General features: G+C 67.1%; 843 protein-coding genes, 14 tRNA genes, 2 other RNA genes, 5 pseudogenes, 4 riboswitches and 1 other annotated feature (1 of these 869 cut by a window edge). Of the genes and pseudogenes, 417 read left to right on the top strand and 447 right to left on the bottom strand.

What is annotated here, in order from left to right:
- Both OLX23_RS04340 and OLX23_RS04335 read left to right on the top strand, forming a co-directional pair.
- Positions 1-957: the 3' portion of a sulfotransferase family protein gene (locus OLX23_RS04340; protein WP_264443314.1), read on the top strand. 222 nt of this gene lie to the left of the window's left edge; the window shows 957 of its 1,179 coding nt (coding positions 223-1,179); the start codon falls outside the window, past its left edge; its stop codon occupies positions 955-957.
- Positions 954-1,946: a DUF1214 domain-containing protein gene (locus OLX23_RS04335; RefSeq protein ID WP_264443312.1), complete on the top strand. Its 993-nt coding sequence runs from the start codon at positions 954-956 to the stop codon at positions 1,944-1,946. Before OLX23_RS04340 ends, OLX23_RS04335 begins: the two co-directional genes overlap by 4 nt.
- Here OLX23_RS04335 and OLX23_RS04330 read toward each other — a convergent pair.
- Both OLX23_RS04330 and pnuC read right to left on the bottom strand, forming a co-directional pair.
- On the bottom strand, positions 1,943-2,437 hold the full coding sequence (locus OLX23_RS04330; protein ID WP_264443311.1) for an ATP-binding protein: 495 nt from the start codon (positions 2,435-2,437) through the stop codon (positions 1,943-1,945). The genes OLX23_RS04335 and OLX23_RS04330 overlap by 4 nt on opposite strands.
- Entirely contained in the window at positions 2,434-3,006 is a 573-nt protein-coding gene (pnuC, locus tag OLX23_RS04325; RefSeq protein WP_264443310.1) for a nicotinamide riboside transporter PnuC, read from the bottom strand. The genes OLX23_RS04330 and pnuC overlap by 4 nt, the downstream gene beginning before the upstream one ends.
- A 150-nt stretch (positions 3,007-3,156) precedes the next feature.
- On the opposite strand from pnuC, the gene OLX23_RS04320 reads away from it, so the two are divergent.
- Positions 3,157-3,720: a carboxymuconolactone decarboxylase family protein gene (locus tag OLX23_RS04320; protein WP_264443309.1), complete on the top strand. Its 564-nt coding sequence runs from the start codon at positions 3,157-3,159 to the stop codon at positions 3,718-3,720.
- A gap of 277 nt (positions 3,721-3,997) precedes the next feature.
- Here OLX23_RS04320 and OLX23_RS04315 read toward each other — a convergent pair whose 3' ends face one another.
- The 4 genes from OLX23_RS04315 to OLX23_RS04300 form a co-directional block, all read right to left on the bottom strand.
- Entirely contained in the window at positions 3,998-4,804 is an 807-nt protein-coding gene (locus tag OLX23_RS04315; RefSeq protein ID WP_264443735.1) for a kinase, read from the bottom strand.
- 5 nt (positions 4,805-4,809) lie between these two features.
- On the bottom strand, positions 4,810-5,268 hold the full coding sequence (locus OLX23_RS04310) for an MEKHLA domain-containing protein (protein ID WP_264443308.1): 459 nt from the start codon (positions 5,266-5,268) through the stop codon (positions 4,810-4,812).
- Positions 5,265-6,023 carry a TetR/AcrR family transcriptional regulator gene (locus tag OLX23_RS04305; RefSeq protein ID WP_264443307.1) on the bottom strand — a complete coding sequence of 253 codons (759 nt, stop codon included), beginning with the start codon at positions 6,021-6,023 and terminating at the stop codon, positions 5,265-5,267. Before OLX23_RS04305 ends, OLX23_RS04310 begins: the two co-directional genes overlap by 4 nt.
- Positions 6,024-6,152: 129 nt before the next feature.
- Positions 6,153-7,748 (bottom strand): alpha-amylase family glycosyl hydrolase, encoded by a 1,596-nt coding sequence (locus OLX23_RS04300; protein WP_264443306.1) that lies wholly within the window; start codon positions 7,746-7,748, stop codon positions 6,153-6,155.
- 234 nt (positions 7,749-7,982) lie between these two features.
- Between OLX23_RS04300 and OLX23_RS04295 the strand changes: the two genes are divergently transcribed.
- The 8 genes from OLX23_RS04295 to OLX23_RS04260 all read left to right on the top strand — a co-directional run bounded on the left by OLX23_RS04295 (position 7,983) and on the right by OLX23_RS04260 (position 22,617).
- Positions 7,983-10,367 (top strand): glycogen/starch/alpha-glucan phosphorylase, encoded by a 2,385-nt coding sequence (locus tag OLX23_RS04295; protein ID WP_264443734.1) that lies wholly within the window; start codon positions 7,983-7,985, stop codon positions 10,365-10,367.
- A gap of 266 nt (positions 10,368-10,633) precedes the next feature.
- Positions 10,634-12,799, top strand: coding sequence for a 1,4-alpha-glucan branching protein GlgB (glgB, locus tag OLX23_RS04290; RefSeq protein ID WP_264443305.1), 2,166 nt, complete (start codon positions 10,634-10,636; stop codon positions 12,797-12,799).
- 20 nt (positions 12,800-12,819) lie between these two features.
- The gene (gene glgC, locus OLX23_RS04285) at positions 12,820-14,076 is read left to right on the top strand and encodes a glucose-1-phosphate adenylyltransferase (RefSeq protein WP_264443304.1); all 1,257 of its coding nucleotides are present in this window, start codon (positions 12,820-12,822) and stop codon (positions 14,074-14,076) included.
- 166 nt (positions 14,077-14,242) lie between these two features.
- The gene (gene glgA / locus OLX23_RS04280) at positions 14,243-15,700 is read left to right on the top strand and encodes a glycogen synthase GlgA (protein ID WP_264443303.1); all 1,458 of its coding nucleotides are present in this window, start codon (positions 14,243-14,245) and stop codon (positions 15,698-15,700) included.
- Positions 15,697-17,325 carry an alpha-D-glucose phosphate-specific phosphoglucomutase gene (locus tag OLX23_RS04275; protein ID WP_264443302.1) on the top strand — a complete coding sequence of 543 codons (1,629 nt, stop codon included), beginning with the start codon at positions 15,697-15,699 and terminating at the stop codon, positions 17,323-17,325. Before glgA ends, OLX23_RS04275 begins: the two co-directional genes overlap by 4 nt.
- A 138-nt stretch (positions 17,326-17,463) precedes the next feature.
- Positions 17,464-19,266 (top strand): glycogen debranching protein GlgX, encoded by a 1,803-nt coding sequence (gene glgX, locus OLX23_RS04270; RefSeq protein ID WP_264443301.1) that lies wholly within the window; start codon positions 17,464-17,466, stop codon positions 19,264-19,266.
- A gap of 94 nt (positions 19,267-19,360) precedes the next feature.
- A complete protein-coding gene (locus OLX23_RS04265) occupies positions 19,361-21,469 on the top strand; it encodes a PQQ-dependent dehydrogenase, methanol/ethanol family (protein WP_264443300.1) in 2,109 nt (702 codons plus the stop codon).
- 314 nt (positions 21,470-21,783) lie between these two features.
- Positions 21,784-22,617 (top strand): coniferyl-alcohol dehydrogenase, encoded by an 834-nt coding sequence (locus OLX23_RS04260; protein ID WP_264443299.1) that lies wholly within the window; start codon positions 21,784-21,786, stop codon positions 22,615-22,617.
- Positions 22,618-22,780: 163 nt separating this feature from the next.
- Here the strand turns inward: OLX23_RS04260 and OLX23_RS04255 are convergent, their stop codons facing one another.
- Entirely contained in the window at positions 22,781-23,587 is an 807-nt protein-coding gene (locus tag OLX23_RS04255; protein ID WP_264443297.1) for an SDR family NAD(P)-dependent oxidoreductase, read from the bottom strand.
- A gap of 113 nt (positions 23,588-23,700) precedes the next feature.
- On the opposite strand from OLX23_RS04255, the gene OLX23_RS04250 reads away from it, so the two are divergent.
- The 4 genes from OLX23_RS04250 to OLX23_RS04235 all read left to right on the top strand — a co-directional run bounded on the left by OLX23_RS04250 (position 23,701) and on the right by OLX23_RS04235 (position 27,239).
- Positions 23,701-24,504: a crotonase/enoyl-CoA hydratase family protein gene (locus tag OLX23_RS04250; RefSeq protein WP_264443296.1), complete on the top strand. Its 804-nt coding sequence runs from the start codon at positions 23,701-23,703 to the stop codon at positions 24,502-24,504.
- A 61-nt stretch (positions 24,505-24,565) separates the two neighbouring features.
- Complete coding sequence (gene ribB / locus OLX23_RS04245) at positions 24,566-25,852, top strand: 3,4-dihydroxy-2-butanone-4-phosphate synthase (protein ID WP_264443295.1); 1,287 nt, start codon at positions 24,566-24,568, stop codon at positions 25,850-25,852.
- A gap of 15 nt (positions 25,853-25,867) precedes the next feature.
- Positions 25,868-26,290 carry a 6,7-dimethyl-8-ribityllumazine synthase gene (ribH, locus tag OLX23_RS04240; protein ID WP_264443294.1) on the top strand — a complete coding sequence of 141 codons (423 nt, stop codon included), beginning with the start codon at positions 25,868-25,870 and terminating at the stop codon, positions 26,288-26,290.
- The gene (locus OLX23_RS04235; RefSeq protein WP_264443293.1) at positions 26,283-27,239 is read left to right on the top strand and encodes an aldo/keto reductase; all 957 of its coding nucleotides are present in this window, start codon (positions 26,283-26,285) and stop codon (positions 27,237-27,239) included. The genes ribH and OLX23_RS04235 overlap by 8 nt, the downstream gene beginning before the upstream one ends.
- Before the next feature lies 1 nt (position 27,240).
- Here the strand turns inward: OLX23_RS04235 and OLX23_RS04230 are convergent, their stop codons facing one another.
- A complete protein-coding gene (locus OLX23_RS04230) occupies positions 27,241-29,316 on the bottom strand; it encodes a M13 family metallopeptidase (RefSeq protein ID WP_264443292.1) in 2,076 nt (691 codons plus the stop codon).
- Positions 29,317-29,428: 112 nt separating this feature from the next.
- Complete coding sequence (gene eno, locus OLX23_RS04225) at positions 29,429-30,715, bottom strand: phosphopyruvate hydratase (RefSeq protein ID WP_264443291.1); 1,287 nt, start codon at positions 30,713-30,715, stop codon at positions 29,429-29,431.
- A 198-nt stretch (positions 30,716-30,913) separates the two neighbouring features.
- Between eno and OLX23_RS04220 the strand changes: the two genes are divergently transcribed.
- The 5 genes from OLX23_RS04220 (at position 30,914) to OLX23_RS04200 (ending at position 32,797) form a co-directional block, all read left to right on the top strand.
- Positions 30,914-31,402 (top strand): hypothetical protein, encoded by a 489-nt coding sequence (locus OLX23_RS04220; protein ID WP_264443290.1) that lies wholly within the window; start codon positions 30,914-30,916, stop codon positions 31,400-31,402.
- A 22-nt stretch (positions 31,403-31,424) separates the two neighbouring features.
- On the top strand, positions 31,425-31,811 hold the full coding sequence (locus tag OLX23_RS04215) for a phage holin family protein (protein ID WP_264443289.1): 387 nt from the start codon (positions 31,425-31,427) through the stop codon (positions 31,809-31,811).
- Positions 31,811-32,080 (top strand): hypothetical protein, encoded by a 270-nt coding sequence (locus OLX23_RS04210; protein ID WP_264443288.1) that lies wholly within the window; start codon positions 31,811-31,813, stop codon positions 32,078-32,080. The genes OLX23_RS04215 and OLX23_RS04210 overlap by 1 nt, the downstream gene beginning before the upstream one ends.
- A gap of 19 nt (positions 32,081-32,099) precedes the next feature.
- Positions 32,100-32,507: a hypothetical protein gene (locus tag OLX23_RS04205; protein ID WP_264443287.1), complete on the top strand. Its 408-nt coding sequence runs from the start codon at positions 32,100-32,102 to the stop codon at positions 32,505-32,507.
- Between the two features lie 68 nt (positions 32,508-32,575).
- A complete protein-coding gene (locus OLX23_RS04200) occupies positions 32,576-32,797 on the top strand; it encodes a DUF4170 domain-containing protein (RefSeq protein ID WP_264443286.1) in 222 nt (73 codons plus the stop codon).
- Positions 32,798-32,969: 172 nt separating this feature from the next.
- Here the strand turns inward: OLX23_RS04200 and greA are convergent, their stop codons facing one another.
- The 4 genes from greA to carA form a co-directional block, all read right to left on the bottom strand.
- Positions 32,970-33,446 carry a transcription elongation factor GreA gene (gene greA / locus OLX23_RS04195; protein ID WP_264443285.1) on the bottom strand — a complete coding sequence of 159 codons (477 nt, stop codon included), beginning with the start codon at positions 33,444-33,446 and terminating at the stop codon, positions 32,970-32,972.
- Between the two features lie 104 nt (positions 33,447-33,550).
- Positions 33,551-36,874: a carbamoyl-phosphate synthase large subunit gene (carB, locus tag OLX23_RS04190; RefSeq protein ID WP_264443283.1), complete on the bottom strand. Its 3,324-nt coding sequence runs from the start codon at positions 36,872-36,874 to the stop codon at positions 33,551-33,553.
- A gap of 14 nt (positions 36,875-36,888) precedes the next feature.
- Positions 36,889-37,275 carry a hypothetical protein gene (locus OLX23_RS04185; RefSeq protein ID WP_264443282.1) on the bottom strand — a complete coding sequence of 129 codons (387 nt, stop codon included), beginning with the start codon at positions 37,273-37,275 and terminating at the stop codon, positions 36,889-36,891.
- Positions 37,276-37,296: 21 nt separating this feature from the next.
- The gene (gene carA / locus OLX23_RS04180; RefSeq protein WP_264443281.1) at positions 37,297-38,481 is read right to left on the bottom strand and encodes a glutamine-hydrolyzing carbamoyl-phosphate synthase small subunit; all 1,185 of its coding nucleotides are present in this window, start codon (positions 38,479-38,481) and stop codon (positions 37,297-37,299) included.
- A 157-nt stretch (positions 38,482-38,638) separates the two neighbouring features.
- Between carA and OLX23_RS04175 the strand changes: the two genes are divergently transcribed.
- From OLX23_RS04175 to OLX23_RS04125, 11 genes are all read left to right on the top strand, one after another.
- Complete coding sequence (locus OLX23_RS04175) at positions 38,639-39,091, top strand: GatB/YqeY domain-containing protein (RefSeq protein WP_264443280.1); 453 nt, start codon at positions 38,639-38,641, stop codon at positions 39,089-39,091.
- Position 39,092: 1 nt separating this feature from the next.
- Positions 39,093-41,009, top strand: a complete 1,917-nt coding sequence (gene dnaG, locus OLX23_RS04170; RefSeq protein ID WP_264443278.1) for a DNA primase — start codon at positions 39,093-39,095, stop codon at positions 41,007-41,009.
- On the top strand, positions 41,009-43,036 hold the full coding sequence (rpoD, locus tag OLX23_RS04165; RefSeq protein WP_264443733.1) for an RNA polymerase sigma factor RpoD: 2,028 nt from the start codon (positions 41,009-41,011) through the stop codon (positions 43,034-43,036). The genes dnaG and rpoD (OLX23_RS04165) overlap by 1 nt, the downstream gene beginning before the upstream one ends.
- Positions 43,037-43,267: 231 nt before the next feature.
- Entirely contained in the window at positions 43,268-43,867 is a 600-nt protein-coding gene (locus tag OLX23_RS04160) for a DUF2059 domain-containing protein (RefSeq protein ID WP_264443277.1), read from the top strand.
- Between the two features lie 43 nt (positions 43,868-43,910).
- Positions 43,911-44,012, top strand: a riboswitch (ZMP/ZTP riboswitch).
- 132 nt (positions 44,013-44,144) lie between these two features.
- Positions 44,145-44,582, top strand: a complete 438-nt coding sequence (gene rpiB, locus OLX23_RS04155) for a ribose 5-phosphate isomerase B (protein WP_264443276.1) — start codon at positions 44,145-44,147, stop codon at positions 44,580-44,582.
- 14 nt (positions 44,583-44,596) lie between these two features.
- Positions 44,597-45,889, top strand: coding sequence for a serine hydroxymethyltransferase (gene glyA / locus OLX23_RS04150; protein ID WP_264443275.1), 1,293 nt, complete (start codon positions 44,597-44,599; stop codon positions 45,887-45,889).
- 3 nt (positions 45,890-45,892) lie between these two features.
- Positions 45,893-46,369, top strand: coding sequence for a transcriptional regulator NrdR (gene nrdR, locus OLX23_RS04145; RefSeq protein ID WP_264443274.1), 477 nt, complete (start codon positions 45,893-45,895; stop codon positions 46,367-46,369).
- The gene (locus tag OLX23_RS04140) at positions 46,353-47,087 is read left to right on the top strand and encodes an RNA methyltransferase (protein ID WP_264443272.1); all 735 of its coding nucleotides are present in this window, start codon (positions 46,353-46,355) and stop codon (positions 47,085-47,087) included. Before nrdR ends, OLX23_RS04140 begins: the two co-directional genes overlap by 17 nt.
- A gap of 39 nt (positions 47,088-47,126) precedes the next feature.
- On the top strand, positions 47,127-47,423 hold the full coding sequence (locus OLX23_RS04135; protein ID WP_264443271.1) for a hypothetical protein: 297 nt from the start codon (positions 47,127-47,129) through the stop codon (positions 47,421-47,423).
- A gap of 191 nt (positions 47,424-47,614) precedes the next feature.
- The gene (rpsD, locus tag OLX23_RS04130; RefSeq protein ID WP_264443270.1) at positions 47,615-48,229 is read left to right on the top strand and encodes a 30S ribosomal protein S4; all 615 of its coding nucleotides are present in this window, start codon (positions 47,615-47,617) and stop codon (positions 48,227-48,229) included.
- Positions 48,230-48,415: 186 nt separating this feature from the next.
- Entirely contained in the window at positions 48,416-48,580 is a 165-nt protein-coding gene (locus tag OLX23_RS04125) for a hypothetical protein (RefSeq protein WP_264443269.1), read from the top strand.
- 13 nt (positions 48,581-48,593) lie between these two features.
- Here OLX23_RS04125 and OLX23_RS04120 read toward each other — a convergent pair whose 3' ends face one another.
- From OLX23_RS04120 to tgt, 3 genes are read right to left on the bottom strand one after another with little or no spacing between them, the layout of a single operon-like run.
- A complete protein-coding gene (locus OLX23_RS04120) occupies positions 48,594-49,418 on the bottom strand; it encodes a sterol desaturase family protein (protein WP_264443268.1) in 825 nt (274 codons plus the stop codon).
- Between the two features lie 46 nt (positions 49,419-49,464).
- Positions 49,465-50,004, bottom strand: a complete 540-nt coding sequence (locus tag OLX23_RS04115) for a hypothetical protein (RefSeq protein WP_264443267.1) — start codon at positions 50,002-50,004, stop codon at positions 49,465-49,467.
- Between the two features lie 14 nt (positions 50,005-50,018).
- Positions 50,019-51,143: a tRNA guanosine(34) transglycosylase Tgt gene (gene tgt, locus OLX23_RS04110; RefSeq protein ID WP_264443266.1), complete on the bottom strand. Its 1,125-nt coding sequence runs from the start codon at positions 51,141-51,143 to the stop codon at positions 50,019-50,021.
- Positions 51,144-51,252: 109 nt separating this feature from the next.
- Here tgt and OLX23_RS04105 point away from each other — a divergent pair, with 109 nt between their 5' ends.
- The gene (locus OLX23_RS04105; RefSeq protein ID WP_264443265.1) at positions 51,253-52,521 is read left to right on the top strand and encodes a cytochrome P450; all 1,269 of its coding nucleotides are present in this window, start codon (positions 51,253-51,255) and stop codon (positions 52,519-52,521) included.
- 142 nt (positions 52,522-52,663) lie between these two features.
- On the opposite strand, the gene OLX23_RS04100 is transcribed toward OLX23_RS04105, so the two are convergent.
- A complete protein-coding gene (locus OLX23_RS04100; RefSeq protein WP_319641291.1) occupies positions 52,664-54,088 on the bottom strand; it encodes a carotenoid oxygenase family protein in 1,425 nt (474 codons plus the stop codon).
- Between the two features lie 44 nt (positions 54,089-54,132).
- On the opposite strand from OLX23_RS04100, the gene OLX23_RS04095 reads away from it, so the two are divergent.
- Positions 54,133-54,717 carry a TetR/AcrR family transcriptional regulator gene (locus OLX23_RS04095; protein ID WP_264443264.1) on the top strand — a complete coding sequence of 195 codons (585 nt, stop codon included), beginning with the start codon at positions 54,133-54,135 and terminating at the stop codon, positions 54,715-54,717.
- A 10-nt stretch (positions 54,718-54,727) separates the two neighbouring features.
- Here OLX23_RS04095 and OLX23_RS04090 read toward each other — a convergent pair whose 3' ends face one another.
- The 7 genes from OLX23_RS04090 to OLX23_RS04060 form a co-directional block, all read right to left on the bottom strand.
- Positions 54,728-55,495, bottom strand: a complete 768-nt coding sequence (locus OLX23_RS04090) for an ABC transporter permease (RefSeq protein WP_264443263.1) — start codon at positions 55,493-55,495, stop codon at positions 54,728-54,730.
- Entirely contained in the window at positions 55,492-56,430 is a 939-nt protein-coding gene (locus tag OLX23_RS04085) for an ABC transporter ATP-binding protein (protein WP_264443262.1), read from the bottom strand. Before OLX23_RS04085 ends, OLX23_RS04090 begins: the two co-directional genes overlap by 4 nt.
- Positions 56,431-56,461: 31 nt before the next feature.
- Positions 56,462-57,490: a tRNA preQ1(34) S-adenosylmethionine ribosyltransferase-isomerase QueA gene (queA, locus tag OLX23_RS04080; protein WP_264443261.1), complete on the bottom strand. Its 1,029-nt coding sequence runs from the start codon at positions 57,488-57,490 to the stop codon at positions 56,462-56,464.
- 26 nt (positions 57,491-57,516) lie between these two features.
- Positions 57,517-58,188: a peptidylprolyl isomerase gene (locus tag OLX23_RS04075; RefSeq protein WP_264443260.1), complete on the bottom strand. Its 672-nt coding sequence runs from the start codon at positions 58,186-58,188 to the stop codon at positions 57,517-57,519.
- Positions 58,189-58,330: 142 nt separating this feature from the next.
- Positions 58,331-58,852 (bottom strand): pantetheine-phosphate adenylyltransferase, encoded by a 522-nt coding sequence (gene coaD / locus OLX23_RS04070; RefSeq protein ID WP_264443259.1) that lies wholly within the window; start codon positions 58,850-58,852, stop codon positions 58,331-58,333.
- Positions 58,852-59,775 (bottom strand): polyprenyl synthetase family protein, encoded by a 924-nt coding sequence (locus OLX23_RS04065; protein WP_264443258.1) that lies wholly within the window; start codon positions 59,773-59,775, stop codon positions 58,852-58,854. Before OLX23_RS04065 ends, coaD begins: the two co-directional genes overlap by 1 nt.
- A 1-nt stretch (position 59,776) precedes the next feature.
- Positions 59,777-60,034: an exodeoxyribonuclease VII small subunit gene (locus OLX23_RS04060; protein ID WP_264443257.1), complete on the bottom strand. Its 258-nt coding sequence runs from the start codon at positions 60,032-60,034 to the stop codon at positions 59,777-59,779.
- Between the two features lie 94 nt (positions 60,035-60,128).
- Here OLX23_RS04060 and purL point away from each other — a divergent pair, with 94 nt between their 5' ends.
- Positions 60,129-62,291 (top strand): phosphoribosylformylglycinamidine synthase subunit PurL, encoded by a 2,163-nt coding sequence (gene purL, locus OLX23_RS04055; RefSeq protein WP_264443256.1) that lies wholly within the window; start codon positions 60,129-60,131, stop codon positions 62,289-62,291.
- 48 nt (positions 62,292-62,339) lie between these two features.
- Here purL and serB read toward each other — a convergent pair whose 3' ends face one another.
- On the bottom strand, positions 62,340-63,224 hold the full coding sequence (gene serB, locus OLX23_RS04050; RefSeq protein WP_264443255.1) for a phosphoserine phosphatase SerB: 885 nt from the start codon (positions 63,222-63,224) through the stop codon (positions 62,340-62,342).
- Between serB and miaA the strand changes: the two genes are divergently transcribed.
- The 6 genes from miaA (at position 63,217) to OLX23_RS04020 (ending at position 68,935) form a co-directional block, all read left to right on the top strand.
- Positions 63,217-64,176: a tRNA (adenosine(37)-N6)-dimethylallyltransferase MiaA gene (miaA, locus tag OLX23_RS04045; RefSeq protein WP_264443254.1), complete on the top strand. Its 960-nt coding sequence runs from the start codon at positions 63,217-63,219 to the stop codon at positions 64,174-64,176. The genes serB and miaA overlap by 8 nt on opposite strands.
- Positions 64,177-64,346: 170 nt before the next feature.
- Complete coding sequence (gene ilvB / locus OLX23_RS04040) at positions 64,347-66,089, top strand: biosynthetic-type acetolactate synthase large subunit (protein ID WP_264443253.1); 1,743 nt, start codon at positions 64,347-64,349, stop codon at positions 66,087-66,089.
- Complete coding sequence (ilvN, locus tag OLX23_RS04035; RefSeq protein ID WP_264443251.1) at positions 66,089-66,604, top strand: acetolactate synthase small subunit; 516 nt, start codon at positions 66,089-66,091, stop codon at positions 66,602-66,604. Before ilvB ends, ilvN begins: the two co-directional genes overlap by 1 nt.
- A 59-nt stretch (positions 66,605-66,663) precedes the next feature.
- On the top strand, positions 66,664-67,683 hold the full coding sequence (gene ilvC, locus OLX23_RS04030) for a ketol-acid reductoisomerase (protein WP_264443250.1): 1,020 nt from the start codon (positions 66,664-66,666) through the stop codon (positions 67,681-67,683).
- A 164-nt stretch (positions 67,684-67,847) separates the two neighbouring features.
- Positions 67,848-68,510, top strand: coding sequence for a YceI family protein (locus OLX23_RS04025; RefSeq protein WP_264443249.1), 663 nt, complete (start codon positions 67,848-67,850; stop codon positions 68,508-68,510).
- A gap of 8 nt (positions 68,511-68,518) precedes the next feature.
- On the top strand, positions 68,519-68,935 hold the full coding sequence (locus OLX23_RS04020) for an I78 family peptidase inhibitor (protein WP_264443247.1): 417 nt from the start codon (positions 68,519-68,521) through the stop codon (positions 68,933-68,935).
- Here the strand turns inward: OLX23_RS04020 and OLX23_RS04015 are convergent, their stop codons facing one another.
- Positions 68,936-70,072 carry an epoxide hydrolase family protein gene (locus OLX23_RS04015; RefSeq protein ID WP_264443246.1) on the bottom strand — a complete coding sequence of 379 codons (1,137 nt, stop codon included), beginning with the start codon at positions 70,070-70,072 and terminating at the stop codon, positions 68,936-68,938.
- Between the two features lie 76 nt (positions 70,073-70,148).
- Positions 70,149-71,225: a dihydrodipicolinate reductase gene (locus OLX23_RS04010; protein ID WP_264443245.1), complete on the bottom strand. Its 1,077-nt coding sequence runs from the start codon at positions 71,223-71,225 to the stop codon at positions 70,149-70,151.
- A 131-nt stretch (positions 71,226-71,356) separates the two neighbouring features.
- On the opposite strand from OLX23_RS04010, the gene OLX23_RS04005 reads away from it, so the two are divergent.
- Positions 71,357-72,859 (top strand): DHA2 family efflux MFS transporter permease subunit, encoded by a 1,503-nt coding sequence (locus OLX23_RS04005; RefSeq protein ID WP_264443244.1) that lies wholly within the window; start codon positions 71,357-71,359, stop codon positions 72,857-72,859.
- 2 nt (positions 72,860-72,861) lie between these two features.
- Here OLX23_RS04005 and OLX23_RS04000 read toward each other — a convergent pair whose 3' ends face one another.
- The gene (locus OLX23_RS04000; RefSeq protein WP_264443243.1) at positions 72,862-73,116 is read right to left on the bottom strand and encodes a GlsB/YeaQ/YmgE family stress response membrane protein; all 255 of its coding nucleotides are present in this window, start codon (positions 73,114-73,116) and stop codon (positions 72,862-72,864) included.
- A 245-nt stretch (positions 73,117-73,361) separates the two neighbouring features.
- On the opposite strand from OLX23_RS04000, the gene leuA reads away from it, so the two are divergent.
- Both leuA and OLX23_RS03990 read left to right on the top strand, forming a co-directional pair.
- A complete protein-coding gene (gene leuA / locus OLX23_RS03995) occupies positions 73,362-75,026 on the top strand; it encodes a 2-isopropylmalate synthase (protein ID WP_264443242.1) in 1,665 nt (554 codons plus the stop codon).
- A 79-nt stretch (positions 75,027-75,105) separates the two neighbouring features.
- Complete coding sequence (locus OLX23_RS03990; protein WP_264443241.1) at positions 75,106-75,459, top strand: endonuclease domain-containing protein; 354 nt, start codon at positions 75,106-75,108, stop codon at positions 75,457-75,459.
- Between the two features lie 77 nt (positions 75,460-75,536).
- Here OLX23_RS03990 and OLX23_RS03985 read toward each other — a convergent pair whose 3' ends face one another.
- Both OLX23_RS03985 and OLX23_RS03980 read right to left on the bottom strand, forming a co-directional pair.
- On the bottom strand, positions 75,537-76,706 hold the full coding sequence (locus OLX23_RS03985; protein WP_264443239.1) for a MaoC family dehydratase N-terminal domain-containing protein: 1,170 nt from the start codon (positions 76,704-76,706) through the stop codon (positions 75,537-75,539).
- A gap of 132 nt (positions 76,707-76,838) precedes the next feature.
- Complete coding sequence (locus OLX23_RS03980) at positions 76,839-78,002, bottom strand: MaoC family dehydratase N-terminal domain-containing protein (RefSeq protein ID WP_264443238.1); 1,164 nt, start codon at positions 78,000-78,002, stop codon at positions 76,839-76,841.
- A gap of 212 nt (positions 78,003-78,214) precedes the next feature.
- On the opposite strand from OLX23_RS03980, the gene OLX23_RS03975 reads away from it, so the two are divergent.
- Positions 78,215-79,402, top strand: a complete 1,188-nt coding sequence (locus tag OLX23_RS03975) for an aminotransferase class I/II-fold pyridoxal phosphate-dependent enzyme (protein ID WP_264443237.1) — start codon at positions 78,215-78,217, stop codon at positions 79,400-79,402.
- An 89-nt stretch (positions 79,403-79,491) separates the two neighbouring features.
- Entirely contained in the window at positions 79,492-80,430 is a 939-nt protein-coding gene (locus OLX23_RS03970; protein WP_264443235.1) for an NAD(P)H-dependent flavin oxidoreductase, read from the top strand.
- Here OLX23_RS03970 and OLX23_RS03965 read toward each other — a convergent pair.
- From OLX23_RS03965 to OLX23_RS03950, 4 genes are all read right to left on the bottom strand, one after another.
- Positions 80,391-80,951, bottom strand: coding sequence for an AHH domain-containing protein (locus OLX23_RS03965; protein WP_264443234.1), 561 nt, complete (start codon positions 80,949-80,951; stop codon positions 80,391-80,393). The genes OLX23_RS03970 and OLX23_RS03965 overlap by 40 nt on opposite strands.
- Positions 80,948-81,688 carry a hypothetical protein gene (locus OLX23_RS03960; RefSeq protein WP_264443233.1) on the bottom strand — a complete coding sequence of 247 codons (741 nt, stop codon included), beginning with the start codon at positions 81,686-81,688 and terminating at the stop codon, positions 80,948-80,950. The genes OLX23_RS03965 and OLX23_RS03960 overlap by 4 nt, the downstream gene beginning before the upstream one ends.
- Positions 81,689-81,812: 124 nt before the next feature.
- A complete protein-coding gene (locus OLX23_RS03955; RefSeq protein ID WP_264443232.1) occupies positions 81,813-82,286 on the bottom strand; it encodes an NAD(P)H-dependent oxidoreductase in 474 nt (157 codons plus the stop codon).
- Positions 82,287-82,304: 18 nt separating this feature from the next.
- Positions 82,305-83,516, bottom strand: coding sequence for a hypothetical protein (locus tag OLX23_RS03950; protein WP_264443230.1), 1,212 nt, complete (start codon positions 83,514-83,516; stop codon positions 82,305-82,307).
- Positions 83,517-83,640: 124 nt separating this feature from the next.
- Between OLX23_RS03950 and recJ the strand changes: the two genes are divergently transcribed.
- The 3 genes from recJ to OLX23_RS03935 all read left to right on the top strand — a co-directional run bounded on the left by recJ (position 83,641) and on the right by OLX23_RS03935 (position 85,744).
- Positions 83,641-85,434, top strand: a complete 1,794-nt coding sequence (gene recJ, locus OLX23_RS03945) for a single-stranded-DNA-specific exonuclease RecJ (protein WP_264443229.1) — start codon at positions 83,641-83,643, stop codon at positions 85,432-85,434.
- A gap of 112 nt (positions 85,435-85,546) precedes the next feature.
- Positions 85,547-85,621, top strand: a tRNA-Glu gene (locus OLX23_RS03940).
- Positions 85,622-85,669: 48 nt separating this feature from the next.
- Positions 85,670-85,744: transfer RNA gene (locus tag OLX23_RS03935), tRNA-Glu, on the top strand.
- Between the two features lie 19 nt (positions 85,745-85,763).
- Here the strand turns inward: OLX23_RS03935 and OLX23_RS03930 are convergent.
- Positions 85,764-86,036 (bottom strand): hypothetical protein, encoded by a 273-nt coding sequence (locus tag OLX23_RS03930; protein ID WP_264443228.1) that lies wholly within the window; start codon positions 86,034-86,036, stop codon positions 85,764-85,766.
- Between the two features lie 196 nt (positions 86,037-86,232).
- Here OLX23_RS03930 and OLX23_RS03925 point away from each other — a divergent pair, with 196 nt between their 5' ends.
- Positions 86,233-86,643 (top strand): bacteriohemerythrin, encoded by a 411-nt coding sequence (locus OLX23_RS03925; protein WP_264443227.1) that lies wholly within the window; start codon positions 86,233-86,235, stop codon positions 86,641-86,643.
- A gap of 7 nt (positions 86,644-86,650) precedes the next feature.
- On the opposite strand, the gene OLX23_RS03920 is transcribed toward OLX23_RS03925, so the two are convergent.
- Complete coding sequence (locus OLX23_RS03920) at positions 86,651-86,830, bottom strand: hypothetical protein (RefSeq protein WP_264443225.1); 180 nt, start codon at positions 86,828-86,830, stop codon at positions 86,651-86,653.
- Between the two features lie 183 nt (positions 86,831-87,013).
- Here OLX23_RS03920 and OLX23_RS03915 point away from each other — a divergent pair, with 183 nt between their 5' ends.
- The 3 genes from OLX23_RS03915 to OLX23_RS03905 all read left to right on the top strand — a co-directional run bounded on the left by OLX23_RS03915 (position 87,014) and on the right by OLX23_RS03905 (position 91,634).
- Entirely contained in the window at positions 87,014-87,667 is a 654-nt protein-coding gene (locus tag OLX23_RS03915) for an RBBP9/YdeN family alpha/beta hydrolase (RefSeq protein WP_264443223.1), read from the top strand.
- Positions 87,668-87,828: 161 nt separating this feature from the next.
- The gene (locus OLX23_RS03910; RefSeq protein WP_264443221.1) at positions 87,829-90,612 is read left to right on the top strand and encodes a TonB-dependent receptor; all 2,784 of its coding nucleotides are present in this window, start codon (positions 87,829-87,831) and stop codon (positions 90,610-90,612) included.
- A complete protein-coding gene (locus OLX23_RS03905; RefSeq protein WP_264443218.1) occupies positions 90,612-91,634 on the top strand; it encodes a phytase in 1,023 nt (340 codons plus the stop codon). The genes OLX23_RS03910 and OLX23_RS03905 overlap by 1 nt, the downstream gene beginning before the upstream one ends.
- Before the next feature lie 149 nt (positions 91,635-91,783).
- Here OLX23_RS03905 and OLX23_RS03900 read toward each other — a convergent pair whose 3' ends face one another.
- Together OLX23_RS03900 and OLX23_RS03895 are read right to left on the bottom strand one after the other, a co-directional pair.
- Positions 91,784-92,014 (bottom strand): lipoyl domain-containing protein, encoded by a 231-nt coding sequence (locus tag OLX23_RS03900; RefSeq protein WP_264443217.1) that lies wholly within the window; start codon positions 92,012-92,014, stop codon positions 91,784-91,786.
- Between the two features lie 33 nt (positions 92,015-92,047).
- A complete protein-coding gene (locus OLX23_RS03895; protein ID WP_264443216.1) occupies positions 92,048-94,075 on the bottom strand; it encodes a dehydrogenase E1 component subunit alpha/beta in 2,028 nt (675 codons plus the stop codon).
- 162 nt (positions 94,076-94,237) lie between these two features.
- Here OLX23_RS03895 and OLX23_RS03890 point away from each other — a divergent pair, with 162 nt between their 5' ends.
- Entirely contained in the window at positions 94,238-95,017 is a 780-nt protein-coding gene (locus tag OLX23_RS03890) for an SDR family NAD(P)-dependent oxidoreductase (RefSeq protein ID WP_264443215.1), read from the top strand.
- On the opposite strand, the gene OLX23_RS03885 is transcribed toward OLX23_RS03890, so the two are convergent.
- A complete protein-coding gene (locus OLX23_RS03885) occupies positions 95,014-95,787 on the bottom strand; it encodes an MBL fold metallo-hydrolase (protein WP_264443210.1) in 774 nt (257 codons plus the stop codon). The two genes, OLX23_RS03890 and OLX23_RS03885, sit on opposite strands and share 4 nt — an antisense overlap.
- Positions 95,788-95,888: 101 nt before the next feature.
- Between OLX23_RS03885 and OLX23_RS03880 the strand changes: the two genes are divergently transcribed.
- The gene (locus tag OLX23_RS03880) at positions 95,889-96,776 is read left to right on the top strand and encodes an alpha/beta hydrolase (RefSeq protein WP_319641290.1); all 888 of its coding nucleotides are present in this window, start codon (positions 95,889-95,891) and stop codon (positions 96,774-96,776) included.
- On the opposite strand, the gene OLX23_RS03875 is transcribed toward OLX23_RS03880, so the two are convergent.
- Both OLX23_RS03875 and OLX23_RS03870 read right to left on the bottom strand, forming a co-directional pair.
- Entirely contained in the window at positions 96,773-97,501 is a 729-nt protein-coding gene (locus OLX23_RS03875) for an extensin family protein (RefSeq protein WP_264443206.1), read from the bottom strand. The two genes, OLX23_RS03880 and OLX23_RS03875, sit on opposite strands and share 4 nt — an antisense overlap.
- A gap of 32 nt (positions 97,502-97,533) precedes the next feature.
- Entirely contained in the window at positions 97,534-99,084 is a 1,551-nt protein-coding gene (locus tag OLX23_RS03870; RefSeq protein WP_264443204.1) for an amino acid permease, read from the bottom strand.
- 118 nt (positions 99,085-99,202) lie between these two features.
- On the opposite strand from OLX23_RS03870, the gene panB reads away from it, so the two are divergent.
- Complete coding sequence (panB, locus tag OLX23_RS03865) at positions 99,203-100,072, top strand: 3-methyl-2-oxobutanoate hydroxymethyltransferase (protein WP_264443202.1); 870 nt, start codon at positions 99,203-99,205, stop codon at positions 100,070-100,072.
- A 128-nt stretch (positions 100,073-100,200) separates the two neighbouring features.
- On the opposite strand, the gene OLX23_RS03860 is transcribed toward panB, so the two are convergent.
- The 11 genes from OLX23_RS03860 to efp all read right to left on the bottom strand — a co-directional run bounded on the left by OLX23_RS03860 (position 100,201) and on the right by efp (position 114,089).
- Positions 100,201-101,142 carry a bile acid:sodium symporter family protein gene (locus OLX23_RS03860; protein WP_264443200.1) on the bottom strand — a complete coding sequence of 314 codons (942 nt, stop codon included), beginning with the start codon at positions 101,140-101,142 and terminating at the stop codon, positions 100,201-100,203.
- Between the two features lie 26 nt (positions 101,143-101,168).
- Positions 101,169-102,221, bottom strand: coding sequence for a CaiB/BaiF CoA transferase family protein (locus OLX23_RS03855; RefSeq protein ID WP_264443198.1), 1,053 nt, complete (start codon positions 102,219-102,221; stop codon positions 101,169-101,171).
- 63 nt (positions 102,222-102,284) lie between these two features.
- Positions 102,285-104,024, bottom strand: a complete 1,740-nt coding sequence (locus OLX23_RS03850) for a tetratricopeptide repeat protein (RefSeq protein ID WP_264443196.1) — start codon at positions 104,022-104,024, stop codon at positions 102,285-102,287.
- A complete protein-coding gene (gene prsR, locus OLX23_RS03845) occupies positions 104,008-105,375 on the bottom strand; it encodes a PEP-CTERM-box response regulator transcription factor (RefSeq protein ID WP_264443195.1) in 1,368 nt (455 codons plus the stop codon). The genes OLX23_RS03850 and prsR overlap by 17 nt, the downstream gene beginning before the upstream one ends.
- Entirely contained in the window at positions 105,372-107,495 is a 2,124-nt protein-coding gene (gene prsK / locus OLX23_RS03840; protein ID WP_264443194.1) for an XrtA/PEP-CTERM system histidine kinase PrsK, read from the bottom strand. The genes prsR and prsK overlap by 4 nt, the downstream gene beginning before the upstream one ends.
- 22 nt (positions 107,496-107,517) lie before the next feature.
- Positions 107,518-108,903, bottom strand: a complete 1,386-nt coding sequence (locus OLX23_RS03835; RefSeq protein ID WP_264443193.1) for a TIGR03013 family XrtA/PEP-CTERM system glycosyltransferase — start codon at positions 108,901-108,903, stop codon at positions 107,518-107,520.
- Between the two features lie 138 nt (positions 108,904-109,041).
- The gene (locus OLX23_RS03830) at positions 109,042-110,859 is read right to left on the bottom strand and encodes a methyl-accepting chemotaxis protein (protein WP_264443192.1); all 1,818 of its coding nucleotides are present in this window, start codon (positions 110,857-110,859) and stop codon (positions 109,042-109,044) included.
- A gap of 351 nt (positions 110,860-111,210) precedes the next feature.
- Positions 111,211-112,527, bottom strand: a complete 1,317-nt coding sequence (locus OLX23_RS03825) for an amidohydrolase (RefSeq protein ID WP_264443190.1) — start codon at positions 112,525-112,527, stop codon at positions 111,211-111,213.
- 43 nt (positions 112,528-112,570) lie between these two features.
- Positions 112,571-112,654 (bottom strand) — tRNA-Leu (locus OLX23_RS03820).
- 38 nt (positions 112,655-112,692) lie between these two features.
- Positions 112,693-113,517: an inositol monophosphatase family protein gene (locus OLX23_RS03815; protein ID WP_264443189.1), complete on the bottom strand. Its 825-nt coding sequence runs from the start codon at positions 113,515-113,517 to the stop codon at positions 112,693-112,695.
- Between the two features lie 8 nt (positions 113,518-113,525).
- A complete protein-coding gene (gene efp / locus OLX23_RS03810; RefSeq protein ID WP_264443187.1) occupies positions 113,526-114,089 on the bottom strand; it encodes an elongation factor P in 564 nt (187 codons plus the stop codon).
- A gap of 122 nt (positions 114,090-114,211) precedes the next feature.
- Here efp and OLX23_RS03805 point away from each other — a divergent pair, with 122 nt between their 5' ends.
- The 4 genes from OLX23_RS03805 (at position 114,212) to OLX23_RS03790 (ending at position 117,264) form a co-directional block, all read left to right on the top strand.
- A complete protein-coding gene (locus OLX23_RS03805; protein ID WP_264443186.1) occupies positions 114,212-114,598 on the top strand; it encodes a hypothetical protein in 387 nt (128 codons plus the stop codon).
- Positions 114,599-114,709: 111 nt separating this feature from the next.
- Positions 114,710-115,522 carry an SDR family NAD(P)-dependent oxidoreductase gene (locus OLX23_RS03800; protein WP_264443185.1) on the top strand — a complete coding sequence of 271 codons (813 nt, stop codon included), beginning with the start codon at positions 114,710-114,712 and terminating at the stop codon, positions 115,520-115,522.
- Positions 115,523-115,550: 28 nt separating this feature from the next.
- Positions 115,551-116,084, top strand: a complete 534-nt coding sequence (locus OLX23_RS03795; protein WP_264443184.1) for a nuclear transport factor 2 family protein — start codon at positions 115,551-115,553, stop codon at positions 116,082-116,084.
- Positions 116,085-116,391: 307 nt separating this feature from the next.
- Positions 116,392-117,264: an OmpA family protein gene (locus OLX23_RS03790; RefSeq protein WP_264443182.1), complete on the top strand. Its 873-nt coding sequence runs from the start codon at positions 116,392-116,394 to the stop codon at positions 117,262-117,264.
- Positions 117,265-117,309: 45 nt separating this feature from the next.
- On the opposite strand, the gene OLX23_RS03785 is transcribed toward OLX23_RS03790, so the two are convergent.
- From OLX23_RS03785 to OLX23_RS03775, 3 genes are all read right to left on the bottom strand, one after another.
- Positions 117,310-118,815: an AMP-binding protein gene (locus OLX23_RS03785; RefSeq protein ID WP_264443181.1), complete on the bottom strand. Its 1,506-nt coding sequence runs from the start codon at positions 118,813-118,815 to the stop codon at positions 117,310-117,312.
- Between the two features lie 161 nt (positions 118,816-118,976).
- Positions 118,977-119,897 (bottom strand): SDR family NAD(P)-dependent oxidoreductase, encoded by a 921-nt coding sequence (locus OLX23_RS03780; protein ID WP_264443180.1) that lies wholly within the window; start codon positions 119,895-119,897, stop codon positions 118,977-118,979.
- Positions 119,897-121,051 (bottom strand): sulfotransferase family protein, encoded by a 1,155-nt coding sequence (locus tag OLX23_RS03775; protein WP_264443179.1) that lies wholly within the window; start codon positions 121,049-121,051, stop codon positions 119,897-119,899. The genes OLX23_RS03780 and OLX23_RS03775 overlap by 1 nt, the downstream gene beginning before the upstream one ends.
- A 102-nt stretch (positions 121,052-121,153) precedes the next feature.
- Here OLX23_RS03775 and OLX23_RS03770 point away from each other — a divergent pair, with 102 nt between their 5' ends.
- The gene (locus OLX23_RS03770; RefSeq protein WP_264443178.1) at positions 121,154-122,227 is read left to right on the top strand and encodes an ABC transporter substrate-binding protein; all 1,074 of its coding nucleotides are present in this window, start codon (positions 121,154-121,156) and stop codon (positions 122,225-122,227) included.
- Here the strand turns inward: OLX23_RS03770 and OLX23_RS03765 are convergent.
- From OLX23_RS03765 to OLX23_RS03735, 7 genes are all read right to left on the bottom strand, one after another.
- Complete coding sequence (locus tag OLX23_RS03765) at positions 122,224-122,631, bottom strand: GFA family protein (protein ID WP_264443176.1); 408 nt, start codon at positions 122,629-122,631, stop codon at positions 122,224-122,226. The genes OLX23_RS03770 and OLX23_RS03765 overlap by 4 nt on opposite strands.
- A 9-nt stretch (positions 122,632-122,640) precedes the next feature.
- Positions 122,641-123,441 carry a TauD/TfdA dioxygenase family protein gene (locus tag OLX23_RS03760; protein WP_264443175.1) on the bottom strand — a complete coding sequence of 267 codons (801 nt, stop codon included), beginning with the start codon at positions 123,439-123,441 and terminating at the stop codon, positions 122,641-122,643.
- Positions 123,442-123,487: 46 nt separating this feature from the next.
- Positions 123,488-123,730, bottom strand: coding sequence for a MoaD/ThiS family protein (locus OLX23_RS03755; RefSeq protein WP_264443173.1), 243 nt, complete (start codon positions 123,728-123,730; stop codon positions 123,488-123,490).
- Positions 123,731-123,733: 3 nt separating this feature from the next.
- Positions 123,734-125,992 carry a xanthine dehydrogenase family protein molybdopterin-binding subunit gene (locus OLX23_RS03750; protein ID WP_264443172.1) on the bottom strand — a complete coding sequence of 753 codons (2,259 nt, stop codon included), beginning with the start codon at positions 125,990-125,992 and terminating at the stop codon, positions 123,734-123,736.
- Positions 125,989-126,480: a (2Fe-2S)-binding protein gene (locus tag OLX23_RS03745; RefSeq protein ID WP_264443171.1), complete on the bottom strand. Its 492-nt coding sequence runs from the start codon at positions 126,478-126,480 to the stop codon at positions 125,989-125,991. Before OLX23_RS03745 ends, OLX23_RS03750 begins: the two co-directional genes overlap by 4 nt.
- The gene (locus OLX23_RS03740) at positions 126,477-127,358 is read right to left on the bottom strand and encodes an FAD binding domain-containing protein (protein ID WP_264443169.1); all 882 of its coding nucleotides are present in this window, start codon (positions 127,356-127,358) and stop codon (positions 126,477-126,479) included. Before OLX23_RS03740 ends, OLX23_RS03745 begins: the two co-directional genes overlap by 4 nt.
- Positions 127,359-127,452: 94 nt before the next feature.
- Positions 127,453-128,253, bottom strand: coding sequence for an SDR family NAD(P)-dependent oxidoreductase (locus OLX23_RS03735; RefSeq protein ID WP_264443168.1), 801 nt, complete (start codon positions 128,251-128,253; stop codon positions 127,453-127,455).
- 82 nt (positions 128,254-128,335) lie between these two features.
- On the opposite strand from OLX23_RS03735, the gene OLX23_RS03730 reads away from it, so the two are divergent.
- Both OLX23_RS03730 and OLX23_RS03725 read left to right on the top strand, forming a co-directional pair.
- Complete coding sequence (locus OLX23_RS03730; RefSeq protein WP_264443167.1) at positions 128,336-129,526, top strand: DUF1214 domain-containing protein; 1,191 nt, start codon at positions 128,336-128,338, stop codon at positions 129,524-129,526.
- Entirely contained in the window at positions 129,526-130,350 is an 825-nt protein-coding gene (locus OLX23_RS03725; protein WP_264443730.1) for an SDR family NAD(P)-dependent oxidoreductase, read from the top strand. Before OLX23_RS03730 ends, OLX23_RS03725 begins: the two co-directional genes overlap by 1 nt.
- A 222-nt stretch (positions 130,351-130,572) precedes the next feature.
- On the opposite strand, the gene OLX23_RS03720 is transcribed toward OLX23_RS03725, so the two are convergent.
- From OLX23_RS03720 to OLX23_RS03695, 6 genes are all read right to left on the bottom strand, one after another.
- A complete protein-coding gene (locus OLX23_RS03720; protein WP_264443166.1) occupies positions 130,573-132,804 on the bottom strand; it encodes a TonB-dependent receptor in 2,232 nt (743 codons plus the stop codon).
- 261 nt (positions 132,805-133,065) lie between these two features.
- Positions 133,066-133,986 (bottom strand): acyl-CoA dehydrogenase family protein, encoded by a 921-nt coding sequence (locus OLX23_RS03715; protein WP_264443165.1) that lies wholly within the window; start codon positions 133,984-133,986, stop codon positions 133,066-133,068.
- The gene (locus OLX23_RS03710) at positions 133,986-135,131 is read right to left on the bottom strand and encodes an acyl-CoA dehydrogenase family protein (RefSeq protein WP_264443164.1); all 1,146 of its coding nucleotides are present in this window, start codon (positions 135,129-135,131) and stop codon (positions 133,986-133,988) included. Before OLX23_RS03710 ends, OLX23_RS03715 begins: the two co-directional genes overlap by 1 nt.
- 272 nt (positions 135,132-135,403) lie before the next feature.
- Positions 135,404-137,728, bottom strand: a complete 2,325-nt coding sequence (locus OLX23_RS03705) for a TonB-dependent receptor (protein WP_264443163.1) — start codon at positions 137,726-137,728, stop codon at positions 135,404-135,406.
- A 170-nt stretch (positions 137,729-137,898) separates the two neighbouring features.
- Complete coding sequence (locus OLX23_RS03700; RefSeq protein ID WP_264443162.1) at positions 137,899-138,672, bottom strand: SDR family NAD(P)-dependent oxidoreductase; 774 nt, start codon at positions 138,670-138,672, stop codon at positions 137,899-137,901.
- 154 nt (positions 138,673-138,826) lie between these two features.
- The gene (locus OLX23_RS03695; protein ID WP_264443161.1) at positions 138,827-140,542 is read right to left on the bottom strand and encodes an FAD-dependent oxidoreductase; all 1,716 of its coding nucleotides are present in this window, start codon (positions 140,540-140,542) and stop codon (positions 138,827-138,829) included.
- Positions 140,543-140,727: 185 nt separating this feature from the next.
- On the opposite strand from OLX23_RS03695, the gene OLX23_RS03690 reads away from it, so the two are divergent.
- The 3 genes from OLX23_RS03690 to OLX23_RS03680 are packed head-to-tail and all read left to right on the top strand — an operon-like array spanning position 140,728 to position 143,313.
- The gene (locus OLX23_RS03690) at positions 140,728-141,042 is read left to right on the top strand and encodes a Rieske (2Fe-2S) protein (protein WP_264443160.1); all 315 of its coding nucleotides are present in this window, start codon (positions 140,728-140,730) and stop codon (positions 141,040-141,042) included.
- Between the two features lie 46 nt (positions 141,043-141,088).
- On the top strand, positions 141,089-142,291 hold the full coding sequence (locus OLX23_RS03685; RefSeq protein WP_264443159.1) for an acyl-CoA dehydrogenase family protein: 1,203 nt from the start codon (positions 141,089-141,091) through the stop codon (positions 142,289-142,291).
- Positions 142,288-143,313 (top strand): acyl-CoA dehydrogenase family protein, encoded by a 1,026-nt coding sequence (locus OLX23_RS03680; protein ID WP_264443158.1) that lies wholly within the window; start codon positions 142,288-142,290, stop codon positions 143,311-143,313. Before OLX23_RS03685 ends, OLX23_RS03680 begins: the two co-directional genes overlap by 4 nt.
- Before the next feature lie 170 nt (positions 143,314-143,483).
- Here the strand turns inward: OLX23_RS03680 and OLX23_RS03675 are convergent, their stop codons facing one another.
- Positions 143,484-144,122, bottom strand: coding sequence for a nitroreductase family protein (locus OLX23_RS03675; RefSeq protein WP_264443157.1), 639 nt, complete (start codon positions 144,120-144,122; stop codon positions 143,484-143,486).
- 103 nt (positions 144,123-144,225) lie between these two features.
- Here OLX23_RS03675 and OLX23_RS03670 point away from each other — a divergent pair, with 103 nt between their 5' ends.
- On the top strand, positions 144,226-145,011 hold the full coding sequence (locus OLX23_RS03670; protein WP_264443156.1) for a class I SAM-dependent methyltransferase: 786 nt from the start codon (positions 144,226-144,228) through the stop codon (positions 145,009-145,011).
- A 4-nt stretch (positions 145,012-145,015) separates the two neighbouring features.
- Here OLX23_RS03670 and OLX23_RS03665 read toward each other — a convergent pair whose 3' ends face one another.
- Both OLX23_RS03665 and OLX23_RS03660 read right to left on the bottom strand, forming a co-directional pair.
- Positions 145,016-145,777, bottom strand: coding sequence for an SDR family NAD(P)-dependent oxidoreductase (locus OLX23_RS03665; protein WP_264443154.1), 762 nt, complete (start codon positions 145,775-145,777; stop codon positions 145,016-145,018).
- A gap of 49 nt (positions 145,778-145,826) precedes the next feature.
- Entirely contained in the window at positions 145,827-147,554 is a 1,728-nt protein-coding gene (locus tag OLX23_RS03660) for a class I adenylate-forming enzyme family protein (protein ID WP_264443152.1), read from the bottom strand.
- A 201-nt stretch (positions 147,555-147,755) separates the two neighbouring features.
- Here OLX23_RS03660 and OLX23_RS03655 point away from each other — a divergent pair, with 201 nt between their 5' ends.
- On the top strand, positions 147,756-148,751 hold the full coding sequence (locus OLX23_RS03655) for a zinc-dependent alcohol dehydrogenase family protein (protein ID WP_264443149.1): 996 nt from the start codon (positions 147,756-147,758) through the stop codon (positions 148,749-148,751).
- Between the two features lie 175 nt (positions 148,752-148,926).
- Here the strand turns inward: OLX23_RS03655 and OLX23_RS03650 are convergent, their stop codons facing one another.
- Both OLX23_RS03650 and OLX23_RS03645 read right to left on the bottom strand, forming a co-directional pair.
- A complete protein-coding gene (locus tag OLX23_RS03650) occupies positions 148,927-149,343 on the bottom strand; it encodes a PaaI family thioesterase (protein ID WP_264443147.1) in 417 nt (138 codons plus the stop codon).
- Positions 149,344-149,369: 26 nt separating this feature from the next.
- Positions 149,370-151,046 carry an FAD-binding protein gene (locus tag OLX23_RS03645; RefSeq protein ID WP_264443146.1) on the bottom strand — a complete coding sequence of 559 codons (1,677 nt, stop codon included), beginning with the start codon at positions 151,044-151,046 and terminating at the stop codon, positions 149,370-149,372.
- Between the two features lie 163 nt (positions 151,047-151,209).
- Between OLX23_RS03645 and OLX23_RS03640 the strand changes: the two genes are divergently transcribed.
- Entirely contained in the window at positions 151,210-152,031 is an 822-nt protein-coding gene (locus OLX23_RS03640; protein WP_264443144.1) for an enoyl-CoA hydratase/isomerase family protein, read from the top strand.
- A 145-nt stretch (positions 152,032-152,176) separates the two neighbouring features.
- On the opposite strand, the gene OLX23_RS03635 is transcribed toward OLX23_RS03640, so the two are convergent.
- Both OLX23_RS03635 and OLX23_RS03630 read right to left on the bottom strand, forming a co-directional pair.
- Complete coding sequence (locus tag OLX23_RS03635; protein ID WP_264443141.1) at positions 152,177-152,515, bottom strand: DUF4286 family protein; 339 nt, start codon at positions 152,513-152,515, stop codon at positions 152,177-152,179.
- 123 nt (positions 152,516-152,638) lie between these two features.
- Positions 152,639-153,670, bottom strand: a complete 1,032-nt coding sequence (locus tag OLX23_RS03630; RefSeq protein ID WP_264443140.1) for a helix-turn-helix domain-containing protein — start codon at positions 153,668-153,670, stop codon at positions 152,639-152,641.
- A gap of 400 nt (positions 153,671-154,070) precedes the next feature.
- Here OLX23_RS03630 and OLX23_RS03625 point away from each other — a divergent pair, with 400 nt between their 5' ends.
- Positions 154,071-155,120 carry an AraC family transcriptional regulator gene (locus OLX23_RS03625; protein WP_264443139.1) on the top strand — a complete coding sequence of 350 codons (1,050 nt, stop codon included), beginning with the start codon at positions 154,071-154,073 and terminating at the stop codon, positions 155,118-155,120.
- Here OLX23_RS03625 and OLX23_RS03620 read toward each other — a convergent pair whose 3' ends face one another.
- The 9 genes from OLX23_RS03620 to OLX23_RS03580 all read right to left on the bottom strand — a co-directional run bounded on the left by OLX23_RS03620 (position 155,121) and on the right by OLX23_RS03580 (position 165,564).
- Positions 155,121-156,101 carry an NADPH:quinone oxidoreductase family protein gene (locus OLX23_RS03620; RefSeq protein ID WP_264443137.1) on the bottom strand — a complete coding sequence of 327 codons (981 nt, stop codon included), beginning with the start codon at positions 156,099-156,101 and terminating at the stop codon, positions 155,121-155,123. It lies immediately after the preceding gene.
- Entirely contained in the window at positions 156,101-156,841 is a 741-nt protein-coding gene (locus tag OLX23_RS03615; RefSeq protein ID WP_264443729.1) for an SDR family NAD(P)-dependent oxidoreductase, read from the bottom strand. Before OLX23_RS03615 ends, OLX23_RS03620 begins: the two co-directional genes overlap by 1 nt.
- The gene (locus OLX23_RS03610; RefSeq protein WP_264443135.1) at positions 156,841-158,193 is read right to left on the bottom strand and encodes an acyl-CoA dehydrogenase family protein; all 1,353 of its coding nucleotides are present in this window, start codon (positions 158,191-158,193) and stop codon (positions 156,841-156,843) included. The genes OLX23_RS03615 and OLX23_RS03610 overlap by 1 nt, the downstream gene beginning before the upstream one ends.
- 42 nt (positions 158,194-158,235) lie before the next feature.
- Entirely contained in the window at positions 158,236-159,312 is a 1,077-nt protein-coding gene (locus tag OLX23_RS03605) for a phosphotransferase family protein (RefSeq protein WP_264443133.1), read from the bottom strand.
- Complete coding sequence (locus OLX23_RS03600; RefSeq protein ID WP_264443131.1) at positions 159,309-159,779, bottom strand: MarR family winged helix-turn-helix transcriptional regulator; 471 nt, start codon at positions 159,777-159,779, stop codon at positions 159,309-159,311. The genes OLX23_RS03605 and OLX23_RS03600 overlap by 4 nt, the downstream gene beginning before the upstream one ends.
- A 35-nt stretch (positions 159,780-159,814) precedes the next feature.
- Positions 159,815-161,383 carry an AMP-binding protein gene (locus OLX23_RS03595; protein WP_264443130.1) on the bottom strand — a complete coding sequence of 523 codons (1,569 nt, stop codon included), beginning with the start codon at positions 161,381-161,383 and terminating at the stop codon, positions 159,815-159,817.
- A 4-nt stretch (positions 161,384-161,387) separates the two neighbouring features.
- On the bottom strand, positions 161,388-161,975 hold the full coding sequence (locus OLX23_RS03590) for a MarR family winged helix-turn-helix transcriptional regulator (RefSeq protein ID WP_264443128.1): 588 nt from the start codon (positions 161,973-161,975) through the stop codon (positions 161,388-161,390).
- A 112-nt stretch (positions 161,976-162,087) separates the two neighbouring features.
- A complete protein-coding gene (locus OLX23_RS03585; RefSeq protein WP_264443127.1) occupies positions 162,088-164,613 on the bottom strand; it encodes a penicillin-binding protein 1A in 2,526 nt (841 codons plus the stop codon).
- Between the two features lie 81 nt (positions 164,614-164,694).
- Positions 164,695-165,564, bottom strand: coding sequence for an N-acetylmuramoyl-L-alanine amidase family protein (locus tag OLX23_RS03580; protein WP_264443125.1), 870 nt, complete (start codon positions 165,562-165,564; stop codon positions 164,695-164,697).
- A 597-nt stretch (positions 165,565-166,161) separates the two neighbouring features.
- On the opposite strand from OLX23_RS03580, the gene OLX23_RS03575 reads away from it, so the two are divergent.
- Complete coding sequence (locus OLX23_RS03575; protein WP_264443124.1) at positions 166,162-168,885, top strand: Rne/Rng family ribonuclease; 2,724 nt, start codon at positions 166,162-166,164, stop codon at positions 168,883-168,885.
- Positions 168,886-168,962: 77 nt separating this feature from the next.
- Here the strand turns inward: OLX23_RS03575 and OLX23_RS03570 are convergent, their stop codons facing one another.
- The 5 genes from OLX23_RS03570 to OLX23_RS03550 form a co-directional block, all read right to left on the bottom strand.
- Positions 168,963-169,922, bottom strand: a complete 960-nt coding sequence (locus OLX23_RS03570; protein ID WP_264443122.1) for a hypothetical protein — start codon at positions 169,920-169,922, stop codon at positions 168,963-168,965.
- 13 nt (positions 169,923-169,935) lie between these two features.
- Complete coding sequence (locus OLX23_RS03565) at positions 169,936-172,104, bottom strand: molybdopterin-dependent oxidoreductase (RefSeq protein WP_264443120.1); 2,169 nt, start codon at positions 172,102-172,104, stop codon at positions 169,936-169,938.
- 85 nt (positions 172,105-172,189) lie between these two features.
- Complete coding sequence (locus OLX23_RS03560; RefSeq protein WP_264443119.1) at positions 172,190-173,140, bottom strand: alpha/beta hydrolase; 951 nt, start codon at positions 173,138-173,140, stop codon at positions 172,190-172,192.
- 4 nt (positions 173,141-173,144) lie between these two features.
- Positions 173,145-173,909, bottom strand: coding sequence for an SDR family NAD(P)-dependent oxidoreductase (locus OLX23_RS03555; protein ID WP_264443118.1), 765 nt, complete (start codon positions 173,907-173,909; stop codon positions 173,145-173,147).
- Between the two features lie 97 nt (positions 173,910-174,006).
- On the bottom strand, positions 174,007-174,411 hold the full coding sequence (locus OLX23_RS03550; RefSeq protein ID WP_264443117.1) for a hypothetical protein: 405 nt from the start codon (positions 174,409-174,411) through the stop codon (positions 174,007-174,009).
- 184 nt (positions 174,412-174,595) lie between these two features.
- On the opposite strand from OLX23_RS03550, the gene OLX23_RS03545 reads away from it, so the two are divergent.
- The 4 genes from OLX23_RS03545 to zapE all read left to right on the top strand — a co-directional run bounded on the left by OLX23_RS03545 (position 174,596) and on the right by zapE (position 178,624).
- Positions 174,596-176,032, top strand: a complete 1,437-nt coding sequence (locus tag OLX23_RS03545) for an acyl-CoA reductase (protein WP_264443115.1) — start codon at positions 174,596-174,598, stop codon at positions 176,030-176,032.
- Between the two features lie 189 nt (positions 176,033-176,221).
- Positions 176,222-177,004, top strand: coding sequence for a succinate dehydrogenase iron-sulfur subunit (locus OLX23_RS03540; protein WP_264443114.1), 783 nt, complete (start codon positions 176,222-176,224; stop codon positions 177,002-177,004).
- 10 nt (positions 177,005-177,014) lie between these two features.
- On the top strand, positions 177,015-177,500 hold the full coding sequence (locus OLX23_RS03535; RefSeq protein WP_264443112.1) for a PaaI family thioesterase: 486 nt from the start codon (positions 177,015-177,017) through the stop codon (positions 177,498-177,500).
- On the top strand, positions 177,497-178,624 hold the full coding sequence (zapE, locus tag OLX23_RS03530) for a cell division protein ZapE (protein ID WP_264443110.1): 1,128 nt from the start codon (positions 177,497-177,499) through the stop codon (positions 178,622-178,624). Before OLX23_RS03535 ends, zapE begins: the two co-directional genes overlap by 4 nt.
- Positions 178,625-178,659: 35 nt before the next feature.
- On the opposite strand, the gene OLX23_RS03525 is transcribed toward zapE, so the two are convergent.
- The 12 genes from OLX23_RS03525 to OLX23_RS03470 all read right to left on the bottom strand — a co-directional run bounded on the left by OLX23_RS03525 (position 178,660) and on the right by OLX23_RS03470 (position 194,641).
- The gene (locus tag OLX23_RS03525) at positions 178,660-179,580 is read right to left on the bottom strand and encodes a crotonase/enoyl-CoA hydratase family protein (protein WP_264443108.1); all 921 of its coding nucleotides are present in this window, start codon (positions 179,578-179,580) and stop codon (positions 178,660-178,662) included.
- Between the two features lie 448 nt (positions 179,581-180,028).
- A complete protein-coding gene (locus tag OLX23_RS03520; protein WP_264443107.1) occupies positions 180,029-181,927 on the bottom strand; it encodes an XrtA/PEP-CTERM system amidotransferase in 1,899 nt (632 codons plus the stop codon).
- Positions 181,928-181,937: 10 nt separating this feature from the next.
- The gene (xrtA, locus tag OLX23_RS03515) at positions 181,938-183,500 is read right to left on the bottom strand and encodes an exosortase A (RefSeq protein ID WP_264443106.1); all 1,563 of its coding nucleotides are present in this window, start codon (positions 183,498-183,500) and stop codon (positions 181,938-181,940) included.
- Complete coding sequence (locus tag OLX23_RS03510) at positions 183,490-184,719, bottom strand: TIGR03087 family PEP-CTERM/XrtA system glycosyltransferase (protein ID WP_264443104.1); 1,230 nt, start codon at positions 184,717-184,719, stop codon at positions 183,490-183,492. The genes xrtA and OLX23_RS03510 overlap by 11 nt, the downstream gene beginning before the upstream one ends.
- Positions 184,716-185,792, bottom strand: a complete 1,077-nt coding sequence (locus OLX23_RS03505; RefSeq protein WP_264443102.1) for a FemAB family XrtA/PEP-CTERM system-associated protein — start codon at positions 185,790-185,792, stop codon at positions 184,716-184,718. The genes OLX23_RS03510 and OLX23_RS03505 overlap by 4 nt, the downstream gene beginning before the upstream one ends.
- Positions 185,789-186,697, bottom strand: a complete 909-nt coding sequence (locus tag OLX23_RS03500; RefSeq protein WP_264443101.1) for an XrtA system polysaccharide deacetylase — start codon at positions 186,695-186,697, stop codon at positions 185,789-185,791. The genes OLX23_RS03505 and OLX23_RS03500 overlap by 4 nt, the downstream gene beginning before the upstream one ends.
- A gap of 33 nt (positions 186,698-186,730) precedes the next feature.
- Positions 186,731-187,882, bottom strand: a complete 1,152-nt coding sequence (locus OLX23_RS03495; RefSeq protein ID WP_264443100.1) for an XrtA/PEP-CTERM system-associated ATPase — start codon at positions 187,880-187,882, stop codon at positions 186,731-186,733.
- 15 nt (positions 187,883-187,897) lie between these two features.
- A complete protein-coding gene (locus OLX23_RS03490; protein ID WP_264443098.1) occupies positions 187,898-189,655 on the bottom strand; it encodes a preprotein translocase subunit YajC in 1,758 nt (585 codons plus the stop codon).
- Positions 189,652-190,740: a capsular biosynthesis protein gene (locus OLX23_RS03485; protein ID WP_264443096.1), complete on the bottom strand. Its 1,089-nt coding sequence runs from the start codon at positions 190,738-190,740 to the stop codon at positions 189,652-189,654. Before OLX23_RS03485 ends, OLX23_RS03490 begins: the two co-directional genes overlap by 4 nt.
- A 10-nt stretch (positions 190,741-190,750) precedes the next feature.
- On the bottom strand, positions 190,751-192,274 hold the full coding sequence (locus OLX23_RS03480) for an XrtA system polysaccharide chain length determinant (protein ID WP_264443094.1): 1,524 nt from the start codon (positions 192,272-192,274) through the stop codon (positions 190,751-190,753).
- Position 192,275: 1 nt separating this feature from the next.
- The gene (locus OLX23_RS03475) at positions 192,276-192,875 is read right to left on the bottom strand and encodes an XrtA/PEP-CTERM system exopolysaccharide export protein (RefSeq protein WP_413629773.1); all 600 of its coding nucleotides are present in this window, start codon (positions 192,873-192,875) and stop codon (positions 192,276-192,278) included.
- 239 nt (positions 192,876-193,114) lie between these two features.
- The gene (locus tag OLX23_RS03470) at positions 193,115-194,641 is read right to left on the bottom strand and encodes an acyl-CoA ligase (AMP-forming), exosortase A system-associated (RefSeq protein ID WP_264443090.1); all 1,527 of its coding nucleotides are present in this window, start codon (positions 194,639-194,641) and stop codon (positions 193,115-193,117) included.
- 27 nt (positions 194,642-194,668) lie between these two features.
- Here OLX23_RS03470 and OLX23_RS03465 point away from each other — a divergent pair, with 27 nt between their 5' ends.
- Genes OLX23_RS03465 through OLX23_RS03450 form a run of 4 tightly spaced genes read left to right on the top strand, consistent with a single transcriptional unit; the run spans position 194,669 to position 197,449 of the window.
- Positions 194,669-195,682 (top strand): GNAT family N-acetyltransferase, encoded by a 1,014-nt coding sequence (locus tag OLX23_RS03465; RefSeq protein WP_264443088.1) that lies wholly within the window; start codon positions 194,669-194,671, stop codon positions 195,680-195,682.
- 51 nt (positions 195,683-195,733) lie between these two features.
- Positions 195,734-195,997 carry an acyl carrier protein gene (locus OLX23_RS03460; RefSeq protein WP_264443086.1) on the top strand — a complete coding sequence of 88 codons (264 nt, stop codon included), beginning with the start codon at positions 195,734-195,736 and terminating at the stop codon, positions 195,995-195,997.
- 10 nt (positions 195,998-196,007) lie between these two features.
- The gene (locus tag OLX23_RS03455; RefSeq protein ID WP_264443084.1) at positions 196,008-196,679 is read left to right on the top strand and encodes a hypothetical protein; all 672 of its coding nucleotides are present in this window, start codon (positions 196,008-196,010) and stop codon (positions 196,677-196,679) included.
- Positions 196,676-197,449 carry a hydrolase 1, exosortase A system-associated gene (locus OLX23_RS03450; RefSeq protein ID WP_264443082.1) on the top strand — a complete coding sequence of 258 codons (774 nt, stop codon included), beginning with the start codon at positions 196,676-196,678 and terminating at the stop codon, positions 197,447-197,449. The genes OLX23_RS03455 and OLX23_RS03450 overlap by 4 nt, the downstream gene beginning before the upstream one ends.
- 1 nt (position 197,450) lies before the next feature.
- On the opposite strand, the gene trxB is transcribed toward OLX23_RS03450, so the two are convergent.
- On the bottom strand, positions 197,451-198,428 hold the full coding sequence (gene trxB, locus OLX23_RS03445; RefSeq protein ID WP_264443081.1) for a thioredoxin-disulfide reductase: 978 nt from the start codon (positions 198,426-198,428) through the stop codon (positions 197,451-197,453).
- 263 nt (positions 198,429-198,691) lie between these two features.
- Between trxB and OLX23_RS03440 the strand changes: the two genes are divergently transcribed.
- Positions 198,692-199,561, top strand: coding sequence for an alpha/beta fold hydrolase (locus tag OLX23_RS03440; protein ID WP_264443080.1), 870 nt, complete (start codon positions 198,692-198,694; stop codon positions 199,559-199,561).
- 9 nt (positions 199,562-199,570) lie between these two features.
- Here the strand turns inward: OLX23_RS03440 and OLX23_RS03435 are convergent, their stop codons facing one another.
- On the bottom strand, positions 199,571-200,341 hold the full coding sequence (locus OLX23_RS03435) for a tyrosine-protein phosphatase (protein ID WP_264443078.1): 771 nt from the start codon (positions 200,339-200,341) through the stop codon (positions 199,571-199,573).
- Positions 200,342-200,343: 2 nt separating this feature from the next.
- Positions 200,344-201,156: a tyrosine-protein phosphatase gene (locus OLX23_RS03430; RefSeq protein ID WP_264443076.1), complete on the bottom strand. Its 813-nt coding sequence runs from the start codon at positions 201,154-201,156 to the stop codon at positions 200,344-200,346.
- 74 nt (positions 201,157-201,230) lie between these two features.
- Between OLX23_RS03430 and OLX23_RS03425 the strand changes: the two genes are divergently transcribed.
- The 12 genes from OLX23_RS03425 (at position 201,231) to OLX23_RS03370 (ending at position 219,198) form a co-directional block, all read left to right on the top strand.
- Positions 201,231-202,358 (top strand): HlyD family secretion protein, encoded by a 1,128-nt coding sequence (locus OLX23_RS03425; RefSeq protein ID WP_264443074.1) that lies wholly within the window; start codon positions 201,231-201,233, stop codon positions 202,356-202,358.
- Positions 202,359-202,368: 10 nt separating this feature from the next.
- Positions 202,369-203,907, top strand: coding sequence for a DHA2 family efflux MFS transporter permease subunit (locus OLX23_RS03420; RefSeq protein ID WP_264443072.1), 1,539 nt, complete (start codon positions 202,369-202,371; stop codon positions 203,905-203,907).
- 5 nt (positions 203,908-203,912) lie between these two features.
- Positions 203,913-205,379 (top strand): efflux transporter outer membrane subunit, encoded by a 1,467-nt coding sequence (locus OLX23_RS03415; protein WP_264443069.1) that lies wholly within the window; start codon positions 203,913-203,915, stop codon positions 205,377-205,379.
- Between the two features lie 79 nt (positions 205,380-205,458).
- On the top strand, positions 205,459-205,755 hold the full coding sequence (locus tag OLX23_RS03410) for a PilZ domain-containing protein (protein WP_264443068.1): 297 nt from the start codon (positions 205,459-205,461) through the stop codon (positions 205,753-205,755).
- A 141-nt stretch (positions 205,756-205,896) separates the two neighbouring features.
- Positions 205,897-208,986 carry a CHAT domain-containing protein gene (locus OLX23_RS03405; protein WP_264443066.1) on the top strand — a complete coding sequence of 1,030 codons (3,090 nt, stop codon included), beginning with the start codon at positions 205,897-205,899 and terminating at the stop codon, positions 208,984-208,986.
- 4 nt (positions 208,987-208,990) lie between these two features.
- A complete protein-coding gene (locus OLX23_RS03400) occupies positions 208,991-210,973 on the top strand; it encodes an adenylate/guanylate cyclase domain-containing protein (RefSeq protein ID WP_264443064.1) in 1,983 nt (660 codons plus the stop codon).
- Positions 210,960-211,694 (top strand): hypothetical protein, encoded by a 735-nt coding sequence (locus OLX23_RS03395; protein ID WP_264443062.1) that lies wholly within the window; start codon positions 210,960-210,962, stop codon positions 211,692-211,694. The genes OLX23_RS03400 and OLX23_RS03395 overlap by 14 nt, the downstream gene beginning before the upstream one ends.
- 246 nt (positions 211,695-211,940) lie before the next feature.
- Positions 211,941-213,773 carry a ShlB/FhaC/HecB family hemolysin secretion/activation protein gene (locus OLX23_RS03390; protein ID WP_264443061.1) on the top strand — a complete coding sequence of 611 codons (1,833 nt, stop codon included), beginning with the start codon at positions 211,941-211,943 and terminating at the stop codon, positions 213,771-213,773.
- Complete coding sequence (locus OLX23_RS03385) at positions 213,773-217,768, top strand: beta strand repeat-containing protein (protein WP_264443060.1); 3,996 nt, start codon at positions 213,773-213,775, stop codon at positions 217,766-217,768. Before OLX23_RS03390 ends, OLX23_RS03385 begins: the two co-directional genes overlap by 1 nt.
- Positions 217,769-217,883: 115 nt before the next feature.
- A complete protein-coding gene (locus OLX23_RS03380; RefSeq protein WP_264443058.1) occupies positions 217,884-218,402 on the top strand; it encodes a PilZ domain-containing protein in 519 nt (172 codons plus the stop codon).
- 91 nt (positions 218,403-218,493) lie between these two features.
- Positions 218,494-218,570: transfer RNA gene (locus tag OLX23_RS03375), tRNA-Met, on the top strand.
- A gap of 73 nt (positions 218,571-218,643) precedes the next feature.
- On the top strand, positions 218,644-219,198 hold the full coding sequence (locus tag OLX23_RS03370) for an AAA family ATPase (RefSeq protein ID WP_264443055.1): 555 nt from the start codon (positions 218,644-218,646) through the stop codon (positions 219,196-219,198).
- Here OLX23_RS03370 and OLX23_RS03365 read toward each other — a convergent pair.
- The 6 genes from OLX23_RS03365 to aspS form a co-directional block, all read right to left on the bottom strand.
- Entirely contained in the window at positions 219,180-219,725 is a 546-nt protein-coding gene (locus OLX23_RS03365; RefSeq protein WP_264443053.1) for a 2'-5' RNA ligase family protein, read from the bottom strand. The two genes, OLX23_RS03370 and OLX23_RS03365, sit on opposite strands and share 19 nt — an antisense overlap.
- The gene (gene mltG / locus OLX23_RS03360) at positions 219,689-220,663 is read right to left on the bottom strand and encodes an endolytic transglycosylase MltG (RefSeq protein WP_264443052.1); all 975 of its coding nucleotides are present in this window, start codon (positions 220,661-220,663) and stop codon (positions 219,689-219,691) included. Before mltG ends, OLX23_RS03365 begins: the two co-directional genes overlap by 37 nt.
- 6 nt (positions 220,664-220,669) lie before the next feature.
- Positions 220,670-221,935, bottom strand: a complete 1,266-nt coding sequence (gene fabF, locus OLX23_RS03355; protein ID WP_264443050.1) for a beta-ketoacyl-ACP synthase II — start codon at positions 221,933-221,935, stop codon at positions 220,670-220,672.
- Between the two features lie 124 nt (positions 221,936-222,059).
- Positions 222,060-222,296 (bottom strand): acyl carrier protein, encoded by a 237-nt coding sequence (locus OLX23_RS03350; RefSeq protein WP_217400351.1) that lies wholly within the window; start codon positions 222,294-222,296, stop codon positions 222,060-222,062.
- Positions 222,297-222,426: 130 nt separating this feature from the next.
- Entirely contained in the window at positions 222,427-223,341 is a 915-nt protein-coding gene (locus tag OLX23_RS03345) for a hypothetical protein (protein WP_264443045.1), read from the bottom strand.
- A gap of 233 nt (positions 223,342-223,574) precedes the next feature.
- On the bottom strand, positions 223,575-225,359 hold the full coding sequence (aspS, locus tag OLX23_RS03340) for an aspartate--tRNA ligase (protein ID WP_264443728.1): 1,785 nt from the start codon (positions 225,357-225,359) through the stop codon (positions 223,575-223,577).
- Between the two features lie 115 nt (positions 225,360-225,474).
- On the opposite strand from aspS, the gene rnd reads away from it, so the two are divergent.
- Together rnd and OLX23_RS03330 are read left to right on the top strand one after the other, a co-directional pair.
- A complete protein-coding gene (rnd, locus tag OLX23_RS03335; RefSeq protein ID WP_264443043.1) occupies positions 225,475-226,689 on the top strand; it encodes a ribonuclease D in 1,215 nt (404 codons plus the stop codon).
- Positions 226,686-227,582 carry a hydrogen peroxide-inducible genes activator gene (locus OLX23_RS03330; protein ID WP_264443041.1) on the top strand — a complete coding sequence of 299 codons (897 nt, stop codon included), beginning with the start codon at positions 226,686-226,688 and terminating at the stop codon, positions 227,580-227,582. The genes rnd and OLX23_RS03330 overlap by 4 nt, the downstream gene beginning before the upstream one ends.
- Positions 227,583-227,918: 336 nt before the next feature.
- On the opposite strand, the gene OLX23_RS03325 is transcribed toward OLX23_RS03330, so the two are convergent.
- Positions 227,919-230,444, bottom strand: a complete 2,526-nt coding sequence (locus tag OLX23_RS03325) for a TonB-dependent receptor (RefSeq protein WP_264443038.1) — start codon at positions 230,442-230,444, stop codon at positions 227,919-227,921.
- Between the two features lie 379 nt (positions 230,445-230,823).
- Positions 230,824-231,417 (bottom strand): CDP-diacylglycerol--glycerol-3-phosphate 3-phosphatidyltransferase, encoded by a 594-nt coding sequence (gene pgsA, locus OLX23_RS03320; RefSeq protein ID WP_264443036.1) that lies wholly within the window; start codon positions 231,415-231,417, stop codon positions 230,824-230,826.
- 115 nt (positions 231,418-231,532) lie between these two features.
- Between pgsA and OLX23_RS03315 the strand changes: the two genes are divergently transcribed.
- Positions 231,533-232,840 carry an MFS transporter gene (locus OLX23_RS03315; RefSeq protein ID WP_264443034.1) on the top strand — a complete coding sequence of 436 codons (1,308 nt, stop codon included), beginning with the start codon at positions 231,533-231,535 and terminating at the stop codon, positions 232,838-232,840.
- Positions 232,841-232,860: 20 nt separating this feature from the next.
- On the opposite strand, the gene OLX23_RS03310 is transcribed toward OLX23_RS03315, so the two are convergent.
- The 3 genes from OLX23_RS03310 to OLX23_RS03300 all read right to left on the bottom strand — a co-directional run bounded on the left by OLX23_RS03310 (position 232,861) and on the right by OLX23_RS03300 (position 233,908).
- The gene (locus OLX23_RS03310) at positions 232,861-233,052 is read right to left on the bottom strand and encodes a hypothetical protein (protein WP_264443031.1); all 192 of its coding nucleotides are present in this window, start codon (positions 233,050-233,052) and stop codon (positions 232,861-232,863) included.
- Between the two features lie 139 nt (positions 233,053-233,191).
- Positions 233,192-233,374 (bottom strand): CsbD family protein, encoded by a 183-nt coding sequence (locus OLX23_RS03305; RefSeq protein WP_264443029.1) that lies wholly within the window; start codon positions 233,372-233,374, stop codon positions 233,192-233,194.
- Between the two features lie 93 nt (positions 233,375-233,467).
- The gene (locus OLX23_RS03300) at positions 233,468-233,908 is read right to left on the bottom strand and encodes an EVE domain-containing protein (protein ID WP_264443026.1); all 441 of its coding nucleotides are present in this window, start codon (positions 233,906-233,908) and stop codon (positions 233,468-233,470) included.
- Positions 233,909-233,970: 62 nt separating this feature from the next.
- On the opposite strand from OLX23_RS03300, the gene OLX23_RS03295 reads away from it, so the two are divergent.
- The 11 genes from OLX23_RS03295 to OLX23_RS03245 all read left to right on the top strand — a co-directional run bounded on the left by OLX23_RS03295 (position 233,971) and on the right by OLX23_RS03245 (position 245,528).
- Positions 233,971-234,909 carry an isopenicillin N synthase family dioxygenase gene (locus tag OLX23_RS03295; protein ID WP_264443024.1) on the top strand — a complete coding sequence of 313 codons (939 nt, stop codon included), beginning with the start codon at positions 233,971-233,973 and terminating at the stop codon, positions 234,907-234,909.
- A gap of 92 nt (positions 234,910-235,001) precedes the next feature.
- Positions 235,002-236,678 carry a putative bifunctional diguanylate cyclase/phosphodiesterase gene (locus tag OLX23_RS03290; RefSeq protein WP_264443023.1) on the top strand — a complete coding sequence of 559 codons (1,677 nt, stop codon included), beginning with the start codon at positions 235,002-235,004 and terminating at the stop codon, positions 236,676-236,678.
- Positions 236,679-236,719: 41 nt separating this feature from the next.
- Entirely contained in the window at positions 236,720-237,040 is a 321-nt protein-coding gene (locus OLX23_RS03285) for a hypothetical protein (RefSeq protein WP_264443021.1), read from the top strand.
- Between the two features lie 63 nt (positions 237,041-237,103).
- Positions 237,104-239,080: a TonB-dependent receptor plug domain-containing protein gene (locus OLX23_RS03280; RefSeq protein ID WP_264443020.1), complete on the top strand. Its 1,977-nt coding sequence runs from the start codon at positions 237,104-237,106 to the stop codon at positions 239,078-239,080.
- A gap of 213 nt (positions 239,081-239,293) precedes the next feature.
- A complete protein-coding gene (locus OLX23_RS03275; protein ID WP_264443018.1) occupies positions 239,294-240,343 on the top strand; it encodes an aspartate-semialdehyde dehydrogenase in 1,050 nt (349 codons plus the stop codon).
- An 88-nt stretch (positions 240,344-240,431) separates the two neighbouring features.
- Entirely contained in the window at positions 240,432-241,244 is an 813-nt protein-coding gene (dapF, locus tag OLX23_RS03270; protein ID WP_264443016.1) for a diaminopimelate epimerase, read from the top strand.
- 3 nt (positions 241,245-241,247) lie between these two features.
- Positions 241,248-242,420 (top strand): MiaB/RimO family radical SAM methylthiotransferase, encoded by a 1,173-nt coding sequence (locus tag OLX23_RS03265; RefSeq protein WP_264443015.1) that lies wholly within the window; start codon positions 241,248-241,250, stop codon positions 242,418-242,420.
- Positions 242,417-243,340 (top strand): signal recognition particle-docking protein FtsY, encoded by a 924-nt coding sequence (gene ftsY / locus OLX23_RS03260; protein ID WP_264443014.1) that lies wholly within the window; start codon positions 242,417-242,419, stop codon positions 243,338-243,340. The genes OLX23_RS03265 and ftsY overlap by 4 nt, the downstream gene beginning before the upstream one ends.
- Before the next feature lies 1 nt (position 243,341).
- Entirely contained in the window at positions 243,342-243,998 is a 657-nt protein-coding gene (locus tag OLX23_RS03255) for an inner membrane-spanning protein YciB (protein WP_264443012.1), read from the top strand.
- 156 nt (positions 243,999-244,154) lie between these two features.
- Entirely contained in the window at positions 244,155-244,727 is a 573-nt protein-coding gene (locus tag OLX23_RS03250) for a urate hydroxylase PuuD (RefSeq protein WP_264443009.1), read from the top strand.
- Between the two features lie 81 nt (positions 244,728-244,808).
- Positions 244,809-245,528 (top strand): peptidylprolyl isomerase, encoded by a 720-nt coding sequence (locus OLX23_RS03245; protein WP_264443008.1) that lies wholly within the window; start codon positions 244,809-244,811, stop codon positions 245,526-245,528.
- 10 nt (positions 245,529-245,538) lie between these two features.
- On the opposite strand, the gene OLX23_RS03240 is transcribed toward OLX23_RS03245, so the two are convergent.
- The 9 genes from OLX23_RS03240 to OLX23_RS03200 form a co-directional block, all read right to left on the bottom strand.
- On the bottom strand, positions 245,539-247,485 hold the full coding sequence (locus OLX23_RS03240; RefSeq protein WP_264443007.1) for a potassium transporter Kup: 1,947 nt from the start codon (positions 247,483-247,485) through the stop codon (positions 245,539-245,541).
- A 102-nt stretch (positions 247,486-247,587) separates the two neighbouring features.
- Positions 247,588-248,274, bottom strand: a complete 687-nt coding sequence (locus OLX23_RS03235) for a tetratricopeptide repeat protein (protein ID WP_264443004.1) — start codon at positions 248,272-248,274, stop codon at positions 247,588-247,590.
- A complete protein-coding gene (locus OLX23_RS03230) occupies positions 248,271-248,654 on the bottom strand; it encodes a cytochrome c-type biogenesis protein CcmH (protein WP_264443727.1) in 384 nt (127 codons plus the stop codon). The genes OLX23_RS03235 and OLX23_RS03230 overlap by 4 nt, the downstream gene beginning before the upstream one ends.
- 23 nt (positions 248,655-248,677) lie before the next feature.
- Positions 248,678-249,238 carry a DsbE family thiol:disulfide interchange protein gene (locus OLX23_RS03225; protein ID WP_264443002.1) on the bottom strand — a complete coding sequence of 187 codons (561 nt, stop codon included), beginning with the start codon at positions 249,236-249,238 and terminating at the stop codon, positions 248,678-248,680.
- Positions 249,235-251,181, bottom strand: a complete 1,947-nt coding sequence (locus tag OLX23_RS03220) for a heme lyase CcmF/NrfE family subunit (RefSeq protein WP_264443001.1) — start codon at positions 251,179-251,181, stop codon at positions 249,235-249,237. The genes OLX23_RS03225 and OLX23_RS03220 overlap by 4 nt, the downstream gene beginning before the upstream one ends.
- A complete protein-coding gene (gene ccmE / locus OLX23_RS03215) occupies positions 251,178-251,660 on the bottom strand; it encodes a cytochrome c maturation protein CcmE (protein WP_264443000.1) in 483 nt (160 codons plus the stop codon). The genes OLX23_RS03220 and ccmE overlap by 4 nt, the downstream gene beginning before the upstream one ends.
- A complete protein-coding gene (locus OLX23_RS03210; protein ID WP_264442998.1) occupies positions 251,657-251,797 on the bottom strand; it encodes a hypothetical protein in 141 nt (46 codons plus the stop codon). Before OLX23_RS03210 ends, ccmE begins: the two co-directional genes overlap by 4 nt.
- Complete coding sequence (ccmC, locus tag OLX23_RS03205) at positions 251,797-252,522, bottom strand: heme ABC transporter permease CcmC (RefSeq protein WP_264442996.1); 726 nt, start codon at positions 252,520-252,522, stop codon at positions 251,797-251,799. Before ccmC ends, OLX23_RS03210 begins: the two co-directional genes overlap by 1 nt.
- A gap of 91 nt (positions 252,523-252,613) precedes the next feature.
- A tRNA-His gene (locus OLX23_RS03200) sits at positions 252,614-252,690 on the bottom strand.
- 160 nt (positions 252,691-252,850) lie between these two features.
- Between OLX23_RS03200 and OLX23_RS03195 the strand changes: the two genes are divergently transcribed.
- Positions 252,851-253,483, top strand: a complete 633-nt coding sequence (locus OLX23_RS03195; protein WP_264442993.1) for a prolyl hydroxylase family protein — start codon at positions 252,851-252,853, stop codon at positions 253,481-253,483.
- 462 nt (positions 253,484-253,945) lie between these two features.
- On the opposite strand, the gene rpmE is transcribed toward OLX23_RS03195, so the two are convergent.
- The 12 genes from rpmE to rpsB all read right to left on the bottom strand — a co-directional run bounded on the left by rpmE (position 253,946) and on the right by rpsB (position 265,426).
- Positions 253,946-254,173: a 50S ribosomal protein L31 gene (rpmE, locus tag OLX23_RS03190; protein WP_264442992.1), complete on the bottom strand. Its 228-nt coding sequence runs from the start codon at positions 254,171-254,173 to the stop codon at positions 253,946-253,948.
- A gap of 209 nt (positions 254,174-254,382) precedes the next feature.
- Entirely contained in the window at positions 254,383-254,856 is a 474-nt protein-coding gene (fabZ, locus tag OLX23_RS03185) for a 3-hydroxyacyl-ACP dehydratase FabZ (protein WP_264442990.1), read from the bottom strand.
- A 16-nt stretch (positions 254,857-254,872) separates the two neighbouring features.
- On the bottom strand, positions 254,873-255,562 hold the full coding sequence (locus OLX23_RS03180; protein ID WP_264442989.1) for an OmpH family outer membrane protein: 690 nt from the start codon (positions 255,560-255,562) through the stop codon (positions 254,873-254,875).
- Complete coding sequence (gene bamA / locus OLX23_RS03175; protein WP_413629779.1) at positions 255,562-258,315, bottom strand: outer membrane protein assembly factor BamA; 2,754 nt, start codon at positions 258,313-258,315, stop codon at positions 255,562-255,564. The genes OLX23_RS03180 and bamA overlap by 1 nt, the downstream gene beginning before the upstream one ends.
- 197 nt (positions 258,316-258,512) lie before the next feature.
- A complete protein-coding gene (rseP, locus tag OLX23_RS03170; RefSeq protein ID WP_264442987.1) occupies positions 258,513-259,631 on the bottom strand; it encodes an RIP metalloprotease RseP in 1,119 nt (372 codons plus the stop codon).
- 1 nt (position 259,632) lies between these two features.
- On the bottom strand, positions 259,633-260,784 hold the full coding sequence (gene dxr / locus OLX23_RS03165; RefSeq protein WP_264442985.1) for a 1-deoxy-D-xylulose-5-phosphate reductoisomerase: 1,152 nt from the start codon (positions 260,782-260,784) through the stop codon (positions 259,633-259,635).
- Between the two features lie 2 nt (positions 260,785-260,786).
- Positions 260,787-261,470, bottom strand: coding sequence for a phosphatidate cytidylyltransferase (locus tag OLX23_RS03160; RefSeq protein ID WP_264442983.1), 684 nt, complete (start codon positions 261,468-261,470; stop codon positions 260,787-260,789).
- Positions 261,457-262,131 (bottom strand): polyprenyl diphosphate synthase, encoded by a 675-nt coding sequence (uppS, locus tag OLX23_RS03155; RefSeq protein ID WP_264442981.1) that lies wholly within the window; start codon positions 262,129-262,131, stop codon positions 261,457-261,459. Before uppS ends, OLX23_RS03160 begins: the two co-directional genes overlap by 14 nt.
- A gap of 42 nt (positions 262,132-262,173) precedes the next feature.
- Entirely contained in the window at positions 262,174-262,731 is a 558-nt protein-coding gene (gene frr, locus OLX23_RS03150; RefSeq protein ID WP_264442980.1) for a ribosome recycling factor, read from the bottom strand.
- A 2-nt stretch (positions 262,732-262,733) separates the two neighbouring features.
- Entirely contained in the window at positions 262,734-263,456 is a 723-nt protein-coding gene (pyrH, locus tag OLX23_RS03145) for a UMP kinase (protein ID WP_264442978.1), read from the bottom strand.
- Between the two features lie 177 nt (positions 263,457-263,633).
- Entirely contained in the window at positions 263,634-264,560 is a 927-nt protein-coding gene (tsf, locus tag OLX23_RS03140) for a translation elongation factor Ts (protein WP_264442976.1), read from the bottom strand.
- Positions 264,561-264,658: 98 nt separating this feature from the next.
- Complete coding sequence (rpsB, locus tag OLX23_RS03135) at positions 264,659-265,426, bottom strand: 30S ribosomal protein S2 (protein WP_264442975.1); 768 nt, start codon at positions 265,424-265,426, stop codon at positions 264,659-264,661.
- 370 nt (positions 265,427-265,796) lie between these two features.
- Here rpsB and OLX23_RS03130 point away from each other — a divergent pair, with 370 nt between their 5' ends.
- Entirely contained in the window at positions 265,797-266,063 is a 267-nt protein-coding gene (locus OLX23_RS03130; protein WP_264442974.1) for a hypothetical protein, read from the top strand.
- A gap of 236 nt (positions 266,064-266,299) precedes the next feature.
- Positions 266,300-266,554, top strand: a complete 255-nt coding sequence (locus OLX23_RS03125) for a hypothetical protein (protein WP_264442973.1) — start codon at positions 266,300-266,302, stop codon at positions 266,552-266,554.
- Here the strand turns inward: OLX23_RS03125 and pssA are convergent.
- From pssA to OLX23_RS03105, 4 genes are all read right to left on the bottom strand, one after another.
- Positions 266,502-267,311, bottom strand: a complete 810-nt coding sequence (gene pssA / locus OLX23_RS03120; protein WP_264442972.1) for a CDP-diacylglycerol--serine O-phosphatidyltransferase — start codon at positions 267,309-267,311, stop codon at positions 266,502-266,504. The two genes, OLX23_RS03125 and pssA, sit on opposite strands and share 53 nt — an antisense overlap.
- Positions 267,308-268,057 carry a phosphatidylserine decarboxylase gene (locus OLX23_RS03115; RefSeq protein ID WP_264442971.1) on the bottom strand — a complete coding sequence of 250 codons (750 nt, stop codon included), beginning with the start codon at positions 268,055-268,057 and terminating at the stop codon, positions 267,308-267,310. The genes pssA and OLX23_RS03115 overlap by 4 nt, the downstream gene beginning before the upstream one ends.
- A 291-nt stretch (positions 268,058-268,348) precedes the next feature.
- Positions 268,349-269,662 (bottom strand): chromate efflux transporter, encoded by a 1,314-nt coding sequence (gene chrA / locus OLX23_RS03110; protein ID WP_264442970.1) that lies wholly within the window; start codon positions 269,660-269,662, stop codon positions 268,349-268,351.
- A gap of 175 nt (positions 269,663-269,837) precedes the next feature.
- Positions 269,838-269,923 (bottom strand) — tRNA-Tyr (locus OLX23_RS03105).
- Between the two features lie 258 nt (positions 269,924-270,181).
- Here OLX23_RS03105 and rlmB point away from each other — a divergent pair.
- Positions 270,182-270,979 carry a 23S rRNA (guanosine(2251)-2'-O)-methyltransferase RlmB gene (gene rlmB, locus OLX23_RS03100; RefSeq protein WP_264442968.1) on the top strand — a complete coding sequence of 266 codons (798 nt, stop codon included), beginning with the start codon at positions 270,182-270,184 and terminating at the stop codon, positions 270,977-270,979.
- Between the two features lie 31 nt (positions 270,980-271,010).
- Positions 271,011-271,844 (top strand): hypothetical protein, encoded by an 834-nt coding sequence (locus OLX23_RS03095; RefSeq protein WP_264442966.1) that lies wholly within the window; start codon positions 271,011-271,013, stop codon positions 271,842-271,844.
- 255 nt (positions 271,845-272,099) lie between these two features.
- Here OLX23_RS03095 and OLX23_RS03090 read toward each other — a convergent pair whose 3' ends face one another.
- Together OLX23_RS03090 and lon are read right to left on the bottom strand one after the other, a co-directional pair.
- Complete coding sequence (locus tag OLX23_RS03090; RefSeq protein ID WP_264442963.1) at positions 272,100-272,372, bottom strand: HU family DNA-binding protein; 273 nt, start codon at positions 272,370-272,372, stop codon at positions 272,100-272,102.
- Between the two features lie 280 nt (positions 272,373-272,652).
- Entirely contained in the window at positions 272,653-275,067 is a 2,415-nt protein-coding gene (gene lon, locus OLX23_RS03085; protein WP_264442960.1) for an endopeptidase La, read from the bottom strand.
- A 366-nt stretch (positions 275,068-275,433) separates the two neighbouring features.
- On the opposite strand from lon, the gene OLX23_RS03080 reads away from it, so the two are divergent.
- Positions 275,434-276,222: a TSUP family transporter gene (locus tag OLX23_RS03080; protein ID WP_264442959.1), complete on the top strand. Its 789-nt coding sequence runs from the start codon at positions 275,434-275,436 to the stop codon at positions 276,220-276,222.
- A gap of 185 nt (positions 276,223-276,407) precedes the next feature.
- Here the strand turns inward: OLX23_RS03080 and OLX23_RS03075 are convergent, their stop codons facing one another.
- From OLX23_RS03075 to ffs, 4 genes are all read right to left on the bottom strand, one after another.
- Positions 276,408-276,569 (bottom strand): hypothetical protein, encoded by a 162-nt coding sequence (locus OLX23_RS03075; RefSeq protein WP_264442957.1) that lies wholly within the window; start codon positions 276,567-276,569, stop codon positions 276,408-276,410.
- A 151-nt stretch (positions 276,570-276,720) separates the two neighbouring features.
- On the bottom strand, positions 276,721-277,056 hold the full coding sequence (locus OLX23_RS03070) for a YbaB/EbfC family nucleoid-associated protein (RefSeq protein WP_264442955.1): 336 nt from the start codon (positions 277,054-277,056) through the stop codon (positions 276,721-276,723).
- Positions 277,053-278,894 (bottom strand): DNA polymerase III subunit gamma/tau, encoded by a 1,842-nt coding sequence (locus OLX23_RS03065; RefSeq protein WP_264442954.1) that lies wholly within the window; start codon positions 278,892-278,894, stop codon positions 277,053-277,055. Before OLX23_RS03065 ends, OLX23_RS03070 begins: the two co-directional genes overlap by 4 nt.
- A gap of 45 nt (positions 278,895-278,939) precedes the next feature.
- An RNA gene (gene ffs / locus OLX23_RS03060) (signal recognition particle sRNA small type) lies at positions 278,940-279,037 on the bottom strand.
- Positions 279,038-279,142: 105 nt separating this feature from the next.
- Here ffs and OLX23_RS03055 point away from each other — a divergent pair.
- Positions 279,143-279,616: a hypothetical protein gene (locus OLX23_RS03055; RefSeq protein WP_264442952.1), complete on the top strand. Its 474-nt coding sequence runs from the start codon at positions 279,143-279,145 to the stop codon at positions 279,614-279,616.
- Positions 279,617-279,667: 51 nt separating this feature from the next.
- Here the strand turns inward: OLX23_RS03055 and OLX23_RS03050 are convergent, their stop codons facing one another.
- On the bottom strand, positions 279,668-279,946 hold the full coding sequence (locus OLX23_RS03050) for an ETC complex I subunit (protein ID WP_264442949.1): 279 nt from the start codon (positions 279,944-279,946) through the stop codon (positions 279,668-279,670).
- A gap of 31 nt (positions 279,947-279,977) precedes the next feature.
- Positions 279,978-282,416: an ATP-dependent helicase HrpB gene (hrpB, locus tag OLX23_RS03045; RefSeq protein ID WP_264442947.1), complete on the bottom strand. Its 2,439-nt coding sequence runs from the start codon at positions 282,414-282,416 to the stop codon at positions 279,978-279,980.
- Between the two features lie 66 nt (positions 282,417-282,482).
- Between hrpB and OLX23_RS03040 the strand changes: the two genes are divergently transcribed.
- Complete coding sequence (locus OLX23_RS03040; RefSeq protein ID WP_264442945.1) at positions 282,483-282,686, top strand: hypothetical protein; 204 nt, start codon at positions 282,483-282,485, stop codon at positions 282,684-282,686.
- Positions 282,687-282,701: 15 nt separating this feature from the next.
- On the opposite strand, the gene OLX23_RS03035 is transcribed toward OLX23_RS03040, so the two are convergent.
- Positions 282,702-283,718, bottom strand: coding sequence for a polyprenyl synthetase family protein (locus tag OLX23_RS03035; RefSeq protein ID WP_264442943.1), 1,017 nt, complete (start codon positions 283,716-283,718; stop codon positions 282,702-282,704).
- Positions 283,719-283,795: 77 nt separating this feature from the next.
- Between OLX23_RS03035 and OLX23_RS03030 the strand changes: the two genes are divergently transcribed.
- Positions 283,796-284,095, top strand: a complete 300-nt coding sequence (locus OLX23_RS03030) for a chorismate mutase (protein WP_264442941.1) — start codon at positions 283,796-283,798, stop codon at positions 284,093-284,095.
- A 9-nt stretch (positions 284,096-284,104) separates the two neighbouring features.
- Here OLX23_RS03030 and OLX23_RS03025 read toward each other — a convergent pair whose 3' ends face one another.
- From OLX23_RS03025 to OLX23_RS03010, 4 genes are all read right to left on the bottom strand, one after another.
- Positions 284,105-284,272 (bottom strand): DUF1328 domain-containing protein, encoded by a 168-nt coding sequence (locus OLX23_RS03025; protein ID WP_264442940.1) that lies wholly within the window; start codon positions 284,270-284,272, stop codon positions 284,105-284,107.
- An 83-nt stretch (positions 284,273-284,355) separates the two neighbouring features.
- Complete coding sequence (locus tag OLX23_RS03020; protein WP_264443725.1) at positions 284,356-285,672, bottom strand: sensor histidine kinase; 1,317 nt, start codon at positions 285,670-285,672, stop codon at positions 284,356-284,358.
- Between the two features lie 136 nt (positions 285,673-285,808).
- Positions 285,809-286,486, bottom strand: a complete 678-nt coding sequence (locus tag OLX23_RS03015) for a response regulator transcription factor (protein WP_264442938.1) — start codon at positions 286,484-286,486, stop codon at positions 285,809-285,811.
- Between the two features lie 79 nt (positions 286,487-286,565).
- Positions 286,566-286,859 (bottom strand): PepSY domain-containing protein, encoded by a 294-nt coding sequence (locus tag OLX23_RS03010; protein WP_264442936.1) that lies wholly within the window; start codon positions 286,857-286,859, stop codon positions 286,566-286,568.
- A 132-nt stretch (positions 286,860-286,991) separates the two neighbouring features.
- Here OLX23_RS03010 and OLX23_RS03005 point away from each other — a divergent pair, with 132 nt between their 5' ends.
- Entirely contained in the window at positions 286,992-288,779 is a 1,788-nt protein-coding gene (locus OLX23_RS03005; RefSeq protein WP_264442935.1) for an ABC-F family ATP-binding cassette domain-containing protein, read from the top strand.
- A gap of 65 nt (positions 288,780-288,844) precedes the next feature.
- On the opposite strand, the gene OLX23_RS03000 is transcribed toward OLX23_RS03005, so the two are convergent.
- On the bottom strand, positions 288,845-289,312 hold the full coding sequence (locus OLX23_RS03000; RefSeq protein WP_264442933.1) for a DUF6456 domain-containing protein: 468 nt from the start codon (positions 289,310-289,312) through the stop codon (positions 288,845-288,847).
- A gap of 88 nt (positions 289,313-289,400) precedes the next feature.
- On the opposite strand from OLX23_RS03000, the gene OLX23_RS02995 reads away from it, so the two are divergent.
- On the top strand, positions 289,401-289,976 hold the full coding sequence (locus tag OLX23_RS02995; RefSeq protein WP_264442932.1) for a helix-turn-helix domain-containing protein: 576 nt from the start codon (positions 289,401-289,403) through the stop codon (positions 289,974-289,976).
- Between the two features lie 8 nt (positions 289,977-289,984).
- Positions 289,985-291,172 (top strand): glycosyltransferase, encoded by a 1,188-nt coding sequence (locus OLX23_RS02990; protein WP_264443724.1) that lies wholly within the window; start codon positions 289,985-289,987, stop codon positions 291,170-291,172.
- A 189-nt stretch (positions 291,173-291,361) separates the two neighbouring features.
- Here OLX23_RS02990 and OLX23_RS02985 read toward each other — a convergent pair whose 3' ends face one another.
- The 4 genes from OLX23_RS02985 to yajC are packed head-to-tail and all read right to left on the bottom strand — an operon-like array spanning position 291,362 to position 295,159.
- On the bottom strand, positions 291,362-292,153 hold the full coding sequence (locus OLX23_RS02985; protein ID WP_264442930.1) for a hypothetical protein: 792 nt from the start codon (positions 292,151-292,153) through the stop codon (positions 291,362-291,364).
- Between the two features lie 37 nt (positions 292,154-292,190).
- Positions 292,191-293,168, bottom strand: coding sequence for a protein translocase subunit SecF (gene secF, locus OLX23_RS02980; protein WP_264442929.1), 978 nt, complete (start codon positions 293,166-293,168; stop codon positions 292,191-292,193).
- A gap of 10 nt (positions 293,169-293,178) precedes the next feature.
- Positions 293,179-294,786, bottom strand: a complete 1,608-nt coding sequence (secD, locus tag OLX23_RS02975) for a protein translocase subunit SecD (protein WP_264442928.1) — start codon at positions 294,784-294,786, stop codon at positions 293,179-293,181.
- A 34-nt stretch (positions 294,787-294,820) separates the two neighbouring features.
- Positions 294,821-295,159, bottom strand: coding sequence for a preprotein translocase subunit YajC (gene yajC, locus OLX23_RS02970; RefSeq protein WP_264442926.1), 339 nt, complete (start codon positions 295,157-295,159; stop codon positions 294,821-294,823).
- A 219-nt stretch (positions 295,160-295,378) separates the two neighbouring features.
- Between yajC and OLX23_RS02965 the strand changes: the two genes are divergently transcribed.
- From OLX23_RS02965 to aroQ, 4 genes are all read left to right on the top strand, one after another.
- Positions 295,379-295,455: transfer RNA gene (locus tag OLX23_RS02965), tRNA-Pro, on the top strand.
- Positions 295,456-295,566: 111 nt separating this feature from the next.
- Positions 295,567-295,980: a holin family protein gene (locus OLX23_RS02960; RefSeq protein WP_264442924.1), complete on the top strand. Its 414-nt coding sequence runs from the start codon at positions 295,567-295,569 to the stop codon at positions 295,978-295,980.
- Positions 295,981-296,060: 80 nt separating this feature from the next.
- The gene (locus tag OLX23_RS02955) at positions 296,061-296,408 is read left to right on the top strand and encodes a hypothetical protein (protein WP_264442922.1); all 348 of its coding nucleotides are present in this window, start codon (positions 296,061-296,063) and stop codon (positions 296,406-296,408) included.
- A 90-nt stretch (positions 296,409-296,498) separates the two neighbouring features.
- On the top strand, positions 296,499-296,936 hold the full coding sequence (aroQ, locus tag OLX23_RS02950) for a type II 3-dehydroquinate dehydratase (RefSeq protein WP_264442919.1): 438 nt from the start codon (positions 296,499-296,501) through the stop codon (positions 296,934-296,936).
- Here aroQ and OLX23_RS02945 read toward each other — a convergent pair.
- Positions 296,933-297,412: an Lrp/AsnC family transcriptional regulator gene (locus OLX23_RS02945; protein WP_264442916.1), complete on the bottom strand. Its 480-nt coding sequence runs from the start codon at positions 297,410-297,412 to the stop codon at positions 296,933-296,935. The two genes, aroQ and OLX23_RS02945, sit on opposite strands and share 4 nt — an antisense overlap.
- A 216-nt stretch (positions 297,413-297,628) precedes the next feature.
- Between OLX23_RS02945 and OLX23_RS02940 the strand changes: the two genes are divergently transcribed.
- The 5 genes from OLX23_RS02940 (at position 297,629) to OLX23_RS02920 (ending at position 301,305) form a co-directional block, all read left to right on the top strand.
- Entirely contained in the window at positions 297,629-299,311 is a 1,683-nt protein-coding gene (locus OLX23_RS02940) for a histidine kinase dimerization/phospho-acceptor domain-containing protein (protein ID WP_264442912.1), read from the top strand.
- Between the two features lie 85 nt (positions 299,312-299,396).
- On the top strand, positions 299,397-300,413 hold the full coding sequence (locus OLX23_RS02935) for a polysaccharide deacetylase family protein (protein ID WP_264442910.1): 1,017 nt from the start codon (positions 299,397-299,399) through the stop codon (positions 300,411-300,413).
- A gap of 68 nt (positions 300,414-300,481) precedes the next feature.
- A tRNA-Ile gene (locus OLX23_RS02930) sits at positions 300,482-300,557 on the top strand.
- Between the two features lie 29 nt (positions 300,558-300,586).
- Positions 300,587-300,663, top strand: a tRNA-Pro gene (locus OLX23_RS02925).
- 111 nt (positions 300,664-300,774) lie between these two features.
- Positions 300,775-301,305, top strand: a complete 531-nt coding sequence (locus tag OLX23_RS02920; RefSeq protein WP_264442909.1) for a hypothetical protein — start codon at positions 300,775-300,777, stop codon at positions 301,303-301,305.
- A 63-nt stretch (positions 301,306-301,368) separates the two neighbouring features.
- Here OLX23_RS02920 and OLX23_RS02915 read toward each other — a convergent pair whose 3' ends face one another.
- Entirely contained in the window at positions 301,369-302,049 is a 681-nt protein-coding gene (locus tag OLX23_RS02915; protein ID WP_264442906.1) for an RES family NAD+ phosphorylase, read from the bottom strand.
- A 44-nt stretch (positions 302,050-302,093) separates the two neighbouring features.
- Positions 302,094-302,507 (bottom strand): MbcA/ParS/Xre antitoxin family protein, encoded by a 414-nt coding sequence (locus OLX23_RS02910; protein WP_264442905.1) that lies wholly within the window; start codon positions 302,505-302,507, stop codon positions 302,094-302,096.
- Between the two features lie 132 nt (positions 302,508-302,639).
- Here OLX23_RS02910 and OLX23_RS02905 point away from each other — a divergent pair, with 132 nt between their 5' ends.
- The 3 genes from OLX23_RS02905 (at position 302,640) to OLX23_RS02895 (ending at position 307,201) form a co-directional block, all read left to right on the top strand.
- Positions 302,640-304,286: an arylsulfatase gene (locus OLX23_RS02905; protein ID WP_264442904.1), complete on the top strand. Its 1,647-nt coding sequence runs from the start codon at positions 302,640-302,642 to the stop codon at positions 304,284-304,286.
- A 151-nt stretch (positions 304,287-304,437) separates the two neighbouring features.
- Complete coding sequence (locus OLX23_RS02900) at positions 304,438-305,718, top strand: MFS transporter (RefSeq protein WP_264442902.1); 1,281 nt, start codon at positions 304,438-304,440, stop codon at positions 305,716-305,718.
- A 64-nt stretch (positions 305,719-305,782) separates the two neighbouring features.
- Positions 305,783-307,201 (top strand): aldehyde dehydrogenase family protein, encoded by a 1,419-nt coding sequence (locus tag OLX23_RS02895; protein ID WP_264442899.1) that lies wholly within the window; start codon positions 305,783-305,785, stop codon positions 307,199-307,201.
- A gap of 158 nt (positions 307,202-307,359) precedes the next feature.
- Here the strand turns inward: OLX23_RS02895 and OLX23_RS02890 are convergent, their stop codons facing one another.
- Positions 307,360-308,220 carry an alpha/beta fold hydrolase gene (locus tag OLX23_RS02890; protein ID WP_264442898.1) on the bottom strand — a complete coding sequence of 287 codons (861 nt, stop codon included), beginning with the start codon at positions 308,218-308,220 and terminating at the stop codon, positions 307,360-307,362.
- A 153-nt stretch (positions 308,221-308,373) separates the two neighbouring features.
- On the opposite strand from OLX23_RS02890, the gene OLX23_RS02885 reads away from it, so the two are divergent.
- Positions 308,374-309,228: a hypothetical protein gene (locus OLX23_RS02885; protein ID WP_264442897.1), complete on the top strand. Its 855-nt coding sequence runs from the start codon at positions 308,374-308,376 to the stop codon at positions 309,226-309,228.
- Positions 309,229-309,269: 41 nt separating this feature from the next.
- Here OLX23_RS02885 and OLX23_RS02880 read toward each other — a convergent pair whose 3' ends face one another.
- Positions 309,270-310,328 (bottom strand): type I restriction endonuclease, encoded by a 1,059-nt coding sequence (locus OLX23_RS02880; protein ID WP_264442895.1) that lies wholly within the window; start codon positions 310,326-310,328, stop codon positions 309,270-309,272.
- 185 nt (positions 310,329-310,513) lie between these two features.
- Between OLX23_RS02880 and OLX23_RS02875 the strand changes: the two genes are divergently transcribed.
- The gene (locus OLX23_RS02875; protein WP_264443723.1) at positions 310,514-310,813 is read left to right on the top strand and encodes a GIY-YIG nuclease family protein; all 300 of its coding nucleotides are present in this window, start codon (positions 310,514-310,516) and stop codon (positions 310,811-310,813) included.
- A 254-nt stretch (positions 310,814-311,067) separates the two neighbouring features.
- On the opposite strand, the gene lepA is transcribed toward OLX23_RS02875, so the two are convergent.
- Positions 311,068-312,885, bottom strand: a complete 1,818-nt coding sequence (gene lepA, locus OLX23_RS02870) for a translation elongation factor 4 (RefSeq protein ID WP_264442894.1) — start codon at positions 312,883-312,885, stop codon at positions 311,068-311,070.
- A 136-nt stretch (positions 312,886-313,021) separates the two neighbouring features.
- On the opposite strand from lepA, the gene OLX23_RS02865 reads away from it, so the two are divergent.
- Positions 313,022-313,816 carry an SDR family oxidoreductase gene (locus OLX23_RS02865; RefSeq protein ID WP_264442893.1) on the top strand — a complete coding sequence of 265 codons (795 nt, stop codon included), beginning with the start codon at positions 313,022-313,024 and terminating at the stop codon, positions 313,814-313,816.
- 60 nt (positions 313,817-313,876) lie between these two features.
- Here the strand turns inward: OLX23_RS02865 and OLX23_RS02860 are convergent, their stop codons facing one another.
- The 7 genes from OLX23_RS02860 to OLX23_RS02830 all read right to left on the bottom strand — a co-directional run bounded on the left by OLX23_RS02860 (position 313,877) and on the right by OLX23_RS02830 (position 324,194).
- The gene (locus tag OLX23_RS02860) at positions 313,877-314,638 is read right to left on the bottom strand and encodes an SDR family NAD(P)-dependent oxidoreductase (RefSeq protein WP_264442892.1); all 762 of its coding nucleotides are present in this window, start codon (positions 314,636-314,638) and stop codon (positions 313,877-313,879) included.
- Positions 314,631-315,449 (bottom strand): SDR family NAD(P)-dependent oxidoreductase, encoded by an 819-nt coding sequence (locus OLX23_RS02855; protein ID WP_264442890.1) that lies wholly within the window; start codon positions 315,447-315,449, stop codon positions 314,631-314,633. The genes OLX23_RS02860 and OLX23_RS02855 overlap by 8 nt, the downstream gene beginning before the upstream one ends.
- A gap of 56 nt (positions 315,450-315,505) precedes the next feature.
- Positions 315,506-317,428 carry a CocE/NonD family hydrolase gene (locus OLX23_RS02850; RefSeq protein WP_413629772.1) on the bottom strand — a complete coding sequence of 641 codons (1,923 nt, stop codon included), beginning with the start codon at positions 317,426-317,428 and terminating at the stop codon, positions 315,506-315,508.
- A 32-nt stretch (positions 317,429-317,460) separates the two neighbouring features.
- A complete protein-coding gene (gene egtD, locus OLX23_RS02845; RefSeq protein WP_264442887.1) occupies positions 317,461-318,450 on the bottom strand; it encodes an L-histidine N(alpha)-methyltransferase in 990 nt (329 codons plus the stop codon).
- Between the two features lie 3 nt (positions 318,451-318,453).
- Positions 318,454-319,686 (bottom strand): ergothioneine biosynthesis protein EgtB, encoded by a 1,233-nt coding sequence (gene egtB, locus OLX23_RS02840; RefSeq protein ID WP_264442886.1) that lies wholly within the window; start codon positions 319,684-319,686, stop codon positions 318,454-318,456.
- A 58-nt stretch (positions 319,687-319,744) separates the two neighbouring features.
- The gene (locus OLX23_RS02835) at positions 319,745-321,118 is read right to left on the bottom strand and encodes a class II 3-deoxy-7-phosphoheptulonate synthase (protein WP_264442884.1); all 1,374 of its coding nucleotides are present in this window, start codon (positions 321,116-321,118) and stop codon (positions 319,745-319,747) included.
- Between the two features lie 154 nt (positions 321,119-321,272).
- Positions 321,273-324,194 (bottom strand): M16 family metallopeptidase, encoded by a 2,922-nt coding sequence (locus tag OLX23_RS02830; protein WP_264442883.1) that lies wholly within the window; start codon positions 324,192-324,194, stop codon positions 321,273-321,275.
- Between the two features lie 268 nt (positions 324,195-324,462).
- Here OLX23_RS02830 and OLX23_RS02825 point away from each other — a divergent pair, with 268 nt between their 5' ends.
- Positions 324,463-325,857 (top strand): alginate export family protein, encoded by a 1,395-nt coding sequence (locus OLX23_RS02825; RefSeq protein ID WP_264442881.1) that lies wholly within the window; start codon positions 324,463-324,465, stop codon positions 325,855-325,857.
- Between the two features lie 26 nt (positions 325,858-325,883).
- On the opposite strand, the gene OLX23_RS02820 is transcribed toward OLX23_RS02825, so the two are convergent.
- Together OLX23_RS02820 and OLX23_RS02815 are read right to left on the bottom strand one after the other, a co-directional pair.
- Positions 325,884-326,564: an SDR family NAD(P)-dependent oxidoreductase gene (locus OLX23_RS02820; RefSeq protein ID WP_264442880.1), complete on the bottom strand. Its 681-nt coding sequence runs from the start codon at positions 326,562-326,564 to the stop codon at positions 325,884-325,886.
- Positions 326,565-326,907: 343 nt separating this feature from the next.
- On the bottom strand, positions 326,908-327,309 hold the full coding sequence (locus OLX23_RS02815) for a response regulator (protein WP_264442878.1): 402 nt from the start codon (positions 327,307-327,309) through the stop codon (positions 326,908-326,910).
- 352 nt (positions 327,310-327,661) lie between these two features.
- Here OLX23_RS02815 and OLX23_RS02810 point away from each other — a divergent pair, with 352 nt between their 5' ends.
- The 6 genes from OLX23_RS02810 to OLX23_RS02785 all read left to right on the top strand — a co-directional run bounded on the left by OLX23_RS02810 (position 327,662) and on the right by OLX23_RS02785 (position 331,225).
- A complete protein-coding gene (locus OLX23_RS02810) occupies positions 327,662-328,237 on the top strand; it encodes a NifU family protein (protein ID WP_264443720.1) in 576 nt (191 codons plus the stop codon).
- A gap of 4 nt (positions 328,238-328,241) precedes the next feature.
- A complete protein-coding gene (gene tsaB, locus OLX23_RS02805; RefSeq protein ID WP_264442877.1) occupies positions 328,242-328,859 on the top strand; it encodes a tRNA (adenosine(37)-N6)-threonylcarbamoyltransferase complex dimerization subunit type 1 TsaB in 618 nt (205 codons plus the stop codon).
- Positions 328,856-329,320, top strand: a complete 465-nt coding sequence (locus OLX23_RS02800; protein WP_264442874.1) for a GNAT family N-acetyltransferase — start codon at positions 328,856-328,858, stop codon at positions 329,318-329,320. The genes tsaB and OLX23_RS02800 overlap by 4 nt, the downstream gene beginning before the upstream one ends.
- 187 nt (positions 329,321-329,507) lie before the next feature.
- Positions 329,508-329,951 carry a MucR family transcriptional regulator gene (locus OLX23_RS02795; RefSeq protein ID WP_264442872.1) on the top strand — a complete coding sequence of 148 codons (444 nt, stop codon included), beginning with the start codon at positions 329,508-329,510 and terminating at the stop codon, positions 329,949-329,951.
- Positions 329,952-330,044: 93 nt separating this feature from the next.
- The gene (locus OLX23_RS02790; RefSeq protein ID WP_264442871.1) at positions 330,045-330,467 is read left to right on the top strand and encodes a Fur family transcriptional regulator; all 423 of its coding nucleotides are present in this window, start codon (positions 330,045-330,047) and stop codon (positions 330,465-330,467) included.
- Positions 330,468-330,523: 56 nt separating this feature from the next.
- Positions 330,524-331,225, top strand: a complete 702-nt coding sequence (locus OLX23_RS02785; protein ID WP_264442869.1) for a lysophospholipid acyltransferase family protein — start codon at positions 330,524-330,526, stop codon at positions 331,223-331,225.
- A gap of 146 nt (positions 331,226-331,371) precedes the next feature.
- Here OLX23_RS02785 and OLX23_RS02780 read toward each other — a convergent pair whose 3' ends face one another.
- Positions 331,372-332,043 carry a hypothetical protein gene (locus OLX23_RS02780; protein ID WP_264442868.1) on the bottom strand — a complete coding sequence of 224 codons (672 nt, stop codon included), beginning with the start codon at positions 332,041-332,043 and terminating at the stop codon, positions 331,372-331,374.
- A 66-nt stretch (positions 332,044-332,109) separates the two neighbouring features.
- On the opposite strand from OLX23_RS02780, the gene ispH reads away from it, so the two are divergent.
- From ispH to OLX23_RS02760, 4 genes are all read left to right on the top strand, one after another.
- On the top strand, positions 332,110-333,066 hold the full coding sequence (ispH, locus tag OLX23_RS02775) for a 4-hydroxy-3-methylbut-2-enyl diphosphate reductase (RefSeq protein ID WP_264442866.1): 957 nt from the start codon (positions 332,110-332,112) through the stop codon (positions 333,064-333,066).
- Between the two features lie 22 nt (positions 333,067-333,088).
- Positions 333,089-334,072 carry a homoserine kinase gene (gene thrB, locus OLX23_RS02770; RefSeq protein WP_264442864.1) on the top strand — a complete coding sequence of 328 codons (984 nt, stop codon included), beginning with the start codon at positions 333,089-333,091 and terminating at the stop codon, positions 334,070-334,072.
- 30 nt (positions 334,073-334,102) lie between these two features.
- On the top strand, positions 334,103-334,537 hold the full coding sequence (gene rnhA, locus OLX23_RS02765; protein ID WP_264443719.1) for a ribonuclease HI: 435 nt from the start codon (positions 334,103-334,105) through the stop codon (positions 334,535-334,537).
- A gap of 88 nt (positions 334,538-334,625) precedes the next feature.
- Complete coding sequence (locus OLX23_RS02760; protein ID WP_264442863.1) at positions 334,626-335,573, top strand: hypothetical protein; 948 nt, start codon at positions 334,626-334,628, stop codon at positions 335,571-335,573.
- Here the strand turns inward: OLX23_RS02760 and OLX23_RS02755 are convergent.
- Complete coding sequence (locus tag OLX23_RS02755; RefSeq protein WP_264442861.1) at positions 335,570-337,342, bottom strand: SLC13 family permease; 1,773 nt, start codon at positions 337,340-337,342, stop codon at positions 335,570-335,572. The two genes, OLX23_RS02760 and OLX23_RS02755, sit on opposite strands and share 4 nt — an antisense overlap.
- Before the next feature lie 91 nt (positions 337,343-337,433).
- Positions 337,434-337,811, bottom strand: a complete 378-nt coding sequence (locus tag OLX23_RS02750) for a PRC-barrel domain-containing protein (RefSeq protein WP_264442858.1) — start codon at positions 337,809-337,811, stop codon at positions 337,434-337,436.
- A 182-nt stretch (positions 337,812-337,993) separates the two neighbouring features.
- On the opposite strand from OLX23_RS02750, the gene OLX23_RS02745 reads away from it, so the two are divergent.
- A complete protein-coding gene (locus OLX23_RS02745; protein ID WP_264442855.1) occupies positions 337,994-338,455 on the top strand; it encodes a low molecular weight protein-tyrosine-phosphatase in 462 nt (153 codons plus the stop codon).
- Positions 338,456-338,459: 4 nt separating this feature from the next.
- Here the strand turns inward: OLX23_RS02745 and OLX23_RS02740 are convergent, their stop codons facing one another.
- Entirely contained in the window at positions 338,460-339,047 is a 588-nt protein-coding gene (locus tag OLX23_RS02740; RefSeq protein ID WP_264442853.1) for a GNAT family N-acetyltransferase, read from the bottom strand.
- A complete protein-coding gene (locus OLX23_RS02735; protein ID WP_264442852.1) occupies positions 339,044-339,499 on the bottom strand; it encodes a MaoC family dehydratase in 456 nt (151 codons plus the stop codon). Before OLX23_RS02735 ends, OLX23_RS02740 begins: the two co-directional genes overlap by 4 nt.
- Before the next feature lie 188 nt (positions 339,500-339,687).
- Between OLX23_RS02735 and purC the strand changes: the two genes are divergently transcribed.
- Positions 339,688-340,470: a phosphoribosylaminoimidazolesuccinocarboxamide synthase gene (gene purC, locus OLX23_RS02730; RefSeq protein WP_264442850.1), complete on the top strand. Its 783-nt coding sequence runs from the start codon at positions 339,688-339,690 to the stop codon at positions 340,468-340,470.
- Between the two features lie 74 nt (positions 340,471-340,544).
- Complete coding sequence (locus OLX23_RS02725) at positions 340,545-343,412, top strand: M16 family metallopeptidase (RefSeq protein ID WP_264442848.1); 2,868 nt, start codon at positions 340,545-340,547, stop codon at positions 343,410-343,412.
- 144 nt (positions 343,413-343,556) lie between these two features.
- On the opposite strand, the gene OLX23_RS02720 is transcribed toward OLX23_RS02725, so the two are convergent.
- Positions 343,557-344,714: an LLM class flavin-dependent oxidoreductase gene (locus OLX23_RS02720; protein WP_264442846.1), complete on the bottom strand. Its 1,158-nt coding sequence runs from the start codon at positions 344,712-344,714 to the stop codon at positions 343,557-343,559.
- Between the two features lie 214 nt (positions 344,715-344,928).
- Here OLX23_RS02720 and OLX23_RS02715 point away from each other — a divergent pair, with 214 nt between their 5' ends.
- A complete protein-coding gene (locus OLX23_RS02715) occupies positions 344,929-345,513 on the top strand; it encodes a TetR/AcrR family transcriptional regulator (RefSeq protein WP_264442845.1) in 585 nt (194 codons plus the stop codon).
- On the opposite strand, the gene OLX23_RS02710 is transcribed toward OLX23_RS02715, so the two are convergent.
- Positions 345,500-346,276: an SDR family NAD(P)-dependent oxidoreductase gene (locus OLX23_RS02710; RefSeq protein ID WP_264442843.1), complete on the bottom strand. Its 777-nt coding sequence runs from the start codon at positions 346,274-346,276 to the stop codon at positions 345,500-345,502. The genes OLX23_RS02715 and OLX23_RS02710 overlap by 14 nt on opposite strands.
- Entirely contained in the window at positions 346,273-347,193 is a 921-nt protein-coding gene (locus OLX23_RS02705; protein ID WP_264442840.1) for a TIGR03619 family F420-dependent LLM class oxidoreductase, read from the bottom strand. Before OLX23_RS02705 ends, OLX23_RS02710 begins: the two co-directional genes overlap by 4 nt.
- 164 nt (positions 347,194-347,357) lie before the next feature.
- On the opposite strand from OLX23_RS02705, the gene OLX23_RS02700 reads away from it, so the two are divergent.
- Positions 347,358-348,119, top strand: a complete 762-nt coding sequence (locus tag OLX23_RS02700) for an SDR family NAD(P)-dependent oxidoreductase (RefSeq protein ID WP_264442837.1) — start codon at positions 347,358-347,360, stop codon at positions 348,117-348,119.
- 122 nt (positions 348,120-348,241) lie between these two features.
- On the opposite strand, the gene OLX23_RS02695 is transcribed toward OLX23_RS02700, so the two are convergent.
- The 3 genes from OLX23_RS02695 to OLX23_RS02685 form a co-directional block, all read right to left on the bottom strand.
- Complete coding sequence (locus OLX23_RS02695) at positions 348,242-349,048, bottom strand: SDR family NAD(P)-dependent oxidoreductase (RefSeq protein ID WP_264442836.1); 807 nt, start codon at positions 349,046-349,048, stop codon at positions 348,242-348,244.
- Between the two features lie 144 nt (positions 349,049-349,192).
- Positions 349,193-350,062 carry an isocitrate lyase/PEP mutase family protein gene (locus OLX23_RS02690; protein WP_264442833.1) on the bottom strand — a complete coding sequence of 290 codons (870 nt, stop codon included), beginning with the start codon at positions 350,060-350,062 and terminating at the stop codon, positions 349,193-349,195.
- A 296-nt stretch (positions 350,063-350,358) separates the two neighbouring features.
- A complete protein-coding gene (locus tag OLX23_RS02685) occupies positions 350,359-351,033 on the bottom strand; it encodes an HAD hydrolase-like protein (protein WP_264442831.1) in 675 nt (224 codons plus the stop codon).
- 62 nt (positions 351,034-351,095) lie between these two features.
- Here OLX23_RS02685 and glmU point away from each other — a divergent pair, with 62 nt between their 5' ends.
- Complete coding sequence (gene glmU, locus OLX23_RS02680) at positions 351,096-352,460, top strand: bifunctional UDP-N-acetylglucosamine diphosphorylase/glucosamine-1-phosphate N-acetyltransferase GlmU (protein ID WP_264442828.1); 1,365 nt, start codon at positions 351,096-351,098, stop codon at positions 352,458-352,460.
- Between the two features lie 9 nt (positions 352,461-352,469).
- Here glmU and OLX23_RS02675 read toward each other — a convergent pair whose 3' ends face one another.
- Complete coding sequence (locus OLX23_RS02675) at positions 352,470-353,381, bottom strand: SDR family NAD(P)-dependent oxidoreductase (protein ID WP_264442826.1); 912 nt, start codon at positions 353,379-353,381, stop codon at positions 352,470-352,472.
- A gap of 160 nt (positions 353,382-353,541) precedes the next feature.
- On the opposite strand from OLX23_RS02675, the gene purS reads away from it, so the two are divergent.
- Both purS and purQ read left to right on the top strand, forming a co-directional pair.
- Complete coding sequence (gene purS / locus OLX23_RS02670; RefSeq protein WP_264442824.1) at positions 353,542-353,778, top strand: phosphoribosylformylglycinamidine synthase subunit PurS; 237 nt, start codon at positions 353,542-353,544, stop codon at positions 353,776-353,778.
- The gene (purQ, locus tag OLX23_RS02665; RefSeq protein ID WP_264442821.1) at positions 353,775-354,458 is read left to right on the top strand and encodes a phosphoribosylformylglycinamidine synthase subunit PurQ; all 684 of its coding nucleotides are present in this window, start codon (positions 353,775-353,777) and stop codon (positions 354,456-354,458) included. The genes purS and purQ overlap by 4 nt, the downstream gene beginning before the upstream one ends.
- Before the next feature lie 171 nt (positions 354,459-354,629).
- Here purQ and OLX23_RS02660 read toward each other — a convergent pair whose 3' ends face one another.
- From OLX23_RS02660 to OLX23_RS02645, 4 genes are all read right to left on the bottom strand, one after another.
- Complete coding sequence (locus OLX23_RS02660; protein ID WP_264442818.1) at positions 354,630-356,993, bottom strand: putative bifunctional diguanylate cyclase/phosphodiesterase; 2,364 nt, start codon at positions 356,991-356,993, stop codon at positions 354,630-354,632.
- Between the two features lie 108 nt (positions 356,994-357,101).
- Positions 357,102-358,925: a glutamine--fructose-6-phosphate transaminase (isomerizing) gene (gene glmS / locus OLX23_RS02655; protein ID WP_264442815.1), complete on the bottom strand. Its 1,824-nt coding sequence runs from the start codon at positions 358,923-358,925 to the stop codon at positions 357,102-357,104.
- Between the two features lie 15 nt (positions 358,926-358,940).
- Complete coding sequence (locus tag OLX23_RS02650; RefSeq protein ID WP_264442813.1) at positions 358,941-359,321, bottom strand: PIN domain-containing protein; 381 nt, start codon at positions 359,319-359,321, stop codon at positions 358,941-358,943.
- Positions 359,318-359,686: a ribbon-helix-helix protein, CopG family gene (locus OLX23_RS02645; RefSeq protein WP_264442812.1), complete on the bottom strand. Its 369-nt coding sequence runs from the start codon at positions 359,684-359,686 to the stop codon at positions 359,318-359,320. Before OLX23_RS02645 ends, OLX23_RS02650 begins: the two co-directional genes overlap by 4 nt.
- Before the next feature lie 140 nt (positions 359,687-359,826).
- Here OLX23_RS02645 and OLX23_RS02640 point away from each other — a divergent pair, with 140 nt between their 5' ends.
- Positions 359,827-360,474: a DUF4328 domain-containing protein gene (locus OLX23_RS02640; RefSeq protein WP_264442810.1), complete on the top strand. Its 648-nt coding sequence runs from the start codon at positions 359,827-359,829 to the stop codon at positions 360,472-360,474.
- A gap of 6 nt (positions 360,475-360,480) precedes the next feature.
- Here OLX23_RS02640 and OLX23_RS02635 read toward each other — a convergent pair whose 3' ends face one another.
- From OLX23_RS02635 to OLX23_RS02620, 4 genes are read right to left on the bottom strand one after another with little or no spacing between them, the layout of a single operon-like run.
- On the bottom strand, positions 360,481-360,840 hold the full coding sequence (locus OLX23_RS02635; RefSeq protein ID WP_264442808.1) for a DUF2794 domain-containing protein: 360 nt from the start codon (positions 360,838-360,840) through the stop codon (positions 360,481-360,483).
- A gap of 7 nt (positions 360,841-360,847) precedes the next feature.
- Positions 360,848-361,558 carry a serine O-acetyltransferase EpsC gene (gene epsC / locus OLX23_RS02630; RefSeq protein WP_264442807.1) on the bottom strand — a complete coding sequence of 237 codons (711 nt, stop codon included), beginning with the start codon at positions 361,556-361,558 and terminating at the stop codon, positions 360,848-360,850.
- Positions 361,559-361,616: 58 nt separating this feature from the next.
- On the bottom strand, positions 361,617-362,210 hold the full coding sequence (locus OLX23_RS02625) for an ATPase (RefSeq protein ID WP_264442805.1): 594 nt from the start codon (positions 362,208-362,210) through the stop codon (positions 361,617-361,619).
- 9 nt (positions 362,211-362,219) lie between these two features.
- Positions 362,220-363,506 (bottom strand): heavy-metal-associated domain-containing protein, encoded by a 1,287-nt coding sequence (locus OLX23_RS02620; RefSeq protein ID WP_264442803.1) that lies wholly within the window; start codon positions 363,504-363,506, stop codon positions 362,220-362,222.
- A gap of 71 nt (positions 363,507-363,577) precedes the next feature.
- On the opposite strand from OLX23_RS02620, the gene purM reads away from it, so the two are divergent.
- Complete coding sequence (gene purM / locus OLX23_RS02615; RefSeq protein ID WP_264442801.1) at positions 363,578-364,672, top strand: phosphoribosylformylglycinamidine cyclo-ligase; 1,095 nt, start codon at positions 363,578-363,580, stop codon at positions 364,670-364,672.
- Entirely contained in the window at positions 364,665-365,630 is a 966-nt protein-coding gene (purN, locus tag OLX23_RS02610) for a phosphoribosylglycinamide formyltransferase (RefSeq protein WP_264442799.1), read from the top strand. Before purM ends, purN begins: the two co-directional genes overlap by 8 nt.
- A gap of 18 nt (positions 365,631-365,648) precedes the next feature.
- Here the strand turns inward: purN and OLX23_RS02605 are convergent, their stop codons facing one another.
- From OLX23_RS02605 to OLX23_RS02595, 3 genes are read right to left on the bottom strand one after another with little or no spacing between them, the layout of a single operon-like run.
- Entirely contained in the window at positions 365,649-366,563 is a 915-nt protein-coding gene (locus OLX23_RS02605) for a class I SAM-dependent methyltransferase (protein ID WP_264442797.1), read from the bottom strand.
- Positions 366,564-366,598: 35 nt separating this feature from the next.
- A complete protein-coding gene (locus OLX23_RS02600; RefSeq protein WP_264442795.1) occupies positions 366,599-367,120 on the bottom strand; it encodes a DUF1003 domain-containing protein in 522 nt (173 codons plus the stop codon).
- Between the two features lie 3 nt (positions 367,121-367,123).
- The gene (locus OLX23_RS02595; RefSeq protein ID WP_264442794.1) at positions 367,124-368,722 is read right to left on the bottom strand and encodes a lysine--tRNA ligase; all 1,599 of its coding nucleotides are present in this window, start codon (positions 368,720-368,722) and stop codon (positions 367,124-367,126) included.
- A 112-nt stretch (positions 368,723-368,834) separates the two neighbouring features.
- Here OLX23_RS02595 and OLX23_RS02590 point away from each other — a divergent pair, with 112 nt between their 5' ends.
- Both OLX23_RS02590 and OLX23_RS02585 read left to right on the top strand, forming a co-directional pair.
- Positions 368,835-369,734: a mechanosensitive ion channel family protein gene (locus tag OLX23_RS02590; RefSeq protein ID WP_264442793.1), complete on the top strand. Its 900-nt coding sequence runs from the start codon at positions 368,835-368,837 to the stop codon at positions 369,732-369,734.
- A 58-nt stretch (positions 369,735-369,792) separates the two neighbouring features.
- The gene (locus OLX23_RS02585) at positions 369,793-370,386 is read left to right on the top strand and encodes a hypothetical protein (protein WP_264442791.1); all 594 of its coding nucleotides are present in this window, start codon (positions 369,793-369,795) and stop codon (positions 370,384-370,386) included.
- Here the strand turns inward: OLX23_RS02585 and OLX23_RS02580 are convergent.
- Positions 370,380-370,769, bottom strand: a complete 390-nt coding sequence (locus OLX23_RS02580; RefSeq protein ID WP_264442789.1) for a hypothetical protein — start codon at positions 370,767-370,769, stop codon at positions 370,380-370,382. The genes OLX23_RS02585 and OLX23_RS02580 overlap by 7 nt on opposite strands.
- Positions 370,770-370,960: 191 nt before the next feature.
- On the opposite strand from OLX23_RS02580, the gene OLX23_RS02575 reads away from it, so the two are divergent.
- From OLX23_RS02575 to OLX23_RS02565, 3 genes are read left to right on the top strand one after another with little or no spacing between them, the layout of a single operon-like run.
- The gene (locus OLX23_RS02575; protein WP_264442788.1) at positions 370,961-373,696 is read left to right on the top strand and encodes an ATP-dependent DNA helicase; all 2,736 of its coding nucleotides are present in this window, start codon (positions 370,961-370,963) and stop codon (positions 373,694-373,696) included.
- Positions 373,693-374,235, top strand: coding sequence for a SixA phosphatase family protein (locus tag OLX23_RS02570; protein ID WP_264442786.1), 543 nt, complete (start codon positions 373,693-373,695; stop codon positions 374,233-374,235). The genes OLX23_RS02575 and OLX23_RS02570 overlap by 4 nt, the downstream gene beginning before the upstream one ends.
- A gap of 22 nt (positions 374,236-374,257) precedes the next feature.
- Positions 374,258-374,455, top strand: a complete 198-nt coding sequence (locus OLX23_RS02565; RefSeq protein WP_264442784.1) for a hypothetical protein — start codon at positions 374,258-374,260, stop codon at positions 374,453-374,455.
- Between the two features lie 7 nt (positions 374,456-374,462).
- Here OLX23_RS02565 and OLX23_RS02560 read toward each other — a convergent pair whose 3' ends face one another.
- The 5 genes from OLX23_RS02560 to rpmF form a co-directional block, all read right to left on the bottom strand.
- The gene (locus OLX23_RS02560; RefSeq protein WP_264442782.1) at positions 374,463-374,855 is read right to left on the bottom strand and encodes a MerR family transcriptional regulator; all 393 of its coding nucleotides are present in this window, start codon (positions 374,853-374,855) and stop codon (positions 374,463-374,465) included.
- The gene (locus OLX23_RS02555) at positions 374,852-375,148 is read right to left on the bottom strand and encodes an integration host factor subunit alpha (protein WP_264442780.1); all 297 of its coding nucleotides are present in this window, start codon (positions 375,146-375,148) and stop codon (positions 374,852-374,854) included. The genes OLX23_RS02560 and OLX23_RS02555 overlap by 4 nt, the downstream gene beginning before the upstream one ends.
- A gap of 106 nt (positions 375,149-375,254) precedes the next feature.
- Positions 375,255-376,226, bottom strand: a complete 972-nt coding sequence (locus tag OLX23_RS02550) for a beta-ketoacyl-ACP synthase III (RefSeq protein ID WP_319641299.1) — start codon at positions 376,224-376,226, stop codon at positions 375,255-375,257.
- Positions 376,223-377,299 carry a phosphate acyltransferase PlsX gene (plsX, locus tag OLX23_RS02545; RefSeq protein WP_264442777.1) on the bottom strand — a complete coding sequence of 359 codons (1,077 nt, stop codon included), beginning with the start codon at positions 377,297-377,299 and terminating at the stop codon, positions 376,223-376,225. Before plsX ends, OLX23_RS02550 begins: the two co-directional genes overlap by 4 nt.
- A gap of 24 nt (positions 377,300-377,323) precedes the next feature.
- Entirely contained in the window at positions 377,324-377,503 is a 180-nt protein-coding gene (gene rpmF / locus OLX23_RS02540) for a 50S ribosomal protein L32 (protein ID WP_264442776.1), read from the bottom strand.
- A 204-nt stretch (positions 377,504-377,707) separates the two neighbouring features.
- Here rpmF and OLX23_RS02535 point away from each other — a divergent pair, with 204 nt between their 5' ends.
- Positions 377,708-378,100, top strand: a complete 393-nt coding sequence (locus tag OLX23_RS02535) for an MAPEG family protein (RefSeq protein ID WP_264442775.1) — start codon at positions 377,708-377,710, stop codon at positions 378,098-378,100.
- Positions 378,101-378,152: 52 nt separating this feature from the next.
- Here the strand turns inward: OLX23_RS02535 and OLX23_RS02530 are convergent, their stop codons facing one another.
- Both OLX23_RS02530 and OLX23_RS02525 read right to left on the bottom strand, forming a co-directional pair.
- The gene (locus OLX23_RS02530) at positions 378,153-378,818 is read right to left on the bottom strand and encodes an MBL fold metallo-hydrolase (RefSeq protein ID WP_319641289.1); all 666 of its coding nucleotides are present in this window, start codon (positions 378,816-378,818) and stop codon (positions 378,153-378,155) included.
- 175 nt (positions 378,819-378,993) lie between these two features.
- Positions 378,994-379,623: a S24 family peptidase gene (locus tag OLX23_RS02525; RefSeq protein ID WP_264442774.1), complete on the bottom strand. Its 630-nt coding sequence runs from the start codon at positions 379,621-379,623 to the stop codon at positions 378,994-378,996.
- Between the two features lie 99 nt (positions 379,624-379,722).
- On the opposite strand from OLX23_RS02525, the gene OLX23_RS02520 reads away from it, so the two are divergent.
- Together OLX23_RS02520 and OLX23_RS02515 are read left to right on the top strand one after the other, a co-directional pair.
- Positions 379,723-379,926, top strand: coding sequence for a hypothetical protein (locus tag OLX23_RS02520; RefSeq protein ID WP_264442772.1), 204 nt, complete (start codon positions 379,723-379,725; stop codon positions 379,924-379,926).
- Positions 379,919-380,251: a hypothetical protein gene (locus tag OLX23_RS02515; protein WP_264442771.1), complete on the top strand. Its 333-nt coding sequence runs from the start codon at positions 379,919-379,921 to the stop codon at positions 380,249-380,251. Before OLX23_RS02520 ends, OLX23_RS02515 begins: the two co-directional genes overlap by 8 nt.
- Positions 380,252-380,426: 175 nt before the next feature.
- Here the strand turns inward: OLX23_RS02515 and OLX23_RS02510 are convergent, their stop codons facing one another.
- From OLX23_RS02510 to OLX23_RS02465, 10 genes are all read right to left on the bottom strand, one after another.
- A complete protein-coding gene (locus tag OLX23_RS02510) occupies positions 380,427-382,103 on the bottom strand; it encodes an acetolactate synthase large subunit (RefSeq protein ID WP_264442769.1) in 1,677 nt (558 codons plus the stop codon).
- A 142-nt stretch (positions 382,104-382,245) separates the two neighbouring features.
- Positions 382,246-383,184: a D-2-hydroxyacid dehydrogenase gene (locus OLX23_RS02505; RefSeq protein WP_264442767.1), complete on the bottom strand. Its 939-nt coding sequence runs from the start codon at positions 383,182-383,184 to the stop codon at positions 382,246-382,248.
- Positions 383,181-383,684, bottom strand: coding sequence for a YbjP/YqhG family protein (locus OLX23_RS02500; RefSeq protein ID WP_264443716.1), 504 nt, complete (start codon positions 383,682-383,684; stop codon positions 383,181-383,183). The genes OLX23_RS02505 and OLX23_RS02500 overlap by 4 nt, the downstream gene beginning before the upstream one ends.
- A 51-nt stretch (positions 383,685-383,735) precedes the next feature.
- A complete protein-coding gene (gene cysS, locus OLX23_RS02495) occupies positions 383,736-385,295 on the bottom strand; it encodes a cysteine--tRNA ligase (RefSeq protein WP_264442765.1) in 1,560 nt (519 codons plus the stop codon).
- 16 nt (positions 385,296-385,311) lie between these two features.
- Complete coding sequence (locus OLX23_RS02490) at positions 385,312-386,220, bottom strand: EamA/RhaT family transporter (protein ID WP_264442764.1); 909 nt, start codon at positions 386,218-386,220, stop codon at positions 385,312-385,314.
- 2 nt (positions 386,221-386,222) lie between these two features.
- Positions 386,223-386,891 (bottom strand): nitroreductase, encoded by a 669-nt coding sequence (locus tag OLX23_RS02485; protein ID WP_264442762.1) that lies wholly within the window; start codon positions 386,889-386,891, stop codon positions 386,223-386,225.
- Positions 386,888-387,556 (bottom strand): nitroreductase, encoded by a 669-nt coding sequence (locus OLX23_RS02480; RefSeq protein ID WP_264442760.1) that lies wholly within the window; start codon positions 387,554-387,556, stop codon positions 386,888-386,890. The genes OLX23_RS02485 and OLX23_RS02480 overlap by 4 nt, the downstream gene beginning before the upstream one ends.
- Complete coding sequence (gene cobT, locus OLX23_RS02475; RefSeq protein ID WP_264442759.1) at positions 387,556-389,370, bottom strand: cobaltochelatase subunit CobT; 1,815 nt, start codon at positions 389,368-389,370, stop codon at positions 387,556-387,558. The genes OLX23_RS02480 and cobT (OLX23_RS02475) overlap by 1 nt, the downstream gene beginning before the upstream one ends.
- A 184-nt stretch (positions 389,371-389,554) precedes the next feature.
- Positions 389,555-390,205, bottom strand: a complete 651-nt coding sequence (fsa, locus tag OLX23_RS02470; protein WP_264442757.1) for a fructose-6-phosphate aldolase — start codon at positions 390,203-390,205, stop codon at positions 389,555-389,557.
- Between the two features lie 82 nt (positions 390,206-390,287).
- Entirely contained in the window at positions 390,288-391,025 is a 738-nt protein-coding gene (locus tag OLX23_RS02465; RefSeq protein WP_264442756.1) for a DUF4197 domain-containing protein, read from the bottom strand.
- 77 nt (positions 391,026-391,102) lie between these two features.
- Between OLX23_RS02465 and OLX23_RS02460 the strand changes: the two genes are divergently transcribed.
- From OLX23_RS02460 to OLX23_RS02450, 3 genes are all read left to right on the top strand, one after another.
- Positions 391,103-393,268 carry a primosomal protein N' gene (locus OLX23_RS02460; RefSeq protein ID WP_264442754.1) on the top strand — a complete coding sequence of 722 codons (2,166 nt, stop codon included), beginning with the start codon at positions 391,103-391,105 and terminating at the stop codon, positions 393,266-393,268.
- Between the two features lie 65 nt (positions 393,269-393,333).
- Positions 393,334-393,690: a hypothetical protein gene (locus tag OLX23_RS02455; RefSeq protein WP_264442753.1), complete on the top strand. Its 357-nt coding sequence runs from the start codon at positions 393,334-393,336 to the stop codon at positions 393,688-393,690.
- A 65-nt stretch (positions 393,691-393,755) separates the two neighbouring features.
- Complete coding sequence (locus OLX23_RS02450; RefSeq protein ID WP_264442751.1) at positions 393,756-395,921, top strand: FdhF/YdeP family oxidoreductase; 2,166 nt, start codon at positions 393,756-393,758, stop codon at positions 395,919-395,921.
- 3 nt (positions 395,922-395,924) lie between these two features.
- On the opposite strand, the gene OLX23_RS02445 is transcribed toward OLX23_RS02450, so the two are convergent.
- Both OLX23_RS02445 and OLX23_RS02440 read right to left on the bottom strand, forming a co-directional pair.
- Positions 395,925-396,422 (bottom strand): ferritin family protein, encoded by a 498-nt coding sequence (locus OLX23_RS02445; RefSeq protein ID WP_264442749.1) that lies wholly within the window; start codon positions 396,420-396,422, stop codon positions 395,925-395,927.
- Between the two features lie 121 nt (positions 396,423-396,543).
- Complete coding sequence (locus OLX23_RS02440; protein ID WP_264442746.1) at positions 396,544-397,608, bottom strand: bifunctional transcriptional activator/DNA repair enzyme AdaA; 1,065 nt, start codon at positions 397,606-397,608, stop codon at positions 396,544-396,546.
- Between the two features lie 157 nt (positions 397,609-397,765).
- Between OLX23_RS02440 and OLX23_RS02435 the strand changes: the two genes are divergently transcribed.
- The 6 genes from OLX23_RS02435 to OLX23_RS02410 all read left to right on the top strand — a co-directional run bounded on the left by OLX23_RS02435 (position 397,766) and on the right by OLX23_RS02410 (position 404,243).
- Positions 397,766-399,331, top strand: a complete 1,566-nt coding sequence (locus OLX23_RS02435) for a S1 family peptidase (RefSeq protein ID WP_264442743.1) — start codon at positions 397,766-397,768, stop codon at positions 399,329-399,331.
- A gap of 124 nt (positions 399,332-399,455) precedes the next feature.
- Positions 399,456-400,010, top strand: coding sequence for a F0F1 ATP synthase subunit delta (locus tag OLX23_RS02430; RefSeq protein WP_264442740.1), 555 nt, complete (start codon positions 399,456-399,458; stop codon positions 400,008-400,010).
- A 2-nt stretch (positions 400,011-400,012) separates the two neighbouring features.
- On the top strand, positions 400,013-401,542 hold the full coding sequence (gene atpA, locus OLX23_RS02425) for a F0F1 ATP synthase subunit alpha (RefSeq protein WP_264442739.1): 1,530 nt from the start codon (positions 400,013-400,015) through the stop codon (positions 401,540-401,542).
- An 80-nt stretch (positions 401,543-401,622) separates the two neighbouring features.
- Positions 401,623-402,498 (top strand): F0F1 ATP synthase subunit gamma, encoded by an 876-nt coding sequence (locus OLX23_RS02420; RefSeq protein WP_264442737.1) that lies wholly within the window; start codon positions 401,623-401,625, stop codon positions 402,496-402,498.
- 24 nt (positions 402,499-402,522) lie between these two features.
- Positions 402,523-403,980: a F0F1 ATP synthase subunit beta gene (gene atpD / locus OLX23_RS02415; RefSeq protein WP_264442735.1), complete on the top strand. Its 1,458-nt coding sequence runs from the start codon at positions 402,523-402,525 to the stop codon at positions 403,978-403,980.
- Between the two features lie 5 nt (positions 403,981-403,985).
- Positions 403,986-404,243: an ATP synthase F1 subunit epsilon gene (locus tag OLX23_RS02410; protein WP_264442732.1), complete on the top strand. Its 258-nt coding sequence runs from the start codon at positions 403,986-403,988 to the stop codon at positions 404,241-404,243.
- Positions 404,244-404,319: 76 nt separating this feature from the next.
- On the opposite strand, the gene OLX23_RS02405 is transcribed toward OLX23_RS02410, so the two are convergent.
- The gene (locus OLX23_RS02405; RefSeq protein WP_264442731.1) at positions 404,320-404,814 is read right to left on the bottom strand and encodes a DUF6265 family protein; all 495 of its coding nucleotides are present in this window, start codon (positions 404,812-404,814) and stop codon (positions 404,320-404,322) included.
- Positions 404,815-404,867: 53 nt separating this feature from the next.
- Positions 404,868-405,182 (bottom strand): HNH endonuclease, encoded by a 315-nt coding sequence (locus OLX23_RS02400; RefSeq protein ID WP_413629771.1) that lies wholly within the window; start codon positions 405,180-405,182, stop codon positions 404,868-404,870.
- Positions 405,183-405,277: 95 nt separating this feature from the next.
- Between OLX23_RS02400 and OLX23_RS02395 the strand changes: the two genes are divergently transcribed.
- Together OLX23_RS02395 and OLX23_RS02390 are read left to right on the top strand one after the other, a co-directional pair.
- Positions 405,278-406,807: a CpaF family protein gene (locus tag OLX23_RS02395; RefSeq protein ID WP_264442729.1), complete on the top strand. Its 1,530-nt coding sequence runs from the start codon at positions 405,278-405,280 to the stop codon at positions 406,805-406,807.
- A 101-nt stretch (positions 406,808-406,908) separates the two neighbouring features.
- Complete coding sequence (locus OLX23_RS02390) at positions 406,909-408,066, top strand: glycosyltransferase family 87 protein (RefSeq protein WP_264442728.1); 1,158 nt, start codon at positions 406,909-406,911, stop codon at positions 408,064-408,066.
- Positions 408,067-408,069: 3 nt separating this feature from the next.
- Here OLX23_RS02390 and OLX23_RS02385 read toward each other — a convergent pair whose 3' ends face one another.
- Positions 408,070-408,372, bottom strand: a complete 303-nt coding sequence (locus OLX23_RS02385; protein WP_264442726.1) for a hypothetical protein — start codon at positions 408,370-408,372, stop codon at positions 408,070-408,072.
- Between the two features lie 124 nt (positions 408,373-408,496).
- On the bottom strand, positions 408,497-408,694 hold the full coding sequence (locus OLX23_RS02380; RefSeq protein WP_264442724.1) for a hypothetical protein: 198 nt from the start codon (positions 408,692-408,694) through the stop codon (positions 408,497-408,499).
- Between the two features lie 44 nt (positions 408,695-408,738).
- Here OLX23_RS02380 and OLX23_RS02375 point away from each other — a divergent pair, with 44 nt between their 5' ends.
- A complete protein-coding gene (locus OLX23_RS02375; protein WP_264442722.1) occupies positions 408,739-409,653 on the top strand; it encodes a DMT family transporter in 915 nt (304 codons plus the stop codon).
- An 85-nt stretch (positions 409,654-409,738) separates the two neighbouring features.
- On the top strand, positions 409,739-409,870 hold the full coding sequence (locus OLX23_RS02370) for an entericidin A/B family lipoprotein (RefSeq protein ID WP_264442719.1): 132 nt from the start codon (positions 409,739-409,741) through the stop codon (positions 409,868-409,870).
- Positions 409,871-409,873: 3 nt separating this feature from the next.
- On the opposite strand, the gene gcvPB is transcribed toward OLX23_RS02370, so the two are convergent.
- From gcvPB to OLX23_RS02300, 14 genes and pseudogenes are all read right to left on the bottom strand, one after another.
- Complete coding sequence (gene gcvPB, locus OLX23_RS02365; protein ID WP_264442717.1) at positions 409,874-411,472, bottom strand: aminomethyl-transferring glycine dehydrogenase subunit GcvPB; 1,599 nt, start codon at positions 411,470-411,472, stop codon at positions 409,874-409,876.
- The gene (gcvPA, locus tag OLX23_RS02360; protein ID WP_264442714.1) at positions 411,469-412,839 is read right to left on the bottom strand and encodes an aminomethyl-transferring glycine dehydrogenase subunit GcvPA; all 1,371 of its coding nucleotides are present in this window, start codon (positions 412,837-412,839) and stop codon (positions 411,469-411,471) included. Before gcvPA ends, gcvPB begins: the two co-directional genes overlap by 4 nt.
- A gap of 171 nt (positions 412,840-413,010) precedes the next feature.
- Positions 413,011-413,382: a glycine cleavage system protein GcvH gene (gcvH, locus tag OLX23_RS02355; RefSeq protein ID WP_264442713.1), complete on the bottom strand. Its 372-nt coding sequence runs from the start codon at positions 413,380-413,382 to the stop codon at positions 413,011-413,013.
- A gap of 10 nt (positions 413,383-413,392) precedes the next feature.
- A complete protein-coding gene (gene gcvT, locus OLX23_RS02350) occupies positions 413,393-414,541 on the bottom strand; it encodes a glycine cleavage system aminomethyltransferase GcvT (protein ID WP_264442710.1) in 1,149 nt (382 codons plus the stop codon).
- A 35-nt stretch (positions 414,542-414,576) separates the two neighbouring features.
- A riboswitch (glycine riboswitch) is annotated at positions 414,577-414,688 on the bottom strand.
- Between the two features lies 1 nt (position 414,689).
- A riboswitch (glycine riboswitch) is annotated at positions 414,690-414,799 on the bottom strand.
- A 65-nt stretch (positions 414,800-414,864) separates the two neighbouring features.
- Complete coding sequence (locus OLX23_RS02345) at positions 414,865-415,542, bottom strand: NAD(P)H-binding protein (protein WP_264442709.1); 678 nt, start codon at positions 415,540-415,542, stop codon at positions 414,865-414,867.
- A gap of 6 nt (positions 415,543-415,548) precedes the next feature.
- Entirely contained in the window at positions 415,549-416,712 is a 1,164-nt protein-coding gene (locus tag OLX23_RS02340) for a deoxyguanosinetriphosphate triphosphohydrolase (RefSeq protein ID WP_264443715.1), read from the bottom strand.
- Positions 416,713-416,919: 207 nt separating this feature from the next.
- Positions 416,920-417,063 (bottom strand): annotated as a pseudogene (locus OLX23_RS02335) (DUF559 domain-containing protein); the annotation flags it as partial.
- A gap of 119 nt (positions 417,064-417,182) precedes the next feature.
- A complete protein-coding gene (locus OLX23_RS02330) occupies positions 417,183-417,878 on the bottom strand; it encodes an aspartate/glutamate racemase family protein (protein ID WP_264442707.1) in 696 nt (231 codons plus the stop codon).
- A 66-nt stretch (positions 417,879-417,944) separates the two neighbouring features.
- Positions 417,945-418,250: a hypothetical protein gene (locus tag OLX23_RS02325; RefSeq protein WP_264442705.1), complete on the bottom strand. Its 306-nt coding sequence runs from the start codon at positions 418,248-418,250 to the stop codon at positions 417,945-417,947.
- The gene (locus tag OLX23_RS02320; protein ID WP_264442704.1) at positions 418,250-419,725 is read right to left on the bottom strand and encodes an NAD(P)(+) transhydrogenase (Re/Si-specific) subunit beta; all 1,476 of its coding nucleotides are present in this window, start codon (positions 419,723-419,725) and stop codon (positions 418,250-418,252) included. The genes OLX23_RS02325 and OLX23_RS02320 overlap by 1 nt, the downstream gene beginning before the upstream one ends.
- 4 nt (positions 419,726-419,729) lie before the next feature.
- On the bottom strand, positions 419,730-420,008 hold the full coding sequence (locus tag OLX23_RS02315) for a proton-translocating transhydrogenase family protein (protein WP_264442702.1): 279 nt from the start codon (positions 420,006-420,008) through the stop codon (positions 419,730-419,732).
- Positions 420,009-420,012: 4 nt separating this feature from the next.
- Complete coding sequence (locus OLX23_RS02310; protein WP_264442701.1) at positions 420,013-420,393, bottom strand: endonuclease domain-containing protein; 381 nt, start codon at positions 420,391-420,393, stop codon at positions 420,013-420,015.
- Positions 420,394-420,485: 92 nt separating this feature from the next.
- On the bottom strand, positions 420,486-421,607 hold the full coding sequence (locus tag OLX23_RS02305) for an NAD(P) transhydrogenase subunit alpha (RefSeq protein WP_264443714.1): 1,122 nt from the start codon (positions 421,605-421,607) through the stop codon (positions 420,486-420,488).
- Between the two features lie 2 nt (positions 421,608-421,609).
- A complete protein-coding gene (locus OLX23_RS02300; protein WP_264442698.1) occupies positions 421,610-421,741 on the bottom strand; it encodes an aa3-type cytochrome c oxidase subunit IV in 132 nt (43 codons plus the stop codon).
- A 206-nt stretch (positions 421,742-421,947) separates the two neighbouring features.
- Between OLX23_RS02300 and OLX23_RS02295 the strand changes: the two genes are divergently transcribed.
- From OLX23_RS02295 to OLX23_RS02280, 4 genes are all read left to right on the top strand, one after another.
- Entirely contained in the window at positions 421,948-423,372 is a 1,425-nt protein-coding gene (locus OLX23_RS02295) for a sigma-54-dependent transcriptional regulator (protein WP_264442696.1), read from the top strand.
- A gap of 334 nt (positions 423,373-423,706) precedes the next feature.
- Positions 423,707-424,177: a nuclear transport factor 2 family protein gene (locus tag OLX23_RS02290; RefSeq protein WP_264442694.1), complete on the top strand. Its 471-nt coding sequence runs from the start codon at positions 423,707-423,709 to the stop codon at positions 424,175-424,177.
- Positions 424,178-424,196: 19 nt separating this feature from the next.
- Positions 424,197-424,544, top strand: a complete 348-nt coding sequence (locus OLX23_RS02285) for a GFA family protein (protein ID WP_264442691.1) — start codon at positions 424,197-424,199, stop codon at positions 424,542-424,544.
- A 2-nt stretch (positions 424,545-424,546) separates the two neighbouring features.
- Positions 424,547-425,302, top strand: coding sequence for an SDR family NAD(P)-dependent oxidoreductase (locus OLX23_RS02280; RefSeq protein WP_264442689.1), 756 nt, complete (start codon positions 424,547-424,549; stop codon positions 425,300-425,302).
- On the opposite strand, the gene folP is transcribed toward OLX23_RS02280, so the two are convergent.
- The 4 genes from folP to OLX23_RS02260 form a co-directional block, all read right to left on the bottom strand.
- A complete protein-coding gene (gene folP, locus OLX23_RS02275; protein WP_264442687.1) occupies positions 425,299-426,387 on the bottom strand; it encodes a dihydropteroate synthase in 1,089 nt (362 codons plus the stop codon). The two genes, OLX23_RS02280 and folP, sit on opposite strands and share 4 nt — an antisense overlap.
- A gap of 22 nt (positions 426,388-426,409) precedes the next feature.
- On the bottom strand, positions 426,410-427,561 hold the full coding sequence (locus OLX23_RS02270) for a site-specific DNA-methyltransferase (RefSeq protein WP_319641288.1): 1,152 nt from the start codon (positions 427,559-427,561) through the stop codon (positions 426,410-426,412).
- Positions 427,562-427,781: 220 nt separating this feature from the next.
- Entirely contained in the window at positions 427,782-428,690 is a 909-nt protein-coding gene (locus tag OLX23_RS02265; protein ID WP_264442686.1) for an oxidoreductase, read from the bottom strand.
- Between the two features lie 125 nt (positions 428,691-428,815).
- On the bottom strand, positions 428,816-429,442 hold the full coding sequence (locus tag OLX23_RS02260; RefSeq protein WP_264442684.1) for a ribonuclease HII: 627 nt from the start codon (positions 429,440-429,442) through the stop codon (positions 428,816-428,818).
- A gap of 16 nt (positions 429,443-429,458) precedes the next feature.
- Between OLX23_RS02260 and OLX23_RS02255 the strand changes: the two genes are divergently transcribed.
- The 6 genes from OLX23_RS02255 (at position 429,459) to OLX23_RS02230 (ending at position 434,363) form a co-directional block, all read left to right on the top strand.
- The gene (locus tag OLX23_RS02255) at positions 429,459-430,604 is read left to right on the top strand and encodes a PQQ-dependent sugar dehydrogenase (protein ID WP_264442682.1); all 1,146 of its coding nucleotides are present in this window, start codon (positions 429,459-429,461) and stop codon (positions 430,602-430,604) included.
- Between the two features lie 44 nt (positions 430,605-430,648).
- A complete protein-coding gene (locus OLX23_RS02250; protein ID WP_264442681.1) occupies positions 430,649-431,158 on the top strand; it encodes a GNAT family N-acetyltransferase in 510 nt (169 codons plus the stop codon).
- Between the two features lie 192 nt (positions 431,159-431,350).
- Positions 431,351-431,908, top strand: a complete 558-nt coding sequence (locus tag OLX23_RS02245) for a DUF1285 domain-containing protein (protein WP_264442679.1) — start codon at positions 431,351-431,353, stop codon at positions 431,906-431,908.
- Positions 431,905-432,498: an NUDIX hydrolase gene (locus OLX23_RS02240; protein WP_264442677.1), complete on the top strand. Its 594-nt coding sequence runs from the start codon at positions 431,905-431,907 to the stop codon at positions 432,496-432,498. The genes OLX23_RS02245 and OLX23_RS02240 overlap by 4 nt, the downstream gene beginning before the upstream one ends.
- Positions 432,491-433,669 carry a CCA tRNA nucleotidyltransferase gene (locus OLX23_RS02235; protein ID WP_264442674.1) on the top strand — a complete coding sequence of 393 codons (1,179 nt, stop codon included), beginning with the start codon at positions 432,491-432,493 and terminating at the stop codon, positions 433,667-433,669. The genes OLX23_RS02240 and OLX23_RS02235 overlap by 8 nt, the downstream gene beginning before the upstream one ends.
- A gap of 43 nt (positions 433,670-433,712) precedes the next feature.
- The gene (locus OLX23_RS02230) at positions 433,713-434,363 is read left to right on the top strand and encodes a TIGR02281 family clan AA aspartic protease (RefSeq protein ID WP_264442673.1); all 651 of its coding nucleotides are present in this window, start codon (positions 433,713-433,715) and stop codon (positions 434,361-434,363) included.
- Between the two features lie 169 nt (positions 434,364-434,532).
- Here OLX23_RS02230 and parC read toward each other — a convergent pair whose 3' ends face one another.
- Positions 434,533-436,821 (bottom strand): DNA topoisomerase IV subunit A, encoded by a 2,289-nt coding sequence (parC, locus tag OLX23_RS02225; protein ID WP_264442671.1) that lies wholly within the window; start codon positions 436,819-436,821, stop codon positions 434,533-434,535.
- Positions 436,822-436,946: 125 nt separating this feature from the next.
- Between parC and OLX23_RS02220 the strand changes: the two genes are divergently transcribed.
- Positions 436,947-437,843 carry a DUF4349 domain-containing protein gene (locus OLX23_RS02220; protein ID WP_264442670.1) on the top strand — a complete coding sequence of 299 codons (897 nt, stop codon included), beginning with the start codon at positions 436,947-436,949 and terminating at the stop codon, positions 437,841-437,843.
- Between the two features lie 67 nt (positions 437,844-437,910).
- Entirely contained in the window at positions 437,911-438,435 is a 525-nt protein-coding gene (locus tag OLX23_RS02215) for a type 1 glutamine amidotransferase domain-containing protein (RefSeq protein WP_264442669.1), read from the top strand.
- Here the strand turns inward: OLX23_RS02215 and OLX23_RS02210 are convergent.
- From OLX23_RS02210 to OLX23_RS02200, 3 genes are read right to left on the bottom strand one after another with little or no spacing between them, the layout of a single operon-like run.
- Positions 438,432-438,764, bottom strand: coding sequence for a 2Fe-2S iron-sulfur cluster-binding protein (locus OLX23_RS02210; protein ID WP_264442668.1), 333 nt, complete (start codon positions 438,762-438,764; stop codon positions 438,432-438,434). The genes OLX23_RS02215 and OLX23_RS02210 overlap by 4 nt on opposite strands.
- A gap of 1 nt (position 438,765) precedes the next feature.
- Positions 438,766-439,845 carry a cysteine desulfurase family protein gene (locus tag OLX23_RS02205; RefSeq protein WP_264442666.1) on the bottom strand — a complete coding sequence of 360 codons (1,080 nt, stop codon included), beginning with the start codon at positions 439,843-439,845 and terminating at the stop codon, positions 438,766-438,768.
- Positions 439,842-440,906, bottom strand: coding sequence for a cysteine desulfurase family protein (locus OLX23_RS02200; RefSeq protein WP_264442665.1), 1,065 nt, complete (start codon positions 440,904-440,906; stop codon positions 439,842-439,844). The genes OLX23_RS02205 and OLX23_RS02200 overlap by 4 nt, the downstream gene beginning before the upstream one ends.
- A 175-nt stretch (positions 440,907-441,081) precedes the next feature.
- Here OLX23_RS02200 and OLX23_RS02195 point away from each other — a divergent pair, with 175 nt between their 5' ends.
- The gene (locus OLX23_RS02195) at positions 441,082-441,738 is read left to right on the top strand and encodes an alpha/beta hydrolase (RefSeq protein ID WP_217401153.1); all 657 of its coding nucleotides are present in this window, start codon (positions 441,082-441,084) and stop codon (positions 441,736-441,738) included.
- 21 nt (positions 441,739-441,759) lie between these two features.
- Here the strand turns inward: OLX23_RS02195 and OLX23_RS02190 are convergent, their stop codons facing one another.
- From OLX23_RS02190 to OLX23_RS02180, 3 genes are all read right to left on the bottom strand, one after another.
- The gene (locus OLX23_RS02190; RefSeq protein WP_264442663.1) at positions 441,760-441,966 is read right to left on the bottom strand and encodes a hypothetical protein; all 207 of its coding nucleotides are present in this window, start codon (positions 441,964-441,966) and stop codon (positions 441,760-441,762) included.
- Positions 441,966-442,469, bottom strand: coding sequence for a DUF937 domain-containing protein (locus OLX23_RS02185; RefSeq protein WP_264442661.1), 504 nt, complete (start codon positions 442,467-442,469; stop codon positions 441,966-441,968). Before OLX23_RS02185 ends, OLX23_RS02190 begins: the two co-directional genes overlap by 1 nt.
- Positions 442,470-442,610: 141 nt before the next feature.
- Positions 442,611-443,003: a hypothetical protein gene (locus tag OLX23_RS02180; RefSeq protein ID WP_319641287.1), complete on the bottom strand. Its 393-nt coding sequence runs from the start codon at positions 443,001-443,003 to the stop codon at positions 442,611-442,613.
- Between the two features lie 189 nt (positions 443,004-443,192).
- Here OLX23_RS02180 and OLX23_RS02175 point away from each other — a divergent pair, with 189 nt between their 5' ends.
- The 8 genes from OLX23_RS02175 (at position 443,193) to OLX23_RS02140 (ending at position 449,267) form a co-directional block, all read left to right on the top strand.
- Positions 443,193-443,906 carry a response regulator transcription factor gene (locus OLX23_RS02175; protein ID WP_264443711.1) on the top strand — a complete coding sequence of 238 codons (714 nt, stop codon included), beginning with the start codon at positions 443,193-443,195 and terminating at the stop codon, positions 443,904-443,906.
- Positions 443,899-445,458 carry a sensor histidine kinase gene (locus OLX23_RS02170; RefSeq protein WP_264442660.1) on the top strand — a complete coding sequence of 520 codons (1,560 nt, stop codon included), beginning with the start codon at positions 443,899-443,901 and terminating at the stop codon, positions 445,456-445,458. The genes OLX23_RS02175 and OLX23_RS02170 overlap by 8 nt, the downstream gene beginning before the upstream one ends.
- Positions 445,459-445,669: 211 nt before the next feature.
- Positions 445,670-446,092, top strand: a complete 423-nt coding sequence (locus OLX23_RS02165; RefSeq protein WP_264442659.1) for an HPr kinase/phosphorylase — start codon at positions 445,670-445,672, stop codon at positions 446,090-446,092.
- A gap of 71 nt (positions 446,093-446,163) precedes the next feature.
- On the top strand, positions 446,164-447,120 hold the full coding sequence (gene rapZ / locus OLX23_RS02160) for an RNase adapter RapZ (protein ID WP_264442657.1): 957 nt from the start codon (positions 446,164-446,166) through the stop codon (positions 447,118-447,120).
- A gap of 55 nt (positions 447,121-447,175) precedes the next feature.
- Positions 447,176-447,580, top strand: coding sequence for a PTS sugar transporter subunit IIA (locus OLX23_RS02155; protein ID WP_264442656.1), 405 nt, complete (start codon positions 447,176-447,178; stop codon positions 447,578-447,580).
- Between the two features lie 27 nt (positions 447,581-447,607).
- Positions 447,608-447,886 carry an HPr family phosphocarrier protein gene (locus OLX23_RS02150; protein ID WP_264443710.1) on the top strand — a complete coding sequence of 93 codons (279 nt, stop codon included), beginning with the start codon at positions 447,608-447,610 and terminating at the stop codon, positions 447,884-447,886.
- A gap of 126 nt (positions 447,887-448,012) precedes the next feature.
- On the top strand, positions 448,013-448,819 hold the full coding sequence (locus OLX23_RS02145) for a TrmH family RNA methyltransferase (RefSeq protein ID WP_264442655.1): 807 nt from the start codon (positions 448,013-448,015) through the stop codon (positions 448,817-448,819).
- Between the two features lie 46 nt (positions 448,820-448,865).
- Positions 448,866-449,267, top strand: coding sequence for an META domain-containing protein (locus tag OLX23_RS02140; RefSeq protein WP_264442653.1), 402 nt, complete (start codon positions 448,866-448,868; stop codon positions 449,265-449,267).
- A gap of 200 nt (positions 449,268-449,467) precedes the next feature.
- Here OLX23_RS02140 and OLX23_RS02135 read toward each other — a convergent pair whose 3' ends face one another.
- The 4 genes from OLX23_RS02135 to recR all read right to left on the bottom strand — a co-directional run bounded on the left by OLX23_RS02135 (position 449,468) and on the right by recR (position 453,450).
- Positions 449,468-450,238: a hypothetical protein gene (locus OLX23_RS02135; protein ID WP_264442650.1), complete on the bottom strand. Its 771-nt coding sequence runs from the start codon at positions 450,236-450,238 to the stop codon at positions 449,468-449,470.
- Positions 450,239-450,255: 17 nt separating this feature from the next.
- Positions 450,256-451,764 (bottom strand): DNA recombination protein RmuC, encoded by a 1,509-nt coding sequence (gene rmuC, locus OLX23_RS02130; protein ID WP_264442649.1) that lies wholly within the window; start codon positions 451,762-451,764, stop codon positions 450,256-450,258.
- A gap of 361 nt (positions 451,765-452,125) precedes the next feature.
- Positions 452,126-452,695, bottom strand: a complete 570-nt coding sequence (gene def, locus OLX23_RS02125; RefSeq protein WP_264442647.1) for a peptide deformylase — start codon at positions 452,693-452,695, stop codon at positions 452,126-452,128.
- Between the two features lie 158 nt (positions 452,696-452,853).
- Positions 452,854-453,450 (bottom strand): recombination mediator RecR, encoded by a 597-nt coding sequence (recR, locus tag OLX23_RS02120; protein WP_264442646.1) that lies wholly within the window; start codon positions 453,448-453,450, stop codon positions 452,854-452,856.
- Positions 453,451-453,497: 47 nt separating this feature from the next.
- On the opposite strand from recR, the gene fmt reads away from it, so the two are divergent.
- From fmt to OLX23_RS02105, 3 genes are all read left to right on the top strand, one after another.
- Positions 453,498-454,421, top strand: coding sequence for a methionyl-tRNA formyltransferase (gene fmt / locus OLX23_RS02115; RefSeq protein ID WP_264442645.1), 924 nt, complete (start codon positions 453,498-453,500; stop codon positions 454,419-454,421).
- Positions 454,418-455,206 carry a tRNA pseudouridine(38-40) synthase TruA gene (truA, locus tag OLX23_RS02110; RefSeq protein ID WP_264442644.1) on the top strand — a complete coding sequence of 263 codons (789 nt, stop codon included), beginning with the start codon at positions 454,418-454,420 and terminating at the stop codon, positions 455,204-455,206. Before fmt ends, truA begins: the two co-directional genes overlap by 4 nt.
- Positions 455,207-455,310: 104 nt before the next feature.
- On the top strand, positions 455,311-457,629 hold the full coding sequence (locus OLX23_RS02105) for a putative bifunctional diguanylate cyclase/phosphodiesterase (RefSeq protein WP_264442642.1): 2,319 nt from the start codon (positions 455,311-455,313) through the stop codon (positions 457,627-457,629).
- A 172-nt stretch (positions 457,630-457,801) separates the two neighbouring features.
- Here the strand turns inward: OLX23_RS02105 and OLX23_RS02100 are convergent, their stop codons facing one another.
- Positions 457,802-458,776, bottom strand: coding sequence for an AAA family ATPase (locus OLX23_RS02100; protein WP_264442639.1), 975 nt, complete (start codon positions 458,774-458,776; stop codon positions 457,802-457,804).
- A gap of 77 nt (positions 458,777-458,853) precedes the next feature.
- Between OLX23_RS02100 and OLX23_RS02095 the strand changes: the two genes are divergently transcribed.
- Positions 458,854-459,486 carry a glutathione S-transferase family protein gene (locus OLX23_RS02095; RefSeq protein WP_264442638.1) on the top strand — a complete coding sequence of 211 codons (633 nt, stop codon included), beginning with the start codon at positions 458,854-458,856 and terminating at the stop codon, positions 459,484-459,486.
- A gap of 22 nt (positions 459,487-459,508) precedes the next feature.
- On the opposite strand, the gene OLX23_RS02090 is transcribed toward OLX23_RS02095, so the two are convergent.
- Positions 459,509-460,198 carry a winged helix-turn-helix transcriptional regulator gene (locus OLX23_RS02090; protein ID WP_264442636.1) on the bottom strand — a complete coding sequence of 230 codons (690 nt, stop codon included), beginning with the start codon at positions 460,196-460,198 and terminating at the stop codon, positions 459,509-459,511.
- A gap of 80 nt (positions 460,199-460,278) precedes the next feature.
- Between OLX23_RS02090 and OLX23_RS02085 the strand changes: the two genes are divergently transcribed.
- From OLX23_RS02085 to OLX23_RS02030, 12 genes and pseudogenes are all read left to right on the top strand, one after another.
- Positions 460,279-460,710, top strand: coding sequence for a VOC family protein (locus tag OLX23_RS02085; RefSeq protein WP_264442635.1), 432 nt, complete (start codon positions 460,279-460,281; stop codon positions 460,708-460,710).
- A gap of 27 nt (positions 460,711-460,737) precedes the next feature.
- Positions 460,738-461,211, top strand: a complete 474-nt coding sequence (locus OLX23_RS02080) for a VOC family protein (protein ID WP_264442634.1) — start codon at positions 460,738-460,740, stop codon at positions 461,209-461,211.
- Between the two features lie 35 nt (positions 461,212-461,246).
- Positions 461,247-461,930, top strand: coding sequence for a glutathione S-transferase family protein (locus tag OLX23_RS02075; RefSeq protein ID WP_264442633.1), 684 nt, complete (start codon positions 461,247-461,249; stop codon positions 461,928-461,930).
- Positions 461,927-462,094, top strand: coding sequence for a DUF4287 domain-containing protein (locus OLX23_RS02070; protein WP_264442632.1), 168 nt, complete (start codon positions 461,927-461,929; stop codon positions 462,092-462,094). Before OLX23_RS02075 ends, OLX23_RS02070 begins: the two co-directional genes overlap by 4 nt.
- 78 nt (positions 462,095-462,172) lie before the next feature.
- Positions 462,173-462,532, top strand: a pseudogene (locus OLX23_RS02065) (DUF1428 domain-containing protein); the annotation flags it as partial.
- Positions 462,524-462,928, top strand: a complete 405-nt coding sequence (locus OLX23_RS02060) for a DUF1428 domain-containing protein (RefSeq protein ID WP_264443709.1) — start codon at positions 462,524-462,526, stop codon at positions 462,926-462,928. The pseudogene OLX23_RS02065 and the gene OLX23_RS02060, both read left to right, overlap by 9 nt.
- A 3-nt stretch (positions 462,929-462,931) precedes the next feature.
- Positions 462,932-463,741 carry a VOC family protein gene (locus OLX23_RS02055; RefSeq protein WP_264442630.1) on the top strand — a complete coding sequence of 270 codons (810 nt, stop codon included), beginning with the start codon at positions 462,932-462,934 and terminating at the stop codon, positions 463,739-463,741.
- 3 nt (positions 463,742-463,744) lie between these two features.
- Complete coding sequence (locus OLX23_RS02050) at positions 463,745-464,371, top strand: glutathione S-transferase family protein (RefSeq protein ID WP_264442629.1); 627 nt, start codon at positions 463,745-463,747, stop codon at positions 464,369-464,371.
- Positions 464,368-464,856 carry a VOC family protein gene (locus OLX23_RS02045; RefSeq protein WP_264442627.1) on the top strand — a complete coding sequence of 163 codons (489 nt, stop codon included), beginning with the start codon at positions 464,368-464,370 and terminating at the stop codon, positions 464,854-464,856. Before OLX23_RS02050 ends, OLX23_RS02045 begins: the two co-directional genes overlap by 4 nt.
- A gap of 11 nt (positions 464,857-464,867) precedes the next feature.
- A complete protein-coding gene (locus OLX23_RS02040) occupies positions 464,868-465,602 on the top strand; it encodes a DUF899 family protein (RefSeq protein ID WP_264442624.1) in 735 nt (244 codons plus the stop codon).
- Between the two features lie 16 nt (positions 465,603-465,618).
- Positions 465,619-466,269 carry a glutathione S-transferase family protein gene (locus tag OLX23_RS02035; RefSeq protein WP_264442623.1) on the top strand — a complete coding sequence of 217 codons (651 nt, stop codon included), beginning with the start codon at positions 465,619-465,621 and terminating at the stop codon, positions 466,267-466,269.
- 21 nt (positions 466,270-466,290) lie between these two features.
- Positions 466,291-466,740 (top strand): SRPBCC family protein, encoded by a 450-nt coding sequence (locus OLX23_RS02030; RefSeq protein WP_264442622.1) that lies wholly within the window; start codon positions 466,291-466,293, stop codon positions 466,738-466,740.
- A gap of 136 nt (positions 466,741-466,876) precedes the next feature.
- On the opposite strand, the gene OLX23_RS02025 is transcribed toward OLX23_RS02030, so the two are convergent.
- Positions 466,877-468,334 (bottom strand): hypothetical protein, encoded by a 1,458-nt coding sequence (locus OLX23_RS02025; RefSeq protein ID WP_264442619.1) that lies wholly within the window; start codon positions 468,332-468,334, stop codon positions 466,877-466,879.
- Between the two features lie 81 nt (positions 468,335-468,415).
- A complete protein-coding gene (locus OLX23_RS02020; protein ID WP_264442617.1) occupies positions 468,416-469,006 on the bottom strand; it encodes a J domain-containing protein in 591 nt (196 codons plus the stop codon).
- Positions 469,007-469,045: 39 nt separating this feature from the next.
- Between OLX23_RS02020 and OLX23_RS02015 the strand changes: the two genes are divergently transcribed.
- Genes OLX23_RS02015 through OLX23_RS02000 form a run of 4 tightly spaced genes read left to right on the top strand, consistent with a single transcriptional unit; the run spans position 469,046 to position 471,976 of the window.
- The gene (locus tag OLX23_RS02015; protein WP_264442616.1) at positions 469,046-469,318 is read left to right on the top strand and encodes a BolA family protein; all 273 of its coding nucleotides are present in this window, start codon (positions 469,046-469,048) and stop codon (positions 469,316-469,318) included.
- Entirely contained in the window at positions 469,315-469,785 is a 471-nt protein-coding gene (locus OLX23_RS02010; RefSeq protein ID WP_264442614.1) for an NUDIX hydrolase, read from the top strand. Before OLX23_RS02015 ends, OLX23_RS02010 begins: the two co-directional genes overlap by 4 nt.
- Positions 469,782-470,687, top strand: a complete 906-nt coding sequence (locus OLX23_RS02005; RefSeq protein WP_264442613.1) for a pirin family protein — start codon at positions 469,782-469,784, stop codon at positions 470,685-470,687. Before OLX23_RS02010 ends, OLX23_RS02005 begins: the two co-directional genes overlap by 4 nt.
- Complete coding sequence (locus OLX23_RS02000) at positions 470,684-471,976, top strand: low temperature requirement protein A (protein WP_264442610.1); 1,293 nt, start codon at positions 470,684-470,686, stop codon at positions 471,974-471,976. Before OLX23_RS02005 ends, OLX23_RS02000 begins: the two co-directional genes overlap by 4 nt.
- Positions 471,977-472,090: 114 nt before the next feature.
- Here the strand turns inward: OLX23_RS02000 and OLX23_RS01995 are convergent, their stop codons facing one another.
- Positions 472,091-473,164: a DUF2332 domain-containing protein gene (locus OLX23_RS01995; protein WP_264442608.1), complete on the bottom strand. Its 1,074-nt coding sequence runs from the start codon at positions 473,162-473,164 to the stop codon at positions 472,091-472,093.
- A gap of 37 nt (positions 473,165-473,201) precedes the next feature.
- Between OLX23_RS01995 and hisG the strand changes: the two genes are divergently transcribed.
- From hisG to thiL, 5 genes are all read left to right on the top strand, one after another.
- A complete protein-coding gene (gene hisG, locus OLX23_RS01990; RefSeq protein ID WP_264442606.1) occupies positions 473,202-473,897 on the top strand; it encodes an ATP phosphoribosyltransferase in 696 nt (231 codons plus the stop codon).
- A complete protein-coding gene (gene hisD / locus OLX23_RS01985; RefSeq protein ID WP_264442605.1) occupies positions 473,897-475,204 on the top strand; it encodes a histidinol dehydrogenase in 1,308 nt (435 codons plus the stop codon). The genes hisG and hisD overlap by 1 nt, the downstream gene beginning before the upstream one ends.
- A complete protein-coding gene (gene nusB / locus OLX23_RS01980; RefSeq protein WP_264442604.1) occupies positions 475,201-475,656 on the top strand; it encodes a transcription antitermination factor NusB in 456 nt (151 codons plus the stop codon). The genes hisD and nusB overlap by 4 nt, the downstream gene beginning before the upstream one ends.
- Before the next feature lie 245 nt (positions 475,657-475,901).
- The gene (locus OLX23_RS01975; RefSeq protein WP_264442602.1) at positions 475,902-476,246 is read left to right on the top strand and encodes an endonuclease domain-containing protein; all 345 of its coding nucleotides are present in this window, start codon (positions 475,902-475,904) and stop codon (positions 476,244-476,246) included.
- Entirely contained in the window at positions 476,243-477,115 is an 873-nt protein-coding gene (gene thiL / locus OLX23_RS01970; RefSeq protein ID WP_264442601.1) for a thiamine-phosphate kinase, read from the top strand. The genes OLX23_RS01975 and thiL overlap by 4 nt, the downstream gene beginning before the upstream one ends.
- Here the strand turns inward: thiL and OLX23_RS01965 are convergent.
- Together OLX23_RS01965 and OLX23_RS01960 are read right to left on the bottom strand one after the other, a co-directional pair.
- On the bottom strand, positions 477,112-478,083 hold the full coding sequence (locus OLX23_RS01965; RefSeq protein ID WP_264442599.1) for a fatty acid desaturase: 972 nt from the start codon (positions 478,081-478,083) through the stop codon (positions 477,112-477,114). The two genes, thiL and OLX23_RS01965, sit on opposite strands and share 4 nt — an antisense overlap.
- A 20-nt stretch (positions 478,084-478,103) precedes the next feature.
- On the bottom strand, positions 478,104-478,298 hold the full coding sequence (locus tag OLX23_RS01960) for a hypothetical protein (RefSeq protein WP_264442597.1): 195 nt from the start codon (positions 478,296-478,298) through the stop codon (positions 478,104-478,106).
- 201 nt (positions 478,299-478,499) lie between these two features.
- Between OLX23_RS01960 and OLX23_RS01955 the strand changes: the two genes are divergently transcribed.
- Together OLX23_RS01955 and OLX23_RS01950 are read left to right on the top strand one after the other, a co-directional pair.
- Positions 478,500-480,605 carry a sodium-translocating pyrophosphatase gene (locus OLX23_RS01955; RefSeq protein ID WP_264443707.1) on the top strand — a complete coding sequence of 702 codons (2,106 nt, stop codon included), beginning with the start codon at positions 478,500-478,502 and terminating at the stop codon, positions 480,603-480,605.
- Positions 480,606-480,789: 184 nt separating this feature from the next.
- Complete coding sequence (locus OLX23_RS01950) at positions 480,790-481,959, top strand: GNAT family N-acetyltransferase (protein WP_264442596.1); 1,170 nt, start codon at positions 480,790-480,792, stop codon at positions 481,957-481,959.
- Between the two features lie 90 nt (positions 481,960-482,049).
- Here the strand turns inward: OLX23_RS01950 and OLX23_RS01945 are convergent, their stop codons facing one another.
- Both OLX23_RS01945 and OLX23_RS01940 read right to left on the bottom strand, forming a co-directional pair.
- Positions 482,050-482,904 (bottom strand): sigma-70 family RNA polymerase sigma factor, encoded by an 855-nt coding sequence (locus OLX23_RS01945; protein WP_264442594.1) that lies wholly within the window; start codon positions 482,902-482,904, stop codon positions 482,050-482,052.
- Entirely contained in the window at positions 482,904-483,368 is a 465-nt protein-coding gene (locus OLX23_RS01940; RefSeq protein ID WP_264442591.1) for a carboxymuconolactone decarboxylase family protein, read from the bottom strand. Before OLX23_RS01940 ends, OLX23_RS01945 begins: the two co-directional genes overlap by 1 nt.
- 290 nt (positions 483,369-483,658) lie before the next feature.
- Between OLX23_RS01940 and OLX23_RS01935 the strand changes: the two genes are divergently transcribed.
- Positions 483,659-485,410, top strand: coding sequence for a cation:proton antiporter (locus OLX23_RS01935; RefSeq protein ID WP_264442589.1), 1,752 nt, complete (start codon positions 483,659-483,661; stop codon positions 485,408-485,410).
- 137 nt (positions 485,411-485,547) lie between these two features.
- Positions 485,548-486,666, top strand: coding sequence for a polysaccharide deacetylase family protein (locus OLX23_RS01930; protein ID WP_264442587.1), 1,119 nt, complete (start codon positions 485,548-485,550; stop codon positions 486,664-486,666).
- A gap of 18 nt (positions 486,667-486,684) precedes the next feature.
- Here the strand turns inward: OLX23_RS01930 and uvrC are convergent, their stop codons facing one another.
- The 3 genes from uvrC to OLX23_RS01915 form a co-directional block, all read right to left on the bottom strand.
- Positions 486,685-488,628 (bottom strand): excinuclease ABC subunit UvrC, encoded by a 1,944-nt coding sequence (uvrC, locus tag OLX23_RS01925; RefSeq protein ID WP_264442585.1) that lies wholly within the window; start codon positions 488,626-488,628, stop codon positions 486,685-486,687.
- Between the two features lie 349 nt (positions 488,629-488,977).
- On the bottom strand, positions 488,978-489,802 hold the full coding sequence (locus OLX23_RS01920) for a flagellin (RefSeq protein WP_264442584.1): 825 nt from the start codon (positions 489,800-489,802) through the stop codon (positions 488,978-488,980).
- 194 nt (positions 489,803-489,996) lie between these two features.
- Positions 489,997-492,573, bottom strand: coding sequence for a TonB-dependent receptor (locus OLX23_RS01915; RefSeq protein WP_264442583.1), 2,577 nt, complete (start codon positions 492,571-492,573; stop codon positions 489,997-489,999).
- Between the two features lie 233 nt (positions 492,574-492,806).
- On the opposite strand from OLX23_RS01915, the gene infA reads away from it, so the two are divergent.
- From infA to OLX23_RS01880, 7 genes are all read left to right on the top strand, one after another.
- Positions 492,807-493,052, top strand: a complete 246-nt coding sequence (infA, locus tag OLX23_RS01910; protein WP_168605162.1) for a translation initiation factor IF-1 — start codon at positions 492,807-492,809, stop codon at positions 493,050-493,052.
- A gap of 22 nt (positions 493,053-493,074) precedes the next feature.
- Positions 493,075-493,650, top strand: a complete 576-nt coding sequence (locus tag OLX23_RS01905; RefSeq protein WP_264442581.1) for a Maf family protein — start codon at positions 493,075-493,077, stop codon at positions 493,648-493,650.
- A complete protein-coding gene (locus tag OLX23_RS01900) occupies positions 493,643-494,641 on the top strand; it encodes a ribonuclease (protein WP_264442579.1) in 999 nt (332 codons plus the stop codon). Before OLX23_RS01905 ends, OLX23_RS01900 begins: the two co-directional genes overlap by 8 nt.
- Positions 494,638-494,829: a DNA gyrase inhibitor YacG gene (gene yacG, locus OLX23_RS01895; protein ID WP_264442578.1), complete on the top strand. Its 192-nt coding sequence runs from the start codon at positions 494,638-494,640 to the stop codon at positions 494,827-494,829. The genes OLX23_RS01900 and yacG overlap by 4 nt, the downstream gene beginning before the upstream one ends.
- 85 nt (positions 494,830-494,914) lie before the next feature.
- Positions 494,915-494,990 (top strand) — tRNA-Phe (locus tag OLX23_RS01890).
- A gap of 277 nt (positions 494,991-495,267) precedes the next feature.
- The gene (gene yaaA / locus OLX23_RS01885) at positions 495,268-496,020 is read left to right on the top strand and encodes a peroxide stress protein YaaA (protein ID WP_264442575.1); all 753 of its coding nucleotides are present in this window, start codon (positions 495,268-495,270) and stop codon (positions 496,018-496,020) included.
- A complete protein-coding gene (locus OLX23_RS01880) occupies positions 496,017-496,727 on the top strand; it encodes an SDR family NAD(P)-dependent oxidoreductase (RefSeq protein ID WP_264442573.1) in 711 nt (236 codons plus the stop codon). Before yaaA ends, OLX23_RS01880 begins: the two co-directional genes overlap by 4 nt.
- A gap of 200 nt (positions 496,728-496,927) precedes the next feature.
- Here the strand turns inward: OLX23_RS01880 and rpoD (OLX23_RS01875) are convergent, their stop codons facing one another.
- The 7 genes from rpoD (OLX23_RS01875) to OLX23_RS01845 all read right to left on the bottom strand — a co-directional run bounded on the left by rpoD (OLX23_RS01875) (position 496,928) and on the right by OLX23_RS01845 (position 504,697).
- The gene (gene rpoD, locus OLX23_RS01875) at positions 496,928-498,952 is read right to left on the bottom strand and encodes an RNA polymerase sigma factor RpoD (RefSeq protein ID WP_264442572.1); all 2,025 of its coding nucleotides are present in this window, start codon (positions 498,950-498,952) and stop codon (positions 496,928-496,930) included.
- A 242-nt stretch (positions 498,953-499,194) separates the two neighbouring features.
- Positions 499,195-499,926 carry an enoyl-CoA hydratase/isomerase family protein gene (locus tag OLX23_RS01870; protein ID WP_264442570.1) on the bottom strand — a complete coding sequence of 244 codons (732 nt, stop codon included), beginning with the start codon at positions 499,924-499,926 and terminating at the stop codon, positions 499,195-499,197.
- Positions 499,927-500,128: 202 nt separating this feature from the next.
- Positions 500,129-502,516: an ATP-binding protein gene (locus OLX23_RS01865; RefSeq protein ID WP_264442569.1), complete on the bottom strand. Its 2,388-nt coding sequence runs from the start codon at positions 502,514-502,516 to the stop codon at positions 500,129-500,131.
- Positions 502,517-502,780: 264 nt separating this feature from the next.
- Entirely contained in the window at positions 502,781-503,425 is a 645-nt protein-coding gene (locus tag OLX23_RS01860; protein WP_264442567.1) for a DUF1109 domain-containing protein, read from the bottom strand.
- 2 nt (positions 503,426-503,427) lie between these two features.
- Entirely contained in the window at positions 503,428-503,952 is a 525-nt protein-coding gene (locus OLX23_RS01855) for a sigma-70 family RNA polymerase sigma factor (RefSeq protein ID WP_264442565.1), read from the bottom strand.
- Complete coding sequence (locus OLX23_RS01850) at positions 503,952-504,419, bottom strand: DoxX family protein (RefSeq protein ID WP_319641286.1); 468 nt, start codon at positions 504,417-504,419, stop codon at positions 503,952-503,954. Before OLX23_RS01850 ends, OLX23_RS01855 begins: the two co-directional genes overlap by 1 nt.
- A complete protein-coding gene (locus OLX23_RS01845; RefSeq protein ID WP_264442564.1) occupies positions 504,416-504,697 on the bottom strand; it encodes a DUF2282 domain-containing protein in 282 nt (93 codons plus the stop codon). Before OLX23_RS01845 ends, OLX23_RS01850 begins: the two co-directional genes overlap by 4 nt.
- A 182-nt stretch (positions 504,698-504,879) precedes the next feature.
- On the opposite strand from OLX23_RS01845, the gene OLX23_RS01840 reads away from it, so the two are divergent.
- The 6 genes from OLX23_RS01840 (at position 504,880) to OLX23_RS01815 (ending at position 511,790) form a co-directional block, all read left to right on the top strand.
- Positions 504,880-505,164: a hypothetical protein gene (locus tag OLX23_RS01840; RefSeq protein WP_264442563.1), complete on the top strand. Its 285-nt coding sequence runs from the start codon at positions 504,880-504,882 to the stop codon at positions 505,162-505,164.
- Positions 505,165-505,242: 78 nt separating this feature from the next.
- Entirely contained in the window at positions 505,243-506,082 is an 840-nt protein-coding gene (locus OLX23_RS01835) for a DUF692 domain-containing protein (protein WP_264442561.1), read from the top strand.
- On the top strand, positions 506,079-506,807 hold the full coding sequence (locus tag OLX23_RS01830; protein ID WP_264442560.1) for a DNA-binding domain-containing protein: 729 nt from the start codon (positions 506,079-506,081) through the stop codon (positions 506,805-506,807). Before OLX23_RS01835 ends, OLX23_RS01830 begins: the two co-directional genes overlap by 4 nt.
- A gap of 89 nt (positions 506,808-506,896) precedes the next feature.
- On the top strand, positions 506,897-509,674 hold the full coding sequence (locus tag OLX23_RS01825; RefSeq protein WP_264442559.1) for a TonB-dependent receptor plug domain-containing protein: 2,778 nt from the start codon (positions 506,897-506,899) through the stop codon (positions 509,672-509,674).
- 25 nt (positions 509,675-509,699) lie between these two features.
- Positions 509,700-510,374: a glutathione S-transferase family protein gene (locus OLX23_RS01820; protein ID WP_264442556.1), complete on the top strand. Its 675-nt coding sequence runs from the start codon at positions 509,700-509,702 to the stop codon at positions 510,372-510,374.
- Between the two features lie 51 nt (positions 510,375-510,425).
- Positions 510,426-511,790 carry an HD-GYP domain-containing protein gene (locus tag OLX23_RS01815; protein ID WP_264442555.1) on the top strand — a complete coding sequence of 455 codons (1,365 nt, stop codon included), beginning with the start codon at positions 510,426-510,428 and terminating at the stop codon, positions 511,788-511,790.
- Here OLX23_RS01815 and OLX23_RS01810 read toward each other — a convergent pair.
- From OLX23_RS01810 to OLX23_RS01790, 5 genes are all read right to left on the bottom strand, one after another.
- Positions 511,787-513,094, bottom strand: a complete 1,308-nt coding sequence (locus OLX23_RS01810; protein WP_264442554.1) for a dicarboxylate/amino acid:cation symporter — start codon at positions 513,092-513,094, stop codon at positions 511,787-511,789. The two genes, OLX23_RS01815 and OLX23_RS01810, sit on opposite strands and share 4 nt — an antisense overlap.
- A gap of 34 nt (positions 513,095-513,128) precedes the next feature.
- Positions 513,129-514,349 (bottom strand): 5-aminolevulinate synthase, encoded by a 1,221-nt coding sequence (gene hemA / locus OLX23_RS01805; RefSeq protein ID WP_264443705.1) that lies wholly within the window; start codon positions 514,347-514,349, stop codon positions 513,129-513,131.
- Entirely contained in the window at positions 514,349-514,669 is a 321-nt protein-coding gene (locus OLX23_RS01800; protein WP_264442552.1) for a c-type cytochrome, read from the bottom strand. Before OLX23_RS01800 ends, hemA begins: the two co-directional genes overlap by 1 nt.
- 83 nt (positions 514,670-514,752) lie before the next feature.
- On the bottom strand, positions 514,753-515,238 hold the full coding sequence (locus tag OLX23_RS01795) for a group I truncated hemoglobin (RefSeq protein ID WP_264442550.1): 486 nt from the start codon (positions 515,236-515,238) through the stop codon (positions 514,753-514,755).
- Between the two features lie 30 nt (positions 515,239-515,268).
- A complete protein-coding gene (locus OLX23_RS01790) occupies positions 515,269-516,276 on the bottom strand; it encodes a DUF3034 family protein (protein WP_264442548.1) in 1,008 nt (335 codons plus the stop codon).
- Between the two features lie 209 nt (positions 516,277-516,485).
- Between OLX23_RS01790 and OLX23_RS01785 the strand changes: the two genes are divergently transcribed.
- Positions 516,486-517,013 carry an RNA polymerase sigma factor gene (locus OLX23_RS01785; protein WP_264442547.1) on the top strand — a complete coding sequence of 176 codons (528 nt, stop codon included), beginning with the start codon at positions 516,486-516,488 and terminating at the stop codon, positions 517,011-517,013.
- Between the two features lie 70 nt (positions 517,014-517,083).
- Positions 517,084-517,632 (top strand): cupin domain-containing protein, encoded by a 549-nt coding sequence (locus OLX23_RS01780; protein WP_264442545.1) that lies wholly within the window; start codon positions 517,084-517,086, stop codon positions 517,630-517,632.
- A gap of 23 nt (positions 517,633-517,655) precedes the next feature.
- Here the strand turns inward: OLX23_RS01780 and OLX23_RS01775 are convergent, their stop codons facing one another.
- From OLX23_RS01775 to OLX23_RS01755, 5 genes are all read right to left on the bottom strand, one after another.
- The gene (locus tag OLX23_RS01775; RefSeq protein ID WP_264442543.1) at positions 517,656-518,420 is read right to left on the bottom strand and encodes a molybdopterin-dependent oxidoreductase; all 765 of its coding nucleotides are present in this window, start codon (positions 518,418-518,420) and stop codon (positions 517,656-517,658) included.
- Positions 518,421-518,422: 2 nt separating this feature from the next.
- A complete protein-coding gene (locus OLX23_RS01770) occupies positions 518,423-519,004 on the bottom strand; it encodes a cytochrome b/b6 domain-containing protein (protein ID WP_264442542.1) in 582 nt (193 codons plus the stop codon).
- A 64-nt stretch (positions 519,005-519,068) separates the two neighbouring features.
- Positions 519,069-519,650: a fasciclin domain-containing protein gene (locus OLX23_RS01765; protein ID WP_413629770.1), complete on the bottom strand. Its 582-nt coding sequence runs from the start codon at positions 519,648-519,650 to the stop codon at positions 519,069-519,071.
- Between the two features lie 145 nt (positions 519,651-519,795).
- Positions 519,796-520,314, bottom strand: a complete 519-nt coding sequence (locus OLX23_RS01760) for a cupin domain-containing protein (protein ID WP_264442541.1) — start codon at positions 520,312-520,314, stop codon at positions 519,796-519,798.
- A complete protein-coding gene (locus OLX23_RS01755) occupies positions 520,311-520,922 on the bottom strand; it encodes a sigma-70 family RNA polymerase sigma factor (RefSeq protein WP_264442540.1) in 612 nt (203 codons plus the stop codon). Before OLX23_RS01755 ends, OLX23_RS01760 begins: the two co-directional genes overlap by 4 nt.
- 196 nt (positions 520,923-521,118) lie before the next feature.
- On the opposite strand from OLX23_RS01755, the gene OLX23_RS01750 reads away from it, so the two are divergent.
- Together OLX23_RS01750 and OLX23_RS01745 are read left to right on the top strand one after the other, a co-directional pair.
- Entirely contained in the window at positions 521,119-523,269 is a 2,151-nt protein-coding gene (locus tag OLX23_RS01750; RefSeq protein WP_264442539.1) for a TonB-dependent siderophore receptor, read from the top strand.
- A gap of 2 nt (positions 523,270-523,271) precedes the next feature.
- Entirely contained in the window at positions 523,272-524,504 is a 1,233-nt protein-coding gene (locus tag OLX23_RS01745; RefSeq protein ID WP_264442537.1) for a PepSY-associated TM helix domain-containing protein, read from the top strand.
- Between the two features lie 205 nt (positions 524,505-524,709).
- Here the strand turns inward: OLX23_RS01745 and OLX23_RS01740 are convergent, their stop codons facing one another.
- The 7 genes from OLX23_RS01740 to OLX23_RS01710 all read right to left on the bottom strand — a co-directional run bounded on the left by OLX23_RS01740 (position 524,710) and on the right by OLX23_RS01710 (position 532,405).
- The gene (locus OLX23_RS01740; protein ID WP_264442534.1) at positions 524,710-525,231 is read right to left on the bottom strand and encodes a nuclear transport factor 2 family protein; all 522 of its coding nucleotides are present in this window, start codon (positions 525,229-525,231) and stop codon (positions 524,710-524,712) included.
- 5 nt (positions 525,232-525,236) lie between these two features.
- Positions 525,237-526,319, bottom strand: coding sequence for a nuclear transport factor 2 family protein (locus OLX23_RS01735; RefSeq protein ID WP_264442532.1), 1,083 nt, complete (start codon positions 526,317-526,319; stop codon positions 525,237-525,239).
- Positions 526,319-527,074: an SDR family oxidoreductase gene (locus tag OLX23_RS01730; RefSeq protein WP_264442529.1), complete on the bottom strand. Its 756-nt coding sequence runs from the start codon at positions 527,072-527,074 to the stop codon at positions 526,319-526,321. Before OLX23_RS01730 ends, OLX23_RS01735 begins: the two co-directional genes overlap by 1 nt.
- 14 nt (positions 527,075-527,088) lie before the next feature.
- A complete protein-coding gene (locus OLX23_RS01725; RefSeq protein WP_264442528.1) occupies positions 527,089-529,350 on the bottom strand; it encodes a TonB-dependent receptor in 2,262 nt (753 codons plus the stop codon).
- A 111-nt stretch (positions 529,351-529,461) separates the two neighbouring features.
- On the bottom strand, positions 529,462-530,799 hold the full coding sequence (locus OLX23_RS01720; protein ID WP_264442526.1) for an aromatic ring-hydroxylating oxygenase subunit alpha: 1,338 nt from the start codon (positions 530,797-530,799) through the stop codon (positions 529,462-529,464).
- Positions 530,800-530,901: 102 nt separating this feature from the next.
- The gene (locus tag OLX23_RS01715) at positions 530,902-531,576 is read right to left on the bottom strand and encodes a TetR/AcrR family transcriptional regulator (protein WP_264442524.1); all 675 of its coding nucleotides are present in this window, start codon (positions 531,574-531,576) and stop codon (positions 530,902-530,904) included.
- A gap of 190 nt (positions 531,577-531,766) precedes the next feature.
- Entirely contained in the window at positions 531,767-532,405 is a 639-nt protein-coding gene (locus OLX23_RS01710; protein WP_264442522.1) for a response regulator transcription factor, read from the bottom strand.
- A gap of 360 nt (positions 532,406-532,765) precedes the next feature.
- On the opposite strand from OLX23_RS01710, the gene OLX23_RS01705 reads away from it, so the two are divergent.
- From OLX23_RS01705 to OLX23_RS01665, 8 genes are all read left to right on the top strand, one after another.
- A complete protein-coding gene (locus OLX23_RS01705; RefSeq protein ID WP_264442520.1) occupies positions 532,766-534,118 on the top strand; it encodes a sensor histidine kinase in 1,353 nt (450 codons plus the stop codon).
- Positions 534,119-534,125: 7 nt separating this feature from the next.
- Complete coding sequence (locus OLX23_RS01700) at positions 534,126-535,160, top strand: winged-helix domain-containing protein (RefSeq protein ID WP_319641285.1); 1,035 nt, start codon at positions 534,126-534,128, stop codon at positions 535,158-535,160.
- Positions 535,161-535,446: 286 nt separating this feature from the next.
- Entirely contained in the window at positions 535,447-536,667 is a 1,221-nt protein-coding gene (locus tag OLX23_RS01690; protein ID WP_264442519.1) for a hypothetical protein, read from the top strand.
- A gap of 5 nt (positions 536,668-536,672) precedes the next feature.
- On the top strand, positions 536,673-538,388 hold the full coding sequence (locus OLX23_RS01685) for a DUF1592 domain-containing protein (protein WP_264442516.1): 1,716 nt from the start codon (positions 536,673-536,675) through the stop codon (positions 538,386-538,388).
- Positions 538,385-539,716, top strand: a complete 1,332-nt coding sequence (locus OLX23_RS01680) for a DUF1552 domain-containing protein (protein WP_264442515.1) — start codon at positions 538,385-538,387, stop codon at positions 539,714-539,716. The genes OLX23_RS01685 and OLX23_RS01680 overlap by 4 nt, the downstream gene beginning before the upstream one ends.
- A 28-nt stretch (positions 539,717-539,744) precedes the next feature.
- Positions 539,745-540,230, top strand: coding sequence for a cytochrome c (locus OLX23_RS01675; protein ID WP_264442513.1), 486 nt, complete (start codon positions 539,745-539,747; stop codon positions 540,228-540,230).
- A gap of 30 nt (positions 540,231-540,260) precedes the next feature.
- Entirely contained in the window at positions 540,261-540,737 is a 477-nt protein-coding gene (locus tag OLX23_RS01670; protein WP_264442510.1) for a c-type cytochrome, read from the top strand.
- A gap of 1 nt (position 540,738) precedes the next feature.
- Positions 540,739-541,035, top strand: coding sequence for a twin-arginine translocation signal domain-containing protein (locus tag OLX23_RS01665; protein WP_264442508.1), 297 nt, complete (start codon positions 540,739-540,741; stop codon positions 541,033-541,035).
- A gap of 85 nt (positions 541,036-541,120) precedes the next feature.
- Here the strand turns inward: OLX23_RS01665 and OLX23_RS01660 are convergent, their stop codons facing one another.
- The 3 genes from OLX23_RS01660 to OLX23_RS01650 form a co-directional block, all read right to left on the bottom strand.
- Positions 541,121-542,293: a vWA domain-containing protein gene (locus tag OLX23_RS01660; protein ID WP_264442506.1), complete on the bottom strand. Its 1,173-nt coding sequence runs from the start codon at positions 542,291-542,293 to the stop codon at positions 541,121-541,123.
- Between the two features lie 294 nt (positions 542,294-542,587).
- Complete coding sequence (locus OLX23_RS01655; protein WP_264442505.1) at positions 542,588-542,878, bottom strand: TonB-dependent receptor; 291 nt, start codon at positions 542,876-542,878, stop codon at positions 542,588-542,590.
- Positions 542,875-543,018: a hypothetical protein gene (locus OLX23_RS01650; RefSeq protein ID WP_264442502.1), complete on the bottom strand. Its 144-nt coding sequence runs from the start codon at positions 543,016-543,018 to the stop codon at positions 542,875-542,877. Before OLX23_RS01650 ends, OLX23_RS01655 begins: the two co-directional genes overlap by 4 nt.
- Positions 543,019-543,422: 404 nt before the next feature.
- On the opposite strand from OLX23_RS01650, the gene OLX23_RS01645 reads away from it, so the two are divergent.
- From OLX23_RS01645 to OLX23_RS01625, 5 genes are all read left to right on the top strand, one after another.
- Positions 543,423-544,511 (top strand): MBL fold metallo-hydrolase, encoded by a 1,089-nt coding sequence (locus OLX23_RS01645; protein WP_264442500.1) that lies wholly within the window; start codon positions 543,423-543,425, stop codon positions 544,509-544,511.
- 23 nt (positions 544,512-544,534) lie between these two features.
- Positions 544,535-545,530 carry an MBL fold metallo-hydrolase gene (locus OLX23_RS01640; RefSeq protein ID WP_264442498.1) on the top strand — a complete coding sequence of 332 codons (996 nt, stop codon included), beginning with the start codon at positions 544,535-544,537 and terminating at the stop codon, positions 545,528-545,530.
- A gap of 515 nt (positions 545,531-546,045) precedes the next feature.
- Positions 546,046-548,550 carry a DUF11 domain-containing protein gene (locus OLX23_RS01635; RefSeq protein WP_264442497.1) on the top strand — a complete coding sequence of 835 codons (2,505 nt, stop codon included), beginning with the start codon at positions 546,046-546,048 and terminating at the stop codon, positions 548,548-548,550.
- 257 nt (positions 548,551-548,807) lie between these two features.
- On the top strand, positions 548,808-550,847 hold the full coding sequence (locus OLX23_RS01630) for an Ig-like domain-containing protein (protein WP_264442495.1): 2,040 nt from the start codon (positions 548,808-548,810) through the stop codon (positions 550,845-550,847).
- A 114-nt stretch (positions 550,848-550,961) separates the two neighbouring features.
- Positions 550,962-551,017 (top strand) — a sequence feature (sul1 is cis-regulatory element that is thought to sense ions involved in sulfur or methionine metabolism; They are found in Alphaproteobacteria).
- A 63-nt stretch (positions 551,018-551,080) separates the two neighbouring features.
- Complete coding sequence (locus OLX23_RS01625; protein ID WP_264443702.1) at positions 551,081-552,559, top strand: SulP family inorganic anion transporter; 1,479 nt, start codon at positions 551,081-551,083, stop codon at positions 552,557-552,559.
- 74 nt (positions 552,560-552,633) lie between these two features.
- On the opposite strand, the gene OLX23_RS01620 is transcribed toward OLX23_RS01625, so the two are convergent.
- Complete coding sequence (locus tag OLX23_RS01620) at positions 552,634-553,230, bottom strand: TetR/AcrR family transcriptional regulator (RefSeq protein WP_264442493.1); 597 nt, start codon at positions 553,228-553,230, stop codon at positions 552,634-552,636.
- 124 nt (positions 553,231-553,354) lie between these two features.
- On the opposite strand from OLX23_RS01620, the gene OLX23_RS01615 reads away from it, so the two are divergent.
- Entirely contained in the window at positions 553,355-554,254 is a 900-nt protein-coding gene (locus OLX23_RS01615) for an SMP-30/gluconolactonase/LRE family protein (protein ID WP_264442490.1), read from the top strand.
- Between the two features lie 26 nt (positions 554,255-554,280).
- Positions 554,281-554,844: a nuclear transport factor 2 family protein gene (locus tag OLX23_RS01610; protein WP_264442489.1), complete on the top strand. Its 564-nt coding sequence runs from the start codon at positions 554,281-554,283 to the stop codon at positions 554,842-554,844.
- 1 nt (position 554,845) lies between these two features.
- Here the strand turns inward: OLX23_RS01610 and OLX23_RS01605 are convergent, their stop codons facing one another.
- From OLX23_RS01605 to OLX23_RS01540, 14 genes are all read right to left on the bottom strand, one after another.
- Positions 554,846-556,240 carry a methyl-accepting chemotaxis protein gene (locus tag OLX23_RS01605; RefSeq protein ID WP_264442488.1) on the bottom strand — a complete coding sequence of 465 codons (1,395 nt, stop codon included), beginning with the start codon at positions 556,238-556,240 and terminating at the stop codon, positions 554,846-554,848.
- Positions 556,241-556,614: 374 nt separating this feature from the next.
- On the bottom strand, positions 556,615-557,883 hold the full coding sequence (locus OLX23_RS01600; RefSeq protein ID WP_264443701.1) for an MFS transporter: 1,269 nt from the start codon (positions 557,881-557,883) through the stop codon (positions 556,615-556,617).
- A gap of 155 nt (positions 557,884-558,038) precedes the next feature.
- Positions 558,039-559,790 (bottom strand): hypothetical protein, encoded by a 1,752-nt coding sequence (locus OLX23_RS01595; protein ID WP_264442486.1) that lies wholly within the window; start codon positions 559,788-559,790, stop codon positions 558,039-558,041.
- Positions 559,791-559,809: 19 nt separating this feature from the next.
- Positions 559,810-560,913, bottom strand: a complete 1,104-nt coding sequence (locus OLX23_RS01590; protein ID WP_264442485.1) for a protein-glutamate methylesterase/protein-glutamine glutaminase — start codon at positions 560,911-560,913, stop codon at positions 559,810-559,812.
- Positions 560,913-561,773: a CheR family methyltransferase gene (locus OLX23_RS01585; protein ID WP_264442483.1), complete on the bottom strand. Its 861-nt coding sequence runs from the start codon at positions 561,771-561,773 to the stop codon at positions 560,913-560,915. Before OLX23_RS01585 ends, OLX23_RS01590 begins: the two co-directional genes overlap by 1 nt.
- 16 nt (positions 561,774-561,789) lie before the next feature.
- Positions 561,790-562,275 (bottom strand): chemotaxis protein CheW, encoded by a 486-nt coding sequence (locus OLX23_RS01580; protein ID WP_413629769.1) that lies wholly within the window; start codon positions 562,273-562,275, stop codon positions 561,790-561,792.
- The gene (locus OLX23_RS01575; RefSeq protein ID WP_264442482.1) at positions 562,272-564,071 is read right to left on the bottom strand and encodes a methyl-accepting chemotaxis protein; all 1,800 of its coding nucleotides are present in this window, start codon (positions 564,069-564,071) and stop codon (positions 562,272-562,274) included. The genes OLX23_RS01580 and OLX23_RS01575 overlap by 4 nt, the downstream gene beginning before the upstream one ends.
- Positions 564,072-564,195: 124 nt before the next feature.
- Positions 564,196-565,884 carry a methyl-accepting chemotaxis protein gene (locus tag OLX23_RS01570; RefSeq protein WP_264442479.1) on the bottom strand — a complete coding sequence of 563 codons (1,689 nt, stop codon included), beginning with the start codon at positions 565,882-565,884 and terminating at the stop codon, positions 564,196-564,198.
- A 17-nt stretch (positions 565,885-565,901) separates the two neighbouring features.
- Positions 565,902-566,408 carry a chemotaxis protein CheW gene (locus OLX23_RS01565; RefSeq protein ID WP_264442477.1) on the bottom strand — a complete coding sequence of 169 codons (507 nt, stop codon included), beginning with the start codon at positions 566,406-566,408 and terminating at the stop codon, positions 565,902-565,904.
- 3 nt (positions 566,409-566,411) lie between these two features.
- Complete coding sequence (locus tag OLX23_RS01560) at positions 566,412-568,430, bottom strand: chemotaxis protein CheA (protein WP_264442476.1); 2,019 nt, start codon at positions 568,428-568,430, stop codon at positions 566,412-566,414.
- On the bottom strand, positions 568,427-568,795 hold the full coding sequence (locus OLX23_RS01555) for a response regulator (protein ID WP_264442474.1): 369 nt from the start codon (positions 568,793-568,795) through the stop codon (positions 568,427-568,429). The genes OLX23_RS01560 and OLX23_RS01555 overlap by 4 nt, the downstream gene beginning before the upstream one ends.
- A complete protein-coding gene (locus OLX23_RS01550) occupies positions 568,795-569,100 on the bottom strand; it encodes a hypothetical protein (protein ID WP_264442472.1) in 306 nt (101 codons plus the stop codon). The genes OLX23_RS01555 and OLX23_RS01550 overlap by 1 nt, the downstream gene beginning before the upstream one ends.
- 297 nt (positions 569,101-569,397) lie before the next feature.
- Positions 569,398-570,483 carry an NAD(P)/FAD-dependent oxidoreductase gene (locus OLX23_RS01545; protein WP_264442470.1) on the bottom strand — a complete coding sequence of 362 codons (1,086 nt, stop codon included), beginning with the start codon at positions 570,481-570,483 and terminating at the stop codon, positions 569,398-569,400.
- Between the two features lie 2 nt (positions 570,484-570,485).
- Positions 570,486-571,457, bottom strand: coding sequence for an alpha/beta fold hydrolase (locus OLX23_RS01540; RefSeq protein WP_264442468.1), 972 nt, complete (start codon positions 571,455-571,457; stop codon positions 570,486-570,488).
- Positions 571,458-571,558: 101 nt separating this feature from the next.
- Between OLX23_RS01540 and OLX23_RS01535 the strand changes: the two genes are divergently transcribed.
- The 7 genes from OLX23_RS01535 (at position 571,559) to OLX23_RS01505 (ending at position 578,750) form a co-directional block, all read left to right on the top strand.
- Entirely contained in the window at positions 571,559-572,044 is a 486-nt protein-coding gene (locus OLX23_RS01535) for a prepilin peptidase (RefSeq protein WP_264442467.1), read from the top strand.
- A 70-nt stretch (positions 572,045-572,114) separates the two neighbouring features.
- Positions 572,115-573,116, top strand: a complete 1,002-nt coding sequence (gene cpaB, locus OLX23_RS01530) for a Flp pilus assembly protein CpaB (protein WP_264442466.1) — start codon at positions 572,115-572,117, stop codon at positions 573,114-573,116.
- A 1-nt stretch (position 573,117) separates the two neighbouring features.
- Positions 573,118-574,740, top strand: a complete 1,623-nt coding sequence (locus OLX23_RS01525) for a type II and III secretion system protein family protein (RefSeq protein WP_264442465.1) — start codon at positions 573,118-573,120, stop codon at positions 574,738-574,740.
- 17 nt (positions 574,741-574,757) lie between these two features.
- On the top strand, positions 574,758-575,417 hold the full coding sequence (locus OLX23_RS01520) for a CpaD family pilus assembly protein (RefSeq protein WP_264442463.1): 660 nt from the start codon (positions 574,758-574,760) through the stop codon (positions 575,415-575,417).
- Between the two features lie 2 nt (positions 575,418-575,419).
- On the top strand, positions 575,420-576,697 hold the full coding sequence (locus tag OLX23_RS01515; protein WP_264442462.1) for a pilus assembly protein CpaE: 1,278 nt from the start codon (positions 575,420-575,422) through the stop codon (positions 576,695-576,697).
- 60 nt (positions 576,698-576,757) lie between these two features.
- Positions 576,758-577,729, top strand: coding sequence for a type II secretion system F family protein (locus tag OLX23_RS01510; RefSeq protein WP_264442460.1), 972 nt, complete (start codon positions 576,758-576,760; stop codon positions 577,727-577,729).
- A gap of 16 nt (positions 577,730-577,745) precedes the next feature.
- The gene (locus OLX23_RS01505; protein ID WP_264442458.1) at positions 577,746-578,750 is read left to right on the top strand and encodes a type II secretion system F family protein; all 1,005 of its coding nucleotides are present in this window, start codon (positions 577,746-577,748) and stop codon (positions 578,748-578,750) included.
- Positions 578,751-578,830: 80 nt separating this feature from the next.
- Here OLX23_RS01505 and mtnP read toward each other — a convergent pair whose 3' ends face one another.
- From mtnP to OLX23_RS01490, 3 genes are read right to left on the bottom strand one after another with little or no spacing between them, the layout of a single operon-like run.
- Complete coding sequence (gene mtnP, locus OLX23_RS01500) at positions 578,831-579,730, bottom strand: S-methyl-5'-thioadenosine phosphorylase (protein ID WP_264442456.1); 900 nt, start codon at positions 579,728-579,730, stop codon at positions 578,831-578,833.
- Positions 579,720-580,346 carry a TetR family transcriptional regulator gene (locus OLX23_RS01495; RefSeq protein WP_264442454.1) on the bottom strand — a complete coding sequence of 209 codons (627 nt, stop codon included), beginning with the start codon at positions 580,344-580,346 and terminating at the stop codon, positions 579,720-579,722. The genes mtnP and OLX23_RS01495 overlap by 11 nt, the downstream gene beginning before the upstream one ends.
- A gap of 9 nt (positions 580,347-580,355) precedes the next feature.
- A complete protein-coding gene (locus OLX23_RS01490) occupies positions 580,356-581,141 on the bottom strand; it encodes an SDR family oxidoreductase (protein WP_264442451.1) in 786 nt (261 codons plus the stop codon).
- A 185-nt stretch (positions 581,142-581,326) separates the two neighbouring features.
- Here OLX23_RS01490 and OLX23_RS01485 point away from each other — a divergent pair, with 185 nt between their 5' ends.
- Entirely contained in the window at positions 581,327-584,413 is a 3,087-nt protein-coding gene (locus OLX23_RS01485; protein WP_264442449.1) for a TonB-dependent receptor domain-containing protein, read from the top strand.
- Positions 584,414-584,415: 2 nt separating this feature from the next.
- Positions 584,416-585,042 (top strand): glutathione S-transferase family protein, encoded by a 627-nt coding sequence (locus OLX23_RS01480; protein WP_264443698.1) that lies wholly within the window; start codon positions 584,416-584,418, stop codon positions 585,040-585,042.
- 137 nt (positions 585,043-585,179) lie between these two features.
- Here OLX23_RS01480 and clpB read toward each other — a convergent pair whose 3' ends face one another.
- Complete coding sequence (clpB, locus tag OLX23_RS01475; protein ID WP_264442447.1) at positions 585,180-587,759, bottom strand: ATP-dependent chaperone ClpB; 2,580 nt, start codon at positions 587,757-587,759, stop codon at positions 585,180-585,182.
- Between the two features lie 144 nt (positions 587,760-587,903).
- On the opposite strand from clpB, the gene OLX23_RS01470 reads away from it, so the two are divergent.
- The 5 genes from OLX23_RS01470 to OLX23_RS01450 all read left to right on the top strand — a co-directional run bounded on the left by OLX23_RS01470 (position 587,904) and on the right by OLX23_RS01450 (position 593,896).
- A complete protein-coding gene (locus OLX23_RS01470; RefSeq protein ID WP_264442445.1) occupies positions 587,904-589,394 on the top strand; it encodes a DUF4139 domain-containing protein in 1,491 nt (496 codons plus the stop codon).
- A gap of 56 nt (positions 589,395-589,450) precedes the next feature.
- Entirely contained in the window at positions 589,451-591,043 is a 1,593-nt protein-coding gene (locus tag OLX23_RS01465) for a DUF4139 domain-containing protein (RefSeq protein ID WP_264442442.1), read from the top strand.
- Positions 591,044-591,229: 186 nt separating this feature from the next.
- Positions 591,230-591,946, top strand: coding sequence for an ABC transporter ATP-binding protein (locus tag OLX23_RS01460; RefSeq protein WP_264442440.1), 717 nt, complete (start codon positions 591,230-591,232; stop codon positions 591,944-591,946).
- The gene (locus OLX23_RS01455) at positions 591,943-593,391 is read left to right on the top strand and encodes a glycine betaine ABC transporter substrate-binding protein (RefSeq protein WP_264442437.1); all 1,449 of its coding nucleotides are present in this window, start codon (positions 591,943-591,945) and stop codon (positions 593,389-593,391) included. Before OLX23_RS01460 ends, OLX23_RS01455 begins: the two co-directional genes overlap by 4 nt.
- Positions 593,392-593,440: 49 nt before the next feature.
- On the top strand, positions 593,441-593,896 hold the full coding sequence (locus tag OLX23_RS01450; protein ID WP_264442435.1) for a hypothetical protein: 456 nt from the start codon (positions 593,441-593,443) through the stop codon (positions 593,894-593,896).
- Between the two features lie 60 nt (positions 593,897-593,956).
- On the opposite strand, the gene OLX23_RS01445 is transcribed toward OLX23_RS01450, so the two are convergent.
- Both OLX23_RS01445 and OLX23_RS01440 read right to left on the bottom strand, forming a co-directional pair.
- Positions 593,957-595,576, bottom strand: a complete 1,620-nt coding sequence (locus OLX23_RS01445) for an alkaline phosphatase D family protein (protein ID WP_264442434.1) — start codon at positions 595,574-595,576, stop codon at positions 593,957-593,959.
- A 16-nt stretch (positions 595,577-595,592) separates the two neighbouring features.
- Positions 595,593-597,860: a TonB-dependent receptor gene (locus tag OLX23_RS01440; RefSeq protein WP_413629778.1), complete on the bottom strand. Its 2,268-nt coding sequence runs from the start codon at positions 597,858-597,860 to the stop codon at positions 595,593-595,595.
- Between the two features lie 313 nt (positions 597,861-598,173).
- Here OLX23_RS01440 and OLX23_RS01435 point away from each other — a divergent pair, with 313 nt between their 5' ends.
- From OLX23_RS01435 to OLX23_RS01415, 5 genes are all read left to right on the top strand, one after another.
- Positions 598,174-601,059: a M16 family metallopeptidase gene (locus OLX23_RS01435; protein WP_264442430.1), complete on the top strand. Its 2,886-nt coding sequence runs from the start codon at positions 598,174-598,176 to the stop codon at positions 601,057-601,059.
- Between the two features lie 61 nt (positions 601,060-601,120).
- Positions 601,121-601,423 (top strand): hypothetical protein, encoded by a 303-nt coding sequence (locus tag OLX23_RS01430; protein WP_264442427.1) that lies wholly within the window; start codon positions 601,121-601,123, stop codon positions 601,421-601,423.
- Positions 601,424-601,519: 96 nt separating this feature from the next.
- Positions 601,520-602,440 carry an intradiol ring-cleavage dioxygenase gene (locus OLX23_RS01425; RefSeq protein ID WP_264442425.1) on the top strand — a complete coding sequence of 307 codons (921 nt, stop codon included), beginning with the start codon at positions 601,520-601,522 and terminating at the stop codon, positions 602,438-602,440.
- Positions 602,441-602,449: 9 nt separating this feature from the next.
- Positions 602,450-603,187: a response regulator gene (locus OLX23_RS01420; protein ID WP_264442424.1), complete on the top strand. Its 738-nt coding sequence runs from the start codon at positions 602,450-602,452 to the stop codon at positions 603,185-603,187.
- Positions 603,184-604,482: a sensor histidine kinase gene (locus OLX23_RS01415; RefSeq protein WP_264442423.1), complete on the top strand. Its 1,299-nt coding sequence runs from the start codon at positions 603,184-603,186 to the stop codon at positions 604,480-604,482. The genes OLX23_RS01420 and OLX23_RS01415 overlap by 4 nt, the downstream gene beginning before the upstream one ends.
- Here OLX23_RS01415 and gatB read toward each other — a convergent pair.
- The 6 genes from gatB to OLX23_RS01385 form a co-directional block, all read right to left on the bottom strand.
- Positions 604,479-605,966: an Asp-tRNA(Asn)/Glu-tRNA(Gln) amidotransferase subunit GatB gene (gene gatB, locus OLX23_RS01410; RefSeq protein ID WP_264442420.1), complete on the bottom strand. Its 1,488-nt coding sequence runs from the start codon at positions 605,964-605,966 to the stop codon at positions 604,479-604,481. The genes OLX23_RS01415 and gatB overlap by 4 nt on opposite strands.
- A gap of 1 nt (position 605,967) precedes the next feature.
- Positions 605,968-607,455, bottom strand: a complete 1,488-nt coding sequence (gene gatA / locus OLX23_RS01405) for an Asp-tRNA(Asn)/Glu-tRNA(Gln) amidotransferase subunit GatA (RefSeq protein ID WP_264442417.1) — start codon at positions 607,453-607,455, stop codon at positions 605,968-605,970.
- A gap of 2 nt (positions 607,456-607,457) precedes the next feature.
- Positions 607,458-607,760 (bottom strand): Asp-tRNA(Asn)/Glu-tRNA(Gln) amidotransferase subunit GatC, encoded by a 303-nt coding sequence (gene gatC, locus OLX23_RS01400; protein WP_264442414.1) that lies wholly within the window; start codon positions 607,758-607,760, stop codon positions 607,458-607,460.
- 27 nt (positions 607,761-607,787) lie between these two features.
- Positions 607,788-608,342, bottom strand: coding sequence for an FKBP-type peptidyl-prolyl cis-trans isomerase (locus OLX23_RS01395; protein WP_264442412.1), 555 nt, complete (start codon positions 608,340-608,342; stop codon positions 607,788-607,790).
- 135 nt (positions 608,343-608,477) lie between these two features.
- A complete protein-coding gene (gene rpsU / locus OLX23_RS01390) occupies positions 608,478-608,684 on the bottom strand; it encodes a 30S ribosomal protein S21 (RefSeq protein ID WP_217398364.1) in 207 nt (68 codons plus the stop codon).
- A 184-nt stretch (positions 608,685-608,868) separates the two neighbouring features.
- A complete protein-coding gene (locus OLX23_RS01385) occupies positions 608,869-609,798 on the bottom strand; it encodes an alpha/beta hydrolase (protein ID WP_264442409.1) in 930 nt (309 codons plus the stop codon).
- A gap of 103 nt (positions 609,799-609,901) precedes the next feature.
- Between OLX23_RS01385 and crcB the strand changes: the two genes are divergently transcribed.
- The 7 genes from crcB to OLX23_RS01350 all read left to right on the top strand — a co-directional run bounded on the left by crcB (position 609,902) and on the right by OLX23_RS01350 (position 614,840).
- On the top strand, positions 609,902-610,306 hold the full coding sequence (gene crcB / locus OLX23_RS01380; RefSeq protein WP_264442408.1) for a fluoride efflux transporter CrcB: 405 nt from the start codon (positions 609,902-609,904) through the stop codon (positions 610,304-610,306).
- A complete protein-coding gene (locus tag OLX23_RS01375) occupies positions 610,303-611,610 on the top strand; it encodes an RluA family pseudouridine synthase (RefSeq protein WP_264442406.1) in 1,308 nt (435 codons plus the stop codon). Before crcB ends, OLX23_RS01375 begins: the two co-directional genes overlap by 4 nt.
- Positions 611,611-611,776: 166 nt before the next feature.
- The gene (locus OLX23_RS01370) at positions 611,777-612,379 is read left to right on the top strand and encodes an FMN-binding negative transcriptional regulator (RefSeq protein WP_264442405.1); all 603 of its coding nucleotides are present in this window, start codon (positions 611,777-611,779) and stop codon (positions 612,377-612,379) included.
- Positions 612,376-613,029: an HAD-IA family hydrolase gene (locus OLX23_RS01365; RefSeq protein ID WP_264442404.1), complete on the top strand. Its 654-nt coding sequence runs from the start codon at positions 612,376-612,378 to the stop codon at positions 613,027-613,029. The genes OLX23_RS01370 and OLX23_RS01365 overlap by 4 nt, the downstream gene beginning before the upstream one ends.
- The gene (locus OLX23_RS01360) at positions 613,026-613,235 is read left to right on the top strand and encodes a hypothetical protein (protein ID WP_264442402.1); all 210 of its coding nucleotides are present in this window, start codon (positions 613,026-613,028) and stop codon (positions 613,233-613,235) included. The genes OLX23_RS01365 and OLX23_RS01360 overlap by 4 nt, the downstream gene beginning before the upstream one ends.
- Positions 613,232-613,927 carry an ATP12 family chaperone protein gene (locus OLX23_RS01355; RefSeq protein WP_264442401.1) on the top strand — a complete coding sequence of 232 codons (696 nt, stop codon included), beginning with the start codon at positions 613,232-613,234 and terminating at the stop codon, positions 613,925-613,927. Before OLX23_RS01360 ends, OLX23_RS01355 begins: the two co-directional genes overlap by 4 nt.
- A gap of 187 nt (positions 613,928-614,114) precedes the next feature.
- Complete coding sequence (locus OLX23_RS01350; RefSeq protein ID WP_264442398.1) at positions 614,115-614,840, top strand: hypothetical protein; 726 nt, start codon at positions 614,115-614,117, stop codon at positions 614,838-614,840.
- Between the two features lie 151 nt (positions 614,841-614,991).
- On the opposite strand, the gene OLX23_RS01345 is transcribed toward OLX23_RS01350, so the two are convergent.
- From OLX23_RS01345 to OLX23_RS01330, 4 genes are read right to left on the bottom strand one after another with little or no spacing between them, the layout of a single operon-like run.
- Positions 614,992-615,579, bottom strand: coding sequence for an ABC-type transport auxiliary lipoprotein family protein (locus tag OLX23_RS01345; protein ID WP_319641284.1), 588 nt, complete (start codon positions 615,577-615,579; stop codon positions 614,992-614,994).
- A 17-nt stretch (positions 615,580-615,596) separates the two neighbouring features.
- A complete protein-coding gene (locus OLX23_RS01340; RefSeq protein ID WP_264442397.1) occupies positions 615,597-616,535 on the bottom strand; it encodes an MlaD family protein in 939 nt (312 codons plus the stop codon).
- 8 nt (positions 616,536-616,543) lie between these two features.
- A complete protein-coding gene (locus tag OLX23_RS01335; protein ID WP_264442396.1) occupies positions 616,544-617,446 on the bottom strand; it encodes an ABC transporter ATP-binding protein in 903 nt (300 codons plus the stop codon).
- A complete protein-coding gene (locus tag OLX23_RS01330; RefSeq protein ID WP_264442394.1) occupies positions 617,443-618,555 on the bottom strand; it encodes an ABC transporter permease in 1,113 nt (370 codons plus the stop codon). The genes OLX23_RS01335 and OLX23_RS01330 overlap by 4 nt, the downstream gene beginning before the upstream one ends.
- A 116-nt stretch (positions 618,556-618,671) precedes the next feature.
- On the opposite strand from OLX23_RS01330, the gene OLX23_RS01325 reads away from it, so the two are divergent.
- From OLX23_RS01325 to OLX23_RS01315, 3 genes are all read left to right on the top strand, one after another.
- On the top strand, positions 618,672-621,524 hold the full coding sequence (locus tag OLX23_RS01325; protein WP_264442393.1) for a valine--tRNA ligase: 2,853 nt from the start codon (positions 618,672-618,674) through the stop codon (positions 621,522-621,524).
- Between the two features lie 326 nt (positions 621,525-621,850).
- The gene (locus OLX23_RS01320) at positions 621,851-622,597 is read left to right on the top strand and encodes a 7-carboxy-7-deazaguanine synthase QueE (protein ID WP_264442391.1); all 747 of its coding nucleotides are present in this window, start codon (positions 621,851-621,853) and stop codon (positions 622,595-622,597) included.
- 98 nt (positions 622,598-622,695) lie between these two features.
- Complete coding sequence (locus tag OLX23_RS01315; protein ID WP_413629777.1) at positions 622,696-624,051, top strand: MATE family efflux transporter; 1,356 nt, start codon at positions 622,696-622,698, stop codon at positions 624,049-624,051.
- 6 nt (positions 624,052-624,057) lie between these two features.
- Here OLX23_RS01315 and OLX23_RS01310 read toward each other — a convergent pair whose 3' ends face one another.
- The 5 genes from OLX23_RS01310 to OLX23_RS01290 form a co-directional block, all read right to left on the bottom strand.
- Complete coding sequence (locus OLX23_RS01310) at positions 624,058-625,725, bottom strand: ATP-binding protein (protein ID WP_413629776.1); 1,668 nt, start codon at positions 625,723-625,725, stop codon at positions 624,058-624,060.
- An 88-nt stretch (positions 625,726-625,813) separates the two neighbouring features.
- Entirely contained in the window at positions 625,814-626,566 is a 753-nt protein-coding gene (locus tag OLX23_RS01305) for a TIGR02186 family protein (protein ID WP_264442386.1), read from the bottom strand.
- Positions 626,567-626,579: 13 nt separating this feature from the next.
- Complete coding sequence (locus tag OLX23_RS01300; protein ID WP_264442385.1) at positions 626,580-627,494, bottom strand: sulfite exporter TauE/SafE family protein; 915 nt, start codon at positions 627,492-627,494, stop codon at positions 626,580-626,582.
- Between the two features lie 49 nt (positions 627,495-627,543).
- Positions 627,544-628,665 (bottom strand): hypothetical protein, encoded by a 1,122-nt coding sequence (locus OLX23_RS01295; protein WP_264442383.1) that lies wholly within the window; start codon positions 628,663-628,665, stop codon positions 627,544-627,546.
- Positions 628,662-630,065: a glycosyl transferase family protein gene (locus tag OLX23_RS01290; RefSeq protein WP_264442382.1), complete on the bottom strand. Its 1,404-nt coding sequence runs from the start codon at positions 630,063-630,065 to the stop codon at positions 628,662-628,664. Before OLX23_RS01290 ends, OLX23_RS01295 begins: the two co-directional genes overlap by 4 nt.
- Before the next feature lie 112 nt (positions 630,066-630,177).
- Between OLX23_RS01290 and nhaA the strand changes: the two genes are divergently transcribed.
- A complete protein-coding gene (gene nhaA, locus OLX23_RS01285; protein ID WP_264442381.1) occupies positions 630,178-631,377 on the top strand; it encodes a Na+/H+ antiporter NhaA in 1,200 nt (399 codons plus the stop codon).
- 4 nt (positions 631,378-631,381) lie between these two features.
- On the opposite strand, the gene OLX23_RS01280 is transcribed toward nhaA, so the two are convergent.
- Together OLX23_RS01280 and OLX23_RS01275 are read right to left on the bottom strand one after the other, a co-directional pair.
- Entirely contained in the window at positions 631,382-631,819 is a 438-nt protein-coding gene (locus tag OLX23_RS01280; RefSeq protein WP_264442379.1) for a VOC family protein, read from the bottom strand.
- Positions 631,820-631,912: 93 nt separating this feature from the next.
- A complete protein-coding gene (locus OLX23_RS01275; protein WP_264442378.1) occupies positions 631,913-632,704 on the bottom strand; it encodes a TorF family putative porin in 792 nt (263 codons plus the stop codon).
- Positions 632,705-632,865: 161 nt separating this feature from the next.
- On the opposite strand from OLX23_RS01275, the gene OLX23_RS01270 reads away from it, so the two are divergent.
- On the top strand, positions 632,866-633,660 hold the full coding sequence (locus tag OLX23_RS01270; RefSeq protein ID WP_264442376.1) for a metallophosphoesterase: 795 nt from the start codon (positions 632,866-632,868) through the stop codon (positions 633,658-633,660).
- A gap of 200 nt (positions 633,661-633,860) precedes the next feature.
- Here the strand turns inward: OLX23_RS01270 and rnpB are convergent.
- From rnpB to OLX23_RS01250, 4 genes are all read right to left on the bottom strand, one after another.
- An RNA gene (rnpB, locus tag OLX23_RS01265) (RNase P RNA component class A) lies at positions 633,861-634,271 on the bottom strand.
- 18 nt (positions 634,272-634,289) lie between these two features.
- Complete coding sequence (locus OLX23_RS01260) at positions 634,290-634,913, bottom strand: N-acetylmuramoyl-L-alanine amidase (protein ID WP_264443695.1); 624 nt, start codon at positions 634,911-634,913, stop codon at positions 634,290-634,292.
- Positions 634,914-634,996: 83 nt separating this feature from the next.
- Entirely contained in the window at positions 634,997-635,653 is a 657-nt protein-coding gene (locus OLX23_RS01255; RefSeq protein ID WP_264442375.1) for a histidine phosphotransferase family protein, read from the bottom strand.
- Between the two features lie 101 nt (positions 635,654-635,754).
- On the bottom strand, positions 635,755-636,150 hold the full coding sequence (locus tag OLX23_RS01250; protein ID WP_264442373.1) for a Mov34/MPN/PAD-1 family protein: 396 nt from the start codon (positions 636,148-636,150) through the stop codon (positions 635,755-635,757).
- 15 nt (positions 636,151-636,165) lie between these two features.
- On the opposite strand from OLX23_RS01250, the gene OLX23_RS01245 reads away from it, so the two are divergent.
- Together OLX23_RS01245 and rpoH are read left to right on the top strand one after the other, a co-directional pair.
- Complete coding sequence (locus OLX23_RS01245; protein WP_264442372.1) at positions 636,166-637,110, top strand: RluA family pseudouridine synthase; 945 nt, start codon at positions 636,166-636,168, stop codon at positions 637,108-637,110.
- 106 nt (positions 637,111-637,216) lie between these two features.
- Entirely contained in the window at positions 637,217-638,113 is an 897-nt protein-coding gene (gene rpoH, locus OLX23_RS01240; RefSeq protein WP_264442370.1) for an RNA polymerase sigma factor RpoH, read from the top strand.
- Positions 638,114-638,521: 408 nt separating this feature from the next.
- Here the strand turns inward: rpoH and map are convergent, their stop codons facing one another.
- From map to OLX23_RS01190, 9 genes are all read right to left on the bottom strand, one after another.
- On the bottom strand, positions 638,522-639,307 hold the full coding sequence (map, locus tag OLX23_RS01230) for a type I methionyl aminopeptidase (RefSeq protein ID WP_264442367.1): 786 nt from the start codon (positions 639,305-639,307) through the stop codon (positions 638,522-638,524).
- Positions 639,304-639,516, bottom strand: coding sequence for a ParD-like family protein (locus tag OLX23_RS01225; protein ID WP_264443694.1), 213 nt, complete (start codon positions 639,514-639,516; stop codon positions 639,304-639,306). Before OLX23_RS01225 ends, map begins: the two co-directional genes overlap by 4 nt.
- 64 nt (positions 639,517-639,580) lie before the next feature.
- Complete coding sequence (locus OLX23_RS01220) at positions 639,581-640,426, bottom strand: flagellin (RefSeq protein ID WP_264442365.1); 846 nt, start codon at positions 640,424-640,426, stop codon at positions 639,581-639,583.
- A gap of 177 nt (positions 640,427-640,603) precedes the next feature.
- Positions 640,604-641,023: a nuclear transport factor 2 family protein gene (locus OLX23_RS01215; RefSeq protein WP_264442363.1), complete on the bottom strand. Its 420-nt coding sequence runs from the start codon at positions 641,021-641,023 to the stop codon at positions 640,604-640,606.
- 20 nt (positions 641,024-641,043) lie between these two features.
- Complete coding sequence (locus tag OLX23_RS01210) at positions 641,044-641,835, bottom strand: transporter (protein WP_264442361.1); 792 nt, start codon at positions 641,833-641,835, stop codon at positions 641,044-641,046.
- 2 nt (positions 641,836-641,837) lie between these two features.
- The gene (locus OLX23_RS01205; protein WP_264442359.1) at positions 641,838-642,332 is read right to left on the bottom strand and encodes a GNAT family N-acetyltransferase; all 495 of its coding nucleotides are present in this window, start codon (positions 642,330-642,332) and stop codon (positions 641,838-641,840) included.
- Positions 642,333-642,380: 48 nt separating this feature from the next.
- The gene (gene ybaL, locus OLX23_RS01200; protein WP_264442357.1) at positions 642,381-644,018 is read right to left on the bottom strand and encodes a YbaL family putative K(+) efflux transporter; all 1,638 of its coding nucleotides are present in this window, start codon (positions 644,016-644,018) and stop codon (positions 642,381-642,383) included.
- Positions 644,019-644,031: 13 nt separating this feature from the next.
- The gene (locus tag OLX23_RS01195; RefSeq protein ID WP_264442355.1) at positions 644,032-644,334 is read right to left on the bottom strand and encodes a hypothetical protein; all 303 of its coding nucleotides are present in this window, start codon (positions 644,332-644,334) and stop codon (positions 644,032-644,034) included.
- Positions 644,335-644,386: 52 nt separating this feature from the next.
- Positions 644,387-644,752 carry a hypothetical protein gene (locus OLX23_RS01190; RefSeq protein ID WP_264442354.1) on the bottom strand — a complete coding sequence of 122 codons (366 nt, stop codon included), beginning with the start codon at positions 644,750-644,752 and terminating at the stop codon, positions 644,387-644,389.
- Positions 644,753-644,861: 109 nt separating this feature from the next.
- Between OLX23_RS01190 and mtgA the strand changes: the two genes are divergently transcribed.
- Positions 644,862-645,587 (top strand): monofunctional biosynthetic peptidoglycan transglycosylase, encoded by a 726-nt coding sequence (gene mtgA, locus OLX23_RS01185; RefSeq protein WP_264442351.1) that lies wholly within the window; start codon positions 644,862-644,864, stop codon positions 645,585-645,587.
- A 107-nt stretch (positions 645,588-645,694) separates the two neighbouring features.
- Here mtgA and OLX23_RS01180 read toward each other — a convergent pair whose 3' ends face one another.
- Both OLX23_RS01180 and OLX23_RS01175 read right to left on the bottom strand, forming a co-directional pair.
- Entirely contained in the window at positions 645,695-646,876 is a 1,182-nt protein-coding gene (locus OLX23_RS01180) for a PPC domain-containing protein (protein WP_264442349.1), read from the bottom strand.
- 154 nt (positions 646,877-647,030) lie between these two features.
- A complete protein-coding gene (locus OLX23_RS01175; RefSeq protein WP_264442347.1) occupies positions 647,031-650,399 on the bottom strand; it encodes a TonB-dependent receptor in 3,369 nt (1,122 codons plus the stop codon).
- A 298-nt stretch (positions 650,400-650,697) separates the two neighbouring features.
- On the opposite strand from OLX23_RS01175, the gene OLX23_RS01170 reads away from it, so the two are divergent.
- Entirely contained in the window at positions 650,698-651,666 is a 969-nt protein-coding gene (locus tag OLX23_RS01170) for a cation diffusion facilitator family transporter (protein ID WP_264442345.1), read from the top strand.
- A 7-nt stretch (positions 651,667-651,673) separates the two neighbouring features.
- Here OLX23_RS01170 and OLX23_RS01165 read toward each other — a convergent pair whose 3' ends face one another.
- Positions 651,674-652,534, bottom strand: coding sequence for a VOC family protein (locus OLX23_RS01165; protein ID WP_264442344.1), 861 nt, complete (start codon positions 652,532-652,534; stop codon positions 651,674-651,676).
- Positions 652,535-652,578: 44 nt separating this feature from the next.
- On the opposite strand from OLX23_RS01165, the pseudogene OLX23_RS01160 reads away from it, so the two are divergent.
- Positions 652,579-652,978: pseudogene (locus OLX23_RS01160) on the top strand (endonuclease domain-containing protein).
- Positions 652,979-653,128: 150 nt separating this feature from the next.
- Here the strand turns inward: OLX23_RS01160 and clpX are convergent.
- Both clpX and clpP read right to left on the bottom strand, forming a co-directional pair.
- On the bottom strand, positions 653,129-654,385 hold the full coding sequence (clpX, locus tag OLX23_RS01150) for an ATP-dependent Clp protease ATP-binding subunit ClpX (RefSeq protein WP_264442341.1): 1,257 nt from the start codon (positions 654,383-654,385) through the stop codon (positions 653,129-653,131).
- Positions 654,386-654,537: 152 nt separating this feature from the next.
- Entirely contained in the window at positions 654,538-655,218 is a 681-nt protein-coding gene (gene clpP, locus OLX23_RS01145) for an ATP-dependent Clp endopeptidase proteolytic subunit ClpP (RefSeq protein ID WP_264442340.1), read from the bottom strand.
- 249 nt (positions 655,219-655,467) lie between these two features.
- Here clpP and OLX23_RS01140 point away from each other — a divergent pair, with 249 nt between their 5' ends.
- The 3 genes from OLX23_RS01140 (at position 655,468) to OLX23_RS01130 (ending at position 660,187) form a co-directional block, all read left to right on the top strand.
- Positions 655,468-657,780: a TonB-dependent receptor gene (locus OLX23_RS01140; RefSeq protein ID WP_264442339.1), complete on the top strand. Its 2,313-nt coding sequence runs from the start codon at positions 655,468-655,470 to the stop codon at positions 657,778-657,780.
- Complete coding sequence (locus OLX23_RS01135) at positions 657,780-659,120, top strand: alkaline phosphatase family protein (RefSeq protein WP_264442338.1); 1,341 nt, start codon at positions 657,780-657,782, stop codon at positions 659,118-659,120. Before OLX23_RS01140 ends, OLX23_RS01135 begins: the two co-directional genes overlap by 1 nt.
- Before the next feature lie 71 nt (positions 659,121-659,191).
- On the top strand, positions 659,192-660,187 hold the full coding sequence (locus OLX23_RS01130) for a DUF4424 domain-containing protein (protein ID WP_264442337.1): 996 nt from the start codon (positions 659,192-659,194) through the stop codon (positions 660,185-660,187).
- A gap of 248 nt (positions 660,188-660,435) precedes the next feature.
- Here OLX23_RS01130 and tig read toward each other — a convergent pair whose 3' ends face one another.
- Positions 660,436-662,022: a trigger factor gene (tig, locus tag OLX23_RS01125; protein ID WP_264442335.1), complete on the bottom strand. Its 1,587-nt coding sequence runs from the start codon at positions 662,020-662,022 to the stop codon at positions 660,436-660,438.
- Positions 662,023-662,077: 55 nt separating this feature from the next.
- Positions 662,078-662,162, bottom strand: a tRNA-Leu gene (locus OLX23_RS01120).
- 117 nt (positions 662,163-662,279) lie between these two features.
- Here OLX23_RS01120 and OLX23_RS01115 point away from each other — a divergent pair.
- Positions 662,280-662,459 carry a hypothetical protein gene (locus tag OLX23_RS01115; RefSeq protein WP_264442333.1) on the top strand — a complete coding sequence of 60 codons (180 nt, stop codon included), beginning with the start codon at positions 662,280-662,282 and terminating at the stop codon, positions 662,457-662,459.
- Between the two features lie 83 nt (positions 662,460-662,542).
- On the top strand, positions 662,543-663,424 hold the full coding sequence (locus OLX23_RS01110) for a TauD/TfdA dioxygenase family protein (RefSeq protein WP_264442331.1): 882 nt from the start codon (positions 662,543-662,545) through the stop codon (positions 663,422-663,424).
- Between the two features lie 126 nt (positions 663,425-663,550).
- On the opposite strand, the gene sppA is transcribed toward OLX23_RS01110, so the two are convergent.
- Genes sppA through OLX23_RS01095 form a run of 3 tightly spaced genes read right to left on the bottom strand, consistent with a single transcriptional unit; the run spans position 663,551 to position 666,068 of the window.
- The gene (gene sppA, locus OLX23_RS01105) at positions 663,551-665,434 is read right to left on the bottom strand and encodes a signal peptide peptidase SppA (RefSeq protein ID WP_264442329.1); all 1,884 of its coding nucleotides are present in this window, start codon (positions 665,432-665,434) and stop codon (positions 663,551-663,553) included.
- A gap of 36 nt (positions 665,435-665,470) precedes the next feature.
- On the bottom strand, positions 665,471-665,812 hold the full coding sequence (locus OLX23_RS01100) for a helix-turn-helix transcriptional regulator (protein ID WP_264442328.1): 342 nt from the start codon (positions 665,810-665,812) through the stop codon (positions 665,471-665,473).
- Positions 665,813-665,819: 7 nt separating this feature from the next.
- Positions 665,820-666,068: a type II toxin-antitoxin system RelE family toxin gene (locus OLX23_RS01095; protein WP_264442327.1), complete on the bottom strand. Its 249-nt coding sequence runs from the start codon at positions 666,066-666,068 to the stop codon at positions 665,820-665,822.
- 105 nt (positions 666,069-666,173) lie between these two features.
- Here OLX23_RS01095 and OLX23_RS01090 point away from each other — a divergent pair, with 105 nt between their 5' ends.
- Positions 666,174-667,181: an aspartate carbamoyltransferase catalytic subunit gene (locus OLX23_RS01090; RefSeq protein WP_264442325.1), complete on the top strand. Its 1,008-nt coding sequence runs from the start codon at positions 666,174-666,176 to the stop codon at positions 667,179-667,181.
- On the top strand, positions 667,178-668,428 hold the full coding sequence (locus OLX23_RS01085) for a dihydroorotase (protein ID WP_264442324.1): 1,251 nt from the start codon (positions 667,178-667,180) through the stop codon (positions 668,426-668,428). The genes OLX23_RS01090 and OLX23_RS01085 overlap by 4 nt, the downstream gene beginning before the upstream one ends.
- Before the next feature lie 72 nt (positions 668,429-668,500).
- Here the strand turns inward: OLX23_RS01085 and OLX23_RS01080 are convergent, their stop codons facing one another.
- From OLX23_RS01080 to OLX23_RS01070, 3 genes are read right to left on the bottom strand one after another with little or no spacing between them, the layout of a single operon-like run.
- Entirely contained in the window at positions 668,501-669,826 is a 1,326-nt protein-coding gene (locus tag OLX23_RS01080; protein WP_264442323.1) for an SPOR domain-containing protein, read from the bottom strand.
- Positions 669,827-669,854: 28 nt separating this feature from the next.
- Positions 669,855-670,466, bottom strand: a complete 612-nt coding sequence (locus OLX23_RS01075; protein ID WP_264442320.1) for a hypothetical protein — start codon at positions 670,464-670,466, stop codon at positions 669,855-669,857.
- 17 nt (positions 670,467-670,483) lie between these two features.
- On the bottom strand, positions 670,484-671,212 hold the full coding sequence (locus tag OLX23_RS01070; protein WP_264442318.1) for a ParA family protein: 729 nt from the start codon (positions 671,210-671,212) through the stop codon (positions 670,484-670,486).
- A gap of 254 nt (positions 671,213-671,466) precedes the next feature.
- Here OLX23_RS01070 and OLX23_RS01065 point away from each other — a divergent pair, with 254 nt between their 5' ends.
- From OLX23_RS01065 to bfr, 3 genes are all read left to right on the top strand, one after another.
- On the top strand, positions 671,467-672,696 hold the full coding sequence (locus OLX23_RS01065; protein WP_264442317.1) for an SPOR domain-containing protein: 1,230 nt from the start codon (positions 671,467-671,469) through the stop codon (positions 672,694-672,696).
- The gene (locus OLX23_RS01060; protein ID WP_264442316.1) at positions 672,696-673,943 is read left to right on the top strand and encodes a DUF418 domain-containing protein; all 1,248 of its coding nucleotides are present in this window, start codon (positions 672,696-672,698) and stop codon (positions 673,941-673,943) included. The genes OLX23_RS01065 and OLX23_RS01060 overlap by 1 nt, the downstream gene beginning before the upstream one ends.
- Positions 673,944-674,313: 370 nt before the next feature.
- Positions 674,314-674,793, top strand: coding sequence for a bacterioferritin (gene bfr, locus OLX23_RS01050; protein ID WP_264442313.1), 480 nt, complete (start codon positions 674,314-674,316; stop codon positions 674,791-674,793).
- A gap of 145 nt (positions 674,794-674,938) precedes the next feature.
- Here the strand turns inward: bfr and der are convergent, their stop codons facing one another.
- Positions 674,939-676,312, bottom strand: coding sequence for a ribosome biogenesis GTPase Der (der, locus tag OLX23_RS01045; protein WP_264442312.1), 1,374 nt, complete (start codon positions 676,310-676,312; stop codon positions 674,939-674,941).
- A gap of 127 nt (positions 676,313-676,439) precedes the next feature.
- Between der and OLX23_RS01040 the strand changes: the two genes are divergently transcribed.
- Positions 676,440-677,180, top strand: coding sequence for a CHAP domain-containing protein (locus OLX23_RS01040; RefSeq protein WP_264442311.1), 741 nt, complete (start codon positions 676,440-676,442; stop codon positions 677,178-677,180).
- Positions 677,181-677,390: 210 nt separating this feature from the next.
- Here the strand turns inward: OLX23_RS01040 and OLX23_RS01035 are convergent, their stop codons facing one another.
- Complete coding sequence (locus OLX23_RS01035; protein ID WP_264442309.1) at positions 677,391-677,702, bottom strand: DUF3297 family protein; 312 nt, start codon at positions 677,700-677,702, stop codon at positions 677,391-677,393.
- Between the two features lie 76 nt (positions 677,703-677,778).
- Here OLX23_RS01035 and OLX23_RS01030 point away from each other — a divergent pair.
- The 5 genes from OLX23_RS01030 (at position 677,779) to OLX23_RS01010 (ending at position 682,048) form a co-directional block, all read left to right on the top strand.
- Positions 677,779-677,853, top strand: a tRNA-Val gene (locus OLX23_RS01030).
- Positions 677,854-677,909: 56 nt separating this feature from the next.
- Positions 677,910-679,190: a serine--tRNA ligase gene (serS, locus tag OLX23_RS01025; protein WP_264442307.1), complete on the top strand. Its 1,281-nt coding sequence runs from the start codon at positions 677,910-677,912 to the stop codon at positions 679,188-679,190.
- A gap of 220 nt (positions 679,191-679,410) precedes the next feature.
- Complete coding sequence (gene surE / locus OLX23_RS01020; protein WP_264442305.1) at positions 679,411-680,172, top strand: 5'/3'-nucleotidase SurE; 762 nt, start codon at positions 679,411-679,413, stop codon at positions 680,170-680,172.
- Positions 680,169-681,005, top strand: coding sequence for a peptidoglycan DD-metalloendopeptidase family protein (locus tag OLX23_RS01015; protein WP_264442304.1), 837 nt, complete (start codon positions 680,169-680,171; stop codon positions 681,003-681,005). Before surE ends, OLX23_RS01015 begins: the two co-directional genes overlap by 4 nt.
- Positions 681,002-682,048 (top strand): potassium channel family protein, encoded by a 1,047-nt coding sequence (locus tag OLX23_RS01010; protein WP_264442302.1) that lies wholly within the window; start codon positions 681,002-681,004, stop codon positions 682,046-682,048. The genes OLX23_RS01015 and OLX23_RS01010 overlap by 4 nt, the downstream gene beginning before the upstream one ends.
- Here OLX23_RS01010 and OLX23_RS01005 read toward each other — a convergent pair.
- Entirely contained in the window at positions 682,041-682,439 is a 399-nt protein-coding gene (locus tag OLX23_RS01005; RefSeq protein WP_264442301.1) for a DUF1761 domain-containing protein, read from the bottom strand. The two genes, OLX23_RS01010 and OLX23_RS01005, sit on opposite strands and share 8 nt — an antisense overlap.
- A gap of 59 nt (positions 682,440-682,498) precedes the next feature.
- On the opposite strand from OLX23_RS01005, the gene rimO reads away from it, so the two are divergent.
- On the top strand, positions 682,499-683,875 hold the full coding sequence (rimO, locus tag OLX23_RS01000) for a 30S ribosomal protein S12 methylthiotransferase RimO (protein ID WP_264442299.1): 1,377 nt from the start codon (positions 682,499-682,501) through the stop codon (positions 683,873-683,875).
- A gap of 189 nt (positions 683,876-684,064) precedes the next feature.
- On the opposite strand, the gene OLX23_RS00995 is transcribed toward rimO, so the two are convergent.
- Positions 684,065-685,039: a magnesium and cobalt transport protein CorA gene (locus tag OLX23_RS00995; protein WP_264442297.1), complete on the bottom strand. Its 975-nt coding sequence runs from the start codon at positions 685,037-685,039 to the stop codon at positions 684,065-684,067.
- 66 nt (positions 685,040-685,105) lie between these two features.
- On the opposite strand from OLX23_RS00995, the gene OLX23_RS00990 reads away from it, so the two are divergent.
- From OLX23_RS00990 to OLX23_RS00980, 3 genes are read left to right on the top strand one after another with little or no spacing between them, the layout of a single operon-like run.
- Positions 685,106-686,599, top strand: a complete 1,494-nt coding sequence (locus OLX23_RS00990) for a flavin-containing monooxygenase (RefSeq protein ID WP_264442296.1) — start codon at positions 685,106-685,108, stop codon at positions 686,597-686,599.
- Positions 686,600-686,632: 33 nt separating this feature from the next.
- Positions 686,633-687,406 carry a competence/damage-inducible protein A gene (locus OLX23_RS00985; protein WP_264442295.1) on the top strand — a complete coding sequence of 258 codons (774 nt, stop codon included), beginning with the start codon at positions 686,633-686,635 and terminating at the stop codon, positions 687,404-687,406.
- On the top strand, positions 687,396-687,944 hold the full coding sequence (locus OLX23_RS00980; RefSeq protein ID WP_264442292.1) for a hypothetical protein: 549 nt from the start codon (positions 687,396-687,398) through the stop codon (positions 687,942-687,944). The genes OLX23_RS00985 and OLX23_RS00980 overlap by 11 nt, the downstream gene beginning before the upstream one ends.
- Here the strand turns inward: OLX23_RS00980 and OLX23_RS00975 are convergent, their stop codons facing one another.
- The 8 genes from OLX23_RS00975 to OLX23_RS00940 form a co-directional block, all read right to left on the bottom strand.
- Positions 687,945-688,352, bottom strand: a complete 408-nt coding sequence (locus tag OLX23_RS00975; RefSeq protein WP_264442291.1) for a cupin domain-containing protein — start codon at positions 688,350-688,352, stop codon at positions 687,945-687,947.
- A gap of 111 nt (positions 688,353-688,463) precedes the next feature.
- Positions 688,464-689,321, bottom strand: coding sequence for a TauD/TfdA dioxygenase family protein (locus OLX23_RS00970; RefSeq protein WP_264442290.1), 858 nt, complete (start codon positions 689,319-689,321; stop codon positions 688,464-688,466).
- Positions 689,322-689,643: 322 nt separating this feature from the next.
- Positions 689,644-690,342, bottom strand: a complete 699-nt coding sequence (gene rplA, locus OLX23_RS00965) for a 50S ribosomal protein L1 (RefSeq protein WP_264442289.1) — start codon at positions 690,340-690,342, stop codon at positions 689,644-689,646.
- Between the two features lie 4 nt (positions 690,343-690,346).
- Positions 690,347-690,778 carry a 50S ribosomal protein L11 gene (rplK, locus tag OLX23_RS00960; RefSeq protein WP_264442288.1) on the bottom strand — a complete coding sequence of 144 codons (432 nt, stop codon included), beginning with the start codon at positions 690,776-690,778 and terminating at the stop codon, positions 690,347-690,349.
- A 182-nt stretch (positions 690,779-690,960) separates the two neighbouring features.
- A complete protein-coding gene (gene nusG / locus OLX23_RS00955; RefSeq protein ID WP_264442285.1) occupies positions 690,961-691,497 on the bottom strand; it encodes a transcription termination/antitermination protein NusG in 537 nt (178 codons plus the stop codon).
- 31 nt (positions 691,498-691,528) lie between these two features.
- Complete coding sequence (gene secE, locus OLX23_RS00950) at positions 691,529-691,723, bottom strand: preprotein translocase subunit SecE (RefSeq protein WP_264442283.1); 195 nt, start codon at positions 691,721-691,723, stop codon at positions 691,529-691,531.
- A gap of 111 nt (positions 691,724-691,834) precedes the next feature.
- The gene (locus tag OLX23_RS00945; protein ID WP_264442281.1) at positions 691,835-693,346 is read right to left on the bottom strand and encodes a hypothetical protein; all 1,512 of its coding nucleotides are present in this window, start codon (positions 693,344-693,346) and stop codon (positions 691,835-691,837) included.
- Positions 693,347-693,374: 28 nt separating this feature from the next.
- A tRNA-Trp gene (locus tag OLX23_RS00940) sits at positions 693,375-693,450 on the bottom strand.
- 192 nt (positions 693,451-693,642) lie between these two features.
- Here OLX23_RS00940 and aat point away from each other — a divergent pair.
- The gene (gene aat / locus OLX23_RS00935; RefSeq protein ID WP_264443692.1) at positions 693,643-694,395 is read left to right on the top strand and encodes a leucyl/phenylalanyl-tRNA--protein transferase; all 753 of its coding nucleotides are present in this window, start codon (positions 693,643-693,645) and stop codon (positions 694,393-694,395) included.
- Between the two features lie 35 nt (positions 694,396-694,430).
- Here aat and OLX23_RS00930 read toward each other — a convergent pair.
- The 4 genes and pseudogenes from OLX23_RS00930 to OLX23_RS00915 all read right to left on the bottom strand — a co-directional run.
- A pseudogene (locus tag OLX23_RS00930) lies at positions 694,431-694,613 on the bottom strand (DUF2155 domain-containing protein); the annotation flags it as partial.
- A 269-nt stretch (positions 694,614-694,882) separates the two neighbouring features.
- The gene (locus OLX23_RS00925) at positions 694,883-695,284 is read right to left on the bottom strand and encodes an NADH:ubiquinone oxidoreductase subunit NDUFA12 (protein WP_264442280.1); all 402 of its coding nucleotides are present in this window, start codon (positions 695,282-695,284) and stop codon (positions 694,883-694,885) included.
- A 73-nt stretch (positions 695,285-695,357) separates the two neighbouring features.
- Positions 695,358-695,870, bottom strand: a complete 513-nt coding sequence (locus OLX23_RS00920; RefSeq protein ID WP_264442278.1) for a DUF192 domain-containing protein — start codon at positions 695,868-695,870, stop codon at positions 695,358-695,360.
- Entirely contained in the window at positions 695,871-696,458 is a 588-nt protein-coding gene (locus OLX23_RS00915; protein ID WP_264442276.1) for a regulatory protein RecX, read from the bottom strand.
- 138 nt (positions 696,459-696,596) lie between these two features.
- Here OLX23_RS00915 and OLX23_RS00910 point away from each other — a divergent pair, with 138 nt between their 5' ends.
- A complete protein-coding gene (locus OLX23_RS00910) occupies positions 696,597-698,357 on the top strand; it encodes a fatty acyl-AMP ligase (RefSeq protein WP_264442274.1) in 1,761 nt (586 codons plus the stop codon).
- Positions 698,358-698,422: 65 nt separating this feature from the next.
- Here OLX23_RS00910 and OLX23_RS00905 read toward each other — a convergent pair whose 3' ends face one another.
- The 10 genes from OLX23_RS00905 to OLX23_RS00860 form a co-directional block, all read right to left on the bottom strand.
- Positions 698,423-699,802, bottom strand: coding sequence for a M28 family peptidase (locus tag OLX23_RS00905; protein ID WP_264442271.1), 1,380 nt, complete (start codon positions 699,800-699,802; stop codon positions 698,423-698,425).
- 62 nt (positions 699,803-699,864) lie between these two features.
- On the bottom strand, positions 699,865-701,148 hold the full coding sequence (locus tag OLX23_RS00900; protein WP_264442269.1) for an MFS transporter: 1,284 nt from the start codon (positions 701,146-701,148) through the stop codon (positions 699,865-699,867).
- Positions 701,145-702,428 (bottom strand): MFS transporter, encoded by a 1,284-nt coding sequence (locus OLX23_RS00895; RefSeq protein WP_264442266.1) that lies wholly within the window; start codon positions 702,426-702,428, stop codon positions 701,145-701,147. Before OLX23_RS00895 ends, OLX23_RS00900 begins: the two co-directional genes overlap by 4 nt.
- Positions 702,425-703,699 (bottom strand): MFS transporter, encoded by a 1,275-nt coding sequence (locus OLX23_RS00890; protein WP_264442265.1) that lies wholly within the window; start codon positions 703,697-703,699, stop codon positions 702,425-702,427. Before OLX23_RS00890 ends, OLX23_RS00895 begins: the two co-directional genes overlap by 4 nt.
- Entirely contained in the window at positions 703,696-704,955 is a 1,260-nt protein-coding gene (locus tag OLX23_RS00885) for an MFS transporter (RefSeq protein WP_264442262.1), read from the bottom strand. The genes OLX23_RS00890 and OLX23_RS00885 overlap by 4 nt, the downstream gene beginning before the upstream one ends.
- A 108-nt stretch (positions 704,956-705,063) precedes the next feature.
- On the bottom strand, positions 705,064-705,504 hold the full coding sequence (locus OLX23_RS00880) for a DUF2721 domain-containing protein (protein ID WP_264442261.1): 441 nt from the start codon (positions 705,502-705,504) through the stop codon (positions 705,064-705,066).
- Positions 705,505-705,723: 219 nt separating this feature from the next.
- The gene (gene acs, locus OLX23_RS00875) at positions 705,724-707,664 is read right to left on the bottom strand and encodes an acetate--CoA ligase (RefSeq protein WP_264443691.1); all 1,941 of its coding nucleotides are present in this window, start codon (positions 707,662-707,664) and stop codon (positions 705,724-705,726) included.
- Positions 707,665-707,780: 116 nt separating this feature from the next.
- A complete protein-coding gene (locus OLX23_RS00870; protein WP_264442259.1) occupies positions 707,781-708,593 on the bottom strand; it encodes a class I mannose-6-phosphate isomerase in 813 nt (270 codons plus the stop codon).
- On the bottom strand, positions 708,590-709,627 hold the full coding sequence (locus tag OLX23_RS00865; RefSeq protein WP_264442256.1) for a mannose-1-phosphate guanylyltransferase: 1,038 nt from the start codon (positions 709,625-709,627) through the stop codon (positions 708,590-708,592). The genes OLX23_RS00870 and OLX23_RS00865 overlap by 4 nt, the downstream gene beginning before the upstream one ends.
- A 49-nt stretch (positions 709,628-709,676) precedes the next feature.
- Entirely contained in the window at positions 709,677-710,420 is a 744-nt protein-coding gene (locus tag OLX23_RS00860) for an energy transducer TonB (RefSeq protein WP_264442254.1), read from the bottom strand.
- A 116-nt stretch (positions 710,421-710,536) separates the two neighbouring features.
- Between OLX23_RS00860 and OLX23_RS00855 the strand changes: the two genes are divergently transcribed.
- Complete coding sequence (locus OLX23_RS00855; RefSeq protein WP_264442253.1) at positions 710,537-711,259, top strand: dienelactone hydrolase family protein; 723 nt, start codon at positions 710,537-710,539, stop codon at positions 711,257-711,259.
- Between the two features lie 353 nt (positions 711,260-711,612).
- On the top strand, positions 711,613-714,276 hold the full coding sequence (locus tag OLX23_RS00850; protein WP_264442252.1) for a TonB-dependent receptor: 2,664 nt from the start codon (positions 711,613-711,615) through the stop codon (positions 714,274-714,276).
- Positions 714,277-714,375: 99 nt separating this feature from the next.
- Here OLX23_RS00850 and OLX23_RS00845 read toward each other — a convergent pair whose 3' ends face one another.
- Positions 714,376-715,437, bottom strand: a complete 1,062-nt coding sequence (locus OLX23_RS00845) for an ecdysteroid 22-kinase family protein (RefSeq protein WP_264442249.1) — start codon at positions 715,435-715,437, stop codon at positions 714,376-714,378.
- Positions 715,438-715,599: 162 nt separating this feature from the next.
- Between OLX23_RS00845 and OLX23_RS00840 the strand changes: the two genes are divergently transcribed.
- The 4 genes from OLX23_RS00840 to OLX23_RS00825 all read left to right on the top strand — a co-directional run bounded on the left by OLX23_RS00840 (position 715,600) and on the right by OLX23_RS00825 (position 721,084).
- Positions 715,600-716,811: a CaiB/BaiF CoA transferase family protein gene (locus tag OLX23_RS00840; protein ID WP_264442247.1), complete on the top strand. Its 1,212-nt coding sequence runs from the start codon at positions 715,600-715,602 to the stop codon at positions 716,809-716,811.
- 138 nt (positions 716,812-716,949) lie between these two features.
- Entirely contained in the window at positions 716,950-718,149 is a 1,200-nt protein-coding gene (locus tag OLX23_RS00835) for an amidohydrolase family protein (RefSeq protein ID WP_264442246.1), read from the top strand.
- A gap of 41 nt (positions 718,150-718,190) precedes the next feature.
- Positions 718,191-719,774, top strand: a complete 1,584-nt coding sequence (locus OLX23_RS00830; protein WP_264442244.1) for an MFS transporter — start codon at positions 718,191-718,193, stop codon at positions 719,772-719,774.
- Positions 719,775-719,779: 5 nt separating this feature from the next.
- A complete protein-coding gene (locus OLX23_RS00825) occupies positions 719,780-721,084 on the top strand; it encodes a cytochrome P450 (protein WP_264443690.1) in 1,305 nt (434 codons plus the stop codon).
- 22 nt (positions 721,085-721,106) lie between these two features.
- Here the strand turns inward: OLX23_RS00825 and OLX23_RS00820 are convergent, their stop codons facing one another.
- Positions 721,107-721,769 (bottom strand): DUF6624 domain-containing protein, encoded by a 663-nt coding sequence (locus tag OLX23_RS00820; RefSeq protein WP_264442242.1) that lies wholly within the window; start codon positions 721,767-721,769, stop codon positions 721,107-721,109.
- A 160-nt stretch (positions 721,770-721,929) separates the two neighbouring features.
- Between OLX23_RS00820 and OLX23_RS00815 the strand changes: the two genes are divergently transcribed.
- Positions 721,930-723,231, top strand: a complete 1,302-nt coding sequence (locus OLX23_RS00815; protein ID WP_264442241.1) for an amidohydrolase family protein — start codon at positions 721,930-721,932, stop codon at positions 723,229-723,231.
- 28 nt (positions 723,232-723,259) lie between these two features.
- Here OLX23_RS00815 and OLX23_RS00810 read toward each other — a convergent pair whose 3' ends face one another.
- The 6 genes from OLX23_RS00810 to OLX23_RS00785 form a co-directional block, all read right to left on the bottom strand.
- Complete coding sequence (locus OLX23_RS00810) at positions 723,260-724,360, bottom strand: AI-2E family transporter (protein ID WP_264442240.1); 1,101 nt, start codon at positions 724,358-724,360, stop codon at positions 723,260-723,262.
- Positions 724,361-724,507: 147 nt separating this feature from the next.
- Positions 724,508-725,545 carry a phosphotransferase family protein gene (locus OLX23_RS00805; protein WP_264443689.1) on the bottom strand — a complete coding sequence of 346 codons (1,038 nt, stop codon included), beginning with the start codon at positions 725,543-725,545 and terminating at the stop codon, positions 724,508-724,510.
- A gap of 138 nt (positions 725,546-725,683) precedes the next feature.
- Positions 725,684-726,514 carry an IclR family transcriptional regulator gene (locus OLX23_RS00800; protein WP_264442239.1) on the bottom strand — a complete coding sequence of 277 codons (831 nt, stop codon included), beginning with the start codon at positions 726,512-726,514 and terminating at the stop codon, positions 725,684-725,686.
- 164 nt (positions 726,515-726,678) lie between these two features.
- Positions 726,679-727,926, bottom strand: a complete 1,248-nt coding sequence (locus OLX23_RS00795; protein WP_264442238.1) for a cytochrome P450 — start codon at positions 727,924-727,926, stop codon at positions 726,679-726,681.
- Positions 727,927-728,171: 245 nt separating this feature from the next.
- A complete protein-coding gene (locus tag OLX23_RS00790; RefSeq protein WP_264442237.1) occupies positions 728,172-729,023 on the bottom strand; it encodes an SDR family NAD(P)-dependent oxidoreductase in 852 nt (283 codons plus the stop codon).
- A gap of 13 nt (positions 729,024-729,036) precedes the next feature.
- On the bottom strand, positions 729,037-730,431 hold the full coding sequence (locus OLX23_RS00785) for a helix-turn-helix domain-containing protein (protein WP_264442236.1): 1,395 nt from the start codon (positions 730,429-730,431) through the stop codon (positions 729,037-729,039).
- Positions 730,432-730,574: 143 nt separating this feature from the next.
- On the opposite strand from OLX23_RS00785, the gene OLX23_RS00780 reads away from it, so the two are divergent.
- Both OLX23_RS00780 and OLX23_RS00775 read left to right on the top strand, forming a co-directional pair.
- Positions 730,575-732,164: an isocitrate lyase gene (locus OLX23_RS00780; RefSeq protein ID WP_264442235.1), complete on the top strand. Its 1,590-nt coding sequence runs from the start codon at positions 730,575-730,577 to the stop codon at positions 732,162-732,164.
- Positions 732,165-732,255: 91 nt separating this feature from the next.
- Positions 732,256-732,417 (top strand): hypothetical protein, encoded by a 162-nt coding sequence (locus OLX23_RS00775; RefSeq protein WP_264442234.1) that lies wholly within the window; start codon positions 732,256-732,258, stop codon positions 732,415-732,417.
- A gap of 258 nt (positions 732,418-732,675) precedes the next feature.
- Here OLX23_RS00775 and OLX23_RS00770 read toward each other — a convergent pair whose 3' ends face one another.
- Complete coding sequence (locus tag OLX23_RS00770) at positions 732,676-734,256, bottom strand: DHA2 family efflux MFS transporter permease subunit (RefSeq protein ID WP_264442233.1); 1,581 nt, start codon at positions 734,254-734,256, stop codon at positions 732,676-732,678.
- 57 nt (positions 734,257-734,313) lie between these two features.
- Here OLX23_RS00770 and OLX23_RS00765 point away from each other — a divergent pair, with 57 nt between their 5' ends.
- Positions 734,314-734,754 carry a MarR family winged helix-turn-helix transcriptional regulator gene (locus OLX23_RS00765; RefSeq protein WP_264442231.1) on the top strand — a complete coding sequence of 147 codons (441 nt, stop codon included), beginning with the start codon at positions 734,314-734,316 and terminating at the stop codon, positions 734,752-734,754.
- Positions 734,751-736,004, top strand: coding sequence for an MFS transporter (locus OLX23_RS00760; RefSeq protein ID WP_264442230.1), 1,254 nt, complete (start codon positions 734,751-734,753; stop codon positions 736,002-736,004). The genes OLX23_RS00765 and OLX23_RS00760 overlap by 4 nt, the downstream gene beginning before the upstream one ends.
- Here OLX23_RS00760 and OLX23_RS00755 read toward each other — a convergent pair.
- Complete coding sequence (locus tag OLX23_RS00755; protein ID WP_264442229.1) at positions 736,001-736,819, bottom strand: TauD/TfdA dioxygenase family protein; 819 nt, start codon at positions 736,817-736,819, stop codon at positions 736,001-736,003. The two genes, OLX23_RS00760 and OLX23_RS00755, sit on opposite strands and share 4 nt — an antisense overlap.
- Before the next feature lie 102 nt (positions 736,820-736,921).
- Between OLX23_RS00755 and OLX23_RS00750 the strand changes: the two genes are divergently transcribed.
- Positions 736,922-737,560, top strand: a complete 639-nt coding sequence (locus OLX23_RS00750) for a hypothetical protein (RefSeq protein ID WP_264442227.1) — start codon at positions 736,922-736,924, stop codon at positions 737,558-737,560.
- 3 nt (positions 737,561-737,563) lie between these two features.
- Here OLX23_RS00750 and OLX23_RS00745 read toward each other — a convergent pair whose 3' ends face one another.
- Both OLX23_RS00745 and OLX23_RS00740 read right to left on the bottom strand, forming a co-directional pair.
- Entirely contained in the window at positions 737,564-738,835 is a 1,272-nt protein-coding gene (locus tag OLX23_RS00745; protein ID WP_264442225.1) for a cytochrome P450, read from the bottom strand.
- Between the two features lie 21 nt (positions 738,836-738,856).
- Positions 738,857-739,183: a 2Fe-2S iron-sulfur cluster-binding protein gene (locus tag OLX23_RS00740; RefSeq protein WP_264442223.1), complete on the bottom strand. Its 327-nt coding sequence runs from the start codon at positions 739,181-739,183 to the stop codon at positions 738,857-738,859.
- A gap of 115 nt (positions 739,184-739,298) precedes the next feature.
- Between OLX23_RS00740 and OLX23_RS00735 the strand changes: the two genes are divergently transcribed.
- The 3 genes from OLX23_RS00735 to OLX23_RS00725 are packed head-to-tail and all read left to right on the top strand — an operon-like array spanning position 739,299 to position 741,712.
- Positions 739,299-739,952: a TetR/AcrR family transcriptional regulator gene (locus OLX23_RS00735; protein ID WP_264442221.1), complete on the top strand. Its 654-nt coding sequence runs from the start codon at positions 739,299-739,301 to the stop codon at positions 739,950-739,952.
- A 49-nt stretch (positions 739,953-740,001) separates the two neighbouring features.
- The gene (locus OLX23_RS00730; protein ID WP_264442220.1) at positions 740,002-740,769 is read left to right on the top strand and encodes an SDR family oxidoreductase; all 768 of its coding nucleotides are present in this window, start codon (positions 740,002-740,004) and stop codon (positions 740,767-740,769) included.
- Position 740,770: 1 nt separating this feature from the next.
- Positions 740,771-741,712: an alcohol dehydrogenase catalytic domain-containing protein gene (locus OLX23_RS00725; RefSeq protein WP_264442219.1), complete on the top strand. Its 942-nt coding sequence runs from the start codon at positions 740,771-740,773 to the stop codon at positions 741,710-741,712.
- On the opposite strand, the gene OLX23_RS00720 is transcribed toward OLX23_RS00725, so the two are convergent.
- The 8 genes from OLX23_RS00720 to OLX23_RS00685 all read right to left on the bottom strand — a co-directional run bounded on the left by OLX23_RS00720 (position 741,709) and on the right by OLX23_RS00685 (position 748,836).
- A complete protein-coding gene (locus OLX23_RS00720) occupies positions 741,709-742,638 on the bottom strand; it encodes a 1-phosphofructokinase family hexose kinase (RefSeq protein WP_264442218.1) in 930 nt (309 codons plus the stop codon). The two genes, OLX23_RS00725 and OLX23_RS00720, sit on opposite strands and share 4 nt — an antisense overlap.
- Before the next feature lie 129 nt (positions 742,639-742,767).
- Positions 742,768-743,580, bottom strand: coding sequence for a phytanoyl-CoA dioxygenase family protein (locus tag OLX23_RS00715; RefSeq protein WP_264442217.1), 813 nt, complete (start codon positions 743,578-743,580; stop codon positions 742,768-742,770).
- A 4-nt stretch (positions 743,581-743,584) separates the two neighbouring features.
- Entirely contained in the window at positions 743,585-744,832 is a 1,248-nt protein-coding gene (locus OLX23_RS00710) for an aromatic ring-hydroxylating oxygenase subunit alpha (protein ID WP_264442215.1), read from the bottom strand.
- On the bottom strand, positions 744,829-745,176 hold the full coding sequence (locus OLX23_RS00705; RefSeq protein WP_264442214.1) for a hypothetical protein: 348 nt from the start codon (positions 745,174-745,176) through the stop codon (positions 744,829-744,831). Before OLX23_RS00705 ends, OLX23_RS00710 begins: the two co-directional genes overlap by 4 nt.
- 4 nt (positions 745,177-745,180) lie before the next feature.
- Positions 745,181-745,708 (bottom strand): VOC family protein, encoded by a 528-nt coding sequence (locus OLX23_RS00700; protein WP_264442213.1) that lies wholly within the window; start codon positions 745,706-745,708, stop codon positions 745,181-745,183.
- The gene (locus tag OLX23_RS00695) at positions 745,705-746,994 is read right to left on the bottom strand and encodes an amidohydrolase family protein (protein WP_264442212.1); all 1,290 of its coding nucleotides are present in this window, start codon (positions 746,992-746,994) and stop codon (positions 745,705-745,707) included. The genes OLX23_RS00700 and OLX23_RS00695 overlap by 4 nt, the downstream gene beginning before the upstream one ends.
- Before the next feature lie 19 nt (positions 746,995-747,013).
- Positions 747,014-747,880, bottom strand: coding sequence for an alpha/beta fold hydrolase (locus tag OLX23_RS00690; RefSeq protein WP_264442211.1), 867 nt, complete (start codon positions 747,878-747,880; stop codon positions 747,014-747,016).
- Positions 747,877-748,836 (bottom strand): aldo/keto reductase, encoded by a 960-nt coding sequence (locus OLX23_RS00685; RefSeq protein ID WP_264442210.1) that lies wholly within the window; start codon positions 748,834-748,836, stop codon positions 747,877-747,879. Before OLX23_RS00685 ends, OLX23_RS00690 begins: the two co-directional genes overlap by 4 nt.
- A 124-nt stretch (positions 748,837-748,960) precedes the next feature.
- On the opposite strand from OLX23_RS00685, the gene OLX23_RS00680 reads away from it, so the two are divergent.
- The gene (locus OLX23_RS00680; protein WP_264442208.1) at positions 748,961-749,797 is read left to right on the top strand and encodes an SDR family NAD(P)-dependent oxidoreductase; all 837 of its coding nucleotides are present in this window, start codon (positions 748,961-748,963) and stop codon (positions 749,795-749,797) included.
- Here OLX23_RS00680 and OLX23_RS00675 read toward each other — a convergent pair.
- The 4 genes and pseudogenes from OLX23_RS00675 to OLX23_RS00660 all read right to left on the bottom strand — a co-directional run.
- Positions 749,797-750,117 (bottom strand): annotated as a pseudogene (locus OLX23_RS00675) (YnfA family protein); the annotation flags it as partial. The gene OLX23_RS00680 and the pseudogene OLX23_RS00675 overlap by 1 nt on opposite strands.
- A gap of 172 nt (positions 750,118-750,289) precedes the next feature.
- Positions 750,290-751,552 carry a cytochrome P450 gene (locus OLX23_RS00670; protein WP_264442207.1) on the bottom strand — a complete coding sequence of 421 codons (1,263 nt, stop codon included), beginning with the start codon at positions 751,550-751,552 and terminating at the stop codon, positions 750,290-750,292.
- The gene (locus OLX23_RS00665) at positions 751,552-752,487 is read right to left on the bottom strand and encodes an SDR family NAD(P)-dependent oxidoreductase (protein WP_264442205.1); all 936 of its coding nucleotides are present in this window, start codon (positions 752,485-752,487) and stop codon (positions 751,552-751,554) included. The genes OLX23_RS00670 and OLX23_RS00665 overlap by 1 nt, the downstream gene beginning before the upstream one ends.
- Positions 752,488-752,500: 13 nt before the next feature.
- Entirely contained in the window at positions 752,501-753,247 is a 747-nt protein-coding gene (locus OLX23_RS00660) for an SDR family oxidoreductase (RefSeq protein WP_264442204.1), read from the bottom strand.
- A gap of 286 nt (positions 753,248-753,533) precedes the next feature.
- Here OLX23_RS00660 and OLX23_RS00655 point away from each other — a divergent pair, with 286 nt between their 5' ends.
- On the top strand, positions 753,534-755,135 hold the full coding sequence (locus tag OLX23_RS00655; protein ID WP_264442203.1) for a class I adenylate-forming enzyme family protein: 1,602 nt from the start codon (positions 753,534-753,536) through the stop codon (positions 755,133-755,135).
- 58 nt (positions 755,136-755,193) lie between these two features.
- On the opposite strand, the gene OLX23_RS00650 is transcribed toward OLX23_RS00655, so the two are convergent.
- Positions 755,194-757,323, bottom strand: a complete 2,130-nt coding sequence (locus tag OLX23_RS00650) for a molybdopterin-dependent oxidoreductase (protein WP_264442202.1) — start codon at positions 757,321-757,323, stop codon at positions 755,194-755,196.
- A gap of 2 nt (positions 757,324-757,325) precedes the next feature.
- Positions 757,326-758,132 (bottom strand): enoyl-CoA hydratase-related protein, encoded by an 807-nt coding sequence (locus OLX23_RS00645; protein WP_264442201.1) that lies wholly within the window; start codon positions 758,130-758,132, stop codon positions 757,326-757,328.
- Here OLX23_RS00645 and OLX23_RS00640 point away from each other — a divergent pair.
- Positions 758,131-759,351 (top strand): LLM class F420-dependent oxidoreductase, encoded by a 1,221-nt coding sequence (locus OLX23_RS00640; RefSeq protein ID WP_264443688.1) that lies wholly within the window; start codon positions 758,131-758,133, stop codon positions 759,349-759,351. The two genes, OLX23_RS00645 and OLX23_RS00640, sit on opposite strands and share 2 nt — an antisense overlap.
- 27 nt (positions 759,352-759,378) lie before the next feature.
- Here OLX23_RS00640 and OLX23_RS00635 read toward each other — a convergent pair whose 3' ends face one another.
- Complete coding sequence (locus OLX23_RS00635; protein WP_264442200.1) at positions 759,379-759,741, bottom strand: limonene-1,2-epoxide hydrolase family protein; 363 nt, start codon at positions 759,739-759,741, stop codon at positions 759,379-759,381.
- Positions 759,742-759,961: 220 nt separating this feature from the next.
- Here OLX23_RS00635 and OLX23_RS00630 point away from each other — a divergent pair, with 220 nt between their 5' ends.
- Positions 759,962-760,429 carry a YbaK/EbsC family protein gene (locus OLX23_RS00630; protein ID WP_264442199.1) on the top strand — a complete coding sequence of 156 codons (468 nt, stop codon included), beginning with the start codon at positions 759,962-759,964 and terminating at the stop codon, positions 760,427-760,429.
- Between the two features lie 22 nt (positions 760,430-760,451).
- Here OLX23_RS00630 and OLX23_RS00625 read toward each other — a convergent pair whose 3' ends face one another.
- Entirely contained in the window at positions 760,452-761,150 is a 699-nt protein-coding gene (locus OLX23_RS00625) for a pirin family protein (protein ID WP_264442197.1), read from the bottom strand.
- A 335-nt stretch (positions 761,151-761,485) separates the two neighbouring features.
- Between OLX23_RS00625 and OLX23_RS00620 the strand changes: the two genes are divergently transcribed.
- Positions 761,486-763,972 (top strand): TonB-dependent receptor, encoded by a 2,487-nt coding sequence (locus OLX23_RS00620; protein WP_264442196.1) that lies wholly within the window; start codon positions 761,486-761,488, stop codon positions 763,970-763,972.
- Between the two features lie 45 nt (positions 763,973-764,017).
- Here OLX23_RS00620 and OLX23_RS00615 read toward each other — a convergent pair whose 3' ends face one another.
- Both OLX23_RS00615 and OLX23_RS00610 read right to left on the bottom strand, forming a co-directional pair.
- A complete protein-coding gene (locus OLX23_RS00615) occupies positions 764,018-765,253 on the bottom strand; it encodes a cytochrome P450 (protein ID WP_264442195.1) in 1,236 nt (411 codons plus the stop codon).
- A 155-nt stretch (positions 765,254-765,408) separates the two neighbouring features.
- Positions 765,409-767,253 carry an HWE histidine kinase domain-containing protein gene (locus tag OLX23_RS00610; protein ID WP_264442194.1) on the bottom strand — a complete coding sequence of 615 codons (1,845 nt, stop codon included), beginning with the start codon at positions 767,251-767,253 and terminating at the stop codon, positions 765,409-765,411.
- 44 nt (positions 767,254-767,297) lie between these two features.
- Here OLX23_RS00610 and OLX23_RS00605 point away from each other — a divergent pair, with 44 nt between their 5' ends.
- Entirely contained in the window at positions 767,298-767,612 is a 315-nt protein-coding gene (locus OLX23_RS00605) for a low affinity iron permease family protein (protein WP_264442193.1), read from the top strand.
- A 25-nt stretch (positions 767,613-767,637) separates the two neighbouring features.
- On the opposite strand, the gene OLX23_RS00600 is transcribed toward OLX23_RS00605, so the two are convergent.
- Positions 767,638-769,482 (bottom strand): AsmA family protein, encoded by a 1,845-nt coding sequence (locus OLX23_RS00600; protein ID WP_264443687.1) that lies wholly within the window; start codon positions 769,480-769,482, stop codon positions 767,638-767,640.
- 295 nt (positions 769,483-769,777) lie between these two features.
- Here OLX23_RS00600 and OLX23_RS00595 point away from each other — a divergent pair, with 295 nt between their 5' ends.
- Both OLX23_RS00595 and OLX23_RS00590 read left to right on the top strand, forming a co-directional pair.
- The gene (locus OLX23_RS00595) at positions 769,778-772,111 is read left to right on the top strand and encodes a TonB-dependent receptor (RefSeq protein ID WP_264442191.1); all 2,334 of its coding nucleotides are present in this window, start codon (positions 769,778-769,780) and stop codon (positions 772,109-772,111) included.
- Positions 772,101-773,573, top strand: coding sequence for an esterase-like activity of phytase family protein (locus OLX23_RS00590; RefSeq protein WP_264442190.1), 1,473 nt, complete (start codon positions 772,101-772,103; stop codon positions 773,571-773,573). Before OLX23_RS00595 ends, OLX23_RS00590 begins: the two co-directional genes overlap by 11 nt.
- Here the strand turns inward: OLX23_RS00590 and OLX23_RS00585 are convergent.
- Positions 773,570-774,298 (bottom strand): TetR/AcrR family transcriptional regulator, encoded by a 729-nt coding sequence (locus OLX23_RS00585; RefSeq protein ID WP_264442189.1) that lies wholly within the window; start codon positions 774,296-774,298, stop codon positions 773,570-773,572. The genes OLX23_RS00590 and OLX23_RS00585 overlap by 4 nt on opposite strands.
- A 161-nt stretch (positions 774,299-774,459) precedes the next feature.
- Here OLX23_RS00585 and OLX23_RS00580 point away from each other — a divergent pair, with 161 nt between their 5' ends.
- The 8 genes from OLX23_RS00580 to OLX23_RS00545 all read left to right on the top strand — a co-directional run bounded on the left by OLX23_RS00580 (position 774,460) and on the right by OLX23_RS00545 (position 780,619).
- Positions 774,460-775,431, top strand: a complete 972-nt coding sequence (locus tag OLX23_RS00580) for an enoyl-CoA hydratase/isomerase family protein (RefSeq protein ID WP_264442188.1) — start codon at positions 774,460-774,462, stop codon at positions 775,429-775,431.
- On the top strand, positions 775,428-776,180 hold the full coding sequence (locus tag OLX23_RS00575; RefSeq protein WP_264442187.1) for a DUF2889 domain-containing protein: 753 nt from the start codon (positions 775,428-775,430) through the stop codon (positions 776,178-776,180). Before OLX23_RS00580 ends, OLX23_RS00575 begins: the two co-directional genes overlap by 4 nt.
- A gap of 104 nt (positions 776,181-776,284) precedes the next feature.
- A complete protein-coding gene (locus OLX23_RS00570; protein ID WP_264442186.1) occupies positions 776,285-777,235 on the top strand; it encodes a TauD/TfdA dioxygenase family protein in 951 nt (316 codons plus the stop codon).
- A 266-nt stretch (positions 777,236-777,501) separates the two neighbouring features.
- A complete protein-coding gene (locus tag OLX23_RS00565; protein WP_264442185.1) occupies positions 777,502-777,744 on the top strand; it encodes a hypothetical protein in 243 nt (80 codons plus the stop codon).
- 22 nt (positions 777,745-777,766) lie between these two features.
- Positions 777,767-779,158: a class II fumarate hydratase gene (fumC, locus tag OLX23_RS00560; RefSeq protein ID WP_264442184.1), complete on the top strand. Its 1,392-nt coding sequence runs from the start codon at positions 777,767-777,769 to the stop codon at positions 779,156-779,158.
- 57 nt (positions 779,159-779,215) lie between these two features.
- Positions 779,216-779,446: an AbrB/MazE/SpoVT family DNA-binding domain-containing protein gene (locus OLX23_RS00555; RefSeq protein WP_264442182.1), complete on the top strand. Its 231-nt coding sequence runs from the start codon at positions 779,216-779,218 to the stop codon at positions 779,444-779,446.
- On the top strand, positions 779,443-779,841 hold the full coding sequence (locus OLX23_RS00550) for a PIN domain-containing protein (protein WP_264442181.1): 399 nt from the start codon (positions 779,443-779,445) through the stop codon (positions 779,839-779,841). Before OLX23_RS00555 ends, OLX23_RS00550 begins: the two co-directional genes overlap by 4 nt.
- Positions 779,842-779,920: 79 nt before the next feature.
- A complete protein-coding gene (locus OLX23_RS00545; protein ID WP_264442180.1) occupies positions 779,921-780,619 on the top strand; it encodes a hypothetical protein in 699 nt (232 codons plus the stop codon).
- Between the two features lie 24 nt (positions 780,620-780,643).
- On the opposite strand, the gene OLX23_RS00540 is transcribed toward OLX23_RS00545, so the two are convergent.
- From OLX23_RS00540 to OLX23_RS00530, 3 genes are read right to left on the bottom strand one after another with little or no spacing between them, the layout of a single operon-like run.
- Positions 780,644-780,853 carry a hypothetical protein gene (locus tag OLX23_RS00540; RefSeq protein ID WP_264442179.1) on the bottom strand — a complete coding sequence of 70 codons (210 nt, stop codon included), beginning with the start codon at positions 780,851-780,853 and terminating at the stop codon, positions 780,644-780,646.
- Entirely contained in the window at positions 780,853-785,172 is a 4,320-nt protein-coding gene (locus OLX23_RS00535; RefSeq protein ID WP_264442178.1) for a translocation/assembly module TamB domain-containing protein, read from the bottom strand. Before OLX23_RS00535 ends, OLX23_RS00540 begins: the two co-directional genes overlap by 1 nt.
- Positions 785,172-787,502 (bottom strand): BamA/TamA family outer membrane protein, encoded by a 2,331-nt coding sequence (locus OLX23_RS00530; protein WP_264442176.1) that lies wholly within the window; start codon positions 787,500-787,502, stop codon positions 785,172-785,174. The genes OLX23_RS00535 and OLX23_RS00530 overlap by 1 nt, the downstream gene beginning before the upstream one ends.
- A 504-nt stretch (positions 787,503-788,006) precedes the next feature.
- On the opposite strand from OLX23_RS00530, the gene astD reads away from it, so the two are divergent.
- From astD to OLX23_RS00510, 4 genes are read left to right on the top strand one after another with little or no spacing between them, the layout of a single operon-like run.
- A complete protein-coding gene (gene astD, locus OLX23_RS00525) occupies positions 788,007-789,434 on the top strand; it encodes a succinylglutamate-semialdehyde dehydrogenase (protein ID WP_264442175.1) in 1,428 nt (475 codons plus the stop codon).
- Positions 789,431-790,624, top strand: a complete 1,194-nt coding sequence (locus OLX23_RS00520; protein WP_264442174.1) for a hydrolase — start codon at positions 789,431-789,433, stop codon at positions 790,622-790,624. Before astD ends, OLX23_RS00520 begins: the two co-directional genes overlap by 4 nt.
- Positions 790,621-791,631, top strand: a complete 1,011-nt coding sequence (locus OLX23_RS00515) for an arginine N-succinyltransferase (RefSeq protein ID WP_264442172.1) — start codon at positions 790,621-790,623, stop codon at positions 791,629-791,631. Before OLX23_RS00520 ends, OLX23_RS00515 begins: the two co-directional genes overlap by 4 nt.
- Entirely contained in the window at positions 791,628-792,893 is a 1,266-nt protein-coding gene (locus tag OLX23_RS00510; RefSeq protein ID WP_264442171.1) for an N-succinylarginine dihydrolase, read from the top strand. Before OLX23_RS00515 ends, OLX23_RS00510 begins: the two co-directional genes overlap by 4 nt.
- Here the strand turns inward: OLX23_RS00510 and maiA are convergent.
- The 7 genes from maiA to OLX23_RS00475 all read right to left on the bottom strand — a co-directional run bounded on the left by maiA (position 792,875) and on the right by OLX23_RS00475 (position 802,724).
- Positions 792,875-793,507: a maleylacetoacetate isomerase gene (gene maiA, locus OLX23_RS00505; RefSeq protein WP_264443686.1), complete on the bottom strand. Its 633-nt coding sequence runs from the start codon at positions 793,505-793,507 to the stop codon at positions 792,875-792,877. The two genes, OLX23_RS00510 and maiA, sit on opposite strands and share 19 nt — an antisense overlap.
- A gap of 28 nt (positions 793,508-793,535) precedes the next feature.
- The gene (gene cobA / locus OLX23_RS00500) at positions 793,536-794,318 is read right to left on the bottom strand and encodes a uroporphyrinogen-III C-methyltransferase (protein ID WP_264442170.1); all 783 of its coding nucleotides are present in this window, start codon (positions 794,316-794,318) and stop codon (positions 793,536-793,538) included.
- Positions 794,311-796,923: a nitrate reductase gene (locus OLX23_RS00495; RefSeq protein WP_264442169.1), complete on the bottom strand. Its 2,613-nt coding sequence runs from the start codon at positions 796,921-796,923 to the stop codon at positions 794,311-794,313. Before OLX23_RS00495 ends, cobA begins: the two co-directional genes overlap by 8 nt.
- A gap of 4 nt (positions 796,924-796,927) precedes the next feature.
- A complete protein-coding gene (gene nirD / locus OLX23_RS00490) occupies positions 796,928-797,284 on the bottom strand; it encodes a nitrite reductase small subunit NirD (RefSeq protein WP_264442168.1) in 357 nt (118 codons plus the stop codon).
- Positions 797,281-799,761: a nitrite reductase large subunit NirB gene (gene nirB / locus OLX23_RS00485; protein WP_264443685.1), complete on the bottom strand. Its 2,481-nt coding sequence runs from the start codon at positions 799,759-799,761 to the stop codon at positions 797,281-797,283. The genes nirD and nirB overlap by 4 nt, the downstream gene beginning before the upstream one ends.
- A gap of 287 nt (positions 799,762-800,048) precedes the next feature.
- Positions 800,049-801,356: an alginate export family protein gene (locus OLX23_RS00480; RefSeq protein WP_264442167.1), complete on the bottom strand. Its 1,308-nt coding sequence runs from the start codon at positions 801,354-801,356 to the stop codon at positions 800,049-800,051.
- 108 nt (positions 801,357-801,464) lie between these two features.
- Positions 801,465-802,724: a nitrate/nitrite transporter gene (locus tag OLX23_RS00475; RefSeq protein WP_264442166.1), complete on the bottom strand. Its 1,260-nt coding sequence runs from the start codon at positions 802,722-802,724 to the stop codon at positions 801,465-801,467.
- A gap of 92 nt (positions 802,725-802,816) precedes the next feature.
- On the opposite strand from OLX23_RS00475, the gene OLX23_RS00470 reads away from it, so the two are divergent.
- Positions 802,817-804,520 (top strand): bifunctional protein-serine/threonine kinase/phosphatase, encoded by a 1,704-nt coding sequence (locus tag OLX23_RS00470; RefSeq protein WP_264442164.1) that lies wholly within the window; start codon positions 802,817-802,819, stop codon positions 804,518-804,520.
- A gap of 242 nt (positions 804,521-804,762) precedes the next feature.
- On the opposite strand, the gene OLX23_RS00465 is transcribed toward OLX23_RS00470, so the two are convergent.
- Genes OLX23_RS00465 through OLX23_RS00455 form a run of 3 tightly spaced genes read right to left on the bottom strand, consistent with a single transcriptional unit; the run spans position 804,763 to position 807,720 of the window.
- On the bottom strand, positions 804,763-805,971 hold the full coding sequence (locus OLX23_RS00465) for a CmpA/NrtA family ABC transporter substrate-binding protein (RefSeq protein ID WP_264442163.1): 1,209 nt from the start codon (positions 805,969-805,971) through the stop codon (positions 804,763-804,765).
- Positions 805,971-806,549 (bottom strand): ANTAR domain-containing response regulator, encoded by a 579-nt coding sequence (locus OLX23_RS00460; RefSeq protein ID WP_264442162.1) that lies wholly within the window; start codon positions 806,547-806,549, stop codon positions 805,971-805,973. Before OLX23_RS00460 ends, OLX23_RS00465 begins: the two co-directional genes overlap by 1 nt.
- A 43-nt stretch (positions 806,550-806,592) precedes the next feature.
- Positions 806,593-807,720 carry a glycosidase gene (locus OLX23_RS00455; RefSeq protein ID WP_264442161.1) on the bottom strand — a complete coding sequence of 376 codons (1,128 nt, stop codon included), beginning with the start codon at positions 807,718-807,720 and terminating at the stop codon, positions 806,593-806,595.
- Between the two features lie 138 nt (positions 807,721-807,858).
- On the opposite strand from OLX23_RS00455, the gene OLX23_RS00450 reads away from it, so the two are divergent.
- Positions 807,859-808,092, top strand: a complete 234-nt coding sequence (locus tag OLX23_RS00450) for a hypothetical protein (RefSeq protein WP_264442159.1) — start codon at positions 807,859-807,861, stop codon at positions 808,090-808,092.
- Positions 808,093-808,162: 70 nt separating this feature from the next.
- Positions 808,163-808,738 (top strand): NADPH-dependent FMN reductase, encoded by a 576-nt coding sequence (locus OLX23_RS00445; RefSeq protein ID WP_264442158.1) that lies wholly within the window; start codon positions 808,163-808,165, stop codon positions 808,736-808,738.
- A gap of 24 nt (positions 808,739-808,762) precedes the next feature.
- Here OLX23_RS00445 and OLX23_RS00440 read toward each other — a convergent pair whose 3' ends face one another.
- The 3 genes from OLX23_RS00440 to OLX23_RS00430 all read right to left on the bottom strand — a co-directional run bounded on the left by OLX23_RS00440 (position 808,763) and on the right by OLX23_RS00430 (position 812,580).
- Positions 808,763-810,562: a putative bifunctional diguanylate cyclase/phosphodiesterase gene (locus OLX23_RS00440; protein ID WP_264442157.1), complete on the bottom strand. Its 1,800-nt coding sequence runs from the start codon at positions 810,560-810,562 to the stop codon at positions 808,763-808,765.
- Positions 810,563-810,577: 15 nt separating this feature from the next.
- Entirely contained in the window at positions 810,578-811,219 is a 642-nt protein-coding gene (locus tag OLX23_RS00435; RefSeq protein ID WP_264442156.1) for a PilZ domain-containing protein, read from the bottom strand.
- 335 nt (positions 811,220-811,554) lie between these two features.
- Complete coding sequence (locus OLX23_RS00430; RefSeq protein ID WP_264442155.1) at positions 811,555-812,580, bottom strand: chemotaxis protein CheB; 1,026 nt, start codon at positions 812,578-812,580, stop codon at positions 811,555-811,557.
- Between the two features lie 222 nt (positions 812,581-812,802).
- Here OLX23_RS00430 and OLX23_RS00425 point away from each other — a divergent pair, with 222 nt between their 5' ends.
- From OLX23_RS00425 to OLX23_RS00385, 9 genes are read left to right on the top strand one after another with little or no spacing between them, the layout of a single operon-like run.
- Positions 812,803-814,212: a methyl-accepting chemotaxis protein gene (locus OLX23_RS00425; protein WP_264442154.1), complete on the top strand. Its 1,410-nt coding sequence runs from the start codon at positions 812,803-812,805 to the stop codon at positions 814,210-814,212.
- Between the two features lie 27 nt (positions 814,213-814,239).
- Positions 814,240-814,497, top strand: a complete 258-nt coding sequence (locus tag OLX23_RS00420; protein WP_264442153.1) for an STAS domain-containing protein — start codon at positions 814,240-814,242, stop codon at positions 814,495-814,497.
- The gene (locus tag OLX23_RS00415; RefSeq protein WP_264442152.1) at positions 814,494-816,836 is read left to right on the top strand and encodes a chemotaxis protein CheA; all 2,343 of its coding nucleotides are present in this window, start codon (positions 814,494-814,496) and stop codon (positions 816,834-816,836) included. Before OLX23_RS00420 ends, OLX23_RS00415 begins: the two co-directional genes overlap by 4 nt.
- The gene (locus tag OLX23_RS00410; protein ID WP_264442150.1) at positions 816,833-817,702 is read left to right on the top strand and encodes a CheR family methyltransferase; all 870 of its coding nucleotides are present in this window, start codon (positions 816,833-816,835) and stop codon (positions 817,700-817,702) included. Before OLX23_RS00415 ends, OLX23_RS00410 begins: the two co-directional genes overlap by 4 nt.
- Positions 817,699-818,733, top strand: a complete 1,035-nt coding sequence (locus OLX23_RS00405; RefSeq protein WP_264442148.1) for a protein-glutamate methylesterase/protein-glutamine glutaminase — start codon at positions 817,699-817,701, stop codon at positions 818,731-818,733. Before OLX23_RS00410 ends, OLX23_RS00405 begins: the two co-directional genes overlap by 4 nt.
- Before the next feature lie 12 nt (positions 818,734-818,745).
- Positions 818,746-819,303 (top strand): chemotaxis protein CheD, encoded by a 558-nt coding sequence (locus OLX23_RS00400; protein WP_264442146.1) that lies wholly within the window; start codon positions 818,746-818,748, stop codon positions 819,301-819,303.
- A 22-nt stretch (positions 819,304-819,325) separates the two neighbouring features.
- Positions 819,326-819,697: a response regulator gene (locus tag OLX23_RS00395; protein WP_264442144.1), complete on the top strand. Its 372-nt coding sequence runs from the start codon at positions 819,326-819,328 to the stop codon at positions 819,695-819,697.
- Positions 819,698-819,717: 20 nt separating this feature from the next.
- On the top strand, positions 819,718-820,161 hold the full coding sequence (locus tag OLX23_RS00390; RefSeq protein WP_264442143.1) for a chemotaxis protein CheW: 444 nt from the start codon (positions 819,718-819,720) through the stop codon (positions 820,159-820,161).
- Positions 820,158-820,544, top strand: coding sequence for a hypothetical protein (locus OLX23_RS00385; RefSeq protein ID WP_264442142.1), 387 nt, complete (start codon positions 820,158-820,160; stop codon positions 820,542-820,544). Before OLX23_RS00390 ends, OLX23_RS00385 begins: the two co-directional genes overlap by 4 nt.
- 229 nt (positions 820,545-820,773) lie before the next feature.
- Here the strand turns inward: OLX23_RS00385 and OLX23_RS00380 are convergent, their stop codons facing one another.
- Positions 820,774-821,364, bottom strand: a complete 591-nt coding sequence (locus tag OLX23_RS00380) for a response regulator transcription factor (RefSeq protein WP_264442141.1) — start codon at positions 821,362-821,364, stop codon at positions 820,774-820,776.
- A 432-nt stretch (positions 821,365-821,796) separates the two neighbouring features.
- Positions 821,797-824,217 (bottom strand): PQQ-dependent dehydrogenase, methanol/ethanol family, encoded by a 2,421-nt coding sequence (locus OLX23_RS00375; protein WP_264442140.1) that lies wholly within the window; start codon positions 824,215-824,217, stop codon positions 821,797-821,799.
- Positions 824,218-824,396: 179 nt separating this feature from the next.
- Between OLX23_RS00375 and OLX23_RS00370 the strand changes: the two genes are divergently transcribed.
- Positions 824,397-825,434 (top strand): S66 peptidase family protein, encoded by a 1,038-nt coding sequence (locus OLX23_RS00370; protein ID WP_264442139.1) that lies wholly within the window; start codon positions 824,397-824,399, stop codon positions 825,432-825,434.
- Here OLX23_RS00370 and OLX23_RS00365 read toward each other — a convergent pair.
- Positions 825,431-826,312, bottom strand: coding sequence for a TauD/TfdA dioxygenase family protein (locus OLX23_RS00365; RefSeq protein WP_264442137.1), 882 nt, complete (start codon positions 826,310-826,312; stop codon positions 825,431-825,433). The two genes, OLX23_RS00370 and OLX23_RS00365, sit on opposite strands and share 4 nt — an antisense overlap.
- Positions 826,313-826,441: 129 nt before the next feature.
- Here OLX23_RS00365 and OLX23_RS00360 point away from each other — a divergent pair, with 129 nt between their 5' ends.
- Together OLX23_RS00360 and OLX23_RS00355 are read left to right on the top strand one after the other, a co-directional pair.
- Complete coding sequence (locus tag OLX23_RS00360) at positions 826,442-827,827, top strand: MmgE/PrpD family protein (RefSeq protein WP_264442135.1); 1,386 nt, start codon at positions 826,442-826,444, stop codon at positions 827,825-827,827.
- The gene (locus OLX23_RS00355; RefSeq protein WP_264442133.1) at positions 827,824-828,738 is read left to right on the top strand and encodes an isocitrate lyase/PEP mutase family protein; all 915 of its coding nucleotides are present in this window, start codon (positions 827,824-827,826) and stop codon (positions 828,736-828,738) included. The genes OLX23_RS00360 and OLX23_RS00355 overlap by 4 nt, the downstream gene beginning before the upstream one ends.
- A 5-nt stretch (positions 828,739-828,743) precedes the next feature.
- Here the strand turns inward: OLX23_RS00355 and OLX23_RS00350 are convergent, their stop codons facing one another.
- Positions 828,744-829,427: a TetR/AcrR family transcriptional regulator gene (locus OLX23_RS00350; RefSeq protein ID WP_264442132.1), complete on the bottom strand. Its 684-nt coding sequence runs from the start codon at positions 829,425-829,427 to the stop codon at positions 828,744-828,746.
- 95 nt (positions 829,428-829,522) lie between these two features.
- On the opposite strand from OLX23_RS00350, the gene OLX23_RS00345 reads away from it, so the two are divergent.
- From OLX23_RS00345 to OLX23_RS00335, 3 genes are read left to right on the top strand one after another with little or no spacing between them, the layout of a single operon-like run.
- Positions 829,523-830,380 carry an alpha/beta fold hydrolase gene (locus OLX23_RS00345; protein WP_264442130.1) on the top strand — a complete coding sequence of 286 codons (858 nt, stop codon included), beginning with the start codon at positions 829,523-829,525 and terminating at the stop codon, positions 830,378-830,380.
- Entirely contained in the window at positions 830,362-830,781 is a 420-nt protein-coding gene (locus OLX23_RS00340) for a cupin domain-containing protein (RefSeq protein WP_264442129.1), read from the top strand. Before OLX23_RS00345 ends, OLX23_RS00340 begins: the two co-directional genes overlap by 19 nt.
- Positions 830,778-831,866 carry a DUF2332 domain-containing protein gene (locus OLX23_RS00335; protein WP_264442128.1) on the top strand — a complete coding sequence of 363 codons (1,089 nt, stop codon included), beginning with the start codon at positions 830,778-830,780 and terminating at the stop codon, positions 831,864-831,866. The genes OLX23_RS00340 and OLX23_RS00335 overlap by 4 nt, the downstream gene beginning before the upstream one ends.
- A 93-nt stretch (positions 831,867-831,959) precedes the next feature.
- Here the strand turns inward: OLX23_RS00335 and OLX23_RS00330 are convergent, their stop codons facing one another.
- Both OLX23_RS00330 and OLX23_RS00325 read right to left on the bottom strand, forming a co-directional pair.
- On the bottom strand, positions 831,960-832,259 hold the full coding sequence (locus OLX23_RS00330) for a hypothetical protein (protein ID WP_264442127.1): 300 nt from the start codon (positions 832,257-832,259) through the stop codon (positions 831,960-831,962).
- A gap of 191 nt (positions 832,260-832,450) precedes the next feature.
- Entirely contained in the window at positions 832,451-833,140 is a 690-nt protein-coding gene (locus OLX23_RS00325; RefSeq protein WP_264442126.1) for a GntR family transcriptional regulator, read from the bottom strand.
- 250 nt (positions 833,141-833,390) lie between these two features.
- Here OLX23_RS00325 and OLX23_RS00320 point away from each other — a divergent pair, with 250 nt between their 5' ends.
- The 6 genes from OLX23_RS00320 to OLX23_RS00295 are packed head-to-tail and all read left to right on the top strand — an operon-like array spanning position 833,391 to position 838,750.
- Positions 833,391-834,170: a glucose 1-dehydrogenase gene (locus OLX23_RS00320; RefSeq protein ID WP_264442125.1), complete on the top strand. Its 780-nt coding sequence runs from the start codon at positions 833,391-833,393 to the stop codon at positions 834,168-834,170.
- 29 nt (positions 834,171-834,199) lie between these two features.
- Complete coding sequence (locus OLX23_RS00315) at positions 834,200-835,186, top strand: NADPH:quinone oxidoreductase family protein (protein ID WP_413629775.1); 987 nt, start codon at positions 834,200-834,202, stop codon at positions 835,184-835,186.
- Positions 835,183-835,935 (top strand): SDR family NAD(P)-dependent oxidoreductase, encoded by a 753-nt coding sequence (locus OLX23_RS00310; protein WP_264442122.1) that lies wholly within the window; start codon positions 835,183-835,185, stop codon positions 835,933-835,935. The genes OLX23_RS00315 and OLX23_RS00310 overlap by 4 nt, the downstream gene beginning before the upstream one ends.
- A 33-nt stretch (positions 835,936-835,968) precedes the next feature.
- The gene (locus OLX23_RS00305; protein ID WP_264442121.1) at positions 835,969-837,150 is read left to right on the top strand and encodes an acyl-CoA dehydrogenase family protein; all 1,182 of its coding nucleotides are present in this window, start codon (positions 835,969-835,971) and stop codon (positions 837,148-837,150) included.
- The gene (locus OLX23_RS00300) at positions 837,147-838,214 is read left to right on the top strand and encodes a phosphotransferase (protein ID WP_264442120.1); all 1,068 of its coding nucleotides are present in this window, start codon (positions 837,147-837,149) and stop codon (positions 838,212-838,214) included. The genes OLX23_RS00305 and OLX23_RS00300 overlap by 4 nt, the downstream gene beginning before the upstream one ends.
- A gap of 14 nt (positions 838,215-838,228) precedes the next feature.
- A complete protein-coding gene (locus OLX23_RS00295) occupies positions 838,229-838,750 on the top strand; it encodes a DUF1993 family protein (protein ID WP_264442119.1) in 522 nt (173 codons plus the stop codon).
- A 4-nt stretch (positions 838,751-838,754) separates the two neighbouring features.
- Here OLX23_RS00295 and OLX23_RS00290 read toward each other — a convergent pair whose 3' ends face one another.
- Complete coding sequence (locus tag OLX23_RS00290; protein ID WP_264442118.1) at positions 838,755-840,038, bottom strand: hypothetical protein; 1,284 nt, start codon at positions 840,036-840,038, stop codon at positions 838,755-838,757.
- Positions 840,039-840,263: 225 nt separating this feature from the next.
- Here OLX23_RS00290 and OLX23_RS00285 point away from each other — a divergent pair, with 225 nt between their 5' ends.
- On the top strand, positions 840,264-841,256 hold the full coding sequence (locus tag OLX23_RS00285) for an enoyl-CoA hydratase/isomerase family protein (protein ID WP_264442117.1): 993 nt from the start codon (positions 840,264-840,266) through the stop codon (positions 841,254-841,256).
- A 92-nt stretch (positions 841,257-841,348) separates the two neighbouring features.
- Here the strand turns inward: OLX23_RS00285 and OLX23_RS00280 are convergent, their stop codons facing one another.
- Positions 841,349-841,987, bottom strand: a complete 639-nt coding sequence (locus OLX23_RS00280; RefSeq protein ID WP_264442116.1) for a hypothetical protein — start codon at positions 841,985-841,987, stop codon at positions 841,349-841,351.
- Between the two features lie 92 nt (positions 841,988-842,079).
- Between OLX23_RS00280 and OLX23_RS00275 the strand changes: the two genes are divergently transcribed.
- The 16 genes from OLX23_RS00275 (at position 842,080) to OLX23_RS00200 (ending at position 861,827) form a co-directional block, all read left to right on the top strand.
- Entirely contained in the window at positions 842,080-842,967 is an 888-nt protein-coding gene (locus OLX23_RS00275) for a crotonase/enoyl-CoA hydratase family protein (protein WP_264442115.1), read from the top strand.
- A gap of 46 nt (positions 842,968-843,013) precedes the next feature.
- Positions 843,014-844,240 carry a CaiB/BaiF CoA transferase family protein gene (locus OLX23_RS00270; RefSeq protein WP_264442114.1) on the top strand — a complete coding sequence of 409 codons (1,227 nt, stop codon included), beginning with the start codon at positions 843,014-843,016 and terminating at the stop codon, positions 844,238-844,240.
- Positions 844,241-844,248: 8 nt separating this feature from the next.
- Positions 844,249-844,890 carry a GntR family transcriptional regulator gene (locus OLX23_RS00265; RefSeq protein WP_264442112.1) on the top strand — a complete coding sequence of 214 codons (642 nt, stop codon included), beginning with the start codon at positions 844,249-844,251 and terminating at the stop codon, positions 844,888-844,890.
- A 124-nt stretch (positions 844,891-845,014) separates the two neighbouring features.
- Positions 845,015-845,596 (top strand): cysteine hydrolase family protein, encoded by a 582-nt coding sequence (locus OLX23_RS00260; RefSeq protein WP_264442111.1) that lies wholly within the window; start codon positions 845,015-845,017, stop codon positions 845,594-845,596.
- Positions 845,597-845,853: 257 nt separating this feature from the next.
- Positions 845,854-847,053 (top strand): MaoC family dehydratase N-terminal domain-containing protein, encoded by a 1,200-nt coding sequence (locus OLX23_RS00255; protein WP_264442109.1) that lies wholly within the window; start codon positions 845,854-845,856, stop codon positions 847,051-847,053.
- A 159-nt stretch (positions 847,054-847,212) separates the two neighbouring features.
- Positions 847,213-848,355, top strand: coding sequence for a CoA transferase (locus tag OLX23_RS00250; protein WP_264442108.1), 1,143 nt, complete (start codon positions 847,213-847,215; stop codon positions 848,353-848,355).
- Between the two features lie 163 nt (positions 848,356-848,518).
- Positions 848,519-849,712 carry a CaiB/BaiF CoA transferase family protein gene (locus tag OLX23_RS00245; protein WP_264442107.1) on the top strand — a complete coding sequence of 398 codons (1,194 nt, stop codon included), beginning with the start codon at positions 848,519-848,521 and terminating at the stop codon, positions 849,710-849,712.
- 11 nt (positions 849,713-849,723) lie between these two features.
- Positions 849,724-850,599, top strand: a complete 876-nt coding sequence (locus tag OLX23_RS00240; protein ID WP_264442106.1) for an NAD(P)-dependent oxidoreductase — start codon at positions 849,724-849,726, stop codon at positions 850,597-850,599.
- A 24-nt stretch (positions 850,600-850,623) separates the two neighbouring features.
- Complete coding sequence (locus tag OLX23_RS00235; protein WP_264442105.1) at positions 850,624-851,574, top strand: SMP-30/gluconolactonase/LRE family protein; 951 nt, start codon at positions 850,624-850,626, stop codon at positions 851,572-851,574.
- A gap of 2 nt (positions 851,575-851,576) precedes the next feature.
- Positions 851,577-852,878, top strand: coding sequence for an MFS transporter (locus OLX23_RS00230; RefSeq protein ID WP_264442103.1), 1,302 nt, complete (start codon positions 851,577-851,579; stop codon positions 852,876-852,878).
- Complete coding sequence (locus OLX23_RS00225) at positions 852,875-853,699, top strand: MaoC family dehydratase N-terminal domain-containing protein (protein WP_264442102.1); 825 nt, start codon at positions 852,875-852,877, stop codon at positions 853,697-853,699. Before OLX23_RS00230 ends, OLX23_RS00225 begins: the two co-directional genes overlap by 4 nt.
- 20 nt (positions 853,700-853,719) lie before the next feature.
- Positions 853,720-855,198, top strand: a complete 1,479-nt coding sequence (locus OLX23_RS00220) for an aldehyde dehydrogenase (RefSeq protein ID WP_264442101.1) — start codon at positions 853,720-853,722, stop codon at positions 855,196-855,198.
- A 601-nt stretch (positions 855,199-855,799) separates the two neighbouring features.
- Positions 855,800-858,889, top strand: coding sequence for a response regulator (locus OLX23_RS00215; RefSeq protein WP_264442099.1), 3,090 nt, complete (start codon positions 855,800-855,802; stop codon positions 858,887-858,889).
- The gene (locus OLX23_RS00210; protein ID WP_264442098.1) at positions 858,874-859,746 is read left to right on the top strand and encodes a CheR family methyltransferase; all 873 of its coding nucleotides are present in this window, start codon (positions 858,874-858,876) and stop codon (positions 859,744-859,746) included. Before OLX23_RS00215 ends, OLX23_RS00210 begins: the two co-directional genes overlap by 16 nt.
- Entirely contained in the window at positions 859,736-861,562 is a 1,827-nt protein-coding gene (locus tag OLX23_RS00205; protein ID WP_264442097.1) for a response regulator, read from the top strand. The genes OLX23_RS00210 and OLX23_RS00205 overlap by 11 nt, the downstream gene beginning before the upstream one ends.
- 55 nt (positions 861,563-861,617) lie before the next feature.
- Positions 861,618-861,827 (top strand): hypothetical protein, encoded by a 210-nt coding sequence (locus OLX23_RS00200; RefSeq protein WP_264442096.1) that lies wholly within the window; start codon positions 861,618-861,620, stop codon positions 861,825-861,827.
- 6 nt (positions 861,828-861,833) lie between these two features.
- On the opposite strand, the gene OLX23_RS00195 is transcribed toward OLX23_RS00200, so the two are convergent.
- Positions 861,834-862,061 (bottom strand): hypothetical protein, encoded by a 228-nt coding sequence (locus tag OLX23_RS00195; RefSeq protein ID WP_264442095.1) that lies wholly within the window; start codon positions 862,059-862,061, stop codon positions 861,834-861,836.
- Between the two features lie 492 nt (positions 862,062-862,553).
- Between OLX23_RS00195 and OLX23_RS00190 the strand changes: the two genes are divergently transcribed.
- On the top strand, positions 862,554-862,712 hold the full coding sequence (locus OLX23_RS00190) for a hypothetical protein (RefSeq protein ID WP_264442094.1): 159 nt from the start codon (positions 862,554-862,556) through the stop codon (positions 862,710-862,712).
- A gap of 248 nt (positions 862,713-862,960) precedes the next feature.
- Here the strand turns inward: OLX23_RS00190 and OLX23_RS00185 are convergent, their stop codons facing one another.
- Complete coding sequence (locus OLX23_RS00185) at positions 862,961-864,322, bottom strand: aromatic ring-hydroxylating oxygenase subunit alpha (protein ID WP_264442092.1); 1,362 nt, start codon at positions 864,320-864,322, stop codon at positions 862,961-862,963.
- A gap of 196 nt (positions 864,323-864,518) precedes the next feature.
- Here OLX23_RS00185 and OLX23_RS00180 point away from each other — a divergent pair, with 196 nt between their 5' ends.
- Entirely contained in the window at positions 864,519-865,037 is a 519-nt protein-coding gene (locus OLX23_RS00180) for a nitroreductase family deazaflavin-dependent oxidoreductase (protein ID WP_264442091.1), read from the top strand.
- Between the two features lie 154 nt (positions 865,038-865,191).
- Here OLX23_RS00180 and OLX23_RS00175 read toward each other — a convergent pair whose 3' ends face one another.
- On the bottom strand, positions 865,192-865,602 hold the full coding sequence (locus OLX23_RS00175; protein ID WP_264442089.1) for an EthD domain-containing protein: 411 nt from the start codon (positions 865,600-865,602) through the stop codon (positions 865,192-865,194).
- Between the two features lie 23 nt (positions 865,603-865,625).
- The gene (locus OLX23_RS00170) at positions 865,626-867,215 is read right to left on the bottom strand and encodes an SMP-30/gluconolactonase/LRE family protein (RefSeq protein WP_264442087.1); all 1,590 of its coding nucleotides are present in this window, start codon (positions 867,213-867,215) and stop codon (positions 865,626-865,628) included.
- 225 nt (positions 867,216-867,440) lie between these two features.
- Here OLX23_RS00170 and OLX23_RS00165 point away from each other — a divergent pair, with 225 nt between their 5' ends.
- The 4 genes from OLX23_RS00165 (at position 867,441) to OLX23_RS00150 (ending at position 872,280) form a co-directional block, all read left to right on the top strand.
- Positions 867,441-868,304, top strand: coding sequence for an SDR family NAD(P)-dependent oxidoreductase (locus OLX23_RS00165; RefSeq protein WP_264442086.1), 864 nt, complete (start codon positions 867,441-867,443; stop codon positions 868,302-868,304).
- 16 nt (positions 868,305-868,320) lie between these two features.
- A complete protein-coding gene (locus OLX23_RS00160; protein ID WP_264442085.1) occupies positions 868,321-869,229 on the top strand; it encodes an SDR family NAD(P)-dependent oxidoreductase in 909 nt (302 codons plus the stop codon).
- A gap of 91 nt (positions 869,230-869,320) precedes the next feature.
- The gene (locus OLX23_RS00155) at positions 869,321-871,159 is read left to right on the top strand and encodes a flavin-containing monooxygenase (RefSeq protein ID WP_264442083.1); all 1,839 of its coding nucleotides are present in this window, start codon (positions 869,321-869,323) and stop codon (positions 871,157-871,159) included.
- Between the two features lie 197 nt (positions 871,160-871,356).
- Entirely contained in the window at positions 871,357-872,280 is a 924-nt protein-coding gene (locus OLX23_RS00150; protein ID WP_264442082.1) for a GGDEF domain-containing protein, read from the top strand.
- A gap of 58 nt (positions 872,281-872,338) precedes the next feature.
- On the opposite strand, the gene OLX23_RS00145 is transcribed toward OLX23_RS00150, so the two are convergent.
- From OLX23_RS00145 to OLX23_RS00130, 4 genes are all read right to left on the bottom strand, one after another.
- Positions 872,339-873,121: an enoyl-CoA hydratase/isomerase family protein gene (locus OLX23_RS00145; RefSeq protein ID WP_264442081.1), complete on the bottom strand. Its 783-nt coding sequence runs from the start codon at positions 873,119-873,121 to the stop codon at positions 872,339-872,341.
- Positions 873,121-874,380 carry an acetyl-CoA hydrolase/transferase family protein gene (locus OLX23_RS00140; RefSeq protein ID WP_264442080.1) on the bottom strand — a complete coding sequence of 420 codons (1,260 nt, stop codon included), beginning with the start codon at positions 874,378-874,380 and terminating at the stop codon, positions 873,121-873,123. Before OLX23_RS00140 ends, OLX23_RS00145 begins: the two co-directional genes overlap by 1 nt.
- The gene (locus OLX23_RS00135; protein ID WP_264442079.1) at positions 874,380-875,267 is read right to left on the bottom strand and encodes an HpcH/HpaI aldolase/citrate lyase family protein; all 888 of its coding nucleotides are present in this window, start codon (positions 875,265-875,267) and stop codon (positions 874,380-874,382) included. The genes OLX23_RS00140 and OLX23_RS00135 overlap by 1 nt, the downstream gene beginning before the upstream one ends.
- 70 nt (positions 875,268-875,337) lie before the next feature.
- Entirely contained in the window at positions 875,338-876,504 is a 1,167-nt protein-coding gene (locus OLX23_RS00130; RefSeq protein ID WP_264442078.1) for an acyl-CoA dehydrogenase family protein, read from the bottom strand.
- Between the two features lie 158 nt (positions 876,505-876,662).
- Between OLX23_RS00130 and OLX23_RS00125 the strand changes: the two genes are divergently transcribed.
- The 4 genes from OLX23_RS00125 to cobO all read left to right on the top strand — a co-directional run bounded on the left by OLX23_RS00125 (position 876,663) and on the right by cobO (position 882,049).
- A complete protein-coding gene (locus OLX23_RS00125) occupies positions 876,663-877,841 on the top strand; it encodes a CaiB/BaiF CoA transferase family protein (RefSeq protein WP_264442077.1) in 1,179 nt (392 codons plus the stop codon).
- Positions 877,842-878,024: 183 nt separating this feature from the next.
- A complete protein-coding gene (locus OLX23_RS00120) occupies positions 878,025-879,791 on the top strand; it encodes a thiamine pyrophosphate-binding protein (RefSeq protein WP_264442076.1) in 1,767 nt (588 codons plus the stop codon).
- A gap of 126 nt (positions 879,792-879,917) precedes the next feature.
- Positions 879,918-881,327, top strand: coding sequence for an aldehyde dehydrogenase family protein (locus tag OLX23_RS00115; protein ID WP_264442075.1), 1,410 nt, complete (start codon positions 879,918-879,920; stop codon positions 881,325-881,327).
- A gap of 113 nt (positions 881,328-881,440) precedes the next feature.
- Positions 881,441-882,049 carry a cob(I)yrinic acid a,c-diamide adenosyltransferase gene (cobO, locus tag OLX23_RS00110; RefSeq protein WP_264442074.1) on the top strand — a complete coding sequence of 203 codons (609 nt, stop codon included), beginning with the start codon at positions 881,441-881,443 and terminating at the stop codon, positions 882,047-882,049.
- A 128-nt stretch (positions 882,050-882,177) separates the two neighbouring features.
- On the opposite strand, the gene OLX23_RS00105 is transcribed toward cobO, so the two are convergent.
- Positions 882,178-883,065, bottom strand: coding sequence for an ABC transporter substrate-binding protein (locus OLX23_RS00105; protein ID WP_264442073.1), 888 nt, complete (start codon positions 883,063-883,065; stop codon positions 882,178-882,180).
- 67 nt (positions 883,066-883,132) lie between these two features.
- Positions 883,133-883,326: riboswitch (cobalamin riboswitch) on the top strand.
- Positions 883,327-883,414: 88 nt separating this feature from the next.
- Here OLX23_RS00105 and OLX23_RS00100 point away from each other — a divergent pair.
- From OLX23_RS00100 to cobU, 9 genes are read left to right on the top strand one after another with little or no spacing between them, the layout of a single operon-like run.
- Positions 883,415-885,376: a TonB-dependent receptor plug domain-containing protein gene (locus OLX23_RS00100; RefSeq protein WP_264443684.1), complete on the top strand. Its 1,962-nt coding sequence runs from the start codon at positions 883,415-883,417 to the stop codon at positions 885,374-885,376.
- Positions 885,376-885,783 carry a DUF1636 domain-containing protein gene (locus OLX23_RS00095; RefSeq protein WP_264442072.1) on the top strand — a complete coding sequence of 136 codons (408 nt, stop codon included), beginning with the start codon at positions 885,376-885,378 and terminating at the stop codon, positions 885,781-885,783. Before OLX23_RS00100 ends, OLX23_RS00095 begins: the two co-directional genes overlap by 1 nt.
- Positions 885,780-886,793, top strand: a complete 1,014-nt coding sequence (gene cobT / locus OLX23_RS00090) for a nicotinate-nucleotide--dimethylbenzimidazole phosphoribosyltransferase (RefSeq protein WP_264442071.1) — start codon at positions 885,780-885,782, stop codon at positions 886,791-886,793. The genes OLX23_RS00095 and cobT (OLX23_RS00090) overlap by 4 nt, the downstream gene beginning before the upstream one ends.
- Positions 886,790-887,374: a histidine phosphatase family protein gene (locus OLX23_RS00085; RefSeq protein WP_264442070.1), complete on the top strand. Its 585-nt coding sequence runs from the start codon at positions 886,790-886,792 to the stop codon at positions 887,372-887,374. The genes cobT (OLX23_RS00090) and OLX23_RS00085 overlap by 4 nt, the downstream gene beginning before the upstream one ends.
- Positions 887,371-888,090 (top strand): adenosylcobinamide-GDP ribazoletransferase, encoded by a 720-nt coding sequence (locus OLX23_RS00080; protein ID WP_264442069.1) that lies wholly within the window; start codon positions 887,371-887,373, stop codon positions 888,088-888,090. The genes OLX23_RS00085 and OLX23_RS00080 overlap by 4 nt, the downstream gene beginning before the upstream one ends.
- Entirely contained in the window at positions 888,087-889,034 is a 948-nt protein-coding gene (locus OLX23_RS00075) for a threonine-phosphate decarboxylase (RefSeq protein ID WP_264442068.1), read from the top strand. The genes OLX23_RS00080 and OLX23_RS00075 overlap by 4 nt, the downstream gene beginning before the upstream one ends.
- Positions 889,027-889,965, top strand: a complete 939-nt coding sequence (gene cbiB, locus OLX23_RS00070) for an adenosylcobinamide-phosphate synthase CbiB (RefSeq protein WP_264442067.1) — start codon at positions 889,027-889,029, stop codon at positions 889,963-889,965. Before OLX23_RS00075 ends, cbiB begins: the two co-directional genes overlap by 8 nt.
- Positions 889,953-891,422: a cobyric acid synthase gene (locus OLX23_RS00065; RefSeq protein ID WP_264442065.1), complete on the top strand. Its 1,470-nt coding sequence runs from the start codon at positions 889,953-889,955 to the stop codon at positions 891,420-891,422. Before cbiB ends, OLX23_RS00065 begins: the two co-directional genes overlap by 13 nt.
- Positions 891,419-891,931 carry a bifunctional adenosylcobinamide kinase/adenosylcobinamide-phosphate guanylyltransferase gene (gene cobU, locus OLX23_RS00060; protein ID WP_264442063.1) on the top strand — a complete coding sequence of 171 codons (513 nt, stop codon included), beginning with the start codon at positions 891,419-891,421 and terminating at the stop codon, positions 891,929-891,931. Before OLX23_RS00065 ends, cobU begins: the two co-directional genes overlap by 4 nt.
- Here the strand turns inward: cobU and OLX23_RS00055 are convergent.
- Complete coding sequence (locus OLX23_RS00055) at positions 891,924-892,526, bottom strand: Hpt domain-containing protein (RefSeq protein WP_264442062.1); 603 nt, start codon at positions 892,524-892,526, stop codon at positions 891,924-891,926. The two genes, cobU and OLX23_RS00055, sit on opposite strands and share 8 nt — an antisense overlap.
- A 198-nt stretch (positions 892,527-892,724) precedes the next feature.
- Here OLX23_RS00055 and OLX23_RS00050 point away from each other — a divergent pair, with 198 nt between their 5' ends.
- The 3 genes from OLX23_RS00050 to OLX23_RS00040 are packed head-to-tail and all read left to right on the top strand — an operon-like array spanning position 892,725 to position 896,294.
- Complete coding sequence (locus tag OLX23_RS00050; protein WP_264442060.1) at positions 892,725-893,360, top strand: response regulator transcription factor; 636 nt, start codon at positions 892,725-892,727, stop codon at positions 893,358-893,360.
- On the top strand, positions 893,357-895,885 hold the full coding sequence (locus OLX23_RS00045) for a CHASE3 domain-containing protein (RefSeq protein ID WP_264442059.1): 2,529 nt from the start codon (positions 893,357-893,359) through the stop codon (positions 895,883-895,885). The genes OLX23_RS00050 and OLX23_RS00045 overlap by 4 nt, the downstream gene beginning before the upstream one ends.
- Positions 895,875-896,294 carry a response regulator gene (locus tag OLX23_RS00040; RefSeq protein WP_264442058.1) on the top strand — a complete coding sequence of 140 codons (420 nt, stop codon included), beginning with the start codon at positions 895,875-895,877 and terminating at the stop codon, positions 896,292-896,294. The genes OLX23_RS00045 and OLX23_RS00040 overlap by 11 nt, the downstream gene beginning before the upstream one ends.
- 6 nt (positions 896,295-896,300) lie before the next feature.
- Here the strand turns inward: OLX23_RS00040 and OLX23_RS00035 are convergent, their stop codons facing one another.
- The gene (locus OLX23_RS00035) at positions 896,301-896,891 is read right to left on the bottom strand and encodes a carboxymuconolactone decarboxylase family protein (protein ID WP_264442057.1); all 591 of its coding nucleotides are present in this window, start codon (positions 896,889-896,891) and stop codon (positions 896,301-896,303) included.
- Between the two features lie 221 nt (positions 896,892-897,112).
- On the opposite strand from OLX23_RS00035, the gene OLX23_RS00030 reads away from it, so the two are divergent.
- The 4 genes from OLX23_RS00030 to OLX23_RS00015 are packed head-to-tail and all read left to right on the top strand — an operon-like array spanning position 897,113 to position 900,648.
- The gene (locus tag OLX23_RS00030; protein WP_264442056.1) at positions 897,113-898,810 is read left to right on the top strand and encodes an FAD-dependent oxidoreductase; all 1,698 of its coding nucleotides are present in this window, start codon (positions 897,113-897,115) and stop codon (positions 898,808-898,810) included.
- A 7-nt stretch (positions 898,811-898,817) separates the two neighbouring features.
- On the top strand, positions 898,818-899,381 hold the full coding sequence (locus tag OLX23_RS00025) for a CoxG family protein (RefSeq protein ID WP_264442055.1): 564 nt from the start codon (positions 898,818-898,820) through the stop codon (positions 899,379-899,381).
- Entirely contained in the window at positions 899,374-899,802 is a 429-nt protein-coding gene (locus tag OLX23_RS00020) for a nuclear transport factor 2 family protein (protein WP_264442053.1), read from the top strand. Before OLX23_RS00025 ends, OLX23_RS00020 begins: the two co-directional genes overlap by 8 nt.
- 15 nt (positions 899,803-899,817) lie before the next feature.
- Complete coding sequence (locus OLX23_RS00015) at positions 899,818-900,648, top strand: TauD/TfdA dioxygenase family protein (protein WP_264442052.1); 831 nt, start codon at positions 899,818-899,820, stop codon at positions 900,646-900,648.
- Positions 900,649-900,692: 44 nt separating this feature from the next.
- Here OLX23_RS00015 and OLX23_RS00010 read toward each other — a convergent pair whose 3' ends face one another.
- Together OLX23_RS00010 and OLX23_RS00005 are read right to left on the bottom strand one after the other, a co-directional pair.
- A complete protein-coding gene (locus OLX23_RS00010) occupies positions 900,693-902,483 on the bottom strand; it encodes a thiamine pyrophosphate-binding protein (protein WP_264442051.1) in 1,791 nt (596 codons plus the stop codon).
- A 188-nt stretch (positions 902,484-902,671) separates the two neighbouring features.
- A tRNA-Met gene (locus tag OLX23_RS00005) sits at positions 902,672-902,748 on the bottom strand.
- Positions 902,749-902,791 lie beyond the last annotated feature (43 nt).

Here is a 902,791-nt window from a genome sequence, read left to right as displayed (position 1 = left end):
GAGGAGCCGATCGAGGCGCCGGTGTTCCTGATGGGCCTGCCGCGCTCGGGCACGACCTATTTCCAGTACCTGTTCGACCGCGACCGCCGCTTCCGGCTGATCCGCACCTGGGAATCGATCATGCCCGCGCCGCCGCCGGGCCACGACCCCGCCTCGGTCATGCGCCGCCGCGAGGCCTGGATCGAGATGCAGAAGGGCCGCGCCCATTTCGACGGGTTCGAGGCACTGCACCTCTACGACGAGGACGGTTCGGACGAATGCCACGCCTTCCTCGAACAGAGCTTCGGTTCGGTGGGCCTCAACAACCTCTACCGCGTGCCCGGCTATTTCGACTATCTGCTCGACGAGGCTAACCTCGGCGAGACCTATCGCATCCACAAGCGCCAGCTCCAGCTGTTGCAGTGGAAGTCCGAGCGCAAGCCCTGGGCGCTCAAGTATCCGAACCACGTCCTCGCAATGGACGAGATCCTCAAGGTCCATCCGACCGCAAAGATGGTCATGACCCACCGCGATCCGGTCCAGACGCTCGCCTCGATCTGCAAGATGACCTTCAACCTGCGCGGCATGCGATCGGCCGGGCCGGTCGACAAGGCCGAGGTCGGACGGGACATGCTGCATTTCATCACCCGCCACGTCGATCGCATCATGGCCTTCGATAGCGGCCCGAACGCGGACCGTGTCGTCCACGTCGACTACTACGCGCTCGTCGCCGATCCGGTGGCCGAGATGTACCGCATCCACGCGGGCATCGGCGTCGATACGCCCGACGACGTCGCCGAGACCGTGCGCGCCTGGCACGCCGCCAATCCCAAGAACGCGCGTGGCGCCAACGCCTATACCTGGCAGGAATACGGGCTCGACGAGGGCAAAGTGCTCGAACGCTTCGGCGACTACATGCGCCGCTTCGCCATTCCTCGCGAGAACGAGGGCCTCGCCCGGATCGGCGCGCTGGCATGAGCTGGGACGCGCTCCACGCAGCCGTGGCCGAAGCCCGCGCGCAGATCGCCGCCACGGCGCCCGATGCCGAGACCCTGGCCGAGGGCGAGGCCTATCTGGCCCGCGTGCTTGCGGCGGGGCTCGGCGGGGCGGTGCTCGGTCACCTGTTCCAGCAGGATGGCCTGTCGCGCGCCCTGCCCTGCTACGGCGGTCCCAATCCCGACTACCTGATGCGCTTTGCCCCCGTGGCCGAGGGGCAGACCTATCGCCTCGAAGGCCGGCTCGAAGGCTCGGAGCGCGTCGGTGTCGGGCTCTATACCTATGGCCCCAATGGCGCGCCGATCGAGGCCGGCTATGTCGCCTTCGACCGCAGCAACGTCGCGGCCGACGGCAGCTTCGCGCTCGACATCGGCGGTAATGCCTTGCCGATCCTGCCGGGAACGCGCGTGATGCTGACCCGCACCCTGCACCGCGATCCGGCGGCCGATCCGGCAAAACTGCGCTTCACCGGCAGCCCCCCGGCCAAGGGTCTGGCGCTCGCCATGGGCAGCGCCGAGGGTGCACTCGGCTTCGTCGCGCATTCGCTCGGCAGCAATGTCCGCGAATATCTGAAGTGGACCGAGGTTGCGCGCAGCTACCGCAACCGGCTCGACCTCGCGCCGCCCGAACTGACCGCCACGGTCCAGGGCGACCGCGACACGCAATATTTCCTCGGCGGCTTCGATCTCGCCGAGGGTGAATGGCTCGAAGTGACGATGCCGGCGGACCTCGGCCCCGGCTACTGGTCGCTCCACGCCTACAACTTCTGGTACGAGAATCTGCAGACCCCGGGCGCGCATGATCGCAATGTCGTGGCCGATGCCGACGGTCGCATCCGCATCGCCGTCGGTCCAAACCCGCCCGCCGCGGCGGCGAACCGGATCGATACCCTCGGCCGGCGCAAGGGCGCCTTCGTCTGCCGGATCATCGGTGGTGGCGGCTGCCCGTCAGCCGAAGTGAAGCGCGGCTAGAGCGCGGCGATCGCCGCCAGTGCCGCCGCGCGCCGCGCCGGCCAGTCGCCGCGGATCTCGACCCAGCGCACGTCGAAGCGATCGAGCTCGTCGCGGCAGAGCCCGTCGAAGCGGAACCGCTCCTGCGCCTCGGCGTGGAGCCGCAGCCCGTCGTCGACCCACTCCACGTCGGGCGCGAGGTGGAGATAGAGGTCGGCCAGCGGATAGGCCGGCCCGCCCATGTCGGGGCCGAGCATCATCTTGTGCCAGGCGCGCGTCATCAGCCAGTCGGTATCGGTGACGACGAGGCCCCCAGGCGCCGCGGCGATGCGTTCCTGCTGCACGCGGGCGATCGCCTGCAGGTCCTCGGCCGAGCAGTCGGTGCCGTGTTCGAGGCAGTATTCGCGGCCGTATTCGGGCACCCAGACCGCACCCAGCGCCGCGGCGAGCTCGGCCGCTAGGGTCGACTTGCCCGTGCTCTCGATCCCGTGCAACGCGACGACGATCGTCATACCAGCGGTGCCGAGGCCACCCGGCTGCGCTGCCAGGCCATCAGCCCGAACACCGACATCATCAGCATGACGATATAGAGTCCCGCGGTCAGGTTCAGCCCGCGCCAGATGTAGAGCACGATCGAAAGCACGTCGATCGCGATCCAGTAGACCCAGTTCTCGATCCGGCGGTAGGACAGCAGGAACTGCGCGACGACGCTGGCGGCGGCGACCGTGGCGTCGACATGCGGCGCGGCGGCATCGGTCCAGGTCGCCATCGTCTCGCCGAGCATCGCCGACAAGGCGATCGTGCACAGCGCGCAGAGCACCAAGGTGCGCGGCGAGGACCATTCGACCACGAGGTCACCCTCGTCGTCGATCGCGCGGGTCCATTTCCACCAGCCGAACAGCTGCACGCAGAAGAAGAACACCTGCAGCATGGCTTCGCTGTAGAGCCGCGTCTCGAAGAAGATCGCGGCGTAGAGCGAGACCATCACGAGGCCGCAGGGAAAGTTCCACACGTTCCGCTGGATCAGCAGCGCGATGTTGGCGAAGCCGAAGGCGACGGCCATGAATTCCAGCTCAGTCAACGCCGCATTCCCCCACCACGGATCCCGCTATGGTTAACGGCCTTAGCGCAGCCGCGGCGGCGGCGCGAGAGGTGCCGGGGGCTTTGACAAAGCGGATCGTACCGGTGATGTGCGCCAGCCACATTCCTTGGCCACATCCAGGAGCAACCGATGGCCCGCGTCACGCCCGTCTACAAGCCCAGCGACTACCCCAATCCCGATGCCCAGACGCGCGACGACCTGGCCGAGCTGTTCGGGCAGATGTTCCCCGGCGTGGACAATCCCGAGATCGACCGGCCGCATTCGGGCGTCGCCATCGCTGCGCTCAATCCCAGGCTGGCGCTGCACCTGTCGAAGCTGTCGAGCTTCGCCGCGCTCGAACTGGGCTGGTCAAAGCGAGCCGACCTGCGCGAGATCGCGATCCAGACGGTGAACCTGCACTATGGCTCGGACTTCTCCGCCCGCTCGCGCCACCGCGCCTGGGAGGCCGTCGGTCTGCGCATGGACCAGCTCGCCGCGCTGCCCTTCTGGAAGACCACGGGCCTGCTCGACGACGAGCAGAAGCTGGTGATCGAATATGCCCTCGCCGTGGTGACCGGCGACGTCCCCGCCCCGCTGTTCGCGCGCGTGGTCCAGCTGTTCGGCGAGAAGGGTGCGGTCGAATGCACGACGGTGATCGGTATCTGGTCGATGTGGGCGATGCTGCTGAACGCGACGCAGCCTAGCCTGGATTGAACGCTCCTTCCCCGCCTTCGCCGGGATGATGGGCGGAGGGGTCGTGCCGGGGCCTTCGACAAGCTCAGGCCGAGCGGGCTGGAGGAGATAGATGCCCTTATTTCTTAGCCGTCGCCCCTGCGCAGGCAGGGGCCCATCTGACCGCGCCTCAAAGCGGCTTCCGTTTCAGGACGAAAGCTTGGTTGGGCCCCTGCCTACGCAGGGGCGACGGAGTGAGAGCAGGCGGGGGCTGTTGAGAATGCTTTTGCTCGAAACTCGCCCGTCCGCACTCCAGGACCTAGCCGATCGACAGCACCGACCGATCCAGCCCGAGCCGTACCACCAAATCCGTTCTCCCCGGCATCTCTGTAAGGATGTGGCGGGTCAGCCGCTCGTAGTGCGCGATGAAACGTGCGACGCCGGCCGCGTCCATCAGGCCGGGCGCATCGGGCCCCGCGCTTTCGCGCAGTTCGGCTTCCTGCTGCAGGCGCCAGTCGAAGACCACGTCGAAGCCCGGCGCGGCGAGCAGGACCAGCACGTCGATCCGCGCGAACAGCTCCTGGTAGACGCCGGCCAGCGCCACGTTGGCATAGCTGCGCCATAGCCCATCGGGATCTTCGCTCGCTTCGAGCGCGTTCACCGGATCGCGCAGTGCCGCCGGATCCTCGGGGTGGGCACCGACGCACCAGCCCTCGAGGATCAGCAGTTCGGTGTTCGCCGGAGCCCGGTCCCATTCCGCCTCGGGCCGGCGATCGTCGCGCGCCTTGTCGAACCGTGGCAGGCGCGCCGGCTCGCCCCGATCGAGCGCCGCAAGGACCTCGAGCCCGAGCGCGACGTCGTGCGTCCCCGGCACCCCGCGCGTGCGCAGCAGCGGATGGACGTCTTGCCCGAGCCGCTCGCGTTCGGCGCGGGTCAGATAGAGATCGTCGATCGAAAGCGTCGCCGTGGCGATCCCGCGCCGTTGGGCTTCCTCGGCCACGGCCTGCGCCAGGGTGGTCTTGCCGCTGCCCTGTGCGCCGCAAAGGCCGAGGACCAGCGGTCGTTCTTCGCCGCCCTGCCCCAGCGCCGCGAAGATCGCGGCCAGCAGGCGGGGATCTGGCGCGATCGCGGTCACACCGTGAAGGTCGCCGCCTGCCCGTGACGCGCGCCGTGCGCGTCGATCAGGTTCCAGACCACGGCCTGGTCGATGCGGAAGCGCCGCCCCGTCGCCGAGACGCGCATGCCGCCATAGTCGTCGATGAAGCCGTCGCGGGTGACGCGGTCGAGCAGGCTCTGCCGCTCGTCGCGCAGCATTTCCTCGGCCGAGAGGCGCGACGGCATCGTCACGAAACCCGCGACGTCGCAATCGAAGGCGGTCAGCGCCGCGCGGTTGCCGAAGAAGAACACCGGATCGGGCTCGGTCCCGTGCGCGACGATCGCGCAGGGCGCGTCCCACAGTGCTGCGACCATATCCTCGCCATGCGGCACCAGCGGCCGGCGCAGCAGGCGTTCGAAGCTCTCGGCAATCAGCGCGATGCGCGCCGCCGTTTCCTCGTCCCGGTACTGCGGCGGAACGGGTTCGGCCGTCACAGCTCGATCGTCGGGTGCGGGATCGCCTCGCCGGCACGGGCCGGGGCGCGGATCGCGCGGAGCACGTATCCGAGGTAGAAATCGAGCAGCTTGTCGAGCGAGTAGTTGGCGATCGCGTCGATCTGCGAGCCGTCCTCGTTCTTGTACCAGTCGGCGCCCGCGTTGAGCATGCGGATGACGGTCGAGATCGTCAGGTAGATGTCGAGATCGGGGTGAAACAGGCCTTCCTTGACGCCATCCGAAAGGATCGCGCTCCAGGCGTCGTAGGACTCTTTCTTCGCCCGCGTCAGATAGTTGAAATAGTCGCTGCGCCGGAAGAACTTCCGCTCGTTGAAGGCGATCGCATAGACCTCCTGGCTCTCGGTCAGCCGGTGCAGTTCGGTCATCAGCAGGGCAACGAAGCGCTGTTCGGCATCGAGTGGCAGCCCGGCGATGCGCTGCGCGTCGTCGCGGCTCTTCAGAATCGCGTCGCGGACGATCTCCTCAAGGATTTCCTCCTTCGTGGCGAAGTGGTGGTAGAGGCTGCCCGAGAGAATATCGACGTCGTCGGCGATCTGGCGCACCGTCGTGGCCTCGAATCCGTATTCGGCGAAGCGCCGTGTCGCGGCCGCCAGGATCAGCTCGCGGCGATCGATCGGCGGCGACCCATCGGCCTTGGCGCGTGGACGGCGAGCCGGCCGGCGCTTGGCTTCGGCCCCATCCTTGGTCTTAGCGTCGCTCGTTCCCGCACGAAGCGTGTTCTGCCGTGTCGCCATTCGTCCACCGATCCTTGGTCAGCCCCTCAAGCGCCGCCGCGTTTGTCGCGATCGGCCGCTGACCTTATGCACCAGACCTAACAGGCGGCGGCGCGATTTGCGAGCCGCCTGTCTCGGATGTCCCCGGCCTCAAACCGTCTCGCGAAGATAGAGCGCACCGAAGCCCGGCAGGTGTCCGGGCGCGGCACCGTTGATCGCCAGGATCGGCTCGCCCGCAGGCGCCGTAAGCACCACCGGATCGGGCGACAGGTTAAACAGGCAATGCACGCGCTCGCCCGCGGCCTCGCGCACGAAGGACAGCACGGCACCATCCGCGCGGGCCTTCTCGAGCGTGCCCAATCGCAAGGCCGGATGTGCCTTGCGGATCGCGAGAACCTGCCGCGTCAGCGCGAGCTGCGAGGCCGAATCCGCCTCCTGCCGTTCGACCGCGCGCGCCAGGTTCGCGTCCGACAGCGGCAGCCAGGGATGCCCCGTGGTGAAGCCGCCCAGGTCTTCATCGCGCCAGGGCATCGGCGTGCGCGCGCCGTCGCGTGAGAGCGTCAGCGGCCAGTTGGCGATGGCCTCGGGATCCTGCAGCAGCTCGAAGGGGATCTGATCCTGTTCGAGCCCCAGTTCCTCGCCCTGATAGACGATGATGTTGCCGCGCAGCGCCGCCAGCAGTGCCATCTTCATTGCCGCGAAGCGCTCCCTGTCCGCGGGCGCGCACCAGCGCGAGACCGCGCGGGGCGCGTCATGGTTCTCGAAGGCCCAGCTCGGCCAGCCGCCACCGGTCGACCAGCGCTCGATCGCGTCGATCGCGATCTGCGGGGTGAGGTCGGGCGCATAGAGCAGGTCGAAGCCATAGGCCGAGTTCAGCCGGTGATCGCCCTGGGTATAGACCTGCATCTCGGCGATCGCCTTGTCGCCGCCGACCTCGGCCACGGTGTGGATCGCGCCGTATTCGTCGCAGACCGCGCGGATCCGCTCGATGAAGCCGACCATGTCGGGGTGCGACTGGCTGTAGAGCTTGGTCTGGAAATCGAACGGCCGCGTGCGCGTCCGGCCGTCGTCGGGCGCCGGCGGATTGTCGCGCAGCAAGAGGTCGTGCATCGAATGGTTGAGCGCGTCGAGCCGGAAGCCGTCGACCCCGCGATCGAGCCAGAACCGCGCAACACCGAGCAGCGCGTCCTGCACCGCGGGGTTGTGCACGTTGAGCTGCGGTTGCTCCTTGAGGAACGTGTGCATGTAGTATTGGCCGCGGCGCGCATCCCAGGTCCAGGCGGGGCCGCCGAAGACCGACTGCCAATTGTTGGGCGGCGTGCCGTCGACCTTGGGATCGGCCCAGACGTACCACTCGGCGCGCTGGTCCTCGCGCGAGCTTCGGCTCGCGGCGAACCAGGGATGCAGGTCCGAGGTATGGGCATAGACTTGGTCGACGATGACCTTGAGCCCGAGCGCGTGCGCCCTAGCCACCAGCGCATCGAAATCGGCGAGCGTCCCGAAAGTCGGATCGACGTCGCAGTAGTCGGCGACGTCGTAGCCGAAGTCGCGCATCGGCGAGGTGTAGAATGGCGAGATCCAGATCGCATCGACGCCGAGCGATGCAACATAGTCGAGCCGCTGGGTGATTCCGGCGAGATCGCCGACGCCGTCGCCGTTGGTGTCCTGATAGGATCGCGGATAGATCTGGTAGACGGCAGCGCCGCGCCACCAGGGCGCCTTCGCCGGATCGATCGGTCGACTCATGCTGCGCTCCTGACAGGCCTGCCTCGCCGTTCATGAATTCTAATGCCGCATTGCACAATCGACTTGTCGAAGAGGGCCTGTCTGCCTTAGCCATGGCGATGGAGGCATGGGGAGGACGGAGTCGTCGTCGCGACCGGCGGCAGGGGTTTCGCGTCCTTGCGCCGGTGCTCAGAATGGGAGCGTCCTGCCGTGAACAAGCCCGCCATCGAGGCCCTCTCCCCGCCCGTCTCCGAAATGGACGAGCACCTGATTGCCGTGCTCCGCCACCGCGTCGGCAAGGACGAGCGCGCCGCCACCCAGCACGACTGGTTCAAGGCCGCGATCCTGACCTTGCGCAACCACGTCGTCGACCGCTGGATCGAATCCACGCGCAAGACCTACGACGAGAGCGGCAAGCGGGTTTACTACCTGAGCCTCGAATTCCTGATCGGCCGCCTGATGCGCGACGCCCTGTCGAACATGGGCATGACGCGCGAGATGGAAGAGGCGCTGCGCAGCCACGGGCTCGATCTCGCCGCGCTCGAGGATCTCGAGCCCGACGCGGCGCTGGGCAACGGCGGTCTCGGCCGCCTCGCCGCCTGCTTCATGGAAAGCCTCGCGAGCCTCGACATCCCCGCCTATGGCTATGGCATCCGCTATGTGAACGGCATGTTCCGCCAGCGCATCCAGGATGGCTGGCAGGTCGAGCTTCCCGAGACTTGGCTCGCGCACGGCAACCCTTGGGAGTTTGACCGGCGCGAGAGCGCCTATCGCGTCGGTTTCGGCGGTGAAGTGGTCGCCGATGGCCCCGACGGCGGGGTCGTGTGGAAGCCGGCCGAGCAGGTCGAGGCTTCGGCGGTCGACACGCCGGTGGTGGGCTGGCGCGGCAAGCGCGTGAACACCCTGCGCCTGTGGACCGCGACCGCGCTCGATCCGATCCGGCTCGACGCCTTCAACGCCGGCGATCACGTCGGCGCGCTGGTCGAGGAAGCCCGCGCCGATGCGCTGGTGCGCGTGCTCTATCCTGCGGACTCCAGCGCCGCCGGGCAGGAGCTGCGGCTGCGGCAGGAGTATTTCTTCACCTCGGCCTCGATCCAGGACATCATCCGCCGCCACGTCGCCTACATGGGCGATGTCCGCACCCTGCCCGACAAGGCGGCGATCCAGCTCAACGACACGCACCCCGCGGTCGCCGTGGCCGAGATCATGCGGATTCTCGTCGACGTGCACGGCCTCGAATTCAACGAGGCCTGGGAGATCACCAAGAAGACCGTCGGCTATACCAACCACACCTTGCTGCCCGAGGCTCTGGAATCCTGGCCGCTGCCGCTGTTCGAGCGGCTGCTGCCGCGGCACATGCAGATCGTCTATGCGATCAACAGCCGCGTCCTGCGTGAGGCGCGCAAGGCCGGGATGGACGATGCCGCGGTCTCGGCGATCTCGCTGATCGACGAGGGCGGCGAACGTCGCGTGCGGATGGCCAACCTAGCTTTCGCCGGCGCGCATTCGGTCAACGGCGTCGCGGCGCTGCACACGGACCTGATGAAGGTCACCGTGTTCAAGGACCTGCACCAGCTCTATCCTGAGCGGATCAATAACAAGACCAACGGCGTCACCCCGCGCCGCTGGCTGCAGCAGTGCAACCCAGGCCTGACCGCGGTGATCAAGGACGCGATCGGCGACGGCTTCCTCGACGATGCCGAGAAGCTGGTCGATCTCAACGCGCTGGCCGGTGACGCCGCGCTCGGCGAGCGGATCGCCGAGGTCAAGCGTGCGAACAAGGTCGCCCTCGCCTCCTACATCAAGGAAGTGGTCGGCATCCGCCTCGATCCCGACGCGCTGTTCGACGTCCAGATCAAGCGCATCCACGAGTACAAGCGCCAGCTGCTCAACCTGGTCGAGACGGTCGCGCTCTACGACCAGATCCGCAGCCATCCCGAGCGCGACTGGGTACCGCGGGTGAAGATCTTCGGCGGCAAGGCGGCGCCCAGCTACCACAACGCCAAGCTGGTCATCAAACTGGCCAACGACATCGCCCGGCGCGTCAATTCCGATCCCTCGGTCGGCGGACTGCTCAAGGTCGTCTTCGTGCCGAACTACAACGTCACCAAGGCCGAGAAGCTGATCCCGGCGGCCGACCTGTCCGAACAGATCTCGACCGCGGGCATGGAAGCCTCGGGCACGGGCAACATGAAGTTCGCGCTCAACGGCGCGCTGACGATCGGCACGCTCGACGGCGCCAATGTCGAGATCAAGGACAGGGTCGGCGACGACGAGATCTTCATCTTCGGCCTCACCGCCGACGAGGTCGCGCAGAAGCGCGCCGACGGCTACAACCCGCGCGAGGTGATCGAGCAGTCGCGCGAGCTGAGCCAGGCGCTGAACGCGATCGCCAGCGGCGTGTTCTCCCCCGACGATCCCAACCGCTACGCCGATCTGATGGGCGGCATCTACGACCACGACTGGTTCATGTGCTCGGCCGACTTCGATAGCTATGCCACCGCCCAACGCGCGGTCGATGCCCGCTGGCTCGACCAGAAGGCCTGGCGGACCAGCGCGATCCGCAATATTGCCAATGTGGGCTGGTTCTCGTCCGACCGGACCATCGCCGAATATGCGAAGGACATCTGGGGAGTTTAGTCCTCAAGTCTCGTGCTAACGCACCCGAGGTTTGAATCGATTTGACCCAGTGCAAGGAGTGAGGGCGCAGGAATGGTGGGCCCATTTCAAGACCGATCGACGCAGCAATGGGTCAAATCGATCAAATCCCGAAGGGACGCCAAAATGGCTTCCATCTCGAACCGAACTGCGCTTGCAAAGGCTACCAGCCTTCGCGGCGCGCATTTCGATCCGATCTGTTCGCCATTTTGGCGCCTCGGGTGCGTTAGCACAAGACTTGAGGACTCATGAAGCCACCGGCGGAAGCCATCACCGCACTGCTGGAAGGCACGCACGCCGATCCGTTTTCGCTGCTGGGGGTCCATCAGGGTCCCGAGGGCACTTTCGCGCGCGCCATCCTGCCGGGGGCAGAGAAGGCCGAGGCGCACGACCTGGCGGGGAAGAAGCTCGGCAAGCTCAAGCGGATCGATCCGGGCGGGCTGTTCGAGGGCAAGATCAGGGGTGATGCACAGCCGGTGCAGTACCGTTGCACTGCTGGGCCGCACGAGTGGTGGGTCACCGATGCCTACTCCTTCGGCCCCGTGCTCGGCCCGATAGACGACCTGCTGATCGCGCAAGGCACGCACTTCCGCCTGTTCGACAAGCTTGGCGCGCACCCGATCCGCCACGAAGGCGCCGACGGCGTTCATTTCGCGGTCTGGGCACCCAACGCCCGCCTCGTCTCGCTGGTCGGCGATTTCAACGATTGGGACCACCGCCGCCACCCGATGCGCCAGCGCGCCGACATCGGCGTGTGGGAAATCTTCCTGCCCAAGATCGGCCTCGGCCGCGCCTACAAGTTCCGTGTGGTCGGCCCCGACGGCACGGTGCAGCCGCTCAAGGCCGATCCCTTCGCTTTCGCCTCAGAACTGCGCCCGCGAACGGCCTCGATCACCGCCCTGCCCGGCAAGCATGATTGGGGTGACGAGGCCCACCGCGCGCACTGGTCCGCGGTCGATCCGCGGCGCGAGGCGATCGCGATCTACGAGGTCCACCCCGGCTCCTGGCAGCGCGACGACAATGGCTGGTTCCTCTCGTGGGATGCCATGGCCGAGCGGCTGATCCCCTATGTCGTCGAACTCGGTTTCACCCACATCGAGTTCCTGCCGGTCTCCGAGCATCCCTACGACCCGTCGTGGGGCTACCAGACCACCGGGCTCTACGCCCCGTCGGCGCGCTTCGGCGATCCTGCCGGCTTCGCGCGCTTCGTCGACGGGGCGCATCGCGCCGGCGTCGGCGTGCTGATCGACTGGGTGCCCGCGCACTTCCCGACCGACGAACACGGCCTCGCCCATTTCGACGGCACCGCGCTCTACGAGCACGAGGACCCGCGGCTCGGCTTCCATCCCGACTGGAACACCGCAATCTACAATTTCGGCCGGCGCGAGGTGCAGTCGTTCCTGGTCAACAACGCGCTGTTCTGGGCCGAGCGCTATCACGTCGACGGGCTGCGCGTGGATGCCGTCGCCTCGATGCTCTACCGCGACTATTCGCGTGAGGCCGGCGAATGGATCCCCAATGCCGAGGGCGGCCGCGAGAACTGGGAAGCCGTGGAATTCCTGCGCGCGACCAACAAGGCGCTCTACGGACAGCATCCGGGCGTGATGACGATCGCCGAGGAGTCCACGTCCTGGCCCGGCGTCTCGCTGCCCGCTTACGACGAAGGCCCGAAGACCAGCCTGGGCTTCGGCTTCAAGTGGAACATGGGCTTCATGCATGACACGCTGAAGTACATGGCGCGCGATCCGGTCCACCGGCAGCATCACCACGACGAGATCACCTTCGGGCTGATGTATGCCTTCTCGGAAAACTTCGTCCTGCCGCTGAGCCACGACGAAGTCGTCCACGGCAAGGGTAGCCTGCTCAACAAGATGAGCGGCGACGATTGGCAGCAGTTCGCCAACCTGCGCGCCTATTACGCGCTGATGTGGGGCTATCCGGGCAAGAAGCTGTTGTTCATGGGCCAGGAGTTCGCCCAGCGCCGCGAATGGAACGAGGATCGCGCGCTCGACTGGGACCTGCGCGGCGCCCCCGCGCACGAGGGCGTGCGCAACCTCGTGCGCGATCTCAACAAGCTCTATCGGACGAGCTCGGCCCTCCACGCGCGCGACTGCGAGAGCGACGGTTTCGAGTGGCTGGTGGTCGACGATGCCGCCCATTCGGTCTTCGCCTGGCTGCGCAAGGCGCCGGGGGCGAAGCCCGTGGCCGTGGTCGCCAACATGACGCCAATGCTGCATACCGGCTATCGCCTGCCGCTGCCGCACGACGGCCAATGGCGCGAGGTGCTCAACAGCGATGCGGCGGTCTATGGTGGCAGCGGCCAGGGCAATCTCGGTGCGGTGACGGCGCAGGACGGCGCAGCCCATGTCACACTGCCGCCGCTGGCGACGGTCCTGTTCGAACTGGCAGAATAAGAAAGGTACTGAGAGGGCGCATGGTCGATAGACGGCAACAACCGCTGGCGCGCGACGCCATGGCCTATGTGCTTGCCGGGGGGCGCGGCAGCCGGCTCAAGGAGCTGACCGACAACCGCGCCAAGCCCGCGGTCTATTTCGGCGGCAAGACGCGGATCATCGACTTCGCGCTGTCGAACGCGATCAATTCGGGCATCCGCCGCATCGGCGTCGCCACGCAATACAAGGCGCATTCGCTGATCCGCCACTTGCAGCGCGGGTGGAACTTCCTGCGGCCCGAGCGCAACGAGAGCTTCGACATCCTGCCCGCCTCGCAGCGCGTGTCCGAGTTCCAGTGGTACGAAGGCACGGCCGACGCGGTTTTCCAGAACATCGACATCATCGAGGACTACGCGCCGAAATACATGGTCATCCTGGCCGGCGACCACATCTACAAGATGGACTACGAGCTGATGCTCCAGCAGCACGTCGACAGTGGCGCCAACGTCACCGTCGGCTGCCTCGAAGTGCCGCGCAAGGATGCCTCGGGTTTCGGCGTGATGGCGGTCGACGCGAACGACGTCATCACCGAGTTCGTAGAGAAGCCGGCCGATCCGCCGGCGATGCCCGGCAATCCCGACATGTCCCTGGCATCGATGGGCATCTACGTGTTCGACACCGATTTCCTGATCGAGCAGCTGCGCCGCGATGCCGAGACGCCGGGATCGAAGCACGACTTCGGCGGCGACATCATCCCCTACCTGGTCGAACACGGAAAGGCGGTCGCACACCGCTTCTCGTCGAGCTGCATCCGCGCCGCAGAGGAGATCGAGGAATACTGGCGCGACGTCGGCACGGTCGACGCCTATTGGGAAGCCAACATCGACCTGACCGACGTGGTGCCCAAGCTCAACATGTACGATCGCGACTGGCCGATCTGGACCTATTCGGAAATCACCGCCCCCGCCAAGTTCGTCCACGACGAGGACGGCCGCCGCGGCACGGCGATCTCCTCGCTGGTGTCGGGCGACTGCATCGTCTCGGGTGCGGTCGCCTCGCGCAGCCTGCTGTTCACCGGCGTAAAAATGGGCTCCTTCTCGAATGTCCACGAGGCCGTGGTCCTGCCCTATTGCAACATCGGCCGCAGCGCCCGGCTGCGCAAGGTCGTGATCGACCGCGGCGTGCGCATCCCCGAGGGCTTGGTCGTCGGCGAGGATCCCGAGCTCGACGCCCAGCGCTTCAGTCGGACCGAGAACGGCGTCTGCCTGATCACCAAGGCCATGATCGACCGACTGTGATGACGTTCCTCCACGCAGAACCCCTTTTCCGTCATCCCCGCGAAAGCGGGGATCCATCACCCGAGTTCGCGTTTTGCGCCGCTGTCGCGATCGATCGATACCGCAGGAGATGGGCCCCCGCCTTCGCGGGGGTGACGGTGGTGGGTGACGTCTCGGAAGTCGCGCGATGACCCTGCGCGTCCTCTCCGTCGCTTCCGAAGCCGTGCCGCTGGTCAAGACCGGCGGGCTCGCCGATGTCGTCGGCGCCCTGCCCGCGGCTCTGGCGCCGCACGGGGTCGAGATCACCACCCTGCTCCCCGGCTATCCCGCGGTCATGGCCGCACTCGGCAAGCCGCGCACCCTGCATAGCTGGCCCGCGCTGCTCGGCGAGCCGGCGCGGCTCGTCGCCGGCAAGATCGACGGACACCCGCTGCTCGTGCTCGACGCCCCGGCCTATTTCGCGCGCGGGGGCGGGCCTTATGCCGATCCTTCGGGGCGCGACTGGGGCGACAACTGGCGCCGCTTCGCCGCCTTCGGCCGTGCCGCCGCCGATCTCGCCGGCGGCGTGGTCAAAGGGCGTCGCTACGACCTGGTCCACGCGCACGACTGGCAGGCGGCGATGACGCTCGCCTATCTGCGCTTCGCACCGGTCGCGGACGCGCCGCCGCTGCCCGGCGTGATGACGATCCACAACATGGCCTTCCAGGGCTGGAGCGGCGCCGAGACCTTCGCCGGGCTCGGCCTCCCGCGTGAGGCCTGGTCGATGCACGGCGTCGAGTATCACGGCGGGGTCGGCGCGCTGAAGGCGGGGATGGAAGCGGCATCGGCGATCACCACGGTGAGCCCGAGCTATGCCACCGAAATCCGCGATCCGCAGTTCGGCATGGGGCTCGAAGGCATCGTCGTGAGCCGCGGCGAGCGCGTGCACGGCATCCTCAACGGCATCGACACGGCGCAGTGGGACCCGGCCGCCGACACCACGCTGGCCGCGCGCTTCACCGCGCGCAAGCTCGACAAGCGGCTCGCCAACAAGCGTGCTCTGGAGGTCGAGTTCGGGCTCGACGCCGATGACGGTCCGCTGTTCGTCGTAGTCAGCCGGCTGACCTGGCAGAAGGGCATGGACGTGCTGCTCGGGGTGCTCGACCATCTGGTCGGGCTCGGCGGACGGCTCGCGCTGCTCGGCTCGGGCGATGCCGCGCTCGAGGCCGGCTTCCACGCCGCCGCCGCGCGCCATCCGGGCCGTGTCGCCGTGCGCACCGGCTACGACGAGGCGCTGTCGCATCGCATCCAGGCCGGCGGCGACGCGATCCTGATCCCCTCGCGGTTCGAGCCCTGCGGCCTGACCCAGCTCTATGGCCTGGCCTATGGCTGCGTGCCGGTGGTCGCACGCACGGGTGGGCTGGCCGATACGGTGATCGACGCCAACGTCGCCGCGCTGCAGGCAGGCGTCGCCACGGGCATCCAGTTCGATGGCGTCACACCCAATGCCCTGACCGCCGCGATCAGCCGAAGCACCGCCCTCTTCCGTCAGCCCGAGCTGTGGCGCCAGCTCCAGCGCAACGGCATGGCCGGCGATTTCTCCTGGGCGCGCAGCGGCAAGGCCTATGCCGATCTCTATGGCCAGCTCGTCGAGGAAATCCGATGATCCGCACCGTCCAGACCACGCCGTTCGAAGGCCAGAAGCCCGGCACCTCGGGCCTGCGCAAGAAGGTCCGCGTCTTCCAGCAGGAAAACTACGCAGAGAACTTCATCCAGTCGGTGTTCGACGCGGTGCAACCCCCGCGCGGCGCAGTGCTGGTGATCGGCGGCGATGGGCGCTTCCACAACCGCGCGGTGATCCAGCAGGCGATCCGCATGGCCGCGGCCAACGGCTATGGCCGCGTGCTCGTCGGCCAGGGCGGCATCCTATCGACGCCCGCGGCCAGCCACGTCATCCGCAAGCACCAGGCCTCTGGCGGGCTGATCCTTTCGGCCAGCCACAATCCCGGCGGGCCCGACGAGGACTTCGGCATCAAGTACAACGTCGCCAACGGCGGCCCCGCGCCCGAGGGCGTGACCGAGGCGATCTATGCGCGCACGCAGGAGATCGACCGCTGGCTGACGGTCGACGGGGCCGACATCGATCTCGACAAGGTGGGCGTGGTCACGGTGTCGGGCATGGTGGTCGAGGTGATCGATCCCGTCACCGACTATGCCGACCTGATGGAAAGCCTGTTCGACTTCGCCGCGATCCGCGCGGCGGTCTCGGACGGCATGACCATGTGCTTCGACGCGATGCAGGCGGTGACCGGACCCTATGCGCACGAGATCCTCGAACGCCGGCTCGGCTTCCGCGTGGGCACGGTCCACAACGGCACCCCGCTCGAGGATTTCGGCGGGCATCATCCCGATCCGAACCTGGTCCATGCCAAGGTGCTCTACGACCTGATGATGAGCCCGGAGGCGCCGGTGCTCGGCGCGGCTTCGGACGGCGACGGCGATCGCAACCTGATCATCGGCAAGAACCGCTTCGTCACCCCGTCGGACTCGCTGGCGATGCTCGCGGCCAATGCCCATCTGGCGCCGGCCTATGCGGGCGGGCTCAAGGGCGTCGCCCGCTCGATGCCGACCAGCGCCGCCGCCGATCGTGTCGCCGAGGCGCTGGGCCTGCCGAGCTTCGAGACGCCGACCGGATGGAAGTTCTTCGGTAACCTGCTCGACGCCGGCATGGCAACGATCTGCGGCGAGGAAAGCGCGGGCACGGGCTCGGACCACGTCCGCGAGAAGGACGGGCTCTGGGCAGTATTGCTCTGGCTCAACGTGCTCGCCGTGCGGCGGATCAGCGTCGACGACCTCGCGCACGAGCATTGGGCCAGGTTCGGCCGCAACTACTACGCCCGGCACGATTACGAGGCGATCGAGACCGACAAGGCCAACGCGCTGATGGCCGAACTGACCGCGGGGCTCGACGCCCTGACCGGCCGCGAGTTCGGCCCGCTCAAGGTCGCGGCGGCGGACTCCTTCGCCTATGTCGATCCGGTCGACGGCTCGGTTAGCCGCAACCAGGGCATTCGGGTGATGTTTGAGGGCGGCTCGCGGATCGTCTTCCGCCTGTCGGGCACCGGCACCGAGGGCGCGACCCTGCGCGTCTATCTCGAACGCTACGAACCCGTGGGCGGAAAGCTCGACGCGCCGGTTTCGGACATGCTCGGCGACCTGATCGCCGCGGCCGACGCGATCGCCGGGATCGTGCGGCACACCGGGCGGACGGCGCCCGATGTGGTGACGTGACAATCTTCCGCCACCCCGTCTCTCCCCCGTCGCCCCTGCGAAGGCAGGGGCCCAACTGACCGTGCCGCCTCGCGCCTTCCGTTTCAGGACGCGAGCTTGGCTGGGCCCCTGCCTGCGCAGGGGCGACGGGAGGGATTTATGAAGACGGATTGGACCAACCTCGGCGCCCAGGTCCGCGACGGCAAGACCCGCTTCGCCGTGCGCGCCCCGCACGCTCACGAGGTCTCGCTCTGCGTGTTCGTCGCTGGGGCCGAGCAGCGTCTGGCGATGCACCGCGAAGGCGACGTCTGGGCCGTCGAGATCGCCGACGACCTATCGGGCGCGCACTACGGCTACCGCGCCGAGGGCGAATGGGCGCCCGAGCGCGGGCTGTGGTTCGATCCGGCGAAGCTGCTGGTCGATCCCTATGCGATCGAGCTCGATCGCCGCTTCGTCTACGATCCGCGGCTCTCGGTCTTCGGCGAGGATACCGCCGCGCTGGTGTCCAAGGCGATCGTGCCGAAATCGTTGCCCGAAGTCGCCCTCACCCCGCCGCATTTCGCCCAGGGCGGACTGGTCTACGAACTCAACGTCCGCGCCTTCACCGTCCTCCATCCCGAAGTGCCCGAAGCCCAGCGCGGTACCGTGGCCGCGCTCGCCCATCCCTCGGTGATCGCGCATTTCCGCAAGCTTCGCGTCTCCGCGATCGAGTTGATGCCGATCGTCGCCTGGATCGACGAGCGCCACCTCGGCCCGCTCGGCCTGACCAACGCCTGGGGCTACAACCCCGTGGCGATGATGGCACTCGATCCCGAGCTCTGCCCCGGCGGCGTCGCCGAACTGCGCGAGACCGTCTCCGCGCTCCATACCGCGGGTATCGGCGTTGTCCTCGACCTCGTGCTCAACCACAGCGGCGAGAGCGACGTGCTCGGCCCGGTGCTGTCGCTGCGCGGGCTCGACGACGCGGCCTATGCGAAGGAGCCCGATGGCCGCCTGATCAACGATACGGGCACGGGCAATACGCTCGATTTCGCGCAGCCGGCGGTGCGCCAGCTCGCGCTCGACACCCTGCGCCATTTCGTCCGCCATTGCGGCATCGACGGCTTCCGCTTCGATCTCGCCACGATCCTCGCGCGCGGCCCCGGCTTCGATCGCGATGCGCCGATCTTCGCCGAGATCGCCAAGGATCCCTGGCTCGCCGATAGCGTGATGATCGCCGAGCCATGGGACTGCGGCCCGGGTGGCTACCAGCTCGGCAATTTTCCCGCGAACTGGCTCGAATGGAACGACCGCTTCCGCGACGACGTCCGCCGCTTCTGGCGCCCTAGTGCAGGATTGGGTGATGGCGGCTTCGGCGCTATGGCCACCCGCCTCGCCGGTTCGGCCGACGTCTTCGGCGAGCAGGCGAGCCGCAGCGTCAACTTCCTCGCCGCGCACGACGGCTTCACCCTCGCCGACACCGTTGCCTATGCCGAGCGTCACAACTGGGCCAACGGCGAGGAGAACCGCGACGGCCACGGCGAGAACTTCTCGTGGAACAACGGCGTCGAGGGCCTGACCACCGACCCGGCGATCCTGGCACGTCGCGACACCGATCTGCGCGCGCTGCTGGCCACGCTGTTCGCCTCGACCGGCACGATCATGCTCACCGCCGGTGACGAATTCGGCCGCAGCCAGAAGGGCAACAACAACGCCTATGCCCAGGACAACGCGCTGTCCTGGATCGACTGGACGGGGCGCGATGTCGCGCTCGAGGACTATGTCGCCGAACTGGCGAGCTGGCGCGCCGAGCGGATCGCGCATCTTCGCCAGTTCGCGCTCCCCGGCGAATGGCTGACGCTCGCGGGCGCGGCGATGACGACCGCCGATTGGGAGAATCCCGAACTCCCCGGTCTGGTCTACGATACCCAGGCCTATCGCCTGACGATCGACCGCGAGGCACGCCGGATCACCCTCGCCTGACGACGCATCACATTGCTGACCAGATCATTAGCTCTGTGATTTACAGTGGCGCAAAATCCACTAGAGATAGCGCCAAATACGGGAGAGAGGTTCGATGCATCGTCTGAAAATGACCATCCTCGCGGCCGCCGCGAGCACGGCTCTGCTGGCCGCCGGCTGCACCAAGGGTGCCGGCGAGGCCGCGCAGCCCGAGGCGGGCGTCGGCACCGATCAAAACTGGGCGGCGGTCGGCGGCGGGGCGGACGAGACGAGCTATAGCCGGCTGACCGAGATCGGCACGGGCAACGTCGACAAGCTCGGCCTCGCCTGGTCGCTCGACCTGCCCGGCGAAGTCACGCTCGAGGCGACGCCGCTCGCGGTCGACGGCAAGATCTATTTCCCCGGCTCCTATGCCGCGGTCTATGCGGTCGACGCGGTGACCGGCAAGCAGCTCTGGAAGTTCGATCCCGAGACCTGGAAGCACAATCCCGACAAGATGCACTTCTCGTTCGGCGCCAACCGCGGCGTCGCTTACGAAAACGGCAAGATCTTCGTCGCCGGGCTCGATTGCCGGCTCTTTGCGCTCGATGCCGCCACGGGCAAGCAGCTCTGGGTGACCGAGACCACTCCGGCCGGCTCCTACAACATCTGCACGGGCGCACCGCGCACCTTCAAGGGCAAGGTGATCATCGGCAACGGCGGCGCGGACTTCGGCGCGCGCGGCTTCGTCACGGCATTCGACGGCAATACCGGCAAGCAGGTCTGGCGCTTCTATACCACGCCGGGTACGGCCGAGCAGAACAAGGGTGATCCGGCGATGGAAGCCGCGGCCAAGACCTGGGGCGCGGACTTCACCAAGAATGGCGGCGGTGGCGGCACCGCCTGGAACGGCATCACCTTCGACGCCGAACTCAACCGCATCTACATCGGCGCGGGCAATGCTGGCGCCTATGACCCGCTGGTCCGCGATCCGGGCTCGAAGGGCGACAACCTCTACACCAGCTCGATCGTCGCGGTCGACGCCGATACCGGCAAGTACGTCTGGCACTACCAGGAAAACCCGCGCGATTCCTGGGATTACAAGGCCACGCCGAACATCCAGACGGCAACCTTGCAGATCGACGGCAAGCCGCGCAAGGTCATCATGCACGCGCCGACCAACGGCCTGTTCTACCTGATCGACCGCGAGACCGGAAAGCTGATCAACCAACCCGGCAAGACCACCCTGGTCAACTGGGTCAAGGACATCGACATGAAGACCGGGCGCCCGAACGAGGAGCCCAACATCCGCTACGAGACCGGCCTGACCGAGATCTGGCCGGGCACGATCGGCGGCCACAACTGGCAGGCGATGAGCTACAGCCCGCGCACGGGCCTGGTCTACATCCCGATCCAGCAGATCGGCGCGCGCTTCTCGAAGCGCGGCGACGCCTCCGAGAACGCCTTCAACGTGATGGGTCTGCTGCTCGAGCCGATCAAGCAGAAGGAAGGCGACGGTCACGGCTTCCTCGTCGCCTGGGATCCGGTGGCGCAGAAGGAGGCCTGGCGCGTCAAGAACGACAACCTGTGGAACGGCGGCACGCTCGCCACCGCGGGCGGCCTCGTCTTCCAGGGCACGGCCGAGGGAACGTTCAACGCCTACAACGCCAAGAGCGGCGAGCGCGTTTGGCAGTTCAACGCCGGCCTCGGCATCGTCGGCGCGCCGATGAGCTTCAGCGTCAACGGCAAGCAATACGTCTCGATCCTCGTCGGCTACGGCGGCACCACCGCCGCCTATGGCGACTTCATGAACGTCGGTTGGAAATATGGCGTGCAGCCGCGCCGCCTGCTGACCTTCGCGATCGGCGGCACGGCCAAGCTCGAAGCGACGCCGGGGCCCGACATGAAGGTCCATGCGGTCGACGATCCGGCCTATGTGATCAACGAGGCCGACGTCGCCGCGGGCAAGCAGCTCGCCGTCTCCTGCGCCGCCTGCCACGGCATCGCGCTCCAGGCGACCGGCACCCCCGGCCCCGATCTGCGCGAGTCCGCGATCGCGCTGCAGCTCGACACGCTGACGCAACTGCTCAAGACCGGCCCGCTGATGGACCGCGGCATGCCCAAGTTCGACAAGCTGACCGACGTGCAGATCCGCCAGATCCACGCCTATATCCGCGCCAAGGCGCGCGAGCAGCTGGGCCTGCGCCAGAAGGACAATTCGCGGCCGGGCAATGTGAAGCTGTAATTCCTGCGCCTTCCCCCTTGATGGGGGAAGGATGCGAAGACTTGGCAGCTTGCTGCCTAGTCGCAGCTGGATGGGGGTGAGCGGGCCCGAGACACAACGTCTGCCGGCACCCTCACCCCCACCCAACTACGGCTAGCGAGCAAGCTCGCAAGCCTACGTATCCCTCCCCCATCGAGGGGGAGTGAGGGTTGGTTGCCCAACCCCATCGCCCGAGCGATCAGGCGACTATCCGGTTGAAGGCGAAGCGGTCTCGCGTCATGACCGCGCGCATTAGGATTCCAGGCCAAATTCCGGCGAGAGGAAGGGACGACATCATGAGCGACATTCTGGGCTACAAGGGCAAGCGCGTCATCGTCAGCGGCTGCTTCTCGGGCATGGGCGAGGCCACGGCCAAGATCCTGCTCGACCTCGGTGCCGAAGTGCACGGCCTGGACTTCAAGGAGTCGGCGCTCCCCCTCGCCTCGTTCAACCAGATCGACCTGCGTGACGCGGCCTCGATCGAAAAGGGCGTCGCGGCCATTGGCGGCAAGATCGACGCGCTGTTCAACTGCGCCGGCCTCGCCGGTGGCGGCGCCTTCCCGGCGATGGACACGTTCAAGGTCAACTTCATCGGCACGCGCCACCTGACCGACACCGTCCTGCCGCTGATGGGCTCGGGCGGCGCGATCGTCTCGATCGCCTCGACCGGCGGCCTGGGCTGGAGCCGCCGCATCCCGACGCACATGGAACTGCTGCAGGTCCAGGGCTTCGACGCCGCCGTGGCCTGGGCCGAAGCGCATCCCGAGCACGTCGCCGAGGGCTATGCCTTCTCGAAGGAAGCCGTGATCGTCTGGACCCAGTTCATGGGCGCGCAGCTGATCAAGAAGGGCATTCGCATCAACTGCTCGCTGCCTTCGCCGACGCAGACCCCGATGATGGCGACCTTCCACGCCACCTCGGGCAAGGACATCGTCGACGCCGCCGCCGAGCCGCTCGGCCGTTACACCACCCCCGCCGAGCAGGCCGGTCCGCTGGTGCTGCTGAACAGCGACGCCGCCGGCGTGGTCAACGGCGTGGTCCTGCCGGTCGATGGCGGCTTCATGGGCGGCCTCACCACCGGCCAGGTCGACATCAGCAAGATGATGGGTGGCGGCCAGCAGAAGGGCTGAGCCGAACCCACCTGAGGGCCAACGAAAAGGGCCTGTCCTACATCGCGGGAAACTGCGATGCGGGACAGGCTCATTCTCATTGTGTAAAATCTTGATTCAGCTCGATAAAACTTATCAAGTTTTTGAACTCGCACATGCCCGCTCGTGTGAGCTTGGTGAGGTTTCAGATCCCCAGCGAGGACAGCGCGCCGCCGTCGACGCGCAGGTCGCAGCCGGTGATGAAGCCGGCCTGCGGCGAGACCAGGAAGACCGAGGCCGCTGCCAGTTCCGCCGGCCGGCCGAGCCGCGGCAGCGCAGCGCCCGAGAGCATCGCCGCGGTATGATCGTTGGCCTCGCCCGCGTTCATCGAGGTGTCAATCAGCCCCGGCGACAGCGACATGATCCGCGCACCGCGCTCGCCAAAGCCCTTGGCCTCACGCTTGGCGATCGCCCGGACCGCGCGCTTCGACAGCGTATAGGCCATGCCTTCGTTGGCGACGAAATGCATGAGCTCGGCCGAGCCACCCGCGGGCAGCGGCGCTTCGAAGGCGGCATCGGCCTCGGCCCCGCCCGAGAAGTAGCTGGCCATCGAGGCATAGAGCACCGCCGCACCGCCCTGGGCCATCCGCGGGCGGATCGCGTCGACGATCGCCTGGGTGGCGTCGAGGTTGATCTGGAGGATGCGCTCGGCCGTGGTCATGTGCGGCGAGACGCCCGCCGTGTGGATCACCGCGCCGATCGAACGCGCGCCCAGCTTGTCGAGCAACTGCCCGGGGAATGCCGGATCGGTGATCTGGCCGCCGAGCAGGTCGATCTTGGCACCCGTCGCGCGCAGCGCCTCGGCCACCGGCGCCATGCGCGCCTCGTCGAGGTCGCAGAGGATCAGCTCGGTCCAGCCCGCCTCGCCCAGCAACCGCGCGCAGTGCGAGCCCATGCCGCCGGCCGCGCCGGTCACGATCGCCACGCCATCGGCGCGCTGGAATTCTGTCATGGTACCTCTCCCTATGGATTTGGCGCGAACCTGCCTGCGCGCGATGACCAGCGTCAAGGCTTGGCGCGGCGCGGCATTGCCCTTATCGCCGCTGCGTAACCGGGAGACCCGACTTGACCGACGCCGTGCTCTACGAAATCGACGACGAAGGCATCGTCACCCTGACGCTCAACCGGCCGGAGATGCGCAATCCGATCACCGATCATGAAGTGATCGATGCGCTGATCGCCGCGCTCGAACGGCTCGAGGCCGATCCCAAGGCGCGCGTCGCGATCCTCACCGGCGCGGGTAAGGGCTTCTCCTCGGGCGGCAACATCCACGAGATGCGCGCGGGCGGTTCGGTCAATGCCGGTACCCCGGTCAAGACGCGGATCGCCTACAAGCGCGGCGTTCAGCGGCTGCCGCTGGCCTTCGCGGCGCTCGAAGTTCCGGTCATCGCCGCGGTCAACGGCGCGGCGATCGGTGCGGGCTGCGACCTCACCTGCATGTGCGACCTGCGCGTTGCGGGCGAAAGCGCCAAGTTCGCCGAGAGCTTCGTCAAGCTCGGCCTGATCGCCGGCGACGGCGGCTCGTGGCTGCTGCCGCGTGTGGTGGGTTGGTCGAAGGCTGCCGAGATGGCCCTGACCGGCGACACGATCGACGCGCGCGAAGCGCTCGCCTGCGGGCTCGTCAGCCAGGTCGTGCCCGATGCCGAACTGATGGACGCGGCGCGCGCGCTCGCCCGCCGCATCGCCGCCAATCCGCGCCATGCCGTGCGCATGACCAAGCGTCTGTTGTGGGAAGGCCGCCGCGCCGATCTCGCCAGCCTGCTCGAAATGGCGGCGGCGATGCAGGCGGCGGCGCATACTACGGCCGATCATGAGGAAGCGGTCGAGGCTTTCATCGCCAAGCGCAAGCCCGTGTTCAAAGGCGATTGACAGCGCCAATGTGAAGGCGCAGGCCTGTTGTCACATTTTAATGTGATTTAGCGAGTCGTATATGCCTGACAATGTGATCGATCGCGTCCGCAAGCTCGTCGTCGACGGCGGCATGACCAAGGCCGGGCTCGCCCGCGCCGCCGGTCTCCACGCCAACACCCTGCGCGATTGCACCGAGCCCGACTGGAACCCGACGGCCGAAACGCTCGGCAAGCTTGAGCGCTTCCTCTTCGCCAACGACGACCGCCCAGTCCTCGCACCGATCGAGGAAATCATCGACGAGGCGCGCAACGGCCGCATGTACATCCTCGTCGACGACGAGGATCGCGAGAACGAGGGCGACCTCATCATCCCCGCGCAGATGGCCACCCCCGCCGCGATCAACTTCATGGCGACCCACGGCCGCGGCCTGATCTGCCTGACCTTGACCAGCGAGCGGGTCGCTCAGCTCGGTCTCGACCTAATGAGCCGCAACAACGGCACGCGGCACGAGACCGCCTTCACCACCTCGATCGAGGCGCGCGAAGGCGTCACCACCGGCATCTCGGCGGCGGACCGCGCGCGCACCGTCAGCGTCGCGATCGACGGTAGCAAGGGCCGCGACGACATCGTCACCCCCGGCCACGTCTTCCCGTTGCGCGCGCGCGACGGCGGCGTGCTCGTCCGCGCCGGCCACACCGAGGCCGCCTGCGACATCTCGCGTCTGGCCGGGCTCAACCCCTCGGGCGTGATCTGCGAGATTATGCGCGACGACGGCACGATGGCCCGGCTCGAGGACCTCGTCGGCTTCGCGCGCCTGCACGACCTCAAGATCGGCACGATCCGCGACCTGATCGCCTATCGCCGCAAGCACGACCACCTCGTCGAGAAGAAGGCCGAGACCCGGTTCAAGAGCAAGTGGGGCGGCGAGTGGACCGCGCGCACCTATTTCAACAAGGCCACCGGCGAAGAGACCGTCTGCCTGCTCAAGGGCCGGATCGATCCCGAACAGCCGACGATCGTGCGCATGCACACGCTCTCGTACTTCGCCGACATCTTCGGCGAGGATACTGAGCGTTCGCGGCTGCTGTCGCGTTCGATGGAGATCATCGGCGAGGCCGGTTCGGGCGTGATCGTGACGATCAACAAGCGCACGACCAACGCCATCTCGCAGGCAATCGACATCAAGGAGCGTTATCGCTCGGGCGAAGAGCCCGCCATCGAAGAGCTGCGCGACTACGGCGTCGGCGCCCAGATCCTGGCCGAGCTCGGCGTGCACGATATGATCCTGCTGTCGAACTCGCACCACTCGCTCGTCGCGCTCGAAGGCTATGGCCTGTCGATCGTCGGCGAACGCCCCATCGACTAACCGAGAGACCCGATCATGGCCAAGTTCCTCATCGTCGAAGCCCGCTTCTACGACCACCTCAACGACATGCTGGTCGCCGGCGCCAAGGCCGCGATCAAGGCGGCCGGCCACAAGGCCGAGGTCATCACCGTCCCCGGCGCGCTCGAGATCCCCGGCGCGATCGCGCTGGCCGACCAGAGCGGCGAATACGAGGGTTATGTCGCGATCGGCGTGGTCATCCGCGGCGAGACCTATCATTTCGAGATCGTCGCCGGCGAGAGCGCGCGCGGCATCATGGCGCTGACGATGGACGGCGTCGCCATCGGCAACGGCATCCTCACGGTCGAGAACGAGCAACAAGCGATCGTCCGCGCCGATCCGGCGCAGAAGAACAAGGGCGGCGAAGCGGCCGAGGCGGCGCTCGCGCTGCACGCGCTCAAGGATCGCTTCGGTGCCTGATCCGATCGCCGAGGCAGGGCATCCGTCGATCGGCGGAATCCGGCTCTGCTTCGGCGGCAACGTCTTCGGGTGGACGCTCGATCGCGACGCGAGCTTCGCGATCCTCGACGCCTTCTACGAGGTGGGCGGGCGCATGATCGACAGCGCCGAGGGCTATTCGTCGTGGATCCCCGGCAACAAGGGCGGCGAGTCCGAGACGATCATCGGCGAATGGATGGAGAGCCGCGGCGTCCGCAAGGACATGCTGATCGCCACCAAGACCGGCATGGGCGGCCCGCCCTATGCGCTCAAGCCCGACAAGGTCGCGGCGGCGATGGAGGGCTCGCTCGAACGCCTGCGCACCGACTACGTCGATCTCTACTATGCCCACCGCGACGACAAGACGACGCCGCTCGACGAGGTCATCTCGGGGTACGACGACCTCGTGAAGAGCGGCAAGGCCCGCGAGCTCGGCGCCTCGAACTACACGGTCGAACGCCTGGGCGCCGTGACCAAGCTGGCCGACCGCATGGGCATGACGCCGTTCACCGTGCTCCAGCCCGAGTTCAACCTCGTCTCGCGCGGCGAATATCAAGGACCGCTCCAGGCGCTCAGCGTCGATCGGGACATCGCCGTGCTGCCCTATTACGGCCTCGCCGCGGGCTTCCTGTCGGGTAAGTTCCGCAAGCCCGAAGACTGGGCGGGTTCCTCGCGTGCGCATGCGCTCGACAAGTTCGCGGGCTATGGCGGGTTCGACGTCCTCGCCGTCATGGACTCGATCGCGGCCGAGACCGGCGCGACCCTCGCGCAGATCGCGCTGGCCTGGCTCAACGCCCAACCCGCCATCGCCGCGCCGATCGTCAGCGCGACGAAGCAGGAGCAACTGGCCGACCTGCTCGGCGCGGCAAGTCTCGAACTCAGCGCCGAACAGGTCGCGCGGCTCGATGCCGCGCTGCCCGGCTCGGCCTAGCTCACCAGATCCGCACGCGCTTCTCTGGCGACAGATAGAGCGCATCACCGGGCTTGACGTCGAAAGCCTTGTACCAGGCATCGAGGTTGCGCACGGTCAGCGCGCGATATTGCCCCGGCGCATGGCCGTCGGTCGCGATCCGCGCGCGTAGCGCCGCTTCGCGCATCTTGGTCGCCCAGGACTGGCCGAAGGCGATGAAGAAGCGCTGATCGCCGGTGAAGCCGTCGATCACCGGTGCCTCCTTGCCGCCCAGCGAAGCGCGATAGGCGTCGTAGGAGGCGGCGAGCCCCGCCACGTCCGCGATGTTCTCGCCCAAGGTCAGTTTGCCGTTGACGTGGAGACCGGGGAACGGCTCGTAGCCGTCGTACTGATCGGCGAGCGCCTTGCCCGCCTCATTGAACTTCGCGAGATCGGCGTCGGTCCACCAGTTGCGCATCTTGCCGCTGGCGTCGAAGGCTGCGCCGTTGTTGTCGAAGCTGTGGCTGATCTCGTGACCGATCACCGCACCGATCGCGCCATAGTTGAACGCGGCGTCGGCGCTGGGATCGAAGAACGGCCGCTGCAGGATAGCCGCGGGGAAGTTCAGCGCGTTCTGCACGGGCAGGTTTACCGCGTTGACCAGCTGCGCGTTCATCCACCACTCGCGCCGGTCGAGCGGCTTGCCGATCTTGGCGAGCTGCTGGCGGTAGCCGAGCTTCGAGGCCGCCTGGCGGTTGGCATAGGCGGTCTTCGCGCCGATGGTCAGGCCCGAATAGTCCTGCCAGGTGTCGGGATAGCCGACGCCGACCTCGATCGTGCGGACCTTCTCGATCGCTTCCTTCTTGGTCGCGGGCGCCATCCAGTCGATCGCCTCGACCCGCTTGGCGAAGGCGGTCTTGATGTTCTCGACCATCGCCTGGACCTCGGCGCGCGCCGCGGCCGGGAAATACTTCTCGACGTAGAGCTTGCCCAATGCATCGCCGATCGCGCCGTTGACCGCGGCGATCGCGCGCTTCTCGCGCGGGCGCTGCTCGGTCGTGCCCGTCAGCGCCGTACCGTAGAACGCGAAGCGTGTCGCATCGAGCTTCGTCGGCAGGACGTCGGTGTTGGTGTTGATCTGGTGGAACAGCAGCCAGTCCTTCCAGGCCTGGAGCGGCTGCGAGGCGACCAGCGCCGACAGCTTGGGGATCGCCCCCGCATGATAGGCGGCGAAGGTCTGCTGTTGGCCGAGCTGCGCGCCGGCAAAGAAGGCGTTCCAGTCGATGCCGGGCGCCTTGGCGGCGAAATCGCCACGCTGCCACTCGGCGGCCGAGTGCTGGAAGTCCTCGCTCTGCTCGCGCGTCAGGTGCGCCTCGGCGATCTTGAGCTCGAGATCGTAGATCCGCTGTGCCTTGCCCTGTGCATCGGCAATGCCGGCATCGGTCAGGAGCTGCGCCACATAGGCGCGGTACTTGCCGCGCAGCTCGACCATCTTGGCGTCGCTCGACAGGTAGTATTCGCGCTCGGGCATCCCGAGCCCGCCCTGAAGCACATAGGGCATCACCGCGGTGCCCGGCAGCGACTGGGTGACGAACAGGCCGAACAGGTTCTCGGTCTGGAAGTCGGTGGCGTTGAGCGGATCGACGTCGGCGCGGACCTGTTCGCCGAGCACGCGCGACAGGCCCTTCACGTCGCGGATCGCGGCGAAGCGATCGAGATCGGGCTGCACGGGCTTGAGGCCCGCGGCGTCGATCGCGGCGGTGTCAAGATAGGCGCGGTAGAAGTCGCGGATGCGACCCTCGTCGCTGTTCGCGGGCGCGGTCGAGCGCAGGATTTCGGCGATCAGTTCGCCGAGTTGGCCTTCGGTCTTGTGGTCGGCGATATAGAAGCCGCCGACGCTCGAACGATCGGCCGGGATCTCCGTGGTCTTGAGCCAGGCGCCGTTGGCGTAGAGGTTGAAATCGGCGCCCGGCTTGACCGAACGGTCCATCATCGCGGGATCGATACCGAGGCTGCCCGGTGCCCTGACCTTCTCCACCGGTGCTTCCGCGAGCGCGGGAACGAACGCGGGAGAGGCCGCGCCGAGAAACAGGGCGGCCAGCAGCTTTCTATCGATCATCGGCAAAATCCCATGGCATGGCGCGAGCGAGACCCGCTCGGCCAGAAAGGTGATTTCGCGATATAGGTTCCTGGAGCGTCCCCGACAATCGACCGGGGACGCTCCCGATCAATCAGGCGCCAAGGCGGCCGAAGGCGCCCTCGCCCGCATAGTGCGCGGCGTCGCCCAGCTCTTCCTCGATGCGGATAAGCTGGTTGTACTTAGCGAGCCGGTCCGAGCGCGCGAGCGAGCCGGTCTTGATCTGGCCGCAGTTGGTCGCGACCGCGAGATCGGCGATCGTCGAGTCCTCGGTCTCGCCCGAACGGTGCGACATGACCGCGGTGTAGCCGTTGCGCTGCGCGATCGAGACCGCCTCGAGCGTCTCGGTCAGCGTGCCGATCTGGTTGACCTTGACGAGCAGCGAGTTGGCCAGGCCCTTGCCGATACCCATGGTCAGGCGCTTGGGATTGGTGACGAAGAGATCGTCGCCGACGAGCTGGACCTTGTTGCCGATCTTGTCGGTCAGCGCCTTCCAGCCCTCGAAATCGTCCTCGCTCATGCCGTCTTCGATCGAGATGATCGGATAGGCGGTGGTCAGGTCGGCCAGATAGTCGGCCATCTGCACCGGCGACAGCGACAGGCCCTCGCCCGAGATTTCGTACTTGCCGTTCTTGAAGAACTCGGTCGCGGCGCAGTCGAGCGCGAGCTTGATCTCGCTGCCCAGCTTGAAGCCGGCCTTCTCGATCGAACTGGCGATGAAGTCGAGCGCGGCGCGGGTCGAGGCGATGTTCGGGGCGAAGCCGCCCTCGTCGCCGACCGCGGTCGCCAGGCCCTTCTCGTGCAGGCCCTTCTTCAGCGTGTGGAAGATCTCGGCGCCCCAGCGGACGGCCTCGGCCAGGGTCGGCGCGCCGACGGGCATGACCATGAATTCCTGGAAGTCGATCGGATTATCGGCATGCTCGCCGCCGTTGATGATGTTCATCATCGGCACGGGCAGGACATGCGCCGAAACGCCGCCGACATAGGCATAGAGCGGCAGGCCGCGGGCATTCGCGGCGGCCTTGGCGATCGCCAGGCTGGTGCCGAGGATGGCGTTGGCGCCGAGGCGGCTCTTGTTCTCGCTGCCGTCGAGCGCGATCATGGTCAGGTCGATGTCGCGCTGATCCTCGCCGTCGAGGCCGAGCAGCGTGTCGCGGATCTCGCCGTTGACGGCGTCGACCGCCTTGAGCACGCCCTTGCCGAGATAGCGCGACTTGTCGCCGTCGCGCAGTTCGACCGCTTCGTGCGCACCGGTCGAGGCGCCCGAAGGCACCGCAGCGCGGCCAAAGCTGCCGTCGTCGAGCAGGACGTCGACTTCCACCGTCGGGTTGCCGCGGCTGTCGAGAATCTCACGGCCATGGATGTCGATGATGGCGGTCATGCTTGCGTTCTCCTGAGATATGGCGCCGCAAAAGGCTTTCGGCGGTCCTTAGCAGGGGAACCTTGGCAGGCAAGCCGCGTTGCAGCTTTGTCGGGCGACTTGTGTTACATTGGTCGCATAGACCCCAGAATCACTTAGGCAATAATCACTTTGGCCGTCGGTTTAGGCCAGATATGCGCCGCAAGGAGGATAGAAGACATGGACGACACGCTCGCAAACCCGACCAGCACGGGCGAGAAGCCGGCCAAGGAACGCTTCGCCAAGGCCATCGAAGAAGCCAAGGCAGGCGCTCAGGCGCTCGGCAAGGAAGCCCAGGAGCGCGCCGACCTCTATCGCGAGAAGGTCACGAGCCAGAGCGGCGAATGGACCGCGCAGGCCAAGGAAAAGGCTACGACCTATGCCAACGAGGGCAAGGCCAAGGCCAGCGAGGGCATCGCTGCGGTGGGCAAGCTGGTTTCAGAGAATGCCGGGCTGATCGATGAGAAGGTCGGCGTGAAGTATGGCGACTATGCCCGTTCGGCGGCGCAGTCGCTGCAGGACGTTTCGGCGCGTATCGATGCCAAGGAACTCGACGAACTGGCCGAGGATGCCAAGGAATTCGTCCGCAAGAGCCCGGGCCTGGCCATCGGCATCGCGGCGGTCGGCGGCTTCCTGCTGGCGCGCATGCTGCGGGGTTCGAACGACTGACGCCTTCGCCCGGGGGCGTTTGATGAGCAACGAAGACGAGCAGCCGCCTCTCGCCGGCGGTGAGGCGGCTCGCCATAGACATCTCGAAGACGACCTGCGCTTGCTGGTCGATCGCGGCCTCGCTTTCGCCAAAGCCGAGGCCGCGCTCCAGCAGTCGCGTGCCGGCTATGCCGCGGGGCGGATCAAGTGGATCGCGCTTCTCGGCGGGCTCGCGCTCGTCCTGGCCTTTTTCGCGCTGGTCGCGCTGACCGTGGGCCTCGTGTTCGGGCTGACACCCATTCTGGGGGCACTCGGCGCCACGGCCGCGGTCTTCGCGGGGCTGCTGGTCGCCGCGGGGATTGCCGCGCTGATTGCCGCCGGGCAGTGGCGAGCGATGGTCGCGGCGCTGTCCAACCGGAGCGATGGCTGATGGTTCTGCCACTGGAACAGGCGAAGGCCGAACGGAACGCCGCTTACGCTGCCTTCCAGAACCAGCTCGCGCAGGTTCAGGAAGATCTGGCCATGCGCAGCATCGGCGGCCGGATTGCCGATCGCGCAGGCGAGGCGATGGCCGAGGCGGCCGAGGTGGCGAACGAAAACAAGGGCGTCATCGCGGGAACCATTGGAGCAATCGTCCTTTGGTTCTTGCGGGGCCCGATCATAAACCTCGTCGCCAGCCTATGGAGCGATGAGGACTAGACGGAAAGGAAGGCCGACGATGACTGAATCCAATGTCGTGAAGCTGCCCGAAGCCAAGGCCAAGGCCGAGGATGCGGGCAAGGCCGTCGTCGATTTCGCGCGCGACCATCCAGGACTGGTCGTCGCCGGCGGCGTCGCGCTGGGGCTGGTTGCAGGCGCGCTGCTGTCGCGCGGCAGCGGACGCAAGCTCGCGCGGCATGCGCTGACCCTGGCGGAAATGGCCGGCACGGCGAGCATGGCCTTCGGTCGTCAGGCGCTCGAACGCGCCGAAGATGCGGGTGAAGGCCTGCGTCGTCAGGGCGAAGTCCTGGTCGACAAGGCGGGCAAGCTCCGGGGGCCGGCCGAAGACGCGGTCGACAACGCCAGCGAAGCCGCCCAGCGATTGCTGCACAAGGCTGTCGAACTTGCCGGGAAATTGCGCCGCTGAGCCCTTGCCCTTCGCGCCTGCACAATAGTACAGGAACGGTCTCTTTTCCTTCCCCAGGACAAAAGACTATGCAGAAACTTCACCTCGTAATGGGAGGTCGGGTCAGCGACCCGCAGGGCCTCGATTTCGTTAATCTCGAAAAGCTCGATCTGGTCGGGGTCTATCCCGATTTCGCTTCGGCCGAAGACGCCTGGCGCGGCAAGGCACAAGGCACGGTCGACGATGCCGAGATGAAATACGTGATCGTGCACCTGCACCGGCTGCTCGAACCCGAGCTTCCTGAAGCATAAAAAAGAAAGGGCGAGCTGGAGTTAGGCTCCCAAGCTCGCCCGTTCTCTGAAATCACTATCCCCGCGAATGCAGCGACCTTGCCGATGCTCCGAATCTCGGAGTCGACCGGCAAAAGTCTCTGCTTTCGCGGGGATGGTTTTTCTGGAGGCGGGCCAAGCCCGCCCTATCGGTTCAGATGAATTCGATCTGGTTCACGACGTAGAAGCGGTCGCCCGACGGCACCGTGACTTCGACCTCGTCCTCGACCTTGCGGCCGATCAGCGCCTTGCCCAGCGGCGAGTTGTAGCTGATCCGGCCGATCTTGGCGTCGGCCTCGTAGGGCCCGACGATCTGATAGCGCACGGGCTTGTCGTCGTCGTCGAGCAGCGTCACCGTCGCACCGAAGATGATCCGATCGCCCGAAAGCGTCGCCGGATCGATGATGTTCGCGCGGCTGATCTTGTCCTCGAGATCACCGATCATCGCCTCGACCTGGCCCTGGCGTTCCTTAGCGGCGTGATATTCGGCGTTTTCGGAAAGGTCGCCGTGGGCGCGTGCTTCCTCGATCGCATCGACGATCCGCGGACGTTCTTCACGCAGCGCTTTCAGCTCGGTGGTCAGCTTTTCATAGCCTTCCGCCAGCATCGGCAACTTCTCGACACTCGCCATATTCGTTCTACCTCCTGGTCGCCCCCTCATTGGCGACTGCTCTCCCGTCCCGTTCCACCTGGGAAACGGGCCGACCATTCGGATGTCCGGGAGAGCCTGTTGTATCAGCTATAATAGGCTTGCAGTGAACGCACTTCAAGTTGGCTACCGCGAAGGGCTGCTATCGCCTCCGCCGCCGCGACCGAGGCGGCTGCCGTGGTGAAGTAGGGCACCTTGCCGGTCAGCGCCGAACCGCGGATCGACTGCGAATCCTTGAGGCTCTGCCACCCCTCGGTGGTGTTGAAGATCAAGGTCACCTCGCCGTCGATGATGCGATCGACGATGTGCGGGCGGCCTTCGGCCACCTTGTTCACCAGTTCGACCGGCAGGCCGGCATCGGCGAGATAGCGCTGGGTGCCGCCCGTGGCGATGATCGTGAAGCCGAGCTCGATCAGCTTGCGCACCGCGGGCAGGATCACAGGCTTGTCACTGTCCTTGACCGAGACGAAGGCCGTACCGCCCTGCGGCAGGATCGTGCTGGCGCCGAGCTGCGACTTGGCGAAGGCCGTGCCAAAATCGCGATCGATTCCCATGACTTCACCGGTGGACTTCATCTCGGGCGAGAGCACTGGATCGACGCCGGGGAAGCGGGCGAAGGGGAATACGGCTTCCTTCACCGCCATATAGTCGAGCTCGCGCTTGAACGGCGGGAAGGTGTTGAGCTTCTCGCCCGCCATGACGCGCGCGGCGATCTTGGCGACGGGCTGGCCGATCGCCTTGGCGACGAAGGGCACGGTGCGCGAGGCGCGCGGGTTGACCTCGATCAGGTAGACGTCGCCATCCTTGACCGCGAACTGGATGTTCATCAGGCCCTTGACGCCCAGCGCCTTGGCCAGGGCCTCGGCCTGGCGCTCCATCTCCTCGACGATCTCGGCCGGGAGATTGTACGGCGGCAGGGTGCAGGCGCTGTCGCCCGAGTGGATGCCGGCTTCCTCGATGTGCTGCATCACGCCGGCCACCACGACCTCGTCGCCGTCGCAGAGCGCATCGACGTCGCATTCGATCGCGTCGCGCAGGTACTGGTCGATCAGCACCGGGCTGTCGCCCGACACCTGGACCGCGGTGGTGATGTAGTCGTCGAGCTGCTGGACCGAGTCGACGATCTCCATTGCGCGGCCGCCGAGCACGTAGCTCGGGCGCATGAGCACCGGATAACCGATGCGCGCGGCCACGGCGACGGCTTCGTCGCGGCTGCGGGCGATGCCGTTGGCCGGCTGCTTGAGCCCCAGCTTCTCGACCAGCGCGGCGAAACGCTCGCGGTCCTCGGCGAGGTCGATCGCGTCGGGCGAGGTGCCGAGGATCGGGATGCCCGCATCCTCGAGCGCCTGGGCCAGTTTGAGCGGCGTCTGGCCGCCGAACTGGACGATCACGCCGACGAGCTCGCCGTTCTGCTGCTCGACACGCAGGATCTCGAGCACATCCTCGGCGGTCAGCGGCTCGAAATAGAGCCGGTCCGAGGTGTCGTAGTCGGTCGAGACGGTCTCGGGATTGCAGTTGACCATGATCGTCTCGTAGCCGGCCTCGGCGAGCGAGAAGCAGGCGTGGACGCAGCAATAGTCGAACTCGATGCCCTGGCCGATACGGTTGGGACCGCCGCCGAGGATCACGATCTTGCGGCGATCGCTGGGCATGGCCTCGTCCTCGGGCTCACCGAACATCGGCGCCTCATAGGTCGAATACATGTAGGGCGTGACCGCCTCGAACTCGGCCGCGCAGCTGTCGATGCGCTTGAACACCGGATGGACGCCGAGCTTCTTGCGAAGGTCGCGCACTTCCTGCTCGGTCGTGGCGCCGGCCAGGCCCTTGATCGCATCGTGGAGCAGGCCGTGCTTGCGCGCGCGCGTCTCGCCCAGGCCGCCGGCGACGTGGACCGAACGCACGGCCAGCTTGGCGAGCCGCTTGTCCGAAAAGCCCATGGCCTTGAGCCGGCGCATCTCGGCCGGGTCGATCGGCAGGCCTTCGGCCGAAATCCGGGTTTCCTCGGCGATGATCTCTTCGATGTGGCGCAGGAACCAGGGATCGTAATGCGTGATCGCGTTGATCTCGGCGACCGAAAAGCCTTCGCGGAAGGCCTGGCCCACGGCGAGCAGGCGGTCGGGCGTCTGGCGCGCGAGCGCCGCGGTGATCTGGTCGCGGCTCGCGCCTTCGAGCTCGATCACGCGGTTGAAGCCGTCGAGACCGGTCTCGAGGCCGCGCAGCGCCTTCTGCAGCGATTCCTTGATGTTGCGGCCGATCGCCATGACTTCACCGACGGACTTCATCGCCGTGCTGAGCAGCGGCTCCGAACCCTTGAACTTCTCGAAGGCGAAGCGCGGAATCTTGGTGACGACGTAGTCGATCGAGGGCTCGAAGCTGGCCGGGGTCGCGCCGGTGATCTCGTTGGTCAGTTCGTCGAGCGTGTAGCCGACCGCGAGCTTGGCCGCGACGCGCGCGATCGGGAAGCCCGTGGCCTTCGAGGCCAGCGCCGACGAGCGCGAGACGCGCGGGTTCATCTCGATCACGATCAGGCGGCCATCCTTCGGATTGACCGCAAACTGTACGTTCGAACCACCTGTTTCGACGCCGATTTCCCGGAGGACCGCGATCGATGCATTGCGCATGATCTGGTATTCCTTGTCGGTCAGGGTCAGCGCCGGCGCGACGGTGATCGAATCGCCGGTGTGGACGCCCATCGGATCGACGTTCTCAATCGAGCAGATGATGATGCAGTTGTCGGCGCGATCGCGCACGACCTCCATCTCGTATTCCTTCCAGCCCAGCAGGCTTTCCTCGATCAGCACCTCGGTGGTCGGCGAGGCATCGAGGCCCGAGCGGACGATCTTCTCGAACTCGGCCTTGTTGTAGGCGACGCCGCCGCCGGTGCCGCCGAGCGTGAAGCTGGGACGGATGATCGAGGGCAGACCCGTGCGTTCGAGCACGGCGAAAGCCTCGTCGACCGTATGGGCAACACCCGAACGCGCCGATTCGAGGCCGATCTTGTCCATCGCGTCGCGGAAGCGCTGGCGGTCCTCGGCCTTGTCGATCGCATCGGCATCGGCGCCGATCATCTTGACGCCGAACTTCTCCAAGGTGCCGTCGTTGAACAGCGCCAGCGCGGTGTTGAGCGCGGTCTGGCCGCCCATCGTCGGCAGCACCGCGTCGGGGCGTTCCTTCTCGATGATGCGCGCTACGATCTCCGGCGTGATCGGCTCGATATAGGTCGCGTCGGCCATGTCCGGGTCGGTCATGATCGTGGCGGGGTTGGAGTTGACGAGGACCACGCGGTAGCCCTCCTCCTTCAGCGCCTTGATCGCCTGGGTGCCCGAATAGTCGAACTCGCAGGCCTGGCCGATGACGATGGGTCCCGCGCCGATGACGAGGATCGAGGAGATGTCGGTGCGCTTGGGCATGGCTGTCCTAGGTCTTACTGTTCGGTGAGCTTGGCGAAGGCGGTTTCCCAGAATTCGGGACCCTCGGCCTTGGCCTGCTGGATGATCGGGTTGCCGTCCTGCTCGGCCTTGAGAAAGGCCTTGTAGGCGGGCTCCTGGAACTGGTGCATCGACCCGCCGAACTCGTTCTGCTTGGTCGAATAGGCGCCGGCCTCGATCAGCTTGTCGATCAGCGCGGTCGCCGCGGCCTTCGACTTCGAGTGGACCTGGCGGCCGAACTTGCGCGTCGCGACCTGCACCTTGTCGGCGAAGATCAAGGTCAGTTCGCCATGCGGATAGAAGCGCGGCGCGGCGCTGAACTGCGCGGCGTCGGTCGCGACGTAGTAGGCGTAGACGTGCTGTTCGAGGTCGGTGAGGCTCATGGTCTTATATCCTCCTGGAGTTCACGCCTGGTCGGTCTGGGGCTTCAGCATGCCGACGAACCGCTCGAACAGGTAGAAGCTGTCCTGCGGGCCCGGGCTCGCTTCGGGGTGATACTGCACGCCGAAGGCCGGCTTGTCCTTCACCGCGATACCGCAGTTAGAGCCGTCGAACAGCGAGACGTGGGTCTCGATCACGTTGTCGGGCAGGCGCGTGTTGTCGACCGCGAAGCCGTGGTTCATCGAAGTGATCTCGACCACGCCGTCGAACAGCCGCTTGACCGGATGGTTCGCGCCGCGGTGGCCCTGGTGCATCTTGGTCGTCGTTGCACCGGCGGCGATGCCGAGCATCTGGTGGCCGAGGCAGATGCCGAAAATCGGCACGTTGCGCTCGAGCAGTGCCTGGATCGTCGGCACGGCATAGGCGCCGGTCGCGGCCGGGTCGCCCGGGCCGTTCGACAGGAACACGCCGGCGGGTTCGAGCGCGAGGATCTCTTCGAGAGGCGTCTGCGCCGGAACGACGGTCACGCGCGCGCCGGCCTTGTCGAGATTGCGGAAGATATTGTCCTTGGCGCCGTAGTCGATCGCGACGACGTGCGGGCGGGTGTCGCGGGGCGAGCGGGCATAGCCCTTGCCCAGGGTCCAGACGCCGCCTTCCCAGCCCTCGTACTTGCCGCGCGAAACGACGCGGGCCAGGTCCATACCTTCGAGGCCGGGCCAGTCCTGCGCGCGCTTGATCAGCGCGGGAATGTCGAAGTTGCCATCGGGATCGTGGGCGATCACCGCGTTGGGCGCGCCCGACAGGCGGATGCGGCGGGTCAGCGCGCGGGTGTCGATACCGGCGAGGCCGATCTTGCCCTTGGACTTGAGCCAGTCACCGAACAGGCCGCGCGAGCGGAAGCTCGACGGCGCGGTGACGTCCTCGCGCACGACGCAGCCGACCGCGCCTTCGACCAGCGATTCGAGGTCCTCGTCGTTGACGCCGACATTGCCGATATGCGGGAAGGTGAAGGTCACGATCTGCGCGGCGTAGGAGGGATCGGTCATCACCTCCTGATAGCCGGTCATCGCGGTGTTGAAGCAGACCTCGCCAACCGACTGACCGGTGGCACCGAAGCCCCGGCCCCAGGCGACGTGACCGTCGGCGAGGACCAGAACGCCAGTCGCGCCTTTGGGTTGTGGCGCGTGCGAAAGGGCGGCGTCGGCCATAGAAGGGGCGCTCCGTTTGAAGGTTTCCGGCGATAGGTGCTAAGGGGCGGCGGCTAGACCCCGAGGCCTGTTCCGTCAACCTAGGAAAAGCGGAAATCCCTCCCTAAGATAGCCCGTTCCGCCGCAGCCCGCGGCAATTCACGGGAATCCACGAAAAATGCTTCGCGACTCGATCAAGTCCGCGCAGGTCTCTGCCATGAAATCCGGCGACAAGGGTCGCCTTGCCGCCGTCCGCCTCATCCTCGCCAAGCTCAAGGACCGCGACATCGAGCTGCGCACCGCCACCAATGCGCCCGATGACGATACGCTCGTCGTCGAGGTCCTGCAGAAAATGGTCAAGCAGCGCCGCGAATCGATCGCGCTCTACGAACAGGGTGGCCGTCAGGAACTGGCCGATGCCGAAAAGGCCGAACTCGAGGTGATCGAGACCTTCCTGCCGCAGCAGCTCAGCGAGGAAGCGACCCGCGCGGCGATCGAGGCGATCAAGGCCGAACTCGGCGCCACCAGCGTCAAGGACATGGGCAAGGTCATGGCCGAGCTCAAGGCGCGCCACGCCAGCGAACTCGACATGGGCAAGGCCAGTGGCTGGGTGAAGGAAGCGCTGGCCTGACATGAGCCTCTCGCCCCAATGGCTTGATGAACTGCGCTCGCGGATCACGCTTTCGAGCGTGGTCCAGCGGACGACGCGGCTCACCAAGGCGGGGCGGGAGTTCAAGGCCTGCTGCCCGTTCCACAACGAGAAGAGCCCGAGCTTCTACGTCAACGACGAGAAGGGCTTCTATCACTGCTTCGGTTGCGGCGTACACGGCGACGCGATCCGCTGGATGACCGACCAGCGCGGCCTGTCCTTCATGGACGCGGTCAAGGAACTCGCGGCCGAGGCGGGCATCGACGTCCCCGCCCCCGATCCGCGCATGGCCAAGCAGGCCGAGCAGCGCGATTCGCTGCACGACGTGATGGCCGCGACCCAGGCCTGGTTCGTCGAGAGTCTGGCCGGCTCCGAAGGCGCCAAGGCGCGTGCCTATCTCGAAACGCGCGGCTTCGACGCGCATACGCTGCAGCGCTTCGGCTTCGGCTATGCGCCCGAGGGACGGCAGGCGCTGAAAGGTGCGCTTTCCACGTTTCCTGAAGCCAAATTGATCGAAGCCGGCCTGCGCATCGCGGTCGATGACAAGGAGCCCTACGACCGGTTTCGCGGCCGCCTGATGCTGCCGATCGAAGACGCGCGCGGCCGCGTCATCGCCTTCGGTGGACGCATCCTCGACAAGGACAAGAAGGATGCGCCCAAGTACCTGAACTCGCCCGACACTCCGCTCTTCGACAAGGGGCGCACGCTCTACAACCTGCACCGCGCCAGCCCCGCCTCGCGCCAGACCGGGCGGCTGATCGTGGTCGAGGGCTATATGGACGTCATCGCGCTGTCGGCCGCGGGCTTCGGCGAAAGCGTCGCGCCGCTGGGTACGGCGCTGACCGAGCGGCAGATCGAGATGCTGTGGCGGCTCGTCGAGACGCCGATCCTCTGCTTCGATGGCGACGCCGCGGGCCAGCGGGCGGCGATGCGCGCGGTCACCCGCGCCCTGCCCCTGCTCCGCCCTGCGCACAGCCTGCGAATCGTGCGGCTTCCCACCGGGCTCGATCCCGACGACCTGATCAAGCGTGACGGCCCGCGCGCGATGGAAGAGGTGCTGGGCAAGGCTCAGAGCCTGCTCGACACCCTGTGGGAGCACGAACGCGATTCGGTCCCGCTGAACACGCCCGAGGACAAGGCCGGGCTCAAGGCGCGTCTGCTCGCCCATGTCGAGACGATCGGCGATCAGGACATCAAAGGCCTCTATCGCCGCGAACTGCTCGATCGCTTTTCCGAGTTCGCTTATCCGCCGCGCCAGTCGCGCGACCAAGGCGCCTGGCAGGGCGGCGGCCAGGGTCAGGGCCGGCGTGATGCCGGCAAGTGGCGCGACAAGAACCGTTCGCCCTTCGCCGGCCCGTCGCCGAGCGGCAATGCCGCGCGGTTGCGCCACGCGACGAGCGGCGGCGCGCGCGATGCGCTGTCGGCGGCAATTCTCGCCGGCCTGATCCGTTTCCCCGCGGAAATTGCGCGGCATGCCGAAGCCCTGGCGCGCTGCCCGGGTCTCGATCCGCGCTTCGACCTGCTGCTCGACGCGAGCGATCACGGCCAAGCGCTTGAAAGCGATATGCTCGCCACCATATTGACCCGGCAAGGACAGGCGATGCCCTCCCCGGTGGACTACGGTGGCATGCGTTTCGGTTTCCTGAGCCCCGATACCGTGCCCGCACAGGCCTGCGCCGAAATGGCCCAGGCGATCGAATTGCTGGTCGAGCGTCCGGCGCTGGAAACCGCACTGGCGGATGCGACCGAGCGGTTAAATCGCGAGTTTACCGACGAGGCTTATGCCGAACAGCAACGTTTGCTGAAGAGAAAACTGGAATTTGAGTCGCGTCTCGGGCAAATGGCGAGCGCGCGTGCGGCTTTGCCTTCGGGTGATGGCTCTAAAACCATGGCGGAATGATGGATCTCGATCAGAACGAAGACATGCAGGGCGACAAGGGTGATGGCGGCGACGCCCCCCTGATCGATCTCAACGATGCCTCGATCAAGAAGTTGATCGCACGTGCCAAGCGGCGCGGGATCATTACTTACGACGAACTCAACGAAGCCTTGCCGCAGGACATGTCCTCGGATCAGATCGAGGACATCACCTCGGCGCTGAACGAGATGGGCGTGAACATCGTCGAGAGCGACGAGGACGCGATCGATCCCGACGACAAGCAGCAGGACGAGGAAGCCGAAGACAACGACGGCATGTCCGAGCGTCCTGCGCTCGAGAAGAAGAAGGAAACGGTCGAGCGCACCGATGACCCGGTGCGCATGTACCTGCGCGAGATGGGCGCGGTCGAGCTCTTGTCGCGCGAGGGCGAGATCGCCATCGCCAAGCGCATCGAATCGGGTCGCGACACGATGATCCTGGGCCTCTGCGAGAGCCCGATCACCTTCCATGCGATCATCCAGTGGTCCGAGGCGCTCAACAACGGCGAAATGCAGCTGCGCGAGATTCTCGATCTCGACGCGATGCTCTCGAAGGAGCCCAAGCCCGAAAACCTCTCCGAGGACGGCGAGGACGACAACGGCGAGATTTCCGAAGCCACGGCCGGCCCCTCCTACAAGGAAGAGGAAGAGCCCGAGGAAGAGGAATCGGCCGACGGTGACGAGGACGAGGACGGCATCGAGCGCCGCGCCCGCCGCCCGGTCGAGGAAGAGGAAGAGGACAACACACTCAGCCTCGCCCAGATGGAAGCGCAGCTCAAGCCCGAGGCTTTGGAGAAGTTCGCCAACATCACCGACCTGTTCCGCAAGTTCGAGAAGATCCAGGGCGATCGTCTCGACGCGATGGGTCTCGGCAACGATTTCCCCGCGGCCAAGGAAAAGCAGTACCAGCAGCTGCGCGAAGACCTGACCGCGCAGGTCGAGTCCGTGCAGTTCCACGCGACCAAGATCGAGTTCCTGGTCGACAACCTCTATGCCTTCAACCGGCGCCTGACCGCGCTCGGCGGCCAGATGCTGCGCCTCGCCGAACGCCACAAGGTCAACCGCAAGGACTTCCTCGACAGCTACATCGGGCGCGAGCTCGACGACAACTGGCTCAAGGACATGTCCAGGAAGGACAAGAAGTGGGCCGCCTTCGCCGATAACGAGGCCGACGCGGTCGAGCGCATCCGCTCGGAAGTTTCGGACATCGCTTCGGCCACGGGCATGTCGCTTCCCGAGTTCCGCCGCATCGTCAACATGGTGCAGAAGGGCGAGCGCGAGGCACGCATCGCCAAGAAGGAGATGGTCGAGGCCAACCTCCGTCTCGTGATCTCGATCGCCAAGAAGTACACGAACCGCGGCCTGCAGTTCCTGGACCTGATCCAGGAGGGCAACATCGGCCTGATGAAGGCCGTCGACAAGTTCGAATACCGCCGCGGCTACAAGTTCTCGACCTATGCGACCTGGTGGATCCGTCAGGCGATCACCCGCTCGATCGCCGACCAGGCGCGTACGATCCGTATCCCGGTCCACATGATCGAGACGATCAACAAGCTGGTCCGCACGAGCCGCCAGTTCCTCCATGAGCAGGGTCGCGAGCCCACGCCCGAGGAAATGGCCGAGCGTCTGTCGATGCCGCTCGAAAAGGTTCGCAAGGTGATGAAGATCGCCAAGGAGCCTATCAGCCTCGAAACGCCGATCGGCGACGAGGAAGATTCGCACCTCGGCGACTTCATCGAGGACAAGAACGCGATCATCCCGGTCGACGCGGCGATCCAGGCGAACCTCAAGGAAACGGTCACCCGCGTCCTGGCCAGCCTGACCCCGCGCGAAGAGCGCGTGCTGCGCATGCGCTTCGGCATCGGCATGAACACCGATCACACGCTCGAGGAAGTCGGCCAGCAGTTCTCGGTGACCCGCGAGCGTATCCGCCAGATCGAGGCCAAGGCGCTGCGCAAGCTCAAGCACCCGAGCCGGTCGCGCAAGATGCGCTCGTTCCTCGATCAATAATTTTCGCGCCACCGGGAACCCTTCGGGCACGAGGGACGTTCTAGAAGTGGTCAGAGAATGGAAATCACGAGAAAGGCAGGCTCCAGTGGGAGAGTGCCTGAACGGAGCCCCGCCGCAGAGATGCGACGGGGCTCTCGTTTTATGGCTCTTCGCCGCGACCGATGGACGCCGTGCCGCTCGACTGGCATGTCGCGGGCCAGTTCGCCGCGGCGCCGAAGGGGCAATCCGATCATGATGAAGTTCGCTTGCGCGCTGGCCTTGGCGCCGGCTCTGCTGCTTTCCGCACCGGCCTGGGCAGAACCGGTGGCCACGACCGATCCGGCGGCGATCGCCCATGCCCGCGAAATCGTCGAAACGATCATGCCGCCCGACCGCCGCAGCACGATGGTGGCCGACATGATGCGCACGCTGACCGATCAGATGCGCCCGACCATGCTCGAACAGTCGGGCGATCCGGCCCTGCGCCGGATCATCGACAGCCATCTCGCAAAGGTGCTCGACCGTCTCACCCCGGTCACCGAACGCTACATGCCCCGACTGATCGACGCCATGGCCGAAGCCTATACGCACGAGTTCTCGCCGGCCGAACTCGACGAAGTGGCGCGCTTCGCCCGCACCCCGGCAGGACGGCGCTATCTTTCGCGCAGCACGGCGATCATGGCCGACCCCGCGGTGGCCGCGGCCAACCGCACCTATTTCGTCGAAGCGCAGGAGGCGAGCCTGTCCTCACAGACCGAACTGCAATCGGCGATCGCCGGCTATCTGCTCAAGCATCCGGATGCCTCGCGCAAGATCATGCAGGGCGCGAAAGCACCCGCTGCGCAGCCCTAGCCCCGCGCGCACCTTTACAAAGCGCCGGCCCAGGCCTAGATCGCCGCCATCGCGTAACTGACGAGACAGGCGGAGCACCGCCGTGGAGCGCGATCTCGAACCGCCATTGGGCGTTTCCTGTCTGCCGCTCGTCTGGGCACTCTCTGTTTCTTCGGGGAAGTGCCGTGTCCGTCTTTTGTGTCATCCCTGTCTCAGCGCCTCCCCGGGCTGGCCTTGGCGCGCCCTCGCGCCTAAGGGGCGGCTTCATCGATTCCTCTTCTTTCAGCGGATAGCCCCCATGCGCATCGCCATCGCTTCCGACCACGCCGCCGTCGACCTCAAGGCCGAACTGCGCGAGTACCTGATCAGCCTGGGCCACGAGGTCGCCGACCTCGGCCCCGAGACCGCCGACCGCGTCGACTATCCCGACTACGGCTACAAGCTGGCCGCGGTCGTCGCCGACGGTACGGCGCAGTATGGCGTCGCGCTCTGCGGCTCGGGCATCGGCATCTCGATCGCGGTCAACCGCAACCCGGCGCTGCGCTGCGCGCTCGTCTCCGAACCGCTCTCGGCCGCGCTGGCGCGCGAGCACAACAATGCCAATGCCATCGCCATGGGCGCCCGGCTGACCGGCATCGACATGGCCAAGGCTTGTCTCGACGCTTTCCTTTCGACCGAATTCGGCGGCGGCCGTCACACCGGCCGCGTCGAAAAGCTTACCAACCCCTCGATCTGAACAGGCAGGACCGCATGACCGACATCCGCCCCGAAGGCTTTTTCACCCAGGACCTGGCCCAGAGCGATCCCGAGATCGCAGGCTGGATCGGCAAGGAGCTCGATCGCCAGCGCGACAAGATCGAGCTGATCGCCTCCGAGAACATCTGCTCGAAGGCCGTGCTCCAGGCCGCCGGCTCGATCCTGACCAACAAGTATGCCGAGGGCTATCCGGGCAAGCGCTATTACGGCGGCTGCGAATACGTCGACGAGATCGAGCAGATCGCGATCGACCGCGCCAAGAAGCTGTTCGGTGCCGAATTCGCCAACGTCCAGCCCAATTCGGGCAGCCAGATGAACCAGGCCGTGTTCCTGGCGCTGCTGCAGCCGGGCGACACCTTCATGGGCCTCGACCTCAACGCCGGTGGCCACCTAACCCACGGTTCGCCGGTCAACATGAGCGGTAAGTGGTTCAACCCGGTGCCCTACACCGTGCGCCCCGACGATCACCGCATCGACATGGACGAAGTCGCCCGCATCGCGCGCGAGACTAAGCCCAAGCTGATCATCTCGGGCGGCACCGCCTATTCGCGCGAGTGGGACTTCAAGCGCTTCCGCGAGATCGCCGATGAAGTCGGCGCCTTCCTGCTGGCTGACATGTCGCACTTCTCGGGCCTCGTCGCCGGCGGTGAGCACCCCTCGCCGATCCCGCACGCGCACGTTACCACGACGACCACGCACAAGTCGCTGCGCGGTCCGCGCTCGGGTATCATCCTGTCGAACGACGAGGCGATCGCCAAGAAGATCAACTCGGCGATCTTCCCCGGCCTCCAGGGTGGCCCGCTGATGCACATCATCGCGGCCAAGGCCGTGGCCTTCGCCGAGGCGCTGCAGCCCTCGTTCAAGGCCTATGCCAAGGCCGTGAAGGCCAATGCCAAGGCGCTCGCGGCCTCGCTCCAGGAGCAGGGTCTCGACATCGTCTCGGGCGGCACCGACAACCACCTGATGCTGGTCGACCTGCGTCCCTACAACGCCAAGGGCAAGCACGCCGAGAAGGCGCTCGATCGCGCCGCGATCACCTGCAACAAGAACGGCATCCCCAACGATCCCGAGAAGCCTTTCGTCACCTCGGGTATCCGCCTGGGCACGCCCGCGGGCACGACGCGCGGCTTCGGCGAGGCAGAGTTCGCCCAGATCGGCAAGCTCATCGCCGAAGTTGTCGAGGGTCTGCGCAAGAACGGCGAAGAGGGCGACGCCCAGGTCGAGGCGAGCGTGAAGACGCGCGTCGAAGAGCTGTGCGCGCGCTTCCCGATCTACCAGGGTCTCTGACTCTTGCGCTGCCCGTTCTGCGCCCATGACAACAGCCAGGTGAAGGATTCGCGGCCCACCGAAGACGGGGCCGCGATCCGTCGCCGGCGGCAGTGCGAGGGCTGCGGGGCGCGGTTCACCACCTTCGAGCGCATCCAACTGCGCGAGATCACCGTGGTGAAGAGCGACGACACGCGCGAACCTTTCGCGCGCGCCAAGATCGAGCAGTCGGTCACCCTCGCCTGCCGCAAGCGCGGCGTGGCGCAGGAGCGGATCGACCAGCTCGTCTCGGGTATCCAGCGCCAGATCGAGACGATGGGCGAGACCGAGATCGCCTCGCGCGCGATCGGCCAGATGGTGATGGACGGGCTGCGCCAGTTGGACAGCGTTGCCTATATCCGCTTCGCCAGCGTCTATCGCGATTTCAGCGAGGCCAAGGACTTCGAGGAATTCGCCAGCGCGGTCCAACAAGTCGGTGGGCGCGATGTCGGCGGAAACTGACCGGAAGCCGATCGTCGTTCTCGTCCGGCCGCAGCTTGGCGAGAACATCGGCAAGGCCGCGCGGGCCATGCTCAACTTCGGGCTCACCGAGATGCGCCTCGTCGCCCCGCGCGACGGTTGGCCCAATCCCAGCGCCGGTCCGGCCGCGGCGGGCGCCGACGTCGTGCTCGAAAAGGCCGAGGTCTACGAGACCCTGGCCGAAGCTGTCGCCGACTGCGCGCACGTCTATGCCACGACCGTACGCAAGCGCGGCGTTACCAAGCCCGTGCTGACGCCCGAGGAGGCGGCGCGCGAGGTTCATACCGCGGTCGGCCGCTCGGCCTTCGTGTTCGGCCCCGAGCGTTCGGGGCTGGAGACCGAGGACGTCGCCCTCGCCCGTGCGATCGTCACGGTGCCGATCAATCCCGAATTCGGCTCGCTGAACCTCGCCCAGGCGGTGATCCTATGCGCCTACGAATGGTCGAAGAACGCGGACCTTGCCCAGCCCACGATCGAGGACCTGCTGCCGCCGGCGCCGCAGGACGAGCTCGAGGGGCTGATCGGCCATTTCGAGGCACTGCTCGAACCGCGCGAGTACTTCTTCCCCGAGAGCCGTGCGGCGGCCTCGCGGCGGACCTTGCGCAACCTGCTGACCAAGCCGGGCTGGAACCACCTCGAAGTGCGCACCCTGCGCGGCGTGCTCAGCCAGCTCGAACGCGAACCGGGTCGCAAGCGCTAGGTGCTTGCAAAATGCTGCAACGGGCAGCAATTTACACGCATGAAAGCAGCTACGCCGTTCCTCGCCGGATTGCTCATCCTTGCCGCGCCAGCGCTCGCCGCAGAGCCTGAAGTCACGCCGACGGCTAGCCCTACGTCCGCCTCGGGCGCACAGCCCGACGCCAAGCCCGACGATACGGCCGACAAGCTCGTCTGCCGCCGCCAGGTCGTCGTCGGATCGCGCCTTCCCGGCCCCAAGGTCTGCCGTACACAGGCGCAGTGGAACAGCAACAACCGCGACGATCAGGATGCGATCCGCCGCGCGCAGGACCATCGCCGCAGCGTCGACGGCGGCTGAACGCGGTTCTTTCGTATTGGGCCGGTCGCCGGCCTTGACTTTCCGTCATGCACCCGTCATGGGCGCGCCTTCGCAATTGGCCCTGCACCCCCGGTGAAGCAGCGGCCGCATTCGGCATCAGGCCGAATGGTGCGGTTCCGGGGTTTCAGCGCGGGCGACGGTCGCCCGTGCAGCAAATGGAGTGAAGGCGCATGTCGAAGCGCAATTCGTCGAAGTACAAGATCGATCGCCGCATGGGCGAGAACATCTGGGGCCGTCCCAAGAGCTCGGTCAACCGCCGCAGCTACGGCCCCGGTCAGCACGGCCAGCGTCGCAAGAGCAAGGTGTCGGACTACGGCATCCAGCTCCGCGCCAAGCAGAAGCTGAAGGGCTACTACGGCGAAGTCACCGAGAAGCAGTTCAAGGCGACCTACCAGGAAGCCTCGCGCATGAAGGGCGACACCGGCCAGAACCTGATCGGCCTGCTCGAGCAGCGCCTGGACATGGTCGTGTACCGCGCCAAGTTCGCGCCGACGATCTTCTCGGCCCGCCAGATCGTTTCGCACGGCCACATCCGCGTCAACGGCGTGAAGTGCAACATCGCCTCGCGTCGCGTGCGCCCCGGCGACATCATCAGCCTGGGCAACAAGGCCAAGGAAATGGCGCTGATCGCCGAAGCCCTGACCCTGCCCGAGCGTGAAGTTCCCGACTACGTCGCGCCCGACGGCACCGACAAGGTCACCTTCGTCCGCGTCCCGACGCTCGACGAAGTGCCCTATCCGGTCCGCATGGAACCGAACCTGGTCGTCGAGTTCTACTCGCGCTGATCCAGCTTTTCGCACCAGCGAATCGAACGAAGGCGGCCCGCGTGGCCGCCTTTTTTCTGCCCTAGTTTTGCGCCGGGCTTGCAGGTCTGTTGCTGCTTCGTTGCAGCGCACCATTCGTCGCGTTTTTCCTGCTGAAAACAGCATCCTGCTGGGAACTTCGTACCCTTGCCCGCATTATCCGGGCATATGAAACTCTATCGCTTCGTTACCCCGCACCGTCGCGGAAAATGGTACCCCGACCTCGAGACCGCACAGCGCTTCGCCGCCCAGATCGGCGCAGGCTTCATGGAGATGCGCTCGGGGCGCTTCTTCGCCTATCGCGGCACCAAGCTCGAGGTGAAGCCGGCCTGAGCCTGCTCTCACGTCACTCCGTCGGAGCGCGAAACCTCCGACCGCGGAACGGGTGCACGATGGCTTCCCAGACCGAACCCACTTCCTCCATTCCTTCGACTCCCGTCGGCGGAAATTCGTCGCGGGCAGGATGGTGGTAGGTGCCGAAGACCAGGTCCCACACGGGAAAGAAGGCCGCAAAGTTGCGATCGTGATGCTGGTCGAGCCGGCTGTGATGCACGCGATGGACCTGCGGACCCGCGATCACGGCGCTCATCGGACCGAGATGCAATCGCAGGTTCGAATGAATGAAGGCGCCCCAGAAGGTGAGCGCGATCGCGACCACGCCCGTCGCCACCGGTAGGTTGAACAGAAAGGCCATCGGCATGAACATCACGACGGTTCGGCCGATCTCCTCGAGCCAGTGGACGCGCATGTTGGCCGAGACGCCCAATGTCTCGTCCATATGATGCAGGCTGTGCATCCGCCAGAGTGCAGGAAACTGGTGCTGCGCGCGGTGCCACCAATAGTAGAAGAAATCCCAGACCAGCAGGTAGATCAGGCAGCCGGCGATCACGCCGAGGACGCCCGAGATCGAGATCCAGGGTAGCAGATCGACCAGGCCGCCGCCGCTCAAGGTGCCGGCCTCGCTGACCAGATACTTGATCGCCACGGCGAGGACCGTCGGCACGGCCAGATAGACCACCATCAGCCGCAGGTTGAGCCACCAGCCCCGCGCCGACTTGAGCGGCCCCGCCGGTACAAGCCGCTCGAGTGCTCCGAAGAACAGCAGAGGCAGCGCCAGCGGCGCGACCACACCGGCAACGAAGATCAGGCCATGCAGGATATCGTCCGCCATCGCGGCGTCATTGAACCCGTTTTGGCCGGGCCGATCAACGGGGTTCCTATTGGACGGGGATTGCGCAGACTGTGCGCATGGCCTTCACCGCCGCAGTCGAGCCCGTGAGGTCGAAGGTGAAGATCTCCTCGTTGCGGCTGTTGACCACCGCGAGGGTAGCACCGCGCGAGAACGAGCTAAGGAAAACCGGCGAGATGGTCTGCGCGATTTCCCAGGAGCGGCTGCCCGACTGATAACGGAGGCGCACCGAGAAGGCATCCTGCCAGTCCTCGCCGCGCGCGTAGAAGGCCACACGCTCGACCTGCCCGTCGGTGCGCAATCCGCCGCCCTGGTAGTTCGAGAAGGCGCCCGAGAGCCCGGGTTCGTCGCCCTTGCTGCAACCGCCGAGGAACTGGACGGTACCGCCCTTCGACGTCGCCATGATGCCGACCACGCCGCGCGCGGCATCCGAGGTGACGCTCCAGGCCGGCGGCCCGGCCGGGACAACGGGTTTCGCGGCCGGCACGGACTGCGCGAGCGCCGGCAGGAACGGTGCCAGAGCCAGCGACAGCGCGGCGATCCGCAGGGTGGTCTTGAGAGCGGTCATCGGTTCGGATCCCTTCAACGGCCGAGATAGTCGCGGCGGAAATCGGCGGCAAACTGGGCGAAGCGCCCTGCCCCGATCGCGTCGCGCATCGCCTGCATGAGCTGTTGGTAGAAGCTGAGATTGTGCTCGGTCATCAGCACCGCGCCCAGGATCTCGCCAGCCTTGATCAGGTGGTGGAGATAGGCGCGCGAATAGGTGGCGCAGGTCGGGCAGATGCAGCGAGGGTCGAGCGGGCCGGTATCCTCGGCGTGCTTGGCATTGCGCAGGTTGAGCGGCCCGGTCCAGGTGAAGGCCTGGCCGTTGCGGCCCGAGCGGCTCGGCAGCACGCAGTCGAACATGTCGACCCCGCGCTCGACCGCGCCGATGAGGTCGTCGGGCTTGCCCACGCCCATCAAGTAGCGCGGGCGATCTGCGGGAAGCTGGCCCGGCGCGAAGTCGAGCGTGGCGAACATCGCCTCCTGCCCCTCGCCCACGGCGAGCCCGCCGATCGCATAGCCATCGAAGCCGATGTCGCGCAGTGCGTCGGCACTGTTCTGGCGCAGGCCCTGGTCGAGCGCGCCCTGCTGGATGCCGAACAGCGCGGCATCCTCGGCATGTTCGCCGCCGCTGTCGAAAGCGTCGCGGCTGCGCTTGGCCCAGCGCATCGACATTTCCATCGAGCGGGCGATGACGTCGCGGTCCTGGTCGGCGCGCGGGCATTCGTCGAAGGCCATGACGATGTCCGAGCCGAGCAGCCGCTGGATCTCCATCGAGCGTTCTGGCGTCAGATTGTGGCGCGAGCCGTCGATATGGCTGGCGAAGGTCACGCCTTCCTCGGTGATCTTGCGCAGGTCGGACAGGCTCATGACCTGATAGCCACCGCTATCGGTGAGGATGGGGCGCGACCAGTTCATGAACTTGTGCAGCCCGCCGAGCCGCGCGACGCGTTCGGCGCCGGGACGCAGCATCAGGTGATAGGTGTTGCCCAGGATGATGTCGGCGCCGGTCGCGCGCACGGCCTCGGGCTTCATCGCCTTGACCGTGGCGGCCGTGCCTACGGGCATGAAGGCCGGGGTGCGGATCTCGCCGCGGCGCATCTGGATCGTGCCGGTGCGGGCCTTGCCGTCGGTGGCGTGGATGGAGAAGGCAAAACGGGTCATCGGTCGAGCCTATAGAGCCTGCCGCCGCGGATGCTAGCGCCCGTTGAGTCTGCTCGCCGGCGTGCTAACAATGCGGCGAACAAAAAGAATCACCGGAGAGAGACACGCCGTGACCGATTTTCGCGACACCGACTTCTTCAGCGATCCCGAGATCGCGCAGGACCTTCCGAACTACCTCGCCTCGCTGCGGTCGGCCTGCCCGGTGATGCGCGAGAAGTTCCAGGATGTCTTCATGGTCACGGGCTACGACGAGGCGCTCGAGGTCTACAACCAGCAGGGAGAGGTGTTCTCCTCCGCCGTCGCCGTTACCGGGCCGCTGCCGCCGCTACCCTTCACGCCGAACGGCAATGTCGCCGCGCAGCTCGCCGAGCATCGCCACGAGATGCCCTGGACCGACCACCTCGCCACCTTCGACGGTACGCACCACACCCAACACCGCGCGCTGCTCCAGGCGCTGCTCACGCACAAGCGGCTCAAGGCCAACGAAGACTATGTCGGCGGCCTGGTCATCCGCCTGGTCGACGGCCTGATCGACAAGCGCGGCTGCGAGATCACCAAGGATTTCGCCCACGCGCTCTCGACCTTGGTGATCGCCGATCTGCTCGGCGTGCCCGAAGAGGATCGCCCCGCCCTACTCGAAGCCATGGGTCCCGATCCGACCCAGCTTGGCGGCGACGAAGGCTTCAAGATCGGCGCAGACCCGCTGCTCCACCTGCACGCGCGCTTCCTCGGCTATCTGACCGAGCGCCTCGATAACCCGCGCGACGACATGCTGACCGATCTCGCCCAGGCCAGGTTCAAGGACGGCGGCGATCCGGGGCTGCACGTCAAGGCGCAGCTCGCCTGCTTCCTGTTCGGCGCCGGCCAGGACACTTCGGCGCGGCTCGTCGCGTTTGCCTTCCGCACGCTCGGCGACATGCCGGAGGTCCAGGCCAAGCTCCGCTCGGAGCCGCACCGGATCCCCGAGTTCATCGAGGAGGTCCTGCGCACGCAGCCGCCGGTCAAGACGATGTCCCGGCTCGCGATCAAGGACGGGGTGGTCGGCGGGGTCGATATCCCGGCGGGTTCGATCGTCACGGTCTGCTCGGGCGGCGCCAACCGCGATCCCCGGCACTTCGCCGATCCGGACACGTTCGACTACGATCGCCCGGGCGTGCGCGACCACGTCGCTTTCAGCCGCGGCTCGCATGGCTGCATCGGCGCGCCGCTGGCGCGGATGGAAGTGCGCGTGGCACTCGAACAGTTCCTCTCGCGCACTTCGGACATCCGCATTTCGGAAGAGCGCCACGGCCCGGCGGGCGCGCGGCGTTATTCCTACGAGCCGACTTACATGCTCCATGGCCTTCAGGCGCTACATGTCGAGTGGGACAAGGCCTAAGGGAAAAGCCCGTCCTCCCCACGGAAGCGGGGATCCATCTCCTACCGTTGCCAAATGAGAGCATCGGAGGTGGATTCCCGCCTTTGCGGGAATGAAGGGGCTTTATTTCGCTAGCATCTAATCGCGTCGCTTCGCGGCCCGATCAATCCGCCAGCCAGTTCCCGTGGAACCCCGGCGGCACGCGATGCGGGATGTGCACCAGCGCCACGGGCTCGGCCGCCATGTCGCTCGCGTCGAGGATCACCAGGTCGGTGGTCTCGTTCGCCTTGTCGATGACGTAGCCCATGACCCAGCCCTCGCCTTCGGGCGCGTCGGCGCTGCGCGGCACGAAGACGAATTCGCCGGGGACTTTGCCGGGGCCGAAATGGTGCGCGGTCCGCTCGCCGGTCTTGAGGTCGTGGCGATAGAGCGGCTGCTCGCCGAGGAAGGTCGTCTCGGCATCGGGCAGGCCGATCGCCCAGGCATAGCGGTAGTCCTGGCCGAAGAAGCGCTCGTCGGGCCGCGGGAACTCCTGCGGCGCGGCATCGATCGTCTGGCGATCCACACTGCGCGCGACCGGATCGATCACCCAGCGCTCGAAGCCGCGCGACTTGCCGCTGGGGCCCTCGCCATCGCCGGCGAACATCGTGTCGTAGACGTCGAGATCGACCACGACCTTGCCATCGGCGCGGTCGAACGAATTGGCGACGTGGAACACGTAGCAGGGATCCAGCTCGCACCAGATCGGCTCATCGCCCTCGCGCGGCAGCAGGCCCAGGCGCGCCTTGTGCTCGGGGTTCCAGCGATAGGGGAAGCTCGCACCGCCGATCAGCGTCTTCATCGAGAAGGTCACGGGCAGGTCGAACACCACGACGTAGCGATCGGTGATCGTGGAATCGTGAATGGAGGGGCCGTGCTCGACCGCGATCGGCTGCTCGCGCCGGACCTTGCCTTCCTTACCCACCACGACATGCCAGACCTTGTCTTGGGTCATGCCGTCATAGGTGATCGCATGGAGTTCTCCCGTCCGCGGGTCCTCGTGCGGGTGTGCGGTGAAGGGCCCTGTCAGGCTGCCGCCGAAGTCTCTGTAGGCGATCGATTCCAGCTCGTCCGAGAGTTCGACCGGATAGGATCCGGCCTCGACCAGCGCCAGAATCTTGCACCCGAGTTGGATCACGTTGGTGTTCACGTTGTCGAAGTTCGAGCGGCGTGGCCCCGGTGCCGCTTCCGGCCCGCCGACGCCTTCGAGCTTCTTCGAGCGGATGTAGCGGTTGCGATACCACTCGGCCTTGCCGTCCTTGAGCCGCAGGCCGTGGACCATGCCGTCGCCGATGAACCAGTGATAGCCGCGCGGATCGGGCTTGAACGGGTTGGGCCCGATACGCACATAGCGACCCGAGAGCTCGGCCGGGATCGTGCCCGTCACCGCGAGATCGGTCAGCGTGCGCTCGTCGTGCAGCGGCGCGTGGATGCCGGAGAGAAAGCGATGCTCGGCCTTGTCGTCCTGGAGACGGCGGTTGATGTCCGAAACGACTTCGATGCCCTTCCCGACGATGCTGCGGATCGTGTCTTCGACTGCGCTTGCCATGATACAAGTCTCCACCTAATGTTGATGTCGTAAACATACAGGCAATGATAACAGTGTCAACATCGTCCGAGACCAACCGCACCTATCACCACGGCGACCTGCGTTCGGCGCTCGTCGAAGCCGGCCTTAAAGCGCTCGAAACCGCGGATCCGAACGAACTTTCGCTGCGTCAGCTGGCACGCGAGGTCGGCGTCTCTGCGACGGCGGTCTATCGCCACTTCCCCGACAAGCACGCGCTTCTGAGCGCCCTGGCCGAGACCGGTCTGGCCAAGCTGTTCGAGGAGCAAAGCCTGGCCGCGGCCGCTGCGGGCGGTGGCCCGCTGGGCTTCGCCGCGACCGGGCGTGCCTATGTGCGCTTCGCCATTGCCCATCCGGGCCTGTTCCGCCTGATCTTCAGCCACGCCGAGCTCGCCGGCGGGGCCGAACTCGGCAACAACCCGGCGGGCCGCCTGCTGCGCGCCAATTCGGAGGCGCTGAGCGGCGGCGATGCGGCGGCGGCGCGCGAGATCCAGGTGCGCGCCTGGGCGATCGCCCACGGTCTCGCCATGCTCATTCTCGACGGCCACCTGCCCGCCGACGAGGCGCTGATCGACGCGACGATGCCGTCGCGCGATCCGTGTGAGATCTAGCTATCGCGCGTCAGCTGCGCAGGCGCCAGCCCGTGCGGAAGATGAACGCGATCACCGCGATGCACAGAGCCATGAAGCCCAGGGTCGCGGTGATCGCCGCGCCGAAGTTGACGTCGGCTTGGCCGTAGAAGGTCCAGCGCAGGCCGTTGACCAGATAGACCACGGGGTTAAACAAGGTCACCGTCTTCCAGGGCTCGGGCAGCATCTGGATCGAGTAGAAGGTGCCGCCGAGGAAGGTCAGCGGGGTCAGCACCAGCATCGGCACGACCTGCAGCTTCTCGAAGCCATCGGCCCAGCAGCCGAGGATGAAGCCGAGCAAGGAGAAGGCCACGGCGCTCAGCAGGATGAAGAAGGCGGCGAGCAGCGGATGCTCGATATGATAGTCGACGAAGACCCGCGCCGTGGCGAGGATCACCACCGCCAGGATCACCGACTTGGTCGCCGCCGCGCCGACATAGCCGACCAGGGTCTCGGCCACGCCGATCGGCGCCGAGAGCAGTTCGTAGACCGTCCCCGTGAACCGCGGCAGGTAGATACCGAAAGAGGCGTTAGCCGTGCTTTCGGCCAGGATCGTCAGCATCAGCAGGCCGGGGACGATGAAGGCCGCATAGGGCACGCCGCCCATCGTATCGATCCGCGAGCCGATCGCCCCGCCGAACACGATGAAATAGAGCGAGGTGGTCAGCACCGGGGTCAGGATCGACTGGAACAAGGTGCGCCAGGTGCGCGCCAGCTCGAACTTGTAGATCGCGAGGGTGCCGCGCAGGTTGAAGCTCATCGCGCGGCCTCCTGATCATGATGATTGCGGCCGATGAGATCGACGAAGATGTCCTCGAGGCTCGATTCGTGGACGTCGATGCCGGTGAAGTCGATGCCTTCGGCGAGCAGCGCCTTGAGCAGCGGCGCGACTTCGCCCTCGCCCGCGCCGTGGTAGCAGAGCACCTTGCCGCCATCCTCGATCGCCAGGCCGAAATGCTCGAGCGCGGCGGGGATCGCGGAGACGGGCTGCGCCAGCGCGATCTTGGCCTCGGTCGTGCCGAGCCGCGCCATCAGCGCGCGCTTCTCCTCGACCAGCTGGAGCACGCCGCGGTCGATCACGCCGACCCGGTCGGCCATCTCCTGGGCTTCCTCGATGTAGTGCGTGGTCAGGATGATCGTCACGCCCTGGTCGCGGAGTTGGCCGATCAGCTGCCACATGTCGCGGCGCAGCTCGACGTCGACGCCAGCGGTGGGCTCGTCGAGGAACAGCAGGTCGGGATCGTGCGCCAGCGCCTTGGCGATCAGCACGCGCCGCTTCATGCCGCCCGACAGCGCCGAGATGCGCTGGTCGCGCTTTTCCCAGAGCGACAGCGACTTGAGCAGCTTCTCGATCTTCGCCGGATCGGCGGGCCGGCCGAACAGCGCGCGGCTGTGCGTCACCGCGGGCAGGACATATTCGAACATGTCGACTGACAGTTCCTGCGGCACCAGCCCGATCCGCGCACGCGCCTTGCGCCAGTCGCGTGCCATGTCGAGCCCGAAGGCGCGGATCGTGCCCCCGCTCGGCCGGACGAGCCCGCAGACGAGCCCGATCAAGGTCGTCTTGCCCGCGCCGTTGGGCCCGAGCAGCGCGAAGATCTCGCCCTTGTTGATGGTCAGGTCGGTCGGTTGCAGAGCCGTCACGCCGCCGGCGTAGGTTTTCTGCAGGCCCTCAATCTCTAGAATCGCTCCCATCGCGCACAGATGAGGTCGCACGATGAAAGGTTCAAGGCAGCAACAGGCTGGAATCGCCGTAGGAATAGAATCGATAGCCCGCGGCGATCGCATGGGCATAGGCCGCCTGCATCGTCTCAAGCCCCATCAGCGCCGAAACCAGCATGAACAGCGTCGATTTCGGCAGGTGGAAATTGGTCATCAGCCCGTCGATCGCGCGGAAGCGATAGCCGGGGGTGATGAAGATCGCGGTATCACCTTCGAACGGACGGATGATCCCGTCCTCGCCGGTCGCGCTTTCGAGCAGGCGCAGGCTGGTCGTGCCCACCGCGATCACTCGCCCGCCGGCCTGGCGCACGGCGTTGAGGCGGTCGGCGGTGGCTGCGTCGATGCGGCCCCATTCGGAATGCATCGCGTGATCGGCGGTATCCTCGGCCTTGACCGGCAGGAAGGTGCCCGCGCCGACGTGCAGTGTCAGCGTCTCGTGCGCCACGCCGGCTTCGGCCAGCCCGGCCATCAGCTCGGGCGTGAAATGCAGCGCGGCCGTCGGCGCCGCCACGGCGCCCTTCTCGGCCGCGAACATCGTCTGGTAGTCCTGGTGATCGGCCTCGTCGGTCGGCCGCTTGCCGGCGATGTACGGCGGCAGCGGCATCTGGCCGGCGCGCTCGAGCAGGACCTCGACCGGCTCTTCGCCGGCGAAGGCCAGGGTCCAGCTGCCGTCGGCGTGCCGCTCCTCGGCCACGGCTTCGACATCGGCGGGGAATTCGATCCGATCGCCCTCGCGCAGCCGCTTGGCATTGCGCACGAAGGCCTGCCAGCGGCGCAGGTCGATCCGCTTGTGCAGAGTCGCACCGATCTTCGCCTCGCCGCGCCTGCCCTCGAGCTGCGCCGGGATCACGCGCGTGTCGTTGAACACCAGAACGTCGCCGGAGCGTAGTAGCCCCGGCAGATCGGCAACGCGGCGATCGTCGAGCGAAGCTTCACCCGCGACCACGAGCATGCGTGCCGCGTCGCGCGGGCGCACGGGACGCAGGGCGATGTTCTCGGGCGGAAGGTCGAAGTCGAAGAGGTCTACGCGCATGCGGCGCGCCTAGCGCGTCTCGGAAATCAATTCGACTTCGAATTGCTCAGCTGATCGGCCGTCACCGGGGCCGCCGGTGCAGGAGCGGCGGCGGCCGGCAGGGGCGCACCCTCGGCGCCCATCCAGGCGCGGACGATCTTGGTCGGGTTCTGCGGCGGTTCGCCGCGCTCGATCCGATCGGCCACGTCCATGCCCGCGATCACACGGCCGAACACCGTGTACTTATGGTCGAGCGCGAAGCGCGGATAGAACACGATGAAGAACTGGCTGTTGGCGCTGTTCGGATCGTTGGTCCGCGCCATCGACAGCGTGCCGCGCACGTGCGGCAGCGGGTTGAATTCGGACTTGAGGTCGGGAAGCTTCGAGCCGCCCTCGCCGGTACCCGTCGGATCTCCGGTTTGTGCCATGAAGCCGTCGATCACGCGGTGGAAGATGATGCCGTCGTAGAAATGCTCGGCGACGAGCGTCTTGATCCGCTCGACGTGGTTGGGCGCCCATTCGGGCATCAGCCGGATCGTGACGCGGCCGCCGTTCGACAGCTCGAGATAGAGCACGTCCTGCGGTTTGTTCGCGGGATTGGTGTCGACCAGGGTCGGGTAGACCTTGGCCGGGGTCACGGCAGGGGCATCCTTGGCCATGGCGGGCGCCGCGACGAGCGACAGGCCCAGAAACAGAGACGCGAACAGACGGGATTTCATTCGGCAGCACTCACCCATGGCCAGACCGGCGGCCTGGGCCTCCGGTATCGATCGGCCGCTCCGATAGCGTTCCGCCGCTGTCATGGCAATGAACGGAACCCGTCGCGGCCGGTTGGTTGTCGCGTTTTGACGCTCGGCTCGATCAGTACTCGCCGAGCCGTCCGGTCTGCTCGATCCGCACCAGCACGTCATCGCGCACGGTCGGGCTGACGAAGTTCGCGATATCGCCACCGAACAGCGCGATTTCCTTGACCAGCTTCGAGGCAATCGGCTGCAGGCTGACGTCGGCCATCAGGAAGATCGTCTCGATCTTGGCGTTGAGCTGCTGGTTCATGCCGGCCATCTGGTATTCGTATTCGAAGTCTGCGACCGCGCGCAGGCCGCGGACGATGACCGAAGCGCCCTGCTTCTCGGCAAAGCGCATGAGCAATGCGTTGAAGCCGACGACCTCGACGTTGTCGATGCCCAGTGCGTCGACCTCGCGCCGGACCATGGCCATGCGTTCCTCGGCGGAGAACATCGGATTCTTCGAGATGTTGGTGGTGACGCCGATGATCAGCCGGTCGACGAGCTTGGCGCCGCGACGGATGATGTCGGCATGGCCGAGCGTGATCGGATCGAAGGTGCCCGGATAGACCCCGACCCGCTCCTTACCACCCGTCATCAATGATTCCTTTCCACGATGTAGCGCGCCAGCGCGCGCAGCAGATCGGCTTCGGCGCCGTGGCTGCCGAGTTGCGCGACCGCCTGATCGACGAGCATCCGCGCTTGCGAACGCGCGCGTTCCGGGCCGAGCAACGACACGAAGGTCTGCTTGCCCTGTTCGGCATCCTTGCGCAGCGCCTTGCCCGCGGCTTTCTCGTCGCCTTCGTGGTCGAGCAGATCGTCGACGATCTGGAAGGCGAGGCCGATGTCGCGGGCATAGCCGCGCAGATGCGTGCGGCCTTCGGGCGGGATCCGCCCCAGGATCGCCCCCATCTCGACCGAGGCGCCGAGCAGGGCACCGGTCTTGAGTTGCTGGAGGCGTGTGATCGTCTGCAGGTCGAAGTCGCTTTCCTCGGCCATCATGTCCATCATCTGGCCGCCGGCCATGCCCTGGAAGCCGCTCGACTGGCCGAGCGTGGCGACAAGTTCGATCCGCGTGAAGGGATCGCCGCTGGTCACCGGATCGGCGAGCAGTTCGAAAGCGAAGGCATGGAGCGCGTCGCCGGCGAGCACTGCGGTCGCCTCGTCGAAAGCCTTGTGCACCGTCGGCTTGCCGTGGCGCAGGGCATCGTCGTCCATGCAGGGAAGATCGTCGTGGATCAGCGAATAGACGTGGATCGCCTCGATCGCGACACCAGCACGCAGCGCCGCGTCGCGATCGACGCCGAACATCTCGGCCGTCGCGGTCAGCAACAGCGGGCGCAGCCGCTTGCCACCGCCGATGCAGGCATAGCGCATCGCCTCGATCAGACGCGCGCGCGGATCCTGCGGCACGGGCAGAAGCTGGTCGAAGGCCTCGTCGATGTCGCGCGCGATACGGGCCAGGCCGTCGGCCAGAAGGCTCTCGGTCGACAGGCCGTCGCTCACGCCGGTTTCGCTCATGTCAGCGGCCCGGATCGTCGAAAGGCTGGGTGCCCGTCGCGTTCCCGTCGGGGCCGGCGACGATCCGCTCGATCCGCAGCTGCGCGGCGTCGAGTCGGGCCTGGCAATGCTTGCGCAGATGTTCGCCGCGTTCGTAGAGCGTGATCGAATCGTCGAGCGGCACTTCCCCACTCTCGAGCTTGCGGACCACGTCCTCCAGCGCGCGCAGCGCGTCCTCGAAGGTCAGTCCGGCGATGTCTGAGGCAGCGGTTTCAACCATGCGCCAGCAATGGCCGGGCGGCGTCCACCGGTCAAGCGCTCCAATCCTGTGCTGACGTCTAGCGCTCCGCGCAGAGGCGAGCTAAGGGCGCGGCATGTCCGAGATCACCGCAGATGTCGTCGCCGCCCACGGGCTGTCCGCAGAAGAGTACGAGCGCGTCCTGCATGCGCTCGGGCGTGAGCCGAACATGGTCGAGCTCGGCATATTCTCGGTCATGTGGTCCGAGCACTGCTCGTACAAGTCGAGCCGCCTCCATCTCAAGAAGCTGCCGACCGAAGCCCCCTGGGTGATCTGCGGCCCCGGCGAGAACGCCGGCGTGATCGACATCGGCGACGGCCAGGCCGCCATCTTCAAGATGGAGAGCCACAACCACCCGAGCTACATCGAACCCTACCAGGGCGCGGCGACCGGCGTCGGCGGCATCCTGCGCGACGTCTTCACCATGGGCGCGCGTCCCGTCGCCAACATGAACGCGCTGCGCTTCGGCCGGCCCGATCACCCGAAGATGAAGCACCTGGTCCAGGGCGTGGTCGCGGGCATCGGCGGCTACGGCAACTGCGTCGGCGTGCCGACGGTCGGCGGCGAGACCAATTTCCACAAAGCCTATGACGGCAACATCCTGGTCAATGCGATGACCGTGGGCGTCGCCGATACCGACAAGATCTTCTATTCGGCCGCCACCGGCCTCGGCAATCCGATCGTCTACGTCGGCTCGAAGACCGGCCGCGACGGCATCCACGGCGCGACCATGGCCTCGGCCGACTTCGACGAGAAGTCGGAAGAGAAGCGCCCGACCGTGCAGGTCGGCGATCCCTTCACCGAAAAGCTGCTGATCGAGGCCTGCCTCGAACTGATGGCGACCGACGCGATCGTCGCGATCCAGGACATGGGCGCCGCTGGCCTCACCTCGTCCTCGGTCGAGATGGCTAGCAAGGGCGGCGCGGGCATTCGCCTGAACATGAACAACGTGCCCTGCCGCGAAGAGGGCATGACGCCCTACGAAATGATGCTCTCGGAGAGCCAGGAGCGCATGCTCATGGTGCTTCAGCCCGGCAAGGAGCCGATGGCCGAGGCGATCTTCAAGAAGTGGGAGCTCGATTTCGCGGTGATCGGCGAAGTCACCGACACCGGCCACATGGTGCTCGAATTCGACGGCCAGGTGGTCTGCGACATTCCGCTCGGCCCGCTGGCCGACGATGCCCCGCTCTATGATCGTCCGCATGTGCCGACGCCGAAGCCGGCGGAACTGACGAATGTTCCGGCGAGCGCCGATCTCGGCGCGGACCTGCTGGCGCTGATCGCCAGCCCCGATCTCGCCTCGCGCCGCTGGATCTTCGAACAGTACGACAGCCAGGTCGGCGCCGACACCCTGCAGAAGTCGGGCGGTGACGCCGCGGTCGTGCGCATCCACGGTACCGACAAGGCGCTCGCGATCAGCACCGACTGCACGCCGCGCTATTGCTTCGCGGACCCCTACGAAGGCGGCAAGCAGGCGGTGGCCGAGACCTATCGCAACATCTGCGCGGTCGGCGCGACGCCGCTCGCCATCACCAACTGCTTGAACTTCGCCAACCCGCAGCGGCCCGAGATCATGGGCCAGATCGTCGGCGCGCTCGAAGGCATGGGCGACGCCTGCCGCGCGCTCGACTATCCGATCGTCTCGGGCAACGTCAGCCTCTACAACGAGAGCAAGGCGACCGGTGGCGGCTCGGCGATCCTGCCCACCCCCGCGATCGGCGGCGTCGGCCTGATGCTCGATCACAGCAAGATGGCGACGATCAAGTTCCATGCGATGGGCGAGCCGATCTATGTCATCGGCGAGAGCAAGGGCCACTTGGGCCAGTCGCTCTGGCTGCGCGAACTCCACGGCCGCGAGGAAGGCGCACCGCCGCCGGTCGATCTCGAGGCCGAGCGCCACAACGGCGAATTCGTCCGCGAACTGATCGCCGATCGCCGCGTGACCGCGGTGCACGACGTGTCCGACGGCGGCCTGCTGGTAGCCCTCGCCGAAATGGCCATGGCCAGCGGCATCGGCTGCGAGATCGATATCGCCGATGCCGGTCAGGCCTTCGGCGAGGACCAGAGCCGCTATGTCGTGACGGGTCGCGAGGCCGACGAGATCAAGGCCAAGGGCATCCCGGTCACGCGCATCGGCACCACGACCGGGACCTCGCTCAAGGGGCCGGGCTTCGACATTCCGGTAAAGACGCTGCGTGAGGCCAACGAGCGCTTCTTCAAGGACTGGATGGAAGGCTGATCGCCGCGATGACCCTCCCCATCCGCTACGCGGACAGGGAGGGTTTCATTACCCCGTAACCCATTCGTTGCGCGGGATCCCGAGCAGTTCGAGAATTGCCGTCAGGTCGCCGCGGTCGATCCAGCCATCGGCCGCGGCCCGCGCCTTGGGCTTTGCGCAGTAGGCGATGCCGTAGGTCGCGGCTTCGATCATCGGGATGTCGTTGGCGCCGTCGCCGGTGGCGAGGCTCGTCGCGCCCTCTCCCAGCTTGGCCATTTCTTCGAGCAAGACCGCCTTCTTGACGCTGCTGTCGACGATCGACCCGATCAGGCCGCCGGTAAGCTTGCCGCCCGCTACCTCGAGGCGGTTTCCGACTACCCTCTCGAAGCCGAGCTGTTCGGCCACGGGATCGGCGAACTGGTGGAAGCCGCCGGTTACCAGCACGGTGCGGCAGCCCTTGGCCTTGAGCGTGGCGACGAGCGTCTTGGCGCCGGGCATCGGTGCGATGCGCGTGGCCAGACATTCGGCGATCGCACCCTCGTTCAAATTCTCGAGCAGGCGAACGCGCTCGCGCAGCGCGGATTCGAAGTCGAGCTCACCCTGCATCGCCCGCTCGGTGATCTCGGCGATCTGATCCTTGATGCCCGCGAAGTCGGCGAGTTCGTCGATGCATTCGGCCGAAATCATCGTCGAATCCATGTCAGAGACGAAGACCCGCGGGATCACCGGCTCGTGATCGGACAGCAGCAGATCCGACGGCGCGAAATGGCGATCGAGGACTTCGCGCACGCCCGCGGCATCGCCGTGCGGCAGTTCGAGTTCGATCGCGTCCATGCCGCTCTTGATCGTTTCGGCCATGGCCACGGGCCAGCCCTTGCCGGCAAGTTCCTCGCGCGCACGATCGAGATTGGTCGCAAGGGTGCTGGTCTCTGCTATCAGCCGGGCAATGAGCAACGAAACGTCCTTCAATTCTATAGGCGATAAGCCGCCGCTGGCGCTCATCGCAGGGCCGACCGCGAGCGGCAAGAGCGATCTTGCCGTGCGCCTGGCGCTCGCGCTCGAAGCCGAGGGACGTCGCACCGTCGTGATCAATGCCGACAGCGCGCAGGTCTATGCCGACCTCTCGGTGCTCAGCGCGCGCCCCTCGGACGAGGAGATGCAGGGCATCGAACATCGCCTGTTCGGCGCCTGGGACGGTGCCGAGGCCTGCTCGGCGGCGGAATGGGCCGAGGCCGCCAAGCGCGAGATCGCGGCCGCGCATGATGCGGGCGTGGTGCCGATCCTCGTCGGCGGGACCGGCCTCTATGTCCGCACCCTGCTCGACGGGATTGCGCCCGTGCCCGAGATCGATCCGCAAGTGCGCGCAGAGGTCCGCGCCCTGCCCGTCGGCGAAGCCTATGCGGCCCTCTCCCGCGAAGATCCCGAACGCGCCGCCGCACTTTCGCCGGCCGATGCGGCGCGCGTCTCGCGCGCGCTCGAAGTGATCCGCTCGACGGGGCGCGGACTCAAGGCCTGGCAAAGCGAGCTCAGCGGAGGGATCGGCGGCGACGTGATGCTGCACCCGGTCATCCTGCTGCCCGATCGCACGAAGCTCTATGCCCGCTGCGACCTGCGCTTCGCACGCATGCTCGAGCTCGGCGCAATCGCCGAGGTCGAGGCGCTGCTGGCCCGCCGGCTCGATCCCGCCTTGCCCGTCATGCGCGCGATCGGCGTGCCGGAGATCGCCGGATACCTGCACGACGAATGGCCGCTCGACGAGGCCATGAGCCGCGGTGCGCAGGCGACGCGCAATTATGCGAAACGCCAGTTCACCTGGCTGCGCCATCAGCCACCGGCCGATTGGCACCGCGAAAGCAACGAACCTTTTTCAGAAAAAGCATTGTTTGAAACTTTATTTCAAACATAGGTGTTGACACCTCATTTCATGTCTCATACTGCGCCGCACAAATCCGCGGATGCGGTCTCGTGCCCGATACGAAGGCGACCCGGCGCGGCATTGCCGTACCGGGTCGGTTCTTTTAGAGGGCGCGGTAAGCCCATAGCGCGGGTACCGCGCGACTGAGGAAGGTTGGAACAGTGAGCGAAGAGCGCAGCGGCGCAAGCATTCTGGTCGAGAGCCTGGTCCGCCAGGGTGTCGAATTCGTGTTCGGCTATCCCGGCGGTGCCGTGCTGCCGATTTACGATGCCCTTTTCGGCGACGAACGCCTCCGCCACATTCTCGTGCGCCACGAAGCCGGCGCCGCGCACGCGGCCGAGGGCTATGCGCGCTCGACCGGCAAGCCCGGCGTCGTACTCGTCACCTCGGGCCCCGGCGCGACCAATGCCATCACCGGCATCGCCGACGCCTTCATGGATTCAATTCCGCTCGTCGTGATCACCGGCCAGGTGCCGACTTCGGTCATCGGTTCGGACGGCTTCCAGGAAGCCGACACCGTCGGCATCTCGCGCCACTGCACCAAGCACAACTATCTGGTGCGCGATCCCTCGCAGCTCGCGGCGGTGATCGACGAGGCGTTCCAGATCGCCACGACCGGTCGCCCCGGCCCCGTGCTGATCGATATCCCCAAGGACGTCCAGATCGCTTCGGCCGTGTGGAACGACGGTGCCATCCAGCGCCGCAACCGCTATTCGCCGACGGTCGAAGGCGGCAGCGAGGACATCGCCCGTGCGGTCGAACTGATCGCCAAGGCCAAGGCCCCGGTGCTCTACACCGGCGGCGGCGTGATCAACTCCGGCCCCGAAGCGACCGCGCTGCTGCGCCAGCTGCAGGCGCTGACCGGCGCGCCCGTGACCTCGACCCTGATGGGCCTCGGCGCCTTCCCGGCGGACAGCAAGGACTGGCTGGGCATGCTCGGCATGCATGGCACCTATGAAGCCAACTGGGCGATGAACCAGGCGGACCTGATCGTCGCGATCGGGGCGCGCTTCGACGACCGCGTGACGGGCCGTCTCGACGCCTTCGCGCCGAACTCGACCAAGATCCACATCGACATCGACCGCTCGTCGATCAACAAGACCGTGCCGGTCGACCTGCCGATCGTCGGCGATTGCGCGGTGGTGCTGCGCCAGCTCATCACCGAATGGGGCAGCCGCAAGCCGCAGGACCTGAGCGAGTGGAAGGGCCGGATCGACGGATGGCGTGCGCGCGACAGCCTCGCCTATCGCAAGTCGGACAGCGTCATCATGCCGCAGTTCGCGATCGAGCGCCTGTTCGAGCTGACCAAGGACCGCAACCCGATTATCGCGACCGAGGTCGGCCAGCACCAGATGTGGGCGGCACAGTACTTCCACTTCTACGATCCCAACCGCTGGCTCACCTCGGGCGGCCTCGGCACCATGGGCTACGGCCTGCCCGCTGCGATCGGCGCACAGCTCGGCAATCCGAACGACCTCGTCATCGACGTGGCCGGCGACGCCTCGATCCAGATGAACATCCAGGAGCTGGGCACGGCCACGCAGTATCGCCTGCCGGTCAAGGTGTTCATCCTCAACAACGAGTGGATGGGCATGGTCCGCCAGTGGCAGGAACTGACCTATGAGAGCCGCTTCTCGCAGTCTTATTCGGACAGCCTGCCCGACTTCGTGAAGCTGGCCGAAGCTTACGGTTGGAAGGGCATCCGCATCGAGAACGAGAGCCAGCTCGACGACGGCATCCGCGCGATGATCGAACATCCGGGCCCGGTGATCGTCGACTGCCTGGTCGACAAGCCAGCCAAGTGCTTCCCGATGATCCCCTCGGGCGCGGCCCATACCGACATGATTCTCGACGGTGACGTGGTCGCCGGCACGATGGACGACGAAGCGAAGGCCCTGGTGTGATGAAGATCAAAGAAGAGGCGTCGGAACGCCACGTCCTCACCATCACCGTCGACAACGAGGCGGGCATCCTGGCGAAGATCGCCGGTCTGTTCACCGCGCGCGGCTACAACATCGACAGCCTGACCGTGGCCGACATCACCGAGAACCATTCGGTGAGCCGGATCACGATCGTCACCCACGGCCCGCCCGCGCAGATCGACCAGATCCACGCGCAGCTCGAGCGGCTCGTGCCCGTGCACAAGGTCGTCGATCTCACCGAGATCGGCCCTTACGTCGAGCGTGAGCTGGCGCTGATCAAGGTGGCCGGCACCGGCGACATCCGCGTCGAGGCTCTGCGCGTCGCCGAAGTGTTCCGCGCCAAGGTGGTCGACACCTCGACCCGCAGCTTCGTCTTCGAGCTGACCGGCACGCCTGACAAGATCGACAGCTTCGTCGCGATCATGCGCGAGCTAGGCATCGTCGAGGTCGGCCGCACCGGCGTGGTCGGAATGATCCGCGGCCCCGAAGCGGCCTGATTTTTTCGCATCCCGTATTTTCACACCCTCACATTTTTGATTCTTCGAAGGATAGAGACATGAAGGTTTATTACGACGCCGACGCCGACCTGAACCTGATCACCGGCAAGAAGATCGCCATCCTCGGCTACGGCAGCCAGGGCCACGCCCATGCGCAGAACCTGCGCGATTCGGGCGTCAAGGAAGTCGCCATCGCGCTGCGCGAGGGTTCGGCCACGGCCAAGAAGGCCGAGAACGCCGGCTTCAAGGTGCTGTCGAACAAGGAAGCCGCGGCCTGGGCCGACATCCTCATGATCCTCGCGCCCGACGAGCATCAGGCCGCGATCTATGCCGACGACATCCACGCCAACATGAAGCCCGGCGCAGCGCTGGCCTTCGCCCACGGCCTCAACGTCCACTTCGGCCTGATCGAGCCGCGCGCCGACATCGACGTGATAATGATCGCGCCGAAGGGCCCGGGCCACACCGTGCGCAGCGAATACCAGCGTGGCGGCGGCGTGCCCTGCCTGATCGCCATCGCGCAGGACGCCACGGGCAATGCACACGACGTCGCGCTCGCCTACGCCTCGGGCGTCGGCGGTGGCCGTTCGGGCATCATCGAAACCAACTTCCGCGAGGAATGCGAGACCGACCTGTTCGGCGAGCAGGCCGTGCTCTGCGGCGGCGCCACGGCGCTGGTTCAGGCCGGCTTCGAAACGCTGGTCGAGGCCGGTTACGCGCCCGAGATGGCCTATTTCGAGTGCCTCCACGAGCTGAAGCTGATCGTCGACCTGATGTATGAGGGCGGCATCGCCAACATGCGCTACTCGATCTCGAACACCGCCGAATACGGTGACATCACCACGGGTCCGCGCATCATCACCGAAGAGACCAAGAAGGAAATGAAGCGCGTTCTGGCCGACATCCAGTCGGGCCGCTTCGTGAAGAACTTCGTGCTCGACAACCGCGCCGGCCAGCCCGAGCTCAAGGCCGCCCGCCTGGCCGCCAAGCGTCACCCGATCGAGGAAACCGGCGCCAAGCTGCGCGCCATGATGCCCTGGATCGGCGCCAACGCGCTGGTCGACAAGTCGAAGAACTGATCGCGACGCGTCGTCACCCGCGGTCAGTCTTCGTGGCCGGTCTGCGGGGAACGGAAAATGGGGAGGGCTGGTCCGTTCGGACCGGCCCTTTTCTTTGCGCGACAGCGAGCTAGGATCGCCCCGAACTGGCGCCGACAGGTGGCCAGCACCGGAGGAGTGCCTGCATGTCCCTGTCCCGCAAGAATCTCGGCCTGATCGCCGCCGCCGCGGCCCTCGCCGTCACCGCCCCGCTCATCGCTCAGCAAGCGCCGAGCAAGCCCGGCGCGCGCGATGCCGCGCGGATCACGGGCGGCAGCTACACGGTCGACAACGAGCACACCTTGGTGCGCTGGAAGGTCGATCACCTCGGCATCACGCCCTATCTCGGTATTTTCGGCCAGATCACCGGTAGCCTGACGCTCGATCCCAAGAACCCCAATGCCGCCAAGGTCGACGTGACGATCCCGGTGGCCAAGGTCACGACCGCCAGCCCCGGCCTCACCGCGCATCTGCTCAAGGCGCCCGCGGCAGCCGGCGGCAAGCCCGACTTCTTCGGCCCCACGCCCGCCGACGCGCGCTTCGTCTCGACCGCGGTCGTCGCCGATGCCGCCGCCGGCACCGCCAAGATTACCGGCAACCTCACGGTCAACGGCGTGACCAAGCCCGTCACGCTCGACGCCAGTTTCTATGGCGCAGCGACGATGCCCAAGGAAATGGGCGGCGGCGAGATGGTCGGCTTCGAGGCTAAGACGACGATCAAGCGCAGCGATTTCGGCGTGAACATGGGCATTCCGCTGGTCTCCGACGAGGTCGATCTCGAGATCGTCGCGGCTTTCGTGAAGAAGTAGGTGGCGTGATGTCCCGCAAGTCCCTTCTCCTGCTGCTGCCGGGTCTCGCCGTGAGCCTGGTGGCCTGTACCCCGGCCGAGCAGCCGGCGCCCACGCCGGTTTCGCCGCCCAAGGCCTCCGAAGCCCCGGCCCCGCCGCCGACCTCGCAGCCGGCTCCACCTTCGGGCAGTCCCGATCCCAAGCCGGGCGCCGGCGATCCGCCGCTGGTGAAGCCCGAGGAGGACGCCTGTGGCGCAGGCAAGCTGACCGACTATCTGAACCGGTTGCCGAGCACCGACGTCGATGCCAGCATCCGCCAGACCGTCGGCCACGATCGCATCCGCACGATCAAGCCCGGCGATGCCGTGACGATGGACTTCCGGCCAGATCGCCTCAACGTCGAGATCGGCGAGGACGGCCGGATCAAGCGGATTCGCTGCGGCTGATTAGCGCATCAGCGCGAAGCACTTGCGCAGTTCGTCGACGAAGAGTTCGGGCTGTTCCCAGGCCGCGAAGTGGCCGCCGCAGTCGAGTTCGTTCCAGTAAACCATGTTCTCGTAGCGCTGCTCCATCCACGAGCGCGGCACCGGCATGATGTCCTTGGGAAAGGCGCTGGCACCGGCGGGCAGCGTGATGCGACCGTCGTTGCCGCCGCCGAAGCTCTCCCAATAGAGCCGCGCGGCCGAGGCGCCGGTGCCGGTCAGCCAGTAGAGCATCACGTTGTCGAGCACGGCATCGCGGCCGAGCACGTCCCAGGCATTCCCGGGATTGTCAGACCAGACCTGCAGCTTCTCGTAGATCCAACCCGCCAGCCCCACGGGCGAGTCGACCAGGCCGTAACCGAGCGTCTGCGGCCGCGTGGCCTGCTGCTTAGCATAGGCCATGTCCCATTCGTTGTAGAAGGCCATCCGCTTGAGCGTGCGGCGATCCTCCTCGGTCGGGTTCTCCTTGGCCGCCTTGGTCCGCCGCGCGATCGGCATGTTGACGTGGATGCCGGCGCAGCCCGCGGGCGCCTGCTCGCCGATCCTGTTGGTGACGAAAGCCCCCCAGTCGCCGCCCTGCGCGACCCAGCGGGCGTAGCCGAGCCGGCGCATCAGTTCGCCCCAGGCCTCGGCGATCTTCTCAATCCCCCAGCCCGTCCGTGTCGGACGCGCCGAGAAGCCATAACCGGGCAGCGATGGCACCACGAGATGGAACGCGTCCTCGGCCTTGCCGCCATGCGCCACGGGATCGGTCAGCGGCCCGATCACGCGCTGGAACTCGATCACCGAACCCGGCCAGCCATGGGTCATGATCAGCGGTGTGGCATCGGGCTCGGGCGAGCGGACGTGGAGGAAGTGAATGTCGAGCCCGTCGATCTCGGTGACGAACTGGCCCAGCGCGTTGAGTCGCGCCTCGCAGGCGCGCCAGTCGTAGTGGTCGCGCCAATAGACAGTCAGTTCCTGGAGCACCGCCAGAGGCGTGCCCTGTGACCAGTCGTCGACGGTTTCCACCTCGGGCCAGCGCGTCATGTCGAGCCGGCGCTGGAGATTGTCGAGCTGGTCCTGCGGGATCGCGAGCGCGAACGGGCGTATCTGGGTCATGCCCCGGATCATGCCCGCCCACCGATCGCGATCAAGCCTCTGCGTCGTCCCGAGCTTGACCCGGGACGACGAAGGATCAGGCCAGCTTGGCTACGACCTGCGGCAGGTCGAGCGTGGTGACGAAGCCGGGCTTCGCCGCGCAGACGTAGGGGATGCAGTTGACCGGGCGGTGCGCGGTCAGGTTCGGGGTGAAGTTCGGATAGTCCTCGTCCGACACCGGATAGCCGATCGTGATGTCGAGCGGCGTGTCGCCCTCGACCAGGACATGCCAGCCTGACTTGCGGAAGTTCCACTCCTCGCCGTCAGTCGTGTCGACGTCGGACGAGATGTACCAGATCGCCTGGAACTCGATCAGCGGCTTGCCCTTGTGCATGCAGGAAACCACGGTCTTGGTCGCGGCGACGGTGCCCGCCTTGGCCGTGCCCGCGGGGATCACCACGTCGTTGCGCGCGATGCCCTGGGCCTGGCGCGCCTGGACGTCGTCGAACGGCATGCCCCAGGCTTCGGCGATCAGGTTCAGCGAGGGGCTGAACGAGTGGATCATATGGTGCATCATGCCTTCGTTGATCCGGCCCGCGGGCTCGCCGAAGCCCATCATCGGGCCGAACAGCATCTCGGGCGAATTGCGCGACGACGTATCGGCGAATTCGGTGATCGTCAGCTTGTCGACGCGGCGCGCGATCGAGGTCAGCACGATCGGCACGGCCTCGCTGATGAAGCCGGGGCTCGAGCCCGTGGCGTGGATCGAGGTACCGCCCTGCTGGCAGGCCGCTTCGATCGCCGTGCGATCGGCCTCGGAAAGCCCGGCCGGGTTCTGGTATTCCATGCGCGTCGAAACGATGTTGATGCCCGCGGCAAGGATGCGGCAGACCTCTTCGACGCGGTTGACGTGCGGCATGTAGAGCACGCAGTCGGGCTTGAGCGCGATCACGTCGTCGAGCGAATTGGTCGCCTTCACACCCACCGGATCGATGCCGCAGAGCGTGCCCGCATCCTGGCCGACCTTGTCGGGATTGCTCACCCATACGCCGACGAGCTCCATGTCGGGGTGCTCGATCACGCGCTGCATCGCGCGGCTGCCGACGTTGCCTGTCGCCCACTGCACGACACGATAAGGGCGCGACCAATCGGCGCGCATGGTCTGGTCCGTCATCGAAAACTCTCCCGTTTCTCCGCGCCCACTTTGCCCAAACGGGAATGCTGTGCAAGTGTTCAGACATTTCGTCGCAAGGAAACTTGCGGCGGCGCCCTCCTCCGCTAAAGCTCCGCCGCGTGAGCGCCAGCATGAACCGTACCCTGATCACGCTGGGCCTCATCCTCTCGGCCTTCATGAGCGCGATGGACACGACCGTCGCCAATATCGCGCTGCCGCACATCCAGGGCTCGATCTCAGCCTCGCCCGAGCAAATCACCTGGGTGATCACCTCCTATTTCATCGCCCAGGCGGTGACGATCCCCGTGAGTGGCTGGCTGGCTGCACGCTTCGGGCTCAAGCCGATGCTGCTGTTTTGCGTTTTCGGCTTCACCGTGACCTCGGTGATGTGCGGCATGGCGATGAACCTGCCCGAGCTGGTGCTGTTCCGCGCGCTCCAGGGCGTGGTCGCGGCGCCGCTGATGCCCGTGGCGCAATCGGTGCTGATCAACATCAACCCGCCCGAACGCCTCGGCCGCGCGACCGCGTTGTTCACCATGGCGGCGGTCGTCGCGCCGGCGATCGGCCCGGTGATCGGTGGCTGGCTGACCGACGAATGGTCGTGGCGCTGGTGCTTCTACATCAACCTGCCCGCCGGCATCCTGTCGATCGGGCTGCTCTACTGGTTCCTGCCGGCCTCGCCACCGGCACCGCGGCCGTTCGACGTGCTGGGTTTCGCCTCGCTGGGCATCGGCGTCTCGGCGCTGCAGCTGCTGCTCGACCGCGGCACGACGCTCGACTGGTTCGACTCGCGCGAGATCTGGATAGAGGCCGCCGTCGCCGCCTGCGCTTTCTGGATCTTCGCGATCCATTCGTTCACGGCCCGCGCGCCGCTGTTCCCGCGCGACCTGCTGCGCGACCGGAATTTCCAGACCAGCGCAATGTTCGGCATGTTCTTCTCGACCTTGACCTTCACCAGCTTCGCGCTGCTGCCGCTGATGATGCAGGGGGTGCTCGGCTATTCGGCGGTCCACGCCGGCATTCTCAGCGCCCCGCGCGGGATGCTGATGCTGGTCATCCTCCAGTTCATGGGCCGGCTCGATCAACTGGTCGACCGCAGAGTTCTGATCGCGATCGGCCTCTCGTTCTTCGTTGCCGCCTTCTACGAGATGTCGCGGTTCGACCTGTCGATGGATGGCAGCCGCATCGTCTGGGCGACGCTGCTTCAGGGCTTCGGCCAAGGCATCCTGTTCGTGCCGCTCTCGACCTTGGGCTTCCTGACGATCGCCCCGAGCCTGCGCGCCGATGCCGCGGCGGCGACCAGCTTCGTGCGCAATGTCGGCGGATCGATCAGCGTCGCGGTGTTCCAGGCGCTGACCGTGACCAACACGCAGACGATGCATGCCTCGCTCGCCGCGCATATCGGCCCCGAAGTGGCAGAGGGCGTCCTGCCCTCCATGCTATCACCCGAGACGACCGCCGGCGCCGTGGCGCTCAACGGCGAGATCGAACGGCAGGCGATGATGGTCGCCTATGTCAACGACTTCTGGCTTTTGACCATCATCGCGCTGCTGTCGATCCCGCTCGTCTTGATGATCCGCGCGCCGAAGAAGCTCGCGCAGGATACGGGACCGCTACCAATCGAGGCGCACTGACCTCAGCGCCAGCTGGCGCGGCGGATCAGGCTGACGACCAGCAGCAGGATCACCGCGCCGACCACCGAAAGCGCGATCGAGGTCACGGTGATGTTGCCGCTGAGGAACGAAGCGCCGCCGCCGAACAACCAGCCCGCGATCAGCGCGCCGACGATGCCGGCCGCCATGTCGAAGATCAGCCCGCCGCCACCGCCGACCAGTGCACTGGCCAGCCAGCCCACGAGAATGCCGACGAGAAGGACGATGAGAATGCCCATGATGTGTCTCCTTTGGCGAAAGAGACGCGCGCCGACGCGATAGGTTCCGCTTCGGGGGCGACCGCCCTTTACATCGGCCAACCCAGTCGCCATAGGCTTGGGGCAATGACGAACCGGCTTGGCCTTACCCTGCGACTTATCCGCCCTTGGGCGTGAGCTGATGCGTCGTATCTGCGGCGCTGGCGGCGCCCAAGGGGACCTGACCAGACCTTAAAGCCGCAAAAATTGCCAAGCGAGATACCGTCATGACCATGCTCAAAGACCCTTCGGTCAAGTACCGTCCGTTCCAGCCCATCAACCTGCCCGACCGCCAGTGGCCGAGCCGCACGATCACCCAGGCGCCGCGCTGGCTGTCCACCGACTTGCGCGACGGCAACCAGGCGCTGATCGACCCGATGGGGGCCGAGAAGAAGAACCGCTTCTTCGACCTGCTGGTGAAGGTCGGTCTCAAGGAGATCGAGGTCGGCTTCCCCGCCGCCGGCGCCACCGAATTCGATTTCATCCGTGGCCTGGTCGATTCGGGCCGCATTCCCGAGGACGTGCTGGTCCAGGTGCTGACCCAGTCGCGCGAGGATCTGATCAAGACCTCGTTCGAGAGCCTGGCCGGCGTCCACGCCGCGATCGTCCACCTCTACAACGCGGTCTCGCCGCTGTGGCGCCAGGTGGTGTTCGGGCTGGAAATGCCGCAGATCAAGGAGATCGCGGTCAACGGAGCCAAGGTCCTGCGCGACCAGGCTGCGCGCTTCCCGCAGACCAAGTGGCACTTCGAGTACAGCCCCGAGACCTTCTCGACCGCCGAGCTCGATTTCAGCCTCGAATGCTGCGAGGCGGTGATGGACGTGCTCCAGCCCACGCCCGAGCACCCGATCATCCTCAACCTGCCGGCGACGGTCGAGGCGGCGACGCCCAACATCTACGCCGACCAGATCGAGTACTTCTGCCGCAACCTGCCGAACCGTGAGAGCGCGGTGATCAGCCTGCACACGCACAACGATCGCGGCACCGGCGTCGCCGCGGCCGAGCTCGGCTTGATGGCCGGCGCCGATCGCGTCGAGGGCTGCCTGTTCGGCAACGGCGAGCGCACGGGCAACTGCTGCCTGGTGACCGTCGGGCTCAACCTCTACACGCAGGGCGTCGACCCCGGCCTTGACTTCTCGGATATCGACGAGGTCATCCAGACGGTCGAATACTGCAACCAGCTCAAGGTCGCCGAGCGCCATCCCTATGGCGGCGAACTGGTCTTCACCGCCTTCTCGGGCAGCCATCAGGATGCGATCAAGAAGGGCTTCGCCGCGCAGGAAACGCGCAACGACCAGCTCTGGGCCGTGCCCTATCTGCCGATCGATCCCGCCGACCTCGGCCGCTCCTACGAGGCGGTGATCCGCGTCAACTCGCAGTCGGGCAAGGGCGGCTTCGCCTGGGTGCTCGAGCAGGACCAGGGCCTCAAGCTGCCCAAGCGGATGCAAGCGCACTTCTCGAAGCACGTTCAGGAGCTCGCCGACGAGCTCGGCCGCGAGTTGCAGGCGGGCGACATCTGGGACGTGTTCCAGCGGACCTACAAGCAGGGCGGCGGCCGTTTCGAATTGCAGGACTACGAAGAGACCAAGGCAGCCGACGGCAGCCGCGTCTTCGCCGGCAAGATCGCCGTTGATGGCCAGGTCCAGTCGGTCTCCGGCCGCGGCAACGGCCTGCTCTCGTCGGTCGTCGCAACGATCGAGGACGCCTTCGGCGTGAAGCTCGAAATCCGCGACTATTCGGAACACGCAATGGGCAAGGGTTCGGACGCGCAGGCGGCCGCCTATGTCGAATGCCTGGCTGCCGACGGCCGCACGATCTGGGGTGTCGGCGTCGACGAGGACGTCGCCACGGCCGGCGTGCGTGCGGTGCTCAGCGCAGCCAACGCGGTATAGCTGCGCCTCTTAAATCCTCCCCATTTTTGCGTTAGCACAAATGGGGAGGTGGCACCCGCGCAGCGGGTGACGGAGGGGCATGCCACGCAAGCGGCAACAGCGTAACGTAGCGAAGGCGCGCAAGCTGCGCGAAGAACTGTCTCTGCCCGAAGTGCTGCTCTGGCGTCTGCTGCGTAAGGAACCGGAAGGGGTAAAGCTGCGGAGACAGCATCCGCTTGGTCCCTACGTGCTAGATTTCTACTGCGCTGAGCGAAAGATTGCCTTCGAAATCGACGGTTTCGCACACGATACGGGTGATAGGCCTTCGCGTGACGGGCGACGGGACCTCTGGCTCAGCGAGCAGGGTATCGAGGTCGTGCGCATACCGGCACTCGAAGTGCTACGGTCGGCAGAGGATATTGCTGAAGCCATCGTGCGATATTGTCAGCGCTGAAACCCCTCCACCACCGGCTTCGCCGGCGGTCCCCCTCCCCGTTTGTGCTTCGCAAAAACGGGGAGGATTTCGAGACGTCAGCCCTTCTTGGGCAGCACGATCTCGGCCAGGCCGGTGCACATGGTCACGCCCTTCTGACTCTTCATCAGGTGCTTGACCTGGATCAGGTGGCGGCCTTCCTCGTCGACCATCTTGTCGACGACTTCGGCGGTCTGGATCGTGACATCGCCCGACAGCGCCGGACCACGATAGTTGGCGGTCGAGTGGAACACCCAGCCATGCTCGCCGGCCCAGCCCGCGAGATAGTCGGTCACCCAGGCGCCCATCGAGGCGCCATAGCCATAGGCGCGCGGCATGCCGATCTTGCGGGCATATTTGGGGAACAGGTGGCCGCGCGAGGCACCGATATAGGCGCCGTCGGTCAGCTCGGGATTGATCCGCTCCATGATCGGATCGTTCTCGTGCCCGGCCATCTCCTTGGTGAAGCCGAAGTCCTCGAGATTGATCTCGCGGCGATCGAGCGTGCCCCAGACCGAGAACAGGTACGAGCGCCACTCGGTGGTGAAGCTGGCGACCGTGTGCGGACCGAATACGCGCTCGGGAAGCTGATCGCCGACGTTGACGTCGTCCCACCAGCGCTCGCCGTGGCCGAGGTCGTGCATCATCTGGATCCAGGTCATCTTGCGCTCTTCGAGCGCATCGAGTTCCTCGTCGGTCCAGTTGGGCTCTTCGAAATCGTCCTTGTTGACCGTCGCGCCGCCGGCGGCCGCCGAATAGCGCAGCGCGGTCGAGCGCTGCTTGGCGATCAGTTCGCCGTTCTGGTTGCGATAGAAGTTGTCGCCGCGCTGGAAGCAGGTCGGGCCGAATCCGGTGTTCTTGATCGTGTAGTCGAACGGGATGCGCTCGTTGCTGATCGTGTCGCCGCCGAACACGCGCGGGCCATAGTGCCAGAACTCGTCACCGGCGAAGAGCAGGTGCGATTCGGGAATCTTGCCCACGCAGGACGGGGCCGTGCCGTGGCCGTCGTCCATGACGATCGGGAACGACTGCGGCGCCACCAGCTTGCCCCACTGGCTTTCGGCGGCATAGGCGCGGTCGAAGTGCAGCAGGTTCGGATAGTGCATGGCCTGAACCCAACGGCGGATGTCGTTGTTGCCCAGCGGTTCGCGCAGCGGCGAGCTTTCGATCACCTTGCCGAGATACTGGTCGATGTCCGAGCAATCGAGCGTGGGTGCTTCGGTGGCCATGGGAGAAGTCCTTCTAGGTTCGAAATCCGCAATCGGAAGGAGCCGGAGCCCCGTGGCAATCCAGGGCGCTCCGCACGACCGCCCCGGATTGCTCCACTCCGCGTGCGATCGCGGAGCGGGAAAGGTGAGAGCTCAGCCCGGCTTCTTGGGCAGCACGACCTCGGCCGAGCCGGTCGCCATGATGACGCCCTTGTGGTTGGCCATCTTGTGCTTCACGTGCACGAGATGGCGGCCTTCCTCGTCGACCGACTTGTCGACGACTTCGGCGGTCTGCACCGTGAGGTCGCCGGTCAGCGCCGGGCCGCGGTAGTTTGAGATGGCGTGGATCACCCAGCCATGCTCGCCGGCCCAGCCCGCGAGATAGTCGATGCCCCAGGCCCCCATCGAGGCACCATAGCCGTAGCCGCGCGGCATGCCGATGCGGCGCGCCCAGCCCGGGAACAGGTGGCCGCGCGACGGGCCGTAATAGGCGCCGTCGGTCTGGAACGGATCGCTGATCATGTAGTCGGGATCGTTCTCCCAGATGCCCATCGCCGGATCGAAGCCAACCCCGGCGAGATCCTGCTTGCGCAGGTTCATCGTGCCCCAGTTGTTGACGTAGTAGGCGCGCCACTCGGTAGCGAAGCTGGCGATCGAGTGCGGGCCGAAGACCCGCTCGGGCAGCGCGTCGCCCACCTGCACGTCATCCCACCAGCGCTCCTTGTGGCCCAGGTCGCGCATCATGTTGCCCCAGGCGGCGCGGCGCTTGATGATGTCCTGCTCTTCCTCGTCGGTCCAGACGGTCTCCTCGAAGTCGTCGGTGTTGACCGTCTCGCTGCCCGCGTCCTTGTTGTAGCGGATCGCGGTGGAGCGCTGCTTGAGGATCAGCTCGCCGTCCTGGTTGGTGAAATTGTTGTCGCCGCGCTGGAAGCAGGTCGGGCCGGCGAACTTGGTTTCCTTGACCACGTAGTCGAAGGGAATGCGCTCGTTGGCGATGATGTCGCCGGGAACCACGCGCTTGCCGGTGAACCAGTGCTCGTCGCCGCCGAACAGCAGGTGCGAATCGGGGATGTTGCCGACGCAGGCCGGCGCGGCGCCGTGGCCGTCATCGGTGGCGATGCAGAAGGACTGCGGCGCGACGATCTTGCCCCAGCGGCTCGCGGCGGCGAAATCGGGATCATAGTGCAGCAGGTTCGGATAGTGCATCGCGTGAACCCAGCGACGAATGTCGTTGGTCGCGATCGGTTCGCGCAGCGACGAGGAGGCGACCGGTTTGCCGAGGTACTGGTCGATGTCCGAAGTGTCGAGCGTGGCCATGAATGTCTCTCCCGAATGTATACGACGACGCGCTCTTCAGCGAGAGTCACGATGATTCTCGCCTTCGGACAAGGCGGCGCGGAAGGCAACACCCTTGTTGATTAATCCATCGCCGCGCGACCGGACGGGCCGTGCAATACGCCAAGAGCGGTATTGGCCGTACTTCGCCAAGGCAATGATATGATCCCGGCACCGGCGGATGGAGATAGTCGATGAAGACCGACCCGATTGGATCGCAGACGCATGGATCGCAGATCCGGGCCGGCGACATCTCGCTCTCCCGCCGGGCGATCATGCGCGGCACCGGCGCTGCGGTCGCCCTGCCCCTGCTGGCCCAGGCCGCGCCGCTTCTCGCCCAGCGCAGCGCCGCACGCCCGGTGCCCGAGGATCCCGCGGCGATGATCGCCAGCCTGACCGACGGCGTCTACATCAACTCGAACGAGAGCCCGCTCGGCCCCTGCCCCGCTGCGCGTCAGGCCCTCGCCGGGATCGAGCGGCTCGGCGGACGCTACGGCATGGCCTTCGCCAACCGCCTCGCCGACGTCTTCGCGCGCCAGAACGGCCTCGCGCACGAGAACGTCGTCGTCCATCCCGGTTCCTACGCCCCGCTCTGCGCCGCCGGGCTTGCCTTCTCGAGCAAGGCTCGGCCGATCGCCTATTTCGAGCCGACCTTCGATTCCGGCTTCATGGGCGCGGGCGGCAAGCCCGTGACCCGCACGGTCACGCTTCCCCTAGGCGGCGATTTCCAGATGGACATGCGCAAGCTGCTTGCCGCCGCGCCCGATGCCGGGCTCTACTACGTTTGCAATCCTAACAATCCGACGGGCCTGGTCACCCCGCGCGAGCAGATCGAGTGGCTGCTGGCCAACAAGCCCGCGGGCTCGGTCGTGCTCGTCGACGAGGCCTATATCCACTACAGCGAGGCCCAGTCGTGCCTCGATCTCGTCGCCAAGGGCCAGGACGTTGTCGTGCTGCGGACCTTCTCGAAGATCTACGGTCTCGCCGGCCTGCGTGTGGGCGTCGTCGCCGCGCGCAAGGACCTGCTCGATCGGCTCGCCGACTATGGGATCAACGTCACGCCGATGCCCGCGGTCATCGCCGCCGAGGCCAGCCTGCTGACGCCGGACCTGGTGCCCGAACGCAAGGCCTACAACACCGCCGTGCGCAACGACCTGTTCGCTTGGCTGCATGCGCGCGGCACGCGCTACCTTCCTTCGCAGACCAGCTTCGTGATGATCGAGGTCGGCCGTCCGGGCGGCGAGATCGCCACCAAGCTTGCCGCGGATCGCGTGTTCATATCGGGTGCGCGCAAGCACATGGACAATTGGGTGCGCATCTCGATGGGCACACCGGCCGAGATGAAACTGTTCAAGGCAGCCTTCGCGAAAGCCCTCGCCTGACCTCATGCCCAACCTGTTTCCTGGCCTCTCGACAGGCCCGAATACTGCGCTTATGGCGGATTTAATCGCTCGATTAAAACGGATCCGCCATGTCCCTGCCCGCCCTGTTCGGTAAGCTCCGCCTGCCCGTCATCGCTTCGCCGATGTTCATCGTCTCGGGCCCCGAACTGGTGATCGCCCAGTGCCAGGCGGGCGTGCTCGGCAGCTTCCCGGCGCTCAACGCCCGGCCGGCGGCGCAGCTCGACGAATGGCTCGGCCAGATCACCGATGCCATCGGTGACGCGCCCTATGCGGTGAACCTGATCGTCCACAAGACCAACAACCGGCTCGAGGAAGACCTGGCGATCTGCGCCAAGTGGAAGGTGCCCGTGATCATCACCTCGCTCGGTGCGCGCGAGGACGTCAACGCAGCGGTCCATGGCTGGGGCGGCGTGGTCCTTCACGACGTGATCGACAACGCCTTCGCCAAAAAGGCGATCGAGAAGGGGGCCGACGGCCTGATCGCGGTCGCCGCCGGCGCCGGCGGCCATGCCGGCGCGCAATCGCCCTTCGCCCTGGTCCAGGAAATTCGCGAGTGGTTCGACGGGCCGCTGGTGCTGTCGGGTGCGATCGCCCACGGCCGCTCGATCCTCGCTGCCCAGGCCGCCGGTGCCGACCTCGCCTATATCGGCAGCCCCTGGATCGCCACGACCGAAGCCAATGCGCCCGATGGCTACAAGCAGGCGATCGTCGACGCCCAGGCCTCCGACATCGTCTACAGCAACCTCTTCACCGGCGTGCACGGCAACTACCTGCGCGCCTCGATCGTCGCGGCGGGGCTCGATCCCGACAACCTGCCCGAGAGCGACCCGACCAAGATGGACTTCGGCTCGGGTGGCACCACCGCGGCCAAGGCCTGGAAGGACATCTGGGGCTCGGGCCAGGGCGTCGGCGCGGTCAAGGTGGTCGAGAGCGTCGCGGCACGCGTCGACCGGCTCGAAACTGAATATCAGGACGCCAAGGCCGCGCTCGCCACACGGCTCGGCTGAAAGCTCGACACCCAGAGCATCTCGGCCATCGCGTCGAGTTCCGAGAAATCGCCGTTCGAGCCGAACGGATCGCGGCGATTGAGCGCAAAGGTCTTGCGCCCGCCCTGGAGGAGCCGTCGACGCAGCGCTCGCTGCACCAGGCCGAGCCGCATCAGCGCCTGTTCGTTCGCCCGTTCGAGCCCATGCCCACATCGTTCGCGTGACCAACTGGCCTCGATCGTTCCCACGCGCTCGATCACCATCCTGCTGTAGCGATGGTGCGGCCCGCGGTGGAGCGGCATGGCCATGCGCAGGACCGCGGCGTCGCAACAAGGCAGCAGCATGCCGTTGGCGCGAAAGTCGTCGAAGCCGACGCGCGCGGGGCCGATCGCCTCGAACATCCTTCCGAAACAGCGCTGCGACAGCAATTGGCGGGGCAGCAGGTGATGCCGCTGCAGTCCGGGATCGTGATCGGCGCTGCCGCTGCGATTGACGGCATCGAAACGCAGACGGCACCGAAGGGCCGGCTGCGCCTGGTTCACGCCGACCTCGTGACCCTGACGCGGCGGCCGTCCGCCGAAGGCTCGGCCAGCAGCAGCTCTCCATTTGCTCCGGTGAAGGTCTCGGCCTTCTGCAAGGGGCCATGCGACACCAGTCTGTCGATGATCCGTCCGGCGATCTTGAGCGTATCGGGTCCGGTTTCGCTGCCGCGCTGGTCGATGTGCAGTTCCTGGCCGATGAAGAAGTCGAGGCCGGCGCTCTGTACGCCGCCGTCCTTGTCCGGCAGCAGGGCGGTCAGGCCGAGCGCGGGGAACGGTCCGCCCGACAGCCAACTGAACATGAGGCGGGTGAAATACTTGGGATCCATCCAGGCGCCCGCGGGGTTCCAGCACACCGCGGTCACCGGCAGTTCCATTGCCAGGCCGGCGGCGAGCCGCGTCAAGGTGCGGACCACGGGCATCAGCGCGCCGCCGCTGGCGATGTGCGGGCCGGGAAGCAGTGCGATAGCTTCCAGTTCGGCGCTGCCGGGATCCTCGCTTAGGCCATAGGCATGACTGGCGATCGGCAGATGCGCGGCGGCACCGGGGGCGAGACCGCGAAGATCGAAGGTAAGGCCGCTGGCCAGGAGTTCGAGCCAGCCATGGTCGTCCGCCGGCCTATGGCTGATCCGCGCCATCTGACCGCCGGCAGCCGGGACTTCGAGCAGGGCCGCAATATCGCTGGCGGTCGGACGAGATCCCGCCGCGAAGAGCAATGAAATGCCGGCTTTGCCCTGCATTGCTTGACCTGCCCTCCGCCTGCTGCGCGCCCACGGCACGATCGATCCAGATCGGTTGTGACACCTTTTGCCGGGGCGCGTCGAGTCTTCGTGGCCCGGGATAGGATCATCCCGGATGCATAACCTAGAACAGTCCCAGGTCTAAACCTTCGGCCAGCGCCGCGCCGAGCTCGCGACACCGCGCGAGATCGTCCGGCGTGACGGTTTTCGGCGCGATGATTGCCTCGGGTGTCTGCGCGCCCAGATTGACGATCAACGACTCCGCGACGCGGCGCAGCCGCCAGCCCGTAACGATCCGATCGATCTGCGCTTCGGCCCCCTGTCCTGCCGAACCCGCGGCGATCGCGGTGGCATAGGCGCGGCCTTCGATCCGGCCCAGCAGCGGGTAGTAGGCCCGGTCGAACATCTCTTTCATCGCGCCCGAGAGACTGCCGAGGTTCTCGGGCGCGATGAAGAGATAGCCGGCTGCCGCCAGCAACCGCTCCGGGGTGGCCTCGTCCGCTGTCAGCAGCAGGCCGCGTTCGCCTGCCCCCTCGCCCGCAGCCCGCGCCATCGCCTCGGCCGCGCCGGTGCGGCTATGCCAGACTATCGCCAGCATGGACGCCGGCACAGCGCCTCAGCAGCCGCCCCCGCCGCCGAGCGCTCCGCCGAGCATGCCGCCGAGGCCGCCACGACGGCGGCAGTTCTGGCCGCCGGAACCCGAACTGCGGCCATCGTCCTCGGACTGTGCGCCCATGCCCGAGGGCATGCCGGGCATCTGCATCCAGCTCGTCATCGAACGATGGCGGATGCGCGCGGTCCATTCGAGGCGCCACGGGCCGGTCGCCGGACGCGGGGGATAGGAGAAGTTCTCCTCCGGTCCGAACCCGGTCAGAGTGCCCACGCGGAAATCGCCGGCATCGCGGATGACTTCGGCTGGAACGGTACAGGTTGTCGCGGTCGGCGCCAGCAAGGTCCGGTCGCGCACCAGCGGCGCGACCTGGCCGGGCGACAGCCAGTCGCTCAGGCCGCCGCCGAACTGGCGCGTGGCGCTGCTCGTCCACATGACCATGTCGCCCATCTCGCCATTGCCCGTCTGCTTGCCGCCGAACAGCCCGACCAGATAGCCTGTCGCGTCCGGAATACCGGTCCACCGCACCATCGAAGCACCGCTGGGCATCGAGCTGGTGTTGACGCGCAGCGCCGCCATGAAGTCCTTGGTCAGCGTGAAGTTCATCTCGGGCGCATAGTTGCTCGCCACGCGATGCGGCCCCGGCAGCGCCGTATCGGGCTTCACGTACTTGCCGTCCTCCGACGGCCAGCGCCCGAAGGTGCGACTGTTCTGCAGGTTCGGCCCCCAGTCGCGGATGATCGTCGAGGTCCACAACCCCGGCGGCACCTGGCCGGCCGCGAGACGAGCGAAGTCGATCACCACGGGCTGTCCCTTGGGCGCATGCTCGCCGCAGCCCCAATAGATCAGCAGGCGACCCTTGGGTTTCTGCGGCAATACGTCTTCGCCGCGTTCCTCGCGCGGTGTGGTCAGCGCGACCGACTTGCCGAGCTTGGCCGCGGCGGGTGGAAAGTGATCGGCCTTAGGCGCTCCCTTGGCCGACGCCTGGGAGGAGCCGAGGCGCAGGTAGAGTTCGTGCTGGACGTTGTTGCTGCGGCCGCCGCCGAACATCATGCTCATCGCCCCGCCCATACCGCCGGGCATGCCCGAGATCGTGCCGGCGCGCATGTCGTAGCGTGCCACCGGCCCACTTGCCGGGCCCGGCTGCGCGATCAGCGGAAGCGCCACCGCAGTTGCTCCCGCGGCGAACAGGCCGCCCCATACGACTCGTGAAACCATCCGCTGATCCTCCCTGTGAGACGTGCGATCATATCGCGTCTTACGCGCGAGAGAATTCCCATACTTGGTGATATTTCGCACGCGCCAGCCTTCCCGCCCGCCAGCGAATGGGTTAGCCCCGGGCATGGCTTCCCAACCCGCATCGCTGTTCGGAATCGAGACCTCGCTCGGCGGCAAGGCCTGGCGCTGGCGCGGTGGCAACATGGACATCGGCTCGGGCCTAGGCGGCTCGGCGGGTCTCGACGACATCGTCACCCAGCTTCTCCTGGCCCGCGGCGTGGCGCGCGACGACGTCGAGCGCCAGCGCGCGCCGACGATGCGCGCCTTCCTGCCCGATCCCTCGCAGTTCCGCGACATGGACGCCGCCGCCGAACGCATCGCCCAGGCCGTGCTCAGCGGCGAGACGATGACCATCTACGGCGACTACGACGTAGACGGCGCGACCAGCGCCGCGCTGTTCATCCGCCTGCTGCGCATGCTCGGCCGCGACGGGCGCTATTACATCCCCGATCGCCTGCTCGAAGGCTACGGCCCCTCGGGCGAGGCGCTGGTGCGCATCGCCGGCGAGGGATCGAGCCTGATCGTCACGGTCGATTGCGGCGCCATGGCGCACGAGGCGCTGGCCATGGCCCACGCCGCCGGAGCCGACGTGATCGTCGTCGATCACCACAAGTGCGCCGAGGAACTTCCGGTGGCGGCCGCGCTGGTCAATCCCAACCGGCTCGACGAGAGCGACACCGGCGTCGCCCACGGCCACCTCGCCGCGGTCGGCGTGGCCTTCCTCGTCGCCGTCGCCACCGTGCGGTCGCTGCGCCAGCGTGGCTATTTCAAGGATCGCGCAGAGCCCGATCTCTTCGCGCTGCTCGATCTCGTGGCGCTGGGCACCGTCGCCGACGTCGCCGCGCTTCACGGGCTCAACCGCGCGCTCGTGGCCCAGGGCCTCAAGGTCATGGCCAAGCGCGAGAACATCGGCATGGCCGCGCTGATCGACGCGAGCCGGCTCAACCGCCCGCCGAGCTGCAGCGACCTCGGCTTCGCGCTCGGTCCGCGAATCAACGCGGGGGGCCGCGTAGGCGAATCGACGCTCGGCGTGCGTCTACTGACCAGCGAGGACCCCGACGAGGCCGCCGACATCGCCGCCCAGCTCTCACGCCTCAACGAGGAACGCCGCGCGATCGAGGCCGAGGTGCAGGAAGCCGCTGAGATGCAGCTCGCTGCCCAGCACAACCGCGCGGTCCTCGTGCTCGCCGGCAAGGGGTGGCATCCAGGCGTGATCGGCATCGTCGCCGGACGAATCAAGGAAAAGACCGGCAAGCCGGCGCTGGTCATCGCGCTCGACGCCGACGAGGCCGGTCAGGGCAAGGGCTCCGGCCGTTCGATTCCCGGCGTCGATCTCGGCGCTGCGATCATCGCCGCGCGCGCCGAGGGCCTGCTGGTCGCCGGTGGCGGCCACGCCATGGCGGCAGGCCTGACGATCGCGCCCGACAAGCTCGACGCCCTCGCCGATTGGCTCGATGCCAGGCTCGGCAATGCGGTCACTTCGGCCATGCGATCGCAAGCCCTGCTGCTCGATCTCGCGGTGGCGCCGGGCGGGCTCACGCCCGAACTGGTCGGCACCCTCGAGAGCGCGGGGCCCTACGGCATGGGCTGGCCGGGACCGAGAGTCGCGGTCGGGCCCGTGCGCCTGCTCAAGGCCGATCTCGTCGGCAGTGCCCACGTCCGCCTGATCGCGCGCGGCGACGACGGCGCGAGTTTCAAGGCTATCGCCTTCCGCGCGGCCGAGAGCGAAATGGGCCAGGCGCTGCTCCATGCCGCCCAGGGCCGCAAGCTCTGGCTGGCCGGCCGCGCCAAGATCGACGACTGGGGCAGTCGCCCTGCCGCCGAGCTCCATCTCGACGACGCCGCCTGGGCCGATTGAGCCCGCTTTTGCCGAAACTATTTCACGCAAGTGAAACAAACTCGATAAGCGGGCTTGACCCCCGGGAAAGCCTTGCCTAAGTGCGCGGCCTGCCGTCGGCGCTAGCTGACATGGCCCCTTCGTCTAGCGGTTAGGACGCGGCCCTTTCACGGCTGAAACACGGGTTCGATTCCCGTAGGGGTCACCATCTTCCTGCTCTTCTTAGAGCAAGGCAGACAGGTGAGTGTCGGCATATGGCCCCTTCGTCTAGCGGTCAGGACGCGGCCCTCTCACGGCTGAAACACGGGTTCGATTCCCGTAGGGGTCACCATCTAGCGCCGATCGAGCCGCTAGACCGGGACGGGAAGCTCCCCGCCCTTCTCCACTTCGACGGGATCCACGGTAACCGCAGGTGCCTCGCTGCCGCCGCTGGTTTCGATCTTGCGTGCGAAGTCCGAAGCCAGCGAGCGCAACCGCTTGTACGCAAAGGCGCCGAGCGCGATCGCCACCACCGGCGGCGTCACAGTTAGGCCGAGCAACAGCTTGGCCTTGTCGGTCGCAGGCTTGTCACACGGCGCCTTGGTGACGGCACGAGGCATGGCGGCGTTGGGAATGCTGGACATCGGCTTCTCCTTCGCAGGTGCAACAAGGCAGGAGCGGCCGGGTTCCGCGCGCCCTGCCGATAAAGTCGGCCCAGCGACGAACTGCGCGATCTACCTGCCCGGCCGATAGTTGCGATTAACCATTCGCATGCCATCCCGCCGCCGTGGCCCTGGGGAAGGACTGGGTTGCTTTCTTCCACTGGAGATTGAAACCAAAATGCCTTTGATGAATTGGGACCAGAGCCTCGATATTGGGGTCGAGAAGATGAATGCAGAGCACCGCGACATCCTCGACGCGATGAACATCGTCTACGACGGCGCCAATGCCGGTCAGTCCGGCCCGGCGATGATGGCCAAGATCGCCCGCCTGGGCGACATCACCACCCGCCACTTCGCCGACGAGGAAGCCTACCTCGCCCGAATCGGCTACCCCGAACTCGAAATCCACAAGGGCATCCATAAGAAGCTGCTCGACGATTTCGCCGTCCATGCCCAGGCCATCGCCGCGGCCGGTGGCGTGCCGACCAGCGCTTTCTTCACTTTCCTGCGGCTTTGGCTGTCGGCACACATCAAGTGTATCGACCTCAAGTACGGCAACTACGCGAAATCCGCGCAGAAGGCCGCCTAAGCGTTCTTCAGGGTTTGGCTGGCGGCGTCGACCGCCAGCCTTCGGCCTCATGGTCGGTCGTCGGGAGACCGGCGTCTGACTGGTCGTCGGCATCGTTCGGTGCCGCGGCCAGATCGACCAGCGGCGCCTCATCGGTGCTCAGGCGCGTCTGGCGCGGCGGATAGTCCTTGGTACGGTTCGTGGTCATGGCGACCTCCTCGACACCGCAACCAGCAGGCCGCGCCCTTGGTTCCGGCCACTCGATCCGCCGCCTTGACGCCTCGATGCGGCGCAGAGCTATTGTCTATCAAATTAGTTGAATTATATTGTCCCTCAGTCGGGACGTATTCCGAGTCGACCGGCCAGCGCATTCCTTCACGGAGTCACGACCATGGCCTATTTCGAAAATTCGCGGGAAAGCAACGATCAGGAACCCCTGATCCTCCTCATTCCCGGCCTCAACGATAGCGGCCCCGATCACTGGCAGAGCCGCTGGGCACGCAAGTACGACAATGCCGAGCGTGTCGAGCTTGGCATGTGGGACGATCCGCATCGCAACACCTGGGTCAACAAGCTCAATCTCGCGATCCATCACGCGGAGCGGCCCGTGATCCTGGTGGCGCACAGCCTCGGCTGCATCACCGTCGCCTGGTGGGCCGAGTACGAGCAGCCCGGCGCCGACAGCGGCGTGATCGGCGCCCTGCTCGTCGCACCGCCCGATGTCGACCGCCCGGGGCTCGATCCGCGTCTCGCGCGCTTCTCGGCCTGCCCACGCACCGAACTGCCCTTCCCCAGCGTCGTGGTCGCCAGCCAGGACGATTCCTACTGCACGCAGCGCAGCGCCATATCGCTGGCGCGCGATTGGGGCAGCCGCTTCGCCGATGCCGGCGCCGTCGGCCACATCAACGCCAACAGCGATCTGGGCGACTGGCCGCTCGGCGAGCGCCTACTTTCGCAGCTGCTGCACGGCCACGGCCCGCTCCCGCGCGAGATTCCGTTGCGCGGGCTCGGTACGCCGCAGTCCGAATATGCGAGCCGACATTGAATTCCGGTTCGGCGGGCCGGTGTGACCACTAGCCCGCCGACCGCATGCTGCGGCGCAAAACCAACAGTCCACAATTGTCACATTAAAGACCAAAAACCGACGCGGTAGAGTCTCGATCGACACCTAGGCGCGCCCCCAGAACCAAACTCAGGGGGCTACCAATGTTCACGATCGACCGCGCCGTTCGGCGCACCATGCTGCTGTGCAGCGTCGCCACGCTTCTGCCGCTCGCCAGCGCACATGCCGAAGAGGTCGCGGCCGAAGCCGATGCCGGCGAGATCATCGTCACCGGCACCCGCCCGATCGCCGAATCCGAAGCGGCCGCGCTCGAGGTTCAAAAGAAATCGGATTCGCTCGTCGCCGTCGCAGCCTCGGACGCGGTCGGTCGCCTGCCCGACCAGAACATCGCCCAGGCCACGAGCCGCCTGCCCGGCGTCAGCGTCGAGCGCGACCAGGGTCAGGCCCGCTACATCAACCTGCGCGGCGCGCCGAAGACCTGGACCACGCTGTCGTTCGACGGGATCAACGTCGTCAGCCCCGAAGGTCGCGATGCCCGCTTCGACTCGATCCCCTCGGCGATCGCCGGCAAGATCATCGTGTCCAAGGCGGTAACGCCCGACATGCCGGGCGAGACGGTCGCGGGTAACGTCAACGTCGTCACCCGTTCGGCCTTCGACTACGACGGCTTCCACATCGCCGGCAAGGCCGGCATGGGCTTCGCCGAGCTCGGCAACCGCAAGGAATACGAAGGTTCGGTGGTCCTTTCGAACCGTTTCAATGTCGGCTCCGGCGAACTCGGCGTGCTGCTCTCGGGCAGCTACTACGAGCGCAACATGATCACCGACAACTTCGAGACCGACTACGAACGCGTCCCGAACGACCAGCGTCCCGGCGCGGCAACCCGCTTCTGGGCGCACGAGGCCGAGAACAAGCTCTACCGCCTGACCCGCAAGAACTGGTCGGTCTCCGGCCGCCTCGACTACAAGCCCGACGCCGACAACACGATCTCGCTGCGCTCGGTCTACACGATCTTCACCGACGACGAGGCGCGCGACAACTATCGCTTCGACCTCGACGACCGCGAGGGCGATCTCGTCGCCAACACCGCCGCCTGCACGCCGACGCCGACCGCCACTCCTACCACTTCGGGCTATGGCGACGTCTGCATCGGCAACACCCCGCAGAAGGGCACGGTCTACGGCGTCGACATCCGCCAGCGCTCGACCCTGCGCGCCTTCCGCCAGTCGGTCTTCACCAACACCCTCGCCGGCGACCACGCTTTCGGCGATGGCTGGACGGTTTCCTGGGTCGGCAACTACACCGAATCCAAGGACGATCGATCGGTCGTCGGCGAAGCGACCTGGGACAGCCCCTCGACGCGCAACCTGCGCCCGACGATCGCTTACGACTTCTCCGATCCGAACCTCTCGCGCCTGCAGCTGTTCCGCACGATCCAGCTTGCTTCGCCGACGCGCTTCCAGGCCGGTGACGCCGTCACCGCGATCGACACCTTCAGCAAGCCGCTGTCGGGCTTCACCGTGCTCGACGCGGTCGACACGACCAAGGCCTATACCGCCAAGCTGGTCGTCGGCCGCGACACGAGCTTCCTTGGCGGCGACGCCACGTTCAAGCTGGGCTTCCAGTTCGACCAGCGCACCAAGGTGGCCGACGAGAACCAGATCACCTTGAACGCCACTCAGGCCGCGACGGTCCTGCCGACCGACTACAACCAGTTCTCGCTCGATCAGGCCTTCCTCGGCAAGATTCCGATGGGCTACACCTTCCGCTATTTCGACACCGACAAGATGCGCGCGGCGAGCGCGGCTGCCCGTGCCGCCTTCCCGCAGCTGCTCCTGCCGAACACCGCGAACAACTACGACGTCCGCGAGCAGGTCTATGCGGCCTTCCTCATGGGCACGGTCCGCTACGACTGGGGTTCGGTGATCGGCGGTGCGCGCGTCGAGCACATCAAGAACCGCGGCATCGCCGTGGGTACCGTCGGCACGACCACGGGTCTGGTGACCGCCGAGGCCGAGCAGACGCTCGTCTTCCCGAGCCTACACATCAACTACAACGTCGACGACACGAAGAAATTCCGCCTGTCGTTCAACTCGGGCGCCGCGCGCGCCGACTATGACCAGCTGCGTCCCAACGTCGTGGTCAACGACACCAACGAGACGATCTCGGGCGGCAACCCCGCCGTGAAGCCCGAGCGCGCCTATGGCGTCGATGCCTACTTCGAATGGTACATGCGTCCGCAGGGCTACCTGATGATCGGCGCGTTCTACAAGGAGGTGAAGGACGTCCTCTACACGACCGCCCGCACCTTCGGTTCGAGCGCGCTGAACAGCGGCGGCGTCGATCGCTCGGGCTACACCTTCTCGGGCATCACCAACGGCGGTGACGGCCGCATCTACGGCATGGAAGCCGCGGCCCAGCTGCAGCTCGAGCCCTGGACTGACAGCCTCGGCCTGCCCGACTTCATGGGCGGCTTCGGTATCTCGGCGAACCTGACGCTCAACAACAGCCGCGTCACCAAGCCCGCCACCGGCACGATCCCGGCGCGCAAGGTCCGCCTGCCGGGCACCTCGGACTTCGTCTACAACCTCGGCGCCTATTACGAGAAGTACGGCCTGTCGCTGCGCCTGCAGTACCAGAACCGCGGCAAGTGGCTCGACACCGTCGCCGACACCCTGGCCGACGCCGGCGACACCTACTGGGATTCGGACGACGAGCTCGACTTCTCGGCACGCTATGCGATCACCAAGAACTTCGAGATCTACTTCGACGCCTCGAACCTGCTCAACCACCCGGGCCGCCGCTTCTCCGATCCGGGCAACCTGCTGACCGCGACCGGCACGCCTTCGCCGAGCACCACCGGCCAGACGATCGAGTGGGAACGCTTCGGCCGCCGCTACACCGGCGGTATCCGGTTCAACTTCTGATGCGGACTAAGGCAATCCTGCTCGGGGCGCTGGCCTGCTCGGCCTGCGCCACGACCGCGACCACCCCGCCGGTAGCCTCGCTGCCGGCGGCGGAGGTCACCGCCAAGGCCGAGACCGCGCCGGTTGGCACGGCCGCGGCCGATGCGGCCGACGACCCGGCGATCTGGCGCAATCCGGCCGATCCGGCGAAGAGCCTGATCGTCGCGACCGACAAGCGCGCGGGTCTTCACGTCTACGGTCTCGGCGGGCCCTCGCGCTTCTTCGAACCCGATGGCCGGCTCAACAACGTCGACCTGGTCGACCTGGGGCCGCGCGGCGTCATCGTCGTCGCCAGCGACCGCAACGACGTCACGGCGGCCAAGCTGCGGCTCTATCGGCTCGACACCGAAGCGGCCAAGCTGATCCCGCTCGGCGCGGTCGAAGGCGGCCGCGGCGAGGCCTACGGCGTCTGTCTCTGGGCCCACGGCGATGCGCTGCACGCCTTCTCGGTCCTCAAGGACGGCACGATCGAGGAATTCCGTCTCGAACTCGACGGTACCCCGCGCTCGGTGCCCGTGGCGACGCGCAAGGTCGCGACCCAGACCGAAGGCTGCGTCACCGATCCGCGCGACGGCACGCTCTATGTCGGCGAGGAAGACGTTGGCGTGTGGCGCTATGTCGCGGGTCAGACCCAGGGCAGCCTCGTGGCCAAGGCCGACGGCAAGCAGCTGGTCATGGACACCGAAGGCCTCGCGCTGATCACCGAGGGCGACAAGGGCGGCTTTCTCGTCGCCTCGAGCCAGGGCGACAACGCCTATGCGGTCTATCGCCTGCCGGGCATGGAGCCCGCCGGCCGCTTCCGCGTGGCCGCGGGCCAGTTCGGCGCGACCTCGGAGACCGACGGCATCGCGCTGATGGGTGGGAGCTTCGGCGCCGACTATCCTGCGGGGCTGTTCGTCGCCCAGGACGGCGACAACGCACCCCATGCGCAGAACTTCAAGCTGGTGTCCTGGGCCGACGTGCTCAAGGCGCTGGGGCTCTAGGCAATAAAAATCCTCCCCGGCAACGGGGAGGTGGCAGCCGCGTAGCGGCTGACGGAGGGGGATTTCCGGCCAGCGCCGTGCGCGCCGAGAGCCCCCTCCACCATCCTGCGGATGGTCCCCCTCCCCGTTCCCGGGGAGGAGTTATCCAATCAGACGATCTCGCCGATCTCGGTACCCACGTCGTAGGTCTCGCCCGAGGCGGCCTTGTGGACGAGCGTGCCCGAGGCCGGAGCCTCGATGTCGCGCGCGGTCTTGTTGGTCTCGAGCACGTAGATCACGTCGCCTTCCTTCACGGTCGCGCCGTCTTCCACTTTCCACTCGGCCAGCGTGCCTTCGCTCATCGACATTTCGAGCTTGGGCAGGGTCAGGGTCGTTGCCATCGGTTTACCTTCTGTAGAACGATTGATTGTTGATCAGGACTTCACCGCAGCGCGGATGCGCGCAGCGATCGAGGGCGGCGTCGGGACCTGGCTGAACTCGATCGCGTTCGAATAGGCCATCGGCGCATAATCGGCGCCGAAGCGCATCGCGGGCGCCTTGAGCTTGCCCCACAGCTCCTCGTTGATCGTCGAGCAGATCTCGGCACCCAGGCCGCAGAACTCGACGGCGGCGTGGACGACCAGCGCGCGGCCGGTCTTCTTCACCGAGTCGAGCACGCGGTGATAGTCGATCGGCACCAGCGAGCGCAGGTCGATCACTTCCACGTCGATCCCGTCCTTGGCCACTTCTTCCGCCGCCGCGAGGCAGTGGTTGAGCATGTAGCCATAGGAGATAAGCGTCAGGTCCTTGCCCGGGCGGCGCACCTTGGCGACGCCGAGCGGGATCTTGTACTCGCCCTTCGGCACGTCGCCCTTGAGCGTGTAGAGCAGCATCATCGATTCCAGCATGACGACCGGATCGGGATCGTCGATCGCCGAGAGCAGCATGCCCTTGGCGTCCACCGGGTTCGACGGATAGGCCACCTTGATGCCCGGAGTGTGCGTGAGCCAGGCTTCGAGGCTCTGCGAGTGCTGCGCGCCGAAGCCGCCCATGCCGCCGCCGAGCTGCATGCGGATGGTCAACGGCGCATGCGTCGCCGAACCCGACATGTAGCGCTGCTTGGCGGCGTGGTTGGCGATCTGGTCGAGGCAGACGCCGAGGAAGTCGACGAACATGATCTCGGCGATCGGCTTCATGCCGGCAATCGACGAACCGATGGCGGCGCCGATGATCGCGGTCTCGGCGATCGGGGTCGGACGCACGCGGCGGTCACCGAACTCGGTCTGCAGGCCCTTGTTGGTGCCGAACACGCCGCCCTGCGGGTCGCCCACGTCCTCGCCGAGGATGAAAACTTCCTTGTTGTTGGTCATGGCGATGTGCTGCGCATCGCGCACGGCGATGGCCATCGAGATCGACTCGGTATCGCCCGAAAGCTCGCCCTCGGCCTCGCGGACCGGGAAGTGGCCGCGCTGCGGCACGCTGTCCGGATCGGCGAAGACGTCGACGATCGTCTCGCTCGGCGGGGTCGGCTTGCTTTCGAGCGCGCGGGCGATCGCATCCTCGACCTCGGCCTTGGCGGCGGCTTCGAGTGCGGTCAGCTCTTCCTCGGTCGAAATGCCGGCTTCGAGCAGCAGGGCACGGGTCTTTTCGAGCGGCGCGCGCTCCTTGCCCGCGGCCAGCTCTTCCTTGGTGGCGTTGTAGTTGTCGCCGACGCCGGCGTGCGGCCCGATGCGGTAGGTGATCGCCTCGACGAAGACCGGGCCCTTGCCGGCGCGGACGTGGTCGACGACTTCCTTCATGCCCTTGTAGAAGGCGGCGGGATCGTTGCCGTCGAGCTGGACGCCCTTGAAGCCGAGCGCTTCGGCGCGGCCGAAGAAGTTCGGGCTGTTGGTGTAGGTGGGGATGCGCGTGTATTCGCCCCACTGGTTGTTCTGGCACATGAAGATGACCGGCAGCTGCCAGGCACCAGCGAGGTTCATCGCCTCGTGCACCGCGCCGATCGAGGTCGCGCCGTCACCGAAGTTCACGATCGTCACGCGGTCCTCGCCGCGCTCCTTGGCCGAGATGGCCAGGCCGTTGGCGATCGGTGCGCCGGCGCCGACGATGGCGGTGGTGACCATCGAACCCGACTTGGGGTCCGAGATGTGCGGCGAGCCGCCCTTGCCCTTGTTGACGCCGTCCTCACGGCCCAGCGCCTCGGCGAACATGCCGTAAAGGTCGACGCCCTTGGCGACCTGGTCATGGATACCGCGATAGGTGGTGACCATGTAGTCGCGCTCGGTGGTGAGCTGCGAGATCGTCGCCGGAATGCATTCCTGACCGGTCATCGGCCAGTAGGTGAACATGAACTTGCCCGCCGAAAGCCCAGCCTGGATCGCCTTGTCGACGGCGCGGATGCGCGCCATCTGACCGTAGATCGCCTTGAGGACTTCGGGCTCGATACCAAGATTTCCCTGCGACATGATTTCTGACTCTCCCGAGTTGATTCCCCTGGCCATAAGCATGGTTGCAATGGTGCGCACAATCGAAACTTGCGTCCGAACGTCGCGCAAATCCATAGATTGGACCAAACCGCGCCAGCGATGACAGTCGCATGGCAACCAGGATCATGGAGAAGCGATCAAGTGCCCGACAAGCTCGAAGGACAAGTGGCGGTCATCACCGGCGGCGGCCGCGGCATCGGCCAGGCTATCGCCGTGGCTCTCGCCGGCGAAGGCGCGACGGTGGTGGTCTCCTCACGCAACAAGGCCGAGCTCGACTGGACCGTGGCCGAAGCCAAAGGGCTCGGCGTCGATGCCCTCGCGGTCGTCGCCGACGCCAGCGACCGGCTGCAGGCGCATCGACCGGTCGAAGAAGCGCTCGCCCAGTTCGGCCGTGTCGATATCGTCGTGCCCAACGTCGGCGGCGTCGCGGGCATGCACAGCAGCCTCGAAGGCGGCAACGATGGTTTCGAGGCGACCTTGTTGCTCAACCTGACCGCGGCCTGGTGGACGATCCAGTCGGCCATGCCGGCGATGCGCAGCCAGCGCTATGGCCGCATCGTCACGATCGGCTCGACCGAGGCGCTGCGCGCCAACGACGGCGGGCCGCCGGGCTATGTCGCCGCCAAGCACGGCCTCGTCGGCCTGACCAAGCAGCTCGCGCAGGACTGCGGGCCTCTCGGCATCACCGCCAATTGCATCTGCCCGGGCTGGACCAACACGCGGATGGTCGATTTCAAGAAGACCGCCGAGCACATGGGGATCACCGAGGCCGAGGCGCGCGCCTATGCCACCGATCGCGCCGCGCTGGGCTGCATCATGGATCCCGAGGACATCGCCGCCATGGCGCTGATGCTCGTCTCGCCCGAAGGCGCGCGGATCACCGGCCAGGCGATCTCGGTCGACGGCGGCTACCGCCTCTAGAAATATTTAGGCTTGGCCAGGGTCGGATCGACGGAGCCGGGAAACCGCGTCGACCAGCGCGCAAAGGCTTCGTCGCCGACGAAGGGATTGGCCTCGCGTTCGTGACCGAAGGTCGAGGTATCGCCATGCCCCGGCACGAAAGCCACGTCGTCGCCCAGCGGAAACAGGCGATTGCGGATCGAATCGATCAGGGTGGGCAGGTCGCCATCGGGATGCTCCCAGGCGCCGATCGTGTGGCGGAACAGGATGTCGCCGACGAAGGCCTGTCGCGCGGATCGGCTGAAATAGGCAACGTGGCCCTTGCTGTGCCCTGGGCAGTGCAGGACTTCGAGTTCCTCCTCGCCGAAGCGCACGCGATCGCCATGATCGAGCCAGCGTAGCGGCTCGTAGCTGCGCACCTTGCCGCGTGGCTGCGCCGCCTGGCGTTCGAGCTGGGCGACGACCTCCTCATTCGCGGCCCGCGCCCGCGCCATTTCGGCAAAGAAGGCGCCCTGCCCTTCGAGCCGCGCCACGAGCGGGGCATCGCCCATGTGCGGCCCCTCGATCCGCGCGCCGGTCATCTCGGCAAACTGGGCTGCACCGCCGCAGTGATCGAAATGCCCATGGGTCACCAGCGCGACTTCGGGTTCGAGATCGAGCATGTCGATGAAGTTGAGGATCTCGCTGATGTCGCCGCCGGGATCGATCACCGCCGCGCGCCGGGTCTTCTCGCACCACAGGATCGAGCAGTTCTGCTGGAAGCGCGTCACGGGGAGGATTTCGAACTCCATGGCCCATCCTAGACCCGTCCCCGGAGCCAGGGAAAGTCGGAACCAACGGGGAAGAGGCGGTTTCCTTTCGCAAGGGCGCGGACCGGAGAGATGCAATGCCGATGATCGAAGCCCGCGACGGGACCCGCCTCTACGCCAAGTCCTGGGGCGAAGGCCCACCGGTGGTCCTGATCCATGGCTGGCCGCTGTCGGCCGATAGCTGGGATCCCGTGACGCATCACCTCGCCGAGAACGGGTTTCAGGCGATTGCCTACGACCGCCGCGGTTTCGGCCGTTCAGACCAGCCTTCGGACGGCTACGACTACGATACCTTCGCCGATGATCTCGCCGCGGTGATCGGCCAGGTCGCGGGCGGCGAGAAGGTCGCGCTCGTCGGTTTCTCGATGGGGGGCGGCGAGGTCGCGCGGTTCCTTTCGCGCCACGGTGCGCAAGGCGTGGCCCGTGTCGCACTGGTCAGTTCGGTGGTGCCCTACATGGCCGAGAACGAAAACAATCCCGATGGCGTGCCCGAACGCGTCTTCGCCGAGATGACCGAGGGCATGCTCGCAGATCGCGCGCACTTCTTCCGCGGCTTCTTCAAGGACTTCTACGGCGTTGGCTGGCTCGATCGCGCCGTCAGCGAAGAGGTGCTCGACCTGTCGTGGCAGACCGCGATGCAGGCGGGGCTTCACCCGACGCTCGCCGCCGCGCGCGCTTTCGCGACCACCGACTTCCGCCCCGACCTCGCCGCCTTCACCGTCCCGACGCTGGTGATCCACGGCACGGCCGACAAGACCGTGCCGATCGAAGCGACCGCGCGCGAGGTGGCGCGCCGCGTGCCGCATGCCGAACTGATCGAATACGAGGGCGAAGCGCACGGCGTCTTCGCGACCCAGCAGGAGCGGCTCAAGCGCGACCTGCTCGATTTCCTCGAAGGTCGCGCACCCGAGGATCGGCAGGAGGTGCTCGATGCGATCACCGAGCAGGCGATCGTGATCGAGCGGATCTAGCGGCAGACGCCGAAACCGTGCCGCGCCGCCTGGTCGAGATGCAGGTGGTCGCGGTGCGCGGCGTTGTATTCGGGCGATAGCGTGGTCGCGAAGACCTTACAGGCACCGTTGCGCACGGCCCGCAGGAAATCCGCCTCGGGCACCGGCCGCGACCAGTCGCGCAGCACCGAGACGCGGCGGCCGTCGGCCAGCACGAACCCGGCCACGTCGATGGCATTGCCCGTGGCGTGCTGGCTCCAGGCGCCTTTCGCGCCGCCGCCGATACGCCGGCAATTGCTGGTGCCCAGGTGCTCGATCGCCACGACCCGCGTGCGGAGAAGATCGCGCGCGGCGGGCTGAACCGAGTGCCGCAGCCACAGCGCCAGCGCGGCATTGACCGCGCAACTCGCCTGCGCGCCGGCGGGGCGTAGCACCAGGCCGCTCCTCATATCGGGCAACGCCGTGACGCGATCCGCGCGGCGGCAAGCGCCCTCGCCCACGGGCGGCAGCGCGGTGAAGGCAATCCCGCTGCGCGTCAGGAAGGCACGGCATTCGGCCGGCTCGTCGCGCAGATGGGCGAGCTTGCTCGCGGTCGCCCAGCCCACCCGATCGGACAGGCGCAGCGGCGCCCAGGGATTGTGCTCGGGATGCGCGACCAGCCACCGCCACCCCGCGATGGCGAGCGCGGCGGTGACGATCAGCGCGATCGCCCAGCGATCGGGATTGAAGCGAGATCGCGATGCCATAGCCTCTCCCAACGCGGGAGAGCGCCGCAGGTTCAGTCGATCGGCGCACCCGGCAACGGTGGCACCGGCTGCGGCGGCACGTCGGCATCGTCCTCATGCACCTCGACGATGCCGAGCCCGACGTGGCTGCGCGAGCGGCTGTAGCCGAAGTAGACCACGAAGCCGATCACCGCCCAGATCGCGAAGAGGATGATGCTCTTGTGATCGAGCATCGCGAACAGGTAGATGCAGCCCGCGATCGAGATCGGCGCCGTGATCCAGACCGCCGGCGTGCGGAACGGGCGATGGCGCGTGGGATCGGTCTTGCGGATCACCATCACCGCGATCGACACCGCCGCGAAGGCGAAGAGCGTCCCCGAGTTCGAGATGTTGGCGAGCTGCCCCACCGGAAAGAAGGCCGCGAACAGCGCGACCGCGACGCCGGTGATGATCGTGATGACGTGCGGCGTGTTGTACTTGGGATGGATCTTCGAGAACGAGGCGGGCAGCAGGCCATCGCGGCTCATGACGAAGAAGATGCGCGTCTGGCCGAACATCATCATCAGAATGACCGACGGCAGCGCGAGCCCGGCGGCGAGGCCGAGCAGGTTGCCGATCTGCGGCCAACCGATCTCGCGCAGGGTGAAGGCCAGCGCTTCCTTCGAGCAGACCACGTCCTTCAGACCTTCGGCCGCGCGGGCGGCGCATTGGGCGGCGAGTTCGCGGCTGCCCGGCTCGAGCGCGAGGCCGGCGACATCGCGCACGGGCTGGCTGGAGAGCCCGGGGGCGCCGATCACGCCCGCCGCGACCAACAGGTAGAAGACCGTGCAGACGGTCAGCGAACCGATCAGGCCGATCGGCATGTTGCGCTGCGGGTTCTTGGTTTCCTCGGCCGCGGTGGAGACCGCATCGAAGCCGACGTAGGCGAAGAAAATCGAAGCCGCGGCCATGCCGATGCCGACGAAGCCGGTCGGCGCGAAGGGCGAGAACTGCTCCGAATTCATCACCGGCAGGGCGAGGACGATGAACAGCGTCAGGGCGGTGACCTTGATCACCACCAGCACGGCGTTGACCGTGGCGCTCTCGCGCGTGCCAATGACCAGCAGCCAGGTGACCAAGCCGGCGATGAACATGGCCGGCAGGTTGATCGCGCCGCCGTCGAACGGCCCCGCTACCAGGGTATCGGGTATGTCTACCGCGAAGGCATGCTCGATCAGGCCCACGACGTAGCCCGACCAGCCCACCGACACCGCGCCGGCGGCGACGGCATATTCGAGGATCAGCGCCCAACCGACCATCCAGGCGATCAGTTCGCCCATCACCGCATAGCTGTAGGTGTAGGCGGAGCCCGAGACGGGGACCATCGACGACATCTCGGCATAGCAGAGCGCCGCGAAGGCACAGACCAGACCGGCGATGATGAAGCTGACCATCATGCCGGGGCCGGCCTTCTGCGCGGCCTCGGCGGTCAGCACGAAAATGCCCGTGCCGATCACCGCGCCGATGCCGAGCATGGTCAACTGGAAGGCGCCGAGCGAGCGGTGCAGGGATTTCTTTTCAGCCGTGGCCAGAATGGCATCAAGCGGCTTCACGCGACCGAACATGCAGGGGACCCTCACCGAAATCAGCGGATTGGGCGGGAAAGCTACAGTGTGGTGACGTATTGGCAAGGCCCCCGTGCACGGCCTTCCCCAGCCTTGTATCCGGGGCTAGAAGACCGGCATGTCCACGACCTTCCAGCTCGACACCGCGACCTCTCGCGCCAATCCCACGCCCGCGCCGATGAAGCGCCTGACCGTGCCGCAGATCCAGCGGCGCAAGTTCGAAGGCCGTACCGAGAACCCGCTGGTCATGCTGACCGCCTATACCGCGCGGCAGGCGCAGCTGCTCGACCCGCACTGCGACCTGCTGCTCGTCGGGGATTCGCTGGGCCAGGTGATCTATGGCCTGCCCTCGACCCTGTCGGTCACGCTCGACATGATGATCGCGCATGGCGCGGCCGTCGTCCGCGGCTCCTATCACAGCGTCGTGATCGTCGACATGCCGTTCGGCACCTATGAAGCCAGCCCGCAGCAGGCCTTCGCCGCCGCGAGCCGGATCATGGCCGAGACCGGCTGCGCCGGGGTCAAGCTCGAAGGTGGCCAGGCCATGGCCGAGACGATCGCCTTCCTCACCGCGCGCGGCATTCCGGTCATGGCCCACGTCGGCCTGACCCCGCAGGCGGTCAATGCGCTGGGCGGCTATGGCGCGCGCGGCAAGAGCCAGCAGGAGCACGAGAAGATCGTCGCCGACGGCGTCGCCGTGGCCAATGCGGGTGCTTTCGCCATCGTCGTCGAAGGCGTGCTCGAGCCGATCGCGATCGCGCTGACCAAGACCGTGGAAGTGCCGACGATCGGTATCGGCGCCTCGGCGCAGTGCGACGGGCAGGTGCTCGTCACCGAAGACATGCTCGGCATGTTCGAGCGCGTGCCGCGCTTCGTGAAGCGCTACGAGACGATCGCCGAGACGATCTCGAATGCGGCCGTACGCTATGCCGAGGAGGTGCGCGCGCGGGCCTTCCCGGGGGTCGAGCAGACCTACCAGCCCAAGTGACTTCCGCATAAGGTGACAAAGGTGACAAAAGTGACGGCGCCAAAGACGCTGACTGTGTCACCTTGAGCCACGAACTCTCACCTTGCCGGAAGTCCCGCGCGTAGGACAGCCGATTCTCCCGGTCCGGCTCAATGCGTCGGTTCGCGATCGCCGCGGAGCCGCGTCGCCATCGGCGCGGCCACGATCATCTGCACGAGGTGGTAGACGATCAGCGGCAGGATCACGATGCCGGCCATCTGGGAGGGGAACAGCACGGTCGCCAGCGGGGCGCCCATCGCCACGCTCTTCTGCGCTCCCGCAAAAAGCATCGCGATCCGGTCCCCGTGCGGCAGGCGCAGCACACCGCCGAGCAGCCAGGCGCCGCCGTAGCCGAGCACCATGAGAACCGCCGAGCCGAGCAGCACGCCAACCCAGCCCAGCGCATCGACCTTGGTCCAGATGCCCTGCTCGACTGCACCAGAGAACGCGACGTAGACCGCAATCGCGATCGAGGCGCGGTCCATGCGGGTGATCAGCTGCTTGTGCTCCAGGATCCATCCGCGGACGAAGCCCTGGAGGACCTGCCCGGCGACGAAGGGCAGCAGCAGCATGGTCACGACCTTGACCAGCTGATCGCCGTGGAATTCCCCACCCGCACTGCCCGCGAGCAGCGCGAACAGCGGGGCGCTGATGAACACGCCGAGGATGTTGATCAGCGCCGCCGCCACGACCGAACTCGCGACATTGCCCCCCGCCAGCGAGGAATAGGCCGTCGCCGACTGCACGGTCGACGGCAGCACGCCGAGATAGAGGAAGCCGAGCGCGAGCATCGGCGGCAGCACCGCAGTGCTCGCCTGCCAGAGCCCCCACCCCGCCACGGTCATCACGCCGAATACGAAAGCCACGAGCGGCAGCAGCAGGCGATGATTGCCGAGCCCCGCCAGCACCTCACGCCGCGACAGGCGCAGGCCGTAAAGCAGGAAGAGCACGAAAACCGCCGCGTTGGACACCAATTGCGCGATCTCGTGCGCGCGGCCTTCGACCGGCAGCACGGTCGCGAGCAGGATCGCGGCCGTAATCAGCCGCACCATCGGGTCTATCTTGGAGAACAAAGTGATCAACGCTCCGAAAGGCGCAAGGGCGGCGCCGGCGTGCCGAGAAAGCGTGGTGCCGGCGCGGGCTGGATCAGCCCATCGGCTTCCACGAAGGTGCCGCGTTCGCGGTTGTGCGGATGGTTTGGCGCTTCGGCCAGGCTGAGCACCGGCGCAAAGCAGCTATCGGTGTCCTCGAGCAGGGCACACCATTCGTCGCGGGTCTTCGCACGGAAAATCTCGCGCAGCCGGGCCTTGGCTTCGGGCCAGGTCGAACGGTCGAGATCCTGCGCGAACACGGGATCGCCGGTCAGGCCCAACTTGTCGAGCAGCAGCGCATAGAACTGCGGTTCGAGCGGGCCGATCGCCACGAACTTGCCGTCGGCGGTCTCGTAGGTGTCGTACCAGGGCGCGCCGCCGTCGAGCACATTCACGCCGCGCCGGTCCTGCCACATGCCGTTGCCCAGCATCGTGTAGGTCATCGCCGAGAGCAGCGCCGCGCCGTCGACCATGGCCGCGTCGACGACCTGGCCCTTGCCCGTGCTGCGCGCCGACAGGATGCCCGCGAGCATGCCGAAGGCGAGCAACATGCCGCCGCCGCCGAAATCGCCGATCAGGTTGGCCGGCGCCATCGGCCGCTCGGCCGGGCCGAAGGTGTGGAGCGCGCCCGACAGCGCGATATAGTTGATGTCGTGTCCCGCGCGCTGGGCCTTGGGACCATCCTGCCCCCAGCCCGTCATGCGACCGACGACGATGCGCGGATTGCGCGCCAGCAGCACGTCGGGCCCGAGCCCGAGCCGTTCGATCACGCCGGGACGGTTCCCCTCGATGAAGGCATCGGCCGTCTCGACGAGGGCCAGCAGTTGCTCGACCGCGTCGGTCTGCTTGAGATCGAACGTCAGGATCTCGCGGTTGCGGTTGAGCACGTCACGCGTGCCGAAATCGCCGAAGGGCGAAGCGCCCGGGCGTTCGATGCGGATCACGCGCGCACCGTGATCGGCCAGCATCATGCCGGCGAAGGGCGCCGGACCGATGCCCGCCAGTTCGATCACCGTGATGCCGTCGAGCGCGCCCGCCATATCCTCTCCCGGTCTTAGGACTTGTGGCGATGCCCAAGCCTCGGGCGAATGTCGAGCCGAGAATCAGGCGCCGACGAGCATCGTCCGGCTCTTGGCGAGCAGCGCCTGGGAACGCTCGGTCTGGCCGAGCGCCTGGAGGCTCTCGCCCCAGGCTTCGGTCGCGAGCGGGCTCCCCCGCTGCAGAGCATAGGCGGCGCGCGCGGTGGCCTCGGCCGCCTTGGCATCGCCGCTGCGCAACTGCGCGCGCGACAGATCGGCGAGCAGGCGGACGTCGTCACTGCCGCCATTCACACGCAGGCTTTCGAGCAGGCTGCACGCGCGCGGCCAGTCCTGCGCCTGTGCCGCAGCAGCGGCGAGCACGCGCTTGGCCGCGCGGTCGGTCGGGTTGGTCGCGAGGAAAGCACTGGCGAGCCCAGCCCCGGCGGCGGGCTGTCCCGCCCGCGCCGAGGCGAGGATCATGCGCAGCAGCAGACTTTCGGTCAGCCGGACGTGCGCAGCCAGGCGATAGTGGTTCAGCGCCCCCGCGGCATCGCCGTCCACGAGTAGAAGATCGCCTGCGATCGCCTGGTTGAACGCCGAGCCGGGATTGCTTTCGAGGTTGCGCGCGATGCCGGCACGGGCTTCGTCGATCCGGTCGGAAGCCAGCAAGCCACCGAATTCCGAACCCAGCGCCACCGGCGCCAGATCGACCGAACGCGCATAGGCGACACGGTCGAGCAGCGGTGCCGCCAGATCCCGACGCCCCCCTGCCTCGTGCGCGCGCGCGACCAGCGCCAGCAGATAGGGCGAGGCATCGGCCCGCGCGGCCTGATCGGCATAGTCGTGGATCACCAGGCGATCCTCGCCGCGCCGCGCATAGGCACGCGCCAGCAGCAGCCTTACGCGATCGTTCGCCGGCTGCTGGCGGTTGAGCTTGGCAAGCGCCTCGGCGGCGAGGCCGTAGTTGCCCGCCTCCATTTCGAGCACGCCTTCAAGCATTTGCGCCGCTGGCACTTCGTCGAATTCGTCGCCCGTGCGCGCGAGCAATCCGCGCGCGAGTTCGTACTGGCCGGCGCGCGCGGCAAGCACGGCCTGGAGAAAGTAGGCGCGCGGATTGCCGGGCTCGATCGAGAGCATCAGCCGCGTCGTCGTCAGCATCTTCTTTGCGCGGCCGAGATCGCCGAGCGTCGCCGCATATTCGCCGAGCACGCCGAGATCGCGCGGCGCACGCCGGAGCGCGCGCTCGAACCAGGGCAAGGCCGCGGCGAGGCCCTGCTGGTCGCGCACGAACTGCGCCTTGAATTCGAGCGCGCGGACGTTGTCGGGATCGAGCTTGAGCGCATAGTCGGCCGCATCGATCGCCAGTTCGTGCTCGCCGCCGACGTAGCGCAGACGCCCGATCTCGACCCACATCGTCGCGTCGCGCGGGGTGATCGCCATGGCCCGGTCGAAGGCCTGCCCGGCCGCGGCGAGGTTGCCCTGCTCGCGTTCGAGCTGGGCGAGCTTGCGGAAGCCCCAGGCCGCAGTCTCGGGCGTGAAGGCTCCGGGCTCCAGCCAGTCGCGCGCCTTGTCGGGCGCTTTCTCGCCGAGGAAAGCCTCGCCCATATAGGCGGCGACCGCCTCGCGCGGTGCGCCCGCGGCCAGCGCGCGCTGCAGGCTGACTTCGGCCGAGATCGGATCGCCCTTGCTCAGCGCCTCGCGTGCCTGGCCGATCAGGTCGGACCAAGGCGGCGCGGCGCCACCAGGGCCGGCCACCGCCGTCGCCAGTAGCGCGGCGGCGAGCCAGGCCCGGCGCGAAGGCTTGCGATCAGGCGCTGAGATCATACTGCTTGAGCAGGTCGTAAAGCGTGGGCCGGCTGATCCCGAGCATCTTGGCGGTGCTCGAAATGTTGCCTTCGCTGCGTGCGAGCGCGTGGCGGATGACCTTGCGGTCCGAAGCCTCGCGCGCAGTCTTGAGATTGAGCGCCCCCGCGACCTCGGCATCGGGTTCGGCCAGGTCGAGATCGACCGCGCTGACCAGCTTGCCATCGGCCATGATCACCGCGCGCTTCACCCGGTTTTCGAGCTCGCGGACGTTGCCCGGCCAGGGCCAGGCGTCGATCGCAGTCAGGGCATTGGCGTCGAAGCCGCGGACCTGCGGGTTCATCTCCTTGGCGAAGCGCGCAAGGAACACCTTGGCCAGCAGGGTCGCGTCGCCGGGACGTTCGGCCAGGCTGGGAATCTTCACGACGATCTCGGCCAGGCGATAGAAAAGGTCTTCGCGGAAACGCCCGTCGCCGATCATCGCCTCCAGATCCTGGTGCGTCGCGCAGACGATGCGCGTGTCGACCGCGATCGACCGGCGCGAGCCGATGCGCTCGATCACCCGCTCCTGGAGGAAGCGCAGCAGCTTGACCTGGAGCTGGAAGGGAATGTCGCCCACCTCGTCGAGGAACAGCGTACCGCCCGCGGCCTGCTCGATCTTGCCCTCGGTGGTCTTGATCGCGCCGGTGAAGGCGCCCTTCTCGTAACCGAACAGCTCGCTTTCGAGCAGATTCTCCGGGATCGCCGCGCAGTTGATCGCGACGAAGGCGCCGCCGGCGCGGTCGCTGGCTTGGTGCAGCCCGCGCGCGAGCAGTTCCTTGCCCGTGCCCGAGGCGCCGAGCAGCATGACCGAGACATTGGTGTTGGCGACGCGCTCGATCGTGCGCGCGACCCTGACCATCTCGGGCGCGGCGGTGATCATCGTGCCGAGCACGCGATCGTCCTTGGCGGTCCGCGCAGCCAAGGTGCGGTTCTCGCCCTCGATGCGGTGCAGTTCGAGCGCGCGACGGACGATCAGGCCGATCGCCTCGATGTCGATCGGCTTCTGGTAGAAGTCGTAAGCCCCCTTGGCGATGGCCTGGAGCGCGGACTCGCGCGCGCCATGGCCCGAGGCGACGATCACCTTGGTATCGGGCTTGAGCGCCATGATCTCGTCGAGCACGGCGAAGCCCTCGGTCGTCCCGTCGGGATCGGGCGGCAGGCCGAGGTCGAGCGTCACCACCGCGGGCTCCTCGGCGCGCAGCGCGGCCAGCGCCGAGGCGCGATCACCGGCGACGATCACCTCGAAGTCCTCGTAGGCCCACTTGAGCTGCGCCTGCAGCCCGGCGTCGTCCTCGATGACGAGCAGTTTGGGGCGGCTATCGATGGTCATGCAGCTTTCTCCGCCGGGGTTCCGGCTCGATTGTCGAAAAGTTCGCGAGTGGCCGCGAGCGGCAGGCGGATGGTGAAGCGCGAGCCCAGCCCTTCGCGCGATTCCACTTCGAGCCGGCCGCCCATCGCGATCACCAGTTCGCGCGCCTCGAAGGCGCCGATGCCGAAGCCGCCGCTCTTCGAGGAGAAGAACGGCTTGAACAGCTTGGTGCGGACGAATTCGGGGGCCATGCCCGTGCCCGAGTCGACCACGTCGAAGCGGGCGTGAACCCCGTCGGCGACCGCGCTGACCGAGACCGGGCGATTGGCCGCGCTGGCATCGATCGCGTTCTGGATCAGATGGGTCAGCACCTGCTCGAGCGCCTCGCGGTTGGCCAGGACGGCCTCTTCGAGGCAATCGCCGAGCACCACGGGATGCCCCATGCGAAAGCGCCCGACCACCGCGCCGACGACTTCGCTGGCGGAAACGGCATCGACCTTCTCGATCGCGCCGTTGCCGTAGCGTGACAGCCGCGCCAGCAGCGTGTTGAGCTTGTCCGCCGAATTGCGCAGGGTCAGCAGCATGTCGTCGCGGAAGGCCGGCTTGTCGGCATGCTTCTCGGCATTGCGCGCGAGCAGGCTGAGCTGGCTCGCGAGGTTCTTGATGTCGTGCATGACGAAGGCGATGCGGCGGTGGAAATCGTCGAACCGGCTCGCCTCGGCCAGGGCTTCCTGGCCCGCGTGCTCGGCGAGATAGGACGCGAGCTGCTGGCCGACGACGCGCAGCAGGTCGAAGTCCTCCCAATCGAGCTGACGCGCCATCGACGGGCGCGCGAGAACGACGAGGCCGACCAGGCGCTCGTAGTGGATCAGCGGCACCAGCGCCCAGGCGCGCGGTTCGAGCCGCAGCCATTCGGGCACGGCCTGGCCCTCGCCGCGCGAGTCCCGGCCGGCGCGCAGGTCATCCATATGGACGATGAAACCCTCGCGCTCGAAGAAGGCGACCGAGGCCGGGCTCAACGCCACCGCCGGCACGTCGGTCGCGGGCCAGTGCCAGCGCGCCGCCAGGGTCATCTCGCCATGATCGCTCGGCGCGAGGAGCAGGCCCGCCGGGCATTCGGCGATGTCGGCGATCGCCTGGACCACGCGCTCGCCGAGCGGCGCGCCACCGCCGCTGTTGCCGATCGTGCGGGTGAAGCGCAGCCATTCCTCGCGATAGTCGTAGCGGTGCTGGAAGAAGTGCTTGGCCAGCGTCACCCGCAGCCATCCGCGCAGGCGCCGCGAAGGCAGGAACAGGATCGCCGCGACGCTGGCGAGCACGACGAAGCCCAGCCCCATCACCCGCGCATAGTCGCCACCGGCGTAAGACAGCCAGCGCGCCACCGCGACCATGGCCGCCAGGTAGGCGCCGATCACGATCAGCGAGAAGGTCTGGAACGTCACCGCGCGCGACGGGCGGAAGCGCTGGCCGGCGCGATCCTGCGTCGCGCCCACCGTCAGCAGCACCGCCAGCACGATCGCCGAGAGCCCGCGCAACGCGGCGACTTCCGCCGGCCATCCGCTGCTCAGGTAGGCGATCGTGTAGAGATTGAGATCGACGGTCCACAGCACCGCCAGGCCCGTCGCCGGCCAGAGCAGCACCGGTCGCGACTGGTTCGAGGCACCCGCATAGAGATTGTGGACGAGGACGAGCGCGCCGACCGTGATCAGCAGGCGCAGCAGGACGATCGAATCGAAGGCGAGTTCGGCGATCGACGGTCCGAGCCCGAGATGGACGATGACGAGATCGATCGCCGCCTGCAGCAGTTCCACCGCGGCGAGCACCGCCACGACCGGACGGATCGGCCCGAGGCTGGCGTGGCGCCCGTCGGCCGCGAACAGTTTGTAGGTGACGACCAGCCAGGCCAGGTTGCGTGCGGCTTCGGCCAGCGATGCCGGCAGGCCCCCGTCGCCGAGGACCGCGACGATCAGGCAGCGCGTCGCGGTCAGCGCGAGGCCGACCACGATCGCCGGCCAGGCATCGCCGAAACCCTTGCGCCGGCCGAGCAGCCACACCGCCGCCGTCGCCGCGGCGACCGCGCCGACGACGTGCGTGCTCGCACCGACGAGCGTCCAGAAGGGGCTGACCGGTTCCTGGATCACCGAAGGACCATCATTCGGGCCATCACCGGGCGCCTTCGTGCCAGAGCACGACGCGCAGGGTCTGGAGGATGATGAGCAGGTCGAGGAACGGCGTGTAGTTCTTGGCGTAGTAGAGATCGTATTCGAGCTTGTGCCGCGAATCCTCGATCGAGGCGCCATAGGGGTAGTTGACCTGGGCCCAACCGGTGATGCCCGGCTTCACCATGTGCCGCTCGGCATAGTAGTTGAGCTGTTCCTCGAGGTCGGCGACGAATTCGGGCCGCTCGGGACGCGGGCCGACGAAGCTCATCTCGCCCTTGAGCACGGTCCAGGCCTGCGGCAGTTCGTCGATGCGGACCTTGCGGATGAAATTGCCGATGCGCGTGACGCGCGGATCGTTCTTGGTCGCCCACTGCGCGCCCGCCGCCTCGGCATCGGTGCGCATCGAGCGCAGCTTGATGACGTCGAACTTCTGGCCATAGAGCCCGACGCGCGACTGGCGGTAGAAGGCCGGGCCGCGGCTGTCGATCTTCACCAGCAGCGCGAAAAGCACGATCACCGGCGCGGTCAGCACCAGCAGCAGCGCGCTCGCGCCGATGTCGAAGGCGCGCTTGGCGACGCTCGATACGGCACGCCCCGAGGAGAAACCGTCGGAGAAGATCAGCCACGACGGGTTGACCGTGTCGAGATCGACGCGGCCGGTCTCGCGCTCAAGGAAGCTCGAGAAGTCGTTGACGTGGACACCCGCGGTCTTGATCCGCAGCAGGTCCTTGAGCGGCAATGCGTTGCGCCGTTCCTCGAGCGCGAGGACGACCTCGCTGACGCCGAGGTTCTCGACGAAGCGCGTGAGATTGTGGATCGCCGAACGCGCGATCGCCTCTTCGACGACCGGCGTGCTCTCGCTCATGCCGACATAGCTGACGATGACGAAGCCGCTCTCGGGCCGCTCGCCGAGCTCGCGCAGACGCTGCGCGCGATTGCCCGCGCCGAGCACGAGCACGCGGCGACGAAAGGCGGAGGTGCCGAGGATGCCGCCGATCACCAGGCGGTTGAGCACCAGCAGCACGATGGCCAGGGCCATGCCGTAGGCCAGGGTCGACCGCCAGAAATTATGCGCGTCGAGCACGAAATCGATGAACGACAGCGCGATGATGCCGAGCGATACGGCGACGAGCAGCCGCGCGCAGGCGAAGCGCATCGAGCGCAACGAGTCCGCGCCATAGACGCCGACCGAGATCATCGCCGTCAGCATCATTCCCGCGAAGCCCGCATGAGCCCACAGGCGCTCGTGGAAGAAGCCCGGATCCATGTCGATCTGGCCCGCGCGCAACCGCCAGGCGACTTCGCCTGCGGTGACCAGCAGCAGCAGGTCGAAAAGCCCGAGCAGCAGGACCGCGTGCGGGATATAGTGTTTGAACACCCTGATCATGGCGGTCCTTGCCCAGCGTCAGGCCCGTGGCGGACCGTCGGCACATGACTAAGGCAAAGGCGTAAAATGTCGGTAAAGCTGACAGTTTTCTGCCGCAGACTGTCGCCAGACCTTACAAACCCGGCGCCCCGGTGATCGTCAGAATTCGGTCCAGTCTTCGTCGATCGCGGTATTGCCGACGACCATCGGCGGCGGTGCGATCCGGGCCTGTGACGAAGGCGCCGGTGCCGAAGGTGCGGCGATCGGCACGACGTTGACCGATCCCGTGCGGAACTGCGTCACCAGTCCGGCAAGCTGCCCCGCCTCGTCGGCCAGGCTCCGCGCGGCCGCGGTCGATTCCTCGACCATCGCCGCGTTCTGCTGGGTCATGCGATCCATGTCGCCGACGGCCACGTTGACCTGCTGCAGGTGCGTCGCCTGCGCCTGGCTGGTCGCGGCGATCGTGTCGAACATGTTGTTGATCTCGCTGATCCGGCCGGCGATGCCGGCAAGCAGCGCGCCGGTCTCGGCAACGAGCTTCGCGCCGGCGTCGACGTGCTGGGTGCTGTTCGAGATCAGCGCCTTGATGTCGTTGGCGGCATCGGCCGAACGCTGCGCCAGCGCGCGCACTTCGGTGGCGACCACGGCGAAGCCCTTGCCCGCCTCACCCGCACGCGCGGCCTCGACGCCGGCATTGAGCGCGAGCAGGTTGGTCTGGAACGAGATGCCGTCGATCACGCCGATGATGCGCGTGATCTCGCCCGAGGACTTCTCGATCTCGCCCATCGCCGAGACCGCGCGTGCGACCACGACTTCGCCCTCGTGCGCCTCGGCATTGGCCGTGGTGATCGAGGCTCGGATCTCCTGGGTCTTGGCCGCGGCCTCGTTCACGCCCGAGGTGACCTGGTTCATCGCCGCCGCAGTCTCTTCGAGGCTGGCAGCCTGGTGCTCGTTGCGCCGGGCGAGATCGTCCGAGGCCGTACGGATCTCGGCCGCGCCCGAGGACACGCCATTGGCCGTGCGCGTCACCATCTGGATGACCTGCGCCAGCTCGGCGACGGTGCGGTTGTAGGCCTTGCGCAGCGGCTCGTATTCGGGAGCCAGCGGCCGGTCCATCCGGTGTGCGAGATCGCCGTCGGCCATCTTGGCGAGCGATTCGGACAGGCCATCGACCACCGCGGCCTGCTTCGACGCCGACTCGCGCTGGGCGATGCCGGCTTCGCGGAACACACCGATCGCAGCGGCCATCTGGCCGATCTCGTCGGTGCGATCGAGGCCCGAAGGCGTACGGCTGTAGTCGCCCGCGGCCATGACCTGCATGGTCTCGGCCGTCTCGGCGAGCGGGGCGACGACGCGTGCGCGGATGAAACGTCCCGCCACGAAGATCGCACCGAGGACCAACAGTGCCAGACCGGCGATCGCCGCCAGGGCCAGGGTCACCATCCGGTCGCTCTGCGCCTGCATCGTCGCGCGATGCTCGTTCGACAGCTCGACGAGGCGGCGGATGTCGGCGCGCTGTTGGTCGTAGATCTGCTTGAGCTTGCCGTCGCGAATTTCGCCCATCGCCGCGCCGTCATGTCGCTTGGCGGCGGGGAGGAACTTGCTGTCGACCTCCTGCCAGAACAGGTCCGCGGACTTGATCGTGGTTTCGAGCTGCGCGCGCTCCTCGACGGGCACATCGGCCTGACGCCAGTAGGCCTTGCGCGCCTCGAAACCGTTGCGGACCGCCTGCAGCTTGGCAAGCGCATCGGCATTCGCGCCGTCGCTGTCCTTGATCTCCTCGGCCAGCATGTAGGGCTCGACCACGAACAAGGGCGGCGGCAGGATGTCCGCCAGCAGTTCGTCCTGCAGCGCGCTCTCGCGGTGGATCGGCCCGCCGAAGCGTATCTGGGCGACGACCAGTGCCGCGATCGCCATGGCGACGCAGAGAAGAACGATGAGTCCCGTCGCGCCGCGACGAACCTGATTGGCGAGCATGACGAATCCAGTCGGCCTTGAAAGATGATTGGCCGGATTCCTTGCCTGAGAGCGGTTAAAATGTGCGTAAAGCCGACCCGCGAACAAGCCGAAGTGCGCGGCCTATCTTCCGGTAATCGGATCGCCCGCTAGCGCGGATCGACATTCAAGACACCGACGGATTTTCGTCCTCCGAGCCGTCATCCTGACGAAAGTCAGGATCCATTCGGAGCGAGGTTGAGGTGTCGATGCCGCCCTTGCGTCACCATGGCGTGCACCTCTCGGTCAACCGGGTGCGGAGCGCCCAATAGATCCTGACTTTCGTCAGGATGACGGGAACGGAACGACGGCTTAGATGAATGTCGATCCGCCCTAGCGCTTCATTAACCGCATCGCCGTGAGCGTAAGCGCCTCGGCACCGGCGGCGATCACCTTGTCGGCCTCGGGGGCCCAGAACGGGCTGTGGATCGACGGCTGCGGCTTCTCGCCGCGGCGCGCAGCGGCAAGGGTTTCGGGCGGAACCCCGCCGATCCAGAGGATCGTCGACTTGATGTGCGCTTCGTCGGCACGGCGGTATTCGTCGAAGTCCTCGCCGCCCATCACCGGTTGTTCGAGAACGGTCACGCGCTGTTCGCCCATCTTGCCGGCAAGATCGCCGGCGATCTCGCGCGCGAAGTCGGGCGTGTTGAAAGTGGCGCGGGTATAGGGCTCCTTGACGGTCACCACCGGCATGCGATCGGCGGGCATGCCGGCGACCATCGCCTCACCCGCAGCGATACGGCGAATGCCCTCGATCAGCCGCTGACGGTCCTCGTCCGAAAAGCTGCGCACGGTCAGCTCGAGCTTGGCCTCGTCGGAAATGACGTTGTGCTTGGTCCCGCCGTGGAAGCTGCCGACCGTGACCACCGCCGGATTCACCGGGTTCTGCTCGCGGCTGACCAGGGTCTGCAACCGCATCACGATCGCGCTGGCGAGGACGATCGGATCCTTCGCCTTGTGCGGATAGGCACCGTGTCCGCCAACGCCCTTCACCACCACGTCGATCGAATCGACATTGGCCAGCGCCCAGCCCGGCCGCACGCCGACCATGCCCGAGGGCAGATCGGCGCTGTCGTGGAAGGCCAGCGCGTAATCGGGCTTGGGAAAGCGCGTGTAGAGTCCGTCGGCCACCATCGCGCGCGCGCCGAGCCCCATTTCCTCGGCCGGCTGACCGATCATCACCACGGTGCCCGACCATTCGGCCTTGCGCGCCGCGAGCAGACGCGCGGTCTCGATCCAGGCGGTCATGTGCGTGTCGTGGCCGCAGGCGTGCATGATCCCGCTCTCGACCCCCGCGGTCGAGGTGCCGCGCAGCTTCGAGGCGAAGGGCAGTCCGGTCTGCTCGGTGACGGGCAGCGCGTCCATGTCTGCTCGGATCAGCACGGTCGGCCCCGGACCGTTGCGCAGCACCGCGACCAGACCGGTCTTGCCGACCTGCTCGGTGACGGTGAAATCGGCCTTGCGCGCGGCCTCGGCCATGACCTTGGCGCTGCGCACCTCCTGGAAGGAGAGTTCGGGATTGGCGTGGAGATCGCGGTAGACCGCCATCAGTCCGGGCAGATCGGCCTGGATGCGGTCGGCGATGGTCTCGGCCTGGACAGGCAGGGCAGCGAGAAGGAGCGGTGTGGCGGCGAGCAGCGTGCGGATCATGCGCGCAGCCTATGTCAGCGCTCGCGCCGCCGCAATGTCCCGCTGGTGCCCCTGGCCCGACTCGAACGGGCACGCCTTGCGACAAACGATTTTGAGTCGTTCGCGTCTACCATTCCGCCACAGGGGCAGCGGGAGGCCCGGCGATAGCCGGGCCCTTTAATCCTATCAACCGGCCTTGAGAGCGCCGGCGATAATCTTGTGGAGCCGCGAATGCAGCGCGTCGTTGCCCGCGAGCACTTCGGCATCGCAGATCGCCTGCGAGCGGCCCTTGAAGTCCGAGACGAAACCGCCGGCCTCGCGCACGAGCAGGCAGCCCGCAGCGGTGTCCCACGGATGCAGGCCCGATTCCCAGAAGCCCTCGAACCGGCCCGAGGCGACCCAGGCGAGATCGAGCGAGGCGACGCCGAAGCGGCGGATGCCCGCGACCTGGCCGCCGAGGGCCAGGTAGATCTTGGTCCATTCGGCGATGTTGCCGCGGCCCATGAAGGGAATGCCCGTGGCGATCAGGCTCTCGTCGAGGTGACGACGGCCCGAGACGCGCAGGCGCTTGTCCTGAAGCCAGGCGCCGCGGCTCTTTTCGGCCCAGTAGGACTCGTCGGTGACCGGCTGATAGACCAGCGCGGCGGTGACGTCGCCCCAGCCCGAACCGTCGAGCTTGGGCTCCTGCACCGCGATCGAGATCGCGAAGTGCGGGATGCCGTGGAGGAAGTTCGACGTGCCGTCGAGCGGATCGATGATGAAGCGAGGCTTGCCCTCTTCACCCGCGATCTCGCCGGCTTCCTCGAACAGGAAACCCCAGGCGGGCCGCGCCGCGCGCAGTTCGTCCCAGAGCGTACGCTCCGCCTGCTGATCGGCCTTCGAGACGAAGTCAGCCGGTCCCTTGCGCGAAACCTGCAGGTGCTCGATCTCGCCGAAATCGCGACGGAGACGCTGCCCGGCCTTGCGGGCAGCCTTTTCCATCACGCGCATCAGGCCTGAAATTGCCGCCATGGTGGTGCTCAGTTCGCCTTGCTGACGTAGCTACGCTCGTAAACGTCCACGACAATGCGGGTTCCCGATTCGATGTGCGGCGGCACCATCACGCGCACGCCGTTGTCGAGCACCGCCGGCTTGTAGCTCGACGAGGCGGTCTGGCCCTTCACGACGGCGTCGGCCTCGACGATCGTGGCTTCGACCTGTTCGGGCAGCTGGACCGAGATCGGGCGCTCTTCCCACATTTCGAGCAGCACTTCCATGCCGTCCTGGAGGAAGGCCGCGGCATCGCCGAGCAGGTCCGACGGCAGGGTGATCTGGTCGTAGGTGTCCTTGTCCATGAACACCAGGTCGTCGCCCTCGGCATAGAGGTACTGGAAGTCCTTGGTGTCGAGGCGCACGCGCTCGACCGTGTCGGCGCTGCGGAAGCGGACGTTGGTCTTGCGGCCGTCGATCAGGTTCTTCATCTCGACCTGCATGAAGGCGCCGCCCTTGCCGGGCTGGGTGTGCTGCGTCTTGGCAACCTTCCAGATGCCCTTTTCGTATTCCAGGATGTTGCCGGGACGAATGTCGACGCCGCTGATCTTCATGGGGAGTGCCTCTGATGCGAAAGAGCGAAAGGGATCGGCGTTCCGACCCCTCGGAAAGGCGGCCCCTTAGCGCGCAGCCTGCGATATGGCAATCGCGCTGCGACGGTGGTAGCGCTCGGGCCATGAAACGCGCCCTCCCCGTCCTCGCTCTCGCCCTCGTCGCCACGCCCGCGCTGGCCGTACCCGGCGGCGAGATCGGTTCGCTGCAACTGGGCCGCTATACCTGCGAACTGCCCGGCGATGCGCTGGGCCCGCGCGGCGACGTCCGGCCGGCCGAGGATTTCGCGATCATCTTCGGCTCGCGCTACGAAGCCAATGATGTGCGCGGCACCTATCTGCTGACCGGCGACCAGGTCGTCTTCACCAGCGGCCCGCGCAAGGGCGAGCGCTATCACCGGCTGACCCAGGGCTTCCTGCGACGCCAGAACGCCGACGGCAGCGACGGCGACCTGCGCTGCGTGATCGCCAACCGCACCAACACCTTCCCCGACATTCCCGGCGCGCAATAAGGCGCTGCCTCCACAAATTACGACACCTCTGTCGTAAAACTTCTTGACCTCCCCCGGCCTCGGCGTGCCAATGCGCGTCGATCGTAAGGGTATGGCGAAGGAGAGGCGGGGATGGATCTGGGACTGCAGGGCAAGGTCGCGATCGTGACGGCGGCGACGGCCAACATCGGCCGCGGCATCGCGCTCGAGCTCGCGGCCGAAGGCGCCAAGGTGGTGATCGTCGGCCGTGATGCCGAAGCCGGCGCGCGCACCGTCGAAGCCGCCAAGGCGCGGGGCGCGCAGGATGCGGTGTTCGTCGCCGCCGACCTGCTCGACAAGGCCGCGCCCGCGCTGATCCTCAAGGCAGCGGAAGCACTCGGGCCGGTCGAGGTGCTGGTCAACAACGTTGGCGGCAACGTCGATCAGGGCTTCTTCGTCGATTCCGATCCCGACAAGTGGGCCGGCGACATCGACCTCAACTTCGGCACGGTCCTGCGCATGACCCACGCGGTCCTGCCCGGCATGATCGAGCGCAAGCGCGGCGCCATCGTCAACGTCGGCTCGACCGCGGGGCTCGTCGGCGACTACATGCTGCCGGTCTACTCGGCGGCCAAGGGCGCGGTGCACAGCTTCACCGTGGTCTTGGCCAAGGAGGTCGGCCAGCACGGCATCCGCGTCAACGCGATCGCGCCCTATGCGACTTTCGCCACCGATCCCGCCGCCTTCAGCAAGGGCAGCCGCTTCAACCCCGAGAACGGCCTTTTCGCCAAGGGCCTGGGCAGCGTCAGCGAGGAGGACCGCGCGATCCGCCAGCGCCGGACCTTCGTTGGCCGACCTTTCGCCACTCCCGAAGAACTGTCCTCGGTGGTCGCGCTGCTCGCCTCAGACCGCGCGAGCTTCGTCACCGGCCAGGTCTGGCCGGTCGACGGCGGCTCGCTGATGTAATCGACTAGAACACAAGGAAGAGAGAGACATGGCCATCGACGAAACCGCACTGCAGCGCCTGCTCGACAAGGACGCGATCCGCGATCTCGTGCTGCACTACTCGCGCGCGATCGACCGCAAGGACGTGGAGCTTTTGCGCGACCTTTACACCGAGGATGCCACCGATACGCATGGCACCAGCTTCGACGGCCCGGCCGACAAGTACTGCGACTTCATCGCCGCGGCCCTGCCCTACATGAACTACTCGGGCCACCACGTCTGCAACCACATGGTCAGCGTCGAGGGCGACGAGGGCAACGGCGAGGTCTATGCCCTCGCGCTGCACTACATCCCCGACCAGAAGAACCCCGGCGCGATGATCGAGGACTTCATGGCCGTGCGCTACATCGACAACTACCGCCGCTGCGCCGACGGCAAGTGGCGCTTCGCCAAGCGCGTGGTGACCTACGACATGCACATGATCCGCCCGTTCGACGGTGACGGCCTGCTCGGCTCCAGCCCGGTCGATCCGAGCTACGAGGAGCTCAAGCAGCGCTTCTTCCAGCGCGGTCCGCGCGCCTAGAATCCGGATTCTCTCGGGCCGGGACGGAGCGCGATCGGGCGATTCTTGACGTCATGACGACTCCCCGCCGGCTCGGTTCATCGCAAGTTGCGCTCGCACGACCCGCACCACGGCGGTGGTCGCGGGGAGCGTTCATCTGCCCGCAAGGTTGCGCTGAACACCCAGGCTCCAGTGCGATCACACGCCGCACGATTGAAGCCAGATGGAGAGGGTTCTGACAGTTGAACACACCACCGAGAGGATGGCAGTCGGACGAGAAGCTGCGCTCACGCAGGCCCCCACTGGCCGAGTTTGAAGGAGCACCACTATGACCGTCATGTCCAAGACCCCCAAGTTTCTCTTCGCCGCCACCCTACTCGCCGGCACGGCCTCAGCCGTCATTGCCCAGCCCGCGAGCCCGCCCGAGGCCGAACTCACCGCGACGGTGACCGATGACGCCGCCCCCGCTCAGATGACCAAGGGGCCCGACATCGAGGGCTTCATCTCCGCACGCAGCGACAACCGCATCCAGGTCACCAGCGCCGGCGGCACCAACACCGTCGTCACCGTCACCGACGCGACGCGCATCAAGTCGAGCGGCGGCTTCCTGGGTATGGCCAGCAGCAAGCTCGCCGCGGATTCGCTGCTCAACGGCCTGCCCGTGAGCATCAAGACGATGCAGGGCGGGGGCAGCCTGGTGGCGAGCCAGATCTCGCTCAAGAACAAGGACCTCAAGACCGCGGCGATGATCCGCAACGGCACCGATCAGCGCTTCGCCGAGCAGACCGCGGCGACCGAGGCGCTGCGCGGTCGTATGGCCGACATCGACCAGTACAACATCAAGGCTACGACCAACGTCAACTTCGACACCGGCAAGGCCCTGCTGTCCGATCAGGCGAAGAACGATCTCTGCGCCGCGGCGACCCAGGCCGAAGGCCAGAAGAACGCGATGCTGCTGGTCGTCGGCTATACCGACTCGACGGGTAGCGAAGAGATCAACCAGGAGCTCAGCGAGAAACGCGCGGGCCGCGTGGTCAACTATCTGCAGCAGGTCTGCGGCTGGAAGCCCTACCGCATGCTGACGCCCACCGGCATGGCCACGGCCGATCCGCTGGCGGACAACTCGACCACCGAAGGCAAGGCGCAGAACCGTCGCGTCGCGGTGAACGTGCTCGTCAGCAAGGCTGCCGACGGTCTCTAAGACCTCTAAGATCTGCGGGGTGGGCTTCGGCCCGCCCCGTGACCTTCAAGTGAACAGGCCGGCATAGTCGGCGCGCAGGGCCGCCTTCTGCACCTTGCCCATGGCGTTGCGCGGCAGCGCCTCCACCACGATCACCCGGCGCGGTTGCTTGAACCGCGCGAGCTGGCCTTCGAGCGCCGCGCGAACTTCGTCCTCGGTCACACTGGCCCCTTTCTGCGGCACGACCACGGCGACGACGCCCTCGCCCATGTCGGCATGCGGCACGCCGATCACCGCGCTCTCGTCGACGCCGGGCAGCGCATCGATCGCCTCCTCGATTTCCTTGGGATAGATGTTGAGCCCGCCAGCGATGATCAGGTCCTTGGCACGGCCGACCAGGGTCACGCGGCCGTCGGCCTCCTGCGTGGCGACGTCGCCGGTGATGAAGAAGCCGTCCTCGCGGATTTCCTGCGCGGTCTTCTCGGGCATGCGCCAGTAGCCGGCGAAGACGTTGGGCCCGCGCACTTCGAGCACGCCCGGACCTTCGTTCACCAAATCTCCGTCATCGCCGCGCAGGCGGACCTCGACGCCGGGCAGCGGATAGCCGACCGTGCCCGCGACCCGCTCGCCGCCCCGGTAGGGGTTCGAGGTGATCATGCCCGTCTCGGTCATGCCATAGCGTTCGAGGATGCGCTGGCCGGTCTTCTCCTCGAAGCGCTGGTGCGCCTCGGCGAGCAGCGGTGCCGAGCCCGAGAGGAACAGGCGCATCCCACCCGCGCTCGCCGGGGTCAGCTCGGGCGCGGCGGTCAGGCGCGTGTAGTGCGTCGGCACGCCCATCAGCACCGAACCGCGCGCGATGTCGGCCACCACCGCCGCCGGATCGAAGCCGCGGTGGAACAGCACGGTCGCTCCCGCGAGCAACGCGCCGTGCAGCGCCACGAACAGGCCGTGGACGTGATAGATCGGCAGGATGTGGATCAGCACGTCGTCGGCCTGCCAGCCCCACAGGTCCTTGAGCGTCAGCGCATTGCTGAGCAGGTTGGCATGGGTCAGCATCGCGCCCTTGGAGCGCCCGGTCGTGCCCGAGGTGTAGAGGATCGCAGCCAAATCGGTCGCGGTGCGCGCAGCGACGGGGGCAACTGTATCAGGCAGGTCGTCGAGCAGGCTGCCCTGGCCGTCGGTGCCCAAGGTGACCAGCGTGCCCGTGGTCATGAGATCGCGCACCGCCGCCTCGTCGGCCGGACGGCAGACCACCACCGCCGGCTCGGCATCGCCGAGGAAATAGGCGAGTTCCCCCGCGGTATAGGCCGTGTTCAGCGGTACGTAGACCATGCCGAGCCGTTCGGCCGCGAGATAGAGCAGGACATTCTCGGGCGACTTGTCGACCTGGACGACGATCCGCTCGCCCGTCTTGCCGCCCAGCGCCTGCAGCCGCGCCGCGAGCCGGCCGGTGCGCGCGTCGAGATCGGCGAAAGTCAGCACCGTCGCGCCGTTCTCGACGAGGAATGGCTTGTCGCCGGCCTGCTCGGCCACGGCGAGGAAATGCGCGAAGATGTTGGCGTTGTCGGTCATGCCCGCTCGGTCGCGCGGATGAGCAGGCGATGCAAGCACTTCCTCCCCGGCACGGGGAGGGGGACCGCGCCGCGAAGCGGCGGGGTGGAGGGAGTTCGCCGGAAACGCCTCACTCAGCCGAGAGCCCCCTCCACCACCCTGCGGGTGGTCCCCCTCCCCTTTCAGGGGAGGAATTTTCGCACCAGTTCCAGCGAATGCTCCCACAGCAGCCGCGCGGTCTCTGGGTCGGCGACGCTGGCGTCATAGCCGGCCCAGGCATGGGTCTCGGGTCCCACCGGCAGCGCCTCGGCGCAATCCTCGAGCACCAGACCGCCGCGCCCCTTGAGTTCAGGCGCCGTCGCCGCCCAGACCGAGGTCGCCGCCGCCTGGCCTGCGGTCTTCATCCGCGGATCGAGCGAGCCGTCCTCGTGGATGAAGCCGATCTTGCGCTTGAGCGCTTCGCCGTGGAAGCGCTGCAGCCCGGTCAGCGACGAGCCCGGCAGCACGGCATTGGCGAAGATCCCCTCGCCCTGCCAGCGCCGCGTCGCCTCCTGCGCGAAGAGGATGTTGGCGCTCTTGCTCTCGGCATAGGCGGCACCGTCGAAATGCTCGCGGCTCTGCCACTGCAGGTCGTCGAGCCGCACCGGCATGCCTTTGTGCGCAGCCGAACTGACCACGACGATCCGCGCGCCGCGTTCCGCCATCTGCGGCTTTAGCAAGTGCGCGAGGTGGAAGTGACCGAGGTGATTGGTCGCGAACCTTATGTCGAGGCCGTTGGCCAGATGTTTGTCCGGCGTCTTCGAAACGCCGGCGTTGCAGATCAGCACGTCGACCGGGCCCGATATCTGCGCGGCGAAGTTCGCGACCGAAGCGAGATCGGACAGGTCGAGCCTGAGAAGGCGAAGGTTACCGTCGATGTCGCGAAGGACCTCGCCGCCCTTCGCGACGTCCCGCACGCCGAGCACCAGATCCGCGCCGACCAGAGCCAGCGCCCGCGCGGTCTCCACGCCGATCCCCGAGCTCGCGCCGGTGATCACCACCCGCCGGCCGGTCAGATCGATCCCGCGAACGACCTCCGCGGCCTCGGTGTGAAAGCCGAACATCAGTCCTTCCCGAGCGGCACGTCGTAGCGGTCGGTATAGAAGCGGAACTTCTCGCGCAGTTCGGCGGTGTGCAGACCGAATTCGGCGCCGTCGTATTCGTGGCGGCCGTGCTTGTCGCGCGGGGTGTTCTCGCGCCAGGCGCGCATCCGTGCCTCGGCCTCGGGCGTGAAAGGCTCGCCGAGGAAGTCGTAGAGCTTCGCCAGCGTCGGGAACGGGTCCTTCTGGAACGGGGCGAAGTGGATGTCGAAGAAGCGGTGCTCTTGCCCGGCGTCGCGGAAGGCGATCATCCGCTGCATGCCGAGCATGCCGAACTCCTCGTTGATCGCGCCGAGCCAAGCCTTGTCGGGCACGTCGGTGTTGGGCTTGTGCATCTCGTAGTAGAGATCGGCGACCGAGGGGATCACGTTGGCGACGTCACGATGCGTCATGCAATAGCGCGCGTCGGGGAAGACCTTGTCGAGCGCCGTGATGAACATCGAATAGGTCGGGTTCTTGAGCCGCCAGCGGCGCGGCGGGCAGCGCCATTGCAGCAGCTTGAGCACGCGCTTGACGTAGCGGAAGGTGGGTTCGAGATCGGCCTCGTGGTGGAGCCACTGCGCATAGGACGGGATGCGGAAGCTCGCCTGGAAGATCTGCGAAGCGAAGTTGTAGCCCATGGTGAGCTGGTCTTCGGTCGGCGAGGTCGAGGTGCTCGGCAGCATCTGCTTCATCCGCGGCGTCATCTCGTCGCGGCGCTTCATCTGCTCGTCCATCAGCGCGATGCGCGGATCGGTCTCGTAGGTCGCGGCCTCGGGCGGCGGGCAAGGGTTCATGCATTCCCAATTGCGCATGACGCGCACCGCAGGGTCTTCGCCGAGCAGGCAATGCAGCGCGGTCGAGCCGGTGCGCGGCAGGCCGAGGACCATCAGCGGCGCGACGATCTCCTGCTCGTCGATCTCGGGATGGCGTGCGTACCAGTCCTCGACCTCGAGCCGCTTCATCAGCAGCATGACGATCTGGCCGTCGAACATCCGGCGGCCGGCCTCGTTGAGCCGCGCCTCGCCGTCGCCCGAGGCGATCAGCCGTTCGAGCCCCTCGCGGAAGCTGTCCTCGCCGAAATTGTCGAGACCGGATGCGCCGCGCGCGGCGTCCAGCAAATCGGATATCCTGCTCATCACTCTCCCCCTGGGCTGTCGGCCCTCAAAGGCTCTGGATCGCAAGCTAGGATAGTGGCAGCTATCTGGGCAAGCGCGAGGCGCATCGCGGGAGGGATGATGATGGCGACGAAGATCAAGGCCAAGATCAAGGCCAAGATCAAGGTAGGCGTGCTCAACGACATGGGCGATGGCACCGATGCGCCCGGAGACGTCACCGACTGGCTGCGGCGCGAGGTCGAAGCCGTGCAGGCCGCGGGCCGGCTCGATGCCGAGGTCGAATTCGTCCACGCCTATGGGCTCGGGCTGCCCTCGGGCACCGCGGCTGCCGTGGAGCGGGCGTTTCAGGACCTGATCCGGCAGGACGTCGCTCTGATCGTCGGCCCGGCGATCGGCGACAACGCCCTCGCCGCGACGCCCTGGGTCGAGGCCGCGCAAGTACCGACGATCAACTGGGCCGGCGCCGAGCGCGGGCGCGGCGAATGGATGTTCCACCTCCAGGTCGGCTCGCACGAGGACGAATCGCTGGTCATGGCCCGGCACCTCAAGGCGATAGGCGCGGATCGGGTCGGCGTGGTCTACGACCAGTCGCCGATCGGCACGCGGCATCTCAAGTATCTGGAGGACGAGGCGCGGATTATCGGGCTCGATATCGTCGCCGCCGAAGCGATCTCGCCGCTATCGGAGGACGCGTCGGAAGCGGTCGAACGCGTGCTGGCCGCGCAGCCGCAGGGCTTCGTCTACCTCGGGCTCGGGCTATCGGCGCCGGCCGTGGCGCGGCCGCTGAGCGCCAGCGGCTGGCAGGGGCCGCGGATCATGAACACGGCGGGCCTGCGCGGCTATCACGGCGACTTCGCCCAGGCCTGCGACGGCTGGATCTACATCGACATGCATTCGGATTCGAACCGCACGCTCAACGCGCTGCGCGAGCGCATGGGCCTGGGTGCGAAGCAGGCGGTCTGGGCCGCCAAGGGCTACGATCTCGGCCGGCTCGTAGCCGAGGGCCTGGCCCGCGCCGAGGACTTCACGCGCGAAGGCGTCAAAGTCGGGCTCGAGCAGATCAAGTGGCTCCCCGCCGCCGAGGGCGAGGAAGGCACCCTGCTCGGCTTCGGCATCCAGGATCGCGGCGCGCTGCACGGGCGCTACCTGGTGCTGCGGCAGTGGCGCAATGGTGAGACGGTCGAGGTCGGCGCCTAGCCCGGGAAGGTCTCGCACCGCGGCAGGGCTTCGAGCCCCTCATCCCAATCCGCGCGATCGGCGACGAAGATGTGCGCGTCGGGCCGAATGTCGATCGGCTCGTCGAGGCTGCCCGCGGGCACGACGAGCATGCCGACCCCCTCTTGCACGCGCGGCAGCGCCGAGCCGCAGGTGGCGCAGAAGCTCTTCTCGTGGCGCGTGTCGGGCACGCGATAGGTCCGCACCTCCCCCTCACCCGCCAGCCATTCGAGCTTGGCGCTCGACGAAAACAGGTTGGCGCCGTGCGCCGAGCCGGTGTCCTTGCGGCAGCGCCCGCAGTGACAGAGGAAGAAGCTCTGGAATGCGCCATCGACACGAAAGCGAACGGCGCCGCATTGGCAGGAACCCTGGGTCGTATTCGTCATGGCCCGGGCCTAGCCCGCCTGGACGTGCGGCGCCACACCCTCGGTGCCGACGATCACCCGCTGCAGCACGCGCTTGCCCACGCCCTCGACGTTCCCGCGCATGTGCTGGAGCGCGATGTTGTCCCAGATGACCAGGTCGCCCTGGTGCCAGCGGTGCTCGTAGACGTTGGCCGGGGCATAGAGGTGGTCGTAGATCGCATGGAGGCTGTCGCGGCTATGCTCCCAATCCATGTCGAGCAGCCGCGCGGTCTGCATGGCGTTGACCCAGACGCAGGTGCGGCCGTTGTGCGGGTTGCGATAGAGCGCGGGCATGACGCCGCGCTTCTGCGCGAGCGGATCGCGGACGTCGCAGGTGACCTCGGCCAGCACCGTGTAGTGCGGCGCGATCATCTCCTGCTCGCGCCCGTCGAGCAGGTCCCGCAGGTCGTCGGGCAGCTCGATCTCGGCGCGGGCGAAGCGCGTCGACGAGGCGCCGTCGACCACGTGGAGCGCGTGCAGCGACAGCGCGTCGAACGGATGCTCGGTATAGGCCGCGTCCGCATGCCAGTTGAGCTCGGAGGCCGAAGGGCCGCCGCCCTCGTTGGTCATGAAGCCGTTCTCGCCCTCGCGCAGCAGGATCGGCCCGAGCAGCGCGCAGACATCGCGCTGGCGCTCCATGGACAGCGCCTGCCCGCGCGCGATGACGAGACCGTGGGTGTTGAACAGCGAGCGGAACTGCTCAGTCTCGGCCGGCGACAGCGGCTGCGACAGGTCGCGCTCGATCTCGACGCCGAAGGGCTCCAGCGCGCGCCAGGTCAGGCTGTCGGTCATGTCCTCTCCCCATCTTATAATGAGTGAGCACTATCTATACGCGCAATCACCCGCCGGCAACGCGCTGCAGCAGGACGACTTCCTCCGCCCCGGCCAGCGCGCGCGTCCAGTCGGGCGCGAATACGCCGTCGACCGCAAAGGCGGCGCGCGCCTCGGCCTGTTCGGCAAAGCCCGGCGACAGATCGCCGAGCCGGTCGACCAGCGCCAGCAAGGTCGGTGCCTCGATCTCGAGCGTGTCCTTGCCGCCGAAGAACTCGCGGTCGAACGGCGGCATGACGATCAGGCGCAAGCGCTACTCCGCCGCGCGCAGCAGGCCGTAGACGCGGTCGGGGCTGATCGGCAGGTCGTGCATGCGGATCCCCGTCGCGCGGCTGACCGCGTTGCCGACCGCGGCCAGCGGCGGCACGATCGGCACCTCGCCGACGCCCTTGACGCCATAGGGATGCGCGGGGTTCGGCACTTCGACCATGACCGTATCGATCATCGGCATGTCCGAGGCGACGGGCATGCGATAGTCGAGGAAGCCGGCGTTATCGAGCTTGCCCGAGCGGTCGTAGACATAGGCCTCGTTGAGCGCCCAACCGATGCCCTGCACAGCCCCGCCCTGCATCTGCCCCTCGACGTAGTCGGCATGGATCGCGCGGCCGACGTCCTGGACCACGGTGTAGCGCTTGACGAGGACGTGGCCGGTCTCGCGATCGACCTCGGTGTCGCAGATGTGCACGCCGAAGCCGGGCAGGAAGTCGTGCGGATCGACCACGGCCTCGGCCGAGATCGGCCCGCCGGTGGTGCCGGTCTTCGCGGCGATCTGGGCCAGAGTCAGGCGCTGGTCGCCATGCACCGCGGTGCCGTCTTCCCAGGTCACGGCGGCGACGTCGACGCCCCAGGTCCGCGCGGCGCGGTCCTTGAGCTGTTCGATCACGCCCTCGGTCGCCTGGATCACCGCCTTGCCCGTGGCGAAGGTCGTCCGGCTGCCGCCGGTGACCATCGAGAAACCGATCGACGAGGTGTCGGCGATCGTCACGCGGACTTTCTCGTAGGCGACGCCCAGGGTCTCGGCCGCCATGATCGCCATTGAGGCGCGGCTGCCGCCGATGTCGGGGCTGCCCTCGGTGACGAGCACCGAGCCGTCCTCGCCGAGCTTGACCGAAGCGGTCGACGGGCCGCCGTAATTGCCCCAGGCGCCACAGGCGACGCCGCGGCCCTGGCCGGGTGCAACGGGGGACGACCAGTGCGGGTGGGCCTTGGCCGCCTCCAGCGCCTCGGCATAGCCGATCGCGCCAAGCGGCACACCCGAGGCCGAGGGCTCGCCCGGATGGACGATGTTCTTGAGCCGCAGGTCGATCGGATCGATGCCGAGCCTGGCCGCGAGTTCGTCCATCGCGCTCTCGACCGCAAAGTTGATCTGCGGCGCGCCCGGCGCACGATAAGCGTGCATCGTCGGAATGTTGCTGAGCACGTTCCAACCGACGATCGAGGCATTGGGCACGCGGTAGTGGCCCACCGCGCCGCCGACGCCCGAATAGACCTCGTTGGCCCCCGGGAAGGCGCCGCCGTGGTACTTGAGCTCGATCTCGGCCCCCACCAAGGTGCCGTCGGCCGCCGCGCCCAGGGTGATATCGATCACCGCGCCCGGTGCCGGGCCGGTCGAGCGGAAGATGTCGGTCCGCTTCATCGTCAACCGCACCGGCCGCCCTGCCTTGCGCGACAGCAGCATGGCGACGGGTTCGAGATAGACCGTGGTCTTACCGCCGAAGCCGCCGCCGATCTCGAGCGGGTGGACACGGACGCTGGCGATGTCGATCTGCAGGATGCCCGCAGTCATCGCGCGGATCGCGAAGTGCCCCTGGCTCGAACACCAGATCTGGGCCTGACCGTCGGCATTCCACTGCGCAACGCAGGCGTGCGGCTCGATATAGCCCTGGTGCACGGGCTGCAGCGTGAAGCGACCGGTGAAGCTCGCGGCCGCGCCGGCGATCGCCGCCTTGGCGTCGCCGCGCTCGATCGCGAAACGCATCGAGGCGTTCGAGGGCTTGGTCGGCTTCTCCGCGAGGCCCTGGGTGAACACGTCGTCGTGCAGCACCGGCGCGTCCTCGGCCAGCGCGTCCTCGATGGCGATGACGTGCGGCAGCACCTCGTAATCGACCTCGATCAGCTTGAGCGCCGCTTCGGCCACGGCATGGCTGGTCGCGGCGACCGCGGCAACGGCCTGGCCTTCGTAGAACACCTTGCCGATCGCCATGCACTTCTGCGCGACCCAGCGCAGGTTCGAGGCGCTTTCGGCACCGGCGACGAGCTTGTCCGCCGCCTGCGGAAAATCCTGGCCGGTGACGACGGCCTTCACACCCGCGAGCGCCTCGGCCTTCTTCGTGTCGATGCCGCGGATGCGTGCGTGCGGATGCGGGCTGCGCAGCACAGCGCCCTGGAGCATGCCGGGCGAGACGTGGTCAGGTCCATAGATCGCCTTGCCGGTGACCTTCTCGACCCCGTCGGGACGGACGGGACGGGTGCCGACGAGACGGAACTGCTGCTTGTTTTCAGGCGCGTTCATGCCGCGGTCCTCCTGTCCTGACGCAGCTCGGCCGCGGCGTCCATCACCGCGCGCACGATCTTGTCGTAGCCCGTGCAGCGGCAGAGATTGCCCGCCAGCCAATAGCGCACCTCGGTCTCGCTCGGATCCGGATTGTGGTCGAGCAGTGCCTTGGATGCGACGATGAAGCCCGGCGTGCAGAAGCCGCACTGGAGCGCGCCGTGTTCGAGGAACTGGCGCTGGATCGGATGGAGCTGGTTGCCTTCGGCGACGCCCTCGATCGTGCTGACCTGGCGCCCCTCGGCCTCCGGTGCGAGGACCAGGCACGAGCAGACCATCTTGCCGTCGAGCACGACGGTGCAGGCGCCGCAGTCGCCCGAGCCGCAGCCTTCCTTGCTACCGGTCAGGTCCATCTCCTCGCGCAGCGCGTCGAGTAGCGAGGTGTCGGGATCGCAGAGGAACTGCTGCGGGTCGCCGTTGACCGTGGTGGATACGAGAAGCTTGCTCATGCCTGACTCCGGCCCTGATTTTTATGCGCGCGTTCGAGCGCGATCTTTGCGGTGCGCTTGACCAGCACGCCGGCCATGGCGGTGCGGTATTCGGCGGTGCCGCGCTTGTCGTCGATCGGCCGGCAGGCGGCGCGCACGGCATCGGCGGCGGCTTCGAGCGCGGCATCGTCGAGCTTGCCGCCGATCAACGCGGCGCCCGCGGCTTCGACGAGGACGACCGTGGGCGCGACGGCGCCGATCGCCACGCGCGCCGCGGTGCAGACACCGCCGGCACCGAGCACCAGACTCACCCCGGCACCGACCACGGCGATGTCCATCTCGCTCCGCGGGATCGAGCGCAGGTAGGCATCGGCGCCGAGTTGTGCCGGCAAGCGAATCTCGACCAGCACTTCGCCGGGCGCGAGCGAGGTCTTGCCCGGCCCCGCCGGGATCGCCTCGACCGGCACCTCGCGCTGACCGTTCGGGCCGGCGACGAGGCAGGTCGCACCGGCGGCGACCAGCGCGGGCACGCTGTCGGCTGCGGGCGAGGCGTTACAGAGGTTGCCCGCCATGGTCGCGCGATTGCGTACCTGGACCGAGCCGATCAGGTTGGCCGCCTCGACCACGCCGGGCCAGGCCGCAGCCAGCGCCGCGTCGTCCTTGAGCGCGGTGCACGGCGTCGCCGCGCCGATGGCGAAACCGCCACCGGGCAGCGCGCGGATGCCGGACAGGCCGGCGATACGCTTGAGATCGACGATCGCGCTGGGCGCGTTGCGGCCCGAGCGCATCTGCACGATCAGGTCGGTGCCCCCGGCAAGCGGCCGCGCGCCGGCGTCACCCGCCAGCAGCGCCACCGCCTGCTCTATCGTCTCAGGGGCATGATAGGCTGGCGACGACATTCAGACTCCCTCGTATTTTGAGGTCTAAACATCGTCCTCCAACCGGATTCGTCAATGCCGGAATGCGGCAGAGCCTTGCCTGATCGTCTCAGCCTTAGGCGGTGACGTAGCCGCCATTGAGCGGATAGGTCTGCCCCGTGATCCACGAGGCCGCGTTCGAGCACAGGTAGGTCACCAGGGTGGCGACGTCCTGCGAACGGCCGTAGCGGCGCACGATGTAGTTCGAGAGCTGCTTCTTGGCGTGATCGCTCTTCTCGAATTCCTCGAGCTGTTCCTGCGGCATGTCGGGCATCAGCGACGACAGCGACACGGCGTTGCAGGTGATGCCGTGGCGGCCGACTTCCTTGGCGATCGAGCGGACGAAGCCGTTGGCGCCGGCCTTGGCCGCGGCATAGACCGCGAGCTTGGGCTCGCCGGTGCGGCCCGAGTCCGAGACGATCGTGACGATGCGGCCCTTCTTGGCCTCGACCATCGCCGGGATGATCGCGTGGCAGCAGTTGAGCACGCCGTAGAGATTGGTGCCGAGATAGCGCGGCCAGGCCTCGGGATCTTCCTCCCAGAAGTTCAAGGTCGGCCGCAGCGAGCCGCCCGGGCCCGCCATGCCGGCATTGTTGACCAGCACCGTGATCGGGCCGAGTTCAGCCGTCGCCTTGGCCACGGCGGCGCGCACGGCTTCGAGGTCGGAAACGTCGAAGGGCACGGCCACGGCCGGCACGCCGGTCGCGCGGATTTCCGCGGCCACGGCCTCGGCACGTTCGGCAACGAAATCGTTCACCGCGACGCCGCCGCAATTGTGCCGCGCCAGCTCCAGCGCAATCGCGCGGCCCGCGTTCTGGCCTGCGCCCGTCACCAGGGCCACCTGGCCGCCCAGATCGATCATGTCCTCTCCGCTCATACTCTATCCTCCATTTACAGTCCGATTAGATAGTGCTTACCATCTAGGCAAGCGAGTCCCACATCGCCGAGAGGATGTTTCCATGACCCAAAGCACTGGTGGACAGATCGGCCCGCTGTCGCAGTACCTCCAACCGCTGGAGGAGGCTGTCAACGAGATCGCGAACACCTGGCGCCCCGACGACCCGCAATATCGCGCTGACGTCTATCGCCAGATCATGATGCAGCTGTCCTACGGCTATTTCGCCTTCTTCCACGCCGATCCCGAGCATCCCGACTGGGCACCGCTGTGGAACCCCGTCTACACCCTGCAGCCCAACCCCGACGACATCTACCTCTACGCGCCGATCTCCAGCGACTACAGCTACAAGATCAGCGGCGACCGCGGTTCGGTGTTCATGATCACCTTCACCACGGCGCTGAGCTCGGCCGGGCTGCCCTGGGAAAACGACCTCGTCGGCACCTATTACAACGACATCGACAGCGGCGACCTGCAGGTCGAGCCCGACGGCAGCTTCGAACTGCTGGTCAGCACCGAGAAGCCGGCGGGCTATACGGGCAACTGGCTGAAGATCGCGCCGGGCGCGCGCGTGTTGATGACGCGCTATCGCAGCTACGACTGGGTCAACGAGGTCGATCCACGCATGTCGATCGAATGCCTGAACCCCAAGGGATTGAAGGCACGACTGACGCCCGACGAAATCCTCGAGCGGATCGATCACATGGCGCGGATGCCCGTGCGCGCGACCAAGCTGTTCTACGCCATGCAAAACGCGGTGAAGGCCAATGTCGGCGTCAACGTGTTCGAGCCGGCGGTCTACGGCGGATCGTTCACCCGCCAGGTCTATCTCCCTGCGGTCTACGAGTTCGAGCCCGGCGAGGCGCTGATCGTCGAGACCGACCTGCCGGCGCAGCGCCGCTACTGGAACTGGCAGCTCAACGATCCCTATTTCAACGCCACCGAATACGTCTACCGCCTGTCGAGCACCAACGGCCACTTCGCCCATGTCGCCTCGGACGGGCGGTTCTATGCCGTGGTCGCGCAGGAGGACCCGGGCGTGCCGAACTGGCTCGACGCGGCGGGCTTCTACCAGGGTACGATCTACGGCCGCTGGTACGACTGCGACAGCCACCCGGTGCCGACGATGAAGCGCGTGAAGCTCTCCGAGATCCGCGATCACCTGCCCGCGGACACGCCCAAGGTGACGCCGGAAGAGCGTGCCGAGGAGCTGCGCCAGCGCGTAAGGGCCTGCCAACGCCGGAGACGCTGGTGATGCTCGAAGGCTTCGATCTCAGCGGCCGCGTGGCCGTGGTCACCGGCGGCGGCACGGGCATCGGCGGCGCGACTGCGCGACTGCTGGCCGAGCGCGGCGCCGACATTATCCTCGCGGGGCGGCGCATCGAGAAACTCGAGGTCATGGCCGAAGCGATCCGCGCGGACACCGGACGGCGCGTGCTCAGCGTCGCGACCGACGTGCGCAAGCCCGAGGCCTGCAAGGCGCTGATCGAGGCGACCGTGGCCGAGTTCGGCCGGCTCGACGTGCTGGTCAACAACGCCGGCGGCGCGCACGGCCATGTCGGGCTCCACCGCATGGACCTCGCCAAGTGGGACCGCGACATCCAGCTCAACCTCAGCGCCGCGCAATATTGCGCGCAGGCGGCCTTCCCGCATCTGCGGCGGACCGGTGGCTGCGTGGTCAACGTCTCGTCGATGGCCGGGGTCAACGGCACCCAGGGCGTCGGCGCCTATTCGGCGGCCAAGGCCGGACTGCAGATGCTGACCAAGGTCATGTCGGCCGAATGGGGACCGAGCGGCATCCGCGTCAACTGCGTCGCCCCGGGCATGACCGCGACCGAGGCCGCCGAACTCGGCTGGGACAAGCGCGGCTTCGACGCCGCCGCGGTCGCCAAGTCGGCCTTCTCGCTGGGCCGCTACGGCACGATGCGCGAGGTGGCCCAAGCGATCGTGTTCTTCGCCAGCGACGCCGCCTCCTACATCACCGGCGAGACCCTGGCCGTCGGCGGCGGCGCCAAGCTCGGCGGCATGATCAACGTCGAGGATGACGAGGAACTCGGGACCTTGCTGACGAAGGCGTGAGGGGGCGGCGCAGGTCGGTCGGCAACTCAACCGTTACCGCCACCGCACCAAAACCCGTCATCCCCGCGAAGGCGGGGATCCATCTCCTCAGTTCTCCGAAGGCACCGCAGTGCGATCCGAAAGTTCGGGTAATGGATCCCCGCCTTCGCGGGGATGACGAACAAAGGTGCCGTCGAACGGGGAGAGGGTCAGCATATCCCTCCCCCCGCTACTAGCCGTTCCTCAGAAATCGAACTTCAGGCTCACGCCGTAGGTCCGCGGCGGTGCGTATTCGCTGTGGTCGCCGGTCGTGCCGCCGACGCCGGTCTGGTAGTAGCGCTCGTCGAACATGTTGTTGCCCCAGAGCTCGATGCCCCAGTTCTTGTTCGGCCGCAGCTCGAACGACAGGTTCACGACGTCGTAGGCGCCCTGCGACAGGCGGTTGTCGGCCTCGAAGAATATCCGGCTGGAGTGGTTCCACAGCGCGTTGAAGATCACCTCGGCATCGTTGCCCAGGTTCTTGCGCCAGTTCAGGCTGACGGTCGAGGCGAAGGTCGGCGAGAGCGGGGTCTTGTTGCCCGTGGCATCGCCGAAGCAGTTGATGCCGCCGCCCGTCGCCGGGCCCGTCGACTGCCCCGCCGGACGCGCGCGGCCGGCCGGTTGGCCGGTCGTGCAGACCGCCGGGCTCTGATAGGTGAACTGCGCGCCGGGGAAGTCGGTGAAGCGCGAATTTAGGTAGGTGCCAGAGAAGTTCAGGGTCAGGCCCTCGGCCGGCGCGATCGTCAGTTCGCCTTCGAGACCGTCGACCTTCACCGTCGCGGCGTTGAGCAGCAGGGTGCGGCCCGGCGAAGGCTGGGCGCGGATCTGGTAGTCGTCGATCTGGTAGTGGAAGCCCGCGAGGTTGAGGCGGACCATGTTGTCGAACAACTGCGACTTGAGGCCGACCTCGAAGGCGTCGATCGTCTGCGGGCCGACCGCGGGATCGAGCGGGCTGCCCGTCGCCGCGAAGATACCCGACTTGAAGCCGCGGTTGTACGAGGCATAGACGTTGATCTTGTCGGTCAGGTCCTGGCGCAGCGCGACGCGGTAAGTGACCTTGCCCGTCGACAGCTTCTGCGCCGGCGGCGCGACCGTGACCACGCCCGTCTGGATCGTCGTCACCGTGCCCTGATAGGTGCGCTCGTCCTTGGTATAGCGCAGGCCCGCGATCAGGTGCGTGGTCGGCGTGATGTCGTAGCCCGCCTCGCCGAAGGCGGCGTAGGAATTGGTCTTCATCTCGGCGCGCGTCGAAGTGCCGTTGTTGAGCCCGCCGAAGGCCAGACCGCGCAGGGTGAAGCCGTCGACGTTGGCCTTGGCGTGGTAGTAGAACACGCCGAGCTGCCAGTTGAACGGCGTCGTCGTGGCCGAGGCCAAGCGCAGTTCCTGCTGGAACGTGTTCACCCGCGACGGCACGTAGGCGATCACCAGGCGCGACGAGGTGTAGTCGGCGTCGAACGAGGACTGGACCTTGACCCCGCGGCGCGCGGTGATGCTGGTCAAGGTGGCGAAGTCGAACTCGTGCTCGATCGTCAGCGAACCGCCGAAGGTCTGGATGTCGGCATAGCCGTTGTCGAGCGTGTTGAGGTTGTATTCGCCGGGGAAGCGATAGCCGCCGGTGCCGACGCTGCCCTTGGTCAGGTAGAACCCGTTCACGTAGTCGTTGTAGTCTTTGTAGTAATCGCCCGAGAGGACGATCTTGGTCGCGTCGCCCGGCCGCCAGACCAGCTTCGAGCGCGCGCCCCAGTACCAGCCCTTGCCGATGTCTTTGCCGGTGGCCAGGTTGGTGCCGAAGCCGTCGTTCTGATCCTTGCCGGTCAGCGCCACGTCGATGCTGACGTTCTCGCTCAGCGGCGTCGCCGCATAGAGCTGGCCCTGGACCGTATTGTAATTACCGTAGCCGACCTTGCCCTGGACCGTCGCCTCGTTGTCGGGCTCGCGCGTGATGATGTTGACCAGACCGCCCGACGAGTTGCGCCCGAACAAGGTGCCCTGCGGGCCTTTCAGCACTTCGATGCGCTGGATGTTGTTGAACTTGGTACCGGCCGAGGTCAGGTCGCCCAGGTAGACGCCGTCGACGTAGAACGCGTTCGCGCCCTCCTCGCCCACGTTGCCGCTGGTGTTGCCGACGCCGCGCATGAAGAAGATGTTCGACGGGCCCGACGAGGTCACCTGCACGCTGGGGACGATCTGGCTGATCGTCGTGGTGCCGCCGACGCCGACCGCCTGCAAGGTGTCGTTGCTGATCGCCGTGACCGAGATCGGCACGTCCTGCAGGTTTTCCTCGCGCCGCTGCGCGGTGACGACGATGTCGCCGACGCCGGTGCTCTCGACCGTCGCGGTTTCCTGCGCCTGCGCCGAAACGCCGGTCAGCGCGGTGGTGATGCAAAGCGCAAGCAGAGTGCTCGCGACGTGTCGCCGATTGGCATGCCCGCCCATATCCAAATCCCCCATTTCTCTTGTTAGGCGGGGATGCTCAGCGAGCGGGCAGGTCATGTCAAATGATGCAGAAACGCCGTTCAAGCGTTCAGCAATCGCGATTTCCCAGTATCTTACAGATGCTTAAATGAACCAGTCGGGTCCATTTTTGACATCGCGGTTCCGACACGGACAAGTGCCGTTGCTGCGGGCAATGGAGCGCAACGCGGCGAGACGGCGACTTGTGATATTCGCCGTCTCACTTCGCGCGAAATCGTCGGTTCAGTCGCCCCAGATCGCGTCCGCCGCAGCGACCGCCTGAGCGCCGCGCCCGCCGAGTTCGGCAGTCAGCAACTTGAGGCGATAGGTCCACAGGTGCAGCGGATGCTCGAGCGTCATGCCCATGGCGCCGAGGAACTGGTGGAAGTCGTAGCCCACCCGCTTCGCCGCCTCCTGCGCGTGCAGCGCCGCGAGCGCGGCATCGCCGGCGGTGCCGGTCATCGCCGCGCGCAGCGCCAGCCAGTAGACGCCGTTGGTCGCGACCTGGATCTCGGCGAGGCGGTGACGCAGCGCCTGGAAGGTGGCGATCGGGCGGCCAAACTGCTTGCGCTCGCCGACATAGGTGGTGACCGAGGCCAGCGCCGCCGCGAGCAGGCCCGCAGCCTCGGCCGCGAGTGCGCCGCGCCAGGCCGTCAGCAGTCGCTCGGAGGTGACGTCGTGGCTGCGCGTCTCGGCGGGCACGCCGGTCAGGAACGCCACCGGATAGCCGTAGAGCACTTCGTCGCCGGCCGAGCGGACGTGCTCTTCGCCGGCGGTAAAGCTGCGAACACTACCCTCACCCACGACCACGACGGTCGCGCCGGGCTTGAGGAAGCGCACGGGCTTGCGCAGCGAGCCTTCCTCGACGAGGCACAGCGGCCGCGGCAGTTCGGGATCGAGCAAAGGACGCACCAGCGCCGAGGCCGCCGCCTCGACCGCGAAAGGCAGCCGCGCCAGCTTCTCGACCACCAGCGCCGCGGTGACCGCGCCGAGTTCTTCCATCGCCATCACGTCGAGGAAACCGCCCTCGACCAGCTCGGCGTCGAGCGCGTCGCTGGTCAGCGCGAAGGAGACGTCGTGCATCGGGACGGCGGCATAAGGCCGCGTCAGGCTGTCGATGAAGTCGAGGATCTGGGTCTGGTCTTCGGACAGGGACAGAAGCATCAGCGCGGCTCCCGCGGCAGTTGAAGAACATCGGAAGCGATGATGTTGAGCTGGATCTCGGCCGCGCCCGAAGCGATGCCCGCGACGATGCCGCGCTGGTGGTGCATCTGCAGGAAGGCCGACTGACCGGCGAGTGCTTCGGGCACATATTCGACCACGAACTCGCTGACCGCACGCTCGGCCTGGACCGTGGCGTAGCGCGCCGACGAGCTCTCGGGACCGACCGTGCCGCCATCGACGCGCTTCTGGACGATCGCGTAGATCGCCGTGCGCGCCGCTTCGCAGAGCGCGGCGCAACGCGCGGCCTCGGCCTTGACCGTCTCGCGGGTGAATTCACCGTTCGCCTTGAGAATGCCGACCGCGCGGTCGAGCGCTTCGCGCGCCAGGTGATAGCGCGGAATGCCCAGGCGTTCGTTGGTCAACGAATAACCGATGATCTCCCAGGCCTGGCCTTCCTCGCCGAAGCGCTGGCCGACGGGGACGATGACGTCGTCGAAGAACACCTCGTGGATGTCGCCCTCGCCGATCAGGCTCGGGATCTGGCGCACGGTGATGCCCGGCGTGTCCATCGGCACGAGCAGGATGGTGATGCCCTTCTTGCGATCGTCGCTGGTGCGCGTCAGCAGGAAGCAGGTGTCGGCGAGGCCGGCGTAGGAGGTCCAGATCTTCTGGCCGTTGACCTTGTAATGGTCACCCTCAAGCTCGGCGCGGGTGCGCAGCGAGGCGAGGTCCGAACCCGAATTCGGCTCGGAGAAGCCCTGGCACCAGAGCATCTCGCCCGCCGAGATCTGCGGCAGATACTTCGCCTTCTGCGCCTCGGTGCCGTACTTCAGCATCGTCGGGCCGATCCAGTTGACGTTCATGTACTGGCCGCCGCGCGGCTCGCCGTACTCCCACATCACTTCGGCCAGGATCTGCTGCTCCCAGGGCCCCAGCCCCTCGCCGCCGATGTCCTTGGGCCAGTGCGGGAACAGCATGCCGTTCTCGGCCAGCTTGCGACAGAAGCCGCGCGCGAACTCCGTCAGCGCCGGCGAGGCCGGGCCGTGCTTGGAGAATTCCTCCCAGTCCTCGGGCAGGTTCGCCGCGAGGAAGTCGACCAGCTTGCGGCGGAACGCCTGCTGCTCGTCGGTCCATTCGAAGTTCATGGGGCTGTCGCTCTCTCAGGTCTGCGGCCCCGTTAAACGAGAGAATGCGTTCGCGGCAAGCTGCAGCAGACGTCGTACCCCAACTCGTCGCCCCTGCGAAGGCAGGGGCCCATCTGAGCGCACAGACAGACAACTTCGTGCCCGGCTGAAAGCTCGGTTGGGCCCCTGCCTTCGCAGGGGCGACGGCCAGAGAGTGGAAGCGCGGCCCCGCCAACGAAAACGGGCCCCGGCCTTGCGACCGGAGCCCGTCTCTTACCCTGTCGGGTCTTCGCTTAGCGGATCTTGCCGCTGAACGAGACGCCGAAGATGCGCGGCTCGTTGTAGACGGCCGCCATGTAGTTCTCGATCACGCCCTTGAGGTTCTTCTCGTTGGTGATGTTGCGCGCGAAGGCCGCAAACTCCCACGACTTGTCGGCACCGGTGATGCCGATCTTCAGGCCGCCCTCGAAGTTGTTCTTCGAGTAGAACTCCTTGGTCTTGTAGAGCACGAAGTTCGTATAGCCCTGGGCGTTCCAGTCGGTGGCGATGAAGAAGCTGCCCGAGTTGCCGACGGGGATGTCGTAGCGCGCGGCGAAGTTCAGGTTCCACTTCGGCGCGTTGGGCAGCGGGTTGCCGTCGATCGAGGCGAAGACGGTCGGCGCGCCGAACACCGGACGCGTGATCGTCGGATCCTCGACCGTGCAGACCACGACGCCGTTGAGCGCGCAGACCTGCGCATAGACGCGGCTGTCCTTGATCTTGGTGTGCAGCAGGCTGCCACCCAGCGACAGCGACAGGTTGTCGATCGGCAGGAACTCGATCTCGGCCTCGGCGCCATAGGCATCGGCCTTGTCGGCGTTGAACAGGACGCCGTTGCCGTCCGAATCGTTGCCGTTGAGCTGGATGTCGTTGACGCGCCAGTAGAACGCGCTGGCGTTGAAGCGCAGGCGGTTGTCGAGCAGCTGGCTCTTGAAGCCGACCTCACCCGAGGTGATCGTTTCCGAATTGGCCGTGGTGAAGGCCGAACCGAACACGGCCGAGCGGCCCTGGATCGTCGGGCCGCGGAAGCCGCGCGCGACGCGGGCATAGACGCTCGCCTCGTCGCTGAGCTTGTAGAGCGCCGAGAGATCCCAGCTCGGCTCCTTGCCGGTCAGGCTGACGTCGCGCGACGCCGTCGCCGGGAAGTTCACCGTCGAGCCCGTGCTCGCCACCTTGATCAGCTGGGTGCGCTTCTTGTCCTCGGTATAGCGCACGCCGCCGGTGATCGTCAGGCGATCGCCGATCTCGTAGCTGGCCTGGCCGAACAGCGCCCACGAGGTATTGACGTTGTGCAGACGCACCCAGTTCTCGGGGTTGTTGGTCTGGGCGTTGGTCGCGCTGAACGGTGCGGTCAGGAAGTAGCGACGCTGGTAGAAGTCGGTGATGTCGCGGCTGTCGAAGTAGTAGCCGCCGACCTGCCACTTGAACGGGCCGTCGCCGGTGCTGGCGAGGCGCAGTTCCTGCGTCCACTGGTCGAGATCGCGGATCTGGCCCTGCGACTGGCCGTAGCCGTTGGGCAGGCCGCCGACCGGGAAGTTCACCGCGGCGCCGCCGTCGGTGTCGCCGCGGCTATAGCCGGCCGTGTGCTCGTAGGCGGTGATCGAGGTCAGCTCGACGTCGCCGAAGTTCCAGGCCAGACGCGCCGAGGCACCCTGGGTCTTATAGGCCTGCGGGTTGTTCTGCGCTTCGTCGAAGGCGACGCGATCGCGCGGAGCGGTGCTCTCGTTCGAGCCCTTGGTCAGCGCGCCGCGCAGGAACAGGGTCGAGGTGCCGTCATAATCGCGGACATGGCCCGAGAGCAGCAGCGAGAGATCCTCGGTCGGCGTGACGAGGACCTGCAGGCGGGCGTTGAGATCGTCGAAGCCGCCCATCGTGTTCTTCGCGGGCGAGACCGTGCCGTCGAGGCTCGGGCCGGTGTAGGTGTTGTCGACGTAGTCCTCGCGGTGCTGCGCGAGCACCGACAGGCGCACGGCGACCTTGTCGGCGACGATCGGGCCACCGACGCCAGCGTCGAGGTTGACGCTGTTGTAGGTGCCGTAGGACAGCGAGGCGCGGCCCTGGAGGTCCATGGTCGGACGGATCGTGTCGAACTTGACGATGCCGGCCGTGGTGTTGCGGCCGAACAGCGAGCCCTGCGGGCCGCGCAGCACTTCGACCTGGGCGACGTCGTAGACCGGGTTGGACTTGAGCACGACGTGCTCGAGCACGACGTCGTCCTGGATGATCGAGACCGGCTGCGAGGCGCCGAGGTAGAAGTCCACGTTGCCGAGGCCGCGGATGTAGAAGCGCGGGAAGATGCGGCCCGTGGTCGATTCGACGTAGAGGCTGGGCACGCGGCCGGCGAGCGAGAGCAGCGTGTCGTCGCCGCCACCGGTGAACTGGCGCAGGTTGTCGCCGCTGACCACGCCGACCGAGACGGGAACGTCGGTCAGGTTCTCGGCGCGGCGTTCGGCGGTCACGACGATTTCGCCGAGGCCGGTATCGGCGCCGGCATCGGCGGTCTGCGCGGCGGCGATCGACGGCAGGGCCACCGTGGCGAGGCAAAGCGCCGTGAAGGCGAGTGCGGTCTGCGATTTCATGAAATTCTATCTCCGATTGATCGGAGACGGCCGTCGCGCGCCAGCGAAGGTCGGCGGGCCAGCCATCTCGGCGGCCCGCCTAGTCTTCGGCGATGTGATATCAATGACAGTTGTGTTGCAGCGCAGCATTTCCCCGCAGGGTGCCGCTTTTCAGCAACAGTCTGGAAACACTACTTTCGTTCGGCATTCACCGCTTCGGGCGCGAGGTAGCGCGTGGTCGAAATGCCGCCGTCGACCGCGATCGTCTGGCCGTTGACGAAGCCGGCCAGGTCCGAGGCGAGGAAGGCGGCCATGTTGCCGATGTCGTCGACCGTGCATTCGCCGGGGAACGGCGTCAGCTCGTGGTTGGTGCGGCGGAAGAAGTCGAGATCCCAGAACGCGTCGGTCATCTCGGTGCGCACGACGGTGGGCGCAATGTAGTTCGAGCGAATGCCCTGCGGCCCGTATTCGGCGGCCAAGGTCTGCATCAGGCCGATCTGTGCGGCCTTGACCGCCGAGTAGGCACCGCCACCCGGCGTGCCGTAGATGCCCCAGGTCGAGCCGACGAACAGGATCGACGAGCCCTGCCCCAGATGCGGCAAGGCCTCGCGCGTCAGGCGGAACGGCGCGCGCAGCGAGATGCCGAGCACTTCGTCGAGCATGTCGTCGGTGGTCGAATGGACCGGGCCGAAATTGAACGAGCCCGCGTTGTTCACCAGCATGTCGAGCCGGCCGAACTTCTCGAGCGCGTGCTCGACGATCGCCTTGGGCGCATCGGCGGCCGTGGCATCGACCGCGATCGACGAGTAGGCGATCGACGAACCCAGTTCCTCGCCGAAGCGCGCGAGCTTGCCCTCGTTGCGGCCGGTCGCGACGACCTTGACGCCCTTCGCGCCGAGCGCGCGGACGATCCCCGCACCGATCCCGCCGCCGCCGCCGGTGACGATCGCAACTTTGCCTTCCATAATCTTGCTCCTTCAATCCTCCCCGGCACGGGGAGGGGGACCGTCCGCAGGACGGTGGAGGGGGCTGTCGGTTGGCGCTGCGCTTGCCTGCGAGCCCCCTCCCCCATGCCGCTGCGCGCCATGGTCCCCCTCCCCGTTCCGGGGAGGATGAATGTTACGCCCGCTGGTTGCCCGAGCGCTCTGCAATGTCGTTTGCGGCGATGTAGCCGAAGGTCATGGCCGGGCCGATCGTCGCGCCGGCGCCCGGGTAGACGTCACCGAACGGCGTGCCCGACTGGTTGCCCGCGGCATAGAGGCCGGCGATCGGATTGCCCGCCTGGTCGAGCACGCGTGCGCGCGCATCGCAGCGCAGGCCGCCCTTGGTGCCGAGGTCGCCGTTGTTGATCGGCACGGCATAGAACGGCGCGGTGTCGATCGGACCCAGGTTGGGATTGGGCGTGACCGTGGGATCGCCGAACATCTGGTCGTAGGGGTTCATACCGCGGCCGAATTCGGGATCGATGCCGGTCTTCGAATACTCGCCGATCTTGCGGACCTGTTCCTTGACCTTGTCGACCGGCAGATGGATCTTCTTCGCCAGCTCCTCGATCGTGTTGGCGCGGAAGACGTAGTGGTCCCACCAGTCGTTGGGCACCTTGCGCTCCGGCGTATGCACGGTCGGCATCAGGCCGCCAGCGCTGAACTTGCGGCGGAACTTCGTATCGAAGATCAGCCAGCACGGCATGTTGGCGCCGGTCTTCTGATGATCGGCGACCATCGCCTGGCCGAACTGGTCGTAGCCGCAGGCCTCATCGACGAAGCGATCGCCATTACGGTTGAGCACGACCGACCACGGCCGGCCGACGTCGAAGGCGGCCTGGTGGATTTCGTGGAAGTTCGAGGCGCCGGGCATCGGCAGTTGCATAGTGGGGATCCACCAGCCCGCTTCGGTATGCTCGGTCGAGGCGCCGATCGCCTCGGCGGCGATCAGGCCCTCGCCGCGGTTGGCGTCCTCTGGGGTCGACGAATGACGGGTCAGGCCGGGGACCGGATAGAAGCGGTCGCGCAGCTCCTGGTTCCACTCGAAGCCGCCCGCGGCGAGCACGACGCCGTGGCGCGCGTTGATCGTGTACTTGCGGCCGAAGTTGCTGACCTCGACGCCGGTCACGCGGCCGGCGTCGTCGACCAGCAGGCGGTCGAGCTTGGTCTCCATGCGCAGCTCGGCACCGCGGTCGAACACGGCCTTGTAGGTCGCACCCATCAGCGCCGCGCCCGAGGTGAAGCGCTTGTCGCGGTGCGAGACCGCGCGGGTCGAACGATCCATCCAGTAGCGCGCGATGACCTTGGCGGCGACGCCGCGCCAGCCCTTCGACTGCATCATCAGGGTGAAGGTCTCGGTCAGGTCCATCGCATAGCGGCCGAACAGCTTGAAGCGGTTGTACTGCTCGCGCATCAGCGCATAGCGGTTGTCGCCGAGATCACGGCCGTCGAAGGTCGGCACGATCACCGAACGGTCGGCGCGCGCGCCGGGATTGCCCGGATAGTAGTCGGGCCAGGCGGCGGCCGCGACCTGCACGCCGGTGCCCTTGAGATATTGCAGCATCTTGGGCGCTTCATCGACGAAGGCCTCGAGCCGCTCGCGGTTGACCGGCTTGCCGATCAGGCTGTCGACGTATTGCAGGGTCGCCTCGCGGCTGTCGCCCTGGTCACCGTCGAGCTGGTGGTTGGGGATCCACATGACGCCGCCCGAGGTGGCCGAGGTGCCGCCGAACTTCTGCGCCTTCTCGACGATCAGGACCTTGAGCCCGTGATCGGCCGCACGCAGCGCCGCCATGGCACCGGCCGAGCCGGAACCCACCACGACGACGTCGAATGTCTCTGTATCCTGCACAGCCTCTCCCGCCACATATTCCGCGAATTCGCCCGCGGCATTATCTGTTGGGACAGTGCCGGAGAAATGACCGGCAGGGTAGAGCCAATTGCTTCCGCGCGCGTTTGACGGCAAGGGCGGATTGAACAGCGCGCGAGACCTCTACAGGGGCCGCGTTTCCGACCCGAAAGAGAGTACCCGAGCCGATGAGCGAAAAGACCTTCGTCGCCGTTGCCAAGCTGGACGAACTGCCCGCCGGCGCCAAGATCGTGGCCATGGCCGGCAAGGTCGAGCTGGTCCTGTGCAACACGAAGGACACGATCTTCGCAGTCGAGAACCTGTGCAGCCACGCGCACGAGAAGCTCGACTGCGGCAAGATGAAGAACGGCTGGCTCTCGTGCCCCGTCCACGGCGCGCGCTTCGATCTCGAGACTGGCCAACCGATGAACCCGCCCGCGACGATGCCGATCAAGACCTTCGAGGTCCGCGTCACCGGCGATACGATCGAAGTCGCCATTTAACGCTCCTGCGTTTGACGACCAACCCGACGCGCTGCAAGAGGCCCGCATGAGCGACACCACGCAACTCGACACCTTGCGGAACGAAGTCCGCACCTGGCTCGCCGCCCACGCCCCCACGGGCTGGCGCGAAGCCTACAAGACCATGAGCCACGCCGAGTTCGCCCAGGCGCAGCGCGACTGGTTCCAGACCCTGGTCGCCGGCGGCTATGCCGTGCCGCACTGGCCCGCGGGCCTCGCCCCCGGCGCCGGCCGCAGCCTGGCCGAGCAGAAGGTGATCTACGAGGAGCTGGCCCGCGCCGACACGCCGCGGCTGCTGCTCTCGTTCGTCTCCACCTATCACGCCGCCTCGACCTTCCTCGAATGCGGCACCGAGGAACAGAAGGCCCGCTACCTCCCCGCGATCCTCGAGGGCGAGACCTGGTGCCAGGGTTTCTCCGAACCCAACGCCGGTTCGGACCTCGCCTCGCTCAAGTGCAAGGCCGAGCGCCAGACGCGCGACGGCCAGGAAGTCTACGTGATCAACGGCCAGAAGGTCTGGTCGACGATGGCGCAATATGCCGACAAGTGCCTGCTGCTCGTGCGCACGAGCAGCGACGGCGTGAAGCAGGCGGGCATCACCTTCCTGCTGATGGACATGAAGGCGCCGGGCGTCTCGGTCCGCCCGATCGAACAGATCCAGGGCGACGAGGAATTCTGCGAGATGTTCCTCGACGACGTGGTGATCCCGGTCACCGATCGCGTCGGCGAAGAGGGCAAGGGTTGGGCCGTCAGCCAGGCGACCTTGTCGTCTGAGCGCGGCCTCACGCTGATGGAGTTGACCTACAAGATGCGCGGCGCGCTGAGCCGCGTGGCCGAACTGATCCGCAAGAACGGCTATGAGGAAGACCGCGGCGTGCTGCGCGACTTCGGCCAGCTCGTGACGCGCTGCGACGAAGCCTGCGCGATCGCCGACCGCTTCCTGCAGAACCGCATCGACGGCCACGAGGGCCTGGGCGACGCCTCGATCGTCAAGAACACCTATTCGCGCGTGCTGCGTGAGTTCACCCTGCTCGGCACGCGCCTTGGCGGGATCGACGAGCAGTACCGCGCGCCGATCGTCTATGGCGATCTCACCACGGGCAACTGGATGGCCGATTTCATGAACAGCTACGCCTGGACCATCGCCGGCGGCAGCGAGGAAGTGCAGCGCAACATCATCTCCGAGCGCATGCTCGAAATGCAGCGCGAGCCGAAGGGGTGGGTCCTGTGAGCATCGAACGCACCGAACTCCACGACGCCGCGCAGAAGGCGTTCCCGGCCGACCAGCTCAAGCCCGCGCGCGAGACGAGCTGGCCGCTGATCGCCGAGATGGGCTGGCTGCTGCTGCCGCTACCCGAAGACGCGGGCGGCCTCGGCCTCGGCCGCGACAGCTCGGCAGCGATCCACTTCGAGCTGGGCAAGGTCCTCTCGACCGCGCCGCTGATCCCGGCGCTGCTCGCCGTCCAGGCGCTCGCCGCGGCCGATGAACTCGCCGACCAGGCGAGCTGGATCGAGCGCGCCACCACGGGCGAGCTAATCACCACCAACCTGCTGCCCGCGGCGGTCGAGGTGACCAACTCGGGTTCGATCGTGCTGAGCGGCACCCTGCCCTGCGTGGCCGATGCCGATCTCGCCAGCCACGTCCTCGTACTCGCCAAGGGGCTTGCCGCGCTGGTGCCGCTCGACGCGGCCGGCGTGACTGTGACCGAGCGCAAGCTGTGGGACGAGAGCCGCCGGCTGTTCGACGTCACCCTGGCCAACCACCAGGTCGTGCCCGAACTCGTCGTCGCGCGCGGCGAGGCGGCGCACGAGATTGCCGAACGTCTGCACGGCGAACTGCAGCTCGCACTCGCGGCCGAGAGCCTTGGCGGTGCCACCGCCGCGCTCGCGATGACGATCGAATATCTCAAGACGCGCAAGCAGTTCGACCGGCCGCTGGCGATGTTCCAGGCGCTCAAGCACCGCGTCGCCGATCTCAAGACCCGCGTCGTCGCGGCCGAAGCCCTGCTGTGGAAGCGCGCGGTCGAGGCCGAGGCGACGCTCGTCGATCTCGGCGCGATCAAGGCGCTGGCCAGCGACGTCTATCGGCTCGTGGTCGAGGAAGCGATCCAGCTCCACGGCGGCATCGGCCTGACCGAGGAGCATCCGATCCACCTGTTCATGAAGCGGGCGATGCTCAACCTGCAGCTCGGCGAAAGCCTAGACACCTGGCGCGAACGCACCGGGCGGCAGGCGCTGGCGGCGTTTGCTTGAGACCACCCTCACCGCTGCGACTAATTTCGCTTCGCTCAATAAGTCTCGCTTCCTCTCCCGCCAGCGGGAGAGGGGTTAGGTAGTGCCCCTTCTCCCGCTGGCGGGAGAAGGATAGCGAAGCTTGCCGCATAAGCGGCTAGCATAGCTTGGATGAGGGTGGTGAAGCGCCCCTACCACCCATTCCAGTGCGTGATCCCCGCCACCGGCGGCCGCACCGCCGGCTTGAAGTCGGTGCCCCTGGTATAGCCGACCGGCAGCAGCGCCACCTGCATGACGTTGTCGGGCAGGCCGAGCAGGTCGGCCGCTTCCTGCTCGTGCAGCAGGTGCAGGGTCGTCAGCGCCGAGCCGAGCCCGCGTGCGCGCAGCGCGAGCTGGAACGACCAGACCGCGGGGAAAATCGAACCGAACACCCCGGCCGAGATCATCGCCGGCGCGCCCGCGGGCGGGCGTCCTTCGACGCAGGGGATGACGTGGACGGGCACCTTCTCGAGGTTCTCGGCCAGCCATTGCGCCGAATCGCGCACGCGTTCGCCCTGCCCCGGATCGGCCTCGTTCGAGGCCTTGAGCGGCGAGGCCAGATAAGGCAGCGCCCCCTTGCGATAGATCTCGGCGAGCGCGAGGCGCTTGGCCGGATCGTCGACCACGATCCAGCGCCACGACTGGCTGTTGCTCGCGGTCGGCGCCTGGACCGCGAGTTCGAGGCATTGGTTGATCACCTCGCGCGGCACGGCGCGATCGAGGTCGAGCCGCTTGCGCACCGCGCGCGTGGTCGAGAGCAGCGCGTCGGTGGTCGCGAGATCGAATGGCATCGCAGGTCCTCTTGGCCGTTATGGCGCCAAGTCTGGCCGAAGCGCGCGCGCAGGCCAAGGACCAATCGCCTATCCTCTGCGGCATAGAGCGAGGAGAACCGCGATGAGCCTGCACAGCCCCTACAACGAGAAGATCGTCGATCAGCATACCCAGCAGGCCGAAGGCTATGCCCGCCTGACCCAAGGCATGATCGCCAGCGACCGCCGCGCCGGCCTGCGCGCCTTCATCGGGCTCTCGACCGAGGACGAAGTGCTCGACGTCGCCTGCGGCCCGGGCTCGCTCGCGCTCGATCTCGCACCGCATGTCGCGCGGGCAACGGGCTACGACATAACTCCAGCCATGCTCGATCAGGCGCGCGCGGCACAGGCCCGGCTCGGCATCGAGAACGTCGCGTGGGTTCTGGGCGATGCTGCCGGCCTGCCTTTCGCGGACGGCGCCTTCGACGTGGTCGGATCGAGCGCGGCCTTCCACCATTTCGAGCAGCCGGCTTTCGTCCTGGCCGAAATGGCGCGCGTCTGCCGTCCAGGCGGCAGCGTGGTCGTGCTCGACGTCACGCCCGATGCCGACAAGGCCGAAGCCTACGACCGCATGGAGCGCCTGCGCGATCCGTCGCACGGTCACGCGCACACGATCGCCGAGTTCGAAGCCTTGGGCCGCGCCGCCGGTCTCGGCGAGGCGCGGGCGGTGACCAACCTCACCGCACCGATGCCCTATGCGGCCGTGCTCGAGACCTCGTTCCCCGAGACCTGCACGCGCGACCAGCTTCTCGCGATGATGCGCGACGATGCCGCGGGCGGCGAGGATCGCCTGGGCTTCCGCGCACAGCTGCAGGACTGCGCGGTGATGGTCACCTATCCGATGTCGATGATCGCCTGGACCAAGCCTTGAACCGTCACTGGCGCATCGAATTGCCGCCGTCGACGCTGAGCACCTGGCCGGTGATGAAGCTGCCCTCGTCGGACATCAGCAGCGCGCCCATGGCGGCGATGTCCTCGGGGCGGCCGAGTCGGCCGACGGGGATCCGCGCCGCCATGCCGGCAACCACATCCGGATCCATCACCGCCTCGAACCGGGCGTGCGAGACCACGCCCGGGGCGATGGCATTGGCGCGGATGCCCTCCGCACCGAACCGGTTGGCGACGTGGCGCACCAGCGCGTGCGCGGAAACCTTGCTCATCGCATAGGCCAGGCGCAGTGGCTCGCCCATGAAGGCTGCGCCCGAGGTCGTATAGACCAGCGAACCGCCGCCGCGCTGCAGCATCTCGGGGAGCGCCGCACGCGTGCACAGCACGAAACCACGCGCGTTGACACGCATGACCTCGTCGAAGGCCTCCATCGGCAGGCCGAGGATATCGGCCCCGCTCTCGCCGTCCTTGAAGCTTGCGAAATTGGCATGGAAGCCGTCGAGACCGCCGAAGCGTTCGACAGCGAGCGCCACCCCGGCGTTCACCGAAGCCTCGTCGGCGCCGTCGAGCGCGGTGCCAACCGCGGTGCCACCCGCCGCTGTGATTTCGGCCACCGTCGCCGCGACGCTCGCCGCGTCGAGATCACCCAGCACCACCGCCGCGCCTTCGGCCGCATAGCGCCGGGCGAGACCGCCACCGATCCCGCCGGCGCCGGCCACGACGATCACCTTGTTCCGAAGCCTGTCCACATCGCCTCTCCTCGTTTGCACGACAGAGTGGCACGGGGATCGGGCGCGTCTATCCCCCGGCGGGGACAGCCGGCGCGACGCCCAGCGTCCGTGCCGCCAGCTCGCGCATCAGCGCCGGCTTGACCTTCTCGCTGCCGGTCACCGCGCAGTCCTCGTCGGTGAAGAACAGCACGCGGCGCGGGATCTTGAAGCTGGCGATCTCGGTCTTGAGGAAAGCCACGATCGCGCTCTCGTCGAGGGTCACGCCGTCGACCGGCACGATGCAGGTGACGACCATTTCGCCGAGCAGGTCGTCGGGCACGCCCACGGTCTGCACGCGCTTGATGCCGTGGAACCGCGCGCAGACCTCGTCGACCTCGAGCGGCGAGACGTTGGCGCCGCCAGTCTTGATCATGTCGGTCAGGCGCCCCTGCCAGAAGAAGCGGCCCTCTTCGTCGACGTGGCCGCCGTCGCCCGTGCAGAAGAAGCCCTGCGCGTCGAAGCAGTCTTCCAAGGTCTTGCCGAGATAGCCCATCATCAGGGTCGGTCCCTTGACGCAGAGCTCACCCTTGGTCCCGCGCGGCACGATCGCGCCGGTCATCGGATCGACGATCTTGAGCAGGTTGCCGGGCAGCGGCGCGCCGAAGCTGTCCTTGTAGTATTCGGGCGGCACTTCGACCGAGAAGCCGGTGTTGACCGTCATCGTCTCGGTGCAGCCGAAAGCGTTGGGCACGCGCCACTGGGTATCGACGGTCGGATGCTCCCAGATCAGTTCGCCGCGCGGCACGTATTTGACGCTCGACAGGTCGGCGCCGGCCCAGTTCGGTGCCGCCTGGAAGCGCGCCCACTGGTGCGGGCGGCCATTGATGAAGTGCACGCCTTCCTGCGCGATCAGGTCGATCGCCTCCTCGGCGTCGAAATAGCGCTGGAGCACCACCGCGCCGCCGGTCGAGAAGGCCGAGCCGAGCACCATCGAGACGTTGCCCGACCAGAAGAAGCCGTTGCCCGTCCAGGCGCGCACCGGGTGGTGCATCCCGAAGGTCTGAGGCCAGCGCCACCACTGTACGGTGAAGGCGCGCTGCGCATGGACGATGCCCTTGGGCAGGCTGGTCGTGCCCGAGGAGAAGAAGATGCCGCCGATGTCGCCGGGCGTGACCATGTCGGCCCGCGCCAGGACCTGGGCCTCGGACACGTCCGCGCCACGCGCGAGAAAGGCGCGCCAGGTCTCGACCGCCCCACCCGACGCGGACTCCAGCGCCTCGTCCGTGCCCTCGACGCCGCCGAGCGAGACGAGGTGGCGCAGGAACGGGAACTTCGCCGAATTGAGCCCGCCGGGCTCGCCCTGCGCGATCGCCGGCTCGAGCTCGGCGATCATCGCGTGGAAGTCCTTCTTGAGCACGGTCTGCTCGAACAGCAGGATCGAGACCTGCGAGGCCTTGATCAGGTAGTCGAGCTCGCTCGGGGTCGAGAAGGTGCTGAGCGCTACGGGCACGCCGCCCGCCAGCGCCGTGCCGAACAGCGCCGCGAGGAATTCGGGGCGGTTGGTCATGAGGATGCCGACGCGGCTGTCGCGGCCGACGCCGCTCGCGATCAACGCCGCTGCCACCTCGATCGAGCGGGCCAGCAGGTCGTCGTAGGACCACGACAGGCGATGTTCGCCCTTGCGCAGGACCAGCGCCTCGCGCGAGCCATAGAGCGCCGCAACCTCGCGCAGATAGCCGCCGATGGTCTGCGCGCCCTGCCCCGGCTCCTCGGCCAGCGGCTTGCCATAGACCAACGACAGTGACGGATCTTCCACGCGCAAAACTCCCTCCCCAGGTACGCGGCGGAGCCTAACAGCGGGGTCCGGGCATGGGAACGCGAGCCGGCCCGCCAGTCACGCGGCTGCGCCGCCGCAGGCAAAGCCGGTGAGCGCACCACGTTCCCGGCCGAACATTTTCGGGATGCACGCCCGCGCATTTCGGGCTTAGTCAGCGCCAAAAGGATTCGGGAGAGAACGATGAAGCAGGCAGTGCTGCAGAGCGGCAAGGGCATCGACACGCTGGAAATCCGCGAAATGCCCAAGCCCCAGCCCGGCCCCGGCGAGGCCTTGGTGCGGCTGCGCGCGGCGACCTTGAACTATCGCGACGTGATCATGGCCAAGGGCCTGATCCCGGGGATCGCCAAGGAACCCGAACTGGTGCCGCTGTCCTGCGCCGCCGGCGTGGTCGAGGCCGTGGGCGACGGCGTCACACGCGTGAAAGCCGGCGACCGCGTGACCCCGCAGTTCACCATCGGCTGGCTCAGCGGTTCGCAGCCGACCCCGACGATGCTCGGCGGATCGATCGACGGCGTCGCGCAGCAGTATGCGGTCTATCCGGCCGAGAGCCTGGTCCTGAACCCCGACGAGCTTGGCGATCTAGAGGCGGCGACACTGTCCTGCGCCGGGCTGACCGCCTGGTCGGCGCTGACCGGCTTCCGCCCGACCGGCCCTGGCGACTGGGTGCTCGTGCAAGGCACCGGCGGCGTCTCGATCGCGGCGCTGCAGTTCGCCAAGGCGATGGGCGCGCAGGTGATCGCCACCTCGTCGTCCGACGCCAAGCTCGCCCGCGCGCGTTCGCTCGGCGCCGACGTCACGGTCAACTACCGCGACACGCCGAACTGGGCCGCCGCGATCCGCGACGCGATCGGCGGCGCCAAGGTCACCAACGTGATCGACACGGTCGGCGCGACCCAGTTCGACGACAACGTCTCGCTGCTGGCCGCCGACGGCCAGCTCTCGGCTATCGGCATGCTCGGCTCGGAATTCTCGTGGACGCGGCAGGATCCCAAGGTCGATCTCAAACCGATCGGCGTGGGCAACCGCGACCAGCACGAGGCCATGCTCGCCTTCATCGTCGCGCACCGGATCAAGCCCGTGGTCGACGTGGTCTACGACCTCGACCGCATCGAGGACGCGTTCCGCATGCTCGAATCGGGGCAGTTCTTCGGCAAGGTCGGCGTGAACCTGCTGTAGGCTTCACGAGGCCCAGTACGCGCGAACTCCACTCTTCCCGTCATCCCCGCGAAGGCGGGGATCCATCTCCTACGGCATCAACAATCGCAACGATGGCGTTTTAGGACAGCTCTGGAGATGGATCCCCGCCTTCGCGGGGATGACGAAGAGAGAGGGCGCGTGCCCAGGATGATACCTACCGCGGCCCCAGCGCCTTGAAGATGCCGTCGGCCGAACCGACCACCGCGCCGTCGGCCTTGATCAGGCCGCGCACGAAGGCGAGCGACGAGGTCTTGCGCACCAGTTCGGGCTCGCAGGTGATCAGCGCGCCCTTGGCCACGCCGCCGGCGAACGAATACTGGAGCTGGACGGTCACATAGCTGTGCCCGGTGATCGCATCGGCGGCACCGAAGCCGAGCGCGATGTCGGCGAAGGTCATTAGCGCGCCGCCGTGGACGACGGCGCCATAGTCGTTGACGATACCGTCGTGCGCGGCGAGCGCCACCGTGCGGCTGCCCGCCTCGCCCTTCATCCAGGTCTTGCCGATCGCCGCCGAGAAACCGGAGGTGGGCAATGGCGCCCACCCCGCGGCCACGAAAGCGGCGTCATCCATGATCCGGCCGCTCAAAGCCCGTTCACTCAAAGCTGGGCGTTGCTCAGCCCCGCGGCATGCTTGGCCGCGATCCACCCGAAGGTCAGCGACGGACCGACGCTGGCGCCGGCGCCCGGATAGACCTTGCCCATCGGCGAGGCGGTCGAGACGCCCGTGGCATAGAGCCCTTCGATCGCCGAACCGTCGCCGCGCAGCACGCGCGAGTTCACGTCGGTGATCACGCCGCCATAGGTGCTGACGTCGCCGGGGACGACGTCGACCGCGTAGAACGGCCCCTTGTCGATGCGGCCGAGCGAACGGAACTGCTTCTCGCGGCGCGGATCGCCGAGGAACTCGTCATAGGCGCGCTCGCCGCGGTGGAAGTCCTCGTCGACGCCCTTGTCGACGAAGCCGTTCCAGCGATCGACCGTGGCCTTGAGCGTCGCCGGATCGACGTCGATCAGCTTGGCCAGTTCCTCGATCGTCGCGGCCTGCTTGAGATAGCCGGTCTCGACCCACTTCTGCGGGATCTTGCCTTGGCCGCCATTCGCCAGCGGATAGAGCTCGAGGTACTGGCGATCGAACACGGCCCAGCTCGGCACGGCCGGCGCGGTGCGGTTGCGCACGACCATGCGCTCGCAATATTCCTCGTAGGAGCCGCCCTCGTTGAGATAGCGCACGCCCGTCTGGTCGACGAGGATCGCATGCGGCTTGGCCGTGATCGACTGCGCGCCCGGCGCGACATATTCATCTTCCCAACCCGGCGCGCGGGTCATCTGGAAGCCGACCATCTGGTCCATCTGCGCGAGCACGCCGCCGTGGCGCTCCATCTCGCGGTGCATGTCGCCCTCGTCGGCCTCGTTGGTCATCGACCAGGCCGAATTGGTGCCGGGCATGTACTTGTCGCGCATCTCCTGGTTGCGCGAGAAACCGCCGGCATTGACCAGCACGCCGAGGTTGGCACCGACGCGCCAGGGCTTGCCGTCCTTGCTGGCGACGACGCCGACAACCTTGCCATTCTCGATGATCAGCTCGTTGACCGGGGTCTCGACGCGGATGTCGACACCGGCGCCGAGCGCGGCCTTGAGCATGCGGCCCTGGAGCGCCGCGCCGGCCGTGACGTAGCTCTTGCCCGTCAGCTTGCCGAGCACGACCTTGAGGCCGGTCTTGGCGAAGAAGCCGATCTTCTTGCCCGTGGTCATGAAGGGCAGCTTCATGCCGTCGTCGAGCAGCACCGGCACTTCGAGGAAGCCCTTGCGCAGCTTGGGCGCCCATTCGCCCAGCTCGTTCTTGTCGAACGGCTCGGCGACGATCGTGCGGCTGGTTTTGCAGCCGCCCGGATATTCGTCGTAATAGTCGGGCCAGAACACCGAGCCGCGGCGGAGCTGGACGCCCTGCTTGACCAGGAACTCGACCATCTTGCGGCCTTCGGTGATATAGGCGAGGCGCTTCTCGTGGCTGGTGCCCGGCGCGTCGGCGTCGTCGCCGACCACGGCGTCGAGATAGGTGATACCCTTCTCGGTGCTGTCCTCACCCGGATCCATGAAGGGGTTGTTGGGCAGCCACATCACGCCGCCCGACTTACAGGTGGTGCCGCCGGCAAAGGGCGACTTTTCGAGAATCACGACCGACTTGCCGGCCTGGCGCATCAGCAGCGCCGAGCTCATCGAGCCACCGCCGCAGCCCACGACCACCCAATCGAACGTCTCGTCGAAATTTGCCATCTTGATCCTCTCCGTCGCGCGTTTCCGCGCCCAATCCTGCTGCGCGCCTGTTCAGCATGCCGGCTTGACCTTGGCAAGCCAGCGCACCATCGCGCTCGCGAAGAATATGGCTGGCTCCGCAGAATCGAAGCTCTATGACGGCGCCGACTAGGGAGACCTCACGATGTCCGATACTGCCCCAAGCGCCGCTCAGCCGCTGCCGACTTTCAAGACGATCGAATTCGCCCGCGAAGGCCGCCTGCTGCGCCTGACCTTGAACCGCCCCGAGGCGATGAACGCGATCAACCTCGAGCTTCACGACGAACTGCCCGATGCGCTGTGGTTCGCCCAGGGCGACACCGGCTCGGACGTCGTCGTCATCACCGGTGCGGGCCGCGGCTTCTCGGCCGGCGGCGATCTCGAGCACATCGCGCGCAACGCCGCCAACCCCGTGCTGTTCGATCACGAGGCGCGCCAGGCCAAGCGGATCATCTCGACCCTGCTCGACATCGACAAGCCGGTGATCTGCCGGCTCAACGGCCACGCCGTCGGCCTCGGCGCGACGATCGCACTGATGTGCGACATCGTCATCGGCGCCGAGGGCGCGAAGATCGGCGATCCGCACGTCGGCCTGGGCCTCGTCGCCGGCGATGGCGGCGCGGTGATCTGGGCGCAGCGCATCGGCCTCGCCCGCGCCAAGGAATATCTGTTCACCGGCGAGATCCTGACCGCACAGAAGGCGGCCGAGATCGGCCTGATCAACTATTGCGTGCCCAAGGAAGAGCTCGATGCCGCGGTCGACGCGTTCTGCGCGAAGCTGCTCAACGGCGCGATGGGCGCGATCCGCGCGACCAAGATCCTGACCAACCTCGAGCTCAAGCGCCTCGCCGCGGCGGTGATGGACGCGGGCATCGCCTACGAATCGGTCTCGGTGCGCAGCGCCGACCACCTCGAAGGCATCGCCGCGCTGCGCGAGAAGCGCGCGCCGAAGTTCGGGCAGGGTTGAAAATCCTCCCCGCTCGCGGGGAGGTGGCAGGTCCGTAGGGTCTGACGGAGGGGGTGGGCCGATACGCGCTGCGCTGGCCGAGAGCCCCCTCCACCACCAGCTACGCTGGCGGCCCCCCTCCCCGTACCGGGGAGGATGAGTGGCCTCAGCCGCCGGCCTTCACGTAGTCACCGCATTCGGTGAACAGCGCGGTGTAGGTCGTGGCCATGTCCTGGAAGATCGGCGGGGTCATCTTGCCCGACTGGGCCAGTTCGCCCATGCCCGCGAGCAGAGCGCCCGGATCCTCGACGTCGGCGTCGTAGATCGCGAGATAGGTGTTGGGATCGGAGCCGGCGAGCTTGGCGACGAGCTGGAAACGCTGCGCGCCTTCGAACCCGGGCACCGACGTGACCTCGCCGAGATGCTTGTTCTGGTACCAATCGTTGAACTCGGCTTCCTTGCCGGGCAGCGGCGTGGTCAGGGCGACAAGCTTGACTTTGGGCATTGGGACATCCTCCTCAGATAGCGCGCACTACCATCGGCGATGGTTCCCGGCGATGCAAGCGTGCGGCGCTGGCCGAGCGCGATACCGCCGGGCCGTTACCGTCCGTCCGTTTTCCGTACGAGGTTACTGCAGCGTCTCGCCCGCGAAATTCGCGAAGGCGTCGTGCTCGTCGGCGTGCGCCAGCTCCGAATGCTCGGCACATTCGCCGCGGAACTCGCGCGGGTTCACCTTGAACACGCGCTTGAACATGCGGCTGAAGTGCGCCGGGCTCTTGAAGCCGACGCCATAGGCGATCTCGCTGATCGAGATGTCGCGCGGGTCCGACGCCGAGAGCCAGTTGCGCGCCTTCTCGAGCCGCTGCTCCCAGACCAGCTCGGAGAACGAGGTGCCCTTGAGCCGCAGCAGGAACGACAGATAGCGCGGGCTGATGCCGCAGCCCTTGGCGACCATCGCGGTCGACAGCTGCGGATCGGACAGGTGCACCTCGATGAAGCGCAGCACGTCCTGCAGGCGGCGATCGGCGATGGTCTGCCGCGCGGGCGCCGCTTCCTCGCTCGTGCGCACGGCATTGCCGATCAGGGTCAGCGCGGTCTCGACGAGCACGCGCGCCGAATCCTCGCCCAGCGAGCCATCGTCCTCGAAGACGTCAGTCAGGATGTTCTCGGCGATCGCCAGCTCGGCGCGGTTGGCCGGCATGAACAGCCCCGTCGAGAAGTCCTGCGGGATATGTGCGCGCAGGATGTGCGTGGGCACGGTGACGTGGAGCAATTCGTGCACCGATTCCGAATCGACCACGCATTCGATGAAGAACGGCGACATCGAGCGGGTGATGGCGAAATCGCCGGGCTGCGCGATCTTGTTGCCGCACTGGTTCGAGAAGGCGAGCTTGCCGTGCTTGACGAACCACAGGATCGACAGGTCGGTCGCGTCCTCGCGGATGTGCTGGCGCGTGCGGCGGAAGCCGAGGTTGGTCGCCGAACGCTGCTTGATGATCGACACCGCGCCGACAGCCTTGCGCTCCGAGCGCACTTCGATCGTCGAGGCATCCTCGATCCAGAAATCGCCGCGATAGTATTCCTGCTCGCGGTCGCCGCGGAACTTGTCCTGGCAATCGCGGTAGTTGCGGCGATCGAAGGAGAACAGGGTCTCCGCCATGGGTACTCTCCCGGTGTGGGGCCGGCCTATGCGCAGGCCCTTCTTATGCGCTTTTCATAAAGCATCGCGCCGGGCATTCCACGCAAGCGGCGCATCGACTTCGACATTTGACGCAGCGGACTGCATCGGCTGCATCTCGCGCCGCATTCCTCCATTTCGGATTTTGCTCTGACGGCAATCGCGTGCTGCACCTGCGAAAGCGGCTCTCGGCGGCATCCTTGCACCGACAGTCATGGCACTTCCTATCGAAGAAACCTGCCTCTGCGGCCACAGACAAGTCGCGCTCTTGGCATTTTGCGCGAGAGTGTCGATATTGCACGCCACAGGCGCGCCACCGAGAGTCGGGCGGCGCGCGTGGAGGATCATCGCCGGCACAGCGCCGGCCGGGAGAACGGGATCAATGGGTCAGGAGACCTTTTTCAGCCTCGATGGGCCGCTCGACATCGCCCCCGGCGGCGGCCAGTGCCGCGCCGCCAACTTCAGCGGCCTGGCCGACGTCGCCCGCCAGCGCGGCCGCGACGCGCGTGGCATCGTCGAACGCTATGGCATGGAAGCGCGCGTTCTGACCGATCCCGAAAGCCTGATCGCGCCGCAGCAGCTGGCCGACACGCTCGAATATTGCAGCTCGCTGTTCGACGATCCGCTGTTCGGCCTGCACATCGCCATCGCCCAGGATCCCGAGGTGTTCGGCTGCGTCACCGCGCTCTGCCGCGCCGCGCCCACCGTGCGCGCGGGCATCCGCTGCCTGATCGACTACCTGCCCGTGGTCCACGCGCCCGATTGCGAGGTCGTGCTGATCGAGGGCCGCGAGACCGCCGAGCTCGCCTGGCTGGTCAACACCGACATCGGCGTCAACGACCAGGCCAACTACCAGGCGGCCATGCTCAACGTGAAGCTGCTCCAGGCGATGGGCGGTCCCGGCTTCAAGCCCTCGTGGATCAGCCTCTCGGCCGACACCCGCGCCAGCGACCTGCCCGAGCTCGAGCGCGTGCTCGGCTGCAAGGTCATCTCGCACAGCCGGCACAATGCCATCGCCTTCCCGGTGCACACGCTCGACCAGATCGTGCCCAGCGCCAACCGCGTGCTGTTCCGCCTGCTCGGTTCCTATCTGCAGACGGTGAAGGCGTCGCACAGCCAGTCGATCATCGATCGCGTCGAAAGCTACATCCGCGGCTCGCTGGCCTCGGGCAACTGCACGATCGAGCGCTGCGCCGACAAGATCGGCACCTCGGTCCGCACGCTCCAGGCCAAGCTCTCCGCCGAGGGGGCCAAGTTCTCCGAACTGGTCGAGGGCCAGCGCGCCAAGCTGGCCAAGTCGCACCTTGCACAGCGTCAGCTCACGCTCGATGAGATCGCCGACCGGCTCGGCTATGGCGAGCAGACGAGCTTCGGCCGCGCCTTCAAGCGCTGGACCGGCCAGACCCCGCAGCAGTTCCGCGCGACCTGTTGATCAGCCGACCTTCAGCACCACGCGCCCGGCGCCCTCGCCCTTGAAGGCCGCGTTCATCGCCGCGCGGAAATCGTCGAAGGCATAGGCCCGGCCGATCGCCGGCTTGAGCGCGCCCGTCGCGGCGATCTCCAGCACCCTGGCGAAGTTCGCCTGGGCCTTGGCCGGTTCGGCCTCGCCGAAAGCGCGGAGCTGGACACCGATCAGGCTCGCGGTCTTGACCAGCGGCAGGTTGGTCTTGAGCGAGGAGATACCGCCAGTGAAGCCGATGACGAGGTAGCGCCCGTCGTAGCCGAGCGTGCGGAAAGCCGGATCGGTCATGTCGCCGCCGACCGGATCGAACACGACGTCGACAGTGCCGCGCCCGCCGGCGGCAGCCTTGACCTCGCCGCGCCAGTCCTCGCTGCGCGTGTTGACCACGGCATCGGCGCCGGCCTCGAGGCAGAGCCGGCGCTTGTCCTCGCTCGAAGTCGAGGCAATCACCCGCGCGCCCATGGCCTTGCCGGTCTGGATCGCGGCGATGCCCGTCGCCCCGGCCGCGCCGAGCACGAGCAGGGTCTCGCCGGGCTGCAGCCGCCCGCGGTCGCTGAGCGCGTGGAAGGCGGTGGTATAGCTCGGCGGAAAGACCGCGGCCTCTTCCAGGGTCAGCGCGTCGGGCACCTTGTTGAAGCTCGAGGCGCGGAAGGTACCCTGCTCGACGAAAATGCCGCCGAAGCTCGAACCCATGACGCGGTCGCCGACGGCCAGATGCGTGACGCCCTCGCCCAAGGCCTCGACCACGCCCGCGCATTCGCTGCCCGGGATAAACGGCAGCGGCGGCGTCACCTGATACTTGCCCGCGGCGGTCAGCACGTCGACGTAGGAAATGCCGATCGCCTTGACCGCGACGCGGATCTGCCCCGGGCCGGGTTCCGGCGCGGCATGCTCGCGAATTTCGTAGGCCTCGGGCGGACCGAAGGCGTCGGCGATGATCGCGCGGGGCATCAGTGCTGTCCTCCATCACAGCGCACCAGCGAGCCGGTGACGTTGGCCGAGGCCGGGCTCGCCAGGAACAGCGCGGCGGTGACGATCTCCTCGGGCTCGGCGGCATGGCCGCGCGGGATCGGAATCGGGCCCTTGCCCTTGTCGGGCCAGGCCTCGACGATGTCGGTGCGGAAGGCGCCGGGTGAGAGCGTGTTGACGCGCACCTTGGGCGCATATTCCCAGGCCAGGCTCTTCGACATCGCGTTGAGCGCCGCCTTCGACGAACCATAGGCGACGACCTGCGGCAGCGGCATCAACGAGCCCGAGGAGGTCACGTTGATGATGCAGCCCCCATCGCCGTCGGCCATGCGCTTGGCGACCTGGCTCGCGAGGCGGAACGGCCCCTTGAAGTTGAGGTTGACCACCGAATCGAACAAAGCCTCGGTCACTTCGTGGCTCGGCGTGCGCGGGCTCATCCCCGCGTTGTTCACAAGGATATCCACACGCCCGAACTCGGCGTAGGCCTCCTCGATCAGCCGGTCGCACTCGGGCCACTTGCCGACATGCGCCGAGACCGCGAGCGCCTTGCGGCCGAGCGCGCGGACTTCCTCGGCCACGGCCTCGCAGTTCTCCAGCTTGCGGCTGGCGATGATGACGTCGGCGCCGCGCTCGGCGAAGGCCTTGACCATCTGGTAGCCGAGCCCGCGCGAGCCGCCGGTGACCAGCGCAACCTTGCCGGTGAAGTCGAAAAGCGGATCCATCACGCGCGCTTCGCCTTGCGCGGATCGACGACTTTGGGATCGACCGCATCGGGATAGCGCGCCTGTGCCGCCGCGCGCCGCGTCGGGATATGCTCGCTGGGGAACAAGCCCTCGGCCGGCTTCGCCTTCTTCATATAGGCGCGGGCGAGCTGCGACTTGTGCACGTCGGTCGGGCCGTCGGCGAAGGCCAGCGACATGTGACCGCCGTACCACTTGGCCAGGGGCAGATCGAGGCTGATGCCCAGCGATCCGTGGATCTCGAGGCTGCGGCCGACGACGTCGTGGTAGATCTTGACCAGGCCGATCTTGCACATGCCGATGTAGTTGCGCGCCGAGCCGTGCGGCATGCGGCCTTCTTCGACCTCGTCGATGATCCAGGCGGTCTTGAGCACGAGCAGGCGGAAGGCCTCGAGCTCGACGATCGACGCGGCGATCTTGTCCTGCACCATCTGGTGATCGCCGAGCGTGCGACCGCGCGTCCGGCGCGAGACCACGCGTTCGAGCATCATCTCCAGCGCGCGGTTGCAGATGCCGACCGTACGCATGGCGTGATGGATCCGCCCGCCGCCGAGCCGTGCCTGGGCGACCTTGAAGCCACCGCCGCGCTCGCCCAGCATGTGGTCGAGCGGCACGCGCACTTTGTTGTAGTGAATATGCGCGTGGTGGCCGTCCTCGGGATCGAGATCGCCGGCGATCGCCACGTTGCGCAGGATGTCGATGCCCGGCGTGTCGGTCGGCACGATGAACATGCTCATCCGCTCGGTCAGCACCTTGTCGGGATCGGTGACGCAGATGACGAGCAGGAAGGTCGCCAGCTTGGCGTTCGACGAGAACCACTTGTAGCCCTCGAGCTCCCACTCGTCCTCGCCCTTGTCGTTCTTGACCAAGGTGGCCTTGCAGGTGAACTCGCCCGGATCGGCGCCGCCCTGCGGCTCGGTCATCGAGAAGCACGAGACGATATCGCCGTCCATCAAGGGGCCGAGGTACTTCTGCTTCTGCTCGGGCGTACCGAACATGGCGAGGATCTCGGCATTGCCGGTATCGGGCGCGGCCGTGCCGAACACGGTCGGGGCCCACGACGAGCGACCGAGGATCTCGTTCATCAGCGCCAGCTTGACCTGGCCGTAACCGGGGCCGCCCAGATGCGGGCCGAGGTGGCAGGCCCACAGCCCTTGCGCCTTCACCTGATCCTGCAGCGGCTTGAGGTGCTTGCGCGCATCGCTGCGCCAGGTTTCGAAATTGGCACCCATCTGCGGCCAGAGCAGGTCCATCGTCTCGCATTCCTCGCGGACGAATTTGTCCATCCAGTCGAGCTTCGCTTGGAATTCGGGTTCGATGCTGAAATCGATCATGGCATTCTCTCCTAATCCTCCCCGTGCCGGGGAGGATCAAATTCACTTCATCCGCGCGATCTGCGCCTTGGTTTCCTTGAACACGTTCTCGACGATGCGCGCGAAGAAGCGACCCGTCTCCTTGGGCAGGATTCCCGCCTCGGCCTGGGCCACCTTGTATTCGAGCAGGCAGCCCGACTTGAACTTGGCGAGCAGCGAGAACCACTCGAAGTCGCGGATGTCACGGCCCGTGCCGGCGCAATAGTAGCGCGCGAGCTCCTGCTTGGTCGGGAAGTTCGCCGGGTTGTTGAGCGCGTTAGGAAACTCCTTGTCGGGGTTCTCCTCGTCACGCATGCCGCCGGTAAACCAGCCCATGTCGATCATCGGATCGCCGATCGTCGACAGCTCCCAGTCGATCATCGCCGCGAGCCGCGCCGGCGGGCCGTGGCGGAACATCATGTTGGGCGTGCCGACATCGCCATGGATGATGCCGCGCACTTCCTTGGGCAAAGCCGCGTGCCGCAGCCATTCTTCGGTCTCGGCATAGCCTTCGAGATGGCGGCCGGCGTAGCCGTAGCGCTCCTTGTAGCTCGCGAGCTGGCCGGCCCAGCGATCGACCTGGCGTTCGAGGAACTTGCCGGGCTTGCCGTAGTCGCCCAGCCCGATCGCTTCGTAGTCAACGTTGGCCAGCGCGATCAGCCCGTCGACGATGGCGAAGGGGATGCCGTATTCGTAAGGCATCGTGTCGAACGGCGCCTCGTTCCAGATCTTCTCGTCGCGCAGGTTCGGCGCCCAGCCCTGGACCTTCTCCATCACGTAGAACGGTGCGGCCGCGACCGAGACGTCCTCGCAGGCGCCGTAGCAGATCGGATGCGGCACTTCGGTCTGGTTGAGCGCGGTCAGGATCCGCGCCTCGCGCAGCACGCCCTTTTCGGCGCCCGGTGGCGGCACGGCCGGCGGACGGCGCATGACCATCGGCGTCTCGCCGCGGCTGAGCGTCAGCACGACATTCGAGGTACCGCCGCTGAGCACCGAGGTTTCGAGCGGCCCCTTGCCCAACTCGGGCACATGCGCGTCGAGCCATTCGGTCAGCGGGCCCTTCGGCGCCAACTCATCGAGATCGTAGGTCATGCTCGTCATGATTTCTCTCCCGCCCGCAGCCGAGCTTCCAGTTCCTTGCGGATGTCGTGCAGCAGCCCCGCCGCGCGGCGGACCAGATCGGCGTCGAGGCTGCCCGCGATCTCCTCGGCGATGGCATCGGCGCGCGCGTCGATCTCGCGCTTGAGCGCCACGCCCTGCTCGGTCGCACGCAGCAGCACGGCGCGCTTGTGATCGGGATTGGTCTCTGCCTCGATCAGACCGGCCTCGATCAACGAATTGGCCGCGCGCTGGACGATCTGACGCGGCTGGCCGAGCGAACGGCCGATCTGCGGCACGGTCGGCGCGCGATCGGCCTCGACCACGGCGTTGAGCACGGTCAGCTCGGAATCGCCGAGCCCTTCGGATCGGCGCGCACCGGCGAACATGCCCTTGAGGCGGCCGTTGAGCCGGATCAGCTCGTCCGAGAGGCCCACCAGCGGATGTCGGGAATCGAATTTGCCATGCATGCTGCGATCGTGTCAGTTTGACATGATCGTGTCAATTAAATCACCGCGACGGGATTGCCGTAGAGCTTGCGCAGCTCGTGCTTGGCCAGCTTGCCCGACGGAATCCGCGGCAATTCCTCGACGAATTCGTAGCTCTTGGGCTGCGTCACCTTCGATATGCGGTCCTTCACCCATTCGCGCAGTTCGGCTTCGAGCGAAGGGCCCACCTCCGACCAATCCTTGGGCTGGACGATCGCCCTCACCTCTTCGCCATATTCGGGATTGGCAACGCCGATCACCGCCACGTCGAGCACCTTGGGATGCACGATGAGACAGTCTTCGATCGCTTGCGGATAGATGTTCACCCCGCCCGAGATGATCATGAAGTCCTTGCGGTCGGTGAGGAACAGATAGCCGTCCTCGTCGAGCCGGCCGATGTCGCCGACGGCGAACCAGTCGGCATGACGCGGATGGGTCGCAGCACGAGTCTTGGCCGCGTCGTTCAGGTAATTCACCCCGCGCCCCGGCAGCGCCTCGAACCAAATCGTCCCGGGCTCGCCCGCGGGCAGCTCGTTGCCGTCCTCGTCGCAGATGTGGATCGGGCCGAGCGAGGACCGCCCGACAGAGCCGGGCTTGCGCAGCCATTCCTCGGCGCTGATCGCGGTGGCGCCGACACCCTCGGTGCTGCCGTAATATTCGAGGATGATCGGCCCCCACCATTCGATCATCTGGCGCTTGATCTCGACCGGGCACGGCGCCGCGGCGTGGATCGCGATCTGCAGGGTAGAAATGTCGTACTGCCTGCGCACCGCTTCGGGCAGAGCCAGCATGCGCACGAACATGGTCGGCACGAACTGCGCCGCGGTGACCCCGTACTTCTCGATCGCCGCGAGCACGCCCTCGGCATCGAACTTGCGCTGGGTGACGAAAGTGCCGCCCAGGCGCTGCGCGACGATCATACAGGACAGCGGCGCGCCATGGTAGAGCGGGCCGACGTTGAGATACACGAGCGGGTCCATCTCGTGATAGCGCGGCATCCCGCCCTCGAGCGCGTTGAACTCGTCGATCGGCCCGGGCGTGAACGGCAGGACGATGCCCTTGGGCCGCCCCGTCGTGCCGCTCGAATAGATCATGTGGAAGCCCGAGATTTCATCGACCACAGGCACCGGCGGCATCGCCGCAAGCGCATTGCGCAGCGAACTGGCGCCCTCGATCGGCTCGTCGTCGGCATAGAGGATAGTCCCCACGCCGGAGATCAGCGCCGCGCGCTCCGCCGCCAGCGCGCGCGGCGTCTCGCCGAGCGAGGCCGAGAGCACGAGCACCTTCGCCGCGGAATCGCCGAGGATGTAGGCGGCCTCTTCCGGCTTGAGATGGGTCGACAGCAGGGTCACGAAGACGCCGCAGCGGGTCGCGCCCCAATAGACGATCGGGAAAGCCGGCGAATTGCGCAGCATCAGCGCGATGCGATCGCCGGGCTTGAGCCCCAGCGAGCGCAAGAGCTGTGCGAAGCGGTTCGAATATTCGTCGAGCTGGCGATAGGTCAGCACCTCGCCGGTGTCGGCGATGACCATGGCGGCAGCGTCGGGAATGGTCCGGGCGTGGTGCGAGGGATGAAAGCCCGGCATCGGCTTAGTCCGCGCGTTCGGCGGGGCGCCCGTCGATCCGGCGGCGCAGGGTGAGCAGGCCGTCGCTCATCGCCGCGAGGTCCGCGAGATCGAGATCGAGCCCTTCGGTCAGGTCGGCGATGATCTCCGCAGACTGGGCGTCGATCGTGCCGCCGAGCGCGCGGCCTTTCTCGGTCGCGACCAGCAGCGCGGCGCGCTTGTGTCCGGGGTTGGGCTGGAGTTCGACCAGCCCCTCCTCCTCGAGCACGCGCACTGCCCGCTGGATCACCTGGCGCGGATGGCCGAGCGAACGCCCCATCTGCGGCACCGTCGGCGGCCGCGCGGCGTGGGCCACGCCGATCAGGGTCAGCACCTCGATGCCCGAGAGCCCGGAATCCTCGCGCACGCTGGCGAACATCTGCAGCAGGCGCACGCCGATCCGGTGCGCTTCGCCCAGGATGGTAACGAGTTCGGCAACCTTGGCCTGGGTCTCGTCCTCGACCGACGGTTCGGCCGTCGGATTGACACCACCGCGTGCGGAACGCGAACCCGGTCCGAATTTTGGAGCTTCCGCCGGCCCCAATACACTCCAGAAGCTGTGCCTCGGTCCCATTCCCGTCCCTTTTGTTATCGTCCGGCAACGATAGCGACTGTCGGCCGGCTGACAATTGGTAAGGAAGATGAACTTATAGGAACCGCGGTGTCAACGCCTCCCCGGAGCGCGATCAGTAGACGCCGCCCTGTTCCTCGGCGAAGTCCGCCGATTCCGCCGAACGGGCCGCATCGCGCGCATCCTGCTGGCGCGCCTGGCGCCCGCGCTGGATCGCCGCCAGCAGCGCCGAACGCTGCTTCGAGAGCTCGTCGGCGCGGGTTGCCCGCGCGGGTTCGGTATCGGGCTTGAAGGCTTCCCAGATCACGCCGGCCTTGGGATCGCTGCCCGGCTCGACGCCGAACACGCGCTTGCCGCTGGTGCGGTCGATGCGGACCATGCGCACGCCTTCGGGCGCGACGAAAGGCAGGTCGCTCCAGCGGTTGCGCGTCGCCTGGACGAACTGCTTGAAGATCGGCGCGGCAATGCGGCCGCCCTGGGCATAGCCGCCGAGCGAACGCGGCTTGTCGTAGCCGAGATAGACGCCGGCAACGTACTTCTGCGAACCGCCGACGAACCAGACATTGGTCGGGCCCGTGGTCGTGCCGGTCTTGCCGAACAGCGGGATCTTGAGGTCGCGCAGCACGACCGCGGTGCCGCGCTGGACCACGCCCTCGAGCATGTGGACCACCTGGTAGGCCGTGCGCGGATCGAGCACCTGCTTGCCGCGCGGCTCGAACCGGGGCATCGGCTTGCCGTCCCACTGCGCCATGTTGCAGGTCGTGCAGCGGCGGTTGTCGGCGCGGAAGATGACCTTGCCGTTGCGGTCCTGGACATAGTCGATCACCGAGGCCGGATACTGCACGCCGTTGGCGGCGAGCGCGGCATAGGCGTTGACCATCTGGATCACCGTGGTGTCGCCCGCGCCCAGCGCGAAGGACAGGTAGTTCTGGTACTTGCCGATGCCGACGCGCTGGAAGGTCTTGGTGACGTTCTCCATGCCCGCGTCGTTGGCGATGTGCACGGTCATCAGGTTGCGCGACTGCTCGAGGCCCCAGCGCATCGTATGCGTGCCGCCACCGCCGCCGCCGCCGAAGTTGCGGAAGCACTTCTGCCCGGCGGTGCCCTGATAGACGCAGAAGGTCCCGTCCGAGACCATCGTCGCCGGGGTCATGCCCATGTCGAGACCCGTGGCGTAGACGAAAGGCTTGATCGTCGAACCCGGCTGGCGCAGCGCCTGGGTGGCGCGGTTGAACGAGGCGAGCCCCGCGTCGAAACCGCCCTGCATCGCGACGATGCGGCCGTCGGCCGGGCTCTCGACGAGCATGCCGCCCGAGACTTCGGGAATGGTCTTCACCGCATAGGTGTCGGTGCCGACCGGCGCGGCGGCGATCACGTCGCCCGCACGCAGCGCGTCGGGCAGACCGGTGAGGCGGCCGGTCTTGCCGTCGGGAAAACCGATCGAGGCGCTGGCGCCCTGGCGATCGATGACGATGCCGACGCGCCAGTCCTGATAGGTGATGGTCTTGTTGAGCGTGACCAGCTCGGTCTGCCAGCGATCGCCATCGATATCGAGATGTTCGATCGGCCCACGCCACCCCATGCCGCCGTGATAGCGCAGCAGCCCGGCACGCAGCGAATCCTGCGCCGCCTTCTGCATCTCGGGATCGACCGAAGTGCGCACCCACAGGCCACCGGCATAGACGCCGTTCGGGCCCTTCTCGGCCTTCTCGCCGTAGCGATCGATCAGCTGGCGGCGGACTTCTTCGACGAAATAGCCGACCGAAGGATCGTAGGTCTCGACACGGCGGCCGATGATGCCGAGCGGCTGGGTCTTGGCCTGGGCCACCGCCTCGGCGCTGGCCCAACCGTTCTTCTCCATCTGGTCGAGCACGTAGTTGCGGCGCGCGATCGCCATGTCGGCGTTCTTGGCGCGGCCATAGCGCTCGGGCGCCTTGGGCAGGATCGCCAGGAAGGCCGATTCCTGCAGATTGAGATCGCCCACATCCTTGCCGAAATAGGCGCGCGCGGCGGCCTGGACGCCGAAGCTCTGCCGGCCGAGCGGGATCTCGTTGAGATAGAGCTCGAGGATCTGCTGCTTGGTCAGCGTGGCCTCGATGCGCCGCGCCAGGATCATTTCCTTGAGCTTGCGCGTGACCGAATATTCGTCACCGATCAGGATGTTCTTGGCGACCTGCTGGGTGATCGTCGAACCGCCCTTGGCGCGCTGACCCGAGCCCATCTTCGAGGCATAGTCGATCACCGCGCCGATGAGGCCCGGATAGTCGACGCCGCCGTGGGTCCAGAAAGTCTTGTCCTCGGCCGCGAGGAAGGAGTCGGTCAGCTGCTTCGGGAAATCGACGAAGCGCAGCTGGACGCGGCGCTCGCGCGCATAGGAATAGACGATCTGGCCATCGATGCCGCGCACGATCGTGGGCAGCGGAGGCTGATAGTCGAGCAGCTTGTCGGCCGAAGGCAGGTCACGCGCGACCAGCAGCCAGGCCGCGGCGAAGACGGCGAGGAAGCCGCCGCCGGCATAGCCGAGCCAGCGGACCCAGCGCTTTTCGCGCCAATTGCTACGGAGCCATCCCCAGGCGCCGCTCGCCTCGCGGCGGATGCGATAGTTCAGGTTCTCGCCGTCGGACGATGCGTTTTCAGCCATTGCCCGCCGCCTTTATCGCGTGTCCCGCGCGAGGGGAAGCGCGTTCGCAGGCAGTCCGGCGCAACGAGCCCATGCCACGCTTCATGGCTGAGCCTGCCGCGCAAAGAACGCGCGGATCGCCTGTGCGGTCGCCTTGGCGAAGGTCGCCTGGCCTTCGGGCGAGGCCAGTCTCGCGGCCTCGTCGGGATTGCTGATATAGCCGCTCTCGAACAGGACCGAGGGCATGTCGGGCGACTTGAGCACGACGAAAGCCGCCGATTGCAGCTCGCGATCGTGGAAGCGCATCTTGTCCGAAGCCTCGCGCAGGATCAGCCGGGCGAACTGCTCGGAGCGAGCCTGGGTCTCGCGCTGCGACAGGTCGACCAGGATCGCGCTCACGGCATCGCTGGTGCTGGCCAGCGAAACGCCGTTGACCGTGTCGGCGCGGTTCTCGCGCGCGGCCAGGCGCGCGGCGGTCTCGTTGGTGCCGCGCTCGGACAGCGTGTAGACGCTGGCGCCGCGCACGTCCGCGCCGTCCTCGACGCTGTCGGCGTGGATCGAGATGAACAGATCGGCGTTGAGCCGCCGCGCCATGCCCGAGCGCTCGGGCAGCAGCAGGAAGCGATCGTCGTCGCGCGTCATCGCCACGCGCACGCCGCCGCCCTTGATCAGTTCGTCGCGCAGCGCGCGGGCGAGCCCCAGGGTCAGGACCTTCTCGACCAGCGGCGCGCGACCGGCGCCGGGATCATGGCCGCCGTGCCCGGCATCGATGACGACGAGCGGCCGGCTACCGTCGAGCGGCCCCTGGATCGGCGGCAGGCCGATCTCGCTCGTGGGCGGGGCCAGCACGATACGCTCGACGTAAGCATAGCCGCGACCGGGGGATGCAAAGAGCCGATCCGCCGCAACCATGGCTCCCACCAGCGCCAGTGGCGCAGCGACGAGCAGGACAAGCTGGACCAAGCGCGGCATTGAACCTCTTGCTAGGGCTACCCACATGGAACCGCAATGGCAGAGGGAACCGGTGTCCCCCACCCGTCCGCGGCGACAGCCCCCCACGCGCTACGCACGTCCGCACGCGGGCCAGCCCCGAGGCAAGCCTTGCCGATCAAGGTATTGGCTGCTAGATGAACGAAGCCGGGCGAACCTGTCCGATCCTCGATGCTCCGAAACAGAGCTGAAACAAGCATAATCGGACGAGGATCGCAGAGTTGTTCACTTTTCCGGCCGACATCCGGGCTTTCCAATCCGGACCGAACAGGTTGATGCGAGCCATGAGAAGCCACTTGCCGTTCTGCCAACCGCAGCCTTTGCAGGCGCGGAAGGCTTGGACGGCTGGCGCACCGCATTTCGGTACTGCGCGTTCGACTACGCCGCGCATTCTCCCGCTAGCAGACACGAAGCAAGCCGCCCGGACGCTGTCGCGCTCGGGCTTCACGCACACCCCAGTTCGCCGTGTACCGGGCCTCGACATGATCGGGCGCGGCGGCGAGCTATTGTATATTCGCGCCGCATTGCCGGCTCCCCGTTTTGCGGGGTCCGCGCCGCGGCGCGCTTGGAGAATTCATAATGACCACGCGCATGCTTATCGATGCGCGCCACCAGGAAGAAACCCGGGTGGCCGTGCTCAAAGGCAATCGTATTGAGGAATTCGACTTTGAATCTGCCGATCGCAAGCAGATCAAAGGCAATATCTATCTCGCCAAGGTAACCCGGGTCGAACCGTCGCTGCAGGCGGCCTTCGTCGATTTCGGCGGCAACCGTCACGGTTTCCTCGCCTTCAGCGAAATCCATCCCGACTACTACCAGATCCCCAAGGAGGATCGCGAAGCCCTGCTGGCCGAAGAGGCCGCCCACGCCGAGGAAGAGGCCGCTCTGCGCGCCGCCGACGAGGGTGACGACGACGATTTCGGCGGCGACGACGATCTGGGCGAAGGCCTGGCCGACGATTTCGGCGATGAGGGCGTCACCGAGGTCGACACGTCCGACAAGGACCAGGTCGCGACGATCGAGGACGGCCACGTCGAGAACGGCTTCGAGGACGAAGACGGCGAACAGGCCGAAGCCGGCGAAGGCGGCGACGAGGATGGCCAGGGTGGCCGCCAGCGTCGCGGCAAGCGCCGCCAGGGCGGCCGCGGCCGCTCGAAGGAAGCCGACGAACTGCGCGCCAAGCGCATGGCGCTGCGCCGCCGCTACAAGATCCAGGACGTGATCCACCGCCGCCAGGTGCTGCTGGTCCAGGTCGTCAAGGAAGAGCGCGGCAACAAGGGCGCCGCCCTCACCACCTATCTGTCGCTCGCCGGCCGCTACTGCGTGCTCATGCCGAATTCGAGCCACGGTGGCGGCATCAGCCGCAAGATCAGCTCGGCCTCGGACCGCAAGCGCCTGAAGTCGATCATCTCGGAAATGGACCTGCCCAAGTCGATGGGCTGCATCGTCCGCACCGCCGGCCTTGCCCGCACCAAGACCGAGATCAAGCGCGACTTCGACTATCTCGCCCGCCTGTGGGACGAGATCCGCGAGAACACGATGAAGTCGTCGGCGCCGGCGCTGATCCATTCGGACAGCGACCTGATCAAGCGCGCGATCCGCGACATCTACAACCGTGACATCGAAGAAGTCGTCGTCGAGGGCGAGCAGGGCTACCGCGCCGCGCGCGACTTCATGAAGCTGCTGATGCCCAGCCACGCACGCCGCGTGCGGGCCTATGCCGATCCGGTGCCGCTGTTCCAGCGCTATGGCGCCGAGGACCAGCTGACCGCGATGTACGACCCTGTGGTCCAGCTCAAGTCGGGCGGCTACATCGTCATCAACCCGACCGAAGCACTGGTCTCGATCGACATCAACTCGGGCCGCTCGACCAAGGAGCACGGCATCGAGGCGACCGCGGTCAACACCAACATCGAAGCCGCGCGCGAGATCGCCCGCCAGCTGCGCCTGCGCGACATGGCCGGTCTCGTGGTCATCGACTTCATCGACATGGAATACGGATCGAACGTCCGTAAGGTCGAGAAGGCGATGAAGGAGGCGCTCAAGAACGATCGCGCCCGTCTGCAGATCGGCCGCATTTCGAGCTTCGGCCTGATGGAGATGAGCCGCCAGCGTCTGCGCACCGGCGTGCTCGAAGCCACCACCCGCACCTGCCCGCACTGCGACGGCACCGGCCTGGTCCGCACGGCCAGCTCGGCCGGCCTGTCGGCGCTGCGCCTGATCGAGGACGAGGCCGCCAAGGGTCGCGGCTCGATTATCTCGCTCTACGCCTCGACCGAGGCGGCGGTCTATCTGCTCAACGCCAAGCGCGCCGATCTCGCCGAGATCGAGGATCGCTATGGCGTGCGCGTCGAGGTGATCCCCGAGGGTGAGAACGAAGGCGCCAAGATGCGCGTCGTCTCGTCGGGCCCGCGCCCCGAATTCGTTCCGAAGTTCGAGCCGATCGTCGAAGAGTTCGACGACGAGGACCTGCCCGAGGACGACGATCTCGACGAAGCCGAGGCCGAAGAGGCCGGCAGCCGTGGCGACAGCGATGGCGATGGCCGTCGCAAGCGTCGCAAGCGCCGCCGTGGTCGCGGTCGTGACCGTCGCGAGGACGGCCAGGACGAGACGCAGTCGGAAGACGCCGGTGACGAGCCCGGCGACGACGAGGTTGGCGAAGAGCTCGAAGCCACCGGTGACGACAATGCCGAAGACGGCGCCGACAACGAGGACGGTCCGCGCAAGCGTCGCCGTCGCGGTCGTCGCCGGCGCGGCGGCCGTGGTCGCGGCGAAGGCGATCAGGCCGCGGTGAACGAGGACGGCCAAGGCGCCGAGACCTCGGACGAAGCCGCAGAAGCGCCCGTCGCAGCCGAGCCGGTTGTCGAAGTCGAAGCGGCTCCGGCAGAGGAAGCTCCGGCCAAGCCCAAGCGTACGCGCCGCAAGAAGGCCGATGCCGTTGCCGAGGAGGCTCCGGCGGCCGAAGCGCCCGCCGAACCCGTTGCCGAAGTGGCGGCGGAAGAGGCTCCCGCCAAGCCCAAGCGCACACGTCGCAAGAAGGTCGACACCGTCGCCGAGGAAGCTCCGGCTGCCGAAGCGCCTGCCGAGCCCGTTGCCGAAGTGGTGGCGGAAGAGGCCCCGGCCAAGCCCAAGCGTACGCGCAAGAAGAAGGTCGAAGCCGAGGCAGCTCCCGCAGAAGCCGAGCCGGCACCTGTGGCCGAACCGGCGGCGGATGTCGCGGCTGAGGCTGCTGCCGAGGCGGAAGCCGGCGAAGGTGGCGACACGCCGCGTCGCGGCTGGTGGCAGCGCACCTTCGGCGCCTGATCTCAGGCCCATCTATCGGAAAGGCCCGTCGCTCGCGCGGCGGGCCTTTTTGTTTGCGCGGAAAGCTCCCGTGCGCCTCAATCCGCGCGCAGATGCTCGATCGGCGGAGCGTAGACGCGCTGCAGGACCTCGCGCCATTCGTCGTCGGCGAGCGGATCGGACGGACGCTTCGCCGCGATTCCCCGCGCGATCAGATCGGCCTGATAGCCGTCAACGACCTGCTCCAGGGTCAGGTTCAGCCTTTCATCCTCGAACGAAGCCAGGTGCGCCGCATCGGTGAAGACATGCGCCTTCCACAAGATCGAGATGCGCACCTGATCGAGCCCGAAGCGGATCAGACAATCGTCGCCGCGCCGCATCTCCCAACCGCCTTCGATTGCATGCAGTCTGTTGTCGAAGTGCATCAGCGCACGGACTCGCCCCTGCTCTTCGGGCGTCCCGATCGGCTCCACGCGGTGCCACATGAACTCGTTGTCGCTCATCACCCCGACGTTCCACAGCGGCGCGCGCTCGGTCACCGACGGTGCCTGCGGCCCGTCTGGAAAGTATTCGAAGCCGCCGTCGCGGCCTCGGTAAAACCAGGCGAGACCCGAGGCGATCGGCGTCATCCAATCGTTGAACAGGCCAGCGTGCGCCATGTTCTGGAGCAACCAGACGGGGGCCTGCTGCGCGCCAAAACCGCGGAACTGTGCGAGGTCGAGATGCGGCACACCGCCGGGGGTCGCCGCGTTGAGATTGACCATGGCGGCGAAGGGGCGGACGATGGCCGCACCGAAGGCCTCGCGCGCTGCGGCGATCCAGCGCGAATTCTCGATGAACAGCGGATCGTCGAGATAGGCCTTGAACCAGGGCGCGCTGGCCGCGCCCGCGCCCATCGTCGCACCCAGGTTATGAACCGCAGCGGTGGTCTGGTAGGGCCCGCGCTCGCGCAGCAGTCGCAACACGGCGGTGGGATCATCGAAAACCGCATCGACGCGGACCGGACGCGAACGGACCATTGCGGGGCGCAGCGCCGCAACCTGTGCCAAACTCGCCATCGTCGGCTCTCCCTCAGGCCATGTGCAGTTGGTTCACCTTTTTAACATTTACCGGCACGGCTGAAAAGCGCGGCATGAAGTTGATCGGCTCGACGTGATGCTTCAGCGAGGTCAGCTGACCGACATTGGCGCCGCCGTCGGCCACGGGGTCACCCGAGCCGAGCAATGGCCCGAACATGTGGGTCATCGATATGACCCCGCGGCGCAGACGGTCCTCGCCTTTGGCCAGGGTGCGGATCGCGCCGAACTCGGATGCGATCTCGATCGTGTCGCCGTCGGCCAGGCCTTCGGCCGCCATGTCCTCGGGATTCATGTGCGCATAGTTCACGGGGAACCGGCGGCGGACCTCCTTGGAACCGCGAAACGCGCCATTGAGCGCGTGGAGGATGCGGCGGCAGGTCAGGCGATAGCCGTAGCCGGCTTCCGCGGGTTCGGCCGCAATAGTCGCGAGTTCGGCGGCGACGTCTGGCGGGCATAGCGCGAGCCGCCCCGTCGCCCCCGCCGGCCCGGGCTGCACCACGCGCGGCGGCACTTCGGCACGCACGCCCGAAGGGTTCGCCTTGATCTCGTCGAAGGGTACCAGGCTGTCCTTGGCGAGATAGCGGCACAGATCCTCGGGATCGGGCTTCTCGGTCAGGCTCAGTTCGATGCCTTCGGGGATGTCCTGGAAACGCAGGCCGTAGTTCCAGTACTTGAAGGTCAACGGCACGCCCATGCGGGCGGACACACCCCAGAAGAACTCCCAATCGTCGATCACGCCCTCGGGCTTCGCGACGACGGGCGCGGTATATTGGACGAAGGGCTCGGGATAGGAACCGTCGCCGGGCACCGAAATCTCATGCCGCTCGAACGGCTGGCTCGTCGCGATGACGTAGTCGGCCAGTTCGCCCGTCGCATTGATCCGGCTGTCGAGCGAGACCAGCAGGTCGAGCTTCTCGAACCCGGCCCGCGCCACGGTGGGATCGCCGACCGCCATCAGCGGATCGCCGCCGAAGCAGATCAGCGCGCGGATGCGATCGGGCGAATCCGCGGCGATCTCACCGGGGATCAGCGCCGTCGGGAACTCGCCGACGAGCAGGCCGGTATCCTCGCTAACGCATTTCGGCTCGTGCTCGAAGCTGCGCGTCGGCGAGACCGCCATTTCGTAGGCGTCCTTGACCTTGAGCACGCCCGGATTGCGGATACGGTCGCCGGCCTTGCGGTAACCGCCGGCAAGCACGTTCACCACCTCGATCATGTGATCGGCAGTGTTCGAATGGGTGCTCATCGACGGCCCCGTGCCGCTGCCCGCGAGTGGACGCTCGGCCTCGCCCAGCCACCGGGCCGCGAGCTCGATCTGCTCGATCGGAACCTGCGCGCGCGCTGCGGCGAGTTCGGGGGTGAACGGCGCCAGCGCCGCGCGCAATTCGTCGAGCTGAATGCAGAAGCGCTCGACGAAATCGCGCTTGTACCAGCCTTCGCGCAGCATGACGTGGGCGATCGCCCCGAACAGTTCGGCGTCGTGGCCGGGCAGCGGCTGGATGAACAGGTCGGCGAAGCGCGCGGTCTCGGTCCGGCGCGGATCGACGATGATGATCTTGCAGCCGCGCTCCTTGGCCGCGGCGAACGCGCGCGCCGGCGCACCGACCTCGGCCACGGCGAAAGGAGCGCCCTGGTGCGTGACCAACGGATTACCACCCGCGAGCAGCGCGCAGTCGGCGTCGCGGAAATTGTGACGACCGCTGGCCATCACGCCCATGCGCGCCATGGTCACCCATTTGGCCGACTGGTCGACGGTCATCGACGAAAAGAAGTTCGGTGTGTCGAGCGCTGCCACCCAGGCGCGCTCCATCAGGTTGCCGAGCACGCAGCGATAGGCGCCGGTGCCGTGATAGACCGCAATCGCGCGCGGGCCGTGTTCCTCGTAGACCGCCTTGAGCCTGGCGCCAATCTCGTCGAGCGCGGCTTCGGCATCGATCGGTGCGAAGGCGCCGTCGGGCTGCTTCTTCAGGCTCTGCAGCAGCCGGTTCTCGGCCCCGTTGTGGAAGTCGATCGCGGCGAGCCCCTTGGGGCAGAGATAGGCGCCATAGGGCGAAGCCGTGCCGTCGGGCCGGGCGCGCACCATGCGCCCCTCCTCGACGTCGATCTCCATCGAACAGAGCGCGCTGCAATTGCGGCAGAATGTCTTGACCGTCTCTCCCATCGGCCAAGGTTACCCCAAGCCCGATGGGAGAAAAACGCGAAAGGGCGCGCTGCCGACGTCAGTCAAACGACATCGCAGCGACAAACTACCCCGCGAGCGCCTCGGCGATCATCGCGCGCGCCAGCGCCAGATAGGACAGCATATCCGCCTGTGCCGAGGGGATCAGCCGGCGATAGCTCGAGAAGCCGTGGATCGTGCCGCGGTATTCGCGATAGGTCACGTCGACACCGGCGAGCGCCGCCGCGGCGGCATAGGCGCGGCCCTCGTCGCGCAGCGGATCGAGCGCGGCCGTGACCACCAGGGTCGGCGGCAGCCCGACGAGATCGGCCAGGATCGGCGAGTGGCGCACGTGCTGCCCGTCGGGCGCATAGGCCTGATCGTAATAGGCCATGTTGGCCGATTCCAGGCCGTAGCCGTCAGCGAAATCGACCATCGAGCCATAGCGCTTGCTCGAATCCGCCTTCGGATAGATCGCCAGCAGCGCGAGCAGCGGCAGCGCCGCAGGCCTCGCGTGGAGATCGTTGGCGACCACCAGGGTCAGATTACCGCCGGCGCTGTCACCCGCGAGCACGAGATGGGTGAATTCGCGACCGAAAGCCGCGCCGTTCTCCGCGATCCAGCGCGCCGCGGCCTCGCCGTCGTCGGGCGCCGAAGGCCACTTGTGCTCGGGCGCGAGCCGGTATTCGACCGAGATCACGGGCAAGTCGAGCTGGCGCGCCATTTCGGCGGCGAGCCCGGCGTGGGTGTCGATCGAGCCGACGACGAAGCCGCCGCCGTGATAGAATACCACGACCGGTCCCGGCGCGCGGTCGGCGCGCGGATCGTAGAGCCGCAAGGCGATGTCACCCCCCGGCCCCGCCATCGTGACGTCGCGGATCTCGCCGAGTTCGCCGACGGGCAGGTCCAGGCCGGCCATGGCGTCGGACGGCATCTGGCGGATCATGACCATCATCGCGTCGTTGAACACGGGCCGCGGATTGGCCGCCATTCCGTCGAGAAACTTGCGGACGTCGGGGCGGACGAAAGGCTCGCTCATCGGGTCAAACCCCCGCCGCCATGCCGCCGGTCACGCGCAGGACTTCGCCGGTGACGAAGCTCGCCTGCGGTGAGGTCAGGAACAGCATGGCGTCGACGATGTGCTCTTCCTTGCCGTCGTCGCCGATCATCTGCATCGCCTTGACCCGCGCCTTGGTCTCGGGCGGCAGTTCGGCGGCGATCGTCTCGGTCAGCATCAGGCCCGGCGAGATCGCGTTGACGCGCACGCCATCGGGGCCGAGCTCGCGTGCGAAGGTGATCGTCAGGCCCGAGACCGCGAGCTTGGTATCGCCATAGGCCGAGCCACCCATGTGCCCGGCCGACGAGGCGATGTTGACCATCGACGCACCCGCGCGGCCGCGCATGTAATCGGCCGCGGCGATCGTGCAGGTGACGACGCCGATGACGTTGACGTCGAACAGGCGCTTCACCTTGGCGAGGCCCATCTTGAAGATCGGCTGGCCGTACTCGTCGCTGTGCAGGCCCGCGTTGTTGATCAGGATGTCGATGCCGCCTCCACCAAGCGCCGCGGCGGCCGCCATGATCTCGGCCATCCGCGCCTCGTCGGTGACGTCGCCGCCGAAGCCCGTGGCCTGACCGCCGTTCGCGCGAATCTCGGCCGCGGCTTCCTCGGCAACCTTGCCGTCGATGTCGACGAGCACGGCATGAGCGCCGCGCGCGGCCAGCGCCGTGCCGAAGGCCTTGCCGAAGCCACGACCACCACCCGTGACCACGGCGACGCGGCCCTTATAGAAATTCCCCTCGGACATCGTTCATCTCCTGAATTTGTTGCGGGTGATGGCACAATCGCGCGCGCCGGCAACCGCTGCAGCGATATTTGTGAAAGTGCGCGACGAGGCCGCCGGTTCAGACGGTTTCCGGCAGGCTCCGGGCCTTGCCCAGCGGGATGGTGTTGGACTTCGCCGCTTCCTGGAAGACGATCAGCACGGTGCAGCCCTCGGGGCCGACGACGATCGGACCATAGCCCGTCCCCGCCTTGGCCCAGCGCACGTCGCCCTTGGTGAAATTGGTCTTCCCGACCCGCTGCGAGCCTTCGATGATATATTCGAGGTAGTTGCAGCCGTGGGTGTGCGGATCGACCACTTCGCCAGGCTCGAACTTCGACAGGATCACCATCGGTGAGCTTGCCGCGTTGTCCTCGTCGAGCAGGAAGCGCGCATACTGGATGCCCGGCGAGGCGCCCTGCCCCCAGGCGATGTCCGCGGCAAAGATGTCCCGGTGTCCGCTCCCGGCCTGCTCTCTCGCGGCCATCCTGTGCTCTCCTTGGTTCTGTTCTGCCGCGAATGTCTCATTCGGCCGCAGGAGCAGCAAGCCCCGATCGCAATCCGCGGCGGTCAGCAAATGCCGCTTGCCTCGAACGGCCATAACGCGATAATGAAACGTATCAGTCGCCATTAAGCCGAGTCGCGGCAGGGCGCATGTGGAAAGGATCGCCATGAACACGCTGACCGACCTGAGCAGCCCGCCCTCGACCGAAACCGCTGAGGCCGATTCCGCGCCGTTCTTCATCCGCGGTCAGGTCGTCGAAGGCGCCGAGCAGATCCATCGCTCGCGTGACCTCGGCGTATCCTTCGCCACGCCCAAGCTCGACCTCAACAGCCTGGTCCACCCGCGCACCGAACTGCCGCCGCTGCTCAACACGCCGCTCTCGGAGATCATCGACTTCCTCGTGGAGTCGGGCCAGCGCCTCTGCGATCCGAACAACGAGCACGTCCAGGCCTGCATCGACCGCATGGCCAAGGTCAGCCTCGCGCCGCGCGGGGTGATCGAGCACCAGATGCTCCACGCTACCGAGTACCTCGACAAGAAGGTGCTGATGGAAGTGGTCGAGCAGAACTTCCCCAACCCCAAGGCGCTCGACGAATGGGTGCCGCACACCGATCACCAGGGCCGCCGCAGCTTCATCCGCGCCTATGCCCCGCGCCTGATCCACGTCCTGCCGGGCAATTCGCCGGGCATGGGCATTCGCTCGATCGCGCAGTCGGCGCTGGTCAAGTCGGTCAGCCTGTTCAAGATGGCCTCGGCCGATCCGTTCTCGACCACCGCCTTCCTGCGCACCATGGCCGAGATCGATCCGAACCATCCGGTCGTCCAGTCGATGTCGGCGATCTACTGGCGCGGCGGCGACGATGCCGTGGAGCGCGTGCTCTATCGCCCGCAGTATTTCGACAAGCTGGTCGCCTGGGGCGGCGGCGACGCGATCAACAACGTCATGAAGTACATCGGCCCGGGCTTCCAGCTCGTCTCGTTCGATCCCAAGACCTCGATCTCGATGGTCGGCCGCGAGGCCTTCGCTTCCGACGAGACCCTGGCCGAAGCCGCGGAGTTCAACGCCCGCGACGTCTCGATCCTCAACCAGGAAGCCTGCGTCTGCAGCCGCTTCACCTTCCTCGAGGCGACGCCCGAAGAGGGTGACCGCTATGCCGAGGTCCTGGCCGAGCGCCTGCGCATCGACCGCACCGGCGAAGGCACGCCGCGCCCGCTCGACCGCGAGCTCAAGGAGCAAATCGACGTTCTGCGCATGATGGACGACGACTATGCGGTCTTCGGCAAGACCGACGGTCGCGGCGTCGCGATCCGTTCGGAGGAACCGGTCGACTTCCACCCGCTGCGCAAGACCTCGAACGTAGTCTGCGTGCCCGATCTCATGGAAGCGATGAAATACGTCAACGTCGCCACCCAGACCGTCGGCGTCTATCCGTTCGACCGCATGCCCTCCCTGCGCGACCACCTCGCCAGCGGCGGCGCCCAGCGCGTCGTCCGGCTCGGCGAGGCGGGCCCCGCGGCGATCGGCAATCCGCACGATGCGATGTACCCGCTGCACCGCTTCGTCCACTGGATGGCCAACGAGGACGGCGTCGAGGGCCAGTAGATCCGCAAACTACTGGACCAGGCGTGGGCGGTCGTCTCGAAGACGGCCGCCCCATTCGTTTCGGCCAGGACAAGCACAGCCGCGCGATATGCAAGCGCCATTGCGCGCGACGGGCTTGCCCTGACGCCGTGAATCGCTAGAGAGGCGCAAACAGCCGGCTTTTCGCAGCCGCAATATGGGGCAATTTCGATGGCGACCTTCACCCTTCCGAAGAACTCTGTGATCAACAAGAAGGGTAATCACCACCGCGCCGAGGGTGCGACCAAGGTCAAGAAGTTCACCGTCTACCGCTACGATCCCGACAGCGGCGAAAATCCCCGTTACGACACCTTCGAGATCGATCTCGACAACTGCGGCCCGATGGTCCTCGACGCGCTCATCAAGATGAAGAGCGAACAGGACCCGACCCTGACCTTCCGCCGCTCGTGCCGCGAAGGCATCTGCGGTTCGTGCTCGATGAACATCAACGGCCGCAACGGCCTCGCCTGCACCACCGCGATCGAGGATCTCAAGGGCGAGATCCGCATCACGCCGCTGCCGCACATGGACGTGATCAAGGACCTGGTCCCCGATTTCACGCACTTCTACGCGCAGTACGCCTCGATCCGCCCCTGGCTGCAGACCGTCTCGACCACGCCTTCGGGCAAGGAGCGCCTGCAGAGCCCCGAACAGCGCGAGAAGCTCGACGGCCTCTACGAGTGCATCCTCTGCGCCTGCTGCTCGACCTCGTGCCCGAGCTACTGGTGGAACAGCGACAAGTTCCTCGGCCCGGCGATCCTGCTCCAGGCCTATCGCTGGCTGGCCGACAGCCGCGACGAGATGACCGGCGAGCGCCTCGACGAGCTGGAAGATCCGTTCCGCCTCTATCGCTGCCACACGATCATGAACTGCGCCAACGTCTGCCCCAAGGGCCTGTCGCCGGCGCGCGCGATCGCCGAGATCAAGAAGATGCAGGCCGAACGGCACGTCTGAGGCCGATACCGTGAGCGAAGGCGCGCGCGGTTTCTCCTGCGAGCCGGACCCGGAGAACCCGGGCTGGCATCGCTGGCGGCTGCTCGACGAGACCCGCTACAACGAGGCCGTACTCGGCCGCATGCTGGTGCGGCGCGAGGACGAGGATTCGGCGCGTTGCCGGATCATTCCCGTCCGCCACCTGACCAACAACGGCAACAACGTCCACGGTGCCGCGACGCTCGGCCTGATCGACGTCTCGCTGTTCGCCGGCATGCACATGGTGCGCGGCGTCGATGCGATGGGCTCGGCCACGGTCGACCTGTCCTGCCAGTTCATCGGTTCGGGCGATCCCGAGAAGCCGCTCGACGCCGTGGTCCAGGTCCTGCGCGAGACGCGCCGGCTCGGCTTTCTGCGCGGGCTGATCGTCCAGGGCGAAGGCGAGGACGAAAGCATCGTCGCCTCGTTCACCGGCACGGTCCGCAAGCCCAGCGCCCCGATCGCTTCCGGCCGATGACCGGCCTGCTCGCCCGCTACGAAGCGCTGATCGCCTCGGGCGAACTGCGCCCCGATCCCGAGCAGGAAGCTGCGGCCGAACGCCTCGAGAAGCTCCAGCGCGAGCTCGAGCGCGCGCCCACGGGCGGGCTGATCGGCAAGCTGTTCGGCAAGAAGCGCGAGAGCCGCCACCGCGGCGTCTACATGTGGGGCGGCGTCGGCCGCGGCAAGTCGATGCTGATGGACCTGTTCCACGACAGCCTGAAGATCGACGAGAAGCGCCGCGTCCACTTCCACGCCTTCATGCTCGAGGTCCACGAGCGACTGCGCGACGAGCGCAAGAAGGAACAGGGTGATCCGATCCCGCCGGTCGCCGCGGCAATCGGCAAGGACCTGCGCTGCCTCGCCTTCGACGAGATGGTCGTCAACAATTCGGCCGATGCGATGATCATGAGCCGGCTGTTCACCCAGCTCATCGACGAACTCGGCGTGACGATCGTCACCACCTCGAACCGTGCGCCGAAGGACCTCTACAAGGACGGGCTCAACCGCGAGCATTTTCTGCCCTTCATCGCACTGATCGAGCGCGAGCTCGACGTACTGACCCTGAACGGCCCGGTCGACTACCGGCTCCACCGTCTGGGCGGGATGGCGATGTGGCACATGCCGCTCGGCCCCGAAGCGACCGCGCAGGTGCGCGAGGCCTTCTTCCGCCTGACCGACTATTCGCCCGAGGACAGCGCCCACGTCCCCTCGGCCGAACTCGACCTCGGCGGGCGCACCCTGTTCGTGCCCAAGAGCCTCAAGGGCGTCGCGGTGTTCAGCTTCAAGCGGCTCTGCGGCGAAGCCCGCGGCGCCTCGGACTATCTCGCGATCGCGCGGGCCTATCACACGGTGATCCTCGTCGGCATCCCGAAGCTGGGCCCCGACCTGCGCAACGAGACCGCGCGCTTCGTCACGCTGATCGACACGCTCTACGAGCACAAGGTCAAGCTGCTGGCAACCGCCGATGCCGCGCCCGACGATCTCTATGATACCGGCGCCAAGGGCAACGAGGGCGGCCGCTTCGAGTTCGATCGCACCATCAGCCGGCTTCAGGAAATGCAGAGCGCCGATTACCTCGCACTCGGCCACGGCGAAGAATAGTGCCCGTCCCGGGCGAACCCGGGACGGATTAAAATTCAGGAAGCCCGCGCCAGCATCGCCTTCTGCGCCTGAGCGCTGGCAAGCCGCTGCATCAGCTTGAGATCCTGCTCGCGCAGTTGCAGCGCCGCGTCGGCCCAGAGGTCGACGATCCGGTAGTATTCGGACATCTCGATCGGGTTGGCGACGCGCGTCGCGCGGCGCGCATTGACCACGCCGGCGTGGCGCCGGTCGGTCTTGGCCATGAAGTCGCGCACCGCGGCAACGCCCTCGCCCGCCGGCGCGAGCTGGTGGACGATGCCGAGATCGTACATCTCTTCGGCCGAATAGGTCTCGTTCGAGAGAATGATGCGATCGGCCATCGCCGCACCGAGCTTGCGCGACAGGATCGCGTGCGCGCCCATGCCGGGGAACAGACCGAAGGTCACTTCGGGCAGGCCGAAGGTCGAGCCACGCTCAGCAATGATGAAGTCGAACGACAGCAGCGATTCGAAGCCCCCGCCCAGCGCCTGACCCTGGACCAGGCCAATGGTCAGCATCGGCAGATCTAGCGCGTGCATGTTGCGATCGAGGATCTCGACGCAGCGATAACCGTAGGCTGCAAGTGCCTCGCGATCACGCTCGCGAATGAGCTGGTGGAACAGCGCCAGATCGCCGCCGAAGCAGAAGACGCCCGGCGCACGGCTGCCGAGGACCAGATAGCGCAGCGGCAGACGGCCGGGGCCGAAGCCCTGCTTGATCAGCGATTGCCAGGCCTCGAAATCGGTCAGCATCGTACGCGTGAAGCTCGGCCGATCCTTGGGCCGCATGAAGGTCCACAGCGCCTGCTTGGTTTCGTCGTAGAGCACGTCGAGCTCTTCGAGATTGAGCAGCCGCTCGGGGACGGCCAAGCGCCGTTCCGACCGCTCGAGCAGCAGCTCGACGTCGTCGGTCAAAGGAATGGCCGGCGCTTCTTCCACGCCGTCCTGTTCAGTCCGTCTATCAAGATCGCCGCTTAGCCGATCCATACATAACCCCGCTTACGACCCCGCTGCCAGTTGTTATGTTATCGCGGCCACTTCAGAATCTACGCGAGCACGGACTCCCTTGGCAAAAGGATTTTGCCTCGCGAGGCGTCCTCGGACGGACCACGACTACGTATAAACACTGTGCATAGCAGATAAATTAGACTTGACCGTGCTATTTTGAACACAGCCCACTCGGCCATCCCGGACCGCCACTCGAAAAGGAGCGCGTGGCGGATTCCACGATAAAAATCCGTATCCTGTATGGTTAACTTGGAATTTACCACAACCTATGGCGTTCGAGTCGTTTCGTAAATTAGACAATGGTCGAACATCAGGCGGGATTATCGGCAGCGCAGCAGCCGTCGCAGCGCGTATAGAATTGCGCCGATCTCAAAAAACGTCAGCCGGCGACGCCCAACCGCTCCAGCGATCTCTCGAGCATCAGCAACTGCCATAGGAGACGCGCATTGTCCGAACGTCCGGCGATGTGCGCGGAGGCGATCTGGGCGAGCTGTTCGCGGTCGAACCAGCCCATCCGCGCCAGCCCGGCGCTCTCGCCAATAGCCCGGGCGGCCTCGGCCAGAGGGCCGCGGAACCACTGCGAGATCGGCGTCACGAAGCCCTGCTTCGGGCGATAGAGAATGTCGTCGGGCAGATACCGCCGCATCGCCTTCTTCATCAGCCACTTACCCTGCCCGCGCTGGGTGCGCAGCCTTTCGGGCAGACCTGCGGCGAATTCGATCAGGCGATGATCGAGCAGCGGCTCGCGCGCTTCGAGACCGACGGCCATCGAGGTGCGATCGACCTTGGTCAGGATGTCACCCGGCAGCCAGAACTTGAGATCGGCATATTGCGCGCGATCGAGCCCCGACCGCGCGGGCGCGCGGTTCATCAGGTCGACGAGCTCTTGTTCGGCGCGATAGTCGCCACGCAGCCGCTGGAAGTCCGGCGCGTATATACGATCGCGCACCTCGGGCGGCGTCACCGACAGCGCACGCGCGTAACCTTCCTCGCTGCTCGCCGCGAGCGACAGGAAGGTCGACTTGGCGCGGAACATCCGCGGCGCCCAGTCGGCTTTCGGATAGGCGGCACCGAGCGCACCGAACACGGGGCGACGCAGCGATGACGGCAACAGCCCGCGCAACCGATCCTCGTTGCGCTGGAATACTTGCCGGCGATAGCCGGCCAGTGCCTCGTCCGCGCCGTCGCCCGAAAGCGCCACGGTCACGTTCTCGCGCGCAAGCTGGCAGACGCGCCAGGTCGGCAAGGCCGAGGCATCGGCGAAGGGCTCGTCGAACATCGCCGCAAGCGTGTCGATCGCAGTGAAATCGTCGGGCGATACCGTGCGGCTGCGATGCTCGGTCTGGAAGCGCTCGGCGATCTGCTTGGCGTAGCCGGTCTCGTCGAGTGCGGCGACGTCGAAGCCGATCGAGCAGGTCTTGACCGGATTGGCGCTCGTCTCGGCCATCAGCGCGACGACGCTCGAGCTATCGACCCCGCCCGAGAGGAAGGCCCCCAGCGGCACGTCGGCGACCATGCGCGAGGTCACCGCCTGGCGTAGCAGGAGCAGCAGTTCGGCCTCGAGATCGGCCGCGCTGCCGCGGCGACGCTCGGCAAAGGAAATATCCCACCACTGCACGGGCCGCGGCATCGCGGCATCGTGCCGCAGCAGCAGATAGTGCCCGGCCGGCAGCTTCTCGACGCCCTTGAGGATCGAACGCGTGTCGGGGACGTAGCCCCAGGTCAGATAGTCCTCGACCGCCAGCGGATCGGCCTCGCGGCGCAGCAAAGGGTGCGCGGTCAGCGCCTTGAGTTCCGAGCCGAAGATCAGGCTGCCATCGGCCAGTGGCGCCAGGAACAGCGGCTTCACCCCGAGCCGATCGCGCGCGAGGAACAGCGTGCGCTGGTCGAGATCGTAGATCGCGAAAGCGAACATGCCGTGGAGCCTGGGCAGGCAATCGACGCCCCAGCGCTGCCAGGCGGCGAGGATCACCTCGCTGTCGCCATCGGTGTGGAACACGGCCCCGGTGGCGCGCAGCTCCTCGCGCAGTTCGCGGTAGTTGTAGATCTCGCCATTGAACACGAGCATCGCGCGACCGTTGGTCGCGGCCATCGGTTGCGGGGAGCCGGCGAGATCGATGATCGACAGGCGGCGATGGCCGAGCCCCACGCCGGGCGCGGTCCAGACGCCCTGCCCGTCGGGCCCGCGATGCGCGATCGCGTCGCACATGCGTTCGACCCGCGCCGGATCGACCGGCTTGGGCGTCGAAAGATGGAAAATGCCCGCAATCCCGCACATCGCCGAAGTCCTAGCGGAGGCCGGCCATGCGGTCCATCCATCGGTCCGCCGGGCCGATCGCCCGGAGGAAGCGGTCGATCGCGATCTTCGCCGGGCGGCCCGGCCGGTCCTCGGCCGAGACGATCAGCATCATCGTCGGTCTCTCGCGCAGAATCAGCCGATCGCCCATGTTGGCGAGCTTGAGGCGGGCATTGCTGCCGGTCAGCAGATCACCCGTGCGGTACCAGGTATAGGCGAGCCGTTCGACATGCCCCTCGGCCAGGATGCGATCGGTTCGGGCATCGGGCACGGCCGGTCCCGGCGACTGCCAGGCCCAGAGGCCGGAGGGCGGCAGCGCACCCTGGCCGAAACCGCCGGCTTCGCGCCCTTCCCCCTGCGCCGCGTAGAGCGCGAAGAACACGTCAACCTCATCACCCGCGGCATCGGCATAGCGGCCCATCAACCGATGATCGGCGCCCTGCGCGCGCGGTTCCCAAGGCAGGCTGGGACGATAGGCGACGGGCTGCCAACCCGCGACCTGCGGCAGTGCAATCGCCTCCGGCATCGGCGCGGCGAGCGCATCGGCCGCCCGCGCCCAGACCTGCGCGACGAGCAGGATCGCGACCAGCCCGGCGACGGCAGGCTTGGTGCCGATGCGTAGCGTCTCGAGACGCGCGATCAGCCGCGATGCCGCGATGCGATCGAGATCGACCATCGGCTGATGGATCGGGCGATCGAAGAAGCGCCACGACAGCGCGAGCACGAGCGCAATGACCAGGGCGAAGAATATCCACCCATAGACGATGTGATCGAAGCCGGAGGCACGCTCGGCGCCGACATACTGCGCCGCAAAGACCGTGGCCCAGGCGCGCACGCCGTTCGCCAGAACCGGCACCACCAGGCAGACCGCCAGGAAAGCCAGGCGGCGCGGCCAGCGGGCGAAGCAGACTTCCGCCGCCAGCACGCCGAAGGCGGCCATGGCGATCAGGAACTTCACGCCAGAGCAGGCCTCGGCCACCTCGAACAGTCCGGCCGGCGTATGGATGAACACGCCGTCGATCGTCGCCGCCACCCCGCTCAGGTGAACGAGACCGATGGTGATCGCTGCCGTGATCATCTGGAGCGCGGGAATGAGCTCGTCGCCGATCGGGACGAGGAAGATCGTATAGGCCAGCGGGAAGGCCAGGACCGCACCGATCCGGGGGCCGAGGAACGTCAGCACCGAACCGCCGAGCAGCGCCACCACCCCCGCTTGGCGCGCAACCGAGAGCCCCGCGAATTCGCCGAGCACCCAGAGCATCCCCGCCCCCGCGCAGACCACCAGGCCCGGCCCCCAGGCCTGCGGCGTCAATCGTGCGAGCTGCGGCAAGCGCTCGTGAACCAGCCAGGCGACGATCGCCGGAACCAGGACCACATGGTTGTAGGTCGAGATGTTCCACCACTGATTGGCCATGTCGGCCCAATCGGACAGGAACAGCAGAAAATTGGCGATCCAGGCGCCCGCGAGAAGACCCAGCGCGGGCCGCCAGCTATCGGGAAGATTCGCGAAAAGGCCCGGCCCCGCGCGCAACCGCGCGGCTATGTCATGCGGCATGACGCACCCTGCCCGGACCGCCGACGAATTCGGCCAGCGGCGCGAGCGCCGCTTCCCAGCTCGCGTTCTCGACGACGAAGCGGCGGGCCGCCGCCCCCATTGCTCGGGCCCTTGCCGGATCGTCGAGCATGGCAAGAACCGCCTCGGCCAGCGCCGCGTCGTTGTCGACCACCGCGAAGTGTTCGCCGTTCTGCGCGGCAATACCGGTTGCCGCCTCATTGCTCAGCACGACGGGGAGCGCCATCGACATGGCCTCGAGCACCTTGTTCTGCACGCCGCGACCGATCTCAAGCGGTATCAGGGCGCAGTCTGCGGCGGCAAGCCAAGGCCGGATGTCTTCGACCCGTCCCCAGACATGGCAGCCGTCGCGCCCATGCCGCGCGAGCAGTTCGGAGGTCGGATTGCGGCCGACGACGTGGAAGCTCGTGTCGGGGCGGACGGCGCGGATACGCGGCAGCACACGGTCGATCACGCGCAGCGCCGCGTCGATGTTCGGCGCGTAGTCCATCTGCCCGGTGAAAATCAGCCGCGGCCCGGCGCAGGCCGTCATTTTCGGCTCCGGCGAGACCAGAGCCGGATCGAAACCCACGCTGTCTATGCCGTTGCCGAGTACGCGCACCTCGGCGGGCGAAGCCACCGGCAGACGCGAGCGGAACAACTCCGTCTCGGCCGAGGAGATCAGCAGGGTGACGTCGGCACGAGCAGCAAGCCGCGCTTCCTCCGCCGCGAGCCGGCGCGCTTCGCGGGCCTCGACCAGCGCCATCGGGCCGCTACGCTTGGCGGCATAGGCCTCGAACTTCGCCGAATCGACGTCGACCAGATCGACGATCAGCCGCCCGGTGAAGTCCACGGGGACATATTGCCCCATCTGGCCCGAAAAGACGTAGATCGCCACGATCGGCCGCGTCGCCAGAACCTCGGCGACGTAGTCGGCCAGGGCGCGATCGTGGAATGCGGTCAGGCTGACCGGCCGCCCGGTCGCCAGGGCCTGGAGCGCCGCCAGCGGCAAGGGCTTGGTCCTGCGGCGCAGGCAATAGCTGGCCGCCATGCTCGCGAGGCTCGCTTCCTCGGCGAAATCGGCCTCGTCGTCGGCAAAGGTCGCGACATGGACCGGCGCGAGGGACGCCAGGTGCTTGAGGATGTGGTGCGATCGGATCTTGTCGCCGCGATCGGGCGGAAACGGCAAGCGATGCGCGATGAACAGAATCTCGCCGCTCATCCCAGCCCCCGCGCGATCAGCGGCCCCAGGCGATTGGCCAGGGCCAATGGCAGCTTCTGCCAGAGCGCGATCTGGAGCGCATGCTTCTTGCTGGTCGGATCGGCATCGCGCGGATCTTCGCCGGGCGCTGTCCAGCTGGCATAGGTCAGCGGCTCGGGCTCGAAGCCCCAGTTGCGCTTGAAATGGTAAGCACCGCTGTTGGTCTTCGAGCGGCCGAAATCGAAACGGCTGCATCCGCGCTCGCGCGCGTGACGCATGAGTTCGAAATACATGCGATCATTCGCCCGCAGCGCGCGCGCCGCCCTTGTGCCACCGCCCCAGTAGGGCATCACCGCGCCGCGGTGATAGAGCGACAGCACGGAGGCCACCGCCGCACCGTCGTGACGCACGGTCAGGATGTCGGCATCGGTGCCGAAGCGATCGAGCACCGCATCGAACAGCGCGCGCGGGAAGACCGGAGTGCCGAGATTGCGCACGCTCTCGGCATAGACCGCATAGTGCGCGGCGCGATCGCACTCCCGCGTGCCGATCTCGACGGTGAAGTCGTTGGCCAGGCTCTTGCGGACTTCGGCGCGCTGCTTGCGCGGGATCGCCAGGAGTTGCGCCTCGTCATCGGCCGCGAGTTCGGTGACGAAGCCGCAATGCGATTCGGTCTTACGCGTCCACCCAGGACGTTCGCCCGGAAGCGTGCCCCCGCGCAGCTCGATAGCCGGGCATGAGCGACGCAGCGCCTGATCTTCGGCCATCGCGACGATCGCCTCTACATCGACACCGTCGCTGGTGAGCAGGCCACCGTCGACCGCGAAACCGCTCGAAGCGAGCAGGCGGCCGAAGATCGGCGAATGGATCTCGTTGAGCGGCAGGTAGGCGACGATCTCGCCATGCCGTTCCGCGACGAGCGCGAGCGCCCGGTTGCCCGTACCCGCGGCGACGGCCCCAATCCAGGCGGCACGATGGAACGGCGTCCCTTCCGGATGCGCGGCAACGAAAGATTCGATGCGAGCAACCTCGTTGCGATCGCGCAGATCGACCAGGCGCAGCGTCTCGCGCGCAGGAACGAAGGGCGCGTTCATACCGGCAGTGCGACGGCGCGGAGCGCCTCGCCCCGAGCGAGATCGTCCATCCGCCCCCAGGAGAAATCTCCGGTGAGTTGTCGTAGCTTACCAGCCATACCCGAGAGATTGGTGTAATGGCGAAGCTTCGACTTGAGCGGCGCGTGGGCGACGCGTGGCTGACCGGGATCGATCTCCCACGGGTGGAAGTAGAACACGGCCGGACGTCCGTCGCGTTGGTTGACCTGGCGGATCGCCCAGCGCGAAAAGCCATAGGGCAGGACGCGGAAGAAGCCCCCGCCCCCGGCCGCGAGCCGGCGACCAGCGAACTCGGCGGTGGTCACCGGGATCTCGACGAAATCGGCATCGGCGAGCGGTCGGAAGGCGAAACGCGGCGCTTCGCGCCAGCCGTAGTGGTCGTGCGCGATCGGCGCGACGCTCGAGCTGTAGGCATAGCCCTGCTCGGCCAGTTCGGCGAAAGCCCAAGGCGTGCGCTGGTCGATCGAGAAGCTCGGCGCGCGATAGCCGCTGACCCGTTCGCCGCTAGCATCTTCAATGGCTTCACGGCTCTTCTTGAGATCGAGAGCGAATCCCGCACGATCCATCGTGAAGACCCGCGCATGATCCCAGCCATGGCTGGCGATTTCGTGTCCGGCTTCGGCGATGCGGCGCATCATCGCCGGATAGCGCTGGGCCACCCAGCCGAGCGTGAAGAAGGTCGCCTTGACTTCGGCTTCGGCGAACATCGCCAGGATCGCATCGCAATTGCGTTCGACCCGCGTGGTCAGCCCGTCCCAGTCGCGCCGATCGATCACCTTCTCGAAAGCGCCGACCTGAAACCAGTCCTCGACATCGACCGACAAACCATTGACCGGCCGCAGGATCTCGTCAAGCGATGGCACCTCGATAGGCAGGGCAGCGGTCACGGGCGAAGGTCTCCCTGCGGGGCGCGCAAGCGGTCAGGCTGCGACGCGCGCGCCGTTCTCGGTCTCGATCCACTCGATCAGCATGGTCAAGGTGTGGCGGATGGCGCTTTCCTGCTCGACCACCTGACTTTCGAGCGCGGCGACACGGTCGCGCAGGATCGCCAGTTCGTTCTGGGCGCTCGGCACTTCGATCTTGTTGGCCAGTTCGACGATCGCATGCTGAAGCTCGGCGATCTGCGCGTCACGCTCGGCCAGCGCGGCGTGGAGCGCCGCCGCAGCGACGCCTTCGATCGGCTGCGGTGCTACTTCGGCTACCGAAGCCTGCGCCGGCACGGCCTGAGGCGCGGCCGGAGCCTGTTCGCGCGCAGACGCGGCATCGCGGCCGAGTTCGCCGAGCACCTGCTGGAGCATGGCGTTGTCGATGTGACTGCGCTGATCGACAGCACCCAGCATCAGCAGGCGGTTGACGATCTGGTTGATCCGCCGCGGCACGCCGCCAGTGGCGGTGTAGATCTCGGCGAAGACGCGCTGGTCGAAGCTCGGATTGCCCTCCCAGCCGACGCGCTTGAGGCGGTGCTCGATATAGGCCTGAACCTCGGCCGTCTCCATCGCATCGAGGTGATGCGTGGCGATCACGCGCTGGCGCAACTGCTCGAGCTGGGAATGATCTTGCAAGGTGCCACGGAACTCGGGCTGGCCGAGCAGCAAGGTCTGCAGCAGCGGATGCGCGCCGAGTTGGAAGTTCGACAGCATGCGCAGCTCTTCGAGCGCGCCGATCGAGAGGTTCTGCGATTCGTCGACGATCAGCAGGCAGCGGCGGCCGGCACGCGCCTCGTCGTGGAGGAAGCTCTCGATGGCGCCGAGCGCCGAGGCCTTGTCATGGCCCTGCACCGGTAGCCCGAAGGCCTGGGCGACGACGTGGATGATCTCGCCTTCGTCGAGCTTGCTGGTGACGATCTGCGCGGCGGTGAGCCGCGCGGGATCGATCGTCGCCATCAGATAGGCAACCAGGGTCGATTTGCCCGCGCCGACCTCGCCGGTGATCACGACGAAGCCTTCTGCCTGGGCCAGGCCATAGGAGAGATAGGACAGCGCCTTGCGGTGCGTCAGGCTCTCGAAATAGAACGCCGGATCGGGCGTGAGCTGGAAAGGCCGGCCACTGAGCCCGTAGAATTCGTCGAACATTCGTGCCCCCTGGGCTTAGAAACTGTAGCGCAGGCCGAGGAGCGCCGAAGCGATCCACTGGTCCGGCAGCGGTGCATCGCGATCGATCCCATCGACGCCCACGGCCGCCGTGGCCGAGAGACGCTGGGTCAGATTGCGATAGTAGGATGCCGTCGCACCGATGACCGTGCCATCGCCCGCCGTGCCCGAACCGCTCTGGAACCAGTTCGCGCGCACGTCGGCCCGGACGGTCGAGTCCGCATCGATCTGGCGGCTGAGGAAGCCGGCGACCCACAGGTTCTCGTCTACCACGCCGCTCTGCTGTGCCAGCACCGTGCCCGGTGCGCCGATGAAGCGACGGCGATCGTAGCCGCCGCCCACGCCAGCGCTCGTGCGGCCGAAATTGAGGTTGTAGCTTGCCATGACGCCGCGAGCGCGGAATGCCGACGAACGCACCGAACCGAGCGCGCCGCCCAGGCAATTACCACCCTCGACCGAGGCAACGCAGCTGCCGAAGCCACCGGTGAGCGGATTGCGGACGACCTCGAAATCAGTCGGCAGGCCTTCGAGCGCACGGCTCACCTGGCCGCCGAAGCCCGAGATGTTGTCGTAGACCGAGACGTTGAGCGCCTGGCGCGGGTTGGGCGCATAGGCGAAGGTGCCGTAGTAGGTGGTCGAACCATAACGCCGGCCGACATGCGCCTCGAGCGCCGTGCGCCGGCTCGGCCGCCAGATCACGCCCGCATCCCAGATCAGGCCGCTGACATCGTAGCCGATCTGGCGTGGGCCGCTCTTGTCGGTGATGTAGCGCCCATCGGGGCCGATCACCGGAACGCCCGAGGAATCGCGCACCGCATCACGCGATGAGACCTCGACATCCTCGTAACCGATGCCGCCCACGACATGGAGCGTGTTGGTGATCGGCACGGTGACGTCGGCACGCGCGGCGAAGTTCTCGATCCGCTGGTCGAGGTTGGAGATGTCTTCGCGGTAGTAGCTGGCCCCCGCGCCCAGACCGACCGGCAGGACCTGGCCCGGCTTCACGCCGGCATGGATGTTCGCAGATTGGCTCACGCTGTCGTCGAACACGTCGACCGCGGGCTGGCCGGGCGCCACGACATAAGCATCGGGCGATTCGACCTTGCTGTAGCCGATGCGGTAGTTGGCGTTGACCGCGACCGGACCGGCATGGGTCGTGAGCGACGGCCCGGCGTAGACCGAATAGGTCTGGCTGACCGTGTCGTTACCCAGATCGAGCGGCGAGAGCACGGCCCCGCCTTCGTTGTCGATACGCGTGCGCGCGGCCAGGGCGCCCGCATGGAGCGTCAGGCCCGGCGCAACAGTGGTGTAACCATTGGCGATGCCGCTGATCGTGCTGTTGTCGCGCGCGCGGCCCCAGCCGAAGCGGTGCTCGTAACGCAGCGAGACCGAGGCGCCGTTGTTGCGTCCCTGGATCGAGGCGTCGACACCGGCGGCGACCATCGAATAGGTCAGCGTGTCGTCACCGGGCGAAAGCTCAGCCGTGACGATCTGCGCGGCCTCGATGTAGGGCGTCACGCGGACGCCGCGGCTGCCCGAGTTCCGCCCACCACGACCGGCACGCTCGCCCCGTTCGGACGCGGCCGAGCTATCGCCCGCACTGACGTCGTCGCCGCGCGCGCTGCCGCCGGAGCCGCTGCCGCCCGAAACGTTGCCGTAACCGATCGACTGCGCCATCGCGGCCAGCGGAAGCGCACAGGCTCCCACGGCCAGAAACGCGGCCAGTTGCTTCGTATGGCGTGACTGCATGGTCATGCTCCGTATCCGTAATAGGCGCCGAACCGGCGGCCGCTCGGGCTGAAGCTCGCGGCGTTCAGCAAGAGCTGGATGTTGGGACAGCCCGACAGCAGCGAGATCGCATCCTCGAGCGATTGCTGGCCGGTCTGGTCGGCGCGGCAAATGACGAGCGCCTGGCCGACATATTTGGCGAGTTCGGCAGCGGGCGAAGCCGCGAGCGCCGGAGGGGAATCGAAGATCACCACGCGGTGCGGCGCGCCCTCGGTCAGGCGATCGAGCACACTGGCCGTCCGTGACGAGTTGAGGTTCTCGCTGTCGCGGTTGGTCGCATTGCCCGCGGGCAGGACCTTGAGCCCCGGGACGTCGGTGCCGAGCACCAGGTCGGCCACGTCGAGCGCCGGATCGGCGAGCGCGTCCATCAAACCCTGTCCACCCGGCAAGCCCAGCGCGCTCAGCACCGAAGGCTTGGCGAAATCGGCGTCGACGAGCAGGACTTCGCTTTCCTTCTCGGCAGCAATCGCCAGCGCGAGGTTGACCGCGCAATAGGTCTTGCCCTCGCCCGGATGCGGCGAGCAGATCAGCACGCGCTGACCCTTGGCACCCGCGCCCTGGCGCTTGAGATCGGCGGCGTTGAGCAGGAGTTGCCGCTTGACGATGCGGAACTCCTCGAGCGTCGCCGTGACGTTGCCCTCGGGCTGGATGAAGCCCTGACGGCGAAGATGCTCGCGATCGATCGGGTGCGCGGTGTCGTCACGAACCGAAAGCGCGACCGGCGCCGCGAGCGGGCGCGTGGCGGGTTCGACCTGGACCACCGCGGGCTCGGCCACAACCGGCGCGACTTCGGGCGCCGCGACAAAGGTCTCCGGTGCGATTTCGGGTGCACTCGGTTCGAGCTCGGGTTGCGGTGCGGCCGCCTCGATCACCGGTTCGACGGGTGCGGGTGCCACCGGCTCGGGAGCGACCGGCTTCGGCGCGATCTGCGGCTTCAGGCTTGCCGGCACCGGCGGCGCCGCGAACTGGCCCCAGCCGAAGCTTTCGACCGCGCGCTCGATCAGCGAGTCGCCATTGCCCTTGGGGAGCGGGATCTTGGTTTGGTCGGTCATACGTTCCCCCTCAGGCCACCATGCCGCGCTGGACGAACTCGACCGCCATCAGCAGGGCGAACAACCCGCCGAGCGCGCCGAGGCCCGCGAAGAACAGCTTGCGCTGACGCAGCCGCGCCGCCTGGGCCGCCTCGGTAAGCGTGCGCGAGATCGATCCCAGCACCGGCAGGCCGGTGGCCGATTCGAGCTTGCCCGTGGTCGCGAAGGTCGTGCGGAGCTGACCCAGCGCGAAAGCCGCGCCCACGCCAGCGCCGAGGCCGAGGACCAGAACGCCCACCAGCAGCAGCGGGCGGTTCGGTGCCACCGGCGCACGCGGCGTCGTCGGCGGGTCGACCACCTGGAACTTCACGGCCTCACGCTCGGTCTTCACCTCGCCGCGCAGGCGCAGTTCCTCACGATCCTGCAGGAGCTTGTCGTACTGCTGGCGCAGGACGTCGTAGTCGCGCGTGATGCGCTGTGCCTCGGCCGCCATTTCGGGATCGTTGATCTGGCGCGCGGTCAGCTGGGCGATCTCGGCCTGGATCGTCGTGCGACGCGCGGTCAGCGACTGGACGCTCGCCTCGCGATCGGCCTTGATCGACTGCAGCGAGCTATAGGCCGGATTGGGCACACCGCCGGCATTGCCGCCGTCGCCCTGCGCCACGGTGCGCAGCATGGCGATCTGGCTCTTCAGCGCGATGACGTCGGGGTGATTGTCGGTCAGGCCGCGCGCGCGCATCTGTGCGAGGTCGGACGTGGCCTGGGCCAGCGAACTCTTCGGGCTGCTCGTACCGGGACCGCCGGCGATCGTTGCCGGGGTACCTGCGAGTTGGCCGTTGATCGCCGCGACCGCGCTCTGCGCACCGGCAAGATCGGCATCGATGCCGCGCAGCTCGGCGCGTGCGGCTTCGAGCCGCTGCAGGCCGGCGGCGCCGCCAGCGACCATATCGGGGTTCTTGGCTTCAAACGCGAGGCGGCGCTGTTCGGCCGATTCGAGTTCCTTCTCGCGCTGCTGAAGCTGGCCGTTCACGAACTGCAGGGTCTCGGTCATCTCGCCGCGACCGCCCGAAAGGTTCTCCTCGCGGAAGATGTCGATCATCTTCTGCGCGATCTCCTGCGCGAGCTTCGCGTTCTCGGCTTCCGAGAGCGAGCCGTCCGAAGCCTTGGCGGTGATCTCGAAGATATTCTCTTCGGTCGAGGCGACCTTGACCGCCTTGCCGAGCGCGGCGACCGCGCCTTCCATGTCCTTGGGCGAGCTCACCGAATCGCCGAGCTTGGTCGAACGGATCACCTTCTCGAGGTTGACCGCGCTGGTCAGCGTCTGGCGGATGCGCTCGATGTCGCGCTTCTTGTCGGCCACGCCGATGCCGACCTGTTCGGCCAGGGCGTCGTCGAGCTGGACGAAGATGCGCGCTTTCGATTCGTAGCTGTTGGGGATCAGGGCGACGACCAGCCAGCCCAGGAGGCAGACGCCCCAGGCCACGGCCAGCGCGAGCCAGCGGCGGTTCCAGACGCTGTGCAGCGCGGACAGGACCTCGTCGTAGAGCCCGTTCATGTCAGAACATGCTCTCGGGGATGATGATCACGTCGCCGGGCATCAGCATGACGTTGGCGCGGCTGTCGCCCTTCTTGAGCAGATCGCCGAGCTTCACCGCGAATTCGCGCTGCTTACCCATGGTCTTGTCGAAGCGGATCAGCTTGGCGCGGTTGCCCGAGGCATATTCCGACAGGCCGCCGACCGCGATCATCGCGTCGAGCAGGGTCATGTTGGCACGATAGGGGATCGAGGCCGGCTTCTCGGTGGCACCGACAATGCGCACCTGCTGGCTGAACGTACCAGCGAACTTGTTGACGATCACCGAGACCAGCGGATCCTGGATATACTGCGAGAGCTGGAGCTTGATGTCCTCGGCCAGCATCGAGGGCGTCTTGCCCACGGCCGGCATGTCGGTGATCAGCGGCGTGGTGATGCGGCCGTCGGGCCGGACCTGCACACTCGCGCCGAGTTCGGGATTGCGCCAGACGAAAACGGTGAGCTCGTCGAGCGGACCGATGACGTATTCCTCGCCCGGACCTTCCTGCAACGCCACGAAGGAGGCGGAGGGCAGCTCGGGCTTCGACGTACCGGCACAGCCCGACAATGCCAGGCTGGCCATGGCGCTTCCGGCCAATAGTCGTCCGACGGGGAGCCGGAAGAAGCGGTCACTCGGCATTTTGGCACATCCTCAACAGTGCCGGACCAGCGGCGGAAACGGGCCCATTCCCGCGCGCAAGTCAGACGTTTTCGGATGCAGCTATCGGTAAAAAGGGTGAATATTGCGTTATCCCTGCCCGCTAATCGTTCGGGAACGGCACACCCAGCGGGCTTGCGTCCCAATACGGAACAGGCGCGCGATCAGGCGGCGAGTTCAGCCTGCAGACCGGTGCGATCGATCTTGCCATTCGGCCCGATCGGCATGGCTTCGCGCCAATGAATCGCCTTGGGCTGCATGAAATTCGGCAACTCTTGCATCAACTTGCGCGGCAATTCTGATTCGACGTCGGAGATACCCGCAACCGGCCGGACGACCAGGTGCACGGCCTGGCCGAGCCGCTCGTCGGGCAGCCCCAGCGCGACGGCTTCGACAACGAGCCCAGTGGCGAGCGCGGCTTCCTCGATCTCCTGCGGACTGATGCGGTTGCCCGCCGACTTGATCATCGCATCGCGCCGGCCGACGAAATAGAGCAGACCATCGGCGCTGCGCCGCACGCGGTCGCCCGACCAGACGGCCATGCCGCCATAGCGCGAGCCCGCAGGCGCGGGCTTGTAGCGCTCGGTCGTACGCTCGGGATCCTGCCAATAGCCGTGCGCGACGAGCGGGCCGGCGTGGACGAGTTCGCCCTCTTCGTCGTCGGCGGCGATCGCGCCGGCATCGTTGACCACGAGGATCTCGGCATGCGGGATCGCCTTGCCCATCGAGGTCGGATGCGTGTCGATCAGCGCGGGATCGAGGAAGGTCGAGCGGAAGGCCTCGGTCAGCCCGTACATCGCGAAAAGCCGCGCTTGCGGGAACAGGGCGCGCAGCCGGCGGACGAGATCGGGCGTCAGCGCGCCGCCGCTGTTGGTCAGCCGGCGCAGCCGCGCCCGCGTTTCCTCGGGCCAATCCTGCTCGGTCAGCTGGACCCAGAGCGGCGGCACCGCGGCCAGAGTGGTGATCGCGTGCTTCTCGACCGCCTTCACGACGTCGCGCGGGGTCAGATAGTCGAGCGGGATCGCGCAACCACCCGCGTACCAGGTCGAGAGGAGCTGGTTCTGGCCATAGTCGAACGACAGCGGCAGCACCGCCAGCGTGCGATCGTCGGGCGCGAGACCGAGATAGGCGGCGACGCTCTCGGCCCCCAGCCACATGTTGGCATGGCTGAGCATGACGCCTTTGGGGCGGCCGGTCGAACCGCTGGTATAGAGGATCGCCGCGAGATCATCGGGATCGGCTGTCGATGCCTCGAGATCGGCTTCCAGCCCGGCCGCGGCGCCCAAGGCGTCGGATTCTCCGATCGAAGCGCAGCTATCGGGCACATCGCCTTGTTCGAGCGTCGAAAGTCTTGCGGGAGTGCCGATGATCAGACGCGACCCGCTATCGGCCAGGATGTGTGCGACCTGCGCATGCTTGAGCAGAGGATTGATCGGTACGTGGACCAGGCCGGCGCGCGCCGTGGCGAGCGGCATCAGGCAGGTCAGTTCGCCCTTGGCCGACCAGGTGGCGACGCGCGCGCCCGGCTCGGGCACTTGCGTCTTCAGCCAGGCCGCCAGTCGAGAGACACGCGATCTTAAGGCCTTGTAGCTAAGCGTTCCCTCGCGCAGCACCAGCGCGGGCGCTTCTTCGGCGCCCCGCAGCACGAGATGGTCGAGCGGCCGGATCGTCGTCTCGGTGTCGGCGTGCAAGGCAGGCTCCAGTGGGGGAACGGGCGGGTGATCGCCATCGAGTATCACGCTGATCTTAAGGAAGTGCAATCGGACGCCTCGCTCGCGGCCTTGCTTTCCCCCGAGATGCAGCAGGCACCCTTCGACCGGCTCGCCTGGTGGCAGGGACTGGCCGAACACTGCGGGATCGACCCGCTGCTCGCCGTCGCGCGCGATGGCAAGGCAACCGCCGTGCTTCCGCTTCAGCGGGCCGAGAGCGGACTTTCAGGACTGGCCAACTGGTATTCGTTCCGCCTGCGTCCGGTCACCTCGCCGGACGCCAATACCGCCGAACTGCTGACGGCCCTGGCGCGCGATCTCGCGAAGCGGGCCCCGCGCCTGACCCTGTCGGGCCTGCCGGGCGAGGATGGCAGTGCCGACCTTACCGAAGCCGCCTTCCGCAAGGCCGGCTGGATCGCGCTGCGCGAAGCCTGCGACACCAACCACGTCCTGCAACTCCAGGGCCGCAGCTACGACGACTATCTGGCCGGCCGTCCGGGACCGTTGCGCACGACTCTCAAGCGCAAGACTGCGAAAGTCGAAACGCGCATTTTCAAACAGTTCGATGCCGAAGCCTGGGCCGACTATGAGGATATTTACGGCGAAAGCTGGAAGCCCAGCGAAGGTTCGCCCGACTTCCTGCGCGCCTTCGCCCAGGCGGAGGGCGCGGCGGGCCGGCTACGGCTCGGCGTGGCCTATGCCGAGGGGCGCGCGGTCGCGGCGCAGATGTGGACGGTCGAGGGCGGCACCGCCTTCATCCACAAGCTCGCGCACCGCGAAGACGCCAAGCCGCTATCGCCCGGCACCGTGCTCAGCGCAGCCTTGTTTCGCGAAGTCATCGACGTCGACGGGGTCGGGCTGATCGACTTCGGCACCGGCAACGACGGCTACAAGCGCGACTGGATGGAAGAGGTCCGCGCGCGCTACCGGCTCGACCTGATCCGGCCCGAAGCCCCGCAAAACTGGCCATTTCTCGCCAAGCGCGCGCTCAAGCGCCTTGCGGGCCGCGGGAAGCGTGGCTAGAGCCCGCGCAATTTCGCAGATTTACGGCCAGAAAGGCGCCAAAGAACGCTTATGCAGACCGATACCGACCAGCTTCTGCGCCGCATCCTCACCGACGTCCTCGGACTGAAGGCGGGTCAGGCGGACGGCTTCACGGCGGAGACCGGTCTGTTCGGCCACCTGCCCGAGCTCGACTCGATGGCGGTCGCCGGGCTTCTCACCGAGATGGAAGATCGCCTCGACATCATGATCGAGGATGACGAGATCGACGGCGAACTGCTGGAAACCTACGGCTCGCTGCTCGTCTTCGCCGAGGCCAAGCGCGCCGCAGCGTGATCGGGGCCGCGTGACACCGGCCACCTGGCCCTGTCCCACAGCCGACGGCGCGCGCGCCGAGGAATACGCGCTTTGCTTCGATAGCGGTCGCGCGCATCGCCTGCTGATCGTCCCCGCGCTGTTCGACGAGGCCAACCGCATGCGCCGCCTGACCGTCGAGGTCATGCGGCGGCTCGACGGCGCAGGCATCGACAGCATGCTGCCCGACCTGCCCGGCTGCAACGAGAGCCTTCAGCCCCTTGAAGCGCAGACTCCGACGCTCTGGCGCGCAGCCATGGCGGAGGCGGCGGCACACTTCCGTGCGAGCCACGTTCTCGGCATCAGGGGTGGATCGCTACTAACACCGACGGGCATGCAGAGCTGGCATTATGCGCCAGCCCGAGCGCCGATTATTCTCCGCCAAATGATCCGCGCGCGCATCCTAAGTTCACGCGAGGCGGGCGTGACGGAGACCTATGATGGCCTAATCGATCAAGGTATGGAGTCGGGGCTAAATCTCGCGGGCTTTGCGCTTTCACCCGACTTCATTGATGAATTCCAGCATCTTACTGGGCAAGTCTCCAAAGTAATCGAGCAAGACACGATCGGGGGTGGCGGTCTCTGGCTGCGCGCCGATCCCGGCGAGGATCGCGAACAGGCCGATGCGCTGGCGGCGATCCTCGCGATCGGGATCAAGGCATGAGCCGGCGGCACCTGACCTTCGCCTGCGAAGGCGCGACCCTCGTCGGCACGCTCGACGAGGCCCCCGACGCCACCGGCCTGCTGATCGTCACCGGCGGCAACGAGCTGCGCGCGGGCGCCTGGGCCGGCCAGGCGCTGTTCGCCGCGCGGATCGCCGCCGCGGGTTTCCCCGTGTTCCGCTTCGACCACCGCGGCGTCGGCGACAGCGACGGCCCGAACGGCGGCTTCGAGACACGCGCGCCCGACATCGCCGCGGCACTGGCCGCGTTCCGCCAGGCCTGCCCGCAGGTCGAACGCGTGATCGGCTGGGGCAATTGCGATGGCGCCAGCGCGCTGATGCTCGCGCGCGGTGCCGGGCTCGACGGGCTCGTGCTGTCGAACCCCTGGACGATCGACGAGGACCAGGCCGCACCGCCGCCCGAAGTTCTGCGCGATCACTACAAGCGGCGGCTGGCCGATCCCGCCGCGATCAAGCGGCTGCTGACCGGTCAGGTTTCGGTCGGCAAGCTGCTGTCGTCGCTGCGCAGTGCCACGCGCAAGCCGGCACCGCCGAGCAGCCTGGCGCAGACTCTCGCGCAGGGCGTGGCCCAGTTCACCGGCCCGATCCGCTTCCTCGTCGCCGAGCGCGACCGGACGGCGCAGGCCTTCCTCGCCGCCTGGGACAAGACCGATGCGCGCATCCGGCGTTGTCCAGATGCGACGCACAGTTTCGTCGAAAGCCATTCACAGGAATGGCTTAGCGACCAGATCCTCGAAATGCTGCGAAGCTAGTTCAGCCCGCCTGCGCGGCCAGCTTGACCGCTTCGAACTCGCGTTCGGCGACGAAGCGTTCGGCGTCGAGCGCGGCCATGCAGCCCGTGCCCGCCGCGGTCACGGCCTGGCGATAGGTGTGGTCCATGACGTCACCGCAGGCGAAGACGCCGGGGATCGCCGTCTTGGGCGTGCCCGGCTGGACGACGATGTAGCCGCTGTCATCGAGCTCGAGCTGGCCCTTGAACAGTTCGGTCGCCGGCGCATGGCCGATCGCGACGAAGGCGCCTTCGGCGGCGAACTCGCTCTCTTCGCCGGTGATCGTGTCGACCAGCAGCAGCGCGCGCAACGCACCCGTGGTCTCGTCATGCAGGAAACGCTCGACCTTCTTGTGCCAGAGCGTTGAAACATGGGGATTTGCTTCGAGACGATCCTGGAGGATCTTCTCCGCGCGCAGGGTATTGCGACGGTGGATCAAGGTGACGTCCTGGCTGTGGTTGGTCAGGTACAGCGCTTCCTCGACCGCGGTGTTGCCGCCGCCGATGACCACGACCTTCTTGCCGCGATAGAAGAACCCGTCGCAGGTCGCGCAGGCCGAGACGCCCTTGCCGCCGAGCTCCTGCTCGCCGGGGACGCCGAGCCACTTGGCCTGGGCACCGGTGGCGATGACCAGGGTCTCACCCTCGTAGACGTCGCCGCTGTCGCCGATAGCGCGGAACGGCGGTCCCGACTGGAGATCGACCGAGAGGATCGTGTCCCACATCATGCGCGTGCCGACATGCTCGGCCTGGGCCTGCATCTCCTGCATCAGCCAGGGCCCCTGGATCACGTCGCGGAAGCCCGGATAGTTCTCGACGTCGGTGGTGATGGTCAGCTGGCCGCCGGGCTGAAGGCCCTGGACGACGATCGGCTGCATGCCGGCGCGCGCGCCGTAGATCGCCGCCGAGAGCCCGGCGGGCCCCGAACCGATGATGAGCATGCGGGTGGTGTGAACGGTCATGAAAATCCTCCGGCTGGCTGGCGAGATAGGATGCGCGGGGCGCCTTTGCCAAGCCGGCGCGCGCAGCATTCCTTTCATCGCGGATAGGGCGGGTATCCTGCGACGCCTATCGCGCAGACGCACGGCCGCCTGGCAACCGCGGAGGCACGCCTTATGCCCAGCATTCTGCCCATGGTTCGGTCGTCTGTGCCCGCATTCATCGCCGGAGCGACAGAGCCACGCAGGCGATTGACGTCGCGACCTCGTGGTCGCATCCCAAGGCGATGCGTACCACCGGCCCCGTCTCGAACAGCTTCATCTCGCAGCGCCTGCGGCTCCACTACGTCGACTGGGGCAATCGCGAGGCGCCGCCGCTGATCCTCCAGCACGGCGGGCGCGACCATTGCCGGTCGTGGGACTGGGTCGCCGAGGAACTGACCAAGGACTGGCACGTCATCGCCCCCGATCTGCGCGGCCACGGCGACAGCGCCTGGTCGCCCGAGGGGCACTACGGCATGGACGCCTTCGTCTACGACTTCGCGCAGCTCGTGCACACGCTCGGGCACGAGCAGGTGACGATCGTCTCGCACTCGCTCGGCGGCAACATCGCGACGCGCTTCACCGGGCTCTATCCCGACAAGGTGCGCAAGCTCGTCAACATCGAGGGCCTCGGCCCCTCGCCCGAACAGCGCGACCTGGTCGAGGCCGAAGGCACCGCCAACCGGTTGCGCAAGTGGATCGACGACAAGCGCAAGGCCTCGGCCCGCCTGCCGCGCCGCTATCCGACGCTCGCCGCCGCCTATGCGCGGATGAAGGAGGAGAACGGCTTCCTCAGCGACGAGCAGGCGCGCCACCTGACGATCCACGGCGCCAGCCGCAACGAGGACGGCACCTGGTCGTGGAAGTTCGACAACTACCTCAACGTCTGGTCGGCGACCGACATGCCCTATGCCGAGCAGATCAAGCTGTGGGAGGCGATCACCTGCCCGGTGCTGATGTTCTACGGCACCGACAGCTTCGCCTCGAACCCCGAGAAGGACGGTCGGCTCGCCCACTTCAGGACGGCCAGCCTCAAGGTCTACGAAAAGGCCGGCCACTGGCTCCATCACGACCAGTTCGATCGCTTCATGAACGACATCAAAGAGTTTCTATAACTCCTTGAATTACCTTATCAGCGCAGCGCGGATTTTCTCCTGCATGGCGGCATCCACCGCCAGCACGTCTGCGAGATAGGCATCGGTGCTGCCGTGGCTGGCCTGGATCGCGGCAAGGCCTTCGGCGAGATATTCGGGCTTCACCCCACGCAGTGCCTGGCTGGTGGCCTCGTCCATCCGCTGGTACTTCGACGCGTCGCTGCCGCTCTTCCCCTGGAAATCGCGGCCGGCCATGACCGTGTTGGTCAGCAGGTAGTCCGCCATGACGTCATCGGGGTGGACGCCGAGGACGTGGTGCGTCAGCGCCACCGAAAGCCCGGTGCGGTCCTTGCCGGCGAAGCAGTGGATCAGGCTCACCCCGTCTTCAGCCAGCGCCGCGAAGTGACGCTGGAGCACGGCGACGAGGTTCGCGCGATAGGGCATCTCGGCATAGAGCCGGCGCATCGCGCCGCGCGCATCGGCTTCGGTCAGCACGCCCTTCGCGGCGTCGATGTGCGAAGCGAGCGCCGCCGATTCTCCATCACAGGTAAGCACTTGAGCAGTGAAGCTCGCATGACGCCTGCAAGGGTTGAGCCTGCGCTCGCTGTCGCCGCGCAGGTCGGTGACCGTCGTCAGTCCAAGACCCGCGATCACGTCGAGATCGGCGTCGCTGGCGCCGACGTGCTGGCCCGAGCGCCAGAGTGCACCGCGCCGAATGCGGCCGCCGCCGGAGACGGCATAGTCGCCATAGTCGCGGAAGTTGTTGACGCCTTCGAGCGCGAGGACACGCGTTGCCGTCATGTTCAGCCCTCCACCAGCGCGGCGCGCAGCCGCTCCTTGAGCGCCGCGTCGACGCCGAGGACTTCGACGAGATAGCCGTCGGTCGACCCGTGCCGCTCGGCCATCATCGCGAAGGCTCCCTCGATATATTCGGCCTCGACCCCCATCAGCACGCGCAGCACATCGTCGTCGAGCTGGCCGGTCATGGCGGTGATCGTCGCGGCGCCCGCAGCGATGCGCGCCTCGACGTCGCCGGCGGTGTTGGTCAGCAGGTAGTCGGCGACGATGTCGTCGCGATGGACGCCGGCGGCGAGATGGACCGCGGCGACGGCGATGCCGGTGCGATCCTTGCCCGCCATGCAATTGACCAGGCTCGCGCCGCGCCCTTCGGCGAGGGTCGCCAGCATCAGCCGGATCGTCGCCACCAGTTCGGGGCGGAAGGCGATCATGCCGTAGTTCTTGCGCAGGCCTTCGCGAGTCGAAGCGACGTCACGCTGCCGCGGCGCCTGGGCGGCGGCGACATGCGGCGCCGAATGACCGGTCTCACCACCAGCCGTCTGACGGGGCGGCGGATCGCCGCCGAAGACGACTTCGGCGAGGAAGCCCTCGGGCCGGCGGCAAGGATGAACCTCGCGCTCGCGCGACGAGCGCAGGTCGAACACCGAGGCCAGATTCAGTGCAGCAATCCGCGCGAGATCCGAATCGGTGGCGTCATGATGCTGGCCCGACCGCCACAGCAATCCGCGTTTCAGACGCCCCCCGCCGACGACCGGATAACCGCCGTAATCGCGAAAATTATGGATGCCTTCCAGCGCGAGCACGCGGTCTTCCGACATAATCAAGTTTCTTCCTATTGCTGATACTAGCCATGCTTAGTATCTGCCGCGCAGATGAGGAAACAGGAAATCCTATGAACGCCGAGAGCTCGATAGCCGCGGATGATGACAGCCAGGGCGACGTGCCCCGGCAGCGCCGCGGCCTGCGGCGCGTGCTCATGCTGGCCGCGCCGGTGGTGGTACTGGTCGGCGCGCTGTATTTCTATCTGACGGGCGGTCGCTACGAATCGACCGAGAACGCCTCGCTGCAGACCGGGCTCGTCGCGGTCAGTGCCAGCGTCAGCGGCAAGGTCGTCGCGATCGAGGTGACCGAGAACCAGCGCGTCAAGAAGGGCGACGTGCTGTTCCGCATCAACACCGACGGCTTCGAGACTTCGGTCGCCGCCGCCGAGGCCCAGCTCGCCAATGCGCGCACCGATGTCGGCTCGAAGCAGGCCGACTATCAGGAAGCCATGTCGCAGGTCAGCGCGGCGCGTGCCCGCGCCGCCTATGCCCAGAACGAAGCCGCGCGGCAGGCCTCACTGCTGCGCGAGGGCATCTCGTCGAAGGCCCAGGCCGACCAGGCCGCGACCGAGGCGCGCACCGCGCGCGACGCCATCGCCGCGGCTCAGGCCAAGGCCGAAAGCCTGCGCGCCAGCCTGGCCGGACAGGTCGGCGGCCCCGCCGATGCCCAGCCGGCCGTCCGCCAGGCCGCCTCGCAGCTCGAAAGCGCGCGGATCGCACTGCGCGACGCCGTGGTGCGTGCGCCGCAGGACGGCGTCGTCACGCGCGTCCACCAGCTCCAGGTCGGCAACTACGTGACCGCGGGCCGCACCGTGTTCATGCTGTCGGGCACGCGCTTCTGGGTCCAGGCGAACTTCAAGGAAAACCAGCTGCGCTACATGCGCGTCGGCCAGCCGGTACTCGTCAAGATCGACGCCTTCCCCGACCACAAGCTCAAGGCCCACGTCGCCAGCTTCAGTCCGGGCACGGGCAATTCGTTCTCGATCCTGCCGGCCGAGAACGCCACGGGCAATTGGGTCAAGGTGGTCCAGCGCCTGCCGGTCGAGATCGCGCTCGACGAAGCTCCGGGTGCCGACCTGCCGCTGCACACCGGCCTCAGCGTCGAGGTCGAGGTCGACACCGGTCACCAGCGCCACCTGTTCGGTGCCGATACGCCGCCCTACTCGCCCACGGCAGGTAAGGCACCGGCCAAGCCCTGAGGCCAGCGGCGTGCCCCCAGCCCAGCCCCCCTCCTACCCCGGCGCGACCGAACGTTTCCTCATCACCCTGCCGGCGATGCTGGCGTCGACGATGGTGGCCGTGGACATCACGATCGCCAACGTCGCGCTGCCGCACATGCAGTCGGCGCTGTCCGCCTCGTCCGACCAGATCGTCTGGGTGCTGACCTCCTATCTCGTGGCCGGCGCCATCGCGACGCCGCTGAGCGGCTGGCTGGCCGGGCGCTACGGCCGCAAGCTCATCATGATCCTCTCGGTCGCTGGCTTCACCCTCGCCTCGGCGCTCTGCGGCGCAGCGCAGGACCTGACCACGATCGTGCTGGCCCGCGCGCTCCAGGGCGCGAGCGGCGCGGCGCTGATCCCGCTGAGCCAGGCAATCCTGCTCGACATCAACCCGCCCGAACGGCTGGGCAAGGCGATGGCGCTGTTCTCGCTGGGATCGATGGCCGGGCCGATCATCGGCCCCTCGCTCGGCGGCTGGCTGACCGACGCGATGTCGTGGCGCTGGGTGTTCTTCATCAACATCCCCTTCGGCGTGATGTCGCTGCTCGGCATGCTGGCCTTCATACCCGAGAGCCGATCCGACCGGCCGATGCGCTTCGACATGTTCGGGTTCCTGGCGGTGTCCACCGCGCTGGCCGCGCTGCAGCTGATGCTCGATCGCGGCGAACAGCTCGATTGGTTCGAATCGCCCGAGATCCAGATCTACGCGGTGATCCTGGCCGCGGCGGTCTACCTCAGCGTGATCCACCTCTTCACCGCGCGCGACACCTTCCTGCGCCCCGAGCTGTTCCGCGACCGCAATTTCGCGGTCGGCTCCGCAGTGCGCGCGCTGCTGGGCGTCGTCGTCTTCGCCACGGTGCCGATGGTCGTGGTGATGACGCAGAGCCTGCTCGGCTATTCGGCGTTTCGCACGGGCATGGTCGGCATGCCGCGCGCGCTGGGTACGATCGTCTCGACGATCGTCGTCGCGCGGATCATCGGCAAGCTGGACTCGCGGATCATCCTGCTCCTCGGGCTGCTGTCCTCGGCCGTGTCGATGCTGCTCTATGCCAAGATCGATCTCTACGTCGACCAGGAGACCCTGCTCTACATCGGCTTCATTCAGGGGCTGGCGGGCGGCATGGTGTTCCTGCCGCTGTCGGTGATGGTCTTCGCCACGCTGTCCGACAAGCTGCGCAACGAAGGCGCGGCGATGTTCGCGCTGACCGGCAATCTCGGCAATGCCGTCGGCATCTCGCTGCTCAACCGCGAGCTGATCCACGATACGGCCGCTTCGCGCGCGCACTTGGTCGAAGGGGTGAGGCCCGACAATCCGATCCTCCAATATGGCATGCCCGATTTCGATCCCGGCGCTGCCGATCTCCTCGGCAGGCTCAATGCCGAGATCGCCCGCCAGGCCTCCATGGTGGGCAATGCCGACGTCTATGCCTTCGTTTTCTACGTCAGCCTGGCGATGATGCCGCTGATCCTGTTCCTGCGCCCGCCCAAGCGCAGCGCGCATCAAGCGCCGCTGCCGGCGATGGAGTAACCCCGATGCGTCGATTTGTTTCCCTTCTCCCGCTGATCCTGCTCGGTGCCTGCACCGTCGGGCCAGACTTCAAGACCCCTGCCGCGCCCCCGCCCCAGGCCGGCTATGCCAGCGACGGCGCCGGCCGTGCCGCGCTCGGCCAGGGGCCCGAGCAGGGCTGGTGGACGGCTTTCGGCTCGCCCGAACTCGACGCGCTGGTGACCCGCGCGATCGCCAGCAACCACAGCCTGGCCGCAAGCAAGGCGACGCTCGAAAAGGCGCGCACGCGGATCGAGGCCGCGCGTGGGCGCATGCTGCCGCAGGTCAATGCCGATGCGCGCGCCGAATACCAGCAGCTCAACCTCTCGGCTTTCGGCTTCGACGCCTTCTCGACCAGCGGCGGCCAGTCGATCAAGAACCCGCGCTTCGATCTCTACACGATCGGTGGCGGCGTGACCTATGACCTCGACCTGTTCGGCCGCAACCGCCGCGCGCTCGAACAGACCCTGGCCGATGCCGAGGCCGTGCAGCGCCAGACCGAAGCCGCGCACCTCGTCATCGCCGGGCGCGTGGTCCAGCAGGTGCTGGCGATCGCCGCGCTCAACGACCGGATCGCCACCGAGCGCGCGCTGCTCGCCGAGGACGAGCGCAACGTCAGCCTGACGCGCAAGCGCCAGCAGGGCGGCGTCGGCACCCTGGTCGAGGTGCTGAGCGCCCAGGCGCAGCTCGAGGACGACCGCGGCGGCCTGCCCCAGCTCGAACAGCAGCTGGCCGAGGCGCGCGGCATGCTGGCGGTGCTCGTCGGCCTGTCGCCGGCCGAGCTCGAGCCGACGCCGTTCACGCTCGATCGCTTCCTGCTGCCCGCACAGGTGCCCGTCGCCCTGCCCTCGACGCTGGTCCACAAGCGGCCCGACATTCTCGAGGCCGAGGCGCGGCTCCACGCCGCCACCGCGGCGATCGGCGTCGCGACTGCGCAGCTCTATCCCAACGTCACGCTCGGCGCGAACCTCTCGCAGTCGAGCTCGGTCCCCGGCGACCTGCTGAGCAACCGCTATCGCGGCTTCGACCTGTTCGCCGGGCTGACCGCGCCGATCTTCCACGGCGGCACGCTCAAGGCGCAGAAGCGCGGCGCCGAGGCCGATGCCCGCGCCGCCGCCGAAACCTATCAGCAGACCGTGCTCGAAGCCTTCGGCCAGGTTTCCAACCTGCTCTCGGCGATCGAGACCGACGGCCGTTCGCTGGCGACACGGCAGGAATCGGCCCAGATCGCACAACGCTCGCTGCGGCTGTCGCGGCGCAGCTTCGAGGTCGGCAATTCGGGCGTGCTGCAAGTGCTCGATGCCAGCCGCACCTACCAGCGCTCGCAGCTCGCGCTGGTCGATGCGCGCTCGCGCCAGTACCTCAACGTCGCCCGGCTCTACGTCGCGACCGCGGGCGGCTGGCTTGAGGCTCCGACCACGGCAGCGAGCACGCCGCCGCCCGCCGGTGGTTAATCGCGGCTAACCCTCTTCAGCAGGTTCGATTTAAGTATAATCCCCTAAGGTCCCCAGCAAGATCACAAAGGAGATCGCTGTGGATCGCAGGCGCGAAAGCCGGCTCTTCGTCGAAGTGCCGGGATCCTACGAAGTCGCGGGCACAGCCCAGCGCGAGATCGTGTTCAGCGCGATCTCGGCCACGGGCTGCCGGCTCAACCACGTCGAGCCGCACATCGCGATCGGCCACGTCATCGCCCTGAACCTGGGACCGATCGGCCCGCTCGCCGCGACCGTGCGCTGGCGCGGGCGCGACAGCGCGGGGGTGGAATTCCACACGCCGCTCGAACATGCGATCGTGGACTTCTTCGCGGCCTACTGCGGCGCCGCCGCCTGAATCCCGGTTTACCCTGAATCCCTCTTCGCAGCACCCCGCCAATCCTCTATCGCGAATCAAGATAACTTAGACGGTCGCAAATCAATCGGTTAGCATGAGACTCGCCAGGGGGGCCGGTCCGTGCGGCCGATGGAGGGACACGTGCGCGCCGTAACGCTTTCGATCGCCATGACCGCGCTTGCCGCGACCGCTTCCGCGGGCGCGCAGGAAGCGCGCCCGTCGCTGCAGGACAGCTTCCGCCTGGGCAACGCCCGCGGCGCGCTGTGCCAGATGCAGAGCCAGAGCAGCGACCCCGCGGTCCAGGGCATGTTCGACCGCGCCTGGGCGATCGTCTGCCGCGACGCCGCGCGCGCCGTCGGCAAGGTCTATGCCCTGCGCGACGATGCCACCGCGACGTCCCGCCTGATCGCCGCGCGCGACGCCGGCGCCATCTGCGAGAGCGCCGAGACCACGGCCACGATCGCCGACGTCGGCCCGGTCTCGGTCACGCTCTGCCGCCTGACCGACGCGAACATCGGCTACAAGATCTACCGCGTCCGCATCGGCAAGGTGACCTATGCCGCGCAAGGCCTGAGCGGCTACGATAGCGCGCTCGAACTGGCGCTGCGCACGATCGTCACCGATCGCAGTCTCGACGGCGAGATCCGCGTCGCGACGACGGGCCTGGCCGATCCCGTGGCCTTCGCGCGCGTCCAGGCCGGCGCGCTCGATCCCGCGCAGACCCTGGCCGAGGGCTATCGCCGCAACAACGCCGGCTCCTATGCCGAGGCGGCCGAGTTCTTCGACACCTTGCAGGCGCGGCTCGATGCCGAGGATACGGTGCGCGACACCACGGTCGGTCGTGACCAGCGGCTGCATGAGTACCTGCTCAACCAGGCGCTGCAGAAGTCCAACCTCGGCGAATTCGCCGAGGCCGACTCGCTATTCGCGGCGGCCGGCCGCATCACCACGCTCGATCCCGTGCAACTGCGCCTGCGCCGCAATTTCGAAGGCATGCACCTGCTCAACCAGGGCAAGCTGGCCGAGGCCGGCGACGTGCTGACCCGCTCGGTCGTACCCGTGGGCGTGATCGGCCTGGGCGGCGGTGTCGACATCACCCCGCCGCTCGCCGCCGAGATCAATTCGTCGCTGCCCAACGGCCGGCGCTTCGGCGCAGTCCAGGCGGCGACCCTGACGCCCGAGGAACGCGCCGCGATCCTCGACGCGCAGGCGCTCCAATTGCGCGGCACGGTCCTGCGCCTGCAGGGCCAGCCGCAACCGGCGCGCGCGCTGCTCGACCGGGCCCTGTCCGACGCCAGCACCGTGCGCGAAGGCCGCATCACCTCGATCACCCGCCTGCGCGCGCAGATCATGGCCGAGACCGCGCTGATCCAGGAGAGCCAGGGCAATTTCGGCGCCGCCGAAGGCCTGCTGCGCGGCGCGCTCGACCTGCTGAGCAGCTCCTATCCCGAAACGACCGCGATGAACGGCGGACGCGCGCGTCTCGCCGCCTTCCTCGTGCGCCGCGGCAAGCCGGCCGAGGCGATGGAGCTCTATCGCGCGATCGTCGCCAACACGACCGCGAACCGGCTCAACACCACGGGCCTGTCGAACCAGCTCGCGCCCTATTTCGAGCTGCTGGCCAGCCAGATCCCGAGCCGGCCCGAACTGGTCGAGGACCTGTTCCTCGCCAGCCAGACCTTGGTGCGCCCCGGTGTCGCCGATACCCAGGCCGTGCTCGCACGCGAGCTGCGCGACGGCGGCGGTGAATCCGCGCAGCTGTTCCGCCAGGCGATCAGCCTCTCGCGCGACATCGAGCGTACGCGCATCGAACTGGCGCGGCTCAACGCCCTGCCCGAAAAGGACGGCACCACGTCCGAGCAGATCGCCTCGCGCGACCGCGACATGAAGCAGCTGACCGAGCAGCAGTCGCTGACCTTCGCACGGCTTTCCGAGTTCCCGCAATACCGCGCGCTGTCGACCGAGGCGATGACCCTGGCCGAGCTCAAGGCGTCGCTGCCCGAGGGCGAGGCCTATTACAAGCTGGCCGTGGCCGGCAGCGGCGTCTACGCGATCTACGTCGACGCACAGGGCGCGACCGCCTGGAAGACGCCGCTCAGCGCTGCCGACCTGACCGCCAAGGTGCGCGAACTGCGCGGCACGATCTCGCTGGTCGAGAACGGCCAGAACGTGACCTATCCGTTCGACGTCAAACTGGCGCGCGCTCTCTATCGCGACCTGTTCGATCCCGTCGCCGCGCGGCTCACGCCGGTCCAGCACCTGATCTTCGAGCCCGACGGTGCGATGCTGCAATTGCCGCCGAACCTGCTGATCGCGGACCAGGCCGGCGTCGACCGCTACCTGGCGCGCACCGCCGATCCCAATGCCGACGAGTTCGACTTCCGCGGCATCGAATGGCTCGGCCGCAGCCACGCGGTCAGCACTTCGGTCTCGGCGCGCGCCTTCCGCGACACGCGCCGTACCCCGGCCTCGACCGCCGCGCGCCAGTACATCGGCTTCGGCGACAATGCCCCGGCCACCCCGGGTCTGATCCAGGCCAGCTCGACCCGCGGCTTGAGCGGCGGCAACACCGCCGATTGCTCCTGGCCGCTCAGCGAGTGGAACAAGCCGATCTCGGCCAGCGAACTGCGACAGGCGGCTTCGGCGATCGGCTCGAGCGGATCGCAGGTGGTCACCGGAGCGGCTTTCACCGACACCGAAGTGCGCAGCCGCACCGACCTGGCCGACTATCGCATCCTCCACTTCGCGACCCACGGCCTGGTCACCGCACCGCGCCCCGAATGCCCGGCCCGCCCGGCGCTGCTGACCTCGTTCGGCAGCGGCGATTCGGACGGCCTGCTGAGCTTCAAGGAAATCTACGACCTCAAGCTCAACGCCGACGTCGTCATCCTCTCGGCCTGCGACACCGCCGGCGAGGCCAGCCGCGCCGCCACGCGCGAGGCCGGCGTCACCACCGGCGGCGGCTCGGCGCTCGACGGCCTGGTCCGTGCCTTCATCGGCGCGGGCAGCCGCACCGTGATCGCTAGCCACTGGCCTGCGCCCGACGACTTCAGCGCCACCCAGCGGCTGATCTCGGGACTGTTCCGCGAGGGCGTCGGCCGGCCGCTGGCGGTGGCGCTGCGCGATGCCCAGCGTCCGCTGATGGACGAAGCGGCCACCTCGCATCCCTATTACTGGTCGGACTTCGCGATCGTCGGCGACGGCGCGCAGCAGCTCATCGTCCAGCGCTGAGCCGATGCCGCGGCTCAAATCCACGCGGCTGCTGGCGCGCCGGATCGGTCCCGCCCGCGCGGTGCTCACAGCGCTGCTGCTGATCGCCGGCCTGCTGATCGCGCGCCATTCGTGGAGTCTGCCTTTCGTGCCCGCGGGCGAGCGAGCGCTCTACGACCTGCGCGAGGCCTGGGCGGCGCCCGTGGTCGAGCCCGATCCGCGCGTGGTCATGGTCGTGTTCAACGACGACACCCTGATCAACACGCGCAAGCGCTCGCCGCTCGACCGCGGCACCCTGGCGCGCGCGCTGCGCTCGATCGACGCGATGGGCGCCAAGGGCATCGGCATCGATATCCTGATCGACCAGGAACAGGACGAGGACGCCGACCTGATCGAGGCGCTGCGCGGCATGCAGACGCCGACCTATCTGGCCTATGCCTCGTTCGGATCGAACCGCGACCAGATCAACGAACGCCAGCAGCAGTTCCTCGACCAATTCCAGAAGACGATCGCGACCGACAAGACCAAGGCCACCTCGATCCGCCTCGAAGTGGACAGCGACAATGTCGTCCGCTCCTGGCCCAAGGTCGTGCCCGGCCTGCCGCCGCTGATGGCGCGCGCGCTGGTGCCCGACCAGAAGGGCTTCGAGAACTACACCGGCGCGATCCGCTTCCGCCAGGCCAAGTTCGCCGACTACGGCGTCTACAACAAGCTGCCGATCGACGTCTTCGCCGCAGGCGTGGCGATCCCGGCGCTGGCCGACCAGATCCGCGGGAAATACGTGCTGATCGGCGGTGACGTGATCGACTACGACCAGTTCGAGACCCCCTTGCGCCTCGCCACCGAGGGCCGGACGATGATCGGGCTCGAAGTCCACGCGACGATCCTCTCGCAACTGCTCGACCAGGCGCCATTCCGCCCGATCAGCCGGGGCGAACTCTGGCTGATCGCGCTATCCGCGGTCCTGCTAGGCGCGCTGTCGAGCCTGGTTTCGGGCGCCTGGTGGCGCGTCGGCCCGGTGCTGCTGATCCAGGTCGCCGGTGTCACCCTGCTACCTTTCTGGCTGCAGGCGCGGATGATCGACACCCAGGGGCTGCCCGTGTTCGGCTGGGCATTGGGCTGGGTCCTGGCCTTCGTCGCGATCGGCGGCGCGGCACGCGCGGTCGGCGCCGAGCAGCGCAAGTTCGCACAGGGCGCGCTGGGCAAGTACCTGCCGCGCGACATCGCCAACCAGATCATCCAGGATCCCGAACAGCTCGCGCTCAAGGGCGAGCGGCGCGAGATCTTCGTGATCTTCAGCGATCTCGAAGGCTTTACCGAGCTCAGCCACGCGCTCGACCCGCAGATGGTCGCGACCCTGCTCAACCGCTATCTCGATCTGCTCAGCGACGTCGTGCTCGCGCATGGCGGGACGATCGACAAATTCGTCGGCGACGCCGTCGTCGCCTTCTGGGGCGCCCCGATCTCGCGCGAGGACGACGGGACGCGCGCGGCGCGCGCCGCCTATGCCATGTGGCAGGCGGGCGAGGAGTTTCGCAGGACCGCCCCGCCCGGCGTGCCGCCGATCGGCCGCACCCGCGTCGGCCTCCATTTCGGCGAGGCGATCGTCGGCAACTTCGGCGGCGACGATCGCATCCAGTACACCGCGTTGGGCGATTCGATGAACACGGCCTCGCGGCTCGAGGCGGCCAACAAAAAGCTCCACACAAGCGTTATCGCCAGCGCCGAGGCGGTCAGCCGTTCGGGCCTCGACTGGTGGCGTCCGCTGGGCCGCATCACCCTGCGCGGGCGCGCCACCCCGGTCGACGTGTTCGAGCCCGCGCCGGACGTGCCTAATGGTGCGTTAAGCCACATACAGGCGATTCTCGATCGTCTAGCGAAAGGTGACGGCGGGGCTCTCGCCGAGCTGGAAGCCCTCGCTGCCGCCAGCCCGGACGATGCGGCGCTCGCCAACCTGGTCTATCGTATGCAGTCGGTCAAAACTGGAGGTTCCTATGTTCTCGAATAGCGTTCGGCGGAAGGTCGCCGCGGCCGCGCTGGCCTGTTCGCTCGGCGTTGCTGGCCTCTGGGCAGGAGCCGCTGCGGCGCAGACGATCGTCGTCAGCGCCTCGGGGCCTTCGGCACGCAGCTACCCCGCGGGCAAGTCGCTCGCCGCGGGCAGCCGCATCGTCCTCGCCGCCGGCGACACCTTGACCGTGCTCGACAGCCGCGGCACGCGCACCTTGCGCGGTCCGGTGACGACCAGCGCCGCCGCCTCGGCCACCACCGCCAACCCCAGCTTCGCCGCGCTCGTCGCCACGCAGAACCGCCGCCGCGCGCGCACCGGGGCGATCCGCGGGGCCGGCGAAGCGGCCAAGCCGTCGAACCTGTGGTACGTCAACGTCGCCAGCGAGGGCACGGTCTGCGTTACCGACCCCGCCGCGGTCGGCCTCTGGCGGCCCGACATGGAACAGGCCGAGACGCTGACGATCGCGCCGGCCACCGGGGGCAGCGCGAGCGCGCCGTTCCTCGTCGGCCAAAACGTTACCACCTGGCCCGCCAGCCTGCCGATTGCGGAGGGCGCGAGCTACGTGATCAGCGGCGGCGGCCTGGCCAAGCCCACGCGCCTGCGCTTCGCGCTGTTGCCGGCGGCACCGGCCGATCCGGCGGGCACCTATGCCGCGCTCGACGCCAAGGGTTGCGACGCGCAGAAGCAGTTGCTGATCGGCGCGCTGAAAAGCCCGGACTGAAAGTCCCGGATAGGGGCAGAAGCCGGGTCATTTCGTCGCTTTTGGGCGTGACCCGGCCCCCTGCCTAGCGTATTGTAAAACGTGGCGATTTCGCCAGCTTGATGCACCCCAATAAAACCGGTCCGCGGACTGGACGAGAGAATCGCGGGCATCAACGGTTCGGGGAACTGCGGGACTTAGGATCCTGTGGGGAGATTTGGGCTGACCGCGCCGACAGGCCGCGGCCGGCCGCACATGGGGCAAGCTATGGCATTCTCGCGCTCAGCGCTTTTCTTGATCGCCGTGGTCGGCACCGGCACGCCGCTCGCCGTCAAGGCGCAGGCGTTGCCGTCAAGGCCGCCGACGCGCGAGGAGCTCCAGCGCGAGCAGGCGACGCAACCGCCGCGCGACACGGGCTCGCGCGTCACGGTCGAAGGCGACGTCGAGCGCGCGCCTTGCCCGCTCGCCGATCCGCGCTTCGCCAGCGTCCGCATGACGATCACCGGCGCGCAGTTCGACGGCCTCCAGGTGATCTCGCCCGAAACGCTGCGCTCGACCTGGGCGGAATTCGCCAGGCAGAGCGTACCCGTCGCCACGGTCTGCGAGATCCGCGACCGCGCCGCGACGATCCTGCGCCGCCAGGGCTATGTCGCCGCGGTCCAGGTCCCGCCGCAGCGGATCGAGGAGAACGGCACGGTCCGTTTCGACGTGCTGATGGCCAAGCTCGTGCGCATCCAGGTGCGCGGCGACACCGGCCGCGCCGAAGGCACGATCGCGCGCCAGCTGGCCAAGCTGCAGGACCAGCCGGTGTTCAACACCTTCGAGGCCGAGCGCTACCTGCTGCTGGTTCAGGACATGCCCGGCTACGATGCGCGGCTGACCCTGCGCCCGGCCGGCACCCGCCCCGGCGAGGTGATCGGCGAGGTCTCGGTCCGCTATACTCCGATCGAGATCGAGGGTGCGGTGCAGAACCTCGGTTCGCGTGAGGTCGGCCGCTTCGGCGGGCTGATCCGCGCACGCCTCCACGGGCTGACCGGTCTCGCCGACACGACCACCCTGGCCTACTACAACACCTTCGACTGGAGCGAGCAGCACGTCGTCCAGGCCAGCCACGCCTTCCGGCTGGGCCACGAAGGCCTGACCCTGGGCGGCGACTTCACCTATGCCTGGACGCGGCCCGATGTCGGCGGCACCGGGGCGGGCGCCGATCCGTTCCGCACGCGCACCTTGATCGCCACCCTGCGCGCCTCCTATCCGCTGCAGCGCAGCCTGTCGCAGAACCTCTGGCTCGGCGGCGGGCTAGACCTCGCCAACCAGCGCGTGACCTTCACCAACGTGCCGATCAGCGAGGACAAGATCCGCGTGCTGTTCGCGCGGCTCGACTACGATCGCATCGATCCCAAATCGATGGGCAGCCTGCGCGGCTATTCGGCGAACGAGCCGCGCTGGCGCATCGGCGGATCGCTCGAGGCGCGCCAGGGCGTGAGCATCCTCGACGCCAGCAAGCCCTGCCCGCGCGTGCCCGCGCCGCTCTATGCCAACTGCCCAGGCCTGCTGCTGTCGCGCGCCGAGGCCGATCCCACGGCCTTCGTGCTGCGCGCCAGCGCCTATGCCGAGTTCCGCCCCGTGCCCAAGCTGACGATCAGCCTGGCACCGCGCGCGCAATATGCGCCGAACCCGCTGCTCGCCTTCGAGGAATTCTCGACCGGCAACTACACCGTCGGCCGCGGCTACGAGCCCGGCGTGCTCACCGGCGACAGCGGCATCGGTGCCCAGGCCGAACTGCGCCTCGGCAGCCTGACGCCGCGCAGCGCGCAAAGCTGGGCGTTCCAGCCCTTCGCTTTCTTCGACGCCGCGCGTGTCTGGAACCAGGACCAGCGCGCACCCTATCCGCGCGATCCGCAGTCGCTCTATTCGGCCGGCGGCGGCCTCCGCGCCCGCTGGGGCGACCGCGCCCGGCTCGAGGCCTATGCCGCCGCGCCGCTCAAGCGCGTGGCCTATTACGCCGACCCCGCGAACCAGACCGGCCTGCGCACGGTCAAGGGCGACGTCCGCCTGCTCGTCTCGCTCACCGTCAACCTCTTCCCCTGGACCCGCTGATGACCCAGCTTCCCGAAACGACCGATGTCCGCACGCCCCGCCGCGTGAGGCCGCTGCTGACGAGCTGCGCGATGGCCCTGGCCCTGGTCGCGGCGGCGCGGGGTGCGACGGTGAGAGCGCAGATCGCGGGGACAGGCACAGTCGTGGCGGGCAATGCCTCGGTCAGCAATCCTGGCGGAACGCCCGCGACGGTTACAGTCAACAGCACAACGGCGGTAATCAACTGGGTTCCGGACGACGTAGCCACCACAGGCGGAACGATCGACTTTCTGCCCGCGGGGAACAGCGTTGATTTTACGGGATCGAGCGACTTCACCGTGCTCAACCGTATCCTGCCCGTCAGCACGACACGCCCAGTCGGGTTGAACGGAACGGTGACCGGTTCGGTCGTATCGGGCAACGCCAACGTCTGGTTCTACAGCCCCACCGGCATCGTCACTGGCAATAACTCGACCTTCACTGCGAACGGCATCGTCCTGACTGCGAACGATGTCGCTTATACGCCCAATCCCAGCGGCAGCATAACCACCCCTTACAGGTTTACGACGCAAACGGGCTATGGAGCCTCGCGCGTGGAGAACAACGGCAAGATCACGACCACCGGCTATGCGCTACTGATCGCGCCGGGGGTTACCCAGGCTGGGACGATCGACGGCGCGGGCTCGGCTGCGCTGGTCGCAGCCCAAGACGCGACGTTCTCGATCAGCAATGGCCTTTTCACCATCAGCGTGAACGAGGGCACGACGGTCAGCAACGCGATCGTCCACACAGGCAGCACGGGCGTAGTCGCGGCGGGCGCCGCCGCGAAGAACGTCGTCGTCCTCGCCGCTCCCCAGAACAGCGCGATCACGATGGCCCTGGGCGGAACCTTCGGGGCGACCCAGGCTGAGGCCGCGGATACCGGCCGAACGATCGTTCTGTCGGGTGGCTACAACATTTTTAACGGGGCGATTTCCGGGCAAACACAGACGCAGACACCTACGCCCACTCCAACTCCAACTCCAACGCCGACGCCAACTCCGACGCCAACTCCGACACCAACTCCGACACCAACTCCGACACCAACTCCGACACCAACTCCGACACCAACTCCGACACCAACTCCGACACCAACTCCGACACCAACTCCGACACCAACTCCGACACCAACTCCGGCCTCCGGGCTCGTCGCGATCAACGCGGGAGCGTCGCAATTCAAGGCGAACCTCACAGGCAAGAGTACCGGCGATATCACGGTAAGCCCTGCGACCGCTGGAACGACCAGCTTCGCCGGAAACGCAACCCTGACCTCGCTCACCAAGGTTTCGGTCGCCGCGGATCCCGACGAGACGATTTCGGTCATCGGCAACCTTGGCATCTACGCACCGGCGGCCGAGCTATTGCTTCGGGCTGGTGGGAGCGGGACGACCGGGCCCCAAGTCAGCGTGGGCGGCACCCTCACCGTGGATGCCAGCAGGACGGGTACGGCCGCCGCTGGGACCAATATCGGCGGTGTCGCAACGATTCGCTTGGAAGCACCAGCGTCACCTGCGACCGCTCCCAGTCTCACCGTGACCTCCGGGACGAACGTCTACGCTGACGGCAATGGCTCCGTCAGCGGCGAAGCTGGTGAAGGCGGCACCGCGCAGATCATTGCGAACGGCGGCACGGCGACGCTGGGCGTCACCCAGATCAGAGCGAGAGGCCGGGGCTACGACTCGAGCGGCGGTCAGGGCGGAACGTCCAAGGGCGGCACCGCGCGGTTGAACGTACAGTCTGGGTCGACGGTTACGACGGGCACCGGAAGCTTGACCGTGGACGCCAGCGGCGAAAGCGGGCTGTCCTCGGGCGCCGGCGCCCTCGGCGAGGGCGGGAAAGCGAGCATCACCATAACGGGCGCGACGCTTAACGCCACAAATACGACCATTTCGGCCAACGGCCTTGGCGGCGATACCTTCTCCTTCTCACAACCAGCCGGCTCAGGGAAGGGCGGCGAGGCAAGCTTCACCGTGGACAGCGCCGGCGTCTTTTCGCTCGGCAACCTGGCGATGCGAGCTAACGGTACGGCCGGCGACACCAGCGCGACGTCGAGCTTCACAGGTGCGGGCACGGGCGGCACGGTGACGTTCCTCAACCAGGGTTCGCCGACACCTACCCCCAGCCCCGAACGGGTTCTGGGTGCGGTCGTAATCGAAGCCAATGGCGACGCGGGCGACACGCCGGACTTCGAAGCACGCGGCGGCACCGTGAGTTTTGTCGATAATGCCACAGGCGTGGCGCGCATCCAGATGACCAGCCTCGACATCGACGCGAATGGCCTAATCGCGCCCTCGGGTTCGGGGGCAAGGATCGAGAGCAATGGCGGCACGTTAAATGCTTCCACCACGTTCGACGTCAAGGCCGCGGGTCCGATCACCGTCGCAGTGACTGGCGCAAGCACGGTGAGCGCGACCAATGTCAATCTGAGATCGACCTCGGGTGACATCATCGTCACCCAGTCTGGCACCAATGCCGGACGCACGCTCTCCGCCTCCAGTGGCGTGACCATGAACGCCAACGGCAACCTGTCCATCGGCAACAATGCCAAGGTCGGGGGCCAGACGGTTAGCGGCACCAGCGGTGACATCGCCATCGGCACGGGCGCGCTCGTCGAGGCAATTACCGACCTTACGCTGACCAATGGCGACGAAGATAAGCGGACTTTCTACGGCGGCAGCGACACCACCGCTGGCTACAGCCTGAGCAATGCCGAAATCGGCCGTTTGCGTGCTGACTCGATCACACTGGTCGCACCCGGCCTTGATACCGGCAGCTATTCCAATCCCGACGTCACGGTTGGCAACCTGAACGTCGATACAAACCCGCAATATGCTAACGGCCAGCTCGGCACAGGCAATTTCTCGATCGAAAGCTCGGGCTATCTGCTGGTGAACGGGACGGTCCGCTTCCGCGGCCTCGCCTCCGATCAGGAGGTGAACATCCAGGCATCCCCCCTGATCTGGATCGACAACGCATCGGGCCGGATCGACCTGCAGGGAACTGCGGGCGCAAGTGGCGGCTACCTGTTGCTTTCGGCGGAACAGATCGCTGCGGTATCGACCAGCGCAGCAAACCAGTTGTTCGGCTCCTCGCCGCTCACAAATCCTGCGGCTATCGACACCCTGCTCAGTAGTGGGCCGGGCACGAACCAAGTCGTGTTGCGCTCATACGCGATGCGGCTCAGCATGTCGAAGGGCCTCTACATCCAGAATACCGGCGACGGGATCCGCTATGACTTCAATCGCCGCCGCGGCTTCGAGGTCGGTCAGGGCGGCCTGAGGGTCAACAATTCCGGCAGCGGTGGCCCGCTTGTGGTCATTAGCGGCGTTGCGACCAAGAGCGACGGCAGTCTCGCTTACGGTCTCGACGCGATTTCGCTGATCACTTTCACAAGCGATTTCAGCCAATCAGTAGACGCCGCTTCGACAGTCAACGGCTGCGTGTTTACGCCCGACACCAGCAATTGCATTCCTCAGGTCACGCCGACACCCACGCCGACACCGACACCGACACCGACACCGACACCGACACCGACGCCCACGCCGACACCAACACCCACGCCAACTCCGACACCAACACCCACGCCAACTCCGACACCAACACCCACGCCAACTCCGACACCAACACCCACGCCAACTCCGACACCAACGCCCACGCCAACACCCACGCCGACACCTACCCCAACACCAACACCGACACCAACCCCGACTCCGCCCCCTCCACCGCCCCTGGCCACCAGCCAGGAGATCACGCCGACGCAGGACCGGATCGAGAAGACCGTCGAACCGCCGGCCGACACCACGGCCGATGGACCGGTCATGGTCGTGACGACGGTCGACGTGCAGGATCTCGGCCGGCTCAACTACGAGCCGCAGGTCGACGAGCCAGTCATCGCCTCGGGCAACGACGACCTGTGGACGCCCGCCTGCGAGGCCGGAAAGGATGGCGATTGCGCGACCGGCGCCGCCGCGCCGTAATCCGCGGACGGCGCCCGGGTTTTTCTCATCCTACCTTAGACTTTAGTCGGTTATCGTAGGTTTAGGGATGTTGCCGCTCGGCCCTTCTTAAAGCTTTCGGCATAGGCCCTCGCGCATGGGGTCGCAAAAACAACGAGAGCAACGCCAGGTCGTGATGCTCAATGCGCGCATGCGCACGGAAGAGGGGTGGTCGGACGTGACCATCTGCAACCTCTCGCCGCGCGGTGCGATGGCGAAAGCCCTGACTCCGCCGCAGAAGGGCGACTTCGTCGAGCTGCGCTGCGGCTCGAGTTCGATCGTCGGCCACGTCCGCTGGTCGCAGGGCGTACGCTTTGGCATCCGCGCGCAGGACCGCATCGACATTTCGGGAATGCTCGCCGAGCAGCGCGACGGCCGCAAGTCCCCCGGGTCCGAGCGAGGCTCCGAGCGTCGCAGCGCCGCGCGCGAGGCGATCGTGGCCAAGCCACTGCCCAAGGCGGTGTCCACCGAACAGGCCAGCCGCACCTTCGCGCGCGTGTTCGAATGGGGCGCGCTGGCCTTCGTCGGCATCGCCGGCGCCGGGCTCGTCGCGGGCCAGGTCTATTCGGTTCTGACCGCACCGATGGCCGAGATTCATTCCGCCCTGAACAAGTGAAATTTTTGCCGCTCGCGACGGTTGACCGCGCGCGCGACCGGCCCTAAGAGCGCCCCTCGCACGCAGTGCTGGTTACCAGCAGCGGCCGTGTGGCGGAGTAGCTCAGCCGGTTAGAGCAGCGGAATCATAATCCGCGTGTCGGGGGTTCGAGTCCCTCCTCCGCTACCACTTCCTTCCCTTCCGATACCGTCGTCGGTCCGTACAGCGCGGACCTGCCCGTTTCGCGCATGGGATCCCTGACATGACCGACCATCTCTTCGTCATCACCGGTGGACCGGGCTCGGGCAAGACCACGCTGGTTGCCGCAGTCGCCACCGCGGGCCTCGCGACCATGGCCGAAGCCGGCCGCGCGATCATCCGCGATCAGGTCGCGATCGGCGGCTCCGCGCTGCCATGGGCCGATCGTAGCGCCTTTGCCGAGCTCATGCTGTCGTGGGACCTGCGTTCGCACCGTGAGGCCTGCCTACTGCCCGGCCCGGTGATCTGCGACCGCGGCCTGCCCGACGTGATCGGCTACCTGACGCTCTGCGGCCTGCCCGTGCCCGCACACCTGCATCGCGCCGCCGAGATGTTTCGCTACAACCGTAAGGTCTTCGTCGCGCCGCACTGGCCGGAGATCTACGCGCGCGACGAAGAACGCCGGCAGGACGAGGCCGAAGCCGCGGCGACCTGCGAGGCGATGATCGCGGTCTACCAGGCGCTCGGCTACGAGACGATCATGCTGCCTCTGGCCGGCGTGCCTCAACGCCGCGAATTCGTCCTAGGCCATCTGGCCGCTCAGCCGCGGAACGAATAGAGCTGCGCCTGTTGCCAGAGCTCGTCGCGCCAGTGCGACAGCGCCAGCCCGCGGAAGCGGAACGGGCGCGGCTTGAACTCGGCCGCCAGCGCCGCCTGCAGCGCTTGCGCCTCGGCGCGCGGGACCTTGTTCTGCACGGTGACGTGGAGCCGCAGCGGGCGATCGTCACGCTGCTGGATCAAGCCGTGCAGACGTTCGGCCAACTCTGCGTGGATCGCGACCATGCGGGGGCTGTCGACGGTGAAGGCCGTGCCCTGCCCCAGGTCCATCAGTCCGGTCACTTCGGCCTCGGGCGGCTTCTGCCGCGCCATCTCGCCCAGTAGCCGGCGCACCTCGCCCTCGGCCGAAGGGGGCAGTGCGTGGAACATGGTGACGTGCGCGGCCAGGCGGTTGCGCTCGGCCGGATAGTGCTGGCGCCTTAGCGCATCGGCCCAGTCCTGCAGCCCCACCGGCAGTTCGGCGGTAACCAGCAGCGGCGAACCTCCAAAGATCAGAGCTCTCCGCGCGCGCGGCGGATCGCGAACCACTTGGCGACGTTGGCGTTGTGCTGCGAAAGCGTGTCGGCGAAGGCGTGGCCGCCAGTGCCGTCGGCTACCATGTAGAGCGCCTTGGTCGGCGCCGGGTCGAGCACGGCGGCGATCGAATCGCTGCCGGGATTGGTGATCGGGCCCTTGGGCAGGCCGACCATCGTATAGGTGTTGTAGCCGTTGACCGCGGCGATCTCGGACTGGCGGATGCGGCGGCCCAGCGGCTTGCCCTTGGTGATCGGATAGATGATCGTCGGATCGGCCTGGAGCAGCATGCCCGTACGCACGCGGTTCGAGTAGAGCCCCGCGACCTGGCGCCGCTCGGAGGGCTTGCCGGTTTCCTTCTCGACGATCGAGGCGAGCGTCAGCGCTTCCTGCTTGGTCTTCACCACGCTGCCGGGCTTGCGCTGGGCCCATAGCTCGTCGAGCCGGCGCTGCATCGCCGTCTGCATGCGCTTGAGCACCGCCGCCCGGCTCTCGCCGCGGGCGAAGTCGTAGGAGTCGGGCAGGATCGAGCCTTCGGCGGGAACCTCGATCTTGCCGGTCAGGTGCGGCTGCGCCATCAGCCGCTCGTAGACCATGATCGAGGGCATCCCCTCGGGCACGGTGACGAAGCGGCGGATGATCTCGTCGCCCTGGAGAATGGCCAGAATCCGCGACGGGCTCGCGCCCTTGGGCAGCATGAATTCGCCGGCCTTGATCGGCGCCGCGCTGGCGAAGAACCGCGCGCGCAGGCGGAACGCCTCGGCCGAGGCGATCGCGCCTTCGCGCTGGAGTTTGGCCGCGACCACGGTCAGGCCCGCGCCGTCGGGGACGACGAAGGCCTGATCGCGTTTCAGCGGCCCGCTACCGTACCAGCCGCCGAAGGTGCTCCACACCGCGGCGAAGCCAGCCAGCGCGATCAGCGCCGCCAGAATGATGCCGCGACGCGAGAACACCGGGGATCAGCCCTCGTACTTGCGGACCACGACGCTGGCGTTGGTGCCGCCGAAGCCGAAGCTGTTGTTCAGCGCCGCGCGCACCGGACGCTTCTTGGCCTTGTGCGGAACGAGGTCGACGCCTTCGCAGCTCTCGCTCGGATTATCGAGGTTGAGCGTCGGCGGCACGATCTGGTCACGGATCGCGAGGATGCAGAAGATCGTCTCGACCGCGCCCGCGCCGCCCAGCAGGTGGCCGATCGCCGACTTGGTCGAGCTCATCGAGACCGTGTCGATGGCATCGCCGAACAGGCGACGCACCGCGCCCAGCTCGAGCTCGTCGCCGAGCGGGGTCGAGGTGCCGTGGGCGTTGATGTAGTCGATGTCCTTGGGCTCGACGCCGGCCTTGCGCAGCGCCATCTGCATCGAACGGAACGCGCCCGAGCCCTCGGGGTGCGGCGCGGTGACGTGATAGGCGTCGCCCGACAGGCCATAGCCGATGACTTCGGCGTAGATCTTGGCGCCGCGCGCCTTGGCGTGCTCGAGCTCTTCCAGAACGACGACACCGGCGCCCTCGCCCATCAGGAAGCCGTCGCGGTCCTTGTCGTAGGGGCGGCTGGCCTTCTCGGGCTGGTCGTTGAACGCGGTCGACAGCGCGCGCGCCTGGGCGAAACCGGCGATGCCGATCGGGCAGATCGTGGATTCGGCACCGCCCGCCAGCATGACGTCGGCATCGCCGTCCTTGATCATGCGCGCGGCGTCGCCGATTGAGTGGGCGCCGGTCGAGCAAGCGGTGACGACCGCGTGGTTCGGGCCCATCAGGCCGTACTTGATCGAGACCTGGCCCGAGATGAGATTGATCAGGCGTCCGTGCACGAAGTGCGGGCTGACGCGCGCAGGGCCCTTGTTGGCGAGCACGAGCGATTCGCTCTCGATGCCCGGCAGGCCGCCAATGCCCGAACCGATCGAGCAGCCCGCCATGTAGCGTTCTTCCTCGGTCATGTCGGTCAGGCCAGCATCTTCGATCGCCTGGCCGGCGGCATCGATGCCGAAAACGATGAAGGGATCGACCTGGCGCTGGACCTTGTGGTCGACGCGCTTGTCGGCGTCGAAGCCCCAGGGATGATCCTTAGGCTTCACCTCGGCCGCGATGTGGCACTTCTGGCCTTCGGTATCGAACCGGGTAATGCGGCCGGCGCCGGACTTGCCGGCGATCAGATTGCTCCAGGTCGTTTCCACGTCCGCACCCAGCGGAGTGACCAGACCAAGACCCGTTACGACGACACGACGCATGCAATTCTCCGAAAAAACAACAGGCTCAACCTCCCGAGAGGTCGAGCCTGCCGAATAATTCATCCCTGGCTCCCCACAGACAACCCTTAGACAGGCTCAGGGCAGCCGGGAATGATGGGCCTTATCAGCCCTTGTTGTCGTTGATGAACTTGATCGCGTCGGAAACGGTGCTGATCTTTTCGGCAGCATCGTCCGGGATTTCGACGCCGAACTCTTCTTCGAAAGCCATGACCAGCTCGACGATGTCGAGGCTGTCGGCGCCCAGATCGTCGATGAAGCTCGCGTCCTCGGTCACCTTGTCGGCTTCAACGCCCAGGTGTTCTACAACGATCTTCTTAACCCGATCGGCGGTGTCGCTCATGAATTGCCCCTTCTAAACCGGAGGATGGAAATCTCGGCAGTCGCCCTAAAGAACGCATGTGCCGCTGGCAAGCCTGTTGGGCGAAACCACATGGCAAATGCACTGCAATCACGATGAAATCGGCGTTTTGTTAGCGTGCATGGGCCGCCAACTGCCGTACGGCGCGGCGGCGGGCGGCAATCCGTTCGAGCCCTTCGCCGACGTTGCCGGCACGCGTCAGCGGCCGAACCTGTTGGTAAATGCGCTCGGCATCGAGATTGCCGGCTGCCTCGTCGCACAGACCGATGTTGAACAGCGTCGCGGGATGGCTGGGATTCGCATCAGCGATCGCCCGCCATTGGCGACAGGCCGCGCCGGCATCGGTCTTGGTTAGCCGCAGCGCGTTCTTGAACTTGTCGCCGTCCTCGCGCGAGAGGCCCTTGCGATCCTCGAGCACGCGGATCGAGTCGCGGCGCCAGGCGGGTGCCAGCGCGCTGCGCAGACGGCCGGCAATGCGCCCGACGAGCTCGCGCACCACGGTCTCGGGCGAGCGCTGTTCGGACGAGTTGTCCTCGCAGCGCGAATCCGTGGCCTGTTCGAGCTGACTGTCGGCATGGATCAGCGCGCCGTCGCGCGCGATCAGGCGGACGTTGGGCACGAGCTCGATGCGCCGGCGTGTGCAACGCACGTCTTCCTTGCGCTTCTCGGTGCACTTGCCGTTCGCATCCTTGGCGACGCAGCGCTCGCGCTGTTCGGTATAGCGTTCGCGCTTGATCTCGGCCGTGGCCGTGCCGCGCAGCACCCCGTCGGCACCGCCGCTAGCGCTGGGCAGAACGCGAAAATAGGGGCGCCCGTCGATCTCGACACTGCGCAGCGCGTCCTCGATGCGGATCGCGAGGTCGGGGCCGTCGGAGCCGCCGAACGATTCCACCGCGATCGCCCTCATCGCCGCCGCGCCGTCGCTGCCGGCGGGATAGACGCCCTCGACGGTGAGCACTTCCGCCTGTGCGCTCGTAGCGAGCAACAGCACGCTCGCGGTCAGCCCACGCAATCCGGCACGCATCATCGGAAGCCCCCTTCTCGATCCGCGAGAAGGGTTAGCGGGTCGGGGCGCAGGATACAACGCCGGCGCCGAACCACCGTCAGCGCTGCGACTAGGCAGCAAGCTGCCAAGTCTCGCTGCCTCTCCCGCCAGCGGGAGAGGGGATGGAGCGCCCCACCCTTCTCCCGCTGGCGGGAGAAGGATAGCGCAGCTTGCTCCGTCAGGAGCTAGCGAAGCTTGGATGAGGGTGGCGGAGCTTACGCCTTCGGCGCCGGCTCCACCACGCGGATGTGGAGTTCGCGCAACTGCTTGAGCTCGGCATTCGAGGGTGCGCCCATCAGCAGGTCCTCGGCGCGCTGGTTCATCGGGAACAGCGTGATCTCACGCAAGTTCTGCGCGCCGCAGAGCAGCATGACCAGGCGGTCGATGCCGAAGGCCGCGCCGCCGTGCGGCGGAGCGCCGTACTGGAACGCGCGGTAGAGGCCGCCGAAGCGCTCCTCGACGTCGGACTGGGCCAGGCCGGTCAGCTCGAAGGCCTTGACCATCAGCTCGGGGCTCTGGTTACGGATCGAGCCCGAGGCGACTTCGTAGCCGTTGCAGACCGCGTCGTACTGGAACGCCTTGATCGTCAGCGGATCCTGGCTTTCGAGCGCTTCGAGGCCGCCCTGCGGCATCGAGAACGGGTTGTGCGCGAAGTCGACCTTCTTCTCGTCCTCGTTGTATTCGAAGAACGGGAAGTCGACGATCCAGCAGAAGTCGAAGCGATCCTTGGCGATCAGGTCGAGCTGCTCGCCGACGCGGGTGCGCGCCAGACCGGCCAGCTTGGCGGCCTGGTCTTCCTTGCCGGCGGCGAAGAAGCAGCCGTCGTCGGGGCCGAGGCCCATCGCGTCGTAGAGCGCCTGCATGCCCTCTTCGCCGTGGTTCTTGGCGATCGGGCCGCCGAACTCGCCGCCCTTGCGGGTGACGTAGCCGAGGCCGGCATAGCCTTCGGCGCGCGCCCAATCGTTCATCTCGTCGAAGAACTTGCGGCTCTTCTCGGCCGTGCCCGGCGCGGGGATCGCGCGGACCTTGCCGCCCGAGCCGACGATCTTCTCGAACAGGCCGAAGCCCGAGGTCTCGAAGTGGCTGCCGACGTCGTGGATCAGGATCGGGTTGCGCAGGTCGGGCTTGTCGGTGCCGTACTTGAGCACGGCCTCGCTATAGGGAATGCGCGGCCACTGGCCGGCCGGGGTCACGGCCTTGCCCTCGGCGAAGGTCTCGAAAGTGCTGGCGATCACCGGCTCGAGCGTCTCCCAGATCTCTTCCTGCGTGACGAAGCTCATCTCGAGATCGAGCTGGTAGAACTCGCCCGGCAGACGATCGGCGCGCGGGTCCTCGTCGCGGAAGCACGGCGCGATCTGGAAATAGCGGTCGAAGCCGGCAACCATCAGCAGCTGCTTGTACTGCTGCGGCGCCTGCGGCAGCGCGTAGAACTTGCCCGCGTGGATGCGGCTCGGCACCAGGAAGTCGCGCGCACCCTCGGGCGAGGACGCGGTCAGGATCGGCGTCGAATATTCGGTGAAGCCCGCGCCTTCCATGCCGCGGCGCAGATCGGCGATGATCTTGGTGCGCTTGACGATGTTGGCGTGCAGGGTGTCGCGGCGCAGGTCTAGGAAGCGATAGCGCAGGCGGATGTCCTCGGGATATTCCTGCTCGCCGGCCACCGGCATCGGCAGTTCCTCGGCGCGCGACAGCACGGTCGCCTCGCGCGCGAAGATCTCGATCGCACCGGTCGAGAGATTGGCGTTCTGCGTCCCCTCGGCGCGCGCCTTCACCACGCCCTCGATCGTCACGACGCTTTCGGCGCGCAGCGACTCGAGCACGGGCAGCGCCGCGCTGTCGCTGTCGGCGACGATCTGGGTCATGCCGTAGTGATCGCGCAGGTCGACGAACAGCACGCCGCCGTGATCGCGCTTCCTATGCACCCAGCCCGAAAGGCGGACGGTCTGGCCGACATGCTCCGCATTGAGAGCGCCGCAGGTGTGTGAGCGATAGGGATGCATCGAAAGTCTTTCCATTCGGCCGCCAATCAGGCAGGGGGAGCGCGCGGCTAACAGGCGATGGCCGCAATTTTGTCAAGCCGAGGGCCCGCACGGGCCCATAACAGAACAAAGACCCATGAAGATACACCCTCTTATTACCACTACCGACGCGCTGGCCGATCTCTGCGGCCGCCTTGCGAAATCCGATTTCGTCACCGTCGACACCGAATTCATGCGCGAGAACACCTATTGGCCCGAGCTCTGCCTGGTGCAGATCGCCAATACTGAAGAAGCCGCCGCGGTCGATCCGCTGGCGGCGGGTCTCGACATGACCCCGCTGTGGGACCTGCTGACCGACAACGAGGAGGTCCTCAAGGTCTTCCACGCCGGCGGCCAGGACGTCGAGATCGTCTACAACTTCACCGGCCGCACGCCGCACCCGATCTTCGACACGCAGATCGCGATGATGGCGATCAGCCAGTCCGAGCAGATCGGCTATTCGAACCTCGTCGAATCGTGGCTGGGCCTGACGATCGACAAGGGCGCGCGCTTCACCGACTGGTCGCGCCGGCCGCTGACCGAACGCCAGATCGAATATGCGATCGGCGACGTCACCCACCTCTGCAAGATCTTCCCCAAGATCCTCGCACGGCTCAAGAAGACCGGCCGCGGCGCCTGGCTCGACCAGGAGATGGAAAAGCTCGCCGATCCCGAGAACTATCGCAACGAGCCGAACGAAGCCTGGGAGCGGATCAAGGCGCCCAGCCGCAACGCCGCGGTGCTCGGCCGTCTGCGTGCCCTCGCCGCCTGGCGCGAGGTCGAGGCGCAGGACAAGAACATCCCGCGCGGCCGCATTGCGCGCGACGAGACCGTTGCCGACATCGCCAGCCATCCGCCCAAGACCCAGGCCGACCTCGCCAAGGTCCGCGGGCTCTCGGCCGGCTGGAAGGACAACGAGATCGGCAAGCGCCTGATGCAGACGCTGGCCGACGCCCAGCCTTTGACCGACGCCGAGATGCCCGCCCGCGCGCCGCGCGGCGCACCGCTGGGCAAGGAAGGCGCCCTGGTGGCGGACCTGCTCAAGCTGCTGCTCAAGATCCGCAGCCGCGAGATCGACGTCGCCGCCCGCCTGCTCGCGCGCAGCGACGAGCTCGAGATGCTGGCCGCCGGCGTGCGCAAGAAGCTGCCGATCCTCGAAGGCTGGCGCTACGAGGTGTTCGGCCACGACGCGCTCGATCTGGTCGAGGGCAAGATGGCCTTCGCCGTGGTCGACGGTAAGCTGAAGATGACCCACGTCGACGACGAGGTCGAAGAGCCGAAGGGCGATACGCCGGACGAAGCCGCCGCGTGACGGTCTACCACCCGACCCTCAAGCAGCTCCAATACCTCGTGGCGCTCCACGAGCACGGCCACTTCGGCCGCGCCGCCGAAGCGACCTTCGTCTCGCAGTCGACCCTCTCGGCCGGCCTGCGCGATCTCGAGGCGCTGCTTGGCGTTGTCCTGGTCGAGCGGACCAAGCGCGCCGTGCGCTTCACCCCGCTGGGCAATGCCGTGGTCGCCAAGGCGCACCGCATCCTGCGCGAGGCCGAGGAACTTTCCGAGCTCGTCCAGTCGAGCGGCCAGCCACTTTCGGGCGAAGTGCGGATGAGCGTGATCCCGACGATCGCGCCGTTCCTGCTGCCGCGCATGCTGCCCCGCCTGCGCCGCGAGCGCCCCGCCCTCAAGCTGTTCCTGCGCGAGGAGCCGAGTGCCCAGGCCATCGAGTCGCTGCACCACGGCCGTGCCGACTGCGTGCTGCTCGCCCTGCCCTATGCCACCGGCGAGGTCGAAAAGGAGACGATCGAGCTCGACGCCTTCTTCGTCGCCTTCCCCAAGGACGATCCGCGCGATCCGCCGGCCGAGATTTCGCCCGCGGCGATTGACGAGAACCGGCTGCTGCTGCTCGAAGACGGGCACTGCCTCAAGGACCACGCGCTCGCCGCCTGCAACCGGCCCGAACTGCGCGCCAGCGCGACGATGATCGGCACGTCGCTGCACACGCTGGTACAGATGGTCGACAACGGCCTTGGTTTGACGATGCTGCCCGAAATGGCGCTCGACGCGGGTATCCTCAACGGTACCAACGTCGTCGCCCGCCCGCTCAACGCACCGCATGCCAATCGCGAGATCGCGCTGGTCTGGCGCAAGAACAGCCCGCGCGCCGAAGAGTTCAGGATGCTCGCCGAGGAACTTCGGACGGGCTGAATTGCTTCCGGCCACGGCTCATGCAACTTTCCGCCATGGCATTCTCCGATAATCATCGCATAAATTGGGGCTGCATCCTCGCTCCGCTGGTATTCGCTCCGATCGCGTTCGTTATTTTCATCGGAACAACCCTTGGCGGAGGCGGGTGCGAAGGCAGGCCTGCACCCTGCTCGGGCAATTTCAACAACATGTGGCTGCAGCTCGGCGGCCTGCTCGTTGCCTCCATCATATTCGGATGGAGCGTAAATCGCATCGCGAAGCGATTGAGGCATCGCGACTGACAGTCTAACGGCTGAGACAACGCCCGGACCTCTCGGCCCGGGCGCGCCCCTGTTATCAGAATTCGATGCTGAGCTCGACGCCGTAGGTCCGCGGCGCGACGTAGTTTGCCGAGGTCGCGAGCGGGGTGAACAGCGCGAAGGTCGCATCCTTGCGGTTGGTCAGGTTCTTGCCCCAGACCGCAAGCTCGGCATCGGCCCCACCGATCGACAGATGGCGCAGCGCGACACGGCCGTTGACCAAAGCGAAGCCCTTGACCTCGGCCATCGAGGCATTGCTACGCGACGCATAGATGTCGATCGCCGGATTGAGGCTGAACAGGATCTTCGAGCGATAGAGCACGTCCGCGCGGAAGTTCAGCGTCGTCTCGCCGAACAGCGGCTCGGTCTCGTAGGAGCCATAGGCGCTCGCGGTCCACTTCGGTCGCGCGGTGACTCGGAACACCCCGCCCGTCCCGGCCAGGACCGCCGGGTTGATGAAGGGGAACTTGACGTCGGTGTAGCTGACGCTGCCGCCCAGGGTCAGCCCGCGCGTCGGCGCCGCCGTGACTTCGAGCTCGAAGCCACGCGCGCGGATCTTGCCCTGGTCGACGACGAAGGTGGACAGGCTCGAGATCAGCTCGCCCGCCGTTGCCGCGCCGTAGAGCGTGGTCAAGGTCGGCAGCACCGCCGCCACCGAGTTCGCCGCCGTGGTCGATTGCGGCGACTGGAAGTGGTTGTAGTCGACGTGGAACAGCGCGAGGTTGGTGCGCAGGCGGTTATCGAGGAAATCGCCCTTGAAGCCGAGTTCGACCGAGCTCGCGGTCTCAGGCTCGTAGACGATGCCCGCGGTCGAGCCGCCCGACACGAAGCTGGTCGAGTACTTGGCATAGAGCAGCGTCTGCTGGTTGGGCTTCCAGTTCACGCCGATCAGGAAGTTGGGCTTGGTCTTGCTATACTCGGGCGGCACGATCAGCGGCCGCGGCGAAACCACGCCGGTCGTGGCACTGCGCACGTCCCAGCGGAACGAGCTGGTCTTCTTGTCGTAGGTCACGCGCGCGCCGCCGACGATCTCGAGCTCGGGGGTCACCTTGAACTCGAGCTGGGCATAGGCCGCCAGCGAGGTCGCCTTGTTGAAATAGCGCCCTTCGTTGCCCAGCGGGATCACGCCCGAGGCGGGCAGGAAGGTGCCGAAGGTCAGCGTGTTCTGCTGACCGATCGGGCCGCCGGCCTCGTCGTCCGAGTGATACCAAAGCGCGCCCAGGGTCGCCTGGAGTCGCTCCGAGGTGTAGTTCACCTGGAGTTCGTCGCTCCACTGCTTGGCGATCGACGAGGCCTGCGAATTGACGATGGCGACGCGCGAGCCGACCAGCGGCGTCAACCCCGCAGCGAATTGCCCGAGGATCGCCGCCTGCTGCGCCTGCGGCAGCGCGAAGAAGCCGGCGCCGATCTGGCCGACCGCCGAAAGCAGCGCGAAGGGCTGGACCACCTGCGGGGTGAAGGTCAGCGTGCCGACGCCGTCGATGGCCGACGGTGCGAAAACCGTGGCCTTGCGATAGGCGAAGATGTTCTTGACCACGATCGAGTCGGTCGCCTGCCAGGTCGCGGTCGCGCTGTGGCCCTGCACGCGCTGCTCGCGCGCGGTCACCCAGGCGTTGGTGACGACGTCGGGACGCTTGCCGTCGGGCGCCGCATAGGTCTGCTGGCTCGAATAGAGCGCGGTCAGCACCCCGCCGAGCAGGCCGCCGCCCGCCGCCGCATCATAGCCGATGAAGCCGGTGCCTTCAGGCGTGCCCTTGTCGTCGTTGCGATCGTACTTGTAGACGAGCTTGAAGCTGTCGCTCGGCTCGAACTTCACCGCCGCGAAGTACGAATTCGAATCGACCGTGCCGAGCCAGCGCGGCGAGCGCTTGACGCCGAAGCCCGACGGCGAATTGCTGCGATCCCAGAGGGTGCCTTCGGCGGCGTTGCGGATCTCGCCGCGGCGATAGTCGCGCACGTAGCTGAAGTAGGCGCTGAACGGCCCGAACTGCGGCGTCTCGACCGTCGCGCGCAGGCGATAGGCGTCATAGTTGCCGTAGGACCCTTCGAGCTTCACCCGCGCATCGCCGTTGGGGTCGCGCGTGGTCACGCTGATCGCGCCCGCCGTGGCATTGCGACCGAACAGCGTGCCCTGTGGCCCGCGCAGCACTTCGAGCCGCTGGATGTCGGGAAGCTGGAAGATCGAGCCGCGCGGAGAGCCGATGTAGACGCCGTCCACGTAGATCGAGACCTGCTTGTCCGAGCCCGCGACCACGCCGAAGCTGGTCTGACCGCGGATCGTGAACGAGGGCGTCGAAATGCCGCCGGCCGAGGGCTTCACCGTCACGCCCGGCGCCACGGCCGAGAGGTCGTTGACCGTGAAGATGCGGTTGGCCTGGAGGTTTTCCTGGGTGACCGCGGTCACCGCGATCGGCACGTCCTGCAAACTCTGTTCGCGCTTCTGCGCGGTGACAACGATTTCCTCCAGTCCGACGTTACCCTCGGACGACTGGGCCATGGCTTGCATCGGCAGGCCGAGGCCTATCGCGATTGCCGTGGATGCAAGCAGAGAATTACGGGACACGCCAGTCAGCTTCATAGCTTCCTCCCCATGAGGACCGACCCGACCGGGCCGGCCATTCTCAGCCGCCGTGCTCGGTTGCCGGCGCGCGTCCTTGCGGGCCGGAGCGAGTCTTCGAGCGGTCTGGAATTGCTCCCAATTCTTGTTTTTCAGGGGGAACTATAAGCGATCAGGTATCGCACACAATGCGTTTCCACAGGAGCATTGAATTAATTCACAGTATCGTCGCGACGATGACTGGGATGCGACTTCCGCGAAATTAGTAACCTAGGCAACCTGTTGGCGGGCCAAACTTACGCATGCACCTGACAAGCAAGTAATCCGGCAAGTCACGACCGGGATTTGTCGAAAATTCATTCGTCATTCCGAATAACGGAACATCTCAGTCCATGTGCTTGAGCCCCACCCGCAGGTAGTCCCAGCCGGTCACCAGCGTCAACGCCGCCGCGGCCCAGAGCGTGGTCAGGCCCACCGTGTGCGGGAGGTTGAAGGTGAAGTCGGCCAAGGTCACCGTCCAGCCGGGCAGCGCGTTACCGAGGATCAGCGCGCCGAGGCAGATAAGCTGAAAGGTCGTCTTCCATTTGGCCAAGCGACTGACCGGCACCGAAACCTGCAGTCCACCGAGAAATTCGCGCAGGCCCGAGACCGCGATCTCGCGGATCAGGATGATCAGGCCGGCGATGACGTGCATGTCGCCGACATAGGGGCCGCGGAGGATGCCCTGCGCCGTCAGCACCAGGATCACCGTCGCCACCATGATCTTGTCGGCGATCGGATCGAGGAAGACGCCGAGCTTCGAGACGGTGCCCTGCGCGCGCGCCAGGTAGCCGTCGAAATAGTCGGTGATGCCCATCAGGCAGTAGACCGCGAAGGCGATTCCATAGCCCATCTCCCAGGTTGGCCACCACAGCAGCGCAGCCAGGATCGGCAGGGCGACGATGCGCGAGAGCGTGAGAATGTTGGGGAGAGTCAGCATGGTGATCCGAGAGATAGCGGGTAACACTTCTGCACAAAAGAGGCGCTAGAGGGCTTGTGGACCACCAAGCAGGCGCTAGGGTCACGCGCCAAGAGAGATTGCCGAACACGAGGCCATGACAACAACCACGCACCTCATCGGCACGCGCCGTTTCCTGCCGCTTTTCGTTACCCAGCTCCTCGGCGCCTTCAACGACAACCTCTTCAAGAACGCCATGGTGCTGTACGTCGTCTACAGCGTCTACAATTCGGAAGCCGAGGAAGCGCGGTTCAGCGCGATCGCCTCGGCGCTGTTCATCATCCCCTTCTTCGTGCTCTCAGCGCTGTCGGGCCAGCTCGCCGACATGCGCGACAAGGCGAAGATCATCCGCATCGTCAAGTTCTGCGAGATCCTGATCATGCTGGTCGGCGGCGCCGGTCTGGTGCTGGCCTGGCAGGGCATGATGGTGAAGGCGGTGGCGATCCCGCTGATGCTGCTCGCGCTGTTCGCGATGGGCATCCATTCGACCTTCTTCGGCCCGATCAAGTACGCGATCCTGCCGCAGCACCTGAAATCGGACGAGGTCCTCGCCGGCACCGGCCTGGTCGAGGCCGGTACCTACATGGCCGTGCTCGCGGGCACGATCCTGGCTGGCTGGATCGAGGTCGAATGGGCCGCGCTCTGCGTCGTGCTGACCGCGGTGGTCGGCTATTTCGCGGGCCGCCAGGTCCCCCCCGCCCCGCCGCTGACCGCCGCGCAGCCGCTCGACTTCCACGTGTTCCGTTCGTCGGCGACCCTGATACGCAAGACGATGGACGAGCGCCGCGTGTTCCTCGCGATCATGGCGATCTCGTTCTTCTGGACGATTGGCGCGGTGCTGTTCATCCAGTTCCCGCCGCTCGCCAAGAACGTGCTCCACGCCAGCAAGGAAGTGGCCAGCCTGTTCCTGGTGATCTTCTCGGTCGGCATCGCCATCGGCTCGATGACGATCAACGCGCTGCTCAAGGGCAAGGTCTCGGCGCGCTTTTCGCCGGCCTCGGTCATCGTCATGGGCGTCTTCGTCGTCGCCTTCCATCTGGTCTGCGCCAACTGGGGCACGCAGCCGATCGAGGGGCTGCTCGACGTCGCCGGCTTCGTCGTCCAGCCGCTGGCCTTGCCGCTGCTCGGCACCTTGCTCGGCATCGCGATCGCCGGCGGCATGTTCGTCGTGCCGCTCTATGCCTTCCTCACCACCTCGGTCGACAAGTCGGAGACCGCACGCACGATCGCAGCAAACAACATCGTCAATTCGGGGGCGATGGTCGTGGGTTCGCTGCTGGCCGTCGGCCTCAGCGCCGGGGGCGTGGCCATAGCCGACCAGCTTCTGCTCGTCGCGGCGATGTGCCTGGGTTCGGCCTGGCTCGGCCGACTGCTCTACAAGGCCGAGCTGGCCGTCGCGGGCTGAGCGGCCGCAGGAGTTTCAGATCAGGCGATGAAGGTCGCGACCGCGGCCAGGCAAGCGCTGTAGGCGGTCAGGAAATCGCGCCAGCCGGCACCATGGGTACGGCTGCGCACGTCGAGATCACGATCGACGCGGCGTACGTGCGCCGGCAGGCTTGCCAGGAACGGATGCCGGGCGGATTCGTCCGAGAGGACCAGGGCGCGTCGCTTGCTCATGACGAAGAGTTAAGAAATTGTTCACCATTGCACCAGCCGGTTAACCTAGGTTCGGCGCGAGCTTCCCGTTCCGGGACAGCCACGAAAAAGGGCCGCCCCCGTGGGAACGACCCTTCCTCTCCGCAATCGGAAAAAAGCTTCAGATCTTGTCGCCGAGAGCGCCCTTGACCTTGCCGAGCAGGTTCTGGGCTTCGCCCTTGCGCTCCTGCGCCTTGCCTTCGGCGTGCAGCGCCGGATCGTTGTTCGCCTTGCCGGCGGCCTGCTTGACGTTACCGGCCAGTTCGTTCGCGAGGCCCTTGGCCTTGTCCTTGAGCTCACCCATCACGTAACTCCTTGTCCTGATTGCCGAGACCGATGTCCCGGGCTTCGGAAAGGGAACGTGCCCAAAGCGCGCTTGGTTCCGTAATAGAGTGTATCAGGCCTTCGCCATGCCGAGCACGTAATCCCATTCCTGCGGCGTCAGTTCGGCCACCGACAGGCGCGACAGGCGCACCAGTTCCATCTCGGCGAGCGCGGGATCGGCCTTGATCGCCTTGAGCGTCACCGGATGCTTGAGCTTCTTGACCGGCTTGACCTTGACCGCCGCCCACTTGCCCTCGGGATCGCTGGGATCGGTGAGCCCGGCCTTGGAGATCTTGACGATGCCGACGATCTCCAGCCCGATGTTCGAGTGATAGAAGAAGGCCAGATCGCCCTTCTTCATCGCGCGCAGGTTGTTGGCGGCGCGGTGGTTGCGCACGCCGTCCCAGGTGCCCTCGCCCTCGGCGACGAGATCGTCCCAGCCATAGACGTCGGGCTCCGACTTCATCAGCCAGTAGCGTGGTGCTTCCGAGTCTGCGTCGTTGATTTTGGTCATGCATGCCCGCCCATTGTCCGGTAGAGGGCGGCCATAACGACCATTTCCGGACTGGGAAAGACATGGACCTCCAGACCCTCCCCGTGCTGAGCCTCGCCGACGAACCGCAGCGGTTTTCGGACGATATCGGCAATTCCTTCCGTGCCTTCGGCTTCGCGCTGGTGCGCGATCACGGCATCGATTCCCAACTGATCGCCGACGCTTGGCGGCTGACGGCGGAGCTCTTCGCCCTGCCCGAGGAGGAGAAGCGCAGCTATTTCCTCCAGGGCATGTCGGGCGCGCGCGGCTATACGCCGTTCCGCACCGAGATCGCCAAGGGCGCGAGCGAGACCGACCTCAAGGAGTTCTGGCACGTCGGCCGCGACCTGCCCGCCGGCCACCCGCTGGCGACGAGTTCGATGCCGCCCAACGTCTGGCCGAGCCGCCCCGCGGGCTTCCGCGACGTGTTCGAGCCGCTGTTCGCCGAGTTCGACCGCGTCGGCTCGGTGATCCTTTCGCGCATCGCCGTGCATCTGGGCCTCGACGCGAACTGGTTCGCCCCGGCGATCGCGGACGGCAACTCGGTGCTGCGCCTGCTGCATTACCCGCCCGTCGGCGCCGACCAGGGCGGCGCGATCCGCGCCGGCGCGCACGAGGACATCAACCTGATCACCCTGCTGCTCGGCGCCGAGGAAGCCGGGCTCGAACTGCTCGCCAAGGATGGGAACTGGCTGCCGGTGGCGCCCCCCGAAGGCGCGGTGGTGATCAACATCGGCGACATGCTGCAGCGGCTGACCAACCATGTCCTGCCCTCGACCACGCACCGCGTGCGCAATCCCGCCGGCGACCGTGCGCGCCACAGCCGCTACTCGATGCCGTTCTTCCTGCACCTGCGCAGCGATTTCCGCTTCGAGACGCTGCAGCAATGCGTGACGCCCGAAAACCCCGATCGCTATCCGGTGTCGATCTCGGCCGACGACTATCTGCAGGAACGCCTGCGCGAGATCGGCCTGAAGAAGTGACCGCACGGCCCGCCCCGGCGGGCCGCGGAACTTAACCGAAATTTCAGAACGCACCGGGTATCCTCCGCACATTGCGGGAAAAAGGTACGCGGATGGCGGACTCGAAACACAATCCCGGCGACCCCAGGGACGGCACCAGAAAACGCTTCGGCCGGGCCGAACGCGACATGGTGGCGCTCGGCATCGCCACCGCCGCGATCATCATGTTCGTCGGTACGGGCGGCGTCGTGGTCCCGCAGGTCGTGCGCTCGTTCGCGGGCGTCGGGCTCGGCCCCGACAAGGCGCTGACCAGCGCGCTCCTGCTCAACATCGCGCTGATCATCTTCGGCTGGCGCCGCTATCGCCAGCTCGCCCTCGAAGTCCAGGAACGCCGCAAGGCCGAGGAACAGGCGAAGCTCCTGGCCGAGACCGACCCGCTGACCGGCTGCCTCAACCGCCGCAGTCTGGCCGATGCCACGGCCGAGCTGATCACGCGCGGCAGCGAACGCGGCGAAGTCGTCGCGCTGGTCATGATCGACCTCGACAACTTCAAGCAGATCAACGACTTCAACGGGCACTCCATCGGCGACCAAGTGCTGCGCGAATGCGCCGCGCGGATCGCCGCGCTGCTGCCCAAGCGTGCGCTGCTCGCAAGGTTGGGCGGCGACGAGTTCGCCTGCGTGGTCCCGCTCGATCCCAAGCGGCCCGAAGCGATCGACGACCTGGCCGCGGAGCTGATCGAGGCGATCGCTTCGCGTTCCGACGTCAGCGGCAACGGCATCGAGATCACCGCCTCGCTCGGCCTCACCCGCAGCGACTTCTCGCGCGAGGTCGGCGAGGAGCCGGCCGACGCGCATACGCTGCTGCACATGGCCGACATCGCGATGTACCACGCCAAGCGCGCGGGCAAGAACCGCTACTTCTGGTTCGACGCGCCGATGCAGAACGAGCTGCGTTTCCGCCGCGAGATCGAGCAGGGCATCCGTCGCGGCATCCGCCTCGGCGAATTCGTGCCGTTCTACGAACAGCAGATCGATCTTTCGACGGGCCAGCTCACCGGCTTCGAGATGCTCGCGCGGTGGAAGTCGCCCGCGCTCGGCGTGATCAGCCCCGAGATCTTCATCCCCATCGCCGAGGAGATCGGCGCGATCGCCGACCTGTCGGAAAGCGTGATCGCGCAGGCGCTCGAGGACGCGAAGACCTGGGACCCGCGGCTGACGCTGTCGGTCAACATCTCGCCGCTGCAGATGCGCGATCCGTGGTTCGCGCAGAAGCTGCTCAAGATGCTGCTCGAAGCCAATTTCCCCCCGCATCGGCTCGAGATCGAGATCACCGAATCGTGCCTGCACGAGAACATCGGCGAGGTGCGCACCCTGGTCACCAGCCTCAAGAACCAGGGCATCCGCATCAGCCTCGACGATTTCGGCACCGGCTATTCGTCGCTCGCGCAGTTGCGCAGCCTGCCGTTCGACCGGATCAAGATCGACCGCATGTTCGTGACCAACCTGACCGAGGACAGCGACAGCGCGGCGATCGTCGACGCGGTCACGCGGCTCGGCAAGGACCTGGGCCTGCCCGTCACCGCCGAGGGTATCGAGAACAAGGAAATCCTCGAACGGCTGATGCAGTACGGCGACATCAAGGGTCAGGGCTTCCTCTACGGCCAGCCGCAGCCCGCCAGCGTCACGCGCGACAAGCTGGCCAGCCTCGATCTGCTCAGCGAGCCGCCGACACCGTCGGCGGAGCGCATCACCCCCGCGATCGATCCCAAGACCGCGAGCCAGGGCTGAACCATCTAGGCGCAGGCCGCACGACGGGTTAAGGCCGCACCATGCGTCGAGTGGTGCACCTCCTCGTGATCCTGACCGTGCTTCTGTGCGGCAGCCACCTGTCGCCGGCCGAAGCCGATGCGCTGACCGATCACGTCGCGGAAGCCCGCGCCCATGCGCAGCACGGCGAAGACGAATCCCCGAGCGATACGCATACCGGGGCGGCACACGCCGGCCATCACCATTGCCCGATCGCGCCCGATCCCCATCCAGCCGCGGCGCTCTGCCGCCCTGCCCCCCTGGCGGCACTGCTGTTCGACCGACCGGTCACGCGGCTGCGCTCGCTTGCCACCGCGCCGCCGACCCAGCCGCCCTCGGCCTGAACCACGACCATCACGCGGCCCGCATCGTGGCCGCATGCCTGCGATCGTGTTCAGGAGTTTCCCATGCTTACGAATACCCGCGCCCTGCTGCTGGCAGGCGCCGTCTTGTTCAATCCCCATGTTTCCGCCGCCCAGACCGCGGCCGATGATACCCAGACCTCGGCACCCGCCGAAACCGAAGAAACCGAGGACGACATCATAGTCCAGGCCACCCGCTCGGGCCGTCGCGTCCAGGACGAGCCCGTCCGCGTCGAGGTGATCGATCGCGAGGAGATCGAGGAGAAGATCCTCATGCGCCCGGGCAACGTCGCGATGATCCTCAGCGAGACCGGCGGGCTCAGGGTCCAGGTCACCTCGCCCGCGCTCGGTGCCGCCAACGTCCGCGTCCAGGGCATGGACGGCCGCTTCACCCAGCTCCTCGCCGACGGCTTGCCGCTCTATGGCGGCCAGGCCTCGTCGCTGGGCTTGCTGCAGGTGCCGCCGACCGATCTCGGCCAGGTCGAGGTCATCAAGGGTGCCGCCTCGGCGCTTTATGGCCCTTCAGCGCTCGGCGGGGTGATCAACCTCGTCTCGCGCCGTCCCAAGGCAGAGCCCGAGGCCGAAGTCCTGCTCAACGTCACCTCGCGCGACGGCCAGGATGCCACGGCCTATGCCGCGACCCCGCTGTCAGAGTCATGGCGCGCATCGTTGACCGGCGGCTACCACCGCCAGACACGGCAGGACCGCGACGGTGATGGCTGGGCCGACATGCCCGGCTATCGCCGCTGGACAGTCCGCCCGCGCCTGTTCTGGGAAGGCGCCGACGGCGCCTCGGCCTTCGTCACCGCCGGGGCCATGACCGAGCGGCGCAGCGGCGGCACCCTGCCCGGCCGCACCGTGCCCGACGGCACCGCCTTCCGCCAGGAACAGGATACCGATCGCTTCGACGCGGGGCTCGTCGCCCAGGCACCGCTGGGAGACGTCACCGCCCACCTGCGCGCCGCGGGCATGACACAGCGTCACCACCACTTCTACGGGCAGACCCACGAGGACGATCGCCACACCACGCTGTTCGCCGAAGCCTCGCTCTCGGGCAAGGCCGGCGGCACGAGCTGGGTCGGCGGCGCGGCCTGGCAGCGCGACTCCTTCCGTTCGCAGACCTTCGGCGCCTTCGACTATGCCTACGAGGTCCCAGGTCTGTTCGGCCAGGTCGAACAGGAAGTGACGCCCGATCTAACCCTCGCCGGCAGCGCGCGGGTCGACTTCCACAACCGCTACGGCACCCAGTTCAGCCCGCGGCTGTCGCTGCTCTACCGGCCCGGGCCCTGGACGATACGCCTATCGGGCGGCCGCGGCTTCTATGCGCCGACGCCTTTCGTCGAGGAGATCGAAGCGGCAGGGCTGTCGCGGCTCGAACCCCTGGGCGATCTGAAAGCCGAGACCGCGCGCACCGCCTCGATGGATTTCGGTTATCGCAGCGGACCGATCGAGGCCAACCTGACCCTGTTCGCCTCGAACATGCGCAATTCGACGCGACTGGAGACGATCGCCACCGATCGCGTCCGGCTGGTCAACGCCCCCGACGAGACGCGCATCCGCGGCGCAGAGACCTTGCTGCGCTATCGCCAGGACGGCTTCACCGTGACCGGCTCCTACGTCTTCGTCGATGCGACAGAGCCAGACCCCGATCGCCCCGGCCGCCGGCAGGTGCCGCTGACACCCAAACACACCGCGGGGCTCGTCGCGATGTGGGAGGAACACGACAAGGGCCGGCTCGGGCTCGAGGTCTATTACACGGGCGGGCAACTGCTCGAGGACAATCCCTACCGCACGCGCTCGCCCGGCTATGTCGAAGTCGGCCTGCTCGGCGAGATCGCCGTGGGCAAGGCACGGCTGTTCCTCAATGCCGAGAACGTTTTCGGCAAGCGCCAGACGCAGTACGATCCGCTGCTGCGGCGAACCCGCGCGCCCGACGGCCGCTGGACCGTCGACGTATGGGCACCGACCGAGGGCTTCGTGCTCAACGGTGGTGTGCGGCTGAAGTTCGGCGGCGGCGATTAAAGGTGGTTTACAGGCTTGGGTGGCTCGGTTATCGGGCCGCCCATGTCCACGGTGATTAAAACCATTAGCACCAAGCCGACCCGCATCGCGGGGCGGTCCGGTCGTGCTGACGGTTAAGACCTAGGCACCTGGACAAAGCCCCGCCAAGGCGCGGGGCACTTGCAAGGCAAGACCAAGCTTCCCGCGCCTCCGCAGACAAGGAGACGCATTTTCATGAACTACCGCAACAACACCACCGGCCGCTACAACATCGGCGTCGTCGGCGCGACGGGTCTCGTCGGCACGATGATGCTCGGCCTGCTGGCAGAGCGGAACTTCCCGGTGGGCACGCTGCGGCTGTTCGCCTCGGCCCGCTCGGCCGGCAAGACGCTCGCCTTCAACGGCAGCGACGTCGTGGTCGAAGATGCGACCACCGCCGACTATTCGGGCCTCGACGTGGTGTTCTTCTCGGCCGGCGGCTCGACCTCGAAGGCGCTCGCCGAAAAGGTCGCCGCGGCCGGCGCCGTGGTGATCGACAACAGCTCGGCCTGGCGTTCGCACCCCGAAGTGCCGCTGGTCGTCGCCGAAGTGAACCAGCACGCGCTGCACCAGATGCCCAAGGGCATCGTCGCCAACCCCAACTGCACGACCATGGCCGCCATGCCCGCGCTCAAGCCGCTGCATGACGCCGCGGGCCTCGTCCGCCTCGTCGCCTCGACCTATCAGGCGGTCTCGGGCGGCGGCGTCGAGGGCGTCGAGATCCTGCGCGAACAGACCGTCGCGGGTGCCGAGAATTGCGCCGACCTGGCGCACGACGGTGGCTCGGTCGACCTCGGCACGCCGCGCAAGTGGTCGGTGCCGATCGCCTACAACGTCGTGCCGCTCAACTACGTGCTCGGCGAGGACGGTTACACCGAGGAAGAGCTCAAGCTGCGCGACGAGAGCCGCAAGATCCTCGAGATCCCCGGCCTGCGCGTTGCCGCGACCTGCGTGCGCGTTCCCGTGTTCACCGGCCACTCGATCGCGATCAACGTCGAGTTCGAACGCCCGCTCTCGCCCGAGACGGCGCTCGAACTGCTCGGCAAGGCGCCCGGCGTCGTGCTCAGCGAGGTGCCCAATCCGCTTGAGGCCGCGGGCAAGGACCCGGTCTTCGTCGGCCGCGTGCGCCGCGATCCCTCGGCCGAGAACGGCCTCGTGCTGTTCGTCGCCAACGACAACCTGCGCAAGGGCGCGGCGCTCAACGCCGTGCAGATCGCCGAGGTCTTGATCTCGGGCCAGTTCTGACAAATCGCCGCGGTGCCGTCCCTTCCTGAGAAGGACTCGCACCGCGGCGCTTTCCCTTTGCGCCGATAGCCTCTAGAGCGCGGCCACTATGCGCGTACCCTTCGTCAAGATGCACGGCCTCGGCAACGACTTCGTCGTGCTGGACGGACGCACCGACAGCATTCCCGCGATGACCAATGCCCTGGCGGCCGCGCTTGCCGATCGCCACACGGGCGTGGGCTGCGACCAGTTGATCGTGCTCGAACCGTCCGATGCGGCCGATTTCCGCATGCGCATCTTCAATTCGGACGGCTCCGAGGTCGAGGCTTGCGGCAATGCGACGCGCGCGGTCGGGCTGCTCCACGGCAAGGCCGCGCGGATCGAGACCGCGGGCGGGCTGATCTCCGCGAGCCCTGCCGCGGGCGGCATCTCTGTAGAGATGGGCCAGCCGCGGTTCGACTGGGATCGCATTCCCCTGGCTTATGCAATGGACACGCTGACCATGCCCGTGGGCTGGGAAGAACTCGACGCGCCGACCGCGGTCAACGTCGGCAATCCGCATGTCATCTTCTTCGTACCCGATACCGACGCGGTCGATCTCGGCCGGATCGGCCCCGAGATCGAGCACGATCCGCTGTTCCCCGAACGCATCAACGTCAACGTCGCGACGATCACGGCGCGCGACGCGATCCGCCTGCGCGTGTGGGAGCGCGGTGCCGGCCTCACCCGCGCCTGCGGTACCGGTGCCTGCGCCACGGCCATCGGCGCGATGCGTCGCGGTCTCGTCGATCGCGCGGTCACGGTCACCCTGCCCGGCGGTCCGCTGCGCATCGAATGGCGCGAGGACGGCGAGATCGTCATGACCGGCGCCGCCGCCGAAAGCTTCCGCGGTTCGTTCGATCCTACGGATTACGGAGCCTAGGACGTGACGCTAGAGGTCGTCTCGCTCGGCTGCCGTCTCAACTTGTCCGAAAGCGAGAGCCTGCGCGGGCTGCTGTCCGCGAGCGAAGACCTGACCGTCATCAACTCCTGCGCGGTCACCGCCGAGGCCGTGCGCCAGACGCGCCAGGCGATCCGCCGCGCGCGCAAGGCCCGGCCCAACGCGCGCCTGCTCGTCACCGGCTGCGCCGCCGAGGTCGAGCGTGAAGCCCTCGCAGCGATGCCCGAGGTCGACGGCCTAGTCGCCAACACGGCCAAGCTCGATCCGCGCGCCTGGAACGTGCCGCCTGCGCCGCCGGCACCGCACCAGGCGCATACCCGCGCCTTCGTCGACGTGCAGACCGGCTGCGACCGCGCCTGCACCTTCTGCGTCATCCCGCAAGGCCGTGGCCCCAGCCGTTCGCGCGCGGTGCCCGCGGTGCTGGAAGACGTCGCGCGCCATCTCGACGCCGGCGCGCGCGAAGTGGTGCTGACCGGCGTGGACCTGACTTCTTGGGGCGGCGACCTACCCGGCGAGCCGCGGCTCGGCGCGCTGGTCGCAGCGATCCTCGATACCTTCCCCGGCCTAGAACGCCTGCGCCTGTCCTCGCTCGACGGGATCGAGATCGATAGGCAGTTGTTCGAATTGCTCAGCTGCGAGCCGCGGGTGATGCCGCACGTCCACCTGTCGCTGCAATCGGGCGACGACCTGATCCTCAAGCGCATGAAGCGCCGCCACTCCCGCGCCGACGCCGTCCGCCTGGTCGAGCGCCTGCGCGAACGCCGCCCCGAGATCGCGATCGGCGCCGACCTGATCGCCGGGTTCCCCACCGAAGACGAGGCCATGCACGCCAACAATCTTTCGATCATCGCCGACCTCGCCATCGTCCACGGCCATGTCTTTCCCTATTCGCCCCGCCCCGGCACCCCCGCCGCGAGGATGCCGCAGGTCGCCCCGGCGACGGTCAAGGCCCGCGCGGCGCAGCTGCGCGAGGCCGTCGCAGCACAGCGCGCAGACTGGCTGCACTCGCTGATCGGCAAGCCGCTGCGCGTGCTCGCCGAGCGTGACGGCACCGGCCACGCCGACAATTTCGCGCGGGTGCGCCTGTCTGCCGACGCCGTGGCGTCGCAGTGGCAGACCGTAACGCCAAGCCAGATCATCGAAGGAATGCTCGCATGAGCGCGGAAACCTGGAGCGACCGCCTGTTCGGCGGCTTCCGCAAGACTTCAGAACGTCTGTCAGAGAACCTCGCCGGGATCGTTTCGCAGACCCGGCTCAGCGACGATCAGCTCGACGAGATCGAGGACGCGCTGATCCTCTCCGACCTCGGCCCGCGGGCCGCCGCGCGCATCCGCGAGCGCTTGTCGGGCGAGCGTTTCGAACGCGGTGCCGACGAGGCAGCGATCAAGCAGGCCGTGGCCGAAGAGATCGCCGCGATCCTGCGCCCCGTGGCCAAACCGCTCGAAGTCGTCGCCTTTCCGCGCCCGCAGGTGATCCTGGTGATCGGCGTCAACGGTTCGGGCAAGACCACGACGATCGCCAAGCTCGCACACCTGTTCCAGGAACAGGACTATGGCGTCATGCTCGCCGCCGGCGACACCTTCCGCGCCGCCGCAATCGGCCAGCTCGCAGTCTGGGCCGATCGGCTCGGCGTGCCGATCGTGCGCGGCCCCGAGGGCGGCGATCCCGCCTCGATCGTGTTCGATGCGGTGAAGGCCGCAACTGAGCAGGGCATCGACGCGTTAATCGTGGATACGGCCGGGCGCTTGCAGAACAAGCGCGAGCTGATGGACGAGCTGGCCAAGATTCGCCGCGTCCTCGGCCGCCTGAACCCCGAAGCCCCGCACGACGTCGTGCTGGTGCTCGATGCGACCAACGGACAGAATGCCTTGCAGCAGATCGAAACCTTCAAGGAAGTGGCCGGCGTTTCCGGCCTGATCATGACCAAGCTCGACGGCACCGCGCGCGGCGGCGTGCTCGTCGCCGCGGCCGAGCAATACGGCCTGCCGATCCACGCGATCGGCGTCGGCGAGAAGATCGACGACCTGCGCCCCTTCGACCCCGACCTCGTCGCGCGCGTCATCGCGGGAGTCGCCTGACATGTCCGATACGGCCGCGCTCAAGCCCGAGAAGCCCAAGAGCTCGTGGATCAACCTCGTCGTCGATTTCGGGCCGCTGCTCGTCTTCTTCCTGACCTATCGCCATTTCGCCCCGCCCTCGGATGCCGAGGGCCTGGTCGTGGTCGTAGCGGTGACCAAGGGCACCGTCGCCTTCATGATCGCGACGGTGATCGCGCTGATCGTCTCGCGCTGGCGCCTCGGCCACGTCTCGCCGATGCTCTGGCTGTCGACCGTGCTGATCCTAGGCTTCGGCACGCTGACCGTGCTGCTGGGCGACCCGTTCTGGGTCCAGGTCAAGCCCACCGCGGTCTACCTGCTGTTCGCGGCTGTGCTCTTCGCCGGGCTCGCGCGGCGCAAGCCGATGCTGCGCTATCTGCTGCAATCGGCCTTCGAAGGCCTGGACGAGGCCGGCTGGCTCAAGCTTTCGCGCAACTGGGCGGTGTTCTTCCTGTTCCTGGCGGGGCTCAACGAAGTGCTGCGCCAGGTGCTCACCTTCGACGGCTGGCTCCAGGCCAAGCTCTGGGGATTCACCAGCCTCTCGTTCGTGTTCACCTTCACGCAGATTCCCATGGTCCTGCGTCACGGCCTGGGCCAGGAATCGAAGGACGAGGTCCTGACCAATCCCCCGCACGAATAACGCGCACGAATAAGTGCACAATCACGCAAAATCATGTGACATTCGGCCGCGATGCCGCAATAGATGGCGCGCTGACCCGCGGTTTTCCGGGCGGTCCGCCAACAAACTTTTGCAGTTCGCTGCGTAGTCGCGCCTTCGGAATCCTAGGGGGAAACAATGGCCAAACTTTTCGGTAACCTGCACCTGGTGCTCGCTGTGGGCCTGGTGCTCGCGATCGCTGTCATGATGGCTTTCGCGCCGTCGGCTACGGTCGATGCCAACTCGGTGCTGCGCTGGCTGCACCTGTTCTTCGGCGTCCTGTGGATCGGCCTGCTCTACTACCTGAACTTCGTCCAGGTTCCGACCATGCCCAAGATCCCGGCCGAACTGAAGAAGGGCGTCACCGGCTACATCGCCCCGAACGTGTTCTTCTTCTTCCGCTACGGCGCGCTGCTGACCGTGCTGACCGGCCTCGCGATCGCCTTCATCAACGGCTACGGCCACCAGGCACTGAGCTTCTCGGGCGAAGGCAACGTCAACCTGATCGGCCTCGGCATGTGGATGGCGATCATCATGTTCCTCAACGTCTGGGTCATCATCTGGCCGGCGCAGAAGAAGATCCTCGGCATCGTCGAAGCCAGCGACGAGGAGAAGGCCAAGGCCGCTCCCCGCGCACTGATCGCCAGCCGCACCAACCTGCTGCTGTCGCTGCCGATGTTCTACACGATGGTCAGCGCCAACCTCGGCTGATCCTCGCGAGCATATTCGCCAAAGAGAGGCGCGGTTTCCGGGAAGGATGCCGCGCCTTTCTTTTTGGCGCATGATCGCGGCATGACGCTTCGATTCGCCCCACTCGCCGCCGCGCCGTTGCTGCTCGCCCTCGCCGTCAGCGCTTCTGCCGCCGCGCCCAAGGCCGCTCCCAAGCCCACGCCACTGCCCGATACCGTCCGCGTCGCGATGGTCACCGAACTCGGCACGATCACGCTCGATCTCGATGCGAAGGCCGCCCCCATAACCACGCGGAATTTCGTGCGCTACGTCGATCAGCGCCGGTTCGACGGCATCGCCTTCTACCGCGTCATGCGGCTCAAGTGGGGCGAGCAGCCGAACGGACTGGTCCAGGCGGGCACGCGCGGCGATCCGCGCCGCGCGCTGCCGCCGATCGCGCACGAGCCGACCAATGTCACCGGCGTGCTGCACAAGGCCGGTGCGATCTCGATGGCGCGCTACACGCCCGGCACCGCAGCCGGCGATTTCTCGATCCTGCTATCGGACATGCCCGGGCTCGACGCCGACCCGAACGCCACGACCGACGACGGCAAGGCCGGCTTCGCCGCCTTCGGCCACGTCGTCGAGGGCATGGACGTGGTGCGGAAGATCTACGACGTGCCGCTTTCGGCCACGCTCGGCGAAGGCGTGATGAGGGGGCAGATGATCGAGAAGCCGGTCAAGGTTCTGACCGTGCGGAGGGTGGCCGTACCGGCACCGCCGGCCGTAGCACCGGCCCCCATCCCTATTCCCGCGCCGGCACCGCCTCCGTCGGCCAACTGAAACCGCCGGCTCAGATCTCGATCTGGCTACCCAGTTCGACCACGCGGTTGGTCGGCAGGCGGAAGAACTCCATCGCGCTCGCGGCGTTGCGCAGCATCCAGGCGAACAGCTTCTCACGCCATAGCGCCATGCCGGGCTTGGCCGAGGGCAGCAGGGTCTGGCGCGAGAGGAAGAAGCTGGTCTTCATCATCTGGAACGGCTCGCCGCACATGGTCACGCCCTTGAGCGCCTCGGGCACGTCGGTCTCCTCGAGGAAGCCGTAGCGCAGGATCAGGCGGTAGAAGCCGTTGCCCATGTCCTTGACCGTGAAGCGATCGCCCTCGTCGACATAGGGCACGCCCTGGATGGCGACGGTCAGAATCACAACGCGCTCGTGCAGCACCTTGTTGTGCTTGATGTTGTGCAGCAGCGCCGAAGGCACGCCCAGGTCGGTCGAGGCCATGAAAACGGCGGTGCCGGGCACGCGCGCCGCGCTCGAATGGGCGCTCTTGGCGAAGACTTCGATCGGGATCGTCCCCTCGGCCATGTTGGCGCGCATCAGCTGGCGGCCCTTCGACCAGGTCGTCAGCAGGGTGAAGATGCCGATGCCCATCATCAGCGGCACCCAGCCGCCATCGGGGATCTTGGTCAGGTTGGCGCTGAGGTAGGCGGCGTCGAGCACGAAGAACAGCGCCAGCAGCGGCACCGCGAGCCAGGGCTTCCACTTCCACAGCTGGAACAGCACGACCGCGAGCAGGAAGTTGTCGATCGCCATCGCGCCGGTCACGGCGATGCCGTAGGCCGCGGTCAGGTTCGACGAACGCTGGAACACGAGGACCAGCAGGATCACCGCGATCATCAGGCCGAAGTTTATCACCGGAATGTAGATCTGTCCGGCCTGGAGGCTGGTGTGGCGGATCGTCATGCGCGGGATGAAGCCGAGCTGGATCGCCTGCTGGGTGACCGAGAAGGCGCCGGTGATCACGGCCTGCGAGGCGATGATCGCGGCCATCGAGGCGATGATCAGCAGCGGCCACTGGAACCATTCGGGCGCCAGCAGATAGAACGGGCTCTCGAGCGCGGCTGGGGTGCGCAGCAACAGCGAAGCCTGACCGAGGTAGTTGAGCACCAGCGCCGGCAGCACGAAGGCCAGCCACGAGATGCGGATCGGCTTGCGGCCGAAGTGGCCCATGTCGGCGTAGAGCGCCTCGGCGCCGGTCACGGCCAGCACGGCCGAGCCCATCGCCAGGAAGCCGCGCCACGGATCGTGGACGAACATCGTGATCGCATGATGCGGGCTCAGCGCCGAGATCACCTCGGGCAGCGCGGCGATGCTGATCACGCCGAGCACCGAGATCACCGCGAAGTAGACGAGCATGATCGGGCCGAAGAAGGCGGCGACCTTGGCCGTGCCACGGCTCTGGATCATGAACAGGAAGATGAGGATACCGACGACCAGCGGCACGACCGCAGGGCCGAGGTGCGGCTGATAGACCGCCAGGCCTTCGATCGCCGACAGCACCGAGACCGCCGGCGTGATCATCGAATCGCCGTAGAACAACGAGGTCGCGAAGATCCCGAGCAGGACGATCCCGCCTGACCATTTCTTGACGCCGGTGTGCTTGTTGATCAGCGCCAGCAGCGCCAGGCTGCCGCCCTCGCCGCGGTTGTCGGCGCGCATGATCACCGTGACGTACTTGAGCGTCACGATGACCATCATCGACCAGAACATCAGGCTGACGATGCCGTAGATGTGCAGCGGATCGAGCGGCAGGCGATGATGCCCGGCGAAGGTGTCGCGCATCGCGTAGAGCGGGCTCGTACCGATATCGCCGAAGACGACGCCAATGGCGCCGATGGCGAGCTTGAGCGCGCCGCCGTGGTGGTCGTGATGTCCGTGGTGGCCGGTTATCGGCTGGGTTGGCGCGACGGCCTCACCGCTACTGGCACCTGCGTCGTCCGAAATCGATTCGCTCATGCCTGCGCCCTGTCGCGACTGGGTTCCATGCCGCAATGCGGCAAGGAGGCGGCGCTTAGCAGCAAGCGAAGGCCCCCGCAATCGGCCTGAGAAACCCGTTTTCTAGGGCATTGTTCCAGGCTGACCCATCGGCATGCCCTGCATCGCGTTCTGCCGCGCGACGATCATGTCGAGCCGCTGCAGCTTATCCACAAGATCCGGCCGCCAGGGCGCGTCGGGCGGGGTCCGGGCCAGCAGCTCGGTCCAGATCGCGCGGGCGTCGTCGAACCGCCCCGACTGCGCCATGGCCAGGCCCAGGAAGAACGGCGGCCCCGGATGCTCGGGTGCGACGGTCGCCGCGTTGCGGAACGCGAAGAGCGCGGCCGGCGACAGCGAACCTTCGGCATGGCCGACCAGCGCATTGGCCAGGGCCAGCCAGGCATCTCCGTCGCGCGGGTTCTTGTCGACCGCGCCGAGCAGTACGCCGGCGGCATCGGCGAACTGGCCATGCCGCGCCAGCGCGTCGGCGATGATGCTCCATTTGTTGTTTGTTTCTCCGCTCGCACCTGCTCCTGCGAGCGACTTGCGTGCCTCGACCAATTCGGGAGAATTCCCCGCGATCGTCTCGGCCGGGGCCTTGGGCGACCCGGGCATGCCAGGACGGCCCTGCAAGCCATAGCCGGCGATTCCCAGCAACAGCGCCGCGGCGATCGCTTCCCAACCGCTGCGCGGCTGGCCGAACCAGCGGAGCAGCAGCAGGATCAGCGCGAGCGCGACGATCGCGAGGAGAAGCGCCCAAAGCCAGCTCATTCGCCGCCTCCCTTGCGGAAACGCCGGCTCAGCAGCAGCGAGGCCAGCACCAGCAGCACGACCGGCAGGATGAACAGCGGCCAGGTCAGCGCGGTCACCCGCGGTGCATAGGAAACATAGTCGCCATAGCGTTCGACCAGCCAGGCGCGGATCGCCTCGGGATCCTCGCCGGCGGCAATGCGCTCGCGCACCTGGCTACGCATGTCGCCCGCCATCGGCGCGTCCGAATCGGCGATCGACTGGCTCTGGCACTTGAGACACCGAAGCGTCTCCATCAGCGCCTGTGCCTTTTCCTCCTGCGCCGGGTTGTCGAGCTGGCGATAGGCGTAGGGTGCCGGCGGCATCGTGTCCTGCGCGAAAGCCGGCGCGGCGAAGACCATGAGCAGCAGGATCAGCAGACGCTTCACTGTTCCGCCTCCTTCAGCTTCTCGAGGATCATCGGCATCTGATCGGCCCGGATCTCGCCGATGTGCTGGTAGCGGATCACGCCCTTGCCATCGATCACGAAGGTTTCGGGCACGCCCGAGGAACCCATCGCCATCTGCACCTTGCTGACGTCGTCGGCGCCGATGCGGGTAAAGGGATTGCCGTTGCGCGCGAGGAAGGCGGTCACGTCCTCGCGGTGGTCGCGAATGGCGATACCGTTGATCTCGATGCCCATCTTGGCGAGCTGGTCGAGCTGCGGCGCCTCGACCGCGCAGGGAATGCACCACGAGGCGAATACGTTGAGCAGCCGCGGCTTGCCGCCCGCGGCGAAGTCCTTGAACGCCAGGCCGGGCTTGTCGGCCGTGGCGGCGGGCAGGTCGAACGCCGGGAGTGGCTTACCGACCATGGCGCTCGCGACTTCGCGATCGGCCGGGCGGAACAGGCCGAGCAGCACGAGGCCGACGAAGCCGAGGAACAGCACCAGCGGCAGCCAGATCGCCCAGCGGCGCGGTTTCGGTGCAGCGGAAGTCTCGGTCATCGGCCCTGCCTTTCGCGGCGATAGGCGATCTTGCCGCGCGCGACGTAGCGACGCAGGTCGCTGGCGACGCGTCCCAGCAGCGCGAGCAGGCCACCCAGGCCGATCATCAGGCCGCCGAACCAGATCATTGTCACGAAGGGCTTCCACCAGAGGCGGAGTTGCCAGCGACCGTCATCGGCCTCTTCGCCGAGCACGGCATAGAGCTGTCCGTTCCAGCGCGTCAGCAGCGCCGATTCGCTGGTCGGCTGCGGCGGCGACCAGAAGAAGCGGGCCTGCGGATGGGCCTTGGTCGGCGAACCACCGGCGTAGGAGGCGGTCAGATCGGCCTCGAGCGCCGTCCAGTTCGGGCCGGCGACGGGGCGGATGCCCTCGAGCTTGACGTGCCAAGGACCGACGGCGGTGGTCTCGCCGATCCGCGCGGCCACCAGCTTCTCGACCGAGAACGCGCTCTCGCTGGCCATGCCGAACAGCGCGACCGCGACGCCCAGGTGCGCGACGACCATGCCCCAGGTGGCCAGCGGCGTGCGGCGCAGGCTGCGTCCGCGCAGCGGCAGCAGGCTGGCGACGGCGAGCCCGCCCGCAAGCGCCAGGCCGATGAAGGGCAGCAGGCCGACTCCGCCCCAGGCTGCCACGCCAATCGCCGCCAGGACGATCAGGCCAGCCGGGATCGCGAGAGCCTTGCGCACGCGCGTGAAGCCGTCGCGGCGCCAGCGCAGCAGCGGCCCCACCGCCATGACCAGCAGCATCGGCACGACGAACAGCGCGCTCATCGGATTGAAGTAGGGCGGCCCGACCGAGACCTTGGCGCCCATCGCCTCGGCCACGAGCGGATAGAGCGTCCCGAACAGGACGATACCGAGCACGGCCGAGAGCATGACGTTGTTGAACACCAGCGCGCCCTCGCGGCTGACCGGAGCGAAGCGCTCGCCTTCGGTCACCGAGGCCGCGCGCACGGCGAACAGGGTCAGCGCGCCGCCGATGTAGATCGCGAGCAGCACGAGGATGAACGAGCCGCGCTCGGGATCGACCGCGAAAGCGTGAACCGAGGTCAGGATGCCCGAGCGCACGAGGAAGGTGCCGACCATCGACATCGAGAAGGCGACCACGCCAAGCATGATCGTCCAGGCTCGCAGCGCGTTGCGCGCGGCGAGCACCGAGCACGAATGCAGCAGTGCCGTCGCCGCGAGCCAGGGCATCAGCGATGCGTTCTCGACCGGGTCCCAGAACCACCAGCCGCCCCAGCCGAGCTCGTAATAGGCCCAGTAGGAGCCGGCGGTGATGCCAAGCGTCAGGAATATCCAGGCGCCGAGCACCCAGGGGCGCATGGCCCGCGCGAAGGCCGGTCCGACCTCGCGCGTGATCAGCGCGCCGATCGCGAAGCTGAAGGCGATCGAGAGCCCGACATAACCGACGTAGAGCGTCGGCGGATGGAAGGCGAGGCCCATGTCCTGGAGCAGCGGGTTGAGCCCCTGCCCTTCGGCCGGAACCGGGCTGATCCGCTCGAACGGATTCGAGGACAGCAGCAGGAAGGCGTAGAAGCCCAGGCTGACGAAGGCCTGGCCCGCGAGGGTCGCCAGCATCGTCGGCTCGGGCAAGCGCCGCTCGACCAGGGCGACGAAGCTGCCGGCCAGGCCCATCACGGTTACCCAGAGCAGCATCGAGCCCTCGTGGTTGCCCCAGGTTCCGGCGAACTTGTAGATCAGCGGCTTGGCCGAGTGCGAGTTCATCGCCACGAGCTTCACCGAGAGGTCGGTCTGGCAGAACAGCACGATCAGCGCGACGAAGGCGATCAGCGCCAGCAGGCCCTGTACCACCGCGACCGGGCGCACGATTGCGCCCAGCGCCACGCCACGAGCGGTCAGGCCCAGTGCACCGGCGAGCAGTTGCAGGCCTGCGAGGGCGGCCGCTAGCCACAGCGCGGCAAGGCCGAATTCGGCGATCATTGCGTTTCGGCCACCACTTGCTTGGCTTGCGCCTCGGTCATCTCTTTCATCTCGCGCGGGACGTATTTCTCGTCATGCTTGGCGAGGAGATTGTCGGCGACGAAAGTCCCGTCGGCCGCGAGCTTGCCCTCGGCCACCACACCCGATCCCTCGACGAACAGCGAGGGCACGATACCCTTGAACTTCACGGGCACACGCGCCTTGCCGTCGTGGACGACGAAGGCGATCGTCACGCCATCGGGTTCGGTCTTGAGCGAGCCCTTCTCGACCATGCCGCCCAGGCGCACGCCGCGATCGGGATCGGGCCGCGCGGCCAGGATGTCGCTCGGTACGTAGAAATAGCTCGCTTGGCTGCGCAGCCCCCAGATCGCCAGCAGCGCCGCGCCGATCAGCGCGACGAGCGCGATGGCGACGAGCACGAGACGCTGGTGCTTGGCCTTGATGCCGGCCGCTCCTTTGGACGCAGCAGGGTTAGTCATCGCTCGCGGCTCCGCTCGCGCCGGCGTTCGGCCGCACGCATCGATATCAGGCTCCAGCCGATCATCAGCGCGGTTCCGCCCACACCAATGGCATAGGCGGCCCAGATGAAGGTCCAGGGATCGAGAGCTTCGCGCATCAGGCCGCGGCTCCGGCCTTGCGGCGCAGACGCGCCTCGGCCTGGATGTCGGCAAGGATCGCGCGCATCCGCGCGAGCACGACGCCGCCGAAAATCAAAGAGAAGCCGACCGTCGCAATCAACAGCGGCACGAGGAAGTCCACGGCCATGGCGGACTTGCCCACCGAAATGCTCGGCGGCTGGTGCAGGCTATTCCACCACAGCACCGAATAATGGATGATCGGAATGTTCACCGCGCCGATCAGGCCGAACACCGCCGGCACGCGCGAGCCGCCCTGCCCCGCTCCGCTGGCCGCCTGGGCCAGGGCGGCATAGCCGAAATAGAGGAACAGCAGGACCAGCATCGAGGTCAGCCGACCGTCCCAGACCCACCAGGTCCCCCAGGCCGGTCGGCCCCAGAGCGAGCCGGTGACGAGGCACACGGCGGTGAACACCGCGCCCGGCACCGCGACGGCACGCGCAGCGATGCCCGCCAGTGGGTGGCGCCAGACCAGTTCGGTCAGGCTGGCCACGGCGATCGCGGTCCAGCCGCCCATGCCGAGCCAGGCCGACGGCACATGGATATAGAGAATGCGCACGGTCTCGCCCTGCAGGCCTTCGGCCGGGGCGAAGAACAGCCCCCAGGCCAGCGAAGCGGCGGCCAGGACCACGCCCGAAACCATCAGCAACGGCATCAGCCAGCGCGCGATACGCAGGAAACGGGCAGGATTGGCGAAGCCGTGCATGATCGCGGCGCTTTTGGCAGCGCCCGCCGCCGCGGGCAAGGGGCAAGGCGTGCTTACGCACCGCCGAAATGCCCGTGCAGAAAGGAGAGAATGGGGCGATCGATGGGGTTCGAACCCACGACCTCCGGTACCACAAACCGGCGCTCTAACCAACTGAGCTACGATCGCCACAAATCGCGCACGAGGCGCTGTCACCACCGGGCTCGACCGAGCCATCGGGGTGGGAGCGCGCATTTGCACAAGCGCTGCGAATTGGGAAGCGAAAATTGCGCTGCTCGTGCCTTGGCCCGATTTTCTTCCCCCGCGTCGCCGCTTATGAGGGGCTCCTATGACCGGACCGGGCGAATCATCGGCAGAGCACCTGCTCTCGTTTCCCAACATGCAGCGCGTGCCCTCGCCGCGGCTCGAGCTCTACCAGTACCGCAATTTCCTCGACGCCGCGTCGTGCGACGCGCTGGTCGCGCGGATCGAGGCCCAGCATCGCCCCTCGACCATCGCCGACGACAACGGCGACGAACTGTTCCGCACGAGTTCGACCTGCGATCTCGACGCGTCCGATCCGATCGTCGCAGGGCTGGACCGGCTGCTCGGGCACATATCGGGGATTCATCCCGCTCATGGCGAACCGCTGCAGGGCCAGCGCTATGACGTCGGCCAGGAATTCAAGCCGCATACCGACTATTTCGAGCCCAATGGCACCGACTACCAGATCCACTGCGCGGTCGCAGGCCAGCGCACCTGGACCTACATGATCTATCTGAACGACGTCGAGGCCGGCGGCGCGACGCGGTTCAAATGGCTAGACAAGACCGTCCAGCCCGAGCGCGGCAAGCTGCTGATCTGGAACAACCGCCGCCCCGACGGCATGGTCAATCCCGCCAGCCTCCACCACGGCATGAAGGTTCGCGCCGGCCGCAAGTACGTGATCACGCGCTGGTACCGCGAACGCCCCTGGGGCTGAGGCCCGACTGACAGCCCGGTGCAAACCTGCCCGTCGCCCCTGCGAAGGCAGGGGCCTAACCAAGTTCACGTTCTGATACCGAGGGTGCCAGGCGGCGCGGTCAGTTAGCCCCCTGCCTTCGCAGGAGCGACGAAGATTGGCGAACCGGCATCGCGTAACCGCATCCAGGATGCTCCGACGGAACACGCAAAAGACCGGGCGGAATGTCGCGGCGATCGGAAAGCGCCACTCCGCCCGGTCTCTGCACAACGCGCTTTCGCCACGCTGCGTGCCCCAGCCCTGCGATGCGGCATCGCCGGGCCTGTCTACGGTTTGACCGATTCCCGCGATGCGAGCTGTGATTCAGGGCACAGGCAGCTTGTGAGTTTTCGCACATCGCCTGTTCGCCAACGCTAAAGGCCAAACGCAAAAGGGCGGCCCCGCGGGACCGCCCTCTTTCGTGATACCGGCGATGAGACCGAATCAGTCCTTCTTGAGCGTGAGCCCACCGAAGCGCTTCTTGAACTGAGCCACGCGGCCGCCGTCCTGAAGCTGCGCCTTGCCGCCGGTCCAGGCCGGGTGCGAGGTCGGATCGATTTCGAGAGCCAGCGTGTCGCCTTCGTTGCCCCAGGTCGAGCGCGTCTCGAACACGGTGCCGTCGGTCATCTGGACCTTGATCATGTGATAGTCGGGGTGGATTCCGCTCTTCATCGCATTCACTTTCGTTGCGGCCGGTTCCGACCGGCCTGAATGGAAGGCGCGCGCATAGCGGCGCTTCGCCTGTTTGTCCAGCCTGACGGCTGGGTTGCGGCACCGGCCCGCTCCCCCACCCGGCCACCCATAGGGTACTATCGTAGAGTGGTCGGGTGGGGGAGCGGGCCGGTGCCGCAAGGCGGGGACGGATGTCCCCGCCGCACTGATCAAGCCGGCGGGTCCGCCACCATCGCGGTGAACTGGACTTCGCAGGTGACCTTGCCGTCGACCGAGGCCTTGCCCCAGAACTTGCAGACCCGCGCGCGCTTCTGGACGAAGCCGACGTTGAGCTCGAGCAGGCAGCCCGGTTCCACGGGAGCGCGGAACTTCGCTTCCTCGATCGCCATGAAGTAGACGAGCTTGCCCGAACCCGCGAGTTCGAGCGTCTCGATCGCCAGAATCGCCGCGGCCTGAGCCAGCGCCTCGATCTGGAGGACGCCGGGCATGATCGGGCGGCCGGGGAAATGGCCCTGGAAGAACTGCTCGTTGAAGCTGACCGCCTTGACCGCGCGAATCTCCTCGCCGATCTCGAGGGTGAGGACCTTGTCGACGAGCAGCAGCGGGTAGCGATGCGGCAGCGCGTTCAGGATCTTCACGATGTCGTAAGCAGGCGCCTCTGCAGCCTTGGTTTCCTCAGCCATTCCCCGGTTCCCGACCTCAGCGGCCCGAGGGCTGCGTCGTGGTCGTCGCCGGTGCAGCCGGCGCCTGGCCCTGTGCGGCCTGCTGCTGCGCGCGCTGCTCGCGCACTTCGCGCGGTTCCCAGCCCGCGGGCGGGACCAGCGTGGCCGACGGGATCAGCGTGTTCAGCTCGTTCACGATGTCCTGGCTGATGTTGTAGCCGTTGTTGTTGAAGGCGGTCACGGCTTGCGGCGAGAGCAGCAGCGAGATCTTCTTCTTGGCCATGGCGGCCTTCACCGCGGCGTCGAGCTTGTCGGCGATCTGTTCCTGGACATAGGCTTCCGACATTCCGACCGGCTGCAGGATCTGGCGCAGTTCCTGCTCGCCCGCCTGCTGGATCTGCTGGATCTGCTGGGCCTGGGTCTGCAGCGCGGCCTGGTTCGGCGTGGGCGCAGCGCGGTCCTTGTTGAACTTCTCGACCAGCGGCGTGACCTGCGCGACGATCGCCTTGCGGCGGGCCTCGGCCTGGTCGAGCTGCGGCTTGTAGGTGGTCGGACGCTGGCTCTGCGCGGTCTTGTAGGCGTGCGAGTTGGCGACGACGCCATCGAGGTCGGCGACGGCCAGACCCGGCACGAGCGGACCGGCAGCGGCCTGCGCCTGGGCGATGGCGGGGGTGGCAGCGGCGAGCATCAGACCGGCCGCAGCGACGGACTTGAGAATGGTCTTCATCAGAATTGAGTTCCCACGTTGAAAGTGAAAGTCTTGGGATCGTCGCCTTCCTGCTTCAGGATGACCTTCGAGAAGTCGATGCGGAAGGGGCCGAAGGGTGAATTCCAGTTGACGCCGATGCCGATGGCCAAACGCGGCTTCCAGGTGTTGCCGAGGAAGAACTCGCGGTAGGCGGGGATCGTGCTGCCTGCCGCGGTCACGCCGTCGCCCGAGGCGACGCACGACGGATCGCTGGCCGGCGCGCCGTTGGCGCTCGAAACGAGCGTGGCCGCGCCGTTGCAGATTACCGTGTACTGCGGAATGCCATTGGCGTCGCGGCTCGGGATGAACTGATCGGACTTGAAATCGTCGGTCAGCGGGCGACGCACGCCCCAGACCGCGCCGACGTCGGCGAAGATCGACGGGCGCAGGCCCAGTTCGCGCGCGCCCGAACCCAGCGGGATCTCGAGTTCGGCACGAGCCTGATAGTAATACTTGCCGCCCAGCGCGTCATCGGTCCAATCGTTGCGATCGGCCGAGAACTCACCGTCCTCGTTCACGCCGTTGCCATTGGCGTCGTTGTAGAACTTGCGGATGACGCGCGGACCGATGCCGCGGATGTCGAAGCCGCGCATCTGCGGCTCGCCGAGGTAGAAGCGGTCGGTCAGGCGAACGTCGTCGATACCCAGCGCCGCATTGCCGCTGTTGTCGAGCGACTTGATCACGCCGCCCTCGCCCGAGATCGAGAAGATGAAGCCACCGCCGACCGGCCAGTAACGTGCGGCATTGGCACGCAGGCGCGCATACTTCACCGAGCCACCGAGGCCGGCAAAGTCGGTGCTGACCGTGGCGAGCAGGCCACGCGAAGGACGCACGCGGTTGTCGAGCGTGTCGTAGATCAGCGAGAGACCGACGATCGAGCTCGTGCGCTTGCCGATGGCCTCGCAGAGGTAGCGGCCGGCGAGCAGAGGATCGCAGCGGAAATTGCCCGCGCTGACGCGGTCGGTGTAGAACTGGTTCCGATCGAGCGAAATGTCGTCGTAGTTCAGCGTATAGCTGCCCACCGCGGTCAGGTACTCGGTCAGCGGCACGCCCGCACGGAACTGGATACCCGTGGTCGCCTGCTCGTAGGTCGTGCGGCGGTCCGAGTTCGCAAAGTTGAAGCTGTTGTAGTCGCGGCGGTAGATCGAGACCGAGGCCGAGACGTTCTTGTCGAACACGTAAGGCTCGGTGAAGCTCGTCTCGATCGACTTCGAATAGCGCGAGTACGAACCCGAGAGGCCGATCGTCTGGCCGCGGCCGCGGAAATTGCGCTGCTGGACCGAAGCCTGGAAGATGAAGCTCTCGATCGACGAGAAGCCCGCCGAGAGCTGGAGCTCGCCGGTCGGCTTTTCCTCGACATTGGCTTCGAGGATGATGCGGTCGGGCGCCGAGCCCGGCTTCTGCTCGACCTCGAACTTCTCCTGGAAGTAGCCGAGCGACTTGATGCGGTTGGTCGAACGCTTGACCTGCAGCGAATTGAACGCGTCACCCTCGGCGATGCGGAACTCGCGGCGCACGACCTTGTCCTGGGTCAAGGTGTTGCCGTTGACGTCGATCTTCTCGACGTAGACGCGCGGCGCTTCCTGGATCTGGAAGGTGACGCCCATGGTCAGATCGTCTTTGCTGCGATCGTAGTCGGGGCGGACGTCGGCGAAGGCATAGCCGAAGGCGCCGGCGGTCTCGTTCAGCTTCTCGATGGTGTCTTCCACCATCTTGGCGTTGTACCAGTCGCCCTTCTTCATCGGCAGCTGCTTGGCCAAGGTCTCGCCGTCGAAGTCGCGCAGCTGGCTGTCGACCTTGACGTCGCCGAACTTGTAGCGCTCGCCTTCCTCCACCACGTAGGTGATGATGAAGTCCTTCTTGTCCGGCGTAAGCTCGGCCACGCCCGACACCACGCGGAAATCGGCATAGCCCTCGGTCAGGTAGAACTGGCGCAGCTTCTGCTGGTCGAAGGCCATGCGATCGGGATCGTAGCTGGTGCCCGAGCTGAACAGGCGGGTGAAGCGCGCCTGCTTGGTCACCATCTCGCCGCGCAGATCGCCGTCGGAGAACTTCTCGTTGCCGATGATGTTGATCTGGCGGACCTTCGACTTCGGCCCCTCGGTGATCTCGAAGACGATGTCGACGCGGTTCTGCTCGAGGCTGACCATCTTCGGCTCGACCGTGGCGGCGAAGCGGCCCTGGCGCTTGTAGAGCTCGATGATGCGGGCGACGTCGGCGCGGACCTTGGAACGCGTGAAGATCTGGCGCGGCGAGACCTTGATCTCGGGCAGGATCTTCTCGTCCTTGATGCGCTTGTTGCCCTCGAGGATGATCCGGTTGACGACCGGGTTTTCCTTGACCTGGATGACGACGTTGCCGTTGTCGTTGCGCACCTGGGCATCGGCGAACAGCTCGGTCGCGAAGAGGTCCTTCAGCGCCTGGTCGGCCGCGGTCTGGGTATAGGGCTGGCCGACGCGCAGCTTGACGTAGGACAGGATCGTATCGGGCTCGAGACGCTGCGAACCGACCACGGTCAGCGTGGTGATCGGCATCGCGGCCTCACCCGGAGCCGGCGGCGTGATCGCCGGAACAGCCTTGGCGGGCGCAGGCGTCGCAGCGCGCGCCGGGCTGCGTGCCGGCGCACTCGTCGCCTGGGCGTAGACGGGCTGCCCCGCCAGGATCGTGGTTCCCAGAAGCGCCGCCGCCAAACCGGACGCGCGGCGATAATCAAGGCTGCGAACCATCGTCATTCCCATCATCGACACGCTAAATCCCGTCACAGTTCGGCAATAGTCCGAAACATTGCGGCAAAAGGCAGTCCTCCCACCCGACCGCGCTACCGCTCCCGCAGGCAGTCGCAGCCCTCTGCCCGATGGCGCCCGGCCAATCAAGCAGTCAGTCGGTATCGAGGGCTGTCAGTTGCAAGTTCTCCACCGGCCTGACCGGGTTAGCCACCGAAAAGCGGCAGTCCGGCCAGATCGTTGATCGTAACGAACAGCATGAGGGCCAGCACCAATGCCATGCCCGTGCGGAACGCCCATTCCTGACTGCGGAGACCCAACGGCTTACGACGCACCGCTTCGGCCGCGTAGAAAGCCAGGTGCCCGCCGTCGAGAGCAGGAATTGGCAGCAGGTTGATGAATGCCAAATTAATTGAGATCAGCGCGACGAAACTGACGAATTTCTGCCAGCCGAGGCTCAATTGCTCGCCCGAATACTTGGCGATCTTAATAGGTCCGCCGAGTTCCTCGACCGAGCGATCGCCCGAGAAGATCTGGCCGATACCGGTCACCGTCATGCGGATGATGCCCGCGGTCTGATCGACGGCGAGCGTCACCGCCTCGCCCGGCCCGACAGGCACGATGCGCCCGCGTCCGGCGCCTATGCCGATCCGGCCGATGCGCGCCTCGTTGCCGAACCGGTCACGCTCGATCCGCTCCTCAACCGGCACGGCCAGGGTGATCTGCTCGCCGCCGCGCTTGGCCACGAGTGTCACCGTCTTGCCCGGATAGGGCACGACGTGTTCGGGAATGTCGGTGAAGCTATCGATGGCATTGCCGTCGATCGAGACGATGCGGTCCCCGAGCCTGAGCCCGGCCGCCTGGGCGGTCGAATTGGGGGCGAACAAGCCGACTTCGGGGGTCGCCACGATCTTGCCATAGGCCAGGTTGAACGCGGCGAAGATCAGCACGGCGAAGACCAGGTTGGTCACCGGCCCGGCCGCGACGATCAGCGCGCGCTGCCACAGCGCCTTCGACTGGAACAGCTGCTCGCGCTCGGCCGGGGTCAGTCCGTCGGCGGCATTGGCATCGGGCATCGAGGCCGCGTTCATGTCGCCGGCGAACTGGACATAGCCGCCCAGCGGCAGCGCCGAGAGCTTCCAGCGCGTACCGCGCCGGTCGGTCCAACCCGCAATCTCCTTACCAAAGCCGATCGAGAAGGCCTCGGCCTTCACCCCGAAGAAGCGGCCGACCAGATAGTGGCCAAGCTCGTGGATCAGCACGAGCGGCCCCAACACCAGGACGAAGGCCAGCAGGGTCAGCAGCAGCGAAGGGGAATGGCTCAAGTCAGGCAGGCTCCATCAGCGCTTTTGCGCGGTCGCGCGCCTCGGCGTCCACCGCGATGACGTCGGCGAGACAGGCGGGCGCAGGCGGGGCATAGCACGAAAGCACGTCCTCGACATGTGCGGCGATGCGGGTGAACCCGATCTGACCGGCCAGGAAGGCGGCGACGGCGATTTCGTTGGCGGCGTTGAGCACGGCCGGGATCGCGCCGCCCGCCTCTGCCGCCTGCCGCGCGAGCCGCGTCGCGGGGAAGCGAACCTCGTCGGGCGCGCGGAAGCTGAGTTCGCCGATCGCGGCGAGATCGAGCGGCGCCAGCGGCGTGTCGATCCGCTCCGGCCAGGCCAGCACCGAGGCGATCGGCACGCGCATGTCCGAAGGGCCGAGCTGCGCCAGGGTCGAACCGTCGCGGTACTCGACCATCGAGTGCACCACCGACTGCGGATGAACGATGATCCGCAGCCTATCGAGCCCGACCGGGAACAGATGGTGCGCCTCGATCAGTTCGAGGCCCTTGTTGAACATCGTCGCGCTGTCGACGCTGATCTTGGCGCCCATGTCCCAGTTCGGATGCTTGACCGCCTGAGCCGGCGTCGCGCCGACGAGTTGTTCGAGCGACCAGTCGCGGAACGGACCACCGCTGGCGGTCAAGGTGATCGAGCGGACGTGCGCGGGATCGTTGCCGGCCAGGCACTGGAAGATCGCGTTGTGCTCGGAATCGACGGGCAGCAGGGTCGCGCCATGGCGTGCCACGGCCGAGGTCATGACCTCGCCGGCCGAGACCAGCGCCTCCTTGTTGGCAAGACCGACCGTATTACCCTGCTCGATCGCGGCCATCGTCGGCGCGAGGCCGGCGCAGCCGACGATCGCCGCGATCGTGATGTCGGCAGGCCGCCCCGCGGCCTCGACCAGCGCAGCAGGTCCACCCGCGGCCTCGATGCCCGTGCCGGCCAGCGCCTCGCGCAGATCGGACAGGCAGGCGGCATCGGCGGTCACGGCGATCTCGGCGCCGAATTCGCGCGCGAGCCGGGCCAGTTCGGCGACGTTGCCGTTGGCGGTGAGCGCGACGACCTTCCAGTCGAACGGCGCGCGGCGGACCAGGTCGAGCGTCGAAGCGCCGATCGAGCCCGTCGCGCCGAGGATCGAGATTCTGCGCATCGTCACATCATACCCAAGGCGTGGAGAATTCCCGCCAGGAAAAGCACCGCGAGCAGGCCGTCGACCCGATCGAACAGGCCGCCATGCCCCGGGATCAGCCCGCTCGAATCCTTCACGCCCGCCCGGCGCTTCATCCAGCTTTCGAAGAAGTCGCCGGCCTGGGCGACGGCGGCGATGATCGGCCCGGCGGTGAGCGCGGCGATCGGCGTGGCACCGAACCGCTGGAAATAGACCGCGAGCAGCGCCGTCGCACCCAGCATGCCACCGGCAAGCCCGGCCCAGGTCTTGGACGGGCTGATCTTCGGCGCGATCTTGGGGCCGCCGATCGTGCGGCCGGCGAAATAGGCCCCGACGTCGACGGCAATCACCGTCGCCACGATCGCCAGGGTCCCCACCAGCCCGTCGGGTTCGAGCCCGCGGACATATTCGAGCATCCGCGCGGCGACGGTGATGTAGACGATGCCGACGAGGATCCAGATCACCCGCGGCGCGACCTTGTCGGACAGCCCCAGGGTCAACCGCGACCATTCCCACATCACGCCGGCGGCGATCGCCAGGACGAACACCGACCAGACCGTGCCGCCCAGCCACAGCGCCGTACCCGCGACTAGGACCATGACCACGGCCGAGGCCGCCCGCACGCCGAGGTCGGAGGCGCCTTTGGCCTTGCGGTCAGCGCCCTCCATAGCGGCGCTCCCGATCGGCGAAGGCGGCCAGCGCCTCTTCGAGATGCGCAGGCGTGAAATCGGGCCAGAGCACGTCGGTGAACCACATCTCGGCATAGGCCGCCTGCCACAGCAGGAAATTCGACAGCCGGATCTCGCCCGAAGTGCGGATCAGCAGGTCGAGTGGTGGCAGATCGGCGGTGTCGAGCTCGGCGGCGATCGTCTCGGGCGTGATCTCGCCCTTGGCTGCCGCAGCACGCGCGGCGCGGGCGATCTCGTCCTGCGCGCCATAGTTGAGCGCGACCGCCAGGGTCGAGCCGGTATTGGCCGCGGTGCGCGCGATCGCACCTTCGATCAGTTCGACCACATCAGCCGGCAAGGCCTTGTAATCGCCGATGATCTTGAGACGCACGTTGTCTGCGGCGAATTCCTCGAGGTCGCTGAGGATGAAGCGCTTGAGCAGCCCCATCAGCGCCGAAATCTCGTCCTCGGGACGCCGCCAGTTCTCGGTCGAGAAGGCATAGAGCGTCAGCGCCTCGAGCCCCATGGCACCCGCGGCGCGGACCAGCTTGCGCACGGCCTCGACCCCGCGCTGGTGCCCGACCACGCGCGGCAGGTGGCGCTTCTTCGCCCACCGGCCGTTGCCGTCCATGATAATCGCGACGTGGCGGGCCCTACTCATGGCCTTACCCATGCCCTCCCCCGATCTGTGCCGAACCTGGCCTCACTGGGAGAGGATTTCTTTTTCCTTCTGCGCCGCTACCTCGTCGAGCGCCTTGATCTGCTCGTCGGTCAGCTTCTGCACCTCGGTCTCACCGCGCTTGCGCTCGTCTTCCGAGATTTCCTTCTTGTTTTCGTCGGCCTTGAGTGCGTCCATGCCGTCGCGGCGGACGTTGCGAATGGCAACACGAGCCTTTTCAGCATATTGGTGCGCAAGCTTGGCAAGTTCCTTGCGACGCTCTTCGGTCAGATCGGGGATCGGCAAACGGATGTTGTTGCCGTCGTTGATCGGGTTCAGGCCGAGCCCGGCCGAGCGGATCGCCTTCTCCACCGGGGTCACGTTCGACTTGTCCCAGACCTGCACCGACAGCAGCCGCGGCTCGGGCGCGGAGACGGTCGCGACCTGGTTGAGCGGCATCATCGCGCCATAGACCTCGACCGTGATCGGATCGAGCAGCGCGGTGTTGGCACGGCCCGTGCGCAGACCGGAAAGGTCGCTGCGCAGCGATTCCACGGCGCCCTTCATGCGGCGTTCGAGATCCGCCTTGTCGTACTTGGCCATGTTCAGGCTCCCTTCTGCACGATCGTCTGCACGCCCTCACCGGCGAGAACGCGGGCGAGGTTGCCCTTCTCGCGGATCGAGAACACGACGATCGGAATGTTGTTGTCGCGGCACAGCGCCACGGCCGAGGCGTCCATGACCTTCAGGTTATCCGCCAGGACCGTATCGTAATCGACGGAATCATAACGCTTCGCGTCGGGGTTCGTCTTGGGATCGGCATCGTAGACACCATCGACGCTGGTGCCCTTGAGCAGCGCGTCGCAGCGCATCTCGGCGGCGCGCAGCGCAGCCCCGCTGTCGGTGGTGAAGTAAGGCGCGCCGACACCCGCGGCGAAGATCACCACGCGGCCCTTTTCGAGGTGACGCTCAGCGCGGCGGCGGATCACCGGCTCGCAGACCGCGTCCATCTGCACGGCCGACTGCACGCGCGTCTGCACGCCGAGCTGTTCGAGCGCATTCTGCATAGCCAGAGCGTTCATCACCGTCGCCAGCATGCCCATGTAGTCGGCCTGGGCGCGGTCCATGCCCTTGGCCGCACCGGCCATGCCGCGGAAGATGTTGCCACCACCGATGACGAGGCAGATCTCGAGCCCGGTATCCTTGGCCGCCTTCACTTCCTTGGCCAGTTCGGCGACGAAATCGGAATCGATGCCGAACTGCTGGTTCCCCATCAGCACCTCGCCGGAGAGCTTGAGCAGGATGCGTTTGTAGCTGGGCGAACTCATGGGTGCGAAAGCGTCCGTTTGGCGGGAAGGCGGCCCTTATAGCCCTAAGCGGGAGGCTGCCAAGTGCGCGCTGGGCGTAAAAAATCCTCCCTGGCGCAGCGCGAGGGAGGCGACGGACCCCGCAGGGCCCGATGGCCCCTCCCCGTCCCGCCGCAGCGGAACGGAGAGGGTGCGCGATCAGTTCAGACCGGCCGCGGCGGCAACTTCTGCCGCGAAGTCGCTGACTTCCTTCTCGATGCCTTCACCGAGCTGGAAGCGGACATAGTCCTTGAGCACGATCTTGGTGCCAGCGGCCTTGCCGGCCTGCTCGACGACCTGGGCGATCGGGGTCTTGTTGTCGATGACGAACAGCTGCGAGAGCAGCGCGTTGTCCTTGGCGTACTTGGCCACGGCGCCGTCGACCATCTTGGCCTGGACCTCGGCGGGCTTGCCGCTTTCGGCCGCCTTCTCGGCCGCGATCTTGCGCTCGCGGGCCAGGGTGTCGGCGTCGAGATCCTCGGCGTTCAGCGCCAGCGGGAACGCCGCGGCGATGTGCATGGCGATCTGCTTGCCCAGCGGCTCGAGCACGTCGGCACCGGCCTCCGATTCGAGCGCGACGAGCACGCCGATCTTGCCGAGGTTCGGCGCAGCGGCGTTGTGCATGTAGGGCACGACGATGCCCTGCGACACGGCGACCTGCTTGATGCGGCGAACCTGCTGGTTCTCACCGATCGTCGCGACGTTGTTGGTCAGCGTGTCGGCGACCGTGCCGCCGTCGGGATAGGCGGCAGCCTTCAGGGCTTCGACGTCCGACGTGCCGGTCTCGAGCGCGACCTGCGTGGTCTTGCGCACGAAGTCCTGGAACTGCTCGTTCTTGGCGACGAAGTCGGTTTCCGAGTTCACCTCGACGGCAACGCCCTTGGTGCCGGCAACGGCGACGCCGACCAGGCCCTCGGCCGCGGTGCGGCTGGACTTCTTGGCGACGGCGGCGAGGCCCTTGGCGCGCAGGCTGTCGACGGCGGCTTCCATGTCGCCGCCGGTCTCGTCGAGAGCCTTCTTGCAGTCCATCATGCCGGCGCCGGTGCGCTCGCGCAGGTTCTTCACGTCAGTGGCGGTGTAAGCCATTGCGGATTTCCTCTTGTAGAAATGCTTGTGATGCGCCCGGGCCCGTGGGCCCGGAGCGCGACAACTTCATGACAGCCGCGGCGAAGCGGCCATCATCATCAGGCCTCGGCGGTTTCCGCGATGGCGTCTTCGGCCAGCGGGTTGTCGAACGCGCCGATGTCGGCACCCGACGAAACGACGGCATCGCGGCCGCCCTTCTTGGCAGCCTGGCTCACCGCGTCGCAGTAGAGGCGGATGGCGCGGCTGGCGTCGTCGTTGGCCGGGATCGGGAAGGCGATGCCATCGGGCGAGACGTTCGAATCGAGGATCGCGACGACCGGGATACCCAGGACGTTGGCTTCCTTGATCGCCAGCTCTTCCTTGTTGGCGTCGATCACGAACATGACGTCGGGGATGCCGCCCATGTCGCGGATACCGCCAAGCGACAGCTCGAGCTTGTCACGCTCGCGCGTCAGCTGGAGGACTTCCTTCTTGGTCAGGCCCGCGGTGTCGCCCGAGAGCTGCTCTTCGAGCGCCTTGAAGCGCTTGATCGAGCCCGAGATGGTCTTCCAGTTGGTGAGCATGCCGCCCAGCCAGCGGTGGTTGACGAAGTGCTGGCCGGCCGCACGGGCGGCTTCGGCGATCGGCTGCTGCGCCTGGCGCTTGGTGCCGACGAAGAGCACCTTGCCGCCGGCGGCGACGGTCGACGAGATGAAGTCGAGCGCGCGCGCGAAGAGCGGCACGGTCTGCGACAGGTCGAGGATGTGCACACCGTTGCGGGCGCCGAAGATGTACGGCTTCATCCGCGGGTTCCAGCGGTGGGTCTGGTGGCCGAAGTGCGCGCCGGCCTCGATCAGTTGCTGCATCGTGACGGTAGGAGCCGCCATAGGATAATTCCTTTCCGGTTGGACCTCTGGGAAGCTGGAACCGTGCGGAAGGGCCCGCTGCGGCACCGGTATGTGATGCTTCCCATGTGGATTTCCGCCTGGCCCTGCCCCCGGAATGGGAACAGGCAACCTGCGGAAGCGGCGCCCTTAGTCCGATTTACCGCGCAAAGCCAGCCCCAATTTCGGGCAAAAAGCGCGCCGGACGCAGGAATTTGCGCGCGATCAAGGCCTTAACGCATCCTTTCCGCTTCTTAGTAGTTTTACCTAAGTAATTCCCGTGCTAGAGCTCAGACACAGGTTTCGAACAGGTTTTTCCACAGGTTAGGGCACAGCACGGGGGCAAATCGGGGGCAGGCAAAGGAGCAGGTCCATGTCCGTGTTGTTCGATTTCATGTTCGCGGCTCTTGGGGCGCTGGCCGTTGGCGCGATCGCCATGAGCTTCCGCGGCGCGCTCGCCCCTCTGGCGGATCTTCGGGCGGCGCTGCGTCAGCCCGTCCCCACCGAAGAGGTCCGCTTGACCCTGCGCGAGCATCGCGTGCTGGCTCGCATCCCACGCAGCCCGCTGCGCCATCACCGCGGCCCCAAGCCCGTTACCCACCGCCTCGGCGGACTCTCGCCGCGTCGCGCTGCCGCCTGAAGACGGCGACTTACCGTCGGCGCAGTACCGATAGGCTGCGCAATCAAGTCATTGAATTTTCGGGATAGACCTCAGGCCACCGCGACAAAAGCGCAAGACAACGCAAAATCCGCTTGACCGTCAGAACAAAACGAGAACATATTTGTCTCATCAGGAACATAACCGGTTCTGCTCCGGTTATCCCCACGATATTCCACTTCCGCAACCGCGGAGTGCCGAGGCGAAGGGTTTTCGAGATGCTTGCAATTCTCCTGACGACGCTGTTCACCGCCTCGGCCCTCCTGGCCGCCGGTACGATCGCCGGCACCTGGCGCCGTTACGGCCACGGCGCGCTCGCCCTGCGTCGTGAAGTCAAAGCTTTCAGCGAATGGCGCGAAGTTCGCGTGACCATCGACGAGATCAAGGTGCGCAGCACGGCCACCGTGCTTCGCCCGCAGTTCACAGCGGCGCGGGCGAATCCTTCGCGTTCCGCTCTCCCCGCTGCCGCTTGATCCGCAGGTAGTTGAACAGACCGATCGGAATGAGCAGCAGATAGGCTGCGCAGATCACCACCAGAGTGAGCCAGGGCTCGGTGACCAGCGCGGCAACCACGAGGCCCGCCAGCGCGATCATCTCGAGCCGGATGTTACGGCGCGGCCGCAGCTTGCCCCAGGATAGGGTCGGTACGCTCGAGATCATCAGGAAGGCGATCAGTGCCAGCCAGATACCGACCAGGATCGGCGAGGCGAATATCTCGGAATGGCCCGTTGCCAGCCACAGGTACATCGGCAGAAAGGCCAGCCCCGCCCCGACCGGCGCGGGCACGCCGGTGAGGAAACCCGCCGACTTGTGCGGCTGGTTTTCCGAATCGATGCGCGCATTGAACCGCGCAAGGCGCAGCACGCAGCAGATCGCGAAAGCCAGCGCGGCGAACCAGCCGACGCTGGGCAGCGACTGCAGGGTCCACAGATAGATGATCAGCGCCGGCGCCACGCCGAACGAGATCGAATCGGCAAGGCTGTCGAGCTCGGCGCCGAAGCGCGACTGCGCGTTGAGCAGCCGCGCGGCGCGGCCGTCGATGCCGTCGAGCACGCCGGCGAGGATGACCAGTTGTACCGCCTGCTCGAAATCGCGCGCGATGGCGAAACGGATGCCGGTGAGCCCGACGCAGAGCGCCGCCGCGGTGATCGCGTTCGGCACCATGGCCCGCAAGGTCAGCCCGCCGCGCAGACGGCGCGATCCGGGCTGGCGCGGGTCGGGTTCTGTCACTGCATGACCCCCTCGACCGTCCCGGCCTGGCCGATCTCGGCGAGGATGGTCTCGCCCGCAACGATCTTCTGGCCGAGCAGCACACGCGAATCGGTGCCTTCGGGCAGGTAGACGTCGACCCGGCTGCCGAAGCGGATCAGGCCGACCCTCTGGCCGGCCGCGAGCATGTCGCCCGGCTTGACGAAGGGCACGATACGACGCGCGACGAGGCCGGCGATCTGGGTGAAGCCGATCGCGGTACCGTCCCCGCGCTCGATCAGAATGTGCTGGCGCTCGTTCTCCTCGCTGGCCTTGTCGAGATCGGCGTTGAGGAAGCGGCCGGGAATGTAGATCACGCGGCGCACGGTCCCGCCGATCGGGGCGCGATTGATGTGGACGTCGAACACCGACATGAAGATCGAGATGCGCGTGACCGGCGCCTCGCCGAGCCGCGCGGCGGCCGAGCCGTCGTCGATCGTCAGCTCGCGCGGCGGCGGCACCTTCTGGATCAAGGTCACCAGACCGTCGGCCGGCGCGACGATGTAGCGATCGCCCTGCGGCGTGACGCGTTGCGGATCGCGGAAGAAGGCGCAGATACAGAACACCAGCAGGCCCATCGGCCAGGCGATGGTCTCCCATGCGAGGAACGCGAACAGTGCGCAGAGCACGGCCGCGATCGCCGCGAACTTGCGTGCTTCGGGATGGATTGCGGGCCAGCGCCAGCTGGCTTCACCGCGGCCCTGATTGTCGAGAATTTCACCTGCCATGGCGGGGGTTATTAGGTAGTGCCCGCGCGATTGCCAAGCGCGGCCCGTGACTTGGCACGGGAGAAGCCTCCTCGGATCCCTCCGCCCGCCGCCAATACGGACCGTAAACCACCGCCAATATGCCGCCTGGTGGACACAAAACCGTCGTTCGCGCGTTATACTCCTGCCGCGCACCCCACATATAACCGGCGCGGCACGACCCCGAGGGAAGAACAGCCCCTCGTCCCTTTAGCCCCGCCCGATCGAGCGGGGCTTCTTTTGGGACCGCGAGCCTTCGCCGCGCCGTCCAGGTCAGCCGATCCGCGACAGAATCAGGCCGCCGAGCGCCGCCAGCGCGAGCACCTTGATGACGTTGAGCCGGAAGCGGAAGATCAGCACGGCGGCCACCAGGGCCAGCAATGCGGCGCGCCAGTCGAAGGTCGACGCATCGGGCACATAGAGCCGCAGCGGCCCCGCCGTCGCTTCCTCCACCCGCGCGAACAGCACATGCAGCAGGAACCACAGGCTGAGATTGGCGATGACGCCGACCACCGCCGAAGTCAGAGCCGCGAGCCCGCCGTTGAGGCGGCGCGCATGCTCGAGCCGCTCGATCCACGGCGCCAGTGCGAATATCCAAAGGAAGCACGGCACGAAGGTGACCCAAGTGGTCAGCACGGCGCCGAGGATTCCGGCGACCAGCGGCGTGAACGGATCGGGCGCGCGGAACGCGGCGAGATAGCCCACGAACTGCGTGACCATGATCAGCGGCCCCGGCGTCGTCTCGGCGAGGCCCAACCCGTCGGCCATCTCGCCCGCCGACAGCCAGCCGAAGCCGTGCACCGCCTCCTGCGCCATATAGGCCAGCACCGAATAGGCACCGCCGAAGGTGACCACCGCGAGCTGCGAGAAGAACAGGCCGATCTGCCAGAGAACGTGATCGCGCCCGAGCAGGAGCAGCACCAGAGCCATCGGCAAGGCCCAGGCCGCGCCCCAGACGAGCACCGCGGCGACACTCTGCCTCCAGGGTCGCGGGCTTGCCGCCGGCGGATCGCCCAGAGGCTTGAGCGCCAGCCAGGCCGGCCGCGCCGCAGCGACCGCCATGCCGATCGCCCCCGCGCCCAGTACGACGAGCGGGAACGGCAGATCGAGAAAGAACAGCGCGAGGAAGGCGACCACCGCCAGCGCCTTCTTGAAGCGGGTGTTGAGCGCCCGGCCGGCGATTCGCATCAGCGCCTGCACCACGATCGCCAGCACCGCCGCCTTGATCCCGAGGAACAGCGCCGCGAACCAGTCGATCTGGGCCGACCAGGCATAGAGCATCGACAGCGCGAGAATGACCAGGGCGCCGGGCAGGACGAAGAGCATCCCGGCCGCCAGCCCGCCGCGCAGCCCGTGCAGCTTCCAGCCGATCCACGTCGCCAGTTGCTGCGCCTCGGGCCCGGGCAACAGGTGGCAGAAATTGAGCGCATGCAGATACTGCGCCTCGCTGACCCAGCCGCGCTCCTCGACGAGTTCGCGATGCATCAGCGCGATCTGGCCCGCGGGCCCGCCGAAACTGAGAAAGCCGATGCGCGCGCAGACCCGCACCAGCTCGGAAAAATCGGGTTTCTCGGAAAAGCCGCTCACTTTCGCCTCATGCCTTTCATCCGCAAGTCTGCGGACGATCAAGGCAACGCTTGGGCGACGGGGCCTGGACGGGAGGTTGCTTGATCCCGTTAGCGCGGCCTAGCAGCTCGCGGGAAACCTGCCAAGCCGGCGACGATCGCGGAAGGGAGATCGCCCCGGAGGGCGGAGAGGTCGGTGGTGGACAGGGCTGGATTCGAACCAGCGTACGCTTGCACGGGCAGATTTACAGTCTGCTGCCTTTAACCACTCGGCCACCTGTCCACACCGGTTTGCCGGTGCGGGGAGAACCCCGCTTCGTGCGGCTCCACAGGGGAGCCTTCCGGCCGAGAGGCGCGCTCATGGCGAAGCGAGCCTTGCCTGTCAATGGGGCGACTGGCAGGAGCGTCATGTTTCGTGATTGCGGCACCGGCCCGCGCCCCCACCCGACCGCCCACAGGCTACTATCGTTGGGGGGTCGGGTGGGGACGCGGGCCGGTGCCGCTTCGACGAAGTCTAACACCATATATAAAAGGACATGACATGAGCGCCGGCAAAGAAGACCGCCCGAAGCGAGCCCTGCGCGGACGCGCCGGCCGGATGAAGGGTGGCCGCGGTTCCGGGCGCGCGAGCAGCGGCCAGGTGCGCCTCTGGGGCCGCCATGCGGTCGAAGCCGCGCTCAAGAATCCCGAGCGCCGGCATCACAAGCTCTGGGCGACGCGCGAAGGCATCGAATCGCTCGACGGCGAACTGCCCGCCAACTTTCCCGTCGAATATGCGCAAGGCGCCGATCTCGCCCGGCTGGTGGCGCGCGAGGCGCCACACCAGGGGCTCGTGCTCGAATGCGCGCCGCTCGACGACATTTTCCTCGGCGACGTGCTCGAAGGCGATCCCACGCGGCCATTGCTGATTCTCGACCAGGTGACCGATCCGCACAACGTCGGCGCGATCATGCGCTCGGCCGCGGCCTTCGACGCCTGCGCGATCGTCACGCAGGACCGCCATGCCCCGCCCGAATCGGGCGTGGTCGCGAAATCGGCCTCGGGCGCGCTCGAGATCGTGCCCTGGGTCCGCGTGGTGAACCTAGCCCGCGCGCTCGAGGAGATCGCCGAGGCCGGGTACTGGCGAATCGGCTTGGCCGGTGAAGCCAAGTCCACGCTCGGCGAGGCCCTGCCCGCCGGCCCGGTCGCGCTGGTGCTCGGTGCCGAGGGCGAAGGCATGCGCCAGAACATCGCCGCGCACTGCGACGCGCTGGCCAGGCTGCCGATCAGCGAGGCGATGGAAAGCCTCAACGTGTCGAACGCAGCAGCCATTGCACTCTATGCGGTCGCCACGCGATAAGGCGGGAAGTCACTCCACGGGGGGATCTCTCATGCAGTCGATTTTCGCACCGCGCACCGGGGGCATGCTGATCGCGCTGATCAGCATGCTGCTTTCGGCCTGCCTGTTCGCACCGGGCAAGTTCACCTCGACGCTCGACCTGCGCAAGGACGGGCAGTTCAGCTTCGCCTATACCGGCGAGATCCACATGCTGGCGCTGAGCAAGCTGGCCGAGGAAGCGAACAAGGCGCCGGCAAGCTTCACGCCCGAGACCTGCTACAAGGACGACACCTTCGACGAGCGCCCCTGCACCGACGAGGACCTGGCCAAGCAGAAGCAGGCCTGGGAAGAGGAGCAGGCGCGCTCGGCCGAGAAGCGGCAGCAGGACGCGCAATCGATGCGCGCGATCCTCGGCGGGATCGATCCGAGCAGCCCCAAGGCGGCCGAAGAGCTCGCCGCAAGGCTGCGCCGACAGGCCGGCTGGAAGCGCGTCGACTACAAGGGCGACGGGCTGTTCGACGTCGACTTCGCAATCACGGGCCGGCTCGACCACGACTTCACCTTCCCGACGATCGAACGCTTCCCGATGGCCAACGCCTTCGTCCAGATCGCCATGCGTAACGACGGTTCGGTGCGCGTCGACGCCCCCGGCTTCGCACCGGCGGCGGGCGGCGAGCCGTTCCGCTCGATGATGGGCGCGAAGGACAACATGCCGCCCCCCTCGCCGGTGGATGGCACCTTCACCTTGCGCACCGACGGCACGATCCTGGCGAACAACACCGACGAAGGGCCGCAGCCCGATCCGGCCGGGCAGAAGCTCGACTGGGCGGTGAACCTACGCACCCCGGCGGCACCGACCGCGCTGATCAAGCTGGGCAACCCGTAACGGCTCTTCTCCGCCCCACCTGACTTCTCGTCGCCCCTGCGCAGGCAGGGGCCCAACCAAGCTTTCGGTCTGACACGAGAGGCGCGTGAAGCGCGCTGTCAGATGGGCCCCTGCCTACGCAGGGGCGACGGTTGGAGGGAAAGGCCGAAATGGCGCTCAAACGAAAATGCCGCGCCTGAGGGTCAGACGCGGCACCGGTACTCCCAATGTTTTATTCTTGTGGCGCGGCGAGAGGCGGCCGCGCGGATAGGACGCTTAGTTGACCGCGTCCTTGAGACCCTTGCCGGCCTTGAACTTCGGCTGCGACGAAGCCTTGATCTTCATCGGTTCGCCCGTCCGGGGGTTGCGGCCCGTCGAGGCCTTGCGCTTGGCGACAGAGAACGTACCGAAACCAACGAGGCGCACTTCGTCGCCCTTCTTGAGCGCGCCGGTGATGGCTTCGAAGACGCCTTCGACAGCCTTCGTGGCATCGCTACGCGTCAGGCCGCTCGTATCCGCGACCGCGCCGATCAGATCGTTTTTGTTCATTATGGAAACCCCCTACCTTTCAGTGGAACCGAAAACCGATTTCGCCTCTCTTATAAGCGGCGCGAATTGAGCGAGTTTTCCCGAAACTGTCAAAGCGAAATGGGCGCGGCAGGCGTTGAATCTTCCCTAATTTCCGAGCTTTTCGACAAAGTGAGCGGTTTTGAGCGCGCCGTCCGCATGGCGCCCCCACACAGCAGGCTCCGCACGCAAAACGGCGACCCGGAACAGGTTCCGAGTCGCCGCAATGCAACATCGATGTCTGGCCCGATCGGGCCCCCGATCAGTGCGCCGTCGGCGATGCCGCGGGCGCATTGGCGCCGGGCGCGGCGGCCTGGCTGGCCAGTTCGTCGGCCTCGGTCCATTCGATCGCTTCCAGCGGCTGCGTGAGCGCCTTGGCGAGCACCTCGTCGACGTGGCTGACGGGGATGATCTCCAGCCCCTCCTTCACGTTGGCGGGGATCTCGGCGAGGTCCTTCTTGTTCTCCTCGGGGATCAGCACGGTCTTGATGCCGCCGCGCAGCGCGGCGAGCAGCTTCTCCTTGAGCCCGCCGATCGGCAGCACGCGGCCGCGCAAGGTGACCTCGCCGGTCATCGCCACGTCCGAGCGGACGGGAATGCCCGTCAGGGTCGAGACGATCGAGGTGACCATGCCGATGCCCGCGCTCGGACCATCCTTGGGTACCGCGCCTTCGGGCAGGTGGATGTGGATGTCCTTGCGCTGGAAGATCGACGGCTTGATGCCATAGGCCGGGCTGCGCGCCTTGACGAAGCTGAAGGCCGCCTGGACCGACTCGGTCATCACCTCGCCGAGCTTGCCCGTGGTCTTCACCCCGCCCTTGCCGGGCACGGTAACGCTTTCGATCGTCAGCAGCTCGCCGCCGACCTCGGTCCAGGCCAGGCCCGTGACCGCGCCGACCTGGTGCTCGTCGTCGGACATGCCGTGGCGATACTTGCGCACCCCGGCGAAGTCGCCGAGGTTTTCGGGCGTCACGGTGACTTCGCTGGCCTTGCCCTCGAGGATCTGGCGCAGCGACTTGCGCGCCAGCTTGGCGATCTCGCGCTCGAGCGTGCGCACGCCGGCCTCGCGGGTGTAATAGCGGATCAGGTCGCGCAGGCCAGCTTCGGTCAGGGTGAACTCACCCTTCTTGAGCCCGTGCGCCTCGACCTGCTTGGCGATCAGGTGGCGCGTCGCGATCTCGACCTTCTCGTCCTCGGTGTAACCCTCGAGCCGGATGATCTCCATGCGGTCGAGCAGCGGCTGCGGCAGGTTCAGGCTGTTCGCCGTGCAGACGAACATGACGTCCGACAGATCGATGTCGAGTTCGAGGTAGTGGTCCTGGAACTTGGCGTTCTGTTCGGGATCGAGCACCTCGAGCAGCGCCGAGGCCGGATCGCCGCGGAAGTCCTGGCCCAGCTTGTCGATCTCGTCGAGCAGGAACAGCGGATTGCTGGTGCCCGACTTGCGCAGGTTGGTGACGATCTTGCCCGGCAGCGAGCCGATGTAGGTGCGGCGATGGCCGCGGATCTCGGCCTCGTCGCGCACGCCGCCCAGCGACTGGCGGATGAACTGGCGGCCGGTCGCCTTGGCGATCGACTTGCCCAGCGAGGTCTTGCCCACGCCCGGCGGACCGACGAGGCACAGGATCGGCCCCTTCAGCTTGTTGGTGCGCGCCTGGACGGCCAGATACTCGACGATCCGGTCCTTGACCTTCTCGAGCGCGTAGTGATCGTCGTCGAGCACGGCCTGGGCCGCGGCGATGTCCTTCTTGAGCTTGCTCTTCTTGCCCCAGGGCAGGCCGAGCAACACGTCGAGGTAGTTGCGGATGACGGTCGCCTCGGCGCTCATCGGCTGCATCGACTTGAGCTTCTTGAGCTCGGCCGTGGCCTTGGCGCGGGCTTCCTTCGAGAGCTTGAGCTTCTCGATCTTCTCCTGCAGTTCGGCGATCTCGTTGGCTTCCTCGCCGTCGCCGCCGCCCAGCTCGGACTGGATCGCCTTGAGCTGTTCGTTGAGGTAATATTCGCGCTGCGTCTTCTCCATCTGCCGCTTCACGCGGCCGCGGATCTTGCGCTCGACCTGCAGCACGCCGAGTTCGCCCTCCATGAAGGAGAACACCATCTCGAGCCGCTTGAGCGGATCGGTCTCGCTCAGCAGCGACTGCTTGTCGGACACCTTCGCCGAAAGCTGCGCGGCAATCGTGTCGGCAAGCTTCGAGGGTTCCTCGATATCGCCGAGCTGTTCGCCGGCATCCTGCGAGAGCTTCTTGTTGAGCTTGGCATATTCGCCGAACTGATCGACGACCGAGCGCATCATCGCCGAAACCTCGGCGCCTTCGGCCTCGACCGGTTCGACCGTCTCGACCTGGGCGACCAGCATCTCGCCGTTCGCGCCCTGCTCGGTGCGCAGTGACTGGAGCTGCGCGCGCTGCTGGCCTTCGACCAGCACGCGGACCGTGCCGTCGGGCAGCTTGAGCAGCTGGAGCACACGCGCGATCACGCCGGTATCGTAGAGATCGTCGCGATCGGGATCGTCGCAGCCCGGATCGAGCTGCGCGAGGAGAAAGATGTCCTTGTCGCCCGTCATCGCCGCTTCGAGCGCGGCCACCGACTTCTCGCGGCCGACGAACAGCGGCACGACCATGCCGGGGAACACGACGATGTCGCGCAGGGGAAGGAGGGGAAGCAAGTTCAAGGTCATATCCACCCACTACGGCGCGGGAAGCGCGCCTGCCGGAGAGTTCCGGCGTTCCCGCATGATATGGGATGCAGGTGCGCGGCGCGCAATGGTCGTGCGGCCAGAGGCTGTGGATGGGGCCGCGGGTGTCTCAAGCCGGGAATGCGGCGAGGACGACCCGACCTTACCCCGGTTGCCCCCTTCCCGTCGCCCCTGCGCAGGCAGGGGCCTAACCAAGCTCTCGACCTGAAACGGAAAGCGCGGGGAGGCACGGTTGGCTGCGCCCCTGCCTGCGCAGGGGCGACGACCAGAAAATGAGCGCAAACCCGTTCTGGCATCTCCGCCTAATCGCGCATTCCGCTCGGCGTCGCGAGCGGCTAGAGCCCGATCATGGACATGGGTATCGACATCATAGCCCTGCTCGTGGGCGTGGCCTTCCTCGCCGGCACGATCGACGCGATTGCGGGCGGCGGCGGTCTGCTGACCATTCCGGCCTTGCTCGCCGCGGGCCTGCCGCCGGTTGCGGCGATCGCCACCAACAAGCTGCAGAGTTCGTTCGGCACAGGCGGCGCGGTGGTCGCCTTCGCGCGCAAGGGGCACATCGACTTCCGCCGCTTCGCCCTGCCCGCGCTGGCATCCTTCACCGGCTCGGCGACGGGCGCCTTCCTGCTGACCTTGATCGATCCCAAATTCCTTTCGGGCCTGATCCCGCTGCTGCTGATCGCGATGGCCACCTATTTCCTGCTGGCACCGAAGATGACCGACGAGGATCGCCACGTCCTGGCCGGGCCGCCGATGCTGCTGGCTATGGCCTTCGTGATCGGTGGCTACGACGGCTTCTTCGGACCGGGCACCGGTTCGTTCTTCATCACCGGACTGGTCGCGGTCTTCGGGCTCGGCGTGACGCGCGCGGTCGCGCATACCAAGCTGCTCAACTTCACGAGCAACCTGGCCGGGCTCGCCGTGCTGATCGCCAGCGGCCATGTCATGTGGAAGGTCGGCCTGCCGATGGCTGTGGGCGCGATCGCCGGCGGCCAGGTCGGCGCGCATACCGCGATCCGCTTCGGCGCGAGCACGGTGCGGCCGCTGCTGATCGTCATGTGCCTGGGCCTAACGGCAAAGCTGCTCGCCGATCCGACCAATCCACTGACGGCGGCCGTGCTGGCCTGGTTCGGGTAAAGCACCCGCCACTCGCCCTGGGCGAACTGCCCCTCGACGACAATCACCCCATCCCGTCGCCCCTGCGCAGGCAGGGGCCCAACTGACGGTGCCTTAAAGCACCGTCGCTCAGGACGAGAGCCCGGATAGGCCCTGCCTTCGCAGGGGCGACGGCAAGATGGACTGGCTGCCCTCTCGATCGCCGCTCAGCGCGCCTTGCGGAACACCCAGTGTTCGTCGAGCGCGGCGATGTCCTCGCCGATGTCGTGGTGGCGGTGGTGATGCGCCGAACCGCGCTGGTCGCTGGTGGCGCGAACCGCGGGTGGCACGATCTTGGCGACGGACGACGTCTCGTTCTGTACGCGCATGGCAATCCTCCTGCCCGGGAAGAAGTCTCGCCGCCGTTTTCGCGGCGACCGGGACTTTACCATGCGATACCCGGTTCGAGTCGATAAGGGGCGGCCACAAGCATGCAACGCATCGTCGCAGCCAGAGAACGCCCCGTCTCCAGCCTCCGCGTCAGAACGGCATCTTGAAGCCCGGCGGCAGGCCGAGGCCCTGCTGCGCCTTGGCCATTTCCTCGTTGGCGACCGAGTCTGCCTTGACGCGCGCGTCGTTGTAGGCGGCGGCGATCAGGTCTTCGAGGATCGGCTTTTCCGACAGGGTCATCAGGCTGTCGTCGATGGAAACGCCGATGACGCGGCCCTTGGCCGAGCAGCGGATCTTGACGAGCCCGCCACCCGAAAGGCCCTCGACCTCGAGCGCGTCGAGCTTGCCCTGGGTCTCGGTCATCTGCTTCTGGATGGTCTCGGCCGCCTGCTGAGCGGCCTGGATCATCTCTTCCATCGATTTCATCGTCTCTGACTCCATTTGCGACCGAACTGAACGTCGTCGCTCTCATTCATTTCCTGCGCGTCGGGGAAAGCCGCGAAGACCGCTTCGACCAAGGGCGAGCGGCGCACGGCCTCCTCATTGGCGGCCTTGGCGGCGTCGCGCTGCTCGATCAAGGTCGGCTGACCCGACGCATCGCAACGCTCGACCTCCCAGGACTGGCCGGTAGCCTTGTCGAGCGCCACGCGCATCTCGCGCGAGAAATCCTCGGTGAAGCCCGAAGGCTGCGACCAGCGCAGCTTGCCCGCGGTCAGTTCGACCACGCGGACCTGCATTTCCATGCGCGTCGACAGCCCGAATTCGACATCCTTGATCTTGTCGACCAGCGCTTCCCACGGCAGCGCCACGGCCGGCGCGGCGGGAGCCCCTGCCGGGCTGCCGTCGACCGACGGCGCCATCACCACGGGCCGCGAGGCCAGGTCCTCAAGCTTGCGCACGAGCTGGCCGGGATCGGGCATGTCGGTCGCGTGCATGACGCGCAGCAGCGCCATTTGCGCGGCGACCAAGGGGTCGGGTGCGGTGCGCACTTCGTCGAAGCCCTTGAGCAGCAGTTGCCACAGGCGATGGAGCTGGCCCGCGCTCATCCCCTTGGCCCAGCCCTCCAGCGCCTCGCGCTCCTCGGCCGAGGCCGCATCGCCGGCATGACCGCCGATCTGCGCGACCGTGACCTTGTGCGTCAGGTCCATGGCGCCGCGGATCAGCGCCAGCGGCTCGACCCCGAGCGAGAACTGCGTCGCGACGAGATCGAGCAACGCGCCGCCGTCGCTCGCCAGCAGGGCAGCGAAGAGCCGGCGCTGGATCGACTTGTCGGCGAGGCCGAGCATGTCGCGGACCTGTTCGGCCGAGACCTTGCCGCTGCCGTCGGCGCCGCCATCGAGATCGGCATGGGCGATCGCCTGGTCGAGGATCGAAAGGCCATCACGCACCGAGCCTTCGGCCGCGGCGGCGATCATCGCCAGTGCCTCGCCGTCGGCGAGCACCGCTTCCTTGACGCAGATCCCGGCGAAGTGCTCGGCGAGCAGCCCCGTGGGAATGCGGCGCAGGTCAAAACGCTGGCAGCGCGACAGCACGGTGACCGGCAGCTTGTCCGCCTCGGTCGTCGCGAAGAGGAACTTCACATGCGCCGGCGGCTCCTCAAGCGTCTTCAGCAGCGCGTTGAACGCGTTGCGGCTGAGCATGTGGACTTCGTCGATGATGTAGATCTTGTAGCGCGCGGAGACCGCGGCATAGCGCACCGCCTCGATGATCTCGCGCACGTCGTCGACGCCGGTGTGGCTCGCGGCGTCCATCTCGATCACGTCGATGTGGCGCCCCTCGGCGATCGCCACGCAGGGCTCGCACTGCCCACAGGGATCGATCGTCGGACCGCCCTGCCCTTCGGGCCCGACGCAATTGAGCGCCTTGGCGATCAGGCGCGCGGTGGAGGTCTTGCCGACCCCGCGCACGCCGGTCATCAGGAAGGCGTGGGCCAGCCGGTCACGCTTGATCGCGTTGGCCAGGGTCTGGACCATCGGCTCCTGGCCGATCAGTTCGGCGAAGGTCTGCGGGCGATATTTGCGCGCGAGCACGCGATAGGGCTGCGCCGCGGGCGCGGCCGGTGCGGCGGCGGGCGCCGAAACAGGCGGCGGCGGAGCGGCGGCGGCAACTGGCGGCACCGGATCGGGCTCGGGCGGAGCCGCGGCGGGCGGCGGCGCAGGCTCGCCGAACAGCGCGGATTGCCCCGCGGCCTCGAGCTCTGCCGCGCTCGGCGCAGTCTCTTCCTCGGGCGTCTCGCCGCCAAACATATCGGGTGAATCGCCCATGTGCCCTACCTAGGCCCCCAGGGGGGAAATGGGAACTGCGCGAGAATGAAAAGGAGCCGGGCGACCCGCCGCAACCCGTTGTGGCTGCTTCCTTCCGGACCTGACCAGGTTGGCGAGCGCAAACGCCCGCCCGGACTCCCGGTCGCGCATATGGCCGCGACCGCGGAAAACCGCAAGAGCCACGCCGCCGATTGTTGCAAGAGGCCCCGGATTGCGGCAATGTCCGGCAACATTTCAGGGGGTTAGACATGCGCAAGGCTCTTGGCCAAATTATTGGTATCGTTGCAATTATGGCCGCCGGCACGCCACACGTCGCCTATGCGCAGAACATCGACTTCGGCGATGACAGCGGCAAGTTCGCCAAGGACGGCGAATGCGACGACATGCGCTTCTCGGGCCCCGGTATGACCGACACGACCCTGATCGACAGCGACATCCGCCACGATGCGACCGACTGCCGCAGCGCCTATAACCAGGGCCGGCTGACCTACCAGGGCGGCCGCCGCAGCGGTGGCACGACGCCCGCGGCCTCGACCGACGACGCCGACCGCATCCAGTGGGGCGACGACACCAGCAAGTACGCCAAGGACGGCGAGTGCGACGACAAGCGCTTCCAGGGCGCGGGCATGACCTCGACGCCGCTGCTCGATTCGGACATCAAGCACGACGCGACCGATTGCCGCGCCGCCTTCCGCCAGGGCCGCCTGCAGCTGCGCCAGTAGTTCGCGGAATCGATCCTCCCTGCCCACTGACGGACGGGGAGGATTTGAAACTTACTTGAAGTTGTCGGCGTAGGCCTGGATCTTCAGGCGCTTGGGCGGCGTCGCCGTGACGCGCGCCTCGATGCCGTACTTGTCGGCATAGGCCTGGGCATCGGCCTGTTCGGCGAACTTGAGCACGACCTGCTGCTGCGTATCGCCGCTGCCTGCCCAGCCCATCAGCGGATCGGGGCGCTTGGCCTCGGCCGGCGCGAACTCGAGGATCCACTGTTCGGTGAGCGCCTTGCCGGACTGCATGGCGTTCTTCGGGCGCTGATAGATGCGTGCGGTCATAAGCGCCGATTGTCCCGAATCGCTTTCGGAATCAAGAGCGGCGTGATGCCTCGAAGGCATTCTTGGTCTTGAGGCTGGGATCCTCGGCCCAGGGCTCTTCGGGCCAGCGGTGCTTGGGATAGCGGCCCTTCATGTCGCGCACGACGTCGCGCCACGAACCACGCCAGAAGCCCGGCAGATCGCGCGTCACCTGGATCGGCTTGCCGCCGGGTGAGGTCAGCTTGAGCAGCAGCGGCTGCGAAGGCTGGCCGAAGCCCGGATGGCGATCGAGCCCGAACAGCGCCTGGACGCGCACCTCGACCGAGGGCCCGCCTTCGTCGGCATAGTCGATCGCGTGGGTGGAACCGGCCGGGCTGCGGAACTCGGCCGGGGCCAGCTTCTCCAGCTTCTGGCGATCGTCGTAGGTCATGCGGTTGCGCAAGGCCTCGTGGAGCTTGCCGCCGTCGAGCGCGTCGAGCCGGCGGCCGAGCAGCGGCGCCAGCCAGTCTTCGAGCTCTTCGAGCAGCGCCGCTTCGGACAGAGCCTCGATCCCGGAGTGGCGCGCACGCGTCAGCAAGGCGCGTGATCCGGCGGAGAAGGGCACGAGGTCGAGCCCTTCCGCGCGCACCCGCTCGAGCAGGAAGGCGACGATCGCCTCTTTGTCGGGCGCCGAGTCCGGCCCCCGGCTCACGGTGATCGTCCCGAGCCGCTGTTCGAGCATGGCCTCGACGCGATTGCCGTCGGCCACCCAGCGCAGGGTCGATCGCTTCTCGATCCGATGCCCGAGCCAGCGCAGAACCTCGGCCTCGGTCAGCGCGACCGCGCCGGTGATCCGCGCTCCGCCGGCGGAACCCTGGGCTTCGCCCACGGCCAGCCACTCGGCACGCGCCAGCGACGAGGCGGGATCGAGCCGCAGCCCCCTGCCCCCGGCGGTCAGCCAGTCCTCGCCCTTGGCGTCGCGCCGCTTGGCGAGATTGTCGGGAAAGCCCTCGGCCAGCAGCACGCCGAGCGGTATCCCGTCATCCTCACCGCGATCGCGCACACGCTTGGCCCAGCCCGCCGCCAACTTGCGCGAGGCTTCGGCGCGGCCCGAACGATCGCCGTTCCAGCGATCGAGCCGCAGCGCCAGGTCTTCACTGCGCCCACCGAGCCCGCGCTCCTGGAGCAGCAGGGCGAGGCGCGCCGCCTCCTGCGCGGCACCGTGCTCGGCGGCGAACAGCAGCATATGTGCGAGCGGCGGCTCCATCGGCAGCGCCGCCATGGCCTTGCCGTGATCGGTGATGCGGCCCTCGCCGTCGATCGCCTGCAAGGACAGCAGCTTGCTCCGCGCCGCGCCGACCGAGGCGGCCGGCGGCGGATCGAGCCAGGGCAGCGCCGCGGGATCGCCGGCACCCCACTGCGCCAGCGAAAGCAGCAGCGGCGCGAGGTCGCTGGTCAGCATCTCGGGCGGATCGAAGGCCGGCCGGCCGGCATGGGCGGCCTCTTCCCACAGGCGATAGGCCACGCCGGGGCCCTGGCGCGCCGCACGGCCCGCACGCTGCGCGGCCGCGGCCTGGCTGGCGCGATGGGTGACGAGCCGTGTCACTCCCGCCGCCTTGTCGAACTCGGCGCGGCGCGACAGGCCGGCGTCGACCACGACCGAGACGCCGTCGAGCGTCAGCGAGGTCTCGGCGATAGCGGTCGCCAGCACGATGCGCCGCCGCCCGCCGGGATCGCGCTTGATCGCGGCGCGCTGCGCGGCGGGCTCGCACTGGCCGTGGAGCGGCAGGATCAGTTCGCCGGGGAGCTTCGCTTCGAGCCGTTCGCGCGTGCGCTCGATCTCGCCGACGCCGGGCAAGAAGGCGAGCACGTCCCCCGTCTCCTCGCGCCAGGCGGTCAGCACGGCCGAGGTCATCGCATCCTCGATCCGCAATTCGGGCCGCGCGCCAAGCCAGCGGATCGCCAGCGGGAAAGCCTTGCCGGCGCTTTCGATCACCGGCGCCTGGTCGAGAAGCGAAGCGAAGCGCGTCCCATCGATCGTCGCCGACATGACGACGATCCGCAGGTCGGGACGCAATACCTGCTGGCTCTCGATCGCCAGGGCGAGGCCGAGGTCGCTGTCGAGATGGCGCTCGTGCGCCTCGTCGAACAGCACGGCGGAGACGCCCGCGAGCTCGGGATCGCCGAGAATCGTCGAGACGAAGATCGCCTCGGTCACGACGAGCACACGCGTCGCCGCCGAGCGCTTGGAGTCGAGGCGGGTCAGGTAGCCGACGGTCTGCCCCGGCGCCTCGCCGAGCAGTTCGGCCATGCGCTCGGCCGCCGCGCGTGCGGCGACGCGGCGCGGGCTCAGCAGGATGACCGTGCCCTCGCACCAGGGCTCGGCGAGCAGCGCAGTCGCCACCGAGGTGGTCTTGCCCGCGCCCGGCGGCGCGATCAGCACCGCGCTTTCCTTCTCGCGCAAGGCCGCCAGCAGATCGGGCAGGACGGCGTGGATCGGCAAGTCTTTCATCGCACTGCAACCAAACGTGCCCATCCGGGTTTGGGCATCGAACCTACCAGGCGAGGGAAGACGATCATGGCCAAGGCTCTGGCACAATTCAGCATCAAGCGCACCGGCGAAGACTATCGCATCACGCTAGAGGACGAGGACGGCGGCACCAGCGTGTGGACGGCCGACGAAGACGCGCTCGATTTGATCATCGACGCGATCGAAAGCGTGGACGATGAAGACGAGGAAGAGGTCGATCCCGACGGCGATGAGGATGAAGACGACGACTGACCGTCGCCCGCCCCATCAGTAGCGGCGCGAGACCGCGAATTCGGCGGCTTCGGCCATGGCGGTACGCGCTTCGCCCGCCGGGAAACCGGCGATGGCGTCGATCGCGCGCTGGGCGAAGTGGCGGGCGCGCTCGCGCGTCGCGCTGACCGTGTCGTGGCGGTTGATCAGCTCGACCGCGTGGGCGAGGTCCTCGTCCGAATTGCTGAAGCCGGCGATGGCGTCCTGCCAGAAGCGGCGCTCCTCGGCGTCGCCGCGCGCATAGGCGAGGATCACCGGCAGGGTCATCTTGCCGTCGCGGAAATCGTCGCCTTTGCCCTTGCCGCTCTCCGAGGCTTCGGAATCGTAGTCGATCGCATCGTCGACGAGCTGGAAGGCGATGCCCAGGTTGCGGCCATAGTCCTCAAGCGCACGCTCTTCGGCCTCGCTCTTTTCGGCGACGACCGCGGCGATGCGCGTGGCGGCGGCGAACAGCGCGGCGGTCTTGGCGCCGATGATCGAGAGGTAGCGGTCCTCGCTGGTCTCGATGTGGCGTTGCGCGGTCAGCTGATCGACTTCGCCTTCGGCGATCACCGCCGAGGCGTGGCTCAGGATCTTGAGCACCTTGAGGCTGCCGTCCTCGACCATCAGCTCGAAGGCGCGGCTGAACAGGAAGTCGCCGACCAGCACCGTCGCCGGATTGCCGTAGACGATATTGGCGGTAGCCTTGCCGCGGCGCAGGTCCGAACCGTCGACGACGTCGTCGTGGAGCAGGGTCGCGGTGTGGATGAACTCGACGGCGGCAGCCAGCTTGTGATGGCGCGCGCCCTGATAGCCGCACAGTTCGGCACCCGCGATCGTCAGCATCGGCCGCATGCGCTTGCCGCCGCCGGCGATCAGATGGCCGGCCAGGGTCGGGATCAGCGGGATCTGACTCTGCATCCGGTCGAGGATGACCGAGTTCACGGCGTTCATGCCCGGTGCGGTCAGTGCCAGCATCGGCGCGAGCGAGGGTTCGGACGCGCGCGGGCGCAGCGGGACGATTTCGGCGGACATGGGCTCGCGCCTTGAAGGTGCACGCGCGTTAACGCAAGTCTAGAGTCGCTCGAATGGTCGTGCTAGCGGGTGCGGCGATGACCGAAAACGCTTCTTCCGATCCCGTCCTGGCCGGCTTCCGCGCCTCGATCGACAATATCGACGCCGCGCTGATCCACATCCTGGCCGAGCGCTTCCGCATCACCAAGGCGGTCGGCGCCTACAAGGCCGAGAACAACCTGCCCGCTTCGGACCCGGGCCGCGAGGATCGCCAGATCGCCCGCCTGCGCGCGCTCGCCGAAGCCGCGCAGCTCGACCCCGAGTTCTCGGAGAAGTTCCTGCGCTTCATCATCCAGGAGGTGATCCGGCACCACGAGCAGGCGCAGGCGCGCCCTTAAGGCCTGGCCTCAGGGCACTCTGGGACCGCGACCGGCGACGAAGCCGATCACGAGGATCACGGCCGCAACCAGCAGGAAGACCTTCGCGAGATCGGCCGACAGGCCCGCCACGCCGCCGAAACCGAGCAGCGCCGCGACCAGCGCGACGACGGCAAAAATGATAGCCCAGCGAAACATAAGATCTCTCCCTTGATGGAAACGCTGCAATGCGCACGCGTTTTCAACCTGCGGGCCACCTCATGGTTCCACGATTCGGGGGCTTATCCTTTCGCGCGCGGCAGCCTGAGCTTGACCAGCAGGCCGCCCAGGTCCTCGCTCTCGGCCAGTTCGACGGTACCGCCGTAGATCTCGGCCACGTCGCGCACGATGGCGAGGCCGAGGCCCGTGCCGGGCTTGCCCGTATCGAGCCGGGCGCCGCGATCGAAGATGCGGATGCGCTCCTCCTCGGGGATGCCCATGCCGTCGTCCTCGATCCAGATCTCGCAGGTCTCGCTGTCGGCGGTCGGGCAGACCGTGACGAAGACGCTGCCGCCGCCATACTTGGCTGCGTTCTCGATAAGGTTGCCGAGGATCTCGTCGAGGTCCTGGCGTTCGACCGCGACGTTGACCTCGCGATTGCCGTCGTGATCGAAGCGCGTGCGTTCGTAGAGGCGGGTGACCGCGCGCAGCACCGCCTCGACGCTGGCCCAGACATTGGCGCGCGACTGGCCGACGGCACGACGACCGACGGCGCGCGCGCGCGCGAGGTGGTGATCGACCTGGCGGCGCATCACCGCCGCCTCGCGGATCACCGTGTCCGACAGGTCGGGCGCACGCGCCGTCGCGGCGTTCATCACCACGGTCAGCGGCGTCTTGAGCGCATGCGCGAGGTTGCCCGCGTGGGTGCGCGCCTCCTCGGCTTGGCGCTCGATGTGGACGAGCAGGCCGTTCAGCTCCTCGACCAGTGGCTGGACCTCGAGCGGCAAGGGCTCGGTCACGCGGTTGGCGCCGGTGGTGCGCATCTTCTGGATCGCGCGGCGCACACGCCGCAATGGGCCAAGGCCGTACCACGACTGCAGGCCCGCCATGACGAACAAGCCCAGCCCCAGAATCGCGAAGGAATAGATCAGGATCGAGCGCACGCGGCGGATCTGCGCGTCGAGTTCGCCGCGGCTCGCAGCGACGGTGAACCACCACTTGGTCTCGCTACCCGGCAGGATGATCGAGCGTTCCATGACGCGCAGCTTCTCGCCCTGGAACTCGGCGCTGTCGTAGACGTGCGGCGCGGCATCGAAGTGATCGGTGCGCACGGTCAGGCTGCGATCCCACAGCGAGCGCGAGCTGAAATCGTCGTGCCCGACGCCGCGGATCTGCCAGTAGAGCCCGGAGTTGGGCTCGAGGAAGCGCTGGTCGCCGAGCGGGCGATTGAAGAACACCTCGCCGTCGGGGCCGATCTCGGTCGAGGCGACCATGCCGGTCAGCATGTAGTCGAGCTGCTGGTCGAAATTGCGCGTGATCAGCGAGGTCATCGCGCGATCGAGCGCGAGCCCGCCGACGAGCAGCAGGAAGGTGATCCAGCCCGCCGCGATCAGCATCATGCGCTTCGACAGCGAGCCGGTATGCGGCTTGGGCTTGTCGGCCTCTGAAGTGTCCTCGACCACGACGGCGGGCGCAGCGACCTGCGCGACGCTCGCCTTCACCGGCGGCGGGGCGTTGTCCTCCGCCACGCCGATCTCAACCGCGGTGAGCTTCGGCGGGATCGTCGAGGCTGTAGCCGAGGCCGCGGATCGTGGTGATGACGTCGGCGCCCAGCTTCTTGCGGATGCGCGTCACGAAGACTTCGATCGTGTTCGAATCGCGGTCGAAATCCTGATCGTAGATGTGCTCGATCAGCTCGGTGCGGCTGACGACCTTGCCCTTGTGGTGGAGCAGGTAGGACAGCAGCTTGTATTCCTGCGCGGTCAGCTTGACCGGCTCGCCATCGAGCGTGACGCGGCCCGAACGCGTATCGAGACGCACGCCGCCGGCGATCAGTTCGGACGAGGTGTTGCCCGAGGCGCGGCGGATCAGCGCGCGCAGGCGGGCGATCAGTTCCTCGGTCTGGAACGGCTTGGCCAGGTAGTCGTCGGCGCCGGCATCGAGCCCGGCGACCTTGTCCGACCAGGAATCGCGCGCGGTCAGCACGAGCACGGGGAACTTGCGCCCCTCCTTGCGCCACATGCCGAGCACGGTCAGGCCGTCGATCTCGGGCAGGCCGAGATCGAGGATGACCGCGTCATACTCCTCGGTCGAGCCCATGAAATGGCCGTCCTCGCCATCGACCGAGAGATCGACGGCATAGCCGGTCTGCTCGAGAGTCGACTTGAGCTGCTTGCCCAGCGTGGGTTCATCCTCGACGATCAGGATGCGCATTCGTTGCTGTCCCCTAAGAATTTCCGCAGAAAAATGCGGCGAAAGCCAGATTGCGTCAAGCAATGCACCCAATGGGCCCTTAACGCGACTGGTTGATGATTGTGCCCGAACGGGCATCGACATCGACGAAGACCACGCGGCCCTGGCGAATGAACTTGAGGCGATAGACCAGAGCGGCCGGATCGTATTCGGGGCCGAGGTATTCCATGCCCGGCATCGTCGGCAGAATGCGCTGCTCGATCTCGCGCAGCGAACGCACGGCACCGGCCTTCATGTCGCGACGCACCTGCCCCTGGACGGTCGAAGGCTGGGCCAGCACCGGATAGGGCGGCACGGCGAGCGTAAGCAGGAAGGCGATCGCGACACGGTTCATATTGGCGCTCTGCCTAAGTGTCCGGCGTTGAACAAGGCGTGAATGCGCCATTTTCCGCCCGTCATTCCGGCAGCCGGCCCGGCCCGTCAATACGCTTGTCAACGAAGGGGCCGAACGCCTAGGGCGGCGGCCATGGCGCAAGCACCGATACTTAGCTGGGAAGGCCTTGGCCTGATCCAGGGCTCCGGCTGGCTGTTCAAGGACCTCGACATCAACGTCCACCCGCGCGATCGGCTCGCGCTGATCGGGCGCAACGGTGCGGGCAAGTCGACCCTGCTCCGGCTACTCGCGGGCACGGTCGAGGGGGACAAGGGCACGCGCTCGGTTCAGCCCGGCACGCGCGTGGTCACGCTCGAACAGGACCCGTTCTTCACCGGCTATGCCACCCTGCTCGACTTCGCGCTGGCGGGCCCCGATGCGCCGCCGCAGCACGAGGTCGAAGCCATCGCCGGCCAGCTCGGCATCGATCTGTCGCGCGCCGCCGACAGCGCCTCGGGCGGCGAGCGTCGTCGCGCCGCGCTGTGCCGCGCGCTCGCCTCGGAGCCCGACCTGCTGCTGCTCGACGAGCCGACCAACCACCTCGACCTCGCCGCGATCGACTGGCTCGAGGACTGGCTGAGCCGCTACAACGGCGCCTTCGTCGTCATCAGCCACGACCGTACCTTCCTCACCCGCCTGACCAAGGCGACCTTGTGGCTCGACCGCGGCTCGCTGCGGCGCAAGGAGGTCGGCTTCGGCGGCTACGAGGCCTGGGAAGAACAGGTCCAGGCCGACGAGATCCGCAATGCCGAGCGGCTCGACGCGCGGCTCAAGATCGAACAGCACTGGCTCGAACGCGGTGTCACCGCGCGGCGCAAGCGCAACCAGGGGCGCCTCGCCAAGCTCTGGGAGATGCGCGCCCAGCGCGCCGCCATGCTGGGGCCGCAGGGCGTCGCCAAGATGGAGATCGCCAGCGACGGTTCTAAGACCAAGGCGGTGATCGTCGCCGACAAGGTGACCAAGCGGTTCGGCGACCGCACGATCATCAAGGACTTCTCGCTGCGCATCACGCGCGGCGATCGCATCGGCCTGGTCGGCTCGAACGGTTCGGGCAAGACCACCCTGCTGCGCATGCTGACCGGCGAGCTCGCGCCCAACGAGGGCGCGATCACCCTGGCCAAGACGCTCGACGGCGTGGTCATCGACCAGCAGCGCAGCCTGATGGCCCCCGACAAGCGCGTGCGCGACGTCCTGGCCGAAGGCGGCGACTGGATCGACGTGCGCGGCGTGCGCAAGCACATCCAGGGCTATCTCAAGGACTTCCTGTTCGATCCCGGCCTGGTCGAGGCCAAGGTCGGCACCCTGTCGGGCGGCGAGCGCTCGCGGCTGCTGCTAGCACGCGAATTTGCGCGCAAGTCGAACCTGCTGGTGCTCGACGAGCCGACCAACGATCTCGATCTCGAAACGCTCGACCTGCTGCAGGAAGTGATCTCGGACTACGACGGCACCGTGCTGATCGTCAGCCACGATCGTGACTTCCTCGACCGCACGGTGACGATGACCCTGGGCCTCGACGGCTCGGGCAAGGTCGACGTGGTCGCCGGCGGCTATGCCGACTGGGAGAAGCAGCGCAAGAAGCCCATGGCCGCAAAAGCCGCGGCCAAGCCGGCCGCCGAGACTGCCCCGCCCCCGCCGCCGATGCCGGCGAAGAAGGGCAAGCTCTCGTACAAGGACCAGCGCGACTACGACCTGCTGCCTGGCCGGATCGAGGAACTCGAAGCCGCGATCGCGCGCGACGAGGCGGCGATGGCCGACCCCGATCTCTACACGCGCGATCCCAAGAAGTTCGCCGCGCTCAGCGACACGATCGCCAAGGCCCGCGCCGACAAGGACGCCGCCGAGGAACGCTGGCTCGAACTGGCGGAAATGGTCGAGGGCTGAAGCCGACAAGGTGACAAAGGTGACGAAAGTGACACGGCCCAAGCGGCGATAAGTGTCACCTTACCTCACCCGATCCGATAGAATCCCGCCACCCGGTCGAGCGCCAGCCCGAGCACGAGCTTGCCGCTGCGCGCGGGCCAGGCGAGCGCGCGCTCGGCCTGGGGCAGGCCCTCACCCGCGCAGACCACGCGCCAGAGCACGTCGGCCAGCCCCGGCCCCGCTGCCGCCACGGCCGCGTCGAAACGCGCCTTCGCGGCGATCTGGCGCTCCCCCGGGGTGAGCCCGCGCTCGCCGCCCTGCACGCGCACCGTATCCCAGCGCGAAGTCATGCTCGGCGCGAGTTGCGCGCGCTCCCAATCGGCGCGCAGCCGCTCGCCGGCGTCGAACTGCACGTCGGTCAGGTGACCGCGCGCGTGGAGCCAGGTCAGCGGCGATTCCGCGACATTGACCGTGACGCTGCGCGCGCCGCGCCGTCCCGCGCGACGCATGGGCCCTTCGGCGGTCAGCTCGCGTTCTTCCAGGACCTGGCGCATCGGTGTTCTCCTCGCTTGCCGCCTGGACTTGCCAAATGCGTCAGCCTGTAGGAAAGCGGAAAACCGATTTGGTTAGTACGGACGGGCCATGATCAACCGCATTCGCGATATCCGCCGCCAGAAGAACCTGACCCTAGCCGAAGTCGCCGCGCGCTGCAGCCCGCCGACCACGGCGCAGACGATCGGCCGGCTCGAGACGGGCACGCGCAATCTCTCGCTCGGCTGGATGAACCGCATCGCCGCCGCACTCGAAGTCGATCCCGAATTGCTCGTGCGCGGGGAACAGGCCGAGCAGCCGCGACTTATTGCCCGCATGACCGACTCCGGCGCCGAGGCGCTGACCTCTCCCCGCGATGCGATCCTGCCGACGGCGCTCGACGATTCCGGCGGGCCACTGGTCGCGATGGCGATCGAGGCGAGCGCCGGCGAATACCGCGCGGGCGACCAGGTCTGGCTGCGCCAGCACGAGGCCGAAGACCATGCCCGCCTGCTCAACCGCGACGTGCTCGCCCCGCGCAGCGGCGGCCGCTTCGCCTTCGGCCGGATGATCGACCGCGCCGGAACCCGTATCGCGCTGCTCCCGCCGGGCGCCGGCCAGCGCCAGGTCGTGATCGACAACCCGCCGTGGCTCGCGGTCGCCGAAATGCTGGTGCGGAAACTCTGACCACCGTGCTGCGCGTTCTCTCGCTCTCGACGCTGTTTCCCAATCCGCAGCGCCCGGCATTCGGCAAGTTCGTCGCCAACCAGATGCGCGGCGTCGCGGCGACCGGCGATGTCGACCTGACCATGGTCAGCCCGATCGGCGTGCCGCCCTGGCCGCTGTCGCGCAGCCCACGCTATCGCAAGCTCGAAGAGCTGCCCGCAGAGAGCGACTGCGACGGCATCCGCGTGCTCCACCCGCGCTTCACCCTGATCCCCAAGCTCGGCGGCGACAGCAATCCGGCGCGCATCGCCAAGGCCGTGCTACCGCTGGTGCGCGACCTGCACGCGCGGCAGCCGTTCGACGTGGTCGACGCGCAGTTCTTCTTCCCCGACGGCCCGGCGGCGGCGCTGATCGCGCAGGCGCTGGGCCTGCCGCTGGCGATCAAGGCGCGCGGATCGGACATCCACTATTGGGGGCAGCGCCCCAAGGCGCTCGCGCAGATGCTGCGCGCCGCGCGGCAGGCCGGCCGCATTCTCGCCGTATCGCACGCGCTGCGCCGCGACATGATCGCGCTCGGCATGCCCGAGGACCGCATCGCCGTGCACTACACCGGGCTCGACCGCGAGCGCTTCCATCCGATGGAGCGCAAGGCCGCGCGCGCGCTGATCTCGGCGATCCCCGAACTCGGCATCTGGGCCGAAGGGCCGCTGCTCGTGGTTCCCGGCGCGCTGATCGCGATCAAGGGCCAGCGGCTGGCCGTGGCCGCGCTCGAACACCTGCCCGAAGCGCATCTGGCGCTGGCCGGGGTCGGCGAGGACGAGGCCGCCTTGCGGCTCTTCGCCCAGGGACGCGGCCTGACCGACCGCGTCCAGTTCCTCGGCCAGGTGTCGCACGACCTGCTGCCGCAACTGCTCTCGGCCGCCGACGCGGTCGTGCTGCCGTCGGAGCGCGAGGGCCTGGCCAATGTCTGGATCGAGGCGCTCGCCTGCGGTGCGCCTTTGGTGATCCCCGACGTCGGCGGCGCGCGCGAGGTGGTCGACGGCCCCGCGGCCGGGCGCATCGCCGCGCGCGATCCCACGGCGATCGCCGCCGCAGTCGCCGACCTGCTCAGCGATCCGCCGAGCCAGGAGGACGTCGCGGCGAGCGCCGAACGCTTCAGCTGGGATGCTAATGCCGCCGAACTGATCGGTTTCTGGCGCGAACTGGCCGGGCATTAAGATCCTCCCTGTTTTCGCGAAGCGCAAACGGGGAGGGGGACCGCCGGCGCGAAGCGTCGGTGGTGGAGGGGTTTTCGGCCAGTTCGGAGCGCAGCTGCGGTGAAGGACCGCCGCCCCCTCCACCACCAGCCCAAGCGGGCTGGCGGTCCCCCTCCCCATTTAGCTGCGCGAAATGGGGAGGATCTGGACCTAGCGCGGCGTGATGTATTCGGGTGTCATCGCCCGCTCGCGCCAGTAGCCGGTCTCGCTGATCGTCGCGCCGCTGGCGAAGCGGATGTCGCCCGGCGTTCCCGCGCGGAAGTTGACGAAGCTGAGCCCCTTCCGCCCGGTGGTAAAACTGTAGAGCGTGTCGGCAGCGATCGCCACGGCCGTGCCCGGGCCATAGAGCCTGGCGCCGAGCCGGATCTCGCCATCGGTGACGAAGATGATCTCGTCCTCCGAATGCGAATGGACGCCGCGCTTCTCCTCCTCGGGGGTCATCGGCGTGTCGCGGCCGGGAAAGTGGTTCTCATGCAGCCAGACCGCGCTGGTCGGACACGACGAGTCGGCGTGCATCCCGCCGCCGACGCCCGAGCCGCCGCCCATGTCGGCGCGAAACGGCACGCGTTCGCGCGGCAGCAGGTGGACGTTGCCACCGGCGCGCTGGCCGTCCGATGGCTCGGCCGCATGGAAGGTCAGCAGTTCCGCGGGCGCCTCACCGCCCAGCACCGCCAGCGTCTGGCCGTGCTCGACGATCAGGCTCGATCCCGGCGCGAGCGCCCAGCCCCCCGCTTCGAGCGCACCGCGCCAGACATAGGCGACGCAGTCGGTCGCCAGCGGCCCGATCGTCAGCGCCTCGCCGGGCGCGATGCGGTGGAGATGCAGGTGCAGCGGACTCCGGGCGTCGTCGAAATAGGCGAGTGCGCCCGGCAGGCCCGAAAAGCCCGCGGGCGCCTGCCCTGCTTGCGCCTTGTCCGGCGTGACGACGGATACTTTCGGCATCGTTCCTCTCCCAAGGCCGCGCCGATGTGATCCGGCGTCAGCTGCGTTCGCGTGCCAGGCGTTCCTGCCGGTCGATCTCGCTTTCCTGCGGGATGAAGCTGCTGGCATTGACCTTCAGCCAGATCAGGATGGGCGCGGCCATGTAGATCGAGCTGTAGGTGCCGACGAAGATGCCGAAGGTGATCGCCAGGGTGAAGCCGAAAATCACGTCGGGGCCGAGCAGCAGCAGCGCGACCAGGGTGATCAGCACCGACAGCGAGGTCACGATCGTGCGCGACAGCGTCTCGTTGACCGAGAGGTCGAGCAGTTCGGGCATCGGCATGCGCCGGTACTTCTTCATGTTCTCGCGGATACGATCGTAGACGACGATCGTGTCGTTGAGCGAATAGCCGATCAGGGTGAGCAGGGCCGCGACGATGTTGAGGTCGAATTCGAGCTGGGTCAGCGCGAACAGCCCCAGGGTCAGGCTGACGTCGTGGACCAGCGCGAACAGCGCGCCCACGCCGAACTGCCATTCGAAGCGCACCCAGATGTAGATCGAGATCGCCACCATCGCCGCCAGCAAGGCGACCATGCCGCTGCTGAACAGTTCGCCCGAGACCTTGCCCGAGACGGTATCGTTGCCGTCGAGCCGCGCGTCGGGATGCGCGGCCTGGACCGCGGCGACGATCTTGGCCGACATGCGCTCGGCGATCGCCGGGTCCTTTTCCGAACCTTCGGGCAGGCGCATGCGGATCGACAGCTGGTTGGGCTTGCCGAATTCCTGGATCGTCGGTTCGCCGAATCCGAGCTTGTCGATCTCGCCGCGCACCGAAGCGATCGGCGCCGTGGCGGTGCGCTCGAAGGTGAAGCGGATCATCTGGCCGCCGACGAAGTCGACGCCGAGGTTGAGCCCGCGGGTGAAGGTCAGGGTCAGCGATGCCACGATCAGCAGCACCGAGACGACGTAGAACGGCACCCGCCACTTGAGGAAGTGGATGTTGGTGTTGTCGGGAACGAGCTTGAGCAGTTTCATGGCCGTACCCTCACAGCACCAGTTCGGTGGGCCGCGCCTTGCGCAGCCACATCGCGACCCACATGCGGGTCAGGTTGACGGCGGTAAACACCGAAGTGACGATGCCGATCATCAGGACGACCGCAAAGCCGCGGATCGGGCCCGAGCCGAACAGGAACATCAGAATCGCCGCGATGACGTTGGTGATGTTCGCGTCGAAGATCGCGCGGCTGGCTTCCTTGTAGCCCATCTCCACCGCCTGGACGACGCGGCGCCCACGCGCGCGTTCCTCGCGGATGCGCTCGTTGATCAGCACGTTGGCGTCGACCGCGGCGCCGATGGTCAGCACGAAGCCGGCGATGCCCGGCAGGGTCAGGGTGGTGTTGGCGATGGCCATGACGCCGAGGATCATCAGCACGTTGATGACCAGCGCGACGTTGGCATAGACGCCGAAGCGGCCGTAGGTGACGAGGATGAAGGCCATCAGCGCCACGGTGCCGACCAGCATCGCGATCGCGCCCTTCTTGATCGAATCGGCGCCGAGGTCGGGGCCGACCGTGCGCTGCTCGACGACCTTGAGGTCGACCGGCAGCGCGCCCGAGCGCAGCGCGATCGCCAGCTGGTTGGCCGATTCGATCGTGAAGCTGCCCGAGATCTGGGCGCTGCCGCCGAGAATCGGTTCGTTGATGTTGGGCGCCGACAGGACCTTGCCGTCGAGGATGATGGCGAAGGGCTTGTTGACGTTCTCGGTGGTCAGCTTGGCGAACTTGGCGCCGCCCTGCTGGTCGAAGGTGATCGAGACGACCGCGGCATTGGTCCGCTGGTCGTTCGACTGGACCGCGTTGGTCAGCTGATCGCCCTTGATGCCGCCGAGACGCTTGACCGCGATGGCCGGCTGGCCGCGGCAGGCACCGGCATCGACGCAAGCGACGATCTCGCTGCCCGGAGGGGCGATGCCCTGGACGACGTCGCTGGGTGCGGCGGTCTCGTCGACGAGCTTGAACTCGAGCTTGGCGGTCTTGCCGAGCAGTTCGATCAGCGCGCGCGGATCCTTGAGGCCCGGCACCTGCACGTCGATGCGGCTCGAACCGAGACGGCGGATGTCGGGCTCGCGCGTGCCGAGCGCGTCGATGCGCTTGCGCACGACCTCGATCGCGGTCTCCATCGCATGATCGATCGCCTGGTTGATGCCGGCATCGGTCGGGGTGAGGATGAAGCGATTGCCGTCCTCGACCTTGATGTCCCAGTCGCGCTGGCCGGTCAGGCCCGCGCCCGTGGTCAGCGGCAGGATCTGCTCGCGCGTGGCGTCGACCTGGACCGGGTTCTCGACCACGAAGCTCAGGTTGCCGTCACGGCTCGAGATGTCGCCGATGCGGATGCGCGGCTGGGCATCGCGCAGACGCTGGCGCACGCTCTCTTCCATCGCTTCGATGCGCTGGCGCCGCACCTGCGAGGCGTCGGCCTCGAGCAGGAGGCGACTGCCGCCGGCGAGATCGAGGCCGAGGTTGACCTTCGGCTGGGGAATCACGCTCGGCAGGTTCACACCCGCGATCGAGGTCAGCGACGGTATCGCCGCAAAGGCACAGAGCAGGGCCACCAGCCAATAGGTGACACGCTTCCAACGGGGAAAATCGAGCATATTCTAACGCGCTCTCCCGAAAACCCTAATGGGCTCAGTCGTTTGCCGGCGCCGAGCCACCCGGGCCGACGATATCGGTGATGGTCGACTTCAGCGCCTTGACCTTGACGTTCGGCGCCAGCTCGATCTCGGCGTATTGGTCGTCGATCTTGACGACCTTGCCGACGAAGCCGCCACCGGTCAGCACCTGGTCGCCGCGCTTGATGCCGCTGATCTTCTCGCGATGCGCCTTCTGCTGGCGCATCTGCGGACGCCAGATGAAGAACCAGAAGACCACCGCCATGCCGACGAAGGGCATGACCTGGATCCAGGCCGGCGGCTCGCCGGCGGCGGGGGCTGCGGCCTGGAGGATATCGAGGATGGTGCTGCTCATTGCGAGGAAATCTGCCTTGTTTGCGGCATCTGCGCCAAACGGCCGAAACATGCGGCCAGGCGCGTCTTGGCCGGAATTGCGGGCGGTTAGCAGCAAAGCGCAGGTGTGGCAACGCGCGCCGGCCCGCCTTCCCGACGCGATGAAATTTGCGATGAAATTTGGATGGCAACGCGCGCTTGCCATCCCCGTCGACCATGCCTATAGGCGCACCCCTCCGGTCGGGACGTAGCGCAGCCTGGTAGCGCATCACACTGGGGGTGTGGGGGTCGGAGGTTCGAATCCTCTCGTCCCGACCAAAGAGACACACCCCAAAATAGCCAGCCCCAAAAGCCCTGGCGCAAATCCGTTTTCCTACAGAAACCGATTTGGTTATCTGGACTGCTCCTCGTCACGCCAGGAGTGTTCCCATGCCCGTGCTCGACTCGCTGCTCGGCCCGCTCACCTCGATCATCGACAAGGTCATTCCCGACAAGGACGCGCGCGAGCGCGCCAAGCTCGAGCTGCTGCGGCTGCAGGGTTCGCAGGAGATGGAACTGCTCCAGACGCGGCTCTCGGCCATCGTCGCCGAGGCCGGATCGGGCGATCCCTGGACCAGCCGCGCGCGGCCGAGCTTTCTCTACGTCATGTATGCGATGATTCTCTGGGCCGTGCCGATGGGCGTGATCGGCGCGCTGAGCCCGGCCACGGCCAGCGCGATCGCCAGCGGCATGACCGCCTATCTCAACGGCCTGCCCGAACCGCTATATGCGTTGTTCGGCACCGGCTACCTCGGCTATTCGGTGATGCGCCAATGGGGCAAGGTCGCAGGCTCGGACAAGTAGGCCGCGATTAACCAGTGCGAAGGCCTTTGCCGCTATAACCCCGGCCGATGCGGCACGATCGCCGCCTTTCGGAGATATCGATGAGCCGTCCGGCCGGGAACTCGTGGCGCTTCAGGTCTGCCGCGATCGTCATGCTGCTGCCCATGCTGGCGCTTGCCGCCTGCGGCCAGAGCAACGACGAGGCCATGGCCGAGAAGCTCGCCGCCGCCGAAGCCGCTGCCGCCAAGGCCGTCGCCGCGCAGCAAGCCGCCGAGAAAGCGGCGATGATCGCCGCCTCGTCGCGTCCGGCACCTCCGGTGGATAGCTCGCCTTCGTTCGACGGCAACTCCACCGATCTCCCCGAAGCGATCAACGAGCCCGACGTCGCCTCGGTCGAACCGGCGGGCGAGTTCAGCGGCACCGACGTCTCGGGCAGCAGCCCCAGCTGACCTCGATCGCGCCCGCGGCGGCGCGGCACTTGTCAGCCCATCGGGCTCAGCCTAGGCCCTGCACGCGATCAATCATGCAGGGGCCCGATCATGTCTGAGAAACTCGTATACGTGCTCAACGGGCCGAACCTGAACCTGCTCGGCCTGCGCGAGCCGGAGATCTACGGCAGCGAAACGCTCGACGACATCGCCGCCATGCTCGAGGACCGCGCGCAGGAACTGGGCATGGCGATCGACCTGCGCCAGTCGAATCACGAAGGCCACCTGGTCGACTGGCTGCACGAGGCCCAGGCCGAAGGCGCCGTCGCCGTCCTGCTCAACGCCGGCGCCTATACGCATACCAGCGTCGCGATCCACGACGCGATCCGCGGCATCAAGACGCCGGTGATCGAGGTGCACCTGTCGAACCCGCACACGCGCGAGGAATTCCGCCACAAGAGCTTCGTCGGCATGGCCGCGAAGGGCTCGATCGCCGGCTTCGGCCCGAAGAGCTACCTGCTCGGGCTCGAGGCGGCGGCGCTGCTCTAGAAGTCGCCGTCGAGCTCTAGCGGCACGCCGGGTACCTGCTTGGCCGTGCGGATCGTCAGCGAGGTCTTCACGCTGGCGACGTTGGGTGCCGGGGTCAGTTTCGAGGTCAGGAATTCCTGGAAGCTCTGCAGATCGCGGCTGACAATCTTGAGGATGAAGTCGATCTCGCCGTTGAGCATGTGGCACTCGCGCACTTCGGGCAGCTTGCGCATGTGCTCTTCGAACTGCCGCAGCGATTCCTCGGCCTGGCTCTTTAGGCTGACCAGCGCAAAGACGGTGATCGCATAGCCGAGCTTCGAAGCGTCGAGCTCGGCGTGATAGCCCTTGATCACGCCGTCTTCCTCGAGCGCGCGCACGCGGCGCAGGCACGGCGGCGCGGTCAGGCCCACGCGCTGCGCCAGTTCGACGTTGGTCACGCGCCCTTCGTCCTGGAGTTCGGCCAGCAGCCGACGGTCGATATGATCGAGATTTGCCATGCCTGCGCCCCTATCGCCCCACTCTGATAGTCATGACTGGTCGGCCGGTGTTGTGGCACGATTTATAACGGAAACAACCACCCCCACATAATATTATTGTTTGCCGTCGCAATCGTCCCGCTTTGCAACGCCGTCGCTCCATGCCCTTTCGCATATGCGTCAAAGTGCTAGGAGGCTGGGCTTGTGACCGCATCGCCGCGGGGCAGCGGAGCCGTGATGCATTTCGACGACCGTCTCGATACCGTGCTGCGCAGCCCTGCCGGCAGCGAGACGATCGCGCGCGTCCAGTTCCGCCAGCTGATCGACCTGCTCGGCAGCCTGCCCGACACCGCCCAGAGCCCGCGCGTCGACGCCGCCTATCTGCGGCTGGGCGAGCTCGACGCGGCGATTCCGGCGCGCGAACGTGCCGCCATCCTGCGCGAGCCCGTTTTGCGCCTGCGCGCATCGCGCCTGATCGCCCAGCTCGCGGTCGCCGAGCCCGAGGTCGCCGCCGCGACGATGGCGCGCGCCGAGCTCGACGAAGACCAGTGGCTCGACCTGATCCCCGCCCTCCCCGTCGGCGCGCGCGGCTTCGTCCGCCACCGCCGCGGCCTGCCACCGCGGGTGGTCGATCTGCTCGCCCGGCTCGGCGTCGCCGACCGCGGCCTGCCCCCGGCCCCGTTCGATGCCCCGTTCGAGGCCGGGGTCGAACCCGAAGTCGAACCCGAACCCGCAAGAATCGCCCCGCTGAGCCTGGTCGAACCGAGTGAGGCCCCGCCGCAGATCGACGAGATCGGCGCGATCGTCCGGCGCATCGAGGCCTTCCGCAAAACGCGCCCGATCGCCGACGACGAAGCCCCGGCCGCCGACGCCGCGCTGCGCCACCTGCCCGCTTTCGATTTCGCCACCGATTCCGAAGGCCGCATCGTCTGGGCCGAGGCCGGCGTAGCCCCCGCCGTGGTCGGCCTGCGGATCGCCGCGCGCGATCCCGAGAGCCCGGCGCAGAGCTCGCCCGGCCTGCTCGCCGCCTTCCGCCATCGCCAACCGATCGCCCGCGCGACGATCCGCATCGAAGGCGCCCCGGCGATCGCCGGGCTCTGGCGGATCGACGCCGCGCCGCGCTTCGACCAGCCCGGCGGCCGCTTCGCCGGCTATGTCGGCCGCATGCGCCGCCCGACCGACGGCAACACCGCGCCAGCGGGCGACGGCGAGGCCGATCGCATGCGCCAGATCCTGCACGAGCTGCGCACGCCGGTGAACGCGATCCAGGGCTTCGCCGAGGTCATCCAGCAGCAGCTGTTCGGCCCCACGCCGCACGAATACCGCGCGCTCGCCGCCACCGTCGCGAGCGATGGCGCGCGCATGCTCGCGGGCTTCGAGGAACTCGAACGACTGGTCAAGCTCGACAGCGGCGCCATGGCGCTCGAGCCCGGCGCCAGCGATCTGTTGCCGGTGCTGGCGGCGACGATCGCGCAACTCGAAGGGTTCAACGCGCCGCGCCACAGCGGCCTCGAGCTCGAATGCGAGGATGCCGCCCTGCCCGTCGCGCTGGCACCGATCGAGGCGCAGCGACTGGTCTGGCGCCTGCTCGCCACCCTGGCCGGCACGACCTCGCCCGGCGAAGTTCTGCGGCTGCGCGCCCGCATGCGCGGCGATCGCCTGCGCCTGACCCTGCGCCTGCCCGCGAGCCTGGCCTTCAGCGACGGCGACGCGCTGTTCGACGCCGGCGCCGGCGGCCAACCGCAGGCGCTCGCCGCGGGCATGTTCGGCACGGGCTTCGCGCTGCGGCTGGCGGCGGCCGAGGCCAAGTCGGCCGGCGGCGCGCTCGAACGGCGGCAGGACAAGCTACGCCTGACCCTGCCGGCCGCGACGCTCACCCCCGTCCCCGACCGAACCGAACTGGATGCGAATGTTCGGTAATCTTTTGTGTCTATAGGGCATTCCATCGTTCCGAGCGCGCATCGGGGTCCGAACCCGCGCGTTACGCCGATGGAGAGTCCGGTTCTTGGTTTGCAGCGTCAGCCCTGAAGTCAACATCGTCGAGCCGCCGCGCCAGCCGGACTTCGTGCACCTGCCCGAAGGCGCGCCGCGCTTCCTCGTGACGATCGACACCGAAGAGGAATTCGACTGGAGCCGCCCGCCGCGCCGCGAAGGCCACGGCCTCGAGACGATCGGCCAGTTCGGCCGCTTCCAGGAATTCTGCAACGGTTTCGGGGTGGTCCCGGTCTTCCTGATCGACCACCCGATCGCCACCGCGCCGGAAACCGCGGCCGTGCTCGGCCCCGCGCTCGCCGAGGGCAAGGCCGAGGTCGGCATTCACCTGCACCCTTGGGTCAATCCGCCCTTTGTCGAGGAGGTCAGTGATTTCAACAGCTTCGCTGGCAATCTTCCCTTCGAGATCGAGCGCGAGAAGTTCCTCGGCCTGCACGCCACGATCAAGGCCAACCTCGGCGTCGCACCGCTGATCTACCGCGCCGGCCGCTATGGCGTCGGCCCGAACAGCGCGGCGATCCTGCGCGAGGCCGGGGTCGTCATCGATACCTCGGTGCGCAGCCTTTACGAATATACTGCGATCGGCGGCCCCGATTTCCGCCGGCACCCGCGCCGCGCCTATTGGCTCGATCGCGCGCGGAGCCTGATCGAGGCGCCGGTGACCGCGGCCTTCACCGGGCACCTGCAGGCCTGGGGCCAGACACTCTATCCGCTGCTCGGCCGCGTGCCGCGCCTGCTCGGCGCCATGGCGCGCATCGGCCTGCTCGAACGCATCCCGCTGAGCCCCGAGGGCACGACGGTCGACGAAGGCATCCGCGCGATCGACGCCGCGCTCGCCGACGACCAGCACCTGTTGATCTTCTCGTTCCACAGCCCCTCGCTGGCGCCGGGCCACACCCCCTACGTGCGCGACACCGCCGATCTCGAGGCGTTCTACGACTGGTGGCGCGCGATATTCGCCCATCTCGCGCGCCGCGGCGTCGCGCCGACCACGGTGCAGGACCTCACGCGTTCGCTGGCGCTTGCCTAGCGCGCATCACCCGGCTAACGCCCGCGCATCCGGCACCGCCCTCGCGGGTGATGGCGGGCACGGCGTTGGGGCCTGTAGCTCAGCGGTTAGAGCTGGCCGCTCATAACGGCTAGGTCGCGGGTTCGAATCCTGCCGGGCCCACCACGTCGGATATGGTCAGGCCGACCACGTGTCGGGGAGTAGCGCAGCCTGGTAGCGCATCTGGTTTGGGACCAGAGGGTCGCAGGTTCGAATCCTGTCTCCCCGACCATTTTCTTTTCTGTAGGCATGCCTGCGACCGACAGGCTCACATCAGCCCAGCGATTAAAGTTTGTATTGAGAATGTGACGGGACACACCGCTGCTAGCTAGGAGTGACCGCATTGGAACCCATTCTCGAGCAAATACGCGCTACATACGATAGTGGTATCTGGTATCCGGTTGTGTCGTCCATGCTGATGCTCCCTGACGCATGCGGCGCCGCCGAGTTCTGGGGACAAGAGAAAAAGCCACGTCAGCGCTACATTGAATGGTACGATAAGTGGGTAGCGCCACATTTCTCGCCCGCGAATGTGAAATTCGACGGCTCAGTCGTTTACATCATTCGGAACGCCTTGATGCATGAAGCCACGGGCTTCACGCGCGGAACGCATGGCTTCGACAGAGTCTTGTTCACTCCACCCAATCAACATGGCGTCGTCCTAGAGTTTTTTCTTTCCCAAACCCAGAACGAGACTGCATTTCAGGTGACCATACTTGGCATGTTAAACGCCATAGAGAATGGCGTTCGAAACTGGCTGACGGAAATTCGCGCCGATGACGAGAAACGACGTGAGAATGCTGTAGCCAAGTTGTTGCAATATCGACCCGATGGCCAGCCACCCCACATAATCGGCATCCCGGTTGTATCTTGACCAGTATGCAGCCCGCGGCGCGGATTATCGGCTCTTAACGCCCTCATCAGCGGACGCGGTCGCTCACGTCACCCGATAGACATCCCCGCTCCCGGCATCGCGGTACAGGTCCACGCGCTCACCGTTCCAGTGATAGTCGAGGTGCCGCGCCTGCATGGGCAGGGTGACGCGATCGGGATGGAACAGGCCAGCGCATTCGCCCTCGGGATTGCGCTGGCTCGGATAGACCACCCCCTCCGAGCCATCCGCGCGCAGCCGTGCGCCGAGCGGCTGCGACGCGGCATAGCTGTCGGGCGCCAGGATCTCGGCCCAGGCATCGTTCTTTCCGCGCAGGTCGTGCAGCGGTGCTTCGACGTCGAGCACCAGTTCGCGGAACTGCGAGGTCCAGCCCGGCGTCTCGCGCGTGCGCGCCATGAACAGCGCGTGGTGGTGGATCGTCTCGAACAGCGCGGTCTCGAACTCGCGCGCCACGTAGAGCGCACCGAAACTGCCGTCGTGAAAGCGACCGGCGCGCTCGGGGCTCGCATGGGTGAAGGCGGCCATGACGTAGCTTGCGCCCGGCCCGGCCACCCGACGCGCCGGCGGGACGAGATCGAGCTGACCGATCGTCTCCATCAGCCGGGGGTTGGTCTTCTGCTCGGCCGCGAGCAGCAGCGGCCAGTCGGCCGGATCGGCGATGTCGTCGAACAGGTCGATCGGCGGATAGAGGCTGCGGATGATGCGGCGCGCGCCACGCCATTCCACCTGCGTGATCGGAATCGATGTCGGCGGAATCGATGTTGGATCGATCACCACCCGCCGCGCTCGGCGTCGAGGTAGCGGCGCACACGCATCAGGTCGGTGAGTTCGCCGCCCGTCATCACCTCGAGCGCCGAGCGCCCGCCGAAGGCCTGGTTGGCCGCCTTGATCCAGGCATAGCCGCGCGCCGGCTCGCGGAAGATCAGGCGCAGCGCCTTGTGGATCCCCATCAGGTTGGACAGCCGCGCCTTGCCGTCGCGGCCGATGCGCCCGAGCGCTCCGGCCTTCCAGCGCGCATAGGTTCGCGGCGCGAGATCGAGGATAACCGCAGCCTGATCCTCGCTCACGCCCCAGAGCCGGAACAGGTTGAGCACCGCGCGAAACATCGCCGCGGCCTCGGCATCGCTGATCGGTTCGGGCACGAAAGGCCGCGGTTCGGTTTCGACCTTCAAGAGCTGAACCATGCGCACCTCCATGCCATATGGCAGTCTATAGTTATTTTACTGCCATTTTGCAATTAACCATCAAGTCTTCGTCAATTGAAACCCCGGGTCCCGGCGATTACCCAAGCCGCGTTTGTGGAGGAGAAGCGTTATATGTCCCATCGCCGCTGGATAGGTTTCGCCGCGGCGCTGTGCGGCACCGCGCTCGCATTGCCGAGCGCGCAGGCGCGGCCGGCGCCCCGCCCGAACGTGCTCGTCATCGTCGCCGACGATCTCGGCTTTTCCGATCTCGGCGCGTTCGGCGGCGAGATCGCGACGCCGAACCTCGATGCCCTGGCGCTGTCGGGGCTGCGCCTGGCGAACTTCCACACCGAAGCCGCCTGCGCGCCGACGCGCGCGATGCTGCTGACCGGCAGCGACAGCCATCGCGTCGGCCTGGGCAACATGCCCGAATCGATGGCGCCGAACCAGGCCGGGCGGCGTGGCTACGAGGGCCATCTGCGCGCCGACACCGCGACCCTGGCCGAGCGGCTGGCCGCCGGCGGCTATCGCACGCTGTTCTCGGGCAAGTGGCACCTCGGCACGGCACCCGATCAGGATCCCCACGCGCGCGGGTTCCAGCACAGCTTCGCCATGCTCAACTGCTGCCACGACCATTTCGGCGCGGGGCTTTCGACCGATCGCAGCAAGATGTTCGGCTATACCCGCGACGGCGAGACGGTGACGAGCCTGCCCGCGGACTTCTATTCGTCGGACTTCTTCGCCGGCCAACTGATCGACCAGCTCCGCGCGACCCGTGGCGACGACAAGGCGCGCCAGCCGTTCTTCGCCTATCTGGCCTTCACCGCGCCGCACGCGCCGCTGCAGGCGCCGGCCGCGACGATCGCCAAGTATCGCGGCCGTTACGACGCGGGCTACGACGTGCTGCGCCAGCAAAGGCTCGCGAGTCAGGCCAAGCTCGGCCTGCTCGATCCCGCGGTGCAGCCGCACCGGCCCGTCGATACCGTGCCATGGGACTCGCTCTCGCCCGAAGAGCGCCAGACCTCGAGCCGCAAGATGGAGATCTATGCGGCGATGGTCGAGGAACTCGACAAGGCCGTCGGCCGCGTGGTCGCCGAGCTCAAGGCCCAAGGCGAGTTCGAGCGCACGACGATCGTCTTCCTCTCGGACAACGGCGCCGAGGCGCGCGACCCGGCGCCGCGGCCGGGTACCCCCGCCCCGCCGCTCGCGGCGCTCGGCGGCCCGAAGACCTACGTCAACTACGGCGCGGGCTGGGCCCAGGCGGCGACGGCGCCGTCCTGGCGGTTCAAGAGCTTCGCCACGCAGGGCGGCATTCACGCCCCGGCCTTCGTCGCGGGGCCGGCGGTCCGCCGCCCGGGCACGATCGCGCGTGCCTATGCCAATGTCCGCGACGTCGTGCCGACCTTGCTCGACCTTGCCGGCGTCACCGTCACCCCCGGCCGCTTCGCCGGGCGCGAGGTGCAGGCGATCGACGGGCTGAGCTGGCGCGGGCTGCTGGCCCGCAACGCGACGGTCTATCCGCCCGACCGGGCGGTGGGCACCGAACTGTTCGGCTCGCGCTCGCTGCGGCAAGGCGACTGGAAGATCACCGACATCGGCGACGGCATCTGGCACCTGTTCGACCTGGCGCACGATCCCGGCGAGACGCGCGATCTTTCGGCCGCCGAGCCGGCGCGCAAGGCCGCGCTGATCGCGGCCTGGGATCGCTATGCGCAGGACGTCGGCGTGGTCATGCCCGATCCGCCGTTCCACCCGAACCCACCGCGCGACCACGACTGAGCGCCGCACGAAGCCATCACTCGCCGTTGCCATGCGGTGTCGCAGCGCGATGGGCTGATCAATCGCTTGTTTCCAAGCCGCGCCTTTCGGGTGATAAGCCTGTCCGAAATAGCGAACGAATCGTCACAAATGACGAACGGAGAGGGATCGGATGGAACGTAGCTTCGGCATCGGCTGGCGACAGGTCTTCGCGTCGATGGTGGTCATGTCGTGTTCGGGCATGATCGCGCCGACCTACGGCATCATCGCCGTCCATCTCGGCCAGGAGTTCGGCTCGACCCGCATGGTGCTGATGCTGGCGATCACCGTCATGTCGATCGCCACGGGCATTCTCTCGCCGATCGTCGGCAACCTGATGGACCGGTCCTCGCTGCGGCGGATCATGGCGGTCGGCGTGTTCAGCATGATCATCGGCTTCGTCGCGCTGTCCTTCGTCACCTCGTTCACCGCCGTGCTCGTGGTCTACGGCCTGTTCATGGCCGCGACCCAGGCGATGGCCGGGCCGATCTCGGGCACCGTCCTGCTGACGCGCTGGTTCGACAAGCGCCGCGGCCTGGCGCTGGGCATCGCCGTCTCGGGCATCGGCGCGGGCGGCATGATCTTCCCGCTGGTGATCCAGGGCCTGTTCGACCAGTTCGCCTGGCGCGAGGCGCTGCGCGTGCTGGCGCTGGTGCTCGCCTGCGTCACGGTTCCGGCCTTGGCCTTCATCATCAACCGCCCCGAAGACCGCGGCCTCCACGCCGACGGCGCCGAGACGCCGCCCGCGACGGCCGGCGGCGGTGCGGCCGCCTCGCTTTCGGCGCGCGAGATCGTCTCCGATCCGGCCTTCTGGCTGCTGGCGCTGGTCGTCACCGTCGTGCTCGCGGGCATGATGGGTTCGGTCACCAACATCGTGCCGATGGCGCGCGACCTCGGCATCGAGGCCAATGCCGCGGCCGTAGTCGTCTCGCTCTATGCGGGCATGGCCTTCCTCGCCAAGCTGACCTTCGGCGCGCTGGCCGACCGGATCAACTCGCGCGTGCTGATGCTCGGCGCGCTCGGCTCCTTCGCCGCGGGCATGGCGGCGCTGGCCATGGCCGCGACCGGCTTCGGCGGCTATGGCCTGATCCTGCTCGGCGCGGCGATGGTCGGCCTCGGCGGCGTGATCGTGCCGCTGCAGAGCTTCGTCGCACCGCGCATCTTCGGCGCCAGCGTGGTCGGCAAGGCGGTGGGCCTGCTCGGCCTGGTCTCGCTGATCGGCCTGCTGCTGACCCCGCCGATCTTCGGCTTCGTGTTCGACCGCACCGGCTCCTATGCGCCGATCTTCTGGGCCTTCTCGGTGCTCGCGGTCGGCGCCATGTTGGTCGTGCCGCGGATCCGCCTGCATCCGCGCGATATCGTACCCGCGACATCGCACGGACCGGCCGATGCGGAGCCCGTCCCCGCCCCCTGACGCGTTGCCCCCTTCCCGGGCCTGTGCCAGACACGGCGCCTGAAATTTCCGGGAAGGATCGGTCATGCGCGAACATCTGCAGCAGTTCATCGGCGGCCACTGGGTCGATAGCCAGGGCGGCACGCGCCACGAAGTGATCAACCCGGCGACCGAGGAGCCCTGCACGGTCATCACCTTGGGCACCGCGGCCGACGTCGACGCCGCGGTCAAGGCCGCGCGCGCCGCCTTCCCCGCCTTCGCCGCGACCAGCGTCGCCGAGCGCCTGGCGCTGATCGACCGCGTGATCGAGGTCTACAAGTCGCGGCTCGGTGAGGTTGCCCAGGCGATCAGCGAAGAGATGGGCGCACCGATCTCCTTCGCCACGGCCGCCCAGGCGCCGACCGGCATCGGCCACCTCAAGTCCGCGCGCAACGCGCTCGAAGGCTTCGAGTGGGAAGAGGAGATGCGCGGCGCGCGCGTGGTGCACGAGGCGATCGGCGTCGTCGGCATGATCACGCCGTGGAACTGGCCGATCAACCAGATCGTCGCCAAGGTCGCCCCCTGCCTCGCCGCGGGCAACACCATGGTGCTCAAGCCCAGCGAGGAATGCCCGACCAACGCGGTGATCTTCGCCGAGATCCTGGCCGAGGCCGGCGTCCCCGCGGGCGTGTTCAACCTCGTCAACGGCGACGGGCCCGGCGTCGGCGCGGCGATCGCGTCGCATTCCGACATCGACATGGTCTCGTTCACCGGCTCGACCCGCGCCGGCGTGGCCGTCGCCCAGGCCGCCGCGCCGACGGTCAAGCGCGTGCACCAGGAACTCGGCGGCAAGGGCCCCAACCTCGTCCTGCCGAACGCCGACATCGACGCGCACCTCGGCAAGATGCTCTCGGGCGTGGTCGGCAATTCGGGCCAGACCTGCATCGCCCCGACCCGCGTCATCGTCTCGCAGGGCCAGAAGCAGGCGGTCGAGAGCTTTGCCAAGGCCATGTTCGAGGCGACCCCGGTCGGCGATCCGGCGCAGGAAGGCGGCCACATCGGCCCCGTCGTCAACAAGAGCCAGTTCGACAAGATCCAGGCGCTGATCCAGTCGGCGATCGACGAGGGCGCGACCCTGCTCGCCGGCGGCACCGGCATGCCCGACAGCGTCAACCGCGGCTACTACGTCCGTCCGACCGTGTTCGGCGACGTAACCCCCGACATGCGCATCTTCCGCGAGGAGACCTTCGGCCCGGTCGCGACGATCAGCACCTACGAGACGCTCGACGAGGGCATCGCGCTGGCGAACGACACCGAATACGGCCTCTCGGCCGCGATCACCGGCGACGAGGAACTGGCCAAGGGCGTGGCGCGCAGGCTGCGCGCCGGCCTCGTCGGGGTCAACGCCTGGGGCCCCGTGCCCGACGCTCCGTTCGGCGGCTACAAGCGCTCGGGCAACGGCCGCGAGGCCGGCGCCTGGGGCCTGCGCGACTTCCTCGAGGTGAAGTCGATCGTCGGCGGGTAAGGAGTCAGGTTTCCAGCTGACGCTGGAGGCGGCACCGGCCCCCTAGGAACTTTGGCGCCCCCACCCGGCCTCCCATAGGGTACTATCGTAGGGAGGCCGGGTGGGGGCGTGGGCCGGTGCCGCAAGGCGGGGACGAATGTCCCCGCCGCACCCTCACATTACGCCGTAAATTCCAGGATCTCGGGCGCCAGATTCTGCCACGAGATGAACAGCGAGTGTCCCTTGCCCGAGGCGGTCTCGGCCGCCTGGTAGTTCCATTCGTCGTCGCGCCACGGCGGATTGCGGAACTCGCTCTGCGGGATCAGGCGGTGCACCCATTCGCTGGTCGTGCGCGTGTGCGACAGATCGCTGTCGTGACTGCGATAGACCAGGGTCGGCATCGTCAGCCGCGCGAAGTCGACCGGCTTCATCCCCGGCACCGGCGTGATGTCGCTGGGCACGTAGGCCGAGGCCCACTTCTGCATCACCGCGATGAACTGGCGCGGATCCTGGCTGCGGATGAATTCCTTGGCCGTCGGGCTCATCGCGAAGTTCTCGGCCCAGGAGGTCGCGTTCATCACCGCTTCCATGCCGCCGACCGAGGCCATCGATGCCGCCTCGCCCGCGTAATAGGTGGCGAGCTGCATCAGCCCGATCGGCTCGCCGCTGATCCACCACAGCGCGAGGTGCGAGCACATGTCGGGATCGCGCGCCGCCGCCAGCATCGACACGCGGCTGCCGCCCGAACCGCCGATGATCGCCGTCGGCCCGAGGTCGAGATGCCGGATCAGGCCCGACAGCGCCTCGGCCTGCATCTCGCTCTCGCTCGCGCCGAGCAGGCAGGCGTCGGACTTGCCGCAATTCGGCCGGTCATAGATCACCGCGCGGCGGCCGCCCTCGGCCAGCTTGAGCGCGAAGTCGCGGATCCCCGGCGTATCCATGTGAAAGCGCCCGCCCGGCGTCAGGATGACGGCCTGGGCACCCTCGGGCCCGTGGACCTCGTACTCGATTCCCAGGCCATTGATTGTCGCGCGTGGCATTTGATTCTCTCCCGTGATGGCTGATTTGCGCGGCACCTTCGACCGACCAAGCAAGCGCTGCAAGGGGGAAAAGAAGCGAATACCATCTTCGCTTTCCTACAGGATCATGTTCATGACATGTTCCCCGGCCCTTTCCGATCCGAGAGCCCTGCGATGATCGACAAGTCCCGCGACCCTGCCCATACCGCGGCCGACCAGACCGCAGCCGGCAAGGCCAAGCGCCTGGCGCTCCTCAGCGACTTCGCCCCTGTCCCGCGCCACTACGACCGCCACGACGGCTGGACACCCGAACGCCAGCGCGGCTTCATCGCGGCGCTCGCCGATACCGGCAGCGTCAAGGCCGCCGCCCACGCGGTCAACATGGCCCCCGAAGGCGCCTACCATTTGCGCCGCCATCCCCAGGCGCACGAGTTCCGGAAGGCCTGGGAAGTCGCGCTCGCGCTCGGCGTCCAGCGGCTCGAGGACGTCGCGATGGACCGCGCGCTGAACGGCGTCGAGGTGCCCGTCTATTCCTACGGCAAGCTCGTCGGCACGCGCCGCAAGTACAACGACCGCCTGCTGATGTTCCTCCTGCGCACCCGCGCCAAGAAGCGCTTCGGCGAGGACGGCCGCATGAACCTGGCCGACCGCGCGACGCTCGCCAATCTCAAGCGCCAGTGGCGCAAGCAGTGGGACCAGGAACGCGCGCTGGCGGAGGCCGAACGCACCCGGCAGAGCTACGCCAGCATCCACGAAAAGCTCACAGACTGGGACCAGCGCCGCACCCGCGAAATCGCCCGCGCCCTACGCACCGAATGGCTACGCCTCGGCGGCCCGCCAGCACTGCCCGACGACGAGGATCTGGACGAGGACGAGGAGGCGGAGTTCGAGGATGAGGACGTAGAGGAAAGCGCGGGTTGCGACGCCGAGACTCCGCGCGAGCCTAGCGAGGCGGACGGGATTCGCACGGTTTCGCTCAAGCACGGCTGGCCCGATGACGGACGGGCTACGCCTTTTCGGGGACGGTAGAGGGAAGTGAGGAATGAGGGGGCCATCACCCCCTCGCCCCCTTACTTTGCCTTTGCCTCCAACTCCGCGATACGAGCCTCGAGGAGCGGCGCCAACTTGTAGATATCGGTCAGGTCCGCAATGAGATTGCGGGTCTCGGTCTGCCCTTCAAACGTACCAACATATTTGGTCGTTATTCCGTTGAAATGCAGGCGAACCAAAGTGCGGCGATTGTTGTCATCCAGCAGCACGGCACAATACGATTTCGCGTCCCGCATGATGACACGCTTGGGGTCGACCAGCTTGGAAGCGATGGCCTGAACGATACGAAACCCGTTTATCTCTTCATCGGTCGTGATCACCTCATCGACAGGCAGGACAGGTTCGTCGTCCAGGTCTGGAACTGTAGAGGCGTTCAGCGCAGAGGTGAGACGATCGTTCACATGATCGCGCACAATCGCGGAAAAGGCATTGGCAATGAGCCGCGTGAAGGTGTCCTTCACTTGCGCCGTCACTTGCCCCGCATAAACGCGCTTGGCGATCAGCCGCGCGAACTCTTCTGATGCGGCTGCCATCTCTGTCTCGAGCTCTTTGCGCACCAGCGATTCAAGCTTGAGGTTCGATGCCTCTCGAACGATCGCATCGATGTCGAAACCGGCCTTGGTAAAGGCTTCCAATGTGCGAATATCGGACTTTCTCACGGCATCGAGATTGAGGGTGAAGAAAGGCTGGGCGTCCATCTTATTCGGCTGATCAACGTCGGAGAAGAACTTGTAGATCACGCCGTTGGTGAGGATCGCCAGCCTTGCATCCGTAACGCTGAAATAGCGGAAAAGCTGCGATGCGTGGTTGATCGTCAAGTCGCTCGTCGATGGCTTGCATTCGATCAGGATCGATGGCTTTCCATCGATGCAAATCGCGTAGTCTACTTTCTCACCCTTTTTGGTACCGACGTCCGCCGTATACTCTGGCACCACCTCCGATGGATTGAAAACATCATATCCCAAGAGATTGATAAAAGGCATCACGAGCGCCGTCTTGGCGGCCTGCTCGGTAAGCAGAACCTCTCGATGCTGCTGCGTTTTGGTTGCCAGTTCCGTAAGCCGCGCCGCCAGATCCATACAAATTCCCCCGTATTGCCCTTATCAGAAGCTCTCATTGAATTGAGGATCGAGCAACAGGGGGATTACTCCGAACTGGCAGAAGCAAGTTGTCGCCGATCAACGGCGATATGAAACATCGCCTGACAAAACCTTCCCGTCACCCCGGGCTTGACCCGGGGCCCCGCTTCTCTTCAACTTTACGCATGGACAGGGAGCGACGCGGCGGCTGGGTGTATATCATGGCCGATCGCTATCGGGGCACGATCTACGTGGGCGTCACGGCGGACCTGCCGCGGCGGATAGTCCAGCATCGCGAAGGAACCGGCTCGGACTTCTGCGCCCGCTACGGATTGCGGCGACTGGTCTGGGCGGAGCGCGGCGAGACCATCGAAGATTGCATCGCCCACGAAAAGCGGGTCAAGCGATGGCGGCGCGCCTGGAAGTTCGCGCTAATCGAGCGCGGCAATCCCGATTGGAACGATCTCTACGATTTTCTTATTTGACGGTCCGTGCCGGCCAGAACAAGCCCCGCCGATGCCCATCAGTCCGTCACCCCGGACTTGATCCGGGGTCCCGCTATTGGTTCCAGCACATCGCTTGCCGCACGAAGCGGGACCCCGGGTCAAGCCCGGGGTGACGGGAGTACGATTTTGGGAATGGGAGCGCGAGGGCGATGGCCCTCGCATTCACTCCCGCTTCCCCCGCGCTACCGCTTCCAAGCTACCCTTCGACAAGCTCAGGGTGAGCGGAGTTCGGGTCACTCTTCCCCCATCCGCAGCGCCGCGATGAAGGCCTCCTGCGGGATCTGCACGTTGCCGTACTCGCGCATCCGGGCCTTGCCCTTCTTCTGCTTCTCGAGGAGCTTCTTCTTGCGGGTGATGTCGCCGCCGTAGCACTTGGCGGTCACGTCCTTGCGCATCGCGGCGATGGTCTCGCGGGCGATGACCTTGCCGCCGATCGCGGCCTGGATCGGGATCTTGAACAAGTGCCGCGGGATCAGGTCCTTGAGGCGTTCGCACATGTGGCGGCCGCGCTCCTCGGCGACGCCGCGGTGGACGATCATCGAGAGGGCGTCGACCGGCTCGTTGTTGACGAGGATCGACATCTTGACGAGGTCGCCCTCGCGCAGGCCGATCTGCTCGTAGTCGAAGCTGGCATAGCCGCGGCTGATCGACTTGAGGCGGTCGTAGAAGTCGAACACGACCTCGTTGAGCGGCAGTTCGTAGGAGATCTGCGCGCGGCCGCCGACATAGGTCAGGCCGGTCTGGATGCCGCGGCGGTCCTGGCAGAACTTGAGGATCGAGCCGAGGTATTCGTCGGGGGTGTAGATCGTCGCCTTGATCCACGGCTCGTCGATCTGCTCGATCCGGCTGGGATCGGGATAGTCGGCGGGGTTGTGGAGGTAGATCTCCTTGGCGTCCTCGGTCTTCGATTTGCGCAGCTGGATGCGATAGACCACCGAGGGCGCGGTGGTGATCAGGTCCAGGTCGTATTCGCGGGTCAGGCGCTCCTGGATGATCTCGAGGTGGAGCAGGCCGAGGAAGCCCGCGCGGAAGCCGAAGCCCAGTGCGGCCGAGCTTTCCATCTCGAACGAGAACGAGGCGTCGTTGAGGCGCAGCTTGGCGATGGACTCGCGCAGCTTCTCGAAGTCGGCGGCGTCGACCGGGAACAGGCCGCAGAACACCACGGGCTGGACTTCCTTGAAGCCCGGCAGCGCCTCGGTGGCGCCGCCCTTCACCGTGGTGATCGTGTCGCCGACCTTGGCCTGGGCGACTTCCTTGATCTGCGCGGTGATGAAGCCGATCTCGCCGGCCGCGAGTTCGCTGAGCTGTTCGAGCTTCGGCGTGAAGCAGCCGACGCGGTCGATCAGGTGCTCGGTGCCGCCGGCCATGAACTTGACCTGGAGGCCCTTCTTGATGACGCCGTCGATGACGCGCACGAGGATGACGACGCCGAGGTAGGGGTCGTACCACGAGTCCACCAGCATGGCCTTGAGCGGCGCCTTGTCGTCGCCCTGCGGCGGCGGGATCTTGGCGACGATGGCCTCGAGGATCTCCTCGATACCGATGCCCGACTTGGCGCTGGCGAGCACGGCCTCGGAGGCGTCGATGCCGATCACCTCCTCGATCTCGTGGCGCACCTTCTCGGGTTCGGCCGCGGGCAGGTCGATCTTGTTGATGACGGGGACGATCTCGTGGTCGTGCTCGATCGACTGGTAGACATTCGCGAGCGTCTGGGCTTCGACGCCCTGCGCGGCGTCGACGACGAGCAGCGCGCCTTCGCAGGCGGCGAGGCTGCGGCTGACCTCGTAGGCGAAGTCGACGTGGCCGGGCGTGTCCATGAGGTTGAGCTCATAGGTCTCGCCGTTCTGGGCCTTGTAGTTCAGACGCACGGTCTGGGCCTTGATGGTGATCCCGCGCTCTTTCTCGATGTCCATGTTATCAAGGACTTGAGCCGACATCTCGCGCTCGGACAGGCCGCCGGTGAACTGGATCAGGCGATCGGCCAGGGTCGACTTGCCATGGTCGATATGCGCGATGATGCTGAAGTTGCGGATCTTGGAACGCTCGGTCATCCCGCGCCCTTAGCGTTAGAGCAGCGAACTGTCAGCCCCCGCCCCAGCGATAGAATGCGTGCAACCTTCGACATGCAGGTATCCATGAGCTACCCGCTTCGCCAGTTCTGATTCGTCCAGAAACCGGGAGGTTTGCATGAAGATCGACAATACCATCGCCGCCGTCGTCACCGGCGGTGCCTCGGGCCTCGGCCGCGCCAGCGCGCAGGCCCTCGCCGACGCCGGCGTCAAGGTCGCCATCTTCGACATCAGCGAGGAAGCCGGCGAAGCCTTCGCCAAGGAAATCGGCGGCGTGTTCTGCAACGTCAACATCATGGACGAAGCCAGCGTCGAGGCCGGCTTCGCCAAGGCCCGCGCGGCCCACGGCCAGGAGCGCGTCGTCGTGCACTGCGCGGTCGTCGCCGGCGGCGGCAAGACCGTCTCGTTCGACAAGACCACGGGCGGCTACAAGCGCACCGCGACCGAGCAGATCGCCAAGTCGGCCGAAGGCATTTTCACCGCCTCGTACCGCGTCGCCTCGATCGCCGCGCTGGGCATGGCCGGCGCAGAACCGCTCAACGACGACGGCGAGCGCGGCACGATCATCTTCACCTCGTCGGCGGCTTCGCAGGACGGTCAGATCGGCCAGGTCGCCTATGGCGGCGGCAAGGGCGCGGTCAACGCCATGGTCCTGCCGATGGCGCGCGACCTGATGGACCTCGGTATTCGCGTCAACGCGATCCTGCCCGGCACTTTCGCGACGCCGCCGATGCTGCGCGTCAAGGAAATGAACGAGGCGGTGTTCGACGGCCTGGGCAAGGCCGTGCCCTTCCCCAAGCGCCTCGGCAAGCCCGAGGAATTCGCCTCGCTGGTGATGGAGCTGACGCGCAACACCTACTTCAACGGCCAGCTGATCCGCCTCGACGGCGCGATCCGCATGCCCCCGAAGTAAGCGCGGGCGACATCGCAAAACGATCGAGGGGCCGCGCGCAAGCACGGCCCCTTTTTCGTATCAGGTTATCGAGAAGCCGCCGTCGACGCAGATCGTCTGGTTGGTGACGAAGCGCGCCATCGGCGTCGCGAAGTAGAGCACGGCCGAGCCGATGTCGCGCGGCTCGCACATGCCCAGCGGCGGGCGGCGATTACCCGGGCCGATCGGCGGCGGGCCCTCGGCGCCGATCGCGCCGGGCGTACCGACGCCGCCAGGGAGGACGGTGTTGACGGTGATGCCATGCTCGGCGAGCTCCATTGCCGCGGCTTGGGTCAGCGCCGCCATGGCGCCCTTCGAGGCGAGGTAGGCCGAGAGCCCCTGGACCATCTGGCCGATCAGTCCCGAGCTGGCGACGTTGATCACGCGGCCGCCCTGCCCCGCGGCGACCATCGCCTTGGCCAGTTCGCGGATCATCAGGAAGGCGCCGCGCGCGTTGACCGCATTGTTGCGGTCCCAATGCCTGACGCTGCCTTCGAGCAGCAGCTCGCGATGCTGCAGCCCGGCATTGTTGACCAAGATCCACGGCGCACCGTGGCGTTCGATCACTTCGGCACAGGCGGCGATCACCGAAGCCTCGTCGGCGAGATCGACCGCGATCGCGGCGGCCTTGTGGCCTGCCGCCTGCAGCGCGTCGGCCTGGGCCGCGGCGCACGCGGCGTTGATGTCGGCGATGACGACCGTCGCGCCGGCCTCGGCCAGCAGTTCGGCGATACCGACGCCGATGCCGCTGGCCCCACCGGTGACCAGCGCAACCTTACCCGAAAGATCGAATGCCTCAGCCATTCCCCACCATGTCCTTCATTTCCTGGGCCGCCTTGCCGGTCTCCTCGCGCGGCCGGATGGCGTGGGCGCGAACCAGATCGCCGCGGTTGTCGGCGACCGACAGCATCCGCGCCCTTTCGGCATTGCCCGGCGTGCTGACGATCCACAAGGGCCCGTTGGCGATGTTTTCGAGCCCTTCGCGCGCGACGGTCGCGGGCGGTTCGGCCATGTCGATCGGCATGCCCAGGCGCGCCATGGCCGGGGTGGCGGTGAAGCCGATGTTGAGGTGGAGCACGTCGACGCCGAAGGGTTGGCACTCGGCCCAGAGCGCTTCGGTGAAGATGCGGCTGAAGGCCTTGGCAGCGGTATAGGCCGCCAGGGTCGGCGAGCCGAGATAGCCGCCGAGCGAGCCCGTCAGGATGATCCCGCCGCGCTCGCGCGCCATCATCGGCGCGCCGTAGTGCCGCGCGAAATCGGTCTGGCCGAGGACGTTGATCGCGATCACCGAGTCCGGCACCTCGCGCGGCAGTTCGAGGAAGTTGCCGCGCGTGTTGTTGGCCCCGGCGTTGTAGACCAGCAGGCCGATCTCGACGTCGTCGGTCACCGTGCGCACCTGGTCGAGCACGCCGGGCTTGCTGAGATCGGCCGAGACCACGCGCACCTCGGCGCCGCTGCTGCGCAGTTCGGTCGCCAGGTCTTCGAGCGGCTCGGGCTTGCGCGCGACTAGCACGAGCTTGAAGCCGTCGGCCGCGAGTTGTCGCGCGAATTCGGCGCCCACGCCTTCGGAGCCCCCGATGATCAAGGCCCAGGGGCCATACTTCGCCAGATCCATGATGTTCGTCCTCTCTCCGATCCCCGCCCGGTCACTGCCGTTTGCGGGTTCCCGGCTCAGTCCTTTGCCACGGGCAGCCATACCGCGCTGGCCGCGTCGCCGCCGTGGAAGATCGTCTGAGTCGCCTTGGCATAGTCGCCGGGCTTGGCGTCGAAGACAACGGGAACCCAGGTCTGAGGATTGCGCTCGTAGACAGGAAAGAGACTCGATTGCACCTGCACCATGATCCGGTGACCGGGCTGGAAGACGTGGTCGACGTTGGGCAGCGACCACTGGAAGGTATAGGGCTTGCCCGGCTCGAGCGGTGCCGGGTTCGAGAAGCCGCCGACGAAGCGCCCGCGGAAGATCTCGATGCCGATCGGCAGCTGATAGCCGGCCATGTCCGCCTGGCGCGTATATTCGCGCGGATAGACATCGATCAGCTTGACCACCCAGTCGCTGTCGCGCCCGCTGGTGGCGGCGTGAAGCTCCACGCGTGGCGCGCCCTTGATGTGCAGCGGCTTGTCGAGCACCTGCGTGGTATAGCTGAGCACGTCGGGCCGGCCGTCGGCGAAGCGCTGGTCCTGGACCAGCCAGGTCTTCCAGTCGTCACCGTCGAGGAACACCGGGCGCGGACGCATCGGCACGGGCTTGGCCGGGTCGGAGACGTAGTCGTCCGAACCCGCCGCGCCGGGCTTGGCGAAGGACAGGCCGAACCCCGATGACAGATAGAGCGGCTGCTCGGCGCCATCGGGCCAGCGCTGCGACACCTCCCAGCGATCGGCGCCCGTGGCATAGGTGACGACCGGCGGCGTGTCACAAGGCGGCGCATTGGTCTTGAGGTGGCAGTCGAGGAAGGGCTTCATCCAACGCTTGCGGAACTGCAGCGCGGTATCGCCCTCGAACTTGAGCGCGCCGAGGCTCGAACCGTCGTAGTTGACGCCCGAATGGCGCCAGGGGCCGATCGCCAGGTGCACCAAGCTGTTGTCGGGATCCTGCGGCTTGAGCGCCTTGTAGACCGCGGGCGCGCCATAGGAATCCTCCTGGTCCCACTGCCCGACGACGAGCATCACCGGCACGGTCAGCTTGCGTGCCGCCAGCAGTTTGTCGAGCGCCTGGCCCTGCCAGTAGTCGTCGTAGTTCGGATGCTCGAGCACCTTGCGCACCGAGGGCAGGTCCTGAAGCCCCCACTTCGTCGCGAGTTCACGCGTCGATCCGGTCTCGAGATAGGTCTCGTATTCGTCGACCATGTTACCCACGGGCATGGGTCCACCGCCGCGCGTCGCGGTCTGCGCGAGCAGGTAGTCGAAGCCCAGCGGGCGAAAGGCGCCGTTGTGGAACCAGTCGTCGCCGATCCAGCCATCGACCATCGGGCTCTGCGGCACCACCGCCTTGAGCGCGGGATGCGGATCGACCAGCGCCATCAGCGCGGTAAAGCCGAGATAGGACGAGCCGATCATGCCGACCTTGCCGTTGCTCTCGGGCAGGTTCTTCACCAGCCAGGCGATCGTGTCGAAGGCGTCGGTCGAGTGGTCGACGCGCGACTTGTTGAGCGGCCCGCGCAAAGGCCGCGCCATGACGTATTCGCCCTCCGACCGGTCCATGCCGCGCACGTCCTGGTAGACGCGGATGTAGCCATCGTCGACGAATTCGGCATCGGCGATCGGCAGCACTTCGGTGATCGTCTGGCTGCGGTTGCGCATGGTCGTGGCGCCCGCGTTGTAGGGCGTGCGGCTCAGCAGGATCGGTGCGTCGCGCGTGCCCTTGCGATAGACGATGACGGTGAACAGCTGCGTGCCGTCGCGCATCGGCACCATGACCTCGCGCCGGACGAAGTCGGCCTGCGGGCGCACCCAGTCATAGGTGCCGATCTTGTCGTTGCGGATCGGATCGGTCGCGATTGCTGCAGCATTCGTGGTGTTATTGTGCGCAGCAAAGACCGGCGAAGCGGCGGCGGAAATCGCGAGGAGTAGCCCGGCGAGTCTGTTGCGAAAGTTCACAATGCCAAGGCTTAAGCCACGCATCGCCGCGGTCAAGCGGTCATGAGCCCGGCATCGGCGCGCGCGAGCAGCACCATGAAGCGCCGTTCGCTATCCTGAAAATGCGCGAAGGGCGTCCAGTGCCCCGCCAGCAGGAGCTGGGTCGCGCTGGCCAGGTCGTACTTGTGGCTGTTTTCGGTGTGGATCGTCTCACCCGCGCGCATCGCAAAATGCTGCGCACAAATTTCGAACGCGATGTCGCGCACGGCCTCGAGATGCATCTCGATCCGGGCACGCTCGACGTTCCACACGATATTGTGGCGCAGCGCGTCGATCGGGATATCGCCATCGAGCTCGCGGTTGATCCGCGCGGCCAGGTTCAAGTTGAACGCGGCGGTGACGCCAGCGCCGTCGTCGTAGGCATCGAGCAGGATCTGCCGGTCCTTGATCATGTCCATGCCGATCAGCAGCACGCTGCCGTCGCCCAAGGTCGCGCGCATCGCCCGCAGCAGATCGACGGCTTCGGCCGGTGCGAGATTGCCGATCGTCGAGCCCGGGAAGAAGCCAAGCACGGGGCTACCCCCGACTTCGCCAGGCAAGGTCAGCGGATGGGTGAAATCGCCCTCGACCGGCACGATCGGCAGATCGGGATAGCGCCGCGCCAACGGCTTGCAGGCCTCGCGCAGGAATTCGCCCGAAATGTCGATCGGCACATAGGCCGCCGGCGCGATGCAATCGAGCAGCAGCGGGGTCTTTGTGGCGCTACCCGCGCCGAATTCGACCACGGCACGCCCCTCGCCCACCGCCGCGCCGATCTCGCTGCACTGGTTGGCCAGGATCTCGATCTCGGCACGCGTCGGATAGTATTCGGGCAGCCGGGTGATCTCTTCGAACAGCTCGCTGCCGCGCAGGTCGTAGAACCAGCGCGCGGGCACCACCTTCTGGCGCTGCCGCAGGCCGGTCAGCACGTCGGCTCGGAACTGGTCGCGCAGGCGGTCGGACGGACGGTCTTCGATCAGATCCTGCTCGAATTGCGTCGCCATGCGTCAAAGATCCTTGGCCAGGCGCAGGCCGGTGAACTGCCAACGCTGATGGGGGTAGAAGAAATTGCGGTAGCTCGCGCGCGAGTGGCCGCGCGGCGTCGCACAGCTCGCGCCCTTGAGCACGAACTGGCCGCTCATGAACTTGCCGTTGTACTCGCCGACCGCGCCCTCGGCCGGGCGGAAGCGCGGGAACGGCAGATAGGCCGAGCGGGTCCACTGCCAGCAGTCGCCGAACAGGCCGAGCGAACCCGCGGGCATGATCGCGCCGGCATGGTCGAGCTGGTTGCCGGCGGCGGGATCATGCGTCTGGCCGATCGCTTCCCACTCGAACTCGGTCGGCAGCCGCGCGCCGGCCCAGGTGGCGAAGGCATCGGCCTCGTAGTAGGAGATATGCGTGACCGGCGCCGCGGGATCGCGCTTCTGCCAGCCTGCGTGGCCGAAGGCCTCGTCCTCGTGCCAGTAGAGCGGTGCCGCGACCTTGTCGTGCTGCACCCAGGCCCAGCCATCGGACAACCAAAGCGCCGGCGTACGATAGCCGCCCTCGACGATGAAGGCCTGCCACTCGGCATTGGTGACGAGACCGTCAGCCAGCGCGAAGGGTTCGAGCAGGACGCGGTGCGAAGGTCCTTCGTTGTCGAAGGCGAAGGTCTCACCGCCGTGGCCGATGCGGGCGATGCCGCCGGGATGTTCGGTCCATCCTGGCACTCCGCCTTCTGCACCGTTGACCTTCGAGGCGGCATAGGCCGGCCCCAGCGGGTTGCACCAGAGCGCGTGCTTGATGTCGGTCAGCAGCAGTTCCTGATGCTGCTGCTCGTGCGCGAGGCCGAGCTCGATCAGGTCGGCCAGGTCCGGCCGGATAAGCAGACCCTGCATCGCATCGTCGACATGCGAGCGATAGGCCAGCACCTCACCCAGCGCCGGCCGCGCCAGCATGCCGCGCGCCGCGCGCGGGTGTCGCGGGCCTTCGGCCTCGTAGTAGGAATTGAACAGGAACGGCCAGCGCGCATCGAACAGCCGATAGCCGGGCAGGTTGTCGCGCAGCAGGAAAGTCTCGAAGAACCAGGTCGTATGCGCCAGGTGCCACTTCGCCGGCGAGGCATCGGGCATCGACTGGAGCGTGGCGTCGGCGTCGGACAAAGGAGCGACCAGCGCTTCGCTGAGCGCGCGCACGGCACGATAGCGCTCGGCCAGCCGTGCCCCCACCCCCATGTCCTCCTGGATCGCGCCTCCGTACATGGGGTACCTAACACGCCACCGCGTGTCAGGCTCCCAATTTATTGTCGGAATTGCGGTTTTACGCCGCCTGCTTGGTGCGTTCGCCGGCTTCGAGATTGAGCATGTCGGCGATCAGGAAGGCCAGCTCGATCGACTGCGCGGCATTGAGACGCGGGTCGCAATGCGTGTGATAGCGATCGGCCAGCGCCGCGTCGGTGATGGCGACGGCGCCGCCCGTGCACTCGGTCACGTCCTGTCCGGTCATCTCGATGTGGATGCCGCCCGCGTGAGTCCCCTCGGCGCGGTGCACGGCGAAGAAGCCCTTCACCTCGGTCAGGATGCGCTCGAACGGACGCGTCTTGTAGCCCGAGTCCGACTTGATGACGTTGCCGTGCATCGGATCGCACGACCAGACCACCGGATGCCCCTCGCGCTTCACAGCACGCACCAGCTTGGGCAGGCCTTCCTCGACCTTGTCGTGGCCGAAGCGGCTGATCAAGGTCATGCGACCGGCTTCGCGGCCGGGGTTGAGCGTGTCGAGCAGCTTGAGCAGCGCGTCGGGCTCGAGGCTCGGGCCGCACTTCATGCCGATCGGATTGCCGACGCCGCGCAGGAATTCGACGTGGGCCGAACCCTCGAAACGCGTGCGATCGCCGATCCACAGCATGTGGCCCGAGCAATCGTACCAGTCGCCGGTCAGCGAATCGCGGCGGGTCAGCGCCTGCTCATACGGGAGCAGCAGCGCCTCGTGGCTGGTGTAGAACTCGGTGCCCTTGAGCTGCGGCACGGTCTCGGGATCGATCCCGCAGGCCTGCATGAAGTCCAGCGCCTCGCCGATGCGATCGGCCATTTCGCTGAACCGGGTCGCCCAGGGGCTGCGACCGATGTGGTCGAGCGTCCAGCGGTGGACCTGGCGCAGGTTGGCATAGCCGCCGTGCGCGAAGGCGCGGATCAGGTTCAGGGTCGCAGCCGACTGGCTGTAGGCCTGCAGCATGCGCTGCGGATCGTTGCGGCGCGATTCCGCATTGCCCTCGATGCCGTTGATGATGTCGCCGAAGTAGCTGGGCATCTCGACGCCGCCGACGGTTTCGGTCGGCGCCGAACGCGGCTTGGCGAACTGGCCGGCCATGCGGCCGACCTTAACCACCGGCTGCTTCGAGGCGAAGGTCATGACCACCGCCATCTGCAGCAGCACGCGGAAGGTGTCGCGGATGTTGTCGGGGTGGAACTCGGCGAAGCTCTCGGCGCAGTCTCCGCCCTGGAGCAGGAAGCCCTTGCCGGCGGCAACCTCCGCGAGCTCGGCCTTGAGCGCGCGCGCCTCGCCGGCGAACACGAGCGGCGGAAACTTCGCCAAGGTCGCCTCGACCTCGGTCAGTTTCGCGGAATCGCCATAGACCGGCAGATGCCGTGCCTCTTGCGCCTTCCAGCCGTCGGGGGTCCAGTTACTCGCCACGTCGCGCTCCCATCCAATGCAAGGCGCGCGCATACAGCCGGTGCGGCCCAATTGCAAAAGCTGGATTCCTGCGGACTGTGATCGGAGTCATGCGCCGACCTGACGGTTGGAAGCGGTGCCGCCACGGTAGGGCGGATGCCCCTGCCGCACCACATCAACGCGCGGCCGGCGTCGGCGCCTGGCCCGTGGCCTCCTGCGGCAGGACCGAGAGCTTCCACGACTTGTCGGGATGCAGGTACTTGGCCGCGAGCGCCTGCATCGCCTCGGGCGTGGTCACCGTATAGTCGCGCAGGATCGTGCGGATCGCCCCGATCCGGCTCGGATCGGCGGTCGCACCTTCTAGCTGGTACATGAAGAAGGCGGCGCTGGTCGAAGCGCGCGTCACGCGCTGGCGCATCGGCTCGATCACGCGGCCGAGTTCGTCAGCCGTAACCGGCCGCGCGATGAGATCGGCGGCGATTTCCTGCGCGGTGGTAAAGAAGGCCGGAACATCCTTGGGCTGCAACTGTGCGAGCGCGGTGATCGTACCGCCGCTGTCGAGATCGAGCGGCCACGACGAGTAGACCTGCGGCGCATAACTCGCCCCCAGCTTCTCGCGCATCGCGTCGAGCAGGCGGATGGTGAAGAGCTGTGTCAGGACTTCGATCTGGCGCGATTCGGTGATGCCCATGGAGCCACCGCCGGTCGGCCAGGAAATCACCGCCGCGGCCTGGTTGTCGTCGCCGCGGTGCGTCAGGACCACCGGCTGCGCGGTCGGCGCAGGCTGACGCGCCGAAGCGGGGGCGGTATCCTTGGGCAGCGGTGGCCGCGTCTTGAGCGCCCCGAATGTCCGCTGCAGCGCGGCCAGGGTCGCGACGCGATCGAAATCGCCGTAGATCTGCACTTCGATCGGCCCGTTCGCGAGGACGCGCGACCAGACGTCCTTGAAGCCCTCGGGCGTGGTCTTCTCGATCTCGGCCGGCGACGGCGTGTGGAAACGCGGATCGCGATCGCGCTGGAGATACTTGAGATCGCGCTCGAGCACGCCTTGCGGCGAAGTCGCATAGGTTTCGTACTGGAGCTGCGCCGCGGCCTTGGCGCGGCGCACCGGATTCACGTCCCACCGCGGCATCGCGAACTTGGCGGCGAACAGGTAGAGCTGGTCGGCCAGGTCCTGCTGGCGGGTATCGGCCGAGAATTCGAAGACGGCATCCTCGATGTTGAAGTCGAAGCCCATCTTGCGGCCGGTCGAGATGCGATCGAGCTCTTCCTGGCCGAGCGTGCCCTCGCCCGACCCGACGAGCGCCATCTGGCCGAGCGTGACGTAGGGCGCATCGTTCGCACCGAAGGCACGATAGCCGCCGCCGAAGCGCACTTTGACCGCGACGCGGCCGGGCTCGTCCTGGGTCGGCCAGATCATCGCCTTGATGCCGTTGGCGAATTCCACCTGCTCGATGTTCAGGAGCCCCGTCGGCGCGAGCGCGGTGATACGGCCGGGCTCTCCGATCGCGGGCATTTCGTCGAACTTGATCGGCTTGTTGTTGGCCAGGCGCACGCTCGGATCACCGGCGACCGGCGCCGCCAGAGCCTGACGCAGCGAGGCCGCGTCGCCCTCGCCCGACTTGGGCGTGACGAGCACCGCGCGGGTGACGGTACCCTTGAACAGCGACCGCGTATGATCGAGAACCGCCTGCGGCGTGAACAGCGGCTTGGATTTCTGGAAGATCTCGAGCACGGCCTCGGGCGCGGCGACAGTCTCGCGGATGTCGAGCGCGGTCACGAGGTCGTCGGCCACCTTGGAGCCGGGCAGCAGGCGGCGCTGCTCGACCGGGCTGGTGAAGGCGACCTCGACCTCGGCCACTTCGCGATCGATCTCTTCCTGCGTCGGCGGGGTCGCAAGCGCGTCGGCGATCACCGAACGCACTTCCTTGAGCGCGGCCTGCCAGTCGGCACCCAGCGGCGTCACCGCCACGAAGGTGCCGTCGACCGAGCGGCTGATGTCGCTCTGGCTGACCTGGGCGACCAGATAGGAGCCGCCGGCACGCGCCTTGGCCTCGAGCCGGCGATTGATCACCGCCTGGGCCAGACTGTCGATCATCAAGCCCTGGTTGTAGACGATCGTATCGTTGACCGGGCGCCAGGGGCGCAGGATCGCGTAGGAGATGCCGCGCGGCAAGTCGGGCTCGACCAGCACCTGCGTCTCGCCGACCGGATTGGCGGGATCGCCGTCCTTGGGCGCGATGGGATCGCCGAAGCTCGGCGCCGGGGTCGGCTTGCCGACACCCTTCCAGCTCGAGAACCACTTCTTGACCAGCGCCGCGCTCTCGGCGGGTTCGATGTCACCGGCGACGATGACGACCACGTTCTCGGGCCGGTACCAGCGCGAATGGAAGGCGCGGACCGCGTCCTGATGCGCGCCGTTGAGCGTCGCGACGGTACCGATCGGCGCGCGCGTGGCCAGGGGCTGGCCGGCGTAGAAGGTGCGCCGCGTCGCCTCCTGCACGCGCTGTCCGGCACCGCCGCGCTCGCGCATTTCGGCGAGGACGATCGGCACCTCGGTGCGAATGTTCGCCTCGCTCAGGGTCGGCGCGGTGACCATGCCCGAAAGCAGCTTGAAGCTTTCCTCGAGCGAAGCCGGCGTCGCATTGGGCAGGTCGAGCTTGTAGACCGTCTGCGTCGGCGTGGTCTCGGCATTGGTATCGTTGCCGAAGCTCGCGCCGAGGCGCTGCCAGGTAGGAATCGCCTCGCCATTGCCGAGGTACTTCGACTGGCGGAACAGCAGGTGCTCGAGCAAGTGGGCGAAACCCTGTTCGCTCTCCTGCTCGTTGAGCGAGCCGGCATCGACGCGGATGCGGATCGACACCTGCCCCGGCGGCACGCCGTTCTTGCGCGTGGCATAGCGCAGCCCGTTGGCCAGTTCGCCGAAGTTCCATTCGGTATCGGGCGGAACGTCGCTGTTCTTGTAAAGCCAGCCGGCCGAGGCCTGCTGTGCGGGCTTCCGCGGCGTCTGGGCCGGCGCGGGTATCGCGGCCGGCAGCACCAGGAGCGGGATCAGACAGGAAGCGAGCGAGCGGGAGAAGCGCTGAGAAAAGGTCATCGGGCTCCGGTATAGAGTCGCTGGGGATGAAGGGCCAGTGAATAGGCAGCGGCGATGAAAATCCCGATGCCGGAGAATGTTGCGAAATATTGCGGACAATCCCGCAACACGGCAAACAGCGAATTAACCTTGTTCGGCGATAGCGCGTCTGTCGGCTCCCACACGACGAACCAGCGAGGACTGCCCGATCCGCTATGCGATCGAGCGGGACGCTTTCGTCGTGCGGACAAGACGGATCACGACCGAATACGAACCACGGAGTGAATGAATGCCTCGCAATGCCGCAACCTGGCTTTCTGCCGCAGGGCTCGCCCTGGCAGTCTGCGCGAATTCCGGCATGGCCGCGGCGAAGGAAGCCGATCCTGTGACGCTGCAGGCGCTCATCGGCAATCCCGACGATTTCACCCTGACCGCCAACAGCCGCGTGCGTTACGAGACGCTCGATGGCCAGGCGCGTGCGGGCTTCCGCTCGGCCGAGGACCTGGTCAGCCTGCGCACGATCGTTTCGGCCGAATATCACAGCGGCAATCTGCGCCTCGGCGCCGAACTCTGGGACAGCCGCGCCTTCGGCATCGACACGGGCGGCATCGTCGGTCCCAACGAAATCAACACGGTCGAAATGGTCCAGGCCTATGCCACGCTCGCCCTGCCCGGCGCACTCGGCAAGGGCAGCACGGCTTCGCTGCAGGCCGGCCGCATGATGCTCAACATCGGCTCGCGCCGCCTGATCGCGGCCGACGACTATCGCAACACGACCAACGGCTACACCGGCCTGCGCGCCGACGCGAAGCTCAAGGACGGCACGACCGCGACCGCGCTCTATGTGCTGCCGCAGATCCGCCTGCCCGAAGACATCGCCTCGCTGCGCAGCGGCAAGATCCAGATGGATCGCGAGAATTTCGATACGCAGCTCTGGGGCCTGTTCGTCGCCCGCCCCAACGTGATCGGCCGAACCATGGCCGAGCTCGCCTATGTCGGCCTCGCCGAGCGCGACGCGCCCGGCCGCCTGACCCGCGACCGCAATCTCGATACTTTCAGCGCGCGCCTGATGGCCGATCCGAAACCGCGGCGCTTCGACTTCGAGGTCGAAGCGATGTATCAGACCGGAACGACCAGCAACGGCACAGCGGCGACCGCAAGCAAGCTCGATGTCTCGGCCTGGTTCGCCCACGCCGATGTCGGCTACAGCTTCCCCGGCAAGCTCAAGGCGCGCCTCTCGGTCGAATACGACTATGCCAGCGGCGACGGCCCCGGCGGCAAGTACGGCCGCTTCGACACGCTCTATGGCATGCGCCGTGCAGACTTCGTGCCCTCGGGCATCTATGCCGCGGTCGGCCGCGCCAACATCAGCACGCCCGGCGTGCGGTTCGAGTTCGCCCCGGGCAAGCGCATCGAAGGCTTCGTCGCCTGGCATCCGATGTGGCTGGCCAATAGCCGCGACGCCTTCTCGACCTCGGGCGTGCGCGACGCCACCGGCGCCTCGGGCTCCTTCGCCGGGCACAGCATCGACAGCCGCTTCCGCTGGTGGGCGATCCCCAAGCGGCTGCGCGCCGACATCAACGCCAGCCTGCTGCTCAAGGGCCGCTTCCTCGAGAACGCGCCGAACGCGCCGCGCACCGGCAACACCCGCTATCTTTCGACCGCGCTGACCGCCTTCTTCTGAGGCGGTTCACCGCAGCCCACGACGGCTTAGCCGTTGCGGGTAACGGGGATCAGCGCGCCGGTCACGCCGCGCGCGGCCGGCGAGGCGAGGAACAGGATCACATCGGCGATCGCCTCGGCCGTCACCCACTGGGTGAAGTCGGCATCGGGCATGTCCTTGCGGTTGGTCGGCGTGTCGATGATGCTCGGCAGGATCGCGTTGACGGTGACGCCGCTGCCGCCGAGTTCCTCGGCCAGGGCTTCGGTCAGGCGGTGCACGCCGGCCTTCGAGGCGGTGTAGGCGCCCATGCCCATGCCCGCCTTGATCGCCGCACCCGCGCCGATGTTGACGATGCGGCCGTGCTCGCCGGCCTTGAGCGCGGGCAGCGCCAGCTTGGTGATCGTCGCGTTGGTCATCAGGTTCATCGCCTGCATCTTCGCCCAGGAATCGAGGCTACCGCCCTCGAGCGTCTCCCAGGTGAAACCGCCGGCGACATTGACCAGCACGTCGATCCCGCCATGCGCCGCAGCGACCTGGTCGAGCGCGGCCTGGGTGGCGTCGGCATCGGTCAGGTTGACCCCGCCGATGTCGAGCGTGCCGGCGACCGCTTCGGCCGCGGAAGGCGCGAAGTCGACGCGCGCCACCTTGTCACCCTGCGCAGCGAACGCCGCCGCGACGGCCTGCCCCAGAACTCCGAATCCGCCGGTAACGATGATCGAACGCGCCATGTCGTGAATCTCCTTCGGCGCGCAGCCTTATCGCGGGTTAGCACGCTTGGGAATTCGCCGCGCTCGTCCGCGCCGTTGCCTGTGTCGTTGATCGCCCAGGCGTGGCCCCGAGTTCAGCTCTGGATGACCTGGACAAATTCGCAAGGTGATCGTCGTCGAACTCTTGGGATACCCAAACCCTCATCGTCACCCCGGACTTGATCCGGGGTCCCGCTGTTAGTTCCAGCGCATCCTTTGCCGCAAAAGCGGGCCCCCGGATCAAGTCCGGGGTGACGGTAAGGAATAGGGTTCGACTACATGGCGGGCGAAATGACGGCCAGACCCGCTGGACCGCCGACGCCGCCTAATGCGCGCGCGTCAGCATCGCGCGGAGGTCGGACGCCAGCTTGAGCGGATGGAACGGCTTCTGGATCACGCCGAGCACTTCGCCGCGCGGATCGGTCAGGCCTTTGGGCATCTGCCGCGGCAGCAACGAAGCCGTCATCAGCACGGTCTTGATCCGCTCGAGCCCCGGAATGCCGCGCAGACGGTGATGCAGGTCGATTCCCGACATCGCCGGCAAGCGGATATCGAGCAGCGCGAGATCGAAAGGCTCCTTGTTGTCGTGGAGTCCCTCGAGCGCGTCCTCGGCGGATGGGAATGTTGAGACGACGAATCCGGGGTCCAGCCCCAGCGCTGCCTTCACGATTTCGCGAAGATCGGGTTCGTCCTCTACGAACAGGGTGCGTACCGTGCCTTGCGTCATGCCGTTGTTCCGACCGCCTCAATCGAGCTGGGCATGGATGTGAGCATGACGTGGTTTCTGTTAGGCTAACATAAGACTCGGTTCGTCTCCGTAATACGCCATACTGCCGCTCGTTCCCACAGCAACGCGCCAACAATAGCATCCGCATTGGTGGCAATCCGACCACCGATGGCCTTGGCCAATCTCGGAGAAGACCTCCGCATCGTATTTTCATCGAGGTTTCAACGCGATCCAATCGCGCGTTGCTCAAATGATGCTTTTGGCGAAACGCGACACGAGCTCGGCACCGTGCGAAAGCGGACCGTCCGCACGCGCTTGACCCGCCCGGCATGTTGCCTACATGCACGGAACCATGTTCATCGAGACCGAAACCACGCCCAATCCGGCGACGCTCAAGTTCCTGCCCGGCGAGCCGGTCATGACCGCGGGCACGCGCGAGTTCACCAACGAGGACGATGCGGAAGCCTCGCCGCTGGCCGCAGCCCTGTTCTCGCTCGGCGACGTTGCCGGCGTGTTCTTCGGACGCGACTTCGTTTCGGTCACCGCCGGCGAGGGCGTCGACTGGTCGGCACTCAAGCCGCAGGTGGTCTCGGCGCTGCTCGACCACTTCGTCTCGGGCGCACCGCTGTTCGCCGGCGGCACCGCTGGCGGCATCAGCGTTCCGGCCGAGGACGACGACATCGGCAGCGATCCGGCCGACGCCGACATCGTCGACCAGATCAAGGACCTGATCGAGACGCGCGTCCGCCCCGCGGTCGCCAACGACGGCGGCGACATCATCTATCGCGGCTTCCGCGAGGGCGTGGTCTATCTGACGATGCAGGGCGCCTGTTCGGGCTGCCCTTCGTCCTCCGCGACGCTGAAGCAGGGCATCGAGGGGCTGCTCAAGCACTACGTTCCCGAAGTCACCGAAGTCCGCGCCGCCTAGCCGCATGCGCATACTCGCGATCGACAGCGCGACCGAGGCCTGCTCCGTCGCCCTGTTCGATGACGACAATCTGATAGCGGGCGAATTCCGCATGCTCGGACGCGGGCATGCCGAGCAGCTCGTTCCGATGATCGCCGCTCTCCCGGAAAAGGGTCGCGCGACGCGGATCGCCGTCGCGCTCGGCCCCGGCAGCTTCACCGGCGTGCGCGTCGGGCTGGCCGCGGCGCGCGCGCTGGCTTTCGCCTGGGGCGCCGAACTCGTCGGCTATCCGACGCTCGATCTCGTCGCGGCGATCGCCCGCAGCGATCGTCCCGGCCCGGTCAGTGTCGCCATGACCGGCGGCCACGGCGAATGGTTCGTGCAGAACTTCGACGAAGGCGGAGCCCCCCTCGCCGCGCTAGCTTCGCTCGCGCCGCCTGCGGCGACCACGGCCGTCACCGCAGACACCGTCGCCGGCAGCCAGGCCGAGGCCCTGATCGTGAGCCGCGGCAGCGGCGAAGCGCTCGCGCTATGGCCCGATGCCCGCGCGCTGACGCTGCTTCCGGCCGCCACCTTCACCGCCGAGGTCCACCCGCTCTACGGCCGCGCGCCCGATGCCAAGCTGCCGCAGGTGCGCGCATGATGCCGCCGATCGACGACCTCGACCGCCTGATGGCGGTGATGGGTGAGGCCTTCGACCCCGCCTATGGCGAGGCCTGGACCCGCCGGCAGGTCGAAGACGCACTGGTCATCGGCAATTGCCACTACGAACTGATCGCCGGCGACGGCTGCCTGCCGCAAGATGGCATGCCGGCCGCCGGTTTCTTCCTGTCGCGCTACGGCTTCGAGGAAGAGGAACTGCTGCTTTTCGCGATCGCACCGACCTGGCGTCGCCGCGGCCTCGGCCTCGCCCTGCTCGACCGCTTCGCACGCGCGGCGCAGGCCCGTGGCGCTCAGCGCCTGCTGCTCGAGATGCGGCGCGGTAATCCCGCCGAATTCCTCTATCGCCGCTTCGGCTTTCTGCCGATCGGTGAAAGACCCAATTATTATCGCGGACCCGACGGTCAGATGCTCGACGCAATCACGTTCGCCTACAGCGCGTGATTAACGCCAGATGAATTGTTCGGCATGACCGATGTTTATCCGGGTTACTTCATCGGCAAAAACATCGAATAGGCATGTAATTGGGCTTGAGTCCGCTGATCGCTTGGTTCAAGGCGGCAATAGTGCAAGCAAACGCCATTGTGTCCACTGGAACACAATAGCCACCAAGTATAAATCCGAGGATCGCATGGAAACTCCCCAGAACGACATGAACGAAACGCTGATCACGCTGACGTCGGACATCGTCGCAGCCCATGTCAGCAACAACAGCGTCTCGGTCGACGACCTGCCCTCGCTGATCACCAACGTCTACGGCGCGCTTTCGGGCCTCGGCCAGAGCGCACCGGTGGTCGAGAAGGCGCCCGAGCCGGCCGTGTCGATCCGCGCCTCGGTCAAGCCCGATCACATCGTCTGCCTCGAGGACGGCAAGAAGCTGAAGATGCTCAAGCGCCACCTCATGACGCACTACAATCTGACGCCCGATCAGTATCGCCAGCGCTGGAATCTGCCGGCCGACTACCCGATGGTCGCGCCCAACTACGCCGCCAAGCGCCGCGATCTCGCCAAGAAGATCGGCCTCGGCCGCAAGCCCGGCCCGCGCCGTGGCCGCAAGGCAGCAGCGAAAGCCTGAAATCTCTCCCCCGCGGCCTCTCCCCCGCGGGTTGTAGATCGCGCTTCACCCGCCTAGAATGGTGAGTGAAGCTTTTCTACCAGCGGAGTTCCTGTGCAGCAGCCGATCGACATCGAAGCCCTTTGCGCCGAGCGTGGCCTGCGTATTACCGAGCAGCGCCGCGTGATCGCCCGGGTGCTGTCGGAAAGCGACGACCACCCGGACGTCGAGAAGCTGCATGAGCGTGCAGCCGCGATCGATCCCGGCATCTCGATCGCCACGGTCTATCGCACCGTACGCCTGTTCGAAGAGGCCGGCATTCTCGACCGTCACGATTTCGGCGACGGCCGCGCGCGCTACGAAGCCGCGCCCGAGGCGCATCACGATCACATGATCGACGTCGAGAGCGGCAAGGTCATCGAATTCGTCGATCCCGAGCTCGAAGCTCTGCAGAAGCAGATCGCCGATCGCCTGGGCTTCCGCCTCGTCGATCACCGCATGGAGCTCTACGGCGTCAAGCTCGAGCGCGAAGGCTGACGGCGGGAGCGATCCCGCCGCTGGGCTGGCTGCTCGTCGCGATCAGGCTCGGCCTGATGCTGGCCTGGCTCGGGCTGTGCATCGTCCTCTACTATCTCTGGCGCGCGCTGCGGCTGGCCAATCCCTGGCCGCGCGTGTTCCTGGGCGGCATCGCCTGGATCGCCGGCGTCGAGGTGACGCTCTCCGGAGCGCAGTCGCAAGGGCGCGGCGGCCTGCGCGGCGTCTTCCTGCTCGCCAACCACGTCAGCTGGATCGACATCCCGGCGATCGCCGGCGCGACCGGCTCGGCCTTCGTCGCGCACGATGGCCTCGCGGCGATCGGCCCGCTGCGTTGGCTCTGCGACATGAACGACACGGTCTTCGTCGCCAGGCATGACCGCGCGAGCGTCGGCCGCCAGGTCGAACAGGTGCGCGAAGCCATCCGCGATACCGGCGCGCTGACGATCTTCCCCGAAGGCACGACCAGCGACGGGACCGATCTGCTACCGTTCAAGAGCTCGCTGCTCTCGGCGCTCGACCCGATTCCCGTGGGGATCGCGGTCCAGCCGATCTGGCTCGACTACGGCAAGGAAACGGCAGACATCGCCTGGATCGGCGAGGAGCCCGGGCTCGACAATTTCCTGCGCATCCTCGCGCGCGCAAGACCTGTCATGCTGACCTTGCACTTCCTGCCGCCGCTGACGGGCGAAGCGCTGACCAACCGCAAGACGCTCGCCGCCGCCGCGCGCGACGCGATCGTTCAGGCCATGGGCCGCTAGAGAGGCGTGCCGGAAACTCGGGCAAAAAACCCGACCCGCTCGTGCTGAGCTTGTCGAAGCACCAAACACCACGGCCGCGCCAGCACCCTTCGACAAGCTCAGGGTGAGCGGGGTTTCGGTTAGCTTTCTTGCAAGCTGCTCTCAGCTCAACGCGTGGCGTTGTAGGCGAGCTGTGCCTGATCGAGCTGGAAGCCGAGCAGGACTTCGAAGCTCGCGCGCTGGACCGCCGCCTTGACGTCGGGCTCGGTCAGCGGGTCGACCGCGGCGTCGGCCTCACCGGCCTTGCGCTTGCGCGTGATGCGCTCGCGGATCTCGGGAGACAGCGTCGCTTCGGCGCGATCGATATAGGCGGTGCCCTGGGCCGTCGCCTGGGCGCGCTCCTGCCCGTCGGCGAAGGTCAGAGTCACGGTGCCGACGCGCTTCGAAACGACGGCGCTACCGCCGCGCAGCACGGACACGAAATAGGGGATCTGGACCTGGCGCGCGCCAGCCGTATCGGTGCGGCGCGCGAGCACGTCGAAGCTGCTCGACACGAACACCTTGGCGCCGCCCTCGCCGCCGTCGTTGCACTGCGACTTGACGTTGGTCATCGTCGCCACGAGGTCGATGTTGGCGGCGGTCTTCTCGCCCGTGCCGCGGAACAGCGTGATGTCGCCGGTGTAGTCGGGGATGCCGATCGCCGGGCAGGCACCGCGCACGGCGGTGACGCCGACGCTCTCGTCGACGACCAGTTCGCCCTTGGTTTTGCAGCCGGCCAGCGCGACGGCGCCGACGATCGCGATCGTTGCGGCAGGCAAGAGACGGAAGCGAGGGCTCATCGGGGCATCCTTGTTTGACGGCTCATGCCCTAGCCGGGCGCGCGGCAAAGCGCTAGAGGGCCGAATATGAACGCCCCCTTTCCACATGGAAAACCGCCGCTGCGCCTGCTGATCGCGGCTCCGCGCGGCTTCTGCGCGGGAGTCGACCGCGCGATCGAGATCGTCGAGCGCGCGATCGATCGCTACGGCGCGCCGGTCTACGTGCGGCACGAGATCGTCCACAACCGCTTCGTCGTCGATGGATTGAAGGCGAAGGGCGCGGTCTTCGTCGAGGAACTCGACGAAGTGCCCGACGGCGTTCCCGTGATCTTCAGCGCCCACGGCGTGCCCAAGGCGGTTCCGGCCGCCGCGACCGAGCGTGGGCTCGAATGGCTCGACGCGACCTGCCCGCTGGTCAGCAAGGTCCATCGCCAGGCCGAACGCCAGATCGAAGCCGGCCGGCACATCTTGTTCATCGGCCACAAGGGCCACCCCGAGGTCATCGGCACCTTCGGCCAAGTGCAAGAGGGCGAGATGACCCTGATCGAGACGATCGAGGACGTCGCCGCGCTCGACCTGCCCGAGGGCACACCACTCGCCTATCTGAGCCAGACCACGCTTTCGGTCGACGACACGGCCGCGATCATCGCCGCGATCCAGGCGAAGTTCCCGCAGGTCACCGCGCCCAAGGCCGAGGACATCTGCTACGCCACATCGAACCGCCAGGCCGCGGTCAAGGCGATCGCCCCGCAGTGCCAGCTGATGCTGGTGATCGGCGCGCCCAACAGCTCGAACTCGCTGCGCCTCGCCGAAGTGGCCGAGCGGCTGGGTACGCGCTCGTACCTGATCCAGCGCGCGAGCGAGATCGAACCGGGCTGGCTCGACGGAGTCGACACGCTGGGCCTCACTGCGGGCGCTTCGGCCCCCGAAACGCTGGTCCGCGAAGTCGTCGCGCGCCTCGGCGAATGGCGCGAACTGTCCGAAGAGCAGGTCGTCACCGCCGAAGAGCGCATGGTCTTCAAGCTGCCCCGGCAGCTGACTTAGTCAACGCGCACAGACGGACATCATGGCGGTCTACACCCAGCTCGGCGCCGAGGCTCTCGCCGCCATCATCTCCGAATTCGACGTCGGCGCCCTGGTCTCGGCCAAGGGCATCGCCGAGGGCGTGTCGAACTCCAACTGGCTGATCGACACGGAGGGCAAGGACGGAAGCGGCGCGCGCTTCATCCTGACCATGTACGAGGCGCGCACCGAAGTCAGCGAGCTGCCGTTCTTCCTCGGCCTGCTCGATCACCTGGCCGCGCGCGACTGCCCGGTTCCGCGGACGATCCACGACCGCGAAGGCCAGGCCTATCGCCTGCACGAGGGCAAGGCGCTGGCGCTGATCGAATTCCTGCCCGGCGTCTCGGTCAGCGATCCCACGCCCGAGCAGGCGCGCGCGGTCGGCGCCGCGCTGGCCCAGGTCCACCTCGCCGCCGCGGACTTCCCCAGCCGGCGCACGAACAGCCTGGGCCTTCCGGGCTGGCAGGATCTCGCCAAGGCCTGTGGCGGCGAAGGGCTCGCCTCGATCCATCCCGAGCTCGCGCAGATCGTCGAGCGCGAGATGGCCCGCCTCGATCGGCAGTGGCCGCGCGACCTGCCGCATTCGGTGATCCACGCCGACCTGTTCCCCGACAACGTGCTGATGCTCGGCGATAGGGTTACAGGGCTCATCGATTTCTACTTCGCCTGCTACGACATCACCGCCTACGACCTCGCCGTGACACATGCAGCCTGGTGCTTCAGCAACGACGGCAAGCGCTTCGACGCGGCGCTGTCGGATGCCCTGCTCGCCGGCTACGAGAGCGTGCGCCCGCTATTGGCAGAGGAGCGCGCCGCGCTTCCCGTTCTGGCCCGCGGCGCCGCCATGCGCTTCCTGATGACGCGCGCCTATGATTGGATGAACACGCCGGCCGACGCCATGGTCACCCGCAAGGACCCGCTGGCCTTCGCGCGGCGACTGGAATTCTACGCCGATCCCGCCAATGCGGGTCTGTTCGGCCAGGCCTGAACGGCCGAAAAGCAAGATGAGGGTACGGTTCTGAAAAAGGTCGAAGTCTTCACCGATGGCGCCTGCAAGGGCAATCCCGGCCCCGGCGGCTGGGGTGCGCTGCTGCGCATGGGTCAGCACGAGAAGGAAATGTCGGGCTCCGACCCGCAGACCACCAACAACCGCATGGAGATGACTGCGGTCATCAAGGGCCTGAGCGCCCTGATCGAGCCTTGCGACGTGACGGTCTATACCGACAGCAAGTACGTGATCGACGGCATCACCAAGTGGGTCAACGGCTGGAAGCGCAACGGCTGGGTCAATGCCAGCAAGCAGCCCGTGCGCAACGCGGACCTCTGGCACGAACTGATCGATGCCGCCAAGCGCCACCAGGTAAAATGGCAGTGGGTCCGCGGCCACGCCGGCCACGTCGAGAACGAGAGAGTCGACAAGCTGGCCAGCGACGCCGCGCTCGCGGCGCGTTGATCCTGGCCCATTGATTCTGGCCCGTTGATCCCGGCAGACTGAGCGCTAAGCTCCCCGCCAAGCTGCATCAGGCGGCGGGGAGACGGACATGAGCCACAGGCGTATCGAGCTGCGCGTCGAAACCGGCGCGCTGGAGGACGGTCGGTCCTGGACGCTCGCCGCGACCGTGCACTTGCCCGACCGGCCCGGCCCAAGCGCACCCGTCGTGTTCGCCATGCCCGGCGGTGGCTACACCCGACATTACTTCGACCTGCGCGAAGACGGCTACAGCGAGGCCGTACATCACATCGCGCGCGGCGCCGTCGTCGTGGCGATCGACCATCTGCGCGTCGGCGACAGCGACGTTCCCGAACTCGAGGCCGCGAGCCTCGCCGCGTGCGCCGCAGCCAACCATGCCGCTCTGCAGGCGATCCTGAAGGACTTGCACGAGGGCACCCTGGCCGACGGCATCGCTCCGATCGAACCCGCGGCGGTGGTCGGCGTCGGCCAGTCGATGGGCGGTCACATCGGCCTGCTGATGCAGGCCGGGCACAAGAGCTTCGATGGCCTGGCGATGCTCGGCAGCAGCGTGGTTTCGACCCGCCTGCCCGCGCGCGACGAGGCCGACGCGGTATGCCTGCGCGGCCATGCCGATCCGATGGCGGGCCTGTCCGCGCTGGTCGGCTTCGATTTCCAATATGCCTTCCACTGGGAGGACGTGCCCGCACGCTTCGTCGACGCCGACATGGCCGGCCAGCGCGGCTCGGGCCCACTGCCCTACTGGCGCTCGGCGACCACGCCGAACGCCGGCGGCGGCCTGCTGCCCGGCCATCTCGCCGGCGCCGCCGCGACGGTGACCGTGCCCGTGCTGCTCGGCATGGGCGAGCGCGACGTCTGCCAGGATCCGCTGCGCGAACTCGCCGCCTTCATGAGCACGTCGGACCTGGCGCTGTTCGTCGGTCCGAAGATGGCGCACATGCACAATTTCGCGGGAACCCGCGAAGCGCTGTGGCGGCGGCTCGATGCCTTCGTCGCGCAGGTTGCGGATCGGGCCTAGACCGGCCAGCACCACAGGATCAGCGGCGTCCCCAGCAGCACGACGAGCACCGACAAGGGCGCGCCGAGCCGCGCATAGTCCGAGAAGCGATAGCCGCCCGGCCCGAACACCAGCGTGTTGCACTGGTGCCCGATCGGCGTGAGGAAATCGCAGCCCGCGCCCACGGCCGTGGCGATCAGGAAAGCCTCGGGCCGATAGCCGAGATCGTGCGCGAAGACCGCGGCGATCGGCGCCATGACCAGCACGGTAGCGGCGTTGTTGAGAAACGGCGTGACCGCCATCGCCGAAACCAGGATCAACGCCACCGCGCCCCAGGGCGGCAGCGAGGTCGCAAGTTGCGCGAGGTTCGTGGCGATCACGTCCGACGCGCCGGTCGTGCGCAGCGAGTCGCTGACCGGGATCAGCGCGCCGAGCATGATCAGGATCGGCCATTCGATCGCGTCGTAGGCCTCGCGCACGGGCAGGGCCCCGGTGACGATCATCAATGCCGCCGCGGAGAAAAAGGCCAGAGTGACGGGAAGATGGCCCGTGGCCGTGGCCACCATCGCCACAGCCAGGATCAGCATCGGCAGCCAGCCCGGCCGCGCGCTGCCGAGCCGCAGCGCCCGTTCGGCCAAGGGCAGCGCACCGAGATCGCGGACGCGCTCGGCCATCGGCGCCAAGGGCCCCTGCAGCACGACGACGTCGCCCGCATGCAGCGGGATCGCGCCGAGTTGGCGCGTCAGGTGCTCGCCCGCGCGCGAGATCGCGATCAGGTTCACGCCGTAGTTCTGCTGCAGGAGCAGGCCCTCGGCGGTCCGCCCGACCAGCGGCGATTCGACCGTGACCACGGCCTCGACCACACCGACCTCGTCGTCCTCGCTGCCTTCGGGCAGGTGGCGATGCGCGCCGGCCAGTTCGAGACCGTCCTTGGCGATCACGCGTTCGAGCGCATCGGGCTCGCCCGCGAGGATCAGCGTGTCGTCCTCGTGCAGTTCGGTGTGACGCAGCGCCGGGCTGCGCATGCCTGCGCGCAGGACGCTGGTGACCGTGACCTCGCCCTCGTGCCGATCGATGAAATCGCCGACGCTCTCGCCGATCGCCTGCGATCCTTCGGCGACGACGACCTCCGTCACATAGCCCTTGATGTCGAGCGCATCGCCGATCGTCGGCGCCGCCCGGCGATCGCGCGGCAGCAGGCGATAGCCGAAGCGGAGGAAGATCAGGCCGATCACCAGCAGGCCGAAGCCCGTGGGGAAATAGTCGAACATGGCGAAGGGCTTGCCGGTCATCTCCTCGCGCACGCGGCTGACGATGATGTTCGGTGAAGTGCCGACCAGGGTCATCAGCCCGCCGAGCAGCGAGGCGAAGGACATCGGCATCAGGAAGGTCGACGGATTGGCCTTGCTGCGCTTGGCCAGCTGGAACGCCATCGGCATCAGCATCGCCAGCGCGCCGACGTTCTTGACCAAGGCCGAGGCGAAACCGACCGAAGCGGTCAGCACGACCAGTTCCGACCGGACGCTGTGCAGCCTTCTCGTGATGAAACCCAGCGCGGTCTCGACCATGCCCGAGCGTTGGACCGCGGCCGAGATGACCAGCGCCGAAGCGACGATGATGACGATATCGTCGGAAAAGCCGGTGAAAGCGTTCTTGGGCTCGACGACGCCCAGCGCCAGGCCGGCGAGAAGCGCGATCAACGCGGTCACGTCGAAGCGGAACCGCCCCCAGACGAACAACACCATCGTCCCCGCCAAAGTCAGCAGAGACAGGATTTGCGGCAGTGTCACATGGTCCCCCGTACCCGTACCGCCGGCGCCTGCCTCACGAGGCAGCGCCGGCCAAATCTATGCGCGCCGCCCACCCCGCGGGCGGTCGCGGTCAGATGAACGGATAGGGATAGGCCATGCCGTAATAGTCGAAGACCGTACGGCCGTAGTTGTGATCGTATTCGGGGAAGGCCGAGCTGTGGCGCGGTGCCTTTTCGAGCTGGTCCTTGGTCAGGTCGACCAGATAGCCGCCCTTGTCCTCGTCGTAGGTCAGCATGTCCCAGGGGATCGGGTAGTAGTCGTTGCCGATGCCGAGAATGCCGCCGAATTCGATCACGGCATATTCGGCCTGGCCGCTGACCTTACCGACCATGAAATTCTTGATCGAACCGAGCTTGTCGCCCTGGCGGTTGTAGACCTTGGTGCCTTCGACGCGATCCGATGCGATCAGGCGATGCTTCTCCTGCGAAGCAATGAGCGTGTCGACCATGGGGCGTTCCTCTCGTGATGGATCGTTGCCCTGGTGAAACGGTGCGCGGAGGCGCCGGTTCCATCCGAACACGATCGTTCACGCGGGTCTACGCGTGTGATTGAGGTGCTTGGCACTTGCCCCTATCAGCGAAAGACCGCGTCGAAGGGTTCCCCGCAGGCCGGATTTGCGAACGAGGAAACATGCCAGGGCCCGCCGTACTATTCGTCTGCCTCGGCAACATCTGCCGCTCGCCCCTCGCCGAGGCCGCCTTCCGCGAGGCGGCGAAAAAGGCCGGTCTCGACGTGACCGCGGACTCGGCCGGAACCGGCGACTGGCACGTCGGCACGCCGCCCGATCGCCGTGCCCAGGCCGAGGCGCTGCGTCACGGCATCGACATCTCGTCCTATCGCGCGCGTCAGGTCACGCCCGAGGACTTCCGCCGCTTCACCCACGTACTCGCGCTCGATGCGAAGAACCTCGCCGATCTGCGCCGCGTCGCGCCCGCCGATGCCAGCGCGGAGGTCTCGCTGCTGCTCGACCTCGTGCCCGGCATGGCCGGCCAGTCGGTCGCCGATCCCTATTTCGGCGACGAGGCCGGTTTCGCCGAGACCTGGCGCGAGGTCAGCCTTGGTGCCGAGGCGCTGGTCCGCAAGCTCGGCTGATCGGTCAGAGGGTTCGCAGCCAGACCTGCAGCGGCTTGGCGCTCTCGTCGGGCTCGTCGTGGTCCTTCCACGCGATGTGCGTGACCAGTTTCTCGACCGGCGCATAGCCACGCCTGCCCCAGAAGCCGTCGAGCGGAACGTAACCTTCCGGCCGCGCCGGATGATCGGGTGCGCGGATCACCGCGGCGAAGCAGGCCGCTTCGGCACCGCAGTCCCGCGCCTGTGCCTCGCGGTGATCGAAGAAGGCATGACCGATCCCCCGCCCGCGGTATTCGGCCAGAAGCACGCTCTCCCCGAAGTAGAACAGCCGCGAAGGGTCGAGGCCATGCGCCGCGAAAGGCGCGCGAAAATCGGCATCCTGCGCGGCCAGCGGCCAGGCCGTCGCCGCGCCGACGATCCGCGGTCCGTCGCAGGCCGCGACGAGCACGGCATGATCGGCTTTCACGAATTCCCGCAGATAGTCCGCCTCGTAGGCGGGATCGCCATCGTAGAGATAGGGCCACTCGGCGAAGACGGTCATTCGCAGCCGCGCCAGATCGTCGATCGCAGCGAGGATCTCGGGACCGGTAAAAAGCCGGACCTCAAGGCTCACAACAGGTACATCGTCAGCCAGCGCGCGACGACCGCAGGCCGCTCCGATCCCTCGGCCTCCAGAACCACTTCCATCGTCTCGCGCAGCTTGCCCGGCTCTTCGAGCCGCAGTTCGCTGATCGTGAAGCGCGCGCGCACCCGGCTGCCCGAGCGCACCGGCGAGACGAAGCGCACGCGATCGAGACCGTAGTTCAGCCCTGTGCGCATCCCCGGCGGGCTATCGCGCACGATCTCCCCGCGCAGCGGCGCGAACAGCGAGAGCAGCAGGAAGCCGTGCGCGATGGTGCCGCCGAATTCGGTCTGAGCCGCCTTCTCGGCATCGACATGCATGAACATCCAGTCTCGCGTAGTGTCGGCGAAACGGTCGATCAGATCCTGATCGACCAGCATCCAGTCCGACAGCTGGCTCACTCCCTCGTTCGCGCGAATGTAGGCCTCGATCTCGCTGCTCACGCCCTTCTCCTCTTTTGCGTGGTTGTGCACGCTTCGCCGGTCGGGCTCCAGTTTGCTTTTGACCTCCGTTTGCCTATATAGGCCCCCGACGCCCCGGCCGTGCAGTCCCGCGCAAGCGACCTGCCTCTGCCGGGGCTTGCTTTTCGTACTGTCCGCCCAGGTTACCTAATCTTCCAAGGAACGCATCGATGTCCCGTCGCCGCCAGATCTACGAGGGCAAGGCCAAGATCCTCTACGAGGGTCCCGAGCCCGGCACCCTGATCCAGTATTTCAAGGACGACGCGACCGCGTTCAACGCCCAGAAGAAGGGCACGATCCAGGGCAAGGGCGTCATCAACAATCGCATCAGCGAATACGTGTTCACGCGCCTGAACCACATCGGCGTGCCGAACCATTTCATCCGCCGGCTGAACATGCGCGAGCAGCTCGTCCGCCAAGTCGAGATCATTCCGATCGAAGTCGTCGTGCGCAACGTCGCCGCCGGCTCGATCTCGAAGCGCCTCGGCATCCCCGAGGGCGAGCCGCTGCCGCACACCTTGATCGAATACTATTTCAAGGACGATGCCCTAGGTGATCCGCTGATCGCCGAAGAGCACATCGCCTGCTTCGGCTGGGCCAACAACGAGGAGATGCAGGACATCTCCGCCATGGCCATCCGCGTGAACGACTTCATGTGCGGCATGTTCGCGGCGATCAACATCCGTCTGGTCGACTTCAAGCTCGAGTTCGGCCGCATCTGGGACGGCGACTACAGCCGCGTGATCCTGGCCGACGAGATAAGCCCCGACGGCTGCCGCCTGTGGGACATGACCACGGGCGAAAAGCTCGACAAGGACCGCTTCCGCCGCGATCTCGGCGGCGAATCCGAAGCCTATCAGGAAGTCGCTCGCCGCCTCGGCCTGCTCCAGGACGACAACGGTCCCAGCGAAGTCTTCGACCTGTCGAAGCACCGGAAACTTCGCGGCAAGTAATGCATTGTATCGCTCGGCCGTGACGCAGCGCGTCGCGGCCGGGACGGTGGCGAGGATGGACCAAGGGAGACGAGATGCGACGCGGTCCGTCCCTATTTTTCTTCCTTTTGCTCTCCTTCGCGCTCTCGGCCTGCGCGCAGCAGGCCGAACAGCTTGCGTCCGCCAGCGCACCGCTGGTCCGCCCGCGCCCCGTCTGGGGCTTCCTCGACAGCGACATCGCCCCCGAACCGCAGTATCGCTTCGGCCGCCTGCCCAGCGGCATGCGCTACGTCATCCGCCGCAACGCCAACCCCAAAGGCACGGCGATGGTGCGCATGGAGATCGCCGCCGGCTCGCTCGACGAGGCGCCGACCGAACGCGGCTTCGCGCACTATGTCGAGCACATGGCGTTCAACGGCTCGACCAACGTCAAGGAAGGCGAGATGATCCGCCTTCTCGAACGCAACGGCCTGGCCTTCGGCGCCGATACCAATGCCTCGACCGGCTTCGAGGCCACCACCTACATGCTCGATCTGCCGCGCGCCGATCCCAAGCTGCTCGACATCGCGCTGATGCTGATGCGCGAGACCGCCAGCGAGCTGACGATCTCGTCCGAGGCGGTCGACCGCGAGCGCGGCGTGATCCTCGCCGAACTGCGTGATCGCAACACCTGGCAGATGCGCAACGGCATGGACCAGGCGAAGTTCCTCCATCCGCGGGCACTCTATCCGCAGCGCTTCCCCGTGGGCACGGTCGAGACCGTCTCCGCCGCCACGGCGCAGAGCCTGCGCGCATTCTGGGAACGCGAATACGTGCCCGAACACGCGACGGTGATCGTCATCGGCGATTTCGATCCGGCCGTGGTCGAAAAGGCGATCCTCGCCAAGTTCGGCTCGTGGCAGGCGAAACCCGTCGAACCCGTACCGACGGCCGGTCCGGTCGACGTCAAGGCCGCCGGCCGCACCGAGGTCTACATCGATCCGGCGCTGTCCGAACGCATCACCGCCTCGCGCCACGGCAACTGGATCGAGGGCGCCGACACTACCGAGCAGCGGCGTGAAGGGCTGCTGCGGCAAATCGGCTATGCGATCATCAACCGCCGCCTGCTGCGCATCGTTCGCCAGCCCGATCCGCCGTTCCGCGGCGCGGGCTTCGGCACGGGCGACGTCTTCCGCGACGGGCGCACGACCAACCTCATCGTCGACACGATCGACGGCAAATGGCGCCGCGGGCTGACCGCCGCGGCCGTCGAATATCGCCGCGCGCTGCGCTTCGGCTTCAGCCAGTCCGAAGTGGCCGAGCAGGTCGCCAACATCCGCACCGCGACGCGCGATGCCGCCGCCTCCGAAAGCACGCGCAGCAACGGCGCGCTGATGAACGCGGTGTTCGACCTGCTGCGCAACGACGTCGTGCCGGGATCACCGCAAGGCGTGCTCGAACGGCTCGAAGCCTTCATTCCGCAGATCACGCCCGAGGCGGTCCTCGCCGCGATGCAGCGCGAGGCGGTGCCGCTGGACAATCCGCTGCTGCGCTTCCAGGGCCGGCGCCAGCCCGAAGGCGGCGACAAGGCGATCCGTGCCGCCTGGAACGAGGCGATGCGCGCGACCTTGACCAAAGGCGCCGAGATCGCCGCACCGGGCTTCGCCTATAGCCAGTTCGGCACACCGGGCACGATCGTCAGCGACACGCGCGAGGCGGCTTTGGGCATTCGCGAAGTGCGCTTCACCAACGGCGTGCGGCTCAACCTCAAGAAGACCGACATCGACAAGGACCGGATCCTCGTCCAGCTCAGCGTCGACGGCGGCGACATGCTCAACACCCGCGACAATCCGCTGGCGACGCAGATGGTCTCGGCCCTGCCCGTCGGTGGGCTCGGCAAGCACAGCCAGGACGATCTGCAGTCGATCCTCGCGGGCCACACGGTGTCGAGCGGCCTGTCGTCCACGCCCGAGACCTTCGTCGGCTATGCCCAGACCACGCCGCGCGACCTCGAGCTGCAACTGCAGGTCATGGCCGCCTTCGTCACCGATGCCGGCTATCGCCCCGAGGGCGAGATCCAGTACCGGCTCAACATCAACAACTTCTTCGCCCAGCGGAACGCCACGCCCAATTCGGCGCTGAGCAACGGCATCGGCGGCATCCTGTCGGACAACGACCCGCGCTTCACGCTGCAGCCGGTCGAGTCGTACCGCAAGCTGACCTTCGACAAGCTCAAGGCCGACATCTCCGACCGCCTGGCCCACGGCGCGGTCGAGATCGGGATCGTCGGCGACGTCGACGAGGACCAGGCGATCGCCCTGGTCGCCAAGACCTTCGGCGCGATCGCCCCGCGCGAGGCCGAGTTCAAGGAATACAAGGCGCAGCGCACGCGCTCGTTCACCAAGAACCGCAAGGCCCGCGTGATCCGTCACACCGGCCCCAAGGACCAGGCCCTGCTGCGCCTCACCTGGCCGACGCGCGACGACAGCGATCCGGTGCAGTCGCTGACGCTCGAACTGCTCGAACGCGTGGTCCGCATCGAGCTGACCGACACGCTGCGCGAGAAGCTGGGCAAGGCCTACAGTCCGAGCGCGGCGAGTTCGCTGTCACGGTTCTGGAACGACTACGGCGTGTTCGGCGTGGCCGCCTCGGTCGACGTCCACGAGGTTCCGGCGACCCGCACCGCGATCCTCGAGACGATCGCCGAACTGCGCGCCGCGCCGGTCAGCGACGACATCCTCCAGCGCGCCCGCGCGCCGATGGTCGAGGCGATCCAGAACGGGCTCAAGAGCAACGGAGGCTGGCTCAGCCTAGTCGACCGCGCGCAGACCGAGCCCGCCGAGATCGACCGCTACCTCCAGGCCGAAGCGCGCCTGCAGATGCTCACCGCCGCCGACATCCAGGCGATGGCGCTGCGCTATCTCGACCCCAAGGAAGAGGTCGAGGTACTGGTGCTGCCCGAAGGCGTAGCTGAGCCGAAGTAAGAAATCCCATCCTCCCCGGCACGGGGAGGGGGACCGCGACGCGAAGCGGCGTGGTGGAGGGGGCTCTCCGCAAGCGCGGAGGTTGGCCGAGAGCCCCCTCCACCATGCTTCGCTTGGTCCCCCTCCCCGTGCCGGGGAGGATGGCTAAGCCTTCCGCCCGGTCTTCTCCTCCCAGGCCTTGAACGCCGCTTCGGCGCCCTTGGTGCGCTCTCCCTCCAGCCGGTCGATGTTGCTTTCGAGCGCGGCGTAGGAGGCCTGGCGGTTGCGGTTGGTCCCGGCGAAATGCGGCATGACGAAGCGCGCGTAGAGCTCGTAGCTCTTCTTGGTCTCTTCCCATTCGGCCCAGTTGTGCGCCTGGAACAGGATCACGCCGAACTCGCCCTGCTTGGCCTGGAGCCGTTCGATCATGGTGATCGCATCCTCGGGCGTACCGATCACCGCGCGCCCGGCATTCACCAGCAAGTCCGCCGGATCGCCGGCGCCGCTCATCCCGCGCATGCCCGCGGGCGCGACGCGGTCGAAGTATTCGACCCAGCGCGCCAGGCCTTGCGCCACGTCCTTGCGCGCCTGCTCACGCGTCGCAGCGATGTGCATCGGCACGACCAGCCGCAGCTTGGCGGGATCCATGCGCTGGCCGTGCTCCTCGGCCATCTGCTGCGCGATCTTCCAGTTCTCGTCTAGCACGTCGAAGCCCGCGGTTTCGGTCGCGGCGACGCAGAGCATGCCGAAGCCGTACCTGCCCGCGAGCATGCCGCCCGAAGGCGTGATCGCACTGGCGACGGCGATCTCGGGATGCGGCAGGGTATAGGGCCGCAGGTGCGTGCGTGCCTTGTGCAGCCTGTACCAGCTCGTCTCGTGGGTGACCTCCTCGCCCGAGAGCAGCGGCACGATGATCTGCGCGACCTCCTCGAGCTTCGATCGCAGCGACTTGATGTCGACGCCGATCATCTCGGCATCGGTCGGCAGCAGCCCCGGCCCCATGCCGAAGATCACGCGGCCCATCGTCATATGATCGAGCTGGAGGATGCGGTTGGCGACCATCAGCGGGTTGTGGTAGGGCATCGAGACAACGCCGGTGCCCAAGCGGATGCGGCTCGTGCGCTCGGCCGCCGCGGCGATCATCAGCTCGGGCGATCCGATCGTTTCCCAGCCCGTCGAATGATGCTCGCCGAACCAGGCCTCGGCGAAGCCCAGCTTCTCGACGTGCTCGACGATCTCCAGATCGCGGCGCAGGCCGATCGTCGGGCTCTCGGTCACGTCGTGATAAGGGGCGATGAACAGCCCATGCTGAAGCGCCGTCATGAGATCCTCTCTCGTATTTTCTCGTGCCCCCGAAACTCGCGATAAACGCCGGTAATTCAACACGATTTTCTGGCACGGTTTACAACGCGCGTTTTAAACCCAAGCGATTCAATTCCGCGGGCTCGCCGCGCTTCGTATCGAGGCAACATCGCTTGCCGTCGGGGGCAGAGCCTGAAAGCTTGTATCCGCCGCCCACCTGCCGGATCTGCTGCCGATGGCCACCGACCATGACGCCCGCCGCCGCCATATCGCCGAGATCGCGATCGACGTGATCGCGGCCGAGGGCATCGGCGCGGCGACGATCCGGCGGATCGCCGCGCAGGCCCGGTTCTCGACTGCAGCGGTGACCCACTATTTCGCGAGCAAGCAGGACCTGCTCGTCTGGACCTTCGCCGTGCTTTCCGCCCAGGGCGACGAGCGCTTCGACCAGGCTTTCGTCGAGCAACCCGACGATCCCGTTCATGCGCTGCTGACCTTCACCGCCTGGTGCCCGGCCAACGTCCGCCGCTGGCGCGCCTATCTGGCCTTCTGGGAAGCCGCCGCGCGCGACGAGAGCCTGGCCGCGATCATCCGCGACGCCACGGCCGCCGGGATCGCCGACATCGAACGCCTGCTGCGCGCGCGGCATGGCGTGGGCCACGATCTCGCCAAGGCCAGCCGCCTGCTCAACTCGATCGTTCAGGGCATTTCGCTCCAGGCGATCGTCGCGCCACAGGACTGGCCCGTCGAGATCATCCGCGCCACCCTGGCCGAAGGCGTGGAGGCGGCACTCGCGGCCGCCCGGCTCACTGCGTCGTAAAGCCGCCGTCGACCATGATGCAGGCGCCAGTGATGAAAGAAGCCGCATCGGACAGCAGGAAGGCCGCGGTCTCGGCCACTTCGTGCGGCGCGCCGACACGCCCGATCGGATGGCCGGCTTCGGTCATCCGCCGCAGGTCTGGATTGGTGCCCAGCGCGTCGGTGAACATCCGTGTCTCGATCGCGCCCGGCAGGATCGCATTGACGCGAATGCCCTTGCCGCCGGTCTCGACCGCCGCCGCGCGCGTGGCGCCGACGACGCCGTGCTTGGCGGACACGTAGTCGGCCGACCAGGCCATGCCCACCGCGCCCGCGGCCGAGGACGTGTTGACGATCGCCCCGCCACCATGGGCCAGCATATGCGCGATCTCGTGCTTCATGCAAAGGAACACCCCGGTCAGATTGACCGCGAGGCTGCGCTGCCACTGCGCCAGGGCCATGCCGTCGAGCAGGGCGTTGCCCGCGTTGATCCCGGCATTGTTGAACGCCGCATGCAGGCCGCCGAACCGAGCGACCACCTGCGCGACCATGGCCTGCACGTCTTCTTCCTGGGTCACGTCGACACGGATCGCCATGGCCTCGCCGCCGTCGGCGCGGATGGCCTCGGCCAGGCGCTCGCAGGCGACCGCGTCGAGATCGGCGATCGCCACTTTGGCACCGCGCGCGGCGCAGAGCCGCGCCGTCTCGCTGCCGATGCCGCCGGTCGCGCCGGTGATCAGGACGACGCGGCCCGCGAGGCTCAGGCGATCGAACGGGCCGTTCACAACAGCCCCATCCCGCGCGCGACGTCCTCGAGCGCCTTGAACGCGCTGTCGTCCTCCATATCGTTGACCCCGACGAGGATGCGCTGCACCCCGGCCTCCTCGTATTCCTCGACGAGTTCGCGCGCGTTCACCGGTTCGAGATCGTCATAGGCCCCGGCGCCCCAGGGCGGCAGGTCGCCGACGCCGAAGCTGATGGCGGGTACGATCAGCGAGATGTCGAGCGCGGCGAAGTCGCGGCCCTCCTCCTCGCAGAATTCGCGCAGCAGGCCGAGCTGCTCGCGCATCTGCGCGGGGCTCAGGAACGAGGGCAGCCAGCCATCGGCCGTGCGCGCGACGCGGCGCAAGATCTTGGTGTTGTCGGTCTTGTCGTTGCCCGAGCCGATCAACACGGGCAGCTTCTTCTGCAAGGGCTTGGGATAGCAATGGACCGGTGGGAACGAGACGTGCTTGCCCTCGTAGCCGTGGTCGCCCTCGGCCCAGAGCGCCTGGACCGCGCGCATGAAATCGAGCGTGCGACCCAGCCGCTTGTCGAAGCGATAGCCGAAGACCGGCGCCTCTTCCTCGATCCAGCCGGTGCCATAGGCGAAGCTCACGCGCCCGCCCGAGATACGGTCGAGCGTCGCCACCTCCTTGGCCAGCAGCAGCGGATTGCGCTGGGGGACGATGCAGATGTTGGTGCCGAGCCGGATCTTGCTCGTCACCGCTGCCGCGGCCGCGAGACTGACGAACAACGCAGGCATGTGCCGGTAGTTCGGCGGTAGCGGCACGCCGTAGCGCTCGGCCTCGGCGGCGGCGACCGGGATGATCGGATGCTCGCCCATCCACATCGACTCGAAGCCCAGCGACTCGATCGCCTGCGCCAGTGCGGTCACCGGCGGGCCGAACCAGGTGTAGTTGGTCGTGATGCCCAGCTTCATCGCGCGTCTCTCCCGCAGCGGCGCCTGCTCGCGCTCTCTTGCGTATATATGGAACACCGCTCTTCGGGCCGCGACAAGCCCGCACGCGGTTCCATTGCCGGTGCGGGCAACTAGGCTGACGGCGAGCGGGCCGATTCTGGCGGAGCCCGCATGGGAGACGATCGATGGGCAGGCTTTCGGGCAAGGTTGCGCTGGTGACGGGCAGCGCGCAGGGCATCGGCGCGGCGATCGCGCGCAAGTTCCGCGAGCACGACGCCGTGGTGGTGATCGGCGACATCCAGCGCGAGAAAGGCCAGGCGCTGGCGGCGAGCATCGGCGCGGGCTTCGTCGCGCTCGACGTCACCGATCCCGATAGCTGGAGCGCCGCGGTCGAGCGGATAGTAGCCGATCACGGCGGGCTCGACGTACTCGTCAACAATGCCGGCGATGGCACCGGCGGCCCGATCGAGACCACGCCAGTCGCCGCGCACCAGAAGGTCGTCGATCTCAATCTCAACGGCGTCTGGCTGGGCGTGCGCGCGGCGGTGCCGGCGCTGGCCGAACGGGGTGGTGGTTCGATCGTCAACATCTCGTCGATCGACGGGCTCGCCGGCGTGTCGCACCTCAGCTCCTACGTCGCCACCAAGTTCGCCGTCACCGGCATGACCAAGGCGCTGGCGCTCGAACTCGGCGAACGCGGCATCCGCGTGAACTCGGTGCACCCGGGGATCGTCGACTGCACGCACGAGCGGGCGATGCATCCGGTGGCCATGGCGCGGCTCGAAAAGGCGATCGCGCGCCAGCCGATCAAGCGCATGGCGCGGGTCGAGGACATCGCCAACGCCGTGCTGTTCTTCGCCTCGGACGAGAGCGCCTATTGCACAGGATCGGAGCTGCTCGTCGACGGCGGGCACCTGGCCGGGCCTTACCGGGATCCGTTGAATTGAGCGCAAGATCCTCCCCTTCCAGGGGAGGTGGCAGCCCGCAGGGCTGACGGAGGGGGCGCGGTCGAATGCAAACCTACCCTGTTACCGCGCCCCCTCCACCACAGGGGGAGGATCTGGTCGCCCTACTTCGCCGCCTTCGACATGCTCCCCGTCCCGCCTTGCATCAGGAAGCGCGAGGTCCAGCCGCCATCGACGCGCAGATTGTCGCCGGTGATGTAGCTGGCCATGTCCGAGACGAGGAACACCAGCGCCTTGGCCAGTTCGTCGGGCTCGGCCGGGCGCTGCAGCGGCAGCATCTCCTTGAACTTCTCGAGCGCGGCGGGCGGCATCTCGAGCCGCGGCGTCGCGGCGGCGCCGGGCATGGCCGCGTTCACCCGGATGCCGTACTGGCCCCACTCGTTGGCCATGGTCCGCACGAGGTTGATCATGCCCGCCTTGGCCGCGCCGTAGCCGCCGTGGTTGGGCGCCGCGGTCAGGCCCGAGACCGAGCTGACGCAGGCGATCGCGCCGGGTTTGCCGTTCCTGACCAGCGACCGCGCCACGGCGCGCGCCGGCAGGAAGAACGAGGTCAGGTTGAGCCGGTGCGACTCCATCCACTGCTCCATCGTGAAGTCGAGCAGTTGGCCCCAGACGCCGAGGCCGATGACCGTGATCATCACGTCGACCGGCCCGAGCGCTGCCTCGGCCGCGTCGAGCGCGGCCTGGGTGCTAGCCTCGTCGGTGCAGTCCGCGGTCAGCGCCACGGCCGTGCCGCCATTGGCGTTGATCTCGGCCGCGACATTCTCTGCGCGCTCCTGGATGAGGTCGACGACGGCGACCGCCGCCCCCGCCTCGGCCAGCCGCAGCGAGCTACGCTCGCCCATGCCGAAGCCGCCGCCCCAGACGATCCCAACCTTGCCGGTCAGGCCGAGCATATCGGTGCTGCTCATGATCTCTCTCCCAAAAAGTCACAACTCGTCATCCCCGCGCAAACGGGCACCTTTCGCCGGTATTTCCCCGGCGTCAGAAACGATCGATAGAGGTCCCCGCTTTGACCTTTGGTCGACTACGTCTCGCGGGGACGACGGAGCTTCTTACGGCGCGTGGTTGGGGCGCGACTGGCGCCCGGTCTTCTCGGCCCATTCCTCGATCAGGCCGTCGTAGAGCGGATGGTCGATCAGCTCGTACTTCTCGGGGAAGTTCCAGTTGCCCGACTTCACCTGGCCCTCGTCCTTGAGCTCGCGCATCATCTTGAGGTGGTTGGCCGCGGCCGTCACCCAGCCGCCGGTCGCCATGTTGAACGCCGTGCCGGGGACCGAGAAGCCCATCGTCGCGACCTTGGTTCCGAATTCCTTGACCAGATCACCGACCCAGTCCGGCCGCGGCGGATAGAACACGATGTCGGCGCCGGCCTCGAGATAGGCATGGCCGCGCTTGACCGCCTCGGCCCAATCGCCGGTGCCGCCACCGCCCATCTCGCTCGTGTAGAGCTCGTCGCAGCGCGCGATGATGACGAAGTCCTGACCCGAATCCTTCTGCGCGCGCCGCGCGGCGTCGATCCGCGCCTGCTGGTCGGCGATCGACCAGAGGCCGTTGACGTGCTTCGAGTGCTTGGGATTGCGCTCGTCCTCGACATGGAAGCCGGCGATGCCCTGCTGAATGTAGCGACGCGTGTAGTGATAGGCGTCGGCCACGGTCTCGCCCAGGGTATCGGCGTCGGCGATCAGCGGGATCGACATGACGTTGGCGATACGGCTGGCCTGCTCGATCTGCTCGACCTGCGAATAGACGCCGTTGTCGGGCACGGCGTAGTGGAACGCGCTGCAGGCGTGGCCACCGAGATAGGCCGCAGGAAAGCCGACATATTCGCAGATGCGCCCGGTGATGGCGGAATAGGTATCGCCGCAGACGAAGTGCTCGCCCTTGTCGATGAGCGCGCGCAATTTGGCACCGGGGCTGGTCATGGTCTCTCCCTTGAGGATTTGCGCCGGCCGCGCCGGCTATCCGAACCAAGGTTGCATGGCCTTCGAGGCGAGGCAAGGACCGGGAAACCGCCCGGGCGAAATGCGTATATGCGCAATCCCGATCCTCCCGCGCAGGGCACTAACTTATGGCCTCAATTGCTCATTCGTTGGCCCGCGCTCCCTATCCCCGTCATCCCGGGCTCGACCCGGGATCCCGCTGTTTTCGCAACGTCACAGAAGGCAGCGGGACCCCGGATCAAGTCCGGGGTGACGGGTGAAGTTGGGATGCGGAGGAATTAAAGTCCTTCCAGCGCCGGGATCAGTTCGTCGAAATGATCGATCACCGCGGCGGCGCCGAGTTCGTCGACGGGGAGGTCGTTGAAACCGAAGCTGCAGGCGACGCAGGGCACGCCGGCGGCACGCGCCGCGCCGGTGTCGAAGCTCGAGTCGCCGACGAAGGCCGCGCGACCTGCCCCCTCGCCCGCCCGGCGCATCATCTCCTCGATCATGTCGGGCTTGGGCTTGCGCCGCTCGATGCCCAAGGTGTCGCCGCCGATGATCGTGAAGAAGCGATCGGTCAGCCCCAGCTCGGCGAACAGCTTGACCGACAGGCCTTCGAGCTTGTTGGTCACCACCGCCAGCTTGACCCCGCGCTCGGCCAGGCCGTCGAGCATGGCCAGTCCGCCCGGAAACAGCCGCGTATGAACCGCGATGTTGGCTTCATAGAATTCGAGCAATTCGCGATGGAGGCGCGGAAACTCGGCCTCCGGGATTCCGCCGGTGATCGTCAGCGCGCGTTCGAGCATCAGCTTGGCGCCACCACCGACGAGCTTGCGAACTTCCGCCGCGGGCACCGGCACGCGGTCGACCAGCGCCAGCGCGTGGTTGACCGCGGCGGCCAGGTCTTCGTGCGTGTCGAGCAGAGTGCCGTCGAGATCGAAGCCGACGACAGCGAAAGGAAATGTTACCATTCGTCGGTCGATGGCGCGGCCTTCTGGAAACCGCAAGAATTTGCTGGCATTGGCGTAGGATCATGGCTGCTACCGATACCCCGCTCGCCCTCGTCGTCCTCGCCGCCGGCAAGGGCACCCGCATGAAGAGCGACCGCCACAAGGTCCTCCATTCGATCGCCGGACGGCCGATGATCGAGCACCTGCTGGCAAGTGCCGGCGCGCTCGGCGCCGAGCGGCTGGTGGTCATCGCTGGCCATGGGCGCGACCAGCTCGAGACCGCACTGGGCGACCGCGCGACGATCGCGGTGCAGGAACCCCAGCTCGGCACGGCCCATGCGGTGCTCCAGGCCCGAGAGGCGCTCGCCGGCTTCGACGGCGACGTGCTCGTGCTCTACGCCGACGTGCCTTTCGTCCGCAGCGAGACGATGCGCGCGATGCTCGACCGGCTGCACGCACCCGACAGCCCGGCGGTCGTGGTCCTCGGCTTCGAGCCCGAAGACGCGCTCGCCTATGGCCGCGTGATCGCCGAGGACGGTCGGATCGCCAAGATGGTCGAATTCAAGGATGCGACCGAGGCCGAGCGCGCCACCCGCCTGTGCAATTCGGGCCTGCTGGCCGCGCGTTCGGACGCGCTGTTCGCGCTGCTCGACCGCGTCGGCAACGACAATGCCCAGGGCGAGTACTACCTGCCCGACATCGTCAACATCGCCGGCGCCGACGGCAAGACCTGCGCGGTCGTCGTCACCGCCGATCCCGACGAGGTCGCTGGCATCAACAGCCGCGCCGAACTGGCCGAGGCCGAAGGTCGCTGGCAGGCCGCACGGCGCCGCCGCGCGATGGATGACGGCGCGACGCTGATCGCACCCGAAACCGTCTGGTTCGCCTGGGACACGCAGATCGGCCGCGACGTGACGATCGAGCCCCAGGTCGTGTTCGGCCCCGGCGTCACCGTGGCTGACGACGTCGTGATCCATGCCTTCTGCCACATCGAGGGCGCGACGATCGCCAGCAAGGTCGAGGTCGGTCCCTATGCCCGCCTGCGTCCGGGCGCGGTGCTCGAAGAGAAGTCGAAGATCGGCAACTTCGTCGAGATGAAGAAGGCCGTGCTCGGCAAGGGGGCCAAGGCCAACCATCTGACCTACCTGGGCGATGCCGAGGTCGGCGCTGGCGCGAACATCGGCGCGGGCACGATCACCTGCAATTACGACGGCTACTTCAAGCACAAGACCGTGATCGGCGAACGCGCCTTCATCGGCTCGAACTCGGCACTGATCGCCCCGGTCAAGATCGGCGCCGACGCGATCGTCGCCGCGGGCTCGGCGGTCAGCCGCGACGTCGCCGACGGCGAACTTCGCCTCGTGCGCGCCGAACAGCTCGTCAAACCCGGCTGGGCCGACGAGTTCCACGACGCGATGAAGAAGAAAAAGGCAGAGAAGAAGGCCTGACCTGGGCGGTCAGTTTTTGGCTTCTGCCGCCGCGAGCAGTTCCATCGCGTGATAGGACTGCTCGACGCCCGAGGTCATCGGCGCGTCACCGTTGTGCGCGCTGATGCGATCCCAGGCCGCGGCGAAGCCCTCGACCGTCTGCGCCTCGGGTGGCAGCAGGGTGCCGCGGTTCAAGGTCACCCAGGCGCTCTGGTAGACCCCCGCCCCCGCACCGACGATCGCATTGGTCGGCGCGTCCTCGGACACGAGGAACAGCGCGGCCGGCGCGATGGATTCGGGGCTGAAGGCCTTGAACGCCTTGTCGGGGAAGATGTCCTCGGTCATCCGCGTGCCCGCGGTCGGGGCGATGCAGTTGACCTTGATGTTGTACTTGGCACCTTCGAGGTAGAGCGTCTTGGCAAGGCCGACGAGGCCGAGCTTGGCTGCGCCGTAATTCGATTGGCCGAAATTGCCGCCGAGTCCGGTCGACGAGGTGGTCATCAGGATGCGGCCGTAGTTCTGTTCGCGCATCGTCTCCCACACGGCCTTGCTGGCGAAAGCGCTGCCGAGCAGGTGGACGCGGATCACCGACTCGAAATCCTCGGGCTCCATCTTGGCGAAGGTCTTGTCGCGCAGGATGCCGGCATTGTTGATCAGGATGTGGACGCCGCCCCAGGCCTCCTTGGCCTTGGCGACCATCTCGACCATCTGCCCGTACTCGCCGACATTGCCGCCGTTCGACATCGCTTCGCCGCCCGCAGCGCGGATTTCCTCGACCACGGCGAGCGCCGCGTCCGAATGGCCGGTGCCGTCGCGCGCGCCGCCGAGATCGTTGACCACCACCTTGGCGCCACGCCGCGCCAGCTCGAGCGCATAGGCCCGACCGATGCCGCCGCCCGCGCCGGTGACGATCGCGACGCGCCCTTCGAACGAGATGGTCATGCTGGCAGGCTCCGTGGCTGAGGGGGCAAAGGCCGGCGATGACACGCCATCGGCGGCCTTTCAATGTAAAAGCGGGCCAAAAGCTTGCTCCTTCGGGCGCGTGGAGCCATAGGCTGGCGCCACGAATCCCACCTTGCAGATCCCGCGAAAGGCCTTTGCGATGAAAGTCCGCGTCTATGTCAGCCTCAAGAACGGCGTGCTCGATCCGCAGGGCCGCGCGATCCAGCATTCGCTCGAAGGCCTGGGCTTCTCGGGCGTCCAAGACGTCCGCGCCGGCCGCCTGATCGAGCTCGAGGTCGACGACACGGTCACCGACGCCGCGCTCGACGAGATGTGCCAGAAGCTCCTCGCCAACATGGTGATCGAGAACTACCGCGTTGAAAGGATCGCCGCGTGAAGAAGAACTTCCGCGCCGCCGTCATCACGTTCCCCGGCTCGAACTGCGACCGCGATATGGCGGTGGCACTGGAAGAGGTCACCGGCGAGGACGTGTTCCGCGTCTGGCACGGCGACGCCGAACTGCCGGCGGACCTGGACTTCATCGCCCTGCCCGGCGGATTCTCTTATGGCGACTACCTGCGCTCGGGCGCGATGGCCGCACGCTCGCCGATCATGCGCGCGGTGGTCGAGGCCGCGGGCCGCGGCGTTCCCGTGCTCGGCGTCTGCAACGGCTTCCAGGTCCTGACCGAGGCCGGCCTGCTGCCCGGCGCGCTGATGCGCAACGCCGGCATCCGCTTCGTCTGCCGCGAAGTGGCGCTGACGGTCGAGAACAACCAGTCGCTGTTCACCGCCGGCTACATGAAGAGCCAGCGCATCCGCATCCCCGTGGCGCACCACGATGGCAACTACTTCGCCGACGAGGCGACGCTCGACCGGCTCGAAGGCGAAGGCCGCGTCGCCTTCCGCTACGCCGAAGAGGTCAACGGCTCGGCCCGCCAGATCGCCGGCGTGCTCAACGCGGCCGGCAACGTGCTGGGCATGATGCCGCACCCCGAACGCATGATCGAGCAGGCCCAGGGCGGCATCGACGGCCGTGTGCTGTTCGAGAGCGCCGTGCGCGGTCTGGTCGGCGCCTGAGGCGCATCGCCTAGCCTTGGCGTCTTGAGCATCTGAAATAGCGTCGCCCCTGCGCAGGCAGGGGCCCAGCTAAGGTTGCCATCCGAAACCTTCGGCCAGAAGGATAGCTTGGTTGGGCCCCTGCCTGCGCAGGGGCGACGGGGAATTTGACGATGTGGGTGTGGGCGACTACTAGGCCGCCGAACCGCTTTGGCGCAGGTCCCACTGGCGGAACAGCGCGCTCGCTTCGTGCGCGGGCATCGGGCGGCCGAAGAAGAAGCCCTGGATCTTGCGGCAACCGAGACCGCGGATCATCTCCAGTTCGGCCTCGGTCTCGACACCCTCGGCGGTGGTCGACATCTCTAGGCTGTCGGCCATGGCGACCACTGCACGAATGATCGCCAGGCTCTCGGGATTACCCGTCGCCGCGCCCTGGACGAAGCTGCGATCGACCTTGATGGTCGAGAAGCGCAGCCGGCGCAGGTAGCCGAGCGACGAATAGCCGGTGCCGAAATCGTCGAGCGCGACGCCGCAGCCCAGCGCCATGATCTTCTCGAGCGCGGCGCGCGCCATGGTCGCATCGCGCAGGAAGATGCTTTCGGTGACTTCGACCTCGAGCCGATGCGCGGAAAGGCCGCTGTTGGCCAGCGCGCTGACCACGCTGCTCACGAAGTTGGGATCGAGCAATTGCTCGCCCGAGACGTTGACCGCGACCTTGGTATCGCCGGGCCAGTTCACCGCTTCACGGCAGGCCTCGCGCAGCACCCATTCGCCGATCGGCACGATCAGGCGGGTATCCTCGGCCAGCGGGATGAACTTTCCGGGGCTGACGAAGCCGTGCTCGTTGCTGTTCCAGCGAACCAGCGCCTCGAAGCTGAGGATGCGCTCGCTCTCCGCGTCGACCACGGGCTGGTAATGCAGCACGAATTCGTCGCGTTCGAGCGCGCGGCGCATCGAGAACTCAAGCTTGCGGCGCTCTTCGGCATGGGCGTGGAGCGCGGGCTCGTAGGTATAGTGCGCGTTGCCGCCGACGTCCTTCGCGCGATAGAGCGCGAGGTCGGCGTTGCGCATCAAGGTCTCGACCGTATTGCCGTCACGCGGCCCCACCGCCGAGCCGACGCTGGCGCCGACGTATAGCGTGTGGTGATCGACCTCGTAGGGTTCCGAAAGGCGCTCGATGATGCGTTCGGCGACGCTCTCGACGCGGCTCAGGTCGGTCGCGTCGCGGATCACCACCGCGAATTCGTCGCCGCCCAGGCGGCCGCAGATCTCGTTCTCGCTCATCTGCTCGCGCAGGCGGCTCGAAACCTTGGCCAGAAGCTGATCGCCGACCAGATGGCCGAGCGTGTCGTTGACCGCCTTGAAGCGATCGAGATCGATCATCAGGAAGGCGCAGCGCGTCCGCCATTGCTCGGCATATTTCAGCGCATCGCCGAGCGCTTCGGTCAGCATCATGCGGTTCGGCAGGCCGGTCAGCGTGTCGTAGCTGGCGAGATAGGCGATCTTGTCCGAAGATTCTCGCTGCTGCGTGACATCGGAGCCGACCCCGCGGAACCCGTCGAAATTGGCATGTTCGTCAAGCTTTGGGGTGCCCGACAGCTCCCACCAGCGCAAGTGACCGTTGATCGTCACGCGGATCAGCAGGTTCGAGAAGGACTCGCGGCGTTTTAGCCGCTCGGCCAGGTCGTGGAGGCTCGAATGGAACTGGCCCGATTCCCAGGCGGGACCGGCCACGAGCTGGACGAAGGGCTGGCCGTCGATGTCCGCAGGATCGAGCCCCAGCGCAAAGGCGAAGCGCGGCGAGACGCCGCGCACGCGCCGCGCGGGATCGATCTGCCAGAGCCAGTCGGCTTCACCCTCTTCGTATTCGCGCAGCAGCAGCGAGACGACCTCGCTCTTCTCGACCATGCCGGCTTCGGCAACCTTGGCCTGGAGGAAGCGCTTGGCCCCCTCGACCGCGCCCAGGCAGACGGTCAGGACGAAGGCCGTCGCCACCATGGCCATGTCGAACATGCCCGAAACCAGGAAGCTGACCACCGATGCGCCGCCGACTATGCCGGTGAACATCAGCGTGCCCATCGGCACGCCGGGCAGCAGGATCGCCGAGGCCGTCATCAGCATGGCCAGGACGGTCCACAGCTTCAGGCGCGTCTCGGGATCGAGGAACAGCGATGCGGTGGCGATCGGCACGACCCAGACGAGCGCATTGACGATCGCGCTGAGCGTCTGGCGATTGACCTCGCCGCTCGACAGGCGTCGGCGATCGGCGTCGTGGAGCGAGCGGTCGATCCTGGTGCCGAAATAGAGGCTGCCACACAGCATCACCAGCCAGGCGATCGTCAGGAGAATCGACACGCGGCCGAGCAGCAGGCTTGCCGCGGCCAGAGCCGCCAGGCTCTGCGCGCAGAGCCGCGAGACCATGGCCCGCGGCAGGCAGGAATATTGCAGGCCACGCAGCCGCGCCCAATCGCCGTCGCCGGGATCGGTCAAACCCAGGACCGCCAGGACCGGCAGTTCCTTGGGAAGAGATGCAGTTGCGGACTCTCGTTGGCTCACACCCGCATATCTACGCGGCGACTGGTTAGCGCCTCGTAAATGCGAGGCGGTCGCAAATGCTCTCGTCGGCCTGTTTCCTGGGGATAAATCGACTCCCCGACCGCCGCATCACTCGACCGTGACCGACTTCGCCAGATTGCGCGGCTGGTCGACGTCGGTGCCTTTCACGCAGGCGACGTGATAGGCCAGCAGTTGGACCGGCACGGCATAGACCAGCGGCGCGATCAGCGGATGGACCTTGGGCATCTCGATCGTCGCGAGGCAGCCCTCGCCCGCTTCGGCCAGGCCGTCGGCGTCGGAGATCAGCACGATCTTGCCGCCCCGCGCGCGAACCTCCTGCATGTTCGAGACGGTCTTCTCGAACAGCGGGCCCGACGGCGCCAGGACGATGACCGGCACGGCCTCGTCGATCAGCGCGATCGGCCCATGCTTCATCTCGCCCGAGGCATAGCCCTCGGCATGGATATAGCTGATTTCCTTGAGCTTCAGCGCGCCTTCAAGGGCCAGTGGATAGTCGGGCCCACGACCGAGGTAGAGCACGTCGCGCGCCGGCGCGATCAGGTGAGCCATGGCCGCGATCTCGTCGTCGTGGCCCAGCGCGGCGTTGAGCGCGGCCGGCGTCTCGATCAGGTGATTGACCACCGCCGCCTCTTCGGTGCGATCCATCCGGCCACGCTTGACCGCAAGATGCGCGGCAAGTGCGGCTAGCACTGCGAGCTGGCAGGTGAAGGCCTTGGTCGAGGCGACGCCGATCTCGGGCCCGGCGTGGGTCGGCAGCAGCAGATCGGCCTCGCGCGCCATCGAGCTGGTCGGGACATTGACCACCACGGCGATCGTCTGACCCGCGGCCTTGCAGTGACGAAGCGCGGCCAGGGTATCGGCGGTCTCGCCCGATTGCGAGATGAACAGCGCGAGCCCGCCGGGCTCGAGCACGGGATCGCGATAACGGAATTCGCTGGCGACATCGATGTCCACGAGCAGCCGCGCGAACTGTTCGAACCAATATTTCGCGACGAGGCCGGCGTAGTAGGACGTCCCGCAGGCGACGATCGTCACGCGGTTGATCTTGGAAAGGTCGAAATCCATCTGCGGCAGCGCGACGCTCTGGTCGACCTGGCGGATGTAGCTGCGCAAGGTCTGGGCGACGACGGTCGGCTGCTCGAAGATCTCCTTCTGCATGAAGTGGCGGTAATTGCCCTTCTCGATCTGCACGGCCGAGGCGCCTGATGTGGTAACCTCGCGCTCGACCGCTTGACCGTCCTTGTCGAAGATCTGCGCGCCTTCGCGCGTGACGATGACCCAGTCACCCTCTTCGAGATAGGTGATCTTCTGCGTCAGCGGGGCGAGCGCCAGCGCGTCCGAACCCAGGTAGGTCTCGCCCTCGCCATAGCCGACGACCAGCGGCGAACCGAGCCGCGCGCCGATCAGCATGTCGGGGAAATGACGGAAGGCGATCGCCAGGGCAAAAGCGCCGCGCAATTGCGGCAGCGCCGTCTTGACCGCCTCGGCGGGCGAAACCCCGGCCTCGACCTGCTCCGAGATCAGGTGCGCGACGACCTCGCTGTCGGTGTCGCTCTCGAACTTGCGACCGCGCGCGGTCAGCGCCTCCTTGAGCTGGCGGAAGTTCTCGATGATGCCGTTGTGCACCAGCGCCAGTTCGCCGGTGGCATGCGGATGGGCATTGGCCGCGGTCGGCGCGCCGTGGGTGGCCCAGCGCGTATGAGCGATGCCGACCGTGCCCGGCGCCGGATCGCGCGCCAGCTCGCGCACGAGATTGACGAGCTTGCCCTGGGCGCGGCGGCGGACGAGCTGGCCGTCGTGCACGGTGCAGACCCCGGCACTGTCATAACCGCGATATTCCATGCGCCGCAGGCCATCGACCAGCCGGTCCGCGACCTCTTCCTTGCCGACGATGCCGATGATTCCACACATGGATTTGCGCTTTCGCTAGAGGAAATAGGGGACTCGGACGCCCGGCATCTGTGCGGGGAAATCCTTGACATTGCGTGTGACGAGAACCCGGCCGCGGATCAGCGCGGTGGCGAGGACGATGGCGTTCGGCGTGTTGAGCTGCGGCCGCTCGCGGCGCAGCGCGGCAGCGCGCGTACCGATCTCGGCGTCGATCTCGTCGATCCCGAAACCCGAGAGGAAGGCCTCGGCATCGCGAACCATCGTATCGCTGCCCTTCGACATCACTTCCATCCACACCATGCGGCTCATCCAGACCCGCGGGCCGAGCCCGGCGGCACGCCGTATCTCGGATCGCGCCGGCTCGAAACCCGTCAGCGCATCGATCACCACGTTCGCATCGAAAGTGAAGCCGCTCATGCCGGATCGGGCTTGCGCAAGGGCGGATAGCGCCCGGCGAGCATGTCGCGATGCAGCGCGCGCTGGCGATCGTCCTCGGGGTCGAACTGGTCGGGGAATTCGGCGCGGGCCGCCTCGTAGTCGTCATCCCAGGGCCGGGTCCATGCGGCCCGCTCGCGGCGCTGCCAGTCGACGGCGTCGCCGGCTATATCGACGTGATCCTTCCAAGCCCCGAAACCGCGATCGATCCAGTCCTGCGAGCCTTCGGCGCGATAGGCGCTGACCGCCTCGCGCAGCACGGCCGCGCGCGACTTGCCCTGCTCGCTCGCCATGCGATCGAGCCAGCGAATGTCGTCGTCGGGAAGATCGGCGAGAATGCGGGTCACGGGCACCTTGATATCACCTGATGATATCGCGTCAAGACACCCCTCGCCTGATACCGAGATTGGTCGGGAATCGACCCATCTGGAATTGCTCCGCCGATGAAGGCTGCTAGCCCCAACCACGGATCAAAGGGGGAACGATAATGACCTTATTGAGCCTGCCCGAAGGGCTGAACCTGCTCGACCGCCGCACGCGGTTTGCACGCATTGCACTGCTAGCCTACATAGGTGCCTCCGCACTCGATGTCCTGGTTGCGATCGGACAGTTCACCGGCGCGATCGACAGCGAGAGCATGAGCCTGCCGATGGCAGGCGCCTTGACTGCCATCTTCCTGTTTTACTTACTGACTTTCGCGGCGACGGTGGTGCTCGTCGCCATGTGGGTCTACCGCGCGCACGCCAATCTGCGCGCCGCAGGGATCGATGACCTGGCTTTCAGTCCGGGTTGGGCCGTGGGCTGGTATTTCGTTCCGGTTGCCACCTTCGTGCAGCCCTTCAGGGCGATGCGCGAGCTTTGGTCCGTATCGCTCGGACAGTACGAAAGCTTCGGCGATGATGCCGATCCGCAGATCAAGCTGTGGTGGGGAACCTGGCTGGCCGGCAATATCATCGCCTACGTCGGGATGCGCGACACGTTCACCAATACGCCGGCAGCGATCCAAGTCGGACTTATCGTCAGCATGCTTTCTTCCTTGCTGCTGATGGCATCGGCCTGGCTGCTCGCGCAGATCATGGCGGAAATCAACGCGGCTCAACGTGACGGTATACCAATGGCGCAAGCCTTCGCCTGAACGAGTTCAATCGTCGACGATCTTGAGCAGCCGGCGTTCAAGCGGGGACAGGACGCCGGCCAGTTCGTGTCCGCGCTTGAGCACTTGCCCGGCCTCGCCGAACAAGGTCCACATGCCCTGCTTGGCGCGCAGCGAAGGGCGCTTCTCAATGCGCGCCTGCGGGCGTTCGGCGGCGCGGCGGAAAGCCGAAAAGCTCGCGGCGTCGCGATCGAAGTCCATCGCATAGTCGCGCCACTCGCCGGCGGCGACCATGCGACCGTAGAGATCGAGAATCCGCTGCAGCTCGATCCGATCGAAACCGACCTGCAGCTTGGGAAAGGCTAGGATTGTGGCGCTCGGTCCGCTGACTGCCGCTCCTGAGGCCATCTAGCGATCAGCTCCGCGTCCGCTTGCGCGTGACCGGCGCATCGGGGCCATCGGCGAGTTCGCGCTCGGACAGCAGCTCCTCGACCTGCGCCTGCAGCAGCGCGATGCGGGCTTCGAGGTCCTCGATCCGCTGGCCGCTGGGCTCGCACGGTTCCTTGCAGGGCGTGCCATAGGGCATGAAGTCCTTGGCCCAGGTCTCGGCCTTGACCAGGGTCGAGCGCGCCTTGACGCCGACCATCGTCGCGCCCTCGGGCACGTCGTCGGTCACCACCGCATTGGCACCGATGCGCGCGCGCTGGCCGACCGTGATCGGGCCGAGGATCTGCGCGCCTGCGCCGACGATGACGTTGTCCTCGAGCGTCGGGTGGCGCTTGCCGCCCTTGCCGTTGGTCGGATTGGTCCCACCCAAGGTCACGCAGGGGTAGATCGTGACATTGTCGCCGATCACCGCGGTCTCGCCGATCGTGATGAAGCCATGTTCGAGGAACAGGTGCTTGCCGATCTTGGCGCCGGGATGGATCTCGAAGCCGGTGAGGAAGCGCGACATGTGCTGGACGGCGCGCGCGAGGAAGAACAGCCGCGCGTTGAACAGGCGGTGCGAGACGCGGTGCCAGCCCACGGCCCACAGGCCCGGATAGAGCAGCACTTCCAACCGCGATCGTGGCGCCGGATCGCGCGCAACGATGGAGTCCACGTAAGCGGTAAGTCTTGAAAACATCGCCCTGTTTTGTCCCATCAATCGCCCGCCAAAGCAAGCGCGGCCGGGTTTCCCGGCCTCAACTCCCTGAAATCGTGTCGAGCGCATCGCGCCAGATCGAAAGCGTCGGAGCCTGCTTGCGCTCCAGACTCAACCGATCGATCGCCGCCACCAGACGTTCGACGCCCATGTGGCTACGCGGCATGCGCGGTACAAGGTAGGCCGCCGCGCTTTCGTCGAGCGCCAGCCCGCGCAGTTCGGCATGGAGCGCGACGAGATCGGCCAGCATGGCATCGTCGGGGGCGCCGATCTCCAGCCGCAGCGCCGCACCGAGCCGCGAACCGAGATCGGGCAAGGTCACCCGCCAGTCGGACTTGTTGCTGACGAACAGCAGCGGCCGGCCGCTTTCCTGCGCCCGGTTCCAGGCGTGAAACAGCGCGGTCTCGTCGGCCGCCTCGGCGTCGTCGACCACGTCGCCGGCATCCTGCTCGACGAACCAGCGCGCGAGCAGCGACTTGCCCGAGCGCGGTGGCCCCAGCAGGATCGCAGTGCGGAACGGCCAGGCCTGGGCATGGGCGAAAGCGTCGATCACGCCGGCATTGGCGTTGCCCGCGACGATCCGCGAGGGTCCCGCGCCCTGTCCGGCCGCGAGCGGAAGAGCGATCTGCGACATGGCTGCGTCTTAGCGCTTGATGCTCAAGGCGTTGTTACCAACGCTCACCTGCCAGCCGCGCGCGCGCAGCGCCGCGGCGAGTTCATCGAGGCTGCCACCCGAGGTCACGCGCATGACCGAGGTACCGCCGATCGCGATCGAGCTGGTCGCCGCGCCCTGGACCCCGGCCGAGCTGCGCACCGATGCCAGCGCCGTGTCCACCGCCCCGGCATCGGGCGAAGCGAACTGGACCGTGAAGGTCGAGATCTTGGTCGCAGCCGTGGGCGTCGCGCTCGGCGTCGCGCCCGGCGTGACAACCACCGGCGCGCCATCGTCGAGCGGCGCCGCCTGGGCCGCGGCGGCATGCAGCGCCGCCAGCGCCGCGTAGAACGCGCTCTGGTCGGTCACCAGGGTCGCATCGGGGCGCAGCACGCCCTGATAGAGCGCGCCGGCATAGATCTGGTCGATCCGCACCAGCGCCTGGTTCAGCATCTTCGGCACGCCGCGCTCGTCGGGCGCGGTCAGGGTGAAGCTGTCGAGATAGGTGTTGTCGGGGCCGTAGCGCGCGGTGAAGGTGCCCTTGACCGGACCGCCCGGCCATTGCCGTTCGAGCCGCGCGACCGGGATCAGCACGTCGGACGCGTTGAACTGGTCGAGAATGCCGCGCCACCACAGACGGCTGCGACGACTCGCCTGGCCGGCCGTGAGGAGCAGCGATTCGCCGCCCGCGCCGACGGGGCGGACATAGTCGATCGGGCTGGCCCCGGTCTGGAAGTTGGCCCAGGCGCGCTGCCACAGCCCGCGCACTTCGAAGACCTGGCCGACACCGCCCGATTCGAGAATCGGCAGGACCAGCAGCGGCGCCGAACGCGACCGCTCCACCCCGCCCTCGCCGGCCGCGATCAGGCCGCCGGCCTTGGCGCGGTCGAACACGACGCCGAGCCGCGCGACATAGCGATGCGGGCCGATCTGCTCGCGTTCGATGACCACGGCGGAAACCAGCGCATCGATCTGCCCGTCGGACAGCTTGGCGCCGCCGATCTGCTCCCAGGCCTTGCGCTGCGCCTCGTTCCAGCCCGCTTCGCGCGCTTCCTCGGCGGTCTTGCCGGTGGTGTTGACCTCGATTCCGCCGACCTGGATGTCGGTGGTCGTGGCCAGAGGCGCGATGCCGCGCTCGCCCTCGACCTGTGCGGTCAGGCGGCCCGAACCCGTTACGGCGAGTGCCAAAGCCAACGCCGTCGCGAGCCCGATCACGAGCTGGCCGGCCGGTCCGGGGCGGAAAGTCGCCAGTCGTTGGGGGAAGGTCAAATGGTGCATCGGGGAAAACCGCGCGCCTTTTGCCCAAACGGTCATGGAAATCCAAGCGGGAAAGCGATAGGCGCCTGCGTATGTCTGAAGACAAGTCCTATAGCTACGAACAGGCGGGCGTTTCGATCGCCGCCGGCAACGCGCTCGTCAAAGCGATCGCGCCCCTCGCCAAGTCCACCGCGCGCCCCGGCGCCGACGCCGAGCTCGGCGGCTTCGGAGGGTTCTTCGACCCCCGTGCCGCGGGCTACAAGGATCCGTTGCTGGTCGCGGCGAACGACGGCGTGGGCACCAAGGTAAAGCTGGCGATCGACCATGATCGCCACGACGGCATCGGCATCGATCTCGTCGCCATGTGCGTCAACGACCTCATCGTCCAGGGCGCCGAGCCCCTGTTCTTCCTCGACTATTTCGCAACCGGCAAACTCGACAACGGCGTCGCCGAGCGCGTCGTCGCCTCGATCGCCGAGGGCTGCCGCCAGGCCGGTGCCGCGCTGATCGGCGGCGAGACCGCCGAGATGCCCGGCATGTATGCCGCGGGCGACTATGACCTCGCCGGCTTCTGCGTCGGCGCGGTCGAGCGCGGCGAACAGCTGACCGGCGACAAGGTGGCCGAGGGCGACGTGCTGATCGGACTCGCCTCGTCGGGTGTCCATTCGAACGGCTACTCGCTGGTCCGCCGACTCGCCGCCGACAAGGGCTGGAAGCTCGACCGCCCCGCCCTGTTCGATCCCGACCGCCTGCTGATCGATCACCTGATCGAACCGACGCGGATCTACGTGAAGAGCCTGCTGCCGCTGATCCGCGGCGGCAAGATCAAGGCGCTCGCCCACATCACCGGCGGCGGCCTGCTCGAGAACATCCCGCGCGTCCTGCCCAAGGGCCTGCATGCGCAGGTCGATGCCGATGCCTGGCAGCAGCCGCGGCTGATGGCCTTCCTCCAGGCCCAGGGCAACATCGAGCCCGAAGAAATGGCGCGCACGTTCAACTGCGGCGTGGGCATGATCCTCGCGGTCGCGCCGGCCGACGTCGACGCCGTGCTGGCCGATCTCGCCGCCGCCGAAGAAACGGCCTTCACCGTCGGCCACATCGAGGCCGGCACGCGCGGCTGCACCGTCAGCGGCAGCGTCGAGACCTGGAGCGCGCGCGCGCCGTGGAGCGCCACGCATAATGCCTGATGCAGGGCCTGAACGGGCAAAGGTCGCCGTGCTCATCTCGGGCAGCGGCACCAACATGGCGGCGCTGCTCTATGCCAGCCGCGCCGAAGACTGCCCGTTCGAGATCGTCCTCGTCGCCAGCAACAATCCCGACGCCGGTGGCCTAAAACTGGCCGCCGCCGAGGGCGTCGCGACCTTCGCCCTTCCGCACAAGGGCATGGATCGCGCCGACCACGACCAGGCAATGGACGCGCAGATCCGTCAGAGCGGCGCGCAATACGTCGCGCTGGCCGGCTACATGCGCATCCTGACCGGCGATTTCGTCGCCGGCTGGGAGGGGCGGATGCTCAACATCCATCCCTCGCTGCTGCCCAAGTACAAGGGCCTGCACACGCACGACCAAGCGATCGCCAACGGCGATAGCCATGGCGGCGTCAGCGTTCACCTCGTCACCGCCGAGCTCGACGACGGCCCGGTTCTGGGCCAGACGCCGGTGGCGATCCTGCCCGGCGACACGGCCGACAGCCTGGCCGCGCGCGTGCTGATCGCCGAGCATCAGCTCTATTCGCGCATGCTGGCGAAGCTGGTGACCAAGGCCAGCGATCCCGAACACCTGCTCGGCCAGGTTCGCGAGCATGCCCTCGCCCTGCCCGAGACCGACGAGGTCACCTCGCACGGCATGCCCTGCTTCGGCATCGTGAAGGGCAAGAAGTTCGCCTATCTCAGCCGCGATCACCACGGCGACGGCAAGGTCGCACTGTTGGTGAAGATCAGCGGGCTCGACGAGCAGCAGCACCTGATCGAGCAGGACGAGGCGCGCTATTACCGCCCCGCCTATTTCGGCGACGGCTGGATCGGCATCCGCCTCGATCTCGGCGATACCGACTGGGACGCGGTGGCGGAGTGGCTGGCCCGGTCCTGGCGTTCGGTCGCTCCCAAGCGCCTCACAGCGCTGATGGATGCCGCCGACGCGTTCTGAAGCTCAGACGGGCTTAGATCAGACGGGATTGCGTGAGGCCAGATAGAGCCAATCGCCCTGCCCGATCCACGGTCCGACTAGCGCCGTACCCGCGAACAGCGCAGCATAGGCCAGCATTTTTGGGCTCCGCTTCCAGTGGCTCGGCGTTCCGAAGCTGTAGCCGAGCCTGATCCGCGTCTGATCGGCGCGCAGCGTCTTGTAGCCGGCCTTCTCGGTCAGCGCCGCCAAGGTCCGGCGCGAGAACTGGAACAGGTGGTGCGGCGGCTCGGGATGCGGCCAATAGTCGAGCCGGTTGGCCAGCTTGTACGACAGCCGCGGAAACAGGCCGTCGATGTCGGGGGTCGACTGCAGCAACAGGCCGCCCGGCTTGAGCAGACGACGGATCGCGACGAGCTCGGCGAAGGGATCGGCCAGATGCTCGATCACGTCGAACAGCGTGATGACGTCGAAACTGCCGGGCGCATGCCCCGCCTCGCGCCAATCGCCGGTGTGCACGTCGAGACCGAAATGATCGCGCGCGAAGGCCGAAGTCGCGGCCGAAAGCTCCGCGCCCGAAACCACGAAGCCGGCGGTGCGCGCTTCGTTGAGGAACAGCCCGCTCGAACAGCCGATGTCGAGCAGCCTGAGCCCCGTGGGTTGCGCAATCGAACGGCGCAGGAAGGTCAGGTGCTGGCGCGCGATCTCCTGCATTCGGGCGAAGGTGGCGTGGCCCAGATCGAGCAACGCGCTGTGATAGTCGGCGCCGCCATCGTAGAGCGCGGCGATCGCCGCCTCGTCGGGCGGATTGGCGATGAAGGCGAGACCACAATGGCCGCAGGCGACGAGGTCATAGCCGGCCTTGCGGAACAGCGTTCGATGATCACGCGCGCCGCAGAGGTTGCAGGCGAGCAGCTGCTGCGCCGCGCTGACGTCGATCGCGAGTTCGTGGCCCATGCTGGCGGGTCTAGCCCGCGGATTGCAAGAAGCCGTTAACGCCCGGCGATCTCCCGCTCCTTGTCGAGATGATCGAGCAACCGATCGAACCGCCGCTGCAGCCGCACGATTTCGAGCTGGGTGCGCAGGTTGACCTCGTAGTCGTGCCGCGCGGCGATGCGATCCTTCGCCGATTGCCGGTTCTGGCTCATCATGATGACAGGCGCCTGGATCGCCGCGAGCATCGACAGCATCAGGTTGAGGAAGATGTAGGGATAGGCATCGAACGGATGCAGCCCGAAGGCTTCGAGGATGCGGCTGTTGATCAGCATCCAGCCGAGCAGCACCACAGCAAAGGCGATGATGAACGACCACGAACCGCCGACCGCAGCGACCTTGTCGGCCAGCCGGTCGGCGAAGCTGGCATGAAGCGCGGCTTCCTCGTCGGCGTCGAGATCGATCAGTGCGCCCGTGGCGATGCGCCGCAGGACGTTCTGCTCCTCGGGTTCGAGCTCCTCGAAACGGCGGCCGAGGAGATCCTCGGCCAGTTGCTCAGGCGTTCTTCCCGGGTTGTGCATAGATCATGATCCTAGGGCCTCGGCGATCAGTGCACGGGTGTTTGCCACGCCGTAGAGCGCGATGAAACTGCCCATGCGCGGGCCCTGGCTCGATCCGAGCAAGGTCTCGTAGAGCGCCTTGAACCAGTCGCGCAGCTGCTCGAAGCCGTAGTGCGGGTCCTTGCCGATCTCGTAGACGATGTTCTGCAGCTCTTCGGCCGTGGCATCGTCCGAGGTCGCCGCGAGTTCCTCGTCGAGCGCGGTCAGCGCGGCGATCTCGCCGTTCTCGGGCTTACGACGCTGGAGCGTCGGCGCGATGAAATCGCGGTTGTAGGCCAGCGCCGTGGTCACCAGCCTGTCGAGCGCCGGATGCGCCTCGGGCCGGGCATCCTCGACATAGTTGGCGAGGTAGGACCAGACCTGCTCGCGCGTCGCCTTCGGGCCGAGCACGCCGACGAGATTGAGCAGCAGGCCATAGGTCACGGGCAGCTTGTCGCCCGCGCCCTTGCCGCCTTCGGTGACGTTGAGCAGGTGCCAGACCGGATTGCCCAGTTGCTGCTCGATCGGCTGCTCGGGCAGCTTCTCGCGGAACTGCCAGTATTCGTCGACCGCGCGCGGGATCACGCCGATGTGGAGCTGCTTGGCGCTCTTGGGATCGCGGTAGAGGTAGAAGCCCAGGCTCTCCTCGCTGCCGTAGGTCAGCCACTGCTCGATCGTCAGGCCGTTGCCCTTGGACTTGGAGATCTTCTCTCCCTTCTCGTCGAGGAAGAGCTCGTAGATCATGCCCTCGGGCCGGCGGCCGCCAAGCGCCTGCGCGATCTTGCCCGACTGGGTGACCGAGTCGGTCAGGTCCTTGCCGCACATCTCGTAGTCGACGCCGAGATCGACCCAGCGCATCGCCCAGTCGACCTTCCACTGCATCTTGGCATTGCCGCCGAGGATCGAGCGCTCGACCACCTGGCCGTCCTCGTCGGTGAAGCGGACGAGCCCCTGGTCGGCGTCGATCACCTCTACCGGCACCTGCAGCACCGCACCCGTGGTCGGCGAGACCGGCAGGACCGGCGAATAGGTCTTGCGGCGCTCCTCGCGCAGCGTGGGGAGCATGATGCCCATCACCGCGTCGTAATTGCGCAGGACGTTGCGGATCGCATCGTCGAATGCGCCCGAATTGTAGCGGTCCGAGGCCGAGACGAATTCGTAGTCGAAGCCGAACCGGTCGAGGAATTCGCGCAACATCGCGTTGTTGTGGTGCGCGAAGCTCTCGTGCGTGCCGAAGGGATCGGGGATCCGGCTCAGCGGCTTGTGGAGGTTGTCGTGCAGGACGCCGGCGTTGGCGATGTTGTCGGGCACCTTGCGCAGGCCATCCATGTCGTCGCTGAAGGCCACCAGCCGCGTCGGCGCGCCACCGGTCAACACCTCGTAAGCGCGGCGGACTAGGGTCGTGCGCAGGACTTCCTGGAACGTGCCGATGTGCGGCAGGCCCGAGGGACCGTAGCCGGTCTCGAACAGCACCGGCGAGCCGTCTTTCTTGCCCTGCGGAAAGCGCTTCACGAGCTTGCGGGCTTCCTCGAAGGGCCATGCCTTGGAGGTCTGTGCGGCGGTCCGGAGTGCATCGTCGTTCATAGCCCGCCGCCTTTCGCGCCAAAGCGCCGGAGAGGCAAGCGCGAAGGGCATTTTGGGAACCTCGACGGGGCCTTCCCGGTTATTTCTCGCGGAAATGCGAGGAATTCGACCCGTGAACTATCTCAAGACGCTGCACGATCAGGTCAACGCCATGCTCAAGGGCCTCGTCCAGCAATTGCCATCGCTGGCGATCGCGCTGACGATCCTCGTGCTCACCTGGTTCGTGGCACGGTTCGCCGTCAGCATCGCCGATCGGCTGACCCGCAACGTCCACATGCGCGAAAACCTCAAGCAGCTGGTCGAAACGCTGGTGCGGCTGTTCATCTGGATCGCCGGCTTGATGATCGCCGCGACCGTGGCGGTTCCGGGCATCACCGCGGGCTCGGTCCTCGCTGGCCTCGGCGTCAGCGCGCTGGCGATCGGCTTCGCCTTTCAGGACATCTTCCAGAATTTCCTGGCCGGCGTGCTGATCATGCTGCGCGACAAGATGCGGATCGGCGACTCGATCGAATGCCAGGGCATCACCGGCAAGGTCGAGCGGATCACCTTGCGCGAAACGCATATTCGCGCGCCGTCGAACGAACTGACGATCGTGCCCAATTCGGTGCTGTTCAAGAATCCGGTCAAGGTCACCACCGACAACCCGCACCGCCGCTTCCAGATCACGCTGGGCATCGTCTGGGACCACGACATGGACGAAGCCGCCGCGGTAATCCGCAAGGTCGTCGAAGGCGTGAAGGGCGTCGAATCCAGCCACCCGGTCGACGTCTTCGCGCGCGAGTTCAAGGACGGCTCGGTCGAGTTCCTGGTGCGCTGGTGGTCGGGCGCGCGCGCCAACGACTTCGTCATCCAGGACGAGATCGTCCGCGGCATCAAGCGCGCGCTCGACGAAGCCGGCATGGAAGTGACGGGCGCCGACGCGACGACGATCGCGATCGAAACGCCGTCGACCGATGCCCCGTCCGGCGAGACCGGTGAACCTGCCAGGAACAAGCACGACGAACTCGTCTGACTCGACGACGGGAAGCGGGCGCGATTTGGTAACCTTGGCGGGCTAGAATCGCGGGCGGATGACGCCCAGCCTCTCGCCCGAACTCGAACAATCGCTGCGCCGCGAACTGCTCGCCGGCGAGCGCCTGCTGTGGAGCGGCCAGCCGCGCGCGGGCAAGCTCAAGCGCGGCTTCGGCATCTGGCTCTTCGCCATTCCCTGGACCGCCTTCGCGCTGTTCTGGGAAACGATGGCGCTGCTGCCGTGGAGCGCCGCGACCAAGACCCCGACCGCGATACAGTGGAGCTTCGGCATGATCTTCCCGCTGTTCGGCCTGCCCTTCGTTGCCATCGGCCTGTGGATGCTGTGGCAACCGATTCGCGCGATGCGCAAAGCGAGCACCACCGCCTATGGCCTCACTGATCGCCGGCTGCTGCGCGTCGTCGATGCGAAAGATCGCAAGGTCGAGAGCGTGATCCTCCACCAGATCGGCCCGATCGACCGGCGCGAGGGACGCGACGGCTTCGGCGACCTGCGCATCCAGACGCACAGTCGGACCGACAGCGACGGCGATCGCGTGACCGAGCGCTTCGAAGTGCTCGGCGTGCCCGATGTCGCGCGGCTCGAACGATTGCTGCTCGAAAATATCGAGCGACGGACCGCGCCCGTTCAGTAGCTCAGCGTCGTCATCTTGAACGGGATCTCGAGGTCGAGCCGCACGCTGTAGCGCGGCCCGGCGGCTTCGGGCGCGCTCCAGTTGACGATCAGACCGCGGCAGCGGACTTCGGACGCCAGCAGACGCCAGGTCTGCAGCCATTCGCGATACTGGCTGGCGACGTGGCGCGGCAGATGGCCGATCCGCCGCCCCTCGATCTCGACGGCGACGGCATGCCGTTCCTCGCCACCCTCGTAATCGATCAACAGCGCGGCGATGCAGTCCTGACGCAACCGCGTGAGCGGGCGGGCACGGACGATCTCGTCGAGCTCGGCCTGGCAGCGCGCCACGCCGCGAAGCTCAACCTGATAGTCCTGCCGGCCATGGAGGAACAGACGGCGCACGGCTGCCTCGTCGGCATCCTCGTCCAGAGGGCGCGCAAGTCCAAGCCACGATCTCAGCGTCGAGGGAAACATCATGATGAAGCGCGACCCGTTTTTCCCGCTTAGGTATATGCCCTTATTGGGGAGCTTTTGTGACGCGGCGGCGGGAAAGCCCTTCCCCCGGGTTCCAGTTTCGTTCTAACGCTCGGGGCATGACCGCCCTCCCCCTTCCCGCGATCCACGCCAGCCATGGCGGCTGCTGGCTGCGCGATGCGATCGGGGTGACGCGCGGGCTCGGCAAGGGTGAGGCGATCATGGCCGCGGCGGATACGCCGCTGCTGATGCTCAACGCGCCGCTGGTGGCCACGCGGCTCGGCTATCCCGATCTCTCCGGGCTCGACCTGCTCGAACTCTACGCCTTCGTGCATCCGGCGCGCTTCGTCGTGCCCACGCCGAAAGGCCTCGCCACCGCGCTCGGCCTGGCCGAACCCGCGGGCGACGACGAGGTGCCGGCGCTGCTCCAGGCCGCCGCGGCGGCGCTACTCGACACTTGCGAAAGCCCCGACTGGCCCGAGCGCGAGGGGGCCTGGTCCGTGCTCCAGTCGCTGGTGCGCATGCGCTGGCCCTGGGCCGGGCCGCTGTCCGCGCGCATCGCCCAGCCCGATCGCGCCGAGCGCTGGCTGTTCTCCAAGCTGCCCGAGTGGGAGGAAGCGCCCGAGCGCCCCCAGCCCGCGCAGGTCACGCTCGACGAACAGGCCGTGCTCGATCGCCTGGCTGCGCTCACCGGCGACTCCGCCGAACAGCGCCCGAGCCAGCGCGCCTATGCGGCCGAGACCGCGCACGCCTTCGAGCCCCGCCGGCGCGAGGCCGCGCCGCATGTGCTGCTGACCCAGGCGGGCACGGGCATCGGCAAGACGCTGGGCTACCTCGCGCCCGCCTCGGTCTGGGCGCAGCAATCGGGCGGCACGGTCTGGGTCTCGACCTTCACCAAGGCCCTGCAGCGCCAATTGCGCCGCGAGAGCCGCCGCGCCTGGCCCATGCACCGTCGCGACGGCAGCCCGCCCGTGGTCGTGCGCAAGGGGCGCGAGAACTACCTGTGCCTGCTCAACCTCGAGGATGCGCTCCAGGGCGGCTTCGGCGGCCGCGCCGCGATCCTCGCCCAGCTCGTCGCGCGCTGGGCCACCTATACCCAGGACGGCGACATGATCGGCGGCGACCTGCCCGGCTGGCTCGGCACCTTGTTCCGCCAGCGCGGCATCACCTCGCTGACCGACCGCCGCGGCGAATGCGTCTATGCCGGCTGCCCGCACTATCGGAAGTGCTTCATCGAGCGCGCCGCGCGCAATTCGGCGCAGGCGGACCTCGTCATCGCCAACCACGCGCTGGTCATGGTCAACGCCGCGCGCGGCCGCGATCATGCGGCGCGCCCGACGCGGCTGATCTTCGACGAAGGCCATCACGTCTTCGAAGCCGCCGATTCGACCTTCGCCGCGGCGCTGACCGGCGCCGAGACGATCGAACTCAAGCGCTGGGTGCTCGGCCCCGAGCGCGGCTCGAAAGGCCGCCGGCGCGGCCTCTCGGCGCGCCTGGCCGACATTTCGAGCTACGACGAGCAAGGCGCCAAGGCGATCGCCGCCGCCGCGCACGCGGCCGAGGCGCTGCCCAGCGACGGCTGGCTGCAACGGCTTAGCGAGAATGTCCCGGTCGGACCGCTGGAAGAGCTGTTCGCCGGCGTGCGCGCCACCGTCTATGCGCGCGACGAGAGCGGCGGCCAGGAAGCCGGCTATGGCCTCGAAACCGAGGCCGCCCAGCTCGAAGGGCCGTTCATCGAACAGGCCCAGGCCGCCGAAGCCGCGCTCGCCGAACTGCGCCAGCCGCTGATGCGGCTGGGGCTGCGGCTCGAAGCGCTGCTCGAAGAGCCGCCCGACTGGCTCGACGGCCCCGGCCGTGCGCGCATCGAGGGCGCGCGGCATTCGCTGGCCTGGCGGATCGACCTGCTCTCGGCCTGGGAAGCCCTGCTCCACCGGCTCGGCGGTCCGGCCGATCCCGAATTCGTCGACTGGCTCGCGGTCGAGCGCGGCGACGCGCGCGAATTCGACATCGGCCTGCACCGCCGCTGGCTCGATCCGATGAAGCCCTTCGCACGCACCGTGCTCGAACCGTCGCATGGGGTGATGCTGACCTCGGCCACGCTCAAGGACGGGCATGGCGCCAGCGGCGACGACTGGAACGCCGCCATCGCCCGCAGCGGCACGCCGCACATCGGCATCGCCCCGCGACTGTCGGCCTTCGAGAGCCCGTTCGACTATGGCGCCCAGGCCGAAGTGCTGATCGTGACCGACGTGCCCAAGGGCGACATTCCTGCGCTCGCCGCGGCCTATGGCCGACTGATCGAGGCGACGGGCGGCGGCGTGCTCGGCCTGTTCACCGCGATCCGGCGGCTGCGCGCGGTCTACGGCCGCATCGCCGACCGGCTCGCGCGCGGCGGGCTGCCGCTCTTCGCCCAGCACGTCGATCCGATCGATACGGGCACGCTCGTCGATATCTTCCGCGACGATCCGCGCGCCTCGCTGCTCGGCACCGATGCCCTGCGCGACGGCGTCGACGTTCCCGGGCATTCGCTGCGGCTGGTGGTGATGGAGCAGGTGCCCTGGCCCAAGCCCTCGATCCTCCACCGCGCGCGGCGGCTGGCGGGCGGCGGTTCCGCCCATGACGACCGGATCATCCGCGCGCGCCTGGCCCAGGCTTTCGGCCGCCTGATTCGCAGCCGCGAGGACCACGGCCATTTCGTCGTCCTATCCTCGGCTTTCCCCTCGCGGCTGCTCTCCGCCTTTCCGCCGGGCACGCCCGTGCGGCGGCTCACGCTCGACGAGGCTTTACAACGGGTGGCGAGCGGTGTTTCACCTGCCCCCGTGACAACCGACACTTCCTCTTCGAACCCCGCATGAAAACCCTGGGTATCTGGCGCCACGCCAAGTCCGATTGGAACGATCGCGCCGCGCGCGACTTCGATCGCCCGCTGAACAAGCGCGGGCTCAAGGGCGCGGCGATCATGGGGCAGCACATCGCGCAGCAGCCGATCTACTGGGAGCGAATCATCGCCTCGCCCGCGGTGCGCGTGGCGCAGACGATCGAGCTCGGCGCACAGGCCGCCAAGATCAATCCGCAGGTCCGCTGGGACCGCCGCATCTACCTGGCCAGTTCAGCGACCCTGATCGACCTGCTGCGCGAGCAGGAAGGCGATCCGACGACGATCCTGATGGTCGGACACAATCCGGGGCTCGAGGACCTGATCTTCGATCTCGTCCCCGACGACGGCAGCAATCCGCTGCGCGACATCGTCGAGGAGAAGTTCCCGACCGCGGCCTTCGCCAAGCTCGAACTGGACATCGACAGCTGGGCCGACCTCGAAGACGGCGGCGCAAGGCTCGTGCTGCTGACGCGCCCGCGCGACCTCGATTCGGAACTGGGGCCCGAGCCCGCCTGAGCGCGGCCCGCGGATACGAACGATGACCGAAGAATCCGAAGAAGCGCTAAGCCGGGCGCAGCGCCGGCTGCTCCGCCGTATCTACAACGGCCGCACCGTGCCGATCATCGCCGATGGCCGGCCCTTCCTGACCTACAAGGAAGCCAGCCGCCATCTTCAGGCGCTGACGCCTGAAGACCGCGAGACCGTCTATGCCGAGATGAAGCGCCAGGCGCAGTAGGCGCGGATCAAGCCGCGGCGAGCGCTGCCGCCAGAGCGTTGCGGATCGACTGGAGCTGCGGGAGCAGGTCGGCCGAAGCCTGGGCCGGTGCCGTAACGGGCTTCGCCGGAGCAGCAGCCGCCTTGCCTTCGCCACCCTCGATCGCCAGCCGCGCGCCGCGCAAGGTGTAGCCCTGCTTGTGCACGAGCCGATCGATCGTCGCGACGAGTTGGATGTCCTCGGGCCGATAATAGCGCCGGCCGCCGCTGCGCTTGATCGGCTTGAGCATCGGGAACTGTTCTTCCCAATAGCGCAGAACGTGCTGGCGGATGTTGAGCGCTGCAGCCACCTCCCCGATCGTTCGCAGGGCGTCGGGCGCCTTGCCGTCATCGAAACCGGGGAAGTTGGACTGTTCGTTCATTTGCCGCTGATCCGATCCTTGAGCATCTGGCTGGCGCGGAAGGTGAGCACCCGGCGCGGGGTGATCGGCACTTCCACACCGGTCTTGGGATTGCGGCCGATCCGCTCGGCCTTGTCACGAAGCAGGAACGTACCGAATCCGGAGATCTTCACGTTCTCTCCCTTGGAGAGCGCTTCGCACATATGATCCAAGATCGCCTCGACCATGGCGAGCGATTCCGCCCGCGACAAGCCAAGCTTGCGGTTGATCGCCTCCGCAATCGCTGCGCGCGTAAGCGTTTCCGTGGAGCGCATAAAGCCCCTATCCCCTTAAACGCGACCCCACAGCAGGGGTAATGGGGATTCCGATAAAAAGCAATGCACTGCATCGCTTGGGTCGAACGGATGGGAGGTGCCGGGACTAAACCCGCAGAAGGCTCGCGCCCCAGGTGAAACCGCCGCCCATTGCCTCGAGCATGACGAGGTCGCCCTGCTTGATCCGGCCGTCGCGGATCGCCGCGTCGAGCGCGAGCGGAACCGAGGCTGCCGAGGTGTTGGCATGCTGGTCCACGGTCATGATGACCTTGGCCGGCGACAGGTTCAGCTTCTTGGCGGTCGCCTCGAGAATCCGGGCATTGGCCTGGTGCGGCACCAGCCAGTCGATGTCCTCGATCGCGACTCCGGCCTGCTCGACCACTTCGAGCAGGACCGACGACAGGTTGGTCACGGCGTGACGGAACACTTCCTTGCCGCGCATGCGCAGCTTGCCCACGGTGCCCGTGGTCGAAGGCCCGCCGTCGACGAACAGCAGCTGGTTGTGCGCACCGTCGGCGTGGAGCTTGGTCGAGAGCACGCCGCGCGGCTGATCGCCAGCCTCGTCGCGCGCTTCGAGCACGATCGCGCCGGCACCGTCGCCGAACAGCACGCAGGTCGTGCGGTCTTCCCAGTCGAGAATGCGGCTGAAGGTTTCCGAGCCGATCACCAGCGCGCGGTTGGCCGCGCCCGAGACGAGCATCGAATCGGCGACGCCGAGCGCATAGAGAAAGCCCGAGCAGACAGCGGCGACGTCGAAGGCGATGCCGCCGTTGCAGCCGAGTTCGTTCTGCACGATCGTCGCGGTGGCGGGAAAGGTCTGATCGGGCGTCGCCGTGGCGAGGACGATCAGGTCGATCGACTTGGCATCGATGCCGGCGGCCTCGATCGCAGCGCGGGCAGCAGCCGTGCCCAGGCTCGACGTGGTCTCGTCGGGCGCGGCGACGTGGCGGTTGCGGATGCCGGTACGTTCGACGATCCACTCGTCGCTGGTATCGACCATCTTCGCGAGCTCTGCATTGCCGAGCGCGCGGCGCGGGAGGGCCGAACCCGTCCCCATAAGCACGGAACGACGCATCAGGCGGCGTTCCCCGTGGCAGGGGCGGCGGCCGGCGCACGCATCTTGAGGCTTTCTTCGCCCACCCGGGCCAGGTCCGCGGTAATCCGCTCGGTCACGTTTTCTTCCAGAAGTCGGGCCGTCACGTGGACGGCGTTGGCGACACCCACCGCATTGGCGCTGCCGTGGCTCTTCACGACGATGCCGTTGAGGCCAAGGAACACGGCGCCATTGTGGTTGTTGGGATCGAGATGGTGCTTGAGCAGTTCGGTCGCCGGGCGCGAGACCAGGAAGCCGAACTTCGAACGCAGCGAGCTCGAGAACGAGCGGCGTAGAAGATCACCGACGAAACGCGCGGTGCCTTCGATCGCCTTGAGCGCGATATTGCCCGAGAAGCCGTCGGTCACGACGACGTCGACGTCGCCGCGGCAGACCTTGTCGGCCTCGGTGAAGCCGTCGAACGACATCGACAGGTCACCGGCGGCCTTGCGCAGGATGTTCACGGCATCGCGCAGTTCGTCGGTGCCCTTCATCTCTTCGGTGCCGATGTTGAGCAGGCGCACACGCGGCGAATCGCGGCCGGTGACGACGCGCGAATAGGCCGCGCCCATGATCGCGAACTGGACCAGGTTGCGGGCATCGCACTCGGTATTGGCACCGAGGTCGAGCATGACGACGTCGTTGTCGCCCAGAGTGGGGAGCAGCGCCGCGAGCGCGGGACGGTCGATGCCGGGCATCGTCCGCAGGGCCAGCTTGGAGATGGCCATGAGCGCGCCGGTATTGCCGCCGCTGACCGCGGCGCCGGCGTCGCCCGCCTTCACGGCATTGACGGCCATGCCCATCGACGTCGTCTTGGCGCGACGAAGGGCCTGGCTCGGCTTGTCCTCGCCGCTGATGACGTCGGCGGAATGGAGGATTTCGGACGCGCCGCGCAGGTTCGGATGATTGTCGAGCGCGGCCTTGATCCGCGTCTCGTCACCGACCAGCAGGAACTTGAAGCGATCGTGGCGGCGACGCGCGAGCGCGGCACCTTCCACCATCACGCGCACGCCTTCATCACCGCCCATCGCGTCGACAGCGATACGCGGTAGACTCATCGTGCGTGTCCTGGGCTTGTGGGCTTAGAGCCCGACCGCGATGATCTCGCGACCGTTGTAGTGACCGCAAGCGTTGCACAGGTTGTGCGGGCGCTTGAGTTCGCCGCAGTTGCCGCACTCGTGGAAGGCTTCGACCTTCAGCGCGTCATGGCTACGACGCATGCCCCGGCGGGAGGGAGTGGTTTTTCTTTTAGGGACAGCCATGTCGGCACCTGTTCCAGCAGTTAATCACGTTTTCTGAAGGTCGCCCTAGGCCATGGTAAATCGGCGCACAAGCCTGCGTGTTTGCAGCCCCTTGCACCGCAACCGGGGCCCGGCAACAGCGAAGGGGCGCCTATAGCGATTTTCGCGTGCGTTGCAAGGGCGAGCACGATAGCGATCGCATCGAACGGGAAACACGGGGGAAACATGCTTCTTCAGACCACACTCTGCCTGGCCGCAGCGGCCGCCGTCATCAATCTCTGGCTGGGCATCCGCATCTCGCGGGTGCGGATGAGCGCGAAGATTCTCCACGGCGACGGCGGCAACGAGGCGCTGATGCGGCGCATGCGCGCCCAGGCCAATTTCATCGAGAACGTGCCCCTGGCGCTGATCCTGATCGGCGCGATCGAGCTTTCGACCAAGGGCGGCAAGTGGCTGGCGGTGGTCGGCGGCCTGTTCATGCTCGCCCGCCTCGCCCACGCGCTCGGCATGGACAGCACGCGCCCCAACCCGCTGCGCGCGGGCGGCACGCTGGTGACCATGCTCACCCTGCTCGGCCTCGCCGTGGTGGCGATCCTGATCGCGCTGGGGAAATTTTAGAGCCGCCTTCCGGCGGAACCGGCGCGGGCCGGTGCCGCTCTCAATCAAGGACTCAGCCGAACCGCGAATCCGCGACGAAGGGATTGGTCCGGCGCTCCTGACCGAAGGTGCTCGTCGGGCCGTGCCCGGGCACGAAGGTCACCTCGTCGCCGAGCGGCCAGAGCCGCTGGGTGATCGAATCGAGCAGGTCCTGGTGATTGCCCTGCGGAAAGTCGGTGCGGCCGATCGAACCCGCGAACAGCACGTCGCCGACCAGCGCCACCTGCGACGGCGCGTGGTGGAACACGACGTGGCCGGGCGTGTGGCCGGGGCAATGGACGACGTCGAAGGTCAGGTCGCCGACGGTCACCTGGTCGCCGTTCACCAGCCAGCGGTCGGGCTCGAAGCTCTCGCCTTCGAGGCCATAGCGCTTGGCGGGATCGTCGAGGCTTTCGATCCAGAAGCGATCGCCCTCGTGCGGCCCTTCGATCGGCACGCCGAGTTCCTTGGCCAGCACGCCGGCCTGGCCGCAATGGTCCATATGGCCGTGGGTAACGAGGATCTTCTCGAGCGTGACCCCGGTCTTCTCGAGCGCGAGCTTGAGCTTGTCGAGATCGCCGCCGGGATCGACCAGCGCGCCGCGCATGGTCTTGGTGCACCAAACCAGCGAGCAGTTCTGTTCGAAGGCGGTCACGGGCACGATGGCAACGCGCATCGGCGGTTGGTTGGCTTCGGTCATGCCCGGGAGATGGCGGGAGGCGCCCGCGATTGCAATGCCGCAAGACGAGACCCGCCCCGGCGGATCGGCGCATAAAGTTACGAAGGTGACAAAAGTGACAGGGTCCAGAGAGAGTGAAGTGTCACCTTGTGCCAAACGCGCAGATCCTAGCGCCGCCACCGGCCTGTAGGACAGCCTAAAGCCGCCCGCCCTTCCAGACGACGCGGCCGACCACGGTGACTTCGGGCACCGCCAGTTCGATCGGATCATAGGCCGGATTGGCGCTGCGCAGCACGACCAGCCCCGGACGGCCGGTCTCGAGCCGCTTGACCAGCAGCAAACCGTCGACGCGCACGACGTGGATACCGTCGCGCAAGGGACGTGGCGACAGGTCGACCAGGATCTCGTCCCCATCGCGCAGGACGGGTTCCATCGAATCGCCCTCGACCGTGATCGCCGAGAGTTGTCGCGGATCGAGCCCCTGCCCGCGCAGCCAGCCGCGCGCGAAGCGCAGCGCGCCGATCGGCCGCTCGGATTCCATCGCAGCACCCGGCCCGGCCGAAGCGCCGAGCGCCAGACGCGGAACGTCAATCCAGTCCGATTCGGAGGATTTTTCCTCCACGCGCCCCAGTTCGGCCTCGCCCACGGCGAAGAACCGCGCGAGCGTGGCGCGATCGTTCTCCTCGAGCTTGCGCGGACTGCCCTTACGCACGAACTGCTGAAGATAGGTCGAATTCCGGCCGATCATGGCCGAAAGCTGGGCAAGGCTCACCCCTCGTTCACCCGCCAGTTCGAGCAGGCGCTGACGCGGATCGGAAGCAGCCATGCAAGCATCGTACGCGTAGGATTTTTCCTAGACAAGTAGGATTTCGATTGGAACAAATATGGAACATTGATTCGCGGGCTCTCACCGAACGGAGGAACCATGCTGCTGCGACAGATCGAGAAGTTCCTGCGTGACACCGGAATGCCCTGGACCAAGTTCGGCCGGCTGGCGGCGCACGATCCGCGCTTCGTCGAGGACCTGCGCAACGGCCGCGAGCCGCGCGCCGCGACGGCCGAGCGGATTACCCGCTTCATGACCGCCTATCGCAGCGAAAACGCCCATCTGGAGAGCAACCATGCGTAACCGCTTCCCCGGCCTGCGCCGCCCGTGGCGGGCGCTGCTATCGGTGGTCCTGCGGCTGGCCGAAGGCAAGGCGGAACTGCTCCGGCACCGCGAGCACCCCTGGGCCAGCGTGACCTTCACCGGCACGCGCCACACGATCGCGCTCGCCTTTACCGGCGCCGAGGCGGTGGCAGCCGGCGAGCGCTTCATCGCCGCCCTACCCGAGCACGAGTTCGCGATCCCCGGCCAGCTCGTCGCCGACGCCGCGGTGGTTTCGGTCGATCACGAAGTGCTGGCCGAACGCCTGGCGATCGAGATCGACCTGTTGCTGTTGGAAGAGGTGTAGCCGCCACCCTCACCGCTGCGACTAACCTCCCCTTCGGGTCGGTAAGTCTCGCGCCTCTCCCGCCAGCGGGAGAGGGTAAGAACCCTGTACCTTCTCCCGCTGGCGGGAGAAGGATAGCGCAGCTTGCTCCGTCAGGAGCTAGCGAAGCTTGGATGAGGGTGGCGAGCGAAGTTTCTCAAAGCGCCTTCGACAGCGCCTTGATGTCCTTGTTCAGGATCTGGTCGTTCTCCGAATAGTCGACCGGGCAGTCGATCAGGTGAACGCCGGGCGTGTTGAGACAGCTCGCCAGCAGGTCCTTGAGGTGCGCGGCGCTTTCGACGCGGTAGCCCTTGGCGCCGTAACTTTCGGCGTACTTCACGAAATCGGGGTTGTTGTAGGTCAGCCCCCAGTCCTCGAAGCCCATGTTGGCCTGCTTCCAGCGGATCATGCCGTAGGAATTGTCGTTGAGGATCAGCACGGTGATGTTGAGGCCGAGGCGCACCGCGGTCTCCATCTCCTGGCTGTTCATCATGAAGCCGCCGTCGCCGCAGACCGCGATGACCTTGCGATCGGGATAGACCATCGCCGAGGCCATGGCCGAAGGCAGGCCCGCGCCCATCGTCGCCAGCGCGTTGTCGAGCAGGACCGTATTGGGCTTGCAGGCGGTGTAGCCGCGCGCGAACCAGATCTTGTAGACGCCATTGTCGAGGCAGACGATGCCGTCGTCGGGCAGCGCATCGCGCACCTGCTGGACGGCATGCGGCGGGAACACCGGGAAACGCTCGTCCGCCGCCAGCTTGGCCGTGTGCTCGATCTCGGCCTTGCGATAGGTCAGCATGTGGTCGAACGACCAGGCGCTCGACGGCTCGATCGCTTCCTTCATCTGCCAGACGGCATTGGCGATATCGCCGATCACCTCGATATGCGGGAAGTAGACCGGATCGACCTCGGCGGTCTTGGTCGACATGTGGATCACGACCGGTCCGGGGCCGTCGAGGCCCTCGTTGCGCATGAAGAACGGCGGCTTCTCGATCACGTCGTGACCGATGTTGACGATGCAGTCCGAGCTTTCGATCGCGCGGTGGCAGAAGTCACCGGCCGAGAGCGCGGCGCAGCCGAGGAACTTCGGATGGCGCTCGTCGATCACGCCCTTGCCGAGCTGGGTGGTGATGAAGGGAATGCCCGTCTTCTCGACGAATTCGAGCAGCATCTTCGAGGTCATCGTGCGGTTGGCGCCCGCACCGATCACCAACACGGGGTTCTTGGCGTTCTGCAGCGCCTCGACCGCCTGGCGGATCGACTTCACGTCGGCGGTCGGCCGGCGCACGATCGAGCGCTTGAGCGGCACGGCCTCGGTATGCTCGTCGGCGATGTCCTCGGGCAGTTCGATGTGGGTGGCGCCGGGCTTCTCTTCCTCGGCCAGGCGATAGGCTTCGCGCAGGCGGCTCGGGATGTTGTCCGACGAGGCCATCTGGTGCGTGAACTTGGTGATCGGCGCCATCATCGAAACGACGTCGAGGATCTGGAAGCGGCCCTGCTTCGACTTCTTGATCGGCTTCTGGCCGGTGATCATCAGCATCGGCATGCCGCCGAGCGTGGCATAGGCCGCGGCCGTGACGAAGTTGGTCGCGCCCGGCCCGAGCGTGGCGATGCAGACGCCGGTCTTGCCGGTGTGGCGGCCATAGGTCGCGGCCATGAAGCCCGCGCCCTGCTCATGCCGGGTCAGCACCAGCTTGATCTTCTTCGAGCGCGACAGCGAATCGAGGAAATCGAGATTCTCCTCGCCCGGCACGCCGAAGATGTATTCGCAGCCCTCTTCCTCGAGGCATTCAATGAAAAGATCCGAGGCTTTCTTGCCCTCACCGTGCGCCATTACCTGCTCCTGATCGGGCCGAGGCGCGAAGAGCGCCCGCCTCCCTGTTTCGTCCCAACAAACGTCGTGCGATCCGGTAAAGCGGTATCCCCCCGCCCTTACGGCGGCAACCGTATCAAATGGCTAGGTGCAAGTCATCGCCTCAATAGCCAAGCGCGAGATCGACCCGGTGGAGCAGCGGCTCGCCCCTGGCATAGCGATCGAGGTTGGCGAGGAAGCGATCGGCGCCGCGTTGCATGATCAGGTTCTGCGCGCGGCCCGACAGGTGCATGGTGATGTGCACGTTGTCGAAGCCCCATAGCGGATGATCGGCGGGCAGCGGCTCGGGATCGGTGACGTCGAGATAGGCCGCGCCGAGCCGCCCTGCCCGCAGCGTGTCGAGCAGCGCCTGCGTATCGATGACGAAGCCGCGCGAGAAATTCATCACCGTCGCGCCGGGCTTCATCGCGGCGAATTCGGCCTGGCCGACCATGTGTCGCGTCTCGGCGGTAGAGGCGACGGCGACGATCACCCAGTCGAACTCGCCCAGCCGTTCGCGCCATTCGTCGGGGCCGAGCGCACCGGGCGCGGGCGTGCGGCGCGCCATGGTCACCGCGACACCGAAGGGCGCGAGCAGTTCGGCGATCCGCGTGCCGATCCCGCCAGCGCCGAGGATCAGCGCCTTGCTGCCGTAAAGCTCCATCTTGCCCGGCGCGTCGAACAGCCACTCGCGGCGGTCCTGCGCGTGGACGATCGCGCGATAGTCCTTGGCGATCGTCAACATGCCCATGACCGCGAATTCGGCGATCGTGATCGAGTTGAGCCCGGCGCCGTTGGTCAAAGCCACGCCGCGCTCGGCGAGCATGGCGAGCGGCAGATGATCGATCCCCGCGGCAACCGTGCTGACCCAGCGCAGCTTTTCCGCACGCGCGAGCGCTTCGCCGGTCGAATCGAACTGGAAGGCATCGAACCAGCCGATCTCGGCCTCGGGCGCGCCGGCGAGCAGGCTTTCCGAGCTGTCGAACCAGCGCGGCTCGACCCAGCCGGGCAGCCGCGACTCGAGCAGCGGGCGGAGCATGGCGTTGAGCAGGGCGACGGTCATGGCCGCTTTTCTCTCCTGAGCGCTTCGTCCTTGGCGATGGTTTCGCGCAGCGCCTGCTTGAGGCCTTCGGGGAAGCTCTCGGCCGCGTAGAGATCGCCGATCATCCAGCCGCCTTGCTCGCGTTCGAGGCGGAGCTGCGCCCGGCGCTTGCCCGCCTCACCGGCACCGAGGCCGATCCTGACATCGACCGAGGCGCGATCGGCGCCGGCTCCGGCGACCTTGAGGATCGCCAGGTCGAACGCCTTGGGATCCCAGTCCTGGCACTGGCAGAGCCAGTCGGCGTCGTTGAGATCGTCGACCTCGCCTTCGGGCGCGACGCGCTGCCAGTGCGCGATCAGCGTGCGCAGTTCGCGCGAAAAGATCGGACGTTCCCACACCGGCCTGTCATCGGCGTTCTCGCGATAGGGGCGGAAGATCTCGTGGACCTGGCGATCGACCTCGCCCGCCGTCGCCGGCGCAAGCCCGGCTGCGGCAAGCAGGATCAGCATGCTGGCAGTCATCACGGTTCCGCTCCTCTTGGATGCGAGGATGGCGGAAGGCGACGGCCTAGGTCAATCGCCGAGCTTCCATTCCCAGCCGAGCGGATCGCCGTCCATGACCTCGACGCCCTGGGCCGCAAGCTCGTCGCGCAGCGCGTCGGAGGCGGCGAAGTCCTTGGCGGCCCGCGCTTCCTTGCGGCGGGCGATGACGGCCTCGATCTCCGCTTCGGTGATCGTCGCGGTCTTGGGCCGCAAGCGCAGTTCGGCGCGGTCGAGATCGAGCAGGCCGAGCCCGAGCACGGCGTCCATCGCCGCCAGCGCCGCCAGCTTCTCGCCGGCGTCGACCTTCTTGAGCGCGAGCACCTCGTCGAATACGGTCAGCGCGACGGCGGTGTTGAGATCGTCCGACACGGCCGCATCGAAGCGATCGAGGAAAGCTTCGATCCTCCCCCCTCGGGGGAGGTGGCGACCCGCAGGGTCGTCGGAGGGGGTGTGGTCGGACGAGACGCTTGCTCCCGCCGCGCCCCCTCCGTCAGCACTTCGTGCTGCCACCTCCCCCGAGGGGGGAGGATCGGGCAAGCGCTCCTTGAGCTGGCCGACGGCGATCACCATGCGCTTCAACCGCGTCAGCGCCGCGCCGAGGCCTTCCCAGCTGAACTCCAGCTCGCTGCGGTAGTGCGCCTGAAGGCACATCATGCGGTAGGCGAGCGGATGGTAGCCCTTGTCGATCAGCAGCTGCAGCCGCAGGAATTCGCCCGACGACTTGCTCATCTTGCCCGAGCGCTCGACGAGGAAGTTGTTGTGCATCCACACGTTGGCGCCCGAATTCTTCGGCACGTCGAGCCCGTTGGTGCAGCAGAACGCCTGGTTCTGCGCGATCTCGTTGGGGTGGTGGATCTCGCGGTGGTCGATGCCGCCGGTATGGATGTCGAAGGGGAAGCCGAGGATCTGGCCGCTCATCACAGAGCATTCGAGATGCCAACCCGGCGCGCCGCGGCCCCAGGGCGAATCCCATTCCATCTGGCGCTTCTCGCCTTCCGGCGTCTTGCGCCAGATCGCGAAGTCGGCGGCGTTGCGCTTGCCCTCGACCGCCTCGATCCGCCCTTCACCCTCTTCGGTATGCGCGCGCGCCAGGCGGCCGTAGTCGGCGACGGTGGCAACGTCGAAATAGAGCCCGCTGTCGAGCTCGTAGCAGTGCTTGTCGGCGATCGACTTGGCGAAGTCGATCATCGCCGGGACGTACTTCGTGGCGATCGACCATTCGGCCGGCTGGCGGATGTTGAGCGCCTTGATGTCGGCCCAATAGGCTTCGGTGTAGTGCGCGGCGATGTCCCAGATCGACTGGGCGCGTTCCTTCGCCATCTTCTCCATCTTGTCCTCGCCGGCGTCGGCGTCGTCGGTCAGGTGGCCGACGTCGGTGATGTTGATGACGTGGGTGAGCTTGTAGCCCTTGAAGCTCAGGGTGCGCCCGAGCACGTCGGCGAAGACATAGGCGCGCATGTTGCCGATGTGCGGGTAGTTGTAGACCGTTGGCCCGCACGAATAGACGCGCGCCTCGCCCGGGTGGACGGGCTGGAACTCTTCCAGCGAGCGGGTCAGGCTGTTGAACAGCTTCAAGGGGGCGTCGGTCATGCGCCGCGCCTTAGAATCAAGCCGCGTGGGCGTAAAGCAGCAGCGCGAGGCCGGCGAGGATCACGCCCGTGCCGCACCACTCGTTCGCGGCCAGGGCCCTCCCCGAGATCCGCCGCGAGACCAGCGCCGCGAGCGGCATCTCGATCAGCGCCAGGGTGCGGACATTGGCCGCCGCGGTCAGCGAGAAGGCGACGAACCAGCCCGACGAAGCCGCCGCGCCGAGGAAGCCCGCGCCCAGGCTCACGCGCCATTCGCGCAAGGACCCGAGAAAGGCCTCGCGCTGGCGCAGCGCCAGGTAGAGCCCGAGCAGCGCGCTCTGGATCGCCAGCGACAGCACGAGCATCGACAGGCTGTTGATGACGAAGTCGCCCACCCCGAGCGCCTCGATCGCCGCACGGAAGGCGATCGCCGAGAGCCCGAACAGCCCGCCGCCGAGCGTGCCGAGAAAGATCAGCCGCCCCTCCTTGAGCAGCAGCCGTGCGTCGCTGGGCTTGGTCGAAGCGAGCAGGACCCCCGCGGTGACCACGCCGATCGCGATCCACGACAGCGCGCCGAGCACGTCGTGAAGCAGGACCACGCCCATCACCGCGACCAGCACCGGCTCGGTCTTGATATAGGCATAGGCGACGCCGAAGGCGCGCTCGCGCATGACCTGGAGCATCAGCGCGGTCGCGGCGATCTGCGCCAGCGCGCCGAGCGCACACCAGCCGAGCGACGCCGCGCCGACCGCCGGCAAGCTCGCACCGGCGATCACCAGCGCGGTCGTGAGGAACAGCATCGCGAAGGGCAGGCCGAAGATGAAGCGCACCTGGGTCGCGCCCAGGGTGCCGATCTTGGCGGTGAGATTGGCCTGGGCGCCGTTGCGGAACACTTGCGCGGTCGCGGCGGCGACGGTCACCGGCACCCAGAGCAGCGGGGACGGCATGATCAGAAACCCTCGAACCGGACCACTTCGGACAGCGGCGCGCGCGGCACCGCGAAAAGGTTCACCGGCGCCGCGGGATCGCGGTGGCCGATCGCCAAGCCGCAGAAGAACACATGGTCTTCAGGGATCGCGACGGTCTCGCGGATCTGCCGCGAATACATCGCCCAGGACTCCTGCGGGCAGGAATCGAGCCCCTCCTCGCGCAGCAGCAGCATCACCGTCTGCAGCCACATGCCGATGTCCGACCATTGTGGCGGGCCCATGTAACGCGGCGTATGCACGAGCAGCACGACCGGCGCGCCGAAGGCCTGGAAGTTGTGCGCGAACTGCGCGAAGCGGCCGCGCTTGTCGTCGCGGGCGATGCCCAGCGCCTCGTACATCTTCTCGCCGACGTCGACGCGGCGGTCTTCGTAGGCGCCGTCGAGCGCCTTGGGATAGATGTCGTATTCGGTGCTGCGCTCGCTCCGCGCCGCCACGGCTGCGGCGATCGCCGCCTGCATCCGCGCCAGCGGCTCGCCGGTCAGGACCACCGCGTTCCACGGCTGCACGTTGCCGCCCGACGGCGCCCGCTGCGCGGTTTCCAGGACACGGCGCAGCATCGCGACATCGACCGGCCTATCGAGGAAGGCGCGGATCGAACGACGCGAGACGACCGCCTCGGCGACCGTCACTGATCGAAGCCCACGAAGCGCACGGCCTCGTCGAGCGGCAGGCGGCTGCGTTCGAAATTGTTTACCGGCGCCTCGGCCTCGCGATAGCCGATGGCGAGGCCGCAGAACAGGATATGGCTCTCGTCGGGCACGCCGATCTCGGCCTTGATCAGCCGGGCATAGAGCGCCATCCACTCCTGCGGGCAGGAATCGAGCCCCTCCTCGCGCAGCAGCAACATGATCGTCTGCAGCCACATGCCGACGTCGGCCCACTGCGGCGGCGCCATGAAGCGCTCGAAATAGCAAACCAGCAGCGCCGGCGCGCCGAACGAGACGAGGTTCTGCTGCGCGATGTCCATGCGCTTGCCCTTGTCCTCGCGCGCGACCTGCATCGAACCGTACATCGCCGCGCCCAGCGACCGCAGCCGATCGAGATGCGCGGGCGACTGCTGCGGTGCCGAGAAATCGTATTCGATCGGATCCTGCGGCTGCGCGGCCAGCATCTTCTCCTGCAGCCGCCGCAGCGGCTCGCCCGCAAGCACGGTCGCCAGCCACGGCTGGAAGTTGCACCCCGACGGCGCCATCTGCGCGCGATCGAGCACCCGGCGCAGGACGGCAAGATCGACGGGCTTGTCCTGGAAGGCGCGGACGGAACGACGGGTGGCGACGGCTTCGGATACTTGCATTAATCGTCCTCGAACAGACCGGCCAACTGCTCGATCATCGTGCCGCCGAGTTGCTCCACGTCCATGATCGTCACCGCGCGCTTGTAGTAGCGTGTGACGTCGTGGCCGATGCCGATGGCGACGAGTTGGACCGGCGACTGGCGCTCGATCCAGTCGATCACCTTGCGCAGGTGGCTTTCGAGATAGCCGGCGCTGTTCACGCTCAGGGTCGAATCGTCGACCGGCGCGCCGTCGGAGATGACCATCAGGATGCGGCGATCCTCGGGCCGCGCCAGCAGGCGCGTGTGCGCCCAGAGCAGCGCCTCGCCGTCGATGTTCTCCTTGAGCAGGCCTTCGCGCATCATCAGGCCGAGGTTGCGGCGCGCGCGGCGCCAGGGCTCGTCGGCCTTCTTGTAGACGATGTGGCGCAGGTCGTTGAGGCGGCCCGGGTGCTGCGGCTTGCCGCCGGCCAGCCAGGCCTCGCGACTCTGCCCGCCCTTCCAGGCGCGCGTGGTGAAGCCGAGGATCTCGGTCTTGACGCCGCAGCGTTCGAGCGTGCGTGCGAGCACGTCGGCGCTGATCGCGGCGATCGAGATCGGCCGCCCGCGCATCGAGCCCGAATTGTCGATCAGCAGGGTGACGATCGTGTCCTTGAACTCGACGTCGCGCTCGACCTTGTAGGACAGCGACTGGCCCGGCGAGACGACCACGCGTGCGAGCCGCGCCGCGTCGAGCAGGCCTTCTTCCTGGTCGAAGTCCCACGAGCGGTTCTGCTGCGCCATCAGCCGGCGCTGGAGCCGGTTGGCGAGCTTGGTGACGATGCCCTGGAGGCCCTTCAACTGCGCGTCGAGATAGGCGCGCAGGCGGGTCAGTTCTTCCTCGTCGCAGAGGTCGTTGGCCGCCACCACTTCGTCGAAGCTCTCGGTGAAGACCTTGTAGTCGAAGGCGTCGGGCAGATCGGTCCAGGGGCGGTTCGGGCGGACGGGCAGCATGCCCTCGTCGCCATCCTCGCCGGCATCGGCTTCCTGGTCGTCGTCGGCGCTCTCGGCTTCGCTTTCGCTTTCGCCGTCGTCATCGCCTTCGGAGGGTTCGGCAGCCATTTCGGAGGGCTGCTGTTCCTCGCCGGCGTTGTCGCCCTGCTCGTCTTCCTCGGTTTCTTCGTCGCCGTCGTTGTCGTCCGAATCGTCGGGCTGGCTGTCCTGCGGCTCGACGCGGACGAGTTCGAGATGCTGGAGCATGTCGAGCGACAGCGCCTGGAACGCCTTCTGGTCGTCGATCGAATCGGCGAGCGCAGCGAAGTCGTCGCCCGCGCGTTCCTCGATCCAGCCGCGCAGCATGTTCACCCCGGCCTGCGCATTGGCGGGGATCGGCTGGCCGGTCAGCCGCTCGCGCAGCAGCAGCGACAGCGCGGTCTGGACGGGCACGTCGTCGGCGCTCTTGGCGCGCGTGATCGGATCGACGTTGAGCCGGACGGTCGTCGCGGCGTCGAGGTTCTGGGCGATGCCGGCGTAATCGTTGGCGCCCAGCGCCTCGTAGCGGACGAGTTCGACCGCATCGTAGCAGGCGCGCGCCATCGGCTCGACCGGGGCGTGGCGGTTGTGGAGCTGATCGTTGTGGTGGCGCAGCTTGAGCGCGAAGCTGTCGGCGAAGCCGCGCGCTTCCATTGCCGCGCCGCGCGGCAGGCTGCGGCCGGGCATCGGCACGCGGAAGGTGTTGCCCGACTGGCTCGGCGCGTCGGCCGTCCAGTTGACCTCGACCTCGGCGTCATGCGCGAGCGCGCGCGACGCGCCGGCGAGGACGGACTTGAAGCGGTCGGCTGGGGATTCGTCGGACATGGATATTGCGCTAGCGGAAGCGCGTAGGCTTCGACAAGCTCAGCCTGATCCTTCGACAAGCTCAGGATGAGCGGAAGTCGCGCAAAAACAAGTGCCCCTCGACAAGTTCAGCCCGAACGGGGTGGGTTTTGACAACTCACAACACCCGCTCATCCTGAGCTTGTCGAAGGATGCTGGCGCTACCTCAGATCGACTGGCCGGTCTTCGCCCAGTCGGCGAGGAAGCCCTCGATGCCCTTGTCGGTGAGGACGTGCTTGAACAGCGAGCGGATCACCGCGGGCGGCATCGTCGCGACGTCGGCGCCGATCTTGGCGCTTTCGAGCACATGGATCGGGTGGCGGATCGAAGCGACGAGGATTTCGGTGGCGAAGGCGTAGTTGTCGTAGATCAGACGGATGTCGTTGATCAGCGCCATGCCGTCGAAGCCGTTGTCGTCGTGACGGCCGACGAAGGGCGAGATGAAGGTCGCGCCGGCCTTGGCGGCGAGCAGCGCCTGGTTGGCCGAGAAGCAAAGCGTGACGTTGACCATCGTGCCGTCGCTGGTCAGCTTCTTGCAGGTCTTGAGGCCGTCGACCGTCAGCGGCACCTTGATGCAGACGTTGTCGGCGATCTTCCGCAGGACCTCGGCCTCGCGCATCATGCCGGCGTGATCGAGCGCGACGACTTCGGCGCTGACCGGACCCGAGGTGAGACCGCAGATCTCCTTGGTCACTTCGATGAAATCGCGGCCCGCCTTGGCGATCAGCGACGGATTGGTGGTCACGCCGTCGAGCAGGCCGGTCTCGGCGAGGTCGGCGATTTCGGCGGTGTCGGCGGTGTCGACGAAGAATTTCATGATGGCTCCTGCGGGCGATTCCGCGCCCCTATAGGCCCAGCCGGCCGGGCCGGCTAGGCCTCCTGGCCATCAGGACCACGCCTCAGGGCTTGGGCGCAGCCGGCGGCAGCGGGGCGGGAACCGGTGCGCGCGCGGCGGCAAGGCCAGCGGCCAGAGCGCTGTCGCCCGAAGCCGCCGGATTGGCGCGGATCTCCGCCTCGGCCGAGCCGATCTCGTACCAGATGCCGTTGTCGGCCGAGAGTGCGATCGCCTGGGCGACGTCGCCGAGAGTCACGCCGGGCAGCGCCGCGACGGCCTGGGCGATGGTCGGGTCCTGCGCCGCGATCAGCGCCTGCTCGATCGGCCCGCGCAATGCGTTGACCAGGCCCGAGCCCATTTCGAGCCGCAGCGCCGAAGTCGCCGCGGTCGGCTGGCCCTGGACGATCGCCGTGGCGTTGGGGATCGGCAGCTTGCGCGAGGCCTCGGCCATGGCGGGAACCGCGCCGCGCGCGCCGAATTCCGCGAAATAGTTGAGCTTCTGGATCAGCTCCAGGCGGAAGGCGCCCTGTGCCAGCGGCCCGCTCGCGGTGGCCGCCCCCTTGGCGAACAGCGTGGGCAGGCCGAAGCGCGCGACGTTGCTCGTCAGGAAGCCGTTGGGCTGGCCCAGACGGTTCAGCGCGTTCTGGGTCGAAAGCACCATCAGCCGGCGCACGGCGTCGCTGGCCGGATCGGCGGCCACCTGGGCGAAAGCCACGCCCGGAAGCGCCGCCATGACGCCGATCGCCAGGGTGCCGAAGAGGAATTCGCGGCGGCCGACGACGGGGTATGCGGTTGCGGTCATTCGATTTTCCTCTTCTCTTCCAGCGTCTTCATCGTGGGCCATGCCTATATGCACGGTGAATGGCTATAGCCCCCAAGATGAATCGCGCCAGACTCCTCGTGTTCAATGCCGCGCTCGGCGTGCTCGACTACCGCGTTCCCGAAGGAATGGCGATAGAACCGGGCTCGGTCGTGGTCGCCCCGCTGGGGCCGCGACAGATCGTCGGCGTGGTCTGGGATGCGGAACGCCTGCCGACCAAGGAAGTGCCCGACAGCAAATTGCGCCCGCTGATCGAGGTCCTGCCCGTGCCGCCGCTGCCCGCGCCGCTGCGCCGGCTGATCGAATGGGCGGCCGACTACTACGTCGCGCCGCTGTCCTCGGTGGCGCGCATGGCGCTGGGCTCGAGCGCGGCGCTGCGCGGCGGCGGCACGACCACCGAATATCGCCTGACCGGCGAGGAGCCCAAGCGCATGACGCCGCAACGCGCGGCGGCGATGGACGCGCTCCACGGCGAGCAGGCGACGATTCGCGAGCTGGCCGAGATCGCCAGCGTATCCGAAGGCGTGCTGCGCGGCATGGTCGGCGCCGGGCTGCTCGAACCCGTGGTGGTCGACATCGACCGCCCCTACCCGCGCGCCCGCGCCGACTTCGCCGCGCCCAGACTGAGCGAGGACCAGCAGGCGGCGGCCGATATTTTCGTGGCGGCGGTCGAGGCGAAGAAGTTCGCGCCGTTCCTGCTCGACGGCGTCACCGGCTCGGGCAAGACCGAGGTCTATTTCGAAGGCGTCGCCGCGGCGCTGGCCGAAGGTCGCCAGGTGCTCGTGCTGCTGCCCGAGATCGCGCTGACCGAGAACTTCCTGCGCCGCTTCGAGGCGCGCTTCGGCGTCACCCCGGTGCTCTGGCACTCGTCGCTCAAGGCCAGCGAGCGCCGCCGCGCCTGGCGCGCGATCGTCTCGGGAGACGCCCAGGTCGTCGTCGGCGCGCGGTCGGCGCTGTTCATGCCCTATGCCAGGCTTGGCCTCATAGTCGTTGATGAAGCACACGAAACCTCGTTCAAGCAGGACGACGGCGTGCGCTACAACGCGCGCGACGTCGCGGTGATCCGCGCGCGGTTCGAGGGCATTCCCGTGATCCTCGCCAGCGCCACGCCCGCGCTCGAATCGATGCACCTGGCCGATACCGGGGTCTATCAACGCATCGCCCTGCCCGACCGCTTCGGCGGCGCGCGGCTGCCCGACATCTCGGTGGTCGACCTGCGCGAGGAACAGCCCGAGCGCGGCCGCTGGCTCGCGCCGCGGCTGGTCGAGGAATTGAAGGCACGGCTCGAACGCGGCGAGCAGTCGCTCTTGTTCCTCAACCGCCGCGGCTATGCGCCGCTGACGCTGTGCCGCCACTGCGGCTATCGCTTCCAGTGCCCCAACTGCACGGCCTGGCTGGTCGAGCACCGCCTGTCGCGCCGGCTCGCCTGCCACCACTGCGGCCACGAGGTGCCCGTGCCCGAGGCCTGCCCCGAATGCGGCACGCCCGATTGCCTGGTCGCCTGCGGCCCCGGCGTCGAGCGCATCGCCGACGAGGTGGCCGAGCTCCTGCCCGGCGCGAGAGTCGCGCTGGTCACCTCGGACACGCTCAACAGCCCCGAGAAGATCGGCGAATTCGTCGCCGCGGCCGAGAACCGGCTGATCGACGTGATCGTCGGCACCCAGCTCGTCACCAAGGGCTACCACTTCCCCGAACTGACGCTGGTGGGCGTGGTCGACGCCGACCTCGGCCTTGAAGGCGGCGACCTGCGCGCCGCCGAGCGCACCTACCAACAGGTCGCGCAGGTCGCCGGCCGCGCCGGCCGCGGCGAGAAGCCCGGCGAAGTGCTGATCCAGACGCGGCACCCGACCGCCCCGGTGATCGACGCGCTGGCCAAGGGCGACCGCGACGCCTTCTACGCCGCCGAGACCGAGGCCCGCCGCGACGCCGGCGCGCCGCCCTTCGGCCGCTGGGCGGCGATCATCGTGTCGTCCGAGGACGAGGCCGAAGCCCGCGACGCCGCGCGCGCGATCGGCGGCACCGCGCCCAACCTGCCCGACGTCCTGATCCTCGGCCCCGCCCCCGCACCGATGGCGCTGCTGCGCGGCCGCTACCGCTACCGCCTGCTGATCAACGCGCGCCGCTCGGCCGAGGTGCAGAAGATCGTGCGCGAATGGCTGGGACGTTTCGACTTTCCGCAAGGCGTGCGGGTGAATGTCGACATCGATCCGTATAGTTTCGTCTGAATTGGAAGGATTTATTCCTCGGTAACGACAGCCTGTTAACGCTGCTCAAAACAGCGAGGTCTGTCATGAAAATAGTTCGACATATTCCGAGCGCGCTACTCATAATCGCCTTCGCCGCGCAGATAGCCCTGCTGCTCGCCGGGCAGTCGCTCTTAGTCAGGCTAATACCGGTCATTTTCGCATCGGTGCCGCTAGCCTATCTTGCGCTTTATAATACTCGGGCACAGAATTCTCCACGCCCGACGGTGAAGGGTTTTATCATAGTGGCCGGACTGTTCTGGGGACTTCCTGCCCTTTTGTCTCTTTTGCCAGAGCCATCTATAAAATTGGAAATCGTTCGCCTTATCTTGATTGACGGCGGCATTCTCTACGCAGCGGTCCTGCTCGCGAACATCCTGCAGCCCAAGAAGCAGCTTTCCTGAGAAAGCATCGGTTGGCAGTGGCAAGCCGCTTTGTCTGACGGAGCTGCCTGTGGCATAGCCAGACCATGAGCACTGCAACCGTCGGCGGCGGCGCCAAGAAGATCCTCTACGCCCTGCGCACCGCGCAACGGATGGGGATCAAGAACAGCGCCAAGGCGCTGACCGCCAAGAACACCTGCAAGGCCTGCGCGCTGGGCATGGGCGGCCAGGCCGGTGGCATGACCAATGAGCTCGGCGAGTTTCCCGCGGTCTGCAACAAGTCGATCCAGGCGCAGTCGACCGACATCCAGCCGCCGATCCCCGAAACCGTGCTGACCCACGCACTCGCCGACTTCGCCGAGCTCGACGGTTACGAGCTCGAGCATCTCGGACGGCTCGGCACACCGCTGTTCAAGGCCGCCGGCGAGGATCGCTATCGCGTGGTCGACTGGGATTTCGCGCTCGCCCGCGCCGCCTCGCGGCTGCGCGAGACCGAGCCCGACCGCGCGCTGTTCTATTCCTCGGGCCGCTCGTCGAACGAGGCCGGGTTCCTGTTCCAGCTGTTCGCACGCGCCTTCGGCACCAACAACGTCAACAACTGCTCGTACTACTGCCACCAGGCCTCTGGCGTCGGCATGGGCTCGACGATCGGCACGGGCACGGCGACGGTCGAGCTGGCCGACCTGACGCGCTGCGACCTGATCATGGTGGTCGGCGCCAATCCCTCGTCGAACCACCCGCGCTTCATACACAAGCTCAAGGACTGCCGCGCACGCGGCGGCGAAGTGATCGTGGTCAACCCGGCCAAGGAGGCCGGGCTGGTCCGCTTCGCCCTACCCAAGAGCCCGCGCTCGATGCTCAAGGGCGGCGACTGGATCGCCAGCGAATATGTCCAGCCGCGGATCGGCGGCGACACCGCGCTGTTCAAGGGACTGGCCAAGGCGGTGCTCGAGGCCGGGCTCGAGGCCAAGGACTTCATCGGCGCGCATACCGAGGGCTTCGACGCCTTCCGTGCCGACGTTCTCGCCGCCGACTGGGACGCGATCGAGCGCGGCTGTGGGCTCGACCAGGCGACGATCGCCGCGCTGGCGCGCAAGATCGCCGCGGCCGAGAACGCGGTCTTCGCCTGGGGCATGGGCGTGACACATCACACCCACGGCAGCGAGACGGTCGAGGCGATCGCCTGCCTGGCGCTGCTGACCGGCCAGATCGGTCGCCCCGGCGCGGGCCTGCTGCCCTTGCGCGGCCATTCGAACGTCCAGGGCATCGGCACGATCGGGGTCAAGCCCGTGCTCCCCGCCGACGTCTTCGCCGCGATCGAGCAAGGGTTCGGCGTCAAGCTGCCGACAGCCAAGGGCTACGACACGCTGGCCGGGATCGAGGCCGCGCACCGCGGCGAAATCGACGCGGCGGTGATCATGGGCGGCAACTTGCTCGAAGCGACGCCGGGCCGTGAATTCGCGCGCGAGGCGCTTGGCCGGATCGGCTTCCGCCTGTTCCTGACGACGACCATCAACCGCGGCCATGTCGAGGGCATGGAAGACGGCGAAGTCATCGTCCTGCCCGTCACCGCGCGCGACGAGGAGTGGGAGCCGACCACCCAGGAATCGATGTTCAACTTCGTCCGCCTATCCGACGGCGGCATCGAGCGGCTAGACAACGTCCGCCCCGAAGTCGCGATCCTCGCCGACCTCGCCGCGCGGGTGCTGCCGAGCAGCCCGATCGACTTTCCCGCCTTTGCCCAACATCGCCACATCCGCGAGGCGATCGCCAGGACCATCCCCGGCATGGCCGAACTGGCCGACATCGACGTCGCCAAGCGCGAGTTCCACATCCAGGGCCGTCTGCTCCATACGCCGCGCTTCAACCGGCCCGGCGGCAAGGCGAGCTTCGTGCCGATCGCCCTGCCCGTGCCACGCGGCGAAGGCCTGATGCTGACAACGGTGCGCTCGGAGGGTCAGTTCAACTCGATCGTCTACGAACGCACCGATTCCTACCGCGACGGCGCCGATCGCATGACCGTGATGATGCACGAAGCCGACATCGCCGACGCCGGTTTCACTGCGGGCGAGACCGCGACGCTGGTCTCGGACCACGGCCGCCTGCCCGGCGTCACGCTCAAGGCTTACGACATCGCGCGCGGATCGGTGCTCGCCTACTATCCCGAGGCCAATGTCCTCGTCGGCACTGCGGTCGATCCGCGCTCGCGCACGCCCTCGTTCAAGGCGACGCCAGTGCGGCTGGAGCGCTAGAGGTCAGGCTTCGAGCAGCGCCGCGGCTTCGATCAGCCGATCGCCATGCTCGACCTCTTCCTTGCCGTTCTGGCGGAAGAGTTTCGCGGCTTCTTCGTTGCCGATGTTGGTAGCCCACTTCTCGTAGAGCACTTCACCGGCGACCTCGCTCTGCGCCAGACCGCGCAGGCCCGCGGCCGTCAGCTTGGCGCTGGGCAACGGCCCGGCCAGGTAGGGATTGTCGGCCGCAGCGGGTGGCAGGTAATCCTCGCCGCTGATCGCCCGGATCGCCTTGGCCACGCGATGGGCATGCGCCATCTCCTCGCGACCATTGTGTTCGAGCAGCGCGATGACCTCGGCATTGTCGGTGCCCGTCGCGGTCTGGCGGTAGAGTTCCTGCCCCGCGGCTTCGAGCAGGACCATCACCTTGAGCTGATCGACGGTCGGCTTGTCGAGCGCATTGATGTGGGCGAAGGCCTCACCCATCGTCGCGGGCGCTCCGGCCGGGATGTCTACGGGCATTGTCGGCTCCCTCTTCGTCTGTTTGCCGAACGAATACCCCGCGCAAGGCCGTGGCGTAAGCCGCTCCGCTTGCCCCGTGGCGCACAGTCAGGCCGCCAGTGGTGCGGGCGCGGCCGGTGGCTCAGCCGCCGGCGCCCTCTCGTTCGAGCAGTTCGCGCTTGATCGCCTCGCCATAGGCATAGCCGCCCAGCGCGCCGCCCGACTTGATCACGCGGTGGCAAGGGATCAGCACGGCGACGTTGTTGGCGCCATTGGCCGAACCCACGGCGCGAACGGCGCCGGGCTTGCCGATGGCCGCGGCGATCTCGGCATAGGAGCGCGTCTCGCCCTTCGGAATGCGGCGCAGCTCCTGCCAGACCGCCTCCTGGAAGGCCGTGCCCTGGACGTCGAGCGGGATATGCCGCGAATCGCCGGGCCTCTCGACCGCGGCGACGACTTCGGCGAACAGCGCCGCGAAATCCGCACCGCCCTCGACCAGGTCGGCCTTGGGGAAGCGCGCGGCCAGATCCGCACCGTCCTCGTCGAACGACAGGCGGCAGACGCCCTTGTCGGTCGCGGCGACGAGCATCGGGCCGAGGCTGGTGACCACCACCGCCCAGTGAATGATCACGCCGCGCCCGCCGTCGCGCCAGGCCGAAGGCGTCATGCCCATGCGTGCCTGGCTCGCCTCGTAGAAACGCGAAGGCGCGCCGAAGCCGGCCTCGTAGACCGCCTGGGTAACGCTCTCGCCCGCGGTCAGCGCATCGGCGGCGCGCTCGATGCGCAAGGCGCGCGCGAAAGCCGCGGGCGACAGGCCGACCGCGCGCTTGAACAGCCGCTGGAAATGCGCGGTGCTGTAGCCCGCCGCCGCGGCGAGCACTTCGAGCGGCACGGCCTCGTCGGCATCGCGCAGCATCTGGATTGCCTGCGTCACCGCCAGTTCGTCGCGCGAGACGTCGTCGGGACGGCACCGCAGGCAGGCGCGCAGGCCCGCGGCCTCGGCATCGGCGGGGGTCGCATAGAACGAGACGTTCTCGCGCTTGGGCGGCCGCGCCGGGCACGAGGGGCGGCAGTAGATCCCGGTCGAGTGCACGCCGGTGATGAACACGCCGTCGAAGCGCCGATCCTTGGCCAGCGCGATGCGCCAGCGGGCGTCGTCGTCCGCGGGGGCGGGAATGTGCGGCGGCAGGGTCACGTCGTGATACATGGCATGTCTCCCCATGAGGACAAGTCGTCAGGACAAGCCATGCCGCATGCGCGCCGCCGCTGCGTCCCGGCGCTTGCGCTCAAAGCGATCGGCCAAAGCGATCGAGCGCGCCGCGGTTGCATTGCAGCAGGCAGGCAAGGCGGGCAAACAGCGGCGCATGGCTCGAATCGCTCGTCTCTTCGCCCTGATCGCCACCTTCGCCGCGCTGCTCGTGACCCTGCCCGCGACGCGGCTGGCCGCCGAGCCCGCCGATATCGCCGCGGCCGCGCGCAGCGTCGTGCGCATCGTCCTGGTCTCGCGCGACGGCGATCAGCTCTCGCTCGTCGGCCACGGATCGGGCGTGGCGGTGGCGCCGAATCGCATCCTCACCAATGCCCACGTCATCGCCCCCTTGCAGGAGGACGACACGATCCGCATCGGCGTGGTGCCGTCGGAGGGCAAGAACGGCTGGTTCGCCAAGGTCGTCGCGGTTTCGCCGGGCAACGATCTCGCGCTGCTCGAACTCACCGAGACCGGCGCCGCCCTGCCCGCGGCGACGCTCTATACGGGCCCCGTGGCCGACGGGCAGGACGTCTACGCGGTCGGCTATCCGGGCAACGTCGACCTGGCCCAGGGCTACTCGATCGGCGACATCACCGCGCCTTCCGCACCGGTGAAGACGCGCGGCAACATTTCGGCCGGGCGCTCATCGAAGCAGTTCGACACCCTGCTCCACACCGCCCCCATCGGCGCGGGCAACAGCGGCGGGCCGCTGCTCGACAATTGCGGGCGTGTGGTCGGCATCAACAGCTTCGGCACGATCTCGCAGGACGCCGATTCCGAATTCTACTTCGCCGCCTCGATGCGCGAGGTCTCGCGCTTCCTGCTGGGGGTGAAGGCCAAGCCGCAGACCACGGGCGCCCCCTGCCGCAGCCTGGCCGATTTCAGCCGGGACGAAGCCGCGCGCGCTGCCGGCGAGAAGGAACGCGCCTTCGAGGCGCAGCGCGTCGCCTCGGTCGCCGAGGACAAGGCGCGGACCGAAGCCCAGCTCGCGGTGATCGGCGAGCGCGAGAACGGCATGGCCATCGCCGGCCTCGCGCTGCTGCTCGCGTTGGCGACCGGCGGTGCCGGGCTGTTCCTGCTGACCAAGCAACGCCAGCGCGATGTCATCATCGCCGCCGTGCTCACCGTCGGCCTGCTCGGCGGCGCGGTGACCGCCTGGCTCCTGCGCCCTTCGCTGAGCGAGATCGGCACCCGCGCCGACGCCGCGCTGGCCGAGGCGAGCAAGGGCGGCAAGGGCAAGCCCCAGGCCGGTGATCTTTCGGGCAATCTCGTCTGCGTGCTCGATCTCCAGCGCAGCCGCGTGACCGTGTCGTCGACCGCCGATACGCCGCTGTTTTGGCGCGCCGACGGCTGTGCCGACCAGCGCGACCAGTATGCCAGCGGCTCCGACGGCTGGTTCCGCGTCTCGGTTCCCAACGGCGACGAAACGGTCACCGTCGCGCGCTTCGATCCGGCCAGCGGCGTCTACCAGGCCGAGCGCTACCTGCTTGACCTCACGACAATGGCAGGCGTGCGGGCCGAGCGCGACAAGCAGCCGGCCGCCCAGTGCGGCGGCGGGCTCGACGCCGCGCGGCGGATGGCCTCGGGCCAGCTCGCGCTCAAGGCGATGCTGCCGGCCACGCCGAACGAACGGCTCGTGTACAATTGCAGCAAAGCGGCTGACCCGGGGACAAAGCAATGATCGTCGCCCCCCGCCTTGCATCGAAATAATTTCGTCGCTATGCGCGCCCCGACTGCGGGCCGTCGGGCGATTTTTCGCGTGACCTGGAGCGCCTGCCCCATCCGGTAAGAGGGAACCGAAACGCGTGGAGAATTCCGGCGGCATTACGGCGAGTTTGCAAGGGCGTTACGCCTCTGCACTGTTCGACCTGGCCAGTGAGAAGGGCGTAGTTACGGCAGTCGAGAGCGATCTCGACAAGCTTGGCGAAGCGCTCAAGGGCAGCCCCGATCTTGCCGCGCTGATTCGCAACCCGAAGGTCAGCCGCGATGATACCGCCAAGGCGATGGACGCCGTCGCCGGCGTGCTCGGCCTGTCGGACCTGACCAAGAACTTCATCGGCGTGCTCGCGGCCAATCGTCGCCTGTCCGCCCTGCCCGAGATCGTTCGCGCCTTCGCCGTGATCGCCGCCGCCCAGCGCGGTGAGGTGACCGCCGAAGTGACCAGCGCCCACCCGCTGAGCGACGATCAGATTTCCCAGCTCTCGCAGAAGCTCAAGGCGCGCGAAGGCAAGGAAGTGAAGATCAAGGCTTCCGTGGATCCCGAGATCCTCGGCGGCCTCGTCGTCCGTATCGGGAGCCGTCAGATCGATAGCTCGATCCGCACCCGTCTCAATTCCCTCGCGAACGCGATGAAAGGCTGAACATGGATATCCGCGCCGCAGAAATCTCGAAGGTCATCAAGGACCAGATCGCCAACTTCGGCACCGAGGCCCAGGTCTCGGAAGTCGGTTCGGTGCTGTCCGTCGGTGACGGTATCGCCCGCATCCACGGCCTCGACAGCGTCCAGGCCGGTGAGATGGTCGAATTCGCCAACGGCGTTAAGGGCATGGCCCTGAACCTCGAAGCCGACAACGTCGGCGTCGTGATCTTCGGCTCGGACGCCGAGATCAAAGAAGGCGACCAGGTCAAGCGTACCGGCACGATCGTCGACGTCCCCGTCGGCAAGGGCCTGCTCGGCCGCGTCGTGGACGGCCTCGGCAACCCGATCGACGGCAAGGGCCCGATCGTCGCCGACAAGCGTTCGCGCGTCGAAGTGAAGGCTCCGGGCATCATCCCGCGCCAGTCGGTTTCGGAACCCGTCCAGACCGGCCTCAAGGCCATCGACGCCCTCGTCCCCGTCGGCCGTGGCCAGCGCGAGCTGATCATCGGTGACCGTCAGACCGGCAAGACCGCCGTCGCGATCGACACCTTCATCAACCAGAAGGGCGTCAACGCCGGCACCGACGAGAGCAAGAAGCTCTACTGCATCTACGTCGCCGTCGGCCAGAAGCGCTCGACCGTCGCGCAGATCGTCCGCCAGCTCGAAGAGAACGGCGCGATGGAATACTCGATCGTTGTCGCCGCGACGGCATCGGAGCCCGCGCCACTGCAGTACCTCGCGCCCTACACCGGCGTGACCATGGGCGAGTTCTTCCGCGACAACGGCATGCACGCCGTCATCGTCTACGACGACCTTTCCAAGCAGGCCGTGGCTTACCGCCAGATGTCGCTGCTGCTGCGTCGTCCTCCGGGCCGCGAAGCCTATCCGGGCGACGTGTTCTACCTCCACAGCCGCCTGCTCGAGCGTGCGGCGAAGATGTCGGACGCCAACGGCGGCGGTTCGCTGACTGCACTGCCGATCATCGAAACCCAGGCGGGCGACGTTTCGGCTTACATTCCGACCAACGTGATCTCGATCACCGACGGCCAGATCTTCCTCGAAACCGGCCTGTTCTACCAGGGCATCCGTCCCGCGATTAACGTGGGTCTGTCGGTGTCGCGCGTCGGCTCGGCCGCGCAGACCAAGGCGATGAAGTCGGTTTCGGGCTCGATCAAGCTCGAGCTCGCGCAGTACCGCGAAATGGCGGCCTTCGCGCAGTTCGGTTCGGACCTCGACGCCTCGACCCAGAAGCTGCTGAACCGCGGTTCGCGTCTGACCGAGCTGCTCAAGCAGGCCCAGTTCTCGCCGCTGCCCTTCGAAGAGCAGACCGCGTCGATCTTCGCCGGCACCAACGGCTACCTCGACGGTATCGAAGTCAGCCGCGTCACCGAGTACGAAGCCGAGATGCTGAGCTACCTTCGTGCCGAGCACGCCGACGTGCTCACCGCGATCCGCGACAGCAAGGCGCTGGGCGACGAGCCCAAGGCCAAGCTCAAGGCTGCGCTCGACACGTTCGGCAAGCAGTTCGCCTAAGGGATAACGCGTCGTCCTGGCGGAAGCCGGCTGGTGGAAACCGGCCGGTGAAAACCGGGACGACGAATTAGGGAGCCGTCATGGCCTCGCTGAAGGAACTCAAAGGGCGGATCAACTCGGTCAAGTCGACCCAGAAGATCACCAAGGCCAAGCAGATGGTCGCCGCCGCCAAGCTGCGCAAGGCTCAGGCCGCGGCCGAGGCTGCGCGTCCTTATGCTTCGCGCCTCGCCGAAGTCATGGCCAGCCTCGCCAGCAAGATCACGGTGAGCGAGAACTCGCCCAAGCTGCTCGCCGGCACCGGCAGCGATCAGGTTCACCTGCTCGTCGTCGCGAACTCGGACAAGGGCCTGGCCGGCGCGTTCAACTCGAACATCGTCAAGGCGGCACTGACCACGGCGCGCGAGCTCGAAGCCGCTGGCAAGACCGTGCTGTTCTTCCTGGTCGGCAAGAAGGGTCGCGCGGTCATCCGCCGCAACTACCCCAAGGCCGTCCTCCAGATGTTCGACACGACCGACGTGCGCGAGCCCGGCTATGCCGAGGCCGAGCGCATCGCCGATGAACTGGTCACGCTCTACGAGCAGGGCAAGTTCGACGTCGCGCACCTGTTCTTCTCGACGTTCCGCAATGCGCTGACGCAGGAACCGACCCAGCAGCAGATCATCCCCGTCCCCGCACCCAAGGCCGTCGTCGCCGACACCGGTGCCGTGGTCGAGTACGAGCCCGACGAGGAGGAAATCCTCGCCGCGCTGCTGCCGCGCTACCTGCGCACGCAGCTGTTCGGCGCGCTGCTGGAAAACAACGCGTCCGAGCAGGGTGCGTCGATGACCGCGATGGACAACGCCACGCGCAACGCGGGCGAGCTGATCAACGCGCTCACCATCCAGTACAACCGCAGCCGTCAGGCCGCGATCACCACCGAACTCATCGAAATCATCGCCGGCGCGGAAGCGCTGTAAGCTAGCCAAGGCAAGGAAACCCAAATGGCAACCGCACCCGTGCTCAACCAGACCACCGCCGGCAAGATCAGCCAGGTCATCGGCGCCGTCGTCGACGTCACCTTCGAAGGCGAACTGCCCTCGATCCTCACCGCGCTCGAAACCGACAACAACGGCAGCCGCCTGGTTCTCGAAGTCGCCCAGCACCTCGGCGAGAACACCGTCCGCACGATCGCCATGGACGCGACCGACGGCCTGACCCGCGGCCAGGCCGTGAAGTCGACCGGCCAGCAGATCTCGGTCCCCGTCGGCCCCAAGACGCTCGGCCGCATCCTCAACGTCGTCGGCGAGCCGATCGACGAGCGTGGCCCGGTCGGTAGCGACCAGTTCGCCCCGATCCACGCCAAGGCTCCCGAGTTCATCGACCAGTCGACCGAAGCCTCGATCCTCGTCACGGGCATCAAGGTCATCGACCTGATCGCGCCCTACGCCAAGGGCGGCAAGATCGGCCTGTTCGGCGGCGCCGGCGTCGGCAAGACCGTTCTCATTCAGGAACTGATCAACAACATCGCCAAGGGCCACGGCGGCGTCTCGGTGTTCGCCGGCGTCGGCGAGCGCACCCGCGAGGGTAACGACCTCTACCACGAGTTCCTCGACGCGGGCGTCATCGCCAAGGACGCCGAGGGCAACGCCACCTCGGAAGGTTCGAAGGTTGCGCTCGTTTTCGGCCAGATGAACGAGCCCCCGGGCGCCCGCGCTCGCGTTGCTCTGTCGGGTCTGACCATGGCCGAGTACTTCCGCGACCAGGAAGGCCAGGACGTTCTGTTCTTCGTCGACAACATCTTCCGCTTCACCCAGGCGGGTTCGGAAGTGTCGGCTCTGCTCGGCCGTATTCCTTCGGCCGTGGGCTATCAGCCGACGCTCGCTACCGACATGGGCGCGCTGCAGGAGCGCATCACCTCAACCACCAAGGGTTCGATCACCTCGGTCCAGGCGATCTACGTCCCCGCGGACGACCTTACCGACCCGGCGCCGGCCGCCTCGTTCGCCCACTTGGACGCAACGACCACGCTGAACCGCGCCATCTCGGAGCTGGGCATCTACCCGGCCGTCGACCCGCTCGACTCGACTTCGCGCGTTCTGACCCCGGCCGTCGTCGGCCAGGAGCACTACGACACGTCGCGTCGCGTTCAGGAGACGCTGCAGAAGTACAAGTCGCTGCAGGACATCATCGCGATCCTGGGCATGGACGAGCTTTCGGAAGAAGATAAGCTCACCGTCGCCCGCGCCCGCAAGATCCAGAAGTTCCTCTCGCAGCCGTTCCACGTCGCCGAGGTCTTCACCGGCATCCCGGGCAAGTTCGTCCAGATCGAAGACACCGTGAAGTCCTTCAAGGCCGTCGTCGACGGTGAGTACGACCACCTGCCCGAGGCCGCGTTCTACATGGTCGGCGGCATCGACGAGGCCATCGAGAAGGCCAAGAAGCTGGCCGAGGAAGCCTAAGCGACATGGCCCTGCACTTCGAACTCGTCACGCCGGCGCGCCTGGTCCGTTCGGACGACGTCCACATGGTCGTCGTTCCGGGCTCCGAGGGTGAGTTCGGCGTGCTGGAGGGCCACGCGCCCTTCATGTCGACGATCCGCGACGGCGCGCTGAAGGTCTATAAGACCGACGGCGGCCAGCCCGAAGAGATCCGCATCACCGGCGGTTTCGCCGAAGTCGGCGCCAGCGGCCTGACCGTGCTCGCGGAGCACGTCGAAGGCTGATCGGCTCCGACATACAGTCACCGAGGAGGGCGTGCCGAGCGATCGGCGCGCCCTTTTCGATTCAGGCGCCCTTCTTTCAGGGCCGCATCGGACTGTAGGTCCAGCGCTGCGCGCGGCTGCCGTCGAGCATCGAGATCTCGGCCTTGAGCAAGTCTCCCTCGCGCCAGTAGTGGATGCGCCGCGGATAGTCGTGCGCGGCGCTGGAGAAGGTCACGCCGGGTTCGGCACTCGGGCTCCAGGCGAACATGGTCCAGTTCCGCCCTTGCGGTGCCGCCTGGAAGGCCATGCGGACCGTCGCGCCCTCCCCGTTCGGCACGTCCTGCTCGATCCGCATGAATTCCCAGCTCGCGATCCGCCCGGCCTTACCCGTGCGGCTGCTCCCCAGCATCTGGCCGGCGCGCGGGATCGTCCAGCACTCCTCGGTCCAGTCTTCGCCAGCCCGTTGCTGCCAGCAGCCGGCCATCCAGGCGGGCATGGTGGGTGTCGCAGCCTCTTCGGCCGCTAGCGGCGCGGACAAAAGCGACAGGAACGATAGCGCACCCGTAATACCGTGTCGGAAGTCTTTGGCCATGATCGTCTCCCCTGGCCGCACGCTCGAAATCTGCCGCAAACGCGTGATCCGGTCTACCGCTTGCGCGCCGCGGTCCGTGCGTGAAAGTCGGGCGGCTTGCCGACGATCCACCGCAGGAATGTCGCCAAAGCCGGATTGCCACGCAGGTCTTCGACCTCGGTGCCGGCCCTCGCCAGCTCGGCATTGGTGAAGTTGGCGTGGATCGCGCGGTGGCAGATCGGGTGCAGCGGCACGGTCTCTCGGCCGCCGCGGCTCTTGGGTATCGGATGATGCCATTCGATCCGGTGGCCCAGCGGACGTAAACAAAGCCAGCAGTGCTCGGCTTGCCGCAAATCGCCCGTGCTCCGGTCAATTCGTCCCGCTCGCATTAGGAAGTTATCAAACCTTCAACCTTATTATTCAATGAAGAACGCTTGCGGATGCCAGCCATGGATAGGCCTCCGCGCATGGGATTTTACGACGCATGAGCGCATTCGGGCGACGCAATGGAGCTGGTGGCATGGGACCGGGCGCACGCCCGGCCTTCGGTGTGGCCCGGCCGATGAAGAGCGGCATGGAAGCCCGCCCCGCCACGCCCGCACCCGCTGCGCCCGGCGGCGGCGAACAGTTTCCTCCTCTTCCTGCCGAGGACGCCGCAACCCGCCCGATGGACAAGAACGCCGATGCGATGGCGCGCCTGTCGGATCGCGCCAATGCGGCCAACGAATCGAACACCTACGACCATTCGGGCTTCGAAGCCTCGATCCACAAGATCAAGGAACAGGTGCTGCCGCGCCTGCTCGAGCGCGTCGATCCCGAAGCTGCGGCGACGCTGACCAAGGACGAACTGTCGGAAGAATTCCGGCCGATCATCATGGAAGTGCTGGCCGAGCTCAAGGTCACCTTCAACCGCCGCGAGCAGTTCGCGCTCGAGAAGGTGCTGATCGACGAGCTCCTGGGCTTCGGTCCGCTCGAAGAACTGCTCAACGATCCCGACGTGTCGGACATCATGGTCAACGGCCCGGAGCAGACCTACATCGAAAAGAAGGGCAAGCTCCAGCTCGCACCGATCCGCTTTCGCGACGAAGCGCACCTGTTCCAGATCGCCCAGCGCATCGTCAACCAAGTCGGCCGCCGCGTCGACCAGACCACGCCGCTGGCCGACGCCCGCCTCAAGGACGGCAGCCGCGTCAACGTCATCGTGCCGCCGCTTAGCCTGCGCGGCACTGCCATCTCGATCCGTAAGTTCTCCGAGAAGCCGATCACCATCGACATGCTCGCGGGCTTCGGTTCGATGAGCGACAAGATGGCCACGGCGCTCAAGATCGCCGGCGCCTGCCGCATGAACATCGTCATCTCGGGCGGTACCGGCTCGGGCAAGACGACGATGCTCAACGCCATGTCGAAGATGATCGATCCGGGCGAGCGCGTGCTGACGATCGAGGACGCGGCCGAACTCCGGCTGCAGCAGCCGCACTGGCTGCCGCTCGAAACACGTCCGCCGAACCTCGAAGGCCAGGGCGCGATCACCATCGGTGACCTCGTCAAGAACGCGCTGCGTATGCGCCCGGACCGCATCATCCTGGGCGAGATCCGCGGCGCCGAGTGCTTCGACCTGCTCGCCGCCATGAACACCGGCCACGACGGCTCGATGTGCACGCTTCACGCCAACAGCCCGCGCGAGTGCCTGGGCCGTATGGAAAACATGATCCTGATGGGCGACATCAAGATCCCCAAGGAAGCCATCAGCCGCCAGATCGCCGAATCGGTGGACCTCATCGTCCAGGTCAAGCGCCTGCGCGACGGTTCGCGCCGCACGACCAACATCACCGAGGTCATCGGCATGGAAGGCGACGTCATCGTCACCCAGGAACTGTTCAAGTTCGAGTACCTGGACGAGACCGACGACGGCAAGATCATCGGCGAGTTCCGCTCGTCGGGCCTCCGCCCCTATACGCTCGAAAAGGCGCGCCAGTTCGGCTTCGACCAGGCCTACCTGGAAGCCTGCCTCTGATCCTCGGGCAACATGAACAGCGCGTCAGTGCGTCAATCGCCGCCATCATCGGTGTCGTTTCGCTCGCGCTGATCGCGCACCATGTCTGGGAATACATCCTCGTGTTGCGCGAGGGTGCGAAGACGGCACAGCTACCGCTCGATTTCCGCACCTACATGTGCGGCGCTGCCGATCTGGTCCGCCCCTACGACATATGCCGCGACAACGAGTTCGTCAGCGGCTTCGTCTATCCGCCGCCTTCGATCCTCTATTTCCATCTGCTGTCGCGCCTGCCGATCGACGCTGCCTTCCTGATCCATTCGGCGATCACCGCGACATGCCTGGCGGCCGCGGCCTGGACGATCGTGAAAATGACGCCGGTCTCGCGCCGGTCAGCCACTTGCGCGCTGCTCGGCGCGCTCGCCATCGCGCCGATCGGCACCTCCTTCGCGGCGGGCCAGGTCAACGTGATGGTGATGACCTTCTCGGTCGCGGCGGTATATTTCGCCGCCCATAGCCGGCCGGCCAGCGCCGGCATCGCCGTCGCCCTGGGCTTCTGGCTCAAGCTCTATCCGGGCGTCGTGCCCGTGCTGTTCCTCAATCGTCGAAAGTTTCCCGCCGTCATCGCCACCTGCCTGGCCACGGCCCTACTCGCCGTGGTCGCGCTGCTGTGGTCGTCGCTCGATCTGTACCTGCAATACTTCCTCGAGCTTCTGCCGCACGCGCAGCGCTATACCATGCCCGGGGTCGCCTCATCGATCGCGGGGATCGCCGCGCATGCCGCAGCCGGCGGCCTGCAGCCGATCTATCACTTCGTGCCGATCCCGATGGCCATCCAGCTGCTCTCCAAAGCGGCCCTCGTCGGTGGCATCCTGCTGGCGCTGGCGCACCAGCGGCTGACGCGCGACGAACAGCCGCTCGATAGCCTGAACATCCTGCTGGCGACCGCGCTCGTGACCGCGCCCAATTCATGGGGCTATCACTACGCGCTGCTCTTCCCGATGGTCCTCGCCCAGCTCGCCCAGGCGATCGAGCGGCCGTCGCCGATGCTGGCCGTCGTGGTTCCCTGCTGGCTGGCCCTGCTTTTGCCGAGCTGGACGCAGCCTCCGGGCTTCATGGCGGAAGTGCCGCTGCTCAACGTCCTGGTTCAGGGGCGTTACGCCTTCGTGGCCGCGATTCTGATCGGGGTCACCCTGTTCCGAGCCCTGCCGGGTTCGGCAAACCGGGCCGGCACGAGCACGCGGTCCGATGGCGAACTCTCGCCGATTCCCGGCTCGTAACGACTAGAGCGGCCCTTGCACGAGCCGCGAGCGGAACAGCGGCTTATCCGATCCATCGGCTGCGGCAACGCCCAGCCGTTCGAGATCGAGCGGCCGACGGAACTGCGCGCCGAGTTCGCCCTCGGCGCTCCAGCGGACTCGCGCGGGCACGATGCCGCAATCGGGAAGGCTGACCCCGACCCAGCCTTCGCAGGATACAACGACGGGGGTTTCGGCCATGAAACCCTCGGCCGAGATGTTGCGGATGGCGATCGGCACGACCTCGTCGCCCGGCAGCAGCAGGCTGGCCTCGATCGTGACGGCCACGCGCGGCTCCCGCGGCGGAAAGCGCGGGGTAAGCTTCAATGACAATTTCATGCGCGAACCCGTTGATTCTACGCGACCCGCGCCGAGAATGCCGGCAAGGCCTTACCAAGATGTTTAACGGCCGCTAGCGAAGCTGCCAGGCCATCACGATCATCAGGAAGGCGACGAAGGCCGCCCAGAAGAACAGCGTCGTCCAGGGCATGAAGCCGACCGCGTCGGGATCGCTGCGGTTGCGGCGGCGCCGATCGGCCAGCCAGGCGACCACGGCCAGCAACACGGCCGCGATCCCGGCCCACATCACGTCAATACGCAAATCGTCCATGTCCAGCCCCTTGCCTCAACCGGCGCGCCGGTTAAAGCGCGGAGGTGGACCTCCCCCAACGCCCGTTTCTCGCCCTCGGCCTGCGTATCGTCTCGGCCTTCCTCTTCGCCACGCTCCTGGTCCTGGTCAAATATGCCAGCCAGAGCGGCGTCGCCCTGCCCGAGATCATGTTCTGGCGGCAGGCGGTGTCGATCCCACTGATCCTCGCAGGCCTCGCGATGACCGGCGGGCTGCATCGGCTCAGGACCCAGCGGCTTGCCAGCCACGGCAAGCGCGCGCTGCTCGGCATGACCAACATGATCTTCAACTTCGGCGCGGCGATCCTGCTGCTGCCCGCCGAAGCAACCGTGCTCGGCTTTACCACGCCGCTGTTCGCCGTGATCATGGCGGCGCTGCTCTGGCGCGAGCACATCGGCCCCTATCGCTGGGCGGCCGTGGCGCTGGGGTTCCTCGGCGTGCTCGTCATCGCCCAGCCCGGCGGCCACGTCACTTCGGCGCTCGGCACCGGACTCGGCCTCCTCGCGGCCTTCTTCATCGCCATCATCAACTACCAGATCCGCGATCTCGGCCGGACCGAGGAACCGCTGGCCACGGCCTTCTACTTCGCCGCCTTCGGCGCGCCGATGGCAGCGCTCGCCCTGCCCTTCTTCTACACCCCGCACAGCCCCGAACAGTGGCTGGTGCTCGTCGCGATCGGCCTGATCGGCGCGGTCGCGCAGTTCCTCATGGCCGCCTCGCTGCGGTTCGGCGCGGTCACCAGCGTGATCGTGATGGACTACACCGCGCTGATCTGGGCGACGCTCTACGGCTGGGCGCTGTGGGATGAACTGCCCTCGCCGATGATGTGGCTGGGTGCGCCGCTGATCGTCGCCGCGGGCCTGATCATCGCCTGGCGCGAGCACAGGCTCGGCCGCCGCGACGCGCTGAAGGAAGACACCCACCCCGAATTGCGGGCGTGAAAGCGGAACATCCGGTCGCGATCGTCGTTTAGCCCGGCGAGCCAGTCGGCATGCGCGCCGACCGGCATCGGACAAGGATCAAGCCATGCTCAAGAAGCTCATCTTCGCCGTCGCCGTGGGCAGTATCGCCCTGACCGCATCCGCCTGCAACACGGTCAAGGGCGCCGGCCGCGACATCGAGTCGGTCGGTCAGGCCGGCTCGAACGCGATTAACTAAGGCTCAGCTCCCGCCGATCTCGCTGGGGATCGGCGGTGCCGGCTGCTGGACGTGGCCCTGCCAGGTCAGCACCGGCTTGCGCGCCGCCTGGGTCTCGTCGAGCCGGCGGCGCGGCGCATAGTGCGGCGCGGACTTGAGGCTCTCGTCCCCGGCCAGCGCCCGCTCCGCCACCGCGCGCAGCGAACCGATCAGACGATCGAGCCCCTGCTTGCTCTCGGTCTCGGTCGGTTCGACCAGCATCGCGCCGTGGACCACCAGCGGGAAATAGACCGTCATCGGGTGGAAGCCCTCGTCGATCAGCCCCTTGGCCACGTCGAGCGTCGAGAAGCCGTCGGGCAGGTTGTCGTCGCTGAACAGCGCCTCGTGCATGCAGGGCCCGCTCGCGGCGAAGGGCGCGTCGAGCACGTCTTCGAGGCTGCGCAGCACGTAGTTGGCGTTGAGCACCGCGTCCTCGGCGACCTGGCGCAGACCGTCGGCGCCGTGGCTGAGGATATAGGTCAGCGCGCGGGTGAACATGCCCATCTGGCCGTGGAACGCGGTCATCCGGCCGAAGCCCTGGGGGTGTTCGACGGGGGCGTCCTCCTCCTCGATCAGGCGGATCGTGCCGTCGGCCTGCCGCGCGGTGAAGGGCAGCGGCCCGAAGGGCGAGAGCGCCTCGGACAGCACCACCGGCCCCGAACCCGGCCCGCCGCCGCCGTGCGGGGTCGAGAAGGTCTTGTGCAGATTGATGTGCATCGCATCGACGCCGAGGTCGCCGGGACGGACCTTGCCGACGATCGCGTTGAAGTTGGCCCCGTCGCAATAGACGTAGCCGCCCGCGGCGTGGACCGCGTCGGAGATGTCCTTCATCTCGGGCTCGAACAGCCCGCAGGTGTTGGGGTTGGTGATCATCACGCCCGCGACGTCAGGACCAAGCCGCGCCTTCAGCGCCGCCAGATCGACCCGGCCCGCCGGCGTGGCGGGGATGTTCTCGACCCGGAAGCCGGCAAAGGCGGCCGTGGCTGGATTGGTCCCGTGGGCGCTTTCGGGGACCAGGATGACCGGGCGATCCTCGCCCTTGGCCAGGATGGCGGCCTTGATGCACAGCAACCCGCACAGTTCGCCGTGGGCCCCGGCTTTTGGGGTCATGGCGACGCCGTGCATGCCGGTCAGCTCGATCAGCCAGAAGGCCAGCTGGTTGATCACGCCGAGCGCGCCCTGGACGGATTGCACCGGCTGGAGCGGGTGGACGTCGGCGAAGCCGGGCAGGCGCGCCATCTTCTCGTTGAGCCGCGGATTGTGCTTCATCGTGCACGAGCCGAGCGGGAACGGGCCGAGGTCGATCGCGTAGTTCTGCCGCGACAGGCGCGTGTAGTGGCGCACGGCCTCGGGCTCGGTCAGCCCCGGCAGCGCGGCCTTGTCCTTGCGCAGGAAGCGGCCGAGCGAGGCCAGCGGCGCGGCTTCGGGCGCATCGAGATCGACGCCGAAATTGGCGCCGGTGCCGAGTTCGAAGATCAGCGGCTCTTCGAGCTGCAAGCCCCTGTCACCGCTCGACGTCACGGGCGAGGCCGTGCCGGAGGGGCCGAGTTCGGGCTTCCAGCCCGAGGCGTTGGGCGCGTTCATGCCGCAGCTCCTTTCAGGACTTCGCCCAGCGCCGTGGCCAGGGCTTCGATGTCTTCGTCGGTGGTCGTCTCGGTCGCGGTGACCAGCAGGCCACCGTGCAGGTCGCCGGCTTCGGGATAGAGCCGGCCGAGCGAGACCCCGCCGAGCACGCCCTTGTCGGCCAGCGACCGCACGACCTCGCGCGCGTCGCCGGGCAGGATTACGGTGAACTCGTTGAACCAGGCATCGTTGAGCACGGACACGCCCGGAACCTGCGCCAGGCGCTTGGCCAGGGTCTGCGCGCGACCGTGGTTGACCGCGGCGAGCTGGGCCAGGCCCTCACCGCCGAGCAGGCTCATGTGGATCGAGAAGGCCAGGGCACAAAGGCCCGAATTCGTGCAGATGTTCGAGGTCGCCTTCTCGCGGCGGATATGCTGCTCGCGCGTCGAGAGGGTCAGCACGAAGCCGCGGCGGCCATCGGCATCGACGGTCTGGCCGCAGAGCCGGCCCGGCATCTGGCGCACGTATTTCTCGCGGCAGCCGAACAGGCCGAGGTAGGGCCCGCCGAACTGGAGGCCGACGCCGAGCGACTGCCCCTCGCCCACGACGATGTCGGCGCCGAGATGGCCCGGCGCCTCGAGCAGGCCGAGCGCGACGGGCTCGGTCATGACCACGACGAGCAAGGCGCCCACCACCTGCGTCGCCGCCGAGATCGCCGCGAGATCGGGAATGCGGCCGAGAATGTCGGGATATTGCACCACCACGCTCGCGGTCTCGCCGTCGATCGCGGCGATCACTGCATCATCGTCGGGTGCGGCTTCGAGCACGGGCTTGCGAGCGTCGATCGTCTCACCGGTGAACCGCGCCATGGTCTCGACGCAGGAAACGTAGTGCGGATGAAGCCCGCCCGAGAGCACCGCCTTCTTCCGCCGCGTCACGCGGCCGGCCATGACGATCGCTTCCCAGCAGGCGGTCGAACCGTCGTACATCGAGGCGTTGGCGACATCGACGCCGTAGAGCCGCGCGACCTGGGTCTGGAACTCGAACAGGACCTGCAAGGTGCCCTGGGCGATCTCGGGCTGGTAGGGCGTATAGGCGGTCAGGAACTCGCCGCGCTGGATCAGGTGATCGACCGAGGCGGGGATATGGTGGCGATAGGCCCCCGCGCCGAGAAAGAACGGCGCCGCGCCGGCGCTGAGGTTCTTGCCGGCAAGCGCGGCCATATGCCGCTCGACCGCCATCTCGCTGGCATGGTTCGGCAGGCCCGCGATCGGGCCCGCAAGCCGCGCCGCCGCGGGCACGTCGCTGAACAGGTCGTCGACCGAGGTCGCGCCGATGACGCCGAGCATCTCGGCACGATCGGCGGGGGTGAGCGGGAGATAGCGCATCAATAGCTCCGTCCGGAGTAAGGCCAGAAGATCCTCCCCCATCGGGGGAGGGGGACCGCGCGCGCAGCGCGTGGTGGAGGGGGTGCGGGCGTACGTGAGGCCGAGCATACCCGCGCCCCCTCCGTCAGCCCTGCGGGCTGCCACCTCCCCCAATGGGGGAGGATCGTTATCTTACAGCCCGTCGACATAGTCCTTGTAGGCGGCCTCATCCATGAGATCGCCCAGTTCGCCGGCGTCGGCCAGCTTGATGCGAAACAGCCAGCCGCCGGTCTCGGCATCGGCGTTGACCAGCTCGGGCGCATCGGCGAGCGCCGGGTTGGCGTCGGTCACTTCGCCGCTGACCGGCGTGTAGACGTCCGAGGCGGCCTTGACCGAATCGACGACCGAGACCGATTCACCCTTCTTCACGGCCTGGCCGACCGCGGGCAGTTCGACGAAGGTGATGTCGCCGAGCTGGCCCTGCGCATAGTCGGTGATGCCGACCGTGCCGGTGTCACCGTCGACGTCGATCCACTCGTGATCCTTGGAGAAATAGCGGCTCATCGAAAGCTCCTCAGCGATGATAGCGGTGGGGGACGAAAGGCATGGGCACGACCGTGGCGGACAGGCGCTTGCCGCGGACGTCGATGTCGAGCGCGGTGCCCGGTGCGGCCAGCGCGGCGTCGACATAGGCCATCGCGATCGGGCGCTGGAGGCTGGGCGAGAAACCACCCGAGGTTACCTGGCCAACCTGCTGGTCGCCCTGCATGACCTGGGCACCCTCGCGCGCGGCCTGACGGCCTTCGAGCGCGAGACCGACGCGTCGGGCCGAAGTGCCCTCGGCGAGCCGCGCGAGAACGGTCTCCGCCCCGAGGAAGCCGCCCTCGCTGCGGCGACGCTTGCTGATCGCGAAGCCGAGGTCGGCGCTGATCGGATCGGTCTCTTCGTTGAGATCGTGCCCATAGAGCGGCAGCCCGGCCTCGAGCCGCAGCGAATCGCGCGCGCCCAGGCCGATCGGCTTGACCTCGGGCTGCGCACAGAGCGCATCGGCCAGCGCCGCGACGTCCTCGCCGCGCACCGAAATCTCGAAACCGTCCTCGCCGGTATAGCCCGAACGGCTGACGCCGAGCGGACGACCATCCCACAGGAAAGGACCGGCCTGCATGAACTTGAGGTCGGCGAGCGCGGGCATGCCGTCGAAAGCCGGCACCAGGCCCAGCCGGCCGAGTGCCTCGGCCGCCTTCGGGCCCTGCAGCGCGAGGAGCGCGTGCTCGTCGAGATGGGTCAGGGTGATCTCGTCGGGCAGATGCTCGCGCAGGTGGCCGATGTCGTCCCACTTGGTCGCGCCGTTGACCACGACGTAGAAATGATCGCCGCGATTGGTGACCATCAGGTCGTCAATCACCCCGCCCGCCTCGTTGAGCAGCAGCGAATAGCGCTGGCGGCCGGGCTTGAGCGCGGCGAAATCGCCGGGCAGCAGCGCTTCGAGCGCCGCGACCACGCCCTCACCGCTGACCTCGAGCTGGCCCATGTGGCTGACGTCGAACAGGCCCGCATTCTCGCGCGTCCAGGTGTGTTCGGCGATGATGCCCTCATACTGGACGGGCATCTGGTAGCCGGCAAACTCGACCATGCGCGCGCCGCGTGTCCGGTGCCAGGCGTCGAGCGGCAGGACCAAAGGGTCCACCGCATCGAGGTCATCGTTGTCGTAATCTTCGCTCACAAGACATAGCTCCGCACAGCATGGCACACCGGTTCGGTGCCCCCTCTGTCACGGAAACCTGAGAGCTTTCCCAGGTTCCATGACGAAACCCGGTTACCCCTTCGGCGGCCCTGCCGTTCAGGCAGAACACTTTCCAGAGCATCGCTATCGACCCCACGCGGTCCTTTTGCCTGAGAGATTCCGGGGCGGTTGCTCCTTCGGCGCCCTGCGAAAAGTGGTCTTACCCACGAATCGCAGGAACTCTCCCGCGCGGTCAGCGACGTCGGGGACTCTGCGCAAGACTGCCCGGACGAGTCAACCGCGGCGCCTGCTGCACCTGCGAATTATCCCCGCGCGCGGCGGATCGCATAACGGATGGCGTCATAGTCGTGGACGAAGCGCCCGCCGGCCTTCTCGCGCACCAGCGCGAAGACCGCCTGGACGAGCGTGTCGGCCTTGATCGAGCGATAGCGGCGCAGGCCGCCGTGGAGCAGCAGGTCGATCAGCGGGCTCGCCAGCATGGCCAGCCGCTCGGCCGGGCGCCGTTCCTGGTGCGGGCCGCGGATCAGGCCCGGGCGCAGGATATCGAGCCGCGCAAAGCCGATCTTGGCCAGGGCATCCTCGGTCTCGCCCTTGACGCGCAGGTAGAAGCTGCGGCTGGCGCGATCGGCGCCGACCGAGGAGATCAGGATCATATGGCCGATGCCCGCAGCCTTCGCATGGCGCGCGCAGGCCAGCACGAGATCCTGGTCGACCGCGCGGAACGCGGCCTCGTCGCGCCCCGCCTTGTCGAAGGTGGTACCCAGCGCGCAGACCAGAACCCTGGCATTGGCCGCGGCGATCGCATCGCCCCAATTCTCGGGGTCGGCGAGCAGCATCTCCATCCGCGCGCCCGGCGGCAGGGGTACTTCGCGGCGCGCGACGCCGACGAGGCGCAGGTCGGGCCGCAGCACCGCCGCCTCGATCATGCGCGCGCCGACGAGGCCGGTGGCCCCGACGAGACAGATCCTGATGGGCTTCATGCGGCGTCAGACATTGCGCAGCCCCTCGGGCGTGCGTCCATAGATCCGCGCGTGGCTCGCGATCGCAAAACGATCGGTCATGCCGGCGACGTAATCGGCGATGTGCCGGCTGCGCTGAGGCTCGAATTCGGGCAGGCTCTCATGCCACTCGTCGTCCATCAGCCGCGGCTCCTGCGAATAGGCCGCGTAGAGCTCGGCAGTCACCGCGCGCGCGCGTTCGGCGGTCGCGAGCTGGTCGGGGTGGTAATAGAGCTTCTCGTACATGAAGCGCTTGAAGGCACGCTCGCCCTCCTCGATCTCCGCCGAGAAGGTGGCGCTCGCCCGGCCCGCGGCGCGGACATCGGCGACGCTGGTCATGCCCTGGGTCCGGCGCCGGGTCTCGGCAATGACGTCGTTGACCATGACGCCGATCTGCGAGCGGATCAGCTCGCGCAGCTGACGGTTGCGCGGCGCAGCGGGATAGCGCTGCTCGACCGTCCGCCAGCGATCGGCGACGAAGGGATGCGCGAGCAGTTCGTCGAGATCGAGGAAGCCCGCGTGCAGGCCGTCGTCGATGTCGTGGTTGTCGTAGGCGATGTCGTCGGAGATCGCCGCGACCTGCGCTTCGAGCGAAGGCCAGGTGGTCAGTTCGAGTGGCCAGGCCTGGTCGATCTCGGCCAGCGCCCAGTTGACCTCGCCCAGCGGGCCGTTGTGCTTGGCCAGGCCTTCGAGCGTCTCCCAGGTCAGGTTGAGCCCGTCGTGCTCGCAATAAGGCGATTCGAGCCGCGCCAGGGTGCGCAGGCAATGGGCGTTGTGATCGAACCCGCCGAACGGCTGCATCGCCGCGTGGAGCGCGTCCTCGCCGGCATGGCCGAAGGGCGGATGGCCGATGTCGTGCGCCAGGGCCAGCGCCTCGGTCAGATCCTCGTCGAGCCCGAGAGCACGCGCGATAACGCGGGCGATCTGCGCGACTTCGAGACTGTGGGTCAGCCGCACGCGATAGTGATCGCCGTCGGGGGCGATGAACACCTGGGTCTTGTAGCGCAGCCGGCGGAAGGCGATCGAATGGATGATCCGGTCGCGATCGCGCTGATAATCGCTACGCGGCCCGCGCGCGAGATCGCTGGCCAGCGAGAACTGCCGCCCGCGCGACTTGGCGGGGTCGGAGGCAAGCGGGGAGCGGGCAGTCATCGCCGATCCTCCCCCACCGGGGGAGGTGGCAGGCGCGAAGCGCCTGACGGAGGGGGAACGGCCAGGCACGAGGCGACGATCGAAGCTGTCACCGCTTCGGGATCGCGCAAGACATCGACCGCCGCTATCCGCACAACTTCCATTCCACTCTTTCAACCACGCGTCACGCCGCGCATCTCGTTCGGGTCGATCGCCCATATCGTGGGCGATGCCGTCGATTTCCACGACCAGCTTGCGGCTCGCACAATAGAAGTCGGCGACATAGCGACCGATCGGGTGCTGGCTTCTGAACTTGATCCCCATGGGCCGCTTGCGAAGCAAACGCCACAGCAAGACTTCGGGCAACGACATCTTCCTGCGCAACCGCTTGGCCGCAAGCAAGGCCTCCGGCGTATGGTCCCGCATCGCCGCCCCCTCCGTCAGCCCTGCGGGCTGCCACCTCCCCCGGTGGGGGAGGATCTCGAGGTAGCTTACTCGGTACCCACGATCCAATCCACCGCCGCATCGGCGTGGATGCGCGTGCAGTCGAAGATCGGCAGCACGTTGGCGTCGACATCGACGACCATTTCGAGCTCGGTGCAGCCGAGCACGATCGCCTCGGCGCCGTCCTTCTCGAGGTTGGTGATGATCGTCTTGAGCTCGCGCTCGGACTGGCGCGTCGGCTTGCCGAGGATCAGCTCGTCGTAGATGATCCGGTCGAGCGTATCGACGAAGCCCATCTCGGGCGGCAGCAGCTCGATGTCGCGCGCGATCAGCTTCTGGCGATAGAAGCTCTCGACCATGACGTTGCGCGTGCCGAGCAGCGCCGCCTTCTTGATCGTGCCGTGGACCATGCGCTCGCCGACGCATTCGGCGATATGCAGGACGGGCACCGAGACCCCGCCCGCGACCGTGTCGTAGACCTTGTGCATCGCGTTCGAGCCGATGAGGATCGCGGTTGCCCCCGCGGCCTCGAGCCGCTTCGCCGATTCCGTTAGCACGCCGCTCGCGCGCTTCCAGTCGGCGGCCGAGGACAGGCCGATGAGCTCGGCGCCGTCGAGGCTCTCGATCAGCAGCGGCGCCGAGGCCTGCTTGCCGCGCTTGGCCTGCACGCCGCGGTTGATGTGCTCGTAATAGGTGCGGGTCGAGTACCAGCTCATGCCGCCGATGAGGCCGATCTTGCGCAAGGGGCCGCTCCTTCGTTGCGATTGTCCGTCGCAGCCGGCCTAGCCAGACGAGGCCATCGCGTCCAGCTAACGCACCAGCCCGGTTGCGCATAAGGCGGCGGAACTGGTCGTGACGCCGATGAGCTGTGCGTCGCTAAGCCGTTCGACGGCATAGACATATTCGGCGATCGAGCGCTTCTGCCCCTGCAGCACCTCGAGCTTGCGGAGCTGGCCGATCGTCAGCCGCTCGACCATGCGGTGCGCCATGCAGTCCGAATTGCGCTCGGACAGGCCGGCGCGGATCAGAGCGCCGCGCACGCGGCTCTCGGCGATCTTCTCGACGCAGCCGGCGGTGGCCAACAGGATCGCGAGCGGGATGAAAAGCGCGCGCATCAGTGCTGCAAGCTCTTCACGATGTCCTCGACCATCTTCTTGGCGTCGGCGAGCAGCATCATCGTCTGGTCCATGTAGAAAACCTCGTTGTCGACCCCGGCATAGCCCACGCCCGACATCGAGCGCTTGATGAACATCACGGTCTTCGCCTTCTCGACGTCGAACACCGGCATGCCGTAGATCGGCGAGCTCTTATCGGTTTTCGCCGCGGGGTTCACCACGTCGTTGGCGCCGATGATGAAGGCGACGTCGGTCTGGGCGAATTCGCCCTGGATGTCCTCGAGCTCGAAGACCTCGTCGTAGGGAACGTTGGCCTCGGCCAGCAGCACGTTCATGTGGCCCGGCATGCGGCCGGCGACCGGGTGGATCGCATATTTGACGCGCACGCCCTCGGCCTTGAGCAGGTCGCCCATCTCGCGCAGCACGTGCTGCGCCTGGGCGACGGCCATGCCGTAGCCGGGGATGATGATGACCTGCTCGGCCTGGCTCAGCAGGAAGGCCGCATCCTCGGCAGAGCCGCGCTTCCACGGGCGCTCGATCCGCTCGCCCCTTCCGTCCTGATCTGGGCCCGCGCCGCCGCCGTTCTCAGTACCGAAGCCGCCGGCGATGACCGAAACGAAGCTGCGGTTCATCGCCTTGCACATGATGTAGGACAGGATCGCGCCCGACGAGCCGACCAGCGCGCCGGTGATGATCATCGCCGTGTTGTGCAGGGTGAAGCCCATCGCCGCCGCGGCCCAGCCCGAATAGGAATTGAGCATCGACACGACGACCGGCATGTCCGCGCCGCCAATCGGCACGATGAGCAGGAAGCCGATCAGGAACGACAGTGCGGTGATCGTCACGAATACCCAGGGCGCCTGGTCCTGGGTGAAATAGGCCGTGAGCCCGAGGATCACCGCTACGGTGCCGAGGTTGATGACGTGCCGCGCGGGCAGCAGGATCGGCGCACCGCTCATGTTGCCGTTGAGCTTGGCGAAGGCGATGACCGAGCCCGAGAAGGTGATCGCCCCGATTGCAACGCCGAGGCCGAGTTCGACGCGGCTCAGTGGATCGATCACGCCCGGCGCGTCGAGGATGCCGAAGGCGCCGGGGTCGAGATAGGCGGCAATGCCGACGAGGACCGCGGCCAGACCGACCAGGCTGTGGAAGGCGGCGACGAGCTGCGGCATCGCGGTCATCTGGATCCGCCGCGCGATCGTCAGGCCGACGACGGCGCCGAGGCCGATCGCACCGACGATCTTGGCGAGGGTGACGAGATCGTCCGGCGTCGGCCGCGGCCACCAGTGGCCCGGCGGGATCGGCGCCTGGGTCAGCAGGGTCGTCAGCACGGCGATTCCCATGCCGGCCATGCCGAGCCGATTGCCGCGCCGCGAAGAGGTGGGCGACGACAGCCCACGCAGCGCGAGAATGAACAGCACCCCCGAGACGAGGTAGGCGATCAGTGCCCAGTCGGGCAGGCCGTGACGCTCCATCCGCTCAGCGATCCTTCCGCTTGAACATCGCAAGCATCCGCGCCGTCACCGCGAAACCGCCAAAGATGTTGATCGAGGCCAGCACGATCGCCGCGAGGCCGAGCCAGCTGGACCAGCCCGCGCTCGAAGCCCCAGCAATCAGCGCGCCGACGACGATCACCGAGGAGATAGCATTGGTCACCGCCATCAGCGGCGTGTGCAGCGCCGGGGTGACCGACCAGACGACGTAATAGCCGACGAAACAGGCCAGGACGAAGATCGACAGGATCGCGATGAAGTCCATGAAGCTACCAATCCTCCCCGGTACGGGGAGGGGGACCGTCCGCAGGACGGTGGAGGGGGTTCTCCGCCAGCGCGACGATCGCGGCAGCAGTACCCTCCGCGTCCGCCAGCACGCGCTGGGCAGCGATCCGGATCACCCTGAACCCGTGTTGTTCGATGAATGCCCTGCGGCGATCGTCTTGCGCCGGACGATTGCCCATGTCGTGAACGATGCCATCGATCTCGATGACGAGGCGAGCGGCCAGGCAGCAGAAATCGACGACGTAAGGACCGATCGGATGCTGGCGGCGGAATTTCACGTCGTTGGGGTTGCCGCGCAAATAGCGCCAGAGCGCCAGTTCTGGCGGGGTCATTTTCCCGCGCAGCTTGCGGGCGCTGTAGACCACCGGGCGTTGCGTGGGCGGAGAGCCCCCTCCACCACGCCGCTGCGCGGCGCGGTCCCCCTCCCCGTACCGGGGAGGATGGGGGCCGCCTGCGATCAAATCAGCAACCTCTCGCTCACCACCTTGCCGCCCTGCGTCAGCCGCACGGCGTCGCCGATCTCCGTATCGAGCACGGGCTTGCCCGCCTCCTTGTCCCAGAAGGCCGAGAGGAAGTTGTAGAGATTGCGCGCATAGAGTGCCGAGGCATCGGCCGGCAGCCGCGCCGGGGTGTTGGCGAAGCCCATGATCTTGACGCCGTGGCGCTCGACCACCTGGTCCGCCAAGGCCCCCTCGACATTGCCGCCTTGCGCCACGGCAAGATCGAAGATCACGCTGCCCGGCTTCATGCTCGCGACCTGCGCGTCGCTGACCAGACGCGGCGCCGCGCGCCCGGGGATCAGCGCCGTGGTGATGACGATATCCTGCTTGGCGATGTGCGCCGAGACCAGCTCGGCCTGGGCCTGCTGGTATTCGGGCGACATCTCGGTGGCATAGCCGCCGCTACCCTCGCCCTCGATCCCCGCGACGCTTTCGACGAAGACCGGCTTGGCGCCGAGCGAGAGGATCTGCTCCTTGGTAGCCGAGCGTACGTCGGTGGCCGAGACCTGCGCCCCCAGCCGCCGCGCCGTGGCGATCGCCTGGAGGCCGGCAACGCCGACGCCCATGACGAAGACGCGCGCGGCGCTGACCGTGCCCGCGGCGGTCATCATCAGCGGAAAGGCGCGGCCATAGAGATTGGCCGCCTCGATCACCGCCTTGTAGCCCGACAGGTTCGATTGCGAGGACAGCACGTCCATCGACTGCGCGCGGGTGATGCGCGGCATGAATTCCATCGCCAGCGCCTCGAACCCGGCCGCGGCATAGGCATCAACCCGCTCGCGGCGCGCGAAGGGATCGAGCATGGCGACGATCCAGGCGCCGTCGGCCGCACCGGCCAGCAACGCGGGGTCGGGCGCCTGCACGCCCAGCACGATCTGCGCGCCGCGCACGACTTCGGGCAGCGGCGCCACTTCGGCACCGGCCGCCCGAAAATCTTCGTCCGATATGGATGCGCCCAGCCCGGCCCCGGTCTCGACCGCGACCTTGGCGCCAAGCGCGATGTATTTGCGAACCGTTTCCGGTGTCGCAGCGATCCGTGACTCTCCGTTTTCCCGTTCGGCGGGAACGGCGAGCCGCAAGGTCACTTGTGCGAAGCGATCAGACCAACGACGAAGATCACGATTAGGGCAACGACGATCGAACCCCACTTGGCCATATTGATGAAGCCCGCGTAGGTTTCATTCGCCGCCTTCATGTCGTTGCCCGATGCCATGCGCTTAGATCCTTGAATGGGGAAAAACTTTGTTCGCCCCGCCTCTATCGTCCATCCGGTCGTCGCTCAAGTCCCGTCAGTTCTAGTCGGCCAGCTTTACCATCGACGGCACCGGCGCGCAGGAAGCCGAAAGCTTAGCCTTAATCCCGTCTTTACCCGATCGCGCTATCCACGTTGGCTCACAGGGGACGGATAAGCGCAGCACCATGGCTGAACTCGAGCAGCGCCTGCTCATGCTGATTGACGATGAACCGGCCCAATGCCGGTTGATCTCGGCGCTCGCCGCACGCGAGGGCTGGCGCACGATCATCGCCCGCGATTCGGAAACCGCGATCGCCACGCTCGGCACGCGCCAGGGCATGCAGCTCGCGGCGATCATCCTCGATCAGTGGGTACCCGGCGACGACGCCTGCGGCCTCATCGCCGAACTCAAGTCGCGCCGCCCGCAACTGCCGATCCTGATGTTGACGACCAGCGCCTCGCCGCTGCTCGCGGTCGAGGCGATGCGCGCCGGCGCCACCGACTATCTGATCAAACCCGTCGCCCCCGAACGCCTGATGGAAGCGCTGCGCAGCGCCACCACGCGCGAGGCGCCGCGCGACGAGCTCGCCCCGCTGACCGAGAAAATGCCCTCGAACCCGGATTTCGAGGCGATGATCGGCGCCGCACCGACCTTCCGCGCGGCGCTCGCCGTCGCGGCCAAGGCCGCGCGCAGCCATTCACCCGTGCTGATCGAAGGCGAGAGCGGCACCGGCAAGGAAATGCTGATCCGCGCGATGCACGCGGCCAGCCCGCGCGCGAAGACGCCGCTGCGCATCATCAATGTCGGCACGACCCCGGTCAATTCGATCGAATCGGTGCTGTTCGGCCACGAGAAAGGCGCCTTCGCCGGCGCTTTCGACCGCCAGATCGGCGCGATCCAGCAGTGCGACGGCGCCACCCTGGCGATCGACGAGATCGACCGGCTGCCGCTGGCCATGCAGGAACGTCTGGTCGAATCGCTGACCCGCGGCGACGTGCGCCCGATCGGCGCGCCCTACAGCTTCAAGGTCGACGTCCGCCTGATCGCGGCGAGCAACCTGCCGCTCAAGGACATGGTCAGTGGCGGGCACTTCCTGCCCGAACTGCTCCAGGCGATCTCGGGCGTCTCGGTCTCCTTGCCGCCGCTGCGCCAGCGCCCGGGCGACATGGCCGCGCTCTGCCGCCATTTCCTCGCGCGTATCGGCGAACAGCCGGGGCTGCGCCAGCTCGGCATCACCGACGGCGCGCTGGCGCTGCTCGCGGCCTACGACTGGCCAGGCAACGTCCGCCAGCTCCAGGCCGTGCTGTTCCGCGCCGCGGTATTCTGCGACGGCGACGCGCTGACGTCCGAGGATTTCCCGCAGCTCTCGAACATGCTCGGCTCGGGCCAACCGATCAGCTCCTCGGCTTCGGTGCCCGAAAGCTCGGGCGTCATGCTCTACACGGCCGACGGCAACCTGCGCCCGCTCGAAGAGATCGAGGCCGACGTGATCCGCCTCGCCATCGGCCTCTACCGCGGCCGCATGACCGAGGTCGCGCGCCGGCTCGGCATCGGCCGCTCGACGCTCTACCGCAAGCTTTCCGAACTCGGCATCGACAACGCCGCCTGAGCGGCATTTCTCGAATTGATGTCACGCGAAGCCGCGAAGCGGTTCGTCTGGCGTGCTCATCCCTTTCCGTCACCCCCGCGAAAGCGGGGGCCCATCTCCAGGTCTGTCCGCCAAGACGAGGGTCGCGATGATCGCGGCCGTCGGAGATGGCTCCCCGCCTTCGCGGGGATGACGAAGAATTGGGCGAAAAGGCGAAGGGTGAGGCGAGTGGTTGCAAACTCTTCGTGGCGTCGCGGCTTCGCGTGAAACCGATAGCATCAACCTCCTCTCCGACACGCATTGACTAACCTTCGCCCCCCTCCGAACATCGTCAAAACGGCGATGGAGAGAGAGCGTGACGGAAGGTGAGCGCGCTGGCGCGATCGAGGACATCAAGCAGCTCAAGGCCAAGTACTGGCGCGGGGTCGACACGGGCGACGGCGCGCTGGTGCGCTCGATCCTCGCCGAGGACTGCGTGCTCGACTATAAGGGCTGCTGCACCGATCCGGTGACCGGCGTGGATCACATGCCGCAGATGAACCTGGTCATGCGCGGCCGCGATTCGTGGCAGACCGACAATCTCGATCCGGGCGAAGGCCCGCGCCTGGTCACGGTCCACCAGGGGCACCAGAGCGAGATCGAGATCACCGGCGAGACCACCGCCAGCGGCATCTGGGTCTTCAGCGACAGGTTCTTCATGCCCCCGGGCGCACCTTTCGCGCGGCTGGTAGGTTATGGTCATTACCACGATACCTACGAGAAGGTGGGCGGCCGCTGGCTGCTCAAGACCACGCGGATCACGCGGCTGAGAGTCGAAGTCGCCTGATCCGAAAAGGAGAATCGAGATGGCCTACAGCGGATCCTGCCACTGCGGTGCGGTGGCCTTCACCGTCGCGGGCGATGCGCCCCGGCAGGCGACGTCGTGCAATTGCTCGCATTGCCGCCGCAAGGGCTTCCTGCTGACCTTCGTGCCGGCCGAGCAGTTCACGCTCGACCAGGGCGAGGAGGCGCTCGAGACCTACCTGTTCAACAAGCACAAGATCGTCCATCGCTTCTGCCCCACCTGCGGAACCGAGCCTTTCGCCGAGGGCGAGCAGAACGGCGCCGCGATCCGCGCGGTCAACCTGCGCTGTGTTCCTGCGGTCGATATCGACGCGCTCGAACTGCAGAAGGTCGACGGGGCGAGCTTCTGACCATGAGCGACTTCGCCGGCCGCACCGCACTGATCACCGGCGCCGCCTCGGGTATCGGCGCCGAAATCGCGCGCTGGCTCGACGCGCGCGGGATCGGCTCACTCGTGCTCGTCGACATCGACGCCGCAGGGCTCGCCGCGCTCGAGCTAGGCTGCCAGGTCGTGCGCCATGCCGGCGACGTCAGCGATCCGGCGCTGTGGGAGACTATCGAGGCCGGGCTCGATCGGCTCGATCACGCGGTAATCAACGCCGGCGTGGCCAATGGCGCGCCGCTCGCCGAATTCGACTGGACCGAATGGCGCCGGATCATGTCGATCAATCTCGACGGCGCCTTCCTCGGCCTGCGCACGGCGCTGCGCGCGATGAAGGCTTCGCAGGGCAAGAGCCTCGTGCTGACCAGTTCGGTCGTCGGCGTGAAGGCCACGGCGAACACCGGCGCCTATGGCGCGAGCAAGGCCGCGGTCTGCCAGCTCGCCAAGATCGCCGCCGCCGAAGACCTCGCCGACGGCATCCGCGTCAACGCCATCGCGCCGGGCCGGGTCGACACGCCGATCTGGACCAAGACCGACCATTTCCGCCAGCTCGAGGCCGAACTCGGCCGCGAGGCGGCTTTGCGCACCCTCGGCAAGCAGACCGGCGGCGACCACGCCTTCACCACCGCGGCCGAAATCGCCGGGCAGATCGGCTTCCTGCTATCCGACGCCGCGGCCAACGTGACCGGACAGGTGCTGGTAAGCGACGGCGGCTACAGCCTCTAGAGCGGCGGCAACTGGCCGAAGTCGGTGAGCGCGGCGTCGCGCAGGCCGCGCCAGACGCGCACCGCCTGGACCGTCTCGGCGACGTCGTGGACGCGCAGCAGCTGGATGCCCGCGTCGAGGCCTTTCAAGGCCAGGGTCAGCGAACCGCCGAGCCGCTGGTGCGCGGGCGCCTCGTTGGCGAGCGCGCCGATCATCCGCTTGCGGCTGACGCCGAGCATCAGCGGCTGGCCGAGCGCATGGAACAGCGGCAGCGCGTTCATCAGCGCGAGATTGTCCTGGATCGACTTGCCGAAGCCGATGCCCGGATCGAGCACGATCTTCTCGCGCGCGACACCCGCAGCCAAGGCGGCATCGCGCCGCGCAACGAGCCAGTCGAACACGTCGAGCACGACGTCGCGGTAGCTGCCGCCCGCATGCAGGTCCTCGCCTTCACCCGGCGCGTGCATCAGGATCACCGGCGCGCCGGAAGCCGCAGCGAACTCGAGACTGCGCGGATCGTGGCGCAGCGCCGAGACGTCGTTGATGACATGGGCGCCCGCGGCGAGCGCGGCTTCCATCACCGCCACCCGGCGCGTGTCGACGCTGATCGCCGCGCCCGAGGCCGCGAGGCGCTCGACTGCCGGAACCACGCGCTTGACCTCGTCGCCTTCCCAGACCGCCGCGGCACCGGGCCGCGTGGACTCGCCGCCGACGTCGATCATCGCCGCGCCGTCCTCGAGCATAGCCGCGGCATGGGCATTGGCCACGTCGGGATCGTCGAGAAACTGGCCGCCGTCGGAAAAGCTGTCGGGCGTGACATTGAGGATGCCGATGACCTGCGGCTGGTCGAGCCGGATCGTCCGCGCGCCGCACTGCAGTGGCGCGTGCGCCTGGCGCAGGGCCGCGACCTGCGGCTGGACTTCGTCGGGCAAGTCCTTGAGATCGGCCGCCGACAAGCGCCGGCGTGAGACGATCTTGCCGTCCTGCCGCTCGATCAGCGCGAAGCGGCTGGCATAGGCGAGACCGCCGGCCAGGCGCAGCGCCTCGCCCTCCTCGCTCTGCGGACTTTCGGCGAGCGCGATCGGGCGCAGGTAGAACTGGTGCATGACCGGATCGGTCTACAGGCGATCAGGGTTCCGTGGCCAGCAGATAGAGCTGCCGCACCGCGTCGATCGGCTTGATCTCGCCCTGGTGCTCGAGATGCCAAAACGACCAGCCGTTGCACGAGGGCGCGCCCTGGAGCTTGGCGCCCAGGCCGTGGATCGAACCGCTTTCGCCCTTCGTGTCGGCGAGCGAGCCGTCGGCGCGGACGGTGGCCTTCATCCGGCCCTTCTTGTCGGTGACGATGGTGCCCGGCGCGATCCAGCCGGTCTCGACCAGGGTGCCGAAGGCCACCTTGGGTGCGGCCTTGGGGCTCTGCATCGTGGTCAGCGCGGACTCGTCGAGCGGCAGCGCCATCTCGATGCGTTCGAGCGCGACTTCGCGGTAGACGCTCTCGCGCTCGCAGCCGATCCATTCGCGGCCGAGGCGCTTGGCGACGGCACCGGTCGTGCCCGTGCCGAAGAACGGGTCGAGCACGATGTCGCCCTTGTTGGTCGTCGCCAGCATCACGCGGTAGAGCAGCGCCTCGGGCTTCTGCGTCGGGTGCGCCTTGGCGCCGCCGCGCTTGAGCCGTTCCTGGCCGTTGCAGATCGGCAGGACCCAGTCCGAGCGCATCTGCAGCTCGTCGTTGAGCGTCTTCATCGCGCGGTAGTTGAAGGTGTACTTGGCCTTCTCGCCCATGCCCGCCCAGATCAGCGTCTCGTGGGCATTGGTGAAGCGCGTGCCCTTGAAATTGGGCATCGGGTTGGCCTTGCGCCAGACGATGTCGTTGAGGATCCAGAAGCCCAGGTCCTGCAGGATCGCGCCAACGCGGAAGATGTTGTGGTACGAGCCGATCACCCAGAGCGAGCCGTTGGGCTTGAGGACGCGGCGCGCCTCGGCCAGCCATTCGCGGGTGAACTTGTCGTAGGCGGCGAAGCTGTCGAACTTGTCCCAGTCGTTGGTGACCGCGTCGACGTGGCTGCCGTCGGGGCGATTGAGATCGCCGCCGAGCTGGAGGTTGTACGGCGGATCGGCGAAGACCATGTCGACCGACGCCGAGGGCAGGCTGCGCATCGCCTCGATGCAATCGCCGTCGAGGATCCGCCCCAGCGGCAGGTCCTTCGCCACCACGCGCTCGTCACGCGCCTGACGAAGCGGGCGCGCACGCACCCGCGTTTTTTCCACAACCTGAACCATACCGCCCGCTGAAGCCCCCTTGAATTGCTGCCTAGGGTGAGTCCTCGCGGAGTCCGCGTCAAGACGCGACTCCGCGGGAATCCTGGCACACGATGGTTAACGGGGCATCAACGACGACGAGAACGGAATGAGTCCGGCACAGGATATTGAGTCCGGCCAACGACTTGCGACTCGATATCTTGTGGTGTGGCTTTGTGGACTCTAGGCCCGAAAAAAATCTTCAGGCCGGCGCCAGACCGGGGTCGATTCCGGTCATCGCGACCGACACGTCCCACAGCCGGCGGGCGAGTTCGGGATCCTGCGCAGCCGCCGTCCGCCTGGCCGGACCCGAAGTCCCGCGCATTTCCCTGAACCCCTGCGGACCGTAATATTCGCCGCCCTGCACGCCCGGCGCGGTCGCCGCTTCGAGCGCGGGCCAGGCGCCCTGCTCGGCCGTGTTGAGGAACAGGCCGACCAGCGGCATGAACACTTGGAACGGCCCGGCATGCCGCATCAGCTCGGTCGCGGCGACGCCCGGATGGCAACCGACCGCGGTCACCGGCGAACCCGCCGCGCGCAGCCGCCGGTCGAGCTCGGCGAAGTGCAGCATGTTGGCGAGCTTGCTGTCGGCATAGCGCGCGGTGCGGTTGTAGCCCTTCTCGGCATTGAGATCGTCCCACTGCAGGTTGCCGCGGTTGTGCGCGAGGCTGGCGGTGACGACCACGCGCGAACCCGACGTCTCGGCCAGCTTGGGCAGCAGCAGCGCGGTCAGCGCGAAAGTGCCGAGGTGATTGACCCCGAACTGCAGCTCGAAGCCCTGCTTCGTCCGCGTCAGCGGCGGGAACATGACGCCGGCATTGTTGAGCAGCACGTCGAGCCGCGGCTCCTGCGCTGCGAGCTCGGCGGCGCGGCGCACCGAAGCGAGATCGGCCTGGTCCAGCGGCAGGAAGGCCAGGTCGGCGCTGGGTGTCTGGACGCGGATCTGCGCCATGGCCGCCTCGGCTCGGGCCTGATCACGGCAGGCGAGCAACACGCGCGCACCTTTGGCGGCGAGCCCCTTGGCGGCTTCGTAGCCGAGCCCTGTGTTGGCGCCAGTTACGATGATCGTCCGGCCAGACTGGTCGGGCACGTCTGCGGCGGTAAAAGGCATTTCTTGATCTCCCCCCTTCGCGCCAGCGTCCTTCGACAAGCTCAGGACGAGCGGGCCTGGGGAATGGCGATCAACACAAACACCCGCTCAGGCTGAGCTTGTCGAAGCCCAAGCGCAAGCCCGCGTCACACCTGCATCTCCAATTGCGCGACCGGCGCAAAAGACCGCCGGTGGTGCGGCGTGGCCCCGTGCAGCCGCAGCGCCGCCATGTGCTCGGGCGTGCCATAGCCGGCGTTGCGCTCCCAGCCGTAATGCGGGTGCTGCGCCGCGAGATCGCGCATCAGCCGATCGCGATGTTCCTTGGCGATGATCGAGGCGGCCGAGATGCAGGGTTCTAGCGCATCGCCGCCGACGATCGGCCGCGCCGGCCAGCGCCAGCCGGCGTTGCGCCCCGCCGGGGTCAGGTTGCCGTCGACCAGGACCTCGGCCGGATCCTCGCCGATCGCGCTGCACAGCGCCTCGACTGCCAGGGTCATCGCCGCCATCGTCGCGCCGAAGATGTTGAGCCTGTCGATGTCCGCGACTTCGACCACGCCGACGGCCCAATGGCAGCGGCGCTTGATCGCCGCTTCGAGCTCGGCCCGGCGCGCGGCACTCAGCTTCTTGGAATCGTCGAGCCCGCTCGGCCGCGGCTTGCACAGCAGCACGGCGCCGGCGACCACCGGCCCGGCCAAAGGCCCGCGCCCGGCCTCGTCGACACCGATCACGAGACCAGTGGCACCCAGGCGAAGTCTGTGCGTTACTGCGGACATGCGAATCTCGACATGGATGACCCCGCTATCCCTCGCCGCGCTCGGCCTCGCAAGCTGCGGCTCGGCGTCGACAGGGGATAAGGCCGCTGCCGCCGAAGCGAAGTCCTCGGGCGATCCGGGCTTCACCGTCACCCAGGTTGCGCAGTTCGAAGAACCCTGGGCCATGGCCTTCCTGCCCGGCACGCCCTTCGCGCTGATCACCGAGCGCAAGGGCAAGCTCATGCTCTGGCAGGAGGGCGGCGAAGTGCGCGAGGTCGATGGCGTACCGCAGGTGGCCTATGGCGGTCAGGGCGGGCTCGGCGACGTCGTGCTGGCGCCCGATTTCGCGACCTCGGGCACGGTCTACCTGACCTGGGCCGAAGAGGGCCAGAACGACACGCGCGGCGCCGTGCTCGGCCGGGCCAGGCTCGTCACCGAAGGCGCGCCCAGGCTCGAAGGGCTGCAGGTGATCTGGCGCCAGGACCCCAAGGTCACCGGCCAGGGCCACTATTCGCACCGCGTCGCCTTCTCGCCCGACGGCCAGTACCTGTTCCTGTCCTCGGGCGAGCGGCAGAAGTTCACCCCGGCGCAGGACCTCGGCACCAATCTCGGCAAGGTCCTGCGGCTGACGCTCGATGGCAAGCCCGCGCCGGGCAATCCATTTGCCGCAAAAGGCGGCGTGACCGCGCAGATCTGGTCCTACGGCCATCGCAACGTGCTCGGCCTCAAGTTCGACGCGGGCGGACGGCTCTGGGATCTCGAGCACGGCCCCAAGGGCGGCGACGAGCTCAACCTCGTCGAGCCCGGCAAGAACTATGGCTGGCCGCTGGTCTCCGACGGCGATCATTATGACGGCAAGCCGATCCCGCGCAACGCCACGCGCCCCGATCTCGCGCAGCCGGCGATCAGCTGGAATCCGGTGATCGCGCCCGGCGATTTCATCTTCTATCGCGGCAGCGAGTTCCCGGCCTGGCGCGGCCAGGCGGTGATCGCGGCGATGCAGCCCGCGGCGATCGTGCGCGTGGCGATGGAGGGTACCAAGGCCCGCGAAGTCGCGCGCTATCCGATGTCGCATCGCATCCGCGAGATCGAGGAACGCGAGGACGGTTCGGTCTGGCTGCTCGAGGACGGCAAGGAAGACGGCGCCGGGCACCTTCTGCGACTAACACCCGTCAAAAGGTAAATCGGGTCGACAACCTTGGCACGCACCCCTATCCGCGCGCGGCCATGGCCAACATCATTCCCCTTGCCGACGTCGACCCCGCGCTGATCGAGGCGCTGCTCGACCGCGCCTTCGAGCCCGACCGCCACAAGCGCACGGCCTACAAGGTGCGCGAGGGCACCGAGTGGCTGCCCGGCCTGTCCTTCGCCGCGCTCGACGAGCACGACATGCTCGCGGGCACGATCCAGTGCTGGCCGGTGGCGCTGACCGACGCTGCGGGACGCAAGCACCCGCTGGTCATGGTCGGGCCCGTCGCCGTGCTGCCCGAACAGCAGGGCCGCGGCTTCGGCAAGGCGCTGATGACCGCGAGCCTCGCCGCGCTCGACCCGCGCGCGCCGCTGCCGCAGGTAATGATCGGCGATCCCGACTATTACGGCCGTTTCTGGGGCTTCACCAACGAAGCCACCGGCGGCTGGGACCTGCCCGGCCCGTTCGAACGGCACCGCCTGCTGGTGCGCTGCGACAATCCGGCGGTCCTGCCGGCCGAGGGCACGCTGGGGCCTTGGAAAGGCTAGGATCCTCCCCCGCCGGGGGAGGTGGCAGCCCGCAGGGCTGACGGAGGGGGCGCGGTCGGCCGCGAACCTCTCGTCTCGTCTCGTCTCGCCGCGCCCCCTCCACCACTCGCTGCGCGAGCGGTCCCCCTCCCCCGATGGGGAGGGATCGAGGTAGGCCTTGGCGCGGCTGACCTGATCTGGCAGGGCGGACCGATGCCTTACGAGCCGCCTCCAGAGCTTGCCGGTCTCTCGCTCGCCGAAGTCGCCGAGCTGGTCGCGAGCCGCAAGCTGCCCCCGGTCGACCAGTGGCAGCCCGAGCGCAGCGGCGACAGCGAGATGCGCATTGCCGCCGACGGCCGCTGGTATCACCAGGGCGGCGAGATCACGCGCGCGGCCATGGTCCGCGCCTTCGCCTCACTTCTGTTTCGCGATGCCGATGGCCAGCACTGGCTGGTGACGCCGCAGGAGAAGCTGACGATCGAGGTCGAGGACGCGGCCTTTGTCGCGATCGACGTCAAGAGGGCCGAAGAGAATGGGCATGATGCCCTCGCCTTCCGGCTCAACACCGACGATCTCGTCATCGCCGGCCCCGATCATCCGATCCGCGCCGCCGGCGATCCCGATACGCCCGCGCTCTATCTCGGCGTGCGCCACGGTGCCGAGGCACGGCTCAACCGCAGCACCTATGCGCAACTGGCCGAGATCGCGCTCGCCGGTGATGACCTCAGCGTCACCAGCCAGGGCGCGACCTTTTCGCTGACGCCGGCATGAGCGAACTGTTCGACCGGCTCAGCCGGCTCTACACGATCGGTCACGCGGGCGAGCCGCCCGAGCTGTGGACCGATCAGCGGCTCGACGGCATGAGCGAATTCCGTCCCGCCGCCGTGCTCGCCGCCTTCACCGATCGCGCCGATCCGGGGATTCTGCTGCTGCACCGCCCGTCGAACATGCGCTCGCATCCCGGCCAGATCGCCTTTCCCGGCGGCTCGATCGATCCCGGCGAGACCGCGATCGAGGCGGCCTTGCGCGAGACCTGGGAAGAGCTGGGCATAGGCCAGCACAAGGTGCGCGTGATCGGCGAGAGCGACGTCTACGAGACCCATTCGGGCTTCGCGATCACCCCGGTGCTCGGCGTCGTCCCCGCCGATGTCGAGATCGTGCCGAATCCGACCGAAGTCGCGCAATGGTTCGAGGCACCGGCCGATTTCGTGCTAGACCCCGCCAACCACAAGCAACAATGGGTCGAATGGGAGGGATCGATGCGTCCCTATTACGAGATCGACTGGCAGGGACATCAGATCTGGGGGATCACCGCGGCGATCCTGGTCAACCTCTCGCGCCGGCTGCGCTGGCATGGCTGAACTGCCCGAGGCCGAATGGACCCGCCGCACCGATCTCGCCGCACTGATCGCCGCGCTCGGAACCGACGACAATGGCCAAGGCAATGCCCGCTACGTCGGCGGCGCGGTACGCGACACCCTGCTCGGCATTCCGGTCAAGGACGTCGACCTGGCCACACCCCTGCTGCCCGAAGCGGTGATCGAGCGCCTGACCGCGGCCGGCATCCGCAGCGTACCCACGGGGATCGAGCACGGCACGGTCACCGCGGTCCTGCCCGAAGGCCCGGTCGAGATCACCACCCTGCGTCATGACGTCAGCACCGACGGCCGCCGCGCCACCGTCGCCTTCGCCACCGACTGGCGCGAGGACGCGGCGCGGCGCGACTTCACGATCAACGCGCTCTACGCCGATCCCGCGACGCGCAAGGTGTTCGACTGGTTCGGCGGCCTGTCCGACCTCGGCTATCGCCGCGTGCGCTTCATCGGCGATGCCCGCCAGCGCATCCGCGAGGATCATTTGCGGATCCTGCGCTACTTCCGCTTCCAGGCGAGGTTTGGCTCGCAACCGGCTGATCATGAATCGGAAAGCGCCTGCGCCGAACTGGCCGCGACGCTCAAGGGCCTGTCGCGCGAGCGGATCGGCATGGAGTTCCTCAACCTGCTGAGCCTGCCCGATCCCGCGCCGACCGTCATGCGGATGCAGGAACTCGGCGTGCTCGACGTGATCCTGCCGCACGCCGACGCCGCGGCGCTGGCGCGGCTCGTCGCCGAAGAGCAGCGCCAAGGCGCCGCCCCCGACGCGATCCGCCATCTCGCCGCGCTGCTGCCACCCGACCCGTCGCTCGCCGAGCAGGTCGCCGCGCGCTTCCGCCTGTCGGGTGCCCAGAAGAAGCGGCTGGTCCACGCTGCCGAGCGGGTCAGCGGCCCGAAGAACGCGCACGCCCTCGCCTACCACGTCGGGCGCGAGGAGACCGAGGACTGGCTGCTGCTCGACGGTGGCGACATCGCCCCGCTCAAGGACTGGGAAATCCCCGTGTTCCCGCTCAAGGGCGGCGCCGTCGTGGCACGCGGGGTCACCGCCGGGCCCGAGGTCGCACGCGTGCTGCTGATGGTCGAGGCGCACTGGGTCGCCGAGGGGTTCCCCGATGCCGCGCGGGTCCAGGAACTGCTCGACGAGGCCCTGGGCGAATGAGCCGCTCAGCCGCGCGCAAGCTTGCTCGTGCTAGCGTGCCCGCGTGAACCTTCAAGAAACCTTCGATTTCCTCCGCGAACAGCCGCTGCTGGCGCTTGCCGTCGCGGCGATCTTCGCGGTCACGCTCGGCGGCATGATCAAGCGCGCGACGCCGCGGCTGGGCGGGCTGATCCAGGGGCTCGGCAACCTCTCGCTCGTCGCCGCGCTGCTGCTGACGATCGTCCAGGTCGCGCGGCTGACCACCGGCAACGACCTCGCCCTGCCGCAGATCGGCCTGCCCGAACAAAGGGTTACCGGCGGCGAGACGCGGATCGCGATGAGCAACGACGGCCATTTCTGGCTCCAGGCGCAGGTCAACGGCCGCCCCTATCGCTTCCTCGTCGATACCGGCGCAACCCTGACCGCGCTGTCCGAAAGCACCGCGACCGAAGCGCAGGTGCCGATCCAGCCGCTGCGCCAGTCGGTGATGATGAAGACCGCCAACGGCACGATCCGCGCCGAACTCGCGCGCATCGACGAAATGCGCTTCGGCAATGTCGTCGCGCGCGATCTCGACGCGGTGATCGCGCCGGGTCTCGGCGAGACCAACGTCCTGGGCATGAACCTGCTGTCGCGGCTCGCAAGCTGGAGGGTCGAGGGGCGGACCTTGGTGCTCGTACCCAACCACCCACAGGTGGAAGCGGACGCGAGCTAAAATCCGTAAAAATCCAGCGCGACCTAACCGCTGCCGTCGCCCCTGCGAAGGCAGGGGCCCATCTAACGGTGCGCATCGGCGCCTCTCGTTTCAGGCCGCGAGCTTATCTAGGCCCCTGCCTCCGCAGGGGCGACGGTAGATAGCCGAGAAAATCCTCAGCTATTCGATCCTAGAACTTGTTATCCCTAGGAAAACCCGTCGGCGGCAGGCGGCCAGCGGCGCCGCGGGCGACCTTCCACATGCGCATGTCAGGCTCGGTGCGCGTGCGGCCGGTCTCGCCGCCCATCTTCCAGCTTAGCCCGTCCTCGAGCTTGAGCGTGATCGCGTCGGCCATCCCGCCGTCACGGTAGCGCTGCAAGGTGACGCCCTGCCCCTTGGCCAGGATCGGCAGTTCCTCGAGGCTGAAGATCACCAGCTTGCGGTTGTCGCCGACCACGGCGACGTGATCGTGCTCGGCCGGGATCTCGCGCACCAGCGCCAGCTTGACTCCGGGCTTGGTGTTCATGACGCCGCGGCCCTTGCGCGTCTCGGCCAGCAATTCGTCGGCCTCGGCGGCGAAACCGCGCCCGACGTTCGAGGCGAGCAGCAGCTGCGCCTTCGGCTTGTAGGCCACGACCGCGATGATCTGCGCCTCGGCGTCGATGTCGAGCATCGTGCGGATCGGCTCGCCGAAGCCGCGCGCGCCGGGCAGCTTGTCGGCGCCGAGCGTGTAGAACCGCCCGTTGTCGACCGCGATCAGCAGCTTGTCGGTGGTCTGCGCGTGCAGGCTGAAGGCCGGGCCGTCGCCCTCCTTGAACTTGAACTCGCCGTCGAGCGCGACATGGCCGCGCGCGCCGCGCACCCAGCCGCGCTGCGAGAGGATCACCGTCACCGGCTCCTTCTCGATCATCGCATCCATCGAGAACTCGCGCGTCGGCGCCGCCTCGGCGATCGTCGTGCGACGCCGGCCGAGTTCGGTATCCTCGCCATATTCCTTGCGCAAGTTCCTGAGATCGCGCTTCAAACGTGTCCGCTGCTTGGCCGGGCTCTCGAGCAGTTCTTGCAGCTCGGCCTGCTCCTTGAGCAGCTCGGCATGCTCCTGGCGCAGCTCCATTTCCTCGAGCTTGCGCAAGGAGCGCAGGCGCATGTTGAGGATCGCCTCGGCCTGACGGTCGGTCAGATTGAACTCGGCCATCATCACCGGCTTGGGCTCGTCCTCGGTGCGGATGATCTCGATGATCCGGTCGAGGTTGAGGAAGGCGATGATATAGCCTTCGAGCAGTTCGAGCCGCGCCGCGATCTTGTCGAGCCGGTGGCGGCTGCGCCGCAGCAGGATGTCGATCTGGCTGAAGACCCACTCCTTGAGCAGGTCCTTCAAGCCCAGCACGCCCGGCGTGCGATGCGCGTCGAGCACGTTGAGATTGAGGCTGAACCGGGTCTCGAGATCGCTGAGCTTGTAGAGCGATTCCTTCAGCAGATCAGGATCTACGTTGCGGTTCCTCGGAACCAGCACGAGGCGGATCTGCTCATCGCTCTCGTCGCGGACGTCTTCGAGGATCGGCAGCTTCTTGTCGGCGATCAGTTGGGCGATCTGCTCGATGAGCTTGCCCTTCTGGACCATGTAGGGGATCTCGGAGATCACCAGCTGCCACATGCCGTTGCCGAGCCGCTCGATCCCCGCCTCGCGGTCGGCCTCGGCCTTGGCTTCGGCCGCATGGAACCGCCCACGCACGCGGAAGCCGCCCTTGCCCGTCTCGTAGGCATGGCTGATCGCCGCCGGGCTGTCGACGATGACGCCGCCCGTGGCGAAGTCCGGCCCCTGGAACACCTGCATCAGCTGCGCGTGCTCGGCGGCCGGGTTGTCGATCAGCATCAGGGTCGCGTCGATGATCTCGGCGACGTTGTGGCTGGGAACCGAGGTCGCCATGCCCACGGCGATGCCGGTCGAGCCGTTGGCCAGCAGGTTGGGGAACAGGCCCGGGAAGATCTCGGGCTCTTCCTCCTCGCCGTTGTAGGTCGGGTGGAATTCGACCGTGCCCTCGTCGAGCCCGGCCATCAGCTGCATCGCCGTACGCGTCAGCCGCGCTTCGGTGTAGCGGTAGGCGGCGGCGTTATCGCCGTCGATGTTGCCGAAGTTGCCCTGGCCCTCGACCAGCGGATAGCGGAGCGAGAAGTCCTGCGCGAGGCGGACCATCGCGTCGTAGACCGAGGCGTCGCCGTGCGGGTGGTACTTGCCGATGACGTCGCCGACGACGCGCGCCGATTTCTTGAAGGCGTCGGTCGGGTTGAGCTTGAGCCCGCGCATGGCCCAGAGCAGGCGGCGGTGGACCGGCTTCAGCCCGTCGCGCAGATCGGGCAGCGAGCGCGCGGTGATCGTCGACAGGGCATAGACGAGGTAACGCTCGGACAGCGCGCTGTCGAACGGCGCATCGACGATGGCGTCGAACGGATCGGGATCGGTGTCGGTAGGGCTCGCCATGGCCGACCGCCCTAGCAATGCGAGGCCCGGCGCGAAACCGCGGACGAGCCTTTTTCCCGAAGCTTTTTGACGATTCCGGCCCGGTTTGGCATCACCGCCGCCTTTGCTGCGGAGGGGAACCCGTCATGAACCGTCTCATGCTCGCCGTGCTGCCGCTCGGCCTGGTTCTCGCCGGCTGCAGCAAGGGCGAACATGGCGAAGCCGCGCAGGAGGTCAGCGCACCGGCGCGGGATGCCGCGGCGAGCAAGGCGGAGGCCGGCGGCAAGCCCGCGCCCGGCGCTTCGCAAGCCGCGACGATCGCGGTCACCGTGCCGAAGATCGCCTATGTCTACGACTACGGCTACCGCGTCTCGGCCGAGCGCATGCCCGCGCTCCAGCGCAAGCACGCCGATCTCTGCGAGAAGCTGGGGCCCAGCCAGTGCCGCGTGCTCGAACTGCGCCAGTCGGGCGCCGAGGGCGACTATGCCTCGGGCTCGCTCGCGCTCGACGTCGCCGCCCCGCGCGCCCGCGCCTTCGGCGCCGAACTGGCCAAGGCGGCCGGAGCGGCCGGCGGCGAGGAGGTGTCGAGCGGCATCACCGGCGAGGACCTGTCGAAAAAGATCATCGATACCGAGGCGCGCCTGCGCGCGCGCAGCCTGCTGCGCGACCGGCTGATGGAGGTCCTGGCGACGCGCAAGGGAAGCGTCGCCGAACTGGTCGAGGCCGAGCGCGGCGTCGCCCAGGTCAACGAGGAGATCGACGAGGCGCGATCCTGGCTGGCCGAGATGCAGGGCCGCGTCGACTTCAGCCGGGTCAACCTCAGCTACAGCGCCGGCGGGCCCTCGGGCGGCGCCTTCACTGCGCCGATCCGCGATGCCCTGGGCAATGTCGGCGGCGTGCTCGGCTGGACCTTTGCGGCGATCATCATGGCCCTGACCGTGCTGGTGCCGATCGGCACGCTGCTTCTGGTCTTGCGGGCGATCTGGCGGCGACTGCGCCGAACCGCCGCCTCGTTGCAGGAAAGCGAGACGCTGCCCCAATGATCCGGGGCGGCCGGGAACGGCTCGCTCCGCCAGGACTTGATGGAGGGCAGCCAAGGAGCTTTCCGTCATGTCCAAGCGCGTCCTCATCCTCGCCACCGACGGTTTCGAACAGTCGGAGCTGATCGAGCCTCGCAAGCGCCTCGAACAAGCCGGCATCGAAACCGTCGTCGCCAGCCCCAAGCGCGGTCAGATCAAGGGCTGGAACCACGGCGACTGGGGCGAGAGCGTCTCGGTCGATGCCGGTCTCGACGAAGTCTCGGCCGAGGACTTCGACGGCCTGCTTCTGCCCGGCGGACAGATGAACCCCGACGCACTACGGCTCGAGGAGCGTGTGATCGAACTGATCGAAGACTTCGACGAGGCCGACAAGCCGATCGCGGCAATCTGCCACGGCCCCTGGTTGCTGATCGAAGCCGACGTGGTCGACGGCAAGACCGTGACCGGCTGGCCCTCGATCCGCACCGACCTGGAGAACGCTGGCGGCGACGTGGTCGATCAGGAAGTGGCGATCGACGGCAATCTCATCACCAGCCGCAAGCCCGACGACATTCCGGCCTTTTCCAAGGCCCTGGTCGACGCTCTTGCCGACTAGCGGAGCTGCATGTCGCGCGCTTCGCCGGGAATGCGCGCTTCGATGCCGTCCAGTTCGGCCGTCAGCGTGATCTGGCACGAGAGGCGGCTGGTGCGCGTGACGTCGGCGGCGAGGTCGAGCATGTCTTCCTCGTCGGCCGAGGCCGGGCGCAGCTTGTCGAACCATTCGGGGGCGACGACGACGTGGCAGGTAGAGCAGGCCATCTGACCCTCGCAGGTGCCCTCGAGCGGCATGCCGGCGGCCTGCGCGACCTCGAGCAGGCGCGTGCCCTCGGCGGCCTCGGCCGCGACGCGCGCGCCTTCTGCGGTGATGAACGTAACTGCGACCACGTCAAACTCCCTGCGCCGCCGCCGCGGCGACGATCCGTGCGCAGGCATCCTCCAGTTCCCCGAGGATGGTATAACGTCCGAATCCGATCCGAATAGAGCCTTTCGCCGCCGAGTCCGTGAGCCCGATCGCACGCAGGACATGGCTCGTCCGACCCGACCCGCTGGCGCAGGCCGAGCCTGCCGAAAAGGCCAGGTCGCGCAGGTCCGACATCAGCCGCGCGACGTCGAGCCCGTCCTTGCGCAGGTTGAGATTGCCGTGCCAGCGCGCCTCGGCGCTGCCGTTCAGCGTCCAGCCGGCGAACAGCGCGCGGGCGCGATCCCAGAGCGGCACGACATGGGCATTGTCCGCCGCCATCCGCGCCGCCGCCAGCTTCGCCGCCGCGCCGAATCCGGCACAGAGCGCCGGGCTCAGGGTACCCGAGCGCAGGCCGCCCTCCTGGCCGCCACCGTGGATCAGCGGCGCGAGCTCGACGCCGTCGCGGATCCACAAGGCGCCGATGCCCTTGGGGCCGTAGAGCTTGTGCGCCGACAGCGCGATCAGGTCTGCTCCCTCGGGCGCCGCGAGCTTGCCCGCGCCCTGGACCGCATCGCAGAGGAACAGCGCGCCGGCGGCGTGCGCGGCCTCGGCCAGCGCGGCGACGGGCTGGATCGTGCCGATCTCGTTGTTGACCTGCATGACCGCAACGAGATCGGTACCCGCCGGGATCGCGGCATTGGCCGCGACCAGGCCCGAACTGCCGACCTCCAGCGTGTGGACTTCGGCGCCGCTGGCGCGGGCCGTGTCGATCACGGCAGCGTGCTCGATCGTCGAGACCGAGATCTTGCGCGGTTTGCGGCCGAGGATCGCGAGGTTCAGCGCCTCGGTGGCGCTGCCGGTGAAGACCACGCGACCGCCCGGCGGCAGCAGCGCCGCGACCTGATCGCGCGCCAGCTCGACCGCGGCGGCGGCGGCGCGGCCGGGGCGGTGCGGGCTGTGCGGGTTGGCGAAGCCAAGCGCTTCGGGGCCTGCCAGCCAGGGCAGCATCGCCTCGCGGGCTTCGGAGGCGAGCGGCGTGGTCGCCTGGTAATCGAGGTAGGTCATGCCCCCGTACGATCCTTTCCGGCAATCTCGCGCCAGGCATCGAGGAAGCGGGCGATGTCAGCCTCGGTCGTTTCACGCCCGATACTTACGCGAATCACTTCGGACGCAGCCTTATCCTCCAGCCCCATCGCGCCGAGTACGTGGCTGGTACGCAGCGAGCCCGACGAACAGGCGCTGCCCGCCGAGACCGCCAGGCCCATCGCGTCGAAGCGGATCAGTTGCGCCGCGGCCGAGATTCCCGGCATGCGATAGGCGCCGATCGTCGGCAAACGGGGCGTTTCAGCGGCGATCACGGCGCCGCCGGACGCACAGATTGACAGCTCCAGTTGCTGCCGCATTGCGGCCGCGTTCGCGAGCCAGCCGCCCCCCTGCTCGAGCGCGGCGACCATCGCCAGGGCGCCGGGCAGGTTCTCGGTACCGGCGCGATAGCCGCGCTCCTGTCCGCCAGTCGGTTCGAGCAGCGCCCAGTCGCGCACCAGCAACGCGCCCATGCCGATCGGCCCGCCGAACTTGTGCGCCGAAAGCGCGATCAGATCGGCATCGGGCAGCGCGAGCTTGCCCGCACTCTGCGCGCAGTCGGCGAGCAGCAGCCCGCCCGCCGCGCGCACCGCCGCGACGATCGCGTCCAGAGGCTGGATCACCCCGGTCTCGTTGTTGACCTGCTGGACCGCGACCAGTCCGGTCCCCGCCGCTGCTGCCGCGACCGCAGCGGGATCGACGAGCCCCTGCCCGTCCACCGCCAGCCGCTCGGCATCGCCGGCATGGCGCAGCACCGCCTCGTGCTCGACCGACAAGACCGCGGCGAGCGGCTGGCGGCAGCGCGTCAGCGCCAGGGTCAGCGCCTCGCTCGCGCCCGAGGTGAAGATCACCTCGCCGCGCCAGCCGAGCGCCTCGGCCAGACGCGCGCGCGCATCCTCGAGCGCCGCGCGCGCCGCGCGTCCCTCGCGGTGCGGGCTCGACGGGTTGGCCCATTGCGCGAAGCCCGCGAGCATGGCCTCGCGCGCCGCGGGCAGCAGCGGCGTGGTGGCGGCGTGATCGAGATAGAGGCGGTCGGCGGTCATGACCTGAGTATCGTTGGCCCGAATATCATGGGGTTAAGCATCTTGCGGCAAAATGTTGTTTTCGTGGTGGCGGTTTCTATATAGCGCATCAATTCCCGTTAGAATCTTACGGACCGATCGCCAGCCGAACCCGGCGGGCGAACGTCGAGATTCTCATTCACCAGGTATACCGACAATGCCAGCAGTCATTTTCCCCGGTCCCGAGGGTCGCCTCGAAGGCCGTTTCCAGCCCGGCCCGCGTCCGCGCGCACCCGTCGCGATGATCCTTCATCCGCACCCGCAGGCGGGCGGCACGATGAACGACCGCATCACCCAGGCGATGTACAAGACCTTCGTCAACCGCGGCTTCGCGACCCTGCGCTTCAACTTCCGCGGCGTCGGCCGCAGCCAGGGCAGCTTCGACAACGGCATCGGCGAACTGTCCGACGCGGCCGCAGCGCTCGACTGGGTGCAGTCGATCCATCCCGAGGCTTCGACCACCTGGATCGCCGGCTATTCGTTCGGCGCGCTGATCGGCATGCAGCTCTTGATGCGCCGCCCCGAGATCCGTGGCTTCATCTCGGTCGCACCGCCGGCCAACATGTACGACTTCAGCTTCTTGGCGCCCTGCCCGGCCTCGGGCATCATCGTCCAGGGCGTGTCGGACACGGTGGTGACGCCGAACGCCGTGCAGAAGCTGGTCGACAAGCTGCGCACGCAGAAGCACATCACGATCCATCACGACGAGATCCCGCGCGCCAACCACTTCTTCGAGAACGAGCTCGACGAGATGATGCGCTCGGTCGACAACTATCTCGACATGCGGCTCTCGCCGGATTGCCCGATCAAGTAAGAACCAAGCTGGCGGCGCGGATCAGTTCTGCGCCGCCGCCGTTCCGGCCAGCGACTGGCCGCCCGAAGTCGGCAGGGTCCAGATCGCGACATTGATCGCCAGGATCGCCGCGAGCACCAGCATCAGCACGATCTGCTTGCGCCCGCCACCGCGGCGCCAGAGGAAGGCCGCGCCGGCGATCAGCGCGACGACGGTCAGCACCAGCAATGACAGCGCAGTAGAAGCCATCAGATGCGATCGGCGCCGCTGTCGTTGACGTCGGAGGTCAGGGTGTCGGCAAGATCGCCGAGCCCACCGCTGCCCTCGGCACCGCTGCCACCCGCACGCGCGGTGATATAGCCGCCGACCAGCATCGCCAGCGCCGGCAAGACACGCGCGCCGAGCTCGGGATCGAGCCCCTCGGCACGCTCGGCCTCGACCAGCACCGCGCGGCGCGCCACTTCGGGGCCCAGAACGCGGTCGAGCAGCAGATTTCCGGGTGTCGTGTCGAGCGGCCCCGGCCCCATGATGTCGGCCGCGAGCTGTCCACCGCCCAGTTCGGCCAGCACGTCGACGAGCGACTGGACACCGGCATCACCCTCGCCCAGCGTGTCGGCAGCCTGACGCAACCCGGCGAGAAGCGCGGGCAACAGAGCGGTCACGGCCGCCGAGACGTCAGCCGGGCTCGCGCCGATCTGGCGCGAAAGCGCATTGATGCCCCCGCTGCGTCGCAGCGTGGTGAGCCAGTCCATGGTGCCCTCCTTGATGAGGCACTTTATATTTGTCGCGACCTTGGCGACCGTCTACGCGTCAGACGGTGCGTTGGATAGTGGACACACTATAATAATTTATTGCTGCCGGATGGCAGCCGGCCGCGCCTGGCACTCGCTTCCTTAACCTTTGCCGAACAGACCCTTCGCCAGATCGGTGACGTCGTTCAACGGATTGCCGTCGCCATCACGATCGAGCATCGCGAACAGACCCGAGGCCTGCGGATGATCCTTGAGCGTGCGCGCGAATTCGCCGAGCGAGCCCTCGCCGCCGATCTGCTCGACGATCTGCCCGAGCACGCCGCTGTCCAGCCCGGTCTTGGCGGCCGCGCCGGCGATGGTATCCCCCGGTTCGGCGTGAGATTGCCCGAGCGCGGCAATCGCCTTCTCGGCCAGAGCCGGCTGAATCCCGAGCTTTTCCGCCATATTGGCAACGTCGACGTGCTGACCGAACTGACCGAAGATGCTGTTGAGGATGCTCATGGGCTTCGACTCCGCATTGGGGACGAGGAGCATGCGCCGATCCCCGACGGAAGCAAGCAATACTGAGACAGGGGACGCGGCGCCAAAGCCCCACGTTGTCAGCAGCGATGCGAAGGGCTAACCCGCAAGGCCGAGCCGCTTTCGAGGATCCGCACACCAGTGACCACGGCCGAGCCGCCAGCCCCCTCCTCCACCGGCGAACCCGTCGACGTCGCACCGACCGTGCCGCAGCAATGCATCGCGCTGGTCGACGACGACCGCAACATCCTGACCACGCTGTCGATCTTCCTCCAGGCCGAGGGCTTCGCCACGCGCGTCTATGCCGATGGCGAGACTGCGCTGAAGGCCCTGCTCGAGAACCCGCCCGATCTGGCCATCTTCGACATCAAGATGCCGCGGATGGACGGGCTCGAACTGTTGCAGCGGCTGCGCGACCGTTCCTCGTTGCCGGTGATCTTCCTGACTTCGAAGGACGAGGAACCCGACGAGGCGCTGGGTCTCGCGCTCGGCGCCGACGACTACATCACCAAGCCGTTCAGCCAGCGCCTGCTCGTCGCGCGTATCCGCGCGATCCTGCGCCGCACCGAACTGGTCCGCGCCGAGCCCGACGAGCCCGTGCCCGAGGGCCTGCCCGAGCCGATCCAGCGCGGCCGGCTGACGATCGACCCCGCGCGCCACAGCGTCACCTGGGACGACAAGGCCGTGTCGCTGACCGTCACCGAATTCCTCATCCTCGAATCGCTGGCGATGCGGCCTGGTGTGGTGAAGAGCCGCAACCAGTTGATGGACGCCGCCTACAGCGACGACGTCTTCGTCGACGACCGCACGATCGACAGCCACATCAAGCGCCTGCGCCGCAAGTTCCGCGGGGTCGATCCGACCTTCTCGGCGATCGATACGCTCTACGGCGCCGGCTATTCGTTCGCCGATGGCTGACGACACCGATGGCCTGATCCCCGAGCGGCTGTTCTGGACGCGGCGCGTCTCGCTGGCCTCGCGCATCCTCGCGGTCAACGTCGTCGCGCTGGTGCTGCTCGCGGGTTCGGTGTTCTACCTCGACACCTATCGCAACCGCCTGATCGCCGAGCGCTTCGGCCTGGCCCGCGCCGAGGTGCAGATCACCGCCGATGCGCTCGGCCCGCTCAACCGCACCAAGCGCAAGGCGCTGCTAATGCGCGTCGGCGCCGAGCAGAAGCTGCGCATCCGCCTCTACGACCGCAAGGACAAGCTGATCGCCGACAGCTTCGAGCTGGTCGGCCCGGCCTTCACCTTCGTCGATCCCGAGAAGGAGCCGTGGTACATGCACGCCGCGCGCGGGCTCGACCGCAGCCTCGACTTCCTCGTGCGCGCGCCGGAGATCCCGAACTACGAGGAATCGGACAAGGCCGCCGGCTTCCCCGAGATCGCCGAGGCGCGCAGCACCAAGGCCACGGTCATGCGCCAGCGGCGCGCGCCCGATCGCACGCCGGTGATCACCGCGGCGGCACCCGTCGGCGAAAAGGGCGACGTGCTGCTGACCATGCGCAATTCGCCCGACATCACCCAGAACATCCGCGACGCGCGGCAGACCCTGGCGATCATCGTCGGCGCGGCGCTGCTCGTCTCGATCCTGCTCTCGCTGTTCCTCGCGCGCACGATCATCCAGCCGCTGCGCCTGCTGGTGCGCGCGGCGATCCGCGTGCGACTGGGGCGCGACCGCCAGGTCGTGGTCCCGCGCCTGCCCGAACGCCGCGACGAGATCGGCATGCTCGCGCGTTCGATCTCGGACATGAGCGCCGCGCTGAGCCAGCGCATCGACGGCGTGGAGTCCTTCGCCGCCGACGTCGCGCACGAGATCAAGAACCCGCTCGCCTCGTTGCGCAGCGCGCTCGAGACGCTCGAACGCGTCGAGGATGCCGAACTGCGCCGCCAGCTCCTCGGCATCGCCACCCACGACGTCCGGCGGATCGACCGGCTGGTCACCGAGATCGCCGATGCCAGCCGGATCGACGCCGAGCTCAGCCGCACCACCTTCGAGCCGGTCGACATGGTCCAGCTCGTGCTCGCTCTGGTCGAGGCGCGCGACACCCGCGGGGTCAACGGCGAGACGCGGATCGAGGTCACCCACCGCCGCGCCGGCTTCTGCGTCGTGCCCGGCGATCCGGCGCGGCTCGAGCGCGTGCTCGAGAACCTGCTCGACAATGCGGTGTCGTTCTCGCCGCCGGGCGCGATGATCGAGATCAGCATCACCGGAGATGACGAACAGGTCGGCCTCACGGTCTCCGACCACGGCCCCGGCATCCCCGAGAGCGAGCGCGAGAAGGTTTTCGAGCGGTTCCACTCGCTGCGCCCCGCGGACGAGGACTTCGGCAGCCATTCGGGGCTCGGCCTCGCCATCGCCCGCACGATCGTCGAGGCGCATTACGGCACGCTGACCGCCGAGGACCGCTTCGACGGCCAGCCCGGCGCGCGGCTGGTGATCGTCCTACCGGCTTGGGATCAGGGGTGATTGTGGCCGTGACACTCCCCATCGCCGCCCCCGCTCCTCTCCGTTCGCCCAAACCTCCGTCATCCCCGCGAAGGCGGGGATCCATCTCCGGGGCTCTCATCCGGCACGGCCGTTCGATCGGAGAGCGAAGGAGATGGATCCCCGCCTTCGCGGGGATGACGGGTGGGCGGAAGAGCTTGCGTACCCCTCCTTCGTTTCACGAGGTTCGCCCATGACCCCCCACCAGGCCACCTGTGTCGCGATCGACGGGCGCGCCGTGCTGATCGAGGGCGCGCCCGGCACGGGCAAGTCGAGCCTGGCGCTGGCGCTGATCGATCGCGGCGCCGTGCTGGTCGGCGACGACGGCGTGATGCTCGAAGCGCGCAAGGGTCGGCTCGTCGCCATGCCGCATCCCAACACGCGCGGGCTGATCGAGGTGCGCAACCTGGGGCTGTTGCACGAGCCGGTCTGCGACGAGGCGCCGGTCGCGCTGGTGCTCGTGCTCGATCCAGCGGCGCCGCGCTTCGTCGAGCACCCCGAGAGCGTCGAGCACGCCGGCATCGCCCTGCCGATGCTGCGCCTCGCGCCCGAGGGCACGGTGCTACATCTCAAGGCCGAACGGGCACTTACCTATTACGGACTCAGCCTGGGTTAAGTCTCTGCGGGGTAAAAGGCGCGTCTTCGCCCTTCCCTTTCGATGGTGAGAAGCGCACACTTCCGCGATCCATGTCCAGCGACACCGACACCGACCAAGCCGCCCTCGATCAAGGCCCGCAAAGGATCCTGCTGGTCACCGGCCTGCTCGGCGCGGGCAAGACGACGGTGCTGCGCGTGCTCGAGGACCTGCGCTGGGAAGCACTCGACAATTTCCCCGTCCGCCTGCTCGAACGGCTGATCGACACCACCGCATCGTCCGCGGGCCAGGGCTCGCCCGCCGATCCGCGCCCGCCACTGGCGATCGGCTTCGATGCGCGCACGCGCGGCTTCAACCCGCACGACATCATCGAGCGCGTGAAGAAGCTGAGCAAGCGCGCCGATCTCGAAGTCACCACCCTGTTCCTCGACTGCGCGAGCCGCGAGCTCGAGCGGCGCTACAACGAGACCCGGCGCCGCCACCCGCTCGCCGCCGACATGCCCGTCGCCTCGGGCATCCTCGCCGAACGCGAACTGCTCGAACCGCTGCGCCGCTGGGCCGACAGCGTGATCGATACCACCGCTTATTCGACCAACGATCTCCAGCAGGTGATTCGCGAGCGCTTCACGCCGACCGACCAGCCGCTGACCTTGACCGTTTCCAGCTTCGGCTTCTCGCGCGGCATGCCGCCGGTCGCCGACCTCGTCTTCGACATGCGCTTCCTCGACAACCCGCACTGGGTCGACGAGCTGCGCCCGCTGACCGGCCGGGACGCGCCCGTCGGCGAGCACATCCGCCAGGACCCGGCTTTCCCCGAGGCTTATGCGCGCATCCGCGACCTGATCCTCATGCTGCTCCCGCGCTACGAGGCGCAGGGCAAGGCCTACGTCGACATCGCCTTTGGCTGTACGGGCGGACGACACCGATCGGTGTTCGTCGCCGAAGAGATCGGAGCGGCCTTGCGTGCCGCCGGTTTTTCGCCCACATTGCTGCACCGCAACCTGGGCTCGCGAGCTGCCGACCTCATAGAAGGAGGAGTGGCCTCGTGAGAAAAGCCAAAGCTATCCAGGCGGTTTCGCAGGGCCTTCGGAGCAATTTTCCAGCATGATCGGTATGATCCTGGTGACCCACGGCAATCTTGCCGAGGAGTTCGTGAATGCGATGCAACATGTCGTCGGCCGCCAGGAGGCGGTCGCGACCGTGTGCATCGGACCCAATGACGACATGGAGCGTCGCCGCCACGAGATCGCGACCGCGATCAAGCGCGTCGACAGCGGCGAAGGCGCCATCATCCTGACCGACCTGTTCGGCGGCACGCCGTCGAACCTGGCGATCTCGCTGATGCAGGCCGGCCGGGTCGAGGTGATCGCGGGCATCAACCTGCCGATGCTGATCCGCCTCGCCAAGGCGCGCGAATGCATGTCGGTGACCGACGCGGCGATCGCCGCGCGCGACGCCGGCCGCAACTACATCACCATGGCGTCCGAGTACCTCGGCCAGCACGCCTGAGGAGCCAACATGCATGAGGGAGCAGGCATGATCGCGCTCAAGGAAACCGTCCAGATCATCAACCAGCGCGGGCTGCACGCGCGCGCCAGCGCCAAGTTCGTCAACATGGTCGCACTGCTGCCCGATGGGCTGCAGGTGGCGGTCAGCAAGGACGGCACCGAGGCCGCGGGCGGCTCGATCCTCGGCCTGATGATGCTCGGCGCCGCCAAGGGCGACACGATCGAGATCGCCGTCAGCGGCGACGGCGCCGAAGCCGCACTGCTCAAGCTGGCGGGCCTGGTCAAGGACGGCTTCGGCGAGGATTGAGGCCAGCCGCGCGCCGGCATGCTTCGACACGCTCAGCATGAGCGGATGTGGTTTTAAGCCGCAAAGCACCCAGACCCGCTCGCCCTGAGCTTGTCGAAGGGCCGCCGCCGCCCTAACCGCTTACCCATGCTCCGCACGATCACCGGCTTCTCCAACCCCACGGTCAAGTTCCTGCGCTCGTTGCGCGAGAAGAAGCACCGCAAGCAAGAAAAGCGCTTCCTCGCCGAGGGCCTGCGCCTGCTCACCGACGCGCGAGAGAGCGGGCACCTGCCCGAAATGCTGGTCATGGCGATCAAGCGCGATCCCCATCCGCTGCTCGATGCGCTGATCGCCGAAGTTTCCGCGAACGGCGGCGAGGTGATCGAGATGGACGAGGAAATCCTCGCCAAGGTCACCGGCAAGGACAACCCCCAGGCCGTCGCCGGCGTCTTCGCCGAATTCGACACGCGCCTCGCGCAGCTCGACCGCGCCGCCGCGCCGATCTGGCTGGTGGCCCAGGCGCTGCGCGATCCGGGCAACCTCGGCACGATGCTGCGCACCGGCGACGCGGTCGGCGCGGGCGGGCTGATCCTGATCGACGACTGCGCCGATCCCTTCTCGGTCGAAGCCGTGCGTGCCTCCATGGGCGCGGTGTTCACCCAGAAGATCGCCCAAGCGCGCTGGGACGAGTTCCACGCCTGGCTGCGCGCCGGGGACGGCCAACTGGTCGCCGCCTCGCTGCGCGACTCCACCGACTATCGCACCGCGCCCTATGCCGCGCCGTGCTTCCTGATGGTCGGCAACGAATCGCGCGGGCTGCCCGAGGACTACGAGCTCGCCTGCGACCTGCGCGTGCACATGCCGATGCTCGGCCGGGCGGACAGCCTCAACGCCGCGGTCGCCGGCGCCGTGCTTGCCTACGAGGCGCTGGCGCACCTGCGCCCCAAGGCCTAGGCTGCGTTCAGCGCGCGATCAGGCGCGTTCCTGCAGGAGAGTGCCCATGCGCAAGCTCTCGATCCCCCTCGCCCTGCTGGCGCTCCTCGCCGGATGCGCCACGACCTCGACCGGAACCGCACCCACGCCAAAGCTCGTTTTGGCCGACAGCGAATGGCGCGTCACCACGATCGACGGCACTCCGCCGGTCGGCGAGGCCAGCCTGGCCTTCCGCCCCGACCGCCTGGTCGCCTCTGCCGGCTGCAACCGCCTGGGCGGCACCTGGAGCGAGAATGCGGGCAAGCTCGTGGTCGGCCCGCTGATGAGCACCAGGATGTTCTGCGAGGGCAAAATGGAACAGGAACGCGCGCTGAGCGACCTGCTCGGCGGCGAGCCGGCGGTGACGCTGAGCGGGGACCGGCTGAGCCTGCGGACCACGGCGCATGCGGTGGAGCTGGTGCGGAAGTAGGGTTTCACGCGAAGACACGAAGGACTAGGCGAGAAACCTAACCTCCGTCACCCCCGCGAAAGCGGGGGGCCATCACCCGAGTTCTCCCACCAAACTGCGGTGCAGGACGAAAGCCCCGGAGATGGGCCCCCGCTTTCGCGGGGGTGACGGCAAATTTTTGGCGCCCCTTCGCGTCTTCGCGGCTTCGCGTGACCCGGCCCTCAATCCCCCGCCAGCACCGCGGTGATCTTCCAGTCCTGGCCCTGCTTCACCGCGAGCAGGCGATGCGCGAGCAGGCTGCGCAGCTTGTCGGTGGCGACGTAGCCGGTCTTGCCCGCGGCGCTCTTCACCTGCTGGAACGGCGCGCCGGGCGACAGCCCCTTGGTCAGCGAGACGAGATCCCACGACAGCGTCTCGCTCACCGCCGCGCCGGGCTTGGCCTCGGCGAGCAGCGGCACGTTGACGCCGGTGACGAGCATCGCCGAATAGGAATCGACGTCGCCGACTTCCTGCTGGAAGTACCAGGGCACGGTCAGCCCGCCACCGTCGCTGCCCGCGCAGCCGAGCGGCAGCAGCGCCGCGAGTTCGTTCATCAGCTTGCCGTCGGGTGCCTTGAGCGCGGCGCGGAAGCGCTGCACGCCGTCCTGCCCGCCGAAGCCGAGGCGGATGTCGGGCGTGGCCATCGCTGCGATCGCCTCGGCATCGCGCGCCTGGACCGCGGCGGCGAGCCTTTCGCGGAAGGCGCGCGCGCCGGGGATCGTGCCGCATTCGTCGCGCGGCGCCCATTTGCCCGGCTGGCGCGGCTCGACCTGGCTGTCGAGCCAGAGCCCCGCCGCCTTGGTGGGATCGGGATCGGAGGCATTAGGGGCGGGCGCCGGCGTCGCCGCGACGCTGGCGGCATCGCTGGGCGGGGCCTGCGGCGGCTTGGGTTCCGAATTGCAGCCCGCGAGCAGGACCAGGGCCGTCAGACTGCCAAGACCGAGATACCGCATCCGCTTCCTTTCGCCGGTTATTCCTGTTCGGTCTCAACCAGCAGCGGCACGGCGGGTTCCGTCGCGGCGCTCTCGGCATAGCGCGGCGAACTCTCGACCAGCGGCACTTCCTCGATCTCGCGCTTGCCGATCTCGATGTGCTTGTCGCGCAAGCGACGGCCAGCCGAGAGAACGTTGCGTTCGAAGCTACCGACGAACTTGTTGTAGTTGTCGACCGCACTCGACAGCCCGCTGCCGACACGCTTCATGTGCTCGGCCGCGACCGCGAGGCGGTCGTAGAGCTCGCCGCCCATGCGGCCGATCTCGCGCGCCTCGCGCGCCAGGCCGTCCTGCCGCCAGACCTGCGCCACGGTGCGCGCGATCGCGACGAGGTTGGTCGGCGTCGCCAACAGCACGCGATTGCGAAAGGCGAAGTCCCAGAGCTCGGGGTCCTTCTCAAGCGCCGCGGCAACGAAATGTTCGCCGGGTACGAACATCACGACGTAGTCGGGCGCGTCTTCGAACTGACTCTGGTAGCTTTTGGCGCCGAGCGTCTGGACGTGGTTGCGCATCGAGGCGACGTGCTGCGCCAAGGCGCTGTCGCGCACGAGATCATCCTGCGCCTCGAACGCTTCCTGATAGGCGTTGAGCGAGACCTTGGCGTCGATCACGAGCTTCTTCTGACCGGGAATGTTGACGATCGCGTCCGGGCGCAACCGGCCTTCTTCGGTTTCGATCGAATGCTCGGTGACGAAGTCGGTGTGTTCCGAGAGACCGCATTGTTCGAGCACGTTCTTGAGCTGTTGCTCGCCCCAGCGACCGCGAGCTTTTGGCGCATTGCGCAGCGAGTTGCCGAGCCGAGCAGCCTCCGCGCGGACCTGCTCCTGCCCAACCCGCATGCCTTCGATCAGCCCGGTGAGTTGGCCGAAGGCATCGACGCGCTTCGCTTCGAGCGAGGAGACATGATCCTCGTAGCTCTTGAGCCGTTCGCCGACGGGCGCAAGCAGCGCCTTGATCTGCTGGGCGCTCTTCTCCTCGGACACGGCGAACCGCTCCTGCGCACGCTGCAAGAAAGCCTGCTGCGCGCCTTCAAGCACTTTGGCGCCGGCGACCGCGAATTCCTTCTTCAGCGCTTCCTGCGCTTCCATCAGCAGCCGCTGCTTCTCGTCGAAGTTCGCGGCATTGGCCTTCAGCGTCGCCAGTTCGGCGGCCAGCACCTCGCGCGAGGCGCGCAGGTCGGGCAGTTCGGCGGCGAGGCGTTCGGCGCTGTCGGCCCGCGTCGCGGCCGTGGCCAACTGGCCCTGGAGCACGGCGTTGCGTGCCTGCGCCTCGCTGAGCTCGCTCGCGAGGCCATCGGCGCGCATGGCGCGTTCGCTGGCGCCGGCCAGTTCGGTGATCGCGCGGCGGAACTTCTCGTCGAGCTCACGCGCCTCGCCATCGCGCGCGAGGAAGCGCTGGCGCATCTCGGCGACGGGGCGGCCGCCGAGGAACCAGCCCAGGCCGAGGCCGACGACGAGTGCGACGATAACGAACAGAGCGGCTTCCACGGCATCTTCCCATCTGGAACGAAATGGGAACCTAACCGAGCATCACCGCCAACACAACCGTCGCCCCTGCGCAGGCAGGGGCCCAACCGACTTATCCACCATCGCCACGGTAGCGTCGGCGCGAAAGCTTGGTTGGGCCCCTGTCTGCGCAGGGCCGACGATTGTCGAGGGCAGAGGCGCAACGCCCCTTATCCGTCATCCCCGCGAAGGCGGGGATCCATCTCCGAAGCGCTCGTCCTGCATCGCCGCGCGATCGGCAGGCAGGGGTGATGGATCCCCGCCTTCGCGGGGATGACGGGATTGGGGTTACGTGAGATCAGGATCTAAGTGGCGAGCAGCGCCGGCCGGAGAGCCCCCAGCCTCAAGCCGCGCGGCGCAGCTTTTCCAGCTTCTTCACCGCCATCTGGCGCTTGAGGCGCGAGAGGTGGTCGATGAACAGGATGCCCTCGAGGTGGTCCATCTCGTGCTGGAGACAGGTCGCCATGAGGTCGTCCATCTCTTCCTCGTGGACCTTGCCGTCGATGTCCTGCCAGCGCGCGCGGATACGTGCGGGGCGTTCGACTTCGGCGAAGATCTCGGGGACCGAGAGGCAGCCTTCGTTGTAGATCGAGGTTTCTTCCGACGGATCGAGGATTTCGGGGTTGATGAAGACCCGCGGTTCCCTCTTGGTCGGCTGGTGCGTGTGCTCGTGGCCGCCGTGGGCGGTGCAGACCTCGGGCTCGGCATCGGGATCGTCGGGCTGGAGGTCGATGACGAGCACGCGCAGCGGCACGCCGACCTGGATCGCCGCGAGGCCGATGCCCGGTGCGTCGTACATCGTCTCGAACATGTCGGCGACGAGCGTCTTGAGTTCCTCGTCAAACTTTTCGACGGGGGCGGAGACCTGCTTGAGACGCGGGTCGGGAATCTCGATGATTTCGCGGATGGCCATGGGGGCCAGATAGTGCCGAAGCGTTAGAATCGCAACCTGGCGCGTGGGCCTTCGCAGCGCTGCGCCTGATGCTTCGACAAGCTCAGCATGAGCGGGTTTTGTTCAAAGCCGGAAGCACCCAGCCCCGCTCATCCTGAGCTTGTCGAAGGATGCTCGCGCTACCCCACCGGCCTTCTCGCCCGCAGGGCCTGGGCCAAGGTGCCCTCGTCGAGATAGTCGAGCTCGCCGCCCACGGGCAGGCCGTGCGCGAGCTGGGTCAGGCGCACCGGATAGGCCTCGAGCCGTTCGGCGATGTAGTGCGCGGTGGTCTGGCCTTCGAGCGTAGCGTTCATCGCCAGGACCACCTCGTCGATGCCGCCCTGGGCGACGCGGTCGATCAGCCGGCCGATCGTCAGGTCCTCGGGCCGCACCCCGTCGAGCGCCGAGAGCCGGCCGCCCAGGACGTGATAGCGTCCGGTGAACAGCCGTGCGCGGTCGAGCGCCCAGAGATCGGCGACGTCCTCGACCACGCAGAGCGAGCGCTGGTCACGCCGCGGATCGGCGCAGATCGCGCAAGGATCGCTGGTGTCGACATTGCCGCAGGTCTGGCACTCGACCAGAGTCTCGCGCACCGCGGCGAGCGCGTCGAGCAGTTGGACCAGCGAGCTTTCGCGCCGCTTGATCAGCCATAGCACCGCGCGCCGGGCCGAGCGCGGTCCGAGCCCCGGCAGGCGCGACAGGGCGGATGTCAGGGTCTCGATCTCTTGCGATGCCATCCTCGCCCAGATAGGGCGCATGCGCTCATAGGGAAAGCCTTTCGCATATGCGCGTCATCTTCATGGGAACCCCCGATTTCGCCGTGCCCGCGCTGGTCGCGCTGGCCGAGGCCGGGCACGAGGTCGTCGCGGCCTATAGCCAGCCGCCGCGCCCCGGCGGCCGCCGCGGCAAGGAGCTGACCCCCTCGCCCGTCCAGCGCGAGGCCGAAGCGCGCGGCATTGCCGTGCGCCACCCGGTCTCGCTCAAGGGCGCCGAGGAGCAGGCCGCCTTCGCCGCGCTCGCGGCCGACGTCGCCGTGGTCGCCGCCTATGGCCTGATCCTGCCGCAGGCCGTGCTCGACGCGCCCCGGCACGGCTGCATCAACATCCATGCCTCGCTGCTGCCGCGCTGGCGCGGCGCGGCGCCGATCCACCGCGCGGTGCTGGCCGGCGACAAGGAGACCGGCGTGACGATCATGCAGATGGAGGCCGGGCTCGACACCGGGCCGATGCTGGCGATCGAGCGCACGCCGATCGAGCGCAAGACCACGGGTCAGCTGACCGAGGAGCTCGCCGAGATCGGCGGGCGGCTGGTCGTTCAGGTGCTGTCCGACCTCGCCGCCTATCCGCCCGAGGTGCAGCCCGAGGACGGCGTCACCTATGCCAAGAAGATCGACAAGGCCGAGGCGCTGCTCGATTTCAGCCTGCCCGCGGTCCAGGTCGAGCGCCAGGTCCGCGGCTTCGCGCCGGTGCCCGGCGCCTTCTTCGAATTCGAGGGCGAGCGCTACAAGGTGCTGGCGGCCGAACCCGCGGACGGCGGCGGCTGGCCGGGCTCGGTCATCGACGACCGGCTGACGATCGCCTGCGGCCAGGGCGCGCTGCGGCCGACACGGATCCAGCGCCAGGGCAAGCCGGCGATGGACGTCGCCGAACTGCTGCGCGGCAAGCCGATCCCGGCGGGAACCTCACTCAAGCAGCACGGCCAAAAGTGACGCGTTTCGCGCTGACCCTCGAATTCGACGGCGGGCCCTTCATGGGGCTGCAGCGGCAGGCGCATGGGCCGTCGGTGCAGCAGGCGGTCGAGGACGCCGCCCATGCGGTGACCGGCGAGACCGTCATCATGCACGCCGCCGGCCGCACCGACGCGGGGGTCCACGCGCTGGCGATGCGCGCGCATGTCGACATCGCCAAGGACCTCACTCGGTTCCGCCTGCAGGAAGCGCTCAACGCACGGCTGCGCCCGGCCCCGGTCGCGGTGATCGGCTGCGAGGTCGTGCCCGACGACTGGCACGCGCGCTTCTCGTGCCTGGGCCGGTCCTACCGCTATCGCATCGTCAACCGCCGCGCGCCGCTGACGCTCGATCGCGGCAAGGCCTGGCTGGTCGGCGGCCCGCTCGACGAGGCGGCGATGCACCGCGCCGCCCAGGCGCTGATCGGGCTCCACGACTTCACCACGTTCCGCTCAGCCCATTGCCAGTCGGCGAGCCCGCTCAAGACGCTCGACCGGCTCGACGTGAAGCGAGTGGGCGAGGAGGTGATCGTCGAGACCGAAGCCCGGTCCTACCTCCACCACCAGGTGCGCTCGATGGTCGGCTGCCTGGCGCTCGTCGGACTCGGCCGCTGGCCCGAGAGCCGGATGGCCGAAGTCCTCGCCGCGCGCGATCGCAAGGCGCTCGGGCTCAACGCGCCGGCCGATGGTCTTTACTTCACCGGCGCCAAGTATCCGACAGATGCATCGGATATGAATGCGAAGTTACCCACCGGACAGGTGCTTTAACCAGATACTAGGGAACTTCGCTTACCTGCCCCACCCGAATTCAAAGACATAAGGGAAACCGGACCGTTCAACGAAACGGACCGGAACATTGGGGGCATTGCTGGATGGTCGTTTCTTCTCCGCCAGGGCACAAGCTGATCGTCGAGACGCCGCTGAGCCTGCTGGCCCTGACGCGTCACCACGTCGAGGCGCACGAGGAGAACTGGTTCGCCCGCTGCCGCGCCGACTATCTGCGCGCCTTCCCGCTGTCGCTGCTCGAAACCGTCCGGCTCGCGCTCCTGCTGCTGCTCGTCGGCCCCCGCACCAATCCGGTGTTCACCCTGCTGACCATGCTCGGCTGGTGCGCGGTCATGGCCATGCAGCGGTCGGTCCGCCACAAGGAAGCCCGCCGCGAATTCGACGAGAAGCGCGCGCTCAAGTACCGCGTCAGCGTCATCCGGCTGCGCGCCGCCTGGTGGGCCTGCGCCCTGCTCGCCGCGCTGCTGATCGCCCCCGAAGCCAGCATGGACGGCCTGATCGCGCTGGGCGTGGCGATGATGGTGATCGACGGCATTTCCGCCATGTCGGTGCCGCATCTCGGCCTGGCCGCCAGCGCCAGCGGCGCCGCCGCGGTCAGCGTCGGCCTGCTGTCGCGGACCGGCTGGGACGGCGCGGCAGTGGCCGTCACGGTCTGGGTGATGACCTGCTTCATGCACTGGTCGCTCTACAACCTCTACTACATGTTCGCGACGCGCCGCATCCGCACGCGGCGGCTCAGCCAGTCGAACGAGACCATCCAGCTACTGCTCAACCAGTACGACGACGAGGGCAGCGACTGGCTCTACGAGATCGGCTCGAAGTTCCAGATCTGGCACCCCTCGCAGCGTTTCGCCGATGCCTGCGGCCGCAAACCCGAGGAGCTCGAAGGCCTGTCGCTGATCGAACTGCTCGGCGACGTGCCCGAGGCCGCCGACCTGCGCGCGCTGTTCGACGAGGGCCGCGCCTTCCGCAACGTCGTCGTGCCGATCCGCGTCGACGGCGTCGAGCACTGGTGGTCGCTCAACGGCCGCCCGATCCTGCGCGAAGGCCAGACGATCGGCTGGCGCGGCTTCATCGCCGACATCACCGTGGCCAAGCGCGCCGAGGCCAAGGTCGCCTTCATGGCGCACTACGACGTGCTGACCCAGCTGCCCAACCGCACCTTGTTCAACGCCACGCTCGACCGCGCCTTCCACCGCACCGCGCTCGATGGCTCGATCGGCCTGCTCTACGTCGACCTCGATCACTTCAAGGCGATCAACGACGGCCACGGCCATGCCGTCGGCGACAAGGTGCTCGTCGAGATCTCGCGCCGGCTCGAAGAGGTCGTGCGTCCGCGCGACATGATCGCGCGGCTCGGCGGCGACGAATTCGTCATCCTGATGACCGATCTCGATTCGCCCGCCGCGGGCCTGGCGATCGCCGAGCGCGTGCTCGGCGCGGTCGGCAACGCGATCGAGATCGACGGCCAGATCATGCCGATCGGCGCCTCGATCGGCGCGGCCTTCGCCCCCACCGACGGCCAGACGGGCGACGAACTGCTGCGCGCCGCCGACCTCGCGATGTACAACGCCAAGTCGCGCGGCCGCCGCGGCATTTCGGTGTTCGACCCCGACATGCAGGTGCAGATGCAGGAGCGCCGCGCGCTCGAGCTCGATCTGCGCGCCGCGATAGTGCGCGGCGAGCTCGAGCTGCACTACCAGCCGCTGCTCGACATCAACCGCGGCGTCACCGCCGGCTACGAGGCGCTGCTGCGCTGGAACCACGCGACGCGCGGGACGGTATCGCCCGACGTGTTCATCCCGATCGCCGAGGAGACCGGCGTCATCGTCGAGATCGGCGAATGGGTGATCCGCACCGCGCTCGCCGAAGCCGCGGGCTGGCCCGAGGACCTGACCGTCGCGGTCAACATGTCGCCCGCGCAGATGAAGGACGGCAACCTGCTGTCGGTCGTGGTCAGCGCCCTGGCGCAGAGCGGCGTCACCCCGAACCGGCTCGAGCTGGAGATCACCGAGAACCTGCTGATGCAGGAATCGGAGGAAGTCCTGGCCACGCTGCACAAGATCCGCGCCCTCGGCGTGAAGATCGCGCTCGACGATTTCGGCACGGGCTATTCGTCGCTGAACTACCTGCGCAGCTTCCCCTTCGACAAGATCAAGATCGACCGCTGCTTCGTCTCGGAACTGGCCGAGCGCGAGGACTGCCAGGCGATCGTCCGTTCGGTGATCAGCCTCGCCAACGAGCTCAAGATGACGACGACGGCCGAAGGCGTCGAGTTCGGCGAACAGCTCGAGAAACTGCGCAAGGACGGCTGCGACCAGGCCCAGGGCTTCCTCTACAGCCGCGCGGTGCCGGCGGGCGAGCTCGAGTTCAAGCCGGGTCAGAAGCGAGCGGTGAACGAGTGAGGCACCACCCTCACCGCTGCGACTAGGTTCGCCTAGGGCTCACCAAGTCTCGCTGCCTCTCCCGCCAGCGGGAGAGGGGTTTGGTAGCACCACCTTCTCCCGCTGGCGGGAGAAGGATAGCGCAGCTTGCCGCGTCAGCGGCTAGCGAAGCTTGGATGAGGGTGGCGGAAGCTCAAGCCTTCGCCACCACGCTCTCGGGCAGGTCGGTGCCGAACACTCGCTGGTAGTATTCGGCCACCAGCATCCGCTCGGTCTCGTCGCACTTGTTGAGGAAAGACAGGCGGAAGGCGAAGCCCGGATCCTTGAAGATCGCGGTGTTCTGCGCCCAGGTGATGACCGTACGCGGGCTCATCACGGTCGAGATGTCGCCGTTGATGAAGCCCTGGCGGGTCAGGTCGGCGACCTTGACCATGTCGGCGATCTGCTTCTCGGGAATGCCCGTCGCCTTCTTTCCGACGATCTCGGTCTCGACCGCCTGCGGCAGGTAGTTGAGCCCGACGACGATGTTCCAGCGGTCCATCTGGCCCTGGTTGATCGCCTGGGTGCCGTGATAGAGGCCGCTCGTGTCGCCGAGGCCGACGGTGTTGGCCGTCGCGAACAGGCGGAAGAACTGGTTCGGGCGGATCACGCGGTTCTGGTCGAGCAGGGTCAGCTTGCCCTCGGTCTCCAGAATGCGCTGGATCACGAACATCACGTCGGGACGGCCCGCGTCGTATTCGTCGAAGACCAGCGCGGTCGGCGTCTGCAGCGCCCAGGGCAAAAGGCCTTCGCGGAATTCGGTGACCTGGAGGCCGTCACGCAGCACGATCGCGTCGCGGCCGATCAGGTCGATACGGCTGATGTGCGCGTCGAGGTTGATGCGGATGCAGGGCCACTTGAGCCTTGCTGCCACCTGCTCGATGTGCGTCGACTTGCCCGTGCCGTGATAGCCCTGGACCATGACGCGGCGGTTGAAGGCGAAGCCCGCGAGGATCGCCAGCGTGGTGTCCGGATCGAACACGTAGCTGTCGTCGAGGTCGGGCACGCGCTCGTCGGCTTCGGAAAAAGCCGGCACGGTCATGTCGATGTCGATGCCGAAAACCTCGCGCACGCTCACTTCGGTGTCGGGCGCGGGCAGACGGGTGGTGCTGGTGGAAGTGTCAGTCATCGCGGCGAACGCCTATACGCGCCCGCGCGGAGCTGCAATAAGCTTTCCCGGCAATTGCAGTTGTTCGGGTGGTTTCGATGCAGGTTTTCGGCGGTCTCCCCTCTCCCTACGTGCGCAAGGTGGCGCTGGTGCTCGAGGAAAAGGGCCTGCCCTGGAACCTCAAGCTCCTGAGTCCCGGCAGCGAAGACGCCGAATTTCGCCTGGCCAGCCCCTTCGGCAAGATCCCGGCCTTCATCGACGACGACTATCGCCTGGCGGATTCGACCGCGATCGTCACCTACATCGAGGCCCAGTACCCCGAGAAACCGATGCTGCCCGCCGATCCGCGGATGCGCGGCCGGGCGATGTGGTTCGACGAATTCACCGACACGATCTTCTGCGCCTCGGGCCTCAAGATCATGTTCAATCGCGTGGTCGCGCCCAAATTCCTCAAGATCCCCGGCAACGAGGACATCGCGCTCGAAGGCGAACGCGAACTGCCGCGCAGCCTCGACTACGTCGAGAGCGTGGTGCCCGAGAGCGGCTGGCTGCTGGGCGAGGACTTCACCCTGGCCGACATTTCGGTCGCCTCGATGTTCCGCACTCTCGCCTATGTCGGCATCACGCCGAGCCAGCCGAAGACCGTGGCCTGGTACGCGCGCGTCTGCGAGCGGCCGGCCTGGCAGGTCGTGGCGGAGATGGAAGCCTACCGGCCCGCGAAAGCGGGCTGAGCCCTTTTCCCCTACCGCCGACTCAATAGACCTTCTCGGGCAGCTGGAAGCAGTCGAGGAAGCGCTGCGCCGCGGCGCGGTCGCCGCTGACGGTCAGGCCCGTCGCGGCCAGATCCTCGACCGGGATCTTGCCGTAAGCGGTGAAGATGATCGGCGTGGCGAGAGGCGTCTCGAAGACGAATTCGGGCACCTCCGCCTCTCCGCGCGCAACGTGGAACCGGCCATCGGCCACCTCGACGACGAAGCTGTCGTTGCCGACGCGGATCATGCCGCGCGTGGCGACGCCTTCGGCCCGCGCCGCGACGAACATCACGCGCATCGACAGCATCAGCGAGGCCGGCGACAGCCACAGGTTGGGATCGTGATGCGGTGACTTCACCGCCCACTTGCACAGCGCCAGCATCGCCTCCTCGGCCTGATAGCCCCAGGGCGTGAGTTCGTAGAGTTGGACCGCGACGGGCGTGGTCAGCCGGCGGCGCTGGACGATCTTCGCGCGCTCCATCGATTCCAGCCGCTCGGTCAGCACCTTGGCGCTGATTCCGGGCATCCCGGCCCGCAAGTCCGAAAACCGCCTTCCTCCGAACATAAGCTCGCGCACGATCAGCAGCGACCAGCGCTCGCCCACCAGTTCGAGCGCGAAAGCCATGCCGCAGGCGTCATCGTACCATTTGCCGTGCCGCTCGCTCGCCTTGGTTTCTTTTTGTAACTCCATGGTTGCTTTTAGTAACTCACACGACCATCACAAAGCAAGAGCGATTCGCAGCGCGTGCTGCACCCAGGAGGAGAGACCCAATGGCCCGCATGATTTTCGTGAACCTGCCCGTGGTCGATCTCGACCGGTCGAAGGCGTTCTATGAGGCGCTCGGCTTAACCAACGAACCGAACTTCACCGACGAGACCGCGGCCTGCATGGTCCTGTCCGAGACGATCTTCGTGATGCTGCTGACCCACGCCAAGTGGAAGACCTTCACCGATCGCCCGATCCCCTCGACCGACAGCAGCGAAGTCATGCTGTGCGTCAGCTGCGAGTCGAAGGACGAGGTCAACGGCTTCCTCGCCGCCGCCGAGCAGAACGGCGGCCAGCCCGACGTCTTCGCGGTACAGGATCACGGCTTCATGTTCAGCCGCGCCTTCACCGATCCCGACGGGCACATCTGGGAGACGATGTGGATGGATCCCGCGGTCGCCAGCGGCGAGGTCGCCCCGCCCGAAGTCGTCGCCTGATCGAAACGCAAAAAGGGAGAGAAGATCATGACCGAATTCACCCCGCCCGCACTCGCGCCGCACCTCGTCTGCGCCGGCGCCGCCGATGCGATCGAGTTCTACAAGCAGGCCTTCGGCGCCGAGGAGATGATGCGTCTCCCCGCCCCCGACGGGAAGCTGATGCACGGCGCGATCACGATCAACGGCGCCATGGTCATGCTGGTCGACGAGATGAAGGAAATGGGCGCGCTCGGCCCCAATGCGCTCGGCGGCACGCCGGTGACCCTGCACCTCTACGTCGCCAATGCCGATGCCTCGATCGACCGCGCGGCCCAGGCCGGCGCCACCGTGGTCATGCCCGCGACCGACATGTTCTGGGGCGATCGCTATGGCCAGGTGAAGGATCCCTGGGGCCACATGTGGTCGATCGCCCATTCGCTGCCCAACGCCCCGCAGGGCGAGGAAGAACTGCGCAAGGCCGCGGAGAACGCGATGTGCGGCCAGCCGCCAGCCAGCAATTGATCGCCAACAACTGATCACCGCAGAGGAGAACAGCCATGCCCATGGATCCCAAGGCCGATACCGTCGTCGTCGCGCTCAAGGACGTGCCCGCCTTCGCGCATGGCCTGGTCCGCGACCTGCGCGTGCGCTGGGCGCTCGAGGAGATCGGCCGCCCCTATCGCACCGAGATCTACGAGGGGATGAAGCCCCGCCCCGACAGCTACCGCAGCGAGTGGCAGCCGTTCGGGCAGGTGCCCGCGCTCGAACAAGGCGGCGTGCGCCTGTTCGAGAGCGGCGCGATCCTGCTCCACCTCGGCGAACAGGACGAACGGCTGCTGCCGCGCGAACCGCAGGCGCGCGCCGATGCCCATTCCTGGCTGATCGCCGCGCTCAACACGGTCGAACCCGCGGTGATGGACCTGCAATGGGTCGACGTGTTTCGCGCCCGTGAGGGCTGGACCAAGGAGGCGCGCCCGGGCTTCGTCGATTTCCTCAACGTCCGGCTTCGGCACCTCGAAGACGCCATGCCGCCCGACGGCTGGCTGGCCGGGCCTTTCTCGATCGCCGACATCCTGATGGTGACCGTGTTGCGCGAGGTCCGCCATACCGACATCCTGTCGGCCTATCCCAAGCTGACGGCCTATAAGCAGCGCGGCGAGGCGCGTCCGGCCTTCGTCCAGGCGCTGGCCGACCAGACCGCCGATCTCGGCGCGCCGATCCCGTTCGAGATGCCGGCATGAGCTTCCAGGCCTATCTCGACAACATCGAGGCCAAGACCGGCAAGACCCCCGCGGCGTTCCGCGCCTGGGGCAAGGACAAAGGCTTCGGCGAAGGCGCCGGCCTGGCACCGGGGGTGAAGGCCGGGACGATCGTGGCCGCACTCAAGGACGAATTCGGGCCCTAGTTACGATTTTGGGGGCCACGGGCACGCAATGGCGATCATCGCGTTGCTCAAGGGGCAGAAGAAGGAAGGAGACGCTTGATGACCTACGTACAAGGTTTCGTTCTCGCGGTGCCGACTGCGAACAAGGACAAGTTCATCGCCCATGCCGATCTCGGCGACGGCGTGTTCATGGACCACGGCGCCACCCGCATCCTCGAATGCTGGCAGGACAAGGTCGAGAAAGGCCACACCACCGACTTCTTCGGCGCGGTCGACTGCAAGGAGGACGAATCGGTCGTCTTCTCGTGGATCGAATGGCCCGACGCCGCGACCTGCAAGGCGATGGAAGCCAGGATGGAAGAGATCATGCAGTCCGACGACCGCATGAGCCAGGAAAAGAACCCCATGCCCTTCGACGGCATGCGCATGATCTACGGCGGCTTCACGCCGCTGGTCGACGAGGGCACCGCGCTCGACAATCCCTACGTCCAGGGCTTCATCGTTCCCGTGCCGGCGGGCAACCAGGCCGGGTACCGCAAGGCCGCGCTCGACATGTGGGACATCATGAAGGACTATGGCGCCAAGCGCGTGGTCGAGGCCTGGCAGGACGAGGTGCCGCACGGCAAGCAGACCGACTTCTACCGCTCGGTGAAGGCCGAGGACGGCGAGATCGTGGTCTTCTCGTTCATCGAATGGGAATCGCGCGAGGCCTGCGACGGTGCGCACGAGAAGATGATGCAGGACGAACGCATGAAGGGCTTCGAGGACGAGAAGCCGCCGTTCGACGGCAAGCGCATGGTCTATGGCAGCTTCGCCCCCGTGGTCGAGCTGACCAAGCAGCCCGTGGGAGCCTGAGCCATGACCAATCCCCTCGGCAGCTTCATCTGGTACGAACTGATGACCACCGATCCCGATGCCGCGCGGGACTTCTACGGCAAGGTCGTCGGCTGGAAGATCCTGGGTGAAGCGCCCGAGGGGGCCGCGGCCGCCGGGGGTGTCGACTACCGCCACATCGTCCGCGACGACGGCGGCAGCGGCGGCGGCGTGCTCGCGCTGACCGACGCCATGTGCGAGGGCGGCGCCCGCCCCTGCTGGCTCGGTTACCTCTACGTCGCCGACGTCGATGCGGCCACGGCGGCGATCGCTGCCGACGGCGGCAAGGTGCTGATGCCCAAGACCACGATCGACGTCGGCTCCTTCGCGCTCGTCACCGATCCGCAGGGCGTGCCGCTCTACGTGATGACCCCGGTCCCGCCAGCGGGCGCCCCCGCCGATGCGCGCAGCGACGTCTACGATCGCACGGCGCCGCAGCGCGTCGCCTGGAACGAGCTCTACAGCCCCGACATCGACGGCGCGCGCGCGTTCTACGCCAAGCACTTCGACTTCGCGTTCAACGACAAGATGCCGATGGGCGAGATGGGCGACTACTGGTTCATCGACCACGGCGGCGAGCAGATCGGCGCGATGATGCAGAAGCCCGCGGAAGTGCCCGTCGGGATGTGGAACTTCTACATCCGCGTCGGCGACATCGATCAGGCCGTCGCGACGGTCACGGCCAATGGCGGCCAGGTGTTCAACGGGCCGATGGAAGTGCCCGGCGGCGAATGGATCATCAACGGCATGGATCCGCAGGGCGCGATGTTCTCGCTCGTCGGCACGAAAGGATAGGCGATGGCCGAATACACCTTCTACACCAACCCGATGTCGCGCGGCCAGATCGCCCGCTGGGCGCTGCACGAGGTCGATGCCGACTACGAGCAGGTGCTGGTCGACTGGAAGGACAAGCCCGCCGCGTTCCTCGAAGCCAACCCGATGGGCAAGGTGCCGACGATCGTCCACCACACCGAGGACGGCGACCGGGTGGTGACCGAAGCCGCGGCGATCTGCCTCTACCTCGCCGAGATGCACTCCGAGGCCGGACTGCTGCCGCACGACGACGAACTGGCCGACTACCTGCGCTGGACCTTCTTCGCCGCGGGGCCGATCGAGCAGTCGATCACCAGCCGCGCGCTCAAGTTCGAGCCCGAGGGGCAGCAGGAGATGATGGCCGGCTGGGGCAGCTTCGACCGGACGATGGACACGCTCGAAGCCATGCTCGAGAGCCGCGCCTTCGTCTGCGGTGATCGCTTCACCATGGCCGACGTCTATGTCGGCAGCTCGGTCGACTGGGGCCTCAACTTCGGCATCCTGCCGCCGCGCCCGGCGCTGGTCGCCTATGCCGAGCGGATCCAGGCCCGCCCGCGCTACAAGGCCGCCAAGGCGGTCGACAACAAGCTGATCGAGGACATGAAGAAATGACCGCACCCAAGAACATCGTATGCCTGTGGTACGAAGGCGAGGCCGAGGCGGCCGCCAATTTCTACGCCGCGACCTTTCCCGACAGCAAGGTGTCGGGCGTCCACCGCGCGCCGGGCGACTATCCCGAGGGCGGCCAGCAGGGCCAGGTCCTGACGGTCGAGTTCACCGTCATGGGCATTCCCTGCATCGGCCTCAACGGCGGCCCGATGTTCAAGCACAGCGAAGCCTTCTCGTTCCAGGTCATGACCGAGGACCAGGAAGAGACCGACCGCTACTGGAACGCCATCGTCGGCAACGGCGGCCAGGAGAGCCAGTGCGGCTGGTGCAAGGACAAGTGGGGCGTCTCGTGGCAGATCACCCCGCGCGCGCTGAGCGAAGCCGTGGCGGGCTCCGACCCCGCCGTGGCGCAGCGCGTGTTCGCGGCGATGATGGAAATGAAGAAGATCGACGTCGCCGCGATCGAGGCCGCCCGCGCCGGAAACTAGGGAGCCCGATCATGGCCGAGGCCGATTTCCCCCGCGTCGCTTTCCCCAATGAAAGCCCCGAATACCGCGCGGCGCGCAATGCCCTGCTCGACGCCGAGATCGCGCTTCGCCGCCAGACCGAAGCCGTGGCCGCGCTGCGCCGCGCGCTGCCGCCCGGCGGCGAAGTGCCCGAGGACTACGTGTTCGAGCGGATCGGCGCGCACTTCCGGCCCGAGCCGGTGCGGCTGTCGGAGCTGTTCGGCGACCATTCGACCCTGATCCTCTACAGCTACATGTTCGGGCCCGAGCGCAACGTGCCCTGCCCCGGCTGCACCCACCTGCTCGACGGGCTCGACGGCGCGGCGCGGCATGTGCCGCAGCGCGCGGCCTTCTACGTCGTTGCGCGCTCGCCGCTGGCAAGGCTCCAGGCCTGGGCGCAGGATCGCGGCTGGCAGCACCTCCAGTTGATCTCGACCGCGGACAATGCCTATCCGAGCCACTATTACGGCAACACCGCCTCGCTGACCCCGGCGATGCGCGAAGCGCGCGGTTACAAGCCCGACGAGGATTGGGACGAGCCGATGCTCAACGTCTTCCGCAAGGACAATGGTACCATTCGGCACTTCTGGGGCAGCGAGCTTGTCTTCGCGCCCGAAGACCCCGATCAGCACCACCGCGGCCTCGATTTCATGGACCCGGTCTGGGGCATGCTCGACACCATACCCGAAGGCCGGGGGCAGGACTTCTTCCCCAAGGTCCAGTATTAGGAACAGGATTTCACGAATGCTCGCGCTCTACGGCCATCCCTTTTCGTCCTACACCTGGAAGGCGCTGATCGCGCTCTACGCGAACGACATCGAGTTCGATTTCAAGGTGGTCGATCCCGATCACCCGGAGAACGCGCAGTTCGTCGCCACGGCCGGGCCGCTGGGTAAGTTCCCCGTGCTCCAGGACGGCGAGAACGTGATCTTCGAGAGCACCTCGATCATAGAATACCTGTCGCAGCGCCACGCCAAGAACCAGCTGCTCGTGCCCGACGAGCCGAGCGCGGCGCTGGGCATGCGCATGCTCGACCGCGTCTTCGACAACTACGTGATGAACGTCATGCAGATCGTCGTAAACGAATATATCCGCGACAGCGAGAACCCCGACCAGGCGCGCTGCGCCGAAGCGCGCGAGCAGCTGACACGGACCTATGCCTGGCTCGAGGGCTGGCTCGAATACTATCCGCCGATGGACCACATCACCCTGATCGAATGCGCGGCCGCGCCGTCGCTGTTCTACGCTGACTGGGTCCACCCGATCGCCGACGATTTCCCGCGGCTCCAGCAGTGGCGCGCGCACCTGCTGTCATTGCCCGAAGTCGCGCGTTGCGTCGAAGAGGCGCGGCCGTTCCGCCCCTACTTCCCGCTCGGCGCGCCCGACCGCGACTGACACTTTCACCGGAGGCCCCGCATGTCCGACAACACCGAACTGTCCGTCACCCGTCTGATCGCGGCAAAGCCCGACAAGGTCTGGGACATCATGGTCAACCGCACCGAGGAATGGTGGTGCCCCAAGCCCTGGCGTGCCGAGATCGACCAGCAGGACCGCCGGCCCATGGGCGTCTGCAACATGACCTTCTATGGCCCCGACGGCGAGCAGAGCCCGCAGAACGGCGTCTATCTGGCCTATGACGAGGGCAAGCGCTTCGTCACGACCGACGCCGTCACCGCCGATTTCCAGCCCTCGGGGCCGTTCATGATCGGCATCTGGGAGATCGAGCCCGAAGGCGACGGCACCCGCTACACCGCCCGCGCGCGCCACTGGAGCGCCGAGACCGCCAAGCAGCACGAGGAAATGGGCTTCGTCGAAGGCTGGGGCGTCTGCGCCGACCAGCTCCAGGCGCTGTGCGAGGCGGATTGATGTCGAACGATCCTCCCCTGAAGGGGAGGTGGCAGCGCGAAGCGCTGACGGAGGGGTGTCCCGGCTAGCGGTTACCCCCCTCCACCACCGGCTACGCCGGCGGTCCCCCTCCCCCTAAGGGGGAGGATTTTGAACATTACCGCCCGATCAGCCCCAGCGCATGGCGGATGAACTTGTCACGATCGGTCACCCATTCGCTCTCGGGCGGAAGTTGCGGATTGACGTAGGTCCAGCCGCCGGGCGCATAGACCTTCTGCATCCGTCCCTCGGTGTCGAAGGCCAGCGAGACGATGCGCTGCTGCGCGCGCGTGGTCTGATCGCCGCCCAGCATCTCGATGCCATCTGCCGCCAGGGCATTGCCCTGCGAGCGCAAGGCGAAGACGAAAGGCTCGGACCGAAAACTCTCGACCGTGGTGTTGAAGAAGGCCGAGACATAGACCTTGTCGAGCGCGGTCAGCGGCGCCGCGGGCATCCGCCAGTCGGGGCTGACCAGCAGGTTCCACGGATAGTGGTCGGGCGGGCCATAGGCGATCTCGGTGCGCAGATCGACCAGGCCCTCGCGCGGCTCCTGCGCCGAGAGCTGGCGCTTGATGTGCAAGCCATTGGCCCAAGTAAAACCGAAGGCCGAGATGTCGACGAGCGGCATGGCCGAAGGCGGCGCGCCGTTGGGCGTGTTCGCGACCGTGACGTCCTCGTAGATCCGCAGGTAGGCCTTGTCCTTGATCTGGTGGCCGCTGGCGCTGTTCTCCCACGCGCGCTGCCCGCGCCAGATCGAGTGGCGGAAGTGCGAGACGAGCGTGCCGTTGATGTAGGTGGCGTGCTCCTGGTCGGCATTGGTGCCGACGTTGCCCGCGATCTCGCTGTCCTCAACATAGAGCATGATCTCGCCGCTGGGGACGAAGATCGCGTTCTTGCCGCCGAAGATCTTCGAGCGGCGCACCACGGCGGTGAACAGGCCCGGCCGTGCGGTGTCGACGACTTCGAGATGGAGCGCACCCATCGGCTGGTTGGCGGCGGGAAAATCGAGTTCGATGTCGCGCATCTCGAAATGTACGCGCTGCGCGCCGACCTGGAACAGGCGCAGATTGACCTTCGCCCAGTCGTCGCCCGAGCGGAAGGTCACGCGGCGGCCGGGGATCGACGAACGCAGGATATATTGCGTGCCCTGGAGCGAACCGACGATGTCCGGCATCCACGGCGCAAAGGGATAGACGCAGGGTTTCCCGGCGCCGTCCAGCGCCTCGTAGACGAATTCGAAGCCGCCCTCGGCGCGGCCGTAGAGTGAATCGCCATCGCGGCCTTGGTAGACTTCCTTGCCCGCCGCACGCGAGGCGTCGCACTTGACGAACAGCGTGGTCGCCGGGCGGTGGAGGCCGTTCATCGGCATGTAGGACGGGTAGAAGCCGTCACCCGTTGGGGTCGATTGGCTCGATGAAGACGACACCGGCGCCGGAGCATCAATCGCCGCGACCGGTTCGGCAACGATCTTGGGTGCCGCTTCGTCGTGCACGGCCGAGGCGGCCGCTGCTGCGACGCCGGCGCCGGCCAGGCCAGCAAGGCTCAGGACGAGGAACGATCGGGAAACCGCAGGCATGGGCTAACTCGCTAGCACGTGAGCGCGGCACCCTGGCGGAAAAACGTGAAGGAAGCGTGGTCATCCCCGTTTCGGGGAGGATCAGGCGAAAGCCGCGGCCTTGCGCAGCAGCTGATAGGCCTCGACCACTTCCTGCAGCCGCGTCTCGTAGCCGCGGTCGCCGCCGTTGCGGTCGGGGTGGTACTTGCGCACGAGTTCCGAATAGCGGCTGCGCAGCGCGCGGCGATCGGCGTCGATCGGCAGGCCGAGAACGTCGAGCGCGCGGCGCTGGTCGGGCGAGAGCACGATGCCGTCCTGGCGCTGCGCCGGCTGTCGCGCGCGCATGTGCGCCCGCGCGCGGCCGCTGATCGCGTCGAGCGGATCGGCGAAATCGGCCCAGCGCGGCGCCTGGTCGATGTTGCCGTTGGGTCGGAAGGCGCGCGTTTCGCGCTCCCAGCCGTGGAGCGGCGACTGCGCCTCGAGGATCTCCTCGGCGCTCATGCCCGCGAAGAAATCGTAGCCCGAATTGAACGCGCGGACGTGATCGAGGCAGAACCAGCGGTAGTCGCCCGGCCCGTCGAAACCCGAGGCACGCGCGCCGGGCGCACGGAATTCGCCCGCCTCATCGCAATTCGGCGCCTGGCAGGTTCGTCCCGGGGTCTGGTGTCGGCCGTGGAATCTGTCGTGTCTCACCGGGTGGCAGATGGCAACAGATCGGCTAGAAGTGAAGGCATGACTGGACCACTCGCACAAGAAATCGGCCAACTCCTCCAGGCGGCCTTCACCCCGACGCGGCTCGACGTGATCAACGACAGCGACAAGCACCGCGGCCATGCCGGCCACGACGGCAGCGGCGAATCGCACTTCACCGTCGAGATCGAGAGCACGGCCTTCGCCGGGGTCTCGCGGCTCGAACGCCAGCGCATGGTCAACCGCGCGCTCGGCGACATCCCGGGCGACCGCGTCCACGCGCTCGCAATCAAGGCTAAGGCCCCCGGGGAATGAACGCTCCCGTCCAGCGCCGGATCCGCCGCGCCGCGCGCGTGCTGCTGTTCGGCGCGGACGGACGACTGCTGCTGTTCCGCTATACCCCCAGCTGGTCGAAGCCGTTCTGGACCGCGCCCGGCGGCGAATGCGACCCGGGCGAGGACTTTCCCGCCGCCGCACGGCGCGAACTGTTCGAGGAAACCGGGTTCGAGGCCGAACCGGTGGCGATGGACTATGTCCGTGAGGACGAGTTCGAGACCCTGCAGCGCGAGCCGATCCGATCGCTCGAGCACTTCTTCTGGGCGGTCACCGATCGCACCGAAATCAACGTCAGCGGGCATACCGAGCTCGAACAGTCGATCATGCAGGGGCACCGCTGGTTCACCCCCGAAGAGGTGGCCGACTGGCACGAGCCGATCTTTCCGCAGAACATCGTCAACCTGATCCGGCGCGCCCGCGCGCAGCGCGAAGGAACTCTCGCATGACCGAATCCGCATCCGGCCCCATCCTCCAGACCGTCACCCCGATCGCGCACGATCTCGGCGCCTTCACCGTGCGCCGCGCGATCCCCTCGCCGCGGCTCAAGATGGTCGGCCCCTTCATCTTCGTCGACGAGTTCGGCCCGGCCAAGCTCGATCCCGGCAAGGCGATGGACGTGCGCCCGCACCCGCACATCAACCTCGCGACGGTGACCTGGCTGTTCGAAGGCGCGATCGACCATCGCGACAGCCTGGGCACTTTCGCGACGATCCGCCCCGGCCAGGTCAACCTGATGACCGCGGGCACGGGCATCGTCCATTCGGAGCGCAGCCCTTTGACCGAGCGCGCAGATGGCCCCTCGCTCTACGGCATGCAGACCTGGCTCGCCCTGCCCGACGGCAAGGAGGAGATCGCCCCCGCCTTCGAGAGCCGCACCGGCCTGCCGCTGATCGAGGGCCACGGCGCGCGAGCACGCGTGATCATGGGCACGCTCTGGGGCGAGACCGCACCGACCACGCAATATGCCGAGACGATCTATGCCGAGATCCTGCTCGACGCCGGTTCGGCGATCCCGATCGACCCCGAGGCCGACGAACGCGCGGTCATGCTGGTCGGCGGCGAGGCGGCGATCGACGGCGTGCCGCTCGGGCTTTACGAACTGACCGTGCTCGCGCCCGGCCAGTCGCTCAAGCTGACCTCGGCGGGCGGCGGCCGTGTCATGCTGCTCGGCGGCGAGCATTTCGCCAGCCCGCGCCACATCTGGTGGAACTTCGTGTCCTCGTCGAAGGAGCGGATCGAGCACGCCGCGCTCGAATGGCGTGCGGGCAATTTCCCCAAGGTGCCCGACGACGAGGCCGAATTCATCCCGCTGCCCGAGGGACGCCCCAAGATCGTCTCCTATCCGTGAGCGACGACCCGGAGATCAAGCCGCGGTCGGGCAGTTCGCTGATCCGCCAGGTCCACGGCCACCATGCCGCGGTTGGCTATATCGAGCTGTTCTTCGACCTCGTCTTCGTCTTCGCGATCACCCAGCTCTCGCACGGCCTGCTCGAGCATTTGAACTGGCTGGGCGCGCTGCAGACCGCGATCCTGTTCCTCGCGGTGTGGTGGGCCTGGATCTACACGACCTGGGCGACCAACTGGATCGACCCCGACCACGGCGGCAACCGGCTGGTCCTGGGCCTGGCCATGGTCGTCAGCCTGGTCCTGTCGAGCTCGATCCCGCACGCCTTCGCCGGCGCCGGACTGACCTTCGCGGTCGCCTATAGCGCGCTGCAGATCGGCCGCTCGCTCTACGTCTCGTGGGTCTGCGGCGAATGGACGCGCGACGACAACTGGGGCCTCGTGCGGATCACGCTGTGGTTCGTCGCCTCGTCGCCGCTGTGGATCCTCGGCGGCCTCGCCGATCCCGGCGAGCGCGTGGCCTGGTGGATGGCGGCTTTGGCGATCGAATCGCTGGGGCCGGTCGTGTTCTACTGGGTCCCGGGGCTCGGCCGCTCGACCCCCGACGACTGGGAGATCGCCGGCGGCCACATGGCCGAGCGCTGCGCGCTGTTCATCATCATCGCGCTCGGCGAAGGCGTGCTGATCACCGGCGCGACCTTCGGCAAGCTCGAACCCAGCCTGCCAACGATCCTGGCCTTCCTCACCGCCTTCCTCGGCTCCTTCGCGATGTGGTGGGTCTATTTCGACGTCGGCGCCAAGCGCGGCGCCGAGCATATCGAACATCACGAACACCCCGGTGTGGTCGGCCGCGACGCCTTCACCTTCTGGCACGTACCGATCGTCGCGGGGATCATCCTGATCGCGGTCGCCGACGAACTGACCCTCGCGCATCCGCTCGAGCCCGTGCACGCGGATTTCCTGCTGGTCACGGCCGGCGGCATGGGCCTGTTCCTCGGCGGAACGATGAAGTTCAAGCGGATCAGCAGCGGCCACAACTGGTTCCCGCCCTCGCACACCGCGGGCCTGCTATTGACCGCCGCGCTGGTGCTCTGGGGCTGGCTGGCGCACCCGCCGACCTTGTTGCTCTACGCCGGGTCGACCCTGACCTTCGCCTTTGTCGCGCTGTGGGAATGGGGCTCGTACCACGGCGGCTGGATCGAACGCATGGAACGCCGCGGCTGGTGGCTGGGCCGGATGCTGCGGCGCTATACCGACTGGCGGCTGGCGGGGATGGGACGGCCGCGCAGCTAAGATCCTCCCCTGCAAGGGGAGGTGGCGCGCGCGTAGCGCGTGACGGAGGGGTGTCCCCATCACGGAGAGGGCGACACCCCTCCACCACCGCCTACGGCGGCGGTCCCCCTCCCCTTACAGGGGAGGATTTTGGATCTTCCACTCCACGCTTGCCCCATGCGCATGGGCACCGGCGAGCAGCACGGCCTCCTCCCCGCCCGGCCAGTAGCGCACGCGCAGCCCGTGCTGGAGCAGGGTGCGATCGGCCTCGAGCATGATCCAGGCCAGCGGACGTTCGCGCGTGGCCTTGGCGCCGTGGGCTGCCATCGCCGCGGTGATCCGCGCCTGCTGGTCGGCCGGGACATATTGCCAGACGATCGAATGCATCAGCACGCGCGTCGTGCCCTCGTCCTGCGGCTGCGCCAGCTGCTGCTCGACGAAGTCCGCGGCGTTCATGCGGACAAGATCGGGCCTTTTCACCTTTGCCGCCGCAATCGCCGCGTCGAGCCGCTCGAAGCGAACCGCGTGTTCGGGCCAGACATAGGCGCGCAGCCGCGCAGCCTGGGCCGGATCGGTCAGATCGATCGGCGCCACGTCGCAGCCCTTAAGCGAGACCACCGTGATCGCCCGGTCGGGCGGCGGCGGCCCGTGCCATTCGGGCGCGAAATGCAGGACCGCATCCTGCTCGGGCCCGACCGAGACTCCGCCGAGATCATAGGCATAGCGATCCAGCATCAGGTTGATCCCCGCGCTCGAGCCGATTTCCAGGCAGGCGAAGCGCGGCGGCAGCCCCTGCCCCGCCAGCCACAGCATCGCCGCGACGAAACCCCAGGAGCGCCCGGCCTCGTTGGTCTGCGGCGGCCCGTCGAGCCAGGGCATCAGGAAGTCCTCGTGGGCTCGCGTCGCCGCTGCGACAATCGCGACGTCGTCTGCCGGCTCGTCTGCATAGATCGCGGCCAGTTCCGGCGCCCGACCGCTCTGGTGCAGGGCGTGGATTCCGCCCGTCGCCCGCAACGGCACGGCGTCGGCCAAGGGTGGGCCCGGCCAGTCGCGGATCGTGCGGACGAAACGCCCTGGGTTCGGATCGTCGAGCTGCGCGGCAATCGCCGCGACCACGCGCGCGGTCACCGTCGCCGCATTGGCGCGGCAATAGGCGACCTGATTGGCAAAGGCCTGTGCCACGCTGACGCTGATCGGATCCTGCTCCACGGTTGCCCTTTCGCCTGCCGCCGCCTATGCGCGGCCGATGCAAAAGCCCGTGAATCTCAGGCCGCTCACATTCGCCGTGCCCAAGGGTCGCATCCTCGACGAGGCGCTGCCCCTGATGGCCCATGCCGGTGTGGTGCCCGAAGCCGAGTTCCACGACAAGAAGTCGCGTGCGCTGTCCTTCGCCTGCGAGGGCGACGAGTTCGGCGACATGCGCCTGATCCGCGTGCGCGCTTTCGACGTCGCGACCTTCGTCGCGCATGGCGCTGCGCAGATCGGCATCGTCGGCTCCGACGTGGTCGAGGAATTCGCCTATTCGGATCTCTATGCGCCGGTCGATCTCGACTTCGGCCACTGTCGTCTCTCGGTCGCCGAACCGACCGACCGGAAAACCGACGGCCCTGCCGCGAGCCACCTGCGCGTCGCCAGCAAGTATCCGAACCTCACGCGCAAGCATTTCGAGAAGCTGGGCATCCAGGCCGAGGTCGTGAAGCTCAACGGCGCGATGGAGCTCGCCCCCGGGCTCGGGCTCGCCAGCCGCATCGTCGACCTGGTCGAGACCGGCCGGACGCTCAAGGACAACGGCCTCGCCGAGACTTCGGTGATCCTGCAGATCTCGGCCCGCCTGATCGTCAACCGCGCCGCGCTCAAGACCGACGAGCGGGTCGGCGCGCTGGTCGAACGCTTCCGCGCGCTCGTCGCCGAGCAGAAAGCCCCTGAGGGAGCAGCCGCCTGATGCTCCGGCTCAACACCCGCGATCCGGGCTTCGACAAGGCGTTCCAGCGCCTCGTCCGCGACCGCCGCGAGAGCGACGACGACGTCGCGCGCGACGTCGCGCTGATCCTCGAGGACGTGCGCAATCGCGGTGACGTGGCCCTGGCCGAACTGACCCAGCGCTTCGACGGCCATTCGCTGGCCGACGATGCCAACTGGCGGATCGAACTGGCCGAGTGCCGCGACGCCTACGACAATCTCAACCCTGAACTGCGCGCCGCGCTCGAGCTCGCGGCGCAGCGCATCCGTGCCTATCACGAGGCGCAGCTGCCGCAGGACCGCGACTATACCGACGAGGCCGGTGTACGCCTCGGCGCCAAGTGGCGCGGGGTCGATGCCGCCGGGCTCTACGTCCCGGGCGGCCGCGCCGCCTATCCCTCGTCGCTGCTGATGAACGCCATTCCCGCCAAGGTCGCGGGGGTCGAACGGCTCGTCGTCGTCACCCCGACCCCCAAGGGCAAGGTCAATCCGCTAGTCCTCGCCGCCGCGCACATCGCCGGGGTCGACGAGATCTGGCGGATCGGCGGCGCCCAGGCCGTCGGCGCGCTGGCCTATGGCACCAAGCGCATCCGCCCCGTCGACGTCGTCACCGGCCCCGGCAACGCCTGGGTGGCCGAGGCCAAGCGCCAGCTCTACGGCGTCGTCGGCATCGACATGGTCGCCGGGCCCAGCGAGATCCTGGTCATTGCCGACGGCAAGAACGATCCCGACTGGATCGCCGCCGACCTGCTGAGCCAGGCCGAACACGATCCCGCCGCGCAGTCGATCCTGATCACCGACGATCCGCTGTTCGCCGATACCGTCGCCGATAGGGTCGGCGTCGAGCTGGCCATGCTCCAGACCGCGCGCGTCGCCAGCGAAAGCTGGAACACGCATGGCGTAATCATCGAGGTCGCCAGCCTCGACGAGGCCCCCGCCCTCGCCAACGCGCTCGCCGCCGAGCACGTCGAGATCGCGACCGACGAGCCGCAGGTGCTGGCCGACGCGATCCGCCACGCTGGTTCGATCTTCCTCGGCCGTATGACCCCCGAGGCGGTCGGCGACTATGTCGCCGGTCCCAACCACGTCCTTCCCACCGGCCGCCGCGCGCGCTTCGCCTCCGGCCTATCGGTACTCGATTTCATGAAACGCACTTCGTTCATCCAGCTCGACGCGAGCGCTCTCAACGCGATCGGCCCCGCCGCCGTCGCCCTGGCCGAAGCCGAAGGCCTGCCCGCCCACGCGCGCTCGGTCGCCGTGCGGCTCGAACAGCTGGAGTCGGGCCAGTGAGCGGCCGCTCGCGTGCCCGCGCCGCTGCGCGCCTCGCCGCCGTTCAGGCGCTCTACCAGCACGACATGGAGGGGACCCTCCTCGCGCCGCTGCTCGACGAGTTCCACCGCCACCGCCTCGGCGGCTTGATCGACGACGAAGTCGACGACAGCCAGTACGTCGATGCCGAGGTGAAGTTCTTCGACGACGTGGTCAAAGGCACGATCGCCCGCCGCGACGAGATCGACGAACTGTTGTCGAGCAAGCTGGCCGAGAGCTGGAAGATCGAGCGTCTCGACAAGACCCTGCTCCAGATCCTGCGCGCCGGTACCTACGAACTGCTCGCCCGCGCCGATGTCGCCACCGGCACCGCGATCAGCGAATACGTCGACGTCGCCCACGCCTTCTTCGAGGCGCGCGAGGCGAAATTCGTCAACGGCGTGCTCGACGCCGTGGCAAAGGCGGTTCGGTAAAGTCTTCCTCCCTTCCTTTCCCCTTGATGGGGAAAGGATGCGAAGACTTGGCAGCTTGCTGCCTAGTCGCAGCTGGATAGGGGTGAGCGTGCCGCGAGTTCGGCGCCTGTAGGGAACCTCACCCCTACCCAACTTCGGCTAGTTCGCTTCGCTCTCAAGCCTCCGTATCCCTCCCCCATCAAGGGGGAGGAAGAACGGTCGTGCTTCGACTTCCCCCATCAAGGGGGAAGAACTAAGGTGCGCCTGTGAAGAAGCACCCGCCCGCCATATCGGCAAAACGCGCCCGCAATCTGCGGCGCAATCCGACCGATGCCGAGCAACGGATGTGGCGCTTACTCAAGGAAAACTTCCCCGAAGCGCGTTTCCGCCGCCAGGTGCCGATCCGCCAATACATCGCCGACTTCGCAAGCCATCAAGCCAAAGTCGTCATCGAACTGGACGGCGGGCAACACTCGCCCCAAAGCGATGCTCCGCGCTCGGCCGTGATCGAGGCAGAGGGGTACCGGATCATCCGTTTCTGGAACAACGCTGTGCTCGAAAACGGCGACGGCTGCATGGCCAGCCTCACACAGGTTCTCACGCGCACATGACCACCGAACTCGCCTTCATCGAAACCTTGCGCCGGATGGCTACGCATCCTGCCGCGCGCGGGCTCGGCGACGACTGCGCGGTGATCGAGATCGGCGGCGAGACGCTGATACTTACGCACGACATGATGGTCGCGGGCGTGCACTTCCTGCCCGAGCAGGATCCGGCCGACCTCGCCTGGAAGCTCGTCGCGACCAACATGTCCGATCTCGCGGCCAAGGGCGCAGAGCCGGTGGGCGTGCTGCTCGGCTACATGCTCGGCAGCGACGACGCGCGGTTTCTCGCCGGGCTGGAAGAGGCTCTCGCGCATTACGGCGCACCGCTGCTCGGCGGCGATACGGTGTCGGCGAACGGGGCTCAGGCGATGGGCCTCACCGCGATCGGCCGCGCGACGCACCGACCCGTCCCTTCACGTTCGGGCGCGAAGGCCGGCGACGCGGTCTATGTCACCGGCCCGGTCGGCGGCGCGATGATGGGGCTCGAAGCCTTGCGCGCTGGCCAGGGCGACAGCATTGCCTATCGCCGTCCAAGCGCCCTGCTCGCCGAGGGCCAAGCCTTGGCGCCGCTCGTCACGGCCATGATGGACGTGTCCGACGGCCTGCTGCTCGACGCCGCGCGGATCGCGCGTGCCAGCGGCGTGATCCTGGCGATCGACGGTGCCGCCGTGCCGATCGCCGCGCCCGAGCACCGCCGCGCCGAGGCGCTGCGCTGGGGCGACGACTACCAGTTGCTGTTCACCGCGCCGGCCGACGCGGCCCTGCCGGTCGCGGCCTTGCGGATCGGCGAGGTCCTGTCGTCAGGCCCGGCACCGCTGCTGCTCGATGGTATCCCACTCGGCGAGAAGGACAACCTCGGCTTCGAACACGGTTAGTGCGCGCTGCAGTCCACGCCGCGTGCCTCGAGGATCGGCTTCATCTCGCGGTAGGCTGCCTTGCAGGCGTGAACCGGGATGTACGGATGCAGGTGATGGACCAGGTGGAAATCGATCCCCAGCGAACCCCAGTGGCCGAGCTTGTGGCGGATGATCGCGGTGCTGTCGTAGCGGCCGACGCCGTTGTGCGGCTGGTGCGGCGCCCAGCTCAGCACGGCATGGATATAGCTGAGGCCGATGTGCCGCGGCAGCCACCAGAGTAGCGCAACCTCGATCGCATAGCCGCTCCGGGCCATGGCGAAGAAGAACGAGAGCACGACGAGCTGGATCGCCATCGTGTGCTTGAGCGCGGCCTTGGCTTCGGGCGTGCCGAGTTCGCCGATGTGCCGGCGCCAGCGCGCGGCCGTGCCGATCGGCCCCGGCTGCCGGTTGAGCCAGGACTTGATCACCGCCATGAACACATTGGGCGCGGCGTGGATCGCGTCGGGATCCTTGATCGGATCGTTGGTATACTGGTGATGCAGCAGGTGCATCGCCTTGAGCATCGAGAAGGGCAGGATCAGCGGCACGGCGGCGATCCAGCCGGTCAGTTCGTTCCAGAACCGCGCCTTGGTGCCCTCGCGGCCGAGGTTCGAATGCATCGCCTCGTGGCTGACGACATAGCCGCCCGCGACGAAGACCGAATTGATCGCGCAGCCCAGCCAGAGCGGGATCACGCCCATGATCGCCAGCGGGAAGGTCGCCACGAAGACCGCGAAACAGACCAGCGCGATCGCCACGTAGGGCCAGGTCGACACGTTCTGCGCAGCATATTTGAGGCCGATCTCGCGCTCCATCTGCGCGAGCGTCTTGCGCGCATGGGCGTCGAGTTCGCGATCGGGCCGCGCCAGCGGGATCGCCGGCCCTTCGCGGGTCAGAGCATCGGGCGCCGTCTGGCCGCCCAGCATCAGGTCACGGATGTCGTTCATGGCCCCCGCCGATCAATCGCCTAGACCCACCGTCCACGGAGCGTCGCATAGAGCCCCCAGGCCGCGCCGATCGTCAGGCCAAAGGCAATGCGGGTCAGCCCCAGCGGAGCCTCCCAGTGCCAGGCGGCCATGGTCTGCGCGATCAGCGGCGCGATGAAGCCGATCCCGAAGATCAGCGGCATCACCGTGAACAGCTTCTTCAGTGCGACTTCCATAGTGTTAACATCACATAAACCATGGAGTCCGGCAAGCAAGGCCGACTTTGGTCGCATGCCAGCGCATTTTCCGTATTCGGAACAAACCGACGAGAACCGCGGCGAAACGCTTGCAAGTACCCTGACCACTCGATAGCCCTTGACAACTTGCGACCCCAAAGAAGGGCGCAATTGTTGGGAAACAGGATGAAGGGGGCCTACGTGGATCTCGTCACAATCGCTATAGTATTGGGATTGCTTGCCGTCTTGTACGGCTTCGTCACCAGTCGCCAGGTTCTAGGAAGCCCGGCCGGCAATGAGAAAATGCAAGAAATCGCCGCCGCCATTCAGGAAGGCGCGCAAGCCTACCTGAAGCGCCAGTACACGACGATCGCGATCGTCGGTGTGATCGTCGCTGCGATCATCGCCGGTACGCTCGGCGCCATCTCGGCCACGGGTTTCGTGATCGGCGCGATCCTTTCGGGCGTCGCCGGCTTCATCGGCATGAACATCTCGGTCCGCTCGAACGTCCGCACCGCGGCCGCCGCACAGAAGGGCCTGCAGGACGGCCTGACCCTGGCCTTCCGCGCGGGCGCGATCACCGGCATGCTCGTGGCGGGCCTCGCGCTCCTCGCGATCGCGGTGTTCTACTGGTACCTGACCGGCCCCGGCGGCTACACCGTCGGCGGTGAGGACCGCACCGTGGTCGATGGCCTCGTCGCCCTTGCCTTCGGCGCCTCGCTGATCTCGATCTTCGCGCGTCTCGGTGGCGGCATCTTCACCAAGGCCGCCGACGTCGGCGCCGACCTCGTCGGCAAGGTCGAGGCGGGCATTCCCGAGGACGATCCACGCAACCCCGCCGTGATCGCGGACAACGTCGGCGACAACGTCGGCGACTGCGCCGGCATGGCCGCCGACCTGTTCGAGACCTACGTCGTCACCGTCGGCGCCACCATGGTGCTGACAGCGCTGCTGCTCAAAGGCGCCGGCGACCTGCTGCCAGCGCTGATGGCGCTGCCGCTGCTGATCGGCGGCGTCTGCATCGTCACTTCGATCATCGGCACCTATTTCGTCCGCCTCGGTGGCGGCAAGAACATCATGGGCGCCATGTACAAGGGCTTCCTGGTCACCGCGGTCCTTTCGGTCCCGGCGATCTGGTGGGCGATCAGCCACGCGCTCGGTGGCATGGAGATCGCCATCGGTGAGGACGGCTTCACCGGCCGCTCGCTGTTCTACTGCTCGCTGCTCGGGCTGGTCATCACCGGCCTGATCATCTGGATCACCGAATACTACACGGGCACCAATTTCCGCCCGGTGCGCTCGATCGCCAAGTCGTCGGAAACCGGTCACGGCACCAACGTGATCCAGGGCCTGGCGATCTCGATGGAATCGACCGCCCTGCCGACCCTGGTGATCGTTACCGGCATCGTCATCGCCTTCAAGCTCGCCGGCCTCATGGGCATCGCCTATGGCGCCACCGCGATGCTGGCGCTGGCCGGCATGGTCGTCGCGCTCGATGCCTACGGTCCGGTCACCGACAACGCCGGCGGCATCGCCGAGATGGCGGGCCTCGATGACTCGGTGCGCGAGAAGACCGACGCGCTCGACGCCGTGGGCAACACCACCAAGGCCGTGACCAAGGGCTATGCGATCGGCTCGGCCGGCCTCGCCGCGCTCGTGCTGTTCGCCGCCTATACCACCGATCTCAAGGAGTTCTTCCCGACGCTCGAAGTCAGCTTCAGCCTCGAGAACCCCTATGTGATCGTCGGCCTGTTGCTCGGCGCGCTGCTGCCCTACCTGTTCGGCTCGATGGGCATGACCGCGGTCGGCCGTGCCGCGGGCGACGTGGTCAAGGACGTGCGCGATCAGTTCGCCAACAACAAGGGCATCATGGAAGGGACCTCGAAGCCCGACTATGCCCGCACGGTGGACCTCGTCACCCGTGCCGCGATCAAGGAAATGATCGTGCCCTCGCTGCTGCCGGTGCTGGCGCCGATCGTCGTCTACTTCGTCATCGAGGCGGTGGCCGGCCAGGCGGATGCTTTCGCCGCGCTCGGCGCCCTGCTGATGGGCGTGATCGTCGGCGGCCTGTTCGTCGCGCTCTCGATGACCTCGGGCGGCGGCGCCTGGGACAATGCCAAGAAGTACATCGAGGACGGCAACCACGGCGGCAAGGGCTCCGAAGCCCACAAGGCCGCGGTGACCGGCGACACGGTCGGCGATCCCTACAAGGACACTGCCGGCCCCGCCGTCAATCCGATGATCAAGATCACCAACATCGTCGCGCTGCTGCTTCTGGCAGCTCTGGCCAGCCACGCCGCCGGCTGACCGCGACCGAGACATAGAACCATGCCTCCGGCCGCCTGCGGCCCCCGGCATAGGTGATGGCGAACCCCGCTCGGAGCGATCCGGGCGGGGTTTTGCCTTGCCGGCTTCGTTAGCATTTCGTTGGCGTTCGCCTGTTACTTCCACGCTGGGAGCGCGCGAGCTTCCGTTTCGAGGATGAACCAGCGTGGCGAGCAAGGCCGGGTCCTTTCCCAAGCCTGCGGCGCGGCCCGAGGCCGCGGCTGCGCGCCGGCCCGAATTCGTGCTCGAAGCCCTGCCCTGGACGCAGCTCGCCACCGAGACGCTGGCCTGGGACGCGCTTGCGGTCTGCGCTTCGGAGCCCAATCCCTTCTTCGAATCCTGGTACCTGTTGCCCGCGCTCGCCGCCTTCGATCCGCACGGCGAGGTCGAGATCCTGCGTTTCGAGGCCGACGGCGAACTGGCCGGGATCCTGCCCTTGGGCCGGCCGCGGCGCTATTACGGCAAGCCGCTGCCCCATCTGGCGAGTTGGCTCCACGCCAACTGCTTCCTCGGCGCGCCGCTGGTCGCTGCCGGGCTCGAGACCCATTTCTGGCGCGCGCTGCTGGCCTGGGCCGATCGCAACGCCGGGCTCGGCCTGTTCCTGCACCTCGCGCACATGCCGCTTGCCGGCGCGCTGCACGCGGCGCTGGTCGACGTCCTGGCCGAACAGCGCCGCCCCGCCCACCTCGTCCACCGCGAGGAACGCGCGCTACTCAGCAGCCACGAGACGCCCGAGGCATATTTCGAGGCGACGCTGTCGGGCAAGAAGCGCAAGGAACTGCGCCGCCAGTTCGCGCGGCTGTCCGAACTCGGCGAGGTCACGCTCGAACGCCGCGACGACGGCGAGGGTCTCGACCAGTGGGTCGAGCAGTTCCTCGCGCTCGAACAGGCGGGCTGGAAGGGCCTCGCCGGTTCGGCGCTCGCGGCCCAGCCCGGCACGGCTCAGTTGTTCCGCGACAGTCTGCCCAGAGGGGCCGCGCGCGGCCGGCTCGAACGCCTGACCCTGTCGCTCGACGGCGCGCCGATCGCGATGCTCGCGACTTTCCTGACCCCGCCGGGCGCCTTCTCGTTCAAGACGGCCTTCGACGAACGCTATGCGCGCTACTCGCCGGGCGTCCTGCTCCAGCGCGAGAACCTGGCGATCCTGGACCGCACCGACATCGCCTGGAGCGATAGCTGCGCTGCCGCCGACCATCCGATGATCGACCACATCTGGCGCGAGCGCCGCGCGATCGGCCGCTATTCGATCGCGATCGGCGGCCGCACGCGCCGCGCGGCCTTCGCGCTCATCGCGCGGGCCGAAATGGGCCGCAACCCGACCGGGCTGACGGACTGAGCCATTTCATCCACCGCGGTCCACAGGTTCCGTCACAGCTTATCCAGCACTAGCCCACAGACTTATCCACAGGCCGCCAGCACCACTGGCTCAGTGCAGGTGCTTCAGCTTGTCGGGGTTCCGCATGACGTAGATCGCCACGATCTTGCCGTCCTCGATCTCGAAGGCCGTGGTCTGGAGCTCGCCATCGGCCTCGCGCGTGACGAAGCCCGGCAAGCCGTTGACGAAACCCACGCGCACCAGGCGTGACGGGTACTTGCGATACATGACCGCCAGCCCGCGGTGCAGCCGCAGCAGCTGCCGCGCGCCCTGGATCAGGCGCATCGCCGCCGGGCGCTTGCCGCCGCCGTCCGAGTGGCTGCTGACGTCGGTCGCCAGCATGGCGCCAAGCGCGGTCATGTCGCCGCTGCGGGTGGCGGCGAAGAAGGCCTCGGCGATTTCCAGCCCGCGCTGCTTCTCCACCTGGAAGCGCGGCCGCGCTTCGCGGACATGCGCGCGGGCGCGACTGGCGAGTTGGCGGCAGGCCGCGGGATCGCGATCGACCGTCACCGCGATCTCGTCGAAGCTCTGGCCGAAGACATCGTGGAGCAGGAAGGCGGCGCGTTCGAGCGGCGACAGCCGTTCCAGCGCCAGCATCAGCGGCAGGGTGACATCCTCGACGTCTTCCTCCTCGACGATCGGATCGGGCAGCCAGGGACCGATGTAGGTCTCGCGGCGGTGGCGCGCCGACTTGAGCTGGTCGAGGCAGAGCCGCGTCACCGTGCGGCGCAGGAAGGCCTCGGGCTCGCGCACCGCGGCGCGGTCCGCCCCCATCCAGCGGATGAAGGCCTCCTGCACCGCATCCTCGGCGTCGGCGACCGAGCCGAGCATGCGATAGGCGACGCGGACGAGCTTGGGCCGCAGGGGGTCGAAGCTGACCGCGGGATCGTCCGCGCCGACCGACATCACGCCGCCGCCAGCTTCTTGGTCGCGGGCGTCTCGATCCGCAGGCCGAAGGCCGTGGCGATGCGGTTCCAGCCGTTGATCACGTTGATCAGCAAGGTCAGCTTCACGCATTCCTCCTCGGTGAAGTGCTCGGCGAGCGCATCCCAGGCGGCGTCATGGGTGTGCCCTTGCGCCAGCTTCGTCAAGGCGTCGGTCCAGGCCAGAGCCGCGCGTTCGCGCGGGGTGAAGACCGGCGCTTCGTGCCAGGCGGCGACGAGATAGAGCCGCTGCTCGCTCTCGCCCGCCATGCGCGCGTCGGCCGTGTGCATGTTGATGCAGTTGGCGCAGCCATTGAGGATCGAAGAGCGCAGCTTCACCAGTTCGACGAGGCTGTGTTCGAGGCTGGTGTTGACGGCATCCGAAACCGCCATCCACGGCTTCATGATCTCGGGCGCGGCGGTGTAGGGATTGAGCTTGGCGGTCATGGTCGGATGTCCTTCGCTACGGGTTGTGCCGACATGACGAGGCGGCCGCGCCGCGTGTGACATGGGGATCAAAAAAATCCTCCCCGGCACGGGGAGGGGGACCGCGACGCGTAGCGGCGTGGTGGAGGGGGCTCTCGGCTAACACTGCCTTCACCGGACAGCCCCCTCCACCAGCCTTCGGCTGGTCCCCCTCCCCGTACCGGGGAGGATTACGCTTACCCCTTGCCCCCGTGCGCACGATTGCGCAGGAAGGCGGCCATGCTTCTCCCGCACCGCAAAGCCGCCGCCTGATGCACGACGCCGAAGCTTCGCTGTTGCAGGACGGCTTCCTGCTGCTCGGGTTCGCGCTCGTCTTCGTGCTGCTATTCCGCCGGCTGGGCCTGGGTGCGACCCTGGGCTTCCTCGTCGCGGGCATCCTCGTCGGGCCGCAGGTGCTCGACATGGTCGGCGACGCCGAGAGCAAGCTGGGTATCGCCGAACTCGGCATCACCCTGCTGCTCTTCGTCGTCGGGCTCGAACTGAACCCCTCGCGGCTGTGGCGGATGAAGCGCGACATCCTCGGGCTCGGCCTGCTCCAGGTCACGCTCTGCGGCCTGGCGATCGCCGGGGTGATCCTCGCCGTCGGCTTCTCGTGGGAGGCCGCTGTGGCGCTGGGCCTGCCGCTGGCCTTGTCCTCGACCGCGCAGGTATTGCCGCTGCTGCGGAGCTCGGGGCGCATGCGCACGCCCTTCGGCGAACGCGCCTTCGCGATCCTGCTGTTCCAGGACCTGTCGATCATCCCGCTGATCACGATCATCGCGGCGATGAGCCGCAATCCGGCCGACATGGGCGGGCCGCCGGGCTGGCTGCTGACCGTCTATTCGTTCGCCGCGGTCGCCGGACTGATCACCGCCGGGCGCTTCCTGATCCGCCCGATGTTCCGCCTGATCGGCAACATGGGCGAGCGCGAGATGTTCGTCTTCGCCGCACTGTTCACCGTCATCGCCTCTGCCGCGCTGATGGAGGCGCTGGGCCTGTCGACCGCGCTCGGCGCCTTCGTCGCTGGCGTCATGCTCGCGGACTCGCCCTATCGCCACGAGCTAGAGGCCGACGTCGAGCCGTTCCGCTCGATCCTGCTCGGCCTGTTCTTCCTGACCGTGGGCATGATGCTCAACCTCCATGCGATCGCCGAACGCCCGGCCTTCGTCATCGCCATGGCCCTGGCGCTGATCGCGGTGAAGGCGCTGGTCATCTTCGCGATCGGCCTGGCCTTCCGCATGAGCTGGCGCGCGGCGCTCGCGCTTGGCGTGCTGCTGAGCCAGGGCGGCGAATTCGGCTTCGTGCTCTTCGCCCAGGCGCAGAAGGCCTATCTGATCGCCCCCGACGCCGCGAGCCTGTTCGGCGCGATCGTCACCCTGTCGATGGCGACGACCCCGTTCCTGATGGCCGCGACCAAGCGCTTCCGCGAGGCCCCGGTCGAGCGCGACGAGGAGCGCGAAGGCCCCGCGGCCGACGGCGCCAACGCGATCGTCGTCGGCTATGGCCGCTTCGGCCAGACCGTCGCGCAGATGCTGATGGCCAGCAACATCCCGGTAACCCTGATCGACACCGACATCGAAATGATCGACATCGCCGGCGGCTTCGGCGCCAAGGTCTATTTCGGCGACGGCACGAGGCTCGACCTGCTGCGCCAGGCGGGTGCCGACGAGGCCGAACTGATCCTGTTCTGCCTCGACGGCGACCAGCTCAGCGCCGAGATGGTCGAGGCCGTGCACAAGGCCTTCCCGCGCGCGGCGATCTACATTCGCGGCTTCGATCGCCGCTCGGCCGTGCGCCTGGGCAACACGCCGGCCGCCGCCGTGGTCCGCGAAGTGCTCGAATCCGCGATGAAGATGTCGCGGCTCGCGCTCGAAGGGCTCGACGTCAGCCCCGAGGACATCGACCGTGCCGAGGACATGTACCGCGCGCGCGACAAGGAACGCCTGGCCAAGCAGATCGAGACCGGCGACCTGCGCGCCGCGCGCGATCGTATCATCACCCGCCCCGAAGGTCGCGACCCCTGAATTCCGCCGATCCCGGCCAATTGCAATAAAGTGTTTCCGGGCCGCATCTTAGCCCGAAAAACAGCGGTTGTTTAACCGTTCGACCTATAGGCCGAAGCCTCTCGGGGCTTATCAGGGATGCCCCGCCGGGAATACGGGTGGCGGCAGTGATAAAGCGACGGTTGATCCTCGCGATATTTCATATCTGCAAGCTGGCGGGCCTTTTCGCGCTGGCGCGTCACCTCACGCGCTTCGATCTGCGCATCCTCTGCTACCACGGCTTCGTGCTCGACGACGAGGACCGGTTCCGCGGCTCGCTATTCGTCGGACGCGACTTCTTCGACCGGCGCATGCGCTATCTGAGGGACCACGGCTATACCGTCCTGCCGCTCGGCGAGGCGGTCGATCGGCTTGCAAGCGGCAAACTGCCGCGCGATCCCGTGACGATCACGATCGACGACGGCTTCCACAGCGTCCACGCCGTCGCGCGCGAGGTGCTGAGCCGTTACGACTTTCCCTCGACGCTCTACCTGACCTCCTACTATTTCGAGAAGGCGACCCCGATCTTCCAACTCGCGGTCGACTACATGTGCTGGAAGTCGCCGAAGCACGAGGTCGATCTGTCGCGGCTCGGCGTGCCGGCGCTCGCCCAGGCCACGGCACTGCCCCTCACCCCCGAGAACCGCGTCGCGGCCAGCGCGCAGATCTTCGCGCACGGCACGGCGGCCCTCGACGAGGACGGGCGCGTGGCGCTGTCGCAGCGGCTCGGCGAAGCCCTCGGCGTTGACTACGCGCGCATCCGCGACCGCCGCCTGTTCAACCTGATCTCGCCCGAGGAAGCGCGCGAGCTCGAAGCCGCGGGCATGGCGATCGAGCTCCACACCCACCGCCACCAGTTCCCCGAATGCCCGGTCGCCGCGGCGGGCGAACTGCGCGACAATCGCGCGGCGATCGCGCCCGTGCTCGGCCGCGCGCTCGATCACTTCTGCTATCCGAGCGGCGAGTGGCACCACACCCATCGACCGGTGCTCGAAGACGCAGAAATCCGCAGCGCTACCACCTGCCAGCCGGGGCTCGCGCGCAAGGGCGCGAACCTGCTCGCCCTGCCCCGCCTGCTCGACGACAACCGCGTCTCGCAGATCGAGTTCGAGGCAGAAGTCAGCGGCTTCACCGACCTGCTGCGCCGCTTCCGCGGCAAGACCAGAATGCCCTGGATGAGCCCGCCGTCCTATGTCGAATGGGTCGGCGTCGCGCCCGAGATGCTGATGATCGCCTGATCCCTAGCCGCCCGAGCCTTAGCCGTTGGGGTGATAGAAATCGTAGATCGTCTGCGCCACCGCGGCGCTGACGCCGGGCGCGCGCTGCAGGTCCTGGAGGCTCGCCGCGCGCACCTTCCCCGCCGTGCCGAAATGCAGCAGCAGCGCGCGCTTGCGCGCCGGGCCGATGCCGGGGATCTCGTCGAGCGGTGACGCGGTGATCGCACGGCTGCGCTTGGCGCGGTGCGCGCCGATCGCGAAGCGGTGCGCCTCGTCGCGCAGCCGCTGCAGGTAGAACAGCACCGGCGAATTGACCGGCAGCATCTTCTCGCGGCCGTCGGGGAAGTGGAACACCTCGCGCCCCTCGCGCCCGTGGTGCGGCCCCTTGGCGATCGAGATCAGCGGCAGGTCCTCGACCCCGAGTTCCTCGATCACCTCGCGCACCGCCGACATCTGCCCCTTGCCGCCGTCGATCAGCACGAGATCGGGCCAGGTGCCGCTCTGGCGGTCGGGATCCTCGGTCATGGCCTTGCCGAAGCGGCGCGCCATGACCTCGCGCATCATGCCGAAGTCGTCGTTGGTCTGCGCGGTCTTGATGTTGAACTTGCGGTACTGGCCGTTGAGGAAGCCCTCGGGCCCCGCGACCACCATCGCGCCGAGCGCGTGGGTACCCTGGATATGGCTGTTGTCGTAGATCTCGATCCGTTGCGGCACTTCGGGCAGCTCGAAGAAGTCGGCCACCTCGCGCATGATCTTGGCCTTGGTGCCGCTCTCGGCGAGCCGCCGGTCGAGCGCTTCGACCGCATTGCGCGTCGCCTGCTGGATCAGCCGCTTGCGATCGCCGCGCTGCGGCACCGAGATCTCGACCTTGCCACCCGCCGCCTCGCGGAAGGCCTCGGCGACGAGCTCGGCCTCGGGCAGCGCCCGATCGATCAGGATCGTCCGCGCCGGCGGCACCTCCTCGTAGAACTGCGCGAGGAACGCGGTCAGCACGTCCTCCTCGGACAGCCCCTCGGTATGCGTCGGGAAGAAGGCGCGGTGCCCCCAGTTCTGGCCGCCGCGGATGAAGAAGGCCTGGACCGCGACCTGTCCGCCCTTGCAGGCCATGGCGAAGATGTCGGCGTTCTGCAGCCCTTCGGCGTTGATCGCCTGGCTGCCCTGGATGAAGGTCGCGGCGCGCAGCCGGTCGCGCAGCATGGCCGCGCGCTCGAAATCGAGCGCCTCGGCCGCCTCGGCCATCTGCGCCTCGATCTTCTTCTGCACGGCCTGGTTCTTGCCGCCGAGGAAGTCCTTGGCCTCGCTGACGAGCTCGGCATAGCCGGCCTCGTCGATCCGGCCGACACAGGGCGCCGAGCAGCGCTTGATCTGGTAGAGCAGGCAGGGGCGATCGCGCCGGCTGAAGAAGCTGTCGGTGCAGCTGCGCAGCAGGAACAGCTTCTGCAGCGCGTTGATCGTCGTGTTGACCGAACCGGCGCTGGCGAAGGGCCCGTAATAGTTGCCCGCGGCCTTGCGCGCGCCGCGGTGCTTGGTGATCCGCGGGAAGGCGTGATCGGCGCGCAGCAGGATGAAGGGGAAGCTCTTGTCGTCGCGCAAGAGCACATTGTAGGCAGGCCGGAAGCGCTTGATCAGCTGCGCCTCGAGCAGCAGCGCCTCGGCTTCCGAATTGGTCGTGACGATCGTCATCGACCGTGTCTGACTGACCATGCGCTTCAGGCGCAGCGGCAGCCGATCGACCTGGGTGTAATTGGCCACGCGATTGCGCAGCACGCGCGCCTTGCCGACGTAGAGCACTTCGCCACGCGCGTCCTGCATGCGATAGACCCCGGGCCGCGCCGGCAGGGTCCGCACGGTCTCGCGGATCGCCGCGACGCCAGCGTCGATGTCGGGCTGGTCCGAGCCGCGCACGGTGTAGGTCGCGCGATCCTCGTTGAAGCGTTCGGCGCCTCGGGGGTCGTGGGGAGTTCCGGCGGGGGTACGGGCCATGCAGGCCAGATAGGGCGTTCGGGCGAGCTTGGGGAGAGGCGCCCGCGCCTCGTCCACGATTCAGGCCGGGAGCGAAACCGGCTGCCCTGCCCGCGCCACCCCAAAAGAAAGAGCCCGGTGGTCATGGCGGCCACCGAGCTCGAGTGCCGGGAAGGGACCGGCTTGATTGTCCTGTCGATGTTCTGCTTCCGGCGGGAGCGCGGGAACTAGTCGCGCTCTGATCGCGGAGATGATGAGCCCGACGGACATGGCTAGGGCGCCGGGCTCTTCATGTTTCGCGGGGAAGGGACCCGCGGCAGTCGATCAATCGGTTATGTAGTCGTTAAGGTATTCGGTCTCGTCGGTGCTCTTAGCGGAGCAGCGAGAGGACGCCCTGGGCCGACTGGTTGGCCTGCGAGAGCATGGCCGTCGAAGCCTGGCTGACGATCTGGGCCTTGGCGAGCGCGGTCGTTTCGGCCGAGTAGTCGGCGTCCTCGATGCGGCTGCGGGCGTCGGACAGGTTCGTCACGTTGTTGGTCAGGTTGTTGACCGCCGATTCCAGGCGGCTCTGGCTGGCACCCAGCGAAGCGCGGGTGGTGTTGATCGAAGCGAGCGCCGAGTCGACGTTGCCGATCGTCGTGCCAGCAGCCGAAGCGCTCGAAACGTCGAGAGCGGTCGCGTTGACCTTGGTGCCGTCGATGCCCTTGATGTTCAGAGCGATCGTGTTCGTCGAGTCCGAACCGGCCTGGATGGTCACCGAGACCGAACCGGTCGAGGTCTTGTCGAACAGCGTCACGCCGTTGAACTTGGTGTTGGTCAGGATGTCGTCGATCTGCGAGGTCAGTTCGGTGACTTCGGCCTGCAGGTTGGTGCGGTCCGACGACTGGTAGGTGCCCGACTTCGACTGGATCGACAGTTCACGAACGCGCTGCAGCATGTTGGTGACTTCGTTCAGCGCGCCGTCGGCGGTCTGAGCGAGGGCGATGCCGTCGTTGGCGTTGCGGATGGCCTGCGTCATGCCGCGGACCTGCGAGGTCATGGTCGTGGCGATCGCGAGACCGGCCGCGTCGTCCTTGGCGCTGTTGATGCGCTTGCCGGTCGACAGACGCTCCATCGCGTTGCCCAGAGCCTTGGCGGCCGAGTTACCGGCGTTAGCCGCTTTCATCGCGCCAATGTTGGTGTTAATAACAGCCATGCGAAATTCCCGTGTGTAGACCCGAAGGTGCCGACCGAGAAAGTTCGATGCGGCTGCCGAATACTAGAGCGGCAGCCGGAAGCGGAAATTAAGTGCCGGTTGGCTTGCCGGAGCGGCAAAGCGTTGCCGTCCGCTCGGCCCGTCGAACTTCTTCCGGCGAGGCCTTGAGGCTCCACCGAAAGAATCTCCGGAGTTCAGAACATCTTGCGAAAATCGATGCCGACGACGCGCCCCTTGGGATCGCGATAGTCGAGCTGATAGCTGAGCGGCACCGCGCCCGTCTGGTCGGTCACCCGCTGACGCGAATCGAACATATTGTCGACCGTGAGCGACAGACGCGTGCCCTTGAGGAAGGGCACGTCCTCGATCAGTTTCTTGCGCTGATCGAAGTTCACGAAGGCGCGCAGATTCAGCTTGAACACGCTGCCGAAGCGCAGGTCCGAGCTGCCCGGCGCCCCGGTGGCGCGGACCGTGACCGGCGACGACCAGTCGCCGTTGGCGCGCAGGCCGAAGCCCTTGTGGAACAGGCCGCCCTCCAGCTCGATACCATGGCGCGCGACGCCGCCAGCGGTCAGCGCCGATCCGTCGAGCAGGTCGAGCACCGGACCGCCCGGCGCGACGAGCACCGTATTGGTCAGCTCGACCTTGTGGAACAGCGACAGGTTCCAGCGGCCCTGGCCGTTGCCGGGCTGCGCGCCCGGTCCGCCGGGGCCGAAGCCGCGACCACCGCCGCCGGGTCCGCGCCCCATGCCGCCTCCCCCCATACCACCTGGCCGAGCACCACCGGGCGCCCCAGCCCCAGGACCGCGCGGTCCGCAGGGGCCCATCATGCCCATCATGCCCTGGCGCCCCTGCGGTTGCGGCTTGCCGATCGTGCCAGAGATGTTGAAGCCCCAGCGGATCCGCGAGCTCTTGACCTCGCTGAAGGTCACCGGCCGACGATCGATCGCGACGAGCTGCCCGGCCCCATCGCGCACCACGCGGCCCGGGAAGGCCGCCTCGATCGCGGGGGTGAGCAGCGGGAAATCCTGGGTGACGTCGGTCGAACGGTTGCGGAAATATTCGACGATCAGGTTGGAGTTCTTGAGGAACGGCAGCTGCCAGTTGCCCGAGAACTTCCAGTCGCGCTGCTTCTCGCGCACGAGATCGGGATTACCGCCGGTGAGGACCGTCACCAGCGCGGTCTCGCCGCGCGTGAAGTCGTAGACGACGACGTTCGACGACAGCACCGTCGGGCTGCCGAGCTGGCTCAGCGACGGCGCGGCCTCGTCTACCAGGTAGCTCGCCTGGAAGTTCAGCTTCTCGGTCGGCGCCCAGGTCAGCCCGGCGCTCCAGTCCTTGAGCGTGCCGAAGTCCGACAGGTGGCTGAGGCCCAGGCTCAGGTTCAGCGACAAGTCGCCAACCGCGCCGAGCACGCCGTTCTTGCGGCTGGTCAGCGGCACGCCGAGGTTCAGGCCGGTCGAGGCATTGCTGCGATCGAAGCTGGTGTCGCGCGCAGTGCGGGTGTCGTTGCTGTCGGTGCGCGTATAGGAGAAGCCGCCCTTGACCGTCAGCGAGGCCTCGCCCGCGGGCAGGCGGAACGGCGTGCCCGACAGCGTGGCCAGCGAGGTCAGGCTATAGTCCTGCGAACGCGCGCGATCGGTCTGGCCCGGGGCGACCGTGGGCAGCGGCCCGTCGATCGCGAGATTGCCCGCCAGCGCGGCACTGACCAAGGGCGAGAGCGCGGCGGCGCTGCGCGGCTGGTCGATCGTCGAACGCGTATCGGTATAGCCGCCGTCGGCGGTCGCGGTGAGGTTGAAGCCACCGAGCGGCTTGTTGAACACCAGCCCGCTCTGGAACGCCGTCGCGTGTGAGCGGCGCTCGAGCGCGTCGGGCAGGCTGCGCAGTTCGGCCGCGCCGCCAGGCCCGACGAGCTCGATCGTGTCGAGCCCGTTGAGCGAGCGGCTGTCGGTCCGCGTCAGCGCGCCGTTGATCGTGAAGGCCGAGGCTTTCGGCCCCTCACCGAAGGCCGTGGACCAGGTGCCGTTGAGACCGTATTTGCGGCTGGCGCCGACCAGCGAGCGGAACGCCGCGGGATCGGGATCGCCGGCCACCGTCGGCAGGTTGCCCGAGGTCTGGATCACGTCGCGCTCGGCCTCGGTCAGCATCGTCGTATCGTTGATCCGGCCGTGCAGGTGGAAGCGCTTCTGCCCGGCGATCACTGCCGTACCGGCCTCGAGCTCGCTGTCGGCGGTGCCGCCGTGGGTCGACGGCTCGTATTCGACCGCCACGGTCTTGCTGGCGAAATTGTCCTTGAGGATGAAATTCACCACGCGCTGGTTGGCCGGATAGCCATAGCGCAGCGCCACTTCCTCGGGCAGGATTTCCATGCGCCGGATCGCTTCGGGCGGCAGGTCCTGGATCTCGCGGAAGCCCGAGATGCGGCGGCCGTTGAGCAGGACCACCGGGCCGCCCGAACCACGACCGCGGCCCGAGCCGGTCTGCGGGCTCAACTGATCGAGCAGTTCGCTGAGCGAGGCCGAACCGTAGGACGAGATATCCGCCTCGTCGAGCACGAGCAACGGCGCCTGCGGCGCTTCGACCTGGCCCTTGATGCGCGTCGCCACGACGAGGATCTCGTCGCCGATCGCGCGGATTTCCTCGCCGGTCTCGGAATCGATCAGGACTTCGTCGTCGGGGGCATCGGCCGGCGCGGATTCGACCGGCGACGCATCCTGTGCCCAGGCGGGCGCAGCCAGAACGACAAGCGGGACAAGTACCAAGGGACGCAAACGAAATCCTCCACCCTGAAAGTCGGTCAGGTCCCTCTCCGGCTCCGGCAAATGCTCGACACCGACCTGCGGCACAAGCCGGCGCCGGGTATCAAATTGTCACGCTGCCGATACACTCGCGCGTAATAGATTTGGGCTGAAGGCGAGATGACCGCCAAAGGCTTTCCTTTTGGCGCGCCCGGAGCTATGGCGCGCCGCATTATCCAGACATAAGAAGTGGAAACCGATCGCCGATGGCGAAAGAAGAACTCCTCGAAATGCGTGGCCAAGTGGTCGAACTGCTGCCCAACGCCATGTTCCGGGTCCGGCTCGAAAACGATCACGAGATCCTCGGCCACACCGCGGGCAAGATGCGCAAGAACCGTATTCGCGTGCTGGTGGGCGACGAAGTGCTCGTCGAACTTACCCCTTACGACCTGACCAAGGGCCGTATCACCTATCGCTTCATGCCCGGCCGCGGCGGCCCCGGTTCCTATTGATTTCTGATCGGATCGCGCGGGCATGAGCGCTTTGCAGCTCGTCCTCGCGTCCGCCAGTCCGCGCCGCCGCGAGCTGATCGCGCGCCTGGGTATCGCACCCGCGCGGATCGCCGCCGCCGACATCGACGAAACCCCGCACAAGGCCGAAGTCCCGCGCGACTATGCGCGGCGCATGGCGCGCGAGAAGGCACTTGCCGCCGCGAGCGACAGCGAACACGTCCTCGCCGGCGACACCGTCGTCGCGCTCGGCCGGCGAATCCTGCCCAAGGCCGAGGACGAGGCAACCGCGCGCCGCTGCCTCGAACTCATGTCGGGCCGCCGCCACCGCGTGCTCTCGGCCGTGGCCCTGCGCGCGCCCGACGGCACCTTGCGCGAACGCCTGTCCGAGACGGTGGTGCGCTTCAAGACGCTCTCGCGCGAAGAGATCGACGGCTACATCGCCGGCGGCGAATGGCACGGCAAGGCCGGCGGCTACGCCATCCAGGGCGCCGCCGAAGGCCTGATCGCCTGGATCGAGGGCAGCCATTCGGGCGTCGTCGGCCTGCCGCTCTACGAGACACGCGCGCTGCTCAAGGCCGCGGGCTTCGCAATTGCCTAGGAATGCCGGGCCCGAATGGCTGATCGAGGAAGGGATCGGCGAGCACCGCGCGATCCTGACCGAGAACGGCGCGATCAGGGCCGCGCGCATCGACTGGCCCGGTCCGCTCGCGGCCGGACAGGTCGAGGATGCCGTGCTGATCGCGCGCACGGCGGGCGCCAAGCGCGGCCTGCTGCGCTTCGCCAGCGGCGAGGAAGCGCTGGTCGACCAGCTTCCGCGTGAGGCCAGCGAGGGCGCACCGCTGCGCGCGGTGATCACCCGCGCCGCAATCGCCGAGACCGGCCGCCTCAAGCGCGCGCAGGCACGCCCGACCACGCAGCCGCCCCGCCCCGCCCCGACGCTCGCCGAGCGGCTCCGCAGCGAGGGCGAGACCGCACGCGTTGTCCGACGCTTCGAAGCCGACCTGTCCGCGGACTGGGACGCGCTGTTCGCCGAGGCCTGGAGCGGCGAGATCGCCTTCGCCGGTGGCAGCCTGACGATCAGCCCGACCCCGGCGATGACCCTGATCGACGTCGACGGCACCCTGCCCCTGCACGCGCTGGCGCTCGCGGCGATTCCTGCGGTGGCGGATGCGATACGCCGCTTCGACCTGGCCGGCTCGATCGGCATCGATTTCCCGACCCTGTCCGACAAGGCCGATCGCCGCGCGGTCGACGAGGGCCTGGCCACGGCGCTCGCCGACTGGCGGCACGAGCGCACCGCGATCAACGGCTTCGGCTTCGTCCAGCTCGTCGCCCGGCTCGAACGGCCATCGCTGCTCCATCGCCTCGCGCGCGACCGTACCGGCGCCGCCGCACGCCTGCTGCTGCGCCGGGCCGAAAGGATCGACGGCGCCGGCGCGCTGCTCGTCGCGGCGCATCCGGGGGTGCTCGCCGCGGTCCGCCCAGACTGGCGCGACAACCTCGCGCGGCGCAGCGGCAAACAAATCCGGTGGCAGCCCGAACCCGCGCTTGCGCTCGACGGCGGCTATGCCCAACTGGTGGACCTATGACCCGTCCGCCCAAGAAATGCCCGATCTGCGGCAAGCCGCGCGTCGAGGCGCATGCGCCGTTCTGCTCGCCCCGCTGCCGCGACCGCGACCTCGTGAAATGGCTCGACGACGGCTACGCCCTGCCCGGCCCGCCGGCCGAAATCGACGAGGACGGACTCCCCGGTAGAGAACTTTCGCAGGACGATTGATTAGCCCTTGCCAAGCCGTCACGGCTTCGCCATAGGCGCGCTTCCAATCGCTCGCCGGTCCTCTTGGACCCGCCGCAGCAGCGATGCCCGGGTAGCTCAGTTGGTAGAGCACATGACTGAAAATCATGGTGTCGGCGGTTCGATTCCGTCCCCGGGCACCACCGCCTTTGAATTCGACATTTGAACGTTTCTGCGAAAAGCCGGAGCGAACAAGCAGTCGGATTAAAGAGCTGGATGCGGGCGCGGTGTGTTTCTGCACAAGGCGCCAAGGGCGTCCGCGACAATTAGTCGTGGTATCCGAACAGATGGGTTTGCTGTGACCGCCGCGAAGGCGAGGATGACGGATATTGGAATGAAGCGCTCGCGTTTCGAACGGCCGCTATGTCGGCGAGAGCCAACCTTTTGACGCCGTCCTATGCCGAGGTTACGGACGACGGTATGATCGCCTTGCTCTCCCCCGCCAAAACCCTCGATTTCGAGCGTGCGCTTCCGCCGCTGACCGCCACGAAACCTCATTTTGTCGAGGAAGCGAGCGGCCTTGCCAAATCAGCCGCCAACCTTTCGCAAAAACGTTTGAGCGATCTGATGCATATCTCCCCGCGCCTCGCCAAGCTCAACGCGGAACGCTTCCGGGACTTCGCTCACCTGCCGGAGCGGCCAGCGCTTTTCGCGTTTGCCGGCGATGTCTACACGGGCTTTGAAGCCCACACGCTCGATGAAGCCGGTGTCGCCTTCGCGCAGGATCACGTGCGGATGCTGTCGGGCCTCTACGGCCTGTTGCGCCCGCTGGATGCGATCCGGCCCTATCGCCTGGAAATGGGCACGCGCTGGGCTCCGCGCCGCAAGAGCCTGACCGACTGGTGGGGCGATCGCATCGCCGATCTGCTGCGTGACCAAGTGGCCGAAGAGGGATCGGGCGTGGTGCTCAATCTTGCGAGCCAGGAATACTTCGCGGCGGTGAAAGGCAAGCTGGCAGGCCTGCGCATTGTCGAGGTCGACTTCCGCGAACCCGGACCCGACGGCCCGCGCTTCGTCAGCTTCAGCGCCAAGCGCGCGCGGGGCATGATGGCGCGCTGGCTGTGCGAGCACCACGTCACCGACATCGACGCCATGCGCGGCTTCGATAGCGACGGCTACAGCTTCGATGCCGAGGCAAGCGACACCGACCACTGGCGGTTCACGCGCTCGTGACCGGTTCCACCAAGAACGCGGCCGTGGTCGTCGGCGCGTCGGGCGGTATCGGTGCGGCGTTCGAAGCCGCCCTGATAGACGAAGGGGTCTTCGATGTCGTGCATGGCTTCGCGAGATCGCGGACCGGAGCACAACATCTCGATCTGGAGGACGAGGCCAGCATCGCCGCCGCCGCCGCGCATGTGGCCAAGGGACCGCCGCCGACCCTGGTGATCGTCGCGACCGGTCTGCTCCATGCGGGAGATCGCGGTCCCGAAAAGGCGCTGCGGGAGCTCGACCCGTCGTGGTTGGCGAAAGTTCATGCCGTCAACGCGATCGGCCCGGCGCTGGTCGCCAAGCATTTCCTGCCGGTCATGCCGAAAAGCGGCAGAACCGTCTTTGCGGCGCTGTCGGCTCGGGTCGGCTCGATCTCCGACAACCGGCTCGGCGGGTGGCATGGCTACAGGGCATCGAAGGCCGCCTTGAACATGCTGGTACGGAACCTGGCGATCGAGGAGGCCCGCCGCAATGCGCGGGCGATCATCGTCGCACTTCATCCCGGCACGGTCGACACCGCTCTGTCCCGGCCCTTCCAGGGGAATGTCCAGCCCGGACGACTGTTCGATCCCGAACGCGCAGCGCTGCAACTTCTCGACGTCATCGAAGAATTGAAGCCGTCCGACAGCGGCAACCTGTTCGACTTCGAGGGCAAGGAAATTGCGTTCTGACGGAGCGGCCGAGAAGGCTGGTCACGGCTACCGGGATCCCTGCCGAGCCCTCTGACTTGCGGCCTTGAACCGACGCAGTTCTCACATTGCCGAACTGGGTAAGGCAACGGCGGCTTTGGTCGGTAAAATCCCCTCGCCACGTCGGTAGCGAGGGGAGATCGCTATCGGTCAAGGACGCTGAGCGCCCTCGGAACAAGCTTCTACTCGAGAAAAGCACGCATGGCGCGCGACCGGCTCGGGTGCTTGAGCTTGCGCAGCGCCTTGGCCTCGATCTGGCGGATACGCTCGCGGGTCACCGAGAACTGCTGGCCGACTTCCTCGAGCGTGTGATCGGTGTTCATGCCGATGCCGAACCGCATGCGCAGCACGCGCTCTTCGCGCGGGGTCAGCGACGCCAGGACACGGGTGACCATCTCCTTGAGGTTCGAATGGATCGCCGCGTCGACCGGGATGACCGCATTCGCATCCTGAATGAACTGACCGAGATTGCTGTCCTCCTCGTCGCCCACCGGCGTTTCGAGGCTGATCGGTTCCTTGGCGATCTTCAGAACCCGCTGGACCTTCTCGACGGGCATCGACAGACGCTCGGCCATTTCCTCGGGCGTGGGCTCACGGCCCTCTTCATGAAGGAACTTGCGGCTCGTGCGGACCAGCTTGTTGACGGTCTCGATCATGTGGACCGGGATGCGGATCGTGCGCGCCTGGTCGGCGATCGAGCGGGTGATCGCCTGACGGATCCACCAGGTCGCATAGGTCGAGAACTTGTAGCCGCGGCGGTACTGGAACTTGTCGACCGCCTTCATCAGGCCGATGTTGCCCTCCTGGATGAGGTCCAGGAACTGCAGGCCGCGGTTGGTGTACTTCTTGGCGATCGAGATCACGAGGCGGAGATTGGCCTCGACCATCTCCTTCTTGGCGATGCGCGCCTCGCGTTCGCCCTTCTGCACCATGTTGACGATGCGGCGGAACTCGGGAAGCGACATGCCCGTGGCCGAAGCGATGTCCGACACTTCCGAGCGGATGCGCTCGACCGGATCGGCTTCGTTATCGGCGAAGGCGGCCCACTTCTTGTCCTTCTTGGACATGTCCTGGAGCCAGTTGTCTTCGAGTTCGCGCCCGATGTAGCTTTCGAGGAAGTCCTTGCGGTCGACCTTGTGGCGTTCGGCGAGACGCAGCATCTGGCCTCCGAGCGTGGTCAGGCGCCGGTTGAAGGCATAGAGATTGTCGACCAGGAACTCGATCTTGCTCGCGTGGAACTGCACCGATTCGACCTGCGCGGTCAGGTCTTCGCGCAGCTGCTGATACTGCTTTTCCTTGGCCGCGGGGAAATCGTTGCCCATGCCCATCGCGTCGAGACGGTCGTTCTGGATCTTCTCGAACTTGCGGAACAGGTCGGTGATCGAGGCGAACTTCTCGAGCGCTTCGGGCTTGAGCTGCGCTTCCATCTGCGCGAGGCTGAGGATGTTGTCTTCCTCCTCTTCCTCGACCGGGCGGCGGGCGCGGCGTTCGACGCCGTCCTCATCCTCGTCGGCGGTGTGCTCTTCCTCGGGTTCTTCCTCTTCCTTGTAGGACGGGCCGGCCGTGGCTTCGGAAATCTCGCCGTCGTCCTCGCCGTCTTCCGAGAGGTTCTCGGGCTTGGGCTCCTTCGAGAGCATCGCGTCGAGATCGAGGATCTCGCGCAGCTGCATCTCGCCGTTGTTGAGCGCCTCGGACCACTGGATGATCGCGTGGAAGGTGATCGGGCTCTCGCAGAGACCCAGGATCATCATGTCGCGACCACACTCGATGCGCTTGGCAATGGCGGCCTCACCCTCGCGGCTGAGCATCTCGGCCGCGCCCATTTCCTGCAGGTACATGCGCACGGGGTCATCGGAGCGGCCAGCATTCTCGGCCTTCTTGCTGCCGGCACGCGGAGCGGCCACCTGGCCGTCTAGCTCGTCACGCTCCTGCTCGTCGTCGTCTTCGGGCTCGCCCTCGCTCGACGGATCGGCATCGGGATCGGTGTCATCGTCACTATCGACGATGTTGATCCCCATCTCGGAAATCGCGGCCATCACGTCTTCGATCTGGTCGGTCGACATCTGATCGCGGGGTAGAGCCGCATCGAGCTCTTTGGCCGATATGACACCGCGACTCTTCGCACGCGCGATCAGCTGCTGAATCGAGCCCTTGTCGAGATCGATGACCGGTACATCCTCGTCTGCACCGTAACCGTTGCTATTCATAAGTCCGCTATTTTCCTGGAAACGTGCCGTATGGCGGCTGGGCCGCCACGACAAAAACGCGATTTCGGCGGCCCCTTGCCCGACCAAGCTCGTAAACGCCAGCAATCTATGACGGTAAAGCCATTTCTGCCGGAAGTGCGGCGGCGTGGATCCCGCGAGCGACGTTCGGCGAGTGGATGTCGGACCAGAGCGTGGCGCTTACGATTGTTCGGTGAAATTCAAGGCCTACCGCCCCGTCTGCCTCAGCCTCGATCTCGTCCTGCAAACCTCAGGAAGTCTGCCGTCCGAAAACCGTCGAGAAATTGCTGATCGGGCTCCGCGGCCGACACATGCTGATCGAGCGCCCCTTTTAGCAGCGCGATGCTATCGGCTGAATTCGCCGCGATCTGCCGAGCAAGGTCCTGGCAACGCGCCGCGACGTCGTCATCGAGCAGATCGACCAGGCCGATGCGCGCCGCCTCCTGGGCATCGATGGTTTCAGCGCTGTACAGCAGACGGGCGGCCTGGCCGGGCCCCACCAGCCGAGCGAGGCGGCGAATGTCACCGCTCGGATAGGAGATTCCGAATTTCGCAGGCGGGATCGAGAATGTCGCGCGCGGACCGGCTACCCGGATATCGCAAGCCATGGCGATCGCAACGCCGGCGCCATGGCAGGGGCCGGCTATGGCGGCGACCGTGACCATCGGCCCTGCCCCAAGCTGCTGCATCACCCGCTGCATGACCATCGCGAAAGGAGCGGCATTCTCCGGCCTTTCGCTCAAGGCTTCGACTTCGACGAGATCCGAACCCGCAGAGAAGACCTGCGGGTCCGAGGACTCGACAATCAGTGCTTGAACCCCAGCCTTCGAGATCGCCTCGAGCATGTCGGACAGCTCTGCCCAGTCCGCCATCCGCAGCGCATTGCGCTTGCTTGACCGACAGAACGTGAGATGGCCGACCTTGCCCGACTGCCTCCATCGCACCGCGTGATCCATAACTCCTCGGCTCCCAGTCGACTTCAGTGCGTCTATCGCAACGTGGCGGGCGATACCCAGACGGTGATGGGTGGTCCAGCGACCACTCGAGCTAGGCAAATGCCGATGGTTGCCGGCTGCACGCATGATGAATGACCGAGCGCTGCCAGGGAGCCAATGGCTCACTCTGAACGGTGGCTTATCGGCGAAGCCCGTGTCCCAGCTAATCGGTGCGCTGCAATGCCTGCCTGACGCTCGCGAGAAATTCGGCCCTGCGCACGGGCTTCGTCAAGCGGATGTCCTGCGGCCGCAATCCGTTTCCATGGACCTGTGCCTCGGTGGCGTAGCCCGACATGAAAACGAAGCGTTCATCGGATTTTCGTGATCGGATCTGCTTGGCCAGCGCTGGTCCCTGAAGGGTTCCGGGCATCACGATGTCGGTAATGACAAGGTCAAATCCCCCGCCGTCGCCGTAGAGTTCGAGGCCTTCGTCGCCGTCCCTCGCTTCCACGACCGCATATCCTGCGCCCCTGAGTTGCCTGGCGAGAAGCTTGCGGATTTCCCCTTGGTCTTCGACCACCAGAATGCGAGCGCTTTCCTGCGCCTTATCGCTCAGTTCTTTTTCGCGATGCTCCGGAACGGGGTGTTCGCAGGACGCCGGGATGTAGATCTTGAAGGTCGTCCCCTCCCCGATCTCGGAGTAGACCCTTACCGTTCCCCCCGATTGCTTGATGAAGCCTTGCACCATGGAAAGCCCCAGCCCGGTGCCGCCATCTGCCTGCTTGGTGGTGAAGAACGGCTCGAAAATACGAGAGATATCTTCCGATGCTATTCCCGCGCCATTGTCGCTGACTGCCAGCATGACATGACGGCCAGAGACCAGCCCCTCACCTCGTTCCTCGTTGTAAGCATCATCGATCCGAACGTTCGCGGTCTCGATTGTCAGCTTGCCTTTGCCGTTCATCGCGTCCTTGGCATTGAGCAGCAGGTTTAGCAGCGCGCTTTCCAATGCGGTTCTATCGATCAGAACCGGCCAAAGGCCCGCGAGCAGCGAAACCTCGACCGAAATGCTCTCCGGTAGCGCCCTGGTCATCCAAGATTGGGCCTGGCGAATGACCGTGTTGAGGTCCCATGCGCGCGGCACCAGCCGCGATTTCCCCGCGAAGGCGAGCATGTTCTTGGTCAGGTCGCTCCCCCGCTCGGACGTGCGAACGATCTCATCCAGGGCCTCGACGATCTGTGGATCGGCCATTCGGTCGCGTACAAATTCCGCATTGGCCAAAATCACGAACAGCAGGTTGTTGAAGTCGTGGGCGACGCCGCCGGTCAACTGGCCGATGGCCTCCATCTTCTGCGACTGAAAAAGGCGTTCGTTGCTGCGGCGCAGGTGCTCCTGAGCCTTCATCAGTTCGGACACGTCGGTTGCCACACCGACAAATCGGTCTATGCGATCGTTGCCATCTCGCATCGCGGCAAAGCGCGCGTAGACATCCCGGCTGATTCCGTCTGAACCGACAACCTTGAAGATCGGACAGTCGAACCGGTCGATCGGGCTATCTTCCCCGCTGGCGCGCTTCAGCTTGTCCCACTCTTCGGACCCGAGGTTTTCGGGCCGGCGCTCGGACGGGCTTTCCAGGCTTTCCCAAGGCAGACCGAAAATTCGCTCGAATGCAGGGTTACAGTATCGGATCTCCTTGAAATCCGAGGTCACGACCCAGACCGCGTCGTTGATGTTGGTGGCTATGACGCGCAGGCGCGCGTCGCTCTCGCGCACCGCAGCCTGGCGAACGAAGACCAAGCGGGTGGTATAGGCCGCGAAAGCCGCGCCCAGGAGGCCGAAGATGACGATCGTCTCGTCCAGCCATGCGCTTGCCCGATCCGCAAGATCGGGCGCGGGTGCGATGGCGACGGTCCATTGCCGATTGGCGACGGCGATATTGCTGACCTGCACGAAGTCTGGATCGGATGCTTCTTTCGATGTCTCGAAGATGACATCGTCGCCGTCCGCTACTCTGACGGCGTAAGGGCGCGCGGTCACGTCCAGCAGCACGGAATTGAACAAAGGACCGGATCGAAAGACGACGTTCACGAAGCCCTTCCGCCCCGCTTCTCCGCTCACCGGAATATAGGCTGCAAATCCCCGACCACCCTGGGCAAGTTCTATGGGAGGAGTGACCTGCAGACGCCCGGTCGCTTCAGCCCTGGCAAGCGTCCGCGAAGGGATGGGCAAGGTGTGCAGATCAAGGCCAAGGGCTGCAGCATTTCCCTTCTCTGGTGTGACGATACGGATGACGCCTGCCGCATCCACCCAGCTCAAGGCCTGAAAATCATCATACAGTTCGTGGGTGAGCGTCGCTTCCTCACGAAACGTCCGCATATCGACATTTTCCGTATCGACGAAGCGTTGGCCGAGAATCTCTCCGGCCTTGAAGCGGGCATTCAGATGCGCTTGCAGGGTGGCAGCAAAGTTCGATCCGATCAGGCGCGTTTCCTGCGCCAGTCGGGCATTGGCAGCATCCCGTTGATAGAACGCGATGGTCGCGGCGAAGGCGAGGATCACCATTGCCACCAAAATCGGTACGACGACATCGGGACGCAGCGCGGAAGGCAAGTTCCTGTTAGACCCGACCGACACTAGAGCCCCCATCAACAGCGGCCGTTTTGCTCCCTGGCTCGGCCGTCGTCCAACTTCGGGCTCGAGGCCCAATTTCACGGGATGAGCCGCTCAGAAGATGGCAGACCCCGTGTATTCGTGGTCTGTAATACTTTACCCGTCAACTCACCACCAGATCGGATCTATCGTCCAGCTCGAAGGAAAGGGTGGTTGTCCCCTTGCCGGGGAGCAACGATCCGCACGAGTATTGGCGATTTCGCCCTACCAGGCCAGGAGGTGTGGAAGTGTCAGCCGTCCGAGCAGGCCCGACAAGATCACCGTCCCGCCGTGCCATACGCCTATATGGATCAGGTCATTGTGCGGGCAGTGCAACGAAACCGCGAAGATACCCGCCGCCCCTGCGGCCACGCCCGTGTAGAAGCCTGCCCTGGTCGGCGATGCGGGTGCGCCCCGTCTCAGCCACAGGACCAGCGCCGCAGCCGTGATCAGGCCGATTGCCGTGCCGAAGACGAGACAGAAGACGCCCCCCCGGTCGATCGCGGCATGCTGCCCGCGTAGCATATTGCCGATCAAGGACCCTAGCGCCGCGCCGGGCAGGACCGCTGCCATCAATGCGGTCCAGGCCCAACCGTCGCGCCGCGTGCCCACGAAAGGACGGGCCATGTCGATCACGGACCAGGCCGTCGCCAGCGACAGGACCAGGAACAGCCCGCTCGATATCAGGAACAGCGGGTCGAGATGGCCGCGGACGAGTTCGGGACGCAGGCCAAAGGCCGCCACGATCGCTATGACGCCAGCCGCAAGGGCGATCAGGGCGCGCACCATGCCGGTGCTTTGACGCAGCGTTGCGACCGGCTTGAGATCGTCCACGAGGCTCTCGATGAAGGTGTCCGGGTGATCGGGCATGCTCATAGTCTTTCGATAAGCGCAGCGAGGCGTCGCAGGCCCCGGTGGATATTCACTTTGACGAGGGATTCGCTCTGACCGGTGGAGACCGAGGCTTCGCTTATCGAAAGCCCCTCGATCTTGACCAGTTCGATTGCGCGCTGCTGGGCATCGGGCAGGGCCTCGAACAGCCGGTCGAGGCTGAGGCGCGCGATCACGGCCTGGTCATGGCCATCGGTGGTATCGTCGTCCAATTCGGCTTCACCTGCCGAACGGTAGGCACAGCGCAGATGATCGATGAAGCGATAGCGGGCGATAGCAGCAAGCCAAGGCATCAGCGGACGTCCGGGATCGTAGCTGGCGAGCTTTCGGTGCACCGAAAGCAGCGTTTCCTGCACCAGGTCCTCGATCACTTCCGGCGCCACCTTACGCCGGTAGTAGCGCAGCAGCCAGGAACGACAGGCCGTCAGCATGGCCGCATAGGCCTGCCGATCGCCGCGCTGCGCCAGCGCCGCCAGCCGCGACAGGGATGCCTCGTCGGCGAGCATCAGCGGGTCTTCGCCACCAGCAGCGCATCGAGCGAGATCAGCCCGCCCCCGCGCAGCACGAGGACCAGCGCAAGTCCGGTCCACAGCGAATGCTCGGGCCACCACGCCTCGGGATAGACGAAAACCTGGATGACAAGCGTCATGACGAGCAGGCCGAATGCCGAAGCCCGCGTGAACAGGCCGACGCAGAGCAACGCAGGCAGCAGATGCTCGGCGGCATTGGCCATGGTCGCGGCCAGCTCGGGCGGCAGCAGCGGCACACCCGCATATTCGGTGCGGAACAGCTCGACCGTGTTGTCGTTTAGGGTGAACCAACTTCCATCCGCGACCTTGGTCTGGCCCGAGCGCCAGAAGATGCCGCCGAAGACGACGCGCAGGAACAGCAGCAGCAGGCTTTCGGGGATCGCCCCCGAAAGCCGCCGCACCGCCGCGTCGTAGCCTTGCAGCAGGGATGCGGGGCTGATCACGCCTGCGGCTCCAAGCTGCCATGGCCGCGCGGCGTCCTGATCGAAAGGCAGGTGCCCGCGGGGACAAGCGTCCAGGCATTGCCCTGGTAGTCGCGCGTCGAGGTACCCGCGCAGCTGGTTCCGGCGCCGGCCTTGCAATCGTTCTTGCCGGCCTTGGCGACGCCATAGCACTTCTCCTTGGCAGGCTTGGCGGCGGGCGCGTTGGCCGCCAGCGCGGCGGTCGAGGCTGCCGCGACGATGATCGCGGCAAAGCCAGAAGCGGTCTTGGCAGTGGACATCGACGTCTCCTTGTCTGTCCCGACTGTCCAAGCGACAGCCGGTACTTGCCAATTCGAAGCGATGCGCGATCGGGTTACAGCGAAAGCCCGCCAAAAATATTTCTCCGATCCGTAACCGGGCGCCGCCCGACCGCGAACCAGTCGACGCCAATTCGGCAAACGACCTTCGCGGAGATCATGACATGCCTACCCTCAAGACCGGAACCACTATCGCATCGGCCGCTGCCGCGCTGGCGCTGTCCGCCCTCGCCCACGCCGCGACGCCGCCCGCCGGCAGTTCGGGCGGCGCTCTCGGCACCGCCGACACGGTCCATTGCTACGGCGTCAACAGCTGCAAGGGCACGGGAGACTGCAAGACCACCGATCACGACTGCAAGGGCATGAACACCTGCAAGGGCCATGGTTTCAAGGCGATGGCCGCCGGGCAATGCCTCAAGCGCGGCGGCACCATCGGCGACATCGGCTGACCCCGCGATGTCGTCCGCCCGGCCGGCAACACCCCCGCCGGCCGGGCCATTTTCTCTCGTTCGATCGGATGATCGCCTATGACCGACACGATACCCCGTTTCGCCGGCTTCGGCCTGGGACTGCGCCGCGAACACCAGCGCGATTTCGTGGAGCATGAGCAGCCGGTCGATTTCGTCGAGATCATCTCGGAAAATTTCATGGCTTGCGGCGGGCGGCCGATGCGCACGCTTGAGGCGGTGCGAGAACGGCATCCCGTGGCCATGCACGGCGTGTCGATGTCGCTGGGATCGCCCGAAGGGCTCGACCCGGACTATCTCGGCGAACTGCGGCTGCTCGCCCGGCGGATAGACCCTCTATGGGTTTCCGATCACCTGTGCTGGACGCGGGTCGGCGGCTTCGCAACGCATGACCTGCTGCCGCTGCCCTACAGCGACGAGGCGCTCGCCGTCTGCATCGCCAACGTAAAGCACGCGCAGGACGTGCTCGAACGGCCGATGCTGATCGAGAACCCCTCGAGCTATGTGACATTCGCCGAGTCCACGATGAGCGAATGGCAGTTCCTCGCCGTGCTGGCGCAAGAGACGGGCTGCTTCCTCCTGCTCGATATCAACAACGTCTTCGTCAGCAGCGTCAATCACGGCTTCGATCCGCTGGCCTTCCTCGCCGGCATTCCAGCCGACCGCGTTCGCCAGATGCACCTGGCGGGCCACAGCGCCGGGCCCGACGGGATGCTGATCGACACACACGACGCCCCGGTCTGCTCCGAAGTCTGGCAGCTCTATCGGGAGGCGGCTGCCCGATTTGGCCCCTGCGCGACGATGATCGAACGCGACGACGCGATACCACCGCTTCCCGAACTGCTCGCCGAACTGGAGCTCGCCCGCGGCCATGCGGCAAGCCCAAGGCTTGCCGCATGAGCCTGCTTGCGCGCCAGAACGCCTTCCGCAGCGAGATTGCTTCCGCGGACCAGGATGGCCGCGCCCCATCGTCGACAGGCATGGAAATCTATCGCAACGCCTATCGCGGCCGGCTGCTCGGTGCGCTGGAAACGAGCTTTGAGCGTACGCGCCGCTGGGTCGGTGCGGAGGCTTTCACCACGGCCGCCTGCCATTACATCCTGACCCGGCCGCCGTGCAGTTGGTCGCTCGATCTTTACGGGTCCGATTTTCCCGAACTTCTCGGGGACCTGTTCGCCGACGACCCCGAAGTGGCTGAACTCGCCTGGCTCGAATGGCACATGCAGAGCGCTTTCGCCGCACTGGACGCCCCGCAGCTCGATGCCGCCGAGCTGGCGGCGGGCGATCATGCCCCCGGCTATTGGGACGACCTGCGTTTCGATCTCGCCGCGGGTTTTGCAGCACTGCCGATCGTGACCAATGTCTGCGCGCTATGGAACGCCTTGTCCGAAGGTGACGAGGAATTCAGCGTAACGCGAACGGCGGGCAACAATCTGATCGTCTGGCGACAGGGCCTGTCTCCGCGGTTCCGCAGCGTCGATGGGGCAGAATGCCTCGCGCTCGAAAGCTTCGCACACGGCGGCACTCTCGGCGATCTCGCGCAGGAGCATGGCGCTGACAGGCTCGGCGCCTGGCTGGCGCGCTGGCTCGGAGAAGGTCTCCTGGCCCGCATGGCACCGAACTAGTCACCACCGCACCGAGCCCTGCATCCGGCAACGTAGCAACCTGCGTATTCCAGACAGCAAATACCTACCAGCAGGGAAAACCCAAAAACATGCCAGCTATCTTCTCCGGCCTTTCGGGCCTGTCTTCGCGCGCCCTCGTCCTGGCCGCGACGCTGCCCTGGCTGGCGCTCTGCGCCGCGCAGACCGCTCATGCCGAGGAACTGCCGCCGGGCGAACCTGTCGCGACCGGAATGGACGCGATCGTCGTGACCGGCACGCGGCGCACCGATCGCATACTGGCCGACAGTCCCGTGCCCGTCGACGTGATCAGCGGCGAAAGCCTGTCGCGCACGGGCCTTTCGGAAACCAACAAGATCCTCAACCAGCTGGTCCCCAGCTTCAACTTCCCCCAACCCTCGATCGCCGACGGCAGCGACGTGATCCGCCCCGCCTCGCTGCGCGGCCTGGGACCCGACCAGACCTTGGTGATCATCAACGGCAAGCGGCGCCACGTCTCGGCACTGATCAACGTCAACGGCACCGTCGGCCGCGGTAGCGCGGCGGTCGACCTCAACACGATCCCGACCCTGGCGATCGAACGCATCGAGGTGCTGCGCGACGGCGCATCGTCGCAATACGGTTCCGATGCGATCGCCGGCGTGATCAACATCCGCCTCAAGCAGGCCAGCCAGGGTGCGCGCTTCGTCGCCAGCTTCGGCAAATACGTGACCACCCTGAACGACGTCGCCAGCGTCACCGGCCTGCAGACCAATGCCGCCGGCCAGCCTTTCCTCGACCCCGCCGATCCGCGCTATCTCGCCGCCACCACCGGCGCCGACCTCAAGGTGCGCGACGGTCAGTATTATACGCTCGCCGGCAATATCGGCCTCACGGTCGGCGAGGGCTTCGTCAACGTCACCGCCGAATACCGCGATCGCGACGCGACCAATCGCTCGGGCTTCGATACGCGGCCGAACTACAACCAGCCCACCGCCGCCTTCGACCCGCGCGAGCTGACCTTCAACCGCCGCAGCTTCATCCTGGGCGACGCCAAGACCGAGGACTGGAACGTCTTCGTCAATGCCGGCGTGCCGCTGGGCGCGTTCGACGTCTATGCCTTCGGCTCCTATGGCGAGCGCGACGGCCTGAGCGCGGCGAACTATCGCCAGGCCAATGTCGTCAACAACCGCGACTTCTCGGTGCTGGTACCGGGCACGACACCGAACGCCGGCAATTTCGTCGCGCTGCGTCCCGACGGCTTTCTGCCCTTCATCGGCTCGCAGCTGAAGGACGCCTCGGGGACCTTGGGCATCAAGGGCAAGCTGGCGGGCTGGAACGTCGACCTGTCCGCCGGCTTCGGCCACAACAGGCTCGACTATCGCACGCTCAATAGCCTCAACGCGTCCTTCGGCCCGCAGAGCCAGACCGACTTCGACGCGGGCGGTCTGCGGTTCGGCCAGCAGCTCGTCAATCTCGACGTCGAGCGCTCGTTCGAATTGGGGCTGGCCAGTCCGCTGTCGGTCGCCTTCGGCGCCGAATATCGCAACGAGGACTTCAAGATCCGCCCCGGCGACATGCAGTCCTTCGCCGCCGGGCCGTTCTTCATGGCCTCGCAGCAGACCACTGCAGCCAACTGCGCGACGCTGCGCGGCGTGTTCGCCGCCGCCACCGGCATTTGCAGCTTCCCCGGCCGCCAGGCGCCCGTCGGCGCGCAGGGCTTCCCCGGATTCCCGACGAGCGCCGCGACCGACGTCAGCCGCCACAACGTCTCGGTCTATGCCGAACTCGACGCCGAGGTGCTGCCGGGCTTCACCCTGACCGCCGCCGGCCGGTTCGAGCACTATTCGGACTTCGGTTCCACGGTCAGCGGCAAGCTGGCCGCGCGCTACGAACCGATCCGCGGACTGGCCTTGCGCGGTTCGTTCTCGAACGGCTTCCGCGCGCCTTCGCTGCAGCAGCAGTTCTTCACCACGACCTCGACCAACTTCATCAACGGCCTGCCGGTGGACATCAGCACGGTCTCGGTCTCGAGCCCCGTCGCTCGTGCACTCGGCGCGCGTGATCTCAAGGCGGAGAAGTCGACCAACCTGAGCCTCGGCGCGACACTGGCGCCGACCTCGCGGTTCAACCTCTCGGTCGACTACTATCACATCAAGATCCGCGACCGGATCGTGCTGACCGAGAACCTGGGCGCCGCCGGCACGGGTTCGCAGGCGGTGCGCGATGCGGTGAAGGCCGTGCTCGACGCCAACGGCTTCCAGAGCGTCGGCGCCGCGCGCTTCTTCATAAACGGGCTCGACACCACGACCGAAGGCGTCGACGTGATCGCCAGCTGGCGCGCTCCGAGCTCGGCGCTGGGCGACTGGACGCTTACCGCGGCCTACAACCACAACGACAGCGCGATCGACCGGCGGATCAACACGCTGGGCCCGCTCGCGCAGATCCCCGGCATCGTCCTGTTCGGCCGCGTCGAAGGCATCCGCTTCACCGATGGCCAGCCGAACGAGAAGCTGGTGCTCAGCGCCGAAGGCAGGAAGGGGCCGTTCGGCCTGACCGCGCGCAGCACCCGCTATGGCCGGGTGATCGCGCCGGGGGCCACCGCGCCGCTGACCGATGCCAACAGCCTGACCGCCCTGGGTCCCGACGACGCGCGCCTGCGGCCGAAGTGGATCACCGATCTCGAAGCCCGCTACACCTTCATGGAGCGCTTCGAGCTGGCGGTGGGCGCGAACAACCTGTTCGACGTCTATCCCGATCGCCTGCCCACGGGCCGGCGGCCCGACGGCGGCTTCTATCCGGTCAACCAGCAATACCTGCCCTATTCGAACTTCTCGCCGTTCGGCTTCAACGGCCGCTTCCTCTACGCCCGCGTGTCGGCGGGCTTCTGATCGTCATCGCACAGGAAACCAGCCCATGATCGAGATCTTCGGCCTGCCGATCGCCGTCCACGTCCGCAAGGCGATCGTCGTCGCGCTCTACAAGGACATCGCCTTCGAAAACGTTCCCGTCTTTCCGTTCGATCCGCCGCCCGGGTGGCGCGAATTGAGCCCCACCGGGCTTATCCCGGCGATGCGCGAGGGCGACTTCACGCTCGCCGATTCGACCGCGATCGCGCACTATCTCGACGTCAGTCGCCCAGGCCCGCGCATCGTGCCCGAAGAGCCGCGGACCATGGCGCGCGCAATGTTCATCGATGCCTATGCCGGGCAGACCTTGTTCCGCAACGCCATCCAAGGCCTGTTCTTTCAGCACAAGCTGTCGCCGATGCTGTTCGGCAAGCCCACCGATCAGGCCGTGGTCGACGCGATCCTCGCTGGCCCGCTGCCCGAGTTCCTGACCTTTCTCGACAGTGCAGTCGACGGAAGCCATTTCGCCGGAAACAGCCATACGATCGGCGACATCGCGGTGGCGTCCAACCTGGTCAACTATTGCTACCTAGGATACCGTCTCGATCGCTCGACCTACCCGGCGCTGGCGGCTTTCCTCGACAGCATGATCGGCTGGCCGCCTTTCGCCGAAGCGCTCGCTCAAGAAGCGAAGTACGCGCGCGAAATGATGCTCGACCGCGAATTCCTGACTTCCGGCTAGCCGCCATCGCGACACTGCATCCAAACCCGTCATTTCAGGCGTATGCCGTGCATGCGATCCTCGATCCCGCCACTTGAGCCCGCCGCCGAGGGAACCTCGCTCGCCGAGATCCTCGGCAGCTTTTCCTATGCGCTCGACCTCACCGAAGGGCAGTCGCCCGGGCACAGCCTGCGATCGTGCTGGATCGGCATGCAGATCGGCCAGGCCCTCCACCTCGACACGGCTGCGCTGCGCGATCTGTTCTATGCGGTGCTGCTCAAGGATCTGGGCTGCAGCAGCAATGCCGCCGCGGTCTGTGCGATCTTCGTCGGCGACGACCGGCGGCTCAAGCACGACTTCAAGCTGATCGGCACCCGGCCCGAGGATTTCGGCGCCTTCGCCCTGGGCGGGATCGGCATCGGCGCCTCTACCGAAGAGCGCGAGCGCGCGATCGGCAACGTGCTCGAGAACGCCGGCTCGATCCTCACCGGCCTGATCGAGACCCGCTGCACGCGCGGCGCCGACATCGCCCGGCGCTTGCGCTTTTCCGAGGCGGTCGCCGAGGCGATCGCGCATCTCGACGAGCACTGGGACGGCTCGGGCCTGCCCTATCAGGTGGCCGGCGAGGCGATCCCGCTTGGCGGACGGATTGCGCTGCTGGCGCAGCTCGTCGACGTGTTCTTCGTGGCTCACGGCGCCGAGGCGGCGCGCGCCGAAGTGCTTTCGCGCCGCGGTTCGTGGATCGATCCGGCGCTGGCGGATCTGTTCATCGACCTGTCCGCATCGACCGCGTTCTGGGACGCGCTCGCCGCGCCCGACATCGAGAGCCGGCTGTTCGCGCTCGAACCCGCGCAGCATCGCGTCGAACTCGACGAGGACTACCTCGACGACATCGCCATGGCCTTCGGCCAGGTCATCGACGCCAAGAGCCCCTATACCGGCGGTCACAGCGAGCGTGTCGGCGTCTATGCGATCGAGATCGCGCGCGAGCTCGGCCTCGACGCCGCGCATTGCCGGCGGCTCCACCGCGCTGCGATGCTGCACGACGTCGGCAAGCTCGGGATCAGCAGCCGAATCCTCGAAAAGCCCGGCGCGCTCGACGACGACGAGTGGCGTACGATGCAGAGCCACGCGGCGCTGACCGCCGATATCCTCGGCCGGGTCGCGACGATGCGTGGCATGGCTGCGATCGCCGGCGCGCATCACGAAAGGCTCGACGGCAAGGGCTATCCGCAGCGGCTCGCCGCGGCCGAGATCGCCATCGACACGCGGATCATCTCAGTCGCCGATTTCTTCGACGCGCTGACCGCCGACCGGCCCTATCGCCCTGCGATGACCGTGGACAAGGCTCTGGCGGTGATGGCGGCAGAGGTCGGCAAGGCGATCGACGCGACCTGCTTCGCCGCGCTGCAGGCAATCGTCGCCCGCCAGACCTAAGCCGCGACGGCGACTCCCTCGGCGTCTTCCGCCACGTCGTCCTCTCCATGCGACACGACCACGGCGGCGGCGAGATCGCCGGCGACGTTGAGCACGGTCCGGCACATGTCGAGGAAGCGATCGACGCCGAGCACCAGGCCGATCCCCTCGGGCGGCACGCCGACGCTGCCGAGCACGATCGCGATCACCGGCAGCGAACCCGCCGGCACGCCCGCCGTGCCGATGCCACCGAGCACGCAGATCACCAGCACCATGGCCTGCTGCGCAAGCGACAGGTCGACGCCGAAGAACTGTGCGAGGAACAGCACGGTCACGCCTTCGAAGATCGCCGTGCCGTTCTGGTTGGCCGTCGCGCCGATCGTCAGCACGAAGCGCGCGACCTGCGGCGGCAGGCCGAGGTTGCGCTCGGCAACGCGCAGCGAGGTCGGCAGGGTCGCGTTCGACGATGCGGTCGAGAAGGCCATGACCATGGCCTCCTGACTCTGGCGGAAGAAGTGCAGCGGCGACATGCCGCCGCCGAACTTCACTGCCAGCGAATAGACCACCACCATCTGTACGCCGAGCGCGAGCAGCACCACCGCGACATAGGCGCTCAGCCGCGCCAGCAGGTCCCAGCCGAACAGCGCGGCCAGGTTGAACATGAAGCAGGCGACCGCCAGCGGCGCCAGCCGGATGAACAGGCCGATCAGCTTCATGCTGATCTCGAGCAGCCCCTCGACCGCGCCCTTGAACTGCGCGGTCTGCGGCGTGCGAACGAGCACCAGGCCGATGCCGACGAACAGCGCGAAGACCATCACCGCGAGCACGTCGTTGGCCGAAGCGGCGGCGAAGACGTTGGTCGGGACGATCGCGAGCATCGCGGCAATGCCCGAAGGCTTGTCCTTGGTGTCGGACACGATCGCGCTGGCGCCGTCGCGGGCATTGGCGAGCAAGGTATCGGCCAGCGCGGGGTCGACGCCGACGCCGGGCTGGAGCAGGTTGACCAGCCCCAGTGCGAGCAGCGCCGCCACCGACGACAGCACGGTCGTCAGCACCAGGGTCTTGAGCCCGACGCGCTTGAGCGCGCGGATGTCGGCCAGCTCGGCGACACCCACGACCAGCGCCGAGAACAGCAGCGGCAGGACGAGCATGAACAGCAGGCGCAGGAACAGCTGGCCGATCGGCTGCGTCACCTGGCTGGTCAGGGTCGTGACCCAGGCCGCGCCGGGCGCCAGCAGGTGTACCGCCAGCCCGGCCGCGAGACCGATGGCGAAGCCCGCCAGGGTCTTGGCCTGCAACGAAAATCCGCGCGCGGAGGCGTCCATGTCTTTCATCCTTCGGGTGGTCGAGGCCGGCCGTTCAGGCGGCTTCGAGCAATTCCATGTCGAGGCGTTCCCATATCTCGACGAGGGCGGCGGTGAGCTCGCGCATCATCTCTTCGGAGTGGCTGGGGCCGGGGGTGAAGCGCAGCCGCTCGGTGCCGCGCGGCACGGTCGGGAAGTTGATCGGCTGGACGTAGACGCCGTATTCGGCGAGCAGGATGTCGCTGATCTTCTTGGCCTTGACCGGATCGCCGACCATCAAGGGCACGATGTGCGTGGTCGAGGGCATGACCGGCAGGCCCGCCTCGGCGAACATCGTCTTGAGGCTGGCGGCAGCGGCCTGCTGGCCGTCGCGCTCGACCGACGAGGCCTTGAGGTGCTTGACCGAGGCGAGCACGCCCGCGACCAGCACCGGCGACAGCGAGGTCGTGAAGATGAAGCCCGGCGCATAGGAGCGGATCACGTCGATGATCTTGCTGTCGGCGGCGATATAGCCGCCCATCACGCCGAAAGCCTTGCCGAGCGTACCCTCGATGATGGTGATGCGGTGCGCGGCCTCGTCGCGGTCGGTGATGCCGCCGCCGCGGGGCCCGTACATGCCCACGGCATGGACCTCGTCGATGTAGGTCAGCGCGTTGTACTTGTCGGCCAGGTCGCAGATCGCGTGGATCGGGGCGACGTCGCCGTCCATCGAATAGACGCTCTCGAAGGCGATCAGCTTGGGCACCGAGGGATCGGCCGCGGCGAGCAGTTCCTCGAGGTGCTCGACGTCGTTGTGCCGCCAGACCTGCTTGTCGCAGCCCGAATTGCGGATGCCCGCGATCATCGAGGCGTGGTTGAGCTCGTCCGAGAAGATCACGCAGCCCGGCAGGATTTTGGCCAGCGTCGAGAGCGTCGCGTCGTTCGAGACGTAGCCCGAGGTGAACAGCAGCGCGCCGTCCTTGCCGTGAAGGTCGGCCAGCTCGTGCTCGAGCTCGATGTGGTAATGCGTGTTGCCGCCGATGTTGCGCGTACCGCCCGAGCCCGCGCCGACGTTGTGCAGCGCCTCTTCCATCGCGGCGATGACCTTGGGGTGCTGGCCCATCGCGAGGTAGTCGTTCGAGCACCAGACCGTGATCGGCTTGGGCCCGTTGTGCCCGGCAAAGCACCGCGCGTTGGGGAACGCGCCCTTGTTGCGGAGGATGTCGATGAAGACCCGATAGCGGCCTTCGGCGTGCAGGCGCTCGATCGCCTGATCGAACAGGCGGCTATAGGAGATCACTTGCCCGATTCCGCCTTCAGATAGGCGATGATCGCCGCGCGTTCGGCCGGATTGGCGACCGACAGGAACATGCGCGTGCCCGACACCATCCGCTGCGGGCCCTGGAGCCAGCGGTCGAGCGAGGCGGCGTCCCAGGTGACGTTGGCCCCCTTGAGCGCCGGCGAGTAATTGTATCCGGGGGCGGCCCCGGCCTTGCGGCCGAAGACCCCCTTGTGCGCCGGGCCTACCTTGTTGGCGGCGATCGAGTGGCAGCCGCCACATCGCGCCTGATAGAGCCTGGCGCCCTCCGCCCCGGCCGGTGGGGTTTGTGCTTGCACGCCGGCGCCCGCCAACGGGGCAACAGTTACGACAACGAGCGCGGCGGCCAAGGCGGCCGAGACGGAGGACCTCTTCATGGCGCTTACCGATCGATGATGTCGCGATGCATCGGCGCGAGCGCCGCGATCAGCCGGTTCTGCGCGATAAAGGGCACCTTCTTCGCACTGAGCGTGCGCTGCAGCTCTTCGACGAGCGCGAAGAAGGCCCCTTCGTTTACGTTCATGCCCTTGTGCGCCTCGGCCATGCTGCGCCCCGAATAGGTGCAGGGCCCTTTCATCACGACGCAGAACTGTTCGACCAGCAGCGCCTTGATCCGCGTCTGATCGGCATTCTCGAAGAACGGACGGGTGCGCGGGTTGGCGACCCAGCGCGGCATCACGTCATCCATGATCGCGACCAGGCCCTCGCGGCCGCCGAAGGTCTCGAACAGGTTGGTGTCGTCGGTGATGACAGGCAAGGTCGGCGCGCGCGGCTTGATCGAGGGATCCGAGATCGCCGGCTCCTGGGCGGCAGCGATCTGGGGCGCGATCGCGCAAAGCAGCGCGAGCGGAAGGGCACGTTTGAGCATGATTGTTCCTTTCGGTGGGAATTGCGGGCGTCAGAAGCCGATCTGGAGCGAGGCATAGGCGCCGTTCTGGCGGCGCAGCGCGATCTGGCCGAGCCGGGCATAGGCCAGGGTCAGCGAGACGTTGCGCGTGGCGGCAAAGGCGACATAGGCGTCCCAGGCGCTCTCCTCGCGGAACGAGGTGCCGCCGAGCGCGCCCTCGAGCCGGTTGGACTTGGTGCGGAACTCGCCGCCGATCAGAATCTTGCGCGTCGCGACGAAGCCGAAGGCGCCTTCGAACTGCGGCTTGTAGGCCTGGTCCTTGCCGCCGAGCCCGCCGAAGCCGAGGATGCCGTACTGGTTTGCCTTGGTCATCCGCACCGTGGCGTTGAGCAGCAGGCTCTTCGACAGGATGATCTTGGTCGCGGCGAGGTAGAAGTCGACGCCCTTGCTATCGAGCCCGAGGGCACCGCCGACGACGGTCTTGTCGTCGTTGATCTTGTACTGCACGCCGGCCGAGACCTGCGGCAGCAGGCTGTCCTGTTCGAGCACGGCATCGCCGAACAGTCGCACCTTGGCGCCGAGGATCGTCTGGCTGATGGTAAAGCGGTTGCCCAGCGCCAGCGCATTGCCGACTTCGCGCAAGTTGAAGTTCTGGCGCGCGATCGTCAGCTCGACGCGGTTGTTGATGCTGATGCCGCCGCCGTAGGAGGCCAGGGTGAAGTCCTGCGTGTCGACCCCGGTGGCGAAGGCGGTGACGCCCAGTTCGTTGCGCGTGCCGTAGGAGCCGATCAGCGCCCAGGGCGTGAGGCCACCGCCACCCGCGCCCTCGATCGTCGAGACGCCGCCGGTCAGCAGCAGGCGCCCACCACCCGAGAGCAGGCCGCGTTCGCGCCGCGGCTGCTCCATCGGCCTCGCGGTCTCGGCCGGCGCTTCGGCGGCCATGCCGTCGGCGGCCACGTCTTCGGCTTCGGCCGCCCAGGCGGCGGACAGCGGCGTAGCGCCCAGGACCACGGCAGTGGCCAGGCCGGCACCCCATTTCAACTTTGCTCGATAGTGCATCGGATCGTTCACCCCTCTGGCGTGGCTGGGGCCGTCGTGACGATCACGGCGGCCTTCGAGGGGCAATTACCGGCACCGGGCGCGCGGCAGATGCAGCTTGGACCCGAACTTTATTTCACTCGGCTCGCCGCAGAGACTGCATCCGATGGCCCCGCGCGGACCGTATCGCGAGGGAGCGCCCAGGCGCGCTCTCATGCGTAGCGGGGATCATGACACTCACGAAGACACGCAACTCCGAGGCCCTCCTGATCGGGATGGCCTCCGGCGAAGAGGCGGCGTTCCGCCGGCTCTACGAAGCCGAGGCCGATTGGGTCTATGCGATCGCGCTGCGCATCCTGCGCGATAGCCAGGCAGCCGAGGACGCGGTGCAGGAGGCCTTCATCAAGCTGTGGCGGACGGCGTCCCGGTTCGATCCGGCGCTCGGCTCGGCCAAGACCTGGATCGGCATCATCGCCCGCAACGCCGCGCTCGATCTCGGCCGCCGCCGCCAGCCGGTCGAGGAGCTCGACGAAGGCCATCTCGCCACCTTGGCGACCGAGGCGGTCGAACCGCCCGATCCCAAGCTCGGCAAGTGCCTCGACGAGCTGCCGCGCGATCAGGCGCGCGCGATCGTCACGATGTACAGCTACGGCCTGAGCCATTCGGAGCTTTCCGAGACCTTGGCGCTGCCACTCGGCACGGTGAAGAGCTGGATCCGCCGCGGCACCCAGTCGCTCAAGCTGTGCATGGAAGGCTGATCGTGGGCGCGATGCGTCCGATCGGCGCAGCACATCCGTATACCCTTGTATGAAAACGCGAGTTCTGGACATGTCGATCGAAGATCGGGCCACCGCCTACGTCCTGGGGGCGCTGTCCCCCGGGGAGCGCGACGAAGTATCGCGCGAACGCCTCTACAACCGCGAGCTCGACGAGCACATCCACTTCGCCGAGCAGCTTTTCGCCGGGCTCCAGCCCGACGAGGCGATCGCGCGGCATCCAGCGCGCGACTGGTCGCGGGTCGAACACGCCATGCGCCGCGAAAGGACGGCGCTGGAGGGCAAGCACGTGCAGGAATGCGGCGACGGCGCATGGCAGACCCACGCCCGGCTGATCGAGGTCAAGCCATTGTGGTCGGACGAGGCGGTGCTGATCCGTTGCAATCCCGGCGCGGTCGAGGATGCCCACGATCAGCCCGACGATCGCGACGAGCACATCCTGGTCGTCGCCGGTGATCTCGACATCGGCGGACGCAGCTTCGCGACGGGCGACTACATCTGCGTGCCGGCCGGCAGCCTGCACCAGCGGATGGAGACGCACGGCGGTTGCCTGCTGTTCACCGAGTACCTTGCGCCGGGCGCGCGGAACGCGGCGCGATAGCGGCATCATTACCAGCTGTCAGGTCAGAGCCCGCTGTGCCAGTTGTAGCCGTAGGTTTCCCAGTATCCGCCGGTATAGTCGTTGCCGACCTCGATCTCCCCGACATGCTTGGCGTTCTTGAAGCCGAGCTTGGTCGGCACGCGCAATTTCACCGGAAAGCCGTGCCGTCGTGACAGGATTTGGTCGTCCATCCAGAGACATAGCTGCGTCTGCGGATGCAGCGCCGTGGCCATGTCGATCGAGGTCACATATTCGTCGTCGCAGCGGAAGGTGACATAGCGGGCGCGCATGTCGGCCCCCACCCGCTGCAGGAAATACGAGAGGCGAACGCCCGTCCACTTGCCGATCGCGCTCCACCCCTCGATACAGATATGCCGGGTGATCTGGGTGAACCGCGGCAGGTCGTAGAGCCGCGGCAGGGTCCAGTCGGCCTTGCGCTCGACCCGCCCCGTGACGTTGAGCACCCAGCCCGCCAGGTCAATTTCGGGCGCGAGATCGGGCGTGTTCGGCGAATAGAAGCTGTTGAACGGAAACGGCCGGGTGATCGCGCTCTCGGGATATTCGCGCGCGCGCCGCATGGGATCGAACAGCCAAGCCTGTACCCGATCGTTGAAGTCGTTCATGCCCGAAAGCGCCTGCTCGGCGCCCAGCCCGTCGACCACCTTGCAACCGCTGAGCAGCCCCAGGGTGCCGAGCCCCAGCGCCTGGCGGAGGAACAGGCGGCGCGTCGAAAGGTCGAGGCGCCGCGCCACTGCGGCCAGGATATAGGCGCTGTCGGGATCGGCCATGGCTATCTTCCGAAGATCATCGCGCGCAGGCTGCGCGGAAACAGCAAGGCCATCGGCACGTGGATCGCGGCGAAGGCGACGATGCCGGCCATGGCGATGAAATGGACGATGCGGGCATTGTCGAAATCGCCCAGCAGCGCGGTCAGCCAACCGAACTGGACCGGCTTCCAGATCGCCAGCCCACTGACCACGGCCGCCAGGCCGAGCAGGATGACGCCGGCATAGAGCAGCCGCTGCACGCCGTTGTACGCAGCCAGATCGTCGTGGCGCAGACGCCCGCGCAAGGCGGCCAGCCCATCGGCGAATACCGCCTGCAACGAGACTGGAAACAGCCTGCAACGCAGGCGCCCGGTCACCATGCCGTGAACCAGGTAGAGCCCACCATTCGCGACCAGCACCCACATCGCCGCGAAGTGCCATTGCAGCGCACCGATCAGGCCGCCACCGAGCGTGATCGCGGCGGGAAAGGCGAAAGGCGCGATCGGCGCGGCATTGTGAATCGCCCAGCCGCTCATGACCATCACGGTCATGGCGGCGGCGTTGATCCAATGCGTCAGTCGCACGAGCCCGGGATGAATGGTCATGACGATCGGTTTGGCGGAGCACCTGCGCTGCGGGGGCTCAGGAGGTGCTCCGCCGTCCCGGGGGTCAGGGCATCAGGACGCTGTCGACGACGTGGATCACGCCGTTGCTCTGGTTGACGTCGGCGATGGAGATCATCGCCCGCCCGCCCCGGACATCGGTGATCACCAGGCGGCGGCCGGCCTGGGTCACGGTCAGGTTCTCACCCTGCGCGGTGCGCAGCATGGCCCGGCCGCGACCGGCTATCACCCGCTGGCGCAGATCCGCCGCGGACAGCTTGCCCGGCACGACGTGATAGGTGAGCACGCCGGTCAGTTGCGCCTTGTTCTCGGGCTTGAGCAGATTGGCGACGGCACCCGCGGGCAGCTTGGCGAAGGCGGCGTTGACCGGCGCGAATACGGTGAACGGTCCCGTGCCCGACAGCGTACCGACCAGGCCCGCGGCCTTGACCGCAGCCACCAGCGTGGTGTGATCCTTCGAATTGACCGCGTTCTCGATGATGTTCTTGGAGGCGAACATCGGCGCGCCGCCCACCATGGGATTACCGGACATCATGCCCGCGGCCGAGGCCGGAACGAAAGCCGCCGTCGCAGTCATGGCCACGAAGGCCAGCGCCGCCGCGCTGACGACGGGATTGATCTTTCTCATCGGAATCTCCTCGAATACCAGTTCGAACCGGCTCCGCTGCGTGGATCCTCGATCCCAGCGGCAATCTGTTCGATGACTGTATTACGAGGCCGCGTTCGCGCGCGGATGCAGACGCATCGGATATTTTCCGGCCGACGCCCGGAATTCAGGCAACGTGCTGGATCAGCAGGACACAGCCGTCGACCGTGTGGATGTCTTCGTGATCGGTCCCGGGCGGCGCGCTGTGCCAGTCACCGGTGCGGAACACGCGCTCGCCGATGACCAGATCGCCCGAGACGACGACGAGGTTCTCGGTCTCGGTATGGAAATGCGCGCGGATCACCGCGCCCGGCGCGCAACGCAGCAGGTAGGTTCGGGATGTCCACAACTCGCGCGTGGCGATGCCCGGGGCGACGGTGCGCCATTCGCCCTCTTCGAAAGCCATCGAGATCTTGTCGGTCGCCGCCCCGCGCTCGCGCTCGATCGCGCGGCCGATCCGGTCGAACAGACTGTCGGGCGGCGCCAGGGTTCCGGCAAGGCCGGTCATCGGCGCTAGATCGGCCTCGAGTTCGCGGATCGCCTGGTCGAGCGCCGCGTCGGACAGACGATCGCGCGCGACCGTCTCGCGCTCGAGCGGAGACAGGGCGCCCATCACGAAATCCAGTGCCAGCTCGTCGCGACTCATGATTCCATGCATTCCTTCAGACTTTGCGTTCCGCGTCGGACCCAGCTCTTGGCCGTGCCCAAAGGAACGGCGAGAAGCTCGGCCAGTTCCGCATGGCTGAGACCGTACGTGTACATCGCGACGATCGAGCGCGCCTGATCCGCCGGCAGGCGCCCCAGACATTGCCCCAGCCGGGCATCGGGCGGCTCGACCGGCGCCACCGCCAGATCGGGCACGTCGGCAACCTCGATCTCTTCCGTCCCACGCCGGCTTCGCGCCTGGTCGAGCGCGGCGTTGCGCGCGATCACGCTCATCCAGGCGAGCGGCGCACCGCGCGACGCCTGATAGGTGCCAGCCTTGCGCCAGATCCGCAGGAAGGCTTCCTGCACGGCATCCTCGGCGCCCGCCCGATCGCGCAGAATGGCCATGGTGATCGCCAGGAGACGGCCGGCGGCATGATCGTACACCGCGCGGAAAGCCGCCATGTCGCCGGCAGCGACGTGACGCAGCAAGTGTTCCAGCTCGGATATCCCTGACACCACGATACAAGATCCGCACATCGCCGAACCGGCATCCCACAGCCGGCCAGGCCTTGTCCGCCGCATATCCGGCATGACCCCAATCGCCATACGTTGAGCCTATCCCATTTGGATGCAGCGAAACGCAAAAAAGACGCGGCGCATCCGGTCGCGCAGCGAAAAAATCCCCCCGGCGCGCATCCGAACCGCTCGACCGCCGCGTATTCGAAAAATCGAAGGCCTGCTCTTGCATGTTTATGCAAATAAAACGCATTAGCATTATCATCTTTACGACAGGGGAATATCGATGCGGACCTATCTGATGGCGACCCTTTGCTGGTCGGCCTCGCTCACGCCTGCGCTCGCCGAGGAGGGACGAGACGATTCCGGCGCCGAGGCCGGGCCCGACGAGATCGTCGTCTCTGCCCGCGCCGCGAAGCTCTATCGCGCCGAGGAAACGTCGAGCGGCAAGCTGCCGACCGAGCCGCTGGCATCGTCGCAGAGCATCACGGTGATCACCGCGGATCTGATCAAGGACCAGGGCGCGCGCGACGCGCAGGACCTCTATCGCAACATCTCGGGGGTCAGCCTATTCTCCTACGCCGGTGTCACCGCGCGCGGGTTCCGCCAGCAGGAGAACTTCTACGACGGCCTGCGCGGCGATCCCTATATCGGCTTCGCCGTGCCGCAGCTGTTCAACATCGAGCGCGTCGAGTTCCTCAAGGGTCCCGCAGGCATGCTCTACGGCCAGACCGCGCCCGGCGGCCTGTTCAACTACGTGACCAAGAAGCCGTCGCAGACCTTCGCCGGTTCGGTCGGCCTCGTCGGCGGCACGCAGAACCGCTACGGCGCCCAGGCCGAAGTGACCGGCCCGGTCAACGACGTGCTGTCGGTGCGCGCGGGCGCCTTCTTCGAAGATCGCGATCTCCAGCGCACTTTCGCAGGCAACAAGTCGCTGATGCTCGACGCCGGCGTCACGCTCGACCTCGGCCTGGCCAAGCTGACCGGGCAGGTCTTGCGGATCGAGCAGGATCTCGACGCCAACCGCCTGCGCGGCGTGCCCGTGGACAATCAGGGCAACTTCCTCGCCGATCGCCGCTGGAATCACAACGAGCCGAGCGACTTCCTTAACCTGCGCTCGACCACGTTCCAGGCGCGGCTCGATCTCCAGCCGACCGACAATCTCGCGATCGACGCCTCCGTGCGCCGCATCGACGCGACCGAGACGCAGAAATACCACGAGCCCGGCGCGCTGCTCGACCTCGACCGCGACGGCCGCATCGAGACGGTCGGACGGCAATACCGCGATCAGATCCGCGTGAACGACGTGTGGTCGGTGGGCGCCAATGCCGTGTGGTCGGCAACGTTCAGCGAGACGATCTCCAACCGCGTGCTTGCCGGCTTCGACTACAGCAAGACCGACGCCGTGTTCGACGGGCGGTCGCTCGATGGGTTGACCACGACGGCGCTCTCCAACGCCGCCCGGCGCCCCTGCCCGCTGACGCTGATCAATCCGGTCTACCGCGCCTGCGATCCGGCGAACTATGCGCTCGGGCCCTACCTTCGCGACCTCAACGTCACCAAGCGCACGGGCTTCTACCTGCTCGACGAACTGACGATCGGCCGATTGATCCTGATCGCCGGTATCCGTACCGACCAGTTCGACGATTTCGCCGCGCCAGCGGGCGGCGCTACCGCCTCTTTCAAGGGCAACGACGAAAGCTATCGCCTGGGCGCCACCTGGCGGGTGCGCGACGACGTCTCGCTGTTCGCGCAATATTCGACGAGCTTCGAGCCACAGTCGGCCGCGGCGCAGAACCCGCGTGCCGGCGGCCCCTTCGATCCGACCACGGGCGATTCCATCGAAGGCGGCGTCAAGACGGCGCTGATGGACGGGCGCATCCAGTCGAGCATCGCGGTCTACCGCATCCGACGCGAGAACCTGCTCCAGTCCGATCCGCGTGGCGATCCCGAGGGCGACGGGGTCAACAACAGCATCGCCTTCGGCGAAGTCACCTCGAAGGGCGTCGACATCGACATCGCCGCCGACCTTACCGACGACTGGGTGCTGACGGTCGCCTATGCCTACAACGACACCAAGATCACCAAGACCAACGGGCGGACCGCGATCACCAATGCGGTCGCGGGCGGTCGCTTCGCCAATGCGCCGCAGCACAAGCTCGGCTTCTGGACGCGCTATCAGTTCCCCAAGCCAGGTCTCGCCTTCGCTTTCGGCGGGGACTACGTCTCGAAGCGGATCTCGCTGTCGAACCAGCCGGTCAATCCCTACTTCGTGTTCGACGGGTCGGTCAGCTGGAACCGCGGCCCGTGGGAAATCCGTGCCCGCGTCGACAACATCTTCGACAAGACCTACGCTGCCTCGGGTTTCAACGACCGCGGCGGGCACTTCCCCGGCGAGCCGCGCTCGGCCTTCGTCGAAGCCGCCTACCGGTTCTGACCGTGGCGACCCGGTCCCTCCCCGCCCGCCCGCTTTCCAGCCGCAAGACCAGCCGTATCTGGTGGCACGTCCACCAGTGGGTGGGCCTGAAGCTCGCGCTGTTCACCAGCTTCGTCTTTCTGACGGGAACGCTGGCAGTCCTGTCGAGCGAGATCGACTGGCTGCTCCAGCCATCGCTGCGCGTCGCCCCCGCCGGCGTCGGCGGCGAGCCGGATTGGGAGAAGATCGTCGCGAGCGCCGCGCGCTATCCGGGCATCCAGCGGATCCAGCTCGTCGAGACCCCCACCGCGAGCGCCTTCGCGGTGAAGGTCACGGTGATCTGGAAGGACCGCCACTATGGTTTCCTGCATGTCCATCCGACGACCGGGGAGGTTCAGGGCACGGGGCCCTGGGTGGGTGCGCAGCGCATCCTGCGCAACATGCATCGGCACCTGAACATGCCCGGGTGGATTGGCATTCCGATCGTGACCGCGGTGTCCTTCCTGCTGATGATCAGCCTGGTCACCTCGTTCGTCGTCTACAAGAAATGGTGGCGCGGTTTCCTGAAGGCGCCCCGGCGACGCGGCGCGCGCACCTGGTGGGGCGATTTCCATCGCCTTGCCGGGGTCTGGTCGCTGTGGTTCGTCGCACTGATCGCGCTCACCGGCTTCTGGTACTTCGTCGAGAAGCTCGGCGCCGATGCCCCCGTTCCCAGTCTGAGCAAGGTGGCGCCCTACCCCGGGGGGCCCACCACGATCGGCCGACGCTTCGCGGCAAGCCTCGCAGCCGCGCGCGCAGCCGATCCCGACCTGCGCCTGGAGACGATCCGCTTCCCGACCGAGACATCAGGCGCCTTCGTCTTCGGCGGCCAGAAGAGCGCGCTACTCGTACGCCCGCGCGCGAACGCGGTGTGGGTCGAGGCCGCGAATGCCGAGGCCCTGGCCGTCTACCACGCCGAGGACTTGAACCTGAACCAGCGGATCAGCGAAATGGCCGATCCCCTGCACTTCGGAACCTTCGGCGGCTATTGGACGAAGCTGCCCTGGTTCCTGTTCGGCGCGCTGCTCACTGCGCTATCCGTATCGGGCGTGGCGATCTATGCCCTGCGGCTGTCGCGCCCGGCGAACGGCGTGGAGCCCGAACAAGGCGCATGGCGGTTGGCCTGGTTCGGCATGGGGGCCTGGCGATGGCTGGCCCTAGCCTTGGTGGCTGCCGCGTTTCTGCTCATTCCCGCCTTACTTCTCGAGGTCGCGTGAATGGGGATCGCCGATCGCTCCGGCTTCGGGAACAGTGCTGATCGGATCGAAAAGGATGCGCACTGCTGGCGTGGAAGCGGGCCAGCCCGTCGCATGGTTGGCGCCAGTCTGGACCGGAGTACCATCGCCGCCCGCTTCGACCGAAGAGACGGGACGGACACATGAATGATCGGCCGTTCTCAACGATCCGATTCGGACCACTCGACTACCAAGTGCGGGATTGGCTGAAATCGGCGCCGCGCCGACCAGCGAGGTGCAAAAGCGGCATGTCGGCCATGAAGCCGTCCGAAGACTTGTCCTTGCGCCCCCAGTCGATGAGTTCGCGACGCTTCGCGATCGCCCACCGACCTTGGCGACAGGCATATTCGTCGACATACCGGCCAGCCATTATCAAGTCGTAGCGCTCGCCGTCCTCGACCAGGCGGTGCCAGGCCAGGAAATAGACCTCGCCATGAGCGCGATCGCCATCGACCTCGATGTCGATTTGCCCGATCAGATGCTGGCTCCCCTCCATGTTGACGAGAAAATCCTGGGCGAAGTCGGTGAATTCTCGGCCGGTTCCACGCAACAGGCCACAATCTACATCGGCGTCGTCGTGGAAGGCCGTAAGCTGCAGTTCGGGATCAAGTCGATCCTGCCCGCGCATATAGGCCATCAGCGCGCGCTTTATGTCGCGCCGGGCGATCAGATCACGAAGCTCGGCGTCAAGGTCGGTAGGCGTGCCCATGACCCTCACCCGCGCAAGAAAGCATAGACCGGGTCCGCGGCGCCGCGGCAGCCACGCAGGTCCAGCGCACCATACATGCCGCCTTCCATCTGGCGCGTGGTCGGTTCATTCCGCATCCAGTCGAGGACGAATGTGCGCTCGGCAATGGCCCAGCGACCGCCACGCCGCTCGAAGCGGTCGATGTAGCGGCCGCCGGTCAGCGTGTCGGTCGGTTCGCCGTCGCCTCGGCTGGTCGACACGGCGATGACGTAGGTCTCGCCGATCGCGCCGTCGCCATCGACCTCGATCCATTGGTTCGCGATCGAATGAAAGGTCTGCTCGTAGACCTCTTCGACCAGCGTACAGATCTGCGTCGCGAAATCGCGCGCGTTCCCGTTGAAGACCCCGCTCACCACCGTCGCATCTTCGTGAAAGACCTCGGCGAGGATCGCCGCGTCGGCTCGGTCCACCCCGCGGCAATAGGCCATCGTCAGGTCGGCGATCTGCTGGCGAGAGATGACGGCATCGATGACGCCTTCGTCATGGGACATGGTCTCGGCTCCTTCGGTATTGTTGCGTGCGCGGGCCTGGGCAAGCAGGGCAATGCCGGCGTCAGCGGCGCCATGGCCGCCGATGGGTGCCTGAGACTCCAGGGGACCGAGATCAGGACGGGTCCAATCGCCACGCCAGTTGACGTTCGTATCGAGCACGTAGGTGCGATGGGTGAGACGCCACTCTCCGTGCCTGCGCTCATGCCGGTCGAGATAGCGTCCGCAAATCAGGCGCTGGCAGGGCTGGCCCGCCTCATCCGCGCTCGCGGCATAGGCCATGACATGGCTCTCGGACTGCGCGCGATCGCCGTCGAGTTCGATCCACATCTGCGCGGTGCGGTGGAGCGTGACCGGCTGTTGCTTCTGGCCCTCGGTCAGGATCGCGGCGAACTGCGCGGCCGGACCTGCGAAGAAACGGTAATCGACGGTCCCGCCATCATGATAGCAACTCGCCAGCAGGCCCGCATCCGCGCGGTCCACGCCGCGGCTGTGGCAAGCCAACACGTTGCTGATGGCCTGGATGTCGGCGATCTCACCGATGCCGTAGGATCGCCCCATCACACGGTCTCCCCGTTATCGATGACGATGTGGGTACCGGTGATCTGCCGCGATTCTTCGGACGCGAGAAACAGCACGAGGTTCGCGACGTCCTCAGGCCTGCCCTGTCCGTGGGCATTGACCTGATCCAGCCCGGCGGCATCGCCGGGCAGTTGCTCGAGCGCCTGGCGCGTCATGGGCGTGTCGTGCGCGCCCGGCGCAATGGCATTGACCCGAATGCGATAGCCCTGCTCCTGGCAATGCACCGCCACACTGCGCGTCAGCGCGATGATCCCGGCCTTGGCGGCGCTGTAGGCAGGGATCGCGCTGATGCCCTTGAGCGCTGCCACCGACGCGACGTTGACGATGGAACCGCCGCTGCTTTTGGCACCGCCCTTGGTCATATGCGGCAGCGCGCTCTTGCAACCGAGGAAGCAGCCCTCGACCATCACCTGCATCTGCAGGCGAAAGTCATCGAGCCCGCAGGCCTCGACATCGGCGAAGCGCACCAGCCCGGCGTTGTTGACGAGGACGTCGAGCTTGCCGAACCGCTCGATGGTCTGCGCGACGACATGCCGCCACTGCCCCTCGTCGCGCACGTCGTGCTCGAGGAAAAGCGCATCCGGGATCGTGGAAGCGACTTCCCGACCGAGCCCTGCCTGGACATCGGTCAGGACGACCTTCGCCCCCTCGGCGGCGAGGAGCCGCGCATCGGCAGCGCCCAGTCCCGATGCGCCGCCGGTGATGATGGCAACCTTGCCCGCTACACGGCCCATGTCGGTTCTCCCGTTCAGAAGCTGAAACTGGCCGAGGCGCCGAACTGACGGGGCGGAGCATAGCCCGCGATGCCGCCGTAACCGGGCGAATCGTAGACCGTCGAAAGATAGCGGGCGTCGAGCAGGTTGGTCGCCCAGACCCCGATCGACCAGGCGCCGCCTTCGGGCTTGTAGGTCAGCGTGCCGTCGACGAGATGCGTCGGCTGGATCTTCGAGCGCGGGGTATCGAGGATCGCGGTGTAGAACTTCGAGCTGGTGTAGGCATAGGACAGGTCGCTCACCAGGCTCGCCCCGTTGCCGAGCGGGATGGCGAAGTTGACGCCGACGGTCGCGTTCCACTTCGGCGCGTTCTGCAGGCGAAATCCCTTGAGGTCGAGCGCCTGCCCCGAGACCGCATCGGTGTAGAGGAACTCCTTGTACCGGGCGTCGAGATAGGCGAGCGAGGCACGCAGCGTCATGCCCTCGACCGGGACAGCTGTGGTCTCGAGCTCGAAGCCTTTGATCTCGGCCCTGCCGGCGTTGAGGATGCGGTTGCCCTGGGTGTTGGTGGCGCGGTCGAAATAGATCTGGGCGACCTGCAGGTCGCGATAGTTGGTGTAGAACGCGGCCAGGTTGATGCGCAGGTGGCGGTCGAGCAGATCGGCCTTGATGCCGCCTTCGAAGGTATCGACCTTCTCGGGATCGAACGGGGTCGCGCCATCCGCCGGTACGCCGACGCGCGCGGTGAAGCCGCCCGACTTGAAGCCACGCGCCCAGCTCGCATAGAGCAGCGTGTCATTCGTGATCTCGTAGTCGGCGCCCAGCTTCCAGCCGACGTTGTTCCAGGCCTTGCGCCCGCCAGTGGTGAAGCTGCCGATCACCGTATTGCCCTCGCCCGTGTAGTTCGAGCCCGCCGGATTGCCGATGCTGGTGATCAGGCTGGGGGCCGAGATCGTGCGCTCGTGGGTGTAGCGGATGCCGGCCTGCAGCTTCAGCCGGTCGGTCGCCTGCCAATAGGCCTGGGCGAAGCCCGAGATCGAATAGTTGTCCTGGTCCTGCAGGTTGGTCTGGAGCAGGCCGGGCGCGGCGAACTGCAGGCGGTAGGCCTGGATATGGTCGTAATGGTTCTTCAGATAGAACCCGCCGACCAGCACGTTGAAGCTGTCCGACAGTTCCAGGTTGGTGCGCAGTTCTTGGCTGAACTGCCAGCCTTCCGTCCGGCGATAGGTATCGTTCTTGAAATCGGGCGTGCCGTCCTGGTCGGTGAATTCGCGCAGGCGGAACTTTTTGTAGCCGGTGATCGAGGTGATGTCGCCCAGGCCGCTGTTGCGCAGGTTCATTGTCAGCGTGCCCGACCAGGTGTCCATGTTGGACTCGTCGGGGACCGAGTTGTTGGCACCGAAATACTTGTCCGGCGCGGAGCACTGGCCGCCGCCGGCGCAGGGGCTGACGTACATGTTGAGCACGCCCGGCGCCTGGTAGATTGCCTCGCCGGCATAGGCGCCGCTAATGACGATCGGCGAGCCGTTGCGCGCGTTGACATATTCGCCCTGCAGCGTCGCGTCGAAATCGCTGCTCGGCGTGAAGCGCAGGTAGGCACGCGCCGCGTCGAGGTTCTTGCGGCCGAGGTCGGTGCCGTCGACCACGTTGGTGACCCAGCCCTTCCGCTGCGTGTGGATGCCCGCCACCTTGAGCGACAGCACATCCTGGACGAGCGGCGCTTCGATCGAGCCGGTGACGTCGAAGCGATTGTAGTTGCCGTAGACGGCTTTCACATGGCCACCGAACTCGCCCTTGGGCTGCGCGGTGACGACGTTGATCACGCCGCCCGTGGTGTTGGCACCGAACAAGGTGCCCTGAGGTCCGCGCAGTACCTCGATCCGGTCGATGTCGTAGAGATCGAGCAGCGCGCCCATCGAGAAGAACTGCGGCACGCCGTCCACCACGATCGACACGGTATTGCCCGCATAGGGATCGGGCTCGATCACGCCGATGCCGCGCACGGTGAAGACCGCACTCTGCGGCGTGTTGGCGAAATTGTCGATCTGGACGTTGGGGATCATGCTCTGCAGCGCCTGGAGCGAGGTGCCCTGGGTCGCGCCCAGCGCCTCGCCGCCGATCGCGGTGATCGAGATCGGTACGTCCTGCAGGTTCTCGGACTTCTTCTGCGCGGTGACGACGATTTCGCCGATGCCGCCGGCGGACTCCTCGACCGGCGCCTCCTGCGCCTGAGCCTGCGTGACGAATGCCAATTGGCCGAGCGCAAGGCACGAGCCGATCCAGAGCCAGGTCTTCATCGAACGTCTCCCATCACGAATGGCGTGCCGCCTTTGCTGGCGGCATCGATCTGCGCGGACCTCACGCGAGGCCGCGAAACACGTGTCTTCGGCTTTGGCGGTCGGCCGCGGTTAGCGGCGACCTTCCAGGTAGTCGTTCAGCACCTCATGGAAGAAGCGCACCCGCGTCTCCTGCGCGGAAAGGTAGGCGTCCCGGTAGCCGCGCGAATGCATGCCGCGCTGCTGCCCCTCGGCGAGAAGCATGTCCTGGTAGACGATCTGGCCATGAATCTCGGGCACGCCGCGCCCCTGATCGAAATCCCGACGCTGGAACGACGCCTCACGCAGCGGCTGGGGCCCCGCCATGACCGATTCCACCTCGGTCTGACCCGCGACCGGAAAGGCCATGCACCATAGGTCGAAGGTGCATTTGCCCGGATCTTCCGGATGCGGCTCGGTGCGGAAGAAGACGAGGTTGTCGGGAAGGAAGCTGATCGTGACGTTGGGGAAGATCACCGTGTGCGGACTGTCGGTGATCTCCTCGTCGTCCATGTTCTCGTAGTGGACATAGCCGCGTTCCCGCCAGAGCCGCTTCTTCGCGGCCTTGAGGTCGAGCCAGCCCTGCATCGCCTTGGTTTCGAAGTCCGGATAGGCGGCCGGATCGATGTCCCATTGGCGCAGGATCGCATCGAAGGGATGGTCGGCGCCGTCGGGCAGGCGGTCCGATAGTGAGGGGCGCATCGGCTGGACGGTGCGGCCGTGCCCGCCTGCCCACATTTCGTGCCGGGCGGTATCGACATCCTGGTCGATCCACGGCGGCACCTGCGGGTGCGCGGTGCGCGTGTGATAGCTTTCGGAGAAGTTGTCGGTCGCGAACTTCCAGTTCGTGTCGAGATCGATCTTCATCCAGAACACGCGCACGGCGGTGTCCATCGGATAGTTGCGATAGAGCTCGGGCATCGGCGCCAGATAGTCGAGCAGCTCAGGCGCATCGTTGTCCATGGTGTACCAGACGAAGCCGCCCCAGGTCGCGCAGCGCAGTTCCTTGAGCTTGAGCTTGCCGCAGGGATTGCCCTGAGGGAAATCCTCGGGGTCCTGCGCCGAGGCGAGCACACCGTCCTTGCCCCAGATCCAGCCGTGATAAGGGCACTGGAAGCGGTCCTGATAGCTGCTGCCCCAGACGAGGCGCTGCCCGCGGTGTCCGCAGGCGTTGTAGAACGCCTTGATCGAGCCGTCCTCCTGCCGGACGCAGAACACGGACTCGTTCATGAAATCATGGACGACATAGTCGCCTGCGTCTTCGAGCTCGGCCGTGCGGCCGGCGACATGCCAGATGCGGGTCCACATCTGGTCCCATTCGCGCTGCATGAAGTCCCGCGAGGTATAGCGATCGCCGGTGATCGGATCGCCGCGCAGGTTCGCGGGATCGCGGCCATCGAGCGTCAGCGCATCAAGCTCCTGCCTCGTCACAAGGCCTCCTTTCCCTCTCACGAAGCGCGCGGCTGTTCGATCAGGCCGCGTCGTTGAGGGATGGATAGCAAACTAGGTCGGTCGACCAACCTATCAAAACGATCAGGATGGGTTCTGCAAGCTCTCTAGACCGCTGGCGAAGAAGCGCAGAGCCGGCTGCGCGATGTCTTCCAGGCGCCCGACCGAGTGATGGTTCTGGCTGAGGTCGTCGAGGAAGCCGGAATCCTGAACCATGAAGATCAACGCGGCCTCGATCAGGTAGACGCCCGCCAGCAGGTTCTTCTCGCCGATCTCGGGACGATGCCTTTTGAGCCGGTCGACCAGGATTTCGGAGATCGAGCTGAGCTTCCCCAGGATCGGCCGCAGTTCCGGCAGACGGTAGGAACTCATGAGGTGCGAAGTCATGATGATGTAACTGCGCAGCGGATCCTCATCCGTGGATACGGCGTGCAGAAACGGAAGGATGAAGGCCGTGACCATCGCTTCCAGATCGAGTTCACCGGCTGCCTTCTCGTCAGCCTGAGCGAAGCTCGCCGCGATCGTTTCACGGAGCAGGCCCAGTTTTCGCTCTAGGGCGGCGTCAAGGATCTCGTGCTTGTTACCGAAATGGTAGTGCACCAGCCCCATGCGCACCCCCGCCTGCTCGGCGATGTCGCGTAGCGAAGTTCCAAGATAACCGTTGCTGCCGAACAGGACCTCCGAAGCGTCGAGGATCTGATTGCGGGTTGCATCTCCTCTGGCAGTGGTGCGTTCCCGCGGCTTTTTCGCTTCGGCCATGACCCGCCATACATCCAGGGCTGAACATGATGTCCAAGCCACCCCGTGGATGCACGAGCGATCCGACGAGCGCAACCGCAGGTTCCTCGCGCTGTTCCTGGAAGAAGCGCGCCGAGAACGTACGGCGGGTTTCAAGTCGCGCGTGAGGTAGCGTTACGACCGCTCTGTCGGCGAATGAGGGAATGCGATTTCATCCACCCTCGATCTGCGGATCCAGCAGAGGCTTCATCATCATGACCGCCTCGTGCCGTCCGCCGACGCCCAGTTTGCGGTAAATCGGCGTAAGATGCGTCTTTACCGTCGCCTCGGCGACTTCCAGTTCGCTCGCGATCTGCTTGTTGAGATCGCCCCGGACCAAGGCGGCAAGAACCTGCCTTTGGGCCCGTGAAAGAGAGAAGAGTTTCTCAGCTAGAGCATCACAGCTCTCGCTCTCGTGACCTTCAGGGAAACACCGTTCCTTGGCCAACAACTGGCGCACTAGGCCGACGATTTCCGGGAGTGGTGTTCGTTTCGATATAAAGCCCGCAGCGCGGATCGAGCGTGAAGCTTGAATGACTCTGGGCTGATCGTAGGCCGAGATAATCGCAATCGGTACAGTCCGAAGGACATTCTGGATCCGTATGAAGCCAGAAAAACCTCCGCTGTCAGGTAGATCGTAGTCCAGCAATACCAATTCAGGTTCTCGGAACTGGATAGCTTTCAAAGCCGATCGGATATTACCAACATCCTCCAATATCAGTTCAGGAAATTCTACCTCCAAGGCTTTTCTAAGAGCGTCTCTGACCAATGGATGGTCATCTACCAATAAAATACGTGGACCAAACGCCATGCCGATTGCTCAAATGTCCTGAGCAATAAACTATCATCCAGCCCGCGCTTTACTAAATCGCTTTCAATCCAAATCGGACCGAGCAACCAAATTTTCATTCTCGTCGAGCCTCGCCCCGTCGATCCGACCTCGGTCCTCCGCGGCGGTCGGCGAATGAATGGCCGCTACGAGCGCTGTCGTCTGAGCTACTCATCATCCGCCATGTCTGCGACATCGCTCACCACGCGGAGCCGATGGACATTGCCTTTGTGTCCGACCGGACAAATTATGAAGCCGGATCGCGCGTAGAAGCGACCGGTGTCCGAAGGAGAGAAGAATGCCGATCGAAATGGCCGCCATTGCCGATGGATGGCACCGCTGGTGAAAGGACGCCTCTGGCCCTGGCTCAACTCGATCCGGGCGCACATGATCCTCCTTGCGCTGGGCACGATCGCCGCGATCACGGCGATCAACATCATCGCGATCAATATCGATTACGGCCCTTCTTCGAGCCCGGTCTCGCTCTACGAGATGACCCGCATCGTCCGCGGTCTGGAGATCGTACAGATCCCGCCCAAGCTCATCGAGCGTGGGCGCGTGGCGCAGGCGCCGGCCAGCGAGGGCAGCGCCGAGCGCGTGATATCGCGGCTGCTGGCGGCCCGCCTGGCGCTTCCCGAACGCGACGTGCGCGTGCGATTGCAGTCCGACCGCTACCGCCCGCAGGTCATAGTCGACGAAGCGCGGATCTATGCCGACGAGGGCGCCGCCAATCCGGCGCTGCTCGGCGGCTTCACGATCTACATCAGGCAGACCGACGGCGCGTGGCATACCCATTCGCGGATCGTCGACTATTGGCAGGCCCGCTCGGTCCGGTTCTGGCGCTATGCGACCTACTATCTCGGGATCCTGATCGTCCTGCCGCTGGCGATGCTGTTCAGCGCGCGGTTCAATCGCCCGGTCCAGGCTTTCGCGGCTTCGGCCGACAGGATCGGGGCCGGCCGCTACGATCGCCCGGTGCCCGTCGCCGGCCCGACCGAAATCCGCCAGGCGGCGGTGGCGCTCAACGACATGCAGGAACGGATCGCGCATCTGGTACGCGAACGCACGGCGCTGGTCGGTGCGATCGCGCACGATCTGCGCACGCCTCTGTCCAACCTGCGCTTCCGCATCGCCAATGCCGACGCCGAGACGCGGGCCTCCGCCGAGGCGGAAATTCGGCACATGGAGCAGTTGATCGGCTCAACACTCGACTATGTCGATGGCGAGGGTCGGCCGCTGATCGCCGAACCGCTCGATCTGGGATCGCTGCTGCAGACCCTGGCCGACGATTGCCGCGATCGCGGCGCGAACGTCGCGTTCGTCCCGACGCAAAAGCTCACGGTTCGGGGCGACATTATCCGCCTCCGCCGCCTGTTCGGCAACCTGATGGAGAACGCGCTCAAGTTCGGGAGCCGCGTGGACCTCACCTACGACCGCGACGGAGACGCAGTGGTCGTCGACTTCGTGGACGACGGCCCGGGCATGGCCGAGGAAGACCTACCCCGCGCTTTCGATCCCTTCTTCCGCGGCGAGCGATCGCGCAATCGCAGCACGGGCGGGATCGGCCTCGGCCTCGCGATCGCCGAATCCGCCGCTCGCGCACACGAAGGTTCGATCGAGCTGAGCAATGTCCCCGGCGGCTTCCGCGCCCGCGTGCGCCTGCCGATCGGCGCGGCCACAGCCACGGCGATGTGAGCGCGCGATGGAAACGCCCCCCAGCAAGATCCTCATCGTCGACGACGAGCCCTCGGTCCGGTCGGCGATCAGCGACTATCTGTCGCGCGAGGGCTTCCACGTCCTCGAGGCGGGCGACGGCGTGGCGATGCGGCGCGTGCTCGACGAACACGCGGTCGCCATCGTCCTGCTCGACGTCATGCTGCCCGGCGAGGACGGCCTGAGCCTGGCCCAGTCGCTGGCGGATCGCCAGGACATCGGCGTCATCATGATCTCGGCGCTCGGCAGCGAGGCGGACCGGATCGCCGGCCTCGAATACGGCGCCGACGACTATCTGCCCAAGCCGGTCTCGCCGCGCGAACTGCTCGCCCGCATCCGTGCACTCCAGCGTCGCTTCAAGGGCGTGGGCGCAAACCCGCCGGGCGGACTTCGCTTCGAATTCGCCGGCTGGCAACTCGACGCCGTGCGGCGAGTGCTGCGCGATCCGGGCGGCGTCGTGACGAGCCTGTCGGACGGCGAATTCAGCCTGCTCCTGGCCTTCGTCGAGCATCCGCAGCGCGTGCTGAGCCGCGATGAATTGCTGCACCTCGCGCGCGGCAGCGATTCCGACGCTTTCGATCGCGCGATCGACACGCAAGTCAGCCGGCTCCGCCAGAAGCTGCACGGCGCCGCTGGAGACGAGGTGATCCGGACCTTGCGCGGCGAAGGCTACATGTTCCTCCCCGCGGTGAAGCGCGCCGCCGCCGGCGATGACCCGTCCCCGGCCTCATCGCGGGTCACGAACGAAATCCGCATAGATTCGCGCGCCTGCGAGGCGAGCGTGAGTGGCCGCCGGCTCGACCTGACCTTCTCCGAATTCGCGCTTCTTGCGGTTCTGGTAGAAGCCGAGGGTCAGGTCGTGGAGAAAGACGCGCTGTCGCGGCAGGTGCTCGGCCGCCCCTGGCGATCGTTCGACCGCAGCGTCGACGTGCACGTCAGCAATCTGCGCAACAAGCTATCTCCCTTTCCGGCGATCTCGATCGAGACGATCCGCCGGGTCGGCTACAAGCTGGTGACGCCCTGATACGGGCGCTCGGCGCTCCGCCGGCAAGTGTAAAGTTCATGTAAAACCGCTGGCTCCATCCGCCCCGGCGAGGCAGTCCCTCGATCGAGAGGATAGCCCAGGTCTGCACCCGCCCCGCCCCCGCTAGGGCGGCTGCAGATTGCCGAGACGGGCCCGCCGGGACGGGCAGGCACGTAGCTGCAGGTCGCTATCCTCTCGCATCGGCACAGGCCGCAAGATCGACTGGAGGGTGCGTGTGACAGCAGGTGACGGATACCGGAGACGCGCGTTCCTCAAAGGGGGCGTGGTGCTGTCTGCCGGCCTGCTGCTGGCCAGCGCCTCTTCCGAACGCGCAGCCCAGGCATCGCCGTCTCCCGAAGCCCCGCGCCAGGCCACCGGCGGCTTGCAGAACGAAGTGTTCCGCAACGGCGAGGCCGGCTTCGTCGTCACCGAAATCGCCTATGCGCTCGGCCCCGACGGCAAGGACGGCGCCTGCCCCGCCGGCATGTCGGCCGGCGTACGCGGCCTGATCGAGGCTCTGGCCAAGACCCCGGCCGGGCAGCGCGGCGCCGACGAGAACCAGCAGAGCTACGAGCGCCGCATGAACATGGCGGTGCAGACCAAGTCGGACGGCCAGAACATCTGCCTCAATCCGCAAGGCGCTTCCGCCGATCCCGGCTGGCGGATGGTCTCGGGCAAGGTGAAGGTCGATGGCTTCGATCTCGACGCGCGCGAGCCCGGCGCAAGCCGCTCGCGCAGGGTCGACACCTGCTCGCACGAGGAATTCCAGGGCACCCAGGGCGAACGCGGTGTCGACAACCAGTGGTATCGCGTCGTCGGCTGCACCACGGGCTTCCAGTCCTCGGGCCAGGCCAACAGCTGGCAGACCGAAATGTACACGGGATCCTGGGGCATCCTGATGACGCTCAAAGGCGTCGACGACCTGCGCAACGACCCCGAGGTCCAGATCGGCTTCTATGCCAACGCCGATCCGCTCGAGCTCAGCGCCGCGCGGGCGGCCCTGCCCTATGCGACCTATGCGGCGACGCAGGACGAGCGCTATCGCGCCACCACGCGCGGCCGCATCGTCGACGGCGTGCTGATGATCGATCCGGTCGACCTGCGCTTCCACAACATCGTCAACTCGATGACCGACGACCGCATCCTGCGCGCCGCGCGGGCCCGGTTCAGGTTCACCCCCGACGGCGGCATTACCGGACTGCTCGCCGGCTATACCCCGGTCGAGAACATGTACGACCTGCAGTACGGCGCACGGCACAGCCGCAATGCCAAAGGCGAACTCGCCCCCGAGCGCCTGCGGCTCGGCACCTCGGTCGGCCGCGCGGCGGTGCTCGGGCACACCTGCAACGGTGCCTACCAGGCGCTTTACCAGGCGGCCGACGGCGATCGCGATCCGAAGACCGGCCGCTGCACCTCTATATCCACCCAGTACAAGATCCGCTTCGCCCCCGCCTTCGTCGTCGATGCGCGCACGCAGAGCGTCAACGCGCCGCTGGCGCTGAAATGAGCGTCATGATCGCCAGAACCTTCAAACCGTCGACGCTGCGCCGGATCGGCCTGGGGCTTTGCCTGGCCCTGGCCGGTGGCATCGGCTGGGCCCAGCAGGGGGCGCAGCCCGAACCCGCCGCCGTGGTGGAGCCCAAGCCCTTGGGCGGCCCGCTGCTGATGCGCCGCCTGACGGAATCGCAATATCGCGCGACCATCGCCGACGTCTTCGCGCCCGACGTCGCCATCGCCGGTCGCTTCGAGCGCGGCCTGCGCGAGGACGGGCTGATCGCGGTCGGCACCAGCCACGGCTCGATGTCGGCCTTCAGCCTCGAGCAGTACGACGTCTCGGCGCGCGGCATCGCCGCGGAAGTCACCGGCGAGAAGCGCCGTGCGCAGTTCGTGCCCTGCCAGCCGAAATCGGAGAGCACCTTCGACAAGGCCTGCGCCACGCGGTTCGTGACCGACTACGGCCTCAAGCTGTTCCGCCGTCCGCTGTCTCCGCAGGAACGCGACCGTTTCGTCCAGGTCGCGCAGGCCGCCCAGGCCAAGCTCGGCACCTTCCACCAGGGCCTCGAATATGCGCTGATCGGCATGCTCGATTCGCCGCACTTCCTGCTGCGCATGGAGCGCGCCGAGCCCGATCCGCAACAGCCGGGCACGATGCGGCTCGACGGCTGGTCCAAGGCCGTCCGGCTCAGCTATTTCCTGACCAACACCACCCCCGATGCCGAACTCCTGCGCGCGGCCGCGCACGGCGAACTGCACAGCGAACAGGGCCTGGCGCGCCAGGTCGACCGCCTGCTCGCCTCGCCGCGGCTCGCCAGCTCGGTGCGCGCGTTCTTCTGGGACATGTTCCAGTTCGACGGGTTCAACGACCTGTTCAAGGACCCGGCGATCTACCCCGCCTATACCACCGCCGTGGCGCGCGACGCGCAAGAGCAGACCTTGCGCACCGTGGTCTCGCTGCTCGTGACGCAGCAGGGCGACTATCGCGACCTGTTCACCACGCGCGAAACCTGGCTCTCGCGGCCGCTCGGCATCCTCTACCGCGTGCCGGTGGCGACGCGAAACGGCTGGGAACGCGGCGAATATCCGGCCAACAGCGCCCGCGCGGGCATCCTGACCGACGTCTCGATGCTGGCCCTGCATTCGCATCCGGGGCGTTCGTCGCCGACCCTGCGCGGCAAGTCGCTGCGCGAGATCTTCCTTTGCGAGAAGGTGCCCGATCCGCCGGCCAACGTGAACTTCTCGATCGTGCAGGACGCCGTAAACCGCCCCGGATCGACCGCGCGCCTGCGGCTGGCCGAACACAACGACAATCCGGTCTGCGCGGGCTGCCACAAGCTGACCGATCCGATCGGCCTGACGCTCGAGAACTTCGACGGTGCCGGCAGCTTCCGCGCGAAGGAGAACGGCGCCGAGCTCGACCTCAGCGGCTCGCTCGACGGCAAGGACTTCTCGGGCGCCACCGGCCTCGGCCAGGCGATGCACGACAATCCCAGCGTGACGGGCTGCCTGACCGAGAAGCTCTATCGCTCGGCCATCGGCCGCGACATCGCCGGCAACGAGGAGCCTTTCGTCGAATACCTGATGGGCCGCTTCGAGGCCGAAAGCTTCCGCGTCCCGGCGCTGATGCGCGCGATCGCGCTCAGCAAGACCTTCTACGCCGTATCCCCGGCGCTCGATCAGGGACCGCAACGCACGGCCGCCGCTGCCGCGAAGAAAGGAAACCGCTCATGACGCAGCTCAACCGCAGGACGATCCTGCGCGGCATGGTGAACGGCGCGAAGGTGGGCATGGCCCTGCCCTTCCTCGACATCTTCCTCGACGTGAACGGCGAAGCCCTCGCCGCGACCGGGCAGCGCCTGCCGGTACGTTTCGGCACCTGGATCTGGGGCTGCGGCTTCATCCCCGAGCGCTGGATCCCGACGGCCGAAGGCAGCGGCTACACGATGCCGCCCGATCTCGAGCCGCTGGCGGCCTACCGCGATCAGATGGCGATCTTCTCGGGCTTCGACGTCAAGCTCGACGGGGTCGCCAACAAGCCGCACATGACGGGCAATCTCGGCCTCCGCACGGGCATCCCCGTGCCCACCGAAACCGTCCGCGCGCCGACCTTCGACGTGCTGATCGGCGAAGTGATCGGCCAGGGTTCGCGGTTCCGCTCGATCGAGCTCAGCGCGTCGGGCATCGAGCGTTCCTATTCGTTCCGCGGCGCCGGCTCGCCCAATCCCAGCGAGGTCTCGCCGGTGGCGCTCTATCAGCGGATTTTCGGCGAGGGCTTCCAGGATCCCAACGCCGCCTCGTTCACCCCCGATCCGCGCACGATGGTGCGCCGGAGCGTCCTCTCGGCCGTGACCGACGATCGCCAGCGACTGATGAGGACACTGGGCGCGGCCGACCGTCAACGGATGGACGAATACTTCACCTCGGTTCGCCAGCTCGAGCAGCAGCTTGAACTCCAGCTGCAGCCGCCGGCCAAGGTCGAGAACTTCACGATGCCGCAGGCCCCGGCGGAGACCGTGGTCGACGCCGACGTCGAGCACGTCATGGTCAACCACAAGATCATGGCTGGCCTGCTGGCCCAGGCGCTCGCCTGCAACCAGACGCGCGTGTTCAACATGCTGTTCTCGGACACCGCGTCGAACCTGCGCCGCTCGGCCTCGTCGGACACCCACCACACGCTGACCCACGAAGAGCCGGTCAATCCCAAGCTTGGCTATCAGGAGCAGGTGGCCTGGTTCGCGGCGAAGTCGATGGTCGCCTGCCGTGACTTCGTCGATGCCCTGGCGGGCATCAAGGAAGGCGCCGGCACCTTGCTCGACAACACGCTGCTGTTCGCGCACTCGGACTGCTCGATCGCCAAGTCGCACGCGGTCGAGGGTATTCCGATGATGGTGATCGGCAAGGCCGGCGGCCGCGTCCGCACCGGCTACCACAAGGCCGGCCGCGCCGACGCGGCATCGCGCGTGGGCCTGTCGATCCAGCAGGCCATGGGCGTCCAGGTCGAGAAATGGGGCACGGGCTCGATGGACACCAACCGCACGGTGACCGAGCTGGTCGCCTGATGACCCGTCGCAACGAAAGATCCAACCGATGAAGTCCAGACATGCCCTCGCGCTTCCGGCGCTGCTCGTGGTGGCGATCGTCCTGACCGCTCCAGGCGCCCAGCCTGCATCGGCAGCCGAGGAGCAGATGTCCAAGGCCGAAGCCGACGGGATCATCTTCGAGAGGCAGAACCTGATGCTGCAGTTCGACAAGGACGCCGAGCTGCTGGGCGAGATCGCCGCCGGGCTCAAGCCCAAGGACAAGCTCGCCGAAGTCACGGCCTCGATCGCCGAAACCGCGGCGGCTTCGAAGGGCGCCTTCGAGCCGCGGGTGCCAGGAGGGCGCGCGAAGCCCGAAGTCTGGTCCAACTGGGCCGACTATTCGCGCCGGCTCGACGATCTCGAGAAGAACACCAAGCAGCTCGCCGAATTCGGCGCCAAGGGCGATCTGACCAGCGTCACCAACATGCTGGGCGGCGCGCTGCAGTGCAAGGAATGCCACGACGTCTACCGCGGCCCCAAGAAGCCGGCCTGAAGACGTCAGAGGGAAGAAAACGGAAAACAGATGACCATCGACAGACTGAAACCGGCGAAGCTTCGGGCTCTCGCCGTCATCGTCTTTGCCGGCATTGCGGCCGCGCCGCTCCTCGCCGCACCGGCAGACCAGATCCGCACGCGGATCGACGGCTACCGCGATCTCGGCGCGGCCTTCAAGACGCTCAACGATGGACTGCGCGCGCCCTCGCCCCAACCCGCAGTATTGCGGGCCGCTACGCAGCGGATCCGCGCGGCGGCAAGCCACCAATACGGCTGGTACCCGGCCGGAAGCGGCCCGCGGCCGGGCGTGAAGACCGCCGCCAAGCCCGAAATCTGGACGCAGGGCCCGCGCTTCCGCCAGCTCCAGGACGGCTTCGCCGCGCAGGCAGGCGCGCTCGAACGCGCGGTCGGTGGCGGCAACGTCGCGGCGATCCGCACCGCCGCGCGCAGCCTCGGCGGCAGTTGCAAGGCATGTCACGACCAGTTCCGCGTGGAGAAGAATTGACATGAACCCCAGTCGACGCAGCTTCCTCACCCTGGCCGCCACCGCCGTCCCGCTCGCCGCACTCGGCGCCTCCTCGGCCTGGGCCGCGGTCTGCTACGATCCTGCTACGCTGCCGCTCAGCCAGAAGAACCGGCGGCGCTCGATCGGCTACATGGACGTCGCCGCCGATCCCGCGCGCCGCTGCGCCGGTTGTGCCTTCTTCACGGCAGCCGAAGAAGGCTGCGGCAAATGCCTGATGCTGAACGCTGCGGTGAACGCCGGTGCTTCGTGCGGATCGTTCGCGCCGCGCGGCAAATAGCAGCCACGAATGAGCGGCTGCTTTGCGTGCTCAAAATGAGTCGCTCAATGTCGGCTTTGTCGGCGGCTATGGCGTGTAGCGTGGCTTATTTGACGGAGTTCGCCTCAGCATCGATGGCTTTCCGCACCTGAGCTTCATTGCCCTGTAGCTGCGCACGATAGCGCTTCAGGCGCAATTCCATGGCATCGTGCCGCTCCTTCAAAAGTGTCCGCGCGACGCGCTCGAACGGAAGGTTCTCGCCCCTGACAGCCCGAGCGGCCAGGTCGTTGCTCACCCGAACCTTTTCAGAGCTTACGATGTTGCTGACGCAGACCGCCGCGCTGCTGAGCGTGTTTGACGTTTGCACGGCATTGCTCGCGATGGCGTTGCTATGCTGCACGGCATTGGAGGCCCGGCGATTAGATTCGCGCACTTGCCCAAGGGTCTGGTCATATTCGGCGCGGCTGTTGACGTTTACGAAGTTGCCGCCGCCTGCATCAGACACGGCCTTCAGCGCCGCTGCTTCACTAGACGGCAAGCCGAAGCCGATGATGTTGATGATCGCACGGGTGGTACCATTGTTGATCCGCTGTGCCGTCCCCACCGGATCGCCTCCGCAAGTTTCCTGACCGTCGGACACGACATAGATGACCTGCTCTCCGCGGGCGGACGAGGGAGCGAGCAGCGCCTCCGCCTTTGCGAGCCCTGCGGCAAGGGGCGTCCAACCCACCGCTCGGACCCGGGAGACCGCTGCGCCAAGCCGCGCGCGATCATTGGACATCGGGGCAAGAAGCTCGACGCCCGCGCATGACTTGGCCTTCCCTGCTTCGCTGTTGTCGCCCTGCTGCCCGAACACGATCAACGAGGCTTCTACCGAGGACGGCAGTCCGTCGAGGAAGCGTGTGGCGGCGTCGCGAGCGAGATCGATTTTGGTCTGACCGCCGATCCGTCCCGCCATCGATCCGGAGCCGTCGATCGCGACGACGACGCGTACCGGTGGAACTCGCGGCCCGAGACCATCGCTACTCCGAGCTTCGAGCTGTACCGCATCCAGCCCGACGTCAGCAAAGCAACGATCTGGATTCTCGGCAGTGAATGGGCCGAGGTAGGCGCGCGCCTTGCCAATTTCACTGGCGCTTGCATCGCTCAGTGCCGCCGACGGGTCGTCGTTGGCCACATCTCTGGAACCGCCGCCGCATCCGCAGAGGGCCCCGAAGCCCAGCACGAGGCCGAACCACGTATGCACCCAGGTCGCGGCATGGCGTAGGCTCTGGAACATCGGCCGTCCCTTCAAGTCCAACTGGACTGGATCAGCGACGCCGCGGCCGCCATCAGCGTGCCGCCGCCCAACAGCACCGCGGCCACCCGCCAGAGACTGCGGGCCGCGAAAACCCACAGGAAGGCCGGCGGGTAGGTGAGAAGCGCCAGGATCGAACCCAGCGTCTCCCCGTCGTGCAGAGCGCGATGATGCCCCAGCAGAACGTGTAGCCGCCGAGAAACGCCAACACGACGCGGGAAGCGAGCGCGGCCTGATCGCGGCGGCTGGAGACATCTGCCTGCATCCCTCGTGTCTTCAGAAATCGATGCTGGCGGAGAGGCGGAACGTACGCGGTTCACCGAGGGTGATCGAGCCGTTGAAGAAGACACCCTGCCAGTAGTTCCGATCGAACACGTTATCCACGCTCGCCCGGAACACGACGGGCTTGCCGCCGATTTCCGCGGCATATCGCGCGCCCAGATCCAACCGCGTCCACGAGGGCAGCTTGAACGTGTTGATGTCGTAGACGTACTGTGCGCTGGTGTGGATCACGCGCCCGTTCACGGCGAGGCCGCGCAGGCCGGGCACGTCCCAATCGAGGCTCATGTTCGCGGCCCAAGGCGGGGGCACCGGGCGCCTGATTTGCCGTCGAGCAGACCGTCCTGCGTCTTCGTCAGCCTCGCTTGCAGATAGGTCACCCCGCCGAGCATGCGCAGGCCGCGCGCCAGTTCGCCGAAGATCGTCATTCGATCCCGCGATTGCGCTGCTCGCCGTTAAGGCGCAGCGTCGGCAGCGGCGTCGTGGTGTCGTCGGTCAGCGTGTTCGGCTGGGCTCCATTCTTATGGAAACGTCGGACGATGAAGACCGGAAGACTGACGCCCCGGCAAGTCCTGCGCCCGATTTTCGCGCGCCGCCGAGGGCAGTCTTCGCGGTAGCACCTGGCACTGGCAAACTTTGCATCACCATTATGAGCGCGGCCAAAATGCTGCATCGCAACACCAACTGCCCTGGCAGCACCGGAAAACGCAAATATTAACATTGACGAAATAATTAATATCCGCAACCTTCAATCAAGGGTGGGAGAGCGCTTCGCTCGACAAGCGAGGCCCAACCTGGACACCCCCTTATTCCGCGCTTCTGAGGGAAGAACGTGCCGTCATCGCCCCCGTACAATGCTGCCCGATCCGGCAACGTCCTTTCCGGGACTGGCGGCGCCTATCCCAACGGCAATCCCGCCCTCCCGTTCAACCTGCCGGGGTCACGCCATACCGACAGCGCCATTCCGCTGCATCGCAACAAGCCGGTTCAGCACGATTATCGGAGCGAGGGTCCGGCGCCGGGGAAGCTCGGATTTCGCTGGACCTACGGCTCCAACATCGCCGCGAAGAACCGGGACCCGCGCGTTCAGGTCGTGCAGTACAACGAGGACACATTCGTCCTGCGCCAGAACGTTTGCGTGCATTGGGAAGCCCCGTTCACCTATCTCCTGTTCGGGAACGACGCCGCGCTGCTGATCGATGCGGGCGCCACGGCCAACCCCGAACACTACCCCCTTCGCGAGACGGTGGATGCGATCGTCGCGCGCTGGGCCCAGGCGCGCGGCCGCAGCCGGGTTCCGCTCACCGTAGCGCTGACCTCGGGCGAGGATCTGGCCCAGAACCAGGGTCTCGTGCAGTTCGCGGGACGGAACGACACGACGATCGTGCCCAAACCGCTGGAAGTGATGAAGAAATTCTACCGGTTGGCGAGCGGCTGGCCGGCAGGTGTCGGCAAGATCGATCTGGGCGATCGCGTGATCGAGGTGCTTCCGACGCCGGGTACGCACAAGGACGGGGTGAGCTTCTACGATCCGTACTGCGACCTGCTGTTCACCGGCGATTTCCTCTATCCCGGGAAGATCCAGATCGGCAACGACAGGGATTTCGTCGCCTCGCTCGAACGCGTGAAGACCTTCGTCGCGAGCCGGCCGGTCCGGTGGATCCTGGGCGGCCACATCGAGATGATGTTCGTGCCCGGGCGCTATTACCCCCGGTTCGCCACCTACAAGCCCTACGAGCGCATCCTCGAACTAGAATCGACGATCATCGACGAGGTACTGCACCATGCGCGCGAGATCCAGGGCAAGGAGATGATGCTGATCCGCGGGGATTTCGCGCTCTACAACGGCGTCAGCCCGGATCAGCGCACCACGGCCTGGCCCAGCGACTTGCCCGCCATCAATCCGCCCCGCCCCTTTTGATGCGCGCAATGCAGGACGTCGCCATGGATCGCCGTACATTCCTCTCCGCCGCCGCCGTGACGACGACCGCGAGCGGATCGCTCGCCAGTGCCGCGGCAGCGGCGGCAAGGCCCACGCCGATCGATTTCACGAAGAACCTGCCGGCACCCGGGACCTTTCCCACCAAATGGATCTGCGGATCGTCGTCGTGCATGGACAACACCGATCCGCCGGTCCACGTCCACTGGTACAACCCCCACACGGCGATCCTGCGGCAGAACAAGGCCTACAGCTACGAGGCCCCCTTCGCGCCGCTCTATTTCGGCAACGATCGTGTTCTCCTGCTCGACGAGGGCTTCGTTCAGCTGCGCAACGACTGGGACCTGCGCGGGGTCGTGGACAAATGCATCGAGGAATGGTGCGCACGAAATGGCCGCGATCCTGCCAGCCTCGAATTGCTGGTCGCGTTCAGCCACCTGCACGTCGATCACTATGCGGCGGTGAACCAGTTCGCGGACCGCCCCAACACCCGGTACATGGGGCTGACCCACGAGGAGATGGTCGGCTTCTGGGGCATGACCAACTTCCCGGAAGAGCGCGTCACGCTCGATCTCGGCGGCCGCGACATCTTGATCTGGGGATCGCCCGGGCATGTCATCTCGGAATTCGCCTATTACGACAGCTATACCCAAATCCTCTACACCGGCGACATGTTCTACCGGGGACGCTGCTACATCAGCTTCTGGGAACCATGGTTCGCGAGCATGCAGCGCCTGATCGACTTCTGCGACACCCATCCCGTCACCCATGTCATGGGTTGCCATGTCGAGATCAGCAACGACGGACAGGACTACGCCTACGGCATGACCTATCAGCCGGACGAAGCACCGGTCGAGATGACCGTGGGACAGCTTCGCCACGCGTTCGAATTCGCCAAGACGATCAAGGAGCCGGGCATCTATTTCACCGGCACGGTCTTTCTCTGCAATCAGACGCGTGGGACCACCACGATCGACAAGAATCCCTATCGCTACGGCTGACCTTCTGGGGCGCCAGGCCTTGAGCATTGATGCGAAATCGTTTTGCGGGATCCCCAGCGTTTTTCATGAGCGGAATTCCGCTAACAAGCGCCCACTGGCTGTCCCGTCAGGCCGCTTTTTCGGCGGTTCCATTTGGTAGTGAAGCGGGCATCCGTATGAAAGACCCCGCCCCCACCTAAATTAGAAACAGCTTTCTCGCCTTACCTCTTCGAGGGAGCGCGATTTACAGGCGATCAAGACCGCGAGTGTTCCAATAATCGACACTCGTATAACATTGGGAATTCCCAACTTTTTCCGTTCAAGCCGAAGAGTAGAGCACCTTCATCATTTGCATGATTCCGGTGAATTTCGAGTCGGACCCCATGCTTTGAAGGAGTTGTTACTGCCAACCGCTTCGCGTTCGCGCCGGTACTCCGGAGGCTTCCTAGCGGCTGCCCAAAGCTTGCAGCCCCAGGTTCGCGCCGCATACCGGTCCGTCGTGGGCACACCTGGCAGTGATTGCAATGGAGGTTATCATGGCCACGCTCACGCTGAACAATGGCGCCTATTTCGACCTGACCACTGTCAATTCCGGTACCGGGAATTACGACACCTTCCTGAGAGTTCAGGCGAAAGGTTCCGAGGAAGGCTTCAACACCGATGAAAATGGCAATGTTCTTGATAACAAGGCGGCATTCACCGACAGCCTGAAATTCAGCTCCCTGCAAAAAGTAAATATCGATGGCACATTCTATTATCAGATCCGCCTCGACCTCAACGATGGCGATGACAAGAAAGACGGCGGAAATCCGAGCATAACACTCGAATCGTTGAAGCTATATTTTTCGGATGAGCCCGCCACGTCGGATCTATACGATCAGAATCTCCCCGGCTTTACTCAGATATTTTCGATGGCCAACCCTCTGCTGCTTACCGCCGACAACGGAAGTGGCCACGATGACGGCGGATTTTTCATCCCGGCCAGCCTTTTTGGCGGCGTAGGGGCCGACGACTACATCACTCTCTATGCAAAATTCACGAACTCGGACGGCGGCTTCGAGGAATTCCGTGCGCTGACGCAGCCAGATGCTCCCGATCCTGATCCCGGCAACGACATCACCCAGTACAGCATTGAAAAAACTTTCGTTTCGGTGACCGGCGGGAACGGAAACGGCTTGGCCGACCACGCTGGCGACGTGATCAACTACCAGGTGACGATCGAAAATACCGGCACCGTAGCCCTGACCGGGTTGGCCTTGTCCGACAAGGTCGAGGGCTATGATCCGACGCAACTGACGTTGTCTTCGGGCGACACGGACAACGACGGAGTGCTCGATACCGACGAGACCTGGGTTTACGACTACAGCTACACGCTGACCCAGGCGGACCTCGACGCGGACGGCTACAGCAACAAGGACGGCAAGCTCGACAACACCGCGACGGCCACGACCACGGAACTGACTGACCCGCAGACCAGCAGCGCCAGCGTTGACCTCGTGTACGATCCGAAGCTCGCAATCGAAAAGAAATTCACTTCGGTGACGGGAGGCAACCTCAACGACAAGGCCGACCGTGCTGGCGACGTGATCAATTATCACGTCACGATCGAGAACACCGGCAACGTCTCGCTGACCGGGGTCGCCTTGAGCGACCTTCTCGAGGGACAGGCGACGCCGGTGGGACTGCCTTCGGGCGACACGACCAACCCCGGGGTGCTCGATGTCGGCGAGACCTGGAGCTACGACTACAGCTACACGCTGACGCAGGCGGACCTCGACGCGCGCGGCTATAGCGACAACGACGGCAAGCTCAACAACACCGCCACGGTCGACACGAGCGAAACCGATCCGCAGAGCAGCAGCGCCAGTGTCGACCTCATCTATGATCCGAAGCTCGCAATCGAAAAGAAAGTGACCTCGGTGACGGGAGGCAACGGCAACGACAAGGCCGACCGTGCTGGCGATGTGATCAACTATCACCTTGTTATCGAGAATACCGGCAACGTCTCCCTGACGGGCGTGGCCTTGAGCGACCTTGTCGAGGGGCAAGCGACACCCGTGGGGTTGCCTGCGGGCGACACCACCAACCCCGGCGTGCTCGATGTTGGCGAAACCTGGATCTATGACTACAGCTACACGCTGACGCAGGCGGACCTTGATGCCCGCGGTTACAACAACAACGACGGCAAGCTAAACAACACCGCGACGGCCGACACCAGTCAGACCGATCCGCTGAGCAGTAGCGCCCAGGTCGATCTCGTCTTCGACCCGAAGATCGAAATCGAAAAGCAAGTCTCCGTTGATGGTGGCGCGACCTGGTCGGATGCCGATTTACCGAGCGGACCTTTCGCGCTTCCAACCTCGGATATCCAGTTCAAGTTTATCGTGAAGAACACCGGCAACATCACGCTGACCGGGGTGACACTCAGCGACAACAAGCTTGATCTCGATCCTGGATCGGGGACGACCCACAGCCTTGACCCGATCGCGCCGGGTCAACAAGCCGTTTGGGTCTTCGGCGACGACCTTGACGAGGTCGTGACCTTCGTCATCGGCCAACACACGAATACGGGCACCGCCACTGCCCAGGCCGGCGGCACGACGATCTTTGCCACCGATGACGCCAATTACTGGGGCGTGCTGGGCGAAGGCCTGTCACATGGCTACTGGAAGAACCACGGCCCGGACGATGGCGACCGTAATGATTGGGATATTTCGGCTCAGGCGGCGAGTTCCTTCGAAACCTTCTTCCAACTTGGCACTCCCAACAATATCAACTGGCAGATTGGCCCCATGGGCAAAAAGGGTAGTGTCGCCAGCGACATCACCTTCGAACAGGCACTCGGTCTAACTGGCGGTGGCGCGCAGGCGCTGGCTCGCGAGGCCGTTGCAGCCATCCTCAACATCAGGGACGAAGATATTCAGTACGGTTACACGGAGGCCCAGGTCATCACGATGGTCAAAGGGGCCTTTGCCAGTGGCAATTTCGATACGGTGAAGAACCTGCTCGAAAACGAGAACACCTCTGGCAACTGGATGTGACAGTTCGGACCGGTCGCGGCGCGCAGGTCGACGACCGGTCCCCGTCCCACGACCCGTGTTGAAATCCTCAAATCAATGTGGGATTCCATATGTTTAAGGCATACCAATTCGCCGGCTTCCCGGATCTCTTGCGGGCGGCCGGAACATCATCAGCGATTAACTTTGATTAACCTCCGGCCGAGAGGCGAAGTTTACCCCCTCCCGTCATTCTGAATGTCGAAGCCGGCTCGTGCCGGTGCGACCATTCAGGACAACAGATGACGGCCGTATCCAGCTACTCCCCGACCGGTGACGCCTATATCGATGGCGTGCTCTCTGGCGTAAAATGGGGCGTCAACGCCCTGACGTGCAGCTTCCCGACCGACGCATCGCAGTATGGCTCGACCTACAGCACCGGCGAGCAGAACAGCAATTTCGAGGCCTTCACCGCAGTCCAGCAGGCCGCGGTCCGGGCCGCTTTGCAGAACTATGCCGGCATCGCCCAGCTGTCCTTCACCGAAGTCACGGAAACCGCCAACCAGCACGGCGAGCTGCGTTACGCGGAATCGGATTCACCGAGCACGGCCTGGGCCTACTACCCGAGCACTTCGGCAGTAGGTGGCGATGCCTGGTTCAACAACTCCAAGAACCTCTATGACAATCCCGGCAAGGGCAACTACGCGTTCTTCACGATACTGCACGAGACCGGTCACGACATGGGTTTCAAGCACTCGCAGGACGCCAAGGGCTCCTTCGCGGCAATCCCGGCCGATCGGGACTCGATCGAATACACCGTGATGAGCTACCACTCCTACGTGGGCGGTCCGGTCGGTGGCTATACGCTTTCGTCGTCGAGCTATCCGCAGACCCTGATGATGTACGACATCGCGGCGCTGCAGGTGCTCTATGGCGCCAACTACAACACCAATGGCGGCGATACGGTCTACAAGTGGGACCCGACGACCGGTCAAATGTCGCTCAATGGCGTCGGCCAGGGCGCACCGGCCGGCAACAAGATCTTCATGACGATCTGGGACGGCGGCGGCAACGATACTTACGACTTCTCCGCCTACACCACCAACATCGCCGTCAATCTCGCGCCCGGCGAGTGGTCGATCACCTCGACAACCCAGCTCGCCAGCCTCGGCAGCGGCCACTATGCGGCCGGAAACGTGGCCAATGCGCTGCTTCACAAGGGCAATGAGGCATCCCTGATCGAGATGGCCGTCGGCGGATCGGGGAGCGACATGCTCACGGGCAACTTTGCCGACAACCGGCTCACCGGCAACGGCGGCAACGATACGCTCGACGGCGGACTGGGCATCGACACGGCCGTGTTCTCGGGCCTGAGCAGCAGCTACACTTGGAACCAGAACGGCGACGGCAGCTGGACGGTCGCCGATAACCGCAGCGGGCAGCCCGACGGGATCGATACGCTCAAGAACATCGAGTTCCTGCAGTTCGCCGATGTTCGGCTGGCACTGAGCGGCAACGCACCGACGGCAAACACCGCGCCAGCCATCACCTCGGCGCCGCAGTCGGCGACGCTAACCGAATTTGCTGATGGATCAGCCGCGGAGGTAACCAATGCGCTTCACACTGCTGCCGGTTCGCTGAGCTTCTCCGATGCCGATCTGGCCGACCGCCACACGGCAAGCTCGGCCGCCCGCGCGACCGGCTATCTGGGCAATTTCTCGCTCGATGTCACCGATATCGACGGCACGAACAAGATCGCCTGGTCTTTTTCGGTCAGCGATAGCGCCATCGATTCTCTCGCCGCCGGTCAGACACTGACCCAGCTATACGACGTGGTGATCAGCGATGGCCGCGGTGGAGACGTCAGCCAGGTCGTGACCGTTACGATCGTCGGCGCGGACGACCCGGTTGTCGCGGTAACGCCGGTCAATCCGGTTGCCGTGAACGACTCTTATGCCATCGGCAAGAACGCGAAGCTGGCCGTTTCTGCGATCAACGGCGTGCTCGCCAACGACATTGACGGGTCCACGAAGCCGGCCTCGGTGCTGCTCGTGGACAAGCCCTCGCACGGCACACTCAAGCTGAATGCCGACGGCTCGTTCAACTATACACCGTCGAAAAACTACATCGGCTCCGACAGCTTCACCTACAAGATGAACGACGGCTCGACGAACTCGAACGTCGCCACAGTGACCATCGGCATCGCTACCCCGGGCAAAGGCAGTGGCTCGCCGAGCGCGGACATCGATCAGATTGGCGCCCCCCTGCCCGGCCTCGACTGGCGCCTGCCGATGGATTTCGACCTGGGCAGCATTTTGCATGGAAGCTCGGCCATCGCCTAAACAAGATGGCGCGCAGTCGGCACGCGCCGCCGCTGCACGAGGCCTGATCCTCAGACGCTCCGCATGCATGGATCCTTGTAGAACGGCGACAGCTGCGTTAGGCGGCCGCATTCGCAAGGACCCGGTGGAATTCCGGGTGGCTATTCCGGCCGCTTATCCGCCGGACAACGCATGTCGCACTCTTGCCCGTCCGCGCCAGTTCGCGGCGTCCTGCGACTTCCGCTGGTATTTCCATGACTTCCCAAGCTTTCGCTCGGTATTGCGCCGAATGGTTCGACGGTGCCGGCAACGCCCGTCGCGACATCCTGGCCGGAATGGTGGGGACCTTCGCGCTGATCCCCGAGGTTATCGCCTTCTCGTTCGTCGCGGGCATCGATCCGGAGGTCGGGCTGTTCGCATCCTTCGTGATCGGCATCGTCATCGCCTTTGCCGGCGGCCGGCCGGCAATGATCTCGGGCGCAGCGGGATCGGTCGCACTGGTCGCGGCTGCCCTCGTCCATAGCCACGGCCTCCAGTATTTGCTGGCGGCCACGCTGCTGGCGGGACTATTTCAGATCGCCTTCGGCCTGATGAAGCTGAACGTGCTGATGCGCTTCGTGTCGCGATCGGTCCGGACCGGCTTCGTGAACGCGCTCGCGATCCTGATATTCTCGGCGCAAGTGCCGCAGATGCTGAACGTGAGCTGGCATACCTATGCCATGATAGCGGCCGGCCTAGGCATCATCTATCTGACCCCCAAGGTTACGAAGGCGATCCCTTCGCCGCTGATCTGTGTCATCGTGCTGACCGCGATCAGCATGGCCTTCCCCATGCCGATCCACACGGTCGCCGATCTGGGCCGGTTGCCGGCTACCCTACCGGCCTTTGCACTCCCTGCGGTTCCATACGCCTGGCAGACACTGACTGTCGTGGCGCCTTACGCGCTGGCCATGGCCGCAGTCGGCCTGCTGGAATCGATGATGACCGCCAGTGTCGTCGATGACCTCACTGACACAAACAGTTCGAAAGCGCAGGAATGCACGGGATTGGGCCTGGCCAATCTGGCCGCCGGCCTGTTCGGCGGCATCGCGGGGTGTGGGATGATCGGGCAGACGGTGGGCAACGTGCGATATGGCGGGCGCGGCAGGCTTTCGACCCTGGTCGCCGGGGTCTTCCTGCTGCTCGTCATGGTGCCGCTACGGCCATGGATCGCGCAGGTCCCGGTGGCCGCGCTGGTTGCGATCATGATCATGGTGTCGATCAGCACGTTCTCCTGGGCCTCCCTTCGCGATCTGGCCCGGCATCCGAAGGTCTCGGGCGGCGTCATGCTGGCGACGGTCGCCGTGACGGTCGCGACTCACGATCTCTCGATGGGCGTGGGCGTGGGCGTGCTGCTCAGCGGGGTATTCTTCGCATTCAAAGTTACGCGCTTGATGCAAGTCCGTTCCGAATACTGCGACGCCACGGACACACGGACCTATGTCGTCTCGGGCCAGATATTCTTCGCAAGCGCCGAGATTTTCGTCGATCAGTTCGACCTGCGCGATACGGCCCGGACCGTGCGGATCGATCTTTCCGCCGGACACCTGTGGGACGTCACGGCGGTCGGCGCGCTGGAGGACCTCGTCACCAGGATGCGTCGTCATGGCACTGCGGTGGAGGTCATCGGGATGAACGAGGCGAGCGCGATCCTGGTCGATCGCCATGCTCCGCTGCTGGGCAATCCCGCCTGAGCCTTCACCGAATGGAAGTGGCGTATTGAGACATACGTTTGCCCCCCGATAGGGCAGGCTAGAACCCGTGCGTCTCAGCCCTGCGGTTCGAGCAGGTCGAGGAAGCCGGCCAGCACCGCCTGCATGTCGGCATGCCCCGACGACAGGCCCAATTCCTCCTCGCGGTTCAGCGACAGGCCGACGCTGGTCGCGATGATCGCCAGCGCGGTCGCGGGCAGCTTCGCGGCCGTGCCCGATGCCTCGAGCGCGCGCGTGATCGCCGCCACCTGGATCGCGCGCGATTCGTCGATGAACTTGATCACCTCGGCCTTGAGGTCGGGAATGCGGTTGGCCAGCGCCATGTACTCGGAGATCAGCCGCGCATCGTGCGAATAGGCGGCGAGTTCCCAAAGCCGCCGCAGCGGCATCGGCGCGGCGCTGACCTCGCGCTGCTGGCGCAGGTCGCGCTCGGACGAACGACGGAACATCGCGACGATCAGATCGTCCATCGTGTGGAAGTAGTAATAGACCAGCCGCTGCTTGACGCCGATCTGCTCGGCGATGCGTCGCGAGGTGAGCTTGGCATGACCTTCTTCACGCAGGATATGCTCGGCACCGTCGAGCATGGCATGCCAGTTTTCCGATCCCACCGGCCCCATGCGGCGATTGGGTCCAAGCTTCTCCGCGGTCATTCGCCCCTGTTCCTCATCGTTCCTGCCTAGAGTTCCGGCGCGTAACCGTAAAGGCCGAGCGCCACGCGCTTGACAGCATCGGCGGTTTGCTAACAGTTTGACGAACGATACGCGGGAGAGAGCCATGGACGCAACGACGACAGCTGATTTCACGACGATCGCCTCGGGCCTCTATCTCGAGGGCCTGGCCGTGGATCACGAGCGCGACACGATCTGGTACAGCGACGTGATCGCCGGCGGCATCCATGGCGTGAAGCCCGACGGCACCAAGCTTGGCGTGCTCAATCCCGAACGCATGTGGACCGGCGGCGTGCTGATGAACGCGGACGGGATCGTGCTCTCGACCGGCGAAGGCGGCATCCTGTGGAACGACCGGCAGAGCGGCCGCTCGGGCTGGCTGATCGACCGGATCGATGGCCAGCCGATCAACGGTGTCAACGAACTCGTGCCCGACGGCACCGGCGGCATCTTCTTCGGCACCAACGACATCGAGATGATCATCAAGGGCGAGACACCGCGGCCCACCGCGCTCTATCGCCTCACCGCAGCCCGCGAACTGATCCTGCTGGTCGATGGCCTGGGCTTCACCAACGGCTTGGCCTATGATCCGATCCATCGGCGGTTCTACTGCAACGACACCTTCAACGGCACCTTGGTGTTCGACGTCACCGACGATCTCGCGATGACCAACCAGCGGCTGTTCCTCAAGAAGGAGGACGCCGACGGCATGGCGCTCGACGCCGCGGGCAACCTGTGGATCACCGGCTTCCGCTCGAACTACCTGACCCGCATGGCACCCGACGGCACCGAGATCGGCCGCGTCGAGACGCCGGCGGGCTCGATCACCCAACTCCGCTTCGGCGGCGCCGACGGACGCGATCTCTATTTCAACTCGGTACCCGCGGACGGCGGCGACACGCTTAAGGAGGGCGGCGCGATCACTGCCACCAACTCGTTCCTCTATCGCGGCCGCTCGGACGTGCCCGGCATGCCGATCGCCGCGGCCGGCTTCGCGCTGGCCTGATCTCGAATACCCATAGGACAACGACGATGCGTGACGGAAATCTCGAAAGTGAACTGGCCGAACTGCGCAAGACCGTGCGCCAGCTCAAGGACCGGCAGGACATCCTCGACGTGATCGTGCGCGAATCGCGCGGGCGCGATCGCCACGACACCGAACTGACCGCAAGCTGCTATTGGCCCGAAGGCGCCGACGAACACGGCGCCGTACCGCTGCCCGCGACCGAATACCCGGAGCTCGCGAACAAGGGCCACGCCCATGCCTTCGCGATGAACCAGCACAACCTCGCCAACCACATCTGCGAGATCGAAGGCGATACCGCCTACTGCGAGACCTACGTGGTCGGCACGATGCTCTCGCACGACGGCCTGACCTGCACCGTCGCGGCGGGCCGCTACATGGACCAGCTCGAACGGCGCGGTGACGAATGGCGCATCCTGTGGCGTCGCTCGACGGTCGAGACCGCAATGCAGGGCGACGCCTCGTGGCTGCAGTCACCGCCGGTGAAGGGTTTCCTCAAGGGCACGCGCGACCGTGAGGACCTGTCCTATCACAGGCCCTACGTGGTCGGTGGCGCGGGCGCGCGCTGGTGAGTTAGAATTCGGCCCAGTCGTCGTCGGCGAAGGCGTCGGACTGCAGCGCGAGATTGCCGACCACGGCGGGCATCGCCATCGCCGGAGCGCGACGCGGTGCAGCCGCGGCCGGACGGATCGGCACGGGTGCCGAGCCCCCGGTTTGGAAGCGACCGACCATGCCGGTCAGCTCGTTGGCCTCGTCGGCGAGGTTGCGCGCGGCGGCGGTCGATTCCTCGACCATCGCGGCGTTCTGCTGGGTCATGCGATCCATCTCGCCGACCGACGAGTTGATATGCTGGAGATTGGCCGACTGGCTCTCGGCCGATTGCGCGATCTCGGCGGCGAGCACGGTGATCCCGCCGATCCGCTCGAGGATCGTGTCGAGCAGGGTCCCGGTCTCGCCGACCAGCGCGACGCCATCGTTGACCTGCTTGCTGCTGGCCTCGATCAGGCCCTTGATGTCCTTGGCGGCATCGGCCGAGCGCTGGGCAAGCAGACGCACTTCGTTGGCGACCACGGCGAAGCCCTTGCCGGCATCGCCGGCACGGGCGGCCTCGACGCCCGCGTTGAGCGCGAGCAGGTTGGTCTGGAACGAGATGCCGTCGATCACGCCGATGATCTGGTTGATCTCGCTCGCCGACTTCTCGATCGCGGCCATGGCCGAAACCGCGCGGCGGACGACCTGGCCGCCCTCCTCGGCTTCGTGATGGACGTCGGCGATCGAGCGCTGGACTTCGCCTGCCTTGTCGGCCGTGTCGCGCACGCCGCCGGTGACCCGGCTCATCGCGGCCGCCGTCTCCTCGATCGAGGCGGCCTGCTGCTCGTTGCGCGTGGCGAGATCGTCGGATGCCGAGCGGATTTCGGAAGCACCGGTCAGCACGCTCGCGGCGGTGTTGCGCACCGACCCGACGGTGTCCTTGAGCGAAGCAACGGCCTCGTTGAAATTGCAGCGCAGCGCGTCGTAGGCACCGGGGAATTCCTCGGTGATCTCGGTATCGAGCTGGTTCTGGGCGAGGCGCTGGAGCCCTCCGCTCAGCGCGCCGACAATGCGATCCTGCGTCTCGCGGCTCGCCTGGACCTCGACCGCGTTGTCGCGGAAGGTCGACATGGCCGTGGTCATGCGACCCACGCAGTCGCGGTAGTCGATATAGGCGATCGGACTGTCGGTATCGCCCGCGGCCAGGGCCTCCATGCGCACGACGGTGTTGACGTAAGGCGTGCAAATCCGCTGGCTCGCCACGAGCACGGTCAGAACCGTCGCGACGAAACAGGCGGCCGCAGCCCCCAGCACGATCGGGCCGGCGCCGGCCAGCAGCGCAGCAGCGAGGACGCCGCCGGTAAGGCTCGCATGAATGATCAGCAGAACCTTGAACTTCAGGCGGATCGGCGCGGTGCGCTCAAACCACTTCAGCATTGTCGGTCTCCAGTCGTAGGAATGCGTGGCCATCGAGAAACGACGACCGCCGTGGGTTTGCTGGTATCGGGGAAGACTTTTCTTTTTTTTGCGAAGCGAAACAGGCGGATCGGCCCGCCGTCGGGCACACCCCACCTCTTCCGCGCTTTGCAAATTGCAAAGTGCTCGCGACGGGCGTTCGCTACAGGATCGATGGTTAAAAAATCGCTACGTACGATTGCTTAGCCTCCCATGAAAAATGAGACGGCTCAGTCCGGTTCACCGAACAGCCTTTCGGAACTGCGAAAAACCCAGCATTCTTGGTGAACGCTAGGTCTTCTGTAATTTTGTGTAGAAATGACCGTAACGGTCGCACATCGCGCCGATGCCGCCGCTCAGCCGGAGGTCCCCGCGCACTTCGGCAAGGCCAACAGCGCCAGCGCCGCGATCAGCGAGCCAGCGGCCATGATCGCCGCTACCGGCGCCAGGCCGAGTCCGGCCTGGAACAACAGCCCACCCGCGATCGGCCCCAGCGCAGCGCCGCCACGACCGACTCCGATGACGAAGCCAGTGCCACCGCCGCGGATTTCAGTGGGGTACGAGGACGCGACCAGAGCATAGATTCCGACCACGGCGGCGTTCGTGCAGAACCCACCGACGGCAGCCGCCCACGACAGTCCTTGCAGGTCCGCCTGGCCGAGCCCGAAGACCGCGACCGTCACCGTCGAGGCCAGCATGAAGGCCACGAGCAGGCCCTTTAGCGAGAAGCGCAGGCTGAGAGCGCTGAACAGCAGCCCGCCGATCAGACCGCCGACATTGGCCCAGACCAGCACGCCGCCCGCTGACGCGGAGGAGAAGCCCATGTCGACGACGATCTTGGGCACCCATTTGAGGATGAAGTAGAAGGTCATGATGTGAAGGAAATAGGCCGCGGTCAGCAGGACCGTGACCGGCGCCATGCCGCGCGCAAACAGATCGGACAGGCGCGCCTTGTGGCGCTCGGCATCCTCGGGCGGCAGGCCGGAAACCGTCGCGTGGCCCAGCGCGCGCAGGCTGCGGTTGAGCCGTGCGAGCGTGTCACCGCGACGGTTCTGCAGCACAGCGCTGACCGGCTCGGGCAAGAGCAGCGACACCAGCGGCAGGAACAGCGCCGTCATCCCCGCGCCGAACAGGAAAACGTCGCGCCAGTCGCCGGTCTCGAGCAGGCCGCTGGTAATCGAACCGCCGGCGATCACGCCCATCGGATAGCCCGCCGCCATGATCGCGACGGCGGCGTGGCGCCACTTGTCGTTGGCAAATTCCGCAACGAGCGCATTGGTGGCGGCAAGCATGCCGCCAATGCCGAGTCCGGTGAACAGGCGCGTCGCCGCGAGCGCGCCGATAGAGGCGACCTGGGTGGTGCCGAACATGCCCAATGCCATGATCGCCAGGCAGCCGATCGCCGTCGGTCGGCGCCCGGCGCTGTCGGCGACCTGGCCGAGCAGGATCGAGCCCGCGGCCATGCCGATCAGTTCCATCGACAGCACGACGCCGAGCGCGGCGCGATCGATGCCCCATTCCTTGGCGATGCCCGGCGAAGCGAAGCTGATCGACAGCACGTCGAAGCCGTCGATCGCGTTGAGCAGGACGCAGAGCCCGATCGCCAACATCTGCCGCACCGTCATAGGCGCCTGCGCCAAGGCGCGACGCGGATCTCCGCTCGCCGAAACTGCCACTCCTACCTCCCTGGCGCTGCCTTATACTGGCAGACCGCTAAACTGGTAGACTGGCATGTCGCGGCAATGTTCGCCCGTGCAGCCGCCCGGGACGACCGTCGGCCTCAGAGGAAGATGTCGTCGAAATCGTCGTCGTCGCCCGCCGGCGCCGCGGCTGCGGTTTCGGCCTGGATCGGCAGATCGGGCATGGGGCTGCGCGCCAGGTGGATGTCGCGTTCGCGCGCCATCGTGTACGACTTGAAGATCGTCGCGAGGATCTGATCCTTCGCCTGCGCCGAAGCCGCATCCTCGATCGGCGCCGACCAGTCGTCCTCGCCGACGATCAGCAGCATGCGCTGCAGCGCCTGGTTGAGATCGCCGCGGCCGTCGAGGTCGAGCGTCGCCGAACTGATCAGGTCGATCGCCGCACTCGAATCCTCGAGCGCGCCGTCGAGCGACGAGTTCACCGCCTCGCAGCCCTGCCCGATCGCGCGCAGCGACTGTTCGAGCATGCGGCGGATGTCGACCTGGTCGGCCAGGTCGCTCTCGTTGCGCAGCGACTCGTTGAGCGTGCCGAGATCGGCCAGGTCCTTGCTGATCGTCTGGATCGTATCGTTGAGCTGGCCCGAATAGCGGCGGACCTCGGTGGCGATCACGCCGATCGCCGGGCCGCTCTTGCGCGCGTGCTGGCAGCGCAGGCGCACGTTGATCGCGACCTGCTCGACCTCGTCGCGCAGTTCGGCGACGACGCGGATGCGCTCGTTGAGCCCGTCGAGCGCGATCAGGATGTTGCGGACGATGCCCGAAACCTCGCCGTTGGTCTCGCGCAGCTGCAGGGTCAGCTGCTCGACGATGTTGATGCCTTCGTTGAGGCTCTGGAGGATCGTCGATCCGACCGAACCCTGATCGCCGTTGCCGCTGATCGACAGCAGGCTGCGCGCGTCCTGGGCGATGCCCTGCATCGAGCGACCGAGCTCGGCGATCTCCTTCTGCAGGCTGTCCATCGTGTCGGCGAGCTGCTCGGCGAGCAGGCCGACGATCGTCACGGTCATCTGCCGTGCGCTGGCCTCGTCGCTTTCTCCGTGCGCGAGATGGTCTTCGAGCAGGGCCAGGCCGCTGGCGATGTGCTCGATGCGCTGACGCGCATTGTCGCCGACCTGCAGCGCGACGAGCACCTGGGCGACGCGCGACTGCACGCCGCGCGCGATATCGGCGACCGAGGTCACGGTCTTGGCGATCATGTCCTGGTAGTCGACCAGGGTCTGGGCGTCACGCAGCAGGCGGTTGGGCGCGGCGGGCAGGACCTTAGCGGTCTCGGCGCTGAGCTGACCCTCGACGTCCTCGACCCGCCAGACGTCCTGCTTGAGCCGGTTGACCAGGTTCACCAGCGGCGTGAGCTCGTCCTCGCCGGCAGAAAGCTGCGCGCCGATGCTGTCGACCCACTTGTCGAAGGTCGGCTCCTCGACCGCGACGATGCGGATGTTGACCGAGAGGATGCGCAGCGCCGAGAGGATCTTGTGGATACCGCCGAGGCCGTCCTCGAGATGCGTCACGGTCTGGCGGATGCCGACGAAGATGTCGTTGCGGCAGGCGCTGCGCTGCGGCAGCTCGGAGATCAGCCGCGCGGCATCGGTCAGTTCGGCCACGGCCGCGCCGGCGTCGTCGGCGCCGAGTACGCCCGTCATGCCGTCGAGCCGCTGCATCAGCGCGTCGATCGTCTCGAGCATCGTGCCGAGCGTCGTGCCCGCCTCGACGAAGCGTGCGTCGATCCGCGAGGCGACGTTGCTCAGCTCGAGCCGAATGACGCCGAGCGCCGCACCGACGTCCGCCGTTCCTGCCGTGGCGCTGTCGTCGGCGATGATCTTGCTCTCAAACACGCAGTCTCTCCAATTTCCCTTAGGCCGCCGCAGCCTGCAGCACTTCGCGCGCGATCGATCCGAGCGGGACGATATGATCCGCCGCGCCGCGGGCGATCGCTTCCTTCGGCATGCCGAAAACGATCGAGGTTGCCTCGTCCTGCGCGAAGGTGCGCGCGCGCGCTTCCTTCATTTCCAGGAGGCCACGGGCGCCGTCGTCGCCCATGCCCGTCATGATCACGCCGATCGCGTTCGAGCCCGCCGAGCGCGCGGCCGAGCGGAACAGCACATCGACCGAAGGCCGGTGGCGCGAGACCAGCGGGCCGTCCTTGATCGACACGTGATAGCGCGCGCCCTGGCGCTCGAGCATCATGTGGCGCCCACCCGGCGCAATCAGGACGTGGCCGCGCAGCACCGGATCGCCGTCCTCCGCTTCCTTGACGTCGACCTCGCAAAGCCCGTTGAGCCGCTTGGCGAAGGCCTTGGTGAAAGCCTCGGGCATGTGCTGGACGACGACGATGCCCGGCGCGTTCGCAGGCAGAGCAGTCAGCACCTCGCGCAGCGCCTCGGTGCCGCCGGTCGACGCGCCGATGCAGACGACCTTCTCGGTCGTGCGGCTCATCGCCCGGCTGGTCGGCGGCGGCAGCACGGCGTCGGCAGTCAGCTTCTTCTCGGGCACGACCTTGGTCACCGGCCGTGCCGAGCGGCCGCGGATGCGCGCCCGTGCCGCCGCCTTGACCACGTCGCAGATCTCCATGTGGTGTTCGACCAGGTGGTCGGCGACGCCGATCTGCGGCTTGAGGATCACGTCGACCGCGCCCGCTTCCATCGCCTGGAGCAGCGTCTCCGAACCTTCCTCGGTCAGCGACGAACACATGACCACGGGCACCGGGCACTGGCTCATCAGCTTGCGCAGAAAGGTGATGCCGTCCATCCGCGGCATCTCGACGTCGAGCGTGATGACGTCGGGCACTTCCTGCTGGATGATCTTCGCCGCGGCGAAAGGATCGGCCGCCGAAGCGATCACATGAAGCTCGGGATCCTGCTCGAGGATCGCGGTCATCGTCTGGCGGACGCTGGCGGAATCGTCGATCACCAGGACACGGGTACGGTTGCCCGAACGGTCGCGCGATAGAACCGGCATCAATCCCTCCGAAACACGGTGTTGGCCACCTGGGTCAGCGGCACGTCGAAACCGAGGATCGATTCGGCGTGACCGAGGAACAGGTGCCCACCCGGCTTGATATGATCGCAGAGCCGGCGGACGACCGCCTCCTGCGTCACCTTGTTGAAATAGATCAGCACGTTGCGACAGAAGATCATGTCGTGATCGCGCTCTGCCGCGAAGCGCGAGTCCATCAGGTTCATGCGGCCGAAGGCGATCGCCGAACGCAGCTTGGGGGCGATGCGGATCTCGCGCCGCTTCGCATCCTTGGCGACCATCACGTATTTGCGCCGCAGTCGGTCGGGCACGGGCTCGACCATTTCGGTCTCGTAGATGCCGCGCCGGGCGGTCTCGAGCACCTTGGTATCGATGTCGGTCGCGGTGATCGCGAAGCTCGGCGCGCCGCGGCCCGCCAGGGCATCGTCGAGCAGCATGGCGATCGTATAGGGCTCGGCCCCGGTCGAGCAGGCCGCGCTCCAGATCTTGATCTTGCGCGGACCGTGATCGACCAGGTCGGGCAGGATCGTGCCCATCATGTAGTCGAAGTGCTTGGGCTCGCGGAAGAAGTCGGTCTTGTTGGTGGTGATCGCATTGATCAGGTGCTCTTCCTCACCGTCGCCGAGCTCGCCCGAGAACACCTTGTCGCAGTATTCGTCGAGGTCGTCGGCGCCGACGATCGGCAGCCTGCGGCGCAGACGGCTTTCGACCATCGTCCGCTTGTTCTCGGAAATGATGATCCCCACGCGCTCGTAGATGTGCGCGGCGATCCGCGAGAAATTGCGCGCCGAGAGATGATCTTCGACCGTGATCGGCGCGCGCAGCGCCTGAGACCTGGACATGCTTTCCTCGTTTCGCTCAGGCGGCCGCGGACATCTGCGAGAGCAGCGTGGAGTCGGCATCGCGCGAGAAGATCTGGGCGACGTCCATCAGCACGATGAAGCCCTCGTCACGCCGCACGACGCCCAGGATGTAGTCGGAGCCCCAGCGCACACCGATGTCGGGCGCCGCCTCGATCTGGTCGGCGGCGAAGGTGCTGACGTCCAGCACTTTGTCGACGACCAGCCCCAAGGTCACCGTGCGGCCCGAGAGCGGCACGTCGACGACGAGGATGCGCGTGGTCAGCGTCGGCTTTGCCATAGCCAGGCCAAGCCGCGCGCGCAGGTCGACCGTCGGCACGCCCTGCCCTCGCACGTCGGTGATGCCCTGGAGCCAGACCGGCGCGTTCGGGATGTGGAAGGCTTCGCCGTAGTCGAGGATCTCGCGAACGAGAGTCACCGGGATCGCGAAGCATTCCGCGCCGAGCGCGAAGGTCACTGCCTGCATGGTGCTGTCCGTGGTCACGCTGCCTCCACTCCGAAATCCATGTCGTCCGCATCGGGACCGCCGCTCGACAGGTCGAGCGAGAAGCCGCGGGCGCGCGCCTGCTGGTCAAGCACCGAGTTCGGCTTGACCGCGCCCTTGGGGGCGACCCGAGCAGCGCTCTTCGGCTTACCCGCGGGGACGCGACGGCTCACGACCTTGCGCGTGCCCTCGCCCGTCTTGAAGAAGGCGATCGAGGTCTGCAGTTCCTCGGCGCGGCCGGCGAGCTCGGTCGAGGTGCTCGAGATCTGCTCGGAAGCCGCAGCGTTCTGCTGGGTGACCTGGTCGAGCTGCTGGATCGCCTCGTTGATCTGGGCGACGCCGATGTCCTGTTCGCGGCAGGCGGCGCTGATCTCGCTGATTAGCTCGGCGGTGCGGCGGATGTCGGGCACCAGCTTGTTGAGCATTTCACCGGCTTCGGCGGCGGCCGACATCGTGTCGGACGAGACCGAGCTGATTTCGGCCGAGGCGACCTGGCTGCGCTCGGCAAGCTTGCGCACTTCCGAGGCAACGACCGCGAAGCCCTTGCCGTGCTCGCCGGCGCGGGCGGCCTCGACCGCGGCGTTCAGAGCGAGCAGGTCGGTCTGACGCGCGATCTCCTGAACGATGCCGATCTTCTCGGCGATCGTGCGCATCGCGGCGACGGCCTTGTCGACGGCGACGCCGCTGGCTTCGGCGTCCTTCGACGACTGGCGCGCGATCTTCTCGGTGGTCGCGGCGTTGTCGGCGTTCTGCTTCACGTTGGCAGCCATCTCTTCCATCGAGGCCGAAGCCTGCTCGGCGGCGGCGGCCTGCTCGGTCGCGCCCTGCGAGACCTGCTCCGAGGTCGCCGAGAGCTGCTCGCTACCGGCCGAGACGCTGGTCGCGGCTTCGAGCGATTCACCGACGACGCTGCGCAGGCGGCTGACCATGTTGACCAACGAGTGGCCGAGCTTGTCCTTGGCCGAAAGCGGCTCGTACTCGACGGTCAGATCACCGCCGGCGATCTTGTCGGCGAGGCTCGCCGAAACGCGCAGGCTGGCGGTCATCTTGTTGACCGTGCCGACGAGGTCCTTGATCTCGTCGTTCGAGGTGACGACGACTTCCTGGTCGAGATCACCGATGGCGACCGCGTCGAGCGCCGTGCTGACGCGCTTGAGGCCCTGGGCGACGGTGCGCGAGATCCACAGGGCGCCGGCGATGGCGATCAGCAGAGCCAGCGCGGCAGCGCCAAGCACTGCGGTGCGGGCGGCGGCGTAGAGCTCGTTAGTGTCCTGATCGACCTGCTTCATCTCGGCATTGGCGGCCTCGACGAGCTTCTTCGCCTGTTCCGAGATCGAGAGCTGGACCGGACGGCCCGAAACGAGCGAGACCTCGGCCGAAGCGACCTTGTCGCCCTGGCGGGCCAGCGTGCGAGCCTTTTCGTCGAAGGTCTTGTACTCCTCGAACTCGGTGCGCAGCTTGCTCCAGATGTCCTTGGTTTCAGGCGTGGAGAGCTTTTCGCCCTTATCGAGCAGGGTTTCGAAGTCCTTGCGATAGGTAATCGACTTGCCTTCGAGCTCGTCGAGCATCTTCGGATCGCTGGTCAGCGCCATCGAGCGCGCCTGGCGCGACATGTCACCGATCAGCCCCTGCGCCTTCTGGGCGACGGTGAGCCGTTCGACCGGACCATAAATGATGTCGGTGATGGCCGTGTTCAGCGTCGACATGCGCGAGATCGCGATGGTGCTGACGACGAGCAGCATGATGGTGACGATGGCGAAGGTCGCCGCAAGCTTCAGCTTGATGGTGGGTCGCATGATTATTTTTCCCTGACGCGGGCGAATTGCAGTCAATTCGATGATTATGGAACGAGAGCTGGGGATCGCCCGCCAGCCTGGGGGTGAAGGTTGTGGGGCATCCCGAAGGATGCCCCGTTTTCGATCAGGCGGCTTCGGACCCGAAATCGAGGTCGTCGGCATCGGGGCCACCGTTCGACAGGTCGAGCGTGAAGCCGCGCGCACGCGCCTGCTGGTCGTGGACCGAATTGGCCTTGGACTTCATCGCGGGCTTGGCCTTGGGCTTGGCCGGAAGCTTGGCCCGGGCCGGAACCCCGCGACGGACCGGCGACGCCGCGTGGCTGCCCGTTCCGGTCTTGAAGAAGGCGATCGAGGTCTGCAGTTCCTCGGCGCGGCCGGCGAGATCGCTCGACGTGCTCGAGATCTGCTCGGAGGCGGCAGCGTTTTGCTGGGTGACCTGGTCGAGCTGCTGGATCGCCTCGTTGATCTGGGCGACGCCGATGTCCTGTTCGCGACAGGCGGCGCTGATCTCGGAGACCAGTTCGGCCGTGCGGCGGATGTCGGGCACCAGCTTGGTCAGCATCTCGCCGGCTTGGGCGGCGGCGGCGGTGGTGTCGGACGAGACCGAGCTAATCTCGGCCGCGGCGACCTGGCTGCGCTCGGCAAGCTTGCGCACTTCCGAGGCAACGACCGCGAAGCCCTTGCCGTGCTCGCCGGCGCGGGCGGCCTCGACCGCAGCATTCAAGGCGAGCAGGTCGGTCTGGCGCGCGATCTCCTGGACGATGCCGATCTTCTCGGCGATCGTACGCATTGCAGCCACGGCCTTGTCGACGGCGACACCGCTGGCTTCGGCGTCCTTCGACGACTGACGCGCGATCTTCTCGGTGGTCGCGGCGTTGTCGGCGTTCTGCTTCACGTTGGCGGCCATCTCTTCCATCGAGGCGGAAGCCTGCTCAGCAGCGGCGGCCTGCTCGGTCGCGCCCTGCGAGACCTGTTCCGACGTCGCCGAAAGCTGCTGGCTGCCGGCCGAGACGTTCGACGAGGCGGCATTGGCCTCGCCCACGACGTCGCGCAGACGGTCGATCATCTCGTTGACGTGACCGAGCAGTTCGCCGATCTCGTCGTTGTTGCGGATCTCGACCATGCGGGTCAGGTCGCCTTCGGCCACCTGACGCAGGGCATCGCCGGCGCTCTTGAGACCGCGCGAGATGCTCAGCGAGAGATAGAGCGCAGCGCCGATCGTCAGCAGGAAGGCGAAGCCCGCCATCGCCAGGGTCATCGTGCGCGCAGCCTGGTATTCGGCCGAGGCCTGCTCGTCGGCGGCCTGCATCATCTCCTGCTGCTTCTTCACCAGGGTCTCGATCGTGCCCGACAGCGCCTTGGCGCGGGCCCGCGATTCACCCATCGACAGCGCCGCTGCGGCCGAGCGGTCGCTGGCAGCGAGCGAGCGGACCTTATCGCTGATCGGCAGGAATTCGGCGTACTGCTCCTGGAGCTTCGCCCACATCGCGCGGGTCTGCTCGGAGGGCTTGGCGTTTGCATCCTCGATCAGCTGGTGGACCTTGCCGCGCCAGGTGGCGATCGAGGCCTCGAACTCCGCATCGGTGCGCGGATCTTCGTTCATCACGAGGTTCTTTTCACCGCGGATGATCATGCCGACGCCGGCATCGATGGCGCGGGCGCGATCGAGCTGCTTGGCGGGACCGTTGACGACGCGCGACATGGCATCGTCCATGGCGCTCATACGGCTCAGCGAAACGCCGATGATCGCGGCGAGAATGACGAGCAGGAGCGCGAAGGTCGCGACCAGCTTGAGTTTGATTGTTGCACGCATGGTGGTTGCGACCTTTGTTAGTGCGTGATGGCGGGCATCGACGGCACGGTGCCGCCGAGAACCGATGCGAAGATGGCGGTAAGATCGGGGAGAACGATGACGCCCTCGGGCCGGCGCACCAGCCCGCGGACGTAGTCACGGCGCCAGCGCATGCCGACGGCCGGGGCGTCCTCGCTGGCACCGCGGCTGAGCGCGGCGACCTCGTGGACGCTGTCGGCACGGATGCCGATCTGGATCGGCTCGCCGTCGACCGCCATCTCGATGACGACGATACGACTGTCGAGCGTGGCTTTCGCCGTATGCATGCCGAAGGCCAGACGCAGGTCGGCGATCGGGATGATCTTGCCGCGGAAGTTGACGACGCTGCCGACAAGCGGATGCGCGCCGGGGACGCCCGTCTCGGGCAGCAGGTCCAGGATTTCCTGCACCTGCGTCGCCTCGAGCGCGAAGGTCTCGCTTTCGAGGTCGAAGGTCAGGACGTCGAGGTTGCCCTCGGCATCCCAGGGGATGAGGCTATCGGTCATGGCTTATCCGGCGGCGCGAAGCCGCTCCTCCTGTTGCTGGCCGATGGAGACGAGCTGGGCGATGTCGAGGATCAGCGCGACCGAACCGTCGCCGAGGATCGTCGCCCCGCTGAAGGTCGAGACGTCGCGGTGGAGCGTCGACATCGACTTGATCACGGTCTGGTAGGACCCGACGATCTGGTCGACGACCAGGCCCACGCGCTCGCCGTTGCCGGTCGAGATCACGACGATCTTCTGAAAGACGTCGGGCTTGGTGCCGGTCGCGAACATCTCGCGCAAGCGCAGGAACGGCACGAGCCGGTCGCGCAAGGTGATGAAGCTGCGACCGCGCGAGCGCAGGTCTTCCTCGAGGCTCAGCTCGATGCATTCCTCGACCGCCGCCAGCGGGATCACGTAGTGCCCCTCACCAACGCGGACCAGCAGGCCCTCGATGATCGCGAGGGTCAGCGGGATACGCAGCGAGATGGTCGAGCCTTTGCCCGGGGTCGAAGCGATGTCGATCGTGCCGCGCAGGCTTTCGATCGTGCGCTTGACCACGTCCATGCCGACGCCGCGGCCCGACAGGTTGGTCACCGCCGCGGCCGTGGAGAAGCCCGGCTGGAAGATCAGCTGGTAGAGCTCCTGGTCGCTGAGCACCTGACCCGGCTGGATCAGGCCATTGCCCTCGGCCTTGGCGCGGATGCGATCGCGGTCGAGGCCCTTGCCGTCATCCTGGATCGAGATGATCACCTCGCCGCCCGACTGCTGCGCGCGCAGGCGCAGAATACCGGCAGCGAGCTTGCCCGCGGCCAGGCGATCCTCGGCCGTTTCGAGACCGTGATCGCACGAATTGCGGATCAGGTGGATCATCGGATCGGCGAGACGCTCGATCACGGTCTTGTCGAGCTCGGTGCTCTCACCCTCGGTGATCAGCTCGATCGTCTTGCCGGTCTCGTTCGCGAGGTCGTGGACCAGGCGGCGGAAACGACCGAACAGGGTCGAGACCGGCACCATGCGCAGCACCATCATGGTGTCACGCAGTTCCGACGACAGGCGTTCGATGTCCTCGGTGACCGAACGCAGCGCAGCGTTCGAGCTGTCCTGCGCGATCTGCGAGAGCCGGCTCTGCGCGATGACGAGCTCGCCGACGCGATCCATCAGTTCGTCGAGACGCTCTGCGGGAACGCGGACGTTCTCGGCCGGACGCTCCTTGGCCACGGCAGGCGCAGGAGATGCCGGCGCCGCCGCGGAGGAGGAGGGCGGCGCCGGCACGGCGGAAGCGGCCGGTGCGGTGGCCGCCTCCACGATCGGATTGGCTTCGACGGCCGGCGCTTCGACTTCGGCCACCAACGGCTCGAGCTGAAGCTCCATGTCGTCGATGACGAACATGAACACGTCGTCGATATCGTCACGGCTCACGTCACCACGCAGCGTCACGTCCCAGCCGAAATAGCACTGGGTCGGATCGAACTGATCGAGCGGCGGCAGGCGGTCGCGCAGCACGGCGACGCGCGCGTCGCCGAGTTCGCGCAGCTCGTCGATCAGGCCCAGCGGGTTGAGGCCGTTCACCATGGCCTCGCCCGGCAGGTAGAAGCGCAGATGCCAGCCGGTGGCGGCGGGCTTGGCCGGAGCTGCCGCGACCGGCGCCGCAGCGGCCGGTTCGGCGGTCTCGTCATCCATCGCGGCGCGCAGGCGATCGAGAATCGCCTCGCCCGCGGCATCGCCCTTGGGCGCCGCGGGATCGAGCAGTACGGCCATGTGGTCCTTGGCCGCCAGGATCGCGCCGACCAGCTCGGCCGTGGCCGCAGCCTTGCCCTTGCGCACGCGATCGAAGGCAGACTCGCAATGGTGGGTGAAGGCGGCGAGCGCTTCGAATCCGAACATCGCCCCCGAGCCCTTCAGCGTGTGAAGGCCGCGGAAGACGGCGTTGATCAGGTCGGCGTCCTGCAGGTTTTTGCCGAGATCGAGCAGATCCTGCTCGACCTGGTCGAGCAGGTCGCCCGCCTCGACCAGAAAGGCCGCAACGGGATCGTTCGAACTCACCGGCTCAGCACCTTCGAAACGACGCGCAGGAGCTGATCGGGCACGAAGGGCTTGACCAGCCAGCCGGTCGCGCCGGCGGCCTTGGCCTCGGCCTTGACGCCGTCGTCGGACTCGGTGGTCAGGAACAGGATCGGCACGCCGGTCTGGACCGAGCCCTTGCGGATCTCGCGGATCATCGAAAGGCCGTCCATGTTCGGCATGTTGAGATCGGTCAGGATCAGGTCGAAGCGCTCGGCGCCGGCCTTGGCGAGACCGTCCTGGCCGTCGCTGGCCTCGGTCACCTTGTAGCCCGCGCCGGTCAGCGCGATCTTGATCGCCATACGGAGGCTGGCCGAGTCATCGACCGCTAGAATGGATGCAGACATTATTCGCTTACCTCACCTGTCCAGAATTCGATGTCGGATTGATCCGCCCCTTCCAGGTATCCGCACCGGGAAAGCAGCAATGTGATGGGTTCGTGATCGCACGCGCTCAGCGCCAGCGTCCGGCCGTCATCGGCGCGGTCGTTGCGGTGGGCATCGATCAATTGCACGAAGGTCAGATCGACCTCGTCGAGTTCCGAGACGTCGATCAGAACATCGTTTTCAGCCCGTAGCGCCCCAAGGCGCTCGGCGAATTCCGCGATCGTGCGCGTGGTAACACACGCCCCCGTGGCAAGTTGAACTTGCACTTTAAAACCTCCGAATCCTGTAAAAAGATCAGATTTTTCGTCTGATGGAGGTCTTTTATCGACTAATGGATAACATAGCGTTTAGGTTACTATCAGTTGATGCAACACGGTTTCCAAATACTTATACTTTACTGTTATTTATACTATACAGCGAAGTAAGGAATGATTCACCATGGAATTCGTGTGCAAATACACACACGACTCGCGTCGAATAAGTAAAATCACTATACGTAATTACCGCAAGACGAGTCGCGACGCGCACGGAAGGCGCCTGCGCAATCAACGCTTTATCGAGGATCAGACGAAACGCGCGGGGTCGTAAGGCGCAGGATCGACCACGCCGGGCCCCTCGCCGAGCAACAGCCGCGCCGCGAGATCGGCGGCAGCGGGCGCGGTCTGAATGCCGAAGCCGCCCTGCCCCGCAAACCAGAAGAAGCGCGGCGAGGCCGGATCGAAACCATAGACCGGCAAACGATCGGGCGCGAAGCTGCGCAGCCCGGCCCAACGGTGCTCGACGCGCTCAACGGTCCAATCGACCACCTGGCCCAACCGATCGATCGCCGTGGCCACGTCGATCTCCTCGGGCGCGGCGTCGCAGGGCTCGCTCGGCGTCTCGTCGTGCGGGCTCAGCCAGAGCCGTCCGGCTTCGGGCTTGAAGTAGAAGCGTTCGGACAGATCGAGCACGAGCGGCAGGGCCGCAGGCACTGCCGGGGTCGTGCGCAGCTGTGCGACCGTCCGGCGCAGCGGCGCAATGCCGAGCGCGGCGAGACCGGCCAGTTCGGCAACGGTATCGGCCCAGGCCCCCGCCGCATTGACGAGCAGATCGCAGGCCAGCTCGCGTCCGTCGGCCAGTACGATCCGCCAGCCATCGGCTTCCTCGAAAGCCCCCGCCAGCCGCGCCGCGCACCACAGTTCCACCCCGGCCCGCTTCGCCAGCCCCAGATAGTGCTGATGCAGACCGGCGACGTCGATGTCGGCGCAGCTCGGCTCGAAGGCACCCCGGATCCAGTCGGGGCGCAGGCCGGGAACCTGCGCTTCGATCGCGGCCCTGCCGAGCACTTCGACATCGACCCCCAGGTCGGCGAACCGCGCGGCGAAGGCGTCGAGTTCGCGCTCCTGCCCCGCGCGGGCAATCGTCAGGGCTCCCCGCGCACCGAGAAAACCGTTGTCGCGCAGATAGGTGCCCGATGCCGTGGTCAGCGGCTGGACGGCGGGCCCGCCGTAGCTCTCGGTCCAGAAGGCGGCGGAGCGACCGGTCGAGTGATAGCCGGGGCGATCCTCGGCCTCGATCAACAGGACTCGCGCGCGCGGGCCGAGCGCAGCGGCCAGCGACGCCCCGGCCATGCCCGCCCCGACGACGGCGACATCATAGCGGTCGGTCATTGTCAGGATGCCGGCGCGGTGCGCGCAAGAAAGCCGTCGATCGCATCGAGCGCGCGATCACGCACGCCGTCGCTCTCGCGCAGGATCTCATGACGCGCCTCGTCGCCGAAGCGGACGAGCTCGGCCTTCGGCGGCCGCTGCACGGCGCGTTCGATCGCGGTATATTCGACGAGCTTGTCCGCAGTCGTCGCCAGAGCCAGCACCGGCGTCGCGACCGCCTCGAGCGCGCCCCGGCGATTGAGCTTCCGGATCGAGGCCAGCGCCGCGGCGATCCACCCCCAGGAACCAGGCCCCATCATCAGCTCGGGACGCTGCTGCCGCCACCATATCTCGTCGGCATAGCGTTCGGCATCGTGCGTCAGCAGTTCGATGCGACTGGCCGGTGGCTCGCCCGGTTTCTCACTCCATTTCCAGGCCGGCCGGCGCGGATCTCCAAGGCTCCGCATCAACCGCGCCGCCGTGTGGAGCACGCCAGGTGGCAGCCAGTGCGGGTGCAGTCCTAGCATCGGCGCGATCAGCACCAGTGCCGCAGGATCGACGCGGCGCTCTACCAGCGCGCGCAGGACCAGGTGTCCGCCCATCGAATGGCCGACGAGAACGTGCGGGCCCGGCGTCTCACGCGTCCAATCAGCCCAGAAATCGGCGAGATCGTCGATCCACAGCGCGAAATCATCGACGTGCCCCGTCACCGCATCGGTACCGAGGCGGCCAGAGCCGGCCTGCCCGCGCCAGTCGGTCGAAGTCACCCGCCAGCCGCGGGTATGCCAGTGCCCCAGAGTCTCGAGATACTTCTCATAGGCATCGCCGCGCCCGGGCATGAACAACAGCGAGCCGCGCGGACAATCGGCGGACTGACCCCAATCGATCCGGCGGATCGCGTAGTCGTCGCGCGTATACCAGAGACTCTCACGCGCCTCGCGCGCGATCGCGCGACGATCGATCGCCGGCGCCTCGCAGACCGCGTCCAGGCTCACGCCGCCAGCGCCGTGCGGAGGGCTAACCCCGTACTGATGTTCTTGGTTACTGTTTCGTAAGCCATCGACGCTAGGTGTTCGCGGATACCTGGGGGCATGTCATGCACGGCGTTTTCACTTACGGATTGCTGGGCGCCTTGGCAATCGCGCTCCTGGTGGCGATCGTCACCGACATCCGCCATCGCCACATCGACAACTGGCTGAACGCGGGCATCGCAATCGCAGCGCCGCTGTTCTGGCTGGCAAGCGGAATGGGCCTCACCGACATCGGCTGGCAGATCGGTATCGCCGCCGGATCCTTCCTGGTCTTCGCGCTGATGTTCGCGATCGGCTGGATGGGTGGCGGCGACGTCAAGCTGCTGAGTGCGCTGGCCTTGTGGATCCAGCCGCTCTGGTTCGCGCAGGTCATCGTCGTCATGGCGCTGGCCGGCGGCGTTCTGACGGCCGTCTACATGGTCTGGCACTTCGCGACCCGCCGCGAGGAGCGCCCGGAAATCCCTTACGGCATCGCCATTTCGGGCGCCGGGCTCTGGGCTCTGGCCAGCCAATATATCCCGCCCCTGCAGAATCCCGGACTGTTGGGCTGAACCTGATTTTAACCAATTTGCTCCATTGCGGAGTGAACTTGGGCATTTTTTCGAGGGGGCTGATCTAGCCATGGACAAGAGAAAGCTGTCGCTGCTGCTGGTGGCGCTGGTCATTGCGGTCGGCACGGCCCTGGCGGCGCGCAGCCTGTTCGTCGGCGCATCCGCACCGGCGGCCGAAGCCGCACCGGCACCCGAAGCGAACGGACCGAAGGTCCTCGTCGCCCAGCGCGCGCTTCCGGTCGGCACGATCATCACCGCCGATTCGGTCTCCTTCCAGGCCTGGCCGAAGGAAATGGTCCAGGATGCCTATTTCCTCGACGGCGAAGCCGACATGTCGAAACTGCTCGGCACCGTCGTGCGCAATCCGATCACGGCCGGCCAGCCGATCACCCAGGGCACGCTCGTCGCGCCGGGTGACCGCGGCTTCCTCGCCGCTGCGCTCGGACCGGGCATGCGCGCGATCACGATCCCCGTTTCGGTCAAGACCGGCGTCGCCGGCTTCATCTTTCCGGGCGACCACGTCGACCTCGTCCTGACCCAGTCGGTCAAGGGTGCGGAAGGCCAGGCGCTCAAGGCCTCCGAGACGATCCTCAAGAACCTGCGCGTCCTCGCGACTGATCAGGCGACCTCGACCGAGACGGTCGACGGCAAGTCGGTGGTCCGCACCTCGAGCACGGTCACGCTCGAAGTCACGCCGCGCATCGCCGAAAAGGTCGCCGTCGCCGAGACGATCGGCCAGCTCAGCCTGTCGCTGCGCTCGCTCGCCGACAACCAGTCGGAGCTCGACCGCGCGATCGCGAGCGGTTCGGTCAAGGTGCCCGAAGGCGCGAGCAAGGAACAGGAAGAGAAGATCCTCAGCCAGGCGATGAACCGGCCGGTCGAAGGTCCGACGACCTTCCAGACCGGCGGCGACGTCTCGCGCTTCCAGCGTGTCTCGATGCCGTCGCAGACGCCGCGGGTGATGCCCGCTGTCGGCGCGCCGATGCCCGCGATCAACCCTGGCCCGGTCGGCCCGGTGGTTCGCATCACGCGCGGCAAGAACGTCGAAACCGTCTCCGTGGGGAAGAACTGACATGGCCTTCCGCAGCACGACCTTCACGAAATCATCGCCTTTTGGGGGCAAGACCATGAACCGCCGCCTGCTTCGTACCCTGCTGATCGGCGCCTGCGCCGCCGCACCGCTCGTCGCCGCGCCGGCCCACGCCGCGCCGCCGACGTCGGTTACCCGTCCGGCCAACGACATGGTCCTGTCGATCGGCCGGGGCCAGCTCATCACCCTGGGCGGCACGATGGCCAACGTCTTCGTCGCCAACGATGCGGTCGCCGACGTCGAGGTCAAGTCGACCCGCCAGCTCTACGTCTTCGGCAAGGCCGGCGGCGAGACCACGGTCTATGCGAGCAATGCGGCCGGTGACATCGTCTGGTCGGCCAACGTCCGCGTCGGTTCGAACATCGACAGCGTCGACCAGATGCTCAAGCTGGCCATGCCCGAAGCCAAGATCGGCGTCGCCACGATGGGCACCAACACCTATCTGCTGACCGGCACCGTCGCCTCGCCCGAGGACGCGGCCGAAGCCGAGCGCCTGATCCAGGCCTTTGTCGGCGGCAAGGACAGCACGGTCAACATCGTCAGCCGCCTGAAGACGGCCACCCCGCTGCAGGTCAACTTGCAGGTGCGCATCGCCGAGGTCAGCCGTACGCTGGCGAAGAACCTCTCTTCGAACCTGACGACGATCGACGGCACCGGCGGCTTCAAGTTCGGCTTGGGCCAGGGCCGCCTGCCCGCCACCACCATCTCGACCGATCCGCGCCTGCCGCTGGGCATCGGTTCGGCGACGAGCGGTTACAGGATCGACCCCATTACCGGTCTGCTTGTGCTGGCACCCGGCACCAACGTGACTCCGGCCACGGGCGGCCTCTCCACGATCGCCGGCATGGGTCGTTTTCTCGGCCTCAACATCCTCGGCACGCTCGATGCGGGTGAGAACGTCGGCCTCGTGTCCACCCTCGCCCAGCCTAACCTGACAGCGCTTTCGGGTGAAACCGCCGACTTCCTGGCGGGCGGCGAATTCCCGATCCCTATGAGCCAGGGCCTCGGCACGACCTCGATCGAATACAAGCGTTTCGGTGTCAGCCTGTCCTATACGCCTACGGTTCTGGCCAACGGTCGCATCTCGCTGCGCGTCCGCCCGGAAGTGTCCGAGCTCTCGAGCGAAGGCGCGATCGTGCTCAACGGCTTCTCGATCCCCGCGCTGACCGTGCGTCGCACCGAAACGACCATCGAGCTCGGCTCGGGCCAGAGCTTCATGATCGCCGGCCTGCTCCGGAACACGACGCAGAACGCGATCAAGAAGCTGCCCGGCGCCGGCGACCTGCCGGTCCTCGGCTCGCTGTTCCGCTCGACCGCATTCCAGAAAGGCGAGACCGAGTTGGTGATCGTAGTGACGCCGTACCTGGTCAACCCGGTCGACGCCAAGGACATCAAGCTGCCGACCGACGGCTATTCCGCACCGAACGAACTGGAGCGCCTGCTCGGCAATCAGGAAAGCGGCAAGTCCATCCCGCGCCCGATGCCCAGCGCCGCGCCGCAGAGCACCAACGTGCCGGCCGTCGGCGCCGCCGACATACAAATCCCAGGTTCGGTCAAGCGCGGCGCCACCGCCGAAGCGCCGAAGCCCGGCTTCAATCTCAAGTGAGAGAGGTGAGGAACCCCATGACTTCCCTGATCCGTTCCGCCCCGAAGATCGCGGGCGCAGCACTGGCTCTCTCGCTGGGACTGACCCTCGCCGGCTGCGGCGGCATCGCGACCAACGGCACGCTTGATAGCGTGCACCAGCCGGTGGTCGAGAAGGTCAACTACACGCTCGACGTGAACACCGGCCCTGGCGGCCTCTCGGTTCCCGAGCAGCGCCGCATCGACGGCTGGTTCGACGCGATGGATCTGCGCTATGGTGATCGTATCGCGATCGACGATCCGCTCGGCAGCGAAGCCACCCGCGCGGCGGTTGCATCGATCGCCGCGCGCCGCGGCCTGATCCTCAGCGACACGCCTCCGCCGACCCAGGGCTATGTGACCGCCGGCAACGCTCGCGTCATCGTCACGCGCGCCAAGGCTAGCGTCCCCGAATGCCCGAACTGGTCCTCGCGCAACGACTTCAACCCGCGCAACGCCACGAGCTCGAACTTTGGCTGCGCGGTCAACAGCAACATCGCCGCGATGGTCGCCAACCCGGAGCACCTGCTGAAGGGTGAGAAGGGCGAGAGCGACACCGTGCTCATGGGCTCGAACAAGGCGATCGGCGCGTTCCGCAACAAGGAGCTTTCGGGCGCCGGCGGCGGCACCGTCAAAGCGAACAGCTCGAAGGGGGATTGATCATGAACGCACCCTGGAAAGCTGGACCTGGCGGTGGGCGTGATCCCTATCAGGCCTATATCTGCGACGACGCGGCGCTCGACGTGCTGCGTCCCGTCGTGGTCGAAATGGGCTGGGCGCCCGAGAAGTGCAACAAGGGCGGCCTGCGCAATGCCGTCCAGGCGCTGTCGATCTCGGCCAGCCCCAACATCCTGCTCGTCGACCTGTCGGAAAGCGGCGATCCGCTCAACGACATCAACGCCCTGGCCGAAGTCTGCGAGCCCGGTACGGTCGTCATCGCGATCGGCCAGGTCAACGACGTACGCCTCTATCGCGACCTGCTCGCCAGCGGCATCCACGACTATCTGCTCAAGCCGCTGAACCCCTCGGTTCTGCGCGATGCGCTGGTCAATGCTCAGGCGGTCTTCTCGGCACCCAAGTTCGCCGACGCGAGCGCGGCCAAGCAGCATATCTCGACCGCGGTCATCGGCACGCGCGGCGGTGTCGGCGCCTCGACCATAGCGACCTCGCTCGCCTGGCTGTTCAGCGCCGAGAACAAGCAGCCGACCGCGCTGCTCGACCTCGACATCCACTTCGGCACCGGCGCGCTTTCGCTCGATCTCGAGCCGGGCCGCGGCCTGACCGACGCGATCGAGAACCCGAGCCGCATCGACGGTCTGTTCATCGAGCGCGCGATGATCCGCGCGAACGACAACCTCGCGATCCTCTCGGCCGAAGCGCCGATCAACATGCCGCTGATGACCGACGGCGCGGCCTTCCTCCAGCTCGAGGAAGAGTTCCGTCACGCCTTCGAGATGACGGTCATCGACCTGCCGCGCAACATGCTGATCAACTTCCCGCAGTTGCTGACCGACGTGAACGTGATCGTCCTCGTCACCGAACTGACGCTGGCCGCGGCGCGCGACACCATCCGGATGCTGTCCTGGCTCAAGACCAATGCCCAGCACGCGCAAGTGGTCGTCGTGGCCAACAAGGTGCAGCCGGGTGTCGGCGAGATCAGCAAGGCCGATTTCGAAAGCTCGATCGAGCGCAAGATCGATATCGCTGTCGCCTACGACCTCAAGTCGGCCGCCAACGCTGCGAAGCTCGGCAAGACCTTCTGCGAGGCCAACCGCGCGAGCAAGGCCAGCGTTGCCGTCCGCGACATCGCCAAGGCCGTAGTGGGCGCCAGCGACGTGGCGAGCGACGACGGTGCCGCTCCGGCGAAGAAGTCGCTGCTGGGCAAGATCGATCTCAAGTCAATGCTGTCGAAGAAGTCGCCGGCAAAAAATCCGGCCTGATCTGGAGAATGCCCGCGACGCTTGCGTCGCGGGTCATGAAGAGGAAGGCGATAGGCGCCGATGGACCTGCTTCCGATACTGCTGATCGCCTTCGGCCTGACCGCTTCGATCGCGCTCGTCGCGATGTCGTTCAGCGGCCCTTCGGCCACGAAGGAGAGCGCGCGTCGCCTGCAGACGCTGCGCTATCGCCATTCCGAGAACACGATCGACAAGGTCGAGGCACAGCTGCGCAAGGCCGTCGCCGCACGCAAGCCCAAGCTGCACCAGATCGCCGGTTCGAGCTCGCGCATCGAAGCGCTCGCGCTGCGCCTGCACCGCGCAGGCAAGGGCTGGACGCTGTCGCAGTACATCTATGCCTCGGTCGGCCTCACGATCGGCGTGACCGTGCTCATTTTCCTGATGTCGGGCGCCCTGCCGTTGGCGCTGGGACTGGGAATGCTGGTCGGTGTGGGCTTGCCGCACCTCGTCGTCGGTCATTGCATCAAGAGCCGCGGCACCAAATTCACCGCCAAGTTTCCCGATGCCATCGAACTGCTCGTGCGCGGCCTGCGCTCGGGCCTTCCCGTGACCGAGACGCTTGGCGTCGTCGCGCAGGAAGTGCCGGGACCGGTGGGCGAGGAGTTCAAGCTGGTGATCGAGCGCATCAAGATCGGCCGGACCATGGAGGAAGCGCTCCAGGAAACCGCCGACCGGCTCAACACCCCCGAATTCAGCTTCTTCTGCATCACCCTGGCGATCCAGCGCGAGACCGGCGGCAACCTCGCCGAAACGCTGTCGAACCTCGCCGACGTGCTGCGCAAGCGTGCGCAGATGAAGCTCAAGATCAAGGCGATGAGCTCGGAATCGAAGGCCTCGGCCTATATCGTCGGCGCCCTGCCCTTCATCGTCTTCGGCCTGATCTACTGGATCAACCCGACCTACATCGGCGGCTTCTTCACCGAAGACCGCCTGATCGTCACGGGCCTCGGCGGCCTCGTCTGGATGAGCATCGGCGGCTTCATCATGGCCAAGATGGTCAGCTTCGAAATCTGAGCGGGATACGATAGACATGACTCAAACCCCGCCCGGTCCGACGCTTCTCGGCTTCGATGTCATCTGGGTCGCGACGATGCTCGCGATGATCGCCACCGTGGCCGTTTGCTTCGCGATCTACACCGCGATCACGGTGCGCGATCCCATGGCCCGCCGCGTCAAGGCGCTCAACGAACGCCGCGAGCAGCTCAAGGCCGGTATCGTGGCGACGCCGCGCAAGCGCGCCAGCCTCATCCGCAAGAACGAAACCACCGACAAGATGCGCGACACGCTCTCGTCGATGAAGGTGCTGCAGGACAGCCAGGTCAAGCAGGCGCAGCAGAAGCTGGCCCAGGCCGGTATCCGCAAGAAGGAATGGGCCGTCGCGGTCATCTTCGGGCGTCTGGTCCTGCCGATCGTTCTCGGCGGCTTCGCCGCGGTGATGATCTATCTGGTCGACTATTTCCCCGACTGGGGCAGCTTCAAGAAGTTCATGGCCTTCGCGGCCGTAGCGATCATGTCGTACAAGGCGCCCGACATCTTCGTGCAGAACATGATCTCGAAGCGCACCGACGCGATCCGCAAGGGCTTGCCCGACGCGCTCGATCTGCTGGTCATCTGCGCCGAAGCCGGCCTCACCGTCGATGCCGCCTTCGCGCGCGTCGCCAGGGAACTGGGCCGTGCCTTCCCCGAGCTCGGCGACGAGTTCACCCTGACCTCGATCGAGCTGTCGTTCCTCACCGATCGCCGCCAGGCCTTCGAGAACCTCGCCTATCGCGTCGATCTCGACTCGGTGAAGGGCGTGGTCACGACGATGATCCAGACCGAGCGCTATGGCACCCCTCTGGCCTCCGCACTGCGCGTGCTCTCGGCCGAGTTCCGCAACGAGCGCATGATGCGCGCCGAGGAAAAGGCCGCGCGTCTGCCGGCGATCATGACCGTGCCACTGATCATGTTCATCCTGCCGGTGCTGTTCATCGTCATTCTCGGCCCGGCGGCCTGTTCGATCGCCGACGCCTTCTCGGACGGCGGCCCGAGCTAAGCCAGAGCGCTAACGAAGTTTATGGGAGGAGCGGCCTCTCCGCGGCGGAAACGTCGCGGGGAGGCCGGCTTGTTTCGGGATCAGCGCAGGACCCGGCCGGCAACCGCATCGAGCTTGGCGAGCAGGCTGCGATCGCGCGCGGCGGGCGCGGTGACCAGCGCATGGTCGAGCGCGCCGTCGATCGGGTTCGGCGGGCGCCGTTCGGGCAGCAGCGTCGCCAGCGCACGCACCGCATTGCGCGCCGTCGCGGCATTGGCGTGCATCACTTCGAGCACTTCGGAAACCTCGACGCCCTGCTCTTCCTCGCGCCAGGCGTCGTAGTCGGTGATCATGCCGAGCATGGCATAGGGCAGCTCGGCCTCGCGGCACAGGCGCGCTTCGGGCATGCCGGTCATGCCGATCACGTCGGCACCCCACTGCCGGTAGAGCCGGCTTTCCGCGCGGGTCGAGAACTGCGGCCCTTCCATGGCCAGATAGCAGCCGCCGCGGTGGACCGTCGCACCCGCCTTCTCGCCCGCGCGCGCCGCGATCGAGGCGAGCATCGGGCAGACCGGATCGGCCAGGCTGACATGCGCGACCATGCCCGGGCCGAAGAAGCTGTGACCGCGATGGACGGTGCGGTCGATGAACTGGTCGATCGCGATGAAGTGCCCCGGCGCAAGCTGTTCCTGAAGCGAACCGATCGCCGAGAGCGACAGCACGTCGGTGACGCCGCAACGCTTGAGTACGTCGACGTTGGCGCGGTAGTTCACCTCTTGCGGCGGCAGGCGGTGCCCTGCCCCATGCCGCGCCAGGAAGGTGAAGCGCACGCCGTTCAGCGTGCCGACCGTGACCGGTCCCGAAGGCTCGCCGAAGGGGCTCGAGACCTCGATCTCCTGCGCGTCGTCTAGCCCGACGCCGTCGGCAAGGCCCGAGCCGCCGATGATGCCAATGTGCCAGCGGTCGGATTTCTCCCAACGGCTCTGATTGTCAGCGTGCAAGGATGCCTGCCATGATGATGTCGATGGTGTGCTCGCGATAGCGGTCGCGCAGTTCCTCGGTCAACGTGTCCTGATCGAAGCAGTGCTTGAGCACGAGCCGCGCCGAGAAGAAGCGGTCGACCGCGCCGGTCACGGTGAAATAGAACAGTTGCGGATCGACCGGGCGGAACACGCCGGCGCGCACACCCTCGTCGATCAGCGCCTCATAGGCGCGGTAAATCGGCGAAAGGTAGGAATCGGCGATATGCCGCGCTTCGGCCTCGTCGCTCTCGCGCACCAGCCGCATGGTCAGGCGGTTGAGGTAGGGAACCTGGTAGAAGGTATCGACGACCTTGGAGATGTGCCGGCGCAGCTTCGCCTCCGGCCCCCAGTCGCCTTTGTGCACCAGCGCATCGACGCTGGTGACGATCGCCTGCCAGTCGCGATCGAGCAGAGCCTTGAGGAGGCCGGCCTTGTTGCCGAAATAGTACTTCACCAGCGCCGAATTGAGCCCCGAGCGCAACGACAGCTCGGACAGCGAGATGTCGATCACGTCGCCTTCGCGCATGATCGCACTCGCCGTATCGAGCAGTTGCGCCCGCGCTCCCGCCGGCGTGGTAAGATCGGCCTCCCCCATAGGCTCTGATCAGCGAGGCGGCATGCGGATGGCGCCGTCGAGGCGGACGTCCTCGCCGTTGAAGTAGGGGTTGGTGATCATCGCCAGCGCCAGCTCGGCATATTCCTCGGGCTTGCCCATGCGCTTGGGGAACGGCACCGAGGCGTCGAGCACTTCGCGCGCCTTCTCGGGCAGCGACATCATCAGCGGCGTGCGGAAGATGCCGGGCAGGATCGTGTTGACGCGGATGCCCTCGTTCATGAGATCGCGCGCGACGGGCAGGGTCATGCCGACGACGCCGGCCTTTGACGTCGCATAGGCGGCCTGGCCGACCTGGCCGTCCTCGGCCGCGGCCGAAGCGGTGTTGATGATCACGCCGCGATCGCCGTCCTCGCTCAGCGGGTCGAGCGTCAGCATGCCCGCAGCCGACTTGGCGAGCACGCGGAAGGTGCCGACGAGGTTGATCTGGATGATGAAGTTGAAGGCATCGAGCGGGAAGTGCTTGATCTCGCCCGTGGTCTTGTCACGGCTGACCGTCTTGATCGCATTGGCCGTGCCCGCGCAGTTGACCAGGATGCGCTCCTGGCCGTGGGCGGCGCGCGCCTTGGCGAAAGCGGCGTCGACGCTCTCATCCGACGTGACGTTGCACTCGCAGAACACGCCGCCGATCTCCTCGGCCAGCGCCTTGCCCTTCTCTTCCTGCAGGTCGAAGATCGCGACCTTCACGCCCTGCGCGGCGAGCGCGCGCGCGGTGGCCGCGCCCAGGCCCGAGGCGGCGCCGGTGACGACGGCGGCGATGCTGCTGTCGAGCTTCATGCAAGTCTTCCTTTCGTTCGCGATTGCGCGCCGTCGGCACCGGGAATCGGCAGGAAAGCACGCGGACAATCCGATTTAAGCAGCCGGTTAAACGGCGCCGTCAAGCCGGTCAATGACGTTGCGGAATTGGCCGGTTCGCGCGAAAAGGGGCGCGGGTCGTCATAAAAGATTTTCAGGGATTTCCAGTGAGCATCGAAGTTTCGCGGCGGTCGTTCCGCCGTGTCGCCTGGCTTGCGGCCTTCGCGCCTGCTTGCGCCACGCCGGCCCTGGCAGCCGGCGAGGCGCCGATCGTCGTGACCGGCTCGCGCATTCCCCGCGCGCCGGCCGAAAGCGCCGAACCGATCGATGCGACCTTGCGCGAATACCTGGACGACCGAGGCCTCACCAACCTGGCCGACGCGCTCAACGAGACACCCGGCGTGCGCGGCTCGGTCACGCTCGGCGGCGACCAGGCGGTCTATGGCCAGGGCGTCAACTTCATCAATCTCTACGGGCTCGGCTCGAACCGCACCCTGGTGCTGGTCAACGGCCGCCGCGTGGTCTCGTCAAACGTCCCCAGCGTGCTCGGCAACGCGACGCCGGGCACCCAGGTCGACTTCAACGTGGTGCCGACGATCCTGCTCGACCGGGTCGAGCGCGTCTCGATCGGCGGCGCACCGGTCTACGGCACCGATGCGATCGCGGGCACGGTCAACGTCGTGCTCAAGCGCCGGCTGACCGGGCTCGAAACGCGTGCCACCAGCGGCGTCAGCGGCCAGGGCGACAATGTCCGCTGGAACCTGGCGGCAGCGGGCGGGATCGACTTCGCCGGCGGCCGCGGTAACCTGACCGCGGCGCTCAGCTACGACCGGCTCGGCGCCGTCACCGGTGGCCAGCGCGGGATCTATCGCGCCAACCTCGGCAACGCGACCAACCCCTGCACCGTCGTGCAGGCCGGCGTCTGCTCGGCACTGAACCTCGTTGCCGCACTCGGCCCGGCGGGGCGCAGCCCCACCAACGACGGCAGGATCAATCCGAGCATCGGCTTCAACGACAGCCTGAGCGACGGCTTCCCCGGATCGGTGCTGATCCGCGACCTCAACCTGCCGGCGGTCTCGCGCGGCGGCGTGCTGTCGAGCGGCGCCGGCGCCTATGCCTGGCAGTTCGCGCCCGACGGCCAGCTCCGGGCCTTCGACAAAGGCACGATCTACGGCGCCCCCGTGCCCGGCGTCCTCGCCGCCGCGGCCATGGCCTCGGGCGGCGACGGTCTGCGGCTCAACGACTACCTCGCGTTGACCTCCAGCCTCCGTCGGCTCAACGCCAGCCTTTCGTTCACCTACGACCTGACAGACCGGCTGACCCTGTTCGCCGACGGCCTGTTCTACCACGGCCGCGCCGACCTGCCGGTCAAGCTGCCGACCTTCAACGCCGTGCAGTTCGGCGGTGGCTCCGCGCCGCTGACCTTCCGCACCGACAATCCGTTCCTGACCACCCAGGCGCGCCAGCAGCTTGCCGCGCTCGGCTATGGCAGCACCTTCCAGCTGAGCCGCGCCAATGCCGATCTCGCCGACACCTCGGGTCGCTCGGACAGCAAGATCTACCGCGGCGTGGTCGGCCTCGAAGGCAAGCTCGCGCTCGGCGGGCGTGACTATGGCTTCGAGGTGTCGCTAAACTACGGGCGCAGCGACTTCACCGACTACGGCCAGGCGATCGATCAGCAGCGCTTCGTCAACGCGGTCAACGTCGCGCGGGTCGGCGGGCAGATCGTCTGCTCGACGACGCCCACCGTCACCGGCTTCCCCGCAGGGCAGGCACCGATCGCCGATCCCGCCTGCGTCCCGCTCAACCTGTTCGGCGAAGGCGCCGCCTCCCCCGCCGCGCGCGCCTATGTGCTGCGCGACACCATCGCCCGGTCGCGGCTCGAGCAGGTGGTCGTCAACGCCAATCTCGGCGGCTCGCCCTTCGATCTGTTCGGCAATCCGGTCTCGTTCAATCTCGGCTTCGAGCACCACGAGGAAAAGGCGAGCTTCTCCCCCGATGCCTTCCTTCAGGCTGGGCTCGGCCGCGCCGCGGCAGCGGCGCCGACGGCGGGACGCTACGATCTCGACGAGGTCTTCGGCGAAGTGCTGGTGCCGTTGATCGCGCCCGAGAACGACAGCGTGTTCCACAGCCTCTCGGCCTTCGGCCGCGTTCGCCATGTCGACAACAGCGCCAATGGCCGGTTCACCGCCTGGGCGGCCGGTGGCAGCTTCGCGCCGATCGCCGATCTGGAACTCCGCGGCAATTTCACCCGCTCGTTCCGCGCGCCCGCGATCACCGAACTCTATTCGCCGCGCGCGGTGACCAACATCCCGGTGCCCGATCTCTGCTCGACCGCGAACATCGGCGCGGGTCCGGTGCCCGAAATCCGGCGGGCGAACTGCACGGCCTTCCTCGCACGCTATCCGAACGCTACGCCGCTGATCGCCGCCACGGTGACCGTGCCGACCTTCAACGGCGGCAATCCCGGCTTGCGCAACGAGCGCAGCGACAACCTGACCTGGGGCGCGCTGCTGCGCCCGCGCTTCCTGCCCGGCCTGAGTCTCGCTGCCGACTACATCCGGGTGCGCATCAGCGATCCGATCGCGAACCTCAGCATGACGCAGGTCGCGCAGGGCTGCTTCGACAATGCCGAATTCAACGCCAGCGATCCCGCCAGGGGCAACGCGTTCTGCGCGCTGATCGGCCGCGATGCGCAGGGCCAGGTCGTGTCCGACGCGCAGAACCCCGCGGTCACGCTCGGCTACGTCAACGGCAAGCGGATCGAAATGAGCGGCGTCCAGGCCGGGCTGGAATACCGCACCGACCTCTCGGGCCTCGGCCTGGCCGGCGCGCTCGAACTCGGCGGTGACCTGTTCCACTTGCGCCGTCGCCTGGTCGACGTCACCGGCGTCGCGCCGGCGCGTTCGGACGGCGTGGTCGGCGATCCGCGCTGGCAGGGCCAATTGCGCCTGCGCTACGCCAACGCTGCCTGGGGCCTGGCGACCAACGTCAACTACACGGGCGGCCGCGCGATCGCGCTGACCGGCCGCGGCGACGCCCCCAACGACACGCGCGAGTTCGATCACTTCGATCCCTTCGCGACAGTCGATGCCGCGCTCTTCGTCACGGCCGCCGAAAGCTACAAGCTGACCTTGTCGATCACCAACCTGTTCGACAGAGTCGGCCAGAAATATTTCGGCTATGTCGTGCCGCTCTCGATCAACGACGCGCTCGGCCGCCGCTTCGCGCTGAGCGTCAGCAGGACGTGGTGACCATGCAACTCATCGGCCAATACGACAGCCCCTTCGTCCGCCGCGTCGGCCTGGCGCTGACGCGCTACGGCATGGCCTTCACGCACCACCCGTTCTCGAGCTTCGGTGAGAGCGACAAGTTCGTCGCGCACAATCCGCTGCGCCGCGTGCCGACTCTAGTTCTCGATGACGGCGAGGCGCTGATCGACTCCTATGCGATCCTCGACCACCTCGACGAGGTCCACGGCCGCGACCGCGCGCTGATCGCGGCCTCCGGCCCCGAGCGCCGCGCGGCCTTGCGCCGCTGCGCTCTGGCGACGGGCGTGGCCGACAAGGCCGTGTCGTTCTTCTACGCGAAGATCTTCGCAGCCACGCTCGATCCGGCCTTCGTCGCGCGCAGCGAAGCGCAGATCCAGGACGGCATCGCCGCGCTCAACGACGCCTGTGCGGATCGCGCGGGGGACTGGTGGTTCGGCGCCGAGCCCGGCCACGACGACAACACCGTCGCCTGCGTCGCCCGCTTCGTCAGCGAGGCCTATGCCCACCTGGTGACGCTGGCGGACTATCCCGCGCTGGCCGATCACTGCGCCCGCGCAGAGGCGCGCAGCGAGTTCCAGGCGATCCAGCAGACGTTCATCCCGCCGGCTTGAGGCGGAGCTAACGACTAAACAGCCCGTCACCCCCGCGAAAGCGGGGGCCCATCTCCTGAGATTGCCGCTCGAACCGAGGGCTCGGGAGATGGATCCCCGCCTCCGCGGGGATGACGGTATTGTTGTTCGGCCTGGTTTCAGCTCACCGCGATCTCGAGCGCACCCTCGCCCTCGTCGATCTTGACCGTCGCGCCATCGGGAATCTCACCGCCGAGCAGCTTCTCGGCGAGTGGATCCTGCAGGTACCTCTGCACCGCGCGCTTCAGCGGACGCGCACCGTAGACCGGATCGTAGCCGACCCGCCCCAGCCAGCGCTCGGCCGCGGGGGTGAGGTCGAGCGTGATCTTGCGGTCCTTGAGCAGCTTCTGCACGCGCGCCACCTGGATCTCGACGATCGGCCCCATGTGCTCCTGCGCCAGCCGGTGGAACAGGATGATCTCGTCGAGCCGGTTGAGGAACTCGGGCCGGAAGTGGCTGCGCACGACCTCCATGACCTGCGGCTCGACCGTCTCTACATCCACCCCGTCGCCGAGGTTGGCGAGGTACTGGCTGCCGAGGTTCGAGGTCAGGATGATCAGCGTATTGGTGAAGTCGACCACGCGGCCCTGCCCGTCGGTCAGGCGTCCATCGTCGAGTACCTGGAGCAGCACGTTGAACACGTCGTTGTGCGCCTTCTCGACCTCGTCGAACAGCACGACCTGATAAGGCCGGCGCCGCACCGCCTCGGTCAGCACGCCGCCCTCGTCATAGCCGACATAGCCCGGAGGCGCGCCGATCAGGCGCGAAACCGAGTGCTTCTCCATGAACTCGCTCATGTCGATGCGGACCATCGCGGAGTCGTCGTCGAACAGGAAGCCGGCGAGCGCCTTGGTCAGCTCGGTCTTGCCCACACCCGTGGGGCCGAGGAACAGGAACGAGCCCAGCGGCCGGTTCGGATCCTGCAGACCCGCCCGCGCGCGACGCACGGCCTTCGACACGGCGACCACCGCGTCGCGCTGACCGATCACCCGCTTGCCGAGGACCTCTTCCATCTTGAGCAGCTTCTCGCGCTCGCCCTCCATCATCCGGTCGACCGGGATGCCGGTCCAGCGGCTGACGACGGCGGCGATGTCGTCGGCGGTGACTTCCTCGCGCAGCAGGGCATTCCCCGCCTGGCCCTGAGCCTCCTCGAGCTGCTTCTCGAGCTCGGGGATGCGGCCGTAGGTCAGCTCGCCCGCCTTGGCATAGTCGCCGCCGCGCTGCGCCTGTTCCAGCTCGATCCGGGCGGCGTCGAGCGCTTCCTTGATCTTGCCTTCCGACGCAATCTTGTCGCGCTCGTTCTGCCAGCGCGTGGTCAGCTCGCTCGACTGCTGCTCGAGATTGGCCAGTTCGTCGCGCAGCGCGTCGAGCCGGTCCTTCGAGGGCTGGTCGCTCTCCTTGGCCAGCGCCATTTCCTCGATCTTGAGCTGGATGATGCGGCGATCGAGGTTCTCGATCTCCTCGGGCTTCGACTCCACCTCCATGCGGATGCGGCTCGCGGCCTCGTCCATCAGGTCGATCGCCTTGTCGGGCAGGAAGCGGTCGGCGATGTAGCGGTTCGACAAGGTCGCCGCCGCGACGATCGCGTTGTCGGCGATGCGCACGCCGTGGTGCAGCTCGTACTTCTCCTTGATCCCGCGCAGGATCGAGATGGTGTCCTCGACCGTCGGCTCGCCGACGAAGACCGGCTGGAACCGCCGCTGCAGCGCCGGGTCCTTCTCGACGTACTTCTGGTACTCGTCGAGCGTGGTCGCGCCGATGCAGTGCAGCTCGCCGCGCGCGAGTGCGGGCTTGAGCAGGTTCGAGGCGTCCATCGCGCCGTCGCCCTTGCCCGCGCCGATCAGCGTGTGCATCTCGTCGATGAACAGGATGATGTGGCCCTCGGCCCCCTTCACCTCGTCGAGCACCGACTTGAGCCGTTCCTCGAACTCGCCGCGATACTTGGCGCCGGCGATCAGCGCGCCCATGTCGAGCGACATCAGCGCGCGGTCCTTGAGGCTGTCGGGCACGTCGCCGTTGGCGATACGCAGCGCCAGGCCCTCGGCGATCGCGGTCTTGCCGACGCCGGGCTCGCCGATCAGCGCGGGATTGTTCTTGGTGCGGCGGGCGAGGATTTGCACGGTGCGGCGGATCTCCTCGTCGCGGCCGATGACCGGATCGAGCTTGCCCTCGCGCGCCGCCTCGGTGAGGTCGCGCGCATACTTCTTGAGCGCCTCGTAGCTTTCCTCGGCCGAAGCCGAATGCGCCTGGCGACCGCCGCGCAGCTCGGTGATCGCGGCTTCGAGCGCCTGCGGCGTGAGATTGGCGGCCTTCAGCGCCTGACCCGCGGGCGTCGTGCTCGCGAGCGCCAGCGCGACGAGCATCCGCTCGACCGTGACGAAGCTGTCGCCCGATTTCTGCGCGATCTGTTCGGCCTGGTCGAGCACGCGCACGGCGTCGTTGTCGAGACCCGGGGGCTGCTGCGAGCCGCCACCCGAGACCGCCGGCAGCTTGGCCAGCGCCTTGTCGAGCTCCTGCACGGCATAGGCGGGATTGCCGCCCGCGCGCTGGATCAGCCCCGCGGCCATGCCTTCGCCGTCGTCGAGCAGCGCCTTCAGCAGGTGCTCGGGGGTGATGCGCTGGTGGCTATTGCGGATCGCGACGGTCTGCGCCGCGTTCAGGAATCCCTTGGCGCGATCGGTGAATTTTTCGAGGTTCATCTAGGGTACGTCCTCCTGTCGGCTAGGAGATAGTGTTGCCCTTAGGCCACACAAGTATGTCGCTCGGATTTCGCTGCAAATTCATTTGACCGTAATCCGCCGTTGCTTAGCTCTCACTCAGGAATTCTACGGAGAGGGGTGCGAATGCGCTACAGAACGCTGGCGGCAGCCGTGGGTTTCGGTCTGTGTTCGGGTGCCGCGATCGGCCAGAGCGAAAGCCCGAAATCCGCCCAGGGCGACCTCTCGGTCACGATCTACAACAACAACCTCGCGCTGGTGCAGGACGTGCGCCAGATCAGCCTGCCCGCGGGCAAGTCGCGCCAGGAGTTCGCCGACGTCTCGGCGCAGATCCGGCCCGAAACGGTGACCTTGTCGGGCGAAGGCTTCGGGATCGTCGAACAGAACTTCGACTACGACCTGCTCTCCCCCTCGGCGCTGATGCAGAAGGCGGTCGGCCAGACCGTGACCCTGCTGCGCACCAATCCCGCGACCGGCGCCGAGACACGCGAGCGCGCGACCGTGCTCGCGGCCAACGGCGGGGTCGTGCTCAGGATCGGCGAGCGGATCGAGGTCCTGCGCGATGACGGCCTGCCCGTGCGCGTGATCTTCGATTCGATCCCGCCCAACCTGCGCGCGCGGCCGACCTTGTCGGTCTCGGTCGACGCGCGTTCGGGCGGCAGCCGGCCGTTGACACTGTCCTATCTGACGCCGGGGATCGGCTGGAAATCGGACTATGTCGCGCTGTTCGACGAGAAGGCGGGCAAGATCGACGTCCAGGGCTGGATCACCCTGTCGAACAACACCGGCACCACCTTCAACAACACCCGCACCCTGCTCGTCGCCGGCGATGTCGGCTTCTCGGGCCAGAACCCCGGCTATTACCAGCCGCCGCGTCCGCGTGGCAACATGGCGGGCACCGAGAGCGGCAGCGGCCAGCGCCTCGGCGACTTCCACGTCTATCCGATCGAGGGCCGCACCACGATCGCCAATGCCCAGACCAAGCAGGTTTCGTTCCTCGACGCCTCGGGCGTGCCGGCGCGCAAGGGCTACGAATATCGCAACGGCTGGATGAACAGCCAGGACGAAGCGCAGAGCGCCGCCTCGGTGCTCAAGTTCTCGAACGCGCGCGCCGCCGGGATCGGCGAGGCGCTGCCGGCGGGCACGGTCCGCGTCTACATGCGCGACAGCCGCGGCCAGTCGCAGTTCATCGGCGAGAGCGAGATCCCGCACACCCCCGGCGGCTCGCAACTCGCGATCCGCACCGGCGACGCCTTCGACGTCAAGGTCCAGCCCGTGGTCGAGAAGCGCGACGTGATCACCAGCGAGCAGTGGCAGACCTACGCGCGCTGGACCGTGACCTATCCCGACGGCACCAAGAAGACCGCGGTCGGCGAAGTCCCCAAGCGCTATTACCGCACGCAGATGCGCTACATCGTCACCAATGCCAGCCCGGCGCCGGTCACGGTCGACGTGATCCAGGGCGGCCTCGGCCAGTGGTGGTGGTGGCGCGACCTGCGCGTCACCGACGAAAGCATCAAGGGCATGCAGGACAGCGCCGACGAACGCCGCTGGGAAGTGCCCGTGCCGGCCGAAGGCAAGGTCGAGCTGACGGCGACCTTTCTGACGCCGTGGTAAAGACCACGTTCCAATCCTTCCCTGCAAGGGGAGGGGGACCGCCAGCGAAGCTGGTGGTGGAGGGGTGTCACCCTCTCCGAGGCGGAGACACCCCTCCGTCAGCGCTACGCGCTGCCACCTCCCCTTGCAGGGGAGGATCTTTTCTGCTCGCCCTCCTCCTCGCCACCCCCGCCCTCGCCGAGCCGCCCGTCGTCCAGTCCGACGCGCCCGACACCGTCGCGGTCACGCTCTACCGCGATCCCGATCGCGGCGACGGCGCGATCGACCGCAACCGGCCGTCGTCCTTCGCGCTGATCTCCGAAACCCGCACCGTCACCCTGCCGCCGGGCGAGGTGACCGTCCGCTTCGAAGGTGTCGCCAGCGGGATCGTGCCGCAGTCGGCGATCCTGTTCGGCACCGACCCGCGCGAGCGCAACCGCGATGCCGCGCTGCTCTCGCAGAAAGGCCTGGTCGACGCCTTCACGGGCCAGGGCGTGATCCTGCGCCGTACCGATCCCGCGACGGGCACCACGGTCGAGGAACCGGCGACGATCCGCTCGGCCGCCGACCGCCTCGTCGTCACCACCCCGCGCGGGACCGAGGCGGTCTACTGCTCGGGGCTCAAGCAGACGCTGATCTACCCGCAGGCACCCGCGACCTTGTCGGCCAAGCCCGTGCTGTCGATGCTGACCAAGGACCAGCCGGGTGGCAGGGTGACGATCACCCTCGCCTATATCGCCACCGGCTTCGATTGGGATGCAACCTACGTCGGTACCTTAGCTCCCGATGGCAAGTCGCTCGAACTGCTCGGCTGGATGACCATGGCCAGCGGCGACGACACCAGCTTCGTCGATGCGACGACCGCGGCCGTCGCGGGCAAGATCAACCGATCGGACACGACGCGCGACGACAGCGGCGCGCGGATCAAGGCCGAGGCTTCGTCGCTCTACAAGCAGGCGCAGTGCTGGCCCATGGGCAACACGAGCAGCGGGCTCAATCCCCCGCCACCGCCACCTCCTCCGCCGCCGCCCGCGGCACCGATGATGATGGAGATGGCGGCAGGAAACATCGTCGTCACCGCTCGGCGCCGCGAGGAGAAGGCGGCGGTCGTCGCCGAAGCCGAAGGGCTCGGCGATCTCAAGCTCTACCGCATCCCCGTACCCGTCACCGTCGCCGCGCGCTCGCATAAGCAGGTCGCCTTTCTGGTGAAGGATGCGGTCCGCGGCGAGACGATCTACCGCACGGTGATCGACGAAGGCCCGAGCCCGATCGACAAGCTGTTCCGCTTCCGCAACCGCAAGGACAACGGCCTCGGCGATCCGCTGCCCGCGGGCAAGGCCGTGCTCTATCAGGAAGGCGAGCACGGCCGCGGCCTGATCGGCGAGGCTTCGACGCCCGACAAGGCGATGAACGAGGAGGTCGAGCTGGCCTTCGCCCGCGCCGGCGACGTGACGATCGAAACGCGCGAGCCTGCGAGTGCCAAGGCGCCCCACGTCCTGACGATCCGCAACGCCAATCCCTTCGCGGTCACCTTCGAGGCGGAATTCCACAACCTCGGCCGCACCTACCGCGGCCTGCCGAGCGGGCTGATCGCCAAGCCGGGCAAGCGCGTCTGGCGCCGGACGATCCCGGCGAACGAGACCGTGCAATTGTCGTATCGGGTGGACTGAGCGCTTCTCATCCTCCCCGGCACGGGGAGGTGGCATCCCGCAGGGATGACGGAGGGGGTTCTCCTTCAAACGCAGCGCCTGGCCGCGAGCCCCCTCCACCACGCCGCTTCGCGTCGCGGTCCCCCTCCCCGTGCCGGGGAGGATTAAATCTGTCCTCGCGTCGAATTTTCCCCCTACAGTCCCACCATGTTCGCACTCGATCAGGTGGCGGTGGCCTATGGCGACGTGCCGGCACTCGCGCCTACCACGCTCGCCATCGCTGCCGGCGAGACCCTGATCTTGCTCGGCCCCTCGGGCTCGGGCAAGTCGACCCTGCTGCGCACGCTCGCGGGACTGACGCCGTTCACCGGCGATCTGCGCTTCGAGGGGCGCCCCGTGACCGACTGGCGCGCGATGCGGCAGCGGCTGGGTTACGTGATCCAGGACGGCGGGCTGTTCCCGCACCTGACCGCGCGCGGCAACGTCGCGCTGATGGCGCGCGAGCTGAATTGGCCGGCCGAGCGGATCGCCGCGCGGGTCGACGAACTCGCCGCGCTGGTCGCGCTCGATGCCGCGCAACTCGATCGCTATCCGGGCGAGCTCTCGGGGGGCCAGCGCCAGCGCGTCGCGCTGATGCGCGCGCTGATGCTCGATCCCGCGGTGCTGCTGCTCGACGAGCCGCTGTCGGCGCTCGATCCGATCACGCGGGTACGGCTGGCCGAGGAACTGCGCGGCATTTTCGCAGGGCTCGGCAAGACCGTGGTCCTGGTCACGCATAGCCTCGGCGAAGCGCGCTTCTTTGGCGGAACCGCTGTGCTGATGCGCGACGGCAGGATCGTCCAGAAGGGTGCGATCACCGATCTGACCGAGCGCCCCGCCGAGCCTTTCGTCACCGAATTTCTCGCGGCGGAGGACGCGCTGTGAGGTGGCTGCTGCTGCTCGCGCTGATCGCTGCGCCGCTCCAGGCCGAAACCGTCGGCTCGAAGAAGTTCACCGAAGGCGTAATTCTGGGCGAGATCGCGCGACTCGCGCTCGAACGCGCGGGCGTGCCTGCGACGCATCGCCGCGAACTCGGCGGCAGCCGCATCCTCTGGGACGCGCTCAAGGCCGGCGAGATCGACGTCTATCCCGACTATACCGGTACCCTGCGCTTCGAGATCCTCTCGGGTCAGCATCTGGCGAGCGATGCCGACCTGCCCCGCGCGCTTGCCGCGCAAGGCTTGGCCATGTCCAAGCCGATCGGCTTTTCCAACGGCTATGCCCTCGCGATGCGCGCCGATGTCGCCAAGCGACTGGGGATCGCGACGATCGGCGATCTTGCCCGGCATCCCGAGCTTGCGATCGGGCTATCGAACGAATTCGTCGACCGCCAGGACGGCTGGCCGGCACTGTCGCGCGCCTACGGCCTCGGCGGGCTGAAAATCCTCGGGATCGACCACGACCTCGCCTACCGCGCCATCGCCGCGAACCAGATCGCCGTGACCGACGTCTACACCACCGACGCCGAGATCGTGACCTACGGCCTGACCGTCCTGCGCGACGATCGCCAGTTCTTCCCGCGCTACGACGCGGTCTTCGTCTATCGCGCCGGCCTGCCCGCCAAGGCGATCGCCGCGCTGGATGGGCTGGCAGGCTCGATCGACGAGGCCGAGATGCGCGAACTCAACCGCAAGGTCACGGTCGACAAGCTGAGCGAGACCGATGCGGCCCGCTTCGCGCTCGGCGAAACGGCGGGCAAGCCCGACGGAGACGGCCTCTGGCACCGCCTGCTCGACCGCACGCTCGAACACCTCTGGCTCGTCGCGGTCTCGCTCGCCGCCGCGCTGATCGTCGCCCTTCCGCTCGGGATCGCCGCTGCGCGCAATCGCCGGCTCGGCGCCCTCGTTCTGTCGCTGACCGGGCTGCTGCAGACGATCCCCAGCCTCGCGCTGTTCGTCATCCTGATCCCGCTGCTCGGCATCGGCGCGGCGCCGACGATCGCCGCGCTGTTCCTCTATTCGCTGCTGCCGATCGTGCGTAACACCCACGCCGGGCTCACCGGCATCGCCCCCGCCCTGCTCGACAGTGCCGACGCGCTCGGCCTGTCGCGCACCGCGCGGCTGCGGCGGGTGGAGCTACCGCTGGCCCTGCCGACGATCATGGCCGGGCTGCGCACCGCCGCGGTGATCGCCGTGGGCCTGGCCACGCTCGGCGCGATCATCGGTGCGGGCGGCTATGGCCAGCCGATCCTCACCGGCATCCGCCTCAACGATACACGGCTGATCCTCGAAGGTGCGATTCCGGCGGCGGTGATGGCGCTGGCGATCGAAGGCCTGTTCCACCTGCTGCAGACCGCGGTCACGCCGCGGGGCTTGCGCTTCCAATCCTGAACGCTTGCGCATAAGGCGCTGTGCAAGCGTTCAGCGAATGGAGAGACGAATGGCGAAGTTCACTCTGGAACAGGCAGCGGCGGTCGCGGCGATCCACCAGGTCATCAACGAATGGGGTGACGAGCTCGACCGGAACAGCGGCCGCCAGATGACCCAGGCCAAGGTGCTGACCGACGACGTCGCCTATTTCGTCGGCGGCGAATGGCGCGAGGGCATCGCCGCGACGCAGGCCTTCTACGACGAGCGCTGGGATCGCCTGACCGCGGCCGGCGGCGCCCCCGTCATGCGCCACCTCCACGTCAACTATCGCGTGAAGTTCGCCGCCGAAGACCATGCGACGGTGACCTTCCAGTTGCTGTTCTTCGCCAAGGTCGGCGAGCCGCCCTTCGTCGGCTTCTGCGATCCGCTGGCCGTCGCCGACGTGCGCATGGAATGCCGCCGCGATGCGACGGGCGACTGGAAGATCAGCCGCTTCGACAGCAACCAGGTGTTCCAGCGCGGGTAAAAAGGCCCGGGACGAGAACCGGACGAGGCGCCGCAACGCCTCGCCCGGCCTCGCATCACGTCACGCCGCCGCGAAACGCCTCTCGCCCCAGCGCACGTTCAGGCCGTTACTGGTGACGCCGCGCGTCGTGCGCTCGGCAATCGTGCCGACGAAATGCCACTCGCCCTTCACCTCGGCCGGGGTGACTTGCAGCGAGACATAGCCTCTCCGGCTCGTGTCGGAGAAGGCGAGACCCGGATTGGTCTCGCGCATGGCCTCGGCGAAGTCGGCCGGGGGCACGGCCGGCAGATAGGTCTCGAAGCCCGGCGAGGTGACGCCGTGGCCCGCATATTCCACACCGGCCGGACGCCCGTCGGCAAGCAGATCGTTGCCCCAGGCATTGTGGCTGTCGCCCGACAGCACGACCAGGTTGCTCCCGCTCGCCTGCGCCGCGCGCAGCAGCCGCTCGCGCGCCGCGGGATAACCGTCCCACGCGTCCATGTTGTAGGGCAGCCCCGCCTTCGACGCGGCCACCATGCCCATCAAGGTCCGGCGCGATCCCTCGGGCGCACCCGCGGGGATCCAGTCGGCGACCTTCTCGGGAATGCGCAGTTCGCCCATGACGATCTGCTGAGCCAGGATCTGCCAGCGCGTGCCCGCCTTGGCCGACCGCGCGATGCCCTGCTCCAGCCAGGCTTCCTGTTCGGCCCCCATCAGGGTGCGGTCCTTGGCGCTCCACGGACCGTCGCGGAATTCGGCGAAGGCCTTGTCGAGATCGCCCCGGCCCGCCAGCGCTTCCTTGAGGTCGAGCTGTTTCATGCGGCCGGTGATGCGCGTCTCCGGGCGGAACAGCGTGGCCAGCGAGCCGATCTGGTAGCTGTCGTAGCGCTTGTCCGACACGGGCATCCACTCGCGATAGACCCGCTCGGCCGTGGCCTTGCGCTGCCCCCAATCGCCTTCGCTGTCCGGCTGGTGGTTTTCCGCGCCGTCCTTCCAGCTGTCGTTGGTAAATTCATGATCGTCCCACTGGGCGATCATCGGGAACCGCTGATGCAGGCGGCGCAGGTCGGGATCGGCACGGTAGGAGGCATAGCGCAGGCGATAGTCGGCCAGCGCCACCATCTCGTTGGCGGGCAGAAAGTCCCTCCCGGCCAAGGCCTTGGCCGGATAGCGGCCGGGCCCATATTCGTAGAGATAGTCGCCGACGTGCACCATCAGGTCGAGGTCGTCGCGGGCCGCGGCATGGCCATAGGCGTTGAACCAGCCGAACGGCATGTTCGAGCAGGAAAACAGCCCGATGCCGAAGCGCTTGGTATCGCCTTCGGGCAGGGTGCGCGTGCGCCCCACCTCGCTGATCGTGCCGTCGGGCGCGACGAAGCGATAGTAGTACCAGCGATCGGGCGTCAGCCCCTCGACCACCAACTTGGCGCAGTGATCGTGTTCGGCCGCGGCGGTGACGTCGCCGCCGCCGACGATCCGGCCGAATGCCTCGTCCGCGGAAACCTCACAACGCAGCTTGCTGTCGCCGCTGCCGACATAGCGCGTCCACAGCAGCACCGATCGCGCCGAAGGTTCGCCGCTGGCCAGGCCATGGGTGAAACCGCGCGCGGTCAGCAGTTGGGCGACACCGGGCGTCGACAGCGCGGCGAGCCCGAAGGCGCCTGCTTTCAGCAGCAGGCGCCTGTCCATCTCGAATGTCATCGCAGTCCCTCCCGGCTCAGAACTTCGCGGTGAGCTGGACGCCGTAGAGGCGCGGCTCGGCCGGGATGAAGGTCGGGTATCCGAACGAACCGCCGGTGTTGCCGGCGTCCAGCAGGTACTTTTCGTTCAGCAGGTTTCGCGCATAGGCGGCCACCTCGTAACGCCCCTCGCCGAACGATACGCCGCCGCGCACGTTGACCAGCGTCACGGCATCCTGGCTGATCGCTTCGGTGTTGGGGGTCTCGAAGTAGATCTTGCTGCGGTGGGTCACGCTGGGCGTCAGGAACACCCGCGTGCCCTCGGCCACCGGCGCATCCACGGTGAAACCGGCCGCCCACTGCCACTTGGGCTGGAGACGGAACTGGTTACCCGCAAAGCGGCCGTTCTCGGGCTTGTTGTCGATACCGCCGTCGATATAGCCGACATTGCCGAACAGCTCGAACCAGTCGGTCACGGCGGCCTGCAACTCCGCTTCCACGCCGAGGTTGCTGGCGCTGCCCGCGCTCTGCGTCACGGTCGTGCCGTCGTCGCGGCGGACGCTGACCTGGAAGCTGTCGTACTTCTGGTAATAGACGCCCAGCGAGCCCGAGAAGATACCGGCCTTGCCCTTGATGCCGCCTTCATAGTTCCAGACGTTCTCTTCGGGGATCAGGGTGATGTTGGCCTGCGTCGCGTTGCGCGCCGCCACCGACACCGTCGGCGAACGGCGGCCCTTCGAGATCGTGCCGTAGAGGTTCAGGTTGCGGTTGAGGCGATAGAGCACATTGAAGCGCGGCAGCACGGCCTGGAAGCTGTCTTCCGACCAGAAATAGACGCCGTTGGTGTTGATCTGGCTGGCGATCAGCGGCCGGCCGGTCAGCTTCGAATTCGGCGCATAGGCGCCGAAGCCCGAACGACGCTTCTCGATCAGCAGGCGCACGCCGGCCGTCAGTTCGAGCGTGGGCGCAGGAACCCAGGTCGTCTCGCCGAACAGCGACCAGCTCTGGTTCTTGCCGCGGTTGTTGTACCAGCTCGAATAGGGGATCGGCGTCACGCCGCCATTGAGCGGCACCACCGACAGGTCCGGACCGATGCAGCCCAGCGGGTTCGTCGCGGCCGCGGCCGTGCATTTGATGAAGGTGTTCTCTTCGCCGGAGAAGGGCACGTACTGGTTGTTGTTCTCGATGAAATAGTTCCAGCCGAACGAGGCCCGGACCTTGTCGGTACGATAGGCGAAGCGGCCCTCATGACTCGCCTGCCAGCCCTGCGCGTTCTCGGCGAATTCGAGGAACCAGGCGCGCGAGCCGTCGGCGTCGAAGATTTCGAGCGAATCGAACTTGCGATAGCCGTTGACCGTGGTGAAGCTCCAGTCGTCGGCGAAGTTCCAGCTCGTCGTCAGGTTCACGTCGTAGACGTCGCGGTGGAGACCCAGCTTCGCCGCGCCCAGCACCTGCTCCGACAGCGGCGAACCGCCGAGCCAGACGTCGCCATAGACCGAACCCGACGGATAGACGGGGGGCACCTTCGGGTTGATGAAAGGCGTGCCCGAATTGCGCTGGCGGTCATAGGTGAGCACCAGGTCGGCGGTGAAGTCGTCGCTGGGCTTGAACCGCAGCGAGCCGCGCACGCCGAGCTGATCCTGCGCGTAGAGATCGTCCTGGACGGGATCGAGATTGTGCGAATAACCGTCACGCTTCTTGAACAGGAAAGCGATGCGGCCCGCCAGTTTCTCCGAACCCGCGTTGAGGAAGCCGCCGAGCTGGATCTGGTTGAAGTTGCCGTAGCCGCCCATCAGCTCTGCCGAAAAGCCCGGCTTGGGCTTGGCCGAGATCATGCTGATCGCGCCGATCGTGGAGGCCGTGCCGAACAGCGTCGCCTGCGGCCCCTTCACGACCTCGACGCGCTCGAGATCGTAGATGCCCTGATAGACACCGCGCGAACGCGAGATGTCGACGCCGTTGTAGTAGAGCGTCACGCGCGCGGCCTGCTGCGACGAGCCGCTGTCCGAGGTGATACCGCGGATGACGATGCCGGGATTGTTGGCGCTCTGCTCCTGGATGTTGAGGCCCGGGACATAGTTGGAAAGCTCGTCGAGATCGGAGACGCCGATCTTGCGCATACGCTCGTCGGAGATCGCGCTGATGGTGATCGGCACGTCGATGGCGCGCTGTTCGATCTTCTGGGCGGTGACGACGATCAGTTCGCCGTTGTCGGCTTCGGTTTCCGCCGCGGTCGCGGCGAAGGCCGATGCGCTGAACGTAGCAAGACAGGTGCCGACCGCGAGCTTCGCGGCGGCCGAATGGATAGGACTCACTGTAGCTTCCCCTATGTTGTCAGAGAGTTTTCGGACGCGGGTCGGCTAGCGGTGAAAAATTACGTCAAAATGGGATTTTCTTTTCGGATTTTGTACGAAAAAATCTCGGAAAAATGACAACGAATACAAGGATTCAGACAATACACCTGACGAAATACAAATAATTCGCCTACAATCGTCCTGATTGCGCTCGATGATCGGTATCGCACGCGCCGCAAGCCGGAACCCCTGCGACGTTTTCGAAGCGGGCCGAACGCGCAGGTCTCCGCTTTCGCGAGAACGACGAATGCGCCACAAATGCGCCATGCGTCGATTCCTTCTCGTTTCGCTTTCCGCGCTCGCCCTCTCGGCCTGCGCGACCCAGCCCACCGCCCCCGTCGCCAGCGCCCCCCCGGCGACGGCGCCCGCCAAGCCCGAGCCCGCACCGCTCAGCGCGCTCGTCGCGGCGGTGGACATTCCCTACGAGAGCTTCACCCTGGCCAATGGCCTGACCGTGCTGGTCCATACCGATCGCAAGGCGCCGATCGTCGGGGTGACCACCTATTACCGCATCGGCTCGAAGCACGAACCGCGCGGCAAGACCGGCTTCGCCCACCTCTACGAACACATCTTCTTCGGCGGCTCGGAGAACGTGCCCAATTTCGACAAGCCGCTCGAAGCCGCTGGCTCGACCCCGTCGAACGGCTCGACCTGGTATGACCGCACCAATTACGTCGAGACCGTGCCCAAGGGCGCGCTCGACATGGCGCTGTTCATGGAAAGCGACCGCATGGGCCACCTGCTCGGCGCGCTGACCCAGGACAAGCTCGATAAGCAGCGCGGCGTCGTCCAGAACGAGAAGCGCCAGGGTGACAACCAGCCCTATGGCCTCAGCGACTATGCCGTGGGCGACGGCCTGTTCCCCGTCGGCCACCCCTATCGCCACGCGACGATCGGCTCGATGGCCGATCTCGACGCCGCCAGCCTCGAAGACGTGCGCCAGTGGTTCAAGGACCACTACGGCCCGAACAACGCCGTGCTCGCGCTCGCCGGCGACATCGACGTCGCCACCGCGCGGCCGCTGGTCGAGAAGTGGTTCGGCGACATTGCCCGCGGCCCCGTGGTCAAGCCGGTCGTGGCCGATCCAGTGACCTTGCCCGCACCCGCCAAGCGCGAGATGACCGACCAGGTGCCCGTGCTGCGCCTCAGCCGCAACTGGAGCGGCCCCGGCATGAACGAGCCCGATGCGCTGGCGCTGCAAGTCGGCCTTCACATCCTCGGCGGCCTGTCGAGCTCGCGGCTCGATACCGTGCTCGTGCGCAACGAACAGCTCGCGGTCGCGGTGACCGCCGGCGCGCAGCCGTTCGAACAGGTCTCGTTCCTCGCCGCGCAAATGGACGTGAAGCCCGGGGTCGACCGCGCCAAGGCCGAAGCCCGCTTCGACCAGATCATCGCGCAATTCGTCGCCGAAGGGCCGAGCGCGGACGAGCTGCGCCGCGCCGCCACCTCGATCCTCTCGAGCCAGATCGGTGCGCTCGAAGAGGTCGGCGGCTTCTCGGGCAAGGGCGCGACCCTGGCCGAAGGACAGCTCTATTCGAACGATCCGGCACAGTACAAGAAGGACCTCGAACGGGTCGCGGCACTGACCCCGGCAGACGTCAAGGCGGCGCTCCAGCGCTGGCTCGGCCGCCCGGTCTTCTCGCTGGCCGTGGTTCCCGGCGAGCGCACCGAGAAGGGTGAGGCCATGGGCGGCTGGGGCGACGAAGCGCCCGGTGCCGCCAAGCCCAAGGCCGCCAAGCCCGGCGCCGCGATCAAGCCCGGCCCCAAGCGCGCGACACCGCCCATCGCCCCCGTGCCCGACTTGGTCGTGCCCACGATCGAGCGCGCCACGCTGTCGAACGGCATCCCCATCGCGCTCGCGCGGCGCACGACGATCCCCAAGGTCGTCATCTCGCTGGGCTTCGACGCCGGCTATGCCGCCGATGCGCTCGACACGCCGGGCACGCAGTCGCTGATGCTCAAGATGCTCGACGAGGGCACGACCACGCGCAGCGCCACCCAGATCGCCGAGGAGCAAGAGCGCCTCGGCGCGCAGATCGGCAGCGGCGGCAGCCAGGACACCAGCTCGATCACCCTGACCGCGCTGACCGCCAACCTCGCCCCCTCGCTCGAACTGATGGCCGACGTCGCGCGCAATCCCGCCTTCGCCGACAGCGAGGTCGCGCGCGTGCGCGACCAGCAGCAGGCCGCGCTGTCGCAGGCGCTGGCCAATCCGCGCGCGCTGGCCGGGCGCGAGCTGTCGAAGCTGCTCTACGGCAGCCACCCCTATGGCCAGCCGATCGACGGCCTCGGCGATGCCAAGTCGCTGGCCGCGCTGACCCCGGCGGCCTTGCGCGCCGCGCACGACAAGTGGCTGCGCCCCGATCTCGCGCGGATCACCGTCGTCGGCGACGTGACGATGGACCAGCTCAAGCCGCTGCTCGAGAAGGCCTTCGGCTCCTGGCAGGCACCGGCCACGGCCAAGCCGGTCAAGGACCTCGCCGCCTCGGTGCCCGCGCCGCGCCCGCGCATCGTCCTGGTCGACCGGCCCAATTCGCCGCAATCGGTGATCGTCGCCGGCCGCGTCCTGCCGCTGACCGGCCGCACCGCCGACATGGAAGCGCTCGACCTCGCCAACGAGGTCATCGGCGGCGGCTTCCTCTCGCGGCTCAACATGGACCTGCGCGAGGACAAGGGCTGGTCCTACGGCGTCTCGACCGGCATCCGCAGCCCCGCCGGCCCGCGCGCGCTGACCGTCGGTGCGCCGGTCCAGGCCGACAAGACCGGCGCGGCGATCCAAGCGATCGTCGCCGACATGAAGGCCTTCCCCGCGAAGAAGCCGATCGATGCCGAGGAACTGAACCGCGTCACCGACGGCAACATCCGTTCGCTGCCCAACCGCTTCGAGAGCAACGGCGACGTGCTCGGCGCGATCCAGCAGAACCAGCTGCTCGGCCGCCCCGACGACTACTACGCGACCTTGGCCAGCCGCTGGCGCGCGATCGACGGCAAGGCGATCGATGCCATGGCGAAGACCTACCTCCAGCCCGAGGGGCTGACCTTCGTCGTGGTGGGCGATCGCAAGCAGGTCGAGCCGCAGCTCAAGCGCCTCGGAATGCCCATCGAAATCGCGCCCGCGGTGGACGGGGGATCAGCCGCAGGCGGCGATTGACTTCGCCGCCGCGCGCTTCACAACTGCCCCCGATACCAAGTCGCAAACCAGGAGGAATGCCATGTCCGTTGCCGGAACCTACGACGTCGTCATCAAGACCCCGATGGGCGACCAGAAGGGCAAGCTCACCGTCAATCCGAGCGGCGACGCCTTCACCGGCAGCGTCACCAGCGACATGATGGGTTCGATGGAGATCGCCGACGGCCAGGTCGCGGGCAACACGATCACCTGGAAGATGGACATGAAGGTGCCGATGCCGATGACGCTCGAAGGCGAGGCCACGGTCGACGGTGACGCGATCACCGGCGCGGTCAAGGCCGGCGCTTTCGGCTCGATGGCCCTCTCGGGCAACCGCGCAGCCTGACATTTCCAGCCCGCTACAGGGCTGAAACATTCGCGACAAACCCTCGATACGATCCCCGGCTAAGCCCAGGCCGGGGATCGATCGGGAGTTTGCGAGATGCACAGGAATTTTGACGACGATCACGGGCACGGCCACGATCATGGCCTGGGCCACGATCTCAAGGCGCTCGAACGGCTGTTTCCGCGCCGGCGCGCGCTCGGGCTGATCGGCGCGGTGGGCACCACCGCGCTCGTCGCGGCCTGCGGCGGAGAGGGCAGTTCCTCGTCCTCGGGCACGACCACCGCCACGCCGACGCCGACACCCACCCCCAGCGCGACCGCCACGGCGACGCCCACCCCCACGCCGACCGCGACGAGCAGCGCCGCCTGCAACACCGCCGCCAGCGAGACCAACGGCCCCTACCCGGCCGACGGCACCAACAGCTCGAACGGGGTGACCTCGAACGCGCTGGTCGCCAGCGGCGTGCTGCGCAGCGACATCCGCTCGAGCTTCATCGGCAGCTCGACCGTCGCCGCGGGCATCCCGTTGACGCTCACCCTGACCCTGGCCAACGTCAACAACGCCTGCGCGGCGCTCGCAGGCTACGCCGTCTACATGTGGCACTGCGACCGCGACGGGAAGTATTCGCTCTACGACCTGCCGACCGAAAGCTATCTGCGCGGCGTCCAGGTCACCGACAGCAAGGGCCAGGTCACCTTCACCACGATCTTCCCCGGCTGCTACGCCGGCCGCTACCCGCACATCCATTTCGAGGTGTTCTCGAGCCAGGCCAATGCCACCTCGGGCCGCTATGCCGTGCTGGTCTCGCAGCTCGCGATGCCCGCCGAAGCCTGCGCCGCGGTCTATGCCACCAGCGGCTACGGCACGAGCCAGGGCAACTACGCCTCGACCTCGATCGCGCGCGATAACGTCTTCGGCGACAACACCACCGCGCAGATGGCGGTGATGACGCCGACGCTGACCGGCAGCGCCGCCGCCGGCTATACCGGCAGCACGACGATCGGGATCGCGACCTGACGACTTGCCATGGCGAAGACGATTGGCAATGCAGGCGGGGTGGCCGGTGAATCCATCCTGCTGGTCGACGACGACGCGCCGCTGCGCGCGCTGATCGGCGACTTCCTGCGCAACAACGGCTTCACCGTGCGCGAGGCGGAGGGCGGCAAGGCGATGCGCGCCGCCCTCGCCCAGGCGCCCAGCGATCTCGTCATCCTCGACGTCATGATGCCCGGCGAGGACGGGCTCTCCTGCCTGCGCGCGCTCCAGGGCGCCGGGGCGCCGGCGGTGATCATGCTTTCGGCGCTGGCCAGCGACATCGATCGCATCGTCGGCCTCGAAAGCGGCGCCGACGACTATGTTGCCAAGCCCTGCAACCCGCGCGAGCTGCTCGCGCGCGTGCGCTCGGTGCTGCGTCGGCGTCTGCCCCCGGCGGGACCGGAGACCCAGGCCTCGATCCTCGCCTTCGCCGACTGGCGGCTCGACGAGAGCGGCTGGATCCTGCGCGATCCCGCCGGCCAACCGGTCACGCTCAGCGCCAGCGAGATCCGCCTGCTCGCCGCGCTCGTCCGCGCGCGCGGCGCCGTGCTCAACCGCGACCAGCTGATGGACGCGGTCCACGGCATCGACGGGCTGGCCTACGATCGCGCGATCGACATCCACATCAGCCGCCTGCGCCGCAAGCTGCAGGATCGTGGGGGTGAGGACCTGATCCGCACCGTCCGCGGCGCCGGCTATGGCCTGACCTGCCCGGTCGAGCGACTGTGACGCTCCACCGCCGCTCGATCGCCGCGCAGATCATCCTGCTCGTCGCCGTCGCCGTGCTGATCACGGCCGCGGTAATGATCGCGATCACCTTCAACGGCCCGCCGCCCAAGGCCCCGCCGATCCAGCTCGGCGACGTCGCCGCGGCGCTGCGCGGCGAGCGCAGCCGGCATCCGGACGGCGAACGCTTCCACCGCAGCAGCGCCACGACCGAGCCCCGCGCCGCAGCCGGCGAACGCCGCGACGCCGCGATCGAGCGCCAGCTCGCGGAAGCCCTCGGCGCCCCGCCTACGGACCTGCGCGCCTATGTCGCGTTGCCGCCCCCGCCGCCCGAGGCCGCCAGGAGGGGACCACCGGGCATGCCGCGCTTTATCCCCGGCGAGGCCCGCTTCGCCTGGCACACCGCGGGCAACTGGCAGGTCGTACGGCTCGATCCCGCACCGATCTCGCTGCCCTGGTGGGCGACCGTCGCGACGGCGACCGCGCTGGTGCTCGCGGCGATCATCGGGCTCGCCTGGCGTCTGGCGCGCGCGATCACCCGTCCGCTCGACCGCCTCGCCGCCGAGGTCCGCGGCGATGGCCCCGGGCTCCACGTGGCCGAGGAGAGCGGTCCGCCCGAGGTGGCCGTGGTCGCCGGCGCACTCGCGGCCTTCCAGCGCAGCCAGATCGACCAGGTCGCGCAGCGCACGCGCATGCTCTCGGCGATCGCGCACGATCTCGGCACGCCGCTGACCCGCCTCGCCTTCCGGCTCGAGGCCCTGCCCGAAGCCCAGCGCGACGCCGCCCAGGCAGATATCGCCGCGATGCGCCGGCTGATCGAGGATTCGCTCGCGCTCGACCGCAGCGGCAGCGAGCCCGCCGAGCGCTTCGACCTGGCCGAGCTGGTCGCGGCGATGGTCGACGAATGCGCGGTCCAGGACCTGCCCGTCACGGCTGACGTCATGAAGTCAGTGCCGGTGATCGCTTCGCAGATGGCGCTGCGCCGGTTGATCCAGAACCTGATCGACAACGCCCTGCGCTATGGCGCGAGCGCAGACCTGCAACTCGCGCACGACGGTGCCCAGGCGCTGCTGGTCGTGCGCGACCGGGGGCCCGGTTTCAGTGCGGAAATGCTTGCCTATGGCTGCCAGCCCTTCGCCCGCGGCGAGGCCTCGCGCAATCGCGAGACCGGCGGGAGCGGGCTCGGCCTGGCCATCTCTGCAGCCATCGCCCAGCAGTATCGCGGCGCGCTCGTACTGGCGAATGGCGCCAGCGGCGGCGAGGTGCGGCTGAGCCTGCCCCTCGCCCCCGGTTCTTAACCCAGCGCCTTCTTCAGCAGCTCGTTGACGACGCCGGGATTGGCCTTGCCCTGCATGGCCTTCATCGTCTGGCCGACGAAGAAGCCGAACAGGGCTTCCTTGCCGCCCTTGTACTGCTCGACCTTGTCGGCGTTGTCGGCGAGGATCTTGGCGATCGCCGCCTCGATCGCGCCGGTGTCCGAGGTCTGCTGGTTGGCCTCGATCTCCTTGGCGAGATCGATGTCGCCGGTCAGGTAGAGCGCGAAGATCTCCTTGGCCTTGCTGCCCGAGATCGCACCGCTCTCGGCCGCGACGACGAGCGCCGTATTGGCTTCGAGCGAGTTCTTGGGATCGCTCGCCAGAACGTTGTTCGCGCTGAGAACACCAGCGCGCTCCGACAGCAGCCAGTTGGCCACGCGCTTGGCGACGTCGGCCTCGCCCTTGCCGCTGGCCTTGGCCACCGACGCGAGCAGTTCCTCGAAGGCCATGGCCGTCTCGACCTCGGCGGTCAGGGCATTGGCGTTGTAGGCCGAGAGGCCCAGCGGCCCCTCGTAGCGCGCGCGCTTGGCATCGGGCAGTTCGGGCAGCGAGGCCCGGCACTCGGCGAGGAAAGCCTCGTCGAGTTCGAGCGGCAACAGATCGGGATCGGGGAAGTAGCGATAGTCGTGCGCGTCTTCCTTCGAGCGCATCGAACGCGTCTCGTTCCTGTCGGGATCGTAGAGCCGGGTTTCCTGGACGACCGTGCCGCCATCCTCGATCAGATCGATCTGGCGGCGCGCCTCCTGCTCGACCACGGCCATGACGAAGCGCACCGAGTTGACGTTCTTCGTCTCGGTCCGGGTACCGAACTCGGCGCCGGGCTTGCGCACGCTGACGTTGACGTCGGCGCGCATCGAGCCTTCTTCCATATTGCCGTCGCACGAGCCGACATAGCGCAGGATCGTCCTGAGCTTACGCAGGTAAGCCCCTGCTTCGGCAGGTGAACGCATGTCGGGCTTCGACACGATTTCCATCAGCGCCACGCCCGAGCGGTTGAGGTCGACATAGGACATCGTCGGGTGCTGATCGTGCATCAGCTTGCCCGCGTCCTGCTCGACGTGGATGCGCTCGATGCCGATCGTCTTGACCGCCTCGGGGTTCTTCTCGTCGAGGCTGACCTCGATCTCGCCCTCGCCCACCAGCGGGTGGTAGAGCTGGCTGATCTGGTAGCCCTGCGGCAGATCGGCGTAGAAGTAGTTCTTGCGGTCGAAGCGCGACCACTTGTTGATCGGCGCGTTGATCGCCATGCCGGTGCGCACCGCCTGGCGGATGCACTCCTTGTTGAGCACGGGCAGCATGCCGGGCATCGCCGCGTCGACCAGCGACACCTGCGAATTGGGCTCGGCCCCGAAGGCCGTCGCCGACCCCGAGAACAGCTTGGACTTCGAGACAACCTGGGCGTGGACCTCGAGGCCTATCACGACCTCCCAGTCGCCGGTTTCGCCCTTGATGCGATATTCGCTCATCTTACCACCACTTCTCAGGCTTGGCGGAGAACTGCGCGCGGCTCTCGATCGCGAGGCCGGCGTTGAGGACGCCCTGTTCGTCGAAGGGCTTGCCGATGATCTGCAGACCGAGCGGCAGGCCTTCCGCGTTCAGCCCGGCCGGAACCGACATCGCCGGCAGGCCGGCGAGGCTGGCGGGGACCGAGAAGACGTCGTTGAGGTACATCTCGAGCGGATCGGCGCTCTTCTCGCCCAGCGCGAACGAGGCACTCGGCGTGGTCGGCGCCAGGATCACATCGCAGTGCGCCCAGGCTTCCTTGAAATCACGCGAGATCAGCGCCCTAACCTTCTGAGCCTGCGTATAATAGGCGTCGTAGAAGCCGGCCGAGAGCACATAGGTGCCGATCAGGATGCGGCGCTTGACCTCGGGACCGAAACCGGCGGCGCGGGTGGCGGCATACATGTCCTGCAGGCCCGCCCCATCGGGCAGGTCGCGCAGGCCGTAGCGCACGCCGTCATAGCGCGCGAGATTCGACGAGGCTTCGGCCGGGGCGATGATGTAGTAGGTCGGCAGCGCATACTTGGTATGCGGCAGGCTGATCTCGACGATCTCGGCACCGGCGTCCTTGAGCCAGGCGATGCCCTGGTCCCACGACTTGGCGACTTCCTCGTCCATGCCGTCGAGCCGGTATTCGCGCGGAATGCCGACCTTCTTGCCCGTGAGGTCGCCCGAAAGCGCGGCTTCCCAGTCGGGCACCGGCAGGTCGAGGCTGGTCGAATCCTTGGGATCGAAGCCGGCCATGGCCTCGAGCATGATCGCGCAGTCGCGCACGTCGCGCGCCATCGGGCCCGCCTGGTCGAGCGAGCTGGCGAAAGCTACCACGCCCCAACGGCTGCAACGACCGTAGGTCGGCTTGATGCCCGAGATGCCGGTGAAGGCGGCCGGCTGGCGGATCGAACCGCCAGTGTCGGTGCCCGTGGCGGCCGGCGCCAGGCGCGCGGCGACCGCGGCCGAGCTGCCGCCCGACGAACCGCCCGGCGCGAGCGCGGCGTTGCCGCCGTCGTTGCGGCGCCAGGGCGAGATCACGTTGCCGAAGTACGAGGTCTCGTTCGACGAGCCCATCGCGAACTGGTCGAGGTTGAGCTTGCCCAGCATGCCCGCGCCCGCGTCCCACAGCTTCTGGCTGACGGTCGACTCGTATTCGGGCTTGAAGCCTTCGAGGATGTGGCTCGCCGCGGTGGTCTGGATGCCGCGCGTGGCGAACAGGTCCTTCATGCCGATCGGCACGCCGGCCATCTTGCCCAGCGGCTTGCCCGCGGCGCGCGCGGCGTCGACCGCCTGCGCGGCCTCGACCGCCTTTTCGGGGGTCGGCACGATGAAGGCGTTGAGCGCCTGCTGCGCGGCGGCGACGTTGGCGTTGAACGCCTCGGCCACTTCGACCGCGGTGAAGTCACCCTTGGCCACGCCCTCGCGGATCGCGGCGACGCCGAGTTCGGTTACGTCCGTCATGTTTATTCGATCACCTTGGGCACGCCGAAGAAGCCGTGCTCGGCCGCCGGGGCATTGGCCAGAACGTCGTCGCGCTTGCCGCCGCCGGTCAGCGGATCGGCGTCGATCACGTCTTCGCGCAGGCGCAGCTTGTTCTCGATCACGGCGGTCATCGGCTCGACGCCGGTGACATCGACCTCGCCGAGCTGTTCGACCCAGGCGAGAATGCCGTTGAGTTCGGGGACCATGGCGGCGATCTCCGCCTCGCTCACCTTGAGGCGGGCGAGAGCGGCGATCTTGGCCACGGTTGCGGTATCGACCGACATGGCTTTGCTTTCGTCAGGAAAAGGGAATTACGGCTGCGGCGCGCCTTCGGGCATGCCCTGGACGCCCGGCGGCAACGCGCCGTGGGGGGCGCCGCCCTGCTGCATCTGCATTTGTTGCATCTGCTGCATCATCTGCATCTGGCGCTGGTATTCCTCGCCGCTGATGAAATCGATCAGCTCGATCTCGAAGGTCAGGTCGGTGTTGGCGGGAATCGGGCCCTGGGCCTTGTCGCCGTAGCCGAGCGAGGCCGGGATCTGGACCTTGTACTTGCCGCCCTTCTGCATCTGCTCGAGCGCCTTGGTGAAGCCCGGGATCACGCCCTGCAGCGGGAACACCTTGTTGCTGCCCTCGTCGAAGACCTTCCCGTCGGGCAGGGTGCCCTTGTAGTTGATCAGCGCGACGTCGCTGGCGACCGGCGAGGCGCCATGGCCGGCCGTGAGCGTCGCGACGTGGACCTGCGGCGGCATGGCCGCCCAGGCGATGCCGCCCGCGGCCAGCGCCAGGGCGGCGACGCCGACCCAGATCTTGCTCAGCGAGCCCTTGGCGATCGGCTGAAGAGGTACGCGGGTGATCTCGGTCATCGGGTCGATCCTAGTAATAAGGCCTGCAGAACAGACAGCAAAAAGGGCGCGGAACTGATTCCGCGCCCTCATGGCTCATCGCAAGGCGTGGTTCAAGCTTGCTGGCGCACCCTTTCGGGAACCGCGCCCAGCATCCTACTTGACGCCGTCGCGCTCCAGCCGCTTGCGCTCGAGCTTGCGAGCGCGGCGGACGGCAGCAGCCTTTTCACGGGCGCGCTTTTCCGAGGGCTTTTCGTAGTGACGGCGCAGCTTCATCTCGCGATACACGCCCTCGCGCTGCAGCTTCTTCTTGAGCGCGCGCAGAGCCTGGTCGACATTGTTGTCGCGGACGAGAATTTGCATAAACCGACACACCTCACAAAACGAAGGCCAGAGCCCCACCGATGCAAACGCGCGGGGATTTGCCCAAAAGTGAACAATAGCAGGATAAGCCGAATCCGTTGGGATCGGCTCGAACAGGCGGCCCGCTAGCAAAGAGCGGCAGGCAAGGCAACCCTTTGCTCCATTTCCTTTGCGCGATTGGCGATCATCCGTTGCCCGGTTCCGCCAGTATGCCCGCCAGCCAGGCGATCGCCCGGCCGAGGAAATCGCGCGAAGTCGGCGCATCGGGCGCCCAGGCGACGAAGCCGTGCGCGGCGCCGGGCGCCTCGACGAAGGTCGCCGCGACTCCGGCGGCGGCCAGCTTGTCGGCATAGGCGCGGTCCTCGGCGGCGAAGAGATCGATCGAACCGACCCCGATCCAGGCCGGCGGCAGGCCGGCGAGATCGGTACGGTGCGCGCCCGCGGCATAGGGCGGTACCGCACCACCCGGCTCGCCGCCGAGATAGGACCGCCAGCCGACCCGGTTCGAGGCATTGTTCCAGATCGGGTGCTGTACCGCATCGAGATCGCGCCGGGCGGCGGTGCGATCGTCGAGCATCGGATAGAACAGCCACTGCGCCAGGGGGCGCTCTCCCTCGTCGCAGAGCCGTTGCACCAGGGTTGCTGCGAGCCCGCCACCCGCACTTTCGCCGCCGATCACCACGCGCGCAGGATCGATGTCGAGCTCGCCGGCCCTATCGCGCAGTTCGCGCCAGGCGTGGCGGCAATCGTCGAGCCCGGCGGGAAACGGATGCTCGGGCGCCAGCCGGTAGCTTGCCGCGACCACGATCATGCCCAGCGCCGCGGCGGTCTCCGCGCAGAGCCGGTCGTTCTGCGCGGGCACACCGATCAGGAAGCCGCCGCCATGGATCCACAGCAAAGCCGCGCGCGTCCGCCGCTCGGCCGGCAGATAGACACGCAAGGCGCCGATCGTGCGGATCTCGACACCAGGCACGGCCTGCGTCGGCGTGCGACGCAGCCCCCAGCGGACGAGGCGGCGCACCAGCGAGAACTGCAAAGGCAGCCGCGGCATCCGCTTGACCGCGCCGCGCAGGTCCTCGGCCACGTCATCCAACGTCAAGCGCACATAGGCCATGTAGTGCCTCCCTCCCCCGGTAGTCGGGCGGACATAGGCGGTGGCTCGCACAGGCTCAATGGAGGCGCTGGCGTGATCGCCCCCGCGCAGCTATGGCGCAGCGATGAGCCCACCCTCCTTCCTTACCGCATCCTGCTATGTCGCCGCCGGCGGCGCTGCCGGCTCGTGGCTGCGCTTCCTCGTCGCGCGCGCGCTTTCGCCGACGACCGCTGCCTTCCCCTGGGCGACCCTGACGGTCAATCTCGTCGGCTCGATGGCCATGGGCCTGCTCGCCGGCTGGCTGGCGCGCTTCGGCAGTCCCACGATGCACTCGGGTGAGAACTGGCGCCTGCTGCTCGGCGTCGGCCTGCTCGGCGGGTTCACCACCTTCTCGGCCTTCAGCCTCGACTTCGCCGTGCTGATCGAGCGCGGTGCCCTGGCCACGGCGATGACCTATGTCGCCGCCTCGCTGATCGGCGGCTTCGGCGGGCTGTTCGCCGGCCTCTACCTTATGCGAGCCGTGGCATGAGCATGCAGGACAAGAGCGACCAGGTCCGCCAGTTCACCGTCGGCGCCGACGACGACGGTGTCCGGCTCGACCGCTGGTTCAAGCGCCACCTGCCGCAGGTCGGCTTCGCCACGGTGAGCCGCTGGGCGCGCACCGGCCAGATCCGCGTCGACGGCAAGCGCGCGGGTGTCGACGATCGCCTGACCAAGGGCCAGGTCCTGCGCGTACCGCCGGGCGGCACCATCCCCGAGAAGGGCGGCGCCAGGCCGCGCCGCGAGCTGACCGAGGAGCAGATCGAGAAGGCCGAGGCCATGGTCCTGACCCAGGACCGCGCGGCGATCGTGCTCAACAAGCCGCCGGGGCTCGCCACCCAAGGCGGTTCGGGCACCAAGGAACACGTCGACGGCCTGCTCGATGCCTTCGCTGCCGACGGACCGCGCCCGCGTCTGGTCCACCGGCTCGACAAGGACACTTCGGGCGTGCTGCTGATCGCGCGCACCCCGGGCAGCGCCGCCTATTTCTCGAAGCGCTTCTCGACGCGCACCGCGCGCAAAATCTACTGGGCGCTGATCGTCGGCGTGCCGTCGATCGAGGACGGCATGATCGAGCTGCCGCTGGCCAAGCAGCCGGGCACCGGCGGCGAGAAGATGATGGTAGACGAGAGCGAGCAGGGCCAGCCCGCGCGCACGCGCTATCGCGTGATCGACCGTGCCGGCAATCGCGCCGCCTGGGTCGAGCTGCAGCCGTTCACCGGCCGCACCCACCAGCTCCGCGTCCACATGGCGGCAATCGGCCATCCGATCGTCGGCGACGGCAAGTACGGCGGCCCCGACGCCTTCCTGTCGGGCACGATCAGCCGCAAGATGCACCTGCACGCGCGGCGGCTGATCATCGATCACCCCGACGGCGCGCCGCTCGACGTCACCGCGCCCCTGCCCGAGCATTTCGCCATGGGCATGGAACAGCTCGGCTTCGACGAGGACGACGGCGAAATGCTGATCGAGGCTCCGCGCAAGCCGAGCCGCGAGGTCGAGAAGACCGCGGCCAAGGCCCATGCCAAGCAGTACCGCAAGGAACGCCGCGGCGAGCGCCAGACGCGCAAGAGCGGCGAGCGCGGTCCTGCCGGCTCGGGTCGGGATGCCACTAAGCCCCCCAGCAAGCCCGCCGGCAAGAAGAAGATCGGCGGCCGGCCCAGCGCGCGTTCGGGCGCCGGCGATGGCCCCGGCAGCGGTGCGAAGTCCGCGCCGAAGACGGCGCCGGGCAGGACTGCTCCGGCTCGGCCGACCGGTCGCTCGATCGGCAAGCCCAAGGGTCGGCGGCCGTGACAAGGCATGCGATCCTCCCCGGAACGGGGAGGGGGACCGCGTCGCGTAGCGGCGTGGTGGAGGGGGTTGGCCGGCTGGCGCTCCTCCGCAACCGAGGCGCCAGCGCGATAGCCCCCTCCACCGCCGTTCCGGCGGTCCCCCTCCCCGTTCCGGGGAGGATTTGATCGTGCATCCCAACGCCGCCTTTCGCACCGAAGACCGCGCGCTGATGGAAGCGCTGATCGACGAGATCGGCTTCGGCATGGTCTTCGCGACCACGCCCGACGGCCCGCGCGTCGCGCATACGCCGCTGGTCTGGACCGAGGATGGCGCGATCCAGTTCCACCTGGCGCGCGGCAATGCCCTGACCCGGCATCTCGACGGCACGACCGCGCTGGCCGTGATCAACGGCCCCGAAGGCTACGTCTCGCCGCGCTGGTATGCCGATGCCGAGCAGGTGCCGACCTGGAACTACGTCGCGCTCGAACTCGAAGGCCGTGTCCGCCGGATGGACGTCGACGGGCTGCTCGGCCTGCTCGAGACGCTGAGCGCGCGCGAGGAAGCGCGCGTGACCGAAGGCAAGCCCTGGACGCTCGCCAAGATGCCCGAAAGCAAGCTGCGGCCGATGCTCGGCGCGATCGTCGGCTTCGAGCTCGAGATCCAGGCCTGGCGCCCGACCTTCAAGCTGTCGCAGAACAAGCCTGCCGAAGAACGCGAGCGCGTCGCGACGGGGCTCGAGGCCCAGGGCTCGCGCGCGATCGCCCAACTGATGCGGACACTTGCCTCATGACCAAGCTCGCTGTCTTCGACTGCGACGGCACCCTGATCGACGGCCAGGCCTCGATCTGCCGCGCGATGGACGAAGCCTTCGCCGAAGTCGGCCTGCCCGCGCCCGATCCTCACCAGGTCCGCCGCATGGTCGGGCTCAGCCTGCCGCAGGCGATGCGCCGGCTCTCGCCCGACATCGACGACGATCTGCAACGCAACCTCGTCGACGCCTACAAGCGCGCCTTCCGCGCCCAGCGCGAGGCGGGCGAGCTATCGCAGCAACTGTTCGACGGCATCGCCGATGTGCTCGACGCGCTCCACGGCGCCGGCTGGCAGCTCGCCGTGGCGACCGGCATGTCGCGCCGCGGGCTCGATCACTGCCTGGCCTCGCACGGCCTGTCGAAGCACTTCGTCTCGCTGCAGACCGCCGACAATCACCCGTCGAAGCCCGATCCGGCGATGCTCGAAGCCGCGCTGTTCGAGGCCGCGGCCGAACCGTCCGAGGCGGTGATGATCGGCGACACCGCCTACGACATGCAGATGGCGCGCGACGCCGGAGTCCGCGGGATCGGCGTCGACTGGGGCTATCACACCCCCGAGGAACTGCGCGCGGCCGGCGCCGAGTTCGTCGCCACCAGCCGCGAAGAACTCAAGGCCTACCTGCTGAAATGAGCGAGGATCGCGCCCGCAACCGCTTCATCGTGATCCAGGCCATGCGCTGGATCGGCACGGCCCTGGCGCTCGTCGGCCTGCTGGTAATCAACCGCAAGATCGACCTGCCGATAGAGGCCGGCTATGCCCTTTTCGTCATCGGCCTGCTTGACGCGCTGGTCATGCCCACCCTTCTCGCCCGCCGCTGGAAATCCCCGAACTCATGAAACGTTTCTACAAGCAGGTCTCGGTCGGTCACAACGAAGAGGGCTGGCGCGTGCTGCTCGACGGCCGCGGGCTCAAGACCGTCGGCGGCCGCGCGCAGGCCCTGCCGACGCAGGCGCTGGCCGAGGCGCTGGCCGAGGAATGGGCCGACCAGGGCGAGGAGATCGATCCGGCGCTTTTCGTCATGCGCGACATGGCCGACTATGCTATCGACGTGATCGGCCAGGATCGCAGCGACGCGATCCGCAGCCTCGTCGCTTATGCCGGCACCGATACGCTCTGCTACCGTGCCGAGCCCGACGAACCGCTGCACGAGCGCCAGCAGGAGGTGTGGGAGCCGCTGCTCCACGCCGCCGAGCAGCGCTGGGACGTCCATTTCGAGCGAATCGACGGCATCATGCACCGTCCCCAGCCGGCCGCAACGCTCGCCCGGATGGACGCGGTGCTCCAGGCCGAGAGCGACCATGTCCTCGCCGCGGTCAACACCTTGACCAGCCTCGCCTCGTCGCTGGTGATCGCCCTCGCCGCGCTCGCGCCCGAGGCCGATGCCGACGAATTGTGGGACGTCGCCAATCTCGAAGAGGACTGGCAGGCCAGCCTCTGGGGCAAGGACGCCGAGGCGGAAGAACGCCGCGAACAGCGCCTGTCGGTGTTCGAGACCGCGATGCGTTATGCCCGTCTGGCGCGGGGCTGAACGCACACCCGTTTCCCGCTTTCGTCACCCCGGACTCGATCCGGGGTCCCGCTTCTCGCGGCAAGCGATGAACTACGACGCTCAGCTGGCCCCCGGATCAAGTCCGGAGTGACGGTGAGTATCTGGAGGCCCTGAGGCCCGACTACGGTCACCTTACGAATTGATCGACGAGGCCTATAAGGACGCCATGCGCATCGTCTTCAGCCGCAAGGGGTTCGACAGCACCGCCGGCGGCGCGCCCTCGCCGATCGTCGGCGGTCGGCCGATCTCGCTGCCGATCCCGGCGAGCCATAGCTCGACCACGACCTATGCCGATCTGGGCCACGACGCGCTGGTCGAGCGTGCGACGCGCGGGCGCCTGACCGGCCGATCGCTGTGCCACGACGATCCTCTCTTCGCCGATGGCCTCTGCTGGTTCGGCCAATGCGACGCGGCGCAGGGCCACCTGCGCAAGCAGGGGATCGGGACGGGCGACGTCTTCGTGTTCTTCGGGCTCTTCGCCGACGAGGCCACGGGCGAACGCCATCATCGGATCTTCGGCCACATGCGCGTGGCCTGCCACGGCGCGCCCGAGGCCCTGCGCCTGTCCCCCGAATGGCGCGAGCCGCCGCGCGCGCATCCGCATCTCGCGGGTAGCTGGAACCAGACCAACACGATCTATCACGGTCCCGGCCGTATCGCGCACCATGCCCCGCCCGCGCTGCGGCTGACACGCGAGGGCGGACCACTCAACCGCTGGACTATCCCCGCCTGGCTGGCACGGACCGGCCTGACCTATCACGACCGGCCCGAGCGGTGGATCGACGGCGAACTGGATTCGGCCAAGCGCGGCCAGGAATTCGTCGCGCACGTCGGCGCGGATGTCGAGGCGCTGGCCTGGCTGGCCGAGGTGGTCGCGGAAATCGAACGGTAGATCCGTCCCATATCCAATAATCCCGTCGCCCCTGCGCAGGCAGGGGCCTAACTAACGGTGCGTCCGCGAACCCTCGGTTTCAGAACGAGAGCTCGGCTGGGCCCCTGCCTTCGCAGGGGCGACGGGATTTATCGGGCGAAAGGCGGTGGTGTCAGCCCACCCAGTCCGCGACCTGCGCGGCGACCTCGTTGGCCGCCTTGTTCAGCGCCGGTGCGACGCTCTCGACCTTGGGCGAGACGCCGGGCACGCTGGCCTCGAAACGGCGCGAGACGACATTGCCCGCGCCATCCGAGCGCAGCGCGTCGTAGCGCACCACCACGGTCTGACTGCGCGCGTCGTAGCCCATGTCGAGCAGGCGCCCACCGAGCGTGGTCTTGCCGCCCTCGGCCGCGTCGCCGGCCTCGACCACCAGTCGCTTGCCCTTGGCGCGGATCGTCTCGGCGAGCAGGCGGCGGAACAGGCGCGCGGGCCGCTCGACCCAGGTCGCGTCCTTGAGGTAGGCGATCGTCGCGTCGTCGACCTGGACGGGCACGCGCTGGACGTCGAGCCGGCGCTCGGCCTCGGGATCGAGCACGACCAGCGCCTCGCGCAGGGTCGTCGCACCCATGTCGCCGGCGGGCGCCGTCGCTTCGGGGGTGAGCCCGATCAGCTGCTTGGGCGCCTTGCCGCCGAGGCTGACGCAGCCGCCGAGCAGCAGGAGCGCAGCGAAAGGCGTCGCCAGTTTGATGGATCCGCGCACGATCTGCCCCCTGTCGTTCATGGCTTGTAGTCCGGCAGCTTGCCGCCGCCGACCAGGGCGCCCGCGCCCCGCTCGTCGATCTTCTCGGTCACCTGGCGCAGCGCCCGCGCCGTGGCGCGCAGGTCGCGGATCGCGGCCTCGGCCTCGGGCAGGGTCGAGCCCGACAGCTGACGAATGCCGGGCCGCGCATCGCCGACCGCGCCTTCGAGCGCATTGGCCGCAGCCTTCGCCGCGCCGAGCGTCTGGCGCAGCTGATCGGCCAGGGCATGGCCGTCCTCGCCGAGCACCTGGTCGGCCTTGCCGGCGACGCCCTCGAAGGCGACGAGCGTGCGCGTCGCCTGCTTGAGCGTGCCCTGGAGCTCGGCGATCGTCGCCTTCACTTGCGGGGTCGCATCGGCGAGATCGCCGGTCATGCGGTCGGTGTTGGCGAGGATGCCGCGGATCGACTTCTGGTTGTCGTCGGACAGCAGCAGGTTGAGCCGGTCGGTCAGGGTCGCCAGCCGCTCGAGCAGCAGCGGCGCATTGTTGAGGATAGCGCCGAGCCCGCCCTGCTTGGTCGGGATCACGGGCTCGCCCTCGGGCCCCGGCTCGGTGATCGGCGGCGCGCCCTTGATCGCGCCTTCGAGCATGATGTCCGAGGTGCCGGTGAAGCTGCCCTGGATCGTCGCGGTGGTGCCGACGGTGATCGGCACTTCCTTCTTCACGCCGATGCGCACGCGCACGAAGCTGGGATCCTTCTTCCACAGCTCGATCGTCTCGATCTTGCCCACGGGAACGCCCGCGAACGAGACCTTCGAACCCTGAGCGAGCCCGTCGACCGACTGCTTGAAGAAGATGTCGAACTTGCGCTGATCGCCCTCATTGATCCGGGCGATCCAGATGATGAAGGCGGCGACCATGGCCACCAGGGCCAGGGTCACGACACCCACCCAGACGTGATTGGCTCTTGTCTCCATTGCCCCGCCTATGCCCCTTGTTCGCCTGAATTGTCCACGCTGTCGGCATGGCCCTGTTCACGGGCCTGCGCACCGCGCTCCTGACTGTTCTGGGCAGCCCGGCCACGGGGGCCGTTGAAGTATTCCTGGATCCACGGATGGTCGAGCGCGAGCAGTTCCGGGATCGTCCCCACGGCGATCACCTTCTTCTCGGCGAGCACGGCGACGCGGTCGCAGATCTCGTAGAGCGTGTCCAAATCGTGGGTGATCAGGAACACGGTGAGCCCCAGCGTTTCCTGCAATTCCTTGGTCAGCCGATCGAACGCCGCCGCGCCGATCGGGTCGAGGCCCGCGGTCGGCTCGTCTAGGAACAGCACTTCGGGATCGAGCGCCAGCGCCCGCGCCAGGCCCGCACGCTTCTTCATGCCGCCCGACAGCTCGGCCGGATACTTTGACGCGGCTTCCTCTGGCAGGCCCGAGAGCATGACCTTGTAGCGCGCGATCTCGTGGCGCAGCTCGGGGTCGATCTCGGGATAGAACTCGAGCAGCGGCACCTCGACGTTTTCGGCGACGGTCAGGGTCGAGAACAAGGCGCCGCCCTGGAACAGCACGCCCCAACGCGAGCGGATGTCGATATCGTCGTCGTCCTGGGCATCGGTGATCGAACTGCCGAGCACCTCGATCGTTCCTGCATCGGGGATCTGCAGCCCGATGATCGAGCGCATCAGCACCGACTTGCCCGTGCCCGAGCCGCCGACCACGCCGATGATCTCGCCGCGCCGGACCGTCAGCGACAGGTCCTCGTGGATGACGTGATCGCCGAACGAGTTCTTCAGCCCCTCGATGACGATCGGATTGTCGCCCGTGAAGGGTTCGGCCACGGCGGGCAGGTCGGCCTCATCGACCGTATTGGCGGGATCGTGCTCGCTCATCCCCAGCCCACCTTGGTGAAGAAGATCGCGAAGAAGGCATCGAGGACGATGACCATGAAGATCGCCTGGACCACGGCCATGGTCGTGCGGATGCCGACTTCCTCGGCATTGGCCTTGACCTGCATGCCCTGGTAGCAGCCGGCCAGCGCGATGATCAGCCCGAAGAACGGCGCCTTGACCAGCCCGACCCAGACGTCGTGCATCGGCACGACCTCCTGGATCCGCGCGAGGAAGGTGAAGAACGGGATGTCGAGCGCGAAGTTCGCCAGGAAGGCACCGCCGATGATCGCCATGACCGCGGCATAGAAGCCCAGCAGCGGCATCATCAGCACGGCCGCGAGCACGCGCGGGATGATCAGCGCCTCGACCGGCGAGACGCCGATCGTGCGCATCGCGTCGACCTCCTCGGTCAGCTTCATCGTGCCGAGCTGCGCGGCGAAGGCCGAGCCCGAACGGCCCGCGACCATGATCGCGGTCATCAGCACGCCGAGTTCGCGCATGGCGAGGCGGCCGGTCAGGTTGATCGTGTAGAACTCGGCGCCGAACTGCTGGAGCTGGACCGCGCCCTGTTGCGCGATGACGATGCCGACGAGGAAGCACATCAGCCCGATGATGCCGAGCGCCGAGACGCCGACGAGCTCGATCTGGCGGATCAGCGCCTTCACGCGCAGCTTGCTGGGCTTCTTGATCGTATGCCCGGCCGAGACCACCAGCGAACCGAGGAAGCCGATCACGCCGACCGTGCCCTCGCCCCAGCCGACCACGAGATCGCCGACCGCCGCGGGCACGCGCTCGATCACTTCTGCGCGCGGCGGGGCGATGTCGGCGTCGCCTTTCGAATCCTTGATCGCGGAGATCAGCCGCTCGGCCTGCTCGCTGGCGCCGACGATCTCGGCATCGTGATCGCGCGCGGTGCGCCAGGCGGTCCAGGCGCCGACCGTGTCGATCGCGCTGACGCCCGAGAGATCGATCCGCGCGATCGGCTCGTCGAGTTCGCGCAGCCGCTTGTCGAGCGGGCCTATGCAGGAAACCGTAAGCGCGCCGGTGAGCGCGATGGTGCTAGCCCCGCCCTCCTCCGCATCGGTCGTGAAGTCGGCCCAATCGCGCATCAGGCGAGGTTCATGCGGGAAAATACCTGCCTCGGCAAGTGCGCGAGGGACGATAGACGGCACCGAACCCGCCGCATCGCTTGCGTGCCGCGCGTCCCGCTGGCAAAGGCGCGGGCATGACCGAGACGCAATTGGACAAGACTTTCGACCCCGCTTCGATCGAGGCGAAATGGTACGCGCATTGGGAGGACAAGGGGCTGTTCCGCCCCGAGCGCCCGAACGCCGTGCCCTATACCATCGTCAATCCGCCGCCCAACGTCACGGGCTCGCTGCATATCGGTCATGCGCTGGATAACACACTACAGGACGTTGTGATCCGGTACGAACGTCTGCGCGGCAAGGATGCGCTGTGGGTGGTCGGCACCGACCACGCCGGCATCGCCACGCAGATGGTGGTCGAGCGCCAGATGGAGGCGAAGCAGGACAAGCGCACGAACTATTCGCGCGAGGCCTTCGTCGACAAGGTCTGGGAGTGGAAGCGCGAGAGCGGCGGCACGATCACCGGCCAGCTGCGCCGGCTCGGTTGCTCGATGGACTGGTCGCGCGAGCAGTTCACCATGGACCCGCATTTCACCAAGGCGGTCGTGAAGGTCTTCGTCGACCTCTACAACCAGGGCCTGATCTACCGCGACAAGCGGCTGGTGAACTGGGACCCGAAGCTCAAGACCGCGATTTCCGACCTCGAGGTCGAGACGCAGGAGATCAAGGGCGGCTTCTGGCACTTCCGCTATCCGCTGGCCGACGGCGTCACGCTGGATGACGGCGCGGATCACATCGTCGTCGCCACCACCCGGCCCGAGACGATGCTGGCCGACATGGCCGTGGCGGTGAACGCAGAGGATCCGCGCTACAAGGCGGTGATCGGCAAGGACATCCTCCAGCCGCTGACCGGCCGCCGCTTCAAGGTCGTCGCCGACGAACACGCCGATCCCGAGCTCGGTTCGGGCGCGGTGAAGATCACGCCCGGCCACGACTTCAACGACTTCGAGGTCGGCAAGCGCGCGGGCATCAAGCCCGCCGACATGCTCAACATGTTCGATGCCGAGGCCAAGGTCGTGCAGACGCAGGACGGGCTCGTGCCCGAGAAGTACCTCGGCCAGGACCGCTTCGTCGTGCGCCAGATGATCGTCGAGGACATGAAGACCGCCGGCTTCCTCGTCCCACACGTCACCAAGACCAAGGACGGCGAAGAGATCGAAGCCGACTTCGAGCCGCGCACGATCCAGACGCCGTTCGGCGATCGCGGCGGTGTGGTGATCGAGCCCTGGCTGACCGACCAGTGGTACGTCGATGCCGAAACGCTCGCCCAGCCGCCGCTCCAGGCGGTGCGCAGCGGCGCGATCGAGATCGTCCCCAAGACCTGGGGAAAGACCTTCTTCAACTGGATGGAAAACATCCAGCCCTGGTGCGTCAGCCGCCAGCTCTGGTGGGGCCACCGGATTCCGGCTTGGTATGGACCTTCCCTGGATGGCGATGGCGCCCTCCAGACAGGCGACATAATCCGTATGATTGCGCCGCAAGGCAACATGCAAGAGATCGGTCGCACACGAATGGACACAGTGCCATTTGTCGCGGAGACCCCTGAGGAAGCAATTACTCTTGCACGTCAGTTTTATCCATCAGACTGCACGATCGAAATCACTGATGATCCTGACGCTCGTAGCGAAGGCAAGATCGTTCGCCTTCGCCGCGACGAGGACGTCCTCGATACCTGGTTCTCCTCGGCGCTCTGGCCTTTCGCCACGCTCGGCTGGCCCGAGGCAGACGCGACGCTCTACCAGCGCCACTATCCCAACGACCTGCTGATCTCGGGCTTCGACATCCTGTTCTTCTGGGATGCGCGCATGGCCATGCAGGGCATGCACTTCAACGAGGGCCAGGTGCCGTGGAAGCGGCTCTACCTGCACGGCCTCGTCCGCGCGGCCGACGGGCAGAAGATGTCCAAATCCAAGGGCAATGTCGTCGATCCGCTCGGGCTGATCGACCAGTACGGCGCCGACGCGCTGCGCTTCTTCATGGCCGCGATGGAAAGCCAGGGCCGCGACGTGAAGATGGATGAGAAGCGCGTCGAGGGTTACCGCAACTTCGCCACCAAGCTGTGGAACGCCGCGCGTTTCTGCCAGTCGAACGGCATCGGCGCCTCGACCAGCCTCGCCGCACCGCAGGCCACCTCGGCGGTCAACAAGTGGATCATCGGCGAGGTGATCGACACCGTCGCCGAGCTCGACAAGGCGATGGCCGAACTGCGCTTCGACGCCGCCGCCAACGCGATCTACCACTTCGTCTGGGACCAGTTCTGCGACTGGTACATCGAGCTGATCAAGGGCCAGTTCGACGACGAGACCAAGGCCGTCGCCGGCTGGGTGCTCGACCAGATCCTCGTCATGCTCCACCCCTTCATGCCCTTCGTCACCGAAGAGCTGTGGAACAAGCTGGGTGACCGTCCCTACGAGCTGATCGTCGCGCAGTGGCCGGCGCCGGGCGTCGCCGTCGACGCCGAGGCCAAGACCGAGGTCGACTGGCTGATCGCGCTGATCGGCAACCTGCGCACGGCCAAGGCCGAACTCGGCATCGCGCCGGGCGCGCGGCTCGACGCCTACCTGCCCGATCCCAGCGCGACGACGCGCGCGATCATCGAGCGCAATCCGGCCGCGGTCGACCGCCTCGCCCGCCTCAACGGCATCCAGTTTGCCGCTGCGCCGGCCGGCGCGGCCATGGCGATCGGCGCGGGCGACGCGAACATCGTCGTGCCGCTCGAAGGCGTGATCGACATCGCCGCCGAGAAGACCCGTCTCGAAAAGGCGCTCGCGGTCTCACAGAAGGAGGCCAAGTCGCTCGAAGGGCGTCTGGGCAATCCCTCCTTCGTCGAGAAGGCCAAGCCCGAAGCCGTCGAAAAGGCCCGCGCCGACCATGCCGCCCACGCCGCCGAGGCCGAGCGTCTCGCCGCGGCGCTGGCGCGGTTGGGGTAAGTTTCTTCATCCTCCCCGGCAACGGGGAGGGGGACCGCGGCGCGAAGCGGCGTGGTGGAGGGGGTGCGCCGCCAAGGCGCTCCCTCCCCGCGTTGCACTTGGACGAGAACCCCCTCCACCCCCGCCCTACGGGCGGCGGTCCCCCTCCCCGTACCGGGGAGGAATTGCTTTCCTACCGCGCCGCAAAGTGAGAAAGCGCCTGCCATGTCCCTTTGCTCGCCCTCGCAATTCCAGGCTTTTGCGCGCTTGCGCCGCGCGCAAGGTGACACTTTCGCCCATTACCCCCTGTCACTTTCGTCACCTTTGTCACCTTGTAGCCCCGCCCCATGCCGCTGATCCTCGCCACCACCGAACCCGGCGAGCCCGAGATCTTCGCCTCGATCCAGGGCGAAGGCGCCTCGGTGGGCAAGCCCTGTACCTTCGTGCGGCTGTCGCGCTGCAACCTCGCCTGCGTCTGGTGCGACACGGCCTATACTTGGCGCTTCACCGGCGATAACCGTCCGCACCGCGACGGCCTCGCCTTCGACCGCACCAAGGAACAGGTGACGCTCTCGGAGGAAGAGACCGCCCGGCGCATCGCCGCGCTCGGCCAGCATCGCCTCGTCATCACCGGCGGCGAGCCGCTGCTCCAGGCGCCGGCGCTCGCCCGCATGGTCGCGCACTTGCGCGAACTCGTCCCCTGCACGCATGTCGAAGTCGAGACCAACGGCTCGGTCCCGCCATCGCCCGCGCTCGACGCCCTGGTCGATCAGTACAACGTCAGCCCCAAGCTCTCGCACAGCGGCAATCCCGCCGATCTCGCGCTGAACCCCGAACGCCTCGCGCACTGGGCCGCCGAGCCGCGCGCCTGGTTCAAATTCGTCGTCGCCGAGCCTGCCGACGTCGACGAGGTCCTGGCGATCCAGCAGGCCCACGCGATCCCCGGCAGCCGCATCTTCCTGATGCCCGAAGGCCGCGACAGCGCCACGATCCGCGAGCGTTCGCGCTGGCTCGCGCAAACCTGTTCGGAAAACGAATTAAATCTCACGGACCGCTTGCATATCCATCTGTTCGGCGACACCAGAGGGACGTGAACGATAATAAGCTAGCTGAGGATCGCGGAGAGAGCACACGCGGATCAGGGCATCCCCAGGGCGATCTGACCCAGGGGCCGATCCTGCGCACCCTGCTGATGTTCTCGGTGCCGATGCTGCTGTCGAACGTGCTGCAGACGCTCAACGGCTCGATCAACGCGATCTGGGTGGGCCGGCTGATCGGCAATTCGGCGCTCGCCGCCACGGCCAATGCCAATATCGTGATGTTCCTGCTGTTCGCCGCGGTGTTCGGCTTCGGCATGGCCACCACGGTCCGCGTCGGCCAGTTCTTCGGCGCGCGCGACATCGACGCCGCGCGGCGGACCTTCGGCGCCGGCATCGGCCTGTGCATCGTCCTCGCCATGACCACCGGCGTGCTCGGTGGCCTCCTCTCGCGCCCGCTGCTCCACCTGCTGTCCACACCGGCGGCGATCGAGACCGAGGCCTTGGCCTATCTGCAGGTGATCTTCTTCACCATGCCCTTCGGCACGCTGTCGATGATGGTCGGCATGGGGCTGCGCGGCGCCGGCGATTCCAAGACGCCGCTCTATGCGATGATCCTGACCGTCGCGCTCGACATCATGCTCAACCCGCTGCTGATCCGCGGGCTCGGCCCCGTGCCGGCCTTCGGCATCGCCGGATCGGCCTTCGCCACCGCGGTCGCCAGCTTCGCCGGGGTGATGCTGATGATCGCCACGATCTATCGCAAGGACCTGCCGCTGCGGCTGCGTGGCGCCGAGCTGCGCTATCTGATCCCGAACGGGCCCGACCTGCGCTACGTGCTGGGCAAGGGCCTGCCGATGGGCGCGCAGATGCTGATCATGTCGGCCGCCGGCGTGATCATGGTCGGGCTGGTCAACCGCGAGGGGCTCAACGCCTCGGCCGCCTATGGCGCCTCGCTGCAGCTGTGGAACTACCTGCAGATGCCCGCCTTCGCGATCAGTTCGGCGGTCAGCGCCATGGTCGCGCAGAGCCTGGGCGCCGGCAATCACGGCCGCGTCGGCGAAGTCACCCGCGTCGGCATGATCACCAATGCGATCATGACCGCGGCGCTGGCCGCGTTGATCGTGCTGTTCGACCATCCGCTGCTGGCACTGTTCCTCGGCAGCGACAGCCCGGCCATGCCGATCGCCGAGCACATCCAGCTCGTCGTCACCTGGTCCTTCGTGCTGATGGGCGTGATGATGGTCCTGGGCGGCACGATGCGCGCTTATGGCGCGGTGGTGGTGCCGCTGATCATCATGACGATCTCGCTCTATCCGGCGCGTCTCGGCTTCTATTTCCTGGCCGTCCCGCACATTGGCGGCGAGGCGGTGTGGTGGGCCTATCCGGTGGGATCGGGCGTCTCGGCCGCGCTGACCTGGGCGTTCTACCTCAGCGGCAGGTGGAAGAAGGACGCCAAGCTCGAGGCCGGCCGGCCGGTGCCCGAACAAACGGCCGAACAGCCGGCCTGACCCTGCTTACCGCCCGCCGGCGCGCCAGCGCTGGACCGTGCGGTAGACCATGTCTTCCTCGCCGCCCGAGCCGTTCCACAGCTCGCTGAACGAGGGGTCTTCCGAGGCCGGGCGCTTGTGCTCCTCGAGGTCGTCGAACGAGACGCGGATCGGGATCGCGACGCCCTCGCCGCAGATGATGCACTCGCGGTTGCGCAAGGCCGGGATCGAGTCGAGGAAACCGCGCGCGCCTTCGGGCATGGCCGCCTTGACGAAGGCCTGGTCGCGGTCGTTGTTGAGACGCATCGAGATGATCGTGCCGCACTGCGACAGCACGCCTTCGGCGAGGTCCGACGGGCGCTGCGTGATCAGGCCCAGCGAGATGCCGTATTTACGACCCTCCTTGGCGATGCGCGACAGGATCTTGCCGACCGAGGAACCATCGGCGTTCTTCTCGTTCGGGACGTAGCGGTGCGCCTCTTCGCAGACGAGCAGGATCGGCCGCGTCTTCTCCTCGCGGCCCCAGACCGCGAAGTCGAAGACCAGGCGGCTTAGCACGGCGACCACCGTCGAGGTGATTTCCGAGGGCACGCCCGAGACGTCGATGATCGAGATCGGCTTGCCGCGTGCGGGCAGGCGGAAGATCTTGGCGATGAACTCGGCCATCGTATCGCCGACCAGCATGCCCGAGAACATGAACTGGTAGCGCGGATCGCCCTTGAGCTCGTCGAGCTTGGCCTTGACCCGCATGTAGGGCGCCGAGTTGGTCGCCTTGTCGAGCTTGCCCATCTCGTTCTGGAGAATGTTCGACAGGTCCGAGAGCAGATAGGGAATCGGCGCGTCGACCGTGATCTTGCCCATCTGCTCGGCCAGGCGGTTCTTCGAGCGCGCCTGGAGCAGGCAGCGCGAGAGGATGTCGGCGTCCTGCTGGCGCTCGTTGCCCGACGAGGTCAGGAACATCTCGCAATGCTCCTCGAAGTTCATCAGCCAGTAGGGCATCTGCAGGTTGGTGACGTCGAGGATGATGCCGTTGTTGCGGAAGGCCGCCGAATATTCTCCGTGCGGGTCGATCAGGATGACGTGGCCTTCGGGCGCGGAATCGCAGATCCGGTGGAGGATCAGCGCGGCACTGGTCGACTTGCCGGTACCGGTCGAACCGAGCAGCGCGAAGTGCTTGCCCAGCAGCGCGTCGGTGTAGAGGCCGGCGCGGATGTCCTTGGTCGGATAGACGTTGCCGATCTGGATGCTCGATCGGCCGTCACTGGCATAGATCTGCTTGAGGTCGGCCGAGGTCGCCGGATAGACCAGCGCGCCCGGGATCGGATAGCCGGTGACGCCGCGGCGGAACGAGTGGATGCGGCCGGTCAGCCGCTCCTCGTCGCCCTCGCCCAGGAAGTCGACCGCCGAAAGGATGCCGCCGCCGTTGCGCTGGTCCTGCTTCTGGTTGCGCACGCTGGCCAGAAGCCAGGAGTTGCCGACGCGGATCTTGACCTGGCTGCCGACCTGACCCGACAGCGCGACCGAGGGATCGCGATCCTGCGAACATTCGTTGAGCCGCTGCGGATCGAAGGCGATCTGGCTGCCCGAACCGCTGACGTCGAGAATGACGCCGATCGGCTGGCTGGCGTTGACCGAGACGGCCGACAGGTCGCTCGGGCTCGCCGGTTGGGCCTTGTCAAAGCCGTTTATGCTCATGTCGGACATTCACCAGGCTCCGGGATATTCCGGCAAATGCCTAGTCGCCAGTCGTTAACATCGCCCTAAATCGGCGCTCCCAGAGCCCCTAGACCAGGGCGAACAGGCGGCCGGCGATCCAGCCCATCAGCACCGAGACGCTGACCGCGAGCAGGCCGTACCAGAAGCTCTGCTGATCGGCGAAACGCACGATCGCACCCTCGAAGCCGAGCTTGCGCACTTCGACGCGGCTGATCGCCGAGGCGACGACCCGGCCCTTCTGGATCGCGAAGGTCTCGGCCGTATATTCGCCCGTCGGCACGCTCGACGGCAGCGCGATGCGCGCCTGATAGAGCACCTGCTCGCTGATCTTCACGCCGCTGTCCTGCTCCTGATAGAGCTGGCCGCGGCGGTTGAGATCGACCAGGCCCGCGGCGAAACGCTCCTGCACCGGCGTGTCGATCGTGCCGATCGGCGAGAGCTGCAGCGAGGGCAGGCCGAGTTCGTAGATCGCCGCGGTCTTCTCGTCGACGATCTGGCGGATCGGCCGCGAAGACGCGACGGCGTAGAACAATGGCGCCGAGCGGAAGCCCGTGCTCTCGGCATTGATCCACATCCCCGCGACCTTGCGCTTCTCGCGCACCAGGATCGACTGGATCGGCCCCTTGAGCACGACGGCGATGTCGTAGTCGCGCCCGGCGCGCGTGCCCTCGGGATTGAGGATCGCACCGAACAGCAGCAGTTCGGTGCCGGTGAAGCCCTGGCGCACCTCGACCGTGTGCTGCGACACCTCGGGCACCAGGATCGGATCACGCGCGCCGGTGAGCAGGACCAGAGCCAGCAGGGCCAGCAGGCCCCTCATGTTTCTGGCCCGGTCATAGGGGGGCCACCGTGAAGATCTCGTCGGGCCGATAGGTCAGCCCCAGGAACAGCCGCAGCGCCACCAGCAGCACGATCGCCGCGAGCACGAGACGCAGGTAGACGGGACTCGCCTTCTGCGCGAACTGCGCGCCGAGCTGCGCGCCGGTGACCGAACCGATCAGCAGCAGCGCGGCGAGCACGATGTCGACCGCCTTGGTGGTCAGTGCGTGCATCATCGTCGTGGCCATGGTCACGAACAGGATCTGGAACAGCGAGGTACCGACGACCACGCTGGCGCTCATGCCGAGGATGTAGAGCATCGCCGGGACCAGCACGAAGCCGCCGCCGATGCCCATCAGCATCGTCAGGATGCCCGTCGCCATGCCCAGCAGCAGCGGCGCCAGCGGCGAGATGTAGAGCCCCGACTTGTAGAAGCGCCAGCGCAGCGGCAGGCTGGCGACGAGCGGGTGGTGACGCCGCTTGGCCGCCGGGATCGGCACGCCGCTGCGCTGCGCGCGGATCGTCTGGATCGACTCGCGCGCCATCAGCCCGCCGATCGAGCCGAGCAGCACGACGTAGAGCACGTTGATCACCGTATCGATCTGGCCGAGTTCCTCGAGCACGCGGAACAGCACCGCGCCGATGCCCGTCCCCAGGATGCCGCCGGCGACGAGCACCGCGCCCATCTGCACGTCGACACCGCCCCGCCGCGAATGGGCGAAGACGCCCGAAACGCTGGCACCGGTGACCTGGCTCGCGGCAGAGGCGGCGGCGACGGTCGGCGGAACCCCGTAGAAGATCAGCAGCGGCGTGGTCAGGAACCCCCCACCGACGCCGAACAGACCCGACAGCACACCGGTCAACGCGCCGAGCGCGACGATGATCAGGCCGTTGACCGAAAGGTTGGCGATCGGAAGGTAGACGTCCATCTGCGCGTCTTGTCGCGAACCCCGGCCGGCAAGGCAAGCCGGCGCGAGGTCAGAAACCTGCGGACAGCGTCAGCGCCGGTCCCGAGCTTGGCGCGGCATTGCCCGCCACGCGGAAGCGCCAGTCGACGCCGAGCCGCGCGCCGGCCCGCTCGCCGATGGGCATACCCACCACCGCAGTGGGCCCGACGTCGAGCCGCGAGGCGCCTTTCTGCGCCCCGCCCCAGATGCCGCCGCCCGCGCGCAGCTCGCCGCGGCCGAGCCGGATCAGCCGGCGGTCGACGCGAAGCTGGCCGTCGGCGAAGGCGCTGGCGAAATTGCCGCCGACATAGCCGGTCTGGGCGTAGAACTCGGCGCGCGCCGCCAGTGGCAGGTCGACCGGTGCGAACTCGGTATAGGCGAAGGCCGCCGCGCGCGTGCGCGTGCCGCTCGGCTGCGCATTGATCCGCGCCTCGGCCGCCACCGCGATCGGCAGGCCGGCGATCGGCCGCGCCGAAACCCCGAGCGCCGCTTCGCGCTCGCGCGAACCGTTGAGCGCGGCACTGCCCCGCAGATAGAGCGTGGGACGCTGCGCGGACTGCGGCGCGAGACGATATCGCACGACTGCACCGACCTGGCTCGCGCCGTAGGTCGCGGGGGCAAAACCGCCGGCCGGCGTGACCGTCCCGCCGCGGCGCAGCAGCAGCCAGCCATCGGCCGACCAGCGCGAAGTCGAGGCCGTACGCGGCCGTGCGGGCTGCGGAGCCGGCTGAGGCGCCGGAGCCGCGACGATGGTCGGCAAGGGCACTTGCGACAGCGCCGCCATCCACAGGAGCTGGTGCCCCGCCGAGAGCCGGACCGGCACCGGCTCGGCGCCCTCGCGCGGCATCGGCGACGATCGCACGGCCCGCCGCGTCGCGTCGAACTCCGACCGCGCCCAAGGCTGTGGCGGTGCCGGCGGCGGGACGAAGCGCGGCGCGAGCGGCCTCGCGTCGGGCGACGGCCTCACCGTCGGCCGTTCGGGCGAAGCTGGCTCGCGCGGCGCCGGCGCCACGACAACGGGGCCATCGCTATCCACCGAAGTCGATGCGGGTGTCGCTGCATCCCAGGCGATGACGCGCAGCACCACCCAGCCGCCGAGCAGCGCCATCAGGGCGACGAGCGGCTGCCCGCGGTAGGAGCGTAGGGATTTCACGGGGCGATCCAGGCCGTCGTCGAAGCGGGATGCACGGCATGATGGGTCTTGTCCCAATGCACGAGCTCGCCGCGCAAGGTGCGGACATAGGCCTTCAGCGCACGTCGCCCGGCCAGGATCGCCACCCAATTGGCCATCGGGATGCGCAGGAACGAGCGCGCGCCTTCGGCCAGGCCGTACTCGCGCGTGGTGAAACCGAAGCGCCAGATCGCGCGCCACAGGAAGGATGCGAAGCTGATCGCGATCAGCGTGCGTACAAGGGGATCGACTGGCTCGCTCGCGGCCCAACCCGCCATCCAAGCAAGCCCGAGCGTGAATTCGACCAAGATCAGGATATAGGCCGCGGCCAGCACGACCGAGGTCAGCGGACCGTGCCGGTCGCGCAGCGCCATCCACATGTCGAGCGGCCGGTTCGACCAGCCCAGGCGATCCCAGCCCTGCAGCGCAATGCCATGGATCCAGCGCGCCTTCTGCCGGATCGCCGCTTCGAACTTGCTCGGAAAGAAGGCGCGCGTCGCGACCAGATCGCCGCTGGCGTCGCGCAGGCGCAGGAAGCGGCTCTTGCCGCCGCTGCGATAGACCAGCACGCCGAGTTCGTAGTCCTCGGTCAGGCAGTCGCTCGCGAAGGGGCCTTTGCCGCCCTCGTCCATGCGCAGCAAGGCCAGCTGCGACAAGGTGGCGCGCGCGAAGCCGCAGCCGACTCCGGCGGCCGGGATGGCTGCGCCGATAGCATCGCGCACGACCATGGCCTTGCCATGCGCCTCGGCAAATTCGTCCGAATAGTGCCCGGCGACCCATGGCGAGTGCGGCTGCGGCATCGGGCGCACGGGAAGCTGCACGAAGTCCACCTCGACCAGCGCCTGCGACATCGCCGTCAGTGCCGCAGGATGGACCATGTCCTCGGCATCGTGGAGGATCACCGCGGCGAAGGCCTGGCCGCTGCGCGCCTCGTCGGCGCAGACCGCGGCGTAGAGCCGGTTTAGGCAATCGGCCTTGGTCGTGGGGCCCGTGCGATCGTTGACGATCAGCCGCACCCGCGGATCGTCGCCCGCCCCCGCCATGGCCGCGGCCAGGGTAGCCGGATCGTTGCGATAGCAGCCGACGTAGAGCACCATGTCGTGCTGCGGCCAGGCGCGCAGGGTATGGGCGATCATCTCGCCGATCACCGCATCTTCTCGCCAGGCCGGCACCATAACCGCGGCACGGCCTGCCAGCGGCGCCTGTTCCGCACCTTTCGGCAACGTCCTCTCGCCGATGCGGCCGGTCAGCCTGAACCAGACGAACAGCAGGTCGACCGCGAACTCGTCGAGTGCGCCGAGCACGAACCAGAATGCAGCGAACAGCAGCAGCTCGTATTCGACCAGCCGCAGCCAGTCGAACACCTGCGGCAGGATGGTCATGCCCTCAGACCCCATGCGCCCGGATTCCCCCCGTGGTATCTGCCCCTAAGCGGCCAGATTAAAGTCATTGCGACCGACTTGCAACGACGCTGCATGCCTCGCACAAGGGGGCATGCAACGCCGGACACTTTCGATCGCGGGCCGCGTGGCCGGTTTCCTCACACGCACCCTCGGCGGTGACGCAGGCGCAGGGCTGATCCTGATGGCGGTCGCCGCCGCGGCGATCGTGGTCGCGAACTCGCCGCTCGCCCATGCCTACCACGCCGTGCTGCACGATCCGCTGCCCGGAAGTCCGATCGCCAAGCTGCCGACGCTCCACCACTGGATCAACGACGCGCTGATGGCGGTGTTCTTCTTCACCGTCGGGCTGGAGATCAAGCGCGAGGTCCTGGCCGGCGCGCTCGCCGATCCCGCGCGGCGGCGCCTGCCGGTGCTGGCCGCGGCCACGGGCATGGCCGCGCCAGCGCTGGTGTTCATCGGCTTCGCGACGGGGCAAGCCGATCTCCACCGCGGCTGGGCGATCCCGGCCGCGACCGACATCGCTTTCGCGCTCGGCGTGCTCGGGCTGCTCGGCAGCCGCCTGCCGCCTTCGCTGCGCCTGTTCCTGCTGACCGTGGCGATCGTCGACGACCTCGGCGCCGTGGCGATCATCGCGCTGTTCTACACCGCGCAGATAGCGACCGGCTGGCTGATCGCGAGCCTCGTGCTGCTTGCCGGCATGGTCGTGCTCGGCCGGCTGCGCATCGGGCGGCCGCTGCCCTACGTGCTGCTCGCCATCGCGCTGTGGTACTGCATGCTCCATTCGGGCGTCCACGCCACCGTCGCCGGCGTGCTCGCCGCGCTGACGATCCCGCTGCGGCCCGATCACTCCGGCGACAGCCTGTTGCTGCGGCTCGAGCACGCGTTGGTGCCGTGGAACGGCTACCTGATCGTACCGCTGTTCGGCTTCGCCAACGCCGGGGTGAGCCTGGCCGGGCTCGGCCTCGCCGACCTGCTCGCACCGCTGCCGCTGGCGATCGCCGCGGGCCTGTTCCTCGGCAAGCAGGCCGGGATCTTCGGCGCGATCCTGCTGGCCGAGCGGATCGGCCTGGCGCGCCCGCCCGAAGGCGCGAGCCGGCTGCAGCTATGGGGCCTGGCGCTGCTCTGCGGTATCGGCTTCACGATGAGCCTGTTCATCGGTGCGCTGGCCTTCCCCGCGCATCCCGAACTGGTCGAGCAGGCCAAGCTCGGCGTTCTGGCCGGCTCGCTGCTCTCGGCGCTGGCCGGCTATCTCGTGCTGAGGCTGGCGCCGCCGCCGCGCGGCGACGCCTGAGCCTTCACCACTCGCCGATGTTGGGGGCGCTCGCCCAAGGCTCCTGCGGCGCCAGACGCTCGCCCTGCTGGAGCAGCTCGACCGAAATGCCGTCGGGCGAGCGGACGAAGGCCATATGGCCGTCGCGCGGTGGGCGGTTGATCGTCACGCCGGCATCGGCCAGCCTCTGGCAGGTCGCGTAGATATCGGCGACGCCATAGGCGAGATGGCCGAAATTGCGGCCGCCCTTGTACTCTTCCGCCTTGCCGTTCTCGTCAGGCCAGTTGTGCGTCAGTTCGACCTCGGCGACGCCCTCCTGCCCTTCGGCGGCGAGGAAGATCAGCGTGAACCGCCCCTTCTCGTTGTCGAAGCGGCGAACTTCCTGAACGCCGAACAGGCTGAAAAAGCGGATCGTCGCATCGGGGTCGGCGACCCTGATCATGGTGTGGAGGAACTTGGTCACGGCTTGCGTCTTTCACTTCGTCGCTCGGGGGGCGAGCGCATGGGCAGCGGCAATCTAGTCCCGCAGACCGATTTTTAAACCGCTCGCGTGAAATCAGAACGACAGCTTGAGCGTGCCCACCACGGTGTCGTTCGAATAGCCGTCGATCGAGCGCCCCTGGACGCCGACGTACTGGCCGCCAATCGACAGGAACGGCGTGATCGCATAGCTCGCGCCCAGCGCCCAATCGAGGCCGCCGGCGTAGTCGACCGTCTCGCCGGTGGCGTACTTCGGCGACAGCGCGCCATCGGTGTAGCCCAGCCGCGCCGAGAGCGAGACCGGCGTATTGGGAATGCCCGCGCCGAGATCGAGATGGACGTAGAGGTTGTCGTCGCGGCGCCCGCCGTTGAAATTCAGCGCCTGCTGCTTCCAGGCATATTTCACGCCGAGCTTGCCGCTGAGCGGGCCGAGCGTGGTCGAGACCGAGGCATAGGGTTCGAAGAATTCGGCCTTGCCGAAATTACCCGCAGGAAAGGCATCGTAGAGCAAGCCGACATCGGCGTTCCAGCCGCCGGTCAGCGGACCGGTCCAGCCGGCATAGAGGTCGAGCTGCATGTCGCTGTGCGCGGGGTCGGTCAGCGGGCCGATTGCGCCGAGATCGAGCGATGAGGCCGCCAACCCCGCATAGAAGCCGCTGGCGTGGCTTACCTCGATGCCGCCCTGCACGGCCGGATCGCCGCTCGAACGCGAGAGGCCGCGGAAGCGGTAGTCGCTGAGCAGCGCGGCGTGGCCATGAACCGTAATCTCGCTCGGTGGATCGGTCTCGTCGGCCCAGGCCGGCGCAGCGGCCAGGGCGCTGCCCGCCAGCAGGACAACGGCGATCAGACGGCGGAAGGACGAAAGCATAGGCAAATTCCCGATATAGCGCCTCTACGGGCTGCACAGCCGCGCCCGATCGCACAAGCCGTTTTCGGACGAGCCGCCACAGCGCCACGGCGGCGAGGATTTTCGGCAACAGGTCGCGCAGGCCTCGCTTGTCGCGCGTTCCGGGCGTAACAGAGCGGCATATGCTCAAGTCGATCCGCCAATTGTGGGCGCCCAAGACGGCGCAGATCGCCACGGTTCCGACGGGTGAGCGGATCTATGCGATCGGCGATGTGCACGGCCGGCTCGACCTGTTCGCGGCTCTGCAAACTGCGATCGAGGCCGACGACGCGGCGCGCGGGCCGGCCGATACCACGGTAGTCCTGCTTGGCGACCTGATCGACCGCGGCCCCGACAGCGCCGGGGTCGTATCCGCGGCGCGCGACTGGCAGGGCCGGCGCAAGGTCCGCATGCTATGGGGCAACCACGAGGAGAAGTTCCTCCAGAGCTTCGACGACGCTGCGATCCTGCGCAGCTTCCTGCTTTATGGCGGCGACGCGACGATCCTGTCCTACGGGGTCGATCGCGCCACTTTCGCGGCGGCCGATCTCGCCGGGATCCAGGCGCTGATGCGCGAAGCCGTGCCGGCCGAGGACCTGGCCTTCATCGCCGGCTTCGAGGATTTCGCGGTGATCGGCGACTATCTGTTCGTCCACGCCGGCGTGCGACCGGACACCCCGATCGCGGACCAGCGCGTCGAGGACTTGCGCTGGATCCGCGAAGAGTTCCTCGATCATGCCGGACATCACGGGCACATGGTGGTCCACGGTCACACCATCGTCCCCGAACCCGAACTGCGGCCGAACCGCATCGGCATCGACACCGGCGCCTACAAGTCGGGCCGGCTCACCGCGCTGTGCCTCGAAGGCGATCGTCGCTGGCTGATCGAGACTACCGACCGCGATGGCGCGATCACGGTGGCGACGCGGACGGTCTAGTCCTCTCCGCCCGCTCGACACCGCACCAAACAAACTCCGTCATCCCCGCGAAGGCGGGGATCCATCTCCGGGGCTATCGTCCTGCACCGCGGTTCGATTGGAGAGCTCACGTGATGGATCCCCGCCTTCGCGGGGATGACGGGGCTTAGATAGGAAGGGCGAGGTCCTGCTCCGCCCGAAACGCTCGACCAGGCCCGAAATATGCCGGGGGACCTGTAAGCCGGGTTCTGTGACGCCCGTAGTATCCCAGAAGGACATGCGGACGACGGCAGCCATTCCTCTTGGCGGCGCATTGCTACGCCGCTCTAGCGACCAACCCGGGCGATCAGGGGCCGAAACCGCCCCGCCTGTCCCGTATCCTTTCGGACGTAGACAAGCCCGTCGCCCCTATTCGGTCTTGCTCCGGGTGGGGTTTGCCATGCCGCAACCGTTACCGGCCGCGCGGTGCGCTCTTACCGCACCCTTTCACCCTTACCTGTAAACAGGCGGTCTGCTCTCTGTGGCACTTTCCCTAAGCTTGCGCCCGGCGGGCGTTACCCGCCACCCTCGTTTCGTGGAGCCCGGACTTTCCTCGGCATCCCGAAAGATGACGCGGCTGCCCGGTCCCCCGGCGGGGGCGCCCTAGCACGTCAGTCGTCGCGCTCCAACAGCAGCTCGAACAGGATTCCGCCGAGCTGTCCGTCGATCTCGCCCGCGATCTTGTTCGGGCGCCAGCGCCGCTCGAAAGCGCGCACCGCGGCGTGGCCGTCGGTCACGTCATAGCCGAACCGCTCGAGCGCCAGGTAGAAAGCGCCGGGATTGTCGTAGAGCAGGTTCATCTTGGCCTTGGGGATCGGCAGGGCCAACCGCAGCTTGCCCAGCCGCGGCCAGTCGAACAGCTCGCCCGGATCCATCTTGCGCGCGGGCGCGATGTCCGAATGGCCGACGACGTTGACCGGCGCGATCTGATGCCGCTCGACGATGTCGGCCAGTAGCGGCAGCAAGGCGTCCATCTGCGCCTCGGGAAACTCGCGGTAGCCCCATTCGTGGCCGGGATTGGCCAGCTCGATGCCCACGCTCGCCGAATTCACGTCGGTGATCCCGCGCCAGTAGGACTTGCCCGCGTGCCAGGCGCGCTTCTCCTCGGGCACGAGTTGGGTCACCTGGCCCGCCTCGTCGATGAAATAGTGCGCCGAAACCTTGGCCTCGGCATCGCAGAGCCGGTCGAGCGCTTCCTGTGCGGTGCGCATGCCCGTGTAATGGAGCACGACCATCGAGACGCGCAGCGCGCGCTCGTCCCAATTGGGCGAAGCCCGCTCGTGATGGATCAGCCAGCGGTTGACCACCGGACTATTCCTTACCCGACGGGCAGTACCGCGCCCAGGACCAGCGCCTCGTCGGACAGCGCCCATTGCAGCTGACCGCCGAGGCTGCTCGCCAGTTCGCGCAGCATGGCGGAAGGAGCGGTGCGGCTGGCCAGTTCGCGATCGGGCAGCGAACCGTCGAGCGCGCGGCCGATGTCCTGATCGAAGGCGATGCGGGCGCCGGTGGCGCGGACGACGATCTCGCTGGCCTCCTGGCCGTTCTCGTCGGCACGGAACTCGGCGCCGATGTCGAGCGTGCCGCCACGGACCAGCGAATCGATGGCGATCAGCGCGAGGTTGAGCATGGTCTTGACCGCGGGCTTGGGCAGCGACTCGTTCGCCAGGGCCCAGTTCACCTCGATCCGGCCGTTGTTGCCGACCAGCGCGTCGACCAAGGCGCGCGCCTCGGTGACCGAAACCATCTCGCCGAAACCACCAGCGGCACCGAAGGCCAGGCGGAAGAACTTGAGCTTGTCCGCGGAAATCCGCGCGCTCTGCTCGAGCAGCTCGAAGCAGCGCTGGCGCATCTCGGGGTCTTTTTCGTCGGACAGCAGCTCGAGGCCATTGGTGAGCGCCCCGACCGGGCTCAGCATGTCGTGGCAAAGGCGCGAGCAGAGCAGGCTGGCAAGGTCGAGAGGGCTGATCGTCATTTCGTCCTGATTCCGTTCGCAATTTCGACCGAAGTTGACACAGTTTACGCGGTCCTGGGAAACAATATCCCGGTGCGAACCGCGAAACCTTCCGGTCCCCCTTAACCGTCTACCACTTCATAGGAAAGCGGCTCGAAGCCCCCCGCCCCGTCGCGCCAGAAGGCCACCCTTCCGTCGGCGACGATCGCCCATGCCCGTTCGTCGCCGCTGGCGTGCTGGCAATCGGTTGCCGAGGGCACCGGATGGTCGCTGGGATGCGAATGAAAATAGCCGATCAGTTCGGGCCCGCCCGCGCGCGCGGCGCGGTGGGCAGCGAACAGCGCGGCCGGATCGATCTCGAAATGCCTGAGCCGATCAGCCGCCAGATTGGCCGTTGGCATGGCAGTTTCCACACACCCCTGACGCCCGAGCAGCAGCCCGCAACACTCCTCTGGAGCGGCTTTCGCTGCTTCTGCAATCAATGTTGCAATAACATCACTTGTGACCAGAAGGACCATCCCCATCTTGTACCCGTGGGTAGCGCGGAAAGCATCATCGAAGGCGTAATAGCCGAGGACGGGCTGCGGCTCGACAAGGCGCTGGCAGATGCCAGTGGTCTGTCGCGCGAGCGCGTCAAGGCGCTGCTCGGCGAAGGTCGCATCGCGCTGTCGGGCAAGCCGGTAAACCAGGCTTCGCTCAAGCCCGCGCAAGGCACGCCTTTCGCGATCCGCGTGCCCGAGGCCGTACCGGCCGAGGCGGCGGCGCAGGACATCCCGCTGGTCGTGGCCTACGAGGACGAGCACTTGATCGTGGTCGACAAGCCCGCCGGGCTCGTCGTCCATCCCGCTGCGGGCAATCTCGACGGGACGCTGGTCAACGCCCTGCTCCATCATTGTGCGGGGCAGCTTTCGGGCATCGGCGGCGTCGCGCGACCGGGTATCGTCCACCGTATCGACAAGGACACCTCCGGGCTTCTCGTCGCCGCCAAGAGCGATGCGGCGCACGAAGGCCTCGCCCGGCAGTTCGCCGACCATTCGATCGTCCGTGCCTATCGCGCGGTGGTCGGCGGCCGGCCGATCCCGCCCGCGGGCACGGTCCGCGGCGCGATCGCCCGCTCGACGACGAACCGCAAGAAGATGGCGCTGGTCGAGGACGGTCGCGGCAAGCACGCGGTCACGCACTATCGCACGCTGGAACCGCTCAGCAACGCGAGCCTGGTCGAATGCCGGCTCGAGACCGGGCGAACGCACCAGGTGCGCGTTCATATGGCGTCAATCGGCCATGCGCTATTGGGTGACCCTGTCTATGGACGCTCTTCTCCACGGCTCCGGCCGATTCTCTCCGCACTCGGTTTCCAGCGTCAGGCGCTTCACGCCGCGGAGCTTGGCTTTGTCCATCCGGTCACCGGAAAATCCGTGCATTTCATATCGGAATTGCCGGAAGACATGGTCACACTGATCGGAGAATTGCGGAACTGAAATAAAGCTATCGTGTTATAAATTACTCATACGTGGCGGCAACAGCAGATGCCTAGTAAGGGTCTGACAACGGCCCGCCGACATACAAGGAACAGGGTACTTCGATATGGAACGCAACCTTCCGGTGATCCCGACACTCGGCGGCGAGCAGAGCCTCAACCGCTACCTGTCGGAAATCAAGAAATTCCCGATTCTCGCACCCGAGCAGGAATACATGCTCGCCAAGCGTTTTTCGGAACATGGTGATCCCGACGCCGCGGCGCAACTGGTGACGAGCCACCTGCGCCTCGTGGCGAAGATCGCTATGGGCTACCGCGGCTACGGCCTGCCGGTGTCCGAGCTCATCTCCGAAGGCAACATCGGCTTGATGCAGGGCGTCAAGAAGTTCGAGCCCGAGCGCGGTTTCCGCCTGGCGACCTACGCCATGTGGTGGATCAAGGCTTCGATCCAGGAATTCATCCTGCGGTCGTGGAGCCTCGTGAAGATGGGCACCACCGCGGCGCAGAAGAAGCTGTTCTTCAACCTTCGCCGGATGAAGAAGAACCTCGACGCTTACGAGGATGCCGATCTGCATCCCGACGACGTTCGTACGATCGCGACCAAGCTCGGCGTGTCCGAGCAGGAAGTGGTCAACATGAACCGGCGCATGATGATGGGTGGCGACTCGTCGCTCAACGTCTCGTTCCGCGAGGACGGCGAAGGCCAGTGGCAGGACATGCTGCAGGACAACGGCCCGCTGCAGGACGAGATCGTCGCCGAAGACCAGGAATCGCGGCTGCGCCACGACATGCTGGTCGAAGCGATGGACAGCCTCAACGACCGCGAGAAGCAGATTCTGACCGAACGCCGCCTGATCGATGACCCGAAGACGCTCGAAGAGCTGAGCCAAGTCTATCACGTCAGCCGCGAGCGCGTCCGCCAGATCGAGGTTCGCGCTTTCGAGAAGCTGCAGAAGGCGATGCAGCGCATCGCCGGCGAGAAGCGGCTGATCCCGGCGCTCTGACACTCACACCAAACCAACGAAACCCCCGCCCTCACCGGCGGGGGTTTTTGTTTGCGCGCCCTGCCCGCCCCGCGCATGACCGCGCGATGCGCACGCGCCTGTCGATCTGCCGAAGGAAACAGCGGTTCCCGACCGAGGATGCGGCGCAAACCGCGGCGCGCGCGGCCACGATCGAGCTCCGCCACTATCGCTGCGATCGCTGCGACCAGTTCCACCTGACCAGCCAAACCAAGGGCAAGCGAGTGCCGCGGCCGGTGGGTCAGCCATCTTCAGATCCTCCCCTGCAAGGGGAGGTGGCATCCCGCAGGGATGACGGAGGGGTGTAACCGTCTCGGAGAGGGGGACACCCCTCCACCACCCGCTACGCGCGCGGTCCCCCTCCCCTTGCAGGGGAGGATCCAGGCCCCTTCACGCCGCCTTCCGCCCGCCCACCATGTGCCGCTCATCGGCGCGCAAGGTCAGCACCGAGACGCCCGAGGCTGTCACCGCGACGGTATGTTCGAACTGCGCCGATAAGGAGCCGTCCTCGGTCCGCACGGTCCAACCGTCGTCCTCGGTCCAGACCCCGCGCCGGCCGCGATTGACCATCGGCTCGATCGTGAAGACCATGCCCTCGCGCAGGACCATTCCCGTGCCCGGCTTGCCGAAATGCAGGATCTGCGGGTCCTCGTGCATCTCTCGGCCGATGCCGTGGCCGCAATATTCGCGCACGATGGTATAGCCATGGCGCTTGGCATGGCGTTCGATGGCGAAGCCGATGTCGCCCAGCCGCGCCCCCGGACGGACCGCGCGGATGCCCATCCACAGCGCTTCGTACGTCGTCTGGACCAGCCGCCGGGCAGCCGGATCGACCTGCCCGACCATGTAGGTCTTGCTCGAATCCGCGATGAAGCCATTCTTCTCGAGCGTGATGTCGAGGTTGACGATGTCGCCGTCGCGCAGAATCTCGGTGGCCGAAGGGACGCCGTGGCAGACGACGTCGTTGATCGAGCAGTTGAGCACGAAGCCATAGCCGTACTGGCCCTTGCTCGCGGGCCGGGCCTGGAGATCGTCGACGATGAAGCGCTCGACCAGGCTGTCGATCTCGAGCGTCGAGCGCCCTGCCAGCTTGGTCCGGTCGAGCATCTCGAAAACGGAGGCCAGCAGCCGGCCGGATTCGGCCATCAGCGCCAGCTCTTCGGGCTGCTTGGTCATGCCGCGCTCAGCACCAGCGGTGGTGGCGAAACGCCCGCCGAACTCAGCTCGCGCTCGACGATCTCGTTGAAGCTCAAGGTCGGGTTCAGTTCGCAGAGCATGCCGATCTTGATCCAGTAGGCCGCCTGGGCGTTGATCGAGCGGCACGAGACCTTGCTCGCGCGGCGTAGCTGATCGTGCAGGTCTTCGTCGATGTTCACGATGCCCAAGGGGGCCTCCATATACGATTCGTATATCGATCGTATATGGACCGTATATCCCGATGCCAAGCGGTCAGACGTCGAGCAGCGCCTTGATCATCGCCTTGCGCATCTGGTTGGCCTGAACCAGCATCGCCATGCCCGCCTGCAAGGTGATCTGCGCCTTGGCCAGCGACACGGATTCGGCGGCGTAGTCGACGTCCATGATCCGGCTTTGCGCGTCGCTGAGATTGACGATGTTGGTATTGAGCAGATTGATCGTCGATTCCAAACGGCTCTGCGTGGCGCCAAGGCCGGCGCGGACCGTGTTGGTGTTCTTGACGAAGTCGTCGACCGTGCCGAGCGCCGCGTTCGCCCCGGCCTTGGTCGCCACGCTCAGCGCGGCGAGCGTGGTCAGGTCGAGATTGCCGGTGGTGGCGGACACGGTGTCGCCGGCCTGGGCGCCGATCTGGAGCAGGGTGACGGTGCCGTAGCCCGGGGTTCCCGGCGTGCCCGGCCCGCTGCCCGCGGCGGCGGTGTCGAACAGCGGCACGCCGTTGAACTGGCCCTGCCCCAAGGTGTCGAAGATCTGCGCCTTCAGTTCCTGGACCTCGGCGTCCATCATCTTGCGATCGTTGTCGGTATAGGTGCCCGAGGCCGATTGCAGCGCCAGCTCGCGGATGCGCTGCGCCATGTTGGTGACTTCGTTGATCATGCCCTCGGCGGTCTGCGCGCGGCTGATGCCGTCCTGCGCGTTGCGCACGGCCTGGCGCATGCCGACGATGTCCGACTCCATCCGCGTGGCGATCGCCAGCCCGGCCGGATCGTCCTTGGCCGAATTTATCCGCTTGCCCGTCGAGAGCCGCAGCATCGAGGTCTGCACCGCCGATTCCGAACGCCGGATCGCGTTCTGGATCGCATAGGTGTTGATGCCGATCATGCCGGCACGGCCTGCGGGTGCGAGGTGGGACGACGCTCCATGTCATCGCAAGAACGGCGAGCGCAGCAGAGCTTACATCGCCATTCGCAACCAAATCAAAACGGATATGGCACCAGTATATCCATCTTAACCATAAGCATCGTCCAATTGTTCAGACGCCGCTATTCTCGCGAGAATTCACCCCAGCGCCGGACCGGGTGCGAGCGGAAAGCGGTGGAGCCCGAAACTGGTGAACTTGCGCCGCGCGAAAACCCAACCCTGCGCGGTCTTGACCAGCTCGTCAGCATAGAACCCCAGCACTTCGAGCGCCTCATCGCGGCCCTTGAACTTGCCGCATTCGCGGATCGTCGTACGCGCCGTGGCCCGATCGCCGGCGATCTCGATCACCGAGGCCGAAGCGGTCTGGGTGAAATAGTCCATCTGCGTCAGGAACACCGCCATCGCCGGCTGGATCGCCGCGTGCCCCTGGATCTCGTTGCCCTGGACCTCCCAGATCCCGTCGGCGGCGAAGGTCGCCATGACCTGCGGCCAGTCCTGCCGGTTGCAGCCGTCGGTATAGCGGTTGATCACCTGCTGGATCGCGATTTCGTCGCTCATCTGAACCCTCTCCCTCTCGTTCAGCGGAACTGCCAGGCTAGGCCGATCGCCAGGCTGTGATCGGGCGCACCGTCGGACAGACCGGCGTCGGCCTCGAAATCGATCTGGAACCGCTCGACCGGCTGCCAGGCCAGCGACAGCGCCAGCCGCGCGTCGGTGCTGTGTCCCGAGGGATCCTCGTCGCGCAGCGCACCAAGCTCGCCGGTCAGGCTCAGGTCCTCGGCCAGGTCGTGCGTCACGCCGATCACTCCGCCCCAGGCGAGGTGATGCCCGCCGCGGTTCTCGTTCGCCGCGAGGTCGATCTCGGGCGTGAAGTCCAGCTCGAAACCGCTGGGCAGGTCGAAACCGAAGGGCAGCAGCAGGCCGCCGCTCCATTCGCCGCTGCCGATCGGCTGCTTGGCCAGCGGCACGGTGACATAGGCCTGGAGCGCGATATTCCCGTTGGGTCCCGCCAGCCCCTGACGCACGGCGATCATGCCGTCACCCAGCCCCGACACGCGATCGACCGCACCGGTCGTGCGGTCGCGGCTGCGCTGGATGACGTGCCCGGTCAGGCCGAACTGAAGCTCGGTGGTTTCGGTCACGCCCAGCCGCAGCAAGGTATCGCCCAGCGTTATTTCATCGTCGATGCTCGTCGCGTCACGCGAACGATCCCAGGCGGCCGCGCCGATCTCGACCATCGCCTTGCCCGGCGCCAGGGTGCAGGCCGGCGTTCCCAGCCCCGGCCGGTCGGCGCAGAACTCGCGCGCCTCTTCGGCCAAGGCGGGGGTCGCCAGGCTCAGAGCGAAGATCGCCAGACAGGATCGGAACATGGTCAGGCCTCCGTGAGCGACTGGTACATCACCAGCGCATCGACGAAACCCTTTTCGCGATGCGCGAAGGCGCCAGGCAGGCGGCCAACGATCGCAAAGCCCAGACGTTCCCACAGCGCCACCGCGCGCGTATTGGTACTGACCACGAAGTTGAACTGCATCGCGCGAAAGCCGCGCACCCGCGCCTGGTCGAGCGAGTGGCGGCACATCGCGCTGGCCACGCCGCGCCCGGTCGCCTTGGCACCGGTCATGTAACCGCAATTGCCGACATGCGCGCCGCCGCCCGCCTGGTTGGCGCGCAGGTAGTAGGTGCCGACGATCTCGCCATTCTCGTCCTCGGCGACGAAGGTGGTCCTGTCCGGCGCCAGCCAATAGGCGAGCGCCTCGTCCTCGCCCATGCCGGCGTCGAGCGCATAGGTCGTGCCGTCGCGGATGACGGGCAGGATGATCGACAGGATCGCCGCGGCGTCCGATGGTATGGCTTCGCGAATGTTCATGGCCTGCCCTTCGACCGCCGCCGCCCGCCGGGCAAGCCCGCGATACTGCTATATGCGCGCCAGCCGCACCGCGCTCGCCGCCATCCGCGCCGCGGCCTCTTCCTCGGCCTGGACGACCTCGTCGGCGCCCCAGCGGCGAAGGTCCTCGGCCTGCTCGCGCGAGTGCGCCCGCGCGACGATGTGCAGCGACGGGCACATCTCTCGCGCATGCCGAACCACGACCCCGGCCTCGACACCCTCGGGAATGGCGACGAGCAGGATCGCCGCGCTCTCGAGGCCGCCCTGTTCGAGCACGCCGACCGCCGTCGCGTCGCCGGCAACGACGGTGAGACCGGCCTCGCGCGCTTCGGCCGCCATGTCGCTCTGATCCTCGATCACAGTGAGGACATGGGCGTCACTAGCCAGCCGCCGCGCGATCGATCGGCCGACGCGGCCGTAACCGACGAGCACGGCATGCGCGGGTTCGTTTGCCGAGGCGCCTTCGGCCTCGGCCGCCGGCGCCTCGGACCGCCGCCGGGGCACGATCAGCTTGAACAGGATCGGGTTGATCAGGATCGACAGGATCGCGCCCGCGAGGATCAGGTCCTGCGCATCGGCCGGTAGCGCGCCGAGCGTCACCCCCAGGCCCGCAAGGATGAACGAGAACTCGCCGATCTGCGCGAGGCTGGCCGAGATGGTCAGCGCGGTCGACGAAGGATGGCCGAATGCGCGGACGATCGCATAGGCCGCGAGCGACTTGCCGAGGACGATGATCGCCACGGTTGCCAGCAGCGGCCCCGGCTGCTCGACCACGACGGCGGGATCGAACAGCATGCCCACCGAGACGAAGAACAGCACGGCGAAGGCGTCGCGCAGCGGCAAGGTCTCTTCGGCGGCGCGGCGGCTGAGCTGGGTATCGCCGAGGATCATACCGGCGAAGAAGGCGCCGAGCGCCAGCGACACGTCGAAGGCCAGGGTTGCGCCGAAAGCCACGCCGAGCGCGATCGCGAGCACGGCCAGGCGGAACAGCTCGCGCGAGCCCGAATGCGCGACCCAGTGCAGTGCCAGCGGGATCACCTTGCGCGCGACGATCAGCATGAAGGCCATGAAGCCCGCGAGCTTGAGCGCGACCTCGCCGAGCGAACGCAGGATGTCGGCCGTGCCCGCGCCGTTCTGCCCAAGCTGGAGCGCGACGATCGGCGGCAGCAGCACCAGCGCCAGGACCATCGCCAGGTCCTCGACAATCAGCCAGCCGACGGCGATGCGGCCACGTTCGGTCTGGACCAGATCGCGCGATTGCAGCGCGCGCAGCAGCACGACCGTGCTCGCCACCGACAGCGCCAGGCCGAAGATCGCGCTCGCGAGCAGGCTCCAGCCGAGCCACAGGCCGAGCCCGGTGCCCAGCGCCACCGCGACGCCGATCTGCGCGACGGCACCGGGCACGGCGATCCGGCGCACGGAGAGCAAGTCCTTGAGCGTGAAATGCAGACCCACGCCGAACATCAGCAGGATCACGCCGATCTCGGCGAGTTCGGCCGCCAGCTTGCCGTCGGCGACGAAGCCGGGGGTCGAGGGCCCGACGACGACGCCGGCGAGCAGATAGCCGACGATCGGCGGCATGCGCAGGCGATGCGCGAGCGCGCCGAGCAGGAAGGCGATCACGAGACCGGCAACGATCGTTCCGATGAGCGGCATGTGGTGCGGCATGGGCGCTCCTGCCTCAGGAACCGGCGGTCAGCGAGACGAGGCTGACCGCGGCCAGCACCGCCGCGATCACGCCGAACAGGCGATCGACCGATCGCAGCCGGTCGATCCGGTGATCGCGGCAGAGCTGGCGATATTGCGGCCGGATGCGCGGATTGGTCGCGATCCGCGCGACGTCGCCGGCGCTGGCCTCAAGGCGGAAGTAGTCGAACAGCCGGTGAAGCTGCTCCTGGCCGATGTCGGGATAGAGGGCGATGATGCGCTCGATGGCGCGGCGGCGGAGCTTGCGCTCCGATGTGTTGGTCTTGCTGGTGGTCATGGTCCTGCTCACTCGATGGGAGATGAGGCCGCGCGCAGGCGGCCGGCTTCCATCAGGCGGCAGGCGGGGCCCTCGGCGAGAGCGGACTGAAGCTGGTGCGGCCCGCGAGCGGCGGCCCCGTCTGGCCGAGCCCGGGGACGGCCGGCGCAGTGGCGGAAACGAAAGCCTCGCGCGGCACCGTCACCATGGCCGGCATTTCGGCGAGCACCGGTTCGGGTGCCTCGGCCTGCTGCTTGATCACCTGACCGCGCTGGCCAGAGCGCAACGAAACCTCGACCGTCTCGGCGCTGAAGGCCGATCCCGATATGCGCTGCAGCGGCTGGCCCAGCGGCGTCAGGGCATGGACCGAGATCATCAGCAACAGCAGCGGCGCGACGAAACGCCGGAGAAGCTGAAGCGGAACGGTCGATGCTGCCATTGCCGACAACATAGGCAGCCTGGCCGCGAATGTCATCGCCGCCGGCGGTACCGCAGACGGAAAACAGCCGATTGCATCCCCCGGCCCTTCCCCGCTAACCACATGCCATATGGTCTCGATCTTCAAGCGCTCCACGTCCCGGTCCGAACGCGGTTTCGCCTATCGCCTGGGCTGGTGGATCGGCCGGGCGATCGTCTGGTTCCTGGCCATCAGCGTCGGCCTGACGATCGTCTATCGCTTCGTCCCGCCGCCGGTGACGCTGACCATGCTGCTCGATCCCAACGGCTTCGAGAAGGACTGGGAGCCGCTGAGCCGGATCGACCGCGACATGGTTGCCGCCGTCATCGCCGGCGAGGACGGCAAGTTCTGCACGCACAACGGCTTCGACCGCGCCGCGATCGAGCAGGCGATGGAGCGCAACGCCAAGGGCGGGCGCATCCGCGGCGGCTCGACGATCAGCCAGCAGACCGCGAAGAACGTGTTCCTCTGGCAGGGCACCGGCTGGACGCGCTACCTGCGCAAGGGCTTCGAGACCTGGTTCACCTTCCTGATCGAGACGATCTGGGGCAAGCGGCGGATCATGGAGGTCTATCTCAACGTCGCCGAGACCGGGATCGGTACCTATGGCGTCGAGGCCGGTGCGCAGCGCTATTACCGCCATTCGGCCGCCAAGCTCTCACCGGTCGAGGCCGCACGCATCGCCGCCGCGCTCCCCAGCCCCAAGCGCCGCGCCGTAACCAACGCCACGGGCTTCACCCGCCGCCACGGCAATACGATCGCCCGGCGCAGCGGCGTGGTGCGCAATTCGGCGTTCGACAGCTGCGTCTACGATTGAGCCGGCGCGAAAGTCTTCGACAAGCTCAGCCTGAGCGGGTCCTGGGAATTGCGAAGTACCCAAACGCCCGCTCATCCTGAGCCTGTCGAAGGATGCTGGCGCGGCGCCTAGCCGCCCAGGTCCACCGCCTTCAAGGTGAACGAACCGTCGGTCTCGCCGATGCCGAAACTCTTCACGCGCACCAGCACCTGGCCGTTGCCGCGCGCGGTGAAGTTGAGCTTTTCGGTGCCGGTGGTGCCGCTGTCCTGCGACTTGATCTCGGTGAAGCCGGCATCGGCACCGCTGCCGCCGTCCTCGGGCTCGACGGGGTTGGGCACGCCGATGGCAACAACGCCGTCGTATTCGGCGGTCAGTTCGAGCCGATAGCTCTTCCCGGCTGCGACCGACAGTGCATAGACCGCAACGGCATCACCATCGGCGAGCTTGCCCGAAACCGGCGCGCCTGCGCGCAGGGCGATCGGCGGCGGCGGCGGCTTGGGGGCACTGGTCGGCTCTAGCGAGAGCTCGAACTCGCCCGGTTCGTCGGACAGCGAATCGACCTGGACGTAATAGGTGCCGGTGGTCGGCAGCCTGCGGCGGATCACCGGGTTCAGCCCGTCGCTGTCGTCGTTCTCGGCGACCACGGCATAGTTGCCCTCGCGGTCGGGCGCGGCAAGCCGCAGCAGTGTGTCCTTCTCCGAGGTCGACTTGAGCTCGACCCACTGACCGGCCGTGCCGTCGAACGAGAAGACCATCGGCGTCCCCGACGAGGTGATGCCCTTCTGCGCACGGCCGAGCGAGGCCGAGACCACCGGCTGCGCGATCGTGCCACCATCGCGGCGGCGCACGAGGATCTCGCGCGCATCGCTGCTCGCCGTGACCGAGACCAGATAGGTGCCGGCGGCCGAAGCGTAGAAACGCAGGCGCTGGCCGTCCTCGGTCTCGCTCAGGCTGCCGCCCTTGGCGAAGACCTCGCCCGGCTGCGGCGCGAGCACGTTGCCCTTGGCATCGCAGAGGCGGATCGTCTGGACCACGGGCGTCGCTGTCCCGTCGCCATGATCATGCTCGTCTTCGTCGTCGCTCGCCGTGGACTTGGTCTTGAGCGACGCGATATCGACGATCACGCCCTCGCGCACGCCGAGCTCGAGCGTGAAATTGCGCGCTGGCCCCGGCTCGACCCGGGCGACCGTCCCCACGGTCAGCGGCTTCGCGCCGGTCGTGCCGCAAGGGGCGGCCTGCGCCTGCGCCAGCGGTGCGAGAGCGGCGGCGGCGAGGAACAGCGCGCCGCGCGTGAGGCGGATGGAATTCATGGCAGGAAGCTCTCCCGAAACAGGATGGTGGGTGCGGCCCGTTTTGGCGGAAGATAAAGCACAAGCGCCGTGACGCGCCTATGGGAAAAAGGTCCAAAAAAAGAGGGAGAGGACTTGCGTCCCCTCCCCCGTTTTTTCTTGGTTTGCGCGCAGCTTAGAAGCTGATGCGGGCACCCACGCGGATCGTGTAGAGCGACTGACGCGCATAGATCGTGTCGGTCGGCGCCGTGAACTGACCGTTGGAGGTCTGGTTCGCGGTATAGCGATACTGGGCGCAGGGCGCGCTCGAGGTGCTCGCCACCGCAGCACCCGGCGCCGTACCGGTCGCGACCGGCGTGGTCAGGCACTGCACCTGCACCGGCGAGATCGTGTAGGCGAACGGATATTCGCGGATCTGGCCCCAGTTCTTGTTGAGCAGGTTCGTGAAGTTCTCGATGTCGGCGAACAGCGTGAACCGCGCCTTGCCGATGCCCGTGGGCAGTTCCTGCGCGAAGTGGAGGTCGACCTTCGTCACCCAGTTCGACCGGAAGGCGTTACGCGGCGCGATCGTGCCGCGATACTTGCCCAGGCCGCTGGCGTCGATGAACTGGTCGAACAGCGTCGCGTCGGTGGCGTTGGCGAACGAGACCTTCGGATCGTTGATGCCGGTCGGTACGTAGAGCAGGTAGCGGGTACCCGAGCCGATCGTACCGAACACCGTCGAACGCGTGCCGAGATCGCGGAACGTGTAGCTGTAGGTGTGGCCGCTGCGGCTTTCGCCGAAGATGCCCAGCGTCGTCTTGTAGTCACCGAAGAACGCGTGATTGAAGTTCACGTCGAACTTGAAGGCATTGCGCACTTCGTCGTTCGAGATGCCGTAGGCCGGACCGTTCGGATCGAGCGACACACCCGCCGCGTAGTTCGAGCCCGCGGTCGACGAAGTCGCCGGGTTGGCGTCCTTGATGTCCTGATAGGTGTAGCTCACCCCGGCATCGAGACCGAACTCCCAGTTCTTGCGAGCGCGCAGGATGCCGACGATGCTGCGGCCCTTGCTCGAATTGGTCAGGATGATGTCCGAGTTGGTGTCGGTGAACGCCGTGATCGCGTTGTAGCGCGGGCGACCGTCAGGCGTGGTCAGGCCGTTGGCCACGACGCGCGCATCGGTGAAGTACACCTGCTGACGGACCTTCGAGTAGAGGATGTCGGCACCGAAGCTCCAACCACGGCCGAGGAAGCCGAGCTGTTCGGGCTCCCAGTCCGCCGACATCGTCAGACGCCACTGCGAGGGCAGCTTGAAGTCCTTCGCGAGCGCATTGGTCGGCGAATTGGCGCTGACCGAAGCGTTGGTCAGCAGGCCATTCGCTGCCGTCGGGATCGTCGTGCCGTTGACGTTGGTCAGGATCGCCGCACCGGTGGTGGCGTTCGCGCCGCTGCCCGAATAGGTTCCGTTGTTGGCCTGCTGCACGTCGATCGCGTTGGTCAGGACACCGGTGTTCGAGAAGCTGTTCGAGACGTAGACGTCAGGCGTACCGCCGGCGAATACGCCTGCGCCGCCGCGGATCGTGACTTCGCTCAGCGGCTTCCAGGTGAAGCCGAAGCGCGGCTGGAACACGCTCATGCCGTTGATGAACTCGTTGTTCGCGAAGCCGTAGCGGGTCAGGAACGTCTGGTTCAGCGCGGCGTGGCTGGAGCCACCGTAGAAGTCCAGTCGGGCGCCGGCGTTGACCGTCAGCAGGTCGCTGACACGCCAGTTGTCCTGGATACCAACGGTGTAGCCCTGATAGCGGAACGAAGCCGCGGCGTCGTTGGGGTCCAGCGTCGGGATCGCGTTGCCGTAACGGAAACGCTGGGCAGTGCCGGCCTGGAAGTCCGCGATCGAGTCGAAGTAGTAGTCGCCCGCCGAACGCTGCAGGAAGGCGTTGAAGGTCTTCACGTCCTGGAATTCGAAGAAGGCCTTCAGGTCGTGGTCGCCTGCCTTGAGGCGGCCCTGCAGCAGGCCGCCGTACGACTTGACGCGCAGCGCGTTGGTCTGGCGCGAGACGTCGGGACCGAAGCTGATATTGGCGAAGTTAGCGGCGCAGTTGATGCTCGCGGTCGCCGCGGCACCAGCGGTGGTGCGGTCCGAGGTCGGCGCGGTGCAGACCTGGAACTGGGCGAAACCACGGCCCAGGGTCGGATCCTGGATACGCGTGTAATCCTTGTAGAACCCGCGGACTTCGGTCGAGAAGTTATCCGACCAGTCCGAGTTCAGCTGGACGACGCCGGTGTGCAGCTTGTTGCCCTGGATGTACGAGTTCGAAGCCAGACCCAGGCCGTAGGTCGGCGTGGCGAAATTGTTCTGGCCGAGGATGATCGAGTCCTTGGCATAGGTGTAGGTCACCGCCGCGCGCTGGGTGTCGGAGATGTTCCAGTCCAGCTTGGCGACGAGACGATCGTCCTTGTCGCCGTTGGTGTTGATCACGCCGCCGGTGTCATAGCCGTAGCGCGACTTGGCAATCGCGCTGATCTGATCGACCAGAGCCTGGGTCACCGTGGGGATCGCGGTACCGGCGTTGTTGTCGATCGGACCTTCTGGGATCGGCTGGCTGGCGCGCAGACGCTCGCCGGCGATCATGAAGAACAGCTTGTCCTTGATGATCGGACCCGAAATCTGGGCACCGAAGTTCTTGTAGGTATAGTCGGGCAGCGTGACCTTGCCGGTGGGGACGCCCGGACCAGCCTTGGTGCTCTTGCCGTTAAGCTCGTCGGCCGAATAGGCGAAGAAGCCGGTGCCCTGGAAATCGTTGGTACCCGAACGCAGAACGATGTTGATCGAACCGCCCTGGAAGTTGCCTTCGCGCACATCGTACGGCGCGACCTTGGCCTGGAACTGGCCGATCGCGTCGAACGGCACCGGCGAACGGCGGCTCGGAAGGCCGTCGGTGTTGAGACCGAAGCTGTCGGTGATCGCCACGCCGTCGACCGAGAAGCGGTTGTAGCGCGGGTTCTGACCGGCGAACGAGATCGCGCGGCCACCTGTGGGGGTATCGTCGAGGCGGGCGAAGGGATCGCGGCGCGAAAGGTCGCGGATGTCGCGGTTGATCGAGGCGACGCTCTGGATCTGCTCTGCGGTCAGCACGGTCGTCGGACCCTGCGAGATCGACTTCGCACCCTGGATGCGCGAGGCGGTGACGACGATCATGTCGTTCGAACCGGCGCCTTCAGCCGTCAGTTCGATCGGCAGCTCGAAGGCCTGCGCGACGACGGTGACGACGTCGGTCACCTGCGAGGCCACGTAGCCCGGTGCCTTCACCGAAACGGTGTAGCGATCACCTGCACGCAGACCCGAAACGTCGAAGCCGCCCGAAGCGGTCGAGGTGGCGGCCGAACGCGCGCCCGTGGCAGTGTTGACGATCTCGACCGTCGCACCGCTGACCGGCGAACCTTCGCTCATCACGGTACCGCGAATCGACGACGTCGTTTCCTGCGCCGCAACCGGCGTCGCGAGCGCTACGGCAAGCGTCAGGCTGGCCGCAGTCGCGGCAAGGAAATGTCTGAAATGCATAGCGAAATTGTCCCCTGTCGTGGTGCCGTCCCTCGCCCGGGTTCGGCAACAAATTTGGACCTAGAGCACCCCTCCCGGCGCGTTTCCCGCACGCATTAAGATTGCGTTCACAGGTCTGTAGCCGCCCTAGACACGCGATATGTGACAATTTGCTGACAAGCTAGAAGGTAAGACCGCCTGTTCCGCAGCGCAGCGTCGCAGTCGCGAAGATTCTTTCGCACTGCGGCAAAAGCGCCACAGTCGGCGCAGGCTCGCCGCTCCGATTGCCGGTGCCGGATGCATGTGCGAGAACACCGCCATGAGTGCGGCCCACCACCATCACGACCACGCTGGCCATGGCCATCATCACGGGCATGGGCATCACGGGCACGGGCACCACGGCCACGCGCACGGCACGCCTGGCGGCGCGAGCTTCGCCATCGCGGTCGGGTTAAATCTCGTCTTCGTCGTCGCCGAAGTGGCCGCGGGCCTGGTCAGCGGATCGATGGCGCTGATCGCCGATGCCGGGCACAACCTGTCCGACGTGCTCTCGCTGCTGCTCGCCTGGGGCGCGAGCGTGCTCTCGGCGCGGCCGCCGTCCGAGCGGTTCACCTATGGCCTCAAGAGCTCTTCGATCCTCGCCGCGATCGCCAATGCCGCGCTGCTGTGGGTCGCGCTCGGCGCGATCCTGGTGGAGACCTTGCGGCGCTTCAGCGATCCCGCGCCGATCGAAGGCACGACGATGATCGTCGTCGCCGCGATCGGCATCGCCATCAACGGCGCCTCGGCGCTGCTCTTCGCCGCGGGCAGCAAGACCGATCTGAACCTGCGCGCGGCCTTCCTCCACCTGCTGGCCGACGCCGCCGTCTCGGCCGGGGTGGTCGTCGCCGGGATCGGCATCATGCTGACCGGCGCGGGCTGGATCGATCCGGTGACCTCGCTGGTCATCACCCTGGTGATCGCCTGGGGATCCTGGGGCCTGCTGCGCGAGGCCGTGCGGATGGGCCTGCTCGCCGTGCCCGAAGGCATCGATCAGGCCAAGGTCCGCCAGTTCCTCGAAAGCCAGCCTGGCGTCGCCGCGGTGCACGACCTGCACATCTGGCCGATGAGCACGACCGAGAACGCGATCACCGCGCACCTCGTCATGCCCGGCGGCTTCCCCGGCGACCGCTTTCTCCACGACCTCGCGCACCGGCTCGAGCACGACTTCGGCATCGGCCACCCGACCTTTCAGGTCGAAACGCTGTCCGACACCGGCTGCGCGCTCGAGAGCGAGACGGTGGTCTAGCCCCCGGTCAGCCGGCCACGAATTCGTGCCGCGCGCCGAGGAAGTCCTCGGGCTCGATCGCGAAACCGGGCGAGACGCAGCCCTCGCCCGTCTGGCGCAGCTTGAGCTTGTCGAAATGCGCGCGGGCACGGGCCGCATCCTCGATCTGCCAGACGAGCGCATAGATGCCGTTCTGCGCCTTGCCGAGGAAGGCGCCGAGCGGCCCCGCCGCCGTATCGTCGGGCTGGATGAAGGCGACCCTGGTGTCACCGATCTGGAGCAGCACGCGTCGCGCCGGCTGCGGCAGTTCGGTGCGTTCGTCCGAAAGAACCTCGCCGTCGACCGCTTCGGTGAAGAAGCGCACGGCCTTGTCGATCTCGGCGGTGACGCAGGCGATGTGATCGAGCCGCAGCACGCCGCTGGCATGACCCGTGCCGACCTGCGCGCCCCAGCCGCCGACACGATCGTAGGGATCGTTGGGCATGGCGGTCTCGCAGACCTCGAGCAGCACGCCGCCGGTCGACTCGGGCTTCACGAAGAAGAACACGCCATAGTCGCTGGCGACGGTCGCGCCGGCGTCGCGGAAGGCCTGGCTCGCGGCCTTGCCGTCCTCGACCTTGAGCTCGAACGAGTGGAACGCCTGGCCGATCTTGCTGGCCATGCGCGCATAGGGCTTGGTCATGTCCGCGGGGTTACGCGGCGCCATCGGCTCGACCATGTGGTTGGCGACGTAGAGCAGCGCGCAATCGCGGTCCTCGGCCGGGAAGTAGTTCTCGGCGAAGACCAGCCCGCCCAGCGCGTCCTGATAGAGCAGCCGGCAAGCATAGATATCGGTGGTCGCGTGGATCGTGTGGATGATCCGCGGTACGCGGATACGGCTCTCGGACATGCGTATTCTCCCTGAATTGACCTGTTCCTCCCCGTTGCGCAGCAATGGGGAGGGGGACCATGCGCAGCATGGTGGAGGGGGAAATGGCACTGCGCAAGAACCTGCACGACTATGCGACAGCACGCCGTTTGCGCCGTGCGCTGTCCCTGCCCGAGGGTCTGCTCTGGCGCGAACTCAAGGGTCGATCGCAGGGCGTAAAGCTGCGCAAGCAACATCCAGTCGGGCCTTATGATCGATTTCTACTGCGCGCAGGCCAAGACCGGCTTCGAGATCGACGGCATCGCCCACGACATGGGAGACCGCCCCGAGCGAGATGAACGCCGGACGGAATGGATTGCGAAGCAAGGGATCGAACTCATTCGGATTCCGGCGAAAGACGTGTTGGCCGACCCTGAAGAAGTCGCCTCAGCCATCGTTGCGCTTTGCCTCGATCGATCGCGATAAACCCCTCCACCACCGCTGCGCGGGCGGTCCCCCTCCCCATTCCGCTTCGCGAAACGGGGAGGAACCAATGCAAAGCAAATAGCGCACAAACAAAATGCCGCCCGCCCGAAGGCAGACGGCATCCTGAAATCGGTCGAAGAAAGCGGCAGTTTAGGCCGCTTCTTCCTTGCCCTTGAGCACGCGGATCGGTTCCTTGCTGCCCGCGACGACGTCCTTGTCGACCACGACTTCGGCAATGTCCTGTTCGGTCGGCAGGTCGAACATCGTGTCGAGCAGCAGCCCTTCCACGATCGAGCGCAGGCCGCGCGCGCCGGTCTTGCGTTCGATCGCCTTGTTGGCGATCGCCTCGAGCGCGTCGTCGGTGAAGGTCAGGGTCACGTCCTCGAGCTCGAACAGCTTCTGGTACTGCTTGACCAGCGCGTTCTTCGGCTCGCGCAGGATCTTGACCAGGGCCTCGATGTCGAGGTCCTGCAGGGTCGCGATCACCGGCAGACGGCCGACGAATTCGGGGATCAGGCCGAACTTCAGCAGATCCTCGGGCTCGGCCTTCTGGAGCAGCTCGCCGACGCGGCGCTTGTCCGGATCGGCGACGTGCGCGCCGAAACCGATCGAGCGCTTCTGCAGGCGGTCGGCGATGATCTTCTCGAGGCCGGCGAAGGCGCCGCCGCAGATGAACAGGATGTTGGTCGTGTCCACCTGCAGGAATTCCTGCTGCGGGTGCTTGCGGCCGCCTTGCGGCGGAACCGAAGCCGTGGTGCCTTCCATCAGCTTGAGCAGCGCCTGCTGCACGCCCTCGCCCGAGACGTCGCGCGTGATCGACGGATTCTCCGCCTTGCGGCTGATCTTGTCGATCTCGTCGATGTAGACGATGCCGTGCTGGGCCTTCTCGACGTTGTAGTCCGAGGCCTGCAGCAGCTTGAGGATGATGTTCTCGACGTCCTCACCCACGTAACCGGCTTCGGTCAGGGTCGTGGCGTCGGCCATCGTGAAGGGCACGTCGAAGGTTTTAGCCAGCGTCTGCGCGAGCAGGGTCTTGCCCGAGCCGGTCGGACCGACGAGCAGGATGTTCGACTTCGACAGCTCGACGTCGCCGCCCTTGCCGCTGTGCTTGAGGCGCTTGTAGTGGTTGTGCACGGCAACCGACAGCACGCGCTTGGCGCGGTCCTGGCCGATCACATAGTCGTTGAGCGTCTCGAAGATGTCGCGCGGGCTGGGGACGCCGCCGTCCTTCTTGCCGGCGATGCCCGCCTTCGTTTCCTCACGGATGATGTCGTTGCACAGCTCGACGCATTCATCGCAGATGAACACGGTGGGGCCGGCGATAAGCTTGCGCACTTCGTGCTGCGACTTGCCGCAGAAGCTGCAGTAGAGAGTGCTCTTTGCGTCGGATCCGCTCAGTTTGGTCATGCTTTATCCCAGAGTCCCACCGCAAAATCACGAGGGGACGGACTCACCAAGATTAGCCCTGTGGGCCGAATAATCAATCCTGCCCTATAGCAGGCAAAGCTTGCGCGGGGCTGAAACGGCAGGGTTAAGCCTTTCGTCCAGCCCCGAACGCATTAGTCCTTGGTACCGTTCCCGGCGGGTTCGGCGCCATCGGGGCGAGTCTCGAACACCTTGTCGACGAGGCCGAACGCCCTGGCTTCTTCGGCTTCGAGGAAGGTGTCGCGATCCATCGCCTTCTCGATCTCTTCTAAAGTGCGACCCGTGTACTTCTCATAAAGCGCGTTGAGGCGCTTGCGGATGCGCAGGATCTCGCGCGCCTGGATCTCGATGTCCGAGGCCATGCCGCGCGCGCCGCCCGAGGGCTGGTGCACCATGATGCGCGCATTCGGCAGCGCGATGCGCATGCCCGGCTCACCGGCGGCGAGCAGGAACGAGCCCATCGAGGCCGCCTGGCCGATACACACGGTCGAAACGCGCGGCTTGATGTACTGCATGGTGTCGTGGATCGCCATGCCGGCGGTCACCACGCCACCCGGCGAGTTGATGTACATCGAGATGTCCTTCGACGGGTTCTCCGATTCGAGGAACAGAAGCTGGGCGACGATCAGCGAGGCCATGCCGTCCTCGACCTCGCCCGTCACGAAGACGATGCGTTCGCGCAGGAGGCGGCTGAAGATGTCGAAGCTGCGCTCACCGCGGCTCGTCTGCTCGACCACCATCGGCACGAGCGCGCCGGTCACGGGGTCGGTGCTGAATTTTCCTTGGGCGCTATTGTGGCCGAACAGGTCGATCATGGAAATCCTCGTTTATTGGCTCGCCTATGTCGCGTGCCACGGCCCGATGTTCAAGGGCGTTAACGGATCGATCGGTAGAGCGACGCGACGCGGTTAAGCGCCTTGCCAAAGGGCGGCCGAACTGCGTTCACTTTTGGACATAAGTTCGACACGAAACCGTCCTTCGAACGCCACGAAAGCTCCATCGAAGCGCAACAGGCCGCTCCTACACCCCCGCTCGCTGCACTGCACAATATTCAGGGGGTTCCCGTGCGCCATTCCACGATCATCTATCTGCTTGCTTCGACGGCATTCCTTGCCCAGCCCGCTTTCGCCGACGAAGTCACCGCCGACGCCGCTGCCACCGCCGACGCAGAATCGGGCGACATCGTCGTGTTCGGCCAGGGCGAGACTCGCCAGGTCCAGCAGGTCGACGCCAAGCAGATCCAGATCCTGACCCCGGGTTCGAGCCCGATCCGCGCGATCGAGAAGCTGCCCAGCGTCAACATCCAGGCCTCGGATCCTTTCGGCAACTACGAGTGGTCGACCCGCGTCACGATCCGCAGCTTCTCGCAGGACAAGCTCGGCTTCAATCTCGACGGCCTGCCGCTCGGCGACATGAGCTACGGCAACTACAACGGCCTCCACGTCAGCCGCGCGATCAGCTCGGAGAACATCAGCTCGACGCGCGTTGCCCAGGGCGCCGGCGCGATCGACACCCAGGCGACCAACAACCTCGGCGGCACGGTCGAATACTTCTCGATGGATCCGCTCGACCACTTCGCGGTCGATTCCAGCCTGACCTACGGCTCCAACGAGACCATGCGCGCCTTCGCCCGCATCAACGTGGGCAGCGTCGACGGCTTCCGCGGCTACGTGTCCTACGGCTTCGGCACGACCGACAAGTACAAGGGTGATGGCCGCCAGAAGCAGCACATCGTCAACGCCAAGGGTGTGATGCCCGTCGGCGACGGCCAGATCGAGGGCTGGTTCTCCTATTCGGACCGCCGCGAGCAGGACTATCAGGACATGTCGCTCGATATGCTCGCGCGGCTCGGCTACGATTTCGACAACGTCTCGGACAATTACGCACTCGCGGTCCAACTGGCCGACATCGCCAACAACATCGACGCGAACAAGGACGGCAAGTCGGACATCACCGGCTTCGCGCCCACCAATCCGGCGGCGGGCACGACCTTCCCGGGCAAGATCACCTCGCTCGACGACGCCTATTACGACGCCGCCGGCCTGCGTAAGGACACCCTCGCCTCGCTCGGCTACAAGACGCCGATCGGCGAGGACGCGAACGTCGCGATCAAGGGCTATTACCACCGCAACACGGGCATGGGCCTCTGGGGCACGCCCTATACGCAGAGCCCGACCGGCGCGCCGATTTCGGTTCGCACCACCGAATACGACATCCAGCGCTACGGCGTCTTCGGCTCGGCCGATTTCAAGCTGGGCTTCAATTCGATCAAGCTCGGCGGCTGGTACGAACACAACGACTTCAACCAGGCGCGTCGTTTCTATGCGCTGGCCAGCCGCACCGATCCGGGCTTCTCGTTCCAGGACTATCCGAAGAACCCCTTCGCGACGCAGTGGGACTTCGATTTCACCACCGAGACCGTCCAGTACTTCGTCCAGGACACGATCGAACTCGACCGGCTGAAGATCGACCTCGGCTGGAAGGGCTACAAGGTCACCAACGAAGCCGACGCGATCGTCAAGGGCGTGTTCCCCGAAGGCCGCTTCAAGACCGAGGACTGGTTCCAGCCGAGCGTCGGCGCGGTCTACTCGATCGACGACCATGCCGAGGTCTTCGCCGGCTTCGCCCAGGCGACGCGCGCGTTCCCCTCGGTCAACGGCTCGATCTGGGGCACGACCCAGGCCGGCTTCGACGCGATCAAGGACACGATCAAGCCCGAGAGCTCGAACACCTACGAACTCGGCTTCCGCTACAAGACCTCGCGCTTCAACGGCGTGCTCGGCGCCTACTACGTCGACTTCAAGAACCGTCTCCTCGCCGTTTCGAGCGGTCCGGGCATCCAGGGCAATCCCTCGGTACTGCAGAACGTCGGTTCGGTCCGCTCGATCGGCATCGAGGCTGCGGGTGACCTCAAGCTCACCGACACGCTCGGCATCTATGCTTCGTACACCTATACCGACGCGACCTATCGCGACGACGTGTTCGACCGGGCCGGCACGCTCGTTGCGGCGATCCAGGGCAGCACCGTGGTCGACACGCCCAAGCACATGGCGCGCGGCGAGGTGAACTACGACGACGGCGGCCTCTTCGCGCGCGTCGCGGTCAACTACATGTCCAAGCGCTTCTTCACCTATACCAACGACCTGCGCCTGGCCGGTGACGGGCTCGGCTACGTGCCGGGCCGCGCGATCGTCGACGCTACGCTCGGCTATCGCCTGAACGAGAACATCGAGGTCCAGCTCAACGCCTCGAACCTGTTCGACAAGCGCTACGTCGGCACGATCGGTTCGAACGGCTACGGTAACATCGGCGACAACCAGACCCTGCTGGTGGCCGCGCCGCAGCAGGTGTTCGGCACGGTCAAGGTGAAGTTCTGATGCGCGCCGCGCTGCTCCTCGCCGCCGGCCTGCTGGCGGCGACGCCGGCTCTGGCCGAACCGGTCCTGCTGATCTCGATCGACGGGCTGCGCCCCGGCGACGTGATCGAGGCGGAGCAGCGCGGTCTCCAGATTCCCAACCTCAGAAGGTTCGTCACGGAGGGCGCCTATGCAACGGGGGTCATAGGCGTCCTCCCCACCGTGACCTATCCCAGCCACACCACCCTGGTGACGGGCGCCAGCCCGGCCCGGCACGGGATCGTCAGCAACAACACCTTCGATCCCAAGCAGATCAACCAGGGCGGCTGGTACTGGTATGCCAGCGACATCAAGGTCCCGACCCTGTGGTCGGCCGCCGGCGCAGCGGGCAAGACCGTCGGCTCGATCCACTGGCCGGTCAGCGTCGGCGCGGCCGGCATGACCTGGAACCTGCCGCAGATCTGGCGGACCGGCCATGCCGACGACGCCAAGCTCGTCGCCGCACTCTCGACCCCGGGCCTAGTGCCCGAACTCGAACGCGCGACCGGCGAGGCCTATGCCCCCGGCATCGACGAAAGCATCGACGGCGACGAGAAGCGCGGACGCTTCGCCGAGCGGCTGATCGCGGCGCATAAGCCCGAATTCCTCAGCGTCTACTACACCGCGCTCGATCACGAGCAGCACGCCCAGGGCCCGGGCACGCCCTCGGCCCACGCCGTGCTCGAACGGATCGACGCGGTGATCGGCAAGGTCATCACGGCCGAGCTCGCCGCCCATCCCGATGCGGTGATCGCGGTCGCCAGCGACCACGGTTTCGAGACGATCGGCCGCGAGACCAGTCTCTATCGCCCCTTCATCGATGCCGGCCTGATCACGCTCGACGACAAGGGCGCGATCAAGAGCTGGGACGCCGTTCCGTGGATCGCTGGCGGCTCGGCCGCGGTGGTGCTCGCCCGGCCTGACGACGCAGCGCTGCAGGCCAAGGTCGCCAAGCTGCTCGCCGACCTCAAGGCCGACCCCGCCAACGGCATCGCGGCGGTGATCGGCAAGGACGAGATCGCGCGAATGGGCGGCAATCCCGAAGCCACGTTCTACGTCAACATGATGCCCGATGCGACGCTCGCAGGCTTCGCCGGCACCGCGGCGCCCTTGCGCGCCACACCCAAGTACCACGGGACCCACGGCTATTTCCCGCAGGCGAAGACCCTGCGCTCGACCTTCCTGATCATGGGCAAGGGTGTGCCCGCGGGCCGCTCACTCGGCGAGATCGACATGCGCGCGATCGCCCCGACCTTGGCCGAGGTGCTGGGAGTAAGGCTGGACGGCGCGGAAGTGCCGGCGTTGAAGCTGCGGGGAAAGTAGGAACCGCCCACCTTTTCCCGACAGAGTTGGTTGGGTTGGAGAGGGCCGACGAATCCGGCTAGCATGACGAAATGAGAATTCGTCTCCGCGCCGCCCTCGCGCTGCTCGCCCTCCCCGCCGCGCCCGTGCTGGCCAACGACAGCTCGGCCGCGATCGGCATCGGCGGGCTCGAGCTGACCCGCAACGACGCGATCTCGATGGACAAGGAAGACCTGTTCCTCTCGGCCGAGGAGGTCCGCGTCCGCTACCGCTTCACCAATCGCTCGGCCCGCGATATCGAGACCTTGGTTTCGTTCCCCGTCCCCCACCTGCCCGGCGGCATCGACGGCTATCTCGGCGACCGCTCGCTGCCCGACTATCGCGAGGACCTGAAGTTCCGCACCACGGTCGACGGCCAGCCCGTCCAGCTCGACTATGTCGAAAAGCTCGAGGTCGCCGGCCGCGACGTCACCGCGCGGATCGCGCAGCTCGGCTGGCCGCGGCTGTGGAGCCCGATCGACTACGACGACGACCTGGCCTTCATCGAGAAGCTGAGCCCGAACGAGCGCGAAGGCTACATCCGCGAAGGCCTGCTGCGCCGCCAGGAAGACGTCGTAGTCCCTGCCTGGAACCTCGTCACCCACGTCACCCGCCGCCAGGTCTTCCCCGCGGGCAAGACCGTCGAGGTGACGCATCGCTACGTCCCGCTGGCAGGCGGTTCGGTCGGCGGCGCGCTCGATCCCGAATACCGCCGCGACACCCAGACCGACTACACCAAGCGCTATTGCACCGATCGCGCCTTCTACGCCGGGATCGACCGCCGGCTCGGCACTAAGCCACCCGGCGAGCGCCCCGGCTATTTCGAGCGCTGGCTCAGCTACATCCTCAAGTCGGGCGCCAACTGGCGCGGACCGATCGGCCAGTTCCGGCTGATCGTCGACAAGGGCCGCCCCGACAGCCTGGTCAGCTTCTGCATGGACGGGGTGAAAAAGATCTCGCCCACCCAGTTCGAGGTCCGCAAGACGAACTTCGAACCGGCGAAGGACATCGACGTGCTGATCGTCGAGTGGCCGCCGCCTGAGATGTGAGGGACGGAAGTCACTCCGCCTCTCCCCACCCGATTCCCGTCATCCCCGCGAAGGCGGGGATCCATCTCCCGTCCCCACCCGAAAGGACCACCGGGGCCGTACGAAAGCACCGGTGATGGATCCCCGCCTTCGCGGGGATGACGGGAGATGAGAACGCGGAGCGGCTTTGGCCCCAAGCCAAAAGCCCAAACCAAAACGGCCCGGCGCGCATGACGCACCGGGCCGTTTCGTTTCCGTAAGCCGGACGATCAGTCCTTGGCAGCAGCCTTCTTGGCAGCCGGCTTCTTGGCCGGAGCCTTCTTGGCAGGCGCTTCCTCGGCGGCCGCTTCGGCCTTGGGCGCAGCAGCCTTCTTGGCCGGCGTCTTCTTGGCGGGCTTGGCTTCCTCGGCGGCCGGAGCCTCCTCAGCAGCGGCCTCGGCCTTCTTCTTCGGCGCAGCCTTCTTCTTGGCGGCGGGCTTCTCGTCGCCGTGGTCGTGACCACAGCCCGGGCCGTGGACGTGGCCGCCCTCTTCCGCTTCGATCGCGGCCTGGAGCTCTTCCTTGGTCACTTCGCGCTCGGCGACTTCGGCCTTGTCGAACAGGAAGTCGACGACCTTGTCCTCATAGAGCGGCGCGCGCAGCTGGGCCGCGGCGAGCGGATCCTGCTGGACGTATTCGTAGAAGCGCTGGCGATCCTCGGGGCGATACTGCTGCGCAGCCTGCGCGAGCAGCATCTGCATTTCCTGCTGGCTCACCTCGACGCCGTTGGTCTGGCCGATCTCCGAAAGCAGCAGGCCCAGGCGCACACGGCGCTCGGCGATCGCCTTGTAGTCGTCCTTCTCGGCTTCGATTTCCTTCAGCGCGGCTTCGGGATCTTCCTCGTGGCCGGCTTCGTGGGTCAGCTGCGCCCAGATCTGCTGGAATTCGGCTTCGACCATCGAGGGCGGAACCTCGAAGTCGTGACCGGCAGCAAGCTGGTCGAGCAGCGAGCGCTTCATCGCCGTGCGGGTCAGGCCGGCGGTCTGCTGCTCGAGCTGGCCACGGAGCAGACCCTTGAGCTGCTCGAGGCTCTCGAGGCCCAGATTCTTGGCGAGATCGTCGTTGATCTCCTGCTCACCGGCGATCTTCACCGCGTGGACCTTGATGTCGAAGGTCGCGTCCTTGCCGGCCAGTTCCTTCGCGCCGTAGTCGGCCGGGAAGGTCACGTTGATGACCGTCTCGTCACCGACCTTGAGGCCGACGAGCTGCTCTTCGAAGCCGGGGATCAGACGACCGGCGCCCAGCTCGATCGGCTGGTTCTCGGCCTTGCCGCCGTCGAATTCGACGCCGTCGAGCTTGCCGAGGAAGTCGACGACGACCTGGTCGCCGCTCTCGGCCTTCTTGCCCTTCTTGGCGTCGGTGAAGCTCTTCTGCTGGCCGGCGAAACGCGCGACTTCGGCATCGACTTCGGCGTCGCTGACGGGAACGACCAGCTTCTCGAGCTTGAGGCCGTCGACCGACGGCGTCTCGATCTGCGGCAGCACTTCGAGGCTGACGGTCAGCTCGGCGTCCTTGCCTTCCTCATAGCCGTCGCCCAGCGACACGTCGGGCTGCATCGCGGGACGCAGCTTGTTGTCGGCGACGAGCTTGTCCATCGCCTCCTTGATGGTCGTGTTCAGCGCTTCCTGGTGAAGCTGCGGGCCGTGCATCTTCTTGACGAGGTTCGCCGGAACCTTGCCCGGGCGGAAACCCGGCATGCGGAGCTGCGGGGCGATCTTCTTCACCTCGCCCTCGATCCGCGCGGAAATGTCCTTGGCAGGGATCTTGACGGTATAGGCCCGCTTCAAACCCTCGTTGGCGGTCTCGACAATCTGCATAGCTCTGGAAGCCTTCCACTCTCAAAACGGCATCGCTGGTTCAGGGGCGAGGCACTGGTGCGGGCGAAGGGACTCGAACCCCCACATCTTGCGATACTGGTACCTAAAACCAGCGCGTCTACCAGTTCCGCCACGCCCGCATATCGACGAAGCCTAAAAATCAGGCGACGGCCCTTATAAGCACTGGGACAAAAGGGCAAGCGCCGCGGGAACTGTGGACGTCTCGCAATGGTTTTCTGGGAAAGAAAGGCAGGTTTATGGCCACGCAACCGGAATTCACCCCCGACACGATCGAGCCCCAGTCACCCGACGAAAGCCCGCCAATGCAGGAGCCCGAGCCCGGATTCCAGCCGAATTCGCCCGACGAGACCCCGCCGCTCCAGCCCGACGTCGACAATCCCGACCGCGGCCCGGACGAAACGCCGCCACCGCTGTAGCTTCCGCTCCAGTCATGCCGCGGCGCTAGGCTGCCGTGCGAGGGAATCGTATGGAAGCTGAACAATCAGCAATGGCGAGACCCATGACCGCGATCACCTTCGAGCCCGTCAAAGAGCACATCGGCAGCCTGGTCCACGTCGACAAGGCACGGCTCTGCGAGCCCGAAGTGGTCCAGGCCATACGCGACGCGATGGAACAGCGCGGCGTGCTGGTCTTCCCCGAACTCCACCTGACCGACGCCGAGCAACTGGCCTTCACCGACGCCTTCGGCCAGCGGCTCAACTATACGAGCGCGGCGATCGAGGATTCGACCAAGCGCGACGAGGCAACCGACGTCTACAAGATCGCGCTGGGCAAGGGCGCGACCCTCGCGCCCGAATTCGTCTATGCCACCTGGTTCTGGCACACCGACGGCGTCACGGTCGACCAGCCGCTGCCCAAGGCGACGATGCTGTCGGCGCGCAAGCTCTCGCCCACGGGCGGCCAGACCGAATTCGCCAACACCTTCGCCGCCTGGGCGCAACTGCCGAAAGCCGAGCAGGCGGCGATCGCCGAGCTCAAGGTGATCCACCGCCTCGAGGCGGCAATGCGCCACGTCTTCCGCGAGATCCCCGAAGATCGCCTCGCGCGCTTCCGCCAGGCGCCCGAGATGGTCGTGCCGCTGGTCTGGACCCAACCCGACGGTCGCCAGTCGCTGGTGCTCGGCAGCCACGCCGACGAGGTGATCGGCATGTCCTACGTCGCCGGCCGCTCGCTGATCGAGCGGCTGATCGAATGGGCTGCCCAGCCCGAATTCTCCTACAGCCACGACTGGCGCGAGGGCGATTTCGTGATCTGGAACAACCACGGCGTCATGCACCGCGTCGTGCCCTATGACGAGGAATCGGGCCGCAACATGCACCGCACCTCGATCATGGGCGACCTGCGGCTGGGTCGGCCGCGGACGGCAACCGCCGCGGCCTAGGTTGAGCGCTGGGCGCTCCTCCAGAAACCATCCGTCATCCCCGCGAAGGCGGGGAAAGTGGCGCGGATGATGGGGGAATGGCTGGGATGACGAAGCCGGGCTAAGAGCCCGGTCCGTTCCCGAAGCTTACTTCAGCTCGAGCATTTGCGCCGCGCGCGCCAGCAAGGTCAGGTCGCCCTTGACCGGCTGCCGCGCGCCGGGCGCCGGGCACTCGAGGCAATAGGCCTGCACGCCGCGCGTGCCGACGAGCCGTTCGGCCCCGGCCAGGGCATGGCCGACGAGCCCGAGCTGGCGCTGTGCCAACACCGCGGCGAAATCGCGCGCCTCGGCCGGCGGGGCGCTATCGTCGTCCTGGCCGCCGAGCCGCTGCAGCAGCGAGGCCCACTGATCGGGCGTGTCGCCCAGGTAGACCGCGTGCCATTCGGTCAGCTTGGCCGACTTGGCGGCATAGGCCAGCGCTTCGTCGAGCCCGCCGAATTCGTCGACCAGGCCGTTCTGCCGCGCCGTGCCGCCGTCCCAGACGCGGCCCTGCCCGATCGCGTCGACCTGCTCGGGCGTCTTGCGCCGCGCCGCACCGACGAGGCCGATGAAGCGGCCGTAATTGCTCTCGACATTGGCCTGGAGCATTGCCGAGACGTCGGCCGAAAGCCCGCCGATCGGATCGGGCTGGCCCGACAGCGGCGTGGTCTTTACCCCGTCGGCCGACACGCCCCATTCGGACAGCGCGCGTTCGAAGCTGGGAATGACGGCAAAAACGCCAATCGACCCGGTGATCGTGCCCGGCTCGGCGAAGATGCGCTGCGCCGGGGTCGAGACCCAATAGCCGCCGCTCGCCGCGAGGTTGGCCATCGACACGACGATCGGGATCTTCTTCGCCTTGTAGCGATCGATCGCCGCGCGGATCTGCTCGGCGCCGGTGATCGTCCCGCCGGGCGAATCGACGCGCACGACCAGCGCGGCAAAGTCCTTCTGCTGCGCTTCGTCGAGCAGCTTGGCGATACGCTCGCCGCCCGCCGTACCCGGCCCCGCATCGCCGTCGACGATCTCGCCCGCGATGGTCACGACGCCGATCGCCTTGCCCGGTCGCTGGGGCTTGTTGGCCGCGAGCCAGGTCTTGAGCGTCGTATGCGCGAAGTGGCCGGGGCCCGGATCGAGCTTGTTCTGGCCGACGACCTGCGCGACGCGTTGGCCGAACTCGACCTCGTTGCCGAGCTTGTCGACCAGCCCCGCCGCCAGCGCGGCCTTGGCGACGTCGCCGCCCGAGGCGCGCACCCAGCCGACCGGATCGCTGCCGACCAGCGCGAGATTCGCCTTGGGCCGCGCCTTGGCCACATCGGCCTTCCAGTTCTCCCACAGCGCGCCATAGAGCGCCTGCGCGGCATCGCGCGATTCGGGCGACATGTCGTTGCGGATGTAGGGCTCGACCGCGGACTTGTAGGTGCCGACACGGAAGACATGGGCAGTAATCTTCAGCCGTTCGAGCAGGCCGCCGTAGAACAACTGGTTGCCGCCCGGCCCCAGGACCAGCGCACCGCCCAGCGGATTGACCCAGACCTCGCTCGAATGCGCGGCGATCAGCATGCCGTCGTCGGCATAGAGCGTCGCATAGGTGAGGATCGGCTTCTTGGCCGCGCGGACCTCGTCCATCGCTTGGCCGATGTCGTGGAGATGGACGAAACCCGCGCCGGTGAAGCGCGAAAGGTCGAAGACCACGGCCTTGATCCTGTCGTCCTTGGCCGCAAGCCGCAGCGCGCGGACCACGTCACGCGCCCGATACTCGCCCGTGGGGGCCCGGCGCGACACGAGTTGTTCGATCGGATCGCTGATCGAAGGTTCCTCGACGATCGCCCCGTCGAGCTTGAGCAACAGCGCGCCGTTCTGGACCTGGCCGATGTTGGGCCGGCTGGTCAGCGCCGCATAGATCGCGAGGAAGAACAGGATCAGGAACAGCAGCGCGAGCCCGTCCTTGATCGCCACCAGCAACTTCCAGACCTTGCGCGCGAATGCCATGCGGGTTCCTTGCATTTTCGACAGAGAGGTAGGGGCTTAGACGAGATCGTCCAGCGTCACGCCCAATGTTGCGGCCAGTTTCTTCACCGTTTCGACCGATCCGGTCTTTCGGCCAGCCTCGATGTCGGCGATCTGCACGCGATTGACGCCCGAGGCATCCGCCAGTTGCTGCTGGGTCAGTGCGCGAAGATCGCGAAACACCCGCAGCGGGCTCTCGCCACCGATGATGCGGTTGACGGCCTCGGCGGGAACGAGTTCGTCGTCGCCGGCCGCAAGCGCAGCCTTGGCACGATCGTAACTGCGCAGATCGTCGAGCTCTTCCGCGGCTTCGCGCAGGCGCTGATACTCGGCCTTCGTGATCGTCACCATTTCGTTCATGATCGCCTCACTCGTAAACTCCGCCGCGCGGGCCGATCTCGAGCACGGCAAGCACGACACCGTCGTCCATGATCACGCGCCAATCGCCCACTCGCAAGCAGACGCCATCGCGCCCTTTGAGCGCCACGACATTGTTGGCCAACGCGCCCGGTTCAACGGCATATTGCTCGATTTTCGACACGATCAGTTCCGCTGTGTTCGCGGGCATACGGCGAAGCGCCTTTAGGGCCGATCGCGTGTATTGGATCTGCTTCACTGTCCCCAGGATAGCTTCGACGCGGAATGTAGTCAATGGCTACATTCCGCGTCGGGGATAACGGTCTTTACCGCTCGCCCCCACCCGCGTAGGGCACTGTCTTCAATGACATCGGCAGAACTCTCCCAAACGGGACGCTATCCGGCAGGATCGCTCGCGTTTCCGCACCGCGGGCTGCTCGGCCTCGCCGGCCTCGCCCCGCACGAATTGCTGTTCCTCCTCGACGAGGCCGAACAGTGGGTCGAGCTCAACCGCCAGCCGCAGAAGCGTGCCGATCGGCTCGCCGGGCTGACGATCATCAACGCCTTCTTCGAGAACTCGACGCGCACCTTGTTGAGCTTCGAGATCGCCGGCAAGCGGCTCGGCGCCGACGTGGTCAACATGGCGGTCGCGCAATCGAGCGTGAAAAAGGGCGAGACCTTGATCGACACGGCGATGACGCTCAACGCCATGCGCGCCGACGCCATCGTCATCCGCCACGGCTCGTCGGGCGCGGTGCGGCTGATCGCCGACAAGGTCGATTGCCCCGTGCTCAACGCTGGCGACGGCCAGCACGAGCACCCGACCCAAGGCCTGCTCGACGCGCTGACGATCCGCCAAGCCCTGTTCGACAAACGGAAGGGCGAGTTCAACGGCCTGATCGTGACGATCTGCGGCGACATCCTGCACAGCCGCGTCGCGCGGTCGAACATCCACTGCCTGACCACGCTGGGCGCCGAGGTCCGCGTCTGCGCGCCGCCGGCGCTGATGCCCGCGGGGATCGAGCAGATGAAGGTCACGCCCTATCACGATTTCGACAAGGCGCTGGCCGGCGCCGACGTGGTCATGATGCTGCGGCTCCAGCAGGAGCGCATGGAGGGCCAGTTCATCCCCTCCCCGCGCGAATACCGCCATCTCTACGGGCTGACGCTCCACCGGCTGGCCCTGGCCAAGCCCGATGCGCTGGTCATGCACCCCGGACCGATGAACCGCGGCGTCGAGATCGACAGCAACGTGGCAGATCTGGCGGGACGCTCGATGATCACCCGCCAGGTCGAGATGGGCGTGGCCATGCGCATGGCCTGCCTCGAGGTGCTGACGCGAAAGGCGCGCGGCGTGGAGGGCTGGGCATGAGCGTCGCCCCTACCCTCGTCATCGCCAACGGCCTGCTGGTCCTGCCCGAGGGCACGCCGGCCAAGGGTGCAGTACGCATCGAAAACGGTCGCATCGCGGCCGTCGGCGATAGTGTAGATACCGACGGTGCGCGCGTGATCGACGCCAAGGGCGCGGTCGTCGCGCCGGGGCTCGTCGATCTGGGCGTCTTCGCGATCGACAAGCCGGCCTTCCATTTCGGCGGGATCACCCGCGCGGCGCTGATGCCCGACCAGGGGCCACCGCTCGATCGTCCCTCGACGGTCCGCTACGCCTCGCGCTCGGGCAAGCCCGACCTCTGGGTCCACCCGCTCGGCGCCGCGACGCGCGGACTCGAGGGTGGCGAACTCGCCGAGATCGCGATGATGCGCGATGCCGGCGCCAAGGCCGTCGCCACGGGCCGCCGCTGGATCGCCGATTCGGGCACGATGCTGCGGCTCCTGCGCTATTGCGCGATGCTCGACCTCGTCGTCGTCAGCCATGCCGAGGACCAGGCGCTGGTCGGCAATGCCGTCGCCACCGCCGGCGAGATGGCGACGCGGCTGGGCCTGCCCTCGGCCCCCGCCGAAGCCGAAGCCCTGGCGATCGCGCGCGACGTGGCGCTGGCCGAGATGAGCGGCGCGCGGCTGCATCTGCGCCAAGTCACCACCGCCGCCGGCCTCGCACTGGTGCGTGCGGCCAAGACGCGCGGCGTTGCCGTCACCGCCGGGGTCAGCCCCGCGCACTTCATGCTTTCGGACATCGCCGTCGCCGATTTCCGCACTTTCGCCCGGCTCTCGCCGCCGCTGCGCTCCGAGGCCGATCGCCAGGCGGTGCGCGCGGCGCTGGCCGATGGGACGATCGACGTCGTCACCTCGGGCCACGATCCGCGCGGCCCCGAGGACAAGCGCCTGCCCTTCGCCGACGCCGAGCCCGGCATGGCCGGCGCCGAAACCCTGCTGCCGCTGACCCTGAGCCTCGTGCGCGACGAGGTGATCGACCTCGGCCGCGCCTTCCGCCTGCTCGCGACCAATCCCGCCGCACTGCTCGGCGTCGATGCCGGCGCGCTGCGGGCCGGCGCGGAAGCGGACGTGGCGGTGATCGATCCTGAGCGGCCGTGGATCGTCGATTCGAACAAGATGGCCGCCGCCGCGGGCAATACCCCGTTCGACCGTCAGCCGGTCCAGGGCCGCGTCCTGGCGCTGTTCAAGGGCGGCATGCCCGTGGGCAGCCACAGCCTGGGCGCATAGCAAAAACCCCTCCCGCTATGGGGAGGGGTTTTCCGGGGCAATCGCCGCAGCGAAAGTCTTGGCGATAAGGCCTTAGCGGTGGCGCGCCTTGGCCGCGCCGCCGGCGAACGCGAAGGCCGGCCGGGCGGTTGCGCTGGTCGCCGCATAGGCGAAGCAGGCGCCGCCGCGGTTCTTCAGGCCCGAGCACAGGCGCGTGGCCGAGCCGCGATCGAGATCGGCAGCCGCGACACGCCAGAAGTTCTTGCCGTTGACCACGGCGGGCGTGATCGTGATGCGCAGGTTGCGCAGTTCGGCATTGCGCGCGGTGTAGTGGCGCACGGCACGCTTGGCATTGGCCTCGCTCGAGAACGCACCGATCTGGACCATGTGGCTACCCGTGCCCGTAACGACCGGCTGCGCCGCCGCGACGGGCGCGACACGCGCCACGCGGGCTGGCTTGGCCGTGGTACGCGCCGCGGGCTTGGCCGCCGGGAAGGCCGCGGCGAAGCTCGCCGGGGCAATGACCGGCGCGGCCGGAGCCGGAGCCGGTGCGGCGAAAGCGGTCGAGGGCGCGGCGGCGAAAGCCGGGGCGATCGGCGCCGGAGCGGCGTCGACCGGGGGCAGTTCCTGCGCGGCCGGGGTGAAGGTCTTGGGCGTTTCCGCGGCGGCGAAACGCTCGGCCTGCGCGGCCGGGTTCAGCGCCAGCGCGACCGGCTGACCGGCATCGGCAACGCCGGCCGGCGCACCGAGCAGGCTGGCGACGCGGCGCTGACCGGCCTCGGGCTGGGCCATCATCGCCCACTCGCCGATGCGATCGTCGATCTGATCGGCCGGAACGTCCTGCGCCATGGTGACGCGCGCCTCGCGCCACTGCCCGTCGAGGGCATAGGCGAAGGCCAGGTTCTGGCGCAGCTTGGGATTGTTCTCGCCCGAACGCAGCGCATCCATCAGTACGGCGACGCCGCGGCCGGTCTCGCCGGCCAGCGCCAGCGCGAGACCGCGGTCGGTCGCACCGATCGAATCGCGCGCTTCGTCGAGCACGGCGACGGCGGCCGGCGCATTGCCGGCACCGATCTGCGCGAGCGCGAGGCTCAGCTGGGTACGGCCGCTGGTATCGCCGAGCTCGATCGCGTCGGAGAAGCTCGTGACCGCCGACTGGAAGCGGCCGGCGTCGAGATAGGTCTGGCCCAGCGCGAAGCGTGCGGCAGCATCGTTCGGCGTCTTGGCGACGGCCTGCTCGGCATTGCCGACGGCGCGCGACTGCTTGCCCGTGGTGCGGACGGCCTGTTCGCCGGCGCGCGCCAGATGCTTCGATGCCGACCCGGCGCAACCGGCGAGGAGCCCCATGGCGACGGCGCCGGAGATGGCGAATCGGATGGCCTTGGCACTGACGCCGGTCTTGAGGCTCATGCGCGACATGGACTGATTCCCTTTAGAATAGATCGGTTCAGCGAGACTTGCGGACCTTGGCCGCCAGCTCCGCCACGTCGGGCAGGTCGGCGATCAGGCGATCGAGCGCTTCGGTGACGAGTTGCTGCGCGCTGCGGTTGCTCGTGACGCAGGCGAGGCGAAGCTTGAGGTGACGCTCGCTATCCAGGCGCAAGGTGAAGGCTGCGCGGCGACCGTCGGACAGCGCCGAACGACGCGCGCTCAGATCGACCTTGACGGGTTCAGCCTTGGCAGCCGCAGTCTTGGCGGGCTTGATAGCCTTGCCCTTCCCGGTCACGCGCGCGGCGATCTTGGCGAGCTGCTGCACCACTTCGGGCGCGGGCACGGGCGTCGGAGCGATCTCGATCTCGGGCGTCAGCGCCACGATTTCGGCGGTCTGGACTTCCTCGACCGGCGCCAAGGTCTCGATGGACGACGGCTCGATCACCGGCGTCGCAACCGTACCGGCTTCAGCATCGCCCATGTCGTTCCAGCCGAGATCGTCGAGCTGGCGCGCGGCGCTGTCCTGAAAGGCGCGCAGTGGCTGCAGTTGCGGCCGCATGGCCGGGCGTGCGGCTCCCTTCCGCGCGAGCAGTGTCGGCGAAAGCGAGGCAACGGGTCTGTTTGTCATGCCCCCTGTGCCCCTTCCTACGAGCCGGCGACGCGGCGTCCGAAGCCGCCGCCGACCGGACGATGAGCACCGGGGTGACCGGGAACCGCCACGGCCGCAGGCGAGGCGAACACGGTGCGGCGGAAATTCTTCTCGAGGCGATCGGCGATGTAGTTCCACAGCGCGACGACCTCGTTGGCCGAGCGGCTGTTGGGATCGCATTCCATCACCGTGCGGCCGTCGATCATCGATGCGGCGAAATCGGTGCGGTGGTGCAAGGTCACCGGGGCGACGGTGCCGTGCTGCGACAGCGCGACCGCGGCTTCCGCGGTGATGCGCGCCTTCGCCGTCGCGGCGTTGACCACGAAGATCAGCGGCTTGCCCGCGCGCTCGCAGAGATCGACCGTGGCGCCGACGGCGCGCAGGTCGTGCGGGCTCGGACGCGTCGGCACGACGATCAGCTCGGCGACCGAGATCACGCTCTGGATCGCCATGGTGATCGCCGGCGGCGTGTCGATTACGGCCAGCTTGAAGCCCTGCTGACGCAGGACCTGGAGATCATTGGCCAGCCGCGCGACCGTGGTCTGCGCAAAGGCCGGCAGTTCCGCCTCGCGCTCGTTCCACCAGTCGGCGAGCGAACCCTGCGGGTCGATATCGATCAGAACGACTGGCCCTGCGCCGGCGCGCTGAGCCTGCACGGCCAAATGCCCGGACAAGGTGGTCTTTCCCGACCCGCCCTTCTGCGATGCCAATGCCAGTACGCGCAATGCTGGTCCCCCGATGCAAGAAATGCACTTTCAACTGTCGGGGGAAATCGCAGATCGTTCCTAATTTTAGGTTAAGTCTGGCCTCTCGGGCGGGTTTGCGGGACACCTCTCGTCGCATAAAGCTTTTGCTAAGCCACGGTTTACTATGCCAGTTAGGCACGGTGGACGGGGCGAATTGGCGCATGCTGGCGGCGAGCCCGCGGCAGGGCCGGACGGATCGCAACCGTGTTTTGAATTTGGCTTAGGTGGGCGACATGACGATCAAGGCAAAGCTTCGGATTTCGTGGCTGGCGGGTGCCGCGCTTTTGGCAGCCGCACCGGCGCTCACGCCGGCCTTGGCCGACGTCAAGGCCGGGGTCGATGCCTGGTCGCGCGGCGACTATGCCAAGGCCATCGCCGAGTGGAAGACGCCCGCCGATCGCGGCGACAGCGACGCCATGTTCAACTTGGGCCAGGCCTACAAGCTCGGCCGCGGCGTTCCCGTCGATCTCGCCAAGGCCGAAGACCTGTTCGGCAAGGCCGCGGCCAAGGGTCATATCCAGGCCGCCGACAATTACGGCCTGCTGCTGTTCCAGCGCGGCGAACAGGCGCGCGCCATGCCCTACATCAAGGCGGCATCGGATCGCGGCGACCCGCGCTCGCAGTACCTGCTCGGCATCGCCCACTTCAACGGCGACAATGTCGCCAAGGACTGGGTGCGCGCCTATGCGCTGGTCAGCCTGGCGCAGCAGGCGGGCCTCGCCCAGGCCGCGCCGGCGCTGTCGCAGATGGACAAGTACATCCCGCTCGACCAGCGCCAGCAGAGCGTGAACCTGGCCTCGCAGCTCGCGAGCGCCGCCCAGGCGACGCGCGAACGGCAGATCGCCTCGGCCGATCTCGGCGTCAGCCTGCCCGCGGCGGCGACGGCGGCAGCGACCGCCGCCGTGCCGGCCCGCGTCGCGAGTGCCGCGGCCCTGCCCGGACGCGTGGCAAGCACGGCTGCGGCAGCGACCGCGGCCGTACGCCCCGCCCCCGTTTCGCCCGATGCCGCCGTGGCGATCGCCGAACGCATCGCCGGCAGCGACAGCCCGCGCACCGCCGGCGCCGACTTCGCCCGACCGCAGACGCCCGCAGTCGCAACGGCAGCGCCCGCTGCGGCCGCTCCTGCCCCCACCCCGGCACCGGCTCCCGCGCGCGTCGCGGCAGCGCAACCGCAGCCGAAGCCACCCGTGGCCGCCCGCCCCGCGGCCACTCCGGCCCCGGCAGCCGCCAGCACCGGCGCCTGGCGCGTCCAGCTCGGCGCCTTCGGCGTGCCTTCGAATGCCGAGGCCATGTGGAACCGCGTGAAGGCGCGTCCCGAGATCGCCGGGCGCACCAAGCTGCTCGTGCCCGCGGGTAAGATCGCCAAGCTCCAGGCCGGCGGCTTCGCCAGCCAGGCCGAAGCGCAGACAGCCTGTTCGCGCCTCTCGGCCGCGGGCTTCACCTGCCTTCCCGTCAGGAACTGATGCCGGAATACCCTGACGACCGGATTTCCTCGCTCGACCTGATCCGCGGCGTCGCCGTCCTCGGTATCCTCGCGGTCAACATCGCGGCTTTCGCCGGCCCTTCGACCGCGGCGCTGACGCCGCAGGTCCCGGTCATCGCCACTCCGCTCGACGAGGCCGCCTTCGCCGGCATGTTCGTGGTCTTCGAAGGCAAGATGCGCGCGCTGTTCACCCTGCTGTTCGGGGCCAGTCTCGTGCTCTTCATCGATCGCGCCGAGGCCAAGGACCGCGACGGAGAGATCCTGCAGATGCGCCGGCTCGGCTGGCTGCTGCTGTTCGGCCTCGCCCACTTCTTCCTGTTCTGGTGGGGCGACATCCTGTTCCTCTATGCGCTCTCGGCCATAGCCGTGATGTTCCTGCGCGAGATCCCGCGCGTGCCGCTGGTCATCGGCGCGCTGATCGCGTTCCTCGGCTGGCACCTGGCGGGCACGCTCGAGGACATTCCCGCTGTCTATGCCGAGGAACAGGCACGGCTCGGCCTGGCCAGCGCCACGCAGGCCAAGGCCCATGCCGCCTATCTCACCGATTTCCACGCGCGGACGGCACGCGAGCTCGCCGAATATGCGCTGGGCTTCGGCGATCAGATCCTGGCCAAGCTGCACGATCGCCCGTTCTGGTCGCTCGAGACCGCCTGGCCGAGCCTCGGCGAGACGATCCCGCTGATGCTGATCGGCACGGTCCTGCTGCGCAGCGGGTTCTTCTCGGGCACCTGGCCGCGCAAGTGGCTCTGGGCCGTGGCTGGGCTCGGCCTGGCGCTGGGCCTCACCATGACCCTGTCGATGCTCGACTGGCTGTGGCAACGCCACTTCCCGCCGCGCGCGATGACCTCGGCGATCCTCTACTGGACCGCGGTACCGCATCTGGCGATGGCGCTGGCCTATGCGGCGCTGCTGGTCCTGGCGACGCCGTGGCTGACGGGCACCTGGCTCGGCCGGAAGCTCGCGGCCGCGGGGCGCATGGCCTTCACCAACTACCTCGCCTCGACGGTGATGATGACCGCGATCTTCTACGGCTGGGGACTCGGGCTGATCGGCACGGTCGGCCACGCCGGCCAGTTCGCCTTCGTCCTGCTCGGCTGGGCGCTGATGCTCGGCTGGAGCGAATCGTGGCTCGCGCGGTTCCGCCAGGGGCCGCTCGAATGGCTGTGGCGCTCGCTGACCGAGCGAAGATTTCTGCCGATACGACGGATTTCCGCCACTGAGAACTAATCGCAATAGTATTGCGAGACGTTCTCATTAGCCCTATAAGGGGTGAAAGTGATTCGGAGAGGCTGATGTACGTCTGCATCTGCAATGCAATTCGCGAAACTGACCTGCGAGCCGCTGCACGCCGTTGCTCGGGCGATGCAGATTCCGTTTATTGCTCGATGGGACGCACCCCGCAGTGTCGCCAGTGCCTCGACGAAGCCTCGGACATCCTGATGGACGAACGCTCGCTCCTCGGTGTCGCCGGCTGCGCTTAAAACGAGAATCATTATCAGCTTGAATTACTTATAGTTTTTGGCTGATTACTGCCGGTTTTGGGGTTGTTTGCCCCTCTCTACAGGCCCATATGCGCCCCAACATCAGGAGGCGTATTATGAAGGGTGACCAGAAAGTCATCGAATACCTGAACAAGGTCCTGTTCAACGAGCTGACTGCGATCAACCAGTACTGGCTGCACTATCGCATGCTGGACAACTGGGGCGTGAAGAAGCTCGCCGACTACGAACGCCACGAGTCGATCGACGAGATGAAGCACGCCGACAAGCTGGCGGAGCGCATCTTCTTCCTCGAAGGCCTGCCCAACTTCCAGGCGCTCGGCAAGCTGCGCATCGGCGAGTCGGTCGAAGAGATCCTCAAGGCGGATCTCGAGGTCGAGTACGAGGCCGTGCCGCTGCTCAAGGAAGCGATCGCCCACTGCGAGACGGTGCGCGACTACAACAGCCGCGAACTGTTCGAGGACATCCTCGACAGCGAGGAAGAGCATATCGACTTCCTCGAGAAGCAGTTCGACATGATCAAGCAGATGGGCATCCAGAACTACATCCAGCTGCAGAGCGAAGCGGCCGGTTCGTAAGGATCGCACGGGTCTGCCCCCGTCCCCTCGCGCAGGCAGGCCCGCCGCTCGACGATTACAGAAAAGGGCCCGCACTCCGGTGCGGGCCCTTTTTGCTTGTGCGGTTTGCGCGGAACGCGCGCCGTAGCGCCGCCTACGCCCTCGGCTATTTCGCGAAGGGATTCTTCGGGCTGCGCAGGGTCAGGCGGATCGGCACGGCCTCGAAGCCCAGCTCGCGGCGGATCGAGTTGACCAGATAGCGTTCGTAGCTCGCCGGCAGCAGTTCGAGCCGCGTGCCGAACATGACGAAGCTCGGCGGCCGGTTCCGCGCCTGGGTGATGTAGCGCAGCTTGATGCGCTTTCCGCCCGGCGCCGGCGGCGGATTGGCCGCCAGGGCATCGTCGAACCAGCGGTTGAGCGCCGCGGTGGGCACGCGCCGGCTCCAGGTCTCGCGGACCTCGAAGGCGGCGCGGATCAACTCGTCGAGCCCCTTGCCCGTCCGCGCCGAGACCGACAGCAGCGGCACGCCCTTGACCTGCGAGAGCCCGTCGCCGAGCGCCTCGCGGATGCCGTTGAACAGGCCCGAGGGGTTATCGGCCACGTCCCACTTGTTGATCGCGATGATCAGCGCGCGGCCTTCTTCGAGCACCATCGAGGCGATCTTGAGATCCTGGTGCTCGAGCCCGAGCGTCGCGTCGAGCAGCAGCACGACGACTTCGGCGAAGTCGATCGCATGGCGCGCGTCGGCGACCGACAGCTTCTCGAGCTTGTCGGTCACGCGCGCCTTCTTGCGCATGCCCGCCGTGTCGATCAGGCGGACCTGACGCTCCTCATCGGTCTTGGGATCGGTCCAGAGCCAGTCGATCGCGATCGAGTCGCGGGTGATGCCCGCCTCGGGCCCGGTCAGCAGCCGGTCTTCCTTGAGGAACTGGTTGATCAGGGTCGACTTGCCCGCGTTCGGGCGCCCGACGATCGCGAGCTTGAGCGGCCCCGACAGTTCGTCGACCTCCTCCTCGGGCTCGGCCGCGTCGCGTTCGCGCTGCCCCTCGTCGAGATGCGGCAGCAGCGCCTCGAACAGGTCGGCCATGCCCTGGCCATGCTCGGCCGAGAGCGCCACGGGATCGCCGAAGCCCAGCGAGAACATCTCGAACAGGCCGCCATCGCCGGCCTTGCCCTCGGCCTTGTTGGCCACGGGGATGACCGGCACGGTCGACTGGCGCAGCCAGCGGGCGATCTCCTCGTCGAGCGGGGTCAGCCCCGCGCGGGCATCGATGACGAACAGCGCGACGCTCGCGCCCTGGAGCGCGGCCTCGGTCTGCGCGCGCATGCGGCCGGGCAGGCTGGCGGGATCGTCGTCCTCCCAGCCGGCGGTGTCGACGATCGTGAAGTCGAGCCCCAACAGGTGCGCCTCGCCGAAACGGCGATCGCGTGTGACGCCCGGCTGGTCGTCGACCAGGGCGAGCTTCTTGCCGACCAGCCGATTGAACAGCGTCGACTTGCCGACGTTGGGTCGGCCGATGATGATGACTTGGGGAAGCATTATAGCCCGCCAAGTGGCGTCTGGCGGCCGAATTAGCAAGCGAAACGCGGATTCGCACAAATACTTGCCGGCCCGTTTACCACGGCTTGAAAGCGAGCGCTTACCATCGGCGCTCCATGATTGCCCCATGGCGGGAAGACATTATGCAGGCGCGCTTCTGGCGCTGACGGCGGTGGCTGGGCCCGTGGGCGCCCGGTCCACGATCGATTTCAACGGCGAATCCGGCGGCGGGAGCGGCCGGAGCGTGGGCGCGATCGCGCTGCCGCCCTACCTGCAATGCGTGCCCTATGCGCGCCAGGTCACCGGCGTGAACATCTACGGTGACGCCCATACCTGGTGGAGCCAGGCCGAGGGCCGCTATGCCCGCGGCCGCGAGCCCAAGGTCGGCGCGGTCATGGCCTTCCGGCCTTTCGGCAACTCGCACCTCGGCCATGTCGCCGCGGTCAGCAAGATCGTCGATTCGCGCACCCTGCTGATCAGTCATGCCAACTGGTCGCCGATCAACGGCCGCCGCGGCCAGATCGAGCGCAACGTGCGCGCGGTCGACGTGTCGCCGAACAACGACTGGAGCCAGGTCCGCGTCTGGTTCGCGCCGATCAAGGCGCTGGGCGGCACCGCCTGGCCGGTGACGGGCTTCATCTACAACAAGAAGCCCGGGGCCGATAAGTTCGGTGGGGAAAAGATCACCAAGCCGCAACTGATCAAGGTCGCGCGGACCGCCGAAGAGAAGAGCGCGCTGGTCAAGCAGTTCGCGGCCAAGTCGCGCGCGCCGGCCGCCAAGGCCGAAGCCCGGGTCGAAGCCGCGCCGCCGCGCGCGCCGCTGAGCAACGACCCGATTGGCCAGATCATCGCGCGCAAGCGGCGCTAGGCATCGGGCGAGAGCGCTAAGCTCCCAACGCACAACTACGCGTCATCCCCGCGAAGGCGGGGATCCATCTCCTGCGGCTTCGGTAAACCGGACGGCCATGTCTTCGGACAGGTCGGGAGATGGATCCCCGCCTTCGCGGGGATGACGATGTTGTCGGGAAGCTGAAACCCTGAGCCCACCCTTCACACGGGTGGGGTCACGCGGGCAGTATCAGGCCTTGGCCACCGGCGGGTTCTCGCCGAGATCTTCGTACCAGGCCTCGACCGGGCCCGAGAGCTTCAAGGTCAGCGGCTGGCCCTTGCGGTCCATCGTCTTGCCGGCCTGAACGCGCACCCAGCCTTCGGAAATGCAATATTCCTCGACGTTGTTGCGCACGACGCCCTTGAAGCGGATGCCGACGCCGCGCTGCAGCTTGTCCGCATCGAAAAACGGGCTGCGCGGGTTGATCGCGAGGTGATCGGGCGGGACGTCGGGACCGCCGGTCGCGGCCGGGGTCTGGTCTGCAGTCTGTTCTTCGCTCATGTTCGCGCCTCTATCCCGCTTACGGCTCTTGTCAATTCGTGTCGCCTCACGTAGAGGCCCGCTTCCCGAACGGAATGGGCGCGTAGCTCAGCGGTAGAGCACACCCTTCACACGGGTGGGGTCACAGGTTCAATCCCTGTCGCGCCCACCATTCCTTCGGTTCCCCGGCAGTTGAAAGCAGGCGCTCAAGCGGGCATAGGCCCCGCCATGCACGACATCCGCCTCATTCGCGAAAATCCGGAAAGCTTCGATGCGGGTCTCGCCCGCCGCGGGGTCGAGCCCTCGGCCCAGGCGCTGCTCGCGCTTGATTCGCAGCGGCGCGCGGTCGCGACGAAGATGCAGGAGGCGCAGAATCGCCGCAACGAAGCATCGAAGGCGATCGGTGCGGCCAAGGCGCAGAAGCGCGAGAACGAAGCCGCTGCGCTGATGGCCGAAGTCGCCGAACTCAAGCAGGTGCTGCCCACGCTCGAAGCCGAAGAGCGCGACCTCGACGCGCGCCAGCGCGACGAACTGGCCAAGCTGCCCAACATTCCGGTCGCAGAAGTCCCCGATGGCGAGGACGAGGCGGGCAACGTCGAAGTCTCGCGCTGGGGCACCGCGCGCAGCTTCGACTTTACCCCCAAGGAACACGCCGACCTCGGCCCGGCGCTCGGCCTCGATTTCGAGACCGGCGCGGCGATCGCCGGCGCGCGCTTCACCTTCCTGCGCGGCCAGATGGCCCGCCTCGCCCGCGCGCTCGGCCAGTTCATGCTCGACCGCCAGGGCGAGAACGGCTTCACCGAATGCGCGCCGCCACTGCTGGTCAAGGACGAGGCCGTGTTCGGCACGGGCCAGCTGCCCAAGTTCTCCGAGGACCTGTTCAAGACCACCGACGGCCGCTGGCTGATCCCCACGGCCGAGGTCAGCCTGACCAATGCCGTGCGCGAGCAGATCCTGGCCGAAAGCGCCCTGCCCTTGCGCATGACCGCGCTGACCCCCTGCTTCCGCTCGGAAGCGGGCTCGGCGGGCAAGGACACGCGCGGCTACATCCGCCAGCACCAGTTCGACAAGGTCGAGCTCGTCACGATCTGCCGGCCCGAGGATTCGGAAGCCGAGCACGAGAAGATGACCGCGGCGGCCGAGTCGATCCTCCAGGCGCTCGAGCTGCCCTATCGCAAGATGCTGCTCTGCGCCGGCGACATGGGCTTCACCGCGCGCAAGACCTTCGACCTTGAGGTCTGGCTGCCCGGGCAGGACGCCTTCCGCGAGATCTCGTCGGTGTCGAACTGCGGCGACTTCCAGGGCCGCCGGATGAACGCGCGCTATCGCCCCGAAGGCGCGAAGGGCACCGAGTTCGTCCACACGCTCAACGGCTCGGGCCTCGCGGTCGGCCGTACCCTGGTGGCCGTGCTCGAGAACTACCAGCAGGCCGATGGCTCGGTCGACGTGCCGACGGCGCTGCAGCCCTACATGGGTGGGATCACGCGGCTGCTACCCGCCGCCGCGTAAGCCCCATCGCCTCAACATACCGTCGCCCTTGCAAAGGCAGGGGCCCAACAGACCTGTCTTGCGATCGCGATCGTCGCGTTCTTCCGCGAGGGCGGATAGGCCCCTGCCTTCGCAGGGGCGGCGGATAAGGGGGCGACGGGTAAGGAAATTCCGCCAAGCCACGGTGGAAAGTACGAAGCATCCCTTCGACAAGCTCCGGGTAGACGGGTAGGGATCGGACATGCGCATCCTGCTTACCAACGACGACGGCATCCACGCCCCCGGCCTGCAAGTTCTCGAACGCATCGCCTCGCGGCTGTCGGACGACATCTGGATCTGCGCGCCGGACGAAGAGCAGTCGGGCGCCGGCCACTCGCTGACCCTGACCCGCCCGGTCCGCCTCAAGCAGCACGACGCGCGGCGCTTCTCGGTCACGGGCACGCCGACCGACGCGGTAACGATGGCGCTCAAGAAGATCATGCCCGAAAAGCCCGACCTGATCCTCTCGGGGGTCAACCGCGGCGCCAACCTGGGCGACGACGTGACCTATTCGGGCACGGTCTCGGCCGCGCTCGAAGGCGCCCTGGCCGGCGTCCGCGCGATCGCCTTGAGCCAGGTCTACAGCCGCGAGGACATCGGCGCCGCCGCGCCGTTCGACGCGGCCGAGCACTGGGGCGAGCAGGTGCTGCGTCCGCTGGTCGACGCGCCTTTCGCGCCGCGCACCCTGGTCAACGTCAACTTCCCGCCGCTGGATCCCGAAAAGGTCAAGGGCATCAAGGTCGTCCGCCAGGGCTTCCACGACTACGCCCGCGGCTCGGTGGTCGAAGGGCTCGACCCGCGCGGCTTCCCCTATTTCTGGTTCGGCCTCCACGGCATCGAGCACACGCCCGGCCACGAGACCGATCTCGAGGCGATCGCCGACGGCTATATCTCGGTGACGCCGCTCCAGCTCGATTTCACCCACGAGGCTTCGCTGGCCTCGCTCGCGGGCCGCTACGCATGAGGCGCGCCGCGCTGCTCGCCGCGGCGGCCGCGATGCTGGTGGCGGCCGGCGAACCGGTGCCCGCCGACCAGGAAACCGAACACGTCGTCACCGCCGGCGAAACACTGATGGGCGTCGCCAACCGCGCCAAGGTGCCGCGGGTGTTGATCATCGAGGCGAACGGCCTCAAGGCGCCCTACAACCTGCGCACGGGCCAGAAGCTCAAGATCCCGCGCACACGCCGCCACACGGTCGCGCGCGGCGACAGCGGCTTCTCGGTCGCCTATCGCTATGCCGTGCCGTGGAAGGACATCGCCGTCGCCAACGGGCTGAACGAGGACGCGGCGCTCAAGCCCGGCCAGGTCCTGCTGATCCCGACCCTGATCGCCGCGCCCGACACCACCGTGCCCCCGGCCAGCGCCGCCGCGACGGCGGCAGCCGCTGCCGCCACCGCGACCGCCGCGACGACCACCGCGCGCTTCGCCTGGCCGCTTCAGGGCACTCTGCGCCGCGGCTTCACCGCGCGCACCGAGAGCGACTATCACGACGGCATCGACATCCGCACGCCCGTGGGCACCGCGGTGCGCGCCACGGCGCCGGGCAAGGTCCTGTTCGCCGGGGCCGAGCCGCGCCAGTTCGGCAACCTGGTGGTGATCGACCACGGCAACGGCTGGACCTCGTCCTATGCCTTCCTCAGCCGGATCACGGTCAGCGAGAACGAGGAAGTCCGAGGCGGCGAGCGCATCGGCCTGTCGGGCCGGACCGGTCAGGCCAAGGGACCCGAACTCCACTTCGAACTGCGCCGCAACAACCGTCCGGTCGATCCGACGGAGGAGCTGCCGGAGGCCAAATGAGGCGTAAGGCGCCGCTCGTCCGCTTCCAGCCGCTGAAGCGGGCGATCAAGGTCCCGGTCTGGGCCGACGTGGGCGGCAGACTGCTCGCCGCGCTGGTGCTCGTGTTCTTCGTCGTCCTGATTCACTGGCTGGACCGCACGGGGCTCAAGGACAATTACGACGATCACGTCTCGTTCCTCGACGTCGTCTATTTCACGATGATCTCGATCACGACGACGGGCTTCGGCGACATCGCGCCGGTCTCGGACAAGTCGCGGCTGATCGAGGCGGTGATCGTCACGCCGATCCGCGTGCTCGTGCTCTTCATCTTCGTCGGCACGGCCTACAACTTCATCATCAAGCGTAGCTGGGAGAAATGGCGGATGGCTCGCATCCAGAAGGCGCTGACCGACCATATCGTCGTGCTGGGCTACGGTATCAGCGGCTCGCAGGCCGTGCACGAACTGATCGAGCGCGGCACCGATCCGCATTGCATCGTCGTGCTCGACAAGTCGCCCGAGCGGCTGGCCGAAGCCGAGGCGCTGGGCTGCAACGTCATGGAAGGCGACTGCACGCGCGACGAGACCCTGATGGCCGTGCGCATTGCCGCGGCGCGCTCGGTGCTGGTCTCGGCCGGGCGCGACGACACCTCGATCCTGATCGTCCTGACCGTGCGCCACCTCGCGCCCAAGGTGCCGATCAGCGCCGTGGTCCGCGCCGAGGACAACGAACTGCTCGCGCGCCAGGCCGGCGCCGACAACGTCATCAACCCCGTGCGCTTCACCGGCCTGCTGCTCGCCGGATCGGCCCAGGGCACGCACATCGCCGACTACATGGCCGATCTCGCCTCGGTTTCGGGCAAGGTCCAGCTGGTCGAGCGCCTGGCCACCGCGGATGAAGTCGGCAAGCCGCTCGACGCCTGCGGCCACGGCCGGGCGCTGCGCATCTATCGCGGCGGCAAGGCTATCGGCTTCTGGGAAGACGGCGCCAAACGGATCGAGCCCGGCGACGTGATCGTCGAGATCATCCCCACCAGCGCGAGCGATGCCGTCGGCGTCAGCTGAGCGCCCAGAAGGTCGCGCCCATCAGCAGGTATGCGGCCAGCCAATAAAGGCAGTCGATCAGGCGCTGCCCCGGCGTCATGCCGTGCCGCGCCTGGGTCAGCCAGACAGCAGGCATGACGAAGGCGATCGCCAGGCCACCCGACTGCATGAGCCAGAGCCAGGGTTTGGCCGCCAGCGTCTCGGCGCCGATCCGCGCACAGTTGTGGCCGAGCATGGCCGCACCGATCAGCATGACCACGACGACGGTGCCATAGCCCTTGGCCGGCCCGCCCTCGAGCAGCGGTCGCCCGGTGCGGAACAAGGGCCCGTGCCAGACGATGCCGAGGGCTACCGCGAGATTCGCCGCGAGGATCACCGCCACCCAGTTGACCGGCCCCATATCCACTCCCATCTGCTATCGATGCAGCACGGTAGCGAAGTTAACCGACCTCGTGTAGGGGCCGCCGCATAATGGCAATCGAACTCCCTACCCAGCCCAAGGTCGGCATGGTCAGCCTCGGCTGTCCGAAAGCGCTGGTCGACAGCGAACGCATCCTCACGCGCCTGCGCGCCGACGGCTACGCAATGAGCCCCGACTATGCCGGCGCCGACGTCGTCCTGGTCAACACCTGCGGCTTCCTCGACTCCGCCAAGGAGGAGAGCCTGGCCGCGATCGGCGAGGCGATCGCCGAGAACGGCCGCGTCATCGTCACCGGCTGCATGGGCAACGAGGCCGAGGCCATCCGCGCAAGATTCCCCGACGTGCTCGCCGTCACCGGCGCGCATCAGTACGAGGACGTGGTCGGTGCGGTGCACGAGGCCGCCCCGCCGAGCCAGGGCCCCTTCGTCGACCTGATCCCGCAGCGTGACACCGACGTCAAACTGACCCCGCGGCATTACAGCTATCTCAAGATTTCAGAGGGCTGCAACCACGCTTGCGCCTTCTGCATCATCCCGCAGCTGCGCGGCAAGCTGGCCAGCCGCCGCGTCGACGCGGTGCTGCGCGAAGCCGAGAAGCTCGTCGCTTCGGGCACCAGGGAACTGCTGGTCATCAGCCAGGACACCTCGGCCTATGGCGTCGACATCCGCCACCAGGCCTATCCGTGGAAGGGCCACGAGGTCCGCAGCCACATGACCGATCTCGCCCGCGAGCTCGGTCAGCTGCGCACGCCCGAAGGCCAGGCACCGTGGGTGCGGCTGCACTACGTCTACCCCTACCCGCACGTCGACGCGGTGATCCCGCTGATGGCCGAGGGACTGCTGACGCCCTATCTCGACATTCCGTTTCAGCATGCCAGCCCCAACGTGCTGAAGGCGATGAAGCGCCCGGCCAACGAGGCCAAGGTGCTCGACCGGCTGCGCTCTTGGCGCGAGATCTGCCCCGACATCGCGATCCGTTCGTCCTTCGTCGTCGGCTTCCCCGGCGAGACCGAGGCCGATTTCCAGTATCTGCTCGACTGGCTCGACGAGGCCCAGCTCGACCGTGTCGGCGCCTTCCGCTTCGAACCCGTCGAAGGTGCCACGGCGAATGACCTGCCAGGCGCCGTGCCCGAAGCGGTCAAGGAAGAGCGTTACGCCCGGATCATGGAAAAGACCGAAGCGATCAGCGCTGCCAAGCTCGGCGCCAAGGTCGGCCGCGTGCTGCCGGTGATCATCGACGAGGTCGGCGAACCCGACGATGAAGGCGACATCGGCGCCACGGGCCGCAGCCAGGCCGACGCGCCCGAGATCGACGGCCACGTCTATCTGCGCGACGTCTCGGCCACGCTCAAGGCCGGCGACGTGGTCGAAGTCCTGGTCGAGGACGCCGACGCGCACGACCTGTTCGGAGTCATTGCGGAAAGCTGAACCGTACCGATCGCCTTGGCGATTAGAGTTGCAAAATGCGCAACAAACTAGGCGGTTTTCGCATTTGCGGCATGTATCCGATTCCCCCATATGGGGCGGGCCTTTCAGGCATCCTCTCCCAATTTAACTATCAAAGGGCTGGTCTTCGGACCGGCCCATTTTTTTGCGCGCTTGCGCGGGGAGCAAGGATCAGAGCCAGCCGATCCGGCGGAAGCGGTACCACAGCCCGCCGCAGGTCAGCGCGATCGCGCCCAGCACCGCGAAATAGCCGTAGCGCCAGCGCAGTTCGGGCATGACGTCGAAGTTCATGCCGTAGATTCCCGCGATTGCCGTGGGTACTGCGAGAATCGCCGCCCAGGCCGCGAGCTGCCGCGTCATTTCGCCCTGGCGATGCTGCTCAAGCAGGCTGGCGGTCTCGACGAGGCTGGCCAGGGTGTCCTTGAGGCTGGCGGCGCGCGCCAGCGCGCGCTTGACGTGATCCTGCACGTCGCGGAACCAGACGCGCGCCTCGTTGTCGATCATGGGCAGGTCGTGGCGCACCAGCCGCTCGCACATCGTATCCATCGGACCGATGATCCGCTCGAACCGACGCAGCTGGCGACGCAGGCGAAAGATGCGGCGGATCGTCGAAGGATCGGGAAAGGCATCGATCGTGCGTTCTTCCATCGCCTGCACGGCGAGATCGAGCTTCTCCATGATCGGCTCGTAGCCGTCGACGATGAAGTCGAGGATCGCGTGGGCGACATAGTCGGCGCCTTCGGCCAGATGCTCCTGATCGGTCTCGAGCTTGGTGCGCAGCGCCACATGCGCGCGCGTCGATCCCAGCCGCACGCTGACGATGAAGTCGCGGCCGAGGAAGATCGCGGTCTGGCCGTAGTCGATCTTCTCGCCCCCCTCGATCGCCGCGGTGCGCGCGACGAGGAACAGCTGCTTGCCGTAGACCTCGGCCTTGGGCAGCTGGTTGGGGTTGAGCGTGTCCTCGACCGCCAGCGGATGCAGCCCGAACTGGACGCGCAGGAGTTCCATCTCCTCGGCGGTCGGCTCGGCCAGGCCGACCCAGTCGAAGCAGCCCTCGGGCAACGGCTCGCGCGGGGTTCCATCGATCGCGAGCTCGGTCTGCGAGCATAGTCCCGAAGTATAGCGGCGCGCGGCGACGACTGGCATAGAGGGCTTGTGGCAAACCCAAGTCCGGCTGGCAATGCGCCCGCCCGAACCGTGAAGGAGCGAGCCTTGAACGCCGAAACGCCGATCCTCCCCCCGCTCGACGTGCTGATCGTCGGCGCCGGCATTTCGGGCATCGGCATCGCCGCGCATCTCGTGCGCGAATGCCCGGACAAGCGCTTCGTCATCGTCGAGCGGCGCGCCCGGCCCGGCGGCACCTGGGACCTGTTCCGCTATCCGGGCGTGCGCTCGGACAGCGACATGTTCACGCTGGGCTACGGTTTCGCGCCCTGGCGTCACGACAAGACGATCGTCGGCGGCGACATGATCCTCGATTACCTGAACGACGTGGTCGACGATCATCGCCTTCGCGAGCGCATGCGCTTCGGCCAGACCGTGGTCTCGGCCAACTGGGACAGCGCCTCCGCGCTGTGGACCGCGGTGATCGAAGACGAGGCCGGCCAGCGCCGCGAGCAGAGCGCGCGTTTCCTCTTCGTCGGTACCGGCTACTACGACTACGAGGATCCCTATGACGCCCAGATTCCCGGACTGGACAGCTTCGGCGGGCTGACAGTCCACCCGCAGTTCTGGCCCAAAGATCTTGATTATGTGGGCAAGAAGGTCGTGATCATCGGCTCGGGCGCGACCGCGGCGACGCTCGTACCGGCCATGGCCGAGACCGCCGCGCAGGTGACCATGCTCCAGCGGACGCCGAGCTGGTACCTGACCCGTCCGGCGCTCGACAAGGTGGCGTCCTGGCTGCGCCGGCTGCTGCCCGATCGCCTGGCCCACACTCTTTCGCGGATCAAGAACGTGCGCATGCAGGATTTCCTGTTCAGCAAGTCGCGCGACGAGCCCGAGGCGGTGAAGGCCTATCTTCGCAAACAGCTCGAAGATCAGCTCGGCAGCGATTACGATCGTGAGGCTTTCACGCCGCCCTACGGACCCTGGGAACAGCGCCTCTGCCTGATCCCCGACGGCGATCTGTTCGCTGCGCTGAATGCGGGCAAGGCCGAGATCGTCACCGGCCGGATCGCCGAGGTCGATCGCACCGGCCTGAAGCTCGAGGACGGCCGCCACCTCGATGCCGACCTGATCGTCACGGCCACGGGGCTGCGGGTCATGCTGCTCGGCAAGATCGCGCTGACGCTCGACGGCGCGCCGATCGTGCCGGGCGAGCACTACTACTACCGCAATTGCATGTTCTCGAACGTGCCCAATTTCGTCGCGCCTTTCGGCTATCTCAACGCTTCGTGGACCTTGCGCATCGATCTGGTCGGCGAATGGCTGGGCCGGCTGCTGCGCCACATGGATCAGCGCCGCCTCGACGTGGTGACGCCGGTGCTTCCGCCCGATCACGCGCTGACCGAGGTCCATCCGTTCGACGGCTTCTCATCGGGCTATCTGGCGCGTGCGCGCGACTGCATTCCCAAGAGCGCCGCCACCGCCCCCTGGCAGATCGGCATGAACTACACGGCCGACCGCAAGGAGATGCGCGCGGCACCGATCGACGACGGCGTGCTGCGGTTCGAGAGGGCACCGGTACCGGCCTCTGCGCAGTAGCGAGCCGCGGCCAATTGCCCTAACCCGAGGCCCATGTCCGATTCGTCCCCGAGCTCTGGCCGCATCTACACCGCCGCGCTGATCGTCATCGGCGACGAGATCCTCTCCGGCCGGACCCAGGACAAGAACATCTCGCAGGTCGCGCTGTGGCTGGGCATCCAGGGCATCCGCCTGCGCGAGGTCCGCGTCGTGCCCGACGTGACCGAAGCCATCGTCGAGGCGGTCAACACCCTGCGCGCGCGCAACGACTATCTGTTCACCACCGGCGGCATCGGCCCGACCCACGACGACATCACCGTCGATGCGATCGCCGAGGCCGTGGGCGTCGGCGTGATCGTCCATCCCGAAGCCCGGGCGATCCTCGAAGGCTATTACGAGACCCGCGGCGGGCTGACCGAGGCGCGGCTGCGCATGGCGCGCGTGCCCGAAGGCGCCGACCTGATCCCCAACCGCTACACCGGCGCGCCGGGCATCCGCTTCGACAACGTGTTCATCATGGCCGGCGTGCCGGCGATCACCGCGGGCATGCTCGACGCGCTTTCGGGCACGCTCGAAGGCGGCGCGCCGCTGCTGTCCGAGACGGTCGGCTGCTGGGTCCAAGAGAGCGAGGTCGCGACCTTGCTCGGCGATACCGAGAAGGCGCATCCCACCTGTCAGATCGGCTCCTACCCGTTCTGGCGCGAAGGCCGCACCGGCGCCAACTTCGTCATCCGCTCGACCGACGCCGCGGAACTGGCGGCTTGCACGCGCGCGCTCGTCGCGGCGCTGGAGGCCATGGGCAAGCCGGCGGTGGCCGGTGGCATTTGATCCTTTCCTGACTCCGATCGTCATGGCCAGCACGGTCGCGACCGGCGCCGCCGGCCTCGCCGATTTCGAAGCCCACCTCGCCCGCTACGACAGCGCGACCGAGGCGCTGCAGCAGTGGTGCCAGGCGCGCCAGATCGGTCACGGTCCGATTCGTGCGCGCGTGATCGGGGCGCAGAGCAACGATCCGCCGGGCAAGATGCGCCGCGTGCTCGATCTCGGCGCCGACGACCGATTGGGCATGCGCAACGTCCGGCTGAGCTGCGACGACACGGTGCTGTCGGTCGCCTGGAACTGGTACGTTCCCTCGCGGCTCACGCCCGAGATGAATGCGGCGCTGGCGAACAGCGACGTGCCCTTCGGCAAGGTCGCGGGTGCGCTGCGGTTTCGGCGCGAGACGATCGACGTCAACGCGGGCCCGGTCGAGAACTGTCCGCCCGACACGGTGTCGACGCACCGCGCGCTGCTGCGCCTGCCCGACGGCAGGCCGCTCGCTTACCTCATCGAGTGCTATACGGCGGCGAACCTAGCCGCACGCTGATCAGGGCTTGGCCGGTGCAGGCGCTGGGCTGCGCACGGGCGCGTCCTTGTCGGTCACATAGGTGATCACCAGCCGCGCCGGCACCTTGCCGATGTTCGCGCCATTGTGCGCGAGGCCGCGCGGCACCATGAAACTCTCGCCCGCGCGCAGGGTCCGCGTCGGCTGACCGGCGCGTTCGAGCGTCATCTCGCCTTCGAGCAGGTAGGCGATCTCGGCGCCCGGATGGGTATGCCAGCCCGAGCCGCCGCCGACCGGAAACACGCGCAGCACGGTGTTGACGTGCTGCGGGCCCTTGTCCTGCGGCACGTCGTAGTGGACGTCCATCGGCGGCGGCGGCGCAGAAGCTGGCGCATCGGCCTGCACCGCCTGAGCCGCGATCAGCGCCGTAAGGGCCAGGACAAGACGCATAGATAGATCTCCCGTTCGCCCAGGCTATGCCACGCAGCGAAAAGGCCGGAAAGGTCTCCCTTCCCGGCCTCGTGCGTTTCGACAGTTAGCCCAGATCAGGCTGCGCCGAGATCAGGCTGCCACGGTCTCGGTGCCCGCGATCGAAGTGCGGTGCATCATGCGGCCGGTCGACTTGTCGTAGGGGATCGCGCGGTGCATCGCGCCGGTGTTGTCCCAGATCACGAAGTCGCCCTCGGTCCACTTGTGGCGCAGCGAATAGGCCGGCTGTGCCGCCCATTCCTGCAGACGGATCAGCATGGCGCGGCCCGCGGGAATCTCCTGGCCGACGATGTGGTCGGCGGTCGTGCCGATGACCATCGACTTGCGGCCCGACTCGTGGGTCCAGACCAGCGGGTGCTCCTTGACCAGGCCGATGTTCAGAACCTTGTCGCGGTGCTTCTCGGGAATGGCGTCGGCGATCGGCGAGAGGCTCGCCTTGACCGAATGCACCGCCCTCATGCCTTCGAGCGCCTGCTTCTCCTCCTCGGGCAGCCCCTCGTAGGCGGCATAGGTGCTGGCGAACTCGGTCTCGCCGCCCATGCCCGCAGCCGGGGCGATGCGGCACGACAGCAAGGTGGCGAAGGGCGGCGGCGCGTCGACCGTGATGCCATCCATGTGCCAGAAGAAGGTGCCGAGCACATATTCGGGCTGCGGGTTGATCTTGGGATCGAGCGTGACCTGGTAGACGTCGTCGTTCTCGACCTCCTGCTTGTTGAAGCGGCCGGTCAGGCGCTGACGCTCGCCCATCAGTTCGGTGAACTGGAGCTGTTCGTCATCGGTCAGGTTCAGCTCGGGAAAGACGACGACGGTGCGCTCTTCGACCTTGGCGCGAATCGCGGCCGCAGCCTCGGGCGTGAAGAGATCGGCGCGATCGTCCCAGACGACGCGCGAACCGATGAATTCCTTGATGTTCTCGAACCGGATGGCCATGGCTTCCCTCTACCCAAACTGAACAGGTGTTCAGCGCCCTCTACTCGCTTTGCGATAGAAATCAAGATGGGAGATGCGCGAGCCCCCGACACCCTTTGTTCGTCATCCCCGCGAAGGTGGGGATCCATCACCCAAGCTCGCCTCCCGAACCACCGGCAGCACTTGCCGCAACCACCGGAGATGGATCCCCGCGTCGCGGGGATGACGGGACGAGAAGCCAAACGTATCCGCAGGATTCCGCAGGCTCGTGCACCTCACAAACGAAAGGGCCGGAGAGGTTTCCCTCCCCGGCCCCACGATTATCAATCAACCGCGGCTGAAATCAGGCGCCGGCGACTTCCGTCGTGTCGATCTTCAGGCCCGGGCCCATCGACGAGGACAGGCCGACCTTGCGGACGTACTTGCCCTTGGCGCCAGCCGGCTTCGCCTTGACGATCGCATCGACGAAAGCGTCGAAGTTGGCGCGCAGCGCTTCGTTCGAGAACGAGAGCTTGCCGATGCCGCCGTGGATGATGCCCGCCTTCTCGACGCGGAACTCGATCTGGCCGCCCTTGGCAGCCTTGACCGCTTCGGCGACGTTCGGGGTGACCGTGCCCAGCTTCGGGTTCGGCATCAGGCCCTTGGGACCCAGCACCTTGCCGAGACGACCGACCAGACCCATCAGGTCCGGGGTCGCGATGACGCGGCCGTAGTCGAGGTTGCCGTTCTGCATGTCCTCGAGCAGGTCTTCCGCACCGACCTTGTCGGCGCCGGCGGCGAGAGCGGCCTCGGCCTTGTCGCCACGTGCGAACACGGCGACCTTGACGTCCTTGCCGGTGCCCGAGGGCAGCGTGACCATGCCGCGAACCATCTGGTCGGCGTGGCGCGGATCGACGCCGAGGTTCAGCGCGACTTCGAGGGTCTGGTCGAACTTGGCCGACTGCAGGTCCTTGAGCTGCTGGATGGCTTCGTCGATGCCATAGAGCTTCTGGTTGTCACCGAGCTTGACCGCGAGGGCCTTCTGCTTCTTCGTCTGTGCCATCAGATCAGCCCTCCACAACCTGCAGGCCCATCGAACGGGCAGAACCTTCAATGATCTTCGTCGCCTGCTCGATGTCGTTGGCGTTGAGATCGGCCATCTTGGCCTGGGCGATTTCGGCAAGCTGCGAGCGCTTGATCGTTCCCGCCGAAACCTTGCCCGGCTCCTTCGAGCCCGACTTCAGGTTAGCAGCCTTCTTGATGAAGAAGGTGGCCGGCGGCGTCTTGGTGACGAACGAGAACGAGCGGTCGGCATAGACGGTGATGACCGTCGGCAGCGGCGTGCCCTTCTCCATTTCCTGCGTGGCAGCGTTGAACTGCTTGCAGAATTCCATGATGTTGACGCCGCGCTGACCGAGCGCGGGGCCGATCGGCGGCGAGGGGTTGGCGGAACCGGCCGCCACCTGCAGCTTGATGTAACCTTCGATCTTCTTGGCCACGGAGGGCCTCCTTTCTTCCTGTCGGCCCTGCGAGCAGGACCTCAGAGTAAGCGGTCAAACGACGGCCCCTATTGCTAGGCAAGCCTTCTCCCGCGGGGATCCGGACAAGTCCGGAAGCGCGCGCCGATAGCGGGATCGGCGCGAATTTGCAACGACGAACTCCCTGATGGGGAGAACGCGGCTTACTTGCTGAGTTCGACCTGCTCGAAATCGAGCTCGACCGGGGTCGCGCGACCGAAGATCGAGACCGAGACCTTGACCCGGTTCTTGTCGAAATCGAGCTCTTCGACCAGGCCGTTGAAGCTGGCGAAGGGACCGTCGAGCACCTTGACCGAATCGCCGATCTCGTAATCGACCGAAACCTGGTGACGCGGCTGGGCGGCGGCCTGTTCGCGCGCGCCGAAGTAGCGGGCGGCCTCGCGCTCGCTGATCGGCTGCGGCTTGCCGTTCGGGCCGAGGAAGCCGGTGACCTTCGCGGTGTTCTTGACGAGGTGGTAGACGTCGTCGTTCATCGTCAGCTTGGCGAGGACGTAGCCGGGCATGAACTTGCGCTCGACCTGGACCTTCTTGCCGCGCTTGACCTCGGTCACCGACTCGGTCGGGACTTCGACGGCCTCGACGAGCTGCTCGAGACCGAGGCGCTCGGCCTCGTTGAGGATCGCTTCTTTGACCTTGTTCTCGAAGCCGGAATAGGCGTGGATGATGTACCAGCGGGCCATGGTTGTCTTTCTTTCGAGTTCAGGCGCCAGATCAGGCAAGCGACAGCAGCCAGCGCACGATCGCGCCGAACAGCGAATCCACGCCCAGGAAGAACACGGCCAGGATCGTCATCAGGATCGCCACGAAGATACCCGTGGTGATCGTCTCCTGGCGCGTCGGCCATACGACCTTGCGCATTTCCGCCTGGACTTGGCGCATGAATTCGCCGGGGCTGGTCTTGGCCATCTTGCCTATCGCCTTACAAAAATCCGTTACGTCTTCCACCAAGTCTTCATCGCCGCCCCGGCTGCTGCCGGGAGGGGCGATCGATTTTCCTTGTAGGAAGATGGTCGCGATCTAGCGAGCAGCGGCCCGGTTTGCAAGCCGCACGAGGAACGAGTGCCGCGTCGCGAACAGGACCTTAGCGCCTTCGGGCAGGCTTGAGGGCATGGTCCGGCCGATGAACCACAGGTAGTCGGCCTGCTTGGCCGGCTTGAAATTGTGCAGCCAGACCTTGCGGCCGGGCCAATGCGCGATGCGGTGCGACGGGTCGACGAAGCCCGGACCGCCCTCCTTGAGCCGCAGCATGTGCACGCCAGGAATGGCGAAGTGCGAGTTGACCAGCGCGCTCTTGCGCACGGTCGCATAGCTCATCACGTGCTCGAAGGGATTCAGCGACCAATTGCGCGCCTCGACCACGATGACACCGGCGACGCGCGCGCCGCGCGGCATGTAGTCGAGTGCCTTGAGAATCTGCGTGGTCTCGCGCGAGTTCACTTCCCAGGCGGCGCAGGTCAGGTCGAGACGGACGAGGAACAGCACCGGCGCCAGCCAGACCAACCAGCGCGGCGCCGACCAGTCGATCGCCAGGCAGCCGATCATCAGCGAGACAGCGATCAGCCGGTAGTCGGCATAGTCGCCGCCGCCGAAGTGGCGCGGCATGGCGAAGGTCAGGATCAGCAGGATCAGCGTCGCCCAGCCCAGCCGCCCGTCGATCTTGCGCGCGAGCCCCGCCGCCAGCAGCACGAGCAGCGCGAGCGCCAGGGTCACGATGTCGAGCGTGAACGACTGGTCGCGCATTGCCTGGATCCAGATCGCCAGCTTGAAGATGCCGACGCCCGAGCCATAGGACAGCGCACCCTTGGCGCCGCCGCTCAGCAGCATCGGGATCAACGGGAAGGCCAGCGGCCAGGTGGCGAGCACCGCGTGCAGGCTCTTGCGCTTGTGAAATTCGTAGCCGAACACCAGCACGCCGAGCACGCCCCAGCCCGAGGCATGGCACAGCCACATGGCCAGGCCGATCGGGATGAACACGAGCCAGCGCTTGGGCCAGTCGTCGAGCCGCACCCAAAGCGCGAAGGACAGCAACAGCAGAGCCAGCGACAGGCAGAAGTTGTAGAAGCCCAGCACCATTGCCGGCGACCAGATGAAGGTCAGCGCCATCAGGGTGGCGATGCCGATGCGGCGGCGCAGCACCCATTCGACCGCGATCAGGCCCAGCGCGGTCAGCGGCGGGATGATCATGCCGATCACCCGGCCGGCGGGTTCGAGCCCGATCAGCTTGGCCAGCGGCCAGATCAGCAGATCGACGCCGAGATTGCCGGTCAGCTGCCAGTGAAAATCGTAATAGCGCGCGAGAAACGGATCTCGGCCACCGTCGATCATGATGCCGTAGCGCGCCAGGTGCGACGGATAGTCGGTGAGCTGCGGATGCGCAGCGATGATGAAAGGCATGGCCGAAAGCAGCGCCAGGAACAGCGCCAGGAACAGCCCTTCGCGCGACGAGACGCGCGCCAGGGCCATGCGCAGGACGGTTGGACCTTCGCCGGATTCGCGCTCGTGCCGCATCATCGGCGGGGATGATTCCATCGGCTTTTCAGCTTCCTTGGGGGAATGCTGGCAGGAGTGCACGGACTCGAACCGTGGGCCCTCGGTTTTGGAGACCGATGCTCTACCAACTGAGCTACACTCCTGCGGGCCGGCTGCCTCTAGGAGGTGTCGGCGGCGATGGCAAGGTGGTGCCGGCATAAAATCCGACCGGCATCGACGCGCATTTGGCCCCCGAGCATTTGGCCCCAGGCATTTGGATTGCGCTCGGCCTCTGCTAGACTCCCCCGGTGCACGCTCCCGCCACGCCGCCGCCGATCATCGACCCCGAGCTTCTGATGCTGGCCTATCGCAGCGGCATCTTCCCCATGGCCGATCACCGCGACGATCCCGAGATCTTCTGGGTAGAGCCGCGCAAGCGCGCGATCCTGCCGCTCGACGGCTTCCACCTATCGAAATCACTGGCCCGCACCCTGCGCCGCGGGCGCTTCGCCGTGACCTGCAACGCCGCTTTCGCCGAAGTCATGGACGCCTGCGCAGCCCCCCGCCGCGATGGCAGCGGGGAAAGCTGGATCAGCCACCGCATCGCCGCGAGCTATCAGCACCTGCACGAGCTCGGCCAGGCCCATTCGATCGAATGCTGGCAGGACGGCGCGCTGGTCGGTGGGCTCTACGGCGTCGGCTTCGATCGCGTGTTCTGCGGCGAATCGATGTTCAGCCGCGTTCCCGACGCCTCGAAGGCCGCACTGGCCTGGCTGGTCGCGGCGCTGCGCCGCTGCGACGTGGAACTTCTCGACTGCCAGTTCATCACGCCACACCTCGCCTCGCTGGGCGCGGTCGAGATCAGCCAGCGGCGTTACGTGACCCTGCTGCGCGCCGCGCAGCCGCCTTATTCGGGGCTGGGCGTGGAAGCCCGCGCGCGCGTCGGCGATGCCGCAGGGCTCGGCGCCGTGCTCGGCGAGGCGGTCGGCGCCGGCGAGGCCGACGTGCTGGCCCTGCCCGCGGGCTTCGCGGCGCTGCTCGCCGATGCCGAGGGATCGGCCTCTTCACCCGGGAACTTCATCGCGCAGTCCTTGACCCAGACGTCATAGACCGGGTGCTCGATCACGTTGAGCGACGGCGAGTTCTTGAACAGCCAGCCCGAGAACACCTTGTGCCAGGTCAGCGGCTCGCTGGTGCGCGCGCGCTCCTCGACGAAGACCTGGACGAAAGCGCCGACCTCGGCCGGGCTTTCCCATGGCAAGGTCCGTTCGCAGCTCGCCAGGCGCACGATGACATTGCCGACCCGGCGCGATTCGCCGGACTTCATGACGAGGTCCTGCGAGAGGTTGTTGCGCTTGTTGAGCAGGCCGATCGTCGCGACGCGATCCTTGACCGGCGTGCCGAACTGGCTCTCGACCGCAGAAATGCCGACCGGCGCGGCGGCGACGGCCTTGGGAACTTCGGTCGCAGCCGGATCGGCGCCCTGATCCTCGCCGCGATTACAGCCAGCCAGGGCCGCGACCAGCATAAGCGCGGCCGACGGGAGGGCGGCGCGCACAAGAGAAGATTTCCGGCGCATCGGCCGCGTCATCGTCCTCAGGCGTCCGGCGACCAGGCCTGGTAGTCACCCGTGGCGTGAGCACGCCGACCGCCACGCTCGAGCGCACCCTGCGGACGATAGGCCTGATCGGTGCCCGTGGCGTTGGGGGTGTAATCGACCTCCCAGATGCGCGCGGGCGGAAGATTGCTCTCGGGGACGGAATCGAAGCTGCCGTGCAGCCAGCCGTGCCATTCGGCCGGCACGCGGCTGGCGTCGTTCGAACCCGAATAGATCACCCAGCGGCGCTCGAGCCCGTCGACGTTCTTGGGCTTCTTGCCGCGATAGTAGCGATTGCCCTGGGCGTCGGTGCCAACGTGCTCGCCGTTACGCGAAGAGTCGAGCAGCGTGCCGATGGTCGCGCCATCCCACCAGGTGAAGATCTTCGAGAGGATACCCATGGTGCCGGCGCCTAGCGGATTTTGGGGTCGTGGGGCAAGCGTCCAGTGACGCGTTCTGCGACGGAAACGGCGGTTACCAGTCGACCTTGTCGCCCGCGACGATGCCCAGCGCCGCCGCGCGTCCACCGTTGAGCTCGAGCACGGCGCTGACCTTGCCGGCCGACGGGATCGGCGTTTCCGAATAAGGCACGGCATTGGCGGCGATGTTGAGGATGCGGCGATCCTCGCCGACGAAGATGATGTCGAGCGGGATCACCGTGTTGCGCATCCAGAAGGCGGCCGGGCGCGCCGGCGCCATCGGGAAGATCATGCCCTCGTCCGCGCCCATCTGCGTGCGGAACATCAGGCCCTTGGCCTGCTCCGCGCTAGTGCGCGCCACTTCGACGCGGAAAGCGTGATGCCGCCGCTCGTGGCTGACCGTCAGCGGCACCACCGGCAGGCCGGATTCGGCATGATGCGCAGCCTGGGCCGCGGTCTTGGCGGCGGTGTCGGCAGGCTGGGTCGAGCAGGCGGCCAGCGCCAGGCCGATCGCGACCAGGCCCCGCGTGCTCCATGACGGCATCGCCCATGGCAAAATCGAGCGCATCTATTCGTCCTCCAGCGCAGCCCATTCCTCGGCCGCCTCAATCGTCGCGGCATCGACCAATTCACGCGCGCTGTCCAGAGCGTGGCCGGCGCGGAGCATCGCCGCGATCTGCTTCTCGCGCCGTGCGGGATCGCGCTCGCCGGCAGAGCGGCCGAACGGGCCGAACCCGCGCTTGCGCGCCAGGGCCAGCGCCGCGCGGCGCAAGGCACCCTCGCCCGCCCGGACCTCCGCGCGAATGTCCTCATCGATCCCGGCCGCGCCCAGGGCCTGGGTAACACGCCGCGCGCCATAGCCGCGGCGCAGCAGGCTGCCGCTCTTGGCGCGGGCGAAAGCGGCATCGTCGACATAGCCAGCAGCCACGAAACGCTCGACCAGCGCGGCGACGGGCGGCTCGCCGTCCCCGTCCCAGCCGCGCTCGCGCAGCTTGCGCGCGAGATAGGCGGTCAGCTTGGCGCGGCTCGTGGCGAAACGCGCGACATAGGCCAGCGCCAGCTCTTCCAGCCGCGCTGCGCCGATCGGCTTCGGCTCCGCGCGGTTCCCGTTTCGGGACCCGCGCCGCGGCCCTGTGGCTGGGGATTGTGACACCATTGCCCTATTCGTGCCACAGTCGCCTCAGAATGGGAAAGCCCGCGAACGGAGGGTTTTTGCCATGCCCGGATCGAAGGTTTCCGGTATAGGGCAACAGCACATCGCTATAAATCTTGTAACAACAACGGGTTACCGCACATGACCGACACCGCCACGCTGGTGCCGACGGCTAATAACAACCTCATTCCGACCGCGAACGAAGACGATCTTCCGCGCCGCTATGCCGATTTCGCGAACTTTTGCGAGGCGATCGACTATGCCGCAAAGGGCAAGCGCGGCCTGAATTTCCACGATCCGCGCGGTACGCTGATCCGTCCTTATCCCTTCTCCGAGCTCCGCCAGGATGCGCTCGCGATGGCCTATCGCCTGATCGCGCACGGCGTGAAGCCGGGTGACCGGATTGCCCTGATCGCCGAGACGGGTCCGCAATTCGCCGCGCTGTTCTGCGGCGCGGTCTATGCCGGCGCCTGGCCGGTGCCGCTGCCGCTGCCGACCTCGTTCGGCGGCAAGGACAATTACATCGACCAGATCGCGGTGCAGATGGCTTCGGCCGAGCCGAAGATGCTGCTGTTCCCGGCCGAGCTGGAAGCGATGGCGATCGCCGCGGCCGAGCGCCAGGGTTGCGAAGGCCTGGCCTGGGAAGCGTTCGAGCAGGAAAAGGCGACCGAAACCGCGCTGCCCACCCCGCAGCCCGACGACATCTGCTTCCTCCAGTATTCGAGCGGCTCGACCCGCTTCCCGCACGGCGTCGCCGTCACGCACCGCTCGCTGCTGGCGAACCTCGCCGGTCACAGCCACGGCATGGACATCGGCCCCAGCGACCGCTGTATCTCGTGGCTGCCGTGGTATCACGACATGGGCCTGGTGGGCTGCTTCCTCTCGCCGATCGGCAACCAGTTCTCGGTCGACTACCTGAAGACCGAGGATTTCGCCCGCCGCCCGCTCGCCTGGCTCGATCTGATCAGCCGCAATCCGGGCACCTCGGTGAGCTTCTCGCCGACCTTCGGTTACGACATCTGCTCGCGCCGCGTCTCGAGCCAGACCAACGTGTCCGAGCGCTTCGACCTGTCGCGCTGGCGCATCGCCGGCAACGGCGCCGACATGATCCGGCCCGACGTCATGCAGGCCTTCGTCAACACCTTCGCTCCCGCGGGCTTCAAGGCCGGCGCCTTCATGCCGAGCTACGGCCTGGCCGAAGCCACGCTCGCGGTCACCTTGATGCCCCCGGGCGAAGGCATCCGCGTCGAACTGGTCGAGGAAGAGCGCCTTTCGGGCACGCCTCGTGATCTGAGCAGGCCAGCCCGTTACCGCGCGATCGTCAACTGCGGCGTCGTCGTGCGCGGCATGGAGCTCGAGATCCGCGGCGAGGCCGGTCACGCGCTGGCCGATCACCACATCGGCAAGGTCTGGTGCCGCGGCACCAGCGTCATGCATTCGTACTACCGCGACCCCGAGGCGACCGAGGCCTGCATGGCCGACGGTTGGCTCGACACCGGCGACATGGGCTACATGGTCGACGGCTATCTGTTCATCGTCGGCCGGGCGAAGGACATGATCATCATCAACGGCAAGAACCACTGGCCGCAGGACATCGAGTGGGCGGTGGAACAGCTTCCGGGCTTCCACCAGGGCGACATCGCCGCCTTCAGCCTCGAGACCGAGAACGGCGAGGAAGTGCCCGCCGTACTCGTCCACTGCCGCGTCTCCGATCCGATCGAGCGCATCAAGCTGCACGACGAGATCCGCGACAAGGTGCGTTCGATCACCGGCATGAACTGCATCGTCGAACTGGTCCCGCCGCGTACCCTGCCGCGCACCAGCTCGGGCAAGCTCAGCCGCGCCAAGGCCAAGAAGCTCTACCTCGCGGGCGAGATCGAGCCGTTCAAGCTGGCGGCCTAACGCGATAGCGCGGCAGGTGGAATCACCTGCCGCGGCTTGTCCGGCTTCGCCGAACCGCTGCCTTCCTACTTATCGCTGACCGCGACAGGCCCAAGTTCGGTCCGGTCGTTGGCCAGGAAGGCCAGCATCAGCGTCCAGGCGGCCACGTTCTGGCGCAGTTCGCCGAGATCGATCTTGTCCAGTGTGTCGTCGGGCGTGTGGTGCAAGTCGAAGTAGCGTGTCATGTCCTGGGCGAGGCCGATGATCGGAGCGCCCTGTCGCGCGAGCACCGAGATGTCCGAACCCTCGGCGGCGCCGTTGCCGTGTCCTTTGGTCACGCCGAGTTCGACGAGCGCCTGCCGCAAAGGCTGCATCGCGGGGAGCGCCTCTTCGCGGATTGACGTCTCGAACGACAGCACGCGACCAGCCCCGGCGTCGGATTCGGCAGCGAAGGCGACCTTTTCGCCGGCGTGGGCCTTGGCATAGGCGGCCGCACCGACGAGGCCCGGCTCTTCCGCGCCGAACCAGACCAGCCGGATCGTGCGCAGCGGCTTGCCCATGGCCATGATGCGCTTGGCTGCCGCAGTGGTGATGGCGAGGCCCGCGGCATCGTCCACCGCGCCGGTGCCCAAGTCCCAGCTATCGAGGTGCCCGCCGATCACGATCGTGCCCGCGGCCGGATCGCTTCCGGGGATCTCGGCAATGACGTTGCCCGAAGGCATGTCGGCTTCGCTGCGGGATTCGAGCACCAGGTTCATGCGCACGGGCTTGCCGCGCTTGACCGCGCGCATCAGTTGCTCGGCATCGGGAAGCGCCAGGGCACCCGCGGCTATGCCCGTTCCGGCAGCCCCCGCCCCGGTATGCGGGTTCCGGTGGTAATCCGTGCCGACCGACCGGATCAATACGGCCACGGCGCCGCGCTGGGCGGCAAGCTTCGGCGCCTCGCGGCGGACCGCCGAGAAGGTGCCATAGCCGTTCATGTCCGATGTGACGGTCATCGCATGCGACACGAACACGATCTTGCCTTTCGCCTCGGCCGGATCGGCCGCCTGGAAAGCAGCCAAGCTGGGATAGGCGACGACCTCTGCGGTGATGCCGCCGGGCGGAGTCGAACTGCTGCCGCCCAGCGCCGCGACCGCCAGGCTCTGCGGGAATGGCGCCACGATGCTCGCCCGCTCGGCGCCGCGCGTCCAGCGGGTCATGGTGAAAGGCTCGACACGGACCTTGCTGAAGCCCAGGGCCTTGAGCCTGGCGACGGCCCAGACGCGCGCGCGTTCCTCAGCCTCGGTGGCGGCCAGCCGTTGCCCGACCTCGGTGGTCAGTCCTTCGGCGATGTCCCAGGCAAGATCGTCCTTGAGCGCGTCCTCGCGGATCCGCGCAGCCTCGGCCGGGGTCGGCGCAGCGGACAGGGCCGGAAGCGGCAGCCTCGCCACAAGCAGGGTCAGAGCGGAAAAAACGGTGCGCATTCTGGCGGTGCCCCTTCGATGCGCGATCTTGGCGCGCCACATCATGTTGCACGGCGGTGCGCTCAGGCAAAGGCCACCGTCTCGGCCTCGGGCTCCTTCTTCTCCCACTTGGGATAGGCGGGCAGGCTGATGACCATCAGGCCGCCGAGCGTGCAACCGATCGCACCGGCGAGCAGGAACCACTCGTAGCCGCCGAACACGTCGTAGACGCGCCCCGCCACCAGCGGTCCGAAACCCGCGGCCAGCGCCATCAGCGCGGCCATCACGCCATAGAGCACGCCAAAGCTCTTCATCCCGCCGTAGGAAGCGGTGAGGAAGCCGGTGATCTGCGTCTTGGTGCCCGCGGCATAGCCGTTGACGATCAGCGCGAAGACGATCAGCGCAGGCGAACGCACGCCCTCCATCAGCGCCGCGAAAGTCAGCGCCGCCGCGCCGAGGGTCAGGCCGCCGATCCAGTTCGGCCGATAGCGATCGAGCAGTGCGCCGGTGATCAGCTTGCCGACGATCCCGGCAACGCCGCCGAGGCTGGAGAGCAGCGCGGCATTGCCGCGCGAGACGCCGGCATCGGTCATGATCGGGATCAGGTGCGCAGCGAGGCCCTGGGTCAGCAGCATGACCACGAAGTTGGAGATGCCCACGCGCCACAGCGCCCAGTCGCGCGCGCCCTCGCGCACGGTCAGCCCAGTCAGTTCCACGGCCTCGACCTCCGCCGCCTCGCCCGCCTGCTTGGCCTGGCTGCGCGCGGCGGCGTCGCGCGCGTCAAAGAAGAAGAACAGGCAGAGCACGAAGGTGATCGAGCCCCAGCCCAGGCCCAGCCAGACATAGGCGGCGCGCCAGCCGAATTCGGCGATCAGCCAGTTGCCCAGCGGCGGCACGATCACCTGCGACAGCGCGGTGCCGGCCATGGTCAGGCCCAGCGCGAGGCCGCGCGAACGCTCGAACACGCCGAGCACGGCCGCGCTCCAGATCGTCGACTTGATCGTAACCGCGGCGGCGCCGAAGAACACCCACAGCGCGATCCACTGCCAGGCCGCGCCGTTGGTCAGGCCGAACAGCAGCATCGAGGTCAGGGTCAGCAGCACGCCGGGCAGCGCCAGCTTGCGCGAGCCGTAGCGATCGATCAGCACGCCGAAGAACGGCGAGAGCAGCGCGGTCATGATCGTCGCGATCGAGGCGCCCGACGAATAGAAGGTGCGGCTCCAGCCGAATTCCGCGCTGACCGGCTCCATGAACAGGCCGACCGTCGACAGCATCACCGAGAAGAAGCCGAAGCCGATCGCCGAGGCGAGGACCAGGGTCCAGTGTTGCTTCCATTCCTGCGCCGCCGTCGGCCCCGTTCCGCTCACGCCAATCCCCTCATGTTCGGGTCCGCGGCCGGGCTCTCGTCGTCCCGCACCGGCCCTTCGTTCCAGTCGGGATAGCGCGGCAGGCTCACGATAAGAAGCCCGCAGAACACGCAGCCGATCGTACCGGCGATGAGGAAGGGCTCGTAGCCGCCGGTGCGGTCGTAGACCATGCCCGCGAGCAATGGCCCCAGCGCCGATCCCAAGGCGGTCAGGCTGCCGATGAAGCCGAAGATCGTACCGAAGTTCCTGAGGCCGCCGTAGCGCGAAGTCAGGTAGGAACATATCTGCAGCTTGGTCCCCGCCGAATAGCCGTTGATCAGCATGGCCGCGACGATCAGCGCGGGCGTGCGCACGCCATCGAGCAGCAGCAGGAAGGCGAAGGCGGTGAAGCCCAAGGTCACGCCGCCGACCCAGTTGGCGCGGAAGCGATCGACCAGCACGCCGGTGACCAGCTTGCCGAGGATCCCGGCGAGCCCACCCGCGCCCGCGAGCAGCGCCGCGCGCTCGGGCGTGACGCCGGCTTCGACCAGGATCGGGATCTGGTGGATCAGCAGGCCGATCGTCAGCACCATCAGCACGAAGGTGGAGATCGCAATGCGCCAGAGCCCGGGATCGCGCCAGGCCTGCGGGATCGTCAGGCCGGGTTCGGCCGAGGTGTCGCGTGCCGCGGCCTGCGCCGGACCGTCGCTGGGCGCGCGGAAGAACAGCAGGCAGAGCAGGAGCGCGAAGCCGCCCCAGCCGAAGGCGATGGCGACGAAGGCCGTGCGCCAGCCGAAGGCGCCGATCAGCCAGGTCGCCAGCACCGGTGCCACCGCCTGGGCCACGGCCGTACCCGCCAGGGTCAGCCCCAGCGCCAGGCCGCGTCCGGCGGTGAAGGCGCGCGCGACGGCCGCGGTCCAGACGCTGACCGTCACCGCCAGCGAGACGAGCGCGTAGACCGCCCAGAGCACGACCCACTGCGTCACCGAGCCGCTGATTAGGCCGAAGGCCGCGGTGCAGACGATCATGCCGACTAGGCCGGGGATCGCCAGCCGGCGCGATCCGTAGCGATCGATGAACAGGCCGACGACGGGCGACAGGAGGACACTGAGCACCCCGGCGATCGGCAGCCCCATCGACACGACGGTGCGGCTCCAGCCGAACTCCTTGACCAGCGGGCCGATGAAGGCGCCCATCGCGGTGGTCATGATCGACATGAACGAGAAGCCCGCCGCGGCCGAAAGCACCAGCGTCCAGTTCGCGCGCCACTCCTGCGACGCCGTATGGGACGTCCCGGTCATGCGGTGGCCTCTCGCGGCTGTTCCGGCTCGGGCGCGGAGGCCGTACCCGACCAGTCGGGATAGGCCGGCAGGCTGAAAAGCAGCAGCCCGCAGATGATCGAACCGACCGTGCCGGTGATCAGGAACAGGCCGTAGCCACCCGTCATGTCGAAGACGAGGCCCGCATAGACCGGCCCGACGATCAGGCCCGAGGCCATCGCCCCGTTCATCACGCCGACGAGCGTGCCGTAATTGCGCATGCCGCCGTAGCGCGCGGTCAGGTAGGAAACGACCTGGATCTTGGTCCCCGTGGTATAGCCGTTGACCAGCATGGCGAAGACGATCAGCGCCGGCGAGCGGATGCCGTCGATCAGCAGGCCGAAGGCCAGCGCCGTCGTGCCCAGGGTCAGGCCGCCGATCCAGTTGGGACGGAACCGATCGAGCATCACGCCCGACACGAGCTTGCCGGCCAGCCCGGCAATGCCCGCGAGGCTGAGAAGCCAGGCCGCGTTGGTCCGCGAGACGCCGGCGGCGCCGAGGATCGGCACGAGATGGATCGACAGGCCCAGAGTCAGCACCATGGTCAGCACGGTCGAAATGCCGATCCGCCACAGTGCGCTGTTGCGCCAAGCCTCGCCCAAGGTCAGGCCCGGCAGCTCGGCGCGGGCCTCGGCCGGGGTCTGCGCGGAGGCGGCGCCCCCGGCAGGCTTGTCGCGCAGGTCGTAGAGGAACAGCACCGAAGCCAGCAGAGTCATGCCGCCCCAGCCGAGCCCGAGCCAGACATAGGTCATGCGCCAGCCGACCTCGTCGATCAGCCAGATCGTCAGCGGTGGCAGCAGCACCGATGTCAGCGCCGAACCGCTGAAGGTGATGCCCAGCGCCAGCCCGCGCGACTTGTCGAACACGTTCGCCACGGCCGCGGTCCACAAGGTGCCCTTGGCCATCAGCGAGACGAAGGCATAGATGAACCACAGCGCGAACCATTGCGCGGGCGAGCCGTTGGCGAAGGAGAACGCCGCGATCGACAGCGCGGTGATCGTCACCCCCGGGATCGCCAGCTTGCGCGGGCCGAAGCGGTCGAACAGCAGGCCGGCGAAAGGCGAGCCCAGGGTCGTCGCCACGGCGCCGATCGAAACGCCCGAGGCGATCAGGGTGCGGCTCCAGCCGAACTCCTTGCTGATCGGCTGGATGAACATCGAAACCGTGCCCGTCATCAGCGATAGGAACGAGAAGCCGACGAAGCAGGCCAGGACGACGCCCCAGCCCCTGCGCCATTCTTCGGCGGCGGTCATGCAGTCGTCTCCTTCCAATTCGGATAGCGCGGCAGGGTCAGCACCAAGAGGCCGCAGAACAGGCAGCCGAAAGTCCCCGCGATCAGGAACGGGCCGTAGCCGCCCGTCGTGTCGTAGACGAAACCCGCGACCATCGGCCCCAGCCCCGAGCCGAGCGAAACGAGGCTGTACATCGCCCCGAACACCGCCCCCAGGTTGCGCAGGCCGGCATAGGAGGCGGTCAGGTAGGTGCAGATCTGCAGCTTGGTCCCGGCCGAATAGCCGTTGATCAGGATCGCCGCGACGATCAGCGCGGGCGAATGCAGGCCGCCGAGCAGCAGCGCGAAGGCCACGCCGTTGACCGCGAGAGTCAGGCCGCCGATCCAGTTGGGCCGATAGCGGTCGAGCAGCGCGCCGGTGACGAGCTTGCCGACGATCCCGGCCAGGCCGAACAGGCTGGCAAGCCAGGCGGCATTGGCGCGCGAGACGCCGGCGCCGGTCAGGATCGGCACCTGGTGGATCTGCAGCCCGAGGCTCAGCAGCATCATGACGAAGGTCGAAACCGCGATGGCCCAGAGCGGTCGGCTGCGCCAGGCCTGCGCGATCGTCAGCCCCGGTACGTCATCAGCAGGCTGTGCGACGCCGTCCGGCGCGGCGCGGTCGCGATCCTTGCGGTCGTAGAGGAACAGCCAGCACAGCAGCAGGGTCACCCCGCCCCAGCCGAGCCCGGTCCAGACATAGGCCTGCCGCCAGCCGTAGTGCTCGATCAGCCAGTTGCACAAAGGCGGCGCGATCGCCTGGGCCGCGGCGGTGCCCGACAGGGTCAGCGCCAGGGCGAGCCCACGCCCGGCCTGAAAGTGCCCCGAGACCGGCGCGGTCCAGATCGTGGTCTTCACCAGGATCGAGATCAGCGCATAGAAGGCCCAGAGCGCCAGCCACTGAGCGGGCGAGCCGTTGGCCAGGCTGATCGCGCCGATCGCGAAGGCGGTGAGGAATACCCCAGGCAAGCCCAGCCGCCGCGCGCCCCAGCGGTCGATCAGCACACCGACGAAGGGCGAGAGCAATGCGGTGACGACCGAGGTCATCGAAGTGCCGGCTGCGATCAGGGTGCGCCCCCAACCGAACTCGCGACCGATCGGCTCCATGAACACGCCCATCGACGCGGTCGGAACCGAAAAGAACGAGAAGCCGACGAAACAGGCCAGGACCAGCGCCCAGCCGCTCTTCCACTCCTCTGCCGCACTCGACGGAACCGCGCTGGACGGGCTGCCGTTCAAACCTGCTCTCCCCGCGCCTTATGGCGTCGTTTGACACCAATGTGCCGAGGCGCAGGGGGTTTGGCCAGCGGCAACTTGGCCTTGGAACTTGACCCTCGGAGCTTGCCCTCAGAGCTTGCGGTGCAGTTCGAGCAGGTTGCGGTCGATCCGCAGCGAAGCCGCAGCGATGCGGATCTCGCGCAGGAACAAGGTCAGCCCGGCCATCAACAGCCCGACCGCGACGAGGAAGAAGCCCGCGGCGACCTTTTCGAGCGGATAGTCGAACAGTTCTTCGACGAAGAGGATCGCCACGGTCGTGCCGATCGCCAGGCAGCCGATCACGAGGAACAGGATCGAGCGCGTGATCAGGTGGATGCGCCGGTCGACCGTGCGGATTTCCTGGACGACGAGGTCGTGCTCGTCGCCGGTGGTCGCGGCGTGCAGATCCTGCAGCTTGCGCGCGCGATCGACCGTACGGCCGAGCCGGGTCGACAGGATGTTCATGATGTTGCCGATCGCCACCAGCATGAACACCGGCGCGAGCGCGAGCTGGATGGTGTGGGCGATCATGCCTTGCGCCTGCGGATCATGCGATCCTCCCTATTTTTCCCAAAGGGACAAATGGGGAGGGGGACCGCTGACGAGAAGCGGCAGTGGTGGAGAGGCCGCCGCACAAGCGGCGGTGAAGGACCGCCGCCCCTCCACCACCGGCCGGAAGAGGCCGGCGGTCCCCCTCCCCCGTTTGTGGCTTCGCCAAAAACAGGGAGGATCGAGGACAGGCATGCCGCACTACCCCCGCGTCGCCAGCAGCGTATCGACCACGCCGGGATCGGCCAGGGTCGAAGTATCGCCGAGGTTCGACGTGTCGTTCTCGGCGATCTTGCGCAGGATGCGGCGCATGATCTTGCCCGAGCGCGTCTTCGGCAGCGCCGGGGCGAAGTGGATCACGTCGGGCGTGGCGATCGGGCCGATCTCGTGGCGGACCCACTGGACCAGTTCCTTGCGTACGTCCTCGCCCTCGGCCCCATCACTGTCGACTCCGGCGTTGAGCGTGACATAGGCGTAGATGCCCTGCCCCTTGATCTCGTGCGGCATGCCGACGACCGCGGCCTCGGCGACCTTGGCATGGGCGACCAGCGCGGACTCGACCTCGGCCGTGCCCATGCGGTGGCCCGAGACGTTGATCACGTCATCGACGCGGCCGGTGATCCAGTAGTAGCCGTCCGCGTCGCGCTTGCAGCCGTCGCCGGTGAAATACTTGCCGCGATAGGTGGTGAAATAGGTCTGGAAGAAGCGCTCGTGATCGCCCCAGACCGTGCGCATCTGGCCCGGCCAGCTTTGCGTGATGCAGAGGTTGCCCTCGGTCGCGCCATCCAGAACCACGCCCTCGCCATCGACGATCTGCGGGACGACGCCGAACATCGGGAACGAGGCCGCACCGGGCTTGAGCGCATGGGCGCCGGGCAGCGGCGTCATCATGCAGGCGCCCGTCTCGGTCTGCCAATAGGTGTCGACGATCGGGCAACGCTCGTCGCCGACCACGCGCCAGTACCATTCCCAGGCCTCGGGATTGATCGGCTCGCCCACCGAGCCGAGCAGCCGCAGCGACGAACGGTCGGTCTTCTTCACCCACTCGTCGCCCTCGCGCATCAGCGCGCGCAGCGCGGTGGGGGCACCGTAGAAGATGTTGACCTGATAGCGGTCGACAATCTGCCAGAAGCGGCTGTGATCGGGATAGTTGGGCACGCCCTCGAACATCACCTGGGTCGCGCCGTTCACCAGCGGGCCGTAGACGACGTAGGAATGGCCGGTGACCCAGCCGACGTCGGCCGCGCACCAGTAGATCTCGCCGGGGCGGTAGTCGAAGACGTAGTGGTGCGTCATCGCCGCCCAGGTCAGGTAGCCGCCGGTGGTGTGGAGCACGCCCTTGGGCTTGCCGGTCGAACCCGAGGTGTAGAGGATGAACAGCGGATCCTCGGCGCCCATCTCCTCGGGCGGGCAGTTCGACGAAGCGGTCTCGCGCGCTTCGTGCCACCAGTGATCGCGGCCCTCGGCCAGGGTCACGGGATTGCCGACATGGCGCACGACCAGCACGGCCTCGACCGAGGTGCAATGGTTTAACGCCTCGTCGACATTGGCCTTGAGCGGGACGGTCTTGCCGCCGCGCATGCCGGCGTCGGCGGTGACGACGATCCGGCTGTCGCAATCCTGGATGCGGCCGGCCAGTGCCTCGGGCGAGAAACCGCCGAAGACCACCGAGTGGATCGCGCCGATCCGCGCGCAGGCCAGCATGGCCACGGCCGCTTCGGGGATCATCGGCAGGTAGATCGTCACGCGATCGCCCTTCTTCGCGCCCAACACCTTCAGCGCATTGGCGAAACGGCAGACATCCTCGTGCAGCTCGCGATAGGTGATCCGCCGCTGCTGCGACGGATCGTCACCCTCCCAGAGGATCGCGACGGTATCGCCGCGCTCGGCCAGGTGGCGGTCGAGGCAATTGGCCGCGACGTTGAGCGTGCCGTCCGAAAACCATTCGATGCCGAAGTCCGCCTCGTCGAAGCTGGTCTGCGAGAGCCTGGTCCAAGGCTTGATCCAGTCGAGCCTTGCCGTCTCCTCGCGCCAGAAGGCCTCGGGCTCCTCGATCGAACGACGGTACTTCTCGGCATAGCCCGCGGCATCGACATAGGCACGGGCCGCCCAGGCGGCGGGGACGGGATGAACGGTGGACAGGGCAGGTCTCCTCTCGGCCGCGGACTTTGCGCCCGCCGGCCCGCAGGATCAACCCGCCGGCAGTTGCAAAATCGGGCCGACCGCGCGCGTCCGGCGCATGGTCAGGGAGGCTCCGACTAGGTCAGGGGTTGGGCGATCAGGCAGGCGCCGTTCTCATCGAAGGCGATCTGGTCAAAGTCCGTCGCGAGCCCACAGCCACCGGGCAGCACGGCCTCGCTGCCGATCTTCGCCGCGCCCTGGCGCGGGATCACCAGCAGCGGCCGCGCACCATAGCGCATGGCGACGTCCTCGTTCGGCAGACCCTCGATCTGGTCGAGCCGGAACAGCGGCCCCTCGACCAGGGTCACGTCGTCGCGATCGGGCACCGAAAGCTTGTATTCGTCGGGATAGGGCTGGCCCTTGGCCACGGCCACGCCCTCGTCGAGATGCAGTTCGCGCGGGCGGCCGTAGTCGTAGAGCCGATAGGTGATGTCGCTGTTCTGTTGGACCTCGATCAGGCTCACCCCGGCGCCGATCGCGTGGACCGTGCCCGCGGGAATGTAGAAGAAGTCGCCGGGGCGGACCTTGTGCCACTGCATCAGGTCCTCGATCGAACCGTCCTGCGCGGCCGTGCGCAGCGCCTCGGACGAAAGCGGCTGCTTGAAGCCGATGCCCAGCTTCGCCTCGGGCTCGGCATCGACGATCAGCCAGCATTCCTCCTTGCCCTGGCGGCCGAGGCCCTTGGCCAGGGTCTCGGCATCCGACGGATGGACCTGGACCGACAGCGCCTCGCTGGTGAAGATGTACTTGACCAGCAGCTGCGGCAGCGCAGGCGGCGGCTCGAACCAGATTTCGCCGATGCGCTTGCCGTCGGGTGCCGCGAAAGGTGCGGGAAGCGTGTCCTTGCCCCAGGGTTTCTCGACCTCCCGGATGGGCAAGGCCGCGCTCATTGGTTCACTGCCCCTGACAGCTTGCCGACGAGCTGGGCGCCGGCGGCGGTGGTGACCAGCACCTCGTCGCCGTCGATCACGACCATCACGTTCTCGAGCCCGATGACCGAAACGCGCGGCCCGTCGCTGTCGACGAGGACATTGCGGCAGTCGACGAGTTCGACGCGGCCAATCGCGACGTTGCCTTGTTCGTCGCGCGCACGCGCTTCGTGGAGCGCCTGCCAGTTGCCGATGTCGGACCAGCCCATGTCGGCGGGGACCATGGCGGCGCGGCCGGTGTTCTCCATCACCGCATAGTCGACCGATTCGCTCTGCACCTCGGCGAAAGCCTCCGGCTCGGGATAGAAACGGTGGTTGTCGTCGACCCCGCGTTCGACCGAGCGCCGCACCGCGTCGAGGATCGCCGGGCGGTGCGCTTCGAGCTCGGCCAGGAAGTCTCGCGCGCGGAAGGCGAAGATGCCGCCGTTCCAGGCGTAGATGCCGGCGTCGAGAAAGCCCTGTGCACGCTCGCGATCGGGCTTCTCGACGAACTGGTCGACGCGGAAGCCGGTCTCGCCGATCGCCTCGCCGCGCTTGAGATAGCCATAGCCGGTTTCGGGGGTCTTGGCTTCGATCCCGAAGGACACCAGCCAACCCTCTCCGGCCAGGGCCGCGGCGGCATGCGCCGCGGCGACGAAGGTGTCGCAATCGGCGATGTGGTGATCGCTCGGGCAGACCAACATGATCGCGTCCTCGGACACCCGCAGCGCCGCCAGTGCGATCGCCGCGGCGGTGTTCTTGGCCGCAGGCTCGACGATGACCCGCGCGTCGGGCGCGCCGGCCAGCTGGTCCTCCACATGCGGCAGATGCGCCGCGCCGGTCACGACGATCGCCGGCGCGAAGTCGGCGTCGGGCGGGCAGCGGCCCAGCGTCGCCTCGAACAGCGTGCTGTCGCCGACCAGCGGCAGAAAGGGTTTCGGTTTCACGGCACGGCTGCGCGGCCACAAGCGGGTACCGCTGCCGCCGCAGAGGATCACGGGAATGATTTGAGTCATCACCGCCTAAATGCCCGATCCGTGCGCCGGCTCCAAGCGGCTCCGATTTTTATTCGGTCGGACCGAACCATCGCTGCTGCCAACCGAAGACCGACTCGATTGCACGGCCCGTCGCATCGGTCGCCGGACGGAATCGGAAGCGTTCTGTGGCCAGTCGGCAGGTGATCTGGTCGGCCTGCGAATCGCGACTCGCACGGTGGACGCGGCAGCCTTTGACCCTTCCGTCGGTCCCCACGGTCAGCGCGACGATCACATAGTCGCCGAGTCGCTGTTCGCGCGTGGCCTCGGGATAGTCGCGTGCCGAGTTGATGTCGCCCGACAGCTTCGCCGCCTTGGTGGCGATACCGCCCCCGCCTTGGCCCGAGCCCGAGGCGCCCGCCCCGGTTCCGCTTCCCTGGCCGCCAGCCCCGCTGCCTGCCCCGCTGTCTCGCGCGCCGGACGCATTGGCGCTGCCCTGCCCCACGACCGGCGGCGCCGCCTGGGTGGCGATGACGATCTGCGGGCTCGGCGCGGCGATCGGCCGCGGTACCGCCTGCTTGCCCGCAGCGGCGGCGGCCCCCTCGGGTTGCGGCGCGAGCGCGGGTGGCGCCGGTTGCGGCGCCGGCGTGGGCGCCGGCGGCGGCGTCGTGACGGTCACGGTGACCGTGCCGAAGACCTGCTCGGTCACGCGCGCGGTGAAATCGGGGGCGAAAGCGCGGATCAGCGCCAGCAGCAGCGCGATATGCAAAAGCACGACCAGCAAGGCCACGCCCCAGCGCAGACCGCGCGGCGAGGAATAGGCGGCGCGCTTCATCCGCCGCCTCATGCCACGCCGACGATGCCGCGACAATCGCGCCGCCGTCGGTTTGACAGGCGCCGCGGCGTCGCGCCATGTTCGCCGAAACGAACAGCAATTCCAGGGAGAGAATCATGGCCGCCTTCGAGACCATCCATTGCGAGCACGACGGCACGCGCCTCGAAGGCCTGATCGCACGGCCCGAGGGCAGCGGTCCGTTCCCGACGGTGATGGTCATGCACAGCGCCAACGGCCTGCGCCATCAGGTCAAGGGCACGATCGAGAAGCTGGCGGCGCTGGGCTACCTGGCGATCGCCACCGACATGTACGGCCCCGAAGTCCAGAACGGTGCGCCCGAGGCCGCGCACGGCGCCTACATGTATTTCATCGACGACGGCATGAAGAACGTGCGCGATCGTTCGCTCGCCTGGTTCGAAGCCGTGCGCACCCACCCCGAGGTCAATCCCGCCCGCATCGCCGCGATCGGCTACTGCTTCGGCGGCCACTGCGTGCTCGAACTCGCCCGCGCGGGGGCCGAACTCCGGGCGGTGGTGTCCTATCATGGTACGCTCAAGACCCACGCCCCGGCCCAGCCCGGCGCGGTCAAATGCGAAGTCGTCGCCTATTGCGGCGCCCAGGATCCCTATGCCACGCTCGAGGAAATCGAGACGCTGCGCCGCGAGTTGACACAAGCCCAGGCACGCTATCAGATCACCGTGTTCGGCGAGGCCGCGCACAGCTTCACCGACCCCGACGCGGGCAAGATGGGCATGGACGGAATCCGCTACAACGCGATGGCGCACAAGATGTCCTGGGCCGGGACCGAGACCGTGCTGGAGATCGCACTGCAAGGCTGATGCAGCAGTGATGCAGGCTCGCAACACTATCCCCGCAATTCATTCGCGCGAAGCACTGTTCCCTATTGTGACCAATCCAGCGGATTGCTAGAACTGCCTCAAGATAAATGAAAATCGTTCATTTAAGCGATAGACCATCGCATAAATGACGGGGGATGAGGGATCGGTCGATGGCAATCAGCCTGATGCGATTTACGACGACTGCGGTTCGCCGCGGCACGGCTTCTGCCCGATCGGCAGCGGGCCTGGATGCCGCCTGCGTCACGCCGAATATCGCTTCCTGACCTTTCCCGACGACCGGCGAAGCCGGCAAGATAACTCGATAAAAATTTCTGCGGAGGAGGAGAGTACTAATGAGGAATACCACGATCAGATCGGGCCTGTTGCTCGGCGTAGCTTTCGCCGGCATGGCCTCGGCCAACCCGGCGCTGGCCCAGAGCACCGATGACAGCGCCACCGGCGACATCATCGTCACCGCGCAGCGCGTCGAACAGCGCCTGCAGGACGTGCCGGTGTCGATCACCGTGTTCAACGCACAGCAGCTGACCCAGAAGAACATCGCGGTCGCCACCGACCTCGCGATCTACACGCCGTCGCTGTCGGTGAACGAGCGCTATGGCCCTGAAAAGGCCAACTTCAACATTCGCGGCTTCAACCAGGATTCGGCCACGGCCCCGACCGTCGGCGTCTACTTCGCCGAAGTCGTCGGCGTACGCGCCCAGGGCGGCACGACCTCGGGCAACACCGTCGGCGCCGGCGCCTTCACCGACCTGCAGAACGTGCAGGTTCTCAAGGGTCCGCAGGGGACGCTGTTCGGCCGCAACACCACCGGCGGTGCCGTGCTGCTGACCCCGGCCAAGCCGACCAGCGAGCTCGGCGGCTACGTCGAAGGCACCTATGGCAACTACGATCAGATGCGCCTTCAGGGCGCGCTGAACATTCCGCTGTCGGACACCTTCAAGGTCCGTATCGCGGGTGAGCGCAACAAGCGCGACGGCTTCATCAACAACCTGTCGGGTATCGGCCCCGAGGACTACAACAACGTCAACTACTGGTACGCGCGTCTCAGCATCGTCGCCGACCTGACGCCGGACCTCGAGAACTACACGGTCTTCCACTACAGCGACTCGAACACGCGCGGCTACGCTTCGAAGATCGTCGGCTGCGCCACGCCGACCTCGCCCGAATCGCCGCTCAACATCACCTCGGGCACCGCCGGCTATAGCGGCACGCGCCACCTCCAGGCCGCGTCGTGCGCCATCCAGCTCGGTCGCCAGACTGCGCGCGGTGACGGCTTCTACGACATCGAGACGAACAACCGGAACCCGTTCCTCAAGATCCAGCAGTGGCAGGTGATCAACACCACCACCTGGCGCGCGAGCGACAACATCACGATCAAGAACATCGCCAGCTACGGCGAATTCCGCGAGCGTGCGAACTTCGACCTCGGCAGTTCGAACTTCGTCGTGCCGTCGATCGATACCGGACCCGGCCTGACCGGCACCACTGTCACCGGCTTCCGCGCCAATCGCCTCAGCCCGCTGCTGCCGGCGGTCGTCCTCGCGGGCGGTCAGTCCTACGGCCGCATCGTGCTCGATACGGCCGGTCCGAACACCTACAACTCGGCCGAAAGCACGTTCACCAACGAGTTCCAGGTCCAAGGCACCTGGGACAAGCTCAACTTCGTGCTGGGCGGCTACCTCGAATTCAGCCGCCCGATCGGCTTCAGCGCCGGTCGTACGGGCATCTTCTTCAACTGCGAGCGGCCGGAGACGATTACCTGTACCAACCCGCTGCTGATCGGCTCGATCTCCGAATCGAGCACCCAGCTGAGCTTCGACAACCACGGCATCTTCGGTCAGGCGACCTACAAGATCACCGACAAGCTCTCGCTGACCGGCGGTATCCGTTACACCTTCGACAAGATCGTCGGTCTGACCCAGGGCACCCGCGCCGGTCTTTCGGCCAGCGCCTCCACGGGCCCGCTGTTCACCGATCCGGTCAGCGGCCGCCAGATCGCCCGCGCCTGCACGGACTCGTTCCGCCACGGCCCGGCAACCTACGGCGCCAACCCTCCGGGTCTGAACCGCGACGTCTGCGTCACCAACCTGACCAACAAGTCGAGCGAGCCCACCTGGGTCATCAACCTCGACTACAAGGCGTCGTCGGACCTGATGTTCTACGCAAAGTATGCGCGTGGCTATCGCCAGGGCGGCATCAACTTCACCAACCCCGGTGTCGAACTGTGGCAGCCCGAAAAGCTGGACTCGTATGAAGTCGGCGCCAAGGCGAGCTTCCGCGGTGCGGTGAACGGCTACTTCAACGTCGCCGGCTTCTACAACAACCTCAGCAACCAGCAGGTCTTCGCAGGCCTGGTCGCCACGCCGGCGGCCGCGGCTCTGGGCGTTGCCGGCGGTAACGCGGTGGTGAACGCGGGTAAGTCGCGGATCTACGGCGCCGAGATCGACGGTTCGGTCGGCTTCGCCGAGATCTTCCGCGTCGCCTTCGGCTACACCTACCTCAACACCCGCGTGAAGGAGGTTGCGCCGCGCGCTACGGTGGGCGACGGCAGCCCGCTCGGCCAGCTGCTGGTCGGCACGCCGTTCGGCTCGATCACGCCGAACGTCGCGGTGGGCTCGGCCTTCGTGCTCTCGCCCAAGCACAAGCTCAGCATCACCCCGTCGATCACGATCCCGGTCGACGAGAGCGTTGGTAAGATCAACCTCTCGGCCACCTGGGTCCACCAGTCGAGCTACATCAACGACGGTTCGGTGCCGAAGTTCGTCAACGGCATTCCGCTCGGCTTCACCCCGGCGACCAACCTGATCAACCTCAACCTCGATTGGCGCAGCGTCGCCGGTTCGCCGGTCGATCTCTCGCTGTTCGTGACCAACCTCACGAAGGAAAAGTACAACGTGTCGAACACGGGTGCCTGGAACTCGGCGGGCGTCGCCGAGATCATCCCGAACCAGCCGCGCTTCTACGGTGTGCGTCTGCGCTACACCTTCGGCCAGTAAGCGAGAAAAAGCCCGCGGTGCTCGAAGCACCGCGGGCCATCAATTCCAAACGAACTTCAGGCCACGCTCGATCGAGCGTGGCCTTTTTCGTTCCGCTGCTCAGGCCACCCCGAGCAGCGCGTGGCTGTCGTGCCGCATGACGGCACGGCCGAGACGGTCGGTGAACTGCACGGTGATGTCGGGCGCGACGCGGCGCGTGATGCCCCACATGTAGAAACCGTACATCACCGCCTCGCGATACTGCAGCCAGGCTTCCTCGGCGTCGGGCAGGGTCAGCCCCAGGCCGCGACCGAGCTCGAGATAGTGGTTGAGCAGGTTGCGCTCCTCCGTCTCGGCCAGTTCGACCGGCAGCACCGCGCAGAGGTGATAGGCGACGTCGACCGCCCAGCCCGAACGCTGCAGCACCTGCCAGTCGATCAGCCCCGAACCCTTCGCCGTACGGAAGATGTTGCCCGCGTGGGAATCGCCGTGGACGAGGTACTGCGGACGCCCCGCATCCTTGTCGCCCAGCGCCTGCATGCCCGCGATCAGCCGTGCGCCGTTGCGCACCGCCGGCGTCAGGTTGTCGCCGCGCGGGCCATCGAGCAGGCCCTGGAGGATCTCGGCGGTCATGTGCGGCATGCGGCCGAGCGAGGCGATGCGCGGCGTCACCCAAGGGGTGCTTTCGAGCAAGGCCTGACCGCCGGCGTGGAGATTGGCGATCTGCGAGAGGCTGCTGGCCGCGTCGTCGACCGTGAAGGCCTCGAGCGCCGAGCAGAAACGGCCGCCAGCGGCGATCACGTCGCGCATGATCAGCACGCTCTGCTTGGCCTCGCGATCGGTGACGACCGCGACCGCCTCGGGCACCTGCACGTTCAGCTTGGGCGCGAGCTTCAGATAGAAGTCCCCCTCGAGCACGCAGGTCGAGCCGCCCATCTTGGTCATCTCGTCGGCATCGAGCAGGCCCTTCAGGCAGAAGTCCTGCGTACCCGCCGCACCGTCGAAGGTCGCCTTGAAGCGAATCTTGGTGGCAACGGTCTTGATCACCTCCACGATTTCGACCGAGGTTACCGGAGCGCCCTGCCCTACCGATGCCAGCGCCTGGCTCAGCCAGGCCGGGTCCAGCGCCTCTTCGCGCGTATCGGGCACGCGCAGCTTCGGCTCGGCCGGACCCGACGTCATCGGCGGCCTTGTTGATTGATCGTCCGGCATTACTCTCCCTCTCGTCTTCAATGACCGACGCATATTGACCTGATTCGCGATTTCGGTCCATGCGTCACAATAGAGAATTTAACGGCGAATCCGCGAACGCGGGAAAAGCCACCGGGAGATAGGGAAAACGGCATGTCCAAACCGCTTGAAGGCATCAAGGTCGTCGAAGTCGCGATGTGGGCTTTCGTGCCCGCCTGCGGCGGTATGCTGTCCGACCTCGGCGCCGAGGTCATCAAGATCGAGCCGCCGACGGGCGATCCGCTGCGCGGCCTGTCGATCGGCGCGATCGGCGGCGGCAACAGGATCGACCTGTCGTGGGAAAGCTACAACCGCGGCAAGAAGTCGGTCACGCTCGACCTCAAGCAGCCCGAGGGGCGCGAGGTCCTGGCCAAGCTGCTGGTCGATGCCGACATCTTCCTGACCAACCTGCTGCCGCCCGCGCGCAAGGCCATGGGCATCGACGCCGACACGATCCGCGGCCAGTTTCCCAAGATCATCTACGCCAGCGGCAGTCCGACCGGCCCCAAGGGCCCCGACAGCGCCAAGGGCGGCTACGATTCGATCTCGTTCTGGGCGCGCGGCGGCGTTTCGTCGTCGCTGACCGAAGACGACGCGGATTACCCCGTCGGCCCTCCGGGACCGGCCTTCGGCGACACGCTGTCGGGCTCGATGCTCTGCGGCGCGATCTGCGCGGCCCTGGCCAAGCGCGCGATGACGGGCGAGCCGTCGACCGTCGACGTCTCGCTGCTGGGCACGGCGATGTGGTCGATGCAGCGCTTCATCGCCCAGTCGACGATGGACGGGACCCAGAAATTCCCGCGCCCCAAGGCGCCCAAGCCCTACAACGTGCTGGTCGGCAACTATCGCACGTCGGACGATCGCTTCGTCTCGCTCTGCATGCTGCAGGCGGACAAGTACTGGAAGGGCTTCTGCGAGGTTTCGGGCAAGCCCGAATGGGTCTCGGACCCGCGCTATGTCGATGCCAAGGCCCGCGCCGCCAACGTCGACGAATGCTATGCCGACGTGAAGGCGCTGTTCGCCAGCAAGACGCTGGCCGAATGGAAGGATCTGCTCGGCCGCCAGGACGGTCAGTGGGATCCCGTGCAGGACGTCGGCGAGTTGCAGCACGACGTCCAGGTCAAGGCCAACAACTTCGTCCAGACCGTCGACTACGGCGACGGCACGACGATCCCGCTGGTCGCCGTGCCCTATGTCTTCGACGGCGAGCCCATGCCCGCGCGTCGTTCGCCCGAACTCGGCGCCGATAGCGACTCGGTGCTCGCCAGCCTCGGCTACGACGACGAAGCGATCATCGATCTCAAGGTCAAAGGCGTCGTATTCTGACCTCGGCGCGCCGCTCCTGCGGCGCGACGGAATGCTTCTGCGACGAGTCGTAATCTTGACTTAATCGTTCAGAACTGCGATACTGCGTTCGCGATTTCGAATTTACGCAACAAGACACAACGGGAAGGAGCCTGGAAGATGAGCGAAGCCGATCCCAAATTTGGCAGCGCCACCAAGGAAGACTGGACGCTGGGGCCGATCTTCGATGCCGATGCGCACATCGATCCGCCGCACGACATGTGGAAGGAATACCTCCCCCAGTCGCAGAAGCACAAGGCTCCGGTGATCGAGCACGGCGAAGAGTGCGACTACATCCTGTTCGAGGGCAATCGCCGCCCGGTCATGATGATCAACAACCAGGCCGGCCGCTCGGGCAAGGACTTCAAGATGGTCGGCCGCCTGTCCGACCAGCGCAACACCTACGATCCGGCCAAGCGCCTCGCCGACATGGACCTCGACGGCATCGACCAGGCGATCCTGTTCGGTGGCGGACCGCTCGGCTCGTTCGACAACGACCTCTATCTCGCCAGCTTCGAGGCTTTCTCGACCTGGGTGATGGACTGGGCCTCGAACGCGCCGCACCGCCTGTTCCCCGTCGGCCATGCGCCGATGCGCGACGTCGACGAGACGATCGAGCACGTCAAGCGACTCGGCAAGATGGGCTTCAAGATGGTCCAGCTCCCGGCCTTCCCGCAGAACGCGGAAGCCTGGAAGACCACGTCCGAGATCAAGAACATGAAGTCGGGCCAGGTCTCGGCGCAGACCGGCGATCCCAAGGGCGCGCTGCAGTATTACCAGCCCGAGTTCGACAAGCTCTGGAAGGTGCTCTGCGACCTCGGCATGACCATCACCTTCCACCTCGGTGGGCGCGTGCCGCGCTTCGGTGAGAAGCAGCACTTCCTGCCCGACATGCCGATGTCGAAGCTGGCCATGGCAGAGACCGTGGGCATCTTCATCTTCAACGGCATCTTCGACCGCTTCCCCGACCTGCGCATCGGCATGATGGAATCGGGCGTGGGCTGGTTCGCCTGGTACGCCGAATACTGCGACCGTACCTGGGAGAAGCAGCGCTATTGGATGGACAGCCCGATCGACAAGCTGCCGTCCCACTACATGGACCAGAACGTCTGGGGCTCGTTCATCCAGGACCGCACTGGCATCCTCGCGCGCGACCTGCCGGGCGGCAAGAACATCATGTGGTCGTCGGACTATCCGCACTCGGAAACGACCTTCCCGAACAGCCACGCGATCATCAAGCGTGACTTCGCCGGGGTTCCCGAGAAGGACATCCAGGACATCATCTACAACAATGCCAAGAAGTTCCTGCGCATCTCCTGATGCGCGGGAAACCGCAAAGACGATAAGAAGGGGACGAGGGCGTGGCGACGAATACGGAGGGCGCCTCGCCCTCGGAGGAAAGCCGCGCCCCGGCCATTCCCAAGGCGGCCTGGTACGCTCTCGCGATCCTGACCCTCGCCAACGTCTTCAACTACCTCGACCGCCAGATCGTCTCGATCCTCGCGCAGTCGATCAAGCATGACCTGAAACTCGACGACGCCGACCTGGGCTTTCTCCTGGGTACAGCGTTCGCCGTTTTCTACTCGGTCGTCGGCATCGCCATGGGCAAGATCTCCGACGGCCTGCCGCGCAAGAAGGTCATGGCCTTCGGCCTGGCGCTGTGGTCGGTCATGACCGCACTGGGCGGCGCCGCGACCAGCTTCGCGATGCTCGGCGTCGCGCGCATCGGCGTCGGCGTCGGCGAGGCCGTCGCCAACCCCTGCTCGCATTCGCTGCTGGCCGACATGGTCCCCCAGCGCCGCCGCGCCATGGCGATGAGCGTGCTGCTCTCGGGCGTCTTCGTCGGCGGCGCGCTGGCCATGTTCGTCGGCGGCTATTTCCTCACGCACTGGAAAGACATGTGCCAGGCCCTGCCGCTCGCCGGCGCCTGCACCACGGCGCCCTGGAAGGCCGCGCTGATCTCGGTGGGCCTGCCGGGCCTGCTGCTCGCGCTGGCCGTGCTCGCCATCCATGAGCCGCCGCGCCCGCTCGAGGCGCGCTCGGCCGGGCGCTTCGTGCTCGGCGAGTTCGCCACGGCCATCCCGCCCTTCACCGTGCTCAGCGTCTACCGCGTCGGCGGTCGCAAGGGCCTGGTCAGCAACCTGCTGATCGCCGCGGTCATCGTCGCCATAGCCACCCTGGTGGCGCGCGCCACGGGCGACCTCGCGCAATGGGCCTCGTTCGGGCTCGGCGCCTATGCCGTGCTCACCTGGGGCCAGATCCAGTCCTACCGCGACCGGCCGCTGTTCAAGCTGACCTTCGGCGACCCGACCTTCGTCATGGGCACCGCCGCCACCGCACTGATCGCCTGCGTCGGCGGAGCGGTCAACGTCTGGTCGGCGCCCTATGCTATGCGCACCTACCAGATCCCCGCGCACGAGATCGGCTTCTCGCTCGGCGCGATCCACATCATCGGCGCGATCGCCGGCGTGCTGCTCGGCGGCTATTTCACCGACCGCTGGAAGCAGCGCGATCGCCGCGCGCCGCTGGGCATGGCCGGGATCAGCATGATCGGCCAGGTCCCCTGCATCATCGTGATGATGACGGTGATCGACTATCGGGTGTTCCTTGCCGCCTATTTCGCGCTCGGCCTGATCACCGCGCTGTGGAGCGGCGGCATCGCCGCGATGGTCCAGGACCTCGTCCTGCCGCGCATGCGCGGCGCCGCCGCCGCGGCCTTCTCGCTGGTGGCGATCGTGATCTCCTCGGGCACCGGCCCCTATTGGGCGGGCAAGGTGAGCGCGGTCACCGGCTCGCTGACCGCTGGCCTGCTGTCGATGATGGCGCTGGCGCCGATCGCGCTCGTGCTGCTCTGGCTGGCCGCGCGCCGCCTTCCCCACGAAACCCCCGAGGCCCGGCGCGCCCGCGCCGAAGCGGCCGGCGAACCGCGGGAGAATGCCGCGTGAACCTGATGACCTCCGGCACCGGAACCGACGTCCTCGTCGCCGACGATCCGCTCTACGAGGAACTCTACGATGTCCGCCGCGAGGCCGAGGACATCGGCAATGCCGTCGACGTCGGCGCGATCATGCCGCAGGTCCACGCGCTGCGCGCGCAGGCGCCCGTGCACAAGGGCCGCCTGCGTGAACTGCTGGGCCTGCCGCACCACGACCGCCACGTCCGCGCCCGCGGCCGCCAGCACTACTCGGTGCTGACCTACGAAGCCTGCGAGGCCGCCTTCCGCGACGCACAGACCTTCTCGAACGGCGTCCAGGGCAACGACAACCCGGCCAACGAGAAGACCATGGGGATCCTCGAGATGGATCCGCCGATGCACCGCGCCTATCGCCGGACGATCCAGCCCAAGTTCCTCATGCCCGAAGCGATGGGCTGGTGGCGCACGCGCACGATCGACGGCATCATCGCGCGGCTGATCGCCCGCATGGCGACTGGGAACCGCGCCGAGCTCAACCTCGACTTCTGCGCCCGCGTGCCCGTCTACACGATCACCACCGCGATCGGCCTGTCGGGCGACGAGGCGCTGACCTTCCGCCACGCCTATCTCCATTCGACCTCGCAGAGCCGCAACACGACGGCGGAAGACCGTGTCCGCAACGGCAAGATCGTCGAGGACACCCTGCTCGGCCTGATCGCCGCGCGCCGCGCCGAACCGCAGGACGATCTGATCTCGTTCCTGACCAGGACCAAGCTGATGATGCCCGGCGAGGATCCGCGCCCGCTCGGCGATCGCGAGATCATGACCCACGCCAAGCTCGTCATGGTCGCCGGCGGCGGCACCTCGTGGCGGCAGATGGGCATCACCCTGTTCGCGCTGCTCACCCACCGCGACCAGTTCGAGGCGGTCAAGGCCGACCGCGCGCTGCTCGGCGATGCGATCGAGGAAGGCCTGCGCTGGAACCCGACCGCGCCCTACTTCTACCGCATGGTCACGACCGACACCGAGTTCTACGGCCACCAGATCGCCGCGGGATCGGTGCTCGAACTCGGCCTCGGCCCGGCCAACCGCGATCCGTCGCGCTGGGAAAATCCCGACGTTTTCGATCTGCACCGCGAGAAGCTGACCAACATGGCCTTCGGTCTCGGCACCCACCGCTGCCTGGGCATGAACGTCGCGCGGGTGGAGATCGAGGCCGGCATCAACGCGCTGCTCGACGCCTTCCCCAATCTCCGGCTCGATCCCGCGGCCGAGGCGCCGTTCATGACCGGCGGGCTCGAACAGCAGGGCGTCTCGGGGCTACCGGTGCTGCTGCGCTGAGCAGGGCCCCGCCCGCCTCCTCTCAACAGGCGCCGAAGTTCTTCAAATAGTCGGCATAGGTCGGCCAGCGGAAACCCATCGGCGCGCGCCTTTCCTCCAAGCGATCGGGATCCTCGGTCGGCGCGGGAACCATGCGACCGGCCTCGCAGCGCATCTGGGTGCCGTAGCGCTGCAACTTGCCATCGGCCAAGGCCAGGCGATCGTACATCAGCGCATATTGCGAAGGTGCGACGTCTCCCGAGGCCGCGAACCGCTCCAGGCTCGGCAGGAAGCGCCGCTGGACCTCGGCAGTGGAATGCTGGACGACCAGGAAGGCGGCTTCGGCGCCATGGTCGCCGTAGTCCGTTCGCGTGAACCATCCCGCCGCCGGGAGAAGCGCATAGAGCTGCTCCAGGTTCTCGCGGTTGATCGTCTCCAGCCTGGCCTGGACCTCGCGCTTCACCGCCCTCGCCTGTTCGGCGTCGAGTCCCTCGACATTGACGACCTGCGCCGCGCGAATGGGTTTCTGGTCGAGATCCCACAGCCGGGCCAGCCGCTCACGATCGTCGCTCGCCGGCCCGGCCGCATCATGCGCCGCGCGAACTTGCGCAACCACGGCGTCGAAAGGTTCGAGCCGTGCACGCGCCTCGACGGTCAACGGCGGCAAAGCGGCCACCACCGCGGCCAAAAACTGGAGGACGATCACCCGATGCTCCCATAGCCTTGCCGAAACTCTAGCGCAGAGCCAGCCATCGCCAAGCGAAGGTGCAACGAGTTTGGGCGAACCTCACGCCAACCAAGCAATTGCTTGGTTAAATGGATCACGGTATGCTCCGCCCCAACGAATCGTGAGAGGGAGAGCCGAAATGGCCGAGGACAATCCGAAGAGCACCGTGATGAAAGCCGGCGTCGACGACGCCAAGTGGTACTGGCTCGCCGAAGGCTGGGCACCCGGCGGTCACATCCGCGAAGTCGATTTCGACGCACACATGCGCGGCGTCGATCCGCTGTTCGAAGGCATCAAGATCATCGACTGCGACACCCATTTCACCGAGCCCGCGGACCTCTGGACCAGCCACGCGCCGGCCGCGATGAAGGACAAGATGCCGCACGTCCGCCGCATCGACGGTGCCGACCAGTGGTTCGTCGGCGACAAGCACTTCGGCTCGATCGGCGGCAACGTCATCGCCAAGGACCGCAACAAGCTGCTCGGCCGGCTGGCCTTCCAGAACTACGACCAGATCGATCCGGGCTCCTACCTCGTCGCGCCGCGGCTCGCGCAGATGGACGCGATGGGGGTCTGGGGCCAGATCTGCTTCCAGAACGGCGGCGTGACCCAGGTCGGCTCGCTGCTGGGGCTGGGCGACGAGCCGCTCGCCGTCGCGATCACCGAGATCTACAACGACGCCTGCAAGGAGCGGATGGACGAGTCCGGCGGCCGCATCAACTGCATGGGAACCCTGCCCTATTGGGACAAGGACCTGATGAACAAGGAGATGCGCCGCATCGCCGACATGGGCCTCAAGGGCATCACCCTGCCCGACCGGCCCGAGCGCGTCGACAGCTCGAGCGCCTATGTCGGCCCCGACGGCAAGGTCTCGCCCTTCTGGGCCGAGGTCTTCGAGATCTGCAACGATCAGGGCATTCCGCTCAACTACCACCTCAACGCCTCGCTCGACGCCAATTCGGCGATCTGGGACAACCTCGGCTTCGACCAGAAGCTGCCGATCCACGCGCTGCTGCATCACGTCGGCTGCGCGGCGACGCTGTCGAACTTCATGGTCTCGGGCATCCTCGACACCTTCCCCAAGCTCAAGATCGGCCTGATCGAGAGCGGCATGGGCTGGGTGCCGTTCTGGCTCGAGGCGATGGAGCACCAGCTCGACGAGTTCCGCACGCGCGAGAACCGCGGGCTCAAGATGCGGCCGAAGGAATACTTCAAGCAGCACTTCTGGGTCAGCTACTGGTTCGAGGACTATGCCCCCAAGCACATGCTCGAAGAGATCGGCGTCGATCGCGTGATGTTCGAGACCGACTATCCGCACCCGACTTCGCTCTATCCCGGGGTGCAGGACAAGCTTGTCGAGACGCTCGGCCAGCACGACTACGCCACGCGCAAGCGCGTGCTGCAGGAGAATGCGGCGGAGCTGTACAACCTGCCGATCTGAGAGCGGGGAAATGGAAAAGCGGCGGGGCTTAGGTCCCGCTGCTGGTTCCCGTCGGCAGCGGCAGTTCGGCGCCGCGTTCCTCGGCGATGATGTTCCAGACCGCGAGGAACAGCGCGGCGATCACCGGGCCGACGATGAAGCCGTTGAGCCCGAACAGCTCGATGCCCGCGAGCGTCGCGATCAGCACGAGGAAATCGGGCATGCGCGTGTCCTGGCCGACCAGGATCGGACGCAGCAGGTTGTCGACCATGCCGATGATGAAGACGCCGCAGAACACCAGCACCGCGCCCTGCCAGATCGAGCCGGTGACCAGCAGGAACAGCGCCACGGGCACCCAGATGATCGCCGTGCCGACCGCCGGCACCAGCGAGAAGAAGCCCATGACCACGCCCCAGAGCAAGGCGCCCTCGACCCCGAGAATCCAGAAGATCAGGCCACCGAGGAGGCCCTGGATGATCGCGACGACCACCGTGCCCTTCACCGTCGCGCGGACGACGACGACGAAGTGCTGGAACAGCGTGTCGCGCAGGTTCGGACGCAGCGGCACCGCCGCCTTGATCTTGGCGCCCATCTCCTTGCCGTCGCGCAGCAGGAAATAGGTGAGATAGAGCATGACGCCGAGCGCCGCGACGAAGCTCAGCGCGCCCTGGCCGAACAGCAGCGCGCGCGTGGCGATCGTCTGGAGGCCGGTGGTGATGCCCTGGCCGACCAGCCGCTGGACGCCCTCGAAATCGGCGAGGCCGCGGCTGTCGAGCCAGCGCCGCGCCCAATAGGGCAGCGCGTCGCGCAGGTCGGAGAACACCGCGGCGAGATTGATCTCGCCCGACTGGAACTTGGTATAGAGCGCCGCGGCTTCCTGGACGAGGCTGACGGCGATGAAGATGGCGGGCACGATGACCAGCGCGAGGATCAGCATCAAGGTCGAGGCCGCGGCGAAATTGCGCTGGCCGTGCATGCGGCGGACCAGCATCTGCTGGACCGGCGCGAAGACGATCGCCGCGACCACGCCCCAGAGGACCGCGCCGAAATAGGGCATCAGCAGCCAGATGAAGGCCAGTGTCACCAGAAGGACGAGGACGAGGAAACCGCCGTCCTCGAAACGCATCTTGCGCAAGTCGCTATCGCTCATGGCGAGGGTGTCGCATCAATCGAAACGAAAATCCATGGGGGCCGGCGGAAGCTCCGCCGCAGATGCCCCGCGGAAACGGGACCCCGCCCCCGGCCGGCTGGCGGCCGATCCCGAGCGGGACGGGAGCCCGTTCCGCGAAGCGACGAACTAGACCTTGAGCCGCACCTTGAGGCTTTCCGCGCTCGACATCTGGGTCCCGCGCATGCCGTCCATGCGCACGCCGGTGCAGGCCATCTTGAGCTGGGTGAATTCCTCGTACCAGGCGAGGTCGGCGGCCGACTTGCCGGTGATCTCTTCCCACAGCGCGATCGTTTCCTCGCGCGTGCCCATGCCTTCGAGCGGTGCGCCGATCGGGCTGTTCTTGCCGTGCATGATCTCGGACAGTGTGCAGAACCACGCCAGGTCCTGCAGCGCGCCGCCGAGCGAGGGCTGCTCCCAGTCCATCACCGCGACCACGTCGAAATTCTCGTCGAACATCATGTTGCCGATGCGGGCATCGCCCCAGACCAGGCCTTCGGGCTGGTTCTTCGGCCAGAGCGAGAGCAGCCGCTGGCGGCCGGCCTCGAGGATCTCGGCGCGCGGATCGTCCTTCACCCAGTCGACGAAGCGCGTGTACTTGTCCCACTCCTGTGCCAGGCCCTCGCGCGCGTCGCCGCTGCCGGCGAGGAACTGGACCTTGTCGAGCGGCACGAGCTGGATCGCCGCGAGCTGGCGCACCGCGCCCTCCCACAGGTGGCGGCGCTGCGCCGGGGTCGCCTCGGACAGCCAGCCGGTCTTGGCATAGGGCGGCACGGAGACGGGCACGCGGCCCTTGACCTTCTCCATGACGAAGAACGGCGCACCGAGCAGATCGGCGTCGGCCTCGAACCACAGCGGCTTGGCAACGCGGACGTAGTCGCCGTCGCTGAGCACCTTCATCAGCTGGTACTGTTCGTCGAACAGGTTGTCGGGGAATACGGTGAAGCTCGACGGCTTGATCCGCACGACGAAGCCCTGCGCGCGCGCCGCGCCGCCCTCGCGCCATTCGGCGTCGAACAGGATCGTCTCGTGCGACTGGCCCGCACCCTTGGGATAGGAGAATTCGGTCAAACGCAGGTCGCTGGCTTCGGGCATCCGCGCGGCCATCCACTGCGTCAGCTTGCCGGCCAGAATTTCCAGGTCGCGCGTCGAAGGCGCCACGATCACGTCAGACAATCGCCATCTCCCAAATCCGTCGCCAGTCGGCGCGGACAAATTCCCATTAGTGAATTTGTTTTCGGGAAATAGCGATAGGCCAGCCGAAGGCGAGCGTCAAGCCGAGCCGGAGAAAACGGGTGCTGGAGTTCAGTCCTCGACGGTGACCTGACGGCCGCGGCCCGCCACGAAGCTCGAGATACGCTGACAGGCGGCGCGCAACCGATCGCCCGCAGCGAGGACCTCGACGCCGGTCATCGCCGCGTGGAACCCGGCGAGCAGCAGACAGAAGCTCACCTGGCCGCGTTCGTCGAGGATCGGCGCCATCAACGCGCCGATCGGATAGACCGTGGTCACGTCGATATGGGCGATCGGCGTTACCGGAATCTCGTCGTTGTCGACGCCCATCGCGCGATCACTGGTCTCATCGCTGCCCTCGAACCCCGGCCCGCGCACGAGCACGACGAAACCGTGTTCGCGGGCGAAGTCCATCGCCTTGAACATCAGGTCGCGCCGGTCGGCGGTGGGCTTGGGATCGACCGTCTCAAGCCAGGCCTCGGCATCGCGCGGCGACCAGGCGAAGAAGGCCGTCGCCTGCGGCGAGCGCAGCTTCATCCGCGTGCCGATCGGCACCGGATAGCCGAGGTGGCTGAGCGAGGCGGCGCGATCGCGCAGGTGGATCATGTCGCCTTCGAGGAAATAGGCCGAGCAGACCACGTCGAACTCGTCGGCCAGGCTGCGCATCTCGGGCTGTGCGACCTGCAGCGGCGAGAAGTGCTGCGCGGCGGTGCGGCCGATCGAGGCCAGCGCCGGGCCGAGCACGTAGGTCTTGTCGCTGGTGCGATAGAGGTAGCCGACATCGACGAGCCCCGTCAGCAGGGCATGACAGGTCGCCCGGCTGAGCTTCAGCGCACGCACCAGATCGGTCAGAGCAAAGGCCTGCCCCGGATGGTCGGCGATGAAATTGAGAATGGCGGCCACGCGGCGGACGCCCGGTGAGGATCGCGACATCTTCCCCCTGATAGACTAGGTTTCGCTATTTCGAACAAGCCCGACCTAGGCCCCCGCGTATGCGCCGTCAATAGCTCTGCGCCGGCTCGCACACAGGTTGCACTCGTTTTTGAACTATCCTGCGATCGGTTCCATCAATCCCACCGGATCGGCAGCGAATCGAAGGCGATGATATTGCCCGAATGGAAGGCGGCCGAGGCATCGGGGTCGAGCCGGAACGGCGGCAGCCGCGTGAGCAATTGCTGGTAGAGCACCTGCAGCTCGACGCGCGCGAGATGCGCCCCCAGGCAACGATGCGGCCCCGCGCCGAAGGCGATATGAACCTTGTTCTCGCGATCGAGGTCGAACCGCTCGGGCTCGGCGAACTCGCGCGGATCGAGATCGGCACCGGGGATATAGAGCGCCAGCCACTCGCCCTGCTTGAGGTCGAAGCCGCCGAGCGTCGTGTCCTGCGCCACGCGGCGCATCGGAATGGTGAAGCTGTAGCGGCGCAGCAGTTCCTCGGCCGCCTCGACGATCAGTTCGGGCTCCGCGCGCAGCTTCTCCTGCAGTTCGGGGTGGGTGGCGAGGTGGCGGACGCCGAAGCCCATGCCGTTGATCACCGTATCGAGCCCGGCGATGAACAGCAGGACGGCATAGTCCTCCATCAGTTCGAGCGTCATCGGCTCGCCGTCGATCTCGGTCGCCCAGAGCAGGCTGATGATGTCGTCGCGGCGATCGTCCTTGCGCGCGAGGATGTCGGCCAGCATCGCGTCGGCGACCTTCCGCGACATCGCCGCACTGGCCATCATGTCGCCCGAGGCGGTGTTGGCGAGAAATTCGTGCACGAGCTCGCGGAACTCGGCCAGCCGCGAGACCGGCAGTCCCATCATCTTGAGGAAGACCGTGACGGGCAGCGGCTCGGCGATCGCGGCGATGAAATCGCAGTGGCCCTGGTCGATGACCTTGTCGATCAGTTCGTCGCAAAGACCGCGGATCTCCTCGATCTGGTTCATCGCCGCGCGCGGCGAGAAGGTCTTCTGCAGCGGCCCGCGGAACTTGCCATGCTCGGGCGGGTCCATCGTGATCGGGGTCGCCTGCGGGATGCGCGGCATATCCTTGGGCATCATCGCCATGGCCGCCGCCAGCATCTCGCGCGGCATCAGCCCGCTGGAAAAGTTCTCGGGATCGCGCGAGGCCTGGAAGATCTCGGGATGGCCGATGGCGATCCAGCGCCCGCCGTTGCGCGGCGTCCAGAACACCGGCGGCGCCTCGCGCAGCATCTCGCGCACACGCTCGTGCGGATTGGCGAGAAGCCCGGGATCGGCGCGCATGTCGAAGTCATAGACCGCCTCGGGCGGCACATGGGCGGGAACGGGAACGGCTTCGCTGAGCGCGGCCACGGCATTCTCCTCTCACCAACTATTATGCGCTGTGATCTACCGGCGATCACAGGCGGGATCAACGAGAACGCAGGTCTCCACACAAGGATCGCGGGGACGGTTCTACGGTGGGATCCTCCCCTGCAAGGGGAGGTGGCAGGCGCGTAGCGCCCGACGGAGGGGTGTCGCCGTCTCGGAGAGGGTAACACCCCTCCACCACCAGCTTCGCTGGCGGTCCCCCTCCCCTTGGAGGGGAGGATCTTTTCCTATTCCAGCCCGAACTTCGCCAGATAGTCGCGACGCGCGTCGCCGAGCAGCTTGTTCTGGTTGAACGCGGAGCCCGCGGTGACACCGCCATCGACCGCGATCACCTGGCCGGTGATATAGGCGGCGCGGTCGCTGGCGAGGAAGGCGGCGGCATAGGCGACGTCGCGCGGGTCGCCGCGGCGCTTGAGCGGCTGGTCGGCGTTGTAGATCGTATCGACGATCGCGTTCAGCTCGGCGCTCTGCTCGGGCGTCAGCCCCGGATGGCCGCCGAAGTCGCTGTTGCGCGTGGGGATGTGCCCGGGCTGGATCGCATTCACCCGCACGCCGTATTCGCCGAGGTCGATCGCCAAGGAGCGCGTGAAGTTCTCGACCCCGGCCTTGGCCGCGCGATAGGCGAGCAATGCAAAGCCCGGCACCTCGGCGGCGATCGACGAGAGGTTGACGATCGCCCCGCCGCCCTGCCCCGCCATGTGCCGTGCGGCGATCTGGCTGCCGTACATCACCCCCGCGAGGTTCACCCGCACGACCGCGTCGAAGTCGGCCATGTCGTCGTCGAGGAAGCGGTTGTGGAAGGCACCGGTGATCGCGGCGTTGTTGACCATCGCGTCGAGCCCGCCGAACTCGGCCAGGGCGAAGTCGACCAGCGTCTGGACCTGATCGCGCTGCGCCACGTCGGTGCGCCGATAGCGGACCGCGGCGCCGAGCCTTTCCGCAAGCGCCTCGCCCTGTGCGGCATTGCGGCTGGCGATCACGACCTTGGCGCCTTCCTCGACGAAGACCTCGGCGATGGCGGCGCCGATACCCATCGTGCCGCCGGTGACGATGGCAACCTTACCGTCGAACTGTCCCATCCCGCTTCTCCCTTCAGCTTTCGCCCAGGGTGAACGGTTCGGCGGCGCGGCGATAGTCGTCGGGCAGGATTTCGCGGCCGATCGGTGGCGCGGCACGCGCGGGGCACGATGCGCGGTGGCACAGGCGGCAGGTCACGCCGATCGGCGTTGCCGGTACGCTCCGCGGATCGTGCCCCTCGGCATAGACCAGCTTGGGCGCATGCTCGGCGGCGCAGGCCAGCGCGATGGCCCCGTGCACCTGCGACCGCCCCCAGCGCCCGCCGCCGCTCGTCACGCGGCGCGCGATCGAGAAGAAGCGCTGGCCGTCGGGCAGCTCGAGCCACTGCGTCACCACCTCGCCCGGCCGGCCGAACACCGAATGGACGCTCCACAGCGGGCACGACCCGCCATGCGCGGCGAAAGGGAAACCCGCGCCGTCGAGGCGTTTCGAGACATTGCCAGCCTGGTCGACGCGGATGAAGAAGAACGGCACACCCTCGCGCCCAGGCCGTCCGAGCGTGGTCAGGCGATGCGCGGTCTGCTCGAAGCTCGTGCCGAACAGGCTGGCCAGGGCCTCGATGTCGTAGCGCCGGCTCTCGGCCGCGCGCGCGAACTTGTCGTAAGGCATGACCAGCGCCGCCGCGGCATAGCCCGCGAGCGCGCGGCGGACGAGCGTCGCCGCGGTCTGGCTCGCGAAGGTCTCGGCGCGGACGATCCGGGCGATGTCGCTGCGCATGACGGTATAGGCGATATGGATCGCGAGCTGCCAGGCGCGCCCCGCGGCATCGAGCGTCTCGTCGATCAGCAGTTGCTCGTTGTGGCGGTCGTAGCGGCGGATCGTATCGACCAGCACTTCGGGCGGCAGGAAGCGCACCCTGAGCCCGCGCTTGCGCAGGAATTCCTGCGCGCCGCCCGCCTCGGCGATCTCGGCCGCCAGCGCCTCGGCGCGCGCGTCGAGATCGGGGAAATGATTGCGCTCGCGCGCGACGAAGCGGCGCGCCTCTGCCACGGGATCGGCGCCCTCCTCGGCGCCGGGCACGCGTTGCTCGGCCAGGGCCTGCTGCTCGCGCAGGTAGGCGCCGTGGAGCCGCAGCAGCGCCTCGCTGACCCCGGGAAAGTTGGTCGCGAGGTCGGCCACTTCGAGCGCCGGCAGGTCGATGTCGGAGAAGATCGGATCGCGCAGCACCTCGGCGACGCGGCGGGCGTAGTCCTCGCCCTCCTCGGCCGCGAGGTCCTCCATGTCAAGCTTGTAGGTCCGCGCGAGGCGCAGCAGCAGCGGTGCGGTCAGCGGCCGCTGGTTGCGCTCGAGCAATGCGACGTAGCTGGGCGAGATCGCCAGGTCCTCGGCCATGGCCTGCTGGGTCAGGCCGAGCTCGCGCCGCAGCCGCTTGATCCGCGGGCCGAGATAGAGGGAGCGGTTGTCAACCATTACAATCGATCTTTGTCATATCTATACAACTTTACAATGATAATCTGTAAAGCTTGACAGCCGCACTCCGCGAGCCGTTCCGCCGCGCAGATCCCTGGCCTAGGCGAAATCATCGAACACGCGCTTTTGCAGGGATTTTCACCGTGACCTACTCGCAGACCATCACCGAAGCCCGCCAGACGATCGGCGACAACCAGCAGACCTGGAACGGCATCGAAGCCGAATCGGTCGCGCGCATGCGCCTGCAGAACCGCTTCCGCACGGGCCTCGACATCGCCAAGTACACCGCCAAGATCATGCGCGCCGACATGGCCGCCTATGACCTCGATCCGGCCGCCTACACGCAGTCGCTCGGCTGCTGGCACGGCTTCATCGGTCAGCAGAAGATGATCTCGATCAAGAAGCACTTCGGCACGACCGAGGGCCGCTACCTCTACCTCTCGGGCTGGATGGTCGCCGCGCTGCGCAGCGAGTTCGGCCCGCTGCCCGACCAGTCGATGCACGAGAAGACCTCGGTCCCCGCGCTGATCGAAGAGCTCTACACCTTCCTGCGCCAGGCCGACGCGCGCGAGCTGGGCATGCTGTTCCGCGAGCTCGACGCCGCCAAGGCGGCGGGCGACGCGGTCACCACGCACCGCCTGCTGCACAAGATCGACGACTATCAGACGCACATCGTGCCGATCGTCGCCGACATCGACGCGGGCTTCGGCAATGCCGAGGCGACCTACCTGCTCGCCAAGAAGTTCATCGAGGCCGGCGCCTGCTGCATCCAGATCGAGAACCAGGTCTCGGACGAGAAGCAGTGCGGCCACCAGGACGGCAAGGTCACGGTCCCGCACGAGGACTTCATCGCCAAGATCCGCGCGGTCCGTTACGCCTTCATGGAACTCGGCGTCGATGACGGCGTGATCGTCGCCCGCACCGACTCGCTCGGCGCCGGCCTGACCAAGCAGATCGCCTTCACCAAGGAAGCCGGCGACATCGGCGACCAGTACAACGCCTTCCTCGACTGCGAGGAAGTCACCACGGTCGGCCACGGCGAAGTCCTGATCAGCCGCGACGGCAAGCTGATGCGCCCCAAGCGCCTGCCTTCGAACCTGTTCCAGTTCCGCACGGGCACCGGCGAAGACCGCTGCGTCCTCGACTGCATCACCTCGCTGCAGAACGGCGCCGACCTGCTGTGGATCGAGACCGAGAAGCCGCACATCGAGCAGATCGCCGGCATGGTCGATCGCATCCGCGAAGTCGTGCCCAATGCCAAGCTGGTCTACAACAACTCGCCCAGCTTCAACTGGACGCTGAACTTCCGTCAGCAGGTGTTCGACCGCTGGTCGGCGGAAGGCCAGGACATGTCGGCCTACGACCGCGCCAAGCTGATGAGCGTCGACTACGACGGCACGCCGCTGGCCGACGAAGCCGACGAGCGCATCCGCACCTTCCAGCGCGACGCCGCGGCGCGCGCCGGCATCTTCCACCACCTGATCACGCTGCCGACCTATCACACGGCCGCGCTGAGCACCGACAACCTCGCCAAGGAATACTTCGGCGACCAGGGCATGCTCGGCTACGTCAAGGGCGTCCAGCGCCAGGAGATCCGCCAGGGCATCGCCTGCGTGAAGCACCAGAACATGTCGGGCTCGGACATCGGCGACGACCACAAGGAATACTTCTCGGGCGAAGCGGCGCTGAAGGCCGGTGGCGCCGCCAACACGATGAACCAGTTCGCGGCCTAAGGCCGCGGGGAACCAACTGGCGGCCTAAGCCGCAGGCAACCAGGCTCGCGGTATTCGTATCACCGCGAGCCCAGGAAGAAGGAGCGATACGATGAGCGAACCCACTCTGGCCCGTGCCGTCCTGTCGACCGACGATTTCAAGTTGCTGAAAGAGGCCGTACGGTTCTACCTACAGGCCAACGAGGACGCGCCGGATTCCGCGAAGTACTCGAACCTCTATCACCGTCTCGGCACCGCCACGCGCGGGCGCTAAGACGACACGCCTTTCCTGGGGAGGAAAGCTGGCCCGTCGCACTCCGGTGTGGCGGGCCAATTCGTTTGGCACAGCGGAAATGCTCCGGTGCGCTTCCGTCATCCTGACGAAAGTCAGGATCTATTCGGAACCGCGCGAGCCGGCCAAGGCTGGCCGTGTGGCACTATGGCGCGAGTGTCGCGGGTGACCGGACAACGGAGTGCATAATGGATCCTGACTTTCGTCAGGATGACGCGAGATCACCAGTAGCGATCCATCCTATTCGGCGTGGATCGGCGGCGGCGTGCCCGCGGCCTGGGCCGGCCCGCGACCCATCTTCATCATCAGGCACAGCGGCGCCACGCCGATCGCCAGGAACATCAGCACGCGGAACGAATCGACATAGGCGACCATCGTCGCCTGCCGCACGACCTCGCCGAGCACGCCGCCGATTGCGGCGGGATCGACGAAGTCGAGATCGGGCCAGCACCAGCCGACCAGCGGATTGTCAGGCCGCACGCCCTCGACCAGATAGGACTGCGCGATGCTGGTGTCGCGCACCGTCGCGGCCTGGATCATCGAAATCCCGACCGCCCCGCCGAGGTTGCGCGTCAGCGCAAAGAGCGTCGAACCCTCGTTGCGCAGTTCGATCGGCAGCGTGTTGAACACGATCAGGTTGAGCGGCAGGAACAGGAAGCCCGAACCGCAGCCCTGAAGGAAGCCGACGAAGGCCAGTTCCTCCTGGCTCGCATCGAGCGACAGCCCGGTCAGGATATGCAGGCTCCAGACCAGCATCAGCATGCCGGCGAAGATCAGCAGCCGCCCGTCGACCTTCGAGACCATGCGCCCGACGAACAGGATCGTCAGCATGTTGCCCACCGCGCGCGGCGCCGAGAGGATGCCGGTCAGGATCACCGGATAGCCGAGCAACTGCTGCATCATGTTGGTGACCATCGGGATCACGCCGTTGAGCAGAACGCCGAGCAAGGCGGTCATCACCGTGCCGAGCAGGAAGTTGCGGTCGCGGAAGATCGCCGGCTTGATGAAGGGATCGCGCGAGGTAAACATGTGGACCACCGCGACATAGGCGAAGAGCCCGGCGACGGTCGCTTCGAGCACGATCTCGGGCGAGGAGAACCAGTCGAGCATCTGACCGCGGTCGATCATCAGCTGCATCGCGGTCAACGCGACCGCGACCATCATGAAGCCCTTGCCGTCGAACTTGCGCACGCCCTCGCGCAGCCGCTCGCGGCCGAACACCACAAAAATGCCCAGGCTGAGCAGGCCGATCGGCGCGTTGATCAGGAAGATCGAGCGCCAGGACACGTATTCGGTCAGCCAGCCGCCCAAGGTCGGCCCGATCATCGGCCCGAACAGCGATCCCATGCCGAACAGCGCGATTGCCGGCCCATGGCGCTCGGGTGGGTTGATGTCGAGCAACAGCACCTGGGTCAGCGGCACTACGCTCGCCCCCGTGGCACCCTGGAGGAAGCGGAAGAACACCAAGGTCTCTAGGTTCGGCGAGAGGCCGCAGCCGATCGAGGCCAGGGTGAAGCTCGCCACCGACAGCGCGATGATCTTGTTGCGCCCGAAGCGATCGGCCAGCCAGCCCGACAGCGGCGTCGCGATGGCCGCGGCGATAAGGTAGGAGGTCAGCACCCAGGCGATCTGCTCGTGCGAGGCGGCGAGATTGCTCTGGATGCTCGGCAAGGCGATGATCGCGATCGTGCCGTCGATCGTCACCATCATCACCGCCGTGGTCGCGGCGATCGTCAGCATCGAACGCGTGAACGGATCGGGATAGGATATGGCGCCGGCGGTCATCGCCGAGGACTTCGCACGCCCGATGGGCAGCGACAAGCGATGGACCTTCGAGAGCGGTTGACATCGCCGTCACGGGCAACCACGATGATGCATATGCATCATGAAAAGATTTCCGCCTGTGCCTGCACCGCGCTGCGCAAGGCCTCGCGCGCGGTGACTCGGCTCTACGACGAGCGTCTCGCCGCGCACGGCATGACGACGACGCAGTTCTCGATCCTGCGCAACCTGGCGCGCGCCGAGGGCGAAATGCCACTGAGCCGACTCGCCGAGAAGCTGGTGATGGACCGGACCTCGCTGTACCGCACCCTGACGCCGGTCGAGCGCGTGGGCTGGATCGCGCTCGCCTCGGGCCCCCGCCGCTCGAAGCTGGCCCGCCTCACCCCCGCCGGCCGCGCCGCGATGCAGGGCGCCGAGGGCGACTGGGAGGCCGCGCAGGACGACCTGCTCGGCGAGATCCCGGCGAACGAATGGCAGGTGCTGCTCGGCACGCTCGATCGGCTGGTCGGTGCGGCCCAGGGGGAGATGACGTCATGAGGCCGGCGCTGCGCTGGCCGGCAATCGTCGCCGCCGTCACCTTCGTTGCGCTGCTGGCCGCCGCCGGGCTGCGTTCGGCGCCGAGCGTGCTGATGGTGCCGCTCGAAGTGCACTTCGGCTGGGACCGCGCGACGATCTCGGCCACAGCCGCGCTCGGCATCTTCCTCTATGGCCTGGTTGGCCCTTTCGCGGCAGCGCTGATGCAGAGCTTCGGCATCAAGCGGACGATGATCGCGGGCCTTTCGCTGATGGCGGCATCGACCTTCGCCAGCCAGTGGATGAGCGAGGCCTGGCACTACCTGCTGCTCTGGGGCGTGTTCTCGGGCGTGGGCACCGGCGCGATCACCATGGTGCTCGGCGCGGCCGTGGTGAACCGCTGGTTCGCCGCGCGCCAGGGCCTGGTCATGGGCCTGTTCAGCGCCAGCGCGGCGACCGGCGCGCTGGTGTTCCTGCCCGTGCTCGCCTGGCTGACGCGCGAGGGCGCGTGGAAGCCGGTGGTCCTCGTCGTCAGCCTCGCCTGCCTCGCGCTGATCCCGCTGGTCGCGCTGCTCGTGCCCGAGCGGCCGCAGGACGTCGGCGTCGCCCGCTTCGGCGAGGAACCGGGCGACGCCCCGCCCGCGCCGCGCCAGGCGGCCAATCCGGCGCTGGCGATCACCGTGCTGGTCCAGGCCTCGCGCAGCCCGGTGTTCTGGCTGCTGTTCGGCACCTTCTTCGTCTGCGGGCTGACCACCAACGGCCTCGTCGGCACGCATCTGATCGCCTATTGCGGCGACCACGGCATCGCCCCCGTCGCCGCCGCGGGCCTGCTCTCGACGATGGGGCTGTTCGACCTGTTCGGCACCACCGCCTCGGGCTGGCTGACCGACCGCTACGATCCGCGCCGGCTGCTTTTCGTCTACTACGGCCTGCGCGGGCTCAGCCTCGTCGCCCTGCCCTTCATCGATTTCAGCGCAACCAGCCTCGCGGTCTTCGCGGTGTTCTACGGGCTCGACTGGATCGCCACCGTGCCGCCGACCGTCGCGATCACCAACCGCACCTTCGGCGAGCGCGACGCGCCGATCGTGTTCGGCTGGGTCATGGTCGGCCACCAGATCGGCGCCGCCACGGCCGCGCTCGGCGCCGGGATCATCCGCGAGGAATGGGGCACCTACGCCCCGGCCTTCATGATCGCCGGCCTGTTCGGCGTGGCCGCGGCGCTGGCGGCGCTGATGCTGCCGGGGCGGCGCCAGGCGGAACCACTGACCGCCTAAACCGCCTCGGCCGCCCGCGCGCGTTCGAGCAGTTCGTGGAATCCCACCCTGGCCAGCGCCACGCGCTGCAGCGCGCGCTTGCCCGAGCGCGGATGCGCTTCCTCGGTGCGCGCGTGCTGGATCGCGAGATTGTCCCACATCACCAGGTCGTCGAGCTCCCACCAGTGCTGATACCGCGCTTCGGGTGCGTAGAGCACGCCGAACAGCTCCTCGATCACCGCCCGGCTGCGCGCCGCGTCCATCTCCAGGATGCGCTCGGCGTGGTTCTCGGTGACGAACAGGATCGGCCGACCGGTACGCGGATGCGCGAGCCGCACCGGGTGCTCGGCGGCGAAGCTCGGCCAGTCGGCGACCATCAGCCGCGAATTGTAGAAATGGCGCAGGGTCTTGTCGGCCAGTTCGGCCTGCAGCGCCGCGGGCAGCTTGTCCCAGGCGGCGGCGCTGCTGACGAACGTCGTCGAGCTACCGCCCTCGGGCACGGCGATCGCATGGAGGCAGATCGCGTCGATCGGATCCGCGGTATAGGTCAAGTCCGAATGGAACGGCAGCTCGAGCCGGCCCGCGGCCTCCTCGTTCTGCAGCACGGTCACGAGGCTGCCATCGGCATCGTTGGCGATCGGCGCGGGCGGGCCGAACCAGCCGGCGATCTCGACGTGCCGATCTGCCGAGACGCGCCCACCCTTGCGGAACAGCAACAGGTGATGCCGGTCGTAGGCCTCTCGCAAGACGGCGATCTCGTCGCGCGTGCCGCCGTGCTGCAGGTCGAAGCCGAGGACCTCGACGCCGAAATCGCGATGCAGTGGGCGAAACTCCATGGCCCGCTCTCCAATCTGGGGCCTCTTGCCGCGGCCCCCGTTTGCCGCGAATGGTGCAGCAAACCGGAGTCGCTTGCCAGTCTTATGTTGCGTCCACTATCTTTGTTTGGCGCGCTCGCGCTGACGATCCAGCTTGCCTCTGCTGCCTACGCCGCGCCCGCCCGCTGCCTTGCGGGCCAGTACAACGGCGGCGCGACCGAGGTCGCCGCAGAGCTGATCCTCGCCTCCGACGGGCGATTTCGCTACGGCCTGTCCTATGGCGCGATCGACGAGCGCGCGCAGGGACGCTGGGAGAGCGATGGCACGCAGGTCCTGCTCGACAGCGATCCGGTCAATCCGCCGCGCTTTGCCCTCGTCGGCGAGAGTGCAGCCGGCGCGGACGAATTCCGCCTCAAGCTCGACCTGCCCGACGGGCTTTCGCCGCAGTTCTTCAACGCGCTGATCGTGCTCAGCGACGGTTCGACCCTGGGCAGCCCGCTCGGCTACCAGACCTGGGTCGTGCCGCTTAAGCCCGGGCAGACGGTGGTGTCGGTGAAGTTCCAGCTGCCCGCGCTCGATCTCGAGAGCGAGCGCTTCGCGCTGACCGCCGGCAGCGCGAGCGAAGCCCGCTTCAGCTTCGCGCCCAACGACCTCGGCCAGATCGCCTTCGCGCACGAGCCGCTGACGGTCGACGGACGCGAACTGCTGCTGATCCGCCACGATCGGGAGGTGCGTTTCCGTCCCGAACGTGGCGGCTGCTGAGCCTTACCAGACCAGCGGCAGCGGCTCGGGGCCGACCACCGCGCTCGGCGGATACTTGATCTCGGCGCCGGGCTTCACCGAGAACTCGGGGATGCGCTTGAGCCATTCCTGCAGGCCGATCTTGATCTCGAGCCGCGCCAGGTGCGCGCCCATGCACGAGTGCACGCCGCCGGCGAAGGCCAGGATCGGCTTGCGCGGGCGATGGAAGTCGATCTTGCGCGGTTCGGGGAAGACCTCGGGATCGTAGTTGCAGGCGGGCAGGATCGAAGTCAGGCGATCGCCGGCCTTCATCTGCACGCCGCGCAGCTCGAGATCCTGCTTGAGGATGCGGCCCGAGAAGGTCACCGAGAACACGCGCAGCAGCTCTTCGACCTGGGCGTTGATGTTGTCGGGATCGGCCATCATCTCGTGCCGGCGATCGGGATTGCGCGCGAGCCAGTACCAGATGTTGTTGAGCGTCGCGTAGACCGTGTCGATCCCGGCGATGAAGACGAAGAAGACGAAGCCGAAGATCTCCTTGTCGGACAGCGGCTCGCCGTTCGGCGCGGCGTGGACGATGCGGCTGATCATGCCCTCGTCGGGGTTCTTGCGCTTGTCCTCGATCGCGCTCTTCAGATAGTCGCCGATGATCTTCATCGTCGGGATCATCTGCGCGGGATCGAAGTTCTTGAGCAGCTGCACCACCCAGGTGACGAACTGGTCGCGCATGTCCTGCGGCAGGCCCATGAGGTCGAGGAATACGCAGACCGGCAGCGGCCGCGCGAAGTCCTCGGTGAACTCGCACTCGCCCTTGGCAATCACCGCGTCGATCAGGTCGTTCGACAACTTGCGGATGCGCTCTTCCCACTTGAGCACGGCTTGGGGATTGACCAGCGGATCGACGATCGCGCGATACTTGCGGTGCATCGGCGGATCGATCTCGATCGGCAGGAAGTAGAAGTAGTCGCTGGGATCGCGCGGGAACGGCGTCGAGCTGGCCGAGGAGAAATACTCGCCATGGCGCAGCGCGAAGAAGGCGTCCTCGTGCTTGGTGAGGTTCCAGGCGTTGCCCATGCGGCCGACGTCATAATAGATCGGCGGCAGCTTCTCGTGCATGCCCGAGAAATAGGCATAGGGATCGGCGAGGAATTCCGGGTTGAACAGCATGTTCGTCGAGCGGATCAGCGCTTCGGGAACGTGATCGGGCACCTGGTCCGGGCCGGCCAGGCGCGGCAGCGGGAACGGCACCGGATTGCGCGGATCGTTCTCGGGAATGACGATGGGGGCGGTGGCCATGGTTTTCTCTCCCAGTTCCGCTCAGTACTGACGCTCGGGCAGTTCGACCACGAGACCGTCGAGCTCGGCGGTGACTTCGATCTGGCAGCTCAGGCGGCTGGTCGGACGCACCTCGGCCGCAGCGGATTCGAGCATGTCGCGCTCGTCGTCCGAGGTCGGCGTGCCCGCCACGTCGGCCCAGTCGGCCGCGACGTAGCAATGGCAGGTCGCACAGGCCAGGCCACCGCTGCATTCGCCGACGATGCCCTCGACGCCGTTGTTGACCGCACCGCGCATCACGTTGTCGCCGACCTCCACCTCGACCTCATGGCGGGTTCCATCATGATCGACGTAGGTGACTAGCGGCATTGCGAAATACTCCAGAAACAGTTGAGAACAGTGTTCTCGTTTTGTAGAACCTATACCCGATTTTGTCAATGTCCGCGGCTGGACCTGCGGCCCCGGACACGGTAACCGAAGTGCCATGTCGCCACACGCCGACCTGGCAGTCTCCGCCGATACGCCCGACAATGACGCCGAGTGCGTCCGCAGGGCAAGCATCATCGCCGCCGCCAACGAACTGCTCGAGGAAGAAGGCCTCGACGGGCTGACCATCCGCGCGATGCTCAAGCGCACCGGCCTCGCCCGCCGCGCGTTCTACGAGCGGTTCGAGGGCAAGGACGATCTCGTCGTCGCGGTCTTCGCCGAGACCTTGCGCGAATCCGCCGAACACCTCGAACGCGAGACGGCGCATCTCGCCGAGCCGCTCGACCAGCTCCGCGTGGTCGTCGATCTGCTCGTGCTCGGCTCGCAGCCCCATCAGGGCCGGATCGGCATGCGCCGCATCTCGGCCATGGTGCGCGAGCACATGCGGCTCGCGCAGAGCCGCCCGGCCGAGCTCGAAGCCGCGCTGCAGCCGCTGATCACGATGATTGCCGAAAGGATCAGCGCGGGCATCCGCATCGGTCAGGTGCGCGAGTGCGATCCCATCTTGCAAGCCACGCTGATCTACAATCTGATCGCGAGCACCGTCCACATCGAGACGCTGATGGAAGAAAGCGGAGAGCAGGCCAGCTATCGCCGGCCGCGGCTCGCCGACGAAATCTGGGAATTCTGCCGCCGCGCGATCGTCGCCTGAGGTCCTCCTCGGCCGGTCCCGCGGGACGGCCAGGGAGAGGAACGAGCGAATGCAGAAGGATCTGGCAGGCAAGACGGCGCTGGTCACCGGCGGCGGACGCGGCATCGGCCGCGCCATGGCCGAGCGGCTGGCGGCGGCGGGCGCGCTGGTCGCGGTCAACTATGCGGGCAACCACCAGGCCGCGGCCGACACGGTCGCCGCGATCGAGGCCGCCGGCGGCCAGGCCTTCACCGTCCAGGCCAGGATCGGCGAGCCCGGCGAGAACGAGAAGCTGATCGCCGCGCTCGACAAGGAATTCACCGCCCGCACCGGCTCGAAAGAGATCGACATCCTGATCAACAACATCGGCGGCGGCGACTATGCGACGATCCTCGACAGCACTGAGGCGCTCTACGACCAGACCTTCAACAACAACGTGCGCGGCCCCTTCCTGCTGACCCGCGCGCTCTACCACCATCTGCGCGACCACGGCCGCGTGGTGAACATCTCGTCGACCGGATCGCGGCTGACCGATCCCGGCATCATCGTCTATTCGATGGCCAAGGCGGCGGTCGAGGCCTTCACCCGCGTGCTGGCGCAGGACCTCGGCCATCGCGGCATCACGGTCAACGCGGTCTCGCCGGGCTTCACTGCGGGCGAGACCAACCTCCACGTCACCGAGGATCCCGAACTGGCCAAGGGCGTGATCGACTTCACCGCGCTCAAGCGCTTCGGCCAGCCCAAAGAGATCGCCGACATCGTCTATGCCCTCGCCTCGCCGCTCGGCCGCTGGATCACCGCGCAGACGATCGACGCCTCGGGCGGCTTCAAGCTCTAGGATGGAAGCCTGGCTGTTCACCGGCGCGCATCGGCCGCTCGAACGGATCGAGCGCGAGACGCCGCGCCCCAGTCCGGGCGAGGTGCTGTTGCGCGTGCGCGCATCGGGGCTCTGCCACAGCGACGTCGGCCGGATGGACGGCACGCTGACCCCGTTCATGCCGGTGCCGCCGCCGCTGATCCTCGGCCACGAGGTCGCGGGCGAGATCGCCGCGTTGGGTGGCGGCGTCGGCGGCCTTGCCGTGGGCCAACGCGTCGTCGCCTCGGGCAGCCTTGAGTTCTGCCCCGGGCGCCACGCCGACGGTGGCTATGCCACGCATTGCCTGGTGCCGCCCGCCTGCCTGATCCCCCTGCCCGACACGGTCAGCTTCGCGCAGGGCGCGGCCGCGACCGACGCCGGCCAGACCTCGCATACCGCGCTCTACAAGGCCGGTGCGCTGCAGCCGGGGATGAAGGTCGGCGTGATCGGTCTCGGCGGCCTGGGCATGACCGGCGCAAGGCTCGCCGTGCTCGGCGGCACGCAGGTCTGGGCCGCCGAACCGCGGCGCGAGGCCTGGCCCGCGGCGCGCGAGCAGGGCGTGATCGAGGTGTTTCCCGACGTGCTCGACATGGTCGGGCTCGGGCTCGACCTGATCGTCGACTTCGCCGGTTTCGGCGAGACCACGGCCGGCGCGATCCGCACGGTGAGCGTCGGTGGGCGCGTGGTCCAGGTCGGGCTCGGCCGGACATCGGCGACGATCTCGACGATGGAACTCGTCGGCAAGTCGGTCACGCTCGTGGGCTCGGGCGGCGGCCAGCCCGAGAACACCGCCGCGGTCATCGCCCATATGGCGCGCGGCGAGCTGACGATCGAGGCCTCGACCATCGGCTTCGACGAGATCCCGGCCGGGCTGGCACGGCTGGAGGCGGGCGGCGTGGTCGGGCGGATCGTCGCGGAGTTCTAGGCCCGCGCGACCTGCGCGAACAGCCGCTCGATGTCGTCGGGATGCGCGAGGCCGGTACCCGGATTGAGCACCGAGGCAGCGCCGCCGGCCATGCCGTAGCGAAAGGCCTCGACCGGATCGCGCCCCTCGGACAGCGCGAAGAGCATTGTCGCGAGGAAGCTGTCGCCCGCACCGACGGCGCTGCGCGCCTCGATCTCCAGCGCCGGCACGAAGGTCGTGCCCGAGGCCTGCGCCAGCACCGCGCCCTTGTGGCCGAGCGTCACCGCGACGAGTTCGGCCTGCCCCGCCGCGACGATCGCCATGGCCGCCGCGGCGATGTCCTCGGGCGTTTCCAGCGCCTCGCCGGTGAACTGGCGCAATTCGCCAGCGCTCGGCTTGACCAGATAGACGCCGCCCGCGGTCAGGGTTTCCTTCAGCGCGTGGCCCGAAGTGTCGAGCACCAGCGGAATGCCGCGCTCGCGCAGGAGCGCGCCGGCGCGGACGTAGAAATCGTCGGCGATGCCCGGCGGCAGCGAGCCGCTGGCGACGAAGTAGTCGCAGTCGACTTCGCGCAGCAGGTCGAGGCAAGCCGCACACTCTTCCTCCGAGATCGTCGGCCCGGCGGGGACGAAGCGGAATTCCTTGCCCGTTTCGGCCTCGTGCACCGCGCTGGCGACGCGCGTCGGCTCGGCGATCGTGACGTGGCGGCGCGGCAGGCCCATGTCGTCGAGCAGCCCATCGAAGGCCGCGCCGGTGCCGCCACCCGAGAGGTAGAGGCATTCGACCTTGCCGCCGAGCCGGCAGAACACGCGCGCGACGTTGATCCCGCCACCGCCGGGCTCGTAGCGCTCGTTGCGCGTGCGGATCTTGTGCGTCGGGATGACCCGATCGACGTCGTAGGAGGCATCGATCGTCGGGTTGAGCGTCAGGGTGGCGATGGATTTCATGGGGGTGAGCCTACAAGCCCCGTCATCCCCGCGAAAGCGGGGACCTCTCTCGGCCTTGTCCTAGGGTGCGGAGAAACACAGGCCAAAGGTCCCCGCTTTCGCGGGGATGACGAAACTTTCGCCGCCCCCTCACCCGATGATCGGAAACGCCTCGTCGGGGAACTTGCCGTAAGGCTCCATGCCATGCGCCTTGGGATCGAAGGCCTCGGGCGGCGCGCCGTTCCATCGTGCGTCGGCAGGTTGCGGCAGGACGAGGTAGGCCCAGCGCGGCCGGTCGAGGTGGTTGGCGCCGGCCCCATGCACGGTCAGGTGCGTGTGCACGGTGATGTCGCCCAGCTCGTAGTCGATCTGCGGGCTCTCCTCGCAGTCCTTGAGCTCGGGCCAGACCTCGCGAATGTCCTTGCCGTCGTAACTGGTATAGTTCCCCAGCACCCCCAGCTTGTGCGAGCCGTTGAGGAACGACATCGTCCCCGCCTCGGGCCCATAGGCTTCGAGCGGGATCCAGAAGGTCATGCCACCCGAACGATCGACCGCGAAGGTGATGTAGTCCTGGTGGAACGAGGTCGGGCCATTGCCCTGGTTGCGCGTCTTCTTGGCCGCGGGCAGCTTGGGCGCGAAGAAGTCGTTGAACAGGCGCACGCCATAGTCCGACTTGCGGTTCATCAGCGCCTTGGCCGCCTGGCCGATCCCGTCGAACACCGGCTTCACCCGCTCGTCGTTGTAGCCCGAGGCGGCGAAGGCGTTAAAATAGGGCTGGTCGATGCCATAGGGCGGGTTGCTGTCGCCGTCCTCGCCCATCAGTTCCTTGGCCTTGGTCAGCATCGTCGCGATCATCTCGGGCGAGATGAAGCGCTTGAGCTGGACCCAGCCGTGCGTCTCGTAATGCGCCACTTCCTCGGGCGTCACCGCGCGGCAGGGGGCGGTCTGTGCGATCGTCGCCATCGTCTTATCCTTGTGCTGAGGCTTGCTCGCGGTCCCATTCCGCGAGGATCGTGGTCACGACATGATGCTGGTGCCGCAGCGCCAGTTCGTGGTCGTGATAGTGGAACTGCTTGATCTGGCCGGTGTCGAGCGCGCGCTGGATGCGTTCGAGCGTGGAGAAGTCCTCCATCACCACGTCGCGGAACTCGACCATGGTGTTCTCCTGGCCGAAGCGCTCGGCCGCGGTCTTCGCCGGTCGGACGAAGACGCGCTGCTGGTAGAGCGACTTGTTCGGGCCCAGCGGCCAGACCTGGTGCGCGGTGTACATGCCCGCCGACAGGGTGAAGCCGATCGTCGGGAAGAACTGGATCAGGTCGACCGTCCACCACGGCGAGCGCGTGGGATTGATCCCCTTGGGCAGTTCGTAGCCCTTGTCGTCCACCGCCACGTTCTGCGCCGCGGCGGCGTGGAAATAGGCGAGCTTCTGCACGGGCTTGGGCTCGCCCATCACGCTGTAGTGCGAATTGGTGCGGTGGTGACCCTTGATCTCGGTGCCGAGCAGCCGGCCCATGATGTTGCCCGAGGCCATCATCGTCGGCGCCGCCGAATTCGGGTGCAGCACGGGGATGTGATAGACCTCGGCCGGGCTGTCATTGACCAGCTTCCAGTTGCAGTCGACCTCGACCTCGAACTGGTAGGACTGCGTGCAGGCGCCCCAGGGATAGCCGGCGGTGTCGCGGCCCTGTTCGCCGAGGAAATCCTCGAGGCTCTGGTACGGCTCGTCGCTCGGGCAGACCCAGATGAAGCCCTGCCAGACCCCGACGGGCATGCGCTTCAGGCCGTTGCAGCTCTTGTCGACGCCGAAGAAGCCTTCCTCGTCTCGGATACGCGCGAGGCCGCCCTTGAGATCGAAGGCCCAGCCGTGGAAGCGGCACATGAAGAGGCCCTGGCTGTGCCCCTCCTTGCGATGCTCGACGACGTTGCCGCGGTGGGTGCAGACGTTGTGGAACGCGTTCACATGGCCGTCGCGATCGCGGCAGACCAGGATCTCCTGGCGGAAGGTCGGCAAGGTATAGGTGAAGAAGTCGCCCGCCCGCGCGATCTGTTCGGTCCGGCCGACCATGAACCAGGATCGCTTGAAGATGGCTTCCATCTCCTTCGCGTAGGCCGCAGGTTCGTGATAGATCGCGGTGTCGACCGGGCCGGTGTCGATCTCGGGATAGCGCGCGGTCAGGCCGATGCCGGGGACCGGCGGGGTGGCGAGCTCGTTCATGCCTGGGCTCCCGTATCGGAGATCAGCCGGGTGTAGCAGATGCGTCCGACGGGAAAGCCGTCGTAGACCGCGGGATCGTCGTACCATTCGACCGCGGGCGCGACCTCGGCCAGCATCAGCATCAGCCGCAGGAGCGTCTCGACCTCGGCCGGCAGGTCGCCGAGCTGGTGGCCGCGCAGGCAGGCGAGCACGGCCTCGCCGCGCGGCAGCATGGCCTGGTAGAAGGCCTTGATGTCGGCGATCGTCGAGCCCTGGCGCTTGGCCATGCGCGCGGGCGCGTCGGCATGGACCCAGTCGGGCACGAAGCGCTCGAGATCGGCGAAGTCGGGCGGCAGCGTGGTCATGACCTTAGCCCATCGTCCGGATCGGATCGCTGCCGTCCCAGCCTTCGGCGGCGGCCTTGATCTGGCCGAAGACCATTTCGGCGACGGGGTTCGCGGTGATCAGTTCGGTCATGAAGCCCAGGGTCTTCACGGTGTCGATATAGCAGGTCTTGGCGCCCATCATCAGGCCCTCGAAGGCCATGTCGCCGCCCGCCAGCGCAGCCGCACGCTCGCCCTCGTAGTCGGTGCAGTAGAGCCCGGTGTGGTGGAAGCCCGCGCCGCCCAGCGGCACGACGTCGGTCCAGATCCCCGGCCCTTCGGTCAGCGGCTGGATCAGCTCGATCTGCATGTCGCCGTGCTGGCCGATCGCGGCGCGGCAGGGCTGCACGTCGGCCGACTGGCCGCGATAGGTGCTCTCGTCGAAGTGCAGTTCCTCGAACACGAAGAACGGCCCCGCCCCGGCGGTGCGCACCCAATGGTCGATCGCCGCTTCGAGATTGGGCACGACGAAGGCGAGCTGCATATAGGTCTTGTTGCGCTGGGCGGGGATCATTCGGCGGCTACTCCCATGAGCGTGGCGGGCGCGAGACGCGCTTGCGACACGCGGTCGATGACGAACTGGCCGTCACGGACGACGGCCTTCAGGTGTTGTTCGGGCCGCGACAGGATCGAAAGGTCGGACAGCGGATCGCCGTCGACCACGATCAGGTCGGCCAGCGCGCCGGGTTCGATCACGCCCAGCCTGTCGCGCCCGCCGGTCAGCACCTCGCCGGCATTGGCCGTGCCCCAGGCCAGCACTTCGGCCGGCGAGAGCCCGTCGATTTCGGCATAGTAGGCGAATTCGCGGCCATAGTTGCCGACCTGGTGGTCGAGCGGATCGTCGGCAATCACCTCGCGGAAGACGCCCGAATAGTCGTCGCCTATCAGGATCCTGACGCCCGCCTGCTGCGCCTTGGGCAGCATCGCGCGGACGTGGTCGTAGAGCTCCTGCATCCGCGCATCGCCCCAGCCGAGCTGGAGCAGGCACTTGGGATAGATCAGGCTCGGCACCCAGACGGTGCCCTTCTGCGCCATCAGCGCGATCAGCGCCTCGTCGATCTCGTCGCCGTGATCGATGATGTCGACGCCGAGCTCGACGCATTCCTCGATCATCGCGCGGTCGGCGCAGTGCGCGCGGACTTTGGCGCCGCGGTGGTGCGCGGCCTGGACCGCGGCCTCGATCTCGTCGCGCTCCATGTTGCGCGGCACCGGCCCCGGGAAGCCGTGACCCGCGCTGGTGAACAGCTTGATCGTCTCGGCGCCGCGGCGGATGAATTCGCGCACGGTCTTGCGCATCTCGGCGGGTCCGTCGACGAAGGTGTCGGTGCCCGGCGAGGTCATCTCGCGCCACCAGTTCTTCGAGTGGTTGAGATCGCCGGTGGTGCCGATGTGCATCGAACAGGCGCGCAGCCGCGGCCCAGGAATGATCCCCTGCTCGATCGCCATCTTGAGCTGCGCGTCGATATCGTGCCCGGCGGTGGCGCCGACATAGCCGGTGAAGCCGCTTTCCAGCAGCACGCGGCAATTGCGCACGCCGATCGCCATCAGCACGCCCGGTGGCAGCTCCTTGCCCAAGGGCTCGCCGGAGAAGCCCTGGGCCAGGGTGAACTTGTAGAAATCGGGGTGGAAATGGCAGGTGATCAGCCCCGGCATCAGGGTCATGCCGCCGAGGTCGATCGCCTCGCCTTCGGCCGCCCCCTGCGAGACCGAGGCGATACGGTTGCCTTCGAGCACCACCGTGTGCAGCCCCGGCAGGGCCTGGCGGCCGTCGAACACTCGTGCGTTGGTGAATACGGTCATGGCAGCCTCTCCCTCCGCCTCAGACCCGCGCCGCGCTTGGCGGCTTGGCCAGTATCGCGAGCAGCGCCGCGTCGAAGGCCTCGGGCCTCTCGTACATCGCCCAGTGCCCCGCCCCCTCGATCACGCGGAAGTCCGCATCGGGATGGGTCCGGCGGATCACCGCTTCCTGCAGATGCGGCGCCGGATGCGGCCGGTCGAACTCGCCCCAGATCGCGTCGACCGGCACGCGCACCTCGGGCAGGATCCGCGCGAGCTTGTCGGGCAGGACCAGATCGGCCGCCTGGTCGAAGCGGGCCTTGCGCGCGTTGACCAGCAGCAGGTGCTGCGCGAGCTCGTCGGCGCTGTCGGGGTGATGCAGCATCAGCCCGAGCAGGTTGGCCTTGATCGCCGCCTGCCGCGCTTCGCCCTCGAGCCCCGAGACGCGGCCGAGCAGCACCTCGCCGAGCGGCGTGTCGAGTCCGCCCGTACCGATCAGCACCAGCCGCCGCACCTTCTCGGGATGCCAGGCGGCGAAATGGGCGAAGGTACAGCCGCCGAACGAGAAGCCCGCGAGGTCGGCAGGCCGATCGCCGAGGATCTGCTGCAGCCCCGCGGCGATCGCCTTGGCATTGCCACGGTGGTCGCGGGTCTCGGGCATGGCGGAATCGCCGTGGCCGGGGAGGTCAGCGGCGATCAGCATGCGCCCCGCCGACAAGGCATCGACGTTGCGGATCCAGTGCGACCACGCGCCCTGGGCGCCGTGGCTGACGACCAACGGCTCCCCTTCCCCCCAGATCCGCCAGACCATCGTGCCGTCACCGCAAGGCGTTTCCACCCGCCGCGCGCGCGCCTCGATCTCGGCGACGAGCATGGCCGGATCGCGATCGAGGGCCGTCACCGCGCTCACCAGTACCGGCCCCCGGCGATCTCCGCCTGCGGGAAGGCCGCGTCGATCGCCGCGAGGTCCTCGGCCGACAGCACGATGTCGGCGGCGGCGATGTTCTCTTCGAGCCGTTCGAGCTTGCGCGTGCCGGGGATCGGCACGAAGTCCTCGCCCTGGTGCAGCACCCAGGCGATCGCCAGCTGGCCCGAGCTGTGCCCGGTCTTCGCCGCCAGCGCCTGCAGCGCCTCGACCAGCGCATAGTTCTTCGCGCCGTTCTCGCCGCCGAAACGCGCCATCTTCGAGCGCCAGTCGTTCTCGGGCAGCGTGTCCGGCTTGACCCCGCCCGTCAGGAAGCCGCGGCCGAGCGGGCTGAACGGCACGAAACCGATACCCAGTTCCTTGAGCGTCGGCAGGATCTCGTCCTCGACATTGCGCGACCACAGCGAATATTCGCTCTGCAGCGCGGTCAGCGGGGTGACGGCATGCGCCCGCCGGATCGAAGCGGCGTCAGCCTCGGACATGCCGAAGCCGCGGACCTTGCCCTCGCGGATCAGGTCGCCGACCGTGCCCGCGACGTCCTCGATCGGCACGGCGGGATCGAGCCGGTGCTGGTAGAGTAGGTCGATGTAGTCGGTGCGCAGCCGCTGCAGCGAGGCGTCGACGACCTCGCGGATATGTTCCGGACGACTGTCGAATTCCTGGGTCTGCGGGCTGTGACCGTCGATCTTGAAGCCGAACTTGGTGGCGATCACCACCTTGTCGCGGATGCCGGCGAGCCCCGCGCCCAGTTGCTTCTCGTTGACGAAGGGACCGTAGAGTTCGGCCGTGTCGAAGAAGGTGACGCCGCGATCGTAAGCGGCACGCAGCAGATCGCCCGCCGCTGCTTCGGACAGGGCCTCGCCATAGGCACCGCTCAGGCTCATGCAGCCCAGGCCTATGGCCGAAACCTCCAATGTCCCTCCGAGAAGTCGCTTTTGCATTCTTGTCTCCGCGATTGAGTCGATAGCACCGCTTGATGTAGCAGGCGCGGGCGCGGCGGCGGAACTTTAGAACGGCGTGGGGAACTCTCCCAAAGTTGGGACGAGGCGGAGGAGAGAGACGACAATGGCGAACGAACTGGCCGGAAAAGTGGCGATCGTGACCGGTGGATCGCGCGGCCTGGGCCGCGGCATGGTCGAGCTGTTCCTCGAGGAAGGTGCCCGCGTGGTCATCGCCGACATCCTCGAGGAGGAAGGTCAGGCCCTGGCGAAGGACCTCGGCAGCGACGTGCGTTTCAAACAGACCGACGTGTCGAAGCGCGAAGCCGTCCAGGCGCTGGTCGACTACGCGGTCGGCGAATTCGGCGGGCTCCATGCGATCGTCAACAATGCCGGGCTTTCGGACAATGCCTTCGGCTCGCTGCTCGACGCCGATTTCGACACCTTCGAGCGGGTCATGGCGGTCAATGTCAAGGGCGTGATGCTCGGCACCCAGATCGCCGCGCGGCACATGGCCAGGAACGGCGGCGGTTCGGTGATCAACGTCTCGTCGATCAGCGGCATCCAGGCCGGCTTCGGCTTCTTCAACTACCGCGCGTCGAAGGCGGCGGTGGTCAACTTCACCCAGTGCGCGGCGATCGAGCTCGGCGTGAACCTGGTCCGCGTCAACTGCATCTGCCCGGGCAACATCCCGACGCCGATGGGCACTTTCGCCGCGGCCGACGAGGACGGGCTGCAGAAGCGCATCCAGGAAGCGGTCAACGACGTGCGCATGGGCTGGCAGCCGCTCAAGCGCCAGGGGAGCCCGCGCGACATCGCCGAGGCCGCGCTGTTCCTGTCGAGCGACCGCTCGCGCCAGGTCTCGGGCCAGATCCTCTCGGTCGACGGCGCGGCGACGGCGGGCATGGCCAAGAGCCTGATCGGCGAGATCATGGAAGCCAGGGCGGCGGTGGAGAACGGCTGAGCCGTCCGCGGCCCGAACAGGATGATCGCCGCGCCGGCCAGACACACGCCGGCGCCGATCAGGTCCCAGCGATCGGGCCGCGCGCCCTCGACCAGCCACAACCAGAGCAGCGCCGAAGCGATGTAGACCCCGCCATAGGCCGCATAGGCGCGGCCCGCGTTGTCGGTGTCGACCAGGGTCAGCAGCCAGGCGAACAGCGCCAGCGACAGCATGCCCGGGATCAGCCACCAGACCGACTTGCCGAGCTTGAGCCAGGCCCAGAAGGCGAAGCAGCCGGCGATCTCGGCAAGCGCGGCGGCGATGTAGGCGAAGGCGGTCATGGGTTGCGTGATGCCACCCTCATCCAACTCCGGCTAGTTCGCTGCGCTCACAAGCCTACGTATCCTTCTCCCGCCAGCGGGATAAGGTAAGCGCGCCCTTCTCCCGCTGGCGGGAGAAGGATAGCGCAGCTTGCACCCGCAGGGTGTTAGCGGAGCTTGGATGAGGGTGGCATCAGCGCCGCGCAAAGGTCAGCGGCAGTCGCTCGATCGTATGCGTCGCCAGGGTCGGCAGATAGGTTATCTCGGCCGGGTCGATCGCCAGCTTGATGTCCTTGAGCCGCCGAATGATCTCCTGCGCGGCGACCTTGATCTCCATCCGCGCCAGCGCGATGCCGACGCAGCGGTGGATGCCGAGCCCGAAGGTCAGGTTGGCGCCCACGTTCGGTCGGTCTATGTCGAGGGCGTCGGCATCGGCGAACTTGGCGTGGTCGTGATTGGCCGCGGCATACATGATGCAGACCTGCGCCTTGGCCGGGATGGTGATGCCCGACAGCGTGACGTCGTTCATCGCCGTGCGGAACAGGCCATGCACGGGCGGCTGCAGCCGCAGCACCTCCTCGACGAAGCGCGTCATGACGCGGTCGTCGTCGACCTGGGCATGGAGCCGGTCGGCCAGCCCCGGTTCGGTCGCCAGGACCAGCAGCAGGTTGACGATCGCCGCCGCGGTGGTGTCGTTGCCGGCGATCAGAAAGCCGCGCACCGTGGCGATCTGCTCGGTCCACGAGAGCACGGGTTCGGCATCCTCGCCCTCGTCGAGCCGCGCGTGGACGAGATCGGAGATCATGTCCTCGCGGCGGTTCGCCTGGCGGTCCCTGATGTGCTTGATGATGTAGTTCTGCAGCTCGCACATGACGGCCGCGTTCTCGAACATGTCCTCGCGCGTCTGCATGCGGCCGATCTGGTCGAGCACGGCCTTGGTCCAGATCGCGATCCGCTCGGCGGTGACCTCCTGCGGATCGAAGCCGAGCTGCTCGCAGATGATCTGCGCGGTCACCGGGCCGCCGAAGTCCTTCATGCCGTCGCCCGCGCCACGCGCGGCCATGGCTTCGACCAGGCCGACGACGATCTGGCGGATGCGCCCTTCGAGATCCTTGACCCGGTGCGCGGTGAAGGCCTTCTCGGTCAGCTTGCGATAGCGCGTGTGCTGGGGCGGATCGATCGCCATGTCGCGGATGAAGCCGCCGCCGTCTCGCTCGAGGATCGCCGCGAACTCGTCGAGGAAGCCGTTGCCGTAGCGGTCCTGGTAGCCGTGCTCGAGCGAGAAGTTGACGTCGTCGCGCAGCACCGCCGCGGCATCGTCGTAGCGGGTCACCAGATAGAGATCGAGGCCGGGATCGTAGTAGACCGGCCGCTCCTCGCGCAGCGCGCGGTAGAACGGGAACGGATCGTTGCGGATAGCCGGATCGAGCCGGGTTTCCTGGCCCGTCAGTTCCACTACGCTTCCGCCCCGTCGTAGGCGCGCAGGCCCCAGTCCGAGGTGTCCATCGTCGCCAGGCCGACCACGACGGCGCCGTCGGTGTCCATCACGCTCGCCCAGCGTTCGCCGATCGTCTCGATCGTGTGGTCGCGCTCGTTGAAGCCCGTCGTCCGGCCGATATAGCAGCGCTGCACCTCGCCCCCGACCGAATCGATGCATTCGCCGGTGACCGGGCAATCCGCGTGCGCGAGGAAGGCCACGGCGGGCGAGGACAGGTGCGGCGGCAGGGTCTGCTTGGCGTGGGCCAGCAGCGGCGAATCGTCCTCCATCGTCGAGATGACGAGCCGCGTGTAGCCACCGGGGCTGACCGCATTGACCTTGATGCCCAGCTTCTCGCCCTCGGCCGCCAGCGCGCGCGTCAGCGACCACACGCCGCCCTTGCTCGCGGCATAGGCGGCCTGGTCGGCGAAGCCGGTCATCGAGCTCGAGGTGATGTTGACGATACGGCCATAGCCGGCGGCCTTCATGTGCGGCCAGGCGGCGCGGCTGCACCAGATCGTGCCCATCAGGTTGATGTCGATATGCCGCTGGAGGTCGCGCGCGGAAATCTGGTCGAACGGGGCGCCGATCGATATCCCCGCGTTGTTCACAAGGATATCCACCGAGCCGAAGGCGTCAAGCGCGGCCTGGACGATGGCCTCGGCGCCCTCGGGCGTGGCCACGGAGGCCGTGTTCGCGATCGCCTTGCCGCCGGCCGCGCGGATCTCGGCGGCGACGGCTTCGGCCGAGGCCGCGCCCGGATAGTGACGCTGCTCGGGATCGACGCCGATGTCGTTGACCACGACGTTGGCCCCGCGCGCGCCGAGCAGCAGCGCATGGGCGCGGCCCAGGCTGGGATTGCCGCCGGCGCCGGTGACGATCGCGGTACGGCCTTCGAAACGCAATTCGGTCATGTCCGCGTCCGCCTCAGCGGCTGGTCAAGGCGCCGTCGACGGCGACGGCCTGGCCGTGGACGAAGCTGGCGTCGGGGCCGCAGAGCCACCAGACCGCGGCGCCGATCTCCTGCGGCTGGCCGATGCGCTCGAGCGGGCTGGTCTTGACCAGTTCCTGGATGATCTCGCCCATGCCCGGGCGCTGCGTCATCGGCGTCTCGATCATGCCGGGGCAGACCGCGTTGATGCGGATTCCCTGGCTCGCATATTCGAGCGCTGCGGCCTTGGTCAGCCCGACGACGCCGTGCTTCGAGGCTGAATAGGCGCCACAGAAGGCCGCGCCGCGGATGCCCGCGGTCGACGCACAGTTGACGATGGCACCGCCACCGGTCGCCAGCATCGCCGGGATCTGGTGGCGCAGGCAGTGCCAGACACCGGTCAGGTTCACCCCGATCACCCGGTGCCAGTTGTCGAGCGAGCCCTCGGCGGTCAGCTTGCCGACCTCGCCGTCGATCCCCGCGGCGTTGAAGGCGGCATCGATCCGTCCATAGGCGGCCAGCGTCTGCTCGACCGCGTTGCGCACCGAATCGTCGTCGGCGACGTTGGCCTGGATGAAGCGCGCCTCGCCGCCGGCCTCGCGGATCATCGCCTCGGTCTCGCGCCCGCCGGCCTCGTTCATGTCGACCAGCGCCACGGCATGGCCGCGTTCGGCGAACAGCCGCGCGGTCGCCCGGCCGATGCCGGAACCTGCGCCCGTCACGAAAGCGATCTTCTCCGCCATCGTCTCTTCCTCTCTCGTTCTATCGTTGGCTCACGGGGTCGCACAGGTGCCGCGCGCGGCACAATCGGCGACTCATCGGGAGCGTGGAACGAAGCCTATCATCGTTCCAGCCAATGCCAGTGGACCCGCCCTGCCCCTCGCGGCATTTTGAGTTTACCCGCGTTGCGGGGAGGCGGCTCCGGCCCACGCCCCCACCCGACCTCCCTAGGGTACTATCGTTGGGAGGTCGGGTGGGGGCGTGGGCCGGAGCCGTTCAGGTACGATGATGTCCGAAAGGGAGAGCGCCATGACCGGAACCGAACCGGCCTCCACGATACCCGCGATGCTCGCCGGCCTCGTCGCCGCGCGCGCCGATCACGACGCCATCGCCACAGTTGCCGAAACCGTGACCTATGCAGAACTCGACCGGCGCAGCGGGGAGATGGCGCGGGCCTTGCTGGCGACCGGCGCGGGCAAGGGCACGCGGATCGCACTGATCGCCCCCGACGGGCTGCTCTGGGCGACCGCCTTCCTCGCGAGCCTGCGGATCGGCGGCCTGATCACCTGCGTCTCGACGATGGCGACGCCCAAGGAACTCGCGCACATCCTGCGCAACAGCGACACCCAGGTGCTGATCTCGGCGCGGCGCTTCCTCAGCCACGACTACGCACGGACGCTCGAGGCCGCCTTCCCCGCGCTCGCCGATTGCGCGCCCGGCGCGCTGCGACTGGAAGAGGCGCCCTACCTGCGCGCGGTCTGGTTCGACGATGCCGCAGACCTGCCCTGGGCCGGCGCGATCGACGATCTGCGCGCAAGCGCCGCGGAGGTCTCCCCGGCAATCCTGACCTCGGTCGAGGCGCAGGTCGCGCCGAGCGACGAGGCAGTGATCGTCTACACTTCGGGCAGCACCTCGCTGCCCAAGGCCGTGGTCCACACGCAATGGAACGTCACGCGCCACCCGGTCGAATTGGCCAGGCTGTTCCTGATAAGCCCCGAGGACCGCATGCTGCCGATGCTGCCCGCCTTCTGGCTCGGCGGCATGGCGATGTTCTTCCAGGTGCTGAGCCAGGGCGCGACGCTGGTCTATCCCGCCTCGCCCGATCTCGAAGTCGTGGTCGAGACGATCAAGGCGCTGAAGGTCAACCGCCTCAACGGCTGGGGCGACGGCCTCGCGCGGCTGCGCAAGCTGGCGCCGACACGCGGCATCGACATCGACGCCATCGTCGGCCTCGGCCCGTTCCGCGACGAGAACGGCGAACTGATCCCGCCGCAGTTCCAGTCGGGCATGCTCGGCATGAGCGAGACCTTCGCGCCGCACAGCGCCGAACCGCTCGACTACCGGATGCCCGCGGACAAGCCCTTCGCCTGCGGCCGCCCGGTGAACGGCTACGAGCGCCGCGTGGTCGATCCCGAGACGGGCGCGCCAGTGCCCGTGGGCGAGATCGGCGAACTGCAACTGCGCGGCGGTGCGCTGATGCGCGGAATGTACAAGCGCCGCGACGACGAGGTGTTCACGCCCGACGGCTTCTATCCTACCGGCGACCTCGTACGCATCGACGCCGACGACTGCCTCTACTTCGTCGCGCGCCGCAACGACATGATCAAGACCCGCGCCGCCAACGTGTCGCGGCTCGAGGTAGAGGCCGCGCTGAACGAACTGCCCGAAGTGGCACTAGCCGTGGTCACCGGGCTCGACGATGCCGAATTCGGCCAGGTGGTCGCCGCTGCCGTGGTCCCGGCGGAGGGTTTCGCGCCCACCGAGGACAGTCTGCGCACGGCGCTGCGCGAGACTCTGTCGAGCTACAAGGTGCCCAGGCGGATCGTGTTCATCGAAGAGCGCCAGATCCCGCGCACCGCCACGGGCAAGCTCAAGCTGCACGAATTGGGTGAGTTGATCGAGCGAGGGTGAAGATCGATCCGCGAAGGGCGGACTTGCCGGCGTAATTAGGCCCCCCGCGTCTTGACCGTTAGGCCGGCTCCAGGGTCACCGGAATCCCATCGAGCAGGCACATGCCCGATACCTGTTCCCAATCGGCGGGGTCGTCGGAGGCGAGCAGATTGATATTGGCGCCGCCGATCGCATTCGCCCTCTGCCAGCCACCGCCGCGGTGCCCCCAGCCGTGCGGATAGCAGACCGAGCCGGGCATCACGTCGTCGGTGACCTCGGCCATGACGATCAGCGCATTGGCAGCGCTCGTCACGCGCACCGGTGCGCCGTCCTCGATGCCGAAGCGCCGCGCGTCGTCGGGATGGACTTGAAGGCTGAACAAGTCGCCGCGCGTCAGACGCTCGGAATTGTGCATCCAGCTGTTGAGCGACTGCAAGCGACGGCGGCCGAACAGGCGCATGCCGTCCGGCCGGGCTCCGGCATCGCTCAGTCGCGCGAATTCCGCCGCCTGAACATCACCCCACAGCCGCGCCTTGCGGTCTGCGTAGTGGACGAGGTCGAAGGTCGCGGCGGCATCGACCCGGTCCATGTAGCGCAGCCCGTGCGGGTGCTCGGCCGAGAGCTTCGCCACCGAAAGGCCATCCTCGCCGCCCCAGGGGCCATGGCGCAACAATGCGTCGGCGGCCTCGATCGGCGTGGGATCGGGATTGGCGGGACTGCCCAGCATGGCCAGCGGCGAAGGCAGCCCCATGCGCTGGAGGATCGCCGCGTAGATCTCATACTCGCCGCGGGCTTCGCCTTGCGGATCGAGGACCGGCGGCGCGTATTGCACCCAGGGCCGCGGCGCGTTGGCGCCCCACAGCTCGTTGAGATCGGCGCGCTCGAAGAAGGTGGTCGAAGGCAGGACATAGTGCGACCAGCGCGTGGTCTCGGTCACGTAGAGATCGAACGAGACCATCAGGTCCAACTGGTCGAGCGCAGCCTCCAACCGATCGCCGCGCGGATAGGACAGCACGGGATTGCCGGAATCGCAGAACAGCGCGCGCAGTTGTCCCTTGCCCGGCGTGGTGATTTCGTCGGCCAGCGATCCGCCCGGCGTTATGCCCAGAACCAGAGGGAGATCGCCGATCCGTGAGCGGCGCGTGCCATAGGGGTTGGCATTGACCTTGAAGAGCTCGATCGGCGCCTGTCCGATCACCCAGCCGCCCTGCTGCCCCAGCCTGCCGGTGACGATGTTCAACGCCTCGATCATCAGGTTGGTGAGCGTCGAAAAGCTGCCGCGCCCCGTGCCGAGCCGCGTGTAGCAGGCAGCGGTGCGGGCGCCGGCGAAGCGACGCGCGAGTTCGCGGGCCGCCTGTTCGCTCACGCCGCAGCGCTCGGCGGCCAGCGCGAAGGGAACCGCCGTCACCGCGTCGCGCAGCTCGCGCCAGCCATGCGCCCGGGCATCGAGCGCGGCGGGATCGAACAGACCTTCTTCGAATACCGTGCGCAACAGCATGGCGAGCAGCCACACGTCACTGTCCGGTCGCACGGCCAGATGTTCGTAACGTCTCGCCGTCTCGGTTCGCCGCGGGTCCACCACGACGATGCCGCCCCGCGCCGCGATCGCATCGAGCTTCTGCAGCGCCCGCGGCTCGGAGATCAGCGACATGTGCGAGACCGCGGGATTGCCGCCGATCACGATCAGGAAATCGCAATCCTCTAGGTCGGGAAAGGTGTAGCGATAGGGATTGCCGTAGGTCAGCTCGAGCACGAGGTTCTTGGCCCCCGTGTCGGTGTGCATCGAATTGAACTTCTTGTCGGCGCCCAGGGCCTTGAGAAAGCCGTTCATATAGGCCGGGTGCATCGTCGCGAAGGAAGCCGGGTTGCCCAGATAGGCGCTCACCGCCTCGCCGCCGTGCTCGGCGACGATGGCCGTCAGACGTGCCGCGATATCGTCGAGCGCCTCATCCCAGGATACCCGCTCGAATTCGCCGGGCCCGCCCGTCCGCCGCAGCGGATGGAGCACGCGATCGGGGTCGTGCACCACGTCGACCATGCGCGCGCCCTTCACGCACATGTGCCCTTCGGAAACCGGATGATCGCGATCGGGACCAACCTTGACGATGCGCCCGTCCCGGACCTCGACAGTCAGGCCGCAGAGCGCCTCGCATAGGCGGCAAAAGCTCAGATGCTCGCCATTCTGCCCCGGCCCGAGCCCCCGCGCCACGGTCAGCGTCCCGTCCAGACCGGATCGCGCTTCTCGACGAAGGCGCGCGGCCCCTCGCGGAAATCCTCGGTCTTGCGCAGCATCGCCATGCGTTCGCTGGCGAGCACGCGTGCCGCACCGTCGGGCAGAGCCGCGCCGGCGCGCGCCACGGCCAGCGAATGCTGCACGGCCAGCGGGGCGTTGGGCGTGATCCGTCCGGCCAGATCGCGAGCCGCCGCCAGGGCCTGGCCAGGCTCGACCAGGCGGTTGACCAAGCCGGTGGCATAGGCGCGTTCGGCATCGATCGGCTCACCCGTGGCGATCAGCTCATAGGCGAGCGAGGCGGGAATCCGATTGGGCAGGCGATGGACGCCGCCGGCACCCGCCATGAGCCCGCGTTTCACCTCGGGCAGGCCAAAGCGCGCCTGGCGCGAGGCGACGATCATGTCGCAGGCGAGGCAAATCTCGAAACCGCCCGCGACCGCCAAGCCCTCTATCGCGGCGATCCAGGGCTTGACGCGATTGGCGAAGACGAAGCCCGCAAAGCCGCCATGCGCGGTCTCCATGCTGAGCCCGGTACCACTCGCCACCGCGCCCAGGTCCGCCCCGGCGCAGAACACCTTGTCCTGCGACGAGGTGAGGATCACGGCACGCACCTGCGGATCGTCCTCGATCCGGCGGACGATCACCTCGAGCGCCGCGGCCACCTCGCCATTGACCGCATTGCGCTTTTCCGGGCGGTTCAGCGTGACGAGAGCCAGATGCGGCTCGATCATCTCGAACAGGACGACAGCCGCGCTTTCGCCGTGGCGCTCGGTCTCGGTGATCATGCTCAAGCCTCTCTACAAATCAGGGGAACGCTTCTCCGTCGCGTCGACCATCAATAAATTGCCACTGCTTCAATCTAAAATTCTTCACGCGTGCGAACCGCCGATACTCTCCCCACGATATTGCCGAATCCGCCTTGCGATCTCCGCACCAGGCCCGAAGAACCGCTCTCGAAAGGGAAACGCCATGAAGCTGGGTTTGGACATCGGTTACAGCGGGGCGCGGCTCGACCTGCCCATGGAGGCGATCTCGCGCGCCGAGGCGCTGGGCTTCGATTCGATCTGGACGGCGGAGTCCTACGGCAGCGACGTGTTCAGCCCGCTGGCCTTCATCGCCGCCAGGACCAGCCGCATCCGCCTGTGCAGCGGCATTGCCCAGCTCGCGGCGCGCACCCCCGCGAACTGCGCGATGATCGCCCAGACGATCGACGCCCTGGCCGGAGCGGGCCGGGTTGCGGTGGGGCTCGGCGTGTCCGGACCGCAGATCGTCGAAGGCTGGTATGGCCAGCCCTGGGGGAAGCCCTCGGCGCGCCTGCGCGACTATGTCGCGATCATGCGCCGGATCTGGCAACGCGAGGGACCGGTATCCCATGCCGGCAGCGAGATCAGCCTGCCCTACGAGGGGCCGGGCGCGTCGGGCCTCGGCAAGCCGCTCAAATCGATCCTTCACGGCAATCCCGACATCCCGATCTATCTGGGCACGTCGACTCCCGTAAACATCCGCCTGACCGGCGAGATCGCCGACGGGTGGCTGTCGATGCATCTCACGCCAGACACCTTGGCCGCCAAGCTCGATCTGCTGGATGAAGGGCTCGCGCGCCGCGCCGATTCCCGGACGATCGATACCCTCGAGATCGTCGGCAATGTCCGCGTCATCGTGACCGACGACGTCGAGAGCGCGCTGGCTTCCGCCAAGGCGACCATCGCGCTCTATGTTGGCGGAATGGGCGCGCAGGGGAAGAACTTCCACAAGAACGCGATGGTAGAGCGTGGTTACGGTGCCGCCGCCGAGCGCATCCAGGAGCTGTTCCTGGCCGGTCGCAAGGACGAGGCACTGGCTGCCGTGCCCGACGAATACGTCGACGAAGGTGCCCTGATCGGCCCGGTCGAGCGCATTGCCGAGCGCTTCCGGCGCTGGCGCGATTCCCGCTTTACGCTGCTGCGCCTCGGCAATCCCGATCTTGCCGCGATCGAAGCGATCGCACGCATCGCGAACGGCTGACGAAGCGCCGAGCTCCGCCGGCTGCCGCTAGCCCGCCTTGAAGATGCTCGCGTCGAAATAGTCGCGCCAGCCGGTGATCAGACCGCCGGCCACGTCGAAAGCCCCCATCACCGGGAACGAGATCGCCCCTTTGGGATGATGCAGGGTATCGGTGCGCTCGGTCATGACCACACCGTCCGCGTTTTCCGCGACGGCATGAATGACCGACGTCATCGGCGTGCTGCCGTCGATGAGCGCGGCCAGGGTCTTGCGAACCGCATCGTGACCGACCGCATCGGGGTACCCGGTGTTCTTGTAGACGATGTCCTCCGACATCAGCGCGAAAGCGCTGTCGATTTCGCTTTCGTCCCAATGGTGGAGGAAGGTCCTGACGATATCGGCGTTCGCCATCATGCATCTCCCGGCAGCCCGAATTGAGTTCCGAGACTAGCAACGGCACACAGGGAAATCGCGTCGCTGCGGGAATTTCGTGCCCGCGATGTGTAAGCCCCGCCCTAAGTGCAATCGCCGTCCAGCAGCGCCGGCAATGTCATCGACCAGGCTTTGCAGTGGCCTCCGTCGTACTATACCGAGGCCAGGTTGCGAGCCCATTCTATTCGGAAAGCCCAAATTGACAGCTGAAACCGCAGCCGCCTGGCTAGCCGAACATGCGCCCGATCTCCGCATCGTAGAAAACGGTCAGAGCGTCGCGACTGTGAGCGAGGCGGCGCAGGCCCTCGGCGTCGACGCAGGGCGGATTGCCAAGACGCTGGCCCTTCGCATCAACGATCAAGTCATGATCGTCGTCGCCCGCGGCGACGCCAGGCTCGACAATGCGAAGTGCAAGGCTGTGTTCGGGGCACGGCCGCGGATGCTTCAAGCCGCAGAAACCGAAACCTTGACCGGACACCCGGTCGGCGGCGTCTGCCCGTTTGGTCTGAGCACGCCCCTTCAAATCTTCTGCGACCTCTCGATCAGGCCATTTGCCACCGTCTTTCCAGCCGCAGGATCTCGTACCACGTCCGTGGAGATCGAGCCGGATCGCCTCTGCTCGCTCGTCGGTGCGCAGTGGACCGATATATGCCGGCTTGCCGATTAGACTGAGGGCCCGAATCGTCGCCTCACGGCAAATCGATCAGCAGGACTTCGGCCCGCGTCTCGGCCTCGATCGTCAGTATCGCTTCCGCGGTGATGGCAGCACCATCGCCCTCGCGCATCTCCGTGCCGTTGAGCCCGATGATCCCACCCATGACCTGGACCCAGTAGCCCCGGTCGGGAGACAGCGCGCGTGACAGAAGGGCGCCCTCGTCCAACCTCGCGATCTCGAGGCGGGCGTCCTGCCGCAGCGTCAGCGAAGCGCCCTCTCCATCCAGGCTGGCGACGAGCACCCACTGGTTGCGCCCCGCTTCCTCCGCAAAGTGCTTCTGCTCGTAGGACGGATCACCGCCCGCGGAACGCGGTATGATCCACAGTTGCAGGGCATGGGCACGCTCCTCGAGGCTCGGGTTCATCTCGCTATGCCGGATGCCGGTGCCCGCACTCATGCGCTGAACGTCGCCAGCGCGGATCAGCGCCTCGTTGCCGAGATCGTCGCGATGCGCGATCGCGCCGGCGAGCACGATCGTGACGATCTCCATGTCGGCATGGCCGTGTTCGGAAAAGCCGGCGCCGGGGATGACGAAATCCTCGTTGAGCACGCGCAACGCGCGAAAGCCCATGTTCTTGGGGTCGCGGTAGTCGCCGAAAGAGAAGCTGTAGAAGGCATCGAGCGTCGAGCCTTTCAGCCTTCCCCGCGCGCCGCGGTCCCGGAACGTGATCATCTAACTACTCCCGCCAAAGAGCACCGCCTCGCCGGAGCGATATGAAGAACCTGGCGACAAAAGCCACATCGAACGGCGGCTCCATTCTCGAAAAGGCGACGTGATCGCACCCAAGGTTGCGGTGTTGCGGGAAAGATAAGAACGCGCCGTCGAGATTGCTCCATAGTTTTCAGCTCGCGGCCTTTACCCCTTGGCCCGCTCGCGGAAATTGCGCCGTGGTATCTTCCGAGCAAGGCGGCCGGCGCGATGACTGACATCTTCGGCGTCGATGCGCGGCGGGTCGATCAAAACCGAAACACAAAAACAAGAATTCGACTCACGAGGGGAAAGATCACATGCAACTCAAAGTGATCGCGCTGGCGAGCGCCGCCGTTGCCGTCGCCACGCCGATGGCACAGGCGCAGGCTCAGGATCGGGCCCAAGATCGAGCATCGGTCGAAAGCGGTGACATCATCGTGACGGCGCGCAAGCGCCAGGAATCGATCCTCGAAGTGCCCGTCGTCGCCAACGTCCTGACGCAGGACGTCATAGCCCAGGCGCAAGTGGTCAATCTCCAGGACGTGACCCAGTTCACACCGGGCTTCGTGCTCGGCCAATCGGTGCTCGAAAACGGCGCGCAGGTCTCGATCCGCGGCATCGGTACGACCTCGCTCGATCCGGGCATCGACCAGTCGGTCTCGCTCAACATCGACGGCATGCAGTTCACGCAAGGCTCGGCCTATTCGATCGGTCTGTTCGACATGGCCCAGGTCGAGGTGCTGAAAGGCCCCCAGGCGCTGTTCTTCGGCAAGAACAGCCCCGGCGGCGTCGTTTCGATCCGCACCGCCGATCCGACGAGCGAGACCGAAGTCAGCGGCACGATCGGCTACGAAGCTTATGCCCGCGCCCTGCGCGGCGAGGCGATCATCTCCACGCCGCTGACCGACAGCCTGGGCCTTCGCCTCGCGGCGGCCTACAGTTCGACCGAAGGCTACTTCCGCAACCGTGCGGAGGGCATTCCGGCCCTCGGCGCCGTCCAGCCGCCCGATCGGCTCGGCCAGGGCCAGGGCGTGTTCCTGCGCGGCACCTTGCTCTACGAGAACCCGGGCAGTTTCACCGCGCGCCTCAAGCTCAACTACTCGAACGAATACACCGAGGGCGGCGGTCCGTTTCAGTACAAATCGTGCCCCGAGGGAACGACGAACTATCTGCCTTCGCTGGGGATCGCCCTGCCCTCGTTCTTCCCGGCCTCGGAAGATTGCCGGGTCGATCGTGATACCGGCCAGATCTATCTCAATCCGGCGTTCTATGGCGGCCTGCCGAACGACGGCAAACCCTTCAGCCGCGTGAAGCAGGCCTTCGCGACGCTGGAGATGAATTACAACCTGTCCCCCGCCGTCGTCCTGTCCTCGGTGACCGGCTACTACGACCTGAAGAGCCGTTCGCTGACCTCGGGATCACTGTTCGGCACCTATTCGGCCTTCGCCGCCTCGAAGTTCTATCATCGCAAGGACTTCACCCAGGAATTCCGTCTGTCGTCGGACTTCGACAGCCCGTTCAACTTCCTTGCGGGTGCCTTCTACCAGAAGGGCGACATCTACGACGACGCCCGGCTTCCCGGCAATTCGGCGCTCGGCTTCCCTGCGTCGCTGGTGGCCGGCACGTTCGACCTCGACATCGAATCCGTATCCGGTTTCGGCCAGTTGCTCTACAAGGTGACCCCGAAGCTCGAACTGGCCGCGGGCGTGCGCTACACCGACGAGCGGCGCTCGATCGCCATGACCACGCAGTATCCGGGACTGCCGCTGCTGTTTCCGACGGCGCCCGATCTGGTCTCGAAGAACTGGTCGCCCGAATTCACCGTGACCTTCACCCCGACCGACGACCTGACCGTGTTCGGTTCGCTCAAGCAGGGCTACAAGTCGGGCTCGTACAACATCGTCCAGCCGATCGCGCCGGGCGAGGACAATTCCTACGGCGACGAACGCGTGCGCGGTGGCGAGATCGGCATCAAGACCCGGCTGGCCGACCGTCAGCTCAACCTCAACCTCGCCGGCTACTACTATAACTACAACGGCCTGCAGGTGGGCATAAACCAACCGCCCGAGATCGGCGGCCTGCCGGTGCTGTCGACGCGCAATGCCGGCACGGCACGCGTCTACGGCGTCGATTTCGACATGAGCTACCAGCCGCGCGACGTCGAAGGATTGAGCCTGCGCGCCGCGGTCAACTGGAACAAGGCGAAGTTCACCAGCTTCGTCGGCGCGCCTTGCGCCGGCGGCCAGACCTTCGCCGAAGGCTGCAACCTGACGCCGCGGCCGCTCGACCCGACCGCGGACGCCGTCGCCCTGGCCACGGGCAACTTCTTCACGAATGCCGCCACCGGCGCGCCGTTCCTCTATTCGGCGCAGGACCTGTCGAATACGCCGCTCAGCCGTGCGCCCGAATGGCAGGCGAGCTTCGGCATCGACTACGAGCTTCCCGTCGGCCGCAACATGAAGCTGCGGCTCGGCACCAATGGCCAGTATTCCTCGCGCTATCTGACCAACCTCGGGCGCCGCGACGACTTCTACCAGGACGACTTCTTCAAGCTCGGCGCCAACATCACGCTCGCCGCCGAGGATGACAGCTGGCAGGTCTCGCTGATCGGCAGCAACCTGACCAACCAGTACACCAGCGGCCTCTGCTTCAATTCGAACAATGCCGGCGGCATCTTCTTCCCCGGCGGCATCCAGGGCGGCCCGAGCAAGGGACCGGCGGGCAGCGACGAGATCTGGTGCTCCTACGACAACGGCCGCGAGGTCTGGCTGCGGCTGACGCTGCGCCCAGGCGGCCGGCGCTGACGCCCTGATCCCGGCCGGCCTCGCGGTCGGCCGGGAAAGTATTGCTCAGGCGGGATCGAAGGCTATCGGCAACCCCGCGATGCCCCACACGCCGGGAAACGGGCGCCAACCCGGCTGTCCGGTCAAGCGCGGGTTCTTCAGACACCGCGCGATGACGTGGAATCCCTCCTCGATCTGGGCAAGGCCGATGAACTGCCCGAGGCAGATGTGCGCGCCCATGCCGAAGGCGAAGTGGCTGCCGCGCAGGCCCTTGCGATCGGGATCGAAGCTGTCGGGATTTTCCGTCGCCGTCGCATCGCGCCCCGACATGCCCCAGGGGAACATGATCAGCGTGCCGGCCGGAAAGCGCACGCCGCGGAAGCTGAATTCCTGCGCGACCTTGCGCGTCGCGGTCGAAGGCGAATGGTACCGGAAGGTCTCGTGCATGGCCTTGCGGGTATAGTCGAGGCTCTCCGCGCACCGCGCGTAGACTTCAGGCTTGTCGAGCAGGGTGAACATGATCAGCGTGATCACGTTCTTCGAGGTGTCGTAACCGCCCACGAACATGAAGACGAGGAGGTTCACCAGTTCCTCCTCGCTCATCTGCCCCTCCTCGCGAACGGCAAGCACCGCCTCGAGCAGGTCGGGCTCGCCATCGGAGCGGCCCGCCCCGCGCCTTGCCGCGATGACGCGACGCGCGGTTTCCTCGAGCAGCAGCGTGCCGCGCTGGAGTTCGGGCAGATGCTTGCGATCCATGCTCATGGCGAGACCGAGCGCTTCGAGCGAAGCGCGCAGGCTAGGGATGATGTCGGTCGGTACGCCGATCATGCGGCACATCACCGAGATCGGATAGAACGAGGCGAACTCCTCGAAATCGAACGCGCCCCGGGGCAGCCATTCGTCGAGCAGAGCCTCGATCTGTTCGCGCATCACGCCGCGATAGCGGTTCGCCATGCGCGGCGAGAAGGCACCGCGCAGCGCTTCGCGCAAGCGGTGGTGCGTCTCGCCGCTCTGGGTCTGCACCGTGCCGCGAATGAATTCGCCCCACGGCGTGCCCGTGGCGCCCATATATTCGACGAGGTCGTTGAAGCCGATTTCCATGCTCGCGTCGTTGCGCATGATGTCGCGCATGGCCGCGTGCTCGGTGATGATGTAGCCGACCGAAATCCGCGCGAGCCAAGGGTGCCTGGTTCGCGCCTCGGCAAAGCGCGCGACCGGATCGAGCGAAAACCCGGAATCCTCGATGGCCAGTAATGGGAGATCGAGGGCGTCCACTCCGACGTCCGCTATCGTATCGGCCATGATCCCCTCCGAGAGCGTAAGGCTCGTCACCGGCTTACGTAGGAGGCCATCATACAAGCTGCCCCGCGGCTTCGGGCCCCGAGTATGGATTGAAACCTTGGACTGTTCCAAGGTTCGCCGGCTGCGAGGACGGCGCTTCCGCCGCGCCCCACCCTTTAGGTGACGAGAGCGACCGCAGCGTCGAGCAATTGTCGACGATCGAAAGGCTTGCCGAGCAAGGGGATCTTGCGAAAGGCGTCGGGGAGCGATGATCGGTCGTAGCCGCTCACGAAGGCGAACGGGATTCCCTGTTCGGCCAGCCTGGTGGCAATGTCATCGACTCCCTGACCACCGAGATTGGCGTCGAGCAGAGCCCCATGAAACCGGTACTGCTCGATGAGCTTCATAGCCGCCTCGAGGTTTCCGGCCGGGCCGACCACGAAGGCACCGGACATTTCGAGTTCCGCGGCGACCTCGAGTGCCAAGAGCGGCTCATCCTCGACCACGAGAATTCGCTTTCCCTCGAGCAGCCGCGCTCCGGGAGCGAGGCTTGCCTGCGCCTTGCCCGAAGCCTGCGCGCGCTTCTCCGACATATCCGCAGCGAGCGGCTCGCTCGGCACGATCGGCAAGGTGAGCGTGATGTTCCAGCGAACCCCGCCGGCGTCGATCGACATCCGGGCGTCTCCGCCGATCCCCCGCGCACTCGCTTCGATGAGCCGCGTACCGAACCCGCGCCGGATGGGCGCATTGACGCTTGGCCCGCCGCGCTCGGCCCAGCGGAGCTTGAGCGTCTGGCCCGAGACCGACCAATCGATCGAAACCGAGCCCTCAGACGCGGACAGGGCGCCATATTTGAGGGAGTTGGTGCCGAGTTCGTGAAGGATCATGGCCACCTGCGGCACGATCGCAGCCCCTAGATCGACGTTTGGCCCGGTTGCGGAAATCTGCGTCTCGTCGACCGGCCCCAGCTTCATCTGGTCGCGAACGACGTCGTGGAGCTGCGTGGCTTTCCATTCGTTGGTGCTGAGTTGCGAATGGACGCGTGACATCGACTGGATGCGGCCACCGAAGCTCTCGACGAATTCAGCCGGATCCTCGCAGTTGCGCAGAGTCTGCGAAGCGATCGCCTGGACCGTGGCGAGCATGTTCTTGACGCGGTGGCTGAGTTCGCCCGTGAGCATGCGCTGCAGTGCCTCGGTTTCGCGCAGGACCGCACAATTGCGCTTCAACTCCTGCTCGCGCTCGCGCAGCTTCTCCTCGGCGATGGTGCGCTCGAGAAGGTCTGCCGCCTGGCGCGCCAGGATGTCGAGGAGCCTGAGGTCGCGCTCGGTAGGCTCGTGCGGCTCGCTCCAGTGCGTCGAGATCATGCCGAGCAGTTCGCCGCCGCGCGACAGGAGCGGCGTCGTCTGGGCCGAGCGTATCCCGGTTCGGCGGAAGGCTATGAGATCTTCGGTCCCGGCGATCTCCTGCCATTTCTCGAAGTCGGGAATGATGGCGCGCCGGCCGGTCTTCAACGCAGCCGTGCAACTGCTGTGAGCCGCGGGACTGACCCACTGCCAGAATGCGACGGCATCGGTCGGCAGTCCCCGCGAACATAGCAGGTTCAATTCACCGCCGTGGCCCGACGGATCACCCGGCGGGCAAAGCAATTGCATCGTCCCGAACTGCGAGCCCGTTATCGATACCGCAGCATCGACGATCTTGCCGTAAAGCTCGAGCCTGTCCTGCTCGCCGATCAAAGCGACGCTGATGCTGTGTAGCAGCTCGATATCACTGAGATCGTCTTGCGCGCTTTCGCCGCGCGCGCTCATCCGTTCGTCAGACTTGAACTGAAGCAGACCCGCCATATTCCTCCGAGGAGGCATGGATCCCGCCAAGCCTCGGACCCTGAACGTCGAAAACGTGGATACCGTTCCCGCGCGCGCAAGAAGATCACCTCGACCGCAGCAAGGGCCGGGTAAAGCGCGGGCAAGGCGCGGGACTTCACAGGTTCGCCTCACGAGAACGACCGAAAATCGCAATCGGCACCGAATGCTGTGCCGGTCGTTCTACGGAGATGAGCCACATGGGATTTGCCAATCTCTTGACGACGATCGGCGTCGCGACCGCGAGACCCGCGGCCATTCTCGTCGTTCCCGTCTATGCCGCGGGTTGGGCCTGGTTCGAGCCCGAAACGTTCGACTGGCACGCCTGCGCGGTCCTGGCGGCCTGGGCGATGACCTTCCTCATCCAGCGTGCCGCCCACCGCGATACCCAGGCCATCCATGCCAAGGTCGACGAATTGCTGCGCGAACATCCCGAGGCGCGCAGCGAACTCGAGCACGTCGACGAAGACGAGCCCGAAGAAATCGAGCGCCGCCGCCGCCGCGAGCAGGGCTGAGGGAAAAGGATGACGAGCCCGCCTGCTAGCGCAGGATCTGTGCCGTCAGGGCGCCGCAGTCGGCATCCGCCGCCTCCGGCCCCTGCTTGCCGGTGAGCGCCCGCCCCACGGCCTTGAGCACGTTGCCCAGCGATTTCACGTCTCTGGGAACCATGATCGACGGCTCGCGGATCGTTCCCAACACGGAAACGGAGCCGGGCAACCTGAGCACGGAACTTCGCTTCGGCGCCCCGGTCAGGGTGAGCGCGATCCGTTCTTCGGGAAAGGTGACCGAACCGGTGGCGCGGGTCTGGCTCTCGCTGGTGTCGACGACCGCCGAAGAAGCGGTCCCGACGCCGCGGCGCATGTCGAGCCGGATGGCGGCGCAGCGCAGCCTGGCCTGCTGATCCTCGCCGGTGAAGAGCCCCTTGCCGACGTCGAAGCCGAGAAGCCGGGCCAGCTTGGCGGGAAGGATCCCGTCATGCGCGATCACGCCGATAGCGCCATCCGATCGGCCCACGACCTCGCGCAAGGTGCTGCCGGTTCCGACGAGGCGCAGGCGTCCGTCCACGGTGGCATCGACGGCACCGTCTCCGCCTGCGAGAGCATCGATGCTGCTGCCGCGCAAATCGAGCGCGATCGAGACCTGCGGTTCGGCCTGCCCCTTGCGCTGATCGACACGGATCTCGCCGGCCAGGGTGCCCCGGCTTAGACGCAGGGTGAACGGCTTGGCGATCAAGAGCCGGTGATCCATCGTCAGAACGCCTTCCGCGCTCCGCAGGCCAGAGTTCCCGGCACCGATGATCTGGTCGATGCGAATGGCGATGCGGCCGTCGGTATTCTTGATCTTGCCTATGTTGATCCGGGTATTGGGGACGATTCTCGGTCCCTCTGCGCGCACCAGAGCGATCGCCTTCTGCTGACCCGCGTCGGTCGATAGATCCGCGAAGTCCAGGCGCGCGAAGCGCAGATCGCCGTCGAGTTTCGATCGACCGCTGCTCTTGTCGACGGTCAGGTTTCCGCTGAGCTGACTGCTGCCGATCGTCCCCGCCAGACCCCGTATCGTCCAACGCCTGTTCCGATGGGTCACGTCGGCCGCGACATTGACGGGCTGGGTACCGAAGAGGCCCGCCTCGATCACCCGATCGACGAGCTTCAGATCGTTCGCGCGCGCCGACATCCGTAAGGTCATGTCCGACGTGTTCAGCGGCCCGATGGTCACCCCTTTCATGCGCATGTCGACAGCGGGCCCGACGATGCTCGCCTCGAACGGCCAGGCTTCCTGCTTCGCCTTGATCGGTCCCTTCAGAGACAGCCCAACGGGATTTCCCTCGATCTCGCCTTGCCCCGTCGCGACCAATCCACGGTGCGGATCGATCGTGACGGCAAGCGACATCGAGCGTTTCTGCAAGGCATCGCGATAGCGCACGTTCGCCTCCAGCCTGTCGATCGCCGCCAGCGAAATCCCCCCGCCCTGCTCACCGCGCGCAGGATCGCCATCGCGCCAGTTCACGCGCCGGCTCGCATCGCGCACGAAGTCGAGCTGCACGCCCTCGGCAGACAGCAGTTCGGGCTCCACTCGCCCCACGAGAGCAGGCAACATGGCGATGCGAATCCGCAGGCTCTCGACAGACGCGAGCTTGCCGCGCCCCGCCCACTTCGCCTGGGGAATTTGCAGGCCTCCGACCCGGAAAACCGGCGTGAACGAGAAACCGCTTTCGCGGCTCACCGAACGAATGGTGACGGGTCGGCCGATCTGCTTGCTCAACCTCTGCTCGGCAATGCCCTTGAGCCATCCAGCGGGAAACACGGCGAGACCTATGAAAAGGCTGCCGACGACAACGACGCAGATGACTGTGGCGATTTTCGTGCGCCGCCCGAGGGAGATCATCGCCTGCAAATGCCCCGACGGCTTGAACGTTCCGAACTAAAGGCGTCATTCGGCCTGGCAGCGAGCACGCAGACCAACTGACCGGATTATCGGCAGCCAGCCACGACCGGCGCCAGCCTCGGCCCGATCGCCTAAGCGGCCGGCACAGCAGGGATTGTTTCCGAACATTGCTATTTTTTCCGTCGACCAACGTTTGTCGCCAGACTGTCATCAACGCGTGAAATAGGCACGCCCGCAACGAAATCGGGGCGCCGGACACGTGTTCTCAAGGCGCTTCCGCATCAGTGAGGGCCATGTGTTGAAGAAGTTTGTTTTCGCGTTGACGACTGCTGCGTGTCTGACTGTTTCCGTTCAGGCCCATGCCGAAGAGGCTGGCACCGCGGAGGCAGACAGCACCGGAAGCCAGGACATCGTCGTCGTCGGCACCGGCGAGACCCGCTCGGTCTCGACGCTGGTTCCCGCGAACCTCGACATTCTGCCGCCCGGCACCAGCATCCAGAAGGCGCTGAACTTCCTGCCGGGCGTGAGCGCGCAGTCGATCGATGCACTCGGCACCAACGAGCAGTCGCTGACCCTGCAGGTACGCGGCTTCAACACCACCCATCTCGGCTACACGCTCGACGGCATGCCGCTCGGCGACGGCGCCTACAACAACTACAACGGCCTGACGATCAGCCGCGCGCTGATCTCGGAGAACCTCGCCCGCGCCGATCTCGCCACGGGCATCGCCGGCCTCGGCATCGCCTCGACCAGCAACCTCGGCGGCGCGCTGACCTATTTCAGCAGCGACCCGAAGGCGGACCTCGGCCTCAAGGTCAACGGCACGATCGGCAGCGAACGCAGCCGCCGGGTCTTCGCGCGCTTCGATACGGGCGAGCATGACGGCTTCTCGGCCTACGTTTCGGGCCACTACGTCGAACAGGACCTGTTCGTGAACCAGGGCGACTACATCCGGTCGACCGGCAAGCAGCTCAACGCCAAGGTCAAGTACGAGATCGAGGGCGTCAAGATCACCGCCTTCGCCGACCTTTCGCGCACCAACCAGGCCGACGACGCCTATCTGTCGAAGGACATGCTGAACCGCCTCGGCTGGGATTGGGCCGGCTATGCGCCCGACTGGAACCGCTATCTGGGCGTCGCCGCCTGCACGGTGACCACCACGCCGATCAAGTGCGCCGCCGCCCCGGCGCCGCAGAAGAACGCCGACGTGACCTTCACCAACGGCCAGATCCTGCGCAACGACAACCTGTTCTACATCGCCACCGACGTGGACGTCACCGCGCACCTCAAGGCGCACCTGCAGGTCTACCACCACAACGACAAGGGCGCGGGCAACAACTGGATCGCCGGCCTGTCGAACCAGGGCACGACGGTCACCACCGACGACATCCCGGTCCAGATCCGCGACACGCGCTATACGATCGATCGCACCGGCGTGGTCGGCAGCCTGAGCTGGCAGCTGGGCTTCAACCAGCTCCAGGCCGGCTTCTGGATCGAGGACAACACCAGCAGCGCCGCGCGCTACCTGTGGACCAACGTCACCGGCCCGTTCAGCCTCGCGCAGTTCCTCAAGGGCCAGCCCGATCTCGCGCAGTGGGTCCAGGAAACCGCGTGGAAGACGCGCCAGTTCTACGTCCAGGACACGGTCAAGCTGCTCGATGACGCGCTGACCATCGATTTCGGCTTCAAGAGCACCTACGCCCGGTCCGACGCCACGGCGATCCGCGGCATCGCCAAGGCGGCACCGCCGGCCTCGAGCCAGTTCGCCACCGGCTCGCTCGTCGCGAAGGACAACTTCCTGCCGCAGATCGGCCTGCACTGGCAGGTCGCCTCGCAGCACGAGCTGTTCGCCTCCTATGCCGAGAACATGGCCATGTACCAGGGCGGCTTCAAGCTGGGGCCGCAGTCGGTCTCGCAGGCGGTCTGGGACGTCCAGGGCAAGACCTTGAAGCCCGAGACCTCGAAGAGCTTCGAAGGCGGCTACCGCTATGTCAGCGGCCCGCTGCAGGTCTCGCTCAGCGGCTACTACGTGAAGTTCCACGACCGCCTGCTGCAGTACAACCCCTGCCCGACCAACCAGCAGCAGAATCCGGGTTGCGGCAACTCGTTCCACAACGCCGACAGCGTCACCAGCAAGGGCGCCGAAATCGGCGTGCTGTGGAAGCCGCTGCCCTGGCTGAACTGGTACAATTCGGCCTCGTTCAACAAGTCGACCTACGACGACGACCTCAACTGGTGCACGACCACCTGCGTGCTCTACGCCACCGCGGGCAAGCAGCAGGTCGACACGCCCAAGACCATGCTGGCCAGCGTGCTCAGCGTGAAGCAGGGCGGCTTCGGGGCCTCGATCCAGGGCAAGTACACGGGCCGCCGCTACTACACCTACACCAACGACCAGAGCTTCGCCGGCTACTTCACCGCCGACCTCGGCCTGAGCTACGACTTCGGCGAAGTCGGCCCGCTCAAGGGCGCCAGGCTCTCGCTCAACGTGACGAACCTGACCAACAAGCGCTATGCCTCGAACTTCGACAGCAGCGTGTTCGCGCCGAACGATCCGACGGGCAGCGTCGTCGTGTTCCACTCGTCGGCGCCGCGGCAGGTGTTCGGGACGATCGGTTTTGATTTCTAAGCCTTCGCGCGCCGCGCTGCTGATCCTGCTGTCGCTGTTTCCGGCCTTCCCCGCCTTTGCCGGCGGGGAAGAGCCCGTGACCCGGCCGCATCTCGATCAGACCGCCGGCGCGCACAGCGTCACCTTGCGCGGCCAGACCTTCATCAACCAGGGTCTGGTCGGCAGCGGCCGGCTGGCTGCCGATACGGTCGACTTTCTCGGCGATACGCTGGGATCGTTTTCCTCGCTCAAGATCGCGCCGGGCAGCTGGAAGCGGGTCGGCGATCACTACGAAGGCGTGCTCTGGACCCTGCCCGACCGCGGTCGCAACGATCCCGCGGCAAACCTGTTCTTCGACTATCCCGCCCGGCTAGAGCGTCTGCGGCTGCGCTTCACGCCCGGCGACGGCCAGGTCACGCTGGTCCCCGATGGCGGGCTCGAACTGCGCGACTTCAATGGCAAGCCATTCACCGGCGCCGATCCCGGCACGGGCACGCTGACCGAGCGCGGCATCGTCTTCCCGGCCCCGGCCAGCGGCGTGGGCCGCGGCAAGGTCTCGCTCGACGCCGAAGCGCTGCAGTTCACCCGCGACGGCGGCTTCTACGTCGGCGACGAATACACGGCCAACGTCTACTATTTCGACCGAAGCGGGCGGTTGCAGGGCGTGATCAGCCCGCCCCCGGCGATCGTGCCGCGCCGCGCAGGCGCGCCGTTCTTCGGATCGCTGCAGGCACCCGACAGCGGCCGTCGCAACAACCAGGGCCCGGAAGGCCTCTCGCTTTCACCCGACGGCAGCAGACTGTTCGTGGCGCTGCAGAGCGCGCTGGTCCAGGACACTGCCCAGGGCAACGCCGCCGGGCGTATCAACACACGGGTGCTGGTCTATGACGTCAGCCGCACGCCCACGCCAGCCCGCCCCGTCGCGCATCATGTCGTGCGATTGCCGGCCTATACCGAGGACGGCCAGGGCGGACCTCCCGACAAGACCGCCGCGCAGAGCGAGATCCTCGCGCTCGACGATAGCCGGTTTTTCATGCTCGCGCGCGATGGTGCCGGCCTCGGTGCAGGCAAGTCGCCGATCGTCTACAAGAGCGTGCTGCTGGTCGATCTCGCGGGCGCGACCAATCTCGCCGGCAGCGAGAGCGAGACGGGCACGAGCTCGATCCTGCAGGATTCGGCCTCCACGACTTTGCGCGCCGACATCGTCCCGGCCGACACGACCGAATTCGTGAACCTGCTCAACCCCGCGCAACTCGCGCGCTTCGGACTTGCGGTTTCGGATCTTTCCGAGAAGTGGGAGGCGCTCGATCTCGTTCCGGCGCTTGAGACCGATCATCCGAACGACCATTTCCTCTTCGTCGGCAACGACAACGACTTCGTCGCGCGTCGTTGCCGAATGTCGGGGCAAGCCTGCAATTCGGACTTCGACAATCACAACCGGCTATTGGTCTACCGTGTGACCCTGCCGCCATCCAAGCCTTAGGACGCATAGCTCCACTGCGGCGCCGTCGGGTTGACGCGGGCGCCGTCGAGCAGGTTGCCGAAGCCCGAGCGGATGCGCTGGTGGAGCTGCGGCAGCGGGAAAGGCCGGTCGGACCATTCGACGCACGAGGCCGTGGCGAAGGTCACCAGCTGTTCAGCCAGTTCGCCCAGATTGGCGTCGGCGCGCAGCACGCCGCATTTCTGCTGCTTGACCAGCAGGCCCTGCATCGCCTTCCGCTGCTTGTCGCGGAAGTGGTAGAAGATCCCGCGCGAGGGGGTGAAGAAAATCAGGCAGACCTGACGGCAGAACTCGGGCGCGGCCTCGATCGACTGGAGCCAGCGGCCGATGATCTCGACCACGGCCTCGGGATCGCCGGGATCGGGCAGCGCGGTGTGGCCGACATAGCGGGTGTACTCGCTGATCGCCTCGACGATCGCCTGGTCGCGCGGGCCGACGAGGTTGTAGATCGTCTGCACGGCATGACCCGATTCCTGGGCGATACCGCGCACGGTGACGCCGTCGAGCCCGTCCTCGGTCAGCAGCCGGCGGATCGTCGCGAGGATCTGCGCGCGGCGCAGCCGCTGGTTGCGCCGCGGCGGCGGGTTGCTGCGGCCGAGCCCCTGGAACAGCGGGATCGGCCGCGCGGGATCGTAGGGCACGACCTGGACGTCGTCCTCGAACGTCGATTGCGGCACGACCTGGTTCACCGGATCACGAGCTCCCATTCGGCGGCGCTTGCGGCCGCTTTCCCTTTGCCCGCGAGCCTAACGCGGCTGGACGAATGCGCAAGGAGAACGGATCATGGCACCGTTCCAGACAATTGAATCGCCGGGCAAGGTGAAAGACCTAAAGCTCGGCAGCACCACAGATTAGGAACACGCGGGACATGCCAGACGAAACGGGCCAGCCGAGCGCCGAGGACATCGTCCTCTACGAGAAGGACAAGGCGACCAAGATCGCGATCATCACGCTCAACCGCCCCGGCTATCTCAACGCGCCGACGATCGCCGCGCGCCAGCGCTTCGCCGACCTCGTACTGCGCGCCAATGTCGACGACGACGTCAAGGTGCTGATCATCCGCGGGGTCGGCGAGCATCTGGGCTCGGGCGCCGACCTTCCCGAGATGGCGGGCATGTTCAACGGCGACGAGGACTATTCGCCACTGCCCGAATTCCGCATTGGCGCCGATGAGGACGTGACCTATCCGCCGCGCGATTCCTATCGCTACATCGCCAACGTCACCAATCTCTATGCCGACGCGCGCTTCGGCCTGCGCAGCCTGCAGGACTTCAAGAAGATCTCGATCGTCGAGGCCAAGGGCTATTGCTACGGCTGGCACTTCTACCAGGCCGCCGACGCCGACATCGTCATCGCCTCGGACGACGCGCTGTTCGGCCATTCGGCCTTCCGCTACGTCGGCTGGGCCGCGCGCATGTGGCAGTGGGCCCTGACCATGGGCCTGAGGCCCTTCATGGAGATGGTCTTCACCGGCCGCCCCTTCACCGCCAAGGAGATGAAGGACCTGCACTTCGTCAACTCAGTCGTGCCCAGGGAGGATCTCGAGGCCGAGACGATGAAATATGCGCTCGCCTGTTCGCGCAACCGGCCGACCGATACCGTGGTCATGCAGAAGACCTTCTTCGAGGTGTTCAAGCAGCAACAGGGCGAATACATGGGCTCGATCCTCGCCGGCTGGCTCGAGGGCATGCTGCCCGCGGTCAAGCCCGACAGCGCCGACGAGATCGCCGTCGACGCCGAGACCTTCGAGAAGGGCCTGGCCGCGGCGGTCAAGGACAACGACAGCCAGTTCCCGCCCGAATGGCGGCTGTCCTATCGAGGCCGCCAGGCAAAGACATGACACCAGCGTTCCCCGCCTACCCTACCGGCCTCCACCGCCGGATCGTGCTCCAGCCAGGAGCCGGCTGGATCGGCGGGGCGCTCGAAGACGACATGCACCGCTTCCATATCCGGCTCGATCACGCCGAGGGCCGCGTCACGCGGGTCGCGGCCCATGCCGTGCGTCATCCGTGGTCGGCCTGCCCCGGCGCGACCGACTTCGTCTCGCGCGAGCTCACCGGCCTACCGCTGACCGAAGTCGGCGCGCGCGATCCGGCGCAACACTGCACGCATCTCTACGATCTCGCGATCCTCGCCGCCGCCCATGCCGAGGACACCGCGCCGACACGCTTCGACATGACCGTCGCCGATCGCGTCGAGGGTCGGACCACGGCGACGCTCCACGAGAACGGCATCGAGAAACTGCGCTGGCAGCTCGACGGCTCCGCGATCCACGGCACCGCCGACTCCGCTTCTGGCCGCGACCTGCGCCGCCTGTCGCTCTGGAAGCGCGAGCTTTCGCCGCAGGAGGCCGAATGGGCCACCCTGCTGCGCCGCGCGGTCTTCGTCTCGGGCGCGCGCCAATACGTCGCGCCGTCGCTCGAACAGACCGCCGCGCTCAACCAGGGCCGCATGGGCGTCTGCTTCAACTACCAGCTGCCGCAGGCCGAGAGCTCGACCCGCACGCCGAACTGGCACCGCGACTTCTCGCAATCGGGGCACCAGCCGCTCGAAGGCTTCGAACCCGCGGAGGCGTTCGCGGCAATGTAGGCCAGCGCATCATTCCTCTATACGCCACCCACCAATCATGTTACATAGTGCCTCATCGTATTACCTTGTAACACATACAGCCTAATAGGCGGGAGTTGGATCAGATGGCTTCGATCGAAGTGAAACCGCTGCAGGAAGGCCTGTCCTTCGGTGCGCGCGTCGATGGCGTGACCTGGGAGACGCTGGCCGACGAGGGCGTGCGCAAGCAGCTCCAGCAGCTGTTCGAAGACCGCGGCATGATCGTGTTCGAGAACGTCGAGCCCAGCGCCAAGATGCAGGTCGAGATCAGCAACGTCTTCGGCCCGCTCAAGGACCACCCGGTCAAGATGGTCGAGCGCCTCGACAACGACAGCTATCCCGGCGTCATCACGATCCGCGCGCAGTCGGACTCGGCGATCTGCGAGATCGAGGGCAAGACCCTGGTCACCTGGCAGCCCTGGCACTTCGACCACACCTACAACAACGAGCTCAACCGCGCCGGCGTGCTCCGCGCCGAAGTGATCGCGCCCGAGGGCGGCCTGACCGCCTTCGCCGACGGCATCCAGATCTACAACGACATGGATCCGACCCTGCGCGACAAGGCCGAGAACATCGAGCTGCTCTACACGCTCGACATGCATTACGAGCGCCAGTTCTTCGGCCTGCCCAAGACCTTCAAGGAAATCCAGCCGAAGAACGACGACATCCTCGAATATGCCAAGAAGCTGCCGCGCTCGATCCACCCCGCGGTGTGGACGCGCGAGACCGGCGAGAAGGTGCTGCACATGACGCCCTACGGCTGCCGCGGCATCGTCGGCAACGAGACCCCCGAGGGCAACGCGCTCTGCGCCGAGATCTGGGAAAACGTCGAAGCGACGATCGAGCCCTACTACCACCAGTGGAAGCCCACCGACATGGTGATCTGGGACAACTGGCGCATGCTCCACGAGGCCTGCGGCTGCAATCCCAAGTACGATCGCGTCGTCCACCGCACGACGATCAAGGGCGACTACGGCTTCGGCCGCTGGGAAACCGAACCCCAGGCGCAGACCGAGACGGTCGACGCGATGGCCTAAAGGCCTGATTTTCGAGCTTCTGCGAGAGGAAGCCAAGGAAGGGCGCGGATCGCAAAGGTCCGCGCCCTTTTTCTTTGTCGATCCTCCCCTGCAAGGGGAGGGGGACCGCCCGCGTAGCGGGTGGTGGAGGGGTGTCCCCTTCTCCGAGAGGCTGACACCCCTCCGTCAGGCCTCCGGCCTGCCACCTCCCCTTGCAGGGGAGGATCCGCCGCATCAGCAAACGACATGATCGCCCTTTCCTTTGGCCTTTTTGCACGCCGGCAGGGGTGCAGAAGCGTCGGGCCGAGTGCCGTACCCTTGACCCCGGCGCCCCGCAGGCCGATCTTCAGGTGATGCAGGCGATCATCTCGGTTCTCTCGCAACTGGCCTGGGGCGTGACCGTGGGCGGCCTTACCGCCGCCGCGACGGTGGCCGGCCAGGCCGTGCTCGTCGGCGGCGGGGTGGCCGGTTGCGGCTACTACGTCTGGCGCCGGCGCCGGAACCGCGCGAAGCCCAGCGATCCGTCCTGACCCCCGCGCAAAGAGGACCACCGTGACCGAGACCCGCACCGAACGCGACACGATGGGGGCGATCGAAGTCCCGGCCCGGCACCTCTGGGGCGCGCAGACGCAACGCTCTTCCGAAAACTTCCGCATCGGCGAGGAGCGCATGCCGCGCCCGCTGATCCACGCCCTCGCCGTGGTCAAGCGCGCCGCCGCGCGGGTCAACCAGGATCTCGGCCTGCTCGACGGCAGGCTGGCCGATGCGATCGTGCTGGCGGCGGACGAGATCGTCGCGGGCCAGCTCGACGACGAGTTCCCGCTGGTCGTCTGGCAGACCGGCTCGGGCACCCAGACCAACATGAACCTCAACGAGGTCATCGCCAACCGCGCCAACCTGCTGCTCGGCGGTGAACTCGGCGCCAAGACGCCGGTCCACCCCAACGACCACGTCAACATGAGCCAGTCGTCGAACGACACCTTCCCCACCGCGATCCACGTCGCCGCGGTCAGCGAGATCGACGCGCGGCTGCTGCCCGCGCTCACCGCGCTGCACGATGCGCTCGATGCCAAGGCGCGCGCCTGGGAACACATCGTCAAGATCGGCCGCACCCACACGCAGGACGCAACGCCGCTGACCCTGGGCCAGGAATTCTCGGGCTATGCCCGGCAAGTCGCGAACGGCATCGACCGGGTGCGCACCACCCTGCCCGGCGTCTGCGAACTCGCCCAGGGCGGCACCGCGGTCGGCACCGGGCTCAACGCCCCCTTGGGTTTCGCCGAAGCCGTGGCCAGGAGCATAGCCGAAGCCACCCGCCTGCCCTTCACCTCGGCGCCCAACAAGTTCGAAGCGCTGGCCGCGCAGGACGCATTGCTCTTCGCCCACGGCGCGCTCAACACGCTGGCCGCGAGCCTGTTCAAGATCGCCAACGACATCCGCTACCTCGGCTCGGGGCCCAGATCGGGCCTCGGCGAACTGGCGCTGCCCGAGAACGAGCCCGGCTCGTCGATCATGCCCGGCAAGGTCAACCCGACCCAATGCGAGGCGATGACCCAGGTCTGCGCGCAGGTCTTCGGCAACCACGCGACCCTGACCTTCGCCGACAGCCAGGGCCAGTTCGAGCTCAACGTCTACCGCCCGGTCATGGCCTACAACTTCCTCCAGTCGGTCCGCCTGCTCGCCGACGCGGCCGAGAGCTTCACCGAACACCTGGTGCTCGGCCTGGAGCCGCGCGAGGACAATATCCGCCAGGGCGTCGAACGCTCGCTGATGCTGGTCACCGCGCTCGCGCCCAGGATCGGCTACGACAAGGCCGCCGCGATCGCCAAGACCGCGCACAAGCAGGGCCTGACCCTGCGCGAAGCGGCGGTGGCGAGCGGGGATGTCAGCGCGGAAGAGTACGACGATCTGGTGCGGCCGGAGAAGATGCTGGGGCCGGAGTGAGTTGCCGCAGCCCACTCCATGATATACATTGACCAAGTATATCCTTGGAGACTTTCAATGCAGGTCACGCGATGGGGCAACAGTCTGGCGATCCGGCTGCCCGCGGCCGTGGTGGAAGCGCTCGGCCTCAAGGAAGGCGACGACATCGAGGTCCGCGTCGCCGACGATAGGACCTTCGCGGTCGCTCGCGACCGCAAGCGCTTGGCTGCGCTGGAGACGATCCGTCAGTTGCGTCGTCCACTGCCCGAAGGCTGGAGCTTCGATCGCGACGACGCGAACGCGCGGTGAAAGCGTTCCTCGACACGAATGTCGTCGTCTATGCCTTCACCCAGGATCCGCGTTCGGAGGCGGCCGAAGCCTTGCTAGCCAAGGGCTGCGACGTCAGCGTCCAAGTGCTCAACGAGTTCACCAATGTCGCGCGCCGCAAGCTCGGGTGGCAGTGGGACGAAATCGACGCCGCGCTGACCGCGCTTCGCGCGCTGGCCCGTGCGATCCACCCCGTGGATCTGGACACGCATATCGAGGCCTTGGCGCTCGCTCAGCGACACGGCTTCGCGTTCTACGATGCGCTGATCGTCGCCTCGGCACTCAGAACGCGGTGCGATGTGCTCTATTCGGAAGACCTGCAGCACGGCATGACGGTCGAGAAGAAACTACGGATCGAGAATCCTTTCCGGAGATGAGTGCGGATCGCGTTACCAGCCGCCGCGCCGCCGTCACCGGATTTGCATCTTGGTAATCGAGCCGCGCTAAGATCAGCGGATGAGCAAAGAGCCCATCCGTGTCGACAGCCGCGCCTGGACCGGAGACCCAACCGTCGTGGAGGGCCCGGCTTACGTCAGTCGCAGCTCTGGGCCGGCCTGGATGACGCCGCATGCCGCGTTGATGATGCTCGTGGTGCTCGTCGTGGCACTCGGCGCGATGCTGCTCGATATCTTCATCTGGAGCATTGCCGGCGAAAAGCCCTACTTCACGCCACGAGCAGATCTTCGAGAGCTATTCCTCGGCATTTCGGCAGGCGCCCTGTTCTGGGCGATCCTGGTTTTTAAGGGGCGGCGCAGGCTGGCTCCCTGGGTAATCCTGGTCGTGATCCTCGTCTCGAACGCGGCCGGCTGGGTCCACTTCTTCCAGGCCTTGGGCCGGCCCGGCCAAATTCAAAGAATGACCTTCTATGTCCGGAAGGTCGAGCTACTGGACAAGGGTAGGCATTTCACCACGCGCCGCTTCCGCGCCGAAGCCGCTCTGACCGACAGCGAAGGCCGGTGGTGGAAGCTCAATGGCCGCTACGCCTATATTCTGCCTCTGAACAATCAGGACTGCGTGACCCTCGACGTGCGGATATCGGGGCTTCACGCCTTTCCGGCTGGCCCGCTAAAACTGATCGAAACACCCTACATCGACAGCATCCGGGGCACTCGTCATCCCGAAAGATGCTTCAGCCCCGCCGCACCTTCTCGATAAACTGCGCCGCGGTGCCGCCGACTTTCAGGATGGCGGAGCGGAGGGCGATGGACTCGCAGCAGCCTCGCTCGCCGCCGCCTCGCCCATCGCTGCCTCGCTGGCCTTGACCGCCAGTTCCTGGTCGATCGAGGCCGCCTGGCTGGCCATCTTCTTCTGCGCGTCTTCGTAGCGCTCGTCGAAGCTCTTTTGGCAGCCCGCCAGCAGAAGCAGCGCGATGACCGCCAGAGCGCGCATCAGTAGTTCTTCCGCACGCGCAGGTTGAAGTTGGTCACGCCCGAGCCGCCCGCCTGGCTCAGCAGCGACAGCCACTTGGTCAGGCTGATCTCGAGCTGGGTGGCGGTGAAGCCGCGCGCGTCGGTGACGAGTTCGACGTAGATGTCGTCGGTGATGTACTGGCCCGCCGCCAGCGCCGTGCCGCGGCCCGAGGTCTCGTCGGGCGAGAGGATGCGCAGGCGGCTGATGCCCGTGGCCGAGCGCAGCTTGCCCATCGGGTTGAGCCCGCCGCCCGAGCCGCGCAGCGAATTGAGCGAGGCGGCGAGCTGGACCGCCTGGATCGGCGAGATCGCGGTGACCGAGGAGCCGAACAGGATGCGGCTGAGGATCTCGTCCTGCGGCAGCCCCGGCGAGGACGAGAAAGTGATCTGCGGGTTGTAGGCCCGGCCCGAGACGTTGACGTTGACCGTGACGTCCTCGATGTCGTCGGTCGCGGTCATCTGGACGATCGGGTCGATCGTGCGCCCGCCGGTGAAGGTGACGCGGCCCTCGCTCAGCTCGAAGTTGCGGTCGGCGAAGTCCAGGGTGCCGCGGATCAGTTCGACCTCGCCGGTCAGGTTCGGCACGGCGCTGGTCCCGGTGACCCGGAAGTTCGCGCCCCATTCGGATTCGAGCCCCATGCCCGAGACGTAGAGCCGCTCGGGCGCCGACAGCGCCAGGTCGAGGCGGATGTTGCTGAACAGGCCCGGAGCGGGCTTCTGCGGTTCCTCGCTGGTGAAGCGCTGGCGGCGGTTCGGCTTGAAGCGCACGCCGGTCAGCTCGGGCACCTGCGAGGCGCCCTGCCGGATGATCTCATAGCGCGTCTCGGGCAGCGCGATCTTGCCCTGGAGCAGCGCGGTCTCCCCTGCGGCCTTGGTCAGGCGGAGCTGGCCCGTGGCAGAGGCCGAGACGGCGTTGCTGCGCGCGAGCTGGGCGTTGTTCATCGTCACCGAGACGTCCATCGGATAACCGGCCTCGGCGGCGAGGCTGACGAAGCCCGAGGCGGCGATCGTGCCGGCACCGGCATTGGCGCTGAGCTTCTCGATCTCGAGCCGGTCGCCGGTGAAGCGGCCCGACAGCGCCATGTTGGTCAGCTTGGTACCGTAGATCTGGTTCTCGTAGGTCAGGCTGTTGGCGCGGATCACGCCGCTGAGCTGCGGGGCCGAGAGCCGGCCCGAGAAGTCCGCCGCGACGCCGATCGGACCCGAGAGGCGCTGGTTCGACAGGCCGGCAAAGGAGAACAGCGTATCGGCCGGGCCGTTGTAGCGGATGCCGCCGCCGAGCGGCGCGCCGAACAGCCGCGTCGTCCACGAACCGGCACCCGGCGGCAGCGGCCGCAGCGAGGCCTGCATGCGGCCGATCACCGTGCCGCGCTCGCGGAACACCGCGCGCGCCTCGCCGCCGTCGGGCAGCAGCTTGCCGACGAAGTTGACGTCGACCGGCTCGGAGATCGAGACCGAGGTGGTGCGTGTGAAGTTGTCGATCGACAGCCGCGCGTCGGCGCGCGGGAAGGCGTCGGTGCTCGCCTGCTCGAAGTCGAGGCTGCCCGTGGCGCTGCCGCCCACGCCGATCGCCGGCATGAAGGCGTTGACCAGGCTCATGTCGAAAGCGTCGAGCCGGCTCTCGACCTTGATGCCGCCGTTGCTGCCATAGGTGCCGGCGAGGCGGATGTTGCCCTTGCCGAAGTCGATCCGCGTCGGCAGCAGCTCGTAGCCCCCACCTGCCTTGACGCCGGAGGGGATCACGCGCGCCGGCGAGGTCGTCTTGAAGGCGAGCCCGCGCACGGTGCCGTTGATCATCGCCTTCCACAGCTTGGGCTGGAGATCGGCGTTGGCGGCCACGCGGAAGGGCACGCCGGTATAGCCGCGCGCGAGCAGCTTGGCCTGGCCGCGGCCGTCGCGATAGTCGATGATCGCGCGCGCCTCGCGGATCGACAGCATGTTGATGCGGGTATCGGCGATCTGCGCATCGGCGACGATCCAGGGCTTGTCGTAGAGCACCACGCGCGCGTCGACGATCGCCGCGCCGATCGCCAGGCTGGCGGGACCGGGCAGGACCGTATCCTCGGCGCGCAGGTTGATCAGCGCTTCCTGGTACTTGCCCTGGGCGCCGAGCCGGACCAGCCCGTCGAGCCCGTTGCCCTTGGCGGTGAGCTGGCCGGCGAAGGGCCCGGCCGGCGTCTGCCGCAGCGATCCGGCGAAGTCGATGCCGCCGAGGTTGGCGCTGGCGATCTCGACCGTGGTGACCTTGCCGATCCCCAGCACGACGTCGGCGGTCAGCGGGCCATAGTCGGTGTCGGCATTGGCCTTGAGGCGATAGCCGCCGGGCGCGCCGGTGATCTCGGCCTCGAGATTGGCGAGGCCGATGCCCAGCCCCGGTCGCTCGGCCACCACGCTCGCGCGCGGATTGCTGACCGTGCCCGCGACTTTGACCCCGACCTTGCCGTATTGCCGGTGCACGGCCTGGGCGTTGAGCACGATCTGGCCGCTGGGCGCATAGGAGCCGTCGCCGCCGGTCACGCGCAGTTCGGGCGATTCCAGCCGCAAGGTGTTGAACCGGATGATCCCGTCGGGACCATAGGCGACGCCCGCCGAGGCGGTGAGATTGCCGCCGAGGAAGTTGCGCAGGCCCTCGTTGCTCAGCTTGGTCGAGCGCGCGCGGACCTTGCCGACCATCGCGAAACCCTGCGGCACGGTCTTGAGATCGACATTGGTCTCGATGTTGAAGGTGCCGACGCTCTCGACCTTGTAGTTGTCGATCTTGCCGTTGACCGCGCCGGTGTAGAGCCCCTTCGACGTATCGGCGATCAGCACGAGGCCCGCGTCGATGCGGTCCGAGCGGATGCGCATGTTGTCCGACAGGATCCGCGGCCAGTCGATCGCGAGATCGCCGTCGAGCCGGACATTGGCGAGCTGGCCGCCGGCGACGGTGTCGAGCCCGGTGATCCGCGCGACGCGCGCGGCGACGGGCACGATGATGCGATCGGCATCGACGCGCGATTCGCCGGTGGCGGTCAGCCGTTCGAGCCCCATGTCGTTCATCTGCACGCGGTCGGCGTTGAGCACGTAGGCGACCGTGGGCCTGGCCATGGCGCCGTTGAGCGTCAGTTGCGCGCGCATGTTCTGGCCCGACAGGTTCGGCGCGATCGCCGAGGGGCGCAGCAAGGCAAAGCCGAGCTGGAAATCGGCGAAGCTGTTGTCCGACAGGTCGACCCCGCCCTTGACCGACAGCCCCATGGCATCGCCCGACAGCGTCCCCGAGAGATCGGCCTTGCGCGCCTTGACCACGGCGGTGAGGTCGATCGCGTTGGCCGGGCCGAGCAGGTTGGCCGTGGCGCCGTTGACCAGCCGCGCGAAGCGGGCCGGGCCCTTGATCGCGAACGTGCCGTCGCGCGCGGTCAGCGCCAGCCGCGCGAATTCCTGGCCGCCGAGGTCGGCGTCGAACTTGCCGTTCCACACCTTCCAGTCGCCCTTGCCGTCGACCCGCACCGCCAGCGGCTGGGTCAGCCCGCCGAGCTTGGCGAGCACGCCGCCCTTGGGCGCGTCGAGCGCGAACTGGAAGTTGAGCTTGTTGGTCTCGGGCACGGCGTCGAGCACGAGCTTGACCCGGTCGCCGCCGGCGCGGCCCTGCCCGGCCACGGCCGAACCGTCGAACCACACCTGCGCGCGGCCCGAGGCGATATGCGCGCGGCCATCGAGCAGGAACACGCGGCGCTCGCCCGAGACCGGCGCCTCGGCGAAGAAGCGATCGACCCGCAGCTTGCCGATGTCGATGTCGAGATTGGGCAGCAACGGCCCTTCCTCGGTCGAAGGCTTGAGCTCGGGCGCGCGGCGCAGGATCATCCGCTGCGCAGTCAGCGCGCGGACGTCGACGTGGTTCTTGAGGTAGGAGAACGGCCGCCAGTCGACCTTGATCTCGGGCGAGAACAGGAATTCGCCCTTCTGGTCGCCGACCGACAGCCCGCGCAGGGTCATCGCACCGTAGATCGAGCCGTCGATCCGCGCGACCTTGATCGTCAGCCCGTTCTCGAACTGCAGCTTCTCGATCTGGTCCGAGACGAAGCGGTGACCCGGCCCGGTATCGAGCAGGAACACGCCGAGCGCCACCAGCGCGAGAAAGCCAACGACGAGGCCCACGGCCCACTTGGCGATCCGCAGAGGCCAATTCGCCGGCTTCTCGACGACGCGAACCTCGGTGGTCTCGCTTGCCTCCGTCTCGACCGGCTGGCTTTCGCCGGGTTGGCTATTAGGCGTCGGCTCGGGCGCGCCCTGTTCCACGGGGGGTTCTTCTTCGCCGGCCATCAGAACGCCTGCCCGATCGAAACGTAGACGCTGACCCGCGCCTCACCCGGCCGCCGGTTGATCGGCGTCGCGATGTCGAGCCGCATCGGCCCGAAATTGGTGTAGAAGCGCCCGCCGATACCCGCGCCATAGCGCAGGTCGGAGAACTTGGGCATCGTCGACTCATAGGCCTGGCCGACGTCGACGAAGCCGACGATGCCGAAATTGCCGAAGCGATAGCGCACCTCGGCCGCGGCCTCGTTGACCGAGCGGCCGCCGATCGGCTTGCCGTCGGGGTCCTGCGGGCCGAGCTCCTGATAGCCGAAGCCACGCACCGAGCCGCCGCCGCCCGCGTAGAACCGCCGCGACGGCGCGATGTCGTTGCGCGCCGCGCCCTGGATCGTGCCGAAGCGCACGCGGCCGGCCAGGACCACGTCCTTGCTCACCGAATAATAGGCCGAACCGTCGATCCGCGCGCGGACGTAAGGCGTGAAGCCGCCCTCGAGCGAACCCTCGGGCTGGATCAGGGTGGTCAGGCGATAGCCCTTGGTCGGGTTGAGCAGATCGTCGCTGGTATCGAAGCCGAGCTGGCCCGACAGCGCGGCGATGTAGAAGGTGCGGCGCTGGCGCTTGCCCAGGGCGAAGTCGTAGTCCTCTTCGCCCGAGGCCAGCAGCTCGACCCCCGCGGCATAGGTCAGCTTCTTCTGCCAGATCGGCGTCGAATCGCGCGCGATGCGCGCGGCGAGGCGGCCGGTATAGGCGTTGTAGGCCTCGTAGTCGGTGTGCAGCGCCTCGGCCGTGAGCTCGAAGGTGCGGTCGCGCTGGCCGGCGTTCGAGCGGCGGAAGGTCACGCCCGCGCCCTGCTCCTGCGTACCCGCGACGCCGTGCGCGATCAGCGCGCCTTCGGGGCGGAACATGTTGCGGTGGGTCCAGGTCGCCTCGGCGCGCAGGCCCTGGCCGGTGCCGTAGCCGAGCGTGCCCGCAATCGTGCGCGGCGGGCCGGCGTCCTGGGTGACCATCATCGTCACGTATTCGGCGCCGTCGGGATCGTCTGCGACCTTCTGGCCGCTGCGCTGCGGCTCGATCGCCACCGACGAGAACAGCCCGGTCGCGACCATCGCCTGGCGCAGGTCGTCGACCTTGCGGCTGTCGTAGAGCTCGCCGCGCTTGAACCGGGTCAGCACGCCGACGTGCTTGGCGTCGAAGGCGAGATCGCCGGTCGTGGCGATGTCGCCGAACCGCGCGCGCGGGCCGACGGTGACCGGCAGGGTATAGTCGCCCTGCCCCGTGTCGCGATCGAGCAGCACGTCGCGCTGGCCGACTTCGGCGAAGGGATAGCCTTCCTGGGGCAGCGCCACGGCGATCTGCGCCTCGGCGCCCTGGACGCGCTGCGCGACGATCGGCTCGCCGGTCTTGAGCGCGAGATTGCGGCTGACGAGATCGGCCGGGATGGTCGGCGCGGCCAGGATCACGATCGAGCCGAGCGTGTAGCGCTTGCCCGGCGTGACATCGAGCACGGCGGTCAGCCCCGGCGCGGCCGGGCGAGCGCTCGCGCTCTGGGTCGCGGGCTCGCCGCCATCCTCGTCCTCACGGTCCTGGCTTGCCTCGCCGCCGCGGCTGAGCCGCGTGCGCACGCGCGCGCCGAACCAGCCTTCGGACGCGAGGATGCGCTCGAGCAGCACTTCGTCCTCGGTCAGCCGCGCCGTGACCATCGCGGCGTTGGCGGCCTTGCCCTTGCCGCTGCCGAGCGCGGAGAGATCGTCGAACAGATCGCGCAGGTCGGTCTCGGTCTCGGCATCGGCCTTGTCGAGCCCGTTGACCTCGACCCGATAGGCAACCTCGGCCGCCTTGTCGTCCTCGTCCGCCTCGGCGAACTGGACCGGCTCGACCTGGAACTGGTCGATCGGCGGCAGCGGCTTGTTGAGCTCGGGATCGTTGACCGGCGCATCGCCGATCTGCTCGGTCGCGGTGCCATCGGCCAAGGCGGCATTGCCCGCGGGGGCCCTCTGTCCCTCGGTGGGTTTCGCTCCCGCCTGCTTCGACGCCATCTGACGCTCGAACTCCTCGATCGATTCGAGCGGGCGGTCGAGCTCGGCATCGTCGGCGACGTCGAGCGAGGGAATCGCCTTGTTGAAAGCCTCGTCGGAAATCACCGGATCGACCGCGGGCAGGTTCGCTTCGGGCGGGGCGGCGGGCACGGGCAGCTTGCCGGCCTCGAGCTTGGTTTCGGCGGGCGGCGATACGGCAACGGGGGCGGCATCCTGCGCCCAGGCGGGCAAGGCGGTCAGGGCAAGCGCGGTCGCGACGACGCCCGCACAGGCATCGAACCGCACCCGCTTCCGGCGCAGCATCGCAAATCTGTCGCTGACCCTCTGCTGCATAGCCCCCGTCGAACCCGCATGGACGAGACCGATTAAGCCCCGCACATCAAACGCCTAAGCGCGCGTCGTAGGGAAAAGTTCCCATAGCACACAAGCCGTCGCATCATCTTTCAGCCCGGGCCTGTGCGCAACCGCGGAAAGACCACCGATACAACCCGTTAGCGTCAAGTCGGGACGGTCTGCCGCAAGTGCAGGAACGGAGGGCAACCCAGACCAACCACCTTACCCGTCGCCCCTGCGAAGGCAGGGGCCCAACCGACCGCGCCGCCACGCGCCCTCCGCTTCAGGGCGAGAACTCTGTTGGGCCCCTGCCTTCGCAGGGGCGACGGGCAGATGAAATTGGCAAAATACGGCAGCGAGACGGATCGCCCACCGCACAGGCAAACGTCCCCACCGGACCGTCCACCGCAAGCTCCACACGTCCTTCCTAGAATGGGCCTTGTGGAATTCCCACAAGGGAGGATGATGGACGCGATGCTGCAATCCTTCGATCCGGCAACGGGTGAAGTGGTCTGGGAGGGCCCTGCCGCCAAGCCCGCTGCGGTCACCCGCGCGGTCGATGTCGCGCGGTGCTCGCTCGCGGGCTGGGCCGCAACGCCGCTCGCGCAGCGCCTGGCCATGGTCCGCGGCTATCGCGGCGTGCTCGAGGCGCGCAGCGAGGATCTCGCCCGCCTGATCGCGCGCGAAACCGGCAAGCCGCTGTGGGAAGGCCGCGGCGAAGTGGCCTCGATGATCGGCAAGATCGACCTGTCGATCGCCGCCCAGGCCGAACGCGCGGGCGAGAAACGCAGCGCCACGATGTTCGGCGAAACCGTACTCCGCCACAACCCGCACGGCGTGATGGCCGTGCTCGGCCCCTACAATTTCCCCGGCCACCTGCCCAACGGCCACATCGTCCCCGCCCTGCTCGCGGGCAATGTCGTGGTGTTCAAGCCCAGCGAACTGACCCCCGCGGTGGGCGAGACCATGGCCGATGCCTGGCAGGCTGCGGGACTGCCCGAAGGCGTGTTCACGCTGGTCCAGGGCGCGAAGGAAACCGGCGCGGCGCTGGTCGAGAGCGACATCGACGGACTGCTGTTCACCGGCTCGGCCGCCGCCGGCGCGCATTTCCGGCGGATCTTCGCCGATCGCCCCAAGGTGATCCTCGCGCTCGAACTCGGCGGCAACAATCCGCTGGTGGTCTGGGACGGTGCCGATGCGGCGCTCGACGTCGAGGAGGCCGCCGCGCTGGTCGTGCAATCGGCCTACGTCACCAGCGGCCAGCGCTGCTCCTGCGCGCGGCGGCTGATCCTGCCCCACGGCACCTTCGGCGATGCCGTGGTCGAGGCGATCGCCGCGCTGCGCGATCGGCTGCGCGTCCATGCCTGGAACGCCGATCCCGCGCCCTACATGGGGCCGCTGGTCTCGGCCGAAGCCGCGACGCGCGCGCAGCAGCAGGTCGGCCAGATCGTCGCGCTCGGCGCGCGGCCGATCCGCCTGCTCGAACCCCTGCCCGATCGCCGCGCGACCTTCGTCACCCCGGCTCTGCTCGACGTCACCGGCCTCGCGGTGCCCGACGAGGAAATCTTCGCGCCCGTGCTCCAGGTCACGCGGGTCGACAGTTTCGACGAGGCGATCGCCGCGGCCAATGCCACGCGCTTCGGGCTCGCCGCCGGGCTGGTCAGCCCCGACCTCGCGCTGTGGCAGCGCTTCGTGCGCGAAAGCCGCGCGGGCGTGGTCAACCGCAACCGGCCGACCGCCGGCGCCTCGGGCGCGATGCCCTTCGGCGGGCTCGGGGATTCGGGCAATCACCGGCCCAGCGCCTTCTATGCGGCCGATTACTGCGCCTATCCGGTCGCCAGCTTCGAGGCGGCGCAACCCACGGGCAACGTCGCCTCGCTCGCGGGGATGCTGATCCCGTGACGCGCGACGAGGCCGCCCTGGTCGAACCGATCGCGCGCGACGCGATCGCCGACCGGGTGCTGGCCTGGACCGCGATCAACAGCGGCACGGCGAACCTCGCCGGCCTGGCGGAAACCGCCGCTCTGCTCGCCGATGCCTTCGCCGTCCTGCCCGGCGCGCTAACGCTCGAAGAACCGCAGCCGGTCGAGACCGTCACCGCCGCGGGCAAACTCGCACCCGTGGCGCATGGCCGCCACCTTGTCCTGCGCGTGCGCCCCGAGGCCGAGCGCCGCGTGCTGCTGACCGGGCACATGGATACGGTCTATGCCGCCGACCACCCGTTCCAGGCGAGCACCTGGCTCGACGCCGACCGGCTCAACGGCCCCGGCGCGGCCGACATGAAAGGCGGGCTGGCGCTGATGCTCGCGGGGCTGGTTGCCTTCGAGGCAGGCCGCCCCACGCTCGGTTACGACGTGCTGATCAACAGCGACGAGGAAACCGGCTCGGCCGCCTCCGCGCCGCTGATCGCCGAACTGGCGCGCGGCAAGATCGCCGCGCTGACTTACGAACCCGCGCTGCCCGGCGGCGGCATGGCGCGCGCGCGGCCCGGCTCGGGCAATTTCGCGGCGGTCGTCACCGGCCGCGCCGCGCATGCCGGTCGCAATCCCGAGGACGGGCGCAATGCCGTGGTCGCCGCGGGCGATCTCGCCTTGCGGCTCCACCGCGCGCGGCATCCGGCGCTGCGCATCAATCCTGCGAAGATCGACGGCGGCGGCCCCAGCAACAGCGTTCCCGCCCTGGCCGTGCTGCGCGTCAACCTGCGCCCGCACGGCCCGGCCGAGGCGGCGGAAGCGCAAGCCCTGCTCGATCGTCTCGTCGCCGAGGTCGCGTGCGATCATGACGTCACGATCGCGCTCCACGGCCATTTCGGTCGCCCGCCCAAGCCGATCGACGCGGGGGCCGAGCGCCTGTTCGCGCTGGTCTCGCGCGCCGCCGCCGATCTCGGCGAAAGCCTCGCCTGGCACGACACCGGCGGCGTCTGCGACGGCAACAACATCGCTGCCTGCGGCGTGCCCGTGCTCGACACGATGGGCGCACGCGGCGATTTCATCCATTCGCCGCAGGAGTATTGCGACATGGCCTCGCTGGTTCCGCGCGCGCGGCTGACCGCGCTCGTGCTCCACCGCCTCGATCGGGGAGATGGCCTATGAGCTTCGTCCTGCGCGCCGCCCGCCCCGCGGACCTGCCCGCGCTCTACCAGATGGCCAAGAGCACCGGCGGCGGCTTCACCAACCTGCCGCCCGACCGGCCGACGCTCAAGGCCAAGCTCGCGCGCACCGAGGCTTCGTTTGCCCGAGCAGAGGACACCCTCGCCGACGACCTGTTCCTTTTCGTGCTCGAGGACACGGCCAGCGGCAAGGTCCGCGGCACCTGCCAGATCTTCTCGCGGATCGGCGCGCGCTGGCCGTTCTACTCGTACCGGATCAGCACCTTCTCGCAATATTCGAAGGAGCTCGACCGCACGATCCGCGCCGAGACGCTCGTGCTCTCGACCGATCTCGACGGCGCCAGCGAGGTCGGTGGGCTGTTCCTTCTCGCCGGCGATCGCGCCGCGGGCACCGGCGCGCTGCTCGCGCGCAGCCGCTACCTGTTCATGGCCCTGCACCGCGCGCGCTTCGCCGACCGGACCATCGCCGAACTGCGCGGCGCCCACGACGAGACCGGCGGCTCGGCCTTCTGGGACGGCCTCGCCGGGCGCTTCTTCGGCATGAGCTTCCGCGAGGCCGACGATTTCAACGCGATCCACGGCAACCAGTTCATCGCCGACCTCATGCCCAAGCACCCGATCTATACCGCGCTGCTGCCCGAGACCGCGCTCGCGGTGATCGGCAAGCCGCACCAGTCGGGTCGGGCTGCGCAGCGGATGTTGGAGAACGAAGGCTTCCGCTACGAATGCTACGTCGACGTGTTCGACGGCGGCCCGACGATGACCGCACCGACCGACGAGATCGCGACGATCAAGACCGCGCGCACGGCCGAAATCGTCGGCCTAAGCGACGAGGGCGAGGACTGCCTGGTCGCGCATGGGCATCTGGGCGCATTCCGGGCGTCATGCGGCCGGATTGCGGCAACAACGACAGGTGTCAAGTTGAGCCCCGGAACGGCCGAAGCGCTTGAGGTTTCTCCCGGTGATTCCGTGACTTACGTTCCGCGATGAGCCTCATCGAGATCAACTTCGACGGGATCGTCGGGCCGAGCCACAATTTCGCCGGGCTCAGCCTCGGTAACCTCGCCGCGACCGCCAATGCCGGCAAGCTCGCCCATCCGCGCCAAGCGGCGTTGCAGGGCCTGGCCAAGATGCGTGCCAATCTCGAACTCGGCCTCGTCCAGGGCCTGTTCGTGCCGCTCGACCGCCCCGACGAGGCCTGGCTCGCCAGCCTCGGAACCACGATGGAAAGCGCCGACAAGGCCCTGCGTGCCAACGCTTTTTCGGCCTCGGCGATGTGGGCTGCCAACGCCGCGACGGTGTCGCCCTCGCCCGACACCGCCGATGGCCGCTGCCACCTGAGCACCGCCAACCTCGTGACCATGCCCCACCGCAGCCACGAGTGGCCGGGCACCCTCGCCCAGCTCCGCCTGGCCTTTGCCGACAGCCGCCATTTCATGGTGCACGCGCCCGTCCCCCCGCCCTTCGGCGACGAGGGGGCGGCCAACCACATGCGGCTGTGTTCGAGCCATAACACCCTGGGAATAGAGGTTTTCGTCTACGGCGAGAGCGGCGGCCCCTTCCCCGCGCGCCAGCATCGCGAGGCCAGCGCGGCGGTGGCGCGGCGGCACGGCCTCGATCCGGCGCGCACCCTGTTCGCGCGGCAATCACCCGAAGCGATCGCTGCAGGCGCCTTCCACAACGACGTCGTCGCCGTGGCCAACGAGCATGTGCTCTTCGCCCACGAGCAGGCTTTTGCCGATCCCACGGCACTTTATGCGGCACTTCGTGAGAAATTGCCCGAAGTCGAGATCATCGAGGTTCCCGCCGCGGCGGTGAGCCTCGCCGAGGCGATTTCCTCCTACCTGTTCAACGCCCAGCTCGTGACCCTGCCGGAGGGCGGAATGGCGCTGATCCTGCCGAGCGAGGCCCGCGCCAATCCGCGCGTCTGGTCCTGGCTCGAGGGTCTGGTCGCGAGCAATGGCCCGATCCGCCGGCTCGTCCCGGTCGAAGTCCGCGAATCGATGGCCAACGGCGGTGGCCCCGCCTGCCTGCGGCTGCGTGTCGTGGCCGATCCCGCGACGGTGGACCCGCGCTTCCTGGTCGACGAACGGCGGATCGCGAGCATCGAAAGTCTGGTTTCGGCCGAATGGCCCGAGACGATTGCACCCGCCGATCTGGCGCGCCCAGCACTATGGCGCGACGTGCGAAAAGCCCGCGCCAAGCTTCTGGACTTGCTCGACCTTTCGGAGCTTCAGGTCGCGTCGGGCTGATTGTCCGGGTGCGCGCGGATGAACGCCGGCAGTTCGAGGCAGGCGCTCTCGATCCGATGCATCCACGGCATCGCCGAAAGCTCGAAACCAAAGCGCCGCGCGTTGTAGAGCTGCGGGATCAGCACGCATTCGAACAGCCCCGGCGCTTCGCCGAGAAAGTCGCCGACACCGCGTTCGGCGAGCCGCGCCTCGACCCCGCCGAGCGTCTTTGCCAGCCAGTGATGATACCAGCGGCGGACACCATCCTTATCCTGGCCGAATTCGCTCTCCAGGTACTTAAGCACCGGCGAATTGAGCGGGCCGTGCAGTTCGGTGGCGATGGCATAGGCCAGCTCGCGCACGGCAAAACGCGCGTCGGCATCGCCGGGCAGGAAGGCCGGTTCGGGATAACGCTCGTCGAGCCATTCGAGGATCGGCATCGACTGGGCATAGACACGCCCCTCGACCTCGAGCGCGGGCACGCCGGCATAGGGATTCTTGCCGCGATAGGCGTCCTTGCGCTGCTCACCGGTGAGGATGTTCACCGGCACGACCTCGTAGTCCAAACCCTTGAGATTCAGGCCGATACGGACGCGATATGAGGTCGAGCTGCGAAAATAGGCGTGAAGGCGCACCGGCTTCTCCTGGAGGAAGGCCGCGCCCTCATGCCAGCGTTCGGGCTGCTCCCGCAAGCGCCTGGGCCTCGCCCGCGACCGCCAGCGCCTGGCCGACGAGGATCAGCGCCGGTCCATCGCCGAGCGCCGCCTTGGCCGAGAGCCCGAGCAGGTCGAGCCGGGTCAACAGTACCGACTGGCTCGGCAGGCTGGCGTTCTCGACCAGCGCCACCGGCGTATCGCCGGGCAGGCCCGCCGCCATCAGGTTGCGCGAGACCTCGCCCGCGGCAGCCTTACCCATGTAGATCGCCAAGGTCGCCTCGGGATCGGCCAGCCCCGACCAGTCGAGCGACAGTTCCTCGCCGGCGCGGGCATGGGCGGTGACGAAGGTCAGCTTGCGCGCGAGCCCGCGCAGGGTCAGCGAGGCGCCGATCCCTGCCGCAGCGGCACTGGCAGCGGTGACGCCGGGGCAGATCCGCACGGGCACGCCGGCCGCACGGCAGGCGTCGAGTTCCTCGGTCGCCCGGCCGAAGATCGACGGATCGCCGCCCTTGAGCCGCACCACGCGCTCGCCCGCGAGCGCCGCCTCGACGATCAGCGCGTCGATCGTCTTCTGATCCTTCGAGTGGCGGCCCGAGCGCTTGCCGACATGGACCAGCCGCGTGCCGGGCCGCGCGAGATCGAGCACTTCGGGGCCGACCAGCGCGTCGTAGAACACCACCGAGGCCTCGCCGATCAGCCGCTCGGCCTTGCGCGTGAGCAGTTCGGGATCGCCGGGTCCAGCGCCGACCAGCCAGACTTCTCCCGCTGCGATCGGGGTCGTGTCACGCATGGGCGGCCTCCTTGGTTTCGCCGATCAGGCGCTGGATTGCGGGGCGGCACGAGCCGCAATTGGTACCGGCCGAAAGCGCCTTGCCGACGGCATCGACCGAGACGAGTTGTTGTGTGGCAATGGCTTCGACGATGGTCTTCATACCCACGTCGAAACAGACGCAGACGATCGGACCGCGATCGGCCTGCGGCGTCGCCGGACGGCCGGCGAGCAGTTCGATCGACGAGGCCATGCCCGCGGCGGAAAGCTGCTCGATCAGCCATTCGCGCGACGGCGTGCGGCCGCTGCGCGTGACGAACAGCGCGGCGATCAACTGGCCGTCTTCGAGCACGGCGACGCGCATGCCGCCGCGCGCCTGGTCGATGGTTTCGATCCGCTCGCCCTTGGGGAGCACGGCCTTGGCCAGAACCGCCGGATCGCCGTCGCCCGCGACTTCGACCAGCCAGCCGGCAGCGACCCGGACCTTGGTGGCATAGGCTGCGGGAATCTCGTCCGGGATGTCGCGCGCGATGACGAAACCGCGCCATTCGGGAGCCAGCTTCTCGAGCCGCGCGGGGGTCGACTTGAAGCCCGGCTGGCCCGAGACCGGATCGACCAGCGGTCGCGGCAACCGGCCGGTGCGGCCGCCCGTGGACTGGCGATCGGTCCAGTGGATCGGCGTGAACACCTCGCCGCGGCGCTGGCCTTCGGACAGCAGCGCCCGGAACACCGAATCGCCCGCGGGGGTGGAAACCTGCACGAGATCGTCGGCCTGGATCTCCAGCGCGACGGCGTCGGCCGGGTGGATTTCGACCAGCGGTTCGCGGCGGTGCTGCGAGAGCTTGGGCGACAGGCCCGTGCGCGTCATCGTGTGCCACTGGTCGCGGTAGCGGCCGGTGTTGAGCGTCATCGGGAACTTCGCCAAAGGCGCCTCGATCGCCATCTGCTCGACCGCGACCAGCCGTGCCTTGCCATCGGGCGTGGAAAAGCGGCCATTGGCGAACGGCGCCTTGTCCCCTTCACCGCCCCACCGGAATGGCGTCATGGCGTCATAGGCGGGGTTCGAGATGACCGCGTGATGGCCGATGTCGAACAGACGCTTGCCGCCGTTCTGATAGGTCGAGAGCCGGGCGTGCTCGCGATAGATGTCGGCGGGACGATCGTAGGCGAAGGCCTCGGTCCAGCCCATCGCCTGGGCCACCTGGGTGATGATCCACCAGTCGGGCCGGGCCTCGCCCGCGAGCGGGAACAGCGCGCGCTGGCGGCTGATTAGGCGTTCCGAATTGGTGACCGTGCCGTCTTTCTCGCCCCAGCCCGCCGCGGGCAGCTTGACGTGGGCGAAGCGGCCGGTGTCGGTATCGGCGATGCAGTCCGAGACGACGACGAAGGGACAGGCGGCCAGCGCCTCGCGCACCAGGCCTGCGTCGGGCAGCGACACCGCGGGGTTGGTCGCCATGATCCACAGCGCCTTGACCCGGCCTTCGCGAACCTGGCGAAACAGGTCGACCGCCTTGAGCCCGGGCTTGCTGGCCATGCGCGGCGCGGCCCAGAAGCGGCGGACGGTCTCGACGTTCTCGGGCGCGAAATCCATGTGCGCGGCCAGGGTCGAGGCGAGCCCGCCGACCTCGCGGCCACCCATCGCATTGGGCTGGCCGGTAATCGAGAACGGCGCCGCGCCGGGCTTGCCGATGCGGCCCGTGGCGAGGTGGACATTGAGGATCGCATTGACCTGGTCGGTGCCGCGCACCGACTGGTTGATCCCCTGGCTGAACAGCGTGATCGTCCGCGGATTGGCCGCGAACAGTTCGTAGAAGGCGAGCAGGTCCGCCGGAGGCAGGTCGCAGGCCGCGGCGGTCGACCAAAGGTCGCTGCCCTCACCGAGCTTTTCCCAGAAACCGTCGGGGGTTGTCACGCAGTCTTCGAGATAGCCCTCGTCGAGCAGGCCCTTGTCGCGGCAGTAGGCCAGCAGGCCGTTCATCAGCGCGACGTCGCTGCCGGGACGGAGCGGCAAGTGAAGGTCGGCCTCCTCGCAGGTCTCGGTCCGACGCGGATCGACCACCACGAGCTTGGTACCGCGCGAAGCCCGCGCCGCCATGATCCGTTGGTAGACGATCGGATGGCACCAGGCGGTGTTCGAGCCGACGAGCACGATCAGGTCGGCCTCGTCGAAATCGGCGTAGGTTGCGGGAACCACGTCCTCGCCGAAGCCGCGGATATGCCCGGCGACCGCGCTCGACATGCAGAGGCGCGAGTTGGTGTCGATGTTGCCCGTGCCGATGAAGCCCTTCATCAGCTTGTTGGCGACGTAGTAGTCCTCGGTCAGCAACTGGCCCGAGACGTAGAAGGCGACGCTGTCCGGGCCATAGCGCGCGATCGTATCGGCAAAGCGCTTGGCGACGCGGTCGATCGCCTTGTCCCAGGTGACGCGCTTGCCGCCGGCCTCGGGGTAGAGCAGCCGGCCTTCGAGGCCGACCGTCTCGCCTAGATGCGTGCCCTTCGAGCAGAGCTTGCCGAGGTTGGCGGGGTGCGTCTCGTCGCCCTTGATCGCGACCTCGCGCCCCGTCACCTCGGCCTTGATGCCGCAGCCGACGCCGCAATAGGCGCAGGTGGTGCGGATTTCGCGCATCGGGTCAGGCCGCCTTCGCCACGGCCGCACGCTTGGCGACGACCGCCTCGCGCAGCAGGTAGATCCGGCCCGCGTCGACCTTGAGCGGGATCGTCGGCACACAGCCCTCGTCGTCGCCGAGCGCCTCGCCGGTCTTGAGCGAGATGTTCCAGTTGTGCAGCGGGCAGGTCACGACGTTGCCGTGGACGATGCCCTGGCTCAGCGGCCCCTGCTTGTGCGGGCACTTGTTGACGAGGGCATAGAACTGGTTGTCCATCGTGTGGAACACCGCGATTTCCTCACCGCCACGCACCGGCAGGGTGCGGGCGTTGCCCGGGGCGATCTGGTCCGTGGGACCGATGTCGAGCCAGTCTCCGATCATTGTGCGAACTCCAGGGGCCGAACTTCGGCAAGGTGTTGGTGCAGTTCGGCATCCTCGCCCGCGGCGCGCTTGGCCCAGGGATCGTCCTGCATGAACTGCTGCGAGTAGCGGAACCGTGCGGCGAGCTTGGCGACCGCCTCGGGATCGTCGAACAGGCCCTGCTTGACGTGGTCGAGACCGACACGCTCGATCCAGGGGGCGGTGCGTTCGAGGTACCAGGCCTGCTCGCGGTAGAGCTGGGTGAAGGCGGCGCAGACGTCCATCGCCTCCTGCTCGGTCGCGACCTTGCACAGCAGGTCGGTGGCGCGAACCTTGATGCCGCCGTTGCCGCCGACATGGAGTTCGTAGCCCGAGTCGACGCAGACCACGCCGAAGTCCTTGATCGTCGCCTCCGCGCAATTGCGTGGGCAGCCCGAGACCGCGATCTTGAACTTGTGCGGCATCCACGAGCCCCAGGTCATCTGCTCGAGCTTGACCCCAAGCCCGGTCGAATCCTGGGTACCGAAGCGGCACCATTCCGAACCGACGCAGGTCTTTACCGTGCGCAGCGACTTGCCGTAGGCGTGGCCCGAGACCATGCCGGCGGCGTTGAGATCGGCCCAGACCGCGGGCAGGTCCTCCTTCTTGATGCCGAAGATGTCGAGCCGCTGGCCGCCGGTCACCTTGACCATCGGCGCGTTGTACTTCTCGACCACGTCGGCAATCGCGCGCAGTTCCTTCGGATTGGTCAGCCCGCCCCACATCCGCGGGACGACCGAATAGGTACCGTCCTTCTGGATGTTGGCGTGCATGCGCTCGTTGACGAAGCGGCTCTTCTGGTCGTCGACGTACTCGCCGGGCCAGGCGCAGAGCAGGTAGTAGTTGAGCGCCGGACGGCACGAGGAGCAGCCGTCGGGCGTGGTCCAGTGCAGTTCCTGCATCACCTGAGGAATTGCCTTCAGTTCCTTCTCGAGGATCAGGCGGCGCACGTCGTCGTGGCTGAAGCTCGTGCACTTGCAGACGGTCTTGGGGCCCGACTGGATGTCGTCGCCGAGCGTGATCTTGAGCAGGCTCTCGACCAGGCCCGTGCACGAACCGCAGCTTGCCGAGGCCTTGCACTGCGAACGGACGGCGTCGAGGCTGCAGGCCCCGCCCTGGATGGTCTTGACCACGGTGCCCTTGGAGACGCCGTTGCAGCCGCAGATCTCGGCATCGTCCGAGAGGGCGGCAACGGCGGCATTAGGGTCCGCGAGGGCGCCCCCCGAAGCGAAGGCCTGACCGAAGATCAGCGCGTCGCGGATGTCCGAGACGTCCTCGCCCTTCTTGAGCAGGTCGAAGTACCAGGAGCCGTCGGCCGTATCGCCATACAGCACCGCGCCGACGAGCTTGTCGTCCTTGACGATGACGCGCTTGTATATCCCGCGCGCGGCGTCGCGCATGACGATGTCCTCGGCGCCGTCGCCGCCCGAGAAGTCACCGGCGGAGAACAGGTCGATGCCCGAGACCTTGAGCTTGGTCGAGGTGACCGAGCCCTCGTAGCCCGAGGGGCTGTCGGTCGCGTGGTCAGCCAGCGCACGGCACATGTCCCACAGCGGCGCAACGAGGCCATAGCAGGTGCCGCGGTGCTGGACGCATTCGCCCACGGCCATGATCGCCGGGTCCGAGGTGATCATGTGGTCGTCGACCATGATGCCGCGCTCGACCTCGAGACCCGCGGCCTTGGCCAGCGCCGTGGCCGGGCGGATGCCGACCGCCATGACGACGATGTCGGCAGGGATTTCTCGCCCGTCCTTGAGCTTGACGCCGGCGACGTGGCCATCCTTCTCGACGATCTCGGCGGTATCGGCGCCGGTAAGGATCACCTGGCCGCGGCTTTCGAGCTCGGTCTTGAGCAGGTAGCCGGCGGCTTCGTCGAGCTGACGCTCCATCAGGGTCGGCATCAGGTGGATGACGGTGACCGCCATGCCGCGCAGGTTGAGGCCGTGCGCGGCCTCGAGCCCGAGCAGGCCGCCACCGATGACCACCGCATTGCCACCCTTGTCCGCGGCGGCGAGCATCTTGTCGACGTCGTCGAGGTCACGGAAGGTGACGACACCGGGTAGCTTGGAGCCGGGAACAGGAATGATGAAGGGATCGGAGCCCGTGGCGATCAGCAGCCGGTCATAGGGCTCGACGCGGCCCGAGCGAGCGATGACGGTCTGGGTCGCGCGATCGATCTGGTCGACCGGATCGCCCGAGATCAGCTCGATGCCGTTCTCTTCGTACCATTCGGCCGTGTTGATGACGATGTCGTCGAAGGCCTTCTCGCCCGCGAGCACCGGCGAGAGCATGATGCGGTTGTAGTTCACCCGCGGCTCGGCGCCGAAGATCGCGATCGAGTAGCGGCCCGGATCGCGTGCGAGGATCTCCTCGACCGCGCGGCAACCGGCCATGCCGTTACCGATCACGACCAAGCGTTCGCGGGTGCCGCTACCGGGGTTGTCGTTTCCGAAGGTCATCGGCGCATTCACGTCAGGTCTCCGTACCGAACGCGCACAACGAAAAAGCCGCCTCGAATCGATCCTTTCGGGATCATTCGGGCGGCTCCGTTGCCACGCGTTGTCTAATGAAAAGCGGCTGCGCTGGTTCGCCCGACGTTGGGCGGCACGGCCTCGCTTGCCTTCTGTCTAACCGATTCTCCGCGCCGGGGGCAAGTCTTTTTTGCAGTGCAGCAATTCACACGGGTTATGGCGAAGGAGACCGGGGCGCCTAGCGCTCCGGCCTCCTTCGCCTTCCTGGGGAGGAACTAGAAAGCCACCTCGGCCTGGAGCCAGAACTTTTCGGTATCCTGGTCGCCGGCGAAATCGGCGGCGCCGTGGCGCTTGTAGTTGGCGTATTTGGCCAGCACCGCGACCTGGCCGAGCTTGAAGCCCAGCGAGGCGTTCCATTCGTCGCCGTAGTCGAGCCCGCCGACGTCGCTGTCGAAATTGTGCCAGATCACCGCGGCGTTGAGCCCGGGCAGCGCCTTGACGCGATCGAACTTGTAGGCCGCGCCGACATAGCTGTCGCGCAGGCCCTTGGCCGGCGTGGTCAGGAACAGGTCGGCCCAGCCGTTGAACTTGTGCAGGGTCGCCATCGGCATCTGCACCGCGCGGCTGGCGCCCGCCGCGGCGGTGCGATCGCTGCCGAGTTCCTCGTAGCCCGCGGTCAGGGTCAGCTTGTCGATCGCGAGGCCAGCTTCGCCGGCAATATAGTCGGCCGAATAGTCGACCGGGTTGCTGCCGTAGTCGCTCTGCCGCGCATAGCTGGCCATCAGGTTGAGCTTGAACTTGGGCGCCAGCGGGAACGAGCCCGTCGCCTTGCCGCCGTAGGACTGCGACGAGTTCGCGCGGAAGAACACGGGATCGTAGTCGAGCAGATAGGCGAAGGCGCGCAGGTTGACCGGGCCTGCCTTGGCCACGGCGTTGAGGAAGACGAAATCGCCGTCGTAGTCCTGGCGCGGTCCCTGGCCGGGGGCGAAATCGGTGGTACGTCCGGCGTCGATGCCGAAGATCGTGCGCTGGCTGATCGCATAGGTCGCATCGAGGTTCACCGGCCCCAGCTTGGCCTCGGCACGCACGGCGTCGAAGGTCTGCTCGTTCTGCCGCCAGGCGACCGAGCCGACCCAGCGCTGATCGTCGATGTTGATCCGCTGGCGACCGAGCGTCAGCGTCGCCGCCTTGCTCTTGTACTGGATCTGCGCGCGGTTGAGGTCGATGTTCTCGGGATCGGGGACCACCGAGAACTGCGGCCGCCGCTGGCCGACCGCGACCGCGAAGGGAAAGGCGTTGTAGTCGGCGCCGATCGCCAAGGTGCCTTCGCCCTCGACCAGCGCCGAGAAGCCCGAGGCGTGCTTGAGCTCGACACCCGCGCGCAGGCGCAGGGTGACGGCATCGGCTTCAGTCGCCGGCTGATCGACATGCTCCCAGCGCAGCCGCGCGTCGATGATCGGATCGAGCGTCAGGCCGTCGCCGACCTTGACCGGATCCCCGAACTTGGGCGCCGGTGCTGCGAGCGCAGGCTGCGCGAAACCGAGCGGCGCCGCCAGCGCGGCCGCCGTGATGAACTTCCTCATGATGTGATCCCTTCCTGACGGTTCTTTGCGCGTCAGGCCCCTTCCCCCGCCTCGTCACCCCCGCTGCCGCGGGGGTGACTGGCTCGTCTTTCGATAGGTGGTATGCGTTTAGATGCGCACGCCCTGGACCGCGGCGCCCCAGGTCGTCCGCCAGCGGCTCTTGACCAGGGTCAGGCCGAGCAGCGCGATCACCGCCAGGCTGGCGAAGATCAGGAAGCCCGGGCTGGTGCTGCCGGTCAGCTTCTTGGCGAAGCCGAGCGACGAGGCGAGGTAGAAGCCACCGACGCCCCCGCCGAAACCGACGAGCCCGGTCATCACGCCGATCTCCTTGCGGAAACGCTGCGGGACGAGCTGGAACACCGCGCCGTTACCGATGCCCAGCGTGCCCATGACGGTGAGGAACAAGGCGATCGTCAGCGGCAGCGAGGCGCCGGCGAAGGCGATGCCCGCCAGCACGATCGCCGCGAAGGCATAGACCGCGGTGAGCGTACGGATACCGCCGAAGCGGTCGGCCAGGCCGCCGCCGATCGGGCGCAGCAGCGAACCCGTGAACACGCAGGCGGCCGTGCAATAGCCGGCGATGACCGGGGTCAGACCGAAGCTGTCGGCATAGTAGGTCGGCAGCGAGTTCGAGAGGCCGACGAAGCCGCCGAACGTCACGAAGTAGAACAGCATGAACCACCAGGCGTCCTTCTCCTTGAGCACGTCGGCATAGGCCGAGAGCGGCTTGGGCTCGGGCTGGTCGGGGCTGTCCTTGGCGGCGATCATGTAGAACACGAAGACCGCGATCAGCGGGATCAGCGCGAGGCCGAAGACCTCGTTCCAGCCGAAGGTCTTGGCGAGCAGCGGCGCGAACAGCGCGGCGAGCACGGTGCCCGAATTGCCCATGCCGGCGATGCCCATGGCCTTGCCCTGGTGCTCGGGCGGATACCAGCGGCTGGCGAGCGGCAGTGCGACCGCGAAGCTGGCACCGGCAAAGCCCAGGATCACGCCGATCGCCAGGGTGCCCTCGTAAGTGGAGATGCCGAAGTGCCAGGCAACGGCGAGGCCGGCGATGACGATGAGCTGGTTGATCGCGCCGGTCAGCTTCTGGCCGATGCGATCGCCGAGCAGGCCGTTGACGATGCGCAGCACCGCACCGGCAAGCGTCGGCACGGCGACCATCAGGCCCTTCTGCGCGGGATCGAGCCCGAGCTCCTGCGAGATGATCGGCGCCAGGGGGCCGAGCATGACCCAGACCATGAAGGCGACGTCGAAATAGAGGAACGAGGCGATCAGGGTCGGGCGGTGGCCCGATTTCCAGAAGCTCTGGCTGGTATTCGGCCCGGAATCCATGCCGGCACCCTCCTTCATGGCAAGCGTACTCATTGGCATGTCCCCTTCGGACTTGACGAGACGGAAGTGAGATCGATCCTCACGCGGGCGGGCGTGGTGCGCGCACATGTGAGGGGGCGAAGAAATTGCGCGATGCGAGTCACGCGGACGGGCAACTGGTGCTGGCGGCGGGCTTTGCCAGCGCCCAGGGGCCGCGCGAGGAGAACCAGGACTTCGGCGGCGTCCACATGGGCACGGCGCTCGAGCGCATGCGCCAGGGCGTGATCGCGGCGGTGGCCGACGGCGTCAGCGGCGGCAAGCGCGGCCGCGTCGCCGCCGAACTGGCAGTGCGCGCGCTGATCGAGGGCTTCTACGCGATGCCCGACACGCTGGGTCCGGCGCGCGCGATGCAGGCGCCGCTGGCGGCCTACAACCGCTGGCTCCACGGCATGGGGCGCAGCGACGACATGGAAAACGCGGCGAGCACCTTCACCGCGCTTGCGCTGCGCGGACGCCGTGCGCATCTGGTCCACGTCGGCGACAGCCGCGCCTGGCGCTTCGCCGGTGGCAAGCTGACCTGCCTGACCAAGGATCATGTCCGCCCCGAGCCCGACCTTCGTCATGTGCTGATCCGCGCGCTGGGCATCGAGCCCGAACTGCGGCTCGACCACGCGACGATCGAACTGGCCGAACACGACCGCCTGCTGCTGACCAGCGACGGCGTGCACGGTCCGCTCAGCGACAAGCGCATCGCCGCGATCCTGGGTCAGCAGAAGTCGGCCGAAGCCACCGCCGAGGAACTGGTCGAGGCCGCGCTCGAAGCCGGGGGCCGCGACAATGCCACGGCCGTGCTGATCGACGTCGTCCGCCTGCCCGCGCCCGATCACGAGGGCATCCTCGCGGGCCTGTCCGCCCTGCCCGCGATCACGCCGCCGGAGCCGGGCACCAGCTTCGACGGGTTCCGCATCGACCGTGTGCTCAGCGAAGGCCGCTACGCGATCCTGCTCGTCGCCGAGGACGGCGAAGCCGGCGGCCAGGTCGTGCTCAAGTTCCCGCGCCCCAACGCGCTCAGCGAACGCGCGATCCGCCTGGCCTTCGCCCGTGAACTGCTGCTGGCCCAGCGCGTCGCCAGTCCTTTCGTGCTGGCCGCGCATCCGGTCCGCCCCGACCGGCAGACCGCACTCTACTGCGTCCAACCGCTGCTCACCGGCGAGACCATGGCCGATCGCCTGGCGGCCGGCCTGCCCCCGCTGAAGCTCGCGGTCGAGCACGCGATCCGCCTGACCCGAGCGGTCGCCGCGCTGCATCGGCTCGAAGTGGTTCACCGCGACATCAAGCCCGACAACGTGATGCTGACGAGCGACGGCGGCCTCAAACTGATCGACCTCGGGGTCGCGCGACTGCCGCGGGTCGAGGATTTCCACGGCGACGAGATCCCCGGCACGCCGGGCTTCATGGCGCCCGAACAGTTCGCCGGAAACGCCGGCGACGACCTGACCGACCAGTTCGCCCTCGGCGTCACGCTTTACCGTTGGCTGACCGGACACTGGCCCTTCGGCGAGCAGGAAGCCTTCCAGCGCCCGCGTTTCGGCCGCCCGACCCCGCCCTCGAAGTACCGCGCCGAGATCCCGTCCTGGCTCGACGACGCGGTGCTGACCGCGATCCAGCCTGACCGCGAGGCGCGCTTCGGCGACGTCATCGACCTGCTCCGGGCGCTCGAACGCGGCGGCTCGCTCGAAGTCCGCCAACGTCGTCCGGTGCCGCTGATCGAGCGTAACCCGGTGCGATTCTGGCAGGCGGTCAGCCTTGGGCTGGCGCTGGCGCTCGCCCTTTCGCTGATTCTGCGCTGATCCCACCTGACCCATCGGGCACTCGCTCCGCCTCGTGCGGACAACGCAAAAAACCGCCTCGACTTGGCTCCCGGGTGGGGACCAATTCGGGCGGCGACGTTGCCACGCAATGTTTCGTTGAAGCCCAGCGGCGCTCTAGTCCGCCCGTCCTTGGGCGGCGGCCGGCTTGGCTGCTGGCAGGAAGGCTAACCGATTCGCACGGACTTGGTAAAGGTATTTTTGCAATGCAGCATGAATTGATCTCAGCCGAGCTGCGCGATGTACTCGGCAAGATGACTGGGATCGAATACGCGACCGTCAAAAAACGCATTACTTTCCAAAGTCATCGTACCCTGCTGGGTCGAGACCGAGGTCTTCTGCCGGAGACTGCCTTCGACCTTCGAACTGGCGCCCGGTAGCGGCTCGCCGGTGCCAATTAGTGCACTGCGGTATACGTCGGGACGGAACACGCGCGCGGCTTTTTCGGCATCGGCCGAATCGAAGGTCAGCCCGTCCCAGCGCACCATCTGGGTGTAGAGCCACTCGGCCTGGCTGACCCAGGGGAAGTTCGCCGCCTCGCGGTACTGGAACATGAAATCGGGATATTCGACGATCTCTCCGCCCCGCGCGAGCAGCAGTTGGTCGGCGATCGCGCGGCGAATCAGCACGGGATCGCCGTCGAGATATTCGGCCCTCGCGAGGATCGCGGCGTTGGCTTCCCAATTGGCCGGATCGACGAAATGCCGCCCCGCACGACACATGGCGCGGATCAGGCGTTCGACGGCGCCGCGCTTCTCGTTCAGCACGGGCTCGCGCAGCGCGAGGACCTTCTCGACGCCGCGACGCCAGACCTGCGCGGTCGCGAGGACGATCTGCCCCACCCCACGCTCGACCGCGACCGAATTCCACGGCTCGCCGACGCAGATGCCGTCGACCTCCCCGGCCTCGAGCGCGTCGGCGCAGAACGGCGGCGGCACGGTGGTGATCTCGACATCGCGGTCGGGCATGATGCCGCAAGCCGCGAGCCAGTAGCGCAGCATGTAGTTGTGGCTCGAATAGCGGTGAACCACGCCGAAGCGCAGCGGATTGCCGGCGGCCACGCGCTCGCGCACGACCTCGGCCAGCACCGCGCCGACCTGCGCGGGATCGCCCAATTTACCGTCGACACCAACGCGCTGCGCGATGTCCGAGCGCAGGGTGATGGCATTGCCGTTGAGACCCAGGACGAAAGGCACCGCCAGCGGCTGCGCCGGACGCCCGCGGCCCAGGGTCGTCGCGATCGCCAGCGGCGCGACCATATGCGCGGCGTCGCTGTGGCCATAGAGCAGGCGATCGAGCACCGTCGCCCAGGACACGTCCTTGACGAGATTGAGCGAAACCCCCTCGTCCTCGGCGAAGCCGTGTTCGCGCGCGAGGATCGGCAGACAGCCATCGACGAGCGGGAGGAAGCCGATCGTCAGTTCCTCGGCCATCACTTGCCTCCCATCAATTTGTGCGCGGTGATGATCGCATCGGCGATCTCGGCAATCTTCTTGCCCTGGTCCATCGCCGCCTTGCGCATCTCGGCATAGGCCTTGGGCTCGGTCAGCCCGCGGCTGTCCATGAGGATGCGCTTGGCCTTGTCGATCGCCTCGCGCTCGGCCAGCCGCCCGCGTGCTTCATCGAGATCCGATTGCAACCGCGCGAAGGCGTTGAAGCGCCGCACCGCGACGTCGATCAGCGGCTTGATGCGGTTGGCGGACAGGCCGTCGACGACATAGGCCGAGACTCCGGCATCGATCGAGGCCGCGATGGCGTCGTCGTCGCTCTGGTCGACAAACATGGCGATCGGCCGGGCCAGCGCGCGGCTGACCGCGAAATATTCCTCGAGCACGTCGCGCGAGGGGTTGCCGAGGTCCATCAGCACGATGTCGGGCGCGATCTCGCCGATCCGCGCGACAAGGCCGCGCCTTTCGGTCACCACGAAAATCTCGCAGTCGTCGAGCGACGCGAGTCCTTCCTGGATCACCGAAGCGCGCGCGGCGCTTTCATCGACGATGGCGATGCGCATCGCTGCCTATTGCACTGCAACATCGGCTTTTGGCAACGGGGTGTCAGAAGCGGGTCTTGGGAATGTGCGTGATCCGGCAAGCGAGATCGGCTTCGCCCGAGGCGACGATGAAATGGTCCTCCGCCTCGACGATCCCCGTCGTGAAGACCACATCACGCAGGTACATCAGGTCCTCGATCGGTGTGGTCAGCCCGGGATCGGCCTCGATCAGCGGATCGTGACTGGTGGCGATCGTACGCGCGGGATGCTCGGGATCTAGCAGCGACCAATAGGTGCGGTAGACCCCGACGATGCCGCTTGGCTCGACCCCGTGCCACAGGGTCAGCCAGCCGCGCTTGCCCGCCACTTCGGTGAGGATGGGCGGCGTCCCCCCGCCCATCCGCGCGGTCGCGACGGTTGCAGCGTGGGGGCGGATGCCCGGCTCGATGTGCGGCTGCCAGTGGCGGCAATCGGGCGACGAGGCGAGATTGATCGAGGGTCCCGCGCGCCATTCGCTGCCCGGCGGATAGGCGAAGTAGAGATCGCCGAGCGGCCGCGTCTGCGCCCAGAACTTGCCGCCGATCAGCCCCTCGAAGATCAGCATGTCCTTGTTCTGGTGATCGAGGACGATGCCTTCGAAATGCCAGTCCATCGCGTCTTCGGAGCTGTAGAGTGTGGTCGAATGCCGCTCGGGGCTGACCGAGCAGGTGGTCATCCAATATTTGCCTTCGACCCGACTGATCCGCGCGTCTTCGAGGCCGTAGCACTGCCAGGAACCCGTCGGCGCCACGGCGCGGTCGTAGTGCACCGCGACGATCGCGAGTCCATTTGGCGACAGTTCGACGGGCAGCAGCCACGACAGCGAGGTCAGCGCCATGATATTCCAGCCGCCGCCGCGCAGCATGAACTTGCGCGGATCGGCGGTGTCGGCGAATTCGAGCGGCCAGCCGTCGAGCACGTACTTGCCCTCATCCCAACGGATCGCATGGACCTTGCCGTCGAAGATCGGCTGGCGCAGCGCCTCGGCCACCCGCACGAGCATCAGCAGGTTGCCGTTGGGCAGCTTGGTCAAGGCGGGATTGAACGCGCCCAGCACATAGGTCTCGGCATCGAAATGCCCGGCCAGCGGCGAGCGCGACAGGTCGATCATCGGCGGCGTGAAGACGAGGCGATCGACGGTGAATTCGGCCATGGCTTGCGCCCCTGAGATTGCTTCTGCCCACGGAAAGCCTTCGCTCGACGGAGAGTTCCGCAGGCCTCGCGCGGTCGGCAGGAACATGGGTCCGTTCCGGTCGTTTCTGGGGCCACGTGTTCAACGGAGTATCCCATCATGGCCGAAGATCGCACCGTCATCGTCGAAACCCCCAGCCGCGGCGGCGGTTCGGGCTGGGTCATCGCCCTGGTCCTCGTCATCGCGCTCGTGGTGGGCATCGTCTTCTTCAGCCGCATGAGCGACAGCGAAGTGGTCAAGAACAATGCCGTCGCCAATGCCGCGCAGAATGTCGGCGATGCGGCAAAGGACGTCGGCAGCGCCGCAAAGGACGTCGCCAATCCGGCCAAGTAAGCACCGCTCCACGGCTTGACGGCGCCAAGCCGCACCCCGCAGGGTGTCGCCGTCGGCCGTGGAGAATCGTGTGACTGCAAATACCGGAGCGTCCCCCCTCAAGGTTCTCACCTTCGCCGGCAGCCTGCGCCGCGAATCCTACAACCGCTCGCTGATCCGAGCCGCGGTCGAGCTGGCGCCGGCCGACATGGAGGTGGAGCTCTTCGATCTCGCCGCCGTGCCGCTCTACGACGGCGACGTCGAGGAAGCCGGCGATCCCGAGGGCGTGGTCCGCTTCAAGCAGGCGATCGCCGCAGCCGACGGCGTGATCATGGCCACCCCCGAATACAACCATGGGGTCCCCGGCGTGATGAAGAACGCCATCGACTGGGCCTCTCGCCCGCCGCGCGACGCGGTCCTCGCGCACAAGCCGGTCGCGATATTCGGCGCCTCGCCGGGGATCACGGGCACGGCCCGCGGCCAGAGCCAGCTGCGCCAGGCCTTCGAATTCACCGAGAGCTACTGCATGCCCCAGCCCGAAGTGCTGGTCTTCCGCGCCCATGAAAAGTTCGATGCGGAAGGGCGCTTGACCGACGAGCGTACGCGCCAGGGCGTCGCCCGCTTTATGGCCGCTTTCGCCGACTGGGTGCGCCGCTGCCAGCGCTGAAGCGCGGCCTGCGAAAGACTTGGATCAGGCTAGGCCGTAGCGCGCGGTAACGTCGTCGGCGCGCAGCAGCGGCTCGATCTCGCTCGCCGCAATCGCCGGGGCCACGAGGAAACCCTGGATCAGATCGCAGCCGAGTTCCTTGAGCACTTCCGCCTGCTCGCGCGTCTCTACACCTTCGGCAGTCACAGTCTTGCCGAGTTGATGCGCGAGCGAAATGACATTGCCGACGATGGCACGGTCGGCGCGGTCGTGCTCGATCGAACGGATGAAGCTCTTGTCGATCTTCACCACCTGGACCGGCATGTCGCGCAGGTGGCGCAGCGAGGCGAACCCCGTGCCGAAATCGTCGAAGGCGATGGCGACGCCAGCCTTGTGAAGACGATCGATCTCCGACCGCGCGCAATCGCCGCCGCGCCCCATCAGGACGTCCTCGTTGATCTCAACCCGAATGTCGCCCGCGCCGATGCGGCCGTCGGCGATCGCCGCGAGGATTGCGTCGACGTAGCGGCCCGAGCGGAAATCGCCGAGCGTCGCGTTGATCGAGATCGAAGCGAAACGAACGCGATCGCGATGCCACTGCTCGATCTGCCGGACCGTGACGTCGATGACATAGCAGCCTACCTGCGCGGCCAGATGCTCGTCGGACAGCGCTTCGATGAACTGGGGCGGTCGGATCAGGCCGAGCTCGGGATGGTTCCAGCGCAGCAGCGCTTCCATCGCAACGGGAGCACCTGGGACCAGCGATACGATGGGCTGGTAATGGACCACGAATTCGCCTTCGTGGAGACCACGCTGAAAGGCTTCGCGCAGCGCCGCGCGGCGGTGAACCGCTTCCTGCATCTCCTCGCCGAACAGTTCGGCGCGGCCGCGGCCGTTGGCCTTGGCTTCGTGCAGCGCGATATCGGCGTTCTTGAGCAATTCGTCGCGGCCCGCAGGCCCGACCGGCAGCATCGCCATGCCCAGGCTCGCCGACAGCAGTCTCTCGCTGCCACAGACCGGAATCGGCTTGGCAAAGGCCTGGAAGATGCCGGCAATGCGCTGGCGGACCACGTCCTCGGAGGCGCAGTCGCGCAGGATGATGCCGAATTCGTCGCCACCGAGCCGCGCGACCTCGTCGTTGCGACCCATGGCGGCGCGCAGGCGCAGTGCGAGTTCCTGCAACAGCGCATCGCCGGCGCCATGGCCGAGGCAATCGTTGATTTCTTTGAAGTGGTCGACGTCGAGAATACCCACGGCGATGCGGCCCGGCGTGGCGCGGGTATCGGCGATGATGTCTTCGACGCTGCGCATGAAGGCGTTGCGATTGGGCAGGTTGGTGACCTGATCGACGTTCGCCAGGCGGCGCAGCCGCTCTTCCGCCTGACGCCGCGCGGTCACGTCGAAACGAATGGCGATGAAGCGCTCGATCTGGCCGTTGCGGCGACGATGCGGAACGATCGTGGTGTCGACCCAGAACAGGTCGCCGTTCTTGGAGCGATTGCAGATCTCGCCGCGCCAGACGTGGCCGAGCATGATCTCGCGCTGCATCTGCCGGAAGAAGGTCCAGTCGTGCTCGTTCGAGCGGAGCATGCGATGGTTGGTTCCGACCAGCTCACCGCGGGTGTAGCCGGTGAGTTCGCAGAAGCGATCGTTGACCGAAAGGATCGTGCCGAGCGGATCGGTGATGTCGACGATCGCTGCCTCGTTCAGCGCTTCCTGATAGAAGGCTGCGAGGTCCGTCTCGACCGCCTGCGGCTGTGCCGCCGGCCAGCCGGCGAAATCCGCTCCCTGGTGCTCGGAGACAAGCTCCCGCCCCAGGAAATCTTCGCGAAAGTTGGGCTTCATCGCGAAACTCGTCGACTAGATCGAGCGCATGGCCGAAGCGGGCGCGCTTTGCGGCAGCTCAACGGGCACGCGGTGCTCGCCGAACTGGTGGAGCCACTGCTGGAAATGGCGAAGCGGCAGCGGATGCTCGAAGCGGATGCCGATGTTGTTGCCGCGGCGCCAGCGCAATTCGCCGCCCAGCGAGCCGAGCCCTTCGACCCCAAGCACCGCATGGGCGTTGCGCGGCAGCAGCAGGGCCCTTTGCGTGACGATCTGCGCGCCCGAGAGCGAGATGTTCTGCGTGATCGCCGACCAGTGACGGCCCTCGTACTGCAGCGTCGCCTCGACCGCACGATCGAAGCGCGGCGGCCGGATGCGGTCGACGATGTCGCCCGGGCTGCTCGTGCGCAGCGCCTCGGCGATGTCGATCGCCGAGCTCAGCTGGATACCGGTCATGCCGTTCTTCGACCAGCGGACGCGGCCTTCCATCGGCTTGCCCGACTGGATCTCGATGACCACGGGCTCGTCGACCGACAGCGTCAGCTGCGTCTCGATCATCAGACCTTCGGCGGAGATGTTGCGGATCAGGCCGAGGTCGTCCGCGCAGGCCGCACCGATCCGGGCCGCCTTGAACACGGTCATGACACGCTGGCCAGTACGATTGTCGGGTCTGTTCACGCGGTCACCGCTTGATTGGCAAGTTGGCTAACAGAGGCACACGGAAGAACCGAACTCGCAACGAGCCCATAGTCATCGATCGAATGTTGCGAACTCGAAGCCGTCATCCGCACTGCCCCCATTTGGTTTCATACAGGGAAATGACAGAATCCGATTTATCCCCCGATAAATCCCGGCCGCGTGCATTTGCGATAGCGCGTTAGGGAAAAGGATAGATTCCTTTACGTTCGTCAACAATTGGTGCGTTCAGACGCACTGAACGACGAATAGCGGCGTGAATTCTCACGCCGCTATCGCTCTATTCTTGTATGAGACCGGTCTAGCCGGCCACGCGATCAGGCCTTGTTGCAGCAGGCCAGCGTGGCCGCGGCCAGAGCATCGATCGGCACTTCGCGTTCGGCCGCACCGGCCGCGATCGCGGCATTCGGCGATTCCGCCACAACCGAGCTCTGCGGCGACTGGACGAAGGCGTTGCCACCCGCGTCGCGCAGCAGCTTGAGGCCCTTGGCACCGTCGGTTCCCATGCCCGAAAGCACGGCACCGACCGCGGGAATCGCGGCGCGGGCGATCGTGCCGAACAGCAGGTTGGCCGACGGGCGCACGCCCTCGACCGGATCACGCGCCAGCAGGCGCAGTTTCGGCGGCGAGCCGGGCTCGAGCACGACATGGTTGTTCGGATCGGCGGCAATGTGGACCACGCCCTCTTCAAGCGCGGCGCCATCGACCAGCGCACGGACCGAGCACTTCAGGTCCTTGTTCAGGCGATTGATGAAGGTCTCGGCCAGTTCGGGCTGGGTCTGCAGCACAACGACCGTGGCCGGGCAGTTCGCCGGATAGCCGGCGAGCATTTCGGTCAAGGCCTCGACACCGCCCATCGACGCGCTGAACGCGGCGATGCGTCCGTTCCAGTCGAACTTCTCGACGGCGGGGCCGGTCGGCTTGGGCTTCTTGTCCTTGACGTTGCTGTTGGCCGCCGCGAGCACGATCTTGCCGAGCTTGCCGACCTGCTTGTTGAACTGTTCGGGCGTCGCCTTCAGCGGCTTGGGAAAGCACTCAACCGCGCCGAGCTCGTAAGCCTTGAGCGAGATTTCGGTGCCCGCCTGGGTCAGCGACGAGAGCATCACCACCGGCAGCGGATTGGTCGACATGATTTCCTCGAGGAACTCGATGCCGCTCATGCCCGGCATTTCGACGTCGAGCGTGATCACGTTGGGGCGGAGCGAGGCGATCTTGTCGCGTGCATCGTCGGCGTTGATCGCGGTTCCCACAACCTGGACGTTCTTCGCCTGGTCCAGCACGTCGGAAAACAGCGCGCGCATGGCCGCAGAATCATCGACCACCAGAACGCGTGCGTCATTCATAGACATAGGACCGTTTTAACCTCCGCTGATTACCCGGACTCGCCAGGCTCATGCGGCTCATAAACGGGGAAGTTATAGTAAACGGCTGATATAAAATAGTAGAAATACCAGGTCCTCGCTAAGCCCCGAATTCACCCGGAGATGGTTAATCCAGCCTCGCCACGGTCACCCGCGAAATGCGGGCGAAGACCACGCGACATACCCGCGACTGCTGGAGGCGAGATGCTTAACTGGTTCGAGAAAGACTCGCCCATCAGGGCCAAATTCAAGGCGCTTCTGGGCGTTCAGACGGCGCTGGCGGGCGTCGGAGTCGCTACCACCGTTCTCGCCGGCGGCAGCCCGACCCTGATCGGCGCGGCCAGTGCCGCGCTCGTGGGTACGGCGATTACGCTGATGACGGCTTCGTCGCGAATCTGCACGCCTTACGTTAACACGGTCGTGCGCATGGAAGCGCTGGCCGCGGGCGATACCTCCAGCCCGATCCGCTACACCGACCACAAGGACTGCGTCGGGCGGATGACCAAGGCCATGGCGACCTTCCGCGACAATGCCCTGGCGCTCCAGAACGGCAACAAGGCCGAGGATAGCCGTATGGCCGAAGGCCTCAGCGGCGGCCTCAAGAAGCTCTCGCAGAACCAGCTCGACTTCCAGCTCACCGAGCCCTTCCCCAGCGCCTACGAGGAGCTGCGCAAGGACTTCAACGCGGCGGTCTCGTCGCTCGCGGGTACCATGCAGTCGGTCCGCGCCTCGGCCTCGAGCGTCCACAACGGCGCCACCGAGATCCGTTCGGCTTCCGACGACCTCGCCAACCGCAACGAGCGCCAGGCGGCGAACCTCGAGGAAGCGGCCTCGGCGATGAACCAGGTCACCGACAACATCAAGCTGACCGCCGAGCGCGCCACCGTCGTGCAGCGCACGATCTCGGCGACGCACCAGGAAGCCACCGAAGGCGGCAAGGTCGTCGCCCGCGCGACGACGGCGATGGGTGCGATCGAGAAGTCGGCCCAGGAAATCGGCCAGATCATCAGCGTGATCGATTCGATCGCGTTCCAGACCAACCTCCTCGCGCTCAACGCGGGCGTCGAAGCGGCGCGTGCCGGCGACGCAGGCAAGGGTTTCGCGGTGGTCGCCAACGAAGTCCGACTGCTCGCACAGCGTTCGGCCGACGCGGCCAAGGACATCAAGGAACTGATCACCGCCTCGACCCGCCAGGTCGAAGACGGCGTGACGCTGGTTGCCGAGACCGGCGCCCTGCTCGAGAAGATCCTCGGCGGCGTCGGCGACATCACCGGCCTGATGACCGAGATCGCCGACAACGCCAATGCGCAGTCGCTCAATCTCCAGCAGATCAACACCACCGTCAGCGAAATGGATCGCATGACCCAGCAGAACGCGGCGATGGTCGAGCAGTCGACCGCCGCCTCGCGCAGCCTGGCCGACGAGGCCAACGAGCTGACCGCGCTGGTCTCGCGCTTCTCGACTGGCGAGGGCGGTTACGGCGCACCGCGCGTCGCAGCCCTCCCCGTCACGCCGGCCCCGCGTCCCGCCGCGCCGTCGATGCCGGCAGTCCACGGCAATCTCGCGATCAAGTCGTCCCCCGTCGAGGACTTCGACGACTGGGCCGAATTCTAAGAGCGATCGGCGAAAGGGTTTTCCCGAATGTCTGCAATCTCCCTTCCCGCGCGGTGCGACCGCGCCACCGTCGAGACGCTGCTGCCCGAATTCGTGGCGGCCATGGGCGCTCCGCTCAGCGTCGACGGCACCCAGGTGACGCACGTCAGCCAGGCGCTGCTCCAGCTGCTCGCCAGCGCCCGCCGGACCACCGAGGGCGTTGCGATCGATCCGTCGCCGGCGCTGCGCGACGCGGCCAGCCTGACCGGCCTCACCAATGAGCTCTTCGAGGAGGCACGCGCGTGACCGCCGAGGAAATTCAACAGATCTTCTTCGTCGAGTGCGAAGAATCGCTCGCCGCCGCCGAAGCCGGCCTCGATGCCTGTAAGTCGGGCACGCAGGACGACGACACGATCAACGCGATCTTCCGCGCAGTCCACTCGATCAAGGGCGGCGCCGGCGCTTTCGGCTTCACCGCGCTCGCGGCCTATACGCACACCTTCGAGACGCTGCTTTCGGACGTGCGTGACGGCCTCGTCGACGTCGCACCGCTAACCGACCTGCTGCTGCGCGCGCTCGACACGCTGAGCGACCACGTCAATTCCGCGCGCGACGGCGGTGCGGCACCCGACGACGTCCAGCTGCTCCAGGAACTGACCGCGGCCCAGCACGCCAATGCCGGCGCTGCACCGGCAGCTGCAGCCGAGCCCGCCCCGGCCCCGGTTGCCGAAGTGGCCCCCGAACCCGCGCCGGCCGCCGAGCCCGAAACCGCGTCGTCCGAAGAGGAAGACGAGGATTTCGGCGACGCCTTCGACGAGCTCGACCTCGACGCCATGTTCGGCGACATGCCGAGCATGGACGGTGATGCGCCGGCCGAAACCGCAGTCGCGGCCGAGCCCGAAGCTCCGGAAGCGCCCCAGGAAGCCCCGGGGCTCCACGTTCACCTGCGTCCGCACCACGGCTCGATGCTCAACGGTGGCGAACCGCTGCTGCTGCTGCGCGAACTGGCCGGCCTCGGCGCCACCTGCATCGCTTGCGACGTCGAGAAGCTGCCGCCGCTCGACCAGCTCGATCCCGCCCAGGGCTATCTCGGCTGGAGCTACCAGCTGCCCGGCGACGTCAGCGAAGCCGCCGTACGTGACATTTTCGACTTCGTCGGTGACGACGTCGGCATCGCCTTCGGCGAGACCGCCGCTATCCCGCCGACGATGATCGCCGCCGCGGCACCGGCTCCGGCGCCCGTCGCCGCCCCGGCTCCGGCGCCCGCGCCGGCCCCGGTTGCCGCTGCCCCCGCTCCCGCCCCGGTCGTCGCCGCCCCGGCCCCCGCGCCGGCTCCGGTCGCGGCCGCCGCTCCGGCTCCCGTCGCGGCGCCGGTCGCAGCCGCACCAGCCCCGACTCCGGCTCCCGCTGCGGCAGCCCCGGCGGCGCCTGCGGCCGCCAATGCCAACGCCGCTGCCGCAGCAGCATCGGCCGGCGCCTCGATCCGCATCGACCTGGCCAAGCTCGACAAGCTGATCGATTCGGTCGGCGAGCTCGTCATTGCCCAGGCGATGATGGCGCAGCGCATCTCGAACGAAGGCATTCAGGCCAACGAGGAGATCACTCTCCTCGAATCGCTGACCCGCGACATCCAGGAAAGCGCGATGTCGATCCGCGCGCAGCCGATCGGCACCGTGTTCAGCCGCGTGCCGCGTATCCTGCGCGAACTGGCCTCGTCGACCGGCAAGCACGTCCGCCTCGACCTGATCGGTGAAAGCACCGAACTCGACAAGACCGTCATCGAACGTCTCGGCGAGCCGCTGACCCACCTCATCCGCAACGCGGTCGACCACGGCATCGAGGCTTCCGAGGCTCGCCTCGCCGCGGGCAAGCCCGCCGACGGCACGCTGACCCTCTCGGCCGAGCACCGTTCGGGCCGCATCCTCATCAAGATCGCCGACGACGGCGCCGGCATCAACCGTGCCCGCGTCTTCGCCAAGGCGGTCGAGAAGGGCCTGCTCTCGCCCGACGCGCAGCTGAGCCCCGAGGAAATCGACAACCTGATCTTCGCGCCCGGCTTCTCCACGGCGGCGAGCATTACCAGCGTTTCGGGCCGCGGCGTCGGCATGGACGTGGTGCGTCAGAACGTGAAGGATCTCGGCGGTCGTATCACGATCGAATCCGAAGAGGGCAAGGGCACGACCTTCACCCTCACCCTGCCGCTGACGCTCGCCATTTCGGACGGCATGATCGTCGCGGTAGGCCAGGAATCGATGGTCGTTCCGCTCGCCCACGTCGTCGAGTGCCTCCGTCCCAAGGACGGCGAGGTTCAGGGCCTGGGCCAGCGCGCCATGTTCAACATGCGCGGCAAGTTCATCCCGGTGATCTCGGTCCGCGAGACGATCGGCGGTAGCGGCGCATCGCGCGGCCCCGACGGCGGCGTGCTGATCGTGGTCGACACCGAAGCCGCCGGCCAGGCCGCGCTGCTGGTGGACGACATCTGCGACCAGCGCCAGTTCGTCATCAAGAGCCTCGACACCAACTTCCGTGCGGTCGACGGCGTTGCCGGCGCGACCATCCTCGGTGACGGCCAGGTGGCCCTGATCCTCGACGTCGACGGTCTCGTCGGCGGCGCGATGATCGAGCCCGAAAGGCAGGCAGCATGAGCCTCGCCGCAGCCACGGCAGAGCCGATGCCGGGGATCAGCCCCGACATCTACAGCACCGCCGACTTCAAGACCGTTTCGGAACTGGCCTATTCGAGCGCGGGCATCGTGCTCGAAGCCGGCAAGGCGATGCTGGTCTACTCGCGCTGGGCGCCGCTGGTCCGGGAATCGGGCTGTGGCACCTTCGCGGCCTATATCGATCACATCCGGAACAACCCGGCCGAACAGACCCGTGCGATTGGCGCGCTGACGACGAACCACACGTTCTTCTATCGCGAGCCGCACCACTTCGAGCACTTCGCGCAGACCACGCGCCCCAAGCTGCTCAATCAGGTGCAGTCCGGTCAGCCTGCCCGTCTGTGGTCGGCCGGCTGTTCGAGCGGCGAAGAGACCTGGTCGATCGTGATGACCCTGCTCGGCGAGGACAAGGCCACGGGCCGTCGCATCGCCGGTTCGGACATCCGCTTCCTGGCCAGCGACATCGCCCAGCACGCGCTCAAGAAGGCATCGGCCGCGACCTATCCGGTCGAGGACATCGAGGCCGTCCCGGCGCAGCTTCGCCAGCCCTGGACCAAGGTGGCGGGCGGCATGGCGACGCTCGACGACACGGCGCGCGGTCTCGTGCGCTTCCGCACGCTCAACCTTCACGGCCAATGGCCGATGAAGGGGCAGTTCGACGTGATCTTCTGCCGGAACGTGATGATCTATTTCGATACCCCGACCAAGGAACGGCTGATCTCCCGCTTCGCGGAAGCGCTGGTTCCTGGCGGTTTTCTCTACATCGGCCACAGCGAGCGCGTCACGGGTCCCGCCGCCGCGCAGCTCCAGCCAGTCGGTCCCACCATCTATCAGAGAAGCGCGGCATGACGATCCGGGTTCTTATTGTTGACGATTCCGCCACCATGCGCGCGATTCTCGCGGCGTGCCTTTCGGCCGAGCCCGACATCCAGGTCGTGGGCGCGGCGGGCAATGCCGCCGAGGGCCGCGAGCTGATGAAGGTCCACAACCCCGACGTCGTCACGCTCGACATCGAAATGCCGGGCATGAACGGGCTCGACTTCCTTGAGAAGATCATGACCCTGCGCCCGACGCCGGTGATCATCGTCTCGGGTTCGACCCAGCAGGGTGCGGAAACCACCGCCCGCGCGCTGACGCTCGGCGCGATCGACTGCTATGCCAAGGCCGATCTCGACGCCGCGCTGCGCACCGGTGCCCGCACCAAGCTGGGCGACATGATCCGCCAGGCGGCGCAGGTCCAGTTCAACCGCGGTGGGGCGAGCGCTCCCGCCCCGGTTGCCGCGCGCACCAACAACGCGATCCGTGCGCACCGCCCGGACCTCATCGCCATCGGTTCGTCGACCGGCGGTGTCGAAGCGCTGCAGACGGTGCTCGCCAACTTCCCGGCCGACTGTCCGCCGACCGTGATCGTTCAGCACGTCAACCCGCGCTTTGCCCCGGCGATCGCCAAGACGCTGGACATCAGCTCGCCGGCGACGGTGATGCTGGCCGAGCCCGACATGCCGCTCAAGCCGGGTCACTGCTATCTGGCCCCGGGCGACGATCGTCACCTCACCGTCGGCGGCACCGCCGGCAAGTATTACGCACGCCTGCGTCCGGGCAATCCGGTCTCGGGCCACCTGCCCTCGGTCGACATGCTGTTCGGCTCGGTCGCCCAGACCGTCGGCGCCCGCGCGGTCGGCGCGCTGCTGACCGGCATGGGCAGCGACGGCGCGCGCGGTCTGCTCGCCATGTCGCAGGCCGGCGCGGCGACGATCGCGCAGGACGAAGCCACCTGCACCGTCTTCGGCATGCCGCGCGCGGCGATCTCGCTCGGCGCCGCCGGCGTGATCGCGCCGATCGGCGAAATCGCGACCTACGCTCTCGGGAAGGCCGCATAAAAAATGAGTGCCATGAGCCCCATAGACAAGCCGAGAGGGCCGACAGACGCGATCCGCGTCACGGTCATGCAGGGTGAGGTGCGCGTCAGCACCGACCCCCGCGTCGAACTCAACACCGTCCTGGGCAGCTGCGTCGCGGCCTGCCTGGTCGATCCGATTGCCGGGGTTGGTGGCATGAACCACTTCCTCTTGGCCGAGCCTCCCTCCAGTCGCGGCACCGATGCGGTCGACGTCCATTACGGCGTTTACCTCATGGAAATGCTGATCAACGACATGTTGGCCTGGGGAGCCTTGAAGAGTCGCATGAAGGCCCACCTCTACGGTGGCGCCAACCTGCGTACCGGAATGAAGGCGATCGGCAGCGCGAATGCCGACTTCGCCCGCTCATTCCTCGAGAACGAGCGCATACCGCTGATGCGCTTCGATCTTGGCGGCAGCTTTGCCCGGCGTGTCGATTTCCGACCCGCTCTGGGCCAGGTCCGCTGCCGTAACGTGGACGCTCAGATGGCGCCGCCAGAGAGACCGGTCGCGCGGCCGCAGGTCTCCTCCGGTGACGTCGAACTGTTTTAAAGGATTATACGAGGCAAATCCCATGACCGATACAACGCGGGTACTTACGGTAGACGACAGCGCATCGATGCGTGCGCTGTTGAACCATGCGCTCAGCACCAACGGCTTCGACGTGGTGCAGGCTGAAGATGGCATCGAGGCCCTTGAATGGCTTGCGAGCAACGAGGCTGATGTCGTCATCACCGACATCAACATGCCGCGGCTCGACGGCTTCGGCCTGATCGAACGCCTGCGTGGTGGCAGCCGCCATCGCGACCGGCCGATCCTGGTGCTGACGACCGAAAGCTCGGACGAGAAGAAGGCTCGCGCCCGCCAGGCCGGCGCGACCGGCTGGATCGTCAAGCCGTTCGACACCGAGAAGCTCATCGCGGCGGTTCGCCGCGTCTCTCACTGATCCTAGAGGATTACAGACCCATGCACCGTGAACTCATCACCTTCGAGGTGGCGGACCAGCTCTTCGGGATCGACATCATGGCGATCCGCGAGATCCGCGCCTGGTCGCCCACCGCGCGCCTGCCGCGCGTCCCGGCCTATGTCGCCGGCGTGGTCAACCTGCGCGGCACCGTTCTGCCCGTGGTCGACCTGGCTGCGCGTCTCGGCTGGGAAGCGACCGAAGCGACCCCGCGCCACGCGATCATCGTCACCCAATACGCCGGCCAGGCCCGCGGCCTGATCGTCGACTCGGTCAGCGACATCGTCACGATCGCCGCCGATACGCTGCAGCCGCCGCCGCCGATGTCGCAGGACGGCGTCGTGCCCTTCCTCGAAGGCCTGTCGGCGATCGAGGATCGCATGGTCATGGTGCTCAACCTGCAGGCGCTCAACGCCGACGCCGAAGAGCTGGCGCACGCCGCATGATGATGGAAGAGGTCCCCACCCCCTCGGGCGGGCCCCTTCTGAGCGGGCCCCACATCCGGGCGATCGCTGACGTGCTGCTCGATCTCAGCCTCGACATCGAGACGCTGGGGACGATCCTTTGCGGCAACGCCGATGTGGTCCAGCGCCACACGGAAGAGCTGCAGACGATCGACCTGATCGCGCAGAAGCAGCGCTCGCTTGCCGCAATCCTCCAGGCGGACTGCCCGGACAGCGCGATGTCGTCGATCGGCGTCGACGTGCTCCGCACCCGCCTCTACGAACTCCTCGCGGTCGAAGAGACCGAGGACGAGGAGCAGCCTTGGCAGCAGATCGGCAGTGAGGCCGACGAAGCCGAGGACAAAGCGCAAGCCAAACCGAACTGACGCGAGGAGCCCGGTACGTATTTGCCTCCGTACCGGGCGCCCGCGACCAGACATATCGCGCACGATGAGCGCAGCTCCGTTACCGGGCGGCATGGGAGCCCCGGTCACGGGGCTGCGCTCTCGGCATTTCTGGGGATGCTTCGGACGACGTCCCCTGCCCCGACATCAGCGCATAGAAAAACGGCGGCTCCTTGCGGAACCGCCGTTTTCGTTTGTTCGGATGGTGGCGTCAGGCGGCGTCGAGAACGACCGGCTCGAACGCGGGCAGCGAGGCCTCGATCGCCAGGCGGATGGCCTCGGCGCTGTGGCGGGCACCGATCTTGCTGAGCAGGTTGGCGCGGTGCAGTTCGACCGTGCGCGGGCTGATCGACAGGTGCTTGCCGATCAGGCGGTTGCTGAGCCCCTCGACCATGCCGGCCAGGATCTCGCGCTCGCGCTTCGAAAGCTTCTCGATGCGGCTCAGCGCCATGGTCTTGCGCGAGCCAGCGGCGATCGCAGCGCCGGAGCGGGTGCCGGCGTTGCGGATCGCGTCGAGCAGGGCATCGCCGCAGCCGGGCCAGTTGGCATAGCCGATGGCGCCGCCGAGAACCGCCTCGACGATCCGCGACGGATCGGGGTTCTCCGAATAGGCAACGACGGGCAGCCAGGTGTGGCGGCTGCAGATCTCATGCATCAGCGATGCAACCGCGTTGCCCTCGTCATGGATCAGGATGACGCCCGACTTCGGCCAGCAGCCGATGAACTCGTCGATCGTCTCGAACGGCTCCGCAAAGGTGCCGTGATTATTCAGGAAGAAGGAAAGCGAAGCGCGACGCTTCACGTCTTGATCGATAGTGAAAACAAGATCGTACATCGTTTGGTTCACATCTTCTCGAACTAGCGTGATCGGGGACGGCGTCAGCCCTGCGAGGGGCGTGGCAATCCAGCGAAACTTCCAGTCATGGACCGCAGTCCGACACGTCGCACCTCATGTGAACCGATAAAAAGCACCACAAGACAAAACGTTATCAACATTCGAGCGCACCTCGCATGCTGGAAGCCGTCCGAGCTTCGGCCCGGGCTTGCTGGTCCCCTACATTAACCATGCCCCGCCTGCTTCGCATTCCGCGACACATGGTTGTCGTTTGATGACAAAACCCTCGGGAAAATACTAGCCCGAAACCAAGCGGATGCTACGACCTTGGTCTAAGGCACGAAAAATCGCTCGCGCGGGTCACGCGCGAGCGATGAATCTACCGCCGGAAAGGCCGGTTCAAGGGGCTTTAGTGCCCGTCACCGGGAAGGTGCCGAAAGGCCCGTTGGAGCTCTCCCCGATCAGCTTTCCGTTCTTCAAGGTGAGGTCGTAGCCGACCGTGATCGGCATCGGCATGCTGGCCTTGCCCGAGAAGGTCGCGCGGCCATTCTCGACCTTGCCGCTGACCTCGACGGTGCCCTGCTCGGCCGAGACCTTGCCGCGCAGCGCATCGCCATTGGCGGTGAGCTCGATCACCGCGGGGGTCTCACCCACGGGCGACTGGACCACGATGTTCCACTTGCCCGCATAGTCGGCCGCCTTGGCGTTCGAGCCGCCCGCCGCCGCGCGCTTGGCGATCATCGCCTCGCGCTCGGCCTTGAACGTGCTGGCGCGCGTCCGCAGGAAGAAGCGCAGCGTTTCGAGCTCCTGATCGGAGAAGCCGGGGAACTGCGGCATGCCGTTGAGTTTGAGTCCGCCGTCCTTGACGATCGTGCGGAAGGCGGCCGCGTCCAGGATCACCGGCGAGAGGCGCAGGTCGGGTGCCGCACCCGAAGCGACCGCGTTCCACCCGTGGCAGACCAGGCAAGCGCGCGTGCCGAACAGGATCGCACCCGCCTGCGCCCGCGCCGTATCGGGCTTGAAGTCCGGATCCGCAGGCGGCGTCGGCTCCGGCCAGTCCAGCTTGGGCAGCGCATCGGTGCCTCCCAGCGCGAACGTGAGCACGCGGCGCGGCAGGCGATAGTCGGTGTTCAGCTCCTGGTTGCCGAGGCTCTGCATACCGGCGCCCTGCCCGCCCGCACCGGTGATGACGGTGACGTACTGCTTGCCGTTCATGCGATAGGTGATCGGCGCACCGACGATCGGCGCCTGGACGTCGTACGACCAGACCTCGGCGCCCGTCTTAGCGTCATAGGCAACGAACTTGCCGTCCATGCGGCCCTGGAACACCAGCCCGCCGGCGCTGGTCATCACGCCCGCCGGCCACGAGCCCGGCAGTTCCTTCTGCCAGGCGAGCTTCTGCGTCACCGGGTTCCAGGCGCGCAGCCAGGCATGGGCGCCTTCCTTGAGCCCCGCTTCGGGCAACAGCGTCACGCCCATGCCCGCCGAGAGTCCCTTCTCGCCAGGCGCCATATCGCCGATCACAGCGCCCTGCTCGATCACCGGGATGTAGACCAGGCCGGTCTGCGGGCTGTAGGCCTGCGGCTGCCACGAGTGGGCGCCCGTCGGCCCCGGCCACATCTCGAACAGGCCCGGCTTGCCCTGATAGCGAATGCCGGGGTTCTCGACCGGGCGGCCGGTCTTCTGGTCGATGTGATCGGCCCAGGTGACCTTGGCGATCTTCTCGGCCGAGATGAACTGGCCGGTCTTGCGATCGAGCACGTAGAAGAAGCCGTTCTTCGGCGCCTGCATCAGCACCTTGCGCGGCTTGCCGTCGATCTCGAGCTCGGCCAGGGTCATGTCGGTCGTGGCGGTGCAGTCCCACTGCTCGGCCGGGCAGACCTGATAGTGCCAGACATATTCGCCCGTGGTTGCATTGACCGCGACGACCGAGGACAGGAACAGGTTGTCGCCGCCACCGGGGCTGCGCAGGTTCTGATTATACGGATAGCCGTTGCCGACGCCGAGGAAGATCAGGTTCAGCTCGGGGTCGTAGCTGAACGCGTTCCACATCGTACCGCCACCGCCGCGACGCGTGCCGTCGGGGTTCTTCCAGCCACTGGGCCAGGTCGGGCGCATGACCTCCTGTGCCTTGCGGTTTGCCGCATCCATGTGATCGGTCGGCACGGTATAGAAACGCCAGGCGAGCTTGCCGGTCTTCGCGTCATAGGCCGAGACGTAGCCGTCGATCGCGCTGATGTCGGCGCCGCCGTGACCGATGATGACCTTGCCACCGAACACACGCGGCGCGCCGTTCATCGTGCGCAGGTCGTCCGTCGGGAAGTCCTGCACCTTCCAGGCTTCCTTGCCGGTCTTGGCATCGAGTGCGACGACATAGCCATCGCTCGTGCCGAGGAACACGCGGCCTTCCGAATAGGCGATGCCCTTGTTGCCCCAGGACATGTCGAGCGGAGACGTCGCGCGAGCGCGGGTGCCGGCGTCGTACTGCCACAGCTCCTTGCCGCTGACCGCGTCGAGCGCGCGGATCAGCGAGTGGCCGGTGGTGATGAAGACCTTGCCTTCGGCCATCAGCGGCGTCGTCGGGGTATAGCCGGGCTCGAGATCGAAGTGCCAGGCGAGCTTGAGATCGGCGACGTTGTCGGCATCGATCTCGTCGAGCGGCGAATAGTGGGTCTCGTGGCCGGTGCGGCCCCAGCTCGGCCATTCGTCGCCGTTGGCAACCATGGCTTCCTCGATCGGCTGGGCCGCGCGGTGGCAACCGCCGACGGCCAGGGCCGCGCAGGCGAGCGCCAGGACATTGCGCACGAAAGCTGAAGGCACTTCGAAATCCCCCTGTCTGTCCGCGCCGTCCGACACGACGCGCGGGTACCACCCATCGGTGTTATCGCGCGCTGATGCGATACACAGTGGCTCACGTCAATTGCCGCGCGCGAAAGGACCCGGAAAACCCTCGAGCGATTACCGTCGCGGCGCAGCGGCTTTGCTGCTAGGCGATCGTCATGCTCGATCGACGCACCGCCCTGGCCGCCCTGGGCGCCGCAGCCGTAAGCTCCTCCACCGGCATTCCGGCCGCGCCGCCCGCGCCCCTGATGCGCAAGCCGTCGCGGCTGAGCCCAGGCGACACCGTCGGGCTCATCGAGCCGGCCGGCTTCACCGTGGACCGCTTCGATCTAGACGTGATCCTCGACACCGTGCGTGCCATGGGGCTCGTTCCCAAGCCTGCGCCGCACGTGATGAAACGCTATGGCTATCTCGCCGGCACCGACAAGGAGCGTGCCGCCGACGTCAACGCCATGTTCGCCGATCAGGGCGTGCGCGCGATCTTCGCCGTGCGCGGCGGCTGGGGCTCTGCGCGCACCCTGCCCTATCTCGATTTCGCGACGATCCAGGCCAATCCCAAGCTCCTCGTCGGCTTCAGCGACGTGACCGCGCTGCACCTGGCGCTCGCGGCGAAGACCGGCTGCCCGTCGATCCACGGCCCGACCTTGTCGAGCAGTTGGGGCGCATCGTCGTGGGACTCGTTCAAGCGCCTGGCCTTCGATGGCGAGATGCCGACCTGGCGCATGCCCGCCGGCGGCGAGGATCGCCTGGTCCAGCGGCGCAGCCGCGTCCGCACCTTCTGCGGCGGCAAGGCCTCGGGCCGTCTGATCGGCGGCAACCTCGCCGTGCTCGCGGCCATGGTCGGCACCCCCTACATGCCCGACATGACCGGCGCGATCCTGTTTCTCGAGGAGGTCGACGAGGCCGAGTACCGGATCGACCGGATGATGACCCAGCTCGCGCTCAGCGGCATTCTCGGCAAGGTCGCGGGCGTCGTCTTCGGCCAGTGCACCAATTGCGGCACCGACGATTCCCCGGGGATCGGCTTCAGCCTGTCGGAGATCCTCGACAATCACCTCAAGCCGCTCGGCGTGCCCGCCTTCCAGGGCGCGCCGTTCGGCCATGTCGCCAATCAGGTGAGCCTGCCGGTGGGCATCCGCGCCGAGATCGACGCCGATGCTGGGACGATCCGCATGCTCGAGCCGGTGGTGACCTAGGCGGCTTCGCCCAAGGACAGCGAATCGTCGGTCGTCTCGACCCGGCGCATCTCGCGGCGCTCGGCGTGATCGAAGCGGCGGCCGCGGTGCACGGTGCAACGGTTGTCGGCCATGACCAGATCGCCCGGCGTCCAGTGGTGGCTGTAGACATGCTCGCGCTGGCCGATGTGCTCGATCAGCTCGTGTACCAAGGCGCGGCCTTCGGGCAGCGGCAGTCCCTCGATCGCATAGGTCTTGCTGTCGCACCACAGGACCTTGCGGCCCGAGCCCGGATGCGTGCGGACCAGCGGCCAGCGCGCCTTGGGGAAAGCACCGCGCTCGGCCTCGGTGTCGGGGATCTTCAGCATGTCGCGCGTGTTGTGCGACCAGAACTGGCCGACCTTGTCGGCGATCCAGTCGCGCGTGACGGGATCGAGATCGTCGTAGGCGGCGCGCAGATCGGCATATTGCGTCTCGCCGCCGCGCGCGACCGCGGTCACCGCGTTCAGGATCGAATAGCGGATCGGCTGATGCTTGTACGAACCGTCGCTGTGCCAGAAGCGATTGCCGACGGTGGTGATGGTCTGCCAGTGCTCGGGCCCCGCGACCTGGCCCTCGGCATCGACGTTCGAGATGTCGGTGATCGTGTCCATGCCGAGGCGGTTCTGGACGTGGTTGAGCAGCTTTTTCTGCAAGGTGGTATCGACCTCGCCGAAGGCATGACCGAAGGCGACCAGCTCCTCCTTTTCGAGCAACTGCCCCGGAAAGACGAGGACGCCATAGGCATCGCAGGCACGCACGATCGCGTCGCGGTCTTCGGCGGACAGCGGCTGGCGCAGGTCGACGCCGGTGACGCGCGCGACGAAATCCCCCTGCACCGGCGTGATCGTGATCGGCATCGCAAGTCCTCCTGTTCAGGCTCCCTCTAGGCGGATCGCGTCGCCGGCGGCGGGCGATCGCTTTGCTTTCTCGCGAAAGTAGCAAATAAAACCCCGGTGCCGCTCTGGCCATGCCGCCGGGCAGCCGCGATGACCCAGGAGAGGATCGATCGGGAGACGACGGTGGCCGAGACGGGTTTGACAGCGGGATTGGCGCGGCTTGCCGCGCAGCCCCCCGCCGTGCCGCCCGGCCATCCGGCACTCGCCGCCGCGACACGCGCCTTTATCGACACGGTCGGCGTCACACTCGCCGGCTGGCGCGAGCCGTCCGTGGCCCTGTTGGTTGACAGCTTGGCAACAGGCCGCGATGCGACCGCATTGCTCGGCGGCCGCCAGTTTTCGGCGCGAGACGCGGCGCTACTCAACGGCATGGTCGGCCATGTGCTCGACTATGACGACGTCGCGGTCCACGGCCATCCCAGTGTCGTGCTCGTCCCCGCGATCCTCGCCGAAGCGCAAAAGCTCGGTCGCTCGGGCGGTGACGCGCTGCGCGCCTATGTCGTGGGCTACGAGGCCTGGGCAGAGCTCGGCTGGCGCGAGAGCGGTTCCTATCATCTCGGCGCCTGGCATCCCACGGCAATGCTCGGCACGGTCGCCGCGACCGTTGCCGTGGCCGCGCTCAACCGGCTCGACGCAGAGACCGCGACCAATGCGATCGCCATGGCCGCGAGCTTTGCGGGCGGGCTCATCGCCAACTTCGGCTCACCGACCAAGCCACTCCAGGCCGGCCGCGCCGCCGCCAGCGCGATCGAGGCCGCGCAACTCGCCCGCACCGGGCTGACGGGTTCGCCGACGGCGCTCGAAAGTCCGCACGGCTTCCTGCGCGCGATCTCGCCGGACGGCGCGGTCGATACCGATGGCCCGCTGCGCCTCGCCGCCAGGGCCGACGACCTGCGGCTGCTGCACGAAGGTCTTTCGGTCAAGCGCTACCCGGTCTGCTATGCCTCGCATCGGGCGATCGATGGAGTAATCGATCTCGCCAGCCAGGCGCAGTTGCGGCCGGCCGATGTCGTCCGCGTCACGGCCAGCCTCGGCCGCGCGCCGGCGGCAACCTTGCGCTTCGACCGGCCCGCGACCGGCATCGAGGCGCGCTTCAGCCTGCATCACAACGTCGCCGCGGCGCTGACCGATCGGGCCGTCGGCTTCGCCCAACTCTCGGACGACTACGTCCGCCGGCCCGAGATCGCCGCGCTCTACACACTGACCGAAACCGAGCTGGTCGACGACGAATGCCCCGAGCAGCCCGGCCTCGCGCGGTTCGACCGGGTGGTGATCGAAACGCGCGACGGCGGCCGGCTCGACTCCGGTCCGATCCGCTACCCGCGCGGCCACGCACGTCTGCCGCTGTCGGACGCCGATCTCGACGCGAAGTTCCTCGACTGCGCGCGCCACGGCGGGCTGGCCGAAGCCGCCGGTCTGCTCGAGCGGCTGCGCGGTCTCGAAACGCTGGCCGACCTCTCGGAGCTTTGCGCATGAGCCCCGGCGCCCGCTTCCGCGCGCTGATGGCGCAACAGGCCTGCCTGGTCACCCCAGGCTGCTACGACGCGCTCTCGGCGCGCGTGGCCGAGCATGCCGGCTTCGAGGCGCTGGCGATCAGCGGCTTCGGGGTCGAGGCGGCGCTGCTCGGCCGGCCCGACATCGGCCTGCTGACCTTGAGCGAACTGGTCGAGCAGGCCCGTCGCATCACCGGCGCGGTCGACCTGCCGATCACCTGCGACGGCGAGACCGGCTTCGGCGGCGTCCACAACGTCGCGCGGCTGGTGCGCGAGATGGAGCAGGCCGGGATCGCCGGAATCCAGATCGAGGACCAGCAGGGACCCAAGCGCTGCCCCGCGCTCGACGGTCGCTCGGTCGTGAGCCTCGACGAACAGCTCGCGCGCCTGGGCGCCGCCCTCGCCGCGCGGCGCGATCCCGATTTCGTGGTCATCGCCCGCTCCGATGCCGACGTGCTCGGCTTCGACGCGCTGGTCGAACGCTGCAACCGCTACCTCGCCGCCGGCGCCGACCTGGCCATGCCGATCTGCTTCGTAGTCGACGGCCGCCCGATCACCGCGCTTTCGCCCGACGACCAGATGGAAGTCTATGCCCGTCTCGCCAAGGCGATCGACGGGCCGGTCAAGGGCGTACTGATCCCCGATGGCTACACCGCTGCCGACATGGCGCAGATCGGCTATCGCGTGCTCGGCCTCACCGGTGGGCCGATCGAGGCGGCGGTCAACGCACTCCATCGCGCCTTCACCGAACTGCGCCGCAGCGGCAGCGAAGCCGCCTATCGCGCCGCGGTCCCGCCCGAAATCACCGCCCCCGGCGGGATCATGAAACTGCTCGGGCTCGACCAGTTCACCGAATTCGAGACGCGCTTTCGCTCTGCGGACGACGCGACATGAGCGGATCAGGCCGCCTCACTCATCTGCCAGGCCTCGAGCTGTTCGGCCGCCGCCGCGCTCACCGCGCCCATCAGCAGCAGGCGATTCCCCGCGACCATCTGCTCGCGCAGTTCCTGCGCCGCACCGCCCGCGGCCCATTCGTACATCATGAAGGTGTTGAGCCGCGTGATCTGCGCGCCCAGCGCCTCGATGTCGGCGCCGGGCCGCACACTGCCCTCGCGCACCAAGCGGCGCAGGTGAACGAGCTTGATCGCCGAACCGTGCCGCTGGAGCACGGCGAGCGGCTGCGCGCTGCCCACGGCCGAAGTGACCATGGCGCGCAGGAACTGCGGCGTCGCCGCGGCACAGTGAAAATACATCTCGGCCAGGTCGAGAAACAAGGTCGCCCCTTGCGAGAAGCCGCCGAGCGCCGACCAGACCGCACTGGTATGCTCGTTGATCGCGGTGACCATCAGCTCCTCACGCCGGCCGAAGGCGTTGCGCAGGGTCTGGACGGTGACACCGCTCTCGTCGGCGACGCGGCGCAGGGTGAAACTTTCGGGGCCTTGCGCGAGCACGCGGCGCGTCGTCGCGAGGATCGCAGCGCGGCGCGCGCGCTGGCGTTCGAACGAGCCACGCGCGTCCACCGGCCCGGCCGCCAGGGGGGCATAGGGATCGGGCACGATCCGCGGATCGAACTGGACTTGCACCCGGGGCTTCTCCCGCATCGGGCGGACTTGATCGCCGCTCCTGCCTTACGAAAGATCGCCCGCCGGCCCGGCGCGAGTCAATGCCTGGACATGCCATGCCCGGCTTGACCCTCGACGGCACGCGCCTCGACTATACGCTGTCAGGGCAGGGCAAACCGGCCTTGGTGCTGATCCACGGCGGCTGTTGTGCGCGTAGCGACTGGGCCGCCCAAGCCGCGGATCTGGCCCGCGAATTCGCGGTGCTGACCTTCGATCTGCGCGGTCATGGCCACTCGGGCGGCGCCGAGGGCGAACTGTCGGTCGCGCGCTGGGCGGCGGACGTCAACACGCTGATCGAGGCGCTCGATCTCTCACCCGTGGTGATCGTCGGCCACAGCCTGGGCTCGCGGATCGCTGCCGAGGCGGTCTGGCAGAAGCCCGACAACGCCGCCGCGCTGGTCCTGCTCGACGGCAGTCGGACCGTGGGCGGCCGCGCCGCCTCCACGCCGTCGGCCGGCGCCCCGCCCCCGCGGCATGAGGACCAGAGCCTCGCCGCGATCCTCGATCGGACGATCGGCCCCTACGCCGACGATGCTGTCCGCACGCAGGTGATCGCGACGATGTCCGCCCCGCCCGAACCCGTGATGTGGGCCGCCGTCCGCGCACTCGAGGACTGGGACCGCGACCGCGCCGACATCGTGCTCGCCGGCCTGCCGGTCGACCTGCCCGTGCTGGCGATCCAGAGCACCTACCACGACAAGTTCACGCCGCGCCGAACCTTCACGCAGGCTGACGAGACCAGCCCCTATCTCGACGGCCTGCGCGCGGCGCTGCCGCAGCTACGGGTCGCGGTCCTGCCCGAGACCGGTCACTTCAGCATGATGGAACGGCCCGAGGCGGTCACCGCACTGATCCGCGATTTCGCGCGCGCCGCCAGCGAAGAGGAGAGCGCCCGATGGCCAAAGTCCGCATAACCACGCCCGAGCAGAAGCCCTGGCAGATCTCGCCGGTCCGCGCCGAGCGGGCCGAAGCCCGCGCGCTGCTGCCCGACGGCGGGCCGGCGAGCGCCTACAAGATCCGCGAGCCCGGCAGCGAGGCCACACCGCAGCTCGTCGAACTGCGCATGCATCCGCACGAGGAGGTCGCGCTCCACAGCCACGACGAGGACGAGATCATCTACGTGCTGTCGGGCGAGATGAAGGTCGGCGCGCGGACGATCGGCCCTGGCGCGAGCCTCTATATCGCCGGCGGCGTGTTCTACGGCTTCATCGCCGGGCCCGAAGGCGTCCATTTCCTCAATTTCCGCGCGCGCGACGACCGCTCGTTCCACCTGCCGGGCAAGCGCCAGATCATCGATACCGGAGCAACGTCATGACCTCGGCCCTCACCGAAGATGCCCGCCTGAGCGACACGGCGGCGGGCTTCCGCGCCAGCGAACAGATCTTCCGCACGATGCGCGCCCCGCTCTACGAGGCTTTTTGCCGCAAGGTCGTGAACGATCCCGAAATGCTCGCGCTCGCCGGCGACGGCATGGGCGCGGCGGCGGCAACGCACCTGTTCTCCGCCGTGCACTATCTGCTGCTGCGCGATCCCTCGGACCCGCTGGCGCGCTATTTCGCGACGATCGACGACGACCCACTGCCCGCTGGCGAGGCCTATCTCGAACTCGTCCGCTTCTGCCGCGCGCACCGCGACGAAATCCGCGACCTGCTCGAAACGCGTACGGTCCAGACCACCTATGCCGAGCGCTGCCGCGCGCTGCTCGCCCCAATGTGCGTGGTCGCGCGCGAGGCCGGCGAGCCGCTCAACCTGATCGAGATCGGCTGCAGCGGCGGCGTGCTGCTCGCCTTCGACAAGTTCGCCTATCGGCTCAACGACCAGGGCGTGATCGGCGCGCCCGATGCGCCGCTGCTGCTCGAAGGCGAGTTGCGCGGCGGCCCCGAGCTGTTCATCCCGCGCATCGGCACCCGCATCGGCATCGATCTTCATACGATCGACGCGCGCTCCGAAGACGAACGCCGCTGGCTGCTGGCTTTGTGCTTCCCCGAACTGCGCGACGAGCAAAGACGCCTGGCCAAGGCCCTGGACGTCGTCGCGCAGACGGATATCCGTATGATGGAAGGCGATGCCCTGGTCCACCTGCCTGCGGCTCTGGCCGATACACCCGACCCGGTCTGCGTGTTCCATTCGGCCTGTCTGTTCTATTGGCCGGCCGAAGCCCGCGCCCGGCTCGACGCGATGCTGCGCGAGGCCAGCCGCACGCGGCCGATCTGGCGGATCGCGATCGAGCCCGCCTATGTCTTCGAGGATTGGGAGAACCAGCCCGGCGGGGCCGCATCGCCATCGCACGATCTCAAGACCGGCGGGATCAACCTGATCCACTATCGTGACGGTCAGGCCACGCGCGAAGTGCTCGGCTGGCCGAATTCAGACTATGGGGTGATCGACTGGCGGAGCTGACCGCCTGGATTGATCGGACTAGATGATCGGTCGGGGCCGCGCCCTCGATCGGGAGAACCCGGGCAGGTTGCCCCGCCCGGGTTCCTGCGCAGCTCAGTGAGCCGCGTCCTTGGCCTTCTCGCCAGCGGCTTCGGCCTTCTCGCCGGCCGCTTCGGCCTTGTCGCCTGCGGCAGCCGCGTGATCGCCAGCGGCTTCCTTGGCCGCACCCTCGGGTGCCATTGCCGCGTCGCTCGCCGCCGCACTTGCTTCGCCGGCGGCAGCGCTGGCTTCGCCAGCCGCCGCAGCGGCTTCGCTGCTGGCCTCGGTAGCTTCGGCGGCAGCTTCTTCCTTCTTGCCGCAACCAGCCAGCGAGAACGCCGCGAGAGCAGCAAGACACATGATCGAACGCTTCATAAGGTCCCCTCCTGTATATTGGGAGCGGCAGGCTAAACCCATTTTTTGCAAAGTCCTAAGCGTAAATCATCGGACCATCGCGCCGGATGCCCGGCTGACGGCATCGCGCGCGGTTTTTCACCAACAAAGCGCGGAAAACCGCGCCCGAACGCAAAAGCGCCGGGCCAAGCTCTTGTTTTAGGGCGTGAATGTCAGAAGTCGGCAGAAGCCTTCCGGCCTGCCAACAAAGGCCGCTGGTGGTAGGCCGCATGTTCGCTGACCGCCTCGCGCACCGCCTCGTTGTGCTTGCGCGCCAAGGCTCCGGCTCGCTTGACGTTGCCGTCGACGACAGCCCCGACCATCTTCTGATAATCGCGGATGCGGATGCTCTGCAATTTGCGCGACTGATACTTCGCGTTGATGATGTGCGTTCCGACCGCTGGGAATATACGGCTCAACTCGCGATTGTCGGCGATCTTGAGCACGACCCGATAAAGCCCTCGCCGCGCGCGACTGAAGATGAACTCCTTGCCGTCGGCATAGGCCGCCTTCAAGTCGTCGAGCGCCGCCTGCAATTCGGCCTGATGCGTGGCGGCGTCATAGTGCGCGGCCGCAAGACCGAACAGGAGCTCGGTCATTGCCCCCGAGACGTCGAAGATTTCGTTCGCCTCCGCGGTATCGATCTGGCGGATCGAGGCGGAGCGGTTGCGATGGAGATTGACGACACCGCGCGCGGCCAGCCGTTGCATCGCCTCGCGCACGGCATTGCGGCCCACGCCGAACTGGTCGGACAGTTCGGATTCGATCAGGCGCTGCCCCGGAATGACCGATCCGGCCTCGAGCGCTTCGAGGATACCGCGATAGACGGAGTGGCTCGCGCCCTCTCCCGACAACTCCTCCATATCGTCCTGCGAACTCCAATCGGCTTCGATATCGCCCTACGTGCCCAATATTGCCCTACGTGATTGTCGGCCAGATGGCCAGTCAAGCATGGCTCGCGGTAAAGGGCCTTGCCCAGGCACGCGAGCATACTGACAATTCGCGCAGGTTATCTAGCCCCACGAAATTGTTCCATGATAGCGCATCGGATCGTAAGGCCGACCGGAGAGGATTCGGAATGATTCGCACGACGTTCAAAATCAGGAAAAGGCGATGACCGCGCCGCGCCTCGAAAGGCGCGTGGCGCTGGTGACCGGCGCAGCGCAGGGGATCGGCGCGGCCATTGCCGAGGGCCTGGCGCGCGAGGGCGCGACGGTGCTCGCAACCGATCGTGATGCCGCCGGCGCACAAGCCGTGGCGGATCGTATCGTGGCCGCGTGGGGCGAAGGCCGCGCGGCCGCACAAGCGCTCGACGTCACCCGCGAGGACGACTGGAAAGCCGCCATCTCCGTCTGCGGCGAGCGCTTCGGCGGGCTCAACGTGCTGGTCAACAACGCCGGTATCGTCGCGGTCGGTTCGGTCGAGGATCTCGATCTCGAGACCTGGCGGCGCTCGATGGCGATCAACGCCGACGGGCCGTTCCTCGGCTGCAAATACGCGCTGCCGCTGATGCGCGAGAGCGGACCGGGATCGATCGTCAACATGTCGTCGATCTCGGCGATGATCGCTTCGCACAACATGGCCGCCTACAACGCTTCGAAGGCCGCGCTGTGGATGCTGACCAAGTCGGTGGCGCTGCACTGCGCGCGCAAGGGCTGGCCGATCCGCTGCAATTCGATCCACCCGACCTTCGTGCACACCGCGCTGCTCGACGGTTTCGTCGGCGACCGCGACCGTGACGAGATCCTCGGCAAGCTGGCCCGCCAGGTGCCGATCGGCCGCATCGGCGAGGTCGAGGACGTGGTGAAAGCCGTGATCTATCTCGCTTCCGACGACAGTTCGATGATGACCGCCTCCGAGCTCAAGCTCGACGGCGGCCTTTCCGCAATGTGAGCACCATGACCCAGACCCTTCCCACGACGATGACCGCCCTGCTCTGCGAGGAGCATGGCCCGCCCGAAGCGCTCAAGCTGCGCAACGACGCCCCGGTGCCGCAGCCCGGCCCCGGCGAAGTCCTGATCAGGATCCACGCTGCCGGGCTCAACTTCCCGGACTCGCTGATCATCTTCGACAAGTACCAGTTCAAGCCCGCCTTGCCCTTCGCCCCCGGCGGCGAGCTTTCGGGCACGATCGCGGCGCTGGGCGAAGGCGTCAGCGGCTTCGCGGTGGGCGACACGGTTTCGGCGCTGACCAATTGGGGCGCCTTCGCCGAATATGTCGTGGCCAAGGCCGCCTCGACCACGCCGATCCCCGCGGGCGTCGATCTCGACGTTGCCGCCGCGATCACCCTGGCGCACGGCACCTCGCACCACGCGCTCAAGCAGCGCGCGAACCTGCAGCCCGGCGAAACCCTGCTCGTGCTCGGCGCCAGCGGCGGCGTCGGGCTCGCCGCTGTCGAGATCGGCAAGGCCATGGGCGCGCGCGTCATCGCCGCCGCCTCGACCGAGGAAAAGCTCGCGATCGCCAAGGCGCACGGCGCCGACGAGACGATCAACTACACCACCAGCGACCTCAAGACCGCGGTCAAGGAACTCGCACCCAAGGGCGTCGACGTGATCTACGATCCGGTCGGCGACAAGCTGGCCGATCCGGCCTTCCGCACGATCGGCTGGGGCGGCCGCTACCTCGTCATCGGCTTTGCCGGTGGTGAGATCCCGAAGCTCCCGCTCAACCTGCCGCTGATCAAGGGCGCCTCGATCGTCGGCGTGTTCTGGGGCGATTTCGTCGCGCGTACGCCCGACCTGCACCAGCAGAACATGGCCGAACTCTATGCCATGCTCACCGAAGGCCGGATCAAGCCGCTGATCTCGGCGCGCTATCCGCTGGCCCAGGGCGGCGCGGCGATCCGCGCGATGATGGATCGCCAGGTCACTGGCAAGGTCATCGTCAAGACGGGCGACGCAGCATGAGCGCGGCCGATCGCTTCTCGGTCGCGGGCAAGCGCGCGCTGGTCACCGGCGCCTCTTCCGGCCTCGGCCTGCATTTCGCCAAGGTCCTCGCCGAGGCCGGCGCCCATGTCACCCTGGCAGCGCGGCGCGTGGAAAAACTGGCCCAAGTCGCGGCCGAGATCGGCGGATCCTGCGACACCCTTGCGCTCGACGTCACCGACGCGGCCTCGATCGAAGCCGCCGCGCCGGCCTTCGCCGAGACCGACATTCTGGTGAACAATGCCGGCGTGGTCGCCGATGGCCCGGCGATCGACATGAGCGAGGCCGACTGGGACCAGGTCGTCGATACGAACCTGAAGGGCGTGTTCCTCGTCGCACAGGCGGCGGCGCGCGGGATGAAGGCGCACGGCCGCGGCGGATCGATCGTCAACGTCGCCTCGATCCTCGGCCTGCGCCAGGCCGGCGGCGTCGCTTCCTATGCCGCGTCCAAGGCCGGCGTGATCCAGCTGACCAAGGTGCTCGCGCTCGAATTCGCGCGGTTCAAGATTCGCGTCAACGCGCTGGCCCCCGGCTATTTCGAGACCGACCTCAACGATGCCTTCCTGTCGGGCGATCTCGGCCAGGCCATGATGAAGCGCGTGCCGCAACGCCGCTTCGGCAGCCTCGCCGATCTCGACGGACCGCTTCTCCTCCTCGCCTCCGACGCGGGAGCCTACATGACCGGCTCCACGCTCGTGGTCGACGGGGGCCATCTGACAAGCACGCTCTAACCTGGGAGACGACGGCTCATGGATGCCGCGACGATGAACATTTCCGAAGAAGTCCGTGCGCTCGGCGCGCGTATCGAAGCTTTCGTGCGCGAGAAGATCGTGCCCTACGAGCGCGATCCGCGCCGCGATCACCACGGCGCACCGACCGACGAACTGGTCGCCGAACTCAAGGCGCTCGGCCGCGCCGAGGGCCTGCTGACGCCGCATGTGAAGGCCGACGGTTCGCACCGCAGCCAGCTCGAGACGGCCTACCTGCTGATCCGTTCGGGCCTCTCGCCGCTCGGGCCTTACGGCTGCAACACCAATGCCCCCGACGAGGGCAACATGTACCTTCTCGGCCACGTCGGAAGCGATGAGATCAAGGACCGCTTCCTCAAGCCGCTGCTCGAAGGCCAGGCGCGCTCGGCCTTCCTGATGACCGAACCGGCCGACTGGCAGGGCGCGGGCTCCGACCCCTCGATGATGAAGACCACCTGCCGCCGCGCCGAGGACGGCTCGGGCGACTGGATCATCGACGGCCGCAAGACCTTCATCACCGGTTTCGCCGGCGCGAAAGTGGGCATCGTCATGGCCAAGGCGGAGGAAGGCGCCTGCATGTTCCTCGTCGACCTGCCCGATCCGGCGATCCGCATCGACGAGGTGCCGAACACGATCGACAGCTCGATGCCCGGCGGCCACGCCACCCTGACGATCGATGGCCTGCGCGTGCCCCAGAACCAGATGCTCGGCGAGGCCGGCGAAGGCTTCAAATATGCGCAGGTTCGCCTGAGCCCTGCGCGCCTCTCGCACTGCATGCGCTGGCTCGGCGCCTGCATCCGCTCGCACGAGATCGCCACCGACTATGCCTGCCGCCGCCAGGGCTTCGGCAAGCAGCTGATCGAGCACGAGGGCGTCGGCTTCATGCTCGCCGAGAACCGGATCGACCTGAAGCAAGCCGAGCTGATGATCTACTGGTGCGCGCAGGTGCTCGACACCGGCGATCTCGGCACGATAGAAAGCTCGATGGCCAAGGTCGCGGTTTCGGAGGCGCTGATGCGGATCGCCGATCGCTGCGTTCAGGTGATGGGCGGCATCGGCGTGACCGAGCGTACGATCGTCGAGCAGGTGTTCCGCGAGATCCGCGCCTTCCGCATCTACGATGGCCCGACCGAGGTCCACAAATGGTCGCTCGCCAAGAAGATCCGCCGCGAATGGCGCGAGGCGCAGGAAGCATGAGCACGCACGACGAAACGGCCAATTCGGGCACGACCGAGGTCCGCGAGGGCTACGCGTTCGACACGGCGTCGCTGGCGCGCTGGATGGAGGCCAATGTCGAGGGCTATGCCGGACCGCTCGAGGTCCGGCAGTTCAAGGGCGGCCAGTCGAACCCGACCTACCAGCTCGTCACCCCCGGGCGCCGTTACGTCCTGCGCCGCAAGCCCCCGGGCGACATCCTCAAGGGCGCCCACGCGGTCGAGCGCGAGGCGCGGGTGATGGGCGCGCTCGCGCCGCTCGGCTTCCCGGTACCGCGCGTGTTCGGCGTCTGCACCGACGATTCCGTGATCGGCACCTGGTTCTTCGTCATGGACATGGTCGAGGGCCGAATCTTCTGGGACGCGACCTTCCCCGGCGTCTCGAACGAAGAACGCCCGGCCTACTTCGCGGCGATGAACGGTGCGCTCGCCCAGCTCCACGGCGTCGATGTCGAGGCGGTCGGCCTCGGCGACTACGGCAAGGCCGGCAACTACTTCGAGCGCCAGATCGGCCGCTGGTCGAAGCAGTACCTGGCCGACGAGGAGGCCGGACGCGATCCCGACATGGACCGCCTGGTCGAATGGCTGCCGAACAACATCCCCGCGGGCGACGAGTCCTCGATCGTCCACGGCGACTTCCGCTGCGACAACATGATCTTCCACCCGACCGAGCCGTGCGTGATCGCGGTGCTCGATTGGGAGCTGTCGACCCTCGGCCACCCGCTCGCCGACTTCGCCAACCACGCGATGATGTATCGCATGCCGCCCGACATCGTCGCCGGGCTCAAGGGCGCCGACCTCGCCGCGCTGAACATTCCGAGCGAGGCCGAATATATCGCGATGTACTGCCGCAGCACCGGCCGGGCCTCGATCCCCAACTGGGATTTCTACATCGCCTTCAACTTCTTCCGGCTCGCGGCGATCTTCCATGGCATCAAGGGCCGTGCAATCCGGGGCACTGCGGCTTCGGCCCATGCTCACGAGCGTGCGGAGAAGTTCCCGCTGCTCGCGCGCCTTGCCGGCGAGGCGATGGAGGCCTGCGGCTAGGAAGGAACCGACCGATGGCGACGTCGCTCTACGACCTCAGCGTACCGACCTTCCTGCAGACGATGCGCGCGATCGGCGGCTTCCTCGATCGCGCGACCGAGCATTGCGCCGAAAACGGCACCGATCCCGACGACTTCGTCGAAGCGCGCCTGTGGCCCGACATGGCGCCGTTCCACTTCCAGATCGAGGCGGCTTGGCATCACGCGGTCTGGGGCGTCGAGGCGCTGATGACCGGCGCCTTCACCCCGCCGGGCCTGGTCGGACCGGTTCCCTTCGCCGAGCTCCGCAGCATGATCGCCAAGGGCGAAACCGCACTCGAAGCCTTCGTCCGCGAAGAGATCGATACCTGCGCAGGCAAAGAGCTCGACATGCAGATCGGCCCGCGCCGGCTGGCCTTCACCGCCGAGACCTTCATCCTGTCGTTCTCGCTGCCCAACTTCCATTTTCACGCGGTCACGGCCTACGACATTCTGCGATCGCGCGGCGTGCCGATCGGCAAGCGCGACTACGAAGGGCACCTGCGTACCAGCGGCTGAAAGCTCAGGCCGCCTCCACCCGCGCGAGCACGGTATCGAGGCTGCGGCCGAGGTCGTGCGTCTCCCACAGGTTCATGAACACCGTGAGCATGTGGAGTTGGGTGCGCGCGCGCTCGCTCTCGACGAAACGCCGGTCGCGACGCCCATCGGCCTCGTCGAGATCAGGAATCTCACGCAGGATCAGCGGCACCGCGTCGAGCAGCCAGCAGATGCCGAGCAGGCCGATCAGCATGTCCATCTCGAGGCGGATCTCGGCCGGATCGAGCCCTTGGGCGGGATCGAACTGCGCCACGTAGAGCGCCAACAGATCGTCGAGATGCGCGTCCCACAGCTCGGGCTCGGCACCCGAGAGCGTACCCCAGAGCGCCTGGGCCACGCTCATCTGGCCGACGCGCCCCCAGTCGATAAAGCCGCAATGCCGCTGGCCGTCGTCGCCCTGCCAGAACCAGGCGTTGTCGACATTGGCATTCCAGTGCGCGAAGACGATGCTCTTGGGACGCGAATAGAGCCAGGTCTTGATCGCCTGCTCGTGCGCGAGGAAGCGCGGCACGTCGCGCATCAGCGCTTCGTGGAAGCTCTCGGCGCGGATGTTGGCGGGCAGGAGCTGCGGATAGTTGCGGCAGAACTCGGCATAGCGGGAAATGCGGTTCTTGAGCTTCTGCTCGTCGTAGCGGATGCGGTCGGAGGCGATCGCGGCCTCGCGGTCGAAGCCGAAATATTCGTCGATCTTGGGTGACAGCTTTCCCGCGCGATGCGCCGCGCCGAGGCGCCCGTTGGTCTCGATGATCACGCGATAGTGATCGAGCGGAGCGGGCATCTGCCAGTCGAGGCACTTCTCGTAGTGCGGCTCGTTGCGTCCCTCGCCGTAGGGGATACACTGGGTGATCATCATCCCCGTGCCGCTCTCGTGGTGGAAGTCGCTGAAGTAACAGGCGGGGACGTCGATCGGAAAGTGGCCGACCGACAGCGCGGCGAAGCGCGCCTCGTCTTCCATTTCGTAGCGCTGGTTGTCGCGCAGCGGATCGTCGAAGGCGCGCGAAAACTTGACGAAGAGATCGGTGTGCAGTGCCGGATCGGGCTTGGCATAGGCGACCGAGAGCAGCACCTTGCGGCCGGTGCTGCCGCGCGGGCAGTCCTCGAAGCGGGTGATCTCGGCGACGGCGTTGTCGGCCGGCAGCGAACCGATCTTGTGAAATGCCTCGGTCAGGAACGCGGCCCCCGCGGCGCGCAGCGCCTCGGGATGGGTCGGCATCGCCATGCCGAACATATCGCCTTCGATCCAATCCATTCCGTCGACACCTCTGGTCTTTCGATTAGCCCCGCTGCCTATCCGATGATAGTCGGCGGGTAATTGATTGTGTTCGCAATCGCGCTGACCTGCGACTGACTCGGGCGCGCGCCGCGTTGATCGTCCCTCCAGATTGCCCCACGAAATTCCACAGACGATGCTAGGCTCGCGCCGTATCGAAACACGATTTCGAGTCGATCGAAGGTTCAGACGAAGGAGAGGACAATGGTTTCTGCAACGACAGCAGGCGCCGCGCGCGCGGCGTCCAAGATCCCGCCGGCCGAGGAAGCAGTCCTCTACGAGAAGGATCCCAAGACCAAGATCGCCACGATCACCTTCAACCGCCCCAACGATCTCAACGCGATGAGCGTCGACATGCGGCTGCGCTATTCGGACCTCGTTCACCGCGCCAATGTCGACGACGACGTCAAGGTCCTGGTCATCCGCGGCAACGGCAAGCACTTCGGCGGCGGCGGCGACCTGCCCGAACAGGCCGACATGCTCTCGGCGGATTCGCGCGCCTCGCTGCTCCGCGAGTTCCGCATCGGCGAGGATGAGGGCGTCAAGTATCCGGCTGGCGACACCTATCGCTATCTCGCCTCGCTCGTGCAGCTCTATGCCAATTCGAACTTCGGCAACCGCGCGCTGCAGGACTTCAAGAAGATCTCGATCCTCGAGGTGAAGGGCTATTGCTACGGCTGGCACTTCTATCAGGCCGCCGACGTCGACCTGATCGTCTCGTCGGACGACGCATTGTTCGGCCACCCCTCGTTCCGCTACGTCGGCTGGGCGCCGCGCATGTGGCAGTGGGCGACGATGATGGGCCTGCGCAAGTTCCAGGAAATGGTCTTCACCGGCCGCCCCTTCACCGCGAACGAGATGAAGGAACTGCACTTCGTCAACTCGGTGGTCCCGCGCGACCAGCTCGAGGCCGAGACGATGAAGTACGCGATGGCCTGCGCCAATTGCCGCCCGACCGACACCGTGGTCATGCAGAAGACCTTCTTCGAGGTCTTCAAGCAGGACCAGGGCGAATACAAGGGCTCGATCCTGGCCGCCTGGCTCGAATCGATGCTCGGCCAGGTCAAGAACGAGGACCAGCTCACCCTCGGCGACGAGACCTTCGACAAGGGCCTCAACAACGCGGTCAAGGACAACGACTCGCTGTTCCCGCCCGATTGGCGCCTGTCGATGAGCGGCCGCAAGAAGGCCGAATGATCCCCGGCCGCGAGCCCCGCAAACACCACCCCGCGAGCGATCGCGTAAACCTTGGCGGCTCCCCTCGTGGGGGCCGTTTCTTTTGCGCGGCGCTAGCCGACGAAGGTCCGGGCGCCTTGCGCGACCACCGCTTCCAGCGGCCCGCAGATGATCACGCCGTTCTCGGCGAAATGACCGAGCAGGAAGGCGAAGGCCTCGCCGTCGCGACGCTCGATCAGCGCCTCGATCACCGCGCGAAGGAGCGCGAGCGCCTCGTCGTAAGCGGTCTCGAACGTTTCGAGGCACACGACATCGGCCTGCGCCTGCTCCGCTTCGGCACGCGTGGCGCAAAGCGGCAGCCCCACCTCTTCCGCCAGCCCGCGCAAGGCGCTCTGCGCTTCGGCCAGCAACGGCACGATCTGCATCGCCGTGTCGAAACCCTGCTTGAGCTGCGGACTCTCGCCCGTCAGCGGCAGCAGGGCCTGACCTTCGACTCCGAGCCGGTGCAACTCGCGCACGGCGCTGCTGCCGGCGAACTGCGCGGCCACCTGGGCGAGGCCGCCTACCGATGCCGCAGGCGACTTCGGCGCGGGCGGAGCGGCGCCATCGAGCATGTCCGCGGCCTGGCGGAAGAAGAAACCGATCTCCTCGCGGCCGAAGCCCGCGGCACGCAGGACGTTGCCGGCGGAGACGATGACCTCCTGCGCCAGCGCCTGACGATCGATCGTCGCGTTCTCGTCCCTGATGCTCACCCGCCCCTCCACAATCCTGTCTCGCGCCAGCCTATAGGCGGCAAGGCGCCCGCACTCCAGAGACCCGACAAACCTCGAACGGACCCCATGCGATGAACTACGAAACGCTGACCTACGACGTCGACGCCGACGGCGTGCTGCTGCTGACCTTGAACCGCCCCGACAACCTCAACGCCTTCACCGTCCGGATGGCCGATGAACTGGTCGACGCCTATCGCCGCGCGAGCACCGACGATGCCGTCCGCGCGGTGGTGGTGACCGGCGCCGGACGCGCCTTCTGCGCCGGCATGGACCTCTCGGTCGGCGGCAACGTCTTCGGGCTCGACGAGAGCCTGACGCCGACGCTCGCCGACCTGCAGGAACGCCCGGTCCGGCCCGAGATCGAGCGCGGCGTGCGCGACACCGGCGGGCGCGTGGCCCTGGCGATGTACGATTGCCTCAAGCCGATCGTCGGCGCGATCAACGGCGCCGCGGTCGGCGTCGGCGCGACGATGACCCTGCCGATGGACTTCCGCCTGGTGTCCGAGCGCGCCCGCTTCGCCTTTGCCTTCGGCCGCCTCGGCATCACTCCCGACGCCTGCTGCACCTGGTTCCTGCCGCGCATCGTCGGCCACGAGCGCACGCTCGAATGGCTCTATCGCGCCGATTTCGTCGACGCCGAGACCGCCCGCGAAGCCGGCCTGGTGCGCACCGTCCTGCCTGCCGAAGACCTCCTTCCCGCCGCGCTCGAACTGGCGCGCCAGCTGGTCGCCGGCCGTTCGGCGGTATCCATGGCGCTGATCCGCCAGATGGTCCTCGCCAACGCCGCCCAGCCGCATCCGCGCGCCGCGCACGACGTGGAATCGCTGGCGATGTTCTACACCAGTATCGCCGACGGCAAGGAGGGCGTCGCAGCCTTCCTCGAAAAGCGCGATGCGGCGTTCGGCGGCCGTACTTCGGCCATGCCGCCGTTCTATCCCTGGCAACCGCGCGACGACTGACGCATCGCCTCTTGATGGATAATGCATTATCTGTCAGCAGAGCCGCATGACCGATCAATCCAGACCGCTGGCCGGGAAGCGCGTGCTTGAATTGGGCACGATGATTGCCGCGCCGTTTGCCACGCATATTTTGTCGCAGCTCGGGGCCGAGGTCATCAAGATCGAGCCGCCGGCGGGGGACACCACCCGGTCGCTGGTGCGCGGGGGGCCGAGCGGAACGATCGTCGCCTATAGCCATTCGAAGCAGGCGATCTGCCTCGACCTGACGACCGAGGACGGCAAGGCGGTGTTCCGCCGCCTCGCCGCGACGGCCCAGGTCGTGATCCACAACCTCGCCCCCTCGGCCGCGCGCAAGCTCGGGGTCACCGCCGACGACTGCGCGGCGGTCAACCCGGAGCTGATCCACGTCCACGTCAAGGGCTATACCCACGGGCCGCAGGCGGACGACCTGATGACCAACCCGATCGCCGAGGCCGCGACCGGGGCGATGGACGACCACAGGGTCGATGGCCGCCCGACGCGCTTCGGGCCGTCGTATCACGACCAGTTCGCCGGCACCTATGCGGTGATCCGCGTGCTCGCGGCGATGCTCAATCCCAATCCGAGCGCGGCCGACCGCCGCATCGAGATCGGCCTCTACGAGACCGGGCTGCACCTGGCGGCACGCGACCTCGCGGGCATGCAACTCAAGACCCAGCTGCTCGGCCGGCTCGAAAAGGAAGGCGGCGGCGAGTTCTCGATGCCCGGCTACGGTTCATACCTGACCGCAGATTCGCGCTGGATCTACTTGTTGATCCTCACCGATGCGCACTGGGCCAAGCTGACCAAGGCGCTCGACATGCCCGAGGATGGCGACCCCGCCTATACCAAGCTACGCGACCGCAAGGCCGCGCGCGAGACGGTCGAGGCCGCCGTGCGCGAGGCCGTCAGCCGCTATTCGCTGGCCGAGGCCGAACGCCGCCTGCGCGCCGCGGGCCTGGGCTTCAACGAGGTCGTGCCGCTCGAACGCGTGCTCGAGGCGCCGCAGGCGCGCCAGCCGGGCAAGCTGCGCGAACTGTCCTTCCGCGGACTCCAGTTCGAGGTGCCCGAATTCGCCGGCCAGGGCGAGATCACGCCCAACCTGCCCCCGCCCGAAATCGGCGAACACACGCGTCCGCTGCTCGCCGAGCTCGGCTATGCCCCCGCCGAAATCGAGGCGCTGTTGTCTTCGGGCGCCGCCAAGGCCTATCAGGACGGCGATTTCGCCTGGGCGCCGGTGCGGCAGAAGAGTTGACCGATACGATGATGCAGTTTCGCACCAAGGAAGAGCAAGTCGCTGATTTCCTGCGAGAAGGCATCATATCGGGCCGCTTCGCGCGTGGCGCGCGATTGAAGCAGCAGGAAATCGCCACCCTGCTCAACACCTCGATCACCCCGGTGCGCGAGGCGCTCAAGCTGCTCGAGGCCGAAGGCTATGTCGCGGGCGATTCCTACCGCGGCGCGGTGGTCGCGCCCTTCGACATCGAGGCCTCGACCGAGACGCTGAACCTGCGCATTCTGCTCGAGACCCAGCTCGTGCGCGGCGCGGTCGAGCGCGCCACCGCAGCCGACATCGCCGAACTCAAGGTCATGGCCGACGAGTTCGCCACGGCCTTCGACGCCGGCGACAACGAGACCGCGCGCGCCGCCAACTACCGCTTCCACCACCGCATGTTCGAGATCGCGCGGATGCCGCAGACCCTGCACTTCGTGCAGATCCTCTGGGCGCGCTATCCGTTCGACCTGATCAACCAGCTCAAGGGCAGAGTCAGCCGCGCGGCGACCGAGCACGACGACCTGCTCCAGGCCTTCATCGTCAACGATCTGGCCGCGGCGATGCTGGCGACGCGCCAGCATATCGAGGCAGGGTGGACCGAATTGAAGAACGCAGTGGCGACGCAATGACGTCATCCCGGCGAAAGCCGGGACCTCTCTCCGTTTGCTCCGAGAAAGCGGCGACGCGCCGGCCAAAGGCCCCGACCTTCGCCGGGACGACGAATTAGGTTCAATTCATAACAGGCTGATCCACATGAAAAAGACCATCTTCCTCGTCATGGACATGATGAACGATCTCGTCGCCGAGGACGGCTTCAACGCGCAGACCTATGGCATTCAGGTCAAACAGCGGAAGGTCCTCGAGAACACCGCCAAGGCCATCGCCGCGGCGCGCGCCGCGGGTGCGCTGATCGGCTATGTCCGCGTCGGCTTCTCGGCCGATTACCGCGAGGCGCCCGCCGCCTCGCCGATCTTCTCGGGCGCGCGCAAGAACGGGATCTTCCAGCTCGGCACCAAGGGCACCGAGGTCCACCCCGCGCTGGCACCCGCGCCGCAGGACTTCGACGTGGTCAAGCACCGCGTCAGCCCGTTCTACGGCACGTCGCTCGAACCGATCCTGCGCGCCCAGGGCGTCGAGCGGATCGTCATGTGCGGCGTCTCGACCAACGGCGTCGTCCATTCCGGCGCGCGCGAGGCGCATGACCGCGACTACGAGGTCGTCGTGCTCGAAGACTGCTGTGCCGGCGTGACGCCCGACGAGCACATGCACGCCATCGCCTGCATGGGGCGCTACGGCGCGATCGTCGACAGCGCCGAGTTCGACTGGACCCGCTGAATCGGCCTTCCCCAAGCCGCTTTCGGGGAGGCTTTTCGCCGCAACTTGACAGCTGACGTTGCTGCCGCGTTCGTGCCGCAGTGACGCCGCAGACGTGCGCCCGTACCCCCGACCGGCCCGCCGGCTTTCGCCCGTCCGAAATGCGCGACGCCGGGCCTCGCTCCCGCTTGACCACCCAAGATAATGCATTATGCACCGATCCATCGAATCCACCCCAAGCCGGCGCCGATTGGTGAGCGTCGCATCAGGAGCCAACGATGAGCGCTGAAAAAGACATCGGCCACGCCGCCGCCGAAGGAAAGATCACCCCCGAGGCGATCAAGGCCGCCGAGAACATGATCGGCATGCAGCTGCGCCCCGAAGGGCCCTATCTGCAGGACGCCACCGAGGACACGATCCGCAACTTCTGCAACGGCATCGGCGATCTCAACCCGCTCTACCGCGATCTCGAAGTCGGCCGCCTGACGCGCCACGGCTCGATGCTGGCCCACCCCAACTTCCCGATGGCCTTCGGCTGGGTCGGCCGCACGCGCTGGGGCCTGCCGGGCGTTCACGGCTTCTACGCCGGCAACGACTGGGAAATCTTCCGCCAGATCCGCCCCGGTGACCGCATCACCGCGATCGAGCGCGTCGTCGGCGTCGAGGTCAAGGAAAGCCAGTTCTCGGGCACGCTCGTGCTCCAGTACGTCGAGGCCAGCTACTTCAACCAGCGCGGCGAACTCGTCAGCCGCGCGCTCGGCACCTGCACCCGTCACGAGCGCAAGGCCGCGCGCGAGGCCGGCAAGTATTCGGACATCAAGACCCACGAATACACGCCCGAGGAATTCGAGCACATCGACCAGGCGATCCTCGACGAGGAGAAGAACATCCGCGGCGGCAACGTCCGCTACTGGGAAGAGGTCCAGGAAGGCGAGACCCTGCCCGAGATCGTCCGCGGCCCGCTCTCGCTGATGGACACGATGGGCTTCCTCGTCGGCTGCGGCCGCGGCCATACCCACGGCGTGATCTTCAAGAACGCGGTCAAGCACCCGGGCCACTTCTTCCGCAACCCCGAAGCCGGCGGCGGCATCGAATACACGGGCATCGGCCACCACCGCGAGAGCACGGCCAAGGACGTCGGCGTTCCCGGGGTCTACGACTACGGCCCGCAGCGTTCGGCCTGGATGGCCTCGCTGATCACCAACTGGATGGGCGACGCGGGCTTCCTCAAGCGCATCAAGACGCGCATGAGCCGCTTCAACACGATGGGCGACTGCACCTGGGCGCGCGGCACGGTCACGCGCAAGTACAAGAAGGACGGCTATGCCCTGGTCGACATCGAGATCAAGGGCGAGAACCAGCGCGGCGAACTGACCACGCCGGGCCTCGCCACGGTGATCCTGCCCTCGCTCGATCCGAACACCAAGGTGTTCGTCGACGGTTCGGGCCTCGATCTCGAACTGCCGGTGGTGCGCTGATCTAGCGACGCCTCCATCTCCTCCCCGGCAACGGGGAGGGGGACCATCCGAAGGATGGTGGAGGGGGTCCTCGGCCAGACGTGGTGGTTGCGGGCGAGCCCCCTCCACCACGCCGCTGCGCGTCGCGGTCCCCCTCCCCGTCCCGGGGAGGATTTAAGAATGCCCACTTCCCCCCTCACCTCGCTGCGCCCCCTGGACAGCCTCAGGATCGTCGTCATCGCGCGCGGCGTGGCCGCGGCCTATGCCGCCCGCCTGCTCGGCACGATGGGCGCCGAGGTCGTGCTGGTCGAGCCGCCGCAGGGCTCGCCGCTGCGCCGCCAGCCGCCGTTCCTCGCAAACCAGGTCTCCGCGCTGTTCGCCTATCTCGCCGCGGGCTTCCGCAGCCAGGTCGCCGAACTCGACACCGCGCACGGCCGCGCCACCTTGGGCGCGCTGCTGAGCCAGGCCGATATCCTGATCGACGACACGCCGCTCGCGGAGCGCAAGCCGCTCGGCCTCGACGAGGCCTCCGTCGCGCAAAGCCATCCCGATCTCGTCCACGTCTCGGTGCTGCCCTTCGGCGCACACGGCCCCAAGGCCGAGTGGAAGGGTGAGGACGTGCAGATCCAGCACGCCTCAGGCGAAGGCTACCTGCTGCCCAACGGGCTCGCGGTGGAGATGTTTCCCGACCGTGCGCCGCTCAAGGTCCACGGTCATTTCGGCGCGATGCAGGGCGGCATCGCCGCCGCGCTGGGCGCCCTCTCGGCGCTCTGGGCGCGGCCCGACGTGGGCGGCCAGTTCGTCGACATCGCCAGCCAGGACGCGACCTTGGCGGTCGGCGCCTTCGCCATCCAGCGGCTCGGCGACGGCTCGATCGAGCACAGGGTCGAACGCTCGTTCCGCTATGGCGGGGTGATCCCCTGCGCCGATGGCTACGTCGAGCTCCTGACGCTCGAACAGCGCCAGTGGGAGGGCCTGGTCAAGCTGCTCGGCGAACCCGCATGGGCGCTCGATCCCGCGCTCGCGGACTCGCTCGAACGTAGCCGCCAGGGGCCGATGATCAACGGCAACATCCGCGCCTGGGCCGCGGTCCGCAAGGTCGAGGACATCGTCCGCGAGGGTCAGGCTTTGTCGGTGCCACTGGCGAAATACTACACGCCGGCCGAGGTCGTCCGCGATCCGCACGAGAAGGTGCGCGGCCTGTTCCAGCCGGTCGATACCGGTGCCGGCGTGTTCGACATGCTCGTCTCGCCGTTCCAGTTCGACGGCGCGGCTTTGGAACTGCGCAGCGGCCCGCCCGCGCTGGGCGAGTATAACGCATGAGCGCCGCCATTCTCTTCGCTCCCGCGAAAGCGGGAAGAAAAATGATAACTCCCACAAAGGCACAAAGGCACGAAGGACTGGCGCTGAATCTTTGTGCCTTTGTGCCTTTGTGTGAGCATTACTTTTCTTTGAAATTCACCGCATTCGCGGGGGAGAATATCCGATGAAACCCCTCGCCGGCATCCGCATCGCCGACTTCACCGTGCACAACGCCGGGCCGTTCTGCACGCACCTGCTCAGCCAGCTGGGCGCCGAGGTCATCAAGGTCGAGAGCGCGATGCGCCCCGACGCCTTCCGCAAGCCGCACCCGGTCTATGGCCGCATGGGTCCGGCGACCTTCGATCAGGTCGCCTCGACCAAGCTGTCGGTCCGCATCAACCTCAAGAAGCCCGAGGGCGTGGCCCTGGCCAAGCGGCTGGTCGCGGTGTCGGACGTCGCGGCCGAAAGCTTCCGCCCCGGCGTGATCGGCCGGCTGGGCCTCGGCTTCGAGGACCTGCAGGCGGTCAAGCAGGACATCATCATGCTCTGCGTCTCGTCGTCGGGACAGAGCGGCCCCGACCGGCACTTCGCCGGCTATGCGCCGCTGTTCGGCGCCTGGGGCGGGCTCGGCGAGATGACCGGCTATGCCGACGGGCCTCCCGTCGAGATGCGCCACGTCATGGACCACACGGTCGGCATGAACTCTGCGGTCGCGGTCATGGCCGCGCTCCAGCGCCGGCGGCTGACCGGCCAGGGCGGGCTCGTCGACGTCTCGGCGCGCGAAGTGGCGAGTTCGCTGCTCGGCGAGGCGCTGCTGATGGCCGCCGCGGGCGAAGAGCCCCACCGCATCGGCAACGAACACCTGAGCCACGCGCCGCACGGCGTCTATCCGGCGCAGGGCGAGGATCGCTGGGTTGCGATCGCCGTGACCAGCGATGCCGAATGGCAGGCCCTGGCCGCGCTGATCGACGAGTCCGGTCTCGCCGGGGATCCGCGCTTCCTCAAGGCCGCCGATCGCCACGCCAACCGCGCAGCGCTCGAACCGGTGCTCTCGGCCTGGACCGCGAGCCGGACGGCCGACGACATCTCCGAACTGCTCCAGGGTGTCGGAGTGGCCGCGCATGCCTCCTGGACCACGCCCGAGATCGCCGCCGACCCGCACCTGCGGACCCGCGGCGCGATCTGCGAGGTGCAGGAGCCCGATGGTAAGCACCGCGCCGCCGTGGGCGTGCCGATGCGGCTGTCGAAGGGCCCCGAGATCGGCATCCATCGCGGCACCCCCAAGCTCGGCGAGGACGAGGACTACGTCTACGGCGAGCTGCTCGGCCTCGGCCGCGACGAACGAACGGCGCTCGAAGACGCCGAAGTGATCTACTGAGAGGCAAGGCCATGAGCGAAGTTCCCACCCTCGGCTTTATCGGTCTCGGCGTCATGGGCTCGGGCATGTGCCGCAACGCGGTGACCAAGCATGGCGCGCCGGTGCATGTGTTCGACATGGTGCCCGCCGCGGTCGCCGATCAGGTCGCCTCGGGTGCGGTGGCGGCGGCCTCGGTGGCCGAGGTCGCGCAGGCGGCCAGGGTGATCTTCCTCTCGCTGCCCGGCGGCAAGCAGGTCGCGGCGGTGGCGGCAGAAATCGCCGAGCACGCCAAGCCCGGCACCGTCGTCGTCGACCTGTCGACCACCGCGGTCGCCGAGGCGCGCGCGGTGGCGGCTAGCCTGCGCGAAAGAGGTCTCGAGTTCGCCGACGCGCCGGTCGCGCGCACGCGGCAGGCGGCGATCGACGGCACCCTGTCGATCATGGTCGGCGCCAGCGAAGACCTGTTCGCGCGGATCGCGCCGCTGCTCGGCTACATGGGCTCGGACGTCACGCTCTGCGGCGAGGTCGGCTGCGGCCAGGTGGTCAAGCTGGTCAACAACACGCTGCTGTTCGAGCAGGTCGCGGCGATCGCCGAGATGATGGTCGTGGCCGAGCGCGCCGGTGTCGCGCCCGAAACGCTGATCCAGGCGGTCGGGCTCGGCTCGGGCAATTCGTTCGCGCTGCAGACCCACGCCAGGAAGGCGATGGCCCCGCGAGACTTCCCGGCCAAGGCCTTCCCCTCGCCCTATGCGCTCAAGGACCTCGGCTACACGATCGAGCTGGCCGAGCAGATGGGCGTCGAACCGCGACTGCCACGGCTGGTGTCCGAATATTACCAGGCGGCCATCGACGCCGGGATCGGCGAGAAATACTTTCCAGCCATCATCGAAGTGATCGACCGCAAATAGCGGCGATCGGGAGAGGAACCCACGATGCAGACCAAAAAGCTCGAATATCGGATCGTTACCGACGGGCTCGAATTCCCCGAGGGACCGATCGTCCTGGCCGACGGTTCGGTGCTGGTGGTCGAGATCAAGGGCGGCCGGCTGACCCGCGTCGCCCCCGACGGCACCAAGTCGGTCGCGGCCGAGCTCGGCGGCGGGCCCAACGGCGCGGCGATCGGCCCCGACGGCGCCTGCTACGTCGCCAACAACGGCGGCTTCCACTGGCTCAAGGAAGACATCTTCGAGACCAAGGGCTACGACCGCCCGCACGGCCGCGCCGCGGACTATACCGGCGGCGGCATCCAGCGCGTCGACCTGGCGACGGGCGAGGTCACCTGGCTCTACACCCAGTGCGACGGCAAGGCGATCACCGGCCCCAACGACTTGGTCTTCGACCGCAACGGCGACCTGTGGTTCACCGACCACGGCAAGACCTATGACGGCGTCATGGAGCAGGGCGCGGTCTACCACGCCGCGGCCGACGGCTCGTGGATCCGGCAGGCGGTGTTCCCGATGGTCACCCCCAACGGCTGCGGCCTCTCGCCCGACGAGAAGACGCTCTACGTCTCCGAGACCGAGACCGGCCGCCTCTGGCACTGGCCGATCGCGGGGCGCGGCGCGGTCGAGAAGATCGCCTGGCCCTCGCCCAACGGCGGGCGGATGCTCGGCCAGGCGACGGGCTACCAGCGCTTCGATTCGATGGCGATCGAGGCGGAGGGCAACATCTGCGTCGCGACCCTGGTCACCGGCGGGATCACCGTGTTCTCGCCCGAGGGTGAGAAGCTCGAATATTGGGAAGGCCCCGAGCCCTACTGTACCAACATCGCCTTCGGCGGCCCCGACATGAAGACCGCCTACATCACCGTCTCGGGCCGCGGCCTGCTGATCGCGGTCGACTGGCCGCGCGCGGGCCTGCCGCTGCTGCACCAGCGGGGCTGAGCATGAGCACGACCGCCCCTCACCCGATGCAAGCCAAACGGCGGGTGCTGCTGGCCGCGCTGATGGGCACGGCGGTCGAGTTCTACGACTTCTTCATCTACGGCACGGCCGCGGCGCTGGTCTTCGGGCCTTTGTTCTTCCCCGCGGCCTCACCCGCGGCGCAGACCTTGCTGGCTTTCGCCAGCTTCGGCCTGGCCTTCGTCGCGCGACCGCTGGGCGCCGTAGTCTTCGGCCATTTCGGCGACCGCATCGGCCGCAAGTCGACGCTCGTCGCCTCGCTGCTAACGATGGGGATCTCGACTGTCGCGATCGCCTTGCTCCCGACTTACGCGCAGGCAGGCTGGATCGCCCCCGCGCTCCTCTGCCTGATGCGCTTCGGCCAGGGCTTCGGCCTCGGCGGCGAATGGGGCGGCGCGGCGCTGCTGACCGCCGAGCATGCCCCGCCGGGCTGGGAAGCGCGCTTCGTCTCGATCATGCAACTGGGCTCGCCGATCGGCTTCTTCGCCGCCAACGGCGTGTTCCTGCTGATCGGCCTGCTGCTCGACGACGCGCAGTTCATGGCCTGGGGCTGGCGCCTGCCCTTCATTGCCAGCGCCGTGCTCGTCATCCTCGGCCTGTGGATCCGCCTCAAGATCGAGGAGACGCCGCAGTTCCAGGAGGCGGTCGCGCGCGAGGAGGTGATCCGCGTCCCCTTCGTCGAGATCGTCTCGCGCCACGGCTGGCAGGTGCTCGCGGGAGCGGCCGGCGTGGTCGCGACCTTCGCGGTGTTCTACCTCGCCACCTCGTTCGCGCTGGCCCTCGCAGTGTCGAGCCTCGGCTACGAGCGCGAGAGCTTCCTGCTGCTGCAGATCCTGGCGAACTGCTTCTACGTCGTCGGCATCCTGATCGCCGGGGTCTGGGCCGATCGCCTGGGTCCGCGCCGCGTGCTGATCGTCGGCGCCGCCTGCACCGCCCTGCTCGGGCTGGTGTTCGAGGCCGGTCTGCGCTCGGGCTCGATGGCCGTCGCCGGCGTGACCCTGAGCGCGGCGATGTTCGTGCTCGGGCTCAACAACGGCCCGCTCGGCGCCTGGCTGGCGACGCTGTTCCCGGTGCGCTCGCGCTACACGGGGGTCTCGCTGGCCTTCAACCTCGGCGGCATCCTCGGCGGCGCCGTCGTTCCCTTCATCGCACAGCTGCTCGTCGTCCAGGGCTCGTCCCAGACCACCAGCGTGCTGCTGCTGACCGCCGGCCTGGCGACCCTGGCCGGCACCATCCTCGGCCGTTCGCGGCCCACCATCGACATCGAACAAGGAAAGACGGCGTGAGCGAATTCGCAGAGTGGATCGGCAAGAGCCAGAGCGTTGTGGACGTACTGGAGCCCGCGCGCAGCAATGCGCTGAGCGTGGCGCTGGGTGGCGAAGGCGCTCTAAAGGCCGGTGACGAACTGCCGCTGCTCCACCACTGGCTCTATTTCTGGGACGTCAAGCCGCCGGCCGGCCTCGGCACCGACGGTCACCCGGCCAAGGGCGGCTTCCTGCCACCGGTGGCCCTGCCGCGCCGCATGTGGGCGGGCGGGCGCCTGACCTTCCTCAAGCCGCTGCGCGTGGGCGACACGGTCACGAAGACCTCGACGATCCTCTCGGTCACCGAGAAGACCGGCCGCTCGGGCACGCTCGTCTTCGTCACGGTCCAGCACGAGCTCGACGCGGGCGACGGCGTCGCGGTGCGCGAGGAGCAGGACCTGGTCTACCGCGAGCCGGCCGCCGGCTCGCTGCCCGCGCCGGTCGCCGGCCCCGCTCCAGCCGCGGCCTGGGCCGAGACGCTCGATCCCAATTCGGTGCTGCTGTTCCGCTATTCGGCGCTGACGATGAACGGCCACCGCATTCATTACGACCGGCCCTATGCGATCGAGGAAGAGGCCTATCCCGCTCTCGTCGTCCACGGTCCGCTACAGGCGACCCTGCTGATCGACCTGGCCGCGCGCAAGCTCTCGGCGCCGATCGCCGGTTTCGACTTCCGCGGCGAGAAGCCCGCCTTCGACGGCGCGCCGCTGCACGTCTGCGGTGACGTCACCGACACCGGCGCCGGCCTGTGGACCCAGCAGGGCGATGCCAAGAACATGACCGCCACCGTTCGCACTGCCTGAGCCTTGCCCGGAGAATACCCGTGACCACGACCTACCAGCTCTTCATCGACGGCCGCTGGCGGCCGGCCTCAGACGGGGCGACCTTGCCGGCGATCAATCCCTACAACCAGGAGGTCCACGCGACGATCCCGGTCGCCACCCAGGCCGACGTCGAGGAGGCGATCCACGCCGCACGCCGCGCTTTCGACGGCACCTGGTCGAAGACCACGCCGGGCGAGCGGGCCAAGCTGCTCAACACGGTGGCCGACCTGCTCGACGCCGATGCGAGCCGCATGGCGCTGCTCGAGACCACCGACAACGGCAAGGTCATCCGCGAGACCTCGAGCCAGATGGGCTATGCCGCGCGGATCTTCCGCTACTATGCCGCCTGGGCCGACAAGATGCACGGCGACGTGATCCCGCTCGACCAGAAGGACACGCTCGATTTCGCGATCCGCGTGCCCTACGGCGTCGTCGCCTGCGTCACCGCCTGGAACTCGCCCGTGGCGATCCTGACCAACACCTTGCCGGCCGCGCTCGCCGCGGGCAACTGCGTGATCCTCAAGCCCAGCGAGCACGCCTCGACCACCACGCTCGAAGTGGCCAGGCTCTGCGAAGCGGCGGGCTTCCCCGCGGGCGTGGTCCAGGTCGTCACCGGCGCGGGCGATGTCGGCGCGGCGCTGACGGGCTCGCCCCTGGTCGACAAGATCTCGTTCACCGGCAGCCCCGGCGTCGGCCGGCTGATCGCGGCCAAGGCCGGTGCCAATCTCAAGCCGGTGACGATGGAACTGGGCGGCAAGAGCCCGAACATCGTGTTCGACGATGCCGACTTCGACCGCGCGCTGATCGGCGCGCTCGCGGGCATCTTCGGCGCCACCGGCCAGACCTGCATCGCCGGCTCGCGGCTCCTCGTGCAGCGCGGCATCTACGACCGCATGGTCGAGGGCCTGGCCGCGCGCGCCAAGCAGATCGTCATGGGCGATCCGCGCGATCCCGCGACCGAGATGGGCACGGCCGCCAACGAGCCGCAGTTCGCCAAGATCCTCTCGTTCATCGAGGCCGCCAAGGGCGACGGCGCGCGCCTCGTCGCGGGTGGCGGCCGCGCCGAGGGCCCGGGGCTCGACAAAGGCTTCTTCATCGAGCCGACGATCTTCGCCGACGTGAAGAACGACATGAAGGTCGCGGCCGAGGAGATCTTCGGTCCTGTCCTGTCGATCATTCCCTTCGCCGACGAGGACGAAGCCGTCGCGATCGCCAACGACACGCCCTATGGCCTGGCTTCGGGTGTCTGGTCGGAGAACATCAGCCGCTGCCTGCGCATGATGCGATCGATCCAGTCGGGCGTGGTCTGGGTCAACACCTACCGCGTCGCCGCACCGCAAGCGCCTTTCGGTGGCATGAAGGACTCGGGCTTCGGCCGCGTCCGCGGCGAGGCCGGCATCCAGGAGTTCATGCAGACCAAGAACGTCTTCATCGACTTCTCCGGCGACAAGCGCGATCCCTTCTCCATGAAGTTCTGATCGCCGGATCGGTATTTAAGAGAAGAAGATAGAGCCTCACACAAAGGCACAAAGGCACTAAGAAGTATTTTGGGCCGAAGGCCCATCCGCCACCGCGACCCTGCCGCAAAATGCCCCGTTGGGGGACAAGCAACTTCGTCGCGGAAGCGGCCTCTTCGCGCCTTTGTGTCTTTGTGTGAGATCATTTTCCTTCTCGTCATCCCCGCGAAGGCGGGGATCCATCACCTCCGGCATCCGCCAAGGCAGCCGTGGCGATTGCGGCACGACCGGGAGATGGATCCCCGCCTTCGCGGGGATGACGGGATTGGGTGTTGGTTCTGATGTTCCGATCATCACCACCACCGCCACCTCCACCACCATCACACCCTGCCCCTTACCCGTCGCCCCTGCGCAGGCAGGGGCGACGGTAGCGAGTGTCGATGAGGGCCAGTCGGCCAGCCGCACCTAACCTCCGATCCTTCCACGGAAAAATCGCACACCCGCGGGAACCTTCCGTCCCGCCCGGCGTTCGCGCATGAACGGTGGGGTTTTCTGTGTTCCTGAAAAGCATTCCGGCCGCGACGGCCCTCGACGTCGCATTCTTCGAAAACAGGCGTTCCGCATGAGGCAGATCACCGCGCCCGATCGCGCGCCCTGGCTCTATGCCGGGCTGCTCGTCCTGCTGCTGCTGCCTTTCGTCGCCGATACGCTGTTCCCGCGCGGGACCGCGGTCTGGGCCGGCTATTTCCTGCCCGTCGTGCTCGCCTACCTGGCGCCGCGACCGCAGGTGCCGCTCGTCACCGCCGGGCTGGCGACCGTGCTGACCATCGTCGGCTTCAACCTCGCCACGGGCGATCTCGATCCGATGATCTCGGTGACCAACCGCTCGATCGGCCTGACCATCGCCTGGATCCTCGCGGGCGTGGGCTTCTTCTTCATCCGCAACCGCCTCGCCATCCGCCGCGAGGAATGGCTGCAGGGCGGCCAGGTCGGCCTTGCCGAAGCATTGGGCGGCGAACTGCCGCTCGACCAGCTCGGCGGCCAAGCGCTGCGCTTCCTCTGCGACCACCTCGGCGCGCGCGCCGGCGCCGTGTTCATCCGCAACGGCGAAGGCTTCCGCCGCTATGCGACCTACGGCGTTCCCGCCGACGCCAAGGTGCCCGAGCGTTTCGACGTGGGCGACGGCCTGCTCGGCCAGGCGGTGACCGATCGCCGCAACTTCGTGCTGACCGACGTGCCCGAAGGCTATCTCTATTTCGGCTCGGGCCTCGGCGCGGCCAAGCCGGCATCGCTGCTGCTGGCGACGACCCATGCCGACGGCGTGGTCAACGCCGTGGTCGAGCTGGGCCTCCCCGCCGACCGGCTGGCCGATGCCGAAGCGCTGATGAACCGCGTCGCCGGCCAGCTCGGTGTCGCGATCCGCTCGGGCAAGTATCGCGCGCGGCTGCAGGAGCTGCTCGAAGAGACGCAGCAGCAGGCCGAGGAACTGCAGGCGCAGAGCGAGGAACTGCGCGCGAGCAACGACGAGCTCGAGACGCAGAGCCGCCAGCTGCAGGAATCGGCGGCGCGGCTCGAAGCGCAGCAGAGCGAGCTCGAACAGACCAACGTCCAGCTCGAGGAACAGGCGCGCCAGCTCGAGAACCAGCGCGACGATCTCTCGCGCAACCAGGCCTCCTTGCGCGCCCAGGCCAGCGAGCTCGAGACGGCGAGCCGCTACAAGTCCGAATTCCTCGCCAACATGAGCCACGAACTGCGCACGCCGCTGAACTCGCTGCTGATCATGGCGCGGCTGCTCGCGGAGAACCGCGCGGGCAATCTCTCGGCCGACCAGGTCAAGCACGCGCAGACGATCGAGACCTCGGGCAACGACCTGCTGACCCTGATCAACGACATCCTCGACATATCGAAGATCGAGGCGGGCAAGCTCGAACTGCAGCCGCGCAAGATCCGCGTGGCGCCGATGCTCGACAAGCTCAAGGCGCTGTTCGCCCCCGCCGCGGCCTCGAAGGGGCTCGAACTGGCGATCGAGGCCGGCGCCGACACCGCCGAGATCGAGACCGATCCGCAGCGGCTCGAACAGGTGCTCAAGAACTTCCTGTCGAACGCGATCAAGTTCACCGATCGCGGCAGCGTGACCCTGCGCGTCGCGCGCGAGGCCGACGGGCGTCTGGCCTTCGCGGTGCAGGACACCGGCGTCGGCATTCCGGCCGAGCAGCAGCAGGTGATCTTCGAGGCCTTCCGCCAGGCCGACGGCACGATCAGCCGCAAGTACGGCGGCACCGGCCTCGGCCTGTCGATCTCGCGCGAGCTCGCACGGCTGCTCGGCGGCGACGTCGCGGTGGAGAGCGCCGAGGGCCAGGGCAGCACTTTCGCGCTGACCCTGCCCGAACGCTACGAGCCCGGCTTCCTACAGGCGTCCGCACCGGCGCCCGTCGTCGCCCGACCGCAGCCATCGAACCCCGCGCCCCAGCTGCGCCGCCCGGCCAACGTGCCCGAGGACGACCGCGAGGGGCTCAGCGGCGACAGCCGGGTGATCCTGATCGTCGAGGACGACCCGGTCTTCGCGCGGATCCTCTGCGACCTCGCGCACGAGCAGGGCTTCCAGTGCCTGATCGCCGGCACGGCCGACGAAGGCGCGCTGCTCGCGCGGCAGTACGTGCCCAATGCCGTGATCCTCGACATGAACCTGCCCGACCACACGGGCCTCTCGGTGCTCGACCGGATCAAGCGCGACGTGCGCACGCGGCACATTCCGGTCCACGTCGTCTCGGTCGACGACGACAGCCAGGCAGCACTGTCGGGCGGGGCGATCGGCTATCTGTTCAAGCCGGTGGCGCGCGACCAGCTCGTCGGCATGCTCGAAAGCCTCGAACAGCGCATGGCCCAGCGGCTGCGCCGCGTGCTCGTGGTCGAGGACGACGCGCAGCAGGCCGAGTCCGTGCGCCTGCTGCTCGCCTCGCGCGACGTCGAGACGGTCGAGGCGCATTCGGCGGCCGAATGCTTCGACCGACTGGGGCAAGAGACCTTCGATTGCATGGTGCTCGACCTCAACCTGCCTGACGCCTCGGGGCTCGATCTGCTCGAGCGGCTCAGCGCCGACGAGAGCGTCGGCTTCCCGCCGGTGATCGTCTATACCGGCCGCGACCTATCGCAGGACGAGGAGCTGCGGCTGCGGCGCTATTCGAAGTCGATCATCGTCAAGGGCGCCAAGTCGCCCGAGCGGCTGCTCGACGAGGTGACCCTGTTCCTCCACCAGATCGTCTCCGAACTGCCCGAGCCGCAGCAGCAGTTGATCGTCAAGTCGCTGAACCGCGACGCCGCACTCGAAGGCCGCCGCGTGCTCGTGGTCGAGGACGACATCCGCAACATCTACGCGCTGTCCTCGGTGCTCGAACCGCACGGCGTGAACGTGCGCATCGCGCGTAACGGGATCGAGGCGCTGCAAGCGCTCGACGAGGCCGCGCGCGACCTGGCCGAGCCCGTCGACCTCGTGCTGATGGACGTGATGATGCCCGAGATGGACGGCCTCACCGCCACGCGCGAGATCCGCGGACGCGACTGGGGCAAGGGCCTGCCGATCATCGCGCTGACCGCCAAGGCGATGGAGCGCGACCAGCAGGAATGCCTCAACGCCGGCGCCAACGACTACCTCGCCAAGCCGCTCGACGTCGACAAATTGCTGAGTCTGGTACGGGTATGGATGCCGCGCTGATCGAGACCTTCGAACCGCACGAGGAGATCGAGCTCGATCTCCTGCTCGAAGCCGTGTGGCGTCAGTACCACTACGACTTCCGCGGCTATTCGCGCGCCTCGCTGCACCGGCGCATGGCGCGCGCGCTCGGGCGGTTCGGCCTCGCCAGCCTGTCCGAGCTCCAGCACCGCCTGCTACGCGAGCCCGCCGCCTTTGCCGAGCTGATGGGCTTCCTGACGATCCAGGTCAGCGAGATGTTCCGCGACCCCGCCTATTTCCTCGCGCTGCGCCAGAAGGTGGTGCCGCACCTGCGCACCTATCCCTCGCTCAAGGTCTGGATCGCAGGCTGCGCCAACGGCGAGGAGTTCTATTCGCTGGCGATCCTGTTCCGCGAGGAAGGGCTCGAGGATCGCACGATCTTCTACTGCACCGACATCAGCCCCGCCGCGCTGACCAAGGCCGAGGCGGGGATCTACGATCTCCAGCGGATCCCGCAGTTCACCGAGAACCACCGCCTGGCCGGCGGCAAGGCCTCGCTGTCGGACTACTACACGGCGGCCTATGGCGCCGCAGTGTTCGACAAGACGCTGCGCCGCCGCGCGGTCTTCGCCGAGCACAACCTCGCCAGCGACGAGGTGTTCTCCGAAGTCCACCTCGTCTCCAGCCGCAACGTGCTGATCTACTTCGACCGCGACCTGCAGGACCGCGCGCTCGGCCTTTTCGGGGAATCCCTCGTGCGCAGCGGTTTCCTCGGGCTCGGCTCGAAGGAAACCCTGCGCTTCTCGCGCCATTCCGACGCCTTCGCCGACTTCGACGAACGCGAGAAGATCTACCGCCGCAACACCGCGCCACTACGGGGGATCGCTGATGCTGCCTGAACCCGTCCGCGTCCTCGCCGTCGACGACGTTCCCGAGAACCTGCTCGCGCTCGAAGCGCTGCTGCGCGACCAGGGGGTCGAACTGCTCCAGGCGCGCTCGGGGATCGAGGCGCTCGAACTGCTGCTGGTTCATGACGTCGCGCTGGCGCTGCTCGACGTGCAGATGCCCGGCATGGACGGCTTCGAGCTGGCCGAACTGATGCGCGGCACCGAGCGCACGCGGCGCGTACCGATCATCTTCCTGACCGCCGTGGGCACCGACGAGCGTCGCCGTTTCCGCGGCTACGAGGCCGGCGCGGTCGACTATCTGTTCAAGCCGGTCGATCCGCAGGTCGTGCGCAGCAAGGTCGAGATCTTCGTCGAGCTCTACCGCCAGCGCGCCGAACTCGCGCGCCAGCGCGACGAGCATGCCGCGGCGCTCGCCCGGCTGACCGCGCACAGCGACAATTCGCCGCTGGCTATCGTCGAGATCGATCGCGACCAGCGCGTCGTCGCCTGGTCGCAGGGTGCCGAGCGGCTGTTCGGCTGGCGCGCGGCCGAGGTCGCGGGCTTCCGCGCCGCGCGGATCAAGTGGATCAGCCCCGACGACGATGGAGACTTCGCCGAACTGATGGCGGCGATGATCGACGGCACGACCGAGCGCGCGACGCGCACGCTCAAGTTCTGCACGGCCGAAGGCTACACGCTCGACTGCGAGTGCTATTGCTCGGCGCTGCGCGATGCCAATGGCCGGCTGATCTCGATCAACGTCCAGATGCTCGACGTGACCGAACGCAAGCGCGCCGAGGAAACCCAGCGGCTGCTGGTCGGCGAGCTCAACCATCGGGTCAAGAACACGCTCGCCTCGGTCCAGGCGATCGCGCAGCAGACCCTGCGCCATTCGTCGGGCCCCTCGGACTTCGCACCGACCTTCCTCGGCAGAGTCCAGTCGCTGGCCAAGGCGCATTCGCTGCTCAGCAGCGCGACCTGGCAGGGCGCCAGCCTGCGCGATCTCGTCACCGGCCAGGCGGCGATCGGCACCTTCGCGCCCGAACGCCTGATCGCCAGCGGCCCCGACATCGACCTCGCGCCCGAACCGGCGCTGCATCTGGCGCTGGTGCTCCACGAACTGGTCACCAACGCGCACAAATACGGCGCGCTGTCGGTGCCCGCGGGAACCGTGAGCCTGACCTGGCGCGTGGCCAACAACCTGCTCGAACTCGACTGGATCGAGCGCGGCGGTCCCCCGCCCACGGCGCCGAGCCATCGCGGCTTCGGCACGGCGCTGATCGAGCGCAGCCTCAAGGCCGACGGCGGCGGCGCCACCGCGACCTACGATCCCGCCGGCATCGCCTGGCGCCTGACCCTGCCCTGGCTCGGCGCGGCGAAGACCGCACCGCTCGCACCGTCCGCGCCCGGCACCCCCGGCTCGCCCGCGGGCACGGGTGCTGGCCAGGGCATCAAGGGTCTGCGCCTGCTGATCGTCGAGGACGAGCCGCTGATCGCGCTCGAACTCACCGGCCTGGTCGAGGACGCCGGCGCCGTGGTGGTCGGCGCGGCCTCGGACCCGGCCGCGGCGCTGCGCCTGATCGCCGACCTCGCGATCGACGGCGCGGTGCTCGACGGCAATCTCCACGGCGAACCCGTCGACGGCATCGCCGACGCGCTCGCCGCGGCCGGCGTGCCGTTCCTCTTCGTCAGCGGCTATGGCCGCGACCATCTCCCCGCCGGCCACGTCGACGCGCCGTTGGTGGGCAAGCCGTTCGACGCCAAGCAATTGCTGGGCGAAATCGGCGCGATGTGCCGGCAGCGCCAGCCGAGCGAACAGGCAACGTAGGTGATGGATCCCCGCCTTCGCGGGGATGACGGTTAGGGTGGAAAGCGAGAATAGATTGCACAACAACCTGTCGCCGACAGGGAACGCTTTGGCGCTCACGGCGTTATCCTGGAGCATGTCCAGTTCCATCGCCCCCCGCCGGCTCCGCCGGATCGACGCCGAAGAGCGGCGCAATCTCCACACGGGGATGCGCAAGCTCTACGATCCGATCAACGATGACGAGTTCTCCGACCTGCTCCGCGCGATCGCGCGCGGGGGTCGTTAGATCGCGTCAGCCAAGCGCCGATATCGGCACATTGATCGGTTCGACGCGCTGGTGAATGTGCCAGAGCCCGTTCGGATCCAGCCTGACCGAAAACATATAGGCGCCGTTCTCGAGCACGTCGGCCTCGCCGCAATCGGCGCGGGCGATGGCATGCAGAACCGCGGCGGCGTCGCGCGAGGTCACCTCGAACGGAGCATGATCGGGATTCGTGGGCGTGATCGAGAAAACGGACATCACGATGTTCCATGCTTATGGCGGGAGCACGTAACGATCTGCTGTCTCTCAGGCATCGACTGGCCGAAATACGGATCGATGCTGACAGCCTTGTATCACGGTTCGTGGCGCAGAAGAACAAACATAGGTTAAGGCCAATGCTCGGCTCGTCCGATTTACGGCGGCGCTTCAGTGCCGGGACCGATCGATTGAACAGCCAACTTACGCGACGAGCGGTGCCACACTGAAGGAACCCGATGCGCGTTTTCGCGTAATCTATCGTGATGAAAGATTTCCGGCTCGATCCCAATGACATGCGGCCCCGGCTACGAGCCTTTGGCGACGCGATCGCGTCCTGAATGCTGCGAAGGGTTGTCTGGGTGATGGTCGGCCTGACGGCGCTCTATGTCGTCATGCTCATGCTCACGACCCCGACGCCGTCGAAGGACGAGACGGGAATTTTGAACCGCCTACTGCCGACGGCGTGGTTTAGTTAGGATCGAGATTGCGGAAATGACGGGCACCGACAAGATCGTCGCCATCGGGCTGCTGACCGAGAGGGAGCTCAAGACCGTGGCGCGCGACCTCAAGGACATCTACCTCGTCCCGCGCGACGGCGAGTTCGACGACCTGTTGCGGCGGGTGCGCGAGGCGACGCGGAAGCGGGGTTGAGGCCTAGGCGGGCAGCGGTCTTGCGCACCAAGGCCCTTTAGCAATCACACCAAGTCACCGTCGCCCCTGCGCAGGCAGGGGCCTAGCCAACAGCGCGTCATCGCACCTTCCGCTTCAGGAAGAGAGCTCGGTTGGGTCCCTGCCTTCGCAGGGACGACGGTAAAGATGGGTGAGCTCATCGCGATGAGCCGTCCCCTATGGAGCCTGTCGAGCGATCACCGAGCCGCCGTAACGGCTCGGCAGACCCCTCAATCGATCTTGCGCGGCGCGCCGGTGCCCATGAACTTGGCCAGGTTGTAGTGCAGGCTCGGCACGGTCCGTTCCATGTAGGGATTGGGCTGGGTGCCGCGGAAGCCCGAGCTCTTCATGCCCTCCTGCACCGCGGCCATGTTGTTGAAGTCCTGCTGGAGCACCGGCGGCCAGTCGTTGGGCTCGGTATATTCCCACTCGGTCTCGGGCGCTTCGCCTTCCGGGTACAGCTCGTAGACCGACGCCTCGAAGATGCACTTGTTCGGGTCGGCCTTGTAGGGCCGATAGTGGTAGACCAGCATGTTGTTGACCGCATGGCCGATCTGCGTGTTCGGGAAGATCTGCCACGAGGTGCCAGTCTTGGCCGTGTGCTCGGGCGCGACCACGGGCCAGACCACGCCGCGCGCCTCGTCGGCCGCACGCGCCGAGGCCAGCCAGTGCTTCGACACTTCGGGCGCCGGAGTGTCTTCGGGCAGTTCGTCGACCAGCCGCTTGGCCGCCTCGACCAGGGTCATGGTCGTGTTGGTGTTGGCGTTCTTCCAGGTGAAGTCCTGCATTTCCCAGGTCGACTTGCGAGGATCGTCGCCGGCGCCGAGACGCAGCTTGGCCTGATCCTCTTCGCGGCCCTTGGGCGCATCGTAGCCGATGTTCGAGTGCAGTCCCTGGTTGCGGCCCCAGCCGCGGAACTGGCCGAATTCCATGAATTCGGGGTGCGTGGTCGAGACGTGATAGGTCTCGTTGAAGGCCTCCATCGCGACCTTCCAGTTGCAGTCGAACACCACCCACTTGCGCCAGCGCGGGCGCATGTTCTGCAGTTCGAACGGATCGAGCAGGCTGGCCGCAGGCTCGAGATATTCGGCGAGCGGGCCGGCTTCGGGATCGAGGTTGATCCAGATCCAGCCGCCCCAGGTATCGACCTGGACCTTGCCGAGCGCGGTGCGCTCTTCGGTCAGCTTGCCCTGCCAGTCTTCCTGATGCTCGATATAGGTGCACGAGCCCTGGCGGTCGAAGGTCCAGCCGTGGAAGCCGCAGACGATGTTGGTCTTGTTGCCGCGTGCGTTGCGCTTGCCCTTGGGCGTGTCGATCAGGCGGCGGCCGCGATGGGGGCAGACGTTATGGAAGGCGCGCAGTTCGGTCTCGCTGCTGCGCATGATGATCACCGAGTCGTTGAGCACGTCGTAGGTGATGAAGTCGCCGACATTGGAGATGTCTTCGAGCCGGCCGGCCTGGAGCCAGACCTTGGACCAGAGCTTTTCGCCTTCGGCCCTGGCATAGTCCTCGGAAATGTAGGCTTCCGGCCCGATCGTGACCGGTGCGGTCAGTTCGTCCGCCGCCTCAACGATCTTTCCCATCTCGGTCATCGCATCCCTCGCATGTGTCGGCCCTATATCGGCCCGCTATGTCGGTATTGGCACGAGCGCGCAATACTGCACACCCGTTCAGCATATAATTGACCGCGATCAAGAAAGCGAGGGTCCTGCAGGCTGGACAGCCCGGGCGAAATGCCGAAGATGGCCGACAGAACATGTATCCACGACCAAATTCACGGAGAGTTTCATGAGCGACGAATCGTCATCCGCCATTGCCGCGGTCCGCAAGGACTGGGTGGCCGAACACCGCGAAATGTATCTCAAATCGGGCGGTGCCGAAGGCCACATCATGGACATCACCGCCGTGGGCGGGCGTTCGTTCGCGACTCACTGCATGATCAAGTACAAGGGCCGCAAGAGCGGCAAGACCTTCATCACCGCGCTCTGCTACGGCGACATCGCCGGCGAAGTGGTGATCGTCGGCTCGAAGGGCGGCGCCGACACGCACCCCGACTGGTATCTCAACATCAAGGAAATGGCCGAGATCGAGTTCCAGGTCGCCACCCAGGCCTTCCGCGGCACCTGGCGCGAGCCCGAGGGTGCCGAGTACGAGAAGATCTGGAACTTCATGGTCGACGGCTTCCCGTTCTACGCCGACTACCAGAAGTCGACGAGCCGCAAGATCCCGCTGGTGGTGATGAAGGCGGTCGAACCGATCCCCGCGTTCAAGGAAGAGGACGCGACCGGGCACCGGCAGTACAAGTGAGCTGACGATCCTCCCCATTTTTGCGCAGCGCAAATGGGGAGGTGGCAGCCACCGAAGGTGGCTGACGGAGGGGCTCTATCAATACCCCTCCACCACCCGCTTCGCGGGCGGTCCCCTCCCCATTTAGCTGCGCGAAATGGGGAGGATCTTAAGATCAATCGTAGACCACTTCGACCCGGCCGGTCTCACCGTTCGGGCCCATCGGCGAATCGTATTCGATGCAGGTCACGATCGGATTGTCGTGGCTGGCGAACAGGTTCTTCTCATCGGCCTTGGTCATCGGCAGGCGCTCGGGATCGGCGATGATGCGCTGCGAATTCTCGAAGTCCTCGCGGCTGTTCCACCAGATTTCCATGATGCAGTCGTAGCCGCAATCGTGGACCTGGCCCGTCACCGGGTTGATCTCGGGCTTCAGGTAGCGGCGGACGTAGCGCACGGCGTTGGGGATCGCCGGCTTGGCGCCCGACTTCTTGGCCAGCTGCGAGTGCTGGTTCTCGTAGTAGTCCATGAACTCGTCGGCGGTCATGTCGGGCCGCTTCTTGAAGAAGCAGATCTGCTTCAGCATCGTTTCTCTCCTCTGATGTTCTGTCAGGCCGGCCGCAGGGCCAGCACGCTGCCCTCGGCCGCACCGGCGACGTAGATCGTGCCGTCGCCGCCGGCGGCGAGGCCGGCGAAGGTCGTCATCGGGCCGCACATGTCGCCGACGCTACCGAGTTCCTTGGGGACGATCCCGGCCGGGGCGCCGACGGGCAGGTTGGCGCCGATCGCGCGGCGGTTGCCGCCCGCCAGGTCGCTCTCGATCACCTGCTTGCTGTCGGTGTCGACGACGTAGAGCTTGCCGCCCGCGATCGCGAGGCCTTCGGGGGTGCCGAGGCCGTCGATCACGGTCTCGGTCTTGCCGCCCGCGACCTTGGTGACGCGCCCAGCCCCGGCCTCGGCGACATAGACCGCGCCGTCGGGGCCGATCGCGACGCCCATCGGCTTGTCGAGCCCGCGCGCCAGTTCGCTGACCTCGCCGCGCTCGACCGAGAGCAGGCGGCCGGTGGGCATCTCGGCGAAGACCACCGCCCCGCTCGCCGCCAGGTCGACGCCCATCAGGCGGTCGTAGCCCTGCGCCAGCATCTCGCTGGCCTGGCCGGCGGGGTTGAACCGGGCGACGTCGCCGTTGGCCGTGGTGACGATCCATTCGCCGGCCCCCGCCGCCGCCACGTCGCGGACCCAGCCGGGGAAGCCCGGCGAGAACAGCATGCCGGCCAGCTCGGGCTCACCGCCGGCCTGGAGCGTGTAGGTGAAGCCGCCGTCGGCGATGAACAGCTCGCCGCTTTCGGCCACGGCCAGGCCCAGCGGCCACTGCATGCCCTTCTTGACCAGCGGCTTGGCCTTGCCCGGGGTGATCTCGTGGATCGAACCGGTGATGTGCGAGACGAAGGTCCGGCCGTTGACGAAGGCGACGTTGTCGAGCCCCGGCCCGACGTCGGCCAGCACTTCCTTCTCGCCGGTGCGCGGATCGATCTTGAGCACCTGGCCCGAATAGACCTGGGTCGAGACGATATAGCCGTCGGGGTGGAACTTGACCGAGTCGGGCACGCCGAGGTCCTTGGTCACGACCTCGGGCTCGCCGCCGTCGAGGCTGACGCGCCAGATCTCGTTGGCCGCCTGGGCGGGGAAATAGAGCTTGCCGTCGGGGCCGATGTCGAAGGCATTGGCCATCGGCACGCCCTCGATGATCGTGCGCGGCGCGCCGCCGTTGCGGTCGAGCTCGACGATCCTGGCGCCCATGGTCAGCTCGCCGGCGATCAGGCGGTTCTGCTTGAAGATGATCGGATTGGCGACGCGCAGGTCGGCGATGACGTCGCTGGTGCCGTTGGGCCGCAGCACGCGCACCTGGTTCTCGGTGATCTCGGTGACGTAGAGGTTGCCGGCATCGTCGAAGGCGAGGTCGTCGGGTCCGGTGATCGGCCCGCCCATCGGCGCATAGGCCTCTATCTCGAGCGTATCGACGTCGATCGCGCTGACCTGGCTGCCGCCGACCGAGGCGACGTAGACGCGCCCGTCCTTGCCGGTGTGGAGGCCGTTGGCGCCGAACAGGCGGCTCGGCCGGGTCACGCGTTCGAGCGTCCAGCCCTCGGCCGTCTCGGCCGGATTGGGCGAGACATAGCGCGGCGTGGTCTGGGTCATCGTGATGCTCTCCCGGCTCGACGACCGGGCTTCCGGTCTGGCTCGGGCGATCTTCTGGACGGCTGTACGAGCGAGCGTCAAGCCCGGGACTCGCCGAAGGTATACAATCTTGCAGGGCGCGCGGCGCCACGGCTTGAAACGCCCGATTTTGTCTGCATAGGTCAAGACGCTCACGCCGGCGCACAGGCATCGCCCGCGTAACATAAGGCGTGAGGGAGAGAGTCGATGGCTTCGGGCAGTTCCTTGGCAGGCAAAGTCGCGGTCGTGACCGGCGCCAGCCGCGGCGTCGGGCGCGGCATCGCGCTCGCGCTCGCCGACCAGGGTGCCACGGTCTACGTCACCGGCCGCACCGTCACCGCGGGCCAGGAAGGCCTCTCGGGCACGATCGGCGAGACCGCCGCCGAAGTCGACGCGCGCGGCGGCAAGGGCATAGCCGTCGCGGTCGACCTGGCGCGCGACGAGGACATCGCCGCGCTGTTCGCGCAGGTGCAGGCCGAACAAGGCCGGCTCGACCTGCTGGTCAACAATGCCATCGTCATCCCCCCCGAGCTGACCCAGCCCGGCGGCTTCTGGGAAAAGCCGCTGTCGAACTGGGAAATGTTCGATGTCGGCCTGCGCGCGGCCTATGTCGCCGCCTGGCACGCCGCGAAGATCATGGTGCCGCAGAGGTCGGGGCTGATCGTCGGCATCTCGGGCTATGTCGGCGTGACCTATACCTACGGGCCGATCTTCGGCACGGTGAAGACCGGGCTCGATCGCATGGCGCGCGACATGGCCGTCGAGCTCAAGGAGCACGGCGTCGCCTCGCTGTCGCTGTGGCAGGGCTTCACCTATACCGAGCGCGCGATCGAGAACCTCAGGTCGGTGCCCGGCATGGCGAACCAGCTCAAGAGCGCGGCCGGCAGCTCGCCCGAGTTCCCCGGCCGCGTCGTCGCCGCACTCGCCGCCGATCCCGCGATCATGGCGCGATCGGGCGGAACTTTCATCAACGCCGAACTGGCGCAGGAATATGGCCTGACCGACATCGACGGCCGCACTATCCCATCCAACCGCGCCGAACGCGGCTCGCCGATCTGGCAGCCGGTCTAACCTTGAAGGAATCCCGATGACTGAACTGCGTTTCGACGGCCGCGTGGCGGTGATCACCGGCGGTGGCCGCGGGCTCGGTGCGGCCTATGCGCGGCTGCTGGCCGCGAAGGGCTGCAAGGTCGTGGTCAACGACCTCGGCGCGCCGATCAAAGGGGATGGCAACGACGCCAGCGTCGCCCAGCAGCTGGTCGACGAGATCGTCGCGGCCGGCGGCGAGGCCGTGGCCGATACCCATTCGGTCGCGACGCCCGAAAGCGCCCAGGCGATCGTCCAGACCGCCCTCGACGCCTATGGCAAGGTCGACATCCTGATCTACAACGCCGGCAACGTCCGCTACGGCACGATCCGCGAGCTGTCGTTCGAGGACTTCCAGTCGGTGATCGACGTCCACCTGATGGGCGCCTTCTACATGGTCAAGGCGGTGCACCCGCTGATGTGCGACGCGGGCTATGGCCGCATCGTCCTGACCAGCTCGATCGGCGGGATCTATGGCAACAACCGCTGCGTGAACTACGGCATCTCCAAATCGGGCATGATCGGGCTCAGCAACATCGCCGCGCTCGAGGGCGAGGCGTTCGACGTGAAGTCCAACGTCATCGTTCCCTCGGCGGTGACGCGCATGGCCGAAGGCCTCGACATCTCGCAGTACCCACCGATGGAGCCCGAGCTCGTCTCGCCGACCGTCGCCTGGCTCGCGCACGAGCGCTGCGACGTCTCGGGCGAGATGATCGCCGCGATCGGCGGCCGCATCGCCCGCGCCTTCATCGCCGAGACCAAGGGCGTTTATCAGCCGAGCTGGACGATCGAGGAAGTCGACCAGGCCATGGCCCAGGTCCACGACAAGAGCGACCTCCAGGACTTCGGGCTGCACGGTCACGTCGATCACATCATGTACAGCTTCGACATGGCGCGGAAAGGCGGCTGAACACCCGCACAAAATACTGCCATTGGGGTTCGGGTCGCGCTAAGGCCCTCCCCTGCATCGAGACACACGCGAGAGAGAGCCGGAACTGCCCATGACCTTCGTCTGCGAACCGACCAACGTCCCCCCCGCCGAGGAAATCGACATCCCGGCAATGAAGGCGAAGTACCAGCAGGAGCGTGACAAGCGCATCCGGCGCGAAGGCCAGGAACAGTACGCCCCGCACGAGGACAACCTCACCCACGACACCTATGAGCATGATCCGTTCAGCCCGGTGGTGCCGCGCGACGCGCTGGCCGAAGATGTCGACGTCGCCGTGCTCGGCGGCGGCTGGACCGGGCTCCTGGCGGCCTATCACCTGACCAAGCAGGGCGTGACCAACTTCAAGGTCATCGACCACGCCGGCAATTACGGCGGCACCTGGTACTGGAACCGCTATCCGGGCATCCAGTGCGACAACGACGCCTACTGCTACCTGCCGCTGCTCGAAGAGATGCAGTGGCTGCCCTCGAAGAAGTTCGAGGACGGCAAGCAGATCTACGAATACATCCAGATGATCGTCGCCAAGTTCGGCCTGGCCGACAAGGGCCTGTTCCACACGCTGATCAAGGGCCTGTCCTGGGACGAATCGATCAAGCGCTGGCGCGTGCGCACCGACCGCGGCGACGATATCCGCGCCAAGTTCGTGATCATGGCCGGCGGCACGCTGTCGACGCCCAAGTTCCCCAACGTCCCCGGCATCCACGCCTTCAAGGGCCACAAGTTCCACACCAGCCGCTGGGACTATGACTACACCGGCGGCGAGTGGGGCAATCCCGTGCTCGACAAGCTCAAGGACAAGCGCGTCGCGATCCTCGGCACCGGTGCGACCTCGGTCCAGGCCGTGCCCTATCTGGGCAAGTACGCGAAGCACCTCTACGTGCTGCAGCGCACGCCCTCGGGCGTCGACAAGCGCGACAACCCGCCGACCGACCCCTATTGGGCCGCCTCGCTCAAGCCCGGCTGGCAGGCCGCGCGCCAGGAGAACTTCCTGCGCGCCGCCAACGAGATCCTGCCGCTCGACGCGCCCGACCTGATCTGCGACTTCTGGACCGAGGTGAACCGCAACATCAACGCGGATCTCAAGGCCGAGGGCAAGACCGAGCACCCGTTCCCCGAGTTCTGGGATCGCCGCGAGAAAATGGACTTCCAGGTGATGGAACGCGTCCGTCGCCGCGTCGATTCGATCATCGAGGACCCGGCCACGGCCGAGGCGCTCAAGCCCTACTACCGCTTCATGTGCAAGCGGCCGCTGTCGAACAACGACTACTACGACACGTTCAACCAGCCCAACGTGACCTTGATCGACGTCTCGGCCACCCAGGGCCTCGAAGCGATGACCGAAAAGGGCTTCATCGCCGACGGCAAGGAATACGAGATCGACGCGATCGTCTTCGCCTCGGGCTTCGAGGTGACCAGCGATCTCAAGCGCCGCTGGGGCTTCGACGACGTCGTCGGCCGCAACGACGTGTCGATCTACGACCAGTGGGCCGACGGTCCGAAGACCTTGCACGGGATGTCGACGCACAACTTCCCGAACATGTTCTTCACCGGCTACGTCCAGGGCGGCCTCAACGGCACCACGACCTTGCAGTTCGGCGAGCAGGTGCGCCACGAGGCCTGGATCATCAAGCAGGCGCTCGACCAGGGCATCGTCTCGATCGAGCCCAGCGCCGAGGGTCAGCAGGCCTACATCGACCGCTTCAACGAGATCGCGCTCGACCTGTCGATGATCCTCAACGACTGCACCCCTTCCTACTTCACCAACGAGGGCGAGAAGGAAGCCAAGTGGTTCCTGTTCCGCGGCTGGGGCCTCGGCTGGGACAACTGGCAGGAAATGCTCGAGGACTGGCGCCAGAAGGGCGACTTCGCGGGCATGGCCGTCGAGAAATAGGCCGCCGCTCTCCGTTAGAATGTGACGAAAAACGAGGCGCCGCAGGACTTTGCTCCTGCGGCGCCTCTCTTTATGTTTCCAGGTGATAACGCATCTTCACGCTACGGCGGTAAAGGCCATGTTTACCATCGATCCCTAGGCTTCGACCGTCCCGGCCAGACCCGCGGACACAGTCGCGGACGGAGCCGATCAACGCCATGCTCGTATCGAGAGCTATCCAGGACGGCGCCGCCACTTTCAACGACAACGGCATGTCCGCGCTCGAACTCTACGAGCAGGCCGCCCCGCTCGTCTCGATCGGCGCCTGGTCCTGCGATCTGCGCAGCGAGCGGCTGACCTGGACCGGCGGCGTGTTCTCGCTGTTCGGCCTTTCCACCATTCCCGAGCGCCGCGCGGTGGTCGAGATGTACAGCGAGGAGTCGCGCGAAAGGCTCGAACGCCAGCGCCGCCATGCGATCGAGACGCGCAAGGGTTTCTCGCTCGACGCCGACATCGTCCGCCCCGACGGCGGCCGGCGCTGGATCCGCATCACCGCAGCCACGCAGAATTCGAACGGGCGCGCCGTGACGCTCTACGGCATGAAGCAGGACATCACCGAGGATCACGAACGGTGGGAGCGGCTGCGCGCCCTGGCCGAGTGCGATCCGCTGACCGGCGTGGCCAACCGCGCCGCCTTCCAGCGCTTCCTCGATCGCGCGAAGGACGCGCCGGAAGCGGACGGCGTCGGCGCCCTGCTGCTGTTCGACATGAACGGCTTCAAGCAGATCAACGACATCTGGGGCCATGCCGCAGGTGACGCCTGCCTGGTCGCGCTGGGCAAGCGTCTGCGCCACGCCTTCCCGCACGCCCAGCTCGTCTCGCGGATCGGTGGCGACGAATTCGCCGTACTGCTGCCGCCGGACGGCACGCGCGCCGAGATCGAGGCCAAGGTCCGCTCGCGGATCTGCAGCCTGCTCTCGCCCGTGGCCTGGGATGGCAACTGGCTGACGATCGGCGTATCCGCCGGGCTCGCCTTCGCGCCCGAGACCGAGGAGCTCGATCCGCAGGCGCTGTTCCTCGACGCCGACCGCGCGCTCTATGCCGCGAAGGCCGATCGGTCCGACGCGCTGTTCTGCGCCTAGGTGTCTTTGTCTACCGTGATTTCCGAGCCGGCAGGTGTTCCACCTGCCTCGAAATCACTTAACGCCCCTTCCACTCGGGCTGGCGCTTCTCGGCGAAAGCGCGCGGGCCTTCCTGGCCATCCTCGCTCTTGTAGGCGTGCTCGTGCGCGGCACGCGCGGCCTGGAGCGCGGCCGAGCGGCCCATCTCGGTCGACAGCATCACCGTCTCGCGCGCGGCCTTGACCGACAGCGGCGCGCCTTCGAGCACTTCGCGCGCCAGTTCCAGCGCCGTGTCCATCAGCGCGGCGGGTTCGACCAGGCGATTGACCAGGCCGATCTCGTAGGCGCGCTGCGCGGTGATCGGCTTGCCGGTCAGCACGATCTCCATGAAGATCCGCTGCGGGATCATGTGGATCAGCGGCGCCGCCCAGGGCGAGCCGCGGCCGACCTTGACCTCAGTGATCGCGAACTTGGCATTGGTGCTGGCGACGCAGAGATCGCAGTTCTGCGCGATCAGCCAGCCGCCGGCGAAAGCGAAGCCGTTGACCGCGGCGATCGTCGGCTTGGTCAGCTGCAGATTGTCGTAAGCCGCGGGGATGAAGTCGGCCGGCGGCACCTGCATGCCCGTCTCGACCATCTCCTTGAGATCGCCGCCCGCGCAGAAGCTCTTCTCGCCGGCGCCCGTCAGGATCGCGATACACAGGGCCTCGTCGGCCTCGAACCGGCGCCAGGCCGCCCACAGCCCCTCGCGCACTTCCTTGCTCAGCGCATTGCGCTCTTCGGGGCGGTTGATCGTGATGATCGCGATGCCGTCTTCGCGGGCATCGAACAGGACGGCGCCATTGTCGTGATTGGCGGACATTAGAACCCCCGGGTCTGGATCTGGTGCGCGGCCCGGTCCAGCTCCTCGCGGAAGTCCGGGTGGGCGATGGCGATGAGGCGCTTGGTGCGCTCGGCCAGGGTCTGGCCCTTGAGTTCGGCCGCGCCGTATTCGGTGACGATGACGTCGACCTCGGTGCGCGCCGTGGTGACCGGGCCGGCGAGGCTCGGCACGATCTTGCTCAGGGTTCCGCCCTTGGCGGTCGAGGCCAGCACCATCAGCGCCGCGCCGCCCGGCGAGCGCGCGCCGGCGCGGACGAAATCGACCTGGCCGCCGGTGCCGCCCATGTAGGCCGCGCCCGACTGCTCGGCATTAACCTGGCCGGTGAGGTCGACCTCGAGCGCCGAATTGATCGTCACCAGCCGCGACAGCTGGCCGAGAACTGCGGCGTCGTGGGTGTAACTCGTCGGCGTCATGCGGATCGCCGGGTTCTTGTCGGCGAAGTCGTAGAGCCGCTTCGTGCCGATCAGCGCACCGTTGATCGTCACGCCGCGGTCGATCTCCTTGCGCGCGTTGGTGATGACCCCAGCCTCGAACAGGTCGACCAGCCCGTCGCCGAGCATGCCCGAATGGACGCCCAGGTCCTTGCGATCGTGGAGCAGCCGCAGGATCGCGTCAGGCACCGCGCCGACGCCGGTCTGGATCACCGAGCCGTCGCCGATGTAGCCCGCGCAGTGGCGCGCGATCGCCTCGTCGGTCTCACCGATCTTCGCCGCCGCGACTTCGACCGGCGCGCGCGAGACCTGGACCTTCACGTCGATCGCCGAGCCGGGGATCAGCTCGCCGTGGCTGTAGGGAACCTGGTCGTTGACCTCGGCGATGACCACGCGCGCCTTGTCGACCGCGGCGCGGACGTAGTCGCTGATCAGGCCGCACGAGTGGTTGCCGTCGGCATCGGCCGGGCTGACCTGGATCATCGCGACGTCGCAGGGGAGCACGCCCGCGGCGATCAGCGGGCCGACCTGGCTGACGTGGACCGGGATCACGTCGAGCGCGCCGGCTTTCGTCATGGAGCGGAGCGCGCCGATCGCGCCCATGCTCGACAGGCGGAAGGCGCTCGCGTTCTCGGGCACGAACAAGCCCGAGAACGAGGTGGCGATGAAGGCCGAGAGGTTGCCGATCCCCGCCCCTTGCGCGATCAGCGCCTCGACGAGCGTCGTCGGCTCGCCGCAGGCCTGGCCGAAGACGATGCGGTCGCCGGGCTTGAGATAGCGCGAGAGGTCGAGGTCGGCAGGGCTCATTACTTGCCCGCCAGCTTGAGCAGGCGCTCGGCGCGCGCGAGGTAGGGACGATCGAGCATGCCGCCCTTCCAGCCGATTGCGCCGACGCCGGGATTGGCGGCGAAGACGTCGACGATCTCCTGCGCCTCGGCGATCTCGGCCTCGGTCGGGGTGAAGGCCGCGTTGATCACGTCGACCTGCGCCGGGTGGATCGCCAGCATGCCGCGGAAGCCGTCGCGGCGGACGCTCTCGGCACGCTTGCGCAGCGCGTCGAGGTCCTTGAAGTCGGCCGAGATCGTCTCGATCGCGGTGACCCCCGCCGAAGCCGCGCCGAGCACGGTCAGGCTGCGCGCGAGTTCGTAGGTGAAGCTGTACGAACCGTCGGCATTCTTGTTCGAGCTCGCGCCGATCGAGTCGGCCAAATCCTCGGCGCCCCAGGTCAGCGCGACGACACGCGGCGCGCCCTTGTAGTCGCCGGTGTGGAACATGGCCTCGGCGGTCTCGGTGATCAGGACGATGACCGGGGTCGAGCCCTCGTCGATGCCGTTGGCGACTTCGAGCACCGAGAGCATGTGGTCGAGCTTCTCGACCTCCTGGCGGCCATAGACCTTGGGCAGCATGATGCCGCCGGGCGCCGCAGGCATGATCGCGGCGAGGTCACCCAGGGTATAGGGGCCGTCGAACGGATTGATCCGCACCCACAGCCGCGCGCGCTGGGCCGGGTTGTTCTTGACGAAATCGTGCACCATCCCGCGCGCCAGGACCTTGTTCTCGGTCGCGACCGCGTCCTCGAGGTCGATCAGCACGATGTCGGCCGTGCCTTCCATCGCCTTGGTCATCTTCTTCTCGCTGTCGCCGGGGGCGAAGAGCCAGGAGCGCGCGGAGATCGGTTCGTGGGCGATGGGCATGGTCAGGTTCCTTGGCAGTGGTCGGCGGCCGGATAATGCATTATCCGCGCAAACCTCAACCGTTATCGGCTCAATAGGACTTCGGCAGCTCGAGCACGCGCTCGGCGATGAAGTTCATGATCTGGTGCGGGCTGACCGGCGCGATGCGCGGGATCAGCACTTCGCGCAGGTAGCGCTCGACGTGGTATTCCTGGGCATAGCCCATGCCGCCCATCGACATCACCGCCGTCTGGCAGGCTTCGTAGCCGGCTTCGGCGGCGAGGAACTTGGCGGTGTTCGCCTCGACGCCGCATTCCTTGCCCTGGTCGAACAGGCTGGCCGCCTTCCACACCATCAGCTCGGCTGCCGCGACCTGCATCCAGGCCTTGGCCAGCGGGTGCTGGATGCCCTGGTTCTGGCCGATCGGCCGGCCGAAGACGACGCGCTCCTGCGCGTACTTGGCCGCCTTGGCGATCGCCACCTTGCCGAGGCCGGTGGCTTCGGCGCCGAGCAGCACGCGTTCGGGATTGAGGCCCTGAAGCAGGATCTTGAAGCCCTGCCCCTCGGCACCGATGCGATCTTCCTCGGGCACGAACAGGTCCGAGATGAACAGCATGTTCGACCCGACCGCGTGGCGGCCCATCTTCGGGATCAGGCGGTGCTCGATCTTCTCGCGATCGAGCTTGGTATAGAACAGCGTGAGGCCTTCGGTCTTCTTCTTGACGTCCTCGAGCGCGGTGGTGCGCGCGATGATCAGCATCTTGTCGGCGACGTGGGCATTGGTGATCCACACCTTCTCGCCATTGAGCAGATAGCCGCCGTCGACCTTCTGCGCGCGGGTCTTGAGGCTGGTGGTGTCGAGCCCGGTGTTGGGCTCGGTCACCGCGAAGCACATGCGCTCCTGGCCCGAGAGGATCGGCGGGATCATCCGCTGCTGCTGCTCCTCGGTGCCGAACAGCACGACGGGCTCGAGCCCGAAGACCGGCCCGTGGATCGCCGAGGCCGCGGCAAGGCCGCCGCCGCTTTCGGCCACGGCCTGCATCATGATCGCCGCTTCGGTGATGCCGAGGCCCGCACCGCCGACCGACTCGGGCATGGCGATGCCGAGCCAGCCGGCCTCGGCCATGGCCTTGTGGAACTCGACCGGCCACTCGCCGCTGCGGTCGTGCTCGAGCCAGTAGTCCTCGGAGAATTGCGAGCAATGCTTGAGCACGGCTTCGCGAATGTTCTGCTGGTCCTCGGTGAAGGCAAAGTCCACGGTTGCAACCTCTGGCTTGAGCGGGTGTCTGCGCCCGCCTAGCAGCGAGAGGCAGGCAAGACAACCAAGAGCAACCCGATATTGGCACACTGAACCAAAATACGCATAGACCTGATCGTGCCGATGGGTTAGCAGGCGGGCGAACCCTGGAGGATTCTTTGAGCAACAGCGCCGCGAAAAAGGGAGCAGGTTCCGGGCCTCTGGCCGGCATCCGCGTCATCGACCTGACCTCGGTCGTGTTCGGCCCCTATGCCACGCAGATCATGGCCGACATGGGCGCCGACGTGATCAAGGTCGAGCCGCCCGCGGGCGACAACACGCGCCACATCACGGTCGGCCCCGAGGCGGGCATGGGCGGCATCTACGTCAACGTGAACCGCGGCAAGCGCAGCCTGATGCTCGACCTGCGGCAGGAGGCGGACAAGGACGTCCTGCGCAAGCTGATCGCGACGGCCGACGTCTTCATCCATTCGATGCGCGGCAGCGCCATCGCCAAGCTCGGCTTCTCCTACGAGGCGGTCAAGGCGATCCGCCCCGACATCATCTACACCAATTGCTACGGCTACAGCCGCCGCGGCCCCGAGGCCGACCAGCCGGCCTACGACGACACGATCCAGGCCGAATGCGGCATCACCCACGTCCAGGGGCTGATGAACGGCGAGCCGGGCTTCGTCGCGACGATCATGGCCGACAAGGTCGCCGGCCTCCACGCGCTCCACGCCACGACGATGGCGCTGTTCCACCGCGAACGCACCGGAGAAGGCCAGGAGGTCGAGGTGACGATGTTCGAGGCGATGTCCTCGTTCATGCTGGTCGAGCACGCCAACGGCGCAATGTTCACGCCGCCGACCACCCCCGCGCACTACCACCGCGCGGTCGAGAAGAACCGCCGCCCCTACAAGACCAAGGACGGCTACGTCGCCGCGCTCGTATACAACGACAAGCACTGGAACGCCTTCATGGCGGCGGTGAAGCCGGCTTGGGAGACCGAGGAATTCTCCACCCTGGAGAAGCGCGCCAAGCAGATCGGCCGCGTCTATGGCCTGCTCGGCGAGACCTTCCTGACCCGCACCACGCAGGAATGGCTCGACCTGCTGCGTGAACTGCACATTCCCTGCGCGATCCTGCGCACCACCGACGAATTGTTCGACAACGAACACCTCAATACGATCGGCTTTTTCGAGACGATCGACACGCCGCAGGGGCCGACGCGCTTCCCCGGCGTGCCGACCTGGTTCTCGGCCACGCCCGGCCAGGTCCAGGGCCCGGCGCCGCGGCTCGGCGAACACAATGCCGCGCTCCTCGCCGAGCTCGGATTGGATACGGAGAGCAAATGAACAGGTGTGTTGATCAAGTGTTGGCGACCCTGCTCTCTTGAGCTAGGAGCGGTGCCGAAACAGTCATTGGGAGAGTGAAGGCGATTCTGCGGGGCGAGTCCCCGCCTGCCCCGGTCGAGCGCCGGCGCCCGAGCAACCCCCTGAAATCCATTTCGAATATCATCTGAAGAGGAAATCCAGACGATGTCATACGACGACCAGCCGCAGGCGGAATCGAAGGGCGGCACCCCCGTCTACAAGCGCATCCTCGAACTGTTCGAGGCAGAAGGCGTCAACACGCTGTTCGGCATCCCCGATCCGAACTTCGTCCACCTGTTCCTCGAAGCCGAGAAGCGCGGCTGGACCGTCGTCTCGCCGCACCACGAGGCCTCGGCCGTGCACATGGCCGCCGCCGCCGCGCGCATCACCGGCAAGCCGGCACTCTGCATCGCCACGCTCGGGCCGGGCCTGGCGAACGCGATGCCCGGCATCCAGTGCGCCAAGGTCGAGAACGACCCGGTCATCATCCTCGGTGGCCAGCGCGCCCGCGTGACCGAGCGCCGCGTGCGCCGCGGCCGCATCCAGTTCGTCCGCCAGGAGCCGATGATCGAGGATTCGGTGAAGTTCTCTTCGTCGATCGAATATGCCGACCAGACCGACGAAATCGTTCGCGAGGCGATCCGCGTCGCCATGTCGGGCACGCCGGGCCCCTGCTACATCGAATATCCGAGCCACGTCCTGCTCGAAGAGCTCGAGCCCGAGCCGGCTCTGCCGCCCGCACGCTACCGCCTGTTCGAGGCCGGCGCCGACGGTGACCGCATCGCCGAGGCCGCCGCGCTGATCAAGGCCGCCAAGCACCCGATCCTGCTGGTCGGCCACGCCGTCCACACGACCAAGTCGGGCGAGAAGCTCAAGGAGCTGGCGCTCAAGATGAACTGCCCGGTCATTCAGACCTCGGGCGGCACCGCCTATATCGAAGGCATCGAGGACCGCACCTTCCAGTACGTGTTCTCCGACGCCTCGATCGACGCGGTCGAAGAGAGCGATCTCGTCGTCGCCGTCGGCACCGAGCTGGGCGAGCCGCTGCACTATGGCCGCTGGCGCCACTGGTATGCGGGTGAAGCCAACCGCAAGTGGATCTACATCCAGCAGGATGCCACCGCGATCGGCGTCAACCGCCCGATCGACGTGCCGCTGGTCGGTGACCTTCGCGCCGTCCTGCCGCAGCTCAGCCGCGCGCTGGGCGATGCCCTGCCCGAGGCCGCGAGCCTGCGTCGCTTCATGAAGGACGGCCAGGCCGAACTCGACGAGCTGGCCGCCGAAGCCGGCGAGAAGTCGGACGGTTCGGGCAATGTCGCGATGAACACCGCGCAGTTCGTCGTCGAAGCCTCGAAGGCCTTCCCCAAGGACGGCATCCTGATCCGCGACGGCGGCGCCACGGTGATCTACCAGTGGACCTATTCGCAGTCGAAGCCGCATGACGTGATCTGGAACCAGAACTACGGCCACATCGGCACCGGCCTGCCCTACGCGACGGGCGCCATGCTCGCCGACGAGGCCGCGACCGGCAAGAAGCGCCCGGGCATGCTGCTGACCTCGGACAGCTCGTTCCTGTTCCACGTCGGTGAGCTCGAAGTCGCCGTGCGCAAGAACCTGACCCTGGTCTGCGTCGTCGGCGTCGACTTCCAGTGGGGTCTCGAGGTCGGCGTCTACAAGCGCACCTTCGGCCAGGGCACCGCGGAAACCGGCACGCACTGGTCCGACAAGGTCCGCTTCGACAAGATCGGCGAAGGCTTCGGCGGCCACGGCGAATACGTTCGCGAAGCCAAGGACCTCGGCCCGGCGATCAAGGCGGCCTACGAGCGCGGCGGCCTGACCGTGATCCACGTTCCGATCGATCCGAAGGCCAACTCGGAAGAAATGCCCAAGTACGAGAAGTTCCGTACCTGGTACGCCGAGGGCACCCAGTAAGAGGGTTCGCCGACAGGACGAAAATTCAGGCCCGCGCCATACTGGACACAGTACGGGGCGGGCCTATTTCTTTGGGCAACAGGCGAATCCCCCTTTCGCCCACCCCATGACATCGCGGGAGATGGTATGCGCGAGTATCTGAAGTTCTACATCGACGGCCAGTGGGTCGATCCGACCACGCCGAAGACCGCCGAGGTCATCAACCCCGCGACCGAAGCCGTCTCGGGCACGATCTCGCTGGGTTCCGCCGCCGACGTCGACAAGGCCGTCGCCGCCGCCCGCCGCGCCTTCGCCTCCTGGGGCGAGACCTCGGTCAAGGACCGGCTCGACATCCTGCTCGCGATCCAGTCCGAATATGCCAAGCGCTCCGACGAGCTCGGCGACGCCGTCGTCGAGGAAATGGGCGCGCCGGTCGGCCTGGGCCGCGGCTTCCACGTCGGCCTCGGCGCGGGCCACCTGCAGACCGCGATCGACGTGCTCAAGGAGTTCCCCTTCGAGCAGCAGAAGGGCGCCAGCCTGATCCGCTACGAGCCGATCGGCGTCTGCGGCCTGATCACGCCGTGGAACTGGCCGATGAACCAGACCTGCGTGAAGATCTTCCCGGCGCTGGCCGCGGGCTGCACGATGATCCTGAAGCCGCCGCAACTCGCGCCGTATTCGGCGCAGATCCTCGCCGAGATCATTCATGACGCCGGCACCCCGGCGGGCGTGTTCAACATGGTCCAGGGCCAGGGCTCGGTAATCGGCACGGCATTGTCGACCCACCAGGACGTCGACATGATCTCGTTCACCGGCTCGGAGCCGGTCGGCGTGCAGATCCAGAAGGACGCGGCCGAGACGGTCAAGCGCGTCGGCCTGGAACTCGGCGGCAAGAGCGCCTGGATCGTGCTCGACGATGCCGACCTGGCGGCCAACGTCGCCGGCGCGACCGGCGGCATGATGGGCAATTCGGGCCAGACCTGCTCGGCGGGCTCGCGCCTGCTGGTGCCGGCATCGCGCCTCGACGAGGCGGTCAAGGCCGCGACCGAGGCCTGCAACGCCGTCACCGTCGGCGATCCGCTGACCGACGTGGCGATGGGCCCGGTCGTGTCGAAGAGCCAGTTCAACATCATCCAGGACTACATCCAGAAGGGCCTGGACGAGGGCGCGACCTTGATCGCCGGCGGCCTCGGCCGTCCCGACGGGCTCGACAAGGGCTGGTTCGTCAAGCCGACCGTCTTCGTCGGCACCAACGACATGGTGATCAGCCGCGAGGAGATCTTCGGCCCGGTGCTCGTGATCATCCCCTATCAGGACGAGGCCGACGCGATCCGCATCGCCAACGACAGCCTGTTCGGCCTCGGCGGCTACGTCTCGGGCCAGGATGCCGACAAGTGCCGCCAGATCGCGCGCAAGCTGCGCACGGGTGCGATCTGGGTCAACGGCGGCTTCGACTTCCACGCGCCGTTCGGGGGCTACAAGCGCTCGGGCAACGGCCGCGAATGGGGCGAATACGGCTTCCACGAATATCTCGAGATCAAGTCGATCATCGGCTGATCCCGCGCATTTCGAGAGGTTCAGGAAGGGCCGGGCGTTTCAGGACGCCCGGCCTTTTCCGTTTGCGCGTCTGCCCGGTTCGGCTATCCGCCCGCCCCGAAGGAGCACGCTCGATGGCCGAACGCACTGAAGAACAGCACGCCGAAAAGATGAAGAAGCGCCAGGCCGCGCACGAGAAGATCGGTGCGACCAAGACCGTCGAGAAGGGCCTGCTGATCGTCAACACCGGCAAGGGCAAGGGCAAGACCACCGCCGCGCTCGGCATGGTCGTGCGCGCGATCGGCCACGGCAAGAAGGTCGGCGTGGTCCAGTTCGTCAAGGGCGCGATGACCACGGGCGAGAAGGCCGTGTTCGACGCCTTCCCGCAGAACGTCGAATTCAAGCCGATGGGCGAAGGCTTCACCTGGGACACCCAGGACCGCGCACGCGACATCGCCGTGGCGCGCGAGGCCTGGGACGAGGTCAAGCGCATGATCGCCGATCCCGCCTACGACATGGTCCTCGCCGACGAGCTCAACATCGTCCTGCGCTACGACTACCTGCCCTTGGCCGAAGTGCTCGAAGCCGTGACCGCGCGTGCGCCGATGAAGCACGTCATCATCACCGGCCGCAACGCGCCCGAAGGCCTGGTCGAAGTCGCCGACCTCGTCACCGAGATGACCTTGGTCAAGCACCCGTTCCGCGAGCAGAACGTGATGGCCCAGCCGGGGATCGAGTTCTGAGCCGCAGCCACCCTCACCGCTGCGACTAAGCCGCTGCGCGGCTAAGTCTCGCTCCTCTCCCGCCAGCGGGAGAGGGGCAACGCCCGCCTTCTCCCGCTGGCGGGAGAAGGATAGCGTAGCTTGCCGCGTCAGCGGCTAGCGGAGCTTGGATGAGGGTGGCGAAGCACCGCCCGATCATACGCGGCGATCTGCTCCGCAATCCCCCGCACCGCGCGCACGTAGGCCGGGCTGCCGCAGACCGTCCAGGCCTGCGGAATGCTGATCCGCGGGATGCCGGCGAGCGCCGGGTGGTGGAGCATCTCGGTGCCCTGGTCGCGCACGGTGTCGGTCGCGCTCTCGACGATCAGGAAATCGGGCCGCGCCGCGACCATCTCCTCGAGGCTGACCTGCGACAGTGCCGGCTTGCCGAGCTTCGTCGCGAGATTGACCAGGCCCGCACGCGCCATGACCTCGTCGATCAGGGTGCCGGTGCCGGTGAGGAAACCGCGCCGCTGGTAATAGGCGGCGACCCGCCCGCGGCCGAGCCGGGGAACGCCCGCGAGCTCGCGATCCATTCGCGCGATCAGCGCCGCACCGCGCTCGGGGTGGCCGACGGCATTGGCCGTGCTGCGGATCGAGGCCTGGATCTGGTCGTAGCGTTCGGCCGACTTGAGATCGACCATCCGGTAGTTCTGGTCCTCGAGCACCTTGATCGCCGCGCTGCGCCGCGCGGGCATGCCGATGACGAGATCGGGATCGAGCGCGACGATCTCTTCGGCCGACTTGCTGAGCAGCCGCAGCCCGCGTGCGCGCGCCGCCTCGGCCGACATCTCGACGTCGGTGGCGTTGCGTGTCAGCCCGGCGATCTGGCTGCGATCGGCCAGCGCGAGCACGAGCTGGTCGGCGCAGAGGTTGAGCGAGACGATCCGCCGCGGCGGTCCCGCCGGTGCCGGGCGTACCGCCCTCGCCGCGAGCACGCCGCCCGCCACCGTGGCGAACAGGGCCGACAGGATCAGGAAGCGAGGCAGCGGAGGCATGCCTGCGACATAGACGAGCGCCCGCTGGCGGCAAGTGCGGCGATTGACGCCATGCGGCGATGTGCCTAACGCCGCCCCTGCGACAGGTTCACCCGCAAGGGTGATGAAAAGGGAACGGAGTTCGAGACCCCGGCTGCCCCTGCAACTGTGAGCGGCGAGCCATCGTGCCACACGCCATTGCGATCCCCGGATCGCGAGAAGGCGGCGCGAACCGGCAGTGACCCGCAAGCCAGGAGACCTGCCCGTCGCGGTCGTCCTTCGCGCGGACAGGGTGTGCCGAGCGGACGGGGGTGAACCCGCGCGACGACAAGTCCGACCACGCATGCGTGGGGGAGATTTGGTCGTGCGCGTGTTGCAGTATCTCGTTTCCGTTTCGCTCCTCGCCGTGCCCGTAGCGGCGCGGGCCGACGAACTGCCGGAGGCCCCTACTCCCGACGCGGCCGCAGACGTCTCGTCCGCGACCGACACGATCCTCGTCACCGCGACGCGCCTGGCGCTGCCCGTCGACCAGGTCCCCGCCTCGCTGACCGTGCTCGACAAGGCGGCGATCGACCGCGCGCAGGACATCGGCGTCACCGAACTGCTGCTGCGCACGCCGGGTATCTCGATCGCGCGCAACGGCGGCTACGGTACCACCACCGCGCTGCGCATCCGCGGCGCCGAGAGCGAGCAGACCGTGGTCGTGATCGACGGGGTCAAGCTCAACGATCCCTCGGCCAGCAGCGGCGGCTACAACTTCGCCAACCTGCTCGCCGGCGACGCCTCGCGGATCGAGGTCCTGCGCGGGCCGCAGTCGATCTTCTGGGGCAGCCAGGCGATCGGCGGCGTGGTCAACGTCGTGACCGCACTGCCCGAGAAAGTGCTCGAAGGCAGCTTCGACCTCGAGACCGGCTCGCACGAGACGGTCAGCGCGCGCGCCGCGCTGGGCGGCAAGACCGGCCCGCTCGCCTGGCGCCTGGGCGGCCAGGCCTTCACAACCGACGGCATCAGCGCGCTCGCCCCGGTCTATGGCGGTAGAGAGGCCGACGGTTATACCAACCGCAACGTCAGCGGCCGCGCCGTGCTCGAGCTCGCGCCGGGGCTCTCGGCCGACCTGCGCGGCTACTATGCGTCGTCGCGGACCGAGATCGACGCCTCCACCGCGGACAGCCTCGAATATGCGCTGAACCGCGAATTCGTCGGCTATGCCGGGCTCAACCTGGACCTGCTCGACGGGCGCTTCCGCAACCGCTTCGGCTATACCTATACCGACACCGACCGCGACAACTTCAACCCCACCCGCGCCCGCGCGCAGACCTTCGACGCGGCCGGCCACAACCGCCGCTTCGAATACCAGGGCGCTTTCGCGATCAGCGAAGGCTGGACCCTGCTCGCGGGCGCCGAAAACGAGCGCTCACGCTTCCGCTCGGTCTCGCCGCCCGCGGCGCTGGCCACGCCGGTGCCCGCACCGGTGCGCGGCGGCGCCGACATCACCAGCTTCTATGCCCAGCTCAGCGCCCAGCCGATCGCGGGGCTGACCCTGAACGCCGGGCTGCGTCACGACGATCACGATCGTTTCGGCGGCAAGCTGCTGTTCGCCGCGGGCGGCGTGCTCGCGCTGCCCACGGGCACCACCCTGCGCGCGAGCTATGGCGAAGGCTTCAAGGCGCCGACGCTCTACCAGCTGTTCTCCGAATTCGGCGTCGCCAGCCTCGCGCCCGAGCAGGCCAAGGGCTGGGAAGCCGGCGCGGAACAGCACCTGTTCGACGGCAAGCTCGTCTTCGGCGCGACCTGGTTCCAGCGCAGGACGCGCGACCAGATCATCTTCAACTCCTGCGCCGCCACATCGACCGATGCGCTCTGCTTCGTGCCCGGCAGCACGACCACGCGCCGCCAGGGCTACTATGCCAACGTCTCGCGCGCTGAAGCCCACGGCATCGAGGCAAGCGCCGCGCTGAAGCTCGGCGGCTTCCAGCTCGACGGCAACTACAGCTGGACCGTCGCCGAGGACCGCTCGCCCGGCGCCAACTTCGGCAAGTGGCTACCGCGCCGACCGCGCCAGACGGCCAACGGTTCGGTCTCCTACGCATGGCCCTTCGGGCTGACGACGGGGGCGGCGGTCCGCTGGTCGGGCAAGACCTTCGACAACGCCGCCAACACCACCGTGCTGAACGCCTATACGCTGGTCGACCTGCGCGCCGAATATGCGCTGTCGCCCGCGCTACGGCTGGTCGGCCGGGTCGAGAACCTGTTCGACGAGACCTATTCCACCGCCTTCCGTTACAACGCTCTGGGCCGCGTGTTCTACGCCGGCCTGCGGGGACGCTTCTGATGCTGACACCCGTTACGCCCGGCCCTGCCATCGTCGCCTGCAACACCTGCCGGCTCTCCGCCGACCAACGCGAGGACGGCGAAGGCCGGCGCGGCGGCGCGCTGCTCGCGGCGGCCCTGCGCGAGATTCAGGCCACGGACCCGCGCTATGCCGAGGTTGCCGTGCAGGAGATGCCCTGCCTCTTCGCCTGCACCGAATTCTGCACGATCCACCTGCGCGCGCCGGGCAAGGTCAGCTACGTGCTCGGCCGTTTCACGCCCGATGCGGAGGCCGCACGCGCGATCCTCGACTATGCCGTCCACTATGCCGCCAGCGAGCATGGCCGCGTGCCGTTCCGCGACTGGCCGCAAGGCGTGAAGGGCCACTTCATCACCCGCGCCCCGCCCGAAGGATTCGTCGCCGAATGAGCTTTTCCTCCATCGCCGACTTCGAATCCGCGCTGACCGAGCTGCCCGGGCCGGACCAGGCAGCGATTGCGGCAGCCGAGGCACGGCAGGCGCAGCTGACCAAGCCCGCAGGCTCGCTGGCGCGGCTCGAGGACATCGCCGTGTTCTTCGCCGGCTGGCAGGGTCGCGAGAAGCCGCGGCTCGATCGCGGCCGCGTCGCGATCTTCGCCGGCAACCACGGCGTCGCCGCACGCGGGGTCAGCGCTTTCCCCGCCGACGTCACCGCGCTCATGGTCGCCAATTTCGCCGCCGGCGGCGCCGCGATCAACGCGCTGGCCGGCGCCGCCGGGCTCGAACTGACGGTCGTGCCGATCGCGCTCGACCGGCCGACCGAGGACTTCACCTGCGCGCCGGCGATGAGCGAGGCCGAATGCCTCGAAGCCCTGTCGATCGGCGCCGGCGTGGTCACGCCCGATCTCGATCTGCTCGTCGTCGGCGAGATGGGCATCGGCAATTCGACCGCCGCCGCCGCACTCTGCGCGCGCAGCTTCGGCGGCCGCGCGCGCGCCTGGGTCGGGCCCGGCACCGGGCTCGATCCGGCCGGGGTCGAACGCAAGATCGCCGTGGTCGAAAGCGCGCTCGCCTTCCACGCGAACGCCTCCGGCAGCGCTTTCGAGACGCTGCGCCGCGTCGGCGGGCGTGAGATCGCCGCGATCGCCGGCGCCGTGCTCGCCGCGCGCCGCCAGCGCATTCCGGTCATGCTCGACGGCTTCATCAGCGGCTCCGCGCTCGCACCGCTGGCTGCGGCCCATCCCGCGATCACCGAACACTGCCTGGCCGGTCACTGCTCGGCGGAGCCCGGCCACGCCCGCTTGCTCGAACGCTTCGGGCTGGATCCCATTCTGCGGCTCGACATGCGGCTCGGCGAAGGCAGCGGCGCGGCCGTGGCGGCACAGGTCGTGCGCTCGGCCCTGGCCGCGCACGCGCAGATGGCGACCTTTGCCGAAGCCGGGATCGCCGGCGGGGCATGAGCGAAGGCTTCCGCCTCCACCTGCTGCGCCACGGCGCGCCGGAGGTTCCGGGTCTGCTGCTCGGGCGCAGCGATGCGGCTCCAACCCCCGGCGGCATCGCCGCCTGCGTCGAACGCACGCGCGATCTGGCGGTCGAGGCGATCGTCAGCTCCGATCTCTCCCGCGCCGCTGCGGCAGCCGGTGCGATCGCCGAATCCCGAAACCTCAAGTCCACTTCAGATCCACGCTGGCGCGAGCTGGACTTCGGCATCTGGGACGGCCGCGCCCCGCACGAGATCGACGCGCAGGCGCTCGCGCGGTTCTGGGACGATCCCGACGCTTACGCCCCGCCACAAGGCGAACGCTGGTCCGATCTTGTCGCGCGCGTGGGCACCGCGATTGGCGAACTGTCGCCGCGCGACACGCTGATCGTCACCCACGGCGGCGCCATGCGCGCGGCGCTGAGCGTGCTCTGCGGTTTCGACCATCGCTTCGGCTGGGCCTTGGACCTGCCCTATGCCGCGCTGCTGACCTTCCGCGTCTGGCCCGGTGACAGGCCCGGTGACAGGCCGGCCGGACAGGTGGTGGGCCTGCGCACATGAAGGGTTTCGTGATCGCGCTCCAGTTCCTCACCCGGCTGCCCATGCCGCGCGTGGCGGTGAGCAGCGACGAATTCGCCGCCTCGATGCGCTGGTTTCCGGCTGCGGGCCTGGTCGTGGGCGCGATCGTTGGCCTCGGCGCCGTGCTCGGCGCGCGCATCGATCCCTGGCTCGGCGCGCTGGTCGGGCTCGTGCTGTGGGTCGCGGTCACCGGCGCGCTGCATCTCGACGGCCTTGGCGATGCCGCCGATGCCGCCGGCGCCGCGCATAAGGATCCCGAACGCCTGCGCGCGGTCTTCGCCGATCCGCACGTCGGCAGCTTCGCTGTCGTCGCGATCGGCTTGCAGCTTGTGGCCAAGCTGGTGCTGATCCGCAGCTTGCTCGTCACCGCGCCGCCGCTCGCGCTGGCGCTGATCCCCTTCGCTGCGCGGATCGGCCCGCTCGCCTGGACGCGCTGGTTGCCGCCGCTGCACGAGGGCCTCGGCGCGCGCTTCCGCGACACGGTGCGCCCGGTCGATCTCGCGCTGTGGGGCCTGGTCCTGCTCGCCGCGAGCTGGTTCGTACCCGGCTTGCTCGCGGCGCTGCTGTTCATTCCGCTGTGGACCGTCTGGCTGCGCGCGCGGTTCGGCGGCGTCTCGGGCGACCTCCACGGCGCGGGCATCGAGATCGTGGAATCGGGGCTGCTACTGGCCGCGATCGTCGGAGCCCGGCTGATATGACGCGCTGGACCTGGCACGGCGGCGGCCTGGCCGCGGCGCGCGCGCACTTCGGCGAAGGAGATGCGCCCTGGCTCGATCTCTCGACCGGGATCAACCCCAACCCATGGCCGGTGCCGGCGGACCTGGCGATCGACTGGCAGGCCCTGCCCGACGAGGCAGGCCTCGCCGCGCTCGAACGCGCCGCGGCCGACCATTTCGGCGCCGATCCGCAGCACGTCTGCGCCTTACCCGGCACCGAGATCGGCCTGCGCATGGCCGGCGACGTGCTGCCCGGCCCCGCCGTCCACCTCGCGCCGACCTATCGCACCCACGGCGACATGTTCGGCGGATCGCGGCCGGTCACTCTGGCCGAAGCAGGCGACGAGACGCTGATCGTCGCCAACCCGCGCAACCCCGACGGCGCGACCTATGCTGCCGATGACCTGCTTGCGCATCGCGGCTGGCTGGTGATCGACGAGGCCTTCGCCGATGGCTCGCCCGAACTGAGCCTGGCAGATCGGGTGGCCGACGACCGCCGCCTGGTGATCTTCCGCTCGTTCGGCAAGTTCTTCGGCCTCGCCGGTCTGCGGCTCGGCTTCGTCATCGCGCCGCGCGCGGTGATCGCGCGTTTCCGCGCCCGCCTCGGCGCCTGGCCGGTCGCGGCCGCGGGCATCGCCATCGGCACCGCGGCCTATCGCGACGACGCCTGGATCACGGCCAGCCGCGCCGACCTGCCGTGCCGCGCGGCGGCGCTCGATACGGTACTGGCGCGCCACGGCCTGGCCGCGCGCGGCAACTGCCCGCTGTTCCGGTTGGTCGAAACCGACCAGGCCGAGGCGCTGTTCGAGCGGCTTGCCCGCCGCGCGATCCTGACACGGCCGTTCGACTACGATCCGCGCTGGCTGCGGCTGGGCCTGCCCGGCAACGACGCCGACCTCGCCCGGCTCGACACGGCGCTTGGCTGAGCCCGTCGCCCTCGTCGCGCTCGCGCTCGACGCCGCGATCGGCTGGCCGACGGGGCTCTATCGCCGCATCGGTCATCCGGTCGGCCTGTTCGCGCGGATCATCGACCACTGTGAGGCACGCTGGAACCGGCCCGAGAGCCCCGAGCGCCGCCGCCTGCTGACCGGGATCGCCACCGTGCTCGTCCTTCTCTTGGTCGCGGGCCTCGGTGGCTGGCTCGTGCAGAGCCTGCTGCTCGCGCTGCTCGGTCCCTTCGGCTGGATCGGCCTGGCGCTCGCCGCCTTCCCCGCGCTCGCGCAGCGCAGCCTGTTCGATCACGTCCGCCCCGTCGCACGCGCGCTCGAAGCCGGCGACCTGCCAGCCGCGCGCCAAGCCGTGGGCATGATCGTCGGCCGCGACACCGCGCAGCTCGGTGAGGCTGGCGTCGCGCGCGCGGCGATCGAGAGCCTGGCCGAGAGCTTCTGCGACGGCGTCGCCGCACCACTGCTCTGGCTGCTCGTCGGCGGCCTGCCCGGCGTCTGGATCTACAAGGCGATCAACACCGCCGACAGCCTGATCGGCCACAAGGAGCCACGCTGGCGCGCGTTCGGCTGGTGCGCGGCGCGGACCGACGATGTGCTCAACCTGGTCCCCGCGCGGATCGGCGGCGTGATGATCTGCCTTGCGGGTATGGATGGCTGGCGGACCATGTGGCGCGACGCGCGGCTGCACGCCTCGCCCAATGCCGGCTGGACCGAAGCAGCGATGGCCGGCGTGCTGGGGCTTCGCCTGGCGGGCCCGATCGCCTATGACGGCGTGATGCACGACAAGCCCTGGATCGGAGACGGCTCGCCGCAGGCCGGCGCGCACGACATCTGCCGCGCGCTGGCGGTCTATGTCCGCGCCTGCCTGTTGCTCTGGATGACGGCAGGAGGCGTCGCATGGGTGCTGTGATGCTCCAGGGCACGGGGTCGGACGTCGGCAAGTCGGTGCTCGTCGCCGGGCTGTGCCGCGCGCTGGCCAACCGCGGGCTGACCGTAAGGCCGTTCAAGCCGCAGAACATGTCAAACAACGCCGCGGTCACGGTCGACGGCGGCGAGATCGGCCGCGCCCAGGCGCTCCAGGCCATGGCCTGCCGCGTCGAACCGCACACCGACATGAACCCGGTCCTGCTCAAACCGCAGGCCGATCGCACTTCGCAGCTCGTGGTCCACGGCAAGGTCCGCGGCACGCTGGGCGCGGGCAATTTCCGCGAGGGGCGCGGCGCGCTGCTGACCGAGGTGATGGAAAGCTATCGCCGGCTCCGCGCGCAATGCGACGTGGTCGTGGTCGAAGGCGCCGGCTCGCCCGCCGAGATCAACCTGCGCGCCGGCGACATCGCCAACATGGGCTTCGCGCGCGCGGCGCAGGTGCCCGTGGTGCTGGTCGGCGACATCGACCGCGGCGGAGTGATCGCCGCCGTCGTGGGGACGCGCGCGGTGATCGATCCGGCCGACGCGGCGATGATCCGCGGCTTCGTGATCAACAAGTTCCGCGGCGATCCCGCGCTGTTCGAGGACGGCTACCGCCAGATCGAGGACCTGTCGGGCTGGCGCGGCTTCGGCGTCGTGCCCTGGCTACGCGCGACCGTGCGCCTGCCCAGCGAGGACGCGGTAATCCTCGAGAAGCGCGCCGATCGTGGCGAGGGCCGCGTGGTGGTCGCTTGCCCGATCCTGCCGCGGATCTCGAACTTCGACGATCTCGACCCGCTCAAGCTCGAACCTGGCATCGAACTGGTCATGGTGCCGCCGGGCCAGCCGATCCCGGCCGAGGCCGCGCTGGTCGTCATCGCCGGCTCGAAGGCCACAGTCGCCGACATGGCCGCGTTGCGCGCCGAGGGCTGGGACGTCGACATCCTCGCCCACCGCCGGCGCGGCGGCGCGGTGCTCGGCCTCTGCGGCGGCTATCAGATGCTCGGGCGGCGGATCGACGATCCCGACGGGATCGAGGGCCCGCCGGGCGCGATCGAGGGGCTCGGCCTGCTCGATCTCGAAACGCGGCTCGCCGGCAGCAAGGCCCTGCGCCAGGTCGTGGGCCACGCGCTCGACGCGGGGTTCACCGGCTACGAGATGCACATGGGTGAGACCACCGGCGCGGATCGCGCCCGGCCTTTCGCGCGCTTCGACGACGGCCGCGAGGATGGCGCGATCAGCGCGGACGGGCGCGTGCTCGGCACCTATGTCCACGGCCTGCTCGCCAGCGCCGACCTGCGCCGCGCGCTGCTCGGCCGGATCGGCGTCGAGGGCGCGGGTGTCGACTACCAGGCCGACGTCGACGCCGCGCTCGACGACATCGCCGCCGAGCTCGAACGGCATGTCGACGTGCCCGCGCTGATCGCGCTCGCACGCGAAGCCGGAGAACCCACGTCATGACCGGCCATCGCCTGCTGGTGCTCGGCGGTGCGCGCTCGGGCAAGAGCCGCCTCGCCCAGAGCCGCGCCGAGCAATGCGGCGGCACGCTGACCTATGTCGCCACGGCCGAGGCCTGGGACGACGAAATGCGCGAACGCATCGCGCTGCACCAGGCCGATCGCGACGCACGCTGGTCGACGCTCGAAGCCCCGCTCGATCTGCCTGCCGCCATCGCCGCGCGATCAGCGCCCGGCGAGACGCTGCTGGTCGATTGCCTGACGCTGTGGGCGACAAACGTCCTGCTTGCCGAGCGCGACCTCGATGCCGAGATCACCGTGCTGGTCGAGGCGGTGACCGGCTTTCGCGGCACGCTGATTCTCGTCGCCAACGAGGTCGGGCTCGGCATCGTGCCCGACAACGCCCTCGCCCGCCGGTTTCGCGATTTCGCCGGGCGGATCAACCAGGCGGTGGCCGCGGCCGCCGACGAGGTGATCTTCGTTGCCGCCGGCCTGCCGCTGCAGCTCAAGTAGTTCCGCCGGGGTCCCCCAGCACCGCGTCGAGGTCGGCGATCGCGCGCCGCGAGACATCGAGCGCCCCCGCGAGCGCACCCACCTCGTTCTGATCGACCCGGCTCCAGGCCTGGCTGACCTCGGCAAAACCGCAGATCCCCGCGAGCCCCGCCAGCCGATGCGCCGAGGTGGCGGTGCCTTCGGCCTCGGCCTGGTCGACCGCCTCGCGGAGGTTGGCTCGCAGCCGCGCCAGCATGACGTCGGTATTGTCGAGCCCGAGCAGCCGTAGGAGCCGGTAGCGGAAGTGCCAGGGCTCGGCGCGCGCGGCGTGATCCTCGAGCGGACCCGCCCATTGGCGCAACAGCGCGAGCAGGGCCTCGCGATCGACCGGCAGGCCGAGCTGCCCGCCCGAACCGACGGCACCGCGCGCCTCGCCGCCGACGGTCAAAATCGGCGTGCCGTTGACCGGCGCAGGCATCTGACGGACCTCCGCCATCAGTGCCGCCGCGCCGTCGATGCATTGATCGACGAGCACGATCGCCGGCGCTTCGGCCAAGGCAACGCGCGCGCCGGCGGCATCCGCAGCCTGCTGGCAGGACCACCCGAAGGGTTTCACGAAGCCGCAAACCTGGTCCGTCAAGACAGGGTCCGCCGAGACTGCCAAGAGGATCGATCTTGCCGCTATGCGCCCCTCTCCTTTTGTGGATGACACCGAAATGGAGCTTTGCATCCCTCGACAGCGCGGGACAGGGTGAACATATTGCAAGCTGAATCCCAGAGAAACACCGTTTATTGCAATGGGGATTGGCGGCTGATGCGACGCAGAGTCTTGATCGCTGACGATCACCCGATGGTTAGAGACGCCGTGCGGATGGCGGTCATGTCGCAGCTTCCGCACCTCGTCGTCGAAGAGGCGACCGAAATCGAGTCTGCCGAACGCATCGCCCAGACACGCCAGGACATCGCCCTGTTGCTGCTCGACTACCAGCTGCCCGACGCCGAGGGTTTTTCGGGCTTTTTCCGCCTCCAGCACGTTCTCGGCAGCGTCCCCATCGCGATCATATCGGCCTTCGACGAACCGCGGATCGTCAACGCGGCCAAGGCCGTGGGCGCGGCAGGGTTCATTTCGAAGAGCCAGCCGCTCGATCAGATTGCCATGGCGATCGGCACCCTGGTCACTGGCGGCGTGGTCTTTCCCCCGGCCCCCGCGGTGCCCGACGCGCTGCGCGACATGGGCGCGCGGATGGAAACGCTGTCCTCGGCGCAGAAGCGCGTGCTCGCGGCGCTGGTCCGCGGCGATCTCAACAAGCAGATCGCCGCCGATCTCGAACTCACCGAAGCGACGATCAAGGCGCATCTGACCGCGATCTTCCGCAAGCTCGGCGTCACCAACCGGCTGCAGGCCATCCTCTCGGTCAAGCCGCTGCTCGATCCTGAGGGCGAGCCGTGACCGGCGAAGAGGATCCTCCTGGCCAATCGCGCAGCTTCGAACTGCGCGCCGGGCTTGCCGTTCTCCTGCTCATTCCGCTGCTGCTGGCAGCCCTCGCCTTCTGGTTCGGCACCGAATATCGCCGGCTGGGCAGCAGCGAGGACGAGGTCCGCCAGGGACATGCCCGCCAACTGCTGATCAGCGAGCTGTTTTCCTCGATCAAGGATGCCGAAACCGGTCAGCGGGGCTTCGTCATCACCGGCAACGAGGCTTTTCTAGAACCCTATCGCGAAGGGCGCCGCGACGCGCAGGAACTGCTCCAGGCCTTGTGGGCCTATCCGACGACCGAAGTCGATCGCCGCGGCCTCGAACGCTTCCAGCAGATCAGCGAAGAGAAATTCCGCGAGATGGAGCGGGTGATCGGACTGCGCCGCAGCGGCGGCCTCGCGACGGCCTCGGCTGCCGTGAGCGAGGGCTATGGCAAGAAGCTGATGGATCAGCTGCGCAGCGAAGCCGAGAAGGCGCGTGCGACCGAGGCGCAGCGACTGACGCAGACTCTGGCGCGGCAGAACGAGCGGACCCGCACGACCGAGCAGATCAGCTGGTTCATCGTCGCCATGGTCGCGCTGACCTTCATCGGCATCGGCGTGCTGTTCTGGCGCAGCGAACATCGCCGGGCGTCCTATGAACGCGTCGCGCGCGAGGCCGCGGCGCGCCGGCGCGCGATCTTCGACAGCACGCTCGATGCGCTCGTGCTGATCAACCCGAGCGGCAGCATCGAGACGATCAACCGCGCGGCCTCGCAACTGTTCGGCTATCCCGAGAACGACCTGATCCGCCGCGACATCTCGCTGATCGTCGATCTCGCCCCTGGCGAAGGCCTGTTCCTCGATCGCATCGGCCTGACCGGCAAGGGCCTGGCCGAGCCGTTTCGCCACAACCTGGCGGCCCACCGTGCCGATGGCTCGACGATCCCGGTCGAGGCGGCGCTGGGAACCATGCCCCTGCCCGACGGCGTCCACATCGTCGCGGCGCTGCGCGACATTTCCGAGCGCGAGAAGGTCGAACGGATCAAAGACCAGTTCCTCTCGACCGTCAGCCACGAGTTGCGGACGCCGCTGACCTCGATCGTCGGCTCGCTCGGCCTGCTGCGCGGCAGCCTCGGGCAGGAATTCCCCGCGGCCATGCTGCGGCTGGTGGTGATCGCCGAGAACAACGCCAACCGGCTGATCCGCCTGGTCAACGACCTGCTCGACATCGAAAAGCTCGAAGCCGGCGAGATGTCGTTCGATTTCCAGCCGGTCGACCTGCGTGACGTCGGCACGCGCGCGCTCGACGCCGTGCGCGGCATGGCCGAGAACCAGAACGTCGAACTGATCGCGGACTTCGCCGCCGATCCGGTCATGGTCCGCGGCGATGCCGAGCGACTGATCCAGGTATTCAACAACCTGCTGGCCAATGCCATCCGCTTCACCCCGGCCGAGAAGACGGTGTGCCTGCAGATCACCCGCCGCAACAGCCACGCCGAGGCCAGCGTGATCGACAGCGGCCCCGGCATCGACGCCGAGCTGCGCAACCGCCTGTTCACGCGGTTCGCCCAGTCGATCCAGGTTCCGGCCGGCCAGACGCGCGGAACCGGCCTAGGCCTCGCCATATCGCGCGAGATCGTCCGCAACCACGGCGGCGGCATCTGGTACACCCCGGCCACCACCGGCGGCAGCGTGTTCAGTTTCAATCTGCCCGTGTGGAACACAGTGACCGGGCAGCCCGAGAACGGTGCGGCACCACGCGTGCTGATCTGCGCGAACGAGGCCGAGGCGCGCGGCATCGCCGATGCGCTCGAGAACCGTTCGGTCCGCGCCGACGTGGTCGATACGGCCTCGGCGATCATGACCGCCTTCGCGCAGCAGCACTACGTCGCGCTCCTGCTCGACTATCATTGCCTGGGCGATAATCCGCGTCTGCTGCACGAGATCCACAGCGATCCGTCGCTGCGCACCCTGCCCGTCATCGCCATTGCCGGCGGCGAGGAGCCCGGCGCCAAGCTGGCCTCCCTCGACGTCGTCGACTGGATCCCGCGGCCGCTCGACGCCATCCGGCTCAACACGGCGCTGGCCAGCGTCATGGCGCGCGCGCGCCATGCCATGCCGCTGATCCTCCACGTCGACGACGACACCGATACGCTTGAGATCACCGCAGCCGCGCTCGAAGGCCGCGCGCGCATGGCCCGCGCCACCGACCTCGCCTCCGCCCGCGAAATGATCGCCCAGGATCGGCCCGACGTGGTCATCGTCGACCTGGGCCTGCCCGACGGCTGCGGCGAACAGCTGCTCGGCGAACTCGGCGGCGAGGCGGCGATCCCGGTGATCATCTATTCCGCGCAGGAGCGCAACGGCGCCTTCGCCAGCGAGGTGGCCGCCGTGCTGACCAAATCGCGACGCTCGCTGTCCACGCTGGTCGAGACGATCAACGACATTCTGGCTCGCCAGAAGCAGACGGCACAACAGACGGCGCAGCAGGCCGCGGAGACCAGCGATGGACGCTAGACGGTTCAGCGACCGGTTGAAGGTGATCTACGTCGACGACGAGCCCGACATCCGGATCATCGTCGAAATGGCGCTCGCGCTCGATCCCAGCCTCGACGTCCGCATCGCCCCCTCGGGACGCGAAGCGCTCGGCATCATCGCCAACGGCTTCGTGCCCGACATCGCCCTGCTCGACCTGATGATGCCCGAAATGTCGGGCAAGGACGTGCTCGCGCATCTGCGCGACATGCCACAGTTCGCCAAGCTGCCCGTGCTGTTCATCACCGCCAACGCCCGCCAGGCCGACGTCGACCGCTATATCAACGAAGGCGCCGACGGCGTCATCACCAAGCCGTTCGACCCGCTCTCGCTCGCGCGCAACGTGCGCGATCACTTCGAGCGGATCAGCGCCTTGCGCGAGAGCGAATAGCTCAACCTATTCGGGCGCGCCGTAGCGCTCGGCCGATGCCAGCAGTTCGGGCTGCCGCTGGACGCCCGTCGAACGCATGACGTAGGCGACGGTCGTGTAGCAGCCGACGGTGAACAGGAAATCGAGCACCTGCGCCTCGGTCCACTCGGTCATCAGCGCCTGCCAGCTCGCGTCGCTGATCTCGTAATTGGCGACCAGTTCCTCGGTCGCCCGAATGACGTGCCGCTCGAAATCGGTGAAATAGGGATCGGAGGCGCCGACCTTGATCGGCTCGAACATGGAATCGTCGAGCCCGCACGAGATGCTCGTGTTGAGGTGGCTCGACCACATGTAGACCGCCTTGGTGATCCAGGCGAGCCGCATGATCGCGATCTGGCGCTGCTTCACCGGCAGGCTGTTGGTCGTCAGCAGGTGGATGTTGAAGGCCGAGAACACGTCGGCCAGCTTCGGATTGTGCGCGAAGGTCAGCAGGACCGGATGCTTGTCCGCATTCTTGAAGAAGCCGCCGGTCCATTTCTCCAGGAAGCTGCGCGCCTCCTCGCCGATCTCGTCCGAACGGATGGGGGGCAGCCGCGGCGGCGGATCGTTGGGCAGCATCGCGAAATCCTCTTCCCTTATGGCCGGGCATGCTAAGCAGTTGTTCAGCAGGCTTGTCAATCGCACCGAACGGGCAGGCCTTTTTTGCCCATAAAAATACACTATCGTATCTTTTATGCTTGCCCGTCGCCGGCAAGTCAGGCAGCAAACGCGAGATAAACGGGCCAGTGGCCGGACTCGCCAGCGCGAAGGCGCCGGGGTCGGGAGAAGGATTTCCAGGAATGCTGAACAATCTGCCGTCGACGTGGGACATGGAGACGGACATCGTCGCGATCGGCTCTGGCATCGGCGGGCTGTCGGCGGCGATCACCGCGCACGAGAACGGCGCCAGCGCCGTGGTGCTCGAACGCTCGGCGCAAGTCGGCGGCGTCACCGCGCTGTCGATGGGCGAGGTCTGGGTCGCGGGCAATCATCTCGCCGCCGAGATCGGTGTCGAGGACTCGGTCGACAGCGGCTTCCGCTACGTGAAGCGCCTGTCGATGGACTACGGCAGCGACCTGTCGATCCTCAACAAGATCGTCCACGCGCGCGAGGCGCTGCGCTATTTCGAGGACCGCATCGGCCTCGAAATGGCGGTGATCCGCGACTGCCCCGACTATTACTACTCGGTCTCGAACGATGCCGTGGCCGAAGGCCGCATGCTCGAATGCAAGCCGTTCAAGGGCGAGACCTTGGGTGAATGGCAGGGGAAGACGCGCGTCTCGCCGCAGATGCCCTATGGCTTCACCCACCACGACATGGCCGAAGGCGGCGGCACCGCCAACATGATGGCCTGGGACTTCGCCAAGATGGGCGAGCGCCTGACCAACGACGAGCGCTGCCTCGGCGCCGGCCTCGCCGCCTATTTCGTCAAGGGCGCGCTCGATCGCGGCATTCCGCTGCTGACCGGAACCCAGGCCGAGGAACTGATCTCCGACGGCACCCGCGTGGTCGGCGTGCGCGTCACCCAGGACGGGCAACAGCGCTTCATCAAGGCCAACAAGGGCGTCGTCGTCGCGGTCAGTTCCTACGAGCAGAACCAGGAACTCAACAAGACGCTGGCCCGCCAGCTCGAGCAGGGCTCGATGCTGTTCTCGGGGATCAACGGCGCCAACTTCCGCCTCGCCGGCCCGCTCGGCGCGCGGATCGCGACGGTGCCCGACATCACCTCGCTCGGCGTCACCGTGCCCGGCGAGGAGGACGAGGAAGGCCGCCCGCTCTGGCGCAGCGCCCTGCCCGTCATCGGCCAACCGCACACGATCGTGGTCAACCGCGAGGGCAAGCGCTTCGGCAACGAGGCCTTCTACCGCTCGTTCTACTACAAGATCGACGAGATCGACGGCGGCAACCAGACCCATCCCAATTTCCCCTGCTGGGTGGTGATCGACAGCCAGGTCCTGGCGAAGTACCCGTTCTTCTCGGTGACTCCGGGCCAGGATTTCCCCGAAGGCTTCGGCACCAGCGCCGACAGCCTGGCCGAACTCGCGGGCAAGATCGGCATCGACGCCAGCAACCTCGAAGCGACCGTGGCGCGGTTCAACAGCCATGCCGAAAAGGGCGAAGATCCCGATTTCGGCCGCGGCACCCATCCGTGGAGCGCCTGGATGTGCGGCGACATCCATCACAAGCCCAACCCGAACCTCGCCCCGCTCGAAAAGGGCCCGTTCTACGCGGTCGAGCTGCGTCGGATGGGCGGCACGGGCATCGCCGCCGCCGGCCTGATGATCGACCACCACGCGCGCGTGATCGGCTGGGACGACAAGCCGATCCCCGGACTCTACGCCGCAGGCAATTCGACCGCGCGGATGGAGACCGGCGCCGTGATGCAGAGCGGCATCTCGAACGCGCGCGGCATGACCTACGGCTGGCTGGCCGCGCGCGAGGCCTGCGGCGATCCCAGCACCGCGCTTGAGCGCGAAGTCGCGCGGATGGGGCTGTGATCGTCCGATGATCGAGACCGAACAGACCGTCACCATCCGCGAAGACATCACCAAGGTCTGGGACTTCGCGCGCGACATCCGCGGCTGGGCCAGCCTGATGCCGGGCATGCAGGACTGCGAGGTGATCGACGACGACAACTCGCGCTGGACCCTCAAGGTCGGCGTCGGCGGGCTCGTCCGCACGGTCCGCGTCCAGGTCAAGGTCGACCAGTGGGACGGGCCTGGGCGCGTGTTCTTCACCTACAAGCTCGAAGGCGACCCGGTCCAGGGCGGCGGCTCCTATCTGGCCACCGCGACCGGCCCCGGCGAGACCGAGGTCAGGCTCCAGGTCCAGGTCCAGGGCTCCGGCCCAATGGCGCCGATGTGGGAAGCCATGGGCAAGCCGCTGTTGCCCCAGCTCGCCAAGGGCTTCGCCGGCCAGCTGCGCGACACGATCGAAGCCCAGGCGCAGCCCGCCTGGACCGCGAGCGCAAAGCCCGCGCCGAAAGCCGGTTTCCTCGCCTGGCTGCAACGGCTGTGGCGCGCGCTGTTCGGCGCCAAGTCATACCGAACGGGAGAGAACGATGAGTGAAGCCAACAAGCAGGTCGCGCTCGATTTCCTGCAGGCGATGGACAAGGGTGATGCCGAGGGCATGGGCCGCTGCACCACCGAGGACGCCGAGACCTTCACCAAGGGCTTCGGCCAGGTCTCGGGCTGGCGCAACCGCGAGACGATGCTCGCCACGGCCGCGGCCTTCCGCCAGGTCGTGCCCACGGGCTTCCGCCCCACGGTCCACAGCCTGACCGCCGAGGGCGACCGCGTCGTGCTCGAATTCGAAGGCGACGCCGTGCTCAGCAACGGCGAGCCCTACTGCAACCAGTACGTCTTCATCTTCACCTTCCGCGACGGGAAGATCTGCCAGCTCAACGAGTACTTCTGCACCGTGCTCGCCGATCGCACGATCATGCCGCTGCTCGCGCAGATGGGCGAAGAACTCGCGCACGGCAATTGACCGGAAAGACCTGACATGACTCTGCAAGTCGAAGTGCTCAAGCCGGCGATCGGCGCCAAGGTCCATCTCGACCGCGCCGCGATCGGCGATCCCGCGGTCAGCCAGGAACTGCTCGCGCTGCTCGAGAAGCACACCGTGCTGGTCCTGCCGCAGATCGGCCTGTCCGACGCCGAGCAGCTCGCGCTGACCGATGCCCTGGGCGAGCGGGTCAACGTCGAAGCCAAGGTCCCCGGCCGCGCCGACGCCGCCGCGGTCTACGAGGTGACCCTGAACGAGGGCGCGGCAATCGAGCGCGAATACGTGTTCGGCACCTTCTTCTGGCACATGGACGGGCTCACGGTCGACGTGCCGCCGCCCAAGGCCTCGCTGCTCAGTGCGCGCCAGCTCGCGGCCAAGGGCGGCCAGACCGAATTCGCCAGCACCAAGGCGGCCTATGCGGCGCTGTCCGACGACGAGAAGGCCGATCTCGCAGACCTGCGCGTGGTCCACACGGTGACCGCCTCGGTGCGCGAGGTCTGCGGGCCCGAAGGCATCGACGAGGCGCGCCGCGCGCTGCGCCACGAGCATCCGATGGTCTGGACGCGCCGCGATGGCACCAAGTCGCTGATCATCGGCTCGACCGCCGACCAGATCCCCGGCATGAACCAGGCCGAGGCGCGGGCGCTCCTCGCCCGCCTGCTCGACTGGACCGCCCAGCCCGCCTTCTCGTACCGTCACGAGTGGCAGGAGGGTGACTGCGTGATCTGGGACAATCCCTCGGCATTGCACCGGGTCGTGCCCTATGCGGTCGACTCCGGCCGGCGCATGCACCGCACCGGCATCGCCGGGGTGGAAACCTCGGCCTAAAGCAAAAACCGCCGCCGACCCGAGGGTCGACGGCGGCGTTGCGCTCAGTATCCGCTGCTGTTCTCGGTCGAACCGCCGCCGCTGCCCGCGGCGGGCGCCGGCGCCGCACCCGGCACGCCGAGGAAGTCTCCCTCCTCGCCGAACCAGTTGCGGAATTCGAGGAAGCCCGGGATCCCGTTGAAGGTGCTGTTCGCGGCCTGATCGACCTCGACGTGGATCACCGCGGGCTTGCCCGAGGCGATCGCGCGCTCGACCGCCGGCCCGATGTCCTCGGCGCGATCGACGTATTCGCCGTGTGCGCCGAAGCTCTGCGCGGTCAGATCGAGCCGCACCTCCTGGCCCCAGCGGGCTTCGGGGGTCGCGGTGTTCTCACCGAAGTTGGCCTTGTACGAAGCAGCCTCGATGCCCCAGGCGTGATCGACCGCCACGATGCAGATCAGCGGCAGGTTCTTGCGGACCGCGGTCTCGAGCTCCGAGATGTGGAACAGGAAGGCGGAGTCGCCGGTCAGCAGCGCGACCCGGCGATCCTTGCCGACGGCGAGCTGGGCACCGACCGCCATCGGCAGGCCGTTGCCGATCGCCCCCCAGTTGGAGCTCCACATCGCGTCGCGCGGCGTCCATTGCAGCAGCGCGGAGAACCACATCGACGCGGCGCCGCCGTCACGCACCAGGACGGTGTCGGCCGGGATCGCCTTGGTCGCCTCTATCGCCAGGCGGCCGGTGTGGATCGGCTTCGAGGCACTCGGCACGCGATCCTCGAGCGCGCGCTTGGTATCGTCGCGCAGCTTGGTCCATTCGGGCAGCTCGGCGGGCAGCGCGCGGCTCAGGTCGCCCAGCGCCTCGGTCAGCTGCGGGATGATGTCGACCAGGTCGCCGACCAGCGGCACGTCGATCGGCCGATTGACGCCGAAGGCGGTGGCATCGCGCTCGACGTAGATCCACTTGCGCGTCGCATCGCCGTCCTTCCACGCATGACCGCGGCCATAGTTCAGCGCCTCGCCCAGTTCGGTGCCGATCGCCAGCACCACGTCCGAGGCGGCGGCAATGCGCGAACCGGCCTCAGAGCTGTAGGGGAAAGTGCGATCTTCCATGCCCGGCAGCACGGCTTCGACCGCGTTGGACTGCAGGATGGGGCAACCGAGCTTGGCGGCCAGCGCGCGCGCGGCTTCGTGCTGGCGCGAGACGAAAACGCCCTGGCCGAGCAGCAGTGCCGGCGCCTTCGCCCCCTTCAGCAGTTCGACCGCCTCGCGGATCGAGAGGTCGTCGGCGCGTTGGCGGGTCAGGCGGTAGCGCGACGGGGCCGCGACCGGCGAGCCGTCGAACTTGGCCTGCATCACGCCCAGCGGCACCTCGACATAGGACGGCCCGGGCACGCCGCTGAGCGCCTGGCGGAAGGCCTCCTGGAAGATCTCCTCGGTCTGCTGCGGATACTCGATGACGCCGGCATATTTGACCGCATTCTCGAACAGCGGTGGCTGGCTCATGTACTGCATCTTGCCGCGGCGGACGCGCTGTTCGTAGAAGCGCTGGCGCTGGGCCATGATGAAGACCGCGGGGACGTTTTCCTTGAGCAGGAAGTTCGCGCCGGCGGCGATATTGCCGACGCCGGGCCCCTTGTTCACGCACATCACCACCGGCTTGCCGGTCATGCGGAAATAGCCGTCGGCCATCAGCGCCATGGCTTCCTCGTGATGCGGTGAGACGATCTGCATGCCGCGGCGCTCGGCCTCGAGGAACAGGCCGAAGAAGCTCGGATCGGGAATGCCGAACAGCGTATCGATACCCTCCGCCTGGATCAGGTCGAGAAGGCGTTCGGGCATCGTTTGACTGGGCATCGTGAATCATCCTCCTGCCGCCGGCATGATATGATACCGGCTGGAACCTTTGCGGCACTTCGCGGTCTGGCCCGGCCTGTCAATGGCAATGTGGCCCAGGGCGTCGCCCGATCGGCACGGACGCACGAAAAGCCCCATGGCGATGGCCTTGGGGCTGATTTGCGTGTCTATTCTGAGTTCTAGATTGGTGGTTGCGGGGGTAGGATTTGAACCTACGACCTTCAGGTTATGAGCCTGACGAGCTACCGGGCTGCTCCACCCCGCGTCACCATGGCGGGCGGCGCGAGGCAGCCCGGAAGCGTTTTGTT

This window comes from Novosphingobium sp. JCM 18896, assembly GCF_025938095.1.
Classification (GTDB): Bacteria; Pseudomonadota; Alphaproteobacteria; order Sphingomonadales; family Sphingomonadaceae; genus Novosphingobium.
This window is presented reverse-complemented; position numbering and strand designations above follow the sequence as displayed.

What these genes read in the sequence shown, in the direction of transcription:
- OLX23_RS02190 (WP_264442663.1), bottom strand. Translation starts at nt 441,966, where the DNA reads ATGGCTTCTACTGCGCTGTCATTGCTGGTGCTGACCGTCGTCGCGCTG.
- OLX23_RS01535 (WP_264442467.1), top strand. Translation starts at nt 571,559, where the DNA reads ATGCACGGCGTTTTCACTTACGGATTGCTGGGCGCCTTGGCAATCGCG.
- nusG (WP_264442285.1), bottom strand. Translation starts at nt 691,497, where the DNA reads ATGGCCCGCTGGTACATCATCCACGCCTATTCCGGCTTCGAGAACAAG.
- OLX23_RS01605 (WP_264442488.1), bottom strand. Translation starts at nt 556,240, where the DNA reads ATGCTGAAGTGGTTTGAGCGCACCGCGCCGATCCGCCTGAAGTTCAAG.
- OLX23_RS01515 (WP_264442462.1), top strand. Translation starts at nt 575,420, where the DNA reads ATGAACGCACCCTGGAAAGCTGGACCTGGCGGTGGGCGTGATCCCTAT.
- OLX23_RS02025 (WP_264442619.1), bottom strand. Translation starts at nt 468,334, where the DNA reads ATGCCTGCGGTTTCCCGATCGTTCCTCGTCCTGAGCCTTGCTGGCCTG.
- rlmB (WP_264442968.1), top strand. Translation starts at nt 270,182, where the DNA reads ATGAGCGCCGGCAAAGAAGACCGCCCGAAGCGAGCCCTGCGCGGACGC.
- OLX23_RS02695 (WP_264442836.1), bottom strand. Translation starts at nt 349,048, where the DNA reads ATGAGCAGCACCGATATGCTCGGCCTGACCGGCAAGGTTGGGATCGTC.
- aat (WP_264443692.1), top strand. Translation starts at nt 693,643, where the DNA reads ATGCTGGCCTATCGCAGCGGCATCTTCCCCATGGCCGATCACCGCGAC.
- OLX23_RS00430 (WP_264442155.1), bottom strand. Translation starts at nt 812,580, where the DNA reads ATGAATGACGCACGCGTTCTGGTGGTCGATGATTCTGCGGCCATGCGC.
- cobU (WP_264442063.1), top strand. Translation starts at nt 891,419, where the DNA reads ATGACCGGCCATCGCCTGCTGGTGCTCGGCGGTGCGCGCTCGGGCAAG.
- OLX23_RS00040 (WP_264442058.1), top strand. Translation starts at nt 895,875, where the DNA reads ATGGACGCTAGACGGTTCAGCGACCGGTTGAAGGTGATCTACGTCGAC.
- trxB (WP_264443081.1), bottom strand. Translation starts at nt 198,428, where the DNA reads ATGACCGTTCACACCACCCGCATGCTCATCATCGGTTCGGGGCCCGCC.
- OLX23_RS01085 (WP_264442324.1), top strand. Translation starts at nt 667,178, where the DNA reads ATGAGCGTCGCCCCTACCCTCGTCATCGCCAACGGCCTGCTGGTCCTG.
- OLX23_RS02815 (WP_264442878.1), bottom strand. Translation starts at nt 327,309, where the DNA reads ATGACGCAAGGCACGGTACGCACCCTGTTCGTAGAGGACGAACCCGAT.
- OLX23_RS00970 (WP_264442290.1), bottom strand. Translation starts at nt 689,321, where the DNA reads ATGGCCATCCGGTTCGAGAACATCAAGGAATTCATCGGTTCGCGCGTC.
- OLX23_RS03725 (WP_264443730.1), top strand. Translation starts at nt 129,526, where the DNA reads ATGCTCGAAGGCTTCGATCTCAGCGGCCGCGTGGCCGTGGTCACCGGC.
- rpoD (WP_264443733.1), top strand. Translation starts at nt 41,009, where the DNA reads ATGGATCTCGATCAGAACGAAGACATGCAGGGCGACAAGGGTGATGGC.
- OLX23_RS03195 (WP_264442993.1), top strand. Translation starts at nt 252,851, where the DNA reads ATGACCGGACCGGGCGAATCATCGGCAGAGCACCTGCTCTCGTTTCCC.
- OLX23_RS02535 (WP_264442775.1), top strand. Translation starts at nt 377,708, where the DNA reads ATGCTTCTTCAGACCACACTCTGCCTGGCCGCAGCGGCCGCCGTCATC.
- OLX23_RS04215 (WP_264443289.1), top strand. Translation starts at nt 31,425, where the DNA reads ATGAGCAACGAAGACGAGCAGCCGCCTCTCGCCGGCGGTGAGGCGGCT.
- OLX23_RS04265 (WP_264443300.1), top strand. Translation starts at nt 19,361, where the DNA reads ATGCATCGTCTGAAAATGACCATCCTCGCGGCCGCCGCGAGCACGGCT.
- OLX23_RS04320 (WP_264443309.1), top strand. Translation starts at nt 3,157, where the DNA reads ATGGCCCGCGTCACGCCCGTCTACAAGCCCAGCGACTACCCCAATCCC.
- OLX23_RS02500 (WP_264443716.1), bottom strand. Translation starts at nt 383,684, where the DNA reads ATGACTGCCAGCATGCTGATCCTGCTTGCCGCAGCCGGGCTTGCGCCG.
- OLX23_RS02300 (WP_264442698.1), bottom strand. Translation starts at nt 421,741, where the DNA reads ATGGCATCGGGCAACGACATGAAGGCGGCGAATGAAACCTACGCGGGC.
- OLX23_RS00535 (WP_264442178.1), bottom strand. Translation starts at nt 785,172, where the DNA reads ATGGCCGGCGAAGAAGAACCCCCCGTGGAACAGGGCGCGCCCGAGCCG.
- OLX23_RS00325 (WP_264442126.1), bottom strand. Translation starts at nt 833,140, where the DNA reads ATGGAGGAGTTGTCGGGAGAGGGCGCGAGCCACTCCGTCTATCGCGGT.
- der (WP_264442312.1), bottom strand. Translation starts at nt 676,312, where the DNA reads ATGCTTCCCCAAGTCATCATCATCGGCCGACCCAACGTCGGCAAGTCG.
- OLX23_RS03040 (WP_264442945.1), top strand. Translation starts at nt 282,483, where the DNA reads ATGGCCAAGGCTCTGGCACAATTCAGCATCAAGCGCACCGGCGAAGAC.
- OLX23_RS00475 (WP_264442166.1), bottom strand. Translation starts at nt 802,724, where the DNA reads ATGAGTACGCTTGCCATGAAGGAGGGTGCCGGCATGGATTCCGGGCCG.
- OLX23_RS03605 (WP_264443133.1), bottom strand. Translation starts at nt 159,312, where the DNA reads ATGACGAGCATGACCTACGATCTCGATGAGTTGGCGCCGAAGGGCCCG.
- frr (WP_264442980.1), bottom strand. Translation starts at nt 262,731, where the DNA reads ATGGCCAAGTACGACAAGGCGGATCTCGAACGCCGCATGAAGGGCGCC.
- OLX23_RS01765 (WP_413629770.1), bottom strand. Translation starts at nt 519,650, where the DNA reads ATGAGAAAGATCAATCCCGTCGTCAGCGCGGCGGCGCTGGCCTTCGTG.
- cobO (WP_264442074.1), top strand. Translation starts at nt 881,441, where the DNA reads ATGGCCGAACGCACTGAAGAACAGCACGCCGAAAAGATGAAGAAGCGC.
- OLX23_RS01060 (WP_264442316.1), top strand. Translation starts at nt 672,696, where the DNA reads ATGCCGGAATACCCTGACGACCGGATTTCCTCGCTCGACCTGATCCGC.
- ccmE (WP_264443000.1), bottom strand. Translation starts at nt 251,660, where the DNA reads ATGACTAACCCTGCTGCGTCCAAAGGAGCGGCCGGCATCAAGGCCAAG.
- OLX23_RS01290 (WP_264442382.1), bottom strand. Translation starts at nt 630,065, where the DNA reads ATGACCATCCTGCCGCAGGTGTTCGACTGGCTGCGGCTGGTCGAATAC.
- OLX23_RS01840 (WP_264442563.1), top strand. Translation starts at nt 504,880, where the DNA reads ATGCCTACCCTCAAGACCGGAACCACTATCGCATCGGCCGCTGCCGCG.
- OLX23_RS00185 (WP_264442092.1), bottom strand. Translation starts at nt 864,322, where the DNA reads ATGACCGAGATGGGAAAGATCGTTGAGGCGGCGGACGAACTGACCGCA.
- egtD (WP_264442887.1), bottom strand. Translation starts at nt 318,450, where the DNA reads ATGGCGACGCAATTCGAGCAGGATCTGATCGAAGACCGTCCGTCCGAC.
- OLX23_RS02200 (WP_264442665.1), bottom strand. Translation starts at nt 440,906, where the DNA reads ATGACCGCCGACCGCCTCTATCTCGATCACGCCGCCACCACGCCGCTG.
- OLX23_RS01940 (WP_264442591.1), bottom strand. Translation starts at nt 483,368, where the DNA reads ATGACCGCCAAGCTCAATCCCTACACCGCCGCGCCCGAGATCATGAAG.
- OLX23_RS02100 (WP_264442639.1), bottom strand. Translation starts at nt 458,776, where the DNA reads ATGACTGACACTTCCACCAGCACCACCCGTCTGCCCGCGCCCGACACC.
- OLX23_RS01350 (WP_264442398.1), top strand. Translation starts at nt 614,115, where the DNA reads ATGCGCATCGTCTTCAGCCGCAAGGGGTTCGACAGCACCGCCGGCGGC.
- OLX23_RS00570 (WP_264442186.1), top strand. Translation starts at nt 776,285, where the DNA reads ATGGCTTCGATCGAAGTGAAACCGCTGCAGGAAGGCCTGTCCTTCGGT.
- thrB (WP_264442864.1), top strand. Translation starts at nt 333,089, where the DNA reads ATGGCGGTCTACACCCAGCTCGGCGCCGAGGCTCTCGCCGCCATCATC.
- nirD (WP_264442168.1), bottom strand. Translation starts at nt 797,284, where the DNA reads ATGATCGGAGACTGGCTCGACATCGGTCCCACGGACCAGATCGCCCCG.
- OLX23_RS01555 (WP_264442474.1), bottom strand. Translation starts at nt 568,795, where the DNA reads ATGTCTGCATCCATTCTAGCGGTCGATGACTCGGCCAGCCTCCGTATG.
- OLX23_RS00440 (WP_264442157.1), bottom strand. Translation starts at nt 810,562, where the DNA reads ATGAAGCCCAACTTTCGCGAAGATTTCCTGGGGCGGGAGCTTGTCTCC.
- gcvH (WP_264442713.1), bottom strand. Translation starts at nt 413,382, where the DNA reads ATGAGCCGCTATTTCTCCAAGGATCACGAGTGGATCGACGTCGACGGT.
- glgC (WP_264443304.1), top strand. Translation starts at nt 12,820, where the DNA reads ATGGTCGATAGACGGCAACAACCGCTGGCGCGCGACGCCATGGCCTAT.
- OLX23_RS03590 (WP_264443128.1), bottom strand. Translation starts at nt 161,975, where the DNA reads ATGGGACCGAGGCACAGCTTCTGGAGTGTATTGGGGCCGGCGGAAGCT.
- OLX23_RS01750 (WP_264442539.1), top strand. Translation starts at nt 521,119, where the DNA reads ATGCGGACCTATCTGATGGCGACCCTTTGCTGGTCGGCCTCGCTCACG.
- OLX23_RS03280 (WP_264443020.1), top strand. Translation starts at nt 237,104, where the DNA reads ATGCTTACGAATACCCGCGCCCTGCTGCTGGCAGGCGCCGTCTTGTTC.
- OLX23_RS00140 (WP_264442080.1), bottom strand. Translation starts at nt 874,380, where the DNA reads ATGAGCCCTGCCGACCTCGACCTCTCGCGCTATCTCAAGCCCGGCGAC.
- OLX23_RS04230 (WP_264443292.1), bottom strand. Translation starts at nt 29,316, where the DNA reads ATGATCGATAGAAAGCTGCTGGCCGCCCTGTTTCTCGGCGCGGCCTCT.
- OLX23_RS03570 (WP_264443122.1), bottom strand. Translation starts at nt 169,922, where the DNA reads ATGGCGAGTTTGGCACAGGTTGCGGCGCTGCGCCCCGCAATGGTCCGT.
- OLX23_RS01310 (WP_413629776.1), bottom strand. Translation starts at nt 625,725, where the DNA reads ATGAGCATAAACGGCTTTGACAAGGCCCAACCGGCGAGCCCGAGCGAC.
- OLX23_RS00420 (WP_264442153.1), top strand. Translation starts at nt 814,240, where the DNA reads ATGTCTGCAATCTCCCTTCCCGCGCGGTGCGACCGCGCCACCGTCGAG.
- OLX23_RS03625 (WP_264443139.1), top strand. Translation starts at nt 154,071, where the DNA reads ATGGGTCAGGAGACCTTTTTCAGCCTCGATGGGCCGCTCGACATCGCC.
- rpsU (WP_217398364.1), bottom strand. Translation starts at nt 608,684, where the DNA reads ATGCAAATTCTCGTCCGCGACAACAATGTCGACCAGGCTCTGCGCGCG.
- OLX23_RS03855 (WP_264443198.1), bottom strand. Translation starts at nt 102,221, where the DNA reads ATGGCGGGCGCGCTCGACGGCATCACGGTGATCGAACTGGCGGGCATC.
- OLX23_RS03585 (WP_264443127.1), bottom strand. Translation starts at nt 164,613, where the DNA reads ATGGCTGAAAACGCATCGTCCGACGGCGAGAACCTGAACTATCGCATC.
- OLX23_RS01435 (WP_264442430.1), top strand. Translation starts at nt 598,174, where the DNA reads ATGCGTCGATTCCTTCTCGTTTCGCTTTCCGCGCTCGCCCTCTCGGCC.
- OLX23_RS01825 (WP_264442559.1), top strand. Translation starts at nt 506,897, where the DNA reads ATGCCAGCTATCTTCTCCGGCCTTTCGGGCCTGTCTTCGCGCGCCCTC.
- OLX23_RS01760 (WP_264442541.1), bottom strand. Translation starts at nt 520,314, where the DNA reads ATGAGTCGCGACGAGCTGGCACTGGATTTCGTGATGGGCGCCCTGTCT.
- OLX23_RS00335 (WP_264442128.1), top strand. Translation starts at nt 830,778, where the DNA reads ATGACCTCGGCCCTCACCGAAGATGCCCGCCTGAGCGACACGGCGGCG.
- OLX23_RS01685 (WP_264442516.1), top strand. Translation starts at nt 536,673, where the DNA reads ATGATCGCCAGAACCTTCAAACCGTCGACGCTGCGCCGGATCGGCCTG.
- OLX23_RS03440 (WP_264443080.1), top strand. Translation starts at nt 198,692, where the DNA reads ATGCGTACCACCGGCCCCGTCTCGAACAGCTTCATCTCGCAGCGCCTG.
- OLX23_RS01355 (WP_264442401.1), top strand. Translation starts at nt 613,232, where the DNA reads ATGAAACGTTTCTACAAGCAGGTCTCGGTCGGTCACAACGAAGAGGGC.
- ilvN (WP_264443251.1), top strand. Translation starts at nt 66,089, where the DNA reads ATGAAGATCAAAGAAGAGGCGTCGGAACGCCACGTCCTCACCATCACC.
- plsX (WP_264442777.1), bottom strand. Translation starts at nt 377,299, where the DNA reads ATGAGTCTACCGCGTATCGCTGTCGACGCGATGGGCGGTGATGAAGGC.
- OLX23_RS01960 (WP_264442597.1), bottom strand. Translation starts at nt 478,298, where the DNA reads ATGGAAGTCGCACTGAAGAAGCTGTTCACGGTGATGCCGCTGATCTTC.
- OLX23_RS00250 (WP_264442108.1), top strand. Translation starts at nt 847,213, where the DNA reads ATGCCCACTTCCCCCCTCACCTCGCTGCGCCCCCTGGACAGCCTCAGG.
- OLX23_RS03565 (WP_264443120.1), bottom strand. Translation starts at nt 172,104, where the DNA reads ATGGGAGAGACGGTCAAGACATTCTGCCGCAATTGCAGCGCGCTCTGT.
- rpsB (WP_264442975.1), bottom strand. Translation starts at nt 265,426, where the DNA reads ATGGCGGCTCCTACCGTCACGATGCAGCAACTGATCGAGGCCGGCGCG.
- OLX23_RS03620 (WP_264443137.1), bottom strand. Translation starts at nt 156,101, where the DNA reads ATGCCCCGCGCGATCATCGCCGACGCCTTCGGTCCGCCCGAGGCCTAC.
- OLX23_RS02515 (WP_264442771.1), top strand. Translation starts at nt 379,919, where the DNA reads ATGCGTAACCGCTTCCCCGGCCTGCGCCGCCCGTGGCGGGCGCTGCTA.
- OLX23_RS02895 (WP_264442899.1), top strand. Translation starts at nt 305,783, where the DNA reads ATGCGCGAACATCTGCAGCAGTTCATCGGCGGCCACTGGGTCGATAGC.
- OLX23_RS01755 (WP_264442540.1), bottom strand. Translation starts at nt 520,922, where the DNA reads ATGGCGATTGGGGTCATGCCGGATATGCGGCGGACAAGGCCTGGCCGG.
- OLX23_RS02405 (WP_264442731.1), bottom strand. Translation starts at nt 404,814, where the DNA reads ATGGCCAAAGACTTCCGACACGGTATTACGGGTGCGCTATCGTTCCTG.
- OLX23_RS01275 (WP_264442378.1), bottom strand. Translation starts at nt 632,704, where the DNA reads ATGCTTTCGTCCTTCCGCCGTCTGATCGCCGTTGTCCTGCTGGCGGGC.
- OLX23_RS03970 (WP_264443235.1), top strand. Translation starts at nt 79,492, where the DNA reads ATGTCCCTGCCCGCCCTGTTCGGTAAGCTCCGCCTGCCCGTCATCGCT.
- OLX23_RS03300 (WP_264443026.1), bottom strand. Translation starts at nt 233,908, where the DNA reads ATGACCAAAATCAACGACGCAGACTCGGAAGCACCACGCTACTGGCTG.
- OLX23_RS01340 (WP_264442397.1), bottom strand. Translation starts at nt 616,535, where the DNA reads ATGGAGACAAGAGCCAATCACGTCTGGGTGGGTGTCGTGACCCTGGCC.
- infA (WP_168605162.1), top strand. Translation starts at nt 492,807, where the DNA reads ATGGCGAAAGAAGAACTCCTCGAAATGCGTGGCCAAGTGGTCGAACTG.
- yaaA (WP_264442575.1), top strand. Translation starts at nt 495,268, where the DNA reads ATGATCGCCTTGCTCTCCCCCGCCAAAACCCTCGATTTCGAGCGTGCG.
- dapF (WP_264443016.1), top strand. Translation starts at nt 240,432, where the DNA reads ATGCGCGTACCCTTCGTCAAGATGCACGGCCTCGGCAACGACTTCGTC.
- OLX23_RS03875 (WP_264443206.1), bottom strand. Translation starts at nt 97,501, where the DNA reads ATGGCATCGCGATCTCGCTTCAATCCCGATCGCTGGGCGATCGCGCTG.
- OLX23_RS03495 (WP_264443100.1), bottom strand. Translation starts at nt 187,882, where the DNA reads ATGTTCGACGAATTCTACGGGCTCAGTGGCCGGCCTTTCCAGCTCACG.
- OLX23_RS02140 (WP_264442653.1), top strand. Translation starts at nt 448,866, where the DNA reads ATGCGCAAGCTCTCGATCCCCCTCGCCCTGCTGGCGCTCCTCGCCGGA.
- OLX23_RS02865 (WP_264442893.1), top strand. Translation starts at nt 313,022, where the DNA reads ATGAAGATCGACAATACCATCGCCGCCGTCGTCACCGGCGGTGCCTCG.
- OLX23_RS03540 (WP_264443114.1), top strand. Translation starts at nt 176,222, where the DNA reads ATGGCGACCTTCACCCTTCCGAAGAACTCTGTGATCAACAAGAAGGGT.
- OLX23_RS00665 (WP_264442205.1), bottom strand. Translation starts at nt 752,487, where the DNA reads ATGACCGAATTGCGTTTCGAAGGCCGTACCGCGATCGTCACCGGCGCC.
- lon (WP_264442960.1), bottom strand. Translation starts at nt 275,067, where the DNA reads ATGACCTTGAACTTGCTTCCCCTCCTTCCCCTGCGCGACATCGTCGTG.
- OLX23_RS04015 (WP_264443246.1), bottom strand. Translation starts at nt 70,072, where the DNA reads ATGACCCAGATACGCCCGTTCGCGCTCGCGATCCCGCAGGACCAGCTC.
- OLX23_RS03125 (WP_264442973.1), top strand. Translation starts at nt 266,300, where the DNA reads ATGCTTGCAATTCTCCTGACGACGCTGTTCACCGCCTCGGCCCTCCTG.
- OLX23_RS00605 (WP_264442193.1), top strand. Translation starts at nt 767,298, where the DNA reads ATGGGATTTGCCAATCTCTTGACGACGATCGGCGTCGCGACCGCGAGA.
- OLX23_RS01015 (WP_264442304.1), top strand. Translation starts at nt 680,169, where the DNA reads ATGAGGCGCGCCGCGCTGCTCGCCGCGGCGGCCGCGATGCTGGTGGCG.
- OLX23_RS03920 (WP_264443225.1), bottom strand. Translation starts at nt 86,830, where the DNA reads ATGACCACGAACCGTACCAAGGACTATCCGCCGCGCCAGACGCGCCTG.
- OLX23_RS01190 (WP_264442354.1), bottom strand. Translation starts at nt 644,752, where the DNA reads ATGGCAGCATCGACCGTTCCGCTTCAGCTTCTCCGGCGTTTCGTCGCG.
- OLX23_RS00575 (WP_264442187.1), top strand. Translation starts at nt 775,428, where the DNA reads ATGACACCAGCGTTCCCCGCCTACCCTACCGGCCTCCACCGCCGGATC.
- OLX23_RS03635 (WP_264443141.1), bottom strand. Translation starts at nt 152,515, where the DNA reads ATGCCCAAAGTCAAGCTTGTCGCCCTGACCACGCCGCTGCCCGGCAAG.
- OLX23_RS03870 (WP_264443204.1), bottom strand. Translation starts at nt 99,084, where the DNA reads ATGTTCGGTCGCGTGAAGCCGCTTGATGCCATTCTGGCCACGGCTGAA.
- OLX23_RS02315 (WP_264442702.1), bottom strand. Translation starts at nt 420,008, where the DNA reads ATGGACTTCATCGCGATCCTGTCGATCTTCGTCCTGGCCTGTTTCGTC.
- OLX23_RS02265 (WP_264442686.1), bottom strand. Translation starts at nt 428,690, where the DNA reads ATGCCTTTTACCGCCGCAGACGTGCCCGACCAGTCTGGCCGGACGATC.
- OLX23_RS02685 (WP_264442831.1), bottom strand. Translation starts at nt 351,033, where the DNA reads ATGGTAACATTTCCTTTCGCTGTCGTCGGCTTCGATCTCGACGGCACT.
- pyrH (WP_264442978.1), bottom strand. Translation starts at nt 263,456, where the DNA reads ATGAGTTCGCCCAGCTACAAACGCATCCTGCTCAAGCTCTCCGGCGAG.
- OLX23_RS02055 (WP_264442630.1), top strand. Translation starts at nt 462,932, where the DNA reads ATGACCAATCCCCTCGGCAGCTTCATCTGGTACGAACTGATGACCACC.
- rplA (WP_264442289.1), bottom strand. Translation starts at nt 690,342, where the DNA reads ATGGCACAGACGAAGAAGCAGAAGGCCCTCGCGGTCAAGCTCGGTGAC.
- OLX23_RS03850 (WP_264443196.1), bottom strand. Translation starts at nt 104,024, where the DNA reads ATGATCTCAGCGCCTGATCGCAAGCCTTCGCGCCGGGCCTGGCTCGCC.
- OLX23_RS03245 (WP_264443008.1), top strand. Translation starts at nt 244,809, where the DNA reads ATGACGCTTCGATTCGCCCCACTCGCCGCCGCGCCGTTGCTGCTCGCC.
- fabZ (WP_264442990.1), bottom strand. Translation starts at nt 254,856, where the DNA reads ATGGCTGAGGAAACCAAGGCTGCAGAGGCGCCTGCTTACGACATCGTG.
- greA (WP_264443285.1), bottom strand. Translation starts at nt 33,446, where the DNA reads ATGGCGAGTGTCGAGAAGTTGCCGATGCTGGCGGAAGGCTATGAAAAG.
- OLX23_RS00790 (WP_264442237.1), bottom strand. Translation starts at nt 729,023, where the DNA reads ATGGGACAGTTCGACGGTAAGGTTGCCATCGTCACCGGCGGCACGATG.
- OLX23_RS04065 (WP_264443258.1), bottom strand. Translation starts at nt 59,775, where the DNA reads ATGAGCGAAACCGGCGTGAGCGACGGCCTGTCGACCGAGAGCCTTCTG.
- OLX23_RS03610 (WP_264443135.1), bottom strand. Translation starts at nt 158,193, where the DNA reads ATGATCGATTTCAGCATCGAACCCGAATTCCAAGCGAAGCTCGACTGG.
- OLX23_RS00290 (WP_264442118.1), bottom strand. Translation starts at nt 840,038, where the DNA reads ATGGATTGGATCGAAGGCGATATGTTCGGCATGGCGATGCCGACCCAT.
- yajC (WP_264442926.1), bottom strand. Translation starts at nt 295,159, where the DNA reads ATGAGCAGCACCATCCTCGATATCCTCCAGGCCGCAGCCCCCGCCGCC.
- OLX23_RS02940 (WP_264442912.1), top strand. Translation starts at nt 297,629, where the DNA reads ATGCATTTCGACGACCGTCTCGATACCGTGCTGCGCAGCCCTGCCGGC.
- OLX23_RS01080 (WP_264442323.1), bottom strand. Translation starts at nt 669,826, where the DNA reads ATGTCGCGCATGAGCCTCAAGACCGGCGTCAGTGCCAAGGCCATCCGA.
- OLX23_RS00860 (WP_264442254.1), bottom strand. Translation starts at nt 710,420, where the DNA reads ATGAAGCGCGCCGCCTATTCCTCGCCGCGCGGTCTGCGCTGGGGCGTG.
- miaA (WP_264443254.1), top strand. Translation starts at nt 63,217, where the DNA reads ATGAGCAACGAAACGTCCTTCAATTCTATAGGCGATAAGCCGCCGCTG.
- OLX23_RS03900 (WP_264443217.1), bottom strand. Translation starts at nt 92,014, where the DNA reads ATGGCAACGACCCTGACCCTGCCCAAGCTCGAAATGTCGATGAGCGAA.
- OLX23_RS00895 (WP_264442266.1), bottom strand. Translation starts at nt 702,428, where the DNA reads ATGACCGGGACGTCCCATACGGCGTCGCAGGAGTGGCGCGCGAACTGG.
- OLX23_RS00025 (WP_264442055.1), top strand. Translation starts at nt 898,818, where the DNA reads ATGATCGAGACCGAACAGACCGTCACCATCCGCGAAGACATCACCAAG.
- fmt (WP_264442645.1), top strand. Translation starts at nt 453,498, where the DNA reads ATGCGCGTCATCTTCATGGGAACCCCCGATTTCGCCGTGCCCGCGCTG.
- OLX23_RS03795 (WP_264443184.1), top strand. Translation starts at nt 115,551, where the DNA reads ATGGCCATCGACGAAACCGCACTGCAGCGCCTGCTCGACAAGGACGCG.
- OLX23_RS04330 (WP_264443311.1), bottom strand. Translation starts at nt 2,437, where the DNA reads ATGACGATCGTCGTCGCGTTGCACGGGATCGAGAGCACGGGCAAGTCG.
- OLX23_RS00390 (WP_264442143.1), top strand. Translation starts at nt 819,718, where the DNA reads ATGCACCGTGAACTCATCACCTTCGAGGTGGCGGACCAGCTCTTCGGG.
- OLX23_RS00975 (WP_264442291.1), bottom strand. Translation starts at nt 688,352, where the DNA reads ATGCGTCTTGTCCTGGCCCTTACGGCGCTGATCGCGGCTCAGGCGGTG.
- OLX23_RS03275 (WP_264443018.1), top strand. Translation starts at nt 239,294, where the DNA reads ATGAACTACCGCAACAACACCACCGGCCGCTACAACATCGGCGTCGTC.
- OLX23_RS00715 (WP_264442217.1), bottom strand. Translation starts at nt 743,580, where the DNA reads ATGGCGACGATCGCACAGACCGCCCCCTGCCGCGCGGTGACGCCCGAG.
- OLX23_RS00810 (WP_264442240.1), bottom strand. Translation starts at nt 724,360, where the DNA reads ATGAGCGATAGCGACTTGCGCAAGATGCGTTTCGAGGACGGCGGTTTC.
- OLX23_RS01220 (WP_264442365.1), bottom strand. Translation starts at nt 640,426, where the DNA reads ATGATCGGCATCAACACCTATGCGATCCAGAACGCGATCCGGCGTTCG.
- OLX23_RS03760 (WP_264443175.1), bottom strand. Translation starts at nt 123,441, where the DNA reads ATGACCGACAGCCTGACCTGGCGCGCGCTGGAGCCCTTCGGCGTCGAG.
- rnd (WP_264443043.1), top strand. Translation starts at nt 225,475, where the DNA reads ATGAAGATACACCCTCTTATTACCACTACCGACGCGCTGGCCGATCTC.
- OLX23_RS01215 (WP_264442363.1), bottom strand. Translation starts at nt 641,023, where the DNA reads ATGAGCGACGAAATCGCGATCCAGCAGGTGATCAACCGCTATACCGAC.
- surE (WP_264442305.1), top strand. Translation starts at nt 679,411, where the DNA reads ATGCGCATCCTGCTTACCAACGACGACGGCATCCACGCCCCCGGCCTG.
- parC (WP_264442671.1), bottom strand. Translation starts at nt 436,821, where the DNA reads ATGGCGAGCCCTACCGACACCGATCCCGATCCGTTCGACGCCATCGTC.
- OLX23_RS02345 (WP_264442709.1), bottom strand. Translation starts at nt 415,542, where the DNA reads ATGAAGCCCATCAGGATCTGTCTCGTCGGGGCCACCGGCCTCGTCGGC.
- OLX23_RS01180 (WP_264442349.1), bottom strand. Translation starts at nt 646,876, where the DNA reads ATGAATTCCATCCGCCTCACGCGCGGCGCGCTGTTCCTCGCCGCCGCC.
- OLX23_RS02050 (WP_264442629.1), top strand. Translation starts at nt 463,745, where the DNA reads ATGGCCGAATACACCTTCTACACCAACCCGATGTCGCGCGGCCAGATC.
- OLX23_RS03115 (WP_264442971.1), bottom strand. Translation starts at nt 268,057, where the DNA reads ATGGCAGGTGAAATTCTCGACAATCAGGGCCGCGGTGAAGCCAGCTGG.
- OLX23_RS04205 (WP_264443287.1), top strand. Translation starts at nt 32,100, where the DNA reads ATGACTGAATCCAATGTCGTGAAGCTGCCCGAAGCCAAGGCCAAGGCC.
- OLX23_RS00320 (WP_264442125.1), top strand. Translation starts at nt 833,391, where the DNA reads ATGACCGCGCCGCGCCTCGAAAGGCGCGTGGCGCTGGTGACCGGCGCA.
- OLX23_RS03770 (WP_264443178.1), top strand. Translation starts at nt 121,154, where the DNA reads ATGGCGACGAAGATCAAGGCCAAGATCAAGGCCAAGATCAAGGTAGGC.
- OLX23_RS03520 (WP_264443107.1), bottom strand. Translation starts at nt 181,927, where the DNA reads ATGTGCGGGATTGCGGGCATTTTCCATCTTTCGACGCCCAAGCCGGTC.
- OLX23_RS02910 (WP_264442905.1), bottom strand. Translation starts at nt 302,507, where the DNA reads ATGGTTCAGCTCTTGAAGGTCGAAACCGAACCGCGGCCTTTCGTGCCC.
- OLX23_RS00925 (WP_264442280.1), bottom strand. Translation starts at nt 695,284, where the DNA reads ATGGGTATCCTCTCGAAGATCTTCACCTGGTGGGATGGCGCGACCATC.
- OLX23_RS00855 (WP_264442253.1), top strand. Translation starts at nt 710,537, where the DNA reads ATGGCCGCCTTCGAGACCATCCATTGCGAGCACGACGGCACGCGCCTC.
- secE (WP_264442283.1), bottom strand. Translation starts at nt 691,723, where the DNA reads ATGGCCAAGACCAGCCCCGGCGAATTCATGCGCCAAGTCCAGGCGGAA.
- OLX23_RS03130 (WP_264442974.1), top strand. Translation starts at nt 265,797, where the DNA reads ATGTCCGTGTTGTTCGATTTCATGTTCGCGGCTCTTGGGGCGCTGGCC.
- OLX23_RS04090 (WP_264443263.1), bottom strand. Translation starts at nt 55,495, where the DNA reads ATGAGCTTCAACCTGCGCGGCACCCTCGCGATCTACAAGTTCGAGCTG.
- OLX23_RS03425 (WP_264443074.1), top strand. Translation starts at nt 201,231, where the DNA reads ATGAACGCCGAGAGCTCGATAGCCGCGGATGATGACAGCCAGGGCGAC.
- OLX23_RS03230 (WP_264443727.1), bottom strand. Translation starts at nt 248,654, where the DNA reads ATGGTCTTCGCCGCGCCGGCTTTCGCGCAGGACACGATGCCGCCGGCA.
- OLX23_RS03380 (WP_264443058.1), top strand. Translation starts at nt 217,884, where the DNA reads ATGGGGTCGCAAAAACAACGAGAGCAACGCCAGGTCGTGATGCTCAAT.
- fabF (WP_264443050.1), bottom strand. Translation starts at nt 221,935, where the DNA reads ATGCGTCGTGTCGTCGTAACGGGTCTTGGTCTGGTCACTCCGCTGGGT.
- OLX23_RS02635 (WP_264442808.1), bottom strand. Translation starts at nt 360,840, where the DNA reads ATGGCCTCAGGAGCGGCAGTCAGCGGACCGAGCGCCACAATCCTAGCC.
- rpoD (WP_264442572.1), bottom strand. Translation starts at nt 498,952, where the DNA reads ATGAATAGCAACGGTTACGGTGCAGACGAGGATGTACCGGTCATCGAT.
- OLX23_RS03645 (WP_264443146.1), bottom strand. Translation starts at nt 151,046, where the DNA reads ATGGCAAATTTCGACGAGACGTTCGATTGGGTGGTCGTGGGCTGCGGC.
- OLX23_RS00105 (WP_264442073.1), bottom strand. Translation starts at nt 883,065, where the DNA reads ATGCCTCCGCTGCCTCGCTTCCTGATCCTGTCGGCCCTGTTCGCCACG.
- OLX23_RS03560 (WP_264443119.1), bottom strand. Translation starts at nt 173,140, where the DNA reads ATGAGCGAGCCTTTCGTCCGCCCCGACGTCCGCAAGTTTCTCGACGGA.
- OLX23_RS02320 (WP_264442704.1), bottom strand. Translation starts at nt 419,725, where the DNA reads ATGGAGCGTCACGGCCTGCCCGACTGGGCACTGATCGCCTACCTCGTC.
- rpmF (WP_264442776.1), bottom strand. Translation starts at nt 377,503, where the DNA reads ATGGCTGTCCCTAAAAGAAAAACCACTCCCTCCCGCCGGGGCATGCGT.
- OLX23_RS02600 (WP_264442795.1), bottom strand. Translation starts at nt 367,120, where the DNA reads ATGCACAACCCGGGAAGAACGCCTGAGCAACTGGCCGAGGATCTCCTC.
- rpsD (WP_264443270.1), top strand. Translation starts at nt 47,615, where the DNA reads ATGTCGAAGCGCAATTCGTCGAAGTACAAGATCGATCGCCGCATGGGC.
- OLX23_RS01090 (WP_264442325.1), top strand. Translation starts at nt 666,174, where the DNA reads ATGACATCGGCAGAACTCTCCCAAACGGGACGCTATCCGGCAGGATCG.
- OLX23_RS00120 (WP_264442076.1), top strand. Translation starts at nt 878,025, where the DNA reads ATGTCATACGACGACCAGCCGCAGGCGGAATCGAAGGGCGGCACCCCC.
- astD (WP_264442175.1), top strand. Translation starts at nt 788,007, where the DNA reads ATGCTGCAATCCTTCGATCCGGCAACGGGTGAAGTGGTCTGGGAGGGC.
- OLX23_RS04000 (WP_264443243.1), bottom strand. Translation starts at nt 73,116, where the DNA reads ATGGGCATTCTCATCGTCCTTCTCGTCGGCATTCTCGTGGGCTGGCTG.
- OLX23_RS03950 (WP_264443230.1), bottom strand. Translation starts at nt 83,516, where the DNA reads ATGGTTTCACGAGTCGTATGGGGCGGCCTGTTCGCCGCGGGAGCAACT.
- purM (WP_264442801.1), top strand. Translation starts at nt 363,578, where the DNA reads ATGTCTGAAGACAAGTCCTATAGCTACGAACAGGCGGGCGTTTCGATC.
- map (WP_264442367.1), bottom strand. Translation starts at nt 639,307, where the DNA reads ATGACCAAGCAGCCCGAAGAGCTGGCGCTGATGGCCGAATCCGGCCGG.
- OLX23_RS00655 (WP_264442203.1), top strand. Translation starts at nt 753,534, where the DNA reads ATGACCGGAACCGAACCGGCCTCCACGATACCCGCGATGCTCGCCGGC.
- OLX23_RS02435 (WP_264442743.1), top strand. Translation starts at nt 397,766, where the DNA reads ATGGCTCGAATCGCTCGTCTCTTCGCCCTGATCGCCACCTTCGCCGCG.
- OLX23_RS02650 (WP_264442813.1), bottom strand. Translation starts at nt 359,321, where the DNA reads ATGAGCGGCTTCACTTTCGATGCGAACGTGGTGATCGATGCGCTGACG.
- OLX23_RS01820 (WP_264442556.1), top strand. Translation starts at nt 509,700, where the DNA reads ATGATCGAGATCTTCGGCCTGCCGATCGCCGTCCACGTCCGCAAGGCG.
- OLX23_RS01130 (WP_264442337.1), top strand. Translation starts at nt 659,192, where the DNA reads ATGAGAATTCGTCTCCGCGCCGCCCTCGCGCTGCTCGCCCTCCCCGCC.
- glgX (WP_264443301.1), top strand. Translation starts at nt 17,464, where the DNA reads ATGAAGACGGATTGGACCAACCTCGGCGCCCAGGTCCGCGACGGCAAG.
- OLX23_RS03545 (WP_264443115.1), top strand. Translation starts at nt 174,596, where the DNA reads ATGAACACGCTGACCGACCTGAGCAGCCCGCCCTCGACCGAAACCGCT.
- OLX23_RS01935 (WP_264442589.1), top strand. Translation starts at nt 483,659, where the DNA reads ATGCACGACGCCGAAGCTTCGCTGTTGCAGGACGGCTTCCTGCTGCTC.
- OLX23_RS01010 (WP_264442302.1), top strand. Translation starts at nt 681,002, where the DNA reads ATGAGGCGTAAGGCGCCGCTCGTCCGCTTCCAGCCGCTGAAGCGGGCG.
- purN (WP_264442799.1), top strand. Translation starts at nt 364,665, where the DNA reads ATGCCTGATGCAGGGCCTGAACGGGCAAAGGTCGCCGTGCTCATCTCG.
- OLX23_RS02015 (WP_264442616.1), top strand. Translation starts at nt 469,046, where the DNA reads ATGACTGGACCACTCGCACAAGAAATCGGCCAACTCCTCCAGGCGGCC.
- OLX23_RS01670 (WP_264442510.1), top strand. Translation starts at nt 540,261, where the DNA reads ATGACCATCGACAGACTGAAACCGGCGAAGCTTCGGGCTCTCGCCGTC.
- OLX23_RS02675 (WP_264442826.1), bottom strand. Translation starts at nt 353,381, where the DNA reads ATGACCATCTCGTTCGAAGGGCGCGTCGCGATCGTCACCGGCGCGGGC.
- OLX23_RS02440 (WP_264442746.1), bottom strand. Translation starts at nt 397,608, where the DNA reads ATGTATCACGACGTGACCCTGCCGCCGCACATTCCCGCCCCCGCGGAC.
- OLX23_RS02455 (WP_264442753.1), top strand. Translation starts at nt 393,334, where the DNA reads ATGAAAATAGTTCGACATATTCCGAGCGCGCTACTCATAATCGCCTTC.
- coaD (WP_264443259.1), bottom strand. Translation starts at nt 58,852, where the DNA reads ATGACGGGTGGTAAGGAGCGGGTCGGGGTCTATCCGGGCACCTTCGAT.
- OLX23_RS00065 (WP_264442065.1), top strand. Translation starts at nt 889,953, where the DNA reads ATGGGTGCTGTGATGCTCCAGGGCACGGGGTCGGACGTCGGCAAGTCG.
- OLX23_RS00010 (WP_264442051.1), bottom strand. Translation starts at nt 902,483, where the DNA reads ATGCCCAGTCAAACGATGCCCGAACGCCTTCTCGACCTGATCCAGGCG.
- OLX23_RS01965 (WP_264442599.1), bottom strand. Translation starts at nt 478,083, where the DNA reads ATGAACGACATCCGTGACCTGATGCTGGGCGGCCAGACGGCGCCCGAT.
- dnaG (WP_264443278.1), top strand. Translation starts at nt 39,093, where the DNA reads ATGAGCCTCTCGCCCCAATGGCTTGATGAACTGCGCTCGCGGATCACG.
- OLX23_RS01420 (WP_264442424.1), top strand. Translation starts at nt 602,450, where the DNA reads ATGGCGAAGACGATTGGCAATGCAGGCGGGGTGGCCGGTGAATCCATC.
- OLX23_RS02005 (WP_264442613.1), top strand. Translation starts at nt 469,782, where the DNA reads ATGACCGAATCCGCATCCGGCCCCATCCTCCAGACCGTCACCCCGATC.
- OLX23_RS01610 (WP_264442489.1), top strand. Translation starts at nt 554,281, where the DNA reads ATGCGTGACGGAAATCTCGAAAGTGAACTGGCCGAACTGCGCAAGACC.
- OLX23_RS01375 (WP_264442406.1), top strand. Translation starts at nt 610,303, where the DNA reads ATGAGCATGCAGGACAAGAGCGACCAGGTCCGCCAGTTCACCGTCGGC.
- OLX23_RS01325 (WP_264442393.1), top strand. Translation starts at nt 618,672, where the DNA reads ATGACCGAGACGCAATTGGACAAGACTTTCGACCCCGCTTCGATCGAG.
- purC (WP_264442850.1), top strand. Translation starts at nt 339,688, where the DNA reads ATGTCCCGTCGCCGCCAGATCTACGAGGGCAAGGCCAAGATCCTCTAC.
- OLX23_RS00205 (WP_264442097.1), top strand. Translation starts at nt 859,736, where the DNA reads ATGCTGCCTGAACCCGTCCGCGTCCTCGCCGTCGACGACGTTCCCGAG.
- OLX23_RS02070 (WP_264442632.1), top strand. Translation starts at nt 461,927, where the DNA reads ATGAGCTTCCAGGCCTATCTCGACAACATCGAGGCCAAGACCGGCAAG.
- OLX23_RS00155 (WP_264442083.1), top strand. Translation starts at nt 869,321, where the DNA reads ATGACCTTCGTCTGCGAACCGACCAACGTCCCCCCCGCCGAGGAAATC.
- OLX23_RS02170 (WP_264442660.1), top strand. Translation starts at nt 443,899, where the DNA reads ATGGCTGACGACACCGATGGCCTGATCCCCGAGCGGCTGTTCTGGACG.
- egtB (WP_264442886.1), bottom strand. Translation starts at nt 319,686, where the DNA reads ATGTACGGAGGCGCGATCCAGGAGGACATGGGGGTGGGGGCACGGCTG.
- OLX23_RS00880 (WP_264442261.1), bottom strand. Translation starts at nt 705,504, where the DNA reads ATGATCGCCCACACCATCCAGCTCGCGCTCGCGCCGGTGTTCATGCTG.
- OLX23_RS00150 (WP_264442082.1), top strand. Translation starts at nt 871,357, where the DNA reads ATGCTCGTATCGAGAGCTATCCAGGACGGCGCCGCCACTTTCAACGAC.
- OLX23_RS00540 (WP_264442179.1), bottom strand. Translation starts at nt 780,853, where the DNA reads ATGCGCGCTCTGGCGGTCATCGCGCTGCTTCTGCTGGCGGGCTGCCAA.
- OLX23_RS03400 (WP_264443064.1), top strand. Translation starts at nt 208,991, where the DNA reads ATGCCGCGGCTCAAATCCACGCGGCTGCTGGCGCGCCGGATCGGTCCC.
- OLX23_RS01165 (WP_264442344.1), bottom strand. Translation starts at nt 652,534, where the DNA reads ATGTCCGAGAGCCGTATCCGCGTACCGCGGATCATCCACACGATCCAC.
- OLX23_RS03765 (WP_264443176.1), bottom strand. Translation starts at nt 122,631, where the DNA reads ATGACGAATACGACCCAGGGTTCCTGCCAATGCGGCGCCGTTCGCTTT.
- OLX23_RS00920 (WP_264442278.1), bottom strand. Translation starts at nt 695,870, where the DNA reads ATGCGCTCGATTTTGCCATGGGCGATGCCGTCATGGAGCACGCGGGGC.
- OLX23_RS02700 (WP_264442837.1), top strand. Translation starts at nt 347,358, where the DNA reads ATGGGCAGGCTTTCGGGCAAGGTTGCGCTGGTGACGGGCAGCGCGCAG.
- OLX23_RS03825 (WP_264443190.1), bottom strand. Translation starts at nt 112,527, where the DNA reads ATGATCCGCACGCTGCTCGCCGCCACACCGCTCCTTCTCGCTGCCCTG.
- OLX23_RS03000 (WP_264442933.1), bottom strand. Translation starts at nt 289,312, where the DNA reads ATGCGCCAGGTCCTGGAAGAACGCGAGCTGACCGCCGAAGGGCCCATG.
- OLX23_RS02400 (WP_413629771.1), bottom strand. Translation starts at nt 405,182, where the DNA reads ATGCGAGCGGGACGAATTGACCGGAGCACGGGCGATTTGCGGCAAGCC.
- OLX23_RS01630 (WP_264442495.1), top strand. Translation starts at nt 548,808, where the DNA reads ATGACGGCCGTATCCAGCTACTCCCCGACCGGTGACGCCTATATCGAT.
- OLX23_RS02465 (WP_264442756.1), bottom strand. Translation starts at nt 391,025, where the DNA reads ATGACCGCAACCGCATACCCCGTCGTCGGCCGCCGCGAATTCCTCTTC.
- recR (WP_264442646.1), bottom strand. Translation starts at nt 453,450, where the DNA reads ATGGCATCGCAAGAGATCGAGACCCTGACATCCGCCCTGTCGCGCCTG.
- OLX23_RS00585 (WP_264442189.1), bottom strand. Translation starts at nt 774,298, where the DNA reads ATGGGAGCTCGTGATCCGGTGAACCAGGTCGTGCCGCAATCGACGTTC.
- OLX23_RS03025 (WP_264442940.1), bottom strand. Translation starts at nt 284,272, where the DNA reads ATGTTTCGCTGGGCTATCATTTTTGCCGTCGTCGCGCTGGTCGCGGCG.
- OLX23_RS02155 (WP_264442656.1), top strand. Translation starts at nt 447,176, where the DNA reads ATGATCGGTATGATCCTGGTGACCCACGGCAATCTTGCCGAGGAGTTC.
- OLX23_RS01810 (WP_264442554.1), bottom strand. Translation starts at nt 513,094, where the DNA reads ATGGACGCCTCCGCGCGCGGATTTTCGTTGCAGGCCAAGACCCTGGCG.
- OLX23_RS01425 (WP_264442425.1), top strand. Translation starts at nt 601,520, where the DNA reads ATGCACAGGAATTTTGACGACGATCACGGGCACGGCCACGATCATGGC.
- OLX23_RS00530 (WP_264442176.1), bottom strand. Translation starts at nt 787,502, where the DNA reads ATGCTGCGCCGGAAGCGGGTGCGGTTCGATGCCTGTGCGGGCGTCGTC.
- OLX23_RS03690 (WP_264443160.1), top strand. Translation starts at nt 140,728, where the DNA reads ATGAGCGAAAAGACCTTCGTCGCCGTTGCCAAGCTGGACGAACTGCCC.
- OLX23_RS04095 (WP_264443264.1), top strand. Translation starts at nt 54,133, where the DNA reads ATGATAACAGTGTCAACATCGTCCGAGACCAACCGCACCTATCACCAC.
- OLX23_RS00760 (WP_264442230.1), top strand. Translation starts at nt 734,751, where the DNA reads ATGAGGCCGGCGCTGCGCTGGCCGGCAATCGTCGCCGCCGTCACCTTC.
- OLX23_RS00645 (WP_264442201.1), bottom strand. Translation starts at nt 758,132, where the DNA reads ATGATCACCGAGACCGAGCGCCACGGCGAAAGCGCGGCTGTCGTCCTG.
- OLX23_RS04210 (WP_264443288.1), top strand. Translation starts at nt 31,811, where the DNA reads ATGGTTCTGCCACTGGAACAGGCGAAGGCCGAACGGAACGCCGCTTAC.
- cobT (WP_264442071.1), top strand. Translation starts at nt 885,780, where the DNA reads ATGAGCTTTTCCTCCATCGCCGACTTCGAATCCGCGCTGACCGAGCTG.
- OLX23_RS01395 (WP_264442412.1), bottom strand. Translation starts at nt 608,342, where the DNA reads ATGACCGAGATCACCCGCGTACCTCTTCAGCCGATCGCCAAGGGCTCG.
- OLX23_RS03730 (WP_264443167.1), top strand. Translation starts at nt 128,336, where the DNA reads ATGACCCAAAGCACTGGTGGACAGATCGGCCCGCTGTCGCAGTACCTC.
- OLX23_RS00725 (WP_264442219.1), top strand. Translation starts at nt 740,771, where the DNA reads ATGGAAGCCTGGCTGTTCACCGGCGCGCATCGGCCGCTCGAACGGATC.
- OLX23_RS03735 (WP_264443168.1), bottom strand. Translation starts at nt 128,253, where the DNA reads ATGAGCGGAGAGGACATGATCGATCTGGGCGGCCAGGTGGCCCTGGTG.
- OLX23_RS02985 (WP_264442930.1), bottom strand. Translation starts at nt 292,153, where the DNA reads ATGCCGAAAGTATCCGTCGTCACGCCGGACAAGGCGCAAGCAGGGCAG.
- OLX23_RS01175 (WP_264442347.1), bottom strand. Translation starts at nt 650,399, where the DNA reads ATGCATTTCAGACATTTCCTTGCCGCGACTGCGGCCAGCCTGACGCTT.
- OLX23_RS00775 (WP_264442234.1), top strand. Translation starts at nt 732,256, where the DNA reads ATGAGCGAACCCACTCTGGCCCGTGCCGTCCTGTCGACCGACGATTTC.
- OLX23_RS04075 (WP_264443260.1), bottom strand. Translation starts at nt 58,188, where the DNA reads ATGAAATCCCGTCTGTTCGCGTCTCTGTTTCTGGGCCTGTCGCTCGTC.
- OLX23_RS03075 (WP_264442957.1), bottom strand. Translation starts at nt 276,569, where the DNA reads ATGCGCGTACAGAACGAGACGTCGTCCGTCGCCAAGATCGTGCCACCC.
- OLX23_RS02235 (WP_264442674.1), top strand. Translation starts at nt 432,491, where the DNA reads ATGGCTGAACTGCCCGAGGCCGAATGGACCCGCCGCACCGATCTCGCC.
- rapZ (WP_264442657.1), top strand. Translation starts at nt 446,164, where the DNA reads ATGTCCAGCGACACCGACACCGACCAAGCCGCCCTCGATCAAGGCCCG.
- carB (WP_264443283.1), bottom strand. Translation starts at nt 36,874, where the DNA reads ATGCCCAAGCGCACCGACATCTCCTCGATCCTCGTCATCGGCGCGGGA.
- tsf (WP_264442976.1), bottom strand. Translation starts at nt 264,560, where the DNA reads ATGGCTTACACCGCCACTGACGTGAAGAACCTGCGCGAGCGCACCGGC.
- OLX23_RS00825 (WP_264443690.1), top strand. Translation starts at nt 719,780, where the DNA reads ATGACCTCCGGCACCGGAACCGACGTCCTCGTCGCCGACGATCCGCTC.
- OLX23_RS01830 (WP_264442560.1), top strand. Translation starts at nt 506,079, where the DNA reads ATGAGCCTGCTTGCGCGCCAGAACGCCTTCCGCAGCGAGATTGCTTCC.
- clpP (WP_264442340.1), bottom strand. Translation starts at nt 655,218, where the DNA reads ATGATCGACCTGTTCGGCCACAATAGCGCCCAAGGAAAATTCAGCACC.
- glgA (WP_264443303.1), top strand. Translation starts at nt 14,243, where the DNA reads ATGACCCTGCGCGTCCTCTCCGTCGCTTCCGAAGCCGTGCCGCTGGTC.
- OLX23_RS01330 (WP_264442394.1), bottom strand. Translation starts at nt 618,555, where the DNA reads ATGCGCGATTGGGCCGACTTCACGACCGATGCGGAGGAGGGCGGGGCT.
- bamA (WP_413629779.1), bottom strand. Translation starts at nt 258,315, where the DNA reads ATGACGATGGTTCGCAGCCTTGATTATCGCCGCGCGTCCGGTTTGGCG.
- OLX23_RS00035 (WP_264442057.1), bottom strand. Translation starts at nt 896,891, where the DNA reads ATGCTGCCCAACGATCCGCCGCCGCGGCTGCCCCCCATCCGTTCGGAC.
- OLX23_RS01450 (WP_264442435.1), top strand. Translation starts at nt 593,441, where the DNA reads ATGGCGAAGTTCACTCTGGAACAGGCAGCGGCGGTCGCGGCGATCCAC.
- OLX23_RS00745 (WP_264442225.1), bottom strand. Translation starts at nt 738,835, where the DNA reads ATGGCCACCGCCCCCATCGTCATTCCCGAGAACGATCCGCGCAATCCG.
- OLX23_RS04295 (WP_264443734.1), top strand. Translation starts at nt 7,983, where the DNA reads ATGGACGAGCACCTGATTGCCGTGCTCCGCCACCGCGTCGGCAAGGAC.
- OLX23_RS01710 (WP_264442522.1), bottom strand. Translation starts at nt 532,405, where the DNA reads ATGGCGTTTGGTCCACGTATTTTATTGGTAGATGACCATCCATTGGTC.
- OLX23_RS02525 (WP_264442774.1), bottom strand. Translation starts at nt 379,623, where the DNA reads ATGGCTGCTTCCGATCCGCGTCAGCGCCTGCTCGAACTGGCGGGTGAA.
- OLX23_RS02080 (WP_264442634.1), top strand. Translation starts at nt 460,738, where the DNA reads ATGACCGAATTCACCCCGCCCGCACTCGCGCCGCACCTCGTCTGCGCC.
- glmU (WP_264442828.1), top strand. Translation starts at nt 351,096, where the DNA reads ATGGCTGCTACCGATACCCCGCTCGCCCTCGTCGTCCTCGCCGCCGGC.
- OLX23_RS01110 (WP_264442331.1), top strand. Translation starts at nt 662,543, where the DNA reads ATGACCGCGATCACCTTCGAGCCCGTCAAAGAGCACATCGGCAGCCTG.
- OLX23_RS00995 (WP_264442297.1), bottom strand. Translation starts at nt 685,039, where the DNA reads ATGCCAGTCGTCGCCGCGCGCCGCTATACTTCGGGACTATGCTCGCAG.
- OLX23_RS00345 (WP_264442130.1), top strand. Translation starts at nt 829,523, where the DNA reads ATGCCCGGCTTGACCCTCGACGGCACGCGCCTCGACTATACGCTGTCA.
- OLX23_RS02800 (WP_264442874.1), top strand. Translation starts at nt 328,856, where the DNA reads ATGATGCCGCCGATCGACGACCTCGACCGCCTGATGGCGGTGATGGGT.
- OLX23_RS00160 (WP_264442085.1), top strand. Translation starts at nt 868,321, where the DNA reads ATGACTGAACTGCGTTTCGACGGCCGCGTGGCGGTGATCACCGGCGGT.
- OLX23_RS03595 (WP_264443130.1), bottom strand. Translation starts at nt 161,383, where the DNA reads ATGCCGGGCTTTCATCCCTCGCACCACGCCCGGACCATTCCCGACGCT.
- rpiB (WP_264443276.1), top strand. Translation starts at nt 44,145, where the DNA reads ATGCGCATCGCCATCGCTTCCGACCACGCCGCCGTCGACCTCAAGGCC.
- OLX23_RS02135 (WP_264442650.1), bottom strand. Translation starts at nt 450,238, where the DNA reads ATGCGGTATCTCGGTCTTGGCAGTCTGACGGCCCTGGTCCTGCTCGCG.
- OLX23_RS03670 (WP_264443156.1), top strand. Translation starts at nt 144,226, where the DNA reads ATGAGCCTGCACAGCCCCTACAACGAGAAGATCGTCGATCAGCATACC.
- OLX23_RS02900 (WP_264442902.1), top strand. Translation starts at nt 304,438, where the DNA reads ATGGAACGTAGCTTCGGCATCGGCTGGCGACAGGTCTTCGCGTCGATG.
- OLX23_RS00050 (WP_264442060.1), top strand. Translation starts at nt 892,725, where the DNA reads ATGCGACGCAGAGTCTTGATCGCTGACGATCACCCGATGGTTAGAGAC.
- OLX23_RS02560 (WP_264442782.1), bottom strand. Translation starts at nt 374,855, where the DNA reads ATGAACGAACAGTCCAACTTCCCCGGTTTCGATGACGGCAAGGCGCCC.
- OLX23_RS00865 (WP_264442256.1), bottom strand. Translation starts at nt 709,627, where the DNA reads ATGACTCAAATCATTCCCGTGATCCTCTGCGGCGGCAGCGGTACCCGC.
- OLX23_RS01520 (WP_264442463.1), top strand. Translation starts at nt 574,758, where the DNA reads ATGACTTCCCTGATCCGTTCCGCCCCGAAGATCGCGGGCGCAGCACTG.
- OLX23_RS02090 (WP_264442636.1), bottom strand. Translation starts at nt 460,198, where the DNA reads ATGGAGTTACAAAAAGAAACCAAGGCGAGCGAGCGGCACGGCAAATGG.
- OLX23_RS00275 (WP_264442115.1), top strand. Translation starts at nt 842,080, where the DNA reads ATGAACTACGAAACGCTGACCTACGACGTCGACGCCGACGGCGTGCTG.
- OLX23_RS01100 (WP_264442328.1), bottom strand. Translation starts at nt 665,812, where the DNA reads ATGAACGAAATGGTGACGATCACGAAGGCCGAGTATCAGCGCCTGCGC.
- aroQ (WP_264442919.1), top strand. Translation starts at nt 296,499, where the DNA reads ATGTCTGAGAAACTCGTATACGTGCTCAACGGGCCGAACCTGAACCTG.
- OLX23_RS03615 (WP_264443729.1), bottom strand. Translation starts at nt 156,841, where the DNA reads ATGGATCCGCTTTTCGACTTCACCGGCAAGGTTGCGCTGGTCACCGGC.
- OLX23_RS03980 (WP_264443238.1), bottom strand. Translation starts at nt 78,002, where the DNA reads ATGGCCACGCTCGACACTTCGGACATCGACCAGTACCTCGGCAAACCG.
- OLX23_RS01785 (WP_264442547.1), top strand. Translation starts at nt 516,486, where the DNA reads ATGACACTCACGAAGACACGCAACTCCGAGGCCCTCCTGATCGGGATG.
- OLX23_RS04275 (WP_264443302.1), top strand. Translation starts at nt 15,697, where the DNA reads ATGATCCGCACCGTCCAGACCACGCCGTTCGAAGGCCAGAAGCCCGGC.
- OLX23_RS01005 (WP_264442301.1), bottom strand. Translation starts at nt 682,439, where the DNA reads ATGGGAGTGGATATGGGGCCGGTCAACTGGGTGGCGGTGATCCTCGCG.
- OLX23_RS02945 (WP_264442916.1), bottom strand. Translation starts at nt 297,412, where the DNA reads ATGGCAAATCTCGATCATATCGACCGTCGGCTGCTGGCCGAACTCCAG.
- OLX23_RS01725 (WP_264442528.1), bottom strand. Translation starts at nt 529,350, where the DNA reads ATGAAGACCTGGCTCTGGATCGGCTCGTGCCTTGCGCTCGGCCAATTG.
- gatB (WP_264442420.1), bottom strand. Translation starts at nt 605,966, where the DNA reads ATGAGCGAATATCGCATCAAGGGCGAAACCGGCGACTGGGAGGTCGTG.
- OLX23_RS01470 (WP_264442445.1), top strand. Translation starts at nt 587,904, where the DNA reads ATGCGCTACAGAACGCTGGCGGCAGCCGTGGGTTTCGGTCTGTGTTCG.
- OLX23_RS00985 (WP_264442295.1), top strand. Translation starts at nt 686,633, where the DNA reads ATGTCCGATTCGTCCCCGAGCTCTGGCCGCATCTACACCGCCGCGCTG.
- OLX23_RS01335 (WP_264442396.1), bottom strand. Translation starts at nt 617,446, where the DNA reads ATGAGCGAGCACGATCCCGCCAATACGGTCGATGAGGCCGACCTGCCC.
- OLX23_RS04085 (WP_264443262.1), bottom strand. Translation starts at nt 56,430, where the DNA reads ATGGGAGCGATTCTAGAGATTGAGGGCCTGCAGAAAACCTACGCCGGC.
- OLX23_RS00095 (WP_264442072.1), top strand. Translation starts at nt 885,376, where the DNA reads ATGCTGACACCCGTTACGCCCGGCCCTGCCATCGTCGCCTGCAACACC.
- sppA (WP_264442329.1), bottom strand. Translation starts at nt 665,434, where the DNA reads ATGGCATTCGCGCGCAAGGTCTGGAAGTTGCTGGTGGCGATCAAGGAC.
- OLX23_RS03050 (WP_264442949.1), bottom strand. Translation starts at nt 279,946, where the DNA reads ATGACCGCACGCATCTATCAGCGCCCGAAGAACGCCATGCAGTCCGGC.
- OLX23_RS01615 (WP_264442490.1), top strand. Translation starts at nt 553,355, where the DNA reads ATGGACGCAACGACGACAGCTGATTTCACGACGATCGCCTCGGGCCTC.
- ccmC (WP_264442996.1), bottom strand. Translation starts at nt 252,522, where the DNA reads ATGCACGGCTTCGCCAATCCTGCCCGTTTCCTGCGTATCGCGCGCTGG.
- OLX23_RS03030 (WP_264442941.1), top strand. Translation starts at nt 283,796, where the DNA reads ATGACCGAAAACGCTTCTTCCGATCCCGTCCTGGCCGGCTTCCGCGCC.
- uppS (WP_264442981.1), bottom strand. Translation starts at nt 262,131, where the DNA reads ATGAGTAGGGCCCGCCACGTCGCGATTATCATGGACGGCAACGGCCGG.
- OLX23_RS02720 (WP_264442846.1), bottom strand. Translation starts at nt 344,714, where the DNA reads ATGACGGCGCTTCAGCATGGGCTGTTCATCGCCCCTTATCACGACGTG.
- OLX23_RS00915 (WP_264442276.1), bottom strand. Translation starts at nt 696,458, where the DNA reads ATGGTGTCACAATCCCCAGCCACAGGGCCGCGGCGCGGGTCCCGAAAC.
- OLX23_RS00165 (WP_264442086.1), top strand. Translation starts at nt 867,441, where the DNA reads ATGGCTTCGGGCAGTTCCTTGGCAGGCAAAGTCGCGGTCGTGACCGGC.
- OLX23_RS04335 (WP_264443312.1), top strand. Translation starts at nt 954, where the DNA reads ATGAGCTGGGACGCGCTCCACGCAGCCGTGGCCGAAGCCCGCGCGCAG.
- OLX23_RS03885 (WP_264443210.1), bottom strand. Translation starts at nt 95,787, where the DNA reads ATGGAGTTCGAAATCCTCCCCGTGACGCGCTTCCAGCAGAACTGCTCG.
- OLX23_RS02445 (WP_264442749.1), bottom strand. Translation starts at nt 396,422, where the DNA reads ATGCCCGTAGACATCCCGGCCGGAGCGCCCGCGACGATGGGTGAGGCC.
- OLX23_RS02585 (WP_264442791.1), top strand. Translation starts at nt 369,793, where the DNA reads ATGACGCCCAGCCTCTCGCCCGAACTCGAACAATCGCTGCGCCGCGAA.
- OLX23_RS03880 (WP_319641290.1), top strand. Translation starts at nt 95,889, where the DNA reads ATGATCGAAGCCCGCGACGGGACCCGCCTCTACGCCAAGTCCTGGGGC.
- OLX23_RS03460 (WP_264443086.1), top strand. Translation starts at nt 195,734, where the DNA reads ATGCAGACCGATACCGACCAGCTTCTGCGCCGCATCCTCACCGACGTC.
- OLX23_RS03655 (WP_264443149.1), top strand. Translation starts at nt 147,756, where the DNA reads ATGAAGCAGGCAGTGCTGCAGAGCGGCAAGGGCATCGACACGCTGGAA.
- purL (WP_264443256.1), top strand. Translation starts at nt 60,129, where the DNA reads ATGTCCGAGATCACCGCAGATGTCGTCGCCGCCCACGGGCTGTCCGCA.
- OLX23_RS01730 (WP_264442529.1), bottom strand. Translation starts at nt 527,074, where the DNA reads ATGGGCCGTGTAGCGGGCAAGGTTGCCATCATCACCGGCGGCGCATCG.
- OLX23_RS01620 (WP_264442493.1), bottom strand. Translation starts at nt 553,230, where the DNA reads ATGACCGCGGAGAAGCTTGGACCCAATCGCCGCATGGGGCCGGTGGGA.
- OLX23_RS01260 (WP_264443695.1), bottom strand. Translation starts at nt 634,913, where the DNA reads ATGGTCGTGCTCCATTACACGGGCATGCGCACCGCACAGGAAGCGCTC.
- OLX23_RS02045 (WP_264442627.1), top strand. Translation starts at nt 464,368, where the DNA reads ATGACCGCACCCAAGAACATCGTATGCCTGTGGTACGAAGGCGAGGCC.
- OLX23_RS00730 (WP_264442220.1), top strand. Translation starts at nt 740,002, where the DNA reads ATGCAGAAGGATCTGGCAGGCAAGACGGCGCTGGTCACCGGCGGCGGA.
- OLX23_RS02105 (WP_264442642.1), top strand. Translation starts at nt 455,311, where the DNA reads ATGGTCGTTTCTTCTCCGCCAGGGCACAAGCTGATCGTCGAGACGCCG.
- OLX23_RS02520 (WP_264442772.1), top strand. Translation starts at nt 379,723, where the DNA reads ATGCTGCTGCGACAGATCGAGAAGTTCCTGCGTGACACCGGAATGCCC.
- OLX23_RS00625 (WP_264442197.1), bottom strand. Translation starts at nt 761,150, where the DNA reads ATGATCACGTTCCGGGACCGCGGCGCGCGGGGAAGGCTGAAAGGCTCG.
- OLX23_RS03785 (WP_264443181.1), bottom strand. Translation starts at nt 118,815, where the DNA reads ATGACCGACAACGCCAACATCTTCGCGCATTTCCTCGCCGTGGCCGAG.
- OLX23_RS03505 (WP_264443102.1), bottom strand. Translation starts at nt 185,792, where the DNA reads ATGAACGCGCCCTTCGTTCCTGCGCGCGAGACGCTGCGCCTGGTCGAT.
- OLX23_RS00330 (WP_264442127.1), bottom strand. Translation starts at nt 832,259, where the DNA reads ATGAAGCGTTCGATCATGTGTCTTGCTGCTCTCGCGGCGTTCTCGCTG.
- OLX23_RS02095 (WP_264442638.1), top strand. Translation starts at nt 458,854, where the DNA reads ATGCAGGTTTTCGGCGGTCTCCCCTCTCCCTACGTGCGCAAGGTGGCG.
- OLX23_RS02215 (WP_264442669.1), top strand. Translation starts at nt 437,911, where the DNA reads ATGTCCAAGCGCGTCCTCATCCTCGCCACCGACGGTTTCGAACAGTCG.
- OLX23_RS02380 (WP_264442724.1), bottom strand. Translation starts at nt 408,694, where the DNA reads ATGGACGATTTGCGTATTGACGTGATGTGGGCCGGGATCGCGGCCGTG.
- OLX23_RS00230 (WP_264442103.1), top strand. Translation starts at nt 851,577, where the DNA reads ATGAGCACGACCGCCCCTCACCCGATGCAAGCCAAACGGCGGGTGCTG.
- cobA (WP_264442170.1), bottom strand. Translation starts at nt 794,318, where the DNA reads ATGCGTGACACGACCCCGATCGCAGCGGGAGAAGTCTGGCTGGTCGGC.
- OLX23_RS03750 (WP_264443172.1), bottom strand. Translation starts at nt 125,992, where the DNA reads ATGAACGCGCCTGAAAACAAGCAGCAGTTCCGTCTCGTCGGCACCCGT.
- OLX23_RS01195 (WP_264442355.1), bottom strand. Translation starts at nt 644,334, where the DNA reads ATGACCACCAGCAAGACCAACACATCGGAGCGCAAGCTCCGCCGCCGC.
- OLX23_RS02885 (WP_264442897.1), top strand. Translation starts at nt 308,374, where the DNA reads ATGATCGACAAGTCCCGCGACCCTGCCCATACCGCGGCCGACCAGACC.
- OLX23_RS00260 (WP_264442111.1), top strand. Translation starts at nt 845,015, where the DNA reads ATGAAAAAGACCATCTTCCTCGTCATGGACATGATGAACGATCTCGTC.
- OLX23_RS02420 (WP_264442737.1), top strand. Translation starts at nt 401,623, where the DNA reads ATGGCCTCGCTGAAGGAACTCAAAGGGCGGATCAACTCGGTCAAGTCG.
- OLX23_RS01305 (WP_264442386.1), bottom strand. Translation starts at nt 626,566, where the DNA reads ATGAGGGGCCTGCTGGCCCTGCTGGCTCTGGTCCTGCTCACCGGCGCG.
- OLX23_RS03990 (WP_264443241.1), top strand. Translation starts at nt 75,106, where the DNA reads ATGCCACGCAAGCGGCAACAGCGTAACGTAGCGAAGGCGCGCAAGCTG.
- OLX23_RS00410 (WP_264442150.1), top strand. Translation starts at nt 816,833, where the DNA reads ATGAGCCTCGCCGCAGCCACGGCAGAGCCGATGCCGGGGATCAGCCCC.
- uvrC (WP_264442585.1), bottom strand. Translation starts at nt 488,628, where the DNA reads ATGGCCCGTACCCCCGCCGGAACTCCCCACGACCCCCGAGGCGCCGAA.
- OLX23_RS00870 (WP_264442259.1), bottom strand. Translation starts at nt 708,593, where the DNA reads ATGAGCGCGGCCTTGCCCATCCGGGAGGTCGAGAAACCCTGGGGCAAG.
- OLX23_RS02240 (WP_264442677.1), top strand. Translation starts at nt 431,905, where the DNA reads ATGAGCGAACTGTTCGACCGGCTCAGCCGGCTCTACACGATCGGTCAC.
- OLX23_RS02180 (WP_319641287.1), bottom strand. Translation starts at nt 443,003, where the DNA reads ATGCTCCTCGTCCCCAATGCGGAGTCGAAGCCCATGAGCATCCTCAAC.
- OLX23_RS03700 (WP_264443162.1), bottom strand. Translation starts at nt 138,672, where the DNA reads ATGGAAGGCAAAGTTGCGATCGTCACCGGCGGCGGCGGCGGGATCGGT.
- OLX23_RS04185 (WP_264443282.1), bottom strand. Translation starts at nt 37,275, where the DNA reads ATGAGCCTCACCGACCTCGAACAGCACGTCTACGCCTACTACGTCGCG.
- OLX23_RS03020 (WP_264443725.1), bottom strand. Translation starts at nt 285,672, where the DNA reads ATGATGCTGATCGCGGCGGGCTGGATCACCTTCCTGCTGCTCGTCGGC.
- OLX23_RS03740 (WP_264443169.1), bottom strand. Translation starts at nt 127,358, where the DNA reads ATGTCGTCGCCAGCCTATCATGCCCCTGAGACGATAGAGCAGGCGGTG.
- OLX23_RS00270 (WP_264442114.1), top strand. Translation starts at nt 843,014, where the DNA reads ATGACCGATCAATCCAGACCGCTGGCCGGGAAGCGCGTGCTTGAATTG.
- OLX23_RS01255 (WP_264442375.1), bottom strand. Translation starts at nt 635,653, where the DNA reads ATGACGATCAGCCCTCTCGACCTTGCCAGCCTGCTCTGCTCGCGCCTT.
- OLX23_RS00845 (WP_264442249.1), bottom strand. Translation starts at nt 715,437, where the DNA reads ATGACGTCGGGTCCGGCCGAGCCGAAGCTGCGCGTGCCCGATACGCGC.
- OLX23_RS00020 (WP_264442053.1), top strand. Translation starts at nt 899,374, where the DNA reads ATGAGTGAAGCCAACAAGCAGGTCGCGCTCGATTTCCTGCAGGCGATG.
- OLX23_RS02255 (WP_264442682.1), top strand. Translation starts at nt 429,459, where the DNA reads ATGACCCCGCTATCCCTCGCCGCGCTCGGCCTCGCAAGCTGCGGCTCG.
- OLX23_RS02370 (WP_264442719.1), top strand. Translation starts at nt 409,739, where the DNA reads ATGCTCAAGAAGCTCATCTTCGCCGTCGCCGTGGGCAGTATCGCCCTG.
- OLX23_RS00265 (WP_264442112.1), top strand. Translation starts at nt 844,249, where the DNA reads ATGATGCAGTTTCGCACCAAGGAAGAGCAAGTCGCTGATTTCCTGCGA.
- OLX23_RS01600 (WP_264443701.1), bottom strand. Translation starts at nt 557,883, where the DNA reads ATGACGGTGCGGCAGATGTTGGCGATCGGGCTCTGCGTCCTGCTCAAC.
- OLX23_RS03650 (WP_264443147.1), bottom strand. Translation starts at nt 149,343, where the DNA reads ATGGATGACGCCGCTTTCGTGGCCGCGGGGTGGGCGCCATTGCCCACC.
- OLX23_RS01945 (WP_264442594.1), bottom strand. Translation starts at nt 482,904, where the DNA reads ATGTCGGTCGGCGCGGACGATCCCGCGGTCAGCTTCGACCCCCTGCGG.
- pgsA (WP_264443036.1), bottom strand. Translation starts at nt 231,417, where the DNA reads ATGCTGACTCTCCCCAACATTCTCACGCTCTCGCGCATCGTCGCCCTG.
- OLX23_RS00310 (WP_264442122.1), top strand. Translation starts at nt 835,183, where the DNA reads ATGAGCGCGGCCGATCGCTTCTCGGTCGCGGGCAAGCGCGCGCTGGTC.
- OLX23_RS03080 (WP_264442959.1), top strand. Translation starts at nt 275,434, where the DNA reads ATGGACATGGGTATCGACATCATAGCCCTGCTCGTGGGCGTGGCCTTC.
- OLX23_RS02150 (WP_264443710.1), top strand. Translation starts at nt 447,608, where the DNA reads ATGATCGCGCTCAAGGAAACCGTCCAGATCATCAACCAGCGCGGGCTG.
- OLX23_RS00510 (WP_264442171.1), top strand. Translation starts at nt 791,628, where the DNA reads ATGAGCCTCATCGAGATCAACTTCGACGGGATCGTCGGGCCGAGCCAC.
- OLX23_RS01845 (WP_264442564.1), bottom strand. Translation starts at nt 504,697, where the DNA reads ATGTCCACTGCCAAGACCGCTTCTGGCTTTGCCGCGATCATCGTCGCG.
- OLX23_RS02820 (WP_264442880.1), bottom strand. Translation starts at nt 326,564, where the DNA reads ATGGCGCGTTCGATCATCGTTACCGGCGGATTCGGAGTTCTGGGGCAG.
- OLX23_RS03160 (WP_264442983.1), bottom strand. Translation starts at nt 261,470, where the DNA reads ATGGAGGGCGCTGACCGCAAGGCCAAAGGCGCCTCCGACCTCGGCGTG.
- OLX23_RS01075 (WP_264442320.1), bottom strand. Translation starts at nt 670,466, where the DNA reads ATGACAAACAGACCCGTTGCCTCGCTTTCGCCGACACTGCTCGCGCGG.
- ybaL (WP_264442357.1), bottom strand. Translation starts at nt 644,018, where the DNA reads ATGCCGCACCACATGCCGCTCATCGGAACGATCGTTGCCGGTCTCGTG.
- OLX23_RS03815 (WP_264443189.1), bottom strand. Translation starts at nt 113,517, where the DNA reads ATGGCGGCAATTTCAGGCCTGATGCGCGTGATGGAAAAGGCTGCCCGC.
- OLX23_RS02245 (WP_264442679.1), top strand. Translation starts at nt 431,351, where the DNA reads ATGCCTTACGAGCCGCCTCCAGAGCTTGCCGGTCTCTCGCTCGCCGAA.
- OLX23_RS04060 (WP_264443257.1), bottom strand. Translation starts at nt 60,034, where the DNA reads ATGGTTGAAACCGCTGCCTCAGACATCGCCGGACTGACCTTCGAGGAC.
- OLX23_RS03305 (WP_264443029.1), bottom strand. Translation starts at nt 233,374, where the DNA reads ATGGGTGAGCTCAAGGACAAGGCCAAGGGCCTCGCGAACGAACTGGCC.
- OLX23_RS02565 (WP_264442784.1), top strand. Translation starts at nt 374,258, where the DNA reads ATGACCGAAGAATCCGAAGAAGCGCTAAGCCGGGCGCAGCGCCGGCTG.
- OLX23_RS00075 (WP_264442068.1), top strand. Translation starts at nt 888,087, where the DNA reads ATGACGCGCTGGACCTGGCACGGCGGCGGCCTGGCCGCGGCGCGCGCG.
- OLX23_RS03600 (WP_264443131.1), bottom strand. Translation starts at nt 159,779, where the DNA reads ATGCATGGCAAATTCGATTCCCGACATCCGCTGGTGGGCCTCTCGGAC.
- OLX23_RS03510 (WP_264443104.1), bottom strand. Translation starts at nt 184,719, where the DNA reads ATGAGCGGCGAGATTCTGTTCATCGCGCATCGCTTGCCGTTTCCGCCC.
- OLX23_RS00640 (WP_264443688.1), top strand. Translation starts at nt 758,131, where the DNA reads ATGCTCAAGCCTCTCTACAAATCAGGGGAACGCTTCTCCGTCGCGTCG.
- OLX23_RS02750 (WP_264442858.1), bottom strand. Translation starts at nt 337,811, where the DNA reads ATGGTCGACACGCTCATTGCTTCGCAGGAGAAGCATCGCCTGATCGCA.
- OLX23_RS01585 (WP_264442483.1), bottom strand. Translation starts at nt 561,773, where the DNA reads ATGTCCAGGTCTCAGGCGCTGCGCGCGCCGATCACGGTCGAAGATCAT.
- OLX23_RS01035 (WP_264442309.1), bottom strand. Translation starts at nt 677,702, where the DNA reads ATGAGCGAAGAACAGACTGCAGACCAGACCCCGGCCGCGACCGGCGGT.
- OLX23_RS03430 (WP_264443076.1), bottom strand. Translation starts at nt 201,156, where the DNA reads ATGTCGGAAGACCGCGTGCTCGCGCTGGAAGGCATCCATAATTTTCGC.
- OLX23_RS04255 (WP_264443297.1), bottom strand. Translation starts at nt 23,587, where the DNA reads ATGACAGAATTCCAGCGCGCCGATGGCGTGGCGATCGTGACCGGCGCG.
- OLX23_RS03800 (WP_264443185.1), top strand. Translation starts at nt 114,710, where the DNA reads ATGGATCTGGGACTGCAGGGCAAGGTCGCGATCGTGACGGCGGCGACG.
- OLX23_RS03210 (WP_264442998.1), bottom strand. Translation starts at nt 251,797, where the DNA reads ATGCGCGAAGCTCTCGATCCCTGGACCTTCATCTGGGCCGCCTATGCC.
- OLX23_RS02460 (WP_264442754.1), top strand. Translation starts at nt 391,103, where the DNA reads ATGAATCGCGCCAGACTCCTCGTGTTCAATGCCGCGCTCGGCGTGCTC.
- OLX23_RS03415 (WP_264443069.1), top strand. Translation starts at nt 203,913, where the DNA reads ATGCGTCGATTTGTTTCCCTTCTCCCGCTGATCCTGCTCGGTGCCTGC.
- eno (WP_264443291.1), bottom strand. Translation starts at nt 30,715, where the DNA reads ATGACCGCCATCATCGACATCCATGGCCGTGAGATTCTCGACAGCCGC.
- OLX23_RS01565 (WP_264442477.1), bottom strand. Translation starts at nt 566,408, where the DNA reads ATGACCGATAGCCTCATCCCCTGGGATGCCGAGGGCAACCTCGACGTC.
- OLX23_RS02725 (WP_264442848.1), top strand. Translation starts at nt 340,545, where the DNA reads ATGCGACGCGGTCCGTCCCTATTTTTCTTCCTTTTGCTCTCCTTCGCG.
- OLX23_RS00495 (WP_264442169.1), bottom strand. Translation starts at nt 796,923, where the DNA reads ATGCGCGAAATCCGCACCACCTGCGCCTATTGCGGCGTCGGCTGCGGC.
- OLX23_RS02410 (WP_264442732.1), top strand. Translation starts at nt 403,986, where the DNA reads ATGGCCCTGCACTTCGAACTCGTCACGCCGGCGCGCCTGGTCCGTTCG.
- OLX23_RS01700 (WP_319641285.1), top strand. Translation starts at nt 534,126, where the DNA reads ATGGAAACGCCCCCCAGCAAGATCCTCATCGTCGACGACGAGCCCTCG.
- glyA (WP_264443275.1), top strand. Translation starts at nt 44,597, where the DNA reads ATGACCGACATCCGCCCCGAAGGCTTTTTCACCCAGGACCTGGCCCAG.
- cobT (WP_264442759.1), bottom strand. Translation starts at nt 389,370, where the DNA reads ATGTCCGACGAATCCCCAGCCGACCGCTTCAAGTCCGTCCTCGCCGGC.
- OLX23_RS00015 (WP_264442052.1), top strand. Translation starts at nt 899,818, where the DNA reads ATGACTCTGCAAGTCGAAGTGCTCAAGCCGGCGATCGGCGCCAAGGTC.
- OLX23_RS01575 (WP_264442482.1), bottom strand. Translation starts at nt 564,071, where the DNA reads ATGCGACCCACCATCAAGCTGAAGCTTGCGGCGACCTTCGCCATCGTC.
- OLX23_RS03295 (WP_264443024.1), top strand. Translation starts at nt 233,971, where the DNA reads ATGGACCTCCAGACCCTCCCCGTGCTGAGCCTCGCCGACGAACCGCAG.
- OLX23_RS03015 (WP_264442938.1), bottom strand. Translation starts at nt 286,486, where the DNA reads ATGCGCATCCTGATCGTCGAGGATGAACCCACGCTGGGCAAGCAGCTC.
- OLX23_RS04140 (WP_264443272.1), top strand. Translation starts at nt 46,353, where the DNA reads ATGTCGGCGGAAACTGACCGGAAGCCGATCGTCGTTCTCGTCCGGCCG.
- carA (WP_264443281.1), bottom strand. Translation starts at nt 38,481, where the DNA reads ATGGCCGACGCCGCCCTTTCGCACGCGCCACAACCCAAAGGCGCGACT.
- OLX23_RS02860 (WP_264442892.1), bottom strand. Translation starts at nt 314,638, where the DNA reads ATGGCTGAGGCATTCGATCTTTCGGGTAAGGTTGCGCTGGTCACCGGT.
- OLX23_RS01590 (WP_264442485.1), bottom strand. Translation starts at nt 560,913, where the DNA reads ATGCCGGTTCTATCGCGCGACCGTTCGGGCAACCGTACCCGTGTCCTG.
- clpB (WP_264442447.1), bottom strand. Translation starts at nt 587,759, where the DNA reads ATGAACCTCGAAAAATTCACCGATCGCGCCAAGGGATTCCTGAACGCG.
- OLX23_RS00600 (WP_264443687.1), bottom strand. Translation starts at nt 769,482, where the DNA reads ATGATCTCCCTCGGGCGGCGCACGAAAATCGCCACAGTCATCTGCGTC.
- OLX23_RS01640 (WP_264442498.1), top strand. Translation starts at nt 544,535, where the DNA reads ATGGATCGCCGTACATTCCTCTCCGCCGCCGCCGTGACGACGACCGCG.
- rimO (WP_264442299.1), top strand. Translation starts at nt 682,499, where the DNA reads ATGGCAATCGAACTCCCTACCCAGCCCAAGGTCGGCATGGTCAGCCTC.
- OLX23_RS01815 (WP_264442555.1), top strand. Translation starts at nt 510,426, where the DNA reads ATGCGATCCTCGATCCCGCCACTTGAGCCCGCCGCCGAGGGAACCTCG.
- OLX23_RS01680 (WP_264442515.1), top strand. Translation starts at nt 538,385, where the DNA reads ATGACGCAGCTCAACCGCAGGACGATCCTGCGCGGCATGGTGAACGGC.
- OLX23_RS02640 (WP_264442810.1), top strand. Translation starts at nt 359,827, where the DNA reads ATGACCTTATTGAGCCTGCCCGAAGGGCTGAACCTGCTCGACCGCCGC.
- OLX23_RS00545 (WP_264442180.1), top strand. Translation starts at nt 779,921, where the DNA reads ATGAGCAAAGAGCCCATCCGTGTCGACAGCCGCGCCTGGACCGGAGAC.
- OLX23_RS02505 (WP_264442767.1), bottom strand. Translation starts at nt 383,184, where the DNA reads ATGACCGTCGCCCTGCTCAACGCCATGCTCCGCCCGCTGCTCGAGTCG.
- OLX23_RS03860 (WP_264443200.1), bottom strand. Translation starts at nt 101,142, where the DNA reads ATGGTGCGGCTGATTACGGCCGCGATCCTGCTCGCGACCGTGCTGCCG.
- OLX23_RS00285 (WP_264442117.1), top strand. Translation starts at nt 840,264, where the DNA reads ATGGTTTCTGCAACGACAGCAGGCGCCGCGCGCGCGGCGTCCAAGATC.
- OLX23_RS01795 (WP_264442550.1), bottom strand. Translation starts at nt 515,238, where the DNA reads ATGCTCAAACGTGCCCTTCCGCTCGCGCTGCTTTGCGCGATCGCGCCC.
- OLX23_RS02875 (WP_264443723.1), top strand. Translation starts at nt 310,514, where the DNA reads ATGGACAGGGAGCGACGCGGCGGCTGGGTGTATATCATGGCCGATCGC.
- OLX23_RS04260 (WP_264443299.1), top strand. Translation starts at nt 21,784, where the DNA reads ATGAGCGACATTCTGGGCTACAAGGGCAAGCGCGTCATCGTCAGCGGC.
- OLX23_RS03255 (WP_264443012.1), top strand. Translation starts at nt 243,342, where the DNA reads ATGTCCGATACGGCCGCGCTCAAGCCCGAGAAGCCCAAGAGCTCGTGG.
- OLX23_RS04120 (WP_264443268.1), bottom strand. Translation starts at nt 49,418, where the DNA reads ATGGCGGACGATATCCTGCATGGCCTGATCTTCGTTGCCGGTGTGGTC.
- OLX23_RS02165 (WP_264442659.1), top strand. Translation starts at nt 445,670, where the DNA reads ATGACCCCCCACCAGGCCACCTGTGTCGCGATCGACGGGCGCGCCGTG.
- OLX23_RS02785 (WP_264442869.1), top strand. Translation starts at nt 330,524, where the DNA reads ATGCTGGCCTGGCTCGGGCTGTGCATCGTCCTCTACTATCTCTGGCGC.
- OLX23_RS02555 (WP_264442780.1), bottom strand. Translation starts at nt 375,148, where the DNA reads ATGCGCTCCACGGAAACGCTTACGCGCGCAGCGATTGCGGAGGCGATC.
- OLX23_RS01660 (WP_264442506.1), bottom strand. Translation starts at nt 542,293, where the DNA reads ATGTTCCAGAGCCTACGCCATGCCGCGACCTGGGTGCATACGTGGTTC.
- dxr (WP_264442985.1), bottom strand. Translation starts at nt 260,784, where the DNA reads ATGCGCAGAATCTCGATCCTCGGCGCGACGGGCTCGATCGGCGCTTCG.
- OLX23_RS01460 (WP_264442440.1), top strand. Translation starts at nt 591,230, where the DNA reads ATGTTCGCACTCGATCAGGTGGCGGTGGCCTATGGCGACGTGCCGGCA.
- OLX23_RS02715 (WP_264442845.1), top strand. Translation starts at nt 344,929, where the DNA reads ATGGCCACCGACCATGACGCCCGCCGCCGCCATATCGCCGAGATCGCG.
- OLX23_RS01205 (WP_264442359.1), bottom strand. Translation starts at nt 642,332, where the DNA reads ATGAACATTCGCGAAGCCATACCATCGGACGCCGCGGCGATCCTGTCG.
- OLX23_RS01525 (WP_264442465.1), top strand. Translation starts at nt 573,118, where the DNA reads ATGGCCTTCCGCAGCACGACCTTCACGAAATCATCGCCTTTTGGGGGC.
- OLX23_RS03830 (WP_264443192.1), bottom strand. Translation starts at nt 110,859, where the DNA reads ATGCTCGCCAATCAGGTTCGTCGCGGCGCGACGGGACTCATCGTTCTT.
- OLX23_RS02510 (WP_264442769.1), bottom strand. Translation starts at nt 382,103, where the DNA reads ATGGCGCACGGTGAGGGCAAGAAAGCCTCGGATCTTTTCATTGAATGC.
- gatC (WP_264442414.1), bottom strand. Translation starts at nt 607,760, where the DNA reads ATGTCGGTCGATACCGCAACCGTGGCCAAGATCGCCGCTCTCGCCCGC.
- OLX23_RS04020 (WP_264443247.1), top strand. Translation starts at nt 68,519, where the DNA reads ATGTCCCGCAAGTCCCTTCTCCTGCTGCTGCCGGGTCTCGCCGTGAGC.
- OLX23_RS02030 (WP_264442622.1), top strand. Translation starts at nt 466,291, where the DNA reads ATGTCCGACAACACCGAACTGTCCGTCACCCGTCTGATCGCGGCAAAG.
- OLX23_RS04100 (WP_319641291.1), bottom strand. Translation starts at nt 54,088, where the DNA reads ATGGCAAGCGCAGTCGAAGACACGATCCGCAGCATCGTCGGGAAGGGC.
- OLX23_RS03930 (WP_264443228.1), bottom strand. Translation starts at nt 86,036, where the DNA reads ATGTCCAGCATTCCCAACGCCGCCATGCCTCGTGCCGTCACCAAGGCG.
- OLX23_RS03910 (WP_264443221.1), top strand. Translation starts at nt 87,829, where the DNA reads ATGTTCACGATCGACCGCGCCGTTCGGCGCACCATGCTGCTGTGCAGC.
- OLX23_RS03905 (WP_264443218.1), top strand. Translation starts at nt 90,612, where the DNA reads ATGCGGACTAAGGCAATCCTGCTCGGGGCGCTGGCCTGCTCGGCCTGC.
- OLX23_RS02205 (WP_264442666.1), bottom strand. Translation starts at nt 439,845, where the DNA reads ATGACCTACCTCGATTACCAGGCGACCACGCCGCTCGCCTCCGAAGCC.
- OLX23_RS02760 (WP_264442863.1), top strand. Translation starts at nt 334,626, where the DNA reads ATGAGCCACAGGCGTATCGAGCTGCGCGTCGAAACCGGCGCGCTGGAG.
- OLX23_RS03490 (WP_264443098.1), bottom strand. Translation starts at nt 189,655, where the DNA reads ATGACCATGCAGTCACGCCATACGAAGCAACTGGCCGCGTTTCTGGCC.
- OLX23_RS03310 (WP_264443031.1), bottom strand. Translation starts at nt 233,052, where the DNA reads ATGAGCAAGCGACGCGCCCTGGTCCTCTCGGACGAATCCGCCCGGCAT.
- OLX23_RS03095 (WP_264442966.1), top strand. Translation starts at nt 271,011, where the DNA reads ATGCAGTCGATTTTCGCACCGCGCACCGGGGGCATGCTGATCGCGCTG.
- OLX23_RS02690 (WP_264442833.1), bottom strand. Translation starts at nt 350,062, where the DNA reads ATGACCAGCCCCGGTGCCAAATTGCGCGCGCTCATCGACAAGGGCGAG.
- yacG (WP_264442578.1), top strand. Translation starts at nt 494,638, where the DNA reads ATGACCCGTCCGCCCAAGAAATGCCCGATCTGCGGCAAGCCGCGCGTC.
- OLX23_RS01715 (WP_264442524.1), bottom strand. Translation starts at nt 531,576, where the DNA reads ATGGCCGAAGCGAAAAAGCCGCGGGAACGCACCACTGCCAGAGGAGAT.
- ribB (WP_264443295.1), top strand. Translation starts at nt 24,566, where the DNA reads ATGCCTGACAATGTGATCGATCGCGTCCGCAAGCTCGTCGTCGACGGC.
- OLX23_RS03580 (WP_264443125.1), bottom strand. Translation starts at nt 165,564, where the DNA reads ATGCCGCGCTTGGTCCAGCTTGTCCTGCTCGTCGCTGCGCCACTGGCG.
- cysS (WP_264442765.1), bottom strand. Translation starts at nt 385,295, where the DNA reads ATGACCGACGCCCCCTTGAAGCTGTTCAACAGCCTGACCCGCTCGCTG.
- fsa (WP_264442757.1), bottom strand. Translation starts at nt 390,205, where the DNA reads ATGAAATTCTTCGTCGACACCGCCGACACCGCCGAAATCGCCGACCTC.
- OLX23_RS00115 (WP_264442075.1), top strand. Translation starts at nt 879,918, where the DNA reads ATGCGCGAGTATCTGAAGTTCTACATCGACGGCCAGTGGGTCGATCCG.
- OLX23_RS01625 (WP_264443702.1), top strand. Translation starts at nt 551,081, where the DNA reads ATGACTTCCCAAGCTTTCGCTCGGTATTGCGCCGAATGGTTCGACGGT.
- OLX23_RS03675 (WP_264443157.1), bottom strand. Translation starts at nt 144,122, where the DNA reads ATGCCATTCGATCTCGCGACCACCGACGCGCTGCTCTCGACCACGCGC.
- OLX23_RS00195 (WP_264442095.1), bottom strand. Translation starts at nt 862,061, where the DNA reads ATGTCCGTTTTCTCGATCACGCCCACGAATCCCGATCATGCTCCGTTC.
- OLX23_RS01250 (WP_264442373.1), bottom strand. Translation starts at nt 636,150, where the DNA reads ATGGTCCTTCTGGTCACAAGTGATGTTATTGCAACATTGATTGCAGAA.
- OLX23_RS03290 (WP_264443023.1), top strand. Translation starts at nt 235,002, where the DNA reads ATGGCGGACTCGAAACACAATCCCGGCGACCCCAGGGACGGCACCAGA.
- OLX23_RS00735 (WP_264442221.1), top strand. Translation starts at nt 739,299, where the DNA reads ATGTCGCCACACGCCGACCTGGCAGTCTCCGCCGATACGCCCGACAAT.
- OLX23_RS03480 (WP_264443094.1), bottom strand. Translation starts at nt 192,274, where the DNA reads ATGAACGGGCTCTACGACGAGGTCCTGTCCGCGCTGCACAGCGTCTGG.
- OLX23_RS01490 (WP_264442451.1), bottom strand. Translation starts at nt 581,141, where the DNA reads ATGAAGCTCGACAGCAGCATCGCCGCCGTCGTCACCGGCGCCGCCTCG.
- OLX23_RS02825 (WP_264442881.1), top strand. Translation starts at nt 324,463, where the DNA reads ATGCCTCGCAATGCCGCAACCTGGCTTTCTGCCGCAGGGCTCGCCCTG.
- OLX23_RS01860 (WP_264442567.1), bottom strand. Translation starts at nt 503,425, where the DNA reads ATGCCCGATCACCCGGACACCTTCATCGAGAGCCTCGTGGACGATCTC.
- OLX23_RS01480 (WP_264443698.1), top strand. Translation starts at nt 584,416, where the DNA reads ATGCAACTCATCGGCCAATACGACAGCCCCTTCGTCCGCCGCGTCGGC.
- OLX23_RS00295 (WP_264442119.1), top strand. Translation starts at nt 838,229, where the DNA reads ATGGCGACGTCGCTCTACGACCTCAGCGTACCGACCTTCCTGCAGACG.
- serS (WP_264442307.1), top strand. Translation starts at nt 677,910, where the DNA reads ATGCACGACATCCGCCTCATTCGCGAAAATCCGGAAAGCTTCGATGCG.
- OLX23_RS00695 (WP_264442212.1), bottom strand. Translation starts at nt 746,994, where the DNA reads ATGACCGTATTCACCAACGCACGAGTGTTCGACGGCCGCCAGGCCCTG.
- OLX23_RS03345 (WP_264443045.1), bottom strand. Translation starts at nt 223,341, where the DNA reads ATGATGCGTGCCGGATTGCGTGGGCTGACCGCGAGCGTGCTGTTGCTC.
- OLX23_RS02270 (WP_319641288.1), bottom strand. Translation starts at nt 427,561, where the DNA reads ATGGTTCAGGTTGTGGAAAAAACGCGGGTGCGTGCGCGCCCGCTTCGT.
- OLX23_RS00080 (WP_264442069.1), top strand. Translation starts at nt 887,371, where the DNA reads ATGAAGGGTTTCGTGATCGCGCTCCAGTTCCTCACCCGGCTGCCCATG.
- recJ (WP_264443229.1), top strand. Translation starts at nt 83,641, where the DNA reads ATGGCTTCCCAACCCGCATCGCTGTTCGGAATCGAGACCTCGCTCGGC.
- OLX23_RS00135 (WP_264442079.1), bottom strand. Translation starts at nt 875,267, where the DNA reads ATGCCCATCGCCCACGAACCGATCTCCGCGCGCTCCTGGCTCTTCGCC.
- OLX23_RS00030 (WP_264442056.1), top strand. Translation starts at nt 897,113, where the DNA reads ATGCTGAACAATCTGCCGTCGACGTGGGACATGGAGACGGACATCGTC.
- OLX23_RS03390 (WP_264443061.1), top strand. Translation starts at nt 211,941, where the DNA reads ATGGCATTCTCGCGCTCAGCGCTTTTCTTGATCGCCGTGGTCGGCACC.
- bfr (WP_264442313.1), top strand. Translation starts at nt 674,314, where the DNA reads ATGAAGGGTGACCAGAAAGTCATCGAATACCTGAACAAGGTCCTGTTC.
- OLX23_RS00460 (WP_264442162.1), bottom strand. Translation starts at nt 806,549, where the DNA reads ATGCGCATCGCCATCGTCGATGAAAGCGCCGCGCGCGCTTCGGTGATC.
- def (WP_264442647.1), bottom strand. Translation starts at nt 452,695, where the DNA reads ATGGCCATCCGCGAAATCATCGAGATTCCCGACCCGCGTCTCAAGCAG.
- nhaA (WP_264442381.1), top strand. Translation starts at nt 630,178, where the DNA reads ATGCAACGCCGGACACTTTCGATCGCGGGCCGCGTGGCCGGTTTCCTC.
- OLX23_RS03055 (WP_264442952.1), top strand. Translation starts at nt 279,143, where the DNA reads ATGCGCAAGGCTCTTGGCCAAATTATTGGTATCGTTGCAATTATGGCC.
- OLX23_RS00370 (WP_264442139.1), top strand. Translation starts at nt 824,397, where the DNA reads ATGCTCGATCGACGCACCGCCCTGGCCGCCCTGGGCGCCGCAGCCGTA.
- ispH (WP_264442866.1), top strand. Translation starts at nt 332,110, where the DNA reads ATGAACGCCCCCTTTCCACATGGAAAACCGCCGCTGCGCCTGCTGATC.
- OLX23_RS00360 (WP_264442135.1), top strand. Translation starts at nt 826,442, where the DNA reads ATGACCCAGGAGAGGATCGATCGGGAGACGACGGTGGCCGAGACGGGT.
- OLX23_RS04115 (WP_264443267.1), bottom strand. Translation starts at nt 50,004, where the DNA reads ATGACCGCTCTCAAGACCACCCTGCGGATCGCCGCGCTGTCGCTGGCT.
- purS (WP_264442824.1), top strand. Translation starts at nt 353,542, where the DNA reads ATGAAAGTCCGCGTCTATGTCAGCCTCAAGAACGGCGTGCTCGATCCG.
- OLX23_RS03775 (WP_264443179.1), bottom strand. Translation starts at nt 121,051, where the DNA reads ATGAGCAGGATATCCGATTTGCTGGACGCCGCGCGCGGCGCATCCGGT.
- OLX23_RS00785 (WP_264442236.1), bottom strand. Translation starts at nt 730,431, where the DNA reads ATGGTTGACAACCGCTCCCTCTATCTCGGCCCGCGGATCAAGCGGCTG.
- OLX23_RS00465 (WP_264442163.1), bottom strand. Translation starts at nt 805,971, where the DNA reads ATGGCCGAGGAACTGACGATCGGCTTCCTCCCGCTCGTCGATGGCTGT.
- OLX23_RS03780 (WP_264443180.1), bottom strand. Translation starts at nt 119,897, where the DNA reads ATGTTCGGCTTTCACACCGAGGCCGCGGAGGTCGTTCGCGGGATCGAT.
- OLX23_RS02830 (WP_264442883.1), bottom strand. Translation starts at nt 324,194, where the DNA reads ATGACCTTTTCTCAGCGCTTCTCCCGCTCGCTCGCTTCCTGTCTGATC.
- OLX23_RS02085 (WP_264442635.1), top strand. Translation starts at nt 460,279, where the DNA reads ATGGCCCGCATGATTTTCGTGAACCTGCCCGTGGTCGATCTCGACCGG.
- OLX23_RS00170 (WP_264442087.1), bottom strand. Translation starts at nt 867,215, where the DNA reads ATGACCCAGACCACGCCGCGCTATGTCTCGCCCAATCCGGCCGAGACG.
- OLX23_RS03925 (WP_264443227.1), top strand. Translation starts at nt 86,233, where the DNA reads ATGCCTTTGATGAATTGGGACCAGAGCCTCGATATTGGGGTCGAGAAG.
- OLX23_RS03065 (WP_264442954.1), bottom strand. Translation starts at nt 278,894, where the DNA reads ATGGGCGATTCACCCGATATGTTTGGCGGCGAGACGCCCGAGGAAGAG.
- OLX23_RS03630 (WP_264443140.1), bottom strand. Translation starts at nt 153,670, where the DNA reads ATGGCGGAGACCCTGTTCTCCTTCGATCGCCGCAACTACCGCGATTGC.
- OLX23_RS02480 (WP_264442760.1), bottom strand. Translation starts at nt 387,556, where the DNA reads ATGCAAGTATCCGAAGCCGTCGCCACCCGTCGTTCCGTCCGCGCCTTC.
- OLX23_RS03805 (WP_264443186.1), top strand. Translation starts at nt 114,212, where the DNA reads ATGAAACGCGCCCTCCCCGTCCTCGCTCTCGCCCTCGTCGCCACGCCC.
- OLX23_RS03180 (WP_264442989.1), bottom strand. Translation starts at nt 255,562, where the DNA reads ATGAAGACCATTCTCAAGTCCGTCGCTGCGGCCGGTCTGATGCTCGCC.
- OLX23_RS02955 (WP_264442922.1), top strand. Translation starts at nt 296,061, where the DNA reads ATGAGCCGTCCGGCCGGGAACTCGTGGCGCTTCAGGTCTGCCGCGATC.
- OLX23_RS03010 (WP_264442936.1), bottom strand. Translation starts at nt 286,859, where the DNA reads ATGAACCGTGTCGCGATCGCCTTCCTGCTTACGCTCGCCGTGCCGCCC.
- OLX23_RS04300 (WP_264443306.1), bottom strand. Translation starts at nt 7,748, where the DNA reads ATGAGTCGACCGATCGATCCGGCGAAGGCGCCCTGGTGGCGCGGCGCT.
- OLX23_RS01315 (WP_413629777.1), top strand. Translation starts at nt 622,696, where the DNA reads ATGTTCTCGGTGCCGATGCTGCTGTCGAACGTGCTGCAGACGCTCAAC.
- OLX23_RS02620 (WP_264442803.1), bottom strand. Translation starts at nt 363,506, where the DNA reads ATGCACCATTTGACCTTCCCCCAACGACTGGCGACTTTCCGCCCCGGA.
- gatA (WP_264442417.1), bottom strand. Translation starts at nt 607,455, where the DNA reads ATGACGGACGTAACCGAACTCGGCGTCGCCGCGATCCGCGAGGGCGTG.
- OLX23_RS03005 (WP_264442935.1), top strand. Translation starts at nt 286,992, where the DNA reads ATGGCGCAAGCACCGATACTTAGCTGGGAAGGCCTTGGCCTGATCCAG.
- OLX23_RS02575 (WP_264442788.1), top strand. Translation starts at nt 370,961, where the DNA reads ATGACCGCCCTCCCCCTTCCCGCGATCCACGCCAGCCATGGCGGCTGC.
- OLX23_RS00180 (WP_264442091.1), top strand. Translation starts at nt 864,519, where the DNA reads ATGAGCGACGAATCGTCATCCGCCATTGCCGCGGTCCGCAAGGACTGG.
- OLX23_RS03385 (WP_264443060.1), top strand. Translation starts at nt 213,773, where the DNA reads ATGACCCAGCTTCCCGAAACGACCGATGTCCGCACGCCCCGCCGCGTG.
- OLX23_RS03915 (WP_264443223.1), top strand. Translation starts at nt 87,014, where the DNA reads ATGGCCTATTTCGAAAATTCGCGGGAAAGCAACGATCAGGAACCCCTG.
- zapE (WP_264443110.1), top strand. Translation starts at nt 177,497, where the DNA reads ATGACCGGCCTGCTCGCCCGCTACGAAGCGCTGATCGCCTCGGGCGAA.
- OLX23_RS01570 (WP_264442479.1), bottom strand. Translation starts at nt 565,884, where the DNA reads ATGCGTGCAACAATCAAACTCAAGCTGGTCGCGACCTTCGCGCTCCTG.
- OLX23_RS02795 (WP_264442872.1), top strand. Translation starts at nt 329,508, where the DNA reads ATGGAAACTCCCCAGAACGACATGAACGAAACGCTGATCACGCTGACG.
- OLX23_RS02810 (WP_264443720.1), top strand. Translation starts at nt 327,662, where the DNA reads ATGTTCATCGAGACCGAAACCACGCCCAATCCGGCGACGCTCAAGTTC.
- OLX23_RS00385 (WP_264442142.1), top strand. Translation starts at nt 820,158, where the DNA reads ATGATGATGGAAGAGGTCCCCACCCCCTCGGGCGGGCCCCTTCTGAGC.
- OLX23_RS04160 (WP_264443277.1), top strand. Translation starts at nt 43,268, where the DNA reads ATGATGAAGTTCGCTTGCGCGCTGGCCTTGGCGCCGGCTCTGCTGCTT.
- OLX23_RS03895 (WP_264443216.1), bottom strand. Translation starts at nt 94,075, where the DNA reads ATGTCGCAGGGAAATCTTGGTATCGAGCCCGAAGTCCTCAAGGCGATC.
- OLX23_RS00615 (WP_264442195.1), bottom strand. Translation starts at nt 765,253, where the DNA reads ATGGCCGATACGATAGCGGACGTCGGAGTGGACGCCCTCGATCTCCCA.
- OLX23_RS00580 (WP_264442188.1), top strand. Translation starts at nt 774,460, where the DNA reads ATGCCAGACGAAACGGGCCAGCCGAGCGCCGAGGACATCGTCCTCTAC.
- OLX23_RS01115 (WP_264442333.1), top strand. Translation starts at nt 662,280, where the DNA reads ATGGCCACGCAACCGGAATTCACCCCCGACACGATCGAGCCCCAGTCA.
- OLX23_RS03090 (WP_264442963.1), bottom strand. Translation starts at nt 272,372, where the DNA reads ATGAACAAAAACGATCTGATCGGCGCGGTCGCGGATACGAGCGGCCTG.
- OLX23_RS03370 (WP_264443055.1), top strand. Translation starts at nt 218,644, where the DNA reads ATGACCGACCATCTCTTCGTCATCACCGGTGGACCGGGCTCGGGCAAG.
- thiL (WP_264442601.1), top strand. Translation starts at nt 476,243, where the DNA reads ATGACCACCGAACTCGCCTTCATCGAAACCTTGCGCCGGATGGCTACG.
- OLX23_RS02890 (WP_264442898.1), bottom strand. Translation starts at nt 308,220, where the DNA reads ATGCCACGCGCGACAATCAATGGCCTGGGAATCGAGTACGAGGTCCAC.
- OLX23_RS04125 (WP_264443269.1), top strand. Translation starts at nt 48,416, where the DNA reads ATGAAACTCTATCGCTTCGTTACCCCGCACCGTCGCGGAAAATGGTAC.
- OLX23_RS00425 (WP_264442154.1), top strand. Translation starts at nt 812,803, where the DNA reads ATGCTTAACTGGTTCGAGAAAGACTCGCCCATCAGGGCCAAATTCAAG.
- lepA (WP_264442894.1), bottom strand. Translation starts at nt 312,885, where the DNA reads ATGACCGAGCGTTCCAAGATCCGCAACTTCAGCATCATCGCGCATATC.
- OLX23_RS01920 (WP_264442584.1), bottom strand. Translation starts at nt 489,802, where the DNA reads ATGGCTGTTATTAACACCAACATTGGCGCGATGAAAGCGGCTAACGCC.
- OLX23_RS00945 (WP_264442281.1), bottom strand. Translation starts at nt 693,346, where the DNA reads ATGGAATCATCCCCGCCGATGATGCGGCACGAGCGCGAATCCGGCGAA.
- OLX23_RS04005 (WP_264443244.1), top strand. Translation starts at nt 71,357, where the DNA reads ATGAACCGTACCCTGATCACGCTGGGCCTCATCCTCTCGGCCTTCATG.
- OLX23_RS01740 (WP_264442534.1), bottom strand. Translation starts at nt 525,231, where the DNA reads ATGGGCACGCCTACCGACCTTGACGCCGAGCTTCGTGATCTGATCGCC.
- OLX23_RS02145 (WP_264442655.1), top strand. Translation starts at nt 448,013, where the DNA reads ATGCTCCGCACGATCACCGGCTTCTCCAACCCCACGGTCAAGTTCCTG.
- OLX23_RS01855 (WP_264442565.1), bottom strand. Translation starts at nt 503,952, where the DNA reads ATGCTCGCCGACGAGGCATCCCTGTCGCGGCTGGCGGCGCTGGCGCAG.
- nirB (WP_264443685.1), bottom strand. Translation starts at nt 799,761, where the DNA reads ATGACCTTCGGAAACGACAACCCCGGTAGCGGCACCCGCGAACGCTTG.
- OLX23_RS02490 (WP_264442764.1), bottom strand. Translation starts at nt 386,220, where the DNA reads ATGCCGTCCCCGCTGCTCTGGGTGCCGGTGACCGTCGCCGCCGCGACC.
- OLX23_RS01775 (WP_264442543.1), bottom strand. Translation starts at nt 518,420, where the DNA reads ATGGCCGATCCCGACAGCGCCTATATCCTGGCCGCAGTGGCGCGGCGC.
- OLX23_RS00635 (WP_264442200.1), bottom strand. Translation starts at nt 759,741, where the DNA reads ATGGCGAACGCCGATATCGTCAGGACCTTCCTCCACCATTGGGACGAA.
- OLX23_RS00355 (WP_264442133.1), top strand. Translation starts at nt 827,824, where the DNA reads ATGAGCCCCGGCGCCCGCTTCCGCGCGCTGATGGCGCAACAGGCCTGC.
- OLX23_RS04025 (WP_264443249.1), top strand. Translation starts at nt 67,848, where the DNA reads ATGTCCCTGTCCCGCAAGAATCTCGGCCTGATCGCCGCCGCCGCGGCC.
- OLX23_RS01635 (WP_264442497.1), top strand. Translation starts at nt 546,046, where the DNA reads ATGGCCACGCTCACGCTGAACAATGGCGCCTATTTCGACCTGACCACT.
- OLX23_RS00660 (WP_264442204.1), bottom strand. Translation starts at nt 753,247, where the DNA reads ATGGCGGAGAAGATCGCTTTCGTGACGGGCGCAGGTTCCGGCATCGGC.
- rpoH (WP_264442370.1), top strand. Translation starts at nt 637,217, where the DNA reads ATGGAACGCAACCTTCCGGTGATCCCGACACTCGGCGGCGAGCAGAGC.
- OLX23_RS02595 (WP_264442794.1), bottom strand. Translation starts at nt 368,722, where the DNA reads ATGAACGACGATGCACTCCGGACCGCCGCACAGACCTCCAAGGCATGG.
- OLX23_RS01835 (WP_264442561.1), top strand. Translation starts at nt 505,243, where the DNA reads ATGACCGACACGATACCCCGTTTCGCCGGCTTCGGCCTGGGACTGCGC.
- OLX23_RS00340 (WP_264442129.1), top strand. Translation starts at nt 830,362, where the DNA reads ATGGCCAAAGTCCGCATAACCACGCCCGAGCAGAAGCCCTGGCAGATC.
- OLX23_RS01790 (WP_264442548.1), bottom strand. Translation starts at nt 516,276, where the DNA reads ATGCACTATCGAGCAAAGTTGAAATGGGGTGCCGGCCTGGCCACTGCC.
- folP (WP_264442687.1), bottom strand. Translation starts at nt 426,387, where the DNA reads ATGCACCAGTTCTACCTGCGCCCGATCGCGCTCGCCGAAAGTCCGCAG.
- OLX23_RS01665 (WP_264442508.1), top strand. Translation starts at nt 540,739, where the DNA reads ATGAACCCCAGTCGACGCAGCTTCCTCACCCTGGCCGCCACCGCCGTC.
- OLX23_RS04200 (WP_264443286.1), top strand. Translation starts at nt 32,576, where the DNA reads ATGCAGAAACTTCACCTCGTAATGGGAGGTCGGGTCAGCGACCCGCAG.
- tsaB (WP_264442877.1), top strand. Translation starts at nt 328,242, where the DNA reads ATGCGCATACTCGCGATCGACAGCGCGACCGAGGCCTGCTCCGTCGCC.
- OLX23_RS03835 (WP_264443193.1), bottom strand. Translation starts at nt 108,903, where the DNA reads ATGATCAGGGTGTTCAAACACTATATCCCGCACGCGGTCCTGCTGCTC.
- OLX23_RS03985 (WP_264443239.1), bottom strand. Translation starts at nt 76,706, where the DNA reads ATGGCCACCGAAGCACCCACGCTCGATTGCTCGGACATCGACCAGTAT.
- OLX23_RS01655 (WP_264442505.1), bottom strand. Translation starts at nt 542,878, where the DNA reads ATGAGCCTCGATTGGGACGTGCCCGGCCTGCGCGGCCTCGCCGTGAAC.
- glmS (WP_264442815.1), bottom strand. Translation starts at nt 358,925, where the DNA reads ATGTGTGGAATCATCGGCATCGTCGGCAAGGAAGAGGTCGCGGACCGG.
- OLX23_RS00210 (WP_264442098.1), top strand. Translation starts at nt 858,874, where the DNA reads ATGGATGCCGCGCTGATCGAGACCTTCGAACCGCACGAGGAGATCGAG.
- OLX23_RS01545 (WP_264442470.1), bottom strand. Translation starts at nt 570,483, where the DNA reads ATGACCGACCGCTATGATGTCGCCGTCGTCGGGGCGGGCATGGCCGGG.
- OLX23_RS04175 (WP_264443280.1), top strand. Translation starts at nt 38,639, where the DNA reads ATGCTTCGCGACTCGATCAAGTCCGCGCAGGTCTCTGCCATGAAATCC.
- efp (WP_264443187.1), bottom strand. Translation starts at nt 114,089, where the DNA reads ATGAAGATCAGCGGCGTCGACATTCGTCCCGGCAACATCCTGGAATAC.
- OLX23_RS00620 (WP_264442196.1), top strand. Translation starts at nt 761,486, where the DNA reads ATGCAACTCAAAGTGATCGCGCTGGCGAGCGCCGCCGTTGCCGTCGCC.
- OLX23_RS00255 (WP_264442109.1), top strand. Translation starts at nt 845,854, where the DNA reads ATGAGCGCTGAAAAAGACATCGGCCACGCCGCCGCCGAAGGAAAGATC.
- OLX23_RS01320 (WP_264442391.1), top strand. Translation starts at nt 621,851, where the DNA reads ATGCCGCTGATCCTCGCCACCACCGAACCCGGCGAGCCCGAGATCTTC.
- atpA (WP_264442739.1), top strand. Translation starts at nt 400,013, where the DNA reads ATGGATATCCGCGCCGCAGAAATCTCGAAGGTCATCAAGGACCAGATC.
- OLX23_RS02450 (WP_264442751.1), top strand. Translation starts at nt 393,756, where the DNA reads ATGAGCACTGCAACCGTCGGCGGCGGCGCCAAGAAGATCCTCTACGCC.
- OLX23_RS03710 (WP_264443164.1), bottom strand. Translation starts at nt 135,131, where the DNA reads ATGAACTTCGAATGGACCGACGAGCAGCAGGCGTTCCGCCGCAAGCTG.
- ilvC (WP_264443250.1), top strand. Translation starts at nt 66,664, where the DNA reads ATGAAGGTTTATTACGACGCCGACGCCGACCTGAACCTGATCACCGGC.
- OLX23_RS01445 (WP_264442434.1), bottom strand. Translation starts at nt 595,576, where the DNA reads ATGACATTCGAGATGGACAGGCGCCTGCTGCTGAAAGCAGGCGCCTTC.
- OLX23_RS03035 (WP_264442943.1), bottom strand. Translation starts at nt 283,718, where the DNA reads ATGTCCGCCGAAATCGTCCCGCTGCGCCCGCGCGCGTCCGAACCCTCG.
- mtgA (WP_264442351.1), top strand. Translation starts at nt 644,862, where the DNA reads ATGGTCTCGATCTTCAAGCGCTCCACGTCCCGGTCCGAACGCGGTTTC.
- OLX23_RS02880 (WP_264442895.1), bottom strand. Translation starts at nt 310,328, where the DNA reads ATGGATCTGGCGGCGCGGCTTACGGAACTGGCAACCAAAACGCAGCAG.
- OLX23_RS03485 (WP_264443096.1), bottom strand. Translation starts at nt 190,740, where the DNA reads ATGACCGACCAAACCAAGATCCCGCTCCCCAAGGGCAATGGCGACTCG.
- OLX23_RS03235 (WP_264443004.1), bottom strand. Translation starts at nt 248,274, where the DNA reads ATGAGCTGGCTTTGGGCGCTTCTCCTCGCGATCGTCGCGCTCGCGCTG.
- OLX23_RS03220 (WP_264443001.1), bottom strand. Translation starts at nt 251,181, where the DNA reads ATGATCGCCGAATTCGGCCTTGCCGCGCTGTGGCTAGCGGCCGCCCTC.
- OLX23_RS02995 (WP_264442932.1), top strand. Translation starts at nt 289,401, where the DNA reads ATGATCAACCGCATTCGCGATATCCGCCGCCAGAAGAACCTGACCCTA.
- OLX23_RS01505 (WP_264442458.1), top strand. Translation starts at nt 577,746, where the DNA reads ATGACTCAAACCCCGCCCGGTCCGACGCTTCTCGGCTTCGATGTCATC.
- OLX23_RS00815 (WP_264442241.1), top strand. Translation starts at nt 721,930, where the DNA reads ATGGCCGAGGACAATCCGAAGAGCACCGTGATGAAAGCCGGCGTCGAC.
- OLX23_RS00215 (WP_264442099.1), top strand. Translation starts at nt 855,800, where the DNA reads ATGAGGCAGATCACCGCGCCCGATCGCGCGCCCTGGCTCTATGCCGGG.
- OLX23_RS01210 (WP_264442361.1), bottom strand. Translation starts at nt 641,835, where the DNA reads ATGTTCCGATCCTGTCTGGCGATCTTCGCTCTGAGCCTGGCGACCCCC.
- OLX23_RS00720 (WP_264442218.1), bottom strand. Translation starts at nt 742,638, where the DNA reads ATGAAATCCATCGCCACCCTGACGCTCAACCCGACGATCGATGCCTCC.
- OLX23_RS02035 (WP_264442623.1), top strand. Translation starts at nt 465,619, where the DNA reads ATGCTCGCGCTCTACGGCCATCCCTTTTCGTCCTACACCTGGAAGGCG.
- OLX23_RS00515 (WP_264442172.1), top strand. Translation starts at nt 790,621, where the DNA reads ATGAGCTTCGTCCTGCGCGCCGCCCGCCCCGCGGACCTGCCCGCGCTC.
- hisG (WP_264442606.1), top strand. Translation starts at nt 473,202, where the DNA reads ATGCAAAAGCCCGTGAATCTCAGGCCGCTCACATTCGCCGTGCCCAAG.
- queA (WP_264443261.1), bottom strand. Translation starts at nt 57,490, where the DNA reads ATGCGCGTAGACCTCTTCGACTTCGACCTTCCGCCCGAGAACATCGCC.
- OLX23_RS03350 (WP_217400351.1), bottom strand. Translation starts at nt 222,296, where the DNA reads ATGAGCGACACCGCCGATCGGGTTAAGAAGATCGTTGTAGAACACCTG.
- OLX23_RS03450 (WP_264443082.1), top strand. Translation starts at nt 196,676, where the DNA reads ATGAGCCGGCGGCACCTGACCTTCGCCTGCGAAGGCGCGACCCTCGTC.
- ribH (WP_264443294.1), top strand. Translation starts at nt 25,868, where the DNA reads ATGGCCAAGTTCCTCATCGTCGAAGCCCGCTTCTACGACCACCTCAAC.
- OLX23_RS00365 (WP_264442137.1), bottom strand. Translation starts at nt 826,312, where the DNA reads ATGCCGATCACGATCACGCCGGTGCAGGGGGATTTCGTCGCGCGCGTC.
- OLX23_RS00685 (WP_264442210.1), bottom strand. Translation starts at nt 748,836, where the DNA reads ATGCAAAAGCGACTTCTCGGAGGGACATTGGAGGTTTCGGCCATAGGC.
- OLX23_RS00905 (WP_264442271.1), bottom strand. Translation starts at nt 699,802, where the DNA reads ATGCGCACCGTTTTTTCCGCTCTGACCCTGCTTGTGGCGAGGCTGCCG.
- OLX23_RS01170 (WP_264442345.1), top strand. Translation starts at nt 650,698, where the DNA reads ATGAGTGCGGCCCACCACCATCACGACCACGCTGGCCATGGCCATCAT.
- OLX23_RS00175 (WP_264442089.1), bottom strand. Translation starts at nt 865,602, where the DNA reads ATGCTGAAGCAGATCTGCTTCTTCAAGAAGCGGCCCGACATGACCGCC.
- OLX23_RS03705 (WP_264443163.1), bottom strand. Translation starts at nt 137,728, where the DNA reads ATGAAATCGCAGACCGCACTCGCCTTCACGGCGCTTTGCCTCGCCACG.
- OLX23_RS03960 (WP_264443233.1), bottom strand. Translation starts at nt 81,688, where the DNA reads ATGCAGGGCAAAGCCGGCATTTCATTGCTCTTCGCGGCGGGATCTCGT.
- OLX23_RS02780 (WP_264442868.1), bottom strand. Translation starts at nt 332,043, where the DNA reads ATGAGCCCTCGCTTCCGTCTCTTGCCTGCCGCAACGATCGCGATCGTC.
- OLX23_RS02745 (WP_264442855.1), top strand. Translation starts at nt 337,994, where the DNA reads ATGCCAGGGCCCGCCGTACTATTCGTCTGCCTCGGCAACATCTGCCGC.
- OLX23_RS00850 (WP_264442252.1), top strand. Translation starts at nt 711,613, where the DNA reads ATGAGGAATACCACGATCAGATCGGGCCTGTTGCTCGGCGTAGCTTTC.
- OLX23_RS03395 (WP_264443062.1), top strand. Translation starts at nt 210,960, where the DNA reads ATGTTCTCGAATAGCGTTCGGCGGAAGGTCGCCGCGGCCGCGCTGGCC.
- tgt (WP_264443266.1), bottom strand. Translation starts at nt 51,143, where the DNA reads ATGACCCGTTTTGCCTTCTCCATCCACGCCACCGACGGCAAGGCCCGC.
- OLX23_RS03640 (WP_264443144.1), top strand. Translation starts at nt 151,210, where the DNA reads ATGTCCGATACTGCCCCAAGCGCCGCTCAGCCGCTGCCGACTTTCAAG.
- hrpB (WP_264442947.1), bottom strand. Translation starts at nt 282,416, where the DNA reads ATGAAAGACTTGCCGATCCACGCCGTCCTGCCCGATCTGCTGGCGGCC.
- OLX23_RS00705 (WP_264442214.1), bottom strand. Translation starts at nt 745,176, where the DNA reads ATGACCACGCTGCCGCCCGACTTCGCCGATCTCGAGCGCTTCGTGCCC.
- OLX23_RS00710 (WP_264442215.1), bottom strand. Translation starts at nt 744,832, where the DNA reads ATGAACGAGCTCGCCACCCCGCCGGTCCCCGGCATCGGCCTGACCGCG.
- OLX23_RS02195 (WP_217401153.1), top strand. Translation starts at nt 441,082, where the DNA reads ATGCCAGCAGTCATTTTCCCCGGTCCCGAGGGTCGCCTCGAAGGCCGT.
- OLX23_RS00755 (WP_264442229.1), bottom strand. Translation starts at nt 736,819, where the DNA reads ATGGAGTTTCGCCCACTGCATCGCGATTTCGGCGTCGAGGTCCTCGGC.
- crcB (WP_264442408.1), top strand. Translation starts at nt 609,902, where the DNA reads ATGAGCCCACCCTCCTTCCTTACCGCATCCTGCTATGTCGCCGCCGGC.
- clpX (WP_264442341.1), bottom strand. Translation starts at nt 654,385, where the DNA reads ATGACCAAACTGAGCGGATCCGACGCAAAGAGCACTCTCTACTGCAGC.
- OLX23_RS02325 (WP_264442705.1), bottom strand. Translation starts at nt 418,250, where the DNA reads ATGCGCGCGCTTTTCATCCCGCTCGCGATCCTGTTGGCCACCGCCGGC.
- OLX23_RS02280 (WP_264442689.1), top strand. Translation starts at nt 424,547, where the DNA reads ATGAGCGACTTCGCCGGCCGCACCGCACTGATCACCGGCGCCGCCTCG.
- OLX23_RS00190 (WP_264442094.1), top strand. Translation starts at nt 862,554, where the DNA reads ATGACGGGCACCGACAAGATCGTCGCCATCGGGCTGCTGACCGAGAGG.
- OLX23_RS00315 (WP_413629775.1), top strand. Translation starts at nt 834,200, where the DNA reads ATGACCGCCCTGCTCTGCGAGGAGCATGGCCCGCCCGAAGCGCTCAAG.
- OLX23_RS02285 (WP_264442691.1), top strand. Translation starts at nt 424,197, where the DNA reads ATGGCCTACAGCGGATCCTGCCACTGCGGTGCGGTGGCCTTCACCGTC.
- OLX23_RS02570 (WP_264442786.1), top strand. Translation starts at nt 373,693, where the DNA reads ATGAAAACCCTGGGTATCTGGCGCCACGCCAAGTCCGATTGGAACGAT.
- OLX23_RS01675 (WP_264442513.1), top strand. Translation starts at nt 539,745, where the DNA reads ATGAAGTCCAGACATGCCCTCGCGCTTCCGGCGCTGCTCGTGGTGGCG.
- OLX23_RS01905 (WP_264442581.1), top strand. Translation starts at nt 493,075, where the DNA reads ATGAGCGCTTTGCAGCTCGTCCTCGCGTCCGCCAGTCCGCGCCGCCGC.
- OLX23_RS03315 (WP_264443034.1), top strand. Translation starts at nt 231,533, where the DNA reads ATGACAACAACCACGCACCTCATCGGCACGCGCCGTTTCCTGCCGCTT.
- OLX23_RS04220 (WP_264443290.1), top strand. Translation starts at nt 30,914, where the DNA reads ATGGACGACACGCTCGCAAACCCGACCAGCACGGGCGAGAAGCCGGCC.
- tig (WP_264442335.1), bottom strand. Translation starts at nt 662,022, where the DNA reads ATGCAGATTGTCGAGACCGCCAACGAGGGTTTGAAGCGGGCCTATACC.
- OLX23_RS02260 (WP_264442684.1), bottom strand. Translation starts at nt 429,442, where the DNA reads ATGTCCGCAGTAACGCACAGACTTCGCCTGGGTGCCACTGGTCTCGTG.
- OLX23_RS04010 (WP_264443245.1), bottom strand. Translation starts at nt 71,225, where the DNA reads ATGACGGACCAGACCATGCGCGCCGATTGGTCGCGCCCTTATCGTGTC.
- OLX23_RS01270 (WP_264442376.1), top strand. Translation starts at nt 632,866, where the DNA reads ATGCTCAAGTCGATCCGCCAATTGTGGGCGCCCAAGACGGCGCAGATC.
- OLX23_RS01870 (WP_264442570.1), bottom strand. Translation starts at nt 499,926, where the DNA reads ATGGATCACGCGGTGCGATGGAGGCAGTCGGGCAAGGTCGGCCATCTC.
- OLX23_RS00740 (WP_264442223.1), bottom strand. Translation starts at nt 739,183, where the DNA reads ATGCCGCTAGTCACCTACGTCGATCATGATGGAACCCGCCATGAGGTC.
- OLX23_RS00480 (WP_264442167.1), bottom strand. Translation starts at nt 801,356, where the DNA reads ATGAGGAAGTTCATCACGGCGGCCGCGCTGGCGGCGCCGCTCGGTTTC.
- OLX23_RS02530 (WP_319641289.1), bottom strand. Translation starts at nt 378,818, where the DNA reads ATGACCGAAGCCAACCAACCGCCGATGCGCGTTGCCATCGTGCCCGTG.
- gcvPB (WP_264442717.1), bottom strand. Translation starts at nt 411,472, where the DNA reads ATGAACGCGCCCAACGCCTCGGGCTGGAAGCCCGAACTCGGCCCCTCC.
- OLX23_RS01430 (WP_264442427.1), top strand. Translation starts at nt 601,121, where the DNA reads ATGTCCGTTGCCGGAACCTACGACGTCGTCATCAAGACCCCGATGGGC.
- OLX23_RS01770 (WP_264442542.1), bottom strand. Translation starts at nt 519,004, where the DNA reads ATGACCATTCATCCCGGGCTCGTGCGACTGACGCATTGGATCAACGCC.
- OLX23_RS03555 (WP_264443118.1), bottom strand. Translation starts at nt 173,909, where the DNA reads ATGTCCGAGGGGAATTTCTATAAGGGCCGCGTCGCCGTGGTCACGGGT.
- OLX23_RS00835 (WP_264442246.1), top strand. Translation starts at nt 716,950, where the DNA reads ATGAGCGAAGCCGATCCCAAATTTGGCAGCGCCACCAAGGAAGACTGG.
- OLX23_RS00300 (WP_264442120.1), top strand. Translation starts at nt 837,147, where the DNA reads ATGAGCACGCACGACGAAACGGCCAATTCGGGCACGACCGAGGTCCGC.
- OLX23_RS02040 (WP_264442624.1), top strand. Translation starts at nt 464,868, where the DNA reads ATGGCCGAGGCCGATTTCCCCCGCGTCGCTTTCCCCAATGAAAGCCCC.
- OLX23_RS02010 (WP_264442614.1), top strand. Translation starts at nt 469,315, where the DNA reads ATGAACGCTCCCGTCCAGCGCCGGATCCGCCGCGCCGCGCGCGTGCTG.
- OLX23_RS03550 (WP_264443117.1), bottom strand. Translation starts at nt 174,411, where the DNA reads ATGGCCGCGAGAGAGCAGGCCGGGAGCGGACACCGGGACATCTTTGCC.
- OLX23_RS03435 (WP_264443078.1), bottom strand. Translation starts at nt 200,341, where the DNA reads ATGACGGCAACGCGTGTCCTCGCGCTCGAAGGCGTCAACAACTTCCGC.
- OLX23_RS02075 (WP_264442633.1), top strand. Translation starts at nt 461,247, where the DNA reads ATGCCCATGGATCCCAAGGCCGATACCGTCGTCGTCGCGCTCAAGGAC.
- epsC (WP_264442807.1), bottom strand. Translation starts at nt 361,558, where the DNA reads ATGTTTTCAAGACTTACCGCTTACGTGGACTCCATCGTTGCGCGCGAT.
- OLX23_RS00245 (WP_264442107.1), top strand. Translation starts at nt 848,519, where the DNA reads ATGAAACCCCTCGCCGGCATCCGCATCGCCGACTTCACCGTGCACAAC.
- OLX23_RS00890 (WP_264442265.1), bottom strand. Translation starts at nt 703,699, where the DNA reads ATGACCGCCGCCGAAGAATGGCGCAGGGGCTGGGGCGTCGTCCTGGCC.
- OLX23_RS01650 (WP_264442502.1), bottom strand. Translation starts at nt 543,018, where the DNA reads ATGACGATCTTCGGCGAACTGGCGCGCGGCCTGCGCATGCTCGGCGGG.
- OLX23_RS01040 (WP_264442311.1), top strand. Translation starts at nt 676,440, where the DNA reads ATGGCGGGAAGACATTATGCAGGCGCGCTTCTGGCGCTGACGGCGGTG.
- OLX23_RS03575 (WP_264443124.1), top strand. Translation starts at nt 166,162, where the DNA reads ATGACCACGCGCATGCTTATCGATGCGCGCCACCAGGAAGAAACCCGG.
- OLX23_RS02960 (WP_264442924.1), top strand. Translation starts at nt 295,567, where the DNA reads ATGCCCGTGCTCGACTCGCTGCTCGGCCCGCTCACCTCGATCATCGAC.
- cpaB (WP_264442466.1), top strand. Translation starts at nt 572,115, where the DNA reads ATGGACAAGAGAAAGCTGTCGCTGCTGCTGGTGGCGCTGGTCATTGCG.
- OLX23_RS01510 (WP_264442460.1), top strand. Translation starts at nt 576,758, where the DNA reads ATGGACCTGCTTCCGATACTGCTGATCGCCTTCGGCCTGACCGCTTCG.
- OLX23_RS03745 (WP_264443171.1), bottom strand. Translation starts at nt 126,480, where the DNA reads ATGAGCAAGCTTCTCGTATCCACCACGGTCAACGGCGACCCGCAGCAG.
- prsR (WP_264443195.1), bottom strand. Translation starts at nt 105,375, where the DNA reads ATGACCATCGATAGCCGCCCCAAACTGCTCGTCATCGAGGACGACGCC.
- OLX23_RS01065 (WP_264442317.1), top strand. Translation starts at nt 671,467, where the DNA reads ATGACGATCAAGGCAAAGCTTCGGATTTCGTGGCTGGCGGGTGCCGCG.
- OLX23_RS00455 (WP_264442161.1), bottom strand. Translation starts at nt 807,720, where the DNA reads ATGGCCGAATTCACCGTCGATCGCCTCGTCTTCACGCCGCCGATGATC.
- OLX23_RS03715 (WP_264443165.1), bottom strand. Translation starts at nt 133,986, where the DNA reads ATGCTTCTGTCCCTGTCCGAAGACCAGACCCAGATCCTCGACTTCATC.
- OLX23_RS00085 (WP_264442070.1), top strand. Translation starts at nt 886,790, where the DNA reads ATGAGCGAAGGCTTCCGCCTCCACCTGCTGCGCCACGGCGCGCCGGAG.
- OLX23_RS03720 (WP_264443166.1), bottom strand. Translation starts at nt 132,804, where the DNA reads ATGGGCGGGCATGCCAATCGGCGACACGTCGCGAGCACTCTGCTTGCG.
- OLX23_RS01735 (WP_264442532.1), bottom strand. Translation starts at nt 526,319, where the DNA reads ATGGGGCGATCCTACGGCATCGGTGAGATCGCCGACATCCAGGCCATC.
- OLX23_RS01780 (WP_264442545.1), top strand. Translation starts at nt 517,084, where the DNA reads ATGTCGATCGAAGATCGGGCCACCGCCTACGTCCTGGGGGCGCTGTCC.
- OLX23_RS03225 (WP_264443002.1), bottom strand. Translation starts at nt 249,238, where the DNA reads ATGACCGAGACTTCCGCTGCACCGAAACCGCGCCGCTGGGCGATCTGG.
- secD (WP_264442928.1), bottom strand. Translation starts at nt 294,786, where the DNA reads ATGCTCGATTTTCCCCGTTGGAAGCGTGTCACCTATTGGCTGGTGGCC.
- OLX23_RS04135 (WP_264443271.1), top strand. Translation starts at nt 47,127, where the DNA reads ATGAAAGCAGCTACGCCGTTCCTCGCCGGATTGCTCATCCTTGCCGCG.
- OLX23_RS01365 (WP_264442404.1), top strand. Translation starts at nt 612,376, where the DNA reads ATGACCAAGCTCGCTGTCTTCGACTGCGACGGCACCCTGATCGACGGC.
- atpD (WP_264442735.1), top strand. Translation starts at nt 402,523, where the DNA reads ATGGCAACCGCACCCGTGCTCAACCAGACCACCGCCGGCAAGATCAGC.
- glgB (WP_264443305.1), top strand. Translation starts at nt 10,634, where the DNA reads ATGAAGCCACCGGCGGAAGCCATCACCGCACTGCTGGAAGGCACGCAC.
- OLX23_RS01300 (WP_264442385.1), bottom strand. Translation starts at nt 627,494, where the DNA reads ATGGACGTCTACCTTCCGATCGCCAACCTTTCGGTCAACGGCCTGATC.
- OLX23_RS00840 (WP_264442247.1), top strand. Translation starts at nt 715,600, where the DNA reads ATGTCCAAACCGCTTGAAGGCATCAAGGTCGTCGAAGTCGCGATGTGG.
- OLX23_RS00765 (WP_264442231.1), top strand. Translation starts at nt 734,314, where the DNA reads ATGCATCATGAAAAGATTTCCGCCTGTGCCTGCACCGCGCTGCGCAAG.
- OLX23_RS01360 (WP_264442402.1), top strand. Translation starts at nt 613,026, where the DNA reads ATGAGCGAGGATCGCGCCCGCAACCGCTTCATCGTGATCCAGGCCATG.
- xrtA (WP_264443106.1), bottom strand. Translation starts at nt 183,500, where the DNA reads ATGCCGCATGACATAGCCGCGCGGTTGCGCGCGGGGCCGGGCCTTTTC.
- OLX23_RS02250 (WP_264442681.1), top strand. Translation starts at nt 430,649, where the DNA reads ATGGCCAACATCATTCCCCTTGCCGACGTCGACCCCGCGCTGATCGAG.
- OLX23_RS02705 (WP_264442840.1), bottom strand. Translation starts at nt 347,193, where the DNA reads ATGAAGCTGGGCATCACGACCAACTACACCTGGTTCGGCCCGCCGGTG.
- OLX23_RS02605 (WP_264442797.1), bottom strand. Translation starts at nt 366,563, where the DNA reads ATGGGCCACGAACTCGCGATCGACGTCAGCGCGGCGCAGCAGCTGCTC.
- OLX23_RS03285 (WP_264443021.1), top strand. Translation starts at nt 236,720, where the DNA reads ATGCGTCGAGTGGTGCACCTCCTCGTGATCCTGACCGTGCTTCTGTGC.
- gcvPA (WP_264442714.1), bottom strand. Translation starts at nt 412,839, where the DNA reads ATGCGCTATCTCCCGCTCACCCCCGCCGATCGTGCCGAGATGCTCGGC.
- OLX23_RS03955 (WP_264443232.1), bottom strand. Translation starts at nt 82,286, where the DNA reads ATGCTGGCGATAGTCTGGCATAGCCGCACCGGCGCGGCCGAGGCGATG.
- OLX23_RS00145 (WP_264442081.1), bottom strand. Translation starts at nt 873,121, where the DNA reads ATGTCCGCCAATCACGACAATGGCGCCGTCCTGTTCGATGCCCGCGAA.
- OLX23_RS00910 (WP_264442274.1), top strand. Translation starts at nt 696,597, where the DNA reads ATGACCGACACCGCCACGCTGGTGCCGACGGCTAATAACAACCTCATT.
- OLX23_RS00405 (WP_264442148.1), top strand. Translation starts at nt 817,699, where the DNA reads ATGACGATCCGGGTTCTTATTGTTGACGATTCCGCCACCATGCGCGCG.
- OLX23_RS00700 (WP_264442213.1), bottom strand. Translation starts at nt 745,708, where the DNA reads ATGATCCCCGCCCAGCGCAACAAGACCTATATGCAGCTCGCCTTCGTC.
- OLX23_RS00305 (WP_264442121.1), top strand. Translation starts at nt 835,969, where the DNA reads ATGAACATTTCCGAAGAAGTCCGTGCGCTCGGCGCGCGTATCGAAGCT.
- OLX23_RS02395 (WP_264442729.1), top strand. Translation starts at nt 405,278, where the DNA reads ATGAGCGCATTCGGGCGACGCAATGGAGCTGGTGGCATGGGACCGGGC.
- OLX23_RS00555 (WP_264442182.1), top strand. Translation starts at nt 779,216, where the DNA reads ATGCAGGTCACGCGATGGGGCAACAGTCTGGCGATCCGGCTGCCCGCG.
- OLX23_RS00400 (WP_264442146.1), top strand. Translation starts at nt 818,746, where the DNA reads ATGAGCCCCATAGACAAGCCGAGAGGGCCGACAGACGCGATCCGCGTC.
- OLX23_RS03240 (WP_264443007.1), bottom strand. Translation starts at nt 247,485, where the DNA reads ATGAGCGAATCGATTTCGGACGACGCAGGTGCCAGTAGCGGTGAGGCC.
- OLX23_RS01495 (WP_264442454.1), bottom strand. Translation starts at nt 580,346, where the DNA reads ATGGGGGAGGCCGATCTTACCACGCCGGCGGGAGCGCGGGCGCAACTG.
- OLX23_RS00450 (WP_264442159.1), top strand. Translation starts at nt 807,859, where the DNA reads ATGGCCGAAGATCGCACCGTCATCGTCGAAACCCCCAGCCGCGGCGGC.
- OLX23_RS01135 (WP_264442338.1), top strand. Translation starts at nt 657,780, where the DNA reads ATGCGCGCCGCGCTGCTCCTCGCCGCCGGCCTGCTGGCGGCGACGCCG.
- OLX23_RS03475 (WP_413629773.1), bottom strand. Translation starts at nt 192,875, where the DNA reads ATGGCCAGCCTGGCATTGTCGGGCTGTGCCGGTACGTCGAAGCCCGAG.
- OLX23_RS02855 (WP_264442890.1), bottom strand. Translation starts at nt 315,449, where the DNA reads ATGGATCTGGCGAAGTATGGCCCCTGGGCCTTGATCATCGGGGGCTCC.
- OLX23_RS01385 (WP_264442409.1), bottom strand. Translation starts at nt 609,798, where the DNA reads ATGGCCTATGTGCGCTTGACGTTGGATGACGTGGCCGAGGACCTGCGC.
- hisD (WP_264442605.1), top strand. Translation starts at nt 473,897, where the DNA reads ATGCTCCGGCTCAACACCCGCGATCCGGGCTTCGACAAGGCGTTCCAG.
- OLX23_RS02185 (WP_264442661.1), bottom strand. Translation starts at nt 442,469, where the DNA reads ATGGACTGGCTCACCACGCTGCGACGCAGCGGGGGCATCAATGCGCTT.
- OLX23_RS03250 (WP_264443009.1), top strand. Translation starts at nt 244,155, where the DNA reads ATGGCCAAACTTTTCGGTAACCTGCACCTGGTGCTCGCTGTGGGCCTG.
- OLX23_RS02625 (WP_264442805.1), bottom strand. Translation starts at nt 362,210, where the DNA reads ATGTCGCAGATCGCTCTTCCGCTCGCGGCCGGACAGGGCGCGGGACCC.
- OLX23_RS00235 (WP_264442105.1), top strand. Translation starts at nt 850,624, where the DNA reads ATGCAGACCAAAAAGCTCGAATATCGGATCGTTACCGACGGGCTCGAA.
- OLX23_RS03070 (WP_264442955.1), bottom strand. Translation starts at nt 277,056, where the DNA reads ATGAAATCGATGGAAGAGATGATCCAGGCCGCTCAGCAGGCGGCCGAG.
- ftsY (WP_264443014.1), top strand. Translation starts at nt 242,417, where the DNA reads ATGAGCGCGGAAACCTGGAGCGACCGCCTGTTCGGCGGCTTCCGCAAG.
- OLX23_RS00240 (WP_264442106.1), top strand. Translation starts at nt 849,724, where the DNA reads ATGAGCGAAGTTCCCACCCTCGGCTTTATCGGTCTCGGCGTCATGGGC.
- OLX23_RS02295 (WP_264442696.1), top strand. Translation starts at nt 421,948, where the DNA reads ATGGCTGAACTCGAGCAGCGCCTGCTCATGCTGATTGACGATGAACCG.
- secF (WP_264442929.1), bottom strand. Translation starts at nt 293,168, where the DNA reads ATGAAACTGCTCAAGCTCGTTCCCGACAACACCAACATCCACTTCCTC.
- panB (WP_264443202.1), top strand. Translation starts at nt 99,203, where the DNA reads ATGTCCACGACCTTCCAGCTCGACACCGCGACCTCTCGCGCCAATCCC.
- OLX23_RS03975 (WP_264443237.1), top strand. Translation starts at nt 78,215, where the DNA reads ATGAAGACCGACCCGATTGGATCGCAGACGCATGGATCGCAGATCCGG.
- OLX23_RS00680 (WP_264442208.1), top strand. Translation starts at nt 748,961, where the DNA reads ATGGCGAACGAACTGGCCGGAAAAGTGGCGATCGTGACCGGTGGATCG.
- OLX23_RS02905 (WP_264442904.1), top strand. Translation starts at nt 302,640, where the DNA reads ATGTCCCATCGCCGCTGGATAGGTTTCGCCGCGGCGCTGTGCGGCACC.
- OLX23_RS04305 (WP_264443307.1), bottom strand. Translation starts at nt 6,023, where the DNA reads ATGGCGACACGGCAGAACACGCTTCGTGCGGGAACGAGCGACGCTAAG.
- aspS (WP_264443728.1), bottom strand. Translation starts at nt 225,359, where the DNA reads ATGCATCCCTATCGCTCACACACCTGCGGCGCTCTCAATGCGGAGCAT.
- OLX23_RS02340 (WP_264443715.1), bottom strand. Translation starts at nt 416,712, where the DNA reads ATGACTGCCCGCTCCCCGCTTGCCTCCGACCCCGCCAAGTCGCGCGGG.
- rpmE (WP_264442992.1), bottom strand. Translation starts at nt 254,173, where the DNA reads ATGAAGAGCGGAATCCACCCCGACTATCACATGATCAAGGTCCAGATG.
- OLX23_RS02220 (WP_264442670.1), top strand. Translation starts at nt 436,947, where the DNA reads ATGAACCGTCTCATGCTCGCCGTGCTGCCGCTCGGCCTGGTTCTCGCC.
- OLX23_RS03685 (WP_264443159.1), top strand. Translation starts at nt 141,089, where the DNA reads ATGAGCGACACCACGCAACTCGACACCTTGCGGAACGAAGTCCGCACC.
- leuA (WP_264443242.1), top strand. Translation starts at nt 73,362, where the DNA reads ATGACCATGCTCAAAGACCCTTCGGTCAAGTACCGTCCGTTCCAGCCC.
- OLX23_RS00395 (WP_264442144.1), top strand. Translation starts at nt 819,326, where the DNA reads ATGACCGATACAACGCGGGTACTTACGGTAGACGACAGCGCATCGATG.
- OLX23_RS03790 (WP_264443182.1), top strand. Translation starts at nt 116,392, where the DNA reads ATGACCGTCATGTCCAAGACCCCCAAGTTTCTCTTCGCCGCCACCCTA.